837 protein-coding genes, 11 tRNA genes, 3 rRNA genes, 6 pseudogenes, 11 riboswitches and 1 other annotated feature (2 of these 869 only partly in view) are annotated in these 922,746 nt (G+C 46.3%); of the genes and pseudogenes, 188 read left to right on the forward strand and 669 right to left on the reverse strand.

Going from position 1 to position 922,746, the window contains the following annotated elements; translation table 11 throughout:
* The 22 genes from CPZ25_RS05950 to CPZ25_RS06055 all read right to left on the reverse strand — a co-directional run.
* A protein-coding gene (locus tag CPZ25_RS05950) for an InlB B-repeat-containing protein (RefSeq protein WP_167495179.1) crosses the window boundary here: on the reverse strand, positions 1–2,861 show its 5' portion. The gene continues 466 nt to the left of window position 1, outside the view; 2,861 of the gene's 3,327 nt are visible here — the first part of the coding sequence; its start codon is at positions 2,859–2,861; its stop codon lies off the left edge, out of view.
* A 211-nt stretch (positions 2,862–3,072) separates the two neighbouring features.
* Positions 3,073–4,473, reverse strand: a complete 1,401-nt coding sequence (locus tag CPZ25_RS05955) for an MATE family efflux transporter (protein WP_096920033.1) — start codon at positions 4,471–4,473, stop codon at positions 3,073–3,075.
* Positions 4,474–4,590: 117 nt separating this feature from the next.
* Positions 4,591–5,325 carry a flavin reductase gene (locus tag CPZ25_RS05960; RefSeq protein ID WP_224168832.1) on the reverse strand — a complete coding sequence of 245 codons (735 nt, stop codon included), beginning with the start codon at positions 5,323–5,325 and terminating at the stop codon, positions 4,591–4,593.
* A 178-nt stretch (positions 5,326–5,503) separates the two neighbouring features.
* Positions 5,504–7,171 (reverse strand): biosynthetic-type acetolactate synthase large subunit, encoded by a 1,668-nt coding sequence (gene ilvB / locus CPZ25_RS05965; protein WP_074617114.1) that lies wholly within the window; start codon positions 7,169–7,171, stop codon positions 5,504–5,506.
* A 103-nt stretch (positions 7,172–7,274) separates the two neighbouring features.
* On the reverse strand, positions 7,275–8,933 hold the full coding sequence (gene ilvD, locus CPZ25_RS05970) for a dihydroxy-acid dehydratase (protein WP_058694073.1): 1,659 nt from the start codon (positions 8,931–8,933) through the stop codon (positions 7,275–7,277).
* Between the two features lie 20 nt (positions 8,934–8,953).
* Positions 8,954–10,015, reverse strand: a complete 1,062-nt coding sequence (gene leuB / locus CPZ25_RS05975; protein ID WP_096920032.1) for a 3-isopropylmalate dehydrogenase — start codon at positions 10,013–10,015, stop codon at positions 8,954–8,956.
* 72 nt (positions 10,016–10,087) lie between these two features.
* The gene (leuD, locus tag CPZ25_RS05980; RefSeq protein WP_058694071.1) at positions 10,088–10,579 is read right to left on the reverse strand and encodes a 3-isopropylmalate dehydratase small subunit; all 492 of its coding nucleotides are present in this window, start codon (positions 10,577–10,579) and stop codon (positions 10,088–10,090) included.
* Between the two features lie 17 nt (positions 10,580–10,596).
* Positions 10,597–11,859, reverse strand: coding sequence for a 3-isopropylmalate dehydratase large subunit (gene leuC / locus CPZ25_RS05985; RefSeq protein ID WP_058694070.1), 1,263 nt, complete (start codon positions 11,857–11,859; stop codon positions 10,597–10,599).
* Positions 11,860–11,881: 22 nt separating this feature from the next.
* The gene (gene cimA, locus CPZ25_RS05990) at positions 11,882–13,477 is read right to left on the reverse strand and encodes a citramalate synthase (protein WP_096920031.1); all 1,596 of its coding nucleotides are present in this window, start codon (positions 13,475–13,477) and stop codon (positions 11,882–11,884) included.
* 116 nt (positions 13,478–13,593) lie between these two features.
* The gene (gene ilvC / locus CPZ25_RS05995) at positions 13,594–14,583 is read right to left on the reverse strand and encodes a ketol-acid reductoisomerase (RefSeq protein WP_038351264.1); all 990 of its coding nucleotides are present in this window, start codon (positions 14,581–14,583) and stop codon (positions 13,594–13,596) included.
* A gap of 573 nt (positions 14,584–15,156) precedes the next feature.
* Positions 15,157–17,034: an alpha-amylase family glycosyl hydrolase gene (locus tag CPZ25_RS06000; RefSeq protein WP_096920030.1), complete on the reverse strand. Its 1,878-nt coding sequence runs from the start codon at positions 17,032–17,034 to the stop codon at positions 15,157–15,159.
* Between the two features lie 54 nt (positions 17,035–17,088).
* The gene (locus CPZ25_RS06005; RefSeq protein WP_058696358.1) at positions 17,089–17,697 is read right to left on the reverse strand and encodes an ABC transporter ATP-binding protein; all 609 of its coding nucleotides are present in this window, start codon (positions 17,695–17,697) and stop codon (positions 17,089–17,091) included.
* Complete coding sequence (locus CPZ25_RS06010; protein WP_074617118.1) at positions 17,687–18,469, reverse strand: ABC transporter permease; 783 nt, start codon at positions 18,467–18,469, stop codon at positions 17,687–17,689. The genes CPZ25_RS06005 and CPZ25_RS06010 overlap by 11 nt, the downstream gene beginning before the upstream one ends.
* Positions 18,441–19,445 (reverse strand): ABC transporter substrate-binding protein, encoded by a 1,005-nt coding sequence (locus CPZ25_RS06015; protein ID WP_074617119.1) that lies wholly within the window; start codon positions 19,443–19,445, stop codon positions 18,441–18,443. Before CPZ25_RS06015 ends, CPZ25_RS06010 begins: the two co-directional genes overlap by 29 nt.
* Before the next feature lie 290 nt (positions 19,446–19,735).
* Positions 19,736–20,851, reverse strand: coding sequence for a 1-propanol dehydrogenase PduQ (locus CPZ25_RS06020; RefSeq protein ID WP_074617120.1), 1,116 nt, complete (start codon positions 20,849–20,851; stop codon positions 19,736–19,738).
* Between the two features lie 161 nt (positions 20,852–21,012).
* A complete protein-coding gene (gene lon / locus CPZ25_RS06025) occupies positions 21,013–23,400 on the reverse strand; it encodes an endopeptidase La (protein WP_096920029.1) in 2,388 nt (795 codons plus the stop codon).
* Positions 23,401–23,435: 35 nt separating this feature from the next.
* Positions 23,436–23,855 carry a MarR family winged helix-turn-helix transcriptional regulator gene (locus CPZ25_RS06030; protein ID WP_058694064.1) on the reverse strand — a complete coding sequence of 140 codons (420 nt, stop codon included), beginning with the start codon at positions 23,853–23,855 and terminating at the stop codon, positions 23,436–23,438.
* Positions 23,856–23,974: 119 nt separating this feature from the next.
* On the reverse strand, positions 23,975–24,631 hold the full coding sequence (locus CPZ25_RS06035) for an HAD family hydrolase (protein ID WP_058694063.1): 657 nt from the start codon (positions 24,629–24,631) through the stop codon (positions 23,975–23,977).
* Between the two features lie 89 nt (positions 24,632–24,720).
* Positions 24,721–25,377 carry a TetR/AcrR family transcriptional regulator gene (locus CPZ25_RS06040; RefSeq protein ID WP_058694062.1) on the reverse strand — a complete coding sequence of 219 codons (657 nt, stop codon included), beginning with the start codon at positions 25,375–25,377 and terminating at the stop codon, positions 24,721–24,723.
* A 715-nt stretch (positions 25,378–26,092) separates the two neighbouring features.
* A complete protein-coding gene (locus CPZ25_RS06045) occupies positions 26,093–26,707 on the reverse strand; it encodes an L-2-amino-thiazoline-4-carboxylic acid hydrolase (RefSeq protein ID WP_096920028.1) in 615 nt (204 codons plus the stop codon).
* Between the two features lie 57 nt (positions 26,708–26,764).
* Entirely contained in the window at positions 26,765–27,193 is a 429-nt protein-coding gene (locus CPZ25_RS06050) for a flavodoxin (RefSeq protein ID WP_013381054.1), read from the reverse strand.
* Positions 27,194–27,217: 24 nt separating this feature from the next.
* Positions 27,218–27,781 carry a DUF3793 family protein gene (locus CPZ25_RS06055; protein ID WP_013381055.1) on the reverse strand — a complete coding sequence of 188 codons (564 nt, stop codon included), beginning with the start codon at positions 27,779–27,781 and terminating at the stop codon, positions 27,218–27,220.
* 299 nt (positions 27,782–28,080) lie between these two features.
* Here CPZ25_RS06055 and CPZ25_RS06060 point away from each other — a divergent pair, with 299 nt between their 5' ends.
* From CPZ25_RS06060 to CPZ25_RS06110, 11 genes are all read left to right on the forward strand, one after another.
* Positions 28,081–28,296, forward strand: a complete 216-nt coding sequence (locus tag CPZ25_RS06060) for a FeoA family protein (protein WP_038351731.1) — start codon at positions 28,081–28,083, stop codon at positions 28,294–28,296.
* Between the two features lie 12 nt (positions 28,297–28,308).
* The gene (locus CPZ25_RS06065) at positions 28,309–28,530 is read left to right on the forward strand and encodes a FeoA family protein (protein WP_013381057.1); all 222 of its coding nucleotides are present in this window, start codon (positions 28,309–28,311) and stop codon (positions 28,528–28,530) included.
* A gap of 89 nt (positions 28,531–28,619) precedes the next feature.
* Positions 28,620–28,862, forward strand: a complete 243-nt coding sequence (locus CPZ25_RS06070; protein ID WP_013381058.1) for a DUF6110 family protein — start codon at positions 28,620–28,622, stop codon at positions 28,860–28,862.
* Positions 28,863–28,876: 14 nt separating this feature from the next.
* Positions 28,877–30,967 carry a heavy metal translocating P-type ATPase gene (locus CPZ25_RS06075; protein ID WP_096920027.1) on the forward strand — a complete coding sequence of 697 codons (2,091 nt, stop codon included), beginning with the start codon at positions 28,877–28,879 and terminating at the stop codon, positions 30,965–30,967.
* A 22-nt stretch (positions 30,968–30,989) separates the two neighbouring features.
* Complete coding sequence (locus CPZ25_RS06080) at positions 30,990–31,364, forward strand: YbaN family protein (RefSeq protein ID WP_013381060.1); 375 nt, start codon at positions 30,990–30,992, stop codon at positions 31,362–31,364.
* The gene (locus tag CPZ25_RS06085) at positions 31,357–33,141 is read left to right on the forward strand and encodes an ABC transporter ATP-binding protein/permease (protein WP_096920026.1); all 1,785 of its coding nucleotides are present in this window, start codon (positions 31,357–31,359) and stop codon (positions 33,139–33,141) included. The genes CPZ25_RS06080 and CPZ25_RS06085 overlap by 8 nt, the downstream gene beginning before the upstream one ends.
* Positions 33,092–34,744, forward strand: coding sequence for an amino acid ABC transporter ATP-binding/permease protein (locus CPZ25_RS06090; RefSeq protein WP_096920025.1), 1,653 nt, complete (start codon positions 33,092–33,094; stop codon positions 34,742–34,744). The genes CPZ25_RS06085 and CPZ25_RS06090 overlap by 50 nt, the downstream gene beginning before the upstream one ends.
* Positions 34,744–35,043 carry a nitrous oxide-stimulated promoter family protein gene (locus tag CPZ25_RS06095; protein ID WP_013381063.1) on the forward strand — a complete coding sequence of 100 codons (300 nt, stop codon included), beginning with the start codon at positions 34,744–34,746 and terminating at the stop codon, positions 35,041–35,043. Before CPZ25_RS06090 ends, CPZ25_RS06095 begins: the two co-directional genes overlap by 1 nt.
* A 47-nt stretch (positions 35,044–35,090) precedes the next feature.
* Positions 35,091–35,624 (forward strand): hypothetical protein, encoded by a 534-nt coding sequence (locus CPZ25_RS06100; protein WP_096920024.1) that lies wholly within the window; start codon positions 35,091–35,093, stop codon positions 35,622–35,624.
* The gene (locus CPZ25_RS06105) at positions 35,596–36,609 is read left to right on the forward strand and encodes a spore photoproduct lyase family protein (RefSeq protein ID WP_096920023.1); all 1,014 of its coding nucleotides are present in this window, start codon (positions 35,596–35,598) and stop codon (positions 36,607–36,609) included. Before CPZ25_RS06100 ends, CPZ25_RS06105 begins: the two co-directional genes overlap by 29 nt.
* A gap of 62 nt (positions 36,610–36,671) precedes the next feature.
* Positions 36,672–37,433 (forward strand): peptidylprolyl isomerase, encoded by a 762-nt coding sequence (locus CPZ25_RS06110; protein WP_038351261.1) that lies wholly within the window; start codon positions 36,672–36,674, stop codon positions 37,431–37,433.
* A 47-nt stretch (positions 37,434–37,480) separates the two neighbouring features.
* Here CPZ25_RS06110 and CPZ25_RS06115 read toward each other — a convergent pair whose 3' ends face one another.
* Positions 37,481–38,803, reverse strand: a complete 1,323-nt coding sequence (locus CPZ25_RS06115) for an MATE family efflux transporter (protein ID WP_096920022.1) — start codon at positions 38,801–38,803, stop codon at positions 37,481–37,483.
* A 469-nt stretch (positions 38,804–39,272) separates the two neighbouring features.
* Here CPZ25_RS06115 and CPZ25_RS06120 point away from each other — a divergent pair, with 469 nt between their 5' ends.
* Both CPZ25_RS06120 and CPZ25_RS06125 read left to right on the forward strand, forming a co-directional pair.
* Positions 39,273–40,139, forward strand: coding sequence for an AraC family ligand binding domain-containing protein (locus CPZ25_RS06120; RefSeq protein ID WP_096920021.1), 867 nt, complete (start codon positions 39,273–39,275; stop codon positions 40,137–40,139).
* A complete protein-coding gene (locus CPZ25_RS06125) occupies positions 40,123–41,058 on the forward strand; it encodes a DMT family transporter (protein ID WP_096920020.1) in 936 nt (311 codons plus the stop codon). The genes CPZ25_RS06120 and CPZ25_RS06125 overlap by 17 nt, the downstream gene beginning before the upstream one ends.
* 30 nt (positions 41,059–41,088) lie before the next feature.
* Here CPZ25_RS06125 and CPZ25_RS06130 read toward each other — a convergent pair whose 3' ends face one another.
* A complete protein-coding gene (locus CPZ25_RS06130; RefSeq protein ID WP_074617133.1) occupies positions 41,089–41,817 on the reverse strand; it encodes an NAD-dependent protein deacylase in 729 nt (242 codons plus the stop codon).
* Between the two features lie 166 nt (positions 41,818–41,983).
* Here CPZ25_RS06130 and CPZ25_RS06135 point away from each other — a divergent pair, with 166 nt between their 5' ends.
* Positions 41,984–42,661 (forward strand): methyltransferase family protein, encoded by a 678-nt coding sequence (locus CPZ25_RS06135; protein WP_058694049.1) that lies wholly within the window; start codon positions 41,984–41,986, stop codon positions 42,659–42,661.
* Between the two features lie 28 nt (positions 42,662–42,689).
* On the opposite strand, the gene CPZ25_RS06140 is transcribed toward CPZ25_RS06135, so the two are convergent.
* On the reverse strand, positions 42,690–44,006 hold the full coding sequence (locus CPZ25_RS06140; protein WP_096920019.1) for a sensor histidine kinase: 1,317 nt from the start codon (positions 44,004–44,006) through the stop codon (positions 42,690–42,692).
* A gap of 183 nt (positions 44,007–44,189) precedes the next feature.
* Entirely contained in the window at positions 44,190–44,933 is a 744-nt protein-coding gene (gene gpmA, locus CPZ25_RS06145; protein ID WP_058696357.1) for a 2,3-diphosphoglycerate-dependent phosphoglycerate mutase, read from the reverse strand.
* Between the two features lie 238 nt (positions 44,934–45,171).
* Between gpmA and CPZ25_RS06150 the strand changes: the two genes are divergently transcribed.
* The 7 genes from CPZ25_RS06150 (at position 45,172) to CPZ25_RS06180 (ending at position 53,020) form a co-directional block, all read left to right on the forward strand.
* On the forward strand, positions 45,172–46,086 hold the full coding sequence (locus CPZ25_RS06150; RefSeq protein WP_013381107.1) for a DHH family phosphoesterase: 915 nt from the start codon (positions 45,172–45,174) through the stop codon (positions 46,084–46,086).
* Between the two features lie 92 nt (positions 46,087–46,178).
* A riboswitch (molybdenum cofactor riboswitch) is annotated at positions 46,179–46,314 on the forward strand.
* The gene (locus tag CPZ25_RS06155) at positions 46,306–47,346 is read left to right on the forward strand and encodes an ABC transporter substrate-binding protein (protein WP_096920042.1); all 1,041 of its coding nucleotides are present in this window, start codon (positions 46,306–46,308) and stop codon (positions 47,344–47,346) included. It overlaps the preceding riboswitch by 9 nt.
* A 64-nt stretch (positions 47,347–47,410) precedes the next feature.
* A complete protein-coding gene (locus tag CPZ25_RS06160) occupies positions 47,411–48,418 on the forward strand; it encodes a FecCD family ABC transporter permease (protein ID WP_041690285.1) in 1,008 nt (335 codons plus the stop codon).
* Positions 48,418–49,194: an ABC transporter ATP-binding protein gene (locus tag CPZ25_RS06165; RefSeq protein ID WP_096920018.1), complete on the forward strand. Its 777-nt coding sequence runs from the start codon at positions 48,418–48,420 to the stop codon at positions 49,192–49,194. The genes CPZ25_RS06160 and CPZ25_RS06165 overlap by 1 nt, the downstream gene beginning before the upstream one ends.
* A gap of 14 nt (positions 49,195–49,208) precedes the next feature.
* Positions 49,209–50,000 carry an XdhC family protein gene (locus CPZ25_RS06170; protein WP_096920017.1) on the forward strand — a complete coding sequence of 264 codons (792 nt, stop codon included), beginning with the start codon at positions 49,209–49,211 and terminating at the stop codon, positions 49,998–50,000.
* A 274-nt stretch (positions 50,001–50,274) separates the two neighbouring features.
* Positions 50,275–51,531, forward strand: coding sequence for an MFS transporter (locus CPZ25_RS06175; protein ID WP_013381112.1), 1,257 nt, complete (start codon positions 50,275–50,277; stop codon positions 51,529–51,531).
* Positions 51,532–51,568: 37 nt separating this feature from the next.
* On the forward strand, positions 51,569–53,020 hold the full coding sequence (locus CPZ25_RS06180) for a trimethylamine methyltransferase family protein (protein ID WP_013381113.1): 1,452 nt from the start codon (positions 51,569–51,571) through the stop codon (positions 53,018–53,020).
* A gap of 44 nt (positions 53,021–53,064) precedes the next feature.
* Here the strand turns inward: CPZ25_RS06180 and CPZ25_RS06185 are convergent, their stop codons facing one another.
* Positions 53,065–54,450, reverse strand: a complete 1,386-nt coding sequence (locus CPZ25_RS06185) for a sigma-54 interaction domain-containing protein (RefSeq protein ID WP_096920016.1) — start codon at positions 54,448–54,450, stop codon at positions 53,065–53,067.
* 301 nt (positions 54,451–54,751) lie between these two features.
* Here CPZ25_RS06185 and CPZ25_RS06190 point away from each other — a divergent pair, with 301 nt between their 5' ends.
* The 3 genes from CPZ25_RS06190 to CPZ25_RS06200 are packed head-to-tail and all read left to right on the forward strand — an operon-like array spanning position 54,752 to position 58,101.
* Positions 54,752–55,741 (forward strand): extracellular solute-binding protein, encoded by a 990-nt coding sequence (locus tag CPZ25_RS06190; RefSeq protein WP_096920015.1) that lies wholly within the window; start codon positions 54,752–54,754, stop codon positions 55,739–55,741.
* A 1-nt stretch (position 55,742) separates the two neighbouring features.
* Positions 55,743–56,507, forward strand: coding sequence for an ABC transporter ATP-binding protein (locus CPZ25_RS06195; protein ID WP_074617140.1), 765 nt, complete (start codon positions 55,743–55,745; stop codon positions 56,505–56,507).
* A gap of 13 nt (positions 56,508–56,520) precedes the next feature.
* Complete coding sequence (locus CPZ25_RS06200) at positions 56,521–58,101, forward strand: ABC transporter permease subunit (protein ID WP_074617141.1); 1,581 nt, start codon at positions 56,521–56,523, stop codon at positions 58,099–58,101.
* A 211-nt stretch (positions 58,102–58,312) separates the two neighbouring features.
* Here the strand turns inward: CPZ25_RS06200 and CPZ25_RS06205 are convergent, their stop codons facing one another.
* The 8 genes from CPZ25_RS06205 to CPZ25_RS06240 form a co-directional block, all read right to left on the reverse strand.
* On the reverse strand, positions 58,313–60,061 hold the full coding sequence (locus CPZ25_RS06205) for an ABC transporter ATP-binding protein (protein ID WP_074617142.1): 1,749 nt from the start codon (positions 60,059–60,061) through the stop codon (positions 58,313–58,315).
* A complete protein-coding gene (locus CPZ25_RS06210; protein WP_096920014.1) occupies positions 60,054–61,829 on the reverse strand; it encodes an ABC transporter ATP-binding protein in 1,776 nt (591 codons plus the stop codon). The genes CPZ25_RS06205 and CPZ25_RS06210 overlap by 8 nt, the downstream gene beginning before the upstream one ends.
* A gap of 95 nt (positions 61,830–61,924) precedes the next feature.
* Entirely contained in the window at positions 61,925–62,890 is a 966-nt protein-coding gene (locus CPZ25_RS06215; RefSeq protein ID WP_096920013.1) for a helix-turn-helix domain-containing protein, read from the reverse strand.
* Positions 62,880–64,379, reverse strand: coding sequence for an ABC transporter ATP-binding protein (locus CPZ25_RS06220; RefSeq protein ID WP_096920012.1), 1,500 nt, complete (start codon positions 64,377–64,379; stop codon positions 62,880–62,882). The genes CPZ25_RS06215 and CPZ25_RS06220 overlap by 11 nt, the downstream gene beginning before the upstream one ends.
* Positions 64,380–64,386: 7 nt before the next feature.
* The gene (locus CPZ25_RS06225) at positions 64,387–65,121 is read right to left on the reverse strand and encodes an energy-coupling factor transporter transmembrane component T (RefSeq protein WP_058694018.1); all 735 of its coding nucleotides are present in this window, start codon (positions 65,119–65,121) and stop codon (positions 64,387–64,389) included.
* On the reverse strand, positions 65,121–65,702 hold the full coding sequence (locus tag CPZ25_RS06230; protein ID WP_058694017.1) for an MptD family putative ECF transporter S component: 582 nt from the start codon (positions 65,700–65,702) through the stop codon (positions 65,121–65,123). Before CPZ25_RS06230 ends, CPZ25_RS06225 begins: the two co-directional genes overlap by 1 nt.
* A gap of 213 nt (positions 65,703–65,915) precedes the next feature.
* Positions 65,916–67,802, reverse strand: coding sequence for an ABC transporter ATP-binding protein (locus CPZ25_RS06235; protein ID WP_096920011.1), 1,887 nt, complete (start codon positions 67,800–67,802; stop codon positions 65,916–65,918).
* The gene (locus CPZ25_RS06240) at positions 67,802–69,565 is read right to left on the reverse strand and encodes an ABC transporter ATP-binding protein (RefSeq protein WP_096920010.1); all 1,764 of its coding nucleotides are present in this window, start codon (positions 69,563–69,565) and stop codon (positions 67,802–67,804) included. Before CPZ25_RS06240 ends, CPZ25_RS06235 begins: the two co-directional genes overlap by 1 nt.
* Before the next feature lie 153 nt (positions 69,566–69,718).
* On the opposite strand from CPZ25_RS06240, the gene CPZ25_RS06245 reads away from it, so the two are divergent.
* Positions 69,719–70,603 (forward strand): LysR family transcriptional regulator, encoded by an 885-nt coding sequence (locus CPZ25_RS06245; RefSeq protein WP_058694014.1) that lies wholly within the window; start codon positions 69,719–69,721, stop codon positions 70,601–70,603.
* 60 nt (positions 70,604–70,663) lie between these two features.
* On the opposite strand, the gene CPZ25_RS06250 is transcribed toward CPZ25_RS06245, so the two are convergent.
* The 14 genes from CPZ25_RS06250 to CPZ25_RS06315 form a co-directional block, all read right to left on the reverse strand.
* Positions 70,664–71,434, reverse strand: coding sequence for a formate/nitrite transporter family protein (locus CPZ25_RS06250; protein WP_074617149.1), 771 nt, complete (start codon positions 71,432–71,434; stop codon positions 70,664–70,666).
* Between the two features lie 94 nt (positions 71,435–71,528).
* Positions 71,529–72,935, reverse strand: a complete 1,407-nt coding sequence (locus CPZ25_RS06255; RefSeq protein WP_096920009.1) for a trimethylamine methyltransferase family protein — start codon at positions 72,933–72,935, stop codon at positions 71,529–71,531.
* A gap of 23 nt (positions 72,936–72,958) precedes the next feature.
* Positions 72,959–74,233, reverse strand: coding sequence for an MFS transporter (locus tag CPZ25_RS06260; protein WP_096920008.1), 1,275 nt, complete (start codon positions 74,231–74,233; stop codon positions 72,959–72,961).
* Positions 74,234–74,281: 48 nt separating this feature from the next.
* The gene (locus tag CPZ25_RS06265; protein ID WP_096920007.1) at positions 74,282–75,586 is read right to left on the reverse strand and encodes an MFS transporter; all 1,305 of its coding nucleotides are present in this window, start codon (positions 75,584–75,586) and stop codon (positions 74,282–74,284) included.
* A 76-nt stretch (positions 75,587–75,662) separates the two neighbouring features.
* Entirely contained in the window at positions 75,663–75,845 is a 183-nt protein-coding gene (locus tag CPZ25_RS06270; protein ID WP_207670846.1) for a hypothetical protein, read from the reverse strand.
* Positions 75,832–75,996, reverse strand: coding sequence for a trimethylamine methyltransferase family protein (locus CPZ25_RS06275; protein ID WP_120785070.1), 165 nt, complete (start codon positions 75,994–75,996; stop codon positions 75,832–75,834). Before CPZ25_RS06275 ends, CPZ25_RS06270 begins: the two co-directional genes overlap by 14 nt.
* Before the next feature lie 221 nt (positions 75,997–76,217).
* On the reverse strand, positions 76,218–76,919 hold the full coding sequence (locus tag CPZ25_RS06280; protein WP_096920006.1) for a GntR family transcriptional regulator: 702 nt from the start codon (positions 76,917–76,919) through the stop codon (positions 76,218–76,220).
* Entirely contained in the window at positions 76,916–77,632 is a 717-nt protein-coding gene (locus CPZ25_RS06285) for a GntR family transcriptional regulator (RefSeq protein WP_058694007.1), read from the reverse strand. The genes CPZ25_RS06280 and CPZ25_RS06285 overlap by 4 nt, the downstream gene beginning before the upstream one ends.
* On the reverse strand, positions 77,605–78,249 hold the full coding sequence (locus CPZ25_RS06290; protein ID WP_038351724.1) for a cobalamin B12-binding domain-containing protein: 645 nt from the start codon (positions 78,247–78,249) through the stop codon (positions 77,605–77,607). The genes CPZ25_RS06285 and CPZ25_RS06290 overlap by 28 nt, the downstream gene beginning before the upstream one ends.
* Before the next feature lie 146 nt (positions 78,250–78,395).
* Positions 78,396–79,229, reverse strand: coding sequence for an energy-coupling factor ABC transporter ATP-binding protein (locus CPZ25_RS06295; RefSeq protein ID WP_074617152.1), 834 nt, complete (start codon positions 79,227–79,229; stop codon positions 78,396–78,398).
* 10 nt (positions 79,230–79,239) lie between these two features.
* On the reverse strand, positions 79,240–80,127 hold the full coding sequence (cbiQ, locus tag CPZ25_RS06300; RefSeq protein WP_096920005.1) for a cobalt ECF transporter T component CbiQ: 888 nt from the start codon (positions 80,125–80,127) through the stop codon (positions 79,240–79,242).
* A gap of 79 nt (positions 80,128–80,206) precedes the next feature.
* A complete protein-coding gene (locus CPZ25_RS06305) occupies positions 80,207–80,527 on the reverse strand; it encodes an energy-coupling factor ABC transporter substrate-binding protein (protein WP_013381137.1) in 321 nt (106 codons plus the stop codon).
* A 1-nt stretch (position 80,528) separates the two neighbouring features.
* Positions 80,529–81,281 (reverse strand): energy-coupling factor ABC transporter permease, encoded by a 753-nt coding sequence (locus tag CPZ25_RS06310; protein WP_013381138.1) that lies wholly within the window; start codon positions 81,279–81,281, stop codon positions 80,529–80,531.
* A gap of 149 nt (positions 81,282–81,430) precedes the next feature.
* A riboswitch (cobalamin riboswitch) is annotated at positions 81,431–81,554 on the reverse strand.
* A gap of 147 nt (positions 81,555–81,701) precedes the next feature.
* On the reverse strand, positions 81,702–82,412 hold the full coding sequence (locus tag CPZ25_RS06315; protein WP_096920004.1) for a TetR/AcrR family transcriptional regulator: 711 nt from the start codon (positions 82,410–82,412) through the stop codon (positions 81,702–81,704).
* 162 nt (positions 82,413–82,574) lie between these two features.
* Here CPZ25_RS06315 and CPZ25_RS06320 point away from each other — a divergent pair, with 162 nt between their 5' ends.
* Both CPZ25_RS06320 and CPZ25_RS20960 read left to right on the forward strand, forming a co-directional pair.
* Entirely contained in the window at positions 82,575–83,732 is a 1,158-nt protein-coding gene (locus CPZ25_RS06320) for a uroporphyrinogen decarboxylase/cobalamine-independent methonine synthase family protein (protein WP_096920003.1), read from the forward strand.
* 8 nt (positions 83,733–83,740) lie between these two features.
* Entirely contained in the window at positions 83,741–83,875 is a 135-nt protein-coding gene (locus tag CPZ25_RS20960) for a hypothetical protein (protein ID WP_263422122.1), read from the forward strand.
* Between the two features lie 60 nt (positions 83,876–83,935).
* On the opposite strand, the gene gloA is transcribed toward CPZ25_RS20960, so the two are convergent.
* From gloA to CPZ25_RS06355, 7 genes are read right to left on the reverse strand one after another with little or no spacing between them, the layout of a single operon-like run.
* Positions 83,936–84,322, reverse strand: a complete 387-nt coding sequence (gloA, locus tag CPZ25_RS06325) for a lactoylglutathione lyase (protein ID WP_058694003.1) — start codon at positions 84,320–84,322, stop codon at positions 83,936–83,938.
* Between the two features lie 14 nt (positions 84,323–84,336).
* Positions 84,337–85,083, reverse strand: coding sequence for a DNA repair protein RecO (gene recO, locus CPZ25_RS06330; RefSeq protein WP_096920002.1), 747 nt, complete (start codon positions 85,081–85,083; stop codon positions 84,337–84,339).
* A 3-nt stretch (positions 85,084–85,086) separates the two neighbouring features.
* A complete protein-coding gene (gene era / locus CPZ25_RS06335; protein ID WP_074617155.1) occupies positions 85,087–85,995 on the reverse strand; it encodes a GTPase Era in 909 nt (302 codons plus the stop codon).
* A gap of 22 nt (positions 85,996–86,017) precedes the next feature.
* Positions 86,018–86,395: a diacylglycerol kinase family protein gene (locus CPZ25_RS06340; RefSeq protein ID WP_058694000.1), complete on the reverse strand. Its 378-nt coding sequence runs from the start codon at positions 86,393–86,395 to the stop codon at positions 86,018–86,020.
* A gap of 28 nt (positions 86,396–86,423) precedes the next feature.
* Entirely contained in the window at positions 86,424–86,894 is a 471-nt protein-coding gene (gene ybeY / locus CPZ25_RS06345) for an rRNA maturation RNase YbeY (RefSeq protein WP_243129351.1), read from the reverse strand.
* Between the two features lie 39 nt (positions 86,895–86,933).
* Complete coding sequence (locus tag CPZ25_RS06350; RefSeq protein ID WP_083337077.1) at positions 86,934–87,935, reverse strand: PhoH family protein; 1,002 nt, start codon at positions 87,933–87,935, stop codon at positions 86,934–86,936.
* A 17-nt stretch (positions 87,936–87,952) separates the two neighbouring features.
* The gene (locus CPZ25_RS06355; RefSeq protein WP_058693998.1) at positions 87,953–88,582 is read right to left on the reverse strand and encodes a histidine phosphatase family protein; all 630 of its coding nucleotides are present in this window, start codon (positions 88,580–88,582) and stop codon (positions 87,953–87,955) included.
* A gap of 234 nt (positions 88,583–88,816) precedes the next feature.
* On the opposite strand from CPZ25_RS06355, the gene CPZ25_RS06360 reads away from it, so the two are divergent.
* A complete protein-coding gene (locus tag CPZ25_RS06360) occupies positions 88,817–89,731 on the forward strand; it encodes a DMT family transporter (RefSeq protein WP_096920001.1) in 915 nt (304 codons plus the stop codon).
* Positions 89,732–90,255: 524 nt separating this feature from the next.
* Here the strand turns inward: CPZ25_RS06360 and CPZ25_RS20380 are convergent.
* From CPZ25_RS20380 to CPZ25_RS06375, 4 genes are all read right to left on the reverse strand, one after another.
* Entirely contained in the window at positions 90,256–90,432 is a 177-nt protein-coding gene (locus CPZ25_RS20380) for a hypothetical protein (RefSeq protein WP_167495180.1), read from the reverse strand.
* 138 nt (positions 90,433–90,570) lie between these two features.
* Complete coding sequence (locus CPZ25_RS20965) at positions 90,571–97,179, reverse strand: beta strand repeat-containing protein (protein WP_096920000.1); 6,609 nt, start codon at positions 97,177–97,179, stop codon at positions 90,571–90,573.
* 257 nt (positions 97,180–97,436) lie between these two features.
* The gene (locus tag CPZ25_RS06370) at positions 97,437–98,348 is read right to left on the reverse strand and encodes a tyrosine-type recombinase/integrase (RefSeq protein WP_096919999.1); all 912 of its coding nucleotides are present in this window, start codon (positions 98,346–98,348) and stop codon (positions 97,437–97,439) included.
* An 81-nt stretch (positions 98,349–98,429) separates the two neighbouring features.
* On the reverse strand, positions 98,430–98,993 hold the full coding sequence (locus CPZ25_RS06375) for a TetR/AcrR family transcriptional regulator (protein ID WP_096919998.1): 564 nt from the start codon (positions 98,991–98,993) through the stop codon (positions 98,430–98,432).
* Between the two features lie 145 nt (positions 98,994–99,138).
* Here CPZ25_RS06375 and CPZ25_RS06380 point away from each other — a divergent pair, with 145 nt between their 5' ends.
* Both CPZ25_RS06380 and CPZ25_RS06385 read left to right on the forward strand, forming a co-directional pair.
* A complete protein-coding gene (locus tag CPZ25_RS06380) occupies positions 99,139–102,753 on the forward strand; it encodes an FtsX-like permease family protein (protein ID WP_096919997.1) in 3,615 nt (1,204 codons plus the stop codon).
* Between the two features lie 161 nt (positions 102,754–102,914).
* The gene (locus CPZ25_RS06385) at positions 102,915–104,030 is read left to right on the forward strand and encodes an LCP family protein (RefSeq protein ID WP_058693991.1); all 1,116 of its coding nucleotides are present in this window, start codon (positions 102,915–102,917) and stop codon (positions 104,028–104,030) included.
* Between the two features lie 78 nt (positions 104,031–104,108).
* On the opposite strand, the gene CPZ25_RS06390 is transcribed toward CPZ25_RS06385, so the two are convergent.
* The 18 genes from CPZ25_RS06390 to CPZ25_RS06475 all read right to left on the reverse strand — a co-directional run bounded on the left by CPZ25_RS06390 (position 104,109) and on the right by CPZ25_RS06475 (position 128,029).
* The gene (locus tag CPZ25_RS06390) at positions 104,109–106,349 is read right to left on the reverse strand and encodes a C1 family peptidase (RefSeq protein WP_096919996.1); all 2,241 of its coding nucleotides are present in this window, start codon (positions 106,347–106,349) and stop codon (positions 104,109–104,111) included.
* Between the two features lie 9 nt (positions 106,350–106,358).
* Positions 106,359–106,796, reverse strand: a complete 438-nt coding sequence (locus CPZ25_RS06395; protein WP_074617277.1) for a DUF5684 domain-containing protein — start codon at positions 106,794–106,796, stop codon at positions 106,359–106,361.
* A 105-nt stretch (positions 106,797–106,901) separates the two neighbouring features.
* Positions 106,902–108,251, reverse strand: coding sequence for a sensor histidine kinase (locus tag CPZ25_RS06400; RefSeq protein WP_096919995.1), 1,350 nt, complete (start codon positions 108,249–108,251; stop codon positions 106,902–106,904).
* Positions 108,248–108,970, reverse strand: coding sequence for a LytR/AlgR family response regulator transcription factor (locus tag CPZ25_RS06405; protein ID WP_096919994.1), 723 nt, complete (start codon positions 108,968–108,970; stop codon positions 108,248–108,250). The genes CPZ25_RS06400 and CPZ25_RS06405 overlap by 4 nt, the downstream gene beginning before the upstream one ends.
* A 155-nt stretch (positions 108,971–109,125) precedes the next feature.
* The gene (locus CPZ25_RS06410) at positions 109,126–109,755 is read right to left on the reverse strand and encodes a zinc ribbon domain-containing protein (protein ID WP_083337086.1); all 630 of its coding nucleotides are present in this window, start codon (positions 109,753–109,755) and stop codon (positions 109,126–109,128) included.
* A 36-nt stretch (positions 109,756–109,791) separates the two neighbouring features.
* Positions 109,792–110,286 carry a peptidylprolyl isomerase gene (locus CPZ25_RS06415; RefSeq protein ID WP_058693985.1) on the reverse strand — a complete coding sequence of 165 codons (495 nt, stop codon included), beginning with the start codon at positions 110,284–110,286 and terminating at the stop codon, positions 109,792–109,794.
* Positions 110,287–110,360: 74 nt separating this feature from the next.
* The gene (locus CPZ25_RS06420; RefSeq protein WP_096919993.1) at positions 110,361–111,092 is read right to left on the reverse strand and encodes an ATP-binding cassette domain-containing protein; all 732 of its coding nucleotides are present in this window, start codon (positions 111,090–111,092) and stop codon (positions 110,361–110,363) included.
* Entirely contained in the window at positions 111,085–112,002 is a 918-nt protein-coding gene (locus CPZ25_RS06425; protein WP_096919992.1) for a glycine betaine ABC transporter substrate-binding protein, read from the reverse strand. Before CPZ25_RS06425 ends, CPZ25_RS06420 begins: the two co-directional genes overlap by 8 nt.
* Complete coding sequence (locus tag CPZ25_RS06430; protein ID WP_096919991.1) at positions 111,999–112,643, reverse strand: ABC transporter permease; 645 nt, start codon at positions 112,641–112,643, stop codon at positions 111,999–112,001. Before CPZ25_RS06430 ends, CPZ25_RS06425 begins: the two co-directional genes overlap by 4 nt.
* A 108-nt stretch (positions 112,644–112,751) precedes the next feature.
* Positions 112,752–113,171, reverse strand: a complete 420-nt coding sequence (locus tag CPZ25_RS06435; protein ID WP_038352605.1) for a Fur family transcriptional regulator — start codon at positions 113,169–113,171, stop codon at positions 112,752–112,754.
* Between the two features lie 209 nt (positions 113,172–113,380).
* Positions 113,381–115,750, reverse strand: coding sequence for an endonuclease MutS2 (locus tag CPZ25_RS06440; RefSeq protein ID WP_096919990.1), 2,370 nt, complete (start codon positions 115,748–115,750; stop codon positions 113,381–113,383).
* A 7-nt stretch (positions 115,751–115,757) separates the two neighbouring features.
* Entirely contained in the window at positions 115,758–118,160 is a 2,403-nt protein-coding gene (locus CPZ25_RS06445; protein WP_167495181.1) for a U32 family peptidase, read from the reverse strand.
* 283 nt (positions 118,161–118,443) lie between these two features.
* Positions 118,444–120,078 (reverse strand): serine hydrolase, encoded by a 1,635-nt coding sequence (locus CPZ25_RS06450; RefSeq protein ID WP_158577834.1) that lies wholly within the window; start codon positions 120,076–120,078, stop codon positions 118,444–118,446.
* A 14-nt stretch (positions 120,079–120,092) separates the two neighbouring features.
* The gene (locus CPZ25_RS06455; protein ID WP_096919987.1) at positions 120,093–123,011 is read right to left on the reverse strand and encodes an insulinase family protein; all 2,919 of its coding nucleotides are present in this window, start codon (positions 123,009–123,011) and stop codon (positions 120,093–120,095) included.
* Between the two features lie 64 nt (positions 123,012–123,075).
* Positions 123,076–124,416 carry a replication-associated recombination protein A gene (locus CPZ25_RS06460; protein ID WP_341473492.1) on the reverse strand — a complete coding sequence of 447 codons (1,341 nt, stop codon included), beginning with the start codon at positions 124,414–124,416 and terminating at the stop codon, positions 123,076–123,078.
* Between the two features lie 30 nt (positions 124,417–124,446).
* The gene (locus CPZ25_RS06465; protein WP_096919986.1) at positions 124,447–126,465 is read right to left on the reverse strand and encodes an Eco57I restriction-modification methylase domain-containing protein; all 2,019 of its coding nucleotides are present in this window, start codon (positions 126,463–126,465) and stop codon (positions 124,447–124,449) included.
* Between the two features lie 81 nt (positions 126,466–126,546).
* Positions 126,547–127,776, reverse strand: a complete 1,230-nt coding sequence (locus CPZ25_RS06470) for a serine hydroxymethyltransferase (RefSeq protein ID WP_058693976.1) — start codon at positions 127,774–127,776, stop codon at positions 126,547–126,549.
* A gap of 31 nt (positions 127,777–127,807) precedes the next feature.
* Positions 127,808–128,029: a hypothetical protein gene (locus CPZ25_RS06475; protein WP_138721007.1), complete on the reverse strand. Its 222-nt coding sequence runs from the start codon at positions 128,027–128,029 to the stop codon at positions 127,808–127,810.
* A gap of 197 nt (positions 128,030–128,226) precedes the next feature.
* Here CPZ25_RS06475 and CPZ25_RS06480 point away from each other — a divergent pair, with 197 nt between their 5' ends.
* Together CPZ25_RS06480 and CPZ25_RS20385 are read left to right on the forward strand one after the other, a co-directional pair.
* The gene (locus tag CPZ25_RS06480; protein WP_013381565.1) at positions 128,227–128,484 is read left to right on the forward strand and encodes a GlsB/YeaQ/YmgE family stress response membrane protein; all 258 of its coding nucleotides are present in this window, start codon (positions 128,227–128,229) and stop codon (positions 128,482–128,484) included.
* 29 nt (positions 128,485–128,513) lie between these two features.
* The gene (locus tag CPZ25_RS20385; RefSeq protein WP_167495182.1) at positions 128,514–128,672 is read left to right on the forward strand and encodes a hypothetical protein; all 159 of its coding nucleotides are present in this window, start codon (positions 128,514–128,516) and stop codon (positions 128,670–128,672) included.
* 186 nt (positions 128,673–128,858) lie between these two features.
* Here the strand turns inward: CPZ25_RS20385 and CPZ25_RS20390 are convergent, their stop codons facing one another.
* From CPZ25_RS20390 to CPZ25_RS06495, 4 genes are all read right to left on the reverse strand, one after another.
* Positions 128,859–129,035: a hypothetical protein gene (locus CPZ25_RS20390; RefSeq protein ID WP_167495183.1), complete on the reverse strand. Its 177-nt coding sequence runs from the start codon at positions 129,033–129,035 to the stop codon at positions 128,859–128,861.
* 104 nt (positions 129,036–129,139) lie between these two features.
* Positions 129,140–130,420, reverse strand: coding sequence for a serine--tRNA ligase (gene serS / locus CPZ25_RS06485; RefSeq protein WP_096919984.1), 1,281 nt, complete (start codon positions 130,418–130,420; stop codon positions 129,140–129,142).
* A 230-nt stretch (positions 130,421–130,650) separates the two neighbouring features.
* The gene (locus CPZ25_RS06490; protein ID WP_058693972.1) at positions 130,651–131,586 is read right to left on the reverse strand and encodes a GGDEF domain-containing response regulator; all 936 of its coding nucleotides are present in this window, start codon (positions 131,584–131,586) and stop codon (positions 130,651–130,653) included.
* Positions 131,587–132,069: 483 nt separating this feature from the next.
* Positions 132,070–132,855, reverse strand: a complete 786-nt coding sequence (locus CPZ25_RS06495; RefSeq protein ID WP_243129353.1) for an HAD family hydrolase — start codon at positions 132,853–132,855, stop codon at positions 132,070–132,072.
* 280 nt (positions 132,856–133,135) lie between these two features.
* Here CPZ25_RS06495 and CPZ25_RS06500 point away from each other — a divergent pair, with 280 nt between their 5' ends.
* On the forward strand, positions 133,136–133,477 hold the full coding sequence (locus CPZ25_RS06500; RefSeq protein WP_096919982.1) for a GGDEF domain-containing protein: 342 nt from the start codon (positions 133,136–133,138) through the stop codon (positions 133,475–133,477).
* Between the two features lie 131 nt (positions 133,478–133,608).
* On the opposite strand, the gene CPZ25_RS06505 is transcribed toward CPZ25_RS06500, so the two are convergent.
* Together CPZ25_RS06505 and CPZ25_RS21150 are read right to left on the reverse strand one after the other, a co-directional pair.
* On the reverse strand, positions 133,609–133,899 hold the full coding sequence (locus tag CPZ25_RS06505) for a hypothetical protein (protein ID WP_058693970.1): 291 nt from the start codon (positions 133,897–133,899) through the stop codon (positions 133,609–133,611).
* A 15-nt stretch (positions 133,900–133,914) separates the two neighbouring features.
* Positions 133,915–134,211 (reverse strand): annotated as a pseudogene (locus CPZ25_RS21150) (MarR family transcriptional regulator); the annotation flags it as partial.
* Positions 134,212–134,568: 357 nt separating this feature from the next.
* On the opposite strand from CPZ25_RS21150, the gene CPZ25_RS06515 reads away from it, so the two are divergent.
* Positions 134,569–134,751 (forward strand): FeoB-associated Cys-rich membrane protein, encoded by a 183-nt coding sequence (locus tag CPZ25_RS06515; protein WP_074617261.1) that lies wholly within the window; start codon positions 134,569–134,571, stop codon positions 134,749–134,751.
* A gap of 17 nt (positions 134,752–134,768) precedes the next feature.
* Here CPZ25_RS06515 and CPZ25_RS06520 read toward each other — a convergent pair whose 3' ends face one another.
* Positions 134,769–135,215, reverse strand: a complete 447-nt coding sequence (locus tag CPZ25_RS06520) for a flavodoxin (RefSeq protein WP_058693968.1) — start codon at positions 135,213–135,215, stop codon at positions 134,769–134,771.
* Between the two features lie 109 nt (positions 135,216–135,324).
* Positions 135,325–135,729: a DUF3887 domain-containing protein gene (locus tag CPZ25_RS06525; protein ID WP_096919981.1), complete on the reverse strand. Its 405-nt coding sequence runs from the start codon at positions 135,727–135,729 to the stop codon at positions 135,325–135,327.
* A 155-nt stretch (positions 135,730–135,884) separates the two neighbouring features.
* Between CPZ25_RS06525 and CPZ25_RS06530 the strand changes: the two genes are divergently transcribed.
* Positions 135,885–136,343 carry a hypothetical protein gene (locus CPZ25_RS06530; RefSeq protein WP_074617259.1) on the forward strand — a complete coding sequence of 153 codons (459 nt, stop codon included), beginning with the start codon at positions 135,885–135,887 and terminating at the stop codon, positions 136,341–136,343.
* A 17-nt stretch (positions 136,344–136,360) separates the two neighbouring features.
* Here the strand turns inward: CPZ25_RS06530 and CPZ25_RS06535 are convergent, their stop codons facing one another.
* From CPZ25_RS06535 to CPZ25_RS06600, 14 genes are all read right to left on the reverse strand, one after another.
* Complete coding sequence (locus CPZ25_RS06535) at positions 136,361–139,867, reverse strand: FAD-dependent oxidoreductase (protein WP_096919980.1); 3,507 nt, start codon at positions 139,865–139,867, stop codon at positions 136,361–136,363.
* 15 nt (positions 139,868–139,882) lie between these two features.
* Complete coding sequence (locus tag CPZ25_RS06540; protein WP_096919979.1) at positions 139,883–141,643, reverse strand: NADH-quinone oxidoreductase subunit NuoF; 1,761 nt, start codon at positions 141,641–141,643, stop codon at positions 139,883–139,885.
* Between the two features lie 3 nt (positions 141,644–141,646).
* Positions 141,647–142,165, reverse strand: coding sequence for an NADH-quinone oxidoreductase subunit NuoE (gene nuoE, locus CPZ25_RS06545; protein ID WP_058693963.1), 519 nt, complete (start codon positions 142,163–142,165; stop codon positions 141,647–141,649).
* 223 nt (positions 142,166–142,388) lie between these two features.
* Positions 142,389–143,294 (reverse strand): DMT family transporter, encoded by a 906-nt coding sequence (locus CPZ25_RS06550; RefSeq protein WP_058696352.1) that lies wholly within the window; start codon positions 143,292–143,294, stop codon positions 142,389–142,391.
* A gap of 12 nt (positions 143,295–143,306) precedes the next feature.
* Positions 143,307–143,795, reverse strand: coding sequence for an acetolactate synthase small subunit (gene ilvN, locus CPZ25_RS06555; protein ID WP_074617256.1), 489 nt, complete (start codon positions 143,793–143,795; stop codon positions 143,307–143,309).
* Positions 143,796–143,805: 10 nt separating this feature from the next.
* Entirely contained in the window at positions 143,806–145,443 is a 1,638-nt protein-coding gene (gene ilvB / locus CPZ25_RS06560; protein ID WP_074617287.1) for a biosynthetic-type acetolactate synthase large subunit, read from the reverse strand.
* A gap of 95 nt (positions 145,444–145,538) precedes the next feature.
* Positions 145,539–146,690 (reverse strand): DUF362 domain-containing protein, encoded by a 1,152-nt coding sequence (locus tag CPZ25_RS06565; RefSeq protein WP_058693961.1) that lies wholly within the window; start codon positions 146,688–146,690, stop codon positions 145,539–145,541.
* Positions 146,691–146,701: 11 nt separating this feature from the next.
* Complete coding sequence (locus CPZ25_RS06570) at positions 146,702–147,550, reverse strand: CvfB family protein (protein WP_074617255.1); 849 nt, start codon at positions 147,548–147,550, stop codon at positions 146,702–146,704.
* An 88-nt stretch (positions 147,551–147,638) separates the two neighbouring features.
* Positions 147,639–148,085: a hypothetical protein gene (locus CPZ25_RS06575; protein WP_013381586.1), complete on the reverse strand. Its 447-nt coding sequence runs from the start codon at positions 148,083–148,085 to the stop codon at positions 147,639–147,641.
* A complete protein-coding gene (coaD, locus tag CPZ25_RS06580) occupies positions 148,082–148,573 on the reverse strand; it encodes a pantetheine-phosphate adenylyltransferase (protein WP_096919978.1) in 492 nt (163 codons plus the stop codon). Before coaD ends, CPZ25_RS06575 begins: the two co-directional genes overlap by 4 nt.
* Positions 148,570–149,139 carry a 16S rRNA (guanine(966)-N(2))-methyltransferase RsmD gene (gene rsmD, locus CPZ25_RS06585; protein WP_058693958.1) on the reverse strand — a complete coding sequence of 190 codons (570 nt, stop codon included), beginning with the start codon at positions 149,137–149,139 and terminating at the stop codon, positions 148,570–148,572. The genes coaD and rsmD overlap by 4 nt, the downstream gene beginning before the upstream one ends.
* 12 nt (positions 149,140–149,151) lie before the next feature.
* On the reverse strand, positions 149,152–151,203 hold the full coding sequence (gene recG, locus CPZ25_RS06590; RefSeq protein ID WP_096919977.1) for an ATP-dependent DNA helicase RecG: 2,052 nt from the start codon (positions 151,201–151,203) through the stop codon (positions 149,152–149,154).
* Between the two features lie 16 nt (positions 151,204–151,219).
* Positions 151,220–152,839: a DAK2 domain-containing protein gene (locus tag CPZ25_RS06595; RefSeq protein ID WP_058693956.1), complete on the reverse strand. Its 1,620-nt coding sequence runs from the start codon at positions 152,837–152,839 to the stop codon at positions 151,220–151,222.
* A gap of 12 nt (positions 152,840–152,851) precedes the next feature.
* Positions 152,852–153,199, reverse strand: coding sequence for an Asp23/Gls24 family envelope stress response protein (locus tag CPZ25_RS06600; protein WP_058693955.1), 348 nt, complete (start codon positions 153,197–153,199; stop codon positions 152,852–152,854).
* A gap of 155 nt (positions 153,200–153,354) precedes the next feature.
* On the opposite strand from CPZ25_RS06600, the gene rpmB reads away from it, so the two are divergent.
* Entirely contained in the window at positions 153,355–153,543 is a 189-nt protein-coding gene (gene rpmB, locus CPZ25_RS06605; RefSeq protein WP_073382339.1) for a 50S ribosomal protein L28, read from the forward strand.
* Positions 153,544–153,596: 53 nt separating this feature from the next.
* Here rpmB and CPZ25_RS06610 read toward each other — a convergent pair whose 3' ends face one another.
* From CPZ25_RS06610 to dapF, 14 genes are all read right to left on the reverse strand, one after another.
* A complete protein-coding gene (locus CPZ25_RS06610; protein WP_096919976.1) occupies positions 153,597–154,241 on the reverse strand; it encodes a thiamine diphosphokinase in 645 nt (214 codons plus the stop codon).
* 1 nt (position 154,242) lies between these two features.
* Positions 154,243–155,133, reverse strand: coding sequence for a ribosome small subunit-dependent GTPase A (gene rsgA / locus CPZ25_RS06615; protein WP_187368455.1), 891 nt, complete (start codon positions 155,131–155,133; stop codon positions 154,243–154,245).
* Between the two features lie 10 nt (positions 155,134–155,143).
* Positions 155,144–156,907, reverse strand: coding sequence for a Stk1 family PASTA domain-containing Ser/Thr kinase (gene pknB, locus CPZ25_RS06620; RefSeq protein ID WP_096919975.1), 1,764 nt, complete (start codon positions 156,905–156,907; stop codon positions 155,144–155,146).
* Positions 156,900–157,646 (reverse strand): Stp1/IreP family PP2C-type Ser/Thr phosphatase, encoded by a 747-nt coding sequence (locus tag CPZ25_RS06625; protein WP_096919974.1) that lies wholly within the window; start codon positions 157,644–157,646, stop codon positions 156,900–156,902. Before CPZ25_RS06625 ends, pknB begins: the two co-directional genes overlap by 8 nt.
* 4 nt (positions 157,647–157,650) lie before the next feature.
* Positions 157,651–158,673, reverse strand: a complete 1,023-nt coding sequence (gene rlmN, locus CPZ25_RS06630; protein WP_096919973.1) for a dual-specificity RNA methyltransferase RlmN — start codon at positions 158,671–158,673, stop codon at positions 157,651–157,653.
* 103 nt (positions 158,674–158,776) lie between these two features.
* Positions 158,777–160,102: a 16S rRNA (cytosine(967)-C(5))-methyltransferase RsmB gene (gene rsmB / locus CPZ25_RS06635; protein WP_096919972.1), complete on the reverse strand. Its 1,326-nt coding sequence runs from the start codon at positions 160,100–160,102 to the stop codon at positions 158,777–158,779.
* A gap of 6 nt (positions 160,103–160,108) precedes the next feature.
* Positions 160,109–160,807 (reverse strand): zinc metallopeptidase, encoded by a 699-nt coding sequence (locus CPZ25_RS06640; protein WP_058693947.1) that lies wholly within the window; start codon positions 160,805–160,807, stop codon positions 160,109–160,111.
* A 68-nt stretch (positions 160,808–160,875) separates the two neighbouring features.
* Positions 160,876–161,817, reverse strand: a complete 942-nt coding sequence (gene fmt / locus CPZ25_RS06645; RefSeq protein ID WP_096919971.1) for a methionyl-tRNA formyltransferase — start codon at positions 161,815–161,817, stop codon at positions 160,876–160,878.
* On the reverse strand, positions 161,814–162,254 hold the full coding sequence (def, locus tag CPZ25_RS06650) for a peptide deformylase (protein ID WP_058693945.1): 441 nt from the start codon (positions 162,252–162,254) through the stop codon (positions 161,814–161,816). Before def (CPZ25_RS06650) ends, fmt begins: the two co-directional genes overlap by 4 nt.
* Positions 162,255–162,267: 13 nt before the next feature.
* Entirely contained in the window at positions 162,268–164,496 is a 2,229-nt protein-coding gene (gene priA / locus CPZ25_RS06655) for a replication restart helicase PriA (RefSeq protein WP_096919970.1), read from the reverse strand.
* An 8-nt stretch (positions 164,497–164,504) separates the two neighbouring features.
* Complete coding sequence (gene rpoZ / locus CPZ25_RS06660) at positions 164,505–164,837, reverse strand: DNA-directed RNA polymerase subunit omega (protein ID WP_058693943.1); 333 nt, start codon at positions 164,835–164,837, stop codon at positions 164,505–164,507.
* A 2-nt stretch (positions 164,838–164,839) separates the two neighbouring features.
* The gene (gene gmk / locus CPZ25_RS06665; protein ID WP_058693942.1) at positions 164,840–165,472 is read right to left on the reverse strand and encodes a guanylate kinase; all 633 of its coding nucleotides are present in this window, start codon (positions 165,470–165,472) and stop codon (positions 164,840–164,842) included.
* A 40-nt stretch (positions 165,473–165,512) separates the two neighbouring features.
* Complete coding sequence (locus tag CPZ25_RS06670) at positions 165,513–166,394, reverse strand: YicC/YloC family endoribonuclease (protein WP_058693941.1); 882 nt, start codon at positions 166,392–166,394, stop codon at positions 165,513–165,515.
* Between the two features lie 26 nt (positions 166,395–166,420).
* On the reverse strand, positions 166,421–167,299 hold the full coding sequence (gene dapF / locus CPZ25_RS06675; protein ID WP_074617244.1) for a diaminopimelate epimerase: 879 nt from the start codon (positions 167,297–167,299) through the stop codon (positions 166,421–166,423).
* 145 nt (positions 167,300–167,444) lie between these two features.
* On the opposite strand from dapF, the gene CPZ25_RS06680 reads away from it, so the two are divergent.
* Positions 167,445–169,256 carry an Rqc2 family fibronectin-binding protein gene (locus CPZ25_RS06680; RefSeq protein ID WP_074617243.1) on the forward strand — a complete coding sequence of 604 codons (1,812 nt, stop codon included), beginning with the start codon at positions 167,445–167,447 and terminating at the stop codon, positions 169,254–169,256.
* Positions 169,257–169,531: 275 nt separating this feature from the next.
* Here CPZ25_RS06680 and CPZ25_RS06685 read toward each other — a convergent pair whose 3' ends face one another.
* The 10 genes from CPZ25_RS06685 to CPZ25_RS06725 form a co-directional block, all read right to left on the reverse strand.
* Entirely contained in the window at positions 169,532–170,455 is a 924-nt protein-coding gene (locus CPZ25_RS06685; protein ID WP_096919969.1) for an RluA family pseudouridine synthase, read from the reverse strand.
* Positions 170,456–170,476: 21 nt separating this feature from the next.
* A complete protein-coding gene (locus CPZ25_RS06690; protein WP_058693937.1) occupies positions 170,477–171,211 on the reverse strand; it encodes a YlmH/Sll1252 family protein in 735 nt (244 codons plus the stop codon).
* 9 nt (positions 171,212–171,220) lie between these two features.
* On the reverse strand, positions 171,221–171,913 hold the full coding sequence (locus tag CPZ25_RS06695; RefSeq protein ID WP_243129355.1) for an MATE family efflux transporter: 693 nt from the start codon (positions 171,911–171,913) through the stop codon (positions 171,221–171,223).
* Entirely contained in the window at positions 171,867–172,127 is a 261-nt protein-coding gene (locus CPZ25_RS20790) for a hypothetical protein (RefSeq protein WP_243129356.1), read from the reverse strand. The genes CPZ25_RS06695 and CPZ25_RS20790 overlap by 47 nt, the downstream gene beginning before the upstream one ends.
* Before the next feature lie 135 nt (positions 172,128–172,262).
* Positions 172,263–172,628, reverse strand: coding sequence for a hypothetical protein (locus CPZ25_RS06700; RefSeq protein ID WP_058693934.1), 366 nt, complete (start codon positions 172,626–172,628; stop codon positions 172,263–172,265).
* Between the two features lie 103 nt (positions 172,629–172,731).
* Positions 172,732–173,001, reverse strand: coding sequence for a YggT family protein (locus CPZ25_RS06705; protein ID WP_058693933.1), 270 nt, complete (start codon positions 172,999–173,001; stop codon positions 172,732–172,734).
* A 2-nt stretch (positions 173,002–173,003) separates the two neighbouring features.
* Complete coding sequence (locus tag CPZ25_RS06710; protein WP_074617240.1) at positions 173,004–173,495, reverse strand: cell division protein SepF; 492 nt, start codon at positions 173,493–173,495, stop codon at positions 173,004–173,006.
* A 10-nt stretch (positions 173,496–173,505) separates the two neighbouring features.
* Positions 173,506–174,168, reverse strand: coding sequence for a YggS family pyridoxal phosphate-dependent enzyme (locus CPZ25_RS06715; RefSeq protein WP_096919968.1), 663 nt, complete (start codon positions 174,166–174,168; stop codon positions 173,506–173,508).
* A 26-nt stretch (positions 174,169–174,194) separates the two neighbouring features.
* Positions 174,195–175,316 carry a hypothetical protein gene (locus CPZ25_RS06720; protein ID WP_058696350.1) on the reverse strand — a complete coding sequence of 374 codons (1,122 nt, stop codon included), beginning with the start codon at positions 175,314–175,316 and terminating at the stop codon, positions 174,195–174,197.
* A gap of 180 nt (positions 175,317–175,496) precedes the next feature.
* Positions 175,497–175,573, reverse strand: a tRNA-Pro gene (locus tag CPZ25_RS06725).
* A 204-nt stretch (positions 175,574–175,777) separates the two neighbouring features.
* Between CPZ25_RS06725 and gadC the strand changes: the two genes are divergently transcribed.
* The 3 genes from gadC (at position 175,778) to CPZ25_RS06740 (ending at position 180,096) form a co-directional block, all read left to right on the forward strand.
* The gene (gene gadC / locus CPZ25_RS06730) at positions 175,778–177,205 is read left to right on the forward strand and encodes a glutamate/gamma-aminobutyrate antiporter (protein ID WP_058693930.1); all 1,428 of its coding nucleotides are present in this window, start codon (positions 175,778–175,780) and stop codon (positions 177,203–177,205) included.
* Between the two features lie 17 nt (positions 177,206–177,222).
* On the forward strand, positions 177,223–178,260 hold the full coding sequence (locus CPZ25_RS06735) for a 2-hydroxyacid dehydrogenase (protein WP_096919967.1): 1,038 nt from the start codon (positions 177,223–177,225) through the stop codon (positions 178,258–178,260).
* Positions 178,261–178,371: 111 nt separating this feature from the next.
* On the forward strand, positions 178,372–180,096 hold the full coding sequence (locus tag CPZ25_RS06740) for a SpoIIE family protein phosphatase (RefSeq protein ID WP_096919966.1): 1,725 nt from the start codon (positions 178,372–178,374) through the stop codon (positions 180,094–180,096).
* Positions 180,097–180,128: 32 nt separating this feature from the next.
* Here CPZ25_RS06740 and CPZ25_RS06745 read toward each other — a convergent pair whose 3' ends face one another.
* From CPZ25_RS06745 to CPZ25_RS06785, 9 genes are all read right to left on the reverse strand, one after another.
* On the reverse strand, positions 180,129–182,090 hold the full coding sequence (locus CPZ25_RS06745) for an FUSC family protein (RefSeq protein WP_096919965.1): 1,962 nt from the start codon (positions 182,088–182,090) through the stop codon (positions 180,129–180,131).
* Positions 182,091–182,238: 148 nt separating this feature from the next.
* Positions 182,239–182,520 (reverse strand): metal-sensing transcriptional repressor, encoded by a 282-nt coding sequence (locus tag CPZ25_RS06750; protein WP_058693925.1) that lies wholly within the window; start codon positions 182,518–182,520, stop codon positions 182,239–182,241.
* A gap of 38 nt (positions 182,521–182,558) precedes the next feature.
* Positions 182,559–183,887, reverse strand: coding sequence for an MATE family efflux transporter (locus tag CPZ25_RS06755; protein ID WP_096919964.1), 1,329 nt, complete (start codon positions 183,885–183,887; stop codon positions 182,559–182,561).
* A gap of 102 nt (positions 183,888–183,989) precedes the next feature.
* Complete coding sequence (thiD, locus tag CPZ25_RS06760) at positions 183,990–184,775, reverse strand: bifunctional hydroxymethylpyrimidine kinase/phosphomethylpyrimidine kinase (RefSeq protein WP_074617233.1); 786 nt, start codon at positions 184,773–184,775, stop codon at positions 183,990–183,992.
* Entirely contained in the window at positions 184,768–185,421 is a 654-nt protein-coding gene (gene thiE / locus CPZ25_RS06765; protein WP_096919963.1) for a thiamine phosphate synthase, read from the reverse strand. The genes thiD and thiE overlap by 8 nt, the downstream gene beginning before the upstream one ends.
* Before the next feature lie 98 nt (positions 185,422–185,519).
* Positions 185,520–186,365, reverse strand: coding sequence for a hydroxyethylthiazole kinase (gene thiM, locus CPZ25_RS06770; protein ID WP_096919962.1), 846 nt, complete (start codon positions 186,363–186,365; stop codon positions 185,520–185,522).
* Positions 186,366–186,438: 73 nt separating this feature from the next.
* Positions 186,439–187,773 (reverse strand): phosphomethylpyrimidine synthase ThiC, encoded by a 1,335-nt coding sequence (thiC, locus tag CPZ25_RS06775; protein WP_096919961.1) that lies wholly within the window; start codon positions 187,771–187,773, stop codon positions 186,439–186,441.
* A 217-nt stretch (positions 187,774–187,990) separates the two neighbouring features.
* The gene (locus CPZ25_RS06780; protein WP_074617230.1) at positions 187,991–188,605 is read right to left on the reverse strand and encodes a manganese efflux pump; all 615 of its coding nucleotides are present in this window, start codon (positions 188,603–188,605) and stop codon (positions 187,991–187,993) included.
* Between the two features lie 369 nt (positions 188,606–188,974).
* Positions 188,975–189,829, reverse strand: coding sequence for a DUF2238 domain-containing protein (locus CPZ25_RS06785; RefSeq protein ID WP_096919960.1), 855 nt, complete (start codon positions 189,827–189,829; stop codon positions 188,975–188,977).
* 131 nt (positions 189,830–189,960) lie between these two features.
* Here CPZ25_RS06785 and CPZ25_RS06790 point away from each other — a divergent pair, with 131 nt between their 5' ends.
* Positions 189,961–190,530, forward strand: coding sequence for an Ig-like domain-containing domain (locus tag CPZ25_RS06790; RefSeq protein ID WP_058693917.1), 570 nt, complete (start codon positions 189,961–189,963; stop codon positions 190,528–190,530).
* A 38-nt stretch (positions 190,531–190,568) separates the two neighbouring features.
* Here CPZ25_RS06790 and CPZ25_RS06795 read toward each other — a convergent pair whose 3' ends face one another.
* The 3 genes from CPZ25_RS06795 to CPZ25_RS06805 form a co-directional block, all read right to left on the reverse strand.
* The gene (locus CPZ25_RS06795) at positions 190,569–191,303 is read right to left on the reverse strand and encodes a gamma-glutamyl-gamma-aminobutyrate hydrolase family protein (protein WP_074617228.1); all 735 of its coding nucleotides are present in this window, start codon (positions 191,301–191,303) and stop codon (positions 190,569–190,571) included.
* Between the two features lie 112 nt (positions 191,304–191,415).
* Positions 191,416–191,823, reverse strand: coding sequence for a hypothetical protein (locus CPZ25_RS06800; protein ID WP_058693916.1), 408 nt, complete (start codon positions 191,821–191,823; stop codon positions 191,416–191,418).
* 53 nt (positions 191,824–191,876) lie between these two features.
* Positions 191,877–192,143 carry a hypothetical protein gene (locus CPZ25_RS06805; RefSeq protein ID WP_058693915.1) on the reverse strand — a complete coding sequence of 89 codons (267 nt, stop codon included), beginning with the start codon at positions 192,141–192,143 and terminating at the stop codon, positions 191,877–191,879.
* A 782-nt stretch (positions 192,144–192,925) separates the two neighbouring features.
* On the opposite strand from CPZ25_RS06805, the gene CPZ25_RS06810 reads away from it, so the two are divergent.
* Positions 192,926–193,001: transfer RNA gene (locus tag CPZ25_RS06810), tRNA-Thr, on the forward strand.
* A 369-nt stretch (positions 193,002–193,370) separates the two neighbouring features.
* Here CPZ25_RS06810 and CPZ25_RS06815 read toward each other — a convergent pair.
* The 9 genes from CPZ25_RS06815 to dinB all read right to left on the reverse strand — a co-directional run bounded on the left by CPZ25_RS06815 (position 193,371) and on the right by dinB (position 198,292).
* Positions 193,371–194,375 carry a site-specific integrase gene (locus tag CPZ25_RS06815; protein WP_096919959.1) on the reverse strand — a complete coding sequence of 335 codons (1,005 nt, stop codon included), beginning with the start codon at positions 194,373–194,375 and terminating at the stop codon, positions 193,371–193,373.
* Positions 194,376–194,482: 107 nt separating this feature from the next.
* A complete protein-coding gene (locus CPZ25_RS06820) occupies positions 194,483–194,695 on the reverse strand; it encodes a hypothetical protein (RefSeq protein ID WP_096919958.1) in 213 nt (70 codons plus the stop codon).
* A complete protein-coding gene (locus CPZ25_RS06825) occupies positions 194,695–195,093 on the reverse strand; it encodes a hypothetical protein (RefSeq protein ID WP_096919957.1) in 399 nt (132 codons plus the stop codon). Before CPZ25_RS06825 ends, CPZ25_RS06820 begins: the two co-directional genes overlap by 1 nt.
* A gap of 108 nt (positions 195,094–195,201) precedes the next feature.
* A complete protein-coding gene (locus tag CPZ25_RS06830) occupies positions 195,202–195,399 on the reverse strand; it encodes a helix-turn-helix domain-containing protein (protein WP_167495184.1) in 198 nt (65 codons plus the stop codon).
* A gap of 34 nt (positions 195,400–195,433) precedes the next feature.
* Complete coding sequence (locus tag CPZ25_RS06835; protein WP_096919955.1) at positions 195,434–196,102, reverse strand: AP2 domain-containing protein; 669 nt, start codon at positions 196,100–196,102, stop codon at positions 195,434–195,436.
* Positions 196,103–196,120: 18 nt separating this feature from the next.
* The gene (locus CPZ25_RS06840) at positions 196,121–196,486 is read right to left on the reverse strand and encodes a hypothetical protein (RefSeq protein WP_096919954.1); all 366 of its coding nucleotides are present in this window, start codon (positions 196,484–196,486) and stop codon (positions 196,121–196,123) included.
* 104 nt (positions 196,487–196,590) lie between these two features.
* Positions 196,591–196,749 (reverse strand): hypothetical protein, encoded by a 159-nt coding sequence (locus CPZ25_RS20395; protein ID WP_167495185.1) that lies wholly within the window; start codon positions 196,747–196,749, stop codon positions 196,591–196,593.
* Between the two features lie 15 nt (positions 196,750–196,764).
* Positions 196,765–197,010 carry a hypothetical protein gene (locus CPZ25_RS06845; protein WP_096919953.1) on the reverse strand — a complete coding sequence of 82 codons (246 nt, stop codon included), beginning with the start codon at positions 197,008–197,010 and terminating at the stop codon, positions 196,765–196,767.
* A gap of 13 nt (positions 197,011–197,023) precedes the next feature.
* Complete coding sequence (gene dinB, locus CPZ25_RS06850) at positions 197,024–198,292, reverse strand: DNA polymerase IV (RefSeq protein ID WP_096919952.1); 1,269 nt, start codon at positions 198,290–198,292, stop codon at positions 197,024–197,026.
* Between the two features lie 169 nt (positions 198,293–198,461).
* Here dinB and CPZ25_RS06855 point away from each other — a divergent pair, with 169 nt between their 5' ends.
* On the forward strand, positions 198,462–199,040 hold the full coding sequence (locus CPZ25_RS06855) for an SOS response-associated peptidase (protein ID WP_096919951.1): 579 nt from the start codon (positions 198,462–198,464) through the stop codon (positions 199,038–199,040).
* 215 nt (positions 199,041–199,255) lie between these two features.
* Here CPZ25_RS06855 and CPZ25_RS06860 read toward each other — a convergent pair whose 3' ends face one another.
* The 65 genes from CPZ25_RS06860 to CPZ25_RS07165 form a co-directional block, all read right to left on the reverse strand.
* A complete protein-coding gene (locus tag CPZ25_RS06860) occupies positions 199,256–199,444 on the reverse strand; it encodes a hypothetical protein (protein ID WP_096919950.1) in 189 nt (62 codons plus the stop codon).
* A gap of 47 nt (positions 199,445–199,491) precedes the next feature.
* On the reverse strand, positions 199,492–200,382 hold the full coding sequence (locus CPZ25_RS06865; RefSeq protein WP_096919949.1) for an SDH family Clp fold serine proteinase: 891 nt from the start codon (positions 200,380–200,382) through the stop codon (positions 199,492–199,494).
* A gap of 240 nt (positions 200,383–200,622) precedes the next feature.
* Positions 200,623–201,219, reverse strand: coding sequence for a D-Ala-D-Ala carboxypeptidase family metallohydrolase (locus CPZ25_RS06870; protein ID WP_096920722.1), 597 nt, complete (start codon positions 201,217–201,219; stop codon positions 200,623–200,625).
* Positions 201,220–201,552, reverse strand: coding sequence for a phage holin (locus CPZ25_RS06875; protein WP_096920721.1), 333 nt, complete (start codon positions 201,550–201,552; stop codon positions 201,220–201,222).
* Positions 201,552–201,947, reverse strand: a complete 396-nt coding sequence (locus CPZ25_RS06880) for a hypothetical protein (RefSeq protein WP_096920720.1) — start codon at positions 201,945–201,947, stop codon at positions 201,552–201,554. The genes CPZ25_RS06875 and CPZ25_RS06880 overlap by 1 nt, the downstream gene beginning before the upstream one ends.
* A 14-nt stretch (positions 201,948–201,961) precedes the next feature.
* Positions 201,962–203,158, reverse strand: a complete 1,197-nt coding sequence (locus CPZ25_RS06885) for a hypothetical protein (protein WP_096920719.1) — start codon at positions 203,156–203,158, stop codon at positions 201,962–201,964.
* 10 nt (positions 203,159–203,168) lie between these two features.
* Positions 203,169–203,513, reverse strand: a complete 345-nt coding sequence (locus tag CPZ25_RS06890; RefSeq protein WP_096920718.1) for a hypothetical protein — start codon at positions 203,511–203,513, stop codon at positions 203,169–203,171.
* A gap of 20 nt (positions 203,514–203,533) precedes the next feature.
* Complete coding sequence (locus tag CPZ25_RS20645; RefSeq protein WP_341473493.1) at positions 203,534–203,665, reverse strand: CD1375 family protein; 132 nt, start codon at positions 203,663–203,665, stop codon at positions 203,534–203,536.
* Positions 203,666–203,708: 43 nt separating this feature from the next.
* Positions 203,709–203,819, reverse strand: coding sequence for a CD1375 family protein (locus CPZ25_RS20970; RefSeq protein ID WP_256168582.1), 111 nt, complete (start codon positions 203,817–203,819; stop codon positions 203,709–203,711).
* Position 203,820: 1 nt separating this feature from the next.
* Entirely contained in the window at positions 203,821–204,240 is a 420-nt protein-coding gene (locus CPZ25_RS06895; RefSeq protein WP_096920717.1) for a hypothetical protein, read from the reverse strand.
* Positions 204,241–204,252: 12 nt separating this feature from the next.
* On the reverse strand, positions 204,253–209,205 hold the full coding sequence (locus CPZ25_RS06900) for a Gp37-like protein (RefSeq protein WP_096920716.1): 4,953 nt from the start codon (positions 209,203–209,205) through the stop codon (positions 204,253–204,255).
* Positions 209,206–209,207: 2 nt separating this feature from the next.
* The gene (locus tag CPZ25_RS06905) at positions 209,208–210,053 is read right to left on the reverse strand and encodes a phage distal tail protein (RefSeq protein WP_096920715.1); all 846 of its coding nucleotides are present in this window, start codon (positions 210,051–210,053) and stop codon (positions 209,208–209,210) included.
* Positions 210,034–214,230: a peptidoglycan DD-metalloendopeptidase family protein gene (locus CPZ25_RS06910; RefSeq protein WP_096920714.1), complete on the reverse strand. Its 4,197-nt coding sequence runs from the start codon at positions 214,228–214,230 to the stop codon at positions 210,034–210,036. The genes CPZ25_RS06905 and CPZ25_RS06910 overlap by 20 nt, the downstream gene beginning before the upstream one ends.
* A 259-nt stretch (positions 214,231–214,489) precedes the next feature.
* A complete protein-coding gene (locus CPZ25_RS06915) occupies positions 214,490–214,993 on the reverse strand; it encodes a hypothetical protein (RefSeq protein WP_096920713.1) in 504 nt (167 codons plus the stop codon).
* 70 nt (positions 214,994–215,063) lie between these two features.
* Complete coding sequence (locus CPZ25_RS06920; RefSeq protein ID WP_096920712.1) at positions 215,064–215,336, reverse strand: Txe/YoeB family addiction module toxin; 273 nt, start codon at positions 215,334–215,336, stop codon at positions 215,064–215,066.
* Positions 215,330–215,584, reverse strand: a complete 255-nt coding sequence (locus CPZ25_RS06925) for a type II toxin-antitoxin system Phd/YefM family antitoxin (RefSeq protein WP_096920711.1) — start codon at positions 215,582–215,584, stop codon at positions 215,330–215,332. Before CPZ25_RS06925 ends, CPZ25_RS06920 begins: the two co-directional genes overlap by 7 nt.
* An 80-nt stretch (positions 215,585–215,664) precedes the next feature.
* Positions 215,665–216,276, reverse strand: a complete 612-nt coding sequence (locus tag CPZ25_RS06930) for a bacteriophage Gp15 family protein (RefSeq protein ID WP_096920710.1) — start codon at positions 216,274–216,276, stop codon at positions 215,665–215,667.
* A complete protein-coding gene (locus CPZ25_RS06935; protein ID WP_096920709.1) occupies positions 216,236–216,712 on the reverse strand; it encodes a hypothetical protein in 477 nt (158 codons plus the stop codon). Before CPZ25_RS06935 ends, CPZ25_RS06930 begins: the two co-directional genes overlap by 41 nt.
* 121 nt (positions 216,713–216,833) lie before the next feature.
* Positions 216,834–217,325, reverse strand: a complete 492-nt coding sequence (locus tag CPZ25_RS06940) for a phage tail tube protein (RefSeq protein WP_096920708.1) — start codon at positions 217,323–217,325, stop codon at positions 216,834–216,836.
* Between the two features lie 3 nt (positions 217,326–217,328).
* Complete coding sequence (locus CPZ25_RS06945; RefSeq protein WP_096920707.1) at positions 217,329–217,790, reverse strand: chloramphenicol resistance protein; 462 nt, start codon at positions 217,788–217,790, stop codon at positions 217,329–217,331.
* Positions 217,771–218,160 (reverse strand): hypothetical protein, encoded by a 390-nt coding sequence (locus tag CPZ25_RS06950; protein ID WP_096920706.1) that lies wholly within the window; start codon positions 218,158–218,160, stop codon positions 217,771–217,773. The genes CPZ25_RS06945 and CPZ25_RS06950 overlap by 20 nt, the downstream gene beginning before the upstream one ends.
* Positions 218,160–218,585 carry a DUF6751 family protein gene (locus CPZ25_RS06955; RefSeq protein ID WP_096920705.1) on the reverse strand — a complete coding sequence of 142 codons (426 nt, stop codon included), beginning with the start codon at positions 218,583–218,585 and terminating at the stop codon, positions 218,160–218,162. Before CPZ25_RS06955 ends, CPZ25_RS06950 begins: the two co-directional genes overlap by 1 nt.
* A 9-nt stretch (positions 218,586–218,594) precedes the next feature.
* Positions 218,595–218,972, reverse strand: a complete 378-nt coding sequence (locus CPZ25_RS06960; protein WP_096920704.1) for a phage head-tail connector protein — start codon at positions 218,970–218,972, stop codon at positions 218,595–218,597.
* A gap of 8 nt (positions 218,973–218,980) precedes the next feature.
* Positions 218,981–219,292 carry a hypothetical protein gene (locus tag CPZ25_RS06965; protein ID WP_096920703.1) on the reverse strand — a complete coding sequence of 104 codons (312 nt, stop codon included), beginning with the start codon at positions 219,290–219,292 and terminating at the stop codon, positions 218,981–218,983.
* A 9-nt stretch (positions 219,293–219,301) separates the two neighbouring features.
* Positions 219,302–219,580, reverse strand: a complete 279-nt coding sequence (locus CPZ25_RS06970) for a hypothetical protein (RefSeq protein ID WP_096920702.1) — start codon at positions 219,578–219,580, stop codon at positions 219,302–219,304.
* Positions 219,581–219,594: 14 nt separating this feature from the next.
* Positions 219,595–220,536: a P2 family phage major capsid protein gene (locus tag CPZ25_RS06975; protein ID WP_096920701.1), complete on the reverse strand. Its 942-nt coding sequence runs from the start codon at positions 220,534–220,536 to the stop codon at positions 219,595–219,597.
* Between the two features lie 17 nt (positions 220,537–220,553).
* On the reverse strand, positions 220,554–221,333 hold the full coding sequence (locus CPZ25_RS06980; RefSeq protein ID WP_096920700.1) for a hypothetical protein: 780 nt from the start codon (positions 221,331–221,333) through the stop codon (positions 220,554–220,556).
* On the reverse strand, positions 221,326–221,763 hold the full coding sequence (locus CPZ25_RS06985; RefSeq protein WP_243129377.1) for an XkdF-like putative serine protease domain-containing protein: 438 nt from the start codon (positions 221,761–221,763) through the stop codon (positions 221,326–221,328). Before CPZ25_RS06985 ends, CPZ25_RS06980 begins: the two co-directional genes overlap by 8 nt.
* A gap of 85 nt (positions 221,764–221,848) precedes the next feature.
* A complete protein-coding gene (locus CPZ25_RS06990; protein WP_096920698.1) occupies positions 221,849–222,094 on the reverse strand; it encodes a hypothetical protein in 246 nt (81 codons plus the stop codon).
* A 1-nt stretch (position 222,095) separates the two neighbouring features.
* The gene (locus CPZ25_RS06995) at positions 222,096–223,019 is read right to left on the reverse strand and encodes a phage minor head protein (protein WP_096920697.1); all 924 of its coding nucleotides are present in this window, start codon (positions 223,017–223,019) and stop codon (positions 222,096–222,098) included.
* Positions 223,006–224,613: a phage portal protein gene (locus CPZ25_RS07000; RefSeq protein ID WP_096920696.1), complete on the reverse strand. Its 1,608-nt coding sequence runs from the start codon at positions 224,611–224,613 to the stop codon at positions 223,006–223,008. The genes CPZ25_RS06995 and CPZ25_RS07000 overlap by 14 nt, the downstream gene beginning before the upstream one ends.
* Positions 224,614–224,618: 5 nt before the next feature.
* On the reverse strand, positions 224,619–226,025 hold the full coding sequence (locus CPZ25_RS07005) for a DEAD/DEAH box helicase family protein (protein ID WP_096920695.1): 1,407 nt from the start codon (positions 226,023–226,025) through the stop codon (positions 224,619–224,621).
* Positions 226,018–226,479: a helix-turn-helix domain-containing protein gene (locus CPZ25_RS07010; protein WP_207670848.1), complete on the reverse strand. Its 462-nt coding sequence runs from the start codon at positions 226,477–226,479 to the stop codon at positions 226,018–226,020. Before CPZ25_RS07010 ends, CPZ25_RS07005 begins: the two co-directional genes overlap by 8 nt.
* Positions 226,480–226,539: 60 nt before the next feature.
* A complete protein-coding gene (locus CPZ25_RS07015; protein ID WP_096920694.1) occupies positions 226,540–227,343 on the reverse strand; it encodes a DUF2971 domain-containing protein in 804 nt (267 codons plus the stop codon).
* 180 nt (positions 227,344–227,523) lie between these two features.
* A tRNA-Ile gene (locus CPZ25_RS07020) sits at positions 227,524–227,601 on the reverse strand.
* A gap of 225 nt (positions 227,602–227,826) precedes the next feature.
* Positions 227,827–228,249, reverse strand: coding sequence for a sigma factor-like helix-turn-helix DNA-binding protein (locus CPZ25_RS07025; RefSeq protein ID WP_096920693.1), 423 nt, complete (start codon positions 228,247–228,249; stop codon positions 227,827–227,829).
* 454 nt (positions 228,250–228,703) lie between these two features.
* Positions 228,704–229,396 carry an FAD-dependent thymidylate synthase gene (gene thyX / locus CPZ25_RS07030; RefSeq protein ID WP_096920692.1) on the reverse strand — a complete coding sequence of 231 codons (693 nt, stop codon included), beginning with the start codon at positions 229,394–229,396 and terminating at the stop codon, positions 228,704–228,706.
* A 311-nt stretch (positions 229,397–229,707) separates the two neighbouring features.
* Complete coding sequence (locus tag CPZ25_RS07035) at positions 229,708–230,073, reverse strand: hypothetical protein (RefSeq protein ID WP_096920691.1); 366 nt, start codon at positions 230,071–230,073, stop codon at positions 229,708–229,710.
* The gene (locus tag CPZ25_RS20400) at positions 230,070–230,237 is read right to left on the reverse strand and encodes a hypothetical protein (RefSeq protein ID WP_167495186.1); all 168 of its coding nucleotides are present in this window, start codon (positions 230,235–230,237) and stop codon (positions 230,070–230,072) included. The genes CPZ25_RS07035 and CPZ25_RS20400 overlap by 4 nt, the downstream gene beginning before the upstream one ends.
* Positions 230,234–230,413, reverse strand: a complete 180-nt coding sequence (locus CPZ25_RS07040; RefSeq protein WP_096920690.1) for a hypothetical protein — start codon at positions 230,411–230,413, stop codon at positions 230,234–230,236. The genes CPZ25_RS20400 and CPZ25_RS07040 overlap by 4 nt, the downstream gene beginning before the upstream one ends.
* A complete protein-coding gene (locus tag CPZ25_RS07045) occupies positions 230,410–230,760 on the reverse strand; it encodes a hypothetical protein (protein ID WP_133067100.1) in 351 nt (116 codons plus the stop codon). The genes CPZ25_RS07040 and CPZ25_RS07045 overlap by 4 nt, the downstream gene beginning before the upstream one ends.
* The gene (locus tag CPZ25_RS07050) at positions 230,757–231,164 is read right to left on the reverse strand and encodes a hypothetical protein (RefSeq protein ID WP_096920688.1); all 408 of its coding nucleotides are present in this window, start codon (positions 231,162–231,164) and stop codon (positions 230,757–230,759) included. The genes CPZ25_RS07045 and CPZ25_RS07050 overlap by 4 nt, the downstream gene beginning before the upstream one ends.
* A 3-nt stretch (positions 231,165–231,167) precedes the next feature.
* Positions 231,168–231,647 (reverse strand): hypothetical protein, encoded by a 480-nt coding sequence (locus tag CPZ25_RS07055; RefSeq protein WP_096920687.1) that lies wholly within the window; start codon positions 231,645–231,647, stop codon positions 231,168–231,170.
* Positions 231,640–231,978: a PDDEXK family nuclease gene (locus CPZ25_RS07060; protein ID WP_207670849.1), complete on the reverse strand. Its 339-nt coding sequence runs from the start codon at positions 231,976–231,978 to the stop codon at positions 231,640–231,642. The genes CPZ25_RS07055 and CPZ25_RS07060 overlap by 8 nt, the downstream gene beginning before the upstream one ends.
* A complete protein-coding gene (locus tag CPZ25_RS07065) occupies positions 231,962–232,261 on the reverse strand; it encodes a nucleoside triphosphate pyrophosphohydrolase family protein (RefSeq protein ID WP_096920686.1) in 300 nt (99 codons plus the stop codon). Before CPZ25_RS07065 ends, CPZ25_RS07060 begins: the two co-directional genes overlap by 17 nt.
* Entirely contained in the window at positions 232,258–232,569 is a 312-nt protein-coding gene (locus CPZ25_RS07070; protein WP_096920685.1) for a hypothetical protein, read from the reverse strand. The genes CPZ25_RS07065 and CPZ25_RS07070 overlap by 4 nt, the downstream gene beginning before the upstream one ends.
* On the reverse strand, positions 232,566–232,820 hold the full coding sequence (locus tag CPZ25_RS07075) for a hypothetical protein (RefSeq protein ID WP_096920684.1): 255 nt from the start codon (positions 232,818–232,820) through the stop codon (positions 232,566–232,568). Before CPZ25_RS07075 ends, CPZ25_RS07070 begins: the two co-directional genes overlap by 4 nt.
* Positions 232,821–232,823: 3 nt before the next feature.
* Positions 232,824–233,372, reverse strand: coding sequence for a replicative helicase loader/inhibitor (locus CPZ25_RS07080; RefSeq protein ID WP_096920683.1), 549 nt, complete (start codon positions 233,370–233,372; stop codon positions 232,824–232,826).
* Complete coding sequence (locus CPZ25_RS07085; RefSeq protein ID WP_096920682.1) at positions 233,365–234,243, reverse strand: hypothetical protein; 879 nt, start codon at positions 234,241–234,243, stop codon at positions 233,365–233,367. The genes CPZ25_RS07080 and CPZ25_RS07085 overlap by 8 nt, the downstream gene beginning before the upstream one ends.
* Before the next feature lie 39 nt (positions 234,244–234,282).
* Positions 234,283–234,687, reverse strand: coding sequence for a single-stranded DNA-binding protein (locus CPZ25_RS07090; protein WP_096920681.1), 405 nt, complete (start codon positions 234,685–234,687; stop codon positions 234,283–234,285).
* Positions 234,688–234,689: 2 nt separating this feature from the next.
* Entirely contained in the window at positions 234,690–235,691 is a 1,002-nt protein-coding gene (locus tag CPZ25_RS07095; RefSeq protein ID WP_096920680.1) for a recombinase RecT, read from the reverse strand.
* A complete protein-coding gene (locus CPZ25_RS07100) occupies positions 235,670–236,557 on the reverse strand; it encodes a DUF1351 domain-containing protein (RefSeq protein WP_096920679.1) in 888 nt (295 codons plus the stop codon). The genes CPZ25_RS07095 and CPZ25_RS07100 overlap by 22 nt, the downstream gene beginning before the upstream one ends.
* Positions 236,558–236,568: 11 nt before the next feature.
* Positions 236,569–237,210, reverse strand: a complete 642-nt coding sequence (locus CPZ25_RS07105) for a YqaJ viral recombinase family protein (protein WP_243129357.1) — start codon at positions 237,208–237,210, stop codon at positions 236,569–236,571.
* Complete coding sequence (locus CPZ25_RS07110) at positions 237,203–237,526, reverse strand: hypothetical protein (protein WP_096920677.1); 324 nt, start codon at positions 237,524–237,526, stop codon at positions 237,203–237,205. Before CPZ25_RS07110 ends, CPZ25_RS07105 begins: the two co-directional genes overlap by 8 nt.
* Before the next feature lie 90 nt (positions 237,527–237,616).
* On the reverse strand, positions 237,617–238,342 hold the full coding sequence (locus CPZ25_RS07115) for a hypothetical protein (RefSeq protein WP_096920676.1): 726 nt from the start codon (positions 238,340–238,342) through the stop codon (positions 237,617–237,619).
* On the reverse strand, positions 238,342–238,680 hold the full coding sequence (locus CPZ25_RS07120; protein WP_096920675.1) for a hypothetical protein: 339 nt from the start codon (positions 238,678–238,680) through the stop codon (positions 238,342–238,344). The genes CPZ25_RS07115 and CPZ25_RS07120 overlap by 1 nt, the downstream gene beginning before the upstream one ends.
* Positions 238,681–239,025: 345 nt before the next feature.
* Complete coding sequence (locus CPZ25_RS07125) at positions 239,026–239,523, reverse strand: helix-turn-helix domain-containing protein (RefSeq protein ID WP_096920674.1); 498 nt, start codon at positions 239,521–239,523, stop codon at positions 239,026–239,028.
* A gap of 88 nt (positions 239,524–239,611) precedes the next feature.
* Entirely contained in the window at positions 239,612–239,929 is a 318-nt protein-coding gene (locus CPZ25_RS07130) for a hypothetical protein (protein WP_133067098.1), read from the reverse strand.
* 8 nt (positions 239,930–239,937) lie between these two features.
* Complete coding sequence (locus tag CPZ25_RS07135; RefSeq protein ID WP_096920672.1) at positions 239,938–240,804, reverse strand: hypothetical protein; 867 nt, start codon at positions 240,802–240,804, stop codon at positions 239,938–239,940.
* Between the two features lie 2 nt (positions 240,805–240,806).
* Complete coding sequence (locus CPZ25_RS07140; protein ID WP_133067097.1) at positions 240,807–241,154, reverse strand: hypothetical protein; 348 nt, start codon at positions 241,152–241,154, stop codon at positions 240,807–240,809.
* Positions 241,105–241,380 (reverse strand): hypothetical protein, encoded by a 276-nt coding sequence (locus CPZ25_RS07145; protein WP_096920670.1) that lies wholly within the window; start codon positions 241,378–241,380, stop codon positions 241,105–241,107. Before CPZ25_RS07145 ends, CPZ25_RS07140 begins: the two co-directional genes overlap by 50 nt.
* On the reverse strand, positions 241,380–241,586 hold the full coding sequence (locus tag CPZ25_RS07150) for a hypothetical protein (protein WP_096920669.1): 207 nt from the start codon (positions 241,584–241,586) through the stop codon (positions 241,380–241,382). The genes CPZ25_RS07145 and CPZ25_RS07150 overlap by 1 nt, the downstream gene beginning before the upstream one ends.
* The gene (locus tag CPZ25_RS07155) at positions 241,587–241,853 is read right to left on the reverse strand and encodes a hypothetical protein (protein WP_096920668.1); all 267 of its coding nucleotides are present in this window, start codon (positions 241,851–241,853) and stop codon (positions 241,587–241,589) included. It lies immediately after the preceding gene.
* Complete coding sequence (locus tag CPZ25_RS07160; protein ID WP_096920667.1) at positions 241,850–242,191, reverse strand: helix-turn-helix transcriptional regulator; 342 nt, start codon at positions 242,189–242,191, stop codon at positions 241,850–241,852. Before CPZ25_RS07160 ends, CPZ25_RS07155 begins: the two co-directional genes overlap by 4 nt.
* A 9-nt stretch (positions 242,192–242,200) precedes the next feature.
* Entirely contained in the window at positions 242,201–242,431 is a 231-nt protein-coding gene (locus CPZ25_RS07165; RefSeq protein ID WP_243129358.1) for a helix-turn-helix transcriptional regulator, read from the reverse strand.
* Positions 242,432–242,582: 151 nt separating this feature from the next.
* Here CPZ25_RS07165 and CPZ25_RS07170 point away from each other — a divergent pair, with 151 nt between their 5' ends.
* The 20 genes from CPZ25_RS07170 (at position 242,583) to hydF (ending at position 260,108) form a co-directional block, all read left to right on the forward strand.
* On the forward strand, positions 242,583–242,951 hold the full coding sequence (locus CPZ25_RS07170) for a helix-turn-helix domain-containing protein (RefSeq protein WP_096920666.1): 369 nt from the start codon (positions 242,583–242,585) through the stop codon (positions 242,949–242,951).
* A gap of 77 nt (positions 242,952–243,028) precedes the next feature.
* Positions 243,029–244,123, forward strand: coding sequence for a type I restriction endonuclease (locus tag CPZ25_RS07175; protein WP_096920665.1), 1,095 nt, complete (start codon positions 243,029–243,031; stop codon positions 244,121–244,123).
* A gap of 147 nt (positions 244,124–244,270) precedes the next feature.
* Complete coding sequence (locus tag CPZ25_RS07180; RefSeq protein WP_096920664.1) at positions 244,271–244,831, forward strand: Ada metal-binding domain-containing protein; 561 nt, start codon at positions 244,271–244,273, stop codon at positions 244,829–244,831.
* 11 nt (positions 244,832–244,842) lie between these two features.
* Entirely contained in the window at positions 244,843–245,706 is an 864-nt protein-coding gene (locus CPZ25_RS07185) for a hypothetical protein (protein ID WP_096920663.1), read from the forward strand.
* 2 nt (positions 245,707–245,708) lie between these two features.
* Complete coding sequence (locus tag CPZ25_RS07190; protein ID WP_096920662.1) at positions 245,709–246,380, forward strand: hypothetical protein; 672 nt, start codon at positions 245,709–245,711, stop codon at positions 246,378–246,380.
* A 144-nt stretch (positions 246,381–246,524) separates the two neighbouring features.
* Entirely contained in the window at positions 246,525–246,968 is a 444-nt protein-coding gene (locus tag CPZ25_RS07195; RefSeq protein WP_096920661.1) for an ImmA/IrrE family metallo-endopeptidase, read from the forward strand.
* A 117-nt stretch (positions 246,969–247,085) separates the two neighbouring features.
* Positions 247,086–248,174 carry a site-specific integrase gene (locus CPZ25_RS07200; protein WP_096920660.1) on the forward strand — a complete coding sequence of 363 codons (1,089 nt, stop codon included), beginning with the start codon at positions 247,086–247,088 and terminating at the stop codon, positions 248,172–248,174.
* 332 nt (positions 248,175–248,506) lie between these two features.
* A riboswitch (THF riboswitch) is annotated at positions 248,507–248,598 on the forward strand.
* Positions 248,599–248,724: 126 nt separating this feature from the next.
* A complete protein-coding gene (locus tag CPZ25_RS07210) occupies positions 248,725–249,480 on the forward strand; it encodes a folate family ECF transporter S component (RefSeq protein ID WP_038352668.1) in 756 nt (251 codons plus the stop codon).
* A gap of 97 nt (positions 249,481–249,577) precedes the next feature.
* Positions 249,578–249,670: riboswitch (THF riboswitch) on the forward strand.
* A gap of 107 nt (positions 249,671–249,777) precedes the next feature.
* Positions 249,778–250,338: a GTP cyclohydrolase I FolE gene (folE, locus tag CPZ25_RS07215; protein WP_074617226.1), complete on the forward strand. Its 561-nt coding sequence runs from the start codon at positions 249,778–249,780 to the stop codon at positions 250,336–250,338.
* Positions 250,335–250,820 (forward strand): HD domain-containing protein, encoded by a 486-nt coding sequence (locus tag CPZ25_RS07220; RefSeq protein WP_096920658.1) that lies wholly within the window; start codon positions 250,335–250,337, stop codon positions 250,818–250,820. Before folE ends, CPZ25_RS07220 begins: the two co-directional genes overlap by 4 nt.
* Before the next feature lie 15 nt (positions 250,821–250,835).
* Positions 250,836–251,642: a dihydropteroate synthase gene (folP, locus tag CPZ25_RS07225; protein ID WP_096920657.1), complete on the forward strand. Its 807-nt coding sequence runs from the start codon at positions 250,836–250,838 to the stop codon at positions 251,640–251,642.
* 2 nt (positions 251,643–251,644) lie between these two features.
* The gene (gene folK / locus CPZ25_RS07230) at positions 251,645–252,469 is read left to right on the forward strand and encodes a 2-amino-4-hydroxy-6-hydroxymethyldihydropteridine diphosphokinase (protein WP_096920656.1); all 825 of its coding nucleotides are present in this window, start codon (positions 251,645–251,647) and stop codon (positions 252,467–252,469) included.
* Positions 252,470–252,671: 202 nt separating this feature from the next.
* Positions 252,672–253,601, forward strand: coding sequence for a class II fructose-1,6-bisphosphate aldolase (gene fba, locus CPZ25_RS07235; protein ID WP_058693910.1), 930 nt, complete (start codon positions 252,672–252,674; stop codon positions 253,599–253,601).
* A 91-nt stretch (positions 253,602–253,692) separates the two neighbouring features.
* Complete coding sequence (locus CPZ25_RS07240) at positions 253,693–254,661, forward strand: RluA family pseudouridine synthase (RefSeq protein WP_096920655.1); 969 nt, start codon at positions 253,693–253,695, stop codon at positions 254,659–254,661.
* Between the two features lies 1 nt (position 254,662).
* On the forward strand, positions 254,663–255,205 hold the full coding sequence (locus CPZ25_RS07245) for a Holliday junction resolvase RecU (protein ID WP_096920654.1): 543 nt from the start codon (positions 254,663–254,665) through the stop codon (positions 255,203–255,205).
* On the forward strand, positions 255,202–255,681 hold the full coding sequence (locus CPZ25_RS07250; RefSeq protein ID WP_074617221.1) for an S-ribosylhomocysteine lyase: 480 nt from the start codon (positions 255,202–255,204) through the stop codon (positions 255,679–255,681). Before CPZ25_RS07245 ends, CPZ25_RS07250 begins: the two co-directional genes overlap by 4 nt.
* A gap of 462 nt (positions 255,682–256,143) precedes the next feature.
* Positions 256,144–256,398: a TM1266 family iron-only hydrogenase system putative regulator gene (locus CPZ25_RS07255; RefSeq protein ID WP_058693906.1), complete on the forward strand. Its 255-nt coding sequence runs from the start codon at positions 256,144–256,146 to the stop codon at positions 256,396–256,398.
* Positions 256,399–256,401: 3 nt separating this feature from the next.
* Positions 256,402–257,442 carry a [FeFe] hydrogenase H-cluster radical SAM maturase HydE gene (gene hydE, locus CPZ25_RS07260; protein WP_096920653.1) on the forward strand — a complete coding sequence of 347 codons (1,041 nt, stop codon included), beginning with the start codon at positions 256,402–256,404 and terminating at the stop codon, positions 257,440–257,442.
* Positions 257,443–257,464: 22 nt separating this feature from the next.
* Positions 257,465–258,883 carry a [FeFe] hydrogenase H-cluster radical SAM maturase HydG gene (gene hydG / locus CPZ25_RS07265; protein ID WP_058693904.1) on the forward strand — a complete coding sequence of 473 codons (1,419 nt, stop codon included), beginning with the start codon at positions 257,465–257,467 and terminating at the stop codon, positions 258,881–258,883.
* A 31-nt stretch (positions 258,884–258,914) separates the two neighbouring features.
* Positions 258,915–260,108: a [FeFe] hydrogenase H-cluster maturation GTPase HydF gene (gene hydF, locus CPZ25_RS07270; protein ID WP_096920652.1), complete on the forward strand. Its 1,194-nt coding sequence runs from the start codon at positions 258,915–258,917 to the stop codon at positions 260,106–260,108.
* A 43-nt stretch (positions 260,109–260,151) separates the two neighbouring features.
* Here the strand turns inward: hydF and CPZ25_RS07275 are convergent, their stop codons facing one another.
* From CPZ25_RS07275 to thyX (CPZ25_RS07285), 3 genes are all read right to left on the reverse strand, one after another.
* Entirely contained in the window at positions 260,152–262,332 is a 2,181-nt protein-coding gene (locus tag CPZ25_RS07275; protein ID WP_167495187.1) for an EAL domain-containing protein, read from the reverse strand.
* Positions 262,333–262,696: 364 nt separating this feature from the next.
* Complete coding sequence (locus CPZ25_RS07280) at positions 262,697–263,545, reverse strand: hypothetical protein (RefSeq protein WP_096920650.1); 849 nt, start codon at positions 263,543–263,545, stop codon at positions 262,697–262,699.
* Between the two features lie 40 nt (positions 263,546–263,585).
* Complete coding sequence (gene thyX / locus CPZ25_RS07285) at positions 263,586–264,356, reverse strand: FAD-dependent thymidylate synthase (RefSeq protein ID WP_058693900.1); 771 nt, start codon at positions 264,354–264,356, stop codon at positions 263,586–263,588.
* A gap of 221 nt (positions 264,357–264,577) precedes the next feature.
* Between thyX (CPZ25_RS07285) and CPZ25_RS07290 the strand changes: the two genes are divergently transcribed.
* Positions 264,578–265,111, forward strand: coding sequence for a M48 family metallopeptidase (locus tag CPZ25_RS07290; protein WP_074617215.1), 534 nt, complete (start codon positions 264,578–264,580; stop codon positions 265,109–265,111).
* Positions 265,112–265,168: 57 nt separating this feature from the next.
* Here CPZ25_RS07290 and CPZ25_RS07295 read toward each other — a convergent pair whose 3' ends face one another.
* Both CPZ25_RS07295 and CPZ25_RS07300 read right to left on the reverse strand, forming a co-directional pair.
* Positions 265,169–266,290, reverse strand: a complete 1,122-nt coding sequence (locus CPZ25_RS07295; protein ID WP_224168748.1) for a zinc-dependent alcohol dehydrogenase — start codon at positions 266,288–266,290, stop codon at positions 265,169–265,171.
* Between the two features lie 158 nt (positions 266,291–266,448).
* A complete protein-coding gene (locus CPZ25_RS07300) occupies positions 266,449–267,000 on the reverse strand; it encodes a TetR family transcriptional regulator (RefSeq protein WP_058693898.1) in 552 nt (183 codons plus the stop codon).
* Between the two features lie 375 nt (positions 267,001–267,375).
* Here CPZ25_RS07300 and CPZ25_RS07305 point away from each other — a divergent pair, with 375 nt between their 5' ends.
* Entirely contained in the window at positions 267,376–268,020 is a 645-nt protein-coding gene (locus CPZ25_RS07305; protein ID WP_058693897.1) for a class I SAM-dependent methyltransferase, read from the forward strand.
* Between the two features lie 60 nt (positions 268,021–268,080).
* Here CPZ25_RS07305 and CPZ25_RS07310 read toward each other — a convergent pair whose 3' ends face one another.
* Positions 268,081–268,644: a TetR/AcrR family transcriptional regulator gene (locus tag CPZ25_RS07310; RefSeq protein ID WP_058693896.1), complete on the reverse strand. Its 564-nt coding sequence runs from the start codon at positions 268,642–268,644 to the stop codon at positions 268,081–268,083.
* 195 nt (positions 268,645–268,839) lie between these two features.
* On the opposite strand from CPZ25_RS07310, the gene CPZ25_RS07315 reads away from it, so the two are divergent.
* Positions 268,840–269,031: a hypothetical protein gene (locus tag CPZ25_RS07315; protein WP_133067096.1), complete on the forward strand. Its 192-nt coding sequence runs from the start codon at positions 268,840–268,842 to the stop codon at positions 269,029–269,031.
* Positions 269,032–269,174: 143 nt separating this feature from the next.
* The gene (locus tag CPZ25_RS07320; RefSeq protein ID WP_058693894.1) at positions 269,175–270,569 is read left to right on the forward strand and encodes a sodium-dependent transporter; all 1,395 of its coding nucleotides are present in this window, start codon (positions 269,175–269,177) and stop codon (positions 270,567–270,569) included.
* 378 nt (positions 270,570–270,947) lie between these two features.
* On the opposite strand, the gene CPZ25_RS07325 is transcribed toward CPZ25_RS07320, so the two are convergent.
* Positions 270,948–272,645 (reverse strand): aldehyde ferredoxin oxidoreductase C-terminal domain-containing protein, encoded by a 1,698-nt coding sequence (locus tag CPZ25_RS07325; protein WP_096920649.1) that lies wholly within the window; start codon positions 272,643–272,645, stop codon positions 270,948–270,950.
* Between the two features lie 19 nt (positions 272,646–272,664).
* Positions 272,665–273,822 carry an iron-containing alcohol dehydrogenase gene (locus CPZ25_RS07330; protein ID WP_058693891.1) on the reverse strand — a complete coding sequence of 386 codons (1,158 nt, stop codon included), beginning with the start codon at positions 273,820–273,822 and terminating at the stop codon, positions 272,665–272,667.
* A gap of 176 nt (positions 273,823–273,998) precedes the next feature.
* On the opposite strand from CPZ25_RS07330, the gene CPZ25_RS07335 reads away from it, so the two are divergent.
* The gene (locus CPZ25_RS07335; RefSeq protein WP_058693890.1) at positions 273,999–275,225 is read left to right on the forward strand and encodes a helix-turn-helix domain-containing protein; all 1,227 of its coding nucleotides are present in this window, start codon (positions 273,999–274,001) and stop codon (positions 275,223–275,225) included.
* A gap of 118 nt (positions 275,226–275,343) precedes the next feature.
* Here the strand turns inward: CPZ25_RS07335 and CPZ25_RS07340 are convergent, their stop codons facing one another.
* The 5 genes from CPZ25_RS07340 to CPZ25_RS07360 all read right to left on the reverse strand — a co-directional run bounded on the left by CPZ25_RS07340 (position 275,344) and on the right by CPZ25_RS07360 (position 281,066).
* A complete protein-coding gene (locus tag CPZ25_RS07340; protein ID WP_096920648.1) occupies positions 275,344–275,961 on the reverse strand; it encodes a flavodoxin family protein in 618 nt (205 codons plus the stop codon).
* 109 nt (positions 275,962–276,070) lie between these two features.
* On the reverse strand, positions 276,071–278,641 hold the full coding sequence (locus CPZ25_RS07345) for an ABC transporter permease (protein WP_096920647.1): 2,571 nt from the start codon (positions 278,639–278,641) through the stop codon (positions 276,071–276,073).
* Positions 278,638–279,321: an ABC transporter ATP-binding protein gene (locus CPZ25_RS07350; RefSeq protein ID WP_038352694.1), complete on the reverse strand. Its 684-nt coding sequence runs from the start codon at positions 279,319–279,321 to the stop codon at positions 278,638–278,640. The genes CPZ25_RS07345 and CPZ25_RS07350 overlap by 4 nt, the downstream gene beginning before the upstream one ends.
* Positions 279,322–279,403: 82 nt before the next feature.
* Entirely contained in the window at positions 279,404–280,393 is a 990-nt protein-coding gene (locus CPZ25_RS07355) for a sensor histidine kinase (protein WP_096920646.1), read from the reverse strand.
* A complete protein-coding gene (locus CPZ25_RS07360; RefSeq protein WP_096920645.1) occupies positions 280,380–281,066 on the reverse strand; it encodes a response regulator transcription factor in 687 nt (228 codons plus the stop codon). Before CPZ25_RS07360 ends, CPZ25_RS07355 begins: the two co-directional genes overlap by 14 nt.
* Before the next feature lie 292 nt (positions 281,067–281,358).
* Here CPZ25_RS07360 and CPZ25_RS07365 point away from each other — a divergent pair, with 292 nt between their 5' ends.
* Both CPZ25_RS07365 and CPZ25_RS07370 read left to right on the forward strand, forming a co-directional pair.
* The gene (locus tag CPZ25_RS07365; protein WP_243129359.1) at positions 281,359–282,840 is read left to right on the forward strand and encodes a Y-family DNA polymerase; all 1,482 of its coding nucleotides are present in this window, start codon (positions 281,359–281,361) and stop codon (positions 282,838–282,840) included.
* Positions 282,841–282,856: 16 nt separating this feature from the next.
* Positions 282,857–283,327 carry a YolD-like family protein gene (locus CPZ25_RS07370; protein WP_096920644.1) on the forward strand — a complete coding sequence of 157 codons (471 nt, stop codon included), beginning with the start codon at positions 282,857–282,859 and terminating at the stop codon, positions 283,325–283,327.
* A 17-nt stretch (positions 283,328–283,344) separates the two neighbouring features.
* On the opposite strand, the gene CPZ25_RS07375 is transcribed toward CPZ25_RS07370, so the two are convergent.
* From CPZ25_RS07375 to CPZ25_RS07420, 10 genes are all read right to left on the reverse strand, one after another.
* Complete coding sequence (locus CPZ25_RS07375; RefSeq protein WP_074617206.1) at positions 283,345–283,788, reverse strand: hypothetical protein; 444 nt, start codon at positions 283,786–283,788, stop codon at positions 283,345–283,347.
* 220 nt (positions 283,789–284,008) lie between these two features.
* Positions 284,009–285,187 carry an NAD(P)-dependent malic enzyme gene (locus tag CPZ25_RS07380; protein ID WP_074617205.1) on the reverse strand — a complete coding sequence of 393 codons (1,179 nt, stop codon included), beginning with the start codon at positions 285,185–285,187 and terminating at the stop codon, positions 284,009–284,011.
* A 47-nt stretch (positions 285,188–285,234) separates the two neighbouring features.
* Complete coding sequence (gene larAH6 / locus CPZ25_RS07385; RefSeq protein WP_074617204.1) at positions 285,235–286,482, reverse strand: nickel-dependent malate racemase, LarAH6 family; 1,248 nt, start codon at positions 286,480–286,482, stop codon at positions 285,235–285,237.
* Between the two features lie 57 nt (positions 286,483–286,539).
* On the reverse strand, positions 286,540–287,631 hold the full coding sequence (locus CPZ25_RS07390) for a C45 family autoproteolytic acyltransferase/hydrolase (protein WP_096920643.1): 1,092 nt from the start codon (positions 287,629–287,631) through the stop codon (positions 286,540–286,542).
* Positions 287,632–287,657: 26 nt separating this feature from the next.
* Positions 287,658–288,206, reverse strand: a complete 549-nt coding sequence (locus CPZ25_RS07395) for a DUF1097 domain-containing protein (protein WP_083337081.1) — start codon at positions 288,204–288,206, stop codon at positions 287,658–287,660.
* A 45-nt stretch (positions 288,207–288,251) separates the two neighbouring features.
* Positions 288,252–289,316 carry a CobW family GTP-binding protein gene (locus CPZ25_RS07400; protein WP_074617202.1) on the reverse strand — a complete coding sequence of 355 codons (1,065 nt, stop codon included), beginning with the start codon at positions 289,314–289,316 and terminating at the stop codon, positions 288,252–288,254.
* 19 nt (positions 289,317–289,335) lie between these two features.
* Positions 289,336–289,653: a hypothetical protein gene (locus CPZ25_RS07405; protein WP_074617201.1), complete on the reverse strand. Its 318-nt coding sequence runs from the start codon at positions 289,651–289,653 to the stop codon at positions 289,336–289,338.
* A 115-nt stretch (positions 289,654–289,768) separates the two neighbouring features.
* Positions 289,769–290,716 carry a polysaccharide deacetylase family protein gene (locus CPZ25_RS07410; protein ID WP_096920642.1) on the reverse strand — a complete coding sequence of 316 codons (948 nt, stop codon included), beginning with the start codon at positions 290,714–290,716 and terminating at the stop codon, positions 289,769–289,771.
* 85 nt (positions 290,717–290,801) lie between these two features.
* Positions 290,802–291,749 carry a serine hydrolase domain-containing protein gene (locus CPZ25_RS07415; RefSeq protein WP_074617199.1) on the reverse strand — a complete coding sequence of 316 codons (948 nt, stop codon included), beginning with the start codon at positions 291,747–291,749 and terminating at the stop codon, positions 290,802–290,804.
* A 22-nt stretch (positions 291,750–291,771) separates the two neighbouring features.
* Positions 291,772–292,050 (reverse strand): hypothetical protein, encoded by a 279-nt coding sequence (locus tag CPZ25_RS07420; RefSeq protein WP_074617198.1) that lies wholly within the window; start codon positions 292,048–292,050, stop codon positions 291,772–291,774.
* A 238-nt stretch (positions 292,051–292,288) separates the two neighbouring features.
* Between CPZ25_RS07420 and CPZ25_RS07425 the strand changes: the two genes are divergently transcribed.
* Positions 292,289–293,026, forward strand: coding sequence for a FadR/GntR family transcriptional regulator (locus CPZ25_RS07425; RefSeq protein ID WP_074617197.1), 738 nt, complete (start codon positions 292,289–292,291; stop codon positions 293,024–293,026).
* Between the two features lie 217 nt (positions 293,027–293,243).
* On the opposite strand, the gene CPZ25_RS07430 is transcribed toward CPZ25_RS07425, so the two are convergent.
* Positions 293,244–294,308 carry a proline racemase family protein gene (locus tag CPZ25_RS07430; protein WP_096920641.1) on the reverse strand — a complete coding sequence of 355 codons (1,065 nt, stop codon included), beginning with the start codon at positions 294,306–294,308 and terminating at the stop codon, positions 293,244–293,246.
* Between the two features lie 62 nt (positions 294,309–294,370).
* The gene (locus CPZ25_RS07435) at positions 294,371–295,336 is read right to left on the reverse strand and encodes an ornithine cyclodeaminase family protein (RefSeq protein ID WP_074617195.1); all 966 of its coding nucleotides are present in this window, start codon (positions 295,334–295,336) and stop codon (positions 294,371–294,373) included.
* Positions 295,337–295,613: 277 nt separating this feature from the next.
* Between CPZ25_RS07435 and CPZ25_RS07440 the strand changes: the two genes are divergently transcribed.
* Complete coding sequence (locus tag CPZ25_RS07440; protein ID WP_096920640.1) at positions 295,614–296,498, forward strand: LysR family transcriptional regulator; 885 nt, start codon at positions 295,614–295,616, stop codon at positions 296,496–296,498.
* Between the two features lie 207 nt (positions 296,499–296,705).
* Positions 296,706–297,122 (forward strand): YjdF family protein, encoded by a 417-nt coding sequence (locus CPZ25_RS07445; RefSeq protein WP_096920639.1) that lies wholly within the window; start codon positions 296,706–296,708, stop codon positions 297,120–297,122.
* A gap of 53 nt (positions 297,123–297,175) precedes the next feature.
* On the opposite strand, the gene CPZ25_RS07450 is transcribed toward CPZ25_RS07445, so the two are convergent.
* From CPZ25_RS07450 to CPZ25_RS07460, 3 genes are all read right to left on the reverse strand, one after another.
* Entirely contained in the window at positions 297,176–298,540 is a 1,365-nt protein-coding gene (locus CPZ25_RS07450; protein ID WP_096920638.1) for a radical SAM/SPASM domain-containing protein, read from the reverse strand.
* Positions 298,541–298,691: 151 nt separating this feature from the next.
* Positions 298,692–300,197 (reverse strand): xylulokinase, encoded by a 1,506-nt coding sequence (gene xylB / locus CPZ25_RS07455; RefSeq protein ID WP_096920637.1) that lies wholly within the window; start codon positions 300,195–300,197, stop codon positions 298,692–298,694.
* A 456-nt stretch (positions 300,198–300,653) separates the two neighbouring features.
* Positions 300,654–301,694 (reverse strand): NAD(P)-binding domain-containing protein, encoded by a 1,041-nt coding sequence (locus CPZ25_RS07460; RefSeq protein WP_058693864.1) that lies wholly within the window; start codon positions 301,692–301,694, stop codon positions 300,654–300,656.
* Positions 301,695–301,965: 271 nt separating this feature from the next.
* Between CPZ25_RS07460 and CPZ25_RS07465 the strand changes: the two genes are divergently transcribed.
* From CPZ25_RS07465 to CPZ25_RS07475, 3 genes are all read left to right on the forward strand, one after another.
* A complete protein-coding gene (locus tag CPZ25_RS07465; RefSeq protein ID WP_058693863.1) occupies positions 301,966–302,931 on the forward strand; it encodes a sugar-binding transcriptional regulator in 966 nt (321 codons plus the stop codon).
* A gap of 11 nt (positions 302,932–302,942) precedes the next feature.
* Positions 302,943–303,446 carry a GNAT family N-acetyltransferase gene (locus CPZ25_RS07470; RefSeq protein ID WP_096920636.1) on the forward strand — a complete coding sequence of 168 codons (504 nt, stop codon included), beginning with the start codon at positions 302,943–302,945 and terminating at the stop codon, positions 303,444–303,446.
* Between the two features lie 61 nt (positions 303,447–303,507).
* On the forward strand, positions 303,508–304,059 hold the full coding sequence (locus CPZ25_RS07475) for a flavodoxin family protein (protein ID WP_158501304.1): 552 nt from the start codon (positions 303,508–303,510) through the stop codon (positions 304,057–304,059).
* A 47-nt stretch (positions 304,060–304,106) separates the two neighbouring features.
* On the opposite strand, the gene CPZ25_RS07480 is transcribed toward CPZ25_RS07475, so the two are convergent.
* The 25 genes from CPZ25_RS07480 to leuS form a co-directional block, all read right to left on the reverse strand.
* A complete protein-coding gene (locus CPZ25_RS07480; RefSeq protein WP_074617175.1) occupies positions 304,107–304,478 on the reverse strand; it encodes a heavy-metal-associated domain-containing protein in 372 nt (123 codons plus the stop codon).
* Positions 304,475–305,137 (reverse strand): nucleoside recognition domain-containing protein, encoded by a 663-nt coding sequence (locus tag CPZ25_RS21155; RefSeq protein ID WP_243129360.1) that lies wholly within the window; start codon positions 305,135–305,137, stop codon positions 304,475–304,477. Before CPZ25_RS21155 ends, CPZ25_RS07480 begins: the two co-directional genes overlap by 4 nt.
* Complete coding sequence (feoB, locus tag CPZ25_RS07485; protein ID WP_243129361.1) at positions 305,040–306,962, reverse strand: ferrous iron transporter B; 1,923 nt, start codon at positions 306,960–306,962, stop codon at positions 305,040–305,042. The genes CPZ25_RS21155 and feoB (CPZ25_RS07485) overlap by 98 nt, the downstream gene beginning before the upstream one ends.
* 272 nt (positions 306,963–307,234) lie before the next feature.
* A complete protein-coding gene (locus CPZ25_RS07490) occupies positions 307,235–307,771 on the reverse strand; it encodes a YcbK family protein (RefSeq protein WP_096920635.1) in 537 nt (178 codons plus the stop codon).
* Between the two features lie 249 nt (positions 307,772–308,020).
* Positions 308,021–308,248, reverse strand: a complete 228-nt coding sequence (locus tag CPZ25_RS07495) for a DUF2922 domain-containing protein (protein WP_096920634.1) — start codon at positions 308,246–308,248, stop codon at positions 308,021–308,023.
* Positions 308,249–308,460: 212 nt separating this feature from the next.
* The gene (locus CPZ25_RS07500) at positions 308,461–308,685 is read right to left on the reverse strand and encodes a DUF1659 domain-containing protein (protein ID WP_058693857.1); all 225 of its coding nucleotides are present in this window, start codon (positions 308,683–308,685) and stop codon (positions 308,461–308,463) included.
* A gap of 87 nt (positions 308,686–308,772) precedes the next feature.
* Positions 308,773–309,405, reverse strand: a complete 633-nt coding sequence (locus CPZ25_RS07505; RefSeq protein ID WP_096920464.1) for a sigma-70 family RNA polymerase sigma factor — start codon at positions 309,403–309,405, stop codon at positions 308,773–308,775.
* 9 nt (positions 309,406–309,414) lie between these two features.
* The gene (locus CPZ25_RS07510; protein WP_074617577.1) at positions 309,415–309,615 is read right to left on the reverse strand and encodes a hypothetical protein; all 201 of its coding nucleotides are present in this window, start codon (positions 309,613–309,615) and stop codon (positions 309,415–309,417) included.
* A gap of 4 nt (positions 309,616–309,619) precedes the next feature.
* Entirely contained in the window at positions 309,620–310,243 is a 624-nt protein-coding gene (locus tag CPZ25_RS07515; protein WP_096920463.1) for a restriction endonuclease subunit S, read from the reverse strand.
* The gene (locus CPZ25_RS07520; protein ID WP_096920462.1) at positions 310,227–310,799 is read right to left on the reverse strand and encodes a BRO-N domain-containing protein; all 573 of its coding nucleotides are present in this window, start codon (positions 310,797–310,799) and stop codon (positions 310,227–310,229) included. Before CPZ25_RS07520 ends, CPZ25_RS07515 begins: the two co-directional genes overlap by 17 nt.
* Positions 310,792–311,367 (reverse strand): hypothetical protein, encoded by a 576-nt coding sequence (locus tag CPZ25_RS07525; RefSeq protein ID WP_096920461.1) that lies wholly within the window; start codon positions 311,365–311,367, stop codon positions 310,792–310,794. Before CPZ25_RS07525 ends, CPZ25_RS07520 begins: the two co-directional genes overlap by 8 nt.
* 230 nt (positions 311,368–311,597) lie before the next feature.
* A complete protein-coding gene (locus CPZ25_RS07530) occupies positions 311,598–312,248 on the reverse strand; it encodes a hypothetical protein (RefSeq protein WP_096920460.1) in 651 nt (216 codons plus the stop codon).
* A gap of 156 nt (positions 312,249–312,404) precedes the next feature.
* Entirely contained in the window at positions 312,405–313,661 is a 1,257-nt protein-coding gene (locus tag CPZ25_RS07535; RefSeq protein ID WP_096920459.1) for a nucleotide sugar dehydrogenase, read from the reverse strand.
* 97 nt (positions 313,662–313,758) lie between these two features.
* A complete protein-coding gene (locus CPZ25_RS07540) occupies positions 313,759–315,165 on the reverse strand; it encodes a lipopolysaccharide biosynthesis protein (protein ID WP_096920458.1) in 1,407 nt (468 codons plus the stop codon).
* The gene (locus tag CPZ25_RS07545) at positions 315,155–316,141 is read right to left on the reverse strand and encodes a polysaccharide pyruvyl transferase family protein (protein ID WP_096920457.1); all 987 of its coding nucleotides are present in this window, start codon (positions 316,139–316,141) and stop codon (positions 315,155–315,157) included. Before CPZ25_RS07545 ends, CPZ25_RS07540 begins: the two co-directional genes overlap by 11 nt.
* Complete coding sequence (locus CPZ25_RS20975; protein ID WP_096920456.1) at positions 316,138–316,572, reverse strand: serine O-acetyltransferase; 435 nt, start codon at positions 316,570–316,572, stop codon at positions 316,138–316,140. Before CPZ25_RS20975 ends, CPZ25_RS07545 begins: the two co-directional genes overlap by 4 nt.
* Positions 316,573–316,589: 17 nt before the next feature.
* Positions 316,590–317,666, reverse strand: coding sequence for an EpsG family protein (locus tag CPZ25_RS07555; RefSeq protein WP_096920455.1), 1,077 nt, complete (start codon positions 317,664–317,666; stop codon positions 316,590–316,592).
* A 4-nt stretch (positions 317,667–317,670) separates the two neighbouring features.
* Entirely contained in the window at positions 317,671–318,786 is a 1,116-nt protein-coding gene (locus CPZ25_RS07560; RefSeq protein WP_096920454.1) for a glycosyltransferase, read from the reverse strand.
* Positions 318,773–319,681 (reverse strand): ATP-grasp fold amidoligase family protein, encoded by a 909-nt coding sequence (locus tag CPZ25_RS07565; protein WP_096920453.1) that lies wholly within the window; start codon positions 319,679–319,681, stop codon positions 318,773–318,775. Before CPZ25_RS07565 ends, CPZ25_RS07560 begins: the two co-directional genes overlap by 14 nt.
* Before the next feature lie 83 nt (positions 319,682–319,764).
* Complete coding sequence (locus CPZ25_RS07570) at positions 319,765–320,529, reverse strand: glycosyltransferase family 2 protein (protein ID WP_096920452.1); 765 nt, start codon at positions 320,527–320,529, stop codon at positions 319,765–319,767.
* Positions 320,522–321,271, reverse strand: a complete 750-nt coding sequence (locus CPZ25_RS07575) for a sugar transferase (protein WP_199678132.1) — start codon at positions 321,269–321,271, stop codon at positions 320,522–320,524. The genes CPZ25_RS07570 and CPZ25_RS07575 overlap by 8 nt, the downstream gene beginning before the upstream one ends.
* Complete coding sequence (locus CPZ25_RS07580) at positions 321,246–322,475, reverse strand: DegT/DnrJ/EryC1/StrS family aminotransferase (protein WP_096920451.1); 1,230 nt, start codon at positions 322,473–322,475, stop codon at positions 321,246–321,248. The genes CPZ25_RS07575 and CPZ25_RS07580 overlap by 26 nt, the downstream gene beginning before the upstream one ends.
* A gap of 259 nt (positions 322,476–322,734) precedes the next feature.
* Positions 322,735–324,099 (reverse strand): hypothetical protein, encoded by a 1,365-nt coding sequence (locus CPZ25_RS07585; RefSeq protein WP_096920450.1) that lies wholly within the window; start codon positions 324,097–324,099, stop codon positions 322,735–322,737.
* 530 nt (positions 324,100–324,629) lie between these two features.
* The gene (locus tag CPZ25_RS07590) at positions 324,630–325,088 is read right to left on the reverse strand and encodes a ribonuclease H family protein (protein ID WP_058693842.1); all 459 of its coding nucleotides are present in this window, start codon (positions 325,086–325,088) and stop codon (positions 324,630–324,632) included.
* A gap of 2 nt (positions 325,089–325,090) precedes the next feature.
* Positions 325,091–327,502, reverse strand: coding sequence for a leucine--tRNA ligase (gene leuS, locus CPZ25_RS07595; protein WP_096920449.1), 2,412 nt, complete (start codon positions 327,500–327,502; stop codon positions 325,091–325,093).
* Positions 327,503–327,678: 176 nt separating this feature from the next.
* On the opposite strand from leuS, the gene CPZ25_RS07600 reads away from it, so the two are divergent.
* Positions 327,679–328,740, forward strand: a complete 1,062-nt coding sequence (locus CPZ25_RS07600) for an alanine/ornithine racemase family PLP-dependent enzyme (RefSeq protein ID WP_096920448.1) — start codon at positions 327,679–327,681, stop codon at positions 328,738–328,740.
* 297 nt (positions 328,741–329,037) lie between these two features.
* On the forward strand, positions 329,038–329,964 hold the full coding sequence (locus CPZ25_RS07605) for a DMT family transporter (protein WP_096920447.1): 927 nt from the start codon (positions 329,038–329,040) through the stop codon (positions 329,962–329,964).
* Between the two features lie 4 nt (positions 329,965–329,968).
* Here CPZ25_RS07605 and CPZ25_RS07610 read toward each other — a convergent pair whose 3' ends face one another.
* From CPZ25_RS07610 to CPZ25_RS07685, 16 genes are all read right to left on the reverse strand, one after another.
* On the reverse strand, positions 329,969–330,169 hold the full coding sequence (locus CPZ25_RS07610; protein WP_096920446.1) for a hypothetical protein: 201 nt from the start codon (positions 330,167–330,169) through the stop codon (positions 329,969–329,971).
* Positions 330,170–330,179: 10 nt separating this feature from the next.
* Positions 330,180–330,860, reverse strand: a complete 681-nt coding sequence (locus tag CPZ25_RS07615; RefSeq protein WP_243129362.1) for a putative ABC transporter permease — start codon at positions 330,858–330,860, stop codon at positions 330,180–330,182.
* A gap of 93 nt (positions 330,861–330,953) precedes the next feature.
* Complete coding sequence (feoB, locus tag CPZ25_RS07620; RefSeq protein ID WP_096920444.1) at positions 330,954–332,984, reverse strand: ferrous iron transport protein B; 2,031 nt, start codon at positions 332,982–332,984, stop codon at positions 330,954–330,956.
* A gap of 116 nt (positions 332,985–333,100) precedes the next feature.
* Entirely contained in the window at positions 333,101–333,325 is a 225-nt protein-coding gene (locus CPZ25_RS07625) for a FeoA family protein (RefSeq protein ID WP_013381339.1), read from the reverse strand.
* A 139-nt stretch (positions 333,326–333,464) separates the two neighbouring features.
* Positions 333,465–335,846, reverse strand: coding sequence for a hypothetical protein (locus CPZ25_RS07630; protein ID WP_096920443.1), 2,382 nt, complete (start codon positions 335,844–335,846; stop codon positions 333,465–333,467).
* A 147-nt stretch (positions 335,847–335,993) separates the two neighbouring features.
* Complete coding sequence (locus CPZ25_RS07635) at positions 335,994–336,860, reverse strand: LytTR family transcriptional regulator (RefSeq protein WP_058693834.1); 867 nt, start codon at positions 336,858–336,860, stop codon at positions 335,994–335,996.
* Between the two features lie 120 nt (positions 336,861–336,980).
* Positions 336,981–339,806 carry an excinuclease ABC subunit UvrA gene (uvrA, locus tag CPZ25_RS07640; protein WP_096920442.1) on the reverse strand — a complete coding sequence of 942 codons (2,826 nt, stop codon included), beginning with the start codon at positions 339,804–339,806 and terminating at the stop codon, positions 336,981–336,983.
* Positions 339,803–341,764, reverse strand: a complete 1,962-nt coding sequence (gene uvrB / locus CPZ25_RS07645) for an excinuclease ABC subunit UvrB (protein WP_096920441.1) — start codon at positions 341,762–341,764, stop codon at positions 339,803–339,805. Before uvrB ends, uvrA begins: the two co-directional genes overlap by 4 nt.
* Before the next feature lie 140 nt (positions 341,765–341,904).
* Positions 341,905–343,125: a S41 family peptidase gene (locus CPZ25_RS07650; protein WP_243129363.1), complete on the reverse strand. Its 1,221-nt coding sequence runs from the start codon at positions 343,123–343,125 to the stop codon at positions 341,905–341,907.
* A 98-nt stretch (positions 343,126–343,223) separates the two neighbouring features.
* A complete protein-coding gene (locus CPZ25_RS07655) occupies positions 343,224–344,498 on the reverse strand; it encodes a murein hydrolase activator EnvC family protein (protein WP_096920440.1) in 1,275 nt (424 codons plus the stop codon).
* Positions 344,499–344,520: 22 nt separating this feature from the next.
* Positions 344,521–345,438, reverse strand: a complete 918-nt coding sequence (ftsX, locus tag CPZ25_RS07660) for a permease-like cell division protein FtsX (RefSeq protein ID WP_096920439.1) — start codon at positions 345,436–345,438, stop codon at positions 344,521–344,523.
* Positions 345,428–346,117: a cell division ATP-binding protein FtsE gene (gene ftsE / locus CPZ25_RS07665; protein ID WP_096920438.1), complete on the reverse strand. Its 690-nt coding sequence runs from the start codon at positions 346,115–346,117 to the stop codon at positions 345,428–345,430. Before ftsE ends, ftsX begins: the two co-directional genes overlap by 11 nt.
* 250 nt (positions 346,118–346,367) lie before the next feature.
* Positions 346,368–347,549, reverse strand: a complete 1,182-nt coding sequence (gene metK / locus CPZ25_RS07670) for a methionine adenosyltransferase (RefSeq protein ID WP_058693828.1) — start codon at positions 347,547–347,549, stop codon at positions 346,368–346,370.
* 118 nt (positions 347,550–347,667) lie between these two features.
* A riboswitch (SAM riboswitch) is annotated at positions 347,668–347,763 on the reverse strand.
* Between the two features lie 77 nt (positions 347,764–347,840).
* Positions 347,841–349,073: an aminopeptidase P N-terminal domain-containing protein gene (locus CPZ25_RS07675; protein ID WP_074617607.1), complete on the reverse strand. Its 1,233-nt coding sequence runs from the start codon at positions 349,071–349,073 to the stop codon at positions 347,841–347,843.
* A 121-nt stretch (positions 349,074–349,194) separates the two neighbouring features.
* Entirely contained in the window at positions 349,195–349,995 is an 801-nt protein-coding gene (locus tag CPZ25_RS07680) for an HAD-IIB family hydrolase (RefSeq protein ID WP_058693826.1), read from the reverse strand.
* 4 nt (positions 349,996–349,999) lie between these two features.
* Entirely contained in the window at positions 350,000–350,491 is a 492-nt protein-coding gene (locus tag CPZ25_RS07685; protein ID WP_058693825.1) for a COG2426 family protein, read from the reverse strand.
* 223 nt (positions 350,492–350,714) lie between these two features.
* On the opposite strand from CPZ25_RS07685, the gene CPZ25_RS07690 reads away from it, so the two are divergent.
* The 5 genes from CPZ25_RS07690 to CPZ25_RS07710 all read left to right on the forward strand — a co-directional run bounded on the left by CPZ25_RS07690 (position 350,715) and on the right by CPZ25_RS07710 (position 356,499).
* A complete protein-coding gene (locus tag CPZ25_RS07690) occupies positions 350,715–351,425 on the forward strand; it encodes a tRNA lysidine(34) synthetase (protein WP_096920437.1) in 711 nt (236 codons plus the stop codon).
* A 52-nt stretch (positions 351,426–351,477) separates the two neighbouring features.
* Complete coding sequence (locus CPZ25_RS07695) at positions 351,478–352,164, forward strand: response regulator transcription factor (RefSeq protein WP_074617610.1); 687 nt, start codon at positions 351,478–351,480, stop codon at positions 352,162–352,164.
* A complete protein-coding gene (locus tag CPZ25_RS07700; protein ID WP_058693822.1) occupies positions 352,164–353,966 on the forward strand; it encodes an ATP-binding protein in 1,803 nt (600 codons plus the stop codon). The genes CPZ25_RS07695 and CPZ25_RS07700 overlap by 1 nt, the downstream gene beginning before the upstream one ends.
* On the forward strand, positions 353,953–355,101 hold the full coding sequence (locus CPZ25_RS07705) for a TolB-like translocation protein (protein WP_058693821.1): 1,149 nt from the start codon (positions 353,953–353,955) through the stop codon (positions 355,099–355,101). Before CPZ25_RS07700 ends, CPZ25_RS07705 begins: the two co-directional genes overlap by 14 nt.
* Positions 355,102–355,236: 135 nt before the next feature.
* Positions 355,237–356,499, forward strand: a complete 1,263-nt coding sequence (locus CPZ25_RS07710; protein ID WP_096920436.1) for an HlyC/CorC family transporter — start codon at positions 355,237–355,239, stop codon at positions 356,497–356,499.
* Between the two features lie 54 nt (positions 356,500–356,553).
* Here the strand turns inward: CPZ25_RS07710 and pyk are convergent, their stop codons facing one another.
* Genes pyk through CPZ25_RS07725 form a run of 3 tightly spaced genes read right to left on the reverse strand, consistent with a single transcriptional unit; the run spans position 356,554 to position 362,819 of the window.
* Entirely contained in the window at positions 356,554–358,296 is a 1,743-nt protein-coding gene (pyk, locus tag CPZ25_RS07715) for a pyruvate kinase (RefSeq protein WP_058693819.1), read from the reverse strand.
* 51 nt (positions 358,297–358,347) lie between these two features.
* Positions 358,348–359,304: a 6-phosphofructokinase gene (pfkA, locus tag CPZ25_RS07720; RefSeq protein WP_058693818.1), complete on the reverse strand. Its 957-nt coding sequence runs from the start codon at positions 359,302–359,304 to the stop codon at positions 358,348–358,350.
* The gene (locus CPZ25_RS07725) at positions 359,301–362,819 is read right to left on the reverse strand and encodes a DNA polymerase III subunit alpha (RefSeq protein WP_096920435.1); all 3,519 of its coding nucleotides are present in this window, start codon (positions 362,817–362,819) and stop codon (positions 359,301–359,303) included. Before CPZ25_RS07725 ends, pfkA begins: the two co-directional genes overlap by 4 nt.
* 220 nt (positions 362,820–363,039) lie before the next feature.
* Here CPZ25_RS07725 and CPZ25_RS07730 point away from each other — a divergent pair, with 220 nt between their 5' ends.
* On the forward strand, positions 363,040–363,981 hold the full coding sequence (locus CPZ25_RS07730; RefSeq protein WP_058693816.1) for an LCP family protein: 942 nt from the start codon (positions 363,040–363,042) through the stop codon (positions 363,979–363,981).
* Between the two features lie 59 nt (positions 363,982–364,040).
* On the opposite strand, the gene CPZ25_RS07735 is transcribed toward CPZ25_RS07730, so the two are convergent.
* From CPZ25_RS07735 to dhaK, 9 genes are all read right to left on the reverse strand, one after another.
* Complete coding sequence (locus CPZ25_RS07735) at positions 364,041–364,760, reverse strand: hypothetical protein (RefSeq protein WP_096920434.1); 720 nt, start codon at positions 364,758–364,760, stop codon at positions 364,041–364,043.
* The gene (locus CPZ25_RS07740) at positions 364,761–365,582 is read right to left on the reverse strand and encodes a tyrosine-protein phosphatase (protein ID WP_096920433.1); all 822 of its coding nucleotides are present in this window, start codon (positions 365,580–365,582) and stop codon (positions 364,761–364,763) included. It abuts the gene before it with no gap.
* A 12-nt stretch (positions 365,583–365,594) separates the two neighbouring features.
* Positions 365,595–366,329: a CpsD/CapB family tyrosine-protein kinase gene (locus CPZ25_RS07745; protein WP_074617614.1), complete on the reverse strand. Its 735-nt coding sequence runs from the start codon at positions 366,327–366,329 to the stop codon at positions 365,595–365,597.
* A complete protein-coding gene (locus tag CPZ25_RS07750) occupies positions 366,329–367,039 on the reverse strand; it encodes a YveK family protein (protein ID WP_058693812.1) in 711 nt (236 codons plus the stop codon). The genes CPZ25_RS07745 and CPZ25_RS07750 overlap by 1 nt, the downstream gene beginning before the upstream one ends.
* Positions 367,040–367,159: 120 nt before the next feature.
* Positions 367,160–369,034 (reverse strand): polysaccharide biosynthesis protein, encoded by a 1,875-nt coding sequence (locus CPZ25_RS07755; protein WP_224168742.1) that lies wholly within the window; start codon positions 369,032–369,034, stop codon positions 367,160–367,162.
* Between the two features lie 184 nt (positions 369,035–369,218).
* On the reverse strand, positions 369,219–370,610 hold the full coding sequence (locus CPZ25_RS07760) for a VanZ family protein (RefSeq protein WP_167495188.1): 1,392 nt from the start codon (positions 370,608–370,610) through the stop codon (positions 369,219–369,221).
* Between the two features lie 169 nt (positions 370,611–370,779).
* Positions 370,780–371,163, reverse strand: coding sequence for a dihydroxyacetone kinase phosphoryl donor subunit DhaM (dhaM, locus tag CPZ25_RS07765; RefSeq protein ID WP_013381369.1), 384 nt, complete (start codon positions 371,161–371,163; stop codon positions 370,780–370,782).
* A 3-nt stretch (positions 371,164–371,166) separates the two neighbouring features.
* Positions 371,167–371,808, reverse strand: a complete 642-nt coding sequence (gene dhaL, locus CPZ25_RS07770; protein ID WP_058693810.1) for a dihydroxyacetone kinase subunit DhaL — start codon at positions 371,806–371,808, stop codon at positions 371,167–371,169.
* Between the two features lie 167 nt (positions 371,809–371,975).
* The gene (gene dhaK, locus CPZ25_RS07775) at positions 371,976–372,968 is read right to left on the reverse strand and encodes a dihydroxyacetone kinase subunit DhaK (protein ID WP_038350668.1); all 993 of its coding nucleotides are present in this window, start codon (positions 372,966–372,968) and stop codon (positions 371,976–371,978) included.
* Positions 372,969–373,522: 554 nt separating this feature from the next.
* On the opposite strand from dhaK, the gene glpK reads away from it, so the two are divergent.
* From glpK to CPZ25_RS07800, 5 genes are all read left to right on the forward strand, one after another.
* The gene (gene glpK / locus CPZ25_RS07780) at positions 373,523–375,019 is read left to right on the forward strand and encodes a glycerol kinase GlpK (protein WP_013381373.1); all 1,497 of its coding nucleotides are present in this window, start codon (positions 373,523–373,525) and stop codon (positions 375,017–375,019) included.
* Positions 375,020–375,181: 162 nt separating this feature from the next.
* Positions 375,182–375,814, forward strand: a complete 633-nt coding sequence (locus CPZ25_RS07785) for a glycerol-3-phosphate responsive antiterminator (protein ID WP_058693809.1) — start codon at positions 375,182–375,184, stop codon at positions 375,812–375,814.
* Between the two features lie 140 nt (positions 375,815–375,954).
* Positions 375,955–377,442, forward strand: a complete 1,488-nt coding sequence (locus tag CPZ25_RS07790) for an NAD(P)/FAD-dependent oxidoreductase (RefSeq protein WP_096920431.1) — start codon at positions 375,955–375,957, stop codon at positions 377,440–377,442.
* Between the two features lie 3 nt (positions 377,443–377,445).
* Positions 377,446–378,720, forward strand: a complete 1,275-nt coding sequence (locus tag CPZ25_RS07795; protein WP_058693807.1) for an NAD(P)/FAD-dependent oxidoreductase — start codon at positions 377,446–377,448, stop codon at positions 378,718–378,720.
* Positions 378,717–379,076, forward strand: coding sequence for a DUF1667 domain-containing protein (locus tag CPZ25_RS07800; protein WP_013381377.1), 360 nt, complete (start codon positions 378,717–378,719; stop codon positions 379,074–379,076). Before CPZ25_RS07795 ends, CPZ25_RS07800 begins: the two co-directional genes overlap by 4 nt.
* 84 nt (positions 379,077–379,160) lie before the next feature.
* On the opposite strand, the gene CPZ25_RS07805 is transcribed toward CPZ25_RS07800, so the two are convergent.
* The 9 genes from CPZ25_RS07805 to CPZ25_RS07845 form a co-directional block, all read right to left on the reverse strand.
* Positions 379,161–379,796 carry a chitobiase/beta-hexosaminidase C-terminal domain-containing protein gene (locus CPZ25_RS07805; RefSeq protein WP_058693806.1) on the reverse strand — a complete coding sequence of 212 codons (636 nt, stop codon included), beginning with the start codon at positions 379,794–379,796 and terminating at the stop codon, positions 379,161–379,163.
* 141 nt (positions 379,797–379,937) lie between these two features.
* Entirely contained in the window at positions 379,938–380,450 is a 513-nt protein-coding gene (locus CPZ25_RS07810) for a transcription repressor NadR (protein ID WP_096920430.1), read from the reverse strand.
* A gap of 29 nt (positions 380,451–380,479) precedes the next feature.
* A complete protein-coding gene (nadC, locus tag CPZ25_RS07815) occupies positions 380,480–381,340 on the reverse strand; it encodes a carboxylating nicotinate-nucleotide diphosphorylase (protein WP_096920429.1) in 861 nt (286 codons plus the stop codon).
* The gene (locus tag CPZ25_RS07820) at positions 381,318–382,616 is read right to left on the reverse strand and encodes an L-aspartate oxidase (RefSeq protein ID WP_074617631.1); all 1,299 of its coding nucleotides are present in this window, start codon (positions 382,614–382,616) and stop codon (positions 381,318–381,320) included. Before CPZ25_RS07820 ends, nadC begins: the two co-directional genes overlap by 23 nt.
* A gap of 14 nt (positions 382,617–382,630) precedes the next feature.
* Positions 382,631–383,539 carry a quinolinate synthase NadA gene (gene nadA, locus CPZ25_RS07825; RefSeq protein WP_096920428.1) on the reverse strand — a complete coding sequence of 303 codons (909 nt, stop codon included), beginning with the start codon at positions 383,537–383,539 and terminating at the stop codon, positions 382,631–382,633.
* A 161-nt stretch (positions 383,540–383,700) separates the two neighbouring features.
* Complete coding sequence (locus CPZ25_RS07830) at positions 383,701–385,125, reverse strand: hypothetical protein (protein ID WP_096920427.1); 1,425 nt, start codon at positions 385,123–385,125, stop codon at positions 383,701–383,703.
* 109 nt (positions 385,126–385,234) lie between these two features.
* Positions 385,235–385,648: a hypothetical protein gene (locus CPZ25_RS07835; protein ID WP_058693800.1), complete on the reverse strand. Its 414-nt coding sequence runs from the start codon at positions 385,646–385,648 to the stop codon at positions 385,235–385,237.
* A 115-nt stretch (positions 385,649–385,763) separates the two neighbouring features.
* Entirely contained in the window at positions 385,764–386,972 is a 1,209-nt protein-coding gene (locus tag CPZ25_RS07840) for an aspartate kinase (RefSeq protein ID WP_013381440.1), read from the reverse strand.
* Positions 386,973–387,008: 36 nt separating this feature from the next.
* On the reverse strand, positions 387,009–388,253 hold the full coding sequence (locus CPZ25_RS07845; RefSeq protein WP_058693799.1) for a homoserine dehydrogenase: 1,245 nt from the start codon (positions 388,251–388,253) through the stop codon (positions 387,009–387,011).
* Between the two features lie 107 nt (positions 388,254–388,360).
* On the opposite strand from CPZ25_RS07845, the gene thrC reads away from it, so the two are divergent.
* From thrC to CPZ25_RS07865, 4 genes are read left to right on the forward strand one after another with little or no spacing between them, the layout of a single operon-like run.
* Positions 388,361–389,863 carry a threonine synthase gene (gene thrC, locus CPZ25_RS07850; RefSeq protein ID WP_096920426.1) on the forward strand — a complete coding sequence of 501 codons (1,503 nt, stop codon included), beginning with the start codon at positions 388,361–388,363 and terminating at the stop codon, positions 389,861–389,863.
* Positions 389,864–389,878: 15 nt separating this feature from the next.
* A complete protein-coding gene (thrB, locus tag CPZ25_RS07855; RefSeq protein ID WP_058693797.1) occupies positions 389,879–390,772 on the forward strand; it encodes a homoserine kinase in 894 nt (297 codons plus the stop codon).
* A gap of 10 nt (positions 390,773–390,782) precedes the next feature.
* Complete coding sequence (locus tag CPZ25_RS07860) at positions 390,783–391,217, forward strand: ACT domain-containing protein (RefSeq protein ID WP_013381444.1); 435 nt, start codon at positions 390,783–390,785, stop codon at positions 391,215–391,217.
* Between the two features lie 2 nt (positions 391,218–391,219).
* Positions 391,220–391,588, forward strand: coding sequence for a DUF1622 domain-containing protein (locus tag CPZ25_RS07865; RefSeq protein ID WP_058693795.1), 369 nt, complete (start codon positions 391,220–391,222; stop codon positions 391,586–391,588).
* Between the two features lie 92 nt (positions 391,589–391,680).
* Here the strand turns inward: CPZ25_RS07865 and CPZ25_RS07870 are convergent, their stop codons facing one another.
* Genes CPZ25_RS07870 through CPZ25_RS07880 form a run of 4 tightly spaced genes read right to left on the reverse strand, consistent with a single transcriptional unit; the run spans position 391,681 to position 395,879 of the window.
* On the reverse strand, positions 391,681–393,063 hold the full coding sequence (locus CPZ25_RS07870; protein WP_058696343.1) for an SLC13 family permease: 1,383 nt from the start codon (positions 393,061–393,063) through the stop codon (positions 391,681–391,683).
* A gap of 55 nt (positions 393,064–393,118) precedes the next feature.
* Positions 393,119–393,274 carry a hypothetical protein gene (locus tag CPZ25_RS20405; RefSeq protein ID WP_167495189.1) on the reverse strand — a complete coding sequence of 52 codons (156 nt, stop codon included), beginning with the start codon at positions 393,272–393,274 and terminating at the stop codon, positions 393,119–393,121.
* A gap of 10 nt (positions 393,275–393,284) precedes the next feature.
* Complete coding sequence (locus CPZ25_RS07875) at positions 393,285–394,469, reverse strand: uroporphyrinogen decarboxylase family protein (protein ID WP_243129364.1); 1,185 nt, start codon at positions 394,467–394,469, stop codon at positions 393,285–393,287.
* A gap of 30 nt (positions 394,470–394,499) precedes the next feature.
* Entirely contained in the window at positions 394,500–395,879 is a 1,380-nt protein-coding gene (locus CPZ25_RS07880) for an MFS transporter (protein ID WP_096920423.1), read from the reverse strand.
* Between the two features lie 331 nt (positions 395,880–396,210).
* Between CPZ25_RS07880 and CPZ25_RS07885 the strand changes: the two genes are divergently transcribed.
* Entirely contained in the window at positions 396,211–396,882 is a 672-nt protein-coding gene (locus tag CPZ25_RS07885) for a TetR/AcrR family transcriptional regulator (protein WP_058693792.1), read from the forward strand.
* A 60-nt stretch (positions 396,883–396,942) separates the two neighbouring features.
* Here CPZ25_RS07885 and mnmA read toward each other — a convergent pair whose 3' ends face one another.
* The 4 genes from mnmA to CPZ25_RS07905 all read right to left on the reverse strand — a co-directional run bounded on the left by mnmA (position 396,943) and on the right by CPZ25_RS07905 (position 400,459).
* The gene (mnmA, locus tag CPZ25_RS07890; protein ID WP_096920422.1) at positions 396,943–398,022 is read right to left on the reverse strand and encodes a tRNA 2-thiouridine(34) synthase MnmA; all 1,080 of its coding nucleotides are present in this window, start codon (positions 398,020–398,022) and stop codon (positions 396,943–396,945) included.
* A gap of 39 nt (positions 398,023–398,061) precedes the next feature.
* Positions 398,062–399,249 (reverse strand): FprA family A-type flavoprotein, encoded by a 1,188-nt coding sequence (locus CPZ25_RS07895; RefSeq protein WP_096920421.1) that lies wholly within the window; start codon positions 399,247–399,249, stop codon positions 398,062–398,064.
* A gap of 136 nt (positions 399,250–399,385) precedes the next feature.
* Positions 399,386–400,000 carry an HdeD family acid-resistance protein gene (locus CPZ25_RS07900; protein ID WP_096920420.1) on the reverse strand — a complete coding sequence of 205 codons (615 nt, stop codon included), beginning with the start codon at positions 399,998–400,000 and terminating at the stop codon, positions 399,386–399,388.
* 18 nt (positions 400,001–400,018) lie between these two features.
* Complete coding sequence (locus CPZ25_RS07905; RefSeq protein WP_058693788.1) at positions 400,019–400,459, reverse strand: C-GCAxxG-C-C family protein; 441 nt, start codon at positions 400,457–400,459, stop codon at positions 400,019–400,021.
* A gap of 331 nt (positions 400,460–400,790) precedes the next feature.
* Between CPZ25_RS07905 and CPZ25_RS07910 the strand changes: the two genes are divergently transcribed.
* The 3 genes from CPZ25_RS07910 to CPZ25_RS07920 all read left to right on the forward strand — a co-directional run bounded on the left by CPZ25_RS07910 (position 400,791) and on the right by CPZ25_RS07920 (position 406,983).
* Positions 400,791–402,245 carry an aminoacyl-histidine dipeptidase gene (locus CPZ25_RS07910; RefSeq protein WP_096920419.1) on the forward strand — a complete coding sequence of 485 codons (1,455 nt, stop codon included), beginning with the start codon at positions 400,791–400,793 and terminating at the stop codon, positions 402,243–402,245.
* A 28-nt stretch (positions 402,246–402,273) separates the two neighbouring features.
* A complete protein-coding gene (locus CPZ25_RS07915; RefSeq protein ID WP_096920418.1) occupies positions 402,274–403,638 on the forward strand; it encodes a transglutaminase-like domain-containing protein in 1,365 nt (454 codons plus the stop codon).
* A 132-nt stretch (positions 403,639–403,770) separates the two neighbouring features.
* Entirely contained in the window at positions 403,771–406,983 is a 3,213-nt protein-coding gene (locus CPZ25_RS07920; protein WP_167495190.1) for a S8 family serine peptidase, read from the forward strand.
* 42 nt (positions 406,984–407,025) lie between these two features.
* On the opposite strand, the gene CPZ25_RS07925 is transcribed toward CPZ25_RS07920, so the two are convergent.
* The 11 genes from CPZ25_RS07925 to CPZ25_RS07975 form a co-directional block, all read right to left on the reverse strand.
* Complete coding sequence (locus CPZ25_RS07925; RefSeq protein ID WP_096920416.1) at positions 407,026–407,931, reverse strand: AraC family transcriptional regulator; 906 nt, start codon at positions 407,929–407,931, stop codon at positions 407,026–407,028.
* A 93-nt stretch (positions 407,932–408,024) separates the two neighbouring features.
* Entirely contained in the window at positions 408,025–409,500 is a 1,476-nt protein-coding gene (locus tag CPZ25_RS07930) for an NCS2 family permease (RefSeq protein ID WP_096920465.1), read from the reverse strand.
* Between the two features lie 115 nt (positions 409,501–409,615).
* A complete protein-coding gene (locus tag CPZ25_RS07935; RefSeq protein ID WP_096920415.1) occupies positions 409,616–410,167 on the reverse strand; it encodes a YcbK family protein in 552 nt (183 codons plus the stop codon).
* Between the two features lie 56 nt (positions 410,168–410,223).
* Positions 410,224–410,454, reverse strand: a complete 231-nt coding sequence (locus CPZ25_RS07940) for a DUF2922 domain-containing protein (protein WP_074618281.1) — start codon at positions 410,452–410,454, stop codon at positions 410,224–410,226.
* 121 nt (positions 410,455–410,575) lie between these two features.
* Positions 410,576–410,800: a DUF1659 domain-containing protein gene (locus tag CPZ25_RS07945; RefSeq protein WP_096920414.1), complete on the reverse strand. Its 225-nt coding sequence runs from the start codon at positions 410,798–410,800 to the stop codon at positions 410,576–410,578.
* Between the two features lie 144 nt (positions 410,801–410,944).
* Positions 410,945–411,532 carry an RNA polymerase sigma factor gene (locus CPZ25_RS07950; RefSeq protein ID WP_158577823.1) on the reverse strand — a complete coding sequence of 196 codons (588 nt, stop codon included), beginning with the start codon at positions 411,530–411,532 and terminating at the stop codon, positions 410,945–410,947.
* Positions 411,533–411,540: 8 nt separating this feature from the next.
* Complete coding sequence (locus CPZ25_RS07955; protein WP_074618278.1) at positions 411,541–411,741, reverse strand: hypothetical protein; 201 nt, start codon at positions 411,739–411,741, stop codon at positions 411,541–411,543.
* The gene (locus CPZ25_RS07960; RefSeq protein ID WP_096920412.1) at positions 411,738–412,352 is read right to left on the reverse strand and encodes a restriction endonuclease subunit S; all 615 of its coding nucleotides are present in this window, start codon (positions 412,350–412,352) and stop codon (positions 411,738–411,740) included. The genes CPZ25_RS07955 and CPZ25_RS07960 overlap by 4 nt, the downstream gene beginning before the upstream one ends.
* Positions 412,349–412,774 (reverse strand): hypothetical protein, encoded by a 426-nt coding sequence (locus CPZ25_RS07965; protein ID WP_096920411.1) that lies wholly within the window; start codon positions 412,772–412,774, stop codon positions 412,349–412,351. The genes CPZ25_RS07960 and CPZ25_RS07965 overlap by 4 nt, the downstream gene beginning before the upstream one ends.
* Entirely contained in the window at positions 412,771–413,340 is a 570-nt protein-coding gene (locus tag CPZ25_RS07970) for a phage antirepressor KilAC domain-containing protein (protein WP_096920410.1), read from the reverse strand. The genes CPZ25_RS07965 and CPZ25_RS07970 overlap by 4 nt, the downstream gene beginning before the upstream one ends.
* A gap of 125 nt (positions 413,341–413,465) precedes the next feature.
* A complete protein-coding gene (locus tag CPZ25_RS07975) occupies positions 413,466–414,014 on the reverse strand; it encodes a hypothetical protein (protein WP_096920409.1) in 549 nt (182 codons plus the stop codon).
* 292 nt (positions 414,015–414,306) lie between these two features.
* Here CPZ25_RS07975 and CPZ25_RS07980 point away from each other — a divergent pair, with 292 nt between their 5' ends.
* Entirely contained in the window at positions 414,307–415,110 is an 804-nt protein-coding gene (locus CPZ25_RS07980; RefSeq protein ID WP_058693767.1) for a CPBP family intramembrane glutamic endopeptidase, read from the forward strand.
* Between the two features lie 54 nt (positions 415,111–415,164).
* On the opposite strand, the gene CPZ25_RS07985 is transcribed toward CPZ25_RS07980, so the two are convergent.
* The 8 genes from CPZ25_RS07985 to CPZ25_RS08020 all read right to left on the reverse strand — a co-directional run bounded on the left by CPZ25_RS07985 (position 415,165) and on the right by CPZ25_RS08020 (position 436,354).
* Entirely contained in the window at positions 415,165–418,671 is a 3,507-nt protein-coding gene (locus tag CPZ25_RS07985) for a S8 family serine peptidase (RefSeq protein ID WP_096920408.1), read from the reverse strand.
* 205 nt (positions 418,672–418,876) lie between these two features.
* Positions 418,877–422,494: a S8 family serine peptidase gene (locus CPZ25_RS07990; RefSeq protein WP_096920407.1), complete on the reverse strand. Its 3,618-nt coding sequence runs from the start codon at positions 422,492–422,494 to the stop codon at positions 418,877–418,879.
* Positions 422,495–422,614: 120 nt separating this feature from the next.
* On the reverse strand, positions 422,615–423,061 hold the full coding sequence (locus tag CPZ25_RS07995; protein ID WP_096920406.1) for an META domain-containing protein: 447 nt from the start codon (positions 423,059–423,061) through the stop codon (positions 422,615–422,617).
* Positions 423,062–423,065: 4 nt separating this feature from the next.
* Entirely contained in the window at positions 423,066–424,475 is a 1,410-nt protein-coding gene (locus CPZ25_RS08000; protein WP_096920405.1) for a GHKL domain-containing protein, read from the reverse strand.
* A 5-nt stretch (positions 424,476–424,480) separates the two neighbouring features.
* Positions 424,481–425,197: a LytR/AlgR family response regulator transcription factor gene (locus CPZ25_RS08005; RefSeq protein WP_074618463.1), complete on the reverse strand. Its 717-nt coding sequence runs from the start codon at positions 425,195–425,197 to the stop codon at positions 424,481–424,483.
* 145 nt (positions 425,198–425,342) lie between these two features.
* Positions 425,343–427,955: a C1 family peptidase gene (locus CPZ25_RS08010; protein ID WP_096920404.1), complete on the reverse strand. Its 2,613-nt coding sequence runs from the start codon at positions 427,953–427,955 to the stop codon at positions 425,343–425,345.
* A gap of 164 nt (positions 427,956–428,119) precedes the next feature.
* A complete protein-coding gene (locus CPZ25_RS08015; protein ID WP_096920403.1) occupies positions 428,120–431,734 on the reverse strand; it encodes a S8 family serine peptidase in 3,615 nt (1,204 codons plus the stop codon).
* A gap of 150 nt (positions 431,735–431,884) precedes the next feature.
* Positions 431,885–436,354, reverse strand: coding sequence for a chitobiase/beta-hexosaminidase C-terminal domain-containing protein (locus CPZ25_RS08020; RefSeq protein WP_096920402.1), 4,470 nt, complete (start codon positions 436,352–436,354; stop codon positions 431,885–431,887).
* Between the two features lie 227 nt (positions 436,355–436,581).
* Between CPZ25_RS08020 and CPZ25_RS08025 the strand changes: the two genes are divergently transcribed.
* The 7 genes from CPZ25_RS08025 to CPZ25_RS08055 all read left to right on the forward strand — a co-directional run bounded on the left by CPZ25_RS08025 (position 436,582) and on the right by CPZ25_RS08055 (position 446,259).
* Positions 436,582–437,307 (forward strand): LytR/AlgR family response regulator transcription factor, encoded by a 726-nt coding sequence (locus CPZ25_RS08025; RefSeq protein ID WP_167495191.1) that lies wholly within the window; start codon positions 436,582–436,584, stop codon positions 437,305–437,307.
* Between the two features lies 1 nt (position 437,308).
* Entirely contained in the window at positions 437,309–439,234 is a 1,926-nt protein-coding gene (locus tag CPZ25_RS08030) for a hypothetical protein (protein WP_096920400.1), read from the forward strand.
* Positions 439,235–439,252: 18 nt separating this feature from the next.
* On the forward strand, positions 439,253–441,145 hold the full coding sequence (locus CPZ25_RS08035) for an ATP-binding protein (protein ID WP_096920399.1): 1,893 nt from the start codon (positions 439,253–439,255) through the stop codon (positions 441,143–441,145).
* A gap of 76 nt (positions 441,146–441,221) precedes the next feature.
* Positions 441,222–441,911, forward strand: a complete 690-nt coding sequence (locus tag CPZ25_RS08040; RefSeq protein ID WP_096920398.1) for a response regulator transcription factor — start codon at positions 441,222–441,224, stop codon at positions 441,909–441,911.
* Entirely contained in the window at positions 441,911–443,161 is a 1,251-nt protein-coding gene (locus tag CPZ25_RS08045; RefSeq protein WP_096920397.1) for a sensor histidine kinase, read from the forward strand. The genes CPZ25_RS08040 and CPZ25_RS08045 overlap by 1 nt, the downstream gene beginning before the upstream one ends.
* A 69-nt stretch (positions 443,162–443,230) precedes the next feature.
* Complete coding sequence (locus CPZ25_RS08050) at positions 443,231–443,914, forward strand: ABC transporter ATP-binding protein (protein ID WP_096920396.1); 684 nt, start codon at positions 443,231–443,233, stop codon at positions 443,912–443,914.
* Complete coding sequence (locus CPZ25_RS08055; RefSeq protein ID WP_096920395.1) at positions 443,911–446,259, forward strand: ABC transporter permease; 2,349 nt, start codon at positions 443,911–443,913, stop codon at positions 446,257–446,259. Before CPZ25_RS08050 ends, CPZ25_RS08055 begins: the two co-directional genes overlap by 4 nt.
* A gap of 178 nt (positions 446,260–446,437) precedes the next feature.
* Here the strand turns inward: CPZ25_RS08055 and CPZ25_RS08060 are convergent, their stop codons facing one another.
* The 15 genes from CPZ25_RS08060 to CPZ25_RS08130 form a co-directional block, all read right to left on the reverse strand.
* Positions 446,438–447,502, reverse strand: coding sequence for a mandelate racemase/muconate lactonizing enzyme family protein (locus tag CPZ25_RS08060; RefSeq protein WP_058693750.1), 1,065 nt, complete (start codon positions 447,500–447,502; stop codon positions 446,438–446,440).
* Positions 447,503–447,598: 96 nt separating this feature from the next.
* Positions 447,599–448,579, reverse strand: coding sequence for an ABC transporter ATP-binding protein (locus tag CPZ25_RS08065; RefSeq protein ID WP_038350713.1), 981 nt, complete (start codon positions 448,577–448,579; stop codon positions 447,599–447,601).
* Positions 448,579–449,556: an ABC transporter ATP-binding protein gene (locus CPZ25_RS08070; protein ID WP_058693748.1), complete on the reverse strand. Its 978-nt coding sequence runs from the start codon at positions 449,554–449,556 to the stop codon at positions 448,579–448,581. The genes CPZ25_RS08065 and CPZ25_RS08070 overlap by 1 nt, the downstream gene beginning before the upstream one ends.
* 23 nt (positions 449,557–449,579) lie before the next feature.
* A complete protein-coding gene (locus CPZ25_RS08075) occupies positions 449,580–450,497 on the reverse strand; it encodes an ABC transporter permease (protein ID WP_096920394.1) in 918 nt (305 codons plus the stop codon).
* Positions 450,497–451,429 carry an ABC transporter permease gene (locus tag CPZ25_RS08080; RefSeq protein ID WP_058693746.1) on the reverse strand — a complete coding sequence of 311 codons (933 nt, stop codon included), beginning with the start codon at positions 451,427–451,429 and terminating at the stop codon, positions 450,497–450,499. Before CPZ25_RS08080 ends, CPZ25_RS08075 begins: the two co-directional genes overlap by 1 nt.
* A 108-nt stretch (positions 451,430–451,537) precedes the next feature.
* On the reverse strand, positions 451,538–453,118 hold the full coding sequence (locus CPZ25_RS08085; RefSeq protein ID WP_074618346.1) for an ABC transporter substrate-binding protein: 1,581 nt from the start codon (positions 453,116–453,118) through the stop codon (positions 451,538–451,540).
* 195 nt (positions 453,119–453,313) lie between these two features.
* A tRNA-Trp gene (locus CPZ25_RS08090) sits at positions 453,314–453,389 on the reverse strand.
* A gap of 60 nt (positions 453,390–453,449) precedes the next feature.
* Positions 453,450–453,526: transfer RNA gene (locus CPZ25_RS08095), tRNA-Lys, on the reverse strand.
* A 151-nt stretch (positions 453,527–453,677) separates the two neighbouring features.
* Positions 453,678–455,111, reverse strand: a complete 1,434-nt coding sequence (gene purB, locus CPZ25_RS08100; protein WP_058693744.1) for an adenylosuccinate lyase — start codon at positions 455,109–455,111, stop codon at positions 453,678–453,680.
* 37 nt (positions 455,112–455,148) lie between these two features.
* Positions 455,149–456,348 (reverse strand): pyridoxal phosphate-dependent aminotransferase, encoded by a 1,200-nt coding sequence (locus CPZ25_RS08105; RefSeq protein ID WP_096920393.1) that lies wholly within the window; start codon positions 456,346–456,348, stop codon positions 455,149–455,151.
* Positions 456,349–456,351: 3 nt separating this feature from the next.
* Complete coding sequence (locus CPZ25_RS08110) at positions 456,352–457,137, reverse strand: TIGR00282 family metallophosphoesterase (protein WP_096920392.1); 786 nt, start codon at positions 457,135–457,137, stop codon at positions 456,352–456,354.
* A 508-nt stretch (positions 457,138–457,645) separates the two neighbouring features.
* The gene (gene rny / locus CPZ25_RS08115; RefSeq protein ID WP_096920391.1) at positions 457,646–459,190 is read right to left on the reverse strand and encodes a ribonuclease Y; all 1,545 of its coding nucleotides are present in this window, start codon (positions 459,188–459,190) and stop codon (positions 457,646–457,648) included.
* A 162-nt stretch (positions 459,191–459,352) separates the two neighbouring features.
* Positions 459,353–460,525 carry a PP2C family protein-serine/threonine phosphatase gene (locus CPZ25_RS08120; RefSeq protein WP_058693741.1) on the reverse strand — a complete coding sequence of 391 codons (1,173 nt, stop codon included), beginning with the start codon at positions 460,523–460,525 and terminating at the stop codon, positions 459,353–459,355.
* Positions 460,525–462,225 carry a [Fe-Fe] hydrogenase large subunit C-terminal domain-containing protein gene (locus CPZ25_RS08125; RefSeq protein WP_096920390.1) on the reverse strand — a complete coding sequence of 567 codons (1,701 nt, stop codon included), beginning with the start codon at positions 462,223–462,225 and terminating at the stop codon, positions 460,525–460,527. Before CPZ25_RS08125 ends, CPZ25_RS08120 begins: the two co-directional genes overlap by 1 nt.
* Complete coding sequence (locus CPZ25_RS08130) at positions 462,212–462,463, reverse strand: (2Fe-2S) ferredoxin domain-containing protein (protein ID WP_058693739.1); 252 nt, start codon at positions 462,461–462,463, stop codon at positions 462,212–462,214. The genes CPZ25_RS08125 and CPZ25_RS08130 overlap by 14 nt, the downstream gene beginning before the upstream one ends.
* Before the next feature lie 140 nt (positions 462,464–462,603).
* A riboswitch (molybdenum cofactor riboswitch) is annotated at positions 462,604–462,721 on the forward strand.
* Positions 462,722–462,810: 89 nt separating this feature from the next.
* On the opposite strand from CPZ25_RS08130, the gene CPZ25_RS08135 reads away from it, so the two are divergent.
* The 5 genes from CPZ25_RS08135 (at position 462,811) to CPZ25_RS20420 (ending at position 468,327) form a co-directional block, all read left to right on the forward strand.
* The gene (locus CPZ25_RS08135) at positions 462,811–463,677 is read left to right on the forward strand and encodes an ABC transporter substrate-binding protein (protein WP_096920389.1); all 867 of its coding nucleotides are present in this window, start codon (positions 462,811–462,813) and stop codon (positions 463,675–463,677) included.
* Between the two features lie 78 nt (positions 463,678–463,755).
* Complete coding sequence (locus CPZ25_RS08140; RefSeq protein ID WP_013379519.1) at positions 463,756–464,463, forward strand: ABC transporter permease; 708 nt, start codon at positions 463,756–463,758, stop codon at positions 464,461–464,463.
* Positions 464,447–465,145 carry an ABC transporter ATP-binding protein gene (locus tag CPZ25_RS08145; RefSeq protein WP_058693737.1) on the forward strand — a complete coding sequence of 233 codons (699 nt, stop codon included), beginning with the start codon at positions 464,447–464,449 and terminating at the stop codon, positions 465,143–465,145. The genes CPZ25_RS08140 and CPZ25_RS08145 overlap by 17 nt, the downstream gene beginning before the upstream one ends.
* A 26-nt stretch (positions 465,146–465,171) precedes the next feature.
* On the forward strand, positions 465,172–466,395 hold the full coding sequence (locus CPZ25_RS08150) for an MFS transporter (protein WP_058693736.1): 1,224 nt from the start codon (positions 465,172–465,174) through the stop codon (positions 466,393–466,395).
* Positions 466,396–466,638: 243 nt separating this feature from the next.
* The gene (locus CPZ25_RS20420; RefSeq protein WP_096920388.1) at positions 466,639–468,327 is read left to right on the forward strand and encodes an Ig-like domain-containing protein; all 1,689 of its coding nucleotides are present in this window, start codon (positions 466,639–466,641) and stop codon (positions 468,325–468,327) included.
* 60 nt (positions 468,328–468,387) lie between these two features.
* On the opposite strand, the gene CPZ25_RS08160 is transcribed toward CPZ25_RS20420, so the two are convergent.
* From CPZ25_RS08160 to CPZ25_RS08200, 9 genes are all read right to left on the reverse strand, one after another.
* Positions 468,388–469,629 (reverse strand): chloride channel protein, encoded by a 1,242-nt coding sequence (locus CPZ25_RS08160; RefSeq protein WP_243129365.1) that lies wholly within the window; start codon positions 469,627–469,629, stop codon positions 468,388–468,390.
* A gap of 69 nt (positions 469,630–469,698) precedes the next feature.
* Positions 469,699–470,955 (reverse strand): phosphoribosylamine--glycine ligase, encoded by a 1,257-nt coding sequence (gene purD, locus CPZ25_RS08165; RefSeq protein WP_096920386.1) that lies wholly within the window; start codon positions 470,953–470,955, stop codon positions 469,699–469,701.
* A gap of 18 nt (positions 470,956–470,973) precedes the next feature.
* The gene (purH, locus tag CPZ25_RS08170) at positions 470,974–472,506 is read right to left on the reverse strand and encodes a bifunctional phosphoribosylaminoimidazolecarboxamide formyltransferase/IMP cyclohydrolase (RefSeq protein ID WP_096920385.1); all 1,533 of its coding nucleotides are present in this window, start codon (positions 472,504–472,506) and stop codon (positions 470,974–470,976) included.
* A 47-nt stretch (positions 472,507–472,553) separates the two neighbouring features.
* Positions 472,554–473,174: a phosphoribosylglycinamide formyltransferase gene (purN, locus tag CPZ25_RS08175; protein ID WP_096920384.1), complete on the reverse strand. Its 621-nt coding sequence runs from the start codon at positions 473,172–473,174 to the stop codon at positions 472,554–472,556.
* On the reverse strand, positions 473,171–474,199 hold the full coding sequence (purM, locus tag CPZ25_RS08180; protein WP_096920383.1) for a phosphoribosylformylglycinamidine cyclo-ligase: 1,029 nt from the start codon (positions 474,197–474,199) through the stop codon (positions 473,171–473,173). Before purM ends, purN begins: the two co-directional genes overlap by 4 nt.
* 13 nt (positions 474,200–474,212) lie before the next feature.
* Positions 474,213–475,601, reverse strand: a complete 1,389-nt coding sequence (gene purF, locus CPZ25_RS08185; protein WP_090413617.1) for an amidophosphoribosyltransferase — start codon at positions 475,599–475,601, stop codon at positions 474,213–474,215.
* A gap of 147 nt (positions 475,602–475,748) precedes the next feature.
* Positions 475,749–476,456 carry a phosphoribosylaminoimidazolesuccinocarboxamide synthase gene (gene purC / locus CPZ25_RS08190; protein ID WP_013379508.1) on the reverse strand — a complete coding sequence of 236 codons (708 nt, stop codon included), beginning with the start codon at positions 476,454–476,456 and terminating at the stop codon, positions 475,749–475,751.
* Positions 476,457–476,490: 34 nt separating this feature from the next.
* Entirely contained in the window at positions 476,491–476,985 is a 495-nt protein-coding gene (gene purE, locus CPZ25_RS08195) for a 5-(carboxyamino)imidazole ribonucleotide mutase (protein ID WP_013379507.1), read from the reverse strand.
* An 18-nt stretch (positions 476,986–477,003) separates the two neighbouring features.
* Positions 477,004–480,717, reverse strand: coding sequence for a phosphoribosylformylglycinamidine synthase (locus tag CPZ25_RS08200; RefSeq protein ID WP_096920382.1), 3,714 nt, complete (start codon positions 480,715–480,717; stop codon positions 477,004–477,006).
* Between the two features lie 200 nt (positions 480,718–480,917).
* On the opposite strand from CPZ25_RS08200, the gene CPZ25_RS08205 reads away from it, so the two are divergent.
* The 4 genes from CPZ25_RS08205 (at position 480,918) to CPZ25_RS08215 (ending at position 483,287) form a co-directional block, all read left to right on the forward strand.
* The gene (locus CPZ25_RS08205) at positions 480,918–481,613 is read left to right on the forward strand and encodes an MBL fold metallo-hydrolase (RefSeq protein ID WP_096920381.1); all 696 of its coding nucleotides are present in this window, start codon (positions 480,918–480,920) and stop codon (positions 481,611–481,613) included.
* A gap of 321 nt (positions 481,614–481,934) precedes the next feature.
* Positions 481,935–482,234: an AbrB/MazE/SpoVT family DNA-binding domain-containing protein gene (locus CPZ25_RS21160; protein ID WP_058693726.1), complete on the forward strand. Its 300-nt coding sequence runs from the start codon at positions 481,935–481,937 to the stop codon at positions 482,232–482,234.
* 77 nt (positions 482,235–482,311) lie between these two features.
* Positions 482,312–482,668: an AfsR/SARP family transcriptional regulator gene (locus tag CPZ25_RS08210; protein WP_058693725.1), complete on the forward strand. Its 357-nt coding sequence runs from the start codon at positions 482,312–482,314 to the stop codon at positions 482,666–482,668.
* A 13-nt stretch (positions 482,669–482,681) separates the two neighbouring features.
* Positions 482,682–483,287, forward strand: a complete 606-nt coding sequence (locus CPZ25_RS08215) for a hypothetical protein (protein ID WP_058693724.1) — start codon at positions 482,682–482,684, stop codon at positions 483,285–483,287.
* Positions 483,288–483,342: 55 nt separating this feature from the next.
* Here the strand turns inward: CPZ25_RS08215 and hdhA are convergent, their stop codons facing one another.
* The 21 genes from hdhA to CPZ25_RS08320 form a co-directional block, all read right to left on the reverse strand.
* The gene (gene hdhA, locus CPZ25_RS08220; RefSeq protein ID WP_074618424.1) at positions 483,343–484,131 is read right to left on the reverse strand and encodes a 7alpha-hydroxysteroid dehydrogenase; all 789 of its coding nucleotides are present in this window, start codon (positions 484,129–484,131) and stop codon (positions 483,343–483,345) included.
* A gap of 109 nt (positions 484,132–484,240) precedes the next feature.
* Positions 484,241–484,870, reverse strand: coding sequence for an RNA polymerase sigma factor (locus CPZ25_RS08225; RefSeq protein ID WP_096920380.1), 630 nt, complete (start codon positions 484,868–484,870; stop codon positions 484,241–484,243).
* A gap of 14 nt (positions 484,871–484,884) precedes the next feature.
* Entirely contained in the window at positions 484,885–485,085 is a 201-nt protein-coding gene (locus tag CPZ25_RS08230; protein WP_096920379.1) for a hypothetical protein, read from the reverse strand.
* A gap of 27 nt (positions 485,086–485,112) precedes the next feature.
* Complete coding sequence (locus CPZ25_RS08235; RefSeq protein ID WP_058693721.1) at positions 485,113–485,724, reverse strand: hypothetical protein; 612 nt, start codon at positions 485,722–485,724, stop codon at positions 485,113–485,115.
* Complete coding sequence (locus tag CPZ25_RS08240) at positions 485,721–486,287, reverse strand: phage antirepressor KilAC domain-containing protein (protein ID WP_096920378.1); 567 nt, start codon at positions 486,285–486,287, stop codon at positions 485,721–485,723. Before CPZ25_RS08240 ends, CPZ25_RS08235 begins: the two co-directional genes overlap by 4 nt.
* 124 nt (positions 486,288–486,411) lie before the next feature.
* Positions 486,412–486,960: a hypothetical protein gene (locus CPZ25_RS08245; protein ID WP_096920377.1), complete on the reverse strand. Its 549-nt coding sequence runs from the start codon at positions 486,958–486,960 to the stop codon at positions 486,412–486,414.
* Between the two features lie 118 nt (positions 486,961–487,078).
* Complete coding sequence (locus CPZ25_RS08250) at positions 487,079–487,747, reverse strand: hypothetical protein (protein ID WP_096920376.1); 669 nt, start codon at positions 487,745–487,747, stop codon at positions 487,079–487,081.
* A 183-nt stretch (positions 487,748–487,930) separates the two neighbouring features.
* Positions 487,931–488,545 carry a hypothetical protein gene (locus CPZ25_RS08255; protein WP_096920375.1) on the reverse strand — a complete coding sequence of 205 codons (615 nt, stop codon included), beginning with the start codon at positions 488,543–488,545 and terminating at the stop codon, positions 487,931–487,933.
* Between the two features lie 74 nt (positions 488,546–488,619).
* Positions 488,620–493,455: a hypothetical protein gene (locus CPZ25_RS08260; protein WP_096920374.1), complete on the reverse strand. Its 4,836-nt coding sequence runs from the start codon at positions 493,453–493,455 to the stop codon at positions 488,620–488,622.
* A gap of 20 nt (positions 493,456–493,475) precedes the next feature.
* Positions 493,476–494,243 carry a hypothetical protein gene (locus CPZ25_RS08265; protein WP_096920373.1) on the reverse strand — a complete coding sequence of 256 codons (768 nt, stop codon included), beginning with the start codon at positions 494,241–494,243 and terminating at the stop codon, positions 493,476–493,478.
* 85 nt (positions 494,244–494,328) lie between these two features.
* A complete protein-coding gene (locus tag CPZ25_RS08270; RefSeq protein WP_058693714.1) occupies positions 494,329–494,865 on the reverse strand; it encodes an HD domain-containing phosphohydrolase in 537 nt (178 codons plus the stop codon).
* A gap of 79 nt (positions 494,866–494,944) precedes the next feature.
* Positions 494,945–495,964 (reverse strand): tyrosine-type recombinase/integrase, encoded by a 1,020-nt coding sequence (locus CPZ25_RS08275; protein ID WP_096920372.1) that lies wholly within the window; start codon positions 495,962–495,964, stop codon positions 494,945–494,947.
* Positions 495,965–496,118: 154 nt separating this feature from the next.
* Positions 496,119–499,178: a hypothetical protein gene (locus CPZ25_RS08280; protein ID WP_096920371.1), complete on the reverse strand. Its 3,060-nt coding sequence runs from the start codon at positions 499,176–499,178 to the stop codon at positions 496,119–496,121.
* Positions 499,179–499,197: 19 nt separating this feature from the next.
* Positions 499,198–500,142 (reverse strand): phosphatase PAP2 family protein, encoded by a 945-nt coding sequence (locus tag CPZ25_RS08285; RefSeq protein WP_096920370.1) that lies wholly within the window; start codon positions 500,140–500,142, stop codon positions 499,198–499,200.
* Positions 500,143–500,156: 14 nt separating this feature from the next.
* A complete protein-coding gene (locus CPZ25_RS08290; RefSeq protein WP_096920369.1) occupies positions 500,157–500,927 on the reverse strand; it encodes a MurR/RpiR family transcriptional regulator in 771 nt (256 codons plus the stop codon).
* A 1-nt stretch (position 500,928) separates the two neighbouring features.
* On the reverse strand, positions 500,929–501,687 hold the full coding sequence (locus tag CPZ25_RS08295; RefSeq protein ID WP_167495192.1) for a MurR/RpiR family transcriptional regulator: 759 nt from the start codon (positions 501,685–501,687) through the stop codon (positions 500,929–500,931).
* Between the two features lie 23 nt (positions 501,688–501,710).
* Positions 501,711–503,033 carry a 6-phospho-alpha-glucosidase gene (locus tag CPZ25_RS08300; protein WP_096920367.1) on the reverse strand — a complete coding sequence of 441 codons (1,323 nt, stop codon included), beginning with the start codon at positions 503,031–503,033 and terminating at the stop codon, positions 501,711–501,713.
* 18 nt (positions 503,034–503,051) lie between these two features.
* The gene (locus CPZ25_RS08305; protein WP_096920366.1) at positions 503,052–504,599 is read right to left on the reverse strand and encodes an alpha-glucoside-specific PTS transporter subunit IIBC; all 1,548 of its coding nucleotides are present in this window, start codon (positions 504,597–504,599) and stop codon (positions 503,052–503,054) included.
* Positions 504,600–504,777: 178 nt separating this feature from the next.
* Positions 504,778–506,241: an alanine/glycine:cation symporter family protein gene (locus CPZ25_RS08310; RefSeq protein WP_096920365.1), complete on the reverse strand. Its 1,464-nt coding sequence runs from the start codon at positions 506,239–506,241 to the stop codon at positions 504,778–504,780.
* An 82-nt stretch (positions 506,242–506,323) separates the two neighbouring features.
* A complete protein-coding gene (locus tag CPZ25_RS08315) occupies positions 506,324–513,373 on the reverse strand; it encodes a beta strand repeat-containing protein (RefSeq protein WP_167495193.1) in 7,050 nt (2,349 codons plus the stop codon).
* A gap of 215 nt (positions 513,374–513,588) precedes the next feature.
* The gene (locus CPZ25_RS08320; RefSeq protein WP_096920363.1) at positions 513,589–517,407 is read right to left on the reverse strand and encodes an InlB B-repeat-containing protein; all 3,819 of its coding nucleotides are present in this window, start codon (positions 517,405–517,407) and stop codon (positions 513,589–513,591) included.
* A 529-nt stretch (positions 517,408–517,936) separates the two neighbouring features.
* Between CPZ25_RS08320 and CPZ25_RS08325 the strand changes: the two genes are divergently transcribed.
* Together CPZ25_RS08325 and CPZ25_RS08330 are read left to right on the forward strand one after the other, a co-directional pair.
* The gene (locus CPZ25_RS08325) at positions 517,937–521,044 is read left to right on the forward strand and encodes a COG1361 family protein (protein WP_096920362.1); all 3,108 of its coding nucleotides are present in this window, start codon (positions 517,937–517,939) and stop codon (positions 521,042–521,044) included.
* A 167-nt stretch (positions 521,045–521,211) separates the two neighbouring features.
* Positions 521,212–524,313 (forward strand): hypothetical protein, encoded by a 3,102-nt coding sequence (locus tag CPZ25_RS08330; protein ID WP_096920361.1) that lies wholly within the window; start codon positions 521,212–521,214, stop codon positions 524,311–524,313.
* A 101-nt stretch (positions 524,314–524,414) separates the two neighbouring features.
* On the opposite strand, the gene CPZ25_RS08335 is transcribed toward CPZ25_RS08330, so the two are convergent.
* From CPZ25_RS08335 to recD2, 11 genes are all read right to left on the reverse strand, one after another.
* Positions 524,415–525,221, reverse strand: coding sequence for a LytTR family transcriptional regulator (locus CPZ25_RS08335; RefSeq protein WP_096920360.1), 807 nt, complete (start codon positions 525,219–525,221; stop codon positions 524,415–524,417).
* Positions 525,222–525,429: 208 nt separating this feature from the next.
* Positions 525,430–526,254 (reverse strand): SDR family NAD(P)-dependent oxidoreductase, encoded by an 825-nt coding sequence (locus CPZ25_RS08340; RefSeq protein WP_096920359.1) that lies wholly within the window; start codon positions 526,252–526,254, stop codon positions 525,430–525,432.
* A gap of 169 nt (positions 526,255–526,423) precedes the next feature.
* A complete protein-coding gene (locus CPZ25_RS08345) occupies positions 526,424–528,871 on the reverse strand; it encodes a glycogen/starch/alpha-glucan phosphorylase (protein WP_096920358.1) in 2,448 nt (815 codons plus the stop codon).
* A 611-nt stretch (positions 528,872–529,482) separates the two neighbouring features.
* Positions 529,483–530,439, reverse strand: coding sequence for a DNA-binding protein WhiA (gene whiA / locus CPZ25_RS08350; protein WP_058693698.1), 957 nt, complete (start codon positions 530,437–530,439; stop codon positions 529,483–529,485).
* Between the two features lie 16 nt (positions 530,440–530,455).
* Positions 530,456–531,472, reverse strand: a complete 1,017-nt coding sequence (locus CPZ25_RS08355) for a gluconeogenesis factor YvcK family protein (RefSeq protein WP_058693697.1) — start codon at positions 531,470–531,472, stop codon at positions 530,456–530,458.
* A 29-nt stretch (positions 531,473–531,501) separates the two neighbouring features.
* Positions 531,502–532,374: an RNase adapter RapZ gene (gene rapZ / locus CPZ25_RS08360; protein WP_074618124.1), complete on the reverse strand. Its 873-nt coding sequence runs from the start codon at positions 532,372–532,374 to the stop codon at positions 531,502–531,504.
* Positions 532,375–532,394: 20 nt separating this feature from the next.
* The gene (locus CPZ25_RS08365) at positions 532,395–533,126 is read right to left on the reverse strand and encodes a PHP domain-containing protein (RefSeq protein WP_096920357.1); all 732 of its coding nucleotides are present in this window, start codon (positions 533,124–533,126) and stop codon (positions 532,395–532,397) included.
* Positions 533,126–534,034, reverse strand: coding sequence for a UDP-N-acetylmuramate dehydrogenase (gene murB, locus CPZ25_RS08370; protein WP_074618122.1), 909 nt, complete (start codon positions 534,032–534,034; stop codon positions 533,126–533,128). Before murB ends, CPZ25_RS08365 begins: the two co-directional genes overlap by 1 nt.
* Positions 534,035–534,145: 111 nt before the next feature.
* Complete coding sequence (locus CPZ25_RS08375; protein WP_096920356.1) at positions 534,146–534,931, reverse strand: tyrosine-protein phosphatase; 786 nt, start codon at positions 534,929–534,931, stop codon at positions 534,146–534,148.
* A 101-nt stretch (positions 534,932–535,032) separates the two neighbouring features.
* Entirely contained in the window at positions 535,033–535,773 is a 741-nt protein-coding gene (locus tag CPZ25_RS08380) for a ComF family protein (RefSeq protein WP_167495194.1), read from the reverse strand.
* Positions 535,766–537,976, reverse strand: a complete 2,211-nt coding sequence (recD2, locus tag CPZ25_RS08385; protein WP_096920354.1) for an SF1B family DNA helicase RecD2 — start codon at positions 537,974–537,976, stop codon at positions 535,766–535,768. The genes CPZ25_RS08380 and recD2 overlap by 8 nt, the downstream gene beginning before the upstream one ends.
* Before the next feature lie 292 nt (positions 537,977–538,268).
* Here recD2 and CPZ25_RS08390 point away from each other — a divergent pair, with 292 nt between their 5' ends.
* Complete coding sequence (locus CPZ25_RS08390; protein WP_058693690.1) at positions 538,269–539,777, forward strand: IMP dehydrogenase; 1,509 nt, start codon at positions 538,269–538,271, stop codon at positions 539,775–539,777.
* Positions 539,778–539,849: 72 nt separating this feature from the next.
* Here CPZ25_RS08390 and CPZ25_RS08395 read toward each other — a convergent pair whose 3' ends face one another.
* The 18 genes and pseudogenes from CPZ25_RS08395 to CPZ25_RS08480 all read right to left on the reverse strand — a co-directional run bounded on the left by CPZ25_RS08395 (position 539,850) and on the right by CPZ25_RS08480 (position 565,699).
* Complete coding sequence (locus CPZ25_RS08395) at positions 539,850–540,245, reverse strand: HsmA family protein (RefSeq protein WP_058693689.1); 396 nt, start codon at positions 540,243–540,245, stop codon at positions 539,850–539,852.
* A 133-nt stretch (positions 540,246–540,378) separates the two neighbouring features.
* Entirely contained in the window at positions 540,379–540,648 is a 270-nt protein-coding gene (locus tag CPZ25_RS08400) for a hypothetical protein (protein ID WP_096920353.1), read from the reverse strand.
* A 117-nt stretch (positions 540,649–540,765) separates the two neighbouring features.
* The gene (locus CPZ25_RS08405) at positions 540,766–543,051 is read right to left on the reverse strand and encodes a bifunctional diguanylate cyclase/phosphodiesterase (protein WP_167495195.1); all 2,286 of its coding nucleotides are present in this window, start codon (positions 543,049–543,051) and stop codon (positions 540,766–540,768) included.
* Between the two features lie 184 nt (positions 543,052–543,235).
* Complete coding sequence (locus CPZ25_RS21165; protein WP_096920351.1) at positions 543,236–543,505, reverse strand: pentapeptide repeat-containing protein; 270 nt, start codon at positions 543,503–543,505, stop codon at positions 543,236–543,238.
* 49 nt (positions 543,506–543,554) lie between these two features.
* On the reverse strand, positions 543,555–544,694 hold the full coding sequence (locus tag CPZ25_RS08415; protein ID WP_096920350.1) for an aldo/keto reductase: 1,140 nt from the start codon (positions 544,692–544,694) through the stop codon (positions 543,555–543,557).
* Between the two features lie 171 nt (positions 544,695–544,865).
* Positions 544,866–545,510, reverse strand: a complete 645-nt coding sequence (kdpC, locus tag CPZ25_RS08420) for a K(+)-transporting ATPase subunit C (RefSeq protein ID WP_058693684.1) — start codon at positions 545,508–545,510, stop codon at positions 544,866–544,868.
* Between the two features lie 16 nt (positions 545,511–545,526).
* Positions 545,527–547,599, reverse strand: a complete 2,073-nt coding sequence (gene kdpB / locus CPZ25_RS08425) for a potassium-transporting ATPase subunit KdpB (protein ID WP_058693683.1) — start codon at positions 547,597–547,599, stop codon at positions 545,527–545,529.
* A gap of 17 nt (positions 547,600–547,616) precedes the next feature.
* Positions 547,617–549,302: a potassium-transporting ATPase subunit KdpA gene (gene kdpA, locus CPZ25_RS08430; protein WP_074618116.1), complete on the reverse strand. Its 1,686-nt coding sequence runs from the start codon at positions 549,300–549,302 to the stop codon at positions 547,617–547,619.
* A 59-nt stretch (positions 549,303–549,361) separates the two neighbouring features.
* Entirely contained in the window at positions 549,362–549,439 is a 78-nt protein-coding gene (gene kdpF, locus CPZ25_RS21170; protein WP_090413834.1) for a K(+)-transporting ATPase subunit F, read from the reverse strand.
* A 542-nt stretch (positions 549,440–549,981) separates the two neighbouring features.
* Complete coding sequence (locus CPZ25_RS08440; protein ID WP_096920349.1) at positions 549,982–550,818, reverse strand: class C sortase; 837 nt, start codon at positions 550,816–550,818, stop codon at positions 549,982–549,984.
* A gap of 169 nt (positions 550,819–550,987) precedes the next feature.
* Positions 550,988–552,802, reverse strand: a complete 1,815-nt coding sequence (locus tag CPZ25_RS08445) for a SpaH/EbpB family LPXTG-anchored major pilin (protein WP_096920348.1) — start codon at positions 552,800–552,802, stop codon at positions 550,988–550,990.
* A gap of 56 nt (positions 552,803–552,858) precedes the next feature.
* Entirely contained in the window at positions 552,859–561,447 is an 8,589-nt protein-coding gene (locus CPZ25_RS08450) for a prealbumin-like fold domain-containing protein (protein ID WP_096920347.1), read from the reverse strand.
* Between the two features lie 104 nt (positions 561,448–561,551).
* Positions 561,552–562,028, reverse strand: a complete 477-nt coding sequence (locus CPZ25_RS08455; protein ID WP_096920346.1) for a hypothetical protein — start codon at positions 562,026–562,028, stop codon at positions 561,552–561,554.
* 1,036 nt (positions 562,029–563,064) lie between these two features.
* Positions 563,065–563,157, reverse strand: a pseudogene (locus CPZ25_RS20980) (GMP synthase (glutamine-hydrolyzing)); the annotation flags it as partial.
* A 154-nt stretch (positions 563,158–563,311) separates the two neighbouring features.
* Positions 563,312–563,905: a tyrosine-type recombinase/integrase gene (locus CPZ25_RS08465; protein ID WP_096920185.1), complete on the reverse strand. Its 594-nt coding sequence runs from the start codon at positions 563,903–563,905 to the stop codon at positions 563,312–563,314.
* A gap of 708 nt (positions 563,906–564,613) precedes the next feature.
* Positions 564,614–564,883, reverse strand: coding sequence for a BRO-N domain-containing protein (locus CPZ25_RS08470; RefSeq protein WP_133067088.1), 270 nt, complete (start codon positions 564,881–564,883; stop codon positions 564,614–564,616).
* A gap of 67 nt (positions 564,884–564,950) precedes the next feature.
* Positions 564,951–565,412 carry a hypothetical protein gene (locus CPZ25_RS08475; RefSeq protein ID WP_096920187.1) on the reverse strand — a complete coding sequence of 154 codons (462 nt, stop codon included), beginning with the start codon at positions 565,410–565,412 and terminating at the stop codon, positions 564,951–564,953.
* Complete coding sequence (locus CPZ25_RS08480) at positions 565,409–565,699, reverse strand: hypothetical protein (protein WP_096920188.1); 291 nt, start codon at positions 565,697–565,699, stop codon at positions 565,409–565,411. Before CPZ25_RS08480 ends, CPZ25_RS08475 begins: the two co-directional genes overlap by 4 nt.
* Before the next feature lie 253 nt (positions 565,700–565,952).
* On the opposite strand from CPZ25_RS08480, the gene CPZ25_RS21210 reads away from it, so the two are divergent.
* Positions 565,953–566,321 (forward strand): BRO family protein, encoded by a 369-nt coding sequence (locus CPZ25_RS21210; RefSeq protein ID WP_243129366.1) that lies wholly within the window; start codon positions 565,953–565,955, stop codon positions 566,319–566,321.
* 1,405 nt (positions 566,322–567,726) lie between these two features.
* Here CPZ25_RS21210 and CPZ25_RS08490 read toward each other — a convergent pair.
* The 9 genes from CPZ25_RS08490 to CPZ25_RS08530 form a co-directional block, all read right to left on the reverse strand.
* Positions 567,727–569,394: a hypothetical protein gene (locus CPZ25_RS08490; protein ID WP_096920189.1), complete on the reverse strand. Its 1,668-nt coding sequence runs from the start codon at positions 569,392–569,394 to the stop codon at positions 567,727–567,729.
* Positions 569,395–569,495: 101 nt separating this feature from the next.
* Positions 569,496–570,146 carry a hypothetical protein gene (locus tag CPZ25_RS08495; RefSeq protein ID WP_096920190.1) on the reverse strand — a complete coding sequence of 217 codons (651 nt, stop codon included), beginning with the start codon at positions 570,144–570,146 and terminating at the stop codon, positions 569,496–569,498.
* Positions 570,147–570,163: 17 nt separating this feature from the next.
* Entirely contained in the window at positions 570,164–571,135 is a 972-nt protein-coding gene (locus CPZ25_RS08500; protein WP_096920191.1) for a tyrosine-type recombinase/integrase, read from the reverse strand.
* Positions 571,136–571,307: 172 nt separating this feature from the next.
* Positions 571,308–572,846 (reverse strand): glutamine-hydrolyzing GMP synthase, encoded by a 1,539-nt coding sequence (gene guaA / locus CPZ25_RS08505; RefSeq protein WP_058693678.1) that lies wholly within the window; start codon positions 572,844–572,846, stop codon positions 571,308–571,310.
* An 87-nt stretch (positions 572,847–572,933) separates the two neighbouring features.
* Entirely contained in the window at positions 572,934–573,305 is a 372-nt protein-coding gene (locus CPZ25_RS08510; RefSeq protein ID WP_096920192.1) for a YccF domain-containing protein, read from the reverse strand.
* Between the two features lie 7 nt (positions 573,306–573,312).
* Complete coding sequence (lpdA, locus tag CPZ25_RS08515; protein WP_058693676.1) at positions 573,313–574,737, reverse strand: dihydrolipoyl dehydrogenase; 1,425 nt, start codon at positions 574,735–574,737, stop codon at positions 573,313–573,315.
* A gap of 25 nt (positions 574,738–574,762) precedes the next feature.
* Positions 574,763–576,610, reverse strand: a complete 1,848-nt coding sequence (locus CPZ25_RS08520) for a 2-oxo acid dehydrogenase subunit E2 (RefSeq protein WP_096920193.1) — start codon at positions 576,608–576,610, stop codon at positions 574,763–574,765.
* A 19-nt stretch (positions 576,611–576,629) separates the two neighbouring features.
* On the reverse strand, positions 576,630–577,619 hold the full coding sequence (locus tag CPZ25_RS08525; protein ID WP_471721663.1) for an alpha-ketoacid dehydrogenase subunit beta: 990 nt from the start codon (positions 577,617–577,619) through the stop codon (positions 576,630–576,632).
* An 18-nt stretch (positions 577,620–577,637) separates the two neighbouring features.
* Positions 577,638–578,600, reverse strand: coding sequence for a thiamine pyrophosphate-dependent dehydrogenase E1 component subunit alpha (locus CPZ25_RS08530; RefSeq protein ID WP_082669216.1), 963 nt, complete (start codon positions 578,598–578,600; stop codon positions 577,638–577,640).
* A 262-nt stretch (positions 578,601–578,862) separates the two neighbouring features.
* On the opposite strand from CPZ25_RS08530, the gene CPZ25_RS08535 reads away from it, so the two are divergent.
* The 6 genes from CPZ25_RS08535 (at position 578,863) to CPZ25_RS08560 (ending at position 585,077) form a co-directional block, all read left to right on the forward strand.
* On the forward strand, positions 578,863–580,494 hold the full coding sequence (locus CPZ25_RS08535) for a hypothetical protein (protein ID WP_096920194.1): 1,632 nt from the start codon (positions 578,863–578,865) through the stop codon (positions 580,492–580,494).
* A gap of 63 nt (positions 580,495–580,557) precedes the next feature.
* On the forward strand, positions 580,558–581,133 hold the full coding sequence (locus CPZ25_RS08540; RefSeq protein ID WP_096920195.1) for an SOS response-associated peptidase: 576 nt from the start codon (positions 580,558–580,560) through the stop codon (positions 581,131–581,133).
* A gap of 102 nt (positions 581,134–581,235) precedes the next feature.
* Positions 581,236–582,735 (forward strand): phytoene desaturase family protein, encoded by a 1,500-nt coding sequence (locus CPZ25_RS08545; protein WP_058693671.1) that lies wholly within the window; start codon positions 581,236–581,238, stop codon positions 582,733–582,735.
* A complete protein-coding gene (locus CPZ25_RS08550; RefSeq protein WP_096920196.1) occupies positions 582,732–583,595 on the forward strand; it encodes a phytoene/squalene synthase family protein in 864 nt (287 codons plus the stop codon). The genes CPZ25_RS08545 and CPZ25_RS08550 overlap by 4 nt, the downstream gene beginning before the upstream one ends.
* Positions 583,592–584,260, forward strand: coding sequence for a diacylglycerol/polyprenol kinase family protein (locus tag CPZ25_RS08555; RefSeq protein WP_096920197.1), 669 nt, complete (start codon positions 583,592–583,594; stop codon positions 584,258–584,260). Before CPZ25_RS08550 ends, CPZ25_RS08555 begins: the two co-directional genes overlap by 4 nt.
* Before the next feature lie 10 nt (positions 584,261–584,270).
* Entirely contained in the window at positions 584,271–585,077 is an 807-nt protein-coding gene (locus CPZ25_RS08560; RefSeq protein WP_058693668.1) for a DUF92 domain-containing protein, read from the forward strand.
* 47 nt (positions 585,078–585,124) lie between these two features.
* Here the strand turns inward: CPZ25_RS08560 and ispD are convergent, their stop codons facing one another.
* The 7 genes from ispD to CPZ25_RS08595 form a co-directional block, all read right to left on the reverse strand.
* Positions 585,125–585,829, reverse strand: a complete 705-nt coding sequence (gene ispD, locus CPZ25_RS08565) for a 2-C-methyl-D-erythritol 4-phosphate cytidylyltransferase (protein WP_074618075.1) — start codon at positions 585,827–585,829, stop codon at positions 585,125–585,127.
* A 4-nt stretch (positions 585,830–585,833) separates the two neighbouring features.
* A complete protein-coding gene (tsaE, locus tag CPZ25_RS08570; protein WP_058693666.1) occupies positions 585,834–586,298 on the reverse strand; it encodes a tRNA (adenosine(37)-N6)-threonylcarbamoyltransferase complex ATPase subunit type 1 TsaE in 465 nt (154 codons plus the stop codon).
* Positions 586,299–586,306: 8 nt separating this feature from the next.
* Positions 586,307–586,612 carry a PspC domain-containing protein gene (locus tag CPZ25_RS08575; protein WP_074618073.1) on the reverse strand — a complete coding sequence of 102 codons (306 nt, stop codon included), beginning with the start codon at positions 586,610–586,612 and terminating at the stop codon, positions 586,307–586,309.
* A gap of 9 nt (positions 586,613–586,621) precedes the next feature.
* Positions 586,622–587,839, reverse strand: coding sequence for a pyridoxal phosphate-dependent aminotransferase (locus CPZ25_RS08580; protein ID WP_096920198.1), 1,218 nt, complete (start codon positions 587,837–587,839; stop codon positions 586,622–586,624).
* Positions 587,839–588,132: a YerC/YecD family TrpR-related protein gene (locus tag CPZ25_RS08585; RefSeq protein ID WP_013379420.1), complete on the reverse strand. Its 294-nt coding sequence runs from the start codon at positions 588,130–588,132 to the stop codon at positions 587,839–587,841. Before CPZ25_RS08585 ends, CPZ25_RS08580 begins: the two co-directional genes overlap by 1 nt.
* 121 nt (positions 588,133–588,253) lie before the next feature.
* Positions 588,254–589,015: a peroxide stress protein YaaA gene (yaaA, locus tag CPZ25_RS08590; RefSeq protein WP_058693663.1), complete on the reverse strand. Its 762-nt coding sequence runs from the start codon at positions 589,013–589,015 to the stop codon at positions 588,254–588,256.
* A 93-nt stretch (positions 589,016–589,108) separates the two neighbouring features.
* Entirely contained in the window at positions 589,109–590,074 is a 966-nt protein-coding gene (locus CPZ25_RS08595) for a bile acid:sodium symporter family protein (RefSeq protein ID WP_058693662.1), read from the reverse strand.
* Between the two features lie 178 nt (positions 590,075–590,252).
* On the opposite strand from CPZ25_RS08595, the gene cysS reads away from it, so the two are divergent.
* On the forward strand, positions 590,253–591,650 hold the full coding sequence (gene cysS / locus CPZ25_RS08600) for a cysteine--tRNA ligase (RefSeq protein ID WP_096920199.1): 1,398 nt from the start codon (positions 590,253–590,255) through the stop codon (positions 591,648–591,650).
* A complete protein-coding gene (locus CPZ25_RS08605) occupies positions 591,635–592,054 on the forward strand; it encodes a Mini-ribonuclease 3 (protein WP_096920200.1) in 420 nt (139 codons plus the stop codon). The genes cysS and CPZ25_RS08605 overlap by 16 nt, the downstream gene beginning before the upstream one ends.
* A gap of 36 nt (positions 592,055–592,090) precedes the next feature.
* Here CPZ25_RS08605 and CPZ25_RS08610 read toward each other — a convergent pair whose 3' ends face one another.
* Positions 592,091–592,441, reverse strand: a complete 351-nt coding sequence (locus CPZ25_RS08610) for a hypothetical protein (RefSeq protein ID WP_058693659.1) — start codon at positions 592,439–592,441, stop codon at positions 592,091–592,093.
* A 227-nt stretch (positions 592,442–592,668) separates the two neighbouring features.
* Positions 592,669–593,193, reverse strand: coding sequence for a hypothetical protein (locus CPZ25_RS08615; RefSeq protein ID WP_096920201.1), 525 nt, complete (start codon positions 593,191–593,193; stop codon positions 592,669–592,671).
* A gap of 201 nt (positions 593,194–593,394) precedes the next feature.
* Between CPZ25_RS08615 and CPZ25_RS08620 the strand changes: the two genes are divergently transcribed.
* The gene (locus CPZ25_RS08620; protein ID WP_167495197.1) at positions 593,395–594,897 is read left to right on the forward strand and encodes a GntR family transcriptional regulator; all 1,503 of its coding nucleotides are present in this window, start codon (positions 593,395–593,397) and stop codon (positions 594,895–594,897) included.
* Between the two features lie 484 nt (positions 594,898–595,381).
* On the opposite strand, the gene CPZ25_RS08625 is transcribed toward CPZ25_RS08620, so the two are convergent.
* From CPZ25_RS08625 to CPZ25_RS08655, 7 genes are all read right to left on the reverse strand, one after another.
* Complete coding sequence (locus CPZ25_RS08625; RefSeq protein ID WP_096920203.1) at positions 595,382–598,387, reverse strand: MrcB family domain-containing protein; 3,006 nt, start codon at positions 598,385–598,387, stop codon at positions 595,382–595,384.
* Positions 598,388–598,558: 171 nt separating this feature from the next.
* Positions 598,559–599,017 carry a hypothetical protein gene (locus tag CPZ25_RS08630; RefSeq protein ID WP_096920204.1) on the reverse strand — a complete coding sequence of 153 codons (459 nt, stop codon included), beginning with the start codon at positions 599,015–599,017 and terminating at the stop codon, positions 598,559–598,561.
* Between the two features lie 174 nt (positions 599,018–599,191).
* The gene (locus CPZ25_RS08635; protein WP_096920205.1) at positions 599,192–599,932 is read right to left on the reverse strand and encodes an ABC transporter ATP-binding protein; all 741 of its coding nucleotides are present in this window, start codon (positions 599,930–599,932) and stop codon (positions 599,192–599,194) included.
* Complete coding sequence (locus CPZ25_RS08640; protein ID WP_096920206.1) at positions 599,916–600,728, reverse strand: ABC transporter permease; 813 nt, start codon at positions 600,726–600,728, stop codon at positions 599,916–599,918. The genes CPZ25_RS08635 and CPZ25_RS08640 overlap by 17 nt, the downstream gene beginning before the upstream one ends.
* Before the next feature lie 8 nt (positions 600,729–600,736).
* On the reverse strand, positions 600,737–601,705 hold the full coding sequence (locus CPZ25_RS08645) for an ABC transporter substrate-binding protein (RefSeq protein WP_074618063.1): 969 nt from the start codon (positions 601,703–601,705) through the stop codon (positions 600,737–600,739).
* Between the two features lie 17 nt (positions 601,706–601,722).
* Positions 601,723–602,739, reverse strand: a complete 1,017-nt coding sequence (locus CPZ25_RS08650; RefSeq protein ID WP_224168842.1) for a radical SAM protein — start codon at positions 602,737–602,739, stop codon at positions 601,723–601,725.
* A 171-nt stretch (positions 602,740–602,910) separates the two neighbouring features.
* On the reverse strand, positions 602,911–603,405 hold the full coding sequence (locus CPZ25_RS08655) for a hypothetical protein (protein WP_058693651.1): 495 nt from the start codon (positions 603,403–603,405) through the stop codon (positions 602,911–602,913).
* A gap of 161 nt (positions 603,406–603,566) precedes the next feature.
* Between CPZ25_RS08655 and CPZ25_RS08660 the strand changes: the two genes are divergently transcribed.
* Positions 603,567–604,676, forward strand: a complete 1,110-nt coding sequence (locus tag CPZ25_RS08660) for an Mbeg1-like protein (protein WP_058693650.1) — start codon at positions 603,567–603,569, stop codon at positions 604,674–604,676.
* Positions 604,677–604,708: 32 nt separating this feature from the next.
* Here CPZ25_RS08660 and CPZ25_RS08665 read toward each other — a convergent pair whose 3' ends face one another.
* From CPZ25_RS08665 to CPZ25_RS08700, 8 genes and pseudogenes are all read right to left on the reverse strand, one after another.
* Positions 604,709–605,449 (reverse strand): aminotransferase class IV, encoded by a 741-nt coding sequence (locus CPZ25_RS08665; RefSeq protein ID WP_096920208.1) that lies wholly within the window; start codon positions 605,447–605,449, stop codon positions 604,709–604,711.
* Positions 605,446–606,798, reverse strand: coding sequence for an aminodeoxychorismate synthase component I (gene pabB, locus CPZ25_RS08670; protein ID WP_096920341.1), 1,353 nt, complete (start codon positions 606,796–606,798; stop codon positions 605,446–605,448). Before pabB ends, CPZ25_RS08665 begins: the two co-directional genes overlap by 4 nt.
* A complete protein-coding gene (locus tag CPZ25_RS08675; protein WP_096920209.1) occupies positions 606,767–607,384 on the reverse strand; it encodes an anthranilate synthase component II in 618 nt (205 codons plus the stop codon). Before CPZ25_RS08675 ends, pabB begins: the two co-directional genes overlap by 32 nt.
* Positions 607,385–607,623: 239 nt before the next feature.
* A pseudogene (locus tag CPZ25_RS08680) lies at positions 607,624–607,882 on the reverse strand (HPr family phosphocarrier protein).
* A gap of 137 nt (positions 607,883–608,019) precedes the next feature.
* Complete coding sequence (locus CPZ25_RS08685) at positions 608,020–610,032, reverse strand: PTS fructose transporter subunit IIABC (protein ID WP_096920210.1); 2,013 nt, start codon at positions 610,030–610,032, stop codon at positions 608,020–608,022.
* A 17-nt stretch (positions 610,033–610,049) separates the two neighbouring features.
* Positions 610,050–610,952: a 1-phosphofructokinase gene (gene pfkB / locus CPZ25_RS08690; RefSeq protein WP_096920211.1), complete on the reverse strand. Its 903-nt coding sequence runs from the start codon at positions 610,950–610,952 to the stop codon at positions 610,050–610,052.
* Positions 610,930–611,700: a DeoR/GlpR family DNA-binding transcription regulator gene (locus tag CPZ25_RS08695; RefSeq protein WP_058693643.1), complete on the reverse strand. Its 771-nt coding sequence runs from the start codon at positions 611,698–611,700 to the stop codon at positions 610,930–610,932. The genes pfkB and CPZ25_RS08695 overlap by 23 nt, the downstream gene beginning before the upstream one ends.
* Before the next feature lie 296 nt (positions 611,701–611,996).
* Positions 611,997–613,295 carry a peptidoglycan DD-metalloendopeptidase family protein gene (locus CPZ25_RS08700; protein WP_167495198.1) on the reverse strand — a complete coding sequence of 433 codons (1,299 nt, stop codon included), beginning with the start codon at positions 613,293–613,295 and terminating at the stop codon, positions 611,997–611,999.
* Between the two features lie 494 nt (positions 613,296–613,789).
* Positions 613,790–613,952: riboswitch (cobalamin riboswitch) on the forward strand.
* A 113-nt stretch (positions 613,953–614,065) separates the two neighbouring features.
* Between CPZ25_RS08700 and CPZ25_RS08705 the strand changes: the two genes are divergently transcribed.
* Both CPZ25_RS08705 and CPZ25_RS08710 read left to right on the forward strand, forming a co-directional pair.
* The gene (locus tag CPZ25_RS08705) at positions 614,066–614,671 is read left to right on the forward strand and encodes a DUF2284 domain-containing protein (RefSeq protein WP_195538684.1); all 606 of its coding nucleotides are present in this window, start codon (positions 614,066–614,068) and stop codon (positions 614,669–614,671) included.
* A gap of 24 nt (positions 614,672–614,695) precedes the next feature.
* On the forward strand, positions 614,696–615,226 hold the full coding sequence (locus CPZ25_RS08710; protein ID WP_096920213.1) for an ATP-binding protein: 531 nt from the start codon (positions 614,696–614,698) through the stop codon (positions 615,224–615,226).
* On the opposite strand, the gene CPZ25_RS08715 is transcribed toward CPZ25_RS08710, so the two are convergent.
* On the reverse strand, positions 615,209–616,147 hold the full coding sequence (locus CPZ25_RS08715; protein WP_096920214.1) for a sugar-binding transcriptional regulator: 939 nt from the start codon (positions 616,145–616,147) through the stop codon (positions 615,209–615,211). The genes CPZ25_RS08710 and CPZ25_RS08715 overlap by 18 nt on opposite strands.
* 246 nt (positions 616,148–616,393) lie before the next feature.
* Between CPZ25_RS08715 and CPZ25_RS08720 the strand changes: the two genes are divergently transcribed.
* The 4 genes from CPZ25_RS08720 to lsrF all read left to right on the forward strand — a co-directional run bounded on the left by CPZ25_RS08720 (position 616,394) and on the right by lsrF (position 619,608).
* Positions 616,394–617,017: a dihydroxyacetone kinase subunit L gene (locus tag CPZ25_RS08720; RefSeq protein ID WP_167495199.1), complete on the forward strand. Its 624-nt coding sequence runs from the start codon at positions 616,394–616,396 to the stop codon at positions 617,015–617,017.
* Positions 617,018–617,057: 40 nt separating this feature from the next.
* Complete coding sequence (locus tag CPZ25_RS08725; RefSeq protein WP_058693637.1) at positions 617,058–617,381, forward strand: hypothetical protein; 324 nt, start codon at positions 617,058–617,060, stop codon at positions 617,379–617,381.
* A 73-nt stretch (positions 617,382–617,454) separates the two neighbouring features.
* On the forward strand, positions 617,455–618,453 hold the full coding sequence (locus tag CPZ25_RS08730) for a dihydroxyacetone kinase subunit DhaK (RefSeq protein ID WP_058693636.1): 999 nt from the start codon (positions 617,455–617,457) through the stop codon (positions 618,451–618,453).
* Positions 618,454–618,732: 279 nt separating this feature from the next.
* Positions 618,733–619,608: a 3-hydroxy-5-phosphonooxypentane-2,4-dione thiolase gene (gene lsrF / locus CPZ25_RS08735; RefSeq protein ID WP_058693635.1), complete on the forward strand. Its 876-nt coding sequence runs from the start codon at positions 618,733–618,735 to the stop codon at positions 619,606–619,608.
* 35 nt (positions 619,609–619,643) lie between these two features.
* On the opposite strand, the gene CPZ25_RS08740 is transcribed toward lsrF, so the two are convergent.
* The 38 genes from CPZ25_RS08740 to CPZ25_RS08925 all read right to left on the reverse strand — a co-directional run bounded on the left by CPZ25_RS08740 (position 619,644) and on the right by CPZ25_RS08925 (position 669,203).
* Complete coding sequence (locus CPZ25_RS08740; RefSeq protein ID WP_096920217.1) at positions 619,644–620,228, reverse strand: YcbK family protein; 585 nt, start codon at positions 620,226–620,228, stop codon at positions 619,644–619,646.
* A 53-nt stretch (positions 620,229–620,281) separates the two neighbouring features.
* The gene (locus tag CPZ25_RS08745) at positions 620,282–620,506 is read right to left on the reverse strand and encodes a DUF2922 domain-containing protein (protein ID WP_096920218.1); all 225 of its coding nucleotides are present in this window, start codon (positions 620,504–620,506) and stop codon (positions 620,282–620,284) included.
* A 28-nt stretch (positions 620,507–620,534) separates the two neighbouring features.
* A complete protein-coding gene (locus tag CPZ25_RS08750; protein ID WP_058693632.1) occupies positions 620,535–620,759 on the reverse strand; it encodes a DUF1659 domain-containing protein in 225 nt (74 codons plus the stop codon).
* Positions 620,760–620,840: 81 nt separating this feature from the next.
* The gene (locus tag CPZ25_RS08755; protein ID WP_096920219.1) at positions 620,841–621,476 is read right to left on the reverse strand and encodes a sigma-70 family RNA polymerase sigma factor; all 636 of its coding nucleotides are present in this window, start codon (positions 621,474–621,476) and stop codon (positions 620,841–620,843) included.
* Positions 621,477–621,485: 9 nt separating this feature from the next.
* Positions 621,486–621,686: a hypothetical protein gene (locus CPZ25_RS08760; RefSeq protein ID WP_058693630.1), complete on the reverse strand. Its 201-nt coding sequence runs from the start codon at positions 621,684–621,686 to the stop codon at positions 621,486–621,488.
* Positions 621,687–621,753: 67 nt separating this feature from the next.
* On the reverse strand, positions 621,754–622,350 hold the full coding sequence (locus CPZ25_RS08765) for a restriction endonuclease subunit S (RefSeq protein ID WP_074618050.1): 597 nt from the start codon (positions 622,348–622,350) through the stop codon (positions 621,754–621,756).
* Positions 622,347–623,066 (reverse strand): hypothetical protein, encoded by a 720-nt coding sequence (locus CPZ25_RS08770; RefSeq protein WP_096920220.1) that lies wholly within the window; start codon positions 623,064–623,066, stop codon positions 622,347–622,349. The genes CPZ25_RS08765 and CPZ25_RS08770 overlap by 4 nt, the downstream gene beginning before the upstream one ends.
* 138 nt (positions 623,067–623,204) lie before the next feature.
* Positions 623,205–623,729: a hypothetical protein gene (locus CPZ25_RS08775; protein ID WP_096920221.1), complete on the reverse strand. Its 525-nt coding sequence runs from the start codon at positions 623,727–623,729 to the stop codon at positions 623,205–623,207.
* Positions 623,730–623,842: 113 nt separating this feature from the next.
* Positions 623,843–624,301, reverse strand: a complete 459-nt coding sequence (locus CPZ25_RS08780; protein WP_096920222.1) for a hypothetical protein — start codon at positions 624,299–624,301, stop codon at positions 623,843–623,845.
* 14 nt (positions 624,302–624,315) lie between these two features.
* On the reverse strand, positions 624,316–630,210 hold the full coding sequence (locus tag CPZ25_RS08785) for a glycerophosphodiester phosphodiesterase family protein (protein ID WP_096920223.1): 5,895 nt from the start codon (positions 630,208–630,210) through the stop codon (positions 624,316–624,318).
* 18 nt (positions 630,211–630,228) lie between these two features.
* The gene (locus tag CPZ25_RS08790) at positions 630,229–630,882 is read right to left on the reverse strand and encodes a hypothetical protein (protein ID WP_096920224.1); all 654 of its coding nucleotides are present in this window, start codon (positions 630,880–630,882) and stop codon (positions 630,229–630,231) included.
* Positions 630,883–630,945: 63 nt separating this feature from the next.
* On the reverse strand, positions 630,946–631,209 hold the full coding sequence (locus CPZ25_RS08795) for a hypothetical protein (RefSeq protein WP_133067089.1): 264 nt from the start codon (positions 631,207–631,209) through the stop codon (positions 630,946–630,948).
* Positions 631,210–631,301: 92 nt separating this feature from the next.
* Positions 631,302–638,159 carry a YDG domain-containing protein gene (locus CPZ25_RS08800; protein ID WP_096920226.1) on the reverse strand — a complete coding sequence of 2,286 codons (6,858 nt, stop codon included), beginning with the start codon at positions 638,157–638,159 and terminating at the stop codon, positions 631,302–631,304.
* 256 nt (positions 638,160–638,415) lie between these two features.
* A complete protein-coding gene (locus CPZ25_RS08805) occupies positions 638,416–639,879 on the reverse strand; it encodes an Ig-like domain-containing protein (RefSeq protein ID WP_096920227.1) in 1,464 nt (487 codons plus the stop codon).
* Between the two features lie 118 nt (positions 639,880–639,997).
* Entirely contained in the window at positions 639,998–644,194 is a 4,197-nt protein-coding gene (locus CPZ25_RS08810; RefSeq protein WP_096920228.1) for a putative Ig domain-containing protein, read from the reverse strand.
* 339 nt (positions 644,195–644,533) lie between these two features.
* Positions 644,534–645,148: an HD-GYP domain-containing protein gene (locus CPZ25_RS08815; RefSeq protein ID WP_096920229.1), complete on the reverse strand. Its 615-nt coding sequence runs from the start codon at positions 645,146–645,148 to the stop codon at positions 644,534–644,536.
* A gap of 92 nt (positions 645,149–645,240) precedes the next feature.
* Positions 645,241–646,293, reverse strand: a complete 1,053-nt coding sequence (locus CPZ25_RS08820) for a tyrosine-type recombinase/integrase (protein WP_096920230.1) — start codon at positions 646,291–646,293, stop codon at positions 645,241–645,243.
* Between the two features lie 510 nt (positions 646,294–646,803).
* Positions 646,804–648,039, reverse strand: coding sequence for a peptidase U32 family protein (locus tag CPZ25_RS08825; protein WP_096920231.1), 1,236 nt, complete (start codon positions 648,037–648,039; stop codon positions 646,804–646,806).
* Between the two features lie 414 nt (positions 648,040–648,453).
* The gene (locus CPZ25_RS08830; protein ID WP_242867508.1) at positions 648,454–649,170 is read right to left on the reverse strand and encodes an O-methyltransferase; all 717 of its coding nucleotides are present in this window, start codon (positions 649,168–649,170) and stop codon (positions 648,454–648,456) included.
* A 15-nt stretch (positions 649,171–649,185) separates the two neighbouring features.
* Positions 649,186–650,667 (reverse strand): endolytic transglycosylase MltG, encoded by a 1,482-nt coding sequence (gene mltG / locus CPZ25_RS08835; RefSeq protein WP_096920232.1) that lies wholly within the window; start codon positions 650,665–650,667, stop codon positions 649,186–649,188.
* Between the two features lie 77 nt (positions 650,668–650,744).
* Positions 650,745–651,110, reverse strand: coding sequence for a YlbF/YmcA family competence regulator (locus CPZ25_RS08840; protein WP_013381998.1), 366 nt, complete (start codon positions 651,108–651,110; stop codon positions 650,745–650,747).
* 176 nt (positions 651,111–651,286) lie between these two features.
* Positions 651,287–653,032, reverse strand: a complete 1,746-nt coding sequence (locus CPZ25_RS08845; RefSeq protein WP_058693622.1) for a ribonuclease J — start codon at positions 653,030–653,032, stop codon at positions 651,287–651,289.
* A gap of 20 nt (positions 653,033–653,052) precedes the next feature.
* Positions 653,053–653,760, reverse strand: coding sequence for a DNA/RNA nuclease SfsA (gene sfsA / locus CPZ25_RS08850; RefSeq protein WP_167495200.1), 708 nt, complete (start codon positions 653,758–653,760; stop codon positions 653,053–653,055).
* 2 nt (positions 653,761–653,762) lie between these two features.
* Positions 653,763–654,062 (reverse strand): DUF1292 domain-containing protein, encoded by a 300-nt coding sequence (locus CPZ25_RS08855; protein ID WP_058693620.1) that lies wholly within the window; start codon positions 654,060–654,062, stop codon positions 653,763–653,765.
* Between the two features lie 56 nt (positions 654,063–654,118).
* Entirely contained in the window at positions 654,119–654,556 is a 438-nt protein-coding gene (gene ruvX / locus CPZ25_RS08860; RefSeq protein WP_058693619.1) for a Holliday junction resolvase RuvX, read from the reverse strand.
* 47 nt (positions 654,557–654,603) lie between these two features.
* Positions 654,604–655,548, reverse strand: coding sequence for an aldo/keto reductase (locus tag CPZ25_RS08865; RefSeq protein ID WP_096920342.1), 945 nt, complete (start codon positions 655,546–655,548; stop codon positions 654,604–654,606).
* 124 nt (positions 655,549–655,672) lie between these two features.
* Entirely contained in the window at positions 655,673–655,945 is a 273-nt protein-coding gene (locus tag CPZ25_RS08870) for an IreB family regulatory phosphoprotein (RefSeq protein ID WP_096920234.1), read from the reverse strand.
* A gap of 82 nt (positions 655,946–656,027) precedes the next feature.
* Complete coding sequence (alaS, locus tag CPZ25_RS08875) at positions 656,028–658,667, reverse strand: alanine--tRNA ligase (protein WP_058693618.1); 2,640 nt, start codon at positions 658,665–658,667, stop codon at positions 656,028–656,030.
* Between the two features lie 79 nt (positions 658,668–658,746).
* Positions 658,747–658,965 (reverse strand) — a binding site (T-box leader).
* 77 nt (positions 658,966–659,042) lie between these two features.
* Positions 659,043–660,110 (reverse strand): AI-2E family transporter, encoded by a 1,068-nt coding sequence (locus CPZ25_RS08880; RefSeq protein ID WP_058693617.1) that lies wholly within the window; start codon positions 660,108–660,110, stop codon positions 659,043–659,045.
* Positions 660,091–660,636, reverse strand: coding sequence for a hypothetical protein (locus tag CPZ25_RS08885; protein WP_058693616.1), 546 nt, complete (start codon positions 660,634–660,636; stop codon positions 660,091–660,093). Before CPZ25_RS08885 ends, CPZ25_RS08880 begins: the two co-directional genes overlap by 20 nt.
* Positions 660,637–660,746: 110 nt before the next feature.
* Positions 660,747–661,934 carry an AI-2E family transporter gene (locus CPZ25_RS08890; RefSeq protein ID WP_096920235.1) on the reverse strand — a complete coding sequence of 396 codons (1,188 nt, stop codon included), beginning with the start codon at positions 661,932–661,934 and terminating at the stop codon, positions 660,747–660,749.
* Positions 661,935–662,080: 146 nt separating this feature from the next.
* Positions 662,081–662,458, reverse strand: a complete 378-nt coding sequence (nifU, locus tag CPZ25_RS08895; protein ID WP_207670861.1) for a Fe-S cluster assembly scaffold protein NifU — start codon at positions 662,456–662,458, stop codon at positions 662,081–662,083.
* A gap of 43 nt (positions 662,459–662,501) precedes the next feature.
* Positions 662,502–663,710, reverse strand: coding sequence for a cysteine desulfurase NifS (gene nifS, locus CPZ25_RS08900; RefSeq protein WP_074617507.1), 1,209 nt, complete (start codon positions 663,708–663,710; stop codon positions 662,502–662,504).
* 14 nt (positions 663,711–663,724) lie between these two features.
* Positions 663,725–664,132, reverse strand: a complete 408-nt coding sequence (locus CPZ25_RS08905) for an RrF2 family transcriptional regulator (protein ID WP_058693612.1) — start codon at positions 664,130–664,132, stop codon at positions 663,725–663,727.
* Positions 664,133–664,310: 178 nt separating this feature from the next.
* Entirely contained in the window at positions 664,311–666,707 is a 2,397-nt protein-coding gene (locus tag CPZ25_RS08910) for an ABC transporter permease (protein WP_096920237.1), read from the reverse strand.
* Between the two features lie 5 nt (positions 666,708–666,712).
* A complete protein-coding gene (locus CPZ25_RS08915) occupies positions 666,713–667,384 on the reverse strand; it encodes an ABC transporter ATP-binding protein (protein ID WP_058693610.1) in 672 nt (223 codons plus the stop codon).
* 99 nt (positions 667,385–667,483) lie between these two features.
* Positions 667,484–668,530 carry a sensor histidine kinase gene (locus tag CPZ25_RS08920; RefSeq protein ID WP_243129367.1) on the reverse strand — a complete coding sequence of 349 codons (1,047 nt, stop codon included), beginning with the start codon at positions 668,528–668,530 and terminating at the stop codon, positions 667,484–667,486.
* Positions 668,523–669,203, reverse strand: a complete 681-nt coding sequence (locus tag CPZ25_RS08925) for a response regulator transcription factor (protein WP_096920239.1) — start codon at positions 669,201–669,203, stop codon at positions 668,523–668,525. The genes CPZ25_RS08920 and CPZ25_RS08925 overlap by 8 nt, the downstream gene beginning before the upstream one ends.
* A 205-nt stretch (positions 669,204–669,408) precedes the next feature.
* Here CPZ25_RS08925 and CPZ25_RS08930 point away from each other — a divergent pair, with 205 nt between their 5' ends.
* A complete protein-coding gene (locus CPZ25_RS08930; protein WP_096920240.1) occupies positions 669,409–670,266 on the forward strand; it encodes an AraC family transcriptional regulator in 858 nt (285 codons plus the stop codon).
* A 46-nt stretch (positions 670,267–670,312) separates the two neighbouring features.
* Here the strand turns inward: CPZ25_RS08930 and CPZ25_RS08935 are convergent, their stop codons facing one another.
* The gene (locus tag CPZ25_RS08935; protein WP_058693606.1) at positions 670,313–671,071 is read right to left on the reverse strand and encodes an SDR family NAD(P)-dependent oxidoreductase; all 759 of its coding nucleotides are present in this window, start codon (positions 671,069–671,071) and stop codon (positions 670,313–670,315) included.
* A 177-nt stretch (positions 671,072–671,248) separates the two neighbouring features.
* On the opposite strand from CPZ25_RS08935, the gene def (CPZ25_RS08940) reads away from it, so the two are divergent.
* Positions 671,249–671,704, forward strand: a complete 456-nt coding sequence (gene def, locus CPZ25_RS08940; protein ID WP_096920241.1) for a peptide deformylase — start codon at positions 671,249–671,251, stop codon at positions 671,702–671,704.
* Positions 671,705–671,770: 66 nt separating this feature from the next.
* Here def (CPZ25_RS08940) and CPZ25_RS08945 read toward each other — a convergent pair whose 3' ends face one another.
* The 5 genes from CPZ25_RS08945 to CPZ25_RS08965 form a co-directional block, all read right to left on the reverse strand.
* Positions 671,771–672,121: an Hpt domain-containing protein gene (locus tag CPZ25_RS08945; protein ID WP_058693604.1), complete on the reverse strand. Its 351-nt coding sequence runs from the start codon at positions 672,119–672,121 to the stop codon at positions 671,771–671,773.
* Between the two features lie 184 nt (positions 672,122–672,305).
* Positions 672,306–672,623, reverse strand: coding sequence for a thioredoxin (gene trxA / locus CPZ25_RS08950; protein ID WP_058693603.1), 318 nt, complete (start codon positions 672,621–672,623; stop codon positions 672,306–672,308).
* Between the two features lie 38 nt (positions 672,624–672,661).
* On the reverse strand, positions 672,662–674,026 hold the full coding sequence (locus tag CPZ25_RS08955) for an FAD-dependent oxidoreductase (protein ID WP_096920242.1): 1,365 nt from the start codon (positions 674,024–674,026) through the stop codon (positions 672,662–672,664).
* Positions 674,027–674,047: 21 nt separating this feature from the next.
* Complete coding sequence (locus CPZ25_RS08960; RefSeq protein WP_058693601.1) at positions 674,048–674,464, reverse strand: RrF2 family transcriptional regulator; 417 nt, start codon at positions 674,462–674,464, stop codon at positions 674,048–674,050.
* A 5-nt stretch (positions 674,465–674,469) separates the two neighbouring features.
* Positions 674,470–674,907: a rhodanese-like domain-containing protein gene (locus tag CPZ25_RS08965; RefSeq protein WP_074617501.1), complete on the reverse strand. Its 438-nt coding sequence runs from the start codon at positions 674,905–674,907 to the stop codon at positions 674,470–674,472.
* A 185-nt stretch (positions 674,908–675,092) separates the two neighbouring features.
* Between CPZ25_RS08965 and CPZ25_RS08970 the strand changes: the two genes are divergently transcribed.
* Positions 675,093–675,674: a TetR/AcrR family transcriptional regulator gene (locus tag CPZ25_RS08970; protein ID WP_058693599.1), complete on the forward strand. Its 582-nt coding sequence runs from the start codon at positions 675,093–675,095 to the stop codon at positions 675,672–675,674.
* 7 nt (positions 675,675–675,681) lie between these two features.
* Here CPZ25_RS08970 and CPZ25_RS08975 read toward each other — a convergent pair whose 3' ends face one another.
* The 9 genes and pseudogenes from CPZ25_RS08975 to CPZ25_RS09015 all read right to left on the reverse strand — a co-directional run bounded on the left by CPZ25_RS08975 (position 675,682) and on the right by CPZ25_RS09015 (position 686,311).
* Entirely contained in the window at positions 675,682–677,958 is a 2,277-nt protein-coding gene (locus tag CPZ25_RS08975) for an ABC transporter permease (RefSeq protein WP_096920243.1), read from the reverse strand.
* A complete protein-coding gene (locus CPZ25_RS08980) occupies positions 677,958–678,659 on the reverse strand; it encodes an ABC transporter ATP-binding protein (protein WP_096920244.1) in 702 nt (233 codons plus the stop codon). Before CPZ25_RS08980 ends, CPZ25_RS08975 begins: the two co-directional genes overlap by 1 nt.
* A gap of 176 nt (positions 678,660–678,835) precedes the next feature.
* A complete protein-coding gene (locus CPZ25_RS08985) occupies positions 678,836–679,843 on the reverse strand; it encodes a nuclease-related domain-containing protein (protein ID WP_096920245.1) in 1,008 nt (335 codons plus the stop codon).
* A gap of 104 nt (positions 679,844–679,947) precedes the next feature.
* Positions 679,948–680,517 (reverse strand): nuclease-related domain-containing protein, encoded by a 570-nt coding sequence (locus CPZ25_RS08990; protein WP_167495201.1) that lies wholly within the window; start codon positions 680,515–680,517, stop codon positions 679,948–679,950.
* 108 nt (positions 680,518–680,625) lie between these two features.
* The gene (locus tag CPZ25_RS08995) at positions 680,626–681,984 is read right to left on the reverse strand and encodes a sodium-dependent transporter (protein WP_096920247.1); all 1,359 of its coding nucleotides are present in this window, start codon (positions 681,982–681,984) and stop codon (positions 680,626–680,628) included.
* Between the two features lie 166 nt (positions 681,985–682,150).
* The gene (locus CPZ25_RS09000) at positions 682,151–682,573 is read right to left on the reverse strand and encodes a MarR family winged helix-turn-helix transcriptional regulator (RefSeq protein ID WP_058693593.1); all 423 of its coding nucleotides are present in this window, start codon (positions 682,571–682,573) and stop codon (positions 682,151–682,153) included.
* Positions 682,574–682,782: 209 nt separating this feature from the next.
* A pseudogene (locus tag CPZ25_RS09005) lies at positions 682,783–683,923 on the reverse strand (acyl-CoA dehydrogenase family protein).
* Positions 683,924–683,964: 41 nt separating this feature from the next.
* Positions 683,965–685,523, reverse strand: a pseudogene (locus CPZ25_RS09010) (acyl CoA:acetate/3-ketoacid CoA transferase).
* A gap of 9 nt (positions 685,524–685,532) precedes the next feature.
* Positions 685,533–686,311: pseudogene (locus tag CPZ25_RS09015) on the reverse strand (enoyl-CoA hydratase-related protein).
* Positions 686,312–687,060: 749 nt separating this feature from the next.
* On the opposite strand from CPZ25_RS09015, the gene CPZ25_RS09020 reads away from it, so the two are divergent.
* The 4 genes from CPZ25_RS09020 to CPZ25_RS09035 are packed head-to-tail and all read left to right on the forward strand — an operon-like array spanning position 687,061 to position 690,759.
* A complete protein-coding gene (locus CPZ25_RS09020) occupies positions 687,061–687,216 on the forward strand; it encodes a hypothetical protein (RefSeq protein WP_118518637.1) in 156 nt (51 codons plus the stop codon).
* Between the two features lie 15 nt (positions 687,217–687,231).
* A complete protein-coding gene (locus tag CPZ25_RS09025; RefSeq protein WP_058693592.1) occupies positions 687,232–688,095 on the forward strand; it encodes an isoprenoid biosynthesis enzyme family protein in 864 nt (287 codons plus the stop codon).
* Between the two features lie 16 nt (positions 688,096–688,111).
* Complete coding sequence (locus CPZ25_RS09030) at positions 688,112–690,142, forward strand: sensor histidine kinase (protein ID WP_096920248.1); 2,031 nt, start codon at positions 688,112–688,114, stop codon at positions 690,140–690,142.
* Positions 690,142–690,759: a response regulator transcription factor gene (locus CPZ25_RS09035; protein ID WP_058693590.1), complete on the forward strand. Its 618-nt coding sequence runs from the start codon at positions 690,142–690,144 to the stop codon at positions 690,757–690,759. The genes CPZ25_RS09030 and CPZ25_RS09035 overlap by 1 nt, the downstream gene beginning before the upstream one ends.
* Before the next feature lie 42 nt (positions 690,760–690,801).
* On the opposite strand, the gene CPZ25_RS09040 is transcribed toward CPZ25_RS09035, so the two are convergent.
* The 27 genes from CPZ25_RS09040 to purR all read right to left on the reverse strand — a co-directional run bounded on the left by CPZ25_RS09040 (position 690,802) and on the right by purR (position 714,809).
* A complete protein-coding gene (locus CPZ25_RS09040; protein WP_074617493.1) occupies positions 690,802–691,431 on the reverse strand; it encodes a stage II sporulation protein M in 630 nt (209 codons plus the stop codon).
* Positions 691,432–691,532: 101 nt separating this feature from the next.
* Positions 691,533–692,354: a hypothetical protein gene (locus CPZ25_RS09045; protein ID WP_096920249.1), complete on the reverse strand. Its 822-nt coding sequence runs from the start codon at positions 692,352–692,354 to the stop codon at positions 691,533–691,535.
* Between the two features lie 103 nt (positions 692,355–692,457).
* On the reverse strand, positions 692,458–693,192 hold the full coding sequence (locus CPZ25_RS09050) for a peptide arginase family protein (protein ID WP_096920250.1): 735 nt from the start codon (positions 693,190–693,192) through the stop codon (positions 692,458–692,460).
* Entirely contained in the window at positions 693,185–694,159 is a 975-nt protein-coding gene (gene dusB, locus CPZ25_RS09055; protein ID WP_074617490.1) for a tRNA dihydrouridine synthase DusB, read from the reverse strand. Before dusB ends, CPZ25_RS09050 begins: the two co-directional genes overlap by 8 nt.
* Positions 694,160–694,945, reverse strand: a complete 786-nt coding sequence (locus CPZ25_RS09060) for a type III pantothenate kinase (protein ID WP_058693585.1) — start codon at positions 694,943–694,945, stop codon at positions 694,160–694,162.
* Positions 694,946–694,963: 18 nt separating this feature from the next.
* A complete protein-coding gene (locus CPZ25_RS09065; protein WP_038353025.1) occupies positions 694,964–695,362 on the reverse strand; it encodes a thioesterase family protein in 399 nt (132 codons plus the stop codon).
* 81 nt (positions 695,363–695,443) lie between these two features.
* A complete protein-coding gene (ftsH, locus tag CPZ25_RS09070; protein ID WP_013382044.1) occupies positions 695,444–697,327 on the reverse strand; it encodes an ATP-dependent zinc metalloprotease FtsH in 1,884 nt (627 codons plus the stop codon).
* A gap of 56 nt (positions 697,328–697,383) precedes the next feature.
* Positions 697,384–697,917 carry a hypoxanthine phosphoribosyltransferase gene (gene hpt / locus CPZ25_RS09075; protein ID WP_058693584.1) on the reverse strand — a complete coding sequence of 178 codons (534 nt, stop codon included), beginning with the start codon at positions 697,915–697,917 and terminating at the stop codon, positions 697,384–697,386.
* Positions 697,907–699,322 (reverse strand): tRNA lysidine(34) synthetase TilS, encoded by a 1,416-nt coding sequence (gene tilS / locus CPZ25_RS09080; RefSeq protein ID WP_096920251.1) that lies wholly within the window; start codon positions 699,320–699,322, stop codon positions 697,907–697,909. The genes hpt and tilS overlap by 11 nt, the downstream gene beginning before the upstream one ends.
* A 48-nt stretch (positions 699,323–699,370) precedes the next feature.
* Positions 699,371–699,446, reverse strand: a tRNA-Val gene (locus tag CPZ25_RS09085).
* Positions 699,447–699,483: 37 nt separating this feature from the next.
* Positions 699,484–699,558, reverse strand: a tRNA-Glu gene (locus tag CPZ25_RS09090).
* Positions 699,559–699,590: 32 nt separating this feature from the next.
* Positions 699,591–699,667: transfer RNA gene (locus CPZ25_RS09095), tRNA-Met, on the reverse strand.
* A gap of 14 nt (positions 699,668–699,681) precedes the next feature.
* Positions 699,682–699,758 (reverse strand) — tRNA-Met (locus tag CPZ25_RS09100).
* 35 nt (positions 699,759–699,793) lie between these two features.
* Positions 699,794–699,882, reverse strand: a tRNA-Leu gene (locus CPZ25_RS09105).
* Between the two features lie 88 nt (positions 699,883–699,970).
* A complete protein-coding gene (locus CPZ25_RS09110; RefSeq protein WP_096920252.1) occupies positions 699,971–700,924 on the reverse strand; it encodes a Ppx/GppA phosphatase family protein in 954 nt (317 codons plus the stop codon).
* The gene (locus tag CPZ25_RS09115; protein WP_096920253.1) at positions 700,921–701,343 is read right to left on the reverse strand and encodes an FtsB family cell division protein; all 423 of its coding nucleotides are present in this window, start codon (positions 701,341–701,343) and stop codon (positions 700,921–700,923) included. Before CPZ25_RS09115 ends, CPZ25_RS09110 begins: the two co-directional genes overlap by 4 nt.
* 88 nt (positions 701,344–701,431) lie before the next feature.
* Complete coding sequence (locus tag CPZ25_RS09120; protein WP_058693580.1) at positions 701,432–701,671, reverse strand: RNA-binding S4 domain-containing protein; 240 nt, start codon at positions 701,669–701,671, stop codon at positions 701,432–701,434.
* 60 nt (positions 701,672–701,731) lie between these two features.
* Positions 701,732–702,007 carry an HU family DNA-binding protein gene (locus tag CPZ25_RS09125; RefSeq protein ID WP_058693579.1) on the reverse strand — a complete coding sequence of 92 codons (276 nt, stop codon included), beginning with the start codon at positions 702,005–702,007 and terminating at the stop codon, positions 701,732–701,734.
* 109 nt (positions 702,008–702,116) lie between these two features.
* Entirely contained in the window at positions 702,117–703,574 is a 1,458-nt protein-coding gene (gene yabN / locus CPZ25_RS09130) for a bifunctional methyltransferase/pyrophosphohydrolase YabN (RefSeq protein ID WP_096920254.1), read from the reverse strand.
* A gap of 15 nt (positions 703,575–703,589) precedes the next feature.
* On the reverse strand, positions 703,590–705,200 hold the full coding sequence (locus CPZ25_RS09135) for a putative polysaccharide biosynthesis protein (RefSeq protein WP_074617483.1): 1,611 nt from the start codon (positions 705,198–705,200) through the stop codon (positions 703,590–703,592).
* A gap of 102 nt (positions 705,201–705,302) precedes the next feature.
* On the reverse strand, positions 705,303–706,796 hold the full coding sequence (locus CPZ25_RS09140) for a peptidyl-prolyl cis-trans isomerase (RefSeq protein WP_096920255.1): 1,494 nt from the start codon (positions 706,794–706,796) through the stop codon (positions 705,303–705,305).
* 63 nt (positions 706,797–706,859) lie between these two features.
* Positions 706,860–710,282: a transcription-repair coupling factor gene (gene mfd, locus CPZ25_RS09145; RefSeq protein ID WP_096920256.1), complete on the reverse strand. Its 3,423-nt coding sequence runs from the start codon at positions 710,280–710,282 to the stop codon at positions 706,860–706,862.
* 60 nt (positions 710,283–710,342) lie between these two features.
* The gene (pth, locus tag CPZ25_RS09150) at positions 710,343–710,954 is read right to left on the reverse strand and encodes an aminoacyl-tRNA hydrolase (protein WP_074617480.1); all 612 of its coding nucleotides are present in this window, start codon (positions 710,952–710,954) and stop codon (positions 710,343–710,345) included.
* A gap of 6 nt (positions 710,955–710,960) precedes the next feature.
* Complete coding sequence (locus CPZ25_RS09155; protein ID WP_013382056.1) at positions 710,961–711,920, reverse strand: ribose-phosphate diphosphokinase; 960 nt, start codon at positions 711,918–711,920, stop codon at positions 710,961–710,963.
* Between the two features lie 34 nt (positions 711,921–711,954).
* Entirely contained in the window at positions 711,955–713,337 is a 1,383-nt protein-coding gene (gene glmU / locus CPZ25_RS09160; protein WP_058693573.1) for a bifunctional UDP-N-acetylglucosamine diphosphorylase/glucosamine-1-phosphate N-acetyltransferase GlmU, read from the reverse strand.
* A gap of 205 nt (positions 713,338–713,542) precedes the next feature.
* Positions 713,543–713,869, reverse strand: a complete 327-nt coding sequence (spoVG, locus tag CPZ25_RS09165) for a septation regulator SpoVG (protein WP_013382058.1) — start codon at positions 713,867–713,869, stop codon at positions 713,543–713,545.
* A gap of 136 nt (positions 713,870–714,005) precedes the next feature.
* Positions 714,006–714,809: a pur operon repressor gene (gene purR, locus CPZ25_RS09170; RefSeq protein WP_058693572.1), complete on the reverse strand. Its 804-nt coding sequence runs from the start codon at positions 714,807–714,809 to the stop codon at positions 714,006–714,008.
* A gap of 178 nt (positions 714,810–714,987) precedes the next feature.
* On the opposite strand from purR, the gene murC reads away from it, so the two are divergent.
* The 4 genes from murC to CPZ25_RS09190 all read left to right on the forward strand — a co-directional run bounded on the left by murC (position 714,988) and on the right by CPZ25_RS09190 (position 719,332).
* On the forward strand, positions 714,988–716,403 hold the full coding sequence (murC, locus tag CPZ25_RS09175) for a UDP-N-acetylmuramate--L-alanine ligase (protein WP_096920257.1): 1,416 nt from the start codon (positions 714,988–714,990) through the stop codon (positions 716,401–716,403).
* Positions 716,404–716,501: 98 nt separating this feature from the next.
* Positions 716,502–716,993, forward strand: a complete 492-nt coding sequence (locus tag CPZ25_RS09180; RefSeq protein WP_096920258.1) for a hypothetical protein — start codon at positions 716,502–716,504, stop codon at positions 716,991–716,993.
* Positions 716,994–717,103: 110 nt separating this feature from the next.
* Positions 717,104–717,976 carry a DUF4190 domain-containing protein gene (locus tag CPZ25_RS09185; protein ID WP_096920259.1) on the forward strand — a complete coding sequence of 291 codons (873 nt, stop codon included), beginning with the start codon at positions 717,104–717,106 and terminating at the stop codon, positions 717,974–717,976.
* Positions 717,977–717,994: 18 nt separating this feature from the next.
* Positions 717,995–719,332: a patatin-like phospholipase family protein gene (locus CPZ25_RS09190; protein WP_207741431.1), complete on the forward strand. Its 1,338-nt coding sequence runs from the start codon at positions 717,995–717,997 to the stop codon at positions 719,330–719,332.
* Between the two features lie 31 nt (positions 719,333–719,363).
* Here the strand turns inward: CPZ25_RS09190 and CPZ25_RS09195 are convergent, their stop codons facing one another.
* Complete coding sequence (locus CPZ25_RS09195; RefSeq protein WP_096920260.1) at positions 719,364–720,299, reverse strand: DUF1848 domain-containing protein; 936 nt, start codon at positions 720,297–720,299, stop codon at positions 719,364–719,366.
* 183 nt (positions 720,300–720,482) lie between these two features.
* Here CPZ25_RS09195 and CPZ25_RS09200 point away from each other — a divergent pair, with 183 nt between their 5' ends.
* Positions 720,483–720,728 (forward strand): hypothetical protein, encoded by a 246-nt coding sequence (locus CPZ25_RS09200; RefSeq protein WP_058693566.1) that lies wholly within the window; start codon positions 720,483–720,485, stop codon positions 720,726–720,728.
* A gap of 706 nt (positions 720,729–721,434) precedes the next feature.
* On the opposite strand, the gene CPZ25_RS09205 is transcribed toward CPZ25_RS09200, so the two are convergent.
* From CPZ25_RS09205 to CPZ25_RS09340, 29 genes are all read right to left on the reverse strand, one after another.
* On the reverse strand, positions 721,435–722,115 hold the full coding sequence (locus CPZ25_RS09205; RefSeq protein WP_133067090.1) for a D-Ala-D-Ala carboxypeptidase family metallohydrolase: 681 nt from the start codon (positions 722,113–722,115) through the stop codon (positions 721,435–721,437).
* A 72-nt stretch (positions 722,116–722,187) separates the two neighbouring features.
* Positions 722,188–723,048: a hypothetical protein gene (locus CPZ25_RS09210; RefSeq protein WP_096920262.1), complete on the reverse strand. Its 861-nt coding sequence runs from the start codon at positions 723,046–723,048 to the stop codon at positions 722,188–722,190.
* A 255-nt stretch (positions 723,049–723,303) separates the two neighbouring features.
* Positions 723,304–724,308 (reverse strand): acyltransferase family protein, encoded by a 1,005-nt coding sequence (locus CPZ25_RS09215; protein ID WP_207670850.1) that lies wholly within the window; start codon positions 724,306–724,308, stop codon positions 723,304–723,306.
* A gap of 102 nt (positions 724,309–724,410) precedes the next feature.
* A complete protein-coding gene (locus CPZ25_RS09220) occupies positions 724,411–725,391 on the reverse strand; it encodes a GH25 family lysozyme (RefSeq protein ID WP_096920264.1) in 981 nt (326 codons plus the stop codon).
* A gap of 1 nt (position 725,392) precedes the next feature.
* The gene (locus CPZ25_RS09225) at positions 725,393–725,674 is read right to left on the reverse strand and encodes a phage holin (RefSeq protein WP_167495202.1); all 282 of its coding nucleotides are present in this window, start codon (positions 725,672–725,674) and stop codon (positions 725,393–725,395) included.
* Complete coding sequence (locus CPZ25_RS09230; protein ID WP_096920266.1) at positions 725,664–725,927, reverse strand: hypothetical protein; 264 nt, start codon at positions 725,925–725,927, stop codon at positions 725,664–725,666. The genes CPZ25_RS09225 and CPZ25_RS09230 overlap by 11 nt, the downstream gene beginning before the upstream one ends.
* A 49-nt stretch (positions 725,928–725,976) precedes the next feature.
* Positions 725,977–726,384: a lipocalin family protein gene (locus CPZ25_RS09235; RefSeq protein ID WP_096920267.1), complete on the reverse strand. Its 408-nt coding sequence runs from the start codon at positions 726,382–726,384 to the stop codon at positions 725,977–725,979.
* 3 nt (positions 726,385–726,387) lie between these two features.
* Positions 726,388–726,723: a hypothetical protein gene (locus CPZ25_RS09240; protein WP_096920268.1), complete on the reverse strand. Its 336-nt coding sequence runs from the start codon at positions 726,721–726,723 to the stop codon at positions 726,388–726,390.
* Positions 726,723–726,983, reverse strand: a complete 261-nt coding sequence (locus tag CPZ25_RS09245; RefSeq protein WP_096920269.1) for a hypothetical protein — start codon at positions 726,981–726,983, stop codon at positions 726,723–726,725. Before CPZ25_RS09245 ends, CPZ25_RS09240 begins: the two co-directional genes overlap by 1 nt.
* Before the next feature lies 1 nt (position 726,984).
* On the reverse strand, positions 726,985–727,233 hold the full coding sequence (locus tag CPZ25_RS09250; RefSeq protein ID WP_096920270.1) for a hypothetical protein: 249 nt from the start codon (positions 727,231–727,233) through the stop codon (positions 726,985–726,987).
* 12 nt (positions 727,234–727,245) lie between these two features.
* On the reverse strand, positions 727,246–731,058 hold the full coding sequence (locus CPZ25_RS09255) for a Gp37-like protein (protein WP_096920271.1): 3,813 nt from the start codon (positions 731,056–731,058) through the stop codon (positions 727,246–727,248).
* Complete coding sequence (locus CPZ25_RS09260; protein WP_096920272.1) at positions 731,037–731,666, reverse strand: hypothetical protein; 630 nt, start codon at positions 731,664–731,666, stop codon at positions 731,037–731,039. The genes CPZ25_RS09255 and CPZ25_RS09260 overlap by 22 nt, the downstream gene beginning before the upstream one ends.
* A gap of 17 nt (positions 731,667–731,683) precedes the next feature.
* On the reverse strand, positions 731,684–732,532 hold the full coding sequence (locus CPZ25_RS09265; protein ID WP_096920273.1) for a phage distal tail protein: 849 nt from the start codon (positions 732,530–732,532) through the stop codon (positions 731,684–731,686).
* Positions 732,533–732,541: 9 nt separating this feature from the next.
* Positions 732,542–735,358, reverse strand: coding sequence for a phage tail tape measure protein (locus tag CPZ25_RS09270; RefSeq protein WP_096920274.1), 2,817 nt, complete (start codon positions 735,356–735,358; stop codon positions 732,542–732,544).
* Between the two features lie 15 nt (positions 735,359–735,373).
* Entirely contained in the window at positions 735,374–735,499 is a 126-nt protein-coding gene (locus tag CPZ25_RS20985) for a hypothetical protein (protein WP_279230358.1), read from the reverse strand.
* A gap of 53 nt (positions 735,500–735,552) precedes the next feature.
* The gene (locus CPZ25_RS09275; RefSeq protein WP_096920275.1) at positions 735,553–736,068 is read right to left on the reverse strand and encodes a hypothetical protein; all 516 of its coding nucleotides are present in this window, start codon (positions 736,066–736,068) and stop codon (positions 735,553–735,555) included.
* A 10-nt stretch (positions 736,069–736,078) separates the two neighbouring features.
* Positions 736,079–736,675: a major tail protein gene (locus CPZ25_RS09280; protein WP_096920276.1), complete on the reverse strand. Its 597-nt coding sequence runs from the start codon at positions 736,673–736,675 to the stop codon at positions 736,079–736,081.
* Positions 736,676–736,677: 2 nt separating this feature from the next.
* Complete coding sequence (locus tag CPZ25_RS09285; protein ID WP_096920277.1) at positions 736,678–737,010, reverse strand: hypothetical protein; 333 nt, start codon at positions 737,008–737,010, stop codon at positions 736,678–736,680.
* A complete protein-coding gene (locus CPZ25_RS09290; protein ID WP_096920278.1) occupies positions 737,007–737,369 on the reverse strand; it encodes an HK97 gp10 family phage protein in 363 nt (120 codons plus the stop codon). The genes CPZ25_RS09285 and CPZ25_RS09290 overlap by 4 nt, the downstream gene beginning before the upstream one ends.
* On the reverse strand, positions 737,366–737,719 hold the full coding sequence (locus CPZ25_RS09295; RefSeq protein WP_096920279.1) for a hypothetical protein: 354 nt from the start codon (positions 737,717–737,719) through the stop codon (positions 737,366–737,368). The genes CPZ25_RS09290 and CPZ25_RS09295 overlap by 4 nt, the downstream gene beginning before the upstream one ends.
* Complete coding sequence (locus CPZ25_RS09300; protein WP_096920280.1) at positions 737,691–737,999, reverse strand: hypothetical protein; 309 nt, start codon at positions 737,997–737,999, stop codon at positions 737,691–737,693. The genes CPZ25_RS09295 and CPZ25_RS09300 overlap by 29 nt, the downstream gene beginning before the upstream one ends.
* A 290-nt stretch (positions 738,000–738,289) precedes the next feature.
* Positions 738,290–739,468, reverse strand: a complete 1,179-nt coding sequence (locus CPZ25_RS09305) for a phage major capsid protein (protein WP_096920281.1) — start codon at positions 739,466–739,468, stop codon at positions 738,290–738,292.
* Positions 739,469–740,239 carry a head maturation protease, ClpP-related gene (locus CPZ25_RS09310; protein WP_096920282.1) on the reverse strand — a complete coding sequence of 257 codons (771 nt, stop codon included), beginning with the start codon at positions 740,237–740,239 and terminating at the stop codon, positions 739,469–739,471. It lies immediately after the preceding gene.
* Positions 740,236–741,411 (reverse strand): phage portal protein, encoded by a 1,176-nt coding sequence (locus CPZ25_RS09315; RefSeq protein ID WP_096920283.1) that lies wholly within the window; start codon positions 741,409–741,411, stop codon positions 740,236–740,238. The genes CPZ25_RS09310 and CPZ25_RS09315 overlap by 4 nt, the downstream gene beginning before the upstream one ends.
* A gap of 21 nt (positions 741,412–741,432) precedes the next feature.
* Complete coding sequence (locus CPZ25_RS09320; RefSeq protein ID WP_096920284.1) at positions 741,433–743,118, reverse strand: terminase TerL endonuclease subunit; 1,686 nt, start codon at positions 743,116–743,118, stop codon at positions 741,433–741,435.
* Entirely contained in the window at positions 743,108–743,449 is a 342-nt protein-coding gene (locus CPZ25_RS09325; protein ID WP_096920285.1) for a P27 family phage terminase small subunit, read from the reverse strand. The genes CPZ25_RS09320 and CPZ25_RS09325 overlap by 11 nt, the downstream gene beginning before the upstream one ends.
* A gap of 89 nt (positions 743,450–743,538) precedes the next feature.
* Complete coding sequence (locus CPZ25_RS09330) at positions 743,539–743,901, reverse strand: HNH endonuclease (RefSeq protein WP_096920286.1); 363 nt, start codon at positions 743,899–743,901, stop codon at positions 743,539–743,541.
* A complete protein-coding gene (locus tag CPZ25_RS09335; protein WP_096920287.1) occupies positions 743,898–744,200 on the reverse strand; it encodes a hypothetical protein in 303 nt (100 codons plus the stop codon). The genes CPZ25_RS09330 and CPZ25_RS09335 overlap by 4 nt, the downstream gene beginning before the upstream one ends.
* Before the next feature lie 249 nt (positions 744,201–744,449).
* Positions 744,450–745,247, reverse strand: coding sequence for a DNA adenine methylase (locus CPZ25_RS09340; protein WP_096920288.1), 798 nt, complete (start codon positions 745,245–745,247; stop codon positions 744,450–744,452).
* Positions 745,248–745,372: 125 nt separating this feature from the next.
* Here CPZ25_RS09340 and CPZ25_RS20430 point away from each other — a divergent pair, with 125 nt between their 5' ends.
* From CPZ25_RS20430 to CPZ25_RS09345, 3 genes are all read left to right on the forward strand, one after another.
* On the forward strand, positions 745,373–745,519 hold the full coding sequence (locus CPZ25_RS20430) for a hypothetical protein (protein WP_167495203.1): 147 nt from the start codon (positions 745,373–745,375) through the stop codon (positions 745,517–745,519).
* A 63-nt stretch (positions 745,520–745,582) separates the two neighbouring features.
* Positions 745,583–745,741 carry a hypothetical protein gene (locus CPZ25_RS20435; protein WP_167495204.1) on the forward strand — a complete coding sequence of 53 codons (159 nt, stop codon included), beginning with the start codon at positions 745,583–745,585 and terminating at the stop codon, positions 745,739–745,741.
* A gap of 5 nt (positions 745,742–745,746) precedes the next feature.
* The gene (locus tag CPZ25_RS09345; protein WP_096920289.1) at positions 745,747–745,947 is read left to right on the forward strand and encodes a helix-turn-helix transcriptional regulator; all 201 of its coding nucleotides are present in this window, start codon (positions 745,747–745,749) and stop codon (positions 745,945–745,947) included.
* An 85-nt stretch (positions 745,948–746,032) separates the two neighbouring features.
* Here CPZ25_RS09345 and CPZ25_RS09350 read toward each other — a convergent pair whose 3' ends face one another.
* The 23 genes from CPZ25_RS09350 to CPZ25_RS09460 all read right to left on the reverse strand — a co-directional run bounded on the left by CPZ25_RS09350 (position 746,033) and on the right by CPZ25_RS09460 (position 756,788).
* Positions 746,033–746,590 carry a helix-turn-helix domain-containing protein gene (locus tag CPZ25_RS09350; RefSeq protein WP_096920290.1) on the reverse strand — a complete coding sequence of 186 codons (558 nt, stop codon included), beginning with the start codon at positions 746,588–746,590 and terminating at the stop codon, positions 746,033–746,035.
* Between the two features lie 21 nt (positions 746,591–746,611).
* The gene (locus CPZ25_RS09355) at positions 746,612–747,142 is read right to left on the reverse strand and encodes a hypothetical protein (RefSeq protein ID WP_096920291.1); all 531 of its coding nucleotides are present in this window, start codon (positions 747,140–747,142) and stop codon (positions 746,612–746,614) included.
* Positions 747,132–747,494, reverse strand: a complete 363-nt coding sequence (locus CPZ25_RS09360) for a hypothetical protein (RefSeq protein WP_096920292.1) — start codon at positions 747,492–747,494, stop codon at positions 747,132–747,134. Before CPZ25_RS09360 ends, CPZ25_RS09355 begins: the two co-directional genes overlap by 11 nt.
* Positions 747,495–747,511: 17 nt before the next feature.
* Complete coding sequence (locus CPZ25_RS09365; protein ID WP_096920293.1) at positions 747,512–748,171, reverse strand: hypothetical protein; 660 nt, start codon at positions 748,169–748,171, stop codon at positions 747,512–747,514.
* Positions 748,172–748,181: 10 nt separating this feature from the next.
* Positions 748,182–748,364 (reverse strand): hypothetical protein, encoded by a 183-nt coding sequence (locus tag CPZ25_RS09370; RefSeq protein WP_096920294.1) that lies wholly within the window; start codon positions 748,362–748,364, stop codon positions 748,182–748,184.
* Positions 748,358–748,663, reverse strand: a complete 306-nt coding sequence (locus CPZ25_RS09375) for a hypothetical protein (RefSeq protein ID WP_074618505.1) — start codon at positions 748,661–748,663, stop codon at positions 748,358–748,360. Before CPZ25_RS09375 ends, CPZ25_RS09370 begins: the two co-directional genes overlap by 7 nt.
* A complete protein-coding gene (locus CPZ25_RS09380) occupies positions 748,656–748,949 on the reverse strand; it encodes a hypothetical protein (protein ID WP_096920295.1) in 294 nt (97 codons plus the stop codon). Before CPZ25_RS09380 ends, CPZ25_RS09375 begins: the two co-directional genes overlap by 8 nt.
* A 17-nt stretch (positions 748,950–748,966) precedes the next feature.
* Positions 748,967–749,155, reverse strand: coding sequence for a hypothetical protein (locus CPZ25_RS20650; RefSeq protein WP_096920296.1), 189 nt, complete (start codon positions 749,153–749,155; stop codon positions 748,967–748,969).
* Positions 749,139–749,672: a Holliday junction resolvase RecU gene (locus tag CPZ25_RS09390; protein WP_096920297.1), complete on the reverse strand. Its 534-nt coding sequence runs from the start codon at positions 749,670–749,672 to the stop codon at positions 749,139–749,141. The genes CPZ25_RS20650 and CPZ25_RS09390 overlap by 17 nt, the downstream gene beginning before the upstream one ends.
* Positions 749,669–749,929: a hypothetical protein gene (locus CPZ25_RS09395; protein WP_096920298.1), complete on the reverse strand. Its 261-nt coding sequence runs from the start codon at positions 749,927–749,929 to the stop codon at positions 749,669–749,671. The genes CPZ25_RS09390 and CPZ25_RS09395 overlap by 4 nt, the downstream gene beginning before the upstream one ends.
* An 11-nt stretch (positions 749,930–749,940) precedes the next feature.
* Positions 749,941–750,747, reverse strand: a complete 807-nt coding sequence (locus CPZ25_RS09400) for a phage antirepressor KilAC domain-containing protein (protein ID WP_096920299.1) — start codon at positions 750,745–750,747, stop codon at positions 749,941–749,943.
* Complete coding sequence (locus tag CPZ25_RS09405; protein ID WP_096920300.1) at positions 750,744–751,208, reverse strand: hypothetical protein; 465 nt, start codon at positions 751,206–751,208, stop codon at positions 750,744–750,746. Before CPZ25_RS09405 ends, CPZ25_RS09400 begins: the two co-directional genes overlap by 4 nt.
* 2 nt (positions 751,209–751,210) lie before the next feature.
* The gene (locus tag CPZ25_RS09410) at positions 751,211–752,818 is read right to left on the reverse strand and encodes a DNA cytosine methyltransferase (protein ID WP_096920301.1); all 1,608 of its coding nucleotides are present in this window, start codon (positions 752,816–752,818) and stop codon (positions 751,211–751,213) included.
* 3 nt (positions 752,819–752,821) lie between these two features.
* Positions 752,822–753,583, reverse strand: coding sequence for a rolling circle replication-associated protein (locus tag CPZ25_RS09415; RefSeq protein WP_096920302.1), 762 nt, complete (start codon positions 753,581–753,583; stop codon positions 752,822–752,824).
* Between the two features lie 191 nt (positions 753,584–753,774).
* Entirely contained in the window at positions 753,775–754,074 is a 300-nt protein-coding gene (locus tag CPZ25_RS09420) for a hypothetical protein (protein WP_096920303.1), read from the reverse strand.
* Entirely contained in the window at positions 754,071–754,259 is a 189-nt protein-coding gene (locus CPZ25_RS09425; protein WP_096920304.1) for a hypothetical protein, read from the reverse strand. Before CPZ25_RS09425 ends, CPZ25_RS09420 begins: the two co-directional genes overlap by 4 nt.
* A gap of 280 nt (positions 754,260–754,539) precedes the next feature.
* Positions 754,540–754,755 carry a hypothetical protein gene (locus CPZ25_RS09430; protein WP_133067091.1) on the reverse strand — a complete coding sequence of 72 codons (216 nt, stop codon included), beginning with the start codon at positions 754,753–754,755 and terminating at the stop codon, positions 754,540–754,542.
* Positions 754,752–755,057 carry a hypothetical protein gene (locus CPZ25_RS09435; protein ID WP_096920306.1) on the reverse strand — a complete coding sequence of 102 codons (306 nt, stop codon included), beginning with the start codon at positions 755,055–755,057 and terminating at the stop codon, positions 754,752–754,754. The genes CPZ25_RS09430 and CPZ25_RS09435 overlap by 4 nt, the downstream gene beginning before the upstream one ends.
* Positions 755,058–755,649: 592 nt before the next feature.
* Positions 755,650–755,841 (reverse strand): hypothetical protein, encoded by a 192-nt coding sequence (locus tag CPZ25_RS09440; RefSeq protein ID WP_120785077.1) that lies wholly within the window; start codon positions 755,839–755,841, stop codon positions 755,650–755,652.
* Positions 755,829–756,080 (reverse strand): hypothetical protein, encoded by a 252-nt coding sequence (locus CPZ25_RS09445; protein WP_096920309.1) that lies wholly within the window; start codon positions 756,078–756,080, stop codon positions 755,829–755,831. Before CPZ25_RS09445 ends, CPZ25_RS09440 begins: the two co-directional genes overlap by 13 nt.
* Entirely contained in the window at positions 756,077–756,304 is a 228-nt protein-coding gene (locus tag CPZ25_RS09450) for a hypothetical protein (RefSeq protein ID WP_096920310.1), read from the reverse strand. Before CPZ25_RS09450 ends, CPZ25_RS09445 begins: the two co-directional genes overlap by 4 nt.
* Complete coding sequence (locus tag CPZ25_RS09455; protein WP_096920311.1) at positions 756,301–756,504, reverse strand: hypothetical protein; 204 nt, start codon at positions 756,502–756,504, stop codon at positions 756,301–756,303. Before CPZ25_RS09455 ends, CPZ25_RS09450 begins: the two co-directional genes overlap by 4 nt.
* Positions 756,505–756,527: 23 nt before the next feature.
* Positions 756,528–756,788: a DNA-binding protein gene (locus CPZ25_RS09460; protein WP_096920312.1), complete on the reverse strand. Its 261-nt coding sequence runs from the start codon at positions 756,786–756,788 to the stop codon at positions 756,528–756,530.
* Between the two features lie 100 nt (positions 756,789–756,888).
* Here CPZ25_RS09460 and CPZ25_RS09465 point away from each other — a divergent pair, with 100 nt between their 5' ends.
* A complete protein-coding gene (locus CPZ25_RS09465; protein ID WP_096920313.1) occupies positions 756,889–757,410 on the forward strand; it encodes a hypothetical protein in 522 nt (173 codons plus the stop codon).
* Here the strand turns inward: CPZ25_RS09465 and CPZ25_RS20440 are convergent.
* Positions 757,407–757,580 carry a hypothetical protein gene (locus tag CPZ25_RS20440; protein ID WP_167495205.1) on the reverse strand — a complete coding sequence of 58 codons (174 nt, stop codon included), beginning with the start codon at positions 757,578–757,580 and terminating at the stop codon, positions 757,407–757,409. The genes CPZ25_RS09465 and CPZ25_RS20440 overlap by 4 nt on opposite strands.
* Before the next feature lie 11 nt (positions 757,581–757,591).
* Complete coding sequence (locus tag CPZ25_RS09470; protein WP_207670851.1) at positions 757,592–757,807, reverse strand: helix-turn-helix transcriptional regulator; 216 nt, start codon at positions 757,805–757,807, stop codon at positions 757,592–757,594.
* Positions 757,808–757,969: 162 nt separating this feature from the next.
* Here CPZ25_RS09470 and CPZ25_RS09475 point away from each other — a divergent pair, with 162 nt between their 5' ends.
* The 5 genes from CPZ25_RS09475 (at position 757,970) to CPZ25_RS09490 (ending at position 761,611) form a co-directional block, all read left to right on the forward strand.
* Positions 757,970–758,749 (forward strand): XRE family transcriptional regulator, encoded by a 780-nt coding sequence (locus tag CPZ25_RS09475; RefSeq protein ID WP_096920315.1) that lies wholly within the window; start codon positions 757,970–757,972, stop codon positions 758,747–758,749.
* A 13-nt stretch (positions 758,750–758,762) separates the two neighbouring features.
* Positions 758,763–758,936 carry a hypothetical protein gene (locus tag CPZ25_RS20445; protein ID WP_167495206.1) on the forward strand — a complete coding sequence of 58 codons (174 nt, stop codon included), beginning with the start codon at positions 758,763–758,765 and terminating at the stop codon, positions 758,934–758,936.
* 1 nt (position 758,937) lies between these two features.
* Complete coding sequence (locus tag CPZ25_RS09480) at positions 758,938–759,180, forward strand: hypothetical protein (protein WP_096920316.1); 243 nt, start codon at positions 758,938–758,940, stop codon at positions 759,178–759,180.
* 194 nt (positions 759,181–759,374) lie between these two features.
* Positions 759,375–760,361, forward strand: a complete 987-nt coding sequence (locus CPZ25_RS20990) for a cell wall hydrolase (RefSeq protein WP_096920317.1) — start codon at positions 759,375–759,377, stop codon at positions 760,359–760,361.
* A gap of 161 nt (positions 760,362–760,522) precedes the next feature.
* The gene (locus CPZ25_RS09490) at positions 760,523–761,611 is read left to right on the forward strand and encodes a tyrosine-type recombinase/integrase (RefSeq protein ID WP_167495207.1); all 1,089 of its coding nucleotides are present in this window, start codon (positions 760,523–760,525) and stop codon (positions 761,609–761,611) included.
* Positions 761,612–761,876: 265 nt separating this feature from the next.
* Here CPZ25_RS09490 and CPZ25_RS09495 read toward each other — a convergent pair.
* Positions 761,877–761,952, reverse strand: a tRNA-Ala gene (locus CPZ25_RS09495).
* 137 nt (positions 761,953–762,089) lie between these two features.
* Between CPZ25_RS09495 and CPZ25_RS09500 the strand changes: the two genes are divergently transcribed.
* Both CPZ25_RS09500 and CPZ25_RS09505 read left to right on the forward strand, forming a co-directional pair.
* Entirely contained in the window at positions 762,090–762,401 is a 312-nt protein-coding gene (locus tag CPZ25_RS09500) for an arsenic metallochaperone ArsD family protein (RefSeq protein WP_058693565.1), read from the forward strand.
* Between the two features lie 9 nt (positions 762,402–762,410).
* Positions 762,411–762,980 (forward strand): NUDIX hydrolase, encoded by a 570-nt coding sequence (locus CPZ25_RS09505; protein WP_096920319.1) that lies wholly within the window; start codon positions 762,411–762,413, stop codon positions 762,978–762,980.
* A 15-nt stretch (positions 762,981–762,995) separates the two neighbouring features.
* Here CPZ25_RS09505 and CPZ25_RS09510 read toward each other — a convergent pair whose 3' ends face one another.
* The 3 genes from CPZ25_RS09510 to CPZ25_RS09520 all read right to left on the reverse strand — a co-directional run bounded on the left by CPZ25_RS09510 (position 762,996) and on the right by CPZ25_RS09520 (position 764,689).
* Entirely contained in the window at positions 762,996–763,298 is a 303-nt protein-coding gene (locus tag CPZ25_RS09510) for a hypothetical protein (protein ID WP_058693563.1), read from the reverse strand.
* Between the two features lie 116 nt (positions 763,299–763,414).
* On the reverse strand, positions 763,415–763,954 hold the full coding sequence (gene rbr / locus CPZ25_RS09515; protein ID WP_013382069.1) for a rubrerythrin: 540 nt from the start codon (positions 763,952–763,954) through the stop codon (positions 763,415–763,417).
* Positions 763,955–764,071: 117 nt separating this feature from the next.
* Entirely contained in the window at positions 764,072–764,689 is a 618-nt protein-coding gene (locus tag CPZ25_RS09520; RefSeq protein WP_058693562.1) for an NUDIX hydrolase, read from the reverse strand.
* Positions 764,690–764,850: 161 nt separating this feature from the next.
* On the opposite strand from CPZ25_RS09520, the gene CPZ25_RS09525 reads away from it, so the two are divergent.
* Positions 764,851–765,237: a desulfoferrodoxin family protein gene (locus tag CPZ25_RS09525; RefSeq protein WP_058693561.1), complete on the forward strand. Its 387-nt coding sequence runs from the start codon at positions 764,851–764,853 to the stop codon at positions 765,235–765,237.
* 45 nt (positions 765,238–765,282) lie between these two features.
* On the opposite strand, the gene CPZ25_RS09530 is transcribed toward CPZ25_RS09525, so the two are convergent.
* The 4 genes from CPZ25_RS09530 to CPZ25_RS09545 all read right to left on the reverse strand — a co-directional run bounded on the left by CPZ25_RS09530 (position 765,283) and on the right by CPZ25_RS09545 (position 770,258).
* On the reverse strand, positions 765,283–765,978 hold the full coding sequence (locus CPZ25_RS09530; RefSeq protein WP_058693560.1) for a lysophospholipid acyltransferase family protein: 696 nt from the start codon (positions 765,976–765,978) through the stop codon (positions 765,283–765,285).
* The gene (locus tag CPZ25_RS09535) at positions 765,965–767,098 is read right to left on the reverse strand and encodes a glycosyltransferase (RefSeq protein ID WP_058693559.1); all 1,134 of its coding nucleotides are present in this window, start codon (positions 767,096–767,098) and stop codon (positions 765,965–765,967) included. The genes CPZ25_RS09530 and CPZ25_RS09535 overlap by 14 nt, the downstream gene beginning before the upstream one ends.
* 120 nt (positions 767,099–767,218) lie before the next feature.
* Positions 767,219–768,583 carry an MATE family efflux transporter gene (locus tag CPZ25_RS09540; RefSeq protein ID WP_243129368.1) on the reverse strand — a complete coding sequence of 455 codons (1,365 nt, stop codon included), beginning with the start codon at positions 768,581–768,583 and terminating at the stop codon, positions 767,219–767,221.
* 31 nt (positions 768,584–768,614) lie between these two features.
* Entirely contained in the window at positions 768,615–770,258 is a 1,644-nt protein-coding gene (locus CPZ25_RS09545) for a DEAD/DEAH box helicase (RefSeq protein ID WP_058693558.1), read from the reverse strand.
* 124 nt (positions 770,259–770,382) lie between these two features.
* Between CPZ25_RS09545 and CPZ25_RS09550 the strand changes: the two genes are divergently transcribed.
* A complete protein-coding gene (locus CPZ25_RS09550) occupies positions 770,383–770,769 on the forward strand; it encodes a DUF488 domain-containing protein (protein WP_243129369.1) in 387 nt (128 codons plus the stop codon).
* Positions 770,770–770,779: 10 nt separating this feature from the next.
* On the opposite strand, the gene CPZ25_RS09555 is transcribed toward CPZ25_RS09550, so the two are convergent.
* The 3 genes from CPZ25_RS09555 to CPZ25_RS09565 are packed head-to-tail and all read right to left on the reverse strand — an operon-like array spanning position 770,780 to position 773,205.
* A complete protein-coding gene (locus CPZ25_RS09555) occupies positions 770,780–771,604 on the reverse strand; it encodes a Cof-type HAD-IIB family hydrolase (protein ID WP_096920320.1) in 825 nt (274 codons plus the stop codon).
* 16 nt (positions 771,605–771,620) lie between these two features.
* The gene (locus tag CPZ25_RS09560; protein WP_096920321.1) at positions 771,621–772,592 is read right to left on the reverse strand and encodes a P1 family peptidase; all 972 of its coding nucleotides are present in this window, start codon (positions 772,590–772,592) and stop codon (positions 771,621–771,623) included.
* 19 nt (positions 772,593–772,611) lie between these two features.
* Positions 772,612–773,205 carry an ECF transporter S component gene (locus CPZ25_RS09565; protein WP_096920322.1) on the reverse strand — a complete coding sequence of 198 codons (594 nt, stop codon included), beginning with the start codon at positions 773,203–773,205 and terminating at the stop codon, positions 772,612–772,614.
* Positions 773,206–773,653: 448 nt separating this feature from the next.
* Between CPZ25_RS09565 and CPZ25_RS09570 the strand changes: the two genes are divergently transcribed.
* Entirely contained in the window at positions 773,654–774,898 is a 1,245-nt protein-coding gene (locus CPZ25_RS09570) for a glycosyltransferase family 2 protein (RefSeq protein ID WP_058693554.1), read from the forward strand.
* A 109-nt stretch (positions 774,899–775,007) separates the two neighbouring features.
* Here the strand turns inward: CPZ25_RS09570 and CPZ25_RS09575 are convergent, their stop codons facing one another.
* The 6 genes from CPZ25_RS09575 to CPZ25_RS20995 all read right to left on the reverse strand — a co-directional run bounded on the left by CPZ25_RS09575 (position 775,008) and on the right by CPZ25_RS20995 (position 779,891).
* Positions 775,008–775,736 (reverse strand): amino acid ABC transporter ATP-binding protein, encoded by a 729-nt coding sequence (locus tag CPZ25_RS09575; protein WP_058693553.1) that lies wholly within the window; start codon positions 775,734–775,736, stop codon positions 775,008–775,010.
* Positions 775,717–776,382 carry an amino acid ABC transporter permease gene (locus tag CPZ25_RS09580; RefSeq protein ID WP_038353054.1) on the reverse strand — a complete coding sequence of 222 codons (666 nt, stop codon included), beginning with the start codon at positions 776,380–776,382 and terminating at the stop codon, positions 775,717–775,719. The genes CPZ25_RS09575 and CPZ25_RS09580 overlap by 20 nt, the downstream gene beginning before the upstream one ends.
* Before the next feature lie 38 nt (positions 776,383–776,420).
* Positions 776,421–777,200, reverse strand: a complete 780-nt coding sequence (locus CPZ25_RS09585; protein ID WP_058693552.1) for a transporter substrate-binding domain-containing protein — start codon at positions 777,198–777,200, stop codon at positions 776,421–776,423.
* 234 nt (positions 777,201–777,434) lie between these two features.
* A complete protein-coding gene (locus tag CPZ25_RS09590; protein ID WP_120785078.1) occupies positions 777,435–778,952 on the reverse strand; it encodes a hypothetical protein in 1,518 nt (505 codons plus the stop codon).
* A gap of 4 nt (positions 778,953–778,956) precedes the next feature.
* A complete protein-coding gene (locus tag CPZ25_RS09595) occupies positions 778,957–779,523 on the reverse strand; it encodes a hypothetical protein (protein ID WP_058693550.1) in 567 nt (188 codons plus the stop codon).
* Positions 779,524–779,759: 236 nt separating this feature from the next.
* A complete protein-coding gene (locus CPZ25_RS20995; protein WP_279230360.1) occupies positions 779,760–779,891 on the reverse strand; it encodes a hypothetical protein in 132 nt (43 codons plus the stop codon).
* Positions 779,892–780,001: 110 nt separating this feature from the next.
* Here CPZ25_RS20995 and CPZ25_RS09600 point away from each other — a divergent pair, with 110 nt between their 5' ends.
* Positions 780,002–780,976: an LCP family protein gene (locus CPZ25_RS09600; RefSeq protein ID WP_243129370.1), complete on the forward strand. Its 975-nt coding sequence runs from the start codon at positions 780,002–780,004 to the stop codon at positions 780,974–780,976.
* 25 nt (positions 780,977–781,001) lie between these two features.
* A complete protein-coding gene (locus CPZ25_RS09605; RefSeq protein ID WP_096920324.1) occupies positions 781,002–781,406 on the forward strand; it encodes a GtrA family protein in 405 nt (134 codons plus the stop codon).
* A 69-nt stretch (positions 781,407–781,475) separates the two neighbouring features.
* On the opposite strand, the gene CPZ25_RS09610 is transcribed toward CPZ25_RS09605, so the two are convergent.
* The 18 genes from CPZ25_RS09610 to rfbD form a co-directional block, all read right to left on the reverse strand.
* Positions 781,476–782,903, reverse strand: coding sequence for a hypothetical protein (locus CPZ25_RS09610; RefSeq protein ID WP_096920325.1), 1,428 nt, complete (start codon positions 782,901–782,903; stop codon positions 781,476–781,478).
* 187 nt (positions 782,904–783,090) lie between these two features.
* Positions 783,091–784,044 carry a glycosyltransferase family 2 protein gene (locus CPZ25_RS09615; RefSeq protein WP_096920326.1) on the reverse strand — a complete coding sequence of 318 codons (954 nt, stop codon included), beginning with the start codon at positions 784,042–784,044 and terminating at the stop codon, positions 783,091–783,093.
* Between the two features lie 165 nt (positions 784,045–784,209).
* Positions 784,210–785,805 (reverse strand): DUF6056 family protein, encoded by a 1,596-nt coding sequence (locus tag CPZ25_RS09620; RefSeq protein ID WP_096920327.1) that lies wholly within the window; start codon positions 785,803–785,805, stop codon positions 784,210–784,212.
* Positions 785,806–786,242: 437 nt separating this feature from the next.
* Positions 786,243–788,159, reverse strand: a complete 1,917-nt coding sequence (locus tag CPZ25_RS09625) for a DUF2142 domain-containing protein (protein ID WP_096920328.1) — start codon at positions 788,157–788,159, stop codon at positions 786,243–786,245.
* Between the two features lie 274 nt (positions 788,160–788,433).
* Complete coding sequence (locus tag CPZ25_RS09630) at positions 788,434–788,814, reverse strand: DUF2304 domain-containing protein (RefSeq protein WP_096920329.1); 381 nt, start codon at positions 788,812–788,814, stop codon at positions 788,434–788,436.
* 2 nt (positions 788,815–788,816) lie between these two features.
* Positions 788,817–789,533 (reverse strand): glycosyltransferase family 2 protein, encoded by a 717-nt coding sequence (locus CPZ25_RS09635; protein WP_096920330.1) that lies wholly within the window; start codon positions 789,531–789,533, stop codon positions 788,817–788,819.
* A 23-nt stretch (positions 789,534–789,556) separates the two neighbouring features.
* Positions 789,557–789,910 carry an EamA family transporter gene (locus CPZ25_RS09640; RefSeq protein WP_096920331.1) on the reverse strand — a complete coding sequence of 118 codons (354 nt, stop codon included), beginning with the start codon at positions 789,908–789,910 and terminating at the stop codon, positions 789,557–789,559.
* Between the two features lie 27 nt (positions 789,911–789,937).
* Complete coding sequence (locus CPZ25_RS09645; protein WP_096920332.1) at positions 789,938–791,335, reverse strand: undecaprenyl-phosphate glucose phosphotransferase; 1,398 nt, start codon at positions 791,333–791,335, stop codon at positions 789,938–789,940.
* A 21-nt stretch (positions 791,336–791,356) separates the two neighbouring features.
* Positions 791,357–792,214, reverse strand: a complete 858-nt coding sequence (locus CPZ25_RS09650; RefSeq protein WP_074617454.1) for a glycosyltransferase family 2 protein — start codon at positions 792,212–792,214, stop codon at positions 791,357–791,359.
* A gap of 79 nt (positions 792,215–792,293) precedes the next feature.
* Positions 792,294–793,268 carry a glycosyltransferase family 2 protein gene (locus CPZ25_RS09655; protein WP_096920333.1) on the reverse strand — a complete coding sequence of 325 codons (975 nt, stop codon included), beginning with the start codon at positions 793,266–793,268 and terminating at the stop codon, positions 792,294–792,296.
* Between the two features lie 883 nt (positions 793,269–794,151).
* On the reverse strand, positions 794,152–797,079 hold the full coding sequence (locus CPZ25_RS09660; protein WP_138721008.1) for a GBS Bsp-like repeat-containing protein: 2,928 nt from the start codon (positions 797,077–797,079) through the stop codon (positions 794,152–794,154).
* Positions 797,080–797,364: 285 nt separating this feature from the next.
* Positions 797,365–802,458: a glycoside hydrolase family 99-like domain-containing protein gene (locus CPZ25_RS09665; protein WP_096920831.1), complete on the reverse strand. Its 5,094-nt coding sequence runs from the start codon at positions 802,456–802,458 to the stop codon at positions 797,365–797,367.
* A 12-nt stretch (positions 802,459–802,470) separates the two neighbouring features.
* Positions 802,471–803,202, reverse strand: a complete 732-nt coding sequence (locus CPZ25_RS09670; protein WP_096920830.1) for an ABC transporter ATP-binding protein — start codon at positions 803,200–803,202, stop codon at positions 802,471–802,473.
* 14 nt (positions 803,203–803,216) lie between these two features.
* Positions 803,217–804,032 carry an ABC transporter permease gene (locus tag CPZ25_RS09675; protein WP_096920829.1) on the reverse strand — a complete coding sequence of 272 codons (816 nt, stop codon included), beginning with the start codon at positions 804,030–804,032 and terminating at the stop codon, positions 803,217–803,219.
* Between the two features lie 85 nt (positions 804,033–804,117).
* The gene (gene rfbB, locus CPZ25_RS09680; protein WP_096920828.1) at positions 804,118–805,224 is read right to left on the reverse strand and encodes a dTDP-glucose 4,6-dehydratase; all 1,107 of its coding nucleotides are present in this window, start codon (positions 805,222–805,224) and stop codon (positions 804,118–804,120) included.
* A 14-nt stretch (positions 805,225–805,238) separates the two neighbouring features.
* Positions 805,239–805,799, reverse strand: a complete 561-nt coding sequence (gene rfbC / locus CPZ25_RS09685) for a dTDP-4-dehydrorhamnose 3,5-epimerase (protein ID WP_058693531.1) — start codon at positions 805,797–805,799, stop codon at positions 805,239–805,241.
* Positions 805,799–806,680 carry a glucose-1-phosphate thymidylyltransferase RfbA gene (gene rfbA, locus CPZ25_RS09690; RefSeq protein WP_096920827.1) on the reverse strand — a complete coding sequence of 294 codons (882 nt, stop codon included), beginning with the start codon at positions 806,678–806,680 and terminating at the stop codon, positions 805,799–805,801. The genes rfbC and rfbA overlap by 1 nt, the downstream gene beginning before the upstream one ends.
* Before the next feature lie 24 nt (positions 806,681–806,704).
* Positions 806,705–807,568 (reverse strand): dTDP-4-dehydrorhamnose reductase, encoded by an 864-nt coding sequence (gene rfbD / locus CPZ25_RS09695; RefSeq protein ID WP_096920826.1) that lies wholly within the window; start codon positions 807,566–807,568, stop codon positions 806,705–806,707.
* Between the two features lie 205 nt (positions 807,569–807,773).
* Here rfbD and CPZ25_RS09700 point away from each other — a divergent pair, with 205 nt between their 5' ends.
* Positions 807,774–809,018, forward strand: a complete 1,245-nt coding sequence (locus CPZ25_RS09700; protein ID WP_167495208.1) for an LCP family protein — start codon at positions 807,774–807,776, stop codon at positions 809,016–809,018.
* A gap of 60 nt (positions 809,019–809,078) precedes the next feature.
* Here the strand turns inward: CPZ25_RS09700 and CPZ25_RS09705 are convergent, their stop codons facing one another.
* Complete coding sequence (locus CPZ25_RS09705; protein ID WP_096920824.1) at positions 809,079–811,001, reverse strand: aconitate hydratase; 1,923 nt, start codon at positions 810,999–811,001, stop codon at positions 809,079–809,081.
* A 51-nt stretch (positions 811,002–811,052) separates the two neighbouring features.
* The gene (locus CPZ25_RS09710; protein ID WP_096920823.1) at positions 811,053–812,420 is read right to left on the reverse strand and encodes a beta/alpha barrel domain-containing protein; all 1,368 of its coding nucleotides are present in this window, start codon (positions 812,418–812,420) and stop codon (positions 811,053–811,055) included.
* 294 nt (positions 812,421–812,714) lie between these two features.
* Between CPZ25_RS09710 and CPZ25_RS09715 the strand changes: the two genes are divergently transcribed.
* The 8 genes from CPZ25_RS09715 to CPZ25_RS09750 all read left to right on the forward strand — a co-directional run bounded on the left by CPZ25_RS09715 (position 812,715) and on the right by CPZ25_RS09750 (position 824,624).
* Positions 812,715–813,539 carry a YihY/virulence factor BrkB family protein gene (locus CPZ25_RS09715; RefSeq protein ID WP_058693525.1) on the forward strand — a complete coding sequence of 275 codons (825 nt, stop codon included), beginning with the start codon at positions 812,715–812,717 and terminating at the stop codon, positions 813,537–813,539.
* Positions 813,540–813,542: 3 nt separating this feature from the next.
* Entirely contained in the window at positions 813,543–814,361 is an 819-nt protein-coding gene (locus CPZ25_RS09720; protein WP_058693524.1) for a YihY/virulence factor BrkB family protein, read from the forward strand.
* Between the two features lie 165 nt (positions 814,362–814,526).
* Positions 814,527–816,536, forward strand: coding sequence for a 1,4-alpha-glucan branching protein GlgB (gene glgB, locus CPZ25_RS09725; RefSeq protein WP_096920822.1), 2,010 nt, complete (start codon positions 814,527–814,529; stop codon positions 816,534–816,536).
* Between the two features lie 20 nt (positions 816,537–816,556).
* Entirely contained in the window at positions 816,557–819,004 is a 2,448-nt protein-coding gene (locus CPZ25_RS09730) for a glycogen/starch/alpha-glucan phosphorylase (protein WP_096920821.1), read from the forward strand.
* Positions 819,001–820,125: a glucose-1-phosphate adenylyltransferase gene (locus CPZ25_RS09735; RefSeq protein ID WP_082669203.1), complete on the forward strand. Its 1,125-nt coding sequence runs from the start codon at positions 819,001–819,003 to the stop codon at positions 820,123–820,125. Before CPZ25_RS09730 ends, CPZ25_RS09735 begins: the two co-directional genes overlap by 4 nt.
* Before the next feature lie 13 nt (positions 820,126–820,138).
* On the forward strand, positions 820,139–821,251 hold the full coding sequence (glgD, locus tag CPZ25_RS09740; protein WP_058693521.1) for a glucose-1-phosphate adenylyltransferase subunit GlgD: 1,113 nt from the start codon (positions 820,139–820,141) through the stop codon (positions 821,249–821,251).
* Positions 821,252–821,253: 2 nt separating this feature from the next.
* The gene (gene glgA / locus CPZ25_RS09745) at positions 821,254–822,687 is read left to right on the forward strand and encodes a glycogen synthase GlgA (RefSeq protein WP_096920820.1); all 1,434 of its coding nucleotides are present in this window, start codon (positions 821,254–821,256) and stop codon (positions 822,685–822,687) included.
* Positions 822,688–822,863: 176 nt separating this feature from the next.
* Entirely contained in the window at positions 822,864–824,624 is a 1,761-nt protein-coding gene (locus CPZ25_RS09750) for a glycoside hydrolase family 13 protein (RefSeq protein WP_243129371.1), read from the forward strand.
* Between the two features lie 323 nt (positions 824,625–824,947).
* Here CPZ25_RS09750 and rrf read toward each other — a convergent pair.
* The 32 genes from rrf to CPZ25_RS09905 form a co-directional block, all read right to left on the reverse strand.
* A 5S ribosomal RNA gene (rrf, locus tag CPZ25_RS09755) occupies positions 824,948–825,064 on the reverse strand.
* Positions 825,065–825,276: 212 nt separating this feature from the next.
* Positions 825,277–828,139, reverse strand: a 23S ribosomal RNA gene (locus CPZ25_RS09760).
* 205 nt (positions 828,140–828,344) lie between these two features.
* A 16S ribosomal RNA gene (locus tag CPZ25_RS09765) occupies positions 828,345–829,868 on the reverse strand.
* The 16S, 23S and 5S rRNA genes sit together here, the layout of an rRNA operon.
* A gap of 567 nt (positions 829,869–830,435) precedes the next feature.
* Positions 830,436–831,902 carry a lysine--tRNA ligase gene (lysS, locus tag CPZ25_RS09770; RefSeq protein ID WP_058693518.1) on the reverse strand — a complete coding sequence of 489 codons (1,467 nt, stop codon included), beginning with the start codon at positions 831,900–831,902 and terminating at the stop codon, positions 830,436–830,438.
* A gap of 9 nt (positions 831,903–831,911) precedes the next feature.
* Complete coding sequence (gene greA, locus CPZ25_RS09775) at positions 831,912–832,397, reverse strand: transcription elongation factor GreA (RefSeq protein WP_058693517.1); 486 nt, start codon at positions 832,395–832,397, stop codon at positions 831,912–831,914.
* A 201-nt stretch (positions 832,398–832,598) separates the two neighbouring features.
* On the reverse strand, positions 832,599–835,805 hold the full coding sequence (carB, locus tag CPZ25_RS09780) for a carbamoyl-phosphate synthase large subunit (protein WP_096918711.1): 3,207 nt from the start codon (positions 835,803–835,805) through the stop codon (positions 832,599–832,601).
* Positions 835,796–836,908, reverse strand: coding sequence for a glutamine-hydrolyzing carbamoyl-phosphate synthase small subunit (carA, locus tag CPZ25_RS09785; protein WP_058693515.1), 1,113 nt, complete (start codon positions 836,906–836,908; stop codon positions 835,796–835,798). The genes carB and carA overlap by 10 nt, the downstream gene beginning before the upstream one ends.
* 90 nt (positions 836,909–836,998) lie before the next feature.
* Positions 836,999–838,264 carry an adenylosuccinate synthase gene (locus CPZ25_RS09790; protein WP_074617564.1) on the reverse strand — a complete coding sequence of 422 codons (1,266 nt, stop codon included), beginning with the start codon at positions 838,262–838,264 and terminating at the stop codon, positions 836,999–837,001.
* 800 nt (positions 838,265–839,064) lie between these two features.
* Complete coding sequence (locus CPZ25_RS09795; RefSeq protein WP_096918710.1) at positions 839,065–839,658, reverse strand: D-Ala-D-Ala carboxypeptidase family metallohydrolase; 594 nt, start codon at positions 839,656–839,658, stop codon at positions 839,065–839,067.
* Between the two features lie 77 nt (positions 839,659–839,735).
* Positions 839,736–839,966: a DUF2922 domain-containing protein gene (locus CPZ25_RS09800; RefSeq protein ID WP_096918709.1), complete on the reverse strand. Its 231-nt coding sequence runs from the start codon at positions 839,964–839,966 to the stop codon at positions 839,736–839,738.
* 61 nt (positions 839,967–840,027) lie between these two features.
* A complete protein-coding gene (locus CPZ25_RS09805; RefSeq protein WP_013382142.1) occupies positions 840,028–840,252 on the reverse strand; it encodes a DUF1659 domain-containing protein in 225 nt (74 codons plus the stop codon).
* Positions 840,253–840,341: 89 nt separating this feature from the next.
* The gene (locus CPZ25_RS09810) at positions 840,342–840,971 is read right to left on the reverse strand and encodes a sigma-70 family RNA polymerase sigma factor (RefSeq protein ID WP_096918708.1); all 630 of its coding nucleotides are present in this window, start codon (positions 840,969–840,971) and stop codon (positions 840,342–840,344) included.
* Positions 840,972–840,980: 9 nt separating this feature from the next.
* Complete coding sequence (locus CPZ25_RS09815) at positions 840,981–841,181, reverse strand: hypothetical protein (RefSeq protein WP_058693510.1); 201 nt, start codon at positions 841,179–841,181, stop codon at positions 840,981–840,983.
* Positions 841,178–841,801 carry a restriction endonuclease subunit S gene (locus CPZ25_RS09820; RefSeq protein WP_096918707.1) on the reverse strand — a complete coding sequence of 208 codons (624 nt, stop codon included), beginning with the start codon at positions 841,799–841,801 and terminating at the stop codon, positions 841,178–841,180. Before CPZ25_RS09820 ends, CPZ25_RS09815 begins: the two co-directional genes overlap by 4 nt.
* Positions 841,798–842,268 carry a phage antirepressor KilAC domain-containing protein gene (locus tag CPZ25_RS09825; protein ID WP_096918706.1) on the reverse strand — a complete coding sequence of 157 codons (471 nt, stop codon included), beginning with the start codon at positions 842,266–842,268 and terminating at the stop codon, positions 841,798–841,800. Before CPZ25_RS09825 ends, CPZ25_RS09820 begins: the two co-directional genes overlap by 4 nt.
* A gap of 132 nt (positions 842,269–842,400) precedes the next feature.
* The gene (locus tag CPZ25_RS09830; RefSeq protein ID WP_096918705.1) at positions 842,401–842,928 is read right to left on the reverse strand and encodes a hypothetical protein; all 528 of its coding nucleotides are present in this window, start codon (positions 842,926–842,928) and stop codon (positions 842,401–842,403) included.
* A 264-nt stretch (positions 842,929–843,192) separates the two neighbouring features.
* Positions 843,193–845,529, reverse strand: coding sequence for a preprotein translocase subunit SecA (gene secA / locus CPZ25_RS09835; protein ID WP_096918704.1), 2,337 nt, complete (start codon positions 845,527–845,529; stop codon positions 843,193–843,195).
* 39 nt (positions 845,530–845,568) lie between these two features.
* Entirely contained in the window at positions 845,569–846,450 is an 882-nt protein-coding gene (locus CPZ25_RS09840) for a leucine-rich repeat domain-containing protein (protein WP_243129372.1), read from the reverse strand.
* Positions 846,451–846,555: 105 nt separating this feature from the next.
* The gene (locus CPZ25_RS09845; RefSeq protein WP_096918702.1) at positions 846,556–847,443 is read right to left on the reverse strand and encodes an ECF transporter S component; all 888 of its coding nucleotides are present in this window, start codon (positions 847,441–847,443) and stop codon (positions 846,556–846,558) included.
* A complete protein-coding gene (locus tag CPZ25_RS09850; RefSeq protein WP_096918701.1) occupies positions 847,422–849,116 on the reverse strand; it encodes an ABC transporter ATP-binding protein in 1,695 nt (564 codons plus the stop codon). The genes CPZ25_RS09845 and CPZ25_RS09850 overlap by 22 nt, the downstream gene beginning before the upstream one ends.
* A 34-nt stretch (positions 849,117–849,150) precedes the next feature.
* Positions 849,151–851,238, reverse strand: a complete 2,088-nt coding sequence (locus tag CPZ25_RS09855) for a leucine-rich repeat domain-containing protein (protein WP_096918700.1) — start codon at positions 851,236–851,238, stop codon at positions 849,151–849,153.
* Positions 851,235–852,173 carry an energy-coupling factor transporter transmembrane component T gene (locus CPZ25_RS09860; protein ID WP_013382153.1) on the reverse strand — a complete coding sequence of 313 codons (939 nt, stop codon included), beginning with the start codon at positions 852,171–852,173 and terminating at the stop codon, positions 851,235–851,237. Before CPZ25_RS09860 ends, CPZ25_RS09855 begins: the two co-directional genes overlap by 4 nt.
* Before the next feature lie 344 nt (positions 852,174–852,517).
* Positions 852,518–853,612, reverse strand: a complete 1,095-nt coding sequence (locus CPZ25_RS09865; protein WP_096918699.1) for a DUF4430 domain-containing protein — start codon at positions 853,610–853,612, stop codon at positions 852,518–852,520.
* A gap of 32 nt (positions 853,613–853,644) precedes the next feature.
* Positions 853,645–854,586 (reverse strand): ECF transporter S component, encoded by a 942-nt coding sequence (locus CPZ25_RS09870; RefSeq protein ID WP_096918698.1) that lies wholly within the window; start codon positions 854,584–854,586, stop codon positions 853,645–853,647.
* Positions 854,583–858,596 (reverse strand): Ig-like domain-containing protein, encoded by a 4,014-nt coding sequence (locus CPZ25_RS09875; RefSeq protein WP_096918697.1) that lies wholly within the window; start codon positions 858,594–858,596, stop codon positions 854,583–854,585. The genes CPZ25_RS09870 and CPZ25_RS09875 overlap by 4 nt, the downstream gene beginning before the upstream one ends.
* Before the next feature lie 93 nt (positions 858,597–858,689).
* Positions 858,690–860,840, reverse strand: coding sequence for an FIVAR domain-containing protein (locus CPZ25_RS09880; protein WP_073383489.1), 2,151 nt, complete (start codon positions 860,838–860,840; stop codon positions 858,690–858,692).
* A gap of 14 nt (positions 860,841–860,854) precedes the next feature.
* On the reverse strand, positions 860,855–864,448 hold the full coding sequence (locus CPZ25_RS09885; protein ID WP_096918696.1) for a dockerin type I repeat-containing protein: 3,594 nt from the start codon (positions 864,446–864,448) through the stop codon (positions 860,855–860,857).
* 135 nt (positions 864,449–864,583) lie between these two features.
* Positions 864,584–870,028: an AAA family ATPase gene (locus CPZ25_RS09890; RefSeq protein ID WP_096918695.1), complete on the reverse strand. Its 5,445-nt coding sequence runs from the start codon at positions 870,026–870,028 to the stop codon at positions 864,584–864,586.
* Positions 870,029–870,133: 105 nt separating this feature from the next.
* A complete protein-coding gene (locus tag CPZ25_RS09895) occupies positions 870,134–870,844 on the reverse strand; it encodes a hypothetical protein (RefSeq protein ID WP_133067056.1) in 711 nt (236 codons plus the stop codon).
* 367 nt (positions 870,845–871,211) lie between these two features.
* A complete protein-coding gene (locus CPZ25_RS09900; RefSeq protein WP_096918693.1) occupies positions 871,212–871,853 on the reverse strand; it encodes a CpXC domain-containing protein in 642 nt (213 codons plus the stop codon).
* A 643-nt stretch (positions 871,854–872,496) separates the two neighbouring features.
* Positions 872,497–872,649: a hypothetical protein gene (locus CPZ25_RS20450; RefSeq protein ID WP_167495209.1), complete on the reverse strand. Its 153-nt coding sequence runs from the start codon at positions 872,647–872,649 to the stop codon at positions 872,497–872,499.
* The gene (locus CPZ25_RS09905) at positions 872,646–873,482 is read right to left on the reverse strand and encodes a leucine-rich repeat domain-containing protein (RefSeq protein ID WP_096918692.1); all 837 of its coding nucleotides are present in this window, start codon (positions 873,480–873,482) and stop codon (positions 872,646–872,648) included. The genes CPZ25_RS20450 and CPZ25_RS09905 overlap by 4 nt, the downstream gene beginning before the upstream one ends.
* Before the next feature lie 419 nt (positions 873,483–873,901).
* A riboswitch (cobalamin riboswitch) is annotated at positions 873,902–874,031 on the forward strand.
* A 165-nt stretch (positions 874,032–874,196) separates the two neighbouring features.
* Here CPZ25_RS09905 and CPZ25_RS09910 point away from each other — a divergent pair.
* Entirely contained in the window at positions 874,197–874,949 is a 753-nt protein-coding gene (locus tag CPZ25_RS09910; RefSeq protein ID WP_096918691.1) for an energy-coupling factor ABC transporter permease, read from the forward strand.
* Position 874,950: 1 nt separating this feature from the next.
* The gene (locus CPZ25_RS09915) at positions 874,951–875,271 is read left to right on the forward strand and encodes an energy-coupling factor ABC transporter substrate-binding protein (RefSeq protein ID WP_013382165.1); all 321 of its coding nucleotides are present in this window, start codon (positions 874,951–874,953) and stop codon (positions 875,269–875,271) included.
* A 217-nt stretch (positions 875,272–875,488) separates the two neighbouring features.
* Here CPZ25_RS09915 and CPZ25_RS09920 read toward each other — a convergent pair whose 3' ends face one another.
* Positions 875,489–876,163, reverse strand: coding sequence for an energy-coupled thiamine transporter ThiT (locus CPZ25_RS09920; RefSeq protein ID WP_224168724.1), 675 nt, complete (start codon positions 876,161–876,163; stop codon positions 875,489–875,491).
* A 208-nt stretch (positions 876,164–876,371) separates the two neighbouring features.
* On the opposite strand from CPZ25_RS09920, the gene CPZ25_RS09925 reads away from it, so the two are divergent.
* The gene (locus tag CPZ25_RS09925) at positions 876,372–878,027 is read left to right on the forward strand and encodes a L,D-transpeptidase family protein (RefSeq protein ID WP_096918690.1); all 1,656 of its coding nucleotides are present in this window, start codon (positions 876,372–876,374) and stop codon (positions 878,025–878,027) included.
* Between the two features lie 74 nt (positions 878,028–878,101).
* Positions 878,102–878,824: a DUF5131 family protein gene (locus CPZ25_RS09930; protein ID WP_013382168.1), complete on the forward strand. Its 723-nt coding sequence runs from the start codon at positions 878,102–878,104 to the stop codon at positions 878,822–878,824.
* Between the two features lie 42 nt (positions 878,825–878,866).
* Here CPZ25_RS09930 and CPZ25_RS09935 read toward each other — a convergent pair whose 3' ends face one another.
* The 23 genes from CPZ25_RS09935 to CPZ25_RS10045 form a co-directional block, all read right to left on the reverse strand.
* Positions 878,867–880,087 (reverse strand): M20 family metallopeptidase, encoded by a 1,221-nt coding sequence (locus CPZ25_RS09935; protein ID WP_096918689.1) that lies wholly within the window; start codon positions 880,085–880,087, stop codon positions 878,867–878,869.
* 149 nt (positions 880,088–880,236) lie between these two features.
* Positions 880,237–880,971, reverse strand: coding sequence for a GntR family transcriptional regulator (locus tag CPZ25_RS09940; RefSeq protein WP_013382171.1), 735 nt, complete (start codon positions 880,969–880,971; stop codon positions 880,237–880,239).
* 122 nt (positions 880,972–881,093) lie between these two features.
* On the reverse strand, positions 881,094–882,458 hold the full coding sequence (locus CPZ25_RS09945; RefSeq protein ID WP_096918688.1) for a sn-glycerol-1-phosphate dehydrogenase: 1,365 nt from the start codon (positions 882,456–882,458) through the stop codon (positions 881,094–881,096).
* 60 nt (positions 882,459–882,518) lie between these two features.
* Positions 882,519–884,039, reverse strand: coding sequence for a xylulokinase (locus tag CPZ25_RS09950; protein ID WP_058693488.1), 1,521 nt, complete (start codon positions 884,037–884,039; stop codon positions 882,519–882,521).
* Positions 884,040–884,131: 92 nt separating this feature from the next.
* Positions 884,132–884,851, reverse strand: a complete 720-nt coding sequence (gene deoC / locus CPZ25_RS09955; protein ID WP_074617541.1) for a deoxyribose-phosphate aldolase — start codon at positions 884,849–884,851, stop codon at positions 884,132–884,134.
* Between the two features lie 34 nt (positions 884,852–884,885).
* On the reverse strand, positions 884,886–885,605 hold the full coding sequence (deoC, locus tag CPZ25_RS09960) for a deoxyribose-phosphate aldolase (protein ID WP_058693486.1): 720 nt from the start codon (positions 885,603–885,605) through the stop codon (positions 884,886–884,888).
* A gap of 55 nt (positions 885,606–885,660) precedes the next feature.
* A complete protein-coding gene (deoC, locus tag CPZ25_RS09965) occupies positions 885,661–886,380 on the reverse strand; it encodes a deoxyribose-phosphate aldolase (RefSeq protein WP_058693485.1) in 720 nt (239 codons plus the stop codon).
* A 36-nt stretch (positions 886,381–886,416) separates the two neighbouring features.
* Entirely contained in the window at positions 886,417–887,136 is a 720-nt protein-coding gene (gene deoC / locus CPZ25_RS09970; protein ID WP_058693484.1) for a deoxyribose-phosphate aldolase, read from the reverse strand.
* 23 nt (positions 887,137–887,159) lie between these two features.
* Positions 887,160–887,816: an HAD family hydrolase gene (locus CPZ25_RS09975; RefSeq protein ID WP_096918687.1), complete on the reverse strand. Its 657-nt coding sequence runs from the start codon at positions 887,814–887,816 to the stop codon at positions 887,160–887,162.
* Positions 887,817–887,824: 8 nt separating this feature from the next.
* Complete coding sequence (locus CPZ25_RS09980) at positions 887,825–888,763, reverse strand: PHP domain-containing protein (protein WP_096918686.1); 939 nt, start codon at positions 888,761–888,763, stop codon at positions 887,825–887,827.
* Positions 888,764–888,774: 11 nt separating this feature from the next.
* On the reverse strand, positions 888,775–889,626 hold the full coding sequence (locus CPZ25_RS09985) for a class II fructose-bisphosphate aldolase (protein ID WP_058693481.1): 852 nt from the start codon (positions 889,624–889,626) through the stop codon (positions 888,775–888,777).
* Positions 889,627–889,653: 27 nt separating this feature from the next.
* Positions 889,654–890,964, reverse strand: coding sequence for a transaldolase family protein (locus CPZ25_RS09990; protein ID WP_096918685.1), 1,311 nt, complete (start codon positions 890,962–890,964; stop codon positions 889,654–889,656).
* 10 nt (positions 890,965–890,974) lie between these two features.
* Complete coding sequence (locus CPZ25_RS09995; RefSeq protein ID WP_058693479.1) at positions 890,975–891,928, reverse strand: transketolase family protein; 954 nt, start codon at positions 891,926–891,928, stop codon at positions 890,975–890,977.
* Positions 891,928–892,773 carry a transketolase gene (locus tag CPZ25_RS10000; RefSeq protein ID WP_341473495.1) on the reverse strand — a complete coding sequence of 282 codons (846 nt, stop codon included), beginning with the start codon at positions 892,771–892,773 and terminating at the stop codon, positions 891,928–891,930. The genes CPZ25_RS09995 and CPZ25_RS10000 overlap by 1 nt, the downstream gene beginning before the upstream one ends.
* 269 nt (positions 892,774–893,042) lie before the next feature.
* Positions 893,043–893,429, reverse strand: a complete 387-nt coding sequence (locus CPZ25_RS10005) for an arsenic metallochaperone ArsD family protein (protein ID WP_058693477.1) — start codon at positions 893,427–893,429, stop codon at positions 893,043–893,045.
* A gap of 70 nt (positions 893,430–893,499) precedes the next feature.
* Positions 893,500–894,819, reverse strand: a complete 1,320-nt coding sequence (gene rsgA / locus CPZ25_RS10010; protein ID WP_096918683.1) for a ribosome small subunit-dependent GTPase A — start codon at positions 894,817–894,819, stop codon at positions 893,500–893,502.
* A 137-nt stretch (positions 894,820–894,956) separates the two neighbouring features.
* Positions 894,957–895,235, reverse strand: coding sequence for a CD3324 family protein (locus CPZ25_RS10015; RefSeq protein WP_058693475.1), 279 nt, complete (start codon positions 895,233–895,235; stop codon positions 894,957–894,959).
* A 449-nt stretch (positions 895,236–895,684) separates the two neighbouring features.
* On the reverse strand, positions 895,685–896,464 hold the full coding sequence (locus tag CPZ25_RS10020) for an ABC transporter ATP-binding protein (protein WP_096918682.1): 780 nt from the start codon (positions 896,462–896,464) through the stop codon (positions 895,685–895,687).
* A gap of 1 nt (position 896,465) precedes the next feature.
* The gene (locus CPZ25_RS10025; RefSeq protein ID WP_058693473.1) at positions 896,466–897,512 is read right to left on the reverse strand and encodes a FecCD family ABC transporter permease; all 1,047 of its coding nucleotides are present in this window, start codon (positions 897,510–897,512) and stop codon (positions 896,466–896,468) included.
* 97 nt (positions 897,513–897,609) lie between these two features.
* Positions 897,610–898,707 (reverse strand): ABC transporter substrate-binding protein, encoded by a 1,098-nt coding sequence (locus CPZ25_RS10030; RefSeq protein ID WP_074617535.1) that lies wholly within the window; start codon positions 898,705–898,707, stop codon positions 897,610–897,612.
* A gap of 79 nt (positions 898,708–898,786) precedes the next feature.
* Positions 898,787–898,904: riboswitch (molybdenum cofactor riboswitch) on the reverse strand.
* Positions 898,905–899,747, reverse strand: coding sequence for a class I SAM-dependent methyltransferase (locus tag CPZ25_RS10035; protein ID WP_096918681.1), 843 nt, complete (start codon positions 899,745–899,747; stop codon positions 898,905–898,907).
* A 139-nt stretch (positions 899,748–899,886) separates the two neighbouring features.
* A complete protein-coding gene (locus tag CPZ25_RS10040) occupies positions 899,887–900,423 on the reverse strand; it encodes a flavoprotein (protein ID WP_074617533.1) in 537 nt (178 codons plus the stop codon).
* Positions 900,424–900,558: 135 nt separating this feature from the next.
* On the reverse strand, positions 900,559–901,341 hold the full coding sequence (locus tag CPZ25_RS10045) for a formate/nitrite transporter family protein (protein WP_074617532.1): 783 nt from the start codon (positions 901,339–901,341) through the stop codon (positions 900,559–900,561).
* A gap of 405 nt (positions 901,342–901,746) precedes the next feature.
* Positions 901,747–901,870, reverse strand: a riboswitch (molybdenum cofactor riboswitch).
* A gap of 174 nt (positions 901,871–902,044) precedes the next feature.
* Between CPZ25_RS10045 and CPZ25_RS10050 the strand changes: the two genes are divergently transcribed.
* The 3 genes from CPZ25_RS10050 to CPZ25_RS10060 all read left to right on the forward strand — a co-directional run bounded on the left by CPZ25_RS10050 (position 902,045) and on the right by CPZ25_RS10060 (position 905,546).
* A complete protein-coding gene (locus CPZ25_RS10050; RefSeq protein WP_096918680.1) occupies positions 902,045–902,386 on the forward strand; it encodes a PadR family transcriptional regulator in 342 nt (113 codons plus the stop codon).
* The gene (locus CPZ25_RS10055; protein WP_058693467.1) at positions 902,383–903,357 is read left to right on the forward strand and encodes an HAAS signaling domain-containing protein; all 975 of its coding nucleotides are present in this window, start codon (positions 902,383–902,385) and stop codon (positions 903,355–903,357) included. The genes CPZ25_RS10050 and CPZ25_RS10055 overlap by 4 nt, the downstream gene beginning before the upstream one ends.
* Positions 903,358–903,545: 188 nt before the next feature.
* Positions 903,546–905,546 (forward strand): KUP/HAK/KT family potassium transporter, encoded by a 2,001-nt coding sequence (locus CPZ25_RS10060; RefSeq protein ID WP_096918679.1) that lies wholly within the window; start codon positions 903,546–903,548, stop codon positions 905,544–905,546.
* A gap of 53 nt (positions 905,547–905,599) precedes the next feature.
* Here CPZ25_RS10060 and CPZ25_RS10065 read toward each other — a convergent pair whose 3' ends face one another.
* Complete coding sequence (locus tag CPZ25_RS10065) at positions 905,600–906,766, reverse strand: SAM-dependent methyltransferase (protein ID WP_082669201.1); 1,167 nt, start codon at positions 906,764–906,766, stop codon at positions 905,600–905,602.
* Between the two features lie 299 nt (positions 906,767–907,065).
* Here CPZ25_RS10065 and CPZ25_RS10070 point away from each other — a divergent pair, with 299 nt between their 5' ends.
* The 5 genes from CPZ25_RS10070 (at position 907,066) to crcB (ending at position 910,501) form a co-directional block, all read left to right on the forward strand.
* On the forward strand, positions 907,066–907,299 hold the full coding sequence (locus CPZ25_RS10070; protein WP_058693464.1) for a DUF6718 family protein: 234 nt from the start codon (positions 907,066–907,068) through the stop codon (positions 907,297–907,299).
* Between the two features lie 194 nt (positions 907,300–907,493).
* Positions 907,494–908,510 carry an FUSC family protein gene (locus tag CPZ25_RS10075; RefSeq protein WP_167495210.1) on the forward strand — a complete coding sequence of 339 codons (1,017 nt, stop codon included), beginning with the start codon at positions 907,494–907,496 and terminating at the stop codon, positions 908,508–908,510.
* A gap of 256 nt (positions 908,511–908,766) precedes the next feature.
* Positions 908,767–909,627: a hypothetical protein gene (locus tag CPZ25_RS10080; protein ID WP_133067054.1), complete on the forward strand. Its 861-nt coding sequence runs from the start codon at positions 908,767–908,769 to the stop codon at positions 909,625–909,627.
* A 101-nt stretch (positions 909,628–909,728) separates the two neighbouring features.
* Positions 909,729–909,965, forward strand: a complete 237-nt coding sequence (locus tag CPZ25_RS10085; protein ID WP_058693461.1) for a (4Fe-4S)-binding protein — start codon at positions 909,729–909,731, stop codon at positions 909,963–909,965.
* Positions 909,966–910,014: 49 nt separating this feature from the next.
* Positions 910,015–910,073, forward strand: a riboswitch (Fluoride riboswitch).
* 44 nt (positions 910,074–910,117) lie between these two features.
* The gene (gene crcB / locus CPZ25_RS10090) at positions 910,118–910,501 is read left to right on the forward strand and encodes a fluoride efflux transporter CrcB (protein WP_058693460.1); all 384 of its coding nucleotides are present in this window, start codon (positions 910,118–910,120) and stop codon (positions 910,499–910,501) included.
* Between the two features lie 42 nt (positions 910,502–910,543).
* On the opposite strand, the gene CPZ25_RS10095 is transcribed toward crcB, so the two are convergent.
* Positions 910,544–911,413 carry a MerR family transcriptional regulator gene (locus CPZ25_RS10095; RefSeq protein ID WP_058693459.1) on the reverse strand — a complete coding sequence of 290 codons (870 nt, stop codon included), beginning with the start codon at positions 911,411–911,413 and terminating at the stop codon, positions 910,544–910,546.
* A 118-nt stretch (positions 911,414–911,531) separates the two neighbouring features.
* Between CPZ25_RS10095 and CPZ25_RS10100 the strand changes: the two genes are divergently transcribed.
* On the forward strand, positions 911,532–913,259 hold the full coding sequence (locus CPZ25_RS10100; RefSeq protein WP_096918677.1) for an ABC transporter ATP-binding protein: 1,728 nt from the start codon (positions 911,532–911,534) through the stop codon (positions 913,257–913,259).
* Positions 913,256–915,094 (forward strand): ABC transporter ATP-binding protein, encoded by a 1,839-nt coding sequence (locus CPZ25_RS10105; protein WP_096918676.1) that lies wholly within the window; start codon positions 913,256–913,258, stop codon positions 915,092–915,094. Before CPZ25_RS10100 ends, CPZ25_RS10105 begins: the two co-directional genes overlap by 4 nt.
* 313 nt (positions 915,095–915,407) lie before the next feature.
* On the opposite strand, the gene CPZ25_RS10110 is transcribed toward CPZ25_RS10105, so the two are convergent.
* Positions 915,408–915,917, reverse strand: coding sequence for a hypothetical protein (locus CPZ25_RS10110; RefSeq protein WP_096918675.1), 510 nt, complete (start codon positions 915,915–915,917; stop codon positions 915,408–915,410).
* A gap of 262 nt (positions 915,918–916,179) precedes the next feature.
* Between CPZ25_RS10110 and CPZ25_RS10115 the strand changes: the two genes are divergently transcribed.
* The 3 genes from CPZ25_RS10115 (at position 916,180) to CPZ25_RS10125 (ending at position 920,207) form a co-directional block, all read left to right on the forward strand.
* Positions 916,180–917,097: a bifunctional enoyl-CoA hydratase/phosphate acetyltransferase gene (locus tag CPZ25_RS10115; RefSeq protein WP_096918674.1), complete on the forward strand. Its 918-nt coding sequence runs from the start codon at positions 916,180–916,182 to the stop codon at positions 917,095–917,097.
* Between the two features lie 321 nt (positions 917,098–917,418).
* The gene (locus CPZ25_RS10120; protein ID WP_058693454.1) at positions 917,419–918,657 is read left to right on the forward strand and encodes a hypothetical protein; all 1,239 of its coding nucleotides are present in this window, start codon (positions 917,419–917,421) and stop codon (positions 918,655–918,657) included.
* A gap of 179 nt (positions 918,658–918,836) precedes the next feature.
* Positions 918,837–920,207, forward strand: coding sequence for a glycoside hydrolase family 3 protein (locus CPZ25_RS10125; RefSeq protein WP_096918673.1), 1,371 nt, complete (start codon positions 918,837–918,839; stop codon positions 920,205–920,207).
* Positions 920,208–920,551: 344 nt separating this feature from the next.
* On the opposite strand, the gene CPZ25_RS10130 is transcribed toward CPZ25_RS10125, so the two are convergent.
* The 3 genes in view from CPZ25_RS10130 to CPZ25_RS10140 are tightly spaced (each overlapping or abutting the next) and all read right to left on the reverse strand, a layout consistent with a single transcriptional unit that may run on beyond the window.
* On the reverse strand, positions 920,552–920,917 hold the full coding sequence (locus CPZ25_RS10130) for a hypothetical protein (RefSeq protein ID WP_096918672.1): 366 nt from the start codon (positions 920,915–920,917) through the stop codon (positions 920,552–920,554).
* Positions 920,917–922,572: a YfjI family protein gene (locus CPZ25_RS10135; protein ID WP_167495211.1), complete on the reverse strand. Its 1,656-nt coding sequence runs from the start codon at positions 922,570–922,572 to the stop codon at positions 920,917–920,919. Before CPZ25_RS10135 ends, CPZ25_RS10130 begins: the two co-directional genes overlap by 1 nt.
* Positions 922,559–922,746, reverse strand: partial view of a CHC2 zinc finger domain-containing protein gene (locus CPZ25_RS10140; RefSeq protein WP_074617520.1) — the 3' portion only. It continues 526 nt past the right edge of the window; the window shows 188 of its 714 coding nt (coding positions 527–714); the start codon falls outside the window, past its right edge; it ends in the stop codon at positions 922,559–922,561. Before CPZ25_RS10140 ends, CPZ25_RS10135 begins: the two co-directional genes overlap by 14 nt.

A 922,746-nucleotide genomic window follows, 5' to 3' on the forward strand; every position in this document is an offset into this window, starting at 1 on the left:
GAATTGAATCCTTCAGGCTCTTTATGCCATCCATTAAACACATATCCTTCCATTTTTGGTTCCTCAGGTTCTGCAATTACAGAGCCTGCATTAACATTATGAATGGATACGACAGGTGATCCGCCCTGTGAATCGAAAGTTACAGTATAAAGCACAAGGGGGATAGGTTCCCAGTCAGCATAAAGGGTAATGTTATCATTGATCTTATCCTGTCTGAAATCCCACAGGGACAGACATTCGGCCTCTTTATACCAGCTGGTAAAGATAAAATCTTCACGTGTTGGTTCTTCTGGCTCGGTGACAAAGCTGCCTGGAATAATACCCACGACAGGCGCAACCTCCGAGCCGCCCTGTGAATCGAAGGTTACTGTATAAAGCAGAACCTTTGACCATTTCGCGTACAGGGTAATATCCTCTGTAACGGTATCCGCCGCAAAATTCCATGGCGTTATGGTACCGGCCTCCTTATACCAGCCTTCAAAAAACAAGCCTTCATAATCCGGCTCTTCTGGTTCCGCTATCAGTGAGCCTGACGCCACGTTTGTGATTGGCGCTACCGCGGAGCCTCCCTGGGTGTCAAAGGTGACTGTATACCGGGGTACTGGCATCCACTTTGCGTACAGGATCATATCCTCCGTAACTTTATCGGACGTAAAATCCCACATGGTCGTGGTTTCAGCCTCTCGATACCATCCTCCAAAGGTCTGTCCCTCATAGGTCGGCTCCTCTGGTTCCGCTATCAGCGAGCCTGACGCCACGTTTGTGATTGGCGCTACCGCGGAGCCTCCCTGGGTGTCAAAGGTGACTGTATACCGAGGCACTGGCATCCACTTTGCGTACAGGATCATATCCTCCGTAACTTTATCGGACGTGAAATCCCACGCGGTCGTGGTTTCAGCCTCTCGATACCATCCTCCAAAGGTCTGGCCCTCATAGGTCGGCTCCTCTGGTTCCGCTATCAGCGAGCCTGACGCCACGTTTGTGACTGGCGCTACCGCGGAGCCTCCCTGGGCGTCAAAGATGACTATATATTCAGCGGCCCGCCACTGTGCTTCAAAAATAATATTATCATCCAATACAAAAGGCCAATCATTTTGTATCGCCCCGGTTTCCATGTTTTTCCATCCGTCAAAAACATACCCGTCTCTGACAGGATTTTCAGGTATGGTGACTTCTCCATCCTCGTAGGCTACCTTAAAGTAATTTTCTACTGCACCGCTACTGTCTTTCTCGTAATACTCGACTCCACGGTAAACCATCTCCGGCAGGTTTTTCCATTGCCCGCCATTTGCGTTGTACTTTGCCCAGGACATCTCCACAGCGCCATTGTCCTTATATCGTTTAAAACCACGTTGGTCCTCAGGCAATAAGCCCGCGCCTGTGTTGGTATTGTCTGCAATCCCCTCCGGCTTAATTGGAATTGTCCTTATAACCTCACCGTCCATACCTGCTGTTATACTGGAATAATTATTTACTAAATCCGGATCATCTGTCCCCAGAACCATCTGAGTCGTATACTTCGGCACAGCGCTCCTATCTGCGTTTATTACATTGGATGCCCCTTCCTGAAGCGTGCTGGTATTCGAAACATCCTTATAATTACTGGCATTGTTCACTTCACCGGTACTGTCGTATACGCTATTTCCAATGTATAGGGCGTTTGTGTTGGTTACCGTAGCTGTGGCAAACAGTCCCGCGCCCGAAAGGCCCACTGCTCCGCCTCTCTGCTCAACGGTGGTCTTTTCATTTCCAGACTGATTTCCCGTAAAGGTGCAGCTGGTAACCACATTTGTCATTTTGCTGGAGCCGCCGTTTTTAAAAAACTGTATTGCTCCACCGCTGCGATTGCCTCCCGTCAGTCCATAAGCTTTATTGTTATAAAAAGTTGAGTTTGTAATGGTTGTCGTCAATCCCGGGTTTCCAGTCCCCTGGATGAGCAGTGCGCCGCCGTCATCATAAGCGAGATTACTATCAAAAGTAGTCTTATCAATGGTAATAGTGGCTCCATCCCGTCCATCAAAAATATAAATAGCGCCGCCGTCATAGGTACTTGCCACTGGCGATTCTGTGCCGTTTGTTTTGTTTTCCTGAAAATAGGATTCATTGATTGATATATTGCCACGCAGATAATGAAAAGACATGGCGCCGCCACCACCACCAGTAATGCCCGAATTCATACAGTTATTAATATTATTTCTGAAAACACTGTTGTTTATACGAAGATCACCGCTATAAAATTTCGCGGCAATCGCGCCGCATTCATAGCCTGCTCCGAGGCCGGTATTCTCTTCTATCGTTACATGATTGATTTCAATCGAAGTGGTGTTGTTCCCGCTTATATTAATGGCTGCAGCAGCATTGTACGATTCGTTATTGTAAATCTTTGTGTGTGAAATGACTGTTCTGGCATTTCCTGTGGCGGCGATTCCAATTGCACCGGTTGACGAATCAAATATCTCTGTATTATTAATGATTACAGTTCCATTTCCCGCCTTATTCATTAAACAGGTTCCAGAAATATGGCTGCCGTCAAATTTAAAATTTTCAATCGTTAAGCTTCCAGTACCATTTCCAGAGATTGTAAAAGTACCGGCATTCCAGGTTAAACCGCTGCCATCTATCGATACATTTTTGTCAGGCATATTAATGGCCGTATCAGAAAACACAAAATTATCAGCAAGCGTAACCGTTGTGTTATCTTCTGCCTGATCAACAGCCTGTTGTAAAGCACCTACTGTCGAAACAGAAATATTCTCTTCCGCCAAAGCTGCGCTTGGCGCTATGATACTTATAAATAACACCATACTGATAGCAGATAATAATGCTATCAGTGTTCTCATTCTGTAGGGATAGTTTTTCATTTTAGACTCCTTCATGATCCACAAAAAAATTTACATTATAATTATATCAATCTAGGAGTCTTTTAAAAATACAGGTTATCATTATTCACACCCATAAAGTGACACAAACGTGACACGTCTACCCTCTCAACCAAAAAAGCGAAGCCCCAGGATCAGGCTTCGCTTTTAGCATATCAGCTTAATGCATACATTTTTGTCTTTTATATTTCATTCATTGCGCTCCCCCATCCTGCGCAATTAAATTGCTAAGATGTTTCATTTCAAGCATAACCAAAACCAACGCGAGCAGAAAAGCCATAGCATCCGCAATTGGGCCTGCATACAAGGCTCCGGTAACGCCTGTAAATATCGGCAGTATAAGAAACAGCGGTATAAGAAAAAGAATCTGCCTTGAAAGGGATATTAATGTAGCCTTTAGAGGTTTTCCGATGGCCTGGAAAAAAATCGAAGTTACCATCTGAAAGCCATTCAGAAAGCAGATTGCCAGAAAAACCCGGAAGGTTCTGAGCGCAAAGTCGTTGTACAGCGCATCCTCCTGCCCAAAAATATTGACAATTCCCTGCGTACAAAATTGAAATAACACAAAACCAATACAGGCGAATACCGTTGCAATTCCCGCAGACATAAAAAAGGTTTTCTTCACCCGTTCATAATTTTGCGCACCGTAATTATAGCCGATAATCGGCTGCGAGCCCACGCCGATGCCAATAAGAATCGACATCAGAATCTGGTTTACCTTCATGACAATTCCAATGGCTGATAAGGGAATCTCTGCACCATAAGGTGACATTGCACCATAGTATGCCAGCACATTATTAGTCACAATCACGACCACAGTAACGGCCAGCTGGTTTACGCAGCTTGAAATGCCCAATGAGCAGACCATCTTGCAGATTTTTCCCTTTAGCCTCAGATACTCACTTTTTAAAGTAATATTTTTAAATCGTACCAGATAAAACATCGTAATAACAAAGGTGGCAATCTGCCCAAGAATTGTTGCAAAAGCAGCGCCCGAAACACCCCATCCAAAAATAAAAATAAATATCGGGTCCAGAATCGTATTGATAATGGCGCCCACTATCATAGCTGCCATGGAAAAGCGCGGGCTCCCGTCTGCGCGAACAACCGAATTCAGCCCTGCACCCACAAGTACAAAGGGCAGGCCGACAACAATAACGCGTGTATAGGCTTCAGCATAGGGAAAAACAGTTTCTGTTGCACCAAATAAATGAAGCATTGGTTTTAAAAAAAGCATTCCAAAAATAAAAAAAAGAATTCCAGCGAGCGCCAGCATAGAAATTGTATTTCCTACACCTCTGGCAGCCTCCTCATTTTTTCCCTCACCCAGCTTCAGACTAAAATAAGCCGCACAGCCGTCACCGATGAGCAGTGCGATGGCTAAAGAGATGGTTACCAGGGGAAAAGCCACATTTGTAGCGGCATTGCCAAGGTATCCTACCCCCTGCCCAATAAATATCTGATCGACAATATTGTAAAGTGCATTTACCAGCATTGACACAACGCAGGGCACTGCAAATTTAGCGATGAGTTTTCCAATTCGCTCAGTCGCAAAATACGAACTATCCTGATTTTTAACAATTTCTTCCGACATATTCTCTCCTCTCTTTTTACTGATCAATGGTTTCGCATGAAACTAATTATAAATTTAAACCCGTTTAATGTCAATGAAAAATAAAAAAATCCGTCAAAATGACGGATTCTTGATTTTTTATCGTGTTGCCCTGTAATAAGCGTATGTCATTGGTTCTGCCTTATGAAAAGCCTCACCGCCGACAACTTTACCGATAAACATATTATGTGTTCCGAGGTCAACTGTTTTTTCTACCTCCAACTCAATGAAACACAGAGTATTTGGTAAACCGGGACAACCTGTTTTTTCACCTGTAATATAGGAAACATCTTTAAATTTATCTACAGTGTGCCCACTCTGAAAACCAAAATGAGTTACCAGATCATGGTTATTCTGGCCAAGAACTGAAACGCCAAACACGCCGGATTTTTCGATCATTTCAGCTGTACGGGTTCCTTTGTTAATGCATACACTACCGCGCAGCGGTGTGTCTGTAATCTGAATGAAGCTGTTCGAAGTCATGCCGTTAATCTTGTCTCCATCCTTTGAAGAGATGATATAGAGTCCATAGCTGACATTAAACAACAGACTTTGCAGGTTATCCTTTTCTTCCTTAGAAAGGCCATCCTCTGGCTCATCCTCTACCAGCACAAATTTATCCGGTCCTACGCCACAGATTGGGCATTTTTCCGGCGGCGTATCGCCTTCATGAATATAATTACAGACTGTGCAACGCCATCTTTTAGGCTTTTCCTCTTCGATTAATTCAAATTTATCCGGTCCCACACCGCAGATCGGGCACTCTGTCGGCGGCACATCGCCTTCATGAATATAACCGCAGACTGTACATCTCCATTTTTTCAAAATATTCACCACTTTCTTTAAATTTTCTACTCTCAATAACAAAACATTTTAGAATAATTTTAATTTAAAAAACAGTCTTTGTCAATTTCATTATATACCCATTTTTACTTTTTTTAAACAAACAACGAAATATTCTCATATCATCTCATATAAAAAGAGCCTCATGAAAGCATGAGGCTTCTTCTCTCTATTCATAATAAATTTCGTCAATTGGTTTTCCAGCTGGAACCATAGGGTATACGCCCTCTTCCTTGGAAATATTGCAATGAACAAGAACAGGCTCCTTCATTTCTTTAATCTTTTCGAGCGCATCATCTAGCTCCTCAAGGGTGTTAACCTCAAAGCCTTTGATCCCGCTGGCAGCCGCCAGCTTAAGATAATCCGTCGTCCCCTGATCTAAATCAGTCTGAGCATAACGTTTTTCATTGAAAAGCTTCTGCCACTGACGAACCATACCAAGCGTCTGGTTATCAAACAGGAATATCTTAATGGGCAGATTATAGCGTTTCACCGTGATCAGTTCCTGGCAGTTCATACGGAAGCTTCCATCGCCTGCAACCAGGATAACATCCTTATCCGGTTTAGCAAGCTGAACACCCACTGCCGCACCCAGGCCAAAGCCCATGGTTCCCAGACCGCCGGAAGTAACATACTGGCCCGGAAATTTGAATTTCCAGTATTGGCCAACCCACATCTGATGCTGCCCAACCTCAGTTACAACATACGCATCCTCAAAAACCTGGTTGATGTGCTCTAGCATATTTTTAGGATTATACTCATCCTTAGGACGTTCGGGCAGCGGCCATTCTGCGATTTGCTTGTACCATTCTGGATGTTTCTTTTCTTCTACCAGCTTAGAAAGCGCCGGCAGCACATCCTTAATGTTTGCCTGTATATGTACATTGACTTGAATATTCTTTTCAAACTCTGTCGGGTCAATATCGATATGAATAATCTTTTTATCCCGCATAAATTCATTGATATTTCCGGTAACACGGTCACTAAAACGAGCGCCAATGGCGATCAGTGTATCACAGTTGATCACAGCCAGATTACACTCCTGAGAACCATGCATCCCGACAAAGCCCAGTGAAAGCGGATTATCTCTCGGGATACAGCCCAACCCCATCAGAGAATTGGCGACCGGAATGCCTGCTTTTTCGGCAAAGGCAACCAGCTCCTCGCTTGCGCCCGATTTTAATACACCGCCACCAGCGTAAATCATAGGGCGCTCTGCCCGATTAATAAACTCTGCCGAGCGGACCAATGCGTCCCGGCTTGGTGTCGGAAAATAGTTTACAGGCTTCCGCTCGTCGCTCAGGGGGATATACTCTGTTTCAGTCATAAAAATATCCTTTGGAATATCAATGACAACAGGGCCCGGACGGCCCGTAGAGGCAATATTAAAGGCCTCATAAATAGATGGCGCCAGCATCGAAACATCCCTGACCTGGAAGCTGTGTTTTGTGATCTGCATTGTCACACTGACAATATCAATTTCCTGGAAGGAATCCTTTCCCAAAAGAGACTGGGCTACCTGTCCGGTAAAGACAACTAACGGTACAGAGTCCAGATAAGCATTGGCAATCCCGGTAATGGCGTTTGTGGCTCCCGGGCCTGATGTCGTGATTGCAACTCCCACCTTACCGCTGACACGGGCATATCCATCAGCTGCATGAACACCATTTTGTTCATGACAGGGCTCGATCTGGGTGATTGTATGATCCATCCGATAGAAAGCATCAAAAAGTGGTATGACAACGCCGCCCGGAAAAGAGAAAACGTGTTCAACTCCCAGCTCCTCGAGACAGCGTACGACAATCTCTGATCCTAATAATTTTTCTGCTTTTTTCATAGTTCTCTCCTCTATTTCTCTGGTTAACAACAAATATAAATCAATCGTACTGCCAGAAGTAATATCTGGCAGTACGATATTTTATAGCAGCCGCTAACCCTGACTATTCTAGAATAGCTCCCTTATTTGCAGAAGATACAAGCTTCGCATAACGGGCCAGGTAACCAGTTTTAATGTCTGGTTCTTTTGGTGTCCAGCCTTCCTTACGTTTAGCCAGTTCTTCCTCACTCACCTTCAGCTCGATGCTGCGGTTGGGAATATCAATGGCAATGGTATCGCCTTCCTCTACGAAAGCAATTGGACCGCCGGCCGCTGCTTCCGGTGAAACATGACCGACACAGGCGCCTCTTGTAGCGCCGCTGAAACGGCCGTCTGTAATCAATGCAACAGAGCTTCCAAGCCCTCTTCCCATAATGGCTGAGGTCGGGTTCAGCATTTCGCGCATACCCGGGCCGCCTTTCGGCCCTTCATATCGGATAACCACGACATCGCCAGGATTGATCTGGTCATTATTAATGGCTTCCTGCGCTGCCTCTTCGCTTTCAAACACCCTGGCAGGGCCTTCATGCTTAAGCATTTCCGGCACCACAGCGGACTGCTTAACCACACAGGTATCTGGTGCCAGACTTCCTTTCAGTACGGCAATGCCGCCTGTTTTACTATAAGGGTTCTCCACTGGGCGGATGACCTCAGGATTCATATTCTGAACCCCCTCAATATTTTCACCCACTGTTTTTCCTGTGACGGTGATTAAATCGGTCTTTAACAGGCCAAGTTTATTGATTTCACTCATAACTGCATAGATTCCGCCAGCAGCGTTCAGGTCTTCGACATAAGTATGGCCCGCTGGTGCCAGGTGGCACAGATTCGGTGTTTTTTCGCTGAGCTCATTGGCAATTTCCAGATTCAGGTCTACTCCGCACTCATGGGCAATTGCCGGCAGGTGCAGCATCGAATTTGTGCTGCATCCCAGTGCCATATCCATTGTCAAAGCATTCCTGAATGCATCCTCAGTCATAATATCTTTCGGGCGAATATCTTTTTCAAGAAGCTCCATAACCTGCATACCCGCACGTTTAGCCAAGCGCAGACGTTCGGAATAAACGGCCGGAATCGTGCCGTTGCCACGCAGACCCATACCTAAAACCTCGGTCAGGCAGTTCATGCTGTTGGCAGTATACATCCCCGAGCAGGAACCGCATGTCGGACAGGTATTGCATTCGTATTCTTCCAGCGTTTCTTTGGACATTTTTCCAGCCGTGTAAGAGCCAACGGCCTCAGACATGCTGGAAAAGCTTGTTCTTAAATCGCCTACACGGCCGGCCAGCATCGGGCCCCCGCTGACAAAAATGGTCGGCAGATTAAGACGAGCCGCCGCCATCAAAAGGCCCGGAACATTTTTATCACAGTTCGGAATCATTACCATAGCATCAAAGGCGTGAGCCATTGCCATAGCCTCGGTGGAGTCGGCGATCAGGTCACGGGTAACCAGTGAATACTTCATGCCCTGATGTCCCATGGCAATCCCATCGCAGACGGCAATTGCGGGAAATTCCAGAGGAACCCCGCCAGCCAGACGAACGCCGGCCTTTACCGCTTCTGTAATTTTATCTAAATTCATGTGACCCGGAACCACTTCATTAAAAGAATTAACGACGCCAACTAGAGGCCTTGTCATTTCTTCTTCTGTTAAACCAAGCGCTCTCAGAAGCGCCCGCTTCGGCACATTCTGCATTCCTGATTTTACGGAATCACTACGCATATTTTTTCTCCTCATATTTATTATAAATTAGAAATAATTTTTTCACCCATTTCCACACAGCCAACAACGTCGCTATTTTCGTTGGCGATATCACCAGTACGGTATCCCTGAGCAAGGGTCTTTTTCACTGCGCCTTCAATATTATCCGCTTCGGCTGTAAGGCCGAGAGAATATCGCAGCATCATTGCGACGGACAGTACAGTGGCAATCGGGTTGGCTTTATCCTGCCCTGCAATATCCGGCGCAGAACCGTGAATCGGTTCATACATGCCAAACTTACCTTCGCCAAGGCTGGCAGAGGGCAACATTCCAATGGAGCCTGTAAGCATGCTCGCTTCATCGGATAAAATATCCCCGAAAAGATTTCCTGTTAAAATAACATCGAATTGGTGTGGATTAATAACAAGCTGCATCGCCGCATTATCAACATACAGATGATCCAACTCAACATCCGGGTATTCCTTGGCAATTTCAAGAACAACTGAGCGCCAGAAACGCGAGGTTTCAAGGACATTTGCTTTATCGACACTGGTTACCTTTCCGCCACGTTTCCTCGCACTGTCAAAGGCCACACGGGCAATTCTTTCCACCTCTGGCCGGGTGTAGTTCATTAAGTCCGAAGCACCGAAATCGCCGTCCTTTTTCTTTTCACCAAAATATACATCACCGGTCAGTTCGCGGACAACCAAAACGTCCAGACCATCGCCGATAATCACAGATTTTAACGGCGAGGCATCTCTCAGCTCTTCAAAAAGCATCGCTGGTCTCAGATTTGCGAACAGGCCAAGAGCCTTGCGAATGCCTAAAAGGCCGGCCTCCGGACGCTTGTCCCCTGGCAGATTATCCCATTTCGGACCGCCGAGAGCACCTAATAATACCGCGTCGCTGGCTTTACAAATATCCACTGTTTCCTGAGGCAGCGGTGTGCCGCAGGCGTCAATGGCCGCGCCTCCTGCCAGAACTTCTGTATAATCAAAGGTATGACCGTATTTTTCGCCAATTTTATCCAGTACTTTCATGCTGGCTTCTACGATTTCAGGGCCGATTCCATCCCCTTTAATAACTGCTATTTTATAATTCATTGATTTTTCTCCTCTGTATCTTACTCAAATTTTTTCAAAATATAGCCTGAAAACCCAGTTTATATAATGAAGCTAAATGAGATTTTCGTTGACGTAATTTACAAGTCCGCCCGCTGCGATCAGCTTCTGCATAAATTCAGGGAAGGCCTGCCCCTGGAAGCTCTGTCCCTTGGTCACGTCAGTGATAACGCCAGAGTCAAAATCCACTTCTACTTCGTCGCCCGCTTCAATAGCCGCCACCGCTTCTGGACATTCCAGAATCGGCAGGCCGATATTAATGGAATTGCGATAAAAAATACGCGCAAAACTATTGGCGATGACGCAGGATACGCCCGAGGCTTTGATGGCAATTGGCGCATGCTCTCTTGAAGAGCCACAGCCAAAATTATCATCAGCGACTATAATATCCCCGTCTTCAACACGCTTAACAAACTCCTTGTCAATATCCTCCATGCAATGCTCTGCTAATTCCAGAGGATCGCTGGTGTTCAGGTATCTTGCCGGTATAATAACGTCTGTATCAACGTTGTTGCCATATCTAAATACTTTTCCTTTTGCTTTCATCGATGCGTTCCTCCTTTTTATAATTCTTCCGGTCCAGCAATACGGCCCAGAATAGCAGATGCCGCCGCAACCTCCGGACTTGCCAGATAGACTTCGGAATCCACATGGCCCATACGTCCAACAAAGTTACGGTTTGTTGTGGAAACACAACGTTCTCCCGCTGCCAGAATACCCATATGTCCACCCAGACACGGCCCGCAGGTCGGTGTGCTCACCGTTGCGCCTGCTTCAATAAAGTCTTTTAAATAGCCTGCTTCCATACAATCCAGGTAAATCTGCTGGGTTGCCGGGATAATCAAAACACGGATCCCCTTGGCCACGTGTTTACCCCGCATCAAATCTGCGGCTTTTTTAAAATCTGAGAAACGGCCATTGGTACATGAGCCGATAACAACCTGGTCAATTTTGACCGGTTCAGTGATTTCATCAACTGTTTTAGTGTTTTCCGGTAAATGCGGGAATGCCACCGTAGACTTGATCTCTGCCAAGTTAATATTATACACGGCATCGTACTCAGCGTCTTCATCTGCTTCAAAAGCTCTGTATTCCTTTGTGGAATGTTCCTTCATATATTCAATGGTTTTATCGTCAACTGGGAATATACCGTTTTTGCCGCCGGCTTCAATGGCCATATTGGCAATGGTAAAGCGATCGTCCATCGTCAGATTTGATACACCCGTGCCGGCAAATTCCATTGATTTATAAAGCGCGCCGTCCACGCCAATCATGCCGATAATGTGGAGGATCAGGTCTTTTCCCGAAACGCCTTCCTTAAAAGCACCGCTCAGATTAAACTTGATTGCAGGCGGCACCTTAAACCACGCTTTACCGGTCGCCATACCAACCGCCATGTCAGTCGAGCCGACACCGGTCGAAAAGGCACCCAATGCACCATAGGTACAGGTATGAGAATCTGCCCCAATCACCACGTCGCCGGCGACTACCAGTCCTTTTTCCGGCAGCAGTGCATGTTCTACACCCATTTCGCCGATTTCAAAATAGTTGGTGACATCCTGTTCACAGGCAAAACAGCGAACCTGTTTGCACTGTTCGGCAGCCTTGATATCTTTGTTCGGCGCAAAATGGTCTGGGACCAGCGCAACCTTATCTTTGTCAAAAACCGTTTCCTTATTAATATTTTTAAAAACATTGATGGCTACTGGTGAGGTAATATCATTTCCCAACACCAGGTCCAGGTCTGCCATGATCAAATCACCCGGTTTTACGGATTCCAGACCGGCATGTGCCGCCAATATTTTCTGAGTCATTGTCATACCCAAAATGATCACTCTCCTTCTTGATTTATATAAATTTAAACTCTTTCAATTTTTTTTCCATATCATTGAGAAGCTTATACTCAATCGAATCGATTAACGCGATAAGGCTGGCCTCAATAACGTCAGTGGAAACGCCAACGTTCGTCCAGATATCCTCGCCGTCGGTGCTTTCAATCAGGACACGGACTTTCGAGGCTGTCGCGCCTTTATCAATCACACGTACCTTAAAGTCTGTCAGACGCACCTCTTTAATCTTTGGATAAAAGATCTCCAAGGCTTTTCTAAGCGCTTTATCCAAAGCATTTACAGGCCCGTCCCCTTCAGCCGCGTTAATCTCAGACTGTCCTTCAACGTTGACCTTCACAACGGCAGAGGCACTGAGAGCACGACCTTCGACTGGCTTTTCACCAATGGTTTTAAAATCTTCGATCTGAAAAAACGGACGGTATTTTCCAAGCTCCTTACGGATCAGAAGCTTAATGCTGCTCTCAGCGCCTTCAAATTGATATCCCTGATACTCAAGCTCTTTAATTCTATCCATCACCCGTGTGGTTTCCTCTGATTTTTTCGTCAGATTCGGGTCGATCTCATTAATCAGCTGAATAATCGTACTGCGGCCAGCCACCTCAGACATGAGAATCCGGCGTTGATTCCCCACAGATTCCGGTGGAATATGCTCAAAGGAGGTCGGCGCTTTTAATACCGCGTCAATATGCATGCCGCCCTTATGGGCAAAAGCACTTTTACCTACAAAGGGCTCTCTTCCAGACAATACGTAATTCGAAATCTCCGCGATACGGATGGCCGAGCTGGTCAGCTTTTCCAGTGACTCTGGGCTCAGGCAGTCATACCCCAGCTTTAGTTGAAGATTGGGTATAATCGAAGAAAGATTGGCGTTTCCGCACCGTTCCCCATAGCCTAAAAAAGTTCCCTGTACCTGTCTTGCCCCGGCCTGTACCGCCATAATGCTATTTGCCACGCCCAGACCGCTGTCATTATGGCAGTGAATACCAACAGCAATATTTACTTCACTGGCAACATGCTTTACAATCTCCATAATTTCCATGGGGAGGGTTCCGCCATTGGTATCACAAAGGGCGACGCATTGAGCTCCGCCGCGTTCAGCCGCTTTTAAAACCTCAATGGCATATGCCGGGTCCATCTTATAACCATCAAAGAAATGCTCTGCGTCAAAGGTTACAGCTTTCCCATTCGCTTTTAGAAAAGCCATTGTATCCTCAACCATCGCGAGGTTTTCGTCCAGCGTCGTTTTAATAATCTCCGTAATATGGAAAGGCCATGCTTTTCCAAAAATGGCAACAGCCGGTGTATCCGCCTGGATAATCGCCTGCAAATTTGTATCGTCTTCCACACCAATGCTGCTTCTTCTCGTGCTGCCAAATGCGCACAGCTTTGAATGCTTCAGTTCGATATCCTTAACGCGTTCAAAAAACTCGATATCCTTTGGGTTTGATCCGGGATTCCCTGCCTCGATGATATCAATACCTACCCGGTCCAGCGTTTCCAGTACCCGAATTTTATCCTCTACAGAAAAGGAGATTCCTTCTGCCTGGGCTCCATCCCTAAGGGTAGAATCGAATAAAATTATTTTTTCGGACATTCTTGTTCCTCTTTCTACTCTCCATTACGAAGGGATTTTAGCAATTTGTTTATTTTATGAAAGAAGGCAAAAGGATAACCTTCTGCCTTCTTAGTGAATAAGCGTTAACTGGACAATCAGTCAGCCCAGGTCATCATCTTTCTTAATTCCGCGCCGACTTTTTCAAGCTGCTGTTCCGATTCAATCCGTCTCTTGGCATTGAAATATGGTCTGCCGCATTTGTTTTCAAGTAACCAGTTTTTAGCAAAAGTACCTTCCTGAATGTCTCTTAATACTTCTCTCATGGCTTCTTTTGTGTCCTCAGTAATAATTTTTGAGCCTGTTACATAGTCGCCATATTCAGCGGTATCAGAGATGGAGTAACGCATCATAGAGAAGCCACCTTTGAAGATCAGGTCAACAATCAGTTTCATTTCATTAATACATTCGAAGTATGCGCTTTCTGGTTCATAGCCAGCTTCCACAAGCACTTCAAAGCCTGCTTTCATTAAAGCTGTAACCCCGCCACATAAAACAGCCTGTTCGCCAAACAAATCTGTTTCAGTTTCTTCACGGAAGCTGGTTTCCAGAATACCGGATCTTGCGCCGCCAATGGCTTTTGCGTAAGCTAATCCGATATCATGAGTATTTCCAGATGGATCCTGTTCAACGGCGATCAGCATTGGGACACCTTCGCCCTTTTCGAACTGACTTCTTACAGTATGACCGGGAGCTTTTGGCGCGATCATAAATACATTTACACCTGCTGGTGGAACAATCTGTTTAAAGTGGATGTTAAAGCCATGGGCAAATGCCAGGTAATTGCCGTCTTCCAGATTCGGTTCAATTTCGGTTGCGTAAATCTGAGCCTGCTTTTCATCTGGAAGCAATACCATGATAACATCAGATTCTTTTACAGCTTCGGCAACAGTTTTAACTGTCAGGCCAGCCGCTTCAGCCTTAGGCCAGGATTTACTGCCTTCATATAAACCGATACGCACATCCACACCGGATTCCTTCATATTTAAAGCGTGAGCATGGCCCTGGCTGCCATAACCGATAACAGCTACTTTCTTACCGTCTAATAAACCTAAATTACAATCTTTGTCATAAAATAATGTTGCCATTTTTTTAGTTCCTCCTAAAAAACTCTTAAGAATAATTTTTTATATAAAAAAACCGCCTCTTTGTATACAATTCTGTCATTGTATAAAAAGAGGCGGATAATATATACATATCCACGGTACCACTCTTCTTTAAAACAACCTCGCGGTCATTTCCTCTTCAGGTCGGAATGGACGACTGTCCTTCTTAACCCTAGTCATTTAACGCTGACACTCCTGTTATAGGATAACGGCTTCCCCTACTAGTTTGGTAAACTTTCAGGTCAGCAGCTCGCAAGTGAGTATTACATACCCCTTTATTGTCGGCATCACACCATTCGCCAACTCTCTGGAATAAAGACCTACGGTATCTTTCTCTTGGTCATAGCTGTTAGATATTTTTGATGTTGAAAAGATTATATCTGTTTCTAAAACCTTTGTCAACACTTATTTTTACTTGTTTTAATTTTAACAACCTGAAACCGCTTACCCCTGATCAAATTGTTTTTCTTTTGATACTTTAGAGGTCTAAATCTTAAAAGCACCGCAGAATGGTTCTGGTTTTATTCACGCCCACTCTACGGTGCATTATTTTATCTAACGGTTGTTTTGAAAAAAACGTTCCAGCAGCTCCTGGCATTTCTCTTCACAGATTCCAGAATAAATCTCGGTTGCATTTGAGAGCATTGGATGTTTTCCAAGCTCTGCCGTTGTCTCAACACCGCCAAACCGGGTTTCCCACGTCCCGTAAACCAATTTTTTGATTCTGCTCTGGATAACCGCCCCCATACACATGGGACACGGCTCTGCAGTAACGTAAAGCTCACAGTCGTCCAGGCGCCAGCGCCCGAGCTTCCGGGAAGCTTCACGGATTACCAGTATTTCGGCATGGGCGGTTGGATCCTGTAGCGTTTCTTTCTGGTTGTGGGCAGCTGCAATGATCTCTCCCTTTCGCACAATCACTGCCCCAACAGGTACCTCACCTGCCTGGATTCCCTTCTCAGCCTCCTTTATAGCTTCAGACATAGTATCCTGCATGCTCACCCCTTTGGGGATTTCCAATGCCTGTTCGCATTTCACTTCTTGGGATTTGAGCTTTACAACAGACTGCTCCTCTGCCTGCGCAGTTATTTCCTCAACAGTAAGTCCGCAGCCCTCAGCGACCAGTACACGTCCTGAATCTCCAGGGATTTCAACACTGCCATCACACTCTATCATTTCATCGTTATACAAATCCCTGAATTTTCCTCTCAGGTCATGATGCTCGACTCTGACAGGACTCTCTTCGCTGTTAAACAGGGCGTAAACCTGTTCATTTTCAAAACGCCTTATAAACCCCATCTGCTGCGATTTTACAAACAATTCCCTATAATCACCGTAGCGAAGGGCTCTCGATGATCTTCTAACCGCAGCCATACGGCAGATTTTCTGATATAAATCACACTGCTCATCAAAATGCATGCTTTCATAATTTGGTCTGAGCGGCGCGTCTGTTCCATTTCCTTTCACACCCTTAGCGCCCTGTTCGCTGCCATAGTAAATCGAAGGGATTCCCGGCATTGTATAAAGCATCAGATAAAGGGGATACAACCATGCCTCGCGGGTTAAGGTTGACGCTACCCGGTCCACATCATGGTTATCCACAAAATTAAAAGTATAAAAATCTTTATAAATGCCATAGTCGCCAAAAAGACGGTTCAGCGAAAAGGAAATCTCGAAATAATTTTTAGTGTTCAGGCTGGAATACAGCCCTTTATAGTCCTCGTAATTGGTTACAGAATCAAGATGCCCTTCCTGCACCAGCACATTATAATCGCCGTGAACGCTTTCTCCGACAAACCAAAAATCCTGTTTCAGATTTTTCGAAAAATCACAGAGCTCTCTCAAAAACTCAGTATTCATCACATTGGCCGCATCCATTCGAACGCCGTCTATATGAAATGATTCAATCCAAAAATACATGACTTTCTTTAAATAATCCTTCACCTCGGGATTATAAAGGTTCAGCTTGACAAGATTATCGTGGCCAGCCCAATTTTCATAGCTAAAGCCATCATTAAAGCTGTTGTTTCCCCAAAAGTTAACGCTCAGAAACCAGTCTTTATATCGTGAGTTTTCCCGGTTTTGCTTCATGTCCTGGAAGGCAAAAAAATCTCTGCCCACATGATTAAACACGCAGTCCAGCACAACCCTAAAGCCGCTATCATGCAACTTATTCACAAGCATGGTTAAATCTTCATTTGTTCCTAAACGTTTATCAACCGTATAATAATCTGTTGTGTCATATCCATGAGATATTGAGCTGAACAGCGGTCCAAGCAAAATAGTGTTAATGCCCAACTTTTTTAAGTATTCCAAGAGATTTTCAATTTTCCAGAGACGGTGTTCAGGTTGTCCGCACCGCTCCTGGTATTCCTCGGCTCCGGCAAAGCCCATTGTAAAAATATGATACACGTTAAAGTCGCCAAAATCCATAGGGTTCCTCCCGCTAATGCTATTTTTTTAATTATAACACTTTTTTCTTTAATATTATGTAATTTTCTCAATCTTAACAGGTTTTTCTTTTAGTAAATAGATCGCGTTGCAAATCTTTGTAAGCTCATCCCGGTTGTGGCTTACATAGATAACTGTTTTAGGATCTTGCCGCCAAAGGCGTTTAAAATCTTCAGTCAGCCGGTCTTTAAGCTCAAAGTCCAGACTGCTGAAGGGCTCGTCCATCAACAATAAGCTCGAAGGATAACAAAAAGCCCTGGCAATAGAAACACGCTGACGCATTCCTCCGCTCAGAGCCTTTGGATAATAATCTGCATACGCCGCTAAACCCACCATCTCAAGAATGGGCGTCACCATCGATTCCTGCTCTTTGTCCAGCACAAAGCAAAGATTTTGTTTTACTGTCCGCCAAGGTAAAAGGCGGTCCTCCTGAAAAATATAGGAAACTTTCCCGTCCTCCACCCCTTCAATAATGCCATCATCTGGTGCCGTGACACCGGCCAGCAGATTCAGCAGTGTCGTTTTCCCGCTACCAGACGGTCCCATGATGCCCGTAATTTTATTTTCAGGAAATTTTATACTGAAATCATGATAAATCACTTCGTTTCCGTACGCCTTTGTCAGATTTTTTATTTTAATATCCATAATCATCACCGGCCTTTATTTTTCTCAAAAACCAAACGGTCAGTTTCTCAAGGGTAAAACTGCATATTACGACAATCAATGTCCATGAAAACAATGTCTCTGTCTCCAGATATACCTTAGCATAATATAGGTTCATCCCAACAGAGGGAAGCGCATTGGCCAAAACCTCAGAGGTTACGGTTGATCGCCAGCCCATTCCGATAACGTTCATTAACGCAGATGCAAAGTAGGGCTTCAACGTTGGCAGGTAAATATCCTTAAGAACCCATTTAAAAGGCACATGATACAGCGCAGCCATCTCCAGAAGATTGCTGCTGGTATTTTGGATGCCCTCCACCACGTTTGTCCAGGTAATGGGAAAACAAACTAAAAAGGTTACCATCAGCGGCACCCAGCCTGACTGAATCCAAAGGTTAATCAGAATACTGACCGATACCACCGGCAGAGTCCTCACCACCGTAACAAAGGGCAGCATCAGCTCATAGAGAATACGGTTAAGCCCGCTGAGCATCCCCACCGCCATGCCAAGCGCCACAGAAACGGCAATTCCGCCAAAAACCCGAATCAGGGTCATGCCAAGGTCTTTAAAAAAACCCGCCTCGCTAATCACACCGGCGACACCGGTTAAGGTTACCAACGGCGATGGCAAAACAAGACTGTTTCCTACCATGCTGGCACCAAGCTGCCAAACCCCAACCCAAAAAAGGATTGCCAGAAGTTTAAGAACTCCTGGCGGCATTTTTTTAATATGTGAGTCCGTAGAAATCTTCACCTGGCACCTTTCCTCCTACTGATTTCGGTTCAAAAGAAGCCAGAATATCAAAGTATTTTTGCAGGTCGCCTTTGGCGTCAGACGGCGTAATAAAAACAATGCTGCAATTCGGAATCGCTTTCTGAGCCATCTGCTGATTATCCATGATTTTTGCTTCCACAACATCATTAGCGGCACGCTCATCAGCAACATTGATCGTTTCAACTGAGGTTTTATACGCTTCCATAAACTTTTTGACAATCGTTGGATTCTTTTCAGACCATTCTTTATTGACTACCACACAGCCCATTTCAAGCTTTGTTCCATCTGTGGCTTTTTCCCAGGCATCCGTCATATCAACAGCTACCTTCAAGTTTTCATTTTTAGCAAGGGTTGCTGTGGCAAAAGGCTGCGGCAGCATGGCAATAGAGCCTTCTCCTGACGCAAGCTTAGCGGCCGCTTCACTGTGTTCTCCAAACCATTCAATGGTTACGTCAGTTCCTGGCGTCAGGCCATTTTTGTCTAACAGATAGTTTAAAACATACTCGGGTGTAGAACCCTGTCCAGTCGCATAAATGGTTTTTCCTTTGAGATCCGCCATAGAATTGATATTCTCATTTTTATCTGCTACTATAGATAAAGTTCCCAATGTATTCACAGCGCCTAAAATAACCTTACCCTCTGTTTTATTATACAGAGTAGCGGCCAGATTAGTTGGCACCGCCGCGATCTGATAATCACCATTAATAATTCCCGCCGTTACCTGGTCGGGGGCTGTGGCGATTGTCCATTCCGGTTCTACCTGTTCTCCCAGTTCCACACCTTCAGTAATCATTTCTGCCATACCCATTCCAGTGGGGCCAGATAAAGCCGCAATTTTAACTGTTTGAGGTTCTGGCTTCGGTTCTTCCTCAACCTGTTTTGTTGAGCAGCCAGCGCTCATTAAAATCACTGCCAAAAGGCAACCGACAACAGCAAGCCATCTTTTCTTTTTCATTTCAAAGCTCCTTTAAACGTTATTGTGAATGTATACCCATAAAAATAAAAAAACTTCCAGCCGTGGCAGGAAGTATGTAACCTAAAAGGAACCCATGCATAGCATGCGCTTTTGATTTCATCTTCCTTCCAAATCAGGCTGCTAAGCCTTCTCTGTTAGGGTATTCTATCGGTTTTAGTATATCACAGCTCTAATTTTCTGGCAAGGATTACATTTTTTCTCTTTTTGGCGTTGTTTTACACAAAAAACAGCAAGGCAGCGTTTAAAAGCTCTGCCTCGCTGTTTTAAATTTACTTAGATATGTTATTAAGAATTTCCAGTACTTCCTCCGCAGTTGGCATTAAAGGCGTTGTTTGGGTACAGGTATCGACCAGAGCATTCTCTGCAAGCTGACGTTTTCCAGCCTCGAATTCATTTCTGTCCATTCCCCACGCAATCAAAGAGGTTGGCATTTCCATTTTTTTCATAATATCCCGGATATAGGCAATAAGCTTATCTACAGCATTTCTGGATGTATCTGTAAAAGGTGAAATCCCTGTTACCTTAGCGAGCTGTGCGTAACGATTCAGGCATCCATCATCACGGCTGTTAAAGGTAACAACATGTGGCAGCAAGATTGCGTTGGCAAGCCCGTGTGGGATATGAAACATACCGCCCAGGTTATGTGCAATACCATGGTTAATGCCAAGGCCAGCTTTATTAAAAGCCATCCCCGCCATAGTAGACGCTACCTGCATCTGTTCACGATGGTAAGTATTATCTGGATCATTATATGTGATTAGAAGAGACTGGGTGATAATTTGAACAGACTTTTCAGCAAAGCAGTCTGAAAAATTATCTCTTCCCTGGGCTACATAAGCTTCCAGAGCGTGCGTTAATACATCAATACCGGTATTGGCCACAATTGGCTTAGGAACACTTCTTGTGAAATCCGGGTTTAAAAGCGCCACAGCCGGCAGCATCATTGGATCTGCAAAGAGATGCTTGACCTTTGCCTGTAAATCAGTGATAACCGTGGCAGCGGTTGCATCTGAACCGGTACCACTTGTGGTTGGAATCGCAATAAATTCAAAAACCTTACCTGTTTGCTTGGCAGTAAAGAAAAGAATCGCTTTAGCCGCGTCGATGGCTGATCCTCCGCCAAAGGCGACAATCACATCACAGTTGCCTGCCATAAGCCGTTTCATCCCTGCCGCCACCTCTTCGAGCGGTGGATCTGGTACCACATCGGTAAACAGCTCCACTTTATTCGAATCGTCGATCTCTTTTAAAATTTTAGTTATCGACTGGTTTTCGGCAAGAAATTTGTCACAGACAATGAAGATTCCCTTATTCTTATATTGATTAAAATATTCAAGACAGTCAACGCCGCTGATGACCTTTGTATTTAATTCAAAAACTTCCATGTTACCCTCCTGGTATTTATCCATAAACGTAAAGCTTCCAGTATAGAATGTTAATTTATTTTAACCTTTCATTTCACTTTTCAAAAGAAAAAAACCCGTCGACATCATATAAATTTTTGGAATAAAAAAGACCAAGGCCTGAGCCTTGGTCCCATTAATCTTTATAAAATCATTGAAGGGGTATGATCCTTATCTTCCGGTTTATTTAATAAAACATCAAATTTCAGATCACATTCTGGTAAATCAACACCAAGCGCTTCTTTCAGCACATCTTCAATGGTGTCGACAAAAACAAAGGTTAATTCGTTGCGCACTTCTTCTGGAATATCTTCAATGTCTTTTTGATTTTCTTTTGGCAGCAGTACCTTTTCAATACCACTGCGATGAGCCGCAATAACCTTCTCCTTGATTCCACCAACCGGCAGCACCTGACCACTCAGGGTAATCTCACCAGTCATAGACAGCTTGCTATCTACCGGTTTACCGAGAACTAAGGAGGCCAGAGCAGTCGTTAGCGTTACACCTGCACTTGGACCATCCTTTGGTGTTGCTCCGGAAGGTACATGGATATGCGTATCGTAGGAGAAATAGTTAAACCCATTGCTTTCACCACCGAGGCGGGAACGAATCAAGCTCATGGCAATGGTTGCGCTTTCCTTCATAACATCGCCCAACTGGCCGGTTAAGGTCAGCTTTCCGTTTCCCGGCATAATAGTGGCCTCTGTAAAAAGGATTTCCCCTCCGACAGCGGTCCACGCCATACCGGTTACAACGCCGGGTTTATTATTTTCGCCCGCTTTTTCATGGCGTCGGGTCTTGTTGCCAAGAATTTCTCTTAGATTGTCTTTTGTAACTGCCAGCTCTTCGCACTTTCCGGAAACAATGCGTTCCGTTGCCACACGGGCAATCTTCGCCAATTGCTTGGTCAGTCCTCGAACACCCGCTTCTGCGGTATAGTCTTCAATGATCTGAAGCAGCGCTTCGTCGCTGATGGTCAGCTGACTTGCACTAAGACCATGGTCGTCTAATACCTTCGGAATCAGATGATCCTTGGCAATATGCAGTTTTTCACGGTTTGTATAGCTGGAAAGCTCAATGATTTCCGCCCTGTCTAAAAGCGGTGCTGGAATGGTGCTTAAATCATTGGCAGTCGCGATAAAGAAAACGTCGGATAAATCATACGGTACTTCCAGATAATGATCTGCAAACGTGTTGTTCTGTTCAGGGTCTAAAACTTCCAAAAGTGCCGCCGATGGGTCACCTTGATTTGAAATACCCAGCTTGTCAATTTCATCCAGAATGAAAACTGGGTTCATGGTTCCAGCATCATTGATTCCCTTGATAATACGGCCTGGCAAAGCGCCAACATAAGTCCGGCGATGCCCGCGGATTTCAGATTCATCCCGGACGCCGCCAAGACTGACACGCACGTATTCACGATCCAGCGCTTCGGCAATACTCTTTCCAAGACTTGTTTTACCAGTTCCCGGAGGTCCGGCAAGCAGCAGAATGGAGCCCTGTTTATCTTCCTTCAGCTTCATAACAGCTAAATGCTCAATGATACGTTTTTTTACATCATCAATACCATAATGGTGCGAATCAAGGACGTTTCTGGCCTTATCGATATCAATTTCCTTAATTTCACTGTGCCACGGCAGTTCTAGCAACAAATCGAGGTAATTCTGAATTACGTTAACTTCAGCGCTTCCCTGAGCCGCAGCCTCTAGCTTTTTAAGCTCTTTCATTGCTACCTTTCGGACTTTTTCAGGCATATCGGATTCTTCGATACGTTTTCTGTAATCTGCTTCTTCCTCCTCTTCAGAGTCCATTTCACCTAACTCTGCACGAATATTTTTCAATTGCTCTCTGAGCATGGCTTCACGGTAAGCTTTATCCTTTTGCTTGGAATATTTCTTGCTAATCTCCAACTGCAAATGTACCGAGTCTTTTTCGCGGATCACATAGTCGATAAATTTAAGTGCCCGTTCTTTTTCTGAGTCGATTTCCAAAAGTTCCTGCTTGCTGGAAATCGGAATGCCCATCATGGGGACGGTATAGCCGATCACTTCTTCAATCGAATGGAACCCTTCGAGAAGCTTGACAAAATAATCCGCTCCTTTGAAGTTACGTCCAATATCTCCCATGATACCCTTGATATAGTCAATCATTTCTGCCTGCTCGGTTTCATCCAAATCATGAATATCCTCGAGTTCATAATAATCGCCCACAAGTCCTTCACCATCATTGACAATATTGCTGACGCGCACTCTTCCTAATGTATTAATATCAATAATATAACCATTGTCTGCCCGCTGAATATTATCAAAATTCAGCAGTACTCCAACAGAGTAAAAAGAATCTCCCGTCAGGAGGTCGTACGCATGATAATCTTTTGTCGTAACACCAACAGCCAGGGTGTCATTGCGAACGATCAGTTTTTTTATATTTTGGCCAATCACTTCATTTACAAAAATACGGCTTGCTACACCAGGATAGATAACCGTTTCGGTAATTGGAATGATTGCTGTATGCTTCATTTCTAAATTCATAAATGTCCTCCTCAATTTTATTTAAATCCATAACGTTAATTTAGTTTATTTAACAGGGTAATAAGTGTATTAATTTCCGACTCATCCAGACAGGCTTCAATGCGTTCGATCAGTCGAAGCTGTGTCAATTCCTCTGCCCGAGCAATGCGTTTCCCTTTGGGTGTCAGGTGGATATAGCACACCCTCTTATCTTTATCCGATTTTTCTTTGTAAACACAATCCCAGGAAATAAACTTATTGATCACTTCCGTTATGGTTGGCTTAGAATTTGATGTAAAATCAGCCAGCTTGCTAAAGGTCATATCATTATTTTCATCAATGATCCGTAAATAATAAACCTGCTTACGAGTCAATGCTTTGGCTTGGCATTCGTGGCTGATGGTCTCGCTACACTGGCTTCCTAGTTCTAAAAGCTTCATGTAAGCCTGATAGAGCTCATGTCTTTTACATGTCATTTTGTCCACCTTTTACCATAATTAATTAGTTAGCATTAACCTAACTTTACAAACATAATTATAGCCCCATCCCGACCTAGTGTCAAGACAGGGCTTCTTTACCTAAAGTTTTAATTAAGTTAATTCATAACCGTTACGGTTTCAAAGAAACGGCCAAAATCTGAGATTTGATAGTCTGCAAGGCGATAATCAATCTGACCTTCCGGCCCGCTAAGATACGCCGTGCACTGCATTCCAGCACGCTTAGCGGCCAGAATTCCGCTTCCAGAATCCTCAATGACCATGCATTTTTCAGGATCTACATTCAATAACTCTGCAGCTCTCAAAAAAATATCTGGGGCTGGTTTCCCTACAGCGACATGATCACCTGAAACTCTTACATCGAACGCTTCCTCTAAATTAAATAATTCCAGCACACGATTAATCGCAGGAACAGTTGAGGAAGAGGCAATTGCGATGCGGTAGCCTTTGTCCTTTAAGGTTTTCAGGAAAGTATCCACACCTTCCATCATAGTTTTCTGCTTTTCATCACTGAATAAAAAGTCGAGATACAGCTTGTTTTCATATTCTGCAAGCTCTTCAGCACTCTCTTCAAAACCAAATCGTTCTTTCAGCTCTCGCCACCAGTCAACTGTCACTCTGCCCATACTTTTCACTGCGTCCTCTTCAGACATCGCCAGGCCCATTTCATCATACATATCCATCTCAATTTGTTTATAGTCTGGTTCAGAATCAATAATGACTCCGTCCATATCAAAAATGACTGCCTCGATCATTTCATCTCCTTAAAAAACATTTTTCTATATAAATATCATAAAATTGTTTCTACAAACGCTTTTTTAAACCAAAACGCCCAATCTCCAGATTAAATCAGAAATCGAATTTCTGACAGCTGTCCGCTTTCAGAAAAATCAAAAGCCTGCTCAATAGTATTATCGAGCGTTTCTTTGTCGATGGCCAAAATCCGGAATGTATTGCGTACCAGATACTCCACAACTTTGTGTGCATCAAAGGGCAGCTCTCTATCGTAATAATCCATATATATTTCCTTTTGCGCGCCATAATTCGTAATGGCATATGCATCCAGATCATCTTTCTCATATGATTTATTGAAAAAATCAAGACATGAGCGATTGAATGTTTTAATTAAGTATAGACGCTCTTTACGGCTGGCATCTTTTTCCAATATTTCATAATAAAACCGAGCATTTTTTGAATCTTTAAGAATATCATCGAAAAAACAAATCAGCGTAAAACAGTATTTTGTAAACAGCGTTGCCTCCTGTCCCAATGTCTCGCTGATAGAATTGTAAAGCCCCATGAAATATGTATTGTAAATCTCACCCACTAAATCCGTCTTTTTTTTGAAATAGTAGGTCATCGTACCAAGCTTCACGCCTGCCTCTTCTGCAATATCCTGGATTCCTGTATTGGTATAACCGCGTTCATAAAACAGCTTTTTTGCAGTATTCATTATATTTTCTCGGGTCTTTTTCCCTTTAGTTGTTAATTTTTCGGCCATACTTCACCCTGCTTTCTTTAATTACTAATGGAGAATTTTATTTTCCAATACAGTAATTGTACCATTTGATTCTCATGATAACAACCAATATTCTCAGTAAAAATATCGTCTTTTTCGCTGTTTTTTATATTTTCTTTTTCAATAATCGTTTTATTTATATCTTGATATATAATTCAATCACTACCATCTAAACCTTGGTATTGCAAAAGAAAATTGCATAAACAAAGTTACATCAATAACGAAAAAGTTTCATTTTGTAATAAAATAAAGATAGTTTTTTATATTTTATACTTGACAGTTATTTTTCTTTGTTGTATACTTATGTCATAAGTTAGTTATACTTAACTTAAGCGGCTAAACTGAACAACAACACACTCTCTCTGATTAATGCAGCCAATCAGATGAAGATTATCGAAGCACAGCGATAATCACTCACCGTAACATGTGAGAAGTATTCCTATTAAGACAAATCCTTTTAACAATCAACTTCGTTCAAATACCAATGAATTGTTTAATCCACTTTCAAAAGCTGCTGAAACTAACTTATTAATTTCTTCAAAAGTGTTTCGGGAAATGATACTCCTTCTTTTGGAGCCTGCCAAGGGCAGGCAGGCTCCTTTCCCAACACATCCAATTAACCTCTCTTGAATTGATGAATGCTATCATTCATTGTTCATTAAACAGCCTGCAGGCTTTACTGGCAGGCTTTTTTTATTTAGACTTTATAAAAGCTTAGCTCACAATAATCATCTCCCTTCCCTTTATAATAAGGACGACTAAATCCAACTTTATCTTCCATACCTTCAAAAACAGTTTTTTCAAATTCACAAAATAAAGGAGCTAAAATGACGCAATCATTTGCTTTTAAAACATCAAAAAATAGACAGGCTTTAATATCAAAGCACAACTTGCTGCGTGTATTTTCAATCAATTCAATATCCCATTCTTTTTCAGAAAAATAATCGCTATAACCTTCCGCTACCTTTTTTCGATAGTTCGCAAAAAAGAACGGCGTTGACGACAGCCTCTCCAGCTCTCTAGACATTAAAACAGCATACCCTTTCATAAGCGCTTTTAATATTTCCTCGGTTTGCTGCCATGAAATTTTTATCTTAAGCAATGCCTGATATAACGCTATTGTGCGCAGCACAATCTCCCGCATCTGCGGCAGCTCGCCCTTTGTCTCTTCAGACGATTCTTTTGTCAGCAAAGCATCGTAGCTAAGCTCAAAAGACCTGTAGGCTTTACCTCCTCTTTCAGTTCCGAGCATTTCCAAAAGCAATAATCTGCATTTTTCAAGTAATTCCTGTTTATTGATTGCCGCTCTCATATTTTGTCCTTTCTAAGATGAATAACAAAAAGGCCGGATCTCTGCCGGCCTGTAAAACTAAAACTGCGCAAATCCTTTTCCAAAGTCAACGCACTCTTCCTCACCATCACTATCTGGTGTTTCCTGAATAATCAGCCCTTCGTCATAAAGCACTGCCCCAGCTTCACGAACACGATCCTCCCAGTCTCTCATCCATTCACCGTCGCCCCAGCCGTAAGAGCCAAACAAAGCCACTTTTTTATCTTTTAAGTTGGCTTCAATATCCGTAAAGAACGGATCAAAATCGCCTTCTTCAAGCACTTCTGCCCCCATCGACGGACATCCGAAAACAATATGATCATAATCCGCGATTTTGTCTTTGCTAAAATCCGTTACAAAAAAAGTCTCTGAACTTTTCCCACCTTTTTCAATACCGTCCGCAATACGATTGGCCATTAATTCTGTATTTCCTGTGCCGCTCCAATAAATAACTGCAATTTTATCCATTTTTATTCTCCTTTAATGATTTTATCAACCAGCTTGCATTAATTGTCTGATTGAGGCTCCCCGATTAATATAGCTGCAAACTACATCTCGGCATTTTGTATATTTTTCAAATAATTTCAATTTATTTTCAACGTCCGAATATACCTTCCAACAACCACACACCTGGCAGTTTTTTCCCTTATTGAGGATAAACCCTTCAACATCTTCTATGGGATATCCCAGAAAAACACCAATTTCGTGTGGAAAATCTCCTGTTGCACTTACATTTTTTTTAAGGTTATCCAGCAGTTCATTAAAAGTCATATTTTCTTGATAACCATATTTTTCTAAAAAGTTTATTACTTTTGGTTCTTTAAGACTCTCTGTAAGCTTCTTTTTTTGATAAACCAGAACCAATACGCGACGTTCTGTTTCCCATAACGGTTCAAGGTATAAACCTTTATGATTCAAAAAGGCATTATACTCAGATAACAAATCTGAAATATCTGCAAACTGCTTCTTTGCGCAGCAGATGAGATTCGCTTCTTTTATTCCCATCAGGGTTGGGGCACAATGAAAACCCAGTAATTTATCAAAATCATTCAGCATCTGTCTTATTTCCCCTTTTATATGTTCAATGATTCCAGCGTTAACTTTGGAATTATTGTTAGTGCTAGCTAACTAACTAACTAAAAACATCTTAGCACGCGTTTTTTATTCTGTCAATACCTTTTCATTAAATAGGAATGATTATAAATCAGTTAATATTACGCTATTTTTTCTCCCGAAATTGAATCAATCGCTAAATTCTTCTTGACAATATTATCACAAAAGGTTAAACTTTAAACAAGATATCAGATGCGGCTAACATTTTTATGAGCATCTAACTGAATTAGGAGGTATGAATGATGCCGTTAAGTATGGCCCGTATGGGAGAACCAGTAAGAATAATGAAAATTAATGGTAAAGATGAAACAAAACGTTTTTTAAATAGTTTGGGATTTGTTATTGGTGATAATGTCACTGTCGTTTCTCAACTAGGCGGCAACATGATCATCAATGTTAAAGATACACGAGTTGCAATTGATAAATCAATGGCAAATCGAATAATGATCAACGAATAAGGAGATATGAATATGAAAACTTTAAAAGCCACTCCATGTGGTCAAACAGTAAAAGTTGTAAAAATTGAAAACAAAGGGCCAATCAAACGTCGTATTATGGATATGGGAATTACCAAAGGTGTCGATATATTTGTCCGAAAGGTTGCTCCTTTAGGCGACCCGATAGAAGTAACAGTACGAGGTTATGAGCTATCACTTAGAAAAGCTGACGCCGAAAGTATTATTGTAGAGTAATTTTATTTTTATGTTTTTGTTAGTTTTTTCTAATCATGTATAGATAGTAAAACAAATATCGAGTGGACTAATTTATAAGGAGTATAATTATGAAGAATGTTTTAGAAAATGATAAGTTGACTTTTTTTATTGGCGGTATTGCGGCGGCCACTCTTGGTGTAAAAGCTTTAAAGAGTAAATGCGCCCATAAATTCTTTGTAAGTGCTTTAGCCTCTGGTATGAAATTGCAGGATGATGCTAAAGTAATGTATGAAAATATCAAGGAAGATGCTGTTGATCTCTGTTATGAAGCAAAACTCGAGTCAAAAAAAGCTGAATCTGCTGGAGAATAAGGAGTAGTCAGACTATGAAATACACCATCGTTCACGATATGCCTGGACGCATTCGTCTGCGTTGCGGGCGTAATGCTTTTTCTCTTGATGAAGGCTACAGTATAACTTCTGTTTTGATGGCACAAACCATAGTTACCGACGCAAAGGCTTCCAGTATCAACGGAAGCCTTTTAATTTTTTATGTCGATGACTCCCGTTCTTTACTTTTAGACTTCATTGATACTTTAGTGCCTGCAGAACTTCCCGTCATACCGCCAGCCGAGAGAGACACCACTTCTGAAGTTGACGCAGACTTTCAATATGCGCTTGCGTTTAGAATTGTCCGCCGATTACTTTTCCGGGGGCTTCTTCCCTCTCCTGTCCGTCATGTAATCACTTTATTCCGCGCTGTCCCCTATGTTGTGCGCGGAATAAAGAGCTTGCTTAATTTCCGTATTAATGTCGATGTTTTAGATGCATCCTCCATTGGCGTTTCTTTAGCACAGGGAGATTATAGAACCGCAAGCTCCATTATGTTTCTCCTGTCGCTTTCAGATTTACTGGAAGACTACACAAGGAAAAAAACAAAGCTTGCCCTGGCAGGAAGCTTGTCTGTCAATGTTGACACCGTATGGAAACAGGATAGTTATGGCAACTTTATAAGCACACCCATCAGCCAGCTTGAAGAGGATGATACTATTATTGTCCGTACCAGCGGCACAATCCCAGTAGATGGTACTATCTGTGAGGGTGAAGCCTACATTAACGAAGCCTGTATGACGGGCGAATCTCAGTCCGTTTTAAAAAAAGCGGAGGATTCAGTCTATGCAGGAACCGTCGTTGAAGACGGCAGCATTGTTATAAAGGTACGTGCTATTGGAAACGGGACTCGTATGAACAAAATCATCGAGCTTATTGACCAATCTGAAAACCTGAAAGCGGATGTACAGAGCCATGCCGAAAATTTAGCGGACTCCATTGTTCCCTTCAGCTTTCTGGCATCTGGTCTGGCGTTTTTACTCACCAGAAACGCGACAAAAGCGGCCTCTGTCCTGCTGGTTGACTACTCCTGCGCCATCAAACTTGCAACACCGATCTCCGTCATCTCAGCTATGCGTGAAGCCGCAAACCATAAAATCGTGGTAAAGGGTGGGAAATTTCTCGAATCTTATGCTCTGGCAGATACCATTGTTTTTGATAAAACCGGAACGCTCACCGTTGCCTCTCCAAGTGTCAGTGAGGTTATTCCGTTTCCACCGTATAATAGGACAGAGGTTCTGAAAACCTCGGCCTGTCTTGAAGAGCATTTCCCTCACAGTGTTGCTCACGCCATTGTTCACAAAGCAGAACAGGAAAATCTAAAGCACCGTGAAGAGCATGCCGAAGTAGAATATGTCGTTGCACATGGGATTCGTTCAAAGCTTCACGGCAAAAAGGCGCTTATTGGCAGCTACCATTTCATTGTAGAGGATGAATGGATTCCCGTAACGCCAGAACAAAAATCCATCATCGAAGAAAAAGGTCATGGCAAATCGGCGATTTTCTTAGCTTTGGGTGACACATTGGCCGGAATGATCTGTATTGATGACCCTCTCCGTCCAGAAGCTGCTGAAACCATACAGGCACTCCGCGAATCTGGCATAAAGAAAATTATCATGCTTACTGGCGATAGTGATGAAGCCGCGAGAGACGTCTCAGCCCAGCTTGGCATTACGGAATACCAGGCGCAAATTTTACCAGAAGACAAGGCATCAGTCATCGAGCGTCTGAAGGAAGAGAGCCACCAGGTTATCATGGTGGGTGACGGCATTAATGATTCACCGGCTTTAGCCGCTGCAAATGTCTCTGTTTCCATGAAAGATTCCTCTGATATTGCCCGTGAGGTTGCTGATATTACGCTACTCAGCACAGACCTCAGAGCACTTGTTACTTTGCGGCACCTCAGCCTGTCTTTAATGGAACGCATCCAAAAAAATTTCCATGTCATCATTGGATTTAACAGCCTGCTGCTGGCAGGCGGGCTCATTGGGTTTATTCCTCCTGCTGCCTCTGCCTTTTTACACAATTTTTCTACAATGTTTATCAGCGCGGCCAGTATGCGGCCCTGCTTAAAGCCACCTGTATGATCGATTATCTGAAAGGAGTTTTATGAAAACACTTTATCTTATTATTGGTTTTTTATTCTTCGGGCTTGGAGCCATCGGTGTTATCTTGCCGGTGCTCCCAACCACCCCTTTCCTTCTTGTCGCAAGCTATTGCTTCGCGCGGGGCAGCAAGCGGTTTAATGACTGGTTTTTGAGTACCAAAATTTATCAAAAACATCTGGACAGCTTCGTTAAGGAACGAGCCATGACACTGAAAACTAAGATTTCTCTTCTGTCCTTTGCCTCAGCTATGCTGATCCTGGCGTTCTGTCTGGTCGATGTCATTTATGCGCGTATCCTCATCATTGCGGTAATGATTTTTAAATACTACTACTTCATCTGTAGGATTAAAACCATTCAGGAGGTACAGAATGATTGACAAACGCCTGACACATATGATGGGTAAGGCTAACCACTATATTTTTTTAAATGTGTTCTTTAACTGGATCTGTCTTTTAGCAAACATGGCGATTGTTTTCACCATCGCCTGGCTTTTGCAGAATATTTTAACAGACGGTATTGAAAGCATTAAAATATCCGGCTATCTGGTAATCATTTGTGTGTCTTTGATTGTACGGTTTGCCGCTACTCTTATGGCTTCAAAAATGTCTTACGCAGCTTCCTCCGGTGTAAAAAAAACATTGCGTGAAAAAATATATGAAAAACTTCTTCGCCTGGGCATAAGCTACAATGAAAAAATTTCTACAGCCGAAGTAGTTCAGGTTTCTGTGGAGGGTGTTGAACAACTGGATATTTATTTTGGCAAATATCTTCCGCAGCTTTTTTATAGTCTTCTCGCACCGTTAACCCTGTTTGCAGTTCTCTCGTTTGTTAATTTGAAAACCGCACTGATCCTTTTGATCTGTGTGCCGCTTATCCCTGTTTCAATTGTAGCTGTACAAAAAATCGCCAAGAGGCTTCTATCAAAATATTGGAGTACCTATACAGAACTAGGAGACAGCTTCCTTGAAAATCTTCAGGGGTTGACGACCCTTAAAATTTATGAGGCGGATCATTATAAAAATGAAGAAATGAATGCTCAGTCCGAAAAATTCCGAAAAATAACCATGAAGGTCCTCACCATGCAATTAAACTCTGTAACTGTAATGGATATTATCGCCTACGGGGGCGCTGCCGTCGGGATTATTCTGGCGGTCACAGAATTTATGAAAGGAAATATTTCCTTTGGCGGTACCTTTGCACTGATTATGCTTTCAGCGGAATTCTTTATCCCATTGCGTCTGCTGGGCTCTTTTTTTCACATCGCAATGAATGGAATGGCCGCATCGGATAAAATTTTTCGTCTGCTTGACTTTGATGAGCCTGTCCACGCCGCGGGTAATATTGATCCAGAGGACGCGGATATTCGTTTAAATCACATTGAGTTTTCTTATGATGTCGGGCGCCCTGTTCTGGAAGACGTCTCCCTAAGTATTCCAAAGGGAAAATTTGTATCCATCGCCGGAGAATCTGGCAGTGGAAAAAGTACCATCGCTTCACTTATTATGGGTGCTCATCGCAGTTACCGCGGCGATATCAGTATTGGAAAGCAAAATTTAAAATCCCTGTCTGAAGCCAGCATTATGGAAAATATCACCCTCGTAAGTCACAACAGTATAATTTTCAAGGGAACTGTTCGCGACAATCTTTTAATGGCCCAGCCAAATGCCAGTGACGAAGCACTGTACGCTGCACTCAAACGGGTTTGTCTCTATGATTTTCTTATAGAACAGCAAGGGCTTGATACTCAGATATTGGAGAATGGTTCAAACCTTTCCGGAGGCCAGTGTCAGCGTCTGTCCCTCGCGCGGGCGCTTCTTCACGACTCGGAAATCTATATTTTCGATGAAGCAACTTCTAACATAGATGTGGAGAGCGAAGAACAGATCATGGACGTCATCGAGGATCTGGCACATACCAAAACGGTTGTGCTGATCTCCCATCGACTGGCCAATGTGCGTTCCGCCGATCAAATTTATGTTTTGTATAAAGGGCGTATCATCGAATCCGGAACGCATACAGAGCTTTTGGAAAACAGCAGCTACTATGCAGATCTGTATTTTACCCAGACATCTCTTGAAAATTATGGAAAGGAGACTCCTGTCTATGCGCAGAAATCCCATCTCAATCATGATGAGGCTTATCGGGCTGGTTAAGCCGCTGATCCACATCATGCTGCTCACGATCCTTATGGGTGTTGCGGGCTATCTATGTGCAATTTTTATTACCATCCTGGGCAGCTATGGTATTCTTTCCATTCTGGATATCCAGAAAATAGATTTAAAGCTGCTTTTTATGGTCATCCTTATCCTGGGGCTTTTGCGCGGCGTGCTTCATTATATTGAACAGGCCAGCGGCCACTATATCGCGTTTAAGCTTCTTGCTATTATCCGTGACAAGATTTTTAAAGCCCTTCGCAAGCTTGCTCCTGCAAAACTGGAAGGCAGGGATAAAGGCAATCTGATTGCTGTCATTACTGGCGATATCGAGCTTCTGGAAGTATTTTATGCGCACACCATCGCCCCCATTGCCATCGCTATTATCACCTCTTTAATCATGGTAATCTTCATTGGGCAGTTTCATCTGCTGTTCGGTCTTATTGCCGTCGTCGCCTATCTTTGTGTAGGGCTTCTCATTCCTGTAGCCGCCTCACGGCTGGGGGCAGATAAAGGAAGAAGCTATCGGAGACTTTTTGGCGAGCTCAACACCTATTTTCTGGACAGCCTGCGCGGTTTAAAGGAATATATCCAATACCATTGCGGCCCCTCAAGGCTAAAAGAGATCACACGCCAGTCCGATGCTCTTGATATTCAGCAAAAAGCCTTGAAAAATCAGGAAGGTTTATCGGCTGCTGTTACAAATACAGTTATCCTGTTTTTTGATCTCGCGATGCTTTTTTCCTCTATTATACTAATGCGTCAGGGAATTGTCGGCTTTGAGGGTATTTTAATTCCAACCGTTGCCTTATTCAGCTCCTTTGGTCCAACCGCAGCGCTCAGCAGCCTTTCAAACAATTTGCTTCAAACCTTTGCCGCTGGAGAGCGTGTGCTGGATATTCTGGACGAAAGTCCAGTTGTTAGTGAAGTTGAGAAGGGTGTGGACATTACCTTTGACGGAGCCTCATGTAAAAACCTCTCTTTCGCCTATGACAACGAAATAATCCTCGACAATATTACCATGGAACTCCCCACCTCAAAGGTTATTGGTATTCATGGAAAAAGCGGCTCTGGAAAGTCTACCTTTCTTAAACTGCTCATGCGCTTTTGGGACCGCCAGTCCGGCTGTCTTGAGCTTTCCAGCCATGATATCCGAGCTGTCAACACCCATAGTCTCCGTAAAAATGAAAGCTATGTCACTCAAAGCACCTACCTTTTTAATGATACTATCGGGGCAAATATTCGTATCGCTCGTTTGAACGCCAGTGATGAGGAAGTGGCTGAAGCCGCTAAAAAAGCCGCTATCCATGATTTTATCACTCAGCTTCCTAAAGGGTATGATACTCCCGTAGGCGAGCTTGGAGAGTCTTTGTCGGGTGGTGAACGGCAGCGCATCGGGCTGGCCAGAGCCTTTTTACACCAGGCGCCCTTTATTCTTCTCGATGAGCCTACCAGTAATCTGGACAGCCTGAATGAAGGGATTATTTTGAAATCCATCCGGGAGCATGCCGCTAACCATACCGTTGTGTTGGTTTCTCACCAGCGTTCCACCATGGGTATCACCGACCTGGATTATTCCATAGAAAACGGGAGGCTCTCCTAATGGCATGTGTAAAATCTGAACAGCATATTATTGAAAAAATGATCCGCCTCTACTGCTTAAAAAAGCACCGCCAAAAAAACCTGTGTCCCGATTGCCAGGCACTTCTGGATTATGCTCTGGGCCGCCTGGAGCGATGTCCTTTTCAGGATTCAAAATCATTCTGCAGCCATTGTCCGGTCCACTGCTACAAACCGGAAATGCGAAAACGCGTGCAGGAGGTAATGCGTTTTTCAGGCCCCCGGATGCTTTTTCATCATCCTGTTTTGGTGGTTAAGCATATGATTGAAAGCAATCGCTGATGACAAACGGCCTTCTTTGAGGTAAAATAACCTCAAAGGAGGCCGACATGAAATATTTTTACTTGCTCGTTAATGATCAAAATATTAAAAACTGGACCCTCGTCAATCAAGTTTCGATAAGAAAAAATGGGAAAACACATTGCTATTTCCCGGATATTCTCTATCGTCATCCCTTTGACGAGGGATCTTTATATCTCTCTGTCGATGATGCTCTGAGCACTGATGTTACCGCTGCGCTGGAAACAGCTTTTAGAAAGCTTCCGCCCCATCGTATTGTTCTGCTGAGGATTAATGACAACCCTGAATGGCAAAAAACCTTTTCCCGCTGGAAGGCTATGCTTGAAAAAGATGAGGAGCCCTTTTTTACCCCAGAGGAATCTCTGCTGATGGAAAAAACAAAGTCCGCGCTTCGCCTGACTCAGACACAAAAAATCACTTTTACAAAAGCATGCGTTTCGAAAAAGCTCAGAGATTCAGCCTGCCTTTCTAATACTCTTCTCCCTTATACTGAGCTTAAAATTACCATCAAAAAAGAAAGGAGCTTCGCTTTTAATGCATTACTTAAAAACCTCTGGTGCTAAGCCCTTTTCACACATTTACATTGAGAAGGGGGCAGCCCATCATCCAAACACACAGGCTATTTTACAAAAAATCAATTACGACAGTCTTATTTATATTGATGACTACTCACAGATTTTCAACCGGCACCATCAGGATTTCATTGCACAGAAGCGTTCCCCAAATCTTATTTTAGCCCGAAAAAAACAGGATTTTTATTATGATGGTTCTCCCTACTGTGAAAACTTTGGACATGCACGCTTTTACTATACTGGTATTATCATGAACTGCCTTTATGATTGCAGCTATTGTTACTTAAAAAGTATCTACCCCTCCGGGCACATAGTTATTTTTGTCAATAATGAGGATTTCATCACCTCTGTAGAAGAGGATTTATTATCCAGCTGTGAGCCTCTTTATCTGGCCATTTCCTATGACAGTGATTTGATGGCGCTTGATCCGCTTACCCACTTTCTGGGTCCATGGCTCGCATTAGCTAAAAGACATGCTAACCTGACGATCGAGGTGAAAACAAAAGCCGGGCGTTTTCCCATCTCAGACCCGCCTCAAAATGTCATTTTTGCCTGGTCGCTGCTCCCCGATCCGGTAATCCATCTTTACGAACGTCATACCCCTTCCCTTGCAACGCGGATGGCGGCAGTATCTCAGGCGCTTAGAGCCCATGCGACAGTTCGATTCTCCATTGAGCCCGTAATGCCTATCAACAACAGTGCGAGGATATACCGCGACTTTATCGACAGCCTAGGAAAACAGTTTGATTTAAACCAGCTGCTGGATATTAACATCGGCGGTTTTCGAATCAGCGGTAAGCAGTTTAAGACCTTTTATAAAAAAGATCCGACCTGTCCGGTTTTTGCCTGGTCTTTAACCGAAAGCACCTGCGACGTCAGCTATGCAGATAGCGATGCTCTGATCAGGCAAATAGAGCGGGATTTGAAAAGCTTTGTAAAACCTGAAAAAATCATTGTATACCAAACCGCCCCTTGACAAAGAGAAATATAAACTATAATATTTAATTTAATGACTATTAATAGAAGGAGATTTTCTAAATGGAAAAACAAGTCGTAGCAGTGGTCGAAGGTAAAGAAATTTACAATACCGACCTGGAAGCTTTAATACAACAATTACCTCAGGAGCAGCAGGGCCAGTTCCGTACAAAGGAAGGGCGCAGAAAATTACTCGAGGAGCTTGTTGCTCAGGAACTTTTCTATCTGGAAGGGAAGAAAGATCACGAGGACGAATCTGAAGAGTATCTCGCTCTGGTTGAGGATGCAAAAGAAAAGCTGCTGAAATCGCATATGATTGCCAAATTCATGAAAAATGTAGAAGTCAGCGATGAAGAGGTTAAAAAGTTTTATGATGAAAACCCCAAACAGTTCATCGCACCGGACAGCATCCGCGCCAGCCATATTTTACTGCCATCTGAACAGCAGGCCATTGATATTATTAAGGAAATCAAGGATGGAGGCAAAACCTTTGAAGAAGCCGCAAAAGCTTACTCTGTCTGCCCGTCAAGAGAACAGGGCGGCGATTTGAGTTATTTCTCAAAAGGAAAGATGGTACCACAATTTGAAAATGCCGCCTTTGCTATGAAGGTTGGCGAAATGAGCGATGAACCTGTAAAAACAGACTTTGGCTGGCACATCATTAAGGTGACCGACAGCAAAACCTCTGAAACTATTCCTTACGATGTGGTAAAGGAGAGCGCCCGCCAGTATCTTCTTGGGCAAAAACAAAACCGCGCTTTCCTTGATCGTGTCGATGAACTAAAAAAAGAATATGATGTCGATGTAAAAATCGGCTTATTCTAATTTAAAGGCCTGGCTTTCTGCTCAGGCCTTTTCTTTTTCAATCTTTTTTACTGTTCAATGGAAATTCTTTTTATCAAGAGTACACCTATTCCAAGCGAGATAAACTCTGTTAAGGGTACTGCCATCCAGATGCCTGTCACACCCCATAAAAGCGGCAGCACAGTGACTAAAAACAAATTGAAAACACAGCCTCTAAACAGACACAGGCCTAAAGAAATCCTCGGCCGTACAACTGCCTGAAAATAATTGATAATGAACATGTTGGTTCCTGTAACAAAAAAACCAATAAAATAAATGCGTATGGCCGTTGCAGACAGCGCCAGTACTTCCGGTGAGGGGTTTAAAAAAATATAGGTAAACAGATCCGGCACCAAAAGCCCAAGAAGTGCCGGCAAAGCACAAACGGCTAGAGCTGTCCTCACCCCCAGAGCCCGCACTTCGTAGATACGATCAAACTTTCCAGCGCCATAATTGGTTGACAAAATTGGCTGAGCTGCCTGGCTGACACCATTACTTAAAGCGGTGACCACAAAGGCCGTATTTGTAATAACACCATAAGCACTGACACCAATCTCTCCCACATAGCGTAAAAGCTGATGGTTAAACGCGAAAATAACGATACCAGCTGAAATTTCAATCAGAAAGCTGGTAACGCCATTGGCAAAAACAGCTTTGAAAAAAGATAATCTCAGCCCCCCAAAACAAAACCGCAGCCCGTTTTGCCTGGAAAAGAAATGCGAAATCAGGATACAATCTGTTAATACAGATCCCATAACGCTGGCCAGTGCAGCGCCGGACATTCCCATCTGAAAGGGAAAAACCAGCAGTATATCAAAGATAATATTAAACACACCGCCCGCGATAACAGCCGCCATTGCACGCTTGGGCGCACCATCATTTCGGACAAAGGCCTGTAAAAATGATGAAAAGCTAAAGATCAGTGCACCACCTGCAATATAAGGGGCATATTCCATGATGTATGGCATGGTAACAGCGGTTCCACCTAAGAAAAGCATGATGTTTTCCCCAAAGGCAAAGAAAAGCGATATATAAACAATCCCTGCCAGCAGATTAAGGATAAAGGCAGTGGTAAAATACTGCTGTCCCTTTTTCTCTTCTCCCCGTCCCCAGCTGATCGACATCAGCACAGAGCCGCCCACACCAAACAACAGGCCGGTTCCAAAAACAAGGTTAAAGACAGGCAGAACAATGTTTAAGGCAGCCATTGCTTCTGTGCCGATACCTTTTCCTATAATAATTGTATCGGCTAAAATATAAATAGAGGTTACCATCGTCCCACTGACCGCCGGAAGCAGATAGTGAAAGAACAGCTTTGGAACAGGCTGTTTAACCAGTTGGTTTTTATCCATTTTATTCTCCCTTTAGGGCCATTTACCATTAATCAGCAGACCCGTTAGTTTTTGTTAATCTTTCAAAATTATAACATAAGCCTTTACGATACGGAAAATTTTTTTCTTTAACTACAAAAAGACCGCTGATGCGGAAAAGCAACAGCGGCCTTTTTGGTTGTCCGAGATTATCAAAGATAAGGGTTTGGTATGATATTGCAATGTTTATATACCCTGATCAACAGTATTTAAACATTTATAAATTTAAAAAGATGATGAGATCGCGCAAAATCTTCCAGAACAATTGAGTCACTGTTAACAGTGGCATAAACGCATCCGGCAGCAGATAAACTCCAAACTTTTCAATTCCAGGGTCCTGTTTATGGCTTTTTCTATTCTTTTTCTTAAAATTTTATCTTTCACCTGGAAGATCATACAAGACACAAGCCAGCACTTCTGCTAAAATAAAACCAGAAAGAGAGGCAATTACATGACATTTGAACAAGAACAGCGGCATGTTTACTATGATACAGATCTGAAAATTGAAGCATACCATCTGACTGGAATTGTACAGCCATTTCCCAATCATTTTCATGATTATTACGTTATCGGCTTTGTAGAAGGCGGACGACGGCATCTGTGGTGCAGAGATCGGGAGTATGACCTGAGTGCCGGTGATCTGGTGCTCTTTAATCCAAGAGACAGCCACCGTTGTTCCCCAAGGAACGGAGAAATCCTGGACTACAGAGCTGTCAATATTCCTGCTGATATCATGAAAAGCGCTGCTCACGAGGTTACCGGCCAGCCCTACACACCGTTTTTTACCCAAAACGTCGTCTATCAGAGTGACATTACCTCTGCCTTAAATGATCTTTATACAGGGATTGTCGAGCTTTCATCACGCTTTGAAAAGGAGGAGGCTTTCTTTCTGCTTTTGGAACAAATTTTTCGTGAATACAGTTCCCCCTTTGAACAGAGCAGCACCGCCGAGCCTGATAATAAAATCAAAGCCGTCTGTGCCTATATGGAGGATCACTTTTCTGACAATATTTCCCTAGACGATTTAACGGCTCTTGCCAGGCTCAGCAAGTCTTATTTTTTGCTGCTGTTCACAAAACAGGTTGGCGTCTCCCCATACCGTTATCTTCAGTCAATTCGTATTGAGCGGGCTAAAAAGCTGCTGGAACAGGGTATACCGCCCATTGACACCGCTGCCATGACTGGCTTTTCTGACCAGAGCCACTTTTCCCGTTTTTTTAAGGATTTCATTGGGCTGACACCCAGACAATACCAGAAAATCTTCCAGACAGATAAGCATTCAAAGAAAGAGGCTTCTACCAATGAACACGAACATTAAGAGTACATCCTTTGGCCACATTGCTGCCTTTTTTACCATTGTCATCTGGGGAACTACCTTTATCGCCACAAAAGTGCTGCTGCGAGTGCTTACGCCTGTTGAAATTCTGTTTTGCCGCTTTTTTCTCGGTTATCTGATTTTATGGCTGGTCACACCCAAAGGCCTCAGGCTAGACAACCGCAGACAGGAATTCTATTTTATGGCTGCCGGTCTTCTCGGCGTCACGCTTTACTTTCTTTTGGAAAATTTTGCCCTCACCCTTACTCTGGCGGCAAATGTCGGGGTAATCATTGCCATTGCGCCTTTTTTCACCGCACTGTTTGATTACTTTTTCCTTCATGGAGAACGGCCCGGGCCGCGGTTTTTCATCGGGTTTATCGTGGCGATTACAGGCATCTGCCTGATCAGCTTCCGCGGTGACAATACCGTACAGCTTAACCCGGCAGGTGATCTGCTGGCCATTACCGCTGCTGTCGTCTGGGCTGGTTACTCAACCTTCACCAAAAAAATCAGCAGCTTTGGCTATGGAACCATTCTGACTACCCGAAGAATCTTTTTCTATGGGCTGCTTTTTATGGTTCCCGCCCTGTTTATTTTTGGTTTCCATCTGGATCTCTCGGTTTTTATTGAGTTTAAAAATCTGGCAAATATTTTATTCCTGGGCTTTGGCGCATCAGCGCTCTGCTTTGTCACCTGGAACCTGGCCGTTAAGCTCCTGGGTCCAGTCAAGACCAGTGTATATATTTATATGGTCCCGGTCATTACGGTTGTTACCTCTGTCATTATTCTTCATGAGCACATTACCCTGCCAGCTATTTTGGGCATTGGGCTAACCATTGCCGGCTTGTTTCTTTCAGAAAGCCGTCTTAATTTCAAGCGTCAGAAAATAGTAAATGAAAAGGAGAAGCTGCGCAGCTAAGCACGCAGCTCCTCCTTTTCTGTGTCAGCGTCAGCATTCAACTTTGATCTGCTCCATAACCTTGCCAATGGCGTCGTGGATCGCCAGGGAAGCTTCTGATTCTCTGGCAGTGGCGTCCTTATTGATAACCACCAGATTCTTTCCTCTAAAATAGTCAATAAAACTGGCTGCCGGATAAACGACCAAAGATGTTCCGCCGATAATCAGCGTATCCGCCTCACTGATTGCCTGCACGGCTTTCTGGATAGTATCTGAGTCAAGAGCCTCTTCATAAAGCACTACGTCTGGCTTGATCATTCCCCCGCAGGCGTCGCATTTTGGCACTCCATCCGCATTTTTAACATAGGCGGCGTCAAAAAACTTCCCACATTTTTGACAGTAATTGCGATGAATACTGCCGTGCAGCTCATAAACCGTCCTGCTACCTGCTGCCTGGTGCAGACCGTCGATATTTTGTGTCACCACAGCTTTAAGCTTTCCACATTTTTCAAGCTCTGCCAGCTTCATATGGGCAGCGTTTGGCTTAGCGTCCAAAAACATCATTTTGTTTTTATAAAAATCATAAAAGGCTTCTGTATGGTTTACGAAAAAGCTGTGGCTTACCACTTGTTCAGGCGGATAGCGGTACTCCTGCATATAAAGACCATTACTGCTGCGAAAATCAGGAATCCCACTTTCTGTTGAGACACCCGCTCCGCCAAAAAATACAATGCTTTTGCCCTCATCAATAATTTTCTGCAATTGTTCAATCTGTTCCATGGCTAAAACCTCTTTTTATTTTTAGTATATCACACTTTATGATAAAAAAATCAATCATTTCTACTAAAAGAGTGATAAACCATCCTTCTCTACTGTATAAGGATCTTGAAATATGGTATAATAACAACATTTTTAAAATCCAATTTTTCTTTCAGGAGAATTTTTTATGAAAAAACAAACCATTGGCTTTGCCGCCCTGGCAATGCTGCAAAAAATATTAAGCCTGTCCTGTTTTTTAGTTGCAGCCGGGACTCTGGGCTGTATACGCGGCTGGATCTATTTTATTTTATATCTGATTATCATGGCTGGCACACTGGCTGTCCTGTTACACCGCAACCCAACCGCTCTGTCGTTTCCAGAAAAAAATGCAGAGAAAGCTTCCGGGATCGATATCACCCTTCGCAATTTTTGCAGTCCTTTGTCTTTTTACGGCATTTACATCGTTGCCGGGCTGGAAACACGGTTCCATTGGTCCTCGGTACCTCAGCCGGTTGTGGCTGCCGGACTTGTTCTCAGCGCTGTCGCCAACCTGCTGATGTCCTGGGCGCTGCTTTCAAACAAGTACTATGAAGCGGACACGCCGATGCTGAAGGATGCTCAGCCCGTAGTCTGTAGCAGTGGTCCCTACCGTTTTGTAAGACATCCCGGCTACCTCTTTATGAGCTTCTGGGCCGTCACTGTCGGGATGATTTTTGGGTGGGCCACTGGTATTGTGTCCGCGGTCATAGTCCTTCTGCTGATCCTGCGAACCTATTATGAGGATCAATCGCTGCTGGCCTCTTTCCCCGGCTATGTACGCTATGCCCAACAGGTAAAATACCGATTAATCCCATTTATCTGGTAAACCTAAAACCTGTATACTGACCGATTAGTTACAGTGTAATGTCATTTTTATCTTCATAGAGCGGCAGAATAAGCCGCATTGAGAACAAACCGTTTTCCGCTTTATATTTTAACAATCCGCCATAACGCCTGGCAAATGCCGAGATGCTCTGTGTACCAATACCATGATCCTTTTCCCGCGTCACCGGATAGCCTGTCTTCGCATCAAACAATATCTTTCCCGTGTAGGTATTGGTAATTTCAATAAACAGCTGCGATCCTACCGGGGAACAAACAATGCTGATTCTCCGTTCATCAACGCTGCTGATTTGATGACAGGCGTTAATGGCGTTCTCGATACCATTGGCGAAAACCAGGGATATTTCCTCTCCGCTGATAGGCAGTGTTTCTGGGAGATCAACTCTTATGCACACCTTAATACCCGCATTTTCAGCCATCTGCCCATAAACGGACAACACAGCGTTCAACACCTCATCCTCGCAGTGATAAACCGCTGGGCGGCTGATCTTCTCAATGGTATTATTCATGGAAGACAGGAGGGCCAGCGCCTCATCATCACGCCCTGCTTTGATACACACAGTTAACGCATTGGTAAGATGCCGGAGATCGTGCTGGAAAATTCTGAGATGCTCCTCGCTCTCAGCAATGGCCTGTATGTGTTTTTTTAAGGATGTCATCTGAAGCTGCATGGCGGAAAGCTCCCTTGTACTCTGAAAATAGCTGCTCTGCTGCTTGAGGATTGTGTAGATGGTTCCATTGTACAAAACAATAGCGACACAAAGGCCAATAGCTGCCGGAATGTTTTCTGGCCGTTCATTTAAAGGCGCAGGGTAAGAAGCGACATTTAAGAATGAAAGCAGCAGGCAAATGGGAATCAACGATAAGCGTATCCAGCCTGTTTGTAGTTGTCCGAGTGTCTCAAGAAGCGGCCTTCGGATAAATTTTATAATTACCAACGCCAGTATCATAAAAATTAATATCTGGTTTAAAAGCTCTCCAACGCCATCTGGCATATAAGGTGCCAGGATACCGCAGAACAGGTCCTGGATCGCCACAAAGGTACATGACAAAAGAAAGGAAAAAAAGGTCCTCGCGTCATTATAACGGGAAAGGATAATGACAAATCCCGCAGCGATAATGATATGCAGCAGACGAAACTCCAAATCACTCAAGCCGTAGGGCAGTCTGAGCTCCATTAAAATATCAAGAATAATAACCCCAAGTATCCCGGCTCCAGTGATCAGAAAGGTTTTTGTTTTTGAAAAACGCCAGTTCGACAAAAGCAGGAAGTAGACAATGCCAAAGGGCGCAGTGATAATGATTTTCAATAAACTGAGTGCATCCATGTCTGTTACCTCCCCTCACTTTTGATTCTATTATAACGAAAAAATACACAAGATGCAAAGTGAATTCGTCGTTAAATTCAACCGATATTTAAAATGGTCATACCATCTGCCCTTTAGAAGGTGGTGTATGCCTTCACCCCATCAAAAAAACGGTGGCCAGAACGCCACCGTTTTTTCTGTTTTTTATTTTGCTTTTCCCTGCTCAGCCACTTTTTTCATTCGTGTTTCAATAATGGATTGGTCTCCCAGGTAGTAATGGTCAGTCATATTAAAGCCATCGTCGAATTCATAAATCAAAGGAATACCGGTTGGGATATTGACACCCATGATCTCATCCTCCGACAGGTTTTCAAAATATTTAACCAGCGCGCGGATCGAGTTTCCGTGGGCTACCAGCAGAACGCGTTTGCCCTCAAGCATATCCTTTTTTATCACATTTTCATAATAAGGGATAACGCGAGTGATCGTATCCTTCAGGCTTTCTGCCAAAGGCAGCTCGCTTTTTTCCACATTTCGATACTGCTCCTGCAGCTGTGGATTTCTGGGGTCATCCGGTTCCAGAGCCGGTGGACGGACGTCAAAGGATCGGCGCCAGATTTTGACCTGTTCCTCTCCGTATTTCTCTGCTGTCTCGGCCTTATTCAGCCCTTGCAAAGCGCCATAATGGCGTTCGTTAAGCTTCCAGTCCTTTATGACTGGCAGCCAGGCCCGGTCCATGGTATCCAAAACCACGTTTAAGGTATCCACCGCTCTTTTTAAAAAAGAGGTGTAACAGATATCAAAATCGTAGTCCTTTCCTTTTAGCATATTGCCAGCGTCTGCGGCTTCTTTAATACCTTTATTCGATAAAATTACGTCCGTCCATCCTGTAAACAGGTTCAGGCGGTTCCATTCACTTTCACCATGTCTTAAAAGTACAAGCTTCATCTTTATCATCTCCTGTTCTTTTAAAATTTTATACCCAAAAATTTCTGGAAATTGCATATTTTTCAAAAATGATTCTTTTTTATACTTAATTTTTTTGTAACTAAGATTCATTCCCATCTTTATCTAAATTTTACTTTAGAATCAAGTTGAAGTCCCTGCTGTTATCAACTATAATTGACATACAGGCAATAAAACACCTGTTTGATGATAATAATATCTGAGAGGGAGAGCTAATATTATGAGATTAATTACCCGTTCTGATTTCGATGGCCTTGTCTGTGGCGCGCTGCTCAAGGAAGCCGGAATCATTGACCACTGGAAATTTGCCCATCCTAAAGACTTGCAGGATGGCCTGGTAGAGGTCAACGAAGATGACTGTCTGGCAAATGTCCCTTTTGTGGAGGGCTGCGGCCTTTGGTTTGACCATCATTCCAGTGAGTTTGAGCGCAACCAGCTTGAAGGCAAATATAAAGGTGAAAGCCGTATCACGCCATCCTGTGCGAGAATCATTTACGAATACTATGGCGGTGAGGAACGCTTTTCACATTTCAATGAAATGCTGGCCGCCGTCGACAAGGTGGACTCTGGCAATTTGACTATTGATGAAATTCAAAACCCGGAAGGCTGGATATTGATCGGTTTTCTGATGGACCCCAGAACCGGGCTTGGACGCTGGCGTAATTTTACCATCTCCAACTACCAACTGATGGAAAAGCTCATTGATGCCTGCCGTACCATGTCCACTGATGAGATTCTAAACCTTTCCGACGTTCAGGAGCGTATCGAAGTTTATTTTGAGCAAACCGCCAAGTTTAAGGAAATGGTAAACAAATATACCCGAACCGACGGCGATGTCATCATCTCTGATCTGCGCGGCGTCGACCCTATTTATACGGGGAACCGTTTTCTTATTTACAGTATGTATCCAAAGCAGAATATTTCTGCCTGGATTGTCAGCGGCAAAGGTGGTCTGGGCTGTTCTGTGGCTGTTGGTTATTCGGTCTTAAACCGGACTTCCAACATTGACGTTGGCAGTTTAATGCTGAAATATGGCGGTGGCGGCCATAAGGCTGTCGGCACCTGTCAGTTTAAAGACGAGGAAATTGAAGCGAAGCTCCCTAAGCTGCTGGATGAGCTTGTGAATCCTCAATAAAAATCATCCATCTGCAACCCCGCTTCTGTCACAGGGAGCGGGGAGTTTTATTTTTCTTCTTTAAAACGTTATCAAACCGTGCTATAATGAATTTATATAACAAGCTCTGATGGACTTAACCTAAAAACGGATTGCCCAAAATCATTTGTTCATGGTTTTGCCACGATAGGGTACTGTTGGAAACGGCTTTACCTTCTGTATTTGAAAAGGAGTAAAAAAATGAGAAAAAAACTACTGTGCATGATTCTGGTCCTTACTTTAATTTTAAGTATGACTGCCTGCAGCCCAAAGCAGGAGGACTCGTCCGACAAAGCATCCGGCGAGATTAAAGTCACAGACGCCATCGGACGCGAGGTGACGCTTCCTGCACCAGCGACGAAGGTGGTGGGAACACACAATCCATCCTTAAATACTGCGGTTGTCATTGGCGGCGGTGGCAAATACATTGTCGGATTTGGAAATAAAGATATGGCCCGTGGCCTGTACGAGGAAGTAATCGACGGATATGACGACCTGCCGCAAATCGGTAAGGCCAAGGATATCAATATGGAAACAGTTATGGAGTTGGGCGCAGACCTCGCTATTCTGCCTGAACGTTTCGCCAATCAAGCCGACCAGTTCGCCGAAGTCAATGTCCCGGCAGTTGTTGCTCTCCCCAATGATGAAAGCTTCGACACAGTCACAAACTCTCTAAAAATTGTCGGAAAGGCTCTGGGTGAGGACAAACGCGCGGAAGAAATCACTTCCTTTATCGACGATAAAATCGCCGATGTCAGCAAAAAGGTGGGTTCAGCCTCTGAAAAACCGTCCATTTTATTTTTAGGCGGTTCCAGCCCTCTCACCGTTGCGCCCGACGCCATGATTCAGACCTATATTATCGAAAAGGCCGGCGGTACTAACGCAGTCAGCGGGGTCGATAAAAAAGGGGAGTTCGCCGATGTGAGCATTGAACAGATTGTCGGCTGGAATCCCGATATTATCTGGATACCCTCCTATGCTAAATACAAGGCCGACGATCTTCTGAACGACCCGGCCTGGAGCAGCATTAAAGCCGTACAGGATAAGGCCGTTTATGTCTTTCCATCCTCTCTGGAGCCGTGGGACTACCCCACCGCCTCCTCTGTACTGGGCGTCTGCTGGGCAGCTAATAATCTTCACGGTGATCTTTACAGCTCAGATGATTTTATGAAGGATGTCGATGCCTTCTATCAGATGGTCTACGGCAAAACCTTTACCAAGGAACAGCTTGGGCTTCAATAAGCATTGAGGTCTTCCGGGCTGGCGGGCTGTGCAATTGCCTGCCGGCCCTTTCATTTTATCTGCTATGAAGAACACAAAACATCGACATCTCATTATTGTACTGAGCACCATATTGCTCTCGCTCATGGTTATCGCCTGCTGCGTTGGGCGTTATACAGTTAACCCTCAGGATATGCTTTATGCCATCCAGACTAAAATGACAGGCGAGCCGGGGAATCTGGCCATGGAAAACGTCTTTTTTGTCATTCGGCTGCCCCGTGTCATTGCCGCAGTCAGCATTGGTGCGGTGCTTTCACTCTGCGGCGCGGTCTATCAGGGCATTTTTAAAAACCCACTGGTATCGCCGGACTTGCTCGGTGTCTCCAAGGGCGCCTGTGTAGGCGCGGCTTTTTCAATCCTGCTGGGCGGCGGTATGCTTGCGCGTCAGCTGTCTGCTTTTGCCTTCGGCATCATCGCCATGCTTATGACCATGACCTTTCCAAAGCTCCTGCGCAACCAGAGCAACCTTGTTCTGGTGCTTGCCGGTATCATCACCAGCGGCTTTATGGACTCAATTCTTGGACTTATGAAATTCACTTCTGAAAATGATACGGATCTCGCCGCCATTGTTTTCTGGCAAATGGGCAGTCTGGCCTCCATAAAGGTTCATGAAATTCTTTCTGTGCTGCCTGTGTTCGCTGTTGGCGCGTTTATCCTGCTGAGCCTCTCCTTTCGGATCAACATCCTTTCCTTTGGCGATATTGAAGCCCAGAGCCTTGGGGTTAACGTTAAAAAAATCCGATGGATCATCATCCTGATCGCCAGCCTGCTGACAGCCAGTGCGGTCTGTATCAGCGGAACCATTGCCTGGATTGGGCTGATCATGCCCCATCTCGCAAGGATGCTGGCCGGCTCCGACCATATTAAATCTCTCCCGGTAACCATGCTGATGGGTGGTATTTTTCTTCTTCTCATTGATACCATCGCCCGGACCGCCACCTCTCTGGAAATTCCGCTTTCGGTTTTGACAGGACTCATCGGCGCACCCTTCTTTGCCTGGCTTTTATACCGGCAGAAAGCAAAGGTAAGCTGATGAAGATACAAATTGAAAAGTTGTCCTTCTCCTATGATGAAGCCGCTCCTCTGCTAAAAAATATTGGCTTTACCCTTAACGCTGGGCGGGTAATATCCATTCTAGGACCAAACGGAGCGGGGAAAACAACGCTGCTCAACTGTATTGCAGGCCTTTTTAAGCCCAGGGAGGGTAATATCCTGATTGACGGAAAGAACCTGGAGAAGCTCTCCCACCGGGAGGTTGCCAGAATAATCGGCTATGTGCCACAGATCATTGTCCCTGCCTTTTCCTATTCTGTTTTAGATTATGTGGTGACAGGCTGCGCCCCGCACATCGGTACCTTTGAACGGCCAAAGCAGATTCATTTTGACGCTGCCATGGCTGCGCTGGAGTCGATGGGGATCGCGGCACTCAGAGATAAGCCTTACAACGAAATCAGCGGCGGCGAACGGCAGCAGGTCAGCATTGCGCGAGCTCTGGCTCAAAGGCCGGCTTTTATCCTGATGGATGAGCCCACCGCCCATCTGGACTATGGCAACCAGATTCAGGTTCTTAAGACAATCCGCACCATGGCTTCTCAGGGCTATGGCATTGCGCTGACCACACACAATCCCGACCATGCGCTGCTTCTGGGTGATCAGCTGGCTGTCCTGGAACGGGACGGCACCTTTACCTTTGGCAAATGTAAGGAGGTATTGACGGAGCCCTTTCTTAATCATCTTTACGGCATCGACCTCCGGCTTGAGGAAATTCCTTCTGTTGGCCGCCGGGTCTGCTTTGCACCAAAACTATAAAATGGAGGTTTACCATGAATCCAAAAAAATTACTGGAAGAACAGCTTAAGCTGGAGGAAGCCGGGCGTCCCTACGCAGTCATCACCATCATCCGGGCCAACGGCGCTGTCCCCAGAAAAAGCGGCAAAATGCTGGTAACCGCGGATGGCAACAGCATTGGCACCATTGGCGGCGGCAGCTCGGAGCTTTTGGCCATACAGGACGCTCAGGCATGTATCCGCTATGGCGAAAACGCCGTTAAGGATTATGCCCTGAACAGCGAAAACGGTATGGTCTGTGGCGGCGACTTCTCTGTATTTATTGAGGTTGAAAACCCAAGGCCGCGTCTGCTGCTCTGCGGCGCTGGCCACGTTGGAACTGCCCTTATGAAAGCCGCCCATCTGGCTGGCTTTGATATCACTTTGGTCGATACCCGTGCAGAGGACCAGATCGGAGACGCCATCCTGCTGGCAGATACCTATGTGCCTGTCGAGGACTTCTACAAAGGGATTATGGCACTGACGATTCCCGCTGGAGCCTTTATCGTCATTACTACTTATGGCCATCGTTTTGACAAAGAAGCGTTGGCGGCAGCTCTGACCAAAAAGGCCGCCTATCTTGGAATGATCGGCAGCCGAAAAAAAATCGCAGCGGTTTATGAAAAGCTGCGTTCAGAGGGTTTTACCCATGAGCAGCTGGAAGCAGTTTATGCGCCCATTGGCATGGATATTGGCGGTGAAACCCCTGAGGAGATCGCCATTTCCATTGTCGCTGAAATGCTGGCGGTTAAATACAAACGAAGTGGCGCGCATTTAAAGGATCTCTAATTGATATGTTTATAAATTTACCGGAGACAGGTTCTCCGGTTTTTTATTTTTTGTCCAGAGTCTTTGAGTTGTTTTTGTGAAAGTCCGATTCATTTCAGACTCACTTTTAATTATTTTTTGTAATTTCTTTTTTTTATTTTCTAAACCCCCTTTCAAAACCCTTTTAACACACTATATTTTCGTAATTTTATATTTATTTTGTTTTATGGCACATATCTTGCGTTAACATATTGGCATCAGAGATCTGAAACATTTTTAGAAAGGAAAAGAAACAATGGACCTTAAGAAAAAACGTTATATTCTCATGTTCTTTATGGGAATGCTCTACTCTTCCCAAAACGTCATGCCCTGGTTTTCAACTTACTATTACAAAGCCATGCAGGGGGCCCTCGGCTATACAGATGGCCAGCTTGGAATGCTGATCACGGTTTTTGGTATTATTGCAGTCTTTATGTACATCATCGCCGGTATTCTATCCGACCGTTTTCCACTCAAACCATTGCTGCTTATCTCAAGCTTTGGAACCGGCGCCCTGATCCTGCTGATGGCCACGCTTCCCAGCTATCCTATCATGCTGGCTATTCAGATGGGTTTTGCCATCACTGTTGTCTGCACTTTCTACGGCGCTTTTGTAAAATTCACCCATACCATCGGTGAGGAACACGAGCAGGGGAAAATGTATGGTTTTATGTTTGCCTTTAACGGCCTTTTAGGAATGACTCTTGGCTTCATTGCCTCAGGTATTTACGCAGGCCTCTCTGGGGCCGGCGATGTCGAAGCCTTCCGTTACATGCTTTACCTGTACGCCTTCTTTAATATCCTGCCTGGGATTGTCCTTTTGTTCTTCTACAACGAAAAGCGGGATACTTACCTGACCGAGGAGGATCAGGATGAAAAATTCCAGCTGAAATATCTGGGCGATGTCGTGAAAATGCCCGAGGTCTGGCTGATCGCCTTAATGGGCTGCTGCTCCTACACCTTTAAATGCAGCGCCTCTTATTTCACACCCTATCTGACCGATGCCTTTGCCATTCCGGTGGTCATGATGAACTTTATCGCCATTTTCAGATCTTATGGCGTGCGTATTATCATGAATCCCATCTCAGGTATTTTTATTGATAAGATGAAATCTGCCACCAAGGTCATGACAGTGGACTTCATCCTCGGCATCATCGTTATCGGCATTACGCTGCTACTGCCAGGCAGCCCTTCCTTTGCCATCATCGCGGTTATTCTGCTGCTCATGGTTGCAGCGATCTATAACCTGTCTGTCCCCTGCTGGTATACCCCCATCACAGAAGCCAGAATCCCGAACAAATATTACGGCACCATCGTCGGTATTGTCTCGGCCGTTGCCTTTTCACCCGATGCTTTCTTCTATCTGATCGGCGGCAATATGCTGGATAAATACGGCGAAGCAGGCTACAGCTATATCTTTATGCTCGTTCTCGGTATTGTGACCGTCGGCCTTTTGATCAGCATTATCTTAAGACGGATGATCCAGAAAAAGAACACACAGCAGGCCCTTTAGTTTTCAATTAAAATTACAATAAAAGTGAGGTAGAAAAATGTTACGCAAAAACGCTTATGACTTGTTTCTGAGTTTGGATGATGTCGAAAAAATCCACGAGAGTACCCTTCGTGTCTTAAAGGAAGTCGGTGTAGAATTCAAGCACGAAGAAGTGCTGGATGTCTTTAAAAAACACGGTGCACGTGTCGAGAACTCAATCGTCTATCTCGATGAGGATATAATTAATAATGCACTGCAAACCGTGCCAAAGAGCTTTGAACTCCATGGCCGCGCTGGTTTCTCCACCATTTCTGTGGATGGCGCCCCGGTCATCACCACCGCCGGCGGCCCTCCCCAGCTGGTACATGAGGACGACTCGATCCGCGATTCTACCCTTGAGGATGTCATCAAATTTTACAAACTCATCGAGTCCAGTGATGTTATCGATGTTACCCGTATCGTATCCTCGGATACCGCGGATCTTGACCGCAACTCTGAAAATCTCTTTAATCCGCAGCAGGCATTGCTGCTAAAATACAATACCAAACCTGTTTACGGAACCATTGTCAACAGTAACCATACCCGGGGTAAGAGCATCCGCCAGGGCACCCGCGATTCTATCCAGCTCATTAAAAAATTCTATGATGTGTGGGACAAAAATATTATTCTGACTGACCACTGCTGTATTTCTCCTCTTTCTGTCGGCAGTGAGGTTCTGGAAAATATGCTGGCGATGCTGGATGAAGACCAGATTGTCCAGTTCACAGTCTGCTCCATGACCAATCTTACCTCCCCCCCAAGCATTATGGGAACCGTTGTGCAGGATAACGCAACGCTGCTGGCCGCCATGGTCTTCACGCAGCTTGTAAAACCCGGAACCCCGACCATTTACCGTACTTTAAGCGCCCCGACTGATATGCGTGAGGTCAAGCTGGCAATCGGCAGCCCTGAAAATACCCTTCTCGGCTTTGCCGGTATCGCCATGGCCCGCTACTACGGTGTGCCGGTAGGCTCTGGCGGCGGTCTTTCCGACTCCCTCACTGTTGACTATCAGGCAGGCGCAGAAACCATGATGACCCTTCTGCCAACTTATCTGGGCAATGCAGACTTTGTTTCTCACTCTGTCGGTACCCTCGGCTCCTTTAACCTCGGTAGTTTTGAAAAGCTGGTGCTGGATGAAGAGGTTGTCTCCATGCTGAAACGCCTCTACGAAGGCATCGCCATTTCCGACAAAAAGGACGGCGTTGACCTTATGCTTAAAGTCGGCCCGCGCGGCAACTACCTCAAAGGCAGAACACCAAAGGACTACCGTGAAGAACACTACCTGCCGAAGTACTTTAATAAACAGGGTGACAAGCTGGCGGATCGTGAAAAATTCGGAACAGCCCTGGACCGCGCTAAAAAGGAAGTACAACGCCGCGTAGACGAATACGAGCTTCCTGAAACGACCAAAAAACAAAAAGAAATACTAAACGAATACCTCCCTGATCCTTATAAATACGACCTTTAAACAAAAAGGTGATGCGCTCAGCAGCGCATCTCCTTTTCCTATTTCTAGTCTTCCTTCTCGTCATACACATATTTGCGTATAAGGCGGTAAGCCTTGGACTGGCTGATGTTTAAGGCCTCTGCCATTTTCCGGCTGCTCTTGTAAAAAAGATAGCTGTTCTCCACCAGCTTACGCTCTGCCTCCTCCATCACTGATTCGTAGTCAGAGTTTACAACCCTCTTTGATCCGGACTCCTCCTCTGAGGTGAAACGCTGAAAATCATAATCCTCAATGACCTTTCCATCGGACAGGATCACAAGCCTTTCCACCAGATTGCGAAGCTGACGGATATTGCCTGGCCAGTGGTACCCGCACAGAAGGGGCGGCACTTTTTTGGAAAAATACTTATTGGTTTTATACTTTTCATTAAACACGTTCAAAAAATAGTTTGCCAGGGAGATGATATCCTCTGGCCGCTCCCGCAGAGGCGGCAGTGTGGTCTTAATGCTGTTCAAACGCCAGTAAAGGTCCTCCCTGAATTTATTGTCCTGCACTAGCTGATACAGGTCTTTATTGGTAGCGGTGATGATTCGGATATCCGCGTGCTCCGGGGTAGTGCTCCCCACAGGAATAAAGCGTTTATTTTCGATAACATCCAGTATCTTGACCTGCATGGGCAGGGAGAGCTCTCCAATCTCATCCAGAAAAAGGGTCCCACCGTTGGCAATTTTGATCAAGCCTTCCTTTCCTTTATTGCTGGCGCCGGTAAAGGCATGGGGAACATAGCCAAACAACTCAGATTCCAGTAAAGTCTCCGGAATTGCCGAGCAGTTGATCGATATAAAGGGTTTGTCCCTGCGCAGGCTGTTGGTATGAACATATTTTGACAAAAAGCTCTTACCTGTCCCTGATTCGCCCAAAATAAGAACGTTGATATCGGTTTTGGACACCTTCTGTAAAATGGACAGACAGCGCTTGATTGCCTTGCTTGAGCCGATGATCTCTCCAGAGTCCTCTTCCTCTGACACGATGGTTTTAACCTCATTCTTAATGCTGAAATCGTAGCTGTTAATGGGGTCCTGAGTCGTTGATACAATCATTTCCACGTTTCCATCTTCGTCGAGAATCGGAACAGAGATAGTGACTACATTTTGCTCCATGGCGTAATACTTGTTCTCTGCAATGATGACCTTTTTTGACTTCTTTACCCGTCCCGACAGCGATATTTTCCATCGTTCAGGCCTCAGCTCACTCTGAAGGTTCATGTTCTTCATCTGCTCCGGCGTCAAGCCATAGTGGCGCATACAAGCCGGATTAGTGTAGACATACCGATCGTCTGCGTCTGTCACAAAAACCTCTGTGTACGCATTCTCCAAAATTTTAAGCAGCGTTTCCTTTGTCAGGCTGTCTAAATATGTCTGATATTCTTCACTGTAACCTAATTCTGCCATAACTCTCCCCATTTACATTTTTTGTAATTTTAAAATTTTTACAACTTATCATAAAATTATAATCGTTTTCTTAGCTTATTATAACTGATTTTGAGTCAAATTTGAACTGCTTATTTTCAAATTTGAAACAAATTTTGTTAAGTAAATTTTGTTTTTCAAGAGATTTCACCCTTTTATACAATATAAACAGCCTTGTTTTTCTAATTTTCGTAAATTAAAAAATAATACAGCGTTTTTGTTGATTTTTTTGACTTATGGCATTAATATTGCATATATAAATAGTAAAAAGGAGGTTCTCCACATGAAACGAAAATTATCTGCCTTTATTATTTTTTTCAGCACCGCTGTTCTTCTGTTTAATCTCTGCGGCTGCGCCAGGCGGGATGGCCAGCGAGTCGTCATTTACTCCTGTCTTGAGTCTTTCAGAAATCAGGACATGATTGAACAGCTTCAAAAGGACCTCCCCCATATCACTGTCAATGTCCAGAGCCTTTCAACTGGCAAGGTCGCCTCAAAGCTCAAAGCCGAGGGTACAAAATCCGAGGGCGATATCATCATTGGACTGGACACAGCCTATTCCGAAAGCCTTAAAGACTATCTGGAGCCTTTAAACGGCTATGATGACAGTCTGTATCTGGATGAATTTAAAATACCAGGCCGGGAATATGCTATCTGGGAACGTTACGGCGGCTGTATTGTCATCAATGAAGCACTTTTGGTTGAGAAAGGGCTGCCTGAGCCCACCTGTTATGAGGATCTGCTTAAACCCGAGTATAAAAACCTGATTGTCATGCCTGACCCCAAATCCACAGGCACCGGTTACCTCTTTCTTGAAAACATGGTAAACTTTATGGGCGAGGACGAGGCCTTTGACTACCTCGATAAGCTGGTCGAAAACGTTATTTTCTTCACTGCCTCCGGCTCCGGACCAGTCAACCTGCTGATCCAGGGGGAAGCGGCCATTGGTCTGGGTCTTACCTTTACTGTCGTCCAGGAGATCAACAACGGCATGCCTTTTAAAATCATCTACTTTGAAGAGGGCTCCCCTTACAACACCTCATCCTTTGCCATGCTGAAGGACCGGGATAATCCGGGGGATGTGGCGGCAGTATTCAGCTATCTGTACAACCATTTTATTTACAGAGATAAGGCGCTTTTCTCCCCTGAGCCCATCTTTAAAAATCAGACTATCACGATCCCAAGTTACCCGCAAAACATTGTCTACGGTGACATGACGGACATCAATGACATCAAACATAAAGAAAATCTGCTGAAACGCTGGAGGTACTGACATGAATCAAACAGTTAAACTTACCCTTAAAAATATACACAAGTCCTACAACGATAAAACAATTCTGGATGATATCAGCTTTAAGGTCTACTCCGGTGAGTTTCTTTCCATCCTGGGGCCTTCTGGCTGCGGTAAAACAACGCTGCTCCGGATTCTAATCGGCATCACAGATCAGGACGAGGGCTGTATTATAAAGGACGGAATAGATATCTCACATTTAAGCGCTGACAAACGGGGCATGGGTATTGTTTTTCAAAATTATGCCCTCTTTCCAAACATGACTGTTCTGGAAAATGTGGCCTATCCCCTTAAAATCAACAAGTTTTCCAAAAAGGAAGCCATTGAACGCGCCCGCGCTGCCATTGACAGCATTGGTCTGTCCGACCATCTGGATAAAAGGCCCGGCAAGCTTTCCGGCGGCCAGCAGCAGCGTGTGGCCATCGCGCGCACCCTCGCGCTGAATCCGGATATTATTTTATTTGACGAGCCGATGTCCGCTCTCGACGCCTCTACCCGTCTGACACTGCGCTTTGAGCTGGAGCGCATCCAGCGGGAGTTTGGCGTGACGATGATCTACATTACCCATGACCAGGAGGAGGCTTTCTCCATGTCGAACCGCATTATGGTCATGAGCAATGGCGCCATCGAGCAGTTGGATACGCCTTTCAACATTTATCATCACCCCGCCAATGCTTATATTGAAGAATTTGTTGTCTTTCACCTGATGGAAAAGCTGGCAGCCTTCCGTCGTTTCACAGGAAAATAAAGGAGGCACTACCATGAAATGGATAAAATCTAAATCGCTGAGGCTTTTATTCGTCGTGTTCTTTTTTGTTACCCTGATTCTTCCCTTGTTCAATATGTTTGCCACCATCACCACAGAAAGCATTCAAAACCTGCTGTTTACACCGGTTTTTGGGGAGGTTATTCTGCGGTCTGTTCTGGTGACTGCTACCGCGACGCTTATTGCAATCCTGCTGGCGCTGGCGCTTTCCTGGTGCGTGGCGAAAACAGCCATGCCTTTTAAAAACATTCTGATCCCAGCCCTGACCCTGCCAATGCTCATTCCCTCCATTTCGCACGGTATGGGGTTGGTCATTCTCTTTGGCGCAAAGGGGATCATTACAAACCTGCTGCATACCAGCTTCAGCCTTTACGGCTTCTCAGGCATTGTCATTGGCTCTGTGCTCTATACGTTCCCCATCGCTTTTTTAATGCTCTTGGATGTTTTTAAATACGAGGACGGCGCCTTGTACGAAGCGGCGCAGGTCATGGGTGTTTCAAAGCTCCGCCAGTTTACAGACCTCACCCTTGTTTATCTGAAAAAACCGTTAATCTCGGCCTTTTTTGCTGTGTTTACCATGATTTTTACCGACTATGGCGTCCCTCTGGCAGTTGGCGGCAAGTATCGTGTGCTTTCAACCTATATGTACCGCGAGGTCCTGGGCCTGCTCAATTTCTCTAACGGTGCTGTTGTTGGGATTATCCTGCTTCTGCCGGCCATTCTGGCTTTTATCATCGACTTTTTCAGCCGGGACAGCCAAAGCGGCACAAACAGTATAAGGCTTAAGATCAAGGCTTCTCCGGTGCGCGACCGCTGCGCTGCCGGCTTCTGTATCCTGACTGCGGTTTTGTTTAACCTGCCGATCATCGCTTTTGTTGTTTTATCTGTTGTTAAAAAATATCCGGTTGACCTGTCGCTTTCCTTTGACAGCATTTTGCAGACGCTCCAGCTCGGCGCTGGCGAATACTTTTTTAATGCCATTGTCATGTCCCTGCTCACAGCACTTGTCGGGACTGCCATTGCCTTTACCGTGGCCTATTTTACCTCAAGAGGAAAACAGACCTTTACATCAAGATGCCTGCATCTTATCTCACTGGTAACAGTCGCGGTGCCTGGTATTGTGCTCGGCCTTGGATATGTCACGCTTTTCAGCGGCAGTATCCTTTACGGGACGCTCATGATCCTCGTCCTTGTCAACACCATCCATTTCTTTTCATCGCCCTATCTCATGGCGCACAACGCTCTGCTCAAGCTGAATCCGAATTTTGAGGATATCGCCATGACACTGAACATTCCAAAGCACCGCATGATCCGGGATGTGCTGCTGCCCTCCACCTTCGGTACGCTGCTTGAGATGTTCACTTATTATTTTATCAATGGTATGATCACCATCTCCGCCATTTCGTTCCTGAGCACGGTTGACAATATGCCTCTGGCATTGATGATCCCTGTCTTTGAGGGACAGCGGCTCTTTGAATGCGCTGCTTTTGTCTCTTTGATCATTCTTGTGAGCAACCTTATTCTGAAAGCGCTCACCAGCTTTGTCTCCTCAAAATGGCAAAAGTATCTGAACTGAATACAAAATAAAAACCCCTTCATGTCCATTACTCCATGAAAGGGTCTTTATAAAAAGGAAAAGAAATGAAAAAGTTTTTGTTTTAATCTCATACAGCCCGTTAGAGATTAGTAAGTTAATTTCTTAACTTGACTATAGTATAAACCGGCAATGTGATGGTTATGTGAAGTACCGTCTGCCCTTAAGCCAGCTTTAAGACTGCGGCTTTTATTCAGGCAATCCTCCAGCCCTCAGCCGCTTCTCGAATATCGACAAACTGCCTGTAGATTCCCTTTTCCAGAATAAGCTGTGCATGGGTTCCGCGCTGGGCGATCCGTCCGTTATCTACAACCAGTATCTGGTCGGCGTGCTCGATGGTTGCCAGTCGGTGGGCAATGACGATGATGGTCTTTCCATTTGTCAAAGATGAAATTGCCTCCTGTATAAAGTGCTCGTTTTCCGGGTCAACACTGGCAGTGGCTTCATCCAGTATTATGATCGGCGCATCCTTCAGAATAGCCCGGGCAATGGATATTCTCTGCTTTTCGCCGCCGGACAGTGAGGAACCGCCCTCGCCCACCAGTGTGTTGTAGCCATCGGGCAGGGCTGTAATAAACGCATGGCACTGTGCCTCCTTTGCGGCTCTTATGACTTCCTCCATATCCGCATCGGGGTTGCCAAAACGGATATTATTTAAAATGGTGTCGTGAAAAAGATAAACGTTCTGGAATACCATACTGATATTTGAGAGCAAACTGTCGCAGGTCAACTCCCGGATATCCATGTTCCCGATGGTAATGGCGCCGCTGTTTACATCGTAAAATCGGGCCAGCAGGCTGCACATTGTGGTTTTACCGCTGCCAGAGGGGCCTACAATAGCTGTGGTTGTTTTTTCGGGAATATCAAAGCTGACGTTTTCCAGAACCGTCCTGCTGTCATAGCCAAAGCTCACATCATTAAAGGTGATATTAAAGTTATCCGGCTTTTTATCCTTTCCGTTTTCATCAATAAATTTTGCCTTTTCAATTTTGTCCAGCTTTTCAAACGTCGATTCAATCAGCTCCATGGTATGGGCCGCATTGTTGATTTGCTCGACATGCGTAAAAATCATAAAGGAGAAAACCGCAAACATTAAAAAGACCGGCACAACCATGGCGCCCTCTGCGGTAAAAACAGCTGCCGCTGCCGCCACTGCCACCGACGCAAGCTTCAAACAAAACTGATGAAGACAGTTGCAGGGAATGTAGTCCAGTTCGATCTTCACATTGATGCGCCGGTGCTCCCTGCAGGCCCGCTTCATTCCCTCGACAGAAACGCCTTCCTGTCCATAGGCCTTTACGACTGCCAGGCCCCTTATGTATTCCAGCGTTGCTGCGATGAGATCATTCTGGGCCTCCTGATGTACGGCTGCATTTATCCGGCTTCTGCGGCTCAGTATTCTCAGAAAGAAGGCCGAGCCTAAAACACCGGCAACTGCAATCAGGGCGATCTGCCAGGAATAAAAAGCCAGGCAGAGAATAATGGCCAGTGCGCTGATATAGCCGCCGACCACCACATCGGTCATCTTCATGGCGTACATCTCCAAAACAGACAGGTCCGTGGTTACTGCCCCGGCAAGCTCCCCTGTATTATTGCGGTCAAAAAAGCCAAGGGAAACTCTTTTCAGAATATCACCGATCCGGATACGCTCCTCGGCGGTTTTTTCATAGGCGATGCTCTCCTGAAAGGTCGCCTTGAGATATGAAAACAGAAAGCGCCCAAGGATCATCCCAACCATAAAGATAAGAAACCAAAGGGCCCAGACAGGTGTCAGAACAATTTCTCCCCGCTGATCCTCCAGCATAAGCTCCAGCCCGTAGGCAGCGCCGATAACAGGCATTGCTGTAAAAATACTCTGTAAAAAGGACCAGAGGAACCCCCAGTATAAGCGGTTTTTACGTCCGCCAGTCCATTTTATAATGTGTCTGATGGTTTTAAGCATCGGTCAATTCTCCTTTCATCTCTTTTCCCGCTGCCCAACATCTGGCACCGACATGGGCCTGCCACATATCCCGGTACAGTGCACAGCAGTCCAGGAGCTCCTGCTGTGTGCCCTCGGCTGTAATCTGCCCCTTTTCCAAAACGACAATTCTGTCAGCATTCTGGATGGTTGACAGCCGGTGCGCAATGACCAGCAAGGTTTTTCCCTCCGTCAGCGCTGCGATGGAACGCTGTAGCTGTGCCTCGTTTTCTGGATCTGTAAAGGCTGTGGCCTCGTCAAGGATAACCACTGGGGCATTCTTCAGAATCGCCCGGGCAATGGCGATGCGCTGGCGTTCGCCACCGGAAAGCTTTCCGCCGGCTTCTCCCGCGGTTGTATCCCAGCCCTTTTCCAGATGGCTGATAAAGTGCTCGCACTGGGCCGCCCTAGCCGCCTCAAAAACTTCCTCGTCGGTAGCTGACGGTTTACCAAGCCGGATGTTTTCAAGCAATGAACAGTTAAACAGAAAATTATCCTGGGTGACAAAGCTCACTGTATCTGCAAGCTGAGACAGGGGGATTTTTCTTATATCAACACCTCCGATGGAAATACTTCCATCCCTCACATCCCAGAACCGGGCAATCAGCCGGGCAACTGTCGATTTCCCGCCGCCTGAAGGACCGACCAGCGCAGTAAAGCTGCCCTGCGGCAGATGCAGGCTGATATTTCTGAGCACATCGCCGTCCCTGTCATTGTAGGCAAAGCTCACGTCCTCCAGCGCGACCGTGTAGTGCTCCGGACAGATGTTCTCCTTTTCCTCCGGGAGCTCTGGAAGCTCCATCAGCTGATTGACATCGTTAATGGCATACTGGATGGATTTAAAATCATTAACCGCTGTGGTGAACCAGCTCACCGAACCCACAATACTCATGGAGAGAATCATGCACAGGGTCAGCTCCGCAGGTGTGAGCGCACCGTAAATATACAGAAGCATTCCCACCGGCAGGATACCAAGCAGAGTACTGGGCAGAATGGCGTTTCCCAGATTCATCACCCCCCAGGTCGAGCGGAACCAGTCAAGGGTAAAGTCCTTGAAATCTCCCACTGCCCTGGTGAATTTCTCATATGAGCTCGAGGACTGGTTAAAGGCCTTGATGACCTGTATCCCCTCGACATACTCCACAATCACACTGTTGACATGGCGGCTGGATTCCATGAATCTGGCGTACTGGCTGTTATAGTTGCGCATCATAATGGCATAAACCAGTACTCCGGGCGGAATACAGGCCAGCGATGCCAAGGCAATGCGCCAGTCAATGCTGATCATATAAATAAATACACAGACCGGCAGCATCAGATTTGAAATTCCCTCTGGAATCAGGTGGCCCAGCGGAAGCTCAATGGTTTCTACCCTGTCGACAAAAATACTTTTAAGACCGCCAGCCGTTTTGGACAAAACTGTTCCGAGGGGCGCACGCATCAGCTTATCGGTCAGCGCCAGACGGATACTCTCTAAAATCTGATATGCCGACATATGGGAAAAGGTTGTTGAAATGCCGTAAAACACCAGCTTTACGATGTACCCTGCCACACACACCGCCGCCCAGACCAGAATGCTCTGTACTTCGGGCGTCCCCTTAAAAAACAGCAAGATTATCTGATAGACGCCGAGATAAGGCACCAGCCCACTCAGCACACTGACCACAGCGCATATCACAGACAAAAGCATCTTTGTCCTGCACTCAGCTGCAAACGAGAAGATGCTCTGAAAGGTTCCTTTTTTCTTCATGCTTTCGCCTCCTAAAAAATAATAACGGACAGTCCTTTTTTAAGAACCATCCGTATTATACTCAATCATTGCGCTTCCTGTCTGCTCCGTTCCTGTCAATGCTGATCCATTCGGACGACGGATTTACGATACTCTGCCGGGCACATGCCCATAACGGATTGAAAAGCTGCTGCAAATTTACTCGGATTTTCATAGCCTACCCGGTTGGCAATGGAAACGACATTTTCATTGGTTTTCTGGAGCATAAGCGCAGCGGCGTTCATCCGGTATTCCTTCATATAGGCATAAATAGAGGTTCCATAAACACCTTTGAAACAAAGCTTCATAGAGGTGAGCGGAAACTCAAAGCGTTCAGAGAGCTCTTTTAACGTGTAATGCCGCTCCAAATTGTCGGTCAAAAGCCGGACGATGGCTTTGACTTTTTCGACCTGTGTTTTGTAAAAACAAGGGCGCTCGGCACTCTTCTGGGCAACCTCCAGCGCATCCAAAAACAAAAGGAGTTCAAGCACCTTGATCTTAAAATAACTCATCCTCAAATGCTCAGGGACAGTGTAAAGCTCTGAAAAGATGTGATCCACCCCTGCGCCTGCCCGCATGACAAAGGGGCGCTCATCCCCGCAGAATTTCTCCCGGATTTTTGCGAGGTCAACAGGAAACCCCTCCAGGACATGCGGCAGAACCTTCATGGCTTTTTTCATATAAAAACCAACAGTGATGCCATGATAGTGCTTTAAGGGAAAGCTGAAATCACAGACGTGATGCTTTCGGTTATTCATCTGCAGATCTCCAGCTTCCAGGTATATGAATTCATTTTTTACGATCTCCCACTCGATTCGTCCCTCCCGGCAGTGGTCGATACAGAACAAGTCTACATCAGGCTTGAATTCTGAAAAGCATTTTTCCATATGAAAATCATTATAAAGGAGATAAACCCCCGGGAATACATCGTAGGCAGTCATCACCCCTTCACCGCTGTCCTCATTTACCCAGTAAACCGTACAGCTTTCATCTTTACAGATCAGCGAAACGTTTGGGCCCATTGCTTCCCGGTCAAAATGCATGGTGTCTGCCTCCTTCCCCGTCCTCACTGGTTTTTAAAAAGAAAGAGAGCATCCTGTCCCTCCCTGCTGCGCTAAGGGGGTAATTTCCCACCAGCCTGCCTTGGTCGATATGAAGGATATGCGTACAGCAGGACAAGATAAACTCAGGGTCATGGGTGACAACAAAGACTGTTTTGCCCTGCTCTGAAAGGCCGCGTATATTGCTGGATACCTCACGCATGTGCCGAAGATCCAGCCCGCTGGTCGGTTCATCAAAAACAATAATCTCCCGCTGTGAGGCGATGGCTGAGGCCACCGCGACACGCTGCTTCTGTCCGCCCGACAACGCCATGGGGTGTTTTTCCTTATAGACCAGCAGGTCGAGTGATTCCAGGATGGAGGCTGCCCGTTCCGGTGCCTCCTGCTTCATAGAGAGCAGCACTTCGTCCAGCACGCTCTCAGTAAAAAGCTGGTGGTTGACATCCTGCATAACCATATAGCAGGCCGACAGCCGTTTTTTAGATTTAAGCGCTGTACCTTTATAGCGTACAATCCCTTTATCTTTTTTCTGTAGGCCGCAAAGGCTCCGCGCAAAGGTGGACTTACCCGCGCCGTTATGGCCGATGATACCGATAACACCACGCTCTGGCACATCGGCCTGTGCGATGGACAGCGCCGGCGGACAATGGGGATAGGCAAACTGAAACCGCTCAAGCCGCATGGTCTTCTCGTCCCTGGGTCCGGCCACCTTTATTTCTGAAAGACCAGACATGGAAAGTGCCCTCAGACCCATCTCCTCCAGTCTGCTATTCGGCAGCCTGTAAAATTCCCGACCTGTGTAGGTCTTGTCAATCCGGCCTTTTTTCATACAGACCACCCTATCCGCCAGGCCCTCCAGATAATACAATCGGTGCTCTGCCACCACAATGGTCTTTCCCTGTGCTTTCCACCGGCGGATGACTCTTCTCAACTCCTTTATGGCAGCGGTATCCAAATTGGATGAGGGCTCATCCAAAACCATGACCTCCGGGTACAGCGCCGCCACAGACCCGCAGGCAATCTTCTGCTTTTCGCCGCCTGAAATCTTAAAAATATTCCTGCCACAAAGCGAATTAAGCCCAAAGGCTTCGGTGGTGTTTTTCATCCGTCTGTATATCTCGTCCTCTGGCAGACCCAGATTTTCACAGCCAAAGGCCAGCTCGCTGGTGGTATCCACATTAAAAAACTGCGACCGGGGATTCTGGAACACAGACCCGACCATTTTTGCTGTTTCGTACAAAGGCGCACTCCTTACATCCAGGCCGTTAACCACAACACTGCCGGACAGAACACCCTCGTAGTAATGCGGGATTAAGCCGTTGATCAGCCGGGTCACGGTTGTTTTGCCGCAGCCCGATTCACCACACAGTAAAATGATTTCACCATCGGCGATGATAAGGTTGAGACTGTCCAGATCAACCTCTTTTTTGTCCCGTCCGTAAGAAAAATATACGTCTTCAAATATAATCATACTCACCTCACAGAAGTGCGAATTTATTCAAAACAAATGCTGCCAGACTGCCAACGCATAAAACTATGGCCAGAATATCGGCCAGCCGGAAACCAATCCGGCAAATATTTGTCCGCGGCACAGGTGCGCCTAGTCCCCTTGTCAGAGCGGCTGCCGAAAGCTCCTCTCCAATCTTCACACAAGACATCATAAGAGGCACCAGACGGTATTCAAGCATGGCGCCTGCCTTACCGCCGCCAAAGCGGATACCCCGCATCCGCATAGCGTCTCCGATGGCTCCGTACTCTTCCCGGACTGTTGGGAAAAAGCGAAACATGACTGACATGGGGATGGATAACTTTGGGGTGACACGCATCCGGGCCATAGCTGCCATAAAGGCGCTGACCGTGGTGGTATTTACCAGGAAATACCCCATCAAGATCCCGGGCATAAATCGGGCAAACAGGCCGCAGGTCGCAACAATGATAAAATTCAAAAAACCTGTGGTGACAGGCACCAAAAACAGTTCGCCACAGAAGGCCACCGTGTAAGTAGCTAAGTATCCAAACGCAGCGCCCCACTTTTTTGAAGCCAGCAGCAGTATAAAAGGGACCAGCGTGAGGGCCGGCTTGACAAAATTCATGACGCCGCCGTTCCCCCCGCCAATGACAACCGTGGAAACTGTGATTACCAAAAGCATTTTTGTTCTTGGGTCAAGAGACAGGCCGCCTGAAACATCCGTATTGGTACGCGCCTGTGCCATCAGACAATCCCGGCCTTCATGAAGTGTTTTTTGAGCACTGCTTTGCCCAGCACAGCCCCTAAAATACCCGAGATAAAGCAGGCGGCCAGAAGCGGCAGAAGGCTCCAATTTGGAATGTAGGCCATGAGCGTATTAGCGTATTCCTGTCCATACCCGGAGACCAGCATATCAAAATAGCTTCCCCGGTTGACCACGATAGGAATGTAATTTCCAATGAGCCACATGGAAAACACGCCGTAGCTTAAAACGCCCTTTCTGGCGCTGGTATAACCGCCGGACTTCAGCACCAGCTCTGCCAGCAGGCCGCTGACCGGCGCAGTGATCAAGGCCCATAACCCCATACCCATCAGACACATGATAATACCGATAATGGCAGCCATGATGAGTACCATTCCAAATTTCCTGACCCTTGTCAAAAACAGCATAAAGGGTATACCGCCCACAAAGGGAACGATCACTGAGAGCAGCGGTACAAAAATAGGAATATAACCTACCATGGCGACGCCCATGCAAATGACAAAAAGAATGGCCGTAAAAATGCCCACATTAATCAGATCCTTTGCCTGAAGCCTGTTGTTCATATAAACTTCCTCCTATTTCAGTTAGCTTTACCTAACTATAGTTTTTTAAAGAAGGACTCCATCTGCACGGAGTCCTTTCATAAGCATATTTAGTGTAGCATAACCTTTTGTCTGTCGTCTGCTCCATTCGGACAAAATAAATCTATTCAGTCAGAAAAACTGTCCGAACGACTTATTCGCTGTCTTTTGGGAGCAATTGTTTTTTCTTTGGGCTCAGGCTGCCTCCTCGGCAAAGTTTCCCGTATAGAGTTCGTAATATTTACCCTCTTCGGCAATGAGCTCGTCGTGGGTACCTCGCTCAATAATGCGGCCGTTTTCCAGTACCATAATGCAGTCTGCGTTGCGGACAGTGGAGAGGCGGTGGGCGATAACAAAGGTGGTTCTGCCTTTCATCAGTCGGTCCATTCCCTCCTGTACCATGGCCTCGGTACGGGTATCGATGGAGCTGGTGGCCTCGTCCAGAATGAGCACCGGCGGGTCGGCAACCGCAGCTCTGGCAATGGACAGAAGCTGTCTTTGTCCCTGGCTCAGGCTGCCGCCGTCGCCGGTGAGCATGGTCTGGTAGCCATCCGGAAGCCGGCTGATAAATCCGTCGGCATTGGCCAGTTTCGCAGCAACGATGCAGTCCTCATCGGTGGCATCCAGCCGTCCAAAGCGGATATTGTCCATGACAGTACCTGTAAAAAGATGGGTATCCTGCAGGACAATGCCCAGTGAGCGCCGCAGATCGGCCTTTTTGATTTTGTTGATGTTAATACCGTCATAGCGTATTTTCCCGTCCTGTATGTCGTAGAAGCGGTTGATCAGATTGGTGATAGTCGTCTTTCCTGCGCCGGTACTGCCCACAAAAGCAATCTTCTGCCCCGGTTTGGCAAAAAGCCTTATGTCATGCAATACCATATGGATATCGTCGTAGCCAAAATCGACGCCATTGAAGGTAACCTCTCCTTCCAGCCGTTTATAGGTAACAGTGCCTTCTGCTCTGTGCGGATGTTTCCACGCCCAGAGACCTGTGCGTTCTGCGCTCTCTAAAAGAGCGCCGTCCGCCTGCTCCACTGCGTTTACCAGTTCGACATAACCGTCGTCAGTCTCTGGCTTTTCCTCCAGAAGGTTGAAAATACGGTCAGCCCCTGCCAGAGCCATGACAATGCTGTTAAGCTGCTGGCTGACCTGGGTGATGGGCTGTGTAAAACTTTTATTCAGGGTGAGGAAGGACACCAGTGTCCCCAGAGTCAGGCTTACGCTGCCGCTCAGGGCCAGCACCGCACCCACAATAGCGCACAGCACATAGCTGATATTGCCCAGATTCGCGTTGACAGGCATGAGAATATTGGCGAACTTATTGGCGCTGTTGGCGCTCTCACGGAGACGGTCATTGCGTTCCCTGAAGCCTTCCAGGCTTTTTTCCTCATGGCAGAAAACCTTGACGACCTTCTGACCGCTCATCATCTCCTCAATATAGCCGTTCACATTGCCCAGATCCCTCTGCTGCGCCGCAAAATAAGCGCCTGATTTTCCGCCGAGCTTTGAGGTTGCGGCCAGCATAACCACCGTCATGGCCAGCGTCACCATTGTCAGGGGGATGTCCAGAAACAGCATACTCACGAAGGTGGTAACAATGCTGACAATGGACTGGATAATCTGCGGCAGGCTCTGGCTGATGAGCTGGCGGAGGGTATCGACATCGTTAGTGTAAACCGACATGATATCACCGTGAGCGTGGGTATCAAAATACTTGATGGGTAATGCCTCCATATGGGTAAAAAGCTCAATTCTGAGCTTTTTAAGGGTCCCCTGACTCACATTGACCATGATGCGGTTATAGGCAAAGGCCAGCCCCACACCCATGAGGTACATGCAAGCCAGACGGACGAGCGCTGTGGCCAGCGGTCCGAAATCAGGATTGGCGGCTCCGGTCAGGGGGATAATATAATCATCAATCAGGGTCTGCATAAACAGGGTTCCTTTGACTGTGATCAGAGTCGAGCCAAAAATACATAAAAGCACCACCACTGTGGTTGCTTTGTAGTTTCTTACAATCATTGCCAGAATACGGCCAAGAGCCTTTATGCTCAGACCATCTTTTTTAATTTTGTTCATTAGCTCACCGCCTCCATTTCCATACTGCCCTCATCAAAATCTCCGCCGCCGTTTACCTGGGAGGCGTAAATTTCCTGATAGATGGCATTTGTTTTCAGCAGATTATCCGGCGTGTCAAAAGCGTCAACGCGCCCCTCGTCCATCACCAGGATCCGGTCAGCGTCCTCGACGCTGGAGATACGCTGGGCGATAATCAGCTTGGTCGTTCCTGGAATCTCGCTGATAAAGGCGTTTCGTATCCGGGCGTCTGTAGCGGTATCCACCGCACTGGTAGAATCGTCCAGGATGAGCACCTTTGGCTTTTTCAGGAGCGCCCGCGCAATGCAGATACGCTGCTTCTGTCCGCCGGAAACATTGGTGCCGCCCTGGTCAATAACCGTGTCGTATTTGTCGGGCAGCTGCTCGATAAAAGTATCGGCACAGGCCAGCTTGCAGGCATGTTTACATTCCTCCAGCGTCGCCTGCTCATTGCCCCAGCGCAGATTGTCCAAAATCGTCCCTGAGAACAGTACATTTTTCTGAAGCACCACGGCCACCTGATTTCTGAGGGCCTCCAAGTCATAATCCCGGACATCTCTGCCCCCCACCAGCACTTTGCCGTCTGTTACATCGTAAAGCCGGCTGATGAGGTTGACCATACTCGACTTACCGCTGCCCGTGCCTCCGATAATGCCAATGGTCTCACCGGCGCGGATGTGAAGGTTGATGGCTGAAAGGGTTTCCTTACCGCTGCCCTTTTTATAGGCAAAATGAACCTGTTCAAAATCAATACTACCGCTCTCTACATCTGTCAGAGGGCGCACCGGGTCCTTGATATCGGCCTGTTCCTCCAGTACCTCGGCAATACGGCGGCAGCTGGCCAGGCTCATGGTCACCATCACAAAGATCATGGACAGCATCATCAGAGACATCATGATGTTCATGATATAGCTGAACATAGCGGTCAATTCGCCGGTTGTCAGACTGCCGACCACGATCATCTGAGCGCCAAGCCATGAAATTCCAAGAATACAGCCATAAATAATAAACATCATGACTGGATTATTAAAGGCAAGAATCCCCTCCGCTTTAACAAAAAGCCTGTACAGGTTGGCGGCCGCTTTGGAAAAGCGGGTGTTTTCATAGTCCTCCCGGACATAGGCCTTGACCACCCGTATAGCCGATACATTTTCCTGGACGCTTTCATTCAAAGCATCGTATTTTTTAAAAACCTGGTCAAAAATTTTGGTAGTCTTTAAAATAATCAATACCAGAGCCAGGCCGAGAACCACAATGGCCGCCACAAAGACCAGGCTCAGCCGGGCGTTGATGAAAAAGCACATGACCATGGCGCTGATGAGCATCAGCGGCGCACGGGTACACATACGCAGGATCATCTGGTAGGCGTTCTGCACATTGGTAACATCCGTGGTAAGCCGTGTGACCAGCCCAGCCGTACTGTACTTGTCGATGTTTGAGAAGGAGAAGCGCTGGATATTTTCATACATCCCCTCCCTCAAGTTGCAGGCCAGGCCTGAGGACGCGCTGGCCGCGTACTTGCCCGCCAGAATGCCAAAGGTCAGGCTTGCCATGGCCATGATCACCATGATCCCTCCGTAAAAATAAACCTGCTGTATGTTTCCAGCCTCAATGCCCCGGTCGATGATAAGTGATGTGACCCAGGGGATCAAAACCTCCATTACAACCTCCAAAGCTGTAAATAAGGGCGTCAGCAGCGAAGCCTTTTTATACTGCTTCACCTGCCCCAAAAGTGTTTTTACCATTTTTTCTTCCTTTCAAAGTTTGTTGTTTTTATTATTTTATCTATTATTAAACTACAAATCACATTGAAAGTGAATTCAAAAAATGTTATTATTAATTAAGAGTACCAATTAATAAGCAAAGAAAAGTTTTATTGATAAATCAAGGAGGCCCCTATGAACAGCACACAGCTTGAATGCTTTATGCAGGTCGCAGAAAACCTGAACTTCGCCCGGGCAGCGGAAGCCCTGCACATCACACAACCTTCAGTTACCCACCAGATACACACTCTGGAGGCAGAGCTAAACGTGAAGCTTTTTCACCGTACCACACGTTCCGTATCCTTAACGCAGGCTGGACTAAGTTTTTTTTCCGACGCCAAAAATATCCTGTCCCTTATGAAAATCTCAAAAATGCGGCTTCACGATGACAGCGCAGATAAGCTCTCCTTTTTTGCCATGGGGTTCCACAGCAGAATGGAACTCGCTTTTCTTCCAGGTATTATTAAGGAAATGAAAAGACAGGTTCCCCTGCTGCACCCTATTATCAAAATGGTTCCCTTTCACGCCCTCGCTAATCTTCTGGCCGATGAGACCATTGACGTCATGTTCGAATTTAAAAACGAAAAGACCGATAAACTCCGCCTCAGCTATATCGAGCTCATCAAAGCGCCCATTGCCTGTGTCCTGCCAAAGGACCATCCTCTCGCAGGACAGCCATCTGTATCTCAGGACGAGCTTAAAGAGCTCAGCATTGTGCTCTGCCAGCCGCCAGTGCCGGTTTTTTCTGATATTTCGACTTTTCAGCAGAAAGAGGCGTCCAATTTCTCGCCAGCAAATTCCTACTTTTCTGAAAATATTGACGAGGCCTGTACCTTGGTAAAGGCCGGTCTGGGCTTCTCCCTTCTGCCCGATCTGCCGCCAAGCCGCGATCCTGAGCTGGCCTACATTCCCTATGCCCCAGAAGGCAACGTTTCCTATGGTCTGTATTATAAGGGAAAGAAAAAAGACCCTATGCTCAAACTTTTTATTGAGCTCACAAAGGCCAGCTTTTCCTTATAACAGCAAAAACACCTGAGCACTATACTCAGGTGTTTTTGAACGAGGGAGATAAATGGCAAACTATGCTGTTTCTTTCTTTTTAGAAATGAGATAATACGGAATCGCCACAAAGAGAATACCGCCAACCATATTGCCAAGGGTTACGACGATCAAATTATACACGTAGCCACCGATACTGACCGCTGCTTCCATGGGCGCAAGCAGGGAGATTGTCAGCAGTGTCATATTCGCGATGCTATGCTCAAAACCTGTCGTGATAAAGGCAAAAAGGCACCAGAAAATCATAATAAGCTTTCCGCTTTCCGATTTGCATTTGAAGCCGCACCACACAGCCAGACAAACCAGAACATTACACAGAACGCCTCTCAAGAACAGGGGTACAAGTGAAAGACCCATCTTGGCCGCTGCCGACGCTGCAATAAACTCACCGACCGGTCCGGCTGCAAAACCGGCTCCCCAGAAAATAAGGGCCAGCAGCACAGAGCCTGCCAGATTGCCAAGCCAGCAGATTCCCCACAGTTTCAAGGTATCCGCCATGGTGACCGATTTTGTCATAAGCCCTGCTGCCATGACCATATTGTTTCCTGTAAAAAGCTCTGCCCCGGCGATAACCACCAGACTCAAGGCAACGCCAAAGGCTGTTCCCATGACAATCTTGGCATAGGGCTCTCCGCTCAGCAGTCCGCCGATGGTAAAACTTAATAAAACACCAAACCCAATGAAAGCACCGGCCAGCATGGCTGCCACAAAATAGCCCAGGGGGTTCTTTTTCAGCAGCCCGGTTTTGTCCGCAGCTGCTTTCTGCACACTTATAAACGCTTCCAAAAACATCTGTTAACCTCCTAACTCTGTTGTGAAAATTATAACAAGGCTAAAAAAGAAGCGCCGTGACCATTGTCACAGCGCAAAGCTGTTTTGTTGCTTTTTAACGGTATTTTTCGGGCAGCAAGTCTTCCAAAATGCTTCTTTGCTCCTTGTTAAAGTCTGGCTTAACGTATTCTTCCAAGCGTTTCTTCCAAACCTCTGTCGCCAGCGATTCTGCCGACGGACAGCCTGCCTGTATCCAGCTGTTATGGTTATCCCGGATCGAAAGCTTCGGCATGATAAAATCAGTACGATAGGACTTTTGTGTCCGCTCAAAATGCTGGCCGGAGGGGCCGGTCTTTTTGATGGAATCAAACATCACAGTCTTTTCATTAACCTCGTAGCCCTGCTTCAGATGCTCCAGTGATTCAATCTTTTCTTCGTCTAAAATATATTTTTCATAGCCGATGGAATTAAAAGAGTCCAGCGTACCGCAGGCGTGCACAAGGCAGTCTGTATCCAGCGCATAAGCCGAAAACAGGTTCATAAAGGTTTCTGCACCTGCCTGATAGTCCATGAGCTTAGAGTCTGTATTGCCCGCACCGGTATGCAGCGGCACATTATAATAACGGGCCATCCGCGCTGAGGTCGCCGCACTCCACAGGCTCTCAATACCACCGTAGGCCGCTCCAGAGGACAGACGCATATCAGCAGAATCAAATTTTCCGCAATAGACGACCGGGGTGCCCGGCCGCACAATCTGCGACAGCACAATGGATGCCAGGATCATAGCATTGCCTAAGATAAAGGTGCCTGCCATTGACTGCGGCGCAGTAATACCGAGGGTCTGCCCACTGCAGATAATCAACGCCTGCCCGCTGCGTGAGTAGGTAATCAACGCCTCTGCCATTGAGGTTGAAAGGCGCATCGGCCCCATTGTGTCAATCAGGCCAGCGGCGATGATCCTGTCACCCAGATGGTCTACACCATAAAAGCGGCGCATCATCTCAAGGTTTTCTTCTGCCACCTCTTTGCCTTCGACCAGTCCCATCATCGGTTTGGTACAGTACTCAAGCGCCACACCAAGGCGGTACCGCTCTCTGATATCTGGCGGAATGTAGGATACATCAATAACATTTGGATTTGATACATCCATTATTTTACTGGTTTCATGGAGCTTGTGAAAGTTAACCAGATGCTCATGACTTGCTTTTTCATAGCTGCCTTCTTTTAAAACATAAATGGGCCCGTAGGCAGGAACATTTTTGGTTTTTCCATCACCCACTGTGATCTTATCACCGTCACGTCCATACCAGTCAAAGGACTGCGGTACAGATGCAAGAGCCTCATCAACCATTTTTTTGTCGATGTAGACAACGTCATTTTCAACCTTCGCGCCATAATTCCTAAAAATCTCAATGGCCTCCTCACAGTGAAAAACCACGCCGACCTCTGATAAAATCCTCAGGCTCTCCTCATGAATCCTTTCAATCTCCTGGTCTGTTCCTATCGAATAGTTTAGCTTCATTCTCTTGTCTCCTCGTTGTTAAATTAGTTTTTCTTTCTCTTTTTTTGTTCTTCCTCTGCCAGCAGCCGAATACGTCCTCTGTTTCGCTTCATAAAGATTACAAGGGCGGCAACAGCCATAACGCCAAAGCCCACCTGCATCAGCATTACATACCGGTAAGCCATACCCGACGGATAGGTGTCCAGTAGCTTTCCGATCACTGGCGGTAAAAAGGCATCGGACGCATAAGCGACGGTGGAGATAAGCCCGATGGCAGTTCCCGAGAACTTCATCGGAATATCTGCTTCATTCAGCGGCGCATAGAGCTGTCCCCTGACTGCACCCGTCAATATGATCTCAATAATAAATACAATGATAAACAGATACAGGCTCGCACCGCCGCCTGGTATATAGCCAATCACCAGCGCGCAGATAATCAGCAGACTGATCAGCCACAGCATTGATTTACTCGCGCCCATCCGGTCGCCGAAGAAGCCAGAGGCCAAAGCCCCAACAGGCTTAAAATAGGCTGTCAGCATGCCGATAAAGGCCATTGATGATACAGAAGCCCCAAAATTCAGATTGGCAATGGAGCTGCCGTAGGACCCGATGGTGCTCCCAATCGTATAGCCTCCCAGCGCAATGATGGCAATGAGCCAGATATCGGCATTTTTAAGGCAGCGGAGGATAATTTTCCAGGGCTTCTCATCGTTAATATTCTCATCGTTTTCCAGATCGTCTGTGAAGACAAACCAGGATGCCACGGCCAGAAATATCAAAATGCTGCCATATAAAAATATAACAAAGCGCAGCCCCATGGATAGCGATACAAAGTGTGTGAACATCCAAGCCGCAAAGGTTCCGACAAGCATCTCGAAAAACGAAGCTCCTGCTTCTCGTCCCCCATATGCTTTGCTTTCACTGCCTACATTTCGTCCAAACTGTCTTGTCGCTTTAATCAAAGCGGCCCAAAAGGTGAGTGTTGTAGTGATACCCAGCAGCGCATATATCAAAATCGCTACATTGTAGGGCGGAAAGGTGCCAAACCAGAGGTTTAGCAGACCTGTTCCCAGAAAAGAAATTGTCAGAAGTTTTCGCGGTGAAAATTTATCAGCCACAATGCCACCCAGAAAATATGTCAGAGTCGCTACCCATGCATAACAGCTGAATAAAACACCGAACTGCTCATTCGTCATCGTGAAAGCTTCTAGAAAAGCATTGTAATAACTGCTCCGCATATAAACCACATAGTAGATCGCGTTTCCGCCGGAGCACAATACTATAAACTGCAAAACACTTCTGATCCTTTGCCTTTTCATGATTAACTCCCTTTACGTGTAATCCATTGGTTTTTCTAACACATGGATTCAAGCCTGGGTGCTTTTTTGTTTGGATTCTTTGCGAAGGACCTTAGCCTCTCTCTCCTCAACTAAAATCTCTTTAATATTGTTTTTATTGCGGTATCTGAAAATCAGACACAGTACAACAGACAGCAGACCAAACCCTGCCAGGATCAGCATAGTGTACCGGTAAGCAGTCACTGAGTCATAGGTATCCAGAAAACGGCCGATTACTGGTGGCAAAAAAGCATCTGACGCGTAAATAATGGTGGCCATAAAGCCGAAGGCTGTCCCAGACAAAGACATTGGCACCCGCGCTTCCTTAATAGTCGCATATTTCTGGCTTCTGAAAGCACCTGTACACACAATCTCGACTGCGAAAAGGACTAAAAACAGCCAAATATATTCTGGACCGGTGGGAAGGAAAGCAAAAACAATGGCAAAACCTGTGAGGATAATGCTTAGAATTAACAGCACCGCACTCGGTCCAAATTTATCACCGAACCAGCCGGCGCCCAGCCCGCCAAAAGGTTTGAAATAAGCGGTCATGACCCCAACATACCCCATAACTGCAACAGTGGCGCCATAGTTTGAGCCGACAATATCACCACAGTATGAGCCCAGGGTGCTCCCGATGGCGTAGGCTCCGGCGCCCATCAGGGCACATATCCAGATGTCTACATTTTTCAGGCATTGCAGCAGCAGCTTAAAGGGGCTTTCCTCACTGATAACTGCCTCGTCACCGGTGCCGTTGTCAAAGACAAACAGGGAGATGATCGCCAGAAGAATTAAAATGCCGCCATACATGAAGATGACAAAGCGGAGCCCTGCCGACATAACGGCAAATTTCGTAAACAGGAAAACCGCCAGTGTCCCGAAAATGACTTCAAAAATCGCTTTACCGGCTTCCAGCCCGCCAAAGGCCTTACTCTCACTGCCCACACTCTGGCCAAACTGTCTTGTGGCCTTCAGCAAAGCTGCCCAGAAGGTCAGCGTTGTGGTAACACCCATCAGCGCATAGATTAGCAGCGCTGTCTCGTATTTAGGAAAGGTGCCAAACCAGATATTGAGCAGGCCGGTTCCCGCAAAGGATATAACCATCAACACCTTTGTAGAAACCTTATCAGCCACGATCCCCCCCAGGAAATAGGTAGCGACAGCGACCCAGGCATAGCAGCTGAACAAAACGCCGAACTGCTCATTTGTCATTGTGAAAGCTTCCAGAAAAGCTTCGTAAAAGCTGCTTCGCATAAAAATAACATAAAAAATTGCATTTCCTCCGGCGCAGAGCACAATAAACTGAAGGATGCTTTTCAACTTAGAATTTTTCATTTTTTACTCCTTTTTGTTTAGTAAAACAGTGCTTACCAGGCGGCCGGGGTAATCCGGCCGCCCGAAAAGTCCAACATTAACGGTATTCTTCAGGGATGAGCGTATCAAGAATTTTCGCCTGCTCCCCAGACAGCTCAGGCATTGTATATTCCTCCAGCCGCCGCTGCCATTCCTTTGTCGCCAACGACTCAGCAGATGGGCAGCCTGCCTGCATCCAATCAAACATAATCGTCGAGTCATTAATCTCATAGCTTTCCATCAGATGCTTCAGTCCTGGCCCCGTGCTTCCTGAAAATATCAAAGGCCGCTTCACACCGAAAGGACACGCCCACCTCCGACAAGATCTTCAGGCTTGTCTCGTGAATACACTGTACCTCTTTGTCTGTTCCAATTGAATAATTTAATTTCATGATTCTCCCCTAAATTTTAATCATCAATCAATTTAATTTGCCAAGATATTATAAATATCATGTTATACTCAATTGCTATAAAAAAATAAGCCTCTTAGAAAACCATCTCCTCTCCGTTTAAATATATATAACATGTTATACTCAATTGAATTACTCTAACGGTAATTTCTGAGATAAGATTAACACCTTTTGTATGCGTTGTCAAGAAAATTTATAAATTTTTACGAAATCTGAAAATCTATATCATCACAGCTGGCAAAGCTCACGGAAATGCCCGCAAAGCGGTTTTGTTTTGTGTAGTACTCGATAAGGATGCGAAACATGCTGTCCTCAGCTTCCAGATAGAGTTTATCCTTTACCGGTCCACAGTGGTTATCGACAGACAGATAAAATTTTTTATTAATGTCATAATTGTTAATAACGCTGATACCGTCACTGATCCAGCGTTCCTCGTTATAGGAATGGATGTTAAGCCACGGGTTGTGCAGGATAAAAATCAGCTCATACATAACAGGCAGCTGTCCAAAATAGTGTATACGGGCGATCTTAATACACCTGGCGCGCCGGTTTGGCCGCACCTTGGTGTACTGCTTCATCTCCTCGAGATCGACCGAATCGACCGAGAGAACCTTTACGTCTGTCGGCTCATGTTTCATGGAGGTTCGCTGGTTATAGCGCAGAGCGTAAACCTCATTCTTAATTTCATTTACAAAATTACCAATTCTCGGCTTGGAATGGACATAGCCGTTTTGACGCAGCAGCTCAATACTCCTGCGGACTGTTATATTGCTCACGTTATAGATCTCGCACAGCTCACTGAAGGAGGGCAGCTTTTCCCCGGGTTGAAACGTTTTGTCCAGAATTTTATCTTTCAAATCCTCATAAACAACCTGATAGGTCGTAAACAGTTGTTCATTGCTCATACGCTAAAAACTCCTTTAATACAGCTTTCATTCGCGTTCAGGTACAGGCGGTCAAGGCCGGTGGGGGTTCCCCGGTCGTCATAAATTTTGCGCTCCACTAAGAGAAGCGAATCGGTATTTTTGCTGTCAATGCCCATTTTTTCTTTCAGCCACGTCTCTGGAATAATGCCGTTAATGACAATCTCCTCCCTGAAATCTGTCTGAGAGTCCTTGATCATATCCTTCAGGCCTGTGTAGGTCAAATCCTTCTCATCAATGGGCAGACCTCTGAAATAAGGGATAAAACGCCTGTCGTACCCAATAATCGCCTCGTTCTTAAAAATGTGCCAGTCCATAAAGACGATCTTGCTCTCCCTTGAAACCTTGAGCTCGTAAACCAGATCGATATCTGGCTTGATCATTTTAGCTTTGATCAGCTCTACCCGGTCATATCCGCCGTTAAGAATGCTGTTGATGTCCATATCAATCCGATACAGATCAGTGGATACACCCTTTACAAAAGAGCCCTTCCCTGCCTTCGTGTAGATATATCCCTCGTTCTCCAGCAGGTTAAGCGTGTTTCGGATGGTCAGCCGGCTTGCGCCATACTTCTCACCCAGTTTTTTCTCTGATGGGAGCATCTCATTCTGGGCATAGATTCCACCCAGTATTTTTAAACGGATATCGTCAGCAATCTGCTGATATTTTACCGATTGGCTCTTTCTTCCATCCATCGTTGACACAGCTTTACACCATCCAAAATATTATTTGCGTAACCATCGGCCCCGCAGCACCGGACAATCTCATCATCAATGAAGCTGCCCCCGAGAATAATCTTTAAATTCTGCCTCAGCCCCTCGCCTGTAATAACGTCGATGGTCCGCTTAATGTAGTCCACAGCGCTGGTCAAGACTACGCTGATTCCCAGAATATCCGGCTGATACTTGATGATATTTTTTATAAAAATATCAGAGGAGACATCTACACCCAGGTCGATGACCTTGAAGCCTGAGATAATCGCCCCGCTTTTAAAAATCGACTTTCCAATATCATGAATATCTGACTCTATGGTCCCCAAGAGAATCAGGCCAGAGCTGTTGGTCTGTTCGATCTGATCATAAAGATGCATCTCTTTGGAGTTAATGATCTGCTCATAGAGAATGCCGGACATCATCAGGTCTGAGAGCGTCGCCTCCCCTGTCTCAAAGCCTTTCCCGATTTCGCCGAGCGCAAAATTGACTGCCTCGATAATTTCGTAGGGCTTTATGCCGCTCCGCAGTGCCCGTTTAGTCAATTTATTGACGAGCTCCTCGTCAAGCTCTACAAAAGCAGTAATTAATTGTTCAATCATTTCCGCCTCACTGGTATTGTAATCTCCTTTAGTATAACATAGCATACTCATAAAAAACAACCACATCAGGCCAAATTGGTGACAAAAAAGAACCAGCATGTTCGGCGCTGGTTCTTCTGTAAATTTTCGTTTTTAGCTGCTGTATGTCAGGTCTCAAGCAGACGCTTAAAGGCCGCCACATCCTTCGGATAAGACCGATCATCCGGAAGCATTCCCTTTTTTACCATGGCGTTATAAATCTCCAGCATCATGGGCTTTTTCAGATTGGCCCTTTTCAGGATATCCTCATCGTCAAAAATTTCAACTGGCGGAGCGTCGGCAATGATCTGCCCATCGCAGAAAACAAGGGCGCGCTCCGCCCAGCGGTAAGCGAAGTCGACGTCGTGGGTGGAGATCAGCATGGTTTTTTCTTGGGCGGCCAGCTTCTCAAGTACCTCCTCCAGCATTTCCGCATTTAATGGATCCAAAGCCGCGGTAGGCTCATCAAAAACAATGACCTCGGAGTGCATGGCAATAATATCAGCAATGGTGATTCGCTTTTTTTCACCGCCACTCAGATAATGGGGCGGCCGGTCCTTAAAATCCGTAATGTTCATGTACTCTAACGCCTCATCGACCCGGCGGACCACCTCGTCTCTGGGAAGCTTAAGGTTCATGGGACCAAAGGAAACCTCTCCCATGACTGTTGACGCGATGATTTGATTATCCGCATCCTGAAAAACAATCCCGATAGATTTTCTCAGGGTATTCAGGTCCTTTTTATCCCGGGTCAGCTTCTGGCCTTTAAAATAAATTTCGCCGCTGTCCGGCGTAAGCACACCGTTGAGGTTCAGGAAAAAGGTTGACTTTCCAGCTCCGTTGGAGCCGATAACCGCAATGCGTTCCCCCTTGCCAATGGTAACGTCAATGCCCCGAAGCGCCTGCTTGTCCCCGGTATATGCGTACTTAAGATTTTTTATTTCAATGATTGTTTCTTTCATGTTGCCTCTCCTAGAATTTTAAAATCCAGACAGCTGTAAGCAGCAGTACGACCAGTCCCGCAGCCATTACCTGCTCCCTGCGCAGGGGCTTCTCAGCCTCTAGAAACAGAAGGTCGCCATCATAGCACCGGGCTTCCATCGCGTCATAGTACTGGCTTGCGCGCTTCATGGAAACCACAAAAAGATTACTCATGGAGTGACCGAAAGAATAAACCGCTGTCTTAAAATCACAGTAGCCCAGCCGGGACTCCGCCGAGTTTTTCATTTTGGCCTGCGTGTCCATCAGAATAAAAATATACCGGTAAATCATATTCATCAGCTCAATGACAAGCTTGGGGACATGCACTCGGCGCAAAACTCCAAAGACCTCAGTGGACGGTGTGGACAGAGACATCATATACATGGCACTGACTGCGCCAAAGGCTTTGCCCCACAGATACAGCGTCGTCATAAGGCTGTCATGGGATATATAAATATAAAAGAAATGGCAGTTGAGGGCCCAAAGTCCCAGAGGCTCCTTTGAAAAATTAAAGAGGATGGCAATGCTCCCAAGGATGAGAAACGCCACTGGCACCCTTAAAAAGCTCAGGTAATCCCTAAAGTATACGCCGCCCATGACCACCGTAATATAAGCTGTGATCAAAATAACCAGAACTGACACATAGAGGTTATTGGCGATGACACAGATGAGCAGAAGCAACAGGGAAAACCCTACTTTAAAGCCAGGATTCCAGCCGTTGATCTTTGAATTATAGGCAAGTACATCAATGGAAAAAACCGCCCCGCCGTGGGAATGTCCATGGTGTCCGCCATGTCTGTGGGCGCACTCCCGGTGGCGAAACCAGTATACCAGGCCACACACACACAGAATCGCAAGCGCTGCTAAAAATACTTTCACGAACAAGCTCCTTTACATTAAGGATTTTTTACTTTAAATCATAAAAAAGGGGCAGGTTTCCCTACCCCCGGAAATGTGATTACAGCTCTGAATCTTCTTTCCCGAGCTTTTTGCGTTCAACCAGCCGGCCCATAAAGAAAGCCAGAATGCCAACGCCAATACCGGTCTGGAGACAGAAGATCAGTGATTCAACCTCACCTGGCAGTTCACCGTTGATCAACGTTTCAAGCACTGGCGTAAACCATGGCTCATATTCGCCGCCCTGAATTTCTTCGATCATGGTACTTCCCGCATCATCGGAGCCGCCAAACTCTGCGCCCTGAAGGGCAAAGAGCGGAACGACTACCAAAAGCGCGACGATTACCAGCAGAACAATAACTAATTTTTTATTTTTGCTCATCTTACGCTTCCTCCGCTGCTAAAAATCCAATTGATTTTAACTCTGGGCTCGCATAGGTTTCCAGAGCAATGACGATAATAACCGTTAAAATCCCCTCGATGATGGCCAGCGGCAGCTGTGTAGGAGCAAAGACGCCCAAAAACTTAACCGCTGAAGCCGCTACGCCGCCCGTTTCTGACGGATAGGCAAAGGCCAGCTGAATACTGGTGACACAGTAGGTAAACAGATCGCCGATACAGGCTGCCAAAAATACCCCGATTTTGCGGTTTACCTTCATTTTCTGACAAAGCTTATAGATTCCGAAGGACACAAAGGGACCTGCAATCGCCATGGAGAAAGTATTGGCGCCAAGGGTGGTTAAACCGCCGTGGGCCAGAAGGATCGCCTGGAATAAGAGTACAATAATACCCAGAATACTGACCGCGCTTGGGCCAAATAAAATGGCGCCCAGGCCTGTACCGGTCATGTGCGAGCAGCTGCCCGTAACGGATGGAATTTTCAAAGAAGAGATCACGAAGATAAATGCGCCCGCCATCGCAAGTAGGGTAATCGCCCTTCTGTTGCCTGTCAGAGTCTTTTTAATGGAGAAAAAGCCGGCTGCCAGAAAAGGTATACATAAAACACCCCACATAATGCAGTAGCCAACCGGTAAATAGCCTTCCATGATGTGCATCGCGTTTGCCGCGGGCACGATACCGAAGACCAGCGCCCATGCCCCAAGCATGGTCACAACTTGTTTTTGTCTCTTTGTCATTTTCTACCTCCTCAAACTTGTTCCCAACGTACTTTGCCATAAAAAAATCGCTCATCAAAAAAGATAAGCGATGAAAGTACGAAATGGGTGTGCCAAAGATACACACAGCCTCGTCCTTACATTCAGTTATCTCTCGTAACCAAATGCAGCTTAAAATCCTATGGTCAGCAATCTGACTTGACTTTCGTCTTACAGCGGCGGGACCGTTTGGGATTTTCACCCAATTGTGCTCAAACCATCGTGAGGCCGATGGACAACCACAGGACAATAATAACAATGCCGAATTTACATTTATTATATGCTTGAAAACTTGTTTTGTCAATACCTCTGTTGCATCTATTTAAAATCTACCAGAGCCCCTTATACCTGTACCCCTTATGGGTATACTTTGATTCAGCTAACTTTATTACACATTTCTTACTAGAGACGCCTGCCCGCCTGTACTGACAAGCTGATCTCAAAAGTCGGGGTAATCTCAAAGATAAAACGACTGACAACCTGTCTTGACGCTTCGATATTTTCACGGATATAGCCCGCATCGGTAAAGAGAAAGCTGTAATAATCAAAGAAAAACCAGTCAACAGCGTCCTGAAGCTCCAGATCAATCTGCTTTTCGAGCACATCCCTGAACACCTGAATTTCCATTCCAACCGTCAGCGATTTCAGATACTCGAAATATCTGCGTTCCTTCAGCTTTGGGTTAATGCCTGTATAGGCCTCACTCTCAAGCTCCAGGCTAAAGAAATAATCCCGCAGATCAAGCATGCTTCTCGCGAACAGCGGCAGTTTTGAGACCTCTGCATAAAACCGCATGACGGCGTCGTCTGTAAACAACGCCTTAAAATAAGCCCGATAGCCGATCATATCCAATAGCAGCCCCCGCGGCAGGCTTCCCAGCGCATCTTTCTTCTCGTCCACGCAGAAAACAACATCGTTGCAGAAATCCTTATAGATCTGAACAGCCAGGTTCTCCTTCGCCCCGAAATAATAGTTTAAAAGTCCCTGTTTTGTCCTGGCATCGGTGATGATATCCTTGACCGTTGTCTTATCATAGCCCTTCTGATAAAAAATCTTTTTGGCGCTCTGGTAAAGGCTTTCCTTTGTCTCGAGACCGTTTTTATAGTTAGCCATGGCTCCTCCACGTTTTTTATTATATTATAGCATCCACCGTAAAAAAAATAAAGAAACAAATTTTGAACGTTGACAAAATTTTAAAAAAGGTGTATATTGAACGTATTCAAAATATGTGCACATTTTGTCTAAATCTGTAAAAATAAGGGAGAACAAAACAAAATGGAAAATGTTCAGGCAAAGCTGGATAATTTTATGCGCGGTGTTCGCGGCGAAAAAATGGACTATGTCCCCATTATGATGGACTTTGAGCCCACCTATATCTGTGAGTATACAAAACAGGACTGCATTCGTTCCTTCTGGGATTACGACGGCTTTATCGCAGGCTATGACCAGGTCATGAAGGACTTTGACATCGATCTGACCCAAAGTGTGGTTTTTCTGCCGCCGCAGAAAAATGCCCTGCTGGGCTCAAAGGTGTGGGTTCAGAACCGCGTCAACGGCTATATGCAGCATCCGGAGGTCACCTCACTGCTTCCGGAGGAATACCCCGAGCTCATCGAGGATCCTATCCACTGCATCGCATCCCGCGTGCTGCCCCGCATGTATACCGAGCTGGGGCGTGAAGCCCCCTACAGCACAATGGCCTTTGCCAAGGCACTGCTTTATGAAAAGAATCAGGTTCACCACTTCTATGACCAGATTTTTGAAAAAACCATGGAAAATAATGCGCTGCTCTACTACGGCACTATGTTCTACGCCCCCTTCGACCTTCTGGCAGACCATCTGCGGGGCATCACCCAAATTTCCATGGATCTGCGGCGCAGAAAGGACGATGTCGAAGCCGCCTGCGACGCGCTGTTAAACGTTATGGCCCGCTATGTGGAAACCACCAACATGGCAGATGAAAGCGGCTTCCCACTGGCCTGCACTTGGTCTCACCTGCCGCCGATGATCAATCAGAAGCAGTTTGAGCGTTTTTATTGGCCTACCTTCAAAAAGTTGTGTGAAATGCTAACTGATAAGGGCGTCACCCTTTATGTCAACTTCCAGGGTGACTACCGCGACGGCCGTTTCTTCGACTTTTATCAGGATCTGCCAAAGGATAAAATCGTCATCGCTGTGGAATACCAGGATTTTGAGCAGGCGACTGCCACCCTCGGCCGGGACCACATGCTCAGCTGCTCCTATCCGCTGAACTACTTTTCGGATTACTCTACTGAGGAGTGTGTTGACAAAGCCCGCGAGCTGATGGATATCGGCATGAAAAACGGCCGTTTTTACTTTGGGCTGAACAAATCCGCCCTGGATTTTCATGATGCTGACCCGGATAAACTGAAGGCTGTATTGAATTTCGTCCGTGAATACGGACAGTATTGAGGTGAAACATGAAAGATCAATTAACACAGTTAGACAGAGAAATTGTTGAGAGCTATCCTGAAGCATACCGCTCCATGATCGAAAGTAATCTTGAAGTTACCGAAACCGAGCTGGAGATGTTTATACTCAGCCTGATCATGTAAAGCGGCGAGCTGCAATAAAAAAGCCCCCGGCAACCGGGGGCTTTTTTCTGTGCTCTTCGCTTATTTCAGGCGGATAATCTCAATTTTATACCCGTCTGGGTCCTTGATGAAATAGTAGCTTTTAACGCCGTTGTCCAGGCCGCTGAGGTCGGTAACGTCGTAGCCCTTGGCCTTGTGTTCTTCATGGCTGGCTTCTAGGTCTTCGACCTCCACTGCCAAATGGCCGTAGCCATCGCCGATGACATAAGGCTTTTCGGGGTCGTAGTTATAGGTCAGCTCCAGAGTGAAATCAGTCTGGCCGTCGCCCAGATATACCAGGGTAAACTTGCCTTCCGGCTTGTCCTTTCTGCGGACTTCCTTAAAGCCCAGCGCATCCTCATAGAATGCCAGTGATTTTTCAAGATCCATTACACGGATCATGGTATGTGCCATACGGTATTTTCCCATAATGTTGTTCCTCCTTATAAATTTAAGTCCCGATAGAAGTCATAGGTTTTGAGGTTTTTCGCCAGCTGGTAAGAAATATAGTGGTTCATCATATCCATGATACGCCGTACCAGCGTTTTGTCAAACACCCGCTGTCTTATCGCCTTAATGGGGGTGACGAGGAGATAAACCATCTCCGTAATCACCTCCGGGGTAAGACGGTAGCTATAGCCTTCTGTCCGATAACAATTTTCGCATAAAACGCCGTTATTTTCAATACTGAAATACGTTAAATGTTCACTGCTGCCGCAAAGCGCGCAGGTGTCAAAAACCGGCCGTATGCCGTGCACCTCTGTCAGCTTTAGCTGAAGGGCGGCGACCAGCGCCTCGTTGCTCTGGCTCTTATCCTCCGAAATGTAAAACAGAATAAAATTCACCAGCCGCAGTACGGCCTTATTCCCCTGATAGTAATCGTAAAAAGCGTCCAGCAGCTCCAAAACGTAGGAAGCCAGCGACATCTTTATCAGATCGTTGCGCAGCGGATAAAAGGACTGTATGAGGCTGGCCTGATTGATATTGGCAAAATTTTTGCCGGGATAGTAGACAAACTCGCTGTAGGCAAAGAGCTGGGTCGCTGCCACCAGCGGGCTGCGGTTCCGCCTTACCCCCTTGGCGATGGCCTTAACCTTTCCCTCTTCCTCGGTAAAAAGGGTAAGAATCTTGTCCTGCTCCTGAAAGGGCTGCTCGCGGATCACAATGCCTTTCGTCTTTACCAGTGCCATAGGCTACTCGGTATATCCCAGATCCTTAAGGTCGTAGGTTTTCTCGCGCCAGTCTGCCCTTACCTTGACCCAGAGCTGAAGGTTGACCGGGGTTTTTAAAAAGAATTCAATATCCTTTCGGGCGTAGGTTCCGATTTTTTTGAGCATGGAGCCCTGCTTTCCGATCAGAATCCCCTTGTGGGTTTTGCGCTCACAGAAAATGGTAGCGTCGATGTCGACAATGTTCTTATCCTCACGCGCCTTCATTTTTGTGACTTCAACCGCCACACCGTGGGGGACCTCATCCTTGAGCAGATGCAGAACCTTTTCGCGGATCAGCTCGCCCACAATAAAGCGCTCGGACTGATCCACCACCATATCCGGCGGAAAGTACATGGGACCTGGCTCCAGATGCTTTTTAATGGCCGCCAGAAGCTCCTGTACCCCGTCGCCATTCCAGGCCGAGACAGGAATAATGCTGTCCAGGAAGGTATAGTCCTGATAGGCCGCAATGGTCTTAAGCAGTTCTTCCTTGGGCACGGTGTCGATCTTGTTAATGATCAGGATCACCGGTGTCCGGCTGCCCGCGAGCTTATCCAGAATGTACTGGTCTCCCGGGCCGATTCTATCCTCAGGCTCCACCAAAAAGAGCACCACGTCCACGTCGGAGATGGTGTCCTCAGCGGACTTGAGCATAAAATCCCCAAGCTTGTTCTTGGGCTTGTGCATGCCCGGTGTGTCGATAAAAACCATCTGGCTGTCCGCGTCAGTGTGGATACAGCGGATGGCGTTTCTCGTGGTCTGAGGCTTGTTAGCCGTGATCACCAGCTTCTCGCCCATGATGCTGTTAAGCAGCGTGGACTTGCCCACGTTGGGTCGGCCGATAATGCTGATAAAACCTGATTTAAATGGTTGTTCTGTATTTTTATGCATAAATTTTCCTTTTACTTTTGTTTTACTTAAAGATAAGAGGTGCGATCATAGCCCAGATCTTTGGCAGAAAAATGATCAGCCCCACCACCACAGATACGATGGCCATGAGCAGTACAGCGCCGGCGGCCGTATCTTTGGAGACTTTGGCCAGGTGGTGGTATTCCTCTGTGTAGAGGTCCACCAGCGTCTCGACCGCAGTGTTGACTACCTCTAGAATAAGCACAAAGCCGATCACAATGACAATGGCCAGCCACTCGGCCTCCGATATTTTGAAAAAGAAGCCAGCCAGTATGGCGAACAGGCCAATGACACTGTGTATCTTCATATTGGGCTGCGTTTTTAATACATATTTAATACCCTCAAATGCGTATCCAAAACTGCTTGTTAAACGTCGGCGCATTTTTCTCTCCCCCTTAACTGAAAAACGGTCAGTCGTCGCCCATAATGGCTTTTTCGCGGGCGCGCATCACTCTTTTTTCGTCCTCTTCCATGTGGTCATAGCCCAACAGGTGCAGCACGCTGTGCACACTCAGGTAGCATATCTCACGCTCCAAACTGTGCCCATACTCCTTTGCCTGCTCTGCCGCCCGTGTCGTTGAGATGACGATGTCCCCCAGCATGACCGGTATCCCCATCTCATAGGTGATCATATCCTCATCTTCCGGGAACTCCAGCATGGGGAAAGACAACACATCGGTTTCCTTGTCGATGCCCCGGTACTCAGCGTTAAGCTCCTTAATTTCCTCAGGCACGACCAGCGAAAAGCTGATCTCACAGGGCACCAGAACATTCTCCTGCTGAAGTGTGATTAAAATGTATTCCTCAACCTTTTCGTAGACCGCCGCGTCAAGCTCGACCTCGCTCCGGTTGTCAATTTCCAAATTAAGTTCTAATGGCAATTTGTTCTCTCCTCCTTCTTCATTAACGCCCTGATGGTTTTAGTCTGGCTTTTCAGCCAGCTCAAGCGCGAGCTTTTTTTCCCTCGCCTTGTCATTCCGGTCATAGGCCTCAATAATGCGCTGAACCAGGCGGTGGCGCACCACATCGTCCTGTGAAAACTCGATAAAGGCAATGTCCTGAATGCCGCGCAGAATCCTACGGACCTCCTTAAGGCCGGAACGCTTGCCCCCGGGCAGGTCGATCTGGGTAATATCCCCGGTCACCACGATTTTAGAGCCCTGGCCAAAGCGGGTCAGGAACATTTTCATCTGCTCTGGCGTGGTGTTCTGGGCTTCATCCAGTATAATATAGGCATTCTCGAGCGTCCGCCCACGCATGTAGGCCAGCGGAGCCACCTCGATGAGCCCCTTTTCCATATTCTTTTCAAAGGCCTCGGCCCCCATGATTTCAAACAGCGCATCGTACAGCGGCCGCAGATAAGGGTCGACCTTATCCTGCAGATCGCCTGGCAGAAAGCCCAGCTTTTCACCGGCTTCCACCGCCGGGCGAGTCAGAATCAGACGATCCACCTCGCCATTTTTAAAAGCAGTGATGGCCATTGCCATGGCCAGATAGGTTTTGCCCGTGCCGGCCGGCCCTATGCCAAAAACAATGTCGTTATGGCGGATGGCATCAATATAACGCTTCTGGCCCAGGGTTTTGCTGCGGATGGGCTTGCCCCGCATGGTGTAGCAGATGATATCATCGTTCAGGGCGCTGTATTCTTTCTCCAGCCCCTTGGACTGGAGCGTGAGGATATACTCGGTATTATCCTTTGTAATGCCGCCCTGACCCGCGATGGTGCGGATCATTTCCTCGACAACCCTTACGGCAGCCTCCACCCGCCTGCTCTCGCCGCGGATTTTGAGCGCGCCGCCGCGCACCATGACATCGACCTTTAAGCGCTCCTCAATGAGCTTGATATTTTCGTCATATTTGCCGAAAACCTTTGACATCGTCTCTGGCGATTCAATCATAATGTCCTTTGTGATTTCTTCCAAATGAACCTCCTGATATTTTACGGATTTAGTTTAATACTGTCATAATCGGGCGTGTAAAGCGCCTCCAGCATACCAAAGCCCTCTGGGCAGTCCACCACGGTAATGCTGCCAAGCTTGATATTAAAATGCCATTTCGACTGAAGGGGCAGATCCAGCAGGTTGACCAGCAGACTGTGCACTGTGCCGCCGTGGGCTACGATGAGCACATTCTTATGGGCGTGGACCGCGGCGTGCTCGGCTAAAAAGGCACTCATGCGGTTGTGGTAATCGGTATAGTTCTCGCCCCCGGGCAGGGTGACGTGGTTGTAGTCATCCATCCAGGTATCCCACATTTTTTTGTCCAGAGCCATGGCCTCGTCGGCGGTCAGCCCGTCAAAAATACCAAAGTTAAATTCCTTGAGACGGTCGTCTGGCGTAAAGGGCCTGTCCAGGCGCTCTGCCACTGCTTCTCCAATTTTATACGCCCTCGAAATGGGGCTCACATAAATTTCATCAAAAGGAATTTTTTTGTTCAGAGCAACCAGCTCATCCACCAGCATTTCCTTCATCCGTACCCCAAAAGCCGTATAATCGGATTCGGTATGGCCATTGAGGCGGTGTTCGGCGTTGCCAAAGGTTTCTACATGTCTTACTAAAATATATTTCATTCTTCACCTGACGTGTACATAATTATTTATATCCATTATATACGATTTTACAAAATAGTAAAAGGCAGGAACCGGGAATTTTAAAATTTTACCAGCCTCCGTCTGAAAAGTATCTCTTCGTTTCGTATATTTATTCACAAAAAGTGTATTTTTAAAATTTATTTCAAGGTTTCCCTTGTGCTTTAAGGGCATTTTTATTATAATAATCTTTATATCTTCAGAAAGGAGCTTTTCATGGACAAAACAAAGAAAACAGGCCTGATGGCAGATCTCGGGTTACTGATAGTGGCGGTTGTCTGGGGGACGGGCTTTGTGGCCTCCAAAAACGCCATTGCCGCCACTACCCCCATGATGGTGATGGCCATCCGTTTTACAGTGGCCTTTCTAATAGCATTTATCGTCTTTTTCAAGCATCTCAAAGGCATCTCGAAGGATACCCTCAAGGCCGGGTGCATCATCGGGTTCTTTCTGTTTGCAGCCTTTGCGGCCCAGACCATCGGCCTGCAGTTTATTCAGGCTGGTAAACAGGCGTTTTTGACTGCCACCAATGTGGTGATGGTGCCCTTTATCTTCTGGGCGGTGAAAAAGCACCGTCCAGACCGTTATAATTTTGCCGCGGCCTTTATCATGCTGCTGGGCATTACCCTGCTGACAACAGACTTCAGCACTGGCTTCAGCTTTGGCGCGGGTGACGGACTCACCCTGCTGTGCGCTTTCCTGTTTGCCTGCCATATCGTCTCGGTGGGCGTTTTCTCAAAAGATCACGACCCCATCGCACTGACGGTTATTCAGCTGGGCTTCACGGCGCTGGCATCGCTGATCTATGTCATTTTCTCCGGAGAGCTGACCACAGCCATCACGCCCTCAGGCTGGCTTAACGCCGTGTATCTGGGCTTGTTCAGCACCTTCCTGGCCTTTCTGCTTCAGACAGTGGCTCAGAAGTACACCAGCTCGACCCACGCGGCCATTCTCATGAGCCTGGAATCCGTCTTTGGCAGTATTTTCTCCATCATTCTGCTGGGCGACCGCTTTACGCTGATGATGGCCATCGGCTGTGTTGTCATTTTTCTCGGCGTCATTACCGCAGAGACCAAATGGTCTTTTCTGCGGCACAGTGCGGCGGAGAATGGCAAAAACTGCGAAAATTGAAAAAAGCGATGATTTAAGCGACTTTCAGCCACATAACGACTATAGTTATGCCTTATCCCGTTTTCGCCCTTATTTGGAGCATATAGCGTCAAAAACAGCTATATTCTCAACGGGTCTCTGGTCTTTAAAGACAGTAACACAGAATACGGCGAAGCTGGGCGGCGTCTCCTGATTAGAATACCATAGAATAATATATTTATTATTTATATATTTATTAACGGTGCGGCTGTGCGTGCGGGATTCGTGCCGGACTGCGTGCAAACCCGCTTGCGCCGCCAGCTCCCGGCCTGAGTTATCCACAGGGTGGAAAGTCCCACAGCACAAGGGCGAAGCTGTATTGATCGCTCCTGTATCCACCGTGCGGCTGAAGGTGCAGGCCTGCGTGCTGACCTGCGTGCTGGCTTGCGTGCGTATAAAACAGGGCTGGCGCAAGGGTATTTTGAGAGCGGTGACCCCTGATTACAATACAATAAAATAGTATATTTATTATTTATATTTATTAACGGGGACAGTTGTGTCACAGACTATGGGACAGTTTGTGTCCGGCTCTGTGTCACACTGTCCCTCTCTATTGCGGCCAGGCCGGCGACCGCCAATCCGCAGTCAAAGGGCGTTACACGGCAGCCGCCTGCCCGCTGTTTTGTGTCCTTCTGGTACGTTACACGGCAAGGGACAGTCTGGTACTGCTTTTGTCGCAGCAAAATTCGTCTTTTTTCTCTTTTTTTCGGCAAAAATCAAAACCCCGGAGGGCGCGTGTGTGTTATGCAAACGCGGCCTTCGGGGCTTTTTTGACGGATGCTGTCCAGCATCCTCTTTGTTGCTTTCAGTGTTTCTTTATTCTAGTGTTTTTTACTTTTCCGCCCGATCGCCAGCGCGGTCAGTACGGCCAGCGCTGCCAGCACGGCGGCGGTACTGCCAAGCTGACCCACGGTCACGGCTTGGCCCGTGGCCGGGTTTTTGAGGCCGGTTTCTTTCTTCAGAACGCTCTCGGCTCTGGTTTCGCCGCCATTGCCCTCAGGTTTGACGGTGGTGGTCGGCGTCGGGGTCGGTGTTGGCGGTGTCGGATCTTTCTGCTCCACAAACAGGAAGTTTGAGAAGCTGGTGGTCAGGAAGGTGAGTGTTCTTTCCTTAATCTCTGGTGTCAGGGTTTCCTTCACGCTGCCGTCGGGGTTCAGGTGCTCGATGGTCAGCCCATCGGCTTTAACGCTCTCGGGCAGGGCGAACTGGATGACGATGGGGGTTTTGAGGTCGACTTTCTGGTAGTCTGTGTCGCTCTCCCGCTTCACGTACAGCTCCAGGGTAAAGGCCAGGGTGGCATGGTCGGGCGGCAGGTCCTGGGTCAGGGTGATCTTGACGTCTCCGCCCAGGGCCTGGGCGGCCATGCCGGCGCCGTAGACCTGGATATCGGCTTCATCGACATGGGTGGGCAGCCCCTGGGCGGCGCTGGTGTCTTTATGGATGGTGATCTTGTAGATTTTGTCGTACAGGTCGCTGATTTTCTCGATATCCTCTGCTGGGATCTGGGCCTGTTCTTCCTCGGGCAGGTCTGTGATGCTGTCCACCACGGTGTCCACTGCGTCCTTGACTTCTTCCTGTTCTTCGGGGGTCATGGCGTCGTAGTCTTCGGGGGTGGGCAGCTTGTCGATGCTGTCGCTCACTTCGTCTGGGGTTTCGGGCTTCTCTGGCACGTAGGGATTGACGGGCTTTTCGGTAATGGTGAGGGTGGCCTCAAGGGTGAGGCTCTGGTAGTTCTGGCCGCCGTCGATCATGGCTTTGGCTTTGTAGATGCCGGGTGTGGTCTGGGTGTTGTTTTCGTAGGCCACAGTCACGCCCTGGGGCAGCTCTCCGGTGAGTTCGATGCTGTGGGGCTGGCCGTCTGCTTTAAAGCTGGCGTCCTCGAAGGTGACGCTGGTGATGGCGGCTTTTTCGACGGTCAGGGTCATGACGGTCTGGGCGCTCTGGTAGGCGCTGCTTTCGGGCAGGCTCACGGTGAGGTGGGCGGCGCCAGCGCCGGCGATGGTGACCTGGCCGTTTTGGTCGACCTGGGCTACGCTGGTGTTGTCGCTTGTGTAACTGTAGGCTTCGCCGTCCTGGAGGCTGCCACCGGTGGGCGTGAGGGTGTAGGCGGGATCGCCGTAGGTTTTGGTCTGATCGCTCAGGGTGATGGGTTCCCGGGTTTTCTTGCCGGCGGTCAGGGTGATGCTTGTGCTGGCGGCGGTGTAGTTGCTCTTGCTTTCTGGGGTGTAGTCGGCGGTCAGGGTTTTGGCCTGATGGTCGGCCGGGGTGTAGCTGAAGGCGGCATGGCCGTTTTCAAGGGTTTGGGTTTCGCCGTTCAGGGTCACGTTCCCGGTGACGGTGTCACCGCTGATGCCGGCCACGGCCACGTTCAAGGTCACGGGCTCGCCGATCAGGATTTCCTGTCCGGCGGCTGGGGTGATGGTGACGGCCGGGGTGGCGGCCTCGATGGTGAGGGTGGCGGTCATACTCTTTTCGATATAGCCCGCACCGCTGATGGTGGCGGTGATGGTATGGCTGCCGCCGTCTGTGACGCTTTGGGGCGCGTAGGTCACGGTGGTGCCCTGGGGCAGGGTGCCGGCCACAGTCAGGCTGTGAGGCTTGCCGTCGTAGGGGATGGTTTTATCTTCAAAGGTAAGACCGGTGTAGCTGCCTTCGCGGATGGTGAAATCCGCGGTGGCGGTGACGGTGTTGTAATTGGTGGTTGCGCCAAAGGTGGCACGCACGGTGTAATGGCCGGGCATGGTGGGCTTTGTGCTGGTGTAGGTGGTATCGTCCGCGGTACTCTCTTTGTACTGATAGCTGACGTTTTCGGTGCCGTTGGTAGCGGATACGGGCACGGGGTCACTCGGTGTCTGGCCGTATTCCCAGCTGGCCATGGTGACGCTGGCGGTGCCGTTGGCCTTGTTCACGCTAACCGTCATATCCGTTTTTTGGGCGGATGAATAGTTTGTGCTGTCTGTTGGGTTAAAGTTTAGGGTGTAGCTGGTTATACCACTGTCGGCCACTGCCGGATTGGTATCGGGGTTTTCCCAGACAAATTCGCCGGGCAGATCTGCGCCGTCCACGCCTTTGGCGCTGCCGCCTGTCAGGCTGGCCTGGGACAGGGTCTGCCCGTAGGTCAGGCTGGCGGTGGGCCAGGTGACAACTGGGGCTGCCGGATTGATATTGTAGTCGGTCTTGACGATTTTCTGTCCGTAGACGCTGTTTATATCTGCCGGGGTCTGGGCGATGACGCTGTAGCCGGTGGCGGCGTTAACGTTGGAGTTGTCACCACTCCATTTGCCGCTGGCGTCTTTATAATAGATCGCACTTGGCGCAAGGGTTGTTTTTCCTCTTTTTAAGGCCGGCGCCAGGGCGATTTTGTTGTAGGTCAGGGCGTTGGCATCAAAGGCTGCCTCGGTGTCCTCATTGCCGATCTGCAGGGTATTGCCGTGGTTGTCCGCCACCCAGAGATTGCCGGTGGCCAGAGCGCCGTTCTCGCTGCCTTTTTTCAGGCTGACGGTGGTGTAGGTTTCCGGGGTGCTGGTGTCGTTGGCGGGCAAGTAGAAATAGAGCTTGCCTGCGCTGTCGGTCTGGACGTCCTTCAGGCCGTAGCTGGCCGGGGTGTCTGCCGGGTAGACGTCTGTGGCTTGGCTTATGCCTGCGGTTTGAATGGTGGTAAGGTAGATGTCTTTGGCGTCATCTCCGGTGCCATTTTTGAGGGTACCGGAATCAGAGTTCCAACGGCCATGGCCAATATTCTCCCCGCCATCTCCGCCGATAGCTTTGACGCTGCCGCCGGTGATGATGACGGTTTCCCCGGCTCCTTCACCACCACCGCCGATGCCGGCTCCATAAGCATCCGTTGTATTTTTACCGCTGCACGCCATTACCGTGCCGCCATTGATGGCAACCGTCGTTTCACCGCCTTTTCTATAACCGCTGCCGATGCCAGCTCCATAAGCATCCGTTGCATTTTTACCACTACACGCCGTCACCCTACCGCCATTGATGGTGACCTCTCCGCCGTTTCCATCATAACCACCGCCGATGCCGGCTCCATAAGCCTTCATAGTATCTTTACCACTATATGCCGTTACCGTGCCGCCATTGATGGTGATGCTTCCGCCGGCTCCTCCTTTATCTCCACCGCCGATACCGGCTCCATAAGCTGTCGTTGCACCACTGCTACTATACGCCGTTACCGTGCCGCCATTGATAATGACCTTTCCGCCTGCTCCTCCATGCCCACCGCCGATACCAGCTCCATAAGCAGTTTTTGTACCCTCGTTACTACACGCCGTTACCATGCCGCCATTGATGGTGACCTCTCCGCCGTTTCCATTATAACCACCGCCGATGCCAGCTCCATACGAGAATACAAAACGTCTATCAGTGCTTTGAGCGGTCAGACTGCCGGGGTTAGTGTTATCGCTGTCAACGGTCAGGCTCGCGCCGTCCGGCACGTTCAGTCCGGCGCAGTTCAAACCACTTTTCAGGCTGTTGACACTGTCTGCAGCCAGCATGAAGTTGACGCTTGCGTCGGATATATCTCCGCTCTTCTTATTGAGGGTAAAGGCACAGCTGTTTATATTGTCGCTCACGTCAATGTTCAGCCCGTCCAGGGTGATGGTTTTGTAGCCATCCTGCCCATCTGTTTCCCCGTTGTAGCCGGGCATGACAGTGACGGTGTTTTTGATGGCTGTCTCCGCTGTGCCACCGCTCAGGGTGTAGTTACCGCTGTATAGGATTTTGGCGTTTTCGTCCGCTGACGTGCCGTACATAAAACCATCGTCCCAGATGTAGGCATTGCCGGTGGTGGTGCTCATGTCGATGGCGCCGTCAAAGGGCGCAATGGTTGCGCTGCGATTGCCGTCTGTTTCGGTGACACTGCCTGCGTACAAGGTTGGGGTGGTATCGCCCCTCAGGGTGGCGCCGGTGCTGACTGCCTGACTTGTGGCCTCGGCGGGCAAGTAGAGATAAAGCTTGCCGCCTGCGTCGGTGGTTACGTCGTGGATGCCGTATATATTTTGGGTGGCATCTGGTGTTTCTGCGCCCTTGTAGCTGCCCGCGGTCAGGGTGTCGATGGCTTGGGTGGCCATGGGCTGGCTATCCGCGCCGTTGATGGTGAGGGTGACAAGGGAAACATCTGCGCTGTTACCGTTGGTAAGAGTGCCGGGATTTTGGTTGTTGGATTCACTCCCCTGCAACACACCGCCGTAACCAATTTTCTGGGCACCTGTGCCGCCGGTGGCATCGATGCTGCCGCCGGTGATGGTGACTGCACCGCCACTACTAGTAGCATTTCCTTTATTAGTAACAACATAGCCACCACCGATGCCCGCGCCTAAAGAGCTGGTGGCTGTGATGCTGCCGCCGGTGATGGTGACTGCTCCGCCGCTGCTGCTGGCATTTCCACCAGTACTCTCAACACAACCACCACCGACGCCCGCGCCTAAAGAGCTGGTGGCTGTAACGCTGCCGCCGGTGATGATAACTGCTCCGCTGCTACTGGTAGCATCGCCACCATTGACGGCATAGCCGCCACCAATGCCCGCACCTTCGCTGCCGATGGCTATGACACTGCCGCCATTGATGGTGATTGCTCCGCTGCTACTGCTGGCATCTCCATTATTAGCGTTAACATAGTCACCACCAATGCCCGCGCCGCGACTGTAAACTGTGCCCTCCCCTTCCTTCTTATCCATGCTGCTGGTGGTCATCTCCCCGCTGCCATCAATGGTCAGGCTCGTGCCGTCGGGCACGGCCAGTCCGGCGCAGTTAAAGCCGCTTTTCAAGCTGTTGGCGCTGCCTGCGGCCAACATGAGGTTGACGCTTGCGCCGGATGTATTGCCGCTCTGCCCGCTAAGAGCAAAAGCGCAGCCATCGTCATTGCTGCTCACATCAATATTCAGATTATTTAAAGTAATGGTTTTGTAGCCATCCTGCCCATCTGTGCCCCCATCGTAGCCGGGCATGACAGTGACGGTGTTGTTGTTGGTGGTGCCGCTCAAGGTGTAATTACCATTGTATGGGATTTTTGTCACCAAATTGCTGCTGCTACCGATGCCGTAGCCATCGTTCCAGATGTAGAGATTACCGCCGATGGCGCTCATGTCGATATTGCCGTCAATGGGCGCAAGGATTGCGCTGCGATTGCCGTCTGTTCCGGTGACACTGCCTGCGTACAGGGTATTGGTGGCATCGTCTTTCAGGGTGGCGTAGGCCAAACCGCCCTCGGTCGGGTCGCCTGCGGGCAGGTAGAGATAGAGCTTGCCTTCTGCGTCGGTGGCCATGTCCTTGATGCCGTATTTTTTAGCCGTGGCATCTGCCATAGCGTCGCCGGTGTAGCCGCCCACGGTCAGGGTGTCGATGGTCTTATTGGCCGCGGGATCGCCAGACAGGGTGAGGGTGACTAGAGAAACGTCTGCGCCACTGCCGTTTTTGAGGGTGCCGGGTGTCTCAGTGCCCTTCTCGCTACTGCTGCCCTCTCGCGCTCTTCCACTGCCGATATTATCCCGACCATTGACCCCTTTCGTTGCTTTGACACTGCCGCCGGTAATGACCACCGCACCTCCCTCACTGGTGGTTTTCATAGGAAGATCAGGCGACGATAATACACTCGCATAGCCGCCACCGATACCTGCGCTACACTCGCCGCCAATAGCCGTCACGGTTCCGCCGTTGATGGTAACAGCCCCGCAGCTGCTGGTGGTCTCTTGTCCAAACGACTCCGCATAGCCACCGCCAATGCCCGCACCCGCATCGCCTCTGGCCGTTACACTGCCCCCGTTGATGGTGACGGCTCCGCTGCTGCTGCTGGGTGCTTGGTTATCATTACGTGTATAAGAACCGCCAATGCCCGCGCCACCCCCGCTACCTTTGGCGCTTATAACACCACCGTTAATGGTGATGGCTCCGCTGATACTCCGCGCTTCACTATTTCCACCAATACCTGCTCCACAATAGCCGCCATTAGCCGCCAATGTGCCAGGACTGCTGGCATTGCTTTCGATGGTCAGCTTTGCATTCTCCGGTACGTTGAGCCCGGCGCATCCACTGCCGCTTGTCAGGCTGTTGGTACTGCCTGCAGACAGAGTCAGATTGAGCGCCGCGTTATTCTGCACGGCAAAGGCACAGCTGTTGTAATCATCGCTCACATCAATCTTCACCCCATCCAGGGTGATGCTGGCGTCACCCGCCACCACGATTTTATCCTCAGTGGGCGTCTCTGGTACCGTGTTTTTAATGGTCACATCTGCGCCATTGTTAACGGTCAGGGTTCTGGTGTCTATGTCATAGGTGTAACCGGAGGAATCGCCCGTCACCGTAAAATCCCCCACTTTGTTTTCCGCGGCCGATACCCTGCCGGGCAGCACAAAAAACGCCGTCAAGGCGAAAAAAACAAGGATCAAAGTTTTGGTAAGCGTGATTTTTACGGTTGGATTCATGGTGGTCTCCTTATGGTTTATTATTCTATTTTCACTATCTGTTTTATTCAGACTGACGTTAAGTTAGGAACTTAACGTTAAAGGTATAAGCATACATACTATTAGAGTATCATAAAGGTGAAAAATTAGCAAGGCATTAAAGAAAAAAGTTAATGAAAAGTAAAGCATGTTAACTTAATAACAAATTTCGGGAATAAACATAAGCATTTTTTATATTTTCGTGTTAAGTTCCTAACTTAACGTTATTTTTTTACCTTTTAAAAGCACGAGGCTATTTTTTCCATCTGCTCCCGCTTTTGGGCTGTCACGCAGTGGCCGTAACGGCTGAGGGTAAAGCTGACGCTGGCGTGGCCCAGAAAGGCGGACAGGGTGTTCATCTCTGCGCCGGCCTCCAGTGCCCGGGTGGCAAAGCTGTGGCGCAGGCTGTGGAAGGTAAGCTTTGGGCTGAGGCCCAGCTCCTTTTTTAGGCCTGCAAAGTGGCGCTGGACTGTGCGGGTATCGCAGGGACGGCCGTTTTTTCCTGTGATCAATGGCTTTTTGGGGCGATGGTCTCTGTTTTCCAAAAAGTGGGCCAGGACGGCCTTCACGCTGGCGGCAAGGGGGATATCCCGGATACTGCTTTTGGTTTTAGGGCTCAGGCTGACAACCGGATAGCGGCTGGTTTGGGGGTCGTACACGCGCTGGCGGTTTTTGCGCACACGCAGCACGCCGCCCTCCAAATCGATGTCCTTTATTCTCAGGCCCAGCACCTCGCCGATGCGCAGGCCCAGGGTGAGGCTGATATACACGGCCATATCCTGCGGATTCTGGCTCTGCCGGACTCTTTCGCTCAGGGCCTGCTGGCTGCGGCGGTCCAGAATTTCCTTTTCCTTTGCCTGCACCCGCACCTTTGGCATTTTCGGGCTTTTAAGATACCCTTTCTTCTCTGCCGCTTTTAAAATGGTCTTAAGATAGGACAGGATATCTTTTACAGTTTTGGGCGCCAGCTTTTTACTCAGATGTTTTTTAAACTTCCGGATCTTTTTTCTGCTGATGGCCCTGAGGGGCATATCGCCAAAAAAAGGCAGGAGGTGGGCCTGCTCGTAGCTTTTATAGGTTTTAAGGCTGGTGGGACGAGCGCTTATTTTACGTCCTGCCACCCATTGGCCAAATGATTGTTCTTCTTTCATGTCAAGACTCCTTTTACGTATTTTACCGCTAACATACTTTTACCCTTTATCCGGTATTTCTCATAGCTTTCTCAAAATTCCCTACACCATAAACATCCCTGCAAACACCTGCTCCATGACAAAGCCGATAAACTGGTCGATGGTCATATCCCCCGGGTCGTTCAGCCATTTGGTAATGGCTGCCAGAAGGCCGGAAAGGTAAAATTCGGATAAAAGGGACTGCTCTTTCTCGGTCAGGTCTTTGGTGGAGATCAGGTAGCGGTTGAGCAAGGGCCAGATCATCTCCTTGAGGCGGGTGCCGAAGCTGGGATCGCCCCGGTCACTCAGCAGGACGGACATATAGGCCGAGTAGCGCTGAGTAAGCTCGACGATCAGCCCCATATGCCCCGCGAAATCCAGGCCTTCCTTCTGGGGCAGTGTATCGTGGATCAGCTGACGGATTGCCTCCAGCAGCTCCTCCTCGATCCTGGTAAAAAGGTCGTAGACATCTTTATAATAGAGATAGAAGGTACCCCTGTTATACCCAGCGGCATCGGTTATCTCTTTGATGGTTATCTTTTCGATGGGTTTTTCTTTGTAAAGATTCCAGAACGCTGTTCTGAGATTTGCTTTTGTCTGTTCTGTGACTTCAGGCTGTTTTCTCACAAGATCGCCTCCTCTTTTCCGTCATCATAGCACAACAACGTGTTGTATTCAACATTTCCCCTTGTTTTGTTCATTGATACTGTCTGTTTCAACCTCTATAATAAAGCTATAAACACCATGTTGTTCACAACGGAGGCAGACAACCATGAAAAACGCATTCCTTAAAGATATCTGGCGGACAATCCAGAGGAGCCGCAAACGTTTTTTTTCCATACTCATGATCACAGCACTTGGGGTCACCATGCTCACAGGGCTCAAGGCCGCCTGCGACGACCTGCGCTATTCGGCGGACCGTTTTTTTGATACCCAGAACCTTTACGACATTTCAGTCATGTCCACCCTGGGGCTGACCGATGAGGACGTGGCCGCGCTCTCGCAGCTGGAGGGCGTCGAGACTGCCGAGGGCGCCTACAGCGAGACGGTCTACACCCAGGTGGATGACAAGCGCCAGAACGCTGAAGTCAAGGTGCTGAGCGCCAAGGGCATGAACGAGCCCTATCTGCTGGAGGGTGTTCTTCCACAAAAGGCAGATGAGATCGCCGTGACTCAAAAATACATGAAAGAAACTGGTAAGACTCTAGGCGACACCCTCACCATTGAGGAGGACTTAGTGCCCGCTGAGCCAAAGGACAATGCCGGAGACACCGATGAATGGGCCGCGGATTTTGAGGATGAGACTGAAAATCCTGCTTTTGCCAACACCACCTATAAAATCACCGGTGTGGTGCTGGACCCCATGGACATCAGCAACAACGAGGGCGCCTCTGCCTTCCGCTCTGCCTCCACCACTGATTTCACCTTTTTCGTCACACCCGGGGCTGTTGACAGCGGTATCTTTACTGCTGTTTACCTGACGCTCACAGACAGCCGCGGTCTTATCTGTTACTCCGACGCGTACAAAGACAGCGTCCAGCAGATCATTCAGACCATTGAGTCTGAGATCAAGACCGACCGCGAACAGGCGCGCACCCAATCCGTTTCCAGCGAAGCTGCGGACAAGATCGCTGACGCCGAGCAAAAAATGAACGCGCAGTTTTCAGAGGCTGAGACCAAATTCGACGATGCCGAAAAGGAGCTGGCCCATGGGCGGCAAAAGCTGGAGGACGGCCTGCGGGAGCTCGAGAACGGCGCCCGGGAGCTGGCTGATCAGGAGCAGACCGCCAACGCACAGTTTGAGGACGCCCGACAGAAAATAAACGACGGCTACGCCGAACTCATGGCCAACGCCGCCAGGCTTGAGGATTCCAGCGCCCTGCTGGATGAGGGTGAGACCCAGCTGCGAAAGGGGCGTGAGCTTCTGGCCCAAAAGCAGGCTGAGGTGAACACCCAGCTGCAGAGCGCCCGCGCCCTCCTTGACCAGGAGCAGGCAAAGCTGGAGGCTGCCCAGTCCGATTTAAACGCACAGGCAGAAGCTCTGTCTGCCCAGTTTGGGCCAGCCTGGCCTTCGGGGCAGTGGGACGCCTGGCTCGGGGCTCCCGCGGAATCGGTGGCGGATGCGCAGGCCGCCTTTATGGCTGCCTTCACACCCGTGCTTGACGGGGCTGTGCAGGCCATCGACGCTCAGATCGCCGCCCTGGACCCGGACGACCCGGATGACGCCGCCCGTCTGGCGGCACTTCAGGCTCAGAAGGCTCAGCTTCAGAATCTGCCGGAGGCCATTCCCCGGCTGGCTGGCGGTCTGCGCCAGCTAAGCGAGGGCCGTCTGTCCCTGGATGAAAACCGGACAAAGCTGGAACAGCAGCAGCGTGAAGCCGACACTCAGTTTAAGTCCACCGCCGAGACATTGGAGGCGAACGCCGCGCAGCTCGCAGCTGCCCGGGCTCAGCTGACTGAGGGACGCACCCAGCTGCAAAACGGCCAGAGCCTGCTGGATGCCAGCGCGTCTGAGCTCACCACCCAGGAAGCTAACGCCCGCAGACGGCTGGCAGAGGGGCGCCAAACCCTGGAAAGTGGACGTCAGGAGCTGGCCAACGGACAGACAGAACTGAATGAAGGACAGGCTGAGCTTACCGAAAAGCGTCAAGAATACGAGGACACCAAAGCCAGGGCCGAACAAAAGCTGGAGGACGCCCGGACAGAGCTGGCCGACATCGACACGGCCAAATGGTATGTCCAGGATCGGAGCGCTCTGGGCGGCTATGCCAGCATCGAGAGCGACGCGGGCTCCATCGAGGCGGTGGGCACAGCCTTCCCCATTGTGTTTCTGGTGGTGGCGGTGCTCATCAGCCTGACTACCATCACACGGATGGTAGAGGAGGAACGGGGGCTCATCGGCACTTACAAGGCCTTGGGCTACCGGGACGCTGCCATTTACAGCAAGTATCTGCTATATGCTCTGGCGGCCTGTCTGGCCGGTGGGATTTTGGGGGACATCTGTGGCTTTATCCTGCTGCCCAAATTTGTGTTTACTATCTTCCAGATGCTCTATATGCTGCCGGAATACTTGTTCCGGTTTAATCTGCTCTATGGTCTGGGCGGTGTGCTGCTGTTCACGGTCAGCATTTCGGGCGCGGCGGCCATTGCCTGCCGCACCGAGCTCATCCATATGCCCGCTGTACTCATGTGCCCCAAGGCGCCGCGCGGCGGCTCGCGGGTTCTGCTGGAACGCATCCCGGCAATCTGGAACCGTCTCTCCTTTTTAAACAAGGTGACCATGCGAAACCTGTTCCGCTACAAAAAAAGACTGTTTATGACGGTGGCGGGCATCATGGGCTGTACGGCCCTGGTGCTCTGCGGCTTTGCCATTAAAAACTCGGTGAACGACCTGATGCCCAAGCAGTATGAGCACATCTACCAGTACGACCTCATGGCCGTCACCTCCGCCAAGGACAACACCGAGGTGATGGAGCACCTGTCTGGAGACGACAACATCGCGGACTATGTGAACATACTGACGGGCAATGTCAAGCTCAAAAAAACAGCCGAAGGTAAAGAGGAAAAGGTGCAGCTCATCGTGGTGCCTGATGGGCATTCCCTCGAGGGTTATATCCATCTCGAAAATACCGATGGCTTTGCGGATTCTCTGCCGGACAGCGGCGTGCTGATCACCGAAAATGTCTCCCGTATGCTGGGCCTTGGTGCTGGGGATACACTCTTTATCCAGGATGACCAGCTGGTCCAGAAGGAATCAACGGTCTCGGGAATTGTGCGCAACTACCTTGGCAACGCGGTTTACATGCGCCAAAACATTTATGAGGCAATGTTTGGCACTTACGAGCCCAACGCGGCTCTCGCCCATCTCTCAGACGCCTGTGCCGACCAAAAGGCCTACGCCGATACTCTGGGCCGCCAGGATAAAATGCTGTCGGTCACCAGCACTGCCGAGCTCAAAGAAAGCTTTTCCTCGGCCTTTTCCCTGGTGAACTCAGTGGTTTACCTGATTACCGCCATGGCGGCGGGCCTGGCCTTTATCGTGCTGTTCTCCCTCTCGTCCACCAACATATCGGAACGGACGCGGGAGCTGGCCTCCATGAAAGTGCTGGGCTTCTATGACAAGGAGGTTCACCTTTATGTGAATAAGGAAACCCTCATCCTCACCCTCATCGGCATTCTGTTTGGCCTGCCTGTCGGCCGCGCCCTGGGCGGCAGTCTGACTTATGTGCTCAATATGCCTTCGGTCCACTTTGCCGTCTATGTCGAGCCTGTCAGCTACGCCATCACAGCGCTGATTTCTTTCAGCTTTGCGCTCATCGTCAATCTCATGACCAACAGGACGCTGGATCACATTGATATGATCGATTCGCTTAAGAGCGTGGAATAGAAACATGACAGGAATGCACCTTTTCAACCTGTATCCTTCCTTAAATGCACCGAAAATGTATCTATTTTGTATCAAAAGTATGCTATACTTAGCAAATCTTAATACATCGGTGCTTGGACTTGTGCATAATTGATACAAGCAGGAACAAAGGAGGTACGGATATGCGATTAAGGAAAAAGGTGCTCAGCGTTGTTTTAGTTTGCCTGATCATTCTGATTGGGAGCGGGGCGGTCTACTGCTTCAGCATTTTGCGGGGGATCTCCGGCGACCGGCTGGATGCAGATCAGCTCCATATTAACCAAAAGCTGGATAAAGATGTCTCCAATATCGCTGTTTTCGGCCTCGATGGCCGCGATGATATCGACGGTGACCGCTCAGACACCATCATGCTGGTCACTGTCAATTACAAAACAGGCAATGTCAAGGCTACCTCCCTCATGCGGGACTTAATGGTCAAAATTCCCGAGGGAAAGGAGAACAGCGTAAGTTACGAAAAGGTTAATGCCGCCTACGATTACGGAGGCCCCGAGCTGGCCATTCAGACCTTGAATGAAAATCTGGACTTAAACATTTCGGACTATGTTTCCATTGACTTTAAATGTCTGGTGGACGTGGTCGACGCCCTGGGCGGGGTTGAAATCAATATTCCCAACGAATCAGTGCTCCACTGGACAAACCAGTACATTATGGATGACAATGACAAGGTCGGAAAATCCGACCCGTTTCTTACACAGACCGGTGTCCAGACCGTTACCGGAATCCAGGCTCTGTCTTTCTGTCGTGAGCGCTATAGTGATAACGACTATATGCGCACCAAACGCCAGCGGGAGGTCTTTGAGAAGATTGCCCAAAAACTTTTTAACAGCGATATTTTTACAGACCTCAGCCTCCTCGGCAAGGTTTATCCCTATGTGCAGACCTCGCTGCCGCTTAAGGATATGACAGGCTATGCCAAGACCTTTATGTCACTTAACAGCAAGACCTTTGACGGCTACAGAGTCCCCCTTGACGATTACTCCCACGGCGATATGATCGACGGGGTCTGGTACCTTGTGCCCGACACGCTGGCCGATAATGCCATTGTGCTGCACAAGATTTTGTACGGCAATGACTCGGGTTACACCCCCTCGGATGATCTTATGAAGATCAGCGATACCATCGCCGGACAGACTGGAGGCAAAACCGGCATTACCATTGACACCAGCGCTCCCGTTGAGCGCTATTTGAAGGATTCTGACAATGAAAATGTAGTGGTTCCTGTGGAGGACGCCCCATAAAAAAAGGTATCCCAAAGCGCTTAAGCCGCTTTGCGGATACCTTTTTTATTTTATGGTTCTGTCTGGAAAAATGTCCTTTTAGTGGCTGCCTTTTCGTTTCCAGTAAAGGATGCCCAGGCCTGCTGCTAACAGCAGCAATACTGCGGCTGCTCCCAGGACCATGACTGTTCTGTTTTCATCTATTCCGGTTCCAGCGTTTTTATCGGCGGCGCTGTTTTTTTCTGCTTCTGTTCCATTGCTGCCTGTGCCCGTTTCTTCACCAGCTTCCTGGGCTGCTTTTATCTCAAAACTCAGCCGATAGGTGCTAACCTCGGTGTTATTGCCCCTTGGCCCTGTGGCCTGGGTGGTAAAAACGAGGCCGTCCTGTAGGAACAGATCCTTTGAAACAGGTGTCTCTGTATTTACGGTCTGACCAGCGGCGGTGATCGTCAATGTTCCTTCGCCCTCTGTGGCGGGGGTCAGACGGATGGCCGCTGTGCCCTCAGGCAGCGTTACCTTTGACCATTCGGTAACCTGCTGGCTGCCAAGGCTCTGTCCTTCTGCGTTCAACGCTTCGATGGAAAGGCCTGTAAGCGCGAAGCTGTCCACATTGGTGGTGAATGCCTTGATCATAACATTGCCGGTCTGCAGGGCATTGCCCTCTTTATCCACGCCATCGGGCCCGTCCTTTGCCAGATCGACCCAGGCGCCCTCCTTATACAGGAAGCTCTGACCCTCAACCACATCGGTGATATAACGGACAGTATTTTCCGCGGTCAGGGCGGTAGTCGTTTCATCTTCTGAAGCTACCACTTCCCCGCTTCCCCGCTCAATGGGCGCGTAGCCGTTTCCGTCTCTGTTTTTGATGGTTTCCACCACTGCAAAGCTTTCACCGGCCTTTAACGGAACTGCTTCTTCAAGGGCGATGGTATGATAACCCGCGTAGGGCAGGCTCTCGCTTTTCTGTTCTGCAACCAGCTGGCCCGAGGTAGGGTCGGCAGTACCGGCGGCCACTTTATAAATCTGGATATCCGCTGTGCAGTCGGGCTCGGCGGTGGTCACAGAGACAGCCTGAAGCAGCTCATCGGCGGCTGCGGTAAACACATTGGCGGTCATGCCGCTGCAGCCCGCTTCGGATGGCTTCCGGCTGTCTGGCGATTTAAGCCCCAGATAGTCGTACTGATAATTATTATCATAGGCGAACAGGCCGTCTGTATCCGTATCGACCTGATAGGAGGTAAAGTCGCAGACAGTCTGGTCGTAGTAGGAGAGATAAAAGTAGCCCTGGCGGTCTACTTGTGCTCTATCCTTATTTTTTTCCCAAATCTCGTCTGGCAGATCCTCGTAATTGCCCCAGCTGTTTTTGACAATCCACGCGCCGTCGTGTTCGGGCTGACGTCCCTCGTTAAAGTTTGTGGCCGAATAATTGTCGTCCCAGCCCACAATACTGACCACGTGGTTTGCCATGGCGTACTTATTGACATAGTGAGCCTTGGTTTTCGTGTTCAGATAGCTCCAGTCCGGTTCCTGTCCCGGAATGGAGACAGCCGCGCAATAGGAAACCTCCACCACGCCGTTTTTCATAATGGCCTGCTTGATGGCCTGGGCGGCTGCCTCTGAATAGACATAGCCCGTGTGGTTTTCCTGATCTGTAAAGGTCGCTGTGCCTGGCAGAAAATCGATGTTCTGCACTCTGGCCCCCGACATGGACTGTGAATCCCGGATAAGGCTGTCTGGCAGGCTCCAGTCTGCATCCATCGATTCAGTATCCCCATCGTTGGCCTGATATGGCGCTGCACTTTCCTCTGCAGGGCCGGACCAACTGGTAAGCGTCGTCGCGCTGATATTGCGGTTACCGCCATAGTTGAGCCGCTTCGCAGCATTTTTAAGCGGCTCTATGCCCTCGCCGTGATCTGGCGTGTACCCAAACCAGGCATGGTAGCGCTCCGAAAAATCGACGTCTTCCGCGGCAATGCCCGTCTTTTTAATATAATTAGATTCAACGACCGACAGCGCGCCAAAGCTCCAGCAGGTTCCCCAGGGACTCTGCTGCTTGGCGATGGTGACATAGGGCGGCTCCACCGTCCCGTCCCCATTCAGATCGGCTTCCCGGAGATCCAGCTTATCCGGCAGTGCGCTTCTGGGCGTGATCTGGTTTTTGTCCGCGGGGTAGTTACTGTAGCCGGCTCCTGCCGTATCGCTGCTGTAGCCACCGATAAACGCTTCGTTGGGCAAAGGCCCCGCGGCGGCCACGCTGCCGGCCAACAGGGGAAGTGTGACCAGGGTGGTCAACAGGACTTTTCTAAAACGTTTTGGTCGTCTGTTTGTTTTTGTGTGCATATTCTCACCTCAAATTTGGTCTGGATTGCCCTTGTACTCTGCGCTGCCAAAGCCAAGAATCAGTATAAAAACTGGTCTGAGTAAAAGCAGACCTACAGTGTAGCCGCCGCCATGCCCAAAAGCCTTTGACAGCTTGTAGGTCTGGATGATCATCAGGACAAAGGACGCCAGCGAAAAAAGGCTGCTGATGGAGACCAGCGCGCTGTTCGCGGATGCTCCCATAAAGCCGCCGGCCACAATGCACGCCAGGTAAATCCAGAACATGCTCGTTTTCCAGCTGATTTTATAAAGAATATAGCTGCTATAAATGGGAATCAGTGATTTCCAGCCAGGCTCGCCTGCTTTTTCGAACAGCTTCCAGCCCGCTACCAAAATAAAAACGTACCAGGCTAGGCTCAAAAGCAGCCCAACCATACCAGTTGTCTCATAAAAATAATTGTAGGACATTTCTTCACTCTCTTTCTGATTTATTTCATTATCATTATAACATGATTGCAAGCCAAAAAAAGCGCAACTCATCACGTTTACACGCAGTTCGTCACGCTTTAAAAATTATTCTAAACATAGACTGATTCTTGTCACATAAAGCTTGTTTTTCGGGCCAGCGTCCATCTGGCCGTCGTGGGTCTTCACAATGGCGGCCACGCTTTTCATCCCTATCCCGCTGCCGGTTTCTGTGGCTGACGCCCTGGGATTCAGGCTGTTTTCCATGACAATCACAAGGGAGGCTCCAACGCATTCGGAGTGAAGGTTAATAAAGGGCCTGCCCTCTGTCACCTGCCGGCAGGCGTTCAGCGCGTTTTCCAGAATGTTTGAGAAGAGGACAGTCAGATCCACAGGGCTGATCCCCGTAAGCTCTGAAAGCGCAATGCGGTGCCTCAGCTCAATGTCGTTCTTCTGACATAGCTCCAGGTAATAGAGCACAATGTTATTGACCAGATAATTCTGGCATACTGTAGTCTGCGACTGGGCGTCCATACGCTCCATATAGGTCTGGGTGTAGACCTCTGCGCCTTCGTGATCGCCTCTTTGCAGCATGCTGCCAATCTGACGCATATGGTGTCGCACATCGTGCCGGACAGCTCGGGCCTGGTCGATATTATCCATCATCTTACGGTAGCTGAGAGCGTCGATTTCGACCTGCTGGGCCAGCCGCTGTGCCTCCTCTTCAGCCTTCGCGGTCTGGGCGCTCTGTCGCACAATGGAAAAGAAAAGAGCGAATGAAAAAAACACACAGAGACTCAGACTGAAAAAAACAATGAGCATCGGCGGCGTGTAAAAGGTTCTGGCGCCTGTAACCGCGGCAAAGCTGAAGCCGTAGATAAGCATGAGAAGAATAATCCCTGTCCCGATTTTACGCGTGATGGCAGGCTCCATATTTTTAAGCGCTGGCCGCACTTGCCTGCGCATAAACGCCGCTGCCGCCGGCACCAGCAGAACATCGAGAGCTATGTAAAAATACAGTGACCCATCCTGCAGCAGCACGCCGCTTTCCTTGACCTGCCAGGGGTTTATATTACTGTAAAGCGTGCCCAAAGCTGTCGTAAAAGCTGCGTAGGTAAAGCCCATGGCATAGACCAGAATTTTTTTCATCGCTGTGCTCCGCACACAGTAAAAATAAAGCGCCAGGCAGACGATCATGGTTACAAAACGGACCAGGTTATCCGCTGTCGTGATGGCGTTATCCCCTGTAAACAGGCTCTCATTCCTGACCAGCACCGCTGTCTCTGCAAGCGAAAGGAGTACCATGCTGACAACTGCCAGAATCGCCAGTCTTTTGGGGGGCAGGCGATAGTCCTCCCTGTCAAAGGGCAGCAGGCAGATAAAAGCAACAGGCACTACCTGAAACCAGAAGCCCAGCAGATACCGCGCAAACAGATTCGCATTGAGAAAATCATTCATAGGCTGTCCTTTTGCACCAAATGATACTGGTAATCGTAATATTTTTCGCGAATCTCCTTAGCGTGATGTCGGCTGAGTATGATCTCTTCGCCGGATTTCATCCTGCAGGTTCCGTTTTTTATTGTCTGGATCGAGCGCATATTGACCACCACTCCGCGCCTGAGCTTAAGCATATCGGCATTCAGCTGCGCCTGTATTTTCTTAAGCGTACTGCGCGCCCTGATGACCTCGCCGCTGTTCATATAAATCAGAATATAATTGCTCTGGGATTCCAGTTTCTCAATTCTTCGCTGATCGATCCTCAGGATCTCCCGGTTTTGATGAACCGTGAGCGGTTCCACCGCTTCATTCCGATGCTTTGCGCACCGCATCAGTGCCTCGACAACCTGTTTTTGACCGGCGGGCTTCAGAAGGTAATCCACAGCCCTGACACGGTAAGATTCTGAAGCAAACTCGTTTGACATGGTCAAAAAAACAATCGCTGCCTCTTGGTTAAGCTCCCGCACAGCCTCTGCCAGCTCAAGCCCGTTCTTTTTCTTTAAAAATATATCGATAAACGCAATGTCCGGCGGCCGTTTTCTGATAGCCTTCAGACAGCTCTCGGCATCCTCAAATACCTGAAAACAGTGGTCTGGGATCATTTCATTCGCAGCCTCTTCAATCAATTGAGCCGCGTTCTCTCTGTCCAGAGTATTATCTTCACATAGAATAATGAACATAAGCCTCTCACCTCTTGTTGACGCCACCTGTATAGGGCGGTATGATTATATTATAGCATTGATTTTCAAAATTTTGTGAACCGTTTATCATAAATTTTAACCGTTCACCAAATTTAAAAGCCCTGCTCTCATGAAGAAAGCAGGGCTTTTTATTTTTAATAATAGTAGTAATTGCCAAAGGCCAGAATCATGGCGACAATGGAACCGAAAAACATAAAGGAAATGACCACGCCAATGGCCATGATGATCAGCTGCGCCCTCGCGTAATTCTTTTTGTTTGGGTCAATATCGTTGGCCGCGCTCCAATAGATCAGCATGATGAGGTTAACAATAGGGATACAGACGAGAAACAGGGTGAGCAGCCACTCGCCCAGCCCCATTATTTTGGGTACCGGTCCGTCTGCTGCCGACCGCACAGGCTCTGGACGTTCCGGCTCATTTTCAAAAGCGTTTTTATAATCCGCTGCAGCCGGGGACAGCTCTGCTGTTTCCGGCGCTGCGTCCTCGCCGCAGCTGTTGTCGTCAATCATGGATGCAATGACCACATCGGCTGCGTCGTCCGGGTTCTCTTCGTCACCGATTTCGACTGGTTTTTCTTCCTCCGGCGTATCACAGCTGGTGTTTTCAATTTTGGCGGCAAATACATCTGCCGCATCGCCCGGGTCTTCTGCCGGGAATGCTTCGGCCATTTTTGTTTCGTCCGGTTTCAGCTCTGCTCCGCAATTGGAACACACCTTATCCTCTGGGTCGATGCCGACATAACAATTTGGGCAGTACTTGGTCATAAGATCACTTCCTTTTCGTTTATTTGAACACGGTGTTTACTCTTCGATCACGTAAACCCGTTTCATTACCTGGTCTTCATATGGTTTATCCATGTAGTCACGGTCTGCGTTTACGATTTCGTCCGCTGCTTCCATGCCTTCTGTCACAGCGCCAAAGGCTGCGTACTGGCCGTCAAGATGCGGCGCGTCCTCGACCATGATAAAGAACTGGGAACCGGCAGAATCCGGGCTCGCTGAGCGCGCCATGGAGAGCACGCCTCTTTTGTGTTTCAGGTTATTTTCGACGCCATTGGCTGCGAACTCACCCTTGATGGTATGTCCCGGGCCACCGGTGCCAGTGCCGCTTGGGCAGCCGCCCTGGATCATAAAGCCGGGAATCACACGGTGGAAAATCAGGCCGTCATAAAAGCCGTCCTTTACCAGATTTAAAAAGTTTTCAACACTGATCGGCGCAATGTCCGGATACAGCTCTACCTTGATGGTCTTTCCATTTGCCAGCTCAATGCCGACAACAGGTTTTTTTTCACTCATAATTTCCTCCAAATGGTTGATATAAGATTAATACCCTAATGATACACTAAAATATCAAAAAAGAAAAGCATAGCTTAGCGGTCACTCACCAGTTCTTTTACAAAATCTGTGGCCGGATGGTTCCTTATGTTCTCTGGGGTGTCTATCTGTACCAGACCGCCATGGTCCATGACAGCCACGCGGGTGCCCAGTTTTAAGGCCTCCCGGATATCATGGGTGATAAACACAATGGTCACGCCCAGCTCGCGGTGGATACGCAATATCTCATCCTGAAGCATGCGCCTGGTGATCTCGTCGACAGCCCCAAAGGGCTCGTCCATTAACAGAATCTCCGGCGCTGCGGCCAGTGACCGGGCAATGCCCACCCGCTGCTGCTGTCCGCCGGACAGCTCACTGGGATAACGGTCCAGCAAACTCTGGTCAAGCCCCACAATTTTGACCAGGCGCGCCACAGCTGCCTCGGTCTTCTGCCGGTTCTGCCTGTTTAAAAGGCTGGGAACATAAGCAATGTTTTTCCGCACCGTCATATGCGGGAACAGCCCTACCCCCTGGATAGCATAGCCAATGTTCCGGCGCAAAGCGATGAGGTCGGTCTTTGAGATATCCTGCCCCTGCACACATACAGTACCTGTGTCGGGGATCAGCAGCCCGTTGATCATCTTGAGCAGAGTTGTCTTTCCGCAGCCGGAGCTTCCGATAATAGTCAGAAACTCTCCCTTACCGATATCCAGGCTGAACCGCTCCAGAATGGCTTCGTCACCGTATGCCTTGGTGACGTCCACAAACCGGATAATGGGCTCACTCATTGATCAGACCCTTACTCTTGAGAAATTCCATGGCGACGTCGTGCTCATCCCTGCTGTTAACCTCCAGGTCATAATTCATTTTAGACATCTCCTCATTGGTGATGATACCGTCCATTTTTTTCAGCACACCCTCCAGCTCTGGATATCTTTCCAACGTGTCTTCCCGCACAACGGTACCACAGTAGTAATTCTTAAAAAAGCCTTTGTCATCTGTCAGGGATACCGCGTCGGCCACAGACAGCTGCCCATCGGTGGTATAGGCGTTAATAACGTCCACCTCGCCAGAATTCAGGGCGTTGTATTTAAGACCAATGTCCATGTCCATATGATCCTTAAAGCTGAAGCCATAGGCATCACAGAGTGCCTGATAGCCGTCCTCACGTTCGTAGAAGTCCGGATTGGCACCAAAGGTGATCTCCGGGGTGTATCTGGCCATGTCGGAGAAGGTTTTAATGTTGTATTTATCCGCGATCTCCTTACGCAGCGCCAGGGTGTAGGTGTTGTTAAAGCCGTACATACCTACCCATTTAAGACCAAACTGTGCATCGTACTCGTCGGTCAGGGTATTCCACAGGGTCTCGTCATCTGGGTACTCGGTTTTTTTCAGGATGTTGTTCCAGGCTGTGCCAGTGTACTCGGGGTACAAATCAAAATCTCCCTTAATCAGCGCAGGGTGGATATTGCTGGTGCCGCCGCCCACACCTTTGGTGATCTCCACATTCAGGTCTGTGTTTTCCTGAATCAGGATGGACAGCATTTCTCCCAGGATCAGCTGTTCCGTCATGGGCTTGGTGGCGATCTTAACAGTGCCGCTTTCCTTCTGTCCGCCTGTACTGCACCCAGTGATCATGCTCACGCCAAGCACCAGCGCCAATGCCAGTGCTCCGATTTTTTTTGTTTTCTTTTTCATGCAATCAATCTCCTCTTTCTGTTGATTATTTTAACAATCAGCCCAATCCCAAAATCTAAGATCAGGGCCAAAAGTGCGATAAGAATACTTCCGGCCACGGTCATGGCCATGTTGCTGGTAGTAATCCCCCTGTAAATGGCGACCCCCAGTCCGCCAGCTCCGATGAAGGAGGCAATGCCAGTCAGGGCAATCGTCATCACCACCATGTTCCTGAACCCTGTCAGAATGACTGGAAGGGCCAGGGGTAGCTTGATCCTATAAAGAATCTGAAAATCTGTGCTGCCCATGCCCCGGGCTGCCTCGATCACTGCCGGGCTGATCCCGGTGATGCCGGTCACGGTGTTGCGCACCATGGGCAGCAGGGCGTACACGGTCAAGGCGATGATGGCCGTTGTGTTTCCAATGCCGGTAAAGGGGATCAAAAACCCAAGAAGGGCAATGGACGGGATGGTATAGATCACGTTGGTGGTTCCCAGAACAATGGGCGACACTCTGGGGTGCTCGCTCACGATTACCCCAAGCACCAGACCGATCACTGCCGCGATGGCAATGGCTGTGCCCGAGATCCGCAGGTGCTGAAGAGTCAGTTGTAAGAAAAAGTCCCCTCGTTCTGTATATAAACTCAATATTTCTTCTAGCAAAATTTCACTCCTTTATTCATTGCCGATTAATGATACCGCTATTATTATAACATAAAGAAAAACAATAAAAAACCGCCGCATTGCCGCGGCGGCTTTACAGTGTCTGCCTTAAGCAGACTGTGAATACAAAGCGATATCCAAATGATCAAGTGTAACGTCCTCGGGAAGCTTATCCTTCAGGTAATCCTTCAGCAGCACTTCCAGGTCATTGTCAAAATAATCTTCAATCTGATTGGTCTTCTTGTTAAAGATATGAACATGAAAACCCGTGCGCGCATCAAAACGCATAACTTCGTTATGATCGTGCAGCTTCAAGATCAATCCTTTTTCCTCGAACGTCTCAAGAATGTTATAGATGGTTCCAACAGACATGATGCTACCTTCATTTTTCAGTTTATCCATGAGCATCTCAGCGCTGGGATGTTCATCCGTTTCTGAAAGAACTTTTAATACGCTTATTCTCTGTGGCGTTGCTTTTAAACCCACACTCTTAATCCGTTCTCTGTATTCTTGTAAATCTGCATTCATCTTTAGAACCACTCCTAGATAATAATTGATGACATAATTATACTGAATCTCCCAAAATTTGTCAACCTTTGTTAACTTTTCTTTATAAAGATAAAGACTTTTTCCGAAAAAACAGCTCTCATTCCATACGCACCGTTTTTTATTCTAACATGTTTTTGATCATAAAGCATTAGGAATCTTGATGTATTTAAAAAAATACATCCTACGAACTACAGCTCGACAACGGTTACGCCAGAGCCTCCCTCGTTCGGTGCGCCCAGCCGGAAATCCTTGATCAGACTGTTATCTTTGAGATAGGCGTGTATGACCTGCCGCAGCTTGCCAGTGCCCTTACCGTGGACAATCATGAGCTGATGCGTTCCTGAGACCACCGCGTCGCTGATCATTTTGTCCACCAGATACAGGGATTCCTCCCCGTTTTTACCCCGAAGATCCAGCTTGGTGTCCATGGTATGGCGGTCTGCGCTTTTGTAGCTGATTTTCTTTTCCTTTGGCTTGGCAATGGCCTTGGATTTGGTCAGGTCAGCCAGCCCCACTTTCAGCTTCATATTATCAGTCTGGACCATGACACTGTTATCCTTTGGCATGATCTTAACCACCTCACCCTCCTTGTGGAGGCTCTTGACGTGGACCTTCATACCTGTTTTGATATCGTCGATATCCAGTTCCTCGTCCTCCTCGGGTCGGGCGATTTTATACATATCAAAAATATTCTTTTCCTGATTCTTAATCTTTCTTCTCAGGGCCTCCAGCTTTTTATTGTCCTTGACGCTCTGGGCAGTGGTTTCCTGAATATAGCGAATCTCCTTGTAGATTTCCTCAGTCTCCTGCCGCGTGTCCCGTACAATGGCGCTGGCCTCTTCCTGGGCACGCTCGATGATTTCAGCGCTCGCCGCCCTGGCTTTCTCCCGCTCATCTGCCATTTCAGCCTTCATGTCCTCGATCTGGCGTCTCAAGCGCAGGATTTCCTCATGCTCAGCCTCTGTCTTTTTCCGTTTTTCCTCAATTTTAATCAAAGTCTCCTCAAAACGGATGGCTTCATTTTCAATGAGCTTTTTGGACGCTTCGATGATGTCCTCACTCAGCCCCAACCGCCTGGCGATTTCGAAGGCGTTGGATTTTCCTGGCACACCAATGAGCAGCCTGAAGGTAGGGCGCAGCGTAGCCACGTCAAACTCGACCGATGCGTTGACCACCCCACGGGTAACCAGGGCGTATTCCTTGAGCTCGCTGTAATGTGTGGTAGACACGCTGGTCACGCCCCGCTCATGCAGGGTATTCAGGATTGAGATTGCCAGGGCAGCCCCCTCGGTGGGGTCAGTACCTGCGCCCAGCTCATCAAAGAGCACCAGCGCGTCGGCGTCGGCATTCCTCATAATGTCCACAATGTTGGTCATGTGGGAGGAGAAGGTGCTAAGACTTTGCTCAATGCTCTGTTCGTCACCGATGTCGGCGTAAATATTTTTGTATACCCGTGTGCCGCTTCCCTCTTTGACTGGGACAAACAGCCCAGACTGCACCATGAGGTTCAGCAAACCGATGGTTTTCAGGGTAACCGTCTTACCGCCTGTGTTGGGCCCGGTGATGATCATGGTGTCGATGTTCTCATCCATATAAATGTCCGAAGCCACCACCACCTTAGGGTCAATGAGAGGATGGCGTCCTTTGATGAAGTGGATTTTCCCCTCCTCACTCACACGGGTGAGCACACCGCCGATGGCCAGGCCGTATTTGCCCTTTGCGAACTGGAAATCCAGCTCCACCAACAGGTTGTAATCCTCGATAACCTCCTCTTTATAGTTCGCGACCTTTTCGGACAGCTCTTTGAGGATACGGATAATTTCCTTTTCCTCCTCAGCGGCCAGCACCTTGAGGTCGTTGTTGAGCTCTACCACAGCCAGAGGCTCGATATAAAGCGTGGCGCCGCTGGCCGACCGGTCCAGCACAATACCGGGAATCTGCCCACGGTACTCCTGCTTGACGGGCACTACGTACCGGTTGTTACGGATGGTGATGATACGCTCCTGCAGATACTTTTCGTTCTGCGACGCGGAAATAATACCGTTCAGCTTGTCGGAGATGCGTGTGTTCTTAAAGTTGATCTCCCTCCGAATACGTGAGAGCTCCCGTGAGGCGTTGTCTGCCATCTCGCCCTCTGACAGAATCTTATGGCTGATTTCCTTTTCCAGCTCCTCGCAGGGGGCCAGCAGGGTAAACAGATTTTTAAGCTGATCCAGTGTTTCGAGCTGGGTATCATTGTAATAATAGTTTTCCATATCTTTGACGATGCGCAGCAGAGACGCGACGGCCAGCAGCTCCTTCATGGAGAGCATGGCCCCGATGGATGCCCGATGCACATAGTCGCTGGTATTCTTAATTTCGGAAAGTGGCGGACGCCCGTTGCGCAGCATCATGTTAAGTGCTTCACCCGTAACGCCAAGAGCCCTTTCCACCTCGTAGACGGTCTCATAGGGAACCAGGGCGGCGGCCCGCTCCTTTGCCCCCTCGCTGACACAGTGTCCCTTGAGTATTTCAAGTATTTTAGGGTACTCCAGTACCTTCAGACTTCGTTTGTCCATTTTATCGCTATTCGACTCCTCGTTTAAAATTTCCTTTTGTATAGCGGACACCGGTGCGGCCGGGCACAGAACCAAAAACGCCGTTGTCCAGCGCGTTCCGGTAATAGCTTACCACATCCGCCAGTGCCTCATGCCCTTCGTCTGTGGCATAGATCCGCCATTTATCAATATACTTCTGGCGCTTCAGCTCCTCTTTTAAGAGAAGCACATCGCCGTTATAGATGTGAATAATATTGTCTGTATCCTTACGCAGCGGGAAAGCCGCGCCGCGCTCGTCGATCAAGGCTGCCCAGCCCCGGTATCTCCGGCAGTTTTCACACTGCTTGTCTGCGCAGTTATACACACAGTTAGCGCTTACCATGAGTTCTTGTCTGCCATATACGGGCAACACACAGCTAACGGCAGAACACTTCGCCAGCACTGCAGCTTCCGCGGCGCTCAGCTCCGGCGACAGCACGCCACCCTCCACCTGCCATTCTCTCAGCTGCTTCATAGACAGAGCATTAAGCAGATTAAAGGACTGGTCTGCCTCTTTGTAAACCGGCTTGCTCTGGAACAGGCTCAGCACCTCATAATTCTTTAAAAGTATGCCATCATGGTTCAGGCCGCAGAAGGCATCAAGATTAGACTTAAGCCGTGCGGACGCTGCGGTATCCATAATCCTCGGAAATGCGAGCAGCACCCGCTTCCCGCATTCATGGGCTCTGGCAATAGGCGCCTCACAGTCCTGGGGCCGGCTGAGGTCTTGTACCGGGAGCACTAGCTCATCCACCGCCAGGCCGCAGAGAGCCTGAAAGCCGGCCTTGTCAGCCGGTTCCAGCGACAAAAGAGGCCTTTGCACCTCTGGCTTGGCTGGCAGCTCGCGGTCTAATGAAAAGACCACCGGCGTGGGTTTTTCTTCTGCCTGTTCTGCGTCCAAAGCCTCCAATATCTCCCGGCGCAGTGCGTTCAGCTCGCCCTTTGATAAGAAGATTCCCGGCTCGATGTCTGCGTCCAGACCGCCAAACTGGTAGCCTGTACCACCCAGCCGTTCAAATTGCCCAGACAGTGTCTCGCAGGTCAGAGGAAGGTTCTGGGCTGCTGCAGGCGTGATGTCTGAGACTCGGGTCACCACCTGTTCTCCCGCTTCAGCGGTAACCTCTGCCGGCGCGCCGAGGGCCAGTTTCAGCCTGAAGCACACCGTCTGCTGTCCGGCAGGCTTTGCCGACTGGCTTTCACTTTTCAGCCGCCTTGTCAGTCGCGCGTCGTGATTACGGTAGACCGGGGTGCCGGCAGGCACCCTAAACCGGCTCGGCACCTTAACCTTTATACCCGGTTTTTCTGAAGCTAACGGACGGCCTTTTAAATCGAAAAGCGAGTCGATCCGCATCCCTTTTTCAGAGTCCTCACCAAAGGACAAACCATCGCCTTTGGAAAAGGCCGTATCCGGCAGCGCCTCAATCAAAAGCCTGCCGTTCTCACAGCCAATGACATGTCCTGCCAAAATCCCCCGGTTGCGGCCCACTACATCATTAATGACCTGCATATCGCCGAAAAGGCGGCCATCTGTAAAGGAGCGGTTAAACACCTGGGCCAGCTCTTTTTCTGTGATGGACGGGGTCTTTCCCTCTCCATCCACAGCGTCCAGCGTTTCACGGTAGGCCCGGGTCACAGCGTATACATACTCGGGGCTTTTCATACGCCCCTCGATCTTCAGAGAATCAATACCTGCCTGTGCCACCTCGTCAAGCCTTTCCTTAATGTTCAAATCGCTCATGCTGAGAAGATATCCCTCCTTAATCAGACGGTTATCCGCATCCCTCAGCTGGTATTTTTTTCGGCAGGGCTGGGCGCAGAGGCCCCGGTTTCCGCTTCTGCCGCCGATCATGCTACTCATCAGGCACTGCCCTGAATAAGCGTAACAGAGAGCGCCGTGGCAGAAAATCTTGAGTTCCACCTTTGTTTTTTCCGCGATCATGGCCGCTTCCGAGATAGGCATCTCCCTTGGAAGCACCACCCGCATAAAGCCCAGTCTCTCAAAGAACAGGGCACCCTCAAGGCCGTACACAGATCCCTGGGTGCTGGTCTGGAGCCTGAAGTCTGGAAAGTATTTTTGCAGCAGAAAGATCAGCCCCAGATCCTGGACAATAAGGCCATCAATGTCCAGACCTGCCAAAAAGTTCAGATCCTTTACCAGATCCTCAAACTCTTCGTCCTTGATGAGAATGTTAAGCGTCACATAGACCTTTACCCCATACTGCCTGCACAGCGCCACGGCTTCTGTCATTTCCTTTTCATCCATATTGCCCGCGTTACGTCTGGCGTTAAAGGCCTTGCCGCCAAAATAGACTGCGTCCGCCCCGCCGTTTATGGCCGCACGGATGCACTCCAGGGTGCCCGCCGGCGCCAGCAGCTCAGGTATTTTGTACATTGTCCCCGCCTCCTTTATTATCCTATGAACCATTGGTCTATTATAACCTTTTTAGCCATAAAACAAAATATGTAATCATGAACAGAATCAATAAATCACAAAACTTTCGCCCGGGTCTTTACTTTAATGCCTGGCTAAAATATAATGAGAGCTCTTTGAGGCGTAAGGAAGCAGCTTTTTCCATGAAATCCATCAATCTCCGGGCACAATCCTACAATACCGATCTCATACAAAAGCCCCGGACAAAAGCTGTCCAGGGCTTTATTATGTATTTATTCAGTTTTTATCGCTTCTTCGTGCCGGTTGGGCGCGGACCTGTCCGCTGGCGGCTGCCCGACTGCCCGGAGGATGGACGTTTTTTCTTTTGTACTGGCCGTGCAGTGGCATTGCGCTCCACAGGTCTTCCCTGCGAAGCTGAACCTGAGGGCTTTCTTCTTGGTGGACTGCCGGATGGACGTTTCTGCTGAGGCCTGTGCTGCGGCTCACCGGTGGTGGTTTTACGCGGAGGCGTCCCTGACCCGGTATAGCCCTGCGATTCATAGAGTTTCTGTTTAGCCCTTCTCCGAGCTCTGGCCTGTTTTGCCCGCATGATTTTCCGTTTGCGGTAAACATAAAAGCGGAAAAAGATAAACAGGATCACCAGCAATGGAATGCCGATAAAGGCCGCGATTCTCAGATAATCCCAGAAATTTCTGGGACGGATCTGGTTCTGGGCATACAACGGCGTTGATTTCACTGAGTCGGTGCCCTCGTAGATGGTCAATGTCCCTACCTGAGCGTCGGGCTCAATATCACCCACTACCTTAAGCCCTTTTTCGGTATCAGCCAAAAGGCTGGTATCCCAGGAGACTTTGGCGGTGTATTTATCCTCCTGCCCCTTGGGGATCATGGAGCTGTAGGCTTCCTTTGTCTTGACCGACAGGTTTTTGCCATCCTTGTAATGGGCATTAATCACTGTAAAATCTTTATAATGACCGGAATCATCCGTCCAGTCCAGCAGGCGGTTGTCGTCAAAGGCGGCGTTGATGGTACTGCTGGCCTCGGCAAAAATACCCTTCTCATCGCCCTTCATAATCACTCCGACGATCTTCGCGTCACCATCCTCGGCATTGTAGACAAAGCAGCGGCCCGCTTCATCAGTATTACCAGTCTTACCGCCCTTTGCCTTGGCGTTGTAGTAAGGATTATCAGTTCTTCCCTCCTCGATGGTTCCGCCGTAGTCGGCAGCGTCCTTATAGAGAAGCATATCCGTATTTTTCCACTTCTGCGGCTCGCCGCGGTTGGTGGTCATCTCATAGACCTTGGTACCCTCCACCTTTGAGATGGTCTCATTAGAGAAGGCCGTCTTCCCGATCACCGCCATATCGGCTGGTGTGGTGTAATGGTCGGGATCGTGAAGACCGTGGGCATTTTTAAAATGTGTATTCTTAAGCCCCATCTGCTGCGCTTTGGCATTCATTTGATCCACGAAGACCGACATGGCCTGATTGTAGTCCATCTTTTCATTTCCACTGATCTTACGCCCGATGTTGGCTGCGATCACGTTGGCTGCGTCGTTGCCTGACGGCAGCAGCAGCGCGTACAGCAGCTGCTCCCAGGTATAGATTTCTCCAACCTCCAGATGAGCCACGCTGCTCTCGTAGCCGATGAGCTTAACCTCATCGCCAACGGTTATCTTGTCATTCAGGCTTGAGCCCACATAATCCAGAGCCGTTAAAGCGGTCATAAGCTTTGTTGTGCTGGCCGGGTAGTAGCGTTCGTCTGCGTTTTGCTCTACCAGAATATCGCCGCTGTTTACCTCAAAGACAACAACTCCCTCGTCGGGGCCAAAAGATGGCATCGCCGCCCACGCACCGCTGCCAAAGACCCCAAACGCCAGCAGCAAAGCCCCTAAAACTGAAATAATTTTCCTCTTCATTGATCCCCGCCACATTATTTAATGTATTTTATTTCTTTAAATTCGTCCTCGGCTGCCTTCACTGCTTCCTCGCTCCCGATGACGCAGAGCACGTTTTTATCCATGGCCTCACGAATCATGTCCGCTGTTTTGCGCAGGCTGTCATTCGTCGTACCCAGAATTTCATCACGTTCTTTCTGAAGGTCCTCCTGAGTAGTCCTGTTAAAATACATGGTATCCGCCGCGTCTGCTTTCAGGGCTGTTGACAAAGGCACATCCTTACTGCTGATGGTCCCGATAATATATTTTTCCATTTCACGTCTGGAAATATCCAGATTTTCGACGTACTCAAAGGCCTCGTTGTAGGCGTCTAGAGTTTTGGACAGATTGGGGTCACGGAAGGAGGCAAAGGAAAGCTCTCCGGCCCGGTTGATGCCGAAATGCGCACCGTAGGCTCCTCCCTGAACACGGATCCGGTTCCAGAGGTAGTCCATGGCCAAAATGGATTTGAGTACCAGCATACTCCCGTTGTAGCTGTAACCCAGCTCACGGATATTAAAGCCCTTGGAAACGTACTGAATCTTAGCGGCTGTCATAAAGCCCTCATCCTTGACCTCCAGGTCAAAATGATAGCGATAGGTTTCCATATCTCTGTCTGGCAGGTTTTCTAAAAATCCGCGCACAGCTTCGAGCACTGGCTCCTTCAAATCTTTGTCTCCAGTGACGCTGATGATCAGACCTTTTTTATTAAAGACCCTATTTGCAATTTCCTTAAGCTTAGCGGACAGCTCTTCCCAGCGCTCGTCAAAATGATCGTCGAGATCTGAAAGGAACTGGTAAAACTCAATACCGCCGAGCTCCTCAAACATTCTGGCAGACTGGGAATAATAGGACTGGAGACGCTGTACACTCACCGTGTGACCGCCCATCAGGAACTGGTTCTCCTTGTTCATACGGATTTCACCAACGATATCCTCGATCAGATGGCGTTCGTCAAAACGGCTTCTTAAAATTGTGGATTCGATAAGCTCCAGCAGGCGCTTGACATTGGGGCCAACAGCCTTGCCCTTGATGGCAAATTTGCTCTCGTAGCGTCCGCTCTCCTTGATGTTATCATAGGTTTCAACACTGGAGGAGATACCGCCAGTGCTGATCTCAATTTCCTGGTTCAGTCGCTCATAATCATAATCCTCTGTGCTGACCCGGCCAATGATCTTATTGACCAGAGACAGATATTTCAGATCCTCCTGAGGGACTGTGTGTGTGTCAAAATAGAACTTGACATAGGCGATGCCTCCGGTATAGCCAGGATGATAAAGCAGCTTATGCCCTTTAAATTCTTCTTCATAGAGAACCACCTCACGGGCCTTTTTATTAATTTCGTCAAGGCTCAGCTTCGGAATGCTCTCGAGAGCCTCAGGGCTGTCCTCGGTGTTCTGGCGTTCCAAAAGGGCCTGAGTATCAGCCACCAAGGCATCCAGTTCTTCTGGCGACAACGATTTTTTATAGGCTTCCAGCTTATCGCTGAGCGCTTTTTCTTTCTTTTCGGCCAGACTGCAGTCTGGATGAATGCTCACAAACGCCTGGTGGGGGTTGCCTAGGAGATAACGCGCGATCAGAGCCTCGAAGCCGCGGTTCTCACTGCTCATACGCAACTTGGAAATCGCATCGCGATATTTCAGGTGTGACAGCGGATCACCACCGTAGAGCCAGGTATCAAACATTTCCAAGCCGTACATCAGGCCCTTGGGGTAGGAGCCGTACTCACCCTCGATGAGCATAAATTCATTGATGTTAATACCTGCTTCCACGCTGCGCTTGTCAAGCCCGCTTGTCACCAGCTCTTCCAGGGTCTTTTCCACGGTCTCGATAAAAAGGTCTTTATATTTTTCGTCCGTATGCTTGAGCACAATAGAAAAGTAGGGCTGCTTCATGGAGCTGGAATAAGCGTAGTCTACCTCTTTACAGATGTTAAGATCTAAAAGTGCCTTTTTGAGCGGTGCGGAGTTTGCCCCAAGCAGGATGTGTCCCAGCACGTCAAAGGCCAGTATATCCTCAAAGGTCGGCTCGTTCTCCAGCACATAGCTCAGCGAAAGATAATCCTTGTTCTTCTGGTCCTCATCCGACGGAATCGGGTAACTGTCTGAGGCGACCGCCATTTCCTCAAAGGGTAACTGGGTCGGAATCTCACTGTCAATAGCTGCGCGGTCAAACTGGCTCAGATAGGCCTCATCCAGATATTTCAAATGGGCGTCCATATCGCCGTCGCCGTAAAGATAAATATAAGAATTGGAAGGATGATACAGCTTTTTGTGGAACGCTGCAAAGTCCTCAAAGGTAAGGTCTGGTATATTTTCCGGATAGCCGCCAGACTCCTCGCCATAAATTGAATCTGGGTAAAGAGTCTGAAAAATTTTACGCTGCAGCACTTCCTCGGGGCTTGAATAAACACCCTTCATCTCATTGTAGACCACGCCGTTATAGGTAATGGGGTCTTCCTTGTTTTCAAGATGGTAGTGCCATCCCTCCTGATGGAAGATATGCGGCGTATTGTAAATGTCTGGATAAAACACCGCATCCAGATAAACGTCCATCAGGTTCATAAAATCCTTGTCATTGGTGCTGGCTATGGGGTAGACGGTTTTGTCCGGGTAGGTCATTGCGTTCAGGAAGGTATTCATAGACCCCTTGGCCAGCTCTACAAAGGGCTCCTTAACCGGGTATTTTCTGGAGCCGCATAAAACGGAATGCTCCATAATGTGGGCCACGCCTGTACTGTTGTCCGAGGGTGTTCTGAACCCGATATGGAACACCTTGTTATCGTCATCGTTAGATATATAGATAAGGCGGGCACCGGTTTTGTCATGCTCAAAAACCCGGGCGACGCCGTTTACTTCTTCAATATTTTCTTCCCTCAAAAGGGTGAATCCATGTAGTTTGTCGTGTACTTTCAATCTGTTTCTCCTTATTTTTCGTATTTTGATGCGGTTCATCACATATTCATTATCTATATTATTTTTATTTTGTCTCTACTTCCCAGTTCTTCAGATGCTCCAGATGCTCTTTAACCTTTTGCTCATAGCCGTTTTCTGTCGGCTTATAAAACCGTGTTCCAGCAAGATCGTCCGGCAGGTACTGCTGGGGATAATAGTTGCCTGGATGGCTGTGGGGGTAAACATAGTTCAGCCCTCTGCCCAGCTTCTCACTGCCTGGGTAGTGAGCGTCTCTCAGATGCCCCGGCACCTCAGAATTGGACTGATGCCTCACCGCGGATGTTGCGGCGTCCAAACCAGCGTAGGAGGCGTTACTTTTTGGCGCAGAGGCCAGAAAGGTTACCGCCTGAGCCAGGTTGATGCGCGCCTCGGGCAGTCCGATCATCTCAACAGCCCGGGCTGCGGCTGTAGCCACCAGCAACGCCATGGGCTCTGCGTTTCCGATATCCTCGGAAGCGGAAATCACAATCCGCCTTGCGATGAATTTAGGATCTTCCCCGGCTTCAAGCATCTTGGCCAGCCAGTAAAGAGCCGCGTCAGGATCTGAGCCTCGTATACTTTTGATAAAGGCCGAAATGGTGTCATAATGGTTATCGCCCTTTTTATCATACTGTACAGCCTTTTTCTGAATACACTCCTGAGCTGTTTCAAGGTCGATATGGATATAGCCCTGATCGTCTTTCTCCTTGGTCAGTATCCCAAGCTCCAGCGCATTGAGCGCGCGCCGTACGTCGCCGTTCGAGACGGCTGTCAGGTGATCCAGGGCTTCCTCGTCCACCTTGAGCTTCATACTGCCATAGCCCTTCTTTTTATCGGTAACAGCTCGTCGCAGCAGGCCCCTAATCTCATCGTCTGTTAAAGTTTTAAACTCAAAGATCGTCGACCGTGACAAAAGCGGCGAGTTGATCTCAAAATAAGGGTTCTCCGTTGTCGCGCCGATCAGCACCACCAGTCCACCCTCCACGCTTGGCAGCAGCGCATCCTGCTGTGCCTTGTTAAATCGGTGGATTTCATCGATGAAAAGAATCGACTTACGATTATAGATACCCAAATTATCCTTCGCCTTGTCTAAAATTTCTGTAATTTCTTTTTTACCGGAGGTTACGGCGTTCAATTCGTAAAAAGCAGCCTGTGTCCGGTGAGCTATAATCTTGGCCAGTGTGGTCTTACCGGTTCCCGGAGGACCGTAAAAAACCACTGACGAAAGCTTGTCCGCCTCGATAAGACGGTAAAGCAGCTTACCCTTTCCGATAATATGGGACTGTCCGACAAACTCATCCAGTGTGGTCGGACGCATCCGCACCGACAGCGGCGCGTTATCCTCAATCTGGTTCTCATAGTTCATGTCAAAAAAAGATGCCTGCACGATGCCTCACCTCGTTTCTATTATTCGTTTTTATTGTTTTTCAATCCAGCTGATTTCTTCTTCATTTATGTCAAAATACCCATAAATCCAACGGTCCGCCTCCAAAAGTAAGGCCTCCCGATCTTTTTGGTGGGTAGTCTCAGTCAAGTCTATAATTTTATCATAAAAATCCTTAAATTTGTCCGAAATTTCCATGCTCACGTCAGGAATTTTCAACTTTAGCACAGTATTAGGATAATACTCGTACAGATCAACACCAAGCTTTTTCGCAAAGGACTTAAAATAAAAATTATAAAGACGGCTGTTAAGCAGCACCACCAAAAATTCCTCGTTCACCTGGCTGTACAGTCGGTTCTTCAGTGTAAGACCATAGATATCCGCGCTGAAGAAATAGCGGTTCTCATCAATGGCAAAGCGATTGTCCTTTGCCTTATATGGAAAAACGATCTTTTTTTTCATAAAGCATTCGAGGTTCCTGCCCCACTGGATAGCATACCAGGGCAGACGCCCGCTCATGCACTCCCGCCGGCCGCTTAGCTTTTCTCTGAACTGCTTCAGGTAGACCTCCTCATAAGGATGTCGCTCGATGGCGTCAATCTCATTGGTATACAATATCTGTTTTCCCGGCGGAGTAATCTCAAAGGCGTGCACGTTCCGGTTTTTTATCCAGGGATGCAGAAACTGTGGATTGAAATTATACGCATCCAGCTCATTGTCGTCAAAGATAAAGGCTTTATCATTGCCGGTGATGATCCCCTGGAAGCTGTCCACCAGGTTTTCCAAGGTAAAGGGCGCGCGCTTCTCAATTTTTTCCACGATCGTTTTTGTCATGGGGCCGTAAAGCCGCCACAAAGCGTCATCCATCTGGCTCTGGCGCGTCTCAAAGTCCTCATGAAGCTTTGGCTGGCCGCTTTCCAGATCTTCAATGTAAACTGACGTTTCCCGCAGCTTACCCTTCTGTACAAAAAACCGGGAAACCCGTGCCGCATGCCGCGCAGGGGCCCTGCCCTTTATCAGAAGGCTCAGCGCCGGATCGATGCCGATGCCGCTTATAACACGCAGGCCATTAAAATCAATGAGCCGCCTGATCATAAAATGCTCGCGGATAAACTGCCGGAGAGCCCGCGCATTGTAGGCTTCCATAAAATACCTGGAAGTCAGGAATAAAAGCCTTCCTTTATCTTTCAGAAGCTCATATCCACGTTTAAAAAAGCAATAGGATAAATCCCCCTTGTTCTGATAAACATCGCTGTACAGGGCTTTTAAGCGCTTCATATAATCCGAGTCAATTTCCTTGTGCCCGACGTAGGGCGGATTGCCGATTACCACATCAAAGGAGCTGTCCTTAAAGTCAGCCGTGGACTTATCCAGACAGTCTCCCACCATGATACCTGCCGGATAGCAGTATTTCGGTCCCTTTAACGCCAATGTGATCCGGGTTACCAGTACAGCCAGAGGATCCTTATCCACACCGCATAATGATTTCTGAAGCAGCCGCTTGTGCACAGCCTCCTTTTCAAGATCCTTGGTGTTCTTCAGGATATAGTCATAGGCAGCGCTGAGGAGCGATCCGCTGCCGCAGGCCGGGTCTAGAATCTTTTCTTTCTTCACAACGCTCACACAAAGCGAAACCATATACTCTGCCAGAACATCCGGCGTGTAAAAAATTCCCTGGCTCTTTTTATGGCTGCGGTGCAGGCACTCCTCGTACAGCTCCCCGATGACGCTGGCGTTCTTATTTTCAAAACTGTCGGTATCCTCGATAAAACGCTTCACATCCTCCCAGATCAACCCGCTGAGTGTCAGTTTTCCCTCATCGGTCCAGTGATGGGAGTTTGAGACGCCGCGGCTCCACACCCGCATGATGCCGCCAACGGTAAAGTCTGTTCGCAGCTTTTGAGCGTTTTTTCGGTCTAAGACCACACGGCCGTTATCCACCAAAAATTTCAGGGTCAATATTTTAATGAGAAAAAGCAGTAACTCGCCCTTGTTCTCAACATAATCGTACCGTTTATAGACTTCATCGATCTTCTGTATTATTTCCTTCATCCCGGGAATCACTCCTTAGTCATACTCAGACCATTATAACAAAAAAAGATGCTGTTGGACAGCATCTTGATAAATTCTCTTTTATTCGTACAAAGGATATTTACTGGTCAGATAAGCTACCTTTTCTTTTGCCAGCTCCAGGTCTTTTTTGATCAGCGCTGCCTCGAAGGCGTCTGCGATAACCGACATATCCTCTTCCTTCATGCCGCGGGTAGTGACAGCCGGGGTCCCCACACGCACGCCGCTTGTCACAGTCGGTTTCTGCTTATCGTAAGGGATAGCGTTTTTATTGGCGGTAATGTTGACACTGCCCAGAATATCATCAGCCTCCTTGCCCGTCAGGCCGACAGCGCTGACGTCTACTAACAGCAAATGGTTATCGGTCCCGCCAGACACGATCCGGAAGCCTTTTTCGGTGAGCGCATCGCACAGTGCCTTGGCATTCTTTATGATCTGCTTCTGGTATTCTGTGAATTCCGGACTGGCGGCTTCTTTGAAGGCCACGGCCTTTCCTGCAATAATGTGCATCAACGGCCCTCCCTGTATACCGGGGAAAACAGCCTTATCAATTTTTTCCGCAAAGGCCGCCTTGCACAAAATGAGGCCGCCCCTTGGGCCGCGCAGTGTTTTATGGGTTGTGGTGGTGACAAAGTCCGCGTAGGGTACCGGGTTCTGGTGCAGTCCCGCTGCCACCAGCCCTGCGATGTGCGCCATATCCACCATCATCAGCGCATCATTGGCCTTACAGACCTTTGAAATACGTTCAAAGTCAATGGCTCTTGGATAAGAGCTGGCTCCTACTACCACCAGCTTTGGTTTCTTTTCCACGATCAGCCTTTCCAGCTCTTCATAATCGATGGTTTCCGAATCTGGGCTGACACCGTAGGATATAAAATTAAAATATTTTCCTGAAAGATTGACCTTGCTGCCGTGGGTCAAATGTCCGCCCTGGTCCAAACGCATCCCTAGCACCAGATCTCCAGGCTCCAGCACGGCAAAGTACACAGCCGTATTGGCCTGAGCCCCGGAATGGGGCTGGACATTGGCGTGGTCTGCGCCAAACAGCGCTTTCGCCCGCTCTCTCGCGATCCGTTCTACCTCGTCCACATACACACAGCCGCCATAATAGCGGGCGCCAGGTACGCCCTCGGCATATTTATTGGTCAGATGGCTGCCCATGGCCTCCATCACAGCCTCTGAAACAAAGTTTTCGGAAGCAATAAGCTCAATATGGCTTTGCTGCCTTTTGAGCTCCTTTTCCATAAACTCATAGATCTCCGGGTCTTCTCTTTTCACGTGTTCAAAATTCATTCTTTCTCCTCCACATACGCTCTTTTTCTGTTTATTTTAAATATTGGTTATCATTTTGCCGGTTAGACAGTTTTTCTAACGAGATGGCGATGCTCTTCACATAGGTCACCATTTCTTCCATCTTCGCTTTAAAGTAAAAAACAAACATAATTCCGGCCATCAAAAACAGAATTAAGATGATCGGAACAATGGTCCAAGCCGTACTGGCTAGGCTATTCATAAAGGTATTCATATTTTCTCCTAAGTTTGTCAATTTGGATTGTCCTTAATATAAAGACTATCGTCTGCAAATTAGTTACATACTATTTTAACACGAAAATACATTATTGCAAGCAGATTTTAAATTTTTCCCATTCCTTTTTAGCGCTTAAATAAAAAAACTATAAAATGTTTAGAAATTCTGCGCAGAGGTATATATATGTATAAAATTACTATAAAGGAGTGACAATTATGTTCCACCTCATTTGGGTTTTAATTATCGGCGGCATCATCGGTGCCATCGCCGGAGCTATAACAAGCAGAAGACTGCCAGCCGGCTGGGTCGGCAATATCGTTGCCGGGATCATCGGTTCATATCTCGGCGAATTACTTTTAGGCAACTGGGGACCGCAGATTGCCGGTATGGCGGTTTTCCCGTCTATTATCGGAGCGATCATCCTCGTTGTCATTGTATCCCTTATTCTTGGTTTAGGAAGAAAAGAAAGCTGACCACAGCATAAATAAAGGAGGAATTAACCATGGTACGTATATTACGCGCAGCTGCCGCCATCGGCGCAGCTGTTCTCATCTTCAGCCTGCTGAAAAACAAAGGCGCTGAAAAAGCATCCGACGGCGACAGCCTGAGAGATAAAGCAGAAGAAGCTATTGAAGCGACAGCCTCATCCATTTCCGAATGATTGACCGAGTCCGGCACAGCCGGACTTTTTTTATGCAAAAAACATCCCGGGGTGCAGCCGGGATGTTCGTTTGGGGAAAATGCTAAGCGCTCTTAATTTACTAAAAAAGAGGCGATGTTCTTGGAAACAAGCACATTTTACACCACCTCCACATTAAGATTCAAGCCAGACAGCCTAAAAATTTTGTTAAAATTCTGCGAAGCTCTGATTCTTTGCTTTCACCTGGCTTTTAAACTTTTCAATGACCTCGCCGACCGTCAGGCCATCCACCACCTCGCCGGTCTCGTTGATAATGCCCTGTATCCGTTCGTCGCTGTAGATTACATCCATATAGTGGCCCTGGTATTCTTTTGCTAGCTTCATTTCGGGTTCCTCTTTCGTAGATTGATACCATTGTATCTACCCAATCGGCTTATAAAAAAATCATAAAAGGAGATGTATTTTTGCAACACACCTCCCATCTAATTCTATTGGATTTTTTCCTTACCGCCCATATACATCCGCAGCGGTTCTGGAATATTAATGGTGCCGTCCTCGTTAATATTATTTTCAAGGAATGCGATGAGCATACGCGGCGGCGCAACCACCGTATTGTTCAGCGTATGGGCAAAGTATTTTCCCTTTTCCTTGCTGCGGACGCGGATACCCAAGCGCCGTGCCTGCGCGTCACCAAGATTAGAGCAACTGCCCACTTCAAAGTATTTCTGCTGTCGCGGCGACCACGCCTCAACGTCAATGCTCTTAACCTTCAGGTCTGCCAGATCTCCCGAACAGCATTCCAGCGTACGTACAGGAATGTCCAGCGAACGGAAGAAATCAACTGTATTGGTATACAGTCTCTCAAACCACATCATGCTGTCTTCAGGCTCGCACACCACGATCATTTCCTGTTTTTCAAACTGGTGGATACGGTAAACGCCGCGCTCTTCGATCCCATGTGAGCCAACTTCCTTTCTAAAGCATGGTGAATAGCTCGTAAGGGTCTGCGGCAGCTGGTTTTCATCTAAAATGGTATCGATGAATTTACCGATCATGGAGTGCTCGCTGGTGCCGATCAAATAGAGATCCTCACCCTCGATTTTATACATCATATTCTCCATTTCAGAGAAGCTCATAACTCCAGTGACCACATCGCTGCGGATCATGAACGGCGGGATGTAGTAGGTAAATCCACGGTCGATCATAAAGTCACGGGCATAGGATAAAATACCCGAGTGCAGTCTTGCAATGTCGCCGCTCAGATAATAAAAGCCATTGCCGCTGGTCTTGCGGGCGCTGTCAAGATCTACACCGTTGAATTTTTCCATAATGTCAATATGGTAGGGCACTTCGTATTCCGGTACCACAGGTTCCCCAAAACGCTCGACCTCTACATTTTCGCTGTCATCACGTCCAATTGGCACAGAGGGATCAATGATATTTGGGATCACCAGCATTCTTTCCCGGATTTCTCCTTCAAGCTTTGCCTCCAAAGCTTCCAGATCCTCCAGCTGCTTATTGATTCCCACAACCTGTGCCTTTGCCTTTTCAGCTTCATCCTTCTGTCCCTTGGACATAAAGCCGCCGATTTGCTTGCTGATGGTGTTACGCTGTGCTCTCAAGGTATCTCCCTCAGTTTTGGAGTCACGGTACTTTCTGTCCATTTCGACAACTTCATCCACTAAAACCAGTTTTTCATCCTGAAACTTTTTTCGGATGTTTTCCTTCACAAGCTCTGGATCGGTACGCAGTAATTTAATATCTAACATATTTCCTCCTTGAATCTATCAGGTGCCTCTTCGCTGCCTAAAGGCAATCGAAAATCCCCTTTGCTCATTATTATTTTACAGATATCACCAATTATAACAAATCTAAAACAAAATAGCCATTCTCTCATGGCCGAAATACTACTAAATCAAAATTTTTTTGTTTCTCCAACAAAAAAACACAAAGCTTTGTACATATAATGCTTTGTGCTTTTTATCCGATTCTTTTATTTCTATTCGCCTTTGACCCGGGTCAGCATCGACTGAAAGGGCAGGCTGGTACAGTCTTCATTATAAAATTGGTACCCATCCTTTCCTGAACGTTTCAGGTGATAAAGGGCTTGGTCTGCTTTGCAGAAAAGGACGCCATAGCAATCTCCGTCCTCCGGATACCGCGCCACTCCGATACTTCCGGTAATCGGTCGCTCGGCTGTATAACGCCTGAAATTCTCACAGATACCAGTGATTTTCTGTTCCAGACGCTCCTCGGAAGGATAATTTCTAAAAAATATCATGAACTCATCCCCGCCAATCCGGCCTACCGCATCCCCTGGCAGAGCGCAGCTTTTTAAATTTTCAGCCATCTGCTTCAGTACTTCATCGCCGTACAGGTGTCCGAAGCTGTCATTGATGGTCTTAAAATTGTCGACATCGATAAAGCAGAGGGCCCCGCACCGGGTTTCTGGATTGTTTAACAGCTCCCCAACCCTGTCCTCCATGGCCTTTCGGTTAAAAATCCCTGTCAGAGCATCATTTTCCGCCTCGTTTTTCAGCTTTATATATTCCTCCTTACGGCTTCCCAGCTCAATAATGTTCTTTACTCGTCTTTTTATTACAACAGGATCAAAGGGTTTTGTCAAAATGTCCAGCGCGCCGAGCGCATAGCCCCTGCGCGCTGCTGTTCCAGGCTCCTCTGCGGTTATGAGCACCACAGGCAGCGCCTCTGTCAGGGCTTCGTCCTGCATATGCTTAAGAACTTCAAAGCCATCCATCACCGGCATCATCACATCCAGCAACACTGCTGCCAGCACATCCCGGTTTTCACGCATACAGCACATGGCCTCATATCCATTTTCAGCTTCCAAAATCTCGAAGGTGTCCTGAAACATCATTCCCAAAGTTTCCCTGTTTTGTTTTATATCATCAACAATTAATATACTCCGACGCATACTGTCCACCCCCTTACCTGCTCTCCACCCCGGAGAGCCTTTCTAAAAAATACCACCCGGCCGAATCAGTAGCTGACCAGGTGGCGAAAACTCAGGAAACATCATAAAAAAAGCCGTGCAGGGGCACGACACCCATACACAGCCAAAAGTCATCAAAGCGAAAAAATGCTTACACAAATAAGCCTACCAAAAAATATAGGTCTTCTCTTGTTTTTGGAAGAAAAATAGCCTATAATAATCAGTATGCGGTACGGCCCCCACGGGACGTTGTGTATGGTGGTAGTGTCACCCTGCGCAAGCCGGACAGTGCTCCCAACACTTTCCGGATGCCGCATTTGTTTATTTAGTTTTCCTTATGCATTATTATACGTCTTTATTCCTTTTTAAGCAATCATTTTATATTATTTTTCTTCCAATTTCTACGGTTTGCTGCAATAAAAAAGGGCAGTACGTCTCTTTTCAAAACGTCTGCCACAGGCTTTTTTACTTAAAATATGCTCTTATTGCTTCCACTACGCCGTTTTCATCGTTGGATTTTGCCGTATAGCTGCAGATTTCCTTAAGCTGAGGGTGGGCATTTTCCATGGCATAGCTGTATCTTCCGGTTTTCATCATCTCATAATCATTAAGGTAATCTCCAAAGAGCATGGTTTCCTCATAGCTAATCCCATATTTTTCCTGAATCTTGTTGATGGCTGTTCCTTTATTACAGCCAGGGTTAGAAATATCCACCCAGTGCTCGCCCGAAACAGCGATCTCCATCTGTCCGCCAAATGCCTCCAAAAGAGGAGCATGACTATTTGTTTCTGCATTCACATAGTCATAAACAGCAATTTTACAGATGTCATCCTCCGCTGTCAGAATATCCTCCATTATGTCATAATGGTGGTAGTACATCTCTGCATTTTTCAGGAGCTCCGGCTCATCGCTTTCAGCGTAAGCACTCTTCAACCCACATATTACAGGACTGGCGCCCGGTATCTGACGTATCGCTTTAACGATTTCCCGAACCCTTTCTTTAGCAATGACGCTGGCAAAGATATTCATATCATTCTCAAAAACCACCGAGCCATTCTCAGCGATAAAGATCATCTTGTCTTTTACCGGCTCAAAAATATGCTCCAGATTATAATACTGTCTGCCGCTGGCTGCCACAAAGCGGACGCCCTGTTCTGCGAGCGACTCGATCAGTGGGAAAAGCTCTGGCGAAAGCTCTTTATTGCTGTCTAAAAGCGTACCGTCCATATCTGCCGAAATCAATTTAACCATTTTTAGCAAACCTTTCAAATTCAGTATTTCTTTTTTGTTTTTTATCTTATAATACATAATAATAACACTAAAAAAGCGGTCTGACCAGATGGTATGCTATTGTTTACCATTTCAGCTTTTGTCGATAACCTTTGCGATTAAGGAATGATAAGGATTATGAATAAGAAAAGGACGTCTTCCAATATAATACTGATTGCTATCGTGGTCGTACTCATTTTACTATCTGTTGCCAGCTTCATCCTGTATCAAAACAACATCCGAAATATCTTAAAAAGCTGACATGAAAAAATCCACTGACCAGGGCATTATTCTGACTAACAGCCTCATCGACAATTATTTCAGCGAGCTTGACACCATCGCTATTTTCTGCGGCGTTAACACAGGTATCAATGACACTTATGAACATCAGACCGATGATGACGTCCTCTTTTCTTTGGCTCAGATACTTTTTCATTGCTTCCGGGAAACCGATATTATTGCTCGCTTTGGCGGCGGCGAATTTTTCGTTTGGATCAAGGATCTGCCAACTCTGGAGGTCGTAAGGCAAAAGGCTGAGATGCGCTGCAATATTACCGCTGCCAGTCCTAACATACCCATTTCACTGAGCATTGGCATCGCCTAGTATCCCGGCGATGGCACCTCTTACGCAGAGATCATGCAACATGCCGATAAAGCTCTTTATTGTGCTAAGCACTCTGGCAAGGGCAACTACAATAGTCCACAATAAAAAAAGACGGAAATATCCGTCTTTTTTTAACCCTCATATGTCTCGATCAATCGCTCGATATTCGCGATGGTTTCTTTCTCAAACAAGGGACAGAAAAGCTCTACCTCTGTCCTCAACCTTACCTCATCATAGAAACGGTTCAACTTGTCCTCCATCACATATTCATCCATCATTTCGGGGTTAATATCTTTAAAAAACTCTTCGCCCATTTCTGTGATAAGATCTGCTTCATCCGGCGACATGGACGCCAGTGTTATAAACTCCAGAGGATACTCCTCCAGTCCTAGATAGATTGTAATACGTTTTATTTCTTCCATCCTATTGCCTTTCGTCTATGCTTGCGCATCGTTAAAAAAATCCAAAGCGTTTTTGGCTGTTCTTTCCGTCAGTGCACATAGGAACGCACGCTCCTCATCTGTAAAATCCCTGGTCAGAACCTTCATCCAGTTTTCCTGTATCGCTTTTATTTTCTGATAACAGGCTTCTGCCTTTTCTGTAGGGTACAGACAGCTGGTCCGTTTGTCGCGACTGTTTGTCTCCTTGGTTATAAAGCCTTTTTGGGTCAGCTTCGCGATGCCCCTGGTAATATTACTGGGGTTTAAATAAATCAGGGACTGCAGCTTATCCTGAGTGACCCCCGGGCCCCTCGCAGATTTTTATCACAAAAAATGCTGGCTTGAGCTAAGCCCTATCCCGGTCACTTCTCTGTCCAAAGCCATTCCTGTAAAATGGTTTGTCACCGATATCCACTTCATCAGACTTCTTGAAGACTCAAATTTATCCATAACAACCTCTTTAATTTCATGCGTCCGCAAATAATTTGCTGCTTCTGCACTTTATTATAGCCTACTGTTCACTGCTTGTCAAAATCAATCTTAGCTTAAATCCCTTCCTGCCCCTTGACAAAATATGTTGGAGCGTTTAAACTATAATCATAAGTTAAATGAAACTTACTTTTTTAATCCAATCGATAAGGAAGTGACGATATGAATTTATCAACCTTTATTATTGCTGCCATTGTCTTTATTCCAATGGCGCTGATTATCTATAACCAGATAAAAAAAGCCCGAAGCGGGCAGACAGGATGTGGCTGTGGCTGCAGCGGATGCGCTCATGCCAGCCAATGCCATCCGGCTCAAAAAACCGAACTTAAAAAAGACAGGAATTGATTTTCCTGTCTTTTTTATTAAAAGCTTGCAAAGGCCTTTCCAAACTCAACGCAGGCATGGCGGCCAGCATCGTCCGGGAACTCTTTGATCATCAGTCCTTCATCAAACAGGCGTGCTCCAGTATGCCCAATCCGGTCTTCCCAGTCGCGCATCCATTCGCCGTTTCCCCATCCATAGGAGCCAAAAAGCGCTACCTTTTTTCCTTTTAGCCTGGACTCAATTTCCTCAAAAAATGGTTCGAAGGTATTCTTTTCAAGGGCTTCACCATCCATTGACGGGCACCCGAGGGCTACTTTATCATAATCCTCAATCCGTTCAATCGGGAACTGGCTTACATTGTAAAGATCTGCTTTCTGCCCAGTCTCGTCGATTCCATTGGATATTTTTTCGGCCATAATCTCTGTATTTTCACTATTGCTCCAATAAATAACAGCAATATTTTTATTATTTTCATTCTTTCTCATCATTGTTCTCCTTAACGGTTCATAAATCATCGAATATCTTAGTAAAAGGTATACCCCTGTGTTTAAAAATTATTCATATCTCAGACCAATATATCCGTTTTTTTCACTCTCAGCCGGGATAGATTGATTTTATTTTTACCGTTCGGTCAAACGCCACCACAAGCTCTGCCGTTCCCTTTTCAAAGGAACACGTCACTATAATTTTCAATTCCTTATCCCAGTTATCGTCCTCAAGACCAGCTATCTCTCTGAAATCACCTTTTCCATCAGACAATTTTTCCCAGAGCCTTTCGAGTGACTGAGCGTCCATTTCTTCCTTTGCTTTGGTCGTATACAAAAAATCATCAGCTGCCTTTTCGTATGCTCCCTCAGCCAGCGCCTGTACCAATGAATGGGTAATCTCTTCTGATTTCACCTTAGTGTCCTCACCATATTTTCCCTTGTTGCAACCGGTAAACAGGAGCGCAACCCATATGGCGACCAAAAAAAGTGCCAGATATTTTTTCTTTTTCATTAATTCCTCACTTTCCTTAGCGTATTATATCTTCTATTGGGAATAATATCAAGTGAAAGACTTTTGCACAAATTGAAAAAAGCTTTTGCTTTTCGTCTCTATTTATATTAAACTAGAGAGTAACCACAAATTCTCAAATAATAAAGGGGTATCTGATGAAACTTAAGATTAACTCACGGGGAATTGGAAATGTTTTGCTGATTGCCCTTTTGGTTTTGCTGATTATTCATATTTTGGTATTATTTGGAATGGTATCACCTGATATTATCTGGGACACCACCATCACTGATAAAGCGTCCGTCGTTATTTCCGAATGGATTGCTATTTTCTTCATTCTACTTTTTGTCTTTGGCATACTGCTTAAGCTAAATTATCTTCCCATAAAAGGCTTACGGAAAAGCGCTGACAGCATTCTCTGGATCATGAGTCTCTATTATCTGCTGAATATCGTCGGCAACTTCATGTCTGACAATCCCATTGAAAAGCTTGTATATGCCCCTCTAACACTGATAATGATCCTGATGGCGCTTCGCTTGATCTTTGCAAAGGATCTTAATTCAAAGTACAGACGCAGGCCCCAGAAACGGTCTCAAAAAATACGAAGAGCTTCCTGAAACAGGAAGCTCTTTTTTTATTTGCGTGTTACCTTTTTAATTTCATCGGTGATTTCATTCATCAGGAAGTCCGTATATGGGATTTCTTCAAACAGGAAACCATCCTTTTTCATTGGTACCAGATGGGCTGAGCTTTCACATCTGCGGCTTTGGATCTGGTCGCCAATCTCAACATCCATCAGTTCAGGGATCTCTGTCTGAAGGACTCTGCGGATCATACCAGTACAGGTAGAACCCAGTTTTTCACCCAGGATTTCTCCGATTTCTACCACCATACCAATGTTGGTATAAGGCAGCGGGCGTCCGACAGCGGGTGTGACACGCTGCAGTCTGCCTTCGGTATTGATAAAGGTTCCTGCAATTTCAGGGAAAGCCAATGCCGGAAGAACAACGTCTGCCTTCTGGGCCGCTAAAGTCAGGTGCGTATCCTGAACCATGATAAAATCATAGCCGGATAAATCCACATTGGGGTCTTCGCCAAAAATCATAATCCCTTTTGCATTGTCCAGCACTTCAGGTGTTTGAGTAACGCCTAACAGGCTGAGCGCTTTGCTGTTATTTTTTTGCTCAACTCTGAAAACACCACGTCTTGGTCCATCGCTCTTTCCTAAAAGAACCGCGATATCTGCTGCCAAGGCAGAGGCCTCTTCTGTGATATACTTGCCGCCAAGGATCACCATCGGATGTTTTGCGTTCACCAGTGCATTCCCGATCATTTCAGATTCTTCACTGATCTCAAGCGCTGCCAGAGAATCCTTCAAAGCCTCTAAACCATCAGGCGTGTCTGCTGCCTTACGGTTCTCAAGAACATATTTTGTGATTTCACCCAGGAAATCCAAATCATCATATTCGGTTGTGAACTCATCCCCGATGCGGTTCATCCCATCTTCCGCAGCATTGATAAAGAAGATAGAAGCACCGCGCTTAGAAGCCTGGCTGAGCTTATAACGCAGAACAGGATTGTTTGTCCGAAGGCATCCCAGAACCAGTATAGCGTCTGCCGAAAGGACTTCATCCATACTGTGGATTTCTCCACTGCAAGGCAGCACGTCATTTTCGCCGTGCACGGTATTGCTGAAGGAGAAGGTTTCTGCCCTCAGACTGTCTGCCAGCTTTTTGATCGTGGCAATCTCTTCAGTAGTATATTTGGGTGAAACAGCGACTTTTAAAGCTTCTGCCCCATTTCTTGCAGAAATGGTCTGTGCTTTTTTGGCAATGGCGACAAAAGCGTCGTACCAGTCTGTTTCTTCCAGCTGTCCTTTGGCATTACGGACTAACGGTTTGGTCAGGCGGTCGCCCAGCTGAACCTGGTTTGTTCCAAAACGGCCTCGGCCACACATCACACCCTCATTATTCGCAGCGTTGATGTCCGTTGATACTGCTTTCACAATGGTGTCTCCCATGGTTTCAACCACCATCTGACAGCCAGCGCTACAGTATCCACAGGTTGTCAGTGTCTTTTTCGTATCGGTCGGTACATTTTTGAAGCCTCTTGCCCGTTCTCCCAGCGCACCGGTGGGGCATACGGAAATACAGGTTCCACAGGAAATACAGCCGGAATCAGCCAGTTTCCCACCAAGAGCCGGTACTACAACCGTATCAAAGCCTCGATTCATCAGGCCAAGGGCGGTCACACCAACCACCTCATCACAGGCGCGTACACAGCGTCCGCAGAGAATACATTTATTGGGGTTGCGTACAATAAACGGATGGTCGTCCTCAAAAATCAGCTCTTCATTTTCACCGTCAAAGCGTTCGGGCACCACCTCATATTGGTTAGCATAATCTACCAGCTTACATTCGAAGTAATCGTGACAGCCACATTCCAGACAACGTGAGGCTTCTTCCTTTGCCTGCTCAAGCGTGTAGCCCTTGACAACTTCTTCAAAGGTATTTTTGCGTTCCTCTGGTGTCAGATGTGCCATTGGGGGCCGTTTATATTTCTTTTTGCCTTCCAGGTAATCTGCGTCGATATCATCTCTGGTCACATAGTAAGGCTTGCGATAGCGGATTTCACGTCCCTGCAGATATTCGTTAATGAAGCCGACAGCCTTTTTAGCTTCTCCGATGGCACGGATAGCAATGGAAGCACCGTCATTGGCGCAGTCCCCGCCTGCAAAAACGCCTTCAAGGCTCGTTGTAAAAGTTTCTTCGTCTGCAATAACTGTATTGAACTTCGTTAGCTCAAGCCCGTCCATGCCTTCAGGGTTAATCCCCTGGCCTATGGCCAGAATAACCGTGTCCACATCAATCAGTTCCGTTTCCCCTTCAATGGGAACAGGGCGGCGGCGGCCACTGGCGTCCGGTTCACCCAGCTCCATTTTCTGGAGCAGCATCTGCTTGACATGGCCGTTTTCATCCTTGATAATTTCAATTGGATTGCACAGGTTCTTAAAGATAACGCCCTCTTCCTGCGCTTCCTCGATCTCTTCCTGTTCAGCAGGCATTTCTGCTACTGTACGGCGGTACACGTTGTAGACTTCCTTTGCACCTAAACGCACAGCGCTTCTGCAGGCATCCATGGCAGTATTTCCACCGCCGACAATGGCGACCCTGTCACCCAGGTTTGTTGGTTCATTGTTGACAATTTGTCTAAGCAGCTCAATCCCGCCAATGACGCCGTCCGCGTCAACGCCCTCACAGCGCAGTCCGCTGCTGGTCCAGGCGCCAATGGCAACATACATGGCGTCGTGTTGTTTTCTCAGGCTCTCAAAAGGTAGATCCTCGCCAATGCGCACACCCGTCTTAATGGTAACGCCCATATCTTCGATCAGTTTAATTTCCTCGTCCAGAACGGTTTTGGGCAGACGGTATTCAGGAATCCCATAGCGCAGCATTCCACCAGCTTTAGGCATCGCTTCGTAAATAGTGACCGCATGTCCCGCTTTTCTCAGAAAATAAGCTGCGGTCAGGCCGCCGGGGCCGCCGCCGATAACACCGATGCTTTTGTGAGTATCCGGCGCAATTTCAGGCATAAACATTCCCTTGTCAATATCCAGATCCGCCGCAAAGCGCTTGAGCCACAAAATGGAAACAGGCTCATCCACTAAACCGCGGCGGCAGGCTTTTTCGCAGGGGTGTGGGCAGACGCGTCCGATAGACGCAGGCAAAGGCAGACGGTCCTTGATCAGCTTAATGGCTTCCTCATATTCTCCGTTGGCTATAAGGCCGACGTATCCCTGACAGTCTGTCTGTCCCGGACATTCCAGCTGGCAGGGTGCCACACAATCTCCGATATGCTTTGATAACAGAAGCTCCAGGTTTGTTTTTCTGGATTCCAGCACTCTGTCAGATGTGGTCGTGATGACCATTCCCTCAGCGATGGGGGTTGCGCAGGCCTTCAGCAGTTTTGGATTGCCCTCCACCTCTACCATACAGAGGCCACAGGAGCCATAAACTTCGGTGCGTTCATCATAGCAAAGAGTCGGGATATCAATACCGTTTTCGCGGGCAACGTCTAAAATAGTCTGTTCCGCAAAACCCGTTACTTCTTTTCCGTTAATGTTAATTCTTAATTTCTTCATGTCCCTCTCTCCTTCCTAATCCACAGTTACTGCATCGAACTTACAAACGCTGGCACATTTGCCGCACTTAATACATTTTTCCTGATCGATAACGTGAACCTTCTTAGGCGCGCCCGAAATGGCCTCAACAGGACAGTTCCTGGCGCAACGGGTACAGCCGACACATTTTTCTTCATCAATGCTGTAGGTAATCAAGGCCTTACAGCTGTGAGCTGTACATTTATGTCTGTAAATATGATCTTCATACTCGTTTCTGAAATAACGCAGCGTGGTAAGAACCGGATTTGGCGCTGTCTGGCCAAGGCCACACATAGAACCTTCCTTAACTTTGAGACAGAGCTCTTCGAGAAGCTCGATATCGCCGTCGCGTCCATTGCCTTCTGTGATACGTGTCAGAATTTCAAGCATACGCATGGTTCCGATACGACAGTAGTTGCATTTACCACAGGATTCTTTGCGGGTAAAATCCAGAAAGAAACGTGCCATATCAACCATACAGGTGGTCTCGTCCATGACAACCATCCCACCGGAGCCCATAATCGCGCCGGTTTTAGTAATAGAAGGGTAGTCGATAACTGTGTCCACCAGCTCAGCTGGAACACATCCGCCGGATGGCCCGCCCATCTGAACAGCCTTAAAAGCCTTGTCATTTTTAATCCCGCCGCCGATATCATAAATGACATCACGAAGAGTTAAACCCATTGGGATTTCCACCAGACCGCCTTTTTTGATTTTACCGGTTAAGGCAAACACTTTTGTCCCCTTAGAGTTTTCATTTCCGAGCTGTCCATAGGTTTCACCGGAGTTTCTGAAAATCCACGGCACATTTGCGTAGGTTTCAACGTTATTAATATTGGTTGGCTTTGCCCAGTAGCCTTTCTGTGCCGGGAATGGCGGTTTGAGACGAGGCATTCCGCGTTCACCTTCAAGCGATGCGATTAAGGCGGTTTCCTCACCACAGACAAAAGCACCGGCACCTGCTTTAATTCTCAGATCAAAGCTGAAGTCTGAGCCAAAAATATTTTTGCCCAGATACCCTTTTTCCCGAGCCTGTCCGATGGCATTTTCAAGACGCTTGATGGCCAGCGGATACTCGGCACGGACATAGACAACACCCTGTGCGGCGCCAATGGCCTTAGCGGCAATGATCATTCCTTCAATGAGCGCGTGGGGGTCGCTTTCGAGCACAGACCGGTCCATAAAAGCGCCAGGGTCTCCTTCGTCTGCGTTACAGACTAAATACTTGACATCCCCTTTTGCCTTGTGGGCTTCGTTCCATTTAAACCATGTAGGGAAACCTGCTCCGCCTCGGCCGGCCAGTCCAGCCACCTTAACAGTGTCGATGATTTCTTCTGGTGTCATTTCATTAATCGCTTTTTCAGCTGCTTTATAGCCGTCAACAACCAGATAATCCTCAATGCGTTCCGGATCGATCACGCCGCAGTTCTGGAGCACCACACGCTTTTGTTTAGCGATCATTTCCTTATCCTGCGCTGCCATTTCCAGATCTGTAATATTTTTCTGTCCAAGAATATGTTCATCTACAATGCGTTCGACATCACCGGTGTCTACATTGACATAAGTAATCTTATTGCCAGAAGGATCGACCACATCCACGATGGGCTCCAGATAACAGGTGCCGATACAACCGGTTTTTTCGAGATCAATGCTCAGATTCTTTGCAGCCATCTGATCTTTAAAGGCTTCCTCCACCTTTGCGGCGCCAGCAGCGATACCGCAGCTTCCCTGTCCAATGATCACTTTATAGTTTTTCATCGCCTACGCCTCCTGTTCCTTCAGTTCTGTTAAGATGTTAACCACTTTATCCTTTGTGAGCTGACCATAGGTTTCACCGTCGATCATCATAACCGGCGATAAAGAGCAGCAACCCAGACATGCGACGTTCTCTAAAGTAAAAAGACCGTCCTCAGTGGTCTCCCCTTCTTTGATACCGAGATGCTCGACAACAGCTTCCTCGATCATCGAAGACCCATTAACATGACAGGCCGTTCCCTGGCAGAGCATGATCAAATGCTTACCGACAGGATTCATACGGAACTGGGCATAAAAAGTTGCAACACCGTATATTTTCGCTACTGGAATGTCTGTTTCACGAGAAATATACAGCATTAAATCCGGAGAGAGATAGCCGTAGGTTTCCTGCGCCTTCTGCAGGATGGTAATCAGGCTCCCTGCTACATTGGCATACTCATCCAGAACTGCATCTAATTCTGGAAATTTTGGTTCATCCTGACAGCCGCAGCCGCAGAGATGGTCATGATGGTGTTCGTGATTCATAATTACTCCTTACTTTTTTCTTCCTGACTTAACAGGCTTCCTCAACTTCTTCCACTTGCACAATGTATCCAATTTTTTTAAAGAAATTTTCCCGCTTTAAGGATAAAACGGGAATGTTTTGCGGTAATATTTTCTTATTCTATAATATAAATCCTTATTGATTTTATTATACTACTATTTCTAAAATTTGCAAGTCTTTCTTGCGAATTTTTTCACTTTTATTCTAATAAATTTTTCTTTCATTCTTCATCTCAATGGTTTCTCCTGTCTGAGTTGCTGCAGCTGCCTTTTTACTGGGAATAAGGGTCAGTATAATCCCACACAAAATAGCCGCAAAGCCACAAATCGTATAAAAGCTCGGGACCTCACCCACAAAGAAAAAGACGAAAACAGGGTTAAGTATTGGCTCCAGCAGCGATAGAATCGACGCTTCAAACGCAGATACCAACCGGACCCCTTTGAGAAAAAACAGGTAAGAAATACCAATTTGAAAGACTCCGAGCAATACAAGGTATAACCAGTTTACAGTGGGGATGCCTGAAAAAGATATCTGGCTGTGCATAAACACAAGCATTACTCCAGCCATGATAAAATTGATAAATCCAATGATAGTGATATCATTCATCGGATACTTTTTCTCCATAAAATACTGTTCGAGCGCGTAAGCAATACCTGCCGACAAGGCCAAAAGGTTTCCTGCCATGGCAGTCGCATTCCCCGAGGCATTCAACGGGTCGCAAAAAATAATAATAATACCGGCCAGAATCGTAACCCTTGGAATAAACTCCCACGCGACCAGCTTCTTTTTACCGCCGATAAGATAAGCCAGATACAGCCACAAAGGCGCTGTACACTGCAATATAATCGCATTGGCGGCAGTTGTCAGCTTAGTGGCAATGACAAAGCTGATGGTTAGATAGGTATAGGAAATAATAAGCCCGATATAATTTTTGCTGAACTTGATTTCTTTCCATTTTATAAACGGCAGAAAAACACACCCTGCAATCAAACTTCTTGCAAAAGCAATGCTAATTGCACTCGCTTCAATGCTTTTAATCAAAAGGCCGCCTGTGCTCATTAGCGTGACGGCCAGTAAAATAAAGCATGCTCCTCTATTTTTTGAATTCATTCCCTGCAGCACCTAAATCATCCGGTGGCCTCTTTGAAGGCCAGTATCGCCGGAGCGCACAAATTCCAAAATTCCATATGGCTCAATCATATTAAAAAACGCATCGACCTTATCCCGGGTACCGGTGATTTCAAGTACCAGGCTTTCGCGTGCCACATCTACAACATTGGCTCTGAATAAATTAGAAATTTCTACAATGTTGGAGCGGGTTTCGTCGTTGGCTTTGACCTTAATAAACACTAGTTCCCTGCGAATTGAATCCTCCGGTTTAAGCTCAATGACCTTGATGACGTCGATAAGTTTGTTTAGCTGTTTTTTTATCTGGGCAAGAATATGCTCATCGCCCGTAACCGTTATGGTAATGCGAGATACCTGAGCATCCTCTGTTGTGCCGACAGTCAGGCTGTCAATATTATAGCCGCGCCTTGCAAAAAGCCCTGCAATACGGCTTAAAACCCCAAAGTTATTTTCAACTAAGAGGGATAAACAATAGTTTTCCATGGCTTCTCTCCTAAATCTTTATAAAGTCTTCATGAACCTGACATTCAATCAGAGTCGGCCCGTTGTGGGCAATGGCGTCATTCAAGGCCGCTTCGGCCTCTGCATTGGTGCTCGCCTGATACCCTTTAATGCCATATGCCTCAGCCAACTTCATAAAATCAATGCTGAAATTAATGTCTGTCCCACTGTAATGATTTTTTCCGTAATTATCATGCTGAAGCTGACGCACCATTCCAAGCTTGTGGTTATTGATCATAATAATGTTGATATTCAGGTTATGTTCTGCGATAACCCCCAGCTCGCCCATGGACATCTGAAAGCTGCCATCGCCGCAAATTGCAAAGATCTGTTTCGGGTTTTCCCGTGTCGCAAAGGCAACGCCACCGGCCGCTGGAATGCTGTATCCCATAGTCCCCAAGCCGCCTGAAGTAAAATAATGCCGGTCCTTGCAAACCTTAAAATACAGCGCAGACCAAATTTGATTCAGCCCGACATCTGCAACGACGGTCGCATTATCCGAAGCAATCTCCCCTAACTTTTCAAACAGAAGCTTGGGATTCACCAGGCCCAGTTCCAGATGTGTATCATACAAAAGCGGATGATTTTCCTTGATAATCTCAATGGTTTTCAACCAGTCCCTGGTATCCTTTTTCAAATCCTTCTGGATCAGATCCAGTAAAACCGTACGTGCATCGCCTACAATGGGTACATTGGTATCATCAATGTTTTTCCCGATTTCTGCAGGGTCAATATCAATGTGGATGAGCTCCATATCATTGATCATATCCATCAGGTTATTGGTTCCCCTGTCAGACATCCGGGCGCCTACGCAGATACAGAGATCTGCTGCCTCTAAAATTTTATTCGAATACTCAAAGCCATGGCTGCCGGCAATCCCGCAGTACAACGGATTGTCTTCCGGAAAACACCCAATCCCCATCAGTGTAGTGATAACAGGAATCCCATTTTGTTCTGCAAAGGTAAGGAGTTCTTTTTCGGCATAGCTTAAAACCACGCCACCGCCGGCATAAATGATCGGACGCTTAGCTGCTTTCATCTTTCTGATCGCTCTCCGTATCTGACCCGTATGTCCCTCGTAGGTTGGCTTATATCCCCGTATTTCTACCTTCTCACAATATTTGATACTTTTGAGATTCGTATTCTGCACATCTCTTGGAATATCAATCAAAACAGGACCTGGCCGGCCTGTGGAGGCAATGTGAAATGCTTCTCTTATAATCCGCGGAATATCTGCCGCGTCCTGAACCAGATAAGAATGTTTTGTAAATGGTTCAGTGGCACCGGTAATATCCGCTTCCTGAAAAGCATCCGTTCCAATAAGATCTCTGTTAACCTGTCCTGTAATGGCAACAAGCGGAATAGAGTCTAAATAAGCGGTAGCGATTCCAGTGACCATATTGGTTGCCCCCGGACCAGAGGTTGCCAGGCAGACACCTACCTTGCCAGACTCTCTTGAATAACCGCTGGCGTAATGGGGTCCTGCCTGTTCATTCCGGACCAGCACATGCTGGATGGGTGATTCACGAAATGCTTCGTATAAGGGCAGCAGCGCACCGCCCGGATAACCGAAGACAACCTCCACATTCTCTTTCTCCAAACACTTTAAAATTAATTTTGCCGCTAACAGTGGAATCACTCCCTTTACTTTAGTATAATTTAGTAATTCAGTCTATGATATTATTTTTAAAATAAACTGTCAAGACTATTTTAAAAGATAAAAATTTAACGATATATCAACAATTTACCTAAGAGCGGCGTTTTAACGGTAATCGCCTTCTTAGGACACATTTCCTGACAACAGTAGCACCGAATGCATTTATGATAATTGTAATGCGGCACACGGCCCTTGTGTGTTTCCTTCCAGGTCAGCGCTTTATCCTCCAGAGGACAGGACGCGACACAGATACCACAGCGCACACAGCGCTCCTCAATGATAACGGGTTTTCTGGTAATCAACCCTCTGATTTTAGACAACTGGCCAATGGTGCTGTTCACCTCGGACCGGACTGGAATCCGCTCAACATTAAAGTTCCGGTTGACGTGGTCCTCCAGCTTTTCGCCGAGGATCTCAATTCTACCAGCGTCACCTGTGCCAAGTCCCATCTCTTCACCAGAAACAATTGTTGGCACATAAGACGGCTCCAGGTCCACCAAACGGGCAAAGGTAGCATCCAGAGCGACAGGATCATCTGAAACCAGCAGCAAATTCATGGCAACGGGTGTGCCTGACGCCGGGCCATTCCCCTCCATGGCGATAATCCCATCCATGACAAAAAGACGGGGCTTTATGCAGAGGTTCAAATCGACCAGCATTTTTCCAAATTGCAGGCTGTCAGGATAACGCGCGTGGCACGCTCCCTTATTAAATCCATAAACACAACCAAGCTGGTTTTTTACCGCACCGGTAATCCGTGTGAGACCGTGAGTTTTCATCTTACAGATGCTGATAATGGCATCGCTTTCCAAGACACCCTCAGCCAGTTCAAATTTCTTGGTCGTCACCCCTTCAGGATAAGCGACTGATTCTCCCTTTGAAAACTCCAAAAGTGAGATGTCATGCCGGTCGGCCACTTCCTTGATTCCTGCTTCCTCTGCAACCTTTTCAGGATTTCCGATTCCCGGAGAATCGCCATAGCAGAGATGCTTACACGCCGCCTCTTCCAGAATGCGAACCACTGCTTCAAACACTGCCGGATGAGTCGTTACGGCACTTTCCTTTTTCTTACCGCGAAGCAGATTAGGCTTCAGTAAAATCTTTTCCTCGGGGCGGACAAAACGCTCGATCCCCCCCAGTGCTGATACGCCCTTCTTTAGAGCTTTATAAACAGCTTCTGTGTCATAGGAATCACATTGAATTAAAGCTACCTGAGACATTCCTTACCTCTTTATTTGCCAGTCAGCTCGATGCCGTTGGCCGTCTGTTTTATTTTCTTTTCTTTCATCAGCTTGCCCAATGCGCGTTTAAAGGAGCTTTTGCTCATCTTAAACTCCTTGCTGATGATTGAAGGATTCGTTTTGTCATTATACGGCAGCATGCCGCCGTTTTTCTTCAACTTATCCAGAATTAAAAACGCATCCTTCGGTATTTCTTTATAAGCTTTTTTATTGGGGCTTAAAACCAGCTTGCCATCCTTACGAATCTCTGTGACTCTGGCCTTGATTTTATCGCCACAGTGAAAATCGGAGGTCATTTCTTTTTTCAGGATCATGCCGTGATAGGCGTTGTCTACAGCGACAAATGCTCCAAGCTCTGGATTGATCTGATAAATATACCCTTCAACCCAATCGCCGTCCTTATAGGGTGACTGAGCCTTTAGCAGCGGATAAACCTTCATGGTCGCACACAGACGGTTGCTCTTGTCAATATAAAGATTCACAAGGTATTCGCGCCCCTTCTGCACTCTTGTAATCTGCTCATGGTAAGGCAGCAAGAGATCTTTCTCCAGGCCCCAGTCCAAAAAGGCGCCGACCTTAGTGATGTCCACCACCCTTAAAGGCGCAAACTCGCCCAGCATAATTTTGGGCTTTCTTGTCGTCGCGATGAGACGATCCTGGGAATCCCGGTAAACAAACGCCTCAATTTCATCACCAACCTTACAGTTTTCAGGCGCTTCCTTTTGCGGCAGCAGAACACTGTCCTTCTTTTTATCACTACTATCGCCTGCTGTTAAATATAAACCTACTGATGTCTGACGGTCAACCGTCAAATGCTGCATTTTTCCTATTTCGATCACTTTACTTTCCACTTATTCCTTTTTTAAAATTTTGTATACAGATTTATCTTATTGCAAAAAATAGGACTTAAAAAGTCCTATTCAGCCATTACTTAATTTCTTTAATTTCTTTTCGGTTCGCTTCGATTTTATCGTTCAGCTCTTTCAGCTGTACCTGGAGGTTGTAGAGTATTTTATCCGAATAATGCTGTGTCCCAATACGCAACTCTTTAGCGCTTGCCTGAGCATTTTTTATGATCGTTTCTGCCTGAGCCGTGGCGGTTCTGGTAATTTCGTTGGTATCAATCATTTCCTTCAACTTTTTCTCAGCTTCATTTTTGATCCGCTCTGCATCTCCTTCTGCTTCGACCATTATTTTTTTCTTCTGCTCTACTATTTCCCGGGCCTGTACCAGCTCTGCCGGCAGTTCCTCCCGTATTTCATCGATGATTTCCATTATTTCTTCGGGACTGACCAAAGCCTTTGACGAAAATGGCAGGGTATTTCCCTTTTCCACAAGTTCTTCCAATTCAGTTAGCAGTTCTAAAACCTTCATTCTCTAGCATCCTTCCCATATTTTATCCGTATCGCTTTTTCAACATGTGGAGGTATGAAATCTGACACATCCCCATCGAATTCCATAAGCTCCCGCACGACGCTTGAGCTCAAGTAGGAATATTGATTGTTTGTCACCATAAAAAAAGTTTCAACATCACTGTCCAGTTTTTTATTTGTCAGGGCCATCTGCAGCTCAAATTCAAAGTCCTGTACTGTCCGAAGGCCCTTCAGGATTACCTGGGCTCCTTTTGATTTTGCATAGTCCACCAGCAGAGAGGACGAAGCATCAACCTCTACGTTTTCCAAATGGGCCACACTCTCTCGGATCATCGCACACCTTTCCTCACTGGAAAACAGGTAATTCTTTTTATAATTTACCATTACGCACACAATGACCTTATCAAAATGCTTTGAGGCTCTTTCTATAATGTCCAGATGACCAAAGGTAACCGGGTCAAAGCTTCCGGGATACACAGCACTTCTCATTGACCAAAATTCTCCCAACTATAAAAACTGACTAATGTCGTTCCATACTTTTTTTCTTTATATTTTGCAAATGATTTAATCGTTATTGGCATTATAACAGATTTTTCGTGTTCCATCATTATAATTCCATCAGAATTCAAGATTTTTTTCTCACAGATTTTTTCCACGATCGAAATCATGCTAATTCCATCCTTATACGGTGGATCCATGTACATCATATCACATTTTACTGAATTTTTGCATAAAAAACCAATTCCTTCTTCTGCTGAACATTTTTTTACAATTGCTCTGCTTTCGAAACCAGTCAATTTTAAATTTTTCTTAATAATACCAATGCTGTCTCTGGAAATATCAAAAAAATAGGCCTGCGGAACCCCGCGGCTGAGAGCTTCTATCCCCATGGCGCCGCTCCCGCCAAAAAGATCAACAAAAACCTGGGCTTCCCTCAGTTCTACCTGAATACTGTTAAAGACAGCCCCCTTAACCTTATCTGTCGTCGGTCTTATAAAGTCGCCGCAGATGGATACAAGGTTTGTTCCTCTTTTTTCTCCTGCTATTACACGCATTTCATTCTCCCTCTAATTCATAGAAATTTCCGATAAATTTTTGTAGAATGTTTCAATAATCCGAGCCCTGTAGGCCATTGTCTCTTTATCGCTGGAATTGTAAATTTCTGTTGCCACTCTTTTGGTTTCACTTATAAGATCAAAATCCTCATAAGGATTTAACGCTTTGAATTCGGGGAATCCGTGCTGCTTCAATCCAAAATAATCGCCCGGCCCGCGCAGACGGTAATCTTCATCTGCGATCTTCTTGCCACTGTGGTTGTTGACAATCACGCGCATCCGCTCAATGGTCTGTTCGTTTCTGGAATTAGAGACTAAAAAGCAATAGGATTGATGCATTCCCCGCCCCACACGCCCCCGGAGCTGATGGAGCTGGGACAGACCAAAACGGTCTGCGCTGAGAATCGTGATCACTGAAACATTGGGCACGTCGATCCCAACTTCAATAATACTGGTAGCGACCAGAAGGTCAATTTCACAGCTGTTAAAGGCATCAATGATCTGCTTTTTGTCTTCAGCAGGCATACGACTGTAAAGACAGGCTATGCGGTAACGGCTTCCGTAAAACTGTTTTACCTCTGAAAATACGCTTTGAATGTCCTTAACCTCACTCATTTCCTCTGACTCTTCAATGAACGGGCAAATGACAAAAGCCTGCCGTCCCTTGTTCATTTCATCTGCCATAAAATTCAAAATCTTCGGATAAGATTTCTCATTATAAAAATAGGTCTTAATTTTTTTTCGTCCTTTTGGCAGTTCGTCAATGTAGGAAACATCCAAATCGCCATAAAGAATTAACGCCAGTGTTCTGGGAATTGGGGTAGCGCTCATGACCAGTGTGTGTGGTGTTTCTCCCTTTAGACTGAGCCTCCCGCGCTGCTTAACCCCAAAACGGTGCTGCTCATCGGTGATGACCAAGCCCAGATTATAATAGGCCACGCTGTCCTGTATAAGTGCATGCGTACCGATGATCACCTGCGCCTCACCGCTGGCAATGGTCGCCAGCACCGCGTTTCGTTCTTTTGCTTTCTGTGAGCCCGTCAGAAGCTCAACACGAATGCCGTAGGGTTCAAGATACTGTTTAAAATTCGCGGCGTGCTGGTTAGCCAGTATCTCTGTCGGCGCCATATATGCGGTCTGGTAGCCATTGAGCGCCATGAGATAAGCACACGCAACCGCAATGATCGTTTTTCCAGAGCCTACATCGCCCTGAACCAGCCGGTTCATAACGATTCCCTTTTTCATATCGTCCACAATGTCATCAAGTACCTTCAGCTGGCTGGCTGTCAGTTCAAAGGGAAGGCCTTTGGCAAAACGCCTGAGCGCCTCAAAATTGTCAAGACTGATCTTTGACACACCGTTTAAAGCCCGGCTGTTCATAATACCAATGTTGATCTTCAGCGCTTCCTCAAACTTTATCCGTCCCTTTCCTTCAGCCACATCCTCGGGTGTATCCGGAAAATGTATTTTTTTAAGGGCCTGCTCTTTTGACAGCAAGTGATACTTTTTCTGGTAACGCTTTGGCAAATCGTCTTTTATGAGCATCTGCTGCTTAAAAACAGCAGCCATATATTTTTTTAGCGATTCCCCTGGAACGCCCTCAATCTTGGGATAAACAGGGGTAAGAATAAAGAAATCCTCTAGCTTGCTCTCGTGAGCAAACTGGGGATTATACATTTGACGCCGATTATTCTTTATGACAACCTTTCCGAAAAAATAATAGGTTTCATTTTCGGAAAAAATATCTCTGAGATAGGGCTGGTTAAACCAGACGATCTCGCCTTTTACCGGTTCGCCATTTTCAAGCGTTTCAACAACCGGCAGCACAAAAAGAGACATATTTTTCCGGATACGCCGCAGTGTTCCTCTTTTCGCCGCAACAGCCTTTATGGTTACAGACTCCTCAGTTTCTGTTTGAAACGAGCCCATTATTTTTCGATTCAGATACTTTCGGGGATAAAAATCAAGCAGCTCTTCAATTGTTGTAATACCGTGTTCTCCAAAAGCTTCAGCCCTTTTGGGACCGATACCCGATATGTTTCTAATTGAATCCGATGCTTTCATCTTATCCCCTCTAAATTTACTCTACCGACACAATGTAATAATACAGCGGCTGTCCGCCTTCGTTAATTTCTACATCGCAGTCTTCAAATTTTTCTTCCAGATCTTCAACCAGCGCTTCCGCATCGTCCTCAGCCACATCTGAGCCGTAATAAACAGAAACCAGCTCGCTGTCCTCGTCAACCATTTTATCCAGAAGTTCTTTGGTCACCGCAGCTACTTCATCGCCCTTCACGACGATTTCGCCGCCGAAAATACCGATAATATCATTTTTGGCAATCTTCAGGCCATTGATCTTTGTATCCCGAACCGCAAAGGTAACCTCTCCGGTTTTAACCGTCGGAATGACTTCCAGCATGTTCTTTTCATTTTCTTCCCAGTCAACCTCGGGCTGGAAAGTCAGCATTGCTGTGACACACTGTGGAATTGTCTTGGTTGGAATAACATGCACATGCTTTTCTGAAATGGCCTGTGCCTGATTGGCAGCCATGATAATATTGCTGTTATTCGGGAAAAGGAAAATTTCTTCCGCATTGGTCTTTTCTATTTCATCCAGAAAATCCTGGGTGCTTGGATTCATGGTCTGTCCACCGGAAATCACACGGGTAATCCCCAGATCCTTAAACAAATTGGTAAGGCCCGCTCCCGGGGATACGGCTACAAAACCATAGGGCTTAGCTGGCTCACTGTCTTCAGCTTCCCCTTCAGGTGCGCCGAGCATTTCACGCATATTATCAACCTTCATACGGATCAGAGCGCCATAGGTCAGACCTTTTTCAAAAGCCTTGCCTGGGTGGTCAGTGTGCACATGCACTTTGATGATGTCGTCATCTTTAATGACGAGCACACAGTCCCCGATCGTATTTAAATATTCACGCAGCTCATTATCGTCCGCTTCGGCAGCGTCCTTAACGATGAATTCAGTACAATAGCCAAAGGTAATGTCCTCAGGCCGCATATTTGAATCGTCGACAAAACGCTCGCGGTCGCTGATATTCAGATGCACCTCCTGGCTCAGCTCCTGATTGGTCATTCCTTTATAGGCGCCTTCCATAATAAAAATCAAGCCTTGTCCACCGGCGTCTACCACACCAGCTTCCTTTAATACCGGCAGCAATTCTGGTGTTTTCGCCAACGATTTTTTGCCATAGGAAATGATGTTTTCAAGATAATCGTCCAGATTATCGTAACGGTCGTAATTGTCCATGGCAAATTCGGCCATTTCACGCGCAACTGTCAGAATTGTACCTTCAGTAGGCTTCATGACAGCTTTATAAGCAGCGTCTGCGGCGGCGCGAATCGCCATTCCAAGGCCCTTGATATCCAATTCTTCTTTATCTTTACAACCTTCGGCTAAGCCGCGGAGCAGTTGAGACAGGATAACGCCTGAGTTGCCGCGCGCACCGATCAAAGCACCGCTGGATGCGGTCTTTGCCACACTATAAAGGCTGACGCCCGTCATTTTTTCCAGCTCGCTTACCGAATGTGAGAAAGTTAAAGACATATTGGTTCCTGTATCGCCATCCGGTACTGGGAACACATTAAGCTCATCTACTGTTTTTTTATAGATTTCGAGATTTTTCGCACCATACTCGAACATTTTTTTTAGCAAATTTCCATCAATAATTTGGGTCTTCATGCCTTCCTCCACCTACACTCTTACGCTTACGACATTAACACTGATGCGTTTTACCTTCAGTGAAGTTTGTTTTTCAACGCTATATTTTACAGCTGAAATAATATTTTCAGCCACCACAGAAATCTTTATTGCCTGCTCTACGATCACGTACAGATCGATAATCAGCTTTCCGTCGTCATCGATCTTGACGCCGACGCCCTTACTGGCCTGCTCTCCCGACATTATTTCAATCAAACCGTCCTTACCGCGCTGATGTGCCATACCGACTAAGCCGTAGCATCCCATAGCAGCGTTTCCGGCAATATCCGCAATCGCTTTACGCGAGATATCAATATATCCTAATTCATTTTCTATTTTCATTGGTAAATACTCCTTTATCTTCTTTACTCAACTATATCATATCTATTTTACATAAATATTTCAAGAAAGTCAAAATTCTTATTGCATTATTTTTAAATTTTGTGATATAATAACCTCTGTTTTAGTAGAAGAATAGCGCAAGGGAGGTTGGACAAATGGCTAAAGAATGTTTTGTATGTAAAAAAAGCGTTGTGTCTGGCAACAATGTCACTCACTCTAATAAACATAATAAAAGAGTATGGAAACCTAATTTACAAAAAGTTAAAATTGTACTTGATGGTACTCCACAAAGAGTTAATGTTTGCACCAGATGTTTACGTTCCGGTAAAGTTGAAAGAGCATAGTTCTCGTTTTAACTTATAAAAACGTGCAGGTATAATACTTGCACGTTTTTATTTTACTCATTTATAATATCAACCATCAAAATTCCTTGCTCTACCGATATTTCAGGACATTTTTCCACTGTTACATTACTGATGCCATACCCTGGAGCAAAATGCGCCATCACACCATTTTTTACCGGATACTCAAATCCTTTAAGGTTAATTCCGCTGGCCTGATCAGTAAATGCCAGAACTGAGACGGTCGTTCCCACCGGCACATCCAGGACAGCACTGTCTTTTACCAGAAAAATCCGATTGCTTTCATTGACAATCTCACCCTGAATTCCTTCTTTTAAAAGACGGTTCAGTAAATAAAGATTTCCAAAGCTGTGATCAAACCGGCTTCCCAGAGCGCCGAGGATTACCACAGTATCAAAGCCTTTTTTTACGCAGTACTCAATAGCCAGCTCAGTATCCGTTTCGTCTTTATGTGTAGAATGGGGTTCTATAACCACACCCCTTTCTGAATAATCTGCAAGCAGCTCTGCATGGATCGAATCCATATCGCCAACTAGCAGTTGTGGCGTTATGCCCAGGGAATGAGCGGCGTTTGCGCCGCCGTCGGCACAAATCACCTGGAAATTCTCCTGGTTCTCCAGATAATTTTTATAAAAAGCTAAATTTTCATACTGCCCGTTTGTAAAAACAACTGCTTTCATTCTAATAGTCACTTCTCTTATTTTTTATTTCATCCAAAAGATAACTGTAATGCTCATAACGCACTGGGCTGATTTCACCCTTTCCAAGCTGCTCTTTTACTGCGCACCCAGGCTCACTCTGATGCAAGCAGCTCGCAAATCGGCAGGAGCCCTCCTCAAACTCCGGAAAATAAAACCGAAGATCCTCCTTCTCAATTTCGCCATCGAGCTTGAGGGATGAAAATCCCGGAGTATCCAGCAAATACCCGCCGGCCTTTAAATCCAGCAGTTCAACATGACGTGTCGTATGCTTGCCGCGGTTAAGCTTCTGGCTGAGTTCTCCTGTTTCCATGACACCTGCCTCACACAACCTGTTGGCCAACGTTGATTTACCTACTCCTGACGGACCAGCGAGAAAGGCCGTTTTTCCCTCTATTTGGCTTTCAATCGCCCGCAGGGCATCGTTGTCTTCCTGATCAAAAGCAAAGCATTTATAAGGCGTTTTCGCGTAAATATCCATAATCCTCTGCAGCTCATCTGCCTCCACAAGGTCTGTTTTTGTAATACAGATGACTGGTTCAACCTCTTTCATTTCTGAGGCAATCAGCAGTTTATCTAAAAGCAAAAGGTTTGGGCTTGGATTTTCTCCGGCAAACACAATTAACGCCACGTCTACATTGGATACAGGCGGGCGTACAAATTCGTTTTTTCTTGGTTTTATTTCATCAATTGCCAGTTCGTCCCTGTCATTTTCGACCACCTCTACAAAATCACCGACCATGGGCTTGATTTTCTGGTGTCTGAAAATGCCGCGGGCTTTACATTCTAATAAAGAAGTGGAACCGTTGGGTCTTACATAGTAAAACCCTCCGATTCCTTTGATAATTCTTCCTGAGATTCTATTTTGTTTCATGCGGCATCACTTACTGTTCTCCAGGCTCTGTTGAAGGATCTGGTTTTGGCGTTGGTGTCGGAGTTGGACTCGGCGTCGGAGTTGGGCTCGGCGTCGGCTTACCGCTGCTGACCACAAAATTGATTGAGGTGCCTCTTTCGGTTTGTGTTCCCTCTGTCGGTGACTGGCTGATGACGAGGCCGGCGCTCACAGTGTCGCTTTCACTGGTCGTTACCCTGCCTACACTCAGTCCGCTGTCCTCAATCTGCGCCTCTGCGGCGGACTCACTCATCCCCACGATTCCAGGAACCGTCACGAGATCCTGTCCCTTGCTGACATAAAGGGTAATGCTGGTGCCTTCAGCGACACTGACTCCTTCGCCAGGATCAACCGAATAGACAATGCCTGTGGCAACATCGCTGTTGTACTCACGCTTAACATTCTTAACCAGCTTCAGTTTGTCGATGGCCGCGGTGGCTTCTGCCTCACTTAGCCCGATGACCTTTGGCACCGTGACATTCTGAGTTCCCTTGCTCACTGTTACCTTGACAGTCTGTCCTTTTTTCATTTCTCTTCCCTCTTCAGGATTTTGAGAAACGATTTTGCCAGATTCAACATCTGAGCTGTATACCTGGTTTTCAACCTCCAGCTTTAATCCCGCCTTTTCCAGCTCCTGCGTTGCCTGTTCCTGGGTCATGTTCTTAACGTTTGGAACCATAACCGCCTTTGTCGTCAATGTATTCACCAAGATAACGATCAGGATAATCGCCAAAATACCGCCAGCAATGGAAAAAGCAATAATTTTTTTCTTTTTCTTCCGCTGGGCCTGGACCAGATCGTCTTCTTCTTCCTCGTCATCTTCATGATAACCGCTTTCGATCGGACCTGTAACCGGCTCAATTTTAAAAAGCCCTTCATCGCCGATAATCTGTGTTTCATCGCTGACTGCAGCACCGTTATCACCTACTGCCGCATTCGCGTCCACCATAATTTTCTCAAGGTCATCGATCAGCTCATCCATATTCTGATAGCGGTCTTCAGGCTTTTTATGAGTCAGCTTAACCACAATATCATTGACACTGGTCGGTATATCCGGCATGATTTCCTTCGGAGGCACCAGCTCCTCCTGAATATGCTTAATAGCAATGGTAACGGTATTTTCCTCATCAAAAGGAAGCTGTCCGGTCAGCAGCTCATAATACATGATGCCGAGGGAATAAAGATCGGAACGCTCATCCACAAAGCCGCCTCTCGCCTGTTCGGGTGAAATATAATGAACAGAGCCCATGGTCTGGTTGGTCATGGTTACCGTAGAGCTGGTGATGGCTCTTGCAATACCAAAATCCGCAACCTTTGGCACCAAATCGCGAGTTAAAAGAATGTTGTGGGGTTTTATATCCCTGTGAATAATTTTATGCTCATGCGCACATTTAAGCGCTGCCGCCACATCAATGATAAAACGGGTGGCTTCTTTATAATCGAGATGTCCTTTTTTATTCAAGTACTGCTTCAGGGTAATGCCATCCACATACTCCATAATGATATAATAGATATCACCTTCCACACCCACATCGTAAACTGAGACAATATTTGGATGGGAAAGACCCGCAGCCGCCTGAGACTCGCGGTCAAATTTCTTGATGAATTGTTCGTTTTCTGTGTACTCTTCACGCAAAACCTTAACCGCTACATAACGGTTAAGCTTACGGTCCTTTGCTTTGTAAACATAGGCCATGCCTCCGCGCCCGATCAATTCAATTATCTCGTAGCGATTGTTCAAGACCTTACTAATCATTGGCAGTTACCTCTTCCTTTGGGTTAAACAGTACAACGGTAATGTTATCATTGCCACCGTTGTGGTTTGCTAAGTTAATCAATTCCTTGGTCGCGTCTTCCAGAGAATACGTTAAGACAATTTCCCGAATAGCCCCTTCGTCAACCATATTGTAAAGACCGTCGGAGCAAATCAAAATGACATCCTCCGTGGTTACCTGATAATCATACAGATCCGGCTGAACAATATCGTCTGTTCCGAGCGCGCGAGTAATGACGTTTTTCTGAGGATGGACACTAGCTTCCACCGAAGTGATTTTCCCCTCATCCACCAGCACCTGAACCAATGAGTGGTCCTTTGTTAACTGCTCCATTCCTTCTTTGTTAATGCGGTAAGCCCGACTGTCGCCCACATGAATAACGCCTAAACGGCTACCATCCAATATGCACATGGTGAGAGTCGTCGCCATACCAAGACACTCTTCACAATTTCGGCTCACATCAATAATCTCGTGATTGATCGCATTGACAAAATGGTACATTTCGTCATAGTCAAAATAATTTTCGACATCTGACAGCTTTTCTTTTATATAATCAACAGCCATCTGACTGGCGATTTCACCGGAACGGTGACCGCCAAGACCATCGGCTACTGCGAAGACATAGTATTTTCTTCCACTGTTTTCAATGGTAGCTGCCAGACAAGCGTCCTGATTCACTTTTCGTTTGGCACCTATGTTTGAAGAATACGCGCACTTCATCTCATCACCTCTTCATCCCGTCTGCTTTCTGGCGCAGCTGTCCACAGGCCGCGTCGATATTATCGCCTATTTTCCTTCTAATTGTACAAGTAATACCGCGTTTTTTCAACTCATTGCTAAAAAAATTTACATTTCGGCTTCCCCTGTACACACTTTCCGTAACCGGATTCAGGCCGATTAAGTTGATATGACAAGGCATTTTTCCCAGTATTTCAGCAAGCTCAGCTACATCTTCGGGCCGGTCATTAAATCCTTCGATCAATGCGTATTCAAATGTGATTCTTCTCTTTGTTTTTGTAAAATAATTGTTACAAACCTTAAGAAGTTCTTCAATCCGGTATTTTTTTGCCACAGGCATCAATGTTTCCCGGCGTTCCTGGAAAGGCGAATGCAGTGAAATGGCAAGGTTGATCTGAAGGTCCAGTTCTGCCAGCGCTTCAATCTGGGGGACAAGGCCACAGGTAGACAGGGTGATTTTGCGCTGTCCGATTCCCCAGCCCTCGTTTGCGATGTTTATAAATTTCAGTATATTCTCATAATTATCCAGCGGCTCGCCAATCCCCATAATTACGACATTGGAAACTCGGATTCCTGCTTCCTGCTCTGTCAGATAAATTTGATCCAGAATCTCGCCTGCCTCAAGGTCTCGGATTTTCCCGCCTCTTGTGGAAGCGCAGAACGCGCAGCCCATCCTGCAGCCGACCTGACTGGAAACGCACAGGGAATACCCGTGATGATAGGACATCAGCACTGTCTCAATGCTGTTGCCGTCCGGCAGACGGATCAGATATTTTCGGGTTTCATCCACAGGGTCTTTCTGTATTTTTTCAATGCTTCCATGTTCGATAGCATACCGGGTTTTCAGCTTTTCCCGAAGGCCTTTCGAAAGATTCGTGCAATCGTCAAGATGCGCCGCCTTCTTTTCATACAGCCATTGATAGAGCTGTTTCCCTCTAAAGGACGGCTCTCCGGCTTCTTCCATCAGCTTTTTACACTCATTTAATGTTTTTCCAAATATATTTTCCATCAGAAAATGGATTACCTTTCTATCCAATTAAAAATCCGGCATAAAGCCGGATTCTAATTGAGTCAATACACTTTTACTTATTATAACACAAATTCTAACAAAATTAACAATCTTTTTTCAATTTTGCCATAAAAAAGCAGTCACAGCCATCATCAAGGGGGCTGGTATGAAGGCCGATCCCCTCTTCTGAGACGGTTTCTATGCTCATAAAGGGGTACTCCTTCAGCACCCGCTCAATCTGCTTTTCATTTTCATCGCTGTTGACCGTACAGGTACAGTAGACCAGTGTCCCACCTGGCTTCAGGTATTGTACCGCATGATCCAGAAGCTGTCTCTGAATCCGGATCAGCTCTTTCCGGACGTTTTTCGTGATAGTATAACGTATCTCAGGCTTTCTGCGGATGATGCCAAGGCCTGAGCAAGGCGCGTCCAACAATATCTTGTCAAAAGCTTCCTGATCCTCTTGTCTGAAAATACAACCGTCTGTTTTCTGTGTTTCAATATTACGAATGCCCAGGCGGCCAGCGGTTTCCTCGATCAGCTTTAGACGGCTGTCAAAAATATCGCGGGCGACAACAGCGCCTTCATTTTCCATTAACTGGCTCAAATGGGTCGTTTTCCCCCCCGGCGCAGCACACATATCCAATACACGGTCCTTCTTTTCAGGCCCCAAAAGCCGCGCGGCCTTCATAGCCCCCTGATCCTGAACCACAAAATAGCCAGCTGTAAACAGCGGGTCACGCTGCACCTGATTCTCAAAGCTCCCCAGACAGCTTAAATGGAGAGCATCACCGTCAAGCGCTCCCTTTTCACAGCAAATCCCCTGATCTGAAAGTTTTCCTTCCAGAGTATCTCTGTCAATTTTAAGCGTGTTTACTCTTATGGTAAAAGGAGGCTTTTCATTGAGCAGAGGAATAATTTCCTCCGCCTTTTTGGCACCGAAGGTTTCATAATATTTATGGATGATCCAGACTGGTATAGAATAACGGATGGACAGCGCCTCCTTCTCATTGCTGAAGGAAGAAAAATCAAAAGTCTCATCCTCAGCCTTGTTCCGGAGTATGTTTCTGAGCACTCCGTTGATAAACCCTCTGGCCTTTGGCTTAAGGCTTCCAGCTATCTCAACGGATTCATTGACCGCAGCATAGGCCGGAATTTTATCCAAAAAATAAATCTGATAAACCGCGACCCGGAGTATTTCCAACACCTCGGGGTCCAGCTTATTCAGATCTTTTTTAATATGCTTTTTTAAAAGGTAATCCAGATACAGCTTGTTTTGGAGAGTCCCGTAGACAATATTAAGATAAAGTCCACGATCCTCTTCTTTATAATAATTTTCTCCAAGCACCTTTTTAGTTTCCAGATTGGAATAAGCGCCCTCCCTGCCGACTCTGAGAAGCGTTTTTACGGCTTGTTCGCGAATTCTCATAGGCGGCTAGTTCCTGTTCCGGAGCGCTAGCAGACGCAGCAGGTTTAAAAAAGCCATAAGGGTACTGGCAACATAGGTTAACGCTGCCGCCCGAAGTACTTTTTTAACGCCCTGTTCTTCACCTGGAGCAATAAGCTGATACTCTTCCAGAGCCGCGACAGCCCTCCGGCTTGCATTAAATTCTACCGGCAGTGTGATAATATAAAACACGAGTGAAACACAGAACAAAATAATCCCAATGTTCATCAGTGTCACACCAAAGCCAGTACTGCCTCTGCCAAAAATCAGGCCGATGAAAAACAAAGGCCACGCAGCATTTGAGGCGAAATTGCAGACTGGTACGATGGCATTGCGGAAGCGCAGAGGGAAGTAACCCTCCTTGTCCTGAATGGCGTGGCCGGTTTCATGCGCCGCGACGCCGACAGCCGCAATGCTGTCCTGGCTGCCTACACCGCCAGACAAGCGCATAACCTTGTGTCTGGGGTCATAGTGGTCTGTCAGGTTTCCGCCAATGCTCTCAATCCCGACATTGCTAAGTCCGTTGATATCCAGCAACTTCCGCGCTGCTTCGGCCCCGGTCAGACCGTTCCTGGTCCGCACACGGCTGTAGGTTTTATAGGCACTGCTGACCTGATACTGCGCATAGGCCGCTAATATAAGCCCAGGTATCAAAATCAGCATTGAACTGTAATAACTTAAAAACATTTTATTTTCCTCACAATTTTAATTATTTGTGATCCATTATACAAAAGCACTCTAAAATCAAGCTTAATCTATTCAAACCGCGAGCCCGGAGCGATACTATTCCCATTGAAATAAACCTTTGACGGCATTCTTTTCTTACCCGGCATCTGAATTTCTCCAACCACCAGTGCACCGTCACCTGTTTTTACAACTAATCCATGCTTTGTATCTGCCCGCAGGACTGTTCCAGGAAGTTCTTCTCCAGAATAGTCTAAGCTTTCCGGCTCAAAGCATTTTATCTTTTCGCCGTTTAATTCAGTATAAGCGCCAGGGAAAGGATCGGTACCGTTAATGCGCCGTAGAATTTTAAAGCTCGTTTGATTCCAGTCAAGCTTTCCGGTAGTCTTTTCAACCTTATCTGCATAGGTTGCCTGGGCTTCGTCCTGTTTTTCAGGGACCGCCGTACCGTTTTTGAGAGATTCCAGCGTGATGATCAACAGCTCTGCTCCTTTTTCCGCCAAAAGGTCATGAAGAAAACCGACGGTCGTTTTCGCATCGATGGGCACACTCACCTTTGCGAGCATATCGCCTGTATCCATGCCAATATCCATCTTCATGATGGTGACGCCCGACTCTGTTTCTCCGTCGAGAATAGCGTGATGTACCGGAGCGGCGCCCCGGTATTTGGGCAGCAGTGAGCCGTGAATGTTCACAGAGCCTAAAGGGGGCATAAACAGGATCTCCTCAGACAGTATCTGACCATAGGCAGCTACCACAAAGACGTCTGCTTTCAGCGAGCGCAGTGCTTCGACCGCTTCTGGCGTTTTAATCTTTTCAGGCTGCAGGACCGGTATTCCCAGCTCCAGCGCGCGCTGCTTCACCGGCAGAAATTTTATCTTTTTTCCCCGCTGGTTTGGCCGGTCAGGCTGAGCGACCACAGCCGCCACATCATGTCCGGCCTCCACCAGCTTATTGAGGGCGGGAACCGCAAAATCGGTGGTTCCCATCAATACTACGCGTAATTTTGTCATTTAATTACCCTATCCAGAAACACTATGCCATTCAGATGATCAACCTCATGGCACACAGCCCGGGCCATCAGCCCCTGGCATTCCATTTCATAGCGGTCACCGCTTAAATCGGTATATTCAACTGTAACGAATTCCGGCCGTTCCACTTTGCCGGAGCGGTCCGGAAAGCTTAAACAGGCTTCTTCCTCAACAACTGAGCCTTCCTGCTTTGTAATCTCCGGATTAATCAAGGTTACCGGGCCTTCACCGATATCAATCACAATCAGTTGTTTCAGCACCCCGACCTGAGGCGCCGCCAGTCCAACACCTTCCTCAGCATACATTGTATCCAGCATATCTTTTTGCAGTTCAATGATCCGATCATTTATTTCCGTAATCTCTCGGGTCTTTTTTCTGAGAATCGGATCGTCGTTTACCCGCATTTTTCTTATAGCCATTATATTCTCCTTTCTACAAGGTAGCAGGGGGATCAATCTCGATCGACACCTTTGAGGCCAACCGCTCAATTTCTCCTGCCGCCGTTATTTCTTCAATAATATGTTTAAAGGCATCCAAATCCTTTGCTTTTAACAAAATTTTCCAGCGAATCTGACCATTTCCACGAATCACGCCAGATAAAAAGGGCTCAAATATTTCCACATCCGCTCCAGATCCGCAGGCTTTTTGCAACGAACGAAAAAACTCCCGGCTGTCATCCGCCACCTGTACTTCATCCGAATGAAACAGACTGAACAGAACAAGGTGCTTTTCGGGCGGATAGCCCATGAGACGCCGATATTCAAATTCCTGTCGATAGAAATCCGAAGGATTTTCCGAGGCCAGTGCCTCGTTCGTTATATTATCCGGCTCATAGGTCTGGATCAGGCACGGCGTATTCTCGGTCATGCGGTTGAAAAAGCGCCTGTAAAGCTGATAGGCGTTTTCCGATGAGCTGTAATCCCCGTGGTTTAAGTCGCCATCGATGAGCAGCGCCGCGGCTAATCCAATATTTTGAAAATTAAAATTTCTCAGCAGCATCCGCGTACCCAGAATAATATCCCAGTGTTTTTCCGCGAGCTCTTGTTTGACCCTTTTGAAATCATCATAAGAGGCAATGGTCTCACCGTCCAGCTTTAAAATATTACAATCTGGGTAACGATTTTTGAGCAGCTCATAAACCTGATCAATGCCCAGCCCCAGCGCCTTGATTTTTTTCTCTCCGCATTCGGGACAGACCGTGTTTCTTTTTTTAGTATACCCGCAATAATGACATTTTAAAACATCGCTTCCCGCGTAGTATTTCAGACTGACCCCACAGGCAGGACACTTTTCGACATAACCGCAGCTTCTGCAAAACACATAGGAGGCGTAGCCGCGCTTATTGATCAGCAGCATAGCCGTCTTTTTTTCGGCCAGTGTTTTTTCAAGACTCTCCCTGAGGCGGCAGCTCATAAAATCAAAATTTCCCGACTTCATTTCGCTCTGCATATCAACGATAACAGGCACGGGCTTTTTTCTTACAAAGCAGGGCGCATTATAGATTCCTGTCCACTCCCCGCTCTCTGTGTTTTTTACGGCGGCAACAGACGGAATCTCGTCACTGACAATCAAATCTGCGCCGCAGAGGGCTGCGTATTTCTGGGCAATGGTAATGGTGTTATACCGGGGCATGGCAGCCGCGTAATAAGATGGATCGCGCTCTTCATCGACAACGATGAGCCCAAGCTTTCTGAAAGGCATAAACAAAGCGGCTCTCGAGCCCACCAATACTTTTATCTCGCCACAGCTCACCCGTTTAAAAATCTGGTATCGCTCCTTCTGACTGAGCTTCCCATGACAAACTGCCACAGCATTACCAAAATATCGATAAAGCAGGGCCCGCATCTCAAGGGAAAGCCCAATTTCCGGGAAAAGCATCAGGGCAGTCTTTCCCCCGTTCAGGCATTCCTCTACCGCTTTACAGTAAAGCATGAGTCTGGTATCTGAATTTTCCTCAAAAATAAAGCATGGGCGGCCCTTTTGCCGTTTTTCCAAAAACTGGCGGTACAAAAATTCACTGCTCTCAGAGAGTGTAATTTTTTCCGGCATTGCTTTTCCATCGGATACTGCGCAGCTTGTATCCCGTTCATAAGCTATAACCAGTCCCTTTTTCTCTAAGGTACGAAGACTGCTGCCCACCGCTCCCAAAAGCTCACAGAGTTCTCTTCTGGTGAAGTCTCTTGTCTCAAGCAGCTCAAGGATCTTTTTCTGAACCGCTCCGCGGACCGGTTCCTTTCGCACAAGCCGGTAGACTCTTTCAATGGACTCGTAAGGCTCAAAGGCGATCCGGTTCTCGTAGGGATCTTCCGCTGAAACTTCCAGCCGTTTAACAACCTTCACAGGGTTTGTAAAATGATAAAGGCCCTCATAAAACAAAGCGCAGTAGGTGCTTTTCATCCAGAGACATAAAGCGATCTGTTCCTTTGTTAAAATCGGGCTTTCATCAATAACTGCTTCAAGTTCTTTGATTTTATCCGGATAAGCGGTTTCCTCTTTTACACGGACCACAAAGCCCTCAAGCTGACGGTTTCCGTTCCCGAAGGTTACGCCGACGCGCACTCCGGGAACAATGACCGACTCAAACCTTTCCGGTATTTTATAATCGTAAGGATGATCAATTCGCTTATTGGTCTGATTTAAATAAATCTCAGCAAATTTCACAACTGTTCCTATAAATCTTCAGCCATGTCAGCCGTTGTCTCCGCTTCGCTGAAAAGATCATCTTCCGGGAAAACAGCATCTTCAAAAACATCGTCAACCTCTGAGGTTTCCACAGGCTGTACGGGGCGCACAAGATCCTGTGCGATTTCGGCAGTGGCAATGGAAACTGGATTATCAATGGTAATCTTGACCAGGGGTTCGTCACCGTCAATGATCTCTCTTGCTCTTTTAGCAGTCGCCAGCACCAGCTCATATTTATTGCTCGCTTTGGAAATTAAATCGTTGATGGCTGGGTAGCGCATCCCTTTACTTGTATAATTATCTGTAATATTTGGTTTCATTTCTACCTCCCTAGAATATCATTTACTTTGTTTTTCAGACGTTCAGTTCTGCATTTTTCAGCAGTGATAATGGATTCGACCTGATGCGCCGCCACATTTTTATCCTGATTAATGACAATATAGCTGTAATCATCCGCGTTGGTCATCTCATCATAGGCACAGCTCAGGCGCATTTCCATCTGCTCCGCACTTTCTGTTCCACGCATTTCAATTCTTCTGCGCAGCTCCTTCATGGACGGGGGCGCTATAAAGATATAAATACCTTCCTTGTAGTTTTCCCGAACCTTCGCGGCGCCCTGAATATCGATCTCCAATATAACATCATACCCTTCTTCGAGCAAATTTTCAACATAATCCTTTGGAGTTCCGTAATAATTATCATATACCGTTGCGTATTCCAGATATTTCCCCTGCTCAATACGCTGTTCGAACGCTTCTTTGGTGACAAAGAAGTAATCCTTCCCCGGCACTTCATAATTTCTTGGTGAACGGGTGGTCTCGGAAACGGAAAGCCGTATCTCCGGGCGGTTTTCACGCACAATTTTACACACCGTACCCTTACCGGCACAGGAAGGCCCTGAGATAACAATCAGAATTCCTTTTTCCCGTTCAAAAAATTTTTCTTCATTGCTCATATTCACTTAAACTCCTCCAATTTGCTGACATTTTTTAAAATTATTCGATATTCTGTATCTGCTCGCGGATTTTTTCAATTTCACTTTTAACATCTACTACCAGATTGGCGATGCCGATGTCGTTGGCCTTTGAACCGATAGTATTAATTTCACGGTTTAGTTCCTGAACCAGAAAATCCAGCTTACGGCCTACCGGCTCATCCTCTTCTCCGAGAATCTCCTTAAGCCGCCCGGTGTGGCTTTTAAGCCGTGTCAGCTCCTCGCTGATATCCAGCTTATCCGCCATAATGGCTACCTCGGTTAAAACGCGCTTTTCATCCACTTCCATGGAATCAGTGTAAGCTTCTACTTTTGCACGAAGCTCCTCCTGATATTTTTTCAACATCTCGGGGCTTTTAGCCTCAATGGCTGAAACAGCCTTTTCGATGGCGGTGCAGCGGGCCGCAACATCCTTTTTGAGGGCTTCCCCTTCGCGGTTCCGGCTGGTGTCTACCTGTTCCAGCGCTTCATTCAGCACAGGAGCCATTTTACGCCAAACCGCTTCGTAGTCTACGCCCTCATCCTCAAGACTTACAACATCTGGAAATTTGGCGATCAGCCCGGGGCTCAGATCATCGTCGATCATGGAGTCCAGAGTTTTAATTTCATTCAGAACATTGATATACGCTTTAGCCAGATCGCGGTTAAACACAATCCGCTTATTCTGGGCGTCGATCTCGTTGTATTTGATAAAAACCTCAATGCGTCCGCGCGCGATCTTTTCACTGATGGCCTTTCGGATGTTTTCCTCAATAGGATTTAGCGACCGCGGCAGCTTCAGAAAAAAATCTCTGAAACGATGGTTAATGGTTTTTATTTCAATCGATATCTCCAATGCCTCGTCTCTGTAATCCTTGCGGCCAAAACCTGTCATACTTTTCATTTTTGTTGCCTCCGTTCTTTTCAGGCTTACAATTCTCTTAAAGCTGCAAATAACGCTTCTTCTTCATTGGGAACCTGCATTTCATAAGCACCCGTAAAAACAACCTTTGCCGGCCCTGTCATAAAAACAGCGTTTCCGTCAAGCTCAATCACCAGGTCCCCGCCAGATAAGCAGGCGTGAACCTTACTGCCAACCAGGCCCATGCGGTGCAGCACCGCAACGGTCGCACAGGTACCAGTACCGCAGGCCAGTGTACGGCCAACGCCGCGTTCCCATGTATCCATGGCAATACTGTCGCGGCTGATCACCTCCGCGAAGCTGATATTACATTTGTTGGGAAACATGGCGTGCTTCTCAAAGTAAGGACCAACCTCCTCGATTGGGAAGCTGTCCACATTTTCAACTAAAACAGCCATATGCGGATTTCCCATAGACGCGCAGCCATAGGTAAGCTCCTGATTCTTATAGGTGATCTTCTCGCCAAGGAGTGTCGCTTTATCTGAAATGACCGGGATATCCTTTGTCTCAAAGCTGACACTGCCCATGCTTACTTTGATGGTTGATACCCCCCGATAGGATTCTAAAACCTGGACACCGATTTTCCCGGCTCTGGTTTCAACCTCAAAAGGCTTCGAAGCATCCACAATCCCCGCATCGGCGGCGTATTTGGCGAGGCAGCGGACGCCGTTGCCACACATTTCCGCGATGGAGCCGTCCTGGTTGTAATAATTCATTCGCACATCACAGGACTCTGAAGGCTCAACCAAAATCAAACCATCTGCGCCGATTCCAAAGTGCGGCCTGCACATCGCCTCTATTAACTGTGCCGGAAGCTGGATGGAATTGTCCATATTGTTAATGACGATAAAGTCATTTCCGGCACCCTGCATTTTTGTAAAATTCATTCTTAAGCCTATCTTTCCATTTTGAATTATTTATCTTCTATCATATCCAAAAAACTTCCAAAAAACAACAGGAAATGCTAGAATAATTTGAAAAGATTAAATAAAGAATTCAAAATCTCCAAAATAGATGAAGGGAATTAAACCAATGGCATTTGACGGCATTACTACCAAACATTTAATAAAGGAATTACAGGAGACGATCGTTGGCGGCCGTATCCGCAAAATATACCAGCCCGAGAGCGATGAAATCCGTATGACCATTAACAGGGAAAAGGAAAACTATAACCTTTTGATCTCAGCCAACGCGAATAATCCGCGCGTCTATCTGGCCGAAAAGCTTAAGGAAAACCCAGGCACGCCCCCCAGCTTCTGCATGGTGCTCAGAAAGCATCTTCTCAATGGCATCATTGTAGACATTGTGCAGCACGAAACCGACCGGGTGATCGAGTTCAGTATTTCTGGCAAAAATGAATTCAACGATGTGGTAATCAAAAAGCTGGTAGTCGAGATCATGGGCCGAAACAGCAACGTTATTTTAATTGATGATAAGACAGACGTCTCCGGCGAAAGGCAGGAGGGTGAGGATATCATTCTGGACTCCATGAAAAAGGTGGGCTCCGGTTCCAACCGCTACCGCCAGATTCTGCCTGGCAAGGTCTATATTTATCCGCCCGAAAGCGGACGCCAGAATTTTTTATCCCTGACAGAGGATCGTTATTATAAAATGGTGGCAGAAAACTCCGAAACGGTTACCGAGCGCTTCTGGGTACAGTGTTTTCTGGGCCTGAGCCCCATTATCGCCCGGGAATTCTGTTTCAGAGCAGGCCTTAACCCCGAGCTCAAGCTCAAAGAATTTTCAAAAAAGCAGCTCGGCTATTTATATCAGGCTTTCAGCGAAGTCATGGATGAAATTGAGAAGGGGCCTAACTGCGGTATTTACTACTTCCGGCGTGAAATCATCGATTTTTCAACGGTCAACCTCCACCATATGACGGATAACGAATGCACTGCCTATACAAACGTCTCAAAAATGCTGGAGGCCTTCTACTATATCAAGGATAAAAAAATCCGTTTTAAGGCCAAAAGCGCCAATCTGAGGCATCAGCTGGACACACTGCTGAAAAAAAATTACAAAAAACTCCAGAACCTGCATCAGGATATGGACAATTCCAAAAAAAATGAGAAGAACAAGCTCTACGGCGACCTGATTACCGCCAATATTTATATGATTGAAAAAGGCATGGAGGAGGTTTCGCTGGTAGATTATACCGACCCGGAAATGAAAACTGTCAGGGTTCATCTCAAGGTCAATGAAACACCTTCCCAAAATGCCCAGCGCTTCTATAAAAAATACAATAAGGGCAAACGGGCCCAAATCCAGCTGGCGGAACAGATAAAAACAACCGAGGAACAAGTTTATTATCTCGAAAGCCTGACAGGCGGCCTGGATCAGTCTACAGAGCTCAATGAGCTAGACGAAATCCGCCACGAATTCATGCATTCTGAATTTAACAAGAAGGGCCTGACCTCCAAGGAGGCAAAGAAAAAGATCGCAGCTTCCAAGCCACTGCACTTTATATCCTCTGAGGGCTTCGACATCTATGTTGGAAAAAACAATTATCAGAATGATTATATTTCTACACGCCTGGGCGTAGACGAAGACTGCTGGCTTCATGTCAAAGATATTCCTGGCTCACATGTTCTGGTCGTAGCCAATGGACGCTTCATCACAGAGGATACCCTTCTTGAGGCAGGAATGCTGGCAGCCTGGCACAGCAAGGCCAAAAACTCCGAGAACGTCCCGGTGGATTATGTCGAGTTCAGGTATTTAAAGAAGCCAAAAAAAGCCAAGCCTGGCATGGTTATTTTCACCAATCAAAACACCATGTACGTTACGCCCAACAAGGACAAAATCGCTGCGATCCAGCAGGTTTTGAACAGCAATGAGCAAATATAGTTTAAAAAGCGCGTTAAAAGCATCTTACCATCTTTAGCTTTCATGCGACACATACGTCAAAGCGCAGCGTCATGTGACATAAAAAATAAGGGGGGCTAGTAAGCATTTTTCAATATAGTTTATTTATTTTACCATCATGTTGTATTACAGAAAACAAAAGCGGTCTGCTTAAAAATGAAACAGACCGCTAACACTGCCCGCGCATTGTCATATGTGTCACATGAAAATGCACGGCTTTATTTTTCGAATTTTATATTTTTTAAGAACCAAAGCTTTTACTCAATTTCCTTCAACCCGTCCAGAATCGCCTGAAAGGCTTCGGGTAAGGGCGCTGAAAACTCCATATATTCACCGGTGTGTGGGTGCTTGAAGCCTAACAGCTCGGCATGAAGGCACTGCCCCTCTGTTTTGAAGGGATTTTTTTTATCACCTTTATACAGGGGATCACCGGCAATGGGATAGCCAATGGCCTGCATGTGCACCCTGATCTGGTGCGTTCTGCCGGTTTCCAGCCGAAACTGCATCAGTGTATAGCCTTCAGCATAGCGCTTAAGGGTCTCGAAATGCGTAACCGCCTCCTTGGAATTTTCCTTAACCACCGCCATCCGAATTCGATCCTTTGGATGCCTGCCAATGGGCATATCAATGGTGCCGCGATTATTTTCCATAATCCCTTTTACCAGCGCTTTATACTGACGGGTAATGGTGTGCGCCTTCAGCTGCTCTGTCAGATTCTGATGCGCTGCATTATTTTTTGCCACCATTAAAAGACCGGAGGTATCCTTATCGATTCGGTGGATGATCCCCGGCCGGAAAACACCGTTGATATTTGACAAGGCGCCGGTATGATACATCAGTGCATTGACCAGCGTGCCGGATGGGCTGCCCGGTGCAGGATGCACCACCATCCCCTTTGGCTTGTTAACCACAATCACATCATCATCCTCATAAATAATCTCTAAAGGAATATTCTCCGGCTCAATGGCACTCTCTACCGGCTCAGGAACCTCCATGGTAATGACCTCTCTGCCTTTCAGCTTATAGCTGGCCTTTTTCTGGCTTCCATCCACCTTTACAGCGCCTTCGGCCAGTAAATTTTTGATATAGCCTCTGGAAAAATCCGGCTCCTGTTCAGCACAATAAGCATCCAGACGCACACCCGCGCTTTCTTCTGGGACATGGTACTCTTTAATTTCCATTTAATCATTCCTCAATTTCTTCTAAATATATTTATCAACGATCAGGCGCAGGTTTCCTTTTTTGGTGACACCACCGAGCTCCGTAACCACTGCTTTTCCCTTACCTCTGAGGGAAATAATATCCCCAGTTCTGATCCGATAATCGTTTTTGGTGATCTCCTCATAATTGACCCGGACACGGCGCTGCTTAATGTAGGTAATACTATCCTGCCGCGAGAAGCCCCATATTTTGTTGATAACACCGTCCAGACGGTCTGAGGCCGCCACCAGCTCCAGCCGTTTAAACCGCAGCTCAAAGGTTTTGATCTGATCCGGCTCCAGTATCTCAGGCTTGATGCTTCTGCCCTTCACCTTTGTAAAATTCAAGGTAATGAAGTCTCTCAGGCGCTCTGCAAAGATCACCTGAACCTCCTTATCGTTCATATTAATATCCCCCACACATTCACGCGTAATACCCAGATGCATCAGCTCTCCAAGCACATTGCGGTGATCCATTGGAAATTCCTTCGGAAAAAGAACCGCCAGCATGGGCCATTCGAGGGCGCCGGCATCTAAGTAATCCGGGTAGATGCACAGCATTTTTCTTCCAGCGTTCTCCATTCCACCCCAGAAAAGATAGGGCTCTCCAGAATGCTTTAGGATGTTTTCCATCTTCAACTGCATGGCTTCATCCTGAAAATCGAAAAACTGGGGAGCGTAATTATTCTGACAGGCATCCTCCACCCTGGCCAGCAAAAACTCATCTTTTTTGTCCATTTCTACACCTCACACCACCGGGGTTTTCCAACGCCCCAGCTTTAAATAAACGATCTCTGCCACAACTGAAACCAATGTGGCCGCTGGTGCCGCCATGCCAATTGCCGTCAGACTGCCGGACAGCGTCACACTCAAAATCCATGCCAGCGGCAAACGAACAAACAAAGACACGGCCACACCGTTCACCATTGAAAAAGTCGTTCGTCCACAGCCGTTAAAAAATCCCAGAAAACAGAAACCAAACGCCACAAGCATAAAATCAATACTAAAGGTTCTCAGATATGCTGTTCCAGCTGCAATAACAGCCGGCTCTGCCCTGAAAATCTGCAAAATTGACGCTGGAGAAACCTGAGCCCAGATAAAAAACGGGATTGAACAGACCAGTGACAAAATAATACTGGCAAAAAGAGATTTCTTCGCGCGATCAGGCTGTCCCGCTCCAATATTTTGAGCTGCAATGGCAGCAATGGCAAAAGCATCAAATTTTCCCGCAATACCAACTGCGGCAGCTGCAACAACACCCATCGTATTGATGATGGCTGTAATAAATAAAAAGGAAATCTGCAGCAAAGTCTCCTGCAGCGATACCGGTATTCCAACCTTTAAAAGCCGCGCTGCCTTATCTCTGTAGATCCTGAAGTTGTCTCTTTTAAACTCAAAAATAAAGCTTCTCCGGTTCAGATAAACAATTGCCAGAATCATACTGACCCCCTGTGAACCAGCTGTCGCCAGGGCAGCTCCCGCCGCGCCCATTTTCAGACGCAACCACGGCTGCGTCGTTAAACCAGCCGACAACCATCATGTCCACCGCGCCATAAAGCGCCTGGATAAAATTGGCCATGAGATAAGGCAGCGCAAAAACTGCCAGCATCTTATAAATATTTCCTTTTGTCAGGTTTTGTATCCGTTGTTCCAAATGTCTGCCCCCAAAGAATTTATAAACAATCTTTTTTATTATAGCTAAAAACGCAAATGTTCACAAGCTAAAACGCACAACAAAAAAACCGGCGTTCTATCACCGGCTTTTCATATTAAACCTTCTTCCTTTAGCTCACTCCATATACTCGAGGATCTCATAGGGTTCTGATTTTGACAACTCAAGAATGAATTCTCCCCTTTCATTCTCTGCCATTCCTAAACGAAAGCCAATACGTTTATCTGCTGTCATGACGGTAAGCTTTCCCTCATCTTCGTCCAGCAGTGTCAGATTTTCGTTCCGGTAAACGACCATTGTTTTAATCTGCATTACTTTTTCTAAATCTTCATAACGGACCATTTTGGTAAAATTACCATAGCTGCTCTGCCTGAAACCCGGCGGTGCCTTATTACCTTCCACGATTAATTTAAATGTATCCGGCATGATCTCCTGACACTTAAAGGTTTCTCCATGATACAAAGCATATTGCCCTGAGCGCATATTTTGTTCACCTCCTTTCATGTATAATAGAAGATTTTTATGTATTCGTTTTCCATCGAACTTTAAATGAAACCGTCTGTCCATGGCGGCAGACGGTCACAAGCTAAAAAATCGCTTTAATCAGCATTTGATACAAAGGATAAATGATAAACTGAAGCAGCACCACGGCCGCAATTCCAGAAAAATCAATGGGGCCAATAACTGCAAAACGACGCAGTGGTGATAACATCGGCTCGGTCAAGCCATAAATCAGTTTTACGATCGGATTATCTGGGCTGGGATTAAACCAGCTCATCAGAATATTCGCTACAATCAGGAGCGTGATCAATTCGACAAGATAATGACCGGCGACAATTAAAATACTTTCGATCATTCCTATTTATCATCATCCCAATTTAAAATAGGGGTAATTGTGTCACTCTCGTCTTTTTCCATGCTTGTAGAAACAGAAACCTGTTTTGGCGCAAGGATAAAAACATTATCGGCTATACGGTTGATGGAGCCCTCCAGAGCGAAAACTGCTCCGTTAAGGAAATCAAAAATTTTCTGGCCATCTTCGTATTCTGTATTTTTAAGATTGACGACAACCGTCTTATCTGCTTTGATTTTATTGACGATCCCAGGCGCGTCTTCAAAACGTTCAGGATCTAAAACCAAAACTTCAGGACCATCGCCAATACCCACAAGACCTGTACGTTTCGGGGCAGGCGCTGTTTTCTTTGGCTGCGGCGCATAAGTGTTTCTCGGCTCTTCAACGACTTCTTCTACTTCGTCATCATAGTATTCATCATCGTAGTATTGATCATCGTCATCCATTTCCATACCGAAAACCTTTATGATTTTATCTTTGAATTTTTCGTTTGCCATGCTGTTTCTCCTAACGATTAAATATTTTTCTTCCGATCCTTACAATCGTAGCCCCTTCTTCTATGGCGATGGGGTAATCATCCGTCATTCCCATAGATAGATATTGCATTTTAATATTTTCTCCATGGTATTCTTTTTCTATTGTATCATATAATTCTTTTAAATGCTTAAAAACTTTATGAATTTCATCAGAATTTTTTGTCATCGGTCCAATGCACATAAGTCCCTGTATCTCGAGATGCGGGCAATTTCCGGCTTCTTCCATAACCAGCTTGTATTCCTCAGCCATAAAACCAGATTTACTGCCCTCTTCCGCAAGGTTAAACTGGATTAAGACATTTGTTTTAACATCGTGCTTGGCGCTTTCCTTTTCAATGGTTTTTAAAAGTTCAATAGAATGAACCGAGTGAATCAGGCTGACCTTTCCCATCAGGTATTTAACCTTATTGCGCTGCAGATGCCCAATGAAATGCCAGCGCACCGGCCCTTTGATCTCATCGACCTTAGCCAGAAATTCCTGAACTTTATTTTCTCCAAGATCATAAACGCCGGCATCAACAACTGCCTGGGTTTCTTCCACACTGCGGTGTTTAGTCACCCCCACCAGCGTTACATTTTCCGGAATATCTTTTTTAATTGCCGCAATATTTTCTGCAATGACACTATCTGCCATTTTATTTCACTTCTTTCTCTGATAATTTATGGATAAACCTTAATGGTCGTGCCAGAGGACAACGCCCTATTATTTTCGTCATCCAGCTTTAAAACAGCCATACCTTTATCATACTTATATACTGTTACAGGAGTCAGTTCCTCAAAATAGCCTTTTTCAAGGGTTTTTACATAGGTAGCGCCGTCTTTTTTAATAATAGCGCTCTGGGGCACCTGAAAACAACTGAACCGCTCAATATTAACGTCGGTATTAATCATGATTTCATTGGCAAAAACATTGACATAATCCTTGACGAGCATGACGATTATTTTGTTATCGCCGTCATCAATAACATCGACCAGATAGCCCTTGTAAGTATTCTGTCCGCTTTCAAAGGAAAGGGTTGGATAATAACGGAGCTGATCAACCCGTTTGACCAGAAATTTATAATATTCTGTGTTCTTTTCTGCGCCGCGGGTTCCCATATATTCTTCCTTGTTGGCAAGCGCTTCCTCTTCACCTTCCACCGCCTCGCTTTTAGGAATCGAAAAGGCCGTAAAGATATGATCGTTATTAATGATTTTGAGCGCGGTCTGGTTTTCTTTGTCAATTTTACTGGCGGTTTTCAAAAAATTCGTGTTGATATAGGGCAGCGCACTTTCACTGACAACTTTTTCCATAGCATTGAGGGTAGTATAAACATACCCTGAGCCCATCATCTGTAAACCACTTAATGTAATGTCTCTTGGCTGACCGTCGTTCAGGCTCTCATAAATAGCTTTTTGCTGGTTGAGCTCATCCTGGTTTTCACCCATAAACTGGACAGAATCCACCAGAAATTCCTTTCGCTGTCGGTCAGCCTGGCCAAACTGCGTGGTGATTTTTGCCATTCCCACATAATTTGCCGTAATTTCATTAATGACTGAAGGCCAGTCGTTATAATACTTGTCCGCCATAATCTGATCGATGGTATCCGTCTGATATTTCAGAAAATTCTGATTCACTGCCTTTGGAGACTGTGTCAGCGTTTTGTAGCCATTGGTCTTTTCCCCCTCGGGCAGGGTTAAATCTGCCGCGGAAAAATCATCCAGCTCAATATAATCAATGTCTTTAAAAAAGAAAAAATTGGTTTTATAGGCATTGGTATACTCAGAGGTTTCCAACAGCATCCGCTGATTATTCCGGTAAATACCTGCAACGATTATGACGGCAATTAAAAAAAAACGACGCCAATAATCAATTTTCTCCGTTTATTGACCCGTCTCTTCCATTCCCGTGTAGCTTGACTCATTTTATTCACCTGTTAGTTTACTTATTTTATAAAAATCCCTGATTTTGAATAAAAAAAATGGTCTGAGTGAGAGGATTCGAACCTCCGGCCTCGTGAACCCCATTCACGCGCGCTACCAAACTGTGCTACACCCAGACATCGAAGATAATTATAGCGGTTTTCATAAAAAAATTCAAGAGGAAATCTCAATATTTAATAAAAAAATAAGAAAAAAGTCCGGTGAAGCCGAATATTTGTGATTTCAATGCGTTTTCTAAGCTTCGTTTTGCGTTAAGACCCCCACCATCTGGGTATTTAACTAATAGCACTCCAAAAGATAAGGAATGGTATCTGTTTAAAATGAAAAATCAACTACTTAACGATACATCAAAAACTTCAAAGCTGACGCTTTTCAGCTTTTTCGCAATGACAGCTTCAATGGTTATGACAGCGGATAAATACGCGACTTTTGCCTCCTCAGGCTTCTCACTGGCATTTTTTCTGGTTGCAGGAGGTTTTTTATGGTTTATACCAGTCTCGCTCTGTGCTGCAGAGATGGCCACGGTTGAAGGCTGGGAGGAAGGTGGCGTGTTTACCTGGGTCGGTAAGACCATTGGTGAACGCTTTGGCTTTGCAGCCATATTTTTTCAGTGGTTCCAGATTACCATCGGATTCATATCAATGATTTACTTTATCCTTGGCTCATTCTCCTATGTCTTTAACATACCTGCTTTGGAACAAAATCCTTTCATTAAATTCATTGGTGTTCTGGTGGTTTTCTGGGCCCTGAGCCTATCACAGCTTGGCGGTACAAAATACACTGCCATGATCTCAAAAGTTGGCTTTATCGCTGGTATTCTATTTCCAGTACTGCTGCTTTTTGGGTTGACCGGCGCTTACGTTTCTTCTGGCGGACCGATCCATCTGGAAATGAATGTACATACCCTGATCCCTGATTTTAAAGATGTGGATGATTTGGTAATCTTCGCCTCGTTTATTCTTTCCTTTATGGGAATTGAGGTTTCAGCCACCCATGTCAACCAGTTAAAAAACCCCAGTCGGAATTACCCTCTGACTATGATTATCCTGGTCGTGCTGGCGATTATCTTAAACACCGTAGGCGGCATTTCTGTCGCGATGGTGGTTCCTGCCCAGAATCTGAGCTACAGCTCCGGAGTCGTACAGACTTTTGAAAATCTGTTCCGTTACTTTAATCCAGATTTGCTCTGGATGGTTCGTATTCTCGGTGCCATGATTGCCATTGGCGTTATGGCTGAGGTCAGCTCGTGGGTGGTCGGCCCGTCACGTGGCCTTTATGTGGCGGCCAAGGATAACCTGCTGCCAAAGATTTTTAAAAAAACCAATGGCCGCGGCATTCCCACAAACCTGATTTTGGGTCAGGGGATCATCGTAACAATCTGGGCGGCTGTCCTGACCTTTGGCGGTGGCGGAAATAACCTCTCGTTTTTAACCGCCATCTCTTTATCCGTTGTAATTTATCTGATCACTTACTTTTTATTCTTCGGAGCTTACTTTATTTTACTTTACAAGCATCCCGACTATAAGCGCGCTTATCAGATACCTGGTGGACGCCTTGTCAAAACGATTATTGCCGGCGTTGGGCTGTTAATGTCCATCTTCACTTTTGTGGTGACCTTTTTTCCGCCTGACCAGCTGGCGCCTGACAATTATATCCGGTATGATATGATCCTGATTATCAGCTTTTTAGTCGTACTAACACTCCCCTTTCTGCTCTATCATATTGAGCGGAAAAAACATAAAACCTAAAGAAAGAAGGCACTTAAATGAAAATTGCTTTTTATGATACAAGACCCTATGACAAACTCTGGTTCGATCCCCTTTTGAAGGAAGCGGGCCACGAACCACGCTATATTGAAAACCGGCTGGATATTCACACGCTGGAATATGCCCAAGGCGCTGACGCGATCTGTGTCTTTGTCAATGACAAGGTTACAAAGGAAATTATGGACCGGCTGTCAGAAATGAACATACACCTTATTCTTCTGCGCAGCGCCGGCTATAATAACGTCGACATGAAAGAGGCCTATGAAAAACGTATCCGTATTCTCAGGGTACCGGCCTATTCTCCGGCTGCCGTTGCAGAATACGCGGCCTCACTGCTCCTTGCCGTTAACCGTAAAACCCATAAGGCTTACGCCCGAACACGTGACTTTAACTTTAATATTGACGGCTTAACGGGCATGGATCTTTATGGCAAGACATCCGGTGTCATTGGTACCGGGCGCATCGGGCAGATGATGATTGATATTTTAAAGGGTTTTCACATGAACGTCATTGCCTACGATGTCTTTCCTAATCCAAAACTGGACATCCAGTATGTACCGCTGAAAAAGCTGATGGAAAAATCAGATATTATCTCACTCCACTGTCCGCTGACGGAGGAGACACGCCATATCATCAACGACCAGACCATTGGCATGATGAAGGACGGCGTCATCTTAATCAACACCTCACGCGGGGCACTGATTGATACTCAAGCCCTGATTAAGGGAATCAACTCTCATAAAATCGGCGGAGTTGGCATGGACGTCTACGAAGAAGAGGACAGTTACTTTTTTGAAGACTGGTCTAATAAAATCATGGACGACCGTGATCTCGCAAGGATCATTACCTTCCCCAATGTCTTACTGACCAGCCATCAGGCCTTTTTAACGACAGAGGCCTTGCATCAGATTGCGGCTACTACGCTTGAAAACATAAAAGCTTATAAAGATGATGTGTACACCCCCAACGAGATCTGTTACCAGTGTGAAGAAAAAGGGGATTGCCATCGACGGGAAAACCATCAAAAATGTTTCTAAGCCGACTGATTAAACAAGCCCGAGGGACAGTTAATCCTATTGTTCCTCGGCTTGTTGCGTTTTAGATAATCTATGTTATAATGGGTGCAACCTTCATCAAGGAGATTCTATATGGACAACACAAACAGGGATCTATCCATCCCTTTTAAAATAATGATTGCCCTGATTATGGCCTTTGTCTACGCGGCGCTGAACATTCTTCTGGCAGATTTCAGCCTGGTCGAGGTGCCTTATGTATCCATCCGGCCCCAGCTTATCCTTCCACTACTTTCAGGGTATCTTCTGGGGCCTTTTTATGGTTTTACTGTTGGCTTTCTCGGCAACGCCATGAGCGATATGGTCACTGGCTACGGCATCGAATTTTTGCTAAACTGGAGCGTCGCCAATGGCCTGTACGGTTTAATCATGGGTTTTTTCCCTAAAAACGAGGACAAAATCCGGACCAACCGATCCTTTACTATCTTTTTTTTATATATTCTGCTGGTCAACATTGTCCCCGCTGCCTATGCGCTGTTAACGCGCGTCGTGGAGCCTGGAGTCGACGCCCTGCAAAAATTCGTTGGACTTGGACTGCCCATCGTCGTCTCAAATACCCTTGTCTGTACGCTGCTTTTCCCAATAGTTCTGATGTTTTTAAAAAAGATTGAGCTGAACTTTGAGATCAAAATCACCCTCTTAGTCTATTATTTCTCCCTGATCTCTGTCATGGCAGTTTTTGCAGCGACCATTGGTATCCTGTACAGCATGAACCTGCTCAATACCGACAACCAGACCTTTGCCCTGATTATTTATGATTTGTCCATTATTCCGCTGGTCGCCATTAACCTGATCGGTTTTGGCATTTCCAACGCCATCAGTCAGAAACTTTTAAACCCTTTGCTGATCATGACAGAGGATATAAAACAACTAGATGGGAAAAGCTGGGATAAAAAGCTGGATATTCACACAGGTGATGAACTGGAATTTCTTGCCACTGCGTTCAACGAAATGATTGATAAGATCAATGATACCATGCGCAAGCTCTGGGATAATGTCGCGGAAAAAGAGCGGCTGGCAGCTGAGAAGGAGAGAACATCTACCGAATTAAACATCGCTCAGCAGATTCAAACAGCCATGCTGCCCGACCCGTTTCCAACTTTCCCAGACCGGACAGAATTCAGCATCAGCGGCCGCATGACTCCGGCCAAGGAAATCGGCGGCGATTTTTATGATTTCTTTTTAATGGATGACGACAAGCTGGTTTTTATCATCGCAGATGTGTCCGGCAAGGGCGTCCCTGCGGCTCTTTTCATGATGAGCTCAAAAGAGCATATTATCGACCAGGTATTAACAGGATTAGATGTTGATGAAATCTTCACCAGAGCCAACCATCATTTATATAAAAATACCGCCGAAGGGGTTTTTCTGACCACCTTCCTCGGTATATTAAACCTGAAGACAGGTATTCTGTCCTTTGTCAACGCAGGCCATAATCCTCCGCTTTTAAGGCGGCGGAATGAAAAGTTCGAACCTCTTGCTATGGATTCGGGTTTTGTCATGTCTATTCTTCCAGATGTGCACTACAAGCGCCAGACACTTAAGCTCAATCCCGGTGACACCCTCTTTTTATACACGGACGGCGTCACCGAAGCTGTGGATAAAAACGGTGCCTTTTTTCAGGAATACCGTTTAAAAAAAGCACTGAATGGGCTTCCTCATTATGATGATCACTCTTCAGAATATATTCTCCATCAGATTCGCGATTTTCTGTCCGATTTCACACAGGACGCTGAGCAGCATGATGACATTACCATGCTCTGCCTCAAATTCCGCCATCCGATGGTCTGTCAAAACTAATAAAACCGGATGCTGTGAAGCATCCGGTTTTATTAAAAACTACTGACATTTCTTTCGACAAAAGCCAGAAAAGCCTTGGCTTCTGCCTGTCCAGCACTCAGCAGACGCATGATGTAGCTTGCGTTTGTCTTTACAATGATCTTTTCCGGTTCCTGGTCAGCGGCATCCTTCTTTTTCAGACACTGCTGTATTTTTTCAAACCAGATTCCCAACCGCTCAACTGCTTTTTTGACAAACCGTTCTTCCTCCGCTTCAACCCCTTGCAGCGTAATCAGATAGTACACATCGATCAAGGTAGTCATCAGCTGACGGTTTTCCGCTAAAAAGCCCTCCACAAATTGCCCGCACGAGCCAAAGGCCGACGCGTGATAATTCATTTCAATCTGATCACTGATAAGATAGGATTTAAGGATAAGCTCTCGAACGATGTCTTGGTGCGGCGCTCCTCCCAAAAGCTCCTCTGTGTATTTAACCACCGCCCGGTCCAGCAGCACAAGACGCTCCATATCTATTTTAAACTGATCGTAGTACCGCATGGGCAGTATAAATTTACTGGCCAGTATGGACACAATAACTGCGCCTATGGTAAAAAGCAGACGCAATTCCAAAGCGTAGGTAGACTGCATGGACAGCGTTGTCAGCGAAAGAGCAAAGCAGGTCGCAAAGACAACAAGTGTTGAATAATCATCGGCCGCGTAAATGCAAAAGGCGGCAATGACTGCCAAAACCATATGCTCAGGGTACGTGGTAAAGATTGAAAAGAGGAAAAAGGCCGCTATCAGTCCAATGACTGTTCCCTTTATCCGGTCCAGACTTTTGCTTACACTCTCATCATAAAAAGGACGCGTGAGCAAATAGGCGGCCAGCGGCAGCCAGTAGCCATGTGTTACTGGCAAGAGCCTGGACACCAAAAACGTAAAAGTCAAAACCAGTGACAGCCTGACCCCAAAGCGAAATTTAAAGGAATCCCTTGAAAGATGAGCATAAATACGCCATAGCATTCTCGATTTTCTTGGCACCACCCATTCCCTGTAAACACCCTTTCCAGCTGTTTTCGAAATTCCCTCCAAAGCGTTGATTAAAAGATTAATATCCAGCAGCATGCTGTCATTAATATCCGTCTGGTCCATAAAACAGTTGTCAGAAAAACTGATCAGCTCCTGAATGACTTCACTGTATTCGCGGCTGTCAAAAACCCTGTTCAAATGTTTCAGAACCTCTATGAAATTTTCAAGATAAACCTTATTGGCAGCAGTCATCAGTTCCGGGTTCCTGAAGAATGTCAGTATCAGGTTTTCCATGCGCTGAAAAATCATTACAAGCCGAAAATAGCACGCACCTTCTATGGTGGTAAAATAACGAAGCCGTCTCGATTTATAAATCCGGTTGCACAGATTCTGATTAATCTTTAAAAGCGCGCGTTGGGCTTCCCTCGCTTCTTCAGGATTGTTTTGAACCAAAGCTGAAAAGGACTCAGTGATTTTAACAAAAGCATTTTTGGAAATATCATGAACAGCTGGTACTGGTTTGAAATGCTTCCATATCTTCAAACCAATATAAATCAGAATAAAAGAATAAACCAGCGCCAGAAGACGCATGGGAATATCGGTAAACTGAATCGGGATCAGCTGCATAAAAACAAAGCTCATCCCAAACGGAAAATAGCTGCCTGGCGTATACTCATCCGTCATAAAATAAACAAGTAAAAACGGAACCGCTAAATTGATAATGAGTGTCATTGCAAGGTTAAGCCCTGCCGCAAAAGCACAAAAGGCCAGAAGAACGTTAACACTCAAGGCTTTCAGAATATGCCACTCCACCCCGTCCTCGTTGCGTGTTCTGAGAAAAAGAACTGTTACCGGTGACGCCAGCATAGCGTTGGCCGCACCGAAAAAAAACTGATTTGAAAAGAAAATGGACAAAAGGATCAGCGCCGGCGGAAATGCTTTGATGAAATGCTCTTTAATTTTCAGGGCTTTTATAGACTCTCGCATACTGCTTCCACCTCTTTATCCCCTGTTTTTTAACTCTGACATGAAAAACGAAGACCCACTCTCCGGCAGAATGCCTGTGTCCGTAAACCAAAAGAACACTATAGAAGGTCTTCATTTTTTAGAATATCATAAAATTCTTTAAATATTATTATTTTATAAACTTATCAATCGCGTCATTTAATTCTTCCAGAACTTCCAGATTGTTTTCCTCAACAGCATCGACGACACAGTGGCTGATATGATCCTTTAAAATTAACTTACCTATATTGTTGATAGCGGATTTCACCGCAGAGACCTGTATCAGAATTTCACTGCAGTCTCTTCCTTCCTCCACCATCCTTTTTACGGATTCCATATGGCCAATGGCGCGGGACATCCGGTTAAGCACCGCCCTACGGTTTTCATGCTCATGTTCATGCTTAGCTGCCATTTTATTTTTCTCCTGTTCACCTTGTTCTTTTACTTGTATTATATAGCAACCATCTGCCATTTACCACCATTAAAACGCCGAAGCAGTAAAAAACCACGCACGGAGATATCAATAATATAAGCAGTCCACACACCTACCAGGCCAAAGCCGCAGATAATGCCAAGAAAATAACCGACACAGACCCTTATTCCCCAGATGCCAAACAGCGTCAAAAACATGGGATACCGCGTATCGCCAGCTCCCTGAAGCGCACTCTCAATGACTTGGGTGAGGGCACTGCAGGGCTGAAAAAGCGCGATCATCCGCAGAACTGTTACCGTAAGCGCCTGAACCTCTGGCGTTGAACTGAAAGCTGCCGCAAAAAACGGTGCAAAAATAAAAATCACGATCCCCATCGACACCATAAAGATGGTTGAGAGTGTATTGGACATCAACGCCATCCGGCGTGCCTTCTCTGGATTGTTTTCTCCTAAGCCAATGCCGACCAGCGTTGCCGCCGCCACACCAAACCCCATGGAAGGGATATAGGTATAGTTTTCAATGGTCCCTGCAATATTGTGGGCCACATAGGCTTCTCCGCCGATAGACAAAATCATGGCGCCATACACCAACTGGCCGGCACGCATGATAAGCTTTTCTCCACCAGCGGGGACGCCAATGCGCAAAATCGACCGGATCATCTCCATATCAATACCCCACCCCTTAATCGGCAGCCTTAAAAAACCGTTTCCTCTTGCCAGCCGAGCAAGCAGCAGGCCGACGCCAAAAACACGCGACAGTGTGGTTGCAAGCGCCAGTCCCATGATACCAAACCCAAGCTTTATAAAAAAAACATTTAAAAGAATGTTCAGTACATTGGCTATCCCTGTAGCGGCCATTGGCGTAATATTATCCTTTGTAGCCCTCAAACAGCTGGATAAAACCAATGAAAGACATAAGAACACAATGGGAACGACCACGACCATGTAATAGGGTATGGCATAAACCAAAATGCCTTCACCGGCACCGGAAATCTCAAGAATCGGCCTGTAAAGCAGTAAATTCAGCACTCCGACACTGAGACCGATAAAAAGACTGAGCAAAACAGATTGCTGAAGCGCCCTGTTACCCTTTTCCGTATCACTACGGCCAACATATCTGCCGATAACAGCCAGTGTGCCAACACTGACTGCTGTAAAAAACGCAATAAAGATGTTGACAATCAGGTTCGTTACGCCAACTGCCGCAATGGCTTCGTCTGAAATCTGCCCTGCAAAAAGGGTATCAACTGTTCCCAAAAAAGTCTGTAATATTGTCTCCGCCATTACCGGCAACGCTAATACACCAATGACCTTCAGGTCATTTCTGTTCATTTTCAAATGAAACATGATGCACCTCCACAACCCCCTCCAGGGGTTATTTCCAGTGTAACACCTTTTTCAAGTTTTTACAAGCAAATTAAGAAAACCCCCAGAGGGGGTTAGACAAAATTAATTCTTCAATTGATACAAATGATTCAGGGGTCCGTTTCCTTTTCCAAGGTCAAGGCCATCTACGATTGCGCCATGCACATAGGCTTTTGCATTCTTAACAGCATCCATCATCGTGGCACCCTGTGCCAGACTTGCGGCAATCGCAGAGGACAGCGTACAGCCTGTGCCATGAGTATTGGGATTATCGACCTTTTCTTCTGGAAGCCAGTAACCAAAGCCTTCATAATAAAACAAATCATCTGCCCGATCCTCCAAATGTCCGCCTTTTATCAATATTGCCCCTTTATAATAACCTGCAATATCACGGGCAGCGCGGATCATATCGTTTTTGGTTTGAATGGGAATACCTGACAAAATTTCAGCTTCCGAAATATTCGGAGTGATCAAATCCGCCAGCGGCATCAGTTCATTAATTAAAACCGACTGGGCGGCCCTGTCAAAAAGTGCGTCACCGCTCGTAGAAACCATAACCGGGTCCAACACAATATTTGAGGGCGTATATTCCTTCAGCTTTTTGGAAATAGCATGGATAATCGCTTCAGACGAGACCATACCTATTTTTACCGCATCTGGCACAATATCCGTAAAGACTGCATCCATCTGGGCTTCTACCATTTTTTCAGAGATATCTTCCACACCGAATACGCCTGTCGTATTTTGTGCTGTTATGGCTGTAATAACACTCATACCATAAACACCATAAGCCGTAAAAGTTTTGATATCTGCCTGTATACCTGCGCCTCCGCTGCAATCGGAGCCTGCAATTGTCAATGCCTTAATCATTTGATTTCACCATCTTTTCAGATAATTTTCGAATTTTCTGTGCCGCCGCCCGCGTATCCGGCTGGGCAAACACAGCTGAAATAACCGCAACGCCATCAACCTTTGAGCCAGAAAGCTCCAACAGATTTTCTTCATTGATGCCACCAATAGCAACCACAGGGATTTTCACACTGCTGCAAATGCTCTTAAGCGTCTCGAAAGAAACCTCCTTCGCATCTGTTTTCGTAGAAGTTGAGAAAACAGCTCCTACACCAAGATAATCTGCGCCGTCCTTCTCTGCGGCCAAAGCCTGTTCAAGGGTTTGCGCAGACACACCCAGAATTTTATTCGGACCAATCTTTCTGCGGGCCTCCGCCACAGCACCATCGCTTTGACCAATGTGCACACCGTCCGCATCCACTTCCAAAGCGATGTCCACGTCATCATTGATCACATAAGGGATACCTGCCGCCTCCGCCAGTCCCTTCAGGCTCCGGGCTTCGCCGACAAAATCTTGGCGTGCCATATCCTTTTCCCTGATCTGAAGAAAGGTCGCGCCGCCTTCTATCGCAGCACAAACCTCTTCCTCAAGGGTACTTTCTCCAAGCCAGGAACGGTCTGTAACGATATAGAGCAGCATGTCTTCTTTTTTCACATTGTTTTTCATAATTCTCCTAATTTGACAGTCAAATTTCAGCTTTCACTTTTCCTGTTTATTTTATACCCGATTGAAATATTTTATAACATTATTTTAGCTTTTTCACCTCATGGAATCAAGGTAATTTTTGCGTAGGTTTCAATGGTATTTCCTGTCATAGTGCTGATATTATCAATGATTAAGGTTCTCAGGCTTCCTGTGCCCAGCTGATTATTTGTGACCTGGCGTGAAGCCAGCTCACCGGCAATTCCCATGCTGGCTACCGCGCAGACAGCCGCTTCCAAGGCCTTTTCCGGATTGGCCGCCACATAGGCTGCTGTCATGGCGCTGAGCATACAGCCAGTACCGGTAATTTTAGACATATCGCAATGTCCGTTTTTAACCACATAGGCTTTTTTGGCATCTGCGATGAGATCTATGGCTCCTGTAATTGCAATGACCGCGCCTGTTCTTTCGGCCAGTTCTTTAGCCAGAGCGATGGTGGCGTCCAGTGTCTCAGCCGTCACGGCATCTTTAACGTCGGCGTCAACGCCTTTTGTTGTACCCGCTCCGGCATAGACTGTTTTAATCTCAGAAATATTGCCCCGGATAACAGAAAACTTCACTTCCTTCAACAGCCGGTGGGTTGTTTCTGTTCTGAGCTTTGAAGCGCCTGCCCCCACGGGGTCCAGTACCACAGGATGCCCCAGTTCATTGGCTTTTTTTCCAGCCGCGATCATCGATTCGACAGTCCGGCTGTTCAGTGTTCCGATATTGAGTACCAGCGCGCTGCAAATCGTGGTAATCTCCTCTACCTCTTTAATATCATCCGCCATGATCGGGGAAGCCCCCATCGCCAAAAGAATATTCGCGCAGTCGTTGACGGTGACATAGTTGGTGATGTTATGAACCAGTTGTGGTTTTCTCTGAGTATTTTCAAAAATATTGACAAAATTTTCGTTTAATCGGATCATCTTTTCTCCTCTAAAAATAAAGCGCAGGTGAAAGCCGGCCTTTTAAGCCGAACCAATCACCTGCGCGCGCTGTTTATTTATCGGAAGGGCACTTCACTGTGTCTTCCATAATATCCACATGCTCGCCGTTTAAGACCTTGTTCATATTTCTCACTGAACACATCTTCCCGCACATGGTACAGGTATCCTGGTTCTCTGGCGTTGATTCTGCGCGGTAACGTTTTGCCTTTTCAGGATCAATGGCCAGGTCAAACATTTTATCCCAGTCAAGCTCGCGTCTTGCAACGCCCATCTGATAATCCCAGTCGGCTGCTCCCGGCAGTCCCTTAGCAATATCCGCTGCATGAGCCGCAATTTTTGACGCGATGATACCTTCTTTAACGTCATCGACGTCTGGCAGTCTCAAATGCTCAGCCGGCGTGACATAACACAGAAAGGATGCCCCATAGGTAGCTGCGATGGCGCCGCCAATGGCCGAAGTAATGTGGTCATAGCCTGGCGCGATGTCTGTTACCAGTGGTCCCAGTACATAAAAAGGTGCGCCTTTACAGATTGTCTGCTGAATTTCCATATTGGCCTGAATCTGGTTAAGCGGCATATGTCCAGGTCCTTCAACAATAATCTGGACATTCTTATCCCATGCGCGCTGTGTCAGCTCTCCAAGGGTTACCAGCTCAGAAATCTGCGAAATATCACCGGCGTCTGCAATACAGCCAGGTCTACAGGCATCGCCAAGACTGATGGTAACATCATGTTCCTGGCAGATTTCCAAAATCTCATCATAAAACTCAAAGAACGGATTTTCATTGCCGGTCATTTCCATCCAGGCAAAAATCAGTGAACCTCCGCGGGATACGATGTTCATCAGGCGGCCGTTATTCTTAAAACGGTCCGCGGTTGAACGGTTGATTCCGCAATGCAGCGTCAAAAAATCAACGCCGTCCTCTGCATGCATCCGCACAACATCAATCCATTCCTGAGGGGTAATTTCCTGAAGCGGCTTGTTGTAATACACGACGGCGTCATAGATCGGCACAGTGCCGAGCATGGCCGGACAGCTCTCTGTCAGCTTGCGTCTAAACTTACGTGTATCCCCAAAGGAACTCAGGTCCATAATGGCTTCTGCCCCCATGTCGACAGCACTTCTTACCTTTTCCATTTCCACATCCAAATTCAGACAGTCTCTGGATGTCCCAAGATTGACGTTAATTTTTGTCTTTAATGCACTGCCGACCCCATAGGGCGTCAGACAGCGGTGGTTCTTGTTGGCCGGTATAGCTACCTGTCCCTTTGCCACCAAGCCCATTAAAGTGTCTAAGGGCATGTTTTCATATTCCGCGACACGCTTCATTGCTTCTGTTTCAATGCCACGGCGTGCGGCATCCATTTGAGTTGTGTACAGCTCCATATTTTCTCCTTAACTTTTTCAGTTTTTCAACAAAAAAAGCGCACCCACGGGTACGCTGCTTGGCTCAACTTGTCCTCCCTACGACGGCGTTACACCGCATCAGGTAAAACGGGTTTAGGATTCAATCCAATCTCAGCAAAAGCTCCCCGGGCATCAACTCATTTGTCTTTCTTATTCTATCCTAAGTGCACCAAAATAACAAGAAGTTTATTCATATTTACCAGAACATTTCAATTAAACCTAAGATAACCAATAACACACCGGAGACAGCCGGCGCGTAATCCCCTAAAAGCGGACCAACTACGCGTCCTCCAAGTCGTGAACCCAACCATAAAGCGATAAGGCTTATCATAAAAGTACACACTGCTGTCAAGACGATATTGACACCGGTAATACTGGCCGCTATCCCTGTTCCTAAATTGTTAAAGGTCAGTCCAAGTGCCACGGTCACAATTTCACGGTATCGAATATGGGACTTATCACGAACCGATGCGTCCATCTTTTCTGCCATTTCATCCGTGCTTTTCATAGCATAGCTGCCTGACTTTTTCTCCTTTAAAAGCTTGATGATTCCCTGTATGACAAAATAAATCCCCAACAGTATAATAATCCCGGCACCCAACTCATTTCCTATACGATCTGGCAAATATCCGGACAGCCATTTGCCAAAGAGCATAGCGATGACCGTTCCTGTTGTCGTAATAACAGCGACAGTCAGATTCGAGACTGCGTCAAGATGAATTTTTTTAATCCCAAAGGCCAGACCAACTACAATGTTGTCAAGATTGGACGAAAGGCTGAATAATAAAGCAGATACAACTAAAACAAGCATTTTATCATGCTCCTTATTTATTTTATATATTCTTTCTATATTATACCCTTTCTATTCGTGTGAATTATCGCTATCCTCCGGTAAATTTTATCAAAAAACAAAGATACCTGGCACCCCCTTGTACCAGGCATCTAACTCCCCTTCATTTTCCCCATTAAGAAAACGTTCATCCAGATATCATTTCCGAAGATGGTATCCCCCTTGATTCCACCTTATATCCTGCGTTTCAAAAACGTTTTCATTAACTGTAAACAATAATACCATTTTCATCAATAATTGTCAAGTTATTTTATTAACAAATTAGTTCTAAGAAACGTCCAAATTCAATTAAACAGAGGGAGACGCCGCCTTTCGCAGCGCCTCTCTGTTCTACTCTTTAGCGTTATTCTCAGAGTCACTCAAATTCTCAGACGCTTCTGTTTCCGCATTTTCTTCCAACTGTTTCTTCTTGAGCTTTGGCATAAAACGCTTTACGAAGGTCCCCTTTCCACGGCCCTTGATATAAAACAAACCAAAGATCGAAAAGACAACAGCGCCGATAAAATTAACGAATAAATCGGACATCGTGTCCACCAGCCCAATATCGATGTAGCCACCATAATTCCAGGTCTGTCCATTGACAACAATGCTTTCGATTGGGATGGTTACCGCAACATTTTTTCCTTCAGGATTAAAGATCACGGAGCTGATACTGTGAATAATCGTATCTTTTTGCATATCGGTTTGGAAAAACCAATCGGCTCCAAATTCAAAAAACTCCCAGAGCACGCCAATGGTCATTGAAAAGCAGAATGCAAAAACGGCTACAAAAACCGGTGAAAGACTCATGCTGAAATTTTCATTCTGGTTTAAAATATCAATCAATGAAAAGCCAATAGCTGCCATTAAAAAACCGTTTATAGTGTGCAGCATCGCATCCCAATGGTCAAAAATCAGATAATATTCCTGAATCTCACCTAAAATTTCCGCTGAAAAAATAAATAATATAATAATAATTTCAAGAGTTGTCGGCATTTCAATGTGAAGCTGCTTATCCACAAAGCTGGGAATCATAAATAAAATTAATGTCAGCACGCATAGAAAAACATTGTTCCAATTTTGATTCCAGATTTGGGCAATCATAACCGCAACGACTAAAACACGAAGCAGTATATACAAAAAAAACTTGCCACGGCTTTTTTTGGTTGGCTCACTTGCATTTTTTTCTCTCTTTTCTTTTTTCAAAAACTGGCTCCCTTCTAAAATTTTTATCGCTTTTCTGAACCATTATAACACAGACATGGGAAAATCGTTTTTTATTTAAGAATTTTGGGTAATTGTTATTGTATCTTATGTAAAATCAAGGAGCCGTAATAATGAAAAATAAATATTTAAAAACAAGCCTTACTGCAATTCTCTCCATCCTGCTAATGAGCAGTTTCAATCCGATTCTGGCCGAAACGCCGGCCGGAGACCCTGCTCTTAATGAGGGGGCGGTTGGCAGTCCCCTAACGCTGACCTCCAGCGTCCCACAGGATGGCGCCACAGATGTACAACCTTTCACAGAAATTTCTGTATCCTTCAATCAGAATGTGGTCAACACAGCCGTAAGAGAAACAAATGAGAACGCCGTAACCCTTTGGAGTGAAGGCAAACAGGTAGATGCAGACATTGTCTTATCCGATGATCTGATTGATCCCGAGGATTGGGGAACGATTCGAATCAATCCAAAGGATAATTTAAAAAACAATCAGGAATATATCATAAAGGTCGGTACCTCTCTGACCTCAACAACTGGAGAGCACTTGCAAACGCCTGTGGAAATTCATTTTACCACGGTAAAATCTGCCGCTTCCATTACCGGGACTTCGGTTGCAGTGGTTGCAGCCATTGTCATCATCGCCGTCGTCATCATTGGTATTCTCTACAAAAGACACAACCGGTAACTTAAAAAGACGCATCCGGTATCGGATACGTCTTTTTATTATGCCTGTTTTCTCGCCGCCTTCACAAAGGCTTTAAATAAATCACGCTCGTATGCGCGCTTAGGCCACAGGAACTCGGGATGCCACTGAATTGCCAGACCATAAGTCATATCTGGTATCTCAACGGCTTCCACCAGCCCATCTTTTGCACGCGCTGTCGCCTCCAGCTGCGGAGAAAGCTCTGCGATTCCCTGATGGTGCATGCTGTTGACGCGAATTGTTTTTTCACCAATAATTTCAAACAGCTTACTGCCTTCTTTAATCTCAATATCGTGCACTGGAAAAACAAATTCTGTTTTCTGGGCATGCTGTATAGGTTCCATGTCCTTTTTCTGTGCTACTAAATCCTGATAGAGTGTGCCGCCCAGAGCCACATTAAAAAACTGAAGGCCGCGGCAAACACCAAAGAGGGCTTTGTCCTGTTTTCGAACCTCATCAAACAAAATCGCCTCCATATAATCCCGTTCTGGCGAAACCTCATTGCAGTATTCGGTCATTTCCTGATTGTAAAGTGTTGGATCCACATCCTGTCCGCCGGTAAACAAAAAACCGTCAAACTCATTTACAAGCGCGCGGATATCCGCTTCGTCCTCTAAAAGCGGCAACACAAAGGGCATCCCTGAGGCCTCCAAAATACCATTTAAATATCCCGGAAAAATCCAGATACTGTTCCATTTGCTTGCCTGTTTTGTATCATAAAGGGGTAGTACCCCTATTTTAGGTTTTTTTTCCATTCTGTTTTCCTCCAAACAAAATATAAAAAAAGTATTTCCTCAAGCTTTCGCCATTGAAATACTTTAAAATAATATTACCCCAAAATCTTTAAAATAACAAGCCTTTTCTTTATCAGTCAATCCCAAAATCCGCCATGCGTTTGTCCAACTCAGCCAGAGCCTCATCGTCCAGGTCGTAACGATCCAGCAGATTTAAAAGATCCTCGCATTTTTCACGGATGGCGTCTGCGGTGGCGTCGTTCGCTTCTGCCCTGAAAACCTCGCTGTCCTCTTTTAGAAGATCCACAAGAGTCAGTACCTTTTTAGGCTCGACCTCTCCAAAGTTTCCAAGCAGATCAAAAACGGTTTCCGATGGCAGACTGAGAATCATATCAAGCGACATGCCCAGAAGGCTTTGATACTGGTCATTGGCCAATGAGTGGCACTCTGCATATTCTTTTTTTGACCGCTTGAAAATTATTTCACTGACCGCCCGGCACATAGCTCCAATCATTTCCATCAAATAGTCATTTTTCAGCATCGTTTTCTCCTGTCTGTTTATACCTGAAAAAATCCCGGCGAACCGGGACCTTTTTATTCGGTTGTTGTATCCTCTACTACCTGGACCTCGCCGTTTTCCATATCAACAGTTATACTGACAAACTGCGTTTCATTCTTTTCGTCGCCTGTTGTCAAAACCTCATCGGCGTTTACATCATCCATTTTCCAAGTGATTTTAAAAATATTTCCTATCGTTTCAGAGCTGGAAGTCATATTCTTCGTATTCTGACGAAGGAACTCCTGTCCTATATGCTCTATAAACTTTCTTGTCGCAATTTTCTCTGCTGCGTAAGCATCCATCCTTTTTCCACCTCATTCTATATCATTCAATACATTTATAGACTTATTTTACCACTTTAGCCGCTCTTTATCAATAAAAAGACGGGAATCTCTCCGGAAATATTTATCCAGAACCACCTCAAATACGTTGCAGGGAATTAAAATTATTGACTTCAATCCTTTTATGACTTTACTGGTTTTATAAACAATGATTTTTTGATTTATTCACTTGACTTGCTCCACTCATTTCGCTATACTATGTTTCGATTCTAGTTCAATGGATCTCGCTGTTCAATAACTGAGAGGTCTAGCCGACCTTCACTTGATATAGCTTTTGTTCAAGGCATAAAACTACATTCAAGTGAAGCGCCGTTTTCTCTGAGCCATCTTCTGGACTTTTCTCTTTGCTCAACGTCTGCGTCTCTTATCTGCAAGACCGCTTTATGTACACTTTCTCAAAAGACATTATCATTATCTGGAATAAATAGCCCAAATTTTATACAATAAACCTTAATTCGGTTCAAATCCAAAGACAGAAGCGCGTCGTTTCTTTCCTTTTCTGAGTGTTCAAGCAACTGTAAGTAATTCATTTTTTAAACCCCTTTTCCATTTTTTCACTTTATATCTTAAGCATATACCCAGGCATTGCCGCTGGATTCATTTTTTTTTAAAAGCAGCTCAGATATTGAAAATAAAGGATTGCCAAAACAGCTCCATTGTGTTATCATATGAGAGCTGAAATCTTAAGCTGAAGTGGCACAGATGGTAGCGCAATTGATTCGTAATCAATTTTGCTTTTTTATGCTGGGATGGCACAGATGGTAGCGCAGCTGATTCGTAATCAGCAGGCCGGGGGTTCGAGTCCCCCTCTCAGCTCCATTTTAAGCAGTTTCTGACCGATCTTGAATAGTCGGTCGTTTTTTTATTTTTTGAAAATCTTTTTATTTGAATATTTCTTTCACAGTGTTGTCTTGCTTATTCTTGGTCGTTTATAAGTTTTTTTGTCCTACTTTTTGTCCTACTTTTTTCTTGCAAAATAAAAAGAGAATCCATTTAACGGACTCTCTTTTTTTAAACTTCATCTGCGTTTTTATGCTCCACTGGATAAAAACCATTTAAATACTTCAAAAAGTTAATCTTCAACATGCTAACAAATTAATTTGTTTACACTTAAATACATCCATCATGTTAAGCTTAAAAAATTTGCATTTAATTATATATCTATCTTACAACCTTTAATGCTTTATTTCAAGAAATTTTTATAAATTTTTCATCAAGAATTGAGTTCGTGGCTTCGGCCATTTTTGTTGTTCGGTGCAAATAAATATTTAAGGTGGTTTCTGTGCTTGCGTGTCCCAGGCGGTTAGAAATATCCACAATGCTCGCTTTGTTTTCTAAAAGCTGTGTCGCGTAAGTATGGCGCAGCATATGGAAGGTAAACCGGAAGCCAACACGCTTTGCAACCCTCGCGCAGTTTGTGGCCAGGCAGACCGGATGCGTAAAAAAGCCATCGGGTTTAGCACACACAAAACGGACGTTAGATTCCTTCTGGCTGCAAGCTACAATATAACCATCATCGCAGATTCTGTAAAAGCGATACCCCTTTTTCTTTTCGGCTTTTTCCTGTTGCCGTTTAAGATTCTTTAAAAACTGATAAAGTCCTTCGTGCATTGGCAGCTCCCGGATTGATGTTTTTGTTTTTGGCGGGCTGATCCGCCAGTTTGTTTTATCCAGAGAGGTCAGGCCATGCTCAATATAGAGTGTCCTTTTTTCAAAGTCTACACGATCCCAGGTCAGCGCGCATACCTCACCAGCGCGCATTCCCGTCAGGTATGCCAACCGGATCGGGACCCCACAGGCTCTTTTTTCCGTATCCTTCAAAACCTTTAAGACCTCCTCGTCGCACAAACCCGTGACACGGGAGGACTCGGCTGTTTTCGGGACAAAGACCTTATCGCAGGGATTTTCCACAAGCAAGTCCAGCGTGTCTGTCGCAATGTTTAAACTGTGCCGGATAATTTTCAAGGTGGCAATAATGGTCCATTTTTTAAGAGGCAGCAAGCTGTTAATAAATGCCTGGATATTCGCGGCGCTCAACTCATTAAGCTTGTGGCTGCCAAGCGCCGGATTAATGCGCTTTGTGATGGTATACTGATAGCTTTTAGTGGTAGTATCCCGGTTGTTTGGAACGGAATAATTATCCATCCAGAATTTAAGATAATCCTGGTAATACATATCGTTGCTTAAAATCATTTTTTTCTCCTTATTTTCTAAGGATGTGTTATAATTAGCTCATAACACATCCTTTGGGTGGTTGTTATGCTTTGGCGCTTCTCTGGTGGTTCGGGGTAGCGCCTTTTTTATACAAACTGTACGGGGAAACCCCAGGTGCCGAAGACATCTTCATAAATAAGACTTTTTCCACTTTTATAATTAACCTCCAGACAATTTTTAGTGCAAGTTTTAAAAAATGTTAATTCGATAATCCCTTTTCGGGGAATGTAGTCCAGCCAGTCATCATCTTTGGTCATGTACTCACAAGTACATTGATTAAATACGTCCCATTTTTTCATTATTTTGCCCCTTTTCCATAACGGACATAGGAATCTTTTAAAAATTTTTTGTCAAAATCATAAAAGCTTCTTTTTTTGTTTTGGTATGCGCTACGTTCGCTGTACTCAATGTAAGCGCGGTTGAAGCCGTAGCGTCTCCAGATTTTGAACTCTACGGTACAAACATCATCGCAGTAGTAGTCTGCGAAGGCTTTGGCAACTTTGTTGATCTGTGCCTTTTCTTTATCGGTGGCATCCCCTTTAATTTTAATGGTAATCTGTTTGCCATCTTTGGTTTCCAGTAGGTAAGTAACACACAAGCCAAACTGTGCCTGGTAGTCGATGTTTTTTTCTTCGTTTTCTTCAATAATTTCCTTTGTCATTTTGTGGGCTTCTTCAAATAAATTTTTCTTTGTCATTTTGTATCTCCTTTGTTTATTTTATACTTATATTATAGTACATATACGTACTATTGTCAAGCTTTATTTATGATATTTAAGAATAAAAAAAGACACCATTAAGATGTCTTAAAAAAACCAGTCATCAACCTTTGCATGAGGAAATGCTTTTTTGAAAGCAACCAACATTTCATATGTCGGCTTTCTACTGCCTTTCTCAACAAAAGAAATAACCCGTTGTGTACATTTGTAACCATGCTCGGTTAATATCTCAGCTAACGCTTTCTGAGTCAAATTATTTTCTTTTCTAAATTCTTCGATTTTCATTTTCTCTCCATATTTTCTGTCATTTTTGTGATGATCAACTTTTCTCTTTTTGGTGTTCCTCCTCATACCATTTCAAAAAATCACCGTAAAGTTCTTCTTCTGCCTGCTTTCTCACTTTTTTAGCCTTGTCAATATTATCAAAATATCCTAAATGGTACATTTTTCCCTTAAACTGTATGCGTGTTTGCCATTTTCCAATACGACTATGCCACGTTACGCCCTTTACACCTGATGTACTATTTTGAGCAACTTTATTCGACTTTATTTTCCCAATCTGTGTACCTTCAACAAACATTTCAGAATAATTTGGCTTATGCTCACGGAAAAGTTCATCGTGGTAGCAGCCACAGCTTGACGTTGTTCCATCTCTTAAAGCGTCTCCACGTACAACGGTAAAATTTCCACAATCACACTCGCACTTATAGTAATAACCCCGGCCTTTTTCAAGGCGATCTATTCCCTTTACCCTAAGTCTGCCGAAACGAGTACCTTCCGGGATTATTTTCTTGCGTGATTCCTCCTGAAGGCAACCACAACTGTTTACACTCCATCCAAGAGTATCTCCGGTAACATCCACAATTTTTCCACAGTCACATCTACATTTAAATAGTGATCTAGTTTGGCCACTTTTAACAACACTAGGTAATTTTTCTATTATCGTTAGTCTGCCGTACTTTTCACCAACTTTTTTTCTGTGAGCCATTTTTCCTCCCAGGTATGTTTAGTCCTCCCAATTTCTCCAGTGTTCCGTTGTGTATGGATAAATACTTTCTCTCTTAGTAATTTTATAGAGATAATCCGCTATCTCACGATTCTTTAAAATTTCTTCTGCGGTCATGTTTTTTTCTAGTCCTAAGTCACAGATTACCAACCTACACTCTTTCCCTTGCGTATCGCCAGTATCGGCCGCAAATTTTAAGACTAACAAATTGCGGTTATTGAGCGGAAAACCCGTTGTTGCTTCTGCCTTGTCCGCATATACCACACCATCCACTTTAATGTCGACGATCATCGAACAAAAACTTGTAAATTCATGTATATTTATCTCGACATCTCTTCCCTTGTTATTTCTGAAAAAAGTTACCATTGCTTTTCTCTCCACTTCATTTAACTTATATATACATTATAGTACATATGCGTACTATTGTAAAGTGTTTTTAAGATAAAAAAAGACACGCATTTTTGCATGTCTCATCCTAACAAGTTAACTTTCTTTTTAAACTCCCGTACAACTTCCTCAATGGTCATTCCTTGGAGTCGATCCTGTGTCTGCTGAATAATGCCATTCACAACCCCGCCCTTGTAGAATACATCCAAGTAATAGCCTTTATACTCTTGTGCGATTTTCATCCTTCTTTCCCCCTTTCAATTTACTCGCTTTTCCACGAACCAGCATGGTTTTTCATAGTACACGTAAGATATGGCGTTTCCAATACGCACCTGAAAGCGTATCCCTTGGCCGCCTGCTTTGAGTGATGCAGCCTGCCGCACCTCGATAACCTCGTCAACCTTAAAATAACGGTTGTCCTCCCAGCCAATATACATGGGCACAATGCTGCCATTTTCTCTGATCTTTGCGATGACCTCGACGTATTTCTTTTCATACTGCATTTATCTTCTCCCCCTAGAAATAGCCTACCGGATGAATCACGTTGTCCCGTTTCGGGTCTAATTCGGACATTGTATCTCCCAGTGTAATAGCCCGGCGGACGATGTTATTCCCGAAGCGGCTCCGAAGCTTGTCGATGGTACTGTCAAGGCGCTCCTGCCGGATACGCTGTTCTTCGCTGCCGAATAGATCCAGCTGTACCGGTGTGGCGGCGCCGATCAGGTCGCACGCCCGGACGCCCAATGACCGAATGGCGGACTGGTCGGAAAAGTTATAATTGGCTTTAAACAGCTTAATGGCGGCTTCGGCCATCTCTCGGGTAATATCAGTGGGCTTATCCAGTTTAAGCTGTCTGGTGAAGCTCTGCAGGTTTTTATCCCGCACTGAAATGGCAAAGGTTTTGCATTTAAACCCAGCTTCTCTGGTGCGCATTGCTACAGATTCTGTAAGCATATATAATACCAATTTCACCTCATTTTCGCAAACCAAATCCCGCGGTGTGGTGATACTGTTTCCGATACTTTTAATCACTCTATCGTTGTCATTGTGCTGCGGATCAAAAAGCTTGACCTCGCTGATGTCGTGTCCGTTGGCAAATGTCCAGAGCACTTCTCCGATTTTTCCAAACCAGAGACGCAGCTCTGTAACGGGGACTTCTGCCAACCGCCCGACTGTATCAATGCCCCGTTTCCGCAGCTTTCTTTCTGTGGCCCGGCCGACATAGAGCAGATCGCCCACGGGCTTTTCCCAGACGATTTTTTTGTAATTCTCCCGGGTAATGTTGGTGACAGCGTCTGGCTTTTTATAGTCGCTGCCAAACTTGGCAAAAATCTTGTTCCATGAAACGCCAATGGAAACTGTAATCCCGAGCTCTTCTCGAATGCGTTTCCGGATTTCCTGGGCGATTTCCTCGCCGCTTCCGAACAAATGCACACTTCCGGTCACGTCGAGCCAGGCTTCATCGAGTCCAAAGGGCTCCACTTTGTCTGTATAAGAGTAGTAGATCGCCCTTGCCATCTTGGAGAACTTGGAATAGAGCGGATAATCGGGTTGAATGACAACCAGGCCGGGACATTTCTGCTTGGCCTCCCAGATGGCCTCAGCGGTCTTGACTCCGTGCTGTTTCGCCAGTTGGTTTTTGGCGAGAATAATCCCGTGGCGGTTCTCTGGATCACCCGCTACTGCCAATGGCAGGCCTGCGAGTTCTGGATGGTGCAGCGCTTCGACACTCGCATAAAAGCTGTTGCAGTCGCTGTGCAGGATAACTCTATCTTTTCTTTCCATTTTACTTCCCTTTCAAGAAAAGTTATTTCTCTTACATTTTACAAACATTCGTTCAAAAAGTCGAACGTTTATTTGCTTTATAGTTTCTTACACCATGTGGGAGTTTGATTTTAAGAAAACCTTATGGGCATATAGGTAGAAAAACAAAGTATGAAAAGGAGTGTCTAAAATGTGCGGACGATATGTTTTATATAGTGATAAGGAACAAGCGGAAATACGAGAAATAATCGAAGAAGTAAACCGTAAGCATAACTTAGCGGTCAAGAAGGGCGATATTTACCCCTCCAACATGGCGCCGATCTATGCGCCGACACCGGATCAAAATGGAAAGAGTTTGGAAGTAATGAAGTGGGGTTATGAAGTTTCTTTTAGAAAAGGGCTGCTGATTAATGCCCGTTCAGAAACTATTCTCGAAAAGAAAACCTTCAAAAAAGACTTTCTGGAACGGCGCTGCATTGTGCCGGCCATCGGGTTTTACGAGTGGGACAAGGAAAAGAACAAATATATTTTTCAAGCTGAGGACGATGAGGCTCTTTATATTGGCGGGGTGTTCCGGCAGCATGAAAACGAGTCGGAATATGTTATTCTGACCAAGGCACCCGTTGAACCTGTTGTGGCCATCCACGACCGGATGCCAGTGATTATACCCCATTCTAAAGCTGAGGAATGGTTGTATGATGCGAATGCTGCTATGGGGATGGTGACGCAGGATTATGTGCCTTTAGATTGCCAGATTGCAGAAAAATAAGCCGCGTTTTCCGCTTTCTGCACTCTATCATTCAAAAAACAAAAAACTCCCGATCCGAAGACCGAGAGCTCTAAAAAAGGAAAAGTTAATGGGGAGAGTAATTTGTATTTTAAAAAGTAAGAGGTATGTGTGTTCGAGATTAATTATACCCAGGTAATAATATTTTAAACATGAAAAAATAAAAAATCCCCTCGCCTCGGCAAGGGGATCTACGCTCATTTGTTAAATGTGACAACCGTATTATTCCAACTTCCGTTTAGCTTATTACCAAATGACGAAAAATTAGAATTCAATTCATTATTCAATGTTCCCAAATTAATCGTATTTCTTATCGTCCTATTTGTATTTTCGATACCAAGAACGCGATACAATTTCTCCACTTCACCGTTTTTACTGTTTCTCATGTTTTCCTCCTAGAATCTTTCGTTAAATCGTTATATTTATCTTGCCATTAAGCATGGTTAATAACAGCTTTATCGTTTTGTGACTCTATTATTTTTACCACATCAGAGCTTCCAATTGATAGCATGTATGCGTGATGTACACTTAAAACAGCATCTTGCAATTGACTATCGTCTTCTAAAGCGGTTACCTTAAGGCCAATTTTTTTACAAAATTCCATATTAAAATGCCGGCCATGCAATTTTGAATCGACATGCTCATTTAATTTACCTACTATCGTTGCAATCGTTTTTCTATCTTCGGGTTTTTCTTGATCAAACATACAAGAGCCCAACCAATCTTCCACTAATTTGCTCGATAATTCAATTGCATCAATGGCAGTTTTCAAAAAAGCCGCTGGATACTGTTGTAATTTAATAGCCCAATACTGAGTGTTTTGGGGATTTTCAGCAAGATCTTCTTTCGCTTCCTCAAACTCCATTTGGATATTATAAGCGGGGATTCCATTGAATTGGGGATCAATAGGGCCTAAGCTTGACTGCTTTCCCATAATAATTTCTTTTGCCGCACAAGCCATCATAGTCCCAGCAGACATAGCTAATTGAGGTACAATAACTCTTATATCCGAATTAAATTTACTTCTTAAATAACTAATAATTGCTTCTGCCGCAGCTGGTGATCCCCCAGGTGTATGTAATATAAGATCCAACCCCTTTGAACAATCCATACCTTTTAAAGAATTCATAAATCCTGTCATATCTAGATCATTAATATCTAGATTTCCGATATTACTATTTCCCCTTGATAGAAACGCAGAATAATACGCTATAGTGTTTCTCCCAGTATACCTTGACAAAAGTTTAAGATATTTCCGACGAATATAGTCACTTTGCGACATTGTTTCGTTTAATTCTCTCAAAATATCATCCCAACCTGCCATTACATACCTCCTACGGTTACTGTGCTATTAATTATATAACACTCCATAGAAGATTGCTACAGTAAAATATGAATTTTTATTGATACATACCCACATTCCAAAGATTATAACAAAACAGCCGCCCCAAAGGACGGCCAGAATACACGAGATTTACACGAGAAAATTAAAAGAATCGGCTATTCAAAGCCATTTTATCGCGAGATTTGCACGAGAAACCGCTTATAACTTGCGTAATACTACTTAAAAACTGGGGCCGTCATATTGCAGATGGACATACCCATCCCCAACGTATCCCCATGTAAAACCGCATTCCAAACCAATTTGTAGCAGTGTCTCATAATCCACGGCTCCCATAGCATTACAATCGAACGCCCGGCCTGCCATGTGCTTGCTCTCGCTGCTGCTGCCGGACAGCCAGTCATTATAGGTTCTACAACGTACGCCACTGGTCACCTGGATCGGCCCAATGCGGTCTCGTGTAGCTTGTAAGCAGTTGAGCGCTGTCAGGTTGATCATATCCGGCCAGTTCATACAGTCATCATCGTGTGGTGCGTTTGGGTCATCGGATACGGCGATGCCACACCCAAGCTCGCTTGAATTGAAATTTGCGGTCAACTGAATACCATTTGTCAAAATTTCTTTGGCTTTACGCTGGCATTGTTCACCCCAAATCGTGTCCTGATCCAGTCCATAATCGCCCTGAAAGCTGGCAATCGCCTTTCTGGAATAGCTATCTGATCCTTTATCTCCAAGTTCCCCATCAATACCTGATGGGCCTAAATCTTTACCGATTGCAGCTAAAAACTGCTGAATTGCTATATCACTCCATAATGTCATTTATTTGTCCTCCTTTGTTGTTACTCGACTTAATATTTCAGCCAGATCGTCATTACTGAGCGTTCTGGCAATTACTTCTTTTGCGCTTTCGTCAATGCTGCGCTTTTCCTGCGACACCTGGCTGTCTGTGGTCTTTGGCGTGGTTGGATCGACCACAATCCCCAGGAGCACAAAAAGCCCAAGAATCGCAGAAAGAATCTCGTTTAAGCCTGGAATATCAAATTCCAGCCCCAACCATTTACAAACATATTGCGCCACCAGAATAATAAAGGCGATGACCGCCATCCAAAATTCTTTGCTTTGCAGCCGTACCTTCCAATTAATTTTGTCCATCAATCCTTACCTCCATTCTGAAATAGAATCCGTACACTCTCATACAGATCATGGGCAAAGCTGTTGCCGCCCAATTCCCGGTATGATTCATACAAGCCCGTCAAAACTTCAAACTGCCGGGGCGCTATCTCCCCAGCTTCTAAATATTTTTCACATAAAAAAACGACCCGATCACGTAAGGTCGCCATACTGGCACGCTCCAAGGCCGCTAATTGCGCTCTCATCTCTGCAATCTGCTTGTCCTGTAGGTTTTCGGGGTCTTGAACATGTTTCTTAAACAGACCTCTGAGCCAGCTTCCTACAGGCGTACAGACCAATACAAAGACCGCAGCAATTGTCGTGATCGCTGCGGCCCATTCCTTTAAATTTAATAGATACTCTGGTGGTGGCATCATTCCCATTCCTCTTTCTACTCAAAAAACGCATAGGGCGCGATTTCAAAATGTGTATGTTTTTGATCTACTCGGTACATACTTTGATATCTTGGTGGTGCCACGTATATAGCAATGATATCTCCAACGTTACAATAATCATACCCACTTGGGTTACCAGAGCAAATATGATTCGGATTAATCGTTGATGTATGTACATAGTTTTCTCCGATTGTAAAATCCGTGTTGCGTTTAACAATACGCATATGATAAGTCCCTTCAAGCCCTGGAGAATCCGATATAAAAACATTCGCCGAAAAATCATAGTATCCTTTGCGTGTGATTCTTACACTACCATCGCTTTGAAGCTCGGCATAATCTGTTTTTGTCACAAAACCATCCCTTGCTGTGTTAAACGGAAGGGTTCCAATAACACTGTTATCTACAGTATGACCCCGCACAATATCCCCAGCCATTTTTACACCAAAAAGTTTATTGCTATTGTCTCTATAGATGTCCGCCACATTCGGCTTTACATAAATATTTTTCCACGTACCAACCTGATTCTCACTCGCAATTTCATACTCCTTCAACTGGTTATTGTTTCCAGTATCCAGCCATAAAGCGCCATCAACGACCGTGCTAGGCGGTGTTGTTGATTGAATATAAAACTGCCGCCATCCTGCGCCCTGCTGCGTGTTAAACCAATTATCAAAGCTCTTTTGGATCATTTTGAAATAAGAGTCAAATTCGGAACAGTCCCGCATTCTTACCGCTCCACACACGGTTGTATTGACACGTTCATCAGTTACTGTCGTTGAGCCACCGGGCTTTACCGTGACTCGGGCAAGGGACAGTTCATAACGGCGTGTGTCCCGTTGCAAAGCAGGTGCCACAGGGGCGCTGCTGGCGGTCCCTTTCTTGATTTCAATACCCGTCTTTTTGCCTACAAAATCTGCGTAGAGCACCACCCGGTCAATTCGGTTATAAGTACTGTCTGCTGTTACTGTTAAAGCGGTTGCTGTACTTTTATAAAACCATGCCGGACCGCTCAGATGGGCAATCCCTGGGGCAACCGAAATTCTCCCGTTTGAAGGTGATGTAACGGCAAAACACAGATTACCCGCATCGTCCACCTTTATTCCAGGACGAATGGTCGCTTCATGAACCGCTGCAATCTCTTCTTCGCCGTATTCATCACTTCCATTCCAGAAAAATGAATTTTTTACTGCCATAAATGCCTCCTTATTCTGCCGAACCTTCCTCCGGTATTTCCTCCAACATAAAATCCAGAATATCAAACAGAATCGGCTCATAATCCTGATCAAAAAGCAGCTCTGGAGAAACTTTCGCAATCGCAACCTCAGACTCTGCTTCTAAAAGCTCATTCGTAGTGTCTTTCCATTCTTGCGAGTCTTTTTCTGCCTCGATGCCATTCAGTTCTTCAAGATAATCCCGATACTCCGCAAGGAGCTTCTTTTTATTTTGTTTGATCGTAAAGCCAACGCGGCCAGGCAGTTTAAGCCCAGCTTTATTGAGGTTCTCAAAATTGTCAATCGCGGCGATGATTTCTTTGTTTTTCAGTTTCATTGTTTTTATCCTTTACTTTTTTATTTCTCGTTGATTAATTCTTCCAGTTCTAAATCTTTCAAAACTTGACGCACCTGATCTTTAATCCGATCCGGTACCTGTGAAAAGTTCTTTTTACCATTCACAATCAAAGTGGCGTAAATAATGGCCATATCCTTTCCCTCCTTTCCTGCTAGTTTTGTTAAAATCCAAAGCTTAATTTTTGTCAGCATCGAGTAACGCCTGCACTTCCGCCCGTATTTTCTGCGGGACATCTTCAATCGTTTTTCGGCCTTCTTTAATGAGCGTGTAGTAGATTTTAGCCATTTTAAACCTCCCCAATGATCATTTCATAAACTTCTGTCAAAGCCATCATAATATCATTATTTGTTTTTTGCACTTCTGTTTTTAAGTCTGGTTCCTGCATAATGATTTGAACCACCTCAGCGGTCTGGTCAATATCATAAACAAAATTACGGTTAACCGTATAAGTTCTGATCTGAGAATAGCCCTCAAAAACCTGATGACATTCAAAGGGTGTTTCTTCGCCGGTTTCCGTCATTCCTTTCCCTCCCAGTTCGATACGGGAAGCATGATTTTTGAAGGCATTTTCGATATCAAGTGGTGTCTTTTCATTTTCAAGAAAAACACCAATTTCCAGCGTTCTTTCACCGTGTCCGAGAATCTCTCCGGGTTCGGCATAAAGTACATTGTAGAGTGTTCCATCGTTTAACTTTAATATTTTCATAAATGTTCCTTTCTATGCGGTTCGCTTCCACATATAAACAGCAAGGTATGGCGGCATATTGTCATGTGCAGAACCACTGCCTGTTTTTGATATAACCGAATCTACAGAATACCATCCAGAACGATCATACCCAACCCAGTTATATGGTGTTGTGTCTGGCAACGCTCCATTCGCACCAATATTCCATCCACGAATGGTATGACCATGCGAAGGCATCTGTGCTGTTGAAATGGCTACGCTTGCTGCCCCGCCAGTACTCCCATTTCCATAACTGGAACTCCTGCCAAGCAAGAACCTCCCTTGTATCTCTACCCACGTCCCGCCAAACAAAGTGGCTGGCGATGTGCTGTTCACACTCATATAGATAGAACCAACGGGGTAGGTTCGATCCAAAAAAGTTTTATTTTGAATATAAATGGTACCGTCCAATGAGACAATATTGTCCGACATTCCAAGGCTAGCCCCATTATCCGTATGGATACTGACCTTATATCCCGATGATATATTCAAATAGAGTCCTGTTCGCAATGAAAGTAAATTTCCGGAAGTTATTTTCAATCCATAGGTATCATATCCCTCATCATTAGGTACAGCTGCGATTGAGCCAATCGTCGTATTCCCGGATGCCATATAAAAACTCAACGCCGCTGAATTGAACTTTGCTTTATAAGTCGCGTTCGCAGACGTGATATTTCCTGTCAGATCAACAGTTCCGTTGGTTAAATCAATTTTCATGCCGGCATTTCCAGCGGAATAGTTACCACTTTGTAACACACCAGCAGTCACTGTCCCTAGGTTAGCGGTTAATGCCGATAACGTTGAAATATTCAATTTATCGGCGGTCAGTGTTTTTGCCTGTATTCTAGCCGCCGCGATGTACCCGGAAGTAATTTTAGCCGCATCCAATGCCGCAATTTTTGCACTCTGAATCGTCGCATTGGCAATCTTAGCATTGGTAATGGCACCGTCAGCGATTTTAGCGGTGACAATACAGGCGTCCGCCAATGCCGCATTTGAAGCGGTAATACTTCCCGCTGCCATTTCATTCGCGGTGACTGCTTTAGCGGCAATCTTCGCTGTCGTGACAGCATCGGCCACAATCTTATCTGAGGTGACGCTGTTAGCTGCGAGGTTTCCGGCAGCGATGGTAGTTGCTGCGATCTTATCCCCTGTGATGGTATTGGCTGCAAGCTGGGCTGCAGTGATACTGCCTGCCACAATTTTGCTGGCGTTCACAGAATTGGCCGCGAGCTTGTCAAGGGTGACTGCCCCGGCTACAATGGTGCTGGCCGTTACAGCGTTTGCGGCAATCTTCCCTGCGATGATGGCATTCGCTGCAATCTGCGATGCTGCGATGCTACCCGTGTAGATCTTTCCGCCATTGATGTAGGTCTTATCATTGTTATAACACCAGGCGGCAAGAACGGAGTCAAGGGAACCAATCTCATTTTTGAACGCCGATCCGCTTAAGGTAGCTGTCTGAACATAGGTTGTCGGCAATGTCGCGGTAATGGTTGCGCTGAAGCCGTCTTTATAGGAATCTGGACAGACGGTGCTGTAACCTGTAATGACTTCATCTACGATGATTTTAGGGTATTGCCAGACCGTATCTGCACTTCCGATAATAATGACGGCTCTCGTATCGCTTGCGGATACTTTGGCGACCTTAATCGACGAGAATTGCAGACTTCCGTTATTGACATATCCTGCACTGGTGATGCTTGAGCCGTAGTTATAAAAACCGACTCGAAGATCAATGGTCTCATTTGCGGAAACGTAATTGTATCCGCTGATGTGTACATTGACCATTCTGGATGGTGTGATTGGTGTTGTGATGATCAAATAGCCTTTGAGATTTGCAACATCGTTTGTATAACCGCACACATTTTTGAATTTCTTCAGCGATCCGGTAATGGTTTCAACCTGCTCTAACAGCAATGCTGCGTTCGCATTATCTTTTGCGGTATTGATTGTTCCTTGCGTACTGCCATCGAGCTTCCCAAAGACAATGCTGCCGGCAGCGATTCTGTCGGCACTGAGTATGCCTGTCGTAATCTTAGCCGCATCTAAAGCCGCAATCTTTGCACTTTGAATCGTCGCATCTGCGATCAGCGCATTGGTTATGGCCGCATTCGCAATAGCGTTTGTGCCAAATTGGGCTGCTGTCCACTTACTACCATCCCAACGGTAAATCCTGTTTCCATCATCGGTGTCAAACCAGGTGTCCCCGGTTTTTCGTCCCGTTGTCGGCGGCTGCGCAGTCTGGTAAAAGACCGTGTTCTTGCCGTCCGCACTGGTCTGCGCTGTGGCCGCTGCCTTTTTCGCCTGATCCGCAAGGGAGTAGGCGCTGTCGGCTTTCGTCTGGGCGGTCGCCGCGTTCTGTTTCGCTGTATCGGCGGTGCTCTGTGCCGTTGCTGCTGCCTGAGCTGCTGCGTTGGCTTTGTTCTGGGCGGTCGTAACGGCGGCTTGGGCGGCGGCGATTTCTTCCTCTGTGGCATCCACTCTGCCCGTAACTGCTGCCAGATTTTTTTCAGCGGCTTCCAAGTCTTTTGCGGCCTGGTCAGCGGCTGTCTTTGCGGCGCTGGCATTGCTTTGTGCTGTCTGCGCATCCTTCGCTGCCTGATCGGCTGCGGTTTTTGCTGCCGCCGCATTGGCTAAGGCGGTACTGGCGTTGCTGCCTGCCGTCGTGATACTGCTGTTTACTGCATCCGACAGGGCACCTGAACCAAAAGGACTGGCGGACCATTTTGTCCCATCCCAGACATAAGCCTTATAGCCGTTGGCAGTGTCAAACCAGGTATCGCCTTTCTTGTTGCCCGTAAGTCCGGGCTGGGTGTTTTGGTAATAAATTTTGTTTTTACCGTCAGCTGTTGTCTGGGCATTATTAGCCGTATCCACCGCCCCATTGATCATTCCAGACACCGTACCCGATAATTTATCCAGATCAATGGCCCCGGGTGCGATCTGCACCCCGTTGATGGTACCAACCGTGATATTCGCCGCGTTCAGATTCACAACCTCGATCTGGGCAGCATCAAGCCTCCCGGCGGTGATCTTATTAGCCGTCAATCCCACAATCTTCGCATCGGTAATACTGCCGTCTGCAATCTGTGTGGTGCCAATAACACCTGTACCAATCATAGCGGTAGTAATACAACCATTCTTAATGTTGGCGAGGTCAATGTCCGCTTTGCCAATCATGGCCGTGTCAATGTCCGCAACGTCCGCTTTCAGCTTTCCAATATCCGCAGTAATGGCTGATAAATCACCGACATTTGCAATGTCGGCTTCAAGCTTTTCAATTTTTGCATTGGCCGCATTTAAATCCTCAACGGCAGCTTTCTTTGCCACCAACTCATTGGTCGTTACAAGGTCTGCGGTCAGCTTTCCGATATTGGCCTCAGCAGCAGTTAGTTTTCCATTAATAGTGACATTATCTGCGGTTAAGTCTGTAATATGCCCTTCTGCCGCATCCAAACGCCCGGTAATGGTTACATTTCCAGCTTCAAGAATATCTACCCGCGCATTCGTCGCATTCAGCTGATCTACCGTTATGATATTTGCCTCAAGGTCTTCGATATACGCTTTAACAGCATTCAAACTCTCGATGCTGGCTTTTTCAGCCACCAATTTGTTGACCTCAACATAATTTGATTTTAAGGTCGTAATGTCAGCAACCGCAGCGTTCAGATTGCCTGTAATGGTCACAATCCCCGCTTCAAGGTTGGTGATCTTTCCATTCATAGCCGTAAGGTCTTGGATATCCGCCTTTCCCGCTACAATGGTCTGTATCTCCGCATAATCCGCGTATAATTGTGTAAACTTCGCACTAATACCTGTACGCTCTACAATGGTTGCCTGAGTGACCGATGCTAAAGATTTCGAGACCGAGTTCTCCGTATAGCCAAAGGTCGGGTCAATTTTCAACTGACCGTCCTCGTGGGTCTCCTGGACTTCGGTCACCTGCTGGTGCAGCGTGATCTGCTTTTTATCATCAATATACGTACAGGTATCGCCCAAATCCCAAAGAACCATATAATCTTCGGTTTCGGCTTCATACTCATAATTAATAACTTCCCTAAAATCTGTTGTCAGTTTGGTTTTACCACGATCAACTAGAGCCCTATTGGTATTTTCATCCTCATCAGCAATATCCCTGGCATCAATGAAAGCTTCACGTCGGTTCAAACCCGAAAGATCATCATAGATGGTCACAATGGTCCGGTCATCACCGTCACCCTGCCCACCGATATAAGCCATATTCTTAAAAGAAGATGTGTCGTGGGTGTAGGTGTGCTTTTTGACTTTTCGGTTTCGCCTGGAAAAGATGTAGCTCTGACGGTTAATCTCGGTTCCAAGCCCTGTCCGCCTCCGGTCAACACCTTCCAATACTTCAAAGATAAACCGCTTTCCGACCGGGTCAAAGCGCACTGCAACGCCCAGGCCGGATTCAATGGAAAGCTCATATAATTCATCTGGCAGATATTTCAGCCGTGATCGGAAAGTCATTTTCTTTCCACGGTGTTGATTGGCCGCCGCTTCAAAATGTGGGATAACCCGCTTTGTGTCCAGTGGATGAATGACTTGCCCATCCACCAGCTCATACATAATATCCTCAGCGGGTTTATTGTTCCAAACCAAATAGCCATCATTAGCACTCGTTGGAACCGTAATCCGGTGATAGAGTAAAAAAAGAAGACTATAGCCTTTTACAACATAGTCCTCTGTCGAGTTGTATTGATAGCCATCGCCATCATCCTGATCATACTCAATCACACCGCATTTGTATGGGTCATGGTTGAGCATGACATAGTTGCCATTTTCAAAAAGTGGGTTCGGTTTGTCCAGATGAATCTCAAAATCGCCGTAAGTGCTCCACCGCTTGGTCCAGATCACACTGCTGGCGTCATGAACTTCACCGATAAACTGGAGGTCTTTGTTGTAGACTCGAATAATTGGCTTCATGGCTACACCCCCAGATACCGATTTTTATAAAGGACGTTCACCTGATTGATCTGGTTCGCGTCCGCGGATTCATATTTCAGGAGATTGTCCCCTTCAACAAGCCGCATCTCAAGGCTGGTAGCATCGGTGATTAAGGGATACCCATTGGTGAATATCCCGTTTTCCTCAATCAAGACTTCTGGTCGATTCTCATCGGTTTTGATGTGCAGTGTCTGTCCCTCAGTCAGCGAGGTCGCCACCTGAACATGTAGGCCAGTTGTCACATTTCGGACTTTCGGACTCGTTGCAGGCCCTTTAAACTGAACCCACACCGGAGTATCGGCTTGCCCTTCGTTAATAATAACCTTTTGGGCAATACCACGGTGTCTAAGAGAAAATGGAAGGTCAGACGGCAATGTAAAGCCGCCTTCCCAACTGTTCATTTCAACCAGCGTATAATCTGGGTCTGCAAAATAGCCCTCTGGGCTTTTCATCTGTAGCTCAAATTCAATGCCGCTATGCAAGTTTTCCTGTTTATCCTCAAGGGAAGTCACGATATAGCTTGCCTGGCGGTAGTGGCCTTGATTATTGACCGTAATCGTGCCCGGTTTATGCGGGCTGAAAAAGCCTTCCATAAAAAATTTCCGCTCAATATTGCTTTGTTTACAGTGGAAATGCACCGACATTGCCCGGCTCCCGATGCGCTGGCGGATAATCTTCCCGCCGTCAAACTGGTATTCTTCCAATTCTACATCAATATTGGTATTGTCAAAACCTTCATAGCTGACAATGCCGTATTCTGTGCCGGCACCAATAACGAGCTTATCCTTGCCGTTATCAAATGTCATGTTATAGACCTTGCTTGCCAAAAGCTAACCTCCTTCCCTCCTGTTTAAGTGCCTGCCTGAATTCAGACGGACGTTTTGGTGTTTCCTGAAAATAGATGTTCTGAATCGTTTCATTGTTATTATTGTTCGTAACCATGTTTGTGGTGTTATAGAAAAACTGTGATGTCTCATTTTGGATTGATGCGTTCTGACTATTGACAGCACCTTTAAGAATATCTGTCCAGAAGCTTCCCTTGCTGTTCGCATGTGGGTTTTCATCTTTGCGGACAACTGCCTCCCCTTCATGCAGATAGGCCAGCATATCATTTGGAATATACTTACTTCCTACCTTAAAGCCGGGGAAAAATGCCAGTGGGTCAAGCCATTGCCCGTCCTGAATCACAGAAAAGTGCAAGTGCGGCCCGGTAGAATTTCCGGTACTGCCCACAAAGCCGATGACCTGTCCCGGCATAACATTCATACCAGGGGAAGTGCCGACAGCCGACATATGGCCGTAAAGGGTCTGCATCCCGCCGCCGTGGTCAATGATTACGGCATTACCGTATCCACCATACCATCCCGCCGTTGTTACTGTTCCAGGCAGTGCTGCGTAAATCGGTGTACCTTCCGAAGCGCCGATGTCAATCCCCATATGGTTGGTCGAACCAATGCCACCCGGAGAATCACGACCTCCAAAATAAGAAGTGATTGACTGGCTGTCCGTTGGCCACATCATGCCGCCTTCGCCAAAAGCGCCGGAGCCAAAGTTAATGCCCAGCTTCTGCCAAAGCTTTGTCACATCACTGCCCATGGCACTAATCAGCTGTTTCAGGTTGATGTTGCTGAAATTATCCTTGATGGTACCCACAATGTTATCAACGAATTTTAATAAGTTATCACCGTCAAGGCCATTGATTAACCCTTGAAGCATATACTGCCCAATGGAGAACATCTCCCGGGAGGGTGACGCAATGCCTAACCCTTCCTTAAATTTGTTCAACAGGCTTTCAACAAGGCTGCTGGCTGCATTGTTCGCATCACCCTGACGTGAATTAATCCCGCTGATCAGATCATTCATTGCTGATACACCGACGTTATAAAGCGCCGATGGAAGGCCGTTCATGATCGAGATTGCTGTATTTTTTACCTCATTGAACTTGGAGCTTGAAGCGCTGCTAATCCGGTCTAAAACAGCCGTTATCTGGCTTAAAACACGCTGCCACTGCTGTCCCATCATTGATGCAAAGCTTGTGGTCAGGTTGTTAATGGTACTGTAATTAGTGGTAAAACGCCCTTGAATCTCTTGTGTCATTAAGGCCGCCGCGTTAATCGTGTTTTGCTTAATAGAAGCCCATGTCGTTTCTAAAAATGTCTTAATAGCCTGCCATTTCGTTGTCGTGGAATCTGAAACCTTCTGCCATTCAGCGTCAATGTCTTCAGCAATTCCTTTAATAAAGCTGTTATCCTCTTTTTTAGGCTCCTCAACTTCCAAAGAAAGACTTGTATTAACTTTCTGGCTTTCCACAGTCATAGAAGCCTTAGCGGCCTCAGAAGCATACTTCATGGATACGTCATGTGGAATTACCTGTGTTCCGTCTGGCAGCATGACCAGCTCACCACGTCCACCTTCATTGATTCGAGCAAAACCGCCCTTGAAGTTGTCCGTCCCACGGGCTAAATAAGGGATTTCCGAGATGGTAACCCCAGGAATTTTATTAATCAGACCAACCGCGGCATTAATACCGCCGATGACGCCATTGACAAATCCCTTGACTTGGCTGACCAACTCGTTGACAGAATCGGAAATACCATTAAAAATACCGCCGACAAACCCTGTCAGGCCTTCCCATGATGACCGGATAGCGTCAAACACACCATGAATAACACCGTCGACCTTATTCATGATGTTGGAGCAGACTGTATAGATGCCGTTAAATACTGTTCCCGCAACCGCAGAAATCTTACTGATAACACCTGTAATCCCGTTAACAACGCCTGTAATAAAAGACATGATATTTGTCCAGGTCTCAGATGTTACTTTAAATGCCGTTGAGAGCACTCCCGTGATGGTATACAGTATCTTTCCAATGACTTGGATAATAATAGCGACAGCATCCGCAATGAAGGTTATAATCGGTGAAACACTTGCGATAATGGTTGTAACAATCAGCCCGATCACAGATAAAATCGGCGACAATGTCTGTATAATCGAACTAACCACACTGACCACAATGCTCAAAATATTCATGACCACCGGCCCGACCGCTTCTAAAACAGACATGATGACATTTAGCGCAGCCCCCAAAGCTGGCATAATTGCCTGAATGACGTTCATCAGCACCGTGACAATCGTTGCGATCACAGGTGCTAAAGACCCGACAAGCTGCGCAATCAAAGGAGCGATACCAACCACCATCTGACCAATAAACTCAAGAAATCTGGCTAACACCGGAACAATGTTGACAAAAGCAAACCCCAAAACATCTGAAATGACAGTACCTAGACCACTAAAAGCACTGATTGCCTGTTCAATAATCGGACCAACACTCTCAGCAATTTTAGAAAACAAGTTATTGACAGCGTTTCGGAAGGTTTCAGACGTGTTATAGGCTACAACTAACGCACCAACCAAAGCCGCTACAGCGGCGATGATGATGGGGATCGGCCCTAGTCCGATGGCTTTAAAAATAGAACTAAAAACACCAAGTTCTTTTCTTGCATTAACAAACTCCTTTGCAATGCCTTTTACTCCTCCCACTACACTTCCTATGATAGCAGCGGCCTTAAGTGCAACAAATGCTGAAGCAATCGCCGTAATGACTCCGACAACAGCGTCGCCGTGATCAATGAACCATGTTAGTTTTTCAATGACCTGCGGCATGACACCGGCTACCTTACCCGCCATTTCTTCAAAAGCCTTGCCCAGATTAGCGACAGACTCTTTCATGGTCGGTAACCCATTAGCAGCTAAAGCTTCTTCAATTGAGTCAATAATCGCCTGCATTCCACGGGCGCAAGCTGCCTTTGCATTGTCAAAAGTTCCAGCCCAGCTTGCACCGGCTTCTTTAGCCGCACCGGCAACGCTTAAAACACCGTTAGTTCCTTCCTGCATAGCGGTCGAGACCGTATTGATGAATTCTTCTGCGCTGATACGCCCATAAGACAAATCGTCCTGCACTTCGGCTGATGACCGTCCAGTTGCCTGAGCATACATACCAACTGCATCAATCCCAGCTTCAAAAAGCCGGTCAAGCTGATCCATCTCGACCTTACCCTTGGTTCGCATTTTTGCTAAAGCGTCGGTGACATTCTCAAACTGTTCGTTGGTGCCTTTGCCGTAAAAAGAGACGGCATCGCCCCAGATACGCACCTGATCGGTCGCCTGACTGATGTCTAATCCACGGGTGACAAAGTTCTGTGTCGCTTTGGCCGCTACATCAAGGCCATAAGCTGTTCCTTTTGTAATGTCCTTTAACTGTCCTAAGGCAACCCCAGCCGATTCAGCACTCCCGGTGATCGCTGTAACCGTTCGGTTAAACTGATTCATGGTGTCGATACGACTAAATGCACTGCTAACAGACTGCTTAACCGTGTTAAAAGCAGCGGAAACCGCATTGACCACCCCAACCGATGTAAGCATGGATTTAATGCCGGATGAAGCCTTTTTAGTCTTTTCATTAAGAGCAGTTAGACTTGCTATCGCTCCGGTCGTATCTGCGTCAACTATTACCTTATGCACCTTATCGACCAGTGACTTAATCAAGCTTTTCAGCTTTGATGTCTTTCCTTCAGCCTGCGCCGAGTCCGCTGTGACCGTGGCTTTGGCCCTCATCTGGTTGATGGTTTTCATCTGCGCCTGCATACGCGCTAAATTCGCAGCTGCCGAAGCTGTTTCAGCTTTTACAGCCGCTTCAACCTTCATTTTGTCCAGCGTTTTAGCCTGCGCTTTAAGTCTTACAAGATCAGCATCAGCCGCTTCCACATCCGCAGTGACAGATACCTTAGCTTTATTTTTAGACAGGTCTTTCGCCTTGCTTTCAAGGCCTTTTAAGTCTTTAGTGGCCTTGTCCGTATCGCTGTCAACTTTTACCTTTACATTTGTTTTTTCAATATTCTTGGCTGTTTTTTGAACTTTATTCTCTAAGTTTTTTAGGTCTTTTTCAGCCTTTTCCGTATCAATACGGGCTTCAATAATGACCTGACCATCACTTTTAGCCAATGATTTCACCACCTCTTAATCGTGTGACTTGTCATCGGCTCATAATGGCTCTACTTGACTTGTTTACCGTTTTTTATTTTTATCTCAAATGGTTTTTTACAATTTCGGCCTTTGCATTGTACAAAAACACCCCTACACTCAGCGTTTTCGCTATAAGTCAGGGGCATAATGTAATCACATTTAGTGCATTTTACTCTTTTTACAATATATATCACCTGCTTTCAGGCATAAAAAAACCACCCTTTCGGATGGTTACAATCTATAAGATTATGTCGCCGTTTTCGTTTTCTTGAAATTCGCCTCGATAGTGTTTTCTGAAATATGCTATGAAATTTCTAGTATACGAAAACCACTCTTCATCTTTGCTCAAAGTAATTGTTTTAATATCTTCTTCGTTTTTTCCATAATAAGATATAACCAAAACCCCTGTTTTTTTAACACTAGTTTCTGTGTTAGGAGAAGATGTCGCAATTATAGCTCCGACTGTCCCAAACAATGCTGCACCAGCAATGCCCCGTCCAAATGTACTTTTTTGCTTTTCTACTAAATTGTCTTGGGTAATAAGATCAATAGAAATTATTTTGTCAACATCTAACCAAAAGGTCTGAACTGGTTTTACTTTAAATAATCCAGCATCTTCAATAATTTTCAATTTATTACCTTCAAATTCGAGAAGTATACTTCCATTTTTTGTCTTCTGTGGCAATCCACTTATTAAGTAACCACCAGTTCGTGTTTGCTCCTGCTCTTTTTTCTTACCCATAGCGACGCCCCCTTATAAGTATAAGGCCATTATACTATCATTTCAGATTATTATCAAGAAACTTCTGAGGCTAAATCTTATCATAATGCGTCCACATACGAGCTATTCTGACAACTTTTTCCTCTTCCAGTACCTCATAAACAATCCGATGTTGAACATTGATTCTCTTAGAATAAAACCCCTTTAAATTTCCTTGCAGAACATCTAAGGGGTTATAATAGGGATCAATCATCAGTTTTTGTAGAATTTCTCGAACTTTCTTTTCATATCCGGCAGCCTTTATTAACTTTTTATCTTTCTCGGCTCGTTTAGAAAAAACAATAGTGTACTTCTTCTCTACCATTCTTCATCCTCATCATATACAGCACATTCTTCAACCGGTTCTTTTCTGGATTCTAGAATAGATTCAACCATACCGGGTATCGCATTTAAGTAGAGTGTTTCCTGAATTGCTTTCCAATCGTCCTCAGATAATAATACAGCATTTTTTCCCTGATTATTTACGATGGTAACCGGGATGCTGTTTTCATTTACATCATTCACTAACTGATATAAATTCTTCCTGGCGCTCGTTACATTTACGGTACTCATTGCTTTCACCTCTTAATAGTTTATATATATATTATAACGTACGTTTTAGCGTACGTCAATTAAAATTAAGAGATTTTATACTAACTTAAGGATTCTAAATATGAAGCAATATCGCCACTTTCCTGAATCATTTTGAGGAATTCTTCATCAGCCTTTCGATCGGAATCGCTTCGCTTGTCTAAATCCCATATCCGGTGCATACGCCTTATTTCGGCCTTTTGCTCCTTACTCATCCAGCTTTCTTCTTTTGCGCTACGATAGCCCATAATCTCCACGATACGGGCATCTTTGCGCAGACCTTTGAACATGGCCATAAACTGCCACCAGTGCAGGTATTGAGTCTCGTACAGATCAATCTTGTATTGGTCTAAAAAAGCCGCATAAATATACGGCATATCTTTTCTGAGATCAACGACACGAACGTCTTCCTGTTCTGCTGCCTCGTTCTGGATAGATTCAGCATCTTTTCCGCAGGAATAAAAAGAGACGATGCTCTCAACTGCTGCGTTGATGTTTTGAGGAATACCACCGAAATAAAGTTCAAGCGCACGAATCCATTTTTCATCATCCTTCAGATCTGATTCCATCAGCTCAGCAAATTCAATGGACACACGATAGTCAGAATGAATGTAATAATCGGCACCGTCAATCTTAACGATACTCGGCAGTTCTCCTTGGAATTCCCAACTCATGGATTGCCCCCGCTTCTGAACTTACAGCATTTTTCATTGCACCTTCAATCTGTGCTTTCTTCTCCGGACTCAGTTCAACCACTTTGTTTTCCTTAGCCCGTTCTTCTGCTATTTCGGATTGGAAAGCGTTGATTTCGTCAATTAAATACATCAACAGATCGGCTTCTTCCATGGCATCATAGCCCCTAACTCCAAAAATTTCGTCAAATTTACCTTGACCAAGGATTAAATCAATGCCTTTTTTGCATTCTTTTTCAACCTCTGCAAACATTTCATTAAAATTAGTGGTATCTTCAATCTTCTTCATTGCGTTATTAAGGTTTTTTTCAATTTCCTCTATTGTTCGGATAAGCGTTTCATTATAGGGACGTTGATAGACTTTCCCTTCAATATCAAACTTAATCAGCCGCTTTTCACCAAATTTAAACTGTTTCATGTGTATCCTCGCTTTCTAAATTCATCTCATCCATAAGGGTTTCCGGTTCCGCAGCCGGCTCGTCCGGTTCTGTGGTTTCCTGAGACAGAGAAGCCACAGCCGGACTTTCAACAGGAGCACTTCAAGCTGCTGCTGTAAACTTCTTGGTTTCGATGTTAAACTCCCCGTCAATAAAGTCACCGCACTGGTATAAGGTACCGGAAACCTTCTGGACTTCCAGGGATTCACCGGAAATATCCGTTACCTCAACGGCGCATCTGAACTTACGAGCCGCAAAGGTGTTGGACTTTTCTGCACCAGTGATTTCTTCTGTCAGTTCGACACGAATATAATCAACTTCCGCATCTTCACCAGTTTTCTGGTTTCTGCCAATTTCATAAAGCAACTTATTCGCCTTATCGTCCACAATACGGTCAGATTCAAACGGGAATGAGGGTTCGTAGCCCGTAACGGTAGACGAAGCCGCCCGGTCATGCACATATCCTTTGGTATCTACTTTAGGGGAAGGACTTTCGTCCAACTTGTTAAAGCCACCCATTAAAGCCCATTCTTCCGCTTCTCCAGTGCCAATGTTGATAAAATCCAGCGTGTCAAAACGCATTGCTTTTTTCATAAATCATACTCCTTTTTCGCTATTATTTTCTATTACTCTTGGCTGGTAATACACAAGTCTGCACTGGACTTGGTACCTCGCCTTATTATTTTTTTCGCTGAATACATACGGGACGGATTCAGCCGTTAATTTTTCAGCTACCCGTCCTTCTCCGAGTTCCGGTAACTGCCGGAACATTGTTTTTTCTTCTAACCATCGAGAAAACTTCTCATAAAAGCCAAGATTGTCTATATTGCTGAGGACATCCTCTCCGTACGGTTCTTTACTGGCAAAGAGAAATACAAACTGACGGGTGGTGCTGCCATCGGTATAACCATCAATGATTTCTTCTGCCGGCACACTCTCGATCACATAGGTATCCGTCTGATCCGACAGATAATTTACACCAATGCCTTTGTAATACTCCGGCAGATGGGGACATGTTTTTATAAAATCCCGCACTATTTTAATAATGGGATTGCTCATTCATTTTTCCTCCTGCTACTTTTGCGACACTTTTTAAAATGTCGGCTTTCTGGTCTATCCACATACGAACAATCCAGTTATTTCCACGCTTTCCAGACCCGTTCTGCTGAAAATTAAAATTATTCGCAGGATTCCAGACACGGTAAGCATAGATAAATCCTCTATTCGATGCTGAATAGATCAATACGCCGATAAAAGGGTTAAACAGTACCGTCCGGATAAGGTTCCCGGTATCCTTTGGCGTGTACGGTTCAGCTTTAGCGTGGATCTCTTTTTGCAATGTCTTTACAGCTTCACCGCCGGGGTTTAGATTACGCTTTGCTAATATCGTTTTTGGCGCGTCCATCTTTACAGTACATTTAAAGCCCATTATTTCGCACCAATCTTCCAGTGATCCGCCTCAGCGCCGAAAAAACAAGGGGTAATCTCAAAGACTCGAAGGGCGGGAAAGCGTTCAAATAAATCTTTTTCCCTTGCCCCTTCTTCACCCGTTATGTCAAAGTCGATGTTCCCCGGCACCACAATATCATTCTTTTGGAAGGTAAACCTGCCTGATCGGTCGGTACTTTTTGCTGACCATTCTTCCGGCGTGCAAAACACTTTCCCTTCATCGGCAACCACCGTCTCAGGAATATAAACATTCGTGTAGTCTGCACTTTCAATTTCCTTATTAGACAGATTTTGTACATTTTTTCCCTGCCAGTTCACACCGTGGAGATTTGTTCGATGGTACACCCGCTTATCGTTTTGATAATCGCGATAAATATTGTAAATGGTAAGATTTGTATCAAACATTTTAGCCTCCTAAATCAGGCACACACTTGCTTTAAGCCCCGCCTGTCCTGCTTCACTTCTACTCGCAGGAAGATAGTTTAATTTTGCTAAAATCGCATCAAAACGGTTATCATTATACGAAAATGAGACTTCCCCGACTCTTTCGGATGTTTTATTCACATCCACAGTAAGCATTGCCTTGACAAGTTCCTTATTCACGACCTTCACAATATCTGAAACCGGATCACCTACTGTTAATTTGTAGTAATCGCAATGGCCGTCAATCATATTCTTCGCTGCAAGAGCAAAGTTTGTTAAGGTCTTATCCGTGTATTTATCGGCCTTTACTCCCAAATACTCCTTGATTTCTTCAAGATCAGCATATGGATTTTTTTCTACTTCTGGCATAAAAGCACCTACTCGAACAGTCCGGTTTTCAGTAGTTTTTCCTTCAGCTCTTCCTGAACCTCGACTGGTTCGCCTTTCTTATACAAAACACCATTGCTCAAGAAAGAAGCTGCTCTCGTAAGAACAACGATATTGAGCGGATGCTTAAGTTTTGGTTCCAGTTCTTTTTCCTCTGGTTCTTGTTCTTCTTTAATTGTTTCTGGAACAGCTTCTTCCACTGGAAGCCCGGCCTGTTCTTCCAGTATGACTTCTGCCGGGCTTCTGTCTTTCTTTTCATCAGCGGTGACCTTATGTCCCGCTTCTACCTTTTTTACTGCCATATATTCTCCTTAAGCGGATGCCTGCGTCACAGTAATCGCCGATGTTGAATCATCTGTGAAAGTTACTGTTCCGCCGGTAACCTTACCAGCCTCGTCAGTGGTCAAGGCAATGGCTTTCACACCAACGCCTTTATCACCTTTAACGCCTTCACCTTTTGTGTATATATTTGTTATTTCGTCAATTACTCCCGCAATAGATGTGCTGTGAAAATCTTCAACAGTGCCACTACCTTTTATTTTCACAGCAAGCTTTTTAAGGGAGCTGACAATTGATGTACTTAATCCCATACTAAAGCCTCCGATCAGGTGCGGTCTTTGCTGACAACAATCACGTCCGGATTATGGATTTCAAAGTCACAGTCCGCCAGAAGGGTGTATTCGTGTCTTAATTTACGCGGCACCACTTCATGGTATGTCTCTAAGCTGCCACCATAAATACCATAAGCAAGGTTTTTGTAAGTAGTCAGCATTCTGTAACCGTCAGGAAGAAAACCCACAGGCACAATCTCAAACCCATCATAATTGACATTTTGGCCGCTGATCAGGACGGAATCACCGAGAGCCGTGTTTCTTTCGACCAGCTGATTCTTGTATTTTCTGTTTTCTGCATGGGAAACAAAGATTTTCAGTTGGCTTTTATCTTCCTGCTGATACATCTGGAAGTATTTCGATGGCATCTGTGACAGCATTGCATCAAAAATCTTAATCATATCTCCATTTAATGCTTTGGAGTCATGTTTATGTGTGCCTGAGTCACTTTCACAAATCTTAATCCATCCGTCGTTAATGGATAAAAAGTCCTTGTCTCCGCTCGATGTGTCAGATTCATCGCCGTTAAAGGCTAAATCAACGGTGTCATTTGCAAACTGCTGGGCAAATAATCGGGCTAAAGTAGTGTTTGCCTTTTTACCTTCAATATTTTCCTTCATAAACTGGAAAGTGATGTCATACGGCATGATTACACCCACAGCGGAAAGTTCTCGCTGATCTGTGGTGAAGGTGCCAGTTGCCGCATTATCCTGATTTTCTTTCTGTTTACGCATGGCACGCTTGTTGACTTCTCCGTATTCCAGAGTACGTCTTGTGCTCTGCATGGTAATCATGTCCACCCTGCTCAAGAAAGGTGAGTAATCTTTCATAAAAGTAATAAACTGTCTGGACTGTTCAGGATTCATTTTCCCGCCGTTACCTAACACTGCGGTATCGATAGCGGCTTTAGACATAAGTGTTCTGTTATTCATCATCGTATTTGTTCCTCCTCTTACTCTGCTACAAAGTAGCCATCAAAAATATCAGCTTCTTTTTCAATCACTTTTGGATCTTCCGCTTCGTCGCTCTTAGCGATTCCACGGGACTTTTCAATACCGGAAAGGCGTTTTTCCATATCTTCCAAAGTACCGCCAACGGCTTCTTTCACAATGTCTTTAATGCTCGCTGTCATTTCATTGGCATTCATCTCTGCTTTTTCGGATTTAGAAACTTCTTCCGGATGATCGTCTTTCTCAATCGTTTCGATTTTTTCCTTCAGTGGCTTAACCACTTCTTCGACCGTGCTTTTAATAATTTCCTGTAATTCTTCTGTGTTCAATTCTTCTTCCTCCTTTTGAAGATCAAAAAAAGCATCACTTTTCGCAATGCTCTTAGTGCTTAATTTTGTTTTCATATAAGACGAAAATTCATCTATTGTATTCGCATAGGCGGCCTGCTTATCCTTAATGTCGCTTCTGGCAATCTCCCGGATTGTGCCGTTAAACGTGTCGGACGCTCTATATAGGTTATTCATTACATCTTCCGTCGCCATCTTAGACGCAAACGATGGAACAGGCACTTGTTTTTCAGCTTTTTCAATATCCTGCTTCGAGAAAAAAGCTTTCATATGTTCAAAAAAGCTCTTTTCGACAGGTTCTTTTTCTTCTTCTGCCTGCTCGTAATCTTCTTTGTAGATGGCAATCTCTTGTTTGTTCGCGCCCTTTTTAACCAGCGAAATGTAATCTACATCAATATCTTCCATTTCGCCAGGCACTATTTTCTTTTCAGGCATGTTCTTCTCCTTCCTGCTTAATCGTGGCTGTCCCGCCAATTGAAAAACCGGTTATGTCACCCTTAACTATCTCATTCCATGTGGTTTCATCGGTTACCTCAACGGCGGCCACCCAGTCACCGGGTTCTGCGTTAATATCTTCTACGGGGGCTTTGGCAATATAGCTCTCCAAGACAGTTCCATATCCAGAGACACCGTTGTGCTGCTTGTCCACTCCTGCACTTTTCTGTACTTTCTTTGGTTTTTGTAACTTTCGGTTAAAATTGTGGCAAGCCTTTTTAACTTCTGCCTCTGTCGCCCAATTATGATCGGTATCAACAAAATCTGTTGGTTTTCCATTTTCGTCAAACGCCTTGGACGCCTTGTAGACGACGCCGTACACAATACGTTCTTCGTTGTCGATTTTTGAGATCGGCATCGTGACATTCATTCTTTCCAATCAGTTCACCTCATTTCTGCATAAAAATAAGACCATAACCCCGGTCTCAAGGGAGATAATCGGATCACCAGCCTTCCTAAGCCTTGGCGTACAAGGACTCAAACATATCCGCATGCATCTGTGTCAGTTCACCGCTACGGTCAATCAGGTAACGGCCAAAATCGGTTATGACCGTAGGACCAGACTCTGGCTTATACACCAGAAAATAGTTTTCCTTGTCGATGCTGACCTGACACTTGTTTTCCTTTGCTAGCTCAAGATAATTCTCTTTTGTTATCTTTTCGGCCTTAACCATTTCTGGCTTGCGTGCATAATCTCTCACATCATCCTTTCTCCTTTCCTCGGGTGTAGTCGATCCAACACCGGCAGCGGATAATATTTCCAACGGCTCCTTTTGGATCTCCGGGATAGCGCAGGCTTTCATCGTGGACAGTGAAACTCCCTAAAATGGGCACTGTCTGCCCGTTGGCCGCCCTGTGCCAGTCTCTTACTTTGTTATCCCCGACCGTGTGCCATGTTTTATGGGTCATTCCCGCAATAATGGCTGCGTAATATCGGGCGGTGTTGGCTGCTTTAATGGCTTCTGTCTGGGCAATGGTTCTCGCCCGGCGCTTCACTCCCTGGATAAGCTTTATAATCTGCTCTTTAATCAGATCAAGCACTTTTCCAATCTCTAAAGAGAGGTTATTTCTGAGTATCCGGTAAACTAAATCCCGGATCATTTCTTTTGTTGAGGTATTAAGTATCCCGGCAATGGCTTCTCTGTATTCTTTTGCCCATTCTTCGGCCCTTTTCTTGGCTTCCAACTTCTTTTGTCCGTCAAATTCTTGATAGGCGCTTTCCAGAATGGCTAAATACAGCGGTTGAGCAATATCCGACAGGGCTTTACCAATGTTTTGATTACTCACCCAGATAAAGGCCACAATGGTCTCAGTCAGTTCTTCAATCTTCTTTTGTTTTTCCTCATCGGTCAGCTCTTCGTTCTCTACTTTGGCTATGCTGACGGCATATTTTTTTATCGGATGCTTCTTTAATGTTTCCAGCTTCTTAAGCATGGCTTTATATTGCGCTTCTAATGATGGAGCCGCCGCCTGTTCCATTGCTTCAACTGCGGACAGCAAACGCTTTTTATCAGCGGCAGCGTAACCTGTACCATCAATAAAAGTCTTGTTCTCTTTGTCCAACTTCTTGATCGCTGCTTCACAAGCCTTCAAAACCTTTTTAAAAACTTCTTTATCCATCTTCATCTATTCGTTCCTCACAGGCTTTTTTAAGAGCTTCCAAACCGTCAAGGATTGTTTGTGTGTTATCGGCTTTTTCCACTTCCTCACGGTCGCTGACAGGGTTATTCTCTGTATTCTGGCTTTGTTTTTCCATCATCTTAAGATAAATCGGTAAGGGTATATTGCCCCAATCCTCTTCAAAGGGTTCTAATTTCTTGCCAAGCACCCGGCCTAAAGCGTCTAGAATCGCATTCGGCGTTGCGGCTCCGGATTCTGCATAGCTCTTTACTGCTGTGGCAACGGCGCTGTCATCCGATATGGTAGGAGACGCAAATCGCAAGCTCACGTTCTGGATATTCAGGGCATTTTTTAGCAGATTGTTGAGCTTTGTTTCAAGTTCTTCACGCTCTGGCTGAAAAACCTGTTCCTCAGTGACCTGCCGGGCGGTGTCTGCCGTTGCCCGGGTGTAGTCCTGGCTTTCTCCAGTATAGAGCGGCGGCAGCCTGAACGCTGAACGGATATGGTCACGGTTGTTATTGCAGTAGTTTTGAAAAAGGCCGTCCTCTTGAAGCATGGCAGCTAAGGGCTTGATGTCAATGGAGACTTGAGATTTTGTATCGTCCCCCATCATCTTATACTCGTTCTCGTTGCCCTCCGCTTCAAGGATCAGCCACTTGTGCTGAGCATTCTTCCCTTTGCCTTCCTCCAAAGCTTTGGTGCTGGCTTCGGTCAGCTTGCCGTTCTGCACAAGAATTGCCGAAGGTACGTGGCGGCCATCCTTAAAATACTTGTAATTCAGCTCGGCCGCCTCACGTGAGCCAACGATATTAAGGAGCTGCCCCATAATCCTTGGCAGCCCATAGGGCGTATAGGAACAGTAGATATTAAAAAAGATGATGCTTGACGCTTCATCTTCGCTGTTTTCGATATTGTCGGTGTATTCCCCTGTCCGGCAGTTTAGCGTTCGGGGATCGCCAAACTCTTTGAAATAGACTTTTTTCTCATCAATAATCTGGATGAACTTTCGGAACTTCTTTTTGATCGTGGATTCAATCTCATTCCCGTTATCGTCCTTGATTTTCCATGGTACTTCCACAGATTGGTTCTGTTTCTTGCACATTCGCACCTGGTGGGCTGGGACATGTGTAAAGCCTGCGGGTTCACCCATATTATTTTCAACCACTTCGATACATCCATAGCCGATGCTTTCCCGGTCAACGATGACTTTTTTCATGACAGATGAAAAGCTCTCATCAAAATTGCAGTATTTAATCAGATTTTCCATTTTGATCTTTTCAGCATCAATTGGCTTTTTCTCAGCGTCTGATAGCTTTTCATAATCCACATCGCTTTCCACATTGACTCCAAATCCGACAATATTTGTCTTGTAAGCGTCAATGAGCTGCTGAAGAATATCCGATTCCTCAGTAAGCCTTGCCAGCTGCTCCGGCGTGTAAAGGGGCTCCAAAACATCACTATCGCCATAATAATCTTTAAAAGCATCCTCAGCCATTACCCGGCTTTCCATCACTGTTGTGTGTCCGACTGCTTTCGCGACCACATGATTTTCTCTGCCGGACTGACTGGGTATTGATTTTTTATTGTTTCGTTTAGTCATTTGCGCTACTCCTTTTTATTGATGATCACTGGCATACAGGCCAGCACCACAGCGTCAGCCCGGTCAGGGGACTTCAAGCCACGCTCTTTCATGGCTTTTTTGGATTCTAGTTTTATCTTGCCGTTGGACTGCATGAAATACTTACGGGTGGTCATTTGCCCGACTAAATCTGAATCATCCGGCAGCTTAATATCGTCTTTCTGCATTAAGTCTCTTACGACCGACCACATGTAAGTCACGATATCGTCATAATAGTACGAATCTTTCACGCCTTTTGGCACTTTTGAAGCAAAGTTAACAGGAATGATGATGAGCCAATTGAGAGCTTCTTGTTGCTTAATCTCCATCAGGCGATCTGTTACGCCGCCACCAAGGCCAGTATCATCTATTTTCACGATGATATTTTTTACTGAGGGATACTTCTCATGCAGATTCCGGCAGAGCTTTAAGGTATCCCCAACAGTAGCCATTAGGTTTTGACCATGTCTCATGATTAAAGGCTGCATTAATCGGTCTATTTTCGCAGCGATGATGGTTTCATCATCCCCAAAGCGGGCAACGTCCACACCAATATTGATACTTTTGACTTGATGCTTCTTTTCTTCTTCCTCTGTTTTAAACAGTTCCAGATCAACCGCAGCTTCAACCAGACTGATTGGCATAAACACATCGTCTTCCTGCTTTGGAAACTCTCCGAGCACTCGAACACGAACCACATTGCTATCCTTGCCATACTTACGGATCAGCGATTCAATATTCTTCTTGTTGGTGCGCTCTGTTTCCATGCTGTTGACACGATGAACCCTGTAATCCGCTCGGTCGACCGTATGACTATCATAAAAAGTGCCGCTTGTTTTGGTCGGATTGCTGCATAACAGAAGTTTATTGTTATCCCCGGACAAAGTCCCGAGAATCGCCTCCATAATCGGCTCAGCGACCCCGGAGGCTTCATCGACAATGAACAGCATGTTATCCTCATGAAAGCCCTGCATATTTTCAGCTTTTGTCGCTGTTCGAGCTACTGCAAACCAGCGTTTTTCACAGCCCAGCATGTAGACGTATGTTTTTGTCCATTTCAAGATACTTCCCAGAACCGGGCTTTTTTCCATCCACTTGGCAATCTCAGACCACAGGACATCGTTAAGCTGCTGTCTGGTCGGCGCCGTCGCAACGATGCGAGGGTAAGGGAAACAGCATAAAAACCAAAGCGCGATTGCCGCTTGAAACGCAGTTTTGCCAACACCCTGACCCGATCGTATACTTACCTTAGGCGATTCAGAAACATCTTTCGCCGCCTCCTTTTGCCAACTGTCCGGTTCAAACAGCAAAACCTCTCGGAAAAACAAAACAGGATCAAGGCGGTATTTCTTAATCCTGTACTTAAATCTCTGCATACTTACTTTTTTACTCATCATCAGCACCTATAACGGCTTCCATCCAGGCTTCGGCAGTCGTTGATTCTTCCTGCTTTAACTCCTTGACGATATCACGCCATTTATCAGGCCGCCGGTTCTTTAACCAGAAGCAGATCGCCCCTGTATCCGGCGGGACAAATTTAGTTACAATTTTTTTATGTTTTTCCTCTTTTCCACTTGAGTCCGTTTTGATTTCGATGGTTACCTCTTGGTACTCAAATCCTTTCGCTCTTTTAAGTAAGGCATTCTCAACTTCATAGTCCACAACTTCCTTCCCTTTTTTTAAGGACTCAAAAAATTCAGGAAAGCGGTTTTTCCAGTTGTTCAAGGTCTGTTCTGAAATACCGATGTTATGGGCTATTTGTTTATCGGTCAGCCCGTCTCTGGCCCACCCTTCCACTACGGTAAGCCCATCTTCTGTTATCCAATTTTGGAACTTACCTTTTGCCACTAACTCACCTCTTAACCTATAAAAAACAGCCATTAAAAATCATCAATGGCTGTTACTATATTATATAATTTGTTCCATTTTTATGTTAAATCCATCATAATTAACTCTTTCTTGATAGACGTTGATCCCTTTTTTCTCTGCCCATTCACATACCTCTTTTTTATTTTTTTCTTCACATTTTATTCCTAAAAATACAGATGATATGTAATCAGAAAAATTCAAATCCTTTGTGATTTGTTTTCGATAAACAGCAATCCTCCATTCTTTTTCATATTTCCATATATTGTTTTTAAATAATAAGAAATTGAACATATTATTACTATTTTGACATAAATCGTATGTAGAATTATATATATTCTCTTGGTAATTAACCGGAAATATGTATTGTTTAATGATATCTGGTATTTTGCTAGTATTATATTCAATACAAAACCCTTTATGCGAATCAGCATAATGCGCCCACATAAGAAGCGATTCATTTTGTTCTGTAAAACAGCATACACGCATTTCTTCTTGAGTCACATCAATCATTTCTTTGTATAAAACATATTCATCACTTAATCTCGTGTTTCCATCTAATTCAAAGCAAAAACCTTTATTCTCTTTTAAAATTTTACTACCGGTATCATTCCAAAATTTTCTAAAATCTACAAATGGAACAGAATCAAACGGATCATTAAACTCTTTTGGTTTTGATAAATGTATCTCTCCATTAATTAAATTATTTTTCCAATACTCTCCAAAACCCATATACCGAAATAATCTTTCTGGTACATATTTAACGGTAAACTGCATAATTTCTTCCATACTAACTTCATTGTTTTTAAGCATATCAACATATTTCTTCTTAGTTTTACTATTCAATGTAACCCTCCCGATTAATATACCGATATTATATAATAAACGTTAGTATTATTCAATTTATACAATCCCCGAACACCCTAATATCAATACCAGAGAGGATTATTCAAAATATTTTAAGGAGATGTATTCTGCTGCGTGGGGACGCAGCCATTCGGAGTGTTCAGGGATTATATACATTTTTGGTACTCCATCGAGGACTTGAACCCCGGACCAGCCGCATATAAGGCGGTGACTCTAACCAAACTGAGTTAATGGAGTATGATTCCGTCAAGTCTCTGGGGGTGATCAAATCCCAGCCGATCATACATTAGATCGAACTTTGAGCCTGTGACGGTCTTGCTTCAGTTTAAGCCTGCACGGTCATGACCCGTCGGTTTGTCGCTGTAGCTATTTTAACTGAGTATAATAATATCACGTTAAAAACACTCAAACAATTTCACTTTCGTGTCATTTTTGTTCGATTTCGTGTCATTTTTGTGTCACCTACACGATATACTGCGAAATCCGGTCAAGCGTTTCGAAAGTATTCTTGATTGTCCGATTGACGGTTGATACACTTAGGTCAAACTTCTCTGCGATCTCTTCGACCGTTCCTTTTTCGATATAACGTTCCTCCACAATCCCTCGGGCTTTTGGATTTAAGACCTTTAAAAGTTTGTCAACGGCTGTTATTGAAGCTTTTGCTTTTTCCATGGTATTTGTATAGGAAATAATAAGATCGTCCTCCATACGGTCTATGACAGACCTTTCTACGCCGCTTTCATTCCCTTTCCCTTTTGGTGCATGAGATAAAGTCTGCGTCATGGACGGGAGCATATCCATTTTTCGGTTTTCGATTAGATTCTCACACAGCACTATTTTTGCCTTGTTATTCCAGTATTCTTCAAACATCTTCTTGGTGTCCATCTTTACCTCACTTGCTTTAAATTCTATTTTCCCCTATAATAGAGCTACGGATTGCTTGCGGGAAATCGCAAGTGGGGTGTATCGAAAGATGCACCTTTTTTTGTTACCGACATTAATGTCGGTTGCAATCTTCCTTTCTGTTTATCTGCTTTTCAAGGGCTTCGTTTTTCTCGTGTACAATTCCAAGGTGATAATAATGTTTAAACAAGTATTTGCTGAATCTATACTCGATGGAGAATCCGAGTATTAATCCCAGAGCAAAGCTAATCAAATTATCCATGGTACTCCTTTTGCATCACATTTTTAATATAATCATCAACAACATTCAATGCTGCATCATTAAAATGATGGCCTGTGCAGGGTTCGTTTTTTTTAAGTCTACTCCGAAACCTATTGCAATATTGTTTTTGGGGATGGCAGAACCTGCAATTTGCACAGGTTCTGCGTACAGCTTTTATTCTGTTTGCCATGCTTCTTTTACCTCTGGCAAGTCAAATGCGATGTCGCTATAATAAATCTCCCACAAATCCTCAAAAACTTCTGGCAATTCCTCGTGAAAGTATTTGAGTAACGCTAATGCCAGTTCCCTGATCTGCGGATGTGCTGCTTTCTGACAACGCTGTTTGAAAAAGTGGCGCCACTCCCTTAAATTTGCGGTCATTACAACTTCTGTTTTCAGGCTATTGGGTAGAACAGCCCGAGCTTCTTCTGGCTTACACCCTAATTCAAGCAATTTTTTATAATTGTACTCAACCTCTTCCATAGCAGCTCCCCAATGCCAATAAGCATTCAATCCGTTGCTATCTGTCACACTACTATTTTCGTCTAAATAAGATGGTTCGATTACGATTAATTCATCTTCGTAATTGCAGTACCGTGTCGATTCCTGACTGTAAGAAGCCAATCGGTGCCTTACAATCTCGTGACTTACTCCACGATCACAGATGAATTTAACGGTAATGTTCTGGTGTTCAATAACCGATTCATGTCCTGATTTCACAATCCCTTTAATAAACCGAGCAGCTGATTCTTCTGTAATCTTATCCTCGGACTTATAGCACGTTCTGCCACAGCGTTCTAACTTTTTCAAAATTTTATCGTGGTCAATTTCTTCCATAATTTCGATATAAGGTTTAATAACTTTCATAATTCCTTCTTTCTCTGGCTTTGCCAGTAATTTGTTTATATTGGCTTTTCAACATCCTCCATAGCAAACATGATTAGGATTAGCCCCCAAAGACACCATGCGCTTTTCGTTACCCATGCACAAAAACCTATTGCCGCACACCCAAAAATCATGATGCATATTAAGCAAAGATAATACCAACCTACTTTATTCACTTACTAACTCCTCTCTTACACTATCGTCCGGGATAACATCTTTAAAATTCTCCGCCTCACAGATTCCCGTTCGATCGTAGGTACAGAACTGGTAGAGAATGCAATCTTCGCAGCGATTCACTTCACCGCTCCTTCCCACGGCTCCGGCAGCTCCCGCCAGGCTAAAATGTCTCGTATCTCGCTGCTGAATAGTCCGTGGTAAAATCCATTTCCATCCCAATATAGTTCAGTGACCATTTTTTTACGGAAATCCTGTTCGCGCACTTTTGTGATAAGATACTTTTTCATGCCGATCTCCGGTTTCGGCGGCAAATCCCTCTCAGCCACAACGTGCCATTTCTGCCTATCAACCATCTCCTGTAGTTCTTCTGGCGAAAAGCCAATATCTTCATATCGTCCAAGCTGATCTATCGCCTTACATGGGTCTTGATAGTCTTTAAGTCGATAATAATCTTGTTCTTTTTCGGTTAATCGCTTCATCATATCCACTCACCATTTTTATAAATCCCTTTATATTTAACATAAGTGCTCCCATCTTCGCACCAAGGAGCATAACAGTGATATTCTTGATATTCGCTATCCCATCCGCAAAACCGACAGCCATCGCATTTATCGGTATCGGGCTTTTTAAATTTCACTCGGTTCATTCTTCTACCTCCATGTAAAGCGTACTTAAATCTTCCGGCGTTTCTTCTATGTTGGATCGGGCTTCATCATACCATTCCCAATTATCAACACCGGCACATTCTAAAGCCCAGAGTTTAGCTCGGTTTTCAAGCAAATCCCGTAATTCTTCTTCCGCGATAATATATTCTTTACTCATTCTTCTACCTCCCTGTCCCAACAATATGTACAACTGCAATTACCACAAGCCCTAGGCCTAACTTTTTCACCGAAAAAATAAATTATGCATGGGTAGGGAACACCGTTTTTTTCAATCTTTGCATCTGGAAACTTCTCCAAAAATACGCTCTTGTAGGTTTTGACCGGATGTTCTTTTGCCCAGTTTTCGACAGTGGCAACAGCTTCTTCCAAAGATATAGTGTCTCTATTAGCACATACAAGATTTCCATTATTATTTTCAATGGCCAAAGGACAAATGTTGCACGCTATAGTGCAGTTATTTGTCATTCTATTCTTTTGTTTTAAATATTCAACGGCATCCATCACTCCCGTACCTCCTTCTTTATCTCCTCGAATTTCGCCAACATTTCGGGCACTGCTGCCAAGGCTGCCTCTTCGGTCTGGAAGCAGTTTCCCATGTTTAGCAAGGAGAGGCTTCTTGCGTTGTTTTTGTAGAAGACGCCCAATCCAACACTCCCATTAGGAAGAACAAACCAATGCGGCTCCCCTTCTTTCGGTCTCCACGGGCGTTTTTGGAGGGTGTATTCTCCGGTTAATAATCCATAAAGTAAGTTTTTGGTCTTACACCCTACGTAATCAACAATTGCGTTATCTATAATTTTATACGGGCCATGCACGAGCATTTCCGCTTCATTAACAAGAATATCAAACTCTTCTCCAATTTCCACGCCCAACATACGGGCGACTTCTGGCATGTAGTTTTTACTCATTTTTTAAACCTCCGAGTTTGTTTTCCACTTCACCACATCGTCAATCATGTAGCTCTTGCGCAGGATCAATTCATTCCCCCGAATCGTCCGCAGCCGCACATCCACGCCGACGTGTGTGCCGTAAATCCTAATAATCTCTCCAGATTCCCACCGGATTTTATTCTTTCCGTCAAAGGCCACCCGAACCATTTCACCAACGGCCAGATTTCGCTTCAATTCCTCCATAGAGCGCCGATCCCGATAATTCCTAATCCGATCATAGTCCACAACCGGAACAGGCTTTAACGACGCTTTGATCGGATTTCTCCATTCTGCCGGATCATACGACCGCCCGATCCCCCGGCAGATGCTCTTTAATGTCCGCTCCGTACAGCTGCACCCACGCATCACACTGGCAATGGTGCTCTCAGAGATGCCAGACATTCGACAGAGCTGGCTGTTGGTGACTTTGTTGGTGGCGGCCCATTGTTTTAAGTCAAACACCCTTCTCCTGTCCTGCCTCCCATTCTCTGTAAATTTCAAACCATTGCTCAAGTGGCATGGTTACCAGCCATTCACAGTTGTTTTTTCGGTGGAACACGGCTGGCAGCTTTTGATCGGCATCCCGTTTGGCTTGGTCGATGGCGTCGTAAAGATTCAGCCGTTCCACGCGCTTGCACTCCACGTGGACACCCGGCAGTCCGACCACGTCCTCACCTTCCAGCCCGTTATACTGCTGGCCCCGGCGGCAATCATAGCCTTGCTCCCGGAATCGTCTTGCCAGCTCGCGTTCTCCCCGGGCGCCTTTCTGTCGGCTGTTAATCTTTGCTTTCATCCATCCGCTCCTTCAATCGTGCTATTTTAGCGTCAATATACGCCAGGGATTCCCCGAAATACAGGTCTAACTGCATCAGCATAATATAAACGTCGGCTTTTTCTTCCAGAATGTGCTGTTTAGCCCGGATCAGATCCGCGCCGTTAAGGTTTTGTCCGGCGATCTTCAGCTTGCAGATCTCTTTTGTCAATTCAGCCATCTCTTCCACGGCCTTGGTGAGCTGGTTGTCAATGCCGTAATGGTCAAGCGCTCTTTTTAAGACCGCTTCCTGTTCTTTGGTCATGGCTGCCTCCACAAATGCCGGGTATGCGCTTCTGGCATTCCCGGGGGACCTTCGTAAACCGCATTTAGCTCTTCTGGTTTAAAGAACTGCTTCGCTAACCATTCTATATCTTTTTCGGATAGCTCTTTATTGCCAAAGCTGACGCTGACGTGCTCTCTGCCGCCATCAATGGATGCGATCACATGCATAATTGCGCCGTTTCTTTTAAACTCAAAAATGCCACTGTTCCGTGGGTTGCTAAGGGGCAGTATTGCTTCTACAAACGGATTTTTAACCCGATATGGATTCAGTTCTCTTAAATCTTTCATTCGTTTCTCCCATACATTTCCTCAATGTCCATCAGTTCTGCCACAAGGGCGTGTATGTTCTCCAAGGCAATGGTCAGGGCTTCTCCTGTCGAATCACTGATAATAAGCAGGTGGTCCTGCACAATAAACATTCGGGTGCTCTTGAACTGTGTTTCGACCGGGATGCCTTTTTCCCGGTCAACGCTGTATTTCATGGCCCAAGGTGCCAGCTTGTAGGTTGGCAGGTCTTTAGCTCTGACGGTTGCTCTCATGCCTTACCCCGCAATCTTTTTCATGTCGAAGGCGCCGCTGATCTGCTCGAAGGTTTCTTTCACATCGGTTGGCAGGGCTGCCATTTCGCGCTGGGCTTTTTTCTTGGCCCGGAAGCTGCGCATAAAGTTGGACTGGATCACGGACTCCACAGCGTCGCATTCCATCTGTGCCCAGTTTCGGATCATACTCGGTGACCCTACGGCCTGCTGAACGACCTCTGGCAGTTTATCAAACTCTTCTTCGGCCCCATAAATGCCGTTTCGCAGGGCTTTGGACACCATGGACCAGGCGTCCATTTCGGTCAACTCGGGCTCCTGGGTAATTTTTAGCACCATATCCATGATCTGTCCGGGTACGGGCGCAAAGCCTTTCTTGTCGTTGGCAATAAAGCCCATCACTGCGCCGTCGATGGTCTCGTAAGGGTAGTCTTTAAACATCCTTGTCCAAAGGTTCACGGCGGCTTTTGCGTCGGCGGGCTTTACATCCCGATAGGTATTTGGGTAGGCCGCTCTCAAGGTCGCTAAAACCTTGGCGGCTTCTGTATCATTCATTTTTCATTTCCTCCTCCATGGCTATTTTTAAAAAGGGGTTATCGGTTAGATCGTCAAGGCGCCTGGCTGTTCCCGGCGGACTTGGCGGCGCCGGCGCCTTATTGACGTAGTTCCCCTCCAGAACTTTAACGAAATTGGCGGGTTTCATCACCCAGTCAAAGCTGGCGTTCCAGTTGTTGCCGGTTCGCCCGCACAGGAAGTCGCTCTGTTTCACCAGGGCGATGACCCGCAGGACGGTTTCCTCCCCATGTTCCTTCACCCTTGCCCGAACGGCTTTCTTGCGGTTGTCGCTCAGGGCCTGCACCTTTGGCAGTTCGGTACAGACGCTGTTCCAGTAGTCGGCAATCTTTTTGTATTGCACAGTCTCTCTTGGAACAGGTTCGGGTGCGTCCCCCTTTGGGGGACTATAGGGGGTATCATTTGTTTTGTTTTGTTTAGTTTGGTTTAGTTTATTTATGTCTACGGTTTTGACTACGGGATTTACTACTGGATTCACTACGCTTTGTACTACTGGATTCACTACGCTTTGTACTACGGGATTCACTTCGGTTTGTACTTCGCTGGTGAAAGTGTTATTGTTTTTTCCTTCTGAAAGCGAAATCAGTTTGTACCGGTTCGGGCTGCCTTTTTTGCCTTTCTGGTACTCGATTAATCCGGCCTCCACCAGTTTATTCCGGTAGTCAATGAAGGTGGCTTCTCTTTTTACCTGGATTAAACCCATTAACCGCTGGTTATCTACTGAAATCCACTCAGCCCACCCACATCTATTGAACAGCGCAACCATTTTGCGCCACAGCAACTCGGACAGTGCGGGCAAGTAATTTGTTTCGAGCCATCGGTCGAATGCATTTAACTCTGCAATGTAATTCAAGGGGCCACCTCCTTTCCTGCGTTTTTGTCACGCATACTTTTAAAATGGCGGTTCGTCATCATCGGCCATTAACGAGAAGTCATCGCCTAAGTCTAAGCTGTTCAATCCGTCTGCCGGTGCCGGGCTGTCATTTTTACTGCCAATAAAATCAAACTCTTCCAGAACAACCTCTGTTACATAGCGCTTAGAGCCGTCCTGGGCGTCATAGGATCGGGACTGTAATCTTCCGGTGAGAGCAATTTGTCTGCCCTTGCCGAGATACTGGCAAATAACCTCAGCCTGCCGCCCCCATGCAACAATATTGAAAAAGTCAGCTTCCGGCTGCCCTTCCTGCTTAAACCGTCTGTCAACGGCCAAGGAAAATGTCGCCACTGATTTTCCAGTATTGGTTGAGCGCAATTCCGGATCACGGACGATGCGTCCGACTAAGATCACCTTATTCACAGCTATACCTCCGTATTAAAAAAATCATCCTCTGAAAATACTTCGTCCTCTGCTTCGTTTGGCAGGATCGTCATTTGTGCATCGTCAGATTCTTCGTGTTCAGTCATGGCAGCTTCTTGTATATCTTCTGTCTCCGTCATTTCAATATAGTCGGAATCCGCTTCGTACTCTATATTATCGACATACTCTGCATTGCCATCTTCATCAATAACTGTCATATCTTTCTCAAAAGCGGTCTGCATTTCAATGCTCATAATTCCCCATTTGGAGATGAGTTGCCGCAGCATCGTTTTATGAGCCATTCCATCAAAGTCCTTATACCAAAATGAAGAATACTTCCAAAGGTCTTTAGCTGGTATAACTCCAGTATTGATTTTTTCGTAAACACTTAAATTGAACGCTTTAGAATAACGATCTGCGTGTTTCTCCATTTTCTTTTTTGACCAATAAATGGCTTTTCTAAAGCCGTTTAAATACTCAAACATCGCATAGTAGCCAATGGTTTTCGCTTCTTCTCGTTCTTCTTCATCCTCGATAAGATTCACTTCGATTTCCTCATTTAAAGGATCAAACTTTACGAGTTCTCCCTCTTTTATGGAGACAACATTAAGTTTTTTATACTGTCCCGATTTTTCGGCTAACTGAATGTACCCCTTATAACCAAGCTGGAACTGAGCAACCTTTTTAGCATGCTGAACAATGTTTCCTTGTTTATCTCTCTTTTCTTTCTGATCATATGGAACCATGTAATACTGTCCCAGCTGAGGGCTAGGAGAAAGTTTTAGACTTTCTCCTAGCATTGCAGCTGATAGGATTGTTCCCTGATCACAGGCTGCCAAAGCGTTATTTGTACTTACCGCTGAAATAATTGAAGTAATAAACCGCTGCCCATCTTTGCCACCGACCATTTCGTTAATTTTTCTTTTTACACCCTCTGATGTAATATAGGATGAAAAAGTAGGTTTCTTGGCTTCTTGTTTGGTTAAGCTGTTTTGGACTGCCATTCTTCACGATCTCCTTCCTCAATTTTTCTGTATTGAATGTTATTTTCAATCATACACTTTTTAAGTGCCATCATCTGTTCCCTGTCAACATCCACTTCAAAGCGGAGTGTCACTGTTTTTTTCTTGTTGGTATTTACAGGCTGTTCCGCCGCTTTTGCAGGAACTTCTTGGTAGATTGGCTTTTGCTGCTTTGCTTCGGCTACTTTCTGTACTTTGGCCTGTCTCTGCCTTTCCAGTTCTGCCAGCTGCATAATACGATCTTCGAACCGTTTCTTTTCTGCCATTGCCGCCGATAAGTCCAAAGTCTGGAAATAGGCGTCCAGCATCTGCTGTTCACATTCCACCTCCAAATCCTTGATCGCTTTTTCGTCAATCTCTACACGCTTAATCAGATCATCAATTTCCGCTTTTGATTTCTTGATATCATAAGATACATTTAACCATCTCGGATCAAAGACCTTATCAAAGGGAATTAACCCAGCATAACAGCCGATTTTCTCATCAAAGTATTCCTCGATTTCTTCCCTTTTTTCTGCTTTTCGCTGATCCTCATAAACCGCCAGCTGCTTGTCAATCGTAGCAATCGGTTCGCCGATCAAGCCGGTAAGTTCCTTGACTTTTTTCTCAAATGCGTCATAAGGGACATTCCACGCTTTTTTAATGATCTTGCGCTGGTCATCAATACTGGTTCTCAGCTTATTCAGCTTCGCCCGGTCATCTTTTGCGTCTTTGATGCTATCCTTGGTCACTACCATGTTTTGGTATTTCTCAAGACTTCCCTGTAATTCAGCTTTTAACTGTTCGTAGTTAAAATTTACTGACTGAGGAAGTAATTGTTCGATCGGTCTTTCAAGTTTAAATTCCATATTCGCACCTCCTAAATGCTCGGTAACAGCAAGGGCGGTTCCATTCTTTTTTGAACCATATCCCAAAATTCAATTTCTTTTTCCTGAAGTAGTTCAATATCATCTTTCACTTCTTCACGCTCTATAAAATAATGACGGGTTGTAAGGCTCATATCATCACCTTTTCGGTACTTAATTTGCGCCTTTAGTACCGCGAAATCATACCCTGTCGCTAAGAGCTGGTGAAGCACTTGAATGTAATAATTATCCGGTATATTGTTGTCATTCCATTTCCTCCATTGTCGGCTGTTCATTATTTCTGTGGTTTTAATTTCCAGCACCCCTTTTCGCCCGTCAGCGGCTGTGAGCCATCCGTCAAGTGTTGCGAAGATAAAAGGGTTATCGGTATTATGAAACATCTTAAATTCGTCATATTCGACTTTGTATTGTGGAAAATCCAGTTCAAACAAATGTCTTAGATGTTCCTCAGCCTGTTTTCCATAAATAACGACACTCTTATCTGAAATATCTTCAGGCTCTTCCTGTCCTGTTTTTTCTTTCCATAACTGGACATTGGTTTTCCATGGATTCAACCCCAGGATACAGGCGGCATCACTGCCGCCGATCCCTTTCTTCCGATTTCCAAGCCAATGCTGGCGTTCTTGATCAGACACCGAAGATCTCTCCAAAGGCTTTTTCAAAAACCTGTTTTAATGAATCCTCCTCAAATGAAGGATTCGATTTTAATGTCTCAACCCGTACGATTCCAATATCTTTTTCACTTGCTAACCCATGTACTATGCCCTCTATAACGGACTCAATAAGATCAAGGCTCAATGGTTTTTTAATATGCGGTGGCACATTACTGACCATTGTCTGCATAATGCCAGAAACAATGTTGCACAGTTCTTGTGAAATATCCTCTACTCTTCCTTCGATTTCTACCGAAAATGCTATACTTTTGCTTTTGTCAATTTTTACTGCAATCATCTTGTCATTCTCCTTAAAATTTGATATGATTTATATAAAGTGTTATTTGATGGCCGGGCAACAACTCCACGACGTTACCCGGCTGTTTTTTTATGCAATGATACTGAACAATTTTTCTTCACCTGTTTTGCCTTCGTTGAGATGATTGTCCAAATACTCCTTAATGCGAAGCATCGCCGTATTTCTCCATGCACCACCATCAGCTTCAAATAAACCAACCCGACCACGATCATTGACTCGCAGTACAAAAGAGCTTTTTGGCTGCTCAATCTCGCTGAATGTTCTGAACGGAGCCAGTGTAACAGGGTTCGGAATCTTTTCTTCCTTCACCAGAACGACACCGGAAGCGCTGGAAACGGTCTGCGTAACGCCATCATCATCAACCTGTACGGAATTGTCCATCTTCATACTTCCGATGACACTTAAAACCTTGGCCCGGTCATGCGCATCGACAAAATTGGCTTGCAGCATAATATTAAATTCTTCCCGATCCATGAAATCATTGAGATAAAGCTCTGGTGTGTCCGCGTCTACCTGTAGGAAAATGTCTCTTTTCATATCACTATCTAAGCTTGAATAAACGACGATGTGTCGATCATCAATAACATTAATGATTAAATCATTGAGTGGTAGGGTATCTCGATTATCCTGTAAATAGGCAATTAAGCTTGTCAGTGTCTTAATATAAAGCGGGGCTGCCTTTGGCTGTGTTATATGGTGTAAATTCTTGTTGCTGTAATAGTGTCCATCAATTTCCTCAATCGTTGGTGCTGTCATTTCCTCAATTTTTTCGATAAAATCTCTTGTTAAATCCATTATTTAGCCTCTCTTTCCATGCTTACCACATTATCAATTTTCATTTTTTCCTGTCCGGGAATATGGTTACCAATCTCTTTCATGTTGTATTCGCCCTCGGTATCCTTGTATAGATGCAGATTTGTAGAATTGCTCTTCACAGGAGCCAGCGTTGGCTTAACGGAGTATTCCAGATTAATAACCTCTCTGTTTTCGTCCATCTTAAATTTTAATTCGACGGTAATTTTTCGGTTCGCTTTATATTCCGTGTTCGGGTCTTTGGCATTTTCAATAATTTTCTTTTCTGCCAGATCATACACTTCTTGTAAGCCGCCGTTGCCAATTTCATTAAGTTTCATTTTGTCCTCCTTTTATCCTTGAATACTGGAGCAATACCGCAGGCCAGCCGCTGCGGTGCCGGCATATCCCGTCTACTATTATTACTATTGCAGAAATACCACTCGTTTCTGCCCGAGCAAACTAAACAAAAGATCATTTGTATGTATGCATTTTTATTAATAGGAATTTTGGGAAATTATCGGCCTAACTAAGCAACCCGGAGGATTACCTCTTTTCTTATTTTTGTAAACAACATGGCCGATACAGATGTAAGGATACTTTATGGTGGAATACCTTGATACAGCACTTCGTTTCTCCTTTGACAGAACCCTATAACCGTGATATAATTCTTTTAAACAAATAACTTAAGTATTCAGAATCGCACCTGTTACCAGCGGGTGCTTTTCTATTTTTTGACTGAAAGCTCCTGAAATCAATACAAATGCCGCTTCCAAAGATTCTTTGATAAAATTGTTTGTAACCGCTTCGTCCTCATGATCAAGTTTTCCATCTCGAAGGGCTTCAATCATATCTGGAATCGCCCTGAGAACATCATCCATTTCTTTTTGCTCTAACAAAATTGATAGAGCCAAATCATCAACCACTTTGCAGTCTTGAAAGATCAGGCGTATAATTTCATTGTTTTCCAATAAATGGGAAATCATTAACCATGGAGCTTGATAAACAACTGCCATGCTCATTACCATCTTATCCGGCGGCATCCCAAGTCCTATTGCCTTGCAATAATTCTCATAGTTGCTTAACTGTTTATAGGATATATCTAGTAATTCAGATGCCTTTTCACGTGTGATTTTGGCGTTTTCTCTAGCAATACGGTATATATTCGCTCCCGTATCATTCATTCTTTTTCTCTCCTTACTGTTATAAAATATGTACATAGACCTATTTAGCTTTCAATTTCTTCTCCGACCGATAAGATCTGACATAATTCTACGAAACCCTCCGGCCAGAATGACCGCTAATATCATTATTAAAACGAGCTCTATAAACACTGCAATTCTCAATACAATCGCCGTCTGATTCACTATTCGCATTAGCGCAATCAAGGCGTTTATCACTATTTCGGCTGTTGTCTCTGGCATGTTTTTCTTCTTTCTCCTTTCTCACCCAATACACAACTCCCAAGACCATCGGTAACAGCAAAACTTCGCCGCCGATACTTGGTTTAGGTCTATAAAAATTTACAAAATATACAAACAACGGACTCAGCGCAATGCTGAAAACTAATGTAACAATCCATTTTTTCATAGCTCAACCTATAAAGATTCTGCAATTAATTTAGCGGTACGCATGGCGGCCTCAGTCAACTGTCGCTGCCAGGCTCCGTTTTTAGGACTCCACCGGAAGCCGTTTTGTTTTAATCGTGCCCTTACCGTTTCCTCAGGTTTTCCATCCAAGAAGATGCGCACCCGGTTGTCATCTTTGTCCGGTATAATCTTGCAATTATCGAACACCATCTCCTCGAATGCTGAATTTTTTATTTTTTCGAGCTGGGCAATGCGTTCTTCTGTCGATTTCAAATTTTGTCTGTTGTTGCTAAGCTCATAAGGTGGATAGGGTACTGGTTTCCTATTCCTTCTAGCTGCCTTGTTATGTGCTTTCATAAGCTCTTGCCGCTCTCTGAAATACAGTGCTTTTGCCTTTAGTTTTAATAAAGCATCAGGATCGTCAGACGATATGGCCTCTCCAAATACCCAGTGCCCCTTTTTTATTCTTTCAAGGGATACTTCCAAGGGTTCGAGATCTTTTAACCGCTTGTGTGTGTTTTCAATGAAGCGCTTAATTTTGCCGAACGCTTCTTCTTCATATTTCCATAAACGCTGTTGCTTTTTTTGATTGCCAGCACGATCATATTTAGATGGACCCGCCACTGCAACAGAAACTATTTCAGAATCTTTTTGAAGGATTGTGTTGTAAGTTTTTTCGATTAAAGCCTTGTAACTTTCTCTGCGCTCTTTCAGCATTTCCTTTTGTTCAGGACTCAGGTTTTTTATAGAACGAAAATTCTGATCAAATGCCAACAATCGAGACTCAGCCTCAATGGCAAGGTTGTCCCCCCTCGTACCCATCATTGAGTTATCATTGCATCGCTTAATGGCTTCCTTATTCAAATTCAATTCCATTTTTATGCCGCCTTTCTGATCCGTTGGTCAAATTCAACAATCAGTTTATTTTGTTCGTCAATAAATTTTTGCATCATAGAGAACATTTCAAATTGCCAGTAGCCCTGCATCATAAAGTTAAAAAATGGGAGTTTTGGAATTTTAGTAAACCGCTGTGTATAAGGTCCGCTATCACCGCCGATTGCAAACGGACATTTGCCAAGGTAAGCAGACATTTTCAAGCATTCCACATCCATTCCCATCACCCTAGCGGCATCTGTTGGAGACACACTCAAACTATTTGGATTTTTATCCATCAGATCAGAAAGAGCACGGTACTGTGTCTGTACGCTCTGCGGTATATCGAACATTATGCTTTCCTCCCTTCTGAGCTTTCATCAATCGCTGAAATAAAGCATTGTGTTCTTCATCGCTAATCAAGCCAAGAATTGTTAAATTATTAATACGGCCTTGAATATTGCCTACTTCCATAGCATGTTCAATTGTGCCGTTTCCAAGTGTTTTTATGCTTTCTATATCGGTATAAATCTGTGACACTTGCTTGCGAATAACACCACGATTAATTGTATAGTCCATTATGCTACCTCCATCAGATTTACCTGCATGGATAATCTAACCATCAGGTCTTTGTATTTTGCTTCTGTAATTTTCTTACCTGCTTTGAGAATACCGATTTTTTCTAAATCGCTATAATAAACGGCTTCCGGCATCTGACCGCCGAACTGTTCAATATGTGTTTCAATCCGGTTTAAGATTTCCTTTGTGGTATAAAAGCTGTTCATTTATGCCACCTCACATAGGAAACTTAAGGTCTCGATTGCTTCGTCCATTTCTTCATTACTTCTCACATCATCGTAAAGAGAAATTTCAAAGCTTCGTTCCACTTTCTTTCTGGTAACTCGTTCGCCGTCCCATTCGTTGTACGAAGTGTCAATGTCGATGTACAGCATATCGTCCATTTCAGGATCATTTTTAACAACTTCTGCCAGCACTGCATTGCAGTTAAAAAGATTGGCAAGTTCAAAGATTTTAGCTACCTTATCGTTCATTCCTGCACCTCCTTTCCCAAAACATTAATTATTCCATCTTGTGTAGATACAACATCTAACAATCTCCATCCCATTTCCAAAAGCAGCTTTGTTTCTTCTGTTCCTTTGATCTGGGCAACATCGTAGCGAACAACTTTTTTATCGTCTTTTTTGTTCACGATCATCAATTCAAAACCCAATGCGTCAAGTATTCTTTCTGCATATTCTAGCTTCATACTGCGTTGATCTTTTTCCCAAAGTTCAACGGCTCTTGAAGTACATCCAGCTTTTTCCGCTACTTCCTTTCTACTTAAACCTTGTCGCTCACGCTCGAGGTGTAAAAAATTTTGTATGTTCATGTTTTCCTCCTAACTGGCTTTCATCTTTTTATTTTCTAACATATTGTTATAATCAATGTTAAAAAAAATTTTGTCTATAGATTTTCCTAAATAATCTGATATTTCTTTTGCCTTTTTCAATGGTGGGTTTCTTTTGCCTGACTCCCATTGAGCAACAGCTGCTTGACTAACATTCAGATCTTCTGCCATTTTTTCTTGCGTCACGCCCTTTTCAACACGATACTTCTCAATATTGTTCAATTATTATGCCTCCTTTCTTATAACTTTATGTTATAAACATTATATAACATATTGTGATTTTTGTAAAGTGTTTTTATAACATTTATAACATTTTTTTAATCCGTTCACATTTATAACAGAATGTGATATTATAATAACAAGAGGTGAGAATATGTTTGGTGAACGATTAAAGCAGCTCCGGGAGTCTAAAGACATTACTCAACAAGATTTAGCCGATATTTTAGGTGTGTCCGTTGGCACTATCGGAATGTACGAAATTGATAAACGGATGCCTAATAATAAAAACAGAAAAAAGTTGGCTGAATATTTTGGAGTCTCATCTGATTATTTATTAGGTCTATCGGATGATCCTACTCTTACAGATACCGAAGCTGAACAAGTAGATGATTTGAAAGCTTTCCTTAAAGACAGCGATATGCGGGCTATGTTCAAAGATTATGATCTTTGGACCGACGAAGAAAAGCAAGCCGTCCTAACTGTACTTAAGGGGCAAAAGGCACTTAGAGAAAGCAAGGAATAGCTTGCTTTTCTTTTGCATCGTATGTAAAACGTTTTTAATAAAATCACTATATAAATACACATTTAAAGGAGAAGAAAATGGCTTTTGAAGAAAACTTGAAGAATCTCATTACACGAATTAAATCCATGAAGAACAGCATTTCAACGGAAGAAGCAACTAAAACATCCATTATTATGCCCTTTTTTCAAATTCTAGGGTATGATGTTTTTAATCCTGTGGAATTTATTCCAGAGTATACTGCCGATGTAGGAATCAAAAAGGGCGAAAAAGTAGACTACGCAATATGCCTAAACGACAAATTGACAATTTTAATTGAAGCTAAATCTATTAATCAACAGTTAGAAAAGCATGATTCACAATTATTCAGATATTTTGGCACTACAGCTGCGAAATTTGCAATTTTAACCAATGGTTTAATCTATCGTTTTTATACGGATCTGGACGAACAGAATAGAATGGACAGCACCCCTTTCTTTGAAATAGATTTAGAAGATATCAGCGATAGCCAGATAGCTGAACTGAAAAAATTTTGCAAAGAAAATTTTGATCTAAGTAAAATTCTTGATACAGCTTCTGAGTTAAAATATTTAAGTATGATTAAAAGAGTATTAAAAGAACAATTCATTAATCCAAGTGATGATTTTGTCAAATTTATCCTTAGTCAAGAAGTATATGATGGGATGAAGACACAGTCAGTAATTGACAAATACAAGCCAATTGTAAAAAAATCTATATCTCAATATATAAATGAACTGGTCAATGATAAAATCCAGAACGCCTTGAAAGACGAAGACGCCCATCCAGTAAGCGAAACATCTGCTGCAGAAGATGACGAAACCAAAGCAGAAGAACCAATTGAGATTCAGCCAGAAAATTTAATCGTAACAACTGAAGATGAAATGCAAGCTTACTATACAGTAAAAGCTATTCTAGCTAAAGATTTTGACATCTCAAGAATAAGCTATAAAGATACTAGGAGTTACTTTGCAATACTTATTGATGGAATGGTATCTAAATGGGTGTGCAGAATATTTTTAAAAGAAAGTGTTAAATTTGTTGTTATCGGCTATGACGAAAATAAAAAAGAAATTCGCTATGATATTGAGTCGTTAGATGACCTCTTCGGTTTATCTGATAAACTCACAGAAAGAACAAAACAGTTAATAGGATAATACCTGGATTAAAAACGGATCAAATAAGTGCTATGCAAGATTTAAAATACAAAAATGAGGAAGCAAGAAAAAACTTGCTTTCTTTTGTAGTATATACAAAAATTTTTGAACTAATTAAGCATTGATTTATATTATGGAGGCAAAGAAATGTCAAAACAAAGCAAACAGCCTATATCGAAAACCCCGTGGTTCGTTATTACTTTGCTTATCGTGTTTTTCCCTGTTGGCCTTTACCTAATGTGGCACAATAACCTGTTTAAAGAAAAGACAAGGTTTATTGTATCCGGTGTGTTGGCCTTTTTTCTGGTTGTAGGATTGTTTTCCCCAAACACATCCGCCGATTCTTCAACGCAGATAGCTTCAAAACCTACTCCAACCGCCGTTGCTGTTACCCCCACGCCAACCCCTGCCCCTACTCCCACACCTACTCCGAAGCCAACGCCTACCCCGGCGCCAACACCGGAACCGACAATAGAGCAAACTCAACCCGAAGAAGCACCAGCCGTTGCAGCTATTGATGAACCTGCAGCAGCAAGCGAATATTCAGCGCCGGCATCATCTGGCACTTATATAGGAAATATAAAAACAGGTAAGTTTCACAGACCATCCTGTCATACACTTCCAAAAGAAGGTAATCGAAAATATTTTGATTCCAGAGACGAAGCGATAAGCAGCGGTTATGACCCTTGTAAAAACTGTGACCCATAAGGAGGACAAACGTGAGCGACAATAAAAAAAAGACACAAGCACCACAAAGCGAAAACAACGGTAACGGAACCCTTGTAGGAGCGCTATTCTGCTTAATATTTATGTTTTATGGTTTTAAAAACTTTAATTTTTTCTCAATTGTCTTATTTGGTGGAATTACCATATATCTATTCAGTAAGTGGAGCAAAATCAAAAAATCCTACAGGCCCAAAAATATTGAAACAGAGCCTAGCACTAGCACACCCCAACAGGAGCCTGTTGTTGCTGATGCCGCTTATGAGCCTGTAGCCGATGAGTCTATAGACTATGGTGTTATTGAAGAAAAAAAAGAAACGACACCTATTGTCAAGGAAACAACACAAACCCAAGAAGATGTTAATCAAAAAGAAAACGAGCAGGAATTTGATTACGAAACAGAAAGAGAACTTCTTCAAGAATTACTCGATTGCGCAGGCGATCCACTTTTAACCCATTATCGGTACGTTGATCTGCAAGAGTTTTACTACAAATTTCGTGATTTAAGCCCTATATATGTGAATAGCTGCATTGACTACTGTGTACGGGACATCGAAATTTACAATGATGCGTATAACGAGATCGTCAAGCGCCATGCCGAACAAATAGAAGATATGAGGCAAAACGGGGATCTAACGGATCGAGAATACGAGAAACGCAAAAAAGAGGAAGTTAAGCTTCCAATTCCGTCATTTAAACGTCTTGCCATTATTTTTGAAAAAATGAAGCAATACGACAGTGCTATTGAAATTTGTGATCTTGCAATAAAAAATGGGTTCAATGACGATGGCACTAAATATGGCTTTAAAGGCCGGAAAAAACGCATTCTGGCTAAAATGAAAAAGGAAAATAAGGAGTAGAAATGAAACAAAAATTTTATGAAAAAACTTGGTTTTTTATTCTTATGTGTATTTTCTTGCCACCCGTTGCAATTGCTCTGTTGTGGGTGCAGAAAAAAAGCAATAAAGGTGTAAGAATTATCGGAACTATTTTAATGGCAGTATGGACGTTAATTATAATTATATCCATTGTAGCCACTGGATCTGCGTCAAAAGATTTTGAAAAAGGTTTCTCAGATGGGACTTCTGCTGCTGTTTCCAACACAACGCCCACATCAACACCAGAGGCTTCATCTCCATCCTCCGATTCGTCAGAAGGGATAATTTCTGTTCAGTCAGCTATTGATAAAACCAACTTAAAAAATACCACTACTACCAGTACACTAAAACCGGATGGTAGTTATGAACTCACAGTTGATGCGGATATGCCAGATTACATGGCAAAATCGGCTGTATTTAATAATGCTTACGATCTTTGTGAATATCTAAAAGAATACCCGAAACTTGCAGAAGAATACTCATCAGTTATAATTAATTATAACGGTGACTATGTAGCTCAAGATGGCACTACTCAACATATGCCTTATGCCCGTATTCGATATACTGTTGAACAAATCAATAATTTCGATTTTTCATCCAGAGACTATACCGGATTCAAAAATATTGCAGATGTCGTAAAAATGAATATTGACTAATTTGAACTTATAGCCCGAATATTCGGGCTTTTCACAATTTCTTTTTCTCTCCACGTTTAAAACATTTGTTTTTCATTTATTTACATATAGAACTTTCGTTCGATACGTGCTATAATATTTCTCAACCAATAGGAGGATTATTATATGTACTATTTTATTTCTAAAAAAGTGGCCGAGATTCACGACGAGTTTAACATTAATACCTTTCCAGTTCCAATTGCGGACATCGAACAAATTTTGATTGACTTAGACTATGACATTATGATTTTACCAGACATAACAAAAGCTTGTGTGATTGGTGACACTATTATGATGCCTTACGCCGAAACACCTGAATATCGCCGTTTACTTGCTCATGAAGTTGGCCACATCTTTTTACATGACTTTAACTCTTTTCGTCAAAATCCTTTTAACACACGTAAATGCGAATGTCAGGCCGAAGCTTTTGCTGCCTATTTTCTAATAGAAGAATCCCTTTTCCTAGAAGATCTGAAATGTTTATATGATGAAGAACTTGCCGAAAAGTACGGAGTACCTATCGAGTTCATTCTTTTTAGAAAAACGTTGATAGACCATTTGGCCGCCTGAACAGTATTTTTTTTAACCACAAACAAGAACATTCGTTTTACATTTTCCTTTAAAAAAGGCAATACGTTTGCTCAAAACTGCAAACAATCAGTAATATTACTTCCAAGGAGGTTCACTATGCCTGAAAGACTAAAACCAAAAAAGAAAAAAGCAAAACCATTAAAACAGGCAAAATATACCATTGGCTATACCCCAGATGGAAAAGCAATCCGAAAAAGTTTTTATGGCCGAAATAACAAAGAGATAGAAGCCAAGTATCGAGCTTACCAGCAAGAAAAGTTTGAAGAAGATCGTAAACAGGAGTTCATAACTTTTAAAGAGTTTTCGGAAGAATGGCTGGATAAATTCAAACGCCCTTCTGTAAGCCCAGTAACCTATCGTTCTACCTACAAAGCTAACCTAAAAACACTGAATACTTCAATTGGAGACATCCCTGTTATTAAGCTTACCACCAACGATTTGCAAGCTATCTTTGGAAGTGTCAGCGATATTAGTAAGTCAAAAGCGCAAAAAATGTTCATTATTGCTAAGGCCGTTTTAGAGCACGCTGTTACGATTAACCTGATCACACACAATCCTATGAAAGGAGTTGTTGTTGGAAAGACCCGAAAAAGCGAAAATAAACAGGCATATACAGGCGAAGAATACCGCCAGGTAGTTGAGTTTGCTAAAACACACAAGTACGGAAATGGCCCCCTTTTAGCCCTAATGGCAGGGCTTCGACTTGGAGAAATTTGTGCTCTGCAATGGTCGGACATTGATTTCTACAAAAAAATCCTCCATGTCCGTAAAGCAACTACCATCGACAATCACGGCCGATCAATAATCAAGGAGCCAAAAACTGCCTGCTCTATAAGAGATATTCCTATTAACGATGAATTTTGTCAATTTTTTGGCGCGCAAATCCAGCTGGATACTTTTGTTATTGGTAATGGTTCAAACATAATTATGGACAGCATGAATTATATCCATAGAAATTTCAAATATTTTAAGAACGACTTGCAGAAAAAATATCCGCACATTCAGAATCTAAATATGCACGAACTGCGTCACAGCTTTGGCACTGTTCATTATAAGGCTGGCACCCCCATAGATGTTATCTCAACAATCATGGGACACTCTAATATCGAAATAACAAAAAAGATATATGTTCACGATAACGTGGAAGATGCCCGAAACCGGATTGATTTTTCTAAATTACCATAATTTTTTACTTTTTGTCCTATTTTTGTCCTAAATTTTACATAAGTGGCTATATTTAGCCACTTAAAATTGATTCGTAATCAATAGGTCAGGGGTTCGATTCCCCTCTTCAGCTCCATTAAAAAGCAGGGCGGATTTACCAAATTGGTAGACCCGCTTTTTTTATTGTGATACTCTTTATTTACCCAACAGACCTTTACATAAAAAACAATCTTTTCTCTACCTGCCTGAAAACTGCATAACCAGCCGTTTTTCCCCATCGTAAGTGTTTAAATAATACCCTTAAAAATCATTGCACAATATATAAACCTGTGCTATGATGGGGCTAATCAATACAAAGAGTAGACAAGGTGCGTAAAGTGTTAAAGGATGGGAAGTTGCCTTTAAACGAAAATAGGTCATTGCGGTACCTTGTCGCTTCCGCTTGTACAAATCAACAACCCTGTCCGCAGGGAGCCTGGCTGTCCTACAGATGCAGGCAAGTCTTATCCTCCGGGATACAATAGTTGTAGGCGTGCGGAAGCATTACTTTCAGAAATTGAAGGAGGTTCTCATGAAAAGTAATGCTTTATCCCGTGGCACCACCCGTACGAAACTGGTCGTCAATTGTGGTTTGCTTATTGCCATCAGCATTGTGCTGAAAATTTTATTCGAGATGTATATTCCTCTGGGTGGTTTTCCATCCCTCAGAATCAATCTGACATCTCTCCCAATTATGCTTTCCGGCATTTTATTGGGGCCACTCGCTGGTTTTATCGTCGGCTTTATTTCCGATCTGCTGTGCTTTTTTATCAAGCCCGGCGGTCCATTCTTTCTCGGTTTCACGGTTGCCAGCGGCCTGACAGGGTTGATTCCCGGCCTGCTGTGGATGCTGTTAAGGAAAAAGGAGATCAAGCATCTGGAATGGTTTAACCTTGGTTTTATCGTGTTGTCTGTTGGTGTTCTAGTATTAACCGGATTGTTCAGCTTTGAAAACAGCACAATCTACTATGCCGGTGAACCACTGAATCCATTTGTTTTAGTGTTGTTTATTGCTTTAATGGTCGGCTTTGTGATCTTTCCCATCATCACGGTCAGGCGTTCCGAGGTGCTCGGAGAATACCGAAGCGACTATATTCTGTTCATCGTCAGTGTGACCCAACTGATAACTTCCATTATTTTGAACACCTGGTTTTTAACCATTTTGTATGGTCAGGCAGTAACCGTGCTTTTACCCGCGCGGATTATCACCAATATTTTCTTGATACCACTTTACACAATCGCCTTAGTGGGATTACTGAAGGTATTGCCAAAATTTGTAAAAAAATAGGTTTCAGGAGCTGTGTAAAAACAGCTCTTTTTATATTTCTAAATCTTATCATTGAAAACCTATTGCAATAGTGGTAAGATAGACACAATTAATGATAAACAGAGTAGATAAGACGCGTGAAGTGTTAAAGGATGGGAAGTTGCCTTTAAACGAAAATAGGTCATTGCGGTGTCTTATCGCTTCCGCTGTGCCCTACGATGGGGATTGTAGGTTGCGGAAGCACTGCTCTTTTTACCGAGCAGTGCTTTTTGTGTTTATTTTTAATAATTTATAGCGTTCAATATTGGAGGAACACAAATGAACAAAGAAAAAATTATGGAAGCTGTTACTATGCTGATTGAAGCCATCGGCGAAGATCCCCAGCGTGAGGGCCTTGTAGACACACCCGACCGTATTGCGAGAATGTATGAAGAAATCTTTGCTGGTATCGGGCAAACAGCCGAAGAACACCTGTCAAAATCTTTTACCATCGAGTCCAATGATCTTGTCATTGAACGGGACATTCCTTTCTATTCCATGTGTGAACACCATTTTCTGCCTTTCTACGGAAAGGTGCACATCGCCTATGTACCAAATGGTAAAGTTGCCGGCCTCTCAAAGCTGGTGAGGACTGTAGATGTTTACGCGAAGAAACCCCAGCTTCAAGAAAAACTGACCTCAGAAATCGGCAGCGCCATCATGGAATATCTAAACGCCCAGGGCGTAATGGTCATTATTGAAGCCGAACATCTCTGCATGAACATGCGCGGTGTCAAGCGTCCCGGCACAAAGACCGTAACCGCCATGAGCGATGGTATCTTAAAAACAGACGCCAGCCTGAAAAACGACGTCTACAATCTTCTAGGAATACGAGCATGAGCTCAAAACTCACCCAGACCAACCGACTACTGAATCTTCCGGAATACCAGGATTATCTGCAACGAATCGAAGTTCATGAAAAAGACCGCCGTCTTTGCCGTCATAATCTGGCTCACTTTCTGGATGTTGCCAGAATCGCGGCTGTCATTGCGAATGAAGAGGGCCTGAGCCTGAATCGAGATCTTATTTATACGACTGCTCTGCTGCATGATATCGGACGTTTTGTCCAGTACGAAAACGGGACCCCCCACGAACGGGCTTCTCACGATCTTGCCGTTGGCCTTCTCAGACATCTGGACTTTTCCTCAGAAGATCAGTCGGTTATTTTAGAAGCGATCCTGTCTCACCGCACTGCTGGTACCCAGGGCTTTAATGCGGTTTTTTATCAGGCCGATAAAAAATCCCGGGCCTGCTATGGCTGTGCTGCTCAGGAAGAGTGTAACTGGAACAATGAAAAGAAAAATTTAGAAATCACCTATTAACCTCAAGGAGACAAAATGAAAATTGGCAATAAAGATTTTGATTTAAAAAACCATGTGTATATAATGGGAATTTTAAATGTTACGCCTGATTCTTTTTCAGACGGCGGGCGTTTTGATTCTCAGGATCAGGCGCTGCGTCACGCAGAGGAAATGATTGAAGCCGGTGCCGACATTATCGACATCGGCGGTGAATCCACAAGACCTTCCCATACCCCTCTTGGCGAAGAAGATGAACTGAACCGCGTTATCCCTATGATCAAAGCTATCAGAAAACGCTTTGATATTCCCATATCTGTCGACACTTACAAGGCAAAGGTCGGCGAAGCCGCCATCGAAGCCGGCGCAGACCTTATCAATGATGTCTGGGGCTTTAAACGGGAACCACATCTGGCTGAGGTAACAGCAAAATACCAGGTTCCCTGCTGCCTGATGCACAACCGCACAAATACAGACTACACCGATTTAATGGCGGATATGCTTATTGATCTTCAAGAATCCATTGACATCGCCCTGAAGGCTGGCGTTTCAAAAGACGCCATTATACTTGATCCCGGCATTGGTTTTGCTAAAACAAGTGATGACAACCTGACCGTCATGCACCATCTGGAGGTCCTTCAAAAGCTGGGATATCCTGTGCTTCTCGGCACTTCACGGAAGAGCTTTATCGGCAATACCCTTGACCTGCCGGTAGACCAACGCCTGGAGGGAACTATGGCCACCACTGTTGTAGGGGTGATGAAGGGATGCTCCATTATCCGAGTGCATGATGTCCTCGAAAACCGACGCGCTGCACTGATGACCGCGGCTATCATGAGAGGCTAGTTATGGATAAGCTTTATATTAAAGACCTCGAGGTCTTTGCCAACCACGGTGTGTTCGAGGAAGAAAAAAGACTGGGACAAAAATTTGTCATTTCCGTTACCCTTGAATTGGATATGCATGCCGCAGCTGTTACCGGCGACCTGTCCAAATCTGTAAACTACGGTGAGCTCAGCGCAGAAATCGAAACGGAATTCCAACGGGAAAGCTATGATCTCATCGAAACTGCCGGAGAAAAGCTGGCAGATTATATTTTAAGCCGCTATGATCTGGTACAGGGCGTAACCGTCCTGGTGAAAAAGCCCTGGGCGCCCATCCATAAGCCTCTTGATTACGCCGCCATCGAAATCAGCCGAAGCTGGCACCGCGCTTTCATTGCCTTTGGCTCAAACCTCGGTGACCGAGAAAAAAATATTCAGACCGCCATTGCTTCACTAACGAACCGAAACGATATCCGCCTGGTTTGTCAGTCCAGCATCATCGAAACTGAACCGTGGGGATATGCCGATCAAGATGCTTTTTTAAACGGCGTTATAGAAATAAAAACAACCCTGTCCCCCGCAGATCTCATGACGCTGCTGCTGGAGACGGAAAAACGCCTAAAACGCCAACGTGTTATCCACTGGGGACCACGCACACTGGATCTTGACATTTTATTTTATGACAGACTTATCTGCGACCATCCGCATATTACCCTTCCACACCCCAGAATTCAGGATCGGCTTTTTGTACTGGAACCCATGGCAGAAATCGCTCCCTGGTACATCCATCCCGTGCTTGGCAAAAGCATGACTGAGCTTATGGAGCAATTAAAAAAGTCTGAGGCATGAGAATCTTATGCGCTTTTTTAATCCCACAACGGACAAAAACGTTCCCGGTAAAAACAGGGCTTTTTCCCTGATTTTACCGGGATTTTTATTAAAATTTCATTAATTCAAAAGTTTTGTATTGTTAAAATGACCCAATAAGAGTATACTGGTAAGTGAAATAAATCAAACAAATTTAAACGAGCGACGACTCAGGAGGTTTGAAATGGGATTAGTAACATCTACTGAAATGTTTAAGAAAGCATATGAAGGCAAATACGCTGTGGGCGCTTTTAATGTAAACGATATGGAGATTATCCAGGGCATCGTTGAAGCCGCACAGGAAGAACAGGCTCCTTTGATTTTGCAGGTGTCCGCCGGCGCCAGAAAATACGCCAATCCGGTTTATCTTAAAAAGCTGGTTGAAGCAGCGGTTGAAACCACTGATCTGGATATATGCCTGCATCTGGACCACGGCGCAGATTTTGAAATCTGTAAATCCTGTGTTGACGGAGGTTTTACCTCTGTCATGATCGACGGCTCCAAATACCCTTTTGAAGAAAATATCGCGTTGACTAAAAAAGTAGCTGATTACGCGCACGATCACGGTGTCGTCGTGGAAGCTGAGCTTGGAAAACTGGCAGGCATTGAAGATGCTGTAAACGTAGGCGACCACGAAGCTTCTTTTACCGATCCAGATGAAGCTGTTGAATTTGTCGAAAGAACAGGCTGTGATTCTCTGGCCATTACCATAGGTACCAGCCACGGCGCCTTTAAATTCAAGGGTACTCCAAAGCTGGATTTCCCGAGACTGGAAAAAATTTCCGGCTTGCTGCCTGGCTATCCGCTGGTGCTTCACGGATCTTCCAGTGTTCCCAAAGAATTTGTCGATTTATGCAACCAGTACGGCGGCGCCATCCCGGGCGCACAGGGCGTACCGGAGGATATGCTGCGTGAAGCCGCCAAATGGGGCGTCTGTAAGATCAACATTGATACAGATTTGAGACTGGCCATGACAGCCTCCATCCGCAAGGTCTTTGTAGAGCAGCCGCAGGTCTTTGACCCAAGAGAGTATCTTGGACCAGGCCGTGCCGCCATTAAAGCCATGGTTGCCCATAAGCTTAAAGACGTTCTGGGCTGTGCAGGCAAACTCTAAACAAAAATGAATATCCAATCCGGAATGCCCGACATTCCGGATTTTTTATGGTATAATCATTCTACAATCAATAAAAGAGCAAGGAAGTTTTATGAAACAATATACCATTGATGAAAACTCAGGAAACCAGCGTCTTGACCGGTACCTGGCCAAGCTGATGCCACTGGCGGACAGAAATTTTCTGCAAAAGATGCTGCGCAAAAAAAGAATCAAGCTCAACGGCGGCCGGGCCGATCCCAAAGACACAGTCCACATTGGCGACACCGTCCAAGTTTATTTTTCCGAAGAAACCATCGCAGGCTTTCAGGAAAAAAAGGCACAGCGACATTTTGATCTGACGTCGGAAATCAAAAAAATATTTGAACCACCGGTTTATGAGGATGATCATCTGCTGGTCATCAACAAACCCGCCGGCCTTTTAAGTCAGGCAGATGTCTCCGGCGACATTTCTTTGATTGATGCAGCACGGACCTACCTGAAAAAAAATACGCCCGGCAACACAGAGGCTTTTGACGTCGTCATTTCTAACAGACTGGACCGCAACACCAGCGGTATTATTCTCATGCCAAAGGATTATCCGACCTTACAGGCAGTGAACGCCGCTATTCGGGAGCGACAGGCTTTAAAAGAATATCACACCATTGTATCTGGCGTATTGAAAAAGCCTGGCACCCTTACCGGCTTTTTAACCAAAGACACCACCGAAAATAAATCAGCCATCCAAAGCCAGTCCGGAAAAGGCGCTAAAGAGGTTCGGATGGACTACTGCCCCCTCACAGATAATGGCAGATTCACGCTTCTGGAGGTAACGCTTCACACCGGGCGTTCTCACCAGATTCGTTCACAGCTTACCGACTATGGCTTTCCCATCATCGGCGACTACAAGTATGGCGATCCCTCCATCAACCGTCAGTTTAATCAGAAGTATGGTTTAAATCACCATTTACTGCACAGCCGGCACTATGCTATAAAAGACCTGGGCTACGATTTCACAGCTCCCTATCCGCCGCTCTTTAAGCAACTTTTAAAGGATCTGAAACTGGACAGGGAGGCGTTTTAGCATGGGATACTGGCACAGCCGCGGTCTGCGCGGCAGCTATCTTGAAGAATGTATTAACCAGACCAACAAAATTTACCTTGAGCAGGGGCTGGCTGTTGTCCAGAAGCTTCCGACCGCCATTAAGCCCATAGAGCTGGACCCAGGCAAGGGAACCATTAAGCTGGCTTACTTTGAAGAAAAAAGCACCGTCGATTACATGGGCAATGTCCAGGGGATTCCCATCTGTTTTGACGCCAAGGAGACCAACCAGAAGCGGCTTCCTATCGCCAATATACACGAGCACCAGATCGAGTTCATGGACGCCTTTAACCGGCAGGAGGGCTTGTCTTTTCTCATCGTTTGGTTTAAACTATTTGATGAACACTACTTATTGCCCTACGAGACTTTAAAGGCCTACTGGGACGCTGCCAAAAAAGATGGCCGCAAGTCTATTCCCTACGCTGCCTTTGATAAAAAATATCAGATTCATCCCTGCGGCAATATTCTGGTGCACTACCTTGAGACGCTTAACGTCTACTTAAATAATAAAGGAGAAACATCATGAAAAAAATCGCAAGCTTTACTGTTAACCATATTGATTTGCTGCGTGGAATTTACGTTTCACGCAAGGATTACTGCGGCGACGACTGTATCACCACCTTTGATATCCGCATGAAGGAGCCGAACCGCGAGCCGGTCATCAACACCGCTGAGCTCCATACCATCGAACATCTCGGCGCTACCTATCTGCGCAATGACCCTGAACTCAGCGAAAAGATCGTCTATTTTGGACCCATGGGCTGCCGTACCGGTTACTATCTGCTGATGAAGGGCGACCTTACCTCAAAGGATGTGGTTCCTCTGGTAACTGACCTCTTCAAGTTTATGGCTGATTTTGAGGGAGACGTCCCCGGAGCTGCTCCGAGAGACTGCGGTAACTATCTGGATATGAATCTGGGCATGGCAAAATATGAATCCAAAAAATTTCTCGATGAAGTTTTAATGAATCTGACCGAAGCCAATCTTATTTATCCTGAATAAACTTAAGAAGACCGCTTCAGCGGGCTGCCGACTCTGTATCGTCAGCCCGTTTTTTAATCGGCGCTTGACAAAAGGAATATATACCTCACCCTATAGCCTTTTATCCACACCGGCACCAGTATGTCAAATAACTAAATAGAAGTAAAATTTTGCTCTCAAATTAAAAAATATTGCAACCGGTTAAAAACTGTGCTATAGTAAATTCATGCTAGCAGCCCGGCTGTCAGAGAGGCTTCGCGCCAATCCTAAGCTATGCTGTCAGTTTTTACAAAAGTATCGTGCTGAAGGTAAGGGATTTTCCCAAACCGCGAAGGCGGGCAGATAACCATGGGTTGCCAGTGTGATCATTTTTTAATGAAATCGGCAAGCCTTATTTTGTTATGATCGCTCCCTGAGCCTTTTTCGGCACAGGGAGCTTTTTTGCATTTTGATACTTTTACTTGACTAAGAAAGGAAGATGTTATGGAAACACGAATTGCTTTAATCGGAATCATTGTTGAAAACCCCGAATCGGTGGAAAGCCTTAACGCCATCTTGCATGACTACTCCGAGTTTATTATTGGCAGAATGGGCATTCCCTACAAGCAGCGCAGCATATCTGTTATCAGTGTCATTGTCGACGCCCCTACGGATGTGATCAGCGCATTATCCGGGAAGCTGGGTATGCTGCCCAATGTTAATGCCAAAACCGTTTATTCAAAATTACCATCACAATAAAGAATGAAAGACTTAATCTGTAAGCTGGAGAAAAATGAGGCGCTGGAAAAAGCGGAATGGGTCCGTCTGATTGCCGGACAGACACCCGAGCTTTCGGCCTTTCTCTTTAAAAAAGCCCGATGTCAGGCTCAAAAATATTATGGAAACCGGATTTATACCCGCGGACTCATTGAATTCTCAAACTACTGTAAAAACGACTGCTACTACTGTGGTATCCGCAGAAGTAATGACCGCGTAAAACGCTACCGGCTTTCCGAAAATGACATAATGGACTGCTGTGCCGCAGGCTACAAACTGGGCTTCAGGACTTTTGTGCTTCAGGGCGGTGAGGACCCTTGGTTTAACGACGACCGGATGTGCCGTATCGTCGGATATATCCGTCAGACTTACCCTGACTGTGCCATTACCCTGTCCCTGGGGGAACGCAGCGCTGAATCCTATAAACGTCTCTACGCTGCCGGTGCAAATCGTTATCTTCTGAGGCATGAAACGGCAGACTTTTCACATTACCACACCCTGCACCCAAAAGCGCTTTCTCCCAAAACACGCCAGAGCTGTCTTTATAATCTTAAAGCGATCGGCTATCAGGTGGGCACTGGCATGATGATTGGTTCACCCGGACAGACGGCTGAACACCTGGCCGAGGATCTTTTATTCATGAAAGCGCTGGAGCCGTCTATGATCGGCATAGGGCCTTTTATTCCCCAGAAGGATACCCCTTTTGGCAGAGAAAGGCCCGGCACTCTGGAGCAGACCCTATTCTTAATCGGGCTGATCCGTCTCATGCTGCCAAACGCCTTGATACCGGCAACCACTGCTCTGGGTACAATTGACCCCAGTGGGCGTGAAAAAGGTGTACTGGCAGGCGCCAACGTAGTGATGCCTAACCTGTCACCTCTTTCTGTGAGAAAAAAATACGCCTTGTATGACAATAAAATCTGCACCGGTGACGAGGCAGCTGAGTGCCGGTCCTGCCTTCAAAACCGTATGCGCCAGATCGGATATGATCTGACTGTAGACCGCGGTGACGCGGCGAAAAAATAATTTTAGCTAAGGAAGTATCAAAATGTACAATAAGGAATCATTAACCGCAACCGAGTTCATTAACCATGAAGAAATTTTAGAAACCCTTGAATATGCAAAAGCCAATAAAAATAACCGGGAGCTCATCGACAGCCTCATCGAACGTGCGGCGGACTGCAAAGGTCTGACCCATCGTGAAGCCGCTGTTTTACTGGAATGTGATCTTGAGGATGAAAATGAAAAAATGTATTCCCTTGCCAAGGAAATCAAACAGAAATTTTATGGCAACCGCATTGTTATGTTCGCTCCGCTTTATCTGTCAAATTACTGTATCAACGGGTGTGTCTACTGCCCTTATCACCGCCAGAATAAGCATATCCGGCGAAAAAAACTGACTCAGGAGGAAATACGCGACGAGGTTATTGCCCTTCAGGATATGGGGCATAAGCGCCTGGCGCTGGAGACCGGTGAAGATCCAGCCAACAATCCCATCGAGTATGTGCTGGAAAGTATCCAGACCATTTACGGCATCAAACATAAAAACGGCGCGATCCGCCGCGTCAATGTCAATATTGCCGCCACTACAGTAGAAAACTATAAAAAGCTTAAAGATGCCGGCATTGGCACTTACATTTTATTCCAGGAAACCTACCATAAGGAAAACTATGAAAAACTGCACCCCACAGGACCCAAGCATGACTACGCTTACCATACAGAGGCAATGGACCGCGCCATGGACGGCGGCATTGATGATGTGGGTATCGGCGTTTTATTTGGGCTCAACATGTACCGCTACGACTTTGTAGGGCTTTTAATGCACGCCGAGCATCTAGAAGCTGCAAAGGGCGTTGGCCCGCACACCATCTCTGTCCCGCGAATCCGCTCCGCAGATGATATTGATCCCGATTCCTTTTCTGACGCCATTTCTGATGAAATTTTCCAGAAAATCGTCGCTGTTCTGCGCATCGCTGTGCCTTACACCGGTATGATTATCTCGACCCGCGAATCCCAGAAGACCCGTGAAAAAGTTCTGGATTTGGGGATTTCCCAGATCAGCGGAGGCTCCAGCACCTCAGTGGGCGGCTACGTCGAGCCTGAAAAGGAAGAGGATAACTCAGCCCAGTTTGACGTCAGCGATACCCGTACCCTTGATGAAGTCGTCAACTGGCTGCTGCAGCTTGGCTATATTCCAAGCTTCTGTACAGCCTGCTACCGAGAAGGGCGTACTGGAGATCGGTTCATGAGCCTGGTAAAATCCGGCCAGATCGCCAACTGCTGCCAGCCCAATGCGCTGATGACACTGAAAGAATACCTTGAGGATTATGCCAGTCCAGATACCAAGGCCAAGGGCGACTTTGTCATTAACGAAGAATTAAAGGATATTCCAAAAGATAAGGTGCGGAATATCGCCATTGAAAATCTCAAGGCCATCTCCCAGGGCCAGCGGGATTTCCGCTTCTGATTGTTTTGCCAGACATTAAAAAGGAGTACCTATGAGCTTAACATCCACCCCTCGTTCAAACCGGCTTCATATTGGAATTTACGGAAAACGCAACAGCGGCAAATCTTCATTGATCAACGCCCTGACCGGCCAGAAAATCGCACTGGTCTCTGACGTGGCAGGCACCACCGCCGACCCTGTTTACAAATATATGGAGATCCACGGTATCGGCCCCTGTATGTTTATCGACACTGCCGGCTTCGACGACGTCGGCGAGCTCGGCGAAATGCGCGTTGGGCAGACCCGCAAGGCTATGGATAAAACTGATATTGCCCTTGTAGTCTGGGGAGATACCCAGACCGAAGAAGAATACGACTGGATCGACGCCTTTAAAAAGCGGAATACGCCCGTTATTCCCGTTATCAACAAATCAGATATTCTGACCGATATTGAGCCGCTGGCCCTCGAAATCAAAGCCCGTCTTGGAGTGCCCCCTCTGATTGTCAGCGCAAAAACAAGAGAAGGCATGGATCATATACGAGAAGCGCTGATCCGCTCACTTCCCAAGGATTATGAGGCTGAGAGCATTACTGGCAATTTGTGTTCAGACAGTGATCTGGTCATGCTGATCATGCCACAGGATACCCAGGCGCCTAAGGGACGGCTTATCCTGCCGCAGGTACAGACGATCCGCGAGCTTTTAGATAAAAAGTGTATTGTCCACAGCGCCACTGCTGACCGTTTTGATGAGGCCATCGCCTGTCTGGCGAACCCGCCAAAGCTTATCATCACAGATTCTCAGGTCTTTAAAACCGTTTATGACAAAAAGCCCCCTGAAAGCAAGCTTACTTCCTTTTCAGTGCTGTTTGCCGCTTACAAGGGCGATCTGGACTACTTTGTTGAAGGATCCAAGGCTCTTGACCATTTGACAGAGAGCTCCAGGATTCTCATCGCAGAGGCCTGCACCCACGCGCCTCTCGAAGAGGATATCGGCCGCGAAAAAATTCCAAACATGCTCAGAAAGCGTGTCGGTAAAGGCCTGAGTGTTGACGTCGTAGCTGGGAATGATTTTCCCCAGGACCTGACGCCTTATGACTTGGTGATTCACTGCGGCGGCTGTATGTTTAACCGCAAGCACGTACTCTCAAGAGTTGAACGTGCCCGAAGCCAGGGGGTGCCTATGTGCAACTACGGCGTCACCATCGCCCACCTTTCAGGTATTCTGGATAAAATCGACCTGGTATAAACAAAGGAGACAACGCGAATGCGCTGTCTCCTTTGTTTTCTGCTTAACTTTTCTTTTTAACAAGTTCTAAAAAATCATTCTCTTCAAGAGGCCTGGAGTAATAGTAGCCCTGTATGTAGTCCGCTCCGCAGCGAATCATACAGTTCAGGTCTTCTTCTGTTTCGACCCTCTCGGCAACGACCTTAACATCTTTTATTTTGATCATCTCAACCATTTTCCGAACAAACTCAAATTGTTCCTGATTCTGCTGTACCTGCTGCACCAGATGATGATCCAGCTTGACAAAGGCAAAAGGAACCTGGGAAAAATAGGAAATATTGCCCTCGCCCGAACCAAAATTGTCCATAACAATGCAAATTCCGGCTGCATGCATCTGGTTCAGGACATCAATGGCTGCCGGAAAAGACTGCAGCAGCAAGGCTTCTGTGATTTCCACACAAATCTGATCCGGCGTAATACCGGATTCATGGATAATATTCAGGGTTTTCTTTCCATAATTCTGATCCACCAGCTGCTGTACCGACAGATTGACCGTAATATTTTCAATGCTTGTTCCCTGGCTTGACAAAAACTTCATGGTTTTGCAGGCCCTTCTCAATACCAGTTCTCCGACCTCTGTTACCAGATTATTCTTTTCAGCCACCCGTATGGCCTCATAAGGCGGAATGTACTGTCCATTTTCATCCTGAAGACGCATCAGAGCTTCAGCTGTGGTATAGCATTTCTTTCTGTAATCATAAACCGGCTGATACCAAACGTCAAAATTCTGAAGCTCGATCTGTTTGTTTAGCAGCTCGAGAATTTTACTCTCACGTTCCACATCATTGAGTACAGTCTGGTTATAAACAACGACGCTTTCTTCACTGAATTTTTTCGCAAAGCTCAGCGCTTGCCAGAGCCTCCTCACCAGTTCCTCAGCATTATCACCATGTTCAGGATAACGGCAGATACCAACCTTGTATTTAAGCTGAAAGCTGGCAGCGCCAACAGTTATCTCTGAATCCATCAGCTTTTGCAGTTCCAGCTGAATTCCATCATCACCATCCTGCATAGCATTTATGCCCATAAAACGGTCGCCGTAGACATGATAGATCTGATCTCCAAAAATCTTTTGGAGGCCACTGCTAATGCTCAAAAGAATCTCATTCCCGGTTTCAATCGAAAAAATCCGATTGTATTTTCCAAAATTTGCCACGTCGAGCATATAGATTGTAAAAGGTTCCTTTTTTCGAATAAAGCGAAGAATATCCTGATAGCCCTTCGGAAAATTCGCCAAATTCAGATGAAAGTCCATAAAAGCAGCTTTTTCAAGTTTTTCACAATAGCTTAACAGAGTATCAGACAGGGCGTTTAAATCTTCATCATTATAATGTCCAAAATCAAGTCCTTCTTCACCTTCAAATATACGCTGGCATCGTTCTTTCATCTCCCGCACCGGGCGTTTCATCCGGCTGTAAAAATAATAAAGCACAAAACCAAAAATACCCAGTAAAATAATGGTCAAAACAATCTGATAGGCCGAGTACTTCAAAATCGTTTGGAAGATTACTCGGCTGCTTACAGAGGTCATAAGCGCCATAGGATACTGATCGTCCCTGGCCACAAAGCCGATCATTTTTTGCCCATCCGAGTCGGCATAGGTAAAGGAATCGTATGTATTTTCGGTTTCGATTATTCCTTCCAAAAGTCCAGAACAGTTGACCACTTCTTCGTTGGCATCGCTGAGACTGAGATCCCCTTTTGTTGCTACCGGCATCCAGCTGTCACTGTCAAACAGAATCGTGCTCCGCTCATTTTCGCTGTCGGGCAGACTGATAAAATCATTATCATAATACAAGCTGATGCAACCAAGGTACTCGCCGTCTGCAGACCAGACCGGAGCACATACCTCTACCACAGCTTCATCTTTATAAGTGGTAAAATCTACCCGGTATGAGACTCCCTGAAAATAATCCGGCGTGTTATCCATTGTACTGCTATCCAGCTCGTCAATAACCTGAAGCGCTGTATTTTTAAGATAAATCCGATTATCTTTTCCCAGAATACGCATACCGACATAGTTTGGCATCAGCTTCACAGCCTCTTCGACCACATGGATCGCTTCCTTTTCTCTATCGCCTCCATCAGCGATACCCTCCCCACCTTCCAGCAGTGTACTGATACTGGCACTGGTGCTGAGATAAAGGGTTTCATCACCCAGGTTGTCAATGGTATCTGCAAGCATCGCCTCTGCGGTTTCTGTTTGGTGTCGGAGGTTATTTCGATAAATATCCAAGTTGAAAAAATACGTTAAAATCATGGACCCAATCAACATCGCCACAAATACGAGAATTAAGATTCGCAGAAGTGTAAAATAAAAAAGGTTATCTTTCTCCTCTTTTGGAGAGCTTTTCCGTAAAATTTGACGTTTCATTTTATATCCTTAAAACCTTCTACTTTGGGGGTATGTTTTATTGTACCATATGGCTATACTTCTGTCTACCACAGAAAACGGTATGAAATATTTTCATTCAACAAAATCCGCATATTATAGGCATTTCAAGCATAAAAAAACATTCCGGAAAATTTGCCGGAATGTTTAAGATTTTTCAAGACTCTTTTTTCTTACTTTTTTTGTCATCCTTGGTATCATCTGAACGGCCGAGCATTTTATCAAAAAGACGTTCCAGGATGTCTTTCTTTTTACCTTTGCCTTCAAATTCCTTGGTACGGCGGTTTATTTTATTGGCCATACCCTTTGCAATCTGGATAGTTTCAGCGTTCTCATCAGGCAACAAAGCGTTCCATTCTCTAAAAAGCTTGCCATTGACTGTCATGGCCTCATAGTTGATCGCCAGCACACGGTAAACGTGATGTCCATTGTCATGCTCTTTCACCTTGGCTCTGGCGCGGTTCCAGGAATGATAGCGGCCCATCATATAAGCCTGATCCTCACTGATAATGGAGCAATAAGGTTTATTCGTTGCTCTCAAACGGAAAGAATTTGGTGCAATAAGCACAAATATTACCGCAGTGACTGCAAAGAACGCCCCAAAGGCTACAGCCAGCATCTTGCTTTCCTCACTCAAAAGGAAAAACAGGATGACCGATAAAACAATGATAATCGCCAGCAGTATAAAAAACTTCTTTTTACTGGCTTTTTTTTGGATTGCATTGAGCTCGCCAATAAAGCTTTCATATAAAGCGTCATCGTATTCCCAACGGATTTTTTCTGCATCGCTTTTTATAAAATTTTCAAATGCCTTGTAGCGTTTGAAATAAAACAAGGCAAAAATAATGCCGCCGGCGATCAGGATAATTCCAAAATAATTGCAATAAAACTGGTATGGGCCGATATCCGCCACCATACCAGGTACAAAGACCACCAGGACGCCCAAAACGGATGCGACCAAAGATAAAATAATGTTCAGCTTTAATGGATTTTGAATGTCATTCATACTTTTTCCAACCTTTTTAAATTTTTATGCACACCTGTCCTTATAAAGCTTTAAAGGTTTCTCGAACTTCATTGATCTTGCCGCAGCTCATTGCGCCTTCAGGGCAAGGGCCTTCCACACAACGCGGACCGGCATTTTTAAATAAGATCGGTGCAACCTTGCGGCATTCCACCAGCATGGCGATGGCACAGGCGCGGATTTCCCACTGGGCACGCATGCAGCAACGCTGGTTAAAGAAATGCAGCAGCTCACGGACATTCATAGTGACCACAATTTTTGTTTCACAGGCATTCGGCAATACAAAACGGGCATCCTCGATTCCCTGTTTTTCTGCCATGTTCGCAGCCTGTTTTTCAGACTTTCCCTCTGCCATCAATTCCTGCTTATGCTTTTCAATGAGCTTTTCAGCAATCACATCATAGGAATGCTGGGCATTTTCCATCGCGCGGATATACTCTTCCTTTGCCTCTGGAATATTCGCAATCTCATAAGGCACAATGTAATTAAACTGTCCCTCTGTAACATAGCGCTGAGATTTCTGGCTAAAGCTTGCCATCCGGTGTCGTACCAGCTGGTGAGTCAGGGCGCGGCTCACACCTTCAATTGCAAAGGTAAAACTGGCGTGTTCAATGGGGGATGCGTGTCCCATATCCATCAGGCGGTTTAAAAATTTATCTACATTTTCCGGGGTCAGATCCTCCATAATTTCCGCGGCGCCAGCGTGGGAATAACAGAGTTTAGCAGCAGCAGCCACAAGCTTTTCCGGTTCGGGGGTATGCTCGATTAACGTAACACTGAGTTTGGTTTCCATTGTTTTCTCTCCTTTGTTATGAGCGTAATGATTTTGTCCTGAACAGACAATGCTATTATTATACCATTTATGAGACTTCCCGCAAATCGAAATATGAATATAAATTTCATAAGTTAAGATAAATTTTTATATCCACAAATTATTCCCTTTTCCCGCCAACTATTTATTAACCCCAGATGGCTGAAAACGTGTATAATAATAAAAGATTTGGAGGTAGCATCATGTTTAAAGGACAAAAGATTACGCCGGAACACAATAAAGTATACCGCTACGAAACCGGCGAACGACATAAATATTTAGGGCATTTCTACACCCTTTCTGTTATGCAGACAACCGCAGAGCCCAACGTCCGTATACAGGGCGAAAATATGATCATGGAGGTCAACGACCCAGGCAACCGCAAGCAAAAAGAGCTGGCTCTGGATATGTGGTACCGCGAACAGGCCCGCGAGGTTTTTGTTCCCATTCTGGCCGAAGCCATCGTAAAGGCAGCAAAATATTGTCTTCAGATGCCACAGCTCAGAATTTACCGCATGCTGGATCGCTGGGGTTCCTGTTCGCCTAAAAGCAAAATTCTAATCTTAAACCTGGAGCTTATCAAGGTGCCTGTTCCCTGCATTGAATATATTGCCCTGCATGAGATGATTCATTTTAAATATCCCAGCCATGACTTTGGCTTTAACTCCGCACTTGGCAATCTGATGCCAGACTGGAAGCAGCGTGAAGATTTTCTGAATACCTATTATCCAATTTAAGAAAAAAGGAGGCGCCGTTCATCTGAACGGCGCCTCCTTTTCCAGTTACTGCAAAGCTTATTTAAAATCTACCCCCTGGGGCATAATAGCGATCTTGACACCGGTCATCGCAATGTTGGTTTCCATCGCCTCGGTGGCGTGATCCAGATCAAATTTATCCGTTACCAAAAGCTCTACCGGAATGTTCATTTCGGCGGCCTTCTTAAAGAAGCCCAATGTCGTGATGTACTCGTTGGCACCGTAAACCCAGGATCCAACAAGGTTAATTTCCTTATTACACAGGTCGAAGTGTGGGTTGATGGTACAGTCGCCGTTATCGACAAAGAATCCCATTTCACAGAAGCCGCCGCCACGACGTACATATTTAAAGGCGTCAGCCGCCGCTGCCGGAGATCCGGTGCACTGGAATACAAAATCTGCGCCAAAGCCGCCAGTAAGGGCAACGACCTTTTCAACACGTTCTCCGATGGTGGTTAATTCTCTAAAGTTAATGACCTCAGTAGCGCCCATCTTCTTAGCCAGTTCCAGCCGTCTGTCAACGCCGTCGACCGCAATGATGTTGACTGTGCCCGCTGCGCTTAACACCGCGATCATCATCAGCCCAATAGGACCGCAGCCCTGAACTAAAACCGTTGACGCCATATCAATCAGGTTAAGCTTTTTCGCCCGCTGCAATGCGTGAACGGCTACCGCTGCCGGTTCAATCAGCATTCTCTGATCAACGTTAAATTCATTGACAACAAAAATCGAAGAATCCTTGCGCACCAAAATATGCTCTGCAAACCATCCGTCTAAATGCACATCATCATCGGGAATCAGCCCGTATACACCCAAATTTTCACAAAGATTGGGCACTTCTGGAAAACGGCGGCAGTAACCGCAGTCTCCGCATAAAAGCACAGAGGTAACCACTTTATCTCCGACTTTGATCGGGTCGCCCTTTGTATCGATCTTAACATTTTTCCCAATCATAACGACTTCACCGGTTCCTTCATGGCCGAGGGTGACTGGCGTTATGCCAAACGGATCCCCCTTGTACTCATGCACGTCCGTTCCGCAGATACCGCAACCTTCAACTTTAACTAAAATTTCATCGTCACCAATGCTTTCTGGTAAGGCAAATTCCTTAATTTCTACCTTTTTAGGTCCCATTAGCATTGCGTTTCTTGTCGTTGCCATAATTCTTCCCTCCTTGATTAAAATAATGATGACGTTTAACACCGCCTTTAAATTCATTATATAATTTTTCAAGTCTAAAGCAAGTGACACTTTCCCCGGAATGTCACATATGTGACATTCCGGGGAAAGTGTCAAATCTCTTGCTCAAGGAAATTATCTTAATTCAATTCTGAAAGCAGACCCTTCAGGCGCTCTGGCATGGCTTCGACCAAAAGGCGGGCCATACCTGCCGGGTCAGTCTTAAGCTTGCCACAGACAAATTCAACCGTCATCTCCATTGAGCCTCGGCAGTACATTTCCAGCAAAAAAGCAATATCTGGCTCCAGCGATTTTCCCGTTTTTCGGGTAATGACAGCTTCATACATTTTGTAGATCAGATCCATATCGTATTCAAAGAGAGAATTGCAGCTACTGGATTGAAAAGCTGCCCGAAAAAAGACAATATCCTTTAAAATCAGCGTATATTTTTGAGTCAGCCCATCAATGAGCGTCATGCTGACCCCCATCTGACGGACAGTATTTTTTGCCAGCTTCTCAAAATACCAGTTTACAAGATCGTATTTATCAATAAAATGACGATAAAAGGTTTGACGCGTCAAGCCGCAGTTATCTGTTATTTCCCGTACCGTTATTTTATCCAGGGGCTTTACCGCTGCCAATTCCTTGATGGATTTCGCAAAACGGAGACAGGTTTTCTCATTCACATTCATCCCAGCACCTCGCAGCTTTATTTATTTTATTATACATCATGTTTCTAGTTTTATACATATAATATTCTTTTGATAACTAATAAATTTTACGAATTCTTATCACGCCCGCAGCAGCTTTTTTGATAAACGCCATTACACCATTGCGGATGAAAAAAATTTAATAAAATTCAATTTCAATCCAGGAATATATCGTTTCAAAAATTCCATTTCAATTACAAAAAACGCTTTTAAAAACGCTATTTTTGCAAGTTTTTGGGTTTTGATTTCATTCAAAAGATGTATACAGTATTTTTAAATTAAAGTGAATTTTAAGGTTTATTTTTGATTTGAAACGTGCTACACTGTAGGCACAGGAAGCCGAAAGGAAGTATTATTATGAGTACCAAGGAAAAATCAGAAAAAAAATCTGTTATCAGTAGAGATGTTTTAGCGGCAATGTTTAACACCAGCGAGTTTAAACAGTATTCCCATGACTGTCGTCAGGAAGTTGTGGAATCCCTTGAAGGACACGAATTCAAAACGTTACTCGACCTTGACTGCGGCGGCGGAAAAATGCTTGAGCAGCTTTTCGAAACCTTTCCGGACATGGAAGCCTGCGGTTTTGACTATTCTCTGGACCGTCTGAATGGCGCCAAAGAACGTCTGGAAGGCAAAAACGTCTCGTTCAAATTTGGGAACGCACAGTGCCTCCCCTATGAAGACAACCAATTCGACGTTGTGGTCAGCACCTCAACCTTCCACCATTATCCTTACCCCGATAATGTCTTAAAGGAAGTACACCGGGTATTAAAGCCAAAGGGCATCCTGGTCATCTGCGATACCTATCTGGGCGCTACACTGCGCTATCTCAACACCTTCTGCAAACCCATCAATGAGGTTACAGAAATCCGCATGTATTCTGAAAAAGAAATCTGGCAAATGCTTGGAGGAGCTGGCTTTAACGGCATCACTTGGCGCCGTCTCAATAAACATGCTTACCTGGCTAAAGCTGTCGCTTCCGGAATCCCGCTTATTGCTTAAACAGATTTTATTTAATACTGAGTTAACATACACCCCTTCGGGCTTTCCGAAGGGGCTTTTTTATTCAATCATTCCTTTTACACCGCGCGAAATAAACCGGCTGATGATCTGGGCAGTCTCCTCGGCATTTAAAGGAATATCCCGTATAATCTTTTCCAACCCGCCCTCCACAACTGCGCCAACAATACAGGCATCTATAACGGATAAGGTGACTTCATTTGTAATCGAATGAGAGCTTTTGAACAGGCTTTCTTTTAAAATCACCTTATATTTGGTAATAAACGCTCCATTTTGGTTACCCTGAGACAAACTTCTGATGGTTTCAGCATGCTCCATCAAAAACTGTATACACTTCAAAATTGGTGGATAGGGATCATCGATAACATCGTCGATGCTGTTTTCTCCAATAACCTGCATGCAGCGGTCCATCAAATCATTTTCGACCTGTTCCTGGACGTCGTAAATATCCAGAAAATGCGCATAAAAAGTCCCGCGGCTGACATCAGCAAGCGTCAAAATGTCATTAACGGTTATCTTTCGAATATCCTGATTGATAATGAGCTGAATAAATGCATTCTTAATTGCATTTTTAGATTTTCGCACATCCCGTCTTTCTTTTACCATACTTTTCCCTTCTATAATCTAAATAATTATCGGACAGTTAATTCAAATTTATACATTTTTTCTAAATTTTATTTAAATTCATACAAAGCATATAGAATTTATACATTGTGTATAGATTCAAATAAAAGTATAATATTGTTGTCATAAAAATTCAAGAAAAATATGACCAAAACAATGCGAAAGGTGGCTGAAAATATGTCAAGTGTAAAAAAAGAAATTGAGAATATTATTCAATCTGGAAAAAATATTGGAAAGGCCTACAAAGATACCGGGGTCGCTGTTGGTAAAAGCTACGCGAAGGCTGGAATAAAAACTGCGGAAATTTTCAAAAATCTCTATGATTCTGAAACAGAAGAAAGCGAAGACAGACATCCCGCAAAAAAATAAATATACTTTACTTTTTAGGACAGGGCTGCCCTGTCCTTTTTTATGCACTTCTTTACCGTCCATTGACCCTCTTAAGGTTTTCTGATATAATTTGCAAGTTGTACTTATTTAAAAAGAAAACTTTTGCAAGGGAGGTATGTATTGTGCAAAAAAGAGAAACTTTCTCATCCCGATTGGGCTTTCTCCTGATTTCGGCTGGCTGTGCCATCGGTTTGGGAAATGTCTGGCGCTTTCCATATATTGTTGGAAAATACGGCGGCGCTGCTTTTGTTTTACTGTATTTATTATTCTTAATCATCATGGGCCTGCCGATCATGGTCATGGAATTTTCTGTCGGCCGTGCCAGTCAGAAAAGTATTGCCCGTTCCTTTGATGAATTAGAGCCTAAGGGAACAAAATGGCATCTCTACAGCTTTTTCGGTATCGCGGGAAATTATCTGCTGATGATGTTCTACACCACTATAGCTGGCTGGCTGCTGCTTTATTTCTTTAAAATGGCCAAGGGGGATTTTGTCGGTTTAAACGCTGACGGTGTTTCCGCAGAGTTTGGAAATCTGATGGGACAGCCTGTCCTGATGACGGTTTTTATGGTCATCGTGGTATTGATCTGTATGGGGGTTTGCTCCCGGGGACTTCAAAATGGGGTTGAAAAGATCACAAAGGTTATGATGATCTGCCTGTTGGCAGTCATGATTATTCTGGTTGGACGCGCGGTCACGCTGGAAGGGGCGGCGGAAGGCCTGAAATTTTATCTGATGCCTGACTTCAATAATCTGATGTACGACGCTCAGGGAAATATGATTTTAGGCGAGGCTATTTTCGCGGCCATGGGACAGGCCTTTTTTACCCTGTCGCTTGGGATCGGCGCACTGGCAATATTCGGCAGTTATATCGGAAAAGACCACACACTGGGCGGCGAAGCCCTCCGTGTCACATTGCTTGATACTGCTGTGGCCATTATGTCTGGATTGATTATTTTTCCAGCCTGCTTTGCTTTTAATGTCGCGCCCAACGAAGGCCCTGCCCTTATTTTTGTGACACTCCCCAACATTTTTAACGAAATGCCCATGGGCCAGGTCTGGGGCGCTCTGTTCTTTGTGTTCATGAGCTTTGCCGCACTGTCAACCGTTATCGCGGTATTTGAGAACATTATTTCATTCGCCATTGACCGCTGGGGCTTTAGCCGAAAAAAATCCGTTTTAATTAACCTGGCCGCCATTATCCTTTTGTCCATGCCTTGTATTCTTGGCTTTAATGTGCTTTCAGGTTTTCAGCCGCTGGGCCAGGGCACCGGTATTCTTGATCTTGAGGACTTTATCGTCAGCAATAATCTGCTGCCGCTGGGCTCTCTTGTTTACCTGCTGTTCTGTGTCTCTAAGAAAGGCTGGGGCTGGGACGCTTTTATCACTGAAGCCAATACCGGCAACGGCTTAAAATTTCCAAAGAGCATCCGCTTTTACGTAACATGGATTTTACCTTTCGTGATTCTCTTTATCTTTATCATGGGCTACTTAAATAAATTTGGCATTGGACTGTAAAAAACAAGACCACTCTTTATCACAAAAGAGTGGTCTTTGACTTATTTGGGTTTTTCTTAAGCTTTAACGTGCCCTATTCACGAATTTTCAGTATAACTCTTCTAGTTTTGGGCGTTTACGCGATGATATGGAAATAGAGATTTATCGAACCTTTGTCTGTAAGCCATTAACCCCCGCTGACGATCCTGAGGACGCGAATTGTACTTTTATCCTCTACCTCTGTTTCAAAAGGTGGAGGGATAATTCTTTCCTGGTTCATTAGAACAATATCCAGTCTGTCGAAAATCACCTGGGCTTTCTCTAATGCTTGGTTGGTAGTCATGCCTTGGTAAAAATCGAGTTGAATCTGATTTCCGAAGGGATCAATAATGGTTATCATTAGAATTCGAAGATGGCATCCAGCTCTTCATCAATTAAGTCGAACTGAGAACCGGTCGCTCTGGATCGCTCTTCATAGAAAAAGGAAGGCAGCCTGTCATCTGCAACGGTCATTCCTGCCAGCGTATTGAATTTCTTTTCCGTCAACAGACATCTGACGCCCAGTCCCAGAAGATCGGCGGGCTTCCAGCTTCCGCCATAAAGTCCTTCCATCATTTCAGCAAGATGGGGCACCCCTGGAATACAGTTGGAAAAAGCAAAAAGACACATCATACTGTCTGCAAAGCACAGTACAGACTGCAGCTTATTTGAGGCATAGGCCTGCCCTGCGCGTCCAGCGTCATCAAAGGCCCGGCCCATAGTCAGCCCTGCGGTATGATCGGCCCCCTGAGGACTGGTGGAGTAGGTAACCCCTGTTCCCTTTGTATTCCTGGGATCATACCCTGCCAGAGCCTGATGTTTAACAACAGGGATGCGCTCACAGCCAAGGTATTTTCCAGCGCTTTCACAACCGTTTCCCAGCACCATACCAAATTCCGTACCATCACGCACTTCCTCAAGCAACGCGTAGGCCGCTGCCTTGTCTCCCCATTTCAGCTTGCCTGCTTCCATACAAACTGCGATCCCTGTCCCCATTTCGATGGTATCAATTCCCATGTCATCACAAAGATGATCCATGCGCGCAATCATATCTAAGTCGGTAATCATGCAGTTGGGTCCAAAGAGCGCTACCGTCTCGTACTCAAATCCTGATGTCAGGTAATCGCCTTTTTCATCATTATAAACATTGGAGCACTGCACCACGCAGCCTGGCTGGCAGGGCTTTTTGTTACAGCCGCCCCGCTTGGCCAGGTTGGTCAAAAAGGTCTGAGCGCCAACGCCCCTGCAGTCCGCTATCAGACGGCCTGAAAAATTTTGAACCGGTAGTATTCCTGTTTTACTGGTCGACTCAATGGTTGATATGGTTCCAATATTATGAAAAGGATCCTTCGATGCGCCAGAAGCGATCATTTTATTAATTTTTCCACAGGCTTTTTTAAAAAGTGCCTCATCAACATATTCTGGTTTGTAAGTCTTTATGGCTTTTGCAATAACAATTCCTTTCAGTCCCTTACTTCCCATGACTGCGCCAACACCTCCGCGCCCCGCAGCCCGGGATGGGTAACCTTCTCCAAACTCTGTCACCTGAATAGAGGCCGCTTTATATTGGCGCTCTCCAGCCTGACCGATAGACATAATCGCAATTTTTTCACCATATTTTTGACGCATCGCTGCGCTAAAAGCATAATTACCCATCAACTGGTAATGGGAGGCATCCTCCAATGAAACCTGCCCTTCTGGGTCAATATATAAATAATACAGACCGTCTGACTGACCTAGAACCTCAATCAGCTTTACCCCCTGACCTGCCATCAGCGTTGCTGCCCAGCCTCCAACGCTGCTTTCTTTAATGCCTCCAGTCAACGGGCTTTTTGTACCTACCGAAAGTCGCCCGGCAGTCGTCATTGGTGTGCCCGCAAATAGCGTCGTACAAAAGATAATCCTGTTTTCTGGCCCTAAAGCATCACAGGTTGGCTGGACATTTCGGATTAAATACTCCGCTACCAGGGACCGGGCGCCCAGAAAATGGTATTCCTCATCCAAAGGCAATTTGTTGACTGAAAGCGTATCCATCTCCAATGTTATTTTATTCCACATGGTTCATTCTCCTCTCTCATTATGCGTCATAAGCATGCAGAAGCAGCTCATGTACTTTTGAAGCGCTGATACGATAAGGTATAATCGCATACCCGATATCTTGGGTTACCGCTTTTGCGATATCCCCCAGAGGCTCTTTGGGAATATCCAGTTCTTTCATATTTGGCATTCCAGCTTTTTTCAAAAAACATCGGATGGCTTCACGGGCTATTTCTCCCACTGTTATATTATCCGCATCCTGGGGCACCTCTACACCCATACAGTCACAAATTTCACGAACCTTATGTGCTTCTGTTTTTGCCGTATAGCAAATGACCTCCGGAAGCGCCAGAGAACAGGCAATGCCATGCGGGAGGTGAAATAACGCACCAAAGGTATGACCGATGGAATGTCCCATATGTACCAGTGCGTTGGTAAAGGCCATTCCAGCAAAGGTTGAAGCTAAAATCATATGCTCACGAGCGTCCAAATTTTTTCCGTCCTCAATTGCAACCGGAAGCCATTTAACGATCATTCGAATAGCTTCCCGCGCAAGCGCGTCTGCCATTGGGTTAGCCTGTCCGCCAGTCAGCGACTCTACCGCGTGAGCAAAGGCATCGACACCTGTAGCCGCAGTCATTTTAGGTGGAAGCCCCAGCGTAAGGTCCGGATCCACAATCGCTAAATTAGCCAGGCATACCGGCGAAACAACGCTGTCCTTTTTTTTCTGCGCCACAAGGGAAATAACACACATATTTGTCACCTCACTGCCCGTGCCGCTTGTTGTAGGAATAAATACCATTTTCACTCCTGGCTTCAGTCCATTCTGAACGCCGCCACAATAATTGCTGATCGGAGGTGGATTATTGATCAGCACATTGACACCTTTAGCTGTATCGATCGCGCTTCCTCCACCAACAGCTACAATACTGTCGATGCCTGCTTTCCTTGCTTCTTCTGCCGCAGCCTCTACCATCGTATCCGGCGGATCCGGCACCACGCCGTCAAAAATCACGGTTTCCAGCCCCGCTTCGTGTAAACTGTCCAGAATGCGATCCGCGATGCCAGTATCCTTCATTCCTTTGTCATAAATGACCAACGTTTTTGAGCATCCCATTTCCCGCACTTTCATGCCGGTACGCATTGATGAACCGCTTCCCATAATAACGGGTACAAAAATCTCATACGATGTAATCATCTTTTTCACTCCTTTTTATTTTTATCCGATTGTTTTTCCGATGCTTTTATGATATCATCATCTTTGAATAATGTATATCGGTTACAAGACTGAAAAAACGTTAGAAATTTGTGCATATTGCCTAAATCTTATGCTCAGACTTCAATATGCGTTTTTCTGATAAGGAGGAATCCACTTTGCAGACAAATGAACTTTATCCGGCTGTCAAGCCTTTTATACAGGAGGATTTACTTAAATTTATCGATCTGGCCAGCAATGCTTCGGATATGGAACGCATTTTAAATACTGCTGCACGTTATATTGGAAACGCGCTGATCCTCATTGATCTCTTCGGCGCTGTGCTGTGCTATTCCAGCGATTTTGAAATTCTGGATCCTTTGTGGGCCGAAAACATCCGTCAAGGTTCATACACTGGCGATTTTTCACGTAAGGTCCGTGCCAATAATTCCATGCAGGACTGGAGCCGCACCGGCCAGCCTGTGCAGGAGATTACTCTGGAAGGCGATATGCAGCCTAAGCTCGTCGCACGAATCGAAGAAGACCGGCACGTAATGGCTGCCCTGGTGATGGTTGCCCATCATACCCCCATTTGCAGCATGCACCAACAGACACTTCCCATACTGGCAAAGCTGATTTACAGCGCTTACACCCGAAACCATCCGCAGGCACCCGTATCTCTACAGGACATGCCCTACGCCGCCGCGCTTTTTGCACTGCTTGACAACGCTTCAGACAATGGTCCCACCAATCTGGACAGCCTTGATTTTCCCGCAGAAATGCAGGCTGTAACCGCGCGCCTGGTCGACCGGTATGACAATCGATATATTAAGCGGGCCTTTTCGCAGGAAATGCAAGGTATTTTTCCTGAAGGGCATCTCGTCCAGAAAAAGGGATATATTTGCGCGCTCACCTCAGGCGTCGCTCCTGTCCAACATGAGGCTCTTGAAAAATTAGCGTTGCAAGACAATGCACGTATAGGAATCAGCTGGCGTTTTTCAGATATTATGGATTTTCATCACTACTTTAACCAATCGGTCAGCGTTATTAAACTCGCTGAAAAGCATCAGGATAAAAATCGCGTTGTAAATTTTACAAACTATGCCTTTTATGCTCTGCTTGAAAACTATACGGGTAAATATCCGCTGGACTGGTACTGCCATCCTGCCCTAACACAGCTAAGACTTCATGATCAAAGCCATCATACGGAATATTATGAAACGTTACGTACTTTTATGATCACAAGGTGTAATCAGAAACAATCAGCTGAACAGCTCTTTATTCATCGTAACACGCTCCAATACCGGTTGAACCGAATTACTGCCCTTACTGGTCTGGATTTATCCGAAAGCATGACCACTTGGGTTTTACTCATATCTTTTGCCATTGAAAAATACAAAAGCTAACGTTTTTTAAAGACAAAACCTCAACAGCAATAATGGCAGCACCAAAAGAGCCGAAAGTCCAAACAGGAACTTCCGGCTCTCAAAGCTGTTCATTCTATCACTTTTCTATTTTTTCTTTTTAACGGATAAAATTGGTGTATACTGTTTCCTCTTTTTGAGGTATTCCATACTGCTCCTTGCCAAGGGCAATGGATTTTATGAGAAATGCCATATTTTCAGCCAGGGTTCTCATGATTTGCAGGCCCTCAAGATCTTCAGCCGCTTCATCCGCGTTTCTGCCGTGCAGGCTGTTCCAATACTGTCCAGACGCCACTGGCATTCCGCTGATCGTAAAATATTTATTTAGCTCGTCAAAGGTCGCCGACAGGCCGCCGCGCCTGGCTGTGACAACGCTCGCCCCCACCTTCATGGTTTTATCAAAGGGCGTGCTGTAAAAAAGCCGGTCCAAAAGAGCCACCATCGTCGCATTGGCCGACGCGTAATAGACCGGGCTGGAAACGACCAGTCCATCTGCTTTTTCAAATTTGGGAGCAATTTCATTTACCAGGTCATCAAAGGTACAATTTCCATGCTCTCTGCAGTAATTACAGGCAATACAGCCTCTGACCGCTTTGTTCCCCACCTGAACCAGCTCTGTTTCAATTCCGTTCTTCTCAAATACTCCAGTCATTTCCGCCAGAGCCTTATAACCTGCGCCGCCTGTATGAGGGCTGCCGTTAAGTAATAACACGTTCATCTAACTAGCCTCCTTGTTTTTAAGAACCTTTCAGTCCTTAATCTTTCTTGTTTAAGTATAAAACAATATCAGCTGCGTAGCAAACAGATTTTAAAAATCTTATTTGAAATCAGGTCATATCGTCCCGAAGCGCGTCGATAATGTTTTCTTTTTTGATGCTCCGGGTCGCATACAGCATTGTGATGAACACCAGAAAAAACACACCGATTACGCTGATAATAAGACTGGCCCAGGGGAAGATAAAGCCGATCTTTGCGCCGCCGGCATCCATGCCCCTGTAAATCAGCCATGAAAGCAATACCGCTATGGGTACGCCAAACAGCAATGTCTTCATACCGAAAAAGGCACACTCAAAATTCATCATTTTACTAAAATCGCGGTCCGACATTCCCACAGAGCGCAGCATGGCAAACTCCCGTCTGCGAAGCTTGATATTTGTGGAGATTGTGTTAAACACATTGGCTGTGGCGATCAGCGAGATCATGAAGACAAAAACATAGGTAAACACATCCACAACGAACACGATATTGCGGTTTTGCTCAAATATTTCATTCGCATTATACAGGCTGTAATTCGCGGTAATCCCCTCGCTCTGGATGACTGTTTTCATCTCAGCCACCGACTGTGCAGCATTATCTGACCGGAAAGTCAGGCCTGTTACAGCGTCACTCCCTGGCTCAAAATTACTTTTCAGCTGATAAGGGGCGATGATCATAAAGGTAGCGCTTTTCACCTGGGCGGATTGTCTTGGGATTCCGTCTACCGGTATGGTATCGACAAAGGTCAGGCTTACAGTCTTACCCTGATCCTGCGCAGTCCCGTCGTCTGCTCCAGGCACAACGGTGAAATCCATGGAGGTATTGTCAAACATATTGTACAGCGAACGCTTTCCCGATTGTTCGCTGTCCCCTTTCGCCTTGGCAACAGCTGTCATTTTCGCGTTCTGTCCGGTATACTCCTCTGCGGGCAGCCCCAGATCTTTGATAAAATCCAGATAAACGCTGTCCTCAACAAACTGGATTTCCATTGGCAGGGCTACTGTTTCATCCGGGGAAGCCAGACCAAGGGCTTCGCGGTAGCGTTCTGAAAAATCACTGGCTCTGGCTGTGCATGAATAGGTTGACACCGCCTGATATGAGCTCTCATAGACCCCTTCCACCGCTTTCAATTTATCATAAAGCCGGAACAGCTGGCTTTCATCCATATTCTGAGTAGTAAAGCAGATGTCATAATCTGAATCGACAACAGACTGCTTGGCTGCCTGCTTAAGGCTTTCCCCAAAGGCATTGGCCGATACAAACAGTACTACGCTCAGGGTAAGAGACAGCACAATACTGCGGTAACGTTTTTTATTTCTCTTGAAGTTTTTTAGGGCAAGCATTCCTTCCAGGCCATAAACACGCTGTGCGAAATCCGATGTTTTCACAGCTTTGGAATCGATTTTGACTTCATTTGTCTGGCGTATACTCTCCAGCACCGGTCTTTTCGCGGCCTTCCGCGCCGGAATATAGGCCGAAATTAAAATCGTGATCATGCTGATAACTGCAGAGGCGATAAGGGCCGGCACAGATATTGTTAAGGTCAGAGGCACATCGGTTAAGAGAATATTCCTGAAATTGCCAGCGATGACAGAAATCACAAGGGTAATACTTCCAATGCCGACAGCCAGGCCAATGGGGATGCCGACCACACCGATACAGAGTCCCTCGAATAACACAGAATTCCGAAGCTGCTTTGATGTGGCGCCCACGGATGCGAGTATCCCAAACTGGCGCGTACGCTCATTAAGCGAGATGTTAAAGGCGTTGTAGATCAGAAAAACTGAACCCAGCATAATCAGAAGAACCAGGATACTGCCAACAGAATATAACAGCGTGTTAAACAGCGTGTCATCCGAAAGTCCCATAAAACGCAGCACATAATCATTAAGAATTGTGTTGTAGCCGCCAGCTTTGTCCTTTGCGTAGCTCTGAACCTCCCGCGGATTATCAAGGGTGACAAAGACGTTAAAGCTGTCTGCCTGGTCGGCAGGGTCGGACGCTGTAATCAAAGTATATCCTGGCGCTGCGGCTTCCTCAAAGCTTGGCCTCTCACAGATTCCGACAACCGTATAGATTTTCTCGGCTTTTGGCACAACAGCTTCTGACCCGTCCTCTGGATTATACGGGGTATGCTGTGTGAGTCTGCCGCTACCGTTCACACGGTCTCCAACAGCCAACGAAAGCGTATCCCCCACAGCATAATTGACACCGCCATTTGCCGATAGGTGCACGGGGATAAGAACCTCGCCGCTGTTCTGTGGCAGCCTGCCTGAAATCATTTTGATGGGCAGGTCTTTAAAAGCTTTTTCGTTAAAGCCTGTCACAAAGAGATAGGGCTTGTCTGGATTTTTTCCATCATTGAGAGCCGCATAGCCAATATTTTCAATTGTCGCGGTGTCTCTGACCCCCTTGTCATGGCTTCGCTCCTGCAAAAACACGGAGTCCACATCCAGAAACTCCACATGCCAGCTCCCGTATTTCACTGCCGAGCTGTTTATCAGATAATTTTGCAGAGAAACGGCAAAGGTGGCAACTGCCGTGATCATGGCAGCGGATAAAACAACTCCAATAATGGTTACAATCGTCCGTGTACGGCTCTTTTTCAGACTTTGCAGAGTGACCTTGTTGAAGATGTTCATGGCCGCACCCTCTCATCCCGCACAACCTTACCATCAGATATACCGATAATGCGATCCGCCTGAAGCGCGATATTTTCATCATGGGTGACAAGGATAAGGGTCTGACCATATTTTTTATTGCTTAACTTTAACAGATTGACAATTTCATGGCCGTTCCGGCTGTCCAGACTGCCTGTGGGCTCGTCGGCCAGCATGACCGCCGGGGCGTTCATCAGGGCGCGTCCTATGGAAACACGCTGCTGCTGACCGCCTGAAAGCTGATTGGGCAAATGGGTCTGGCGGTCTTTAAGGCCAAGCAGCGACAACAGGTTATTCAATCTTTTCTGATTAACCTTCCGCTTGTCCATCAAAACCGGCAAGGTGATATTTTCCACTACATTGAGTGTGGGAATAAGGTTGTGAAACTGATAAATCAGACCGACCTGCCGCCTGCGGAAAATGGCCAGCTTATCATTGCTCTGGGCATAGACATCCTGTCCATCCAAAAATACCTTTCCGCTGGTGGGCACATCCACGCCGCCAATCATATGAAGCAGGGTAGACTTTCCTGAACCGGATGAACCGATAATCGCCGTGAAATCTCCCTTTTCGATTGTGAGTGAAACGTGGTCGAGGGCGGTTACCTGGTTTTCTTCTGTACCATAGACCTTGCATAAATTTTCAATTCTTAACAGCTCCATTATGTGAGCCTCCTTTCTCTTGGTATACCCATATAATAAAGCTTTTCTCTAACATTCCGGTGACTTTCAGGTGAGAGATCTGTCACTTTGGAAAACGAAGGGTAAAGGCCGCGCCTCCCTGAGGGCGGTTGTTTGCAGTGATGGACCCTCCCTGCCCTGTTACAATCATTTTACAGAGCGCCAGTCCAATACCATAGCCCGATGCATCTGTGCTTTTCCCCCGATAAAACCGGTCAAACAGGTATGGCATATCTTCTTTTTTAAAGCCCGGGCCGCTGTCGTGGACGGCGATCTCGGTAAAGAGTGGATTATCTGTGCAGATAATCTCAATGCTCCCACTCTCACCCACGCTTTCCATACAATTTTTGAGAATGTTTTGGATGGCCTCTGAAAGCCAGCCGGCGTCTCCCTGAAGCCTCGCTCCCTCTGGCGCCTTTATCTGTACATTGACAGCGCGCAGCTCCATCGGTATCTGAAGTGGACGAAGCGCAGCGTATATTAAACTTTGCGCATCAATCGGTTCCCTCTGAAATACCACGACGCCCGCATCCAGACGGGATAACTTTAAAAGGGAGGTGAGCAACCAGTCCATGCGCATGAGCAGTTCCTCGGTTTCCCGCACAAAAGCTTTCCGCTCAATTTCATCAGAGCAGTTGGCCAGCAATGACAAAAGGAGGTTCATGGATGTGAGCGGTGTACGGAGCTGATGAGCGATGTCTGCCAGCGAATCGGCAAGATGTGTCTTTTCTTTTTTTAACGCATCGTTTTGCTCACGGATGCGCAGTGTCATTTTTTTCACCTCGCTGTACAGAATGGAAAGCTCGCCCTCATCCAATTCGTCAATATCCAGACGGTCGTAATTGTGAAGCACCAGATCGATTTGATCGGAAATTTTTGCAATACTTCTATACCGGGCTCTGGTATACACATAAAAAGCAAATCCAAACGCGGCGGCAGACAAAAGAGCCAATATCCCCGCCGCCCGGCTGATGAAAAATCCCAGCGCTGTAAAAAAGACGGCCATCAGCAAAAACAAAACCGCGAACCGCTTAAATTCTCTATTCCTGAGCATAGCCGTCACCCAGACGATAGCCTGTCCCGCGGACGGTCCGGATAATTTTGGGTTTCGCGGGATCATCCTCTATCTTTTCCCGCAGGCGTTTGATATACACTGTCAAGGTATTGTCGTTGACAAACTCACCCGCCGCGTCCCACAGCTCGTCCAGCAGCCGGTCTCTTGTGATAATGCTTTTAGGGTTGTTCACAAACATCAATAGCAGCCGGTATTCCAAGGCTGAAAGAAAAACCTCGCCGCCATTTTTCTTTACCACACCGCTCGCTGTATCGACCTGGATTCCGCATACCTCAAAGGCAGATACAGCGCGTCCGCTTTTCCGCAGGGCGGTTCCGATCCGCGCAATCAGTTCACGGGGACGGAAGGGCTTTGTAATATAGTCGTCTGCACCCATATTCAGTCCAGTGACAACACTGGCTTCATCGCCGGAGGCTGTCAGAAAAATCACGGGAATATCCTGTGCTTCCTTGACCTCTGTGCAAACTGTAAAACCGTTTCCGTCAGGCAGAGACACATCAATGAGTGCCAGATCAAACTTACTGCCAGCGAGCACTTCCGAGGCCTCCCGCCGGGTGGCGGCATGGGTGACGGCAAACCCCTCCGACTGAAGTAAAAGCATCAGGTTTCTCGCGATCGTCTGATCGTCCTCAACTAAAAATATGCGTTTCATCTATTTTCATTCTCCTTTGCTGCTTCTTTTATCATAAGATTATTTTATTATACACCATTTGTCTGTAGCCCTATTGTATTTCTTTTGAATGAAACATGCAAGGCGGACAGCATATTTCTTGTTTTCAAACAGGCCTGTGCATTAAGGCAAATTTATGCCTTGACAATTTTGCGATATCGTTATAATATAGCATTAATAAAACTTACGTTCGACACTTTGTAAACAAAAGTTCTCTTTCGCTGTTGTAATAAACGCCTGAATTTTTGAAACGATGTTGTAAGAAAGGTCTGTAATGATGAATGCTCTTTCAAAAAATATGCCCCTTCACGGCTCAGAAAAGACTGGCCCCATCTATCTCTGCATTGATCTAAAGTCATTTTATGCCTCGGTAGAATGTGTAGAACGCGGTCTTGACCCCATCACAAGCAATCTTGTGGTCGCTGATGTCACTCGCACCCAGAAAACCATCTGCCTGGCGGTTTCCCCTGCCCTAAAAGCCTATGGTATTCCCGGCAGGCCCAGACTTTTTGAAGTTGAGGAAAAACTGAAGGACGTCCGTCTGAGAACCGGAAAGGATGTTCGCTACATTGCTGCGACTCCCAGAATGCAGCTTTATATTGATTACAGCGCCCGAATATATGCGATATACCTTAAATATGTTTCGGAAGAGGATATCCATGTTTACAGTATCGATGAAGTTTTCATCGATGTGACCCATTATCTTTCGGTCAGCCACTGTACGGCGCGCGAGCTGGCAAAAATGATCATTCACGATGTTCTGGCTAACACTGGGATTACAGCCGCCGCTGGGATTGGAACAAACCTATATCTGGCTAAAGTGGCCATGGATATTGTCGCCAAGCATGTAAAGGCAGATGCCGACGGCGCGCGTATTGCCGAGCTGGATGAAATGCGCTACCGGAAGCTTCTGTGGGATCACCGGCCGATCACTGATTTCTGGCGCGTGGGCCGGGGGATTGCCAGGCGGCTTGAGAAAAACGGGATGGTCACAATGGGCGATGTAGCCAGGATGAGCTTGCAGGGAGGCGATGATAACAGGTATGGTGAAAATCTGCTCTATAAAGCGTTTGGCATCGACGCGGAGTTACTCATTGACCATGCCTGGGGAATTGAGCCCTGTACCATGGCGGATATCAAAAACTACAGGCCAAGCACCCACTCCATCTCCTCGGGCCAGGTGCTTCCGCATGCTTATGATTCTGTACAGGGAAGACTGATTGTCCAGGAAATGGTGGATCTTTTGGTATACGATCTCATTGAAAAAGGGTTGTCCGCATCCAGCGTAACCCTGCATATCAGTTATGACAAAGCCGGGCTGAACGATCACCGCTACAGCGGTGGGGTTCATATCGACCATTTTGGCCGCGCAGTACCGAAGCCGGCACATGGCACAGAACAACTGACTGACGCGGGCGGCCGCCCCATCTACAGCAACTCGACAAAGAAAATCATGCGCGCTGCCCTTGCGCTCTATGATCGGATCATCGACAAGGCGCTTATGCTGCGACGGGTATCTCTGACGTTCAATGATGTTGAAGGGGTAACGGGCCGTAACGCAGCATACCGGCAGCTCAGCCTGTTTGAAGAGGATTCTCTTGAAGCAGAACAGGAAAAGCAAGAGGAAAGGATGCAGCAGACGCTGCTCAAAATAAAGCAGAAATATGGAAACAACGCTGTTTTTAAAGGCATGAACCTGCAGGACAGCGCGACAACCTTAGAGCGCAATAACCAAATCGGCGGCCATAAAGCGTGAAAGGAGGCTTTACTTCATGGGGAACTACGATGATATCATGGACCGGGTCCGTCCAATTTCTGACAGGCGGCCGCATATGTCAAGCGCAGACCGGGCGAAGCAGTTCAGCCCTTTTGCCGCGCTTAAGGGCTATGAGGAAGCGCTCAGGCTAAAGCAGATAAAATATGAAAAAAGAATCGAATTGACCGACGACGCAAAGGCTATTCTTGACCGTAAGCTGCATCTTCTGACTAAGCGGCTGACCGATGGACAAAAAGCCGCTGTTACCATCAGGTATTTTGTGCCGGAAATAAAATCGAAGGAAAATAATGAGCCGCTCGGTTCTCATATGGAAATCACCGGCAGGGTTGAAAAGATCAATCCGGAAACGCGGACGCTTCAAATATCCGGTAAAACACTCTTGATTCGTGATATTGTAGACATCTGGGAGCCATCAGATGAATTTTCTGAACCAGCGGCCAGTCTCTTCTTTAACATTTGTGATTAAATGGCTAAACGGGTGTCTCATGCATTATGATTTAAAATTCCGAAAATCAGTTGCTTATATGGGACGAATCCATCCCATATTTTTCGGTTGCTGTCAATGGACCGTTCGCCGATATCAATGACTTCAGTATGCTTTCGCAGCTCTTTCAGATAGCCTTCACTTAACAGTAAAAGCGGGTTTTTCTCTTTATTCGGTATTTTAGACTCCAGCCCCATTATTAAAGTTCCCAGCCGATCGCTGTAAACATGGGCGAGTATCTCAATGGCAATGGAATCCCTTTGGATATCCAGTTCTTTTTGATGGAGTTCCTGATATTTTTTTAAAACATATTCTGCAATTTCCAGGGAGCCATTCCCTTTTTGTGCCAAATAGTCAAACAAAGCGGCGTCTGTTTTAATTTGTATCAGCCTATCATTAAACTTAATTGCTATTCCGTTAAAATCATTGATCCATTCACTCATCTTTAGGCTCCATATTTATTTATATTTTTAAACTATACTGTATATTTAATTATATTCCTTCTATAAAAAAATAACAACACCGTTTACATTAAGTTTTGAGCGTTTATCCGTTTTTTAAAACTTATCTGTAATTATTACGCCCCAATCAATAGTATCATCTGAATTTACTTATGAATTTTTTTCAATTAAAAAGCCGAGTTTAAATGCTCGGCTTTACTTTTTATTTTGTTAATCTGGCGACACCGCTTGCAACAGCAGCTGTGGCCACAGCTGCAGCCACAGTATCCTTGACTCGTGGGTCAAAAGCCTCGGGAATAATATAGTCAGCGTTAAGGTCTTTGTCGCTTACTAGCCCCGCGAGCGCATGAGCCGCAGCAATTTTCATCGCATCATTAATGTCGGCAGCGCGCACATCCAATGCACCTCTGAAAATGCCCGGAAACGCCAGGACATTGTTAATCTGGTTCGGAAAATCTGACCGTCCGGTTGAAACAATGGCTGCACCGGCAGCTTTAGCTTCATCTGGAAAGATCTCTGGTATGGGATTCGCACAGGCAAAAACAATTGGGTCTTTACTCATGCTTCTGACCATTTCCTTTGTGAGCGTTCCTGGTCCGGAAACACCAATGAAAACATCCGCCCCCTTTATAACGTCAGCGAGTGATCCGGACTCGCGGTCTTCATTCGTCAGTTTGGCCATTTCCTCAAGCGTAGGATTAAGCCCCTCCTTTCCTTTATAGACAGCACCCTTGCGATTCGTCATGACGATGTGTTTCACCCCATGACTGATCAGCAGTCGGACAATTGCGATTCCCGCGGCGCCTGCGCCACAAGTAACGACTTTAATCGCTTCAGCTTTTTTATTCACAATCTTCAGCGCGTTAATTAGCCCCGCTAAGGTGATGACCGCAGTGCCATGCTGGTCATCATGGAAAACAGGAATATCGCAGCGTTCCTTCAACTTTTTCTCAATTTCAAAGCAACGCGGCGCGGCAATATCTTCCAGATTGATACCGCCAAAACTTCCAGCTATCAAAGCAACCGTATCTACGATTTCATCAACATCCTTGCTGCGGATACAGAGCGGAATAGCGTCCACATCGCCAAATGCCTTGAAAAGAACACACTTTCCCTCCATGACAGGCATTCCGGCTTCTGGGCCAATATCACCGAGACCAAGAACAGCTGTCCCGTCTGTGACGACAGCAACCGTATTCCAACGACGCGTTAATTCGTAACTTTTATTAACATCTTTTTGAATTTCGAGGCAGGGTTGAGCTACCCCCGGCGTATAAGCGAGGGAGAGCGCTTCCTTATTGTCCACTGCAACTTTAGCTGCGACTTCAATCTTTCCACGCCACTCGTAGTGCCGCTTTAATGATTCTTTAGCATAATCCATTAACTTATCTCCAATTTCTGAGTTTATTGTCTGTTGAATATTAAAATTTAATTTATAATCGGCAATGTTGCCCCTCCGTGAGGCATGGCAATTACTGACGCGTTAGAGCCATAGCGCGTCATTGCTTTTTCAAAAGCATTCTGAGCAGAGGGTGCAGGATTAAGAAAAATACGCCGTACAAGATCCGCATCCATCTCGGAGACTAAATCAATTTGCACGTTTTCTAAAACCATCGCCATCGCCGCGGCTTTGTGTCCTCCCAATTCAAAGTCATTTTCAACACGCTCAATTAAGTCGTGAGGGTTTTGGGCTTCAAAAAGCCATTGCTCAAATTTGGCGCTGCCAAGGCCTTCATTACAGGCGCCAATCAAAATAATAGTGCCGCCTTTTCGTACTGCGTGTTTGGCATTGTCCAAAGCTTTTTGTGTTTGATATAAGTTAGCATCCTTTGGTGCACCGCCTTGTGATACAATGACAATATCTGCGCGTTCGGGAATCGTAATACGGTACATTTGATCAAGATAGATGCAGCCAGCTCGATGTGCCTTGACCGCATCTCCCGCCACACAATAAACAATTTTTTTCTTTTCATCCAAAACCACGTTGACAATAAAATCAATACCGGCAATTTTCCCCGCTTCCTCGATATCCTGACGCAATGGGTTGTCCGCTAGATTTCCTGAAAACGCCCTGTCATGAACCATCAACCGATGATTTTTCTGAATGGCCTCCAATGTAGAAACGCCTGGCATGAGTGCCTTGGCACCTCCAGAATAACCGGCAAAGTAATGAAATTCAATATTACCAAGACAGATTCTAAAATCCGCCTCCGCAACGGCCCGGGTCACATCTACCGGCGTCCCATTTGCCGTTATGCCCATTCGAACAAAATCCTCCGAATCTGAGTCAACGCATTGCACCTCATTGTAGCAGCGTTCACCGACAAGACAGCGTTTTTCTTCTTCGGTCTGCCTGCGATGAGACCCCAGACCAAAAATAACTGTAATGTTTTCTGGCGAGACACCCGCTTCGTACAACGCATCCAATATAACCGGCAAAATCTCATAGGAAGGCAAAGGCCGGGAAATATCGCTCGTAATGACCGCAACCCGCTGACCCGATGTAACCATATCCTGAAGTTTCGCAGAGCCAACGGGGTGGTCTAATGCATAACGTACGGCTTCAGTACCTTTACGTATGTGCTTTACAGGATTCGCCTTTAATTCCGTCAGCAGATTTCTGTCGGGTACATCCACAATCTGCACACTCTGACCATATCCAAATTCTAATTGCATGAGGGCACCTCTTTGCATTCCACAGTATAAAGGCAGCTTTTCTCGCTGCCTGAACCATTAAACTAAATCAATACGATACATCTCGTATTCGTTTTCGCAGGGATTTCCCTTACAGAAATAGATATCCCCGGTTGTTAGGTTAGCGATCATTGAAAACACCGTTCCCATCTGCAGTCCGGGTTCTGTTTGAGGATCATTATGACGACAGATACTCGTCGGATATTCGACATGATCCCTGAGCGCCACCATAATATCCTCAGGCGTGATATACTTTTCCTTTTTGCGTATGATTTTCTCCACACGGCCAAGGCGGATAAAACTGTCTGGAAGCTTATACTTACAGGTATCCTTTCTCGGGACGATGGGTAATCGCGGACTGATAAAATGATTTGTATGAACGAGGATACCGTCTTTGGGATAAAGCACGTCAAAGTCTTCGTTTTCGATTTCAAGGGCGATGCATTCGCCATTTTTATGCCCGATCATAAAGCTCGCACAACAGCCTAAAGGCATACGCGTTGCCGTACCAATGGCCTCTGCGATGGTTTTACAGTCCAGAATCCCACGCATGGCCATATGCAAGGGCAAGCCCGCAGGAGCCTGATCTGTGGATAATGCGTTTAAATATAGACAGATCCCAGCAGAATTAAAACCGGTTTTGCCGATAATCCCCGCTTCAGTTACCATGAAAATAGTCGGTTTTCCGTTTTTTTGTGTGATTTTCATCATGACCATTGACGACCGCTGGCTCGTCTTCCAGTCCCAATTATGCGCAAGAAATGCATTGCTGGAAATGCCAGCGTCTCTGCTAATGCCGATGGATGTGCAGCCCCCATCAACTTTGTCAAATTCTTTTCCAACAAATACCAATTCGCTGCGGCAGTTCAGGGCCAGTATATCCTCGAAATCAAAGCCTGAACCGTCTGAAATGCCCTGCATTTCTTCAATATAATCAGGATTGTATTCTGTGATAACTGGAATAAATTGTCTGGACAGCTCTTTGGCCCTGTCCCAGCTCAGGTTCGAATAATCCATGAACATCGCCTTATAACAGTCAATACTCCCCTGAATCTGCTGCTTGAAGTTTTCTCCTTCCTGGAAGCCAATTTCGTAAGGATTTCCTTCAATTTCAATATATGGAAAATTCATATTATTTCTCCTATCAAAATAATTTGTTACGCACCTTTCTTTTCCTGATTGTCACGTCTTGTTTCAAACCAAGTCCTAAAGGCAATTGTCATCCAACCAAAGAACAAACCAAGCGTCAGATATATCATCTCCGTGATGAACATGCCGCTTAACGTGGCGTTCGGTACATAAGACATCGTCACGAAATAGGCACCCGCCGCGATATATACCGCCGGAACATAGTTACATGGAAACGGCGCAAGTTCGAGGTAGAACAACAGCCAGGCAATAATTAGAATCGCAACAGGTGTGGCGAAAATTCCCAAAGCACCGAAAACGCCGCCTAACTTCATGATTATAATTGACGCAATAATACCGATGATAAATCCAAAAAAGCATCGAATGCCATCCCTGATTGTACATCCAGCCATAAAATAGGTTGCCCAGGCTAAAAATGATATACACGAAAATCCCACATTAGCAGCTGGCGGCAGAGCGCCCTGTAAGTAAATGTCAATGATTTGAATAACACAAGCCTGCAAACCGACAAATAAGGCCACTGGTGTGTGCCTTTTTAATTTTTCACCCATAGTCATAATATCACCTCTTAAATTCTTTAAATTTTTATGATGTAAGGGGGATTATTGATCCAGAACTGCCAAAAAATGATTCAATGATTTTCTGACTGTTTCCGGCTTAATACCTTGTACAATAAAAACCAGCCGCGAAGAATGATCTTCGTTAGGCCATTCATCCAGATGCGACGGCGGTGTAATATGGCTCTGTACTGTGTTAATGACAACAGGGCCAAATGCCCCAGGAACATTCAAGAGTCCCTTAATTCGCAATATCTCATTGCCATGCCGGTGGAGCAATGCAGACAGCCAAATGCCAAATGCCGTCCAGTTCAGCGGTTCTTCGGTTCTGAAAGAGAAAGTTTGTATATCATTTTTATCATGGTGATAATGGTCTCCATGATAATGATGAACCTCACCATCTTCACCTTCATGATGATGGTGCTCATCTTCTTCATCGATTTTTGCCATCTCTGACAGCCAGTGCTGCACCTCATCAGATTTAGTCAGCGGATCGAATGGGTCAATGTCAAAAAGCTGGGTCCAAAGAGATTCGGTACTGTTTGCATCCAGAATCATCGCAGTTGGATTGACCTTGTGAATCATTTCTTTTGTCTGGGTTATCTGCTCCGGCGCCGCGATATCTGTTTTCGTCAGTACAAGTCGATCTGCGATACCTGCCTGACGCAGGCTCTCTTCATGGGTTTTGAGTTGTTCGGCGCCAAATATGGCATCAATGGTTGTAATAATATTAGCCAGCCGTGTATGACGGCGTAACAGCGGATCTGCATCCAGGGTCATGGCAATGGGGGTGGGATCAGCCAATCCGGTCGTTTCTACAACTACACGGTTAAAGGGCTTAATCTTTCCCATATCTTTGTTGTCAATGAGCTCTCTTAGCCCTGTTTGAAGATCCTGCCGCATGGTACAGCAAACACATCCGTTTTTTAAAACGACCATACTCTCTGTAACCTTCTGCACAAAGAGATTATCCAGCGCAATTTCACCCAGCTCGTTCATAATGACCGCAACGCCGTCACCGCCCTCGCACTCAAGCAAACGCTGTAATAATGTTGTTTTTCCACTTCCCAAAAATCCTGTCAAAACCGTTACGGGTATTCTTTCTGCCATATCTGCTTACCTCACTTATCTAAAATCCAATGGCGTCAAGGTATTCTTCATCAAGCGGATCGACTTGTCGAAGTCCAATCATATCAGCCATAACCCAAACATGCGCTAAATCATCGGCGATTTTCGTTTGTCCGGTTGGCCCCTTTATTACCAGTTTTGTATCAAAATCACAGAGTTTCGCCCGACTTGGCTTCAATAAAATATTGATCATTCCAATCAGTTTCTGCCGCTCTGCCTTTCGTGTTGTTGTCCCTTCCTCAGAGCCAATGCCTTCGGGATTTCCCGCGCGTTCAAGCCAGTCCGCTCCGCCGTTTAAAACACCACAAGCTGCACACATAATGATCCTCCTTAACAAACGCTTCCGGCAGTTCAAAAGGCACTGCCGGGAGCGTTGCGATCGTTTTATATATTAATCTAAATTATAATGATAGGGATAGCGATACTTTTGCGAATCAATAACACGCTTCATGCAGTCCACTTTCCGGACCGACTTCAATCTTAGATCCGAAAGGCGCCCTCTTACGGAAATCATCCGCTACCTCTTGCATTGTAACGAAGGAAACACCTTCATGATTCTGCATATGGGTGATCAGGCGTTCAAGCATCATCAGGCCGTGTGGATTGATGCCGCACGCGTCTGGATGACAGCAAATTGGAATAACCGCATAGTCATGATGACGGTAGACCCAATCAAACTGATCCTGCCAGATTTCACCAAGCTGACGGCCGGTCAGCCAGCCAGCGCTGTTGGCAGAAGCTTTAACAAAAAGAAACGGCGGTGCGTCATCCAGATGCCAGCTGGCAGGGATTTCTACCAGATCAACGGCTTTTCCTGGCTTCCAGGGCTTCATCCAATCCGCAGCGTCCCCATTGTAATTGATCTTTGTCCAGCTGTCGCCAACACGGCAATAGTACGGGTGATAGTCATCTTCCATTAAACTGGAGTCGTAATTAATACCGCGTTCAAACAACAATTCAACCGTATTCGGGCTTAATTCCCACCAAGGCGCCATATAACCCTGCGGTTTTTTTCCCGATATTTTTTCAACGGTACTGATTGTTCTGTCAAGAACATCTGCTTCCTGCTGGCGTGTCATAGCGATTGGGTTTTCATGGCAGTAACCATGAATTCCAATTTCATGGCCTCGGGTTGCAACGGCATCACATATCATTTCTGCCGCCTTTGGAAAGCTTTCCATTGAGTGTCCTGTAACACCCCAAGTTACAGGAATATTAAAACGATTGAATAAATCTAACAGACGTGGCACACCGCGTTTTGCACCATGTACACCTCTGGAAATATCGCAGGGCGAATCTTCACCGCCAAACGAACCGATCCACAAAGATACTGCGTCAAAATGTGGATTAATACATACCTTAATGTCTTTTTTGGTACTCATTGAAAAATACCTCCTTTAAATTTTTATTTTAAATTGAGAAATTTAAAATCGTAACTTAGTTTTTTATGAAACTGTATCCATCCGCTTAAATCTGCGAAACCAAATCATCCCAAATAACTTTACGCAGCGGAGAGGTTTCATAAGCGCCGTTGGATCCGCCATCTGTTTTTTCCAATGAAATAACGGATACAACAGCGTTTTTTTTCGGCAAAACGACACAATATTGCCCGAATATCCCCCACATATAGGCAGCATCGTTTACACTGTCTATCCACATCTGGTAACCATAACCTGCGCCCACCGGAGGATCAGATGGAATAAACTCGCCTGTATCCAGGCCGAACGGTGTCATCATTTCCCTAACATATTTTTCGGACACAATGCGTTTGCCATTGTATTCGCCACCATTAGCTAAAAGCTGGCCAAATTGTCCCATCTCGTCAATATTGATTTGCAGCGCGTTCGCGGCGATTGTGTGTCCCTTTGGGCAGCTCGTCCATTCTACATTATTGATGCCAATCGGTTCAAACAAACGGTACCGCAGATATTCACGTATGTTTTGCCCGCTTTTTTTCTCTATCAGACAGCCTAAAATATACGGGTTAACATTATTGTACAGAAATGTTGTTCCCGGTTTGTTATCAAATTTACCCCGGGTGTAAAAATAGCGAACCCAATCCTGTTCATGTTTTCTTTCATAACCGTCACGCCAAATCATTGTTTCGCTGAGGCCCGAAGTCATGGTAAGCAGATCGCGCACCGTGATGCTGAGCGCATTTTCATTAGTGACGTCAAAATTAGCTTCCGGAAAGCTGTTTGCTACACACTCATCCATCGTAATCAAACCTTCTTCAAGGGCAATTCCAGCAGCAACACCCACATATGTCTTGGCCACTGAATAGGTTTCGAATCTTGGCTTGGCAGAAAAACGTGTCCACTCATCTACAACTACATTATCTTTTCGAATCTGAGCTCCGATGATAAAAAAATCATTTTTTTCTACATCTTCCATAAATTTTCTAATTAATGTCATCTTTCCGACTCCTTTAATATTATTAACTTATACCGTTTCGCTTGTCCTTCTGTCTGTTAATAAAATAAATAATAATATTCGCAGCAACTACGACGAGGTTCAGAATATAAAAGAATAGAACATAGTTGATATTATCGTGTAAAATTTTTGCTCCAATACCACACACATAGCCAAATTCAATCAAACACAGAAAAACCAAACTCGTTCCTTTCGCCGTGCCAGTCTGCAACGCCTTCTTCAAATTAATTGGCCAGGAGGCCCCAAAACAAATCAACATCAGCATCTCCAAAACATTGGCCATCAACGTCTCCTTTCTCCACTTATCAATCACTATTTGATTTGATCACTTGTTCACTATGTGTACATAATATCGTCTGCGATTACATTTGTCAATTGTTTTTTGAAAACTGAAATTTATTGAAAACAATTTCTGTTTCATTTATTTTCAACCTAATCTTTATCGATATGTTTTTTGCCCTTGACGTATAAAATGGATTAAGTGTATTATATTAATAGTAATATGAGAATTGAGGCAGCGTATGGTTAAAAAGGATTTAAAAATCAGAAAAATGTCCGCGCCGGATCTGGTGTGTGAGGAAATAAAGTCTTCTATATTAAGAGGTGTTTGGGAGGAAAATGAAAAGATTCCTTCTGAGGGAGAATTAGCAGAGTTATTTGGCGTCAATCGCTTTACAGTGCGCATGGCGCTGCAAAAATTAAATACTCTGGGAATCCTGGAAACCCGCGTAGGCGATGGCTCCTATGTTTGCTCTTTTGATTTTGACAAGCATATGCAGTCTATTTCTGAATTATATATGACAAATGAATTACTTGAGGATGTTGCTGAATTTCGTTCAATTATCGAAGTAGAGTGTTTTCGGTTGGCAGTTCTTCGCGCAACAGAAGAAGATTTAGAATTATTGAAGGAATGCTGTGAAAACTTTGAGCGTGATATTACCGATTACGTCAACGCCTCTGAGGATTCAAAAAACCGGGGTGTTCTGTTCCAAAAGTTTAATGACAGCGATGTGGAACTCCATTCTCAGATTAGTTCCATGTCCCATAATGATCTGCTGAGTTATTCTTTTTCAATCGCTAAGGAGCCAATTCGGGAACATATGATGACGATCGGCCACGAAAGGGTGAAAAATTTAAAACCTGGTGACGCCATCTACAGCGCAGAGGATCACTGGAAATTATACTATACTATCCGCGACAAAGATTTCGAAGCAGGACGCGAAGTGCTTCTTAATATGATAAACCGAACATCTTCTTAAAACCAAAAAGCCAAAAGCAGAAACCTTAACTTCTGACTTTTCTTTTAAGAATTTATTTTACTCATGAATTAATCGTCATCTGAAAAATACATTATCAAAAATCGCCTTGCATGATAAATTTAATTCTGCAAGGCGATTTTATTAATCCATCTAATAATCTTATTGATTTTACAAAGTGCAGAGCAGCGTATTGATCCGCATATTTTCTGGAAAAACGTCAAGCCCAGATATCCCCCATTGTAAACCCTTCTGTAAAAGGATCTGTTGCGTCTAATACAAGGTTATTAAAACCGTAAATCCAGGATTCTCCCGCTATCGTCGGGACCACTGCCCTATAACCGCCAATTTCTGTTTCTTCAACCAGCTGTCCCTTATAGACCACCTCCAGAAGGCCCTGATGCCTGAACGTTTCATGCAACTGAAGTTCCCCCTTTGCATACATTGCGGCCATTCTTGCGCAAGTGCCTGTTCCGCATGGACATCGATCCAGAGCGCCGATCCATGTTGCCGGATTATTAAAATCCACCTCGCCGCTTGCCACAGTAACCGCATTCTTAATATCGGCCCTGGGGTCATCTGTCGGTCCAAACAGCTGTGAGATTGTAATGCCAACCCCTGGATAATCGGGATGGGCAACTGGAAGCTGCTCCTGCGCAGCTTTTAAAACAAGTGAGGATACCCGTGTAATCTCTCTTCCCATATCAGGCGTCAGCTCAATCCATGGAAACTGTCGGACATCTGCCATCGCGTAGAACATTCCTCCCCATGCCACATCCACTTTAACCTTACTCACTCCATGTCCAATATGCGGGACCTCGATTTCGGCATCAGTGTACAAGGCAAAAGCCGGGACATTCCTGAAAGTTACTTCTGTTACCTTGCCATTTTCACATTTTGCTTTAATACCGATTAAACCCGCCGGAGCTTCCAGATTAAATTCGGTGTATGGCTCCTGCATGGGAATAATACCGGTCTCCAACAAAACCGTAGCCACAGAAATCGTGTTGCCTCCCGACATCATGGGGTACTCAACCTGCTCCATAATAATAAAGCCTGCCGCCGCATCCGGATGCCTGGGCGGAACCAAAATATTACAGCAGAGCGGGGGATATCCTCTTGGCTCACGAAGCAGAAACTTGCGAAGACTGTCATCGTGCAGCCTTAAATATTCTGCCATTTCGTATACACTGTCACCTGGAATATTGCCAACGCCACCAGTTACAACACGCATGGGCTCCCCATCGTGTGTCTCAACACAGTTAATGATTCGCTTAAAATTCATTTTTTCTCCCTGTTAATTCTAAATTTTCTTTCTACTGGATGAACATTTTGAGCTTTCAAAGATTATCCTCTACAAAACAGACTGTTATACACAGCGATGGCCAGCGCGATATCGAGCACACCTGACCCCACACTTTCATAAAGCGTAATTTCCCGGTCACATTCTCTACCGGAGATTTTACCAGTCAGGACTTCGCCCACTGTGCCAGATACCTTTTGTTTTGTGATTTTTCCTTCTTTAAAAGGAATCAAAATATCCCCCGCTGCGTCCCACAGACCTTCAATATGCTCTGTAATCACCTTATCTGCCTTTAAGACCGTTTCGGTATCAATCTCCTGCATAAAAGAAGTAAAAGATCCAATGGCGTTGATATGGGTGCCTTCTTTAAGTGCATTCCCTGAAAATACGGGTTTTAGGGATGTGGTACAGGTACATACAATATCCGCTTCTGACACACACGCATTCGCTGATTTTGACGGAATAATTGGATAGGGTCTGTTTTTTATTTCCTCAAGCATTTTTATAAACGGGCCCATGCGGCTAGCGTCAAGATCATAGACATACACAGCGCTGATCTCACGCACCTCCTGAATCGCAAGCACCTGTGAGAAGGCCTGCAGGCCTGTCCCGATAACGCCAAGCTTTGCGGCGTCCTTTTTGGCCATCAAATCCGTTGCAATGGCGGCGCTTCCCCCTGTTTTTATTGCTGTGAGGTAATTCGCGTCAATCAGCGCCTGCTGTTCTCCCGTTTCGGAGGAATACAGGCTGATTTTAGAAATGGTACTCGGAAGCCCAATTTTAACATTTTCTGGAAAAACAGATGAAAATTTCGAACCAAAATACCCCTCACCAGGGTAGCTGGCCGCCAGCCACTGGCCGACATTTTTTTCGCCCCGGACTGGCATGAAAATACGATTTCCGGCATAAACGCTTCCGGCTTCGCAATCTGCGTAAGCTTCTTTTATAGCCATCAGCACCAGTTTCATATCCATTACCTTTTTCACCTGTTCTTCGGAAACAATTTTCATATAAAACCTCCCTGATATTTGCTTTTCTTATAGGGCTATTTTATTACAGCATCCTATGCTTATAAACCAATAAAAACTGATAGCCGATCGCAGTTTTATTAATACCGGAACTCAGCCGCTAAAAGCCTCTTGAATTTTAAGCTTATCATTTTTGACATTAGTACTGCTTATTGCGGTAATCATTTTTTTAAATTTCAGCTTGACACCCCCACGCATTTTTAAATACAATGAAGAAACAAATCATGATCATAATTTACAATAGAGGGGTGTGGGTATCTTGGACAAATATGATATTGTACTGGATGTATCAAAAACAGGCAACTTCACAAAAACCGCCAACAATCTTAACTACAGCCAATCGGCTGTCAGCCAGGCGATAAAGGCTTTTGAAACCGAGATGGGCTTTCCGGTTTTTGAACGTACGAACTCAGGTGTCAGGCTGCTTCCTGACGCTTATGATGTTATTAAATCTCTGGAAACCATTCATCGAGAACGCGAGAAGCTGCGCCGCATTTCAGACGCCATGACAAAATCAGAATTTGGAACAGTAAGAATCGGCGTTTTCTTTAGTTTTGCCATTACTTACCTGCCGGATATTCTAAGGGAATTTGCCGATCTGCATCCGAACATCAGCTTTGAGATTTTTACGGGTAATCAGGATGAAATAAGCGATAAGCTCTCGGACGGCAGCATTGATGTTGCCTTTACCTCAAAATACGCTGTGGCTGATTTCACATATCATGAAATCATAACAGATGAATTTATGGCTGTTTTGCCGGTCAGTCATCCCCTTTCGTCGGCAATCTCAATCTCCATTCACGATTATAAGAACCTTACTTATATTCTTTCCGGCGAAAAATTTAATTTTGAAATCGGTGAGATTGTCCATTCTCTCGGCATCAGCCCTGAGCATACCCTTGAGATCTCTGACGAGCTGGTGGCGCTCAAGCTTATTGAAGCAGGCTTTGGCGTCAGTATCTTCTCCAAATTTTTTTTAGACAGCATCCCCAGTCATGCCCGGGTGGTCATCCGGCCTTTCAAGGAACATTACTACCGCTCACTGGTCATCGCTCAAAATACAAATCACTTTGTATCAGCCGCTGCGAATACCTTTATTACATTTATGCATAACTGGCTTACGCTGCATATTAAAAAGCCTTAACCCCACCTTTTACGCAGATATGCCAGAGCCCGCCTGCTTTCCTGAAAAACGAAAAAACAATTTGACCATTCTCCAGGTATCCGTTATCATTAAACTACAAAGATAAAAACACTGCCCGGTTGGTAGTCCGGGCGCGGCGACGCCGTCAGTAACCTGCCTCCTTGGTTGTCCGTTCTTTGGTGATTCTACTTAAAGGAGGACATCTGTATGGTCACTATTTCAAGCTGCTTAACGGTATTTTTTGAGGAACCTTTTTGGGTGGGGGTTTATGAGCGCCAGTCCGGAAACCGGCTGGAGGTCTGTAAGATCACCTTTGGCGCAGAGCCAAAGGACTATGAGATTTATGACTTTTTACTCAGGAACGACCACCGGCTCCGGTTCAGCCCTTCAGTGGCGCAAACGGTTGAAACCCGGAAGCTGAACCCTAAGCGAATGCAGCGGGCCATTAAAAGGCAGCTTCAGAGCCAGGGGGTGGGCACCAAGGCCCAGCAGGCCCTGAAAGCCCAGCATGAACAGCAAAAGGCACTGCACAAAAGCCGAAACCGCGAAGAAAAAGAACGTCAGAGGCTTGAGCGTTTTGAGCAAAAACAGCTGAAGAAAAAAGAAAAACACCGTGGACATTAGTCTCCGGTGTTTGGCCCCGGCCGGGAGTTTTTCCGCGCCGGGTTTTTTTATATTTATACGCTTTCTTGTTTTTTTCTCTGGCTTTGTTCCCAAAGATTCTGGGCAGTTTCTTTCCAGCTATCGGCATAGGGGACACATTTATCGCACAAATGGTCTGCGGTTTCAGGCGACTGCAAATCTGTTGATTTAGCGCCGGTCTGTTTGACCATAGCGCGCAGTATTTGAGGATTTTCGAGCATGGGACAGGGCCTCAGCATGTTTTCATTAAAGGGCTGCTCTTCATGATAGGCCATAAAAATAGGACTCTTAAGCGCGTCGAGCAGAGATGTGTCGTGGATATTAGCATTGGAATAGTGAATAAACACACAGGGCTCCACATCGCCCGCTGCGTTGATGTGCAGGTAGTTTCTTCCCCCTGCGATACATCCACCGACAAACTCGCCGTCATTTTGAAAATCCATGCCGAAGATGGGCTTTGTTTCTCTGAAATGGCGGATACGGCGGTACATTTCCTCCCGTTGTCCGGGCTTTGGCAGCAGCTCCGGTACGGCGTCGTTGCCCACGGGCATATAGTGGAAAAACCAGATAAAGAGCGCGCCAGCCTCAATGATCATATCGTAAAACGCCTCACTGCTGATATCTTCAAAATTGGCGCTGGTATAACAGGTGGAAACACCAAAGGGCAGATGATGCTCCTTTAACAGCTTCATGGCTGTCCTCACTTTTTCATAAACCCCTTGACCCCTGCGGCTGTCATTGGCCTTCTCAAAACCCTCAAGGCTGATGGCCGGGACAAAGTTTCTGACTCGCAGCATATCCTGACAGAAATCCTCATCGATGAGCGTACCGTTGGTAAAGGATAAAAATTCACAGTCCGGATGGCGCTCGCACAGGGCGATCAGGTCTTTTTTACGTACCAGGGGCTCACCGCCGGTATAAATATACATGTAGGTTCCAAGTGCCTTCCCCTCTCGGACAATGCGGTCGATGGTTTCAAAGTCCAGGCTCTGTTTATGCCCGTACTCCGCAGCCCAGCAGCCTGTGCAGTGAAGATTGCAGGCGGAGGTGGGGTCAAGGAGAATGGCCCAGGGGACATTGCAGTTTTCCCTTTCCTTCGCCTCATCCTGCAGGGCGCTCCCTTTCAGGCTGGCGTTTATAACAAAATTGTTGAAGAAGGCTTTTCTGACACCGGGGTCCAGCTCGTAAAACCGCATAATCAGCTGATACCAGTTGTTCTTTTCATCAATGGCGGTCCGAAAGGCTGAACGCTGGCCTTCATACCAGCCTTCCGGCGTAAACCGGTCCACCAGCTCCATCATTTTTGGAATGTTTGTCTCCGGGTCCTTTTCCAGATAATCAAGCGCCGCCCCGGCGGCTGTGGTAAAGGTCTTGTTCTTAATTTTACTGACAATGTTCATTTTGTTTTACCTCCTGTTGTATGGATAGCAACGTTCTTTTTCTTTGTACCCATTAACAGCCTGCATACACATTAAAACTGCCTGAAGACAACCGAAAAAAGGTGGCGGAAATCCTCCGTCACCTTCACCTTTAAAATATAAATTTTTACTTTTAGAAATTCAGAATCTCTGCGAAATTATCTTTCAGCTGCGGATAAAGCTTATCAAAGGCTGTGTAGACGGTGTCGTATTTATCACGCAGAGCCGGGTTTGGCGCGTAGTTTTCTGCGCGCATGGCGATGATTTTGTCACAGGCATCCTGGACAGTCGGGTACATACCCGTTCCCACAGCGGCCAGAATGGCGGCGCCGAGAGCTGCCGCATTTTCGGAGTTCATATCCGGCAGACAGACAGGCATGCCATAAATATCAGCCATGAGCTGACGCCAGAATGGGCTCTTGGAGCCGCCGCCGCACATACGCATAATGTCTGGCTCGATGCCGGATTCACGGATGGCGGTAAGGACGTCACGCAGGGCATAGGTGATGCCTTCCATGACCGCGCGGGTAATGTCCGCTTTGGTATGGGTTGCTGACAGGCCCACAAAGCCGGCACGGCACTGCAGGTCAAAATGCGGTGACTGCTCGCCTGTGAGGTAAGGCATATAGATGAGATTGTTGGCCCGTGGCTTAGAGGACATGGCGTCGCGGTTGATCTTATCGTATTCCAGATCGTCAGAATAGAACAGGTTTCGGTACCATTTTAAGGAGTTGCCAGCTGAGTTGACCGAGCCCATGAAATGCCAGGCGTCCGGAACTGCCATACAGAAGGTGTAAACACGGGCTTTTTTATCCATCATGGGCTCATCGGCGTAGGCAAAAACCGTTCCCGAGGTCCCGATGGTGGTCATGGCGCGGCCAGTGGCCACAACGCCTGTCCCAACAGCGCCGGCTGCGTTATCCCCTGCGCCGCCGACAACAACCGTCTTTTCAGAAAGCCCCAGAAGGCCGGCGACTTCTTTGGTCAGGGTGCCGGTAACATCCGGTGATTCGTAAACCTTGCCCAGAACAGACTCCTTAATTTCGAGGGCATCCAGAATATACTGTGACCAGCAGCGGTTGCGCACATCCAGCAGCTGCATGGCGGAAGCGTCTGAAACCTCGGTGGCGTACTCACCGGTCAGGCGGTAGCGCAGGTAGTCCTTTGGCAAAAGGATATGGGCGGTTTTTTTGTAAATTTCCGGCTCGTTTTCCTTGACCCATTGGATCTTGGCGGCTGTAAGGCCTGGACGAACAGGGTTGCAGTTGATTTCCATCATCTTTTCATCGGTAACAATTCTGCGGACAGACTCGCAGGATTCTGTGGTACGGGCGTCGTTCCACAGGATCGCACGGCGCAGCGGCTTTCCTGCCGCGTCCAGCATAACCGCGCCCATCATCTGGCCAGACATCCCGATCCCCTTGATGGCGTCTCTCGGAACACCGGATTCATCAATGACATAACGCATGGTGGCGATAGCCGCTGTGTACCAGTCTTCCGGGTCCTGTTCAGACCAGCCGTTATTCGGCTGGTAAACCGGGTATTCCTGCGCCATCTGCGCGATTTCCTTCCCGTTCTGATCAAACAATACGGTTTTGACACTGCCGGTCCCCAAATCCAATCCAATTAAATATTCCATAATATTACCTCCCTCAGTGTAATGATATACATGGTATTTTGAATACGATCGTCAAAAGATTAACGATTACAAGGCCTCTATAATAAATGGAGAATCCTAAATTCTCCATTTAGCGTGTCGACAAAGCTGTTCATGAGATGCAAAGCTAAAGCTTAAAGCTATTTGAGTGGATAATGGATGGTTGATAGTGGATAGTTGCAGTACGCTTTCGCCCATGGCTCAAGCGATTTATATGCGGCCTAAGGCCGCGCCTGATCAAATCGGCCAACGGCTGATTTGCTCCTGAACTTTCCACTTTCCACTATCAACTTTCAACTTAAAGGCCTCTTTTAACGCTTCATCTCTTGCTGTTATCCTTTTTCGACAGCCTGAATGGAGAATCCTAAATTCTCCATTATTCAAACGCTTATTTTGTCTGTCCCCCAGATGTCCTGAATCGCTTTTTAATCCATGCTGCTATGCTTCGATTGTCTCAAATTCTTTCCAGGGAATATTGACTTTTTCCCCTTCATTGAGCAGCTTGTCTACATGCATCAGCAGTGGGAACTGAGCGATATCAACCTTACCGGCTTTTGCCAGGGCCTTGACTGCCTTGGCCGTACGTGTGGCAATGACAACGGCTTCCAGGGTCTGACCTGCCAGCTTTTCATTGATTTCTTCCATGGACAGGCCTTCACCCAGATACTGGCCTACACTGCGGCTTCTGCCGCCGGCTACGGTAACGTCCAGGTCTCCGGCCGCAAACATGATCATGCGGTGGCTGCCGCCGACGATTTCCAACAAATCATCCATTTCCTTTACACTCTGCTGGAACAGGGCGGCCTTGGAGTTGACATGGGCAATGCCGTCATCCCCGCAGATGTTTTTAAGACCGATGGCCAGCGCTGTGCCGAGTGCATAGCCGTTTTTCAGGGCGACGGCTGCTTCCAGACCCACCACATCGGTAGTAAGGCTGATATGATAGTAGCTGGTTGCAAAAATATCCCGCAGCTTTTCCTGGGTTTCGATGTCGCGTCCGCAGAAGCCTACAAAGGAATGGTCGTGGTCGGCCAGATCCCGGGCGGTACATGGGCCGCCGATGGCGTAAATTTTAAGCTTGGAGCCTTCCGGCAGATGTTCTTCCCAGTATTCGGGATAAACCTGAAGACGGCCGTCCTCAAAATTTAACATCCCCTTGGTGACTGAGAGCATCGGCACGCCTTCGGGAATCACTGGAATAATTTCATCCAGGAACCAGTCCACACCAAAGCTGGACACGCCGCAGACAACAACATCCGCGCCTTCTAAGGCTTCCTTGACCTGGTCTACTTTATAATAATGAATACCGTCATGCAGAGTGCGCAATAAATTAAAATGGTAGTTGTCTTCTCTCAGACGGTCGATAATTTCGTTATCGAGGGGAGAACCGACTAAACGGACCTCGTGGCCGTTTTCGTAAAGGGGAAAGGTTAGGGCTGAAGCCATCTGGCCAGAGCCAATCAAAGTTACAATGCTCATTGATTTCACTCCTTGTAAATGTTTTATAGGTGTATTCTATACCCTGTGGTGCAAATTTGTCAATAGAAAAATAGGTATAATTCCAAATTTAAGAAAATAATTTTTTCTTCTTTGGGAAAAATTTCAACATTTTTTTACATTATATTTTCATACTTTTGGACAATTCCCACTTTTTCCCTTGACATTCCTTTTCATTCTTTTTATAATGAAACCATAAGAATCCTTTAACTTTTCATTTTTATGGGAAAAATTTCACATCATTGGAGGAATCATGGATCTCAAAAAAATAAATCAGATTCTTCGTATATCAAAAATGTATTACGAAATGGATATGGGGCAAATTGAAATCGCTGAAAAGGAGGGCATCAGCAAATCCAGTGTCAGCCGGCTGTTAAAAAGCGGCAAAGAAATGGGTCTGATTGAGGTGCGCATCAAAGAGCCGGTGCTTTCCTTCGGCGAGCTGGAAACACAGCTCATGGCCCATTTTCCGCTGAAAAGGGCGGTCATTGTACCCGATTTGGTGGGCGACAAACGGATTCTGGTTCACGACGTCTGTCTGGCGCTGGCCCAGGAGCTCCCGCGCTATGTAGACGACGACTCCATCCTGGGCATTGCCTGGGGCAGCACCCTGGAGGTTTTGTCAAACCTGCTGCAGCCCATCAAACGGCGGGGGGTGTCCGTAATCCAGCTCAACGGCGGCTACTCCCGCGCGGTCTATGAATCCAGTGCCCTGAATATCCTCAAGAATTTTGTGACCTGTGTGGACGGCGCGGGCTACCAGATTCCGGCGCCCGCCGTGGTGGACGCACCCTTTATCGCCGACGCCATCAAGCAGGATTCTCAGGTAGCCCAGATCCTCTCCATGGCGGAGCGGTGCCAGACCGCGGTCTTTTCCGTGGGCAATCTGGCGCGGCCGTCCATCATCTATGAGATGGGCCTGCTGTCCGACGCCCAGTACTGGGAAATGGAATCCAAGGGCTGTATTGGCGACATGTGCTCTCATTTTATAAACGCGAAGGGTGAAATCTTCGACGAAGCCTTAGACCGCCGGGTTATCGCCGCCTCGCTGCCAGTGATCAAGGCGATCCGGAACAAGCTGCTGGTGGCCAGCGGCATCGAAAAAGCCGACATTATCTGCGCCACCCTGAAGGGCGGCCTGGCCGACGTGCTGTATATCGACGCCCCCACCGCGGCCGAGGTTTTGAAAAGAAGCTATGAGACGACTGAAATTGACTGAAGGAGGTTCCGATGAATTTTATTTTACGCCCCTGGCGGGAAAATGACATTGACAGTGTGGCAAAATACGCCAACAATAAAAAAATCGCGGATAATCTGCGCAATGCCTTCCCCTGGCCCTACACCTACGAGGATGCCCGCTGCTATGTGATGAGCTGCATCGAGGCTGGTGAAGCGCGCCAGTGTACCCGGGCCATCGACGTAGGCGGCGAGGCCGTGGGCAGCATCGGCATTTTTCTGGAAGAGGATGTCTACTGTAAAAACGCCGAAATCGGCTACTGGCTGGCAGAACCTTTCTGGGGCCGCGGCATCATGTCTGCCGCCATCCGCCAGCTCACAAAGGATGCCTTTGAGCACTATGACCTGGCCCGCGTTCACGCCGAGCCCTTTGCCCACAACCTGGGGTCCCGCCGGGCACTGGAAAAAGCTGGCTACACCCTTGAGGGAACCCTTAAAAACCGCGTCTTTAAAAATGCTGAAATTTTTGACAGCTGCCTCTACGCTTTCACACACTGATCTTGCCATAGGCCTTTTAACAGGCGTATAATAGAGGTATAAAATCAAAGGAGTGATGATTGTGAAAATTGTAGGAATCCACGGAAGCCCCCGCCCGCAGGGCAACAGCACCGTACTGGTGGACGCGGTGCTCGAAGGCGCAAGGGAAAAGGGCGCAGAGGTTAAAGCCTTTAACCTGAACGCGCTGAATATCAAAGGCTGTCAGGCCTGCGGGGCCTGCCACAAAAATAAGGATATCTTCTGTGTTCAAAAGGATGATATGCATCCCATCTATGAAGCCATTGCCGACGCCGACGCGGTGGTCATCGGATCACCCATCTACATGGCTCAGATGAGCGCCCAGACCATGCTGTTTTTAAACCGCCTCTACGCCTTTATGTACACCACCCAGGATGGAAAATCCCATTTTAAGATCGGGCCCAAACGTGTGGTGACGGTTTACTCACAGGGTGCGCCAATGGCCGGCCACTATGTCCCCTATTTTGACATGTCCGACGCTTCCTTTGGCATGATGCTTCAGGGCAAGGTGGAAAGCCGCATTGTCTGCGCCAACGCCTACACCGACGAGCTCATCGCCGATGCCCGGGAGGCCGGTAAAAAGCTCGCTGAATAACTCACGTAAAAAAAGCTTATTCACCGTATGGTGGATAAGCTTTTTTGTCAGGATTCATCAATCCGGAACACTGTATATCCGCTGTCCTTTACGCTGAGCTTGAGTATCTCATCGTCAAAGGGCTTTTTCATCAAAACCTCTGCCTTCTTTTCTGTCAGATTCACCTTTGCCCAAACGCCATCCAGGCTGTTCAGGGCATTCTCTACATTGGCTGCGCAGTTGCCGCAGACCATTCCGTCGATCCATAAAACCTTACGATAGGGGTAATGGCTCTTGTCCTTGTCCGGCACGCGGATCTTTTTGACAGTTCCGCCGCCGCCTGAGCCGCAGCAGCCAGATGAAACTCGTTTCATATAGCTGCGCACACCCAGGATTACAATAACGGCAATGGCGATGCAGATCAGGATGGTGGCTGTCATGGTTTTGCCTTGGCAGCCGGCATGTTGATGTTCAGTGTATCGGATTCTTTATAAGGACGTACCATCAGGTAAATAATACCAGCCAGGAGCGCGATGGCAATAACGGTCCAGACGGAGAACCCGCCGCCTGTGAAAAGCAGGCCCAGACGGTAGATAATCAGTGAGATGACATAGGCAAAGCCTGTCTGGTAGCCAACAGCAAACCAGAACCATTTCGCATTGTTCATTTCACGCTTGATGGCGCCCATGGCTGCGAAACATGGTGCGCACAGCAGGTTGAATACCATGAAGGAGAACGCGGAGAGCGCAGTATAATGTGCCGCAACCGCAGTCCACAGAGTCGCGTCGGTTTCTGCAACCTCGCTGCCCACCTTAAACAGAATACCAAAGGTACCCACCACATTTTCCTTGGCCACAAGGCCGGTAACCGTCGCAACGGTTGACTGCCAGTCCCCAAAGCCGTTGGGAATAAAAATCCAGGCCAGGGCGGAGCCGATGGCGGCCAGAATACTATCGCTCATATCGTCTACCATGCCAAAACTGCCATCTACCATGCCAAAGCTAGAGGTAAACCAGATAAAGACTGTGGACAGAAGAATAATGGTACCGGCTTTTTTTAATAAAGGACCATCCGCGTTCCCACATGCTGCGCAGCACATTAACGACAGTAGGCACATGGTACGCCGGAAGCTCGATGACAAAGGGCGCGGGCTCGCCGGCAAACATCCTGGTCTTTTTAAGCATAATGCCTGAGATGACAATGGCCGCGATTCCGATAAAGTAGGCACTGGGCGCTACCCACCACGCGCCGCCGAAAATCGCCCCGGCAAACATGGCGATGATTGGCATCTTGGCGCTGCAGGGCACAAAGGTGGTGGTCATAATCGTCATACGCCGGTCGCGCTCATTTTCAATGGTACGCGATGCCATGATCCCCGGCACGCCGCAGCCGCTGCCGATAAGCATCGGGATAAAGGATTTACCGGATAAACCAAAGCGGCGGAAGATACGATCCATAATAAAGGCAACACGCGCCATATAACCGCAGCCTTCCAAAATCGCCAGGAAGATAAACAACACTAAAATCTGGGGTACAAAGCCAAGAACCGCGCCAACACCAGCGACAATCCCGTCTAAGATCAGGCTCTGGAGCCAGCCGGCACAGCCTACCGCTTCCAGACCGTCTCCGATAATCACCGGTATACCCGGTACCCAGACGCCGTAGTCTGCCGGGTCCGGCTCTTCTGCAGCTGCTGCTTCCTTAAAGTCATTGACCGTTACAGGAACGGTTTCTACCACTCCCCCTTCCTCATCGGTGATTTCAGCGTCGGCAGTCACACCAGCCGCGGCCTGTTCAAAGGCGGTAACGGCGCTTTCATCCGCTTCGCCTTCCTCTGCTTCCAGGGCTTCTGTCACCGCGTCAGTGCTGATTCCCTCGGCCTGGGCGGCTTCTAAAAAGGCGCCCATCTTCTGCGCCTGAACGTCATACTCGCCAGCGGCTTCTTCATACTGGGAAGTGCCGATGCCGAACAGATGCCAGCCGTCGCCAAAGACGCCGTCGTTGGCCCAGTCTGTGGCCCAGGAGCCCACGGTGGTGACGGAAACATAGTAAACCAGGATCATGACCAGCGCAAATATCGGAAGCGCCAGGAAACGGTTGGTGACAACTTTATCAATTTTATCTGAGATGGAAAGCTGTCCCTTGTTTTTCTTCTTATAGCAGTCACCGATAATATTAGAAATATAATTATAGCGTTCGTTTGTGATAATGCTTTCAGAATCGTCGTCCATGGAATCCTCAACCGCTGTGATAAGGGCTTCCACATCTGGCACGCTCTTCATGAGTCCGGAAATCTTATCATCCCGTTCAAAGAGCTTAATGGCAAAGAACCGCTTCTGTTCTTTTGGGATATCGTCTCCCAGCCTGGCTTCTATCTTGTCAAGCGCTTCCTCTACCTCCGGGTCAAACCGGTGTACCGGCGCGCTGATGGTATTTTTGCCTGCAATTTTAACTGCTTTTTCAACGGCTTCCTTCAGGCCTTTGCCCTTAAGCGCCGAAATCTCTACAACCTCACAGCCAAGATCCTTTGACAGGCGCCTGACATCAATCTTATCCCCGTTCTTTTCCACGAGGTCCATCATATTCACAGCGATGACTACCGGAATGCCCAGCTCTGTGATCTGTGTGGTCAGGTAAAGGTTACGCTCGATATTGGTTCCGTCGATAATATTAATGATGGCGTCGGGCCGTTCATTAATCAGGTAATTTCTGGCAACCACCTCTTCAAGCGTGTAAGGTGAAAGCGAGTAAATACCCGGCAAGTCCATGATAATGACGTCTTTGTTTCCTTTCAGCTTACCTTCTTTTTTCTCAACCGTAACACCAGGCCAGTTGCCGACATACTGGTTAGAGCCTGTGAGCGCGTTAAAAAGTGTCGTCTTGCCGCAATTGGGATTTCCTGCAAGCGCTATCTTTGTTGACATGATATCTCCTCCTTAATTTTATATTCTTAGCTAAGCCTTACTTTAACCGTCAACACCACAAAGGCTGTTAAGCCGGTAATTCCTTGGTTTTGTTTCATGATAAGTTTTGGATAACTTATTTCATACAACCTAAAAAAGTTAGGTTCCGCTAATCACAATAATAGATTAGCATTCCCTAACTTTATTGTCAATAGTTTTTTTAAAAATACCCATGAGATAATCTTTACCGCTTTTTAATTTATACTCATTCTAATTTAAACCCATTTCATTCATCAGCTCAGGGGCAATTCTACATGAATATAGCCTGAGCTGTAATAAGGTAAAATGTTTAACCCGGTTTCCTGTGCCCTTGCCGCCAGATCGCCCACACCCATACCCGGGCAGTACAGATCCGCGGCCAGCCCCTTTTTGTGGAAGGACCAGCTTACACCGCCTACCTCCTCGTTGCGCGCCTCACACCGCACGCCAGAGGTAATGATGACTGGCCGCCCGCAGGCCATGCGCAGGGCCTCAATGCGTTCGAGAAGCTCGGGGTTCATTTCTGTGGGCCAGCCGTCACAGTAGCCCGCGCAGTCGCAGGCATATTCCCAAAGCCCAAAGTGCTCTGAGGCCATGGGCGGCTCCTCCGGCTCAGGGTCGGCCTCCTCCATGGGCGGCTCCTCCGGCTCCGCTGCTGCCGGCTCACCAGTCGGAGACGGCTCTGGGCCCATCTCCGGCATTTTCGGGAAGCTTGCCAGAAACACACCGCTTGTCACAACGACCAGCACAGCGACCAGTGTGATAAAAATACGTTTATAAAATTTTTTCATATAATCCCGCTCCTCTCCTTGTGTAAAGTTGAAAGTGGAAAGTGGAAGGTTTATGTCCCCTTTGGCTAACGCCAAAGCCATTAAAAAAACGGCCGCAGGCCGCACCCAATCAAATCAGCCAAAGGCTGATTTGCACCGGAACTTTCCACTATCCACTTTCAACCTTCAACTAAACAGTCCTCTTTTTAACACTTTATCTCTTACTGATCTCCTTTATCGATACTTTAAAAAGGGGCTTTCGCCCCTTTTTTACTCCACTGCCACGTCGGTTTTGGTGGTGTCGATTTTTACAGCGCCCACGACCTTGGCCAGGGCGAAGCCGTCGGGCTCAAAGGCTCCCTGATCCACAATGGCCTGGGCCCCGGCCTTGATCTCGGCGTCGGTGATGCCCTCTTTGTAATCTGGTATGGTGATTTTGTGGTCCTTTCCGTCTGTACGCTGGAATGTGATGGTTAAATCTTTGTTGGTTGTTGGCATTTTTTTGTCTCCTTCTTATTTTTAATTTTGATGCCTGTCTGCGGCACGACGAGGGCGTCGTGCCCTACGTTTTTTAATGGAAAATTGAGAATGCAGAATGGAGAATTTTGGAACAAAATCGCTATGCGATTTTGATAATAATCAAACCGGCTAGGCCGGTTTGGTCCTTTAATTCTCAATTCTCAATTCTTCATTCTCCATTGTTGAAATCGCTATGCTACTTCCATTAATTCCTCCGCCGTCACCTTCACCTGCTTTTCCCGGATGGGCTCCTGCATGCCGGTAATGGCTTTGGCGGTGGCCACAAAGGCATCGTCGGTCACGTTTTCCTTGATGTCGCCGTAGGTTTTTGAAGTCTTGACGATTTTCCCCTCCCGCTCTCCATGGTTGACGGTGATTTTCATTCCTACCGATTCCGTTGTTTTTTCAACTGCCATGTTCATTTCTCCTTTTTGGTTTCTATTTTTGTGTGGCATTTTGCCTTACACTCTATACATACCGGATTTTTGAAAAACGGCAGGGTATTATTCAAAAAACTTTTTTAATTTTTTCAGGGCGGCCGTATGTGTTTCACATACCGACTGATGTGCTTTTCCCTGTTTATCCGCGATCTCCCGAAGGCTCAATCCCGATGTGTAATGGTCGTTGATCACCTCCCTTTGCTTGATGGTCAGCCGTGAAAGGCCCTTTGCCAGTTTCCTTTGATTGCTTTCGTTTTCCTTCTTCCAGATAAAACAGTTCTCGGGGCCGGGGGCTTCATCTGCCAGCGTGTCCGCAAAAGTAAACCCTTGCGTTCCTGGTGCTTTGTCGTCAAGCCGCTTCTTGGCCGTCACCGACAGATTAAAGCGTCCACTTTTCCATTTTCTGTAATACTGACACAGATGGGTGCGTATAAAAGCATTAAAAGCAGCACCACGCTCAGGATCAAAGCGCTCCAATCCCTTCATGAAGGCCAGAAGACCGTCCTGAAATCCATCCTCGAACTGCTCATCCGGCACCTGAAACTTGCTCATCACAGACAACACCAGGGGCTTAAAGGTTATGATAAGCATTTCTCCCGCCACCTTTGCATTTTCCCGCTCTGGGCTGTTTTTCGGATATTCCTGCCCCTTTTTATAGGCTTCGACCAAATCGTCGATCTCTTTGTATTGATTCATATACGCCTCCTATTCATCCTCATAAAGGTCCGTCATGCTCAGTACAATCTCCGGGTGCCTGTCCTCCACAGCCTGGCAGTACTCGCCAAATAAATCTTCCGCTTCTTCCACAGTCCGGGCATAAAAGCCCACCTGCACGCGGCATTCCGCTTCTACCAGATAGGCCCGGCGCTTGTGCAAAAGGCCAGGGCCTGTGCCATATCGATTCATGTTGTCACCTCCGTAAATTTTTAATCTCCAGCTGTTTCTTCTCCCGTGACTCCCAGATCGCGTAAAAAGCCGCTACGTCATTATCCGGGTATCTGGCACGGATCGCTGCCTTCTCTTCCTCGGAAATCTCAGGAAGCAGATTGAAGCCGTTGGGTGACGGCGCGTCCTCAGGAATACTACCAGATAGAAAAGCTTGTTTATTGTTTAAAGAATTTATGTACGTTCCCGCTCCAGGTGCGGGCGAGGTGTCCGCACAGTTCCAAACCTGGGTGCGCGCGCACCCCTTTTCCGAAACAATCCAGATGGTTTCAAGCCCCTTGTTAAAAGGGTTTAGGCGGTAAACCCCCGCCTTCTGGGCAGGGTGCTTTTCATACTGCACCCGCCCGGTGCGGATCAGCTGTTCTCTGAGGTGCACCACCTGATAGTGCTTTTTGAGCCCCAGAAACCGCATGACCACTGTGTTGGGCAGGTTAAAGGCCACAGGCCAGTACCAATCCCCCAGCTCGTCCCGGACAGCGGCCCTGTTGTTGGCCCACATGAGCAGATGCCAGTAGGCCTGCTGGACCGGGCTGATGAGCGCGGTCTCCAGCCATTTATAAAAGGCCAGAAGCTCAGTCAGATAATTCATTGCCGCCTCCGAAGGCCTTTGAGGCGCAGACCGCGCACATTGTCAGCCCACATGGCCAGGGATACCGCGGCTTTATCCCCCGGAGCGCGGGCAGGATCACCCCGGTGATATATCCCTTAAAAAACACAGCGGCGTGCAGTTTTCCACCGAGGATAAGCGCATCCAGTCCTCTTTCATTCACCACCAGCATTTTCTGACGGTGATTGTTAGCGTCGCGGATTTCCCGCTTTGCCACATCCTCACTGCGCACGTGGGTTTGGAGCGCCCCGCAGTGCCCCTTATAGCCCAAGGCTCTGCAGACATCCTTTACCACAAACCACTCTTGCCGTCCGTCCCCGGTTCTCAGCATCTGCTTTTTGAGTGTGATGAGCCGGTCCATGGCTTTGCCCACAAGCTCCCAGTCCGCATCATACATGATACATTTCTGAATCTCACGAATCTCCAGCTCAATGGCTTTGTTGTGCGCCTTCACATCCACGGTTTCCACCAGGGCGCGAATACTGCCAAACAGAGAATCTTCAAAACAGTTCATCTCTACGGTAGTGTACTTATTCATGGCTTTCTCCTTTTTCAATCAATACAAAATACGTGTCCGACCAGGGGCCGCGAAGGCAGTACACCCAGCGCTTCATGTCCATGGAATCGGTGAGGAAGGCCTGATCGGTGACCGCCCTCAGCCCCGGATTTTTAAAGGCCTCAATATCCAGTCTGGAAAGCGGCGTCTCGCCCTCAGACTCAATCTCGCCCTGGGCGCACAGATGGGTGCTGCCATCCGGAAAGATGCATTCCTTTACCGGCCGCCCTTCACAGATCGCGTCAAAAATGTGCATCGGATGGGCGCTGTTGCCCAGCTTTACCCTGCAGATCTGCCCGAGCTCTGCCGCCAGGGCTTTGGCCCTTAAATTTTCCGGTGTCTCGCAGGGCTGATAACCGCCCTCCATGGGAAAAAAGGGATTGTCGCAGTGGTAAACCAGGGGCATCTCATCGGTTAAATCCGCCATACTCGAGACGCCCAGCGCCTTAAAATAATCCGGCACCGGATAATAGCTCAAATCCTTCCGCGCTCTTACACGCTCCATTCCCTTTATGTCCGCAGGCTTCTTAAGGTTTTTGGTCTGATCCATTTCAGTCCTCCTGATTTGTGATTCACCGCCGTTTAACGGGGTGTTAAGGTTATTCTAAAGCATTTGGACGGTACAAATCAAAAGCGCTCCAGCTTGAAAATCCCCTCAAAAAAACAAAAAAGCCCCAGAAATTGAGACTTTTTTGTACCCGAATGAGATAAAATAGCTAAATCCTCTTTGTCACAGGCTAAAAACTTACGCCAAAGGGTTTTTGAAAAAACTTCTAAACCTTAAAAACCAAAGGCCCTGTAAAACTGATCATGACACTGTCCAAACAAAGCGCAGCTGCAGCAGGCAGCGTTGTTGGCCAGACTGAAGCTGCGTCCGTTTTTAAGCAGCTCTTTTACAAAAAGTGCCCGGCAAAGCCGCATCAGCTCCAGAATTTTATCCCGGATCAAGCTTGAAGGACAGCAGTAGCCAACCGCCAGTCCACTTAGTGACACCAACATTTTTTCCTCGCTCAAATGGATAAAAAAATGACGGCAGAGAAAACTGATTCCTCTGCCGCCATCAGGAAGCTTTGTCACAACGGGTAAAAGCTGAAGCGCTTCACCCAAAATGATTGGAAAGTGCCGCCTGTAACCAAATCGTTTTTGATTGTTTTTACGACACTGCTTCATGTCCTTGTCAAAATACCGGCCCACAGCGTCCACCACAAAATGCGGCGACCGCGGCCACAAAAGCACCGTCTCATCTGCGAATACAATGGCCGTCATGGGCTGGGCCGGCGTTCCCCGGTTCATAAACGCCACGGGCGCGCCGCGCTCTAAATCCGAAAAAAACTCCGCCACCTTGGCCCGCGTCAGCCGCGGGTATTCACCCTCATAGGCCCTGACGGCGTTATCGTAGTTGATGAAATGGTACTGTTCGTCTGCTTTCATTTGCAGTTCCTTTCCGCGATTACGATGGTAATCGTTTTACATTTATTTTAAAATGATGGGATGGGTGGTCCCATATTTTAAGCGGGTGGTGGTGGACTGATATGCAATACACCCAGCTATTGCATATCAGTAAGTTTTATTTAAAAACCATCTTTATTAATCTCTAGAAAAAATATCTCGTGTATATACTTTTTCTTTTACATCATCCAACTCACAGTCATAGCGATTGGCAATAATTGCGTTTGACTTCTTTTTAAATGCTGCTAAATCATTTATTACATCTGAACCAAAAAAACGCACACCATCATCTAATGTTGGTTCGTAGATAATTACTGTGGCACCTTTTGCCTTTATACGCTTCATAACACCCTGAATCGAGCTTTGACGGAAATTGTCAGAGTTGGATTTCATGGTGAGACGGTAGACGCCAATGACAATTGGGATTTCCATACCTTGTCTCCATTCATTTTTCGAACTATGTCCATAATATCCAGCCATTCTTAATACCTGTTCTGCAATAAAGTCTTTTCTTGTTCGATTGCTCTCCACAATCGCTGTCATCATATTTTGTGGGATATCTTGATAATTCGCCAACAATTGTTTTGTATCTTTTGGTAAACAGTAACCACCATAACCAAAAGATGGGTTATTATAATGATTGCCTATTCTCGGATCAAGGCACACACCATTAATGATTGCCTTTGTATCTAAACCTTTTATATCCGCATAAGTATCTAATTCATTAAAGTAAGAAACACGTAAAGCTAGATAAGTATTAGCAAAAAGCTTTACTGCTTCTGCCTCAGTAAAGTCCGTAAATAATGTATTGATCTTTTCTTTAATTGCCCCTTCCTTAAGCAATATTGCAAAATCCTTCGCCGCCTTAACCAGACGTTTATCACTTAAATCCGTACCAACAATGATGCGTGAAGGAAATAAGTTATCGTATAAGGCTTTTGATTCACGCAAAAATTCTGGACTAAACAAAATGTTTTTACAATTCATCTTTTCACGAATTCTTGACGTATATCCAACAGGAACAGTTGATTTAATAACTATAATTGCATTTGAATTTACTGCTATTATCTGCTCAATCACTGCTTCAACAGCTGATGTGTCAAAAAAGTTTTTTTCTGAATCATAGTTTGTGGGTACTGCGATTATTACAAAGTTAGCTTCCTTATATGCCCCTTTAGCATCTAATGTAGCTGTTAAATTTAATTTTTCTGTTGCTAAATACTCCTGAATTTCTCTATCTTGAATCGGAGACTTTCGGCTATTGATTAAATCTACTTTTTCTTTGATAATATCCACTGCTGTTACCTTGTGGTTTTGTGATAATAAGATAGAGATTGATAAGCCAACATAGCCCATGCCAGCTACTGTAATTTTAACATCCTGAAAAACTTTCATAACATTTCATACTCCTCAAATATATTGATATAACGATATTTTTAACGAAAATATCATCTCTATTATTAATCTTACTTATTTTTAATAATATTTTTTATTATCTCTTAAATTTCTGACGCATTATCTTTACACTATACTTTAATGTGTCATAATCCAAAGCAATGATAATAAACAAGCATAAAACTCCAAGTAAATAAGATATAATCGATTCTGTCGCTGTAGTTATATATGTAATTACAAACAATAACGAAAACTGAACAAGTAATCTTTTATAGTCTGCAATTGGCCCAATTCTTTTTGTAACGTCAACTATTCTTAATGTCGTTATTATCACATAACTGATTACGGTAGCAACGGCGGCTCCAATTCCTCCATACACAGGAATCAGTACAAAATTAAGAATTATGTTAATTCCTGCACCAATCAAAGTTGAAAGCATTAAAACAAAATTTTTTTTTAATGCATTGTAAAAGGTGCCAAAAAAAGTTGAATAGCATCCTAACGTAGCTGCCAATATCAAAATTGGAACAAATCTCCACGCATTATAAAAATTGTCTTTTAAAAGGATTTTACAAACAACTCTATTTAGAAATAATAATGCAGAACACGCCATTAAACATCCAAATGAATATATCTTGAACACTTTATTGAAAAAAACTTGCCTATCAATATTCTCTATCTCTTTTGCAGTAGAGTACTGCCATGCTTGTTGAAAAATAGCTGAAAAAAGGTTAATCATAGCAGGCAATTTACTAGCAGCCGTGTATAAACCTGTTAGCCCTGCCCCCCAAAAAAACATAATAATATACCTGTCCGAGATATTGTTTATCCACCACGATAACATATTTGGTATATTAGGCGCACTATATCTAATCATCTCATTACGTAGTTTCTTATCCTTATACGTCAATGATATATACCGATATTCTTTTGAAGCAAAAAATGCAACAATTCCAGAAACTCCATATCCAATAGTGAATGATGCTAAATAGGCTCTAACACCACCGTTCATCCATACTAGAAGGAGAATATTAGAAAGAACTAATACCAACGAATTAATTACTCCATACAACGCATATCTTTTTACATGTCCAAGTCCTCTTGAAAATTGCGTTACTAGTTTATAAAAGGTCGTGGCCAGATATAAAAAAAAGAAAGAGAATGCATATCCATAATTAAAGATATGTTTTAATAGTACACAGACTAAAAGTACTACTATATCACCATATAATACAATGCGAATGGAATTTGCAAAGATAGCTTTATAATTAGCATTTTTTTCTATAGAAAATCTATACAAGGCTTCAATGACACATAATGTACCTATCGGAAGTATAATTTCTATTGCGCTATTTAGCAGTTCTGAAACACCATATTGTTCTGTAGTTAGTACAGCTGTATATAAAGGCATCAAGAAAAAAGATATTACCTTTACAAGGACATTCCCTATAGCAAATACTACCGTATTCGATAGTAACGTTACATATTTATTACTATTCCCCATTGATAAATTGCCTTTTCCATTCTCTAATTAAATCGAAATCTATTCCCAAAATTTTAGTTGTCCAATCTGCCTTTATTTTATTTTCCAATAACTCTGGAATTAGTTTTCTTTCAATACATTCAAAAGAGTAGCTCCTATTCATTTCGATAGCTCTGTAATCAATCGCAATAATAATAGATCTTTTTTGATGTTGCAATGCAAAAATCCCACCGTGAAGTCGATTGCCCACATAATCAATATCTTCTTCTATCAAAATATTTTTGTAGCTTTCTAAATTAGGAGATATTATTTTAACTATTTTGTTTATGTTTAAAGAGTAAAAATATTCTATATCTTTTATACATTGAGGCCAAAAATAACATGTTTCATAATTATCACAAAGAATTTCAATCATTTTTTTATCATTTTCTCTATCTTTTAAATAATATGTTAATGTAAACACAACATTTTTTGCTTTAGATTTCGGAATATTTCGACAGTGTTCTTCATTAAGCCCCCACAAAGTGGGACAACCAGTATTAACAGCTTTAAAACCAAGCTGTTTCAAAAAATTTGCAGTTTTATCATCACGCGTGCTGTGCACATAGTCATGAGAAAGCACTCTATTATAAAGTTTTTTTGTATACAAATTTATACTTTTGCTGTTAACTCCAACCCCAACTCCTAAACATATAGTACCTTTTGCTAATTTATAATTTACTAAATTAATATTCCAAGTAGGAAGTGGTCTTAACATATTAGTGTACAAGGCATTTGTTCCACATAAAAATTTAAAATCACCATTCTGAATAACACTTAATTTTTTTTTATAAATAACAGACTGAATTTTTGTATACATAGGTGTATGTGACGCTAATCTAATGATATAATTTTCATCAAACAATTCCTTCCAATTACTTTTAATCGATGTGTTGATTATTTCATCGCCTTGATTTAACGAACCAATAGATGTGTCTAATAAAATAATATTTTTCATATTTTAACCCCATCCTTTTTTATGATTTTGGCCGGTACGCCAATGACTACACAATTATCTGGTATATCATGAACCACTACCGCACCAGCACCTATTTGAACATTATCACCAATAATAACTGGTCCAATAATAGACGCACCAGCACCTACCATTATATTGTTACCAATTTTAGGTAGAGTTGCGAATCCACTTCTTCCACCTATTGTCACATTTTGCTCAATTATACAATTCTTACCAATCACAGCATCTTGATGTATTACAATACCTAAGGCATGGTGCGGAAATACTGTTCCCGTACCAATCTGAGTTTTATAAGGAATATCACATGCAAAAATAACTCGCATGAGTCCTCTAAAAAAAAATGCCATAAAAGAAATATGATGTTTCCACATAAATCTAGCGATTTTATAAAACGCATAAACAGGGTCCATCTTTACCTCCTTGCTTTTCATCTGAAATGATATGGAAATAAACCATACCAGTTACTTCTAAATATTAAAAAAATCGTAATATATATAAATGATAAAAAAATTACCATAAAATTCGCAAATATTCGCTTATTCTTTTTAAAGGATCCTATAGTATTAGAAATTGTTATTATGAATCCTAAGCAAAAGAAATTTTCAAATCTATCTAACATGTTAAATGAAATAGACATTGCTGCTACAATACAGTCCAGCAACATTAGCTGGAAAAAAACATTTTTCTCATTGTTAAAATTTTTGAAATCTTTGAAACCATCTAAAAGCCATATAAACACTACAATTCCTATTCTAATTATAAAAAACAGAAAACTAGCGCTACGTGCCCCACCTTCTGCATAACTTGTATTAAAATAGTGCGCATAGTATGGAAACAAATACTGAACGATTTGGGTGATATAGCCAAGCGCAATCAATGCAATTCCAATAATCCCAATCCACTTGACAACATCGCTTGCTTTTTGGAAATCTGTTTTGGGTGAAAAATATAGTAATAGTAATACAATAGACATTGTTTGAAATAATGATGCTACAACTACTAGACTAAAGTATTTTATCGCTTTCCTTTCTATTAAGTAATCGACAGCAAACAGAAAAATAGCTACCGAAATACACTGTCGTGTAATATTCATCACATCATAAAACATTGAAAAAGTAAAACTCAGTATAATAACGTTACTAACAGAAACCGCATATTTCCTAATAAATCTCAACACAGAAATAAGATAAAAAGACGCAACAATAGCCAAAACAACAGAGAAATTCGATGTTACTTTTCCTACTAAATAGTTTAAAACCACATATCCTATTTCATATCTCGTAAAGTTTATCGCTTGCGTTAAAGAACTCTTTAATCTGATCAATTCAAAAACTCGATAATACTCTTGTGTATCATTTCCAATATCTATTGCTCTAAAAGTTGCTAGAATAAAAAAAATAATAAAAACAAACGCTATGTAGAATTTTTTGCTTATTTTATTATTAGGGTTATACAATAGACTAAGTAAAATTAAAACACCAAATATACAATAATGCAGCCACATGACATCACCTTAGTATTAATTCAAAATATTTTGATTCAAGTTTTTCAGATTCAACTTCAATGTTAAAACCGTGTGAAGTAATTGCTTCTAACGCTTTTTCTTTATTTCTTTGGTTATTCTTATACATTTTAATTGTTTTTTCTGCCCATATATTTGCATCGTCTGTCAGTTTTAAAAACTTAAATTGCCTTATTCCAGCTTCTTCAGTAATCTCAGTAGACATTATAATCGGCAGACTTGAACATTGTGCTTCAACGCCCACCATAGGCAACCCTTCGAATAATGATGGTAAAATAAATATATCCATTGCTTGATAAAGATCATTTACATCCGAACGTTTTCCTAAAAAAACAACTTTATCCTCAATTTTCAACAATTTTACCTTTTCTACTATATCTTGAAATAATGGGCCATCACCAATAAGTAGCAAAACACTATTTTTATTTTTTTTAAGGATCTCTTTAAAAATTTCTAATAAAAATGTATGATTTTTTTGGTTCACAAATGCACCTACATGTCCAACAACAAATTTATCTTTTATGTTCATTTTTTTTCTAATCTCTGCTCTTTTTTCTTCTGAAAACCGAAAATTTGTTGTAATAATAGCGTTATTCATTACATAAAACTTTTTTCCACAAAACATGAACTTACCAGCAGCTTGCGAACAGGCAAATAAAGCATCTGCATATTTATAAATGTTATGACATAACAATGAATTCCTTATTGTGCTTATCTTTCTGTCTGAATAATTTGTAGCATGGCTATGGATAATAACACACTTAACGCCGTTTTTTTTTAAAACATTATACATAAATCGTGCAAATATAGAATCGTGAATGTGCACTATATCATACTCATTTTGATGCAATTTCAAGAAATTTTTTAATTGTTTTCTAAAAAGCACAACATTTTTAGGGTCACAAATAGCATAAACCCTTCCACCTAATTTTTTGATTTCATCTTTGTATGAAATATCTGAATCTCTAAAATATAAAAAATCAAATTGAATAGCATCCTTATTGATCGTTTTGTAATAATTCATTATTACACTTAATACACCACTATTTTTAGATATATTTGAGTTGAAATGCAATATTTTCATGTTTTTATTTTCTCTCATAATGTATTTTTATATTTTTAGGAAGATGTAATAACTCTCCCCATTCAACATCATATTCTTTCGGATCAATAGGCATCATCGCAGCAGCTGGAGTAAAAGTTAATTCAGCAAATTTGTACGAGTTATCCATTTTAAAAAAGTCAACACGTACAAATGGAAAATCTTTTGAAAGAACTTTTGAAGTTTCAACCATTTCCGGCAAACAGGTTGGCATTTCAATATTTCCAATATCTTTATAATCATCCCTGATTAGAGGTATTTTTTTGCCATCTAACGTAAAGAATCCCATCTCTGCCTGGCGGTCATGAATCAAATCTGAAGACACATAAAAAAATTGCGGTTCTCCATTAAAACAAAAGAATTTGTAATCAAAGATTATATCACCTAAATACTCCTCGCAAATAATACGTCTAGGTTTAATCTTGCCATAGTGTAGTTCTACATTAAATGCCGCAAAATCTTCTTTTAGCCATTTACTCAGTTTGTTTTCCGCATCTTTTCTATTAAATGTACTCTTATCTTTGCAAAGAATGTTGTAGGCACACCCATGTGTACATTTAAGCACAAATCTTTGAGGGAGTTTATCCCAATCAATATCTTCCACTCGCTCCCAGACACCAATTAAATTTGTCAACGACGCTCCGTATCCCTTACTTTCAATATAACTCCGCACTTGATATTTATCTGTACACTGAATGACTAACGGATTATTTGGATAGTAATATAATTTAAGCCATTGTAATTTTTCGTTTAATGTTTTTGGAGATTTTATATCTATATTTTGATGTATGACAATTCTACAATATAACTTTGAAAGCATCTCATTTGGTAAAAGAATATAAGCTAACTGTTGAATTTTTCTTCTTGCCTTATATAAAAAACAATCTCTATCCATAGTACCACCACACTTTCTATACTTTCATTCGAAATATCAAATGATAAATTTAACTTTATTTTTAGATTAAAATCAAATATCTTTTACTTTATCTTCAACATTTTAATTACACACCAATAAATAACATGAAATATTGACCTAAAAATTCCTAAATGTTCTACATTGCGATAAAGGCACCAATGGTATTTAATTAAGTTGAATTTATTGCTTGAAATCGAATTTTGTCGCACTCGATATTTCATCAAAATTTCATCAATGCCATAGATGTACTTTTCTTTCTTTAGCATTTGAAGCCACAACGCATCATCATTTCTTTTCTTTATATCAGGAACTTCAAATTTTCCCATAATTCTAATATCATACATAACCGTAGAGTTCCCCACCGGACAATCCAGAAGCAGTCGATTATAGCTTGTCTTGGGAATAACCTTGATGACTTTCCCTATCAATTCGCTTTTTTCATCAATTTGCTCATATTTTGTACAGGTAAATGCATATCCATTCCTTTTCATATATGCAATCTGCTTTTCAAGTTTTTGAGAATACCATAAATCATCGCTGTCCAGAAACGCCATGTACTCCCCTTTTGCAAGTTTCATAGAAACTGTTCTGGCTACTGCTGCACCAGCGTTTTGTTTTAACTTATGGTATTGTATTCTATCATCTTTTTTTAAGTAAGTTGCAACAATTTCTTCCGTGTTATCTGTAGAACAGTCATCTACAATAATCATTTCCCAGTTTTGGTATGTCTGAGCCAATACAGATTCAATTGTCTCGGTTATAAATTTTCCACAATTATATGTAGGTGTTATGATTGATACTAATTCTTGCTTTTCTGTATTATTCATTCTTGCTAATTTCCTCGCCTTTATCTTCGTGAGCTATGTTCTCAATATCATCTTTTTTAAGTACTGCCAATATTGTCTTAAACATCGTACACAGCTCGTCCAAAAGACTAAATCTGTCTAAACTTTCCAAGTTATACTTCATCTTCATAGGAAGCACTTTAGTCACATATACATTGTCTACATTATCCGCGGTTTCTAATATTCTATCTTCATCTTTAAACTGAATACTTGCTTCTGATGTGATTCCGGCAGGTAATAGCAATGTGGCCATCATTTCTGGAGTATAGTCTTTTACATACTTTACAACCTCTGGTCTTGTTCCAACAAAGCTCATATCACCAAACAAAATGTCAATAAGCTGTGGTATCTCATCTAACCGATATTTTCGTAGTTTTATTCCGACTTTAGTCACGCGTATATCGTTTTTTATCGTTACCTGGGAGCCTTTGTTTTCAGCGTTTGAAACCATTGTCCGAAATTTATGAATATAAAATATTCGACCATACTGTGTTACACGCTTCTGTCGAAAAAAAACACCCCCTTTTGAATCTCTAGCGATTGCAAAGGATAAAATGATGAAAACCGGTGAAAGGATGATTAACAATAAAAATGAAATAATCAAGTCAAATCCTCTTTTCAGAAATAAGCTAAATATCTTCTTTTTTAAATTGTCATAATAAGGACGAACAGCATCGGTTTTCATATTTTCTGGCAAATCATCCCACTTTTTTAAGACCATCATGCTCAATTTTTCCTAATATTTCTTGAATTTGTTTTGTCACATAGTCTACTTCCTCATCGCTCAGACAGGTATGCAGCGGTAAGGTGATTTCATTTTTATACATGGTATAGGCCCAAGGATACTGCTTCATGTCAAACCCCAGGTTTTTATAGGCGGTGTGCATGGGCAGTGGCTTATAGTGGACATTTGTGGCTATGCCTCGCTCTGCCAGCTCGGTGATCAGGGCGTTACGGTATTCGCTGTTTTTATCTTTTAACCGCAGGAGATAGAGATGGGCGCTGGAGTGTTTATCTTTGGTGTCATGGGGCATTGCTTCGACGGGCAGGTCTGCAAAGGCGTCGTTATATTTTTGAATGATTTCTTTTCGGCGTTTGATAATTGCGTTGTAGCGTTCGAGCTGTTTCAGGCCTAGAGCGGCCTGCAGGTCGGTCATATTGCATTTATAGCCGGGATAGATGATGTCGTATTCCCAGGCGCCTTTTTGTGTTTTTGCCAGGGCGTCTTTGGACTGCCCATGGAGGGACCAGAGCATGAACTGGTGATAAATATTTTTGTCGGCGATGCCTTCGATGGGGTTCCAGGTCACGGCTCCGCCTTCGGCGGTGGTCAGGTTTTTCACGGCATGGAAGGAGAAGGTGGTAAAGTCTGCAACTTCGCCGCTCATTCTGCCTTTGTACTGTGCTCCTAGGGAGTGGGCGCCGTCGGCGATGACGGCGACCCGGCCAATGGCTTTCTGAAGGTCGTTTTTTCCGGGCTTAAACAGGCTTCTTTTGGCTTTGACGGCTTCAAAGATTTCGTCGTAATCGCACATGACGCCGCCGATGTCCACGGGGATAACGGCTTTGGTTCGCCTGGTGATGGCTTTTTCGATGGCTTTGGGGTTGACGTGAAAAGCGTTCGGAGCGCTGTCTACCAGCACGAGCTTTGCCCCCACATGCGCCACCACGCTGGCGGAGGCGGTATAGGTGTAGGCGGGCACAATAACCTCATCGCCTGGGCCGATGCCGAGGATTCTCAGGGTCAGCTCCAGGGCGGTGGTGGCTGCACTGAGGCAGGCGGTCTTTTGGGTATGGCAGTATTCTGAAAGCTTTTCTTCAAAGGCTTTTGTTCGGGGGCCGGTGGTGATCCAGCCGGATTTAAGGGCTGCGATGACTTCGTCAATATCTTCCTGGCGGATATCGGGTGGTGAAAATGGTATGTTCATTTCAAGATTTCCTTATGATTAAATTTAAAACTCGTAGCACTCATGATCATCATCGGATCCTTTAATCTTTACTTTCATCGCATTGTGTTTGCTTTCATTTATATATAAAGAACACAAACACAATGCGACGCGAAATAAAAACAGGCGGTGCTAAGCCTGTACTTTTGGCCTTATAGGCGAAAAGCACACCTCCGGCTTTCACCAAAGGATTTAATTTTATGTTTTATCTATTACTCATCTAAATATAGTAATTAAAAAATTAAGACGCTTTTTCATAAAAGGTCTGATAAAAACTTTCTCCCAGATTTCTGGCGGTGTTTAATACGGTACTGCCCTGATGGCCGTTTTTGCAGACAAAGTTTCGTCCGCCGTAGAACTTCTGGCTGGGGTTTTGATACTCAGTATTGTACTTGGCAATGGTTTCTCCGCATTTGGCGCAGTGTTTTGCGCTATCGCGAATGTTGCTCTGCTGTACCACGATACCGCACTGCCAGGCTTTGTACTTGACATCGTTGATGATCCGGCGGCCGATGAAGTCATAGACGCTGGTTTTCAAATAATGCTGTGTGCCTTTGGCAAAGGTATTGCCATAGTCGGGCATGACGATGATTTTGGCGTTATGGCTTTTGGCGTAGTCCACGATTTTTCTGGAAACTTCATGGGCGTAGTGATTGGTGACACGGGTTATTTTGTCATAATATTTTGCATTGGGGCGACCTGGTTGGTGGTCTTGCGGAACGATACCCGCTTCGGCTTGTCCATAAGACGACAAGCCTCGGGGGCAGACCCCGAGGGCGTCGTTCCCTACAGGTTGCGTTATAAGCCTGGGAGCCTTTTTCCCGGCAGTGCCGCGTTTGATATAGCCTAGAAGCTGCTTCCTACGGTGTGCCAGTGCTTTTCCACCTTTTATAAAATATGGATAGTCGGTACTACCGTCAGCTTGGATAGCGGTACAAACGGCCAGGGTATCGGAGCTGCTAAACGCAACGACTACAAAGCTTTCTCTTTGCTTGACGCGTTCTTTAGCAGTTCTTGTGTCCTCTACCTTTTCCTTTACAGGAATGTGGAGCATAACCTTTTTTCCTTTGATGACAATGGTTGGGCTCATGGTCTCGGCATTTTCCGGGAAGGGCCTTCCGGTGTAACGGTGTTTAACCCAGGCCCAAGCTTTGCCGGTATAGAGCTTAAGCATAATTCTTTTGTCGTCAAAATCCTTATACATGCCTTTGTAATAGAGCATAGAAGCATGCAGCTTGCCTGGCGGTTTGGGTTTCCCTTTTTCTGTTTGACCCTTATGATTTTCTTCCCATGCTTTCAGCCGGCTGTCGTAGCTTCTGTACAGACTGATGGCCGCGTTGATGGCGGCGCGTCGAAAATACAGGGGCACTTTTTTATAGGGCAGGGGATTTTCCGGCTGGGTGCCGTTCCGCTGCGGGATGGTTTTTAGCTCCAGATGGCGCAGTAAATTCTGATTCGTGAGACTTAATGCCTGTGGGTTCTGGTCGAGCTGTTCATAATAGAAGGCCAGCACTGCGTCAAAAAGAGACTGGGTTTGCTTAAACCAGTCGAGATGCTTATAGCACAGCTGTAATTTATACGTTGTGATGGCGTATCCCGCACTCATAACTGACCTCACTTTTATTCGTGGACTATTGGTAGTCTGCGAGCAGGGTGCCTGAAATACCGTGAATAGTGATGCCGATCCAGAATCTGACCAGAGTTCTGACCAGATTAGAAAAACAAAATGGAAAAAACAATTTTTGAAAAAGCCGCATAAAGCCTTAATATATAAGGAAGAACCCTGACCAGATTTTGACCAGGTTGCCAAAAAGTTAAAAAGTAAGATTATTTGGGTATAGAAATTGATTATTGTTAAATTCTAGACATAAAAGTGATTTTAAAGAAAATTATTTAAAATTTTCAAAAAAGGGGTGCAATTTTAATGAGGGAATGTTATAATAAATCACGCAGTTGAAAAACAAATCATTTTCTTAAATGAAAAATCAAAAAAAGTTCGCAGACTACCAATAGTCTGCGAACTTTTTCTACTTCACCGCCACTCTCTGAATATCCTTCAATGGCATCAAAAAAGCACGCCAAAGTTCCTTTTTATAAAGGCTTTAACGTGCTTTTATTTGTTACTAATTAATTTCCTTACTTCCCATACGCGTCCATCGCCTCATTCACCAAAGCGTCGGCGCGGTTGTTGAGCGCGTTATTGGCGTGGCCCTTGACCTTGGCGAAGCGGGCGTCATGGTAGTTGACCAGCTCGTCCAGCTCCATCCAGAGCTCCTTGTTTTTCAGGGGGCCTGCCTTGCCGCGGCTCCAGTTTTTGGCTTTCCAGCCAGTAACCCAGTTCTGGTTGTAGGCGTTGACCACATAGGCGGAATCGCTGTGGATCACGACCTCGCAGGGCTCTTTGAGCATTTTGAGGCCTGTAATGACTGCCAGCAGCTCCATCTGGTTGTTGGTCGTATTGGGGTAAGCTTTTTTGTATTCCTTGCGGATATTTTTTTCCGGGTAGATGAGGATACCGCCAATGGCGCCGATATTGTCACCGGCCTGTCCATTGCCGCGACATCCCCCATCTGTGTACAGCTCGACATACTTCATGTTTATTTCACAACCAGGTTAAAGATTTTGCCTGGCACAAAGATTTCCTTCACGATATTTTTGCCTTCTACGTAGCTGCGGATATTTTCATGCTCAAGGGCGATGGCCTTGGCGGCTTCCTTGTCCGCGTCGGCGGGCAGGCTGATCTTACCGCGCACCTTGCCATTGATCTGGACGGCCATCTCGATGACGTCGTCCACTGTTTTGGCTTCGTCATAAGCAGGCCACGGGCTGTCGTGCAGGCAGCCTTCCAGTCCGGCGATTTCCCAGAGCTCCTCGGTGATATGCGGCGCTACCGGGTACAGCAGCTGAAGATAGGTTTTAAACTCATCCTTTGTCACCTTGCCCACGCTGTTAAACTCGTTGAGCAGGGTCATCAGAGCCGCGATGGCCGTGTTGAATTTCATTTCTTCGTAGTCGCTGCTGACTTTTTTGATGGTTTTGTGCATCATGCCTTCCAGCTCTGGGCTATAGCCTGTTTCGTCTGTCACAATTTCCTGAAGCTTCCAGACACGGTCCAGGTAACGCTTGGCGCCCTTGGTGCCATTTTCGGACCATGGCGCGGGTTTTTCATAGTCCCCGATGAACATGACATAGGTTCTCAGGGTATCGGCGCCGTATTCGTCGATGATATCGTTGGGGTTGACGACGTTGCCCTTGGACTTGGACATTTTTTCACCGTCTGAGCCAAGGATCAGGCCCTGCATGGTCCGTTTTTTGTAAGGCTCGGCTGTGGGTACCACGCCGATGTCATACAGGAATTTATGCCAGAAACGGGAGTAGAGCAGATGGCGTGTGACGTGCTCCATACCGCCGTTATACCAGTCGACAGGCATCCAGTATTTCATTTTGTCATAGTCGGCCAGCGCCTGGTCGTTTTTGTTGTCAAAATAGCGCAGGAAATACCAGCTGGAGCCGGCCCACTGCGGCATGGTGTCGGTTTCGCGCTTGGCCGGGCCGCCGCAGTGCGGACAGGTGGTGTTAACCCATTCAGGGATGCCGGCCAGCGGAGACTCGCCGGTGTCGGTGGGTTCATAGCTCTTGACCTTTGGCAGCTCTAAGGGCAGCTGGTCTTCCGGTACAGGGACCATGCCGCATTTCGGGCAGTGGACAATCGGAATCGGCTCACCCCAGTAGCGCTGGCGGTTAAAGGCCCAGTCCTTCATTTTATAGTTGATGGTCTTTTTGCCAAGTCCCTTTTCTTCCAGATATTCGATGGTTTTGGCAATGGCTTCCCTGACTTCCATTCCGTTTAAGAAGCCGGAGTTCACCATCTCGCCACTGGCCGTATCGGTATAGGCTTCCACGCTCACGTCGCCGCCCTTGATGACCTCGATGATCGGCAGCCCGAATTTCTTCGCGAATTCCCAGTCACGGGTATCATGGCCCGGAACCGCCATAATGGCGCCGGTGCCGTAGCCCATCATAACATAGTCTGCGATAAAAATGGGGACTTCTTCCCCGCTTAAGGGGTTGATGCCGCGGATACCCTCGATCATGACCCCGGTTTTTTCCTTGGCCAGCTGGACACGTTCGAATTCAGTCTTGCGCTTGGCGGCTTCCTGGTAATCCACAATGGCGTCCATGTTGGTGATGCGGTCCTGCATTTCCTCGATCAGCGGATGCTCAGGCGCGATGACCATAAAGGTCACGCCGAACAGGGTGTCGGGACGGGTGGTGAAAACACGGAGCTTCTGATCTGCGCCTGCGATGTCAAAATCGACCTCGGCGCCAATGGATTTACCGATCCAGTTTTCCTGTTCCAGGCGGATACGCGGCAGGTAATCCACATCGTCCAGGCCTGCCAGAAGCTTTTCGGCATACTCACGGATTTTCAGGAACCAAACGTCTTTTTCAAGCTGCACGACCTCGCTGCCGCAGATGGAGCATTTGCCCTCGCGGAAGTCTTCATTGGCCAGTACGACCTTGCAGCCGCTGCAGAAATTGACGTAGGTGCGGTCTCTGTAAACCAGACCGTGTTTAAAAAGCTGTAAGAATATCCACTGGGTCCACTTAAAATAGTTTGGATCGGTGGTGTCAATCTCGCAGTCCCAGTCAAAGGAGTACCCAATAGATTTCAGCTGCTGGGTAAATACCTTGATGTTTTCATCCGTAACTTCTCTCGGATGGCGGCCCGTCTTGATGGCGTAGTTCTCGGTCGGCAGGCCAAAGGCATCCCAGCCAATGGGGAATAAGACGTTAAAGCCCTCCATCCGGCGCTTTCTTGAAATGATTTCAAGGGATGTGTAGGCTCTTACGTGTCCAACGTGCAGCCCGGCTCCTGAGGGATACGGGAATTCTACCAGACCATAAAACTTTTCTTTATCCGAGTTCTGCTCGATTTTAAAGGTATCGTGGTCTTCCCAGTATTTCTGCCATTTTTTCTCAATTTTATGATGGTCGTATATCTTCATGGGTTCCTCCAAATTAATAATCAAAATACGTTTATAAGTGCACCCTTAATTATAAACAAGGCAGAAAATACTGTCAACCTAAAGCCGCCGGAAAGGGCGTAATTATTTTAAAAATCTTCGTACACTCTTCATAAAAACATGGTATACTAAGACGTATAAAATTTTTGAGGTGAACCATGTATCCATTATTGCGATTTAACAAACAGCAAATTCTTGAAAATACACAGACGATTGTAAAGGCCGCTGCCGAAAAAAACATCAGCGTTACCGGCATTACCAAATGCACCGGCGGCAATTATGAGATTGCCGAAACCCTGCTGGCGGGCGGCGTTACAGCCCTTGGCGATTCCCGCGTCCAAAATCTCGTCACCCTCGCAGACCTTCATTGCCCAAAATGGCTGATCCGCATGCCCATGCTCTCCGAGGTTGAAGAAACCGTTCTGTACGCCACCCTTTCCCTAAACTCCGAGCTTAAAACAGTCCAGGCTCTGGACGCGGCGGCGGCCAGGCACCATAAAAAGCACGAGGTGCTGATCATGGTGGATCTGGGCGATCTGCGTGAGGGCTATTTCACAGAGGAATCCCTCTGCGCGGATATGGCGGAGATGCTGAAGCTTAAAAACATTGACATCCGGGGTATCGGCGCCAACCTGTCCTGCACTGGCGCCATCGTACCCACTGTGGAAACCTACGAGCGCTTTAACGATTTCCAGACCCTTCTTAAAAAACGTTTTGATCTGGACTGCGCCATTACCTCCGGCGGCGCCTCCAGCACCTATTTTATGGTGGAGGATGGCACCATTCCCTCCTGTATCAATAACCTGCGCATCGGCGAGCTGATCCTCATCGGAAACGATACCTCCAACAACATGCGCTATGAAAATCTTCACGACGACAATTTTATCCTGGATGTGGAGATTATCGAAATCAAGGATAAACCCTCCATGCCCATTGGCAAAATCGGCTGTGACGCCTATGGCTGCACCCCGGTATTTGAAGACCGCGGTATCCGCAGGCGGGCCATCTGCGCCCTGGGCAAGCAGGATACCACCATGGAGGATCTGACCCCGCTGGATAAAGAACTTGAGATCATCGCCTCCAGCTCAGACCACCTGATTGTGGATATCACCGAGTGCGGCCGTGCTTACCAGGTCGGGGATATTGTGTCCTTCCGCTGCAATTACGTCAGCGCCCTTCACGCCTCCACCTCGGAATACATCTATAAATCTGCTTTTTAAGTGGAAGGTTGAAGGTGGAAAGTGGAAGGTTTTGGGACGCTTTAGCCAAGGCTCAAGCGATTTTAATTGCGGCCGCAGGCCGCATCTAATCAAATCTGCCTGTGGCAGATTTGCACCTGAACTTTCAACTATCCACTTTCAACTTTCAACTAGTGAATCCTCTTTTCAGGCTTTTCCTCTAATGTTAAAATTTTCCTTGCCCGTCTGGGCCATTTTTACTTTTTTGACCCCTTGTTTTTCCCCTGATTATGGTGTATGCTTGTGCTGTTGGAAAGCATTTATATCGTTGGAGGAAAAATGAAAAGCTTAAAAGGAAATTTGTTTATCATACTCTCGGCCTGTATCTTTGGTTTTACACCGATCATGGGAAAAATCACCTATCTTAACGGCAGCAATTCCATTATGCTGACCTTTCTGAGAACCTTTTTCTGTGTACCGGTTTTATGGATTATTTTAAAACAGCAGAAGGTGTCCTTTAAGCTTTCAAAACCACAGCTTAAACAGCTTCTGATCATCAGCTTTATCGGTTCTGCGGTCACCACCCTCATGCTGTACCAGTCCTATAACTACATACCAGTGGGCACTGCCACCACCCTGCACTTTGTCTATCCAGTGTTTGTGGCTCTGGGCGCCATTCTGATCTTTAAAGAGCATCTGACCAAGCCCAAAATTCTGGCCCTGGTCATCGCCACAGCTGGTATCAGCTTTTTTATGGGCGGTAAAATTGAAGGCGGCCTGCTGGGTATCCTCTTAGCCCTGGTTTCCGGCCTGACTTATGCCTTCTACATCCTGTATCTGGATAAAAGCAGTCTTTTAGATCTGCACCCGCTCAAGCTGTCCTTTTATATTAACCTGTTTGTGGCCGGCTTTGTCTTTATCTACGGCCTGTTCACCGGCACCCTGACCCTTGCCATCACCCCTATGGGCTGGCTGCTCTCCTTTCTGGTGGCCATGCTCTGCGGCTTTCTGGGCATTACCCTGTTCCAGCTGGGCGTCAAGCTGTCCGGGGGCACCACAGCCGCCATCCTCAGCATGTTTGAGCCCATCACCAGCGTGGTCTGCGGCATCGCCTTTCTGGGCGAGCCCGTTACGCTGAAAAGTGTGCTGGGCTGTGTGCTGATTCTGACCGGTGTCACCGTCCTCACCGTGTTTAAAGGGAAGGCGCCGGCTGAGACGCCTGATCTAAATTTAGAGTTTGCTGCCAATGAGGAAATGGAAAATTGAAAATTTAAAATGGAAAATTCATGTACAAAAAGCCCCTGGCTTTTTGATTGAGAGGCGGCTTACGCCGCATTTTAATCAAATTGCCAGAGGCTGTTTTTCTATCATTTGCCAGTTCACCTATGCATTTTATTGTCTGCGGCCACAGGTCGCTGTTTAAACCGCTTTTGCCAACGGCAAAAGGGTTCTGGAATTTTTCATTTTCCATCTTCAATTTCCTAAAGAATCATATTCGGATAAATCTTCCGCATAAAATCATCGGGATAGGTCTTATCCAGAAATTCCTCAAAGGCATTGTCCGCCTTCACGCCGTGGTCACGCTGGTCCCAGCGCTGGACCGCCAGGGCGGAAATCGCCATGTTAAAGACCATAAACACCACCAGCACCCAGGTCAGCACTACCCCCACCTTGTTGGGAATTTTTTCGATCCATTTGGAGAAATACGGGTAAATATCCTTTACCCACAAAAGCCCCAGAATGCCCCAGAACAGCCCATACAGCAGACAGGTGCGCCCGCCGATGTTGAGGGGAAGGTTGCTGTAATCCCAGGATACGGTCCCCATAAAATACTGTTGAAAGGCTGAACAGAGATACTCAAAGCCTGAGCCAATGACCATACTGAAAAGAAAGATGATCAGGTCTCTTTTATGGGCAAGAGGCCTTAAAACAATGGTCAGAACCACAGCTCCAAAGCCGTAGACTGGGTTAAAGGGGCCGTAAATCAAACCTGACCGGCTCTCAATAAGACCGTGCTGGGTTACAAAACAAAAAATCATTTCAAGAATCGTCCCTAAAAAACACCCGATCATAAAAATCCAGAATAGCTTATAAAAATTCAAGCCCGCCGCGAAGGAGCGGCTGCCTGAGTCGTTTTGGGCAGATGCCTGTGTCTTTTTCATGGTTTCCTCCATTTTGCTTTTATATTGATATGATTATATCTACCCAAAGATGCTAAAGTGGTAACAAAAAAGCGGCCCAGGGCCGCAGATAAATCAAATAAACAGGCTTCCAATCTGATAGACCAGCATGGAGATCAGATAGGCGGTACCCGTCTGGTACAAAATGGCAAAACCAAAGGTTTTCCAGTTTCCCAGCTCCTTTTTCATGGTCGCCAGAGCCGCCATGCAGGGCGATGCCAAAAGCACAAACAGGATAAAGCTGTAAGCCGAGAGCGGGGTGAATATCTGTCCGAGCGCCATGGTAAAGCCGCCGTCAAAGGTACTGGTCAGAACACTCATGGTGCTGATGATCATTTCCTTGGCCGCAATGCCCGATAATACCGAAACGCTGGCCACCCAGTTGCCGAAGCCCAATGGGGCAAAAATCGGGGCGATCAATTTTCCGAAGGCCGCCAGAATACTTTCATCGGCATTGGCGGTCATCTGGAAATTGGTGCCAAAGTTCTGGAGAAACCACAGCGCAACCGAGGCCGCAAAAATAATGGTGCCGGCGCGCACAATAAATTCCTTCACGCGCTGCCATACCTGGCTAACCGTGTTTTTAAGCACCGGCAGGCGGTAGGGAGGCAGTTCCAGCAGATAACCGGAATCCTGCCCCTTAAATACCGTTTTGGATAGGATTACGCCTGACACAAAGACCACCAGCAGACTCACGATATACAAGGAAAAAACCATGACAGACTGGGCTTTTGAGAAAAAGGCCGACGCCATGAGCACATAGATCGGCATCTTGGCCCCACAGGAGATAAACGGGGTCAGGATAATGGTGAGCTTCCGCTCCCGCTCATTCTCCAGAGTCCGTGTCGCCATAATCCCAGGCACCGAGCACCCAAGCCCCACGACCATTGGGATAAAGGATTTTCCCGAAAGGCCGAACTTCCGAAACACACGGTCCATCATGAAGGCCACCCGCGCCATATAGCCACTGTCCTCCAGCACAGAGATGAAGATAAACAGCACGGTAATCTGGGGGATAAAGGTCAGAACCGCCCCCACGCCGGTGATGGCCCCCTCGGTGACCAGAGCGATGAGCCACGGGGCCACGTTCAGCCCCTCCATAAAGCCCGTCACGCCGGGGATCAGCGTCCCGCTGATAAAACCCTCGATCAGACCTGTTGTGCCATCCCCCACCACGTTGATGGATACAAAATAAATGATAAACATAAAAATAAAGAAAATGGGCAGAGCCGCGTAGCGGTTCATGAGCACCTTATCCAGCCTGTCCTCAAAGGCCAGATGACTCTTGCCAATCTTTTTCGTAGCCCTTGCCACCTGATCAGTGATAAAGCGGTAGCGGTAATCCGCGATGGTGCTGTCCACATCCTGTCCGCTGATTTCCCTGATCTTTTCCCGGGCGTCATAGATGTCCTGATCCAGCCCAAAGCAGTTCGCCACCTTTTTCAGAATCTCATCATCCTTTTCAATGAGCTTGATGCTTCTGAAAATCTTTGGATAACCGGGCAGAATATCCGGGTAGGACCGCTGTACCAGATTGTCGAAATCAATGATGACCTTTTCGATATTATCTGGAAAAATCGGATTGAATTCCGGTGTTTTTCCGGCTTTCCGGTCACTCTCCAGCTTTTCCTCGACTGCCTTAATCAGCGCCTCAATACCGATCCCCTTTTGGGCGGATATCTCCATAAATGGAAAGCCGAACCCTTTTTTTAAGGAGTGAAGATCAAGCTTCAGTCCTTTTTTCTCAACAATGTCCATCATATTCAGCACACCGATGATGGGAATCTTCAATTCCATCAGCTGAGTGGTCAGGTACAGGTTTCGCTCAATGTTTGAGGCATCTAAAATATTGATGATCAGATCCGGCGGCTCACTCAGCAGAAAATCCCTTGATACGATCTCGTCCATGGAATAGGGAGCCAGCGAATAAATGCCTGGAAGGTCCACCAGCGTAATTTTGCTCACGGTATCCCGCAGATCCCCTTCCTTTTTTTCAATGGTGACCCCCGGCCAGTTCCCCACGTACAGATTGCTTCCAGTCAGGCTGTTAAATAGGGTGGTCTTTCCGGAATTCGGATTTCCCACCAGTGCAACGCGATAATTCATAAAATACTCCTCGGTTTTTAGGATGTCACATGAAACTAACTTACTCTTACAAGAGAAAAACCACCTTGAAAAAGGCGGTTTTTGTGATTTAATATTTATTTTGCATCTTAAAACAATTAGGCGATTAATATATTTTCAGCATCGTTTTTACGTAGGCTTAACGCATAGCCTCTAAGGTGAATTTCGATTGGATCTCCAAAGGGCGCTACCTTATCGACCATTACCTCCACACCAGGGGTTACGCCCATATCCATGAGCTTGCGGCGCATGAGGCCTTCCACTGAAATTGTATCAACCACACCTGATTCCCCAGGTCTTAAATCCTTCAATGTTGTTTTCATCTTTATCACCCACTGTCTGTTAAACTCTTTTGTTAGCTTTATTATACTTAATTAGACAGTACCTGTCAATGCATTTTGTGAAAAGATTGGTAATATTTAGTATTTTTTATGTAAAGCCTTATCTTTCGATGGGCTGCGCCTATTTAGCTTCCAGCAAAAACAGCAGCGGACGGTCTTCCTTGGACTGCCAGCTGAGTTTTCCCCACAGGTTGCCGTAACGGTAGCATTCATGTGCACCGTCATAGCTGCCATTCATATCGATAATAGCCAGGCAATATTTAAAAGTAAGCCGTGAAAAGAGCAAGGTACCGCTCTGTTTAACAGAACCGTTACCGATATAGAAGCCAGCGGCATCCAGACCGCTCAGCGCCTTTGTGGTCTTTTCTGCGGTCATATTGACCTGCGTCAGCCCGGCGGCTGTCAGCTCTTCTTTAAAGGAACTGTACTTTCTGATACGGGCTGCCTGCATCATGGTTTCGTAGTCGCCCCGGCTGGCATGGTCATTTTTCTGGGTCTGTGTGCAGTCGCTGGCGGTGTCGTGGTTTTTATTGCGGTAGTAACAGCTGCTGCCCTTCAAGCCCTGAAGGGTCTTATAGTAGGTCTTATTCACACGATAGTTGAAAACCTTGCCGTCTGTATCCATCTGTCGGTCGTCCTTACATCCCTGGACCGCACTGGCGTAAAGGCTGTTAATCTTTGCCTGCATGGCGGTAAGACTGTCCATATTCTGCTTTGTACGCTGCATACGCATGTTGCACATACCAATGTCGCCGCCGTTGGGCGTACCGTCCGCGTCTGCCACATTGCCCCCATACTGGGCAATGAGCCTGTTAAGGCTCTCGACATCCGCAGGATTCAGTCCGCCCGCGTCCAAAAGGGCCTGCATATCGGCAATGGCCTTTATTTTCGCTTTTGCTTCGGCTTCATTGCTGTCATAATCATACTGCATGGCGGTGAGAAGAATACCGTATCCCTGGGCATAGTAATTTTTGATGGCTTCATTAAAGGACTCACGTCCCTCAAGGGTCTGGCTGCTCCAGTCATAATTGTAGGAGGACAAGCTCTTAAAGGCCGTAAAAATATCAGTATCTTTTAAAAGCGCGCCTTCACCGGTAATGCCGCGTCCCAGATTCATCATATGATCATAATAACGGTTATCATTATTCTGGCTGGAATACACATGGCTCATGGCTGTGCGGATCTCGTCTAAGTGACCATCGGTTGTTTGGTCTGACATGTACTGGAGCGCGGTTTTAGCCGAGGTGTTGCACGCGTCAAAATCATTTTTCAAATCGCCCGCCACACTGTTTAAAGCATTGAGCCTTGCGAGAATATCGCTCCGGCGCTGCCCGTTGATGATTTCATCGGTGCTGTTATTCAGCTGGCGGCTCACCTGGCTGATCTGGTCCTGTATTTTGGTAAGCTCACTGTCCTGCGCGCCGGCGTCGATCTTACAGATAAGATCTGTGATAATATTGAGAAAGCCAAGCCCCGCAAAGCCTCCTGTATTTTTGATCTTATTGAGAACCTGTGTGGCCACATTCACGCTCTGGTTTGCGATCTGTTTCCCTATATCTGCCCCGTTGATGACAGGGCCGCCGCTCGCACCGCCTGTGAGGTCAACGGTTTTGGGGACATAATCGTCCGGCATTGTCAGCGTGATGTCGCTGTTCAGCGCTGTCCCGTCTGTGTAGGTCAGGGTGTCCGCCGGGAGAATCAAACGCCCGGTCCGGGCCCTGGACGCGTCTGGGTTGGCATCCTTTGTGAATTTGACTGTAAATCCAGTCTTGTCGGCGCCGGTGGTTACCGAGGTAACAGAAACACCTGCAAAGGCGCCGTCAAAGCTCACATCTCCCGCAGCCAGCCGTCTGTTAAGCTTTCCACCGTCAATACTGACGGCAGCTGTGTATGAGGGCTTGTCGGCCTGGGGATCATCAACGGTAATGCCGTTGCCTGCGAGGGCAAGGCTCACGGTCTCTACCGGCACGCTCACTGTCAGGTCAGACGCTGTCACATTACAGGCAGACGCCAGAATAAGGTTCCCGGTCGACTCAGACATTACCGCATTCTCGGGAAGCTTTAACACAAAATCCACCTGCGCCGGTGTTTTAGGGTCAACGCTCAACGACACCACAGCCGCCGTGTCAAAGGCTCCGCCCAGCTCCAGATTGTTGAGCTGGTTTTTGCTTCCCGCCAGGGTCTGGTAGTACCAGTCTGTATCCTTCACGCCAATAATTGTCAGCGTTCCGCTGATATAACGGGCATCGGCATGGACACTTTTTCCGGTTTTGGCGTTTTCCAGTCCTTCCAGTGTCACGGCCTCCTTTAAATCGGTGACGACAAGGTCCGCAACGCCATCAATCGTGTCTGCTGCCTGCAGCTGTATTTGCTGGCTTTCAGCCGCTGATGGCTTTGTAAGGTCAACCGCCTCATCGGCAAGAGCGGCTGGGCTGTATCCCATCATCAGGGTTAAAATGAGCAGAAAAGCCATACATCTTTTAAGTCGAAGTGTTCTTTTCATGATATGACCTCCTCTTTAGAAACGTTTAATTAATTATTATTATATAAAATATGCCAAAAAAATCAATGACCTGTGCACCAATAAGCGGTTAAACGCCATCAATGGTAGCACAGGCCATTAAAAGGATTCAGGCTCCTCGGCCAGGGCTTATGGAGATGCCGATTTCTCCTTCAGCGTAATACCCATCCGGGAAAGCCTTTCCATAATGTGTGACCTGGTCTCTCGATAGTGCTGCTTGGGAATCGGGACATCAATTCCATCGCGCAGAAAAACAGAGCTGTATTCCAGATGGTCCACATAATTCAGGTTAATGATAAAGCTGCGGTGGACTCTTAAAAACGTGTCCGGCAGCCGTTTTGCCAGCGCGGTGATCGATTCGTCAACCTGAACCCGGTCCCCCACCCGGCAGATCATGCTGTGGTGCTTAAAGGCCTCGATAAAAAGAATGCTGTGGGTTTCCAAAATATACGGCCGTTTACGGATATGCACCTCAACCTTTTGGGAAGCCTGCTGTTTTTCATCAATTTGTTTCTGCATGTAGCGGTAAGTCTCACGGCCGCAGGCATAAGGAAACACCTCCCCTTCCTGAAGCACATCCCACTCGTTGGAAACATGCAGGTGTACCACCCGCCAGCCCTCGGGCTGCTTTTGATAGACAAAGGTAAGCCGCTGGTTCTGCTTAAGAACATAGCCGGTCTTTGGGTCTGTATAAGCATTCAGGCGGCCGGTCACAATAACAGTATCTGCGGTTCTGTAGGCAATCTCACAGTCTGCCCCCTCTGTGCAGACAGGCACATCCTGTTCAAGCTCAAGGACTTCGCGCATTGCTTTTTTCCCATGAATATATTGGTTCTGCAGCGCCCCGATCCACAGTACATGCTCATCCATATATCGCATCACAAATTCCAGATCCCGTTCACCATGCGCCTCCATAATCCGCTCTGTCAGCGCAGTCAGGTCTTCCGGCTGGCGGCCCTGCCTATCATCCTGTCTGGCGCTCCTGCTTTCTCCCATCCACATCGCCTCCTTTTGGCTTATAATATCAAAAAAGCGCAGAGGCCTCTGAGCCGCTGCTCAGACCACATACGCTTATTTTATTGTCCATTTCAGGCGCGGAGCATCTTGATGCTGCTGTCACGACCTGTCATAGGTTTTATTCAAAATCTTAGCCAGATACTGCCCGGTGTAGGATTCCTTCACCTTGGCGACTTCCTCTGGGGTCCCTGTGCATACGATGGTTCCGCCGCCATCGCCGCCTTCTGGCCCCAGGTCAATGATATGGTCGGCAACCTTTACCATGTCCAGCTGATGCTCAATGACCACCACGGTACTGCCCGTATCGGCCAGGCGCTGCAGTACGTCGATCAGCCTGGCGACATCGGCCATATGCAGCCCCGTGGTCGGTTCGTCCAGAATATAAAGGGTGCGGCCCGTATTGCGCTTTGAAAGCTCTGTGGCGAGTTTGATCCGCTGCGCTTCACCGCCGGAAAGCTGTGTGGACGGCTGTCCGAGCTTCACATAACCAAGCCCCACGTCATAAAGGGTCTGCATTTTATTGCGGATATTGGGCAGATGCTCGAAAAACTTCAGCGATTCCTCAACCGTCATATCCAGCACATCTGCAATGTTTTTACCTTTGTACTTAACCTCCAGCGTTTCACGGTTATACCGTTGTCCGTGGCAGACCTCACAAGGCACATAGACGTCGGGCAGGAAGTGCATTTCGATTTTGAGGATGCCGTCGCCGCTGCATTTTTCACAGCGGCCGCCCTTCACGTTAAAGCTGAAGCGGCCCTTTTTATAGCCCCGGGCCTTGGCCTCGGGGGTCTTGGCGAAAAGGTCCCGGATCATGTCGAACACGCCGGTATAGGTGGCCGGATTGGACCTTGGCGTCCGGCCGATGGGTGATTGGTCAATGGCGATAACCTTGTCGATCTCATCTAGGCCTTCGATGCTTTTGTATTTTCCGGGCTTCTTAAAGCTGCGGTACAGCTTCTGGGAAGCGCCCTTGTATAAAATCTCATTGACCAGCGTACTCTTTCCGGAGCCGGAAACCCCCGTGACACAGATAAACTTGCCCAGCGGGAAGGACACGTCAATGTTCTTCAGATTATTCTGGGTCGCGCCCTTGATGGTGATGGCCGTGCCTTTGCCGGCCCGGCGCTCCTTTGGCACCGCAATCTGCTTTTTACCGCTCAGGTACTGGCCGGTAATGGAGTCCGGTGCCTTCTTGATATCCTCAACCGTCCCCTCGGCAATGATCTCGCCGCCGTGAACGCCAGCGCCCGGGCCGATGTCCACGATCCAGTCCGCTTCCTCCATGGTTTCGTCATCATGCTCCACCACCACCAGGGTATTGCCCAGATCGGTGAGGCGGCGCAGGGTTTTCAGCAGCTTCTGGTTATCCCGCTGGTGCAGGCCGATGCTGGGCTCATCCAGCACATAGAGCACCCCCACAAGACCGGAGCCGATCTGGGTCGCCAGGCGGATACGCTGGGATTCGCCGCCGGACAGGGTTCCCGCGGCCCGGGACAGTGTCAGGTATTCCAGGCCAACATCCTGTAAAAATTTCAGGCGGGCGTTGATCTCGATAAAAATCTGTTCGCCAATCATCTGTTCCGTTTCCGTGAGCTCCATGTCTGAAAAGAAGCCCAAAAGCTCCCTGACCGACATATCGGTCAGGTCGATGATGTTTTTGTCCTGCACGGTGACCGCAAGGCTGGTGGGGTTCAGGCGTTTTCCCTTGCACTTTGGACAGGGGATTTCGGACATGTACTTGTCGATAAGGCTGCGCATGCCCTCGGAGTGGGTTTCCTGATAGCGGCGCTCCATATTGTTGACAAGACCTTCAAAGGTGGTCGTATAGGTGCCTGAAAACTTGCCCTCATACTCAATTTCCAGAATTTCGTCCGAGCCGTAAAGCAGCTCCTGAAGAAAGGCCTCCGGCGCTTCTGTCAGGGGCTGGTCCAGGGTAAAGTTGTATTTTTTCGCAATGGCACGTATGAGGTTGACCATGATTTTCGAGTCGTTCTTCAACCCAAAAAACTTGATGGCCCCCTGTTCCACAGACAGGCTCTTATCCGGGATCAGCAGATCCGGGTCAATCTCCTTATGAAAGCCAAGGCCGTGGCACTCGGGGCACATCCCGAAGGGGTTGTTAAAGGAAAAGGTCCGGGGCTCCAGAGTATCCATGGCAATGCCGCAGTCGGGACAGGACAGCTTTTCGCTGAAAAGCTGCTGTTCGCCGCCGATTATGTCGCAGATTACCAGACCGTTGGCCAGGTGCAGGGCTGTCTCGATGGAATCGGTCAGGCGCTTGGTCATGTTTTCCTTGCTCTTAAGGCGGTCAACTACGACCTCGATGCTGTGCTTCTTGTTTTTTTCCAGCTCGATGTCCTCACTGGTCTCTCTGGCCTCACCGTCCACGATCAGGCGCACATAGCCTTCTTTTTTCAAATGGTCCAGTAGTTTTTTGTGCTGTCCCTTTTCGCCGCGCACCACGGGCGCCAAAATCTGGAACTTGGTACCGGGCTCCAGGGCCTGGACCGTGTCCACGATCTGGTCCACACTCTGGGACTCAATGACCTTGCCGCATTTTGGGCAGTGCGGGATACCAATCCGGGCATAAAGCAGACGGAAATAATCGTATATTTCCGTCACGGTCCCCACGGTGGAGCGGGGATTGCGGTTGGTGGTTTTCTGGTCAATGGAAATGGCCGGCGACAGGCCGTCAATGCTTTCCACGTTGGGCTTTTGGGTCTGTCCCAGAAACTGTCTGGCGTAGGCGGAGAGGGACTCGACATAGCGTCTCTGCCCCTCCGCGTAAATGGTATCAAAGGCCAGCGAGGATTTGCCCGAACCGCTCAGGCCAGTCAGCACCACCAGCTGGTCCCTCGGTATTTTGACATTAATATTTTTAAGGTTGTGCTCTTTGGCACCCTTGACATCTATGTATTTCATTTATTTCCTTTCAATTCTTTAATCCGGTCACGCAGGGCCGCGGCCTTTTCAAACTCAAGATTTTCCGCGGCGGCCAGCATTTCTGCTTCAAGGTTCATGAGCTCAGCCTGTACGTCCATCACTTCGTCTTCCAACACATAGGATGCCTGATCCTCGGCCACCTTTGTGACCTCGAGGGAATCGCGGATTTCCTTATGGACCGACTGCGGTACAATACCATGGGCCTCGTTAAATTCGCTCTGAATCTTGCGGCGGCGGTTGGTTTCGCTGATGGCGTAGTCCATGGATTTGGTGATCCGGTCTGCGTACATAAGCACCTTGCCCTCCACATTTCTGGCCGCCCGGCCAATGGTCTGGATCAGCGAGGTTTCAGAGCGCAGGTAGCCTTCCTTATCCGCATCCAGAATCGCGACCAGTCCAACCTCTGGCAGGTCCAGCCCTTCTCTTAAAAGGTTGATGCCCACCAGCACGTCAAATTCGCCCATGCGCAGCTCCTTGAGGATTTTTGTCCGTTCGATGGTGTCGATATCGGAGTGCAGGTAATTGACCCGGATGCCGTTTTCCTTGAAATACTGGGTCAGATCCTCGGCCATCTTCTTGGTTAAGGTGGTCACCAGCACCCGGTTGCCCTTTGACACCGTCTCATTGATTTCACCCATCAAATCGTCGATCTGTCCCTTGATGGGCCGCACAAAGATTTCAGGATCAATGAGGCCTGTGGGCCGGATAATCTGTTCGACGGTTTGTTCGCTGTGTTCTTTTTCATATTTACTCGGCGTGGCCGAGGTAAAGACCATCTGGTTGATCTTGCCCTCAAACTCCTCAAAGTTAAGGGGGCGGTTATCATAGGCCGAGGGCAGCCGGAAGCCGTAATCCACCAAATTCTGTTTTCGGGCCCTGTCGCCCGAGGACATGCCGCCAATCTGCGGAATGGATACGTGGGACTCATCCGCGAACATTAAAAAGTCCTTTGGAAAATAGTCGATCAACGTATAGGGCGGCGCGCCCGGGGGCGAGCCGTTAATATAGCGGGTATAGTTCTCAATGCCGTTACAGTAGCCCATCTCCTTGAGCATCTCAAGGTCATAGTTGGTCCGCTGCAGGATACGCTGGGCCTCGACCAGCTGGTTGTGTTCGGTAAAATAATCGTAGCGGTCGGCCAGCTCGTCGCGGATCCCCTTGATGGCCACCTCCAGCTTTTCGGGCGTGGTGGTGTAATGCGACGCGGGAAAGATGGAAACGTGGCTGAGCTCACCGGTAATCTCGCCCGTGATGGTGTCGATCTCGGTGATCCGGTCGATTTCATCGCCGAAAAATTCCAGGCGCACAGCCTTTCCCGACGATGCCGCCGGATAGATTTCCAGAATATCGCCCCTTACCCGGAAGTTGTTACGCTCAAAGGCGATGTCGTTGCGGGTATACTGGATGTCCACCAGCTTCCGGATCACCGCGTCGCGGTCCTTTTCCATGCCCGGACGCAGCGAAAGCACCAGATTTTCGTAATCGATGGGGCTCCCAAGTCCGTAAATACAGGACACGCTGGCCACCACGATCACGTCACGGCGCTCGAAAAGAGCCGCTGTGGCCGAGTGGCGCATTTTATCAATCTCATCATTGATGGAGGAATCCTTCTCAATGTAGAGATCCGAGTGCGGCACATAGGCCTCCGGCTGGTAATAATCATAATAGGATACAAAATACTCTACTGCGTTTTCCGGAAAAAAGCTCCGGAACTCGTTGGCGAGCTGTGCCGCCAGTGTTTTATTATGGGCGATGATCAGCGTCGGCTTCTGGACGGCTTCGATCACCTTGGCCATGGTGTAGGTTTTCCCGGAGCCGGTGACGCCTAAAAGGGTCTGAAATTTGAGCCCTCTGTCAATGCCGTCGGCCAGCTCCCGGATCGCTTTTTCCTGGTCGCCCTTTGGTTCATAGTCGGATACTACTTTAAATGGTTTCATTCAATCACCTTTGTAACCCTTCAATCCAAGAAACATGTGTTCTCTTATTGTACCACTTTTGCCGTTTTTGTCAATGGGAATCAGTTCAATATAGCAGAAAAAAGGATCGAAGTTTTAAAACTCCGATCCTCCCCTCCTTTTTACTTGCCTTTTAAAATCTCAAGCGCCTTTTGAAGCTGTGAATCCTGATCTTCCGGGACATTCAGCGTATTCTTGTAGGCTTCGTTCTGCTCAACCACCACGTCGGGCGTCAGGCCCTTTTCGTTAATGTTGCGGCCGTTCGGGGTAAAATATTCCGCATTGGTCAGCTTATAGCCGCTGTTATCCTTAAGCGGAACCACCTCCTGAACAATGCCCTTACCGAATGTTTGTGTTCCTAACAGCTGTCCGGCCCCAGTATCCTGGATGGCCCCGGACAGAATCTCGGAGGAGCTGGCAGTCCCTTCGTTGACCAGCACGATGATTGGCAGATCCAGCTTCACCTCGCCGGTCGAGGTGTAGTCTTTCCGGCTGCCGTTTTTGTCAACCGTGTAGACCACTGTCGTGTCCCCCAGCAGACGGTCTGCCACTGCCACTGCGGAGGTAACGACACCGCCGCCGTTGTAACGTAGGTCGATGATCAGTCCGCTGATATTCTGGCTCAAAAGATTTTCAAGCTCTGCGTTAAAATCCTCTGAGGTCTTGTTGGTAAATTCAGAAATCGAGATATAGCCAATACCGTCGATAACGCTGGACTCAACCGTCGGGGTGTCAATGCTCTTTCTGGTCAGGTTATAGGTTTGTTCCTGCCCGTCCCGCAGCACCGTGACTTCCACCGCCGTTCCCGGATCGCCGCGCATCAGGCTTACGGTATATTCCGAGCCCTTTCCGCTGACATCCTCGCCGTTTACCCTGACGATCTTATCGCCGATCTGCATGCCCGCATCGCCCGCCGGGGTGTTTTTATATGGTGTGACCACCGTGGTGGTGCCGCTCTCATCCTCGGTTACCACCACGCCGATGCCGCTGTAGGTGCCCGTGGAGCTTTCCATCAGCTTCTGAAATTCTTCCTCGGTATAGTAACCGCTGTAGGGGTCGCCGGTGGCCTCAAACATACCCTTCATGGCCCCCTCCATCAGGGTTGTGTCATCCATATCCTTGTAATATTCCTTATCGATGTGCCCCTTTAAGCTTACCAGCTTTTTAAGGCCATCGGCCATTTCTGTGCTGTCAACATTTAAAATCACCTTATTGCCCAGCGCCACGCCGGCGCCGGTTGTCAGGCAAAAAGTTAAAATATTTGTGACAATAAGCGCGATTACCGCTATAACGATAAACTTTTTTCTCTGCCCTTTATCCATTGTCAATCCTTTCAAATCCATTCTATTCAATACTCACCTGAAAAGAATACACTAAAAGCCTTAAAGAAACAATAAAAAAGGAAAGAATCAGACGATTCTTTCCAAATTCTGTCTTTATTTTAATAATAAATGTAATCCCACGGGTCAACTGAAGTGCTGTTGTTTAACAGATAGGTCAGATGCAGGTGTGGTCCGGTGGAATTTCCGGTGCTGCCCACATAACCGATGATATCGCCCTGGTTGACACGCTGGCCATAGGATACGTTATAACCGCTTAAATGCCCGAATAACAGGGTATCGCCATTGTCCATGGCCACCATGATACAGTTGCCGTAGCCCCCGTTCCAGGACGCCATCGTGACATAACCGCCAGCCGGCGCGTGAATCGGTGTGCCTGTGGAGGCGGCGATGTCCATGCCGCCGTGGTTGGTGGAGCCGATTCCGTTGGTATCAGACGCCGGACGGTAGCCAAACCAGCTGGTGATGGTGTAGTTGCCCGGTAACGGCCACATAAAGCCGCTGGATACTACGACGTTGCTGCTGCCACCGCCGGAGGAACCGCTGTCCTCACTGCTGCTGCCGCTGGAAGGTCCGTTTTGGGCCGCTTCTTCCGCTTCCCGCTGCTGTCTTTCAGCTTCTTCCTGCGCCAGACGCGCTTTTAACGCTTCGGCTTCCTGCTGCGCAATGACCGCCAGTTCGGCATTGGCCTGATTCAGAATTTCATCCTGTTTGTTGACTTCCGCCTGATATTGCTGAACCACCTGCTGGTTCTTGGCCAACAGCTCATCCTTCTGTGACTTTATGCTCTGCTGGCTTTGCAAAGCGGTTTCCTGGTCGGCCTTTGCCTGTTCGACCTGGGTTTTGTTGGATTCAATGGTTTCTTTTTTCTCCTGTACCTCCGCACGGGTTTTTTCCAGCGCGGTTGCACAGTCCTTATCGGCCTGTACAATGGATTTCATCATATCCGCCTTGGCGATAAAATCCGCAAAGTCGGTGGCTGAGAAAAGCACCTGCATATAGCCTTCGTTTCCGTACATGTACATGACACGGACACGCTCTTTTAATTCTTCTTCCTGTTTCGCCTGTTTTTCTTCAGCCGCTTCCAGTTCTGCCGTGGTTCTTTCCAGATTAGCGGTCAAATCACTGATCTGGCCATCCAGGGTATTGATCTGACCGTTGATCTTATCCATCTCTGCGTTGGCCTTGCTGATTTCAGCCTGAATCCCCTCGATGGTGTTCTGGGTCATGTCCACCTGGTACTGGGCAGCCTCTTTTTTTGCAGTCGCGTCGTCTTTTTGCTGCTGCAGTTCATCCTTTGTGGCTGCGTAAACCGGAGAAATAAATATTGATAAACAAAATAATGCCGTTACAATTAAAGAAATTTTCTTCTTCATTTTCTGAAGTCCCCTCCTGTTTTTATACGTCTAAGAATTTTCGGATCGCGAACACACTGCCCACCGCACCGATCACAACACCATAAACTGTAAAGAAAAAGATCAGCTGACCCATTACCTGATCCGGTGTCGCCAGTGCCGAGGTCATCGGAAGCAGTACACTGCCGCCGAGCATGCCCAATATATAGTAATAAGCCAAACGCACGATCATCACCGCCACAACAGCTGCGATGAGTCCCAGAAAAGTCCCCTCCAGGACAAAGGGCGTTCGGATATAAGCGTCGGTCGCGCCGACGTATTTCATGATACCGATCTCCTTCCGGCGCGCGAACACCGTGAGCTTGATGGTATTATAAATTAAAAACAATGAAATAACCGACAGAACAATCAGCACAACAATGCTCATGGTATTGGCGAAATGGTTAAAGTTCAGCAGCGCGTTAATGTATTCCTCGCCGTATTTGACATATTCCACCCCTTTGTCCTGATAGGTCAGCGCAAAGGCCTTGACATCATCCATGCTTTCCGAGTCCTTTACCTGAACGATAAAAGAGGCGGGCATAGGATTGTTCTCGGAACTGAAATCACTGAGAAGGCCGGTATAGTCCTCCAGTGAGCTTGAAAAGTTTTGCAGGGCCTCATCCTTTGTTTCAAAGCGAACCTCCGAAATAAGCGGATTGGCCTTCAGGTCCCGCTCCAGGTCGGCGCGCTGTTCCTCGGTGTAGTCTACCTTCAGGAAAATTTTCATTTCCAGCTGAGACTCCACATTCACCGTCGCCTGGCGGATATTGATGGTAAGCACCAGAAAAATTCCCAAAATGATCAGCGCCGCAATGATGGAAAAAACAGCCGCAATACTCATAAGACTGTTTCGCTGCATGCTCTGTGCTGTATCGCGAAGGATCGTCCGGGGCATGGTTTTCCAGTGATTACTTCGCATTGCGGTACCGCCCTTTGACGTCATCGCTGGCAAGATAACCATTTTCGAGGGTCAGAACCCTCTTTTTCATAATATTTACCATTTCACTGTCATGGGTTACCACCACCACCGTGGTGCCATGCTTGTTAATTTCTTCCAGAATACGCATAATATCACGTGATGTTTCCGGGTCAAGGTTCCCTGTCGGTTCATCACAGATCAAAATGCTGGGATTATTGATAATGGCCCTGGCGATAACAACACGCTGCTGCTCCCCGCCGGAAAGCTCATTGGGATAGTGGTTTGCCCGGTGCGAAAGCCCGACCATTTCCAGCGCCAGAGGCACCTTCTTGCGGATCTTGCGCTCGGGCCGGCCAATGATCTCCATGGCATAGGCCACATTTTCATAGACACTTTTATTCTCAAGCAGCCGGAAGTCCTGGAAAACCACCCCCAGCTTTCTTCTCAGATACGGAATCTCTTTTTTGGAAAGCTTGGAAATATCGTGGCCCTTGATCTTAACCGTGCCCATGCTCGCGTCGATTTCACGAAGCAAAAGCTTGATAAAGGTAGACTTTCCGGCGCCGCTGCGGCCAACCAGAAATACAAATTCACCCTTGTCGATAAACAGGTTTACATTTTTTAAGGCGTCTTTTTCATTTTTATCATACGTTTTTGTAACATTTATAAATTCAATCATTCAATCATCTTCCTAGCAGCTTGGTCTTTTGGCAGTTGCCAATGATGCTGTACCGTTTATTTTATACTTTTTAACGCACAAAAACAAGATTTTCTATCCAAGTTTTATCTAAAAGTATTCAAATTATTACTCGAACGCATTAATTATACACAAAATGGTCGCACCTTGCCTTAATTTTTTGATACTTTATAGCCCTTTTAAGAAACAAAAAGATAAAGGATCACAACTTTTCAACTGTGATCCTCTGTTTTTAAGCTTCTGCTTTTAATTTTTCAGCAACGTCGGTTTTTTCCCACGGTAAATCCAGGTCGTTTCTGCCAAAATGGCCATAAGCGGCAACCTGCTTGTAAATCGGTTTTCTCAGGTCAAGATTCTTGATAATCGCGGCTGGTCTCAAGTCAAAATGCTTTCTTACCAGCTCTGCGATTTTATCGTCGGCAACCTTGCCTGTTCCAAAGGTATCGACAAAAACAGATACCGGTTCAGCCACACCAATGGCATAGGCAAGCTGTACCTCACATTTATCAGCCAGGCCTGCCGCCACAATGTTTTTGGCAACATAACGGGCTGCGTAAGCGGCAGAACGGTCGACCTTTGTCGGATCCTTTCCTGAGAAAGCACCGCCGCCGTGGCGTCCATATCCGCCGTAGGTGTCTACGATAATCTTACGTCCGGTTAAGCCGGCGTCGCCCTGTGGGCCGCCGATAACAAAACGGCCGGTCGGGTTGATGAAATATTTGGTGTTTTCATCCAGAAGAGCCGGGTCGATCACAGGCTTAATGACCTTTTCGATCATATCCTTACGGATGGTGGCAGCGTCCACATCAGCGCTGTGCTGGGTCGAAATGACCACAGTGTCCACTCTGGTGGGCACACCGTCGTTGTATTCAACGGTCACCTGAGATTTTCCATCCGGTCTCAGATAATCTACAACACCCTGTTTGCGCACGTCAGAGAGCTTTTTGGTCAGCTTGTGGGCCAATGATATCGGCATTGGCATAAGCTCTGGCGTTTCGTTGCAGGCAAAACCAAACATCATCCCCTGGTCTCCGGCGCCGGTAGCCAGATCTTCCTCTTCCAGCTTTCCTTCTTTTGCTTCAAGGGCCTTGTCCACACCCATGGCAATGTCCGAAGACTGTTCGTCAATGGAGGTTAAAACCGCGCAGGTTTCACAGTCAAAGCCGTATTTCGCACGGTCATAGCCAATGCCGCGGATGGTCTCACGGACAATTTTAGGAATGTCTACATAGCAGTTGGTGGTGATTTCACCCGCTACTAAAACCAAGCCAGTTGATACGGATGTTTCACAGGCAACACGGGCCATTGGGTCCTGTTCGATGATCGCGTCCAGCACCGCATCGGAAATCTGGTCACAGATTTTATCCGGATGGCCTTCAGTAACGGATTCTGAGGTAAATAATTGTTTCATTATTCGCTCCTTAAAAATTTGTATTGTCGTAATTCTATTTACCTTTGATAAAGATCACAGATTTTTTAAATCCTTAAATAAAATTAACCCCATGCGCGCATGGGGTTAGATTCGTTCAAAAACCCCATCATTACAGTTTAACTGCAGGTATTGGCACCATGCTTATGCTGGTTGCCGGGTTTCATCGGGCCTGTCCCTCCACCTCTCTGGATAGGTAAATATTCAATTACTTGTAATAGGATAAACCTACAGGGCTGTTTTGTCAAGCCCCTTTTATGGAAAAAAACAAACGGCTTACTGATTCATCCGCCTTTCAATAACGTCAATATCCTTTGGAATCTGCGGCGACAGGTTTTCCGGTCCGTTTTCTGTGATGAGGATATCATCCTCAATTCTCACGCCCATCCCCATTTCCGCAATATAAAGCCCCGGCTCGCAGGTGATGACCATGCCGGGCTCCAGGATATATTCCCGCTTATCATTGGTGTCATGGGTATCCAGCCCCAGTGAATGGCCGATGCCGTGATAATAGAATTCATTGATGTCTTTATCTTTGGGCACAATGTTGTTTTTTAAACATTTCTCAAGAAAAATATCCTTGGTTGCCTGTTGGATATCCAGCATTTTTGCACCGGGCTGGTACATCTGGATCAGCTCTCGCTGAGCTTCCAGAACCATGCTGTAGACCATGGCCTGTTCGTCAGTGTATTTTCCAGAAACCGGAAAGGTACGGCTGATATCGCCGCAATAGCCCTTATAGCGGGCCCCCAGGTCCAGAAGCACCATATCGCTTCCCTTCATGGTTGCCTGGTTTTTTATGTAATGCAGCACCGTAGCACTTTTGCCAGAGGCCGCAATGGTCTGGAAGGATACCCCCTGAGCGCCCAGCATATTGATGGTGTATTCAAAGACCGCCTGAATCTGATATTCCTTCATATCTGGCTTCAAATTTTCAAGAATAGCGTCGATCCCCTTCGCGGTTATTTCGATGGCGTCACGCAGCGCCTGGATTTCCTCGGGTTTTTTAATTAACCGCATGGCGGTCAAATAAGGCTGAAGGTTTTGAATCTCCATATCTGCGAACAGCAGCTTGACCTGCGGATCGCTGGTCGCAAAGCTCTGATGCCTGGGCATGGTAAAATCAAAATACAGGTTGTCAAAACGGGTTTCCTGTAAAACGCAGGGCTCCAGATCAGAGTTGTAACGCACCTCCTCGATACCAGATAACGCCTGAGCTTCCTCAATACTGATCTTAGCGCCCACCCATTTTTCCTTAAAAGGGTCTGGCTCATCAATGAATAAACGCTCTGTAACCTCGCCATTGGCGTCCTTTTCCATCAGAAGGGTCACATTAGGCTCCTCAATCCCCGTCAGATAATAAAAGTTGTTATCTGTGTAAAAGGGATAGTCCGCGTCCAGCGACTGCTGGACCGCCCGTCCGGAATAGATGATCGCCAGGCTCTCCATCTCCAGCTTTTCGCCTAATTCTCTGCGGGTTTGTCTATAAAAATTCTGTGATAATGGCATTTTCACACTTCCTTTTAATTATTTTGTCACTAAGGACTATTGTAAACATAAAAAAGACCAAATTCAATACTGAATTTGATCTTTAGCCAAAAGAGTCAGCGCATTTCACCAATCCCCTTTTTTATTGCAATACATACCTTTCCAAAAGCCAGGCCACGCCGTCTTCATCATTGGTTTTCTCACCAACGGCATCGGCGTGCACCTTAACGCTGTCCATGGCGTTTTTGACCGCCATCCCCAACCCGGCGCCTTCGATCATCGGAATATCATTTTCGCTGTCCCCGATACAGGCCATCTCATCGGCCGCAATGCCGTAAAACTTGGCCAGCTCCGTAAGGGCCGCGAATTTGTTCAGGCCCTCCATGGTGATTTCCATAAGATTGCGCCCCGCGTGAAAGGTAATGGTTCCATCGCAGCGGATCGACTGGATACGCTCAAGCTCTTCCTCAGACTGATAGGAAAACACAAACTTAAGGGCATCTTCTACTGCCGAAAGATCCTCCAGCCGCTCAATATAAGGCCGGCGCACACCAGGTACCTTCCCATAAACATGGCACAGAGGCTGGTCTGCTATATCATAAAACATATTGTGGCTCGTGGCCACAAAGCAGGGCACCCCCAGCTCCCGCGTCTGGCTTAAAACACTGAGATACCGGGCTCTGTCGATGGCACCCATCACCTTTAAAATTTTATCCTCGTTAAAAATAGTCCCGCCGCCGTCGCCAACGTGGTATTCTTTTTCAAGCCCCAGCCCAATCTTCTTGATGAACACCAGCTGAGATTCATTAAACCGTCCGCTTGCTGTAACCACCCGGATTCCTCTGTCGATGCACGCCTCCAGCACTTCCCGGTTTTTATGGGAAATCTGCTTATCTGTTGTCAAAAGGGTGTCGTCAAGATCAAGGGCAATCAGACGAACCATCTCATCATCCCCCAACTGCCATAAGGCCGAGGGCGCATAATGTTGTCACAATAACGCCTGCGATGGCTGAGCCCAGAATAACCGACAGCATGCCGCGCTTAAAGTCCATCTCAATGAGCGATGCGGCAAGACAGCCGGTCCAGACGCCAGTGCCCGGCAGCGGAATCGCCACAAAAATCATCAACCCCCAGAATTTGTACTGTGTGATTTTCTCTGATTTTTTCATCCCTCTTGTGTGCAGCCAATTGGCAAAGGGGCCAAAAACCTTTGTACCCCGCATCCATTTTAAGACCGCCGGTAAAAACAGCAGAATAAAGGGCGCCGGTATAATGCTTCCGAGCCAGGACAGCAAAAAAACCTGAAGGTAAGGCATGTGCAGCACCAGGGTTCCCCACGGAATTGCGCCTCTGAGTTCAACAATCGGAATCGCTGAGATAATGAAAACCTCCAGCCAGTCCGGTAAAAAAGCAAAAAAATTAATAATCGCCTGGGACATTCGTTTCTCCTTTGTTTTTAATCATCTTTATTAAAACTTAAGCATTTTCAATATTGGAATATGCAATTAAAAATTATAACATTAATTTCTATCCGAAACAACTATAAAGGTGCTTGACAAGCTTTCCAAAAGTTTTATTTTCAGTTAAAAAACCGGTGCAAAATTTGTTTTTTCCTTTGTATAATGGTAAAATACCAGTAGTTTGTTATATAAAGGAGACATCATGAAAAAGATCCTCGGACCTTTAAGAAGAGCAGTTGAAAAATATGAAATGATACGCCCCGGCGACCGCATCGCAGTTGGTCTGTCCGGCGGTAAGGACAGCACCGCACTGCTGGTTGCCATGAAGCGCTTTCAATATTTCTCGCCAGTTCCTTTTGAACTGGAGGGTATTACCTTAGATATGGGCTTTGGCGGAATGGACTTTGAACCGCTGGTTCAGCTCTGCGCTGAGCTGGACATCCCCTACACCATCAAAAAAACACAGATCGGTCCCATTGTTTTTGAGGCCAGACAGGAAAAAAAACCCTGCGCCCTCTGCGCCAGAATGAAACGCGGCGCACTGCACGACCTGTCCATTGAGCGGGGCTGCCGTAAAATCGCCCTCGGCCACCACGCCGATGACGCCATCGAGACCTTTTTCCTGAGCCTTTTTTATGAGGGCCGCGTCAACACCTTTTCACCGGTAACCTACCTTGACCGGAAGGATATCACCCTGATTCGCCCCTTAATCTTTGTTAAGGAAAAGGATATTGTCTACAATCCTGAGGTCAAAGCACTGCCCGTCATTAAAAGCACCTGTCCCGCCGACGGCCATACCAAGCGTGAGGACATGAAAGACATGATGAAAGAGCTCAGAAAGACCATTCCCGAGCTGGATGACCGCATCCTGAAGGCCATCCAGAATAAAGAACAGTTCCACCTGTGGTTCTGATCACTTTTGACATATTACATTACATGATATTTATATATAAAAGGAGAACAGCATGAACGAAAAAATTTTAGTTGTCGATGACGAAGCCGCTATCGTAGATTTAATCAAAATGGAGCTAGACTTTGAGGGTTATCAGGTAGAGACCGCCTACGATGGTCAGGAAGCCATAGAAAAGGCACAGAGCTTTGAACCAGACCTCATTGTCCTGGACATCATGCTGCCCAAGGTCAATGGCTATGATGTCTGCAAAACCCTGACGCCAGTAATGGACGTTCCCATCATCCTCTTAACCGCTAAAACCGATATTATCGACAAGGTTCTCGGCCTTGAGCTGGGCGCCGACGATTACCTGACCAAACCCTTTGACAACCGTGAGCTGCTGGCCCGTATCAAGGCCCATCTGCGCCGCGCTACCAAGGCTCCGGCCGCCAAGAAAACCGATGCCGTTATCAAAAACGGACCTCTCAGCATCATGCCGGATGAGCGGACGGTTCTGCTTGATGGCAAGGAAGTGCACCTGACGCCAAAGGAATTTGACCTTTTATACCTGTTGGCCTCCAATCTCGAGCAGGTCTTTCCACGGGATACGCTGCTTGAAAAAATCTGGGGCTACGATTATTACGGCGACACCCGAACGGTCGACATGCACGTTCAGCGAATCCGCCGCAAGATCGATACCCAGCCCAATAAATTCATCCAAACCGTTTTTGGGATCGGATATAAAATGAGGAAAATCTGATGCAAATGACCTACCGGGGGCGAATGATTGTTTACAATATCGCCCTTTTTATCGCTACCTTTATCATTGTTATTTTCTGTGTGGTCCAGGGCGTTACCTACTACTATATCAACCAGGCAAAGGATAAGCTCGGGGTCATGAGTCAGGACGCAGTGCTTTATATTGGCCAGGAGCTCAAGGCCAGCTCCTCCGAAGCGGCCAATGAAACCCGCTACATCGACAACAGCCTGTCCTTCAGCAAAAGCATTGCCCAGCTCGAAAACAGCCGGGTTATTCTTTTCGACGCCGCCGGCAACGCCATTGCGGACTCCGTCTCGATTCCGGACAATCAATTTCTGAGCAATGAGATTGCCCTTTCTCGCCAAAAGGACAGTCCGGTCATGACTCTGAAAAGCATCGACAACACCAGTGTTCTTTATTATGTATCGCCAATCGAGATCGACAATAATTTTCTTGGCTATGTTGGCTTTATCTATTCACTGGATAATATGGACTCCTTCCTCAGCCTGTGCACGCTTTTGTTTGTCATCGGCGGAATTCTGGGCCTGACCATTCTGGTGGTGGTCACCCTGTCCTTCTCCAAGCATTTTGTCCAGCCCATCAAGGATTTGACCCGCATTTCAAGCGAAATCAACAAGGGCAATTACAATGTCATGGTTCATTACAGCCGGGACGATGAGATCGGGGATCTCACCCAGGTTTTTAACAAGATGTCTCAGAATGTCAACAATGTAATCCTACAGCTGGAATCCGAACGAAAACGCCTCGCCAGTGTTCTGGCCTCCCTTGACGACGGGTTGCTGGCCATAGACAAAAAGGGGAATATCATCACGTCCAATTCCTATATCAAAACCTACTTTAATATATCCAACCCCAAAACAATCTATGATTTCCAGTACCAGTCCTTCCTCCGGGATATGTTTGACGATCTTAAAAACGGCAAGGACCATATATCAGAGGAAATCGACTGTAACGGCCGTAATCTCCTTATCATCGGCAGTCCCATCCGGGAAGCCGGCTATGAAGAAAATTACATGATCATCATCCGTAACGTCACTGCCACCAAGCAGTTCCAGAATGAACAGAAAAAATTCATCAGTTCAGTTTCACATGAGCTGCGGACGCCGCTGACGACCATTATCGGCTACACGGATATGCTCACCCGGAGACAGGTGGTGGACCCCGAAATTCTGAACCGTTCGCTGTCGACCATCAATCGTGAGGGGCACCGTCTGCTGCGCCTTGTGGATGATTTACTGAATGTGAACCAGTTTGATAAAATCGAATTTGACGTTAAAAAGGCTAACCTCGACCTGCATGCCCTGCTCATCGATGTCGTCGACCAAATGCAGATTAAATCCAGCCAAAACGACATTGAGATCAACTATAAATCGGACGAGAACCTGCCGGAGATACTCGGCGATTACGACCGGCTCCAACAGCTTTTCATCAATGTTTTACACAACGCGATCAAATACTCTGACAAAGGGGATATCATCGACGTGGTTTCCACGCGCGAAGACGGCAGTATTGTTGTTTCAATCCGCGATTACGGTGTTGGTATCTCCGACGTGGAAAAGGACCGCATCTTCAATGCTTTCTACCGTGTCGATGAAGACCGCGCCCGGAGCGAGGGCGAAGGTGGCGCTGGACTTGGCCTCTACCTGGTAAAACAGATCGTTGAAAAGCACAATGGCACCATCCGCGTCGACAGCCAGGTCGGTGAAGGCACCAACGTTATCGTAACCCTGCCCGTCATTGAAAAAGCACTTGCCGGAGGTGAAGAAAATGAAAAAGAATAAATGGATCACGCTGCTTCTGCTTTGTGCGCTCCCATTTTTCCTCGGCGGCTGCAGAAGCTTTCTGGTGCCCCAGGATAAACCGCTGGCTCTTAACAACGCACTGCTTCAGCAAAAAAACGCACAGAGCAAAATGGAAATCCTTTCCTTTGAAAACATCGGAACCGGGATGGTTCAGGACATATCTTACGACGGCAGCACACTTCTGTTACTTAACACCACTGAAGCGCCGCCCATCACCTATAACATCAATTTGCTCAAGGTGGGTGAAAATGAAAACCAGCTGACCAGCTTTGTCAATTCCGAAAAGCACCAGCTTTCCGCCAAATTCGACGAATACGCCAGAGGTGTCTTTTATGTTGAAAAGGGGCTGGACACTGGAAACGAAAAATCCTCAAACCAGCTTATCTGGACCTCCATCGACAAGAGCGTTACAAAGACCATTTCCTCTCCTGAGGAAAATGTCAACTCAAATATCTGTATTGTGGACGATAGCAGCGTCATCTACAGCAACACCAGCAATCAGATTGTCATGGCAAACTCAGACGGCGACCGCCGTATTTACCATACGGTCCGCGGCATTCCCGTTCAAGATATCCAATATTACCCCAAAAACAACGCGGTTATCTTCACAGGTACAGACCCGACCGATGATCAGAAAACAAACCTGTACCTTTCCGAGATAAAGGACGGAACTGATGAGCTCAGCTCTACCCTAATCGATGAAAATGTTATAAACTTTGATATTAACCGCCAAAACGGCAGCATTATCTACACGCAAAATTATGGAGATTCCAACCGGATCATGAGTTACAGTATCAGCAAAGGGACTCAGGCCTCCGTTATCAGCGAAGGGAATTTTACTTCGGCGGTGTATACGCCAGGCGGAGAGAAAATCCTGTACACGCAGTTTTCCAGCATCAATACCAAGACCTCTCAGTCCATCTGGATCATGGATGCAAACGGAAAAAACAAGCTGCAGATATCCGCCCCCCTGACCCTGACCTCGGCAATTATCGCCCACCCCTACAAGTCCACGATCTATTTCTCCATCGAGAAAAAAAGGGAGGCAACTACTGCCGACACCAAAGGGCAGCCCATTTCACAAATCTACAAAATCGATTATAACATTAATTAGCCGCAACGCCCGGGTACCATGCTGGTACCCGGGCGTTGTCTTTATAAATATATGCGCACTTTTTAACAAAACAATGGCTGATTATGATATAATAGAACATAATGACGAATACATTTCAGGAGGAAAATTTATTTTATGGACAGTAGCAGTCTAATAATGATGTTTGTTCTCGCACTGCTTATTTTAATGTCGGCCTATTTTTCGGCCACCGAGACAGCCTTTTCAACCTTTAACAAAATCCGCATGAAAAACATGGCGGCCGAAGGCAATAAGAAAGCAGCTCTGGTACTGAACATCAGCAAAGACTACGACAAAATGCTCTCGACCATTCTCATCGGCAACAATATTGTGAACATTACCTCAGCCTCGCTGGCAACCGTCCTGTTTACCCGGTATTTTGGCGATCTGGGCGTCACCATCTCCACTGTGGTCATGACCATCCTTGTTTTGATTTTCGGGGAAATTTCTCCCAAAAGTATGGCCAAAGAGAGCCCTGAGAAGTTTTCTGTTTTTTCAGCGCCGATTTTAAATTTTTTTATTTATCTTCTGACACCCCTGACCTTTGTCTTTTCACAGTGGAAAAGACTGCTGTCAAAATTTTTCAAATCCGCGGACGGTCCCAGCTTCACTGATGAAGAACTGAAAACCATTGTGGATGAAGCCCAGAACGAAGGGGTATTAGACGAACATGAGAGCGAGCTGATCCGTTCCGCCATTGAATTTGACGACCTCAGTGCCGGGGATATTGCCATTCCCAGAGTCGATATCTCTGCCATCGATCTCGAAACGCCGCTGGATGAAATAGAACAGCTCTTTTCAACCACCGGTTACTCCAGACTTCCGGTATACATCAAAAGCATTGATAATATCATTGGCATGATCCATGAGAAGGATTTTCATTCACTGATCAATCACGATATTACCTCTATTCAGGGAATTGTGGCCGATGTGGTGTACGCCAGTGAAAACATGAAAATCTCTACGCTGCTGCGGCTGCTTCAAAAGTCTAAGACCCATATGGCCATTGTCGCGGACGAATTCGGCGGCACATTTGGGCTGGTCACCCTTGAAGATATACTGGAAGAGCTTGTGGGCGATATATGGGACGAACATGACCAGATCGTGGAAGTTTTCAAGCCCCTGGACGATCATACAACCCTGGTTTCCTGCCATGCTAACCTCATCGATATGTTTGAATACTTCAATATCCAATTTCAAAATAAGGACCTGGACTCCAATACCGTCAACGGCTGGGTGGTTGACCTGCTTGGCCATATACCAAAGGTCGGCGACACCTTCACCTATGAAAATCTTGCCATTACCATCACAAAAGCCAGCCTCAAGTGTGTTCTTGAAATCAAGATCGTCCGGACAGAAGAGCCTGAAAAAGATGCTTGAATTTAATCCATTAAAAAAAGCCTGCAAAAACGGCAGGCTTTTTTATTTTTTTGCTTAAACCATGCGAACCTTACCTTGATAAACCATCCCGCGCTTCGGATCGACGGAGATCAGCTTACCATGTCCGATGATTTCGAGGGCCTTTTCAACGCCGACGATTACCGGAATATTATAGTGTAATCCGGCAATGGCGCCTTCGGAGCTCAGGCCGCCTTCTTCTGTAATGATGGCCGCTGCCTTGTCCAATATCCACGAAATATCCGGCGATAAGGATTTGACAACCAGGATATCCCCTTCCTTGAATTCAGAAGCGTTATCTTCATTGATCAGTTTTGCATAGCCTGTTACCGGCTTATCACCAATACCGGTACCACTCATAATCGCATTGCCCACGGTATGGACTTTGATCATATTCGTATTGCCCTGTACGCCAAGGGGTACGCCAGCCGCCACAACGGCCAGATCGCCAATTTTGACAACGCCCAGCTCTACAGCCGCCTGTACCGAGTCATGCACCATGGAGTCAGTATCTCTGAGCTCTGTCATATACATGCAGTAAACACCCCAGGAAAGGGTTAAACGGCGGACAGTGGATACTTTATCACTGACAGCTAAAATTGTACATTCCGGGCGGTATTTAGACAGCATACGCGGTGTATGTCCAGAGGAGGTCGCCGCAATAATAGCTGTCGCATCCAGGTTAGCTGCAATCTGTACAGCGGCTTCACTAACCGCATTGGTGATGGTCAGTTCGCCGTGCTCTGGTTTTTGACGGTTAATGTATTCTTCAGAGCGCTCTGTTTTTTCCACGATATTTGCCATGGTTTCAACCGCCTGTACCGGATAAGCACCCGCTGCGGTTTCGCCAGAAAGCATTACTGCATCCGTACCGTCAAATACCGCGTTGGCAACATCACCAACTTCGGCTCTTGTCGGTCTTGGATTACGGATCATGGAATCCAGCATCTGTGTGGCTGTGATAACCGGTTTACCCAGAAGATTACATTTTTTAATGATGCTCTTCTGCACCAATGGCACTTCCTCAGCCGGGATTTCTACACCAAGGTCCCCCCTGGCAACCATAATACCATCAGAAACCGCTAAAATACGGTCGATTTTTTCAACACCTTCACGGTTTTCAATTTTGGAAATAATCTGGATATTTCCGCCGCCGTTATTTTCGAGTACCTTACGGATCGCAATAACATCCTGCGGCTTGCGCACAAAGGACGCTGCGACAAAGTCGACTTTCTGCTTAATCCCAAAGATTAAGTCACTTTCATCCTTGGGTGTCAAACCTGGCAGATTAATTTCGACATTTGGAATATTGACGCTTTTTTTAGAGCCCAATACACCTCCGTTGTCGATACTGCAATAGATTTCTGTTCCATCAATGCGGTCGACATTCAGTTCGATCAGTCCATCGTCAATCAGAATTTTATTTCCTACTGACAAGTCATCCGGCAGCCCTTCATAGCTGACACTGACACGGTCTGCATCCCCTTCGATCTGTTCCGAGGTCAGCACAATTTTTTTACCGGTTTCAAGGGTTACTTTTCCTTCTTTTAAGTCTCCGGTACGGATTTCCGGACCTTTTGTATCCAGCATCAGCGCGACTGGAATGTTCAGCTCTTTACGCACTTCTTTAATTCTCTGGATTCTTCCCGCATGCTCTTCATGGCTGCCGTGTGAAAAGTTTAAACGCGCTACATTCAGCCCGCCCTGGATCATTTTGGTTAAAATCTCTTTTGAATCGGATGCCGGCCCAAGGGTACACACCATTTTTGTTTTTTTCATACTGTTATAACCTCACTTTATATTAATATTTATGTCAAATTTCTTAAATCGTTAAATCGACAGGATCTTTGCAATTTTGTACATGTCTTTACGGAAAACTTTTGGAGTTTCCAGCGCCTCCTCAAGGGGAACCATGATGTACTCGCCCTTGCGCTGTACCACAACATTTCCGGTATTGTCATTAACGATCGCTTCTACCGCTTTATATCCCATAAAGCTTGCAAGATTGCGGTCAAAATGAGACGGTGATCCACCTCTTTGGATATACCCTAAATTGGTGCCTTTAGTTGTAACCTGTGTCAATTCCTCAATTTTTTTGCAGTAATCACGGTAGCTGCCGCAGCCTTCAGCCAGCATGACAATGCTGTGAAGCTTCCCACGATCCTTGCCAGCCAGCAGCCGGTCACAGATTCCCTCAAGGTTAGTTTCAATTTCAGGGATGATCAATGCCTCTGCACCAACCGAGAAGCCTGCATACAGAGCGATATCTCCGCAGGTACGTCCCATGACCTGCACCACGTTGATCCGGTTGTGGGAAAAGGTGGTATCACGGATTTTTCCAATGGCTTCAATGGCTGTAGTCACAGCGGTGTCAAAGCCGATGGTAAAATCACTGGCGCCAAAGTCATTATCAATGGTCCCGGGAATCCCCACAACGCTCACACCCAGCTTTTTCAATGCCAGTGCCCCGCTCAGGCTCCCGTCTCCGCCGATGATAATCAGATGTTCAATGCCATACTCCCTCAAAACCTCGGCTGCGCGCTTCTGTCCTGCCTCGGTCGGAAAAAACTCACTTCTGGAGGTTCTTAAAATGGTACCACCCTTTTGCAGAATATCTGCGACTGAATAGACATTTAATGGGCTGATATCTTTATCCAGCAGGCCTGCATAGCCGCGATTGATGCCGTAAACATCAATTTTATGATAAATGGCTGTCCGGACAACTGCCCGGATCGCCGCGTTCATTCCTGGTGCGTCACCACCACTCGTTAAAATACCAATTTTCATTTGAGTACCTCCACTTTATTCTGCCCTAGAATTGCTTCCAGGTTATTTATTAATTCATCACAGACGCTCACCCAAAGGTTTTTATCTGCGCCAAATTTTTTATGTTCTTTTTCAAAATGCAGCTCCACTGGCACTTGACCCGGTGTTTTCATTAAAACGGATTTGATCTCTTTTAGCAAGGGCTTTTGTGTAAAATCTGTAAAATGAATGACCAGCTTCTCCTTCTGTTCAGACGGTGCATACACTGTTCTTTCCTCTTTCACCTGCGGAATATCCGCTTTCAGGCTGAGAGGATAGACCTGTTCGCAGATAACAGAAACATTCATTTCTTCATTATAATTTATTTTACCTCTCACAATCACCGCATGGTCCACAGTCAGGAGAGGACGGTATTTCTCCAATGTATTGGGGAATACAACCACCTCCAGGCGGCCGTATAAATCTTCCAGTGTCATAAAAGCCATCAGCTTGCCATTGCGGGTAATCTGATTTTTGATGTCATCGATGAGTCCGCCAATAATCACTGCCCCGCCGTCTCTGATTCCAGAATCTCTCAGGTCTTCATAGCTGTCAAGCATACTGCTGTTAAGGTTTGTCTTTTCTTTTAAGGTATTCTCATACTTTTCGAGGGGGTGCCCCGTAACATACAGGCCGAGCACCTCTTTCTCCAACGCCAGCCGCTGCTCCTTGGTAAAGGGCGCCACATCAGGCAGAAAGTCTTCCTTCAGGCTGCTGTTCCCGCCAAAATCCAGCAAGGATATCTGGCCGGCAAGGCGGTCGCGTTTTTCGCGCTGCACCTGGTCCACCATCCGCTCTGCGCCAAGCAAAAGCTGAGCGCGGGTGCTTCCGGTATAGTCAAAGGCGCCACTTTTAATCAGGCCTTCCACCATGCGTTTATTCAAGGCTTTTAAATCGACTTTCTCACAGAAATCCCGAAAGCCCTTGAACGGGCCGCCACTCTCTCTGGCATTTACAATCGACACGATGGCATTTTTCCCAAGTCCCTTAATGGCGCCTAAGCCAAAGCATATCTTGTTGTTCTTTACAGAAAACTTATCATAGCTGACATTCACATCCGGCGGCAGCACCTTGATGTCATTTTTACGACAGTCCTCGATATATTTGGATACCTTTTTTTCATCATCCATCACAGAGGACATTAAGGCCGCCATAAATTCTGTGGGGTAATAGCATTTCAGCCAGGCTGTCTGGTAGGCAATAACCGCATAGGCCGCGGCATGTGATTTATTAAAGGCGTACTTGGCAAAATCCTTCATCTCCGCATATATCTGCTTTGCCACGTTTTCCGGCACGCCCCGGTGTACTGCGCCGTCGATGATAGACACGCCGTTTTCATCCACCTCGCCGTGGATGAAAACCTCACCTTCCTGGTCCATGACATCAATTTTCTTTTTCGACATGGCACGGCGGACCAGATCACTTCTGCCCATGGTAAAGCCTGCCACATCTCTGAATATCTGCATAACCTGTTCCTGATAAACCATACATCCGTAGGTAACGTTCAGAATCGGTTCCAAAATCGGGTGCAGATAGGTGATTGCCTCCGGACTTTTTTTATTTTCAATATATCTTGGTATCTGATCCATGGGGCCAGGGCGGTAAAGGGAAATACCGGCAATGATGTCTTCGAAATGCTCTGGCTGCAGATCACGCATAAACGCGATCATCCCTTTACTTTCAAGCTGAAATACCCCCAGTGTATCACCCTTGGACAGCATCTTGTAAACCTTGGAATCCTCGAGATCAATATTGTCTAAATTGATCTCTTTCCCCTGGCTGTGTTTTATATTTTCGAGGGCGTCCCGGATAACCGTAAGGGTTCTCAGGCCCAGGAAGTCCATCTTTATAAGCCCAAGGTCCTCCAGGAGTCCCATGGGAAACTGAGTGGTAATCATGTCTCCGTTTCTGTAGAGCGGCACATATTCCATCAGCGGCTTATCTGAAATAACTACACCTGCCGCATGGGTGGAGGCATGGCGGGCCAGCCCCTCCATGGATTCGGCCATATCCAGAAGCTTGGAAACCTCTGGATCGTTTTCCTTCATCTTTCGCAGCTCGCTGTTTTCTTCCAAAGCCTTTTCAATCGTAATATTCTGTCCGGGGTGCATTGGAATTTCCTTGGCCACCTTATCTACTGCATTGTAGGGCATATTCAAGGCTCTTCCCACATCGCGCACCGCACCTCTGGCGGCCATGGTACCAAAGGTAATAATCTGGGCTACATGATCTGCGCCGTATTTTCTGATAACATAATCAATGACTTCCTGTCTTCGTTCATAACAGAAATCGCAGTCGATATCCGGCATCGTGATTCGTTCAGGATTTAAAAAACGTTCAAACAGAAGATTGTATTTCAGGGGGTCCAGGGTCGTAATGTCCAGCCCGTAGGCCACGAGGCTTCCTGCTGCAGACCCCCGGCCAGGCCCAACCATGATGTCATGATCCTTGGCGTACTTAATAAAATCCCAGACCACCAGAAAATAATTGTCAAAGCCCATAGAGTGGATAACGTCGAGCTCATAATCCATGCGTTCCTTTATTTCCGGCGTGAGCTCCTGATACCGCTCCTTAAGGCCTGTTTCACAAAGCTTTCTCAGATAGTCGCCCGCAGAGCTTTCCCCCTCTGGGAGCTCAAACTCTGGCAAATGAGCGCTTTCAAGGTCAAAGCTCACATTGCAGCGCTCTGCAATTTTGTTGGTATTCTCAATGGCTTCCGGCACATCAATAAATAACCGGGACATTTCATCCGAGGATTTCAGATAAAATTCATCATTTGGAAACCGCATCCGCTCCTTATCATCCACAGAAGCAGCTGTCTGGATACACAAAAGCACATCATGGGCTTCGGCATCCTCTTTACGGACATAATGAACATCATTGGTCGCTACCAGAGGAATATCATATTTTTTAGAAAAATCGATGAGCACCTCATTGACCTGCGCTTCCTTCTGCATGCGGTGATCTTGTATTTCAAGGAAGAAATTTCCCTTACCGAAAATATCCTGATACATCTGGCAGATTTCGTTTGCTTTCTGCAACTGCCCTTCAATGATCAGCCTTGGAATTTCCCCGCCAATACAGGCTGACAGGCAGATGATGCCTTCATGATGCTTTCTTAAATAGTCATGATCAACCCTGGGTTTATAGTAAAATCCATCAATAAAGCCTTCCGATACGACTTTCATCAGGTTTTTATAACCATCGTTATTTTCGGCAAGCAGTACCAGATGATAGGGATTGGTATCAATGTTACCTTCCTTCTGGTCAAGACGGCGGGGCGAAACATAGACCTCGCAACCAATAAGCGGCTTGATGCCTTCCTCCAGGCAGGCTTTGTAAAAATCGACCGCGCCAAAAAGCACCCCATGGTCCGTAAGCGCGAGACTTTTCATTTTCAAATCCTTTGCTTCTTTCACGAGCTGCTTAATTCTTCCAAAACCATCTAAAAGGCTAAACTCACTGTGGACATGTAAATGTGTAAATTCAGATTCGATCTGGATTCCCTCCTTTCTCTGTTATTTTCCAATAATTTCTCATATTATATCACATTACGAAAACAAAATACACCCCCTATTGTCCCAGATGGATAATATTGTTCCCGGTTACAATTGCATTTTTTAAAGTTCCTGTTAAATAATTTGAATTATAATAGCAAGCGCAGTAGAGATATGGTATAATTATCAATTATAAAATAAATAAGGAGTGTCTTTTTATATGGGAAAAAACAAAACCGGCGGCATGGGCACCGGAAAAAAAGTAGCTTTGATTATCGTAGCCATCATTTTCGCTCTTATTTTGGGCGGGGGCTTATACGCCTACTCATACATCCAGAATACGATGAACAAAATGGACAAGGTTGATATTTCAGATAACGCTCAGGATTTGGGCATTACTGAAAACAAAAATGGTGAGATTGTCAATATTGCCCTTTACGGCATCGATGCCGCCGAAGGCGAAACCGGCCGTTCTGACTCGATCATGATCCTGACTTTAGACAATGTCCACAACCGCATCAAGCTGACCTCTGTCATGCGTGACTCTTATGTCGACATTGCAGGACACGGCATGGACAAAATCAACCATGCCTATGCTTTTGGCGGCCCTGAGCTTGCAATCCGCACGCTCAACGAAAATTTCGGGCTGAATATTACAGACTTTATGTCTGTCAATTTTACCTCAATGCCCGAAATCATCGATATGCTTGGCGGCGTTAGCATTGACATCACAGATGAAGAAATCGCGACCGGACAGATTCCCGGGCTGTACCAGTCTGGCACCCAGCTCTTAACGGGCGACCAGGCCCTGGCTTATTCCAGAATCCGCTATGCCAGCGGCAATGATTTTAAGCGAACTGAACGCCAACGGACCGTCTTAAACGCCCTTGTCGTAAAAATGATCCAGCAGCCTGTAACCAGCTACCCGGGTTTGATCAGTGATCTTGCACCTTATATTACCACCAGCCTTTCTAATCAGGAAATGCTTGATATGACTACCAAATATGGCGCGCTGGCGAAGCAGGGCATTAAGCAGAACCGCTTCCCACAGGATGATGACGCCAATGGTCAGATGATCGACGGTGTGTATTATCTGGTATTTGATATCCCAACTGTTCGTGAAAAAATGGACGCCTATATCTTTCAGGATCAAAGCGTTTAATAGAGGCTGATATAAAAATAAAAAAAGAACACCGTGTTGGGTGTTCTTTTTTTATATCTTTAATAATTATTTGTAAAGGTAAAGGTCGAGCTTGCTCCCTTACTGTCTGTAACCACCACTGTATGTTTTCCAGACATATAGCTAGTCACTGTGCCAATGATCTCCATTGCCTCGCCGTCAAGCGTAACAGAAGTAATCTGTTCCGGGCTGCTGTAAGCCAGCGTTACAAACTCAGAACTGACGGTTCCTCCATTTGTAAGCCCCGCCGGTGTCTGTGCAGTGATTACAGGGCCCTGTATCTGCGCTACTTCACCCGTGTAGGGCTCAGATTTAATATCAGAAGCCTTTTTTCCGCCTTCTTCAGCGATAACCACATTCGGATCAATTGAAAACCTTAGAACAGCTTTGCTGCCATTATTGTCTTCGACAATGATCTCATAATTACCCGGGTTTGACAGCAGAGCCTCTGTTACCTTTTCCTGTGACTGTGGATCGTTCAAAGATATTCCGTTGACGAAAGCATCCTTTAAACCGGAAGTCTTAAACGCGACAGATACATCGCTGTTTGTCACATTGTTTTCATTAAAAAGATTATTTGAGGTGATCGTAATCGTTGGAGCCGTGGTTTTATCCGTGCTTTGTACGCTGGTAGACGGCTGGTTCGCATTCGCTGCGACTTTCTTTTTGCCATCATTATTCCAGGTTTTTAAACCATATACAATAATGACGCAAAACACCACAAACAGAATAACAATCACTGTATTTTTTACATGTTTCATTTACTGAATTCCCACCCCTCCTAAACGTTTTTTGCCAGACTTCTTAAATGAAGGGAAAAAATGATGTTTTTTCTTAGGGCTGTATTCGATCGGACTGCACTGAATCGTCCCTCTATTACCAAGAACAATTGCTGGATTCAAATTCATAATTTGTTCAAATTCTTTACGTCCGACAATTTCTTCTGCACGATCCAATGCTCTTTCCATCAGCTCATAGCTCTTGACACGGTGTGCGTCGCTGGCCAGAAACTGAACCATATTGTGCTCCAGCATGATCTCAGCCGTCTCTTTAGAAGCACTGCCATAAAAGCCTGTCAAGCTTAATGCGTTTGTCTGTATATAAGTTCCTTTATCCATAAAGTCCAATAATATATTAGGATTTTCTCTGACAAAATCATATCTTTCAGGATGCGCTAAAATCGTTGAGTATCCCTTTGCCTGTAATCGGTAAAGAAACTCCTGCAAATGTTCGACACTCGAATCATGCCGCATGGTTTCCACTAAAAAATAGTTGCTTTTGTTCAGGGTGGTAAACTCACCTGTCTCAACCATCTGTATCATATCTGGTTCATAATAGAGCTCATTTCCCAAAAACAGCTGTATATTGATATTTTCTTCCGCAACTGCTTTTATCAAAGCCTTCAATCTTTTTTTGTTCTCAGCAACTCTGGAAACAAAATTCGTATAGCTCATGTAATGTGGTGTTAAAACAACGCCGCGGAAACCTATCCGCTCCGCAACTCTGAGCATCTCAAGGCTGTTCTCAATTGTTGGGGAACCATCATCGATACCGTATAGCACATGCGTGTGTATATCAATCATACTGTCTGCCCCTTACTTTCCTCTTTTTTCTTTAATTTTCCGCTGCTTCTTCTCTTTCTTGCTTTGATGTTGGTCTTCTTCGTAAGCACTGTAGTAATAATAATATCCGCTCCGCTTGCTTACCGGCGCATTATTCGCCACAACACCGACAATATTTCCATTGACGTTGCGCAGTGTTTCAAGGGCCAAACGCACCCCTTCCTTATTGGTGACGCTGATCGCCGCAACTACGATGTAACCATCTGTTACATGCGAAAGAACCGCGGCGTCTGTTACAACACCAACAGGCGGTGCGTCAATCAAAATATAGTCAAAGGCCAGTTTAAACTGGTTAATTAACTCAATGAGCCGCTTGCTGGCCAGAATTTCCGAAGGATTCGGCGGGATAGGACCTGAAGAAATAATGAAAAGATTCTCAACATCAGTTGTCTGAATCGCTTCTGTTGGCTCACATTCTCTTAAAAGTACATTTGTCAGCCCTCGTTTATTAGGTTGCTCGAATAAACGGTGGATTCTGGGGCGGCGCAGGTCACAGTCAATCAAAAGCACTTTCTTTTTTGACTGGGCAAGGGCAACCGCATAGTTTGCAATAATCGTCGACTTTCCTTCACCTTTACCCGTACTTGTTATCGTAAGAACCCTCAGTTCCTCATCAATATCAGCAAAGGTTATGTTGGTACGCATATTCCTGAAGGCTTCAGAAATTGGATCCTTAGGAGATTTATAGGTAATTATGGAATCCTTCATTATCTTTTACCTCCTTCAGAATGGGTCATAAGCTCTTCAGAATGTGGTATAACCGCAACAACCGGTACCCCATCAATAAGTTCTTTTAGTTCATCAACAGACTTAACGCTGGTATTGAGCATCTCTCGGATAAAGATAATGAAAACACTCACAACAATACCGAGTAAAAAGGCAATCGCAACATTCAGCTTTAAATTCGGAGAAACGGGAGTTGAATTGACCTCTGCCGCGTCGACCACCTGCAAGTTGCTGATTTTCATCAATTCACCAATATTGGACATGAACACTTTCGCTGTTTCATTAGCAATGTTGGCTGCCTCAACAGGATCCTCATCTGTGACGGTAATCTTAATCAGCTCCGTATCATTAACAGTGGTGACATCAATCATTTTAGAGAGCTGTCCATCGCTTAAATCAAGGTTCAGATTATTTTCAACCTCTGAGACAACACTCTTACTTTTTGCAATTTCACTATAAGTGCCGACCAATTTCTGGTTCGTCAAGACTTCATTGTAGTTCGCATTTGCATTTGTATCGGAGTAACCCTCTGATTTACCGATCATTAACGTTGTGTAACTGCTGTACTCTTTGTTCATAAAAAAGATGGTAAACACTGAAACCACAATCATAAAACACAAGGTTAAAATGACAATAAATTTCCAGTTTTCCTTTAACATATCCAGTATGTCATGTAAACTAATCTCTTCCATCAAAATTTTCCCTTCATTATTTTATATACTTTAAATTATAACTATTTTATTATAACAAAAACAATTATAACTTAAAAGAGAAAGAGATACAAGGAATTTTTATATTCCTTGTATCTCTTTTTAAATATTAGTTTCACGGTTAGGATGATAGTCTGGAACGATTATTTTCAACTGGTCAATCACCTCGTCCATCGTCCCGCCATCAACAATTTGTTTCAATTTTTCAAGCTCATCACATATTATGATTTCATCAAAAACTTCTGGTTTTTCAACAAAAATATCCTTATACCGTGTTTTATCAAATTCAGCCATATCATAAGAAAGCTCTTCATACAGTTTTTCCCCTGGTCTCAGACCCGAAAAGACAATCGGCATCTCTGTATAAGGTTCGTAACCCGAGAGACGGACCATACGCTCAGCCAAATCCTTGATTTTCACCGGTTCCCCCATATCCAGCACAAAGATTTCTCCACCGTGTGCAATGCTGCCAGCCTGGAGCACCAGCTGCGTGGCCTCGGGAATGGTCATAAAAAACCGCTCTATATCAGGATGAGTCACTGTCAGCGGTCCCCCGTTTGCAATTTGTTCTTTAAATATAGGAATAACGCTGCCATTGCTTCCGAGAACATTTCCAAAACGCACAGCGACAAATTCCGTTTGATGATGCTGATCGTAAAGCTGAATCAGCATTTCACAGACCCGTTTGGTCGTTCCCATCACATTGGTGGGCTTGACAGCCTTGTCTGTGGATATCTGTACAAATTTTTCGACTTGATATTCAACACAGGCGTCCAAAACATTTCTTGTACCAAAAATGTTGTTTTTCACGGCTTCTTTCGGCGTTTTTTCCATCAGCGGGACATGTTTATGCGCCGCCGCATGAAAGACCACCTGCGGACGGTAACGTTCAAATAAGCTGTCAACGCTGACCTTATCGCGAATACTGGTAATCTCCAGGTCCAGGCGTATACCGTAGCCACTTTCAATTTCCAGCTCATGGATATAGCGGCGCAGCTCGAGTTCCAAATAATACAGCGTGTTCTCATAAATATCGAGTATAACAAGCTGTTTCGGCTGATACTTGATGATCTGGCGACAGAGCTCGGAGCCAATAGAGCCTGCTCCACCAGTCACCAAGACCACCTTGCCCCTGATAAACTCAGAAATAACGCTTTTATCCAGATGGATTTCATCCCGGTCTAATAAATCCTCTATCTGTAGGTCTCTCAGCTTACTGAGGCTGACGTCATAATTCAGGATATCATCGAAGCTCGGCAAAACACGGACAGGACGTCCTGTTTTATGGCATATCTCCGCAATCTCATTCATTTCCTTTTTAGGAACAGAAGGCAGTGCGATAATAATTTCGTTAACCTGTTCATCCTCAACAATTTCAGGAATATCATCTCTTCCGCCTAAAACTGTCAGACCATTGATTTTCTTTTTCTGTTTATAAACATTGTCATCTACAAAACCAACGACATAGCTTTTCATCTCGCCTGCTGCCAGCTCTCTCAGAATCTTGATACCTGCTTCGCCTGCCCCCACAATCAGGACATTCCTGCAGTTGCCTTTACCTCCGACACCCTGTTTTATACGTCTCCCCGTTCGGTAGAAAATACGGATCGCACCGACCATGATCAAATCAAATACAAATGACAGAATCTGAACGGTCGTCGGAATTCCGGCGCCAATGGCAAAATACAATACAAAAGTCAGAATATTTGCAAGAATAACAGAAAAAGTTATCTGCCAGAGCTCCTCAATGCTTGCATAGCGCCAAAGGGTATTGTACATGCCAGTGATGAAAAAAACGACCACCTTGATGCCGATCCCCATGGCTAAAAACCAACGCGCACCACTGACAAAATTAAAAGGGATTTTGAAATTGTAGGTCAGCAAAAACGCAAATAAATAGGATAAAAAAAGTACCACAGCATCTAAGAAAATCAGGAATGCGACGCGTACTGCCATATCCTTGGAATCTTTTTTCATTAACTTCTCCCATGTTCTCAGACATATTAAAAGCATTATTGTTTTAATCAATAATGCCTTCTAATTAATTTATTTATAAGTGATTATACTATTAAACAACCAATAAATCAATTTTTTATTTTATAAATCATCTATTTTTTGTGCTGTTAATTTTAACAGCATTGTCGAATATTGAGAACACATTTTATTGAATCTTTTCCAGGGTAATTAAGCATACCTCCGGGTTGTCGAGGATGCGGACCGGTATGGTTCCGCTGCTGCCAATCCCTCGGTTCACAAACATAACCTTATTATTTATGTGATAGTCCCCTGCATAGTACTGCGGCCAAAGACTATACTCTGGAGAAAACATTCCCCCTTTAAAAGGCACATAAATCATCCCGCCATGAACATGGCCTGCTAATGTCAGGTCTGCTCCCCAGTCGGCATAAGCTTCAAAGTAAAGTGGGTTATGGGCCATCAGAGCCACAAACCGTGAATCCTCCGCAGAACCAATCAATTCGCCAATATGCTCTGATGTCAGCTTGAGCTTATCGAAATCCGGGTTTCTTCGGTCTCTGTAATAGGTCATTTCTATTTCCAAACCATACAGGTCAATGCTCTCACCATCTTTACTCAAAACGATCTTCTCATTTTCCAGACGAGTAACGCCCAGCTCTGCAATATTTTCAAAATATACGCCGGCACTTTTAGGATCTGTTATTTCATCAACGGTCTCATGATTGCCTGCTGTGTAATAAATCGGAATATCAGGATCTATCTTGGGGATCAGTTCCAGAAACACCTCTCCGTCATCATCCTGAGCGGCATTGAGCATATCACCGGTCGCCACAATAATATCTGGCTCCAATTCATTAATCGTCCTTGCCAGCCCCTCGTTATTATCCGAAAATTTTTTCGAGTGAAAATCCGATATCTGTAGTATTTTATAACCATCAAAGACTTCTGGCACATCCGATGATTTCATGGTATACTTTGTTGTCACCAGAAAATTCTTACCGAGATACAGGTAAAGGCAGCATAAAATAATCACAAAGATGACGCTGGCAATCCCCCAGAGAATTCCGTGGATACGGATATCGCGGATGGCTTCTTTCCATGGCCTTCCATCTTTGATGCGCCTTACCCAGTTGATAAAAATGACAAAACTGATCCCTAAAAGGGCTCCAGTGGTATCAATACATACATCTCTGAGTTCACAGCTTCTGCCCGGAACAAAACGCTGGTGAAACTCATCGGTACACGCATAAAAGAAGCAAACCGCGATCGCCATAAAAAAACGTTTTTTTCGGCAGACCTTTTTTCCGATCGCAGTGTATACCAATATACCCAAAACAAAGTAAATCGAGGCGTGCGCTGCCTTCCTGATAAAAAAACTGATCCACAATTGCAGATGGTTCAGCTGTACCTGTCGTATATCTGGAAAAACGGTCTTAATGGCATGGAGAATGGCCCCGACCACACTTCCGCTTAAGGAGGATGATTCTGTGGAATTCTGTGCAGAAAACATGAAGATAACGCCCATCCACACAACCACGCTTATCCAGAGAACTACTTTCTTTTGCTTTTCATTCATATAATGCTCATCCTCATCCTTTTCAACAATATATTTTTGTCTCATATTTTTACAATAGTATCATATTTTTAAGGGCGTTTCAAGAACAACGACTTTTTGATTCCAGTTCATAAAAGGAAAAAGGACCGTACTTAATTGTACAGTCCTTAACTTTCCTACAATAAATCAGCTAAAATTTTGGCTGTGTCTTAGCCTGTGCCAAAACATCCATAATCTGTTCCATTGAAGATCCGATTGAAGCTTCGACAGCTCCAAAAATCGTTCCCTCAACAACAGGTGTATCGACGATTTTAATCTTTTCAGGATTGTCAGACATTTCAATGGCCATTTCAGAAGTCATGATGGCTGATCCCATATCGACCAGCATAATAACGCCATCGTCGGACATAACTTCGTTGATCGCATTGGTAATTTTTTCCATATCTGTACCAATGCTGCCATCCTGAAGGCCGCCTGCCGCCGCAATTTTCGCATCGGCTGCCATCTGCAGCGCCAGTTCCTTTGCACCTTCCGCTACTTTCTGTGAGTGTGAAACAACAACGATTCCTACCATGGTTTACGCTCCGGCCTGTTCTCCGGCTTCTTTCGCTGCCTGAATTAAATAGGTAATGGAGGTTGCTCCAGGGTCCTGATGTCCGATGCTGCGTTCACCCAGATAGCTTGCGCGGCCTTTAGTCGCAATAATTGTCTTGGTGTATTCAACGCCGTCCCACGCGGCGGCTTCAGCGTCCGCCAGTGCGGCGGCGATGCTTTTTCCTTCCCCAACCGCTTTGTCATAGGCTTCTTTAGCCGGCACAATGGCGTCGAGCATGGTTTTTTCACCAGTGGTGGACTTACCGCGCTGCTTAATTCCCTCAATGGCGGCTTCCAGAGCTGCGCTGATATCCTCGGCGGTCAGTTCATCTTTTCCCTTGGAAGTCATTCCAGCTTTCATGAAAGCAGTGCCGTATAACGGGCCAGAAGCTCCGCCGACAGTGGAAACCAATGTCATGCCAACACCCTTTAAGATATCGTCAATATTTTTTTCTTCAAATGTCGGTAATTTTTCTTCAACGGCTTTCATGCCGCGGCTCATGTTAATACCGTGGTCGCCATCACCGATGGCCTGATCCATATCGGTCAAAGCCTGACGGTGTTCCTGCATTTTATCATTAAACAGGTGAATAAAAGTTAATACATTTTCTTTTGTTGCTGCCATAATTAATTCCTTTCTACTATTAAAAGAAACACAAAGACACAGAGCCGGAGGTTCCGTGCTGTCTTCTCCATACCTTCTCCGTGTCTCTGTGTTATTTTTAATATGCTCTAAAATGACAGGCCAAATCGGCCTGTCATTATGATATCATATCTAATTTAAAGAATTACTTAAAACTGAGTTAATGCAATAGTATCTGCCGGTGCGTTCAGCAGTTCCTTCATTTCATCATCCAGTTTTAACAGACTGATGGAAGCTCCAGCCATATCAATGGAGGTCATATAGTTGCCAACAAAGGTTTTAGCGATCTTAATGCCCTTTTCGGTTAATACGTCGTGAACGCGTTTGTTGAGAATGTAAAGTTCCATCGCAGGTGTTGCACCGCCGCCGTTAACCATAACAGCAACCTCGGAGCCTGAGTAGTCAATATCTGCTAAAATCTTTTCAAGCAGATGGTCTACGATTTCGTTCGCTGGTCTTAAAGCTTCGCGGTGGGTTCCCGGTTCGCCATGGATACCAATACCGATTTCCATTTCATCCTCTGCCAGTTCAAAGCCTGGTTTTCCTGCCGCAGGAACGGTTGATGGTTTAATGGCAACGCCCATGGTACGTACATTGGCGATAACTTTTTCAGCAACAGCTTTAACATCTGCTAAAGGAGCGCCTGCTTCTGCCTTGGCTCCGGCAATTTTATGAACAAAAATTGTTCCGGCAACACCACGGCGTCCGGTTGTATAAAGACTGTCCTGTACTGCAACGTCATCGTTCGTAACAACAGAAGCCACTTCAATGCCGTCACCTTCTGCCATTTCAGCAGCCATTTCAAAATTCATAACATCACCGGTATAATTCTTGATGACTAATAATACACCATTTCCAGCGTCAACTGCTTTAATGGCTTCATAAACCTGGTCTGGTGTTGGAGAGGTGTATACAGCGCCGGCTACCGCAGCATCCAGCATCCCTCTGCCGACAAAACCGCCGTGGGCTGGTTCATGTCCGCTGCCGCCGCCGCTGACAAGCGCTACTTTCCCTTCTTTTTTATCTGCTCTTACCAGTACGTCTAGGCCTTCAAGGCGTTTAACATAATCCGGGTGGGCATCGACGATCCCTTCAAGCATCTCGTTTTCAACGTTTTCAACATCATTGATAAATTTTTTCATAAGAATTCCCTCCTAATGAACTTTGCTTATTTGTTTTATACTATATCACAGTTTTACCCAATTGATAAGTTAATTTTTCAATTGGCAAAATTTTATGTTTGTTGAACAAAAAAACACTCTTTTCGTCTGTAAAATGATTTTTGGGGGATTTAGCATTATTTCTGAAAAAAATTTCAGAATCTGTCTGAAGCCGCTTAAACAGGCGGCTTTCGGATTTGTTAAAAAATTAACTTTTTTTTTAGGTTGTAAATCCTTTACACAATATCCAGATTGTGCTATAATATCATTAAATCGAACTGAGTGCGACATACCTTATGTAAAGGTGATGTAATCGCAGACATGTCAGTAGAATTGTTGTTATCTAAATATTGGGCAGGAGTCTAGGAGGGCCATACTTTCGCATTGCATAAAAAGAATATGTTAATGTTGTTAGTCTGTGCCTTTTTTTAATGAGAACTGTACCATTTATCAACACTTGATTTATTTATGCTGATAGTATCTTCAGAAGCATAATTAAATAAATATATTTTAATTTATTTTAGGGGGTTATACTTATGTCTAAAAAGTATGTATTAGCACTGGATGCCGGAACCACAAGTTCAAGAGCGATTTTATTCAATCACGAAAGCGAAATTGTAAGCGTTGCACAGAAAGAATTTACTCAGATTTATCCAAAGCCAGGTTGGGTTGAACATGATCCGATGGAAATTTGGGCTACTCAGAGTGGTGTTGTAAGTGAAGCAATGGCGAAAGTTGGCGCAACCGCTGATGATATCGCTGCGATCGGTATTACAAACCAGCGTGAAACCACCGTTGTTTGGGATAGAAAAACAGGCGAACCTGTCTATAACGCAATTGTTTGGCAGTGCCGCCGTACCGCCAGCTATGCTGATGACTTTAATGCCATTCCTGGCTTCGCTGATTATGTTCAGGACAATACTGGTCTTATTCTTGACCCATACTTCTCTTCTACTAAATTATTATGGATCTTAGACCACGTTGAAGGCGTTCGTGAAAGAGCTGAAAAAGGCGAATTAGCATTTGGTACCATCGACACATGGCTGCTCTGGAAATTAACTGAAGGTAGAGTTCACGCAACAGATTACTCTAACGCTTCCAGAACCATGCTTTTCAATATCAAATCACTCAAATGGGATGAAAAATTATGTTCTGAATTCAAATGCCCAATGTCCTTATTACCAGAAGTTAAACCTTCCTCCGGTGTTTTCGGAACCACTACCTTATTCGGCGGCGAAATTCCAATTGCCGGTATCGCTGGTGACCAGCAGGCTGCTCTGTTTGGACAGGCTTGCTTCGAACCTGGTATGGCTAAAAACACCTACGGTACAGGCTGCTTCCTGTTAATGAACACAGGCGAAAAATTCGTTAAATCTACAAACGGCTTATTAACAACCATCGCATGGGGCCTTGACGGACAGGTTGACTATGCTCTTGAAGGTTCTATCTTCGTAGCTGGCGCTGCTATCCAGTGGCTGAGAGATGAATTAAAGATCATCGATACCTCCCCAGACTCCGAACATTTCGCTAAGAAAGTTCCAGATACAAATGGCGTATACATGGTACCTGCTTTCACTGGCTTGGGTGCTCCGCATTGGGATGCTTACGCTCGTGGCGCGATTGTTGGTTTAACCCGTGGCGCAAACAAATGCCACTTAATCCGTGCAACTCTTGAATCTTTAGCTTATCAGACAAAAGACATTCTGGATGCTATGGAAAAAGATTCCGGCGTATCTCTGAAATCTCTCAAAGTTGACGGCGGCGCATGTAACAATGATTTCTTAATGCAGTTCCAGGCTGACATCCTCGGTGTTCCAGTAGACAGACCGTCTATCGTTGAAACCACCGCTATGGGTGCTTCCTACTTAGCTGGTTTAGCTGTAGACTTCTGGCATGGTAAAGAAGAAGTTACCGACGCATGGAAGATCGACAGAACCTTCGAACCAATGATGGATTCCGAAGTTCGCGCTAAACTGTACAAAGGCTGGGTAAAAGCCGTAGAATGTGCAAAAGGATGGGAAGAAGCTGAATAAGCCTCTTTATTGTCAAAAGTAAAAATGAATGGTTTTTGTCGGGGAGTTTTTGGACTTTCCCGACAAAAACTTTAACAAAAGTATAAAAAGTCTAAAAAAACTATTTACCTCCGAATGCCTTTATGCTAGAATACAGGCATAGATGAGTTTAAGGAGGACCTAATGTCGACAAGAAAATGTTTTCTTATGTTTCAAGCGAATCCGATCATCGCCGCTGTCAGAAATCCTAAGGATATCCACGACGCCATCGCGTCGGACACACAGATTATTTTTTTACTTGGCGGGAATATCTACAACCTCAAAAAAATGGTTGAGTATGTGAACCATGCCGGTAAATATGCCTTTGTTCATCTTGATCTTATCAAAGGATATGCGCAGGATAATTATTTCATCAAATATCTAAAGGAAGAGATTACCCCAACTGGCATTATCTCGACGAAGAATTCTCTCGTCGCCCGCGCCAAGCAGGAAGGTCTGATGACTATACAGCGTTTGTTTTTATTGGACTCGTCCGCCATGGACGTTTCGATCAACTCGGCAAAAAAGATCCGGCCTGATGCCGTTGAGATTTTGCCCGGACTCGTTCCCAAGATTATCCACAGTGTAAAAAAGGAACTGACGGTTCCGATTATCACTGGCGGATTTATCGAGACAGAAGAAGAGGTTCGTTCTTGCATCGACGCTGGTGCGATCTCTGCCAGTACCTCATACAAGCCTTTATGGGACGCCTTTTCAAGCATAAAAAGTGAGCAAAAAAATAGAGAAGATGACCCCCTTAAACCTGAGGGAGAATAAAAACTAAATCAATGGCAATGGAGAGCCGCACTAATTTTCTTAGTATTTAAAATTTCTGAGAAAATTGTGTGGTTTTTTTATTGAACAACTAACTTTGTCTATATTTTAAATATATTATAACAAATCAAGGAGGATTTATTATGTATGATATCGCTATTATAGGCGCTGGTATTGCCGGTTCCTACATAGCCCGGGAGTTATCCCGCTTTCAGTTGGATGTGGTTCTGTTGGATGGAGAAAATGATGTGGGAAATCAGATCACCATGGCAAATTCAGCTATCGTTCATGCTGGTTTCGACGCACCTTCCTATAAATTAAAGGGTAAATTTAATGCACCTGGAAACATCATGTATGAAAAAGTATGTGCTGATCTGGATGTGCCGTACAAACGCACTGGTTCCCTGGTCGTTGCCCATACTGAACACGAAATGATGAAACTCCACGAACTCTATCAGAATGGTCTGGTTAATGGCGTTCCGGATATGCGTATCCTGTTCAAGGACGAAGTCCATGAAATGGAACCAAACTTGAATCCTGATATTTGCGGTGCTTTATACGCTGGTACTGCCGGCCTGGTTTCACCTTTCGAATTATGCGCCAAGGTTGCTGAAAATGCAGTTGACAATGGTGTTACACTTAAATTGAACCATCTGGTAACCAATATCCAGAATAAAAACGGTTCCTTCTTAATCAAGACCACCGGCGAAGACATCGAAGCCAAAATTGTTGTCAACGCTGCCGGCGTTTATGCTGATGACATCTATAAGATGGTTGGAGAGCCTTACTTCAAGCTTTTAGCGCGTAAGGGTAACTACTTCATCTTTGACAAAGAAGTTGGCGGGCTGGTTAACAACGTTATCTTCCCCTGCCCAACCAAAAACGGTAAAGGTATCCTCGTTGCCCCAACCGTACACGGCAACCTGTTAATCGGACCAGACGCCTCCCCTGTTGAAAAGGGTGATATCTCCACCACACAGGATAGGCTCGACTACATTAAGGAAAACGCATTGAAAAACTGCCCGACCTTAAAGAACAGCTTCAACAAAATTATCCGCTCTTACGCAGGAACAAGAAACACGCCTGTTGCGGATACCTACACTACCACTGACGGCGACTTCATCATCGAAGAATCTCCGGTTAAGAATTTCGTCAACTTTGCTGGTTACGAATCTCCGGGCCTGACCTCTATTCCGGCTGCCGGCTGGTATGTTGTTGAAGAAATCATTATCCCAATGCTCGAGCGCCAGGGCATCGACGTAAAGGAAAATGAAAACTTTAATCCTAAAAACAGAAAACACGTCTACTTCAACGAACTGTCTGAAGAAGAAAAACGTGAACAGATCGCTAAAGATCCTAAATACGGTAAGGTCATCTGCCGTTGCGAAACCATCACAGAAGGCGAAATCCTTGACGTTATTCACCGTAGCGCTGGTGCAACCACTGTTAAAAGTGTTAAAAAACGCTGCCGTGCCGGTATGGGACGCTGCCAGGGTGGTTTCTGTTCTCCAAGAGTTGTTGAAATCTTAGCGAGAGAACTGGGCTGTGAAATGGATGATGTTATGTACGACTCCAAAGACAAGGCATACATCCTGTGCGGAAAAACAAAATCTAACGGGGAGGAAGCATAAGCAATGATTTATGATGTAGTTATTTTAGGCGGCGGCCCTGCTGGCCTTGCTGCGGCTGTAGAAGCAAAAAAAGACGGTGCTGAAAATGTGCTGATTCTGGAACGTGACCGTGAACTCGGCGGTATCCTGAACCAGTGTATCCATAATGGATTCGGCTTACATACATTTAAAGAACAATTGACAGGTCCTGAATACGCAGAACGTTATATTGACCAGGTTGTTGAGCTGGGAATTCCCTATGAGCTAAACACCATGGTCCTCGACATGGAAGACAAAGGCGATACAAAAATCGTCCATGCCATCAACGAAGAAGACGGTTATACTGCCATTGAAACAAAATCCGTTATCCTGACCATGGGCTGCCGCGAACGTACTGCGGGTGCCATTGGTATCCCAGGCTACCGTCCCGCTGGCGTTTTCACCGCCGGTACCGCACAGCGCTTTATCAACATGGAAGGCTACATGGCTGGTAAGGAAGTTGTAATCTTGGGCTCCGGCGATATCGGACTTATCATGGCTCGTCGTATGACACTGGAAGGCGCTCACGTACAGGCTGTCTGTGAATTAATGCCTTACTCCAACGGTTTGGTTCGTAACATTGTACAGTGTCTGGATGACTATGATATTCCGCTTAAATTATCCCACACCATCACCTTTATCCACGGCAAGGACCGCATTGAAGGCGTTACTGTGATGCAGGTCGGTGATGACCGCAAACCAATTCCCGGAACAGAGGAATTCATTCCATGTGATACCCTGCTCTTATCCGTTGGTTTGATCCCTGAAAATGAAATCTCACGCAATGCAGGCGTTGATATTGATGGCCGTACCAGTGGTCCGGTTGTTGGTGAACTGCGTGAAACCAGCATGCCTGGCGTGTTTGCCTGCGGTAATGTTGTACATGTGCATGACCTGGTTGACTTTGTATCTGAAGAATCTGTACTGGCTGGTAAAGGCGCTGCCAAATATATCAAAGGTGAATTATCCACCGAAACAAACTTTGACACCGTCAACGGCGAAGGTATCTCCTATGTTGTACCACAGCACGTTTCTTTAGCGAACATGGACGATGCTCTTACCTTCTACATGCGCGTCCGCAATGTTTATGCCGACAGTGTTGTCAATGCTTATATAAACGGCGAAAAGATCGCTACCAAAAAAGCCAGAAAATTCCTGCCTGCTGAAATGGTAAACTTCAATATTAAAAAAGAAGTACTGGAAAAATACCCAAATGGTAAAATAGAATTTATTGTCGAACCGAAGGAGGCAAAAAAATGAAAACTAATGTAACATGTATTTCATGCCCTTTAGGATGCCAAATGGTCGTTGAAGAAAAAGACGGCAAATACACTGTAACGGGCAACACCTGTAAAAATGGTGAAAAATATGGGATTGAAGAAGTCACCAACCCTAAACGCGTAATTCCGACCACTGTTGTGATCAACGGCGCTTTAATGGCCCGTCTGCCTGTCAAAACAGCCGACGCTGTGCCAAAGGGTAAAATCTTTGATGTCATGAAAGAAATTGATAAAATTGTCGTCGACGCTCCTGTCAAAATGGGCGATGTCATCATCAAAGACGTTTTAGGCACCGGTGTGGATGTTGTTGCGACTAAAACCATGCCACGCGTATAAATCCTCGTTCTTTACCTACTAATCTCTTATACATAAAAAGAACCGCTCAGTTGGGCGGTTCTTTTTATTAGCTGTATCAGTCTTTTATTCCTCTTCTTCATCATCCACAGGCTGATAAGTGGTTCCGTTGATAACCAGCGAGCCGTCTTGCCAGATGGCATTGGCGTCAATTTCGTATTTAGCCTCCTTGCCATCATTATTGATGTAAGTAAGGGTCGCCTTTAATGGGTCCTCATCGCTGGACATGGTAATGGTATAAGGTGAGCTGCCTGTATCTGAGCCGTTCTGCCATTCAAGAGAACGATCCTGGTTAAAGATGATCCTGGAATCGCCGCTCTGATAGGTGCCGCGGATATAGGCTGTAAACATCAGCGCGCCTGAGCTTTGATCGGTCTGTTCCATATTTTTAATGGTGTAGGTAGCCTCGACCACCTTACCCTTGCTGCTGCCCTCTTTTGTGTAAGCCTTCAGGGTTGAGTCATAATTGATCTTCAGTGGCATTTCAGGATTATATTCATTGCCGCCGTCCCTGGGGTCGGAGCCGTCAAGGGTATAATAAATCGTCCCGGTTCCGGCATTTGAAAGGGTGATTTCCTGTTCGCCATAGTATTCTCCTGATTCCAGAGATATTTTTGTGGTCAGATCCTTTCCGCAGCCACTGAGCGACGGGATCAGGAGCAAAAGAATCATAAAAAGTGCGATTAAATGTCTCTTTTTCATTTCTTACCTCTTTTCCTTGATAAATCTATTATATAACGGTTTCATCAAAAAAGAAACCCTTATTTATTGTCATTTATACCCATTCAGTCCTTTTGCGAACAATGAAAAAAGCAGAAGCATTTAACTGCTTCTGCTTTATGCTTATTCAACGCCTATCAGAATACCTGCACTCCAAAGAGCCTCTTCCACCTCATCCAGAATGTTCTCGGAATCTGCTTCCACGGTGTGATAATGCTCGCCTCCTGTAATATCGGTCAAAGGCTTTACACCATGGTTTTTGACCTTGTCCACAAAGAGGCGCACATCCCGTCTGGAAAACACATTGAGCTCAGCTTCAATTTTGCCGTAAATGGCATGTCTGACAAAAACATCCACAGCCCTTGCGCCTGCATCCACGATACGGTTAAGCTCATCCTCGATCTGTTCAGGCCCGTGGCTGACTTTAAAAACCCGGCTGACATAAGCAGGCTGGGTCATAATATAACCGCGGTGTGTGGAGATAATGCCCGGGCAGCTGGCCCGGATCAAGGCGATATCCTGAACGATAACCTGCCGGCTGACATGAAATTTTTTCCCCAGAAAGGTGCCGGATACAGGGATTTTAGTCGCTTTGAGCACATCTATAATCTCTTTGCGCCGCTGTTCTCCGTCCAAATAATCACCAACCTTTCTTTTTCTGTATTCTACGCTTCAATAGGCCTGAGATTCTTGAGTGAAAAGTCCAGAATGGGTGCAGAATGCGTCAGCGCACCGCAGGAGACATAATCGACGCCAATCTCAGCAATCTCACTCAGACGTTCAAGGGTAACATTACCTGAACACTCCGTCTCGGCACGGCCGTCAACCATCGCCACTGCTTTTCTCATGGTCTCACTGTCCATGTTATCCAGCATAATAATATCCGCTCCGGCCTCGAGGGCTTCCTCCAGCATTTCAAGATTTTCAACCTCTACCTCAATTTTGCGTACAAAAGAGGCATACTCCTTTGCCATAGCCACTGCCTTTTTCACACTTCCCGCAGCACCGATATGGTTATCCTTCAACAGAATACCATCTGACAGATTATAGCGGTGGTTATGGCCGCCGCCAACCTTGACAGCGTACTTTTCAAAAACACGCATATTTGGCGTAGTTTTACGCGTATCCAACAGCTTTGTCTGGCTGCCCTCCAGCACGTCGGCCAGACCTCTGGTATAGGAAGCGATGCCGCTCATACGCTGGAGAAAATTCAGAGCAGTCCGTTCGCCAGTGAGCAGACAGCGGATATCACCGGTGACAATGCCGATAACGGCGCCCTCTGATACCTTATCGCCATCCTCATAGTAAAGCTCAAAGGCAGCGGTATCGTCTAAAAGCTCAAACACCCGCCTGAAAACACCGATTCCGGCCAGCACACCATCCTGCTTACAGATGAGCTCTGCCCTGCCCTGCCGGGGCTCACGCATGACCGCGTTTGTGGTAATGTCCTCACTGGTCACATCCTCCCGCAGGGCACTCATTATTGCCTCGTCAACATTTATTTTAATTGTTGCACCATTGTTCATAAAAATGTGTGTCCTCTCTCTTAATTTCTTCTAATATCAATGATTTGTAGTCTGGAACCACTTCAGGCGCTGGCAGGATCGAGGGCGCCCGCAGCCCAAAGGCCATGCTGCGCCGCGGCTCTGCCGCAATATGCCGGGCTGCCCTTTCTGCAAAAACCAGGCTCTCCAACAGAGAATTGCTGGCGAGCCGATTGGCCCCGTGAACGCCGTTGCAGCTGGTTTCCCCCACTGCGTACAGATTTTTAAAGGAGGTGCGGCTGTCCAGGTCGACCTCAATACCGCCCATAAAGTAATGCTGTGCCGGTGTGACCGGGATAGGTTCCCTTGTCATATCGTAGCCCTCCTCCAGACAATGCCTGTAAATATTGGGGAAGCGTCCCTTAATGGCCTCTGCCCCGAGATGGACCACAGATAAACGCACATACTCCTTGTGATCGATGGCTTTCTGCTTCTCAATGGCCTCAGTCAGCAGATCTCTGGGAAGCAGCTCATTGACAAAGCGCTCGCCCTTGGCGTTTAATAGGATACCGCCCTCTCCCCTGACGGATTCGGAAATCAGGAAGGAACGACCCGGCTTCTGGGAATACAGAGTGGTAGGGTGAATCTGGATATAATTGATGTTTTTTACCGCAATGCCATGACGGATGGCAATGCCCAAAGCGTCCCCGGTAATGTGGGGGTAGTTGGTGGAATAGCGGAACAGACCGCCAAGGCCCCCTGTGGCCAGTACAATGTTTTCCGCATAAAGCGGAAAGGTGTCACCTGTTTTGCTCCTGGCTATAATACCAGAGCACCGGTTGTTTTCGCAGATCAGATCGATCATGGTGGTAAATTCATGAAATTCAATGTTTTTCCGAGTTTTTACCTGTTCCAACAGCTTGCTGGTGATTTCCCTGCCGGTCACATCATCGTGAAACAGGATTCTGGGGGTAGAGTGGGCTCCCTCACGGGTAAAGGCAAATGCGCTGCCCTCCCGCCTGAAATCCACACCGTAGTGAACCAGCTCGTCAATGATGTGAGGTGAGCTGTTGATCATCACTGATACAGCCTGTGGGTCATTCTGGTAATGGCCGGCTTTCATGGTATCCTCATAATAACTTTTATAGTCTTCAGGGCTCTTTAGCATACAGATACCGCCCTGAGCCAGGAAGGAATCGCTGTTTTCAGCCTCATCCTTGGTAATCATGATAATTCTCAAATGCTGGGGCAGCTTAAGGGCGCAAAACAGGCCTGCCGCTCCGGTTCCGACGATAATAACATCGGCATGATTCTTCATTTTCACACACTTCCTTACTGTGCTAACTCGTGCATTTTTTTAAGGGAACGGGACGCCTGCACACGCAGTTCCTCATCCATCTCCATTGTATTGTCAAGGGTTTCCAGGGTATGCAGAATTTTTTCCAGGGTATTTTTTTTCATATTCTCGCAGATACAGAGGTCATCGACCATATAAAAGGCCTTGTCCGGGTACTGCTTTTTCATCTGGTGCATGACGCCCTCCTCGGTAGCGATGATGTAGCTGTCGCCGCCATCCTTTCCGGGGAAGTCGATGATACCTGAGGTGCTTCCGATATAATCGGCCAGCGCCAGTGCATCTGGGATGCATTCGGGGTGCATGAGCACCTTGGCTCCGGGATGGTCTTCCTTTGCTTTTCTGACAAGGGCTTCGCTGATACGGGCATGTGTTGGACAGAAGCCATTGTGGAAATAGAAGGTTTTTTCCGGCAGCTTTTCAGCGATGTGGCGGCCAAGATTGGAATCCGGTACGAAGTAGATTTCCCTCTGAGGCATGGCGGCCACGACGCGCTCAGCGTTGGACGAAGTGACGCAGACATCGGCCCAGGCTTTGGTTTCGGCGGTTGAGTTGATATAGCAGACCACAGCCGCGTCAGGGCACTCTTTTTTGAGCTTTCGGATATCCTCAGGCGTTACCATGTGGGCCATTGGGCAGTCGGCCTCCAGATCCGGCAGGAGCACGGTTTTGTCCGGACTCAGGATCTTCGCACTCTCTCCCATAAATTCAACGCCGCAGAACAGGATGACCTTTTCACTGGCCTCTGCTGCTTTTTTGCTGAGCAGGTAGGAGTCTCCCACATAATCAGCTATATCCTGGATGTCTCCGGTCACGTAGTAATGGGCCAGAATCACAACATCCTTTTCTTTTTTGAGCTCTAAAATCCGCTCAACCATTTCGTTCATAATTCTCCTCCGTGTATACAGTCTTTCCAATTATTATAGCATCTGTCTTGTCACATAACAAGTATCGATGTAAATTTATCAAAGTTTTTGCTGAAAAGCCCATAAAAAAACCCCTTTGCCACTAAAAATCCCTGACAAAGAGGCCTTGGACTGATTTATTCTCAGCCTGTAATAAACTGCACAGTAAAGAGATTGCTGTTTAAGATCAGCAGAAAAATAAGAACGCTGATGATGGAAACATAAACCCGTTTCTGAAGCTTGCCGGGGGTCTCCCGCCCCATAAGCACCAGATCCCGGATGCCAAAAATCATGATAAACACAATAACAGCGTTGACACCAAGGGTATCATAGGAAGCAAATGTCGTGGGCAAAAGCACCAGATAATACATAAAAGCCAGTGGCACAAAGATCAACAGCAGAATAACATCCGCCACCTTACGTCTGGTTTTATAATAAGTAACCAGCGACAGGATAAAGAAAAACAGGACGCAGAGTACAAAAATACCGGCCACTATTTGGTTATAGGGCGTCACCGCCAGATTGATGGGGTCTTTATAGTAGACGGCTGAGCCGAAAAAGGCCTCAACGATCTTATTCAGACAGCCTGGCACTACGGTACCGAAGAACCACAGCAGGCGGCCGCCAAATGCCCCGAGTGAGCTTACCGGGTCCAGCCCAAGGTTCAGCACCCGCTGTACTGAGCCTGCCAAAGCCTGAGCAATGCCAAAATAGATGGCAGTCCCCCACACAAAGAGCAAAGCAAAAAAGCCGACGTATTTCACTGAGGAATTGGCTGCCCTGTTAAAATAAACGTAGCCGGTCAGCAAAACAAAAGTCACCATGGTGGGAACCTGAGCCAGCAGAAAGGTTACAAGCAAAAAGACCAGTGACAGCAGCAGAGCAATATAAGCGGTTTTAAGGTCACGGTCTGCCAGGGCGCTGTCAAACCGGTCATACAGAATAACACAGACGCCGGCACAGCAGACGGCTGGAATAAAGGAAACCAGACTCGCATAGGCGGTAAAATCTGTGATCACTGAAAAGGCCATAAGAACTGTGGTTACCAGAAAGGCCACCAGGTCATTGTGGGATTTGCTCCGGCGCCACTGGTCCAGCAGCAGGCCAAAAAGTACAAGAAAGGCCACGTTAAAGGCTCTGAGCATCCAGGCACTTTCTGGTGTCAGGCCTGAAAAAAGATTTTGAAGAATGCCCTCAAAGGCCCGTCCATTCTCGATTGCCCGGGGAATATTCTCATCAAAGGTCTGGGTAAAGAACAGGTAATCTGTCGGGTAACGGAACTGCGGCAAAAGCAGCAGCAAAGCGGTTAGGATAATGACAACGGAAAGCACAACACCGTACCAGTTGTATTGCAGCCACTCCTTCGGTGTCTTTTGGGGGCCGTTATTGGTAATGTACCACACCACCGTACCGGGAATACCTGGAAATAAAATTAAGAATGCAATTTCAAGAGGCAGCGGCCCGCCCGGCAGCACAGGAATTAAAACCGCCCCCAGGGCGATCAAAACAATAAAATAAGCAATAAAGCCATTTCTGAGCCTTCGATTGTCACCAATGGTTTTTTCCATTTCAAATTTCTCCTTTTTTTATCATATTCTTTGATTACCCAAAGGCGTCTGAAATGAAACAAATAAAAAGGCAGCGTGTCTTCTATGCACGCTGCGCAAAGGCTTATTTTTATTCTATTTCTTTCAGTTTGAACACCATCCCCTGGCAGAATTTAAGGTTTTCTGCGGGCTGATTGTCGATGATCTCAAAGCTTTCGTGGGGGATCTGAGTTTTGTAGGACCAGACATAGGGGCCCTTACACCATCTTACCTCGATGGGGATGGCCTTTGCCTTTGCCTCCTGTGAGTAGATACAGTTACATGAACAGTCCTCGAACAGTCCCTTTTCCGTAATATAAAGGGTGCCGCCGTCTACGGTCTGGCGTTCCTCCTCGATGGCGCCATGAAAAACCGTCCGGTCGTCGGAGCAGCCAAAGACAATGACAAAGCCAAGTTCTCTGGCCTGTATGATTTCATCCTCTGTCATTTCCTTTTTATATTCTCTGCCGTCTAACAGTGCCGCAAAATCCTGAATTGTTTTCATACTTTCCCTCCTCAGATCGATTTCTTACTTTATATTATAGCGCAGATTTTCCCTGATGAAAAGCCGGGGATAAAAAAATCCGGACTGCCTTACGCAATCCGGGGGATATTCTATATTACATATCGAATTTTTTATGAATATGGATCATGGCTTCCTTGGCCCGTTCCTTATCAATGAGGCAGGAAATTTTGATTTCAGAGGTGCTGATGGTCTGGATATTGATGCCAAGCTCAAAGAGGGATTCAAAGAATTTGGAGGCAATCTCCGCATTGGCGACAATGCCAGTTCCCACAACGGACAGTTTGGCAACGCCCTTGTCAAAGGCAACCTTCTGGGCTTCGACCTCAAAGGCGAACTTCTGGGATACTTCTACGGCTTCCTGAAGCTCATCGGCGTCGACAGTGAATGAGATATCGTTGACCGCGGTGCGGTTGACATTCTGTACGATCATGTCGACATGAATATTGGCAGAGGCCAGCATACTGAAAAGCTTGAAGGCAATCCCCGGCTGGTCCGGTACTTCAAAAATTGATATTTTAGCGATATTTTCGTCTAACGCAATTCCTCTAACTAACACTTTTTCCATTTTAACATCCTCCTTGATAATCGTTCCTTCGTTATTATTATAGCTCGATCTCACGATGAGCGGCATTTTAAATTTTTCGGCAAGCTCCACAGAACGCGGGTGCAGAACACCTGCGCCAAGGCTGGCCATTTCAAGGACCTCCTGATAGGAGACCTCGTCCATTTTGGTGGCTGTAGGCACAACGCGCGGGTCGGCATTGTAGACCCCGTCCACATCCGTGTAAATTTCGCAGCATTTTGCCTCTAAAGCCGCTGCAATAGCTACTGCACTGGTATCAGAGCCGCCCCGGCCCAAGGTCGTGATATCGCGGTTTTCGTCCACTCCCTGAAAACCAGCCACAATGACAATTTTTTCATCGGCGAGCTCTCTCTCGATACGGGCCGTATCAATACCGCTGATACGGGCGCGCTTGTGCACATCCGATGTCTGGATGCCGCACTGAGCGCCTGTCAGGGACACCACATCATGGCCGATGGTCTGAATGGCCATAGCTAAAAGGGAAATGGATACCTGCTCACCTGTGGCCAGCAACACATCCATCTCGCGGCTCGGCGGATTCGGATTGATGGCCAGGGCCAGATCCACCAGCTCGTCGGTGGTCTTTCCCATGGCGGAAACAACCACGACAACCTTGTTGCCGGCATTTTTGGTCTCCACGATCCGCCTCGCGACTCGCTTAATTTTTTCAACCGTGCCGACGCTGGTGCCGCCGTACTTCTGCACAATTAAATCTTCCATACATACTCCTCTTTTACAATGTTCTCTTTATATTATTTATTCATAAATGCGCGCGTAGAAGCACTCGCTTTGTTTTTCCTTGATTTTGGCAACCATGGCGTCAAAGACATCTGCCTCCACCGGCTCTGTCATAAAGAAGACCCGGTTGTCGCTGACGATAATATTTTTGCGCGCGCAGACCTCATCCACAGCGTTTAAGGCGTGCTCGAAGGTCTCGTGGCTGTCAATGTCCACACGCAGGTAATACTTGCCCTTAAAGGCGCCCACACCTTTTTTATCCAGCTGTTTCCTGAAGACCAGCGGTTTCGGGAAATTGTTGTCTTTTATGCAATTGATGATGTAAAGGGCATCCCCCACCACAGCATTGGCGGTAGCGTCCTTGCCTGCGCCCTTGCCGTAAAACTGAAGCTCACCGATAATATCGCCCACAATGGAGATAATGTTAAATTCGGAATTGACATTACTCATGATGGAGGCTTCCTTGAACATAACCGGTTCCACTGTTGTGTAAACCTGGTTACCTTCTTTTAGTACGGAATGGCCCAGATACTTGATGATATAGCCGTAATCGCCGGCCATCTCGATATCCACTGCGCGTACATCAGACAGGCCGCGCTTGCGCACATCCTCATCCTTGATGATACCGCCGTAGGCCAGCGAGGATAAAATCGCCAGTTTTCTGGAAACATCATAGCCCTCAATATCGGCTGTCGGGTCTGCCTCTGCAAAGCCAATGCTCTGGGCCAGCTTCAGGGTATCTGCAAAATCAGCGCCTTCCTCGGTCATCTTGGACAGAATGAAATTGGTGGTCCCGTTGAGAATTCCCTTGATTTCATTGACGCGGTTAATCTTTAATTCTTCCTTTAAAGAGCCGATAATAGGAATCCCGCCGCCGACGCTGGCCTCATAGCGCAGAATAACATTGTTTTCCGCCGCGATGGTCAGCAGCTCTTCAAAATACTCTGATATAACGGCCTTGTTGGCGGTTACCACATGCTTGCCGCTCTGAAGCGCCCGCTTGATCAGGCCATACTCAAAATCCATACCGCCGAGAAGCGCAATGACAATCTCAATATCCGGATCGTCCATAATGTCATCCGGGTTGGTAACCACACGCGCCACCTTGTCTTCCTCAGCTACCTTCTTGTTGGGATCTTTATCCAGAATTTTGGTGATCACAACTTTTTCGTCCAGGTTCTTGGCGAACCGTCCCTTGTTTAAATTGATGAGCTCGTAAACACCGGTTCCGATAGTTCCAAACCCCAATAATCCAATATTCAAATGATTTTCACCTCTGTAAATGTATTCATGAAAAAAACACTTGTTTTTATTTCGAAAACATTTTATCATATATATTAAGGATATTCAATAAAAATTTTGGAGGAACTATGAAAGAAAAATATGTCAGCACACGCGGAGGCGAAGCAAACGTGTCCGCGTCAGAAGGAATTATCAAAGGAATCGCCAAGGATGGCGGCTTATTCGTCCCTTCATTCATCCATGACATAAAAATTGACCTGACAGCCTTGAAGGATGCAACCTACGGAGAGTTGGCTTTTGAGATTTTCAAATACTTTTTGGACGACTTCAGTGAAGAACAGATCAAAGACTGTGTCCACAATGCCTATTATACCGGAAAATTTGAGAATGAGGAACCCGTTTCCCTTAAAAAAGTAGATGATCGTTATTTTCTTGAGCTTTATCACGGCCCTACCTGTGCGTTCAAGGATATGGCCCTGACCATTCTCCCTTACCTGATGACAACAGCCATGAAAAACGCCGATATCAGCAAGGATATCGTTATACTGACCGCAACCTCCGGCGATACTGGAAAGGCGGCTCTCGAGGGCTTTGCCAAGGTGCCCCACATCAACATTGTAGTCTACTATCCAAAGGACGGCGTCAGCACCATCCAGGAAAAACAGATGCTGACCCAGGACGGCGACAACACCTGTGTCATCGGTGTGGCCGGCAATTTTGACGATACCCAGAACGGCGTCAAGGAAATTCTGAATAACAGCGGCCTGATCGAAGAGCTGCGCGGGCAGGGCTACGTTTTTTCCTCAGCCAACTCCATCAACATTGGCCGCCTGCTGCCTCAGATCGTGTACTATTTTTACAGCTATATACAGCTTTACAAAAAAGCGGTCATCGACCTTGGCGAAGCCGTCAACTTTGTGGTACCGACTGGTAACTTCGGAAACATTCTGGCTGGCTACTATGCCCGCGCCATTGGCCTGCCCGTCAGCCGGCTCATCTGCGCGTCCAATAAAAACAACATCCTGACCGACTTTTTTAACACTGGCAAATATGACCGCAACCGCGATTTTTATAAGACCATGTCCCCGTCCATGGATATTCTGATTTCCAGTAACCTGGAACGTCTGCTCTATGACATTACAGGCGGCAACAGCGAGATGATCGCAGGCCTGATGAGCCAGCTGAACGCAGACGGCACCTACGCACTGGACCGCGAGCTGCTCTTCCTTGGCGATGACCACCTTTTCTACGCTGGCTGCGCCAACGAGGAAGAAACCGCCGGAGCCATTAAGCACATGTTTGAGTACAACCACTACCTCATGGACCCGCACACCGCTGTTGCCAGCAAGGTCTACAGCGACTACCGCGCGGATACTGGCGATGTTGAGACCCCAACCATTATCCTGTCCACTGCCAGCCCTTACAAATTTGGCCGCAGTGTCTATGAGAGCATTTTCGGCGAAGTACCTGAGGGCATGGACGATTACGCAGTCCTCAAGGAGCTGGCCGCCCGGACCGAAACGGAAATCCCCGTTCCGCTGAGAGATCTGGATCAGAAAGAAAACCGTCACGACAAAGTCTGTACGCCGGAGGAAATGGCCGGCTGCATCACAGCATTTTTAGACAAATAGGAGAGTGAACCATTCATGATAAAAGTACGCGTACCCGCAACAACAGCCAATATCGGACCTGGCTTTGATGCCTTCGGTATGGCTTTTCAGTTATATAACATCTTCAGCTTTGAGGAAAGGGACAACGGCAAGCTTACCATCCGAGGCGTCGAACGGCGCTACCAGGGTAAATCCAACCTGGTCTACAAGGCCATGCTCAAGGTCTTTAACCGTGTCCACTACCGGCCAAAGGGCATTTACATTTACACCGACGTCAACATTCCTGTAAGCCGCGGTCTGGGCAGCTCTGCCGCCTGTATTGTCGGCGGCCTGGTGGGGGCCAATACTCTCTGCGGCGCTCCCCTGACGGGTAAGGAGCTCTTTGACATGGCCGTTGAAATGGAGGGCCACCCCGACAATGTAGCACCGGCCATGTTCGGCGGCCTGGTGGTTTCCCTTGGACTCAAGGAAGACAACCATTATATCAAGAAAGAGGTTTCACAGTGTTTTGAATTTTACGGCCTTATCCCGGACTTTACCCTGTCCACCATGGAGGCCCGCAAAGCGCTGCCGAAAAAAGTATTCCACAAGGATGCAGTGTTTAATGTGTCCCGCGCAACTATGACCTACCTCGCCCTGACTGAAGGGCGGCCGGATATCCTTAAGGTCAGCGTTGAGGACAAGCTGCACCAGCCCTACCGCGAAGGCCTCATCGCCCATTACGGTGAGGTTAGCAAAAAAGCCAGGGAGCTGGGCGCACTTAACACCTGTATCAGCGGCGCCGGTCCTACTATTCTGGCCATTACCACCAGAGACAATGACCAGTTTTATATGAAAATGGGTAAGTATTTAAAAGAAAAGCTGCCGGGATGGACCCTGCTCAAGCTGGAGCCGGACAACACAGGCGTTTGTACCGATCAGCACTCGTAAGGAGGAGCTTATGATACGTGATTATCTGATTGTCAGCAAGAAAATACTGCCGGAGTATTACAGCAAGGTGGTGGAAGCCCGTATTCTGCTGGAATCTTCCCAATGCAAGTCGGTCAGTGACGCGGTGAAGCGCGTCGGCATCAGCCGGAGCACCTACTACAAATACAAGGATTATATTTTTAAGCCTTCTGAGGATTTTGGACGAAAATTCACGATTTCCATGATCCTTGACGACGAACCCGGTATCCTGTCCAATGTGCTCAACATTCTGCGGGAGCACAAGACCAGCATCATCACCATCCACCAGGACATTCCCATCAACCACGCTGCCGTTGTCATCCTGACCCTGGATGGAAAGGACCTTCTGGGAAGCATTGAGGATCTTGTCGGTGACCTGGTGGTGCTGCGCGGTGTCCATAACGTTAATCTGGTGGCAATGGAATAGCCATGGAAATTCTGGAAGAAGTACTGAACACCATTGTCCAGTACGCGATCCTGTTCTTCGAGTACGTTGGCGTGGGCGTATTAATCTGGTCCGGCATCAAGGGTATCTGGGGTTATGTCCGCCGCAGGCCCTCCACCCGTCTGGATCTGGCTAAGGGTATGGCCATGGCGCTTGAGTTCAAGCTTGGCAGTGAAATTCTGCGGACTGTCATTGTCCGCCAGCCCAGCGAGCTTATCATTGTCGGCGGGATCATCCTGCTGCGCGCTGCCCTGACCGCTCTGATCCACTGGGAAATTAAAAACGAGGAATCGGAGGTCCGTAAGGACAATCTCATTCAGGAAAGCAAAGAAAACAGAGACACTCCCCAATAAACAAAAGCCTTTCAGGTCTGATTGATCCTGAAAGGCTTTTCTCATGCCCTGATGTTTCTGGCTTCTCAAAAATTGTACTGCCTTTCATAAAATTAAAGGAGCACACCACAGATGAAAGGAATCCAAAGCGCCAGCACAATGGCGAGAATCACCAGAATGGGAATACCTGCCCTGCCGATATCCGTCATACTGTAATAGCCCTTGGAATAGGTCATCATCGGGACTGCTGACAGAGGCAGGATCATGGTCCAGCTTGAAAAAATGCAGAGTGGAATGACCAGAACCGCCGCATTTATTCCCAGCGCCTCCGCCACAATGGTAACCGGCAGCGTGGTGGAGGTGATGACCGCCGGGGCATTGGGCAGCACCAGCTGCATAACATACATGAAAACAGCCAGCTGGAGAATGAGCAGGATAATGCTCGTTCCATTGTCTACCCTGAAGAAGGTGTCCGCCAGCCAGGAAGCCACCCCGTTTTCCAGAATCAGATTTCCGATACAGAGGACAGAGCCGATCATCAGAATAACATCCCAGCTCACCTCATCCTTGAAATCCCTCCAGTGCAAAATATCAATTCCAGGCAAAAACATAAACGCCAGACCGCAGATGGAAACCAGGGTGACATTGAGCGCCGGAATCCATGAGCTCAGAACCCAGAGAAGGATCATTACCACCAGAATGGCCACCACCATTTTTTCTTCCCTGCCTGGCTTGTCTAAGGTCTTAAGCTCCAGAATGAACTGCCTGATTTTATCTGGATGAACCGGCGCAGGTCTGAAAATTTTAATGATCAGCAGCCATGCCAGGGGCAGCATGATGAGGACTACTGGAATGCAGATCGCCATCCAGTCCACAAATCGCACAGTCACCCCTGCGTACTCTTCCAGCAGGCCAAGGGCTAAAATATTGTTGGAGCTGCCAGCTGGCGTGATAGTCCCGCCGATCATGCCCGCGATGGGCAGGGCGATCATGATGGCTCTGCCGGTGCACCTGCGCTCCTCCTCCGAATCGTAAAGCTCCAGAAAGCTGATGGCCAAGCCCATGAACATCACCGTTGCCGGTATGTTGGACATGATGGAGGAAATGAGCGCTGTAGCCAGCATCATGGCCAGAATAAACAGGTGAACCTTACTGCCCATCTTTTCCAGCAGAATGAGCAGAATGCGTTTGGCTGTGGGTACCTTGGAAATGGCCGCTGACAGACCAAAGGTCGCCAGCACGAAAAACAGGGTAGGGTTGGGAAAGGCCACCAGAAAATCCTTCATGGTTGCCAGTCCAAAAAACATTGGGAGTACCAGAACAAAGATACTCGAAATCCCAAGAGGCATGGCCTCTGTCACCCACAGAAGAATCGCAATAATAAGAAGCGCCAAGGTCTGCATACCAGACATTTCCAATCCCTGGGGAACTGGCAAAAATCGGTATCCGATAAAAACAGCGGCCGACAAAACAATTCCTGTTATACGCTTTTTCATTTTTTTGCCTTTCTGGTAAAAGCCCCAGCAAGCAGACACTGCCGGGACCCCTTCACTATCTAAATAATCTGAGAACCAGCGCGAATACCAGGTCCTCATATTTTTGGATATCGCTTGCCCTTTCAATATCTGAAAGATGATCGTGTTCTTTCAAATAATCATCCCATTTAACATAATTTTTGGTCTCAAAGCTTTGATTTTTATCGTCCATTTTTTGCTCCTTATCTGTAAACACCGTAATCACGGACAAAGTCGGTCAACACATGCAGGTTTTTAATGGTATTACCCTCCAGCGAGAACAGCCCCTTGTCGAATCCAAAGATATAGCCGCCGCCTGGTGCCAGGATGTCAATAAGTTCTTTGGCCTTGTCCTTAACCTCCTGCGCACTGCCGAACTGCAGCAGGGAGATTGGGAAAAAGCCTGTGATCACATGGCGGGTTCCGCTGAGCTTTTCCTTTACCAGCTTTGGATCGCCATATTCAAACTGCATTTTCACCGACCCGTTAAAGGTTTTGAGATAGTCCATATGGCGCATCCAGTTATCCTCCACGAACAGGTCAACACCGGCTCCTGGCGCTACCAGACCATCCATCAGCTTTTTAAAGGAAGGCCAGTAGAATTTTTCAAACTGCTTTTCGTTGATAAAGCTGCCCATGTGCAGCGGGATCATCACCCGGTAATCCGGCGGCAGCCTGTCCGGGTTCGGGACCCCTTCCCTCAGCATCAGGGGTACCAACGCGTCGCAGGCCTGCACAACCTTGTCCGGGTACCTTCGCATATCCTTTGATATCCCTGTGAAGGACCTGAGAAAATCTGCCAGATAATCGAAGGGGGCTGTGGAGCGGCCGCCAGGCGCGGCTGGATAGCCGTATTTTGCAGCAATCTTGCCCATCATCTGCCCGATGACGGCAAACTGGTCGGCGTTGGCCTTGACCGCCTGTGCCAGAACCATGGCCCGCCGTCCGGGCGTGGTATCCAGCGCCGGGTATAGCCTCGGCATCAGTGTTTCCGACATATAAAAGAAAGGGTCCTCAATAAAAGCATCGTACTCCTCAGGCTCCAGCGAGTGCACCTCTGGGTGCTGCATGACGCCTGTGGCCCCCATGATAATGGATTTCGCCTCCAGTATCTGGTATAGAATCGGTAACCGTATGGCTCCAGGCCCCAGCGGTATATCGGAATAAAAGTCGTTATTGACCCGGTCAAAGATATCATACCAGGTTTCTGGTTCCCAATAGATGTTGCGGAGATTCTTCCCCTTTTCCACAATGCCCTGATCAATGGCATAGGAAACCGACGCTTCAAAGGCAAAGGATAAATGTATGGGCACCCTTTTAGGCACCTTGCCTGAATATACTGCCTTTAAATCCGCTTGTCTTTCCTGTTTTAATTGATTCGCATCCAACTGTCTTTCCTCCATTTCCCTTTTGCTTCATTAAATTCCGTCATTCTGACGGTTAACTTCCATAATTTCCCGGACACGCTTTTCTGTCAGCTTGTAGAAAAGCATACATACGAAGCCGACAGCCAGTACTGCGGCCGGCGCCAGTGTGATGGCACTGAATATTCCTGAAACCACCTGCGGGGTTACCGCAGCCTCCGCCGAATAACCGACAGCGGCTAAAAGATAGCCCGAAAATCCGCCTGCGATCAGGACACCGATTTTGATGGGCAGTGTGTAAAGCGACATGATAAAAGCGCGCCCTTCCCTACCGATTTTAAATTTTCCATATTCGACGCAGTCCGCAAACATGGCAGGGCCAGGTGTCGCGATAAAGGTAAAGAAGAACCAGCCGATAACCATGATTACCATAAAGGTGATATCACTCTGACCGCCAAACAGCCGGGCGCATACCAGCGCGATGGCTGGCGCGGCAAAGCCGATGAGATAGGTGTTTTTCTTCCCCAGCTTTTTTACAATGAACTGGCCGGCAATCAATGAGCCCACAAAACCCGCAATGCTGATCGCAGTCGAAAAGACTGGCTGAAATTCCAGATTATTGACAACCACCCTGAAATAATAGACTGCCATGCTCAGCACCAGGGTATTACACACTGTTTTACAGGTTTCCGCTACCAGCATGAGCATAAGCGGCGGATTCTTAAAAACCTGCTCAGCCATCTCTTTGGCCGACAGTTTTTTCCTGACTGCCACCGATTTTTCCTCTGGCTTGTCATATTCCCTGGAGACCTTAAACAGCCCCATCTGAGGAATCAGGTATACGATCTGGAAAATAACGACCGCTGCCAGAAAACCAAAAGAGGTTGCATCCTTAGTTTCGCCGGAAAACCACAGTACCAGCGGCATAAAGGTTGAATTGAGCACAATGCCTGCCACTGCCGCGAACTGAGCCTTTCTGGCAGACAGCATCGCCCGGTCCTCAGGCGTTGCCCCCAGAGCGTTGAGCAGTGCCAGCTGCGCAGTCCGCCCAAAATTAAACAATGCAAAGAATACAATATAGCAGACTGCCGATATCCAGAGCTGGACGGTCTGTGTTCCGCCAGCGCTGGAATATTGTAAAATACCAATGACCGCCGCCAAGGGGCACATCAGCAGCAGCCAGGAACGGTATTTCCCCCATCTCGGGTTCATCCGCTCCTCCACAACGCCGGACAGCAGCAGGGTACCAATGTCAAAAGCTCTGGTAAAAATCAGGATTGTCCCCATTACAGCCGGTGCAACCATCAAAACATTCGTGATAAAGTATGAGTAATAGCTTGTCGATAGGCTTGCTACCATTAAAGCCGTCAGTTCTGATAAACCAAATATCGTTACGATAAACTGAGAAACTCTGGGTTTAATTTTTTCAGCCATTTTTCTCTCCCTTTCATAGTAAAAATCTTAATTATTACAATATTATTTAAGATTTTTATGTCTAAACACATGTTAATGCCAATACCATCTGGACAGTATGCTTTTTATTTTTTCCGGAAAACATTTACATAAGCATCTTGTAATTGAATTATAATTTCTTTAACCTGAAAAGTCAAGTTTTTCCGGTTAATTTATCGGAAAATTTAAGATTTTCAGGTTTTACTATGTTTTGTAAATATTTAAAGTATTTTTATTTTTTGTCTAAGGATTATCTGCTATAATATTGCATATCACCACAATATTCAAAACGCACTAAAGGAGCAAAATGACAATGGCAGAGAAGAAGAAAAACGGCAGCACCCGTGAAAAGATTATCGAAAATGCCAAAAAGCATTTTTACTGTGACGGTTACAGTAAAACCAGAATGCAGGACATAGCAGATGATACAGGGATTGCTCTCGGCTCATTATCCTACCATTTCAAAAAAAAGGAAGCGATTGTCTCATCTATTCTGAAAATCTTTCTTGAACGGCTCTATAAGCATACGCTGGAAAATACCGACAAACCCTTAAATGCCCTGGAGCTTCACTTCTATGCCAGCATCCCATACTATGAAAACCTGCTGACCGAGGAAAACACAAAGCGGTTTTATTATGAATTCACCCAGGCCCAGTCTGTCCATTCGACCAACTACGGCGGCAGCGAGCTGGCCGATTTTATCACAGAGGTTTACCATCAGTCACTCAAGGACTACCATATTTTTGTGGACGACACCTATGCCAACATGGCGCAGAAGTTTGGCTATGGCGGCCGGGTACAGATGGTCATCGACTATGTGGAGGGTGCCCTGGGCACAGTGAACATCGCAGAGATGGCCAATTTCCTGAGCTCCTCCCGGGAGATGCTCCTGGGGGTGCCCAAGGCAGAGCTTGACCGCATCGGGCAGGAGGCCATCGCGTTTAACCGAGAGGTTGATTTTTCAAGTATCATGCCTTTAACATAAACACAAAAAGAGCGTGTTCCCCATCAAATGGAGAATACGCCCTTTTTGCATGGTATTGTATTAAATTTTTTCAATGCTGTCAATGGTCGCCCCGCCCAGGCATACCTGGCCGTCGTAGAGGACAACCTCCTGACCTGGTGTGACTGCCTTCTGGTCTTTGTCGAAATCGACATGCAGGCCGCCATCGTCCCGCACCGTGACATGGACGTCCTGATCAGGCTGGCGGTAACGGAACTTGGCCGTACAGGCAAACTCACGGGCCGGTGCTTCGCCGGCTACCCAACTGGTATCTGTGGCTTCCAGCGATCTGGAATACAGCGCCGGATGCTTTTCACCCTGAACCACGTAAAGCACATTGTCCTTCAGGTCCTTTTCCACCACAAACCAGGGCTCGCCTGTACCCTGTCCGCCAATACCCAGGCCGCGGCGCTGGCCCAATGTATAGTACATAAGGCCCTCGTGCTTACCCTTGATATTGCCGTCGAGGTCCCGGATTTCTCCAGGCTGGGCAGGCAGATACTGGCTCAGGAATTTGGTGAAGTTGCGCTCCCCGATAAAGCAGATTCCCGTGCTGTCCTTTTTGTCCGCGGTGATGAGATGATTCTTTTCTGCAATCTCGCGGACCTCCTTTTTGTCGAGGTGTCCGATGGGGAACATGACATTTTCAAGCTGATGCTGGCCAAGCTGGCAGAGGAAATAGGTCTGATCCTTGTTGTGGTCAAAGGCGCGGATCAGCCTGAATTTACCTTCATGCACATCTTTCTGGGCATAGTGGCCGGTCGCGAGCACATCGCCGCCGACCACCCCCAAAGCGTAATCTAAAAATCGTTTGAACTTAATTTCCTTGTTGCACAGAACATCGGGATTTGGAGTACGGCCTTTTTTGTATTCATCGAGAAAATAGGCAAAAACATGGTCGTAGTATTCCCGGGTAAAGTTAACCGTGTAATAGGGAATATCAATGGTCTCACACACACGCTGGACATCTTCGTAATCCTCGGTGGCGGTGCAGACTCCGTTCTCGTCTTTTTCCTCCCAGTTTTTCATAAAAACGCCAATGACGTCATACCCTTGCTGCTTTAAAAGCAGGGCCGCGACGGAAGAGTCTACCCCGCCGGACATACCTACTACTATTTTCATTTTTATCCTCCTCCCAGTGCGGTCAGGCTGGCGAACGTCTTATTTGATGGCGGCGGCCATGGCATCTGCCAATGCCTTGAGCTTCGCTTCGTCTTCTGCGTCTGCCAGGCCCTGTACATTGACCATGTCGCCAACCACATCGGCCTTTGCCTTTTCTATGAATGCGCTAAAATAACGGTCTGCCCCGTTGCTCCAGCTAAAGTCTGTAAAGAAACCCACCTTGTGGTTCTTTACGCCAATTTCTTCCACCTTGTATAACAGGTTGGCCATTTTAGGGAAAATGCGGCCGTAATAAGCCGGTGCGCCCAGAATCAGGCCTTTGTATTTCCACATATCGCTGACAATGTAGGAAATATCGGTTTTGGAAACATCGAATAATTTAACAGTCTTCACGCCAGCGTCCTTCAGGTAGCCTGCCAGCAGCTCTGCGGAGTGCAGCGTATTACCGTACATGGTGCCATAGGCGATAACGACGCCTTCCTCGGTTTCGTAGCGGCTCATACGGTCGTAGAAATCCACAATATAGCCCGGATTGCTTCTCCAGATGAGGCCATGGGACGGGCAGATGGTCTGAATGTCCAGTGGTCCCAGCTTCTGCAGCGCTTTCTGAGCCTGCCCGCTGACCTTGCCCACAATACAGGCGTAGTAGCGTCTGGTGTTATCCTCGTAAGAGGCCACATCATTTTCATCGTCAAAAATACTGCCGTCGGTGCTGCCAAAGCTGCCGAACACGTCCATTGAGAACAGAACCTTGTCGGTTGCGTCGTAAGTGACCATGGATTCCGGCCAGTGAACCATTGGCGTCATGTAGAACTGCAGCTCATGATGGCCCAGATCCAGGGTATCGCCGTCAGCGACTTCCAGGATGTTTTTATCAATATTGTAGAAGTTCTTCATGATCGGGAATGTTTTTTTATTGCCGATGATCTGCATATCCGGATAAACGGCCAGCAGATCCGCAATGGAACTGGAGTGGTCCGGTTCCATATGGTTAACGATGAGGTAATCGACCTTCTTGTCACCGATGATGGATTTGATCTTTTCGATATATTCGCCCTGTTTAAAGGATTTTACCGTATCCACAACAGCGACCTTGTCGTCGTTGATGATATAGGCGTTATAGGCCACGCCGTCCTGATCGATGGGCCACATGCCCTCAAACAGGTAGGTTTCATGGTCGTTGACGCCGACCCAGTAAATGTCGTTTTTAATTTGTACTGTTTTCACTTAATTTTTCTCCTTTGCACTTTAATTCTTATAATTTCATCTTACCCTGATGTCTTAAAGATACACAGTTGTTAGGATAAGTTTAACCTTATTTCTATATGGTTTCAAGGGTAAAAAAGAGATACAACCTTTTCAATTAATGCACATCGTAATCTTTGAAGCCTTCATTCAGTTTTTTCAGCTCCTTATAGCTCTTTTTCATACCAAAAGACTGGATGATAAAGAAAAACCCAAGAATCCCCAGCACAATTCCAAGGAAGACAATGAAGAACACTGCCTGCCCAACAGGGTTAATAAATGTAAAAATACCAAAAATGATCAGGAGCACGCCGAGCACAATTTTTACAATCCGGCCCATGCCCAGAGAGCTTCCGCCCATGACCAGCAGCACAATGCCGGTGATGATGGCCCAGATGCCCACAAGCACGACAAAGAAGGATATGATAGTGGCGGGCCAGAGCAAAAAGGCCGCCCCCACTAAAATATCGACAATGCCACGCCCAAAACTGAAGCCGTTGCTGGCGCCGTACTCTACCCGGTTGGCAATGCCGACAATCAGGTAAAAAACTCCCATGGCCACACGGTAGATACCAATGACCATCACGAGGAAAGACAAGGTTACATCAGGCACAAAGAGGGTCATCCCACAGATGACCACCAGACAGATACCCTCCAGGAGCATCATCCACCACTTGCCATAGGCGCGGTCCAGAAGCTCGATGCCCTTCACTCTCATGTTTTCTTTATTCACGCTGTTTCCTTTCCGCCTCTATTCCTCCGCGTTCATTTTTTCAACGACACGCGCAAGAACATCGGCTGCACGTTGTTTTACAGGATCGCACGCCTTTACCTCATCACGGTGATGTTCCTTGATATAGCTGCAATCCAGACTGCCAAATTCCTTTTCAAATTCTTCGACTAAAAGCTTGGACGCCTTCTTGGCTTTGTCCTGAGTGCTGGGGCGCTCCTCGCCGTACATGGCGCTTAAGGTGGCCAATGCACCACAGAACGCGCCGCAGGTCCGGCCAGAGTTAAAACCGCCGCCGAAGCCCTGCATCATTTTAAAGGCTTCCTCGGGCAGGTTAAGCTCATATTCCGAATTTCCGGTGCGCAGCAGGACCTCCGCACAGTTCATATGATACTGTTCTCTTTTGTCCGCCGGCTGATCGCTGCCGTAAGCATTGTAAACATCCACATAGTTAATTGACATTTTACTCTCTCCTTTTAATTGAATCAACTTGTTTTCCCTTGGCCACAGAAAAGGCCAGGAGCGGAGAGCATCCGCCAAAAGCCCTTATCAACAGCCAAAACTTCGTATCTTTAATTATATATTGTTCTACCCAAAAAGGCTACTACTTAATTACCTTATTCGAGTATTTTTAAACCTTCTGCCGCCTTCCTCACTTTACTAAACCCGCTAAATGGTGTATGATATATTCTTGTACGGAGATGAAAACACAAACAATCATCTGACTCTATCGAAGCATCAGCAGCGGCTGTTTTTCTCTGGTTCAAGACAAATTATTATCGGGAGGTCCACTATGGATAAAGTACTAAACACCCTGGAACCCCAACCGGTTTTTCACTATTTTGAAGAAATCTGTGAAATTCCGCACGGTTCCTTTGACACAAAACGAATTTCGGATTATTGCGTCCGTTTCGCCGAGGAGCGGGGACTCACCTGCCATCAGGACGACGCCAATAACGTCATTATCATAAAAGAAGCCAGCGAAGGCTATGAAAACGCCAAACCCGTGATCCTGCAGGGTCATCTGGATATGGTCTGCGAAAAGGTTGACGGCTCAGACCACGACTTTAAAACCGATCCCCTCGCACTCATGATTGAAGGCGACTGGATCACCGCTGACGGCACCACTTTAGGTGGCGATGACGGCATTGCAGTGGCCTACGGTCTGGCACTGCTGGACGATAACACACTGCCCCACCCCAAGCTCTACGTGATCTTCACTACCGAGGAAGAAGTGGGCATGGAGGGCGCACACGCCATTGATCTGGCTCCTGTCAGTGACGCAGCTTATATGATCAACCTCGATTCCGAGGACGAGGGCATTATTCTGGCCGGCTGCGCCGGCGGTGTCCGCGCCAACTGCACCTTTGATGTCAAGCGCACCGCCAGAAGCGGCCTCTCCTGCGAGCTGGCCGTATCCGGCCTGCACGGCGGCCACTCCGGACAGGAGATCAACCGCTACGGCGCCAACGCCAGCGTGCTTCTGGGCACTCTGCTGAACGACCTGGCCCAAGACCTGAGCTTTGATATCATCGACCTGACCGGCGGCACCAAGGACAACGTCATCACCAAAAAAGCAACCGCCACCATCGTCATTGACCCCAACGACGAACAGGTCGTAACCGACCGCCTGAAAGCCCTGGAAGTCCTCTATAAGAAGAATTACGCCTCTAAGGACCCAGAGCTTACCCTGAGCCTGAAAGCCCTCGAAAAGGGCGATTTCATGGTTTTTAACGAAGCCTGTGCGAAGCGCGCCATCTTTGTGCTCATGCAGATACCAAACGGCGTCCAGGCCATGAGCCTCGACATCGAGGGACTGGTGGAAACCTCGCTGAACCTGGGGATTATGTATACCAAAGAGGATTACTTCCTCGTCAGCTTTGCCATGCGCAGCTCCATCGGCACTGCCAAGGAAGCCCTGAGCGCCAAGGTCCGGGCCTTTACCGAATATCTGGGCGGCACCTACACCGAAGCGTCCTCCTATCCGGCCTGGGAATACCGCAAGGAATCCGCCCTGCGGGACATGATGTGCAAAACCTTTGAGGAAATGTACGGAAAGACCCCGACTGTGGAAGCCATCCACGCTGGCCTCGAATGCGGCCTGATCTCCGCCAAACTGCCGGAGCTGGACATCGTATCCATCGGACCAGACATGCACGATATCCACACCCCGGAGGAACGCCTGTCCATCTCATCGACAGCCCGCACCTGGGATTACCTGCTGAAGGTTTTAGAGAATTTAAAATAAACCGCTGACATAAGGAGGAGAGAAATAAATGAACAACATGCAAGCCCTTAAGACAAACCTGCCCGAGGACATCGCCCTGCTCAAAGCCTGGGGAGACTTTGACAAAGCGGCAGAGCTCATTAAAAAATATCTGACACGCCCCATTCCAAAGGCACTGGCCGAACGGCTTACGCTGGAGCTGGACATACTGGCCGAGCTGCCCATGCAATACCCCTATCCCTACGATGAGGCCCTTAAAATGATGCAGGAAAAAGTGCCTGGTTTTACCAAAGAAGACCTTGAAACCCTCAAGGATGACGGCTATGCCGACTGGATTTATGTGAACGGCGTCGTCCATTTTCAGGATATGTTTGTGGCCAGCATTGCCAAAACCGTTCCGAAATACAAAGACATCGAAGTGGACGAAGACCAGAAGACCATTGAGGTGAGCCCAGTGGAAATTCTGGACGAGACGGTCAATGAAATGATCGAAAAGGGTGAAAAGAACTACTTCATCCACATCCGCCACACGGTTAAAATCAAAAAAGAAGCCGAAGAGCTGGGCAACTTAATCCGTGTTTACCTGCCCATTCCGCAGAACGCCGACCAGATCAGCAATATCAAACTCATCAACATCTCACCAGAGCCGGTCAAAATCGCAGACGAAACCTATGGCCAGCGCACCGTCTATTTCGAAAAGCCGCTGGAGGAAGGCGATACCTTTACCGTTGAATATTCCTATGAAAACCGTGCGAAATACGTTAAGCTGGACCCCGAAAAGGTGGACGCAGAGCAGCCGGACTTTGAAACCCAGGAGCTTCTGCCCCACATTGTCTTTTCACCCTATATCCGCGCCCTGTGTGAGGAGCTGACCGGCGGCGAAACCAATCCGCTTGTTAAGGCCCGCAAGATTTATGACTTTATCACCACCCGGGTGCACTACTCCTATGTGCGTGAGTACCTGACCATCACCAACATACCTGACTACATGGCCACCGGGCTCAAGGGTGACTGCGGCATTCAGGCGCTTTTATTCATTACCCTGTGCCGCTGCGCGGGTATCCCGGCCAAATGGCAGTCCGGCTCCTATGTCAATCCTGCCAGCATCGGCAACCACGACTGGGCCATGTTCTACATCGCGCCTTACGGCTGGCTGCACTGCGACTGTTCCTTTGGGGGCAGCGCCTACCGCGCCGGCGCCGAAAACCGCTGGAATTTCTATTTCGGCAATCTGGAGCCCTTCCGTATGGCCGCCAATTCCGAATTCCAGCTGGACTTTGACCCGCCGAAAACCTACCTGCGGGCCGACCCCTACGATAACCAGCGCGGCGAATGTGAATATGAAAACCGCCGTCTCACCTTCCATGATTTTGACGAGGAACGCGTAATCGTGGAAATGTTCCCCATTGGTTAAACCAAATTCAGAGGACTGCTGCAGCAGTCCTCTTTCTTTTTTGTCTTAAGCTTTCTTTACATATGTCTTGCTCTATCGGCCGCAGACATGTTATACTTGGCCCATCAAACAAATCAAAATATGGAGAATACGATGAAAAAATTACTAGCTTTATTGCTCACTGCTCTACTCCTGCTCGGCAGCCTGCCGATCTCAGCCCTGGCCCGGGATAACGGCAGCTCAGACGCCCTTACCGGCGACTACGTCCCCGGTGAGGCCATTGTCTGCGTAAAGGGCGCGGGCTTTTATGGCCGGTCGGCTGAACCTGCGCTGCTGGCCGGAGCCGAAACCCTCATGGCTCTGGACGGCAGCGCAAACGCCTACAGCCGCAGCGCTGGTCCAGCTGAAAGCCTGAAGCTGGTGCGCTCCGACGCCCTGAGCACTGCTGAGCTCATCGACGAGCTTCAAAAGCTGGACTCGGTGGCATTCGCAGAGCCCAATTACATATACACCGTCTCCGAAGGCACCAAAGACCTTACGAGTATGCAGTGGGCCTATGATAAAAACGGTGATTTCGGCATGACCATTGATGGCTGGAACCACTACAAAGCGGACGGTACGCCGGACCCCGCAGTGGACACCAGCGGTACCGTGGTCGCTGTGCTGGATTCGGGTGTAAATTATGACCATAAGGATCTGAAATCCGTCATGTGGACTGCTGACAGCAGCCTCCAGGCCATCATCGGCGGCGGGCAATATGGTTATAATGCTGTCACCGTAAACTCCAACGGCCAGCCTTATGACAGCGCAGATCCCATGGACGACAACAGCCACGGCACCCACTGCGCAGGCATCATCGCCGCCTCCTGGAACAACATGGGTGTGAGCGGCGCCACCAGCGGCGCGCAGATTATGGCGGTCAAGTCTGCCAACGACAAAGGAAGCCTTGCGGGCTCAGATTCGCTCAAGGGCTATGCCTACATCCAGAGAGCCGTAGAAAACGGCGTTCCTGTCACCGCCATCAACAATTCCTGGGGCGGCGGTGCCAGCGGTAAAGCCCTGGACCGCGCAATCACCGCCTTGGGCGATATGGGAGTGGTCAGCGTTTTTGCAGCGGGCAACGAAAGCAGCGACTGCGACAACACGTCCAAAACCGTCTCCACCCTGAGGGACAACCCCTATGTGATCGCTGTTAACGCCACCGATATCAACGGCAATATGGCTGACTTCAGCAATTACGGTGCCACCACCACCGACGTGGCCGCCCCGGGTGTCGACATCCTTTCTACCATTCCCACCAGCATGGGTAAGGCTGACCCGCGTTTTGTCACTGCACCCTTTCTGGAAGGCTTTGAAGATGAATCCGCACCCAAAATAACCTTTCAGCCCGACAGCAGCACCATTGCCAGCTACTCTGGCGATATGGCCTTTGAGGGCAGCCAGAGCTTTAAGATAACGGCCTCCGATATCCGGGGGACCATCGAAAGCAGCCCCGCAGACCTGTCTGCTACCCCATATCGATACCTTTCCTACATGTTCCGCGCCGATTCCACCGCAGAGCAGACCATTCTGGCAGCTATTACCTCGGCCAGCGTTAAAACCACCGAACTGAATGAGGACGGCACGCCAAAATGGCAGCCCCTCACACAATCTGTCTCACTGGCCGGCAGCTGGGGCGCGGCGATTTTCACCCTGCCCAGCAACACCGATTATGGCAGTTTCCAGATCCGTATCGCCACAATACGGGTGCTTCCTGACGGTAAAAGCACGGGTACCGGCGATGTCTATATTGACAATCTAGGCCTCGGCGATACCGCCGCCGCCTACGAATACATGAACGGCACCTCCATGGCCACACCGGCTGTCACCGGCGAGGTTGCCATCCTGGCAAAACACTTTGACGATAAGGACGCAGCCAAAACCGCGGCCCGTGTTATCGGCAGTGTTAAAAAAATTGACAGCCAGAAGGGCAAAAGCGTCTCAGAGGGGCTGGCCCAGGTCGACCGGGCTCTGGCGGAAAACACCGTTCCGGTTGTCAACAGCGCTGTGCCCACCGGGGACAGCCAGCTGTCCATCGGCGGATATTTCTTTGGCAGCGCCCCAACCGTCACCATTGACGGCATAACCGCTGCGGTGGTCTCCTCATCGGATGAAAGCATTGTGGCTAATCTGCCCCAGGGCATGACAGCCGGCGTCAAACGCGTTGAGGTGACCTCTGAAAAAGGCGCAGGCCATCAGTCCTTTGAGCTGGGCGCGGTCAGCAGCCTTTACGAACGCTTGCCCCTGCCCGATGACGCGCGCTTTTACGACACCTATTCTGGGAGTCTCACCGGCCTTGGCGGCAGCCTGTACTACACCGGCCTCAGCCAAGATAATACTGTTGAGCTCTGGCGCTACACCCCAGGCCAGACTGAAAATAATGGCTGGACCCGGCTGAACAGTGATGAAAGCATTTACCCGTCCAGCAACAGCGCCTGCACCTGGAACGGCAGGCTTATCCTCTTCAGCGATGGACTCCAGGGCGCCGGCATCAGCGTTTACGATCCCGAGACCAACGCATGGAGCTCCTTCACCACAGAGCTGATCGCAGACCTCTCCTCACCGTCTCTCCTCAACACTGGCAATGAGCTACTGCTTGTGGGGGGCAGCAAAACCGTGAATGAAACGGAAACTGCCCAGACTGCTATCATTCGTGTGGATATCGCGGGACAGAACGCTGAAAAGACCGGTGATCTCTCCGCTGCCCGTATCTCTCCGGCAGTCGCCTACACCGCGGACGGCAGCGCCTATGTGGCGGCCGGAACCGCAGCGGACGGCAGCATGGTCGACGGCCTCGAAAAAATTGAAAACGGCCAGAGCTCTATGGTCCGGGATAAAATTCTGCCGCAGGGCCTGGCCCAAAGCCAGAATTACACTGGCGCATGGGGCACCCTCGATGGCGGCATGATCCTTTCCGGTCCGGTTGTCACCGATCCTGATAGCGGTCAGGTCACTGCCGATACCTATACCCTGAACTTTGACACGGGCGGCTTTGAGCCTACGGGCAAAATCGTGAACACCGGCCGGGTATACAACGGTGTGGGCACTGCCTACCAAAACGCCTTCTACATTTTAGGTGAAACCAACTATGCCGAAAATAACCGCGTCTTCAGCGTGGACCGCAGTGTCAAAACCCTGACCCAGCCCGGCGAGGAGAGGGAGAAGCCGGTTGATCCCGTAAATCCGGTAACACCAGACAGCCCTGGCGCCAGCGGTAACGCGTCCACCGGCTTCGTAGGCGGTAACGCCGGTATCCTGGTGGCCGCTGTGATTCTGGCAGTCTGCGCGGCCGGACTGCTTCTCTACCGAAAACGAAACCTTGGTTAAACCACTAAAAAAGGATGCTCCCTTCACAGGGGCATCCTTTTTCTACTTTTTCTCTGCCGGCATCCACAGCTCCATGTATGGCACAGCCTGCTCCCTTTGATAATAGATCTCCGGCGAGTAGGCCTCCATTGTCAGGCCCTTGTGCTCAAGCCATTGGGCACTGTATTTGACCGCCTTGTTGAGGGCAGCAGTGACCAGCTCCTCAAAGCTTTCGGCCTCAAAGCTGCAGACCACGTATTCCCTGGCGGGCAGCTCCCAGGTCATAAACCCATCGGCTCCGGCGCCTGAACCCACCTCAGCGCCGGTAAAATAGGTAAAGCAGCCCTCGGGCGCGTCACCCATGTAGGCCACCCCCACCTCCCGGCTGTCGGCTGCCCGTGGTATCCGGTTCTTTTCACGATGGAACCGCTCCCAGATTTCTCCGGGGATGTCCACACCTGTGGCCTCGCCCAGGGGCATCTGGCCGTCGATGGGCACGTAACCGCTGATGCCCATAAACCGGACAGGCTCACTTAACTGCCTGCGGTTCATTTCCAGCACCAGACCCTCGCTGATGAGGGGGGCTCCCTCGTCAATCAGCACATAGTTTAACAGCAGATCCGGCTTGTCAAACTGGTTCAGTGCCACTGGGTGCTCCCGGTACTGGGCCGGCGTCAGCCCATAGGCGTCCTTAAAGGTCCGGCTGAAAACCTCGTGGCTGCCAAAGCCGCAGTCCAGAGCAATATCCAGAATACGGGCATCCCCCTCCCTCAGCATAGTGCTGGCCCGCGCCAGACGCCGCAGTCTTATGTACTCCCGCACCGGCTTTTTTACCAGCCGGGAGAACAACCGCTGGTAGTAAAAGGGCGATAAGGCCGCCTGCTCTGCCAGCGCCTCGATTTCCAGCGCCTCATCCATATGTGTCTCAATATAATCCAGAGTGGTCTGAATTGCTTCCCATGCGTGCATTGTAAGCACCTCCTTTACTAAAGGATAACCCATCTGCAGCCAGTGTGTTTGACGTCCTCTGCCCTTTATGGTTTGGAGAGCACACAATTCTCCCTACTGCATGAATAAAAACCGGACGATAAACAAAAGCGCCAGAACAGCCGTCACCGGCCGCACTTCTTTATAATGCCCGGTCAGTGCCTTTAACAGCACATAAGTGATGAGCCCAAAGGCAATGCCGTCGGCGATGGAGAAGGTCAGCGGCATAAACAAAAGGGTGACAAAGGCCGGGATCGCCTCTGTGATGTCCGTAAAATCAATGCTCTTGATGGGGCCGACCATGAGCACACCCACAAAGATGAGTGCCGGCGCCGTGGCCGCAGCTGGGATAATCCCCAGCACCGGAGACAGCACCAGCGCCGCCAGAAAGAGAATCGCAGTTACCAGCGCGGTCAGGCCTGTCCGGCCTCCCTCCGATATCCCAGTGCTGGACTCTACAAAGGTGGTGACCGTGGAGGAGCCCATGAGCGCGCCGGCCGTAGTGGCAAAGGCATCGGCCATCAGCGTGCGCTTGAGTGCCGGGAACTCGCCTTTTTCGTCCAGCATTCCCGCCTGCTGAGCGGTCCCGATAATAGTGCCCAGGGTGTCAAACATATCGACCAGCGAAAAGGCCACCACTACCATCAGAATATTAAAGAGCGTGCCCACCAGGCTGCCCTCATGGATCAGCGATGAAAAATCCAGATGCAGCAGCGAAACCTGGGCCCAGTCCTGGAATTGAAGACCGATACGGCTGAAATCAATGGACGCCGGCAGGGTGGTGACCCCAAAGGGAATCCCGATGATGGCCGTAACGACAATCCCGATAAAAATATATCCCCTGCATTTGCGAGCGTAAAGCACCCCGATAATAACGAGCCCGAGAAGGGCCAGAGCCGCGCCGGCCGTCTCAGGTGTCCAGGACGAAAAATCTACCAGACTCGGGATCGCCGAGGCATTGGCCACCACGGTGCTCTGGCCCACAGCCGCGGCTGGGTCGGTTACCAGGTAGCTGCCCGGATCCAGGGTGAACTTGAGCAACCCCGCGTTTTTCAGGCCGCTGTACGCAATAAACAGGCCAATACCACCTGAAATGGCTATCCGGATATTGGCCGGTATCCCCCGCACAATGGCCTCCCGCAGCCCCGTAACCGTTAAAATAATGAACAGCAGTCCCGAGATCAGCACAATGGCTAGAGCCTCAGCGTAGGTTTTGCCCATGCCCAGCATAATCGTGTAGGCAAAAAAAGCATTGAGCCCCATACCCGGCGCCTGGGCAAAGGGGACCCTTGCCAGAAAAGCCATGAGCAACGTCCCCATACAGGCGCAGAGACAGGTAGCCACAAACAGAGCAGACTGCACCGTCTGGGCATCCGCCCCAAAAAAATAAGCGGCGTCCACACCTGCTGGCGCCGAAATAATAGCCGGATTGACAAAAACAATATAGGCCATGGTCAAAAAGGTGGTAAACCCGGCGATGATTTCCGTCCTGACGGTTGAGCCCGAGGCTTTGACTTTCCAGAATCGTTCAATAAAGTTCTCTTTCTCCATTGGTACTCCTTCATTTTCTTCTTTTTCTTCATTATAACCTCTTTTTGGGCTGTTGAACAGCTTTTTATAACAGGGTTTACGGCATAAAAAAATGTCCCTGTTGCAGGACATCTCTCTAGCGCCAGATCTCGACATGGTCGAACTGCTGATAGGGGTACTCAATGACCCCAAGCCCTAAGGCCCGGGCTGTGGCCGCTACCTCGTCATAAGGCACACCCGGGCAGTACAGATCGGCCGCGTGTCCGCTCAGGTGCCAGGAGTTTTCGATGCCGCCCACCTCGGCGTTGCGCGCCTCACACCGAACCCCGGAGGTAATGATGAGGGGCTGTCCCAGGGCGCACCGCAGGGCCTCCACCTGCTCCAGCAGCTCCGGGGCCATCCCGGCAGGCCAGCCGTCACAGTAGCCCGCGCAGTCGCAGGCATATTCCTCCATAAGAAAATGGGCCGAAGCCCAGGGGCCGTCTGTGAGGATGGGATCCTCGGGCAGCGGATGATCGATCACCGCTTTGTCCGGCGGCGTTTCAGGCTCTTGCGGCAGCGCCGGATCTGATACCTGAGTCTGCTGCGTTTCCGGCCTAAAGTTCGGGCTTGAGAAAAACACGCAGGTAACAAGGATAAAAATGGTTAAAAATAAGCTTTGACGGATACGTTTATGAATGGTTTTCATTGGATCTCCCTTCAACTTTCAAGCTTCCATGTAAAAAAGGGGCTTTCGCCCCTTTTTTACTCCACTGCCACGTCGGTTTTGGTGGTGTCGATTTTTACAGCGCCCACGACCTTGGCAAGGGCGAAGCCGTCGGGCTCAAAGGCTCCCTGATCCACAATGGCCTGGGCCCCGGTCTTGATCTCGGCGTCGGTGATGCCCTCTTTGTAATCTGGTATGGTGATTTTGTGGTCCTTTCCGTCCGCGCGCTGAAAGGTAATGGTTAAATCTTTGTTGGTTGTTGCTGCCATGTTTTTAATCTCCTTTAATTTTGAATTTTATTGCCTGTCTGCGGCACGACGGGGGCGCCGTGCCCTACGTTTTTTAATGGAAAATTGAGAATGCAGAATGGAGAATTTTGGAACAAAATCGCTATGCGATTTCAACCAACTCCTCTGCCGTCACCTTGACCTTCTTTTCGAGAATGGGCTCCTGCATACCGGTGATGGCTTTGACGGTGGCCACAAAGGCGTCGTCGGTCACGTCCTCCTTGACGTCGCCGTATGTCTTAGAAGACTTGACGATCTTCCCACCCACTTCGCCATGATTGACGGTGATTTTCATCCCTACCGATTCCACTGTTTTTTCAATTGCCATGTGCTTACCTCCTGATTTTGGTTTTGGCATTTTTGCCTTATACTCTTACAATGGAAAAAAGGGCGGAAATTTTACAGTTATTTCAAAAAATAAATAAAAACAACCAAATTTGCTGCTTTGGTTGCTTTTATTAAAACATTATTCTTATTGTAGGCGATGCTTATTTTTCCTTAGGTCTTCTATTCCCCGATGCACGTGTACGCCGGCCAGACAAGGACTAATGTCCAGTATCTGGGCGATTTCATTCAGGCTTTTTCCCTCAAAGTAGCGCAGCCGGATAGCGTCTGCCCTTTCTGCTCTTATTTCTACGAGCATCTGCTCAAGCACTGCGTTTTTTTCCTGTCTCACCATTTCTTTTTCTGGCGATGGCCCAGCATCTGGATATTGTTCTAGGCTATTTTCCCCATCCTCCCCACCGCCTGTGACGGCGCGCTCATTTTCCTGTTGTTTTTTGATGGCTTTGGCCACATTGACGAAATGATGGAACAGGCGGTTTTTCAGATAAAAGGGGAATACGACGCCTAAATCCGGATCGTAGGCCTGTACGGCCTCCAGCACGACCAGCGCGCCGTCTTGCAGGGCGTCCTCATAGGCTTCTGTGTCGTAGATGTATTTTTGCATGACGGACAGGATCAGAGGCTTAAAGGTGTTGATCAGCTGCTCTTTAGCTGCTTGGTTACTGTTTTTTGCTTCCTGGACCCAGGTGTCGATCAATGTGTATTTTTCTTTCAATAAGCCTCCTATGCGTCCTCATAGACGTCTGTAATCTCAAGCACGATGCCGGGAAACCGGTCCTCCACAGCGGCGCTGAATTCGTTAAATTCATCTTCAGCCTCCTCGGCGCTGCGGGCGTAAAAGCCAACGCATGCCCGGCACTCAGCCTCGACCAGGTAGGACCGGCGGCGGTGCAGAATGCTTGGTCCCTTGCCGTATCGGTTCATAATATTTCTCCTTTCTGCTTTTTCTCCCTTGCGGCCCACATGGCCTCGAAGGCGGCCACATCGTCATCCGGGTACAGGGCCTGAATGGCGGTTTTCTCGGAATCCGTGAGCGGGGGCAGCAGGTTGAAGCCGTGGATATTGGGCAGCGCCTCCTGATTAGAATACAATAGAGAAGTATATTTATTATTTATATTATTTATTAACGGTGCGGGTTCGCGTGCGGGTTTTGTGCTGGACTGCGTCCATACCTGCGTGCGGTCACCGGTCTCTGCCTGAGTTATCCACAGAGCGGAAAGGCCGGTATCAAAGGGGATGAGCTCATACTCGCCGGCCTTGTTTCCACCGTGCGGATAATAGTGCAGGCGTCCGTGCCGCACTAAGTGCGCCCTTGCGTGCCCCACCTGGAACCGGTTTTCGAGCTCCAGAACCTCGCGCACCCGGCTGTTAGTGATCTTAAAACGGATGGGCCAGTGCCACTGGCCGTCATCACCCTGGATGGCGGCGCTGTTGTTGACGTACATGAGCAGGTGCCAGTAGGCCTGGAGTAAGGGGCTCAGATGATTGTTCCTCTGCCATTTATAAAAGGTCAGGACTTCGGTCAGGTAGTTCATTTTGTGTCAAAGAGCAGGTTCGCGATGCCGCAGACATCGCCTTTGCGCAGCTGCATGATCATAAATCCATCCAGAAAAAAGTGCCAGTCCTTTGCCTCCTCAGGGGTAAGCTGGCCGCTGTCACGGGCGTACTGCAGCAGATCGCACATGCCGCCGACGTCCAGAAACTCCATGACCTCCAGCCGCATGGGGTCGTGATCGGAGGGGAAGTGCCTGCGCCAGACGGTCATCTTTCGGGAATGGCGCATCCGGTCGAGAAAGGCGTCCTCCGGCTCAATGCCCAGCTGCCTGGCCAGGTCCTCCATATGCCAGGCCAGGGAACGCCCTCCGACGATCATGGCGCGCAGCTGGTCGCGGCCGCCGGGAAACACATGGACGCGGTAGCAAAAGCAGGTATCCAGTCCTGGCACATCGTGGATCATACGCCCACCGCCTTTGCCGCAGAGCCGCGCTCTGCTCTCAGGGCTTTGATAAAAAAGTCCTGGCCTCTTCCGGTCACTAGGAGTCTGGTGTTGTAGCTGTGCTTCCCGATTCTTTTATCGCGGCGGGGAACCTTCTCGGCGATCATGTAGTTTTGGGCCAATGATTCCTCGGTGGGCAGATGCTGAAGGGTTCTTTCGCTCTGGTAATGCGCATAGCCGTGGTGCCGCAGCCAGAAATAAAGCTGGTTCCTGCCAATGTCGATGCCGGACGCCTGCATTTTTAAGGCCAGCTCCTGCACGCTGCACGCCGGGTCTTGTTCCCTTGAGTCTGCCGGTTTGCTCTCTGACATCTGACTTTTCATATAGCCCATCTTTTCCCTGTAGTCCTGCTGCAGGGCCTCCATCTGCTTTTCGATAAAGAAGAGCTCGATGCACTGATCGATGTCGGAAAGGCTCTCAAAGCCGCCTAAGACGCGGTCCTCCTGTTTCAGAGCGCACGAAGCACACCATGGGCTAAATCCTTTTTCTTCTGCCGCGGTTGTCATGGTTGTCTGTTTACTTTTCATTGTAAACCTCCTGTAAAATATAATGGTTTTCTTTCAGCGGTGCTGTTTTCTCATTTACTCCTGCTGATACGTCTATAATACAGGACTTTTTAACAACCTTGGACGCGTAAACGTGTTTTTTATTATTACAAATCAAAAATTATTTTTATTTTCTGACGCCACCGGTATACGGTGCTCAGCTCACCGTAAAAGGGCATGGTAAGCACTGGGCGGCCGCGCCGGGCTTTCAGTGCTTTTTTGTCCAGTTCATCGTTTTCAAATAAATGTAAAAGAGTCTGGGCCACCGTAAACAAGCTGTGGCGCATCCAGCGTCCCGCAAAGGCGGGCAGCACCCGCTGGCGCCTGGCGCAGTGCTCGCATTCACAGCTGCACACCCAGAACACGTACAGGTTTCCCTCGGCGTCCTCCACCTCTTTGGACAGGCCGTTGACCACATGGTTTCTGCCCTCCTTTACCACAAGGCGCATGGTTTTCTTTTTAAGCCCACGCCGGCAATAGCGGCAGACGTGGCTGCTGTGGCCATGGTAGATGAGCTCTGTCAGCTGCTGCCTGCCATCCTTGGCCGTATAGCCGGTATCCACTGCCTCAAAGAGCTCGTAGTGCTTTTTGAGATAGGTCTCCAAATCCAGTTCCAGTGCTTTCAGCAGTTCTTTCAAATATATTGCAAGTGCCATTTTTTTCTCCTTTTTTTATGGGTTTATGATAAAAAAAACCCTGAAAACCACGTACGGATATCCGTACGCGGCCTTCAGGGTTTTGATGGGTGACAGCCATTGTCCCATTTGCTTTAAATATTTAAGATTACTACTATTACTATAATATCATGAAGGTGAAAAATTAGCAAGCCTTAAAGAAAAATAATCTCCTGCCGTTTGGCTGAAAAATTGACCGTTCACATAATATCGGTTTACAGGCCTGGCTGTTTAGAATAGAATGGAAACAAACCATTCAATAAAGGAGTTTAACATGAACATACTAAAAAACGGGTGCCGCAGACACGGCATTCTCGCTGCCCTGATCCTGGGGCTGGCTGCCATCGCGGTTCTTTTTGCTCTGGAGCTGCTGCTCTTAAGGGGCTTTGGCCTGAACGCTTCTTCTACAGCATTTATCCTGGCCGACGCGGCCCTTCGCTTTGGGCTGGGTATTTTTGTCCTCTTTCTGCTGTTTCGGCTGGAGATTACCAAAAATCCTGGCTTCAGGGCCAAAGGCCTTGGAAAATCGCTTCTGCTGGCCTGGCCTTTTTTTCTGCTCTTTGCCGGCATTCTGGTTTTTTCTTTGATCTCCGCCGGGCTCACGGGCCGGTCTGTGGGCCCTGGATGGGTGCTGACTCAGATTGTTTTTATGGCCTCTGTGGGGTTTTTTGAAGAGCTTGTCTTTAGGGCCGGCGTTGTCAATCTGATTAAAAACCAGCTGGGCGGCTCCCGGAGCGCTCTTGTCAAAACCGCAGTCATGGCGGCGGTCATCTTTTCCCTTGCCCACTGCCTGAACCTCATCGGCCATGCGGATCTCACCTATACCTTGTCTCAGGTGATCACCAATTTTGGCATGGGTCTCTTTTTGAGCACCCTCTACCTGCGCACTGGAAACCTCATCGGCCCTATGATTTTCCATACAGTGAACGATATTGTGCCAGCCATTGCCGGCCAGACCCTTGTGGATACTCAGGCGGCAGCAGCGGCTTCTTCCGGGCTCAGCCCCTCTATTCTGGTAACCTTTGTCCTTTACCTTGCTCTCAGCGCTTTTTATCTGAGACGGGTGACAGGTGAATAAAACCCTGTCCCACTTTAAAACCCCTGCGGTACGTTGGTACCACAGGGGGTTTTTTTAATCTTTCAGGCTTTTACGGTGATGGTACAGGCCCATGGCCATGAGGACAGCTGCCAGCATGAGGCCTGCGGTGGCCGCGCCGGCACTGCCATCGACAACGCCGGTGGCTGCATTCCGGGCCTTTGCACTCTGTCCCGCGCCATCGGCGGACGTATCGCTGCCGGAAGTATCCGGGGTTACGGGCTTATCGGGAACCACGGGCTCGTCGGGCTTTGCAGGCTCGTCGGCGTCGCTGGTGTCGGCGGCCATACGCTTAAAGACCAGTCCTCCAGGCACCTCAGGTGAAGAGGCCATCACATAGTAGCTGCCCTGATAGGCCAGACCTCTGACATGGGTCAGGGCGAAAGCGGACACGGGTTCTTCCAGAAAGACGGCGCTGCCGTCGGCTGCCAGTCTTAGGGTATCCCGGTAGCCCGCGCTGCCGCTGCCGCCTGTGTTAAAGCCGGTAATGAGGGCGCCGCTCTTAAGGCCGCCCAGCGCTGCTGTGGACTGGGGAGCTCCCATATTCTCTGGCAGCTGGCTCTTTATCCAGCTCTGGCCATCGTAGTACCAAGGACTTTTGGATGTACTCGTACTTGACATGTCTCTGACCAAATAGCTGTAGGAGCCGATCACCAGCTGGTCGCGGTTCTGGCCGCAGACAGCAATGGAGGGCTCATAGGCGCAGGTGCCTTCTGCCATGGTTTCTTCATCATAGGGCAGGGGCACATCCAGGGCTGTGGTTTTACCGGTTTCAGGGTCCAGGGCCAGCAGGGTTTTGGCCATGGTATCCTGCGTGTAACCGCCGGCCAGCACCAGCTGGTTCTTATAATTGATGAGGGAAGCGCCATAGGTGTAATCCTCGGTCAGCTCTGGCCCTCTTGTCCAGCCGCCTGTGGAAGGATCGTAGCACCAGAGATACTGGCGTCCTCTTTCTTTTTCCTGCCCTTTTTCTTTATGTATGCTGGTCAGATACAGCTTACCCTGCCAGGCGCAGAGATTCTGAAGGTTATAGGCGGTTTCGGGCAGATCGGCCAGGCGTTCCCAGCTGCCGGCCTGGGTATCATAGCTCCAGAGCTCAGTGGCACATTTGGCCCGGTCGTTCTCCACAAGCACACTTTCGTAATCAATATCGCCCAACGCCAGATAGAGCTTCTGACCTGTGGCGGTCATGGCGCTGGTGGCAGTGCCCAGCAGCTGGAAGTAGGAGCCCTCATAGCCCGGGGTACCGCTGTCCGGCAAAGCAAGGCTTTCATACTGGGATTCGGATTTACTGCTCAGAGCCTTGTAGTTGCGTCCCCAGGCCTTATCAGCTCTTGTGACGCGCACCTCTGAAATGCCCTCGGGAATATCGCCGTCAAGGGTGACCTTGATCTGGGTATCGGACCAGCTGGTGATTGTGGCATTAGCTCCTGCCACGGCCACACTGCCCTGATTGCTGCCAAAGAAGTGGCCGTCAAGGGTCAGGGCGCTGCCGTCCTGGGTGATCTGGCCTAAAGCCGGGTCGGGGTCTGTGCTGGCTTTAGCCACGTCCAGAGCGCCGCCGCTCAGGCATTTGGCGTCCATGTCCGCGTCCAGCTGGCGGTTTGCGCCGCCTACCACACGGGCCGCAATGGTGGCTGCGTCCTCGGTGGGATGTGCCGCGCTCAACAGAGCCACAGAGCCGGTAACGGCAGGCGCGGCCATGGAGGTGCCGGACATATTGGTGTAGGCCAGTTTTTCACTGCCAATGCCCACAGCGTCCAGCACAACACTGTCATTGTCGGCAGCATAGCTGACTACGTCAAAGATAAGCTGGAAGGAGTCTGTGAGCCACTCGGTCTTCAGGCTGGCGCTGTAGTTGATCCAGTCGTCCCTGCCGATGAGGACATAGTTTTTATCAGTGTTTTGCCAGCCTACGTTGCAGGTGGCCTGCAGAGGATACACCGTTCCATCTGCGGTGCGGATGCTGGCGCTGATTAAGGAATCTGCGTCGGGTCCGTTGCCAGTAAAGGACAGGCTCAGACCATCTCCCGGGTTGTCCAGGGTGATGGGAGCCGAGATAATGCTGCTCCACGCCTCCTTCTCGCCAGTGGACACGGACAGAGCGCGGCTTCCGTAAACAGTGCGGTAGTCGGTGAGGCTGCTGCCCTCGGCGGGTGTGAGCTTCTCGCCCATTTTATTGGGTTTTGCAGCGTCGTAGGTGTAAAAACTCAGAGACTGGCCTTTGCTGTCTGGCACATCGGCCTTGTCGGTGGCGCTGGCCGCGGTCTCAAAACCGGTGTAGAGGCGGTTATCCCTTGCCAGCAGGGCATTGTATTCGGCCTGACCGGTGATAATGGTAGACAATACCTGGACGCCGGGAGCGTAGATGTCGGTGCCGCGCTGCCCATAGTTGGAGAAAAAGCTGACTTCACCGTACGCGTTCATGGCATTGACATTAATGGCATAGGGGATGCGGTTAAAGCCAAGGCTGGTTCCGGACACGTTGTCTGCGTCCTGGGCGCTGTTGCCCGAGGCAAAGATGGAGAGCACGCCTTTCTGGCCAAGGGCGTCCACGGCCAGCCGCAGGGCCTCGCCGTAATAGGTGCCGCCCCAGGAGTTGTTGACTGCTCTCAGGTTCACGCCTGCGTCCACAGCTCGGGACATATATTCGTAGGCCTTGAGAGAGTCGCTGGTATAGGAGCTGCCTCCATCATCGGAGTGGCGCAGGGCCATGAGCTTCATGCCTCCGGCCACGCCGTCGATACCCTGCTGATCCCAGGCTGCGCCGATGATACCTGCACAGTGGACACCGTGGGTGTTGACCTCGGGGTTGGTATCGGTGGTATCCTCACTGGTATGGCAAACGTTAATACCGTATTTTCCGCCGCCCATGGCGGTGAGAGCCGGATAATTAAGACCCTCATCCCACATCTGGCTGTGGAGATCGGGGTGGGTGTCGTCGATGCCGGAATCCAGCACGGCTACCACCACGCCCTCGCCGGTCAGACCTGACGGGACGTTAAGGTCGGCAGCTTGGTTGATGGAATTGTTTAAAGACCACTGGTATCCACTGAGGTCGGCAGCGTAGGCGGTACCGCCGGTATTGTCCGCTGCCGTGGCATCTGTGGTCTCTGCAGCGCCCTCGAAGGCAGTTTCATGGTAGATGTAATTGGGCTCGGCCAGGGTAACGGCCGGGTTGTCCTGGAGACTGCCGATGAGTTCCTCAGTGCTGCTGCCGTCCTGGGCGGTGATAAGCACTAGCTCCTGCCCGGCGCCCGCGTCTGCGGAGCGCAGGCCGTAGGTCTGAGGTTCGGCGGTGTTCTCAAAGGTCATGAGGTCCTCGGCCGCAAAGGCCGGGGATGTGCTTCGGCCCAGGGCGCTGCGGCTGTTTAAGGCCGCGGCCCCTCCCTCGATCAGCACAATGGCCTGACCATCGGCATAGTCCTCTCCGGCCACGCCTTTAATCTCAGTGCTGCTGTCCTCCTGGGCCAGGGCTGGGGCTGGCTGGACAGAAATCAACAGGGACAGGCTCAACAACAGAGCCAGCAGTTTTTTCTTCATGTTATTCTCCTCTCGCGATTCATTGCTTTTTCTATTATATCATAGTTTTTACTTCTTATTGTTACCGCTCGCATAAAACATTGACCGTTCGTCACAAACTTATAATAAAAAAGCCCCGCGCGTACTGCGCGAGGCTCGAAAGAACGATGATAATAATACGGAACCACAAGGGCGTGGTTCCGTACAGGGTCTTTTTAACAATGAACTACCCGTTTTTCCGTTTCCGATAGAGCGCGAAGCCCCCGCCTGCCACGATCAGCAGTACAGCCGCCATGACGAGGGTTTTGCCTGCGGTGGTTTCAAAGATACCGGTACCCGCGTTTTTGCCGCTGGTTGTGGTGGTGTCTGTGTCAGCGGGCTGTGTGGTCGGGGTTGGGTTGACGCTGGGCTGTGGTTCCGGGGTCGGGGTCGGTGGTACGGGCTTGTCGCTGCCCGGGTCGGCAGTAGGGCCGGTGTAGTCTACATCAGTAGCCCGGAATATCAAGGGCGCGCTCGTTTTTCCAGTGTAGCTGAGCACATAGAATTTGCCGCCGCTGGCCGCGCCTATGTTGCGGGTGGTCTTGGACTGGCTGTAAAGCCGGCTTTCGTCAGCGCTCCAGACGTCGCCCTTAAGGCTCCAGGTATCCCGCATATTGTCCTTATCCAGGTCTGCAATCGGACCCACGGCCATCATACCGCCGTTGACCGCGGTATAGGCTGTGTCCAGGGTCTGCATTGGGTCCAGGCTTTCCATGCCCAGGAGGTTGTCATTATGGCGCTCCCATTTGCCGCCGTTGTAGCTCAGGGTGTTGGTGTAAACCGTATGGCTGGCGTTGGCCGCGCCGCTGTTGCCGCCGGTCACCATGAGGGTGCTGCCTGAGGCGGTGACGGTTGCTCCGCTGCGCCCTTCGAGCATATCCGCAAGGCTGCCTGTGGTCTTGCCAGTGCTGGGGTCAATCATTTTTACGGATGCCCGGGCGCTGCTGCTGACGGTGGCTCCGGTATCATCCTTAACCATATCGTCGCCACCCACGGCCAGAAGCTGGTCCTTATAGACCACCAGCCGCTCGGTACCGCTAAAGCCCTCTGCGTTCACGCTGGTCCAGCTGCCATCTGCCGGATCATAGGTTCCGATTTTAGGCGTGAGCTCGGTGCCCTCCGCATTTAGCTCGGTGTACAACAGATAAAATTTGGTCTTGCCGCCGGTCAGCGAATAGTAGTCCTTTGACGGCATGGGCAGGATCTTCTCGGGCAGGGCCGCCTTGCTCCAGGTATCGGTTTTTATATCATAGACTGAGAAATAGGGTGTTCCCAGACCCCCGTCGCCTTCCATCTGATAACCCACATAGGCCAGATGGCTGTCGGTGGCGCCCATGGTCATGGGGAGCAGATCGGCTGAGGTGATGGGATAGCCCCCGTATTCCCCAAAGCTAATGGCCGGCGCACTCAGGCTGTCGTAGCCCCTGGTAGCCAGACCCACCTCGAAGAAATCACGGCCATAGTCCTTACCCCCTGGTTTCACGACAATTTCCTGTTTTCCGCTAATGCCTGCGGGCAGGGTGAAGGTGATGGTGTTATCGGCCCAGCTGGTGACGTCGGCTGTCTGGCCACCCACGGTAAGGGATCCCTGGGTTCCAAAGAAGTAGCCGCTCAGCGTGGCTTGGCCGTTTTCATTGATTTCCAGATCGTTGAGCACAGGCACGCACTGGTTTTCATCAAAGGCGGCCGCAGCGTCAATAAAGCCGCCGGACACAGATTTATCCGCCAGATCCTTTTGCTCTTTGCGGTTAACCCCGCCCTTGATACGGGCGCAGATTTCAGCCGCGTGTTCGGCTTTGGTTGTCTGGCTGTTAAAGGTTTCTGACAGCAGCGCGGCCAGTCCGGTGACCACCGGGGTGGCCATGGAGGTGCCGTCTGAATAAAAATAATCGGAGGCTTTTTTGCCAAATCCCAGATCGTCTAGGCGGAAGGCGGCAGCATTGCCTGTCTTGCCGCTCATGACACCCAAGGTCCCATTTCCTGCTGGCCTTGGCACCAGGCGCAGGGCCACGGTGTCTTTTTCGCTATCATTTACATATTGTCCAAAATCGGGCAGATTGATCTCCTGGGTGGACTGCACCCAGCTATGGTCGTACAGGCGCAGACGGGCCGGCATGTAGCTGGGGCTGCCGCTGGCGTCCTGGCCGATGATCTGGGTAGAATTGATGTCAGTCCACTGGCCCTCGGCGTTCTGGTACTGGATCAGGAAGGTCTCGCCGTACATGGCGTTGTCACACCCGCCCTGGAAGGCGAGGTGAAAATTCTCAGCAGTATTGATGTCTTTCAAATCTTTCCGGTCAAAGGTCAGCTCAATGGCAAAGCTCTGGCCGTTTTCAATGCTGTCCAGCGGCAGGGCAAGGCTTTTAGCACTGTTGTAGCCCAGCGCTGTGGTTGCTTTGGCGGTCTCCACCTCTTTGCCCGCAGCGTCCAGAAGGCGCATGCCCACCTTCGGGGCGCCACTTTCAAAATCCTCATAGAAATAACTGTCCGCATCGGCCTGAATCTGCGGCAGATACTGGACAGGCATGGTATGAGTATAGAAGGGGTGCGCGTCATCCTCATAGGTGGTGACAGTGGACAGAATCTGGCTTCCAGGCGAAAAGACGTCCACAGATTCCTGACCCCAGCAGGAGAACCCGCTGCGGTAGCCCTGGCTGTCCATGGCGCCCACTGTTACCACGTAGGGGCTGTCCACAATGCCGCTGGTATTGAGGTCGTTATTGACATTGGAATTGCCCGCCGCAAAGCAGGAGACCACGCCGTATTCCTGGCCAATGGCCGTGGCGGCAGTGGAGACTGAGCGCAGCTGTGCGCCGTCATAATTGGAGGGTCCCCAGGAGTTATTGACCGCCACCACGTTTACGCCGGCTTTGGCCGCGGCCTGGATGTAAGCGTAGCCCTGAATGGCGCTGGAGACGGTGCCGGCTCCGCTGTTGCCCAGAAACCGTACGGCCATGATCTGCACGTTAGGGCTCACGCCGGCAACACTGTCTTCATCAGCCTGTACATCGTTGTTCCACTCCGCGCCGATAATGCCCGCGCAGTGGGTGCCGTGGCCGATGTCTGTATCCATGGGGTCACTCTTGTCCTTCTCGCCATTGACGTCGCCCAGAACATTGTAGCCATATTGGCCGCCGCCCATTTTTGTAAGCGTGTCATAGTTCAGGCCATCGTCCCACATAATATTCTTTAAATCCGGGTGTTCGTAATCCACGCCGCTGTCCAGTACGGCCACTACGGGCTTATCACTGGAAGTAGTATACTGTTTCCAGGCTTCCACCGCGTTAATATCCACCGCGGGGTTGACTGCGGCTGTTGGATCGCCGCTGTTCATCTTATTGTCCAGGGCCCACTGGTACGGATAGCCTTTATCGGTTGGCTCTCCCACGCCGTAGGGCTCTACGTAATAGTTGGGCTCTGCAAATGCCACGTTGGGGTTGTTTTGCAGAGCGGCGATGAGGCTCTCGGTGTCCTGATCACTCTTGACCAGCACCAGGCTCTTGCCCGTATCCGCCGCTGCGCTGCGCAGCAGTCTGCTGGCTTCATCCGGTATGGCTGCCGTGTCCTCCACGGTCATCAGCTCCTCGGTCTCGTAGGCCGGTGCAGCGCTTCGGCCAAGGCCGTTGGTATTGTTGAGGGCTGCCGCGCCGCCGTTCACATAGACAACGGCCTCGCCGGGGACATAGTCCACCCCGGGAGTGCCGAGACTGGCGGCTGCGTCATTTTCCTGGGCCAGTGCCGAAGCTGGCACGGCGGACAGGATCAGTGCCAGGCTTAAAGCGATGGCTAAAATTCTTTTTTTCACGTTTTTCTCCTCTCGTCTTTTATCACTACATTTTATTATAACACAGAACCGGCCTGCCTTTGCATGCCGTTTACATAATATTTTGACCGTTCGTCATATTTTATCTTTATTCATTGGTGGCTACTGCTGCTCTGTCACCGGGCCTCTGACCAGTTTTCCCTCAAAGGCCTTTTCTGTCCGGCCCTCCTGTTTTTCGTTCTCGTATAGATAGAGGGTGTCGCCGTCAATTTCATACTGGCGCGCCATGCTGTTTTCTCCGCCCAGGTTCATCAGAGTTTCACCTTCGATACCGCCGCTCGCAAAGCCAGTGATCTCAAAGGTTATCCGGTCTCCGTTCACGGTATACCTGCCGCTGACTGTGGTGATAATATCCCTTGATTTTGCGGATACCACGCGCTCCTCAAAGGTTCCGTCGCCATTAAAGGTCAGCTGGTAGGCGCCCTGATCGGTTCCATCTGCTGGCTGCTCATGCCAGGAGCCTTCAAGGCTCGCCTGTGCGCCTGTGCTGCAGGCTGTCACAGCCAGGCACAGGGCCAGAGCCATCAGAGTAAGCATTATTTTTTTCATCGGTTTACCTCCTGTTTTCTTCTTCATTTAAATTTGAGCCAATCATACTGATCTTCGTCATAAACACACCGTCCTTGCAGCGGTATTCAATATAACCGCCGTGGGCGTCCACAATGCGCTGTACGCTGGACAGGCCCAGACCTCTGCGGCCGCCACCTCCTTTTTCACCCAGCCCGGCAGTTGTCAGCTCACCCCGAGCGTCCGCTGCCGAGGTGGTGTTTTTTAGGACTACCACCACAGAATTGCCAATCCGGCCCACCCGAAGATCAATCATCCTGCGCTCCGGCGCCACAGACTGGCAGGCATTATAAGCGTTTTCCAGAATATTGGAGAAAAGGACCGTTAAATCCACCGGACCGACGCCCGGACGCTCCTCCAGCTGGGCCCTGGCCGTAAGGGTAATCCCGCTCTCACGGCATTTGCCATAATAGTACTGGTAGATGGTATTCAAAATATAATTGTCCGAAACCGGAGCCGATGTCTCGGATTGCACACGCGCGTCGTAGGCAGCGATATAGGCCTGAATGGCTGTGGTATCTCCCTTTTCCGCCATCTCTCCGATGAGCCGCAAATGGTGGCGCACATCGTGCCGGATCATGCGGGTGTTCTCAATGCTGGCGGTAATATTTCGGTAGTTAAGCTCCTCAAGCTCGATCTGGTGCTCAAGCTGCCGGGCCTTCTCCTCTGTTTCCCGGCTTTTGTTCATCTGGCGGGCTGTAAAGAAAAAAATGCCAAAGGAGCCAAACACGCACAGGGTCAGGCTGTAAAAGACAAAGACCACTGTGTCAAAATCAAAGGTTACCTGAGTATAGCTGGCACCGTAAAGCAGCAGCATCACAATGATGGTCAGGCACAGGTAACGGCTGGTTTTGATATCCATCACCCGCAGCACCGGGCAGACCATCCTGCGCATAAACAGGACCAGCGGCGGCAGGGTCACGATTTCGACCAGCAGGATAATATAGAAGGAGCCGCCCTGAAGCATGACGCCGGCCTCCCTGGCGCTGTTCCAGAAGCCGAAGGCTTCGTATCTCACCAGAAAGGCGTTGGCGCAGGAGGCCACAAAAACCGCGTAGGCAAAGCCCATTGAAAAAACCAGCAGCTTTTTGACCAAAGTGCTGCGCACGCAGAACAGAAACAGCAGAAAGCACAAAAGCAGAAAAATGTAAAAGATCATGCTGTTCCCGTTAAAGGCGGCCTCGGCATCCTGGCTGTGAAGCCGCTCGTTAAAGGCCCAGGCCAGGGTTTGCAGGATTGAGAGCATAAGCATAACGATAAGGTTCAGGCCTGCCATCCTTCCTGCCGGCAGGCGGTAATCCCGCGGGTCAAAGGCCAGATAGCACAGGGCCGCAACGGGCGCCACCTGCAGCCAGAACCCCAGAAAATACCGGATAAAAATATTGGATTCCAGCAAAGGCGTTATCTCCCTTCAATTTTTGAAAACTGATAATCAAAATATTTTTTTCGGATAGCGGCTTTATCCTTGCGGCTGAGGCTGTACTCCTCGCCGTTTTTCAGGGTGCAGCAGCCTGTGTCCATGGTCTCAATATAATCCATGCTGGTAATCAGCCCCTTGCGGAGCCTGAGAAACCATTCCGGCGACAGCTGCTTTTCAATCTCCTTCAGGGGATAATAGACACTGACCACGCCATTATCGGTGTAAAAGCTGGTCTCGTTACCCGTGGTTTTGATATAAAGAATACTGCTCTCCTTGATTTTCAGTTCCTCCCGCCGCCATTTAACCTGAATGAATTTCTCCACACTGTTGTATTTTTGCAGATATTTCTCGAAGGTACGCCTGATCCGATCGGGCGTTGGCGGTTTTAATACATAGTCTAAGGCCTCCACGTCGTAGGACTCCACAGCAAATTCGTTGGAGCCGGTCAGGAAAACGATCTGAGCCTGACGGCTCTTCTCCCGGATCGCCCGAGCAATATGCAGGCCGGATTCCTCTCCCATAAAAATATCAATAAAGGCCAGATCTGGCACGTTATTCTCAAGATAGCCAAGACAGCTCTCAACCTCTTGAAAACAGTGCAGCTTCACGGGAGTCTGGTAATCCTCCGTGGCTTCCTGGATGCAACGCTTTGCCTCCTCCAGTTCCAGCTGGTTGTCCTCGCACAGCAAAATTTTCATCAGTCATTTCTCCATTTTTATTGATTAAGGCCATTATAACAGATCTTTGTTTATTTAACAGCATTTTTAGATTTCTGTATGCAACTAAAAAAGACAGATGCGTCCCGCGCATCTGTCTTTTAAATGATAAATTTACTCGAGCGGCTTACCGTGTCCTTTTTCTGCGGTAAACATAGCCCGCGCCAAAAATGGCGGCCAGTGCCACGATGCAGGCAGCGCCGGCGTGCTGCGGGGTTTCAAGAATACCAGTGAGCACGTTGCCGCTGGCTTTTGCGCCGCCGTCCTGATGGACGGTTGTGTCTGTACTGGTGCCGCTGCCATTATCCGGCGTCGCACCGCCCTCACTCTGATCCTTTTCAAGAGCAATGGCGTAGGTGCCGTTGAGTACACTGGTGTCTACGCTCAACACTGCGGCGGCATTTTCAGCCCCTTCGGCGTTCAGAGTCTTAGCCTGGGCATCCGGGGCAGCTGCGCTGGTGGTAAAGGGAGTGATGCTCCCATCCTCCCTCACCAGGTATACACCGGTTTTGGCCGCGTCGTAGCCCTCGGGCAGCGGGAAGCTCAGGGTGACGGTTTTGCCCTCTGGCAGGGCCAGGTCTTTGCCATCCTTCTGAGTTTTAACCTCATACAGGGTAAAGGCCTTATAGCTGTTTTTAAGATTAGTCAGGGCCGCTTCGCCCAGGGCGGTTTCGTCCAGCTGTGTGGCACTGAAAATGGTGCCCGGGGGCAGCAGATCGGCGGCCCCAGTTACAGTAACATTCGCATCCGTAATCATTATCTCATCAACCTTATAGCTCAGGGTATATTGGACATTGTTGTTTCCTCTCGGCTGAGAAAGGCCATCAACGGTAATCACACTATTGGCTGGAATCTTTGTGTCCTCGGTGTAAGCCACGCCATTCACACTCAGGCTGGCCGTACCTTTCTGAGCGCTGCTGGTCAGAGCGATCTGAACCGTGTTATCCGGCAATGCCGCCACGTTGTTAAAATCGGTGACGGTCTGCCTGCCCAGACTCTGTCCTGCTTTGTCAAAGCTTTCAACTTCTACAGTAACGGTTGGAGCCGTGGCGTCCTTATCCACCGTAAAGGCTTTGATCATCACATTGCCATAGTTAATGGTTTCGTCGCCGTTTGGCATTTTAGGCGTATCTGCCACGTCAGACCAGACCCACTGGCCGTCTTCCTCGGCGCCGACATAGCTCTGCCCATGCTCAATCTTGGCAATGGACGTGATGGTGCCCCCGTTCTGAGGTATAACGCCGCTGTAGCCCATCTCCATAGGCATATAGCCGCCTCTGGCGCCGGTGATGGTCTCGACCACGGCAAAGCGCTCGCCGGCCTTCAGCTCAACTGGTGTGTCCAGCGCGATGGTGTGGTAGCCGCCGTAGGTGGGCCAGGCCGTAGCTGTGGAGACAGCCTCGCCCGCGTTTGAAAGGTCTGCGCCATCGGCCAGCTTATAAATTTCAACCTCAACGGTGCTGTTCGTATCCACGGTGATGGCAGACACAGCGGTTAAAACCTCGTCCTTTTCCGCGGTAAAAACATTGGCCACCTTGTTGCCTCTGCTGGCCTCGCTCGGCGGAACCGACACAAAAGACTTATAGCCTAAAAAGTCATACTGATAGTTATTGTCATAGCTGAACAGGCCGTTTTTCGGCACATCCACCTGGTATGAGGTGAACTCGCTGACGGTCTGATCATAGTAGGAGATGTAGAAATAGCCTTCTGCATCCACGGAGCCCGGGCCGCCGTCGCCCTTGCCCCAGCTGTTTTTGACAATCCACGCGCCCCGTCCCGGCGGCGTGGTGCTGAAGTTCTCAACACCGTAGGTATCGTCCCATCCCACAATGGAGACTTCGTGGTTGGCCGAAGCATTTCTTGGGCTGTACTGGGCATGGGTTGTCGTATTAAAAATTTCGGTGGTCTTGTCATCCTGATCTGGAAGTGATTTCGCCGAATGGTAGGACACATCCAGCACACCGTTTTCCATGAGAGCGCTCTTAACGGCCTTTAAGGCAGCCTCGTCAAAGGAATAGCCGGTTTTATAGGTGTAGCCGTCCTTATCCACAGCTGTGCCAGTAAAGACACCGGTCTCAGGCAGGTAATCCACGTTCTGCACGTGCACCTCGTCTGCCTCATCCCGCAGGCTTGAAGGCAGGCTCCAGTCACCGCTTTTATCCAGAGTGCCGGCAGCGTTGACATAAGGTGCCAGCGCCTCAGATACTGGCCCAAACCAGGCTGTGGTGTCGGCTGTGGCCATCTGGCGGCGTCCACCAAAATCCAGGACGCTTGCCGTACCCTCCACAATCTGATATCCCTCGCCCTGATAAGGCTGGAAGGTAAACCAGGCCATATAGTGCTCGGAGTAGTCCAGGCTGCTGGCGCTGCCAGCGCCGTTTAGCACTGCGTTGGATTCGATGCTGGAGGTATTGCCAAAAGACCAGCAGGAACCCCAGGGGTCCTGGGCGCGGGTTCCGGTCACAAGGTTTTCATTCCGCAGGTCGTATTTCTCCGGTAACGGCTGCTCCACGCCTCTTGGGGTAATGGCGTTGGTGTCCTGGGGCAGGGTGTAGTAGGACGAATCCAGCCCGGCGGGCAGGCGGCCGCCGTTGTAGTTATCAACACCGCTGGTATCTACTGGAATCTCCGGCATTGCCAGCACGGCAGAGCCGGTAAAGGCCGCAAAGCTTAAGGTTACGCCCAGAGCAGCCGCGAACACGCGCCGTCTCAGAGCTTTTACATCCGATTTCTTTTTCATGGTTGCTCCTTTTAAAATATAATAATGATCATATTATAACACATTTTACAATATTCTGTCCGACCGTTTGTCATGAAAATTGACCGTTTACATAATATTATGTTTTTATTTTAAAACAAGCCGGCTGGATTAACAGCTGGCTTGTAAAGCTTGATGAAAATTGATTATCCCTCTTTCCGTCTTCCGGCCAAAACACTTCCGGCCAGGCACAAGGCCAGCAGGCCCATACAAATCACGGTAGAAAGGGTGCTGTCAGCCACAATGCCGGTGTTGACGCTGGCTTTTTCGGCCTTTGTCTGGCCGGCGCTGCCGTTTTGCTGGTTGTCCTCGCTGCTGCCACCGCCGCCAGGTGTGGTTTCTGCGGCGTCGTTGGTGCTCACTGCCATGCGCTTAAAGACCAGACCGCTGGCCTCCATATCCTTGGAGACATGGGACAGAACATAGAAATAATTCTGATAGGCGATGCCCACAGGCGCAATGGTCTTTGCCGGGTAATACACACTGCAGGAGGCTGTAAGAGCCTGGTCGCCAGCTTTCAGGGTCCAGGTATCTGCAAAGCCCTCAGAGTCGTTGTAGTTTTTAACCAGTCCTGTGGCAATGGCGCCGGTGCTGGTGCCGCCAAGAGCTGTCAGCAGGCTCTGGCCGCCATTGTCGTAATCAGCAGTGGCCTTCTGCCAGGTTTTTCCGTCGTCGCTTGTGCTGTAACAGGTTCCGGCGTTATTGTAAAGGGTGATGATTTCTCTGTCGGTACCGCCAACCGCCAGCCTTGGCGAGGCCAGGGCTTCTGGCAGCTTAAAGCTGGCCAGCTCAGCGGTTTTTTCGTCCGGGTTAATCTGGTAGCAGCTGTCCTGAGCCAGCGTTTTGCCGGCGTTTTCAGGATCTGTCAGGGTTCCTCCGGCGTAGATGAGCTGGTCCTTGTAGTTGATGAGGGTTCCCTGATTAGGCAGGCCGTCGGGCAGCTCGCAGGCTGTGGTCCAGCTGTTTTCGTCCACATTAAAGCGCAGCAGCATTGTTTTTTGCGTATTCACGTCCGCACCCATGAGATAGACGTTCCCTTGCCATGCGCAGGCCGTGGGGTCATACATGAACACCGTGTCTGGGCTGGGCAGCTGCTCCCAGACGCCGCCGCTGCTGTCTGGCACGTAGCGCCAGACCTTTGTCTGGGTGTTGCGCGTATCGCTGATGCCAGTGGTCGTGTAAGCGGTCAGGAAAGAACCGTTAAAGTAGTACAACGCCCCGCCCGTGGCCGCCATGGTTCCAACATCGCCTTTCTGGTCTGCCAGGGTTGTCAGGCTCTCGCCTTGGGGCAGGTTCAGGGTTTCAAAGCCCTGGGCGGCTGCGTCGCTGCCAAAGCTCAGGTTGCTTCTGCCTGTATTCTGGCCTGCTTTAATGACCACCTCGTGCCGTCCCTTTTCTGCCGACAGTTTAGCCTTATCCAGAGTGATGACGTCGGCGCTCCAGTTTACCACAGCTGCGGTGGCGTCTGCGCCGTCAATGGTGATGCTCCCCTTTTCGTTTCCTAAAAAGTGTCCTTTCAGGGTCACGGTGCCATCCTGATCCCCGGCCTCATAGACCACAGGGTTGGGGTTGTTCTGGGCTTTTTCCACGTTCAGGTAGCCGCCGGAGATGCTGTTGGCGGTGTAGTTGGCGCTGTCGGTGGTGCCGCCCTTTATGCGGGTGGCCAGCACGTCGGCGGATTCGTTGAAATATTTGGCTGCCAGCAGAGCCACAGAGCCCGTAACGGCCGGCGTGGCCATGGAGGTGCCGTGCTCGTAGCCGTAGGCCACCTTCTGGGTGCCAATGCCCACGGCGTCGATGTAAAGGCCGGTGGCCGCGCTGGCGTCACTAACCTTGATTTCCAGTTTTAGCTGGAAGGGCTGGCTGGCAAAATTGTCAGGCAGCTGCACAGTGCTGTACTCCCAGAGGTTATAGCGGCGCATGGCGCCTGTGGTGCCATCGACCTGGGTAACCTTGTCCACAACCGGGCATGAGACCGTTGTTCCGTCCTCGCCCACATAAATGACCTCGATTCTGCTAAAGGAACTTTGGACGTTCTGGGCGCCAAAGCTAAAGAAGGCCGTGGGCGCGCTGTCGGCGGCGTTGATGGTGATTGGATTGCTGATGAGTGTCGTGGTTGTGCTGGGCGATACCTCGGTGGTTTTCAGGCAGCCGTTGCCCAGCATGGCCTTTCCTGCCTCGCCGTCCGCCACGGCGTCGCCTGTGTGGTTGGCGGCGGTATCGCTGTAGTAATAGAAGGGCAGGCCGCCGTTCTGGGCCTCTTTATCTGTGGCTCCGGGTTTATCTCCCTCATAGCCATCGTAGATGTAGTTGGCGCTTGGATCGGCAAAGGGCGCCATGTAGGCTGTCTTTTCGTTGGGAAGTGTGGATAAAATGCTGGAGCCGGGCGCGAACACGTCCACGGTCTGCTTTCCGTAGCTGCTGAACACGGCCTTGGTGGCGTCGCTGTTCATGGCGCCGACCACCAGAGTGTAGGCCTTTGGCAGCTGACCGTTGGTGGTGTTGGTTTCCAGATCCAGATTGGTGCTGGAATTTCCAGCCGCAAAAACGCTCACCACACCCTTCTGGCCAAGGGTGGTGATGGCTGTGTTCAGGGCTTCGCTGTAGCTTGGCATACTCCAGGAGTTGTTGATGGCCTTCAGGCGGGTAGCGCTTCCCTCTGCCTCAAGGGTGTCGCAGACTGCTGAAAGATAACTGTAGCCCTGGATGAGGTCGCTTAAAATCCCGCCGCCGGAGCTGTTCATCCCTTTGACGGCAATGAGCTGCAGATCCTCGCAGACGCCGTCCACGCCCCGCTTATCCCATGAGGCGCCGATGGTGCCTGCGCAGTGGGTACCATGGAGCATGTTGTCCATGGGATCGGTGGGGTCGGTGGCTGTCAAATCGATGCTACACACGTTCTTCCCGTAGGTTCCACCGCCGTCAATGCCGGCGAGATCAACGCCGGTCTCGGCTTTATCCCACATCTGTGTGGCCAGATCGTCATTGGTGTAGTCCACGCCGGTATCCAGCACGGCCACAGCCACATTTTTACTGCCTTTATTGCCCGCATTCCAGACAGGCTTTGTGTTAATGTCCACGCCGGCAGTGCCGCCCATCTGGCCTCGGTTATCCATACTCCAGAGACCATTAGACATATCCTGCACAACAGGATCTTGATTTATAGCGGTTGCCGGTACCCCGGCGTCCTGGCTGGCTTCGGTCTGAAGTGGACTGGCTTCCGGCTGGGCTTTCGCTTCATCGCTGTCGGGTTTTTCGGCCTCAGCCTCAGCATCCTGAGTCCCGGCGGATGGCGTCGGCTCTGCGCTCACCATGGCTGAGGGCTCTGCCGCTGCCTGGCTGATTTCATCCGCTGTGGCTTCGTCTGTGCTCACCTGCACCCGATAGTTGGGCTCGGCAAAGAGAACGGAGGGGTTGTCCTTCAGGCTTTCGATAAGGGTCTGGGTGTCTTCCCCGGCCGCTGATTCCACCAGCACGAGCTGCCTGGTATCTCCTTCGGCTGCCGAACGGCTTTTGAGCAGGCCGTTTTCGGCCGCGCTGTCGGAGATGGTCATCAGGCTGTCCACAATCTGAATATCCGAAGCGCTCCGGCTCCGGCCGCCGTTCAGGCTCTGCAGGCCGCCCTCAACACAGACTATGGCCTGCCCTTCAACATAGTCGCCGGTGATGGCTGGCGTCTGGCTTTCCTCCGCCAGAGCTGTCAGGGGCAGACTGCCAAAAACCAGCAGTGCGGTCAACAATAGACTCAGGTACTTTTTCATGTTTTACTTCCTTTCACGATTGATGTTGTTTTTATTATAACAGATTTTTACCCATCCCGGATGACCGTTTGTCCCGAAAAACAACCGTTCGCATAATATTCATAAGCCGGCTGGATTAACAGCCGGCTTATAAAGCTTGATGAAAATTGATTATCCCTCTTTCCGTCTTCCGGCCAAAACACTTCCGGCCAGGCAAAGGGCCAACAGGCCTGCGCAGACAGCGGCAGAGAGGGTGCTGTCTGCCATCACGCCGGTTTTGGGGCTGTCGCTGCCCGGATTCACGGCCGGGGCGCCTTTAACGGTTACCTCGGCTGTAGCCACGGCGGTTCCGGCCTTGGCGGTGATGACAGCTTTGCCGCCGGAGATGGCAGTTACCAGGCCGTTTTCATCCACACTGGCGATCTCGGGGTGGTCGCTCTGCCATAAAATGGTCTTGTCCACAGCGTCAGCCGGGCTTGTCTCTGCACTCAGCTGGCCGGTTTCGCCTTTGGTCAGGGTCATTTTATCCGGGCTCAGGGTCATGCTTTCCACGCCCTGGCTGGTGATGGTCACCACGCAGCTGGCGGTGACAGTCATGTCCGCGTCGCTGGCCGCGGTCACGGTGACCACGCCAGGCTTGAGGGCAGTGAGCACGGGCACGGTCTCGCCGTTCATGCTCACAGTGTTGTCCAGGCGCACGCTGTCCACATCGCCGCTGACGCTCCAATTAATCCGGGCGCTGGCCGGGCTTTCTGAGCCTAAAAGGCTGGCCTTAAGGCTCAGGGACTGCTCGGGCGCGTCGGCTGTGAGCAGCAAGGCCTTTTCGCTGTCGCTCAGGCTCAGACCTGTGGGGTGGTCCACAGCAAAGCCGCCATTGCGGGAAATGTTGTTTTCCACGCAGGCTGTGGCCGCGAAGGTCCAGCAGGAGCCAAGATTTCCCTGGTTGCGGACTGGGGTCAGGGTACCGGTTTCTCTCAGGTCAAATTTCGCGGGCAGGCTCTGCACTGGCGTCTGGGCGCCGTTGGCTCCGTCCAGTGACGCGGTCAGCGCCCCGTTCACCGAGGCGGTATCCTGGCCGCCAAGGCTGATGTCGTTGATGCGCACCTCTGGCAGGCTGTCCACCATTTCGGTGTCTTCGGGCAGGACGCCCTTTGCGGCTGTGGCTGTGGACACGCTCTCTTTGTAGCTGCTGCTGTTCACATCGCAGGTGTAGGCCCGGATGTTAAAGAACACGCCCTGGGCGCCATAGTCCACGGTCTGGCCGTTCTGGCTGATAAAAGAAACTCCCTCCGCGGGCTCGATGCCGCTGGTGGCGTTTTGAACATTGGAGGCTATACCGATGGATGCGCTGCCACCGGGCTCCTGGGCCTCCAGCCGCACGTTAACTGCGAAGCTCCCGCCCTGCGGGATACGAATGGCCTGATTTAAGGCCTCTGTGTAAAAGCCAGCGTATTTTTTAACGCCCTCAGCCACCTTCTGGGTCTGGCCGTTCTGGGTAACGCTGATCTCGTACCGGGTGTTGGCGTCGCCAGTAACAAAGGATACGGCCTTCAGCAGCTCATCGCCGCTGCCCGCGCCCTTAAAGACCTCAGTGGTCGTGAAAGCGGCGCTGCTGTTAATAAAGCTGACAGTACCCCAGGGGTCGTTCATATACTGGCGGTTATAATTGTCAGGCAGTTCATCGGCCATAAAGACCGTAGGGTTGTTCATCATGCAGTAGGCGTCCTCGTAGGACAGGTAAAAATATCCCTCGTCTCCCGCTTGATCGCCCCAGGAGTTTTTGACAATAAAGGCTCCGTCATGCTCCGGCATGGGGATTGTAACATTGGTGTAGCCAGCAGTCTCAGCTGCTGCCGGGTTGCCTGTAAAATTTTTGCGGCTGTAGTCATCGTCCCAACCCACCACGGTCACGATGTGGCCGCCGTCTGCTTTTTCTATGGGATAGGCGTAGCTGCTGTCCACATACAGGTTCTGGCTGTCTGAAGTCCAGTAGGCATTGGCTGATTGGATATAAATGTCAGCCGCGCCATAGCTGTACACGGCGTTTTTAAGGTTATCCACCGCGTTCGCCCGGTCGCTGTTGGGCAGGTACAGGGCATTTTGGACATGGTACTGTGCCTCGTCAGATTTATCCTTATAATTGTAAGGACCCTGATCGCTGTAGGGATGGGCAGCCTCGGTGACCGGGCCGCTCCAGTGCGACAGGTAGGCCATGGACATCAGGAAATGACCGCCGCCGTTTGGGCCCAGATCCCAGGCATAGCCGCTGCCTGTACTGCTCTTGTCAGACATGGCTGTGAGCATGTTCATCTCGGAGAGATCCAGGCTGCTCACCGCGTCCTTATCCAGCTCTTTTGTCAGGCTCAGGGTGTAGGGCTGGGTCTGGGAGAAGCTGTCCTCCAGACTGGCCACCTTTAGCAGGTATCTGCCCGGGGCCGCAGCATAGCGGATGCTCTGGCTCTTTCCCTTGATGGCGGACTGGGCCAGGGTATTGCCTGTGCCGTCGCAGAGGGTCAGGCTGTAGGAGACGCCATCCGGCGGGGTCAGGGTTAGGTTGAGATTGGCGCTGTTTCCAAGCTCGAAGGCGTAAACGTCCACGTCGCCGCTGTTGTGCAGGGTGGCCTCAAGCCTTCCGGGAAAGCTGACGGCCGTGGCCGCGGTCACGCTGTCATTGGGCTCGTAGCGGTCGCCCTCACCCTCACCGGTCTCATAGGTATAAGTATACACATTGCCCGGCTGCACGCCCTCGGCATCTGGCAGCAGGCTCATGACCTTGAGGGTGGTCGTCTCTTCGATTTTGATGGGCGCGCTGTAAACGCTGCCGTTGTCCGCCGATGGGTCGGTGCCGTCAGTGGTGTAGCGGATCTGGGCGTCCTGGGTGTCGCAGCTCAGAGCTATCTCGGTTCCCTTCTGCACCCATCCCGACACCACGTTTGCCTTAACCGGCGCCGGTACCACGGTGTAGCTCCAGCTGGATGTGGGCGAATAATTGCTGCCGTCTGCGTTCACAGTGCAGGCCCTGATATCAGCGCTCTGGTTCAGGACAATGGGCGCTGTGTATTCCCGGCCCTTTGTCAGCGGATCGCTGCCGTCGGTGGTGTAATAAATCCTGGCGTTCTCATCATTTGTGCTCAGAGTGACGTCTGTGCCGTAAATGGTGTATTTCTCCTCGCCCGGTGTGGCTGTGACGCCGGACAGCACCTCGGTGGTGATGCCTGCAAAGCGCACATTATCGCCATAGGCTGTGGGCGTGGTAGCGTCAGCGGGGCTCATGCTGAAGCTGGCCGCCCCTCCGCCGGGCAGTGCCTTGAGGGCGCTGCGGATGGCAAAAATACGGCCGACCTCCACGCCGTCCACGTTATTCACATCGCTGTCTGCACCGCCGTTCAGGCAGTAAACGCCCGAGGCCTCTCTCAGGTACAGGGCCAGGTTATAGTTGGTGATGAGGGCGTTCATATCCGCAACGGTTTTGCCCTCGCCCATGTAGCCCATATCCCGCAGGGCCTTTTCGAGGTCGCCTATGGTGCTGCTCTTGTATCCATCCTCCTGGCTGTTCGCACTTAAAATGGTCTTGTAGATGGCGTCGCCGCCGCCTTCATAACCCCTGGTCTGGTGGGCCAGATAGCGCCCAAAGAGGTACCAGCTGCCATAGGGCACACTGCTGTTACTGCCTGAGGGTACATACCAGTTCTTGAAAATAAAGGGATAGGTGCTGCCATTGGTATTGGCCCACCTTATCAGTGTTGGCACCTCATAGACGGTGGTGGCGTTGGCCAGCCCCGCGATGGCGATGGCGCTCTGGGAAAAGGTCTCATTGAGCCAGCTGTCCGAATTGCCGCCTGTCTGGGCGTAGTTGATGAGGTGCTGGAGCTCATGGGCCAGGGTGGACATCATGACCTCTGTGCTGGCGGACGAACTACTGGACATGTTTAGCATATCCATGGCATTGCCAGTGGCGTACTCTGTTCCCGCAGGCAAAAGATCAGCGGCGTAAAAAAAGCCGGCATAGCTCATGGGATAAAAGACAAAAGCGGTTTTGCCGTCGTTGTCCACGTCCACGCTGTCCCAGCTGCCAAAGGCGTTTTCCAGCTGGTCGTGGATCTGCTTGTCAATGGTTTCAGCAAAGACCTGAGCCTGGGCGTCTGTCAGCTGATCCCGGTTGGCTGTATCCCGCCAAATGGTGCAGGTCTCGCCCACAGCGGCCACCTCCGCGTTAAAATTGCCAGGTTCTCCGTTATAATAATCCGAATAAAATGTCTTGGTGTCGCCCACCTTGTACGCTGTTGCCGGAGCGTTTCTCAGCCTGGGGGTCTGATTCAGTGCCGGCAGGTTTTCCTGATTCAGGTATGGGGTCAGGCATCGTCCGCCCGCGGCAGCTTCGCCCTCTGCCGTTCCTCCGGCGTTTATATCCAGCCCTGGGCTGCCCGCCGGCGTGGCGGGAATCCCGGTTGCCTGAGTTACAGGCAGGTCATCGTCCGATTCGATATCCAGCTTCAGGTTTTCGGACATCATGACGTTTCCGGTGTAATCCGGCCCCTCTAAATCCACGGCCGCGGACTGCTGCGCCAGAACCGGCGTCCCCAGCAGAAGGGCCAAAAGCAGTGTTACGAGTACTCGTTGCCGATATTTTTTGTACTTCATTGCTCTCCTCCAATTTTTACTTTTATTTTATTATAACATCTCGGACATTTTTCATGGAGACCGTTCACATAAAAAAACGACCGTTTGCATAAAATTTCAAATTTTACTGGATAAACGGTTGTTTTTTTATGTGAACGGTCATGATATTTTGCCTTAAAAAAATGAAAAAACAGCAAAATATGATATAATTTAATAATGAAGTAAACAAATGAATGGAGCGTATTCGTATGATGATTGAAATTGCGATCTGTGAAGACCTGAAAGATGACCGCGACGCCATCAGGTCTTTGGTTGAAAATGAAATGCAGCGCCGGGGCGTTACCTGCCGCATCGTCACTTTCGCGGACGGTGAAGCCCTGCTCAAAACTTTCTCTCCACAGCGCTATTCCCTGATCTTTCTGGATCTCATTCTCCCGGGAATGACGGGTATGGAGGCAGCACGGAAAATCCGCGGTCTCGATCCGGACTGCGGCATTATTTTTACCACCGTCACGCCCGACTACGCCCTTGAGGGCTACCGGGTCCGGGCTGTGGATTACCTCTTAAAGCCCCTGGACCCACAGTGCCTGTCCGATGCCCTTGACCGATTCCCGCCTATAAACAATACAGAGGATGAGCTTCTGATTCCCATCAGCAGTGCCCAGTCCTCCCAGGAGGTGCCTGTCTCCATCATTGACTACGCCGAAATCTCCGGAAATTACCTCCTTATCCACATTGGTGGGCGTGTGATTCAGACCTATCTCTCCCTGCGCGCACTGGAGAGCCAGCTGCCTCAGAGCACCTTTGTCCGTGTCTCCCGCTCACATCTGGTGAACATGAACTCCATTCTGGCCATCGACGGCGATACCGTATTGCTGTCCAATAACCATACCCTTTATATCAGCCGCCGCCGCAAAAAGCAGGTACAGGCCAGCTTTAACCAGTTTTTACTCGAAAAAGCAAAGGAGGAATGACATGCGCTCAAAACTGTTTTTTATTCTGGCCCTTCTGATGTTTCTGAGCCTGCCCAGCGTCAGGGCCCATGCCGAAACCACCGCCCCCGACCGCGTGGACAGCGCCGAAGCGCTGAGCCAGTGGCTGGACAGCCATAAGGAAAGCGGCGGCCAGGTGGCCCTGGACGCAGACATCGAGTGGGAGGGGTATTTCAAATTCCTGACCAAGGCCCCGGTGATCATCGACGCTGGCAGCTACAGCTTTCATCTCAACTATCGGTCTTATCTCGGTTTTTCCGGCCCGGTGACCATCAAGGGCTCCCCGCTGCCCGACGGCGTCCTCTTCGACGGCGAACAGAACGCCCAGCTCTCTCTGGATGATGGCGCCAGGGTTGTGGCAGAGGGCGACAACGTCACTGCGGTCCAGACCCGCTGGAGCCAGGGGTTGTCCACCTGTTTTGCGGATATTTGCGTCACGGGCCGCCAGGCCACCGCTGTCCGGCTGGCCGGGGGCGATCTCTCCCTCTCCTGTATCCGTCTCTACGCCAGCGGCGAAGGCGCCGCCTGTCTCGATGCCGGCGAGGGCACAGCCGACGTGTTTTTCTCGATTCTCAAGGCCACAGGGCCGGACGCCGTGTCTCTGCGCTCCGGGGCCGGCTCAGTGGTAGATACTGCGGCCTGCAGCCCAGAGCCAGAGGACGCTGTGCTCATCCCGGCCAGCCGTCACAAAATCGGGCTGTGGGTTGCCAACAGTGACTCCTTTTTCTATAAAAGCATCCAGGATACCGAACCCCTGCCCGGCCGCGTCGAAATAACCTTTGACAAGACCGAAAGCACCCCTGCGCGCAGTCTTTCACTGGACTGGACGCCTGAGACCACCCCGCCCGCTGTTCCGGGCAGCTACACGGTCACCAGCGTTCTGGAGCTTCCAGAGGATTTCACCGCTCTGCTCGGCGATTTTAAGCCCACTCTGTCCGTACAGATGGTGGACCCGTCCAGACCCTACCTGAAGCCCATTTACCAGCTCAACGCCGACGGCGTCTGCGCGATCCCTTATTTTAAGACCTTTAACTCCAAGGATCATCATGAAATCCTGTATCTCAGCGAGGACAACGGCAAAAGCTGGCACAGCGTCCCCTCCGACAGCGGCAAGGGAGACCGCTACATGAGCTATAACCACCTGTCCATCCAGTTTAAAAACTATTTTGAACCAGGCAAAACCTACCTCTTAAAAATGGAGGTAGAAAGCCCAGAAATCTCCGGAACCTCTAATATACTGGAGATCACCCTCTCCGATGACGGCAGTCTGGACATCTTTAGTTTTGACGGCGACCGGGATTTCTCCGACCGGGACGACAGCCACAGCGATGTCATACCTGTCTCGCCTGACACACCTATTGATACTGCCGCCGCTGACGGAGAAACCTACAGCAGCAGCGAAGTCATGGACATGGTAGAAGCCAATCCCGGCTATACCACCTTTTTCGGGGAAGGCATCCAGGCCTCTGTGGACTCACAGGCCCTCGCAGCTCTGATGCCCGGCGCGGACGATACGCTCACGGTCCAGCTGACCGCCCTGGGCGGCAGCCGCTACCGCGTCGCCTTTATCAAAAAAAGCGGCGAGGCTGTGACCTTTTCTGACCCCCCGCTGCTTGTAAGAATTAACATCGCGCTGCGTGAGAACGAGACGCCTGACCAGCTCAGCTTTAAAACCGAGGACGGCGCCGCCGCGGACATCGCCGCCTACAACAGCGAAACCGGACAGCTGGAGCTAAGGGTGAGCGTCCCCGGCGTTTACACCCTGTCCTCAGACTGGAGCGCGCCGGCCGCGCCAGCCGCCGCACTGCAGGCACCCTCGCCCGGGCCGATATGGATCGGGCTGGCTGTCCTGACTGCCATCTGCACCGCCGCCCTTATCATCGCGCGCCTGAAAAAAAGAACCGTCTGAGTTCCTCCGGAGGATTATGTGAAAACATCTGATTCACCCCGAAACTGGCTTTTCCTGGCGGCAGCCCTGCTGCTTGCCTTTCTGCTTTTTACTGCCAGCTATCGCTTTAACAATAAATACACTGCGTCTGCGCCCGAGGAAAACGGAAGCATTGTGCGCATCAGCGCAGCGGACCTTTCGGGCCGCCGCCCTGTCTTTCTGGCCAAAGGCTGGGAATTCTACCAATACCAGCTTCTGACTCCGGACAGCTTTGCCAACGCACAGCCCATTCCCAATGCCCGCATCACCATCGGACAGGTCCAGGGCTTCGATCTCGGCCACGGCAGTCCCCACGGGTCCGCCACCTACCGCCAGACCCTTGTGCTCGATACCGAGGCGGCAGACAAAGGACTGTTCCTTGAGCTGCCCGAAATCTATGGCTCCTATCAGCTCTATATCAACCGCCAGCTGGCCGCCGCCGGAGACGGCCGCCGTACCTCGGTTCAAAAAATCCGCCTGCCAGAGGACACCCGACAGGTCGAATTGCTGCTCGCTGTATCGGATTACCGCCATTTTTACAGCGGGCTTACCTACCCGCCTGCCCTTGGCACCGAGCATACCCTGAACCTGTTGTGGACTGCGCGTATTACCTACACGGCTTTCACCTGCTGTCTCGCCCTGCTGGCCGGCGTTTTTCTCCTGGTCCTCGGCCTTAAAACCCGGGGGCTGGCCGGATCGCTGCCCTTTGCCCTGCTCTGTCTTGCCTATATCGGGGCATCGAGCTACCCGGTGGTTCACATGCTGTCCCTCGGCGGCGATTACTGGTACAGCCTGGAGCACCTCTGCTATTACCTCCAGTTTCTGCTCATTATGCTAGTATGCGGCCGGCTGTCCGGCCTGTCCTCCAGAGTCCAGACTCCTGCTCTGGCATTGGCGGGCCTTGTCTGCGCCGCTGTCCTCGTCTATCCTCTCTGGCTCAACCGTTTTCCCCTGAAAAGCATGGCGGTTTTCAGCCTTCTCATCGACGTCTACAAATGGGGCACCGTTTTATACCTGGCTGTCCTTCTCATAATGCGCTTTCGCGAAATGCGCGGCGTGGACATCGCCCTGGGCTGCGGCGTGGCTGTCTTTGGAGCCAGCCTTGTCTGTGACCGCCTCTTTCCCCTGTACGAGCCCATTGTGGGCGGGTGGATGGTGGAAACCGCCGTATTCCTCTTTCTTCTCATCCTGTCGGGAGTGCTGCTGAACCGCAGTATCGACGCCCACCGCAGGCTTTACCAGCTGGAGGAGGAAAGCCGCTACACAAAGCTGAAGCTCCGCCTCGAGGAGGACCGCTATGCCGGGCTGCGGGAGCACATCGCGGCAACCTCCAGGCTCCGCCACGATCTGCGTCAGCATTACCGTCTTATGCAGCGCAGCCTGGAGCAGGGCGATTATGCACAGCTCAGCAACTATCTGGAGGCCTATGCCGGCGAGATTCCAGACGGCCCGGGCGGGCGCTACTGCGCACACCAGAGCGCAAATCTGATCATCGGCTATTACCTGGAGCAGGCTAAGGCACAGGGCATCCATACCCACTGCCGGGCCAGCCTGCCCGAGCAGCTGCCCTTTGGCGACACCGACCTCTGTGTGCTGCTGGGAAACGCCCTCGAAAACGCCCTTGAAGCCAGCTTACTGGTGAAAGAGCCCTTTCTCACACTGAATATCTCCATCCAGAACACCCGCTTTCTGGTGCTTCGCCTGTCCAACCGCTGCCTGCCGGATACAGCGCCATCGCCCGGCCGCTCCACCAAGGACGGGGACCATTCCGGCATCGGGTTATCCAGCATAAGTGCCATCGCAGCAAAATACCAGGGCTCTGCCCACTGCCAGGTTCAGGACAGCGTCTTTACCCTGTCGGTGATTCTTCACGCCGACAACGCCATTGGCTAGTCCGCACAATTTCATAAAGCAGTTGACCTCCCGTGTTATAATAAAAAATGATGACAGAACATGGGAGGTATTTTTTATGAACCGTATCCTTTTAGTTGAGGACGACACAAGCCTGATTGACGGGCTGGAATATACACTGATCAAAAATGGATTCGATGTCCACATTGCCCGGACCGTGCAGGATGCCCTGGCCCAATTCTCTGCGGAGACCTTTGATCTGCTTCTGCTGGACCTCACCCTGCCCGACGGCACCGGCTTTGATATCTGCCGCAGCGTCCGCAGGCACTCCGAGGTGCCAATCATTTTCCTGACCGCCTCCGACGAGGAGGTCAACATCGTCATGGGGCTGGACATTGGCGGGGATGATTACATCACCAAGCCCTTTAATCTGGGCGAGCTGGTGTCCAGAATAAAGGCCCTGCTGCGCCGGGCAGGAAAGCTCAGGTCTCCCGTCCTGGAAAGCCACGGTATCGCTGTGGATCTGCTGAGGGGCAGCGCCACTAAAAACGGTCAGTCTCTGGAGCTCACCGCTGTAGAGCAGCGCCTGCTGATCCTGTTTCTACAGAATCCCGGCATCGTGCTGAGCCGGAACTCCATTCTGGAACGTCTCTGGGACAGTCCGAGCGATTTTGTGGACGACAACACCCTCTCCGTCTATATAAGACGCCTGCGCAGCAAAATCGAGGATGATCCTAACCATCCCGCCCGGCTGCTCACTGTTCGGGGCATGGGCTACAAATGGCAGTCTGAAAGCCCTGGTGCCTGATGATGAACACGATTTTCAATAACAGAGATATCCGGCGTTTTTTTATCGCCCTGGGGATAACGGCCCTGGTTCTCCTGGTCGCAGGTCAGCTGGTCGCAGCTTCTCTCGCCGCCAGCACCCGGAACGCACTCTACACCCGAGACTCCGAGCTGGCCGGCGCGCTGCTTGATAAAGGACTGCCTGCCGCCGAGGTCGCAGCAGTCTTTACCAGGGACCCCGGCGCCGGGCAGGGAGAGGCCGGGGCAGCCCTGCTCAGAGAGGCTGGCTATACGACAGATACCCCTGCCGTTTACCTGCCTTTTTTATCCGCTTTCCGGCACAGCACCGCGCTCTCTCTGTTTGCCTTCGGCCTTGTCTTTGCACTCTCTGCCGCTGCGCTCTGCCTGCTGTATTTCCGTTCCCAGCAGCGGACTATCACTCAGGCCGAATGCCAGCTCAAAAGCTTTATGGCAGGCAGCACCGAAGCGCGGCTGGAAAGCGATGCAGATGGCAGCCTGTACAAGCTTTTTGCAGACATCAACAGCCTGGCCACCTCCCTCACCGCCCATCTGGATACAGAGAAAAAAGCAAAAGCCTTTCTCAAAGATACCCTCTCCGATATCTCTCACCAGCTGAAAACGCCGCTGGCCGCCCTGAGAATGTATAACGAGATTCTTCAGGAGGACGGCGCCGACCCCGAGGTGCTTTCCCGCTTCACCGCGAAGGTAAACGCCTCGCTCAGCCGCATGGAAACTCTGATTCAGAACCTTCTGAAGATCACCCGTCTAGATGCAGGCGCCATCACCCTTAAGCCTGCTCTCAGGCCCATTCAGGCCATGATGGACGAGCTGTCCCGCAGCTTTGAAACGCGGGCCAGACTCGAGCAGAAAGCCCTGAGCTTTTCGGGAAGCCCATCCGCCCGGCTTTTTTACGACCCTGACTGGCTCACCGAGGCGGTCAGCAATCTGATAAAAAACGCCCTTGACCATACCAGCGCTGGCGGATGGGTCTCAGTGAGCTGGGATGAAAGCGCAGCAGTCACCCGAATTACAGTCAAGGACAACGGCAGCGGCGTCCACCCTGAGGATATCCACCATATTTTCAAACGCTTTTACCGTAGCCGCTTCTCAAAGGATACCCAGGGCGCCGGGCTGGGGCTCCCCCTTGCCCTGGCCATCACCGAAGCTCATAAGGGCACGCTCTCGGTGGAGAGCAGCCCGGGACAGGGGGCTCTGTTTACCATGACCTTTTTAAAGATGACAAAATTGTAAGCTTTGGGACATCTGCCCGTAAGCTCACCATGTTATCCTGTTAGCAGATCAAGAAAGGCGGTAAACAACATGAACTTACTCACAGTAAAAAAACTGACAAAAATCTATGGGGACGGCGACGCCAGGGTAGAAGCCCTGAAGAACGTTTCCTTTAACATCACAAAGGGCGAATTTGTGGCAGTCGTAGGCGAATCCGGCTCTGGTAAAACCACATTGTTCAATACCCTCGGCGCTTTGGATACACCGACGAAGGGGCAGGTTTTTATCGACGGCAAGGATATCTTCTCCATGAAAGAGGAGCAGCTTACCATTTTCCGGAGACGCAGCATTGGTTTTATCTTCCAGTCCTACAACCTGATTCCTGAGCTGAGCGTTGAGCAGAACATCATCTTCCCCCTCCTGCTCGATTATCAAAAGCCAGATCAGGCCTATGTGGAGGAGCTTATGGCAGTTCTCGGGCTCAGGGAGCGCAGAAGCCATCTGCCGCGGCAGCTCTCCGGCGGGCAGCAGCAGCGTGTGGCCATCGGCAGGGCTCTGGTCACCCGTCCCATGCTCATTCTGGCCGATGAGCCCACCGGCAACCTGGACAGTCAAAACAGCCGCGAGGTGATTTCTCTGCTCAAATCGACCTCCAGACATTACCGGCAGACCATTCTGATGATCACCCACAACCCCTCTATCGCACAGCAGGCGGACCGGGTGCTTCAGGTTTCTGATGGTTTCCTCACCGATCTGGGAGGTGCCCAGCAATGAAAAGCTACCTCGACCTTGTCTCACAGTATGCGAGGGTGCACCGGAAGAAAAACCGGATCACCGTGCTCTGTATCACCATTGCGGTCTGCCTGGTCACTGCGATCTTCGGCATGGCCGATATGGCTGTCCGGGCCGAAGTCGACCGGGCCATCCGGGAGGACGGCAATTTTCACATCGCCATCAAGGATCTGGACGAGGCCACAGGCCAGATGATTGGTATCCGGCCCGACGTGGCGGTCTCCGGCTGGCTTATTGCTGCTTCAAGCGCAGAGCTGGACGGCAGAGCGTTAATGCTTCAGGGCAGCAGTGAGGCCCTGTCGGCTGAAATGGGGCTTACGGTAAACCAGGGGCACTTTCCCCAGACCGCGGACGAAGCCCTTGTGGACCTGCAGCTTCTTGATGCGCTTGGCCTGAGCATCGGTGACACCGTCACTACCGAGGCGGTTGGCGGCCCTCCGCTCACCTTTACCATCTGCGGTACCTTCAATGATTTTTCCTCCCTTAAGTCAAGAGACCGCCACGCCGCATTCTTCAATGAATCGGGGATAAAGCAGCGGCTTGATGGCCGGGATTCCCAGAAGGTCTACTACCTTCAATTCAAAAATCCCCTTGACATCCGCCCGGGTATCGAGGATATCCAGACCACCTACGGCCTATCCCAAGACCAGATTCAGGAAAACAAACGCCTCCTCGGGCTCTACGGCGTCAGCGGCGACCCTTACGCCTACTCCCTTTACGGCATCGCGCTGGTACTGTTTCTGCTAGTGCTGGTCGCAGGTACCATCATGATTTCCAGCAGCTTTAACATCAGTATTCTGGAGCGGACCCAGTTTTTCGGCCTGCTGCGCTGTCTGGGCGCCTCAAAGAAACAGATTCGCCGGTACGTGCGGCGGGAGAGCTTTGGCTTCAGCCTGCGGGGCATCCCAATGGGACTGCTTGCAGGCACTGTCATCATCTGGATTTCCTGCGCAGCGGTGGGGCATTTTAACCCGACCTTTTACGGAAATCTGCCTCTGTTTCAGATCAGCCCCATCGGCCTGGCCGCTGGTGTAATCGTCGGGCTTCTAACCGTCTTTCTGGCTGCCATGTCTCCCTGTAAAAAAGCGTCAAAGGTCTCTCCTTTAAACGCTGTTACCGGCAATATGGAAAGCAATCTGCCCAGGGTGCACAGGGCGGCAAAAACCAGCCGCCTGCCTGTGGATATCGCCATGGGGACCAGCCATGCTTTTGGAAACCGGAAGAATATGGCTTTGATGGCCGCTTCCTTTGCCATCAGCATCATTCTCTTTTTATCCTTCACGGTATTCATTGATTTTATGTCCCATGCCATGCGCCCCCTCAAACCCAACACACCAGACATCACAGTCGCACTGGAGGAAGAAGGCCTTTATCTGCCCGATGATCTGGCCGCAAGGCTTAATGAGGTTCCGGGAATCGAGCGGGTTTTTGGCCGTAAATACGCCCCACTTCCCGAAAGCAGCGGCCTGTCCGTCAGCCTTATCTCCTACGAGAATCAGCAGTTTGACTGGTCCGAAGCGCTCCTGGTGGACGGCAGCATTGACAGTGTCCGGGAAACACCTGATACTGTACTGGTCAGCTACGACAACCGCCAAAGCTGGAAAACTGGTGACACCATTACGCTGCAAACGCCCGGCGGCAGCAAAGCCGTCACAGTCGGCGGCGTGCTCTCCTCCCTGCCCTTTAACGCTGGCGAAAACGAAGCGATCCTCATCAGCTCAGAAAATACCTTTAACCACATCATGGGTAATCACGGCTACACTGTGATCGACCTGCAGGTAAATGAAGCTGCCGGCGATAAGACCCTGGACACAGTCAGCGCCCTTGCCGCAGCTGCGGAAAAAGCGCACAGCGGCACCCCAGGCTATGATATCACCGTAGCGGATTCCAGACAGAGCAATCAGGAGGCCCGCTCAGCCTTTTACACCATGTCCACCTTTGTGTACGGCTTTCTGTTTATCATTGCTCTGATCACTGTATTCAATATCATCAACAGCATGAACATCAGTGTTTCCAGCCGCATTAACCAGTACGGCGTCATGCGCGCTGTGGGGATGTCTGGCAGGCAGCTGGTGCGGATGGTCGCCTCAGAATCCGCCGCCTATGCCCTTGTTGGCTGTTTGGCCGGTACGGTTCTGGGCCTGCCCCTGCATGCCCTTCTGTATGACCGGATGATTACAATCCGCTGGGGCGATGCCTGGAGCCTGCCCTGGCTGCCCCTGGTCATCATCATCGGTTTGTCCTTAGCTACCACCTTCCTGTCCATCATCGGGCCAACCCAAAAAATCCGCCGTATGGACATTGTGGATGTCGTCAACGCGGAATGAAACAGGTGAAAGGTGGAAAGTGGAAAGTTTTGGTGCAAATTCGCCGTGCGAATTTGATCAGAAGCGGCCTGCGGCCACAATCTCAATCGCTTTTGCGCATACAAAAGGGTTTATACACCTTCCACCTTCAACTTTCAACTTTCAACTAAAAAAAGACCGGTCTCCCGGTCTTTTTCAATTATCTTTCCAGTCCCAAACCTGGTTTTTCGGGCATAATCATGGTCTTGCCATTTTCCATGATCACGCCGCCTTTTACAGCTACGTCGGTCAGGGTCAGGTGTGCGTCAAGGTCTGCTCTCGTAATGTTTTTCATGGCAGCGCCCAGGCTGGCAGCGGCGGTTACACCGATGTTGCTTTCTTCCGCCATACAGCCCAGCATGCATTCAACACCAGCCGCTTCAGCGATAGCGTTAATCTTAAGTGCTTCACGGATACCGCCGCACTTCATGAGCTTGATATTGATCAGGTCAACCGCGCGCATTTTGATGGCTCTCATGGCATCCTTTGAATTAAAGACGCTCTCATCACTCATAATCGGAATTGGAGAATGGGCGGTGACAAATGCCAGACCGTCAAAATCATGGTAAGGAACAGGCTGTTCGATCAGCTCGATGTCATAGTCCGCCAGCTTGTTGATCACAGAGATGGCTTCCTTTGGCGTCCAGCCCTGGTTAGCGTCCAGACGGATTTTAACATTTGGGCCCACTGCGTCTCGGATCGCTTTAACGCGCGCCACGTCTTCCTCCACAGTGGTGCCGACCTTTGTTTTAATGGTGTCAAAGCCTTCTGCCACATGGGTTTTTGCTTTTTCAGCCATATAAGCCGGGTCATTGATCCCAACCGTCATGTCGGTTTCAAAAGTATTGGAATTTCCGCCTAATACCTTGTATAAAGGCATGTTTGTGATTTTACCGATCAAATCATAGCAGGCGATGTCAATGGCTGTTTTAGCCGAAGGACAGTGCGCAATGGCGCGGTCCATAATCCAGTAGATTTTTTCAATATCCATCGGGTCACAGCCGATAATATCCTTTTCCATAATATGGATACCGGCTTCAATGCTTTCCAGGGTTTCGCCGCTGATCAGAACTGCTGCAGAACCTTCGCCAATTCCGACAAGGCCTTCATCGGTTTCAATCTCAACCAGAATCTGCTCCGCATGGGTGATAACTCCCAGTGAGATGCGGAAAGGTTCAACCAAAGGAATCTTGACACGTTTCGTATTGATTTTCGTAATTTTCATTTTAGATACTTTCTCCCTTTATTCTGTTAAAGTTCCTGTATGCAACGCAAAAGCCTGGGTTACCAGGCTTTTAACGCTTTATTTATATTGAGTGATTTACTTTCCCGGAAAATGGCAGGCGCACATATGGCCATTGCCTAAATCCTTGAGCTCAGGGGTGCATTCCTTACAAATCTGCTGCGCTTTGTAGCAGCGGGTATGGAAACAGCAGCCGCTCGGCGGATTAGCCGGGCTTGGCAGGTCGCCCTGAAGGATGATTTTCTCCCTCTTAGTCTTTTCAACCGTCGGGATAACCGACAGCAGTGCAATGGTATAAGGATGGGATGGATTATTGTAAAGCTCATCCTTTTCTGCGTACTCAACAACGTGACCAAGGTACATAACCGCAACCTTGTCAGAAATGTGGCGTACAACACTCAGGTCATGGGAAATGAACATAAAGGCGATTCCCATATGGTGCTGTAAGTCCTCCATCAGGTTAATGATCTGTGCCTGGATGGAAACATCAAGAGCGGATACAGGCTCATCACACACCAATAGCTTTGGCTGTAAGATGATTGCCCGGGCAATGCCGATTCTCTGGCGCTGTCCGCCTGAAAACTCGTGGGGATAGCGGCGGATATACTGGGTATTAAGCCCGACAAGGTCCATGATCTCAAGAACCTTTGCCTCACGCTCCTTGCTGTTCATATCCGTCTGGATTTCCAGAGGCTCACCGATAATTTCACCCACTGTCATTCTCGGATTCAGTGAAGCGTAAGGGTCCTGGAACATCATCTGAAATTCCTTGCGTTTTGCGCGCAGGGCCTTGCGGTCCAGGGTCATAATATCTTCACCCTCATAGATAATCTGGCCTTCAGTCGGCTCAATCAGACGTAGAACCGAGCGGCCCATAGTGGACTTACCACAGCCGGATTCCCCTACAATACCGAGGGTTTCACTGCGGTTGAGGGTAAAGCTGACGCCGTCCACCGCTTTGACAAAGGCTTTTTCCTTGCCGAATCCGCTGCCTTTGATGGGGAACCATTTTTTCAGGTCTTTAACTTCCAGCAACACATTGTTTTTTTCTTCTGCCATTAGTTTTCTTCCTCCCATCGATCGGTATATTTAAAGCAGCGTACCTGATGGCCGTCAAGGTCAACAAGCTCCGGACGTTCTTTGCGGCAAATATCCTTTGCGTACTCGCAGCGCGGACAGAACAGACAGCCCTCCGGCATATCGTTAAAGCTCGGCACCATCCCTTTGATGGTCGAAAGCTTTTCTTCTTGGCCGCCCAGCTTTGGAATACAGCTGATCAGGCCCTGGGTATAAGGGTGCAGCGGCTTTTCAAACACTGTGTCCACATCCGTGTACTCGACCACCTGGCCCGCGTACATAACCATAACGTTATCGGCAACCTCAGCGATAACCCCGAGGTCATGGGTAATCATCATAACCGCAGTCCCGGTTTTTTCCTTGAGCTCATTGATCAAATTGAGAATCTGAGCCTGGATGGTAACATCCAAAGCCGTTGTCGGTTCGTCACAAATCAAAAACTCAGGATTACAGGAGAGCGCCATGGCGATCATAACACGCTGGCGCATCCCGCCTGAAAACTCATGGGGATAGGAATTAAGACGCTTTTCGGCATCTGGGATCTTGACAAGATCCAGCATCTGAATCGCGCGTTCCCGGGCCTGTTCCTTGGTCATATCCTCATGAATCAAAACAGCTTCCATAATCTGCTGTCCAACCGTATAAACTGGATTCAGGGAGGTCATGGGTTCCTGGAAAATCATGGCGATTTCCTTGCCGCGGATTTTCCGCATCTCTTCCTTGTCTTTATTCAGCAGGTTTTCACCTTTAAAATCAATTTCACCGTTGACAATCTTCCCTGGCTTACCAATCAGCTGCATAATCGACATCGATGTGATACTTTTACCACAGCCAGACTCGCCTACAACCCCAAGTGTCTCGCCTTTATCTACAGAAAAACTAACACCATCAACAGATTTAACGACACCTTCATCGGTGTAGAAATAGGTTTTAAGGTCTTTTACTTCTAATAATTTCATGTCGTAATCACCGCTTTCTGATCTTAATTCTTCAACTTCGGATCAAGGGCGTCTCTGAGGCCGTCACCGAACATGTTAAAGGAAATTACCGTGATAATAATGGCGATCCCTGGGAAGATACTATACAGTGGATCACTGTTAATATATGGCTGCGCGTAGCTGATCATGGAACCCCAGCTCGGATCTGGCGGCTGGATACCAATACCGAGGAAGCTTAAGGACGCCTCGGTCAGAATCGCACTTGGAATACCAAGGGTTATCAGTACAATAATGGTTGAAATACAATTTGGAATCATGTGCTTCATGATAATGCGGAAACCGCTTCCGCCGCTGGCAATACAGGCTTCAACGAATTCCTTTTCCTTGAGCTGCATAACCTGCCCGCGGACCATTCTGGCTGTCTGCACCCAGTTGACAATCGCAAGAGCGATAAACAGACTGGTGAGGCCAGTACCAAGAGCAAACATGATCGCCATAGCCAACAGCAAGTCAGGGAATGCCGCGAAGATTTCCATGATTCTGGAAATGACTGTATCCACCTTACCGCCGTAATAGCCCGCCAGCGAGCCGAGGGTAACACCCAAAATTGTTGCGATAATCTGGGCAACAATCCCTGCTGAGAGGGATACGCGGGTACCGTAAATAACACGGGATAAAATATCACGGCCGTATTCATCGGTGCCGAATAGGTGCTCACCTGAAGGTGACTGAAGGGCAATGGCCAAATTCTGCTGATTTGGATCATATGGAGAAATAAGCGGAGCCAGAATTGCGACAAGCGCCAGAATAATAATGACTCCCATGCAAACCATGGCAACCTTATTTTTCTTCAGGCGGTTAAAGCTGTCCTTCCAGTAGCTTTTTGACTGGATGACAATCTCCTGTCCTGTCTTCTCCTCAGCATAGTTGTTTCGTTTATATCCAAGATTTGGTGTCTTCATTATTTTTTACCCTCCGTAACTCGAATTCTTGGGTCAATGAAAGCATAAGAAATATCGACCAGAAGGTTTACCAGTACAAAGGCAACGGCAACATAGAGCATGGCGCCACGCAAAAGCGGAAGGTCACGGTTGTTGAGGCTCGTAACCAGGATGTTACCAATTCCTGGAATTGTAAATACTTTTTCAATGAGCATGGAACCGCCAAGCATGTAGCCAAGCTGCGTCCCCAATAAGGTGACAATCGGAATCAAGGCGTTCTTGAAGGCATGCTTCCACATAACCACGCTTTCCTTTACCCCTTTCGCCCTCGCAGTACGGATGTAATCCTGTCCGATAACGTCCAGCATGCTCGTACGCGTGATACGGGCAATGGATGCGGCATACCGCGTTCCCAGTGCAATACTCGGCAGGATAAAATAAATGGGCGATGAAAACCCGGAAATCGGCAGTAAATCAAGCTGCAGGCCGAAGATAATCTGTAGAATAATGGCAACCCAGAAAGATGGTGCAGAAATTCCTACGATAGAGAGTGTCATTAATGTTGAATCCAGTGCCTTACCTCTGTAAATAGCAGCCAGCATTCCACAAGTCACCCCAATAATAACGGCAAAGACAAAAGAACATGCTGCTAACTGAAGCGTAATGAAAAAGCTGCGGGTTAATGTTTCCATAACCGGCTCTTTTGTGAAATAAGAAGTCCCCAAATCACCATGAAAAATCCCAACGAGAAAATCCCAATATTGTTGGAATAAAGGTTTGTCCAATCCTAGCGAATGACGCACTTGCTCAACAGTTGCAGGATCTGCACGTTTTTCAAGCATCAACGCAACAGGGTCACCGGGCAGCACATTCATCAATAAGAAGACAATAATACTGATAGCAAAAAGTACCAGCAATGTCTGCCCAAGTCTTTTTAGGATATATTTACCCAAACTGTTTTCCTCCTTTTTAATTTATAACCATTTAAAATACACGGTAGAACAAAACCCTACGAGTTGTCCTACCGTGTCTTTAAACTTATAAATAACCCTTTATATCACTTAGGATAATTCTGCTGTTTCAAAATGGAAACGGAACATATCCGTAACTTCAAAGTTCTTAACTGCAGAGTTCATCAGATAATATTTGGTTTCATGACAAATCGGAATAGCAGCGTAATCCTGACGTGTAATCATCTGATCAGCTTTAGAATAGATTTCCTGACGTTTTGATTCATCGGTAATCTGACGACCTTCATTCAACAGAGCGTCAAATTCAGGATTCTGATATTTACTTGAATGTGTCATTGTAACGATCGGTGCAAAACGCTGATAAATCATTCCATCCGGATCAATGTAGTCAACATACCAGTTGCTGACGCCCAGCGGAATCTGTCCACCTAAATCCATATCGTTGTAAGCAGCGCCGTCAACTTCGCTTAAATTAAGTGTAAAGCCTGCTGCGCGTGCCTGGTCCTGAATAGCAGTTGCAATTTTGGTTTTGAACGGATATTTTGAAGATAATGGCACATCAATGGTGTAACCATTCGGGTATCCTGCTTCTGCCAATAACTGTTTTGCTTTTTCTGGGTTGTATTCAAATGCAGGTGCTGATTCATTGTATCCGATAAGGCCATCTGGAAGGAAGGTCTTAGCTGGAACAGCAGTACCGTTTAATAAATCTTTGCAGATCGCTTCTCTGTCGATCGCATAGCTTAAGGCTTCTCTTACTTTAACTTCAGGAATCATTTCAACACTGGGTGTTAAGTAAATTTCCCCGATTGGCATGAAAGAGTGAATGCTGTCTTTGATGTCTGCATTGTCCTTATACTGTGGATATAAGGTAGCATCTAACTGAACAATATCGATGTTGCCCTTCTGGAATTCCATAACCTGTGTGTTGGCATCTTCCATAAATTTGAAAGAAACACCAGCATTTTTGGCTGGCTCGCCGTGATAATCTTCAAATTTGGAGCATTCGATTCCCTGTCCTGCAACATAGCTGTCCATTTTATATGGGCCGGTACCGTAGAGCACGGTTCTACCCCAATCTTCACCAGCATCTTTACAGGCCTGTTCTGGATAAATGGCCACGTAAGCTGTAGCAATAGTAGAAGTAAATGGGCTGAAAGGCTGTTCCAGCACAATATCAAACTTCTGGTCGTCAATAATTTTAAAACCTTCCAGGGAGGTAGCTGTTTTGTCAATCAATGCCTGTGCGCCCACGATCTGGTCGATCATAGAGCCCATAACACCTTCGGTTAATAAACGTTCAAAGGAATATTTAACGTCAGACGTTTTCACAGTTTCTCCATTATGGAATTTAACGTTATCCTTCAATTCAAAAGAATAGGTTAAACCATCGTCAGAGATTTTTGGCATTTCCTTGATCAATTCTGGTGCTAATGTACCATCATTTTTCAGGCTGATTAATGGCTGTGTGATCTGATCAGCAACCATCATTAAATAACTACTAGTCTGTTTCTGTGGGTCGATCGGTACATTAGGATCCTGCATTGCTACACGAACCTTACCGTCTGAAGATGTTCCCCCAGAAGAACTTCCACCGGTTCCACAGCCTGCAACGCCGATGGCAAGTACGGCTACAAGCAGCAGAGCAAAAAGTTTTTTTACACTCTTCATTTCTTCGTCCTCTCTCTTTTTTTATTTTGAGTATATGGATAAGCAGCATCCTTAAAACTTGTTTAAAAAATGCTACAAACCGTTCGTTATTATAATATAAAAAAACAGATACGTCAATTTTCTTCGCTAAAGCTGAATATAAAAAAACTCTAAAAGTCGGCTGTTTAAGCCAATTTTAGAGTTTATGATTAAATTTGGCAGGGGCAGAAGGATTTGAACCCTCGGCACGTGGTTTTGGAGACCACTGCTCTACCAACTGAGCTATACCCCTACAGAAAAATGGCTTTTGCATAGCAAAAGCGACTGGTGTTGTTCGTGTATTAAATTTAAATGGTGGGCCATCAGGGACTCGAACCCTGGACACCCTGATTAAGAGTCAGGTGCTCTAGCCAACTGAGCTAATGGCCCATTTGTGTGACCTCAGATTTAAGGTACTCGTATATTATAGCCATATCGATGCTGGAATGCAAGTACTTTTTTCGATTTTTTTTATTTTTTTTACATGGTGTACCATTTAGTGAAACAGAGCTGCCGTTACAGGCAGCTCTGCTGTGTGCTTTCACACCTTCAAGTCAATTTCTTTCATATCCAGCAGGTCCTTATTGGCATCCAGTACAGGCTGTACCTCCTCCTCAATAAAGTCCACCACCTGCTGCGGCGCGCGGCCAATATATAAAGAAGGATCGAGAATGCTTTCGATGTCTTCTTCTTTAATCCCAAAGGTACCGTCCGCCACAATGCGTTCGATGAGGTCATTGGGTTTGCCTTCAACCTTGACCGTCGCGCCCGCTTCCATGGAGAGCACACGGATTTTTTCATGGAGATCCTGACGGTCTCCGCCGTTTTTCACACCTTCCATGATAATATTTTCAGTCGCCATAAAGGGCAGCTCATTCATGATATGCTGATGGATAACCTTTGGATAAACCACCAGGTTTTCAGAGATATTGATCGCAATGGAAATAATAGAATCTGCTGCCAGGAAAGCTTCCGGCACAGAAATACGTTTGTTGGCAGAGTCGTCCAAAGTTCTTTCAAACCACTGGGTGGCTGCTGTGATGGCTGGATTCAGAGAGTCAACAATAATGTAGCGCGCCAGAGAGCAGATGCGCTCGGAACGCATGGGGTTTCTCTTATAGGCCATGGCTGACGAGCCGATCTGTGTTTTCTCAAAGGGCTCCTCTACTTCCTTCAGGTGCTGAAGTAAACGGATGTCTGTGGCAAACTTACTCAGACTCTGAGCAATACCGCTGAGCACTGCCAGAACCTGGCTGTCAAATTTACGGGGATAGGTCTGTCCTGTGACAGCGTAGGTCGCCTTAAAGCCCATTTTTTCAGCGACCAGCCTGTCGATCTGTTTTACCTTTTCCTGATCATTTTCAAATAAATCCATAAAGCTGGCCTGGGTGCCGGTGGTACCTTTGGCCCCGCGCAGGCGGACAATACTGATGAGATGGTCCAGATCCTCCAGATCAATCATCAAATCCTGAATCCAGAGGCTGGCACGCTTACCCACAGTGGTGAGCTGAGCCGGCTGGAAATGTGTAAAGCCCAGAGTGGGCAGATCCTTGTATTCCAGCGCAAATTTAGTGAGAGCATTGATGAGGTTCAGCAGACACTTGCGGATGTGTACCAGACCCTCCGTATAGGTGATAATATCTGTATTATCCCCTACATACGCACTGGTAGCGCCTAAATGGATAATCCCCTTAGCCTTGGGGCACTGTTCCCCATAGGTGTGCACATGAGCCATGACGTCATGGCGCAGGATTTTTTCTTCCCTGGCGGCTGTTTCATAGTCAATATCATAAATCTTGGATTTCAGCTCCTCGATCTGTTCGTCGGTGATGGGCAGTCCCAGCTCCTGTTCAGCTTCTGCCAGGGCAACCCACAGCTTACGCCAGGTTGAAAACTTGTTATCGGCAGAAAAAATCCGGCAGACTTCCTTGGACGCATAACGCTCAATCAATGGACTCTCGTAAAATTCTTTCATCTTCTTACTCTCTTTCTCCTATCTATTATTAATGCGGTCATGCAGTGCATGCCGATGCTAAAAACGCCTCAATCCGGTTGAACCCTTCTTCGATTTCTTCCATCGAGGTGGCAAAGGATAAACGGATATGCTCTGTGACGCCAAAGGCCTCACCCGGTATGGTAACGACCTTCTGCTCATTCAGAAGCCTCTGTGAGAATTCATATCCGGACCCAATTCCGTATCTATTATCCTCGATAACCCGGCTGATGTCTACAAAAATATAAAAAGTACTCTGGGGATAGATATAGCTGAGCTGTGGGATTTTGTCCAGACGGGCCATCATAGTCTTACGGCGCTCGTCAAAAATACGGATGATCTCATCCACCACCTCACCTTTTTCCTCAAGAGCCGTGATACCTGCGTACTGGGTAATGGTCGACGGGTGAGAAATCGTATGGCCCTGAATCCGCTTCATACCTGCGATTATGTCTGCGGGCGCCGCGGCGTAGCCCAGCCGCCAGCCAGTCATGGCATAGGTTTTTGAAAACCCGTTGACCAAAATGGTGTTGTTTTTGATTGCTTCTCCTAAAGAGGCAATGCTGACCGTTTTATTACCATCATAGACGAATTCTTCATAGATTTCATCGGATATCACCAGAATATCTGCCTCCACAGCCACAGCCGCAAGAGCCTGCAGCTCCTCACGGCTGTATAATACCCCTGTGGGGTTTACAGGCGTGTTTAACATCATAGCCTTAGTTTTATCTGTGATAGCTGCTTTCATCTGCTCTGCAGTCATTTTAAAGGCATTTTCAGGGTCTGTATCCACCACTACAGGCACGCCGCCTGCCAGCTTAACCATTTCCGTATAGCTGACCCAGTAAGGCTTGGGAATAATAACCTCATCCCCGGGGTTCAAAATAGTCTGTAAGGCCACAGAAAGACTGCTTTTGGCACCGCTGTTAACAATGATCTCATCCATGCCATAGCTCAGGCCGTTATCCTCCTTCAGCTTTCTGGCAATGACACTGCGCAGCGCCGCTACGCCGGTCACTGCATCATATTTTGTATGACCGGCATCGATGGCGGCCTTAGCGCCATCACAAATGTAAGCTGGCGTGGTGAAATCGGGCTCGCCTGTTCCAAAGCTCACAACCGCTTCGCCAGCTTCACGAAAGGCCTTCGCCTTTTCTGACAGGCTCAATGTCAGGGAATCTATACAATTTTCTACTTTTTCCGATACTCTCGTTCTCATGATCTACTCCTCATAAATCCGGTAAAGCCGTTCGATTTTAACCGGCTGGTTTGTGCAGTCATCAGTCTCAACCACAATCCCGTTAATCTGCCATGGCCGCGCTTTTTCAATGACAAAACGCTCTGGCCGTTTGGTCACCATATTATTGATAATAATATCCTTTTCCACACCAATAACCCCATTTAAAGGGCCTGTCATACCCAAATCAGTAATATAGGCGGTGCCGCCGGGCAAAATCCGCTCATCTGCAGTCTGCACATGGGTATGGGTTCCCACCACAATGGAGGCCTTTCCGTCCAGATAATACCCAAAGGCAATCTTTTCAGAGGTGGCCTCGGCGTGGAAATCCACGATCAAAAGATCAAATTTGCCCTCAATTTCCGGCCACACTCGGCTGAACAGGTTAAAGGGTGAATCCAGCTCCGGCATAAAAATCTGTCCGGACAGGTTCATCACACAGATGGTTTTGCCATTGTGCTCAAAAAAATCATAGCCCTTGCCCGGGCAGGGCTCCGGATAGTTAAGGGGTCTTATGATCCTGGGGAATTTCTCGATGTAATGGACCATTTCTTTTTGCTGCCAGACATGATTGCCCATAGTCATGACATCAATGGGCAGGTTAAACAGCTCCCTGGCATTTTTTTCGGTAATGCCGTTTCCACCGGAAGCGTTCTCGCCATTGACAATGGTAAAATCAATCTGATATTCCTCAATCAGGCTAGTCAGCTGTTCCTTGAGCACTGTTCTCCCTGGCCGGCTGACAACATCGCCAATCATTAATACTTTCATTGTTACTCCAGTCTTCTTTTTATGAATAAATAAAAGGGAAGGGGCTTTGCCCCTCCCCTTTTTTAATTTTGAATCGGATCGCAGATTCCTTTGAAATTTGGACTCCCTTTCGGAGCACAGATTTCTCAAAAGCCTTTCCATCCTTTCAGGATGGCTTTTTCGTCATCTGCGTTAGCTTCGTTACCGCTCACCCGCTCTCGCTCCTGTTCGCTGCCAAATTTCTTTGAAATTTGGACTCTACATCGGAGCACAGATTCCTCAAAAATCTTTCCATCCTTTCAGGATGATTTTTTCGTCATCTGCGTTAGCTTCGTTACCGCTCACCCGCTCTCGCTCCTGTTCGCTGCCAAATTTCTTTGAAATTTGGACTCTACATCGGAGCACAGATTCCTCAAAAATCTTTCCATCCTTTCAGGATGATTTTTTCGTCATCTGCGTTAGCTTCGTTACCGCTCACCCGCTCACGCTCCTGTTCGCTGCCAAATTTCTTTGAAATTTGGACTCAGCGTCACTTAGCATACTCGACGGCTCTGGTTTCGCGGATGACGTTGACTTTGATATTTCCTGGGTATTCCATTTCAGATTCAATCTTCTTGGCAATATCGCGGGACAGCATCATCATGTCGTCGTCGTTGACAGAGTCTGGTTTAACCATTATGCGCACTTCACGCCCAGCCTGGATCGCAAAGGATTTTTCGACACCATCAAAGGAGGTGGCGATTTTTTCCAGTTCTTCCAGCCTTTGCACGTAGGAGACAAGTGTTTCTCTCCTGGCACCGGGTCTTGCGGCTGAGATGGCGTCAGCAGCCTGCACAAGCACAGCCTCAATGGTTGTGGCTTCCACATCGCCGTGATGGGCCTCTACCGCGTGGATCACATTTTTATTTTCCTTGTATTTCTTCAGCAGGTTTACACCAATTTCGACATGGTTTCCTTCAACCTCATGGTCAATGGCTTTGCCGATATCGTGCAGCAAGCCTGCGCGTTTTGCAATTTTAACGTTGGCGTCCAACTCAGCGGCCATCAGGCCTGCCAGATGGGCAACCTCAATGGAATGCTTGAGCACGTTCTGTCCGTAGCTGGTACGGTATTTCAAACGTCCTAGCAGCTTGACAACTTCGGGATGTAATCCGTGGATACCTGTGTCAAAACAGGCCTGTTCTCCAACTTCCTTGATCTGAGCATCCATTTCTTTTTGAGATTTTTTAACAATCTCTTCAATTCTTGCTGGATGGATTCGTCCGTCAATAATCAGTTTTTCCAGTGACAAACGGGCTACTTCACGCCGGATCGGATCAAACCCGGAAAGAATAACGGCTTCCGGTGTATCATCAATGATCAGGTCGATGCCCGTCAGGGTTTCCAATGTACGAATGTTGCGGCCTTCACGGCCAATGATACGGCCCTTCATTTCATCATTTGGCAGGTTGACCACGGTAATGGTATTTTCTGCCACATGGTCTGCTGCACAGCGTTGAATGGACTGCGCAATCAGTTCCTTGGCCTTTTTGTCTGCTGTCGCTTTGGATTCAGCCTCGATCTGGCGGATCATTACCGCCGCTTCGGCACGGGTTTCCTTGGCAACATCATCCAGTAAAATCTGTTTTGCTTCTTCAAAGGTCATGCCTGAGATACGTTCCAGTTCTTTGACCTGTTCTTCGTAGAGGCTGTCCAGCTTTTCCTGTTTCTTATCAAGCTCTTTGTTCTTTCTTTCGAGCTTGTCCTCATTGCGCTCGAGATTCGCTGCCTTTTTATCCAGGTTCTCTTCCTTCTGGATCAAACGGTTTTCCGTTTTCTGAAGCTCGGCGCGTCTCTCGCGGTTATCTCTTTCAATCGCTTCCTTTAAAGCTAAGGATTCCTCCTTGGCATTAAACAGCATTTCCTTCTTTTGGGCTTCGCCCTCTTTAACTGCATCGTTTACGATTTTCTTGGCTGTTTCTTCAGCACTATTTATCTTGCCCTCAGCAACGTTTTTGCGGATAAAATACCCAACGCCAAAGGCAATGACTATACCAACGATTAAGCATATAGTTAATATGTCTATAACATTCACCTCCCTAAAGTAAATATTTTGTTATTATTGTTTTTTTAGACACTCATTATAAAGTCTATTTTATACTTTTTTGAATTTAGTGTCAAGAATCAATGCCATGTTAGAAGTTTATATTTTACCGCTTAAGTACAACTTAAACAAGCCGGCCCGCAGGCCGGCAGTTTATACATACACAATATTGATGGATTTGTTGAGCTCCTTAAGCAGGTTAATAAGCCGCTGAGTGATCTTCCACTTAGAGCTGAGCGCATCGGGAAAATCCGGGTTCTGGTGGGCTGGATTGATGGAGTTGCCCAGAATCAGATCGAGATGGGTGCAGTGATTCACCAGCAGGTCTGCCAGAATGGACGCGCCGTTGTTTCCTTCAAAAACCTCATGGCCCCGGCGCTTGTAGATGTAATCTTCAATGATATTGACGGTTTCCTGAATGGTCAGTACCCCTTCGGTCACGAGATCGATGGACTTCATCCGGCCGACCGGCGGCACCCGTTCCGACATGGTCTCAAGATCAATGTCAATTTTCTCGTCGTACTCCCGGGATACAATATTGCTGGCGGTGCCTCCGCACACCACCTTTGTTCCCTTGGCCTCGTCCAGAATTTCTTTGATCATCTGATCCTTTGTACGATCCAGAGGCGGACCTGAAAACAGCGTCACATACTGGTGTTCCTCGGCCTTCATCACCACAACCGTTGTGTCGTCGCCGGGCTCGCCGCCATACAAATCATTACAGGTCTCAATCATCCGCATGGAGATATCCTTTGACGTAATCATCTTTTCATCATAGGTACGTGCCAGCAGATAGTCTGCCGCGTCCTCCCACTGCCAGCCAAAATTGAGCAGCGTCCCGACCCCGGCGTGGATTACACCGTCACTGAAAAAACCGAGAACATCGTTCTCCTCAATTTTCATGGTGGTTTCATAGATCTGTTTGCCCTGAAACTCGATAGGATGGCGCTCAAGCTCTAAAATTTCCCCATCCCGGATGTAGACAATGGGTGGGTTGTCAAACTCGACGATATAAAGTCTCCGGGTCTTCCAGTAAACCTGGACGATGGTAAAGGTCGAGTAAGCCAGCTTGCGAACCTGACAGACCGGCAGGGTGGCCTCCAGCGTCTCCACCACATCCTTGAGCGACATCTTATCCTCCAGCATGGTCGCCGCAATGGTGGAGGTCATGGTCGCCAGGATATTGGCCTTCACGCCGCTTCCAAGCCCGTCGGCCAGGACAACGATCACGCTCTCATCATTGATGCGGATTTCCACATTATCGCCGCACAGCTCCTGATGGTGCTTGTTGATGCTGTCATGGGCAATATCGACAAAAAAAGCCATTATTCCTCTTCCTCTCTTGTTCCTACAACCTTTTGCAGCCGGGTCAGCGTGACCTTGGTCTCGGCAGTGGTCTCACCCAGCAGCTCTGCGATTTCATGGGCGACACGCATCTGCTTGTCGATAACCTTCTGGGCCATGTCCAGGGTTTCCTCCTGCATCTTCTGATATGCCCGTTCCTTTTTGATTTCTCTGGAGATGTCCACAAATATTCCCATATACATCTTCTGTCCTGGTATGTAGGTCAGAATTTCCATAAAATGGATATTGCCGCGGGCATAAAGTCCCCGTCCGCTGTAATAATTGCCCTCGACATTGTCCAGTTTTTTAAATGGGTTATAGTCAAAAACTTCTACAAAATTTTTATGCAGCACATCGGTTTTAGCGGTTTTAAACAGCTTTTCGGCCGCCCCGTTAAAATCGACGATCCTGAAATCCTTGTCCAGTACCGCGATGGCGTTTGGCGTCGACGCGATGATCAAATTGGAAATGGCCTCATTGCGGTTGCGCATAAAGGGCAGGCACATATCCAGCTCCGCCATGCCGCAGTAAACAGCCGCGGCCTTTTCACGGCAGCTGTCATAGCCGCAGGTACCGCAGTTCAGCTCATCCTTGGGGGTAAACTTACCTGTCTGCCGCAGGATTTCTTCAATGGCTTCCTCCGGCACACCCGCAAAGAGATTCTTCTTTTCAGATGAAAAGCCGCGACCAAAATCCGGCACCTGTTCAGGCGTTTCCGGGTCTTTCCGGGCATTATTATTAATGTAATCCGTCACGCGCTCGATCCGCTCATACTTGACCAGAGGGCTGTGGGTATTGCCTGGGCCGTTGATACAGCCCTCGACACAGGCGTTCATCTCAATCCAGTACTGGCCCTCCAGCTTACTGATATCATCCAGAAAATCACGGCAGTTTTTGAGGCCGTCAATTTTTATGACCCGCCGGACGCCCTGCACGCCTGGTATGCTGGTCTTTTCTACACCGCCGGCCAGCGGATAAAACCGCGCGACATTACAGCCTGCCGCGTCAAAGCTGCCTGCAGGCATATCGCACACCTCAATGCCTTCTTCCTTAAACCACACATCCAGCTCATCAAAGGTCAGCACCCCGTCAATAATCGGGTTAGCCGAATCAACGGCCTCCATTTTTTTAGAGATGCAGGGCCCCGCAAACACAATTTTGGCATTGGGGTATTTTTCCTTCAGCATCATGCCGTGGGCAGTCATGGGGGAAACCACCTCGCTCAGGTATTCCACCACATCGGGATAGTATTTTTCGATCATCATGTTAACCGTCGGGCAGGAGGTCGTGATCACATGGCGTTTTGTCCCCCAGTAATCCTTGGCATAGTATTTTGAGACCTGCTCTGCCCCAATCGCAGTCTCCTCAATCACTGTGAATCCCAGAGCCCGGAGGCCGCTTAGTACCTGCAGCGGGTCATCTGTATTAAATCCGGCGGGAAAGGACGGCGCAAGGCTCAGAACCACGGGTCCCTCCTCCAGCCACTGCTTAATGCTGGCCACATCGCTGGCCACATATTTGGCATTTTGCGGACAAATCCGAAAACAGTTGCCGCAGCCAATGCACAGGTCTTCAACGATCTGGGCCTGGTTATCCATCAGCTTAATGGCCTTTACCGGGCAGTATCGGATACATTTGTAGCAATTCCGGCAGCTTGCTTTCGTGAAATTAATGACACCCATTGTTTCCCTCCATTATCTGATCAAACAGCTGGTCAACGCCCTCTGGCTTAACCGTATAAATATGCTCATCAACCTTAACTGCTACCCCATCGCTGCAGGCGTCCAGGCAGAAAGTCCCCATCAGCTCTACTTCATTCTCGAGTCCCCGTTCAGCCACCAGTTCCTTAAAGCGCTGCACCACCTGGTAGGAACCTTTGACATGGCAGGCGCTGCCAATACAAATATGTATTTCCTTCATTTTTTACTCCTCAATATTGTTCTAATCCCTTTGTTTTTCCAACAGATTAATCCTAGCACGCCTGACAGCCCTTGTCAATTAGTACTGCCGCTTGAATTTTCCGCCATTTTCTGTTAAAATAGTCATATCGAAATCGTTTTATAGATTTATCTATCCGAATTTTTTATCCTAAAGTCAAACCATGGATTCAAAATCGATAGAGTGCGGCGGGAAACGGCTGTGCTTTCCATTGTGAGAAGGATAGATGATAAACGTGCGCACTGCGTTTATTTCCTCCTCACAAATTACAATGGTATAGAAGATTATTCTTTTATATATTTAATTTTCATTATCAAGGAGGAAGAGAAATGAAAAAGAAATTGACGCTGGTCTTAGCAGCACTGCTGACTATGACCATGGTTATCGGCCTGGCAGGATGCAGCAGCAATACTGCTAAAACCGAAAAGCTGGAGCCAGGCTCCAACGGTGAAATTATTATGGCCACCACCACCAGCACACAGGACAGCGGTCTGCTGGATGTGCTTCTGCCCAAGTTTGAAGAAGAAACCGGCATTGCCGTAAAGGTTGTGGCAGTTGGCACCGGTAAAGCCATTGAGATGGGCAAAAACGGTGAAGCGGATATTCTTCTGGTTCACGCCAAATCACAGGAAGAACAGTTTGTGAAAGACGGTTACGGCCTTGAACGTTTTGACGTTATGTACAATGACTTCATCGTTCTGGGCAGCAAGGATGACCCGGCCAAACTGAAGGAAGTCGCTCCAAACGATGCGGTAAAAGCTTTCCAGACCATTGCTGAAACCCAGTCTGAATTTGTATCCAGAGGCGACAAATCCGGTACGCACACCAAAGAACTGGGCCTGTGGGAAAAGGCAGGCGTTACCCCGGCAGGACAGCCCTGGTACATCGAATCCGGTTCCGGCATGGGCGACACCCTGAAAATGGCCAATGAAAAATTAGCCTACACCCTGTCTGACCGCGCTACCTGGTTAAACATGAAAGATAATCTGGATCTTGAGGTTGTTGTCGAAAAGGACGATAACCTGTATAACCAGTATGGCGTTATCGTCGTCAATCCTGACAAGGTCAGCGCTGAGCTGAACACTGACGGCGCAAAAAAATTCCAGGAATGGATTTTAAGCGACGCCGTACAGCAGGAAATCTCAAACTACAAGATTAACGGCGAAGCGACCTTTGTGCCAAACGCCAGCAAATAAGCATTAACTGAATCCAGAATTTATCAGCGTCCGTTCTTCGGGCGCTGATTTTGAATTGACAGACTGACGAGGTTTCTTATGGATTATATTATCAACGGCTTCATTGAGGCTTTCCATCTGCTGATTTCCGGAGATCCGGAAATCTACCAGATTGTCGGGCTTTCTTTATACGTATCCTTCTCCTCCACCATTTATTCCACAGTTCTCGGCGTGCCCCTGGGCATCCTGCTTGGCATCAAGGAATTCAGGGGAAAGCGGATCGTATCCCGGCTGCTTTACACCTTTATGTCTTTTCCGCCGGTCATCATCGGCCTGTTCACCTCACTGGTGCTGGCCCGATCCGGTCCGTTGGGGCATCTAAAGCTTATGTACACGCCCACTGCCATGATCATCGCCCAGGTGATCCTCGTCACCCCGATTATCATGGGCATTGTGTTTAACGACACCACCGTCAACGGCCAGGTTGTGGTGACCATGGGAAAAACCCTTGGGGCCGGCGGCCGGGATATTCTCTTCCTGCTGATCCGGGAGCTTAAGGCCAGCATCATGATCGCACTGGTCACCGGCTTTGGACGGGCTGTATCTGAGGTTGGCGCTGTGATGATCGTGGGGGGCAACATTAAAAACTACACGCGGGTCATGACCACCTTCATTGCCATGAACAATAACATGGGCGAATACGCGGTTTCCATCGCCATGGGTATTATTCTGCTGGTCATCTCCTTTGTGACCAATTCGATCCTTTACAAATATATGGTAGGAGACCCTTATGCAAATCGCGATTGAAAAACTCACGAAAATTTATCATGGAAAAACAGTCTTGTCACTGGACAGCCTGTGCCTTGAATCCGGAAAAATCCACGGAATTTTAGGCCCAAACGGATCAGGGAAAACCACCCTGATGAAATCTGTTGCCGGGCTTCTCACGCCCACCAGCGGCGCCATCACCTATAATGGCCGCACTGGTGATGAAGCCGTGCTGAAAAAGCTGACCTATGCCAGCCATACACCCTATCTTTTTGCCATGTCTGTCTATGACAATATCGCCTATCCCCTAAAAATACGCAAATATGCCAAAGCATCGGCAGCCCCCATCGTTGAGGGACTGCTGCGGGAATTTAAAATCGAAGAGCTTGCAAAACAAAACGCGAAAAAGCTTTCCGGCGGCGAATCACAGAAAACAGCTCTGGCCAGGGCCTTATCCTTTTCACCGGATACACTGCTCTTAGACGAGCCCACCGCCAACATCGACCCTCAGAGCCTGAAAATTATTGAGGCTGCGCTGATCAAAAGAAACCGTGAGGCCGGGCTGACTGTTATCATCATTACCCATAACCCAAGCCAGGCTTACCGTATCTGTGACACTCTGAGCTTTATCGATTCCGGCAGCCTCCTCTTTCACGGCAGTGTTGAAGATTTTAAAGCATCGGATAATCCGGTCATTCAGGATTTCATCACCTTAAATTAAAGGGCAGAAGCCCAAAGGAGGAAGTAATGAACCAACAAACCAGTACCCGCGACAAAGCTTGGAAAAAACGGATCATCCTCTTTTTAACCAGCCAGACCATTTCCCTGCTCGGATCCTCCCTTACTCAGTATGCCATTATCTGGTACGTCACCCTGACCACCACCTCAGGGATCATGCTGACCATTTCCACACTCGTCACCTTTATTCCACAGGTACTGATTTCCCTCTTTGCCGGTGTGTGGGCAGACCGCTATAACCGGAAAAACCTGATTATCTGCGCCGATGCTCTGGTTGCCCTGTCCACACTGGGTCTGGCTTTCAGTTTTTTCATGGGTTACCGGGAGCTGTGGATTATTTTTTTGGTATCGGCTGTCCGCTCAGTGGGTACTGGAATCCAGACCCCCACTGTCAATGCGCTCATTCCGCAGATTACACCCAAAAGTATGCTTATGCGTGTCACTGGCTTTAATGGGAGCCTCCAGAACATGACCATGATTGTGGCGCCAGCAGTCAGCGGCGCCCTTTTGGCCACTGTGTCTGTCGAGTCAACCTTCTTCATTGACGTTGTCACTGCCATCATTGGCATTTCACTGCTTTCCTTTTTGAAAATTCCACCTCACGAACGAGCCCAGTCTGCCAAGAACACAGGCACCATATCCGATTTAAAAACCGGTATTCTCTATGCTTACCGGCATCCCTTTATCAAAGTACTGCTGATTTTTTATGCGTTGCTCATGTTCTTAGTCACTCCTACCGCTTTTTTGACGCCTCTCCTCATTGCCAGAACCTTTGGCGAGGAGGTATGGTATCTGACAGCCAACGAAATCATTTACAGTGTCGGGGCCATGATCGGCGGGCTCATCATTGCTGCCTGGGGTGGTTTTAAAAGCCGTGTAACCACCATCATGGTTTTCAGCACCCTGTGCGGTGTCTTCTGCATTGGGCTGGGCTTCTCACCATTTTTTCTTGTCTTTTTAGGCTTTATGCTCTTTGTGGGCCTAACTGTTCCCTTTATCACCGCGCCCATCACTGTCCTGCTTCAGGAACGGGTGGAAGAAGCCATGCAGGGCCGTGTTTTCAGCCTTGTCCAGATTATGGCAGCCACAGCATTTCCGATTGGCATGACCGTTTTTGGCCCTTTAGCCGATATGATCGATGTGCGGCTGATCATTATTGCCACTGGTATTCTGACCGCCCTGTGCGGCTTTGTCGTTTATCACAATAAAATCCTCCGTTCCCAGGAATATTAGGCATTCAACTTTTGAAATTAACTTTTGTTTTAATCAACGCCTCTTATTGAAAACTTAAAAAGCAATGACTATATTTTTTGTTTGCAATTCTGTTACAATTGGATTTTCTCCTTTAAGAATTCGTTACATTTTAAGGAAATATGGTATGAAATACGGTATAATATTTTCTACAAACAGTTAACTGATCTTCATCATTTTACAGTATTATGTTTAACAAAATCATTTTAGAAGGAGAATCACAGCATGAAGAAGTTTATTCACAAATTTGTTCCTTCGCTTTTATGCGTCTGCCTATTGTTTGCCTATTCGCTGCAGTTTGCACCGACCGTAAAGGCTGCGGAATTCTCACCAAGGACTGAAAAACCGGACTACTATTCTTATCCTTACAGCCGGTCCAGTGGAAATCCGTTTGAGTTAAATCCTTTAACAGGAGGTAACTGTACCTACTACGCCTGGGGCCGCGCCTACGAAATTCTGGGTTATCCGCTTCCAAATAACCAGGTAAACAGCAATCCAAATGGATGGGGCAGTTTCCGAAGCAACGCAAAATATTTCTGGTCTGATAATAAAGAGCTTTATGACGAAGGACGCGGTGGTTTTGCCTACGGGTCAGAGCCTGCTGTAGGTGCCATTGCGGTGTGGGACGGCTCATTAACCAATGGCTGGTGCGGTCATGTCGCTGTTGTCGAGGAAGTCAACGGCAATGAGGTTGTCACCTCCAACTCTGGCTGGAGCTATCGTGATTTTTATATGGACTATGACAATGCCAACAGCATGGGCGGCAATTTCTTGGGTTATATTTACCTGTTAGACAATGCAGATCCTCAGCCAACCCCTCAGCCGACTCCAGAACCAACTCCAGAACCAACTCCTGAACCCACACCTCAGCCAACTGCAGTGCCAACTCCTGAACCTACACCTCAGCCAACTCCTGAACCAACCGTTCAGCCAACTCCCGAACCAACTGCTCAGCCAACTCCTGAGCCAACCGTCCAGCCGACTCCTGAACCCACGCCTCAGCCTGAAAAAGTCGAGACAACCGCGGATGTGGACGGAACACAGGTAAAGGTCTCCGCAGACAGTAAGGTTCTGCCAGATGCCGAGTTAAAGGTTTCATCTGTCAGCGATGAAGTTAAAAATAAAGCGGATCAGGCTGTGAAAAACAAACTGGATCCAGAAGCCGAGATTCTGGAAATTCTCGATATTAAAGCCGTTGACAGGACTACAAACCAAGAAAAACAGCCAGAAGGCGGAACTGTTTCCGTTGAACTTGATCTGAATGAAAAATACAAGGACAATGGCGATATCAAAATCGTTCATTTTGATGACAGTAAGGATGAAATAAATGTCGTTGACAATGCTGTAGCAGACAAAGACAGCAAAACCGTATCCTTTGAAGCACCGCATTTCAGCTACTACGCAGCTGTCAAAACCCCGGTAGCAGCAACTGATGTCAAGCTGTCCAATGACTATCTGAAAATTCAGCCGGATGCCACCACCACTTTAAAAGCAACTGTCAAGCCTGCAAATGCCACCAATGCCGATGTTACCTGGAGCTCCAGTGACCCAAGCATCGTAACAGTTGATGAAAACGGCAAGGTTACGGCCATCAAAGAGGGTACCGCATCCGTTACCGCAACAACAGCCAATGGTAAAACTGCAACCTGCGAAATCGAAGTGAAAGCACTGGATTCAAACGAAGGCGCTGGCACCACCCAGACCTACAATGACGGTGGCAGCGGAGACGGCAATGTGATTAAGAAGCTGGCCGCCACTGTCACAGGCACCAACCCGGATACCAGTATCCGTCAGGCTGCCCTGATGAACGGAGACGTTCCAGCCTGGATGATTCCTTCTATCATCGGCTTGTTTGCTGGCGGCGGGATCCTCATCGGTGTGATCGCCCTGATCAAACGTAAAAGAAGCGAATAATACGAACCACTAAAAAACACTCCCTTTTCTGCAAAAGCGGAGTGTTTTTTATGTGTTCTTTTATTCTCCCTGAGCGTCAGCCATCTGTCTAAATAGCTTAGGCAGGGGAATGGACGCCGCAATGATGGCGCCCACGCACATGGGGATAATGGCATCCACTGGAAAGCAGATGATCAGCAGCATGACAACCGCAATGGGCTTGCGCATAATGGCGCCAGCCACTGCTGCAGTTACCACAGCCACGCAGAAGGTCGCGTCGACCATTGGAAAAACAGCGGCAAAGCCATAGCCGATGCAGACCGCAGAGAAGATAATGGGGAAAATATTCCCACCACGCCAGCCAGTGCCGATACAGATATTAATCATCAAAAGCTTGACAATCCCTGTTAAAAACAGCAGCCCTATGGGCAGGGTCTGCCAGATTTCCATCATTTCGCCCATCTGGTGCTCGCCTGCAAACATGGTAAAGGGCAGCAGCATTCCAACACCGCCTAAAACCAAACCGCCGATGATTCCCAGAAGTACCTTGTGTTTTTCAAGAGGAGCGGTTATCACCTTGACACCCTTGGCAAAATAAAAATACAGAATACCGCAGAGTGCACCCACAAGGGCAAGGGGCAGCATTGCCAGAAGCTCATTGCGCCCGACGGTGATGTGCCCAAAACGGCCAAGCCCCATACCGCCGCCAAACAATCCTGAAAGCAGAATATAAATACCGAAGCCGGCAAAGATTGCGATAAAATACAATAGAATCTTTGAATTTTTAGGGATGGCCTGCCCGCCCTTTTCGTCCTCAACCTGATTTACAAAACCAAAGAGTGGCGCGTGAAAGATAACCCCCAGTGTGGCAGCGATCCCGACCTGCGCCAGGTCTTCCACTTCCTCATAGGCATACTTAAAGCGGTCAGCCAGCCAAAAACACAGACCGGCGATCACACCGGTCAGTCCGGCTTCGGGTCCGAGGCTGCCGCCAAAAATGAGAGGTACCAGCGCACAGACCGCGATGACCGGCAGATTATCGTAGGGCAGGCGTTTGCCCTGTTTGATGGCCGCCATGTCTTCACTGAGCTCACTGGGACAGGGACCGAACTTTGTCTGCAAAAGCCCCACAAGCAGCCCGCCGACACCGCAGATCACCAGATTATAGATTGGGATATTAAACTTTCCGGGCAGCCATGTCCAGAAAAAGTCAATGCCCAGATTCATCAGCCACAGCAGAAACCATACAACCGCTCCAACCACTGCGCCCAAAACAGCGATAAATATCCCAAGTGCAATATTCTTTTTTAATTTACTCCACACGACACTTTCCTCCAGATTATTCAAAAAAAGGCACGCAAAATACCATTGCGTGCCTTTATTATACTGTTATCAATCCATTTTTGCAATATCGGTCCGGTAGCGTGCGCCGTCAAATTTGATTTTGTCCATCTGGCTGTAAACCTTGGCTCTCGCTGCCTCACGGTCTTCACCCAGGGCGGAAACACAGAGGACGCGTCCACCGGATGTTACCAGCTTGCCATCCTTGAGCGCTGTTCCGGCGTGAAATACTTCACAGCCTTCCACATCCTCGATTCCGGTGATTTCAAGCCCCTTTTTGTAAGGTCCCGGGTATCCGCCGGAGGCAAGAACTACCGTCACTGCGGCTTCATCCTTCCACTTAATGTCACAGTCTGCAAGCTTTCCATCAATACAGGCTTCCATGATGTCTACCAGATCACTGTCCATGCGCATGAGCACACTCTGAGCTTCCGGGTCGCCAAAGCGGACATTGAATTCCAGAACCTTGGGCATATCATTTTCGATCATCAAGCCAATGAAAAGAATCCCCTTAAAGTCCATACCATCTGCCTTAAAACCCTCAATAATCGGCGTCAGGATGGTTTCCTCAATGCGCTTGTTTAACACCTCATTATCAAACAAAACGTTAGGAGAATAGGTACCCATACCGCCTGTGTTCAGGCCTTCATCGTGATCGTAGGCGCGCTTATAATCCTGGGCGCTTTCCATGGGCACAATGACATTGCCATCGACAAAGCACAGCATGGAGGCTTCGCGGCCAGTCAGAAATTCTTCAACGACAACCTTGTCGCCAGCATCACCGAATTCATGGTCAGCCATGATCATGTTAATGCCGTCTTTGGCTTCCTGCTCGTTTTCTACGATCAACACCCCTTTGCCGGCTGCCAGTCCATCGGCCTTGATAACCATCGGAAATCCGTAAACACCGATATCCTTCATGACCTCATCGAGATCGGTATACTCCTTGTAGGCGGCTGTCGGAATGTTGTGACGCAGGAGAAAATCCTTGGTGAAGGCCTTACTGCCTTCAAACTCCGCACATTTTGCATTGGGGCCAAACACCCGCATGCCCTCTTTCTCAAAGGCGTCGGTCATTCCCATCACCAGCGGCACTTCGGGGCCCACAACGGTCAGGTCAATCCCTTTTTCCCTCGCAAATTTTACGCAGCCGTCAATGTCTTCCACCGAAAGGTCAACACATTCGGCGATTTTGGCCATGCCGCCATTTCCGGGGGCACAGTAAATTTTATCTACCTTTGGGCTCTGGGCAATTTTCCAGGTGAGCACATGCTCACGTCCGCCCGAGCCGATTACTAATACTTTCATGTCGTTTCTCCTCTGAGCTTAGCTGTGTTTAAAGTGGCGCATGCCTGTAAAGACCATGGCAATGCCATTTTCATTGCAGACCTTGATGGAGTCTGCGTCGCGTCCTGCGCCGCCCGGCTGGATAATGGCTGTGATGCCTGCCTTGGCGGCTGCGGTAGCGCAGTCGTCAAACGGGAAGAAAGCGTCTGATGCCAGCACCGCGCCCTTTACCTTTTCTCCGCCGTGTTCGATACAGTTTTCCAGCGGCCAGATCCGGTTAACCTGTCCTGGTCCGTTGGCGACCATACATTTATCCTTGGCCAGGGTGATGGCATTGGATTTAGTATTCTTAACGGCCTTCCAGGCAAAGAGCAGGTCTTCCATTTCCTTGTCGGTGGGCTTACGGTCAGTGACCACTTCCAGCTTTTCATAGTCCTTGGTGTCGCGTTCCTGGATTAACAGGCCGCCGAGCACTTTTTTGGTTTCATAGCCCGGCTCGCTGTATAGAATATCATCCAGCTTGAGCACGCGGAGGTTTTCCTTGGTGCCCAGCACTTCCAGCGCTTCATCGGTATAGCCTGGCGCTACAATGACCTCCAGAAAGATTTCAACCATCTGTTTGGCCGTATCTGCATCAATCTCACGGTTTGACGCAATGATTCCGCCAAAGATAGAGGTTGGGTCCGCTTCATAGGCCTTTTTGTAGGCTTCTGAAATGGTTTCAGCGCTTGCTACGCCGCAGGGATTGGCATGCTTAACCGCAACGATGGTCGGTTCGTCTGTGTATTCCTTCAGGATTTCAAGGGCACCGTTGGTATCGTTGATATTATTGTAGGATAATTCCTTACCCTGAAGCTGTTCGGCAGCTGTCAGAGCGCCTCTGGTCACACCGATTTCCTTGTAGAATGCAGCCTTCTGGTGCGGGTTTTCACCGTAGCGGAGATCCTGTACTTTTTCATAGGTCATGGTGACGGTATCCTTTAATACTTCTCCGTCAACACGTTTTCTGAGGAAATCTGAGATCATGGTATCATAGGCCGCTGTGGTTTCAAAGACCTTTAATGCGAGACGGTAGCGGGTATCATAGCTGGTGGCGCCGTCCTTTTCCAGCTCGTTTAATACAACGTCATAATCTTCCGGGTCTACTACAACGGTAACGTCGTTAAAGTTTTTGGCAGCTGAGCGCAGCATGGTTGGTCCGCCGATATCAATGTTTTCAATGCAGTCCTCAAAGGCAACGCCTTCCTTCAAAATGGTGTTTTTGAAAGGATAAAGGTTGATGACCAGCAGGTCGATGGGGGTAATGCCCAGCTCCTTGATCTGTTTCTGATGGTCTTCATTGTCACGGATATTTAAGATGCCGCCGTGAATCTTGGGATGCAGGGTCTTGACGCGACCGTCCAGGCATTCTGGAAAGCCTGTTACATCGGAAACGCCGATAACATCCACACCTGCTTCACGCAGGGCTTTTGCAGTCCCGCCGGTGGACAAAATTTCCCAGCCCATACCGGCCAGCTTCTGTGCGAATTCAACAATACCCGTTTTGTCTGATACACTGATTAAAGCTCTCATAGTTTCTCCTCCAATTTTTGATCATTTTATTTAAGCCACAGCAAACCCTATTGTTTGCTGGTTATCTTTGTTTTTCTGCCCTCCACGGTTATATGGCCCAGACAGTACTGCTCTACCACCCAGGGCAGCAGTGTATGCTCAATTTCAAGCACCTTTTTCTGAATGGATTCCGGTGTGTCATCGTCCGCAACCTCAACGGTTTTCTGCGCGATGATCGGGCCTGCGTCCGCCTCCTCATTAACAAAATGAACCGTCGCACCCGTAACCTTAACACCGTAGTCAATGACCGCCTCATGCACGTGCATTCCATAATATCCCTCACCGCAGAAAGAGGGGATCAGGGCTGGGTGAATGTTGATAATCTTATTGGGGTAGGCTTCCACAAAGGCCGGGGTAATGATCTTCATGTAGCCTGCCAGCACGACCAGTTCAACACTTTTATCCTTTAAGATCCGGATAATCTCGGCATTGAAAGCGTCATAATCCTCAAAATCCGACTCCAGCACCACAGCGGTTGGTATTCCGCTGTTCTGCGCTCTCGTCAGACCATAGGCGTCGGCGTTGTTGGCAATGACAACCACAATTTCGCCTGAGCTGTGATGAACCCTGTCCATGACGGCCTGGAGGTTTGTCCCTCCGCCGCTCACCAGTACGCCTATTTTTGTCATAATATAATCTTTTCGTCGCCCCTGACCACTTCGCCAAGAACCACAGGCTTTTCACCCTTATCCTTCAAGGCCTGCACAAAGCCGTCCGCCTGATCCGCCGGCAATGCGGAAACAAGTCCGATCCCCATGTTAAAGGTAGAGTACATGGCTTCATCTGTGATATTGCCCGATTCCTGAATAAACTTGAAGATTGGCAGGGTATCGATGGCAGCGGTGTCCACCTTGGCACACAGGCCCTCCGGAATCATTCTCGGAATGTTTTCGTAGAAGCCGCCGCCGGTAACGTGGCTCATGCCTTTAACGCCGTAAGGTGCAAGCAGATCCTCAACGGCCTTGACATAGATACGGGTCGGGGTGAGCAGCGCTTCACCCAGGGTGCCGCCCAGCTCGTCAACCTTCGTATGGACATCCATCTTCAGGTCCTTAAAGAGCAGCTTGCGCACCAGTGAAAAGCCATTGCTGTGAACGCCGGAGGACGGCAGGCCGACCAGAACGTCCCCTTCCGCGATGCTCTGTCCTGTGATGATTTCATCCTTTTCGACAACGCCGACGGCAAAGCCGGCCAGGTCATAATCATCCAGGCTGTACATATCCGGCATTTCAGCGGTCTCGCCGCCGATTAACGCCATGCCGCCCTGGACACAGCCCTCAGCCACACCGCTTACAATCTGCGCGATTTTTTCCGGATAATTTTTGCCGCAGGCAATGTAATCCAGGAAAAACAAAGGTTTTGCCCCCTGGCATAAAATATCATTCACACACATGGCCACCGCGTCAATACCGATGGTATCATGCTTATCCATCATGAAGGCAATCATCAGCTTGGTGCCGACGCCGTCGGTACCGGAAACCAGGACGGGCTTCTTATAGCCCTCGGGCAGCTCGATCAAACCGCCGAAGCCTCCTAAATGAGATAAAACATATTGGTTAAACGTTCTTTGAACGTCTGCTTTCATTAACTTGACAGATTCATAACCAGCCTCGACATCTACGCCTGCTGCCTTGTAAGCATCTGTTTGTGCCATCTTTTCTCTCCTTTTAATCATCTTTTTTTAAGACAGGGACTTCCATAGGGTAGTCGCCGTCAAAACAAGCCCGGCAGTACTCTGTGCCGCCTCCGACGGATTCGTTTAAGCCGTCGAGGCTGATATAGGCCAGTGAGTCCGCACCCAGAATCCCGCGGATTTCTTCCACAGATTTCTTGGCGCCGATCAAATATTTACGTTTTGGGGTATCAATGCCAAAATGGCAGGTATGGGATACCGGCGGGCTGGTCACGCGGAAATGCACTTCCTTTGCGCCGCCGCTTCTCAATATTTCAACAAGCCGTTTGGAGGTTGTCCCCCTCACGATGGAGTCATCAATAATGACCACCCGCTTGCCCTCAATGGTATCTCTCAGCGGATTCAGCTTCAGACGCACGCCTTCTTCACGCAGCTTCTGGTTGGGCTGGATAAAGGTCCGCCCGCTGTATTTATTTTTTATCAGGCCCATGCCATAGGGAATGCCTGACTCCTCCGCATAGCCGATAGCTGCCGGAATACCGGAATCCGGCACACCGATCACCACATCTGCCTCCACAGGGCTTTCCCTGGCCAGGATACGCCCAGCGGTATGGCGGGCCTGGTAAACGCTGCGCCCTTCCATGACAGAGTCGGGACGTGCAAAGTAAATCTGCTCAAAAATACAGGCTCTCTTGCTGGCCCAGTTATTCTGCCCATAGCTCTGAATACCATTTTCATCAATGACGACAATTTCACCCGGGTTCAGGTCGCGAATCAGCTCACCGCCAATGGCGTCAATGGCACAGCTTTCTGAAGCGAGCATGTACATGTCATCTTTTTTGCCAAGGCAGATCGGACGCAGGCCGTATGGGTCGCGGACACCGATGAGCTTATCCTCCAGTGTGATCACCAGCGCAAAACCGCCCTTGATAATCTCAACCATACGCTGGATGGCCTCAATCACGCCGTGGCGCAGGCCCCTTGCCAGTATATCAACCATGACCTCTGTGTCGATGGTGGTCTGGAAAACAACGCCGGAATCCTCCAGCATATCCCTCAAGGCCTTATCATTTACCAGGTTGCCATTGTGAGCCAGAGCAATCTGGGTTGATTTCAGGCTGACCGTTAACGGCTGGGCGTTGGTCACGCCGCCCTCTCCTGAGGTCGAATAACGCACATGGCCGATTCCCAGGTTCCCCTTCATGGATTTCAGGACATTCCCCCTAAAGACATCTGCCACCAGGCCGAGATCCTTATGGGTTGTGATCCTGCCATCACGGTTAACCGAGATGCCCGCACTCTCCTGCCCCCTGTGCTGAAGCGCATACAAGCCATAATAGATATAAGAAGCGCAGTTTGTCTCACGACTCTTACAATACACACCTACGACGCCACATTCGTCATGAAATTTGTCTTCTCTCATTGATTCGTTCTTCCTCCAAAAATGGAATCATGCTGTCATCCATTGAAACACATTCTATACCGTATTCCGTAAATATTTCTTTGGAGCAGGCGCTGTTTCGCCCCTGCTCCGTGCAGTCTGTTGACAAATCATAATGAGTACGGGCGATTAGCCGTTGACTCTCTTTAACATTTCTTCGTAAGCTTCTTCAATACCGCCGAGGTCACGTCTGAAACGGTCCTTATCCAGTTTTTCTCCGGTGTTTACATCCCAGAAACGGCAGGTATCCGGTGAGATTTCATCGGCCAGAACAATCTGTCCGTCATTGGTTTTACCAAACTCAATCTTGAAGTCAATCAGGTTAATGCCCTTTTCCAGGAAGTATGCTTTCAGAATCTCATTGATCTTCATGGTCATTTCACGGATAGCGTCCAGCTCTTCCTGGGTTGCCAGCTTCAGGGCGGTGGCATGATTGTCGTTGATGACTGGATCGCCGTAGTCGTCATTCTTATAGCAGAATTCAAAGATTGGGGCTTCCAAAGCCTGTCCTTCTTCAAATGGAAGGCGCTTGCAGATAGAGCCGGCCGCGGTGTTGCGGATGATCACTTCCAGCGGGAAGATGGTAACAGCCTTAACCAGCTGTTCATTGTCTGACAGCAGTTCGATGAAATGTGTGGGGATGCCCTTTTCTTCGAGCATTTTGAAAATGGTGGCAGTCATTTTATTGTTGATGACGCCCTTGCCCACAATGGTGCCTTTTTTTTCGCCGTTTCCTGCGGTCGCATCATCCTTGTATTCGATGATAAACTGGTCCGGATCTTCTGTCTTGAAAACTTTTTTTGCCTTACCTTCGTATAACTGTTCTAATTTCTGCATTTTAAATACCTCTTTCTATATTTGAAATAATGAATTAACCATTAATCTTAGCCTGAAGCTTTTCATTCTTAGCCGCTACTTCTTCGTCCAGTGTTTCTTTGTAGGCTTTCATCTTTTCACGGATTTCAGGATACTTGATGGAAAGCATCTGGGCTGCCAGGATACCGGCGTTTTCAGCGCCGTTTACCGCAACAGTGGCAACCGGTACACCGGATGGCATCTGCACGATGGACAAAAGCGAATCCAGGCCGCCCTGGAAAGAGGTCTGAATAGGGATACCAATAACCGGAAGCGGGGTAAGCCCTGCCATAACACCCGGTAAATGAGCTGCTTTACCGGCAGCGCCAATGATCAGCTCAATGCCGTTTTCTTCGGCAGAACGGACATATGAGAAAATCTTGTCCGGATTTCTGTGTGCTGAAATTACCTCAGCGTCATATTCAATATCAAATTTCTCCAAAGCGATCAGGCATTTTTTAACAACATCAAAATCCGAGTCGCTGCCCATAATAACTGCAACTTTTGGCATAATTGTATTCTCCTTCTTTTACTTGAAATATTCAACACCGGATTTAAAGATCCGCTGATCCTTCTCACCCGGAATGTTTTTATATAATCCCTTTCCGATACGTTCGGAATGGCCCATTTTACCCAGAATACGCCCGTCTGCGCTGGTAATCCCTTCGACCGCACAGGTAGAACCATTGGGGTTAAAAGCACCGTCCATGGTGGCGTTGCCGTCAAAATCGACATACTGGGTCGCAACCTGTCCCTTGGCGATGAGCTCCTTCATCACCGCGTCGCTTGCGATAAAACGGCCTTCGCCGTGTGACATTGGAATCCGGTAGGTCTCGCCCACCTTGGCGCCCGCCAGCCACGGCGACAGGTTTGAGACCACCTTTGTCATTGGAATGGTGGACACATGGCGGCCGATGGTATTGTAGGTAAGGGTCGGCATTTCCGGCTCAATATCCACGATTTCGCCGTAGGGTACCAGCCCAAGCTTGATCAGGGCCTGGAAGCCGTTGCAGATACCAAGCATTAAACCATCGCGGTTTTTAATGAGCTCCATAACCGCGTCCCGGATTTCAGGGTTTCTGAAAACAGCCGCGATGAATTTACCCGAACCGTCCGGCTGGTCACCAGCGCTGAAACCGCCGGGAATCATGATCATCTGGGACTGTCGGATGGCGTCTGCCATTTCCTTGACGGACGCCGCGATGTCGTCTGCCGTCCGGTTTCTGAACACGACGATTTCTGGCCTGGCACCAGCGTTCTCAAAAGCTTTAGCAGTGTCGTACTCACAGTTCGTCCCCGGGAATACCGGGATAAAGACCTGGGGCGCCGCGAATTTTTCTTTAGCGAAAGCGACAGGGCCGCCAGTATATTCGATCTTCTGAACCTTGCCCTCTGTTGTTTTGCTTTCTGGATAAACACTGCGCATGGCGCTTTCCCACACTTCGATCAGTTCATCCATATCCACGCTTTCTCCCTTATAGGTGACCGCTGCGGTATCGGTGGTCTTACCAATGCGCTCAGCGCCGTCCAGGGTTTCGGCGGTTTCCACGATAATACTGCCATAAAGCGGCGCATACAGGCGCGCTTCATCAATGTCTGCAATATCCACACCAATCTTATTTCCGAAAGCCATCTTAGCCAGAGCGTCGACCAGACCATTGGCAGACACCGCCTTGGCAGAGAGCAGCCTGCCCTCAATGTTCAGACTGCGGATACGGTCATACATGGCCATTACCTTATCATAATCAATAAGCTTGTTGTCATCCTGTTCCACCTCAAAGAGATACAGGTTTGATCCTGCTTTTTTCAGTTCATTGGAGAGAACATGCTGGACCTTATCCGCTTCGACGGCAAAGGAGATAATCGTCGGCGGAACCGTCATATCCTCAAAGGTTCCGGACATACTGTCTTTACCCCCAATGGCAGGAATGCCAAAGGCCTTCTGGGCTTCAAAGGCGCCCAGAAGCGCCGCAAAGGGTTTGCCCCATTTTTCAGGGTCTTTGTTCAGACGCTCAAAGTATTCCTGGAAGCTCAGACGGGATTTTCTGAAATCGCCCCCCATGGCCACCATTTTAGATAAGGATTCAAGTACGCAGTAGATACCGCCGTGGAACGGGCTCCATTTGGATAATTCCGGCGTGTAGCCATAGGTCATGATGCTGCAGGTGGTCGTATCCCCGTGAATAACCGGAATTTTAGCCGCCATACCATCCTGAGGCGTCAGCTGGTACTTACCACCATATGGCATAACCACTGTTCCAGCGCCGATGGTGCTGTCAAACATTTCGGCCAGCCCCTTCTGGCTGGCAGCGTTCAGGCTGCTGAGCACTTCTCTGGTTTTAGCCGTAAAATCAATGGTTTCTGATTTTTCATGAAGCGGTTCGGGTTCTTTAACCAGAACATCCGCATACTGGGCAGCCCCGTTGGTGTTCAGGAACGCTCTGGAAAGGTTGAGGATTTCCTCGCCGCGCCATTTCATGACCAGACGTCCGGTGTCGGTGACAACCGCTACCTGGGTAACCTCCAGATTTTCGGCGTTGCCCATCTCAATAAAATGGTCGACATCCTCAGCTGCGACGACAACCGCCATACGTTCCTGGGATTCTGAGATCGCCAGCTCGGTTCCGTCAAGGCCTTCATATTTTTTCGGCACCTTATCCAGATCGATATCCAGGCTGTCTGCCAGCTCGCCGATGGCTACCGATACGCCACCCGCGCCAAAGTCGTTGCAGCGCTTGATCATACGGGCCAGATCACCGTTTCTGAACAAACGCTGAATCTTGCGCTCCTCAACCGGGTTACCTTTCTGGACTTCTGCGCCGCTTTCATGAATGGATTCCTCGGTGTGTGCCTTGGAGGAACCCGTCGCACCGCCGCAGCCGTCACGGCCGGTTTTACCGCCGACCAGAAGAATGACATCTCCCGGCTGCGGACGTTCGCGGACAACATTTTCCTTAGGCGCTGCCGCGATAACCGCTCCGACTTCCATGCGCTTGGCCAGGAAGCCCGGATCATAGACCTCAACTACCTGGCCAGTGGCCAGGCCGATCTGGTTCCCATAGGAGCTGTAGCCGTGAGCCGCCTCCTGAGAAATCTTACGCTGAGGCAGCTTGCCCGGCAGGGTATCCTCAATCGGTGTTCTCGGGTCCCATGCACCGGTGAGACGCATGGCCTGGTAAACATAGCTTCTGCCAGACAGCGGGTCACGGATCGCACCGCCAAGGCAGGTTGCCGCACCGCCAAAGGGCTCGATTTCTGTGGGATGATTGTGGGTTTCATTTTTAAACATAAGCAGCCAGTCCTCATCCACACCATCGTGGTCAACCGTCATGTTGACGCTGCAGGCGTTGATTTCTTCCGATTCATCCAAATCCGGGATCAGGCCGCGTTTTTTGATTTCCTTGGTGCCGATCACGGCCAAATCCATAAGGGTCATGGGACGGTCGGTATCTTCTCCGTAAAGGGCGTCACGGGTCGCGTCATAGCTTTCAAAGGCTTTTTCAACCGCTTCCGTTACCGGGCCGCGCTCAAAATCGATGGCTTCAATGCAGGTCGAAAACGTCGTGTGACGGCAGTGATCAGACCAGTAGGTATCGATAACCTTCAGCTCTGTCAGAGACGGGTCACGCTTTTCATCTTCCCTGTAATATTTCTGTACAAACGCAATATCCGCTTCGCTCATGGCAAAGCCCATTTTTTGGCGGTAAGCCTCCAGAGCTTCCGCGCTAAAATCAGTAAAGCCCTCTATCCTCTCAATGTCTGCCGGCTGTTTGATTTTATCCGTCAGGGTATCCCTTGGTCCGAGATCCGTTTCCTGAGAGTCTACAGGGTTAATCATGTATTTTTTAATTTTTCCGAGTTCTTCGCCGCTCACATCGCCCTTAACCGCAACGACCTTCGCAACCTTGATTAAAGGCTTTTCGCCTGCTAAAATTTGAATACACTGAGCCGCTGAATCCGCATGCTGGTCGTACTGACCCGGCAGGTAGGAGGTGGCAAAGACCTGTTCCTCCGGTCCAAAGGCCATGGTGTCTTCATAAATGTTGTCTACATTAGGCTCTGAAAAAATGGTCCGTTTAACATTTTCCAGAAGCTCTCCCTCTAATCCTTCAACATCATAACGGTAAATGATACGAATACTGCTAAGACCCTTAATGCCCAAAATGCGCTGAAAAGTCTGTGCCAGTTCCTGGGCCTCGGTATTGAAGCCCGCTTTTTTCTCTACAAAAATTCGTTTGATCACTACTCTTCCACCTTTGTTTAATGATACTTGTATTTTACTATTTCCGAACTTTATTTTCAATGGTTTTTAAAACGTTCGGATACCTTTTTGAGGCGTAAACATTTTCAAATTTCTTTTCTTAAAGATTGAATAACCCCTCCATCACCTGGGCATAAGTATGGTATAATAAAAGTAAATTTATGATTAACCGGAGGCATTTTATGAAAATTATTTATCTTCATCACAGTGGCTTCATCGTAGAATTAGAGCGCATGACACTGATCTTTGATGCGATCACGAATATTCCACCCCATTTTCTCAGAAAAGGTCGGAAAAATTACTTCTTTGTTACCCACAGCCATCAAGACCATTTCTCACAAAAGATCCTTTCCTATGGCAGCGATTATGACACCACCTACATTTTCAGCGACGATATTCCCGAAAAGGGCGGACGCAATATCCATTATATGGCACCTTACCAGAAAATGAGCTTTCCAGGCATCGAAATTGAAACCTTTGGCTCGACCGACCTGGGCGTTTCCTTTTTTGTACAGGCCGAGGGTAAGAATATCTTCCATTCCGGCGATTTAAACTGGTGGGACTGGGATACCGAATCACACCCCAACATTAACCCCGAGGTGGAGGAGCGCGACTTCAAAGCCGTTATCCAGAAAATTGAGGCGCAGACCGGCAATCACAAAATGGACGTGGCCTTTGTTCCGGTGGACTCCCGCCTTGGCGGCTCGGCTTGCCGCGCCGCGGAATACTTTATTGACAAGCTGCATCCAAAGGTTCTGATCCCCATGCATTTCTGGGAGGATTTCTCTGTTATCCGCACACTGGCCAATCGTGAGACAGGCAGCGGCACCGAGATTCCTTTGTTTGATGACCGCAATGTTGTTATTGGTAACTATTAATAATATGAATAGCGGAGGCTTAACATCCTTCGCTATTTTTATGTTTTAAGTTTTTTCTAAGAATATCAAAAAATGGTTATATAACTCTAATTAATTGTAAATTTTTCCTATTTTTATTGTAAATGTTTAAATTTTTATCGTTTAAACAGGTAATCAACGCGACGAAGCCGGTTCATCTTACTATAAATTCTTTAAATTCTGAAATTCTTCAAAAAAACTTCCAATTTCTGCTGATATAATACAATTAGTATGTTATTTTAATAATGCGTGCATAAAAAAGACAAACTTTATTAATAGTAACGAGAAAGGGACCTACATATTATGAATATAAAATTCAGGGAAAAATCACAAATCACACTGCCCTCTTCGGTGGTGGAACAATTAGAGCTTCACACAGGTGATGCGCTGGAATGTGAAATTATTGGAAATACCATCTGCCTGAGCCCCGTCAGCCATCCCATGAAAAAAAACGGATTCACCAGTATGCCGGTAAACCCTTTATTTCTCAAAGAACCGATAAGCTGCTGGCCGTATTCTGCTTTGGCCCCCTGCGCATCTTCTATGCACAGGAGCCCCTGGTTCTCCAGTCCAGGAAGGCAGAGGAGCTGCTGGCCTATCTGATCTGCGAAAAAGGCAATCTGATTTCAAAGAAAAACATTGCTGAAACGATCTGGCCCGGCCGCACAGAAAGCCAGGCCATGTACTGCCTGTATAAAACGCTGGAATGGTTTAAAAACCTTCGCCAACAGGGTATCTGCATACCGCTCATTACCCAGCGCGGAACCCTGGGTCTGGATATTTCTCAGGTCTACAGTGATCTCTGGGAGTTTGACGCACTGTACTATAACCGCTCAGAGATTGAGAACTGCCGGAGAGCGGTTGAACTCTACACTGGTCCAACGCTTGCCGGAGCTCCCTATAACTGGATATCCGCTCACGAAGCCCACTATGAGCTGGCCTGCGCCGAGCTGCTTGAGACGCTGGTTCGGCAGTGTGAAGAAACCAGCCAGCTGAATATTTATCAGAAAAAACTGGAAATTATAACCGAACCCTAAAGGAGAAGATTAAATGCCAAAATATATCCAACAAGACCAACCCTATAACTGTGGCGCCTTTTCCATTGCCTATCTGCTGTGGGAGCTTGAACACAACGCTTGTCCGTTTAAAACACCTGATGACGCCGTTGAATATGCAAACAAAATTCACGACCAAATTAAATTTGGGGACAGCATTCATGAATTCAGCTATCCCTTTAGCGGCGTCATGACCTCCGATTACTGCTCACCCATAAAAATGGCCGACTATCTTCAAAAATGCGGGCTTAAGCCAACCTGTCTCATGCCCGTCGACCCGCCGTTTATCGCGCTCATCCGATCTGTTAATACCCATGGACAAAAGCCACTGTTCAATTTTACCTGCGAAGACCCGCTAAAGGCACTGCAGCCTGGGCAGTACACCATCAGCATTACAAGCAATACCTTTGATCTGACCGCCTGCGATATGCTCCTCCACTACATGCTTATAAAAAAGCAGGAGCAAAAGGACCCATGCCCATGCACCGTTTATGATCCCAATAACGGTGAAGAAAAGCCGGATCAGATTTTTACTGTCGGAGACCCCATCGCGGGGAGCAGCTGGCTATATACTGGCATTTTAATGACCATTACACCATAATATCCTGTATGCACGCAAAAGCACCGGTGTTTTCACACCGGTGCTTTCTTTTTGTTTACCCCTTCACCGCATCGGCGTACTCTGGAGTGCCGATGCCAAAGCCGCCGGCCACATCCAGAATATGCCCGGTAATAAAGGAGGAATCATCACTCGCCAAAAACAGCACCGCGTTGGCAATATCCTCCGGCTCGCCTACCCGGCCAAGGGGTACATGGCGTAAAAATGCCTTTTGGAAATCGCCTGTCATACTGTTTTTAACTGCATCGGTGCCAATCATTCCCGGCGCTACCGCGTTACAGCGGATATTTTTATTCCCAAACTGCAGGGCAATGGCCTTTGTAAGGTAGTTAATGGCCGCCTTAGACACACCATAGCCCAGTCTGGAGACATCCGGTAAAAGGCCGCCGATACTGGAAATATTGACAATATTACCGCCGCCATGCTCCACCATATAGCGGATGGCCGGCTTACAGGGCAGGTACACACTGCCGATATTTTTTTGCAGAATGTCGAAAAACGCATAAGGGTCTCCTGTCAGAATATCAAAATCCTTGGTGGGAATGCCCATGCCAAAGTTATTCACCAGAATATCCAGGCGCCCCTCCTCCCGGGCGACGTGCTCCACCATCACATGGTATCCCTCATAATCAAAGGCGTTAAAGGGGTGAAACTTAACATTCAGCTTCTCCTCGCTGCATTCGGCCAGGGCCTTTTGAGCCAGTTCATCCTCCAGCCCTGCAATATAAACCAAGGCGCCGTTCTCAGCCAGCTTTTTTGCGCTCGCCAGACCAATCCCGGCGGTTGCGGCTGTCACAATGGCGACTTTACCTTCTAATTTTTTCATATCGATTTACCTCCATGTTTAGCATGAACCTATCATAGCACCTGACCACAGCAAATAAAAGCCTTTTTCCATTTCTTGAAGCTTTCTTGAAGAATGCAGCCGCCCTTTTCTATAAGTTGTCTGGAATCCTCTTTTTGACCAATTCTTTTCTTAACGGCGCTTCGGTCAGCCGCTTTTTCAGAACCTCCAGAAGCCTGCGGTGCCGGTACTGGACTGTGCTGTAACCCATTCCCAGACTCTGGGCGGCGCATCTCAAGGTCTGTCCTTGCCCGTAAACGGCCCTCAGCAGGGAAAGCTCACCCGGCGTCAGCTCAGCCATAGCCTTTGACAGGGCTTCCAGTTCCTCTCGATGGATATAATTCCCCATAATGTCAACCGAAAAATCTGGCAGGGTATCGAACAAAGTTCCTTCCTCCTCCTCATGGCTGCTCCCATCGCCGGAGATATCCCGCACCAGGCGGCGCCAGCACTTCCTGCGTTTGTTTTGCAGCGACCGGTAAAGATAGGTTTTAATATAAGCGGCAAAGCCACCGCCCCGCGTGCCGTCATAGCACTTCACACCCTCCAGAAAAAAGAGCCGCGCATCCTGCAGGCAATCCTCAAAGCTGTAATTCTCCGGCCGGGCCTTATCCGCCGACGCCAGCATCAGCGGGCGAAACATACGCTCCAGAAAGGCCATGGACTCGCCATCACCCTTTTGCGCGCGGAGCACCCACCGTTCAATTTCCTTATAATCCATACCACTTCTCCTTTTCAGTCATCCTCATACACATCTGTAATCTCAAGCACAATGCCTGGAAAACGGTCCTCCACCGCGGCGCTGAGATCGTTAAACAGATCCTCAGCCTCCTCCGCGCTGCGGGCATAAAAGCCCGCGTTCATCCGGCACGCCGCCTCGACTCTGTAGCCCCGTCTGCGGCTGATGATTCCAAGTCCCCTGCCATATCGATTCATATGATTCCCTCCATAAATTTTAAAGTCTTACTTTTTTCCCGCCATTTGTTTTCTCTCTCTGGCTGCCCACATGGCGTTAAAGGCAGCCACATCATCATCGGGGCAACGGGCTTTGATTTCTGCCTTTTCCTCATCACTGAGCGGCGGAAGCAGATTGAAGCCGTGGATATTTGCCGCGTCCTCCTGATTACTATACAATAGAGAAGTCTGTTTAGTGTTTATGTTTATTAACGGGGACAGCCCGTCCGCAGATAGCGGGACAGCCTGCGCCCAGACCTGTGTCACACTGTCCCTTCTTTCATCCCTCACCCAGATGGCTTCAAGGCCTTTATCAAAGGGCACCATGCGGTAAAGCCCTGCCCGCTGGCTGACGTTCTTCTGGTACGTCACAAGTCCGCGGTTAATGAGGTACCCCCTCTGCCGCAGCAGGACACGCCGGTCCTTTAGGCCTAAGAGGGGCATGGCCATTGTGTTTGGCAGCTTAAACGCTACCGGCCAGTACCACACGCCCTCAGCCGTACGGATGGCCGCCCGGTTGTTCGTATACATGAGCAGGTGCCAGTAGGCCTGGAGCAGCGGGCTCACAGGGCTGTCGGCCAGCCATCTGTAAAAGGCCAGGAGCTCGGTCAGGTAGTTCATCTTCTGCTTCTTTCCTCTGCCAGTGCACGGATAAAAAAGGTCTGGCCCAGAGGGGTGATCCGAAGCTCGGGGGACTGCTTGAGACGGCCACTCTTTTTCTCCACATAGTCTTTGTACTCAATGGTCATGCGTTTTTTATCCAGAGACTGCCGGGTGGGTAAATTACGGTTGCACTGATTGTTAAAATAGGCAAAGCCCTTTTCCCGAAGCCAGACGTACAGCTGGTTCCTCCCAATGTTCAGGCCCATATCCCGCATGATCTCGGCCAGACGGGACACAGGGATATCATTTTCTCCTGCTTTGGCCGCCTCATATCTGGCGCTCTTATACGTCTGCCGCTCATAGTCGTCCTTCAGATAGATCCGGGCTTTTTTCTCATATTCTTTTTGCAGGGCTATGAGCTGCTTTTCCATAAAACACAGCTCAATGCGCATATCAATACTGGAAAGGCTCTCAAAGCTGCCTAAAAGCCGGTCCTCCTGTTTTAGCGCGCACGAAGCACACCATGGGCTAAATCCTTTTTGTTCTGCCGCGGTTGTCATGGTTGTCTGTTTACTTTTCATTGTAAACCTCCTGTAAAATATAATATTTCTATTTCATCAAGAGCGTTTTGTGGCTGCTCCTGCTGATGATTCTATGATACAGGCTTTTATGGTTTTATCCGATGCGTAAACGTGTTTTTTATTATTAAAAATCAAAAATTATTTTTATTTTCTGCCGCCAGCGGTACACGGTGCTCAGCTCACCGTAAAAGGGCATGGTAAGCACTGGGCGGCCGCGCCGGGCTTTCAGGGGTTTTTTATCCAGTTCATCGTTTTCAAATAAATGTAGAAGGGTCTGGGCTACTGTAAACAAGCTGTGGCGCATCCAGCGTCCCGCAAAGGCGGGCAGCACCCGCTGGCGCCTGGCACAGTGCTCGCATTCGCAGCTGCACACCCAGAGCACGTACAGGTTTCCCTCGGTGTCCTCCACCTCTTTGGACAGGCCGTTGACCACATGGTTTTTGCCCTCCTTTACCACAAGGCGCATGGTTTTCTTTTTAAGCCCACGCCGGCAATAGCGGCAGACGTGGCTGCTGTGGCCATGGTAGATGAGCTCTGTCAGCTGCTGCCTGCCATCCTTGGCCGTATAGCCGGTATCCACTGCCTCAAAGAGCTCGTAGTGCTTTTTGAGATAGGTCTTCAAATCCAGTTCCAGTGCTTTCAGCAGTTCTTTCAAATATATTGCCAGTGCCATTTTTTTCTCCTTTTTTTATGTTCTTTAAACAAAAAACACCGAAGGCCACATACGTGTGTTCGTATGTGGCCTTCGGTGTTTTGATGGGTGACAGCCGTTGTCCCATTTTCTTTTTTGGTTATGTTTTCTTTTTTAACAAAAGCGTCTGGCCTGTTATCAACAGTACCAGCAAAAGGGCGGCGCCCGCCGACGCGTGGGCGGCTTTTGCCACACCGGTTGGCGGGTTTACAAGGCTGTCCTTCTGGGTTTCGCCTGCCGGGCTTTCACTCTGGTATCCCCGGGCTTCCACGATGCGCAGGCCGCCCTGGCCGTCCAGCTCCAGGACAAGCTCCAGATAATGGATACGGGCATTGACGTGAATGGCGGTGGTGCCATCGGGCAGGGTAAATACTTTGGTTTCATCGACGGTATTGGTGCGGTCGATGCGCAGGCGCATACGCCCAACCTCGGTGTTGGCTGTATTCAGGGCTCTCAGGACATGGCTGCCCTGCTCCACGTTGTCCATGACAAAGCTGCCGTTTTCATCGGTCATTGCCCGTTTGACGGCTGAGTGCAGCTCCATAAAGCCGTGGCTGAAGGGGCTGCTGTCGGTATAGCGGGTCTGGGCGGCCAGCGTAAAGCGAAAATCCGGGTCATAGGGCACGTCGGTGGGAATACGGTAACCGGCGCTATAGGTAAGGGTGACTGTGGTCTCGCCGACGGGTGACTCGGGCGTGGCCTGGGCTTTTGCTGGGACAGGCCATAGCAAAAGGAGGCACAGGGTGAGCATGGTGATTAAGTTTTTCATGGACAATGCCTCCTTTAGGTCGCAAATAAGTTGCGGCAGAGCGGAAAGTAGTAGTCGCTGTTCGCGGGTGAAAAACACCCTCTCTCATGCAGGGCGCTGCAGCCCTTTGGGCTGAGCGCTCTGAAATCGAACCGGGTGTGGTTTCACCCGCGGACAGCTGATTGTTCTTTTGAGGTTATGTGTTTAGTTCGTTCCTGCTACTGGCGTCACTAAAATGCTGAAGCTGCCTGAAAAAGCATGGGTACTATTAGCTGTTATGCTTGAATTATCCTTAAACTTATCTCTGTTAAGCTGAGCATAAGCGGTCGCGCTGGGGTTTGCCTCTGTCAATGTGGCGATAAGGGCACTATCGGCCGTATCACTCTTTGTTACCTCTGCGCCACCCGTATTTAAAATACTGAAGGCCTCCGCAATATTGATGCCATGTGTGGCATCGTTGAGCGCCATTGTATTTTTTGTAGCCGGTAATGAAATTTTCAGAGATGCTACACTTTGTGCACCCGTCAGCTTTTGGTTATCAATAACGGCGGTATAGTTCAGATCTTGCTTTAAATTTGAGCTTGTAATGGAGATGGAGCCAAAGTCGATTGTTTTTGGAATTGTGACCGACCATACAGGCGTATTATCAGCTGGCTTTGTATACTCCATCTTTACTTCTGTCTGCCCTTCTTTGGTAGCCGTGGTTCCCGACCCGTTAACGGAAACACTCTCTCCTGCAGCGAACGCGCTGCCTCCTAAGCACATTGCGGTGACGAGCGCCGCGGTGATGCCGACGATTAATTTTTTCTTCATTGCCATTTTCTTTTACCTCTCTTTTATTGGTTTTTATTTTTTTGGCTTATTTAAAAGGGCTTTCCCTCTCAGTAAGATAATTAATTTGTCCCGCCGACCACGGGGTCGTTGGGAATGCTTTTCCAGTTTAACTGGCTTTTGTAAGTGCCCTCGGTGATTTTACTGTCGGCGGGCACGACGAGCTGTCCGGTTTTGCCGTTTTGTCTGTCATTTTCGGTCAGGGTGGCAAAGCCGCCTGCCTTGCTCAGGGCTGCGCCGGATGGTGTCTCTATCCAAAACTCGGGGCTGTAGCTGCCCTGGGCTGTGGTATCCGCAGGCTGCATCTGGTACTTGCCCCAGATGGTTTTGTAGCCATCGCCCGGGCTGATCTCGAGGTCGATGGTGCGGCCTTCGTACAGCCAGCCGTCATTACTGGCCACGCCCACGGTGATGTTTGCAGTCGCACCCTGCCCCACTCTGGCGCTGCCGGTGATGGGCGCTTTTGGCAGGCTGAGGGTATAGGTGGCGGTCAGCAGGCTTGTGGTCAGGCTGCCGTCGGCATCCGCGTTTATTTTTCGACTCAGGGTCTGGGCTGTGCCGCCTGCCGGTGTGGCGCTGGCGGTGACGGCCGTGTAAGGACCGCCGGAATATTTGGGCAGATAGACGTAGAGCTCTCCGGTTTGGCCGCCTGTTTTGTTAAAGCTGCCACCTGAGGCCTGGGCGTTCCAGATTCTGGCGGTGCCGTCTGCCTTGCCGTCGGCTTTTGTTTTTTGGGTGGTGACACTGGCGGGTACGCCGGCATAGTCTGTCGGGTTTTCGCTAAGCTTCAGGGTCACGGGGTATACTGTCTCTCCGCTACTGTTTTTGGCGCCGGTCACACTGCCGATGATGGAGCCGCCGTCGATGGTGGTGGTTCCTGTTGTGCCGATGGTGTTGGCTTCCACGTTGCCGCCTTTGATGGTGGCTTTGCCGGTAATGCTGCCGGTCACGGTGGTCAGGCCGCTCTCAATGGTGGTGCTGGCGGTGGCCAGACCGGCTGCAGCGTTTAGGGTAAGGCCTACTGTATCGGCTGCTCCAATGGTCAGGCTGCCGCTGCCTGCGACGCTGCCGGGCAGGTTAAGAACGCCGGTGCCGGCTGTACCGCCGGTGAGCCTGAGGCTGCCGTCGCTTTGCAGGCTGGCGCCGTTTGGGCTGCTGTTGGTGACGGTGACGGTCTGGCCATCGGGCACGCCCACCTGGGCGGTGGCGTCAGCCTTGACGGTGATGGGTACATCTGCGGTGTTAATGCTTTCATTTAGGATGATCCTTGAGCCGTCGGTATGGGTGCCGCTGACCACGATAATGCTGTGGGCATAGGCACTGCCATCATTGGTGGCGGGTATGTTATAAATTCCCTGGTAGGGTATAAGCCCAGCTTGATTGGCTGGCTCTGCATTGGCAAAGATATAACCGATGTCGTAAATATACAGGTTATTGTTAGCCAACGGAAAATCGGATGAGCCAGTGACCCGGAAGCTGACGGTGATGGTTTTGCTCATGCCTGGGCCAGTGAGGACTGCGTTACCGCTTTTAAAACCTTCCTCGGTCACTTTTATGGTGTAGGTGTAAAGGCCGTTGGGGATACCTGTTGGATCTGCCGCGCATAATATCTTCCCGCTGGCCTTATCCACCGTAAAGGTCTCTGGGCCGGATACCTTGGTGTAGGTCAGGCTTCCCGCCGGGTTGGGCGCACTGACAGACGGCGGGGCGATGATGGCGGTGTTCTGTGCCATCTCGGTGGTCGCGTAGCTGTCTGCCAATTTGTAGGTGACGGTATCGATGGCGTATCGCTCTAACACACAGCCGGCCGCCCCCTTAAACTGCATGGCCGCATCGGTTCTGGCTTTTCTGGCGGTGTTGGTGGGATAAATGACCAGCTGGTAGTCCTCACCCTCGTAGCCCTTTTCCATGTTAAAGGTGGCAATGGCTTTGTAGGTCTTCTTGTCTGCCTGCTGGGTGAGGGTGGCGTGGCGCACCTGGGTATAATCGGTTAAATCGGTGCTCTCATCCAGGGTACCACCTTTTATCCAATAGGCGTCGTACATGGCGTCGGCAAAGTCCTCGGACAGGGTAATGACGCTCTGGGTCATGGTGTTGCCCGGGGTGCCCTCGTAGCCGGGGCCTGCCTGGGCGTAGTCGTCTTTGATCACGGCCTCATAACAGGTAACCTTGCTGGCGGGGCCACGGATGTCTTTTGCCTGGGCTGTGTCGCCGGTGGCCGTAACACTGGTGACCATGAGCTGATAAGCGCCTTTCAGGTCATTGCTGTAGGCAGTGCCCAGTGTGATGGATTCGACGATGGTGTGGGTCGCAAGGTCTGTTGTGATCTCTGTTGTCTTTTGGGTGTCTGCGATCAGCGCTGGTGTTTGCCCGTCCACCTTATACCAGCCGTAGGTGACGCTGCCTGTAAAGCTATCCGCGATTTTGATCTTAACGCTGAGCTTGGTTTTAGCCTGAATATCGGCATCGGTATCCTGACTGCTGAGCTCGATGGTATCGGGCATTGTGCTGTTTTCATCAACAACCATGAATTTATCCACACTCAGGTACTGCCAGTCGGTCTCGAAGCTATAAGCGCTCAGGTCGCTTACTGCAGATGTGGCTTTGAGCTTGTACCAGCCCGCATCGCTTTCTGCAAATGTGGTGGCGGCGGGCGCAGATCTTGTCCAGCTCACCGTATTGGTGGTTTTGTCCCAGGTTGCGGTCAGGCCGGTCACTTCGGTGCCGTCGCCCGTTGGCGCGGTGGACTGGCCGGTGGTGTCGTCTTTATACCATGTCAGGCTGTAGCTCGTTTCATCTACGCCGGTACCGCCAAAGGTGACGCCTGCCTTTAAGCTAAAGCTGGTGACATCGCTGATGGCGCTGGTGGGGCTTTGGTTGGCTAGGCCAACATTGACCACGTTCAGGTTTAGGCTAATGGGTGTCTCCACACTTTTTACAGGGCCAATAAATTTTCTGACGCCGTCCGTATCCTCGGCCAGCTCGTTCTGGCTCAGATACATTTTTGCGCTGATGGCGGCCTGCCCCCCGGCGCCGCCGGAAGTTTTGAGGTTGACGGTGTTGCCGCTGCCCACAACGGCCTGCACCACGTCAGGCTTGTCGGAGGAAAAGGCGGAGGCGGTGGGCATCTGTACCCCAAAGCTATCGCCAAGGGTAGTTTTTGTCTTTAGGGCATTCAGCTGGGTGGCGTCGGCCAGAACCACCTGGGCGGTATCGTCCCCCTGTTTTACCTGGGAGATTACATTTGTGGCCGAGGCGTCTTTGATGGCGGCCAGGTTGATGGCCTTGCCGCTGGCTGTTGACTGATCACCCGACGCCTTACCGGCGCCCAGATAGAAACAATTCGTAAACGTCCCGCCAGCCTTACCGGTCAGGCCGCCTTTATTATCTTTATCATTAGGTTTTTCTCCTACGATGGTGCCCACACTGTAGCACCCATTAACATTTCCCGCATTTACATATCCTGCCAGGCCGCCAACATACTGGGTAGTGGGCTGTACTGGAATGGCGGCAACGGTGGTGTCAATTTCACCGGTATTATAGCAATACTCAATATTGCCACTGTTCATATAGCCCGCAACACCAGCCGTTACCGGGTGATTGGTGATAATCTTGCCGGAGTTATAGCAATATTTTATATTGCCACTGTTCATAGCACCGGCTATCCCGCCAACAGCGCCCTTGGTAGGAACAGCCTTCTGAGCTCCATCCACATATATTTCTCCGGTATTCACGCAACCATAGGTATCTGTTGCTGTTACTCCCGTAATCCCTCCAATGAGAAGTCCTCGACCTGTAGTATATCCGATGGCCTTGCCATCGGCATGGATTTCAATATTGCCATTATTCGTCGAATTTGCAATTTGCCCTTTAGCACCCAAACCATCATTAACGCCAACACAACCGCCAATAAAATGGCGCTTTGAATCCATACTGATATCGCCGCCTTCGGTATATCCGATAATGACTCCATTATTGACACAATTCTTTACAGTTTGATTACTTTTATTATCTCCCACAATGCCGCCAAGCGCGACATAAGTCATTTTCACATTAGTATTCTTTTGTTCGCAAACACTGTAAGTAACGGTCTGTTCCGACACAGTGCAATTGGTCATACTGTTTTTATTACAAGCCGCTATCCCACCCACAATAATGACTTGGGCGTTTCCATAAAAACGGCCGTCAACCACATGGCAATTCTCAATTATTCCATAATTAAAAGTGACAATAGGTGAAATATATACGACTGCTGACCCTTCATTTATCGCTGAAATCATACTATCGTCCATGGTCAAATTTTTTATCGTTGCAGTGGTGCCCGTTGCTCCAAAAAGTCCAAAGTAAATATAGCCCGGCGACGTGTCAGAATTATTTATGCTTGCATTTATCCTCAACCCCATTAAGCTATATCCATTGCCATCAAAGATTCCGTTAAATGTTTGGCTTTCAGTGCTGCCGATCACCTCATTCCAAAAGTGTTCGCTAAGATCAATTGACTGGCCTAAGGTGATGGTTTTGCCTGAAAAATTAGCAGTTCCAGCATTTACCAGTTTTGCCAGGCCTGCCAGCTGAGAGGCATTATAAAGGGTGTAGCCTGTCACACTAGCATCAGCATTATACCAACTTGTATCGGTATTGTCTGACCAATTACCGGTTGTCGTTGTAGTGGTGCCTGTTTGAACAAAATCGAATGTAATATTTGGATACCACTTCCCGCTCTCTTCAATTTTTACACGCCCATCGCTATCTTTATATCGAGGCATGACGGACACGCCGGACGCGGCTTCCTCGGCCTGGGCCTGCGGCGTCAGAGGGCTGATCCCCAGCGAGGAAAAGACCACGAGGGCGCACAGCAGTACGGACAGGGCTTGCTTACCTATTGGGTTGTTTCGCATGGTTTTCCTCCTTCTGGTTTTTATTCGACAATGAGCTGCCCGGCGGTGGCGGCGCTGTTCATGGGATTATGGGCGCCCTCCAGCTCGTAGGTGTTGTACTGAATGAGCACGCTGTAGGTGCCGGGATCCAGCATGGTCTCAAGCTTTGGGTTCTCGATGGCGGAGCCGGCGGGCATGAGGCCGGACTGGTAGAGCTTTCGGTTGCTTTCTTCCAGCTTGAGGGTCACCTGAAAATAACAGGGATTGCCCTCGGGGTTTTGCAGGCTCCAGTGGGTGGTGCCGTTTTTGTCGGCCTTTATGACGGTGTAGCCGGGTATGGTGATGTCCTCGTGGGGTGGGGTATCTGTGGTCTGGGTAACGATGGCGTTGGGGTCGATTTCGATTTTGGCCGGAAACCAGTCGTACCAATTGACCGCGCACCAGGCCCCAAAGGTAAGGAGCGCAATGCCGGCTATGGCCACCGCCAGGCGTTTTAACGCCACGTTTTTGACAATGGCGGCAAAGACGTTGTCCTTCAGGCGCACATAGCCGATAACCGCCGTGGCGGGGGTAATGGCAAAGCCCCGGGTCACGGGCAGGCTGTGCCCCTGCCCGTCCTGCAGGCTCAGGCTTTCTTTTTGGATATTTTTTTCTGCTTTCACTGCCCCGATGGCGCCAGCTACCTTGTAGCTGTGCTGGGGATACAGAGCTGCCATCTGCTTTTTGGTATAGTATCTGGTGGTAAAGCCGCTTTTTTTATGGGTATAAGCGGCGCCGTAGTTGTCTTCGTTGATGATGTTCAGTTCCACGTTTTTATCTCGTTTCTTTGGGTTCATGAGGTGGCGGCAGCGCGATTGGCGCTGCGCTGCCGCCGGAAAAAGGTAAAAAGTTTTATTATTCTACCGGCCAGGCCGGGAATAAGCGTTCCAGCGCGGCTACCAGCTCTGGGTCGTACCAGAAGCCGGCGCGCTGTTTTATTTTTTCATGCTTTTGGGCAGTGGGCATTTGTGGGTTATCCATACTCAGATGATCCCAGGCGTCGGCTACAGCGCCTGCCCTTGCGATAATGGGGATATCCTCCCCATACAAATGCCCGGGGCCGCCGGTGCCGTCCCACCGCTCGTGATGATAGCGGCACAGATCGCAGGCGATGCTGCAAAAAATGCGTTCTCTGCCGTCCAGCGCTTCCTCGTAGGCGTAGGAAAACAGGGCTGCACCGCGGCTGCAGTGGGCCAGCGGGTCGCTATCGCTGCTTCCTTTGCCAATGTCGTGGTAATCGCAGGGGCCGCTCTGCTCTAAGCGCCAAAGCTCCACCAGTTCTCCCCTGCCTGCCTCGATGAGCAGGGCACGGATGATTTGTCCGGTTCGCCGGTTATGCTGCTGCACATCCTTAGGGCACTGCTGTGCTGCGCGGGTTAATTCCTTGAGCATTTCTTTACGCGTTTCCTTTCCTTTTATTTTTTATTTTTTTCGGGTATCTTGTTTCTATCAAACGCCGCATAGTTCCTTACTATGCGGCGTTCACCGGCGGCACTTTAGTTTTAGAGCGCCGTCTTTTTTTCGCTTGATATTTTGTCATTTTCATCATTTCTTCTCGAATAAAATGATCACTTAAATGTAAATAAATTTCTGTTGTGGTAGCTGTTTTGCTGTGTCCCAACAGAGCACTGATAACCTTGACCGCTACGCCGCTTTCCATAGCCCTGGTTGCAAAGCTATGCCGTAGTGAATGAAAAGTGTAATCTTTTGAAAGTCCAAGCTCTTTCATTCTTTTTTTAAAATGTCTTTCAATAGATCGCCCGTGATAGGCAGTGCCATCTTTTTTACCGGCTACATAGGCTGCATTCTTTTTTTGTTTTAGATTCCGACTGTTATAGTAATGCTTTAAAAAAGCCGAAAATTCCGCAGTTAGCGGTATTTTTCGCAGAGCATTTTGTGTCTTTGGCTTTCCAAGACGCGCTTCAGTTTTTCGGCCCTCACCAGTCGGTATACGCTCCATACTGTGTCTGATAACAACCAGATTTTCTTTAAAACGTATATCCTGCCATCGCAGAGCTACTACCTCAGATAGCCGCAACCCCAGATTTAAAGCCAACAAAATCGCAATATCCAAAGCGTTTTCGCTCGGTTCCAAAGCTTTTTCCAGCTTATTTTGCTCCTTAATCGATAATGACTGTGCCTGGGTTTTTTCCTTTGGCGGCAAAATTATTTTTTCACACGGGTTATTTTCAATCATACCCTGTCTGAGTGCTAAGTTGAAAATCGTTTTAAGGCAGCGGTAAACCTCATGAATGGTTTTAGCACTATATTTTTCCTGCATATTATCAATAAATTTTTGTATCGTCTCTTTACGAATTTCTCTAACGGCCATCTCGCCAAAAGCAGGTCGTAAATAACCTTCAAGCAGTTGCGTATAGGTTCTGATCGATTGAGCCTTTAAATGCCTCTTGCTATCCAGCCATTCATCAAAAAGTGTATTCATCGTTGTTGCCAATTTAAAATGATTTATTAAAGCTTTTAGTTTGTTCATTATAATCTCCTTTATTGCATTAAACTTTTGTTTTTTTAAATTAATTGATTTTCATACTAGCATTTTATCCGATTAACTGCTATAATTGGAGTCAAATAAAAAAAGCATGGCGCATAGTAAGGAACTATGCGCCATGCTTTTTATTTATTTTTAATTACTGTCCCGTCGATTTGAATACAAATGGTGTCTTATCATATGCGCTCTTGTAACTGTCTAAATTATATTCGAAAAAATCACCGCCTGTAATAAAACGAAACTTCACAAGCTTTACATTTTTTTCGAGTGCATTGGTTTCCAGATTATACACGTCTCCTCTAAAGCTCCCTGTCCCAGAGGCTCCAACAAACGCTGTAACAATCGACATAATCCAGAGCCTGTCCTCGACATTGAGGCTTTCATTTCCAATATAGAGATATTTTGTGGGCAATACCATACCGACTGCTGTCATTTCATCATACAACGTTTTATGCCCGCTGGAGGACAGGCGGTTTTTCATTGTGTTCAAAGTATCAACTGAAATGATTTTTTTATTATCCTCCTGATATGATGTGATTTTCTTATCATTTTTCAAATTATTAAAAAGTGTTTCCACTTTCATATTAAAGGTACCTTTGTATTTATCGCCCAACATGGTATGGATATCTGTTAGAGGATCAAGGGTTACTGTATTGGCTGTTTTGACGGTATACAGCTGCTTATCCACAAGATTCCGGTCCTTGTCTGTCGGTAATATCAGGCTTTCCTGAAAAGTGGTCCACTTCGTGTTAATGCTGTTAAACTGATCTTTCATTTTAGCGATCTGTGCATCATACATATGGTCTTTATTATTGACATTCATATAGCACATACTGATCATGTAGGCTTTGATATACATCTGGTAATTGCTTGCCCAATATTCTGATTTGGCGGTTGTTGTCTGTGATTCCCAGTTGTAGCGCCTGTTGTAAAGCGTGACGTAATCATCCAGCACACTGCCCACAACCCCCTCACCAAGGATATACTGCCCAAAGGTATAGGTATCATAGACAAAGCCCTGTCCACCTGTGGTCGTGCTTCCCAAGATAACATTGAGCTGGTCCATAAGGTCTTTATATTCCTGCGAATCGATTGATTCTATCTTGACTAATCGCGCCAGAATATCGTTTGTGCTGCTGGATAAAAGCCCGGCCCGGAAGTTAATGGAACGCGCGCTGTCCTGAAATTTGCTGATTTTTGATTCCAGTGTCGCGTCGACTAAATAATTAACCTCATTTTGAATTTTACTTGTCATTTTATTTATTTCCAATGCTGACTCGCTGAGAGCGGCAATGCTGTCGCTTATGCCACTCATTGATTCTTTGCTCTCGGACATGGCCAGACTGCCAAGCCCCACGATGCCCGCGATTCCTCCTATTGGAGCGTCCTTGGCAAAGGAGTTGACAATCGTGAGGATTTTTGACACCAGGTCGGTTGTGGAGGACGCGCTGTTTGACGCCAGCATGTTGTCATAGACAATGACCTCATAATCGTCGGCAGCAACAGGCACACCGTAAGCGTCAATGAGGCTGCCCTCGGCCAGCACGAGGTTTTCATTACAGGCCCAATGGGCAAAGAATGCTCTCAGACCTTCCTCGCCTTCCTCCTCATACCACCTTTGCAGCTCTGCGTTATCAATGGTTACCGAGAAGGTAAAGGTATCGGCGCTTTCAATTGTAACTGGCGAGATAACGGCGTCGGTCAGCGTATCCTCTGTCAGGCTGACAGAGCCTGGTGTTAAGTTTACACTGCCGTTTAAAGAACTTACCCTGCCAGTGAATACGGCGGCTGCCGTACTGGGCGACTGGGAATCTGCGGTAACAGTATCAAGCGTAAGCTCTGCTGTAATCCGCTCTTCCTCCAGCTCCAGATCCAGCTCCAGGCTGTCGCAGTTAAGCCCTGCACTGTCAATGGTCATGGTGGCCCCGTCAAGCTCGTCCAGAATCTGGCCTTTATCGGTTATACCATTCACCGTAACTTTTAAAACGCCATCTTTTTTGGCTTGGGTGGATGGAACGGTCAGGGCTACGGGCTGGACTGCTGGATTGTCAAACGAGAAGTGGGCAGCGTCGGCAGTGTCCGCAAACTCAGCGGTGTCAATACAAAATGCTATGTCTGCTGTGCCGTCATCATTGATAAGGACGTTGTCGGTCCCCTCTGCAAAATACGGCAGCGGCGCCATGACGTCGACAACAAGAACGCCGACTTTATCGCCTTCCTGTTTAAAGCTGTCTTTGTCAAAGTACAGTACGCCGCAGCTTTCGTCGTTTTCGTCAAGCTGACCGGACATTTTAAGACTGACTGTGTGCTCATCCAGTAAATTGATTTCATCAATACTCACACCATGAAAAGCATTTGCCAGCTCAATATCGCCGGCTGTGATTGAATCTGAAAAGGCGTCTTCCTCACTGGTTGCGACCACATTAAAGAACCTGGCGTCTGCCGCGACTTCTGTTTCTGTCGTCATGGGCTCATAGTTTGCGGTGGTCACGGTAAGGGGCGCGATTTTTTCGATGGTGACGGTGGTTGTCACGTTCTGTTCTTCCCCATCTACCACCAGCTGGCTGGTTACATCGTAGGTAATATTATCGAGTGATGTGGGCAGCTCGGATTCTTCCGCTGTGGTTTCTTCCCCAGCGGCTGAGGCCGCTTTTGGAAAGGCCGCGAGTCCCAGCTGTGTTCCGATGCTCAGGCAGAGTATAAGGGACATCATCTTTTGTTTATGCCGGGTGTTTCCTTTAAAGAATATAACGCCCAGAATTAAGATTGTGAGCATCAATACTGCAAATATGGCGTGGGGCCCCTGGTACCCTGTATGCGGGTTCGACCCTTTTGTGGCTGTCAGGAGCGCTGCCTTGCTGATCTCTCCATTGCTTATCTTAAAACTGTAATTGATTTTCTGACCGCCTGCAATCTGGTCATAGGTTTTCTCGGTTGTGCTCGCATATAAGCTATCGGGGAGGGTCGTCTTTAACGATACGTTGTAGAGCCCCGCCTCTGTTGGATTGTCGAGCTCCAGGGTTGCTGTTACCTGCTCGCCGTCGTTTATGGTCCTTTTGTCAAAGGTAAGCTGTGTGGGGATCAGGTCTTTTATATAAGTGACATCAAACCCTCTGGCAAGGGCAGATGCTCCCACGAACAGCATTAGCAGTAAAGCGAGCGTCATTACACTGATTACTCTGTATAAGGTTTTCATCATTTTTTCCTTTCCTGTTCATTCATGAACATTTTGTTTCAAACTTTTTGAAAAGTGCCGGGTAAATTGCCAGAATAAAAAATGGGACCAGAAAATTATAGATGAAGGCAGCGGCGTAAGCGTCTAAAAACAGACTGAACACATTTTTGAGAATATAGTGCAGTACGGTTATGACTGCCGCGCCGATAAGGTAGCGTCTGATTTTAACATAGAGTGTCCCATCGAGTGAAAATTTAATTTTCCTTCTCTCCACAATCCATCCAATGGCGGCGCCAAACGCAAACCCTACATTGCCAAAAACATCGGTGATCATCTTAGCCGGGTCCACCAGGAGTGTGCCGTCCACCCAGTTCTGCGGATAGCTTTTTGTCATTGCGTAGATAATGATCAAGACGCCACAGGTTAGTATGGCCGCCATCACCCAAATATCTTTCTCTGGGTTTTTTTCTAAGTAATCATTTAATACATAACCCATCAGCAAGATGACCAGAAATGCACTGCCAAATCCTACCAATACATCCTGCGGCGTGTGAACGCCCAGGAAATTCCGGGACAGCATGACTAAAAAGACGACACTGAATAAAAACACGACAACAAAACGGTATTTCCTAAAATACAGGGCCAGTGAGCCGTAATAGCAGGTCGCATTTGTCGAGTGCCCGCTTGGAAAGGAGTAGCCTGTGGCAGTGGTTTTAGCGCCTGCGATGGGCTCGATTCCCGGGTCTCTTATCCAAGGTCTGTAAACACAAAAGCTGATTTTTAATACACTGTTGACTAATCCCCCCACGCCTTCTGCCAGACACATATATGTTCCGGCTTTTTTGTTAAAACACCAGTACACTGCCGCCATCAGCAAAACGGGTATGAAGGATTCTCCCAGGGTTGTGATGAATGAAAAGAAGCCGTTAAAAACGCCTTCTGAATAAAACCGGAAGTTCTGTAACACAAGTAAATATTGAATATCCATACTGCCTCCTGTCCTTATGATCGCTCATTTTGTAAATAATGCGCTTCTAAATAGCGCACAAACAATACCTCTACAATAGTGAAAAACGGTGCGCAGAGGTAGCCGTCTGTTTTCTGGCTCTTACCTTTTATAATACGATGATTGTAAAAATAAAGGTGCTCGTCACTGAGCTTTTCCAGCTCATTATCCTCATAGGAGGTAATGGATAATATGGATGTCCCTTTATTTTTTATCCCGCGCACCAAATTGTTTACCGGCCGGTTGTCGCCGGACAGGGAAAAAACGATCAGGGTATCCTCCTTTTTCAGGAGCTCTGTCATTGTTCCCAGCTCTGTTTTACTCTCAATGACAAAGGCACGCTTCTGCAGTATGAAGAAAAGGCGCTTCAGCTCTTTAGCCGCGTGCCGTTGTACTTCTCCGGTTCCAAATATAAATATCCGGCCGGGGCAGTCGAACAGCTCGAAGGTTTTTGTCAGATCAAGATTTTTTAAGTAGTCTAAGGTGAGATAATAATCCTGATAGGTACGGTTAAGCAGGTTGACGGCCAAAACATCGTTTGTCTGCTCCTGCCATTTTAAAATAACCCTTAGCTCCCCATAGCCGTCCATTCCCAGCTTTTTGCAAAAGCTCAGGATCGAATTGTTTGAAACGCTGCACCTTTCTGCCAGCTCACTGAGTGAATACTGAGGACATTCTTTCATATGTTTATAAATATACTGCCATATGTGATGGTCGGTTTCGCTAAAGTTTTCATAGTGCTGATTGATTAATTGATTAATATCCATATCACTGCTCCCTGCGAGAACGGTATTCCAAATATTTTAGAAACAGCATCTCAATCAATATAAAAAAACTGGTAACGGATGTATATGAAACATCGAGGTCATCTTTTTTTATGACCAGCCCTGACGTATATAGATTAACGGTGCTGAGCTTTGCCAGCTCGTTTTCGTGAAGGGTGGTGATCGAGACAACAGGTACATTACGGATTTTCAGCGCACGGGCGAATTCTACCACCTCTGGCGATTCCCCGCTGTATGAGACCATAAACATCACGTCCCCTGGGGTGAGCTTTTCGATCATCCGGTTTGTCTCTGCGTTGCCGTTGATCTCATAAAATATCCGTTTTGCTGAGACAAAAATCCGGGTCATTTCATGGGCAACGGTGCTTTGCAGGATTCCAGAGCTGTAAATATACAGGTTCTCCGCACCGTCGATCAGCTCAAAAATAGCGTCACAGTTCTGCTCCACGACGCGGTGGACTACCTCATTATAAAGGCTGATCACCTTTTTCATACTGCTGTAATCCTCTTTTGGCATCTGGCTGTCCTGTATCAGGGTCACCTTGAATTCACTAAAGCCGTTAAATCCAATTTTATGGACAAACCGTGATAATGTCGTTCGGGAGACATGACACCGGCTGGACATTTCGGTGATTGTCAGGCTTTTGCATGCCTCTCTGTTTGATTTTATGTACTTCCAGATATATAAGTCGTTTTCGTTGAGATTATGGTAGTACTTGTTTATATGTTCATCAAGTTTCATTTTTTCCTCATCTGTTTGTGTGATTAAGTTAGCTCTGGCCAGTAGCCTTGATTGGCCTGAATAAATTCGTCTAATATGATTTTTGCCACTGCGGCGCTCGGAACGGTCTTGGAAAGGGTCAGGGCCTGCCATAATTTCTGGTAGCTGCCTTCAATCCAGGCGTCCACCACCAGCTTCTCCACACTGACCTGCTGCTCCATCATTCCTTTTTGAAAGCGCGGGATTCTTCCCTGACATATTTTTTCATAACCGTTTTTTCCAACAATGCAGGGGATTTCGACCATGGCGCTTCGTTCAAAATTCTCGATGGCGCCTTCATTTGGAACGATGAGTAAAAACCGTTCCAGGGTGTTTTCCGCAATCGCCCGGGCCAGGTCGACAATATAGGTCGCGTGGGCGTCTGCCTCAAAGCCGCTGCCGCTGCTGGTTCCCTTTTCGATAATCTCACGGCAGACGCTGAATATCTTCTTTTCACGCCCGTCAATGACTTCATTTGCTCTGGTATATTCCGGGTCCAGCCCAGCCGCAATTTCATAAGGAAACAAATAATACTTCAGATAAGTATTTGGGATTGTCTCTGGATCGATCGCGTAAACTTCTCTGGCCATTTTAAAGGTGTGGGCCCAGCTGTCATCGACATGCTGCTCTGCACTGACTGGAAAGCCATTTTCCGCAATGTATGCTCTGATGACAGGCATCAGGTCGTTGCCTGCTTTGTCATAGATCTGGTGCCACCATCCAAAATGGTTCAGTCCATAGTAACCAACCTGCATCTCCTTACGTGATTTAAGCCCTGCGATCCCTGCCATTTTTTCTTCAAGATCGATTGGCATGTCACAAATGTTTAAAATTTTTGATTTTGGCCTCAGACGATGGGTGGCCTCTGCTACAATGGCCGCCGGATTTGAATAATTCAGCATCCAGGCCTCTGGCGAATACGCTTCCATATAGTCCAAAATCTCAAGGACGCCGCCGATGGAGCGCATCCCATAGGCGATCCCGCCAGGGCCGCAGGTTTCCTGCCCGACAACGCCGTATTTTAAAGGAATTTTTTCATCCTTTTCGCGCATGGCGTATTTTCCAACACGGATATGTGCCAGCACAAAATCGATTTCTGTAAAGGCTTCTCTCGGATCGTCGGTATAGCCAAACTCAATTTCCGGCGCGTTTTCGCGGAGGTAAATCCCACAGGCTTCTGCGATTACTTTCTGTCTCCCGGGGTCGTTGTCATAGAGCATGATTTTCCTTATTGGAAAACGGCTGCTTTCTTTTAACAACATCAGGACAATGCCCGGTGTAAAAGTACTGCCTCCGCCTGCTACTGTAACTGCGTATTTTTGTGTCATTGCTTTATCCTCCTGTGTCTATAATAGATGTTCAAACTGCTCTCGGAATTTCGCGACGGACAGTCCTATAATGACCTGCACCGATTTACCGCTCACGATGCAGCCGTGTGTTCCGAGTGCCTTGAAAGCCTGATCGCCCAGCACCACTTTTGGGTCTTTAATATTCACTCTGAGCCGCGTCGCACAATTCGTAACGTCGATGATGTTTTCTTTTCCTCCCAGTGCCTCAAGCACTTTTTGCACAATAAGGCTTTCCTCATCACTTTTACTTGCCCTGTAGTCTGATTTGGAATAGAATTTGACGGTTTCTTCATCCTGGCGCCCTGGTGTTTTAAGATTAAGCTTGAGGATCATAAAACGAAACACAACAAACCAGATTCCGGTAAAAACAAGCCCCACTGCAAACAGGAGCAGGTATTGCTGCCAGTGGCTTCCCATGAGTGGAATCCAGTTAAAGGAAGCCATCTCAATAAGCCCCCCGGAGAAGATTCCGGTTATTCCCAGCAGGTTTATCACCATGGCCAGCAGCGCCGATAATACGGCGTGCACAACGAATAAAACAGGGGCAATAAATAAAAATGTGAACTCAATGGGTTCTGTCACTCCACACAAAACAGCGGTCAGTGTTATTGGAATCAGCAGAGCCAGCAAACGTTTCCTGTTCTGTGGCTTCGCTGTGAAATAAAAGGCCAATGCAATCCCCGGACAGCCGAATATCTTTGAAAACCCTGTGGCTGTATAGGAGGCCCACGGCGCCAACTCCTTTAATGCTTCTGTCGACGCCGCGAGTTGAGGGAGTTGTGTGGCCCAGTAAGAATATATTCCTCCGTTAACGACCACATTGTCAAAGTAAAAAGAGGAGTAAAGCAGATGGTGGAGGCCAAAGGGTATCAGCAGCTTTTCCAAAAATACAAACAAGCCCACACCTAAGGTGCCTGCTCCCAGCACAAACTGCTGAAGGGCGCTCATTAAAAGCTGAACCTGAGGCCATATAAGGATCGCTAAGACTGCCACTGGCAGCATTGCGAAGAAGCCAATCATAAATACAAAGGTAGAACCGCTGAAAATGCCCAGCCATTCCGGAAGCTCTTTTTCATAAAAACGGTTATGCAGGAATATGACAAGCGCCGAAATTCCCAATGCGCCAAACATCCCCATATCGAGGGTCTCGATACCGGCAATCTGGGTTAAATGGCTTCCGCCTTCTGCCTGCGCTGTCAGATCGATGCCAAGGTCTGCTCCCCACTGGGAGAGCATGACTGAGACAAAATAGTTGAAGGTTAAATAAAGGACCAGCGCTTCCATACAGCAGCGCGCATTTTGTTTTTTGGCAAGACCGATGGGCAGGGCCACCACAAACAAAAGCGGAAGCTGCCGGAATACGGTCCAGCCGCCCTGAAGCACGACATTCCAGCACTTAAACCAGAGGCTTTCCGGGCTTGCCAGCTCGCCAAAAATGGCCTGAGTGGTAAAAAGTGTTCCTATGCCGACGACAATTCCGGCAAAGGCAAAGAGCAAAACGGGTGTAAACATTGCCCCGCCAAATTTTTGAATTTTCTGCATCATGATTTTTCCCTCCCAGTCTCTTGATAACGATTATTTTATCTGTTTTTATCTTAACAGCTTCATTTGAAGGTTACAATCAATCTGCCTTATTCTGGAAATTCGATCATCATTCTGTTTTCTGCACCAAAAGCTGTGAATTTTCCCAACAGAACGCTGTGATTAATTCTGCTGTAAGCTGTCATCCTTCTTTGTGATATTTTGACCACACCTGTGTGGTATCCTCTATGTCCAGAAGCTTCGGATTAAAAACAGGCTCGATAATGCCCGCCTTCTTTTGTATTTCATAGTCCTTCATAATCTTTACAACCTGATTTGAAAGGAGCAGTATCACAATAATATTGATCCATGCCATGCAGGCCACGCCAATATCCATGACATTCCAAAGCATTGACGAGTCTGCGATACCGCCAATAAAAATAGCGGCTAAAAAAGCAAAGCGTAAGATGGTTCTCCCCAGGGTTCCAACATTTCTAAATAAATACCGGACATTGCTCTCGATCTGGTAATAATATCCGAGCAGGGTTGTCAACGCGAACAGTGCTATAATGACGCTCAGGATTTTGCCCTCCCACGGAATGGTGTTGGGCGTCAGGTTATTCAGCGCTGTCTGTACCCAGAGGGCTCCCTGCTCAAGATTAGGCGCGCCCTGTACAAGCATCGCGCCTGTGCTCTCATCCACAACGTTATAAATCCCGGACAAAAGAATGACCAGGCCTGAGATTGTGCAGACGATAAAAATACTCAGATAAATGGACAGAGCCTGAATGAGCCCCTGCTTGGCCGGATGCGTCGCTTCTGCCGCCGCTGCCATAATACCGCCGGAGCCATAGCCCGCATCGGTCGAAAATATCCCGCGCCTTACGCCCCACGAAACCGCCGAGCCCAGAATACCGCCAAAAATGGCGTGCGCTCCAAAGGCAGAGGTAAAAATCACTGAGAACACATCTGGTACCTTTGTAATGTTTTGAATGATGACAGCAATGCCAAATAACAGGTAAATGGCGCACATAAAGGGGGCCATGCCTTCGGCCACACGTCCGATACGCTTGATTCCGCCCCAGATAATAATTCCTATTAAGGCAGTGCCGATGATGGCGGTAACGAGTGTGTTCACGCCATAGGCGTTATCCAGCGTGGTGACGATCGCGTCCATCTGGATACCGGGCATGAGTATCCCTATTCCCAAAATCAGTATTATGGCGAATATTTTTGCTAAAGGTTTACACTTCAAGCCCCGCTCAATATAAAAGGCCGGTCCGCCTAGGTATTCGCTGCCTGTTTTAATCTTGTAAGCCTGGCCCAGCACAGCTTCTGCCAGAGCTGTACAGGTAGCAAAAAATCCAAAAGCCCAAATCCAGAAAAGGGCGCCTGGTCCCCCAAAATAAATGGCTGTCGCGACTCCTGCGATATTCCCAACGCCTACACGTGCTCCAAGGGCTGTGGCAAATGCCTGAAATGGTGTAATCCCATCACTTGTGTCTCCATTCCCTTTAAGCACCCTGATCATCTCCTTAAAAAAACGAAGCTGCGGAAACTTCAGACGGACTGAAAAATAAATACCAGCACCCATTAAGAGGATCACAAGAATATTACTCCAAACGACATTTTTGATTACTTCTGTTATTGCAACGAAATTTTCCATTGTTTTTCTCCTAGTCCAAAATTGTAAGTCCACATAGGGGTAGCCTTATGTGGACTTACCTGTGTCTTTCCAATGATAAAGGTTAACGCTTCGAACGCTTTCTCTTGAATAATACAATCACCAAAACACCGCAAATCAGCAATATTATCACTACAGGGATGTAGGTGCTGCCCTGTATTCCGGTGCCTGCACTGCTGCTGCCTGCATTAGCGCTGCTGTCTGCCGCATTGGAATCGGCATGTGCTGATGCTGTTACCTTAATAGGCACCTGGGCAGAATGGATACCGTTATCGGCTAAAAGGGTGTGATCCCCTGCCTCAACATCAGAGGGCATCTGGAAGATAAACAGGACCTCGCCCTGGGCATCGGCGTGCATCCGCCCGACTTCCTTTGGCGCAGAATGTACTGTAAAAACAATTTCTGCGTCTGGTTCAAAATCGGCGCCTGTCACTGTGATGGTATCCCCATGTGTGCTCACATTCTGGTTTAGGGTGATGTTTGGTGTTCTTAAACGCCACTGGGCGTATAAAAGAACGGTATCATCATCCGCAGCGGTCAGGTTCTTCACGCTTTCTCCCTCTGCATATCCGGTTCCCTGGCCATCGGCCCGGGTATTCCAGCCCATAAAGGCGTAGCTGGTTTTAGTATAGCCATTGGCGGGCAGTTCCATCGCTTGATCATAGGTCATTACCTGATCTGGTGTTTTGCCGCCATCGGCGCTGTTGCCGTCGAATCTGACAGTGTAGCTGTTGGCACGCCACTGGGCGTACAGAGTCACTGTTTCTCCCTCATTTGGAGAGAGGTTGACGACGTTTTGCTCATCGGTAAAAGTGGTTCCGCCCCCATCGGCCTGGGTATTCCAGCCGGTGAAGGTATAGCCAGTTTTAGTGTAGCCATTGACGGTCAGGTTCACTGCCTGATCATAAGTCATGGCCTGGTCTGCCGTACTTCCGCCATCCGCGGTATTGCCTTCGAATGTCACCAGATAATTGTTGGCTCGCCATTGAGCAAACAAGGTGATTGTTTCCCCTTCGGCAGCGGTCAGGTTCACCACATTCTGTGCGTCGGTATAGACTGTCCCTCCGCCATCGGCCTGGGTGTTCCATCCAGTAAAGGTGTAGCCGGTTTTGGTGTAGCCGTTAGGCGTCAGGTTGGCCGCATGATCATAGGTCATGGCCTGATCCTGCGTGCTGCCGCCGTCTGCGGTGTTGCCATCGAACTTGATGGTGTAAGTGTTGGCACGCCACTGAGCGTACAGGGTAACTGTTTCACCCTCGGCAGCCGTCAGATTGATGACATTTTGTCCATCGGTATAGGCTGTTCCTCCGCTGTCCTGCTGGGTGTTCCAGCCGGTAAAGGTGTAGCCGGTTTTGGTGTAGCCGTTGACGGTCAGATTCGCTGCCGTGTCATAGGTCATGCTCTGGTCGCTTGTGTCTCCGCCGTCTGCGGTGTTGCCGTCAAATCTTATGGTGTAGCTGTTGGCACGCCACTGGGCATACAGGGTTACCATTCCTCCTTCTTCCGGGGTCAGATTGATGACATTTTGTCCATCGGCATAGATAGTTCCTTTGCCATCCTGCTGGGTGCTCCAGCCTGTAAAGGTATAACCAGTTTTAGTATAGCCGTTAATGCTCAGACTGGTTTCGATGTCATAAATCATAGGCTGGTCAGGCATATTGCCGTCGTCGGCCGTATTACCGTCAAATTTGATGGTATAGTTATTGGCTCGCCACTGGGCGTACAGGGTGACGGTTTCGCCTTCGACGGCCGTCAGATTTATCACATTCTGTCCATCGGTATAGGCAGTTCCTCCACCATCCTGCTGGGTGTTCCAGCTGGTAAAGGTGTAGCCGGTTTTAGTATAGCCATTGATGGTCAGGTCTGCTGCCTGATCATAGGTCATGGCCTGATCCTGCGTACTGCCGCCGTCTGCGGTGTTGCCATCAAATTTGATGGTATAGTTGTTGGCCCGCCACTGGGCGTACAGGGTGACGGTCTCGCCTTCGACAGCCGTCAGATTTACAACCGCCTGCCCATCCGCATATCCTGTTCCTTCACCATCGGCTTTGGTGTTCCAGCCCACAAAGGTATAACCGGTTTTGGTGTAGGCATTGGCAGTCAGATTCACTGCAATGTCAAAGGCCATTGGCTGATCGCTCATGCTGCCGCTGTCGGCGGTATTACCGTTAAACGCCACCTTATAATCAATGGCATGCCATTGAGCATACAGCGTTACGACATCTCCTTCGCCTGGTGTCAGATTCACCACACTTTGCTCATTATTATAAGCGGTTCCGCCGCCATCGGGCTGGGTGTTCCAGCTGGTAAAGGTGTAGCCGGTTTTGGTATAGCCGTTGATGGTCAGGTTCGCGGCCGTATCATAGGTCATGGCCTGATCTGGTGTGCTGCCGCCATCGGCTGTGTTGCCATCGAACTTGATGGTGTAAGTGTTGGCACGCCACTGGGCGTACAGGGTAACTGTTTCACCCTCGACAGGTGTCAGATTTGTAACATTTTGCCCATCGGTATAAACGGTTCCGCTGCCATCAGATTGAGTGTTCCAGCCGGTAAAGGTGTAGCCGATTTTGGTGTAGCCGTTAAGCGTCAGGTCTGCTGCCTGATCATAGGTCATGGCCTGATCCTGCGTGCTGCCGCTGTCGGCGCTGTTGCCGTCAAATCTGATGGTGTAGTTATTGGAACGCCACTGGGCATACAGGGTGACGGTTTCCCCTTCGACAGCGGTCAGGTTCACCACATTCTGTGCGTCGGTATAGACTGTCCCGCCGCCACTGGATTGAGTGTTCCAGCTGGTAAAGGTGTAGCCAGTTTTGGTGTAACCGTTAAGTGTCAGGTCAGCCGCTGTGTCATAGGTCATACTCTGGTCGCTTGTGCTGCCGCCATCTGCGGTGTTTCCATCAAATTTGATGGTATAGTTATTGGCACGCCACTGGGCATACAGGATAACTGTTTCGCCTTCGACGGCCGTCAGATTTATCACATTCTGGCCATCGGTATAGGCAGTTCCTTTGCCATCGGACTGGGTGTTCCAGCCGGTAAAGGTGTAGCCGGTTTTAGTATAGCTATTGATCGTCAGGTCTGCTGCCTGATCATAGGTCATGGCCTGATCCTGCGTACTGCCGCCGTCTGCGGTGTTGCCATCAAATTTGATGGTATAGTTATTGGCTCGCCACTGGGCATACAGGGTAATGGTTTCGCCTTCGATAGCCGTCAGATTTGTCACATTCTGGCCATCGATGTAGGCAATTCCTCCACCATCCTGCTGGGTGTTCCAGCCCGTAAAGGTGTAGCCGGTTTTGGTGTAGCCGTTAAGCGTCAGGTCAGCCGCTGTATCATAGGTCATACTCTGGTCGCTTGTGCTGCCGCCATCTGCCGTGTTGCCGTCAAATTTGATGGTATAGTTATTGGCACGCCACTGGGCATACAGGGTGACGGTTTCGCCTTCATTAACTGTTAGGTTTATGACCTCCTGCCCATCCGCATATCTGGTTCCGCCGCCATCGAGTTGGGTATTCCAGCCGGTAAAGGTGTAGCCGGTTTTGGTGTAACCGTTAAGTGTCAGGTTGGCCGCTGTGTCATAGGTCATACTCTGGTCGCTTGTGCTGCCGCCATCTGCGGTGTTGCCGTCAAATTTGATGGTATAGTTATTGGCACGCCACTGGGCATACAGGGTAATGGTTTCGCCTTCGACGGCCGTCAGATTTATCACATTCTGTCCATCGGTGTAGGCAATTCCTCCACCATCCTGTTGGGTGTTCCAGCCCGTAAAGGTGTAACCGGTTTTGGTGTAGCCGTTAAGCGTCAGGTCAGCCGCCGTGTCATAAGTCATGGCCTGGTTCGCTGTGCTGCCGCCGTCTGCGGTGTTGCCGTCGAACTTGACGGTGTAGCTGTTGGCACGCCACTGGGCATACAGGGTGACGGTTTCTCCCTCTGTTGCTGTCAGATTTATGACATTCTGGACATTCGTATAGGACGTTCCTCCGCCATCGGATTGGGTATTCCATCCGTTAAAAGTATACCCTGTTTTAGTGTAGCCGTTAGCCGTCAGATTGGCTGCCTGATCATAAGTCATGGCTTGGTTTGCTGTACTGCCGCCATCGGCGGTGTTGCCGTCAAATTTGACGGTGTAGCTGTTGGCCCGCCACTGAGCGTACAGCTTTACTGTATCTCCTTCGATAGATGTGAGGTTTTTAACATTTTCTCCATCCGTATAGGTGGCTCCACCGCCATCCTGCTGGGTATTCCAGCTGATAAAGGTATAGCCTGTTTTAGTGTAGCCATTGGCCGTCAGATTGGCTGCCGTATCATAAGTCATGCCCTGGCTGGCTGTACTGCCGCCGTCGGCGGTATTTCCATTAAATGTGACGGTATAATGATTTGCCTGCCATTGAGCATATAATGTTATGCTTTCACCTTCAACAGCGGTTAAGTTTTTAACATTCTGCCCATCGGTATAGGCTGTTCCTCCCCCATCGGATTGAGTATTCCAGCCTGTAAAGGTATAGCCGGTTTTTATATAGCCGTTGGCTGTCAGGTTCACCGCCTGATCATAGGTCATGGTCTGGCTGGCTGTACTGCCGCCATCAGCCGTGTTGCCATCAAACTTGACGGTATAGCTGTTAGCGCGCCATTGGGCGTACAGGGTGACATTTCCGTCCTCCTCGGCGGTCAGGTTCTTGACGCTCTCACCATTGGAATATCTGGTACCGCCACCTCCTGACTGAGTATTCCAGCCGGTAAAGGTGTAGCCGGTTTTGGTATAACCGTTCGCTGTCAGGTCGGCTGCCGTGTCATAGGTCATGGTCTGGCTGGCAGTGCCGCCGCCATCAGCGGTATTTCCATCAAATTTAACAGTATACTGATGAGGCTTCCACTGCGCATACAGCATTACTGTGCCCCCTTCGACAGATGTCAGGTTTATAACGCTTTGGCCGTCTGCATAGCCGATTCCACTTCCATCGGCATTGCTGTTCCAACCGGTAAAGGTGTAGCCCGCTCTGGTGTAGGCATTGGCGGTCAGATTGACTGCAACGTTAAAAGCCATTGGCTGGTTACTCATGCTACCACCGTCTGCGTTGTTTCCCTCATATTTGATAGTGTAGTTGTTGGCGCGCCACTGGGCGTACAGGGTTATTTCTTCCCCTTCGGTGGCCGTCAGGTTTATAACATTTTCTCCATCGGTATAAACGGTTCCGCCGCCATCCTGCTGGGTGTTCCAGCCGGTAAAGGTATAGCCAGTTTTGGTATAGCCGTTCGCTGTCAGGTTGGCCGCCTGATCATAGGTCATGGTCTGGCTGGCTGTACTGCCGCCATCAGCCGTATTTCCGTCAAATTTTACGGTATACCGATGCGCATTCCAAATGGCGTAAAAGGTATTATTGTCTGCATTTATTGTAGCGACATCATGTGCCGTATAAGAATGACCGGTGCCGTCATTCTTGGTATTCCATGAATCGAATTCATAACCGGTCCTTGAATACTGCAAATGTGTGTCTGAAGCATTATCTAAAACAATGTATCCTGCGCCTGTCCCGTAAAATACATTTTTGTAATCGGGTTCTTTGGTATCCCGGTCCTCATACCTTGTGCCTGAACCCTTGTTGGGCTCATAGGTCGGTATATATGACGGAAAATCGATTCCGCCTGTGAAGGCAATGTCTTTATTATTCAGAGGATGCAGGTAGTTATAATACTTTTCCACGATGCTGGTGCGGACCGCTGTAATATTGGGATATTGGGCAATTTCCTCACTGGTGGGCTTTCTGGAGCTTATGGCTCTGCCGTTATTTTCAAACTTAACACTCGCACCGGAAAAATTGATATTGCTTATATTGCCGCCGTAAATGGCGGATGTTGTTGTGTTTTTTATGGTGATATCGCTGCCGGGTTCTGCTGTGAGTATGGCATTATTACGCATCTCAATAGGCGTGCCATCCAAAAGCACCGTTCCTTTTAAATTTAAAGTACAGTTGTTCCATGTAAAGATCTGTCCGGTATTTTTAAAGGTACAATCTTCAATGGTCAGCGGACTGCTGCGGTCATGATGGAGATAGCCGACGTTTTCTAGTGTACAATTCTTAAATAAAATGTCGCTACTATAGTTAAAAAACATGAATTTTTTAGCATATAGACCATCTATATTTTTAAATGTGCAGTTACTAAATGTGCTTTTAGCATATCCAGTAATACCATATGTCTCTGATGATATTATTGGGCCTATCATATCCTGAAAGCTACTGTTTTCAAAATTTGCATTTATTGCTCCAAACTCTGACATCATATTTGATAAAGTTGAATTTTTTATGGTTACTTTGCCCAAAGGAACTGCAATTCCGCCGAGATGCTTATATGTAGCGGTTAATTTTATATTGTCTATCTCTAAGTCTATATTGCTTATACCGATACTACTTATATGACTATCATAATCGCCCTGGAGAATGGTATGCTTATTTCCATTAATGATTATTTTTACATTTTCCCGGGTAAGCTCTGCCGCTCCATCGCCTGTCATATCATCATCACTGCTCAAATTGATGGTATACTGCGCAGCTGTATCCTGGTTAATAGCGTCAAAAGCGGCCTTCAGTGTTGCGTATTTCTTTTGATCTAAAGTGCTGCCAGCGCTGCTGATCTGGTATGGCTCAGCATTTGACAAGGGCTGCACCTCTCGGGCCTTATTTTCCTGGCTGTCAGCGGCTTCTTCGACGATAACCTTAATCCTTGGCGCGGCAAGTCCTTCTGCCAGTACATATTCTCCTCCTACAGCGGCGGTGAAGGTATACTCGCCCGGGGCATTCATATTATACTGGGGCTGGGCTGCCCAGGTGACGGGCACTTCCACGCTGTTTTCCTGTATTTCTTCTGATCCTTCAAGATTAACGGACACTCTGTCCGGCAGTTCCAGCTGCTCTGCGTTTGTACCCAAAGCAGTATTTCGATTCTTCAGATCTTCGTCAGACACATTAAAGGCAGTGATCACCTGAGCTGGTTTTGAAGCCGCCCTTTCTGATTCTGCCTGAACAGCCGTATTGAGAAAGATCGGAAATATCATGACTACCATCATCAGGAGACTTATATAGATTTTGTATAATTCTTTATCATTCGTTTTTTTCATCGTCAAAATTTCCTTTCTAAATTTGTGAACAGTCATTTAAGCAATATATTTTTGAACTATTACTTTAATCAATTTCGATTTCTCAATTATAGCTTTGTCCAGATTGTATTTACAGCCAAAATTCATTATTTCACGCTTTATTATTGACAAACATGTGATTCTTTACAGTTTATACTTTAGTTAAGTAAAAGTTATATATTTATCTACAACTTTAATCATTTTGATTTATTTCTTTTTAACAACACAGCAAAAGCAACGACAAAGACTAATAAAGTAAGAACAACCGGAATATACCCATAGCTTTGTATTCCTGTTCCAACAGCTGATTTATGTGTGCTGTTATCATTTTTTTCAGAATCTGCATTCACTGTTTTCAACACCTTAAACCCAGTTTGAGCGGAATGGATACCATTATCTGCTGTTAGCTGGTGATCGCCCTCTTCTATGTCAGAGGGTACCTGAAATGTAAGTGTCACCTTTCCTTCTTCGTCTGCTGCTGCTCTCCCTATTTCTTTTGGTATTGAGTGCAGCGTAAAGGTGATCTCTACATTCGGTTCAAAGTCTTCACCGGTCACGGTGATGGTATCGCCATGCTTTCCAGTGCTCTGGCTTGTGCTGATACCTGGTGTCCGTAAACGCCACTGGGCGTATAAGGGAAAAGTTTCATTGTCTGTCGTGGTCAGGTTCCTGACATTTTCACCATTGGTATAGGCGGTTCCTTTTCCATCGATCTGGGTATTCCAGCCGATAAAGACAGCGCCAATTTTGGTATAGCTGTTGAGCTCCAGGTCGGCTGCCTGATCATAGATCATGGTCTGGTCCGGCATACTGCCGCCGTCGGCGGTGTTGCCGTCGAATTTGACGGAGTAGGTGTTCGCCCGCCACTGGGCGTACAGGGTCACAACACCTCCATCGTCGGGTGTCATATTTTTGACATTTTCGCTTTCGGTATAAGCTGTTCCTCCACCGTCCTGCTGGGTGTTCCAGCCGGTAAAGGTGTAGCCGGTTTTAGTGTAGCCGTTAAGCGTCAGGTTGGCCGCTGTGTCATAGGCCATGGCCTGATCCTGCGTACTGCCGCCGTCTGCTGTGTTACCGTTGAATTTGACGGTGTAGCTGTTGGCACGCCACTGGGCATACAGGGTAATGGTTTCGCCCTCGATGGCCGTCAGATTTGTCACATTCTGGCCATCAGTATAAGCTGTTCCTCCCCCATCGGATTGAGTGTTCCAGCCGGTAAAGGTGTAGCCGGTTTTAGTATAGCCGTTAAGCCTCAGATCGACCGCTGTATCATAAGTCATACTCTGGTCGCTTGTGCTGCCACCGTCGGCGCTGTTACCGTCAAATTTGATGGTATAGTTATTGGCTCGCCACTGGGCGTACAGGATAACTGTTTCGCCCTCGGTAGCTGTCAGATTTATAACATTTTGTCCATCGATATAGGATGTTCCCTTGCTGTCCGCCTGACTGTTCCAACCAATAAAGGTATAGCCAGTTTTAGTATAGCCGTTAGCCGTCAGGTTCGCCGCTGTGTCATAGATCATGCTCTGGGCTGCCGTATCTCCGCCGTCGGCGCTGTTGCCGTCGAACTTGATGTTATAGCTGTTGGCACGCCACTGGGCGTACAGGGTGACGGTTTCTCCCTCAATGACCGTCAGATTTTTAACGTTCTGGCCATCAGTATAAGCTGTTCCGCCGCCATCGGACTGAGTATTCCATCCGGTAAAAGTATGCCCTGTTTTAGTGTAGCCGTTAGCGGTCAGTTTGGCTTCCTGATCATAAGTCATGGCCTGGTTTGCTGTGCTGCCGCCGTCTGCTGTGTTGCCGTCGAATTTGACGGTGTAGCTGTTGGCACACCACTGAGCATACAGGCTTACTTCTTCCCCTTCGGTGGCCGTCAGGTTTATGACATTTTGTCCATCTATATAGGTCGTTCCCCCGCCATCCTGCTGGGTGTTCCAGCCTGTAAAGCTATAACCCGTTTTGGTATAGCCGTTCGCCGTCAGGTGGGCTGCTGTATCATAGGTCATGGTTTGTTCCGGTGTGCCACCGCCGTCCGCAGTGTTGCCGTCGTATTTAATGGTATAATTATTGGCACGCCACTGGGCGTATAATTTGACTACTTCCCCATCTATGACTGTAAGATCCTCGTTTAAGGTAGTTTTATCAGGATAAACAGTGCCACTTTTCAAATCCTTCCAGCCGTTAAAGGTATAGCCTTCTTTTGTGAATTCATTTGGGTTCAAAGACAGGGCTTCTCCGTAGTTTTTTATCTGATCCGGCATCACCCCTCTGCCTCCGTTACTGTCGAAGGAAAGCGTGTAGACAGCGGAAAATATAATTTGACGATAACTGGAAACAGAGCTTCCATCCGTAATGTTTAACGTATATGCGCCAATATCTTTTGCTTCCAGCGTCTGTGATGTTGCGCCCTCTATATCCTTTCCGTTCAATTGCCATTGATAGTTTGCCGATGATGAATAATCGTCAGGATTTAAGAGCTTTAAGGTAACTGGCGTACTGAGATACTTGGCCGTTATTTTTTCTGGAAGTTCACTGTTATCATAGTCTTTTACAGAAGATGGCGCTTCAATATCGGTGAGGGGCATATTAACAAGGGGAAGCCACAAATAGACTGCTGAATTTGAGTCGGTATAGACTTCGCTAACACCGTAAAGGTTCAAATGTGCGTCTGGTACCAGCGTTGTATGAAGCCTGGACATCAGCACATCAAGTTCACCCGCATTGACCCGTTCGTTCGGGCCATAAATGGAGTTTGCATCAATTTTATTTTGCGCCACAGAAAGTCCAGCACCATTCAAAAAACTTCCTGATATTGAAGAATTTACATATAAACTTCCTCCGTTTATGATTGCTTTATTACATTCTATACTAGGGTTTCTGTACCCATCAGCTGTTACAGTTCCTCCATTCAATAATAATGTATTTGCTATAATTCCCTTTTTTTCAAAATTATTATTGGTATGACTGATGGTTACTTTTCCACCATTTATTTCTATATCTGCACCATATCCTCCCAAAATAGCATTCCATTTGCCTGCATAACAATTAATTGTACCGCTATTTATTGTTATGTCTCCGCTGCCTAAACTATCATATGATGATGCCCCTCCTATGGCTGCACTATAGTTTCCTCCTCTGGCCTCAAGAAAACCATTGCCCCCATCTTCAATAGTGAGTGAACTTCCCACACGCACTAATATTCCCGCATAATAGGAGCCTGATGGCTGAACATAATTATTTCCCACAATCGTAAGTGTAACAGTCGAATTTTCAGTAATGGAAAAGCCGTCTCCGCTGGGTGATTTAATGTTAATACCATTTACAACAACATTCGCCTCGATCCCTCCTCGCACCATAACGGAATGATTAGTGGTGGCGCCGGAAGTGCTGTACAGCTCAATCGTATCGGATGAGGCGACCCCGTGAGTTACTGAACTGCCCTGTGTAACCTGGATATCTGACTGCCCCGTCGTGTCTGGCTCAACGACAATACTTCCACTGGTGATATCAAATGAGAAGGCCTGATTTAAAAAATCCTGAAATTCAGAATTTTCCTGTTTATTGCTCACTATCTCATCATCATTAGCTGTTATAGGATCATCCGCCTGTTTTACAGTTACTGTAAGGTCTGGAGCCACAAGTGTATCTGATAGTATATATGCCTCTGCGGGTACAGCGGTAAATCGGTATTCTCCGGGAGTGTCCTTATCATACTGGGGCTGGGCTGTCCAGGTGACAGGTATCTCAAGCTGCTGTTCATTTTTGCTGCCTTCTACCCTGGCGGGCAGGCTGGAAGGCAGGCTCAGCTGCTCCAGGCTGGTTCCTAACGCGATATCCCGGCTGGCTAAGCTTTCATCAGGTATATCAAAAGCACTGATTATTTGATTTATTTGGGGTAAGTTCTGCTCTTCTGCCTGAACTCCTGTATTTAATAAAAACACAAACAACAGCATAAGCAGCAGGATCAAACCTATACTTAACTTATGAAGTTCTTTTGTGTAAAACTTTTTCATAAAACGCCTCCCTTTATCTTCTAAACTTATTTTTTTATGTCTGGTTCTTGAGTATAACAGTGAAGAACATATTTTAAAATGAGTAAACAAAATTTTCACGCTTCATTGTTGACACCGCTGTGACAACCTGTTCATTATTGGCCTATGGCCTCAAATAACTGTTCTGTTCATTTTTCCTGTTTTTTTAAACGCAATACTAAACAAAAGCATATTCTTTAATTTTATTTAAAACACTTGTGCAAAAAAAGTTCTGTGTTAGAATGAAGCCAAACAAAACATGAAAGGATGTGTTTAATTAAAATGAAAATATTTAAAATTATCCGGTCAACGGTCTCCATGCTTCTTTTAATCTTAGTGCTTTGGAGTATGCCTGTTTCTGCCCAAGCCTCTGATAACGATTCATTCAGTGGCTGTGCACAGCTACAATATCAGACTTCCCGATGGCGTCCCATCCGTCCTATCTTCGTAATTCGGTAAAAAACTTTGTAAATTTTGATAGTCATATATTTTAGAAAAGGATGTGCTAAAAATGAAAAAGTTCAAAACAGTTTTGTCAACGATTTCTATACTCTTTGTCGTTTTGCTGTTTGGGAATCTGTCGGTTTTTGCCCAGGATTCTGATACAGGCCCTCCCGAAGGGTATCCTCCCACACAGCTTTATTTTAATAAAGACTCGGTAAAGGATGGCGAGCAGGTAACAGCGACCTTAGAGCTGAACAACCAGACAAACGCCGATCTAATGAATGTAACCCTTGAGACCTCGCTCCCTGAGGGATTATATTCTGAAAACACCACGAGAACCTATGATAAGATCGCTGCCGGACAGAAGATTATCCACAGCTTTACAATACAGGCTGGCGAAAAGAGCTCCGTGATTCCTGTGTCGCTCTCCAGTATCCCCTCAACCCCCATAACGGGGACACCGAGTAAGATTGGCATTGGGATTGTCTTAACTGCTGCATTTATCGTCTTTGGCGTCTGGCTTTGCAAAAGAAAGAAGGGGCAGATGGCGATCTCACTGGCTTTATGCCTGCTTTTGACAACACAGCTTCTGATGACTGCTTTTCCAAGCTCAGTTCACGCTGAGGAAGAGAACGACGCGGATACTCTTCTGTCTGATGAAATAGAAAACCTCTCTTATTCTGTAAACAACAATTTAATTGTAAACGAGGTTAATGAAACAATCTTAACCACTATCTCTATTGGTTCTGTCGAATCGGTTGAGCTGCCTGAAATTGGGTTTGAAGTGCTTCAGAGCAACAGCTCTGTCGCCGCTGGCGCAGCATTTTTTGATGTTATTATTTCCAGCCAGAGCGATCCCTTCTCAGATCATATCAAGGCTGAGGATATTGTCCTGAAAAATGCTTTTGAAAACGCTAAAATTGATGCGATAAATCTTTTGGATGATCATACTTTATCGCTGGGGCTTACTGGTCCTTTAGATAAAGAGGATGAGAGCAACGGGCTTCTTGAGCTTAATAAAGAATGTTTTAAGCAGGATGGCGAAAAGCAAGGCCGTTTAATGGTTGACGTCTCCTCTCCGCTGCCGTGTTTTGCGGAAGGGACTGAAAATGTCCATTTTAATGAAAGTGGACAGGCAGTGTTGCAATTTAACATTGATACTGCCCAGTTCTCCCAGACGGCAAACGCGTCGGCCTTTACCTTTGACGATCCAGCGATCCAGCCGGTTAACCTGACTGTTCCTTCAACGCTTTCCGGCAGGGATGGGCTTCTGGAAGTAAGTATAAATGGTGCGGAAAGCAAAACAGATATCATGAACGCGCTTCGCGGCGCCACAATGACCATTGACGGCTCTGCCCTTAACTGTGACAGTCTGACGCTGCCGCTGAAGCTTGAAGAAGAAAGAATCAGCACCGATTTAATTTTAGCGAGCGCTGTGCCAAGCTCTGAAAAAGAGACTCAGGCCACTGCCGAGTTTACTGGCCTTGTAAGCTCGCTCAACGGCAGTGTTGATTTATCGCAGGGGGGCATTGCTCTCGCTGGCGAGCCGCAGCCTGGTGTCAGTATTTCACCTTTAAAGGTTTCAGAAGATTCCAACAATCATTTTAGCTTTACCGTAACAATTGATGATCCTGAGCTTCCCAACTGGGCGAAGGAGGACGAAGGGCTTGAAACGTTCTTTGCCTACTGGGCCTACTCACAGAAGCTTTATCTGGATACAGGCTGTGTTACTGACGCCTACGGCGTCCCCGTTCAGGCTTCTGAATACGCCATGGTCGTTTATGAAAGTGATGTTTCGGAAGATGCGCCGTTAGCTTCAAACGCGTCAGGAAAAGATATTGCCTCAAAATCGTTCACCTATACTTCTAAGATATTGAATATTGTCAATTCCTTTGTCAAGGATGCTCCTTGGGCGGGAGTTGCCGGAATCCTAGGGCTCGGCGGTGATGCTTTATCCAGCGGTTCTGGTGGAATGGGTGAAATTAAAGAGAATTTGATCGCACTGAATGCTGAAGTTGCCGAACTCAATAAAAAAACAGATGCTATCAGTCAGGATCTAAAATATCTGGTAAATCACATCAAAGATACGGAAATGCGAAATAAGGTTTCCGCATTCGGAAAAGAGGCTGACCGCCTCTCTTGGACTGTTAATAAAATCAACAGTCAGGAAAATAATGCGATTGCTAACTTAATGGAGGTTACGGACACTGCTTCCAACGAATATCATACCTATGTCAATCAGATTAATAATACGGTTGCATACAGCGCTGGGGGCGGCGACACATTTGCAAAAGATACTCTGGCCTTTGGAAAATCCATTCTCGGTGACAATTTCATGGAAAGCGACAGCACTTTGGATGTCTACGTGAACCTTTACAACTCCCGTTGTAATTGGGCTTCACAAACTATAAATCCGAAATCTAATTTTTTAGCTTATGCTAACTCTCTTTACTTAAAAGCTTATATGATGAGCATGTGCTATATGCAGAGTAGTAACACTAACCATCAATATGATCACGCCATTGACGAAATGAAAACCCAATTCCAAGCATTTCTTGAAAAAAGTGATGTTTATAATAATGCTATGGTTCTCCCAGAAGGAAAAGACATTAATCTTATTGATGGAAAGGAATATAGCTATAATGGCCTTTATTCTTATAACTTGCAAAATCATTTTGAACGAAGTTTTCCCGGACGTATGTTTAGTACTTCATATATTTCATCAAAACCAATGTATATAAAATCTTTTACAGAATTAGTCCGAAACACTTTTGAGGCACGTAATAAAAGTTTTAACAAAATCAACAAAAATCCAGATATGGAAACATTAATCGCGATGAAAAGCAGACTTAATTCCAGCGGTAAAACATCTATTCTCGAAGAATTGACAGACCTTGGCTTTAGTACAAGAGGCGGCAAGGTTCTTTATATCGGAAACAGCAGCTTAATCGATGAAGATTTAACACCATCTATCTCTATGGGATACGAATACGGCGCAAAGGCAGCCTATAGGTTTTACGGAGATGTTTTCAACCTCGAGACTGGTACTGCCCAAGAAAACGAACATTTATTTGATGTTAATGTATCTGCATTTGCTTATAAAAAATGGGATGCTAAAATTAGTCTGAATTTACTTCCTGACAAAATAATATCTTTCTATCGGATAGAACGCTAAGTTATAGTCTTATTGCTTGCCAAATTGCTATCACTCCACACGGTGTTTCTATATTTTCACATACCATTGTTGATACCGCTGTGACAACCTGTTTAGCTTATAGCCTCAAATAACTGTAAAGTAATATTTTAAAAATATCTAAAAAATTATAAAGGATGTGTTTTTAAATGAAAAAGTTTAAAACAATTATATCAACGATTTTGATGCTTTTGGTCGTTTTGATGTTTGGGAATCTGTCGGTTTTTGCCCAGGATTCGGATGCTGGCCCCCCCGAAGGATATCCTCCCACACAGCTTTATTTTAATAAAGAATCTGTAAAGGATGGCGACCAGGTAACGGCGACCTTAGAGCTGGACAACCAGACAAACGCTGATTTAATGAATGTAATCCTTGAGACCACTCTCCCTGAGGGGCTGTATTCCGAAAACACTACAAGAACCTATGATAAGATTGCCGTCGGGCAGAAAATCCTCCACAGCTTTACAATACATGTCGGTGAAAAGAGCTCTATGATTCCTGTATCGCTTACCACTGTCCCATCAAATCCTGTAACGGGAACAGTGGATAAAATCGGTATCGGCATCGGTATTCTCTTAGCCGCTGCACTGATCGTCTTTTGTATCTGGCTCTGCAAAAGGAAAAAGGGACAGAAGCTGCTCTCAATTGCGCTCTGCCTGCTGTTAACAACACAGCTTCTGATGACCGCTTTTCCAAATTCAGTTTATGCCGAGGAAGAAAGCGATGCGGATGCATCTTTGTCTGATGAAATTGAAGGCATTACTTATTCTGTGAACAATGATTTGAATGTAAACGGAAGCACAAAGACACTTGCTACCAAGGTTTCCATTGGTTCTGCAAAGCTGGTTGATCTGCCTGAAATTGAGTTTGAAATGCTTCAGACCAACAGCTCTGTCGCCGCTGGCGCAGCCTTTTTCAACATTGTTATTTCCAGCCAGGAAGATTCATTCTCTGACGCTGTCAAGACTGAGGATATTGCGCTTAAAAATGCTTTTAAAAACGCTAAAATTGAAACGGTAAATCTTTTGGATGATCATACTTTAGTGTTAAGCCTAACAGGAACTTTGGATAAAGAGGATGAAAGCAATGGACTGCTTGAGTTTAACAAAGACTGCTTTAAGCAGGACGGTGAAAAGCAAGGGCGTCTGATGGTTGATGTCTCCTCTCCGCTGCCGTACTTTGCGGAAGGCACTGAAAATGTCCATTTTAATGAAAGTGGACAGGCAGTGCTGCAATTTAACATTGATACTGCCCAGTTCTCCCAGACGGCAAACGCGTCGGCCTTTACCTTTGACGATCCAGCGATCCAGCCGGTTAACCTGACTGTTCCTTCAACGCTTTCCGGCAGGGATGGGCTTCTGGAAGTAAGTGTCAATGGTGCGGAAAACAAAACAGATATCATGAACGCGCTTCGGGGCGCCACAATGACCATTGACGGCTCTGCCCTTAATTGTGACAGTCTGACGCTGCCGCTGAAGCTTGAAGAAGAAAGAATCAGCACCGATTTAATTTTAGCGAGCGCTGTGCCAAGCTCTGAAAAAGAGACTCAGGCCACTGCCGAGTTTACTGGCCTTGTAAGCTCGCTCAACGGCAGTGTTGATTTATCGCAGGGGACAATCGCTCTTGCTGACGCGCCGCAGCCAGGCGTCACTGTTTCACCGCTGGAGGTCACGGAAGGTTCCAACAATCGTTTTAAATTTTCTGTGACAATTGATGATCCTGAGCTTCCCAACTGGGCGAAGGAGGATGAAGGGCTTGAAATGTTTTTTGCCCACTGGGCCTACTCGCAGAGGCTTTATCTGGATACAGGCTGTGTTACTGATGCCTACGGTGTTCCGGTTCAGGCTTCTGAATACGCCATGGTCGTGTACGAAAATGATGTCTCGGAGGATGAGCTTCTGGCTTCAAATGCGTCGGGACAAGCTATTATTGCAAAATCATTCACCTACACTTCTAAAATACTGAGCATTGTCAATTCCTTTGTCAAGGGCGCCCCTCTGGCGGGAATTGCTGGAATTCTGGGCCTTGGTGGGGATGCTTTATCCGGTTCAAGCGCAATGGGCGAAATTAAAGAGAATTTGACGGCGCTGAATGCTGAAGTTGCTGAAATCAGCCAAAAAACAGACGCCATCAGCCAGGAACTCAAAGACCTGATAAATCATATCAAAGATACGGAAATGCGAGATAAGGTTTCCGCATTCGGAAAAGAGGCGGACAGTCTTGCCTGGACTGTTAACAAAGTCAATAGCCCGAAAAATGATGTACTTGCTAACTTAATGGAGGTCACAGACACTGAATCCACTGAATATCACACCTATGTTAATGAGATTAATAATACGGTTGCATACAGCGCCGGCGGCGGCGATACCTTTGCAAGAGACACTCTGGCCTTCGGAAAATCCATTCTCGGTGATAATGTCATGGAAAGCGACAGCACCTTAGATGTCTATGTGAACCTCTATAATTCACGCTATAACTGGTCCTCTCAAACCATTCCTGCTAAATCCCGTTTTCTGGCCTATACCACCTCACTCTACCTGAAAGCCTATATGATAAGCATGTGCTATATGCAGAGCAATAACACAGACCATCGGTATGATTACGCAATAGAGCAGATGAGAGGACAATTTCAAAAATTCAGTGAAAAATGCGAGGCCTATAATACAAGTATGACACTTCCGGAGGGAAAGGATATCAACCTGATTGATGGAAAAACATATGCTTATGATTCTTTTGTTGTTTTTGATCTAAAAACCTATTTTAAGCAGTGCGAGGAACGAATGAGAATGTATTCCTCCACGGCTATATTTCATCCTGATCTCTATGAAAACATAATGTCTCAGTGCTTGCATATTGAAATGTTTAATTACGTTTATCAATATCATCGGCGAAATATATCATTCCCGCCAATTGAGACCTTAAATGCTATGAAATCACGGCTATCTGCCAGCGGTAAAAGTTCGCTCCGCGATGAACTGGAGTCTGTCGGCTTCTCCATACCTGGAGATTATATTTATAACGGTAACCTGAGTTACAACCGTAATCAGATGAAACAGTATAATTATATCGGCTATTTTATATATAAAGGTGACTTTATATACCATGCTGATTTATATAATCTGAAAACTGGTAACATGGAAAATAACATCTCGCTTTTAAAAGCTGATATTGATACTAAAAATATGAACAACTGGCAATCAAAATCTATACAAACGATGTTTAATAATAAAATAATAGTTATGTTACAGTAAAACATTTTATAATCACATCAAATAATTCTTATAAAAAAGCAGCTCCACGCTTAGACAGAGGAGCTGCTTCTTTTGATTTTTTGTCATAATTTATTACAGTGTTAACGATAAGAATGATTCTCATGATAATCCTGTATGGTCTTAAGCACCTGCGGATAGCGTTTTTCTGGAACCGGCAGGGCGCTGCCATCGTACATATTTATTTCACGGTACTGCACATTTAACACATAGTCCAGATTGATGATATAGCTGCGGTGGATTCTGACAAACTGCGCTGGCAGCTCTGTCTCGATCTCACCGATGGGCACCCGGATATTCATGGCCTTATCAACACATTGCAGTCTGCTTTTGCGGTGTCCGGCCTCAATGTAAATGATCTGATTGATATCTACAAAATACTCTTCTTTATTCAGTCCTTTAAAACAAACTTTTTTCTCCTTGCCGATTTTTTCCTGGATCAGCTTTTGCATGTACTCGTAATTTTCGCGTCCGGCTTTAAAGGGAAAGTATTTCTCGTTGCCGGCCAGCAGGTTATCTGCGGTGTTGGATACATGAATGTGAATGGCGAGCAGTCTGCCCTCCTGTCTGCGGTATACAAAGGTACAGCGCTGCTGGGCCAGCATGATGTAGTTCTGGACACCCTCGTTATAAACGGTATACTTTCCGCTGACAACACAGCCTTCCTCACTTTCCCCAACAAGCTCATAAACGTCGTCTTTGATCTGAAAAGGAATCCCCTGTTCAATCTCCAGTATTTTTTTAAAGTTATCCAAACCGTTAATAAACTGGCTTTTAAGCGGACCGATCCACATAATATCTTCTGCCATCTGCTCAATCACAAAATCCAGATCTCGTTCGTAATGCTTTCGCATAATCATACGTGTCAGCTCCACGGCATCCTGTTTCATTTCCTTTTCCTCTTCCGGCAGTGTTTTCCAGGGCACTGTCTGTTTTAAAGTATTGGTTATATTATATCATTTCAGTCCAACATAAAAAACACCTTTCGTCACGACTTTTGGCGGTTTACATTATTGCGGGTTTTAACGCTTTCCTGCTTTTCAGACTAAAAGAGACCGCCGTAGCCGACAGTCTCTGAAAATTTCGTTGGTGATGGGCTTAAAACGATGTCCAGCCGCCGTCGGTAGCGACAATTTCTCCAGTCATATGGCTTGCATCGTCAGACGCTAAAAATAAGATGGAGGCCGCCTGTTCCTCCGCCTGGGCGTCACGCTTGAGCATGGATTCTGTTTTCTGGCCTGCCATGGACTGTGCTTCCTGTTCTGAGGCGCCGCTTGCCTTTGCTTCCTTTTGTTTCTGTACGACAAATTCGTAGGCTTCCTTTACCATTGGTGTATCTGTTCCCGCTGGATTGACGGAATTGACGCGGATACCAAAACGCGCATAATCCAACGCCAGATTTTTGGTCAGCCCGTTTACCGCATGTTTTGACGCGACATAGGCGGGGTTTCCCGGCAAGCCGGTGAGGCCTGCGATGGACGCGTTATTGACAATAGCGCCGCCTTTTCCCTGATCCATAAACTGCTGAAGCTCATATTTACAGCTGTAAAAAACTGAATAGAAATTGTTGGCCATGGTATAGTCCATCTGTTCCTTTGTGAGGGCGTGAACAGGGTCTGGATTTCCCATTACACCGGCGTTGTTAATGGCGATATCGATCTGTCCGTAGATTCTCACAGCTTCTTCAACCATTTTTCTGGCGTTTTCTTCAATCGACAGATTCAGACACAGGAAAATGGCTTCGCCGCCTTCCTCTTTTACGGCTTTTAATACTTCCTCGCCTTCCTTTTTAAGACGGTCTGCCAGGACCAGCTTCGCGCCTTCTTTTACAGCTCTTAACGCTGTGGCCTTTCCAATACCACGCGCTGCGCCTGTCAGCACGATAACCTGATCCTTAAAACGTTCCGGGAATATTTTTTTCATGATTGGACTCCTTTACTAAATGGTTCTCTCATTTATATTATATCTTAATTCTACCCAGGTATTTTTCAAGTTTTCGTCAAGATTTTCAGTCGCTTTTATAAACCATGCTTCAGCGCATTAAAAAACTGCCGATCAACGTCTTTGTGCTGATACGGCAGCTTTTTTATGCTTATTTAACTTTCCAGACCCGTTTTTCGTAATCCTCTATGGAGCGGTCGCTTGAGAAGATTCCCGAATGGGCAATGTTGATGGCGGACATTTTCTGCCATTGCTTCTGGTCTCTGTAGACGTTGCTGGCGATATCCTGAATATCGACATACGGAGCAAAATCCTTCAGGACAAAATAGGTATCATTGTGTAGCAGCAGGGAGTCGTAAATCATCTGGAACCCTGCGCTTTCACCAAAGAAGCCGTTGATCAGCTGTCCTAAGATTTCCTGCAGGCGGGAATCAGACTCGTAAACTTCCAGTGAGCGGTAGCCGCCGTGGGTATTGTAATTGTACACCTCTGTATCGGACAGGCCAAAGGTAAAGATATTGTCCATTCCCACAGCCTCGGCGATTTCGACATTGGCGCCGTCCATGGTGCCAAGGGTGAGGGCACCGTTCATCATGAACTTCATATTGCCGGTACCGGAGGCCTCTTTACCTGCGGTTGAAATCTGTTCTGAGATTTCGGCAGCCGGGTAGATAATTTCTGCCACGGATACGTTAAAGTTTGGCACAAAAACCACCTTGAGCTTGTCCTTAACCAGCGGATCGTTATTGACGCGGTCTGCTACCACGTTAATCAGGCGGATCACTTCCTTGGCATATACGTAGGAGGGTGCGGCCTTACCCGCGAGTATATAGGTTTTTGGTACAATATCGGCATTTGGATTTGAGCGCAGCTGATTATAGGTCAGAATAACGTGCAGAATGTTTAAAAGCTGACGTTTATATTCATGGATACGCTTGACCTGTACGTCGAAAATGGAATCTGGATTCAGGATAATGCCCTGGGTTTCCTTGATATACTTCGCCAGACGTTCTTTATTGGCGCGCTTGATGTCTGCCAGTTTTTTACAGAACGCAGCGTCTTCTGCATGGGGCAGCAGGGCTTCCAGGCTGCACATATTGCCAGGCTTTTTCCAGTCTGTACCAATGGTATCATCCAGCAGTGTCTTGAGCCCTGGGTTGCTGCCCATCATAAAGCGGCGCTGGGTGACCCCATTGGTAACAGAGGTAAAGCGGTCTGGGAATACTGCGTAAAAATCCTTAAAGGTTTCTTCTCTCAGGATTTTGCTGTGCAGCTCTGCCACACCGTTGACGGAATGGCTGCCAATGATGGCTAAATGGGCCATATGAACCTGGCCGTCCTTTAAAATCGCCATGCTGTAATTGCGGTCTACCTGTTCTGGGTAGAACCAGTTCATATCGTTTATGAAGCGGCGGTTAATTTCTTCGATGATCTGGTAAACACGCGGCAGCAGCTTTTGTACCATGTCGATTGGCCATTTTTCAAGGGCTTCTGGTAAGACGGTATGGTTGGTAAAGCTGATGGATTTAATGGTCATATCCCAGGCGATATCCCAGTCGTAGCCTTCTTCGTCAACTAAAATTCGCATAAGCTCTGGCACGCAGAGGGCTGGATGTGTGTCGTTAATATGGATACATATTTTATCCGGGAAGCCGTCCATTGAGCCGTGGTTGTGCTTTTTATAACGGCGGACAATCCGTTTGAGTCCTGCGCACACAAAGAAATATTCCTGCTTGAGGCGCAGCAGCTTGCCCTCAAACCCGTGGTCGCTGGGGTACAGGATCTGGCTGATGGATTCCGCCTCTGATTTACGCTGCATAGCTTTGAGGAAGTGCCCCTGGTTAAAGGTGGAGAGGTCAAAGTCTTCCACAGGCTTGGCGCTCCATAAGCGCAGTGAGTTTACTGTGTCGTTGCGGTAGCCCTTTACTGGAATATCGTAGGGAACTGCCAGAACCGGATCGTAGTTCTCATGGATAAACTGCATTTTGCCATTGACTTCTTCCATGCGCACATCCCCGTTATATTTAACCACAACGGCCTTATCGGGCTTTACGATTTCGAAGGGATAGCCGTTTTTAAGCCAGATATCCGCTACTTCTACTTGTTCGTTGTTAATGATTTTCTGCTCAAAAAGACCGTATTTGTAGCGGATGCCATTGCCGTGTCCCGGAAATCCCAGAGCTGCTGTAGAGTCCAGGAAACAGGCCATCAGCCGGCCAAGGCCGCCGTTCCCCAGGGCTGGATCATGTTCCTCGGCCTGAAGGGCTTCGTAGTCGACGCCCAGCTCGTCCAGGGTCTCTTCAACCATGGTATCCCAGCCTAAGTTATTGACATAGGCTTTTAACAAACGGCCGATCAGGAACTCGATGGAGAAAAAGTAAATCTGTTTTTCTTCCATTTTGTGCAGACGGCTGTTATTGACAGCCCACTCCGCTGTGATTTCTTCCATCACCAGTTCTGCCAGCGCTTCGTACTGGTGCCTGGTAGTGGACTCGCTGAAGTCTTCACCGGAGACTTCTTCTACTTTTTTAATGAAGGCCTTTCTGAAGGCCTCCTTTGTCTTGACTTTATGTTTTGTATTTTTATCTGTAATTGCCATTTTATTGATTTCCTTTCAGAATTAATAACCAACTTTTTTGTTCTGTTTCCATCTTAACTTTAATGCCTGATTTTTTCAACCTTTCTGCCTAAAATAACCCCATAGATAACGGTATCAACTTTTTCTTTAAAGAACTTTTTTCTTTTGTTTAAGAAAAGTGCCCTCCTTGTTTATTTTAGCGCCGGGTTAACATATCTTCTTTATCAATACAGCTGGCAAAACGTTTTCCCGGGACAGACTGGTTATCAGAGGTTTTTCAGGTTTCACCCAATGTCCTTCTTTCCTGAAAATTTAATGGCATTATATCATTCCTTTAATGTACCCTGGTAATTCCTCTGGTAATCTTTTGTAGGTTTTCACCGCAAAATAAAAAAACAGGATGTTTGGCTGCTCACATCCTGCTTTTCTATTATTTTTATAATCCGAAAAAGATATAGCCGCACAGAAAAGAAATCCGAGGTAGGTAGGTAATGAGAGATTGGAAAAGTGAACTTTTCTGCGCGGCAATACAATCTCACCTTTATTATAATGACTAATTTTCCTGGCCACAAGCCCTCTGTATCGAATAACGGCTATATGGTACCCAAAACTTCTTTCCTTAAGATTTTTGATTACTCGCCTCTGTCCCGAAGCTCCTCTGCCATTTGATTAAGCTTTTTTAAGCGGTGGTAAACACCGGATTTACCTACTGGCGGATCCATTTTTTCGCCCAGCTCCTTGATTGTAAGCTCTGGATAGTTCAGCCGGACCTCAGCCATCTCAAACAGGTTTTTGGGCAGCTTATGCAGCCCTGTTTTCTCCTTGATCAACAAAATATTGTCGATCTGTTCATAGGCTGCCGCCGCTGTCTTATTCATATTAGCCGTCTCGCAGTTGACCTGACGGTTGACGCCGTTGCGCATTTCTTTAATAATACGAATATTCTCAATTTCCAGCAGTGCTTTGTGCGCGCCGATGACATTTAAAAATCCGGCGACACTCTCACTCTCCTTCATGTAGAGGACACAGCTTCCTTTTCTTGTGATGAGGCTGGCTTTAATATCATACTGCTCCATCAGCTCCCGAAGGCTATTCAGATAGCTTTTCTGACGGCATACCAGCTCGAGATGATAGGTTTTCTCAGGATTTGAGATAGAGCCGCAGGCCAAAAACACACCGCGGATATAGCTTTTGATATAGCGCTGCTTAGATAAAAACAAACCGGGGACTTCGTTGGTGAAAAAAATTTTTCCCTGGGCATTATGCCTGAGAATACGGGTATCCTTCAGCACTTTCTGCACCTTTTCATTTTCTTCAAGAACAATGGTATAGTAGCGGTGTTCCTTAAATTTTCTGGTCTTTTTTATAAACACCTCTGGCGCAGTGCTGTACAGCCTTTTCATGAGCTTGAAAATCCGGCCTGCCACGGCTGGATTTTCTGTTTTAAAGCTTAAGGACATCCGCGATCTTTCACCGACCTCGATCACTGCGGTGGAGGCGATCATGCCAGACAGCTCTGCACGGGCACAGCCATCGGATTCAGGCTCGAGAGCGCTGAGGTCCTTCTTAATCATTGATGAAAAACTCACGCAAATCTTCCTTCCGTTATTTACTGTTTACATAGGCTTCAAAAATTCGTCTTGCCAGAAGATCTGCATCGTGACGGATTCTTCCATTTTCAACGATGATAAAATCATCGGTCACATACTGATATTCTGGCAGCATTTCTCCAATTTCCACTTTCTCGGAATTGTATTTTTGATACTGACGCGCCACATAATCTGGCAGATCTCCACTGTTAAAGACACAGTACTGAAAAAGCCTGCGCTCTTTTATTTTCAGGTGCGCTTCGATGGCGCGGATATGGTCACACTGGGTATAGCCATCGGTTTCTCCAGGCTGGGTCATGATGTTTCCCACATAAAACTTACGCCCTCTGTTTTCCTTGATGGCAGACTCGATTCCACCCACAAGCAGGTTTGGAATAACGCTTGTATAAAGGCTCCCCGGCCCTATAATGACAATATCCGCCATTTTGATGGCCTCGAGCGTTTCTTCCAGGGGCTCGATTTTATCTGGCTTCAGAAAGATTTTTTTGATCCGGCAGTTCTTTTCGCAGGCCGTCTTTGGGATCTGCGATTCTCCCACGACGGTTTCGCCGTTGTCCAGACTGGCATTGAGGGTCATGTCGTCCAGTGTGACGGGCAATACCCGGCCTTTAATCTGAAGAACGTCTGAGGTACGGCGGACTGCGTCGTAAAAGTCATTGCTGATACCGTTCATGGCCGCTAAAAACAGATTTCCAAAATTGTGCCCTTCCAGCCCGCCTTCTGTAAAGCGGTAGTTGAACAGGGACTGCATGACGTTCTCGTCGTCGGCCAGTGCCAGAATGCAGTTTCTTATATCGCCTGGCGGTAAAATGCCCAGATCCTGACGCAGCATTCCAGAGCTGCCGCCGTCGTCTCCCACTGTTACAATGGCGGTAAGGCGGTTGGTATACTTTTTCAGTCCTCTCAGTATAACGGACAGGCCCGTACCGCCGCCCAGCGCAACCACCTTGGGGTTACGGACGGTGACGATATCCTTCAGGGTAAACTCCCTGATATATTCTTTCATTTCCATGTTTTTCTCCTAACAACCTCTAAGGCTTTTTAATTGGCCTCCCGGTCCTTTGTGATGTCACGGTGGCTGATCTTAGTAAGATAGCCTTTTTTCCGGAAAGCCTCCTCGATAAGGTAAGCAAAGGTGACGGAGCGGTGCTGGCCGCCGGTACAGCCAAAGGCAACCTCCAGATGCTCCTTCCCGACCTTTCTGTACTGGGGAATAACGAATTCGATCAGGTCCTCGACCTTTTTATAGAATTCGCGCGCTTCCTCAAAGGACATGACATAATCACGTACTTCCTGGTCTTCACCGGTTTTGCTGCGGAGTTCTTTTTTGTAAAATGGATTGGGGAGAAAACGGACGTCAAAAACAAAATCTGCACTCATTGGCAGCCCGTATTTAAAGCCAAAGGACGCGATGTTAATCTGTGTAAAGGCTTCGCTTGTTTCTGACTGCAATATTTTTTCAAGCGTTGCCTTCAGCTCTTTGTTGCTCATATCGGTTGTATTAATCACGTAGTCCGCTTCCTGCCTGAAGGTGCTCATCTTTTCTCTTTCCAGCTTAATGGATTCGGAAAGACTTCCGGCAATACCTGTCAGGGGGTGCTTTCTCCTCGATTCCTGATAGCGGGTGATTAGTGTCTCATCATCGGCCTCCAAAAACAGCATTTCAATGTCTCTGCTGCCGCCCTTAAAATTGATAAGGGAGTTCTGAAAGGCTTCTGAGAAAATATCCCCGCGGATATCGGTTACCAGCGCCAGCTTCTCAATCTCGGCGCCAGTATTCTCACACAGCTCAATAAAGGTTTTAATCAGTTTTGGTGGAAGATTATCGACACAAAAATAGCCCAGATCTTCTAAAATCTGTATGGCCTGTGATTTTCCTGCTCCTGATAAACCAGTGACGATAATAGTTTTCATAGTTTCTCCCTTGGGTGTTATTATTCCTCAATATTGACAATGCGTTCACAGGGAACGCCGGCTTCTTTTAGGATGGCCTCTGCTCCCTGCACCTGCCCAAGAGCCTGGATGCTGTGCGCATCGCTGTTGACGGCAAACTGTACGTTGTACTTCAAGGCGATTTTGAGCTCCTCGCTGTTCAAATGACTGTGTCTCGGGTTAATCTCGAGAATAACGCCCTTTTCAGCCGCTTTTTTAGCGATGGGCTCAATGTCCACTGGCAGCTTATCGCCAGGGTGGGTAATCATCTTAAGCTCATATCGGTCCATCATCTTCAGATAGGCTCTGGTGTTAACCTTTCGTGTTTTCTCCTTCATAAACGGGAAAACCACAGTCAGATAATTTCGAATGGCAAAGCGAAAAACGTCTATTATGCTGGCTGGTATGTAGCCGTAATGGTATCCGGCATAGATCCAGTCGCAGTATTGCCGCTCTTCTTTTCCGATATCAATGCTGCCGTCAGCTCCGGTGATATTGGATTCCACCGAAAGGTAAACCTCAATATCGTCGTACTTTTCATTGAGCGCATCAATTTCCCGGCGCATTTTTTCGAAATTTTTTCTGCGCACGCCAAACATGGGATGGCTTCTGCCATGGTCCGAAATGACGATTGCCCGGAGGCCGAGTGCACGTGCCTGCTCTACCATTTCTTCAATGGTATTTTTGCCATGGCTGTAGGTCGTGTGGGTGTGCATATCGCAGAGTAGCTTCATTATTCTCCTATCATGATTACTTCGGTGCGCATATCCACACCGTAGTCCTGTTTTACTTTCTTTTGAATGGTCTGAATCAGGGTGATAATATCGTCGGCCGTGGCATTGTCTTTGTTGATGACAAAGCCGCTGTGCTTTTCAGATACCTGGGCGCCGCCGACGCAGTAACCTTTAAACCCGCAGTCCTGAACCAGCTTTCCGGCAAAATATCCTTCGGGACGTCTGAAGGTGCTGCCTGCACTGGGGTATTCCAGAGGCTGCTTGCTCCTTCTGCGCTCGTTCAGGTCATCCATCTTTGCCTTAATGGTATTGTAATCCCCTTTTCTTAACAACAGATTTACACCAGTGACAAACCAGGGGTTTTCCTGAACAATGCTTTTTCGATAGCCCATGCGGCATTTCTCAATAGGCAGCTCCAATATTTCACCGTTTTCTGTCACGACTTCAATGGACCGGATAATATCCTTCATTTCGCCGTCGTAGGCGCCGGCATTCATAACAACAGCCCCTCCCAGTGACCCCGGGATTCCTGAGGCAAACTCCATACCGGTCAGGCAGCCTTCAAGGGCCGCCTGGGCGACATCCTTAAGCAGCGAGCCTGGCTCTGCGCTGATACTGGTATCCTCTACCATGATTCTGCAAAGCTGACGGGTTTTTATCATGACGCCGCGGTAGCCTTTATCCCTGACTAAAAGGTTGGTCCCGTTGCCCATTACATAAAAAGGGACATTGTTTTTACGGCAGCAGGCCAGTACGTTTATGAATTCCTCACAGCTCTCGGGCACCACCAAAAAATCCGCTGGCCCTCCTACTTTAAAGGAAATATGGTTTTTCATGGGTTCATCGCATAAAATCCTTTCTGCTGCAATGACATCCATTAGTTTATTTTTGATTACTTCTTTATTCATTCTTTTACTCGTTCCTTCCAAAGGGTATCCGTATTATTATACCATACTAAAGCTGACGATAACATTAAAAAAAGCCATTCCTTTTAACAGGATTGGCTTTTATTATATTGATTAAAGGAAGGTTCTCCCAATGACGCTGCTCGTCACTTCTTCTGTATAGGGGATTGGGTTGACCGCTATGCCGCCTTCATTCCTAATCAGAAGTTCTGGATTACGGCACATGATCCGATTCCACGCTTCTTCCCCGATAAGGGCAACACCGGCTACTCTGGCCTCGGGATAACGCTCATAGCCCTCTACCTGATGGGCGTCGCTCCCCATAAGCTGCACCATATGATGCTTAAGCAGAATCTCAAGTGTGCGTCTGGAGGGCTCGCCGTAATAACCGATGAGGCTCAGATAATTGCATTGGATCAGGACGCCGTTTCTCATAAAATCCAGAAGCACGTTGGGATCATCCTGAACAAAATCATAGCGTTCTGGATGGGCTAAAATAGCCTTATAGCCCCTTTCTTTAAGCTTCTGCATAAAATTCTGAACGCCGATGGCTGTGCCGCCGTGCCGGATTGTCTCTACAAGAAACCACGGAGTACCCGCCAGGGTGGTAAACTCTTCTTTATCGATTAAATCGACCAGCTTGTACTCATATAAAAGCTCGCTGCCGAGATAGAGCTCCAGCTCCAGGCCCGCGCGCTCCAGTATTTTTTTCAGGGTTTCACAGCGTTTTTTATTTTCTGCCACAGGTGAGGTAAAGTTTTGATAGCACATATAGTGCGGCGTTAGGACAACGCCTGAAAAGCCGACTTCCTTCGCCTTAAACAGCATCTCGACACTGTCCTCAATGCTCTGGGCGCCATCATCGACACCGTATAGTACGTGGTTATGCATATCAATCATTTTATCATCCCCCTGTGTTTCGCTAGCTCTATTATATAAGAAATTGAAAACATTCGCAATGAAAACTTAAATAACTTTGGGTGTTAAACCGCAGTCTCACCCTATTGCGCGCCGGCGCAGACCGCTGTATATACCGCCCTCGCCCCTGCCCGCTTCAACGCCTGGGCGCACTCCCGCAGGGTAGAGCCGGTCGTATTGACATCATCCACCAGCAATATGGTCTTTCCAGCCACATTCTTTTCCTGCGAGACCGCGAAGGCGCCAGTCAGGTTTACCAGGCGTTCCTCACGGCTCAATCCGATCTGATGGGGGGTATCGTAAAGACGCTTCAGGACTTCTCTTTTATAAGGCAGGTTCAGGGCGTCTGCCAGCCCTGCCGCCAGATAGTCGCTCTGGTTATAGCCGCGCTCCTCCAGACGTTTTTCGTGCAGGGGAACTGCTGCCACCAGCTCCAGCTTTTCTGCCCAGTCCTTTTCTTTAACAGCTTCAGCCATCTGCCGGCCGATCCAGCTGCCGAGCTGGGGTAAATGCCCGAATTTCAGGCTGTGCACCAGCTTCTGTCCCGAGCCGATGTAATGCAGCCACACCACCCCACCGTCCAGCACCGGGTCTCTGAGCGGTCCGCAGTCACCACAGAAATCCATTCCCTTTTCAGAAAGCGGTTTTCCGCAGTATTTACAGGCAGGCATGATTACCCTTGGCAGAGACTGCGCGCAGCGCTCGCACAAATAGCTTTCTGTCCTGAAAAGCACCTTTTTGCACACTGGGCAGACCCCGTTTGGCAAGAACAAGGTCTCTCTTAGAAATGCCTTTACGCCTGCCCTAAAACCGGATTCAGACATTGAGCTCTCCATACATTTTAATCCGCTGTTTGAGGGCTGTGCGCCGTTCATTGGTGTCGCCGGACTTAACCATACGATAAAAATAATTTTGAGGACCAATGAGCATCAGCATCTTTTTAGCTCTGGTCACTGCGGTGTACAAAAGCTTCCGGTTTAAGAACATGGGCGGTCCACCCACCATGGGCATGATGACAACCGGGAATTCACTCCCCTGGCTTTTATGAACGGTCATGGCATAGGCATGGGTGAGTTCGTCGAGCTGATCAAACTCGTAAACGACTTTTTTGTCGTCAGTCAGCAGAATTTCAAAGGTTTTATTGTACTCGTCAATGCGGGTAATATTGCCGATATCACCATTATAAACGCCCTCGCCAGTTTCAAAACCATGAATATCCTCCCACTTAAGCTTATAATTGTTTTTGATCTGCATGACCTTGTCCCCCTCGCGGAACACCACTGTGCCCAAGGTCTTTTCCTTTTTATAGTCCGCCGCAGGATTCAGAACCTCCTGAAGCTCCTTATTCAGTGAAATAACGCCGAGCTTTCCCTTTTTAATGGGTGAGATAACCTGGATATCCTTCATAGCGTCAAAACCTTTTTTCTCGGGAATACGCCAGGCAACCAGGTCCAGAATCGTATCAAGCACTTTATCTGGGTCCATTGTTCTTATAAACATAAAGTCAGACTGGTTATTGATCTCAGGCATCATGCCCTCATTGATGGCATGGGCGTTTATGGAGATCATGCTCTCCTCTGACTGGCGGTAGATGCGGTCCAGACGCACTACTTTTACCACGTTGCTTTCAATCAGGTCCTGTAAGACGTTTCCTGGCCCAACGGAGGGCAGCTGGTCGGCGTCGCCTACCAGAATAAGACGTGTGCCAGGCTTGATGGCTTCCAGCAGGCTGTTGAGCAGCACAATATCGATCATGGAGGCTTCATCCAGTATGATGGCGTCGACCTCCAGCGGGTTTTCCTCATTCCTGTTAAAAGACGGAAAATCATCGTCACCGGAATAATCGTACTCCAAAAGGCGGTGGATGGTCTTTGCTGGCTCGCCGGTCGTTTCTGTAATGCGCTTGGCCGCGCGGCCCGTGGGCGCTGCCAAAACGGTTTTCATCCCAAGGCGTTTAAAAATATAGACAATACCATTGATAATCGTTGTTTTACCTGTGCCCGGCCCCCCTGTAATAATGGCGATTCCGTTTTCGATGGCGGTTTCTATGGCCTCTGCCTGGCGGTTATCTAAACGAATGCTCATGTCCTCCTCATAAGCCGCGATCATGGCTGGGATGTCGACCGTCTGCGTTTCAAAGACTGCACCTGCCAGACGCACCATTGACAAGGCGGCGTTATCCTCGGCCTCAAAGAGTGCAGAGGGATAGTAGGCGGGCTCATCGTCGATGAACTCCAGACGCACGTCTCCCCGCAGGGCCAGCTCCTGAAGCTGGAATTCAATGTCTTCTTTTGGAACCCCGAGAATGCCTGCGCTGTACTCGATAAGGTCTTTTTCGGTCATATAGGTGTTTCCCCTTGCGTAACAGTCCTGAAGGCAAAAGCTGATGCCTGAGAGAATCCGCTTCGGGTTCTGGGACTCAAAGCCCAGCTGAGCGGCAATCTGATCGGCTATTTTAAAGCCAATGCCGCGCACATCCTTAATAATCTGGTAGGGGTTATCCAAGAGAACACGCACCGTATCGCTCTGATAGGTTTTATAAAGCTTCATGGCATAGGTCGAGGAAATGCCGTACTCCTGGATTTGGATCATGACATCACGGATTTCTTTCTGCTCGCTGTAAACCTCTTTTATTTTGTCGAGCGTCTTTTTACCGATACCGTGAACCTCGCTCAGCCGATCCGGATGATTATCCAAGATATCCAGCGTATCCGTTCCAAAATGATTTACGATCTCGATGGCGGTCTTTTCGCCGATACCGGGCAGGAGTCCTGAGCTCAGATAACGGATAACGCCTTCCTCGGAGGTTGGGAGATCGAGGGCATAGCTCTCGATCTGGAACTGCTCGCCGTAGCTCTGGTGCTCCTTCCAAAAGCCGGTCAGCTTTAAAAACTCGCCCTCCTTCAATTCCTCAAAGTTGCCGACAACGGTTACCATCTGGCCGTCCACGTCAAAATCCGCTACGGTATAACCGTTTTTGTCATTATGGAAAATAATATGATCTACTGTTCCTTTTAAGGTCTCCATAAATATCCCCTTCGTTATTGTTAAAAACATTATACACCAACGTACGCCTGTTCGCAATCATTTCACCTTTAATTTGACAACGGTTAACAGTTTAATTTCCCCTAAAAAGCCGACCTTTCGCCTTGACAGTTTGACTGAAAAGCCATATACTAAATCTTACAACAGATCGTACTGACAAACGTACCAGAATTACATTCAATAAGCAATAGCCTCAAATTATCCGTGGTTATTGCTTTTCTTGTAATTAAGTGCTGATTTATTTTATTAAAGTAAAGAAGGAGAAACTAAATCTATGGCTTTTTATTTTGAAGAACCGTCCCGTACCTTTAGCGAATACCTGCTCGTACCAGGTTATTCCTCTTCACAGTGTATGCCGGCCAATGTTAACTTGAAAACCCCTGTCGTCAAATTTAAGAAAGGTGAGGAATCTTCAATATATATGAATATTCCCATGACCTCTGCTATCATGCAGTCTGTATCTGGCGAAAAAATGGCCATTGCTCTGGCGACTGAAGGCGGCATTTCCTTTATCTACGGCTCACAGAGTGTTGAAAACGAGGCGGCAATGATCGCCCGTGTCAAGGCTTACAAGGCCGGTTTTGTTCCCAGTGACTCTAATGTGACTCCGGACGCCACCATGCAGGACATTTTAGACTTAAAGGAAAAAACAGGACACTCTACGGTTGCCGTAACCTCTGACGGTACTGCAAACGGCAAATTTGTCGGGATTGTCACCAGCCGTGACTATCGTGTCAGCCGTATGGACCCTTCTACCAAGGTCAAGGAATTTATGACCCCGCTCGAAAAAATCATCTACGCTCCTGAAGGCACCAGCCTGAAGGAAGCCAATAACATTATCTGGGACCACAAGCTGAACACCCTGCCGATCGTGGCAGAGGACGGACGTCTCCTTTATTTTGTATTCCGTAAGGATTACTCCTCACACAAAGAAAACCCTCTGGAGCTTTTGGATGCTCAGAAACGCTATATTGTCGGCGCTGGTATTAACACCCGCGATTACGCCGAACGTGTGCCTGCACTGGTGGAAGCCGGAGCGGATGTCTTGTGCATCGACTCCTCAGAAGGCTTCTCTGAATGGCAGAAACTGACCATTGAGTGGATTCGCGAACATTACGGCGACTCTGTAAAGGTAGGCGCCGGAAACGTGGTTGACCGGGAAGGCTTCCGCTTTCTGGCTGAAGCGGGCGCTGACTTTATTAAAATTGGTATCGGCGGCGGCTCTATCTGTATCACCCGAGAACAGAAAGGCATCGGACGCGGCCAGGCAACCGCTGTTATCGAGGTCGCCAGAGCCCGTGATGAGTATTTTGAAGAAACCGGTGTTTATATTCCCATCTGCTCTGACGGCGGGATTGTCTATGACCACCACATTACGCTGGCACTTGCCATGGGCGCTGACTTCGTCATGCTGGGACGTTATTTCTCCCGTTTTGACGAAAGCCCGACCAACAAGGTTAACATCAACGGCAGCTACATGAAGGAATACTGGGGCGAAGGCTCCAGCCGTGCCCGCAACTGGCAGCGCTATGATATGGGCGGCGACAAAAAGCTTTCTTTTGAGGAAGGTGTTGACTCCTACGTGCCCTATGCAGGCCCATTGCGCGATAATGTCCGCCTGACCTTAAGCAAAGTGCGGTCCACCATGTGTAACTGCGGCGCGTTAAATATTCCTGAATTCCAGGAAAAAGCCAAGCTGACCCTGGTATCCTCTACCAGTATTGTGGAAGGCGGCGCTCACGACGTTATGCTCAAGGATAACGGTATGTCTCCAGTTAAATAAGATCAGCCTCAAAACCTTTATAAAAAAAGCACTTTACATTTTATCCTGTAAAGTGCTTTTTTATGACCTCTCTTATGCGGACATCCCGACAAAAGCGCCTAAAATATACGGAATCAGCCAAATTGCCCAGACGACAATACTGAACTTATGAAAGGCTTCCTTCTTTTTCGCATCGCCTTTGTTAAGCACCCATGTGGCCCAGACTGCATGGAACAGCATCAGGGCAATGGCGACAACACCGGTGACACTGTGCAGCATCTGAGCCCCCGGTGATATGACCTTAACCCCTGACCGGGCAATGAGACTCATGATAGTGGTACCCGTTGTATCGCACAAAAGCCCAAGCCAGAAGATAATAACATGCTGTTTTTTCAGCGTTTTTGCCTTGCGCTCACCAAATACACCAATGGTATAAAACACCAGCGCCAGCGTGATGGTAATAATGGCCAGAATCAACTTTGTATCCATAACTTCCTCCTTTTCTGTGAATTTTACCAGTATATTATCATTCCCACTTTCGACTGATAATAAACATTAAATTCTATTTTAACACAGATTTCAGAGGTTATTTTGATTATCCTTCAAATTACAATAATTTATCTTACATATACAGAATCTCACAGGCGGCTTCCTGCTCTTCTGTCCGTTCATGCCCCTCCAAAAGCCATCGTCCATTCCAGAAATACAGATACCTTACCTTTCCCTCAATCAGACAGGTATAGCGCACAGCTCTGCCGCCGGACAACAGAACGTGCCGGGTGTCCAGAACCTTGCTAATACGGAATTGCCTCTGGTCTGTAAGCAGGGTGACCGGAATCCTGTTCTGATCAAAGCAAAAACCAACCTGTTTCACATCATAATATACATTCATTCGATCAGCTCCTTTTTTCAAGAACATTTATTTGAATATATTATATTACCAAAACAATCGTTCGTCAATGTTTTTTATCAGTAAAAAAACGGCCTCCCATTTGGGAAGCCGTTATCCTTAATCTTTCAGAACATCAATAGACCGTCCATTTAACTTTTTAACCATCTCATCAAATTCCATGAGCGGCATAGGCTTTGAAAATACATAGCCCTGCACAACGTCGCAGCCAATTTTCTTTAAAAATTCGACCTGTTCCATATCCTCAACGCCTTCGGCAATGGTCTTGATATTTAATTCCTTTGCCATAGCCACGGTATTTGCGATGACCACCTGTTCTCTATGAAGGTCTGTCCCTTCCTTGAAGAAAAGAATATCAAGCTTCAAAATATCAATGGAGAGGTTTTTCAGCACGTTTAATGAGGAATACCCCGAACCAAAATCGTCCAGGGAACAACGGAACCCATTTTTCTTCAGCATTTCGACTACATTCTTAAACGCACCGGAATCATCCAGCATCACGCTCTCTGTAAATTCCAACTCAAGCAGAAAGTCTGGAATCCGATATTTCTGTTTAATCCCAGAGTAATATTCTACAAAGTCTTCCTGAAATAAGCCAAGCCGCGAGACATTGACCGCCACGTTAAGGATTGGTCTTCCTGCGTCCAGATAGTTCCTCAACCACTGGCACGCCTTCTCAAACATATACCGGTCAAGATCAACAACCAAACCCGTCTTTTCAAACAGTGGAATAAACTCGCCTGGGGAGATCATCCCCCTTTGGCTGCTGTTCCAGCGGGCCAGAGCTTCGGCGCCGGCAATAATGTTCCCTTTCTGTATGTTAACCTTAGGCTGCATATAGATGACAAACTCTTCTTTTTCAAGCGCCTCCTTGCCTAGGGCTTCCATCTCGGTTTCCTTTATAGTCTGATTGCGAATTTCTTCGGTATAAAAAGTCATCTGGCTGCCGATTTGGTCCTTGATGGATTTCTGCGCCATATTAGCACGGTCAATCATGTCGTTAAGGGTCAGCTGCTCAGACTGGTCATCGGTACAGTATACACCCATACAAAGCTCGATGGGCAGATGTCTGGCTTTATCCATTACTGTTTCCGAGATTTCCCCGACCAGCTCATTGAACCAAGCCGTAAGCTCAACACGCTCATGATAGGAACGGATGCCTGCAAAGTTATCCGCTGAAACGCGGCAGAAGAGATCATCCTTTCTGCTGTGCTCTAACAAAGTATCCGATAAGCATTTCAGTATTTTATCGCCGTTCTCATAGCCATACAAATCATTTAAAAATTTAAACTTCTTTATATCGCAGTACCAGATTCCATAGGGCGCATTTTTATTCTCTTTCAGTACTTCTTCTCCATCAATGCGAAAACGCACGTCATTTCGCTGGCCCGTCAGGGGATCGACGTAGGCGGCTTTCAGCAGCTCATTCCGGCTTTTCGCCATAATTTTGCTTTGATGATATAAAAGATAAAGGAAAATCAGGCAGGCCGCCAGCACAATAACAATCATACCAATGGCAGTCTTATTATAGTAATCTCTGACGATGGACTGGGGAGCAGCGGTTAAAATAAACCAGCCATTGACACCAACAGGCTCTAATACAGCCATCTCTTTTCCTTCATCGCTGTCATAAACAAAGTTGAGACTTTCACTCTTATTTAAGGCTTCATTTAATTTTTCCTGTTCCTCGACAGACAGTATCCCAAGCTCATTCAGCTGAGTCACATTGTCATATCGTTCACCGGTCTGGACTGAGCGCATGATCATTTCGCCGTTGCTGTCAATAATATTGGTAAAGCCCCGGTCATTAAAGACTGGCGCGTCAATTATCTTACGGAGCACTGACGCATCATTGACTGCACAGAGTACCCCGACAACCTCATTGTTATGTCGTATAGGTACAGCGTAATAATTAATATAATGCCCTGGATTTATCGGATCTTCAACAGTGCGTGAGATCACATCCTTACCTGCTAAAGCGTCGTTGAAAAAGTATTCCCTTGAAATATCAACATTTTTATGGGTATCCCCATTAATATCATAAAAATCAATGATGCCGTTTTTATCTGAAAAACCCATCCGGATAAAAACATTGTTGTCATTGATCCGCTTGAGCAGCTGACCGACCTGGTCTGCATTTAAAACATCTAAATCCCCCACACACTCGGCAATACCGTCCAGGGTTTGAAAATCACCGCTGATCTGCTTTTCCACAGCGGTCTGGCTCTGCTGAGCCGATTCATTAAGGTAATTGGCGCTTTCCTGCTGATTCAATCTCATAATGTGAAAAATGAACAAAAGACTGAAGGCAAGGAATCCAATACAGATAATGACTGCAATCACATAAGTTTTTACAAAGCTGTGCTCGTTATCTTTATCAATCATCCGTTTCCCTTTCATCATCTCAAATTATTTTAACTCACATTTATAAGAAACCAAGCTAAAATAGACTTGTTTTTATTTTACATGATAATTCGTATAAACACAAGTAATTTGGCTGATTTAAAGGGTGTCTTTTGTCCCTGCCACACTTCTTTCGTCTATTGTCTTTTCCACATTTCTGGGCATGTTATAAATTCAGGCAACTTAGTATACTCATTTTCTTTTGCGCTGTTAACCTGAGTCTGAGTTGAAAAACCCTTTCACTCAAATCTGCATTCTTAAGGTTCGAATCTCTGAGATCTACCCCCAGAAAATTAGCGCCTCTCAGTGAGCATCCCTCCAAATTGGCTGCGATGAGCAGACTCATGCTAAAGTCCTGTCCATCCAGCACTGCTTTTTTGAAATTTCTGCTGGTATAATCTACTGTTTTTTTGCTCACGACATGTCTCCAGATCATCCTTCAACAGCGCCGCTTCATTCAGTTTACATTTGTATTTTCACAACGATTATAAGCCAGCCGGCTGATTTAGTATATCCACAAAATCCGTCATGGCGGAGGAAATTTTCAGCTGCTGAGGACAGACTTCCTCACAGCTTTTACAGCCAATGCAAGCGCTTGGCTGCTTTTCTTCCGGCAGCGCGCCCACGGCCATCTGTGTGATGACGCTATTGGTAAAGCGGGCGTCATTATAGATGGACAAAATGGTCGGGATATCCAGCTCTTTCGGACAATAGGTGGTACAGTAGCGGCATGCCGTGCACGGCAGACTGTCCACCATGCTGTCTGCCACTTCCAAAAGGCAGTCCATTTCCTTCGTGTTTACGGGCTTTTCTTCCTCATAAACTGCCATATTGGCCTTTAACTGTTCTTCATTTGACATGCCTGAAAGAACCATTGTCACCTCAGGGATCGACTGTAAAAAGCGAAACGCCCATTCTGGCGCGCTGGCTTCTGGACGAAATGTTCTGAGCTTTTTCATATTCTCATCGGAAAGGCTTGCCAGCTTACCGCCACGGAGCGGCTCCATCACCCAGATCGGCATATGGTACGCATTGAGCAGCTCTACCTTAGCCCTGGCATCCTGAAGCGTCCAGTCCAGATAATTTAACTGTATCTGACAAAACTCCAGCTGATCGCTGTAGGCCTCCAAAAAGCGCTTGATGGTATCATACCTGCCATGGGCAGAAAATCCCAGATGCTTTATCCGGCCAGCGGCTTTCTGTTTCAGAAGATATTCCATGATTCCATTTTTTTCATCCATATAGGGATCAATATTTTTTTCATACACATTGTGGAACAGGTAAAAATCAAAGTAATCTACACCACATTTTTTCAACTGTTCTTCAAAAATTTCCTCTACCCGGCTCATATTAGACAGATCATAGCCTGGAAATTTTGTAGCCAGATAATAGCTTTTGCGTGGATAATTGCTCAGTATTTTTCCCATCACAATCTCTGACTGGCCGTTATGGTAGCCGTATGCTGTATCAAAATAGTTAATCCCATTTTTTATGGCATCGTCGACCATTTTTGCGGCTGCCGCTTCATCAATGGCAGCATTCGGGTCATTATCTTTTACTGGAAGGCGCATTGCGCCAAAGCCAAGGGCTGAAAGCTTTAAATCCTGAAATTCTTTATAAATCATTTTAACTCCTTTTTATGCTTGTTCTATAAGTCTTAGCTTAGCACTTGGAGTCCACTTCAAGTCAAGCTTTTTTTCAAAAAACGATAAACAACCGTATATGATTGCCCTGCAAAATATTGCTGGCTCATATACGGTTGTTATAAATTTTTTACCTTGTATTAAAAAATACGTTTATAAAAGACCCATTTTTTGAGCGATCTCAATATTTACTTTTAACACATTTACACGATCCTGACCAAAAATACCTAAAAATTTACCTTCTGTATTATCGGCAATCATTTGCCGCAGCTCATCCTCAGGAATGCCGCTCGCCTTTGAAACAGCTGGAACCTGTATCTCAGCAGATGCTGGTGAGATATCCGGGTCAAGGCCTGAGCCAGACGCCGTCATCAGGTCAGCTGGAATATCCTCGCGTTTGACATCTGGATTGGCTGCTAAAAATTCATTGATGCTTTCTTCTACGCGGGCCTGCAGCTCAGGATTACTGTTTCCATAGTTTGAACCACCAGATGCGACGCCTGAATAGTTCGCCTCTCCAGTTTCCGGATCTACCTGCAAATCTTCTTCTGTGTAAGTATTGTAATTATATGCCGAAACACGTCCCTTTAGGAAATATGGCTCTGTGAACTGCTGACCAACGTGTTCCGCTCCCACTTCCCTGCCATTTACAGTAATGATACTCCCATTCGCCTGATGGTTAAAAGCAAGCTGACCTATCCCCGTCAATGCGAGCGGATAGAGCAAACCGCATATTACCAACAAAGCAACGGTCACTAATAAAGCAGGCTTTAAAGTTGTCGTGATGATTTCTTTCATTTAAACCAATCCTTTCTTACATTCCGAGCCCGATCGCCATAACTAACGGCGCAATGATCAGGTCTATGAGTTTTATTCCTATAAAGGGAACCACCACACCGCCAAGACCATAGATCAAAATATTGCGCAGCAGCATCGACTCTGATTTCATGGGCTTATACTTGACACCGCGCATTGCCAGCGGGATTAAAAGTGGAATAATTACTGCATTAAAAATTAACGCAGCTAAAATAGCGCTGTAGGGAGTCGACAAATGCATAATGTTAAGAATCTGCATCTGAGGAATTGCCAGGGTGAACATTGCCGGAATAATCGCAAAGTATTTGGCAATGTCATTGGCGATGCTAAAGGTTGTTAAGGCGCCTCGTGTAATTAACAGCTGCTTTCCAATCTCAACAACTTCAAGAATCTTGGTTGGATTTGAATCGAGGTCCACCATATTGGCGGCTTCTTTTGCAGCTGTTGTCCCACTGTTCATCGCCAGGCCGACATCTGCCTGTGCCAGTGCCGGGGCATCATTTGTCCCATCTCCAGTCATCGCGACCAGCTTTCCTTCAGCCTGTTCTTTTTTGATGGCTTCAATCTTATCCTCAGGCTTACATTCTGCGATAAAGCTGTCAACGCCTGCTTCCTTCGCAATGGTGGCCGCTGTCAAAGGATTATCGCCGGTACACATAATGGTTTTAATCCCCATCTGGCGGAGGCGGGCAAAACGTTCTACCAGTCCGGGCTTAACAGTATCCTTCAGATAAATAACTCCATAGATACGCTCATCAACACACACGACCAGAGGTGTGCCGCCAAGAGCCGCAACCTTATTGACGGTTTCTTCAAGATCTCTTGGAATAACACCGCCTAATTTTTTGACGCGTTCTATAATGGCATCTGAAGCGCCTTTGCGGATCGTTGTACCATCCGGCAGATCGATACCACTCATCCGGGTTTGAGCGGAGAACTCAATAAACATTGCATTTTTTGCTTCTTCTGTTATTCCCTTTGTATTAAGTTCTTTGCCTAATTCAACCGTCGATTTGCCTTCTGGTGTCTCATCATTAAGAGAGCACATAACCGCATAATCCGTCAAATCGCTTTTGCTTTCCACGCCAACAGGGATAAAATCTGCCGCTAAGCGGTTACCATAGGTAATCGTCCCTGTTTTATCCAAAATCATTGTATTGACATCTCCGCAGGCTTCAACGGCTTTACCGGACATTGCAATAACATTAAACCGGGTGACACGATCCATTCCGGCAATGCCGATTGCAGAGAGCAGCGCTCCGATGGTCGTTGGTATAAGGCAAACCGCCAGAGCAATCATAGTCGAAATCGGAATCTGGACTCCCGAATAGCCCGCAAGTGGATATAATGTAACAATTACTAATAAAAAGATAATGGTTAAACCAACTAAAAGTGTTGTCAGGGCAATCTCATTTGGTGTTTTTTGACGCGACGCGCCTTCAACCAGCTTGATCATCTTATCTAAAAATGATTCGCCCGGGTCTGCTGTAATTCTGATTTTCAGCCAGTCACTGACGACGGTTGTACCACCAGTAACAGAGGCAAAGTCGCCCCCTGCTTCGCGTACTACCGGCGCTGATTCACCCGTAATGGCTGATTCGTCCACAGAAGCAATTCCTTCGATGACCTCGCCGTCATTCGGAATCATCTCTCCTGCTTTTACTAGCACAATATCGCCCTTCTTGAGTTCATTTGAGCTCAGTGTTTCTTCACTTCCATCTGATTTTATCACTCTGGCCTGTGTGTCTTTTTTGGTTTTCTTTAATGATTCTGCCTGTGCCCGGCCACGTCCTTCTGCGACCGATTCAGCAAAGTTTGCAAAGAGAACCGTAATCAATAAAATAACTGCAACAATGCCATTATAAAGCCTTAAATGACTGATGTCCCCAATATCTCCAAATAAAGTTGGAAAAATGGTCAGTATCAATGAGATAAAAAATCCAATTTCAACAACAAACATCACTGGATTTTTAATCATATAGGCTGGATTTAGTTTTTTAACCGATCCAATCAAGGCATCTTTGAGTATATCGCTTGTTATAAATTTCGTTTGTTTTTCTTGTTTACTCATTTACAATCCTTCCTTTATTAGAACCACAATGTAAGATGCTCTGCAATTGGTCCAAGTGCCAGAGCCGGGAAGAATGTCAGCGCGCCGACTACATAGACGATCAAAACCAGTAGAATCATGAACATAACGTTGTTTGTTTTCATCGTACCAGCACTTACACTGACAGACGCTTTATTCATCAGGGAGCTTGCAAAAGCCAGCTGGAGAATAATCGCTAAATAACGGCCAAAGAACATTGCCAGGCCGGCTGTGACATTCCAGAATACGGAGTTATCAGCCAGTCCTTCAAAGCCCGAACCGTTGTTGGCGGCCGAAGAAGCGTACTCATAGAGCACCTGGGATAATCCATGGAAACCTGGATTGGTAATGCCATCAAGACCAGCCTGTACCGATACCGCCAGGGCCGAAAAGCCTAAAATCAGCAGTGGATGGATAATAATTACCAGCGCTGCCAGTTTTACTTCCCTGCTTTCAATCTTCTTTGTCAGGAATTCGGGCGTACGGCCAACCATCAACCCGCAGATAAACACTGTTAACACCGCATAGGTTAAAATATTCATTAATCCAACGCCTTCACCGCCGAACACACAGTTCAGCATCATATGAAGCAGCGGAACCATACCACCCAGAGGTGTCAGGGAATCATGCATGTTATTAACCGTACCCGTTGTAAACGAGGTGGTGACTGTTGTGAACAATGCTGACTGGTCAATTCCAAAACGAACTTCTTTACCTTCAAAATTGCCCATGCTCTGATTTAGGCCTACTTCAGCCAGTGCCGGGTTGCCAGCGTGTTCAGCCGTCATACATACGCCAAGACCAATAATGAAAATAATGGCCATCGCGCCAAAAACCATCCATCCCTGCTTTTTGTCCTTGATCATAAGGCCAAAAGCAACGACCAGAGCGCCTGGAATGATCATCATTGACAATAATTCACAGATATTTGTTAAAATTGTCGGGTTTTCAATCGGTGTCGATGAATTCGCACCCAAAAAACCGCCGCCGTTTGTCCCTAAATGCTTAATAATTTCAAGCGCCGCAACAGGTCCGCGTGCAATATCCTGCAAACCACCTTCCAATGAAGCAACCGTTGCAGTTCCCAATAAAGTCTGTGGAACCCCCTGTGAAATAAGGAAAGTCCCCAAAATAATGGATAATGGCAACAAGACGCGGGTGGTAATACGGATAAGGTCTGAGTAAAAATTTCCCATCGCTTTTCTGCCGTCTTTACCGCCAGCCAGACCTCTGATAAAAGCCACACAAACACCATAACCCGATGCCGCTGAAACAAACATCATATAAATGATGACAAGCATTTGGCTTAAATAGGAGAGGCCGGATTCGCCTGAGTAATGCTGAAGGTTTGTATTTGTCATAAAACTAATGATTGTGTTAAATGACAAACTGGCTTCCATTCCCTCAATCCCATTTGGATTGAAAACAGGTAAAAATTGAATTCTTAAAATGATGTAACCAATAAAAATCATAAAAGCATTTGTGACGACCAGCGCAACAGCGTACTGTTTCCAGTTCATCTGTCGATTCATATCGACACCGCATACTTTATAAATGGCATTGTCAACTCTGTCAAAGACCGGATCTGCAAAGGTCTTTTTATTGGTTGCGATGTGATAAATATAAGTTCCTAATGGAAAAATAATAATCACAAACAATGCTAAAGTTAAAGCAACTTGTAACATTTAGTACTCCTTCATCTCTTTTAATTTTAGTGCTGCTATCTCAGCAATATATTTATTTTTTAAAATTTTTCTGGATTTATAAGTGCATAAGTGAGATAACCAAACATTGCCACAATAATAATTCCAAGTATCAGCATTTTTATTCCTCCTTCTTGACAGGACTTTTTTTGTCTACCTGCTTACTGCAAAAAACAGTGAAGCCCAGCATCGAAACGATACAAACAATTAATGTTCCTACCATCATTACATCCATCATTTTTTATTCCTCCTGTTTGCCTATTTGATATTGCTAATTTATTCTATCTGTTTTCATATAAATAAAGTGTATATAATTTAAAAAAGATATTAAGAAAAAATAAAAATATATTTTTTTAATCTATAACATAAATAAAAAATATTTCTTTGTTATTTTCAACGATATCCCTATCTTCTTGATTTCTCTGGGTGTTTGTCATTGTCTGCATATGATTATATACAGAGACGAATAAATATTTTGTTAATGTTTTTTTGTTTCTGTTAAAATACCATAAAATTCATGCGATAAAACAAACCCTCGAAAGGCTTTATATAAAGTCTTTCGAGGGTTTTCTGTGTCTGCGGATTATGGCTGCTCCTTTTTTAGCAGTTATGCTATATCGATTTTGGCGTCAATTTCATCAATTTTTATCTGAACACTTTCTCATTTTTTTCGGATAATTCTGAAAAGAATCATCATTACGAGAATACTTCCCGCTCCAATGAAAATGACGTAAGAGTACTGGCGCATCCACTGGCTGCCTTCTTTAACCTCTGTAGAAAGCGGCATTTCTTTGTAGTCTGTCCGTATTCCCCGCACCAAAAGCCTGTGGGAATTGACCCCATAGGGTGTACAGGTGACAAGGGTCGCGTAATCCTGTCCTGGTACAATCATCAGATTACGGGTGTCCTCAGGCTCCACCACATTAATCTGGTCTACCTGATAGGCCAGAATCTCATCCAGGGTATGAATATAAAACAGATCGCCCAATTTTAAAAGCTCTAAATCACTAAATAGTTTTTTTCCAGGACTGCCGCTGTGGGCGGAGAGTACCGTGTGCGTTCCCGCCCCGCCGATTGGAAGCGAGGTTTCAGGCAGATGTCCCACTCCCTTTTCCAAAACCTCGTCAGCAGTGCCATGATAAATGCTTAATCTCTGATTAATAGATGGAATATGGACATACCCCATAACACCATCATGCCTGAAATTAAGCAGATTATTGTATTCATCATTTTTTTTCTGTCTTAATGCCTCAGGATCAAAAGGGTCTGTCAAAATCACATCGCCATTTTTCAAGGCATCATTATATTCTCTTGCCCGACACTTTTCCTCTGCAACGGCACTATTCTCAAGCCTCAGTACAATGTCATCATAATCCATCACCACAGTTTCCTGCGCGTTTTCATAAAGAAAATTGCTGAGAAAAGGATAAAATGCCAGGAGTGCCCCAACACAAATAATTCCAAAGGCCGCAAATTGTATAATACAGTGTTTTTTCAAGACGTCTCCTTTCCTTTTTTACTTGCATTTTTTATGGCCTGGTATATGCTGAATTTTTGTTTTTCAAAATGATCATAAAGGGATCATCCGAAATTTTAATCTTTTCAAAAAAAACAGACCTCCCTGCAATCAGGAAGGTCTGTTTGAGCTGTAGCAGCTGTTCAATTTTTTATGCTTTAGGTTTCCTTCTGGCGCGCGCAAAAAACATCACGCCTGCTGTCACGATAAGAATTCCCGCTGCGGTCATAAACCGGCCACCCATGCTGCCAGTGGCAGGAAGCTTGAATCCAGCAGTATTAATAATCCCAAAACGCACGGTGGTTTCACCGTTATCCAGAACCGCTTTCTGGTCTTTAACCTTGCTGGCATCGCTATCCAGTTTTCCAGTATACACACTTTCCTCTGCTTCAGCTGTCAAATAGAGCTTAATGGCGTCCTTTAAAAGCGTAAAGCCGTCGTCCGTGGCGGATTCTTCCAGATAAAGCTCTACTCCAGTGGGAACACCCGTCAGCCTAAAATGCTTATCTTTAAGGGCTATTTCTTCCTCGCCTGTACTGCTCCACTGATAAACACCATCTGCACCTGTAAAATTCATATAAATTTTTTTATTGTTTGAATCTAAGGTATAAATCTTAAAGCGCACCTGATTCCCATCAGCTTGCGCTGCGCCCTCGCCCTCAAAAGATTTAGTAACATCTAACGCGAAAATAAATTCTGTTACTTCTTTCCATCCGGTGTCAATTTGCTGTCCCTCATAAACCTGATAGGTCAGTTTCGCTTGATTCGGGTTGCCATCTCCCCCTAAAACAGCCTGTTCATTGACGGTTGCAGTATAATATACATAAAGCTGACGTGGTGATTGTTCTCCCCCCAAAGCAGGGTCTTTAGCACATTGAGTTAATTTCATCAATCCTGTATCTGTAAACTGAATAGTAAAAGCAGACCCATTTTCATAGCCATTTTCAGGATAAACATCTTCCTCGAGCGCTGTTACTGTATAATCGGTGTCGATTATGTAAGTCTGATTTGATGCATCGGTAATGGCCATTGTATTTGAATCAAAAGTCTCTGGAAGAGTAAACCCTGCGCTGAGATTGTCAGTAAGATCAAATCTATCTACTTTTACAGCTGGATTTTCTCTGGAATTTGTTAAGTCCACAATGTCTGCCGTCAGCTTGAATTCCACAACGTCTCCGCCGTGAGTCACATCGGTATCTTCCAAGGTTTCGCCTGCCACATACCCCAGCGCTGTGTTATCACGAACGATTTTTTTTTCCAAGGCAGCTGTTCCACTTTCATTTTTTGCTCGGGCCTCGATATTCTCGTTCCATTTCTGGGTGGCCTGATCATAAAAAGGGGCTGAAACCACATAAGGATATTGCTTCCTCGTAATAACCACAGGCTCGTTATCCACAGTTGCGCCGGAAATATCCGTTTCTGCTACCATATAAAGCCCATAGGGCTGATTTTCAAACTTAACCTCACCATTTACATCTGTTGTCAATGGTTCTACATTTTTTAATATCTGGTTTACCTCATCGGCTGTGAGTTGTGCCATTTTAGTATTGATAGTGGTGTAATCAGCGACATAATAATGTGTATCATCCTGATAATCCCACCAGTCTTGACTGCTTTCATCTGATTTAAATTGCTCACCCAGTTTTTTTGAAATCCCATAGGCCATTTTCACCTCGGTTCCATCATTAACCTGATAAAGATCACCAACCTTCAAAAGCGCAAACTTTACACCAGCTACAGGTTTGGCTCCTTGTTCAAAATTAATGCCGTCCACATCGGACAGCTTTTTTGTAACTGTGATCACCGATGTCCCCTTACTTCCTTCACCTAGCAGGTTTTCATAATAAGCGTCGTCTACGGGAGCCGCCTCAAAACCTGCTGCCATGACCGTTATTCCAAAACTCCCTAAAAGTAGCGCTGCCGTCAAAATTGCGGACAAGTGTTTTTTCAATCTTTCCATTTTCATCTTTTTTACCTTCTGTTCAAATTTCTACGATCATACAATCAGCTTATATAACACGCTTATGGCTGTAATTTGCGACGCTCTCTTTCCTTCTTTACGAGGATCGCCCCCACTGTGCCGAAAATGACCGTCATACCTGCCATTCCCGGCCAGAAGAAGCCATTTCCGGCAGTTTCAGGCATTACATGGGTCTGGTTATTTTCAATGGTGATGATAATATCCTTATAATAGTTTTTCCCATCTTTGGTGTAAAACAGACTTTTCCCATTTCCGATCTGCCCGCTGGCTGTTTCATATGCCAGTTTGACCAAAACAGGTTCTGCCAGAAGGTTATAGCCATCCTGAGTAGATATCTCTGTTATGCGGTATTCCTGATCCAACGCCAGGTTTGTAAAAGCAGCCCTGCCGTCCTGATCTGTCAAGATTCCTGGTGCGTTATTCTCATCAATATTTCCCTGATTGTCCTCGATCACCGCTGTATTTCCACAGACATGATTGTCAATATCAAGCCACTCGCCATTTTTATTTTTATATTCCAGTCTAAAGGCGACGCCTGCTAACGGCTTTCGGTTGTTGTCCTTTTTCTCCAAAATAATGGAACCGCTATTACGATTAGTCACGATGAACTCCTGTTTTAACGGCTGATCCGGCATAGTGATCGCATGCTTCCAGGTCATATCATCCATAAGCTCTTTCAGTGTGGCTGAACCGGTCTGGCTGCCCGCATCCTCTCCATACCAGTAGTTATAGAGAGGTTCTCTCCAGCCTTCCCAGGCCGCCCAGCTCTCATTGGTATCTTCTTCCTGAACCCAATATTCCTGGTTCTTTTTCAGTCCATAGATTTTTGCTGTCCAGCCATCCTTAAGAGTGAAAACAGCCTTGCGATTCTGGACGGGTTTCCCATAATCTTTTAAAGTGTCCTCTGTCAGAAAATCTTCTTTTACCGCTTCAAGGCTTTTTTCTTCCTCTAACACCCCGTTTTCATTAAAAATACGGCAACTGTAAGTGGTTTCAGTCTGGCCTTTAGTCATCAAGACAAGGTTAAAGGATGTGTTATGGTCTGCACTCAATACACCGTCCTCTATATCACCTCCATTTTTGCTGACGATCTTTTTTACCACAAACTCGGTAAGTTGATTTTTAAAGCACAACGGATTATCTTCTGTTCCCTGCTGCGCCGTCACTTCTTTGAAATAATTTTGCCCCTCTTTCTCACCGTCTGAAACTTCATAGCTGTCATCTGTATATTCTATAATCCGGTAAATTGTCTTACCATTTTCATCCATCTTCGAGCTGGGCATAGTTACTGGTACACTGGTCCATTTTGCCCGCCACGCATCATATTCGTAGTAAACCGCTTCTGGATCGACTGTGCCATCTAATACCACATTGGCTGCGGGTGTAAAGGCCTGCCAGCTTCCGTCAGGCTTTTGGTATTGAAGCTCAAAAGTCACTGGTCTTTCCAGGCCTTCCTGTACCCAGTTTTTCTCTGCATAAATTTCACTGGTAATCATAGTATTGGTGACCGACGTTCTATAAATATTTTCATCTGTATTAAAACTATCTTGGTAGTCTACATTATAAACAAAATTATATTTTCCAATGTGTTCATCAACAGGACCACCCTGAGGATTTAATTCCCTTGCCCGGTATTGATACTCTTCGAGTGAATAACCGCCATCCTCGTGTTGCTTCAGGCTATGTTTTAATAGGTTGCTGATTTTCTGGCTTTTGGTCGCCTCAGAATTGTTTCCTGCAAGCGTCAGCTTACTGTCTACACCATTATATGCAAAAGGACTCCATTGATTATCTGCTTTATCTGCCTGCCCTATCTGAAAATCTAATTCCCATGCATTCGGACCATTTGGCTCCCTTGTGCCATAGATATTATCATGATCATTTTCCCAAGTTTTGATCACTTCCAAATTCACCAGATCTGTAATGTTATACATATAAGTCGTATCGCTGCCATTGGCTTTCAAATCCAGATTGATGTAGGGCTGCAAATTTGAATTTCCATTTAATCCAACCGCTCCAGCGCCACTGTTATAATAGTTTTCCAGTTTTTCTCGAGTGTCAAAAAAAGGTTTAAAGAGTGGGGCTGTATTTGCAGGTAACTCTTCTAGGATTTCTTCTGGTGTCGATTTTATTTTTGTTTCCTGCTCAAGCCAGTAGCCCATTTCAGGTGCTTTTCCATTTTTATCCAATTTCACAAATTGTGGTGTGTAGCTTTCCTGATAGATAACTTTTTTGTTTTCATCTAAGAGTTCCAGCTTTGTTTCCACTACCACGTAGCTTAAATAAACGGTCTTCTGGTTTCCTGAATCGTCTGTATAATTAATCGCCCGCGGCAGATTACTGCTCCCAAAGTTGCCAAAAGAAAGGGACGCGCCTTTATTTACAGTATTCTCAGGATTGCAGAACTGTTTTATTTCATTCGGATTTATCTCCGCTTTTCCATAATGGGTCTTCATAATTTGCTCAGAATAAGGCGACGCACTTTCTTCTCCTCCTATAGGTTTCCAGTTTTCCGGCTCATACAAGGCACTTTTATCCTCCAAATTGGTTGTTCCCGCAACATAAATCTGAGCGCCCACCTTCATGGTGTAGCCTGTGCTGTTGACAACCGCATTACTTGCTGAATAACTTTCGCCCGGTGATGCAGGCACCTTCTTATTCATTAAAATCTGTATGGTCATTTTATTTATGACGTAGTCTGTACCTCCAGAAAAAACATGTTTGTCATTCCCTGTATCATAGCCTGCATAGCTGCATTTTGCCTCTTTGTCTCTTGCCTTATAGACATTGTCCGGCAGCATGTCTCCTGATTCAGTCACCTCTTTAAAAGTATAGGTCCAGGGTACACCAGTAGTTGCAAATACCTCATTGACGTTTTCAAAAGTAATCTTCCAATAGTTGAAGCCGTCAGCTGCTGCCACACCACTTAATGAAGCATTTTCTGTTTTAGGCTTTCCCTGGCTGTCGACTGTCTCGATTTTAACGAAAATATTCTCACCATTATCTCCAAAAATTTTATTTAACATTTCTCGTTGATTAGCATCATTCTTTAAAATATCTGCCGTTAAATCAGTGGTAGGTTCCTTCCATTTTTCTTCTGGAATCGTCAGCTTAACTTGTCCCAGCTTTATTTCTCCAATGGCTGCTGCACCGCCGCTCTGGGCATTAGCGCTTCTGTAAATATCAAAGGTCAGTTCTTTTGGCCTCACACCGGGGATATTATTTCTGTCTTCCCAGCGTTTTATCAGGGAGAGATTTCCTTTTTCCACATTGTTAAAAGTATTTTTAAAGGTCGCCCAATCCCTGGAACTCGAATCTGCTCCTCTGTCTTCTGCCCTAAGAAGCCCTAAGATTTTCTGGCTGATACTTTCAAAGAAAGCAACAGCGCCTTCGTTTTTTCTCTGAGCAATCAACCCGGAGACAATTACTTTGCTCTCTACTGCGTTTTCTTTATAATTGTCATCATCCTCCATCTTCAATGCGCCGTTGCCACCCACCATGGTGTAGCCTCCCTGAATAATGGGACCTCCTGTGTTTTCTGTGACAATATATTTGTAATAACTGCCATTGGGCGCATAAATTTCCAGATTATCAAAGGAAGTTTCACCTTTATACCGTTTATCAGCGTTTATTGTTTCAAATTCATTCGGCTTAATGGTTTTTGTCTGGCTGAAGCCTTTTTCATTAACCCAAACCCCCTCTTTATCCAAATAAGCTCGGGTAAGGGTAAAGGAGACGGCCGGCAAATTTTGCTCTCCAGTATATTTTGTCAAATCCAGCCATTTTCGAATATTGATGCTCCCTTTGGCAGAATCATACACATTTGTAATGATGTAATTGTTTTGTTTGGGCTGTTGATAAACCAGATTATTTTCCTGCTCTTCCGTGAGACCATTTTCAGAGCTCTCTTGATAAATACCGCTCAAGTTTTCCCGAAGCACGTAGGTGTAAAGCTTTCCCACCTCGTCATATTTGGAAAGAGGTTTAGCTGTCGCTTCTTCAGGAAAAACGACAAGTCCTTCGTCTATCTTACCACTGTTTATATTTTTTCCTTCATAGCCAAAAACAAACTGGTATTCGCCATTAGCGTAGTGATTTTCCCAATCACTAACCTCGAGGGTTGCAACAGCATCTTTACCCTGCGGAATCACTTCACCATCCTGTGGAATATTTTCATCATCTGCATGGTACTGGTATAAACTAAACTCTACATTCGGCAGATCTGTTTTGCTGAATCCTGCAGGGGTGTTGGACCAGATTTTTTTGCCGGCAATTTTAACATCTGCGCTGATCTGGTTAACAAACAAACCGCCCTCTTTTAATGCGTAAACTTCATTTTTTTGAACCACTTCAGGGTCTAAGTCTTCTGTTAACTTTACCACCTTGTCTTGATTATCTGAGTCCACCGCAAATTCTGTCCCGATTGCTTTATAGCGGTCAATGTCTCTGAAAACATTGACATCCATCGTGGTTACTGTATTCTCAGGATATTTATATTGAACCGCGTCATAATCAAACATTTCCTTGTCAATATGAGTCTTTTCACGGGCATAATAAATGATCTCATAGCCAAGCTCATCATATTTTGGCATTTTCTCCAAAATGGTGGTTGAATAATTGGGTGTATTCTGCCCTTCAAATCTCCAAACTGTATCCTTATAAATAGATTCTATTTTTTCAACAACCTGCCCTTCTTCACTCGTCACATGAATCTGGCGGTAGAGATCAAAATAAATGTCTGGGCGTTCGCCCGCTTCGTAACGGTAAGCGTCTTTCCACTCCTTTCGGAAAAGCACATCCTTACTGCCGGATAAACGGTTGGTAACACTGTAAACCTGTGTGTCTACTGTATGATCTGTGCCCGGCACATAGCTCACCTGAGAAACACCAAAGCTGTACTCATTGTTTTCAAGCTCCAGTTCGGCCAACGGATATACCTTTGACACATCGTAACAACCATTTTCTTGGAAATCCTCAGGATCGTAGGCAACTTCGACCACCCGGTAACGCACCATTTGCCCAAACTCATTGTATTTTGGCAAATTGTAAAACGAAAGACTTTGGTTGGATTGTTCAGTGTCAATTGGTTGGATCGCTCCTGCTACCCTGCCTTCTGCGTCTGAAATTGGCATTGGTGTCCCACCTAATGTAATAATGTTTGTCTTATAGTCGATGGCCTCCGGCGCATCAACGCATTCCAGCTTCAGTCCAAGGACATAATTTTTAGAATCTGTTTCTTTTTTACCTACTGCGGATTTTACGCTCTCTAAAAGCGCTTCACGCTTTGCCTTATCATTTCCATCAATCCAGTCCTTTTCCGCTGTCATATCAATCCGTCCCAGACGGAGATTGGATACGGTGTAGAATGGAACCCCTTCGATCTCTACCAGAGAATAGCTGGCATTATAATAATGATTAGCCGCCTCAAAAAGCATATAGTCAGATTTCTCTTTGGCACTGCTATCGGCATGCTGAATCCTCCAAACCTCTTCCATGTATTCTGGCGTATATTTGGTTTGATACTGATCGTTTGGGGCGTTAAGGGTGCCGTCACCAACTGGCTTTTCACCAACCTTGGTCTCCAAAACCAGGAGATCCTCTTCTTCTACGACTGATGTCTGGATTTTTATTTCCTTCCACCAGTCATCACTTTCTGATACGACCACCGGCGCTATTTGACCATCCAATTTATCAAACTTAACAGTTCCATTCTCTTCAGTGCGTTTATAAAAAGAGAAGGTGACTGGCTCACGGTGTGAGCGGTCACTGTCGTCCAGCCAGCTTTTCCGGAGGCGAATACGATAAATTTCCCCATCGCCTGGTCCATTTTCAATGTGCAGGTGTCTGACATTATCTTCATCGATTGTTGTCTCATATTTCGTATCCCAGGCACCGCCTTGAGTTGCCTTTTCGAGAATGACATACTCATAAAGATTTCCATGGTCATCATATTTTACGAGTCCCTCATATTCCGCATACCATTCTTCGGTTTCCATTACTCGTCCTACAGGATTTCCTTCAAAGTACAAATCGGTCCATTCCGTATCAGCATTTCCATCAATGCTGAAATTTTTGCCGTCCTTTGTAGTCAGCTTCTGCTGCTCCATGGATGCGTTGGTACGGTAAAGAATCAATTCCAGCGGCTGGATATTATTAACACCCTCAAGCCATCTTTTGGTAACGCGGTATTGTGTTGTATTCTCTATGTTGTTTTCAATGACGGTCTCATAGTTTCCTTTATCGTCGCTTTCCACTTTAACATTGGAGGTGTATTTGACACTTTCTCCTTTTTGCTGCAGTGTAAATTCGCCAAGGCCGGTTGTCGCATCCCAGGCCAGCAGATTAGTCTCGCTGCCTTCCTGAAAAACACCACTTTCAATCCATCGGTATTCCAACCTCTCGCCCAGCTCATTGTATTTTGGCATATTTGCGGAAAGGCTCTGCTCCAGCATCTCCGCGATAAAACCTGAAAGCTCCCGTACCTCTTCTGTATTTTTCCAATTCTCATTGGGCCCCTGGCCTTCTCTGGCCGGCCGGGACTGCAGCGTCAGCTGAATCCTCACATCGCCAAGTTCTGTCTGAAAAGCCATAGCATTCCAGGTTTTTTGAGCCTCGGCTGTAGTATTCCCAGTTAGTATATTACTGACTGTGCCCCCATTGTAGATGCTTTTATCGTTGGCTTCCCTTCCGTCCACTCCGATTCCTTCAGGCAGGGTATCTTCTCCCGGATTTCCCAGAGCATCCACTGGATAAAAACGGCTTTCATAACAGTCAGCGCCGGAACCGGTCATACTCTCCCTTGTGAAGTACACGTAAGGGTAGCCTTCAGCGTCATATTTAGGCAGGTATCCTTCGTCTGTCTGATCTTTTTCATTTGCATAAAGCGTTTTGAAATCAAAGAAAGTCCGATCCTCTTGACTTTTTCCCTTAATCTCAACTGACGCCACGTTGTTTTCGATTTTTACCGGTGTCGCTTTTTGATAGGCTGTCGCTGGATCCTGGTTTGGTCGAACGGCATAACGCCAGAGTTCAAATTTAAGATCTGGACGCTGAGAAGGGTCATCTTGGTCATGCCATTCCTTAGTAGCGCCGTATTGTGTGTATCCCTTTAAAGTCAGGATGATTTTTCCTCCGTCATGGGCATGTTCGGCATCGGTGCCATGGTTGTATACAGGATTGTTTTCCACTGTCTCCAGAAGGTAATCCTCTCCGGGAAGACGGTCTTCCCCGGGACTTACGTCTGTTACTCCCGCAGGGATATCCTCTTCCGTAACGATTACCTGGTCAATGCGGTTTGGGGACTTTCCATCTTCCCCTTTCGGCTGATCAATATAATAGTCGATCTCTGTTGCGTCCAGGTTATATTTGGGCAAATGACTGACACTAAAGGTATTTCTTCCCGGTGTATCACCGTACTGCCATGTTCCCCAGGAGCTGTGAATAGCATCTGAATTCAGGGGCAGGTCTACCTTCCCTGCTTCCCTTCCTGTATCAACATAGAAATGATACTGCTGGCCGACTGCCTTATCAATGCCATATATTTGATGGTCTCCGCGCCGAACTTCGACATCAACGTGAAAATCCATGGCTTCGCTGTAGTACCAACCCAGACCCAGACCACCATTGTCGGGATTTGCCCCGGGATAGCGTTCATAATCTTCCTCACTGTTAATATCTGTTGGAAAATAGTATTCATCCAGGTCTGTTATTCCGACTGTTCCTTCCGGCGCTTCCCTGGTCTGTTCTGCTCTCGGCACAAGATCCCATCTGATATCCTCGGCCATATAAGTAATCCTTTTGCCTGTCTCATCCGGATCTTCCATTTCAAAGGACAGCTGCGACGGCAGGTTTGCAACACTAAAGTGCCATGTACCAGTACCGCCTCCCTCCGCAAGGGTGACATCATTATTAATGTCCACGAGCTCCCGAAGAGGGATCTGCAAATCTTTTTGAACGGTTGCTGTTTCATCTCCCTCTAAGGCGTCTGTTCGTTTAAAAACCACCGTGGCTTTGGCGGTTACCCCTTCACCCGAAGTCTGAGGATCATTCGGAGCCAGCCATTTTTTCACTTCATCCAGTTTATCCGGGCGAATATCTTTGGCGTTATTGTTGTCAATCCAGAAAATGTTCTGTTCAAATTTCTCAGAAGACTGTCCTTCAATCTGATAAGACACTCCATCGGCTGTAAAGTCTCCCAGGCTGGTATTCGAAGCCAGAATCGTCGCTGGGACTGCTGTTTTTTCAAGGATAATGCTGCCCGAAATATCTGTGGCCTTTTCTATGGATTGGGCCGTCTCGGTAAAGGTAAGAAGTATCTTTTTTCCGTCAGAGACCCATGAAGCAACCGGGAGCTGTTCTGCCTCACCGCTTCCCAAAACCAGCTGGTCCTCCTCCGTAGCTGTAACAGTGTAGCCGGAATTTTCCAATTCGCAGACCGCCGTATCACCCGCCATCACTGCTGTGGAGGGTGCGTCATTTAAAAACCCAAAATGCAGTTCATTCTCTTCTGATATTTCAAAGGAAAAATCCTCCCCCCGTTTCGACCAGTCCAGGGCTTTTTGTGCTGGCAGCTTAACAATGACTGTTCCCGGTATTTTTTCATCTGCGTCCCAAACTTCATTTCTGGACATTTCACCTATTCCAGTCTCATAGGCCTGACGTGTCGATTCATCCCAAAGATCCCATGTTATTTCCCGGGGCTCGTGGGACAAGGCTTTCCGATCATATTGCGCTTTCAGTACAATTCTTCCAAAAAAGGCATGTCTTTCTTTGGTTTAAGATTTTCGTCAAATACTACCTGAATCTTTCCATCTTTGATGGTATAGTCCCCAATCTTCTCATCGCTTAATGCGGCTGTTTCCATTCCTTTTTCAGAAATATCTCCGGCATAGACAGGCACAGCGGTTTTCTGATCCGCAATTTTAAGCCCTTCTTTAGGTGCTTCCAGTGTAAAACTCTCTGCTTCTTTCTGGCTCTCAAGAGAGAAATCCAAGCTTAATTCGGTTGTTAAGCTATCCGCTGAATCCTTCTGACCAGCTAAAACACAGTCCAATTTTCTCACAATCGGCTGCTCTGCTGAATTTTTATCCATCATATCAGTACTGGTCCCCGTATTTGCGTAAACGGTCACGGTGCTTCCCAGAATCAAAAGAATGCTAAGCACAAGATAGATCGTTCTGCAAATCATTCTACCTTCAATTAAACACTTCATCCTCTTCCTCCTAAAAATTTGAATCTCTTTCAGTATCTTATCTATATATAATCAGCCCGGCTCATATCAGCCATACAATAAAAAACTATAACTTTTTATTTAATTCCTCTCAGGCTTTCTCTGGCAGCAAGGATTATAGGTTTGTTGCTATGACTGATACTACGCTGAATCATACCACGCTCTATTTTTTTATTTGCTGATCATCTTATATCCTTATAGTCCAAGAAAAAAGAAAGTAAAATTTTACCATCAAATTTAAATTTGATGGTAACCCGGCACTTTTCTCAATGTTTTATTTTAATCATCACATATGAAAGTGCTTTTTTGTAACAAACCTCAAACATCTTATTTCCTTTTAATCCAAGTTTCTCAGGGTTAAAAAATTAGCCATCAGACTAAAATCTAATGGTTATGTATTCGCAGACTTTTAATAGTCTGCGAGTGCTTCTTAAATTACATTAGACTCCAGCCCGATGACGAACAATCTGACCAGAGCCATGACCAAAGAGAAAATAAGAAAAATTTAAAGTAAAGATAAACAATGCCCTTATTTCCTACGTTTTCAAAGTATTTTTGACCAGATTTTGACAAAGTCCGTATTCATCAAAAAAAATATCTGTATTATTCATATAAAAGCTATAAAACAGAAATTATGCTTTTAAATAAATATATTTAAGAAAAATAAAAAATATAGACATTGCAGTTTAGAATGTGTTATAATTAGCTTAATAAATAGCATATAATGAAACAATATATAGATTTTATAAATTTTTATTCGCAGACTATTAAAAGTCTGCGAATGCTTCTGTTGTTCCAACAAATGTTTTATTGTTAACAAAAACTGATCACAGTACCTTGAATTTTATCCTTCTTGACCTATAAAAAGGAAAATAAAACTGTCATTACGATATTATGAACGCAAAATAATTGTCTGCTTCCGTTTGATCTTTATTCCAATACAGGTGCTTCTCTGTTTTATCAAAAAAAACAAAACCCCTCAAAAGCACGATATAGCGCTTTTGAGGGGTTTTGTTTTTTATTCCCACTCAATTGTTGATGGCGGCTTGCTTGTGATGTCGTACACAATACGGTTCACGTGGGGAACCTCATTGACGATACGGGTGGAGATAAGAAAAAGCTAGTATTTATGCGGCCTTTCAGGTTTTTTAAAAATTCAATTCCCATTAAATAAAAGCTGGCGTGTATGAATTTTTGCTAGTTCACCAGCTACCTACTGCAATCATAGTAACATGTTTTCAATACATTATCAAATTATTTTACATCTATATAAGTTGAATATGCTTATTTAAAGCGTCCTCTACATCTTTTTGCTGAATCCCGATATAGCGTTGTGTTATGGCGCTGTTACTGTGCTGTAAAAGCGTTCTGACAAGCTCTATATTGTATCCATTGTTTGTATATACCTGAGTCGCAAAAAACTTTCTAAAGCTGTGCGTCCCTATTCCATCAAGTCCTAGATAATCTGCTGTAATTTTAAGTTGCTTTTGTACTGCTCTTTCCGTGACATCAAATATCCTTGCGGTAGGCTTAATGTTATGCTTAAGTGTGTAGTTTTCCAGATATCTATAAATCTCACCCGGCACTGTGAAATTCCTTGTTTTGCCTGTTTTCTGCTCTGTTATATCTAGGCGGTATCTATCCCCATCTTTAACGATATCATTCAATCTGAGTTTCAATATATCCGATATCCGTAATCCTAAGTTAGCTTCGAGTACAAGGGCAGTAGCCACCTTGTCATTGGGATTAAACTTCTTCTCATGTTCTTCAGGGGCTTTATATATGAAGCCTGTTTTCATCGTTTCAATAATTTTCTTATAATTTTCCTCTGTTAAGGCGAGTGTTTTCTTGTTTGGCATGGCGCTTACTTCCTTTCAAATTCTACAATAATTATAACAAAAGTTCGTATTTTAATCAATGAAAGTTCGTATATTAAATCCATTGCTTAAGAAACCTCTAAATCTAGCCAAAGTTCGTATTTTGTCTATTATACGAACCCGTAAGCGCTTTATAAGGATGAAGTGATATTTTTCTTAGTTGCACAGTCTTTTAAAGGGGGCGGTTTACTAAAATAAAAAAAGATACCTCTATCTTATAAGCCGGGGGGTACTTTACACTACAAGCTAGATTTTATTTCCGTGCCTATAACGCTTTCCAAAAAAAAGAAAACCCTCTAAAACGGCTTTATGCTGGGCTTTTCAATGTCACAATAACGCATGAAATGGCTCTCAGACAAGAGATAACTTTCAAAGTGGTATACTTACACCTTTAAACAGCAATAAGGGGCAATTTAAGCGTGTATTATAATCGTCTTTTTGCTTAGTTGTTACATTATGTTATATTGGAAGATGCTTAGTCATAGCTTTATAGAGCTTTTTATATAGAACAAACTCGTTCACCATTTGAAGATATTTAAAATAACTCTGTCCGAATTTCGGACGGCGTTAAAGGTTTCGTCGAAAAATCGACTATACCCCGGACATTTTTGTCCACCCCCAAAATAAATGGACGCAATTTTGCGTTCAGTGAAAAGCTTTTTCCCATTTTTGGGAAATAGGTCAAATAAACTATTCAAAGAACAAAGTGACAATCTGTTGCTTGATTTCTTGAGCTGTATTTTTTCGACAATTGAGCAATATTTCAATCAATCCTTTTTTGTTCACAAACCATGTTGGAACATTCTTTTTATTTAAGTATTTTACTTTGTTTTCTTCTGACACTCTTTTAATAATATGTGAACTTAAAAAAGCCCCAGCCTTAGGCCTGTTATACCCTAGCTCTCTCATGATTTCCTGTACCTTAAACAATGGATTTTCAAACTCTTGATAAATATTCAATGTATTTTGTTCATTTATAATAATTTTTCCAACTTTTATTTCTTTTTCTATGATTTATTCCCCCTTTTTAAATTTCAATGGTATTACTGTCATACTGTGACAAGTAAATTTCATTTTCTGCAATGACTCTTTCTGACCATTCAGTTATTAAACCATCCTTTTTACCTACCTTATAACCTGACAAAAGATAATCCCCCAAACGCTCAAGCCTTTCTTCTACTCTTGCGCCGGTATTATCATTGCTGTTTTCCGGCACTTTATAAGTTAAATGCACTTTAAAATGTTCTATAATCTGATCACATAACGCTTTTCTTTCTGGCAGTCTATAATGATTAGGTAAATGCACAGTCCTGTCAGGTAAAATAAGATAATACCTTGCTGTGATATCCTCTAAAACGCCCATATTCAGGCTTTTACAGGCTTTTGCCTGCTGTTCAGTATCAAATATCCCTAAATATATTGACTTCTTTAAATGGTCAATATAAACAATATACCGATCTAATTCTTGTTCGATAACTATTATAGTCATTCCCCCTTTAAATAAATAACAATTTTCTGACAGGCCGTTAACAAGCTTTGATTGATAACCCTTTCCCCCTTATGCTCTAATTCTGCTATCTGCTTGCTGGTATAACCATCCATCCAATAATTAAGACGCTGTCTTTGCTTTGCACTGATTTTACTTTGCTTAATGGCGTTTTCTATGTCTGTAATTGTGTCCAGCATTGAATAACTTGCGCTTTGCTCTGCACTGGCCTTTATACTATAAAATGCTCTTAACATCCGTTTCAAAGAATGTTCGTCAATTATTGCCATTAAATCAATCGTGTTTGAAATTGTTCTTTGTATGCGTTTAATAATATCCCTCCCTTAAGATTAATTGTAAGTACGCGCTCTTTTTGAGCGGCTAAATAACGCCCGACGAATTTCGTCGCTAGTTAAAGTGTGTTTATATTTGAATTGCAATAACAAAATTAAATGGGTCAGCCGTATTTTCGGCACACCCCTTAATCAGCTCTTTAATGGCTTGCAGTAAGATAGGCACAACCTGACATTTTATCACGTTTTTGTGATAAAACTTGACATTTTAACTCAAAAAAGAGTAAAACCTCAGAACGTTAGAAAACATGTAGATAGTGAAGATAATGGGGTAACGATTCGTGACTCTATCGGGAGAGAACAGACTCCTGTTTGTATCAACGAATCAGGTCTATACTCTTTAATCCTGTCCAGCAAACTTCCATCAGCTAAACAATTCAAACGTTGGGTAGCAAGTGAGGTTCTCCCAGAACTTAGAAAAACAGGAGGCTATAGTGTTCAGAATTTAACAGGACTTTCACCAGAGACAGTAGCATTAATGAAAGCAACTGAAGCGCTCGTGATGATTGAAAAAAAGCAAAATGAGAGATATCGGAGAAATTATAAGCAATGCTCATAGCCCAAAATTGAGCCATGAGTCAAACTTATTTATAATGAGCGAAAACTGATTTAATATTTGGCGGCTGAAAATCCAGCCACGAGACCGGGCCAAAATTGGACCGATCTAACCAGCTGAAAATACAGTCCGTTACTTCTCAAAAAAGGTCAGCTCAATTTTCAGCACACCCCCTAATGAAAGATAAAAACAAATCCACGCAAGGCTATCATTGACCATGTGGACGAAGAAGACGCCCTGAAATGGGGCATCCTTTACCAAGCGTCCGAAATTCGGACGGCTGATGTCTGGGAAGATTATTCGCTGTTTTTAGTGAATAATACAAGGCAACGTGGTAAGCCTAAAAAGGCACGTACTTATTCTATAACGTTCGAAAAACGGACGGTTGGAATTGAGGACAAAAGACTATTTTAGTTGCGTCGAAAAATCGACGAAACCTCATAGACGAAGAAGAAAAAGACTTTTCGGGATTTTCCCCGTAAAACCTCAAAATGGCGGTTGATTTCATGACGGATTATAAAAATGTCACCCAATGTAAGGCGATAAAGGTAGACCATGTAAAGAGCTTAGGACGAAATTCGTACGAAGGAAATTGATTGATGTAAATTACATTGACTTTATTTGGTATAATTATACCATTTTATTTAATGTTTTGCAATCGTTTTAATTCAATGATACTCTTTTCCATTAAAGAACAAACTCCATATCTTAACAACAAAAATAACGACCCTTGTTCACTATCACCATTAGTGTAAGAGTCGTTATAATCCGCAAGAGATAATTCCAAAAATCCTTTCACCTTTATTATATCACGTTTATTTTATGCTTTCAATTCCATTATTTTTTCTTTTGTCGGCCTTAAAACCATACTGGATTCTAGACAGCGTAAGCGGTCTAAATCCTGTAAAATATTTATGTTCTGTGATTGACTGATTAGGTGAAGCGTGAATAAATCGTTAGATTTATGCTAAGCGTACATAATCAGGAATGAAACAGGGCATAAATATAAATACCTGGACAAGGACAATACTTTCTTCATGTATTTTTCATAATAAATAATTTCTCTATAATATGTCATTCTTTTTTAACAGTGGATTCAATTAAAGTATCTCTTATGGTCTGTCCTCTAATAAAAATCCCACTCGTTGCACTCGTGTGCTTTATTCGCTTTGTTTTCCTGTCGGAAAATGCAAAGCTCATATTGTAGGCCAAACAAGAGAAAAAATAGATTATTTATCTAGCGATATATTTTCATTAACTTACAATAATTGTTTCACTTATTTTCATTTGTACAATTTTATTTATATATATAGAAAGAATTTATTTTTTGTACACTTTTTATTGTTTAAGGCAATATAACTTATTACCCCCTATAAAAGGGCTTACCATGATATAATATCCGGCATCATTATTTTGTACTGTCTTTTTTTATAAGTCGATAGTTGCCCTCTCTTATTCTGTCTGCTTTGTAGGGAAGGTCATTATTTTTAAAAATAGGATTTAAATTCTTACCGTCAATCTTACCTTGACTTAATTCATTTAGCTGTTGTGTGACTTCTTCTTGTTTAAAAGATTCCTGGCTGTCAACCAATGTGTCTAAATAGTCTATGATTTCTATCTGTTCTTGTTGTGTGCATAAATGAAAGACGGCATTTTTATTTCTATCTTTATCGGGCTGAATAACATGAATGTTGTCACAATTCGTTAAATTTTTGATATAGGCTTGAATATCTTTTTGACATTCTAGTTTTTCAATGATACGATGGATTTCATATTTCAGTGCTATGTCTGAATGTTCAAATTCTCCATCTTTTTCTATAATGCCGTAAATACCCTTTAAATTGCTTTTGTCTAGGATACCATTTTGATAATCTTTGATATATTCATGGTTCTTTTCTGTCAGGCATGTTATTAGCTTTTTATAGACTGTCTTGTGGTCTGTCTCTCCATCAATGGTCTGTACTGACTGAATAAGTTCATCCCTTGTCTGTACGCTTAAAGAGTCAAGTGTTTCTTTGTCGGTTAAGACATCTCCTGAATATAATGTAATAGACAAGTTTATTAGTCTTTCTTCTCTATCCGTTAGTTTCGGTGCTACAATATGTAATGTTGGTTTTGATTGTCTGGCTCTGGCAAGGAATTGTTTAATCATGGTAAAATCACCCATTCTATAATTATTGTGCAATATACAGTAAAGGTCTGTAATATTTTCATTGACAAATGTTATTCCAGAATCTACCCACGATGTGGCTAACAATATATTATATTGGTTGATTTCTCCTGTCTCCACAAGGTCTTGAAACTGTTTAAAATGCTCTGTGTCTTGTAGGGTTCTATTTTTTGATGTAATGCCGATTGTCTTAATGTTATAGACTTCTTTAAGTTCCTTTTCTATTTTTTCAATGGCTTTTGTATCGTTTACGAGCGCAATTTGTAAATGTGTTTCTTTATAATTTTTAATGAGTTCTTTCTTTAGATGATCTTCACTGTACATTGTCCAGATATTTACTTTTTCAAGATAGTTCATTTCCTTTTCTACCTCAATACATAAATCAATCTTGTTATACAATTCTGTTTTTTCTAAACAATAAAACAATTCAGGCGTTGCGGTTGTCATAATGGCCGCGTTCCCGTTCTTAAGATAGGTTTCAATGGCCTTTATAACAGGGTGTGTCTGTTCTTGATATGCAAATGTGGCATACTGTACAATCTTATGCGGTTCATCCACATATACAAGTATGTTTTTATTGATGTCGTCATTCTGTTTTGTTTCTAACCCAGAAGTCACGAATGTTTGAGAACTAACTTCTGATTCATCTAAAAAAATATCGCCTTGTTCTGCGATGATCTGTGTTTGACGATTTTGCTTAGATAAAGCTGTTGTAGGATTAATAATTTTTATATCTTCACAAACTCCTTTTATCCTTAAACTGCTGATATAATGACTTTTCCCTGTGCCTTGCGGGGCAATAAAGAAAATGACTTGATGTGCTTTAATGGCGTTTTCAATTATTTGTGTTAAGATGTTATCTTGACCAATGTATTTTTTTGTAAGGGTGTGTTTGATGTATTCCATAAATGACCACCTTTTTTTCTGTCATTATATCAGATTTAATCTGTTATGTACAAAAGGGTGTACCAATTTGTTACACCCTTTTGTAATGTCTTTTTATGTGCTTAGCCGTGTAATTCTTTCCATATGGTTTCATATTTATATGCTTTTGTCTCTTGAATATAGTCCGGCGCTGGGAATAGCTCTAAAGTATCGGCTAGACAATTATGTTTTCCAATGTCGTTACCTGTTACAAGCCCTGCATCGCAGTCTTGAACCATTGTTTTTTTATATGCCCGCTTTCTTTGTTCGGGTGTGATATCATCCTCTAACAAGCAAAGAAATTCAATCAAATAATAATATTGTGCATGGTCATAAATGCTTTCAAAAATAACTTCACTGTCTATTAACTGGTCATCATATAAATAATCAAGAAAAGATTGAAAGCTTTTGTTTCTCCATGGGCTTAATTGTTTATTTCTGTATTGTTCAGCATATAAGAACATCTCTCTTGTATATCTTGAAAATTGATAGCTAACATCTTCATTCAGGTTTTCCTTAATGCCTTTTTTGTCTCGTTCTTGTTCTATTTCTTCTTCATCTAATGGGATGATACTGTAAAGCGGTGACATAACGATTTGCGCGGTTTCTCTGTTTATTCTACCGATTGATATTAAGTGCATTAGGTTCAATGCAGTGCTATAGGCGGTGTCACTGACGCGCATATCAATTTCTTTCTGCGTCAATGGATGTGTGGTATTGAATAGTGTTGTCATTTTCTTTCTCCCTGTTTTTATTTAACATTGTACCTTTTAAATTGATGTTTTGATTTTATTTTTATATCCTCTAAAGGGCTTATATCATCTACAATATTAACAATATCCGAAATATCAAAACTATAATAGTGATCTAACATTTTCATTGTTTTATGCCCTGTAATGCGTTTAAGTAGTAAGGGTGGTACCCCTTTTCTTACGCTCATTGTTATAAACGTATGTCTAAATAAATGAACCGATGTTTTATTGACACCCCTGTTTTTACAGTATTTTCTAACGCTGTCTTGTAACGTCGTTCGTGCTAATGGTTCGCCAAAGATATTACAAAAAAGAGGTTCTCCCATCTTTCCATTTCTAATATCTAAATATTCTTGAAGCACTAAATATAAAGAAGAGCTAACAGGCAATAATCTACCTTCCCTGTTTTTTGTGTGATCAAGAATAATGATTTGATTTTTCAGATCTACGTTCTTTATTTTAAGCTCTCTTAGCTCTTTTGACCTTATGCCTGTACCAACTAAAGTATTGATAATCACCCATGTTCTATATAGTGAAAAAGATTTTGTTTTTGGGCGTTTAAGTAATTTTTCAAGTTCGTCAATTGTATAAATTTCTTTTATTTCTTCTTGCTCTATTACTCGATTAAAAACAATCGTTTCCTTAATATAGCCTTTTTCTATGCCAAAATGTATAACAGGGGAGATTTTAAACTGATAAGAATTAACCGTTGTTGGCTTCAAACCAGTTTTATTTAAAGCCAAAACAAAATTATCAATGATTGCTTGTGTAATCTCATTGCAGTATAAATCTGTCTCTATTGCTTTAATAAAATACCGACATGCGTTCTCATATCCCTTAATTGTGACCTCTGCAATATTCCTTTTTTCACAGTCCTTTCTATAAAGAGATACAAGATCACTGTATCTTATATCTCGTTTTTCTGCAATTTGAACAAGTGGCTTGTTTGCTTTTTTCCATCCTTTTTTCATGTAAAACCCCTCTTAGAATTTAAAATAGCCGTGTACGATTACTAAACAGAAAAGTTCAGTTCATACACGGCTACTTCTATTAACAGGGATATATATTTTTTTTAAAAACTCTTAAGAATTGCTTAAATACTATGTTTAACCAAGATAACTCAACGCTATAAGTTGAATTTTTTTATTCCCACTCAATTGTTGATGGCGGCTTGCTTGTGATGTCGTACACAATACGGTTCACGTGGGGAACCTCATTGACGATACGGGTGGAGATGGACTCCAGCACATCGAAAGGGATTCTCGCCCAGTCGGAGGTCATGCCGTCAACCGAGGTAACGGCTCTCAGTCCAACAGTGTAATCGTAGGTTCGTTCATCACCCATGACACCGACGCTGCGGTTACCTGGGAGAACAGCAAAATATTGCCAGATTTCTTCATCCAGACCGGCCTTTGCAATTTCATCGCGGAAGACAAAATCAGCTTCGCGCAGCAGGTCAAGCTTTTCTTTAGTAACTTCGCCCATAACGCGGATGGCCAAACCCGGGCCCGGGAAAGGCTGGCGCCAAACTAAGTCATGGTCGAGTCCGAGTTCTTCGCCAAGCTCGCGGACTTCGTCCTTGAAAAGGTTGCGGAGAGGCTCGATAAGCTCAAAATCCACATCCTCTGGCAGGCCGCCGACATTGTGGTGGCTCTTGATCACCGCGGCATTTTTGGTGCCGCTTTCAATAACATCTGGGTAAATGGTGCCTTGGAGAAGATAGTCAATATTCTTAAGCTTGCTGGATTCTTCTTCAAAAACGCGGATAAACTCTTCGCCGATGATCTTCCGTTTGCATTCAGGATCATCTGCACCAGCCAGCTTATCGAGGAAGCGATCCTCGCAGTTTACGCGGATAAAATTCATTTTAAAACGGTTTTTAAAGATCTCCTCAACCTGATCGCCTTCATCTTTACGCAGGAGGCCATGGTCAACAAAGATACAGGTCAGCTGGTCGCCGATAGCACGATGTACCAGGGTGGAGGCGACGGAGGAATCCACGCCGCCGCTCAGGGCACAGAGCACTTTTTTATCTCCGACCTGTTCACGAATCGCTTTTGTCTGCTCTTCGATAAAATTTTCCATGGTCCATAAGCCCTGGCAGCCGCAGATATCATAAATGAAGTTGCGAAGGAGTTCTTTTCCATATTGGCTGTGCTCTACCTCTGGATGAAACTGCACAGCATACATTTTTCCATCTGTATTTTCCATGGCGGCTACCGGACAGGTCTCCGTGGTGGCTGTAATCTCAAAACCGTCAGGCACCTGGGCGATATAATTTGTATGACTCATCCAGACAATGGAGTCGTTCTTAACATCCTTGAACAGCAGGCTGTCCTTTTTTCCGATTTTCACAGCCTTTTTGCCATATTCTCGAATCTCGGCCGAGTCGGTGCTGCCCTCCAGCTGCTGGGCCATAAGCTGGGCGCCATAGCAGATTCCCAACACGGGAATCCCCAATGTATAAATATCTGGGTTACACTTTGGAGCGCCCTCTTCGTGGACACTGGAAGGACCTCCTGTAAAGATGATCCCCTTTGGATTGATTTCTTTAATTCTTTCAATGGATACATCGTAGGGTACCACTTCAGAATAAACGCTTGCTTCACGCACCCGTCGGGCGATGAGCTGGTTATACTGGGCACCAAAATCGATGATCAGAATTGTTTCTCTCTCTGCCATTTTTCCTCCTTGATGAGTTAATGTATATAGTTTATCTGTTAATCGCGCTTTGTCAAGCCCTTTTCAGACAGTATTTTCTGGTAATCGTCAATCAATTGTAATAATTTCTGCGCCGAAGGGCATCAGTGCCAGCTTCATAAATTTAAAATGCTGAAGGCCAAAGGGAATGCCCACAATGGTGACGCAGTAGACAATGCCAAAGGCCAGTGACGCCAGCGCCAGCTCCCAGCCAAAAAAGATAATCCAGAGGATATTCACCAGAAAAGAGCCTGTACCCATTCCGCTGAAATCAATGTCCCGCCCAAAGGGCCAGAGCACAAAGCTCGCAAATTTAAAGGCCTGAAGGCCGAGGGGTATGCCAATGATGGTCACGCAGCAGATCAAACCTGAAATAGCCCATCCAAAGGCACAGATCAGGCCGCCAAACAGAAACCAGATGATGTTTCCCAGTGTTCTCATAGGCTTTTCAGGCTTCCTTCTTTGGCAAATGGATAGACATGCCAAAGGTATCCATAGCCGCCTCAAAAAGAGCTTCGGAGATGGTAGGATGCGGATAGATAATCCGGCACATATCCTCAATGGTTCCCTCCAGAGCCATAATGGTCTCAGCCTGGGTAATGAGCTCGGTGGCACCCGGACCAGCAACATGAATCCCCAGGATCTCGCCATATTTATCCTCGGTGATGACCTTGACGAAGCCCTGGTTTTCATCACGAATCAGGGCGCGGCCGCTGGCGCTCATGGGGAAGCTCCCCACTCTGACGTTTGAATAGGCTTCTCTCGCGGCTTCCTCTCGCATACCAACTGAGGCTACCTCTGGAAGAGTATACACACAAGACGGAATCAGGCTGTAATTCATTTTAGCAGGTCTGCCGCCAAACATGTTTTCGACAGCGCGCATGGCCATAGCGGACGCGCCGTGGGCCAAATGGGATTTAGCGGTCACGTCTCCAATGGCGTAAACGTCCGGTACAGAGGTTTCAAGGTAATCATTAACGTCTACCCAGCCGCGGTCAAGCTCAAGGTTCAGGCTGTCCAGCCCTTTTAAATTTGCGCAGCGCCCAGTAGCCATGAGAACATCGGCGCAGCAAAAGCTCTTCGGCTGTTCCTCATTGCGCATTTCAACCTCCAGATGGAAGTTGGACGCAGAATCCTTATAGATATCCCGAACAAAGGCGTTATAATGGATGGTAACGCCGTTTTTAACTAAGCTTTCCTCTACGCAGGCGGTTCCTTCCTTATCAAAGCCATTGATTAAGGTGCTGCCGTTTTGCAGCATGGTCACCTTAGTACCAAAAATGCTGAAAATAGTGGCAAACTCACAGCCTACCACGCCGCCCCCCACGATGATAAGCTCTTTAGGCAGATAAGGAAGGTTCAGGGCCTCGCGGTTGGTCAGCAGCCCTGGAATATCTTTAAACAAATCGGGAATTGCCGGATTGGAACCAGTGGCGATGATCAGCTTCTCCCAGCCAATGATCTCCTCGCTACCCTCCATATCGGTAATTTTAGCAGAATAGTCCGGAAAAACCTCGCCGGTTCCCTGGTACACGTCCACTCCATTGCTTTTCAGCAGCATTTTTATGCCATTACCCAGCCGGCGTACCTTTTCATCTTTATTTTTTATCATCTGCCCCATGTTGACGCTTGGCTGTGACATGACGACACCGCGCCTTGCCGCGCCGTCACAGGCCTTAATAATCTTCGCATTCTGAAGCATAAATTTAGTGGGAATACAGCCGACATTCAGACAGGTACCGCCCAGGCGGTCTTCCTCGATCACCGCGGCCTTTTTCCCAAGCTGGGCTGCCCGGATGGCTGCAGTATAGCCTCCGAATCCTCCTCCCAGTACCACCAGGTCATAATGTTTAAATTCTTTACTCTCACTCATTTTCTCTGACTCTTTCTATATGAATTTAGAATAGCAGCAGGGCCGGATTTTCCATATAGCTCTTGACGGTCTGGAGGAACTTGGCGCCTGCCATACCGTCCGCCACACGGTGATCCAGATTCAGGCTGATCTTCATTACAGACCTCGGAGTGGGCTCACCTTTAAAGATACGAACCCTGTCTACCACCTCGCCAACGCTTAAAATAGCGCTGTTTGGCTGGTTAATAATAGCGGTAAACTCCAGGATACCGTACATGCCTAAATTGGTTACTGTGAAGGTACTGTCTTTAAAATGGTCACCTGTCAGCTTTTTCGCCTTAACGAGTTTGAGCAGCTCGCTGCGTTTTTCGACCATCTCGGAAAAGCTTGCAGTATGAGCGTCGCGGATAACGGGAACGATCAGTCCGTCATCCATTCCCACAGCCATACCCAGGTTCACAAAATCGTGCAGTACAACGCCGTCCTCACACAGGCTGCTGTTGATATAGGGATGTTCCATTAAAGCTCTTGAAACGGAAACCAACAGGAAATCGGTATAGGTACAGCGGTAGCCTGTTTCCTTCTCGACCTTTTTGCTGATTTTCTTGCGCAGATCTTTAACCTCGGTCATATCGACTTCTGTGGTCAGAGTGATCACTGCGTTTTCAAGATTGCTCTTAACCATGCGGTCCGCAATAATTCTGCGTTTTGCCGGCATGGCTTCAAGCCTGCCCTTCACCAGTGGCTTCTCAGCGGCTTCTTCCACTTCCTCTGCCGCCGGGGTGGTGGGCTCAGGCACAGTGACGACAATGATTTCCTCTTCATCTTTGCTGTCTGGTGCTGGCGGCTCTTCCGTTTTTTCAGGCTGTGGCTCCGGTTCTGGCATTACCTCTTCTGGCGTTTCTGGTGTGGCTGTTTCTTTTTGAATCTCAGCCTCCTCGATCACGCTTTCATGGCGGCTCGCCTCTTCGGACATCGCTTTCAGGACATCTTCCTTCATGATACGCCCATCGGGCCCGCTGCCCTCGCCAATGCTGTGGATATCAATCTTTTCGACCGCCGCCATTTTTTCTGCCAGCGGTGACGCACTGAACGCATGTGGTGCTTCTTCCGCCGCTGTTTCCTCAGCTTTGGCAGCATTTTCCAGAACATCCTCATCGTGAGCTTCACTGCTCAGTTCGGCTTCAAGGCTTCCCATTCCGGCCACCAGATCCTCGAGGGTCATATCAAGTGCTCCGGTCATTCCCGGGTTTGGCTCTGCGGTAAAGACTTCTTCCGCCTTTTCAGTCATCTGGGCGCTTTCCTCTGGAGCTTCTGATTCCTCAATCTTTTCTTCCTCTGGTTCTGTAAAAACCTTCTGCTGCGGCACTTCGGTTTTCGCCACTTTTTGCGACATGTTCAGCAATGCTTCAATATCCTCTACCTGGATACGTCCCTTAGGGCCACTGCCGGTTACATTTGACAGATCAATTTTATGCTCTGCCGCCAAACGTCTGGCAGACGGTGTGGCGCGAATGGTTCTGCCCGCGCTTGAAAAGCCTTCGCGTGTGGAGCTGCGCATGGCCTTCAGCGCTGCGCGGTCCTCATCCGTGAGGCGGCCCGGGCTCTGCATATTATTAAGCGGCGAAACTGCCTGATGTTCCGGCACCTGTTCTCCTGCCTGACCGATACAGCCGATGACTGTAAATACCGGCAGCTCCACGCCTGTTTCATAGTAGCGCTTCAAAAGCACTCCACTGTCCTCAGCCTCAACCTCGATATTGACCTTATCGGTCATGAGCTCAAACAGCGGTTCGCCTTTTTTGACGGTATCTCCTTCGTTTTTATACCATGTCATAATGGTTCCGGACTGCATGTCCATTCCTAGCTTTGGTAAAATAATATCTGCTGCCATATTTGTAATCCCTTTCTATTTAATCGTCGCATCCGACTACCTGATAAACGGCATCCATAAGGTCTTCTATCTGTGGTACCACGGCGGCTTCCAGATTACGGTTGTATGGAATGGGCACATCCAGCCCTCCGAGACGGATAATGGGCGCGTCCATATAGTCAAAGCAGTCACTCTCTGCAATCCGGGCGGCAATCTCCCCGCCAACGCCGCCAGTCTTGGCAGCCTCGTGGGCAATGATCAGTCGGCCGGTCTTTCTGACGGATTCCATAATGGGCCCCATGTCCATGGGATAAAGCGTCATCGGATTGATAACCTCTACCTCAATGCCCTCCTCAGCCAGCTTTTCTGCCGCCTCCATGGCCTTTACAAGCAGCGTACCCCAGGCCACGATGGTGGCGTCTGTTCCCTGACGCTCCACAAAGGTCTCACCGATGGGTACCAGATAATTGTCATCGATGGGTACCATGCCCTTCATTTTGTAAAGAAGCTTATGCTCAATAAAACAAACCGGGTTGTTATCCCGGATCGCCGCTTTTAAGAGCCCTTTTGCCTGAGCCGGTGTGGATGGCGTAACCACCTTAAGCCCTGGCACATGGCACATCCACGCCTCCAGCGTCTGGCAGTGCTGTGCCGCCGCTCCCGTACCGGAGCCCGATGGCAGGCGCACGACCATGGGCACCTGGGCCTCACCGCCGAACATATAACGAAGCTTGGCCGCCTGATTCACTAAGGAATCCATCCCAAAGGAGATAAAATCCATAAACATCATTTCACAAATGGGACGAAGCCCTGTCACAGCCGCTCCCGCCGCTGCTCCCACAATCACCGACTCGGAGATGGGCGTATCCATAACACGCTCCTCACCAAACTCGTCGATCATGCCAACAGAGACACCAAATCCTCCGCCGTAGACACCGATATCCTCTCCCATAAAAATCACATCGTTGTCGCGCCGCATTTCCTCTGACATGGCCAGGCGGATTGCTTCGCGATAAGTCATTTCCTGCATTTTCATAAAAAGCACCTCCTAAGCGTATACGTCTTCCAGAACTGCGGTGACTGGCGGTTCAGGACTGTTTTTGGCAAATTCTACAGCGTCCTCAATACTTTGGTGCGCCGCTTCTTTTATCTGGGCCATCTGATCTGGAAGCATGACTTTGTCTTCCTCCAGATAGCGCTCAAAGCGGGTGATGGGGTCTTTCTTCCGCCATGCTTCCACTTCCTCCTTGCTGCGGTAAACCTGAGCGTCACTTTTGGAGTGGCCATTGTAGCGGTAGGTTTTACTTTCGATGAGCACAGGGCCCTTGCCGGAATGGGCGTACTGACGAGCCTTACGGACAATTTTATAAACCTCAATTATGTCGTTCCCATCAATGGTAAGCCCCGGAATACCGTAGGACGCCGCACGGTCCGAAATGTTTTCGATATTCATATGCTTTTCGATGGGGGTTGACATACCGTATAAATTGTTTTCAACATAAAAAATGACCGGCAGCTTCCAGACCGACGCCAAATTCAGGGATTCATGAAAGTTCCCCTCATTGGTTGATCCGTCGCCTGCAAAGCAGAGCACAATTTTGCCGGTTTTTTTGTATTTCTGGGTCAAGGCCGCGCCGCAGGACAGCGGGTAACCACCGCCGACCACGCCGTTCGCCCCGATATTTCCGGATTTTAAATCCGCAATATGCATGGAACCGCCCTTACCCTTACAGTAGCCGGTTTCCTTGCCTAAAAATTCAGCCATCATCAGCCTGACGTCAAGGCCAAAACCAATGGCCTGGGAGTGGCCGCGGTGCGTCAGCGACACAAGGTCTCCCTCGTCCAGAGCCAGACAGGCCCCAACGGCAGAGCCTTCCTGTCCCATGGACAGGTGCGTTGTCCCATGGACCTGCCCCCTTGAAAACAGCCAGGCTACCTTTTCCTCAAAGAAGCGGGCTTGGTTCATTCTATAGTACATTTTTGTTAATAATTCTTTATCAAATTCCATCATCGATAATCCTCCAAATCTTCGTATCTTTGATGTTCTAAGGCTGGGCAAATGTCCTATTTACCCATTATTATTATTTATTATATAATATTATAGCTTTTTTTGGCTTAAAAGGAAAGTATTAATTCCCTTCTGAAAAAAGAATGAAGCAGAAACACCTCTCTGAATTCTTCAAATGTTTTTCAAGACCGCAAAAGCCAGTTGTTGCGGGCCTTTTTACATGATATACTGTTTTTATGATTATATTTAAAAGGAGAGGTTTATTATGAAATTAAGTACCTGCCCATCCTGTTTGAAAAGCCGTCTTTCCAGGCTTTTTTGCTGCATTTTTGCGGCATTGACATTGCTTGGCTGGCCCTTAGGGGTTTTGGCTGAGGAAGTTAACGCTGCGTCTGTGTCTTCCCCGTCTCTGATCATCGAAACACCTTCCGAAGCAGAAACCACCATTGCGCCCGGCAGGAATTTTTATGTTCTCGGCAGCATTGAAAACGGCAGCAGCCTACCCGATAACGCCGCCCTGACTGTTTCGCTGACAGATACAGAAGGCACGACTGTCAGAAAGGTCACTACCTCGATCAAATCAAACACAAGTCTCTATCTTCCCAGCAATCTGAATTATTACAGCCCGGTTACCAAGGAGGATATCAAAAACTCCGGCATGCCAGAGCTGATCAGCAAAGACCCTGTTAACGGGAGCGACTTTAACAACGCCTCCATCAAGTGCTACTATAATGATGATGCGTTCTATGCCATGATCGCAGGAGGCAATGATATTGACCAGATGAATTGGCGGGACGAGAATGGCCTCCCCTACCCAGAGCTTTTTGAAGGGGATTACACCATTACAGCTACGCTGGAGGCTCCGGATTCCACAATGCTTGCTCAGGCTCAAAAAACCATCACCATCGGCGTTTCTGAAAACAAGATTCTGGCGCGTTTTTCTCCCGATGAACACCTTGATTTTATAAAGGCCTGGGCTGGAGATAAGGGCTACCGCGTTTACAGCGACCCCTTTCCTGGCTACTGGTCGCAAAGTATTTTCTGTGAAATCCTGCCGGAATGGCGCGCAGCTGATGCGGCCGAGTACGCTGCTGGCAAGGTTCACTGTGTTTTATACAACCTGAAAAAATCAAGCTCCAGCTACAGCGTTGAGCTCGGCGCTCTTCAGGCCCAGGGCGTTATTGACAACCCTGACCGCATGGCCTTTTACTACTACAATATTGGAGAGCCTTCTCTCACCGTTGACGGCAGCACTGTTAAAGCTGAGCTGGAAGCGCTGCCAGCCGGACAAAAGGTTGCTTTTACCCGCGCTGAGGTAATCACAGGCGATACGGATGAAAACACTTACGATACAGCTGATACGGTCACTAAGACAGATCTTAACACCAGGGATGGCATTACATGCGGGGCTGCTGGCGAAACCCTCGCAATCTACGGCGTTACTGCACCCATTCAGCTGGCTTCTGAGGACATTATCGACAATGGTGACAATTCCTATACCTTAAACAACAAAATTACCAGGCTTCATTATGCCATCACCGGCGATGGCATTGATCTGGATGTCGATAAGCCTGTCGACACGTTAACACGGGCTTCCGGTCCTTCCGAGCTTGAGTTCAAGCATGATATTCCCATTGACGAGAGCATGTCCGGCAAAACACTTGGTGTTCATGTTACTGCCTATGACAGTCATAACAACGCTGTTTACAGCGCTGCCCTCGCTGTACCGGACGCGTCACAGACTGCCGAACCAGAAGCGCCGCAGCCGGTAACTCCCGTCAGTCCAGTCAATCCCAAAACCAGTGCGGATAACGCCACCTCACCGGTTCTGCCCTTTACCCTGCTGACGGCATTTCTCACAGGAACAGCAGCTTTTGCGCGTAAACGCGCCTGCTAAGCTAAAGTCTGCTTTCAGCTGCCCAGGGTATAATATGGACAGTTTTATAAAGGAGGTCTGTCTATGTGCGGACGCTATACCCTATTCTCACATAAAACCGATCCGGAGGCCCAGAGACTCTGGCAGGCTCTGACAAATACAGCGCCCGCTGTTCATGTGCCAAAGGGTGACATCGCACCCTCAGAATACGCGCCGATTTATGTGGCCGGAGATAAAAACGGCAGGACCGCAACAGTTATGAAATGGGGTTATCCTAATCCCCGCCGAAAAACGCTGATCATCAACGCCCGTTCCGAAACCCTTCTTCAAAAAGAGACCTTCCGGGAGGATTTTTTAAACCGGCGCTGCCTGGTTCCCGCCGAGGGCTTTTATGAATGGACACCCGAGAAAAAGCTTTTTGTCTTTGAGGGCAGCGATTCTTCCCTCATTTATCTGGCAGGTATCTACCGGAAGGCAGGGGACAGACGTGAATTTGTCATTCTGACTCGGGAGCCGGTCAGTCTGGTAGCTGAGATCCACAACCGGATGCCGGTCATCATCCCAGAAGATCAGGCAGAGGCCTGGCTTTACGACACTAACGCCGCCCTTGAGCTGATCCGTGCAGCGCCGCCAGAGCTGGTCCGGCGTTGTGTAAAATAGGCGAAGCTCTATAGATTTACTATTTGCCACATCGCTTAATAGTTTCCTTTTTCGGTTTAAGGGTATATAACCTTTAAACAAAACAATAAGGAGCTGATTAAATTGGCCAAAAAAGTTACAATTATAGGTGCCGGAACAGCCGGACTCGCAGCGGGTATCCGCCTCTTAAAAAACGGCTACGAGGTCGATATCTGTGAACGTCTGCCGCAGGCTGGCGGTAAAATGAATCAGATCAAGGACCAGGGCTTTACCTTTGACGTGGGGCCGACCATTGTCATGATGCCCGATATTTACAGAGAAATATTTGAATACGCCGGAAAAAACCCCGAGGATTACATTCCCATGAAGCGGCTGGACCCCATGTATGTCCTCACCTTTCCAGACGGTGAACAACAACGGGTATCCTCCGAGCTGACCGAGCTGACCAGTATGCTGGAGGCCATCAGTCCCGAGGATACCCTTGGCTATTTTAACTATCTGGCCGATGTGTACAAGCGCTATCTGGTGGCCAAGGATGAGTTTATTGACAAATCCTTCCGGGACCGCGGTGATTTTTACAATCTCAAATCTCTGGCCAACGCCATGAAGCTCAAAACCTTTGACGACGCCTACACCTCCATTTCCAAATTTGTAAAAAATGAAAACCTGCGGAAGGCGCTGGCCTTCCAGACTCTTTACATTGGTATTTCGCCTTACCAGGGCCCCTCGATCTACACCATTATCCCCATGATCGAGCTGCTCTACGGCGTGTGGTACATGCCTGGCGGCATGTATACCATGGCTGACGGCATGGTGCGGCTTTTTAAGGAGCTTGGCGGCACCCTGCGTCTGGACACCCCGGTCGACTGTATTGATATCGAAAATGGCCGGGCTGTGGGCGTCCACATTGGTGATACTGTGGAATCCCCGGACTACATCGTCTGCAGCGCGGATTTTCCCTATGCCATGAAATCTCTGATTCGTAACAAGGAGGCAAAGGGTAAATATACAGACGATAAGATCGACGAGCTGGAATACTCCTGCTCCTGTTTTCTCCTCTACCTGGGTCTGGATAAAAAGCTGCCAAACCTGTCTGTGCATAATATCCGGTTCGGCGGCGATTTTGACCAGAATGTCCGGGAAATTTTTGAGACCTATACCCTGCCAGAGGACCCTTCCATCTACCTGTATGTGCCCTCAAAAATTGACGGGTCCATGGCTCCGGAGGGATGCGAGGCCCTTTACGTGCTGGTACCTGTATCCGAACTGTCCAAGGGCGATATTTTGTGGGACAACCGGACCGTCAAGAATTACCGCAGCAAGGTTCTGGAGAAGCTGTCTGCCATCCCGGGGCTTGAGGATATTCAAAGCCACATCATCTTTGAAAAAAGCCTGACCCCTCTGGATTTTCAGGACACCTTTCACGCCTATAACGGCGCGACCTTTGGGCTGAAACCAACACTGTTCCAGAGTAATTATTTCCGCCCGCACAACAAGGCTGATCACTGTGAGGGTCTTTATTTCTGTGGCAGCAGTGTGCATCCCGGCGCCGGAGTGCCCATTGTCCTCACCTCAGCCAAGCTGGCGGTGGATGAGCTTTTAAAGGATGACGGACTGCTATGAGTACCTCCCTCGAACGGGATTACGCCTTCTGTGAGGACGTGATCAGAAAAAATTCCAAGAGCTTTTACCGGGCTTTTTCGGCGCTGCCCCGTCAAAAGGCTCTGTCCATTTTTGCCATTTATGCATTTTGCCGAAGGGCTGATGATCTGGCCGATATACAGCGGGACCGCCGCAGACTTGAGACTTTTCAGGAAACCTTCGAGTCTTTCAAGGCCGGTATCACCCCAGATGATCCTATGTGGCGGGCCCTCCGTCACACGGTAGAACACTACAATATCGGGTTAGCCCCCTTTGACGACATGCTCACCGGCCAGCGTATGGATCTAAGCTTTGAGCAGCCTGCCACCCAGACTGCCCTTGAGGATTACTGCTATTACGTGGCCGGCAGTGTAGGGCTCATGATCCTGCCTGTACTCTCAAAGCATCACCGCCTTTTAGAGCAAAATGCAGTGGATCTTGGCAAGGCCATGCAGCTGACCAACATCCTCCGGGATGTGGGTGAGGATCTGGTAAACAGACGGATCTATATTCCCCGGGAAATCCAGCTACTTTATGGCTACTCAGACGACGAGCTGCGCCGCCAGACCGTTAACTACACTTTTAAGCAGCTCTGGGAATATGAGGCCCGCCGGTCTGAATTTCTTTATAAAAAAGCGCTGATGGGACTTCCCCTGTTTGACGCAGACAGCCGCCTGCCTGTACTCCTGGCTGCTGTCCTTTACCGGCAGATTCTGACCGCTGTCCGGGACAACCATTACGACTGCTTCAGCAAACGGGCTGTGGTGCCAAAGGCACGGCAGCTTTTACTCTACCGCCAGAGCAGCGAGGCTGTCCGAAATTTGAGAGGTAATCCTTTATGATTGACACTAACCTTCTCGGGATCATCTTATCCTTTATTTATGTTTTTATAGTATTGGGCCTGTCCACACTGCTGCAAAAGCGCGGCCTGTCCGCCGAAGGCTCCCGTAAGCTTGTGCACATCGGGGTTTCCAACTGGTGGCTCATTGCCATGTTCTGCTTTAATAACGTGGTGTGGGCGTCGGTGGCGCCGGCAGCCTTTATTGTGCTCAACGCCATCTCCTACCGAAAGGACCTGTTCAGCGCTATGGAACGCCACGAGGGTAGTGGCGACCTGGGTACGGTCTATTACCCCATCTCCCTGCTGATTTTGACCATTCTGTGCTTTGGCGGCTACAGTCTACCCTACGCCGGAGCCCTCGGCGTCTTTGTCATGGGATATGGAGATGGTCTGGCCGCGGTGGTGGGAAAGCGTTTTGGCAAAATGAAGTACCATATTTTCGGCAACACCAAAAGCTACGTGGGCAGTCTGACCATGCTGGCGGTTTCCTTTCTGGTCTGCGCTGTGATCCTCTGGGCAGCGACTCCGGTTTTTCTGGGAACCATCCTGCTTCAGGCTCTGATTCTCGCGGTTTTTGCCACGGTAGTGGAGGCAGTCTCCCCCTTTGGGCTTGATAACCTGACGGTTCCCCTGCTCACCTTTTTTCTATACCAGCTGTTTTTTTAAGGAGTAATCAATGAAAGCTTTACTACTCGGCGCTCTCCTGAGCGCCCTCATCGGTTTTGCCGCCTATAAAAAAAGGGCCTTAAGCACCAGCGGCTTCATGGCGGCAGTGGTGCTCGGCACAGTTATTTACCTCTGCGGCGGCCTCTTATTCTGGCTGACTATGATCGCCTTTTTTATTTCTTCCAGCCTGCTGACCTTTATCAAATCCAGCAAAAAAGAGGCGGCCCAGCAGCTCAATGAAAAGGGCGGCCAGCGCGACGCTGTACAGGTATTTGCCAACGGCGCCCCGGGTATGGCAGCGGCGATCCTTTTCTGGTTCTATCAGAATCCTGTTTTCCTTATCATTTTCGCCGCCTCCTTTGCCGCCTCCAACGCAGATACCTGGGCCTCGGAGATCGGCGTTTTAAATCGGAAGCCGCCGGTTTCCATCATTGGCTTTAAACCCATGGAGGCCGGCACCTCGGGCGCAGTGAGCCCACTGGGCATGGCGGCAGCTCTTGCTGGGGCGCTGTTTATCGCTCTGGTTTTCTGCCTGGCTGGCGGTCTGGTCTGGAAGCTTCCGGTTCTCCGCCTTTCATGGGTGCTCATCATCACAATCAGCGGTTTTCTGGGCTGTCTGACCGACAGTGTCCTGGGTGCTGTGGTCCAGGCTCAGTACCGCTGTATCAGCTGTGGACGTCTGACCGAAAAAACCGAGCATCACGGCGAGGCAGCGGTGCTGGTCAAGGGCTTTAAAATCATGAACAATGATGTCGTCAATTTCCTGAGTGGCATGGCTGCCGGACTCCTTGGCAGCATCTTCTTTAATCTTTTATAAAAAGACACATACAAAAAGACCATTTTCCCGCTGGAAAATGGTCTTTTTTAATGCTCGCCAGAAAAAAGATCGATGAGCGACTCCGCGATGATCAGGTCTTCAGGCGTTGTTATCTTAATATTATTGTAGTGTCCCCGGACAATTTTCACCGGCACACACATTCGCTCAACTAAAAAGGCATCGTCGGTGCCCTCCACCTCCTCCTGGATAGCCTTCTCGTGGGCGTCCAAAAGCAGATCATAGGTAAAAGTCTGAGGCGTCTGAATCTCAAAAAGAAAGTCCCGGTTGGGCGTGTACTCCACAAAGCCGTCCTTCTCAACCACCTTGATGGTGTTTTTGGCTGGCACTGCCACAATGGTGGCCTTATGCTGGATGGTCTCATAGATGCTCTGAACAATGATATCTTCCTTAATCAGGGGTCTTGCACCATCATGGACCAGTACAATATCGGTCTGAGGGCTTACTTTTTTCAGGCCTTCATAAACGGACTTCTGACGGGTCGATCCGCCCTCCACCAGCTTGATCTTAGAATAATTGTGAGGGGCTAAAACCTGCTGTCGGCAGATTTTAAACTCATTTTTATTGATAACCAGAATGATCTCATCAATGAGAGAGCAGCGCTCAAAAACATCCAGCGTATAGGACAGAATCGGTTTTCCCCTCAGGGTCAGGTACTGCTTGTTGATGGGCGCATTCATTCGCGTCCCCTGACCGGCAGCGGGGATAATGACACTGGTTTTTATTTTTTCCATGCTTTCACCATCCCAATTCCTTAAGGCCGTTAATGATTGCTGCTTCCTCTGTCTCAATGGTAATGAGACGTTCATCCGGTTTTTCGGTCTGATCAAGCGCAAAGGTTATTTTAGATGCGAAGGGATAATCACCGGCCACCTGAGGCCATTCAATGATCAGACTGCACCCCTCGTCCAAATAGTCCTCAAAACCCATTTCATAGAGCTCCTCAGGGTCGCCAAGGCGGTACAGGTCAAAATGATAGACCTTTTTATCTCCATCCTCATAGGCGTTGACCAGGGTATAAGTCGGACTGCTGACATCATCAAAGATGCCCATCCCCTCAACAATTCCCTTGGTGACAGCTGTTTTGCCGGCTCCCATACCTCCTGTCAGCAGAATCGTACGAGGGCCGCCTAACAGACTGCCGAAATCTGCTCCCAGCTGCCTTGTGGCTTCGGGAGATTCCGTTTTTATCGTGATTTTCATGAACATTCCTAACTATCCGATTTTTTCTGATCGTCTTCGTCATCGACAATCTCGTACTCAACCTCGACCACGTTGTCGTCCTGGCCCGCACCTGCACTGCCGCCCTTATCCTTGATCACTGCGGATAAGAGCACATAGAGCAGAATGCTGACCAAACCGGAGATAAAGTTGAGTACAAACGGCAGTACGGGCAGAATAAACAACACCCGGAATATCCAGGGCGAAACGCCCAGATATTCCCCGATCCCCTGGCAGACGCCAGAGATAATTCCGTTTTGCTTGTCTCTGAGCAGACGTTTTTTTCGATTACTCATAAAATTGTATTATCCTTGTATATAACCGCTCATGAAGCGCTGAAGGCGATCCATGGTTTCTTCAAGCTGTGTGGGCGCCGGCAGAAAGACCACTCTGAAATGGTCGGGCTCTGCCCAGTTAAAGCCTGTGCCCTGTACCAGCAGCACGCGTTCACGCTTCAGGAAATCCAGAGCAAACTGAACATCATCCGTAATGTTAAAGCGTTTGATGTCAACCTTCGGGAAGCAGTACAGCGCACCGTCGGGCTTAACGCAGCTGATGCCTGGAATCTCATTGAGCCGTTTATAGACAATATTGCGCTGCTCGTAAAGACGTCCGCCCGGCCGCACCAGGTCGTCGATGCTCTGGTATCCGCCGAGGGAGGTCTGGATAGCGTATTGGGCCGGTACGTTTGCGCACAGACGCATGGTGGCCAGCAGATTGATGCCCTCGATATAATCTCTGGCCATCTCTCTGTTTCCGGAAAAAACCATCCATCCGACTCTGAAGCCCGGAACACGATGGGATTTTGACAGCCCATTGAGCGTAACCACCAAGGTTTCATTGGTCAGCGTCCCCATGGGTACATGCTCGATTTCGTCGTAAATAATCTGGTCATAGATCTCATCGGCAAAAATGATCAGCTCATTTTCAACCGCGATCTTTACAATTCCCTCCAGAATTTCTTTTGGGTAAACCGCCCCGGTGGGGTTATTGGGGTTGATGACGACAATTCCTTTGGTGTTGGGGGTGATCTTTTTTCGGATATCCTCAAGATCTGGATACCAGTTGGATTCCTCGTCACAGATATAATGAACAGCCTTCCCGCCTGCCAGGGTAGCGCAGGCGGTCCAGAGCGGGTAATCCGGCGCCGGGATCAGGATCTCATCGCCGTCATCTACCAATGCCTGCATACAGAAGGAGACCAGCTCACTGGAGCCGTTTCCGATATACACATCCTCCTCGTTCAGATCCATAAGCCCCTTGGTCTGATAATACTGAACGATGGCCTTGCGCGCTGGGAAAATCCCCTTCGAATGACAGTAGGCCTCAGAGCTTCTGAGATTATAGCGGATATCGCGGATAACCTCGTCCGGAGCGTTCAGGTTAAAGGTCGGCGGGTTGCCGGTATTGAGCATGATAATGTCAATCCCCTCCGCCGTCATCCTGTCGGCTTCCTCAACGACCGGCCCCCGGATATCGTAACAGACATTATCCAGCTTTTTGGATTTTTTAAAAGTTCTCATTAATCCTCACCTTCATTTTGGTCAAACATCCTTTCGATGATCTGACGGTACCCCTTTCCATGCTTCAGGCAGCGGTTGACACGGCTGATGGTCGCAGAACTCGCTCCAGTCTGATTTTCCACATCGATAAAGGTTTTTCCTTCATATAACAAAAGGGCGATCTGAAAACGGTTGGCCATGTCGTCAACCTCTTTTATGGTACAGATATCCTCTAACAGCTCAAAGCATTCTTCTTCCGATTCGATTGATAAAATGGCCTGGGCCAGCATTTTGCGTTTATCATTTGTATCCATGGTTTTACCTCTGTTTTCTTAAATTAAAATCATTATCTTTGATAACACTTAAAATTATCTTATACTCCATTAAAGTGTATGGGATTATTATATCATGCTGAACAGCTAAAGCAAAGAAATATCAAAAATTCACCTCTGTCGGGATGTTTTTCACAAAGACAAGCTCTCTGTCAGACGAAAGCGCTTCATCCAGCTGGTAACCGTCCTCATCGAAGGCCCTGAGTGTCTCAGGCTCCGCTGCTCGATTTCGGATCATCCAGCCTGCCATCAGGCCTCTGGCCTGCTTAGACTGTGTGGAATGGGTTTTTGGCTCGCCGTTTTTCATGACCTTAAAGGTGCAGGTGATCATCTCTCTCGGGGACTTCAGGTGTTTTTCAACCGCTTTGCCGTACTCGCCGGAGGCCAGATTCACAACAGGCAGATCACCGTCCTTTGTAATCTCCCGGTAGAGCAGATCACCCCAGAAAGCATACAGCGACTGTTCTTTTAAAATTTTGTTTTTCATTTCCAGCCGGTAGGGATAAACGCTGTCCAAAGGCTTCAATACGCCGTAAAGCGCATCGAGAATCCGCAGATGCGCATTTGCGTACTGCCAGTCTCCCGGCGTAAAGGTCTCAGCCGCCAGGGCTTTATACTGCTGCCCATCGTAGGCCAGCAGCGCCGGTGTGCCGTCTGTATCGAACCTAAAGGCCGCGCAGCGTTCCCTGTTGAGGGCAGCCAGCTGATCACTCAGCCGCATCGCCGCCTTAAAATCATCCTCTGTCATGGCTTTAAGAACATCTGCCAGCTCTGCCGTTTTTGTTTCAAACACTGGCAGACTGGTTACCGCGCCTGGCAGCTCAAAGGTTCTGAGATTCTTTGCAGGCGATAAAATCATCTTCATCCGTACACACCCTCTTTCATTTTTATATTTCTATATAGTATACACTAAAAAAAGCCCTCTTACGAGAGCGGATTGATAAATTTTCAAGCTTTATTAAGATACTTTTTCGGCAATATTTTCGCGGCCAGCCAGCCGATCCAGACAGAAACCTGCCATGGCGGCCAAAATCTGTTGAAACAGCGTCCCGATCATAACTGGAAACATGACCTCTGGCGGAAAATACTGCCCGGCGATCACTGCCCCTGCGCTGATGTTGCGCATGCCGCTGTTAAAAGTCATGGAGACCCGGCCGTCGCCCTTCTCCCTGAAAATTTTGGAGGCCAGGAACCCCCAGATAAAGCCGCTGACAGCCAGCAGAAAGATAACAAGGGTTACCAGCAGCAAAGTGGGCGTCATCTGGCTGAAAAAGGGGGCGACCTTGGTGGAATTGATGATAACGACCAGAATAAGCCCTATTTTACTGAGCGGCGCAAGCTTCGGCGACAGTGTATGTTTGACCCGCCCCCTGGTGGCATGGTTAAGCGTCATGGCAAGCAGCGCCGGAACAGCGATCATTAACACCAGGTCCTTCATCATACCGGCAACCGAGATCTCAACCGCAGAGCCCATGAGCACATGCAGGCTGAAGGGTACCAGAAAAGGCGCTGCCAGCGTGTCGATGAGAATGATCGACAGCGTCAGAGCCGAGTTGCCGTGATAAATATTGACCCAGACCAGACTCACGATGCCTGTGGGCACGATAAACTCCAGCACGATTCCAGTGACCAGCAGCGGATCGTCAAAAATCAGGCTGCCCACCAGAAAGGCTGTGAGCGGCACCACAATGTGCAGGATCAGCATAACCACAATCAGCGGGACAGGGTGCATGGCAATCTTCTTCATATCCCGAAACCCTGAGCCAAGGCTGCCCGCAAAGGTCATAAAGGCAAAAAGCCAGGGTACCAGCGGCGCAAACCTTCCCAGCCACGCCGAAAAAACCACCCCGATGATCAGGCACAACGGTGTGACCAGGGGCATCCACTTTTCGATAAAAGTATTAAAACGGCTTAAATACTGCATTTTTTCTCTCTTTTCAATTCTAAATTTACAAACCTTTTAAACCATTATACCATTCCCCTCACGGCTGTATACAAGACTTTTCCATGAGAACGTAAACAGATTTTTATTTCCTTTATAGGAAAACCGCTTTGCCTATGCTATAATAAACACAATCGCAAAAATTAAGAAGGAGAAAGCCATGAAATTATATAATACCCTTACCCAAAAAAAGGAAGAGTTTGTTCCCATTGAAGAAGGCAAGGTACGGATGTACTCCTGCGGGCCGACTGTTTATAATTATTTTCATATCGGCAATGCCCGTCCCTTCATCGTTTTTGATGTGCTCAGACGTTTTTTAGAATATATCGGCTACGATGTCAAGTTTGTCCAGAACTTTACCGATGTGGACGACAAGATCATCAACCGCAGCATCGAGGAAGGCATTACCGCCGCCGAGGTCGCTGACAAGTACATTGCAGAATACTTTAAGGATGCCGACGCTCTGGGCATCCGCCGGGCCGACGTACACCCCCGGGTAAGCGATCATATGCCAGAGATCATCGAAATGATTAAAGCGCTTGAGGAGCGCGGACTGGCCTACAATGTAGACGGCAATGTCTACTATCAGGTCGATCATTTTCACGACTATGGAAAACTCTCCAAACAATCCATTGACGACCTGAAATCTGGCGCGCGTATCGACGTGAACGATGAAAAACGCAGTCCTTTGGACTTTGCCCTGTGGAAAAAGAAAAAGGACGGAGAGCCCTACTGGGAAAGCCCCTGGGGACAGGGACGCCCGGGCTGGCACATCGAATGCTCGGCAATGTCCCGCAAGCATCTGGGTGAAAGCATTGACATTCACGGCGGCGGCCAGGACCTGATCTTCCCCCACCACGAGAATGAGATTGCCCAGTCCGAGGGCTCCTGCGGCTGTAAGTTTGCCAACTACTGGGTTCATAACGGCTATATCAACATCAACAATGAAAAAATGTCCAAGTCCAAGGGCAATTTTTTTACCGTGCGTGACATCGCCAAGCACTATGATCTGGAGGTCGTCCGCATGTTCATGCTCATGGCCCACTACAGAAGCCCTGTCAATTTTTCCGACGAGCTGCTGGGACAGGCCCAGAATGCGCTGGAACGGCTTTACAATGCCAAGTATCAGATGGAATATCTGCTTGAAAATAACAAGACAGAAGCTGCCGCAGAAGAAGAAAAAACATGGATGGACAGCCTGGCCCAATACAAAAAGGGCTTCATCGACGCCATGGACGACGACCTGAACACTGCCGACGCCATTGCCGCTATCTTTGAGCTGGTGCGCGACGCCAACTCCCACCTGAGCGAGTCCTCCTCCCGGGAAGCGGTAAAAGCCGCGCTGAACCTTTTTGAGGAACTGACCGGCGTCATCGGGCTGGCCGCCAAGGAAAAGGAAACAAACCTGGAATCCGAGGTTGAAGCCCTCATCGCTCAGCGTCAGGAAGCCCGTAAAAACAAAAACTTTGCCTTGGCCGATGAAATCCGCGACGCGCTGCTGGCCAAAGGCATTATTCTTGAGGACACGCGCGAAGGAGTCAAATGGAAGAAAGCGTAAAACAACGTCTGCTCAAAAAATACACCGTCTCTGAGGCAAGAGCCCTCAATCCGCTGACCCTTGCCTATATCGGCGACGGCGTTTATTCCGAATATATCCGTCGTTTTCTGGTATCCGGCGGCCTCTCCAATGTCAACCACCTGACAAAGGAATCCATAAAATATGTTAAGGCCGACGGACAATCAAAAATGGTTCTGGCCCTCATGGACTCCCTGACAGATGAGGAACAGTCCATTGTAAGGCGCGGCCGCAACACCCGCTCCCAAGTGCCCAAGCATGCCAGAACCATCGACTACCGCTACGCTACCGGTCTCGAGGCCCTTGTCGGCTATCTGGAGCTGACCGGCCAGAAAGAACGGCTCGAGGAGCTGATGGTACGCGGCATTGATCTGCTGTCCGAATAAAATAAAGCCCTGCTTATTGATTAAAGCAGGGCTTTTTTACTGTTTGTCGTTGACGTTTGCGCGCCAGTTTTCCAATACCTCATGGGCCTCCTGAACGGCTTCCCGAATGTTTTCCACTGTAGCGTTGACACGCGTTTCTCCCAGGGCAGACGTATGAATGCCTTCAACCAGTGGGTGATAGCAGTCAAAGATGTAGGTCCCGAAATACTTCTTTTTATGAAAAGTATCATACTCTGTGCGCACAAATTGCTTTAGCTCCTTAAAAGCAGCCCGTACGACCATTTTGTCTTCGCCAGCCTGGATCAGCGTTTCAACAGAGGCTATTTTTTCTTCAACAATACGTGCATTTTTCTCGACGTATTCTTTTTGATTAGTAATCCCATCCATCACTGTTACCTCCCATGTATTTTGTATATTTTATCATAAAAATAATTAATTAGATAGATGAAATCTATCATTTCTTCTATTTTTTTTCATTTTTTCCTGTAAATTTTATTTTTAATTGCAAGTTACCATATTTTATGATTATTTTTTGGAGAGCAACACAAAAACCGCCTGCTATGATGGCAGACGGTTGGCTTATGGACAGGTCTGATATTCTGTTTTTACAGGTCTTAAATGGTATTCTTCATGACAGAAGGCTCTGGTGTATCTTTATCGCTTTTCTCTTTTTCGTCGGCGCCTGTTTCCGGCTTGGCTTCAGCTTCTTCAACAGCTGCCGGCTCATTGATACTTTCAGAGCTGTCATCTTCCGGTGCAGCTTCATCTACAATGGTTTCTGTCACAGTGGTTTCCATCACTGTATTAAGGGCAGCCTCCGGGATTGCCTCCGCTGCGTTCTCATCAGTCTGGGTATCATCCACACCTGCTTTTGCCTTTCGGGGGCCTGTTGTCATTTCCACCAGATATCCCATACCACCCAGGGCAGCTGCATAGAAAATATACGGCCCGCAGTTAGTAACAAAATAAACAATGATATCCGTCAGGCTCTCAGATACTGTAATGTACTGGGTGCTGATCAAATTTGAAATATAGAGGGCCGTATTGATCAGGGAAAAAATTGCATAAATACCAAAAAGCACAGCGACAATGTAAAGGGCCAGGCTGGCTTTATTCTTCTTTTTAACTTCTGTTTTCATGTTAGCTCCTTTGTAAATTGATAATTAACAGGATACCAAAACAATCTGATGGCTTTCTGACAGCTTTGTGACCGTTTGGTGAAGTTTTTCCCTCCTACACCTTGATCATAATAATATTGCATTTCACTGCTCAATTCATAGCATTTTGCGGCTATAAATGGTAGAATATGTATTATACACTAAAGATAAAGGATGAATACCTTGAAAGATACACAAGAGCTCTATCAAATTGTCTATGAACATTACGCCGATAAAATCCGCTTTGGTTTTTACCGGGAAGGGGACTCCCTTCCAACCATTGAAAAAATAAGTGGGCAGTTTAATATTTCCATCAATACGGCGCGCCAGGCCCTCGTTAATCTTAAGCGTGACGGCTATGTCCGCCTGACACGGGGAAGGCCGGCCATTGTCACCGTCTCCTACAGCGAGGAGCAATGCCGCAAGCGTTACATTGAGCACTTCACCGCCCGACATGACGCCCTGGAGGAGCTTCGTGCCTTTCTGCCCGAACTTTTCTCCAAGACCCTTCTCCATGCTTTTTATTTTATGAAGCCAAAGGACTCTGAAAAGCTGATGGATTTGCTTCTGCAGACCCGTCTTGAGGACAGCCTGCCCTTCTTTAACCCTCTGCGTTTTGCTCTCTCCAGTCTCGGAAATCCTCTGCTGGAAAGCATGCATCTGAATGTCTCCATGTTTACCTACCTTTCCCAGAAGAACATGAGCGCCATTGGACTTCCCTATGACCTGAGCATCTTCGCTGCCCTTCTGAGCGATTTCAACCAGCTGTCACATTTCAAGGCCAGCGGAGATGACGCAGGCATGTGCCGGGTCATCACTAAAATCTGCGCATTCATATCTGAACAGATTGGCCGGCTGAACAGGGAGGTAACCGACCAGTTTGGCGAAAATCCTGAGCAGATTCCCTTTGTATGGCGCATACAGGTCGGCAGACCGCAGGTATACTATAACGTGGCGGTTCGTATAATTGCCGAAGTTAGAAAGGGCAACTATAAACACGAAGAATTTCTGCCGACCCCAGCTGTTCTTGCCGAAAAATACGGTGTTTCCATGATCAGCATCCGCAGAACCATCACACTCCTGAACAGTGTCGGCCTGACTGAAACCATCAACGGACGCGGCACACGGATAAGCCTTTATCGCAAGCCTCTGGAGGGTCTGGACCTGTCCAACCCCGGAACTCGAAAGAGCCTGCTTTTCTACCTCATGGGTCTTCAGCTGATTACCATCAGCGTCCGCACGATCGCCCGGGAAAGCTTTGACGAGATCACCCAGGAAAGAATCGATGAGATCACCCGTCTCTATGAGCAGGAAAAACAGAGCGGGCAATACCTCTTTACCCACGGACAAATATTAAAAACGGTGTTCTATTCCCATAAAAACTCAGAAATCCGGGCGATTTTCAGCCCCCTGATCCATATCATGTCCTGGGGGATTCCGCTGAGTTACTTTGGCGATTCCGATATGGCTGTTAAGGGTGAGGAGCTTGATCTTCTGATCGGCCTGCTGCTGTCCGGCGACCGCGAGGGCTTCGCACGCCAGCTGGAAAAAAACAGCTTGAATATTTTTATCCGTGAACGCCAGAAGCTCCTGGCCGCTGGTCTGTCCGACGTCGAAAACATTCAAGTGCCGGCTCCGGCAGTTTTAGAGCTGGCGGACTCCCGTATTCATTTTAATTCGCACTAAAAAACGCAGGGAAAACCATCAGTTTTCCCTGCGTTTTAATTTTTATCAACGGTAAGGTCGGGACCGCGGGCCAGAGCACCATTTGGGGAGTGCTGCTTCCTACAAGAGCCATTCGCTTTCGAAAATCTAACAACATGATAGGTGGAGAAAGGTAGGTTCACAGCAGTGCCTGGCCGTCACAATCCCTCCTTACTTTCCAATAAAAAGAAATCATCTGCCTTGGATATACATCTGTCGGATGCTTTATCATCGCCTTATTATAATCCAAAGTTGAGAACAGCGCAAGCTTAATTTATGTTTTAATAATGTCACTTCAGCATTATCCACAGGTAAATTTTTGCATCTCTGTATTTCCTCAAATGCTACTTTCTATATTTTGTTAAATTCTAAAAAGATTCGTGTTAAAATCTCAATATCTTGTATCTGTCCACACTATCCACAGCTTATTCACAACACCAGTGGATAGCTGTGAATATGTGTATACTTAGCTCCAAAAAGAAGTTTTTCCCTCCTGGTCAAAGCGTTTGACCATGGCGCTCAGCTTTTCCGCACTTTTGGGGAACAGGCCTCCGCGGTTGCCCGCATAGTTCCTCACTGCGTTGCCAGAACGGGTACCCGCACAGATCTTGAACAGGTCGGTAAGGACAGACTCCACAGCAGAGCCGCCGCCCTGAATACGCGGCAGAATCTTCTGCAGAATGGCATGGTCCAGCCCATCCTCCTGGCTCATAAGGCCATACTCAGCATTGTAGAGCAGGTAGAAACAGATTTCGTCACGTACCCGGTAGCCGATCTGGGCGTTGGCCTTCATAAGAATACCGTTCATGGCCTCAAGCAGCGTGACAACCTCCTGGATCATATCGCGCTGACGTGTGCAATTGGCCAAAACCAAAACATCACTTTTTAAAAATTTGTTGCCCAGATGAATAGGCTCCGGCATGGTGCGCGGCGGGTTTTGCAGATGCAGGCTCACCTGTCCGATCTCGATGAGGCTCGCCCGGTCCAGCACCTTGCGGCTCAGCGCAAAGGCAGTTTCCTCGCTGCTGACAGTGCCGATGATATAGAGGTTTTCCGGCAGGTAAAGCTCGCCGTAGCGTTCTCTTGCCAGCTCGTCACGGCCAAAGGCCTCGTCTCCCAGCAGGGGGTCGGTCACGGTACGGCCTTCCCGGTCCCGCCGGGTTTCCATGACCGATAAAATCTCACTGAAATAGTATTCGACCCGGGCCAGATTCATCTCATCCAGACAGAGGAAGTAAGGCTTTCTGGGATTATCCACCGCTTCTCTTATGAAGTCATTGAGCGCGCCAGGCACAAAACGCCCGGAAGAATCCAGATAGCCGAGCAGACCTCTGGAGTCCTTCCAGTCTGGGCGGACTGGCACCTGCTTATAGCGGCCGTTTTCTGTGTTGGCTCCCATGGCCTCGGCAAACAGACGGGCCAGACTCGACTTTCCAATCCCCGCAATGCCAGTCAGAATCACAAAGGGCTTGGCTTTCAGGCAGAGATAGAGGTTTTCCACAATACCCGGCGTGCAGGTAAAGCCGTGAGCGGTGATATAAGTGCCCACCTGACGCAGAGTGCCGGGGATATCCACCGGCTCTTCCACCAGGTTTTCGACCCGCTCCAGGATACGTTCCACTGCGTTAACCTCCTCGGTCTCAGCTGAGGATTCCTCCATGACACGCTTGGTTTCCAGGTAAGCCGCCTCGCTGATACTGCGGACTGCCTTTTTGGGGGCTTCATTGGGGGCTTCAGGCCTTTCCGGCTCCGCTGAAGCGGCAGGCTCAGGCTGAACAGGCTCAGGCGCAGGCGCCACAGCCTCTGGCTGGGTTTCGTCTACAGGCTCTGCGGTTTCATCCACCGGCTCCCATTCAATGATTTCAGGCTCGCTGCTATCCTCAGGCGTAATGGTCTCGGCCACCGCCATTTCCTGAACCTCTGGTTCTGCTTCAGTGGCAGGTTGAACGGCAGGCTCCTGGTCCTCAACGCTTTCCGCTTCGGGCATTTCAGGGGTTTCAAGTTCCTCTGGTTCTTCCTCCTCGGGGTAGAGGTTCAAAATACAGCGTTCGTAATAATCGTTGTAGACTTCCAGCATTTCCTGAAGGTCCTTCTCCAGCTGTGCGTCGCCCGGCACCATGCGGTCATATTCCCTGTAAAAGACCACGCCTTCGCGAAAGCGGTCGTCGTACAGATCCACATCCTTGCTGCCAGTGTCGAAACCTCTGGGGTCTACCCTTCTCTGAATTTCCGCTGCCAGTGGGCGCAGAGCAGCGGCCACAACAGGCTTCACATCCTCCTGGCCGGTTTTCAGCGCTTCTTCCTCAATTTCCTTAAAGCCGTGGAACAGCGTCAGATACAGCTTCTGGGTATCCTTGTTGAGCAGATACTGCACAAAGACGCCGGTATTCGGCACTCTGGTGATATTGCGGTCAAGCACTGCCACCCAGGGGGTCTCGGTCCATTCCTCTACCCCTGCAAACCCGGTGACCTTATAGCGGTCGCCGTCCACAAATTTCAGGGCCTCAATGCAGCCGGGAATGCCGTCGGTCAGGATATCTTTAAAGGAATAGCGGAAATCTCTGGTAAAATAATGACCGTACTCGTCGATGAGACTGGTCAGATTTTCCTGAAGTCCGGGGCCGTCCATACGCTCAAAGTAATGCTCAATTTTCTGGTCCAGCAGCTCGATGATCAGGCGCTTGTCATCTGTGCTCAGCTCATCCAGCATAGAAACTTCCAGAGCAAAGTAGAAATGCTCGTCAATGGTTTCCATGACCAGGAAACCCTTTTCCGCCATCAGGGCATAGGGGCCGTCCATCAAAAAGGCCAGCACATCGTCCAGCCCTGCTTCTTTTACATTTTCGATGGTCTTATCTGCGTTTTTATCCTGGGGTTTACCCTGTGCCTCTCTGGCCTCATAAAACTTTTTGACCCCTGCGGACACCATAAACACATCGGCCTTACCGCGGTTGTCTGCCTGCTCCAGATAATTTTTCAAAAAAACCATCTCGTAGGAGCTTTTAAAGGAGACCACGGTTTTGCCAGGTCCCAGGTAATCAAAAAGCTCCTGCTTTTTAGTCAGCGCCTCATCGGTGGGCAGGATCATCTTAACCAGAAACGCGTCAGCCTCAAGCTTTTCGAACTGGAGAATCGGCCGCTCATCCAGCTGGTACTCGGTCATATTTTCAAAGAAATTTTCATAATCCGGGAACAGACCAATAAATTTGCTGCTCAGGGCCTTGCTCCAGGTCAGCTTAATATTGCTCGCGCTGCTCTCGCCGTAGCCGCACTCAATATAGGAGGGAAACTCCCGTCCCTCAAACAGGAAAACCACCCGTGTCTCCCCGCTCTCTGCGCCGAAAAATTTGTTCAGCTCCGCCGGAATTGTCATGCCGCCGTCTCTGAATACAAACTGGTCAGTAATAAAGGTTACCGTATAATCATTCAGCATTTTCCACGCGTCGTTAGGTCCGAAATTTTGCTCGATCATCTATGAATCACCTCGTTGATTTGGTTATCGTTTGATTTTTATTTACAGATACTATTGTAACATTTCTATGGACAAAGGGATATTCAATATTTTTACCTTTAAAGATAAAATCCCACGGATTCAGGCCCACTGTCCTCTTACGTTTACAGATACACCCAAGAAAAACAAATCCTAAATAAAATCATCAAAGCTGTTGCTGTAAACACTCAAAAAGTCATAAAGCTCACGGTCTTCATCCATTTCTCCCCAGACTTTTGGCGCTGCAGTCCAGTATTTCTGCTGGAACCGCTTCCAATTTTTTGAACCGAAAAAAACCGGACCCAGGTGCAGTCCTATCTTGATAAAATAAAGGCGATGGTCTCTCTTAAAGGCTCCGATCGCACGATGGGTGTCTTCAAAAACAGGCTTTCCTTCAGCGTTCAGCCCCACAGCGTAATCTCCTGTATTGGGAATCCGGTAGGCCCACTCACTTGATGCGCCCAAGGGGGACACGATCCTGGCTTTCTCAGGATTCAAATAGTGGTCGTCATCGCCAAACAGCTGGATTCCGGTCCAAGCGGCCGCATAAAAAAATGCGACTGCAGCAAACAGTATGCCTGCCCCCTTCAAAATCAACCTGCTTTTTTTCATTTAATCTCCCCCTTCAGACATAAACGCCTCTCGTCCTAAAATCAATGGTTTAATTGATTTTAGCACAGCTTTAGGCCTTTGCAAAGGATATCCCAAATTTTACTTTTGGCTTAAGAAAAAAGAGAGCGCCGTATGCTGTGCGCACTACGCTCTCTCACTGGTTTCTGCTCCTCCCTAAAGGTCTCGGAGGATTTCCAGAATATTCTTTTTTTCTTTTCCAAAATCTGGGTCCATAAGCTGCTCCAGAGGGTCCTCTTTGTCAAAATTTCTCTCTATCTCCCTGACAATACAGCCTGGCCTTTTGCTGAAAACCAGTATCCGGTGGCCCAGCACCAGAGCCTCCTCGACATCATGGGTGACAAAGAGTACCGTGGGGCGCAGATCGCGCCAGACTGATAAAACCAGTTCCTGCATCTTTGGCCGCAGCTGAGCGTCCAGCGCAGCAAAGGGCTCATCCATGAGCAGGCATTGGGGCTCCATAACCAGCAGCCGCGCCAACGCTGTGCGCTGCTGCATACCACCGGACAGAGCGTCTGGATAGTAATCGCCAAAATCCGCCAGGCCTGTGAGCGCCATAAAACGGTTCACCCGATCCAGCTGCTCCTTTCCCCGCACACCTGCCTGCCTCAGGCCAAAGGCCACGTTGCCCGCTGCGGTAAGCCAGTCGAACAGAACAGGTGTCTGAAACATCATGCCCCGCTCTGCGCCTGGGCCTGTCACAGGGCTTTCATTAAAGCAGACCGATCCTGCCACGGGCTTTTCAAAACCGGCTGCCAGCTTTAAAAGCGTTGACTTTCCGCAGCCGCTGGGTCCCAGCAATACGGTGATTCTCCCCGGCTCTGCCCTGAAGCTCACATCCTTTAAAACCTCCAGGCCGCCATAGCCATGAGATATATTTTTAAATTCCAGACTCATTTTTCATGCCTCCCCTCGGGTAGATCCTTCTGCATATAACCACTAACAGAAAATCCGTCACCTTGGCTGCCACAGCAATGACGATCATCGCCGCCAGAACCATATCCACATGGCCAAGCATTCGGGCGTCACTCATGATAGCGCCCAGTCCCTTTGTAACCCCGGTGACCTCGCCCAGCACCAGGTAGGCCCAGGCAACGCCCAGCCCCAGACGAAGCCCTACCGCAGTCTGGGGGAAAGCCGCGGGAAAAATGACAGATCGGAAAAGTCTGAAGCCCTGCGCCCCCAGCATCTGTCCAGCCTGAATATACGTTTCCGGAATACCCGCCGCCCCGGCAGCGGTATTGACATAGATGGGAAAAAAAGCTGCCAGCGACATGAGAAAAAGGGTGTTTCCCTCACCCACCCCAAACCAGACAATGGCAATGGGCAACCAGCCGATGCCGGGCACCGCCTTGAGCAGATGGATCACCGGGTCAAAAAGACGTCTCAGCACCGTTATGCGGCCAGTCAGAAATCCCATAAGCATCCCCAGGCTTCCAGCCATAAAAAATCCGGCCAACACCCGGAGCAGACTGACCCCCAGGTTTTCCCACAGCGCGCCGGAATAAGGGGTGACGCCAAGACTGCCGGAGGCAAAGTCTGCCAGCACCCGAAGCAGCGCAACAGGAGACGGCAGCTTATAGGCTGGTATCTGTCCAGAGACAGACAGCCAGAGCCAGACCAGTACCACCACCGCCGGGACGATCCATCCCACCAGATCCACCCGCTTTATGATGCTTCGTAACCTTTCCATCGGTTTGCCTAACGCCGTTTAGCGGCCTGTTCCAGAAAGCTGAGGTCAAACATGGCGTCGATATCCGGCACATTGTCGATCATGCCCAGCTCCTTCATGCGGTCCGCCAGGTTTCTGGTATTCTGGATAAAGGTATCGTCAATGTCTGAGCAGAGCTCAATATTGTCTGCCGAGATTTCAAGCAGAGCCTTGTCCGTACCAAATTCTGCCGATTTATCCAGCCATTTCTCCTTGTTCTCGTTCAGCATCCTGGTCGCGTCCACATGGGCGTTAACCAAATCCTGAACCCTTTCCGGTTTATTTTTAATGGTATCCTCGGTAACGATCATCGCCGCATTGATGGTGCCAATGCTGTCGTCAAAGTAGGGATAGCTCAGAATACGCCCATACCCCTCCTGAACAGCCTGAGACGGGTATGGCTCGCCGCTTAAAAAAGCATCAATATCCCCGTTTACCAAGGCCTGTCCCATATCGAAAAAGTCGATGCGCTTAAGCTCCACATCGGTGTCCGGGTTAATGCCATTGCGTTTAAGCACCTCCAGCAGCAGGGCATGGTGCATGGTGCCCGGCACATAGGCAATGCGCTTGCCCTTCAGGTCTGCCTCACTCTGAATACCAGAATCGCTGCCCACCACCAGAGCCGAGCATTTGTTGCACAGGCTGGTGACGATCTTGACCGGTTCACCCTTGGAGGCAGCTGTAATGGCAGTGACCAGTGTGGTACCGCACATATCCAGACTGCCGGCCAACAGCGCGGTTTTCTGGTCTCCAGGATTGGTGAACGGCAGAACCTCGACACTTTCTGGCATAAATTCATCGTAAAAATAAGGGGTGATGGTCTGGGCTGTTTTCCAGGTTCCCACAGTTACCTTCTCACGCTTTTCCCCCTGATCCTCTTTAGAGCTGCTGCAGCCCGCAAACAGGCCCGCTGCCATTACCACAGCAAGCGCCATTGCCATACATTTTTTTAATTTCATTTTTTCCTCCCTTTTTATTACATTTCCAGTCCGGCACACAAGGTGTAGCCAGCCTGTTCAAACCATTTCTCTGCTGTCTGAGCATCGAACTGATTCCATTTTTCTTTTGGCAGACAGCAGCTGTCCCGTGGAATAGAACCGGTTTCCACCACAGCCACGTTGGCGCCGAAGCGCAGAGCCTTTGGTGTCGCCGGATGCACGCAGATGTCCGGCACTCGGCTGCCGCCAGCCAGACGCGTGACGGCCACAATCTGAGCCAGCCGGTTTTCGCTTATCTGCGGATGCACGCCCAGGGGGGTTCCCGGTACCGGTACGCGGGCCATACCGCCGGTCACAATGGCCTTGTGCTCAATGGCGCACAGGCAGATATCCGCAATTTCCTCGTTGCTGTGCTCAACACCGATGGGTTCGACCAGAAAAACCAGCTTAAGCGGTGAATCCTTGACGGCGCCCAGGGTTTTCAGGCGCTCCACAGGGTTAAACCGGGTATCCCTGCCTTCCCCCAGTCTCAGAGAATGGTATATAAAGTCCACACCGGCGCGGTGAAGGGCATTGGCCTTTTCCAGATCAAACTCACCGACGTTCAGTCCAATCTCATAGCTGCCCGGCACAGCCCCGCGGATTTTTCCAATAAGCTCTGACAATACATCCAGACTGTAAAATTCTGTGGTTCTCAGCACGATCCAGCGCACCTTGTTTTCTGCATAGTCCCGGACGCTTTCGATGATCTCCTCTTCTGAAAAATCCCGCTCGCGGTCTGCCTCCACAATCCCCCAGGCTTCACCCAGCGAACAAAAATCACAATTCATGGGGCAGGCCTTATAGTCAACGCCCATTGCGCCCCAGAGATAGGCTCTGTCGCCTGTCACATGCGACGCCACCCGCCGGGCCGCCTGTCCCAAACGCTCACAGGCCTCCGAATCCGGATCAATGCTGAGCAGACGAACCAGCTCTGCACGTTCCAAGGCCTTTCCATCAAGCACATTTCTCTCAGCCTTTTCAATAAAAGCAAACAGCTCTTCTTTTTCCTTCATTTCATTTCCTTTCACACATATCTTGTCATTCTTCTATTAGACTTTGTCATATAGATGTCAAAATGTAGTATAGCGTGTTTTAAGGCGTTTGTCCAGATGATTTTTAAGCCGCTGTCCATCTCCAAACAAAAAATCCCGGAACCAGACGGTCCGGGATTTTTCTTTAGCAATTTATTTTTTAATCATGTCTGTGGCCTTCTGAGAACCCTCCAGCATCAGGCTTGAGGCTTCCATGGCCATGCCGTCAGCTTCGCCCGCCTTGTCAACAAGGGCGTTCATAGCTGCTTCATCGATACTATTGGGATCAATGGGCGCATTAAAACATTCCTTATAAAGGGCAATGGCGGACAGCATTTTATCCGACGCTCCCTTAAAGCTGGATTGAATGTCCTCCATTTTTTTCGGGGCTTTTAAGGCTCCCAGCTTGGTCCAGCTGGTTTCCATTTCAGAAAGCTTTGACTGCACACTGTTGATCCAGTCCTGGCTTTCATAGTCTGCTCCGCTTAAAAGCTTCTGCCAGTCTGTGTTCTCCTGGGAAATTTCAGTCGCCAGATTGGTAAACTCCTCGGCGTAAGCCTGGGTGCCGTCGTCGCCGCAGCCGGTAATGGACAGCGTCAGGCAAAAAACAATCAACAGAACCCCCAGCAGTTTCATTTGCTTTTTCATTTTTCTTCTCCTCTCATCGTAAATGTTTACAACCATTTTAGCATATTTTTTATGCTAATAAAAGGAGACTTTGAATCACTTTTGACAAAATAACCACTTGTCTTTTCCTGCCTTTTGAGCTATTCTAATGACAAGGCTTACATAAACAGGAGGACTTTACCATGTCCAATATTTTAGATTATCTTGACTGGCGGGGAGATCTTACCCTGGACCAGTCTCCCTTTAACGCGGTAGACAACCTGATTCTCAGCTGCGTTTCCTATATCCGGTTCGAGGGCATTGTCCCAAACAGCACAGAAGCCGTCAGCATTGCCGAAGCTTTTGGACGCTTTTCAGCACTGCCAGAGGCAGAGCAGCAGCTGCGCCTGCGGGTGGACGAAGACAGACGCCTTTTGAAGGCGCTGGCCCAGAGCCGCCGTTTTTCAGACATGGGGCTCTGCCTTTACGATGACCAGCTGGACCCCATCCTGGAAAAACAGTTTTGCGGGCTTACGGTTCTGACCGGTGACGGGCTGGCCTTTATTGCTTACCGTGGCACAGATAACACCCTGGTTGGCTGGAAAGAAGACTTTAACATGAGCTTTAAGACCTGTGTCCCCTCCCAGACCGAGGCCGCCGAGTATCTGAGGCGTGCTGCCGGGAGCCTGGGCGCCGTCCGTCTGCGCATAGGCGGCCACTCAAAGGGCGGCAATCTGGCAGTATACGCCGGTATTCATTGCGGGGCGTATCTCAACCGTATTGAGGTGATCTACAGCAACGATGGCCCCGGCTTTCCCGCGGAGGTGCTGGAAAGCCCCTCATACCTTGCCATTAATGACCGTATCCGTACTTTTGTACCCCAGACCTCCATTGTCGGCATGCTCCTTGAGCACGCAGAGGACTACACTGTGGTTCACAGCAAGCAAATCGGTATCGCCCAGCACGACCCCTACTCCTGGGAAATTCTGGGGCCCGATTTCGTCTGTCTGGAATCTGTGACCGCTGGCTGCCGCTTCATGGACCAGACAGTCAAGGCCTGGGTCGATGGTATGTCTCCTGAGGAGCGCGAGCAGTTTATCGACACCTTCTATGATATTCTCTCTGTAACACAGGCTCAAACCGTCAGTGATCTGGCACACTTCTCCCTGAAAAATGCCCGCGCTGTCAAAAAAACCCTTGAAAATACCGACCCTGAAACCAAAAAGATGATGACCGAAGCCATCTCCAAGCTTTTGGACGCTGCCAAGGAATCCTTCCATACCCTGCTGCCGCACAAAAAAGCCTCAGACTGAGATCTGAGGCTTTTCCTTTATACAGCTTCACGTCATTCGGACGCTTGCCGCAAAAGCTCCTGATAATCTCGCCAGACTGCCTCCCAGACACTTTTTTCGCCAAAGGCAATGTCGTCGAGCTGACAAACGGGCATCATCCCCATTAAAGCGTTGGTGACAAAGGCCTCATCAAAATCGCGGGCCTCCTCGGGCAGAATCACTCTCTCCTCCACGTCGTAGCGGCTGATCAGGTAATCACGGACGGTTCCTGGCAGCAGACCGCAGGACAGCGGCGGCGTGATCAGGCGTCCTTCCCTAACAAAGAAAAGATTCGTCACCGCTCCTTCTGTCAGCCGCCCCCTGGTGTTTAAAAACACGGGTTCATCAAAGCCCTGGGCGTCGGCTCTTCTTTTTTCCAGAATATTTTCTCCATAGCAAAGCGTCTTGTAACGGGTCAGAGGGGAGGTTTCATTGCGCCGCACCGGACTGGTTCTCAGCACAAAGCCACGCTCGTAGTCTGCCAGAGTATAGGGGTTTTCCCGGCAGGACCACAGACAGTTTTTCTGGGATACCATGACCTTGAGCACACCGTTCTTCATGGGGTGCTTTTTCAAAATTTCAGCCACCCACTCCGGTGTCACAGGGTTTTGGAGTCCAAAGAAATCCAAAGCTTTTTTCAGGCGTTTCAGATGCGCCTCTAAAAACACAGGCCGGCCATACATGACCGCGATGGTTTCAAAAGCCCCCAGTCCAAAACAGAAGCCATCGTCTAAAAGCATTTCCTGTCCGCTCATTTCATAGCCTCCAGAAGTGCCCTGGCCTTCTGCTCCGTTTCCTCGTATTCAAATTCCAAATCCGATTCACAGGTAATGCCGCCGCCCACACCCAGGGTGTAGCAGCCGTTTTGGTAAACCGCAGTACGGATCACAATGTTCAGATCACAGCTCCCGTCCAAGCCCAGATAGCCCATGGAACCTGTATACAGCCCTCTGCGGCTCTGCTCCAGTTCGTCGATGATTTCCATTGCCCGTATTTTGGGTGCCCCGGTAATTGACCCGCCTGGGAAAGCGGCACGGAGCAGGTCAGGGGCTGTCAGACCGTCCCGCAGCTTTCCAACAATATTGGAAACCAGGTGAAAAACTGTGGCATAGGTTTCCACGTCGAACAGGCTGGTAACCTTCACGCTGCCTGGTTCACAGACCCGGTTAAGATCGTTGCGCTCCAAATCAACGATCATGAGCAGCTCGCTCTTATCCTTGCCGGATTCCTGAAGCTCCTTCTTCAGGGCAGCGTCCTCCTCTGGCGTCACGCCCCGGCGGCGTGTGCCCTTGATGGGCCGTGTTTCCACCAAACCGTCTTTCATGCGCAGAAACCGCTCTGGAGAAGCACTGATGACCTGAAAATCCCCATAGTTAAAATAGCCGCCAAAAGGCGAAGGATTGTTCTCACGCAGGCTCTTAAACATAGCGTAGGGCGGCTTCCCGCTGTAAGCCATAATACGCCTGGTCATATTTGCGATGTAGATATCCCCCTCCACAATATAATCAATCATCCGGTCAATAGCCTTTTTATAGGCCTCCTTTTCAAAATCCGAGGTGATTTTCACAGGGTATTCTTCCCATTCCCCAGCTTCTTGACTGTGGGTAAAAGCGCTGATTTCGGCTTTTAAGGCATCCAGAACTGCTCCAGGCTCTGCCAGCATACCACTGGCCGTCAGGTACAGCCTTTTTTCATGCCGGTCCTCAATGATGAGGTTGTCATAAAAGTTCAAAATACAGTCTGGAACCGCCTGAGACCGGCTGTGGCGGGTCTTGATCTGCTCAAAGCTCCGGCCGTAATCATAGGTAAAATAGCCGATGGCGCCCGAGATCATGGGCAGCCCTGTATCGTTCTTTTCGTAATGCGCTGCCATATATGCGCCCAGAACCTCCTCCAGACTGCCCTCAGCCGGGCTGCCGTCCACATACAGGGCTCCATCCTTTACCTCCAGTGTTTTATAAGGGTTCAGGCCAATAATGGAGTACCGCCCCATTTCATTGACCAGGGAGGAATCCAGTAAAACAGCGCCAGGGCGGCTGTGGTAAAGATCAAAAAGCTCAGCCGCGCCGTATTTAAGAGGCCATTCGACAATCTGTGTTTTCATCATGACACCACCACTCCTCGCATAATCGAATAAAATTGTTTAAAACCGCATGACCCGACTCGGTCAGCACTGCCTCTGGATGGAATTGAACGCCGTAAACCGGGTAATCCCTGTGGGAAAGCGCCATGACCACACCATCCTCAGACCGGGCGTCGATGAGCAACACCTCCGGCAGGCTGTTTTCCGCTACCACCAGCGAGTGGTAACGGGTGACAGGCATCTCCTGCCTGAGCCCCCTAAACAGGTTCCTGCCCTTATGAAATACTGGCGTAATCTTGCCATGCATGGGTCTTTCCCCTTTTTTTACATCCGCGCCAAAAACATGGCCGATGATCTGGTGCCCAAGGCAGACCCCCAGGATCGGCACCCTGCCCGCAAAGGCACGGACAATCCCAGCCGATTCACCGCAGTCCTGCGGGTTTTTAGGCCCCGGAGAAATGATGATTCCCCGAATGTCTCTGCGCTTAAGCAGTGCGCTCAGATCTGCCGCGTCATTGCGGATGACCTCAACCTCCTGTCCCAGTTCTTTAAAATAAGCGTCGAGATTATAAACAAAGGAATCGTAATTGTCAATCATGATATACATTTGTGGTCCTCCTGTAAATCTGGTGCACAAAAAAAGCCAAAAACAGGCACGCCCTCAGCGCGTCTGTTTTTGGCAGTCTTCTTTTCATTGAAAAGGCACACCCTATTTGGTTGATTGTTTTTATCTTAACTGATTTTCACTCAAAACTCAAGGATATTTTTCAAAAAAGGGAAACGGCGCCGTGATGATTAAAACGGCGCCGCTTTCCAAATATATTTTAATTTAATAGAGGGAGCGATTTAGAGGTTTTCTTTGAAGAATGCTTCTAATTCAACAATAGCGGTATCTTCATCAGGACCGTCTGCCTGTACAGTGATGGTTTCGCCGTTTTTAGCACCTAAGCCCATAACGCTTAACATGCTCTTGCCATTACCGGTTTTGCCATCCTTAACCAGGCTGATTTCTGATGCATATGGCTGGGGTTTTTTTAACGAGTAAGCCTGCTGGTCTTGCATGAATACCTGCTGGGTCCGTAATTTTGTAATTAAATTCTTTCATTTTAAGTTCTCCTTTGGACTATAAAAATTTCTAGTATTATATTAACATTTTTACCCAAACTTGCATAGCAAATCTTGTTTATTTTCTAAAAATTTTTAACTTTATATTAATCTGGCATAAATATTGCTATTAAATGCTTATGCTGCTTCTTTTTTTAAGGGTTTTTTCAAAATCGCCAGCAGAATCATGCCTACAACAGAGCCAATGAGTAGTGACACAACATAGAACAGCGGGTTGCCCACCACCGGGAAAACAAACACGCCGCCGTGGGGGGCCATCAGGGTACAGCCAAAAAGCATTGAGAGGCCGCCGGCCACCGCAGAGCCCACAACGCAGGATGGAATAACGCGGATGGGGTCAGCCGCCGCAAAGGGGATCGCCCCTTCTGTGATAAAGCACAGGCCCATAATGTAGTTCGTCAGCGCCGACTGGCGTTCCTTCTGGGTAAAGCGGTTTTTAAAGAAGGTGGCGCACAGGGCAATGGCGATGGGTGGCACCATACCGCCGATCATAACCGCTGCCATGATGTCATACTGGCCGGAGCTGATGGCTGCCGTACCAAATACATAGGCTGCTTTGTTGAATGGGCCGCCCATATCAATGGCCATCATGCCGCCCAGAATCACCCCGAGAATTACCTTGGAGCTTTCACCCATGCTGTTTAAGCCGTTGGTCATAGCAGTATTCAACGCCGCGACTGGCGGATTGATGATGAATACCATCAGCGCGCCCATGATCAAAAGGCCGAAGAAAGGATACAAAAGCGTCGGCTTGATACCTTCCAGGGCATCGGGCAGTTTATCAAATAACTTACGCAGTCCCAGCACCAGATAGCCAGCCAGAAAACCAGCAACCAGCGCGCCGAGAAAACCAGAGGTCCCGCCGGTGGTAATGGTCATGGTGCCGTCTACCATCCCCAGGATATACCCCTGGCTGGCAATATAACCGCCCACAAAACCAACCGCCAGACCTGGACGGTCCGCGATACTCATGGCAATATAGCCAGCCAAAATCGGAAGCATAAAGCCGAAAGCAGCGCCGCCGATGGTCTTTAAGAATGCCGCAAAGGGAGTATTCATCCCAAAGTTGGCTGGATCGATGGCGTAATCGTCAAAAAGGAAGGCCAGCGCGATCAGGATACCGCCGCCAATAACAAAGGGCAGCATATGGGAAACGCCATTCATGAGATCCTTGTAGATCTTGCGGCCAATACTCTGCTTTTCGCCGCTGTCGGCAGTGCTTTCTTCCTTGCTGTCAGCATGATAAATGGGCGCCTTGCCCTCCAGTGCATGGCTGATCAGCTCTTCAGGCTTATGGATACCATCGGCTACCTTGGTCTGAATAACCGGCTTGCCATCAAAACGGGCCATGGGCACATTTTTATCCGCAGCCACGATAATGGCGTCGGCATTGGCAATTTCGGCACGGGTCAGTTCATTCTTAACGCCGCCGGAGCCGTCTGTTTCAACCTTGATGCTGACCCCCATGTCCTTGGCTTTGCCCTCTAAGGCTTCAGCGGCCATATAGGTATGGGCAATCCCGGTTGGGCAGGCAGTTACAGCCAGCACCTTCGGGTATCCGGTATCCACCTCAGCCGCTGCCTCACGCACTCTGGCCTCCTCGGCTTCTACCTTTTCCACAGCCCTTTCCGCTGCGTTTTCTTTTTCCTTTTTGGCGTCTTCCTCGCCAAATTTTTCTGTTTCTTTCTGGTCGATAAGCTTCAAAAATTCATCCTTGTCCGTCGCGTTTATAAGCTTTTGCCTAAAATCCTCATCCATGAGCATCATGGATAAGCGGCTTAACAGCTCAAGATGTGTATCGTCAGAATTATCCGGCACAGCAATGGCAAAGAGCAGATGGGCAGGCTGCCCGTCCATGGATTCATAGTCGGTGCCTTCCTTGCTCACCATAACAGCCAGTCCAGCTTCCTTCACAGCGCTTGTTTTGCCATGCGGGATGGCGATCCCTTCGCCGATTCCGGTCGTTCCCTGTTCCTCTCTGGCAACAACGGCTTTCTTGTAGCCTTCCTTGTCATTAAGGTTTCCGGTCGCGTCCATGAGCTCAACCAGATTATCAATGGTCTCGCTCTTGGATGCAGATTTTCCCTGAAGGTCAATGCCTTCTTTTTTCAGTAAATCTGTAATTCGCATTTCTTTTCCCCCTGGAATTAGATTTTATTTAAAAGGTCAGAGACCTCTTGTCTGGTTGCCAGCTCTTCCGAGAAAGCACTGGCACTGCCGGCAGCCACGCCCATTTTAAAGGCAGCCGCCAGATCGCCGGATTCCAGATAGCCTGCCAGAAAGCCTGCCACCATAGAATCGCCCGCACCCACGGAATTTTTAACCTCGCCGCTGGGTGCCGCGCTTTTATGCACACTGCCATCCTCATTCAGAAAGATGGCTCCGTCGCCCGCCATGGAAACAAGCACGTTGCGCGCCCCCATTTCCTGGAGCTTTTTGCCGTATAAGATAATCTCATCATCGTTTTTAAGGGTAACCCCGAACATATCGCCAAGCTCGTGATTGTTGGGCTTGATTAAAAACGGATGATATTTTAAAACCTTTTTAAGCAGCTCCTTTGTGGCATCTACCACAATATCAATGCCCCGATTCTCAAGCCGCGCCATGATACGCTCATAGGTGTCTGACGGCATGGAGCTCGGAATACTGCCCGCCAACGCCAGCACATCGCCCTTTTTTAGCCTGTCCAGCTGGGCGAAAAGCTTTTCCAGCGCTTCCTCAGAAATCTGAGGCCCACGGCCGTTGATCTCGCTCTCCTCCTGGGATTTAAGCTTGACATTGATGCGGGACAGCCCGTTTTCGATTTCGATAAAATCAGAGCTGCATCCAAAGTCCCGGACACGCGTCTCGATTTCTCTGCCGGTAAAGCCGGCGATAAAGCCCAGGGCCACGTTGTCAAAGCCGAGGTTTTTAAGCACAATGGAAACATTGATGCCCTTACCGCCAGGGAACAGCCGCTCCGAGGCGGTACGGTTTACCTGGCCGGTTTTAAAATCATCGACCTTTACAATGTAGTCCAGGGATGGATTAAAGGTCACTGTGTAGATCATTTTTGTCTACCTCCATTATCTCTGTGAATTTCAGGTATTTATGATCCTGTAAATCCGTGGTGATGATCCTCGCGCTGCCGATGTCGCCAAAGGTAACGGAAGAAATTTTATTAAATTTTGAAGGGTCGCTCAGAATGTAAGCGTCCCGGCAATTATCAAAGGCTTCCTTTTTAACCATGGCCTCGTGCACGTCTGGCGTGGTGTATCCTGCCGTTGGACTGATGCCATTGGTGCCGAAAAAGCCAAGGGTAAAATTATATTTCCTAAGGGCTTCCACAGTTTCCTCGCCCACCATGGCTTCGGTAGAGACCCGGAGGTGTCCGCCCGGGATAAAAACTTTATACCCCTTTTTAAGGAGTTTATTTGCGTGTCCAAGGCCGTCGGTCACATATGTCGCTTCCTTTTCGCTGATATAGTCAATGAGCGCCTCGGTAGTTGTCCCCGCGTCAATAAAGACAAAGTCGCCTTTATGAATGAGCGAAGCCGCGTACTGTCCAATGCGCTTTTTTTCCTCACTGTACTGCCCGTGTTTATAAGCCACATCGTCTTCATTTGTTGTATAGCTGTTGTCAACGGCTGTCGCACCTCCATGAACCTTATGAACCAGACCCATTTCGTGCAGGGCGGTAAGATCCCGCCGCACCGTTGATTCCGAGCTTCCGAGCAGCTCCGTCAGCTCCTGCACGGTCACTGCTTTTTTGTTCTCCACGGTTTTTAATATAATGTTAAATCTTTCCTCTGTTAACATCTCTCTCTCCTCCGCAACTGTATAATATCACCATTTTCAGTCATTGTCAAGCATTTTCATTCAAAAAACTTCAAAAATAATCAAATATTTCCTATTTCCCGCCTTAATACTGATTGTAAATGACTGAATTTGACTGTTTAAGCCTATCATGCCCGGGTATAAAAGTCAACAAACACGAAACACTGGCGGCCGGACCACCGCCCCGGTTCTTTACAAAAAATAAAAAAAGAACCAAACACGCGATTTGGTTCTTTTTTATCAGTGATATGCATATACTAATTTTTTCGATCATGACATCAGACGTTATCGCCGTCCTTGATGTCAAAATAGTCTGGTAAAAATTGCTGAACGTCGTTAATGCGGATTTCAAAATGGGAGTGCGGTCCGGTTGAGTTACCAGTGCTGCCCATTAACGCTACGACTTGGCCCTTTTCGACCCGGTCACCAACGCTTACCTTAAATTCGGAGTTATGACCCATTCTCAGGACAGTTTTTCCATCGTCCATCATAATGTCAACGCATAATCCGTAACCGCCAAATTCACTTGCCCGGATGACTGTACCACTCTGCGGTGCGTAGATCGGCGTACCCATTGAGTTCGCAATGTCTACTGCAAAGCAGCCTGCGTGGCTTCCTGGCTTGTCTAAAGCGGAAATATTACCGGTTGCCGGTAAAATAAAGTTGCCTTTCTTTGAAGACATGGTCGGGTACTGCTTCGTTCCCTTTGAAACAATCTGAGCCACCGGCTCTTTCGCGACTGTTTCGGATAAGGTTGTTTCACTCACAACCTTACCGTCTTCATAGACGGTTTCGACTTCCTTATCAAGTTGTCCGTTCACACCTTGCTGTGTAACTACAGTTTGATCAACATATACATTTGGATCTTCCTGCTCAACGGTCTGGAAAGGTATGTCTTCTTTTTTAGTTGATGTTTTAGTCAGATTAATTTTTAAGATACTGGAGCTTGTCTCAGTCTCATTATTCTGGTTTTCTACATTCTCATTACTATTATTTTCAACGGTACCTTCAGCTGCTAAAGCTTCCTCTTGGGCTGGCTCATTGCTTTGGTCTCTTGCCACATCGGCTCCACCACGGCTTGCTACCTGGATTGGAGCGTTCGTACTCTCTTCACTCTTACTCGGATTAGTATTACCTGTTGCTAAAAGATTAGCGCACTCGTCCGGACTGTTTAAGTCCTCGAGCGGAAAATTCTTAGGCGTTTCTACAACGTCGCTCTGGATGTCGCATTTTACCAGCTTATCTGTACCCTGTACGTTACCGATCTTATTAATTGCACCTGCAATACCGGCCTGTACCTGATCAGATGAAGCCAGGTTTCCAACTTCCTGTCCGTCAACTTTTAATTCTACACCATGAACGCCAACCTGAAGGTTCTGCGCGTTCAATGCATCAGTAAATTCTTCCTCTGACAACATTGGTTTATTAAACGTGATGCTCTTTTTAATCTGTATATCATTGTAGACATATGCTGTTTCGATCGACGTTTTCGATCGCATATCCTGCTCTACCTGATCCAGACTCTGTGTAAACACAGCCGCATCCTTTGTATAGCCTAAAACCTCTCCGTCAACCATTACCTTGTAACCAAGACAGGTTGAAGAAAAGAATCCGAGAAGAAGCGCTACACAGAAACCTGTGAATACGACTTTTTCTCTTTTGCTCAAGTGCTTGGCGTAATGCGCAAGCTTCTTAAAAAACATTTGGAGCTTGCCACTTGAGCGATGGCTTTCGTTGCTAATGCCTAATCACCACCCTCCTATATATAATTTTGACCAAATTGTAAAGTTATTTACAATTTAGATATATTTTAACATATCCTTTGGCCCTTGCCAATACCTTAACCGAAATTACTTAATATTTTATGAAAAATTCATTAAAACATACGTGTTTTTGGTTTAATTAAGGCGGTTCTCGCCCCTTTACCGGCTTTTCAGTATTTTTTTCTTTACATTTAAGATTAAAACAAAGGGGAAAATCTTGTTGTAAAAAAATAAATTTACGAAAAAGCCCCTGTCAGGGCCCAATAAACCTTGACAAAAGAAAATCAAAGGGATATGATAAAGGCAACTTAATATTGTAAACATTATGTAAATGGGAAAAAGGTGAAAATCCTTTGCTGTAATCGCAGCTGTAATGCAATATGTCCCCTTATGTGCCACTGTCCGCCGGATGGGAAGGGAAGGGGAATGCCATTGTAGAGCCAGAAGACCGGCATAATGTTTTCTTAAAACGCTCCGATTTAGAGTCATTTAAGAGATACGTTCCTTAATCAATTTCGTATTTTTTGCCTTCTCTAGCCGGGGAAGGCTTTTTTATTGTACTAAATGAAGGTGAGGTCTTTCCATTGATTGAAATAAAAAAACAGGCAGAGCCTGCCAAAGAGTTTAAAGGTGACACCGTTATTAAAAGCCTGATGACCATTAAGCGGCAGCTTGAAGATAAACGCAGACTGTTCGGCATTCATGAATATGCCTTTGCCAAAACCAGCGATCTGCTGTTTTCCATGGGCACAAGGCTTTTATGCGAGGGAAACCAATGCGGCCATTACGGCGCTACCTGGGCCTGCCCGCCCGCGGTAGGCAGCTACAACAGCTGTGTCGCCAAATGCCGCTCCTACGAAAACGTCTGTCTGCTCTCAACCGTTACCGATTTAAAAGGCCAGTATGACTTTAGAGGCTGGCACCGGGCCCGCATATTTCACGAGGCCGCTACGGCCAAGTCTGCCCGTCTTTTCAGAGCCCATTATCCTGGCGCTCTGGTGCTCTCCACAGAGGGCTGTATCCTCTGCGACCAGTGCACCTACCCCGACGCCCCCTGCCGTTACCCAGACCAGATTTTTCCATCCGTGGAAGGCTATGGCATCGTCGTGATGGATCTGGCCAGCAAAACCGGCCTTTCCTATAATAATGGCCCCGAAACCGTTACCTATTTCAGCTTTGTGCTGTTTTAGCCCGATTCAGAAAGGAGAACCGCCATGAACCTGACTATTTCGCCCATCTCCACGGCCGAGCCCCTGCCCCCGGCCGTCGCTGTTTCCGATCTTCATGCGCTCAAAGAAAAATACAGCGTCCTCAAAAAAAAGGCCGCCACAGCCTACTGCGCCCTGGACGGCGTTCTCTCCCTTTTTCAGGCCATCGCCCAGGAAAAAGGGATTGACTTTAACCCTGTGGTTTTCTACCCCATGTCCTCCTTTGTGAGAGAACGGGACATCTGCAGGATGACAGAGCTGCTGCTGGAAAGCGCCTTTTCCGCCGGAGAAAAAAGCGTAGACTTCACCATCAACCTTTTTAACGCGGGCGTTATCTCCCTGTCCATTAAAACCGAGCAGCCCTGCCAGCTCCTTCCCCAGTATACCGAAGAGCTCCAGGCGCTCACTGCCGCCTATGACGGCATCCGGGACACCCGCCGAATCGGCGGCCGGGAGCTGACTTCTTTTATCCTGAGACACAGCCCCGACCACGCCGAGGAGCGTTTTGGCAGCGATCTGCTATACGTCCGTTTTTAAAATCTTCTCAGCCGTCACCTCATCAATGATAAGGTGGCGCGCGAACCCGGTGTTCAGACAGCCGATGGCCGATCCTACATTAGCCTCCACAGGCACAATGCCAATAAAATTCTTAATTTTAGAAAGCGGTCCCAGCGGAATCTGTATGGCAAAATCATCCTCCCCTTTTATCTGCTGTCCCTTCCAGTTAAAAAAGTAAGACAGAATATTGGAGGTCGCCCGCTCCGTGATCAGCCGCCGCCCAAAGCGCAGGGCAGTGGCGTGGTCCGGCACACAGGGGTAGCCGCCAAGGGTCACCAGTGCGGTGTCTGTCTTTTTCCACAGGGCCAGAATACTGTTATAATTATCTGTCGTCACAAATAAATCCCGTTCCTGCTTGGTCGTAGGAAAGGCCGGCGAGATCAAAAAATCCGCCTCAAATCCCGTTTTTCGGGCAAAATCCGTAGCCAGCTCATTGGGATGGTAGCCCTTGTGCGGCACTGTGGCCGTCCCGATCAGCGGACAGACCTTCCCGCTGTACTGCCCAGCAAGCTCCCTGCCCGCTAAAATATCAATGACACGGCTGATATTATAACCCCAGCCAAGGCCAAGGATTCGGGTTTTAGGCAGGATTTCCAAAAGAAAATCCACAGCGGCTTCATAAAGACGCTCCTGTGTTTCGTTCTTATCCTCTGTGCAGCTGACCACCTGGCAGCTCTTTAAGCCAAACCGGTTACACAGTTCCCGGCTTTTTCCAATGCTGGTGCTGTCAAAAGATTTGATCTCAATTTTAACAATACCTTCTTTGCGGGCTTTGTTCAGCAGATTGCTGACCGAAGGCCGCGAGATACCCATCGACTTTGCAATCTCTGCCTGAGTCATGTTCTCTTCATAATACATCTGCGCCGCGCTAATAAGACGGATCAGCTCCTTTTCTTTCATGATGCTCTCCTTTACAAATGTCAACAGCTTTTTTTCTAAATATACTCTATTTTTTGACAAATGTCAATCCACTATCTTTAAGATTCAAAATGCAAAATACTTTACATTTGTCAGTTTATTGCTTATTTTTCATATTTTTATGGGTTTTTTCAAGGATTTTAAATTATTTTACGTTTTTTTGTTTGACAAATGTTAATTCCGGTGATATTCTATAAACAAGTTGAAACCGATACCGGAGGTGAGAGTATGTCAGTAGAAACCTTAAAAATCAAAAACATGTTATTGACATCTGCTAATAAAATTATAAGCAACGTCGAAAACTTAACCAGGCTGGATTGCGAGCTGGGTGATGGCGACCACGGAACCACCATGGAAAAGATCGCCAAAGCGCTGGTGACCGAAGTGGACGCCTGGAACGAAGAAACCGACCTGAAAGAAGCACTGGAAGCCCTGAACGATACCCTTGAGGATATCAGCGGCGGCTCCGCTGCCCCGCTTTTTGGCTCTTTTGTCTGTGGCATGGCCGATGCGGCCGACCCCAGCCAGGATACCGACGCCTTTATTAAGACCATCCTGCTTGGCGCCTATGAAGAATTTTTCGATACATCCGGCGCAAAGCCCGGTGGAAAATCCATGATGGACGCCATTTACCCTGCGACCGAGGTGATCCGAAGCGCCGATAAGATTAATCAGGAAGTCCTGAACCAGGCCGCCAAAGCCGCCCGTGAAGGCTCCGACGCAACCTCAGATATGCTTGGCAAGTATGGACGCGCCCGCTACATCGGCGACCGCGCCATCGGCCATACCGACCCTGGCTCCGTATCCTTTGCCCTGTTCTACGAAGGTCTGGCAGAAGGCTATGCCCTTTAATGACGTTTTAATTTATTAAGATTCTCAGGAGGAATTTAAGATGAAATATGAAATCATGCACGTTGGCGTTCCTGTAAAGGAAACCGTATTACCTGAAGATTACGCCGAAGGCCTGAAGGTTTATATCTCCGGCCCAGACAACAACGACCTGAAATTTGAATACCTGCGCTTTGAAGAAGGCACACCCCTTCATCCCGACGTTGTGAACAAAACCCACGTTGCCTATAAAGTGCCAAATATCGATCAATTCATCGAAGAAGAAGGCGCCACTGTCCTAAACGGAAGAATGGCCGTCGATGAAACTCTGGACATCGCCTTTGTATCCGTACACGGCACCGTCCTCGAGCTCATGGAAATGAAGTGAGGTCCAGTTTTCAAAAAATACGATCCTTTTAAAAAACCAAATATAATCTAAATTAACAGGGGGAAATACTAAAATGACAATGAAAAAATTCTTAAACCAGCCGGAAAACATCGTATCTGAATTACTGGAAGGCCTGGAACTGGCAAACCCAGATATTATCGAAGTAACAGGAAACAACCTGGTGGTTAACAAAAAATTAAAAGACGCAGACCGCGTAACCGTCGTAACCTTAGGCGGCGCCGGCCACGAACCAGCCATCGAAGGCTTTGTGGGCGAAGGCATGGTTGACATCTGCGTGATCGGGGATATTTTTGCAGCGCCTGGCTATAAGGCCTGTATCGAAGCCTTAAAAATGGCCGACAAGGGCCACGGCGTTTTATTCGTAGTTTTAAACCATGCGGGCGATATGCTCACAGGCAACAAAACCATGAAGGAAGCCGCAAAATTAGGCTTGAACGTTAAGAAAGTCGTTACCCAGGAAGATATTGCCAACGCACCGCGCTCCAACGCCGACGACCGCCGCGGTCTGGTAGGCTGCGTGCCCGTATACAAAATCGCAGCAGCTGCCGCAGCAGAAGGCAAATCCTTAGACGAAGTGGCTGCCATTGCCCAGAAATTCGCAGACAACATGGCCACCATTGCCGTAGCTGCCAAGGGCGCAACCCACCCGGCAAACGGCGAAGTCATCTCGACCTTAGGCGATGATGAAATGGAAGTGGGCATGGGCCAGCACGGTGAAGGCGGCGGCGGACGCCAACCAATGAAATCAGCCGACGAAACCGCTGTGATCATGGCCGACGAATTAATCGCAGACCTTGACCTCAAAGCCGGTGAAGACGTGATGGTATTCATCAACGGCAGTGGCTCCTCCACATTAATGGAGCTCCTCATTGTTTTCCGCAAGGTTTATAAATACCTGGAAGAAAAAGATATCCATGTGAAAGCAAACTGGGTTGGCGAAATCCTGACTGTACAGGAAACAGCAGGCTTCCAGATGTTCATGGCCCGCGTAGACGAAGAAGAGCTCAAATACTGGAATGCTCCATGCAAGACCCCATACAAGGTCGTTTAATTTCGTTTAGAATTTAAGGCTTGAGGCAAAGCTAAAAAGCGGCTTGTCTTGTTGAATGGAAAATGGAGAATGGAGAATGAAAAATGCTGGTGCGCTTTTGCCTTTGGCTCAAGCGATTCGTGCTGCGGTCTCTGACCGCAATTCTAATCAAATGTGCTCTGCACATTTGCACTATAATTCTCAATTCTCCATTCTAAATTCTCCATTCATAAGACTGCCCTTTCACGCTTTGCCTCTTATATTAAATCTGTTTAACATTCAATAAAGGAGATCAAACCAATGGCAGATAAAGACGGCAACAAACACGCAAAAGATTTCGGCTTTGACCGGCCGGCAGAAAATAAAAGTTTCCACGTCAAGGGCATGGAAAACGTGGACTGGGGCATGAAAACCCGCCTGTCCCAGATCTTTGACCCCAAAAGCGGCAACACCATCATGCTTGCCTTTGACCACGGCTATATCATGGGGCCAACCCAGGGTCTCGAACGCCTGGACCTGGCCATCCCGCCGCTCATGGACTACGCCGACGTGCTCATGGGCACCCGGGGCGCACTGCGCACCTGCATTCCACCAGACTGCAAAAAAGCCATCGCACTGCGCTGCTCCGCGGGCAGCTCTGTCCTGAAGGATGATATGAGCCACGAGGTGGTAGGCGTCGACATTGAGGACGCCATCCGTATGAATGCCACCTGTATGGCCATCCAGTCCTTCATCGGCTCAGAAGGCGAATGCGAAAGCATCCATAACATTGTTAAAACCATCGACGCCGGCAACCGCTACGGCATTCCTACCCTCGGCGTTGTGGCCGTAGGCAAGGAAATGGAACGCACCACCAAATATTTCTCTCTGGCAACCCGCATGCTGGCAGAATTTGGTGCACAGATCGTCAAGGTCTACTACTGTGATAACTTTGAGGAAGTGGCAGCTGCCTGCCCGGTGCCCCTCGTTATTGCCGGCGGCAAGAAAATCCCAGAGGCCGAAGCCCTCGAAATGGCTTACCAGGCCATCAGCCGCGGCGCCCACGGCGTCGATATGGGCCGCAACGTCTTCCAGGCAGACGACCCCAAAGCCATGATTCAGGCCATCCGCGAGGTCGTTCACAACGGACGCACCGGCGCAGAAGCCTACGAATGCTATCTGGACTTGAAGAAATAAAAAAGAAGCCTCCGGGCTTCTTTTTTTACCTAACCTCACTTCCAGATTTCCACATGGTCAAACTGCCGGTCCGGGTATTCGATGACCCCCAGGCCCAGCTCCCGGGCCTCGGCCGCCACCACATCACAGGGCACTCCGGGGCAGTACAGATCCGCCGCGTGTCCACTCAGGTGCCAGGAGTTTTCGATGCCGCCCACCTCGGCGTTGCGCTCCTCGCAACGCACCCCAGAGGTGATGATAACCGGCCGGTCAAAACAGCACCGCAGCGCCTCCACCCGCTCCAGCAGCTCCGGGTCCATCTCTGCCGGCCAGCCGTCACAGTAGCCCGCGCAGTCGCAGGCATACTCTGCCATCAGGAAGTGGGCCGACGCCCAGGGGCCATCGGTGATAATAGGATCCTCTGGCAGCGGGTGGTCGATCACCGCTCCGTCCGGCGGTCTTTCAGGCTCTGGCAGCGGCTCCGTCACCAAAACCGGAGGCAGCTGTGCCTGCTGGATTTCCCCTGCTTCCTGAGTTTCCGCCTCCCGCACAGGGACCAGGTTCGCGAAAAATATACAGGCAACGAGGATGAAAATGATAAAAAAGATGCTTCGACCAATGCGTTTGTGAATGATGTTCATATGATCTCCCTTCTAATCAGGTAGAAAGTAAAAAAGGGGCTCTCGCCCCTTTTTTACTCAACTGCCACGTCGGTGGTGTCTACGCGCTTGGCGCCGGCCAGCCTGGCGAGTGCAAAGCCTTCGGGCTTGAAGATGTCGTCGGTCACGATGCCGGCCGCGCCGGTTTTAACTTCCTCATCGGTGATCCCCTCCTTGTAATGCGGGATGGTCATTCTGAATTCCTTGCCGTCGGTGCGCTCAAAGTACATTACCAGTTCTTTTTTCTGTTCTACTGCCATTGTTTATCTCCCTTCAAAATTTAATTTTCTACACAATTTCTGTGATGTCGCTGGTGGTCACCCGCTCACACCCTTCGCCAATGGGTTCCTGCATCCCGGTGATGTGCTTGTAGGCACTTCTGAGCTGCTCCTTGGTGGCCTCGTGATCCACGTCGCCGTAGGATTTGCTGGAGCGTTCAATTTTCCCCAGTTTCTCGCCGTGATTGACGGTTACCTTGAGCTTGGTGTCCTTTTTGGTCTCTTCTACTGCCATTTGTTTTCTCCTTTTCGGTTTGTATTTTGTGTGGCGTAGCGCTGCGCTTTTGCCTTACACTTATACATACTTTTTTTGAGCTCAAAATGGGACCCCCTTTAAGGATTTTTTTAAATTTTTCAGCCCTTTATCCCTCAAATTCCGAACGGCTTTATGGGTGACGCCCATTTCCTCAGCGATCTGGACCAGGCTTTTGCGCTCGTGAAAGAGTTGATAAACCACCCTGCCCTGCCTGGCCGAGAGCGCTTCCACACTTTGCCAAAGCCTCTGCCGGCTCTCGCTTTCGATATAGCGCCCTTCCAGATCCACGGTCTCGTCGGTAATTACCTCCTCCAGGCTTAACCCTTCACAGCCGCTTTCGGGTTCCGACAGCTGTGTTTCTGCTGTGACGGACCGGTTAAATTGCCCGCACTGCCATTTCCTGTAATAGAGCTGTAAATGGCTTTTGATAAAGGCGTTAAAGGCAGCGCCATGTCCGGGGTCAAATTTCATGATCCCCTCCAAAAAGGCCAGGCACCCGTCCTGGCAGGCGTCCTCATAGCAGGAGGGCGCGATGCCGGGTGTGCGCTGCATGGTGGACAAAATCAGCGGCTTAAAGGTCATGAGCAGCATCTCTGCCGCGTTCTTGCCGCGCTCCCGCTCCGGGCTGCCCTTGGGGCTTTTCTGCCCTGTCTGGTAGCACTGTACGTATTCATCAATGGCTTTGTAATCGCTCAAATAAACCTCCTACTCGTCCTCATAGACGTCTGTAATCTCAAGCACAATGCCGGGAAACTGATCTTCCACCGCGGCGCTGAACTCGTTAAATTCATCTTCGGCCTCCTCGGCGCTGCGGGCGTGAAAGCCCACCCGCGCCCGGCACTCGGCCTCGACCATGTAGCTTCTTCTTCTGCGGACCACCCTGGGTCCTGTGCCGTATCGGTTCATGCTGTTCTCCTTTTGTTTAAAATTGCTGGTTTGATCCTCTTTGACGGCACGACGGGGGCGTCGTGCCCTACTGTTTCTTCTCTCTGGCCGCCCACATAGCGTTAAAGGCGGCCACCTCGTCGTCCGGGTACAGGGCTTTGATGGCGGCCTTCTCGGATTCGGTGAGGGGAGGCAGCAGATTAAAGCCGTGAATATCGGGCGGCGACTCCTGATTACAATACAATAGAGAAGCTTGTTTATTATTTATATTTATGAACGGGGACACTTGTGTCACAGACTGCGGGACAGTTTGTGTCCAGATTTGTGTCACACTGTGACCCTTTTCCGATGGCAGGGCAGCAACCGTCAGGCCGCTGTCAAAGGGCGTCATGCGGTAAATGCCTGACCGCTGTCCTGTGTCCTTTTGGTACGTCACACGGCCGTGGTCAATGAGGTACTGTCTTTGTCGCAGCAAAACCCGCCGGTCTTTGATGCTCAAAAGGCGCATGAGCACAGTGTTCGGAAGCCTGAAACAAACAGGCCAGTACCAGCCGCCGTCCCCTCCCTGGACGGCGGCCTTGTTGTTGTAATACATGAGCAGATGCCAGTAGGACTGGAGCAGCGGGCTGACAGGATTGGTCTCCAGCCATCTGTAAAAGGCCAGTAGCTCGGTCAGGTAGTTCAATCCTGGGTCTCCCTGGCGGGTCTGGCCCGGCGCATCTTTTCGTGCAGCTCCTCGAGACGGTCTTTAAAGTAGTCACAGCCTGAGGCCGTCACCCGGATGCCCCGGCCACCGGGGGTTTTGCCGCCGCCGTTTTCCAGAATACGCATGTACTCGGCCTTTTCGGTGATGACGTTGTTGCCATCCACCTTGCAGATATAGCCCTCCCGGCGCAGATAAGCGTAAAAGTCATGGCTGCCCATGTATATCTTCTCCTCCTCCAGCAGCCTGTCCAGAAAGGCCTGAACCGACATGGCAGGCAGGCCGGCGTAGTGTTTCCAGCCAATCATGGCCATGGTTTCGTCCATATCCATATAGTGGGGCATGATCACATCGGAAATGGGGTGCGGCTCCTCTGGCTCCACGCCCAGCCGGAGCAGCTGTTTCTTCAGCGCCTCGTTCTTACCAGACAGGCGGCAGGCTTTGGTGGTCTCCAGCTCCAGGGCCAGGTGCAGCATCCGCAGCACGTCGGCGCTGATCGTGACAGACTTTTCCTGATTGGCGATGGAAAGCTCTAAATCCTCATGGCCGTCTTTGTACTCCGCCAGGCGGATAATGGTGGAAATCCGGCTCATGGTAACATCGAGGCCAGCCTTTTTTTGGGCGCACGAACCACACCCGGTGTTTCCGCTTTTTGGGGCCATGGTTTCTTTTTGGGTTGTGTTTTGTTTACGATTCATTGTAAACCTCCTGTAAAATAAAATGATTTTATTTCAGCAGCTTTTGTTATTTTGTGTCTGCTGATGGTTCTAGAATACAGGAATTTATGCGCTTTAAACACGCAAACAAATTTTTAATTATTAAAAATAAGATTATTTTTATTCTTTTAAAAACCATTGCGCCGCCCGGGCGCGCCAGCGGTACAGGGTGGCATTCTCGCCGTAATAATCCAGGGTCTCCCAGGTGCGGCGGCGTTTTCCCCTCAGGGGCCCGGGGCTGGATAGTTCATCGTTTTCAAAAAGCTGCGACAGCAGCTCCCAGACCCGGTCCAGGGCATGGCGCACCCAGCCGGCCACGCCCTCGGGAAAGACCCGCTGATGGGTTGCACACTCCAGACAAATACGGCTGCACACATAGACCACGATCACGCGCCCTTCCTCCACCTCCACGGGCTTTTCGAGGCCGTTGACCACATGAGCACAGCCGTTTTTCGCCTCGATTCTCATGGTTTTGGGCTTGAGCGCCCCGCCGCAGTCTTTACAAACCACGATACGCGCCTGTCCGGTATACACATACTCGGCGATGACCTCCCGCCCCTGTTTGTCGGTATAGCCGGTGTTTTCAACTCTTTCAAAATCTCCGGCGTGTTCCATAATGTAATTTTTCAGATTTTTGGGCTTCATTTCTTCTCCTTTTGGTAAAAATAAAAACCCTGAATACCACATACGCGTGTGCGTATGCGGCCTTCAGGGTTTTGATGGGTGACAGCCAGTATCCCATTTGTTTTTAAACTATTTTATGCTCCCGCGATTACTGCCACTATCCCCAAAAGGATTGTAGACACATCAATCAGCAGTGTCATGATCGAGAGCGCCTTAAATGTTTTTTGATAATATAATTTATTGACCATTAACAGCCCAATAGACAATACTTCCGTCACACAAACCAGCCCGATGTAAAGATTAAGTACCGTGCTGCTGGATTGTATTACAAAGGACAGGGGGTACGTGATAAAAAAGGCGCCTGAAAAACTAAATAGCATCATATAAAAGGCGATCCATTCCAGTCTGGGAGCTGGCTTGTGTCCCACGTTCTGCCAGGCGTCAATCACGTTCAGCCTTTTCTGTGATATTCTTGCAATTTCAGAATCCGGAGCCTTTTTCTGTAATCTTTTATACAGATGGCTGGCTTTTTTATAGTCACCGTGTTGTTCCAGCTTTTGGGCATTTTCAAGTATATCTTCTAATTGAAACATTTTTCCTCCTGTAACTAAAAATGCATCTTAATGTCCGCAGAATATTGAGCAATTTTTTGCGCATCGATAATATTAAGTTTTTGATCAAAATTGACATCCCCTAATACTTTCTCTGCATTGGAGGGTGTCTCACTAGATGCTGTCATTTGGGCAATTCGCTGGGCATCAATAATATTGATCTTTTTGTCTTCTGTAAAATCACCAAGTTTCCCACATTTTGCTTTAGCCGTTAATGCGTTATCGTCGGCACCTATTGTATAACTTCCTGAATAGCCTTTTTGATCCTTGATCTGTTCGAGATGCACCAACTTTCCATTGATGAGCAATTCATATGGTACATAGACCTCCCGCTTATCAGCAATACCAAAACAATAGGTCAGCACATCGCCCTTCTGAGCCGATGCACCAGCCTGAATGGGCGTACCGTTACATAAAACAGATAACACCATCCCCTCTGCCGCTTCCGGGCTTAGGCCGGTTTCGATCTCAGGAATTCGAATCATCTCTGATGCGTTAATTATTAAATTTGCAGTCAAGCTTTCTGGTTCGGCGATGTGATTAGCATCCGTCAAAAACTGCGCTGTTACAAGGTAATCCCCTCTGCTTTTCGGTGGAACAAATTGCGGTGTACTTTCCCCTTTTTTTAGATAACAGTACTCAACACCAATACCTTCTGGAAGCGTTCCCTTCACCGACATAGCTTGTGGTGTTCCATCTTCAAAAACAGTTTTGTCCTCAAAAACTACTCCGTCAATCTGAATAGCCTTTGGGAAAATTGTCGCAATAATTCCACTCAAATCCAACTCATAGTTCACAGCATCAGTTCCCGTTAGGGTAAGTCCATTTACACGAACTATTTTATCAGTTCCAGCATCCGGGTCTATAAATTCCATATCCGCAATTCCTGATAACTGGACGTCTGTTCCGGCGGCCAGATCCTCCCTGTTAATAAACGGATAGGCTTCCAGCTCAGCGCTCACACTACCATCATAAACCTTATCTTTTATGCTGATAACAGGTTTAAGAAGAGTCTTATTAGTCAACTCAACGCTTATGCGTATTGTCTTATCCTCTTCCCGTACACTGGCCCATGACGGTACTTCAACACTTCCTTCAAAAACAAAAGGCTTTTCTAACACGGTTTTTCCAAAATCTTTTGGTACTTCAGTTATCCATTGGATACCTGCACTTTTTTCATTTCCGACAATATTTACACCTTCTGGATAAAGCATTTGAACATTTTCGGGCAGTCCAATGGCTGCATAGCTCTCATAGCCACCCTCATAAACCGTTTTAATAATATCCTGAAGTGGCCTTAACTGAATTTCTACAGGAGAGACCTTGATGGACTGTTCAAACACGTTTTCTTTAAATTTTAATTGATAGACATATTCGCCTCCTTTAGGTTGATAGCTTGATTCGGTCGTCCATTGCAGCCCCAGCTCTTCTGCACTTCCTACTTCCACGGTATGATCAATATAGATTCCCTTGATCATTGTATTCATATTAATATAAGCCCTGAGCGAATCAGCAGATTTATTGGCAACGCTATTGGCGTAAACCTCATAATTTTTTCCTTCACCGACGTATTCAATTCGGTCTAATACATTCTTAACCGTTAATTGAATCTGTGCTGTTCTCCGGTTACTGCTGGCGATGCCTGGTTCTTTTGGGATGGCCGTGATTTTCATTTCTGTTGTACCGGCTTTGACCGGTATTCCTGTAATCTCACCATTTTCATTAAACTGCATTCCTTCGGGCAAAGGTGTTTCTTCAGATAGCTCATAACGGAAAAGATCATTCTCCATTGAGACATCTCCTCTATACTCCTGACCAATGGTCGCATCTAAAAGGGTTGGCGCATATGAAAAGGGCATTACAGTCACTGGATCGCTCTCAATTCCCCAAAATTCTTCTGACTCGTCAATAAATGTTTTAAAATCATAAATTTTTTCGCTGGTCATTCCCTGAAATACATACTCATTTTGACCCGAGACAACAGCCTGGCTTTCGCCAATCTGATTACTTGTTCCATGCTCAAAGGGGGCTAAAAAAATATTTGCACCATGGTCTGTACCATCCAACATCAAAGTCACTTGATTTTCCGAAAAAGCTATTAACGCAAGATTGCCAAGCTGCTGCGCTTCTCTTTCTTGTTTCAAAGCGACATCGGGTATATCAAAGGTAAATCCCTGGCTATAAGTGAGCTTCGCGTTATGATTTACATAGTTTTGTGTCTCGCCATTAAGGATGGCTGTAACCAGCTGCCCGTCCGGCATTTCTTTAGTCCATAAAGAAACTTTTCCATCAACGGCACAAAGGTTGTTTTTAAAATGTTTATCACCGATCTGGATTTCCTGAACTGGAAAATTTTCAGTTTTATTGCCAAAAACAAAAGTTGCAGGGTAAACATTATCCCCTTCACTGTTTTTCGCTTTTACAGACATCTTCTCATTCACGACCTGAAGCTCTCCGTCATCAATCACTATATCAAGTGTATTGCTTTCAGAAGCACCAATATCCTGTATAGCTGGATTAGCCGATTGCGTTTGAGCCCGTACACTCCCACCAGAAATCTTCAGCTTAAGCATATTATTTGTGGCCGGTTCAATTTTTACATCTGCATTGTTTTTATTCATTTCGGATACGCCGATGGCAGGCGACTCCGTCTGAACTGTTGCGCTGTCCGAAGATACCGCGTCAATTGAACCGCCAGAAAGGTTAAGTTCAAAAAGGGTATTTTTTGAAAACATCCCAATTCCAACTGGCGAGGCGCCGCCTTTGGAATCTGTTCCGATATTCTTTGCCGATACGTTTCCTCCATTCATATTGAATAAAACTTTTTTAGATAACGTGTCTTGCTCGGCATGGTTTCCGGAGCCAATACCAATAACCGGTGCCTGGCCGCTTGTTGTCCCACTGATTGTTCCGTCATGAACATTTAGCTCCACAATTTCTTTTCCCAAATTGACTGTACTGTCTGCGGTTGCTCCATTAATCCAGCAGCCAGACGTTCCTATACCCGCGCCGCCATAGGCAGATGTAATACTCAAAGCTGCGCCTGAACCTTCTGGAATATTACATACAACATGCTGGTTGCCCGGATTGCCGTAGCCTGTTCCGATGGCAGCACCAGAACGAATGATCTCACCTCCGAACTGATTATTTTCAGACTGGGTCTGAGCCTTAACATCACCACCGTTAAGGTTAACGGTAACAGTACTGCTTTCTCCCGCGTCTCCTAAACCAGGCGTGCCAATGGCTGCCCCCATTCCTGTTGTCATTGCAGAAACCTTTCCGCCATTTACATTAAATACGAGTTCAGAATTCTGTGTCGCCCCAATAGCCGGTGCGTTATCTTTTGATTTTACATCAAGAACTCCTGACATCAAATCCAGTTTTGCACTTGATGAAGCATTAGCACCAACAAGTGCTTTTTGGTACGCTTTTCCGTTTTTCTCTGTTCCCTGTGTCAGAATCAGTGTTCCATCTGTACTGTCAAAATTTTTGATAATGCTCTCAGAACCATTTCCTAGCTCAAATGCACTTGATTCCGCATTAACCTCTTCAATGTAATTTGTTCCCTTGACCATCAATGTTAATGTGGCATGCTCACCAACCATGATACCAGAAGCAACAGAGGCAAGCTGGTTAATATTATCGAGAATAACAGTGGCTTTTGCGCCATTCGCTATTGTGATCCCATAAGGTGTCGGCTCATTTACTTTAGACTGGTATACACGAACCATGTCGCCATCATTCACCCTTACATCTCCCACACTTAAATCAAAGGTTTTGTCTTGTCTGCCAAGAATATAGTCCGCATTCAAGCGTTCCGGTGAAAAAAGCACATTATAATTTTTATGGATATTTGAATCGTCTGTTGTAATTGAAAAAGCAGCATTGTTAATCTGCGTTTCAATATTTGATTCGCCGTCAACAGTCCAGACATTCGTAGCTATCCCCCGGTGTCTCAGAGCATACATTTGCGCCTTATTAACGCCGCCGTAGTTAGGATCAAAAGCTGCTCCGAGCTTTCCGACAGATTTCATAACCTGATAGACAGCCTCGCTGGTGCTATTTCCAGAATGCGACGAAAGATAACCTAGACCAATGCCAGGCATCGTTTTTCCCATGTTGCTGATCTGACTCGCATTAAAACTAATCACTACAATTCGGTCCTCTACGCCCTTTTGTTCAGCTAAGTTTTTTATCATCTGTGCTACTTCTGGCTTTGATGTCTTAATCTCGACCACCAAAATCATTTCTGGAAACTCATTGACCATTGTGTCAAAGAGTTCATCCAGTGTTGCGAATTTACAATTGCTGTATTGGCCCGTTTTTTTTAGGGTATAGGACTTCAGTTGAGCCAACGTCATCGATTCAACGTTTCCCCTTGCAGAGCTGGTGGTATATCCGCTGATATCACCATTATGATTAACGATCAACCGTTGATCACTTGTAATATATACGTCACATTCAACAGCCTCAACGCCGGCCCATCCAGCTTCTCTCAGTGATTCCACGGTATTTTCCGGAGCTGCTTTTGGGTAGCCACGATGCCCGATAAAAGGCGTTTTGCGGCAATAAACATTTTTACCGTCAACAAGCTCATATAACCGATAGACTGCTTCTGCATTTTTTACCACGATGCCGTTTGCACCATTATCCATTGCACCTCTTGTCATTTCTTCATCATCCGCCTGATTATCCATTAGCCAGACTGACAGAAAACGACTCTGCAAGTATTCAACAGACGCCCGGCTTATCGATTTTGGTACCATAGCAATGGAGGCTTTCGAGGTATGCGTAATACTTGAAATCGCCTCTTCTCCTTCGAGTGTTTGAAACTTACGAATGGTTCGAATAGCCGACGGCTCTTCTTCATAAATGTATTGAAGCACCTCATTGCTCTCAGAAACTGCCATTAAATCAAACTCGCCATTAAAACGCACATATTCTATCAGGGCTTTAGCTTCCTCTATATTATCCACTAAAAAAGCAGGTATAACCTTTTTTCCACAGAGTTCGAATCCTTGCCGCAAGTCCATTGGCGTTTCAGCATTTAAACGAATTTTTAATGCATTGTTCTGAAGTACCAAATCAAACAGAGCAACCTGCGGTGGTTTACTACCTGAAAGCTTTGAAATATCCACCGGTTCATCAATTTGCGAGACAACAGTTGGGGCTGCGACAATTCCAGTATTTGGCTCATATACCTCCTTAATTTTATCAGCTTCACTTGGAATCGAGTCTGGCAATGGCTGGGTTTCCTTTAAACGCACACCATAAACACGCGCCTTGCACCCATTTGTCTGAAGCGCAAACTTTCCGTTTTCACCAGAAGAAACATTATCATAAAGAATCATCGGCTTAGAATCAATAGATTCCATGACTTTATTTCCATTTACAATAGCCTGAGCGGTGTATACTTTACCCGCCTCAATAAAATGATCGTAGCTTGCTGTACTTACCACATTCCAGTCATAACCAGATGTTCTGTATGCCACCTCGACGCCGTTACTCGCTGTGGCGTCCTGACGAATACACATATTCATATATGGAGCCGGATCCGATCCACTACCTTGAAGATGGTACATCAAAGAAAACCACCGGCTACTGTTATTCGCCTCTGTTATTGTAAAATCTGCTTCGTAAGTAAAATTACTATTTGTCTGATTTTCAGGCAGACAAAGAATTGTATCTTTTTCCAGTTCAAGGTAACCATTTTTTATACTGGCACTCCCTTTATAAACACTCCACCCATCCGGAAGCGGATTACCTTCCTCGCTTTGGGTAAAATCAATGCTGTATTCCGGCTCTGCTGCTTTGCTGGGAATACTTGTCAACAACAGGACAGATATTACACACAGCACAAAGCAAGCGATCCTTTTTAAATATATTATCATATCATCACTTTTCCTATGTCATTCCTTCACAATTTCAAAATAGGTTTGCTGCTCAACCGGCACGAGAACGCTCTTTCCCAATGTTTGGATATTACCTTCATATAATTTTTCTTTCAGCCGCTGAACCTTGTCCAGATGGGATCCATTAATTTTACCAATGACTGCTTCCAGTTTTTCCAGATCATCATACTGAACCACCATTTCATTCACTTCTTCTTTTACACGGATGACCCTTAAGGTACACTGTTTTTTTCCTTTGGGTTTTTCCCGGTTGCAGAGCTCATTATATTTTTTTATAATTTTTGTAATGCTTCCTTTAAACTCGGGGTAAAGAGTAATGTCGATTCCTTTAGCCATGGCCCTCCGAAGCCACTGGATATTGGTCAATGGCAGACTTACGTCAGCAATCAGACTTATATCCAGACCAGCTTCGAGGCCAAGTCTCAGCTCTCTTGCTTTTGCCGCACCCAGCTCAGGATTACGCAAAAGCGTATCGTCCAACCCCTGCGCCTGCACCCTGAAAATCTCAGTCAGCTGTCCGCCGCTGTATTCTGGGGCCGCGGTTTCCAGCACATTTGCACCTGCGCACAATCCATAATTAATGGCTACATACTGCTGGCTATTGAAAGTATATCCCTTTTCTTTTTTTAAAATATTTAAAGTACTTTCCATATCAGGATGCTCTTGATTTGTCACATATCTTCGACGCATTCTTATCACACTCCTAACTATCTGTCACCATTCATTTTCAGATATATTTCCTGCCATACACATACAACACATAATGATAAGAGTGGTTATAAAGCTTAGCAGACTCAATAAAAAAATACCAATACCTTTAAAAGCGAAAAAGCCTGCTGCCATTGCATTAACAAAGGTAAACACTCCTGTTATGCGTCTGTATTTTGAACTTTTGCTGTTATTTCTTAAGTTTTGATAAACAGCCAGCCCCATCCCTGCAAATCCTGACAGTATCATACCTACTAAACCGATTAACATCTTAAACCCCACTTTCATAAACAATCTACGCACAAAAACGCAGCTGCCGATGCTGTTTAAAGAGCATCGACAGGTACATTATAGAATTAAATTTAAAACTTCTTTTCGGGATCGGCTGTATATTGCGCGATCTGCTGAGCATCGATGATGTTGACTTTATTGTCAAAATTCACATCTCCGGCCGCTTTTTGCACAGCTGATGGCGTCTGTCCTGCCGCTACTGCCTGGGCAATCTGCTGGGCGTCGATAATATTGATGGTACTGTCTCCATTAAAGCTTCCCAGAAGCACGTACTGCACTGTTGCCGTGACCGAAACCGTTGGGTCCTCGGCTACATACACTGCCTGGTAGCTTCCAGCTGCCCGGTCATAAGTAAGTGTCAGCGCTTGTCCGTTAACGGTCATCACTGCCGGTACATAAGACTTTCTGTCCTGATTCCGGGTTACGGTATAGGTTACCACTTCTCCAGCCTCTGTTACATGATCTTTATCTGCCGTGACTGTACAGCCAGTCACACCTTCGGGCAGTCCTTCCACAACCGGATCCTCTACTGTTCCTCCCGCTTCACCGATGACCATGGTTGCAGTCATGGGCGCTTTGGCCTGATGGTTATCGTCCACGGTAAAGGAGGCGGTCACGGTATAGGTCCCTGCTGCTTTAGGCGCTTCGGTGGTTTTTACCCCGTCCTTTTCATAGGTATAGCTGACGCCTGTAATGCCGCAATCCTCTGGATATACAGCTTTTAGGCTATGGGTCGCTCCATCTTCGGGGAAGCGGGCATTCTCAAAAACAACGCCGGTAATCTCGGCTTTTTTAATGCTCGCGCTCACCTGCTCAACGCTTAAAATATAGTGGTCCGCATCCTGACCAGACAGAACAATGCCTTCAACTGTGACTTTTTTGCTGTCTCCGGCGTTGGCGTCCTCAAAGGCTCCTGTTGCCTGATCCCAGTCAACGGTATAGCTGCCAAAGCCCGGATCGCCGGTAAAGGTCGCCTGGCTGAAATCTAAAACCGCATCTGCAGTACCGTCATAGACCTTATCCTGGGCCTTAACGCCCCGGATCACCAGTGCGCTTTTCTCACTCACGCGGACTGTTTTGGTCAGGACCTTCTCGCCGCCCGCATAAGCTGGAAGCGCCAATTTTGCAGTAAAAGTCTGAGTGGCTTCAGCCGTTCCAAAATCTTCCGGAACATCCGGCGTCCAGACCAGCGGTTCGTCTTTTGTTTCTTTTATGGTTCCATCTTCCGAGGTATAGGTGACTGCAATGGTGTCGAGAAGCCCCAGCTCCTGCCAGGTATATGGCATTTCGCGGGTTGGGAGCGTGGTGTCCGCAAAGGGTTCATAGGCTGCGCTGACAGGCTTGACGGTAACGTTCTGCAGCGCAAAGAACTGTCCGCCTGCGCCAACCGCCGCCACATAGATATAATCGCCGCCCCTTGGATTCCAGGTCATGCCGGAGGGGTTCCATTTACTGATGGCCTCTGCTCCCTGGGTACCGTTGTCATAAATAACTGCCACTTCCTTTGGAAGGCAGCCTGCCAGATCATCGGCACTCTGGTTTCTATCATCATTTGCGTACATTTCAATTGGATCAGGCGACTCAACCCGTACGGCCTGCCGGTCATTAAAGGTAATCTGGGAGATTAGCTGGCTGTCCTCACCTGTGATGGTATATGCGCCTGTACGCACCTTATCCGTACCCGATAAAGCCACCTCGGTTTTACTGTTAATCAGCAGTCTGCCCGGCGTATGGTGGTCACAGCTGGTGACGGTATAGTGAATAACGTCTCCGGCGCCAACTTCACTTTTTTCTGTGATCGTTCTGCCCTGGGCATCTGTCATCTCAATCTGGCATTCAGCATCTCCTGCGCAGGGAGAAGTCTTTGCAATAATCGGCAGTACTGGGTTAAACTTTGTTCGGACCTCCAGCGCCATTCCGGGCTCAGAGGCCTCTGTATTGGCGGTAGCCTCAACAATGGCTCTAAAGCTGTATGCCTTTCCGGGATCAAGATTTTTAAAGACTGGACTGTATTTATCCGCATTATCCCCATAGTTTTTACCATTATCGCTCGAGATCTGATAGATCACCTTGGCGCCGGACGCCTTAGCTGGGCCGTCCAGCTCTACCGGCTTTAACGCGATGCTCTTCAGGCTTATGTCCGCCACAGACGGAGCGCCCGGAGCCTCAATTTGCGCCTGAGTAATAACGCCGTCTTTGTAATTGGATGTTAAGGAATACCAGGCTTCATCTTCACCGGTCAGTGTCAGGCCCTCGACCGAATAGTTCAGCCCTGTTCCTGCATTTGGGGTCTGGAAACGCACAGTCGCGGTTTCACCGGACAGAGCTACCTTTTTATGATCAGCATCAAGAGTGCTTTCATCTAAACGGACCGGCACATTTTCAATGACTGTGCTTCCGTCATAGACCTTTGTAATATCTGCTGGGTCAATGATCAGTTTGGCCTGTTGCCGGGCGGTCACGGTAAAGCTGGCCTGCATTACATCGGTTGCAGCTGTTGCCCATTCTGGAAGTACAGCCTTTCCGGTAATCTCGGCAGGGTCTTTTGCCACTTTGCCAAAATCTTCCGGAAGCTGCCAGATAATGGCGGCTGTCTTATCACGGATGTCCACATAATTATCGTATCGAATGCTGGCCGTGGTTGGGAGGCCCTCACTTTCCAGCTCTGCCAGAGTGTAGCCCTCAGGCTTTTCTTTAATGGTAATTTTTCCCACAGTGGTTTCAATCTCAGCTGTAACCGGCTCTACTTTGACCACCTGAGTCACTTTTGCTTTGGTATTATTTGTCAGCGTGCCCACATAGGTAAGGTCTGACCCCTTAATGTCCCATTCGCCGTTTTTAAGGCTCCAGCTTTTTATGCTGTCGGTACCTTCGGTGCCATTATCGTATTCGAATTGAACAAACTTTGGCAGCGCTTTCTCAATGTTTTCCAGGCTTTGGTTGCGCACATCGTTGGCCGCCATAATAATGGGTTCCGCGGTAATTTCCTTTACGCTCTTTTCCGCCGCTTCAGCCGAAGCCGTAACGGTTTTGTCACCAGGCTGAACTGTATATTCATAATACCAGGTACGTTTCTGGTCTCGCGCTTTTTTCATCCCTTCTGTTGTTTCTGAGAGAGCCAGCTCCTGCCCCTTAAAAGTAAAGTGCATGGTATGCGCGTCGCAATAGGTGATTTTATAAGTCACCTTATCTCCTGCTGCTGCCTCCAGTAAACTGGTTATCTTCTTATTCGCGGCGTCGTAAAGCTCAACACTGCACCCCTGACCGGCAGCACAGTCGCCAAAAATATCCAGCACTGGTGCAATTACCGCCACCTTGGTGCTTTCTGACGCGCTGGCCGCAGAAGCGTCTGACGCGTTTGTATTTCCTGTTGCGCCCACTCTGGCATAAAATGTATAGGCTGTTCCAGGTTCGAGGCCGGTAAAGACCGGGCTGGTCTGCCAGTTGATCTTATCCTGGCTGTACTGTGCTTTGGCGCCTGCCGCCAGCGCTGTAGGATCTGTTATTTCCACAGGCTTTAAAGCAATACGGGTAGAAGTGGTTTGGGAAACATCCACAACCGGCGCTGCCGGCGCTGCGCTGACGCTTGCCTTTGTAATTTCACCCATAAGCTTTGAAGCGGCCCAGTCAATGATGTATTTATCTGCGTCAGCGCCCGAAAGAGCATTACCTGTTACATTGACGGTTTTGTTGGCGCCAACGCTGGCATCCTCAAATTCAGCCGTTAAACTGGCGCTTTTATTAAAGCTTACGTCAGCGCCCGCAGCAGCGCCGACTAACGCCGCACTCGTTAAATCCAATTCGGCTGTTTTAGTGCCATCATAAGCTTTAGGTTTAACGGTAATGCCCGTTACGGTGAGCGGCGCAGCTGTTTTATATTCAGCCGTAACTTCTGCAGCCCCGGAAACGGTTGCCCAATCTGGAAGTGTGACCATTCCGGTAAAAGTTTTTTCTGCAGCCGATCCCCCTTTGGTGCCAAAATCTCCTGGTGACTGCGGATTCCAGCTTACCGGGCAATCCATAGCATCAACGCTCTGGTCAAAGGTTACCTTCACGGTACTGCCCAATCCCAGTTCTTCCATAGTATAGGCCTCATCCCGGATAGCGATGGTTTTGGCGGCAATAACAGGCATTGTCGCAGTGACCTTATCAACCGTTACGCTCATTGTTGTTGTCTTTGCCGGGCTGCTGACCAGTGTCCCATTGTAGGCGTAGGTGCCGCCTTTTATGTCCCAGCTGCTGCTCTCGTCCAAAACCCATTGCACGGATTCTTCGCCGCTGGCTCCGTTATCATAAACTGCCTGAACCGTCTGAGGCAGGCTTTGCTCCAAAGCCTGCTGGCTGGCGTTTTTGGGATCATTGGCGTTCATCGTGACCGCTGTTGGGGCTGTGACCGTACTGATTGTCCGACTGCTAAAGCTTGCCTCCGCTTTGATAACCGTATCCTGGTCTGTAACCGTATAGTCTGCGGTATAGGTGCTGACGCCGGTTGGATCCTGCGCACCTTTTGTCAATGCAACAGCCTGTCCGTTAACCTTCAGGCCATCTGCCTCGGCCACCGTATAATTTTCGGATGGCTTCACAGTGTAAGTCACTTTTTCTCCAGCTTTGGCGTGGGTCGTGCTCGCGGTAATGGTACAGCCCGCATCATTTTTTCCAGCCCCGGCCTTGGTTGGTTCACTCACCTGAGCGTCGGTTTTAGCAGTGTCGGACGCCTGGCTTGCAGGTGAGGCCGCATTATTGCTGCTCTCTGCATAGCGGGCGTAGAACTGATAGCTGGTTCCAGGCTTTAGGCCGATAAAGGTTCCGCTTGTCTGCCAGACAGCCGGGGCCTGGCTGTCTTCGGCACAGGCGTACTCCAGACGGTAGCCATCCGCCGGGTCTGCAACACTGACCTCAGCACTGGCATCCGTGACTGAAGCGGGCACTACGGTCGGTTTATCCGGCGCGGCAACATTCACCTGTTTGGTGATCGTCGTGCTTAAGCCGCTAAAGTCCAGAACATATTTGTCCGCTTCTGGCCCACTGATAGACAGGTCTTCAACCGAAGCAATGGTACGTTTTCCAACATTGGCGCTGTCCAGATGAATGACCGGGCTGCTGCCAGACAGCGTGTAGCCCTCCAGCGGTGAGCCATCACACAATAGGGTCATAAAGCTAAGCCCATCTTTATTCCAGTTGGCTACAGTCGTACCATCGTAAGCTTTGCTGTAAAGCACCAGGCCTTCTACCTTAACAGGGGTGCCAAAGGTGATCTCCCGGCTCACTGCCGTGCTGTTTACAGTCGCCCATTCCGGTATAGCCACCGTTCCCGTAAACACCTGCCGGTCTGTCTGTTTTGCCCCGAAATTCGCAGGAACTGAGGGGCTCCAGTTTACTGCTGCATTGTCTGTCACTGTTTCGAAGCCTGTCCCGCTGTAGGTAACCTCAAGGGTATCCTTCAGTCCCAGATCGGCCATAGTGTAGCCCCCTGATTTTACAGGCAGCTTTTCATCTTTTAATGGTTCAAAGGCTGCGTTTACCGCGAGTACGCGCAGGGCCTGTGTTGCGGTCACATCGCCTAAAAGCGCCTCATAGGTGTACTCGCCCCCCTTTATTTTAAAGGTCTGGCCCTTTTTCATCTGCCAGTGCGCGTCGACTTCGCCGGTTGTCTTATTATCATAAGTTACGCGTACCTTTGAATCCAGGCTTGCCGCCAGGGCTTCGGCGCTTGTGTTGGCGGCGTCATTGGCATACAGTGTCTTTGCCCCCAACGTGTCCGCTGCTTTTACACTGCGGTTGTTAAAATGCACCACAGCATTGATTGTGGTGTCACTTTCTTTAACCGTGTAGGAAAAGACCGCTGTTCTGTTTTCGGGATCTACCTGAGCCGCATCGATGGACAGCTCGGTTCCGCCAATGGTCATGCTTGGCGTATAGCCCTCTGCATAGGAAACCGTATAGGTAATGCTTTCTGCCAGGTCCGCTTCGTTTTTATCCACCTTAACCGTGTTAGCGCTGTCGGACTGTCCCGGACCGTCCTTTGTGGCAGGCGCCACCACACTTTTAGTTCGAAGCTCCTGGCTGTCAGTGCCAGATTTAAAAGCTTCATCGGTAGCGGCAGTATAACTGATCAGGTTGTAGGTTGTTCCCGGCTGCAGACCCGTAACCCTACCGCCGTTAATGGTCTTGGGTATCAGCTGGCTGCCGCCGGTATACTGGTAAACGCCCAGCGCATCAGGGGTGAAGCTGAAGCCGCTGGTGGTACGGGTAACCCTGTCTGCAGGCACGGCCGTGGTGTTCTCAGGACGTGACTTAATCGCATAAGCGGCGGCTTCCCCTTCCGGGATCTCCCCCTTTTTAACGGCGCGAATATAAAGCGACTTGCCAATAAAAGCAGAAATCACATCACCGCTTTTTATAGGATCGCCTTTAAAATCCGAAACGGTATTCATTTCATACCCCGGGCTAATGGTGATTGTTTCCTCAGGATAGCTGATCGCCGCACAGCTCTCTGGGGTGCTTGGTGCTGCCTGAAGGGTATAATAACTGGCTGCCGGGCTCGGATTATTGCCATTACTGTCGGCAGAGCATTGAAAGCTATAAGCCGTTCCGGCTTCTAAACCCTCAAACACAATGGTGCCGCCAGATGCCTGTTTCCAGACTTCCGCTGTTCCTCCATCGCGTTTATAGGCAGTGTAGTACAAGCTATCAGTGCTGTTCAGCGTTACCGATGTACTGGTACGGCTTGCAAGAGTTGGAGCGGCCTGTTCCGCCGTTAATGCCACCCCTTTCTGCATCTGTCTGGTATCATCACCACCACTTAAGACATCTGTCGGCAGTGCCTCCTGAGCCAGGGTGGTCGCCCCAGTGGAGCTGAGAAGCATCACCCCGGACATCATCCCAGCGGCGAGTTTTTGCGAAACTTCTTTTGTTTTTCTTTTCTTCATAGATGATTTCTCCTTTTATTGTCAGATCCCATATGCAATGAAGGCGGGCGCGCATTTTGCCTTTCCAAAATGGCTGCAAAATCCAACGTCCGCCCACTTGCTGCTAATTATTAAATTGCCTTGTCATAGAATTTCGTGTTTTGTGTTCTGGAAAGGGGGAGTTCCCCTTTCCGGTGTGCTTAAATGTTTTGTGTAATGTTGTGTGTAATAATAAATAGATGTTTAATGTATCAGTTTTTTGTTTTTTAAATGTTGGCTAGTTCATCTTTTTTCTCATACGGAATACCTTGATCCCAGAGACGGCTAAGATGGCCAGGCCAGTGGTTAAGAAACCAAAGCCGTTCACTTCATCCTGTGTGAAGTTCAAACCTGTTACTGGGTTTTTAACATTGGATGCCGCTGCACCGCCGTTGTTCTGTCCGCCGTCAGTTCCATCCGTTGTTCCGCCACCAGCCTGGGCCTCTGCAACGGTAATTTTAAATTCAATGGATTTTCCGCCATAGGTTGCGGTTAAAGTCTGTTCGCCGGCTTTTGTTTTGTCATAGCCTGTGATTTCAGCATCGGATAATGGCAGCTCACGGACGGCTTCGCCATCGTTGATGGTGGCTTTCATCATGCCGCCTTCCAGGTTTGGCAACTCGTCCCCAACGGTGGTTTTTCCAGTCGGTGCCTGGATCAGTTCCAGAGCGGTAACTGTGGCTGCTTTAATGTTGATGGTAAAAGCGTTTTCCAGCTTCTGTCCGCCAAATTCAATGGCGACCGGAACCGCTTCGCCTACCTGATTCATGTCAACAATAGCAGTAGCCTGAGCCATATCCACTTCAACGTCGCCTGCCTGTTCATAGGTAACGGTTAATTTACCGCCAGCTAAATCGATGGCGTCGCCCTGGAGATAATCTGTTTTGGTCGGCGCTGCTGCAACAGCCAATGCTTTAACGGTGTCTGCCTTAACGGTCACATCGGCAGAGTCTTTAAAGCCGCCTTCTTCTGTGGTCGCGGTAATGCTGGCAGTACCTGCTGCAATGGCGGTCACTTTGCCGTCTGCATCTACGGTTGCGACAGCTTCGTCAGAGGAAGACCAGCTAACGTTCTGGTTATCCGCATCTGCTGGCGCAACAGCAGCAGTTGCCTGCGCGCTCTGGCCTGGGAACAGTTCAGAAGCGTCTAAGGAAACCGCTACACCGGTTACTGGTACCGGAGCCGGCGGCGCTTCAGTAATGTTTACCGCTGTCGCGGTTCCGTTGGAATTTGCAGTAATTTCTTCAGCAGCACCATTAGCTACAACTAAAGGCTTCATATCCAGGCCAGCGCTGCCCGCTGCACCGTCTTTTACTTTAAAGGTAGCCGTAAACAAATCTGTTGTAGACTCGATCGGGTCAACACCAAACCAATTGGCATAAACGCCGGTAGAACCGCCGCCGCCATTAGGGGCAAATACAATGATGTAAGCAGATTTAGTAGTGTCCACCACCTCTACCTTATCATGATCATATTCCAGCGCTGCCTCGTAAGAACCCACAGTTGGGTCCGGTGTTACTGAAACAGACACGGTAAAGGTGTCGCCCGGATGCACCTCTGTTTTATCAGCAACAGCTGAAAAGGTTGCAGAATCCCCTGCGGCTTTCGCCTGCGGCATTATTCCTGGAATAGCCGCTGATGCAAGCAGGCTGAACCCTAAAAATCCGGCAATCAGTCTACTTGAAAGTGTTTTTGATTTCATATTTTCCTCCTTATATGAAAATGAATAAATTTATATTAAGTGCGCGGCGCTTATCCGCGCACTTAACGACCTTAATTGCTATGTTTTAAATATTGAGTGTCTATTGGTTTTTTAAAGCTTAAAAGATCATATTGACATCTGCTGCGTACTGCGCAATTCTCTGGGCATCGATAATATTGACCTTGCCGTCAAAGTTCACATCGCCGCTTGCCTGCTTAACAGCCTCCTGGGCTCCGCCAGATGCAGATGCCTGAGCGACCTGCTGCGCGTCGATAATGTTAATCTTGTCATCGCCGCTGAAGTTTCCTAATAAAACACACTTGGCATCCGCCTTAAGCGCTGTATCGCCTTCCTTGACAGTATATTCCGCACTGTAGCCTTTACCTTCGGCCAATTTTACCAGGGGAATGCTTTCACCGTTCATGGTAAAGCTATAAGGAACGTAAGCGTTACGGACATCCGCAGCGCTCAGCTGATAGGTGAGTGTGTCACCCACTGCCACGGTGTCGCCAATCTGGATGGCTTCACCGTTTTTCAGAACAACTGCGTTCATACCAGCTGCCTGTTCCTCAGTTAATCCTGTGGTGATTTCTTCAAGAACAAGGCCCTCACTCTTAGCTTCAATCACAAGCTTTGCACTCATGGTCTGTGGTTCCACCACATGGTTGGCGTCGGTTTTAAAAGCTGCTGTAACTGTGTAGGTTCCTGCAGCACTTGGTGGCAGCTCAACGGCTTCGCTTGCGCCCTCTCTCAGATAACTGTAGCTTACGCTTACACCTTCTGGCAGTGTCCCCTTAATTTCAATGGTCTGGGTATTACCGTCCTCGGTCACTGTTTTGTCTTCCATGCTAATACCGGAAAGGGTGATGGCCGCCGGGGTAATGTTACCTGTGGCCTGGCTGAAATCTAAGATATATTTTCCAGCATCTGAACCTGTTAAGCTTAGTCCGCTGACTTTAACCGGGATGTTCTTTCCGGCGTCAGCCGAAACGAATTCAGCCTTTGGAATACCGGATAACTGGACGTCGGCTCCCTCGGTCAGCGCTTCGGGATCTAAAGCTGGTGTTTCCTTAAAATTGGCGGATTTCGTTCCGTCATAAACTTTATCCTCAATCGAAATCACTGGGGATAAAACCACTCTGTCACTGATGTTGACATTGACAGAAACCGCATCGCTCCCAATAGTTGCCCATACTGGCACAGCAGCGCTTCCTTCAAATACCACCGGTGCTACGGTTGCTGTTTTACCAAAGTTTTCCGGAATCTCTGTGCTCCAGCTAATGGCAAGCTCACGATCTGCACTGTTTACAGATACACCGGCCTGATAGGTGCATCCAATAGTTTCTGGCAGGCCTAGCTCGGCAATGGTCGAATAACCTTCGGCGTTTACAGGAAGTATCACATCATTTAAGGTGTTAAGCTCTGCTGTCACCGTATTAACAGTTACCGCTTGTGTAACGTTGCTGTCACTGGCAGATACGCTGTACTGGTAGGTACCGCCTTTAGGTGAAAAGACCGTGTTCGTGGCCCATCCCAAACCGAGCTTACTGGCTTTACCGATTTTTTCTTCACCATCGTTATAAGTCGCTTTTAAAACAATCTGGTTATTAACAAACGCTTTTAGCTGGGCTGCGCTCTCATTTTTTTCATCATTTGCAAAAAGGGTAAGGTTCTTTTCATCGCCAACGCGTTCAATTTTAGTAATTCTTTTTTCACTTTCAGTCATAAAGGCTTTCATGTTCAGCTCGGTATCCTCTGCCTTTACAACATAAGAGTAGGTGAATTTACCTGACCCTGTTGTGGCCTGAACATCATTGGCATTCAGGTTAAACTTGACAAAATCGTGCAGCGGACAGGGTATTGCTGTAAATAAAACCGTATCTCCCACCGCGGCGTTCCCATTAACGGCGGTGCTGGTCACTTCACAGCCGCAGCTTAAAGGCTGGCCTGCCAAATCTACAGCAGAGACAGTCACTTTCACCGGTTCCACCTTCAGGCTTACCGATGCGGTCCGGCTGTTATTGGCAGCAATGCCTTCATCGGTTGCGGTTGCTATAACATCAAAGGTAAAGGTACCCGCCTGTGTTGGTGTTCCTGAAAGGGCGCCGTTTGTGCTAAACGATAAGCCTTCGGGTAATACCGCCCCGTCTGCCAGCGCGTAGGTAAAACTGCCGCCTTCAATGGCCACACTGGCCTGGTAAGCGCCTTTCAATTTTGCGTTTGGCAGGCTTGGTGCGTACTCAAAGGGTTTGACAACCAGCGCTTCTTTTTGAGTCCGCCAGTAACTGTCATTTTCATTAACCAATGCTTTAATATCGTAGAGCTTGTTTTTTGTCAGCCCGCTAAAGGTATATTCAGATTTACCGGCTTCGTAGGCTTGGGCCTGTCCAACGGGTGTACTGGCGCCATGCTCAAAGGCCTGGAGCATCACTGGCGCATCTGCCGTAACGCCATCCACTTGCATGGTGACACTGTTTTCCGCAATGCTTTTAATGCTAGAGCTTCCCAACTCTTCAGGGCTGGTGGTCTTCTTTAAAACCACATTTGGCTCTGCAAAAGTAAAGCCACTGTTATAAGCCAGGTTTATCTTTTGACTTGTATAGGCTTTTGGATCATTTTCGGCTGTTGCCGTAAAGACTTTGTTCTGACCTGGTGTGGTCCATAAATAGAGCTTTCCAGACTGGGCAGTCAAATCTTTTCCGTAGTCTTTACTGTCGATGGCTGCATTTTGTACTTTTGTCTTTTCTTCTGTGATTCCACCGATACTGACAGTTGCGGGGTAGACATTTTGATTTTGGCTGTTCTTAGCCGTTACATCCATTCTTTGATTTACAGCGTTTAAGGATCCACCGTCTACTTTAACATTAAAGGTATTGTTTGCGATGGTTCCTATATCTGGAATGCTCGTATCCGTTGACCGCGTTTCAGCGTTAATGGTTCCGCCTGTAACATTGAGGTTAAAGGTGTTATTCTTGGCATTCTCTGTTGTTATCGTCGTGTTTTCTTTATATTTTCCAGCAATTCCGATTGCGGGTGTATTAACAGGAATACCTTTTTCATCATCCATAGAAAGGCTGCTGATAAGACCACCCGAAATATTACAATCGAACGCTGCCTTTTGAGTGAACAGGCCAATACCAATACCTGGTCCGCGTCCATTATTTGTTGAAGCATCATTTACAGTCTCGATATTACCGCCTGAAATATCCACCTTTACTTTTTGGTCTGCGGCTGCGCCTGCACCTACGCCAATGCCTGGCGCCTGTCCGGCAACTACAATTTTGGTGTTCCCACCCGCAATATTCGCTTCGACATACTCACTCGTAGATGTATTACCGTTAGGGGTACCCGTTTGGCTGTTCCAGCTACCAGAACCTCCAATAGCGGCTCCGCCATAAGCGCTGGTTAAATTAAGATCTGCGGTAGAATCCGCTGGAATATTGAGTGTAACTTTTTGTTTTGCGTAACCGCCATAACCTGTTCCGATTACAGCGCCGCCTCTTTTTTTCCCTGGTTCTGGTGAAACATCTCTTGTATAGTTGCCACCGATTACTTTTCCACCATTAATGGTTACATTAACAGTATTTTCCTGGTTTGCAGGTACATCCCCCTGGGTACCAATTGCGGCGCCCCAGCCTTCCGTTTGAGCTTCAACAGTTCCTCCATTAATTGTTAAATCCAGTGTTGAACCGCCATCTTTGTCATTTCCTGCAGTTGCGCCAATGGCCGGTGCATAATCCCGCGAAACTGCTTTAACAGATCCAGAATTAATGGTTAACGCGGAATGAGACTGAGCGCTCGCGCCAAGAATAACATTCTTCATTTGTTGATCTTCGGGTATTTGAGCAGATACCTCCACTTCTCCATCGTTATTACCATAATCTTCTATGATGCATTGTGCCCCATCCTGCAAATAAAATGTACTGGAACCATTATGCGAACATTTTAGGATATTCTTCCCTTTCAGCAGTACTGTCGCTTCGGCATTTTTTTTGATTCTCACCGGACTAGAAGTTTTTCCAACTTCAGAACTTTGCACTACATTCAACTTTTCCAGAATAACCGTTGCAGTAGCATTTTCTTCAACATCAACATTATATTCTGCTGTCGGCGTCGTCTGGTATACACGAACTACCTCTCCATTCTTTACACTTACGTTTCCTTTGCTTATATCCGCCGATCTTGTCTCTGTAACCCCGGCGGCTCTTGCCTCTTTTCCTTCCAACATCAAAGTTGGCAGCAAAAGCAGCATACTAAAAAACAGAATGGTCAATGTTTTTAAAAAATGCTTTCTTTTATCCATTTGTTTCTCCATTTTTAACTCCTTTCATATTTGCTGTTTTTCATTGTCCTCAACCATGTCCGAGCTTTAATCTCAGAGCGCCCTGCCAGCCAGTTCTTCTTCACACCTCCCGCGCTGTAACTTTTTTAAATCTTTTTTATCATCAGAAAGCCAGCATACACTAGATTGAAGACAGTTTTATATCCATCAGGTTAGCCTGTGAATAACCTCGCTTTACCTTTAACAGAATGTGCAGAGAAGGCGAACGCTGGTGTAAAAAGTTCCCGCCCTCTCTGCGATTACAAAAAGATAAAAAGGTAAAGATGTGAGAGTGCCCGAAACAGCTTGTTTGGCGCGCGCTGTTTCCTCTCTCTATTCAACAGAAAAGCAGCGAATGCTTTTGCTGTGAATAACATTTTTTACTTCCAGAAAGGCCGCAACAATTTCCGGATCAAACTGAGTGCCGCTGCCTTTCTCAATTTCAGCCAGAGCCTCATGCTCGGTCAGGCTGCCCCGGTAGCATCTTTGGCTGACCATGGCGTCCCAGCTGTCGGCCACGGCGCATACTCTGGCAGCAAAGGGAATGGCTGCTCCTTCCAGTCCCATAGGATACCCGGAGCCGTCCCACCGTTCGTGGTGGTATTTGCAAACCATGGCCCCCACCCGGCAAAAGGCTCTGGCCTCCGGGCTCTCTGCCAGCTCTCTCAGCTGGTCGAAAAGGATTCCGCCAAAACGCGTGTGCCGTTTCATGATTGTCCATTCACCGATGTTTAACGCGCTGTCTTTTTCCAAAAGTTTTTTGGGTACGATGCACTTACCGATGTCGTGGTAATAAAAGGGGCTGCACCCGTTAAGACGGCACAGCGCTATTTCGCTTTCCCGGTTCATTTCGCAAAACAGAGCCTCCATTAATTCTCCGGTTCTCTGGCAATGGCGTTGAACTTCTTCTGGACATTTTCTTAAGTATTCGTTAACGGATCGGTCCATTTTTCACTTCATCCTTTTCTTTTTTGCCTGATAGGGTATAATATTACAGCTAAAATCGTTCAAAAAGTCGCAAAATATACTCTTTTGCGTCTTTACACCGCTTCTGAACATATTTTCTCTATGATACTTTTAACTTTTAAATATTCATTTTCAGGAATTTGATCCATTTTTTTAATCTCTTCTTTTTTATATGTATCACTGGGATGTAGGTAAATATTCATGGTTGTTGCAGTATGGGCATGTCCTAAAATTTCACTGATCAATTGGATATCAATGCCACTTTCTTTTGCATTTGTCGCAAAGGTATGCCGTAAATCATGAAAATGACAGTGCTCAATTCCAGCTATTTTACATAGTTTAACAAAATGCCTTTGAATTGCGCGGACATCATAAAAACTTCCATTCTTTTTTCCGACAACAAAGCTTTCATCTTGGGCCTGGATGTCGTTTAAAACTTTGTAGTAGTCCTCGAGGCATGCTTTTATCTGCCTGTTCATCGGAACTGCTCTCACTGAATTCTGAGATTTTGGTGTACCCAAATGTAAAATGGTTTTCTGTTCCTTATTATTGGTCTGTATTCTTTTAAAGCTATGCTGTACATGAATAAATCCTTGCTTAAAATCGATATCTTTCCATCGTAATGCTGTGATTTCGGATATTCTCAGTCCCGCATAAAGAGCAAGCTGAATTGCTATATTTTGCGGTATTTTTTGAGTCGACAACACTTTTTCCAAACTTATCTTCTCTTCCAATGTCAATGCTTTTCCTTTCTTATTTTTACCCTTAGGCAACAGCACTAGGGTACAAGGATTGTTATAAATCAAACCCTCCTTTACGGCAAAATTCATTATTTCTGACAAACGACCAACAATATTTCGGACAGTCGTCGGGTTTAACCCCTTATCCTTCATGAGAATCTCTATAAACATTTGAATAACTTCTTCACTAACCGATGAAACATCATAAAATCCTAAAATAGGGTTGATGTGCAGATTAATTTGACGGTTATAATTCTGTAGTGTAACAGCTTTGACTTTTCCTTCACAGCGTTTCAAGTCTAGCCACTTCACAGATAATACAGCAATGGAAACCTGTTTTTTGAAAAATTTTCTCATTAATAAAGTGATAGTATCTTTAATCATCATTTCTGCTCCTTAGTTCAGCTATTAAAAAATTTTTAAATTTATAAAAAAAACACTGGCAATTTTTTTAACTTAACGTTATAATAGTTATAAAGTTAAAAATCTGCTCAACAAAGACGCAAAAGAGTATATTTTGCGTCTTTGTTCTTTTTTTAATAACTTTTCCTTATATCGTACTATGCTCTGATTATTTGTAAATAAAATTTTTTTTGATGAAAATATGAAAAAAGAATCTTTAAGATATAAACAGAAAAATAAAATATACCAGTAGTATATTCAACATGGTAAAAAAATATGAAAAAAAAGAACGCCGCAGATTCGTTTTTCAGTCTAGCTTTTTAAGCGCTCACCTTTAGCATTGTACGCCTCTCATCCTATCTCGTGTCCTATTATAGCATAATCATAATCTCTGTCATTTCTGATTTTACATGGGACACCACCTGTTACTTTAATTAAAAAAAGACCACATACACGTATCGGTATGCGGTCTTTTAGGTCTGGTTATCTTTTAGCTTAAAGCTCTTTTTTTCGGATAATATCCATGGGCTTGACGGTCTTATCCATCTTCATGGTGTAGAGCATTTTGGGGTGGGGGGTTGATTCGAGGGCGTTGCCTTTTTCGTCCTTCATCTCGCCCACCTGCTGGACGTAGTAGCCCTCCGGCGAGCCTGCCACCATGACCTCGATGGTTTCGCCCACCGTGGTTTTGTTGCGCTGCTGGATGACGGCCTCACGGGTTTCGGGGTCGTAGGACTGTACTACACCGGCAAAGTCATAAAGTCTTGTGTAGCTGCTGGTGCCGTAATTCTGGTCATCGGCTGTGGTCTTATGCTCAAAGAAGCCGGTGGTGTAATTACGGTGGCTGACCTTGCACAGCTCCTGGAAGTATTTGGGATCGACGACGCTCTCCTCGGGATGGTCGTAATAATAATCGATGGCCTGGCGGTAGGCCTGTACCACGGTGGCCACATAGTAAAGGCTTTTCATGCGGCCCTCAATTTTGAGGCTGTCGATGCCTGCGTCCATGAGCTCTGGAATATGGTCGATAAGGCAGAGGTCCTTGGAATTAAAGATAAAGGAGCCGGTTTCGTCTTCCTCTATGCTAAAGTCCTCGTCTGGTCTTGTCTCCTCGATGAGGTGGTATTTCCATCGGCATGGGTGGGCGCAGTCGCCCTGGTTCGAGTTTCTGCCGGTCATGTAATGGCTCAGCAGGCAGCGGCCAGAATAGGAGATACACATAGCGCCGTGCACAAAGGTTTCGATCTCCATGTCGGCGGGTGTTTTTTCCACGATGGTCCGCATTTCCTCAAGGCTGAGCTCCCGGGCCAGCACGATGCGCCGGGCGCCCTGGTGATACCAGAACTCCACGGTTTTCCAGTTGGTATTGTTGGCCTGGGTACTGATGGAGACCTTGAGCTCTGGCTCGGTCTCACGCACAATGGCAAAAACGCCGGGGTCTGCCACCAGTACGGCATCTGCGCCCATGGCTTTCAGGGCATGAACATATTCTGGAAGCCCCTCCAGGTCGCGGTTGTGGGGGATCATGTTCAGGGTAACGTAGATGCGCTTGCCTCTTTCGTGGACATAACGGACAGCTTCCTCAAGCTCTTCCATTTCAAAGTTACCAGCCCCTGCCCTCAGGCCAAAGCGTTTTCCTGCACAGTAAACTGCATCGGCGCCGTAGTGCAGGGCATATCTCAATTTTTCAAAATTCCCCGCCGGGGCGAGCAATTCAGGTTTTTTTCTCAATTTATGTTCTCCTTCGTGATTTTCATCTCTATAGTATATAGCAAATTCCCATGAAATGCAAAAATAAAAAGCGCTCTGGCGAGCGCCTGATGATTGTGTTCTGAATTAGAAAATGTTATAATTATCCCACGGGACATTCGGTCCTTGTGGCACTGGCACGGTCTAATCCAGCCCCAGAAATGGGGGTGATGGGATGGATAGCAACCAATTAATACTTGTTTTAACGTTAATTGTGTTCATTCTTGAACTGATCCGAAATGGAAAAGACCGCTAGCGCCTGCAAGCCATAGCGGTCCAAACCTTTACACACAGGGGCGGGCCGTTGCCGGTGTCCCTTTTCTTCCTCTATTATATCATCCTAACTCAAAAGTTGCAATGTCTTTTCAGTATCAATAAAGCTATATTTCTTTTTCCTCAATTTTCTACTGCTTCATCCTCCGCAAAAACATCCTCATCGGTTGCATATTCACCTTTTCCATTCTCAATTGCCTTTTTAACGCTCACTGCCAATCCATCACCCAGAGGCAGCACGGTGGTCATGAGCCTGGGATCGTGGCTGATGGCGTCCAGGTATTTTCGCATCCGCTTGACGATGGTGATCTTCCTGCGGATCACCAGCTCGTTGGTGGCGATCATACCCTTGTAGAGCACGTTGTCGGAAACGATGAGACCGCCGGGCTTTAAAAGCCGCAGGCAGTCCTCAAGCAGATGGATATAGTGTCCTTTGCCGCCGTCCAGAAAAATCATGTCAAAAGTTCCTGTAAGGCTGGCCGCTGTTTCCTGGGCGTCGCCCTGGATTAAGCGAATCCGCTTTTCATAGCCCATTTTGGCAATGTTTTCTCTGGCCTGGACAATCATGCGGTCGTCCCGCTCTACGGTGGTTACATGGCCGTCTTTACCCATGGCGTGGGCAAAAACTCCGGCGGAGTAGCCCACCGCTGTCCCAATTTCCAGTATGCTTTTGACCTGGTGGGTTTGAATCAGAATTTCCAGATAATTGCGCACCTCTGGAAAAATAATGGGCACATGATTGGTCTCTGCGATGAGCCGCAGCCGCTCAAGGAAGGGTGTCTCCTCCGGAAGCAGGCCGCGGATATAATCTTCTATGTAGTCTGGTACAATGTTACTCACGGTTTGTTACGCTTTCTAGTCGCCCATATACTTCTGAACATCGGCATTGTGGCCTTCCAGCGTCTCATTAAAATAGAGCTTGCCGGAGTCCATATCGGCTACGAAGAACAGGTAATTGGTCTGAGCCGGGTTGATGGCTGCATCGATGGAACTTTTTCCCGGAGAGCAGATGGGGCCGACGGGCAGGCCTAAATTTTGATAGGTATTGTAGGGTGAATCGATTTTGGTCTGTTCCTCGGTCAGTACCGCATGCTTTTTACCCAGTGCGTAGTCCACAGTAATGTCGGACTGCAGAGGCATATTCTGGGCGATACGGTTATAGAAAACGCTGGCGGCATTGGCCTTATCTTCAGGCAGCTTGGTTTCAAGCTCTACGATAGACGCCATAATGACAATCTCATCCACGCTTTTGCCCTTTTCGGTGGTCTGCTGCATAAAGTCCTGATTATAAACCTCGGTAAAACGGTCCAGCATTTTTTTCACAACATCGGACGCAGTGCTGCCAGGCTCGATCTCGTAGGTATCTGGGAACAGGTAGCCCTCAAGGGTCCGGTTCTTATCGTCTGGAATACTGCTCAAAATCGGATACAGGGCTTTGTATTCGCCCAGCTTCTTGGTTTCGCTGATAAAGGCCGCTGAGGTACAGATATTATGTTTTTCCAGTATCTGGGCCATCTCGTTGATATTCTTGCCCTCGGACAGGAGTACTGGGATCGCGCCGCTGTAGACATCACCGTCCAGCATCTTGTTCACTATGTCCGGGACGGACATGGCATGGTTCATTTCATAATTTCCGGCCTGCATGCCGCTTGTGCCACGGCTGTGGCGTCCCGCGTAGCTCTGGAAGACCATGGTGTTTTTAATCAGGCCCTGATCGTAAAGGATCTCGCCAACGTCTTTGATGGTGGAGCCGTCTGGAATTTCGACGATCATGGTTTCTGTGCTGGTTCCTGTGGGTTCCAGCATGGCGTTGTAGAAGCTTCGTCCTGCAAAAATGGCGATAACGACAATCAGCACAACGGCCGCGATCACGATGGGCAGCTTGTACTTAAGTCCGCCTTTTTTTCTTCTCACAGGTGCTTCCATTTCCTCTGCTTCTCTTCTCCGGCGTGTTTCGGCAGGCTGCTGCTGCACCGGTCGTTTCTTTTTGGCAGTGCCCGGGCTGCCTGCCCTCTGGGCAGACTGGCCTTTTTTCTGGCCTGCAGCTCTCTGCTTCGGGGCGCCTGAGCCCGCCGGGCGGGTGGCTTCCCTGCGTTCCTGTGCTTTGCTGCCTTCTGCAGGGCGGCGTTTTACTGCTCCCTCTGCTGCCGGGCGCTGCTGTGTTTTTTTCTTTGGTGCTGTCTGGGTGCTTCCACCCGCGGGACGCTTGGCGTTTGCGCGCTTTTTATGCATCTCCACCTCGGTTGACTGGGCTGTCCACTTTTGTGTCTGACGGCCCTGTTTTTTAGGCTCCGAAGCCTCTTTCTTCGCTTCGCCCTGTGTTAATCTAATTTTCATTTACTCACCTCAATTACGGGGATTTACTCAAAAAAAGGGTACCTTGTTTTTTGGAAAGTACCCCTGGATTTATTTAGTTACTCTGCGTCTTCCTCGCCGCCAAACATGCCGCTCATGTCTAAATCAACGGCTTTGCTGATAATATCCATGATATCCTGGAAGACAATGCCAAAATACATCTGCGCCTGGAAGTATTCGGCAATAATCGGAATGCCCAGCACGGACGCTGTTAAGGAGTTGTAGGCTTCTACCTCTTCCTCTGTCAGCTCCTGGCCCATCATTTGTTTTGTCTGAAGGCCCATTTGCTTTTTCGCGTAATCCTGAGCCATTGCGTAATGTTCTTCGTCAGCCTTTAGCTTCAGCTCTGCTGCCTTAAAGTTCTGATATTCGTTTGATTCTTTAAGAGCCTGGGCCAAATTGTTGGCTTCATCATATACGTTCATTCCCTAAGTTCCTTTCTTTTCGTTTAATCAACATTATAACACATCTTAGATCAAATTGTTACTAAATTTTTACAATTATAGTGATTATTTTAGAAAAAGCTCCAGATAATGGGAAAATTTTCCCATATTCTGAAGCTTAAGATTTCTAATTTCTATTTAATTTAAAAACTGTGAATTTACACTTCCATTAAAATCGGCAGGATCATTGGCTTCCGGTTTGTCTGGCTGTACAGGTAGCGGAACAAGGACTCTCGGATCTCGTTTTTAATGGAGCTCCAATCCACCACGCCTTTTTCTTCACAGGCCAGAAGGGCTTTTTTAACCTCGTCGCGGGCTGTGTTGATCAGCTCTTCTGATTCTCGTACATAGACGAAGCCCCTGGAGATAATATCTGGTCCTGAGATGGCCTTGCCCTTGTGCATGGTAACCACCACAATAAACAGGCCGTCCTCAGACAGGCGCTTACGGTCGTTTAGTACAATGTTTCCAATGTCGCCAACGCCCAGGCCGTCGACCAGCACAGGCTCTGCCTGTACCTTGCCGGTAATCTTGCAGCTTCGGTGGTCAACCTCCACGATGGACCCGTTTTCTGCAATAAAGATATTGCGTTTGTCGGTTCCCACACCTTCCGCAAGGGCGGCGTGGTGTACGAGCATCCGGGCCTCGCCGTGAACCGGTAAGAAAAATTTTGGCTTAACCAGTGTCTGGACCAGCTTTAATTCTTCCTGGCGGGCATGGCCGGATACGTGGATGTCCGCAAATTTTTTATAGACGACCTCTGAGCCCAGATCCACAAGCTTGTTAATGACTTCTGAGACCATCTTCTCGTTCCCCGGGACCGGAGAAGCTGAGATAATAACCGTATCTTCTTTCTTAATGTTCAGAAAGCGGTGCTCGCCGTGGGCCATACGGCCAAGGGCTGCCATGGGCTCTCCCTGGCTGCCGGTGGTGATGATCACCAGCTCGCTGTCTTTATAGCTTTTCATATCCTTGATATCAATCAGGATGTTTTTAGGAATTTTCAGATAGCCCAGGTCAGAGGCGACCTCTACCATGTTTTCCATGCTCCGGCCATTGATAATGACCTTGCGTTTATAACTGGCTGCCGCGTCGATGATCTGCTGGACACGGTGCACGTTTGATGCAAAGGTGGTGATGATGATCCGGTTTTTACACCCTCTGAACAGATTGTAGAAGGTGGCGCCAACGGAGCTTTCTGAAGGCGTAAAGCCTGCTTCCTCAACGTTGGTGCTGTCGGCCATGAGCAGATCGATACCCTGGCTCCCCAGCTTGGCGATACGCTGTAAATCCATGATTTCGCCGTCGATGGGGTGATAGTCGATCTTAAAGTCCCCTGTGTGCAGGACGGTCGCTGCCGGTGTCTTGATATAAAGGGCAACGGAATCGGCAATACTGTGGTTAACCCGGATAAATTCGACTTCGAAACTACCCTTCTGCACTCTGTCGCCTGCCTTTACAATCTGACGGTCCACTTTGGTCGTCAGGCGGTGCTCAACAAGCTTTTTGTCGATGAGTCCCATGGTAAACTTGGTCGCGTAGATGGGAACCGTGATGCCGAGCTTCTTAACCAGATAGACAATCCCTCCGATGTGGTCCTCATGTCCGTGGGTGATAAAAAGCCCTTTCAGCTTATCGGCGTTTTCGACAATATAGCTGAAATCCGGCAGGACAATATCAATGCCGTACATTTCATCGTCTGGGAATTTTAAGCCGCAGTCTACGATGATCATCTCGTCCTTGTATTCGAAAACCGTCATGTTTTTTCCGATTTCACCAAGTCCCCCAATGGGAATCACTTTAAGCTTATCTTTATGCTTTGGCGGGTGGTTCCTTCTTTTGGACCGGTGGTTCTGACGATTCTGATTTCTATTTTCGTTTTTATTCTGTTGTGTTTCGATCAAAATAATCTCCTTTCATTATTTTATATCCGTCCGGCCGTGTCAAAACGGACCGGTATCTCTGAATCAATTGTAATTGTGTTTCCTCTGATGACACACCTTAGGGCGCGAACGACCAGGCCCTCTTCAACCCCCTTTTTAAGGAGCCCTGAAAAAAGCGGATCGGTGGCAATATTGGGCGTAAAAAACTGGGCGTCCTCTCTTTGTACAACGAAGAGCACGCCAGCCTCGTAGCCTTCTGTATGCGCATGCATGAGTTCTTCCAGGTGTTTACAGCCCCGTTCGGTCGGGGCGTCTGGAAACATCGCCGCAGCGCCAACCACTAGGTTAGCGCTTTTCACTTCGTACAGGCAGGGGCGTCCCTCCCGCTCAAAAGCCAGATCAAAGCGGCTTTTGCCGTAGGTTACTTCCCTTTTAAGCTGACAGACATCCGGGGCTTTTTCCATAAACTCAAAGGCAAGCGCGTTGGCCATGGTCGAGTGTATGCAGACCCATGTGCTTTTGTACCATACTGTCAGCAGCGTAAAATCCGTCTTTCTCTTTGGCGACGGATTAAAAGCCATTTGAACCCGGGCGCCGGGCACGAGAAGCTCGCGCATCCGGCCGGTATTTGCTACGTGCGCCGTAATTTCACGTGGGGCGCTGTCCGTATCGATCATAACCCGGGCAATAAATCGGTTAGGCCTGGAGATGAATTCCCCCTCAACGATGGGGAAGCTGCTCAGCTCCATTATTATTCCTGATGGTCTCCGCCGCAGCCGCAGCCGCAACCGCATTCTTCGTCATCGTCGTCTTCTTCCATCAGCTGTTCGTAGGTCTGTTCGATCAGTGCGAATTCTTCTTCGCTTTCGACTGGGTACAGGGTTTCTTCACCATTTTCATCCTCGCGGATTACGAATGGGAATACATCTTCGCTTTCTTCGTCTTCTGCTAAGAGGACATAGGTTTTGTCTTCAATGTCAAAGCTGATCACCAGCTCAAATACGCGTTCTACACCGTCTTCGTCTAATAATGTAATTTTGTTGTCTTCCATGTTTAAATACCTCGTTTTCTTTAAATTTAGTTTATATTATTATGCTTAATTCAGCTTTAATATCCTTTATTTGTGTGCTCACCGCTGTCCAGATAGACCTGTAGGATCATCTGGGCTGCCAGGGTATCGATGTACTCCTTGCGCTTTTCACGCCGCACGCCGCCTTCGATCAAAACCCGTTCGGAGGCTTTTGATGTCAGCCTTTCGTCAATATAGACAACCTCCAGATTCAGCCGTTTTTTTAAGAACTGGCAGAAATTGCGTGTCTTACGGGCCTGAGCGGTCTCATTTCCTTCCATGTCCCTGGGCAGTCCGGATACCAGGGTGGTCACGTTAAACTGCTCCACAACATCTGTAAAAAAGGCCAGATCATCGTCACGCGTTTTGCGTTTCCAGGTTCTGTAACCCTGGGCGGTTATGCCAAGCGGATCACTGACTGCGATACCAATATATTTATCCCCGACGTCAAGGCCGAGTATGCGTTTTGTTGCCATAAATTTTTCTCTTTCCAGTTTTATACCCAAAGTCAGCAGGTTCAATACTAAATAACTTTTATGCAAAAAAGCGGACAATAGGCCGCACAATAACAGCAGGTCAAACACTTTGAATGATCCACCTGTGCTTTTCCATCAATAATTGTGAGCGCTTTCTGGCTGCAATGGGCGGCGCATTCGCCGCAGCCCTCGCACCAATCGCTGATATGCAGGCTTTTTTTCGCGCCTGCCACGCGTTTTGCAAGCTCTGCCTCGATGGGCTCTCCGTTTATCTTGGCCGCATTGTAACGCACCTCGTCAACGGACTGCATGCCAAAGGCGATGGCGTCCAGGGTTTCCAGACCCAGGATATAATCGAAGCAGGCCTCCTTGCTGGCCAGCAGGTTACCGCCGCCCAGTGGCTTCATGCCAAAAACGCCCTTTCCGGCCTGTTTAGCCTTCAGAATCGCGGCTTCCATATCCTCACGGCTTCCGTCCTCGATGCCAATACCCGTTAGGTTAATGAGGGGAAAAACGACTTCGATCTCGTTAAAATCCACTGCATCGCGAACGCCCTCAACCCGGTGGGTCGAGATGCCAAAGGCGCGTATCACGCCCTTCTCTTTCATTTTCAGAAGATACTCAATGGCTTCCCAGTGTCCCTCAAAGGTCAGTCGGCTCTCCTGCTCATGCAGCATATAAATATCAACATAGTCCCGTCCCAGCTCACGTAAAGCTCTGTCCAGGCTTTTGGCTACACCCTCGGCCGAGTAATCATAGGATTTGGTACAGATGACCAGATCCTTTTTAATCTCCAATGCCTGCCTGAGGTAAGGGTAGCAGTTATACAGGTCGGCCGTATCAAAAAAATTGATTCCGGCCTCCAGAGCCGCTTCGATGATCGGGCGGCTTTCTTCCAATGTTTTGTTTTTCTGCAGCGGGCCAATGGTCAGGCTTCCAAAGCAGAGCCTTGAAACCTCGATCCCCGTCTGTCCCAGTTTGCGATATTCCATCATTCGTCGTTTCCTGTTTATTTCTATTGGAAAAAAGACCCACGGCTCCCCTTTACAATAGAAATAAAAAGTCTTAGGCAAACTGTCAAAATTCGCCTAAGACCTGTGTTCATCTATAAGCTCGTTATTCTTGAATACTGCTCAAATAGCGTTTTACCAGCTCTTCAAGAAGTTCATCGCGTTCGATTTTCTGGATTAAGTTACGGGCGTCATTATGGCTCGTGATATAAGTCGGATCGCCAGACATAACATAACCAACGATTTGATTAACGGGATTATATCCTTTTTCGATCAGTGCCTTGTTGACTTCCTGCATGACGTCATCAATTGTTTTGGCTTTATCGTTGTTCACGTCAAACAAGATGGTCCCTCGATCAAATACTGTATTGCTATCCATTTTGCCATTCCTCCTCTTTACTGGTCTACGCCTATTTTAACGCAATAACCTTCAAAAGACAAGCTTTTTTTCTTTAAAACCCTTAGTCAAGCTGATTCTTGATGATTTCTTTAGCTTTTTCTAAGGCTTCGCCCAGTTTTTCGGGCTTTTTGCCACCAGCCTGAGCCATATCCGGGCGTCCGCCGCCGCCGCCGCCTGCAATCTGCGCTACTTCCTTAATAAGCTTGCCGGCGTGGAAACCCTTATCGAGAATATCCTTGGTGGCTGTAGCGATAAAGTTTACCTTTTCCTTACCCTTGGTGCCGAGCAGCACAATACCGGAGCCCATTCGGTCCTTAAGCATGTCGCTGATGTTGCGGAGCTCTTCCATATCCACTCCTTCAACCTCTGCGATGGTGGTCTGTACGCCGTCGATCACGGTCACCTTCTGATGGATATCCATCACCATATTGCCGGCAAATTTATGCTTGAGCTCGTTGATGATTTTTTCTTTATGCTTGCTCTGTTCAGACAGCTCGGTAACCTTTTCCAGAAGATGGTCTGGGTTGGTCTTTAAGGCTTCCGCGGTTTCGAGCAGGGTGTCATCCATCTGCTCAACATGATAAACGGCGTTCATGCCTGTGGCCGCTTCGATACGGCGGATGCCGGCTGCGACGCCGGTTTCGCTCAGGATTTTAAACATCCCGACCTGGGCGGAGTTCGTGATATGGCAGCCGCCGCAGAGCTCAATGCTGAAATCTCCAACCTTGACAACGCGGACAACCTCGCCGTATTTTTCACCGAAAAGAGCCATCGCGCCCATAGAGCGGGCGTCGTCGATGCTGGTTTCAAAAATGGCGACATCCATGGCTTCCAGAATCGCCTTGTTGACAATTTCCTCTACCTGACGTTTTTCTTCGTGAGTCATTGGCTGGAAATGGTTAAAGTCAAAACGGAGGCGTTCTGGCGATACAAAGGAGCCTGCCTGTTCAACATGGTCGCCCAGCACCTGCTTCAGCGCTTTCTGGAGCAAATGGGTCGAGGTATGGTTTCTCTGGGTAGCGGCGCGCAGCTCACGGTTGACCTTTGTCGTAACCTCTTCGCCCATTTTAAAGGTTCCAGAAACCACCTTGCCATAATGGATATGGCGGCTCAGGCTGCCCTTTTTACAGTCGGTTACTTCGATCACGCTGTCGCCGGATACGATCTGGCCTTTATCGCCAACCTGTCCGCCGCTTTCAGCGTAGAAGGAGGTTTTGTCAAGCAGCACCAGAACATCCTCACCGGCGTGTACTTCGCTCACCAGCTCTTCACCTGCGATCAGGCCAATGATTTTTCCGGTTGCTTCCAGATTGTCATAGCCTACGAATTCAACCAGTGCGTCTGGTCCCAGCGGGTTAAAGGGATCGTCTGCCCAGACAGCCAGGTCGCTTTCGGCACGGGCCTTGCGCGCGCGCTCACGCTGCTCCTGCATGGCTTCTTCAAATTCACTGGCGATCAGGGTCAGGCCGCGTTCCTCTACAATTTCCTTAGTCAGGTCATAGGGGAAGCCGTAGGTGTCGTATAATTTAAAGGCGCCTTGTCCGGGGAATACCTTTTCTTCCTGTGCGATCAGGCTGTCCAGCTCTTTTTCGAGCAGGCTCAGACCCTGGTCGATGGTTTCTTTAAAGCGTTCTTCCTCAATTTTTATGAGCTTCTGAATGTAATCCTGCTTTTCAGCCAGCTCCGGATAAGCGCCAGACGAAACGCGAACCACTTCCTTGGCCACATCATAAAGGAAAAGCTCCTGCATGCCAAGCAGCTTGCCGTGGCGGGCGGCACGTCTCAGGAGACGTCTCAGAACATAGCCACGGCCTTCGTTACCCGGCATAACGCCGTCAGCGATCATAAAGGTAACGCTGCGGACATGGTCGGTAATAACGCGGATGGAAACATCGTCCTGTGTGTTTTCGCCGTATTTTACACCGGCCTTTTTACAGATATAGTTTAAAATATGGCCGATGGTATCAATCTCGAAAATATTGTCAACACCCTGCATAATGGTGGCCAGACGTTCCAGGCCCATGCCGGTATCGATATTTGGGTTGGCCAGCGGGTTGTAGTTGCCTTCCTCGTCCTTGTCAAACTGGGTGAATACCAGGTTCCAGAACTCAACATAACGGTCGCACTCGCAGCCCGGAGCGCAGTCTGGGCTGCCGCAGCCATATTCTTCTCCGCGGTCATAGTAAAGCTCGGAGCAGGGGCCGCATGGTCCCAGTCCATGTTCCCAGAAATTGTCTTCTTTTCCGAGACGGACGATCCGTTCTTCCGGCACGCCGATTTCGTCATGCCAGATATCATGGGCTTCGTCATCGTCTAAATAGATGGAGACATAGATTTTTTCCGGGTCCATTTCCATGACCTCGGTACAGAATTCCCATGCCCATGGAATGGCTTCATTTTTAAAGTAATCTCCAAAGGAAAAGTTGCCGAGCATTTCAAAGAAGGTACCGTGGCGGGCGGTTTTTCCCACATTTTCAATGTCTGGGGTACGGATACACTTCTGGCAGGTGGTTACCCGTTTTCTCGGCGGAATCTCATCGCCTGTAAAATAAGGCTTCATCGGAGCCATCCCGGAGTTGATCAAAAGCAGACTCTTGTCATTGATCGGCACCAGTGGAAAGCTCTTTAATCTTAAATGTCCTTTGCTCTCAAAGAACGCTAAAAACTTTTCACGAATTTCGTTTAAACCTAAAGGTTGCATGTTTTCGTTCTCCCTTTTATGAATTTGTTTTTGTTTATACTTGATGCTTTGAGTAAAAAAATAAAACTCCGCCCCTGCAAACAGGGACGAAGTTGATTTCCGCGGTACCACCCAAATTAGCAAAGCGGCGCTTTGCTCACTCAAACAAATAACGGTCTGTCAGCCGTCGGTTCTTACACTCTCCTGATTTCAGAACCGCTGCTCAAATGGGGCGGCCTTATCACTTCCATGGAAACTCACACCAACCGTTCCCTCTCTGAATGGTCTGTCATAAGGTTGTCATTCTCATTGCATTCATATTTACTTAACATTCAAATTATATGTAATGTTTTCGCTTTTGTCAAGCCTTATTCTGAATTGCCTGTCAATATCCTTTTACCTGAGCATTTCACCCTTGGAGGATGCAAAACCGGCGATCAAATACTTCATGACAACCTTGACCGTTCCCATGATCGGTACTGCCAGAATCATACCCAGACCGCCAAACATGGCGCCAAAGAAAAAGATAGAAAAAATAATGACAACCGGGTGCAGCCCAACGTTGCCGGACATGAGCGCTGGCGCCAGCAGATTGCCGCACACCACCTGGACAACGGCCATCCAAATCAGGATATAGACCATCTGTATCGGGCTTGACAGAAGCGCCATAACGCAGATCACCACCATTCCCACCGCCGGACCAAAATAAGGGATCATGGTCGTAACCCCCGCAATCACACCGATGACCGGCGCGTAGGGCAGCCCCATAAAGTAAGCGCCCACACCTGTCAGAATCCCGGCGATAATGGACATGAGCCCCTGTCCACGGATAAAGCCGCCGATCACCATATCGATGTCATAAAACATTTTCTTTACCTGATTTCTGGCGTCAATGGGCACCAGATACATGAGGGACTGGGTGAACACCTCCTTGTCCAGCAGGAGGAAAATGGTCACCAGTGGAACGATAACGATGTTCATCAGCTGGCCGCTGTTGGCGATAAGGGCATTGGATAAGCCCTGCAGCATACTGCCGAACATGCCAGCCACCTGAGACAGACTTTGTTCAAGATTAAAGTATTTCGACATATCTGAAGCGTTGTATTTCTGAATAAATTCAGATATCTGCCCGCTGTAATTCTGCAAATTCTGGAGCATTGACGGAATGTTTGTCACCATCTGGGCAATGTTGCTGATCAGGCTGGGCACAAAGCTCATAAAAACGCCGAACAAAATCAAAAGGACAATGACGCAGACAAAAAGAACGGACAACCCCCGACCAAAGCCCCGGCGTTCAAAGATCCTGACCAACGGGTTTAGGAGGTAGGCCAAAATAATGGCCATAAAAAATGGCATGAACATTCCCGAAAAGGTAGGCCATAAAAATACCGCAAAAAGGATGCAGATCAAAACCACAATGGTGTTGACCATCAAAATTCGTTTTTTATCCGGTGATATTTTCATGATGTTCCTCCCCCAAAACCTTTTCCAGAATACCGCCCTCCCGGTGCGTCCGGTCCATTTCCAGCATATCTCTGTCGTAATTCAGGCTTTTATCATGGTATGTCATATGTTCTGCGGCCACAAGGCTGTAGCCGTAGTCCAGATCGTCAAAAAAGCTGCGTGACAAATCATATTCCTGAACCTTAAAATCCTTGGAGACCGTCGCATCTGCGACTTTGGCAAAGCGCTTGCCATCCACATCCTTTACCGGTGTGTTCACGATCGAATAGCTGTCCGCAAGCCGCGCCTTCATTTCTTTTGCGGAGAGCTTGGTGATGCCCTTGTCCCCGCCCAGTGTTACATGGTCATAGTCCACTTCGATGATATCTGAAGGAAAAATAATCTGTGCTTTGCTGAACAGGCCGCCCTCCGAGAGAACCAGGCAGTCAATTTTGTGGTCCCGAACTCTTATGTCGCGCACAAGCCCCCGAAGCCGTGTGTCATTTTCAAGAAACACCTGGGTGTTTAATAAATTACTGGCTTTCATTTTTTCACCTTTCTATATAAACTTTATTGCTTCTGTCGCTGGCTTTATTATAGCACATCCGCAAGCGCATTGTCTTGAGAGAATGCTCAAGAATTCTTCAAATCCAAAGGTCACTCTTCTTTCTTTAAAAGCTTTCGAGGGGCTATGTCCCTCTGGCTCAGACGATGGTTGACTGTCTGGCCGGTCAATGTATAGAGTACTGAGAAGAGCGGGATCATCACAATGATGCCCAGAATCCCAAAAGCTCCTCCGCCAATGGTGACCGCGGCCAGAATCCAAAGCGGGGACAAGCCAATGGAGCTGCCCACAACATGGGGGTAGATCAGGTTGCCCTCGACATGCTGTACGATGAAGCAGGCAATCACAAAAATCAACGCCTTGACCGGGCTCAGGGTCAAGATGAGAAACGCCCCCAGACAGCAGGCCACAATGGCGCCAAAGACAGGGATCAGCGAAAACAGACCGATCAGCACTGCAATGGTCAGGGCATATGGCATCTGCAAAAGCGATAATACAATGGTATAAATGACTGTTAAAATCAGGGCTTCAATGCACTGTCCTGAAACAAAATGACTGAAGGTTTTCTGGGTAAGGCTGGCAATTTCCAAAATCCGGTCAACGCGCCTTTCCGGCAGATAGGCGTACAGAAGCTTTCTGGTTTGAAGCCCCAGCCTTTCTTTCTGGAACAAAAGGTAAACCGCCACCACCAGGCCGATCACCGTATGAAAAACACCGCCTGCTACCGAGGCTGCCACGTTCAGCGTTGTGTTTAAAAATCCCGCAGCGCCGCCCCTGAAAAAGGAAAACAGGTTTTTGCTGAGCATGTCCCAGTTCAGACTTTCAAGCCCACCGGTATCCAGCTTCTGTATAAAAGCAGAAATCTCTGAATGCTCGCCGAGAATGCGGACCGCCCAGCTCTGAAAGCTTGCAAGAACCGATGGAAAGCTCTTTGCAAAGAGTAATACAGCGTTTACCAGCTCCGGCAGCACGAGAAAGATAACCAGAGCCACAATACCAAGAAGAATTAAAAATGCCATCAGGATACTCAGAGGTCGCCGCAGCTTTTGGACACGCTTTCCCTTTAGGCGCTTTTTTGTAAACAGACGCCTTTCCATGAGGCTCATGGGTATATTTAAGACAAAGGCAATGCCAGCGCCGATGATAAAGGGGGAAACTAATCCCAGAAGCCCGAGAAACGCCCCCCACACTGCGTCGATATTCTTAAGTCCCGCCCATAAAATCAGCGCCAGAATAATGAGCCCGATTAAGGTCCGTTTTGTTTTTTGGTTCATCTCCATTACCATTCCCTCTTTCTTTTGCTGAGTCTTGCACCATCACGAGTTGCTTATTTTTTAATACCCTTTTTTAATGTCCTGTCAACAAAAGGATTTCTCATAAATAAAAAAACGCCTTTCATGATTGAAAAGCGTTTTGGATCATAGGCTTATGCGCTGTGCTTTGATTTATAATCTTCGATAGCGGCCTGAATGGCTTCAGCCGCTAAAACAGAGCAGTGGATTTTTTCAGTCGGAAGTCCGCCAAGGGCTTCCACTACTTCTGAGTTTTTCAGGGCAGCGGCTTCTTCAATGGTTTTACCCTTGATCATTTCTGTGGCCATACTGCTGGTCGCAATGGCGGCGCCGCAGCCAAAGGTCTTAAAGCTGGCGTCCTCAACAATGCCGTCATCGTTTATTTTTAAATACATTTTCATAATATCGCCACAGGCAGGGCTGCCTACCTGGCCGATTCCGTTTGCGTCTTCCATTTCCCCGACATTTTTAGGGTTTTGGAAGTTTTCCATTACTTTATCTGTATATTCCATCATGATTTTATTCTCCTTATCTATCTGTTATTTTTCATCATTCTCAGTGATGATGGTGGTGGTCATGGTCATAAACGGCGTCATCAATCGGACTGTTGGCGTCAATGGGTGACATTTTTCTCAGCCGTTCAATAATATCGACAAGATTGTCGACGACGTAATGAATATCCTCCATAGTGGTGTGCTTGCCAATTGTCAGTCTCAGGGAGCCATGGGCAATCCCAGCCGGCAGTCCAATGGCCAGCAGTACGTGCGACGGGTCCAGAGAGCCTGAGGTACAGGCCGATCCGCTTGAGCCCGCAACGCCAATCAGGTCAAGACTTAAGAGAATGGATTCCCCTTCAATATAGTCAAAGCAGAAATTGGCATTCCCCGGAAGACGCTTGGTCGGATGCCCATTTAAACGCACCTGAGGAATTTTCTCCATTACACCCTTGATCAGAGCGTCTCTGAGCTCCTGTAGATGGGCTGTATTGGCTTCAAGGTCATTGGCTGCCATTTCCGCAGCCTTGCCAAATCCGACGATGGATGCAGTGTTTTCTGTACCGGCGCGGCGCCTTCTTTCCTGTGCGCCACCGTGGATCAGATTGTCGATCGGTACACCCTTTCGGATATATAAAGCGCCGATTCCCTTCGGTCCATAGATTTTATGACTGGAGAGGGATAACAAGTCCACATTCAAATCTTTTACGTCAATGGGAACATTGCCGAAGGCCTGCACTGCGTCGGTATGGAAGATGATCCCCTTAGCCTTAACAATTTCTCCAATTTCTTTAATGGGTTCAATGGTGCCGATCTCGTTGTTGGCAAACATGATTGAAACCAGAATGGTTTCATCCTTGATGGCGTTCTTGAGATCGTCCAGTGAAATAAGTCCGTCCGCATCAACCGGAAGGTAGGTGACCTCAAAGCCTTCCTTTTCAAGGTATTCACAGGTGTGAAGCACTGCGTGGTGCTCGATTTCTGTGGTGATGATGTGGTTTCCCTTTTTTCTGTTTTTTAAAGCCACACCCTTGATGGCCCAGTTGTCCGATTCGGAGCCGCCGGCTGTAAAGTAAATTTCTTTCGGGTCTGCGTTAATGGCCTGGGCAAGCTGTAATCTGGCAGCTTCCACGCCGCGCTTGGCTTCCCGGCCCTCTTTATAAATAGAGGATGGGTTTCCGTATTTTTCTGTAAAATATGGCAGCATTTCTGCCAAAACCGCTTCGTCAACGGCTGTTGTCGCCGCGTTATCTAAATAGATTCTTTTCATAAAAAGCCTCTCTTTCAATTATCCATTAAGTCTTGTAAAGACCGGTTATCAATGATGTTATTAATGCTGTCTCTGATTTCCATCCAGAGTCCTCTGGTGACACATTCTCCCGACTTCTGGCAGACATAGCCCTCAGGGCCGCCGACGCAGTCGGCCAGCTCAATAGGGCCTTCCAGCGCGCGGATAATCTCACCAACACTGATGTCCTTGGGCTCTCTTGAAAGAATGTACCCACCCTTCGCGCCTCTTAAACTGACGATCAGTCCCGCCTTTTTAAGGGTCGAAAAAAGCTGTTCCATATAGGAGTCTGAAAAATTCTGTTTTTCTGCTATCTCTTTTATTGATACTGGCCCATTGCCATACCGGCACGCCAGCTCATACATAGCCAGTACACCGTACCGGCCCTTTGTGGAGAGTCTCACTGTGGCACCTCCTTTTTAATTCCCAGTATTCCACCTGGAATTTAATAGTATTATAGCACAGTTCCGCATTAATGCAAGATAAAATTTTGTTCTTTGGCATTTTTTCAGGAAAAATTATTATTTTTCTCCAAAATAAAAACATCTGGATATAAAACTGCTATCCAGATGTTTCAATTATTTATTCTGCTTCTCTCAATCGTTCCACCAGCGTTTCCTTTTCAAAGCTGCGGAGTGCAATTTTTGAGATAAGGTATGGTACCAGAAGCAGGATTACCGCGTAGGCCAGCACATAGAAAACCGGAAACTGGTAAATCATATAGTGGACTCCAAGCTTTCCAAAGGCCCAGCAGATCATATAGCCTGCTGCGGTGCCGAGCGTCAGAGTGATAAGCAGATTTCCCGCGGCCAGAAGCATCCCCTCGCCGAGCACCATCTGGCGGATCTGCCTGCGGCTCATGCCAATGGATTCCAGCATGGCCAGCTCCTGCTTTTTAGACAGGATGTTGGTAATCAATGTATTGACAAGATTGATCATACTGAATGCGATGATAAACAACGCCAGCCCCAGCGCAGTAGCTGAGAGGGTCGCAATGCTTCCCGCATCCTGTTCTCTCTGTTCCTGAAGCGTTGACAGAGCAAGGTTTGGATTGCTGTCTACCAAAGCCCGCAGCGGCTGCTCAACCGCAAATTCCATAGAAGGCTCTGTCGAAACAATAAAATCCTTATCAAGATTAAAGGGCACGATGGACTGGAGGACCTCCTGAGGCATCATAAACCATCCACTGATGGGCTTCGGATAGTCTGTGCTGATCATACCTGCTATTTTTACCTCTTTGGGTACCACGGTATCGCCATTGTAAAAATAGAGGGTTAACGTATCGCCAACCTCAAAACGCCAGCCATAAATTTCCTGCACCACCGAGTTGGCCTGAAGAAGGATGGTGTCGCCTTTCAGCATTGCGTCGTAATCCAGGTTCCCATCCTCCAGGTATTTTTCAAGCTCCTGAGCCTGCTCTCTGGTAAACGGGGAGATGTTATCCTCAACATGGACAAGATCTTCTTTAGGATAATCAAATTCAACAGAGGTCGCTTGGTTACTGCGGATACCGTCCACCCCAGGGATGGACAAAATCTGGCTTTCAAGCGTGTCGGTGAAAGGGGAATTCTTCTGAAGTCCTGCTATACCGTACTCTGAGAGCTCCATAGCGTTTCCTGAAAAAGAAACGATGTATTCCGAATCTGCAAAATCGCCCTGACGTGAATACATTTCTTTATCAAAGGAATTGACAAAGGTCGCTGCCGCCATAAATAGAACGCCGCCGATCCCCAACGAGAGAACTGTCATAAAAACTTTTTTCCGGTTTCTGGCTGAGTTCATGGCTGCGAGATGCAGCGGGCTGATTCTCCGGTGTACCTTTTTGGTTTTCTTTTTCCTGCCGCCGGAGTAAGCCGAATATTTCGAAGCCTCAATGGGCGAAATTGACGCCGCGATTGAGGCAGGCTTCCGAACGGAGATCAAAACAGTGATCAGGTCAATCACGAGCACCAGCAGCGCTACCAGCAGTGTATTTAAAAGGCTCCATCCGTCAGGCTTCAGAAAATAGGCGATAACGCTGCCGATAATAACCCCCACCGGAGCCGATACGGCAAAGAGATAGACGCCTTCGCGGGTAACCAGCCGCCGCACCTGTTTTTTGGTCGTGCCAATGGTCCTCAGCTGTCCATACTGGCGTATCCTGCCAACCACCGAGATATAGAAAACGCCATAGATAACCAGAACACTGGCGAGCAGTACAACAACTCCCACACACGCAGCCAAAGCGATTTCCGGAGTATCTGCTGTCAGGGTGTCCAGAAAATGATCGTTTGGATTCATGTCCTCCCGCGGTATTCCCGCATCACCGCCGACTGAATAAATCGCCGCTTTACAGGTTTCCTTGCCCATCTTCTCTGCCCCTGAAAGCCGGACATAGGCCTCGTAGGGAATGTTTTTCATCTGAGGGCCATTTTCGGCGTAGGCCTTTGAAAAGACCAGCGTATACTGCTTGCTTCCCATTGTTCCCTCAATAAAGCCGCTGACCTTGAAGCTTTCAGTTGCTCCGTTCAGGAAAGTTACGGTAAATTCTGTTCCAAGCTCTGCCGGCTTGCCGATCTGTTCCAGGTATTCTCGTGAAACCAACACCTCATTTTCCTGTACTGGCAGCTTTCCGTCCAGCAGGTCCATTGTTTTAATATCCATGGAATTGCCATCCACATAGACAGGCACCAGCGTATAATTGTCGATTTCTACCGCCTGTCCCCTTTTTCCGAGCGTCAGGTAGGAAACTCGTGAATCCTGTGTCAGGCGATGCAGTTTGTCATCTGTCAGGTTATAGTAAATCGCATGCTGCGCTCTGGCCATGGCACGTTTATCCGCTTCTTTCATCTCGACGGTAAACAGGCTCATAACCATCAGGAGGCTTACAGATAAAATAATGGTGACAGCAATAAAGGCATTGCGCATTTTGCTCGTTTTAATGCTGTCTCTGGCAAGCTTTCCGATAACTTTTCCATTATTATTTTTTTCGTAATTCATTGCCGTTACCTGCCGTTTACGATCTTGCCGTCCTCAATACGGATAACCTCATCCGCCAGCTGGGCAATTTCTTCATTGTGCGTAATCATGACAATGGTCTGGTTAAAACGAGCACTGGTTGCCTTTAAGAGGCTCAGTACATCCTGGCTGGTCCGGCTGTCCAGGTTTCCTGTCGGCTCATCTGCCAGAATAATCGCCGGCTTTGTCGCCAGTGCTCTGGCGATGGCGACACGCTGCTGCTGTCCGCCTGACAGGTTTCCCGGCAGGCTTGTCAGCTTTTCCTTAAGCCCAAGCATTTTGACAATACCGCCCACAAAGCGTTTATCTGCTGTATTACCGTCCAGTTCAATGGGCAGTACAATATTTTCGTATACATTAAGGATAGGCACCAGGTTGTAGTTTTGGAAAATGAAGCCGATCTGGCGTCTTCTGAAGATGGTCAGCTGCTCGTCGTTCATGTCAGACAGCTCCTTGCCGCCTATCTTTACACTGCCAGAGGTCGGCTTATCCAGCCCTCCTAACATATGCAGAAGGGTTGATTTTCCACTTCCGGAGGTTCCCACAATGGCTGTAAATTTTCCTTGTTCAACCGATAAGGACACACCATCCAGTGCCTTTACCATACTCTCGCCGCTGCCGTAATGCTTTTTCAAATCCGTTGTTTTTAAGATCTCCATTTTCTGTCTCCTTTATTTGCTGACTTAATCTTATCACCTGAATGTTTCAAAAAGCTCTCGATTTGAAAAAAGAATGTTACAGTTTTGAGAGATTGCTCATCAACCGGCCTGATTCGGCAGAAATACTGAAAAAACAGAGCCTTCACCTTCCCGTGAGGCTACTTTAATGTAGCCCTGCTCTTTCCCGATAATCTCGCGCGCCAGATAAAGCCCCACGCCGATGCCAGGGGTACTGTGAACCTTGGATTCTCTGTAAAACCGTTTAAAAATATCATTGATATGTGTCTCAGAAACGCCGATCCCTGTATCCGCAATTTCTATTTTTGTGTACATCTCCCACTGTTCTGCTGAAACAGATACCTTTCCACCCTCCGGGGTGTATTTAACCGCGTTTTCCAACAGATTAAAAAGCGCTTCGGCCGTCCATTTTGTATCGTGATAAAGCTCAAGCGTCTCGTCACACACCACGTTTACGGTGATCCCCTTTTTTTCTGCCGGCATAGTAATACCGCTGATTGCCTGGGCAAGAGTAGGATAAAAGACCTGACGCTCAGCCTTTAATACGATCTGTCCGTTTTCCAACCGTGATATTTTTGTCAGCACCTGGATCAGAAAGTCAAGCTTTTCCACCTGATTTTGAAGCCCATCCAGAAAGAAAAGCCTTTTTTCCTCTGGAACCTGAGGATTCGTTACGGTATCCGCGTACATTTTTATATTGGCAATAGGCGTCTTAAGCTGGTGTGATATGTCTGAAATAATCCTCTGAACCGCCTGCTTTTGTTCGCTGCTCTCTTGGGTGGCGGCATTGGTAATATCATATAACTGATTCAGCTTCATCTGCACTTTTGAAGACAGAGTTTCCTCCTCCAGGTTAAAGGACTGTATCCCTTCGTTCTGGATCAAGCTGTCCAGACTTGAGCAGAGCTCATCCGCAAAGGAAACAAAGCGCCGTCTGCAAATCAGCTGAAAAACATAGAAAATCCCCCAAAAAGCCACTGCAAAAATTACCGCGGCCGCACGAAGCATCATGCCCGTATCACGATCGGTCAGGGCAAAGACCAGCACCGCGAAGGCCGCAGTCAAAATACTCATAACAGCAATACTGATCCACTCCTGCAGCACAGTGGATACTTGTCTTTTACGCATCCCCTTCACCGGTCCATTCATAGCCCATCCCATAGATTGTTTTAATATAGGCAAAGGTATCGTCTGATATTTTTGAACGCAGGCGGCTGACATTGATCGTAAGGGTATGCTCATCAACAAAATTTCCCTCGTTGTCCCACAGACTTTCCAAAAGCATTTTCCGGGTCAGCACCCTGCCGGGATTTTTACAGAAAATCTGCAGAAGCTTAAACTCTGTCGGCGTCAGCACCAGTGGCTCTCCGTTTTTGCTGGCCGCCCGTTTCTCAAAATCAATCTCAAGGTTTCCACAGATAAACAGCTCTTTTCTGCTGACTTCACTTCTTCTGAGAACCGCGTTGATGCGTTTAATCACGATCTTTATATTAAAGGGCTTGGTAATATAATCGTCTGCTCCCAGCTCGAAGCCTTTCAAAATATCATCGTCCAAGTCACAGGCTGTTAGAAAAACCAATGGAGTTCTGTCCTGGAGCCGCAGCTTTTTCGCCAGACCAAAGCCATCGCCATCCGGAAGATTCACATCCAAAATCACCATATCCCAGTGGTCTTTCTCAATCCTTTTTCCAGCGTCTTCAAAACGCTGTACCAAAGTGGTTTTGAAGCCCTCAAGCTCCAGATTATAGCAAAGACCTGCGCCCAGCATTTCATCGTCTTCCACTACAAGAATACTCTTCATTTTATGCTCCTCTCTGGCATATTGTCATCGTTCTAATATTTTATCCTAACTTATAAGGAAAGAGAAGTTTCTTTTTTAAAAAAGCATTTCCTTTTCATCTGCTTTCGGGTATGATCATAAGGGCCTGCTGCCTTTTTTGTGCAGGAACTGCGAGGAAACTTTTCTCATTTGATGGTAAACTTTTGTTGTAAGGAGAGTGTTAAACATGGAATGGATTCAAAGACTCAACCAGGCTGTCAATTACATTGAAGAAAACCTGAGCGGCACCATTGACTATAGTACAGCTGCCAAAATCGCCTGCTGCTCAACCTTTCACTTTCAAAGGATGTTTTCATACATTGCAGATATACCGCTTTCCGAGTATATCCGCAGGCGCCGCATGACCGCAGCCGCATTTGAGCTTCAGACAACTGCTGCAAAGGTAGTGGACATCGCACTGAAATATGGGTACCAGTCCCCTACCGCTTTTACCCGCGCCTTCCAGAGTGTTCACAGTGTACCACCCTCTTCCGCCAGATCAAAAGGAATTTCTTTGAAAGCCTATCCACGGATTACCTTCTCTATTTCAATTAAAGGAGATACCGAAATGAATTACAAAATTATTGAAAAACAAGCATTTAGAATTGTAGGTGTGTGCAAATCACTGGACGTAAACTTTGAGGAGAGCTATAAAAAGGTTCCTGCTCTCTGGCAGGAGGCTGCCAAAAAGAACCTGATCCCACAGCTTGTACCGCTTATGGATAAAGAGCCCTTTGGGGTGCTGGGAGTGAGCTCCAGCATGAACGAAAAAACCTTCGACTATTATATTGCCGTTGCGACAGACAAATCTTTGCCGCAGGGGATGACTGAGTTCACCATCCCTGCCGCCACATGGGCTGTTTTTGAGTGCATCGGCCCTTTGCCTCAGGCCATCCAGACCCTGCAGCGCCGCATTGTCACCGAGTGGCTGCCAAACTCTGGCTATGAATACGCCAACGCGCCGGATATCGAGGTCTACGGCGAAGGCGACCAGCAGGCAGAGGACTACCGATGTGAGGTCTGGCTGCCGGTTTCAAAAAAATAGAAATACAAAAACAGACCATTCAAAATAAGAATGGTCTGTTTTTTTGTTATGGTCTAAGCCCAGAGCCTCCCTGAAGCGTAATGGTTTCACCACTGATAAAAGAAGCGTCCTCACTGGCCAGAAAAACACAGGTACGTCCAATATCCTTTTCGGCGTCACCAAAACGGCCGAGCGGTACGCCCTTAATGGTTTTTGCGTATAGCTCCGGATACTCTTCCTTCCATTTTGCCAACCCCGGTGTTTCTACCAGGGGGCAGACCACATTGACATTAATGCCGTACTGTCCCCATTCCGTAGCCGCTACTCTTGACAGTCCCCGGATTCCCTCTTTCGCTGCAGCATAGGAGGATTGTCCCTCTCTTCCCGACAAACCGGCGCCGGAAGCAAAATTAATGATGGCGCCATGACTTTCCTTGAGATACGGAAAAGCTTCTCTCATGTAGAAAAATGTCGCGTAAAGTCCTGTATTGATGGCAAGGTCAAAGTCTTCCTTTGTGTGATCCTGCAAAAGCACGCCGGATTTTGAGGTTTGTGCATTGTTGATTAACACATCGATATGTCCAAAACGTTCAACGGTCTTTTCAATGACGTTTTTAACCGCGGCTTCGTCGCTTCCATCCGCTGTTACTGTCAGCACCTCAACATGGTATTCCGACTCGAGTTGTTCTTTTGCCTGCTCGAGGGTAGAAGGAGTTCTTCCGGTCAGTACAAGGGAGGCACCCTCACTGGCAAAGGCTTTGCTGACGCCAAAACCGATTCCCTTACCGCCGCCAGTTATAATAACGACTTTGTTTTTCATTCTCATTTTAGTCATCCTTTCTGTGTCAAAGATTAAATTTTCTTTATCTTCGGGGTATTATAAAGTATTTTTTTATATCTGTAAATAATTGTTAAATATTTGTCTTTCAGGCTGCGTTGACATAACTAAAAAATTAGGATACAATTTTCAAAGCATTAAATTTAAAATATTGAGGTTATCATTATGGCCATTAGACAAATAAGAAAACTTCCAGACGACATTTTACACAAAAAATGCCGTCTTGTTGAAACCATTGATGAACGAACACTGGAATTAATAAAAGACATGACAGAAACCATGTACCAGCTTCCAAACTGCGGCGGCCTTGCCGCCAACCAGGTAGGCGTACTAAAACGTGTGGTTGTCATTGATGTAGGGGAAGGCCTCTACCAGCTGGTTAATCCAAAGATCATCGAAGCGGAGGGCGAACGCGTTGTTGTTGAAGGCTGCATGAGCTCTCCCGATGTATGGGGAAAGGTCAAACGCCCCGAACGCGTTGTCGTTGAGTACACAACACCAGAGGGGGAGGTGCTCCAGAAAGAAGCGGAAGGACTGCTGGCAAAATGCTTCTGCCATGAGCTCGACCATCTGGACGGCATCTTTTTTACCGATAAGGTTATTGAGTATGTCGATCTCTAAATCAAAAAGAGTACCTCTTTTATAAGTGGTACTCTTTTTAAATAGCATTCCGATTCAACGGCAGGCTCAGCCCTTGCCTTCAATCACTGCTATAATCTTTCCGTATTCTTCGCTTAAGGCTTCAAAAACAGGTTCAAGGTCTGCGCAATCATTCCTTCGTACCTTTTCCACCATTTCTGCCGCTCTTTCACTCAGAAGATCAAACCCAAGGTTTGCGGCTGTTCCCTTCAATGTATGGGCCTCACGTTCAATACGCTCATAATCCTTGTCTGCCACTGCCTGTTTTAACGCATCATAGGTTTCATCTTTTGGAAATTTGAGTACAAAGCGCTCGAGTAAGGCTGCATTGTTAGAAAAACGCTGCAAGACTGTTTCCAAATCAATTCCAATTGATCCCAGCCCTTCTAAAATATCCATCTTGTCTCTCCTGTTCTCATTTTTTATCATCTTACATACTTTTGAATGACCAAGATAATACTAACGTTATATTAAATTATAGTACAGCCCACTGAAAAAGACAAGAAGTATAATTGCTTTAAAGACAACTGTTCAAACTTTGATTTATACAGCCCCCAACATCTCAGTACTGCTCTGCCTTCTGTTAAGACTGGTATTCTGCCAGCTTAGCTTCCAGCTCTTCAAGGGGACGCCCGCCCACAAGGCTTTCTTTTACTTCGCCGTCCTTGAAGATTTTTAGTGTCGGAACACTCATAACGCGGTATTCAGAAGCTAAATCGCTGTCCGCGTCAATGTCCACCTTAACAATTTTAACATCTTTTACCTTTTCAGCCAGTTCATCCAGAATCGGGGAGAGGGCTTTACATGGCCCACACCATGTCGCGAAAAAATCGACCAACACAACCCCCTTTCCATTCAATACTTCTTCATTAAACTCCTGTGTATTAATTACTCTTGCCATTATCGTTACTCCTTTGTCTATATTTATTAAATTATTCTTTATACTGCAAACAAATCATTCAGTGCTTCACTCATCGTAGGATGTGTAAAGATCTGGTCCCTTAAGACTGTATAATCCAGGCCTGCGTCCATTGCCAGTTTCACAATGTTAATCATTTCATAGGATTCTTCACAGAAAAGCATGGCTCCTAAAATTTTATTCGTATCGGCGTCAATAACAGCCTTTAACAGACCCACTGGTTTCCTCAGCACCTGGGCCTTTGGTATGGCTGCGGCGGGCAGTTTGGCAATCTTCACATGATAACCCTGAGCTGCTGCTTCTTCTTCGTTAAGGCCAACGCGTGAAAACGGCGGATCAATAAAGACACTGTAGGGAACTGTCCGGTCGTTGCTGGCGCGTTTGCCGCTGCCTGCCAGCTGATCCTTGACAATTCTAAAATCGTCCAATGAAACATAAGTAAACTGTAATCCCCCCGCGACATCGCCCATTGCCCAGATATTAGGAGCGCTTGTCCGAAGCTTTTCATCGACTTTGACTGCGCCTCTTGGCGTTTTTTCAACACCGGCGGCTTCGAGGTTAAGACCATCTGTGTTTGGTTTCCTGCCAGTGGCAATCAAGACCGCGTCCGCGCCGACTGACAGTGCTGTGCCGTCTTTTTTATAATGCACGACTGCTTCGTCACCGGCATTTTCGATTTCCTCGGTTTGGACGTTCATTTCAAAACGCACCCCTTTATCCTCAAATGCCTTTTGAATCGCTTCTGCAATGTCACGGTCTTCACGCGGAATTAATTTATCCTCAATCTGGTATACAGTAACCTCTGCGCCAAAATCTGTATACATTGATGCGTATTCCAGTCCAATATAGCCTCCGCCGATAATTGCCAGACGCTTCGGCAGTACGTCAAGCTCCATCAGGGAATCACTGGTATAAACATAAGGATTTCCTTCAATACCCTTAATGGGCGGAATCACTGAAACGGATCCGGTATTGATAAAAATCTGGTCGCCTTCAACCTCAAAGGTTTCCTCCGCGGTCTCAATCTTTACACGGTTGGCGGATACAAAGCTGCCAAGGCCGTTATAGACTGTCACATTATCTAAATCATTCAGCTTATCAAAGTTCTTTTTTCTCAACATGCCTGTCAACCGGCGCTTTTCCTCCACCGCTTCCCAGTATAGGCGGTTCTTTTCATCATAGCTGCCTGGTTTTTGAATGACTGAAGCCTTAGCGCTGTTAACCAGCGACTTTGTAGGGATACACCCGACATTAATACAGGTTCCGCCGTACATTTTATCTGATTTTTCAATCATAGCAACCTTTTTTCCCATACCTGCCAAGCTGCCCGCCAGCGTTTTTCCACCTTTTCCAAAACCGATAATCACTGCATCATAGTGTTTCATTTTTTCTCTCCTGTTATTTTTTTATGAACCAAAAATTTTAAGGTCTATATCGCCAACCGTTGTTTTTTCCAGCTCCTTTTTTCCAACTGCGTCAAGGGACATAAAAATTTCATCCATTATATCTGCCATGCCAGAGGCAATCAGACAATCCATTTCCGAATCCCCGGAGCGCCACGAGGTCGAAACTACCTTTCCGCCAATCGCTTCACAGATCGAACGAAGATCCACCGCAAAAGGGTCTAAGTCAAAATAATAGCCACCTTCACTGCCGCTCTTTGTTTTAACCAATCCTGCTTTTTTTAGCTTTGCCATCACCTTGCGGATTCTTGCAGGATTGGTACATACATTTTCGGCAAGGGCCTCGCTGGATAAAATCTCACCCTGATGGTGGTTCAGAAAGACCAGGGCGTGAACCGCAATACTAAATTCACCAGTCAATTTAATCACTCCGTTTCATAGGGCCATGTGTTAATCCCACCAAAATCATAGATATTGGTATAGCCTAAAGCTACCAGCTTCCTTGATGCCTGTTCACTGCGCTTCCCGCTCCGGCAATACACCAGAATTTCCTGGTTTAAGTCCGGCAGCGCCTCGGGCTTCTCATCACCGATGGTATCCAGCGGGACTAAAACCGCATCTTTTATATGCCCTTCTTTATACTCATTTTCCTGTCTCACATCGACAATTACAATATTTTCATGCTCATCCATTCTTTTTTTTGCTTCATCCTGAGAAATTTTATGATATTCTGCTTTCACCGTATTTTTATCTCCTTCTTGTTCAGATTGGCTGCTGCCTCCAGAGGGCTTTGCTGTACAGCCTGTATATATTGATGCTGCTAATACCAGCAGCATTAAAATGATTATACCCTTTTTCCTCATAAACCCTCCTTTTGTAATCACGTTTGTTACACTTCTTGATTGTAATTATAAAAGTTACACTTTGTTTTGTCAAGCTCTTTTTAAAAAAACATGTTATTATTGCCAAACATATATGCTATACTAGTACTTAAAGCAACATCAGGCACGGCCTCATCTGTAGATTTTAAACTGATAATGGAGTACCCATGCAAATAAAAAAAGAAGAGATACGTCAGGAGATTCTTTTGGCGGCAGAGGATGAATTTTACAAGCGCGGCTATAGAGATGCTTCAATGCGCACCATTGCCAAAAAAGCCAACACCACTTTGGGTAATATTTATAATTATTTTGAAAATAAAGAAGCTCTTCTCGACGCGGTGATCGGCGATATTCCTGAAAAAATCAACGCCATGATCAAAAGGCACCGGGAATTTCCGGTTGGCGCCTTTACCAAAGATAATTATCTCGCAATGATCGGCGACATTCTTCCTGAGGTTTTCCCTTTAGATCTGTTGATGAGCAAAGGGATCGTCATTCTGTTGGAGGGCTGTGAGGGAACAAAATATACGTTTCAACGCGACCGCCTGCTTAAGCTTTTTTCTGAGCATCTTGCCGAGCATCTCGGGCTTCCTCAGGATGATAATCTCAGCGCTGCAATGCTTACGGGAACCATTGCGGCCTTCCTTTCAATTGCAAAAAGCAGCAAAAGTCTGGAAGAACGCAAGCAGGATCTTTACGATTATATCGTCACCCTTGCTTTTGGTCTCCCAAACCTTACAAATTCCTGATATGCCCTTATTCAACAGATTTCAAGGCGCTGACCATATCAATCCGCTTCAGCTTTCTGGATACAAGCCAGCCTACCAAAAGTGAAATTGCAAAAATTCCTGTGCTGCTGAGCGTATAGGACCACAGTTCTATTTTGGGCTGCATGTCCAAGGTATCCCCCATAAAAAGCAGCATATACGCAACCAGCCCATAGCCGCATGGGATTCCGGCAGCGATGCCCACAATAGAAAGCCAGACCGTCTGCCTGCGCAGCAGCTTAGTCAGCCGTTTATGCTGAAACCCCAAAACCTTTAAAGTTGCCAGCTCACGCATTTTTTCCTGAAACGAAAGCACCCCAAGATTATAAAGAACCACAAGTCCCAAAATAATGCCCGCGCCGATCATAATGAGGATAATAGCATTCATCATCTCAAGCATACTGTTGAGCGATGCCATTAAGTCCTCTCTGGACTGAACTGTCTCATAGGCTTCCCCCCCAAATTTTCCAGCCTCCTCATCGGTTACAAAGGCTGTCGGCTCAAAGCTTTCACCGCTTTTTTCAAAGGCTGTACGGCTCATGTATACCCCCTGTTCTAAAGGTGTCTGTATGATCTTCCTGATCTGTTCTGTATGCCAGTTATGATTTCCATAGCTGCGCCATCTGATCACATCACCAACTGAAAGCCCTTCACTCTCAGCTGTTTTACGCGTCATGACAACCCCGTCTTCTGGCAATAAAAGTGTGTTTCCCTTCGTATCCTGAAAAGTAAAATAAGGTCCTTCATCAAAAACGGACAGAGCAAGTGTATCCTTTCCGCTATTTTTTTCAATCTCTACCACAGCTTCCTGTAAAAACTGATGGTTCTTTTCTTTTTTAAGCTGTTCTATCTGTTCGTCCGTACATTTCTCAGATAAGCTCACCTTGGTCTCATAGGTTTGAAGCGTGCCGTACATGGTATCAGCAAGATTGCTGACAGTATCACGCATTCCCAGGCCGCACAGAATAAGCATCATACAGCCCACAATACCAAATATGGTGATGAATGAACGTAGCTTATTTCTTAGGACATCCCGGATATTCCATTGGCTGTAAAAGCCCAGACGTTTCCAAAAACGGCTTTTCTCTATTGCTGAATGCCGGCTGGTCTTGGGCGCTTTTGGCCGAAGCGTCTCCGCCGCTGCTCCCTTTAACTGTTTGCGGCTCGCCCAGTAACAGCTGCTGCAGCAAATCATGAGGCACAAAAACGCCATGATATAAACCGACGGTGTCACTGCACTGTTCCACCACGGCATTGTATACATTGATTTCTGGAATCCAAAAACCAGCGGCGGGAGAAAAACCGGCCCGGTAAAAACACCGAGTGTACTGCCTGCGCCTCCCACTGAAAGTCCAAATGACAGGTAGTGCAGCGTAATTTTTCTGTTTCGTATTCCCAACGCTTTCAACGTTCCAATCTGGACTCTTTGATCTGCTGTTATCCTGGTCATTGTCGTTAATGTCGTGAGTATGGCAATTATCAGAAAAGCCACTGGATAGACCGAGCCCACAGCTCTCATCTGATCAATCTCATTTCGAAACATTGCGACACTTGGAATATTCTCCTGCATAACAAGCATCACTACTCTGTCAGGAAGGGATTCTGTTATCCGGCTCTCCAGATCATTTTTAGAAAGCCCTCCTGTTTTTATAAGCGCCTGTGTATATGGTACCGGACCAAAGCTCCAGGCCTTTTCTGGCATAAAAGCATAGCCATATCGGGTATGATCCGGAATAATTTCATTATTATTTTTGACAGCGTACAAATATTCAGGCTGCATCACAAGACCTTTTACCTCTTTGGTAAGCACATTGTTTTGGCAGGTAACACTCATCGTGTCGCCTGTTTTTATCTGATGTGCCTTTGCAAACTCACTGTCTAGCCAAATACCATCACTGCTGCTGTCAAAAGCTTTTCCCTCCACTAAGTAGCACCCGGATAAGACATCGCTGTTGATAACATTGAGCTGCAAAGTTGTCGCGCCGTCCGATTCATAGGCCGTATCTAACTGCAATCTTTTGGTTATGGTTTCAATCCCAGAAATATTCTTCAGCTGTTCGTAATCCTGGTTTGTAAAAAAACTGCTGTAAACAATGGCATCAGCGAGGTGTGTTTCATCATAATAATCCTGGCTTGATTGCTTCATCCCTTGTCCAATACTGGTCATCCCTGAAAAAATAAAAACACCTAAAAAAATCATTAGAAATATGGCCAGAAATTGAGCCGCGTTGTTTTTCAAATCGCGCAGCATTTTTCGTAGCAGCATTACCACCTCACCTCGCTTACATTTCTCGGCGCAGTATTGAGTGTAATGTCTGCGACACGGCCGTTTTTAATTTGGATCACCTTATCAGCCATCTCTGCAAGCGCTGCGTTATGCGTGACAATGACAACGGTGTGTCCTTTTTCACGGCTCATATTTTGAAGCAGCGTTAAGATCACTATCCCAGTCTTTGAATCCAGGGCTCCCGTAGGTTCATCACACAATAACAGCTTGGGATTTTTGCACAATGCGCGCGCGATCGCTGTCCTCTGCTGTTCTCCGCCAGAAATCTGCGTGGGAAACAGGTGACGGCGCTCCCAGAGGCCAACCGATTTTAAAACACCCTCCGGCTCGAGTGCCTTTGAGGTAGCTTCTTTTATCAGCGCAATGTTTTCATAAACGGTTAACGCTGGAATTAAATTATAAAACTGAAACACGAAGCCAACCTCCGACGCTCTGTAATCTGTCAGCTGGCTTTCTTTAAGCGCTGTGATATCCTGTCCGTCAACAAAGAGCTGCCCGCTGGTCGCGGTATCCATCCCTCCCAATAAATTCAGGATTGTGCTTTTTCCTGCACCGCTGGGCCCCAGAATAACGACCAGCTCGCCCTGATTAATCGAAAAGCTGGCTTGATTAACCGCCAGAATTTTTTGATCGCCCATAAAGTATTCTTTTGTTATTTTTTCCAATTCAATAAAGCCCATCTTTTACCTCCAATTTTAATCGTCAATCGTGCGCACGGTAACTGATAGGATAATTGTGGTTTGATTATAGGCGAAAAAACAGCCGGTGTAAATGCTGCCGGCGCATATAAAATCATTAGTTAACAAGCGTTCATTTTTGACGGCAAAAAAACGACAGCCCTCTCAAACTGTCGTTTTCATTGACGCTTATTGGACGTTTCATCATCGTGCTGCTTTATAATGCTTATAATGAGATCTCCATAATTTTCACACCGTTTTTTATCCATTCCCTGAACGGTTTCCAGTTCAATCCGGCTTTCAGGCTTCATATTAACAAGCTTTTCAATGGTTTCCCTGTCCAAAACCTCCGCCGCGGTAGTCTGCTCTCTCTGACTTTGTTCTTTGGCAAAAGCTATCAGCTTATTTTTAAGGCATTGATCTTCCGGTGAAAATCGAGTAAGATCTGGAACCTTTACCTCGTGGATTTTGGCCGCCCCACCCTTGTAAAATGGCTTATCGGCTTTCCTCTGAAGCGATAACGACGCTGTGCTTTCTCCGGCTGTATAGAGTTTCAACCGATTATAAAGGTATTGGATCCGCTCTGGCGTTAAAATAACAGACTGTTCTGCTATCTGGCCGCGCAGCGTTTCAAAGAGCATTTTCCTGTTCAGTACAGGAGATGTTGTTTCCAGATGTACATCGCTTATCCCACAGCGGTTACTAAAAACAACATAGTCAAACACCCACTCTTCCTTAATTTCAGGATAGCGCCTAAGCAGGGCCTGCATATTATATCTGTTTTCATCAAGAGGATTTTTAAACGCTTTTTTATTGCCATCTTCATTTAAAACATACCACTGCCTGTCCTTTTCGCCACCCGTAACATAACCGGACTCATTTATTGAATTAAATAAGTATATTCCCGTTGGGCAGATCAATAAAACATCAATCTCCGCCTGGTTTCCATCTTCCGCAAGAACTGACAGGCGTGATAGAACCTCATTGTTCTCACCTGGAAGCATTAAAAGTATTTGATTCAGAAGCTGGGGAGCTGCTGTTTTAGGATTGATCTCGGCAGCATAGCCAACGTTTGATTTTCGCGGCTTAAATGTACTTTTCATACGCTGGCTTATAAACTTCACCATGACAAATGCAAAAACAACCAGTACCAGCAGATAAAAGCATCCCATCAAAACCTTTAGCATAAATCGCTCCCCCTTTCTTTTTTCTTATTATACTATAACTTCACATATAAAAAACAGGCTGCAATAGGATTTATATTGCAGCCTGTTTCGTCGTGCCCTTAAATTTATCCGGCAGGATATTGTCTTTTCAGGCTCTTAACCTGTTTCTTGTGTTTTCGCTTTGTCCGCCCATTCATGTCTGTAAACTTCTGGAGCTCCTGTTCAAAAAATGCCAGCTCTCGTCCTGAAAACTTATTAAAACTAAAACGGAGCTTCCACTTCATTTTTCTTTTTAGCTCTGTATCCTTTAAAACCCGAACGCTGCGATTTTTGATCCTCACTCTTTTTATTTCGCTGCTGCCGCAAAACACAATGCGTGAATAAACAAACCGTGGATTAATTTCTGGAAACAGACGCAGTAATGCCCTGATATGGCCCTCATTTTGCCACACAGGATTATAGAAAGATACTTTTTTTCCATTGCCCAGGACCTTAATCCATTCATTGTACCGTTCGTCTCCATAAATAACGCCGCGATAATTTTTAATCTCAAAGACAAATATTCCCTTTCGGGTAAGCATAAGAAGATCCGTTTCTGTGGTTCCCTTGCTTGTAGGCAGATAAATATTTCGCAGAATCACACTGCTTCTCGGCGCTATTTGAGTGATAAGCTGGTAAACTTCTGTTTCACCCATTTCGCCAGCTTTATATTTCTTTTTATTTTTTGTATACTGATTAAAGCTTATCACCGCAGCAAAAAGCAACACCAATAAAATTAACCACAGCATCTTTTCTCCGCCTTTTTACAGCTTTATTATTTTAAAGGTATCCAGTATATAAGCTATCATAATCGCAATGGTAAAGACAGGCGCGATGTATTTCAGCATAAAAACATAAAGCTTCTCTCTTCTAAACTCGCCTGAAGATTTAAGCTCACTCAGGACAAAATCCGGTTTGATCATCCAACCAACCAAAATACATGTCAGGCAGGAGCCCAAAGGCATCAGAATATAATTCGATGCAAAATCCATAAAGTCGAGAATCTGCAAACCAAAAATTTGAACGCTGTCCCACAGACCAAAACCAAGGCTTGGCGCCATGCCCACAACAAAGCAAAGAAGCGCCACCATAAAAACAGCATTTTTTCTCGGCAGTTTAAACTGATCGCATACGGCGCTGATGATTGCCTCCATTAACGAAATAACTGAGGTGAGCGCCGCAAACAATACTAACGCAAAGAATATTGCACCGATGGCGCCGCCCATGGGCATGGAAGCAAAGACCTTAGGCAGTGTGATAAACATAAGGCCTGGACCCGCGTTCAGCGCACTCGGATCTCCACCCGAAAAAGCGAAAACCGCCGGAACGATCATCATTGCAGCCAGTATTGCAATGCCAGTATCAAAGATCTCGATTTGTCCGACACACTTTTCGATGTTTTCATCCTTTTTCATATATGATCCATAGGTAACCATAATGGCCATCCCCAGAGACATTGAATAAAACATCTGTCCCATGGCGGCCACCACACCCATAATTGAAAACCTCGAAAAATCAGGAATTAAAAGGTATTTAAAGCCGTCGAGCGCACCTGGCAGAGTAAAAGAATAACCGGCCAGAAAAATCGTCAGAAGAACCAGGACAGGCATTAGTATTTTACTGGCTCTTTCAATTCCTCCTTTAACACCGCCGAACAGAATAACAGCTCCGATTAAGATAAAAAGCCCCATCCAGATAATAGGCTCTGCACTTGTACTGATATAATTTGAAAAGAATGTGTCGGTTGCCGCTTCTTTCATCCCACCAGTCGCAAAAACAGCCAAATATTTAATAACCCATCCGCCGATCACACTGTAATACGGTGTAATAATCGCAGCTACGACGACTGTAAAAACACCAATAAAGGCTGACTTTGAGTTTAATTTTTTATAAGCGCCAATGGGGCTCAATCGGGTTTTTCTTCCAATTGCGATCTCCGTTGTCATCAAAGTATAACCAAAAGTCAATGCTAAAATAATATAAACTAAAATAAATGCTCCGCCGCCATATTTCGCGGCATAATATGGAAAGCGCCATATATTGCCAAGCCCAACTGCTGAACCCGCAGCGGCCAGGACAAAACCAAGCTTTCCTGAAAACTGACTTCTTTTTCGATTCTCCACTAAATCAAAAACGCTCCTCACTCTTAAATTTATGTGCCTCAATTTTTTAAAGGCTGTTTTATTGCCCTTTAGCGCACCAATTTTTTATTATATACGAAAACCACTTTAATGTACAGCAAAAAAGCACACAGTGTACTGCCTGTGTGCTTTCAACCCCAATCACCTTTTATTTAAAATCTCCATTCGCAATAATCCGCAAATAGGTTTTAAGCTGTTCCTGCTGTTCGCTGTTCAAGTCCTTCAGCGCCTCAATATTGACCTCTTCAATAATTTTCAAAACAGGTTCTTCCAGCAGATTTCCTTTTTCCGTCGCGATAACCTGGACTTCTCTGCGATCCTCTACATTGACGATTCGATCAATCAGTCCTTTTTTCTGCATTCTGTCCAAAACCCCCGAAATCGTCGAAGTTTCAAGGCATAAGGTATCTGCGATCTGCTTAGGAGTATTGTAATCCCTGCCCCATAAGCAGTTCAACACCCCATACTGAGAGGGCGTAATATCATAAGGCGCCAACTTTTGACTCAGATATTGAAAAACATTATGCTGGGCTATCGTCAATAAAAAATTTATACAATCTTGTAATTCCATAAAAAATCCTCTATTCTAATTCTTTTGTTACAGAAATATTTACATTTTAAATAATTATATTTTATCCATTATTTTTTGTCAAATGAATTCGCACAAAAACTCCTGATTGGTAAACCATCAGGAGTTTTGGAGCTCTACGTAAAAGTCTGTAATACAGGATTCTTACATCAGGCGTATAGCATTTTATTAATGAAGTGTCCTAAGATTCATTATCTAAACAACTGACCGCTGATAACCAGCTTCTGGATTTCATTAGTTCCTTCGTAAATCTGAGTAATTTTAGCGTCACGCATCATACGTTCTACGTGGTAGTCTTTCATATACCCATTCCCGCCCAACATCTGCACAGCTTCTGTGGTTACATGCATTGCGGCATCGGTACAGAGTAGTTTTGCTTTTGCGGCTGATAAAGTATAAGGTCTTCCCTCTGATTTATCCAATGCTGCTTTGTATAGCATTAGTCGCTCCTGCTCAATCTGGCACTCCAGCTCGACCATTTTAAAAGCAAGGTACTGGTTCTTATACAATGGTTTGCCAAACTGCTCGCGCTGCATTAAATATTTCCTGGCGATTTCAAAGGCATCTTCTGCTAGCCCCAGTCCCTGTGCAGCAACCCCAATACGCCTCCCCGTCAAGGGTTTTCATGGCTACCTTAAACCCTTGTCCTTCTTCACCCATCAGGTTTTCTGCCGGAATTTTACAGTTATCGAAGATGAGCTCAGACACCTGTGCCGCACGAATCCCCATTTTATATTCAATTTTGCCAATTGAAAAGCCCGTAGTACCTTTTTTAACTAAGAAACAGGATAATCCTTTAGCTTTCTTTTTTGGCTGAGTTAAAGCATAAACTGCAAAATAATCTGCCAAAAGCCCATTTGTATTAAAACACTTAGCACCATTTAAAATGTAGTGGTCTCCTTCTCTGGCTGCGTTGGTGATACATCCGCCGGCATCTGAGCCAGCATTCGGTTCTGTTAGGCCAAATGCCCCAAAACTTTGTCCCGATAATACTGGCGGTAAAAATTCTCTTTTCTGCGCTTCCGAAGCAGCGTTAGATATGCTCCCACCATAGAGAAAGGTTGATACTGAGTAAGAAATAGCAACCGATCCATCAACCTTGACAATTTCTTCAACGGCAATGGCATAATCAAGATAATCTCCGCCCTGTCCGCCGTATTCTTTTGGATAAGGAAGGCCAATCAGCCCCATTTCACCCATTTTTTTATAAGCGTCAACCGGAAAAGTACTTTTCTCATCTCTTTCTCGGACACCTGGCAATAATTCTTTTTCCGCAAATTCACGTACAGCCTTCTGTAATGCCAATCTTTTATCATCTAACTGAAAATCTATTTAAAAACTCCTTTATATATATTTTAATATTTAAAAACTTTTTAATTACCTTTTATTCCCATTAACTCGTCCCGGAAAATCCTCCAATCCATGAGCGCCGGCTCTCCATCCATTTTAGGTACAAAGTTTATTTGATCTGGGACATCTTTTTTCATGTCAATCCCCGGGGCAATTTCAATGAGATATACACCGTCTTTTCTCAGTTCGAAAACAGCGCGCTCAATAATATACATAACCGGCTGGCCAGTTTTATTAGCATAATCTCCACTGAAGGTAATCTGCTCTACCTCTGTTATGAATTTCTTAGATTTTCCTTCCTGAATAATTTTGATTTTTCCGTCTTTAATCTCGGTCTTTAGCCCTCCAACGGTAAAAGTACCACAGAAGTAAACCTTCTTTGCGTTTTGTGTGATATTGATAAATCCACCACACCCTGCAATTCTTGGTCCAAATTTGGAAACGTTAATATTTCCTTTTTCATCTGCCTGAGCCAGTCCTAAAAATGCCAAGTCGACTCCACCATCATCATAAAACTCAAACTGATAAGCCTGATCCAAAATGCACTCTGGATTGAGTGCTGCGCCAAACTGTGATCCCCCCCCCTGTGGAACACCGCCAATCGGACCGGCCTCAACAGTCAACGTCATATAATCGTCAATTCCTTCTTCATTTGCGACACGAGAAATATACTCAGGTATACCAATTCCGAGATTAACTACACTGTCTTCCCTAAGCTCGAGCGCAGCCCGTCTTCCAATAATCTTTTTGGTGCACATACAGTCTGCTTTTGTATCATCAGGCGGTGACTGTGTTGTACCTGTCAGTGAGGCATCAAAAGAATGTCCGAAACACTGCTGATGATCCCCTTCTTCCACAACAACGACAGCGTCAACATAAATTCTGGGAATTTTTACCAACCTTGGATCAAGGCTGCCACCCTATACAATTTTTTCGACCTGTACCACTACCTTTCCGCCGCTGTTTTTAGCCGCTTGAGCAATGGAAGTTCCCCCCAAGAGAAGCGACCTCATTTTCAACCGTAATATTTCCATATTCATCGGCATAGCTTCCTCTTAAAAAAGCAACATTGACTGGAAATGCCTTGTAAAGTAATTTTTCCTGGCCATTAATATCAATCAACTCGACAATGTCATCTTTGGTGATCTCATTTAGTTCCCCCCTGATTTCTGGGATCGACAAAGGTATTTAAACCGACATGCGTAATTGTTCCGACACGATTTCCCGCAATATCTCTGAAAAGCTGAGAGATGGTTCCCTGCAGCAGATTATAACCTTCTATTTTATTATCAATTACCATTGTTCCAAGCTGAGGAACCATATTCCAGTGAACGACGATAACACGTTTTACCATTCTCTCATGGGCAAAGTGATCCGCACCACTGCCATCCCTGTTGCACTGGACTGCCGCGTAAATCAAGGTCAGGTTTTCAGGATCCCCAGTTTCCAAAAAGCATTTTTCCAATTCTTTTGTCAGTGTTTCAGGACAGCAACTCCCCACAAAACCTCCAGTAACAATGATTTGATTGTTTTGAACCAAATCCGCTGCTTGTTTGGGTGTTAAAACAGGTATATGTTTCATTTCATCACCCTAAAAATCCTTTAAATCAGCTTTTCTTTTTTCCAGAAATGAACTCATACCTTCTTTTTTATCATTTGTGGAGAATGCCAGATCAAAAAGATCTGATTCAAATCTGCAACCTGAAGCCAGATCAACATCCATACCGGTATTTATAGCCGATTTTACCAGCGCTACTGCATAGCTTGCTTTGCTGATAATTTTTTCTGCCATTTTCAAGCAGCTGCTCATAAGCTCATCCTTTGGGACAACTTTATTTGCCAGGCCAATCCGATAAGCTTCCTGTGCATCAATTTGATCTGTTGTAAAAATCAGTTCTTTTGCTCTCCCCTTTCCTACAAGTCTCGGTAAACGCTGAGTTCCTCCAAAACCAGGAAGTATTCCAAGATTTACCTCTGGCTGAGCAAACTTTGCATTATCAGCCGCAATGCGAATATCGCAGGCCATAGATAATTCATGGCCTCCCCCTAAAGCGTAGCCATTAACCGCTGCGATTGTGTCACCTGTGGAATATTTTCAAGCTTCGCAAATGCTTTATGGGCCAGCAGACACATCTGCCGTCCTTCTGCCGGAGTACCATTCACCATTTCTGCAATATCTGCACCTGCTACAAAAGCTTTCTCGCCAGATCCGGTTACGATTACAGCTTTAATGTCTTTACATTCCTCGATTTTGCCTACAAGCTATTTTAATTCTGAAAGTGTTTCACTGTTCAGAGCATTGAGCGCTTTCGGACGATTAATTGTAATCACACCAATTTCATTTTCCACATTAAATAATAAATTGTTCATTTTAGAACGCCCTAAAAATCCATTTTATATAAAAATCTTGGATGTACATATTTTGTACAAAAATAGATAGCACGCAATCTATATAGGTTATAAAAAACCATCTCTCGACGTTTCTTTATAAAAATATCTTGCATGCAAATTACTTGTTGGCTATAATATACATCCACACTCTTTTCTGTCAAGAGCTTTTCAAAATTTTTGAAATTTCTAAAAAAATACCACCATCAATACATTGGGAGACCATTGATGGTGGAGAGAGGGGACTTGTAAGAGAATAAATCCTATACGTTTTATATTTTACACTGTATTCTAAAAAAAAGATATACGTAAAAAGTGCAAATTTCATTATTTTTATAAACTTATTCTTATTTTCTGCATAAAACGCTTTTTTAAAATTTCTCTTTTCTTCGCTCGTTACCGTTTGTCCGAAAATAGATTAATAAAATCAACAAGATCACAACCATTGTTAAAACAAAAAGAAAAACAATCAATGAATAGCTAACTTGATGTGGATCAGCTGCTAAATTGATCAATAATAAAAAAAACATTGTAATTGCTACTTTTAAAGCAATCCTCATTCTTTCTTTCATGTCATTGCCCTTTATACATATTAATTCCTATCTTTATTTTATATTATTTTTTTTAAAAAAGATATACGTAAAAAGTGCAAGTTTCAAAATCTCATTGCTTATTTTTTAAAATAGCTTTATAATATAAGTAACGAAAATTAATAATTAAAGGAGAAAAAAATGGAAGCTACAATGAACTATGACGTATGGGATATTGTTCAATCAATTAAAAAAAATGAAACCAAACTCGATGACTGGAAAGAAAAATTATCTCCAGAAACCTTTAAAGAAATTGCCGATAGTTTCAAACTAAATCTGGAAAATGCTTCTTGGTAAAACAGAATTAGTATAATGAAATTTGATAACGATACTCATATCAAAGAAAATATCTCTTATTTAAAAGAGATATTTTTTAATAAGTTAAAAGGCTCTTTTAGTTGGGGAGAGTTCAGCCTCTATTTAAATGCAATATCAAAAAATACAGATATCACAGCATTAGTTCAAAAGGATTATGACTTCGCTTTGAAAATCGAGGCGTTTATCATTGCAACTGATTGTCTGGATGATTTGATGGACGGCGACAACCCTAGTTTTAATGCACTTGTTGATCCTGTCTGCTTTACACGTAAATTTATAAACTACAGCCTTCGCTCAATTTATGATTGTCTGGATTCTCTAAAGACTAAAGAGCTTTTTACACATACGCTCAGAAAATCGTTATCCGCGCAGGAAAAGGATATAAAAAATAAGCTGACCTTGAATTCCTCGGAGATGGATTATTTTACCAGTGGTATTGACCGCTCCGTTTATCTTCTATATGCCATTGTTCAGATCTCTGCAAAAAAGAAACAAAAGGATCTTTTTGCTTTTTCCTATTTTTTTGCTGCGTCAAATCAGCTAAAAAATGATCTGGCAAACATCATTTCAGATTCTGGCTCTGACCTTTGGGATAGAAAAGCAACGCTTCCAGTCATTAAGGGGCTTGAAGCCGCCAGACATGGTGAACCAAAAATTTTTCGTTACTTTATAAATTATTTTGTGCACAGTGATCTCAGCTATTTTGATCATATTCGAAAATTTATTTGTGACTCTGGTGCGATTGAGTACTGCCAGTATGTTTCAAACCAATGTAAAAAGGAGTCTTATCGATGCCTAAATAAATCCTTTCCAAATTCTGAAAGCGTTATTGAACAATTTTATCATTATATAAGCTAAATTTAAAGGATTCATTATGATGACCTATAAAAAACACTTGTTTATTATACTCTATTTGATATTGTCCCTGCTTATCTATATTTATGGCCTGTTAAATTATAAGGTGCTTTTCCTTCCGATAATCGTCAGCAATTTAACCTTTATATTAAATTTATTGATTGTCTATTGTTTATTAAACACAAAAAATAACCTGTCCATCGCTTTGTTTATTCTTTTACTCGCTGTAATTAATTGGATTCTAATTTTATTGATGTTTGCAGACCTTAACTATGCTTATGCAGCGGATCTATTAATGTTCTATTTTTCATTTTTTCTTCTGATTTTTTTCCTGAGCCTGGCTGAACCTCGTTTTTGGAAAAGATACAAACTTTATATCCTTTTTCAACTATTTTTAGATACATGTACTTATATTGTTTATATGAATATTTCTGATATCATTTTGGCTAAAGCTGTTCTGTTTTTTACTAACGTCCTCTCTGCCTTATACATTTGTTTTTATGTATACTACCGATATTATCATTCTCACTATATCACCAAAACGGTAAGGCTGATCGTTTTTGGCATTTTGGGCTCCTTTCTGCCCTATTTACTTCTTACCTTTTTGCCGCGTTTTATTTTGCCAGCTTTTAGCCCTCCATCCTTTGGTGACTGGACACTTTACTTTCTACTTGTCCTGCCGCTTATTTTCACTCATGTTTTAATTAAGCAAAACTTACAGATTCGGGATCGATGGAATATAAATCCTTTCACTAATTTCTGGATTTTATGCTTTTCGTTTTTATGTATTGACCTGACATTATTTTTTATCTTTCAGCCAAAGTATACGGAGTTGTTTATTTTTAATAATGTTATGCTTGTCTTTATTATACTTTATGACCTCTCCTTTTCCGTCTACTTGTTCTATCGCCAAAAAAAACTTGGAGAAATTCTTCAGAATTTTGAGCAGGAAAAGATAGATATTACCAAACAGCTCCTTTCTTATGACCAGCTTGAAAAAACAGGGACTCTTGTAAGTGAAATTCTTAAAACAGGAGTGGCTTTTGAAGGCATTGCTATTATTTGGCTAAAGGAGGAGAATAATCCGATTTTTTTAAGTAAAGAAGGCAGTCTCTCAAATTTCAGCTTATCGAGTATTAAAAAAGAAAATTTGGTTAATGAATCACCAAAGCTCTTTATTGATCGTGAATTAAATTGTATCAGCATACCTTTAGTCAGACTCCAGAAAAAAGTTGGACTCATTATTTTATCCCGCCCTTCTTTCTCTGCCTTTGACCAAAAAGAAATGCTGACACTTCAGAGCTATTCACAGACCATCACGGATATCCTCGTGACCAGTATCTGGATGTCTGAAAAACAAAATCATAATATTCTGTCCAGCTTTGCTGCCTCTGAACGTTTGGCCTATCTTGAAAGCCTTGATTTGGCAGAAAAAGATAAAAAAAACCTTTCATCCTATTTACACGATGACATATTACAGGATGTTCTCAGCATAAAAAATCTTTCCTCTACCTTGGATGGGCCAGAGGAAACCCTTAATCTCATTGATGAAATTTTAAGTAAAATCAGTTTGTCGCTCCGGCGGCAGATGCTGGAGCTTTACCCTTCTTTTTTAACCGTTACACCATTAGACGACAGTATGATTAATCTTGTTGGCAAATTAAACCAAAGCTATGGGCAGGCCATTGCCGTTGATTTACAGCTTCCCGAGGATAGCGACATCACCATTGATGAAAAATTTATGGTCTATCGCATATTGAAGGAGCTGGTTACAAATGTGTTCAAACATGCTAAAGCAAAAAATATATGGATATCACTGATAGAAAGTCATGAAAACAATCATTTTTGTCTGACAATTGAAGATGACGGCGTCGGTGTTGATACTGAGCATTTTTCATTTACAGACATTGCCCAGAACCACCTGGGCCTTGTAAAAATAAAACAGGAAATTACCTTTCTCGGCGGGAGTTTCCAAACTAAGGGAGCCCTCAATCAGGGTTTCTGTATCAAAATGACTTTTCCCAGAAAAAAACAGGAGGATAAAATTTAATGAAGCTCTTATTAGTTGATGATCACGATCTTTTTGCCACAAGTCTAAAGGTTGTTTTAGAACGTTTTGAAGATATTGAGGAAGTAGCTATTTTGAAAACTCCTGACTCTCTGTGGCCTTTTTTGGCAACAGAAGTGTTTTCCCTGGTTATGTTGGATATCCATCTTGGCAGCGTCAATGGTCTGGACATTGGACGACAGGTTAAGGAACGCTATCCTAAAATTCCTATTGTTTTTTTAACAGGCTTTGATTTGGCTGAATACCAATATCAGGCCAATGAAATAGGGGCGAACGGTTTTTTTAATAAAAGCATTGCCCCCAGAGAGCTCTACGCTGCTCTGAAAAAAATTGTCAACGCTGAGCCTCTGGAACAGGAAAAGCAGATACCTGCCCGTCCAAAACATGGGTACCTGTCACCAAAAGAAATTCAAACCCTGGTATTCGTCAGCCAGGGGCTCAACCGAAGTGAAATTTCCGAAAAACTGTCCGTCAGCAAACGAACCGTAGAAACCCTGATGCAGCATATTTACAAAAAACTAGGTGTTCAAAATGCTTCCTCAGCTGTTGTTGAGGGCATTAAGCTTGGTATAATCCAAATTTTACCTGAAGAAGAATAAAATAAAAGCAGTGCCATCACCAATGGACACTGCTTTATCTTTTTATATGGCAAAATTTATTAACAAAGGGGTAAGGTAGCTTTCGATCAGCGCTGCAATAATCAGTAGTGGAACAATGATCAGCAAATAAGTTCTCAGCACGTTAATAAGCTCATCCTTAAGCCGGATACCTGAATTGGATTTACAGACAATGATACACAATGTCTTGCAAATATAAAACCCCAAAGAAATTCCTAAAAACAGAGCTGTTAGCTCAAAAATACCATGCGGTAGAATTCCAAATATAATCATCTTTCCAACGGAGGCAGCTCCCGTCATTTTTATCATTGCAAAAACAACGGACAGTGAACCTGCGTTAACAAGCATAACCCATACCGGAAGGAATAAAAAAGGCATAAAGCCCAGCAGTATCGATATGGTTGTAGCCTGGAGATTATTAAAAAACAGACCGCCAGATGAAATACGGCCATCTGCGCCTAATATATCCTTACTTAAAATAGCTTCTGTAAATTGCTTGAACAGCGCTACCACCATTTCCTGATGTTCCAGCAACACAAAATAAAGCAGGACACTGACCCCTAAAAATACAAATGACAGAATAATAAAAATCCAAAGGATTTTTGATCTCAAAAATTTCCCGACCTGAAAATATTGCTCTTTAATAAAATTCATCGGTTTTCTCCTCGTGACTATATTAATTCCATTATACTTGCATTTTCTTCAAAGCGCAATTATTTTAAAATAATAAAAGCACCCCCATCGAGGTGCTTCATTTAAGCTTCTACAATCCTCAAATTATAAATTCCATGATAGACATCACCTGTTTTATCTAAATGTAAAAAGCCTGCTGTTTTTTCTCCCAGCACATTTTTAAAACTACATTTAATATCAACATCCTTCGCCGATGTCAGTGGAATATACAGGTCGATTCCAATCGTATTATGCGGAGGTATGAGTAACGCATGATCCATGCCCTTTGTACCCTTTATCTCTTCATTTAATGCTTCCAGCCCAATGCTGATAACAGGCAAATCACTTTCATTTTTAAGATGGCACGGAATTTTTACCCAATCTGTTTTTTTATTAATCGGAATTACCAGCTGTTTATGATGCTCTAGATCTCCTGGCATTGGAAGGCTCTCAACCTTTTTTCCATTTTGGGGATACAATGTAATAAAAGATAGCTTCGCAACATCAATCGGTTCTTTTTCATTCTTTTTTCCAGCGCCATATCCTCTGTTAACATAAAACGCACTGAACGCCAATGTCAGTGTTCCGGCATAAATTAAGAGGCCTGTAAAGATCATAACCCACTGATTGACATTATATGCATTGAACCAGGCATTTCTTATATCGCCACAGAGAATAAAAACAAATGCTAAAATAAAGGGCAAAACCGCCATAAGAATCAGCATCCGAAACAAAAATCGGTTTTCATCCTCTTTTCTAAATTTAAAAAAGAAATATCCCCCAGCTAAAATAAACGGAAGCATTAACACTAAAAGATTCTGTATACCAAAACCGACCAACAGAATCAATACGCAAATAACAGCATAGAGTCTACTGAACCATTCTTCTTCATAAAGATTTTTCATTCTATATACAAACGCTCCTTCAGAACTTTTTCTCTATTTTAGCATACTTGGTTTAATCTGTCTGAAAAAACAAAAAGAATTTAATATTTAAGCGTTTTCCGTTTTATTCTATGAATTGTTTTATCAATGCAATCAGACTATTCTCACATTCTTCGATGGTAAAACTTTCCATTTTCAAATGCTCAAAATATGTAGCAGACCGGGCGCAGGTGATAACATCTGCTTTTTTAAGCAGTTTTCTAAAAACAGACATTTCGCTGGGTGAAGCAATAAAATTCTCCTGCCTCATAAAATAATCAAGATCAATATCTAAAATTAGAAACAGATGTGCCTGATTGCTTAAGAATGATAAATCAAATCCTGCTGCACTAAACATTTCATTTTTTAATGTCCCAAACTTTTCCTCAGGCACCAGATAATGATTTCCCGTCGTATAACAATGTTTTTCCATACAATTAATCATATGATAATCTATAAGATACCCCAATTCCATAGCTGCATTGATATGCTCATCATTTCGCATTAAGGGCATCTTTTCAGCCAGAGTATTTAAATTCAACGGATCAATGGTTCCCAAAATTTTTTTCTGAAATAAAGAAAACAGTTTTTCTTCTCTTTCCGGATCAACGGCCACTGCTTTTTGATAAGCATACAGCCAAAAAGGGGGATTGGTGTCAGGATGGTAATCAATACTGACTAATATGCCGGGAATACCACGCTTTAGCGCTTCTCTGGCCCATATCAGCAAAGCATATTGATGATTGTCCACAATAAAAATTTTCTTTTCACGAAAAGGAATAATCCGCAAATTTTGTTCTTTTAAAAGCTTATCAACCATAATTTTCTTCCATGTATTGGTTTAAAAGTGTCAGGACTTCTTCTTTTGTACATACCTTAAAAATTTCATTTCTCAGATTGGTCGCGTTCTTCAGACCTTTTGTATAAGCGGCCAAATGCTTTCGCATTTCCTTAATGGCCGCTTCGGGCCGCTTCATCATATCAACCAGTTCAACGTGTTTAATGGCGGTCTGAATCCTTTCTTCCGGGGTGGGCATCGGCAATGTCTCACCTGTAGAAAGCCGATAATTAATTTCACGAAAAATAAACGGATTGCCGACCGAGGCCCGGCCAACCATCACAGCATCACAGCCAATCGTTTCAAAGGCCTCGACAGCCTTTTCACCACTGTCTACATCGCCATTTAAAATAATAGGAATTTTGCTGTTTTTTTTGACTTCACCGATAATTTTCCAGTCTGCTTTTCCTGAATAAAAAGCTTCACGCGTTCTGCCGTGGATGGTATGAGCATCGGCTCCTGCTTCCTCAATAATTTCAGCTACTTCTCTTACATTAACGTTCTGAGCATCCCAGCCGATACGTGTTTTAATAATAACAGGCTTTTTACTTGCTTTTTTTATGGCTCGGACAATCTCTCCAAGACGTTTTGGGTTTCGCATTAATGCTGAACCTTCGCCATTTTTAACAATCTTGGGCGCCGGACAACCCGCGTTAAAATCCAAAAATGCAAATGCGGTGGGATTAATATATTTTTCCACAACTTCGCTTAATATTTCAGGCTCTGACCCGAAAAGCTGAATTCCTGCCGGCGTTTCCTGATCACAGGTAAGCATTAACTCCGCTGTCTTTTTGTCCTTATAATAAAGTCCCTTGCCGCTGATCATTTCACTGAAAACAGCGCCTGCCCCGTATTTCTTAGCAATCAAACGAAATGGCAGGTTAGTATAACCTGCCATCGGTGCTAGAAATATACGACTCTTTATTTCTATATTTCCTATTTTAAACATCTATCTTCCTCTGGATGTCTTTATGTTTTTATCATGAATTATCTTAAGGCCTTTTAATGAAAGCTGAGGATCAAATATATCAATGGCTCTTGTCTCCTCATGGAACATTCTTCCATAGCCTCCTGTTGCAACTACCTTAATACCCTTTGTCCCTATTTCTTCAATCATCCTTGAGACAATATACTCAACCTGGCCAATATAACCATAAACTAAACCGGCCTGCATGCTGGTAACAGTATCCTTCCCCAATATCGAGGCAGGTTTTTCAATTGCAATATTGGGAAGCTGAGCGGCATTCCTGAAAAGTGCCTCGGCCGAAATCTGTATACCAGGTGAAGTGACCTTGGCGACAAACGCGCCGTTTTTATCGACATAATCATAGGTGGTCGCTGTTCCAAAATCCAGTACAATGACTGGTCCGCCATATAGATTGTACGCAGCTACAGCATCGATAATCCGGTCTGCGCCCACTTCTGCCGGATCGCTGGTTTGAATGGGCATCCCTGTTTTTATCCCTGGACCCACCACAAGAGGCTCAACGCCAAATAGTTTTTTTATCCCATTATTGAGAGAATACATAATATTGGGGACTACAGAAGCTGCTATCACGCTTTCAACTTCATGGTAATCCAGATGATCATTTTCAAAAAATCCCTGAAACATTACTGCATATTCATCAGAGGTCCTGGGCGTTTTTGAAACAAATCGCCAGGAGCAGAGGATTTCGTCGTCTTTAAAGACCCCGATTTCTGTATTTGTGTTTCCTACATCAATGACTAAAATCATGCGCTATTCTACCTCTGTCTACTTAGGATTTTTTTTCTGGAGAACTTTCCCCATAAACTTCATCTTCTGAACAACAAAGCGCTGGTGTGTTCCTTCGCCAATCTTTTGAACGGTATCCCAGGCTTCTACTGTAAAATCCAAACGTCTGCTTTCAATATTGGTAAGCACCACCTTTATGCGCACCTTCATTCCCACTGGTGTGGCTGCAATGTGGTTTAAATTAATGTTGACCCCAACTGTTGTCTGCTCGTCGGGCAAGCACAGCTCTGCCATCTCATAGGCCGCATTTTCAGCCCATGCCACTAAAATCGGGGTTGCCAGGACCTCAAGCCCTCCACTCCCCATTGTCTGAGCCGTTTCAGTACGGGTTACCATATAATCTTTTTTAAGCTCCATACCAACTTTAAGTTCTTGCATCTTAATTATTCCCTTCTTTTCTTGGTCGTCTATTAGCGAAAAAAGCCGTTATTGCTAACGGCTTTTCTGTTTATTTACTTTTTAAACTTCCGGTACCGGATCGCCGATATTACCTTCGTCCAAAGGTTTGCCATCATCTAAAGGCAAACGGCTGTACATCGCTCTGAATTCTTCACCTGTAATGGTGTTAACTTCCAGAAGATGTTCTGAAATTTCAACCAGCTTATCCTTTTTCTCGGTTAAAATCAAGCAGGCTCTTTCAAAGGCTGTCTCGACAATATTTCGAATTTCCTTATCAATAACCGCTGCAACTTCTTCGCTGTAATTACGCGAACGCCCAAGATCTCTCCCTAAGAATACTTCGCCGCCATCGTCATGACCAAAGGTCATTGGGCCAAGATGTTCACTCATACCCCATTCTGTAACCATCTTTCTGGCAATGCTGGTAGCGCGCTCAATGTCGTTGGAAGCACCTGTGCAAATATCGTCAAGGGCAACTTTTTCAGCTGCACGTCCACCAAGCAGACCAGCAATTTTATCCATCAGCTTCCCTTTACTCATATGCTGGCTGTCATCACTTGGAAGCGAAATTGTATATCCCGCAGCCATGCCACGCGGAATAATGGAAATTTCATGAACTTCTTCACCGTTATGGAGATATTCCATAACAATGGCATGCCCCGCTTCATGGTATGCTGTGATTTTCTGGTCCGACTCAACAACTACCTTGCTTTTCTTTTCAGGACCAGCAATAACGCGTTTAATAGCTTCTTCAAGCTCTACCATCGTAATAACCTTTGCTTTTTTACGGGCAGTCAACAGGGCTGCCTCATTCATTAAGTTTTCAAGGTCAGCTCCGGTAAAGCCTGGTGTCCCCTTGGCAATTACACCTAAATCGACAGAAGAATCCAATGGTTTATCCTTCTGATGAACCTTGAGAATTTCCTCACGCCCTTTAACATCCGGCACACCGACTAACACCTGACGGTCAAAACGGCCTGGACGCAGTAAAGCGGGGTCGAGGATATCCGGACGGTTTGTCGCGGCAATAACAATAATTCCTTCATTAATGCCAAATCCATCCATTTCAACCAATAATTGGTTAAGGGTCTGTTCACGCTCATCGTGTCCACCACCAAGGCCTGCACCTCTGTGACGGCCAACTGCGTCAATCTCATCAATAAAGATGATACAGGGAGCGCTTTTCTTTGCTGTCTCAAACAGATCTCTTACTCGTGAAGCACCAACCCCTACAAACATTTCAACAAAATCCGAACCGGAAATGATATAAAACGGAACACCCGCTTCACCTGCAACCGCGCGCGCGAGCAGTGTTTTCCCTGTACCTGGAGGGCCCACTAAGAGAACCCCCTTTGGAATACGCGCACCAAGCTTGTTATAACGCTCCGGAGATTTTAGAAAATCGACAATTTCTTCCAACTCTTCTTTTTCTTCATCTGCTCCCGCTACATTCGCAAAGGTGACCTTCTTGTCTGCATCGGTGTGCATTCTCGCCTTGCTTTTACCGAAGGACATAACCTTTCCTCCGCCTCCGCCAGACTGATTTGCAAACATCATAAAGAAAACAACCATCAGGATAATAATAACTGCTGAAGGAATCAAAGAAATCCACCAGGAATCCTGTGGTTTTGCAACCGTCACATTCATATTCGGATTCTTTTCAATGTTCTGATCCGGGTTTCCTGTAATATAATCGCTGATTTGTTCATCAATAAGATATTGAGGCACAATGGCTTCAAAGCTGTCACCATTCGCAAGTTTCCCTTTTACAGAAGACTGATTAATCTCTATTTCAGAAACCTGCTTTTGGTCTAAATTACTTAACAGTTCGCTATATGTTAAAGTTTTAACATCAGACTGCATTGGATTTAAAAAAGTAACCGCCACGATAATGATCAGCAAAATCACTAAGTAAAACCCTATCATTTTTAGATATTTATTCAAATTCTATCACTCCTTTCATATAAAATAAGTCATTGAATAGTTTCTAATTTCAAATATTATTTTTCTGCTTCTTTCAAAACAGCAATATACGGCAAATTTCGATATTTTTGATCAAAATCCATTCCATACCCGACAACAAATTCATCCGGAATAACAAAACCTGAATAATCGGGCTCCACATCCGCCACTCGCCGGTCCGGTTTATCAAGCAAAGTACAAACTCTGACATCGAAAGCGCCTTGCTCCGTAAAAAAATCTAAGATACGCTTTATGGTAAAACCACTGTCCACAATATCTTCTACCAGAAGCACGTTCCGGCCCTTTATCTCATTCGATAAAAGGTCGTCAATCTTCACCTTTCCTGAAGTGCTGGTACGCTTTCCATAACTGGATGCCTTGATAAAATCAATTTTGACAGGAATACTCAAATATCTTATCAAATCTGCAAAAAACAAGATACTTCCCTTCAAGATACAAATTGCCAAAAGTTCTTCATCTGCATAATCAGATGAAATCATTTTTCCAAGTTCAGAAACTCTTTTCTCTATTATATGCTTTTCTATTAAGATTCTATCAAAATCAAACGCCAAATTTCTCTCCTATTATTTGATACTGAACTTTAAGAACGCTCTTAGTCTCAGCGCTTACCTGATAGTTTCGGTTAATCGCATATCCCAAAATCCAGATTATCTCTGACCCTACTGCTAACAGTGGAACCGCATCACGCTTTTCACGCTCAATCTTTCGATCAATGAAATAATCTTTTATCTTTTTTCTGCCTATGATGCCAACAGGGTTGAAAAAATCACCTGGTCGACGATTTCTCAAATAAAGCTTTCCTCTTATTTTACCATAATCAAAATATTTTTCACTATGATTTTTTAATTCTTTTGAATTTTTTATAGATTCTTCCCGAACCACTGTCAGTTTAATCCACAAACCTTCTTTTGCAAAGTAATACGCTTTATCTGGCAGCAATTCATAGCAGCCCATTTTCGGGATAACAGCCACTTTTTTTGTCTCTATCCAAAAAAGATCGTATCGCCTGACAGCCTGCATGCCATGTGGCAAATGAAGCTCCCAGACCGTCTTTTCAGATAAAAGCAGCTGCTTAACGCATAGGATATGATTGTACTCTATTTCTTTTAAACTACCCTTAAGCTGCAAAATCATATGACGCAAAAGTTCTTTTTGAAGAAGTGGAAGCTGCTGCCGCCACATCTCTAAATTAAGATATACCCGATTACTTTTTTTTGTAATCATATTTACGCTCAACTCAGCAACAGAATTTTGCAAAAACTGCTCATGCTCATGTGCAAGCAAAGCAAATTCTGCTAAATGCTCTTCAACCCTTGGATTAATCCCCCTAAGCTGTGGAAGGATTTCTAATCTTAATTTATTTCTTGTGACATCCGCTTCAAAGTTAGTATCGTCGGTTCGATAAGACAAACCATTCTTTTGGCAATAAGAAATAACAGTCTCTTTATCCACACATAGCAATGGACGGATTATATTGCTTTCTCCTTTTGTTTCTGAAAGCATTCCTGCCGCTCCTTTTATACCAGTGCCACGAATCAAACGCATTAAAACTGTTTCTGCCTGGTCGTTAAGGTGATGTCCTAAAGCCAGTTTATTATAAGCTTTCGAGCTTTGAAGTTCTTTAAAAAAAGCATATCTTGCCTCTCTTCCAGCCTCTTCAAGGGAAATTTTATTCTTTTTTGCCAGCTGAACAACTTCTACCGATTTATCATAAAGTAAAATGGACTGTTTAATGCAATATTCTTTTACAAAAGCGTGGTCTTCCTCTGCCGCTTTTCCCCTGATCTTATGATTTAAATGCGCGGCTGCAATTTCAATATTCAACAATCCTTGGTACTTTTTCAAAAAATACAACAAGGCCAGCGAATCAGCACCACCGGATACTCCGATTAGAATGCGATCGCCGGCCATTATCAGTCCGTTATCAGAAATGTATTGTAAAAGCTTTTCTTCCATGATAATTTAACGCTCATCTCAAAGTTCAATTAATTCTGAATAAAAAAATGGTGGTCGCTATAGGGCTCGAACCTATGACCCCCTGCTTGTAAGGCAGGTGCTCTCCCAGCTGAGCTAAGCGACCACATACAAAATTAAGATATTAACTTTTCAAAACAAAATGGTGACCCCTGGGGGATTCGAACCCCCGTAACCGCCGTGAAAGGGCGGTGTCTTAACCGCTTGACCAAGGGGCCGGAACTAATCTAACATCTTGTTATTAAATTAATGGTAGCGGCGAACGGAGTCGAACCGCTGACACTACGGGTATGAACCGTATGCTCTAGCCAACTGAGCTACGCCGCCATAATTTAAGAATTTGGTTGCGGGGGCAGGATTTGAACCTACGACCTCCGGGTTATGAGCCCGACGAGCTACCAAGCTGCTCCACCCCGCGACAATATAATAGACGCAACTGCGTCTTACTAATAGTGGTGCCGGAGATCGGAATCGAACCGATACGATCGAAAAGGATCGCAGGATTTTAAGTCCTGTGCGTCTGCCAGTTCCGCCACTCCGGCACTCAGTGTGGCTGCCTCATTTCTGAGGACAAGTGTTATTATACAGCCTGGGAAACTTAATGTCAACACTTTTTTAATTTTTTTTTGTTTATTTTTTATTCGCGAGAAAACGGCTGTATGCCGCGCCTTCCAGATTGTCATAGTCACAAACAACAAATGAATCTTTTCCGGTAACTTTCAAAATATTATCGAGTATGCTGGTACCAGCGATGATAATATCAGCGCGTTTAGCCTCCAGTCCAACGATCTGGCGGCGTTCGTCAATTGTTTTTGATGAAAGATTCCGAATAATGGATTCAAGCTCTGTTTTGGTAACAACACTCTGATGCACCTGCTCACTGTCATAAATTTTCAACTTCTGTTTGATTGTGGATACTGTTGTCGCCGTTCCGCCTATGCCAATCAGCTTATAGGGCTTGTACGCTTCATAATCAACAAGAACTCTCTCAAGCGCCTCGGCTGCATTTTGGTTTAACCGATTCAGTTCCTCCTCTTTTGGGGGATCATTCTCAATAAAGGCTTCTGTAGAACGGACACTCCCGATATCCAGACTTTTCATTTTTATGAGATTCCGGCCTTGCCCATAAATCAATTCAGTGCTGCCGCCCCCAATATCAAAAATAAGCAGTCCCTCATCGAAACACTGTGAGACGCCGATAAAGCCATATTCCGCCTCTTTTTCGCCTGAAATAATCTCTACCTTCATTCCAAGTTTTTGCGCAGCTAAATCAATAAATTCCAAAGAATTTTCAGCATCCCGGAGCGCACTTGTACCAAAAATAAACATTTCTTTTACTTCATAATCTTCAGCAATGTTTTTATACTCCTCTAAAGCCTCAATATTTCGCTTGATCGCATCTGGATGAAGGCGTTTTGTCTTATTAACCCCCTGGCCCATCCGAGTATATCGGACTGATTTATTAACACGAAAGAGCTGACCTTTTTTATCTTTTCTAAATATCAGCATCCTCGTCGAATTTGTTCCGATATCAATCACAGCTCGATTGATTTTGGGTTCTTTAGGTACACTTGATTCACTCATTCGTTTTCCTCACTTTGCTGCTCATCGCTATTGGCATGATCCTGACTGCTTTCATCAGTTGTCGGTGTCGGCTGCTCTGCCAGCTGCTCATTATTATTCTGTCCATTATTGTCTTTGCCCTCTACAGGTACCACAATCTTTTCGTCTGGATAATAAAGTCCCAGATATTTTCGTGCAATGAGTTCTATATAATTTTTTGTTCCAATTTGTTTAATATCTTCGTCCAGCTGTTTACTTTTCTTTTCCGCCTCGTCCAGCTTGGATTGAATATCTGCCTTTTGAGCATTAAGCTGATGAATTTTCATGGCGTTGGTTCCAAACAGCGTGCCAACAAAGATTAAAAGCGCAAGAGTCACAATAATTGTCCCCATTTTAGGCTTAAAGCGCCTTCGAAGGCCATTTTTTTTCTTTTCTGCCACTGTTTTTTCACCACCTGTTTTTTATTTATTGTAACATAATCCATTTCATTCAGCTATTATAAACTATAAAACACAGTCAAATCTTAATCTAAAGTTCTCTGTACATTTCTGTTGCTTTATCCTTGGGTGCGTGTTCCAACAGCTCTAAAACTTCAATTTTCTGTTCGCCATCGCCGTATGCTATTGTAAGAATATCACCAACTTTCAAACGACTGCCAGGCTTTGCTTCCTTTCCATTGATGGTAATCCGCCCGCCATCACATGCCGCTTTTCCTACGGTACGTCGTTTGATTAAACGGGCGTTTTTTAAAAATTTATCAACTCGCATTGTCTTTCCTTTCTAAAAATCAAAAGGGCCGGAGCAATATTGCTCCGGCCCTCCCTTTGATTATTTGTTTAATTCATCTTTAAATGCTTTTCCTGCTTTAAATGCTGGAGCTTTTGAAGCAGCAATTTCGATTGGTTCTTTGGTTCTTGGATTTAAACCGGTTCTAGCAGCTCTTTCACGAACATCAAAAGTACCGAAACCTACCAGAGCAACTTTGTCGCCTTCCTTTAAGGCGTCAACAACGGTATCCATAAAAGCACCTAAAGCTTTTTCAGAGTCCTTTTTAGATAATCCCGATTTTTCTGCCATAGCGGCAATTAATTCTGATTTGTTCATTCTTATCCCTCCGTAAAGTGTGATCTTTATGTTTTAATTTTTATGATTATTATTATAATCACGTTTCGCTAAAAAATACAAGCATTTTCTGTATTTTTAGCTAAAAACCTTAGTTTTTTAAGGATTTCACCAGCTGCCACAGTTGTTCAAGGCCATTAAGGTCATAATCAAGCATACTTTTTTGTTCATTTAGGGTAATTTTTTCCATTTCTTTAAAACGCATAATAAACTTTTGGGTCGCTTTGCGCAACGCAATTTCCGGTTGAATTTTCGACAGACGAACAACATTGACAACCGCAAACAGCAGATCTCCCAGTTCTTCTTCCAATTTATCTGGACATTTGCTTAAAATTTCTGCTCTTACTTCCTGTTCTTCTTCGGCAACTTTCTCGAGTGCATCCAAAGGATCTTCCCAATCGAACCCTACCTTTGCTGCTTTAGACTGAACCTTACAGGCCTCCATTAATGCAGTAAACGCTTTGGGGATACGCTCCATTTCATCTGCGAGTGTTTGTGTCTGTTTTTCCGTTTTTTTAATCTCATCCCAATTGGTCAGGACTTTTTCGGTTGAAATCTCCTCAGGGGTCATGAAAACATGAGGATGCCGGCGCACCATCTTTTTGTTAATTTCTTCCAGAACATCATTGATTGTAAAAAGGCCTTCTTCTCTGCCAAGCTGCGCGTGAAATACAATCTGAAAAAGTAAATCTCCCAATTCCTCTACGAGATTCTCTGTATCGTCTGTCTCAATGGCGTCCATCACCTCATAAGTTTCCTCCAGCAAATATGCTTTGAGACTCTCGTGTGTTTGTTTTCTGTCCCAGGGACATCCCTCCGGACTTCTGAGAATTTCCATAATTTCAAGTAACTTTTGGTAGCTTCTTAAATCCTTTTTATCCGGCGGGATGTAGAGCGTGGTTAAATGATTAATTTCCTCCACCCAGTCCATCTCGCACAAAGGGACCTCCTTAATGAGCTCCTGGCCTGGAATACCTGCATTTATGAGTAAAACAACAGGATAATCGTCTGGGTAATAATCTAAAAGAAAAAGTTTAACCTCTGAAGCCATATGACGGTTAAAAACCTGAGTAATCAAGTTGCCCATGGCCTTATCTGGAATTTGCTCATTTATTTCAAAGGCGTCAATAATTTTCAGTCCATTAACCGGATCTTCTCTCAATGCTGTCATAGAGATATCCACAAAGCTTACTCCCGAATAAATTTGATAGCTTATATTCTTTTCCTGACATTTACGCATTAAATCAACGACGCTTTGTTCTCCAAACAATGGGTTTCCAGGAACCGCATAGACCAACGTTTCGCCGGACTCTGCTTTTTGAACAAGTTGCTTTGCAATACTCTCATAAACATCCTCAAAGCAGTCGCACCCTTCATACAGCTCATCAAAACTGCAATACATTATTCCACGTTTTTCCAGTTCCTTAACCACCGGATGGATCGCTGTCCTGAAATAGTTTTTGTTTTCATTTTGAAGTAATTCCAGCGTTTCTACAGTCAACTGGCCAAAAGCGCCAGGACCCAGACCAACAATGCTAATTTGTGACATGATTTCTCCTCTATTCTAGCGATATAAAATTCCTCTAATTTTCCTGTAAACCGGCTCGATGATTTTCTGTGCGGGCAGAATGGCCATCTCTTCCTCTGTAATTCCACCAATCAAAATCATCAGGAAAAAATACACCACAACAGCGGCCACTATCGCTGTCACTACTGCGATAAAATTCCCGGCAATCATGCTTACCAATGCGTAAACGCCCCATGTGGCAAGTCCCATCATAATCGCAGAAACCAGAGGTTTGAAAAGAGTTTGCTTTACGTCCATCTGAAATCCCGTGAAACGCTTGACGCAAATATAATTGGATACTGTTAAATAAACAAATGTAATCATACTGCTGATAACAATCCCATAAATATTAAAAGCTGGCACTGCCAGACAGATCCACCCTGTTACAAAACGGATAACAATGGCAATGGCAAGATTAATCAACGGTACTCTAAAACGATCAATGGCCTGAAGGATGCTTTGGAATGTATTGGAAAGCATCATAAAAATGGTCGCGTAAGCGTAATATTTTAAAATTTCCGGCCCATAGGGTGAGCCCTGAAAAAGGATATCAAAGATTCCTTGCGAAAGCACCGAAAGGCCTATGCAACAAGGCAAAGCCACCATAATAACTAACCGGATAGCGACGTCGATTTTATGTCCCATTGCCCTTTTATCCCGAAGGGCAAAAGATTCTGAAATGGCCGGTATCATAGCGACAGCAAGGGTTCCGCTGATGACAAGTGGAATATTGATCAGCGTATCGGCATTGGCAAAATCACCAATCATAGTGGTAGCTGTATGCGCATCCACCCCTGCAAGCGCCAATCTTGGAATATAGATCATTGAGTCGATCATTGAAAACAGTGAAACAATGGCAGAAGTCAAGGTGACTGGAATCGCAATGATAACAAGGCGCTTAAATATCTGTTTGCTCGTCAAAGGGACTGGACGGCTTGTTTGTTTTAAGATCTTTTTATTGGCCGCTTTAAAAGCCCAGTATAAAAACCAGAGAAACAGCATGGCAAACAGACCACCAGCGGTTGCTCCAAAAACAGCTCCGCCGACGCCCATTCCGACGCCCATTCCACTGGAAACAAAATACCAGCACAAAAAAACACCTAATCCCACACGAACGATCTGTTCAATAATCTGAGAGATTGCTGTGGGATTCATAATCTGAAAGCCCTGAAAAAAGCCTCTGAAAGATGAGCAGATCGCTATAATAAGCGGTGCCATCGCAATGGCCATAATAGCCGGAAAGCTTTCCCCTGGCCAGTTTGCGACAGTAATCAGCCAGTCTGCTCCCAGAAAAAGAAAGGCAGTGGAGAGTCCACCCATAATCAACAGCGTCCAGAAAGATACCTTAAACACATTATGAGCCGCCAGATAATCCTTGATGGCGATATTTTCAGAAATCATCTTGGAAATTGCCACCGGTAGCCCCACTGTTGAAACCATCAGCAACAAATTATAAACATTTGTGACATTGCTGTATATGCCATTACCATAGCTCCCGACAAGGTTATATACTGGCACCTTGTAGAACAACCCAAGGAGGCGCGAAAGAATCCCGGCCACTGCCAGAATTGTCGCTCCCTTTAGATAACTGCTCGCTTTTTTACTCACTTGAAAACCTCTTTCAACGAAATAAGTATCATTATAACTTTTTTGCAGTGGATACGCAAATTTAAAAGGCCTGCCTTGCAGCAAGCCTTTGACTCATTATAGCTATTGAACTTTCTTTTCATAAACTTGAATGTTCAATTCGGATTTCAGCTGATCCATATAGCTTTCAAGCGTTGTCTTAATATCATAGATATCAATTTTCTCTTTTTTCAGCAAATCTTCTTTTAGCTTGTTATAATCTTCTGTGCCCTTTTCCTCTTTTACAGACTCGGCTATTTCATCCTTTTTATCCTCAAAGCTGGCTTCTCCGGCATCATTTTTATCATAAACATAAATAATGTGGTAACCATACTCTGTTTTTACCGGTTTGCTGACACTGTTTTTATCCATTCCAAAGGCTGCGTCTGAGAATTCACTAACCATTTTTTCTTTATTGAAAGCACCCAAATCCGTTGCTTCTTTTACTTTTTCATTGGATTTGTATTCGTTCATAATTTTCTCAAAATCTTCTTTTGTCTTTACATCTTTTGCTTTATCGTAAATTTCATTTGCCAAAGTTTCATCCTCTGTCAGAATATGCTCTGCTGAAACTGTGCTTTCATCATAAGAATCCTTATGCTCTTTATAATATTTGCGCAAGTCTGCGTCACTGACTTTGACATCTTCTGTAACTTTTGCCTGGATTGCCTGACCCGCAGCGGTTCCCTTAGCGTCTTCCTTTTGATATTCGTCATATTTTTCTTTTGTGAGGAAATAATTTTCAAGGTACTGATTCAGTTCATCATCTGTCTGAAACATCATTTTCTGGATAGACTGTTTTGTCTGAAGCGCATTGTCGATCTCTTCCTGCTTTATTTCAATATTATTCTCTTCGCAGTACTTAACCAGTGCTTTATTTTGGGCAATTGAATTAAAAATCGATTCATTTGTTTCTTTGACACTCGCATCATCTGTCTGCAGTCCCTGTCCGCCAGAATAATAGGATGTCATTTCCTCATTAATGTAGTAATAATTATAAATCCCACGTTTGATTTCTTCATCATTGATTTTTCCAACCACCTGATCCAGCTCTTCCTCAGGATGTTCTTTCAGATAGTCCATATGCTTGGAATAGCACTCACTGGCATAGCTGTTGTCAACCATGAAAGTTTTCATAAATTGTGTAAAAGAATCATTATTGGTGTTATATTTGGATAAAGTACTGTCATATTTATTTCCTGCTGACGTTTTTAAGCTGTCCAGCGCCGTTTGAGCCTGACTTTCGGCAGCCCCCTCATCGATTGTAACGTTGTCCTTTTTAGCCTGAGCAGTCATGGCTCCAACCTGAACCAGACTATCCAGCAAATCTTTTTTAAATTCAGTCAGTTTAGACCCTGTTGGCATTGAACTTCCGTTAGCCGTGTAGTACAGGTCATAATACGCCATATAGTTATTAAAAGACTCTTTTGTCATAGACTGTCCGTCAATTTCTGCTATAACCTGCTGGTTATCCTTTTCTGGGTTGACAGAAACCAATGAACAACCGGTTGTCAGTGTTGTAATCCCCAGCGTAACCGCTAAAGCCAATACAACTCCCCTGATCTTATTCTTATGCATTTTGCTCTCCTTAAAAATTGTGATTTTTATATTTTAACATATTTTATCTTAATGACATCTTAATTATTTTAAATCCTCAAAAAATGAAATAATTTCTTTTAAAATATCTTTATCTTTGACCGATGACAAATTAAAGCTCCAGCACGCTTCATTGGCTTTTCCTGCTTTAAATTTCACTTTATATTTACGGATTAACTCCGGCATTTTTTCAGCCTCAGGCACAAAGACTTCCTTCTTCTCACTAAAGGTCAAATAGATAAACTGTCCCTTTTGTTTGATCTCTTTGACTCCGATGGCAGAAGCCATATTTTTAATCATAGCAATGGCCATCAGATTGTAAACGCCATTTGGTATATCACCAAAACGATCAAGGAGCTCTTCTTCAAAATCATCATAATCCTCAATTGTCTTAATAAATGTAAGTTTTTTATAAATATCATATTTCAGCTCTTCACTGCTGATATAGCGTTCAGGAATATAGCCGTCAATATCTAAATTGATACGAATCGGCTCTTCAGTTTCTACTTCTACGCCGTCCATGCGTTTACTGATCGCCTCTTCCAAAATACGGCAGTACAGCTCATAACCAATCTTAAATAGATGTCCCGACTGTTCTGCACCCAAAATATTACCTGCCCCACGAATTTCAAGGTCGCGCATAGCCACCTTAAAGCCTGACCCAAAGGCTGTAAAATCCTTGATGGCTTTTAAACGCTTTTGTGCAATTTCAGTCAGAATTTCTTTTTTATGGGTAACGTAAGTATAGGCCTGAACATCAGATCTTCCGACACGCCCTCTCAGCTGATAGAGCTGGGAAAGTCCGAAATGATCTCCCTCATCTATAATCATGGTATTGGCATTTTTGACATCTAACCCAGACTCAACAATGGTCGTTGTCACCAGGATATCAAAGTCATGATTTAAAAAATCAACCATTATATCCTCCAGCTCACTGCCGCTCATCCGGCCATGCGCCACTACAATTCTCGCGTCTGGTACGAGACTCTGGACATCAATGGCAACCTCATGGATATCGTGAACACGATTATGGACATAGTAAACCTGTCCTCCGCGACCAAGCTCACGATTGATGGCATCCTGGATAATCAGCGGATTATAAGCCATAACATAAGTTTGAACCGGCCGTCTTCCTTCTGGAGGCTCTTCAATAACACTCATATCGCGTACACCCGTCATCGACATATGTAATGTACGCGGGATCGGGGTTGCACTTAAGGTCAAAACATCGACATTCTGTTTCAACTGTTTTATTTTTTCTTTAGACCGCACCCCAAAGCGCTGCTCCTCATCGATAATAAGCAGCCCCAGGTCTTTAAAATGAACATCCTGGGATAACAGGCGGTGTGTGCCGATAATCATATCCAGCTTGCCAAGTGCCAGATCTCCTAAAATTTTCTTTTGCTGTCCAGAGGTCCTGAAACGACTGATCACCTCTACACTGATAGGGTATTTCCGAAATCGGTCTAAAACAGTATTGTAATGCTGTTGTGCCAAAATCGTCGTTGGAACCAGCATTGCTACTTGTTTTCCTTCCATGATGGCTTTAAAAGCCGCCCGCAGGGCTACCTCTGTCTTTCCATACCCAACATCACCGCATAAAAGACGATCCATTGGTATTTCTGATTCCATATCCGCCTTAATCTCTTCAACACAGCGCAGCTGGTCTTCCGTTTCAACATAAGGAAAATCGTCCTCAAACTCTTTTTGCCACGATGTATCTGGACTAAAAGCGTATCCCTTCATCGAACGTCTTTTAGCATACAGCGCGATGAGCTCGTCGGCCATATCTTCGACTGCTTTTTGAGCTTTATTTTTAGCCTTCTGCCAGTCGGGATTTCCCATCTGGTTAACCTTTGGTTTTTTATCGCCGCCCGTACCAATATAGACCTGGACTGAATCCATCTGTTCTACTGGAATATAAAGCTTGGCATCTCCGGCATACTCGATGACCATCAGATCTTTGGTTACATTATCAATCGTCAGTTGCTCAATCCCACGGTATATCCCAATACCATGCACATCATGAACAACATAATCTCCTACATGTAACTCAGCAAAGGAGTCAATCTTTCTTCCCTTGTGTTTTTTCTTTCTCTGGGAAACACGTTTTTCTTTAAAGATCTCAGACTCGTTAATATAGACAACTTTTTCGTCTTCCATCTCAAAGCCTTCAGAAATTTCGCCGACTGAAAGCTGTACACCTGGCCCTTCATTCTCAACAAAATTAAAGATCTCCTGATCTATCAGGTATTGCTTGACTGTTTCACGGGTCTTCTCAGTTTTACAGCAGATGTGAATCCGGTATCCCAAGGTAAGACGGCGGTTCAAAAAGTCTAAAAATAATGGAAACTGGCCCGAAAAGCTTTCAAGATCGCGGGAATTCATATCCAGATTCATTCCCTTTTTTGCTCTGCTGTTAAAAAGATACTCTTTAACCGAAGGACAGTTTTCAAGGCTCTTTTCAACATAATGGAAAGTAAAAAACTTATTTTTTTCCTCAGGCAAAATGTATCCTTGCGTTATGAGCGACTCATAATCCAGCCATGTCTTTTTAATAAAGATATCATAGGTTTCTTTGATTCGCGTATACTCATCCCAGATAACAATATTTTTTCCCACATAATCCATAAAGGAGTCGTTTTCCTTAATAAAGGTAAACAAAGTTTCGTCATATTGGGCGCCTTCCTGCTCAAGCTTTTCAACAAGCTCCATATAAAGCTCGTTTCCATCATATTTTTTATGGATCATTTTAAAAATTTTCTGCCGCTCTTCCTCAGACAAAACGATTTCCTTTGCAGGCGCTATGCGAACATTTTCGATCTGATTATATGACAGCTGACTGTCAACATCAAAAAGACGCATTGCGTCCACTTCATCATCAAAAAACTCAATACGGACAGCATCATCAGAGGTTACGTTGTAGATGTCTAAAATTCCACCACGCAGCGCAAATTGTCCCTTCGACTCTACCTGATAAACTCTTTCGTAGCCCAAGCTCACAAGCTTTACAACCAATGCTTCCAAATCAAAGGTATCACCATTGTTAATTGAAAAAAACAGCGCTTCCATGGCTTCCCTGGAAACCATTTTTTTCAAAATGCTGTCAATTGATGCTACGATAATATATTTTTTTCCCGAAAACAGCTTTTCAATCACGGTCATACGCTGATGAGCAATATCCTGGCTATGAGCATCCGAAAAATAATCATGAACCGGCTCCAGAGGATAGTATAACACATCAGTATCTCTGAACTTTCTCAGAATTTCAGCCTTTTTTTGAGCATCTCTATCGGAATGGGTGATAAACAAAACATTCGTATCAAAATGTTCATAGGTCAAAAGCGTTAAAAAACCTTTTAGGCCAGTCTTGACATTTGAGAGATTAACCCCTATGGATTCTTCAATGGCTTCAAATATTTTTTCGATTTTAGGTGTTCCTTTTAAGTCATTAAACAGTCGATCCATTTCCTCTCCTTATACAGCACTAGCCCGGATCAACTGACCCGGGCTTTGTACTTATTTATTTTACTGATTCTGAACCTCAGAATCCTTTTTTTCTGCTTTCTCGGCTTTTTCTTTCCGATTTAAACGGTTCATGGCAAAATCGATATCTTCATTTATATAGTACTGTACCGCTTCTGCCGCTTTTTTTACTGCTTCACGCATTACTTCCATTTCATCCGGTGTAAATTTACTAAGAACATAGTTTGCCAAATCCCATTGAGGCGGCTTTTTCCCAATTCCTATCCGAATTCTTGGAAAATTTTGATCTTGAAGCTGATAGATAATCGAGCGCATACCATTATGCGTTCCCGCACTTCCCTTTTTCCTTATTCTTATCTTGCCTGGATCAAGATCAATATCGTCATAAATAACCAACGTATTCTCCAGCGGCACATCATAATAGGATACCAGTTCCTCTACACAAAGGCCGCTGTTATTCATATAGGTCATTGGTTTAACCAACATTACTTTTTCGCCATTCTCAAAATAAACGCCTGTTAATCCTTCGTGCTCATCCTTTGTAATCTGGACATTCTTTTGGCCTGCAATATAGTCAACCGCCTCAAATCCAATATTATGGCGTGTTAAGGCATACTCTCTGCCTGGATTGCCAAGTCCTATAATCAAATACATGAAAGTTTATACGTATCTTTCTGAAAATAATTTACTGAGAGAACGGCCAAAATGAACGTAGTCGATGGCGCGGCCAAATAAAGTTCCGGTAGAAAGGATTTTGATTTTATCAATCCTTTTTTCTTCTGGAACTACAAGCGTGTCCAGGGTAATCAACTCTTCAATGGCCGAATTCTGGATTCTGTCAATGGCTGGACCAGAGAAAACTCCGTGAGTACAAGCCGCCCGCACCGATTTTGCTCCCAGCTTCATCAAAGCGTCAGCACCTGTTGTAATGGTTCCGGCTGTATCGATCATATCATCAATCAAGATACAATTCTTTCCTTCAACATTACCAATGACGTTCATGACTTCAGTAACATTTGGTCTTGGACGTTGCTTATCAATAATTGCAAAAGGACATTCCAGAGTTCTCGCTAATTTTCTGGAACGCTTAACACTTCCTGCATCCGGTGACACAACCACCATGTCATCCAGACGAAGATTTTTAAAATATTCAGCGATTAAACCGCCGCCGGATAAATGATCTAAAGGAATATCAAAAAATCCCTGGATTTGATTGGAATGAAGATCCATGGTAATAACACGGTCTGCGCCAGCCGTTGTAATCAAATTTGCGACCAGTTTCGCTGTGATCGGATCTCTGGATTTTGCTTTACGATCCTGTCTTGCATAGCCATAATAAGGAATAACCGCATTGATACGGCCCGCTGAAGCTCTGCGCATCGCGTCAATGATAATCAACAGCTCCATCAGATTGTCATTACAAGGATTCCCTGTTGACTGGATAACGTAAACATCTGCTCCACGAACAGATTCAAATACATTAAGACCAATTTCCCCATCACTGAAATGAAGAATATCTGCATTGCACAGCTGTACTTCCAAATAGTCTGCGATATCCTCGGCTAATTTTCTGTTGGAATTACCCGCAATGATCTTAATTCCGCCAAATTTTCCATCCATCTTTTTTTGCACCTCATATTTTATTTAAATTTAATTATTTACTGATTTTTTTAATTTGTTTCATCTGAAGGGCATACCCTTCTTTATTTACCTGACGGGCACGCGCAACAGCCAGAGTATCTTCCGGTACATCATCGGTAATGGTTGAGCCGGCTGCGACATAGGAACCTTCTTTTACTGTTACCGGAGAAACCAGATTACTGTTGCAGCCGATAAAGCAATTATCTTCAACGACCGTGCGGTACTTGTTTGTACCGTCATAATTCACAAAAACCGTGCCACAGCCCAGATTAACATTTTTTCCAACTTCAGCATCGCCGATGTAGGTTAAATGCGACGCCTTCGCGCCATCTTTCATAACAGCATTCTTAACCTCAACAAAATCGCCAACCTTGACATTTTTTCCAATATGGCTGTTAGGACGCAAGTAGGCGTATGGACCCACATGGGTATTCTCATCGACAAAGCTGTCTAATACGGTGGAAATCTGAATATCTACGCCGTCTGCAATGGTGGAATTTACAATACGACTGTTATGACCGATCACACAGTTTTCTCCGATGATCACCCTGCCTTCTGTGATAACGCCAGGATAAATAGTGGTGTCTTTTCCAATCTTTGTCTCTGCACTCAGGTAAGTGTTTTCAGGGTCAATAATGATTGCGCCCGCTTCCATCAAGGAAGTATTAATTCGGCGGCGCATGATTTTTCCAATTTCAGCCAACTGCACCTTTGAATTTACAGCTGCTATATCATCCACATCTGGAGTAGGGTAAGAACCTACTTTTTTACCCATTCCCCTCAAAATTTCAATGGTATCGGTGAGATAATATTCACCCTGGACATTATCAGAATTAATTGCCTGCAACGCTGTCTTTAATGCCTGTGCATCAAAACAGTACATTCCAGAATTAATTTCCTTTATGCCGCGTTCTTCGTCGGTCGCATCCTTGTGCTCTACAATTTTAATCAGTTCATCACCATTTTTGACGATTCTTCCATAACCTGTCGGATCATCGAAAACAGCAGTTAATACCGTCGCTGAAAAGCCGCCGTCTTCATGTGCTTTTACAAGCTCCTCCAATGTCTCTTTACGGACCAGTGGCGCGTCGCCAACTAAAACAAGCACATTGCCATTAAAATTTTCAAAGAACGGCAGTGCCTGAAGAACGGCGTGCCCTGTGCCAAGCTGTTCCTTTTGCTCGATCGCTGTAATATTTTCGGGGAGAGCAGCTTTGACAATATCTGCTTTATAGCCAACAATTACGGCGGTATCATCCGCACCAGCAGCTTCACTGGCAGAAATGACATAATCCAGCATTGCTTTTCCGCCGACTTCATGGAGTACCTTTGGTTTTTCAGAGACCATCCGCGTCCCATGACCGGCAGCCAAAATCACTGTTTTGGTTGATTTCATTTTTTAATTCTCCAATATTCCAGTATAAAACCTGAATTTTATATTAACATTCATATAAAGGGACTCTTTACCATGAAAAATAATACCCTTTATCGTGATAAATGTCTACAGCTAATTTACTTTTGTAAACGTCAAAAGAGGGAACCATGTTCCCTCCTCTTAATTTAATGCTTTTCTGTTTGTACTAAAATGATTATAGAACCCCTTATTCTTCTGAATCATCTTCAAAATCTACTTCAAGATCAATTTCTTCGGGCTCAGTCTCTTCAGCTTTTTCCAAAACTGCTTTTTCATAGGCTTCCAAAACGATTCCTTGCATTTCCTTGCGGGTACTGGAGGTGATCGGATGACAGATGTCTTTAAAATCTCCGTCCGGTGTTTTTCTACTAGGCATTGCAATGAAATAACCATTCTGTCCTTCGATTACCTTAATATCATGCACGACAAATTCATCGTCAAATGTAACCGATACGATCCCTCTCATTTTCCCTGTTGGATAAATTTTTCTTACTCTTACGTCTGTAATTACCATAATGTAAGCCTCCCCTTCGATTGTAGTAAATAAAATCACATCTTACTATACCTTTACATTATAGTACCATATTTCAGACAAAATTAAAACAAAAACTTACCCGATTATTTTGTATTCTATCACCATTTTATAGACATCATTTCACAGTCAACTCTACAAGCGTTTTTTCTTTGTCATTTAACGAGGTACACATGCGCAATAGTGGTAAATAATTATCCACAAGCTTTTCATTTGGTTCTTCTGTCACAAATATAACGCAGGGTCCGATAATGACAGCTCCAACTTCCTCCATTAAATTCATCATCCCCTTAGCAGTCCCCCCGCCTTTCATAAAATCGTCAATAATCAATACTTTTTTGCCCTCAAGGTTGACTCTCCGGCTCAGATACATGGTATTAATTTTATTCGTCGAGCCGGAAACATAGTTCATGCTTGTTGTGGTACCCTCTGTCACTTTATTCGACCTTCTGATAACTGTCATGGGAACATTTAAAAACCGCGCGCTCTCAAGGGCTACGGGAATTCCCTTCGTTTCTGTCGTCACAACATACTCTACGCCCTGTTCAAGATATTTTCCCGCAATAATTTTCCCTAAACGCTGCGCGTAATAAGGGCTGGACAGAATATCGCTGTAATAAAGAAATCCTCCCTGAATTTTACGTTCAGGCTCCATGAGTCTTTCTGCTATTTCCAAAAGAATTGCTCTTTCCTCTTCATCTGGCACAACTGGCAGATATTTAACGCCACCCGCCGCACCGGACACTGTTTCAATTTTTCCCATTTTCATCATTTCCACCGCACTTTTTACAATTGCTACGTCTTCACAAACGCTTGTTTTAGACGCATCAAAAAGCTGGCTGAAATAATTATAGGTCAGAACCCTATTAGGGTTGTCTGTCAATATTTTTGTAATTGCACAAACACGTTCATTTTTTTTCATTTATTCACCTATAAAACCCGAACATTTTTTAGTCTATTTATAATTTTATTCATATTCAAAAAAAGTGCAAGTCTTTTTCGTCTTTCCTTAATAAAATTCCTTACTGCTGGGACTTTATCTTAATAAATAGCTGTGATATAATTCTTGTAGTCCATGAGAACTATAAGGAGCAAACAAATTGAAAGAAATATTAAAAAAGAAATTCAATCGTCCAGTTGAAAAGATATTTTTCATCGGTATTGGAGGCAGCAGCATGAGCGGACTGGCAGGGATGGCCCTGGACCAGGGCTTTAAAGTGGAAGGTTCCGATATGATTGAGTCCTCTTATACCGGAAAGCTGAAAGAGCGCGATGTCAAAATCCATATCGGACATGATTACAACAATATCCCGCAAGATACAGACATGGTTGTCTATTCTGCAGCCATTCATGAAGATAATCCCGACATGGTTCGCGCTAAGGATCTTGGCCTGCCAATAGTCGAACGTTCGGATTATCTCGGCTTGCTGTCTCTAGCCTTTGATAAAACCATTGGCGTCGCAGGGACACACGGAAAAACAACAACATCTTCCATGATCGCCGCCTTACTGCACTATGCTGATTTTGACCCAAGTGTCAGCATTGGAGGAAAGCTACCGGAAATCGGCGGTAACGCCTGCCTGGGAAACAGCGACTATTTTGTTATCGAATCCTGCGAATATGTAGATTCCTTTTTAAAAACATCCCATTATATTGGTATTATTACAAACATTGAAGAGGATCATCTTGATTATTTTACCGGTGGACTTCCACAAATTAAGGAGTCCTTCCACAAGTTTGGTGCAATTCTTCCGCCAGACGGCCTCATGATCGCATATGGCGATTCTCAGGACGTGCTGGATACTGTAGAAAATCTCCGCTGTCCGGTCACCACTTATGGTTTCGAACCCCAAAATGACTGGACTGCCCATAATATTCAATACGATGATATGGGAAACCCTTCTTTTAACGCATACCATCACAATGAATTTTATGGACACTTTGATATGAAAATTCCTGGTGAGCACAATGTTTTAAACGCCCTATCCTGTATTGCATGCAGTGAATTTTTGGGTATTGACGAGGCCACAGTCCAAAAAACGCTTGATAATTTTCACGGCGCCAAAAGACGCTTTGAGTTTCGCGGAGCGGTAAACGGTATTAATGTTTACGAAGATTACGCCCACCATCCAACCGAATTGAAGGTTGTCATCGACGCCTGTCTTAATCATGCGCATAATAACTTGTGGGTTATCTTCCAGCCTCATACCTATTCAAGAACCTACTATCTCTTTGATGAATTTGTAGATGCTTTTGCGAAAGCAGATTTTATTATTCTTAACGATATTTATTCTGACCGCGAGGGAAATGAATGGGATATCTACTCTGAAGATCTGGCGAAACGAATTAAGGAAAAATATCATATTCCCACCATTGTTATGTCAGAATTTAGTACCATTGTAAAATATCTGACAGATAATCTGGAATCCGATGATCTGGTACTTGTCGCTGGCTCTCAGACCATTAATAAAGTCGCTTATATGCTGGTTGATGCGCTAAAAGAAAAATATGAATAGATAATCCGGGAAAATGATACAAAAAATTGACAACTCATCCTTTGTATTTTTGTTTCATATAGGATACAATGATACGGTTAACAAAGGAGGTGTTGAACATGCTTGAAACTTCGCTCGTCGCCAGTTTAGTGGCGTTTGTGGCAGGGCTCGGTATCCTTACTGTTTTGTTTATCTGCCTTATTCCAATCGCTCTATACATATTCTCCAGCTTTGGGCTCTATACCATGGCTTTGAAAAAAAACATCGAGTATCCATGGCTGGCTTGGATCCCAGTTATCAAACTCTTTATATTAGGCGAAATTATTGGTGAAAAGGTGACAATCAGCTCGCTTAAAATCCCTTACGCACAGGTGATTTTACCCGTTGCGTCTATCTGCAGCGGCGCTTTAATCGCAATTCCCTTTTTGGGCTGGATTATTGGAATTGCGATCGCTGTATACAATTATGCCGCGTACTACCGATTATATAAATTATATTATTCAGATTCTGCAGTACTGTTTCTCGTACTCAGTATCATTTTCCCTTTTATGCTTTCGATTTTCCCTTTTGTTATTCGTAATAGGAAACCTTATGAGTACAGCTTTTCTTAAAAAAATGTGAATACCTCAGCGGTAATCCTCTGGGTATTCACATTATTTTTTGCATTCATCTTTAAAATACATTACAATAAACTTAAGATCTATTTAAAGGAGGTTCACCAATGGATTACTATTATGATTATTACGATTTCGGTGATTCTTTTTACAATTATGACGCCCTGGGTGCTTTCATTGGCATTATTATTGTAATCTGTCTCTGTATTTTGATATTTGCATGTGTTTTTGCCATTATCGCCTATATTTTTAAAGGTATAAGCCTCTACACACTTGCCAAAAAAAGAAATCTGCGCTATCCGTGGATTGCCTGGATTCCAATGGCCAACCAATATTTATTAGGCGCGCTGATTAACGACCAAGTATCCATCGGTTCACTTCATATTCCATATGCTGCTGTGATACTGCCGCTTTTATCTGGTGTTGTCATACTTTTAAGCAATACAATGACACAGATTCCTTTTGTTGGATGGATTTTTCTGTTTGTTGCCTGTATTCTGACCGCTATCTACGAATACTCAGCTTATTACTGGCTTTACCGCATTTATAACCCCAAAAACACAACTCTTTATCTGGTGCTGAGTATCATTTTCCCAGTCACCATTCCGTTTTTCTGGTTCTCTTTAAGAGATAAAGCCCCAGATTACACTGATATTCCCATGACAAAACCCTGCTCTCAAAATCCCCGGGCCATTTTGTCATTTTGTCTCGGCGTTCTTTCAATGCTTTCCAGCCTTGCCGGTGGCGGTTTTTGGATTGGTGTCTGCGCCATCATTTTCGGTATCCTATCTTATCAGGAATTAAAAAGGGAAAATGCCCCTGCTCAGTTTGCCATTCTTGGTATTATTTTTGGCGCACTTGGTATCATCATGATCTTTGTGCTTCCAGTAATCGGTCTGGCTGTTTTTCAAGGGCACAGTTTAATTAACAGGATTACCAACAGCCTGTATACCAATACCACCCGTTACCCATTTTTATAGCAGGACAGGAGAATTAGTATGAAAGAATATGGTTTAGTCCTTAGCGGCGGCGGAACAAAAGGTGCTTTCGAAATTGGCGTATGGCAGGCTCTTCGTGAAATGAACATTCATACTCCTTGTGTGATCGGAACCTCTGTAGGCGCTTTAAACGCTGCGGTTATCGCCCAAAATGACTTTGACAAGGCGCTTGACTTCTGGTCAAATCTGACCATTAATCAAGTCCTTAATCTCAATACGCATATGACCAATAAATATGTTGAGCAATGGTCTAAAACCAGTTTTGACTTTTTTAGATTATCTTTTTTAAATGATTTGTTTCATGGTGGGTTTGATATTACGCCCTTACGCGAAAACCTTCAAAAACTTATATCAGAAGAGGCCATTCGCAAATCCTCAATACGTCTCGGGCTTGTAACGGTTCGTTTGAATACACTCTCCCCAATCAAATTAATGATTGAGGACATTCCCGAGGGACAATTGCTTGACTATTTGCTTGCCAGCGCTGCCTTTCCGGTTTTTCAGAAACAGGAAATTGACGGCACTACTTATCTTGACGGTGGATTTTATGATAATGTCCCCATAAATTTTATGGCCGAAAATGGCTATAATGACATTATTTCTGTTGAATTTCCAGCTCTCGGCGTTAAACAGAAAATTAAAAACAAAGATATCAATCTCAAGGTCATCAATAATTCCGAATATCTTGGCATGACGCTTGAATTTGATCAAAAAACGATCCTGAACAATATTACAATGGGACATCTCGACTGTTTGAAGACTTTTAAAGTGGCAAGAGGAAAATTTTATTACTTTGATATGAGCCGCCAGCGAAAGCTCTATGACCGGCTTGACCGCTTTATCGGAACACCTCTACAGGACAAAATTTCCCGTGAAAAGGTAGCTCATCTGCTCAGCATCCCTGCCGATTCAGATAAACCTTCAATTTTGGCAGCTATTAATGCTATTATTCGAAGCACAAATTACCCTGAGGATGAACCGCTTCTGATGACATTATTAGAAATTGCTGGTAAATCACTCGGTGTAAAAAGAATGGAATACTACACAATGGATCAATTCCTGCCAGCCTTACTCAATGCTTTGAACGCTTTGACCAAAGCCAATCTATCATTGATTAAAAAAGAAAGCACCATTAAAGATGCTTTTAAAGATTGTCCCATTGATTACAAACCAACAACCATTCTTGATTTTATTACTTTCTATGTTTTATTTGTGGGTGCAAGACAGGATATGCCCCTTTTCCGTTTAAATGCTTTAATTAAAAAATTCACTCCAGAATTTGTGCTCTCAATTTTGCTGTTGATTTATATCCATCAAATGATAAAAACACCAACCTAAAAAACCTCTGCGCGATTCAGCGCAGAGGTTTTTAATTGATCAAGAATCTTATCTGGTGTTCTTTATCGGACGATACGATTCTCTCCTTGATAACATCATCCTCTTCCACATTACCAACAATTAGGGGGCTGTCAGGATGGTGGTGCTTTTGATGATACAGAAGTTTTCCCTTACTGTGGTTAGCATAACAATAAAGACAGCCGTTACCACAGGTATTATACATTCCTATATCAATACTTTCCATGCATCTGCACTCTGATCTCTGTCCTGGGTCTTTCCCCAGACTTATTGGGTATCCCTGTATCTTCTCAAAAATCGCTTTATCGACGCAGCAGGCTTTTTTAATCCCTACTGGTTTTTGACTGTCTGTACAGATTTCCAAGCTAATATGGTATTTCTGAGCAATATCTGCAAATTTACTGATCAGCTCTATTTTCTCCATAACTGTTTTGTCTGTTAGTCCGAGACCACACATATTTTGTCTTGTATCTTCATAGTAATCCAAAAAACTCACAATACAACGCTTCGTATAACCACTTAATTTATTTGACAGTTTCTCAAAATAGTAAAGATGGTATGCTGCGGTATATTTTCCAGTAAAAACAATTGGATTATAACGCCAGATCACTCTGTCATTTCCCAGTTTATCTGACAATCTTTTAAATCCTGGAATTAAAGTATCATTTTTCGAAGGAAGGTATGGCTCAATATCTTTCCCATAAGGATTTACTGTCCAATGAAAATAAAAAGGAAGCGCTCCTAATCTGTTAAGTTTTGGAATCATCGGAACAGCATTTTTAGTCCAGAAAACAATTCCGTCAATGACCTCAGGAGACAGACTGATTTTCGAAATTAGTTTGAAATTAAAAGGACTTCGAACATAAACATATTTCTCTTCCAACCTTTTAATGAACCACTCAGAAAAAAAAGAAGGAATATCTGTCCTCCGGCTGGCACTGATAATCATAAAAGCCTCCTTCGCACTTGTTTAATTCTTAATTTCGCTTAAACAAGTTAATTTCATTATAAACAGGATATAAATTATAACAAGACGCTTATGCTCTCCGAATCAATTTTCGATTATCTTACCGCATAAAACCTATAATCAGCTTAAAACAGACGATTTAAAACTTGAAAGGAGAATAAAAAAATGCAATACCGAAAATTATCGCCAAATGCTCAAGACTACGCTAAAAAATTATATTTAGAATACAGAGACCGTATTAAAGAAAATATACCTGATGAAAAAGCGGCCATTATTAATATTGCCACTGATACACACACACTTGATTATATTGATGAATTACAGGGCTTTTTCCATTTTAAGGTAAATAATGACAATGTTATCATCAATCAATTTTTTGTCGATCAGATGACCCGCTTTTGCAAATGGTAATCAAAAAATAAAAAAAACCGTCTATGACGGTCCTTAAAATCAAAATGGTGGAGACAAGGGGACTTGAACCCCTGACCTTCTGACTGCCAGTCAATATTAAATGGCCTAAAATAGCGGGTTTGAATGTATGGTACGACAAAGTACGACAAGCAAGGTACAATATCATTTTTTAAAGGCTGGATTTTTTCGGCCTTTTTTTCTTTTTTCTTCTATAATATATAATAGTAGCAACTCTTTTATTTGTATAAGACAATATAAATTTATTAGGGCTATCACGGTCTAACTGTAAAATATAAACAGCCCAAATTGTTCTTATGGTCACAATATGTTACAATATATTTTACAGGGGCATCCGGCCCTTGTGGCACTGGCGCGGTCAAATCCAGCCCCAGAAATGGGGTGAGGCTTATGGATAGTAATCAGCTAATCTTGATTTTAATCATGATTGGGTTTATTCTTGAGCTTATTAAAAATGGAAAAGACCGCTAACGCCTAACCACAAACGCATAGCGGTCTAACACCTAAAACTTAGGGGCTGGCCGTTGCCGGTGTCCCTGTTTCTTTTTATATTATATCACATTTTCACTATTTTTCCTTAAGTTCTAAAGTACCTGACCGAAGGTCAGCTTGAATACACGAGATTTATATGAGAAACCCTAAACAAACGGTTATTTCTTGCCGTTTTATCGCGAGATTTTCTTGAGAATTAATCCCCAACGGTATCCCGTGGCCACAGCTGCACATGTACAAATTGGCTGGAATAATACCGGATCACGCCTGGGATTCCAACGGCCAGGGCGGCATTTGCCACCTCATCCACTGAATGTCCGGAGCAGTACAGGTCACAAGCTTCTCCGTCCATATGCAGGCTGTCTGGAACGCCGCCATCTTTGGCGTTCTGGTAAGCGCAACGGAAACCAGAGGTAATGGTCACTGGATCGCCCAGGTAGTCCCGAAGCTTCTGGATCATGACTTTTAATTCTGGTTTGATGTCCCCGCCGCACCCGCACTCGCACTTGAACTCATCGGGTCCGAAGTTTGGCAAATCGGTCACATCTATAACAGGCTGGGCCTCTACATCCATCAGGTGAAGGAATACTTCCCGGCCTGCGATCCGGTCCACCCCCAGGCCGTTGTCACCCTGGTAGCTTTCCACGCAGTTCCCCAGGCCGCCGCCAAAGACTCCCGGACACTCGACACCGCCCGGATCATACCCCTTAAGCAGCAGTAGAATTTCCAGAGCGGTGACCATGTACTGGGTTTCACCTTCTCGGACGTTGTGGCTGCCAAAGGTGGTATTGCTGGCGCTGCCCCAGATGCCATCCACCTCCAGACCTGCGCCGTAATCCAGGTTGACGAAGTATCCATGTTGTTGAAAAAAAGACACGCTACAAAACGTGTCTTAGCTAATATCAGGTTCAATATGGATGATTGCCGCTAAAATTCATACTGTTATAATTTAATTTGGCTTTGCTATAAACATAGGATATTCCATTTCTGATAATGAATCAAAGATTTTGCATTTGAATAAAAGCCAATGACTTATCTCTTTTTCTGAAGTAACGTTAAAGTTTACGTTATTAAGTGTAATAGGATAAATATCATTAACTTTCTCGCCTAAAGAAGCATCCTCGTAAGTAATATCTGAATTCTCATTTACATAAACATTTTTAAAATTTATATCTGATATCTGACCATATTTTTCTACATGACTTTTACTTGCGTTTACATACAAATGAAAAGTCAATGAGTCTCCAGGTTTTATTGATTGTATTTCATTTTCATCGAAACTAACTACTACAATAGGCCTTGGCTTTATGGAAAACGTTACATCTGCCTTTTTTACAGTTATTTTGTATTTAGAGTCAAAGTTTGCTAATAAATCTATGCTATTATTGTTGTAATCATTAGAATCAAAACGACTTGTTACACCATATAGAGTTACTTGTACTTTTTCTTCATCAATAAAATTATAAGCTATATGAGAATAATTAAATCCTTTTGTATGTATTTTAAGAACTTCATTGGGATCCGTTTCTATAACTTTTTGAAGTTTTTTAGGATATTTTACTTCATATACTATTTCTCTACCTTCCTCTATTGTTGTTACATTTGGAGACGAGATAGAAATCTCAATTTCCTTGTTACTGTTTATCAACAAAAACGCAAGTAATACAAAGCTACTACAAGCTGCAATCCATGCAATAATCCATTTTAGACGCTTGATCTTTTTTGATCTAATTTCCAATGGAAGAAATCCAATAATTGTAATTAAACAACTAATAATTGTAACTATAATACTAATCTGTTCATTTGACATACTTTACACCCCCCTATTTTATCACATAATACGTTATTATATATATAAAGTCAATACTTTATATAATTTTTTTAGTTGTTTAATTTTTTGCGCAAAGATAAAAAAAACTCCCGATCCAAAGGACCGAGAGCTCTAAAAAAGGAAAAGTTGGGGAGATTGAGTATGTTACTCAATTAAGTAAGAGGTATGCTGTTCTGGTAGATTTATACCCGGCAATAAAAATTTAAAACAAAAAACACTGGTCAAAATTAAAACCTATATCTCAATACGTTTTTTTCTTAATTCCATAAATTTGTTAAACCCAATACTAGCTATTAAAGATAAAAGGAAAATAAAAATAGCTCCAAATTTATAAATTATTTGAAATTTCACCAAAAAAAGATTAAAAAGAATTATAAAAAAATAATGTATAATATAAATATCGGTTGAGTACATCTTTCCAATTATACAGGGATATTTAAAATCAAATATGCTAGGGTGCATGATCGAAATGATAAAAAATTCTAGTCCCCATAGGATTGAACTAAAATAAAAACTAAATGATGTACCAAAGACTTTGTATTCATTTATTGTTAGCACTAAAAGAATAACTACCATGACAATAAGCAACGGCATGTATTTTTTATATTTTTCTCTGCTTTTTAAATTTGCTCTCAACATATTTCCAAGCATAAAAAACGGCAAACCCGTTAACAAAAAATTCCGGTAATATACCTCATTTATATTAATTACTTTTTTGAATTGTAGGTACTCAACAATCAGAACAATCCCCAAAATCACAGGTGTCAAAACATAAAAAATCTTATGTAAATTATGCTTAAGAATAATTTTATATATTATATATACATAAAGTATTGCGAATAAATACCAGATACTCCCAACGCCTATAATAGGAGTTGTCCAATTAAAAACAAATAAATATATATAACTTTTTACATTTAAAAAATAAGTGTTTACCCAGATCGGAAATGAACCTTCATATAATTTTACACTTATATTCACAAAGAAATAAAAGAAAAAACTAATCGCTGTCAAAAATAGCACCTTTTTAATTCGCCTATTTATAACAATAATTCCCTTGTCTTTATTTTCAAAAAAACTAAAATAGCCAGATATCATAAAGAAAAAAGGGACAGCAAATCTTGAGAATACAAAAAATAATTCTCCAAATTTGCCAGGTAAACGAAAATGAATTGTAACAACGCAAAAACATGCCAAAGCTTTAAAAAAGAATAAACTTTTATTTTCAGATTTATCCATCATACCCTCTTAGTATTTTTTAAATTATAGATTAAATCTTACTATAAAAAGAAACATAAATCAATAAAAAAGAGGCCAACCCAAAAGGCTGACCTTCCAATACTAATTAATTCTGATTGTATCCCCAGCATAAATCAAATCCGGGTTTTCAATCCCATTTAATATGGTTAGATGACTTACACTGGTGCCAAACCTTCCAGCAATACCAGAAAGCGTATCGCCGCTCTGAATCGTATAAGTCTGCCCATTGCCAGACGCCACCCCATCGATCACAATCACATCACCCGGATAAATCAAATCCGGATCAGTGATGCCGTTGATCGCCGCTAAATGCTGGTAGGTGGTTCCGTATCGGTCCGCAATACCGGATAGGGTATCTCCACTCTGAACAATATAGGTAGTCGTATTCTGGGCGTTTTCCTGCGCTTCTGGTGCCGGTGCTGGCTGTGGCTGTGGTGCTACACCCGTTCCCCCACCTGCGTAAGCGTCCCAGGCAGCGTGATCGCCGTAAAAGACGTTTAAGTCTAAGGGATCACCCCAACCAGGTAGATAGCCGCTGGAAGTGTACTGTAGCATGGCGGCATCCGCCCAATCCGAAATGGGGTACATGGGCGCGTCCGGCCAGTAGCCATCGCAGCTGTCGGTACTGTAATAGGCCACCCACAAGCCATAATCTCCCGCTACAACGGCGCTCCAATCCCACTCGTTGACCACGGATCCGGACATGTAAATCATGGGCTTAATACCCGTCCGGGCCTGTACTCTGTCCAAGAACTCTTTGGCGTATCCCGGCCCGCGAGTAACCGTATGGGTTTCCCAGTCCAAAACAAGAACCGCTTCCCCGATATAGCCAGCCACATTGTCCACAAAGAAATCTGCTTCAGCTGTCCCAGAGCTGTTCCCGTCCGCGAAGTGGTACACCCCCAGCTTTTTACCGGCCGCTTTGGCCTGCTGGTAAGCGCGGTCACAGTCGCCATTCACATAGTCAAGCCCTTCCGTGGCTTTTACAATCACAAAATCCGCAGGGATGACCGCCGTGTCAATCCCTCGCTGCCATGCGCTGATATCAATACCGTTTAACATTTTATTTTTCCTCCTTATTTTCTAATACATCTTTGGCTGTTTCCTGAATACTCATTTTTGCCAGACTGACGCCACTATCCGCCGTTTTTGGCGTGGTCGGGTCTACCAACACCCCCCAAGCCGCCAGAAGCATCAATACTGCATTAAACGCGTCCTGGATCGGGCCAAAGTCAATGGTCAAGCCAAACAGCGGCACAACGCTTTGCCCGAAAACAACCAAGGCCGACAACATGCCAGCCCAAAACGGTAAACTCTTTAATCGTATTTTCCAGTTAATGTTCATTCTCTTTTTCCTCCAGTTTTGTAATGCGCTTGTCATGATCGACAAACTTATCATCATGTTCCTCCAGCCATTCAAACATGCGTTGATGGCTTTTGCTGTTGGACTCTTTAAAGTCATCAATAAATTTCCGTAGCTCCTTCAGTGTCACGTTTAACTCTGTCGTGCTTTTCGCGTAGCTGTAGGCGATCCCGACAAAAATTGCAACAAAGCTTACCAGCGCTGCGATGATGCCGAAAACCTGCCACTCGGTCATTGGCCCTTACCTCCTTTCTGCATATTAAAAGGGCCTCCCGGCCCCACTGTTAAACTCTGTAAATTAAGGTGCCACGCGGTGTGGTAGCCCCTTCTTTTCCCCAACCATAAACCTTGCCATCGGGATCAATGCGGATCTGTATCCAACCGTAGACACCGCCAACACCAGCATTAAAAACTTGAAGGCTTGGGCGGTACTTTTCAGGGACGGTAAAGTAATGGTTATGCTCCTGAGCAGGCTTTGCGTTGATCGCACGAAGGTCAAAATTAATGACACAAACACCCAGAGGTTTAATCATAAAAGCGTCATAGACCAAGGTATCCGATGAAACGGCTTTTGTGACACTGAAAGATTCCAGTTCCAGACCTGCTACCATTGAGGCGTTGGTTTTCGGATTCTGCTCTGTCCAGTCTCCGTTTGTCTGTTTTTCATATTCGGTGTACTGTTTAACTGGCATCTTTTATTCCTCCAGCATGAATTCAAGGGCCTGGAACACTTCCAGGCTTAAGTCATGGGTGGCTGTTTCTAAAATGGCTTCTGGTACGGTATGGATGGGCACATCACTTTCAATGCTCAATAGATCAATAAGCTCTTTCTGATAAGTATCCCCACCATCTGGGTACTCTTCCTGAAGCTTGGTGAATTCCTCAAAATAGCAGTCATATTCTTTAATAAAGGCCTTTCTGTTTTTATTTAGAGCATATGAAGCCTTTGCGGGTAAACGCACGTCGATAATCTCACTGATCTGGTTGATATGGTTGATGATTTCCTGGTTGGTCATTTTGATAGTATTCATTATTCTGTAACCTCCTGACTATTGTTTTTCTCTGCGATCATTTCATCCTGGATATTATATGCGTATGTTTCAAAGTCCGCCTGGTCTTTCATGACCTGCATCCGATTGATTTTGTAGAGCTCCTGGTTTAAAATAGAGCGCCCCATATCCATTGTTTCTGGAGCATCGCTGTTAATATTGGCATAAAACTGACAGACACGGTCTTCTCCGATTTTTGAATACTCAACAAGGTTAATGGTTCTACTTCTTCCTTCTAACATTTTAGTTTTCCTCCTGGTTTAATAATTGATCCTGAAAAGCAAAGACTTCGTTCTCGAAGCTTGCCTGGTCGTTGATTGCTGTTTCTCTGTTTTCTTTATAGAGTTCTGTGTCCATAATATTCCGCCCGATCTCCATCTCTTTTGGTGTGTTTTTATGCAGAATCGCATAAAACTTGCACATAGGATCACCTCTTTCGGAAAGGGAAAAATCGGTGATTTCATAGCGGATATCTTTAATGCCTCTTGCCATTTGCTCCTCCTGTTATAAATAATATAAAATCGTTCCTCTGAATGAGGTCATTCCGCTTGGGTGCCATACGTATAAACCACCATCGGCTTGAAGCTTGATTTGGAACCATCCATAGACACCACCGACGCCAGCTGAAAAAATTAGACCCGGTGGACGATAGCCCGCTGGAACGGTCAATATTTTAGTATGTGTGCCTGCGGCAACATTGCCGGTAAGCGAGAAGCTTAACAGACAAAATTTACCCATGCTGTTATAAACAATGTTGTTCAGTTCACCGGATGGCTTTGAAAACCCGCTGGCTACGGTGAAATTCACAATTTTTGTACATCCCTCGGCATAAACCTGTGGGGACTGCGCATTGCTCACGCCAATTCTAGCGGCGGCACTGGTTCCCATCCACACGCCATAATTGCTGCCTTCCCGCCCCATCTCAAACAGATTATAACCGCCCACATAGCCTTCGACAAAAGCCTTTGTTGTGGAGGCGTCCCCAGCTGCCAGGTGCAGGAGGTCTTTCCCAAGCACATTTAACGCCCCTGGACTCCATGTCTGGCCACTGACGGCTTTAAAAGCCACGGTCCCGACGAGCGATGCTGAAGCGTTTTTAACGGTCATGGACTGCGCGCCCTGCATGGTCAGCGTCCCGGTCATTGCAACGTTTCCGGCACTGTCTACCTTGAAATTCTTGGTGTCAATCGTGCCATTCGCTAGGTTGATTTTCATCCCGGCGCTGTTGGCAACGTAGTTTTTGGATGTAATGGCCGTACCATAGAACTTGTCTACGGTAATGGCCCCTGCTGCGATTTTGTCCGCGGTGATTTGTCCTGCTGCGATTTTGGCTGCGGTCACTGCGCCAGCTGCCAGCTGTGTCGCTGTGATGGCGTTGGCTGCGATCTGGGCTGCGGTGATGGTACCTGCTGCAATCTCATTGGCCGTGACGGCTTTCGCAGCGATTTTAGCTGTCGTGATGGCATTGGCGACAATCTTATCGGCCGTGACAGCACCCACCGCCAACTTATCCGCTGTCACTGCGCCCGCCGCCAGTTTATCCGCGTTGACCGAACCCGCGGCAATAGTGCCTGCTGTAACCGCATTGGCGGCAATTTTGCCAGCGATAACCGAGTTAGCTGCCAGTTTGTCTGCATTGATCGCGCCTGTGGCAATGGTCGAAGCTGTCACCGCGTTGGCTGCGAGCTTGCCAGCAATGACCGACCCCGCCGCCAGTTTTTCGGCTGTTATGCTTTCAGCGCCGATTCTTGCCGCCGCTAAGTTGCCCGTTGTGATCTTGCCCGCGTCTAAGTTCGCGATCAGAGCGTTGGTTATGGCCGCATTCGCAATGGCGTTTGTGCCAAATGGCGCGGCTGTCCACTTACTGCCATCCCAACGGTAAATCCTGTTTCCATCATCGGTATCAAACCAGGTGTCTCCTGTTTTTCTTCCGGTGGTCGGTGGCTGTGCGGTCTGGTAGAAGACGGTATTTTTGCCATCCGCGCTGGTCTGGGCGGTGGCCGCTGCCTTTTTCGCCTGATCCGCAAACGTATAGGCGCTGTCGGCTTTGGTCTGGGCCGAAGCGGCTGCTTGAGCTGCTGCATTGGCCTTGTTCTGGGCTGTCGTAACGGCGGCTTGGGCGGCGGCGATTTCTTCCTCTGTGGCATCCACTCTGCCGGTAACCGCTGCCAGATTTTTTTCAGCGGCTTCCAGGTCTTTTGCGGCCTGGTCTGAGGCTGTCTTTGCCGCGTTGGCATTGCTCTGTGCTGTCTGTGCATCCTTCGCGGCCTGATCGGCTGCGGTTTTGGCTGCCGCCGCATTGGCTAAGGCGGTACTGGCGTTGCTGCCTGCCGTCGTGATACTGCTGTTTACGGCATCCGACAGGGCGCCCGAGCCAAAAGGACTGGCAGACCATTTTGTCCCGTCCCAAACATAGGCCTTATAGCCGTTTGCTGTATCAAACCAGGTATCGCCTTTCTTGTTGCCCGTAAGTCCGGGCTGGGTGTTCTGATAGTAAATCTTGTTCTTGCCGTCAGCGGTGGTTTGGGCCTGCTGTGCGGCACTAGCCGCCCCTGTGATCTGATCGTTGACCTGCTGCGCCAGCTTATCCCCTGTGATGGCCCCAGGGGCGATCTGCACCCCGTTGATGGTGCCGACGGTGATATTCGCCGCATTCAGGTTCACAACCTCGATCTGGGCAGCGTCCAGCCGCCCGGCGGTGATCTTATTCGCTGTTAAACCTACGATTTTCGCATCGGTAATACTACCGTCTGCAATCTGTGTCGTACCGATGACCCCTGTGCCGATCATCGCGGTGGTAATACAGCCATTCTTAATGTTGGCAAGGTCAATGTCTGCCTTGCCGATCATGGCCGTGTCAATGTCAGCGATACCGGCTTTCAGGTTTGTAATATCCGCCGTGATGGCGGTCAGGTCCCCGATATGGGCCACGTCAATGATGGCTTTTCGAATATCGGCTGTGTCAGTTTCCAGCTCGGTAATCCGGGCCGTAGCGGCATTCAGATCGCCGATGCTGGCTTTGTCTGCCACCAGCACCTGGATTTCTGCGGTTTTGGCTCGCAGGGTTTCAACGGTGGCGGTGATGGCGGTCAGGTCTTTGATGTCCGCTTTATTTGCCACAAGCGTTTGAATCTCTGCATACTCTGTAAAGATTACTTTAAATTTAGCTGAAAGCCCAGCCCGTTCTGTAGTGCCGCTACTGTTCGCAGCAGAAATACTCTGACTTATGCTGGCAGATGTATGACCAAAGGTTGGTTGAACCGTAACTGCATCTCCTTCATAAACCTCCCGTATCTCCGTAACAATCTCAAAAAGCATATAGCCGCCATTTTCAGGATCATAAAAGGTGCAAATATCCCCCAAATCCCAAAGCTCACGGTAATCGATCGGGTTGGCCTCAAACTCGTAGCTTTCAGCCGCGGACATTTCAGCAAGTTTAACACGCCCTCTATCTGCCAGAGTGGTGTTGCTCTCCGATTCTTCTGATTCCTTTTCGACGTCTCTTGCATCAATGTATGTTTCCCATCGGTCATCCCCGGTTAGATCATCATTGATCGTTTCAATTTCCCGCTCTTCACCGTCTCCCTGCCCGGCAACGTAGGCCATGTTGGCCATTCCTTTTGCGGTATAGCTATACTTTCTTTTGGTTACTCGCCTGTTTTTCTTTGAAAACACATAACTATTTGGATTATCTTCCGCATAACTTCGGTCAATTCCATCTAAAACTTCAAAAACAAGCAACTTATTTTCAGCATCTAATTTAACACTAATGCCAAGACCGGATTGAAGGGACAGCGCATTTAGTTCATCAGAAACACGTTTTAGTCGGCTCTGATACGTTAATTTTTCGCCTCGGTGCTTATTTTCTCCTAAAACAAGATGTGGAATTTTTCTCTTGTTATTTGTCGGGTTTACTGCTGAATCCCGAACAAGATCATACATAATATCCTCAACAGGTTTACTGTTCCAAATATAATAGCCGTTGTTGGCTGGGGGAGGAATTGTCCACCGTCCGAAAAGTTTGTATAAAAGCGAAAAACCTTTTATTGTGATGTCTTCAAGGCTGTTGACCCCATATCCATCTGTGTCGTCATTATGTTCTAAAATTATGCCGCTGCGATAAGGGTCGTTGTCCAGCATGATATAATTGCCTTGCTGAAACAGATCGGGTCGTTGTATTTTAGTATGAAGCTCAAATTCCCCAAAAGTCTCCCAACGACGTATAAAAATAAGCGAGGTATAATTTCTTACCTCGCCAATCATCTCCAAGTCTTTGTTAAAAAAGCGAACGCTGGTTATTTTTTGTAAACCCGGCATAAGGCACCCGCCTCCGCTTCGTCCGGAAAGCTTTCGCCTTCGTTAATCTCAAAAATCTTCCGCCATCCGGTGCCCTGCTGGGTTCGGAACCATTTTTCCACGACCTCCTGGAAGTTCTGAAACCAAGTGTTCATCTCCGTGGGATTTCTTGGCCCCATGCCACCGCAGAGGGCTTTATAGGGACGTTCATCCAACACTGTGATGGCGCCGGTCAATCCCACCTTTAGTTGTGCAAGAGATAGTTCATAGCGCACACCATCCCGCTGCAGTGTAGGTGGCTGTGGACTGCTGGCCTCTGTGCCCTGCTTGAGCACCACCAGGCAGTTCATAGCGCTGTAGTCCAGGCGGACCACAACGCGGTCAATGCGCATATAGTTCGTAGGTTTGGGCACTGTCAACGTCTTTGGGGTGGTCAATTCGTTAAAAATACCGCAGACATTTGCGTATCCCGGCGCAACCGAAACATTGCCGCTGCCCGCAGTGACCTTATAGCTCATGGTGCCGTCTTCCTCGACCCGGATGCCGGACATAAAGCTGTTCTTGTAATAAGCCGTCAAGTCATCTTGAGTGTATTCTTTTTCGTTAAAAAAGCCGCTTCTTTCTGCCATTTGTTTTCCTCCTTCTGTTAGATTCCCAGGTATCGGCGTTTATACCGGACTTCTACTGCGTTTGTCATATCACTTCTCCCGCTACTGTATTTTAAAACATTATCACCTAGTGCCAGGGTCATATCCAGCGCACTTCTAAGATTAATGTAATTGTATGCATTGGTCCTAACACCGTTTCTTTCTATTTCGATATATTCTTTTCCATATTCTGTACTAATATACAACGTTTCATTATCTTGTAAAGCTTTATTAACAGCTACAAATTCTCCTGTTGTGATATTTTCAATTTTTGGTTTATCTGCTGGTCCTTTGAACAAAATCGTTACCGGCACCGCTTCGTGTCCATCGTTATAAACTTTGGCAGTCGGTGCACCTCGATGTGCTAGAGAGAAAGGTACCGAAAAAGGGAATCTTAAGCCCCCTTCCCAACTTGTCAGTTCAATACGGGAATCTGCAATATCTGTAAGGTATGGATCGTCACAATATAGATAAATCGAAAAGGGTTGAAATATCCAGCTGTTTTGATATGTGAATTTTACCTTTTCAACAATTCCTTCAATTTTCCGTTCAAAATTCGCTTGCTTACAGAATAGTGTCCCTTTTTCTTTTTGACGGAGCGCGCGGAGCAACCCTTCTTTTCTTTCTTCCAGCTCAAAAGCATTATCTGCTTGTATTCTTCCTGTAATAATTGGCGTGCGCGGCACAAGATTTACAGCTTGAATGCTCACCCCATCTTGACCGTAGCCCTTGCTGGTGTTTTTTTCAATATCAGCCATATCGAAGCCCTCATACTCTGTAAGAATATAAGGGCTGTTTGAACCAATTTTAATGGTATCGCCTCGGATATTTTCATATATAAACTCCATAACATTCTCCTACTTTGCAAACTCGCGCATAAGATTTTCAAATTGTCGGGCTTGTTCTGCTGGCGATTTGACAGGTTCATTATAATTAATCGTCACTCCTAAAAACGGGAGCATGGCAGTTATTTTTTCAAGGGCTTTTAATATACCATCATTGCTTTCTGCAACTGCCATCCTGACATAATCCTGCAACACAGAGATCGGGGCTACTGCTTCCGGCCCGGCTTCCCCGCCGCCAAGCAGTTTATTACCGTTGGCGCCAAAGATGGTCGGCTTGGTTAAGATCCCGCCCTTGGCGTACCAGTCCACCGAAAAATGCGGAATAGATGGCGGGTTCAGGCTGAAATTCCCGTTAACTGAAAAATGCGGTAATTTAATTTTTGGAAAAGGTAATTCACCGCTTAAAATATCTTTTATATTTCCGAAAAATTCTCTCACCCGATCCACAACGTTCTGCACCGGGCTGATCACCGCGTCCTTGATGGCGTTGAACTTATCGCGCACCACATTGTACGCGTTGACCAGCTTTTCCTGAATCCCGCCGGGCAGCATGTTCCAAATATTCATGAGGTTGTTTTTCATGCCTTCGGTATCGCCTTTCATAAAGGAGGTCAGCGCGCCCCAGAGGCTGCTGTTCACTTCCTTGGCTGCACTCGTGGCGGTTTGAACCCCCTGGCACATTTCCGACCATTTACTTTGAACACTTTCTTTGACACCACTTGCCCAGTTGCTCAGGCTTTCGCCCCAGCCTTGTATGGTGCCTTGGGCGTTGCTGATCCAGCTGCTGGCCGTGTCGCTGATTCCCTTCCAGGTCTCTCCCCACCAACTGCTGAGCTGTCCAATTTTTTCGCTGAACCAGTCACAGATAGAACCCCAGTTTTGGATAATGAGGATCACCGCTGTAATGGCCGCGACAATGGCTAACACCACCCCGATAATCGGCAGCAGCGATGTCGAAAGGGCGCCAAAACCAATGGATGCGCCGCCAGCTGCTGCACCTGCAACGCCAAGTCCTCCGCCCAAAGTTGTCAAAACAATGCCAAAGGATGCGACTAAAGGCATCAAAAGTGTAAACAAAGCCAAAGCTCCGCCCAGAACAACAATAAAGGTCTGTATGGGCCCGGGCAGATTTGCAAACCATTCAGCCACCTTTGAGAGCATCTCCAACAACGGTTGAAAAACAATCATCAGTTTTTCACCGATCTCGCCCAGGGCTGTCTTTAGGGTATTTAAGCTTCCCTGCCATTTTTCACCGGGTGAGCGCGCATCCATTTCATCCGCTTTTCCGTTCACATCGGTAAAGGCGTCGCCAATATCAAAAAGCGCCACGGACGCGTCAATCCCTAAATCTTCAAATTGGGAGGACAAAGCGGATAAAGCGGCCTGCTGTTCGGTCGGGGTCATCTGCTGGAGATCGGCGCCAATGCTGGCCGCCACATCGGCAACCGTGGCCTGGCCGTTTTTCCATTCCTGGAAGGTGTCTTGAGTGGCCTGCGAAAAATTCCCCATGTTGGCTTCAAAGGTCCCGTCACCTAAACGGATCTGTAATTCTTTTACAGCGTCGGCAACCTTATCCGTGTTCATGGCGCCGCCATCCATGCCGTTTTTTAGAATCTGAAGCATCTGCTCAGCGCTGAATCCTGCTTCCTCAAAAAGCGGCGAATACTCGTTCAGGGTATCCATAAAGTCATCGCTGGCATTCAGATTGTTCTGATAGCCAGCGGTCACTAAATTCATGGCCTCCTCGGCGGTCAGGCCAAAAGCATTCATAAGCTGCTTCGTGCCTCGGACATTCTCCTGCATGTCGGTGCCGGTCCGAGTTGACAGTGTTAGAAGTTGGTTGGTCAGGTTCGTCAAGTCGGTGTCGTTGAGGTCTTTAAAATTCTGTCTGGTCAAAACAACGGCTTGGGTAGCCTCTTCCACGGAGTCGGTAATGCCTTCCTTAAACACGCTTTTTACCACGCCATTTAACGCCTCGGCTTCATCCGCCGTCAAGCCCAGATTTGCCTGTAGACTTTGCTGGCTGTTCCCAAATTCCATGGCGGTTTCCATGGCGTTTTTACCGATATCAATAATCTTGTCTCCGACGCCGGAGAGCTGATCGGCGGCATCCATCAGAGCCTGTCCTTTCAATGTCTCGCCCATATCCTCCAGCTGTTCGCTGGTGTCATTGGCGCTTTCTGAAAGTTTGCTCAGATCCTGACGGACATTATCAATGCTGTTGCCATCATCCACCTGGTCCAGTGCTGTTTTCATTTTGCCCAGATCCGCATCGGATCCCAGGGCGGCCTTGCCGATTTTGTTGATGGCGGCGTCCAGCTGGTCCGCGCTGGCGGTTCCGTTTCGGATGGCGTTCACGGTTCGGGTGCCCAGCACATCCGCAAAGTCCTCCACACTGGAATCCGTTGCCTTAAACAAGGTTTCCAGGCGTTTGGTGTTGGTAGCCAGACGCTCCTGTTCGGAGACCATTGCGGTAACCTGGTTAATATAGCCGTTTAGCGCGCTTTCGGTCGCTTCGATTTCCCGCTTGAACCCACGGTACTGTTCCGCGCCGATTTCACCGCTTTTAAACTGGGCTTCAACCTGGCTTTCAGCGCTTTTAAGCTGGCTGAGCTTTTCCGTGGTAATGGCAATCTGATCACTCAACAGCTTTTGTTTTTGGGCGATCAATTCTGTATTCCCTGGATCAAATTTCAGCAGCCGTTCAACGTCTTTCAGCTCACTGCCGACTTTGGCAGCACGGTCGTTGACACTCTTCAATGCTTTATCAAGGCCTTTGGTCTCGCCGTTAAATTCAATACTAATCCCTTTTATCCGGCTTCCTGCCATAGCTGTCCCTCCCTTCTAAAACCGGTCAAAATCGGCCTGTGTCGCTTTGCGCACTTTTTTCTTTTTCTCTTTTTCCGGCTTGTTGTTTTCAATGAATTCATAAACATAGTCCATGCACATGCCGATGGTCATACCTTCCATGTCCTCAGCATCAATGCCGACCTGCTTGCACAGGTATAAAAAAGACTCAGTGGTTAATGGTTCTTCACCAGCGCTGGCATCGTCGATTTTTTTTTAGATTCAATGCTGTGGCCGATGAGCTCCACCGCATCGGTGAGGATGTCCATGAGCGGGAAAGTGTCAAAGCCCTCCAGCCAGGTTTCCGGATCCGGCAAGCTTTTATCTGCGGTTTTGGCTAAGGTCCAGACAATGTTATAAAGCGGCTCAAAGTCCAGTCGGTCCAAAGCTTCCCAGGACATGGCCTCAAGATCAAGCACGTCTGCCGCTTTTGTCTCTTCTGTGGTGGCTTCTTTGCCGCCTTCCGCTTCTTTTGTTTCCGCCTTGGCGTCTTCAGTAACCACTTCCGCCGCCGGGTTCACAACATCCTCGTTGAAATCCGGCGTTCCCGGCATGTTTGCGCCAATAGATTTCACCAGTTTGAACAGTTCGGCAAAGTAGTCTTTCCCGAACTGCTTTTTGTATTTCATGGGCGTGGCCGCATTGGATTCCAGCAGCACCTGTTTCCCGTCAATCTCTACAATTTTCTGCATGGCCTACTCCTTAGGATCCTGACGGCGGCGTAACCGCCTTTTCATAAACTTTTTCGTACCATGCATCATAAATAGCGGCCGGTGTTCCCTGGGTCGTTTTGGTCTTCACATTCCGGTCAGACGGTCTTGCACTGGCCACAAAGCTCAGTTCGCTGGTGCCGGGTTCAACGGAATCGGTGCTGGTGCTGGAAGAAACCGTTGGCCGGCTGGCTTTGCAGTTGTAGAGCACGTGGCGGGTAGCCTTGATATCATTGTCAAATTCAAACAGCAGCGCAAAGCCTTTCGGTTTGGCGCCCTGGACTTCGGTAACCACCTGGTCGGTTTCGTCGATCACCTCACCCAGACACTCGGTCGCAAAAGCGGTGGGAATATTGGCTAGTGTAAAGGTGCCATCATACCCCTGGTTATTCGGCGCGCTGAAATACAGCATGTCATCTGCGTAAAATTCAATCATATCGCCTCGGGGCTCCAAGGTCAGCTCAACGGATCCAGGAAGCCGGATCGGGGTACCATAGGTGAAGGCGCCGTCCTCGGCTTCGGTGATGGTGGCAAAATAGGCGTTTTTAAGCCCGTAGTTGACTTTCTGTTCTTTGGGTGTGTTTGGCATAATTATTCACTCCTTTTCAAAATTTCAAATTCATAGCCTCGCAGGTACATCTGCTCGGACTCCAGATAGCTTTCATAGGTGGTGTAGGCGATGTCGTTGTGGTCCATGACCGTTTCCAGTTTTTCCTCAATGGCCGGATCTTTCCGGTCCGTGTAGAGTTCAACGGTTACGCCGGTCACTTGCTGGTAAACGCGGTTGTCCGCATAGAAAGGATCGCTGCTGTCCTCGTAGTAAATCAGATAAGGCAGCGGCGGCACCTCGCCCACTTCCCAATGATGGTACGCCACGGGCATGCCCGTCGTTTTTAAAAGAACTTCTAATGCTTGTAATGTCATTTTTGAAACCTCTTAATAATGCCGTCTTCAAAAGTTCGGACGTATTTTTCTTCAATGGGCGCGATATGCACCTTTGGCGGCACGCGGCCTCCGTCTCGTCTGGCGTGGCCTTTCTCAAGCAGGTGGGTAAGTTGATAGTTCGTCCGGTTGTGCACGTACCATCCAGCTCCCTCCTTTGTTTTGGTCCATCCCTTGTTGTAATCACCGGTTTTCTTAGGGCTGGATGCTTTGAGTTCCTTAACCGCTTGGGTGGCGTTATCTTCTTTCAGGTCCTCTAAGTCCTCTTCAATTTCAGAGGTATAGTCCTTTAAGGCCTTAACAAGCGCCGATGCAAAGTCTTCAGCGCGTACTTTTGTCATAGTAATTCCTCTCTTTCGTCCACCTTTGGCGGGATCTGCCGCTCGATGGTGGCGTCATAACTTAAGGGGGCCGTATCCTTGCGCTGCAGCAGCACAATCCGGTACTGGACCCCGTCCATGATCAGGATGTCATCCTGGGAGAGCTCGGGGTGGCGGGGCAGCCGCAGCACACTGTCAACGTTGATATCGGCGGCTTTCGCGCCAAAGAAGCGGTTAAACCCCACGGTTTTTTCGCCGTACCGGAGCCGGTCAACCTTTGTTCGGGTGATCCGGTTTTTTACCACAGCGCAAACCGTCAGTACGCCGTCGTTAAACAGCGCTTCATTCTGCGGGCGTTTGCTGATCGGCATAGCGTTCCACCTTCCGGTCAATCTGCAAGGCCAATAGCTCTGGCAGATAGTTTTTAACATATTCGTCCAGGGCGCCCGCCCGGACATATCTTACATAATCAAAAAGCAGCTCACGGGGCTTTGCCTCTTCGGTAAAGTCCTGCTCGCTGCCGGCGATTCGATTGATATAGGCCATGCCCCGGGCGATGATCCCGGAAAGCTTTTTTTCGCTTTCCGGATCCTCCCAGGTCATGTCCACATAATTTTTTACATCGTCCAAAAGACCTTCGGGTAATGCCATCACATCACCTCATTAGGCCGATGCCGTCACAGCCTCGGTAGGTGCGCTCACGACAGTCCCGCTGTATTTTCCAGCGCCTATGACCTCAACCTTAATAAACTTTCCAACCTTGTCGGCAGCCAGCTTATGGGTCTTTCCAATGGCTCCGGCAATATCGCTGTATTCACCATCTGCTGTATCGGAAACCTTCCATTGATAGGATACGGTTGCCCCTTCTGGCTGTACGTTTGCCGTTAGTGTCTGCCCCGCTTGGGCGGTTCCGCTAATGGCCGCGGATGCCAGCGGGGTTTTTACTCCCCCGCCGTTGTGGTAACTTTATAGGTGACTGGTTTTAATCCGGAAATATCCGCGTAAATGAAAGCCGCATTGTCAAGGGGCTCGCCGTGGCCATACAGCTTGGTTAAGTAGGTGCGTTCATCTTCCAGGAATTTATATTCATCAGAATATTCAATCTTCCCGGACTGCGCGGTGCCGATGCCGATGAAATAGCGGTTCGCGAGGCCAAAGACCGCCTTGCCCTGGGCCATCTGGGCAGACTGGACGATTCTTGTCGGGAATGGCAGCACGTTGTTGGCGTAGGTGCCGTCTGGCTTTAAGAGCGTGGTGGCGGGCAGCACCAGCTTCAGATAGTCCACTGGATTCACGACCAGCAGCACCTCGCTGATGGTGCGGTAATTGCCGTTCGGCGTGACGGCCATCTGAGCCACCAGCGCGCCGTAATCTTCCGGTGCGAAGCTGGTGACTGGTACGGCCGCCTTTTCCGGGTACACACCACCGGTCACGGTCACCCCGTCACCGACCTGGCGGATCATGCCGATGGGCTTATCCTTGCCATCGCCGTTAATGATGGCGTCCTCCAGCCCGTAGGCGATGGCTTCGCCCAGCAGGATCCGGACGTAACGGTCTAACCAGACCGGCCCCAAATCCAGCATGGCCTTTGCCACGGGGATCCAGGCAGAGAGTTTATTCTGGGCCAGATTGATCTTCTTGAAGCCGCTGGCCAGCTCTTTGGTAATCTCGGCGGTCAGCGTGCTCCAGGAGGCCAGCTGCTTAGTGTTGGTATTGACATAGTATTCAACCAGGCCGCTGGTGTTCATGAAGGTCACTGCGCCCAGCAGCTCATGGGTCTGCTGTAGATCTTCAAAGATCGCATCGATGGTGGTCTTGGGCATCACCACATCCAGGTCGGCCAGAGCCTGCTGCGGACTGGTAGAACGCATGGCTTCAATGGTTTTTTCGTAGAAGCTGCGTTCCTCACTGGTCAGCTGGCGGACGCCCCTGGAATTCAGGATGGCCACATCCTGCGCCTGCACCAGGCCCCGCGCTTCCTGTAAAACAGATTCCTGGATATTGTTCGCGTAATCGGTCCAGGCCTGCACAAAAGCGTCCTCATTATCTTCCTTCACGGCAGTGTGCAGACGCTGTAAAATTTCGGTGTTTGCTGCGTTGAGCATGTCTTTAGATTTCATTTATTCCTCCTTGTCGCCAAAGATGGCGGTGATAAAATTGAATACTTTATTTTCAGTTTCTTCTTTCTTTGGTGGATCCTCTGGTGGTTCTTCCGTCGGTTCCTCCATTCGGATCGCGGGCGGCTCCGGTTCGGGATCTGTTTTGCCCGTAAGACTTCCGGCAGGCTCCATTTTCCGCATGGCGTTGTATACCGCCTGCTTTGCCTGCTGGCTGGGTTTCCCGCTGCTGTCATCGCCCACAATGGCGGTGGCAAAGCCTTTTTCAAGGCACTCCGCAGGATCCAGCCACTTTTCGCTGTCCATCATGGCAGACAGCTCAGCCGCGTCAATGTTCACGCGCTCAAGGTAAGCATTTTTTGACGCCTGGGTGATCGTATCCAGGTCATCGGCTTCCTTGCGCAGCTCCTGGGCATTTCCCTGAGTGTAGGTCCAGGCATTGTGGATCATGAGCAGTGAAGCGTTACTCATGATGCGCTCGTCGCCGGCCATAAAGATCACACTGGCCACGGAACAGGCAAAGCCTTCGCAGTGGGTGACCACCTTTGCCTTGTGCCGCTTCAGGGCATTGTAGATGGCAAGCCCTTCAGCCACTTCCCCGCCGTAGCTGTTGATGTAAACATCAATCTGCCCGGCGTCCTGTAAGGCGTCCAGCTCCTGTACCAGGTTGTAGCTGGAAACATCACTTTCCAGCCATGGCCAGGATGTGATGTCGCCAAAGATGTTAATAGTCGCATGGTCGCCCTCGGTTTCAAGGGCATAATACTTTTTCATAAAGTTCCTCCTTCCTGTAAGGATTCCAATAAATCCGCCACGGTGGCGTAATTTTTGGTCATAAAATGTTGGTTCGCCCAGGCCTCATCAATGATGGTTTCCCCGGTCAGCTTCCGGATATCATTGATACAGAACGCGCCTGAGGCGATGAGTTTGTCAATGGCCGTGGATACGGATAATAAATCCACATGCTTAATGGCCTTGGTGTCAATCTGGACGTAGTTGCCATTTTTAAATCCCGCGTACCCGTAGCGTTTACGATTGATCTCTTCCTGCAGGGTCCGGCACAGCGGATCAATACAGAAGGTCAGGAAATGGTCGGTAGCCTCACTGGTGCCTTGGACCGTGCCGTTGAGCAGCGCTGGTGGAATCCCAAAGGCTTTGGCGGTGAAATCAGATACATCGTCGATCATGGCCCGAATATCTCTTGTCCCTTCATTGGAATAGGTTTTGCTGCCAATATCGGTATAGCGGTAGCCCTCAAAAAGGGGCAATACGGCGTTTTCTGAGTTGAAAAAATTTTTAAAATGCTCGTTCATGAGCTTATTAAAGTTTTCCTCGTATTTCTCAGATCCCTGGGCCATGGCCGAAACATCCAAAATGCCGCGGCTGCCGCGGGACTTCTGGTAAGAACGCACGCTATAGTCAATCAGCTTCTGATACGCCATGTACAGCCCGTTGGTGACGCGGCGCATATCCTTCTCGGAGAGCTTAAAATACAGTACCTCGGAGCCTGTAAAAGTTTTTTTAAAGGTGAAGTCTTCCACCGCCACACCGGTAAAGGTGTCATCGTAAAGGGCATAGGCCTTGCGGGTAAAGCTGTCCGCCACCAGCAGCTGTCCGTTTTGCTCCAGCACCAGCGCTTCGTTGTCCTGGTAAAGTTTGGAGATCCACTTGTGAATAAAGGCGCTGGCGTTCTGGTTCCGGTTCGGCTCCATGTTCCAGGTATAGTATTCCCCTTCCCGGACTTCTTTTTTGCCCATGAAGGTTTTAAACTCACACTTTGAAACAGCGTTAGCCACCGTGTTGACGCAGGACCAGAAAGCGATCTCCCGGACATACAGATCACTGGCCAGATCAAAAAATTCCTCGCCGGTAATTTCTGCTGAGGTTACACGCTGTTCTTCGCCGCCCAATTTTTCCAGCAGCCATTTTTTAAAGTTCAGTCCCATTCGTTCCTCCTTTCATTGTCGTTAATAGGTGTAAACCTGTATTTCCGGGGTCGCCAATTTCCCGCCGTTCCCCAGAAGCGGCTCCAGGACCATGGAATGGACCAGGGCCATAAAGGGGTCGGTCTTTCTGCTTTTCTGTTCAATCTTGCCAAAAACATAATTCCCGGCGTCATCCCCGGCGGCTTTCTTGGCGCGGGCAGATGCCGGCACCAGCTTGGTGTTGCTGGCTCCCCATCGCAAAACCGTGTTATCCCCCCAGGTAAAGAACTGGTTGGCGAAACAGCTGTCAATGACCGGATAAATTTTCATGATGTCACTGGGGCGGACCAGCTTGACGTTTTTGTGATCGGCCGCATCAAACCCGACCTGTTTGAGGGCGTTCATCAAAAGGGCATGTCGGTAATCGTCCAGGGCAAGGCCCAGCACGTTGTATTTCCGTGCCAGATCGGCCACACACGCTGCGATCCGGTCCGGGTGTATTTCCACATCGTCCACCACGGTGAGCAGCTTCCGACGCTCCCAATCCCGCCAGTCGGGTTTGATTCTCGGGATATCTTTGGAGTTCAGGCACAGCCAGCTGTGATTAATGTCAAAGCGGTCATCCCCTTTCCGGAAGTGGGCGTTGACGGAAGCAAAATCCGTGACCTTGGTATAGTCAATTCCCAGCACACAGGACCATCCGGTCAAGTCGGGCAGCGGCCGGTTGGTGGCTCCGATGTTCTCAGGGGATGTCACTGAAATCGTATTTTTACTCTCAGGGATGTTCATACGTTTGGTCATAAAAGCGGGTAAGCGCTGCGGGGCTTTTTTCCACTCGGCGTATTCTTTTTTGATTTCTTCCATCAAGTTTGGCAGATAGGGCAGGGACGGGTTGGCCATTTCCCAATTTTGGGGGTCGTGCACATCCTTCTTTTGGTTTAATTTGCAGATGAACGGCAGCAGACCGTTGTCGGCTTCGCCGCCTCTTAAGATATCCTCTGCCGTGTTGATCAGATCGTCTAGGGGGCCGTCCCGCACATCGCCGTTGGTGGTGAAATACGACCGCCGGGGGTGCTTCTTTTTTCCCAGACCCGTTGTAAAAACGTTGATGTTGTCATAATTTTCATACTGGTGGATCTCATTGAAAATCACAATGCCGGAGCGCAGCCCGTCTTTTCCTTTGGGGCTGTTGGTGCGGCCTTTCATGGTCGACTTTGTTTTAAGGCATTCGATTTTGACCTTATTCCAATAAAAAAAACGCTTCAGCTTTCGCGTGTTCTCCGGGTCTTCCATGACCTCAAGGGCGTCCTCTAATGGGCGCATGGCCTGTTCTTCGTTGTTGGCGCAGATATCGACGTCATAGCCTCTGATGTTGTTATAGGGGCTCATCAGGCACAGGGATTCCAGCGCGATGGTGCCGTCTTTTCCAGCCCCGCGGCCAATGAGACATAAGCCATCTGGCCACCTTGGCATGCCAGTATCTTTCCAATACGTGCAGTCATGCAGGCCGATATAAAAAGCCTGCCACTCAAAGACCCGTTCAAATGGGAAATATCGGGCAAGCTTTAAATAGTGTTCAAGTTGTTCATCGTCGGTGTAAATCGGTTCGGTCTCAAAACAGCGGCGAACGTGACTGGCTAAAAGGTGTTGTTCTTCGCAGGCGCGGATTTTCCCCTGTTCAACCATTTCGATATAGCGGAGAATGTGCGGGTTGATCTTACAGCTCATCCAGATCACCCGGATCTGCTTGTGATGGTTTGATGCCTAACTCTGAGAGCAGCTTGAGCATCTGAGCGTTGACTTTGATACGCAGGTCCACGGATTCATTTTTCTTCATGTTGGTGATGCCGTTGTTGGAGGTATACTCAACCTTAACCCCATGCTCACGGATGTCCTTGACCAGTTCGGTCTTCGTATCCCACAGGTCCATATAGTCATCCACCAGGTCGGTATAGTACTCCCCGACGGTTCCATTCCGCTCAAGCTGATCCAGAAGATCCGTTTTGATCCGTTCGCGAAGTTCTTCTCTTAGCGTTAAATCTGTTTTGCTTCTTGCCATTCTTTTCACCCTCCTTCCTCATGTGCGCGAGAAAAATCTTTTTTGTCTCCCCCACCCACCGGTCTCCCAAAGTGATTTTAAAACGCGTTTTATTTTGATGGGGGGTCTTCTGTCCACTCGGCTGTGAACAAATTTTTTTCTTTTTTCTTTCGATAATTATGCTCTTTTTCGTGGCAATCATGACACAGGCTCACAAGGTTACGCCGCCGCTTTCCTGCGCGGTCTTCATACCAAAGTGACAAGGCCAGCTCTGGATGCTGCTTGACGTGGTTCACATGATGCACGGTGGTTGCCTTGGTATATTTGCCTTTGGCTTTGCAGTGCTGGCACTCGAACTTGTCCAGCTTAAGCGCGTCCAGCCGCGCCTTCTCCCACGGTGTCCAGGTGTAAAAGGCGTGCATATCCTTGTTGGCGATGCAGTCTCTTACAAAGTCAATCTGCTGTTTGGTCATCTGTCAAACCGCTGCTCATGAACTAACCGCGCCTGGTATCTATCCGTCATCAACTGCTTCAGTGTGTCCTCCTGTTCCTTTGATGTGCCAAGCATAAGAACGCTGAGCGTGAAGGTATTCACGATGATATCATCATCCTGACGATACTCCATCTCATCATAGATTTCAAAATCAATAGCATCTTCGCCATAATCCAAGCTCTGGATCATTCGCTCAATATCACGCCGGTACTGATCTGCGAATCCTCCGGTCACTTTGAAATAATATTTCAGTTCAGTCCGATTTAGTGCCTGGTTCATTGACTCCCTCTCTTTCAATGTATAAATCCAAGGTTTCCTCACCGCAGAAGTTTACCGCATGCCTGATATCGGTTGTATGTTTACAATTTTCTGCGTTGATACCGCATTGCTTGCAGGCCTTGCGATCACATAAATAAAGAATCTCCATCATCTTTCCTCCAATAAAAAAGCCCCCAGTATTTAACTGATGGCCATACTTTGTAGCAAAAGACCCCGGCGCCAGAGCTTACCGAGGTCATAGTCCAAGAATTAAAAATGATTTCTGACATACGCCAGACAATCCTCCCGGCTGGAAGTTGACGTCTGGGTAATTCGCCTTGTGCTGACTTCAAAGTCCTGGAATCCAAACACCTTAAGGACTTCGATCACATCACGCTCGATCATATTGAAAAAGATAAAATCCACCTGCATTTCCTTAACCATTTGCAGCATCTGCAAGGTTGCGCTTAAGCCAAAGAAATAACGGTTATCATAGGCTTTCTGTGTGCTGTTCATATAGGGTGGATCCAATATGATCATCGTGGTGTCATCGAAGTCTTTAAAATACTGCTTTAAAAATGCTTTGTAGTCCATGGATACGCGTTCCATCTGCTGTACCGTTTGTAAGTATTCCCGCTGCTTATCCGTGGTAATATCATTGTGAAAATAGGTGAAGTATAAAGGCTTCAGGCTCCCGGTCTGTTTTCCGGAAAAAACGAAATTATTCGCCAATAGCCGCCAATACTTTTCGTCGATGGTGGCGATCATAGATTGTAAGTATGCCCGCTGCGTAGCATTAAGACGCTTATTACTCTTTATAAAGCCTGCTTCAAGGCACTTCTGAATCAAGGTGTCCTTAATGTCCAGATAGGCCGGATATAAGTCAAACAGCCGGTCATAATCGTTTATGACCGCACGCTCGACAAGGCCCTCTCTGAATAGGTTGACGCTGAGGACGGCACTGCCGCCAAAGGCTTCATAGACTTTCTTATAACCGTTATCCTGTATGATCTGTTTGACTTCTTTATACCGGTTTCGCTTGCTGCCTGAAAATGGAATACTGATCATTTGCTCTCCTCCTTGCAATAAAAAAAGCACCAGAAATCTGGTGCTAAAAAGATAAAAACTTTCTGCATATTCGCTTGACTAGCACAATAGATTGTGCTATAATATAAGTATCTTAAGAGAAAGGAGTGAGACACATTAATCAAAGGGACTGGATTGATATTATCTTGAGTATCTGGACGAACATCATCGCCACGATTGCCCTGATAATATCCATCAAAAAAACCGCTAAACGCAAGCAGAACCGTCCAAGGAAACGCAAACGAAAGCGGTAAAGACAAGGGGAAAAGGGCGAAAGCCCTTAGTACCCTACCTTTCCTTTAGTATAATGTAAAACCATGAAAAAATCAACTTTAATCAGTCTTGTTTTGACAGCTGGGTTTTTAACCACCGGCAATCTTTTTAGCGGATTTGCTAAAACAGCATTTACCTTTGCAGCCTTCATTTCGGCGGTATCTGCTCTGATTTCAGCCGTACAAAAAGACAAAAAGGAGTAAAGACCATGAACCTGAAAGCCATACGGTTAAGTCAAGGTCTTTCCGTCCCCAAACTCGTTGAGCGTTCCGGTGTTTCCCGCCGGACCATCCAGGAAATCGAAAAGCGTGGCGATTGTCTCGTATCCAATGCCATTAAACTGGCCGACGCCCTGGAAGTGACACTCGATGAGCTTTGCAGGACAAAAGACGAAAAAGCCGGGGAATAATCCTCGGCTTTTTTGCATACTTCCTATTTGTCTACCCTAATGATACTACAGATCATTGTCGCATGTCAATTGCATGTTTGTCGCATCATTTTTTGTTGATGCCATCAATCCCGAAAAAAAGAGCTGACAAAATCTCCGCACCGGAGTTGATTGCCCGGTAAATGGTTGAGCGATCCACGTTAAACCGGTCTGCTATCTCCTCGACGGTCAGCCGTTCATCGGTTATATAGGAATGCCAGACAATCCAGTAATTTCTTATGTCCTCTTCCTTTCCACTTTTTTCACACACGACCCGATAAACATTCATCATGCGCTCGATATGCTGCATCATTAAGTGTGTCCGTGCGACACTTTTCTGAATGCTTTCCACAAAGACCTTGTCGCTGTAATGGTGTTCTTCCATCATATTCATAAGATCAACGATGCTTTCATCCTCTACCTGTTCATCGGTATATACAGCGCCCTCGCAGTGCTCCTTCAGCAAACGGTAATTTTTTAACAGCAGTTTGGTATTTCTTAACCGTCTGTCTTTTCGGCCTCTTCTGGCCTTTTGCTGCTCTTTTTCCACGGTTGCCAGGGCCACTCTTGCGCCTTCTGCTGCTGCCAGCTTTACCAGCTCCTTAACGTCAATATCCTTAGCCATTTCAGCCTCCTTTTCTTCAACTTATCCTTTTACCGTCTCATAAATGCCTTTTTTATGATTATGAATCACCGGCACCGGCATCCCACATTCAATGCAGGGTATATCAAACATTTCTTCGGTCATGTTGGTCCAATAGGTAAAACGTCGGCCGCATTCACAGTTAAGGTATAGACGCTTTAAAGACTCCTCGAAGTATGTTACAATGCCGCACTCCTTGCAGATAAACGAACGTGATTCCTTTTTCGCGTTAAATCCTCTAATTTCCCCACATTTCGGGCAACGGATATACATAAAGCCTTTATAACCTTTTTCAAAGCATTCCTGTTCCCAGGTGTTTTTCGTTTCATTGACCGCCTCTTGGCGCTGTATTGCCTCGTGGATCGGCGCGCTTATCTGCTGATCGATCACAATATCTGGCAACTTCTGCTCAACCGCCGTTTCTTCTTCAATTCCCAAAAGCTTCAGGGCAAAGGCATTAAAAAGCTGCTCGGCCTTTTGGCTTTCCAGGTCAACAGTCAGATTTTTCTTTTCCATAATCAATTTAATCTTCATGAGACTTCTCTCCTTGTATCACGCCGTCCTTATAGACCGTCAAATCCCGGTAATCCACCTGCCCATCGATCCGGTTTTCTGTGATCGCTGGCCGCTCCTCACCATTTTCCAATAGCTCCACCTGGATTGCTCCGCCCTGGATCTGAGCCAGGTCCGATTTTATGGAATAGCTAATGGTGACAAAGTCCCGGTCACTTGAGGGTTCGTAAACCAGCTCAATCTTTATTTTCCGCTTGTCTGCTGCGTTTGTGCGCCGATCTTTGATGTTTTTCCTTACTTTTTCATCCTCGATATCAAAGATATGCTGCAGGCCCTTTTCGGCCTTTTCTAATCCGATTTCGCTTAAATACATGTCTTGGCTCCTTCCCGCTAATACCTTTCATTTTTTGCCTTTCTTCGTCTTTTGACATACCAAACAATGACCACCACGATCGCAATTACGATGAGGAGTGTGATGATATCGGCTAAAATCGACCATATCCCCGTAAAGGCTGGCGCGGTATAGGTCTGGCCGTCCACGACGTAAGTCCGCCCATCGGGTGTTAAAGCCCGGTAGAGCCAATAGTTACTCCAGAAATGATCCCAGTTATTCCCGCTGGATTGATAATAATAGTGGTTACTGGTCGAACCTTCTTCTTTATTTGGGTTTGAAGCTGCCGGTCGATTATCTGGGTTGGTCTGGTTTTTATTTTGGGTCGTCTGGCTACTAGTGGAGGGTTTCGCTGTGCTTTTACTCGCTGGTTTTGAGGTCTCTGAACTGGTCTTGGGTTTGGTAACGTTGTTCGCCCCTTTGCTGGTCCCTTTGCTTGTCGCAGGTTTGCTGGTGCTTCTGCTGCTCGCGGGTCGGCTGGTGCTTCTGCTGCTTGCTGGCCGACTGGTTGTTTTTCCCAGTGTGACGGCGTTGATTGTTTCTGAAGATGCCGGATCGGCTGTAGTCGTACTTCCCACCGCCCATACCGGACCGCTTAATGCGCTCAAACAAAACAACACCATGACCACGACCGCTATTTTTCGTCCATTCTTTTTCATTGGTTTTCTCCTACTCCATTTCGATGTCCGCAACGGCGACAATTTTGTCTTTATTCACCGCGATAAACTGTTCATTGCTTTGTTTTAAAATGACCTCTGGGTCATCGTCGTTCTCGTGCAGGGCATCGGAATAGCTCTGCCAGGTTTCTTTTAACAAAACCTCATAACCGCCCTCTAATAGTAATTTCAGCATGTTTCTTCCTCCATATAATCTTTTCTCAGAATTCCTTGTTCGATTAACTGATTGACACCTTCTCTAAAACCTTCTTGCATCATTTGAGCCATAGCATCAACAGTTTCCTCTCGAAGCGGCATACTCGTGTGTCCAATAATAACCTCTCCGGTTTCTGACACTCGTTGGACAACATCCTTTACGAGTGCCATGATGATACCTCCTACTTCTGCGAAGATATCCACAGCACTCCCTTCTTGTTCTATGCTTACTTCCGTTTGGTTGTTTCCTTTATCGATTTTTGCTTCAATCTTAATCATGGTTTTTTTCTCCTTCCTGCTGGTATTCCCACTGGATACAGCACCCTTCAATTTCTTTTCCGCATTCCGGGCATTTTCCGGTCACGATTCTCGTTGTGGCCATTTGCACCTTCCTTTCTTGCCGGACTTCCTGAATCCGATCCAGTTTCATGAAAACATGGCCACATTCGGTGCAGATTGGAATAAAGACGACCATTGTCTTATCCTCACCTGCCGCAGCGTCCACCTTCAGGCGCTTTGATGCTTTTAGCAATTCGTTAAAATTGTAATGATTGATTTTTTCCATTTTATCGCTTCCCTTTCTTATAACTCATACTGGCATTCGGTACACTTATACACGCGGTCATGCCCTCTGACATGCCGTTTCTTAAGCTGCTTTTTGTACTGTGTGCAAAAGAAGCGGTCTTTTGGGGCTCCCTCTACCGGGAAGATTCTGAAATGCTTAAACCGGCAGCCGGGTGGGCAAATCTTATCTTCAAAGTCCGGTTTCATGGATGCCCTCCAGAAATTTCAGGGTATTGTCAAAGCGGATCCGGAAGGGCTCCAGCTCCTCTAAGGTCATATACATCCGGCCATAGTGCCTTTTCATGCTCCGCCATATCCGCCAGGGCACCCGGTAGTAATCCATGCCGTTCATGCACAGCAGCACAAAGGTCACCGCGCCCAGATCGGCATGGTCGTTCAGGGCTTCTTTCTGTTCCTGGGTAACGGCTGTCTGGTTGACGCGATCCCCTTCCTTGTTTTTGGCTTCAAAACAGACTGCCCGGCCGCCGGACAGGGTGCCTTTAAAGTCGGGCTGCGCTTTTTTCTCAAAAATGGCGGTAAACTGGCCTTTCTGCCCTCGGCCGATGACGCGCATGGGTTCGGGTGTTTTGTCAATATAGGCCAGACGCTCAACGCGGTACTGTCGGCACGCCGCCATGATTAAGATTTCGAATACCTGCCCTTTTTTCTTGTTTTGGTATCCCTGGAGCTGTCGGCGCGGGTCTTTTTCGCTTTGTCTGTTCATAAGAGCACCGTATAACCGAACTGCTTGTTGATCCGGTTTTTTACGCTTGTCAGGCTGAAGTGCCAGTTTTGTTCCGGCGGCACAAACAGTTTGATCTTTGCTGGCACCCCTCTTTGCTTGTCCAGGACAATAATTTTGATCGCTGGTGCCCCCGATATCTCATCTGGCCAGACGGCGGTTTCCACGTATGGATAATAATTTTTCAGGTACTCGTGGACGTATTTAACATAATCGTTGGTTGTTCTGTTTGCTTCCATTCTTTTCTCCTCTACTCTGCCCTTTTATAAAGGTGCTCCTGCTCGATGATGGGTAGGATTCCCCGCTGCTTTAAAACCTCATACAGAAACTGGCGGCCTTTCTGGGTCCACTTGGTATGCATCCGGCTGCCGATGGTTCCGTCCTGGTGGTAGTAACTGGCGGTGGCGCTGGCTGCGTATCCTTTGTTTTGATATTTGTAAGTAAGCACCCACTGGTTGCCGTTGTAGGTCTGGATCCCCAGGTCTTTTAACAGCAGGTTCATGGTCTTGGCACCCATGCCGTAGTCCTTCGCGATCTGTGTCATGTTGACCAGGTCTTTGCTGGCCAGGATGGTATCGGTATAATCGGCCTTTGGGGCCAGTTCTTTTATCTGCGCTTCCTGGTGCTGTATGGTCTGGTCTTTGGCTTCCAGCAGCTTCTGGGCTTCCAGTACGGCCATGGCCAGAAGGTTTTCTCCGGTCGGCAGCTCCTGCTGCTGTTCTTTTGCTCTAAAATAATGATTGACCAGGCTGCGCTGAACTTCCCAGGCAAGCGCATCGGTGAAACTTTTAACTAACATCAGATATCCGTATTCTGTTACCAGGATCAGTCCATTCGGTGCCATGGTATTAAAGTGTTTTCTGGCTTCGTCCGTATTTAGGACGAAGTAGTCCAGGCCCTCTGTGAAGTGTTCGCGGTGAAAATTGAACCGCTTTCTGGCGGTTCCCGGCGGCCGCTTATGGACCCGGTCGATATCGGCCAGGGTGACCACGCGGGTACCCTGGTATTCCTTGATCTGGATCTGTTCATCGTTGATGGTCATGGTCAGGTGATTCATGTTTCTTCCTCCTCTACTGTGGATTTCTTTTGCATTGCTTCTTTCAGGCAGAAGCCGTCCAGGTCATCGAGACAATAAGGATTGGTGGTACAGTCATTGCATTCTGTGATCTGTTCCCGCACGCCGTCTTCACACTGGCTGTTTTGCGAATGTTCTCTTTTCCAGCAGTCTTCACAGGCGATTGACGGGCAGGTGATATTAAAAAAATCACCTACGCAGTATTCGCTGACCGCTCCCTTGCTTTCGTCGTATTCCGGGAACACCGTGCGAAAATAGTCTTCAAAGGTCGCTTTATTGGACTTTTCTGTCGCGCCGGCATCTGAAAAATCAAGGGTCCAGTTTGTGTCCTTGCCTCTGGTGGACTGGGTATCCAGATGATTCGTACCGTCTGCACCTTGATAGGTTACGGCGATAACGGCTGACCGAAAACCTTCTGGTACGGTTATAACAAGTGCTTTCATGCCTATATTGCCTCCTCCATGTTATTGTTTTTAAATAAAAATTCACAGTTCGCTGTGACAAGCGCTCTTGCAAACGGCGGCGGCACTGCATTTCCGCATCGCGCCACCTGTTTGGCTTTACTGATCCGCTGCCCCTTATCATCCCAGTCTATGACATAGCTGTCTGGAAATCCCTGTGCCCTGAACAGTTCTCTTGGTGTCAGCATCCGCATTCCAATATCTGCAATACGGTAATCAATCCCCTGCACGGTAACCAGTCCAAACCGATCCTTTGTGGTGATGGTGTGCATGGGTTCGTTCATATTCTGCCCGATCCCCTGCCCGTAATATTTCATAAGAAAGGCGGATACCAGCGAAAAATGATTGCTGGAAGCCGTTACTGTATGCAGCGGCCCCTCTAACTCCTGGCCTGTTCCTGTTCCGTAATCCTTTTTGATGAACGCTGCTGCCAAAGCAAATTTATTCCCGCCAGCGGTAACGGTTCCGAGTGGTTTCTCTAAATCCAGTACCCGCCTTCCTTCTGGATCGCCATAGCCCATCTGAATTAAAACCGGGGATATCATGGCATTGTGGTCAATGGTCGTGATGGTGGATACCGGCTCTTTTATTCCTGATCCGGCGCCTTTATAATTTCCACCGTAGTATTTTGACAAAAACGGCGCTATAACACAGTGCTCTGCCTTTGTTACAATGGTCGTGAGTGGTTGTTCCATACTGTAGGAGCGTTTATCTTCCGCAAATCCGGTCTGTCCTGTCTGAACAATATAGGGTGTTACAATCCCATACCCGTTTTTTGCTGTTACTGTGGTTAATGGTTCCTCTATCTCCTGGCCCCTAAACCGATCCCCAGCATGATTTACGGAAATAATGAAGGGTTCTGGGTTGTTTATCACGTATCTAAAAATTCCCCGGTGGATCCGGCGCATGGTATTTTCACTGAGCGGTCTTTCACGTTCAAAAATGGATTTACATGGAATACTCCAGTCAATAATGTCTCTGGCCGCCTTATAGGGTTTAAGCCCTGGTCCTTCTCCGTGTGTCGGCTCTGGCCAGACAATGGGCTGCCCATCACACCGCGCAATCAGAAAAAATCTTTTTCGGGTGGTCGGTGCACCATAATCGCAGGCACGCAGTTCTTTCCACTCAACTTGATAACCGAGTATTTTCAACTCCTCAACGAAACTTCTGAATGTTTCGCCGATTCTCTTTTTGTCTGGCTGTCCATCTTCCCCAAGTGGGCCCCAGGTTTTAAACTCCTCTACATTTTCAAGGATAATGACCCGCGGTCTGGTCTGGACAGCCCATTTCACCGCTACCCACGCCAGCCCCCGGATATTTTTATCCTTTGGTTTCCCGCCTTTTGCCTTTGAAAAGTGCTTGCAGTCGGGCGAAAACCAGGCAAGGTCTACGGGCTTTCCGCCCGTAACTTTCAATGGCTCAACGTTCCACACATCCTCACAGTAATGCCGGGTATCCGGATGATTGATTTTATGCATGGCAATGGCATCTGGATCGTGATTGATGGCAATATCAACGGCGCGGCCTACGGCCTCCTCTATCCCCTGCGACGCGCCACCGCCGCCGGCAAAATTATCAATGATTAATCCCATTTCTCAACACTTCCTTACTTTTCTTTTTTCGTTTGGATTGACCGGATCCAGCCGGATCATCCTGTAAAATTGGTATGGTGTTCCATTGAATGGATTCTTCCCCATATAAACGGATTCCTTGTCGATGTAGTAGCCTTTTTGGGGTTTGGGTTCACGGATCCACCGCTCGGCTTTTACGGCTTGTATTTTGGGTTCTGGGCGGATCAGGTTATGGCTTGTATTGAAACGGCGTTTTCCTTTCCGGTCCTCATAGTGGTCAAATTCATAATCGGTATACTTGATAAGATAGTGTGCCAGCTTTTTATGATCGGCCCGGTTATCCAGGTGATTAAACTGTACGGTTCCGTATGGCCATAGCTTTGCGATGACGGCGGTGTCCATTTTGTTGAGCACGATGTGATGATGAAAAGCGCCCCGTTTTCCGACCTCGGTTACGGCGATGTATTTATAGTCGATCTCGGCTTTTTTACAGTGCCGGCGTAAATCTTTATGAAACTTCGCCAGATGCGCCCTGGCCGCTGCTCTTTCTTCTGGTCTTTCCGGAATCCGGTACGGCAGTACAATGTGAAGGTCGCCTTCCCAGAAATTCTCATTTATGTATGCCCTGATCTGGGCTTCCTGCTTGTTCCGGTTTACTTTCTTCTGGGCCTCGCTTGTTGGCCGGCTTTTCCTTGCTCTTGGTTTTCCTTTCTGCCACTCCCGGTAGGCGTATGTCTTTTTAACTTCAATTGTGTTCCCTGCTTCTACTGTCCACTTCTCATACATGCTTTACCACCTTCAGTATCCTTAAGTGTCTAAATGTTAATATGCTAAACGGGCTTCAAAGGCCTGATTTTAAGCCGTTTTTTGAAATTTTTCCATTGCCTTTACTGTATGAAAAATGGTATAATAACAGTAAGACAACTTCTTAAAACAACCGGCGGCTTCCAGGCTACAAACCCGGTTGTTTTTTTTATTTATTTTTTTAACCGCTGCCCACACCAGGGGCAGTAATTGCCAATATAGCCGATCTGAGATAAGGGTGAATCCTTGTACTCAATGGCGATGATCTTTTCACAGGTCGGACACGCCCAGGCGACGTCTTGATCTTTTACCTTCGCCCTGACCTGTTTGGGCTGCTGAAGCTCTAATACCTGAACGGCTAAATCCAGATCGTTTAAGCCGAAGTCAACGGCGTTCTTGAGGGCCCGGCGTTTTCCGCGAAGGGTGTTCCGGGCCTCCCGGCATCTTCCGGGGTCCATCCATGGCTTTTTCATGCTTCGTCTCCCAGCATTTTTTGACGCGCACGCTTCAAAACCCGCTGCGCCTTGGTAAGGTTATGGAGCGGATCGCAGTGCCGGCAGACAAAGTACCGGGGATCCTCCCACTGGTAAGCTGGTATGGTGGCAATGAAGCCGCACTGGTTGCACTGCATGTCGATGGTACGTTCTAAATTTCCCATTTTCTGCCTCCTGCTTCTAAAAAGGGTAAAAAAAATTAGGACACAGCTTCTCTGTGTAACCTTTTAAAATGGCGGCGGTACGATCCCCGCCGCTGGATATGCTTCCTTTTTTCGGTTGTTGTGCTATAATAAATGTGTAAACTAATCTTTGCCCTTTTCAGCCTGCACGCTGTCTGGGGCATTTTTTTCGTGGATCTGTTTGTACCCTTACGCTTTTTTGCGCCAAACCCACAGCCTTTCTTTTTAATTTTGTTTTATGAAGGGGTCAGAGCGCTAATGCTTAAGGCGGGCGCTCCGCGCTGGCTTTTACCCACTTTGTTGCTAAGGGCATTGGAGCGGCTTTTGTTTTGGCGATCCACGGCGGTGCGGATGGGCCGGGTAGAAGATCTACATCCCCATCGGATAAAAACGCTTCGAGTTGCTCACACAAAGTGGCTTCAATCTGTTCATACACCGCTTCCACTGCTTCGATCCATTTTTGTAGCGCTTCCATCATTCACACTCCAATACGGACAACGCCTTATTGAAAGCGCAGTATTGCTCAAGAGGCATCAGCTTCAGAAGAAAAAGTTCGGTCATATATGCCAGCTGGCAATCGCGTATGTATACCGTCGCTTTTTTCCTGCCCTCAATAATGTCTTGGATTTCCTGTATGTGTGATTCCGCCGTTCCTTTGATCTGGTTGAGTTCTTCCAGATACCCATCTTTTTCAACGGTCAGATCGCCTACCTGGTTGGTCAACTCTTCCTTTTCGGCTTCCAGGTCCGCGATACGGACCATGGCTTCGGTCAGGTTCATGTTCGGCCTCCTTGTCTCTTTTTGGGATTTATGGTAAACTATGGTTGTTAACGTACATGGTCCCTTTTAGCGGTGCAACGCTATGGGGGCTTTTTCTTTTTTCATAAACAGAAGCTGGTTGTCTTGGCGCCACCGCTCTGTATACTGATGAGCCTTTTGGACGTTTTTAATCGCAATGTCATAATGCTTTTGACAAAGCCTTTTCCCTGGAATCGTTGGCTCCCCGCACTGTGTGCAAAGTCCCTTTTCTTTCCAGATTTCTCGGATAGAGCCGCCATTTTCGCGTTTTCTTTTTTCTGTTTTTTCAATCTCTCGTTTTCGCTCTTTGACATAGCATTCTAAACAGCAAACTCCTTTTGTCGCTTTTTTGCGGCCACATTTGACGCATAGCCCTTCTGCTTTTCGCCTGGCATAAAGCGCTTTATCGCGTTTTCTCTTTCTTTGCAAGATCTGCTCTCTGTTTTCGGCATAGCGTTTTCGCCCCTTTTTTTGCTCTTTTTCAAGGCATTCCGGACACATTGTCTTGTTGTGGAAAGCGTTCCTTTGTCCGCATTTTACGCAAATATGGTGTTCTTTCAAAAAATAATACCGATCAGCGCTCATTTTTATTACACTCCTTTTTCTTTCTGACGCACTTTCCGGGGCTTTTCCAGACTTTCATGAGCCAAATCAAAAGCAGGATTTGGACAAGGATCCCTATGCCGATCAGCCCCATGGCCACCCAATAAAGTTTGGCACCCGTCTGACATAACGATGCTAAAATTTCAATCATTAATGCTTCCATTTTCCCTCTGTCAAAATCTCTAAAAGTTTTTTTAGTTGTCTTTCCTCATCCAGCCTTGTTTCCGCCAACATGGCGAACACAGTGGTCGAAATCATCCCGGCGATGATCCAGAGCGCACCGCAGTGAAAAACGCCGTTTTGCATCCAGTTAAAAACCCCGAAGATGCCGCAGAGCAGAAAGAAAAACAGCATGCAGACCACCCCGTCCAGGATTAATTTACGTTTTGTTTGTGGTCTCACCTTTCTCCCTCCCGGCTGCCGACATAGGCAAAATTGACGTCATTCAGCAGTTTGATGCCTTCTGCCTCGGTAATTAGTTCCAGGCGTTTCAGTGTTGATACTTCACCAAACAAGGTGCCGTAGGCAATCTCATCGAGCAATTGTCCACGTTCGGCATTCCCACGTGCTTCGTCGACCTGCTCAATGGCCACGTTGATAACAATCTGCTTTATTAAGTCGTTCATTTTTTAACCTCTTTCATCTTTTTTCTTGTCTCTTTAAACAGGTCGGCCAGCTGCTCTTCGACTTCATTCCTTTTATCAATTTCATGCCTTATTTCCTCATCCAGATAGAGCATGCGGTTCATGAGTTCGGTTTCTAGTTCAGAAAAAGGCTCTTCTTTTAATACCTTATACAATACTTTTTGTTCGATTTCTGTTAGCATATGATTCACCTTTCTTTTTTAGTTTATGAAAAATATTTCATATTGGGTAAGTGCTGTACGCAGAAAGCATAAAAACTTATCTTAGGTACTTTTGTGTATTTCGATGATGCGGAAACACCCCCGATTGCAAAGGGGATGTTTCCAGAACAAGCCAAATTCCGGAAGGCTTCTTTGTCCATTCCTAAAAACTTGGCAGCCACATCTACGGTGATATAATCTTTTTTATCTTTATCCATCAGTAGATTTAATTCCTTGAATTTTTCTTTTATATAGGCTGATTCCATTTTTTTACCTCCTTTTTCGGCTTTTTGCTCCGCTTAAAATGTGCTATACTCTCCTTATCGGTATTAGCATACTGAAACATAGAAAAGGAGAGTGATTCTAATGTTAGAACTGCAAGATGTTATCAGTTTACTTATCGCACTGGTTGCTGTTATGATTTCTATGGCAACCTTACAACAAAATCGTAATATGGTTGAAGAGTCGACAAGACCATATATCACGCTCACATTTGACAGTATTACTACAAGTTCCCAAAGAAGCGGATTCATTTTAAAAAACTACGGACGTACTTCGGCGATTATTGATAAATTTATTGTCGATGACATCCTTCTAAGTCATCCGCAAAGATATGACGGATTAAACAAACAATTCGATCTTATGGAAGGTACTATTTTCGCGCCAGGTCAGTCTGTTTTTTTGCCATATAGCGTATCCGGCATTGAAAAAAGCGTGGTCACATTTGAATTAGCTTATTCCAGCGAATTTAAAAGCTATCATTCAAATTTTTCATTTAATGTTTCTAATATGTCGCATCGTTATACTACAAGAACCAATGAATACTCAAAGGGTGATACTCACGAAATTGCTCAATGCTTACATGAAATAATTGAACGTCAGCTTTAAACTGGCGTTTTATTTGATATTTCGTTAATTGCCTCCTTTAGCAGATATACAGCACCTTCGATAAGCAAGCCTTTTCCTTTCACTGCATTTAAAATCTCTTTTATAATTTTATTTCCTTTGTTCATTTCGATATAAAGATCATCGTTCACTACCACATCATTTTCTAGCATTCCTCTACCTCCTAACTGGCTTTCGGTTCTTGCTTTTCGATTCCTAACAAATAGTCAATGCTTTTATCGAACATAAAGGCCATTTCTTTCAATGCAGTAGAAGGAATAGGCGTCTTTCCGTCAATCCAGTTATAATAAGTCTTTAGTGCGATATTTAATTTTTCTGCGAGTTGCTCTTTTGATAGTTCATTTCTTACTCGTTCAGCTTCAATATTGTTATAACGCAATTTCATCACCTCCGTTACTCGTTTTGTGAATCGCTAAAGCAATTATATTCCCGTTTTGTAAATTTGTCAATACTCATTTTGTAATTTTATTCACATTTCGAGTAATTAGATATTGACGTTTTGAAAAAACTGTAATAGAATATAGAAAAACGGAGGTACATTATGATCTGCGATAAGCTAAAAGAAATAAGAGAAAAAACAGGCATGAATAAAAAAGAGTTTGCCAATTATCTTAATATTAAATATACAACATATAATAATTATGAAACAGGAGCTCGTGAACCTGCTTCTGATTTTCTAATTTTAATATCAAAAAAGTTTGACATTTCGATAGATTATATTATGGGGCTGACCGATGAAAAAAACATCCTTCACTCATATGAACTTTTAGCGTCCGAAATGGCGCACATAGAAAAATATCGTTCTGTTGATGATTTTGGCCGTGAAACGGTTGATCTTGTCTTGCTACGTGAAGTTTCACGTGTTGAGAATCAGAAAAACGAAAAACGTATAAAAATTCCTACCGGCACATTGGTAGATTTCCACGAAATCAAAGATATTGACGATACAGAGCCTTGTAAGCTTCGCCCCGTAAAAACTACATTACAGTCTCTTTCTGCTGGCTGCGGCTCCATCGGTGACGATGATCAATATACGGAAATTAACTACCCAGACGAAAAGGTTCCAGACGGTACAGACTTTGCATCGAAGATCACTGGCGATAGTATGGAACCAACATTTTTCGATGGCGATATTGTTTTCTATGAACTGACTCAAAATCTGCGGGAAGGTGATATCGGTGTATTTAGAAAGAATGATGAAAACTTTATAAAAGAATATAGTAAGAATGGCCTTGTCTCCCATAATCCGGCATACGATATTATTATACCGGGTATGGATGACCATATAGAAACTATTGGCAAGGTATTAGGAAAACTTTAAAGGAGGTGAAACGATGTACCGTTTTGATGATTCTGAGACAGAAACATATTTTTATGAAATGGCCCGCATGTATGATATTAAACATGTGAATTTTTCTAATGATAAGGTTCTGACGATGGATGATGTTGACAATATCGTCCACGATGTGAAAGCAATGCAGGAGCTTGCAGCCGAAAGGAGGCGATAAGATGCAATTTAACAAATCTTTCATAACCGAAAGAGATGCTGTTATGTTGTCTTTAGACAAGGAACGAATTACAGAGTTTTGTGAACGATATGGACTATGGGTCCCAGATAATGATATTTCTTTTTGGGGTGGCGTCTATAAATCTGTATTAGCCATTAAATCTGCCACTGAAGAGCAGAAGGCCTTTGCGCGTGAATGGCTTATCGCCCATAACATGCAACCATGTTCTATTTTTGAAAAATAAAAACCGCCCTACCGTTTGTGACCGGTAAAGCGGCTTTGATGTCCACAGAAAAGGTCTGCGTAAACATCCTTAGACAAGATTATTATATCAGACCTTTTCTTTGCTATCAAATTTTCTTTTTCTTTTATAGAAAACATTTTCATTCTTCTATAAATATTGTATAATACTCTTATCAATATTTTTAGGAGAAGAATATGAAAAACTATCGTCCTTTAGTTGCAACGGCTTCCGTCATGTTGCTGTTGCTTTGTGTCCCTTTACTGACGCCCGCGAAATCAATCGCCAACGCCGGAAATGGTTCAACTGACGCACTTTTTGCGGAAACACCAAACATCACTGTTGTTGATCAGTTTGGCTTTCCAGTTCCCAACGTGAAGCTCAATGTCCTTTTTGAAGCGGATGGCGAGTCAAAAAACATTGAGGTTTCCACACCTCAAACGGGTTTCGTTCCTATTACCGGCAAGTCTGGAACCTACACATTTACAGTTAAGTCGGTTCCGGATGGCTACAAAACAACGGATCAGAAAATTATTCAAACGTATCAGGATGGATCGGCTTATACTGGAAAGCAAATTACAGTCTATCGAAACGATGACTACAGCCCGTTTACCTCCGGTGCAAGCTCTACTAACCTGAACGTTGATGGCGGTAACTTTAGTTACAATCCTACCTTAAATTTTAGCGCTAACATTGTGCTTGAATTTAAAACCTATTTAAAAGACATTGTTAAAGAGGTGCTAAAGGAATTGGATGAAGAGGAAAAGCAGGCGGCCCCAACACCTACGCCTGAACCTGTACCATCTCCAACGCCTACACCCACTCCAACGCCGGTTCCATCTGTGCCTTCTCCAGAAGATCAGGATTTTGACACAATCTGTGCTATTGTAGCCCACGAAGGGGGCACTTCTTATGAAGGCGCTATGGGGATCATATCCTGTGTAATGAACCGTGTTGATGCTGGCTATGGCTCCAATGCTATCAGTGTTTTAACCGCACCGGGACAGTTTGCCTCTTATATTGATGGTTATTATACCCAGTATCTTGGCGGAAATTATCCTGATACTGTTAAGCAAGCCGTTATAGATTGCATGGAAGGTGGTATCCGAAGCCATAATTACTTAAACGTTAGGAGTTACCAGACTAGCGGATCTATATGCATTGGCGGAAACTGGTATTTTTAATTAAATAAAAAGCGCCCCTGACATTTGATGATGTCTGAGGCGCCGAGATAGGGCACATGGCCGGTATCTCTCTCGCAATTGATATTGTACCATGTTTGCCCTTATTTTACAATAAGGGTATTTTTTTACCCTTTTACATCAAATTGAAAGTAGGAATAAACATGGCAAGAAAAAAAGAGAATAAAAACAAAAAGGGACTCGTGGAAGTAAAGCGCGAAATCGGCGTTGACTACATGGGCGGCCCGATCCGTAAGAGTTTCTACGGAAAAACCTTAAAGGAGGCTGATGAAAAATATTTAGAGTATATGAAAAAGAACGGTGCCATCCAAATTGATGATCGGATGACGCTGGAACGCTGGGCGGATGTTTGGCTGGAAACTTATAAAGAAGGGACCGTATCCGATACTACCTATAAGGCTACCTATGTCTGGGCGGTGAATAAGCTTAAAACACGGTTTGGCGGCCGCCGCATGAGCAGCATACGCACCATTGAGCTCCAACGTTTTTTTAAGGAGCAGTCTGCCGGATCTGCTTCATCGGTCGATAAGATCAAAATGGTTACACGGGCTATCTTTAAAACGGCATTTCACAATGAGGTGATCCCCAAAAACCCCATGGAAGATGTTCAAATACCTAAGGGGATTGAGGCAGAAGAAAAACGTGCTTATAACGCAAATGAATACCGTAAGGTGCTCAATTTTGCAAAGGAGGATCCCGATGGTGTGGGCCCATTCATCATTCTAAAAACAGGCTTGCGCCGAGGGGAGCTAATGGCCTTAAAATGGTCTGACATTGATTTTTTGCACATGGCAGTATCCGTGAACCAGGCTGCCCGTATCCAGGATGGCCGATGCATCGCTGGTCCGCCTAAAAGTAAAAAATCCATGCGCTCTATTCCGGTCGATAAAGAGCTTATTCAGTTTTTAAGTGATATTGGTCGGGTCCGTGAAAGTATTTACGTTATGGGCCATTTTCGCGACAAAAAGCGGCCAAAGAATCCAGATACATGGAAGCAACGACACTATGACAAGTTCATGGAGCGTCTCATCGAAAAATATCCGGAGATCCCTGAGCTTACTCCTCACGAGCTTCGACACACCTTTGGGAGCATCTTATATACTTCCGGTGTGGATATTTATCGCGTATCCAAAATTTTAGGTCACAGTTCTGTGGATATTACCACAAAAATATATGTGCATACAACAGTTGAAGACTTGCGAAATGGCATTCCATATGAGAACTTACCTTAACTGTCATTTCTTTAAAGTACACTTTTTCTTTAATATTACCTATACTTATGTTAGTACGACATAAAAATATTTTATTGGTTTCTGAAAGGCCCTAAAATAGCGGTCTGCAGAAGAAAAAAGGCTTGCAAAAAGTACGACAAAAGTACGACAAAAATACGAATATAAAACCGAAAGATACCGAAAAATAGCAATCCATTGAAACCTTAGTTTCTGCCTTAAAACATAAAAAAACCGCTGTATTTAGCGGTTTTCCGTGTCATATTAATGGTGGAGACAAGGGGACTTGAACCCCTGACCTTCTGACTGCCAGTCAGACGCGCTCCCAACTGCGCCATGCCCCCATAAGCTGACTATGCTATGATACAATACCTGATTATTTTTGTCAATGGCTTTTTTAGAAAAAACTATTATTTCCTCTTAACAATTTAATGAAAATGGTTTAAAATAGAACCATACTAAATTATATAGGAGAAATCAAATGGCTAAAATAGAAATTTTCGAACCAGAATTAACTTGTATTGATGGTGTCTGCCAAATGGGCGAAAACGCTGATCTGGCACGAATCAATGACATGGTTGCTTCTTTTGCTGATGATGGCTGGGATATTGTAAGACATAACCTTACAATGGATCCTAATGCTTTTGTAGAAAACCGTACAATTGGAACCTTATTGGTGGAAAAGGGAAACAGTGTTCTACCAGTTACTTTAGTGAACGGCAAAATTGTAAAAATGCGCGAATATCCCTCTGCTCTTGAATTCGTAAAATGGTTTTCCGGCGGGACAGAGTGAGTTAATTTGATGGATTTTAAAAGTCTTTATCAACAAATATCTGATTTTATTCCCAACACTGACCAGGAATTTGCGGATAAAAAAATTTTTATAAGCTTAATGGAGAAATATCCAGATACTATCCTGACTAGAAAAAATCCTGTAGCGCATCTAACAGGCTCAGGTTTTATTTTTAATCCACATCGCGACCAGTGCCTGATGGTCTTTCATAATCTTTACAGGTCGTGGTCCTGGAGCGGCGGCCACGCCGACGGGTGTTCCGATCTTTTATCTGTAGCGATCAGAGAAGCAGAGGAAGAAACTGGCATTAAAAATTTAAAACCTATTTCAGAAAAAATAATCAGTCTGGATGTCTTACCTGTTTTTGGACACTTCAAAAACGGAAAGTACGTCAGCACGCATCTGCATTTATCGATTGCTTTTTCACTTATTGCAGATGACCGTCTCCCGCTAACCATTAATCCTGATGAAAACAGTGATGTCGCCTGGCTTCCTCTCGAAAGTATCGAAAAATACAGCAGTGAAAAACACATGCTCCCAATTTACCAAAAAATAATTAAAAGGACGAAAGCGCTCTAGGCTCGTCCTTTTATTTTATTCCAGAACCCTCAACCGTGCTCTTGTCAATTCCTTTGGGTCTCCATCCTCTACCTCCATAAAAAGCTCACGCATCATATAAAGAAGCGGACTGGATTCATTTAAAACAAGCAATTCATTTCCATCAACATAAAAATGCAGTGTTCTGTTGCTTTCCCGGTAAGTGATAAAAGCTGTATCTGTAATGGTCATACCATATTCAACCACTTCTCCGGCTGGTGTTTCCATATTAACATCGCGGCAAAGATTTAAAGTTCCTACAATATCTAAAAACAAGGTTTTAATTTCCGATTCAGTCATTCAATAACTCCTCCAAGCTTTTCTCGCTTTTATTATACCATACTCTAGTCTTTTAAAAATAAAAATCTCCCGAATAATTCGGGAGATTTTATATATAATCCATCTAATTAATAGTCTTAGTAGTTTTCAGATAAAATCTGGAAATCAGCCCCGCTTGTCTTGCATACCGGGCACATTTTTAAAGCTTTCGTGCCTTCATAAACATAACCACACTTCATACACTGCCAGAGCACTTTATCAGATTTTTCAAAAACGGTTCCTTCTTCAACATTGCTCAATAATTTTAAGTAACGCTGTTCGTGACGATTTTCAATATTAGCAACTGCTTCAAATAAAAAGGCAATTTTATCAAAGCCTTCTTCCTTTGCTTCTTTAGCAAAAGTAGCGTACATATCTGTCCACTCATAGTTTTCACCTGCTGCTGCATCCTTTAAGTTTGTAGCAGTGTCTGGGATTTCATCGCCATGTACAATTTTAAACCACAGTTTTGCGTGTTCTTTTTCATTTGTAGCGGTCTCTTCAAATAATTCTGCAATTTGACTGTAGCCTTCTTCTCTGGCTTTTTCTGCATAATAAGTATATTTATTGCGGGCTTGAGATTCACCTGCAAAGGCAGTTAATAAATTCGCTTCAGTTTTTGATCCTTTTAATTCCATGTTCAAAATACCTCTCTTGAATTTTATAAATTTTATTTAATCCTAACGTCCCTTAATTAAGAACGATTATAATATAACAATTATCAAACAAATTGTCAAGGCTAATTTTGAAAAAAGTTAATCAATAATTGGAATAAAAGCATTATCCTGTGATGCCTGGTAGCAGAGCTCAATCAGCGCTTCTGTCGTACGGCCTCTTGATAATTCCGGTAAATGGCCTAAATCAAAATAGCGGGCATCCTCTGTCTCAATATTTTTCTGAAACTCACCATCAATAACGTCACAAAGCATAACCGTCTTATAAATAGCAAAAGGATTGGGCAGGTCAACATTTTTCACCCAGTCGAATACGCCGACCAATTTTTTTGCGACCACATGCAGGCCAGCCTCCTCACGGGCTTCCTTCTCGATATTTTCTTTAACAGACAACCCTATATCTGCCCAGCCACCTGGCATTGACCAGCATCCATCAATACTTTCCTTTACCAGAAGAATTGTATCTTGTTTAAAAATCGCACCCCGTACATCAACCTTTGGCGTCTGATATCCTGTTTCAAAGCAAAACAGATCTCTTATTTTTTCCTCGCCTGCATCGGTATAATTATTTAAAATATCAACAGACATCTCTCGAATCTGTTCAAAGCGTTCTCTGTCATATTTATTTGTCGAGTAAGTTAAACCAGCCTGCGCGATCGACTGAAGCTGTTTTGCCCACGACAACCATTTCTTTTCCATAGTTATTCCTTTCTTAATATTATTCTTATTTTCAACAAAATTTTATAGGCATTTTCCGTTTAAAGTTTAAAAATTGTGGTATAATTAATTATATCATTAAGCGGATAAGTGGGTTACACGGACTGCTCAAAATTATATTTGGACTATAGGAGGTCTTTATTATGTGCAAAAAACCAAAATTTTATATCTGTAGACATTGCGGCAACATCTTTGGTGTTGTTGAAGACAGCGGCGTAACACCGGTTTGCTGTGGTGATCCGATGGAAGTTTTAACTCCTAATACCGTCGATGCAGCTCAGGAAAAACACGTTCCAGTCATTAAAATTGACGGAAACACCGTCACTGTTGAAGTCGGCAGTGTTCCGCATCCAATGCTCGAAGAACATCATATCGCTTGGATTTATCTTGAAACCAAAGAAGGCGGCCAGCGTAAATGTCTGGAAATTGGCGGCGAGCCAAAAGCTGTTTTCGCTTTAACACCTGGTGATGAAGTGATCGCTGCATATGAGTATTGTAACCTACATGGATTATGGATGGCAACTGTTTAATCCATATTCAAGCAAAAAGCAAAACCCCGGAGACTTTCTCCGGGGTTATTCATTTTCCAAGACTTTTTGCATTTCTGAACGGCATTTCTCCAAAAGACGCCCGATCTCATGGCTGCGTTTATTTTTAACATCTGGATAAACAGGCTTTAAAATTTCTAAATGCAGAAGCGGCTTCTTTCGGAACAGGCTCCTTATCCCTCTTGCCTCTCTGTAAGTCAATACCATAGGCACCAACGGAACCACAGCGTCATAAGCAAACATAAACGCACCCTTCTGAAAAGTCCGTATCGCGGGGCAGTATGGCGCTAAGCTGCCTTCAGGAAAAAGATGGACAGCATCACCCTGCCTCAGGGTTGCTTCTAATCCTTCTATAAAGCCCCTGAATTCTGAAAGATTCCCAGGAATCGGTATTCCTCCTAGGTCATCGACTAAATGCCCTACAAAAGGCATTTTCAGATTTTCATCTAAAGTTGGAAAATACATCCGATGCTGCCTGCAAACCCCGGCTACCATAGTGCAGTCCAGTGTATGAACATGGTTGCAGATTGTCACCATCCCACCTCTAATATTAGCCAAGTTATCCTCTCCTGATACCGTGAGGCCAAACATTAAGCGATTATATATCGGCAATAAGGTCAGCGCTATTTTTCTTAAAACAAAACGATTCTCAAAGTATGTTTTATCTTCATTGCGCTCTACAACAATATTTCCACCAAAATTTCCAGCCTCATATTGCGCCATAATCGTCAATAGCCTCCATAAACATTTCTTCCATCCTATAAACGCAGTCTTCTATATTATATTGCTTGCCATAGGCTGCATAATCTTTTTCTAAAAGTCTTTTTTCTTCAGGATGTTCAATGAAATAGTCAATTTTCTTAGCCAGATCGTACGGATCCCCCGCATTAAAAAGGCAGCGATCATTTAAAGCAAACTGAGAGGTTGCCGATTTAGGGCTATCGGAAATCACCGGCACCAGTCCGCCGCAGAATGCTTCAATACACGATATTGCCTCACTTTCGGCATCGGCTGTATGAACATAAAGATCACTCATGGCAATGATATCACGCAGCTTTTCTTTATCAAAGAAATCAATAAAAACTTTGTTCGGCAGTTTTTTTCCAGCCTTCTCGTAGGACTTTTTCTTTGGCCCCTGTCCTGCTAAGATCAAACATATTTGATCTCTGTATTTAGATAACCCAGCCGCCTCAATGAGAAGATCCTGCCTTTTTTCATTTGCCAGACGGCCAATCATCAAAATTACAAATTTATCCCTGAGTAACGGGATTTTATCAATCTTGCGATAATAAAAATCCGGATCGACACCATTTGAAATGACATGTAACTTTGCTGTATAACCATTTTTACGCAGTTCTTCCGCGATAAAATCGCTGGGGCAGTGAATATGCGAAAATTGATTGTAAAAGATATTCTTGAAGCCCTGATACAAGACTGTATTAATTTTTTCTACCTTATTGATTTTCAACGTATAGGTAATATTTTCCGGTTGTACATGAAACGCCGCTGTTGCAGGTACAGACAGCTCCCTTGCGATTTTAGCACCTTCGATAGAAAGTGGAAACGGCATTAAAAAATGGACAATGTCCGCCCATCTGATTGCTTTTTTCAAAACTTCCCTGCCAGGCTTTGCTAATGTCATGCCCTGATTCTGAATAATCTGTTTGACAACAGGGGGAAAATGATATGAACGCACCACATATTTGTCAGGGGTTTCTTTTCCTGTGCTGACAATTCTCACTTCATGACCATGCCTTTTTAATGTTTCTGCAAAGCGGACTGCTGACATCGTGGTGCCATTGTTGGTATGGTCAAATTGGTCCATAACTAATAATATTTTCATTGATTTCCTCCTCGTATACTTAAATTATACCCAAAGCAGAATGTTTTTGTACAGTGACAATTCCTTTATTTTGTATAAAAAGAAAAAAGGATGCACTTTAGCATCCTTCAACCAATCATTTTACCAGCGATCTAAAACTTTCTTTTTATAATGCCGATACACGATAACCTCAAAAACAAGACAGGCAATCTCAGAAACGATAAAGCCATACCAAACCGTATCCAGACCTCCGATCAAAGAGAACAGGTACGAAAAAGGCAGTAAAAAAATCATTTGTCTCAGAAAAGAAGAAATCATACTAAGATAAGATTTGCCCATTGCCTGAAAAGAGGTGCTGAGCATAATGGATATCCCGGCGAGCGGGAATGCCAGGCTTATTGCTCTAAAACAATTAATTCCAATCGCTGTCATTTCTTCCGATGCATTAAAAAGCATGAAAATCTGTGCCGGGAAAAGCTGGAATAAAAGAACTCCAACGAACATAATGACCAGGCTTGTCAAAATAGAGACTTTTAATGTCTCTTTAAACCGCTTTGCATTCTGAGCGCCGTAATTATAGCCAAAAATTGGCATTGCTCCCTGTCCCAGTCCAAAAATTGGCATAAAAATGAAGGATTGAACTTTAAAATAAACACCGAAAACCGCTACGGCGGTCATGCCATACCCCGCCAGAATCAGGTTATAACCTGTTACCATAAAGGAACCAATCCCCTGCATGATCGCAGAGGGAAGCCCCACCACGGCAATATCTTTCATGATTGCCCCTCGGTATCTAAAGGAACGAAAATGAAGCTTTAGAAGATTCTTTTTCCGTTTCAGCACCACAATCAAAATATAGACCATTGCAATAATCTGGCCTGTAACCGTCGCGATGGCGGCTCCCGTAACACCCAGGGCTGGAAAACCCAGAAGCCCGAAAATCATAATAGGGTCCAGTATGATATTCGTAATTGCCCCGATCAGCTGACCGATCATTGGCTGAATCATATCGCCAGAGCCCTGCAGCGTGCTAAAACCAGCCTGCGTAATAATGCTTCCAAAGCTGAAAATTGTGACGATCAATAGATAGTCTGTACATCCTTTAATAATTTCCGGATTGTCCGTAAACATTTTTACAAAAATGTTTGAAAAAACAGCGCCTAAAACCGCTGCGGCTAAGGATAAAATCACCGCGACTAAAAAACCGTGTTCTGCCACCATTTCTGCTTCACGGTGCTTTTTTTCACCAAGCCGCCTTGAAATTCCAGAATTGATCCCTACTCCCATACCCACAAAACAGGATACGATCAGCATCTGCACTGGAAAGGCCAGAGAAACGGCGGTCAATGCATTTTCCCCTATCTGCGCGACAAAGACACTGTCTACGATATTGTACATTGCCTGTACAAACATCGAAATGATTGCCGGCAGGGCCATACTAAAAAGTAATTGGGGGATATGCATCGTCCCCATTTTGTTTTCATGCTGTAACTGTTGTTCTTCCACCAAAACACTTCCCCCTCACTTTTAACGAATTTTATTTTTTCTTTTTGGAAATTTCAACTTTCACTTTGTGATCCTTGATCATTTTTCCATTCAGTTTTTTCTCTACTTTTTTGGCAACATCCACATCTACATCCACAAAGGTAAATTTATTATACATATCAATATTCCCAACTGTCGAAGACGCAATATTACACTCACCGCAAATAGCGCCGAGAATATCTCTTTTCTGAACCTTATCTTTCTCACCAACACTGATAAAAAGACGTTTTGTCTTTTCTGGTCCAAAGGATTTTCCTTTACTATTTTTTCCGTCTCTACGCCGTTTTACATCCCTTTCCCGTCTGCCCTCACGGCGTCCACGCTTTTTAAACTCAGTATTTAAATCTTCGGCGTCTGACAGGGGCAGCTGTGCCTGTAAAAGAACCGCAGCGATGAATTCTGCTTCATAGCCCTTTTCTTCCAGTTCCTTAATGATTGCAATATAACGTTCCAGTTCTCCTTTTTCAGCTTTAAGCTTAAAACGTTCTTTGAAGTGAGCGATCTTGATGTCGTTAATCACCTCGCTGGTCGGGATTAAATCACGTTCGATGCTTTTTTTGGTATAATCAGTTATTTTCCGCAGCTTAAACTGATCTCTTGAACGGGCGAGTGTCAGTGAAAGACCGCTCTTCCCAGCACGGCCGGTCCGGCCGATACGGTGTACATAGTATTCCTCATTATCCGGTACGTCGTAGTTAAAAACGATATCCACATCGTCAACATCAATTCCTCTGGCAGCTACATCAGTGGCAACCAAAATTTTCAACCTTCCCTGGCTAAAGCGTTTTAAAACATTGAGTCTGGATACCTGGCGCATATCGCCATGAATTTTGTCAACGGAATACCCCAGCTCCTGCAGATTTTCAGTGATTTCATCCACATAGTGTTTGGTGTTGCAGAAAATAAGTGAGCGCTGCGGTTTATAGACATCCAGCAAACGGGTTAAAGCTTCAAACTTATTCTGGTCAGAAATATTAAAATATTTCTGTTCAATACTTGGGGCTACCATTGTTTTGGGTGAAATTTCAATCATTGTTGGATTTTTCTGGTAGGTTTCCGCAATTTTTAAAATGGGTTTTGGCATCGTGGCCGAGAATAAAACGGTCTGAACATCATGGTCTACCGCATCTAAAATCAGTTCGATATCCTCTCTGAAGCCCATATTCAGCATTTCATCTGCCTCGTCCAGTACCGCCATTGTAAGCGCATTGAATTTCAAGGTTTTTCGCCGCATATGATCCATGACGCGCCCCGGTGTCCCCACTACAATCTGTGCTCCGGATTTTAGATCACGGATCTGGTTTTCAATCGAAGCACCGCCAAACACTGCAACAACTTTAATACTGTGGCTGTATTTTAAAACCTTTCTAAATTCTTCAGAAACCTGCAGCGCCAGCTCACGTGTCGGCAGAAGCACCAACACCTGCGGTTTTCTGAGTTCTGGATCAATCTTTTCTATAGCAGGAATTGCAAAGGCCATTGTCTTTCCTGTTCCTGTCTGGGATTTACCAATAAGGTCGCCGCCCTCCATCAAACGGGGAATTGCGCGTTCCTGAATTTCTGTCATATCAACAAATCCCATATCATCAATTGCCCTGAGCAATTGCTCATTAATCTCTAGTTCTCTAAATTTCATATAACTTCCTTTCTAAATACATAACATCTAATTATAAACTAAAAAATAAAAGAAAGCAAATTTTATGTCAAATTTGGGTATATTTTTTATAAGAATACACTGACTGATTAAGGAAGTGATGATAATGATTGAAACAAAACGTATCTATGAGCCCAAAAACATTATGGATGGATACCGTGTTCTGGTAGACAGCTATTGGCCTAGAGGCTTTACTCATACCAGCGCCAATGTCGATATCTGGAAAAAAGAACTTGCTCCCAGCAAGGAGTTAATCCGACGCTTTCATTCTGGAAAAGATTCATATGAAAGCTTTAAATCACAATATCTGGAAGAACTCAGAAATAATCAGGCCGTCAAACTCTTCTTGTCTGATTTAAAAAAACGTCTAAAGAAAGAAAATGTCACTTTAATTTATTCTGCAAATAATAAAGAACAAAACCAGGCTGTTATTCTGGCAGATTATCTAAACTCAATACTTTTTCAAAAAAACAAAGCGCCACGGGCCGCGTGACGCTTTGTTTTTATAATGCAAATTTTTCAATGGCTTCTGCCACACCGTCTTCGTCATTTGTAGAAACGATATGATCCGCGATTTTTTTGACACAGTCGTAAGCATTTCCCATGGCAATTTTTGTTCCTGCAATTTCGATCATTTCCAAATCGTTGTCACTGTCTCCTATTACCATGACCTCTGTAAGGCTTATTCCCAGATATTCGCAAAGCTTTGTCAGCCCTAATCCTTTATCGATTCCTTCTGGAATACATTCAAGACAGTAATTCATGGGACGCAGAGGTACCAAATCCACAATTTCACCTGCTCTTTTCTGGACTTCATCCAATTTATCAAAATCAGTGGATGAAATGACAAATTTACTGACCTCCAAGTGGTTTTTTTCTAAATAGTCTTCGATATCCTCAACCACAATTTGCTGTTCCCTAAACTGGCGCACATATTCATCCGCCCAGCCCGCTGTTGGCATTTCAGGAAAGGTTTTTTCTGTACAGACACATCCATGAATGGTGTGGGCCTGGACAAAAATGCCGTCGTACTGATCCACAAGCTCAATGACCTGTCTGATAATATCTTTTGAAAGAGCATCCTCAAAGATCACAATATCCTTTTTATAGTCCCGAACCACGCCACCGTTACCGGAGAGCATATACTCAGTACCACCGATGGCTTCAGCCGCAAACCAGCCTTCTTTATCAATCCGGCCTGTTGCCACAACAGGAATGATTCCCTTTTCTTTAGCCTTTTTAAAAGCAGCTTTGTTTTTATCAGAGATTGTGTTTTTGGTATTTAAAAGCGTGCCATCCAGATCGGTAACAATCATTTTTATTGCCATGAAAATGCTCCTTTGTTTATTTATGTAACAGCATTGATGCTGTTTTTAACCCATATAATGGTTCTGCTGCGAGCACTGCCTTTTTTATGGCCATTGCCATCATGCGTGCCGCCAGCGTTCCAACCACATTAATATCAGCAGCCACCTCACCTACAGACATAACATAAATACTGTCGCCGTCTGCAGTGGTATGGACAGGTCGGATCGCCTGTGCATAACCGTTATGTGTCATTGCTGCAATTTTTTTTGCCTCAACCTTATTGAACTTTCCATTGGTAATCACAGCGCCTATGGTTGTGTTTCCAGTAAAAAGGTTTTCTTTTCGGGAAATGTCTTCATACATGGCAGCTTCGGTATCCTCAAATTCAGAAAGATCTGCTGTAAGCATCCCTGCCAGCTTGCTGCCACTCTCAATATCAAAAATATCTCCGAGAGCGTTGACTGATACAATGGCGCCTACCTTTAAACCACCAAGCTCAACGGCATAGGTCCCTATGCCCGATTTCATCATTGTCTGGATTCCCCGGTATTTGCCAACGGTCGCGCCTGTTCCAGCTCCGACGTTACCATTCTGTATACTTTTTTTATTTTCCGAGTCAATACACGCCTGATAAGCCATTACTTTATCCGGATAAGCGTCTGGTTTCCCCACCACTAAATCAAAAATACAGGACTGGCAGACAAGCGGCACCTTTGCCACACCCGTATCAAACCCAATGTTGCGCTCACTCAGATATTCCATGACACCACCGGCGGCATCCAGACCAAAGGCAGATCCACCGCTTAACAAAACAGCGTGGATTCCCTGAGCCGCTGCTACCGGGTTCAAGAGCTCACTTTCTCTGGAGGCCGGTCCGCCTCCCCTTACATCAAGGCCTGTGGGCGCACCCTGTTCATTGATAATAACCGTACACCCTGTTCCGCCTTCCATATCCTGCGCGTGGCCGATTCGAATATTTTCGATATCACTAAGGTTTATTTCCTGCACTGTTACCTCATTTCTGATGCTATACAGCAATCCTCGTTTTCAAATATTTCATTAGTGGTTTACATACGGCAATCGTAATGACAATGCCGACACCAAGCTCAAGCAAACCATTCACGCCCACAATGGTTAGAAAAACTTCCTTTAAAGGAATTGCGCTGAAGAAAAACCATAAACATCCCATAACTAAAATAGTATGGCATAAGGTCGCTACACCAGCGCTGACGCCTATACTTAAAGCATCGTTGCTCAACCGTCCTTTTAAAGCTTCATACAGCACTCCTGCAATCACGCCCAACAAAACTCTTGGTAAAATACACATAATCAGAGACTGAATCGGCGCGCCGCTCGCAAAAGGTGAAAACATCAGATCTACCGGTGAAACACCCATAAACGTAGCTTTGAGCATACTTAGAACACCAAAGGCCAGGCCTAAAATTCCACCACAAACCGGCCCCATGGCAATGGCACCGATAATCACCGGAATGTGCAAAATGGTAATGGCAACCGGGGGAATCTGAATAAAACCGAGTGGGGTAAAGGTAAGTACCACCAGTATGGCGATCAGCAGTGTAAGCTGTGTCATCTGTGCAGTCTTTTTGTTTACCTGTGACATAATAAAAACTCCTAACTGCCGCTCTTTTTAAAGATGCAGCGTCTAATTTATTCACAAGCCGTCATGTCCTCGCCTGTGTAGCTTTATTTTATCACATTAAAAATAATGAACCAAGTTTTTTCAAAAAAACGCACCCAATATAATTGGCATTTTCTTTTTTAATTCTTAATGCTGTACTACCGCCTTTAAGGTATTTTTAAATTCAAAAATACCTTAAAGACTTTGTAATCGATTTTCTGCATGAAAACAGCATATTATATTAAATGAACCTTTCCATTTCCTTAAAATTTTATGAATATTTTAATTTTTGTCTTGCTACGTTTTTGAGATGATGATAGAATATTAACAGTTTAAGAAGACTGTCCAGAAATGCCACACAGTGACTTTTCAACGCAACACAGTGCGGCATGTTTAAATTCAAATTTTGAAAGAAACGAGTGAGGATAAAATGGTCGATACAATCTATGTTTTACTTTTCCTATTAGGTGTCCCTTTCTTTGCTTATGGTATTTATTATTTAATCGTAGGGATATCCGGATACCGTAAACACACAAAATTCAACCAGCATGCCCCTGAAAATCGCATGTGCGCAGTTATTGCCGCAAGAAATGAATCTCTTGTCATTGGGAATCTGATCGATACGTTAAAAGAACAGAATTATCCAGAGGATTTGTTTGATATCTATGTTATTCCGAATAACTGCACCGATAATACAGAAGAAGTAGCCAGAGAACACGGCGCCAAGATTTTTCACTGTACCTCTGAGGTTCGCTCAAAGGGCGCTGCTTTAGAACAGTTTTTCGACGCAACCTTTGCACACAACGATGTTTTTGACGCGTTCTGTGTTTTTGACGCTGATAATCTGGTTGATCCAAATTTCTTTTCCGCAATGAACAATGCCTTATGTGACGGAGAAAAAATCGCACAGGGGTACCGAGATAGCAAAAATCCGACGGATTCCTGGATCTCAGGCTGCCAGTCCATTTTTTACTGGACCTTAAACCGCTTTATGAACCTCGCAAAACAGGGTATTGGCTGGTCTGCAGCTTTAAACGGAACAGGATTTATGGTTTCCCGCGAAGTCTTAAAAGACGGTGGCTTCAGAACCTTTAGCATGACTGAGGATATTGAATTCACCACTCAATCGATCATGAAGGGCTACCGCGTTGCATGGGTGCCTGAGGCCCTTACCTTTGACGAACATCCCATTACTTTCGAAACCTCCTGGAAGCAGCGCAAACGTTGGTCTACCGGTACGATTCAGTGTTTCTCACAGTACTCAGCTCCTCTATGGGAGAATTTTAAAAAGACGCGTAACTGGATGTGTGTGGATATGATTTTATATCTTCTCGCACCATTCATGCAAGTTTTAACCAGTATTTATACCATCTGCTCCTTTGTTGTACTGACACTTTTACTCATTAATACACAGGTCTGGTCTGATGCCCTCACCTTTGCCATCCTATTTGGTGTCGGCGGTGTCATCGTCAGCTTTCTCTTTACAGCAATGGTCGTTAAGCTTGAACACCATAAAATAAGAGAGGTCGCCGGCAAAGCGTTTTTCTCTTTCTGGTTCTTCCTGTTTTCATGGATACCCATTAATGTCCTCTGCTTTGTCAAGCCGATTGAAACTTGGGAACCGATCGAACATACTCAGAGCTTAAAGCTCTCACAATTACAGCTTAATAAATAAAGTCATCAGCGCCCCGATGTTTACATTCCATCAGGGCGTTTTTTCTTATTATCTAAAATTACTACAACAAAAAAGGAACCGTCTTTTGCAGTTAAAAGACGGTTCCTTTTTACAGGACCATATTCAAGAAATTAATGGTTCTCTCGTTCTGTGGATTTCCAAACACTTCACTTGGTGGTCCCTGTTCCACAATGTAGCCTTCATCAATGAAGATAACACGGTCCGCAACCTCTCTGGCAAAGCCCATTTCATGGGTAACCACAATCATGGTCATTCCCTCCTGTGCCAGCTGCTTCATTACATTGAGAACTTCTCCAACCATTTCCGGGTCAAGAGCACTTGTTGGTTCATCAAACAGCATAACATCTGGATTCATTGCCAGCGCTCTGGCAATGGCCACACGCTGCTGTTGCCCGCCGGAAAGCTGTCCTGGATAGGCATCTGCCTTAGCGACCATGTCAACCCTTTTTAAGAGCCCCTGTGCCACTTCCTCTGCTTTAGCCTTATCCATAATTTTCAAGGCGACTGGTGCAAAGGTAATATTTTTTAAAACAGACATATTGGGAAAAAGGTTAAACTGCTGAAACACCATTCCGATATTCCGGCGGTAAAGATTAATATTCGCGTGATTGCCGGTAATCTCATTGCCATCCACCACAATTGTACCACTGGTTGCTTCCTCAAGCGCATTGATACATCGCAGCATTGTGCTCTTACCAGAACCTGACGGCCCGATAATACAGATAACCTCGCCTTCCTCCACTTCCAGATTAATGTCTTTTAAAACCTCTAAATCCCCAAAGCTCTTTTTGAGATTACTAATTTTTACTTTTGCCATAGCTCATCTTCCTTTCAATATGACTCGAAACCTTTGACAGAATCATAATCGGGATAAAATACATGACACCAATGATAATCCACATTTTTAAGGATTCAAAATTATTGGCAATGATTAAACGTCCAGTCTGGGTTAATTCCGCTAAACCAATAACAGAAACCAGAGAGCTGTCCTTTAATGTGATAATACACTGATTTACAATTGCCGGGATCATCGTCTTGATCGCCTGAGGTAAAACGACTCTGCGCATTGCCATCGTATATGGAAGGCCAAGACTCCTGGCTGCTTCCATCTGTCCTTTGTCAATGGACTGAATCCCACCTCTGACAATTTCCGCGGTATAGGCGCCAGCATTCAGGCTCAGTGCGATAACGCCGGCTATAAAGGCATCTAAGCGCATATTCAGTGCACTTGGTATCCCAAAATAAATAAAAAATACCTGTACAATTAACGGTGTACCACGGATGATATCAATGTATACACGTGAAATTCCCCGTAAAAAAGTAGTCCTTGAAACAGATAACAAACCAAAGAGAAGCCCTAGTACCGCCGCGATCAGCAGCGATACCAGGGTCAGTTCGATCGTCATCCAAAGACCTTGTAATAAACGAGGATAGGTTTGAGCAAATAATTCAAAAATACTCATTCAAAAACCTCCTGGAATTATTTTAGGCCGTTAAATTATTAATTTGTTTTGATGTAAGTATCTAAAATTTCCTGATATTTACCATTGTCTTTCATGTTCTTTAAGCCAGTGTTGAACATTTCAAGCAATTCAGCATTCTTACCCTTCTGCACCGCAAATCCGTAAGAATTACCAGCCTGTAAATCACCGACTAATTTTAATGGCTGACCCTTTGCGATCGCATAGCCTAATACCGGATAATCTTCGAAGCAGGCTACTGAGTTACCTGATTTAACATCTTCATACATATTTGCAGATTCCGGGAAAGAGGTAATGGTGAAACCATACTGGTCTTTAATGGATTCGGCATATTTAGAGCCTTCAGTGCCATTTTTAACCGCAACATTTTTTCCTCTTAAATCATCATAAGATTTAATGGTGTCATTGTCAGATTTTACAGCCATACCAACGCCTGAATCGAAATAAGGATCAGAGAAATCATATTTTTTCTGACGTTCTTCGGTAATACTCATACCAGCGATAACGCCATCAGCCTGTCCTGATTCAAGAGCGGTAACAGCAGCGTCAAAGCCAAGTGGCTGCAGCTCATATTCAAAGCCCTGATCTTCAGCAATTGCCTTTAATAAATCCATATCGATACCGACACGGTTACCGGATTCATCTTCAAATTCAAATGGCGCAAAAGTTGTATCAGTTGCAATGATATATTTTTTTGCTCCATCACTTCCGCTTGAGCTTCCGCCACTTGAACAAGCAGCTAAAGAAAAAGTCATTACTGCGGCTAATGCCAAAATACCAAACATTTTGAGTTTCTTCATTTCTTTTCCTCCTGGATTATAGATACTTATTGTTAAAAGTATATCATTTTTTCTGGAAATACGCAACGAAAAAAAATCTCTTACTCAGGGTAAATAATAATTATACTGCTTAAAATCTGAAAAAACAAGCTTAAGTTCAGCATAAAATTCTTTAAAATTTTTACCCAAATTCTTTTCAAAGATAACAAAAGGCTGCTGGATTTTTCCCAACAGCCTTTTCCTTAATAATTAATTTTATAAATCAGGATGCTCTTTTAAATACTGCTTGATCGCTTCAAGATCGCCCTGATCAATAATAATTTCAGAATCGTCACTCTCGAGCATTACTTCATCCGGAAGAATCTGAACCTCGACATCCTCAAATTCAACAGGCTTACGGCTCATATACATGAGCTCCTTCTGATCCAGAATTTCCTTACGGCGGGTAAGATCCGCTTCAATGGTATCCAGATCATCAATCCGTTTGTTGATCTGTTTAGACAGGCGAATCAAGTCATCCAAAACCTCATCGACGATAAACTGCTTATCAATAATTGTCTTAAGCTTATCGCGGATAACATCTCCTGTTTCCAGAATATCGGTATCCGTTGTAATCGGCGTTAAATTATCTAATTCCTGCTTAAAGTCGCTGACCGTTTTCTGAAGCTTTTCCGTTCCTTTTGTTGAGGAATTAATCTCTGTAAGGAGCGCGCCTAATCGTTCCTCGATGGCGGCAAAATCTTCTTTCTGCTCTGGTGATATCGCGCTGTCAAGTTGATCAGCAGAAGCTGTTCCGGCGCCGAAGAGATCGGCCACTGAAACAGCCTCATTTTCGCCCGTTTCTTCCTCCTGAACAGCCTCGGCAGCTTTTTCATCAACGATTGGCTCTTCCTCTGTTTCTTCAACCATTTCAGCTTCTTCGGCAATAACTTCTTCAGGCTGTTCTTCCTCAGAGACTGCCTCTTCAACATCATCACTGTCAGCTTCCTCAGGCTCAAGGTTAGTCAGATCATCATCATTAATTAAAAGAGACTTAAAGGCTTCTTCGTCAAGATAAGTGTCCTCATCATCCTCTTCGTCAGCTTCCTCAATAGATTCCTCGACTTCTTCAAAGTATTCCTCTTCGATTTCGTCTTCGTCATATTCTTCAAAGAGCTCTTCTTCATCAAAATCTTCAAATGCTTCATCCTCGAACTCTTCGTCCTCCTCGAATAAAGCTTCTTCATCTTCATACTCATAGGGATCGGGCTCTTCAATCCCTGCATTTACAGCTGCTGTATCAATTTCATCTGTGTTACCGTCTTTTGTAACCAGTGATTCAAAAATATCATCATATTCTTCTTCATCCTGATCTTCATCACGGTTACTGAGCCATTCTTTTCGTTCCTTTTTTTCGCTGTGTCCTGAAACACCAAATACTTTTCCCCAGATTAAGTGACTGATCAGAATAATCACAATGTCTGCTACTGCAGTGATCAGCAATAATTTCGATGATATACTGAAGGCCATAAAGTAATTGATCCCAAAAACGATAATGTCTGCCGCGACAATAAATATGATCGCGATAACCAATTTTTTCGACAGACCTGTAATATCGCCAATACCCATCATCAAAATTTTAATTCCCGCAAAGAAACAGGAAACAATCATGACATTTGTATCCACATCGTGGCTTACAAATTGAAAGAGTAACAAAACACCGTATGTTGATAAAATAACTGCAATACAATCAAAAAGCAGTAGTAATCCTAATTTTTCACTTTTTTCTGCCATATCTTCACTCCTCAATATTTTCTTCGGTAACTGCTTCCGTATTTTTATCCTTCTGCTCATTCAAACCAAAGGATGGAAGTACCGAACCTAAAGAATCTGCAAGCTTGTCTGTTCCCTTATACATCGATTCAATTTCCAATAGCTTGAGGTATTCTCGATTGAGGGTCTCTTCTTTTTTGTTCAAAGCTTCGTTTCTTTCTTTCAGCACATCAAAAGCATCCTCAAGAACATTCAGCATTTCCTTGACCATCTGTTCCCGTTTTTCAATGACCTTGATCTGCTTTTTCAAGCCGTCAGGCATATCGCTGTCGTCAACATGACTTTCCGGCTCATCCTCTAAGCGCGGGCACTCCGGCTCTTCGGACGATTCCTTAAACACCGGCACGAATGTGTCTCTCGTTTCTCCATCAACACCCTCCTGCAGTTTCGCAATCTTCTCATCCTTGTCCTTTGACACATTGAGTAATTTTTTTAATTCCTCATCTTTTTCCATCAGCTGCTTTTCCAAAAGCTCAATACGCGACTCTACACGGTCAAAAGATTGTCCTCTATCCTGGGTATTCTTATCCATACAAGTCCACTCCCTATTTTCTTTCTATTACCATTTTCGGCACTGCTTTTTAAGGTTTAATATTTATTCATAGTCTATTATAACAAAATTCTTAGTAAAAGTATAATGTCTTTGTCAAAAAATATCATTGAAATTTTATTATTTTTCTCTATTATGGTATAATAACACAGTCATAAAGAGAAAAACGTATTTAATTAGCAATTGAGAGGTCCCAATGGAAAAACGAAACAAAAGCGTTATTGGAAACCGAAGAAGTGGCGAAAGGCCCTCTTCTCCTTCAAAAAAGGCGGCTTCACGCCCTTCAGGCCGACCAGGAAGCAGCCGGTCATCCCAGAGCCAAAGTTCCAGAAGCAATTCTTCCCGTTCATCCCGCCCCCCACAGAGGATTGATGATCGGAGACGCAATTCTAATGATACTTTACCCAAAAAACGCAAGAAAAAAAGAGGATTTTTTAAGAAAGCATTAATTTTACTTCTTGTGCTGCTCATCGGAGCAGGGGCATATGCCGCTACTGTCATCAAATTTGGCAATTTAAACAAAGATCTGACCGGAAAGGTCTCCCAATATAATATCAGTTCAAACGCCGCCAATATGGCCCTTAACCACCGTATTGTCAATGTGGCGATCTTCGGCGTCGACGGACGTGACGATGTGGATGGCAGCCGGTCCGACTCCATGATGATTGCTTCGGCCGACTTCGAACACAATAAACTGAAAATAACCTCATTAATGCGGGATACCTACGTATACATCAATAAAGATTACGGCTACGACAAGCTTAACGCCGCCTATTCCTTTGGTGGTCCCAATTTGGCGCTTAAGACCATTAACCAGAATTTCGATACCGCCATCACCGACTATGTGACCATTGACTTTACAGCTATGGTCGCCATGGTAAACGCCGTTGGCGGCGTCACCATTGATATTGAGAATGAAGACGAGCTCTATTGGGTTAATCAGTATTTGATGGATGTCAACAACCATGTTAATACAAATTCCGCTGATGTTCCTGGTACAGGCCCTCAGGTATTAGATGGAAGCCAGGCACTTGCCTATTGCCGTGTTCGTTATGTCGGCAACGGAGACTTTGACCGTACACTGCGCCAGAGAAAGGTTTTTGAACAAGTGCTCGACAAAGCAATGGATCTAAATCCATTGGCACAATATAATCTTTTGACACAGGTTATGCCTTATGTCGAAACATCACTGAGTCAAACCGAAATTTTAAAATACGCTGGTAATGTAATGTTTATGAAGGATCATTCCATCTATCAGGAGCAAATCCCAGCAGAGGGTTATGTTGATACCGGTATGCTCGGTGATGTGTCTTATGTATTTCCAGTTACTTTGGCTGATAATATTAAGGAATGGTACCAATTTGTTTATGAGACAGATTATACGCCATCAGGAACGGCTCAGGATATTAGTGATGAGATTGAATCTATGTGGTAAAAATATAAGGAGATTTATTTAAGGTTTGGAAAAAATTAAAGCATTTTTAAAAAGTGACCGGTTTGCCGAAATTTTTCGTTTCGGCATTACCGGCGGTGTAAGTTTTTTAGTCGATTATGGTATTTTATTTGCATTAACAGAATTCTTTGGTGTGAACTATCTGGTTTCTTCCGGTATCAGCTTCACTGTCTCTGTTATTGTAAATTATTTTATGTGTATTCTCTGGGTGTTTAAACGCGTTAAGCAAAACGACACCAAATCCGTTGTACTGTTCGTCGGATCCAGTGTCGTTGGCCTATTCATCAATCAAGTTTTAATGTGGTTCTTTGTTGAAAAGATTCATATTTATTATATGGTGGCAAAAATTATTGCTACGATTATTGTTATGATTTGGAATTATGTGGCTAAGCGAAAAGCAGTAGTTGGTTAATCTCCCAATCATTGTTTATTTGTTTAATTTTGTAAGAAGTTTATGCAGAAATCTATATTTATTATTTTTTCAAGATATTTTTTCTTTTTTCCTTATTGGTAAACTTAACAAAGTCCAAATAGAAAAAATCATCATAAACGGATAAAGAGAGAGTATATACCTAGATTTTATTTCCCAAAATATATAAAATAAAAACATACCCATATAGATTAAATAAATTACTGATAATTTACCAGATTGTGGTTTAATAAACCAATATAGCGTTAATACAAATAGTATAAAATATTGAGCATATATAAAAGAATCCACTGCTTTTCTTAATATCTGTTCATTATTCATAAGATATTTTGTTGCTGCCGTTTCATAATAAAATTTCGAATCGCTTTCATTGCAATTCTCTCCAAAGGCGTACCGCTGTGCTTGATAAGTTCCTTCCATCCACATCCAGTATTCTTTTTTAGCAATAATCCCCATGACTTCTTTTATACCATTACTTTTTAGTCGCGCTACTACATCACTCGCATTTCTATCTACGCTGTGTGTTCCATCTTGAAACCCGAATTCTTCCTGATTAAAGCCCATATATATGTAAGACCAAACTGGCATTGATCTTTCTCCATCATTATAGTTGACTATGTGATGAATAAAAAAATTAACACCCAAAAACATAAAAAAACTTACAGAAAAAACAAGAAAAATTATTTTAAATTTTCTTCTAATTTGAGCTTTATTAGTAAAAAAATAGTCAATAATAATAGCAAATATATAGATTAATGCCACCGGCCTAATAAAATATAGTAATACTAATAAAAGAATAGGTACTGCTAGTTTATTTGAATCTTTTAAATAGATATACACTGAAGTTAATGATATCAGTGTAAACGGAATGTCTGTATAAATATGATTAATATATAAAAAAACAGATCCAAGAGAAAGAAATAGCAAATAAAACAAATTACTATATTTATTGTAATACAAAGATATTAACAGTGTACTCACTTTAGCAATTAAAAGAATACAAATGATATTTAATATTTTTATAATTATAACATTTTTAGGAAAAACTATAAATATTAGTCCATACAAAAAGCTTACTAAAACATTATTAGGCCACAATTTAAAATATAGGTTATCTAAAAAATATGAAAAGTTTAATTTTGATACTTCAATAGCCGCTCTGAAAATTTGTTCCATATCAGAAAAAGGTTTCAAAGGTACCAAAATAATGAATATAATTCCTAAAAAAATATAAATAATGGTAATTAACCATGGCTTGCTGATTTTATTAATTACAGTTCTATATCTTAATAAAAGCATTATTCCTAAAATTACTAAAAGTACGCATATAATAATTTCCGGAGTCATGTAAATAAACTCCGGAGAATCATCGTAATTGTAATTCGGTTTAATAAACAATGAAATAATTGAAAACACACAAAATACAATGAAAAGAAAAATTCTTATACACTTGACAATAGAAAAATAAAATTTATTCATCGACTTCTCCTGAGAACATACTTCCTTCAAATAATCCTCTTTTTTTATTTCATTACATTATAACTTTAAATACCTATTATTTTACATTTCCAAACAACTAATGCAAATATTCAAAAAATTATTATTTTTAGCACAAAAATTATTTATGCTTTCTATTATATATTAATTATATAATTTCAAAATAGTTTTAATTCTTAAGAAAAGTCTCTATAAAATACTTCGGACGTTCTTTGGTTTCATTATATATTTTTCCAATATATTCTCCAATAATACCAATTGCCAAAAGCTGAACTCCTCCAAGGGCCCATATTGAACATGCTAAAGATGTCCATCCTGTGATAGTCTGCCCTAAATAGTTCATAATTAGTGAATAAACTAAAATCCCAACACTTACTAAAAAAGATACGACACCAACAATCGAAATCATTCTAATTGGTTTTATGCTAAAAGATGTAATACCGTCAAATGCTAATGATAACATTTTTTTCAGAGGATACTTTGACTCTCCAGCAAATCGTTCATGTCGTTCATATGTGACAACTGATGAAGGATAACCAATCAAAGGGACTATGCCACGCAAAAATAAATTGACTTCTTTAAACTGTGCCAAACCTTCTAATGCCCGTTTGCTCATTAGGCGATAATCAGCATGATTATATACAATTTCAACACCAAAACTCTTCAACAGTTTATAGAAGCTTTCCGCAGAAAAGCGTTTAAAAAATGTATCCGCATCTCTTTTGCTTCGGACTCCATACACAATATCATTTCCATCATAGTATTCATCGACAAATTGATCAATCACATCAATATCATCCTGTAAATCTGCATCTAATGATATTGCCATATCACAATACGCTTTCGCCGTCATTAAGCCCGCTAAAACAGCATTTTGGTGTCCTTCATTTCTAGATAATTTGATTCCTTGATAAAGACTGTTTTTATTACATAACCTTTCTATAATTGACCACGTTTGATCTTTTGAGCCATCATTAACAAAGAGAATTCGACTTTCCTTTGAAATTATATTTCTTTCTTTTAAGTTTTCTATTTTATCTTTTAAAGTTTCAGCTGTTATATTTAATACTTGTTCTTCATTGTAACATGGAATAACTAAATACAAAGTTTTTGGGCCTTTCATAAAAACCTCCCTAAATATTATTTTTTAAGTATCCAAATAGTTCTAGCCATTTGTACGCTTTATACTTTACAAAAATATTTAAATCATCTGGTAATTTTTCCATATATTTTAAAAGTTTAAAAATTTTATCTTTTTTTACAAAAGTATATGTTCTAAGTTTTTTGATCAATTTATCAGGATCAAGTCAGGATCAATCCACTCAAAGGAAACTGATTCTGGAAGACTATAATATATTTTCATAGCACTAGTAACCCCATTATCATAATAATAAGGCATTACATATCCATAAAGATCATCCTTTAATTTGCATAAAATTATTGAATCAATTCTAAAATTTGTTTTTTCTTTTTCCTTAGCTTCAAGCAAAATTTGTTCATTATATTTTAAAACTCGGCTATTTATTCCGTATCCATTATAAACTGGCAATAGACTAAAAATAGAAATCGCTACTATGACTCCAATAAAACCAACTTGAATTTTTTTTCTTCTTATATGATAAACTATTTTCACAAAAACATCTAGTGCTACAATAAAATATATTAACATAAATGGCGCAAACGATCTTAATGTAAGTGTTGGAGACACTATTAATGCTCCAACAGTTATAAATCCAAACATAAATGATATAACAATAATGAATTTTTTTTCTAAAATATAATACGTTTCTATTTGAATAAACGTCAGTAAAACAAATAAAATTAATGTTATATTTAGTATTATTGTATGCGTAGTATTTTCGGTCAAACTGTAGAGATTGCCGTTTGTTTTCAAAACTAAAATAAAAATTATAATATTTAATGTACAATAAAAATAATTAACACATTTTAGTCCCCATTTCCTTTTTATAAGGCATATTGAAATAACTAATGTAGTAATTAAAACTAATAGCAAAAATAAGTAAAAGCTATCAGAAAAGAATAATTTAGCAACTCCTTCAAAATTTAGTAACAATTTATCCAAAAATGATATCTCACCCCCATTTGAAGTTTCTGTTACTGAAAGCCTCAATCTATTCCCTGGCGAAAAGACCAAAAAACAGAATGCTCCACAAATTCCTAAAAGACTGATTATATCAAATTTTTCTATTCTTATTTTAAAGTACAGCTTTTTTAATAATAATATGAAAATAAATGTCACGATTAATGCTCCACCTAATTGTTCTTGAGAACTTGATAGAAGCAAAAAACATAAAAAAGAAATTAATTTATAAGCTATATTATCTCTACTTCTTTCTTTTATATTTATTTTTATATAAAAAATAAACCCAATAAGAAATAAAATAGTTGGAACCAAATATACCATTGCTGCTATAAACCAGAAAAATGAATCTCTTAATACATCTATTTGAATAAAACCAAATAAAGAACATGCTAATATTCCTGAATAAGCCAATGGAATTTTTTTTCCGCCACTTTTTAATACATAATAATGGATAATGTAAAACAATCCACAAACAACAAAAGACATAAATAAACGCATTATCCATAAACCGTTTTTAAGTAGTATTATTTCTAAAAAATATGCAAAAACTCGCCCCCCCCATCCATTATAATGTAATTTTAAAAATTCAAACAACTGAGCTAACGAATAATTCGTACCTTCTATTCCTGGCACTTGCACCGCATAAGATAGTGTAACGTATCCATAATCATCAAAATACATAAAAACATTTCTATATTGTAGTAACAAAAACATAAAAAATAAAACCATTATAAAACAAAAAACATAATAATCAGCTTTATTATTTTTATTATAAAGCACTTCAATCCTCCCAGCCTATAAACTCTCTATATTTTATTGCTATATCTGATTCCATAGCTAAAAACGCACTTTAAATCATTTACTAATTTTATTTTCCACAACTTTACCCCAAAATTTTTTTAAAAAAGAAACAAAAACTGATTAAAAGATTTTTACTTTTTAAAAAGCAACTACCTAAATAGGGTACAAAAATTCAACTAAACTAACTAAATTGATAAAAGCATTCGAAGTTCAAAATACAGACTAATTTTGAATTGCTAATCAGTTTTTAAAACCCGTTGCCCTCAAACAATGCCTTGAAGATGTTAAAATGGCACAATACAAAAAGATGATTATAACTATATTGATATTAGTTTAAGTACAGTTTTAAGGTATTACAACTTTCAAATAAAATAATCAACACTGTATGTTCATAAATCCTTTTCAAAAAAGTCTAATTAAACAAGATATCCACTCACTAATTTAAATAACAACAACAGCAAAAGAAATGTACAAAGGCAAATAACAAATCCATTAATATGGACTTCTTTAAATGTATTTTTTATTTTATTTGTTTTAAAAAGTAACAATAACGGAAAGAGCAACGGTGCAAAATATCTTCCTTGCACTCCAGATATTGTAAGAGACCCCACTGGAGTAAATGTTATATACAATGACGTAATCACCAATCCCCAAGATAACAAAACACAAAATAATAAATAAATTTTATTTTTAATTCCCATATTTTTAGGAAGTTCATTATTGTCTACTACAGCTAAAACAAGCATAAAAAACGTAACAATATAACTTATTCCTGAGGAAAACGTTCCGCTATATGCAAAATTTCCGATTGGTCCTTCAAAATAAGACGGTAGACTTTTTAAGACATAATTCAAACAAATATTTGCATAAGTAAAAATATGAGTAATAATAAAATTAATCTGTCCTTCTACACTTACACCTTCTATGACCCATTGTGCTAAACCATTAAACGAAGAATACAGCGTATTTACTGTAATTACGCATCCTAGTACTAACAGCATCAAAAATTTGAGAGCAAAGCCATTTTTAAAAACACTAATATTCTTCTTTATTATAGGCATGTTTTTATTAGGTAAAATTAAAAACAACAGTGCCAATGGCGCATACGTTATTTTACCCGTTATCATTATACTTGAAGCTAATAGATATAAAACTAATTTTTTAGTCGTAATTTTATTTGAATAAAACATGTTGATAAATATCGTCACTGTAGCAAGCGAAAAGCTATATGTAACTGGATCTGCAGAATATGAACATGCTAAATACAACATTCCAGGTAATAAACCTAAAAGAAAAATAAGTCTTTTACCTATTAACGTTTGTTTTATAAGTATACTTATGACCAAACAATATGCAATCAAATTAAACAATCTTCCTAAATAAAAAACGTTGATAAAAGGTAAAGACAAAAATTTCCCTAAAAAAATTCCTATCGCCGCAGGTACATAAGCGGTTGGCAAATATGGTTTTGCAGTTGTATCATAATACCTCTTTGTTTCATAATCATTTTTTTTATATAAGTCGTAATAGTTGTTTCTTTCTTCTGTTGTATCAAAAGATGTAGATATTCCATTAAAACTAAAAAAACGCTCTATATTCTCTGGCCAATATATTTCTTTATTTTTTTCTATTCCAAAATCAAAAGATGCTGTTTGATATGCCTTAACAAAATGTTCCCTTTCGTCAAACGAAAAGTAGGTAGGCATTGTAATAACTATATTAATTCCGAAGATAATTGCAATAATTAAAAAAGTAATGTGCAGTTTTAATATAAAATATTTAAAATTAAAAATTAAAACTAACAACACATATAAAATTGAAAACAGTAAAAAAAAGCGGCTCCAATCAAAATAAAATTGATTATCAATTTCAATACGCGAAATATGAACTGATGTCTCTAAATTATTTTTTAAATATTCATTAAAATTCAGTTCTATTGTCGGATGTACTTTGCTATCAATTTTTAAAAACACCTGATCATTGTAGAGAGGATCTGCTAAATTAATTTTTCGTTCGTTTTTTTTAGTATCTGGGTATTGAGTTCTTATCTCAAATGCAGATGAGTTTTTGTCTAAAATAATTTTTAATCTTAATATGTCGATACTTTTCGAATTCTCAATTGTAATACTGCTTTGTGTATTCGTAGCTATATATCCACTATCAAATATAATATTATTAGTTTTAATATCACTATCACAAATTTCAATTATACCTTTTTGATTTTCATTTAGAAAAAAATATCGATAATTAAAACCGAATATTTCAATTAAAAGTGAGACAAAAAATACAATAATAACTAATAAAATATTTTTTCTTAAAATATTCTTTCTCATTTTCTCTCCTTTTCGATTTCATTTCGTTTGTAATAAAATAAGTTCATTTTATCTTAAAAACTATCAAACATTATCCCCAAAGCACAAGTAAACAAAAAATAAACAAACTACCATTTGATTCACAAAGTCAAGTTGCTGTATCTTAATAAGAAAGTTTTAGACAATACTATATCAAATCACATTATATTTTTAAAAACAAAGAATTATTTACTCATTCTCCAATGTGATAAAATTTAAATTTATCAACTCGCTCCTACATTCTTAATTTTTATAATCAACCTTTCTTTATTATCTTTGATTTATTTTTTTCTATTTCTAATTCCCTAACTCTTTTTTCCAATATAGCTAATGCTTGAATTGTTTTTCTATTTTTTTCATTTAAATCTGATATTATAATTGTGATAGATAACAAAATCAATAATACAAACATTGCTTCAATAACATAAACTACATTTACTGGTGTTTCAATCCCTACTATACGTGATATCCAATAAACAATTTCAGGAAAGGTAATTAACAGTAACAGCGCAAATACAGAAAACAACCAAATTAAAGAATATTGTAAATTCAACTTTTGTTTTCTTAATAAATTAATAATTATGAATAGAAAAAATATAATCGCAATCGCCAGAAAAATCCTTAGTGTTATATTCATTGTTATTTTCCTTTTCTAAAAGAACCTAGTCGGCAAATAATAATTGCTAAAAAGACCTTTATCATATAATAAACTGATTTAAATGCCTTTATTGAAGATTCTCCTCCCTTTCTTTCAGACATTACAACCGAAACTTCCTTAATAGTAAAATTGTTTAAAGTAGCAGCAATAATTGCTTCTGGTTCAGGATAGTCTGATGCATAATACATAGAAAAAAACGTAGTTAAGGCTTTATTCGTTGCTCTAAATCCACTTGTTGTATCTTTTATCTCTTTACCACTCAACGATTTAATTAATATTCTCAACATATTTATTCCTATCCTCCTCGCACCTGAAGATTGAAAACCTTCTTTCGTAATAAATCTAGAGCCAATGACCATGTCCGCTTGATTGTTGATAATCGGTTCGATAAGATTTTTTATAAAGAATGGGTCATGCTGCCCATCTCCATCCATTTGAATTGCAATATCATAATCTTGTTCCACGGCATATTTATAACCAGTCTGAACGCCTCCACCTATCCCCAGATTAACAGGTAAGTCAATAAAATTATAATTTTTTTCTAAACATATTTTTTTTGTATTATCAATTGAACAGTCATTAATAATAACATAATCTAATTTAATATTTGGAATAGTAATTTCCTTTAAATTTTCAATCACACTCTCTATCGAATCCTGCTCATTATAAGCAGGAACAATTACCAGCACTTTTATCATTACATAACCCCATAACCTTTCATTTAACTAGGTTTAATATTCATAAATACAACGCCAGCCAAAATCAAAATAATCCCAATCCATTGAAAACTTCCAATATGTTCTTTCAAAATAAAGATTGAAGCCATAATTATCAAAATATTTGATAACCCTAGAGCAATAGGTTGTATATAACTCAAATCAAATTTTTGCACAATTGAAATCCATAATAAAAAGCTAATAATATATAAACATAATCCTATTAAAGTTGTATATGATAAAGATAAATTAAAAAAACTGGAATTAACCACTAAAGCATTATTTTCTGCTCCAATTTTGACTAACGTTAACCCCCCAACACTACAAAATAAATAGACTATAAATACTACAATAAACATGAATGCAAACACTCTCTCCTTTAAAATCTAATAAGCATTCTTAACCAACGCCCCAAACGTCATAAAAAACACTTTCACATCCAGCCACAGCGACCAGTTTTCAATATACTCAATATCACAGTTAATCCGCTCCGCAATCGAAGTATCGCCTCGCCAGCCGTTTACCTGGGCCCAGCCGGTAATTCCCGGCCTTACATGATGCTTAATCATATACTTGGGCACTTCATCTTTAAACTGCTGCACATAAAACGGACGCTCTGGTCTCGGACCGATAATACTCATATCGCCCTTTAACACGTTAAAAAACTGCGGTATCTCATCCAAACTTGTTTTCCTGAGAAAGGAGCCAAATTTCGTCTTTCTCGGGTCATCCTCAGTAGTCCAAAGCTTATCGCCTTTTTCTGGAATATCATTTCGCATTGATCGGAATTTATAGATATAAAATTCCTTCCGGTTCATGCCCACGCGGATCTGCTTATAAATAACAGGCCCTGGAGAGGTTACTTTGACCAAAATCGCTAAAATCAGATAAAGCCATGAAAAGACGATTAAAAACGTACCGGACAAAAGAATATCCAGCGCCCTTTTGACAAACTTATTAAAGGGCTCATCCAGCGGTATATACCGCGTGTTGATCAATGGGATGCCATCGAGCTCATCAAAAGCTGGTCTGGAGCCCTGAACCAGATTAAAATAATCTGGGATAACCTGTGTTTTTATACCCTGATACTCACATTTGTCGATCACATCATTGATGCGCTTAAAGCTGGTATTTGGCAGCGCAATAATGACTTCATCCACACGAAATTCTTCCAGTATATCATTCATTTCTTTTGTGGTTCCCAAAATAGGTAAACCATTTTTATCACTCTTCGGATAATAATCGTCAACGTAGCCGCAAATTTTGTAGCCAAGCTGCCGGTCTCCTAATACTTTATCCGCAAAAGCCTGTCCCAGGGCACCAGCTCCCACGATGATAATATACTTAATGTTGTAACCGCGCTCACGCATCATTCGGAGCATTTTTCGAATGGTGCCCCGCTCCAGAGACATGATTACAATGGAAAACAGGAAGAATAGTCCAAGCATATATCTTGAAAAGTGAATACTCTTCTCTGTATATAAAACTGCCATTACAATTAAAATCCCAATTATATTGGATAATATAATTTCCTGGCACTCTTTAAAAAAGCGTTGCTTTCGATACGGTTTATACAAGCCAAAAATAAGAAACAAAATCAGGTAGACAGGTATGATAAAAATCAGCAGGCCAACATAAGCCTCGAAATGCATTGTGCGCACACCATCCGTAAAAAACGGGGAGACAAACCGAATATACCAGGCCAGAAGAAGCGCGACGCTGACGACAACAGCATCAAAAACAACCAGCAGAAAATTAAAAAAATGTTGATTACTTTTTATCATAGCTTCTATCTCCTTTTAAGATTATCGGTTTTTTGCCAATGCAATTTTTTTCATTATTTTAGTTCCAAGAAATACCGTACCTGTCGTAATTTTACTGTATTTTCCCTGGTAATGTTTGTTATAAAAAATAATCATAGAATCATAAAATGCTTTGATTACCTTAGGATTACGTTTTCCGATCCCACTGGCCTTTTTATAATGAAATATGCGTACTTCCGGATAATAAATGATCTGATATCCAGCCTGCTTAATGCGGTAGCACCAGTCAATATCTTCACCATACATAAAATAGTCCTCGTCCAGCAGTCCGACACGGTCGATCACGCTCCGGGGAACAAGTATAAACGCCCCCATCACGCAGTCAACTGAACATATTTTATCTGGATTAACAAAGGTTAAATTGTATTCACCAAACCGCTGGCTTTTGGGAAAGCGTTTATCCAGCTTAAGCGAATGGTATAGGCCGTTTGCCGGTGTTGGAAAGCTTCTCTTGCACGCCGCGTCTAGCTGGCCGTTTTCCAGAAGTACCTTGCATCCTAACGCTCCCACCTGCGGTCTCGCTTTTATAAACTCCAATGACTTTTTAAGTGTATTCGGCTCGACGATTGTATCTGAATTTAACAGAAGAATATAATCTCCCTTTGCTTTGTGAATCCCAATATTGTTCGCCTTTGAAAAACCCAGGTTTTCTTTGTTTTTAATGATACTCACCTGTGGAAACTTCCTTTCAACGGCTTCGATACTGCCGTCACAAGAAGCATTGTCCACGACGATCACCTCAAAGTCGACCTCCTGCAAATGGCTCTCATACACTGAAGCCAAACAATTCGTGGTCAATTCTTCTGTTTTATAATTAACAATAATAATCGATAAATCCATAAATGCTCCATTCGTACATACTTCTTGTCAATTTTAACAGTATATCATAAATGTAACAAATTTGCATCTTCCAATTGCCTTACTTCGATATTTTTTCAAATAAATATCGGAATACATTCCAGAGTAACATCCCCTCTATCTTGATATAGTTAAGAATATGGCGCATTTTGAAGGGTGTTTTCCGAACTTTATTTAAACTTAAAAACGCTTCTTTAATACCAGACCAATAAGTTTTTCCATATCCCGACACTGAAAACATGGCGCCTTTAATTAAAAAACCCAACGCTAAAAAAATAAAATTTATCACCAGCTGTAAAAATGGCATATTTTTATAAGCAGTATAGATGTTATTCCTGGCCGAAATTTTAACCTTAAATTCTGAATACTTATTGCCATCCGCCGTTGTCGCGCTGCCGATATGATAGCAGATAGCAGATGGCTCATAGCGATTCTTATAGCCGTAAATACGTCCACGATAAGAGACATCCACATCTTCAAGGTAGGCAAAATAATGCTCATCAAACAAGCCGATCGCATCAAAAATACTTTTTCTGTAAATGCCGGCGCCAGCGCAGGTACTAAAAACACTGGTTGGCTTCAATAATCGGGAAACGTTCTTCCCATCACCTCGTTTATAAGCCCAGCCCAAGATATTATAAAAATCTCCGGTATCATCAATTTTATCGCGTTCATAATAGCGAATCATCCGTGAAGAAACGGAAAATATCCGTTCATCCTTGTCAATGGCCTGATGGAGCTTTTCAACAAAATCATCTGCCACCACCACATCATTGTTTAACAGCAGCACATACCTGCCCCTGGCAGCGCGAATGCCATTGTTCACGGAAACCGCAAAGCCAGAATTTTTTTCATTAAGGATCAGCCGAATCTCCGGATGATTTTTTAAAATCGTGAGACTATCGTCGGTTGAGCAGTCATCAACAATGATGATCTCAAAATCTTTGAAAGACTGCTCTTCCAAACTATTGAGGCAATTTTCCAAAAACGCTTCCCCGTTAAAATTAGGGATAACAACTGATATTTCTTTACTCATATACATTCTCCATGGTATTATCATATCCTAGATAAATAAAGGATGCAATAAAATTCTAAATGGATATTTTTAATGTAATAAGCTTTATTTTTTACCTGTGGATAAAAAGTTATCCACAGGCGTAACCGTCATATATGGCGGCAATTTGGGCAAAAAAGCGAAAATGGACGCGAAATCACCGACACCTGTGTCGACATAAATAACTATAACATTATAATTTTTATATATTATTATATATTAATAAAGGGGATCGCTTCCTGCTTTCTGCTGTTTCGAAAAACAGTTCCCCTTGTTTTTAAAATCTGTGATGATGATTCTTGATCTTTTACTGATCTTTATCATTTGTATGTTAACCCATAACCATGCATCATCAAATTTCAAACATAAACATGCATTTCAGCGATTTTTATCTTCTATTAATGATTCTGTTCCTTTTCGATTCTCACTCGTCTTAATTCAGGTATTTTGAATGTATTTTTATTTTCCAGGATTTTGTGGATAACTGGCGTCAAAAATTATAAAGCGGACAGATCTGTCCGCGATAATGCCAAAATCGCCAAAATAGCGGCAAGATCGCGGTCACAGATGTCCGCCATTAATAATATTATAAATAATATATTATTATATATATACTTATTCCTGAGTGCAGGGTTATCCACAGATTGAAATCTTTGATATCTAAAAACGAATCTGCAAAATCTAATCTACATCAGTAACTATTTCTCTAAAATAATCTTTAACCTTTTTTATTTCATTATAAATCTTTGTGTTATACTCTTAACTAACACTCTTTTAAAAAATAGATAGGCTTAGTACTTGATCCGATGCTTTGACTAAAAATAAAACCTGTAAGATTTTGACGTCTTACAGGTTTTTGTTTAATTTATGAAATTCTGTTCATAATGTCAATAATTCCCTGGCCGTAGTTTGCTCCAGTTGCCCATCCATATCCGTTAGGATTTTCTTTTTGTCCTAACCATTCAACATATGGGGCACAGCCACGCTTAACCAAGTTAAATCTTTCATCAACACAAGCATTATTTAAAGGTTCTGTTGATGCATAAGCCTTCAAATGTTGTATCTGCGCACGAATTCCCATGCGGATACCATTTTCATTATCGCCATATTTCTGAGCAAAACTCATGCCCGCAGCGCCATCATCTGTGGCCCCAAGACCAGCAAAATTGAATTGACTAATGCTTACTTGACCACCAAATTTTAACCAACCGGTTTCTTTCATGGCTTGAGCAAAAGCTACGTCTGCCCGGATATTTTCGGCGTTTGCTTCTTCGATGTAAAGTTGTGCGAAACGGTTGATGTCTACGTTACGGCCGTTTTCTGTGTAATATGATGGAAAATCATGTCCAGAGGAATTGTATAAATAAACTAATTGTTCGACTCTTACAGTGCCGTTTCCGATAATGGATGTTAAACCTGCAGCGTTATTTTCTTCTGGTACTTCAATCTCTATAGTTTTTAGCACCTGGAAATTTCCTGTCGTGTCCACCGCATAGGCGTGTACATTGTAAGTGCCTGTATCATTTCCATGATCTTTAATGTTGACGGTCACTTTATAGTCGCCGTTCCACTGCCGTTCTGCCCAGTACCACTTGATGTCATCCTGGCCGTTCACTTCGCTCCATACAGGAACTGTGATGCCACTTAATCCCATACCATTCGGTACATTCACTTTGCTGATGGTTGCCGTAAACTGGCCATTTTTCACTTCACTTACATTCAGTTCTTCTGCGGTTATTTTTCCTGGATTCGCTTCTGGCACGATAACACTTGCTGTCTTTAACATCTGGAAATTTCCCGCCGTGTCCACTGCATAGGCGTGTACATTGTAAGTGCCTGTATCATTTCCATGATCTTTAATGTTGACGGTCACTTTATAGTCGCCGTTCCACTGCCGTTCTGCCCAGTACCACTTGATGTCGTCCTGGCCGTTCACTTCGCTCCATACAGGAACTGTGATGCCACTTAATCCCATACCATTCGGTACATTCACTTTGCTGATGGTTGCCGTAAACTGGCCATTTTTCACTTCACTTACATTCAGTTCTTCTGCGGTTATTTTTCCTGGATTCGCTTCTGGCACGATAACACTTGCTGTCTTTAACATCTGGAAATTTCCCGCCGTGTCCACCGCATAGGCGTGTACATTGTAAGTGCCTGTATCATTTCCATGATCTTTAATGTTGACGGTCACTTTATAGTCGCCGTTCCACTGCCGTTCTGCCCAGTACCACTTGATGTCATCCTGGCCGTTCACTTCGCTCCATACAGGAACTGTGATGCCACTTAATCCCATACCATTCGGTACATTCACTTTGCTGATGGTTGCCGTAAACTGGCCATTTTTCACTTCACTTACATTCAGTTCTTCTGCGGTTATTTTTCCTGGATTCGCTTCTGGCACGATAACACTTGCTGTCTTTAACATCTGGAAATTTCCCGCCGTGTCCACCGCATAGGCGTGTACATTGTAAGTGCCTGTATCATTTCCATGATCTTTAATGTTGACGGTCACTTTATAGTCGCCGTTCCACTGCCGTTCTGCCCAGTACCACTTGATGTCATCCTGGCCGTTCACTTCGCTCCATACAGGAACTGTGATGCCACTTAATCCCATACCATTCGGTACATTCACTTTGCTGATGGTTGCCGTAAACTGGCCATTTTTCACTTCACTTACATTCAGTTCTTCTGCGGTTATTTTTCCTGGATTCGCTTCTGGCACGATAACACTTGCTGTCTTTAACATCTGGAAATTTCCCGCCGTGTCCACCGCATAGGCGTGTACATTGTAAGTGCCTGTATCATTTCCATGATCTTTAATGTTGACGGTCACTTTATAGTCGCCGTTCCACTGCCGTTCTGCCCAGTACCACTTGATGTCGTCCTGGCCGTTCACTTCGCTCCATACAGGAACTGTGATGCCACTTAAATCATAAGGTGATTTGAACCCTTTTATTATAATGTCGAAAGTATTATTCTTCACATTGGAAAATGAAATCTCCTGAACTGTTGCGTTCGGTTTGTATCCAAAAAAATCATTTATGCTTTTCACAATGCGTGTTGCTTCATTGCTTTGATAGGACTCATCTGCTAACTTTCTTGATTCATTATCATTAGAAACAAAACCAGCTTCTATTAAGACAGAAGGACAAGTTGTATGAGCAGGGATATAATCATCTCTTTCAATTGTATTTCTAAATGGAATACCAATACCACTAAAATTTTTCTCCAGTAATCCAGTAAATTCCTTTGATCTTACTGCTGATTCACATGGTGTTTCATCCAACCATGCATAGTCGCCATTACCCCAGAGACCATATTTTTTATATACACCACTATTGTCAATACCCGCACGGTAACTGCTCCAATAAAATTCATATCCACTTGCGCTTCCACCAGAATTGTGATGTAGACTAATCGCCAAATCAGGATTTTTTGCATTAATTGCATCACCAATCGTTTTTAATGAGCTGTCAGAATCATAGCCTTCATTAACTTGCTGAGTTGTCAGTAATGCAGGAATCGAACAACCGTTAACTGGATGTGTTAAATAAACTTCATATCCTATAGATTTAAGCTTTTCCGCCGTCTTGGCTGCCAAAGCTGCATTAAGATCCGCTTCTTTGATTTTAGTATTATTATTTACCGCTCCTGAATCTCGTCCAACCAAATGCCCTGGATTAATTACAATTACCGGAGTTGCAGCCTTTATAGGAAAAAGTGTTGCAAAGCACCCAAAAAGCAATAAAAATACCGTTAAAAAACTGAATGCCATTTTTTTATATGTCATTTACTCCCTCCTTTCTTTTAAAATTAAGATCTAAACTATAAATCTCAAAATGATATTATCATATTAAAGATTAGAACGTCAATTCTAAAGTGTTTATTTCATCATTTCCCATAAAATTCCATGTGGTATCTTAAACATTTAACTTAATATTTTTTAATTACAATATACTAATTTATATTTTTTTCACAAACAACTTTCTATTTCTTGATTATTTCCAGCTAAAAATATCCGGATTCAAACAAAATCTTTTGTTTGAATCCGGACAACTTTAAATATGTTAACTTTTTATTTTAATTGTTCAATAAAATTTTTAGTCTTTACCTTTTCAATAGGTTTCATATACATCTCACTTTTCTTTTTGATAAAAGGAGAACCTAAGATTAGTAAATCATACGGAAACTCATAAGGTATAGAGTAATTTCCAAGAGAGTCTGATAAAATTCTTGTTTCTTTCACAAAAACATCATATTTGAATCCAGCATCTTTTAATCTCTTAGTCAATACAGTCTCACAATTAGCAACTACATCAATTAATTCTTCGTAATTTTTAATGGATTCCCAAAATTCTTTAAAAGAACTGCTTTTTACAACATTTGAGTTGAAAACTTGAAAATAGGATTGAATATGCTCTTCTATGCATGGCTTTTGAATATATGTACCATCTTCTAAATATGGAAAAAGGGTAATTCCCCAAAAATCTACATTTTTTGATTCCATTTTTGCAAATACATTTCTAAAATCATATCGCCCACAATAGCAGCTATTATTTAATAATAGTAATTGATCAAATGTAGCTAAATATTCAAATCCTAGACTCAATATAGCGTCTCTCCATCCTCCAAAATCATATCCAATGTTTTCTCTCTCTATTATTTTACTGATATAAGGTGATACCTTCTGTTTTTCTAGTTCAGATATCCTTGAATTAGTGATAAATACTACTTGTTCTACAAAAGAACTTAACTCTTTAATATAATTAATGTCATCTTCTGAAAGACAATTATTTTTATCATAATGGACATACAATGCGATTCTTTTTAATTCGCTATAATCTATAATCTCACTGTAATCATTAAATGTTTTGATTGTTTTATATCCGTTAATTTTAGCAACAATACTCCATATTCGTTCGATTTGATGCCCTAAAGTTTGGTTAACTTGTCCTTTTTCTTTTGGAAAATCATCAAAATCAAAATTTGCTTTAAATACTTTTTCAATTGCCTTAGTGCGTGCCCAGAACATATTTCCCACAGGAAAAACAATATCTTTATCTAAGTCATCTTTTAATCCTAATCTTTTTAATAACGCTTTACAATATTTTTCATTATCTCCCCAATGAGCTTGCGAACGTACTACTGGATATACTTCAGGATATATTAAACCTATACTATTTTGATTTTCAAATATAGAAAAGATATGCTTAATATTTTCGGTATTTCCAAAGAGATGTTTATATAAAAATTCTCTCCAGCCATCTCCATAATTATTAGTAGCAGTTTTCTTAGAATGAATATGACAAATATATTCGTATCTATTAATTCTATCTTTTAGTTGCAGAAGAAACGGCGCTACATCACGTCCTCTATTTTCGTATACACCTACTTCAATATAATTAGCTGAGCAATTTTGTCTAAACTTTGCTTGAATTAATTCCTTTTTTTCAAGGGTATCCGTTGTAATATAGCAATCATACTTAAACGGTATTTTATTGATCTCATTAATTATTTCATCTACCGTATCTACATAATATAAATGAATTTGAACAGCTATACAGGGTTTCTTATTTAATTTAGACAGAGAACTTTCCTTCATTTCTATACTACTTTTTTTATTTAAAACCTTCATTTCATTAAATGGAATATCAAATAACGCTTTAGACAAAGTATTTATGTTCGCATAACCGTATTCCTCATCTGGTTCAAGATAAGTTCCCTCAGCCCATTCATTCCATGCATTTATAAACACAAAACGATTTGATTCGTCAAAATTATCTCGTGCATCATCTATGATCAAAGTTAGCCATTGATAAAAACTTTTTAAAGAGTAACCCAAAAATGTCGTCCAATTGTTATCACGCCTTGCTGCATTGTCCCATCCAAGCATTGCAGTTCTATGCAAAGGTAAGGTATTTTTCTCACTGGGATCTTTTAATTGAGCTTCTAAAATATCCACTAATTTCCGATAGTTATAGATACAAGCTTCTTTACCATTCAAGTCAATGTCACGCACTCCAATAATATCATACCACATATTATGAGGCGGAAATTCTAATTCTCCATCGATATAATTTTCGATTTTCAATTTTGATGCTGTATTATTAGCCGTCTGACAAGTCCAAATTAAAATTTCACCTATACCTACCTCAAGTGCTCTGTTTCTCCAAGCGGCAAAGGTTTCTTTGATATCTGGTATTTCTCCCGGATTATAAACAATAATCAGCGGTTTACCATTGATTCGAATATATCGTCTATCATCAATATATTTCTTTATGTCGTCAATAAACTTATTCCTATCATCTTTGCTATAAGATTGTCCTAAAAGCACCTCTTTGTTGAGCCCATCCCACGCTCGAGTAAAATTCTCATTTGCCCAGCATAAGCAAAAATTAAAATCTATTTCTGGATGTTCTAATAACATGTCAACTGGTTTTTCCATTATTCTTCTCCCCGAAAACCAGTAATAGTAAAAACAAAAACCATAAATTCCATGCTGCTTTGCTAATTCAATTTGTTTTTTTAATGTTTCAATTTTGCTTAAATCATAATAACCAATATCCGAATGAGGTGTACGTGGCTGGTAATGCCCTTCAAAACGCGGAGAGGTTTTTGATGTATTTGTCCATTCAGTAAATCCTTCTCCCCACCAATCGTCATTTTCCTTGATTCTATGAAATTGCGGTAAATAAAAGGTTATAGCTTTAATGTCTGTTTTTTCAGAAGAAAAGTCTATATTATTTTGATATTCACTTTCATATCCGGAATATAAAAGACTATCTTCTGTATGCAAATCAATACCCGTTTTATTGTGAAATTTCTTAATTTCCCACTGTCTCAATAAGAAATCTTTTGTTTTTTTAGTTGTCTCCTTTATTCCATTATTCTTTATATTTTTAATTCCTTTATAAACTATTTCTGTATTCTTATTTTTTTTAATATATCTTTTCGTTCTATCCAAACTGACTCGTAAAGGCTTAGTTGCTTTCCAAACAGAAGAGTTTCTGATCGATTCAAATTCTTGATTCAAATTCCGATAATTTTCTTCTAATATTTTTTCCTTTTCTTTTGAAATAGCCAATTCTTCTTCTTTCCTTTTTTCAACTATCGAATTGACTACTTCAATTTCTTTTTTCGTAAGCTTCTTAATATCACATGTTATTCTAATCAGTTTCACATTTTCCAAATTACCTTTTACTTGATAAACAGGATCGTCAGTTAGAAAATAATACCATCCATTATTTTTATAAGTATAATTAATAGGAAAAATCGTTAAACTATTTTCATTGCTTTTTATTTCTAAATTACGCACTCGACAATATTCTTCGCAAGGATCCCAGCGCAAGGAACATATTTCAATACTAACTTCATTTAAATCATATGTTATCTCAAGTCTTCCATCTTTTATATTGTTCCGAGAGTATATAGATTCATTAACAGCGAAAGAATTTCCTTTACTATAAAACAATCTTGTATCAACTTCATTTTTATTTAAAATCTGTTCACTATAATCTGATAAATTAAATCTTTCTTTTTCATATTGCTTATAATCAAAACGGTCTGAGCCAACATAAGAATACACAAAATGATGATCCCAACTTTGATATATTTGATTCTTCTTTTTATCATCCAATCCCACACATAAAAGCAGTTCTTCTAAATCGTAATATTTCTTTGCTATTGTACTGTTTTGATAATACATCATTAAAGAACGCCATAAAACAAAATCAATGGGAATCAAAAAATCGAATATCCATTCATAGTCAATTACTAAGTATCTATCTTCCCTTTTTGTTTTAAAGAAATTACTAAATAATAAATCAACATTCAAATTTCTCTTACACTTTAACTCTTCAAACAATGAACAATCACCAAAAACATTTTTAAATTTTTCATTAAAATATTCATTAGATACTACAGATTCATGTGAAAGGCTTTTTTTAAATTCATTCAATAAAAATTCAAACACCTCTTTTTCGCCATTTTTTAGCTTGTTGTTTAATATTTTTTCAAATGTCGTCCCTTCAACATATTCCATTTCAATCCCATGATCAGATTCTTGAATTGGTGCATTTTTAAACAAAAAATTATCAAATTTATAATTTTCCACCATTTTTTTTAAATGTTTTTTTGCACTATCTGATAGACCTTCTTTCTTAACCCTAATCTTACCATTTTGATCTTTTATAATTTTTGTAATAATAGAAAAATCTTTTTTTCGTTTATTACTCATTTTAGCAAATAAGATTTCTTCCTTGTTTTTACTTTTGCTCGAAGAACTGTTACTAATTTCAATTAAAAATGAGTTGCTAAATTTTTCATAAACTCCTTCTTCTATAAGGGTATAGACCATTTTTTCTTCATCAAAAAATGAAAAACGTTTTTGGTCATAACCGGGCTTAACAACAGCATTATTTTCTAATATTCCCATAGATTCAGTTGTATATATCGCATCTGGAAATTTATAATCATAATAAGGAAAATAAAACTTATAAGCTTGATAACCTGCTTTATCTATGAGCAGTTCTATTTCTTTACTACTAAATGTCTTTACTTCATTGCTATATTGATATTGATCTAAGCCAGAAAATAGAGTATTAAGATGATCTTCTGGAGCCCCGTTAAAATATTTTAAACCTAAGCGATTTTCAATTGCTATTAAAAGTGTTCCATCTACTTTTAATAGTCGTTTTAGTTCAACTAATAAATCTAAATAAGGATTTTCCGTTTTTGTAAAACTTGCAGCATATTCAAACACGCCATTTAACACAATATAATCAAATTTTTCTTTAAATTTAATATTATGAAAATTCCCAACAATTATTTCAAGATTTTCCTTTTCTTTATGCCTTTCATAAATCGTCTCGCTTCTATCTTTCGTTAGTTCAACGGACGTTACTTTTTTCACTTTATCACATAACATTCCTGTTATAGCACCGCAGCCCGCCCCAATTTCTAGTAAACTAGAGTCTTTTTTAAAATCATACCAATTCAAAATATTTTCTCTTAAATGACTTAAGTGGTACAGAATAGGCCAACGATTATCTTTAGCTATAACTTCTTGAAAGTCTACACCCGATTTTATAATTGCCAAGATTTCTTTTTCGATAGGCCCATCAGAGTATTCATTTTCATTTTGATAATAATCCAAATTTAATTTCGCCATAGTATAACCTTTCTAATTTCCCTTTTTATAAGCTTCACAAACCTCTTTAGCCTCACCAATCTTAACCATATTTCCTTTTTCTAACCACATAACATGCGTACATAATCTTTCAATTTGTGCAATGGAATGTGACACAATTAAAACTGTGGTTCCACCAGCCATCATCTTACTCATCCGCTCTTCACATTTTTCCTGAAATCTGAAGTCTCCAACGGATAATATTTCATCTACAATTAATATCTCTGGTACCACCGACGTCGCAATGGCAAATCCAAGCCGGGCTACCATACCCGAAGAATAATTTTTGACCGCAACATCCATAAAATCTTGTAGTTCTGAAAATTCGATGATCTCGTCCATTTTTTCGATCATGTGCTCTTTGGTATAACCTAAAACCAAGCCATTAAGCATCACATTTTCTCGTGCTGTTAAATCAAAATCAAAGCCAGCACCCAATTCTATTAACGGAGATATATTTCCTCTTACATCGATTGTTCCACTGGTGGGTTTTAGTATTCCAGAAACAATTTTTAACAAAGTACTTTTTCCAGAGCCATTTAATCCTACAATGCCAAACACATCGCCTCTGTTAACGTCAAAACTAATGTTATTTAAAGCCTTAAACTCTTCAAAAAACAGTTGATGCTTTACCATTTTGACAAAGTACTCTTTAATACTTTCAATCTTTTCACTTGACATATTGAATGTCATTGTTATATTCTTTGCTTCAATAATTTTAGACATTTTTTCCTCTTTAATTATATAAATAAGATAAACTGATCCTGCTTTTTCTTAAAAAACAATAATCCTATTACTAGAAATAATACCGCAAATCCAATGCAAACTAAATTTTCTTTTAGTCCAGGTATCATACCATATAAAATCACTTGACGGAAGTATTCAACATAATGATATAGGGGATTAAACACCATTAATTTTTGCATAATTGCCGGTAACATTTCCATGGGATAGATAATAGGAGTTAAGTACATCCACGCCGTAATCCAAACGCCATATAAATGTTCTGTATCCCTAAAAAAAACATTTAGTGATGAGAGGATCAACCCCAGTCCCGTAGAAAATATTAAAGTATATACCAATGGGATTGGAAACAGCACAATAGTCCAAGTAACATGAACCCTTAAAATAAGAAGCACTATTGCAACTGCAATTAATGAAAACAAGGCATTGACAAACGCAAATAAAACTTTTTCAAGCGGAAAAATGTATTTTGGTATATAAACCTTTTTTATTAATCCAGATGCTCCCCTTATAGAATTCATTGCTAATACTGTTGCTTCAGAATTGAAGTTAAAAATCAAAGACCCCACAATATAATAGGCCGGAAAGTTTTCAATATTCATTTTGAAAATTCGAGAAAATACTGCTGTAATAACCAGCATCATTAACAATGGATTTAAAACACTCCAGGCAAGTCCTAAAACAGAACGGCGATACTTTACTTTGACATCTTTGACGACTAATTCCTTTAACAAATATCGATATTTAAAAAACTTTTCAAAATATCCTTTAAATTCCTTCTTTTTAGGAACACTTAAATTTTCTTCACTCACTTTATAATCTCCTTAAAATTTGTTTATAAAGCAGATAAACTTACCAAAGCGGTAAGTTTATCTGCTTTTAAATATTAATAAAGTTCTATTTCTTAGAATACATCTTTTCATAGTATTCCTGATATCCGCCAGATTTCACCTGTTTTAGCCAATCCTGATTGTTTAGATACCAGTCAATAGTCTCAACAATACCCTGTTCAAAGGTATAGGATGGCGACCAGCCGAGTTCGGTTGTGATCTTTGTGTTATCAATGGCATAGCGGCGGTCGTGGCCTAAGCGGTCCTCCACATGAATTTTCAGATCATCTGAAATCGTCGAAGCATCCGTATCAATACCATTATACTGGTTTTTGCTTAATTTTTCTTTGACATTGGCAATGATCAGGTCGACAATTTCAATATTGGCCTTTTCATTGTTGCCGCCGATATTATATACTTCACCCAGACGGCCTTTATGCAGTACAGTATCAATACCGCTGCAGTGGTCTTTTACATGCAACCAGTCTCTGATCTGCATGCCATCGCCGTAAATTGGCAGATTTTTAAGCTCAACCACATTTGAAATCATGAGTGGAATCAACTTTTCCGGAAACTGATATGGACCATAGTTGTTAGAGCAACGGGTAATGTTCATTGGAAATTTAAAAGTATTTCCATAGGCCCGTACCAGGAGATCTGCGCCAGCTTTTGAAGAGGAATAAGGGCTGTTTGGCTGAATCGGTGTTGTCTCAGTAAACATTCCTGTTTTTCCAAGGGCACCGTAAACTTCATCGGTAGAAACCTGAAGGTATTTTACGCCTTCTCGATAAGTTGGATAGCCATTTTCATCTTTTCCTGTCTGCCAGAGATTCTTCGCGGCATCCAGCAGAACCTGGGTTCCCATTACGTTGGTCTGCACAAAGATTTCCGGATTTTCAATACTTCGGTCCACATGCGATTCTGCGGCAAAGTTAACCACTAAATCAAAATGATATTTTTCAAACAGATCATTTATAAAGGAACGATCCGCAATGTCTCCTTTTACAAATTCATAATTCGGATTATCCTCAATATCAGTCAGGTTTTCCAGATTTCCCGCGTAGGTTAACAAATCCAGATTGACAATCTTATAATCCTTATGCTGATCCAGCATATATTTTACAAAGTTCGAGCCAATAAATCCGGCGCCGCCGGTCACTAATACTGTTTTCAATCTTTAAACTCCTCTTAAAATTCTAACGTATCTTTGATATCTTTTAAAAACGGCTGTTTCTGATCTTTTTCGGATAACAACAGCTCCAGACCCTCAACGGGCCATTCAACACCGATATCCGGGTCGTTCCATCGAATACCCCCGTCGTATTCCGGCGCGTATAAATTTGTGCATTTATAATTGAAAGTCGCTTCGTCTGATAAGACGACAAAGCCATGAGCAAAGCCTTCAGGAATATAGAACATGGTTTTATTTTCTGCGCTCAGCTCAACACCGGCCCACTCACCGTAGGTTGGTGATCCCTTTCTCAGGTCAACCCCGACATCCCATACAGCGCCCTGGGTACAACGCACCAGTTTTCCCTGGGAATATTTTCTTTGAAAGTGGAGCCCTCTCAGCACACCTTTTTTAGATTTCGATTCATTATCCTGAATAAAGGTCATGTCGAGGCCCTGCTTTTCAAATTCTTCCTTATTGTAAGTTTCCATGAAGTAACCGCGTTCATCTCCAAAAACGGAGGGCTGAACAATTACCAGTCCTTCAATCTGAGTTTTTGTCACTGTTATAGCTGCCATTAGTTGACTCCTCTTTTCTCGTTTGCCCGGTTGATTAAGTACTGTCCATAGGCTGTTTTTTTAAGGGGATCTGCCAGCTTCAGGAGCTGTTCCTGATTGATAAACCCTTTGGTGTAGGCAATCTCTTCCACACAGGAAACAAAAAGACCCTGGCGTTTTTGAATGGTTTCCACAAAATTAGATGCCTCAATCAGGCTGTCATGTGTTCCGGTATCCAGCCATGCCATTCCCCGGCTAAAAAGCTCAACCTTTAAGTCGCCGCGTTTTAGATAGGTCTCATTAACGGTCGTAATTTCAAGCTCTCCTCTCGGTGAGGGTTTAATATTTTTAGCAATCTCCACCACGTCATTATCATAGAAATAAAGGCCTGGCACTGCAAAATTGGATTTTGGTTCTGCTGGCTTTTCCTCAATGGATATGACGCTGCCATCCTCTGCAAACTCAACGACGCCATAGCGCTCTGGGTCTGTTACCGGATAGCCAAAGATCACAGCGCCTTTTTCAAGTTCCGCCGCGGCTGCAAGGGACTTTGTAAAGCCCTGTCCGTAAAAAATATTATCGCCCAAAACCAACGCAACCTTATCGTCTCCAATAAAATCTTCGCCGATAATAAAGGCTTCTGCCAAGCCATTCGGCGCTTCCTGAACTTTATATGAGAAGTTTAATCCCAGCTCCTCGCCTGTTCCAAATAAGCGTTCAAACATTGGTAAATCATGGGGGGTGGAAATAATCAAAATATCCTTAATCCCTGCCAGCATCAACGTTGACAGCGGATAATAAATCATCGGCTTATCATAAATTGGCAGCAGTTGCTTAGATACTGCTCGCGTGATGGGGTATAAACGTGTTCCAGACCCTCCAGCTAAAATAATTCCTTTCATATATCTCTCCTTAACTCTATTCGATCAATTTTCTTTTAACCATTTCAAATATTCAGACAAAGCTTCTTCCCACGGTCTAAACACATTGATTTTCAAATCCTCCAGACCCTTATTTCTTAGCACAGAATAATGCGGCCTGGGGGTTGGGCTTGCGTATTCCTCTGAGCTGACTGGCTTAACATCAATTTTTACGCCGCTTTTCTCAAAAATAGCAACCGCGAAATCATACCAGCTGCACTGGCCTTCACAGGTCCCGTGATAAATCCCATATGCGTCGGTCTGGATTAACTCAATGATTGCCCGGGCAAGATCAACAGTGCTGGTAGGTGACCCTACCTGATCGCTGACCACGGTAAGCTGAGGATGATTTTCTGCTAGTCTCAGCATGGTTTTCACAAAGTTGTTGCCATCACCATAGAGCCAGGCCGTACGGACAATAAAATATTTATCCATTGCCTCTGCCACATATTTTTCACCCGCGGCTTTACTGTCACCGTATACTGTTTTAGGGTTGATGGGGTCTGTTTCTACATAGGGGCGAAGCTGTCCATTTTGGGCAATTCCTTCACCGTCAAAAACATAATCTGTTGAAACCTGTACCAAAACGATATCTTTTTCTGCCGCAATTTCCGCCAGGTTTTTGGGTCCCTCTGCGTTTATTTTAAATGCAGCATCTCTGTTTGTTTCACAGCCATCCACATTTGTCATGGCGCCACAGTTAATGATCACATCTGGTTCTTCCTTGGTAATGATCTTGCTGATTGCAGCTTTGTCTGTAATATCAAATTCTGGGATATCATAACCGACAAAATTAATATTCTTCTCTTTAAGCTGAATGCTTAATTCCCGGCCCAGCTGACCGTTGCTTCCTGTTACAAGTACTTTCATATATTTCACCTTTTTTTATTCTTTTATGCGGACTAAATCTATATTATTATACTGCACAAGCCTGTGTTTGTCTATTTTTTTTCTTAATTTTCTTAAAAATGTATCCAATTTGTATCAAAATTATGTTATAATTAATAAGCTTAAATTGCCTTTATGTTCTGATTTACACACAATATGTATTATTAAAATTTTGAGAGGATTTTATATGACATTAAAAAAGAAAGTACTGTGCATCGTTTTGGCCTGCCTGATCATTGTGGTTGGCAGTGGCGCCGTGTACGGGTTTAGCATTTTACATGGGATTGCTGGTGAGCAGCTGGACGAAAGCGATCTTAACATTAACGATTTATTGAGTGACGATGTCGCAAATATCGCTATGTTCGGAATTGATGGACGCGATGATGTGGAAGGTGATCGTTCAGATACAATTATGATTGCTTCAATCAATTTTAAAACTGGAGCAATTAAAGTTACTTCTGTCATGCGTGATCTACTGGTAAAAATACCAGAGGGCACAAAAAATGACGTTTCTTATGAAAAAATCAATGCTGCTTATGACTATGGCGGCCCACAATTAGCTGTAAAAACTTTGAATGAAAATTTTGATTTAAATATCAGCGACTATGTGGTCGTAAACTTTGATTGTCTTGTCGACACCGTCGATACTTTGGGCGGGGTTGATGTCAACATCGAAAACGAAGATGTATTATACTGGACAAATGAGTTTATTAATCATGTGAACTATGTTTTAAACAAGTCTGACCCTAAAATTGAAGGTGTTGGTACACAGCATTTAACCGGTGTTCAAGCCTTAGCTTACTGTCGTAACCGCTATAGTGATGATGATTATAAACGAACCGCCCGACAGCGTGAAGTAGTCCAGCAGATTGTTCAAAAGGCATTAAATGTTGATTTATTCACTGGCATTAACTTACTCGGAAAAGTTTATCCATATGTAAAAACTTCATTATCCCTTCAGGAGATGACAACCTATGCCAAGGCATTTATGACCGTTGAAAACAAAACATTTACTGATTACCGTATTCCATTAGATGATCTTTCATTCGGCGAAATGATTGATGAAGTTTGGTATCTTGTTCCAAACTCATTAGCTGACAATGCCGTTATGCTTCATAAATTTTTATATGAAAGTGAAAGCTACACACCCAGTGCCAATCTATTAAAAATCAGTGAACGTGTCGCAGAAATTGCCGGCAGTGGTAGTGGCGGTGTCACAGTTGACGAGGATGCTCCTTATCAAAATTACAGTAACAGCAACGAAAATGAACCAACCGAGCCAACCCCATCAGTCGATAACAGCTATGAAGATTCCTATAATGGTTCTGAAGATAATATTGATGACAGCTCAGATAACCTTGATACTACAACTCCATCAACTGATTCAGACACTCCATCCACTTCCGGTACGCCTGACGACAGCGCGGAATAATCAAAACGCAAACAAAAAGCCCTTTGGTCAAAGACCAAAGGGCTTTTTTAGTACAATTATTTAGTTCTTGCTCCGCATCAAATTGATCAGGCCGCCAGCCTGCAGCATTTCCTTCTGGCGTTCAGACACTTCGATTAAAACCGGATATTCTTCATTTTTCGTTTTATTCTTCAAAACAATTTTTCCAGCATTCACCTGTTCTCTTGCGTTATCAATCATCAGATTATCTCCCAGAGAAATCTTATCGTAATCTGCTTCATTCTCAAACACCATTGGTAATATACCGTTATTAATCAGATTATTTTTGTGAATACGGGCAAAGGATTTCGCGATAACCCCTTTAATTCCAAGATAAACGGGCGCTAAAGCGGCATGCTCACGGCTTGAGCCCTGCCCATAATTTTGTCCGCCAATAATGAAGCCTCCATCATTATCCTTTGCGCGCTGCGGAAATTCCGGATCACAGGGTGCCAGACAATAATCCGCCAGGTATGGGATATTCGAGCGGTATGGTAACAGCTTCGCATTGGAGGGCATGATGTGGTCTGTTGTGATATTATCCTCCACGACGATCAGAGCTTTCCCTTCCACTGTATCCGCAAGTGGTTTTGCCAACGGGAAAGGCTTGATATTTGGTCCTTTAACAACTTCTACCACTTCTCCCTCGGGCGCTGGCGCAACCACCGCGTTATCATTGATCAGAAAATCCTTTGGCATTTCGATATCCGGCAGTTCAACTTTGCCGAGCGGATTTGTCAACACACCCTTAACAGCTGAAATCGCAGCGGTTTCCGGACTCAAAAGATACACATCTGCGCTGACCGTTCCGGATCTTCCCTTAAAATTACGGTTAAAGGTTCTGAGCGAAACGCCGTCGGTACATGGCGCCTGCCCCATACCAATGCATGGTCCGCAGCCACATTCGAGAATTCTGGCACCGGCGTTCAAAAGATCGGCCAGCGCCCCGTTTTCAGCAAGCATGGTCAAAACCTGTTTGGAACCTGGCGCAATGACCAGCTGCACATTTTCCGCAACGGTCTGTCCTTTTAAAATAGCCGCTACTTTCATTAAATCAAGCCATGAGGAATTCGTGCAGCTCCCGATGGCTACCTGATTAACCTTGAGACCTTCAATTTCAGAAACCTTTACGACCTTATCAGGGCTGTGCGGGCATGCCGTCAATGGCTCCAAAGTACTTAAGTCTACCTTTACGACCTGGTCGTAAACAGCATCGGAATCTGCGGACAGCGCTGTGAAATCTTCGCCTCTTCCCTGGGCTTCAAGGAAAGCCTTTGTCATATCATCGGAAGGGAAAACAGAAGTTGTTGCGCCAAGTTCTGCGCCCATGTTTGTTACCGTCGCACGCTCCGGTACGGTCAGTGTTTTCACGCCGTCTCCAGTATATTCAAAAACTTTGTTGATACCGCCCTTTACAGTACATTGCCTGAGCACTTCAAGAATGATATCCTTAGAAGAGACGCCCTTACGCAGCTTTCCTGTCAACTCAACCTTTACCACTTCCGGCATGGTGATATAGTATTCACCGCCTGCCATGGCTACCGCCACATCCAGGCCGCCGGCGCCAATGGCCAGCATACCAATTCCACCGCCTGTTGGCGTATGGCTGTCAGAGCCCAACAGTGTCTGTCCTGGAACACCAAAGCGTTCAATTTCTACCTGGTGGCAAATTCCGTTGCCCGGTTTTGAAAAATAGACACCGTGCTTTTTAGCAACGGTTTGAATATAGATATGGTCATCCATATTTTCAGGACCTTCCTGAAGCATATTATGGTCAATATAAGCTAATGAGCGTTTTGTTTTAACTCTTGGCACTTCCATGGCTTCCAGCTGCATATAAGCCATGGTTCCAGTGGAATCCTGTGTTAAGGTCTGGTCAATGCGAATACCGATTTCTGTCCCTTTGACCATTTCGCCGACCACCAAGTGATCTTTAATAATCTTCTCAGTTAAAGTTAATCCCATTCTTTATCTCCTTCAAAATTAATTCGTGTATTATTATACATCATTTATGTATTATTTTACCAGACTAAACTGATGAATACCTGTAGTAAAAGCTTTTTTTACCTGCTGTTCCATCTCCGCATTGCTGACAGCCTCCGTTCTGCCCGCTTCATATGTGTTATCAACCCAGCGCTTTACGGTGGCTATCCGTGGATCGTGTTTGTCTACTTTTTCCAATGTATCCAGATGATAGTAGGTATTAATCCATGCCGCTATTCCGGCGGCTCCAGAGCTTTGGTTGACCTTGACCACCACCGGACGGTTTAAGAGCTTATTAGTATCAAAGGAATTGTAAATCGATTCATCTTTCAAAAGACCGTCGGCGTGAATGCCAGCCTTTGTCATGTTAAACTCCGAACCGACAAAGGGTCGTTTTGGATCGACGGTATAACTTAATTCTTCTTTAAAGAAACGAACAATCTCATTTAAAACAGGCAGATTAACCTTTCCGAGACTCCCCTTCAATTGGGCATACTCAAAAAGCATGGCTTCAAGGGGACAATTTCCTGTCCGTTCTCCAATTCCCAGCAGTGCGGCATTGACCGACGCCCCGCCGTGCAGCCATGAGGCAGTCGAGGTGGTTACCACATTATGGTAGTCATTATGTCCATGCCATTCTATTTCTTCTGGACGAAGTCCGCAGCCATTTCTCAACTCTGAAACAATTCCCGGGACACTTCTGGGTAATTCTGTGCCATTATATGGCACACCTACCCCTAAAGTATCACAAGCTCTTATCTTAACGGATATTCCTGTTTCCTGGCTTAAACGCTTTAAGTTTTTCACAAAAGGAACCACAAAACCATAAAAATCAGCCCGTGTAATGTCTTCCAGATGGCATCTTGGCTTTATCCCCGCTTCCATCGCTTTCATTGCCAAGGTTAAGTAATGCTGCATCGCTTCGCTCCGCGTCATTTTCAGCTTTTTAAATATATGGTAATCCGAACAGGACATCAACATGCCTGTTTCAGCAATATTCATTTCCTTAACCAGCTTAAAATCCCTTTCGTCTGCGCGAATCCATGAGGTGATCTCAGGAAATTCATAGCCCAGCTCCTGGCATTTTCGAACGGCCTCTCTGTCTTTTTCACTGTAAAGAAAAAACTCAGACTGTCGAATCACACCTTCACCGTTATCCAATTTGTGGATCAATTTAAACAGCCTGACAATCTGATCCACACTAAAAGAGGCCATAGACTGCTGTCCGTCACGGAAGGTGGTATCTGTAATCCAGATGGTTTCCGGCAGATTATAAGGAACAAAAGCATTGTTAAATCGTATTTTAGGGATCTCTTCATAAGGAAACACATCTCGATATAATTGAGGCTCTAACACGTCCATTACCGGAATGTTTTGCCTGCCTTCTATATTTTTAAGCATTGTACTGTCACATCCCTTCAAAATTTGTTCTTAGTATATCAAAAAAATCCAAAATATGCAATTTTATTTTTAATTCTTTCAAAATTTATTTTGTTAAAGCGTCCATAGATAATCAAAAAACTCTTGTTTTATCATTCTCTTTTGAAATTCATTTTTATATGTATACAGTATTTTAGATAAATATAAATTGTATACTTCATTTTTAGCTATTCTTTTAGTTTGATAACCCCATTGTTATAGATTTCTTTTTCGTGGTATAATTATTCTAAATCACAAATGAAGGAAATAAGTCCAATGAAGCTTTTATATGAATTCTACTTTTTTGTAAAAAATCATAAAAAAAATTACAGCATTCTTAATCTTGCCGCACAGCTTTCTTATCGGGTGCTGTTGGCTTTTATTCCTTTTATTATGCTGATCTATAATTTTTTCAGCTGGTTTGCCCAAGGGCTCAACGATCAGGTCCTTGAGAGCCTGAAGGTTTTATTTCCCGGCTTTTTAGACGAAATGTTTAATACAGCTGCCGCTAACGCCGCCGGACCGCAGACTTCCCATTGGGCAAATATTGTCTTTGGCTTCTTTATCCTTTACGCATCCGTCTGCGCAGTCCGTTCTTTAATCCTAACTATTAACAAGGTGATGCTGATACCCGAAAAGCGTAATTATTTTCTGATCTGGGGACTGGCTATTCTCTATCTGATTATTCTTATCATTCTGATTTTAGTGGTTTTTTATCTGTATATCTTTACACAGAAAATATCCACCTCCTTTTTTGAGTACCTGAATCTTTCAGATATCTTTATCAAATTCTGGCAGGGCTTCACTTTGATTTATATCAGCGCGATTATGGCTTTGCTTATCACCGCCATCTATATGTACACACCGTCTGTCCGGATGTCTTTCTTTTTCGCACTGCCGGGCGGCATATTCGTAAGCCTGGGATGGCTCTCCATCATTGGGGTTTATGAGGCTTTTATAAAAAATCATCTGCAGATAGAGAGTCTGTTCAGTTCCATTGAAGGTCCTTTTTCCTTGATTGTCGTTGTGTATGTTTTCTGCATTATTCTGACCTTTGGCTGTGTCGTCAATTTATTTTTGCTGAAAAAGATTGGAAGGTGAACCATGAAAAACAAAACATCAAAGCTAACAGAATTCATCATTTTTATGGTAGAGGATATGGACAGAACAGATTTCTGGGGCATCTGCGCCCAAATGTCCTTTTATATTATCATGGCCTTCTTTCCGCTGATTATCTTTTTAATCAATTTTGTCGGCCGCTTTATTGTGCAGTTTAAGGATTATCTCTTTGATATTCTAAAAGAGTATCTTCCCCAGCTTTCCTACGATTATGTCCGCAGCTTAATTGATACACTGACCAGAAACCTTGCGGATAACAACTATATTTTAGTTTTATTCACCTTTTTCTTTGCAACACTGGCCGCGAGAGCGATCATGACAGGAATGAACCAAAACTATGGTAATCGTGAGAGCAGAAGCCATTTAAAAATCTGGCTTTTATCCTTTCTTTTCACAATTCTGTTTGCCATTTCGATCATCTTGATCATTTCAGCCTATGTCTTCAGCGAAGCCATCAGTGAGTATATTCTTGTACGCTTAGGCATTGACCACTTCAATATTATTTTAATGAATATTTTTACGCTGGTTTTTTCCCTGGTCACAAGTGTATTTCTATTTACCTGCGTTTATGTTTTAGCACCAGACCGCCATCTGAGATTTATACAGGGACTTCCAGGCGCTGTTTTCTCAACTCTGGGCATAAATATCGCCTTCCGTATTTTCTTAATGTTTATGAACCACTCCTCTAAATACACCCTTCTATACGGCAATTTTGGTGGATTATTTGCACTTTTAGTCGGAATTTATTTCGTTTGCGTCATTTTAAACTTAGGCGGAAAAATAAATGTATTTTTTTCTCGATGAAACGTTTACAAATTTAAATTTCATGGTACAATATATTAAAAAGATTTTACTTAAATTAACCTATATAAAAACATTCTTATACTTTTTTATGTTAAACTATATTTAATTAAAGTATCTTCATATAATCTATAATATAACCTGTAATTAGGAAAGGACTGATTGACTATGAAACCTAAAATCGCGTACCATCTTTTTCACGAGGGAACTTATCTGAAAAGCTACGAATTTTTTGGCGCTCATTTTACAGATAAAGGTGTCGTTTTCCGACTTTGGGCACCGCACGCTCAAGCTGTTTCAGTCGTTGGCAATTTTAATGATTGGAACCCCGACTCCCATCCAATGCTTTTACAGAAGGACTCTGGCGGTGTATGGGAATGCACGATTCCTGATTTGAATAAGGGTGAGCTCTACAAATACTGCATTACGCAATGTCATGGAGAAACCGTCTATAAATCAGATCCTTACGGGATTTACTCTGAGGTCAAGCCTAAAACAGCCTCTGTTCTCTGGGACTTGGAAGGATACAGCTGGAAGGATAAAAAATGGCTTGAACAGCGTAAAAAAAATGCTTCTAAGCCAAAACCCGTCAATATTTATGAGGTTCATCTCGGCAGCTGGAGAACACATGAGGACGGAACCGTTTTAAGTTATTACGATCTTGCTGACACGCTTGTCCCCTATCTCAAGGATATGCACTACACACACGTAGAGCTGATGCCCATTATGGAGCATCCCTTTGACGGATCATGGGGATACCAGCTGACCGGCTACTTTGCCGCCACCAGCCGCTATGGCGAGCCACAAGGCTTAATGCATTTTGTCGACGCGTGCCACCAGGCGGGGATCAGCGTTATTCTGGACTGGGTTCCAGGGCATTTCTGCAAGGATGCCCATGGTCTTTATAAACTCGATGGTACAAACCTTTATGAGGCGACTGAGCACCCTCACTGGGGCACCATGGAATTTGATTTTGCCAAACCAGAGGTGCTGACCTTTTTAATCTCAAACGCTTATTTCTGGTTTGACCAATACCATATCGACGGACTGCGCATTGACGGCGTGGCAAGCATGATTTATCTAAACTACGGCTATGATGATGAGTACCGCAAAAATAAATTTGGCGGAAATGACAGTCTGGAAGCTGTTGATTTTCTGAGAAAACTGAACACAGCCATCCTTAAGCATTTTCCATTTGCCATTATGGCCGCTGAGGAGTCCACCGCATATCCCAAGGTCAGCTGGCCTGTGGACGATGGCGGTCTTGGCTTTAACCTGAAGTGGGATATGGGTTGGATGCACGATACCCTCTCTTATATGGAAACAGACCCATACTGCAGGAATCAGTTTCATTCAAAACTGACCTTCTCAATGGCTTATGCCTTCAGCGAAAATTTCATTTTGCCTCTGTCGCATGATGAGGTCGTCCATGGCAAAAAATCAATCATTGATAAAATGTTTGGTCCGTATGAAATGAAATTTGACCAGCTTCGGCTTTTATATGCATACATGTATTTTCATTCCGGTAAAAAGCTTACCTTTATGGGGAACGAGTTTGCACCGTTCACCGAATGGCGCTATTATGAATCTCTTGAATGGTTCATGCTGGACTATGACAAGCACCGCCAGACCAAGGATTTTATACAAGATCTGAATAAATTCTACACCCGGGAAAATGCACTCTGGGAAAAGGATCACGGCTGGGACGGCTTTGAGTGGATCGACGCCGACAACAACGGCCAGAGTATTCTCGTTTTCAGACGGATGGGCAAGCATCCAGAGGATGATCTGATCATCTTGATCAACTTCTGCCCCTTAACCTATACCAATTTTCAAATTGGCGTGCCTGCCGAAAAAACTTACCGTCTGGTTTTCAACACAGACGATCCAAAATACGGCGGGTCCGGCTTTACTGTCAAAAAAACCGCAAAAGCGCAGGATACCCCCTGTCATAACCAGCCTTACAGCGTAACGCTTAGCGTACCGCCATCGGCGGCAATCGTATTAAAGGGTGTTGCGACAAAAACTAAAAAGAAGGCTACTGCTAAAAAAACAAAGACAGCTTCTTCATCCAAGGCTGCCGGAGCCGCTGAAAAGGCAGTGAGCGTAAAAAAATCTGCCAAGTCGCAGACAGCAAAGGATACTGCTTCCAAGCCTGTCGCTAAAACGAAAAAATAGCAGTCTGGAAAGGATACCGGATGAAAACACTCGAAAAAACAAGCTTTAAAAAAGCATTCATAAAAAAAGTAGAAGAAGTTTCCGGCGAAGATTTTTCTGAATCGACCACCCAGCACCAATATCAAGCATTATCTGAACTAGTCATGGAGGAGATCACAGCCGAATGGGCTGCCAACAACAGCCGGCTTCACAAAATGGAAGAAAAACAAATCTATTTTTTCTCCATCGAATTTCTGATCGGCAGGCTGTTAAAGGCGTATATTAACAACCTCGGATGGGATGGTGTTGTATCTGAGGTCCTCTGTGAGCTTGGGCTTGATTACGAAGCCATCCAGGCCAGAGAGCACGATCCCGCCCTCGGCAATGGCGGTCTTGGGCGGCTTATGGCCTGTTTTCTGGATTCAACCGCTGCCATGGGCTTTCCTGGACATGGAAATGGAATCCGGTATAAGTTTGGCCTGTTTGAACAGAAGATCATCAATAATGAGCAGGTTGAGGTTGCGGATAACTGGCTGAAAAACGGCTATCCGTTTGAAATTGCCAAGCCTGATAAGTCTGTTGTTGTAAAGTATAAGGGGAATGTCCGAACTGAAATGGTCAATGGCAAGCTGGTTTTCATTCATGAAAATTATGAACCGGTACTCGCCGTCCCTTATGATGTCCCTGTTCAGGGCTATCACAACAAAACCGTTAATTCACTTCGCCTCTGGAGTGCGCAGCCAGTAGAGGATTTTGACCTCTCCACCTTTAATCAGGGCCACTTTTTAAAGGCCATGCAGCGCCGGTCCGAGGCAGAGGCTATCAGCCAGATTTTATATCCCAATGACAATGGCTTTGAAGGAAAACAGCTTCGCCTCAAACAAGAATACTTCTTTGTCTGTGCCGGACTGAAGCGGATTGTACGGCGCTATAAAAAGTTTAATCACGGATCAATGGATGGATTTTCTGATAAAATCTGTATCCACATCAATGATACCCATCCCGCCCTTTGTGTTCCGGAACTCATGCGGATTCTCATAGATGAGGAAAACTATGAGTGGGATAAGGCCTGGGATATGACCGTTAAATCCATCAGCTTCACAAACCATACCGTACTGCCTGAAGCGCTGGAAAAATGGCCCATTGACATGGTAAAGGAACTGCTTCCCCGTGTCTACCAGATTATTGAAGAAATCAACCGCCGGTTTGTCAATGATATGAACTGGTACTACCCAGACCAGGAGGCTCGCAATTATTCTATTTCCATTTTAAAGGACGGTCAGGTTCATATGGCACACCTGGCCATTATCGGCAGCCATTCTGTCAACGGCGTCGCAGAGCTGCACAGTAAAATTCTGCGTGAGGAAACCTTCAAGGATTTTTACGCGGTTTTTCCAGAGCGTTTTCATTCTGTGACCAATGGCGTAACGCCAAGACGCTTTTTAATGGGCAGCAACCCTCATTTAAAAACCTTACTCAATGAAACCATTGGTGCCGACTGGACAAGGCCTAACCAGCTAACTAGCTTGGAGGCACTGCTCCCATACGCATCTGACACCGCTTTCTGCGAAAAGCTGGGCGCTGTCAAGCATCGAAATAAGGCTCATCTGGCAGAATATATCAAGAAATCCCAGGGAATTGAGCTGAACCCGGATTCGATCTTTGATATTCAGGTCAAGCGCATTCATGAATATAAGCGGCAGCTGCTGAACGCTCTGCACATCATGTATCTTTATAATGCGCTCAAGGCTGATCCAAATATGGATTTTGTTCCGAAAACCTATATTTTCGCCGGAAAGGCTGCACCATCCTATTATTATGCCAAGGAGGTCATCCGGCTGATCAATGTCATTGCGGACAAGGTGAATAACGACTCAGCTGTCAGTGACCGCTTAAAGGTCGTTTTCGTGCCAAATTTTAATGTCTCTGTTGCCGAGATGATCTACCCTGCCGCCGAAATCTCTGAACAGATTTCCACGGCGGGTAAGGAAGCCTCTGGTACCGGAAACATGAAATTTATGATGAACGGTGCCGTTACACTCGGCACAATGGATGGCGCCAACGTTGAAATCGCTGAAGCTGTGGGAATGGATAATATTTTCACCTTTGGCCTTTCAGATGTGGAAGTTGCAAATTACAATGCCCACGGCGGCTACCGCTCTCTGGACATTTATGAATCCGGTCCGCGGGTTCGGGAAGTCCTGGAACAGCTGATTAATGGCTTTTTTGGCAACACATCCACCTTCCAGTCGATCTATGATTCACTGCTGATTCATAACGACCCCTATTTTGTACTTAAAGACTTTGCCTCTTATGCGGACATCCAGTCAACCTCGAGTTCCGTATACAGAGATCAAAAAAGATGGCTGCAAATGTCAGCTGTCAATATTGCACATTCCGGAATGTTCTCTAGTGACCGCTCTATTGCTGATTATCAGAGAGAAATCTGGAAAATCAAACCATTCATTTACGAGGAGGAAATATTATGAATACCGAATGTGTCGCTATGCTCCTAGCTGGAGGACAAGGAAGCCGCCTGGGATCCCTCACATTTAACAACGCTAAACCCGCCGTTTTATTCGGTGGTAAATACCGTATTATTGACTTTCCATTAAGCAACTGTATGAATTCTGACATCGACGTCGTCGGTGTCCTTACCCAATACCGCCCTTATATTCTGAATAACTATATCAGTGACGGTAGCGCCTGGTCCCTTGACAAGGTTGGAGCCGGCGTCCGCATTCTCCCTCCCTATATGGGACAAAAGGGCGGCCGATGGTATAACGGCACTGCTGATGCCATCTACCAAAATATCGACTTTATTGACAGCTTTGATCCAGAATATGTGCTCATCCTGTCTGGCGACCATATCTACAAAATGGATTACTCCAATATGGTTAATTTTCATAAGCAGAAATCTGCCGACCTCACCATCGCAGTAATGGATGTCCCGTGGGATGAGGCCCATCGTTTTGGGATTGTCAATACCAACGACGAAAGGCGTATCTTAGAATTCCAGGAAAAGCCCCCGGAACCAAAGAGCAACAAGGCCTCGATGGGGATTTATGTCTTTACCTGGGATGTCCTGCGCAAAGCCTTAATTGAGGATGCTGAAAATCCAGATTCTGAAAATGACTTTGGCCACAATGTTATTCCGATGCTTCATGAAGAAGGCAAACGGATCTTTGCCTACCCATTCTCCGGCTACTGGAAAGATGTCGGAACCATCCAGAGCTACTATGACGCCAATATGGATTTGCTCAATCCAGCCTGTGATTTTGATTTGACAGACCGGAATTTCAGAATCTTCTCAAATAATACCAGCCGCCATCCGCAGTTTATCGGACCGGACGCAGTAGTAAAACACAGTCTGATCTGCGATGGGTGTGTCATTTTCGGATCCGTCGAAAATTCCATTATCTCCCACGATATTATTGTTGGGAAAAACACTGTGCTCAAAAATTCAATCGTCCATACCGGCGCAGTCATTGAGGATGGCGCGCATCTGGAAAATTGTATTGTTGGTTCAAGAGCTTACGTTAAGAGTGACGTCCGCCTGGTGGCTGCTGAAAGTGACAACCCGGCTGAAATTCACGTTTTAAATTCATAGGAGGTGCTCAGAAATGAAAAAAGCAATTGGTATTATTTTAAATGTAGACGGCGATAACTCAGATCTCAATGAATTGCTCCAGCACCGCAGTATCAGCACTCTGCCCTTTGGCGGCCGTTACCGCATGATCGACTTTACCCTGTCCAATATGGTAAATTCCGGCATCTCCCATGTCGGCGTGGTCGGCTCTCACAAATACAGCTCCCTCATCGATCATCTTGGGACAGGAAAGGAATGGTCCTTGAGCCGTAAAACGCAGGATTTGTCTATTCTTGCGGGCAGCAGTAGTGTCCGTTTTGGCAATCTTATGAAAATCAACCTTCGCGATCTGTACAATAACCGCGCATTCCTGCAACACAGCAGTGATGAAGATGTCGTTATCTCGGCCCCAAACCTGGTGACCAGCTTCAGCTTTAACGCGTCCTATAAAATCCATAAGACAAACAACAGCGATGTCACCTTGATTTTTAAAAAAGTACAGCCAAGCTTTACCTTTGAAAACAACGACGTTTTCTTAGAATTTGATAAGTATCGTATTACCAATATCCACTACCAAAAGGAAAAAATGACGGACCATTGCTATGCAGATATGATGATCATTAAAAAATCTGTTCTTCTGGATTTAATGGAGCTTGGTGAACGCACCGGCGAATGGGACTTGATGGATATGATTAAGGCTAATCTGGATACCCTGCGCGTATACGGCGCGCCGCATACCGGCTATATTAACCGTGTCCACGATCTGGCCAAATATTACGAAGCCAACATGGATCTTTTGGAATTCGACATCATGAAAGAGCTTTTCCTGAATGAAAATTCCATCCATACCAAAATCAAGGATAACCACCCGACCCTTTATCAAAATGAGGCTGTCGTGCGTAACTCCATCGTCGGCAGCGGCTGTGAAGTGGAGGGGAAAATTTATCACAGCGTTCTCTTCCGTGACAGCAAAATCGGATATGGCAGCGAAATATCCAACAGCATTATCATGCAGAAAGCTGAAATTGGAAATAACGTTAAACTGAACTATGTTATTTTTGATAAAGACGTTAAAATACGTGATAACGCATCGCTGGTCGGAACAAAGGATAACCCGATTGTATTAAGTAAAGGAATGGTTATATAACAATGGATAAATTAAAAATCTTGTTTGCCGCTACCGAGGCTTATCCCTTTGCCAAAAGCGGCGGCTTAGGCGATGTGATCGGCTCATTGCCAAAGGCCTTTCCAAAGGATCAGACCGATATCCGTGTTATTCTTCCAAAATACGCCTGTATCCCGGAAGAGTATAAAAAAGATTTTAAACTCATCGATATTTTCTATGTTAAGGTTGGTCTGAGTGACCAGTACGTGGGTATACAGCAATATGAAATGGATGGCGTCATCTACTATTTTTTAGACAACGAATACTATTTTAACCGTCCAAACCTGTATGGTTATTACGATGATGGTGAACGCTTTGTTTATTTTTGCCGCGCTGTGCTCGAGTCCATTCCCTATATCGATTTCTATCCGGATGTACTCCACTGCCATGACTGGCAGACTGCACTGATCCCGTTCCTGCTCAAGGAACAGTATCAGTGGCATTACCTGAATACAAAAACTGTCTTTACCATCCACAACATGAAGTACCAGGGCCTCTATGGTTTTGACGATCTTAAAGGTGTCTTGAATCTGGACTATTTCCCGGCTGCCATGGAGTTCTACCGGAAATTAAACTTGATGAAGGGTGCTCTTTATACCTCTGACCTGGTAACCACTGTCAGTCCGACCTACGCTGAGGAGCTCAAAGATCCATACTATGGTGAAGGCCTTGACGGCGTGATGCGCGACATCAGCTACAAAACCGTAGGTATTCTAAACGGAATTGACGAAACCGTCTATAACCCCCAGACGGACCCGGCGCTCTTTGTACCCTACACTCGGTCTTATAAAAAGAAAACCGAAAATAAAACAGCGCTCCAGGATTATCTGGGGCTTCCGGTTAATCCGAAGGTTCCGATGATTTCCATGATCACACGTTTGGTTGAGCAGAAGGGCCTTGATCTCGTCGCTGCCGTTATCCATGAAATCCTCCAGATGAATATCCAAATGGTCGTTCTTGGCACCGGCGATGCCCAGTATGAAAATATGCTGCGTGAGGTAGCCTATACCTATCCAGATAAAATGATCACCATCATTGATTTCAATGAGGACCTCTCTCGAAAAATATATGCTGCCAGCGATATGTTTCTGATGCCTTCAAAGTTTGAACCCTGCGGCTTATCTCAGATGATTGCAATGCGCTACGGCACTGTTCCCGTTGTTCGGGAAACAGGCGGTCTGAAGGACACCGTACACTATTTTGACAAAGAAACCAAAGAAGGCAATGGCTTTAGCTTTGCCACCTACAATGCGCATGATATGCTCTTTACCCTACAGCGGGCTGTTGGTCTGTATTATGACGCGCCCGAGTTGTGGAAGACACTCATGACCAACGCATCAAAATCAAATTTCGACTGGAAGATTTCCGCCGAAACCTATCTATACTACTACAAGAAAGTAACAGGTAAATTATCATAATGAATTTTAGACACAATTCCTGGGATTTAAGATTTAAGGAGCCTTTCGGAGCACTTCCGTCAGGCTCCCAAGCTACGATTCGTGTTTATACCACACACGCTGTCAATGTTAAATTAAGGACATACTACAATTCAATCGAACACTTTTACGACATGGTACCATCGAAATTTCCTGACATGATGGAGTACACACTCACATTACCCGATCAGCCAGGTGTTTTATGGTACGATTTTTGTTATGAGCAGAACGGCCGCAGCTACTGCTACGGCACACAGAATGACACCCTGGGCGGCGAGGGACAGATTTACGAAGCCTTTCCACCCTCCTATCAGATTACACTCTATGACAAGGTCCGTGAGATGCCAGCGTGGTACACAGATGGTATCATGTATCAAATTTTTCCCGACCGCTTTAATAAGGGCGAAAAGAAAACCTTTGAGCCCCAGTATAAAAAACAGTCGCTTATTCACGGTAACTGGAGCGACAGCCCCCACTATTTTCGTGATAGTCAGGGAAATATCGAGTACTGGGATTTCTTCGGAGGCACCCTTCAGGGAATCATCGAAAAGCTTGATTATTTAAAAGAACTGAATATCTCAATCTTATATCTCAATCCTATCTTTGAATCCAGCAGCAACCACAAGTATGATACGGCAAATTATCTTCATATTGCCCCGGAATTCGGCAATACAGAACTTTTTGAACAGTTATGTGCCGAAGCAAAAAAACGCGGTATACGCGTCATTTTAGACGGTGTATTCAGCCACACCGGGGACGACAGCATTTACTTTAACAAATACGGAAATTATCCCGGATTGGGGGCTTACCAGTCAAAGGATTCTCCTTTTTATTCCTGGTACCGCTTTAATGATTATCCAAACGAATACGAATGCTGGTGGGGTGTCAAATCAATGCCCAACGTTGAAGAATTAACACCTGAATATAAGGATTTTATTTTTGAAAATGAAAATTCAGTGATCCGAAGATGGCTGAAAGCCGGTGCTTCAGGCTGGCGGCTTGATGTCGCCGACGAGCTCCCGGACGAATTTATCGAGGGGATAAAAACCGCCATGCTGCAGGAAAAGGAAGACGCTGTTCTCATCGGTGAGGTCTGGGAAGACGCCTCCAGAAAGGTGGCCTATGGCGTTTTGCGCCGGTATTTTTATGGTCATGAGCTGGACGCAGTGATGAATTATCCTTTTCGCGACGCGCTCATTAATTTTATGATGGGTTATAAAGGCTCTCGGGAAACTGCACGTCTGATGATGTCACTCTATGAAAACTATCCCAGAGGGCAATTTAAGGGGAATATGAACTTGATCGGCTCTCATGACCGTATGCGTATCCTGACAATTCTGGGAGAAGCACCCACACTTTCTAAAGAAAGCGACAAAGAGCACTATAGGCTGACCCAGGAACAATACAATCTGGCCAAAAATCGTTTAAAAGTTTTAAGCCTGATCCAACTAACCTTTCCGGGCGTTCCCTGTATCTATTACGGCGACGAAGCCGGTCTTCAGGGTTATGAAGATCCTTTTAACCGGGGTACATATCCATGGGGCCATGAAGATACGGAAATTTTAGAATGGTACAAAAAAATAACCGCCCTGAGGGCAAAGCACAAAGCCTTCCAACGGGGCTCATGGTATCCGCTTCCCTGCAAGGATGACGTTTTTGCTTATGTACGTGACCTCAAAGATGAAAGCTACCTTTGCCTTTTTAACCGTAATACTGTCAAAAGTCGCTGTTTCAGCCATGGTGCGGTTAAAGACCGTGAAGGTATTGATCTGCTTACCAATAAACAGGAAAATCTGAATCAGATTATTTTAGAACCTTTGTCAGCAAAAATTTATAAGGTTGTCGGAGGACGCATTATTTTACACGGCAATGAGTATAAAGAGAAGGGGATTATTCCTTCTAAATATTTAACCCCTTGAGTTAATAACTCAAGGGGCTTTTTTTGACGGACACGTATTCGGGGAGAGAAGGCTGTGGCGCCGCGCACTTCCGTGTCCTGCGGGCACCTTCGTCGGGGGCTGCGCCCCATAAAAAAAGGATGGTCATTGGCCCTTTGCAAGCAGGCTTGCACGGGTATTGGAAGGCTTGCGGGCTGTGACGCCGCGCACTTCCGTGTCCTGCGGACACTCCAGTCGGGGGCTGCGCCCCATAAAAAAAAGATGGTCATTGGCCCTTTGCAAGCAAGCTTGCGCGGGCCACTCACCATCTTTTTTTTGCGCGGCTTAAGCTTGAACGCAAAAAGACCCCGCGATGTCCTATCCTCCCAGGCAGTTGCCCACCAAGTACTTTCAGCGCTGAAGGACTTTACTTCTGTGTTCGGTATGTTAACAGGTGTTTCCCCTTCGCCATCATCACGAGATCAATCTTGTGTTTTTATTCAGTTATAAGGATCGTATTTTTCAAAGCAAAGCTTCCTATCTGTTCAAGATGCTTTTCTTTGAAAAATGCGTTCGCTTTTGTACCTTTGCTTCGCTTGCGCTCAGCTGCATACCAAAGCCTTTCATGCTTTGGACAAAAGCGTTGGTCACTCAAAACAACATAAAGGAAAAGAGTTTTTCAAAATGTCTTGATGGGATCAAGACCTCGGCCGATTAGTACTGGTCAGCTCCATACATTGCTGCACTTCCACCTCCAGCCTATCTACCTGGTCGTCTTCCAGAGGCCTTACTTCTTTCGAATGAGATATCTTATCTTAAGGGGGGCTTCGTGCTTAGATGCCTTCAGCACTTATCCCTTCCAAACTTAGCTACCCAGCGATGCTCCTGGCGGAACAACTGGTGCACCAGCGGTTTGTCCATTCCGGTCCTCTCGTACTAGGAACAGCTCCTTTCAAATATCTTACGCCCACGACGGATAGGGACCGAACTGTCTCACGACGTTCTGAACCCAGCTCGCGTGCCTCTTTAATGGGCGAACAGCCCAACCCTTGGGACCTGCTTCAGCCCCAGGATGAGACGAGCCGACATCGAGGTGCCAAACCTCCCCGTCGATGTGGACTCTTGGGGGAGATAAGCCTGTTATCCCCGAGGTAGCTTTTATCCGTTGAGCGATGGCCCTTCCACTCGGAACCACCGGATCACTAAGCCCGACTTTCGTCTCTGCTCGAGATGTCTCTCTCGCAGTCAATCACCCTTCTGCCTTTGCACTCTTACAGATGGTTTCCAACCATCCTGAGGGTAACTTTGGGCGCCTCCGATACTTTTTAGGAGGCGACCGCCCCAGTCAAACTGCCCATCTGACACTGTCCGCTTGCCGGTTGACGGCAACGCGTTAGAATTCCAATATAACAAGAGTGGTATCCCAACAATGGCTCGGCACACACTGGCGTGCATGCTTCTCTGCCTCCCACCTATCCTGTACATGTTATATCAAAACTCAATGCCAGACTACAGTAAAGCTCTACGGGGTCTTTCCGTCCTGTCGCGGGTAACTCGCATCTTCACGAGTACTACAATTTCACCGGGTGTGTTGTCGAGACAGCGCTCAAATCGTTACGCCTTTCGTGCGGGTCAGAACTTACCTGACAAGGAATTTCGCTACCTTAGGACCGTTATAGTTACGGCCGCCGTTTACTGGGGCTTAAGTTCGCACCTTCGCTTGCGCTAAGCACTCCCCTTAACCTTCCAGCACCGGGCAGGCGTCAGCCCCTATACGTCATCTTTCGATTTAGCAGAGACCTGTGTTTTTGCTAAACAGTCGCTTGAGCCTCTTCTCTGCGGCCCCCGAGGGGGCACTCCTTCTCCCGAAGTTACGGAGTCATTTTGCCGAGTTCCTTAACAACACTTCTCCCGCTCATCTTAGGATTCTCTCCTCGCCTACCTGTGTCGGTTTACGGTACGGGTACCTCTTTGCTCGATAGAAGCTTTTCTTGACAGCGTGAAATCGGCGACTTCCCTACTTATTTTTCGTTCCGCATCACAGCTTGACCTTGGGGAAAAAGGGATTTGCCTCTCTTTCCAGTCTCACTGCTTGCCCCGGCTCTTCCAATGGCCGGGTTCGCTTATCCTTCTGTGTCACTCCATCTCTCAAACGCATTGAGGTAGTACTGGAATTTCAACCAGTTGTCCATCGCCTACGTCGTTCGACCTCGGCTTAGGCCCCGACTAACCCTGAGCGGACGAGCCTTCCTCAGGAAACCTTGGGCTTTCGATGGTGAAGATTCTCACTTCACTTTCGCTACTCATGCCAACATTCTCTCTTCTCTTAAGTCCACTGAACCTTTCGATTAAGCTTCGCCCCTAAGAGATTGCTCCCCTACCACTGTACCTTACGGCACAATCCATCGCTTCGGTGCCTGATTTTAGCCCCGTTCATTTTCGGCGCACCACCACTCGACCAGTGAGCTATTACGCACTCTTTAAATGTATGGCTGCTTCTAAGCCAACATCCTGGTTGTTTGTGCAGTGACACATCCTTTCCCACTTAATCAGTACTTGGGGACCTTAGCGGATGGTCTGGGCTGTTTCCCTTTTGACAATGAAACTTATCTCCCACTGTCTGACTGCCCTGTTAAAATGGACGGCATTCGGAGTTTGATATGGTTCGGTAAGCTTGACGCCCCCTACCCAATTCAGTGCTCTACCTCCGTCATTCATCACAGAACGCTAGCCCTAAAGCTATTTCGGGGAGAACCAGCTATCTCCGTGTTCGATTGGAATTTCACCCCTATCCACAACTCATCCAAGCCTTTTTCAACAGACACTGGTTCGGGCCTCCACTTGGTTTTACCCAAGCTTCACCCTGGTCATGGATAGATCACACGGTTTCGGGTCTACAGCATGCAACTCGTCGCCCTCTTAAGACTCGCTTTCGCTTCGGCTCCGCACCTGAAGTGCTTAACCTCGCTACATACCGTAACTCGTTGGCCCGTTCTACAAAAAGCACACTGTCACTTGCGCTCCAGCTGCTTGTAAGCACAGGGTTTCAGTTTCTATTTCACTCCCCTCCCGGGGTTCTTTTCACCTTTCCCTCACGGTACTTTCCGCTATCGGTCACTGGGTAGTATTTAGCCTTGGGGGGTGGGCCCCCCATCTTCCCACAGGGTTTCACGTGTCCCGTGGTACTCGTTGAATCTCCTCATTTCGGCTTTTCGCTTACGCGCGTCTTACGCTCTTTGCGGGGCCTTCCCATGCCCTTCTGCTAAACGGAAATGATTGTTGGATTCTGGGCTTTTCCTCGTTCGCTCGCCGCTACTTAAGGAATCGATGTTTCTTTCTTTTCCTCCGGGTACTAAGATGTTTCAGTTCCCCGGGTTCCCTCCGTTATGCTATGGATTCACTTAACGGTGACGGTTCTTCTAACCGCCGGGTTTCCCCATTCGGACATCCACGTCTCGTCGGATATGTGCTCCTAAACGTGGCTTTTCGCAGCTTGTCGCGTCCTTCTTCGGCTCCCAGTGCCAAGGCATTCGCCCTGTGCTCTTTGTTTCTTGATCTCCACGAATGCTTTCGCATTTCGTTTTTCTTTTGTTCTCTTTCTGAGCTCAAAAGAATGTTGTTTTTTGAAATTGCATTTATTAAGAAGTTTTACTTTGTTTAATATTTGCTCTTTACTCTTTTTTCTTTATGTTGTTTTCAATGACCATTGTATGACTTTGGGTCATACAAAAGAAAATAGTACCATGACTTCCTGTTCCCTAGAAAGGAGGTGATCCAGCCGCACCTTCCGATACGGCTACCTTGTTACGACTTCACCCCAATTACTAGCCCCACCTTCGACCGCTGAGTCCTTACGGTTCTCTCACGGGCTTCGGGTGTTGCCAACTCTCGTGGTGTGACGGGCGGTGTGTACAAGACCCGGGAACGCATTCACCGCGGCATTCTGATCCGCGATTACTAGCAACTCCAACTTCATGCAGGCGAGTTGCAGCCTGCAATCCGAACTGGGATCTGTTTTAAGGGATTTGCTTCACCTCGCGGTTTCGCGGCCCTCTGTTCAGACCATTGTAGCACGTGTGTAGCCCAGGTCATAAGGGGCATGATGATTTGACGTCATCCCCACCTTCCTCCGTATTGTCTACGGCAGTCCCTCTAGAGTGCCCAACTCAATGCTGGCAACTAAAGGCAGGGGTTGCGCTCGTTGCGGGACTTAACCCAACATCTCACGACACGAGCTGACGACAACCATGCACCACCTGTCTCTCTGTTCCCGAAGGAAACGTCCCATCTCTGGGATTGTCAGAGGATGTCAAGACCTGGTAAGGTTCTTCGCGTTGCTTCGAATTAAACCACATGCTCCGCTGCTTGTGCGGGTCCCCGTCAATTCCTTTGAGTTTCAACCTTGCGGTCGTACTCCCCAGGCGGAATGCTTATTGTGTTAACTGCGGCACTGAGTTTCCCCAACACCTAGCATTCATCGTTTACGGCGTGGACTACCAGGGTATCTAATCCTGTTCGCTCCCCACGCTTTCGCACCTCAGCGTCAGTATTTGTCCAGCAAGCCGCCTTCGCCACTGGTGTTCCTCCTAATATCTACGCATTTCACCGCTACACTAGGAATTCCACTTGCCTCTCCAATACTCAAGTCTGACAGTTTCAAATGCACGTCACCGGTTGAGCCGGTACCTTTCACATCTGACTTATCAGACCGCCTACGCGCCCTTTACGCCCAGTCATTCCGGACAACGCTTGTCCCCTACGTATTACCGCGGCTGCTGGCACGTAGTTAGCCGGGACTTCCTCATTGGGTACCGTCATGTTTTCTTCCCCAATAACAGAGCTTTACGATCCGAAAACCTTCTTCACTCACGCGGTATTGCTGCGTCAGGGTTGCCCCCATTGCGCAATATTCCCCACTGCTGCCTCCCGTAGGAGTCTGGACCGTGTCTCAGTTCCAGTGTGACCGTTCGCCCTCTCAGACCGGTTACCCATCGTCGCCTTGGTGGGCTGTTATCTCACCAACTAGCTAATGGGACGCGGGTCCATCCTATGGCACCGGAGTTTTCATGAAATGACCATGCGATCTCTCCATAATATAAGGCTTTACTCCCAGTTTCCCGAGGCTATTCCTTTCCATAGGGCAGGTTACCCACGCGTTACTCACCCGTTCGCCACTTTCCAATCACTTATTCCCCCGAAGGTTCTTAACTGATCTTCTCGTTCGACTTGCATGTGTTAAGCATACCGCCAGCGTTCGTCCTGAGCCAGGATCAAACTCTCAATAAAAAGTTTATCGTTTGCCTTTCGGCTTTTTGATCTGGTTCATGTGATGATTTTTTGAAGTGTTCATCGCACTTGCGTTTTTTATCCTTTGCTGATTTCCATCAGCTGGAATTTCAGGTTTTATGGTACTATTCTCTTTTCTATGACCCTTTTTTCTTTCGACAATCATCCGATTGCTGCGTTGCCCGTTTTCTCTTGTTCGGTCACATACATCGGTATGCTCCCTCACGCGTTCAAACGTGCGCCTTGCACTCCGCTGATTCTCTTCAGAAAAATTTAAGTTTATGTTCGACTTTCTCAAGCGAACTTCTTTATTATACCGCGTCGTTCTTATTCTGTCAAGCACTTTTTAAAATTTATTTTTTAAATTTTCTCAAGCGCTGGACTGAAAGCCCTGCGGCGCTGTGCTCTCCGAGACAGCTTAATTAGTATACCCCGTTCTTTACCCTTTGTCAAGCACTTTTAACCATTATTTTAATCTTTTTTGATTTATTTTTAACTTTCGCGTTTTTTACGGCTCAGAATAAAAAGGACTGGCAGTACTGCCAGTCCTTTGCCGCTTGCTGAAGCTTAATCGTCTAGGGGTTTCATGGTTGGGAATAGGATAACGTCGCGGATACTGTGCTGTCCTGTAAACAGCATCACCAAACGGTCAATACCGATTCCAAGGCCGCCTGTGGGCGGAAGACCAACTTCCAGCGCGTTGATAAAGTCTGCATCATATGGGTGTGCTTCATCATCACCATCAGCCTTTTTCTGTACCTGTGCCTCAAAACGTCCTTTCTGATCAATGGGGTCATTGAGCTCGGAGAATGCGTTGGCACATTCGGCACCGTTGATAAACAGCTCGAAACGCTGAGTATATCGCGGATCAGTGGGTTCACGTTTAGATAACGGCGAAATTTCTACGGGGTGCATGGTCACAAAGGTGGGCTGAATGAGCTTATCCTCTACATATTCGTCAAAAACTTCTGAGATGATTTCACCGATAGAGTGTTTGTCTTCCACATCGACATGCAGCTTTTTCGCTGCTTCCTGCGCTTCTGCCAGATCGGTCATCACATCAAAATTGACGCCGGTGTGTTCTTCCACTAAATCGACCATTCTTGCACGTTTGAAAGGCGCTGCCAATGAAATGTCATGGCCTTCGTATTCCACGGTATCCGTGTCAAGGATTTCTTTTGCCAAAAATCCATACAAGGCTTCCACCATATTCATTACATCATCATAATCCGCATAGGCCTCGTAGGTTTCAAGCAGGGTAAATTCGGGATTATGGGTTGCGTCCATGCCTTCATTACGGAACACACGGCTGAGTTCATAAACTTTATCAAAACCACCGACAATCAGCCGTTTAAGGGGCAATTCCAGGGCGATACGCATATAAAGCGGAATATCCAGAGCATTATGATGGGTCACAAAGGGACGGGCATTGGCGCCGCCTGCCAGGTTGTATAAAACCGGTGTTTCTACTTCGATAAAACCGCGGTTGTCCAGGAATTCTCTGATCTTACGGATGATCTGAGAACGCAGGATAAAAACATTTTTAACTTCGGGATTTACAATTAAATCGACATAGCGCTGACGATAACGCAGCTCGGTATCTTTTAAGCCATGATATTTTTCCGGTAAAATCTGGAGGGATTTACTCAGTAAAGTCAGTTCTTTTACGCGAACCGAAATCTGTCCCTTCTGTGTTTTAAACACTTCACCCTTAATTCCGACAATATCGCCGATGTCATAGGTTTTGATTTCGTCGTAATTTTCCAGCAGATCCTTCTTTAAAAACATCTGGATTTTTCCGGTACTGTCCTGAAGGTCATAGAAGCCGACCTTTCCCTGACCTCTTTTTGACATGATACGTCCTGCCATGGAAACAGGCTTTTCTTCATACGCTTCAAAGTTTTCATTAACATCATCTGCGTAAGCAGTCACGTCATAACGTGTTATCTCGAAAGGGTTCTTCCCTTCATCCTGGAGCTTCTTCAGCTTTTCACGTCTGACGGCTAGTACTTCACTTAAATTTTCTTCGCTCACTGGGCTCTCCTATCTTCTGATCTCTAAAATTTCATACTGAACTTCACCATCCGGAATCGGAATCGTCACAACCTGCCCGACCTTGGCGCCAATCAACCCTCTGCCGACTGGTGATTCGTTGGATAATTTATTCTGTGTAATATCGGATTCTGCTGATCCGACAATTTTATATTCTTCGGTATCGCCAAACTCAAGGTCTTTTACCTTGACGATGCTGCCGACCCCGACGTCCTCGGTGTGAATGTCATTATCATCAATGACCTTTACCTTTTTAATTTTGGCTTCAAGTTCAGAAATTTCACCTTCTACGAAGCCCTGTTCGGATTTCGCTTCATCATATTCGGCGTTTTCACTCAAATCGCCGTATTCTCTGGCCGTTTTAATACGCGCCGCAACTTCGTAACGTTTAACCGTTTTTAAATACTCTAAACGTTTCTTTAAATTATCAAGACCCTCCTGGGTCATTACTAATTCTTCATTCAAATGATCAGTCATTTTTGTTTCCCCTTTATGTGGTACGGAATGTATTTAATTCCATACGCATTACTTAAAATCATGCTTGATATTATAATTTTTTTAGACGCTTCTGTCAAGTCAACCATTTGATTTCACGTCTTTTGTATACAATTTTACAGATATTATCGAAAAACCACCTGAAACAGGTGGCTTTTCGGACTGTTTAATTCTATAAATTCACTAGATTGTGTTGATGTCTACCAGATCAATATCGGCCATTGTCTTATTGGATTCCAGACAATTGAGCAATGCTCTGGCCGTATCGAGAGAGGTCAGCAGACTGATAGAGCTTTCAACAGCCTTTCTTCGCATCTTAACCTCGTCCTGTTCTGGCTGGCGGCCTTTTGTAGAAGTGGAGATAACATAGGTTACCTTTCCGCTTTCTAAAAGATCCCCAATGTTTGGCGCTTTTTCTGCCATGCGCTTAACCACCTTTGCCGGTACATTGTTTTCATTGAGTACCAGCGCAGTGCCGACGGTCGCAAATATCTTAAAGCCCATTTTATGGAACCGGCGTCCGATGTCCACAATTTCATCTTTATCGCGGTCCCGCACGGTCAGAAGTACCCCGCCGGTACGTTCCATTTTATAACCGGCTGCTACAAGTCCCTTATAAACAGCGTCCTCAAATTTTTTGCCAACGCCCAGAACCTCACCGGTTGACTTCATTTCTGGTCCAAGCTGGGTATCAACATCCTGGAGCTTCGCAAAGCTGAATACCGGCACCTTGACCGCTACATAGTCCTTAACCGGATGGAGGCCGGAGCTGTAGCCCATTTCCTTTAAGGTTGCCCCCATCATAATCCGGGTTGCAAGGTTAACCATCGGAATATCGGTCACCTTAGAAATATATGGTACGGTTCTTGAAGAACGCGGATTTACCTCGATGACATAAACCTGGCCTTCATAGACAACGTACTGGATGTTTACAAGGCCGATAACATGCAGCTCTTTGGCAAGTTTGCCTGTGTAATCAATAATCGTGTCCTTGATTTCCTGAGACAGGGTCTGCGGCGGATAAACCGAGATGGAGTCCCCAGAGTGGACACCGGCTTTTTCAATATGCTCCATGATCCCAGGGATCAGGTAGTCTGTTCCGTCACAGATGGCGTCGACTTCGACTTCTGTTCCCATGAGATACTTATCGATCAGCACAGGATTTTCAAGCTCATGTTCGGTAATAATGTTCATATATTCCACAACATCGGCTTCTTCGTAGGCGATAATCATATTTTGTCCGCCAAGCACATAGGATGGACGAAGGAGTACCGGGAAGCCCAGCCGTTCTGCCACTTTCACAGCTTCTTCAGTCGTATAGACGGTTTCTCCCTTTGGTCTCGGGATATTGCAGCGTTCCAGCAGATCGTCGAAAAGCTCACGATCCTCAGCGGCGTCGATATATTTGGGGTCTGTGCCCAAAATGCCGACATTAATTTCATCCAGATGTTTTGTCAGCTTAATGGCTGTCTGTCCCCCGAACTGGACGATGGCGCCGTCTGGCTTTTCCGTCTCTACGATGGAGCGCACATCCTCTGCTGTGAGAGGCTCAAAATACAGACGGTCTGAGGTATCAAAGTCGGTCGACACCGTTTCCGGATTGTTGTTGACAATGATGGCCTCATAGCCCAGCTCTTTTAAGGCCCAGGCACAATGCACAGAACAGTAGTCAAACTCAATCCCCTGGCCGATACGGATTGGTCCAGAACCAAAAACAAGGATTTTCTTCTTATCACTCTTATGCTCATCCAGGAAAATTTCCGCTTCGTTTTCTTTATCCATTGTGGAATAAAAATAAGGTGTCTCCGCTTTAAATTCCCCAGCACAGGTGTCAACCATTTTAAAGGAAGCATACTGTCTGCCGGTCGGGATCTTTTCACCAGTCAGGCGCTCAATGGTAGAATCCATAAAGCCCAGCTCACGGGCAACCGCCAGACGTTCCATGCCGCGTTCGTCGCTCAGGCCCTTTTCGCGCAGGTCGCGTTCCATCACGGCCAGATGGCGGAGCTTGTCGAGGAACCACATATCAATCTGGGTGGCTTCCCAGATTTTTTCCATATCCAGTCCGCGGTACAGGGCTTCATAGACAACGAAGCAGCGTTCATCATCCTTACGGCCAACCGCTTCCATGATTTCATCATCCGGCGCTTCACGGTATTTTTCGACGCTCAGGGTGTCAAAGCCCAGCTCAACCGAGCGAACAGCTTTCATCATCGCCTGCTCAAAGCTGTTGCCGATAGACATAATTTCACCGGTTGCCTTCATCTGTGTACCCAAGGTACGCTTAGCGTAAACAAATTTATCGAATGGCCATCTTGGGAATTTAACAACGATATAGTCAATGACCGGTTCAAAACAAGCCGGCGTTTTACCTGTGATGTCATTCATGATTTCATCCAAAGAGAAGCCCACAGCGATCAGCGACGCAATCTTGGCGATCGGGTATCCGGTTGCCTTTGAGGCCAGCGCTGAAGAACGGGAAACTCTTGGATTCACCTCGATAACCGCGTAATTGAAATTTTCCGGGTCCAGTGCGAACTGGCAGTTACAGCCACCCTCTACACCCAGAGCCGAAATAATTTTAAGGGCAGAGGTTCTGAGCATCTGGTATTCCTTGTCGCTCAGCGTCTGGCATGGCGCCACGACGATGGAATCGCCGGTGTGGATGCCGACCGGGTCAAAGTTTTCCATGGAGCAGACGGTAATAACATTCCCTTTGCTGTCACGCATGACTTCAAATTCGATTTCTTTCCAGCCGGAAATGCCGCGTTCAACCAGAATCTGGGTGATCGGCGACAGGCGCAGGCCGTTGGTGGCAATTTCATGAAGCTGTTCCGGATTATCGGCAATCCCACCGCCGGTTCCGCCTAAGGTAAAGGCTGGACGGACGATGACCGGGTAGCCCATGGTGGAGGCGAAATCCAGGGCGTCCTCAACGGTTGTAACGACCTTTGAGGGAATGACCGGTTCTCCGATTTCTTTCATCATGTCTTTAAATTCCTGACGGTCCTCTGCCTTGTCAATGGTCTCGACATTGGCGCCCAGCAGCTTCACATTATGTTCGTCTAAAAAGCCTTCCTTGGCGAGCTGCATGGATAAGGTCAGGCCTGTCTGCCCGCCAAGGGTGGAGAGGATGCTGTCTGGTTTTTCCAGGAGGATAACCCGTTTAACGACATCCAGTGTCAATGGCTCAATATAGATTTTATCGGCCATGGCCTTATCGGTCATGATGGTAGCCGGGTTTGAATTAATGAGAATAACCTCAAGACCAACCGCCTTCAAGGCTTTGCAGGCCTGGGTACCGGCATAGTCAAATTCTGCCGCCTGGCCAATTACAATCGGGCCAGACCCGATGACAAGTACACGCTTAATATCATTTCTTAAAGGCATCCCTGTTGTCCCCTTTCCATTAAATCCGAAAAACGTTCAAATAAATATCCTGTATCATTGGGGCCTGCGCTGGCTTCCGGATGAAACTGCACGGTAAAAGCCGGAATGTTTTTATAGGCAATCCCCTCACAGCTGCCGTCATTCATATTGACATGGGAGATGGTTCCCACATCCTCCGGAATGCTCTCAACGGCGTAGCCGTGGTTCTGGCTGGTAATAAAGACCCGATCCTTGGATAAATCCTTAACCGGCTGGTTCAGTCCGCGGTGTCCGTATTTCATTTTGCGGGTGGTGCCGCCCATGGCCAGGGCCAGCAGCTGGTGTCCCAGACAGATGCCGAAAATCGGCTTGCCGTAGGCGATGAAGTCCTGAATGTTTTTAATGATTTCCACATTGTCTTCGGGATTTCCGGGGCCGTTGCTCAGCATGATGCCGTCTGGATTCAGTCTTCGGATATCATCGACCGTGGAGTTAGCCGGCATAACCGTCACATTACAGCCGATCTGCAGCAGCATTCTGAGGATATTGTGCTTGTAGCCATAATCCATGAGCGCGACATGGTTTGCGCGGTTTTCACGGGTATAGAACCAGCCCTTTTTCTTCTGGGTAACCACCTGTACTGGATTGACCACCTTATAATTCCGGATCTGCTCCAGCAGCGCTTCTTTTTTCTCATAGACGTCCTCGGTGGTGATGGCGCCGTTCATGGTGCCAAACTCACGAATCTTGCGGGTGAGGGCGCGGGTATCAATATCCCAGATACCGATTTTACCCTGCTTTACAAGAAAGTCATTAATCGTGGCTGTGGTTCTGAAGTTTGATGGTTCCTCGCACCATTCCTTTACAATGTAGCCATTTACCCAGCTTTTTTCTGATTCCATGTCGTCATTATTGACCCCATAATTTCCAATAAGCGGGTAAGTCTGAAGCACGATCTGTCCATAATAGGACGGGTCTGTCAGAACTTCCTGATACCCGGTCATTCCGGTTGTAAAGACAATCTCCCCAATGGTGGTGCCTTCGCAGCCGAAATTGTAGCCTTCGTAAACCGTCCCGTCCGACAACAAAATGTAGGCGCGCTTGTCACGTTTAAAATAAGACATTTTCTCCTCCTCTATTTTTCCTTCAACTTTTATACTTACAAAAAGAGAATAATGCAGGCAGCATTATCCTCTTTAAATTATTTCGTTTCCCTAAACAGCTAACTCTTCGCGATCTGGGCCAACGCCGACGTAACCAACTGTGGTTCCGACCAGCTCTTCAATTGTCTTAATGTATTTTTTCGCATTTTCCGGCAAATCTTCAATCTTCCGGATTTCTTTGGTGGAACACATCCAGCCCGGCAGGGTTTCGTAAACCGGCTTTACACGTTCCAGCTCTTCGGTGTTCGGGAAATAGTCAATGACCTCACCATCCAGCTCATAGGCAATACACACCTTAATTTGCGGAAGGTTATCCAACTTATCAATTTTACACAATGCCAAAGTATCAAATCCGTTGATTAAATTTGTATATTTAAGCACCGGAATATCTAACCAGCCCAGACGTCTGGAGCGTCCTGTTCTGGCGCCAAATTCGTCATCCGGCTGATCACCGGTTCCCCTTATCAGGTCGATGTCTCCCTCAAATTCCTCTGTCGGGAAGGGGCCTGCCCCCACAGCGCTCGAAAAGGCCTTGGCCACACCGATGACACGATCAATTTTTTTGGCTGAGAAGCCGCCGCTTACAGCCGCGTAAGCCGCTGTGGGGTTGGAGGATGTCACATAGGGGTAAATGCCCAGGTCAATATCCTTCATGGCTGCCAGCTGGCCTTCGAATAATATATTCTTACCAGCATCAATATAACGGTGCAGGTAACGGATCGGGTCCACAATCATGGCTGCAAAGCGCTCTGCCCATTGCTCACATTTTTCATAGAGAAAATCAACGGTATAATTTTCAGCGCCGTAAGCCCGCATCTGGTTGTTGATGACCGGGACAATGGCCTCCAGCTTCTTTCTGGCAGAATCCAGATTGAGTAAATCCTCAAAACGCAAGTTTTTACGCAGAGCTTTATAGGAATAAGCCTGGCCAATCCCGCGTTTGGTGGTACCGATACCGCCAGATGCTTCCATCAGCTCATCCAGCTTCTGATGATAGGGCATCAGGATATGGGCCTTACCGGATATTTTCAACCCGCTCATTCCGACGCCGGCATCTTCAATCTGCTTGATTTCATCTTCCAGAACATCCGGATTCACCACTGTACCTGTACCGATTAAGCACTCGCCGCCTTCATTAAAGATACCGCTTGGAATCAGATGCAGCTTGAACACGCCGTGCTCGTTGATAACCGTATGGCCGGCGTTATCCCCGCCCTGGAAACGGACGATCAGATCACAGTCCTTTGACAGGTAGTCAATCATTTTGCCTTTACCTTCGTCGCCCCACTGTGCTCCAACTAATACAGAAATTGACATTGTATCATTCCTTCCTCAATATAAGAAGCAGTTCCTTATATCATTCGATTCATTTGCATATTCATACATTTTTTATGCATCTCTTTTGAGACCGCACATATTATACCACATAATTTTTTCCTTGTCTCTAAAAACCTCTCAAAATCTGAGCCTTAAGACAATTTTGAAAACATTTAATATGGCCGGAAGGCCATTTGCCCACGATTTTTTTGAAAACGGGCACTGCATAGTTATTTATGAACCGGCCGGGCCGGCGGTTCCATCTGGCTACCTATTTATATGTGCCATAAAATATGCGCCATAAAAAAGGAGGCTGTGGTTTCACAGCCTCTTACACGTTGTCTCTTCCCCTCTACTCCACCGGATCGTGGCTTAAAAGAAACAATGTCAGGATTTCTTCTGCATAGCAGACGCGACAGGAGCGAATGAGCAAAAGCTATCCATTATCCGTCCGTCCTTTCGGAAAATAAAAACTGCGCATGGCAGCTACCCACACACAGTTAAGAAAGTTCAAGAAAAAACTCAACAATAACACAAAATTAAGAACAGCTATTGAATAAAGAAAGAAAATAGCATATAATTAACTTTGCGGTACTCCTCAGGAGGTGTGGTGCCCAGACACCGCATTGCCGTATTGTGGTAGTGACACAGTACGGATGCCGCAATTTTTATTTCTATACTCTTTATTATAGAATAGATTGAAATAATATGCAATTCTTATTTGTTTTTTCAGGCTAATAGTTTTTTTCGTATGCTATTTTATCTTTCAGCGTTTTACTGTTTTTGATTCCCTCCTCTCCTCAACGCCAGATTTCGCAGTGGTCAAACTGCTGATCCGGGTATTCGATGACTCCAAGCCCCAGCGCCCGGGCCGCGGCGGCCACCTCGTCATAGGGCACGCCGGGACAGTACAGGTCGGCCGCATGACCGGACAGGTGCCAGGAGGCCGCAATGCCGCCTACCTCCGCATTGCGCTTTTCACAGCGAACGCCTGAGGTGATGATGATGGGCTGGTCAAAATAACACCGCAGCGCCTCGATTTTCTCTAAAAGCTCTTGGTCCATGGCCGCGGGCCAGCCGTCACAGTAGCCCGCGCAGTCACAGGCGTACTCGTCCATGAGAAAGTGGGCCGAGGCCCAGGGGCCGTCGGTGAGGATGGGGTCCTCGGGCAGGGGGTGGTCGATGACGGCTCCGTCCTGAGGCGTTTCCTGTGGCTCCGGCGCTGGTACGGCTGGTTCTGGCGCCTGCGGCTCTGTTTCCGAAGCTGATGGCTGCGGCGCTTTATCCGGTACCTCCTCCAGCGCAAAGCCCAGCCCTGTGAGAAAAACGCAGGAAATCAGGATCAGAATTGAGAGGATTAATCTTCGGCTGATGGTTTTATAAAAATTTTTCATTTGGGTTCTCCCTTCTTGAATGCGTGGATGGCGGATCCTCAACGATCCACTAAAAAAAGGGGGCTTTCGCCCCCTTTTTACTCAACGGCTACGTCGGTAGTGGTGGTGTCCACGCGCTTGGCGCCGGACAGCTTGGCGAGGGCGAAGCCGTCGGGCTGGAAGATGTTGTCGGCTACGATGCCGGCCGCCGCTGTTTTTATCTCCGCATCGGTGATGCCCTCTCGGTAGTCTGGGATGGTCATTCGGTACTCTTTGCCGCTTTCGGTGGTAAAAATCAGGTTCAGGTCTTTTTTTGTGGTTATTGCCATGGTTTATCTCCTTTTCTTATCCTTGCTTTTATCTGTTTTCGGCTGCTGTGTGCTTTCTTTTTTACTCGGTTTTTGTAATGTCGCTGGCGGTGATGCGCTCACAGCCCTCGCCAATGGGCTCCTGCATGGAAATGATGTGCCCGTAGGCACTGTCCAGCTGTTCCTTGGTGGCGTCGTGCCTTACGTCGCCGTAGGTTTTGCTTCCGCGTTCAATTTTTCCTTCTTTTTCGCCATAGTTTACCTTTACTTTGAGTTTTGTGTCTTTCAGGTTTTCTTCGACTGCCATGTGTATTTCTCCTTTTTGGGTTTGTATTTTGTGTGGCGTTTTGCCCTACACTATATACATACTTTTTTTTTTGAAAATATCAACGCTTTTCACAAAACTTTTTTTATTTTTTTTAAGGCGCGGTCGCGGCGCTGGTTTACCGCCTGGGGACTGATGCCTTCTGTTTCGGCGATTTCGGTCTGGGTCATGCCCTCGTAGTAGTGCTTTTCCAGCACGCTGCGGTAGCTGGGACTTAAGCGGCTCAGCCCCCTGGCGAGCTTTTTCCGGCTCGTGCTTTTTTCCTCGCGCTGGATATAATCGGCCTCGAGGTTTGTCGCTTTATCGGGCAGCACCTCGGCATAGGTTAGGCCCTGTCTCCCCGGCACCTGATCGTCAAGGGTTGTATCGGGTTTGACGGAATGGTTAAACTGGCCGTGCTGCCACTTTCTGTAATACTGGCGCAGGTGCGCCTGGATAAAGGCGTTAAAGCTGGCGCCACGCCTGGGGTCAAACTTTTTCAGGCCCTCCATAAAGGCGATGACGCCGTCCTGAAAGGCGTCCTCGAACTGGTCGTCATGGATCCCTGAGCGGCTGAGGGTGGCCAGTATCAGCGGCCTGAAGGCCATGACCAGCAGCTGGCCCGCGGTACTGCCGCTTTCTCTTTCCGGGCTGCCGTCCGGATATTCCTGCCCGTTTTTACAGGTTTTTACCAAATCGTCAATCACCTTGTAGTTACTCAAATAAGCCTCCTATTCGTCCTCATAGACGTCTGTAATCTCAAGCACAATGCCGGGAAAGCGGTCCTCGACGGCGGCGCTGAGGTCGTTGAACAGGTCCTCGGCTTCCTCGGCGCTGCGGGCGTAAAAGCCGGCTTTCATAAGACATTCGGCCTCGACCATGTAGCTTCTTTTTCTGCGGACCAGACTGGGTCCGGTGCCGTATCGGTTCATGTGGTTTCTCCTTTCTGCTTTGCCTCTCTCGCGGCCCACATGGCGTTAAAGGCGGCCACGCTGTCACCGGAATACAGGGCCTGGATGGCGGCTTTCTCGGATTCGGTGAGCGGCGGGAGCAGGTTAAAGCCGTGGATGCTGTGGGTATTGGGCGGCTCCTCCTGATTATAATAGAACAGAGACGCCTGTTTAGGGTTTATATTATTTATATACGGTTGCGCCCCGTGTCCGCTTTCTGTAGCGGTTTGTGTCCATACGAGCGTCGGCTCCTGACGCTCTCCGGCGGCGATGCTGGCCGGGGCCAGGCCTTTGTCAAAGGGGATCAGGCGGTATTGTCCCGCCCGGTTTCCCGCGTCGGGGGTGTACGTCACGCGCTGCTTCCGGATCAGCGTCTGCCTTTGTGTCCAGAGGGCCTGGCGGTTTTTAAGGCCAAGGGCGTCCTGAAACAGCTTGTTGGGTACCCGGAATTCCACCGGCCAGTACCAGAAGCCGTCGGCGCCCTTTATGGCGGCGCGGTTATTAAAGTACATGAGGTAATGCCAGAAGGCCTGGAGCAGAGGGCTCAGGCGCTGCTGCTCCATCCAGCGGAAAAAGGCGAGTAACTCGGTCAGGTAGTTCATGCGGACGCCGCCTCCTTTTTAAGCCTGTCCGCAAAATAAATGCAGCCGGCCGGCGTCAGATAAAGCCTGCGCCCCGGACAGGCCGCTGTCTGGTTTCCGATTCTGAGGATTCCCATGGCCGACGCCCTTTGGCTCACCTGGTTTAAGGTGCCGGGCGCATTCTTTCTCAGGTAGCCTCTGGCGCGCAGCCAGCGGAAAAAATCGTGCTTGCTTATGATGATGCCCTCTGCCTTCATCCTTCTTAAAAAGGCGCTGGTCTCGGTAAGCGGCTCCATGCCCAGATACCACTGCCCGGGGTTTCTTTCCGGATTGGCGGCCAGGTGGATATCCACCACGATGTGCCCGGCGGCCCCACCAAGTGTGAGCTGTGCCGGGGCCTGGAATTTTTGGGCGCACGAAGCACACCTGCCTGCCCCTGCTTTTTTTGCCGTATCCCTGTTTCTTTCGCGCATTTGTTTACGATTCATTGTAAACCTCCTGTAAATTAAAATGATTTTGTTTCCGGTACGCTCGGTACCGCTCTTTATCTTACAGGTATCATTCTAAAACAAATTTTTTACTTTTACAAAGCGCGAAAATAGAATTTGATAGTTATTTATTTAACAATATAGATTTTCAAAATAGCGCTTCCGCCACCGGTAAACTGTGGAGTATTCGCCATAAAAGGGCACCTCGTGCCAGGGGCGGCCACGCCTGGGCTGCAGCCGGCCCGGGCTGCGCAGCTCCTCTCTGGTAAAAAGGGTATGCAGCACTTCGGCCACGGTGTATAGGAGCACGCGCATCCAGCGCAGGATAAAAAAGGGGAACACCCGCTGGTTACGGTCACATTCCAGGCAGGTTTTGCTGCATACCCAGAAAAGATAGAGGGTTCCGTCCCCGGTTTCGACCTCCTTATAAAAGCCATTGACGATTTTAAGCCGGCCGTCTTTTTCCTTTATGGAAAGGGTTTTTTCCGCAAGCTTACCGCCGCAGTGAATGCAGACATGCTTTTTATGGCCGTGATAAATCCATTCTTTCACAGGCTTTTCGCCGTTCCTGCTCCGGTATCCGGTATCGACCTCCTCAAAATCCCCGGGGTGCTTCGCGATGTACTTTGCCAGTGCCTTTGCCGTAATTCTCTTTTTCATTCTGGACTCCTCTCCATAAGACCAAACAAAAAAAACACCAAAAGCTCCAATGAGCCTTCAGTGTTTTTTATTCAGGGTGACAGCAAGTGTCCCTGTTTTTTATTTAATTGTCCTGTTTCCCTATGAACCGCGCCAACTGTTCGGGGAATAATTTTCTTCTTTCAGTACAATTATAACCGTTTTCAATCAATAATGCAATCCTTTTCTGTCGTGCGTAAAAAAGGCCCTCAAGCGTTCTGTAACACGCTTGAGGGCCTTTTGGCGCTAGCTGTCCGCCTGGCAGCGCAGCAGCGTCCTGATGGTGTTTTCCTGGATTTCCTGAACCATTTCGTCGAACATGGCAAAGCCTTCTTTTGTGTATTCTTTTACGGGGTCGTTCTGCCCGTAGCTTCTGAGGCCGATTCCCTGCTTCAGCTGGTCCATGTTGTCGATATGGTCCATCCAGGCCATGTCCACGGCTTTTAAAAGCACCTCTCTCTCAAGGGCGTCCCGTGTTTCCCGGCCGATTTTGGCCGAAAGCTTTTCAAGATGGCTGCTGAAAAGACTGCCGAGGGCCTGCTCCAGCGCCTCCCGGCTCTTTAGCGTATCGACAAACTTAAAATCGGTCTCTGGAAAAAAGGATTTGCCCAGGGCCTCTTTCAGTCCCTGGATATCCCAGTGGTCAGCGATGGGATCGCTGATGAAGATGTCCAGCACTGAGGCGAAGATACGCTGCCCCATGGCGAGGATCTGGTCGTGTATATTCTCGCCGTCCAGAACCTGCTGGCGCTGCTTGTAGATGATCTCACGCTGCCGGTTCATCACATTGTCATATTTCAGAACGTTTTTACGGTCGTCAAAATTCTTGCTTTCCATTTTTTTCTGGGCGTTTTCAATGCCCTTTGTCAGGATTTTGCTGGTGATGGCCTCGCCCTCCTGAAGGTCGATGACCTCGCTGAGCTTTTTCATCCGCTCATCGCCGAAGATCCTCAGCAGCGGGTCCTCCAGGGATAAATAAAAGCGGGCCTCTCCCGGATCACCCTGACGGCCCGAACGCCCTCTCAGCTGATTGTCGATGCGGCGGCTCTCATGTCTTTCTGTCCCGATCACATATAAGCCTCCCAGCGCCTGAACCCCTTCGCCCAGGCCAATGTCTGTGCCGCGGCCGGCCATGTTGGTCGAGATGGTGACCGCGCCGGCCTGGCCGGCCTTTGAGATGATCTCAGCCTCCTGCTCATGGTATTTGGCATTGAGCACGGTGTGCTCAATCCCTTCTCTCTGAAGATAGCCGCTGAGGGCCTCGGACTTTTCGATGGACACGGTGCCGATGAGAACCGGCTGGCCCTTTTCATGACGCTTAAGGACGTCCCGGGTCACTGCCTCAAATTTCGCCGCCTCGGTCGCGTAAACCGCGTCCTCATGATCGGTCCGGATCATGGGCTTATTGGTGGGGATGGTGACCACGTTCAGATTGTAAATAGAGGAGAACTCGTCCTCCTCTGTTTTGGCTGTGCCGGTCATGCCCGCGAGCTTATCAAACATACGGAAGTAGTTCTGAAAGGTGACGGTGGCAATGGTCTGTGTCTCGGCGTTGACCGGGACATTTTCCTTGGCCTCGATGGCCTGATGCAGCCCGTCTGAGAACCGGCGGCCCGGCATGGTGCGGCCTGTAAACGCGTCCACAATCACCACTTCCTCGCCGGCCACGATATAATCCCTGTCCCGCTGCATCAGCTTATGGGCGTAAAGCGCCTTGTTAATACAGTGAAAAAGCTCCATGTTGACAATATCGGCAAGGTTGTCCACGCTGAAGAACATCTCTGCCCGCTGGATTCCTTTCTCGGTCAGCTGGACGGCTTTCAGCTTTTCGTCCTTCTCATAATCCTCTGGCCCCAGCAGCTTGACAAAGCGGTTGGCCAGACGGTAGAGCTTGCTCTCGGGGCCGCCCGGCCCCGCGATAATAAGGGGCGTCCGGGCCTCGTCGATGAGCACGCTGTCCACCTCGTCGATGATGGCATAATGGAGGCTCCGCTGAACCTGGCTGTCGAGGCTGAGTGCCATGTTGTCCCGCAGATAGTCAAAGCCGAACTCATTGTTTGTTCCGTAGACCACATCAGCCGCATAGGCGGCTTTCTTTTCCTCCGGCGTCTGCCCGCTGACGACAAGGCCGACCCGCAGGCCCAGAAACTCGTGGATCTTCCCCATGAGCTCCCGGTCCCGCCTGGCCAGATAATCGTTGACGGTCACCACGAAAACGCCCTTGCCCTCCAGGGCATTGAGGTAGGTGGGCAGGGCCGCCACCAGGGTTTTGCCCTCACCGGTTTTCATCTCGGCAATATTGCCCTCGTGCAGGACGAGCCCGCCGATGAGCTGAACCGGAAAAGGCTTCAGGCCGATGGCCCTGTACGCCGCCTCCCTGACCACCGCAAAGGCCTCGGCGGTCAAATGATCCAGCGGCTCTCCGTCCTTAAGCCTTTTCCGGAACAACGCGGTCTTATCTCTGAGGGCGCTGTCGCTGAGCGCGGCCATTGCGTCCTCCAGGGCCAGGATCCTGTCCGCTGTTTTCTGAAGCCTTTTTACATCACGCCTGGATGGGTCGAAAATCTGATTTAAAGCTGCCAAAATACGTCTCCTTTGTCAATTGTGATTCTTTTTTACCGGTCAGTCTACATACTCGGTTTTATATTGAAATTCTTTGCAGTAGTCGTCAACTTTTGAGTTTCTTTTGCAGTGTACCACCGTGTTGCCTCTGTTAAAAAGCCAGTCGCCCATGACCTCGGGATCATGGAGCAGCACCACCTTTTTCAGCCGTGGGCAGCCGTGAAAGGCCCACTTCTCAATGCGCCTGACGCTTTCGGGAATATGGATGCTCTCAAGAAACTTGCACTTTAAAAACGCGCTGTCCCCGATGGTCACCAGCCCCTCTGGCAGGGTCAGGGATTGAAAGCAGCAGCCGACAAAGGCTTCCCGGCCGATGATTTTCAGCTCTGGCGGCAGGGTGACCTGCTGCAGCTGCTTGCAGCCATAAAAGGTGCGGAAGGCGATCATCTCGATCTGCCTGGGAATGACCACCGTCTGGAGGCTGTCGCAGTCGATAAAAGCGTTCTCGCCAATTTCCTCAAGGGCTTCTGGCAGCTCAATGATCTTGAGCGCCCGGCACAGCTTAAAGGTTCTTGGCCGGATTACCCGCAGCTTTTTGGGAAGATTGATCTCACGCAGCTTGCGGCACTCCATAAAGGCTGCCTCGCCGATTTCCCGCACACTGCCCGGCATCTTGACCGCCACCAGCTGTGTGCAGCCCCGGAATGCGTTTTCTCCGATGGACATCACCGAGGGCGCAAGCTCCAGCCGGTGGATTTTTGTGATATTCATGCAGGCCTTTGACCCGATGGTGCGGTACTCACCGCCAATGACCAGATGCCTGACCTTATTCTGCCTGGCAATGGCCGTTGTGTAGACGCCCCGGTTTTGGCTGTTCGGTTCAGGGGGCCGTCGGTGATTTGTGTACTCCCTCTGATTGGTGCTTTTGATGTTTTCTGCCATTTCATTTCCTTCCTCTGTGTAATGTATATTTTTTATGCCGCCGCGCTGTCTCCAACACCGTACAGCGGCCATGAAAGCGCCTGACACAGGCATGGGGATATTTTTTTAAGATTTACCGGCTGATCCGTTCTCGATCAGGCCGTATTTTACCTTGATCCGTTCCAGCTTTTCAATCAATGGCCTGGCGCCAAAAAACAGGAAAATGACCGTTGAGCAGGCGTAAATCAGATTAAAGGGCGCACCTGAAAAATATAAGGGCAGCGCCGACCACCAGGTCACCTCACTCTGGTACATAAGCACACTGGCCGTATCCATTAAAAAGCCGTAGATAAAGAAAGTGGACAGAAACCCAAAGAGGCAGAGGGGCCCCTTTTTCATCGTTAATCTTCCTTTTTTAAACAAAAGCCCTGCCAGAAACCCGATGATGCCCGTGGCAAACATCTGCCAGGGCGTCCAGGGGCCCTGTGTCAGAAAAAAATTGGAGGCAAACATGGACACTGCCCCCACCAAAAATCCGGATTCGGCGCCAAAACATACCCCTGCCACAATAACGACGGCGATGACAGGCTTAAACTGCGGCAGCATAAAAAACGCCGCGCGCCCCGCCACCGCAATGGCCGCTAAAAGTGCCAATATGACCAGCTCCCGGGCCTGGGGCCTCCGGCCCTCAAATACCATCACAAAGGGCACCATGGAATAAACCATGATCATCATACTGATAAAGAAATACTTTCGGTCCCCGATGCGGATACCGATAAAAATCGTGAGGGGAATGAGCACAAAGATCATCAGCAGCGCCGCCCATGTCCGTTTTGACAGCTTCCTGCTCTCTGGCTTTTCCACCAGGCTGCCATCGGCTGGCGGCACCCAGAGCTCGCGGTCACTCCGGACTGGGGCCGCATCCTCTCTTTTTTTTACCTCATACTTTTCTTTTGGCTTGCCGCCTTCCAGAAAATCATCCAGAAACCGGTCTAAAGATTCATTTGGCAGCATGTGATCACATCCTTCACGGTAATGGCATTGTCAAACAAATGCCGGGACAAGCGGTTGGCCGAGGTCGTATAAAAGCTGTTTCCCGAAAAAAAGGCTCTCGGGGTGTTGGCGGTCACAATACTGCCCTCAAAGAACAGGCCGCAGGTGTCGGCGTATTGGGCGCAGAATTCCACATCGTGGGAAACCATCACGATGGTCACCCCATGCTCCTGGAGGCGCTTGAGAATTTCGGCCAGCTCCCGCTTAAAGTGGTTGTCCAGCCCCTTTGTCGGCTCATCCATCAAAAGAATACGCGGTTTTAACAGCATAATTTTCGCAAGGGCCAGTCTTTGCTGCTCACCGCCAGAGAGATCATAAGGATGCTGCTGCATAAGATGTCCGATGTGCATCAGTTCCGCCATTCCCTCAACCGCTGTGCGTTTGTTCATGTCGCTGTCAAATTCGGAGCGCCTGCGCTCATTGGTACCGCCAATGGCCTCAAACAGGTCCAGCTCCACTGTCTTTTTGACAAAAAGGCTCTGGGGATTCTGGGGCAGAACGCCCAGGAAGCCATGAAACAGCTCCTTATCCGAATATTTTCGAACTTCCCTCCCTTCAAGCTTTACCTTTCCCCGGTATGGCCGGTTAATACCTGAAATCAAGGACAGGGTGGTGGTTTTGCCGGTGCCGTTGCCGCCTACCAGGGCATACAGCTGGCCCCGCTTGATCTCCAGTGACAGGTCGCATACCACATCGGGAAGATTTTTATCATACCGGAACCAGACATCTCTCAGCTCGACAACGGTCTCAGCTTCTTTAAAATGGTCTGCCTCAATGGGAATACTCTTTTTCTCGACAGGCTTTCCCTCAAACAGCTCCGACAGCCACTGCCTTCCCTCCCGCACAGTCAGCGGGCAGGGCATTTCATTATCGATTCCATCATAAATCTGCATGGGCGCAGGCATGGACAAAAACATATCATGCCCCATACCCCGCAGTTCTTTTCCGATTTCCCGCGGAAGCCCCTGAGCGATAACCGAACCCTGGTCCATGACAATGACCTTATCCGCGGCTGGAAAAATATCCTCAAGCCGGTGCTCTGTCATGATAATAGTAGTGCCCAGGTCACGGTTAATCTTTTTGACAGTTTCCAAAAAATCAGAAGCCGCAATGGGGTCAAGCTGCGAGGTCGGCTCGTCCAGAATCAGCAGCGACGGGTGCATGGCCATGATGGCCGCCAGATTCAGGAGCTGCTTCTGCCCGCCGGACAGCTCGTTCACATTCCGCCGGAACCATGCCTGAATCCCAAAATAAGAGGCCATTTCCGCCACTCTCAAGCGAATAGTCGGCGTGTCATAGCCCAGGCTCTCAAGCCCAAAGGCCAGCTCATGCCACACCTTATCCGTCACAATCTGATTGTCTGGATTTTGCAGCACAAAGCCAATTTCCGAGCTCTGTGTCCGGATATCCACCTCAGAAAGCGCGCGCCCTTTAAAAAGAATCTCCCCTGTCCGTGTTCCGTGGGGCGTGAGCACTGTTTTAAAATGCCGCAGCAGCGTACTTTTGCCACAGCCGCTCTTGCCGCACAAAACGACAAAATCCCCGTCATTTATCTCCAAATTGATGCTGCAAAGCGCCGGATTCTCCATCTCCGGATAGGTGAACATCAAATCCCTTATTTCTACTTCTGCCATATCTTTTTAAGCAGCTCTGCTGCTCAAGCCTCCTTTATTTTTTGTACAGTGCTGATACCTTGGTCTTTAGCCCCGCTTCACGGGCCATTTTCAGAGTGACGGAATTTTCCGGGCACTCCAGAACCGTCCGCGACGCAAAGCTCTGAGGCGAAAAATACGTGACGCCGGCACCAGCCTTTACATACTTAATCTTCTTACAGTTTGTAAAAGCATTTTTTTCAATAATTGACACACATTGCGGCAGACAGAACGAAGCCAGCGCCTGGCAGCCGTAAAAGGCATATTCGTTGATTCTCAAAAGCCCGCCGGGCCAGTTGACCTGCTCCAACCGCTCACAATTCTGAAAGCACCCCTGGTCAATGAGTCTGATAGTTTTCGGCAGGTCCACTGCCTTTAAGCGCCTGCAGTCCCGGAAAGCCCGGGCCGGCAGAACAGTGAGCCCCTCTGGCAGCCGGATTCTTTCCAAGCTCCGGCAGTTCGCAAAGCAGCTGTGCTCCAGATGCCTCAGGCTGTCCGGAAGCACCACCTCCTCCAGCGCGTCACAGTTAAAAAATGCACCGGCGCCAATTCTTTCTGTCCCCTCCGGGATAATGATTTTACGAAGCTGGGTCTGATTGGCATACTGAAAGCTTTCAACCTGCTTTCCGATATGCCGCACCGATGGCTCCACCAGCGCGCCGGGCGGGGGAACGCTGACCACCTGACGGTGGTGCGTGAGCCTTAAGGCTTTCCAGGCTCCGGCATCGGATACCGTGTAGCCCATGCTTTTGAAAAAAGCGATCATTCCCTCCTCCTCTGGCCGACAAAGCAGCGTGACCGCCTGCATAAGAAAGGGCCTGAGCGCCATGCCGCGGTGCAGATAAAGCGCCTTGACGGCACTGCCTGCAAAAACCTGATTGTCCAGCTCAGCCTTTCCAAGAAAATCGACACGTCTCAGGCGCTTTGTGTCCCGAAAGCTGAAGCGCTCAATACACGCCACATTTTCTGGAATAATCAATTCTTCCACAGGGCATCCCTTAAAAGCGCCCTCACTCACGGTTTTCAGACTTTTGGGAAAAGTAACCTCCCCCAGGCTCTTACAATCTGCAAAGGCTTTTTGCCCAATGCACTCCACGCCCTCGCCGATGAGTACTTTTCTGATTTTTTCACGGCCGCAATAGGCTCTTGGCGGTATCTCCCGGATGCCAAAGACCAGCAGAAATGTATCCTTGGGGTAAGTCTCGAATTCGAGTACTGCTGTTTCAGGGCAATGGTACAGATAGAGCGCGAAGCCGTCCTGTTTTCGGCATAATTTAAATCCCCGGGCTTCCATCAGAAGCCGGGAATCCTGATTCCAACGACAAACAACCCGTGCGTTTGAAGGGAAAGCGGCCCGTCCGAATGCAGGGACCCCGCCTTGAAATATTATTTTTGTTAAATGCGCGCAGCCCGCAAAGGCGTAGCTGCCGATGGCCAAAAGGGATTTTGGCAAAACCAGACGGCGCAGCCTGCCGCAGTGCAGAAAGGCTCCGTCCCGGATCTGCTCAAGCCCCTCCGGCAGAAACAGCTCTCTAAGCCCGGCGCCGTCAAAGCAGTGGCTCTTCAGGCACTTCACCGTGCCTTTAAAACTCAGCTTTTCCAATCTCTCGCAGCGGTAAAAGGCGTAGACCCCGACAGCTTCAATTTTCCCGCCAAATTCAATGGCTGCCAGAGACCGGCAGTTCCAGAACGCGCCATCCTCAACGCACCGTACAGATCTGAGACCTGTCACAGTTCTGAGCTTAAGGCAATTTTTAAACAGCTCCTTTGAAATAATCCTGAGTCCAGAGGGAAGCCGTACATATTCCAACGACTTACAGCCGCAAAAGGCTTCATCTCCAATGGACTCCACCCCATCGGGCAGCATAATCTCCTCAAGTCCCTCACAACCCCAGAAGGCCCGCTCATCAATATGTAAAAGCGTTTTGGGCAGGACAATCCTTGTAATATTTTTCATGTCTTTAAAGGCCGATACCTCAATATCCGTAAAGCCGTTTGGAATAACGACCTCACCACTCAAATGGTTGTTGAGCACATAGCTTCTCTGCAAAACAGCCCGGGGCGAGCTCCGCCCAAAACCAATCTCCACTGTCTGCCGGATCAAATAACCTCAACTCCTTCGTGCCGCGCCTCTGCTTCAGGAATGCGTCTCTTAAGCCACCACCACTTGAACTCAGCCACACCGTCGATAATGACCGGCATCATACAAAAGATAAAATAAAACAGATAGGTGAAAAAGCTGCCCAGTGACAATGGCTGAAGCCCGGACATCTTAATCTGCGGGTTATACTGCGCAAAGGCAAAGCCGTGATACACCCCGGCAATCACACAGGCCAGGACGGCCAGCATAACGACAGAAGCCACTGCGTCGCGGCGGTCAAAGCGGTAAATGGAGAAAGCAGTTCTGCCCTTAAGCCCATATCCCCGCGCCTTCATGCTGTCTGCTGTCTCGATGGCGTTTTCCAGCGCCCAGGTAATCATGATTGACAAAATGGTCACCCCGTGCCGGGCCCGCTCAAAGATACTCCCATTGCTCAGGTCCCGCCCGATACATTTCTGTCCGTTGCTGATCACCTTGATCTCCGCGATAAACTTTGGCACAAAGCGCAGTACCATCGAAAGGATCAGGGACAGGGCGGGAATGATGCGCCCGAATAAAAAGATAAACTTATCCGAGGTCATCACCTTGCTGTAGCAGGAAAACCAGATGAAAACCGTAATCAGCGTTATGCCCATGAATATCCCATAGACAATGGATTCCATCGTGATGGGGTTGCCGTTGTTAAGATAGAAAAGAATCGTAACGCCATAGTGGTTAAACAGGGGGTTGATCAGCATCACGATGATGATCACCGGCAGGCAGAGCAAGGCGGATTTCAGCGCTTTAAGCCATCCCTTCAGGATGCCTGAATAGACAAAGGCCGCAAAGAGCGATACCAGTAAAAACACTGGGTGAAGGATAAACATGCTAAAAAGAAGCACCGCGACAAAATAACCGAAATTAATGACCGGATGATAACCGGAAAAAGAATCTTCCATATCGATCTCCCCTCGATTGTTATAAGATAATCCTTGGCGGAAGCGGAGGTGGCTCGCTCCCGCCGCCTGTCATCACATCCTTTGTTCTTATTTGTGTAATAATTAAGAACGATGGTTTCTGAATGAAGCGGTGCAGGCGCGCGCCCGAATGCTGCCCGTACGATTTCACCGCTTCACCCAACATAGAAAAGATAGGGATGACAAGACACTTAAAAGAGCCGTTGTATGCGAAAGCTCCTCTAAGCGCCTTTTTAAAAGCTTGCAAAGAAGCCCTTAAAAAAGCGCTCAGCTAAAAGCTGGCGACAGAGGGGCGGCCTGTCCCCTCCGTCACCTGTTTTATGGTTTTACCACATGCTGTTATCGCCAACGTCACGGCCAAGATCACAGGTATAAACCCAATTGATCACATCGCCGTTTTCGACGGTATACTGGCTGCACCCATAGTTCGGGAACCAGCCGTTGACGTTATACATCCAGCCAGAGAGCTCGCCGCAGTCAAACTCATAGAGCTGATTGATACCTTCCACGTAGGCCGAATTATAAGCCGGCGTAAAGCTGGATTCCATATGAATACCATTGTCACGGCATACCCGCTGCAGCACATCATGGACACTTTCTCCCTCATTAAACTGAACCGTCGTTGGTTTTAAAATCCAACCATCTGAGGGCACAAAGCTTTCTTTACCGCTTTTCAGATTGCCCATGTTGTTAAGAATGGTCGAACAGCTGATGGAAATGGTACAGCTGCTGCCGCCTGAGCTTCCAGAACCAGTATTTCCGCTGTCACCCGGTGTTGTTCCGTCAGGATTTCCAGCCGTCGTTGTGGGAACCGGCGCGATGGTTTTCCCGGCTACGATATAATAATCCCCGCCAGTTTCCACGATGTTCACTGTCATCTTTGTGGTTTCTGCGCTGTTGTCAAAGGTCACATTACTCATTTTTGCCGGCTGCCCGTTGTTCAGCTTGCAGAAAACAGCCGAATCTGCATCCCATTTTTCCGGCAGCGTAATGGTGAGCTGCGGCACGGTGATGAGCCCCTTGTTGCCCGTCAGGGTGATGCCGAGGCCATAGGCGGCATCGCCGGCCGCTGCCTTGACATTGTTGAGTGTATTCCCCTCTGTCGTAAAATCGACCTTGAGGTTCTGATCCTCCGGATTGTGAATATCCTTGCCGTTAAAGCTCCAGCTGTACTGGATTCCGCTCATGGTGCTGCCATCAAAGGTCACCACCTTGTCCTGCCCCTGGATGGAGCGGAACTGCGCGGCTGTCACAACGCCATTTTCCGGCAGCGGGTTTGTATCTGCCAGCTGAACTACCTCTTCATCAGAGCCGCCCTCTGTCAGCCCGCTGATGGGGTCCTTGCACCCTGCCAGCGTGAGCACGGCCAGCAAAAGCATTGCCAATAATAAAACACCCTTTTTCTGAATACCTCTTTTCATTTTTTCTCCCTTTCTTTTATTGTTTTCGGCCTTTAATGATACAGGCCGAATTTAATCTTTACCCGCTCCAGCTTCTCAATCATCACCGGCCCAAGCAGCGCTCCAAAGAAGGCGGTGCCCAGACCATGTACCGCGTCGTAGGGCGCGCCGGAAATATAGAGCAGCTTCATGGAGCCCCAGTCAAGGCCCACGCCAGAGCCGGAAACACTGGATGACATGACCAGCGCGGCGATGTTCATGATACCGCCGTAGATGATAAAGGTGGCCAGAAAGCCAAAGACCGCCAGCGTCAGCCGGTCCACGGGCAGGCGGCGGCGCTGGAGCAGCACCCCGGCCAGCAGGCCAATGGCCCCAAAGCCGTAAAGCCACCAGCCCACAAAGGGCCCCTGGGCGTCTGAGACAATCCAGATGCCAAAGCCCAGCGCCAGCGATACCACGATACAGATGAGCGGCCCCATGACCACCTTAAAATCGACTTCCTTTTTTGAGAACTCCTGATCCCTGTTAAAGCAGAGCCCGCCGAGAAAGCCCAGAAGCCCCCAGCAAAACATCTGCCAGGGCGTCCAAGGTCCCTGACTGGCAAACATATTGATGACCAGCCTTGCCATAGCTCCTGTCAAAAAGCCTTCCTCAGGCCCCAGGCATATTCCTGCAATGATCACCAGCGCTGTTCCCGCCTGAAATGGTCCCAGCATGAAAAACGCCAGATTCCCGCAGGCCGCAATAGCAGCAATCACAGCAATCACAACAATCTCCCGCGCGTCGGGCCGGCGCCCCTCAAACCGCATGACAAAGGGAATGGCTGTGTAGAGAATAATCAGCAGACTGATAAACAGGTATCTCCGGTCATCCAGAAACCGGATGCCAAACCAGATGGTCAGGGGGATCAGCAGAAAGATGATCATCGCTGAGACAAGGGTCCGTTTTCTTTTTGCCGTTTGTGTGCGGATATCCGCAGCTGCTTTATCCATCATGGCTTCTTAACCAGCTTCGGCCAGAGCGCGCATCCGGTAATATACAGTGCCGCCATGGCAGCTGCCGTACATCCCAGGACAACCGCGGCCTTTTTCAGCTGCTCCTTACCCGACGGCGTTTTGGACACACTTCTGCTGTATGGCAGCATGGCCCCGTCAAAATCCCAGGGCTTAAATTCATCCTCAGCCTTACTGGCCGTCTTTCCAGAGGCTCTGGCGGTCATACCGTCGCTGCCTGCTTTACTGCCTTTCTGCATTCCCAAACGCCCTTCAACAGGCGCCGCCTCTCTGACAGGCTCCGAGGTGCCGGTCAGGGCCATGAGATGCCCCCGGTCATTCCGGTAATAGATGGTTCCGTCCGCGTCACAGTTGAGACTGGTGGTGGTATATTCCTGCTCATCACCCGGGGCGCGGTAGATCACCTCGGCCTGCGGCGTGGTATTGCCTGCCCAGTCCTTTACCCGGACAATGGCGCCGTCGTGGTTGTTTACCGTGATATAGAGGTAAACTGTCTGCTGGCCGTCAGCCGTATAAGCTGTTGTAAGCAGTGGTGAGGCCTTGGACGGGCCGCCGATATCTGTCTGATAGATCATGCTGAGAGAACCCGCGTCCAGAACCGCCAGCTTTCCATTTTCCGTATTGCCCTGGTCAATGACCGTGGCCTTGTTATAATCCTCCTCATGGCCCGAGCCATTCGCCTTCTGAGTGGTGACATACACACGGCCATTGTAAACCACCGGCGATGTGGTTGACGCTGCCGGAAGTTCGGCAACTTTAGCTCCTGTGTAGTGCCCGTCACTGGTAACACCGAGCTTAAAAACCTTCCCGCCGCCAGTGATCCCATTGGCGGTGGCGCCGCCGCCCGCTGTAAAATAAAGGGCGCTGGTTCCGGCGTCATAGGCGATACACGAACGGATAACGCCGCCAGTGGCGTACCGGTCAATGAGCGCCCCCGTCGATTTGTTACGGGACTGCACCACGCCAGAGTCCCCGCCGAAGATTACCGCGTCGCCAACCACCGTGGCGCCGCTCCAGTAATAGCCGCCGTCATCGTCCGAAACCCACCGCGCACGCCGGATACCATTAATCTGGTAAATTTCGCCGTTACTCGTGGTGTCTATACAGAAAAAGGTTCCCTTGTTCGTCGAGCCGCTCCAGGTACCTGAGTAGATAAAACCATCGGCATAGGTAACCTGACAGTTGCTCTGCCCGCCAAAGCTTTCGGTGCGCCAGAGCGAATCCAGGGTATCGGCGTTAAAGGCCTCAATGGTGCCCTTCTCCTCTGGCACGAAGATCATGCCGTCGCCATAGGTGGCATAAGAGAAAAATCCCACTTCTTTCGCGAGCTTTGCCTCTTTGACAATAGCGCCGGTGTTTTTATCCAGCTTGTAGAGCTTGTTGTTCTGGGTAGCGACAAAAATATAGTTGTCCACCACCAGCGGGGTGCCGGCAGTCATCTGCTTGCCCCCTGTGTTGATGTCGCTGTTTATCCACTTTTCGGTCAGGTTGTTTCCCGCGTTTGGCAAGCTGGCGTCCACAATGGCCATGTTGCTGTTGTTCTTCCTGAAGGTTGGCCAGTAGCTCTCAAAATCCACATAGCGGTTCATCTTTACCGTCACCGTACACTGGTTTTTAATGCCGCACACCTCAGCGGTAATCACTGCCGTCCCCTTGACATGCCCGGTGACAATGCCCTTATCATCCACACTGGCCACGGACGGGTCCGAGGAGGTATAGGTCAGTCTGTTTTTATCCGTTGTATCATAGGGCTTAAAGCTCAGCACGCTCAGTTCAAAGCTGGGATTTGCAATATCCAGTAAAAGCGTTTTTTCTGTATCACTCAGTATAAAGCTTTCAATGGCAATGCGACTGTCGGATACCACTGTAAAGGTCGAAAAAGCGTCTGTCGAAAAGCTGAAGCGCTTATTCTGAGCATCGTAGGTAACCAGGGCATTCCCCTTTTCATCTACAAAACCGACGCGCTCGCCGTTGTGCAGGAGGGTCAGCTGGCCGTGCTCGCCAAGCCCCGGCGCCGTGTAACCGCCGGAGGGCATCGTGATTTTAAAGCTCTTGCCCTGGGTATCATATTCCGGTATGGCGTCCGCGCTTTCCGCAGCGGCAAAGTCCCTCAGCCTGATTTCATACTGGCTCTCAACGGCCGGGTCCAGATACTGGGCGTCCGCCTTGAGGGCAGCCCGCTGCTCTGCCGTGACCTCAACCGCCTGCGCCACCACCTGCACAGTCCAGGGCAGTGTCAGGGAACGCCCTTTAACGGTAACGCCGTTATCCGATGCGTTGATCACCGTTAAGGCACCCGTCACCTTTTTCATTTTCTTTTCAGCCTGATCATAGATTTCCTGATCCTTGGTCAAGAAGCCATCGTAATCGCCTATGGCATTCAGCGCTTTTTCAGCTTGAACCAGATCAAAAAGACTTTGGTCGTCGGGTTTTCCACCGCTGTCGATGACGGCCTGAACCGTATCTGTCGCAGGCTCGCATATCGCCACCACCCGAGACAGCACCTTGCTGTAGCCGCTGTTAATGGCGACCTGTATATTGGCATCCTGTTCTGGTGTTAAAAGGGACTGCTGCGCGCTTGTCAGGTTATTATAGGCATTCTCAACCACTTTAACCTCATCCAGAGACGGGCTGGCATTGGTGTTCAGAATCGCCGCCAGCCGAACCACTTCCTTGACCGCGGCAATGTCCTCATCGGTAATGTCCGGCGGGTCGACCGGGTCGTCCTCTGTGACAGTAACCCGGCAGTCCGCGGTAAAGCTGCCCACCTGTGCCATGATCACGGCCTCACCCTTGGCCACCGCTGTAATACGGCCATTTCCGTCCACTGCCGCCACCTGTTCATTGTCCGAACGCCAGGTAACGGTTTTGTCATCCGTCGTATCTGCCGGGCTATAGCTGACCTTGAGCGCGGTCGTCTTACCCTTGCCCAGGCTTACTTCAGATTGATTCAGGCTGATGCTCTGCAGCGGCTTTTCGGCGCTCTCCTCACTTACAGTGACCTCACAGCTGGCGGTGAAATCGCCGAGGGTGGCGGTGATGGTGGCGGTGCCAACGCCAGTAGCATACACAATTCCTCCATCAACATATACTATGCTTTCATCACTACTGCTCCATACTACCCCTTGTTCTACCCTGCAATCTTCAGGATCATAGATCACCTGAAGTTCTCCCTCCGTTTCATATTGGAGATTCATTTTTTCCTGGTTCAGTCTAATTCCCTGTAAATTCCGTGCATCTACAGCTGTTTTTAAATACGCAAGAGCACTGTCTACGCTTGATTGATCCAATGTTAAATCCTGGATAATCTTCATAGCATTATCATAAGCATCCTGAATGTGTTGGATAGATAAAAGCACATCTTTATCTGCCCGTCCGTTAAACTCTGCAATGTACTTCGTTAACGCATCTCTGTTTGCAATAAATATTCCACTGCCATCATATTTATCACCCACATCTTTCCCTGTTCCCCAGAGCGTAAATTGATATCGGACAACGTCGCCATCCTTTGGAATATAATATCCCATTCCCTGTTGTGGAAATGTATTATTTACCATGTACATCCAACCAGATTTTTCAGAATAAGAGAATTCTCCAAGCCCTGGGTAATGTTTATTGCCGTCATTTTGCTCATTTGTTACCCGGTAACCACTCATTTCCTGAATATACATAGGTATATCCAAGACACCAGCATCTGCATTTTTTATAACTGCCAGGTAAAAACCATATGAGGAATTTTCTTTTGTCTCGTAAGCATCTGGTCCGCCCAAAACACGGTCCAATAAATCTGCCCCTGTATCCCCCGCATAGATCGGAACTTCCTCCGGCTCAATAAAATATCCTTGCCCCAGAGTAAAACGCTCAACACTTACTGTTACTGTTCCAACCGGCGCGTCCGCTTTTACGGTGGCCGTATTTACAAAACACGACAGTATTAATACGATGCATCCAATTGTAAAAGCTTTAAATATATTCCTTTTTATGTTTTCCATTTTCTCTCCTCATACAACAATTCTTTATAGTAAGGGTATTCGTTACTGCTCCCTGTTACCAGGAAGCAGGGGCTTACACCCTTTATTTATTTGCTATGCATTAAATCTTTTCCTATAAGCAATTAGCCCCGCTATTGCCAAAATAAGGAAACCAACTGCTACCGCCACGCTACTGTTGCCGTCCTGAACAATGCCTGTATTCGCGTTGTTTCCAGAAGCATTCGTACCTGTCGCATTATTCACAGTGTCAGCCTTATTATCACCGCTTGGATTAGTCCCCGGATTTTGTTCTTCCGGTTTCATCATACCAACCACCGCAAATTCAGAAAAGCTCTTAACCTGAAGGGTAAGCTTATTATCCTTTGGTGTTACAGCAGTCCAAATAAACATACCGGTTTCTTCATCCTTATGACCAATATAATACAAATCATAACCCATCTGTTTTTCAGTGAGAGGAATTGTCAATGTAAAGGTGCCATCTGCATTTTCAATCACCTCAGGCTTAATGTCTGCAAGGAATAAAATATCCGCTTTCTTAGCATCTGAGAACTCAGAAGCGCTGTCAATTGCTTTTTGTGCTTCTGATAATGCTTCTTTATCTGCCATCTTGTCCGTTACAATAATCTTTTCACCTGCTGGTAAACCGTTAACTGTTACACCAGTCTTTTCATCCGTGGCGATGGTCACCAGCTTAGAGACGGCGGCATTCAAATTCGTGGCCACTGTATCTACCTGCTGCTGTGTGCTGTCATTCAGGTTTCCGGCAACCTTTTCGGCTGCGGCTAAGGCTTCCTTTACAACGGCAAAGCTGTCCGCGGTGTAATGACTTTCATCTAATTTTTTAGCTGTTTCAACCGCTTTGGTCAGGTCTTCGGTTTTTGTTGCCTTTTCCATTAAACCCTTTGTCGCATTCTGCAAGTCGGTCAATACCTTGTCCGCTTCTGCTGCCGGCACCTGGCCTTCTGCCAGCCGACCTGCCATGGCATCCGCATTTTTGAGGGCTTCCGCTACCGCTTTCCAGCTGCTGGTGGTGTAAGCTTCTTCCTTGAAGGCTTCGCGCACCTGCGCAACCGCTGCGTTAAAGGCGTTTTCGTCTGCTGCAATCACCAGCTTGGCGACCGCGTCATTCAGGTTTTTAACCGCTGCGGAAACCTCAGCATCTGTGGCATTTTCCTGGCCGACCAGTGCTTTTGCCGCATTCAGGGCTGTCTGCACATTTGCCTTGGTTTCGTCCATATAGGTGACATCTTCGCGCGCAAGCGCTGCTTCTGCCGCCTGGATGCTGGCCGCCAGCGCCGCCTGGTCACCCTTGGCGCTCAGGGCCGCAATGGCGGTCTTAACCGCCTGAGCCGAGTCCGCCACGGTTTTCTGGTTTTCCGCGTTATCCGCGAGATCCGCGTCCAACACGCTCTGGGCGTCGGCGACCGCTTTGGTCAGGGCCGCGTAGCTGTCCGGTGTGTACAGGGCTTCATCGTAGGTTTTGGCTTCATCGACGACTGCTTTTAAAGCCGTTTTGTCAACCGCTTTAACCAGCTGCTTTATGGCATCATCCAGCGCCTTAACCTGCGCCGCAACTTCGTCTTTTGTATTTTCTGTGGTTATTTCCTTTGCCGCCGCAATGGCTGCTTCCAGGTTTTGATAGCTTGCCGCGGTGTACAGGCTGCTGTCAACGGCTTCCGCTTCGGCGATTTTGCTGGTCAGCTCGGTGATGTCTGTTGGCGGAGCCGTGATCAGTATCTCTCCTACATTGTTCGTAACTGTTGGTATTACTTCAGTTCCGTCAAGGTTGCCATCTAGTAAATACATATCTGTGACTTTAGCTTCAAAGTTCACTTTCCCAGTAACATCTTCTTTTGCTTTAAATACCATAGACATGATGACGGTATCAGGTGCCACAATGTCAGAACCCAATTGACTTATATTAACCATGACAGCAGAAATATTTTTGTTATCGTTAACCATATTACTGCCGGTCTTTATAGGCGTTTCGTATGATACGCACTCAACCTTACTGCTATCGTAAACCACCTGGGCATTCATAACACCAAATGATTCTGCACAATTCAAGGTCAGTGTAAACTCTTTCCCTTGCTCGATTTTTTGTTCGTTGTTTCCGCCTTGCATATTTAAGGAAACTACTCTTTTGGGGGTGTTCTCTTCCGCAAAAACCGGCGAGATACAAGCCATAACAAGACAAAAACTGAGGAAAATCGCTGTTAGTTTGCTGAATTTTCGTTTTTTCATTATTCTTTCACCTTTCAAAATGTTCTTAAGCCTACGTTATGTTGCATAATCCAAGTAACATCTAAAGCATTTACTTTCCCATCATTATTAACATCCGCGGCCTTCATAGCCTTTTCATCTAAAGCCCGGGATCCAACATTGTACTGCATAACCCATGTAACATCCAGTCCATTGATTTTTCCATCTCCTGTAACATCTCCGAGCATCACATCTTCTTCCAATCCATTAAATGCGTTGTCCAGCCCTTCAATGGCGCTTGTAACCGCGCCGCCGTCAGCATCGTTGCTTTCAGCCACGTCTTTTGCCGTACTCAGCGCATCCTCCAGCGTTTTCCACTTTTCCGCAGAATAATCTTTCTCATCGAGAGCCTTCATCTTTTCTGTGATCTCTGCGATCTTGTTGTTCAGCTCCGTTTTATCCGGCTGTTCTTTGAGGGTATCGTTCACATAACGCTCCAAAGTAATCTGAGCATTTGCAAGCTCCTGAACTGTGGATGTTTGTACGTCTACTTTCTCTGCGATGGTAATATACTGTCTGGCAGCTTCTATGCTGGATGCCAGATACTTATCTGTTTGAGCAAGCTGTTCCTTGGCCGCTGCAATAGCTGCTTTAAGACTGTCTCCCGCCGCTTCCAGGCCCTCAACCGCTGTAACGTTGGACAAGAGCGTATCTCTGTTTTTAATTCTTTCACGAGACTCGTCGTATTTCAGCTTATCATAAAGGTCCTTCGCTGTATCTACCGGCTTACGGCCTTCAAGGGTTGTGAAGGGTTTGATCTGGTCAATGGCAGTCTCAACCTTTTTCATATCCTCCGCTTCCGTGGTGACCAACGCTTCCACTGCCTTTCTCAGCTTACTGGCCTGCTCGGCTTTCTGCTCAGAAGTCGCCTGGGTATCTTTCTGAACCTTCTCAGCTGCTTCAACTGCCGCTTTCAGATTGTTAATACTGTCCTGAGTATAGATTTCAGACACATTGCTCTTACTTAATTCTGTCTTCGCAAGCTCCAAAGCACTCTCAAGATTTTCATCTGGATAGAATTTTTCATAGATGGCCTGCAGTTTTTCTTTGTTCGTATTTGAAATATTCGATTTTTGCGTATCGTTCAGCTTGTTGTACTGTTCCCAGCACTGGTCAAAATCCTGGCGTTTTTCTTCGGTTATGGCTGCCGCCTCCGGCAGAGCGCCAATGGCGTTATTAATCTGAACCGTAGAGTCTTCAACGTCGCGGCAGTCAAACAAATTATGAGGGTTTTGTTCATAGGCTCGTATAATGGAATTTAAACCACGTGCTACCTGGGCGGATTCGCCGCCTTTTACATCACCTCCGACCTGGCCCCCTTCAAAGAAAGAAACAGCACGTGTGATCAACGTATTTCCGTTTTTGACAAACCGGGCGTCAAAGGGGTCGATCCCGGCCAGCCCAACACTGATCTGAACCTGGGCGTTTGTCCAGGTGTTGGTAATATCATACTTTGGCTTGCCGGTAGAATCCGCTGAGTTGATGTATCCTCCCCAGCAGTTACCCATATAGGTCTGTGCTGCCGATATCTGGTTTAAGCCATCTTCCACAAAAAGCTTAAGGTCATACCATTCGCTGCCCTCCTGTGCGTTGGGATCATAGAAAAACATAAGAGGCTGCCAGGCCATTGTCCACATATCAGCTGCCTGGTCTTTTTCAACCTTTACGCCGTCCGCATCCACCTCAATGGGCGTGACCTTTGATTTTACATAGTCCGCCATGCTATAGCCGTACTGGCTTTCATCAAAATCGTTGGAATACATGGCGAACGCAGCTGTCTGGCTGGCAAAGTAATCCCTGTCGCCGCTGTGGTTAATGATGACGTCCAGCAAGTCATAGCCGCCGACATTTCTGGGATCATATCCAATGGCACTGATGGCCAGAACATCTTTCGCGGTATCGGAGGTGTCGAAGCCATCCACCTGTCCCTGCGCCTTATAGGCCGCGTAGCGGGCTTCATACTGCTTGTATACCTGGTCCCAGAAGCCATCTGGCACCTTATAATTACAACGCGCCGCAGAAAAAACAAGCCATGAGTCGCTGGCCACAGTCGCCGCATCGGGAGTACTGCCCAGCTTGTAGTCAAAAATCAAATCGCAGGCCTTTTTAGCCTGGTCAATAAGCTCCTGTTTTTGATCGTCGGACAGGACGGTCCCATCCTGGGTGAAGCTTCCCCAGGCCTCTGCCTGCTTGCGGTCAGCGTATTTATAAAAATCCGAAGGCAAATAGTACTCTGCCTCATCATTTTCGGTATACTTTACCTCGACCTTGTCAAACTGGGCCAGGCCCCGCGCATGATCGCCCATCATACCAACATAGAAGGTGTTTTTGGTGTCTGGGGTCTCCTCATAATCAATGGTAACCTGATGTGGATTACCGCCCAGATCGGTCTTTATTTTGATATCCTGCACACGGGTTAAGGTGGAATCACCGCCAAGGGCTTCGCTGTAGACGCGAGGCTCCAGCACCACCTCTGTATCCAGGATCACCTTGTCCTTCAAAATGGTATAGCCCGTGTTCAGTACTGGGTGATCGTCGCCCATTTTCCAGATTTGTCCAAAGTCCCAGCCTTTAAAGGTTTCCTGACTCCGCATCTTATAGGTAGGTACCTTTTCACCCTGCGCATTTGCAGGCAGTGTGCTGATCTTTAGGCTGTCAAAATAACAGCTCTCCATATTTTCGTTTGCAGTCGACATCCGCGCCAGCGGCTGAGAGATTTCCTTATTAACCTTGCCCTTAAAGCTCCCGGCAAAGAAACAGTTTTTGAGGACTTGCACCCCTGGGCCAATTCCATAAAAATTGGCTGATGACTGGGTGTTGTTAGTAAAAACAATGGTAGAATAAGAATCCTCAATAGTACCTTTGTACTCACTGCTGTTGGAGACGTTCGCTTCCTTGGGAGGATTAGCGAAATCAACCATTCCACTAAAGCCTACATATCCCTGATAATCACTCTGGATGGTGACAGAACCCGTGGTCGCGCAGCGCTGTATCCAGGCGCCCGGCATCATGTTGGCAATAACACCGTAAGTAGAAGACCGGAGTTTTTTTGTGTCCTTTGTAAAATTCACATTGGCTTCAACGGTCAGATTACCAATCTGTGCGCCTGGCGCCAGAACATCAAACAGACCGGAGCCGCTGTCTTTAAAGTTATAAATCTTATGCCCCATACCGTTGAGCTTCCCTCTGAAAATATAGCCGAAGAGACCTTCGCTTGTAGTGTAGGGCTCATCGGTTGGGGGCAGCTCTGGATAAGGGGTCAGGTTCCCGGCGTCAATATCGGCTGTCAGCAGCAGGTGTTCGTTTTCATACTCAATATCCCTGACTATGTCTGCTCTTAGCGTATTCAGATCCTCGACAGACCCGATAAGGTAGTTGCCCTCGGCGTCCTGCTTTAAGGACGGCGTCCCCTTTTCCTCAGACACTGCCTGTGCTTCCGGCTGTGCAGTGTCTGCCAGCACGGTGTTTCCAGCTTCCTGACTGGTGTTTTCCTCTGCCCTGGCAAAGGGGGTAAAACAGGTCAGTGTCAGCAGCAGCGCCAGAAAAAAGCACAGCCATTTTGCGGGCTTGGTTTTCCTTAAACCTTCCATTATTAATGTTCCTTTCGTACTCAAACCTTTTATAAAGATAAGCATCTCTGTTACACGTACCAAAAGAACACCTGATTCAGGTGTCCTTTTGGTACACACGAAAGCAGAAGTCTGCTTTCTGGTCAACTTGTTATTTTATTTTTTACCAATCCGCTTTCTGCTGACTGCAATGCCGCCTGCGGCTGCCAGCGCCAGCAGTCCCACAGCAAGGTAAACCCCTGTGTTGTCTGCGGCGATACCGGTATTGGTGTTTTTTGTTCCTCCTGCGGTGGCTCCAGTACCTGCGCTGTTGACAGAATTCTGGGACTGGCCGCCGTTTCCGGTGTTATCCGGATTGACTGGCTGGCCGCCGCCCTGGGTATTTTTAAGACCCACAATTCCAAAATCCGACAGGGTGCTCTCAAAGGTCAATGTATTCTGATCTTTGTCGAAAGACACGTTTTCAAGGTATTCTTCCGGTTTGTCTGCAGGCTTGTGGTAAATAACATAGCGGTCGTAACCCTGGGCTTCTTTCGGTATCTTAAGCGTGATTTTAAGCTTCATACCGTCGGGCAGGGCCGGTTCTGCTGTGATGTGGAACAAGGCTGCCAAAGTACCATTTTCGTACTTCTGGGCTATCGTGTTCTGCACCGCTCCGATGTCTCCGGCTTTTTCTACTGTCAGCTTCGTGCCGTCCGGAACCTCCGTAATTACCTCATAACCGTCAAAAGTTTCCTTGACAGGCATCCTCAGGCCTGTCAGAGCTTTGCTTAAGGCCGACTCCGCAGATGCGACCATTTCCTGGCTGGTATCTGGGTTTGCAAGCGCTGTCTCTGCCGCTTTAATGGCCTGTGCCAGGCTGGCGTAAGTAGCTTCGGTATAGGCTTTTTCATCCTTGTCCTTTGCCTGGTCATACAGCACCTGCAGGTTTTTGGTATCTGCTCTGAGCTCGACGTTGTCCCTGGCTGTGTTCAGCTTTTCGATGGCTTCAGACACCTCCGTCTCTGTCAGCTCGTTCTTCTTTAAAAGAGTCTCCGCTTCAGCCAAGGCCGCCTCATAGGGCGCGTAGGTCGTTGGTTTATAGCTGTCCTTATTTTCAGGATTAACCGCTTCTCTCGCTTCTTTCACCGCTGTTTCCAGAAGCCCCCTATCGCCCAGTTTATTCATGTCAAGGGCTGCCTTGGCCGCGATTAAGGCATTGGCCGTGCTGTTGGTTTCTTCCTGGGTTATGTCTCCTTTGGCGGCAGTTTCAGACGCTTTGGCCATCACCGCCTCAAATTCGGTCCAGGCAGCTGTGGTGTAATCCGACGCCTTTAAGCCGCTGTATTCTTCCAGCAGCTGGTTCAGGTCTCCCACAAAAACCAGACGCGCTTCGGCTGCCTTCAGGTTTTCTACAGCCTGATCGACTTCTTTTTGCTGATCCTTTTCGGTATCCGCGCTGTTCAGCTCGCCAGCGGCGTCCAGAGCTGCCTTAAAGGCCGCGTAGGAATCTGCGCTGTAGCTGTCCTTTTTCTGGGCAAAGCTGTCCGCTTTTTTGATTTCAGCCTGAAGCGCGGTAATGTCCGCGGCTTCCTTCATTCCTTCTAAAGCCGTGTTGAGCAGAGTCTGCTGTTCTTCCACCATCGCCTTGCTGGCTTCAGGATTTTCATTGACAGCCGAGGCTGCTTCCAGAGCGGTCCGCAGGCCGGTATAGCTGGAGGCCGTGTAGCCTTCCTCCAACAATCTGGCCTCTGCCTGGGTGATCAGAGCCTGCAGTCCGGCTTTGTCCGGCACTTCAATGAGCCCGTCAAGGGCTGTCTGAAGGGCCTGTACCTGATCGTCAACAGCCTCCTGGGTAGCGTCCAGATCACCCAGCACCGCCTCGGCGGAGACGATGGCTGTCTGAAGCGCCTCAAAGCTCGCCGGTGTGTAGCTGGCTTCTGTTTTGCCTTTAGCTTCGTCCAGCTTGGCGCTCAGCGCGCTGGTATCCGCCTGGTCGGTAAAGGCCCGCAGCATTGGGAACTCGCCGTCCACAATCTTCCAGGTTTCCTTTGGCCATTCGGCAAAGGTGGCTGCTTTTTTCAGCTCCTCACCAGTTTTGGCATATTGGGCGTCTTTTCCCTCAGAGGCCCCAATGATATCCGAGTTATAAAAGCTGTTATTTACTTTGATGTTTTCATGTGAATAAGACGCTTCAAATATCCCCAGAATCCGATCTACTTGAATCGCTCCATTGACCAGACAGTTTTCAACTGTCAGCCCCTCGTTCGAGCCTGAAAAGACCCACGCACCCTTTGCAGTTATATTGGGGGCAATCAGACAGTTGCGGTACTGTCCCATATAATTTTTAGCGACGACAGCATGTACAAAACCGTCCTCTTTTTTTATCTGCCCGTCAATCCAGCAGTTTTCCACCAGAGTCTCGTGGCTGTATAAGTTTGAGGCCAACGGCGCGTAGCGATACTCCTGATTTGATCCGTCATAATATTTCGGGATATTATCAACATTCACATTGAGATGAAGATTCCTGACGACTGCCGGTTTTCCTCCGTATTCATCAGAATAATCCCGGAGTCCCAGCTGATAGAACAGGCCCACATGGTTATCATGAAAATTCAGGATACTGTGCCCCTGGCCGTCAAAGGTACCGGTAAAAGCACGGTTATTATAATCGCTTCCAGAGAAGTCTTCGAGCACTTCCAAGGTTAGCAGGCCGTCACCCGCGGCGTCGATATCATTGTTAAGCACAACGGTCTCACCGTCAAAGGCGTAGTAATTCAGATACATACGGAAAGCGTTGAGGTCGTCCAGGGTACTGATGACAAACTCGCCCCTTTCGGCGTGGAAGGTGTTGGCCGGGTCTGTGGTGACCAGCTGGACGCTGGCGTTAAGCAGGTCGGCCGCCGCCTGGTTTACCTGGGCCTGGCTGGTTGCCGGAACGTCCTGGTTATTGTAGGCCTCTGCGGCTTCCAGCATGGCCTGATAGTGGCTCAGACTTTCATCGGTGTATGGCCGTGCCAGAAAATAAGCGGAGCGTTCAATCTGATTCTTCAGCTCCGTAAGGTCTGCCGCGGGTACCAGCGCCTCCCGCGCTGTGTTCAGCGCCTCGACCTGGGCGTTGACTACGGACTGGCGGTCTACCGCCGGGTCTTCGGACACTGCCTTGGCCTCAGCTATCTTTTCCTTAAAGGCATTGTAGCTTGTGGCTGTGTAGAGGCTGCTGTCCAGAGCTTCCGCATTGCTAATGGCGCTGTCTAGAGCTTTTTTGCTGACTGGCGCCAGGGCCAGTGCGCTCTCGGCTGTTTGGAGACTCTTCAGGGCTTCATCCGCTTCTTTTTTAAATAAAGGATTCTTGGCCGCTGTTTTTTTGGCTGACTCCAGAGCGCTGGCGTAGGCCTTATAGCTGTCCGCCGTATAATCCACCTCTGGGTGGCTGGCTTCGGAAGCTGTGATGGCGTCTGCCAGAGCCTGTTTATCTCCCTGGTCCGCATATTCCTTGGCGTCGAGGGTATCCTTGGCGTCTATGAGCGCTTTGTAGGCTTCCGCGATCTCCTCACCCGAAGGATTTGGCTTATTGGCTGTTTCCTCCGCCTTTGTGAGGGCGCTGTTAAAGGCATCGACCGCTCCATCTTCATACTGGTCCTTATTCAAAACGAGGCCTTTATACTCGTTTACCTTGTCCTTGAGCGTCTGCTGGTCAACGTTGTACTTCAAACCGTCCATTGCCGACTGGAGCGCCTCAGTCTGCGCCGCCACCTCGGTCTGCTTGCAGGTATCGCCCGCCGCTATAAAATCCTCCGCCTTTTTTATGGCTTCCTGGAGGGCGGCAAAGCTTTCATCTGTGTAGAGCCCGCCGTTGTTGCTGATTTCTTTGGCTTTGGTTACAAGTGAGAAAAGGCCGTCAACCGAGCCGAACTGGTTCAGGCTGGGGTAGTCCCCTTCCTTAAAGAACCAGACCGAATCGTCCCAGTCCTTGTACAGGTTATCCTTGGTCTTTAAAACCGTCAATTCTTCAGTGGTTTTGCCCGGTTCTGTATAAGCTGCGCTGGTCACCTTTGTGCTGTCGTAATAAGCGTTGGTCACCGTGCTGGTATTCATGGTGAGCCCGCGAATATTCCTTCCACCTAAGGTTCCCACAAACAGGCTGTTTTCAGCCTTGAGTGCGCCGACTGCGTTCAAACCGCCAACGCTGTAGGTTGTATCGACATCGGCTTTTACCAAACAGTTTTTGACGGTTGGCTGACCTGCAATATTTTGAGCAAGCGTCCCGACCAGGCCGCCAGCATTACAGGTTGGGCCCGTCACAGTCAGCTTACCTTCTACGGTGCAGTTTTCAATGACGCTGTCACCACTGTAGATGGTATTGCAGAGCAGGCCAAAGGCTGCTCTCGACTGGGTTGTATCCTTAACATTCCAGTCCAGCCCCAGATTTTTGATGACGCCGGCCTTTCCGGTTTTCCCCAGCGCTTTAAAAAGGCCCGTGTTCTTTTCACTGCTGCTGGAAATGGTATGGCCCTGGCCGTCGAAGGTGCCGCAGAACCCATAGGAAGAAGCCGCAGCATCAAACTCTGCCAAATTGGCGTCGATATTTTTCAGCAGAATGACCTGCTTTCCATCATAGTCGTTTTTTTCAAGACTATTCATAAAATTCACCAGGTCGCTGGCGGTGCTGAGCTTATAGACCCCATCTGCAGGATTGGGATCCCATGTATCGCCCGAGGGCTCAACGGCTTGAAAAAGCTTGAGGACCGGGTAACCGCCTTCCTTAAAGCTCCAGACCGAATCATCCCAGCCTGCATACAGGTTATCCTGGGTCTTTAAAACCATCAGTTCCTCAGTGGTTTTACCTGGATCTTTGTAGGTCGCATTGGTTACCTTTGTACTGTCGTAATAAGCATTGGTCACCGTGCTGGTATCCAGGGTGAGCCCGCGCACAGTTTTTCCTTCCAGTGTTCCCGTGAAAAGGCTGTTTTCAGCATTAATCACGCCAATACTGTTAAGGCCGCCTGTATTAAGGGTTGTGCTGACTTCCGCCTCCACAAGACAGTTCTTGACAGTTGGCTGACCCTGGATATTTTTGTCAAGCGTCCCGACCAGGCCGCCCGCATTACAGTATGCACCGGTAACTGCTATTTTTCCTTCAACAAAGCAGTTCTCAATGATGCTTTCGCCGCCATACACTGTATTGCACAGCAGTCCATAAGCTTTTTTGACAACAGAGTCCTTAATGCTCCAGTTTAAATGAAGATTTCTGATGACGCCAGCCTGTCCGGTGTCCCCCAGGGACTGAAAAAGCCCAGTTGTCTTGTCCTGCGTGCAGGAGATGGTATGCCCCTGACCGTCAAAGACACCGCAGAATTTATAAGAAGCCGCCGCACTGTCGTAGGCAACGGCGCTGTCATCAATGTTAATATCTGTTTCTAATTGGATGGTTTTATCTTTATAACCGCCATTCTTCTCAAGGCCATTCAGGAAATTCACTAAATCGTCCGCTGTGCTGATTTTATAAATATCCCCTGACGGGTTCCATGTACTGCCCGTCTCCGCCCAGGCCATGCCTGGCAGAAGCCCACCAAGAATGATGCTGAGTGTTAAGAGTAAACTGATTACCTTTTTTCGCATATTCTTTCCCTCTACTCTACTATTGCTATAAAACGGTATAAGCGGGAGACGGTACCGTCCCTCGCTTATACCTGTTCTTATTTCAAATTAAATGTTGTGGAATGCTTAGTTGGCTGATGGCCACGCGATAGTAGAGCTTGTAGTTGCTCTAATTGTTTCCGGAGTGTATGATCTATCACCTTTTGTTTTGTTTACCAAACCATTAACCCAATCGTATTCCGGACCATAGTCGCCTTCTTTGATAATGGTTGGCAACGCAACATCATTCAGGCCAACATCAGCACCCATGTTGATGGAGTACTCAAAATGGATAACGCCATCGTTTGGAATGTTGGCAGCGGTTGTGTCAGCATTGTAATACTGATCGCCACCATACATGGTTTCATCATTTACTGAGAACATCCAGCCGGAAACGCCAGAGTATTCAGAGCCTGCCAGGTAATTGTCGCTCGGGCTTGGGTAGATCATGGAAGCGTCAAAAATCGCATCGGTATAGCCATTGGCTGCCTTATAAGCTGCCTGGTCAAAAGCAGGAGTAGCGGTATCTCTGAATGCGGAAATATAGGTACCCCAGGTAGAGGCCGAGTACTGGATTGGTTTTGCGTCTGCCGGAGCCGCGTCATAGTTGCTGGCCACCTTTAAGATATCAATGATTTTAGCGTCTGAAGGAACATTGGTCACTTTCACTGGTCCAATTAATTTATCATTTGAACCTCCAAACACTTTTCTATCCACCTGTACATAGACGGTCTTGGTTCCTGCGTCCGCGGTCTGTACCTGTGCTGCGAATGTCGGAGCTGCGAATCCTACCATCATTGCTGCTGAACCTAAAAGTGCTAAACCTCTTTTTGCTGATTTTGCGAATGCCATAATTAAAATCTCCTTTAAAATTTATTTTTTCGTTTTTGAATCGGGCTTTCCTTAAAGGGATTGCCCAAGGGCCGTAAATGAGATATAATTATGAAGTCTATAGGAAATATCAGACTTCATGGGACCGTTTGGAAATTAGGCCTTCCAGCGGTCCTTTTTCCTGCCCTTTTAACGGCGGGCAGGTGCCTCCTTCACACTTTTACCTTCTTCGATAAAGCTCACTCCTTTCCCATTCTCACAGCATCATATTTTTGAAATATTACCATTTATCTTTCTGCTGTGCTCCACTTTGGAGCAAGCATTGTAAACCTTGCTACGCCAGCGCTTCTGCCCAGGCTTTATCAATCACGTACTCGCCCTCTTTTTCCTTAAAGCAGGGCACCAGCCTCGGCGAATTGGCCAGAGCTTTGTAGTCGGCAAAGGGGGTATCGATAAAAATCTGCTTTCCAGCGTTGTTGATCGCCCCGAACACCACTTTTTTCTTCTGGAACTCAAAGCTGCCAAACAGCACCTTGTCAATGGCGATGGGCGAGTTTTCAGCCCTCAGCTTTGCGGATACGTCCTCGTATATCTTATGATCCAGATAGGCGATAATCTTATCATTCAGGTTGGACTCGAAGATATGAATCTTTTCCAGAAGGTCCATCACATCCTTCACAATTCGGATCCGGTAATTTGGAAACATCTCCAGAACCTCCTCCGCTGCCGCCGCTGTATCAACATCGCCCATATCCAGGATCACCATGTATTCTTTTTCCATGTCCTGATACTTGAGCGAATAAGGTTCTGAAAAAGCCTCACCGCACTCTGGACAGGTGTGCCTGAACAGCTCTGTTTTAATGAGCTTTGCTTTCAGCTCCTCATCCAAACTGGCGTTTATGGTTTCATATCCTTTAATCTCAAAGGCTTCGCGGCATTTTGGACACTCGATGGTAATGGTTTTTGTTTTGGCCATGATACGGCCTCCTCTCTGTTTCCTGTCAAAAATTTTGTATACAAAAAGGGGCTCCTATCATAGAAATCCAATTCAAATAAACCATACGCCACCAAAACAATTGCTGTTTTGATCGGTACAATATTTTTGATTATGAATATCTGTGATAGAAGCCCCAGAATAGCCGTAGAGCGTCTATATTTTCGATGAACAACCCTAGTGACGAGGATTAATTGCATCAAGACTGTAACAAACAGGTTTCCGACTCGTCTTTACCAGTGGTTTCCGGCAAGCATCACGATAGCGGCTCTGTACTAGGATTCACACCTACTTCCCTCAGGTGTCTTAAGAAACTCTCAAAACACCCTAGCTGCATATAACCAAAATGATTATCATGCGGCAATTCATTACAGTTGTTATTAAATTATGCAAACGAGTGGTTCTTTAAAGAATAGCTGCAATTGATACAATTTGTTGTCATCTCGTTTACAAGCCTTATTCTAGCATTATAATTTATTTTTTGCAACCTCTATTTTTGATTTTTTTTAAATACAGTTGCTAAAAGTACCATTTTCCGGGCTGTTTCAGCGTTTTTTTATTTTTAAAGCTATCCGCTGAAGGGTCCGATTCGCAATTAAGGAACTATTATTTTTTTACCCTCATCTTATAATATCTGGGGCGGCATATTCCGATAAGCACCGAGAAAAACAAAGCCGTCTTTCATGCTGTTTTTTAACGTATCACTATCAACATCTCGGTTAAAGTAATAGGCCAGGGGGCCGAGGCCCACATGGGCGTTGGCGGCTATGTCTGTCATTGAGAATCTGGCTGGATATAGTGGACCTTATAATCATACTGCCTGCAGTAGCGGTCTATTTTGGAGCCCTCGTAGCAATGCACGGTCACATCGTTCCGGTTAAAGATCCACTCGCCCATTTCATCGGGATTGTGCCTTATCTCGACCTTCTTGAGATTGGGGCAGCCGTGAAACGCCCATTTTCCAATGGTCTTAACGTTTTTGGGAAGCTTTAAGGCTGTGAGCTTTTTGCATTTTAAAAAGCCGGATTCTTCAATGACTTCCAGGCTCTCGGGCAGCTCCAGCTGCTGAAAGCTGCAATTCACAAAGGCTTCTTTACCGATATATTTTAGATTTTGCGAAAACCGGATGGATTCCAGGCTTTTGCACATGTAAAAGGTTCTGAAGGGCAGTCTTTCGATGGTGTCTGGCAGCTCGATATGCGCCAGCTTATCACAGTTGTAAAAAGCATTCTCACCGATCCGGACAAGCCTGTCCGGCAGGGTGATGCTTTCCAGGCCGCGGCAGAATTTAAAGGTGCGGTCCTTGATGGACTGGACGCCCCCTGGTATTTCAAGCGACTGTATTCTGCGGCACTCCATAAAGGCGGCCTCTCCCAAAAGCTTCAGGCTTGAGGGCAGACTGACGGCGGAAAGCATGGTGCATCCCTCGAAGGCATGGCCGCATATCTCCTTCACGGATTCTCCGATTCTGACCTCCTTCAGCTTTGTCAAATTTTTAAACGCATTTACGCCAATCCGTTCAAAGCCTTCCGGAACATTGACACGTTTGATATTTGTCTTTGGCAGGTCTTTTTTTGAAAAAGCCTCGATACGTTTTGCGCACTCACTCATCTGTTTCCTCCAAAATTTCTTCTTCTGACTGGACTTTCAGCTACATTGCTCTTATCCTTGCGGCAGAAACCTCTCATAAGTTAAAGTAATAAAACTTCTAAAATGTTTCTTTTCTTTCTATATAATCGTTTTATTCTTTAAATGGCTATTTTGTTTCTTATATTTATTTTAACGCATTAATTATATATAAAAAGTTTCGAAAGTCAATTTCAGAACCTATTGTAGTTTATTTTTACGATTTTGTCAAATAAATAAAAAGCATTTAAGATTATCCATATTTTTTTCTTATACTCTTAACTTAAACGCTCAAAATACATATAGGGGGTATGTGTATAATTATTTCTGCTCTTTTTTAAAAAAATTCAACTTTTCTTATTGACATTATGGAACAAGGTGTTATAATTAAAAGCGTAGCCGGCACACCGGCGCACTTTAATGGTTTCCATCACAAACGATGGTTAAAGCATAATTGGGTGTAAATCCCAAACGGTCCCGCCACTGTGAGACGCAAGTCGAGTCAGGATGCTGATCATTAAAACTGCAATACATTTGGTTACGAGGAGATAACTGAGTGTCAGGACGAAATTATAAGGTTTCAGGATTCGTTATTTCGTACTTTCACCGCTTATCCGTCTGGTAAGCGGTTTTTTTTCGCTCTGCTGCCCTGTTGATTGAATCGTAGCCCGGTAAAATTCATTTTTAGAGGAGGTAAAAATGACAAAGAATCAAAGAAGGTTTGTCATACTGCTGGGCGCGTGGGCGCTTGTATTCGGGATTGTACCCGCCGCAAACGCAATGCACATTATGGAGGGCTACCTTCCTGTGGGGTACTGCATTGCATGGGGTGTTATCTGTATCCCCTTTTTAGCTGCTGGCTTTTTCTCTATCAAGAAAACTTTAACCGGCAACAGAAGATCCATTACGCTTCTGGCCATGGCAGGCGCTTTCATTTTCGTTATTTCATCACTGAAGATCCCTTCTGTAACAGGCAGTTGCTCCCACATGACGGGTACAGGTCTTGGGGCCATCCTATTTGGACCAAGCGCTGTCAGTATTCTTGGCATCATTGTCTTGTTATTCCAGGCTATTTTGTTAGCGCACGGCGGCTTAACCACCCTTGGCGCAAACACCTTTTCAATGGCCATTGCCGGTCCCTTTGTGTCTTTCGGCATCTACAAGCTCTGCCAGAAGCTGAAGGTTAACCGCAAGATTGGCGTTTTTCTCGCCGCTGCGCTTGGGGATTTGTTCACCTACTGTATTACCAGTATTCAGCTGGCGATGGCTTACCCATCCGAACAGGGCGGTGTGGCCGCATCGGCTGTAAAATTCCTGGGCGTCTTTGCCCCGACTCAGCTGCCCCTGGCCATTATTGAAGGGATTTTAACGGTTATTATCGTTATCGCTTTAGAAACTTACGCAAGCCCGGAACTCAAATCCATCGGCTTTTTAGCATCGGAGGAAGTGTAAAATGAGTAAAAACAAAAAATTAGTGATCGTTCTCCTGGTGATTGTCGCTTTACTGGTTGTCGTACCGCTATTCGCCCTTCAGGGCGCTGAATTCGGCGGCTCTGACGATGCAGGCAGCACAATGATTGAGGAAATTCAGGGCGGCGAATATGAGCCCTGGTTTACGCCTGTGCTTGAAACGATGATTAACGGTGAGCTTCCTGGGGAAGTGGAATCTTTGATCTTCTGTCTCCAGACGGGTATCGGCGTCGGTATACTGGCTTTCTTTATGGGCCGTTTGGTTGAACGAAAAAAACTCGGCAAGGAAGAGGCCGAGCTGTAGATACAAAAGCACGCTTACAAGGCGTGTTTTTGTTTTTCACTATATTATAAATAAGAAGGTTTTTTATATCTGCTTTGCCTTTTCTGCTGCTGTCTGTACTACTGCACCCACCACCGCACCTGCTGTCGGGAATTTTTCCCTGTAAAATCCTCTCACACTCCGCGTCCTTTAAACATGATCCCAATGATAACAAACCAGACTGATCTTATCCAAAGCATTAAATTTCCGCAATCTGGCGCACACGGGCCAGTCCCTTCGATACCGATGGAACAGCCAGCAGAATCATTGTCAGCGCGCCTTCCGAAAAAATATAGACCGCGTTGTACACCATCGAGTAGGGCAGCGCGCCCCATCCTTCCCAGGCCATGGAACCGAAAAACAGCCAGCCGGAAAGCACCGCAAACACATAGCGGCCACAGATGCCGGCCAGGTATCCCTTTATGAGCCCATGCTTTGACTGGGTGAAAAAGCCCGACAGGCCCAACGCGCCAAAGGCAAGTATATAGTCAACCAGCACCTGAAGGGGATACAAAATATAAGGGTCTATCACCATTTGCAGAATGCCATAGGCGATTGCCGCCAAAATCCCAGTCTTTGGGCCATACCAATAGCCTGTCAAAGTAATAAAAAGCATACTGAACAGTGTCACAGAGCCGCCAGTAGGCAAATGGAAAATCTTAATATTCGATGTCACTACCGCCAGCGCAATGGCCGCAGCGCAAAAGGTCAGATGCCTTGTGCTGATCTGGCGGTGTTCATTTTTCCCGGCAACAAGCGATGCGATTACCAGCACAACGGCCATCAATGCGATAAGCGCCGCGTATCCTGCGGCTGTCGGCATATAGCTTACGCCGCCTTCAGACGTTACAGGCTTTATAAAAAATTCCAGCACGGTTTTTTACCTCCAAATTTTCAGTCGTCCGAACTTCAGACATAATTTTATTATACGTTTTGCCTGGTAACCCTGTCAACCTGCCTTCGTCCACAAAATGAATCTTAAAGTTCACAGAAGGGCTTAATATTCACAAATTAAAGATTTACCTTTGCCTAAAAAAATGATAAAATCAATTATATACTGCAAATAAAGAGGATTTAATCTTATGGATGAAAAGAATTTACAAGATCAGCGCGAGGAGCGTACCCCCGAAGAGCAGGCGATTGAGAACGCCTCTCTTTTTGAGCGTCCTGTCCCTCCGGAGGATGCGGTCATCATTGATGAACCTGCTGCGCCAGAGGCTCAGGAGGAAACTGTTATTGACCCGCCCAGGCCGCCTGAGGGCGGAACTGAAGGCGATGCCGACCAAGCAGGCGAGGTTCTCACCTTTGAGGAGGAGACCCCTGCCAATGATTCTGGAGACGGCGAGGAACCGCCGGATTCTGAAGAGAAAAAAAGCCATAAAAAGGTCTGGATCGGCATCGGTGTTGGAATTGGTATTATCCTGGCCATTTACCTTGGCTTAAGCTTTTATTTCAGCACTCGTTTCTATTTTAATACCACCATGAACGGCTTCAATGTCACTGGCAAAACGGCCGCTCAGGTCGACCAGGAAATGCAGCAAAACGCAGCGACACACACATTAACACTGAAGGAACGCGGCGGAAAAACCGAGACCATCGCTGCAGACCAGGTCAATATGCGCTATATTTCCGACGGTAAAATTTCCCAGATGTTAAATGACCAGAACGCTTTTGCCTGGCCCATGTCTCTGGTGCCGTCGGGTCATCAGGATCTGGAAGCGACTTTCAGCTACGATGACGCTCAGCTCACCAATGCACTGAACCAGCTTCAGGCTGTATCCGGAGCAGAGGTCGTAAAGGTCGCCAATGCTTATCCTAAATTCAACGGTACAAGCTATACGATCGAACCAGAGGTTACCGGCAACGAGCTGGATCCGGCCAAGCTAAAGGACGCTGTAAAAAACGCTATTTTATCCGGCGATACCGAGCTGGATCTGGAAGCGGCCGGCTGCTATAAAAAGCCTTCCTTTACCAAGGATTCCGCTAAGGTGAAAGAAGCGATGGATACCATGAACAAGTATCTGAACGCAATGGTTACCTATACCTTTGGCGACGCAACAGAGGTACTTGATAAAAATACCATTAATACCTGGCTGGCTGTGGACGGCAATATGGATGTCCAGTTCAATCAGGACCTCATGACCACCTATGTGGCCAATTTATCGGATAAATACGATACCTATGGCATTACGCGAAGCTTCCAGACTAGCGGCGGCGGCAGTGTCAGCATTGCCGGCGGCGATTACGGCTGGCTGATTGACCAGGACGAAGAGGTCGCTGCGCTCATTCCAATTATCCAGGCAGGACAGCCTGTAACCCGTGAACCGGTTTACGCGCAGACAGCTGCAAGCCACAGCTCTCCAGACTATGGAAACACTTATGTTGAAATCAGCCTCGGCGGGCAGTACATGTGGTTTTACAAAAACGGCGGCCTGGTCGTTGGCACTCCTGTTGTTACAGGAAGCCTGAGCGGCGGTTTTGCCACCCCAAGTGGTGTTTATGGCCTTGACTACAAGGCGATGAACGTTACTTTAAAGGGCGAGGGCTACGCCTCACCCGTTACCTTCTGGATGCCGTATGCCGGCGATATCGGGATTCATGACGCCTCCTGGCGCACAGACTTTGGCGGCAATATATACGTCAACAGCGGCTCGCACGGCTGTGTCAACACACCATATGCGGCTGCTCAGGCCATCTATAACGGTATCGAGGACGGTACCCCTGTTATTGTCTATTAATAAGATTAAGGCGCTTAAAGCACCTGTGGCGTTCCAAAACGGAACGCCTTTTATTATTTTAGAAGGAGAATCCTATGTCTATTACCTGGAATCCCTGGCATGGCTGTCAAAAGATCAGCGCTGGGTGCCAGAACTGTTATGTCTACCGTATGGACGAGAAATACGACCGCGACAGCCATCAGGTATCTAAAAATTCCTGCTTTAACCTGCTGTTGAAAAAAAAACGGGATGGAAGCTTTAAAATCCCTCCAGGCGAAATGGTTTATACCTGCTTTACCTCCGACTTCTTTCTGGACGCTGCCGACGCCTGGCGGCCAGAGGTATGGGCGATGATGCGTGAGCGCTCCGACTTAAACTTTTTGTTTATCACAAAGCGTATCCACCGCTTTGCAGCGTGTATCCCTGAGGACTGGGGCGACGGCTATCCCAATGTTCATATCTGCTGTACGGTTGAAAACCAGGCCATGACCGACTACCGTCTGCCGCTGTTTAAAGAGGCGCCCATCCGCTATAAAAGTATTGTGTGCTCCCCCCTGCTCGGCCCTATCGACCTCACTCCCTGGCTCGATCCTTCCTGGGTATGCCAGGTAACCGTCGGCGGTGAATCCGGCCTCAATGCACGGGTATGCCATTACGACTGGATACTGAGCCTGCACAGACAGTGTGTTGACGCCAGAGTCGCCTTTCATTTCCAACAGACCGGCGCGCGCCTGGTAAAGGACCATAAGCTCTACCGGATCAAACGCAGGGACCAGCATTCCCAGGCAAGAAAGGCCGGACTTAACTATACACCATAAAAAGACCAGCTGCACGGCTGGTCTTTTTCGAGTTTTAATCTGTTATTTCTTTTTCAAATCAAGGACAGCGGCAAGTATTGCCTCTGTTCCCTTGATGGTTTTCATCATCTGCGAAATTTTGACCTGTTCCTTCGGCTGATGCGCCCATTTCTCTTCAGCATGAGAGTATCCAATGGTCGGAATCCCACGCAGTCCCGCGGTATATCCACCATCTGTACCAAATTTCCAGTAAAAGCACTCCGGCTTTTGTCCTGCGTTCTCCAATGCGTCCAGAGCCTTTTTTACCACAGGTATCTGCTGGTCTGTCGCCCAGGGCGGATGATATTTATTCACTTCACAGGTGTAACCTGTGTAAGTTTTTTCACAGTAAGCCCGCGGATATACCTCGGCCTTAAATTCCGGATCCTTTTCCGCAAAGCCGTCAATTACCGTCTTAAGCTGACGCACCACGTCCTCCAGTGTTTCATCCGGCGAATAGCGCCGGTCAATGGATATTTCACATTCATCAGGAATAATACTCTGTGCGCCCGGACGGACAATACAGTCGGTTATTGTAACTGAATTATCGCCCAAAACCGGATGGGCTTTAAGCGTCCCGGGCATCTCCTCGAAAATATACTGCATAACAGGCAGCATTTTTTCAAGCGCGTTGATTCCCTGCTTTGGCTGGGAGGAATGCGCTGTCTTTCCCATTGTTTTAACGACAAGCTCTACCTTTCCACGGTGTCCCAACGCCACCCTTCCTGAGCTCGGCTCACACAGAATACACAAATCAATGCTTTCACCTTCAAGGGTATGGTCAATAAGATACTGCATTCCCAGCATTTCTGCCGCTTCCTCATGCACGACCGCCGAAAAAATAATCTTGCCTTTCAGAGAGGCCCCCGCATCCAGGGCCTGCTTAATCTGCTTAAATGCAAAAAACTGTGCTGCCAGCCCTGCCTTTAAATCACTGGCGCCCCTACCGATCAGCACATCCTCCTCTACGGCCGCTTTAAAAGGACTGTAAGGCTTCCACGCCTCCAAATTTCCTTCGGGCACCACATCAAGGTGTCCGTTCAGCAAGACTGTCGGCCCGTCTCCACAGGCTATTTCTCCATAGACATTGCCCGCTTTATCGACCTGCGGCGTGACGCCAATCTGGTCTAAAGCATTCTGCATAAATTTTGCGGCTTTGCCTTCTTCTCCAGAAAGAGACGGTATTTCAATCAATGCTTTTAAAAACTCCACATAATCTTTTCGTATTTTACAATCGTCTGACATTTTGTTTCCTCCTGAACTTAATGGCCTGCGCTTATCAGTTGGTTGACGATATTTTAAATAAAAAGACCAGCAGCTCAGGCCTGAAAGACCTGCTATCGTAATAATATCCAGGTTTTATAAGGCTCTTGAAGCGGCTGGTCTCACCACGTTTATAAATTATGAAACTCATACTTCAATTTGATTTTATCTCCACGAAAGACAACTTTAGAATACTCGTAGGGCGTATCGTCCTGTGCAAAAAGAATATCCTCAAGAATCAGAAGCGGATAGCTTTCTTCCACGCGGAAAAGCTGGGATTCTTTTTTAGATGCCTTGACGGATTCTAACGTTTCCTGTATGCGTGTGGGCAACAGCTGATATTCTTTCTCAAGAATAATACACAGCTGCTCATCAACAAGATCATGCTTTTCGATTCCCTCGCACAACTGTACTGGGATATAAGAGTAATGCAGACTGATCGGCCTGCCCTTAAGATATCGCATACGCTCAATCAGCATAACCGGCGCAGCCTCGGGAATGCGCAGCTTTCTCGATACGCTGCCTGAAGCCTGGATAATGGCAGAGTCCAACAGTTTTGTCGTCGTTTCGTACCCCATACGCTCAAGCTGCTCCCGAAAGCCCATATACGCTAAAGATTCTGTCATAATCTTTGGCTCAGATACAAAGGTACCCTTACCTGGAACGCGGTAGAGTACACCCTCCTGAACCAGATTCTGACAAGCCGTTCGAATGGTCATACGGCTTAGATCATACTCTTTGCTCAGCTCGCTTTCAGAGGGGATTGCAGTTTGTGGTTTCCAAATGCCGGTGTCGATATTATTTCGTATCAGCTCTTCTAACTGAACATAAAGTGGCTTTGGATTATTTCTTTCAATACTATTCATCTTTAATCCTCCTGAAAGTGTGTGTCTATATCATACCATAATCTTAAACGCTTTTTCAATATCGTAAACCACTTTGTTATAACGCAAACTTTCTTATGGCTTCAATTTAAACCGGAATGGCCTTAGAACTCCAGTTTTTTTATTATTTTACTCGAAACATCTTCCATGATACCAAGGGCTTCAGCCAACCAAAGTGCATTGTAACGGCCGCTGCGCGTTTCCTTTGCAAAGTACAGGCTCTTTACCAGCTCATCCTTATCAATCTGCAGCTGTTTTGGGTGCCATGGAGCGCCTGCTTTTTTTAGTTTTTCAATAAGGGCCCCGGACGAAGGCATCGCTTCAAAACGTTTGGCCAGTGCTTCACGGTGCTCAATAATCTTTTCTATTTCATTTCGTCTTACTGCTTTGTCAAAGGAATGGTTTTCTGCCTGTAATTCCAGAATACTCTCCGCGCCCTCGCCATAAACCGCTCGGATTTCCTTTTCCCATTCGCCTCTGTCCCAGGTTTTTTCCACAGCCTTTTCAACATCGAAGCGCTCAAAATCGATCGCCATAATTTCTTCCCAAATCATGGTGTTGATAACGGCCCCAACACCGACCTCCTGGCCGTGCATTGATTGCGGCACACCCTTTTCATCCTGGCATTTAATCCAGAAATGGTTCAGCTGGTGCTCAGCACCGGAGCCACAGGGCGATGAATCATACCACGCCATCGCCACCGCACTTTTATACAAGGCATCTGTTAAATTTTCAATGGCCTTTTTCTCTCCTGGCACGATCCCCTCTATTGTCTCATCTGCGGCCCCTTCGGCGATACACTCGCCCATCATCGCTTCTACCCGGTCACAATAATAAATGTCCTTAATCAATTTTCCTGCATACCAGTCCATACCTGCGCTTATTTTAGAGATCACCTCGCCCACACCGGCAGCGTTCATGACACTCGGCGCTTTAGCAATAATATCGGAATCGGCCAGAAGCAAACTGGGATAATTAAGGTAATATGTAACCTGGAGCCCATCGACAATGATAATGGACATGTTTGTAAAAAAACCATCCATCGTCATGGCCGACGGAATAGAAACACATTCCAGTTTCAGGCGTGTTGCCACATAACGGACCACATCCGTCACTGTTCCGCCCCCTAATGATACGATATAATCAGCGTCGAAGGGCGTATTGCAGACAACATTCCCAACCGTGTGCTCATCCGGGCGGATATGGCCTTTGAGCACATAGCATTCAATCTCAAGCCCCTGCTCCTGCCAATATGCGTAGATTTCCCTGCCAATGGAACCAAAAATCACCTCGTCTGTTACGAGTATCCCCTTTTTACCAAGCTCAAGTGCTTTGACATAATAAGGCAGCTTTCTTGCCGCACCCGAATCAATAACGACCTCTCCAATCGGCATCTTATGATGTCTCCCACATTCACAGTCAAAATCATGCCTTTCATAAATATTAAAACCGCTGTTTTGCGTATCCATTTTTCCTCCAAAATAAAATACTGGCCAGTGTCAACCTGGCCAGTACGTATATGTTTTTTATTAGAATATACGGTTGTCCAAGGCGTTATAAACGTTGATAAAACGCTGATAAGCTTTATCATAAGCTGCGAATTTTTCGGGATTAGGTTCGAAAACTTCTGTCAGTTGAACCGCTTTTTCAGCTGCATCCCGGCAGTTTTCATAAGCGCCAACGCCGATGCCAGCGTACAGAGCAGCCCCTAAGCAGCCTGTTTCTCCTGCGCTCAGCAGCTGGATAGGCAGTTTGAAAATGTCGGCCAGCATCTGGCACCACATCGGAGATTTCGCGGCGCCGCCTGTCAAACGAATTGAGTTGATTTTGATCCCAGCTTCCAGCTCTGCGTTAATGATATCATATACCTCAAAGCTGATGCCTTCCATTACCGCCCTTGCCATATCAGCTTTTTTTGTTCCAAGAGACATTCCGATAAAAACACCGCGTGCCTTATCATTGATTTTAGAGCCGGACGCCCCCTGCAGGTATGGTAAAAAGGTTATACCATTTGCTCCTGGCGGTACGTCTGCAATCTGCGCGTTGATGAGCTCATACGGGTCTGTTTTGACCAGCTCAGCCGAAAATTTTTCAATGTCACAGAATGTATCGCGGTACCAGCGGTAACTTGAGGCGGATGTATTTGAAAAGGCCTCGATGGTGTAATTACCAACGCCATGATTCCCCTTAACAACGAGTCTTCCCTTTGGATCGCGGATCGGTTCATCACTCACAATAAAGCATGAGCCGAAGGTTCCCATTACCACAACTGCTGTTCCATCATCCACACCGCCCGAGCCAAAGGTATTACAGTTCTGGTCGTGAGCGCCGACACAGATTGGTGTTCCTTCAGCCAAACCAGTCAATTCTGCGACATCCTTTGGAATATGTCCGACAACTTTCCCCGGTTCGTCTACCAACTCAGCTCTTTTTTCCAGCGGAATCCCTAACATATCATGCATGCGCTTCGACCAGCATTTATTGTTGATATCCATCATACCCTCGCGGCTTGCAGATGAAAAGTCTGTATAATACCCATCTGCGCCAAGCTGCTTGAGAAAATAGTCCTGATGTGTGGAGAACATGGCTGTTTTATTCCAGTTTTCCGGCTCATGATGTTTAAGCCACACTAATTTCGCGATACTAAAGCACATTCCCAGCGGATCGCCAGTCAGCTGGTAATATTCTTCTCTTGGAATCTGATCTGTAATCCATTTTATTTCTTCCTCGCTGCCTCGGAGATCCTGCCAGCCTACAAACGGGCGGATCAGTTCGCCTTCTTCATCTAAAAGACCGATAACAGACCCCTGGGAAGAAAGCCCCACAGCCATGATATCCTTTGGGTCTACCTGCGCCTTACGGATGGCTTCCTTACATGTTTTGAACAATGCCGGGGTCATATCCTCCGGAATTTGTTCTACCCAGCCTTCATTCGGGTAGTAACATGGGTATTCACGGTAATCGCTCCCAATAAGGTTTCCTTCAAGGTCAAAAACGCATACTTTACAGCCGGTCGTTCCGGCGTCCATACCAACTAAATATTTTCCCATTTTGTTTCTCCTCTATAACTTCGTTTTAGTTTTTAATATTAAATCTCTGATCAAAGTCCCCCAACTCTGATTTTGGCAGTATGTTTTTTGCTTTATCCCTGGTATGCGGGAATTAATCCAATTTTCCGTAAATCATCAACGCCGTCTAAAATTTCTTTGCCGCCCTGAGTTCCGATCAATTCTGCTCCGGCTAAAATAAAGGCAAATGCATTCTGCGGACGCGGCGCCTTAACCCCTGCAACCTTTACCTTGGTGTCAGAACCTTCCAATGCTTCTACCATTAAGATAACGTCTGAGACACTTGGTCCTGCATATTGTCCTGTCGAGGTCTTAACCCAGTCGATACCTGCTTCGGCCACCAGCTTGGTAGCGGTTACAATTTCTTCTTTGGTTAACATACAGGTTTCAATGATCATCTTGGTCATTGCCGGTCCCGCTGCTTTTTTATAGTCCTTGAATTCCTGCAAGACCTTATCGTATTTTCCTTCTTTTAAATCGCCAACATTCATACAGTTATCCAAGACTGTTGCACCCAAACGAACGGCTTCTTCTGCTTCAAAACATTTTACCGCGCTGCTCTGCTGTCCAAAAGGAAAACCGATCCCTGCCCCGACCAACAGATCTGTTCCTTTTAATTCCTCAGCAACGACCGGGGTCCAGTAAGAGGATGAAAAACAGAATGCCTTGCAGTTGTACTCAATAGCGGTCCGGCACCCTTTACGGATGTCCTCTTCTGTTGAGTCTTTGCCCAGAACAGAAAAATCAATCAGCTTTCCCATGTCACGTTTTGTCATTTTCGATAAATCAACCATTTTTTTACTCCTTTATTTTGTTATTATTTTAAATTTAACCTTCATATTTTGGAACAACGCCAATTTCACGCATCATATCTAAAGAGTCAATGATCTGCGGCGCCTGGCGTGTACCGATCAATTCTGCTCCGCCCATTAAGAAGCAATAAGCGTTTTGCGCTCTTGGAAATTTAACGCCGGATACCTTTACCTTTGTATCGCTTCCTTCCAGGGTCTTGGCCATAATGCGTACCTGTTCCATCGTTGGGCCTTCCCACTGTCCTGTTGATGATTTGGCCCAGTCAAGTCCCGCTTCTGCAATAAGCTCACAACCAATACGAATTTCTTCATCTGTCAGCATGCATACTTCCAGGATCATTTTTGTGATTGCCGGTCCTGCCGCTTTTTTATAATCTTTAAATTCCTGAAGAATCTGGTCGTATTTTTTGTCTTTCATCAGACCAACATTCATGACATTATCTAAAACGGTCGCTCCCATTCTTACAGCTTCTTCTGTCTCAAAACATTTAACTGCGCTGGTCTGCTGCCCAAACGGGAATCCAATCCCTGCGCCAACTAAAATATCGGTCCCCTTTAATTCTTCCGCAACCACAGATGACCAGATTGAAGAAGAGAAGCAAAAAGCCTTTACATTGTATTCAATGGCTGTTTTACACTCTTTGCGTATAATCGCTTCTGTCGTGTCCTTTGGGCCAATGAAATAGTCGAAACATTTGCCAACGTCTTTTTTTGTCATTTTTGAAAAATCAATCATTTTTTACTCCTTATCCTGCTTATCCTTTAATTTATATTCTGGCTTATCTGCTGGCTTATCCTTCATAAGGCGGCAGTAACCCAATTTCACGCATCTGATCCATCGAATCAATAATTTCCGGTGCAGACCGTGTTCCAATCAGCTCTGCGCCTGCCATAATAAAGGCCCATGCGTTCTGTGGTCTCGGAAACTTAACGCCAGAGACCTTCAGCTTAACATTGGAATCCGCAATCGTTTCTTTCATAATGAGAACCTGCTCCATCGTCGGCCCCTCAAACTGCCCTGTCGCTGATTTTGCATAATCAAGGCCAACTTCCTTGATCAGCTCGCACCCAGCCCTTATCTCATCATCTGTGAGAAACGCAACGTCTAAAATTCCTTTTGTCATACGTCCCTGAGCCGCATTTTTAAAATCAACAAGCTCCTGTTTGACAACATCATATTTTTTATCTTTTAGAGCGCCTATATTAATTACCATATCCAGACATGTACAGCCTGCTTTCACAGCCAGCTCTGTTTCCATGGCTTTTACAGCCGAGGGCTGTGAACCGAACGGAAAGCTGATTCCCGTCGCAATGTTAACGTCCGTATCGCCTAATTCTTCTACGACAATCGGCGTCCAATAGGGTGAAGAGGAATAGAAAGCCGCGCAGTTATAAGCTTTTGCCTCCCGGCACCCCTTACGGATCGCTTCTTCATCGGTGTCCTTAGGCAGAATGGCATAATCAAACAGCTTTCCGGCGTCCCACTTGGTTAACTTTTTTAAATCGATCATTTCTTTCTCCTGGTATAATCTGTTGAATCCACTCTTTTACTTTTGCAGCGGCGGTACAATACCAATCTCGCGCATCTGGTCTAAGGCGTCTATAATCGCCACAGCCGCGCGGGTCCCGATTAAATCTGCGCCTGCCAGCAAAAATGCATAGGCATTCTGCGGTCTCGGAAATTTGACACCGGCAACCTTCAGCTTAATATTGGAATCCTTTAATGTTTTTTTCATGAGTAAAAACTGATCCATTGATGGCCCTTCAAACTGTCCTGTCGAGGTTTTCGCGTAGTCAATCCCCGCTTCGGCAATCAAATTACATGCTGCAATAATTTCATCGTCCGTTAAAAAATTAACGTCCATGATACATTTCGTCAGGTTTCCTTCCGCTGCTTTTACAAAAGCGTCCAGACCAGCCTTTACCTCTTTGTAATTCTTATCTTTGAGCGCTCCAATATTCATGACCATGTCCAGCGCCGTACACCCGAGGCGGACAGCCTCCTCTGTCTCAAGTCCCTTCATTTTTACAGTTGACGCGCCAAACGGAAAATCCAAGCCTGTCGCAATATGAATATCCGTTCCTTCAAGTTCTTCCTTTACCACAGGTGTCCAATAGGGTGATGCCGAATAAAACGCCGCACAGTTATAAGCCTTTGCTTCCCGACAGCCTCTGCGGATATCCTCTTCTGTTGTATCCTTGGGCAATACCGAATGGTCAAAACACTTTCCTAATGACCACTTATCCATTTTTGATAAATCTACCATTGTTTTCCTCCTGTATTCTCTTTTTAAAGGAGCAGTTCCTTTATTTCACTCATTGCATCCACCATATAGGCTGGTCCCAGACCTCTCAGCACATCGCTGCTGCCATATCCATAGGTCACTGCACACACATCTACCCCTGCGTTGTGTCCTGTCATAAAGTCTGTTTTTGTGTCCCCCACCAGCACTGCCTGTTCTGGCTGCATCTGGTAGTGCGCCAGTATTTTCTGAATACATTCCGGATGAGGTTTAGGATTTTTCACATCATCTGCTGTCACCAGATAGTCAAAATACTGATTGAACGCCAGGGCTTTCATAATCTTTTCCGTAGCGCTTCTGATTTTATAGGTCGCCAGAGCCATTGGTCTGCCCATTTTCTGGTAATGCTCCAACACTTCCTTAACGCCGGGATACAGGCTGGTGTATACGGCACAATTTTCCTCGTAATAACTTTTAAACAGCGGCAGAATCTCACTGTCAATCAACACTTCTTTATTTTCTCCAAGGCTCCTGAGCAGGACATTGCGCGCGCCTCCGCCAATGCAGCTCCTTATAAAAGTGTCTGATTTTGGTTCGAATCCATACTTTTCAATAATATATTGGACGGTAGCCACAATATCAGCCGCGGAGTCTACCAATGTCCCGTCCAGATCAAAAATAATTAGATCATATTTTTTTCCCATTTGTTCACCTACAATCTGGAAAGCAGCTCATTGCTGTAAAAATACTCTGGTGTAATGCCGCATTCGCCAATGTTCCGGACTTTTTTGCTGGACTTCTTATAGTCCGCGTGGTAGTCTGAGCCTCCGGAAATGATCGCGACCCTGTCAATGTAATCTCTGCGTACCTGTTCTATGATTTCTTCCTTTGTCAGCGGACCATTGTAAGTTGTTTTATCATAGGTGTAGGAGGCTTCGATACCATCCAGCCCACCCTTGATCAGGCGCTCAATATATTCAGCTCTCGAACATTCCAAAGCTTTTGTCTTAACGCTCTCGTCAATGAGATAGGGGTGCGCCAATATAACGATTCCTCCCGCGCGGTGTACAATATCAATAATGGCCAGGGGGTCTGGCTTTTCACGTTTCACACTGTATTCCGGAGTGTTGCGGATCATCAGCTTGGCGTCACTCCAGGTTTCGGTATATCCCTTCTCAGCCATAAGGTTAAAGATAATTTTTTTCTGGACATCCTCCGGCTTTCTTGGAATATCATTGTAATTCAGCACTTCCTCCCAGCTTATGGGAAAACCTTTCTCTGTCAGCAGCTCGGTCAGCCTTCTGTAGGAATCAATCTTACTCTGAACGATGATCCGGTTCATGGCCAAAATTTCAGGGCTTGAGTAATCGCAGCCAAAGGCTACCAGATGCACATCTTCCACTTCTGTTTCACAGGAAAACTCAATTCCCTTTAAAACCTTCATGCCTTTCTTCTGGGCGTAGCGCTCCACATCGACCATGAGCCCGCCCACCTCAATCTTCTCAGGCGGCAGTACATCATGGTCTGTAATGGCAACAACCTTCATCCCCAGTTCAGCCGCGGTATCCAGAAATTCCTTCGGGGTATCGTTGCCGTCTGAACGGGTGGTGTGGCTGTGCAGGTCACAGAGATAATTTGGTTTATAATCCATATGCTCACTTCCTAATCTTCCAATAAACTGAACAGTGTGATGTGATTTCTAACCACTTCTTTGACTTTATCTTTTACAAAGGCATCCAGCTTCAGTGGGTCATTTTCATCAGGCCGCAGCTTTGTGTAGTCTCTCATACCGCCGCAGTAGGCAATCTTGATCGCTGTTGAAATATTGACTTTTGCCGCACCCAAACTGATCAGCCGTTTAAAGGTACCCGTACTCAGACCGGTACCGCCATGCAGTACCAGCGGGCAGGGCGAAAAGCTGTTGATGTTTTCAAAAAGGTCGTAATCAATTTTAACCTCGCCTTTATATACGCCGTGGGCTGTACCGATGGCCGGGGCAAAGGCATCAATTTTTGTTTCTTCCAGATACACCTTACAGTCTTCTGGATTAGCCAGAGCGCTCTGGTCTTCATCGACGACAATATCATCCTCGACACCCACAATCGCTCCAAGCTCACCTTCGACGGTAACATCTTTTGTATGGGCGGCTTGTACAATTTTTTTGGTATTCGCGATATTTTCCGACAGCGGCAGTTTTGAGCCATCGTACATAACTGAGCTCCAGCCGCCGTCAATACAGGCAATGGTAAAATCCACATCGGTCGAATGGTCAAGATGCACTGCCACATCTACCTTTGCCTTTTCCACAATCGGTTTTAAAAACTGCATCATTTCTTCAATTCCAAATTGCTTGACGGTTTTGACCGAGGTCTGAAGAATGATCGGGCAATTCAGCTCTTCTGCAGCTTCCACAGCCGCCTTTGCTGTCATTTGATTGACAATGTTGAAGGCGCCGACAGCATACCCGCCTTTTCTGGCATCCTTCAATATTTTTTCCATGTTTACATAACTCATTTCATGACCTCATTTCTTATTCTGATTTTATTTTGCGCCGCTGGCTGCGTTCATAAACCGGCGCTGATAGCTGATTACCTGGTTGCAGGAGGTAAAGCGCGCCAGATAGTTTGGTTCTGCTGTAATAACCACACGGTTGACCAGATCGCTGAATTCGTCCTCGACCAGCAGCTTGTCGATATCTGGGTAATTGAGCGGCCCTTCCATACTGCAGATAATCAGTCTTGAATCGGCCAGATTGGTGTTTTTAAACCATCTCAGGTTATGTCTCACACTGTCCAGTCCGTCAGCCCCTTCATGGTCGTCAAAGTGCCGGTACTTCAGCATATCCTCAGCTGCCTGCTTAACGCTCAAAAGGTCCATTTCCTGCCCTTTACACAGGTAGTCTTTTTCGGCAAACATTTTTTTAATGTCCTCAAGGTACCTGGGATCTCGTGTTGCTTCATAAGCCGCGAGCCCTTTTTTCATAATTTCGGACTGCATAAAGCGGTGGCGGACAAAGCTGTTGATAAAATAGGGCTTTGCCTGCAGTGCAAGGGCGGTCTGATAGGGCTCAAACATCAGGGTGAAATTAACCCGATAGCCGTTTTCCTGAAGCATTAATGCGATATTGTGGCCTCTCAGCGCTTCGGCTGTACCGGGTGCGTCGCAGGGGATTGAAAATTTCTTGTCACCTGTAAGGAGCTGGTCAACGGTTTCTTTGCTGACTGGTCCAGTGTGAGGGACCTTGATGACCACGCGGTATTCGGACAGCATCTCTTTAAATTTGGCGGCTTCTTCCAGAATCTCAGCGTCAGATTTGCCGAAGGGGTCGTTCAGCTCAACGCTGATGTCTGCTCCAGGGCCAAGAATCCTGCCGATTTCTGCCATAACCTCGTCTCTTGTTTTAAACTGGTTGCCGACATTTGCTTTTGGATTATTGATGAACAGATCATAGATGATCCCAGGGTTACAGGTCAGGTTTGCGAGAATATTTTTGATAGGCGCTACTTCGTAAGGATTGGCGCTGTCTGCTGAAAACAGGACATTTGTCGGCCGTTTCATGCCATTTTTGTCATAGCTGATATCTCTTACCAAATCTGCTCTGAGGGCACCGTCCTCCTCCAGCTTATATTCTATCCGGAAGCCTGCCGGCGTTTCTCCCTCTGGCACATCAAAGGTGTCGATGACCTTTTTAAATTCGTCGGTCACGCCGACGGATTTCACGTATGGCTTTAATGCCTGAAAGGTCTCAAAAGCGATGGGCCGGTCGGCCACTCTGCTGATATAAGCCTTTTCGCTGTCAATGAATGTGACGTCTGTTTTCTTGAATGTGTTTAAACTGCATTTAATCTCCATGTCTCTCTCCTTATGCTAAATTATGAATGTAAGTTTCAATGGTCTCTGTAAGCTTATCCGCGCTTAAACCATAGTAATCTAAAAGCTCACGGTACGGCCCTGTCTGAGTAGAACCCGCCTCAATGCCCAGTACATGTACTGGTGCATGATGCGGCATGTCTGAAAGAAGCTCCAGCACACTGCTTCCAAAGCCGCCAGTGGTGATGTGCTCCTCTACCGTACACATAAGCCGGCAGTTTTTATACGCGTTACGGATCAGCTTTTTATCCAGTGGTTTAACGGTTGTAAAATTCAGCACCTTGACCTTATAGCCCTTTTCTGCCAGCCGCTGTCCTGCTTCCAGCGCATCAATACTCAGCGTCCCTGTAACCAGAATGACCACATCGTCGCCGGTGTCCAGAAGGCTCTCCCCCTTGCCGATTTCAAAGCTGCGCTTTTCCGGATCTACTGGCATTTCCATGGCGTTTCGCGGCATCCGGATATAAACAGGACCTTTACACGCCACAGCCTTTCTGAGCGACATTTCTACCTCATAGCCATCGCCAGGATTAAAAATCACCATATTCGGCACTGTTTTTAAAATCGCTATATCCTCCAGCGCCTGGTGGGTAGAGCCCAAATTAGAATGAGACAGACCACTGCTTGAACCAATAATCTTTACGTTCATGTTAGAGTAGCCCACATCATTTCGGATCTGTTCAAAGCACCGCATGCTGATAAAGGGAGCGATGGCTGATACCACCGGCACTCTGCCGGATTCCGCCAGGCCGGCGCAAATGCCGATGGCGTCCTGCTCGCTGATCCCAACCTCTAAATACTGTAAGGGCAGCGCGTCTTTAAAAGAGTTCATGCCGGAACCGGCGCCGGAATCACAGGATATGGCCATAACGCGTTCGTCTGTTTTTCCAATTTCCAGAAGCACTTCGCCGAAGACATCTCTTGGATTCAATTTTGTTTCTGCCATTATGACCACCCCTTTGCTTTCTGATAGTTGTGTAAATCTACCAATGCCTGTCTGGCCTCCTCCGAATCTCTTCCCGGATTCCAGTGATGATATTTCACGTTGTTTTCCGCAAAAGACATTCCCTTGCTTTTGATGGTATTGGCAATCACCATCGTCGGCTTGCCGGCCTGAGCGGGTGTCCGTTCAAAAATTTCTAACATTGCCGCCACATCGTGGCCATCTACAACCTCTACTGCCCATCCGAAGCTTTTATATTTTTCCGCAAGATCTGCACTGTTAAGCACCTCTTTTGTTGTGCCGTTGATCTGCAGGCCGTTCCGGTCAATAATGGCAACCAGATTGTCAAGCTTATGGTGCGCTGCAAACATTGCCGCTTCCCAGTTAGAGCCTTCTCCCTGCTCACCGTCGCCCATGAGCACAAATACTCGGTTGTCATGGCTTTTAAGCTTTGCGTCCAGAGCCATACCGCAGCCAATTGGCAGCCCATGTCCCAGAGCTCCGGAACTGAAATCCACCCCCCGGAACTTCTTCATATCCGGATGTCCTGGCACGATTGTCCCTAAATGATTATAGCTATGCAGTACCCGCTCACTCTCAAATCCCTTTTCAATCAGCGCCGCGTACAGCGCCAGGCATTTATGCCCCGCGCTCAGGATAAGACGGTCTCTTTTTTCCCATTTGGGTTTGTTAACATCAACCTTCATCACCCCAAAGTACAGTGTCGCCAAAATGTCCGTACAGGATAGGGACGGTCCGGCATGACCATCACCATTCTCTATAATGGTTTTTACAATATCATTTCGGATATTAAACGCCTTTCTCTCAATTAATTCGATTTTATCCACAAGTAATTCCCCCTCGGTCATCATTAGTGGTCATGACCAGTTAAGACTAGTATAGTTGTACTGTAACCGTTTGTCAAGCTTTTTTAATCCTCTTAAATTGTCTATATTTTAACGATTTTAACTGGTCATACTCTCCCAAGACGTAGTCTGGTGCTTTTCCTTTTAACCCGTCATGGTATAAATTTTTATGGAAACCTGCCTTAAGCATTAAGCTTTTTATTAAGAAAAGAGGACTGGCAAGCTTTGCCAGTCCTCTCAAAAATTTTTATTTAGCAGCAGCAATCCAGATCATTGCCGCATTTACAATTTGACATTTTCTTCTGCATGATGGTTTTAACCAGCTCCTCCTGTGTCAATCCCGACCAGTCCAAAAGCTCTTTATTGGATGGATACTCACCACTCTTGACGATTTTGCCATCCAGCATCACTGCCGGCAGGGCTTCTACACCCTTTTCATCCATAAGCTGCCTGAGCTCAGGTTTTTCCTTATAGAGCGAGGGCTCCTGCATAGGGTTATAACGGATAATGTCTTTTCCCGCTATTTTCAGATTCTCTACCATCGTGGTAATCCGCATGTATTCTTTATTGCCCATAGGTTCACACTCTCCGGCATAGCATTGGATATCCGGATCGAAAATTTCTATATGATGCATCATTATGACACCTGCTTTCGTTTTTCTTTCTAGATACCCCAAAGCAACAGGCCGAAACGCTTTCTGAGTGTTCTTAAGACATACCGTTTCTACCAAGCATTTCCTCAAGCTTATTGAGAGGAAAAGGCGGGCTTGTCAGTGGCTTGACAGCAATCGACAGCAGCAGCGCCGGATTGTCGTCTGCCGCAATACGATTTGAACTGAACGTACCACACAGTCGGCATCTGTGGATGATCGCCCACTCGCCGTTTTTCCGAACCCAGACGCCCACTGGCTCCATGACACCGCGGCACAAGGAGGCGCGGTCTCCTGGCCTGTTATCAACATGAAGGCTCGACAGACACCTGGGACAATGATTCCTGTGCCCACTGCCTGCTCCTTCTGGCGCAACAGGCGCTCCGCACACCTTACACACAAAACTTTCTGCACAGGCTGTATGTCTGTAGTCTGGCTGCGGCTTCATCTTAGCCGTCCTGCCGCCCATGCCTTGATAAGCGTCGTACCTCTCTCTTTCAATGCGCCCCTCCCGAAGCGCCTGTATCACAGCACAGCCTTCCTCGTGCGTGTGTGTGCAGCTGCTGAACCTGCACATATCGGTCAGACGGGCAATTTCCGGAAACACAATATTTTTTTCTTCCTCTGTAACTGCCTGCAGCGCAAAATCGCGGAAGCCCGGCGTATCGATCAGCCAGGTGTTCTGAGGGCCGGTTTCCATCTGGCTGCTGTGTGTAGCTGGAAGCTTTTCCGGTATTTTTTCCTCCTTCGAAAGACTGTTCAAAATTTTATGGATTATGGTCGACTTTCCGCAGGCCCGGTCACCGACGACCACACCTGTTTTGTTTGACACTTCCGCGGTCATCGCCATAAACTCAGCCTGATCTGATCCTGTAAAGACAAAGTCTGCAGTTTGCCTGTAAAGGCTTATTTTTTTCTCAAGCAGCTCCTTTTCACTTTCGCCGACCAGATCCCATCTGCTGATCAAAATAATTATTTTGATTCCAGCCCGCCTGGCCGTGATAATGGCTGACTCCAGATAACCCGCCTGATGTCTGAAATAATCGGCTGTCACAACAGCCAAAAGATAGTGGATATTGGCAGCTATCAGTATCACTTCTCCTTTAGAACGCCGACTTCCTCTGAAAACGGCCGTTTCTCTTGGCATTACTTCTGATAATTTATACGCTTTGTTATCTGCGGGACTTATTGTCACACGATCTCCAACCACCAGCGCATTTTTCCTTGAAACCAGTGCCTGCGGCAGCAGGCAGGTCACAAGCCTATCTCCTGCCAGAACCTGTGCCTGCTTGTTCATTATTTTTACAACGGTTGCCTCTGTTTTTTCAGTTTCTGTATTTTGTATCTGAATTTTTTCCTTTAATTTTTTCTTTTTCATCTGTTTTCTCCAATCTGTTTTCATCAAATACGCCTTTTCCACAAAAACATTATACTTGCTATTCTATCTGCACAGCAACCGCCTTTATTTTTCTGAAATAAAAAAGCGCCGCAGGGTTTTTAGCTGCGGCGCTCTTATCACTGGTTTTCCAGCTTAAATTTCGCAATAATTTTCTGTATACTTTTGGGTGACAGGAAATAAATCTCCGAAAGACTTGCAACGGACATACCTTCAGTATGCTGCCTGTAAATTTCCTGGTTCCTCAGAAGTGTTTCCTGTTTTCGATTGGTGTTCTGCCCCCAACCTTTTCTGTTTGTCTCTTTTCGAGGCACATAGATATATTCTCCATCAATATAATTCTGAATTTTGTCAACAAGTTCTTTTGGCAGCACATCGCCTGCCTTGATATAGCTCATTATGCTCCTCCTAATTTATTTTTTAGGATTAAGCAAGGGCTATACACCTATCATTATTCTGATGCTGTGCGATAGCCCCTGCTACGCACAACGATCCGATGCGTACTTCATAAATCGTTTCCTTTCGTCATAAACTTGAATACAAAAAACCCGCGGCCAACATACCACATCTCTAAAGATGCAGAACGCTCCTGCGGGCAGTATAAATCAAATATAAAACCGTACAACCGCCAACGCCGCCGCACAGCCATGATTCGATATATTGAAGCAGTCTGTCTGGTATGTTTTTAAAAAAAGGCAGCAAAACAAAAGGGATCCCTTCCTCATCGCTGTACCTTTTCAACTGTATTTAGTTGAAAACCATGTAAACAGACAAAACCGACATCAACACACCTCTTTCAATTATTTTTCTAAATTATAACATTCGTGCATTTTATTGTCAAAGAGCCTTAAATTTTAGCGGCAATACACGCCATTCGCTCTGCCTCCTCCACATAGACCAGATGCAGAGCTGTGCGGTACACCGCACTCAGGGTTTCTTCACTCAGTATATCGCCCACTGTACCTGTTATCATGTGACCGTCCCGGTCCAGAATGCCTGCCTTTCCCTCCAGCAAAATCGGCTGATCCGGATTATGGGTTGTCATGATAACCGCGTAGTCACGGCCGCACAGCTTTTTGATGAGCCGCATAATATTCAATTGGTTGCCGTAATCCAGCGCCGAGGTCGGTTCATCAAAAAGAATAATTTCAGGCTGCTGGACAATGGCTCTGGCAATACACGCCTGCTGCTTTTCACCACCGCTGATCTGAGTGCACAGACGGTGCGCGAGGTGTTCAATGCCGAGCAGCGCAATGGTTTCATCTACAATTTCGTAGTCTTTTTTCTTTGGTGTTACCAGCATTCCCACGTGCGCGGCTCTTCCCATAGCGATGTAGTCCCTGACAGAATAGCCGTAGGTTATCTCCGTGGTCTGGGGCACATAGGCAATTTTAAAAGCTGTTTCCCTGGAGCTCATCTTATCCAGAGGCACGCCGTCCACCAATATCTTGCCGGTTGTCAGGGGCGTCAGATTTGCCAGGGAATTAAGAAGTGTGGACTTACCCGCGCCGTTTGGCCCGAGAATGGTAAAAATCTCTCCCTTTTCCAGTGTGAACGAAATATCTGTAAAGACATTTTCCCTTGTGGGATAGGAAAACCCTGCTCTTTTCACTTCCAGTAATGCCATATCACTCACTCATCCTTTGCTTGATCAATACCCAGGTAAAGAAAGGCGCTCCGATAAAGCCGGTCAAAATACCAAGGGGAAGCTCTCCTCCGGTAAGCGTCCGGGCCAGGGTATCAATGATGATCAGAAATCCGGCGCTGAGCAATGTGGTAACTGGCAGCAGCCGCACGTTGTTACTGCCCACTACCATTCTCCCCAGATGCGGCATTACAAGCCCGATCCATCCAATGGTTCCACTCATACACACCGCCGAAGCCGTCAGCACAGTAGAGCAGATAATGGCAATTCCTCTCTCAAAACGCAGGTTAACGCCCAGAGATCGCGCCTCATTGTCCCCGAGAGATAAAATATTAATCCGCCACCGCATAATGATAAGTACTGCGCCGCTGATGATCATAATCGGCGCAATTGCCATAAGTGTGGGATAGGTAACCTTCGCGATGCTTCCCAGCTGCCAATAAGTCATATCAGGCAGCTGAGTATCGGTATCTGCTATGTATTTTGTCAGGCCAATGATCGAATTCATAAACCCGCCTACTATAACGCCGGCCAGCACCAGCATCATGGTCGAATTACGGTGCATCAGCTTTGGAATGGAGGTGGTGACAAAAACTGTTAAAAGTCCGCCGGCAAAGGCCAGCACCTGTGTCATCCCACTTCCCAGGCCCATCAGGATCGCAACAGCCGCGCCCACACAGGCTCCGGCAGAAACGCCCAGAAGGTCCGGCGATACCAGAGGGTTTTTAAACATTCCCTGATAGGTGGCCCCTGCCAATGCCAGGGAGCCGCCGACTAAAACAGCTGCCAGCACACGTGGCAGTCTCAGGTTGATAATGACGTCATACATTGTCTTATCCCAGGTTGGTGTGATGGGAAAAACCTGTGACAGCAGTATTTTGACAGCTTGTATTACCGGAACATGATAACGCCCTACGCACAGTGCTGTTAAAATAAGGGCGATAACAATAATCGCTGCCAGTGCCAAAACCAAGCCCAGCGGCCTGTCTTCCGGATTTTTCACCCTATTTTCTTTTATATCTCTCGCCATACAATTTTGTCCTTTTATTTTCAAAAAAGCCGCCGGGCAATCGGCGGCTTTGACTGTTTATTCTTTCACATTATTTCTTTATGCCCCTTAATCCGGCTTAGCGTCCGTCCGGAGCATTTTTGCCAGCTAAAATCGCATCCGCATATTCATCTGAAAGATCATAGCCTAAATAATCTTTGTAGAAGGAAATGGTTTCCTTCTTCATGTCGATGTCTTCAAATTTATCAGGGTATAAGGTTTTAGCTGCCCAAAGCACCTGCAGTGCAGACTCAGAGCCAAAACGGTCCCACTGGAAAGTTCCCTGTGGGTTACGGTAAACCTTACCGTCCTGAACTGCTTTCAGGTTTGCCAGTGAGGCGTCGCTCATCAGGGCGTCATAGGCGTCTGCCTGTCCTGTTCCGCCCACAATGATCACATCCGGGTTAATACTGAGGAACTGCTCTGGTGTAATCTCCTTGCTCATTCCCTGAAGAATCCCATCAGTGGATAATTTACCACCAGCCATAGTCAGCCATTCTTCCTGCATTGTACCGTTTCCGGTGGTTTTGTAAGGGCTTGTGCCGCTCTGTCCATCGACATAGTGTACAACCGGCTTGTCTTCATCTTTTACGTCTTTTAAGCGGTCCTGAACCAGCTTAATGTTTTTTTCCAGGTATTCAACGTATTTGTCTGCCCGTTCCTTTTCACTGGTTCCCAGGGCCTCGCCGGTTTTTAAGACAGATTCTTTTAAACCGTCATAATTATTGAACATCATACACGCAGCATTAAGTCCGGCAGCGCGGTAGGCTTCGGCATCCTCATCACTAGAGGTAATGACCAGATCCGGCTTCAGGTTTAACAGTTCTTCAGCGGTCACGTCGCCATTCCCACCAACAGTCTGTTTTTCCATAATGGCTGGATTAACGATCTGCATCCAGGTAAAGCTTGGTTTTTGCAAAGTGGCCATGTAGGCGGTCTGTTTGTCCTGCGCTCCAAGCGCAATCATAATCTGGTTGCTCGATGGCCAGAGGTTAATGACCGATTTCACTTCTGCCGGAACCGTTACCTCCGCACCTGACATATCGGTAATGGTGCGGTCTCCCGCCGCATTGTCCGACTTCGCTGTGTCACTGTTGTTTTGTGAACAGCCAGCTGCGGTAAAGCTGAGAAGTACCAGCACCAGTAGTACAGATAGGGCTTTTTTAAATTTTTTCATTTCTCACATCTCCTTCTTTCCCTATAATTTAATATATACAAAACGGGCATATCCCGTTTAAGAATATGCCCGTTTAGTATCAAACAGCTCAATGCATTCTTCTCAAATACGGAAAGCGCAGGCGTTTCCCCCTACACTCATCGGTCCGCAGCCATGGGACTTCCTTTAGGCCTGTGGACTCGAATGCATATTTAATTTTACAACTCCAGTTTTCCCGGTTTCCACCACATGACGTAGGTCTCGGTCTCTCGTCGGAAGGATACACCGCCTCCCGGTAAATCCGTAAGCCACTTATCCACGTTTTTTCTGAAAATTTCTTCCCGGTCCTCCGGTACCGGATGCAGGATTCTCAGATCATTATATGCTGCTTCCCGGCTTTCATAATCGCAGTGGAAGCCATCTGTCACAACTTTAACATTTGGGTTTACACCCATATCATAAAGCAGATTGAAATTCACATTATATCCAAGAAGACGGTTCATTGGAGGCATGGGCTTCAATGTATCGTCCACGCCATAAAACAAAGCGTCATGCACTTCCTTCAAACTGGGGCTTTTGGTCCAGCAGAGAATAAAGACATACTTGTTTGCCAATGCGTTCAGCTTTATAAGATCGACAAGGGCTGTCGTCCGTGACGCAATGACAATATCGTGCTTTTCGACATTCTCGCCAGGCTTCACATCATCCCAATTCAAAAGCCTGGTGGTCAGATTTGACACTCCGGCAGCGTCGGCGTTTTCCCTGCACTTTTCAAGCATTTGCTGCGCCACATCCAGGCTGGTAACACTTTTAGCCATACTGGCGACCGGCACTGAGAGCCTCCCAGGTCCGCATCCTATGTCTAATACCGTGTCTTTCTCTGTAATAATCATAGCATCCAGCTGATTCTGAGTGTACTCTCTTTCCAGCTGCGCCATTTTATTATACATTTGGGCAACCGCACCCCACATTTTAGCAGGGTCAGTATCCATAGGGCCTGCCTTGGCTGCCGGGCGGTTCAATTCTGAAATTGCCGCCCAGTTTACTAAACCATTCATCATTTCACCACATTTCACTGTTTTTTTCGATCTTTATTAAGTCTTCTTTGAAAACAATTACCTTTTAATTCTATCGCGTTTTTTTCAAATTGTCCATACAGTTTCCACTAAAGACAATTTTTTACCCTACTTTTTCAATTTTTTAAACTTCTGTCATTTTCTCCAACGCCTTAATGATCGTTTTGAAAATCTGGTCGTTAGACGGCATACGGTTGGGTGCTCTGTCTCCCTCACTCTCAACAAAAATACATCCATCTTCTTTTAAAGTCCGAATATTACGCTGTACACTGGGCTTGCCGTACATCATCGGATTGATATTATTGGCAAACACAATAGGGGCTGTGGTGGATAAAATAGTTGTAGTCAGTAAATTGTCAGCGATGCCGTTGGCCGCTTTGCCAATGGTATTGGCTGAAGCCGGAGCAATCAACAGTAAATCAGACTGGTCTGAGGTTTTGTGGTCAGGGTCCCATACCTTTGGCTCTTCAAACTGGTCGATTTCAACTGGATTCCCTGAGGCGCGCCGCAGCGGAAGCGGCGTAATAAAATTAAGGGCATTCGGGGTCAGGATAACCTTTACCTCTGCTTTTTCATTTCGCAGCATCCGGATAAGCCCGGGAATCTGGTCAACCGGGGTGCATGCCGTAATCCCAATGGTTATGTTTTTTCCAATCAACATTTTTCTTTTCTCCTGTAAACATTTAAATTTTCTCATTTATTATAGCACAAATAAAACCGAAGACGTAAGACGTTCTCAATTTTATATAAAAGCACCCTTTCTGATGCGAAAAAGTGCTTTTTTTATTATTCTCATTTACTCTTTATTTTTACGAAGGTATGCATAATTGTAAACACAAGGGACGATTATGGCGCCACCGATAATATTGCCGAGGGTAACAGGCAGCAGATTGTCAATAAACATCTGACCCCAGCTGACATCTGCCCCCAGGAAAATTCCAAGCGGAATATAAGTCATATTGGCAACGCTGTGTTCAAAACCCGCAAAAACGAAAAGCATAATCGGAAACCAGATCGCAAAAATTTTACCAATCATATCCTTTGACCCGGCCTGCATCCAGCACGCTAAAACCACTAACATATTACATAGAATCCCGCGGATAAGCGCTGCTGAAAAAGGCATCCCAACCTTTGCCTGTGCAACAGCCATCGCTTTGTCCAGCACTGCGTCTGCATAAAGGCCGCTTTTTGCCAAAATAAAAGCTAAAAGGATCGAGCCGATCAGATTGCCGATATAAACTACGACCCAGTTAGTCAGCATACCCTTGATGGTAATTTTTTTATCCATCAGAGCCAGTGTCATCAGGTTGTTGCCCGTAAACAGCTCCGCACCGCATAATATAACCATCATCAAGCCTGCCGGGAAAACCGAAGCGCCAATAAACTTAGCGATCATGGCCTCACCCAGTGCGCCTTTGCCAATGCCTGTGGCCAGCAAAAAGCCATGGGCGCCAAAACCAATAAAAATACCCGCAAAAATGCCGAGAACCAGCATTTTACCGATGGAGAGGGAGGCTTTTTTCACACCATTCCCAACCCATACTTCTCCAATCTCTGCTGGAGAAAGAAAACCATTCATTTCACACACCTCCTGAATGTTTATTGTAAAACAATAACATAACTTAAAGCTTTAATAAAATATAAATTTTTATCCTTATTGACCATTTTTTTATATTAAACAGAATTAAAAATGGCAACAAATTACTCTTATGTTACTTTTTGGAATTTTTTGCAAGTTAAATATCAAATAAACTTATATTTAAAAACACAAAAAGCAGAACCGCATGGTCCTGCTCCATTCAGCAAAGGGTTCAAGGGGCCGCCGAGGATGCGACGGCCCCTTGACTTGGTAGATTATATAGCTTAGTGCCTTTTGTTTTCAATGACAAAAAGCAACAGGAGCTCATAAAATAATAAATGCTTCTTAGAAAGCCACTAAAAAAGTGCATACTTCTCCCGTGTCGAAATATGCCCCTGAAAAATTTTCAGGAATCATCTGCATTCTTCTCAAACACGGAAAGCATATCCGTTTCCAGATATACTCAGCGGTCCCCAGCCATGGGTGCTTCACTTCCTTTAGGCCTTCGGACTCGAATGCGGTTATTCTTTTGTTTATTTCTTCCAGATAAACTGAAAACAGCGTTACGTTTATTATAAATCATTTTCAGTATGAAGTCCAGCATTTTCTTACAGACCTTTACAAACAAAATACTGTGTGCTATTGACATACTGTGTATAACACACTATAATGTAATCAACAACAATTTAAGGAGGGCTGCCACTTGGATAAGGATAATGTTTTATCAGGCATGGTATCAGAGCTGCGCCGAGGAACACTGGTGCTCTGTGTATTAAGCCAGCTAAAATCTCCTATGTACGGCTATAGTCTCGTAAATACACTCAACGAAAAAGGTATTTCGGCAGAGGCAAATACACTCTACCCGCTGCTCAGACGCCTCGAAAGCCAGGGTCTTCTGGAAAGCTCCTGGCAGACAGACGGCCCAAAGCCGCGAAAGTACTATCAAGCCACTGAATTCGGCAATAAAATCTGCCAGCAGTTAAAACAACATTGGGACAAAACAGTCAACAGCATAAACCAAATTTTTGAGGAGGAAGCAAAATGAAAAACGAACTGATCGACCGCTATGTCTACGCGGTTACAAGACGACTGCCTGCCAGACTGCGAAACGATATTGACAAGGAACTGCACTCGCTCATTGAAGATATGCTGGAGGCACGCTGCGATGGCCTGATGCCAGAAGAACGCGACGTCAGAGTCGTTCTCACAGAGCTGGGAACCCCGTCAGAGCTGGCCGCAAAATATATGCCTGAGGGCCGTGACCACCTTATCGGCCCCGCCTATTACAGCAACTACAAAATGGTTACCGGCATCGTTCTAGCTTCTGTGGCCTTTGGACTTATACTTTCAGGATTCATCTCCTTTTTTACAGACACCCAGCAAGCTTTGTACATTACACTTTTCTCATGGATTGGTACATTGATCACTGGCCTCATCGCTGCTTTTGGCGCGGTCACCTTTATTTTCGCGGTCTTTGAACGAAAAAACGTCGCCCTTAATTTTGGCGGCGAGCTTGATACCCTGCCGCCAGTTCCTGAAAAGAAATCCGTCATCCCAAAGGGTGAACCCATTGCCGGCATTGTCTTTTCTGTGATCTTCTGTGTGATCTTTCTGGCTGCCCCCCAGATTATCTGCGCAAAATTCGGTGCGGATCAGCCCTTTATCCCTGTATTTAACGTAGACCTCATTCACCAGCTGTGGTATATCTTTGTTGCTCTCACCATCCTCGGTATTGCGAGGGAGAGCTTTAAGCTCTACGAAGGCCGGTACACTAAGAGGCTGGCAGTCGTCACCGTTGTTACTGATATTCTGAGCGCAGCTCTGACCTTAGTCCTTTTATCCAGCCAACAGATTTTAAACAATGCTTTTATCGCAGAGGCTTCCCTCAGCTTGTCAAACGAGATCGTCACAGGCCTTTTAACCTATTTTAACCTGTTCTTTATGGCAGTCATTCTTTTTTGTCTCCTCCTTGATATGGGTGTCACCCTGTTCAAAGGCTTCTGGTATGACCGTTAAAGGAATGCAACAGGCCCGGCAGATGCTGCCGGGTCTGTTTTCTTTATCGCTTTTCATAAATTTCTTGTTAAAAATATATAAATTTTCCGATAAAAGGGTATAAGTATTCGAAACATTCGCGTCTGCCCTTTTCGGGCAGCTCGAAGGCTATCTTTTTAATACACCAAGAAGAAAAGTAGAGGATTAAAATGAGACATTTAAAAAAATCGACAGAAATTCCTGTTAGTCTGGGCGCCGCCATCGTCGCCCTTGGCGTCGTCTACGGTGATATTGGCACCTCGCCGATGTATGTTATGAAATCGATCATTGCCGGTAACGGCGGGCTGAACACCATTGATGATAATCTGATCCTGGGAGCGCTGTCCCTGGTGATCTGGACCGTCACGCTTCTTACCACAGTCAAGTATGTCCTTATCGCGCTCAAAGCCGACAATCACGGTGAGGGTGGTATTTTTTCGCTGTACAGCCTGATCAAAAAATACAAAGCCTGGCTCATTGTCCCTGCCATGGTGGGTGGCGCTGCGCTTTTAGCCGACGGTATTCTCACCCCGGCTGTCACAGTTACAACCGCCATTGAGGGGCTACGGAGCCTGCCTCTGGTCTACCGTTTTCTGGGCGATGAGCAGGGCCGCATTGTCATGATTACCCTTGCCATCATAGCACTCCTGTTTTTTGTCCAGCGGGCCGGTACCAAATCCATTGGTAAATCCTTCGGCCCGGTCATGTCTGTCTGGTTCCTTTTTTTGGCCGTTTCAGGCATCGCCAACATGGCTGGCAACTGGGAAATTCTGAGAGCTTTTAATCCTCTCAGAGGCGCCGCCATTTTGTTCAGTCCAAACAACCAGGCCGGCGTCATGATTCTCGGCAGTGTGTTTCTGGCTACCACCGGGGCAGAGGCCCTCTATTCAGACATCGGCCATGTGGGTAAGGGAAATGTCTATGCCAGCTGGCCCTTTGTCAAGGTCTGCCTGATCCTGAACTATCTGGGCCAGGGCGCCTGGCTCATGGCAAACAAGGGGAATACCGCGTTAGGCACTTTGCCTGACCTCAATCCCTTTTTCCAGATGCTTCCAGACAACATCCGTATTTTTGGCGTGCTCCTGAGCACTCTGGCGGCGGTTATCGCATCTCAGGCCTTGATCACCGGTACCTTCACACTGGTATCTGAAGCCATCAGCCTTGATCTTATGCCGCATATGCGCATCACCTATCCCTCCGAAACCAAGGGACAGCTCTATATTCCTCTGGTCAACCTGATCATGTGGCTAGCCTGCAGCGGCGTCATTCTTTATTTCCGCTCAAGCGCACGGCTCGAATCTGCTTACGGGCTGGCCATTACCCTGACCATGCTCATGACCACGCTCCTGCTCTTCATGTATCTGCGCTGCATGAAGGGCCTGAAAATCCTTCCTTTTATCTTTCTGGTCTTTTTTGGCGGCCTGGAGGGAATCTTTTTTCTCTCAAGCCTTTCAAAATTTGGAAGCGGCGGCTATGTGGCACTGCTCATTGCAACCATTCTTTTTGCAATCATGGCAGTCTGGCACCGCGGTACAGACATCGAGCGCTCTCAGGCTCTAAAGCTGCATATCTCAGACTACACCAGCATGTTTGGAGATGTCCACAAAGACAAAGGGCTCATCCCTGTATCGGATAACCTGGTCTACCTCATGAATGAAACTGAGGGGAATACCATTGACCGTGACATTTTGTATTCTATCTTTGACAAAAAGACAAAGCGGGCCAGAGCTTACTGGTTTGTCAGCGTCAGTGTGACTGATGAGCCCTATACCCGCGAGTACACGGTTGACAGCTTTGGAACAGATTATCTTTTCAGGGTAAAACTGTACCTCGGCTTTAAGGTAGACCAGCGTATCAATGTCTATCTGCGCCAGATTGTCGGCGATCTGATCACCAGCCATGAGCTGCCGCCACAGCAGCGCCGGTACTCCATCGGCGACAACAGCACTGTAGGGGATTTTCGGTTCTGCATTCTGCGTAAAATGCTGGTGCCTGAAAGCGACATTCATCCCTCGGACTGGGCAGCTGTTTCCCTAAAATATATGATCCGCCGTGTCGCCGGTTCGCCGGTACAATGGTATGGTCTTGAAAATGCCTCGGTGATTGTGGAGTACGTGCCGCTCTTTATCAAAATGAAAGAGTCCAATCCTTTAAAACGTGTAGAAGAATAAGACCGCTTCAGACAAAAAAAGAGAACCGCGATTTGCCGGTTCTCTTTTTATTTTTAATACCATCTTGTCATCGGCAGGTCGTTATTCACACCCTTGGTCATCAGAATCTGGCTCAGATCAATGATACCGTTGTGGAAGGTGGCCGCGCAGGAGCAGAGGTATAAATCCCACATGCGGATAAATTCATCGTCGAACATTTCGCGCACCTCATCCAGATGCTCTCTAAAGCCCTTGTCCCAGCAGAGCAGGGTCTTGGTATAGTGCCGTCTGAGGCTTTCCACATCAATGACGTAAAAGCGGTGCGAAGCAGCCAGGCTGATCATTTCTCTGAGCGAGGGGATCATGCCGCCCGGAAAGATATACTTCTTAATCCACGGGTCGCCCGGATGTTCCTCCAGAGCACTGATATAGTGCAGCAGAAAGAGCCCTTTGGGGTTTAACACCTTGTCTGCGCAGGACAGGAAAAGATCGTAGTTTTCTCTTCCCACATGCTCGACCATGCCCACGCTGACAATCCGGTCAAAGGTTTTTCCGTATTTGGGCAGATCACGGTAATCCATGAGCTCTGCTGTCAGCTGGCCTTCCAGGCCTTCTTCTGCAATGCGCTCGCTGAATTTCTTGTGCTGCTCCCGGCTGAGAGTAATGCCCACACCGTTGATTCCATATTTTTTGGCTGCCTCGATAAGGAGGAATCCCCAGCCGCACCCAATATCCAGAAGGCTCATTCCCTCCTTCAGGTACAGCTTTTCCAGAATATAATCGACCTTATTGACTTGAGCGTCATAGAGAGTGTCGTCTGGATTTTTAAAATAACCGCAGGAATAGCTCAGCGTATCATCCAGCCAAAGCTTGTAAAAATCATTGCCGATATCGTAGTGGGAGGATACCTCGTCCTTTTGATTCTTCTTGGAATTCGAGGTGAAGATCAGCTTTTTTAAAGCTGATTTATCCAGAGAAAATTTGCCCATCTGGCCCAGAAGCTGGTCAAGCGCCTGGAAAAGGTCGCCTTCCACTTCGATATCACCACGCATGTAGGCTTCGCCCAGCGCCAGCGAGGTACTGCGTCTGAGCTCCTTTATGTCCAGACTTTTGTTAAACCGGACTACGAAGGTCGGCTCGCCCTCGCCCACTAAAACTTCCTTTCCGTTTATTTTAATTAAAAACGGATTCTCATCAAATTTTTTCAAAAATTGAATCATCAGATTATCTTCAAACTTCATGTTCATTCTCCTTAATATCGTCATCATTCAAACGCGTGGTTGGCGTTCAATACTTTAGAGCTTTACTTTATAGATTGTACACCCCTTTAAGAAGTATTGTCAAACTAACACATTTCGATAATTTTTACCCATTTTACATGGATTTAAACGTTATTTATAATTTATATTTATATTAAAAAATGTTTTTCTTTTCGCTGAAAACGGATTCTTCTTTTTTAAGGAGACTATTTTTTATCCGTATCTCTTGGTCATGCTGCCTTTTCGTATGCTATAATAAAAACAAAAAGGAATGAATCAAAATGGCTTATCTTATCGCCCGACAATTCGACAAACCCGGCTGCATCGCCATCAAATCTGAGGCTGATGACGCCCTGAAGGAGCAGGCACGCCGTCTGGCAAAAATGACGATTCACACCGGCGTACAAGTCAGTGTGGTCTACAACGAAGAGGATTTTGAGGAATATGCTCCCCAGACGATTTACGAGGACCACGATGCCTTTTTCACCGAGGTGCTGGACCTGGCAGAATGGTAACTTTTTACAAAAGCTTTTCTTAAGCTTTTTCAATAACCGTTTCAAAAAGTTTCAATCCTTTATTGCTATTTCATTGAACGCAAAATTGCAACCGGATTCACTGAAATTCCTCTAAATTGACGTTCTTGTTTTTTGCCCTTTATTCCGCTATGATATTTATTAAAGCAAACACTAAAGGATTGGAGGAATACTGCTTGACATTAAATAAAACAACGGTAAAAGCCGGCCTTAAAACATTTTGTATCAATACGGCGCGCTTTGCGTTCATCCTTCTTTTTATCAGCCTTTTCGCGCATTTCTTTGGTCAGGAAAATCTCCTGCCGTCCATTGCCATCATCGTTGCCCTCCTGACTTTTCCAGTCTGTGATATGGAGCTAAAGCCCAGTTCCATGACCTTTCTGCTTTTCTTCTTCTTTGCAGGCTCAGGTCTGGTTTCTGCCCTCTCTCTTCTTAACATATGGGCCGGTCTTCTGCTGAATTTTGTTTTTATTTACCTGATGATGGCCTTTTGTTCAGAGCCCTCTGTGCTCAGGCCGCACATTATCTTTTTACTCTGCTATATTTTCTGCCAGTCCAGCCCTGTGACAGGACATGTCTTTATTCTCAGGATGGCCGGACTTTTAACTGGCGCTGCTGTCACCGCGGTTGTCACTGCGGTCTTTTGGAAAATAAAGGGATTTGACCCGGCAGGGCAGCGCAGCCTGAAGGAGCAGACCCGGCTCTGCCGGAAAAAGGATCAGGCTTTTATTCTGAAAATGACACTGGGCCTTACCCTGGCCATGTTTATCGGGATGGCTTTTGGCCTTAAGAAGCCGCTGTGGATCAGCATTGTTGTTATGTCGCTGACACAGATTGACTACGGTGAAACGCTCACGCGGATCAAGCATCGTTCCATCGCCACGCTGGCGGGGATCGTTCTTTTCGTTCTGCTGTTTCAAATGCTGGTGCCGGAAGGATATGGTGGCGTTCTGATCCTGATTCTGGGCTACATCGGCAATTACCAGTTTGCCAAGCCCTATAAATACCAGCAGGTCATTAACTTCATGAGCGCTCTTTTTGCATCGCTGGTGCTCTTTGACCTTACCTCGGCCATTATAAACCGGGTGCTCTGCCTGCTGACAGGTATTCTGATCGTGATCGCCATCCGCCATCTGGGATCTTTTGCACGAAAAACCTTTTTCACCCCAATGGCGCCAGACCCGGAAAATTAGAGACACTATATAAAGGATGGGGTATCCCCATCTCAGGATGCCGACAAAGTCGGTCATAAGATACAAAGAGAAAACTTTCCACCTTCCACTATCCACTTTCAACTTAAAAAGCATCTTTTTAATGCTTTATCTCTTGCTGACATCCTTTGTCTACACTTTAGGATGGGGTATCCCCATCTTTTTTTATTTCCAATTGAAAATCGGTACAAGTTCTGATAAGATTAAAGATACCCACAACATTTAGGAGTAAATGCTGATGAAACCACTAAAACTATGGAAACGAATGGCGCTTCGCGGTAAAATACTCACCGTTATTTTGCTGCTTCTGCTGATTTCTGCTATTGTTGGAATCGGCGCCGCCGTTTATCATATACCGCTGCTGGTTCAAAACCGGGCGGTACAGTCTGTCAACGCACTTTTTACTGAAAACGATGCAGGACTGGCCGAGGGCGTCGCACAGAATACCGGCCAGATCTCTGACAGCATTAAAAAAGCCAACCAGGTCAGGGATGAGGCCATGCGCAGCTTTTTGCTGCAGCGTACCTCCATGGCTCAGAAAATGGCCGACGCCATCAATGGAGTCTCTGCTCTCTATCAGACAAAGGAAGACGGGTCCCGTGTGGTCGTGAGAACCATACAGCCCTTCCAGGTCGACAATATCAATAAAAATCTGTCTGAGCTGGACGCCATGGGAAAAACGGAGTTTACAGCCGCTGTCCGGCAGGATTTTGCCGATGCACAGAACCAGTACAACATTTACAAACAGATCAACGATCTGCTGGACGGCCAGTTCACAGATGGGTCCGCCCGAAACGAGCTTTCTGAGGATGCCTCCTCAGAGGCCTGCGACGAGGCCCAGGAGCTGGTGGCTCAGCTTGAAAACCCCGATACCCAGACCGATATGAATTTTGCGATCAGCCAGGTGCGGAAAAAGGTTGAGGAGCAGGAAGCGGCTCAGGAGGCTGCCCGCATCGCTGAGGAAGAAGCCCGCGAGGCTGAGCGAAAGGCTGAGGAGGAGGCTAAAAAGGCCGAAGAAGAGGCAAAGAAGAAAAATAATCCCGCTGAGCAGATTAAGGATGCCATCAACTCAGTTATAAACCCCAATAAAACAGAATAATCCGAGCCTCCCTTACACGGGAGGTTCTTTTTGTTTAGAGCAGCTCAAAATGGATATATTAAACAAGAATCTTTTTAAATTCAATAAAGGAGTGAACGACATTGACTGAAAAAGAACTGATTGAAAAAGGCTATAAAAAATACACCGGCAAGGATATTGACGTTTTCTATAATAAAGACATGTGCTGCCACTCAGGTAATTGTACTCACGGCAACGGGGAGGTGTTCAAGGTCTGCCGCAGGCCCTGGATTCTGCCTGACAACGCCTCTGCCGAGGAAGTAAGGACTGTTGTGGAAACCTGCCCCAGCGGTGCTTTGCAATACATTATGAAAAAATAAATTTCTGAAACTGTTCTCATCTTTACACGGACAGCACAGTCCGTTATAATGATCTCAGGGCGATGGAGTTCGCCTAAACCGCATAATGCTGATGACTCCTGTTTCTTACGGAAGCAGGAGCTTTTTAATTTTTTGACAAGGAGTGTAACAGCATGTTTGAAGTTTTATCTGTAGGTGTGGGCGGCTTTGTAGGCGCCGCGCTCCGCTATCTTATTTCCAGCGGTATCGCCCGTTTTATGAACAGCCGCCTGCCGCTCGGCACCCTGTGCGTAAATGTGTTTGGGGGCCTTTTCATGGGTTTTATTATGCAGTGGAGCCTTCAGAGCGCCAGTCTCTCGCCCAGAATGCGGCTCTTTCTGACCACCGGCCTTTTAGGCGGCTTTACCACCTTCTCGACCTTCAGCTACGAGACCATGAACCTGATTGGCGAGGGCGCCTGGATGACCGCCGCCGCCAATGCCGGTCTCAACCTGATTCTGAGCCTTGCCGGCGTTATCGCCGGACAGCTGCTTGCAAAAGCGGTCCTTGTCTCTTAAAGGACTGCAAAAGTTTTTCTTTGAAAGTCATCCTCAAAAGACTCAAAAGGCCTGGGCGCTTCCCGGGTCTCTATTTTTATCTTCCTCCGGCGGCTTTTCTACCTTTACAGAAACCTGAAACAGGTAATCCTCCGGATCCTGCACGGCGATCTCGTCCAGGATGGATTCCCGGTAGCCGCAGCCGTCGATGACCAGGCCATTTTTTTCAATATAAGCATTGATCCGCTCATACAGCTCATCAACGCTGTCGTAATTCCCATAGATATACCCTACCGCGTAATAACCAGCAGGCTTGAGACCAATGTGCGGCAGCGCCATGGGCTCGTCCAGCCGCGCGAAATACCAGGTCGGGAAATGCCATTCTCCCTGAAGCAGGCTTTCCATGGACACAATGTCCCCCACTGGATAGCCGTAGCTGATGTTGTAAAGGGAGCAGTACTCATAAAATTCCTGAATGACATCCCAGATGGACGCATCGTCGACATTCGAAATATCCGGGCTGATAAAAATGCGCTCAGCTGGCATATATTCTACAGAGATCCGCTTGGTGTCAATGGTGCTGCTGGCGCGGGTCATTCTGATTCTGGACTCCATCATATCGCTGATCCGTTTCAGGCTTTTGATCTCCGCATCGATCTTGGCCTTCCGCTCCTCAAACAGTGCCACCAGCCGCTCCGGCGTCCTTTTATCCAGATAAACCTTGATATCTTTCAAAGGCGTTCCAATCTCCTTCAAAGCATAGATGGCGCTGATCACATCGAGCTGTAGATACGAATAGTAGCGGTATCCGCTTTCGGGATTGACTGTCTCTGGGCAGAAAAGACCAATCTTATCATAGTATATTAACGTTTTGCGGCTGACGCCCGAGAGCTTCGCAAACTCGCTGATGGTTAATGTTGCCTTGTTTTCCATGTTTTAGCTTTCCTTAAACCTTACTTTTTTTCATCTTTCTGCTTGACTGTACAGTTACTCTACAGTTTATAGTAACATACATCAAACCGGAGTACAACACCTATAGGAAGGAGACGAAATGACTCGATTATTTAAATTCTTAATGCCCTATCGTAAAACACTTATTCTTGTCGTGGTGCTGCTGTTTCTGCAGACACTGGGGACGCTCTATATCCCTACCCTTACAGCGGATATCGTAAACAACGGTATCGTCTATGGGGATATCCCCTATATCATCAGAACCGGCGGCATCATGCTGCTTTTTGCCGTAATGACTGGTGTCTTCGCCATACTGGGCACCTGGTTTTCGGCGATTCTCTCGTCCGGCACCGGGCGGGATATCCGAAACGCATTGTTCAGAAAGGCCCAGCGCTTTTCCATCAATGATTTTAACAGCATCGGCACAGCTTCCATGATCACGCGCAACACCAGCGACGTGAACCAGATTCAGCAGGCCGTGATCATGATGCTGCAGATGATGCTGCCAGCCCCCATCATGGCCGTTGCAGGACTGATCCTGGCCTTTTCAAAGAACGCCTTTATGGGCGGCATTATTGTCGCTACCATGGTTCTGTTCATGATTCTGGCTGTGATCATTGAGCGGAAAACCATGCCCTTATTCGGCCTGCTGCAGACTGGGATGGATAAAATCAACCGCTTTATGCGTGAATACATTACCGGGGTGCGGGTCATCCGCGCCTTTAACCGGACCGATTTTGAGCGCCGGCGCGTCAATACCTCTTTCGAGGACTACGCAAACACAGCTATCCGCATCAACAAAATTTTCGCTGTCGCCATGCCGCTGGTTCTGATGCTCTTAAACCTCTGTACCCTGGCCATTATCTGGTTCGGAGGTATACAGATCGGTAAGGGCGCCATGGAGATCGGCGATATTATGGCCGTCATCGAATATGCCATGCTCATCCTGTTTTACCTGGTCATGGCTGTTATGGTCTTTACCATGATCCCAAGGGCTGAAGCCTGCGCAAAGCGTATCTCTGAAGTTCTGGATCTGGAGCCTGAGATCGCTGACGCTCCGGCCGAGCTTACTGCCGATCCTTCTGACGAAAAACTGGCTTTCCATCATGTGACCTTCTGTTACCAGGGGGCGGAGGAGCCTGTTTTAAGCGATCTGAATTTTACCTGCAGGGCCGGAGAAACCACAGCGATCATCGGCGGCACCGGATCAGGGAAATCCACAATTGCCAGCCTGATACCCCGTTTTTATGACATACAGGCCGGCAGCATCACCATCGACGGAGTGGATATCAAAACCCTGTCACAGAGGGATCTCCGGAACAAGGTCGGATTTGTCCCTCAAAAGGCCTTTCTATTCTCCGGTACCATCGCCGATAACCTGCGCTATGGGAAAGAGGACGCTACAATGGACGAGCTTCAGCGGGCTGCCCGCATTGCCCAGGCAGACACCTTTATCGGCGATCTAAAGTACGGGTATGAAACACGTGTGGCCCAGGGCGGAAACAACTTCTCCGGCGGCCAGAAGCAAAGGCTCTCCATTGCCAGAGCCTTAGTAAAAAAAGCCGACGTCTATATCTTTGACGACAGCTTTTCTGCGCTGGATTTCAAAACCGACGCCAATCTGCGGGCCGCCTTAAAGGCCGAGATTAAAGGCGCTGCCATCATTGTGGTGGCGCAGCGGGTCAGCTCCATTGTGGACGCGGACCAGATTATCGTACTGGACAACGGTATTATCGCCGGCAAGGGCACCCACCGCGAGCTGCTCGAAAACTGTCCGGTATACCGGGAAATCGCGGAGTCACAGTTAAGTAAGGAGGAACTTGCATGAGTGAACGTCAGGAAAACGAAGTAACCACCTTTGACGACGGCATGTCTGCCGAAAAAGCGCGCTATGCCGGAAAGACAGCGAAGCGGCTTTTCTCAAAACTTTTAGAACAAAAGGGCAAACTGATTGTTGTGCTGATCTCTGTCGTTTTCAGCTGTGCCTTTACGCTGGCCGCCCCCATGGTCATTGGCCAGGCCATCAACCAGATATTCGACAGCGTCCGCCACTCCCTTGAGACTGGCGCCGCCTTTACCATGAACTTCAGCGCCATGGGCCAGATACTGGGCCTGCTGCTGTGCCTTTACGTATTCAGCGCCGCCTTTAACTATCTGCAGCAATACCTCATGGCCAGCGTCTCCCAGAAGCTGACGCTGTCGCTGAGAGAATCCCTGAGCGCCAAGCTCGCCCGGATGCCCCTGAGCTATTTTGACAGCCACAAAAAGGGGGACATTTTAAGCCGAGCCACCAATGACCTTGAAAAGGTCGCGGATACCCTTCAGGAAGGGCTGATGCAGTTTATTATCACGATTGTCACGATCATCGGCGCTGTGACCCTGATGCTGGTTATCAGTCCGCTGCTGACGCTGATCGCCTTTGTGATGATCATTGTCGGTATGGTGATTACCGCTCTGGTTGCGCGCCGCAGCCAGCACTGTTTTGCCAGAAACCAGAAAACTCTCGGCGAGCTCAACGGCCATATCGAGGAATTCTTTACCGGCCAGGTGGTCATCAAGGCCTTTAACCGTGAGGACGCCTCTACCCAAACGGTGGAGGAGGTCAACGAGCGTCTTTACGCGGCCAGCCGCAACGCTCAGTTCATCACCTTTGCGGTCAATCCGCTGATCCGGCTCATGAACCAGATCGGCTATGTGCTGATCGCGGTAATGGGCGCGTTCTTTGTTATCCAGGGACGGCTGTCCCTTGGGGTTATCCAGGCTTTCTTCCAATATGTGAACCAGGCCTCTGAGCCGATCACTGAAGCGGCCTATATCTTTAACTCCATGCAGGCTGCCATCGCTTCGGCCGAGCGGGTCTTTGAGGTGCTGGACGAGGAAGACGAGGTGCCGGACATCTCCCCGGCAAAGGCTCTGACAGAGCCCAAAGGCGACGTGCGGTTTGAGCACGTCCGGTTTGGCTACAGCCCGAACCGCCTGCTGATGAAGGATATCAGCATTGACGTGAAGGCCGGGGAAAAGATTGCGGTTGTCGGCCCCACCGGCGCGGGCAAGACCACGCTGATCAACCTGCTCATGCGCTTTTACGAGCTGGACGGCGGCCGCATTCTGATCGACAACATCGACATCCGCGATCTGCGCCGCGGAGACTTGCGCTCACAGTTTGGCATGGTGCTCCAGGATACCTGGCTCTTTGGCGGAACCATTGAGGACAATATCGCCTATGGCCGCAAAGCGGCTACCCGGGAGGAAATTGTCCACGCTGCCAAAGCCGCCCGGGCGGATCACTTTATCCGTACGCTGCCCCAGGGCTACCAGACCATTCTGAACGATGAGGCCTCCAATATCTCACAGGGGCAGCGCCAGCTGCTCACCATCGCCCGGGCCATTCTGGCTGATCCGGCCATCCTGATCCTGGATGAGGCGACCTCCAGCGTCGACACACGGACCGAGCTCGAAATTCAGAAAGCCATGGACCACCTGATGAAGGGGCGCACCAGCTTTGTCATCGCTCACCGGCTGTCCACCATCATCGACGCCGACCATATTCTGGTTATGAAAAACGGCACCATCGTGGAGCAGGGCACTCACCTGGGGCTGCTCGCGCAAAACGGCTTTTACGCCGACCTGTATAACAGCCAGTTTACCGTCAAAGTCTCCTAAAACTAAAAAAGGCGCGGGAAGCAGAGAACCCGAATCTTTGATTCGGTGTGAATCGCTTTCGCAGATGTCATCGGTTTGTTTCGTATGAAATACGAATCATAACAAACCGTGGATCATCTGTGTTCCTTAGACGTGTCCGGATCCCTCTTAGATTGCTGCCGCTCGCACTTGCTCCCGTCGCGTTATGCGACAGGAGCTTTTTTCTTATCTGGATAAAAGGCGCAGTCTCGGGCTACACCACTTCTTTAACAATCTGAGACGCTTTTTATGCAGTGCTGCAGAAAACTTTTCTATCCGTCTTCCAGTTCGAATCTCAGGACACTGCCTGGCAGACGCCCTCCATCGCCTTTAAATCCTTGACCTCAACATCCTCAGGACAGTAGACTGAGTAGGCGAAGCCACTGGGTGTTACCCAGCAGGCCAGCGCCTCGCCCGTATCCTTGTTGACCGGCGTAAAGTAAACGTCGATGGTGCCCGTATTTTTGAGAATATCCCCTTTCTGCAAAAACACCGCCTGATCGCTGAAGCTTGTGCAGACCCCGCTGATATCCGCAGAGCGCGAGTAATGGGCCTTTCTGACAATATAAGTCCGGTTGTCACGGATAAACTGCACCTGGGCCACTGCGCCGTCCACTACCGAGTAACGGGCTGCCCCCATGTTTTCCGGCAGGCTGTCGAAGGTAAAATCCAGTCCGCCTTCATTCTGGAAGGCCTCCGCGTCCGCCAGCTTTACAGTATGTGGGTCGGCCTGCTGTGACGGACTGCAGCTGGCCAGGGTAAAAGCCAGAGCCACGACCATAAACAGACAACAAAATTTTTTCATCTTACCGCTTCCTTTTTCCTGTTTCAGGATTAAAATTTCTTTTCTTTCATCATAACAGCCCCTAATCAGGCTGTCAATGAAAGCCTTTAAAATTTTGCCTCTTTAAGGAACAAATTTTTATCTTTTCTCATTTATAATGGTTATATTTTACTCATGACCACAATTTTCTATCCTTTCTTTTCCTTGTTGACAGAGTGTTAGAACAGTATAATTATATTGTATACTATTTATAAGAGGTTATTATAGAAAGCGAGGGGACATTATGTACCATTTCAAGGAAATGCGTGACCAGCTGATCAAACAGGCCCAGACCAAAAAAGCCGTTGTGGCCGTTGCCGCCGCCGGCGACCTGCCTGTTTTGCAGACGGTTAAAATGATGAACGACTACGGCTTTGGAACCGCCATTCTGGTAGGCGACGCGGCTAAAATCGAATATTTTGCCAAGGAAACCGGATGCAATCTGGAAGAAAATACCGTGGTTGACATAAAGGACGATGGTCAGGCTGCCAACGTGGCAGTAGGGCTGGCCCGCAACGACGCGGCCGACATTGTCATGAAGGGTCTGCTCCAGACCAAAACCTACCTGAAGGCCATCCTGAACAAGGAGCACGGCCTGCGGACCGGCAAGCTTTTAAACGCTGTTACCGCCTTTGAATCCGCTGCGCTCGGCCGGGTTTTCCTGGCAACAGACTGCGGCATGATCGTCTCCCCCACCCTTGAGGATAAAGTCGAAATGATCGGCAACGCCACAACCCTGGCAAATGCCCTGGGCTGTGAAATGCCGAAAATTTCCTGTCTGAGTGCCGTTGAAACCGTCAACGCCAATATGCCTGACGGCTACGACGCGGCTGTGCTCTCAAAAATGAATGAACGCGGCCAGATCAAGGGCTGTATCATCGACGGCCCCCTGTCCATGGACCTCTCCATCTCCGAGATGTCCGTTGAGCACAAGGGGATCGTGAGCCCGGTGGCCGGCAAGGCCGACGTGCTGCTCATGCCAAATCTCCAGGCCGGCAACATCTTCTGGAAGACCATGACCTACCTGGCAGGCGCAAAGAGCGGCGCAGTGGTCATGGGCACCGCCAAGCCTGCGGTTCTGACCTCCCGCGCCGATACGGCCGAGGCCAAACTCAACAGTGTCGCCATGGCACTGCTTCTGGCAGCGCATCAGAAACGCTGAGGTCCAGCTTAAACCATTCGATATAAAAAGCACTTCCCCAAAACGGGAAGTGCTTTTTCTTGATTCCGCACCTGTCTTTAGGGTAAAAGACAGCTTTTCCTTTTATGTTTTCACGATACAGACAGAGTTGCTTTGTTTTGTCAGAATCCACCAAAAGCGGGAGATTCCTTTTTTCTTTTCAATCGTCCCACCATTTTATTCTAGTGAATTCTCTCCTTAAAAGTTACTTTAAACCTTTGCTGTCTCCGTTATATCTAAAAAAATGATGGGTAAATAATAATTGAATTCATTTTAAACAATCACTAGCAAAGGAGTTTTCTTATGAGTAGCTTTAACCCATTTGACGAAAAAGGTATTCCTGTTGAAAAGCAGGCCGAAGACTGGAAGAAACTGACCCCGATCCCCTACGCAAAAGATCAGATTGACCCTTACACCAAGACACGCATCATCCTGATGAACGGAATCGAAGTGGAGGCAGCCCTGTTTGCCCACCAGTTCCATAGGAACTGCACCGACAATGATCTGCGCCGGGAGCTGGCCATGACGCGCCGCATCGAGCAGCAGCAGCAAAAAATGATCAACTGGCTGCCGCCGGCGGATGAATCCGTTCTGGAAATGGCCATCGGCTATGAGCAGCTGGCTGTTGACCTGACCGCCTGGCTGGCCCAGAACGAGCCCGACGACTATGTGAAGCAGGCCATGGACTTTGCCCTGCTGGAAGATTTTGACCACCTGTACCGGTATGCCGATCTTCTGGAGATGGATAAGGGCATCAAGGCCGAGGAGCTGGTCGGTGAATATACCGAAATCATGCCCGGCCGCCCCACCATCGCCCATCACAGGCATCCCTTTGACAGCATTAACCGCCCCATTGACTCCAAGAAAGCCGACATTCAGACCAAGCTCAACACCATGATCATCGTAGCCGGCGAACAGCAGACCATGAATTTTTACATGAACGTGGGCAACCGCTATCCGGACGATCTGGGGCGCAGTCTCTACCTTGAAATCGGTATGGTTGAAGAACAGCATGTCACCCACTACGGCGGCCTGCTGGACCCCAACTGTACCTGGCTTGAAAATCTGCTGTTGCACGATTATGTTGAAGCCTATCTGTATTACTCCTTCTACCGTGAAGAAAAGAATGAGATCATCAAGCTGTTGTGGGAAGAACAGCTTCAGAAGGAAATCGGCCATTTACACAAAGCCGCCGAGCTTCTGAAAAAATATGAAAAGAAAGAATGGAACGAGGTCGTCGACGGACACTTCCCGAAGCTTCTGCACCTGACCTCCAATAAAGAATATGTCCGCGACGTCCTCGCAAACCAGGCAAACCTGGGTAAAAAGGGTGAAGATTACGAGGACAGCAGCAAGCTGCCCAAGGATTACCGCTTCTTTAAATACCAGGAAATGGTCAACGGCGACTATGTGCCGTCCCATGAAGTCATTGAAAAATACATTGACAAAAACGGTGAGGATTACCGCTATGAAGATAAGGAATCCCCCGTAAAAGCACTCCGCGACCGCAAGCATGACAACACCGAAGTGGGCCGCGGATAGGATTACCTCCTGTAGAAACATCTCCCTAAAGAGAAGGCCGCGCAAAGCTGAGCGCAGGCCTTCTCTTTTTTTACGGTAATGGTACCGGCCTTACCAAAATAAAGGCCCCATTCGGGAGAGAATATGGTACAATAAACCCGTCCCTGTAACAGGGATAAATTTTTCAGAAGGAAGCATTCATGAAACGACTTTTATCACTCTTTTTAATCATATCGGCCTGCGGGCTCCTGATCACAGGCTGTTCCCCGGCCCTCACCCTGTCCCAGTTCTTCTCCCCGGTCACCTTTACAGGCTACCTGCTGAAAAGCGACGACGCCACCCTCACCCTCCTCTGCCAGAATGAGGGCGCCAAAGAGCCTGAAACCAGCGTTTTTGACCTTACCGGCCTCCCACAGGGCAGTCTGCCCGAAACCGGCTCAGAAGTCAAAATCACGCTGAAAGCCGGCACAGACACCGAAAGCCTGGAGACCCAAGGCGACCCTCTGCCCGTCCGCAGGCTGGAAGTCCTGACCGCTTCAGACGCGGCTGAAAAATCCTTTCATAGCCTGCTGGCAGAGAAACTTCTGGCCGGCATGAGCCTTGAGGAAAAGGTGGGCCAGATGTTCTTTGCCCGCTACCCCGGCCCCGCCGCTCCCGAGGACGAAAAAACCTGGCAGTTTGGCGGCACCATCCTCTTTGGGCGCGACTTTAAGGATAAAAGCCCTGACCAGATCCGGGCTGAAATCAACGCCTGTCAGGACGCGGCCAGGGTTCCCATGCTGGTGGGCGTAGATGAGGAAGGCGGCGACGTGGTGCGTGTCAGCGGCAACCCGGCGATTCGCGCCGAGGGCTTCCCTTCTCCCCAGACCCTGCTGCAAAAGGGCGGTATGGACGCGGTCACCGCCGACGCCCACGAGAAGGACGCACTGCTTAAATCCCTGAATATCAATGTCAATTTCGCTCCAGTCTGCGACCTGTCCCAGAACCCCGCAGACTATATCTACTCCCGGACCACCGGAAGGGACGCAGCCACCACAGCTGAGTACGCGAAAAATGTGGCAGGCGCCATGACCTCAGACGGTATGGGCTCTGTGCTCAAGCATTTTCCGGGCTATGGTCCCGGCGGCGATACCCACAAGGATTTCTCCCGGGACAGCCGCCCCCTTGAAACCTTTGAGTCTCAGGATTTTCTCCCCTTCAGGGCCGGCGTTCAGGCCGGCGCGGGCAGTGTGCTGGTTAGCCACAATGTCATTGAAGCCATGGACCCGGATCATCCGGCGTCTCTGTCGCCAAAGGTACACGAGGTTCTTCGGGACGCGCTGGATTTTGACGGCGTTATCCTCACCGACGACCTGGACATGGAGGCCATCACCAAGGCCTACGGCGCGGACACCGCCGCGGTGCAGGCTGTGGCCGCCGGCAACGACATGATCCTGAGCTCCCGCTATACCATCGAGATCCCGGCGGTGGTCGAGGCTGTCCGAAAAGGGACCCTCTCCGAGGATCAGATCGACGCCTCGGTCAGACGGGTGCTCGCCTGGAAAATGGACCTGGGCCTCATTGAAAATTAAATTTATTTTTGGAAACACACGCTCAAAAGGCTCAAAACCTCATGTGATTCAGGTTTTGAGTCTTTTGAGACTGTATTCTCTATATTAAATTCTAAAAGAATATGGAAACCTGCTTCAGGCCGCCAGAGAGGTGCTGTTGTCCGAGACTGCGCCTTTTATCCGAAAAGAAAAAAGGCTTCGTCTCTTGAGTTTTTGGGCACTTCGGGTAGCTTCAGGCTGCTTCAAATCAAATGCGCCATGGCGAACTTTCAACTGAACAATCCTCTTTTAACGCTCTATCGCTTCATGATAAAGTTTTTGACAACTCCAAAACAGGCACCCTTTCGGATGCCTGTTTTTATATCTTAACGATCGCTGTAATTTTTATGCACCAATGCCTGAACCTTTTTATAAAAGGCTTTGTCGTCACTCTGGTGCATGATGATATTGCTGAGTTTCAGGATGATTCTGTCGGGAGACACTTTGTCTTCGAGCATTTTAATGGCGACGGATTTCAGTTCTCCGTCGACTTCCCTGAGGGTTTCTGCTCTTTGAATCTGTTCAGCTTCCAGCATTTTGCTGGCGTTTATGTCCTCGAGAATGTTTTTAACCGTGCTTTGTCTTTGATATTGTTGGGGCGCGCGGGCTGCCTCTGCCGTATCGGCCGGGGGCCTGCCGCCCTGTTGTTTTAATGGGGTATCATAAACGGCCAGCGCATCGGTATTGTTCATCAGACCGTCACCGCCCTTTCCTCCTGTGTGAAGCCCTCCGGTTCCGCCGGTGTGATCACCGGCACGAGGGCATTGTGGCCCTCTTCCCCTGTGGCGCCTGTTTTAAGGAGTTCGGGGTTTATAAAATAACGGATGCTCCGGCGTCCGGTTCCGGCGTATTCGGCCGGTACGGGCACCAGATAGTGGTGGGCTGCCAGCAGCGCCAGTGACGATTCCACATCGTCTGCGTGCATCCCTTTACCCTTACAGCGCTGAGCGATCTCCCGTTGGGTCAGGCTGTCTTTGCCCGCGGTCATGGCCCGTTTAAGGACATAGGCCGCGGCCTGGGTTTCGGCGTCGCTGCTTGTCAGGCTAAAGACCCGCAGCTTTTCTGCCAGATAATACTCGGCCAGATCAATGGCCTTGGCCACGGTCGAACGGCTGATTTTGATCTCAGCCGCCCGGGGGCCGTGGGCCGCGTAGTGAAGAATGCCCGCCATCCGCAGAACGGTACCACTGACCTTTCCAGCAAAGGGCTCAATGCATTCGTAGTCTTCGGTCAGGCGGCTCTCGGTGTCGTGGTCAAAGTCAAAGAACAAATCTCTGGCTTCTTCAGTCATTTCCAGCATCACACCGCCTTTAATCCCGGCGTCCATGGCCAGCAGCTCGGTGATGAGCTGGCAGTAGGCTGCCTCGACCTGGGGCGGGACGTCCGGCGCCTCCCGGCTGTTGCGGGTGCCCACCAGACTGTCGGGCATGGCGTACAGAAACCGGCCGGTCAGGCCCAGCTCCTGAAATTCTTTCTTCCCCTCAAATTCACACACCACATGGGGCTGTACGGCCATGACCATGGTGAGGTGGGCGTCTCTGAGAATACGGGTTCTGCGGCCAACCCGGTCGACAGTCATCTTGTCCTGTGAATAGGCGTTGAGGAACACGTCGATATTGACCGCGCCGCTGTAGCGGCCGCTCATGGTGCCAAAAAGGCCGCCCTCCGCCGCAAAAATGGCCATGCGCTCGTTGTTCTCTTCCAAAAGGTTGACCAGTACCTCGGGGGTCACATCGCCTGCTGTCAGGCGCAGAGGACGCGTGGGCTTAAGCGACGCCAGCTCTTCTCTGGCCTCCTGGGCATCGGTGTAGTCAATGACGCCCCGGGCGGCTTTTCCTTCCAGATATTTGATTTTCTTCTTATAAAACTGCTCCTGATGATCGTAGGCTTCGATGTCTTCGGCCATCTTTTCATTGACCATCTCCTCATAAAGCTCGATGGGCCTGGTCATTTTACGCATAACCGGTGATTTCCGCTCCGATGAGCGGGCGATCAGCAGGATGTAAAGGCACAGGGACTCGGTCCAGTCGCCTTTGGCTTTCACCTTGGCTTTTTTCTGCACCGCGGCGGCTAAAACCCCCAGGGCCGCGCTGCCGGTCATGGCCACCGGCACCCCGATGCTGGCCGCGGCCGCCAGGACAAAATCCTGTACTGCGCCGGGCAGGCTCTCCACCGGAAAGGCGGGCACGGCGTTGGCCGCACTGCCGTCAAGTGGGATGATTGGCTTGAAGTTTATTTTTTTCTTTGTCTCCTCAATGATCAGATCTTTTCGCTCCTCTTCGGTTAAAAGGCCTGTCATAGCCTCAATGTCGTCGCTGTAATGTCGCTGTGCTCTATTCTTGTTCATACTGTATAAGTTCCTTTCTTTTATAAGCGCGGTAAAGCTCCACCCTCTCGGACGGGGCGCCGCTATCCAGGATATCCAGATAATGGGATACCACGGGCAATTGAAACAGGGCCTCGACATACTTGTCGGACACGGTTTCCAGTGATTTGTAGGGCTTATATTTCTCAGTATTTT

Origin of the sequence: Eubacterium maltosivorans, assembly GCF_002441855.2 — a bacterium.
Classification (GTDB): domain Bacteria; phylum Bacillota; class Clostridia; order Eubacteriales; family Eubacteriaceae; genus Eubacterium; species Eubacterium maltosivorans.

Excerpts from the sequence above, each read along its gene's own strand:
- CPZ25_RS06015 (WP_074617119.1), bottom strand. The coding sequence starts at position 19,445 with ATGAAAAAGAAAAGATGGCTTGCTGTTGTCGGTTGCCTTTTGGCAGTG.
- CPZ25_RS10095 (WP_058693459.1), bottom strand. The coding sequence starts at position 911,413 with ATGGAAAACAAGGCAACATTAACCATCAGCGAGTTTGCGAAGCTCTCG.
- hdhA (WP_074618424.1), bottom strand. The coding sequence starts at position 484,131 with ATGAAAAAATTAGAAGGTAAAGTCGCCATTGTGACAGCCGCAACCGCC.
- purR (WP_058693572.1), bottom strand. The coding sequence starts at position 714,809 with ATGAAAAAAAATGAACGTGTTTGTGCAATTACAAAAATATTGACAGAC.
- coaD (WP_096919978.1), bottom strand. The coding sequence starts at position 148,573 with ATGAGAAGTGCTGTGTATCCCGGAAGCTTTGACCCGGTTACCTTTGGT.
- CPZ25_RS06500 (WP_096919982.1), top strand. The coding sequence starts at position 133,136 with ATGAAAAAATCCACTGACCAGGGCATTATTCTGACTAACAGCCTCATC.
- CPZ25_RS21165 (WP_096920351.1), bottom strand. The coding sequence starts at position 543,505 with ATGATCTGGAGACATGTCGTGAGCAAAAAAACAGTAGATTATACCAGC.
- rpmB (WP_073382339.1), top strand. The coding sequence starts at position 153,355 with ATGGCTAAAGAATGTTTTGTATGTAAAAAAAGCGTTGTGTCTGGCAAC.
- CPZ25_RS09275 (WP_096920275.1), bottom strand. The coding sequence starts at position 736,068 with ATGCAGAAAATTGTAGAGATTGACGGGAAACAGGTGCTGCTGGAATCC.
- mnmA (WP_096920422.1), bottom strand. The coding sequence starts at position 398,022 with ATGAAAATAGTAGTAGGTATGTCCGGCGGGGTAGACTCTTCCGTCGCG.
- CPZ25_RS07135 (WP_096920672.1), bottom strand. The coding sequence starts at position 240,804 with ATGGAATTGAATTTGAATAAGGAAGCCATTAAGCGATGCAATGATAAC.
- CPZ25_RS10120 (WP_058693454.1), top strand. The coding sequence starts at position 917,419 with ATGAGTAGCTTTAACCCATTTGACGAAAAAGGTATTCCTGTTGAAAAG.
- CPZ25_RS07345 (WP_096920647.1), bottom strand. The coding sequence starts at position 278,641 with ATGAACATCTTCAACAAGGTCACTCTGCAAAGTCTGAAAAAGAGCCGT.
- CPZ25_RS07210 (WP_038352668.1), top strand. The coding sequence starts at position 248,725 with ATGAAAAGTAATGCTTTATCCCGTGGCACCACCCGTACGAAACTGGTC.
- CPZ25_RS07005 (WP_096920695.1), bottom strand. The coding sequence starts at position 226,025 with ATGAGTAAAAAAGTAAGTATGCAGAGATTTAAGTACAGGATTAAGAAA.
- CPZ25_RS07695 (WP_074617610.1), top strand. The coding sequence starts at position 351,478 with ATGAACGAAAAAATTTTAGTTGTCGATGACGAAGCCGCTATCGTAGAT.
- dhaM (WP_013381369.1), bottom strand. The coding sequence starts at position 371,163 with ATGGTAGGAATCGTTGTTGTTTCACACTCACAGAAAGTAGCGGAAGGT.
- CPZ25_RS20405 (WP_167495189.1), bottom strand. The coding sequence starts at position 393,274 with ATGGACGATAAAAATCAAAGCTTTGAGACCAAAAATTATGTTAAATGG.
- CPZ25_RS06895 (WP_096920717.1), bottom strand. The coding sequence starts at position 204,240 with ATGAAAATATTAAAGTTAAACGATGGAACACTCTACAATGTACTTTAT.
- CPZ25_RS09335 (WP_096920287.1), bottom strand. The coding sequence starts at position 744,200 with ATGAACCAGGCACTAAATCGGACTGAACTGAAATATTATTTCAAAGTG.
- CPZ25_RS08920 (WP_243129367.1), bottom strand. The coding sequence starts at position 668,530 with ATGCGTAAAAGACAAGTATCCACTGTGCTGCAGGAGTGGATCAGTATT.
- CPZ25_RS06925 (WP_096920711.1), bottom strand. The coding sequence starts at position 215,584 with ATGAGTACCGTAAATGTAACGAGCGCCAGGAAGAATTTATATCAGTTA.
- CPZ25_RS10065 (WP_082669201.1), bottom strand. The coding sequence starts at position 906,766 with ATGAAGTTTGAAGATAATCTGATGATTCAATTTTTGAAAAAATTTGAT.
- CPZ25_RS09555 (WP_096920320.1), bottom strand. The coding sequence starts at position 771,604 with ATGGCAATAAAAATGATTGTTACCGATCTGGATGGCACGCTTTTAAAT.
- CPZ25_RS08130 (WP_058693739.1), bottom strand. The coding sequence starts at position 462,463 with ATGAAGGAAATACATATTTGTATTGGCAGCGCCTGCCATGTCAAAGGT.
- CPZ25_RS06985 (WP_243129377.1), bottom strand. The coding sequence starts at position 221,763 with ATGAATGTCACGATGCCGATCTCAAAAATCGACAACGAAGAACGTATT.
- CPZ25_RS08810 (WP_096920228.1), bottom strand. The coding sequence starts at position 644,194 with ATGGAGAAACAAATGGATAAAAGAAAGCATTTTTTAAAAACATTGACC.
- CPZ25_RS06110 (WP_038351261.1), top strand. The coding sequence starts at position 36,672 with ATGGAAAAACAAGTCGTAGCAGTGGTCGAAGGTAAAGAAATTTACAAT.
- CPZ25_RS09210 (WP_096920262.1), bottom strand. The coding sequence starts at position 723,048 with ATGTCAAATGAACAGATTAGTATTATAGTTACAATTATTAGTTGTTTA.
- CPZ25_RS06155 (WP_096920042.1), top strand. The coding sequence starts at position 46,306 with ATGAGAAAAAAACTACTGTGCATGATTCTGGTCCTTACTTTAATTTTA.
- CPZ25_RS06940 (WP_096920708.1), bottom strand. The coding sequence starts at position 217,325 with ATGAAAAAAGCAATGCGTTTTGACACGCTGGATTTTATCAACATTGGC.
- CPZ25_RS06270 (WP_207670846.1), bottom strand. The coding sequence starts at position 75,845 with ATGGAAAGCTATGAGATTAATGACTCGACGATTATGTTTGATTGGATG.
- CPZ25_RS09800 (WP_096918709.1), bottom strand. The coding sequence starts at position 839,966 with ATGGCAATAACCACAAAAAAAGACCTGAACCTGATTTTTACCACCGAA.
- CPZ25_RS06480 (WP_013381565.1), top strand. The coding sequence starts at position 128,227 with ATGTTCCACCTCATTTGGGTTTTAATTATCGGCGGCATCATCGGTGCC.
- CPZ25_RS07150 (WP_096920669.1), bottom strand. The coding sequence starts at position 241,586 with ATGAACAGCTTTTATACCACAAAGGAAATCTTAAACCGGATTGAAACA.
- CPZ25_RS06525 (WP_096919981.1), bottom strand. The coding sequence starts at position 135,729 with ATGAAAAAGAAAAAATATCTGGCACTTTTTTTGGTCGCCATATGGGTT.
- CPZ25_RS09340 (WP_096920288.1), bottom strand. The coding sequence starts at position 745,247 with ATGATCAGTATTCCATTTTCAGGCAGCAAGCGAAACCGGTATAAAGAA.
- CPZ25_RS07160 (WP_096920667.1), bottom strand. The coding sequence starts at position 242,191 with ATGAACATACAAAATTTTTTACACCTCGAGCGTGAGCGACAAGGTTTA.
- CPZ25_RS09215 (WP_207670850.1), bottom strand. The coding sequence starts at position 724,308 with ATGGATAAATCTGAAAATAAAAGTTTATTCTTTTTTAAAGCTTTGGCA.
- CPZ25_RS08990 (WP_167495201.1), bottom strand. The coding sequence starts at position 680,517 with ATGGGTGAAACAGAAGTTTACCAGCTTATCACTCAAATAGCGCCGAGA.
- CPZ25_RS07880 (WP_096920423.1), bottom strand. The coding sequence starts at position 395,879 with ATGGCTGAAAAAATTAAACCCAGAGTTTCTCAGTTTATCGTAACGATA.
- CPZ25_RS07325 (WP_096920649.1), bottom strand. The coding sequence starts at position 272,645 with ATGTGGAATAAAATAACATTGGAGATGGATACGCTTTCAGTCAACAAA.
- CPZ25_RS07495 (WP_096920634.1), bottom strand. The coding sequence starts at position 308,248 with ATGCCAACAACCAACAAAGATTTAACCATCACATTCCAGCGTACAGAC.
- CPZ25_RS07530 (WP_096920460.1), bottom strand. The coding sequence starts at position 312,248 with ATGAAAGCAGACGAACAGTACCATTTCATCAACTACGATAACGCCGTC.
- CPZ25_RS09730 (WP_096920821.1), top strand. The coding sequence starts at position 816,557 with ATGAAAACACTCGAAAAAACAAGCTTTAAAAAAGCATTCATAAAAAAA.
- CPZ25_RS06640 (WP_058693947.1), bottom strand. The coding sequence starts at position 160,807 with ATGTTTTTAAGTTATTACAGTTCAATGCTGATTTTGATACCTGGGCTT.
- CPZ25_RS08480 (WP_096920188.1), bottom strand. The coding sequence starts at position 565,699 with ATGGCAATAATTGACGAACATTCTTTGAAACGGATGTTAAGAGCATTT.
- CPZ25_RS09535 (WP_058693559.1), bottom strand. The coding sequence starts at position 767,098 with ATGAAAATATTATTAGTTATGGACCAATTTGACCATACCAACAATGGC.
- CPZ25_RS08840 (WP_013381998.1), bottom strand. The coding sequence starts at position 651,110 with ATGAACGTATATGATGAAGCCAACAATTTGGCCCAGGCTCTTAAAGAA.
- CPZ25_RS07600 (WP_096920448.1), top strand. The coding sequence starts at position 327,679 with ATGTATCCATTATTGCGATTTAACAAACAGCAAATTCTTGAAAATACA.
- CPZ25_RS06435 (WP_038352605.1), bottom strand. The coding sequence starts at position 113,171 with ATGAATGCAGATTTACAAGAATACAGAGAACGGATTAAGAGTGTGGGT.
- CPZ25_RS07915 (WP_096920418.1), top strand. The coding sequence starts at position 402,274 with ATGAACAACATGCAAGCCCTTAAGACAAACCTGCCCGAGGACATCGCC.
- CPZ25_RS07480 (WP_074617175.1), bottom strand. The coding sequence starts at position 304,478 with ATGACAGCCACCATCCTGATCTGCATCGCCATTGCCGTTATTGTAATC.
- pyk (WP_058693819.1), bottom strand. The coding sequence starts at position 358,296 with ATGAAAAAAACAAAAATGGTGTGTACCCTTGGGCCGGCATCCGATTCA.
- CPZ25_RS07960 (WP_096920412.1), bottom strand. The coding sequence starts at position 412,352 with ATGAACTACCTGACCGAAGTCCTGACCTTTTATAAATGGCAGAGGAAC.
- CPZ25_RS09805 (WP_013382142.1), bottom strand. The coding sequence starts at position 840,252 with ATGGCAGTCGAAGAAAACCTGAAAGACACAAAACTCAAAGTAAAGGTA.
- CPZ25_RS09360 (WP_096920292.1), bottom strand. The coding sequence starts at position 747,494 with ATGTATTTAAGCGAAATCGGATTAGAAAAGGCCGAAAAGGGCCTGCAG.
- def (WP_058693945.1), bottom strand. The coding sequence starts at position 162,254 with ATGGCTATAAGAAAAATGCGGGTAAACGACGATCCGATTCTCAGAAAA.
- CPZ25_RS10035 (WP_096918681.1), bottom strand. The coding sequence starts at position 899,747 with ATGATGAATGGTTTAGTAAACTGGGCGGCAATTTCAGAATTGAACCGC.
- CPZ25_RS06945 (WP_096920707.1), bottom strand. The coding sequence starts at position 217,790 with ATGAGCAATCCCATTATTAAAATAGTGCGGGATTTTATAAAAACATGT.
- CPZ25_RS07735 (WP_096920434.1), bottom strand. The coding sequence starts at position 364,760 with ATGAAACATGTAAAAAATACAGTGATTGTTATTCTGTTTGTGGTGTTT.
- CPZ25_RS06720 (WP_058696350.1), bottom strand. The coding sequence starts at position 175,316 with ATGCTGTTGGAAACCTCTGAGTATACCAATGCCTATAAAACCAATTTT.
- CPZ25_RS08720 (WP_167495199.1), top strand. The coding sequence starts at position 616,394 with ATGTCAGTAGAAACCTTAAAAATCAAAAACATGTTATTGACATCTGCT.
- nuoE (WP_058693963.1), bottom strand. The coding sequence starts at position 142,165 with ATGAATCACGAACACCATCATGACCATCTCTGCGGCTGCGGCTGTCAG.
- CPZ25_RS09750 (WP_243129371.1), top strand. The coding sequence starts at position 822,864 with ATGATGGAGTACACACTCACATTACCCGATCAGCCAGGTGTTTTATGG.
- fmt (WP_096919971.1), bottom strand. The coding sequence starts at position 161,817 with ATGACAAAATTACGCGTAGTATTGATGGGAACCACCGATTTTGCGGTT.
- CPZ25_RS08210 (WP_058693725.1), top strand. The coding sequence starts at position 482,312 with ATGTACTGCCTGTATAAAACGCTGGAATGGTTTAAAAACCTTCGCCAA.
- CPZ25_RS07130 (WP_133067098.1), bottom strand. The coding sequence starts at position 239,929 with ATGAAAAAATGGATTGTTACATTAGTTTTCAGCATTGCGCTGAGTCCG.
- CPZ25_RS08400 (WP_096920353.1), bottom strand. The coding sequence starts at position 540,648 with ATGAATGTATATTATGATGTGAAACAGGTTGGTTTTTGCTTTGATCAG.
- CPZ25_RS09715 (WP_058693525.1), top strand. The coding sequence starts at position 812,715 with ATGAAGCTTTTATATGAATTCTACTTTTTTGTAAAAAATCATAAAAAA.
- CPZ25_RS09660 (WP_138721008.1), bottom strand. The coding sequence starts at position 797,079 with ATGACATATAAAAAAATGGCATTCAGTTTTTTAACGGTATTTTTATTG.
- tilS (WP_096920251.1), bottom strand. The coding sequence starts at position 699,322 with ATGGAAGAAAAGCTTTTACAATACATTTCTGATAACGGACTGATAATG.
- CPZ25_RS08820 (WP_096920230.1), bottom strand. The coding sequence starts at position 646,293 with ATGATGATTAAAGATACTATCACTTTATTAATGAGAAAATTTTTCAAA.
- CPZ25_RS07650 (WP_243129363.1), bottom strand. The coding sequence starts at position 343,125 with ATGGATTTGAAAGGATTGACAATGGATAAAGGGCAGAGAAAAAAGTTT.
- CPZ25_RS07080 (WP_096920683.1), bottom strand. The coding sequence starts at position 233,372 with ATGAATGATACAGAAGCCGCCAAGGTTTTAGCGACCTTGAGAGCGGCC.
- CPZ25_RS06855 (WP_096919951.1), top strand. The coding sequence starts at position 198,462 with ATGTGCGGACGATATGTTTTATATAGTGATAAGGAACAAGCGGAAATA.
- CPZ25_RS08595 (WP_058693662.1), bottom strand. The coding sequence starts at position 590,074 with ATGCAGTATTTAAGCCGTTTTAATACTTTTATCGAAAAGTGGATGCCC.
- CPZ25_RS06815 (WP_096919959.1), bottom strand. The coding sequence starts at position 194,375 with ATGATTTTAAGCAACGATATGTATTACCAGGATTATCTTAAATTCTGG.
- CPZ25_RS06790 (WP_058693917.1), top strand. The coding sequence starts at position 189,961 with ATGAAAAATAAATATTTAAAAACAAGCCTTACTGCAATTCTCTCCATC.
- CPZ25_RS06140 (WP_096920019.1), bottom strand. The coding sequence starts at position 44,006 with ATGGATGCACTCAGTTTATTGAAAATCATTATCACTGCGCCCTTTGGC.
- CPZ25_RS08315 (WP_167495193.1), bottom strand. The coding sequence starts at position 513,373 with ATGAAAAAAACGAATGATAAAGAATTATACAAAATCTATATAAGTCTC.
- CPZ25_RS06750 (WP_058693925.1), bottom strand. The coding sequence starts at position 182,520 with ATGGCAGCTAAGCATGAACATGAGCATGAAAACCGTAGGGCGGTGCTT.
- CPZ25_RS06975 (WP_096920701.1), bottom strand. The coding sequence starts at position 220,536 with ATGATGAATAACAGAACACTTATGTCTAAAGCCGCTATCGATACCGCA.
- CPZ25_RS07095 (WP_096920680.1), bottom strand. The coding sequence starts at position 235,691 with ATGGCAGTCCAAAACAGCTTAACCAAACAAGAAGCCAAGAAACCTACT.
- CPZ25_RS09255 (WP_096920271.1), bottom strand. The coding sequence starts at position 731,058 with ATGCCGGGTTTACAAAAAATAACCAGCGTTCGCTTTTTTAACAAAGAC.
- CPZ25_RS08525 (WP_471721663.1), bottom strand. The coding sequence starts at position 577,619 with ATGCAGGAAATGACTTATCGCGAAGCAATCCGCCTGGCCATGTCAGAG.
- CPZ25_RS10110 (WP_096918675.1), bottom strand. The coding sequence starts at position 915,917 with ATGAAAAAATTTTGTTGTCTGTTTATGGTCGTGGCTCTGGCTTTTACC.
- CPZ25_RS06260 (WP_096920008.1), bottom strand. The coding sequence starts at position 74,233 with ATGAAAAGGCAAAGGATCAGAAGTGTTTTGCAGTTTATAGTATTGTGC.
- lon (WP_096920029.1), bottom strand. The coding sequence starts at position 23,400 with ATGAATTTAGAAATGAAGCATACAGCAATCATTCCAATTACCGAAACG.
- mfd (WP_096920256.1), bottom strand. The coding sequence starts at position 710,282 with ATGGATCGACTGTTTAATGACTTAAAAGGAACACCTAAAATCGAAAAA.
- CPZ25_RS07245 (WP_096920654.1), top strand. The coding sequence starts at position 254,663 with ATGGGATACTGGCACAGCCGCGGTCTGCGCGGCAGCTATCTTGAAGAA.
- CPZ25_RS07490 (WP_096920635.1), bottom strand. The coding sequence starts at position 307,771 with ATGAAAAAATTTTATAAACGTATTTTTATCACACTGGTCGCTGTGCTG.
- CPZ25_RS07930 (WP_096920465.1), bottom strand. The coding sequence starts at position 409,500 with ATGGAGAAAGAGAACTTTATTGAACGATTCTGGAAAGTCAAAGCCTCG.
- leuB (WP_096920032.1), bottom strand. The coding sequence starts at position 10,015 with ATGAATTATAAAATAGCAGTTATTAAAGGGGATGGAATCGGCCCTGAA.
- CPZ25_RS06835 (WP_096919955.1), bottom strand. The coding sequence starts at position 196,102 with ATGGCTCACAGAAAAAAAGTTGGTGAAAAGTACGGCAGACTAACGATA.
- CPZ25_RS07675 (WP_074617607.1), bottom strand. The coding sequence starts at position 349,073 with ATGCCATTATCACAGAATTTTTATAGACAAACCCGCAGAGAATTAGGC.
- CPZ25_RS07545 (WP_096920457.1), bottom strand. The coding sequence starts at position 316,141 with ATGAAAAATATTATTTTATTAGACACATCTATTGGTTCGTTAAATCAA.
- CPZ25_RS08445 (WP_096920348.1), bottom strand. The coding sequence starts at position 552,802 with ATGAAAATGGAAAGATTGAAAAAACACTTGTCCGCAATTTTGACGGCA.
- CPZ25_RS08805 (WP_096920227.1), bottom strand. The coding sequence starts at position 639,879 with ATGAAATCAAAAACACTTTCAAGTAGACTGATTGCCGGATTTTTAGGG.
- CPZ25_RS09505 (WP_096920319.1), top strand. The coding sequence starts at position 762,411 with ATGGATTTTAAAAGTCTTTATCAACAAATATCTGATTTTATTCCCAAC.
- CPZ25_RS09120 (WP_058693580.1), bottom strand. The coding sequence starts at position 701,671 with ATGCGAGTTGATAAATTTTTAAAAAACGCCCGTTTAATCAAACGACGT.
- CPZ25_RS06385 (WP_058693991.1), top strand. The coding sequence starts at position 102,915 with ATGCGATTAAGGAAAAAGGTGCTCAGCGTTGTTTTAGTTTGCCTGATC.
- guaA (WP_058693678.1), bottom strand. The coding sequence starts at position 572,846 with ATGGCAGAGAGAGAAACAATTCTGATCATCGATTTTGGTGCCCAGTAT.
- CPZ25_RS08750 (WP_058693632.1), bottom strand. The coding sequence starts at position 620,759 with ATGGCAGTAGAAGAGACCAAAAAGGACACCAAGCTCAAGGTAACCGTC.
- CPZ25_RS07170 (WP_096920666.1), top strand. The coding sequence starts at position 242,583 with ATGTTTGGTGAACGATTAAAGCAGCTCCGGGAGTCTAAAGACATTACT.
- CPZ25_RS08640 (WP_096920206.1), bottom strand. The coding sequence starts at position 600,728 with ATGGAAAGGTTACGAAGCATCATAAAGCGGGTGGATCTGGTGGGATGG.
- CPZ25_RS06245 (WP_058694014.1), top strand. The coding sequence starts at position 69,719 with ATGAACAGCACACAGCTTGAATGCTTTATGCAGGTCGCAGAAAACCTG.
- CPZ25_RS09520 (WP_058693562.1), bottom strand. The coding sequence starts at position 764,689 with ATGGAAAAGAAATGGTTGTCGTGGGCAAAACAGCTTCAGTCGATCGCG.
- CPZ25_RS08260 (WP_096920374.1), bottom strand. The coding sequence starts at position 493,455 with ATGCGAAACAACCCAATAGGTAAGCAAGCCCTGTCCGTACTGCTGTGC.
- purM (WP_096920383.1), bottom strand. The coding sequence starts at position 474,199 with ATGGCACAAACAGATGCTTACAAGGCAGCAGGCGTAGATGTCGAGGCT.
- CPZ25_RS06450 (WP_158577834.1), bottom strand. The coding sequence starts at position 120,078 with ATGAAGAGGAAAATTATTTCAGTTTTAGGGGCTTTGCTGCTGGCGTTT.
- dhaL (WP_058693810.1), bottom strand. The coding sequence starts at position 371,808 with ATGGCAGCAACAAAAGAAAATGTATTAACTTTTATTCACCTGTTTAAT.
- purN (WP_096920384.1), bottom strand. The coding sequence starts at position 473,174 with ATGACAAAAATAGGCGTACTGGTGAGCGGCGGAGGGACAAACCTCCAG.
- CPZ25_RS09980 (WP_096918686.1), bottom strand. The coding sequence starts at position 888,763 with ATGGATTATAAACCAAATTATCTCTGTGACCTGCACAGCCACACCACC.
- CPZ25_RS08125 (WP_096920390.1), bottom strand. The coding sequence starts at position 462,225 with ATGGGTGTCATTAATTTCACGAAAGCAAGCTGCCGGAATTGCTACAAA.
- CPZ25_RS07680 (WP_058693826.1), bottom strand. The coding sequence starts at position 349,995 with ATGGTTCGTCTGATTGCCCTTGATCTTGACGACACCCTTTTGACAACA.
- CPZ25_RS09225 (WP_167495202.1), bottom strand. The coding sequence starts at position 725,674 with ATGAACATTAACTGGAAAATACGATTAAAGAGTTTACCGTTTTGGGCT.
- CPZ25_RS08520 (WP_096920193.1), bottom strand. The coding sequence starts at position 576,610 with ATGGCAGCAGATATTATTTTACCAAAGCTAGGAATGGACATGCAGTCC.
- CPZ25_RS09050 (WP_096920250.1), bottom strand. The coding sequence starts at position 693,192 with ATGGTTGATAAGCTTTTAAAAGAACAAAATTTGCGGATTATTCCTTTT.
- CPZ25_RS08245 (WP_096920377.1), bottom strand. The coding sequence starts at position 486,960 with ATGGCACTGGCAATATATTTGAAAGAACTGCTGAAAGCACTGGAACTG.
- CPZ25_RS07120 (WP_096920675.1), bottom strand. The coding sequence starts at position 238,680 with ATGAAACTTAATGAAATTGGCAACGGCGGCTTACAAGAAGTGTATGAT.
- CPZ25_RS06315 (WP_096920004.1), bottom strand. The coding sequence starts at position 82,412 with ATGGCTAACTATAAAAACGGTCTCGAGACAAAGGAAAGCCTTTACCAG.
- CPZ25_RS10070 (WP_058693464.1), top strand. The coding sequence starts at position 907,066 with ATGGCTTATCTTATCGCCCGACAATTCGACAAACCCGGCTGCATCGCC.
- CPZ25_RS07040 (WP_096920690.1), bottom strand. The coding sequence starts at position 230,413 with ATGAGTAAAGAATATATTATCGCGGAAGAAGAATTACGGGATTTGCTT.
- CPZ25_RS08935 (WP_058693606.1), bottom strand. The coding sequence starts at position 671,071 with ATGAGAATGAAAAACAAAGTCGTTATTATAACTGGCGGCGGTAAGGGA.
- CPZ25_RS07025 (WP_096920693.1), bottom strand. The coding sequence starts at position 228,249 with ATGGACACCAAGAAGATGTTTGAAGAATACTGGAATAACAAGGCAAAA.
- CPZ25_RS08050 (WP_096920396.1), top strand. The coding sequence starts at position 443,231 with ATGAACTTACTCACAGTAAAAAAACTGACAAAAATCTATGGGGACGGC.
- CPZ25_RS06250 (WP_074617149.1), bottom strand. The coding sequence starts at position 71,434 with ATGTTTTTGGAAGCGTTTATAAGTGTGCAGAAAGCAGCTGCGGACAAA.
- CPZ25_RS06220 (WP_096920012.1), bottom strand. The coding sequence starts at position 64,379 with ATGATTATATTTGAAGACGTATATTTTTCTTACGGACGGGACAAAAAA.
- CPZ25_RS09395 (WP_096920298.1), bottom strand. The coding sequence starts at position 749,929 with ATGGAAGCAAACAGAACAACCAACGATTATGTTAAATACGTCCACGAG.
- recO (WP_096920002.1), bottom strand. The coding sequence starts at position 85,083 with ATGGCACTGGTAAAGACGAAAGGCATTGTGATCCGCGAGCAGCCCTTT.
- rsmB (WP_096919972.1), bottom strand. The coding sequence starts at position 160,102 with ATGAGAATTCGCGAACAAGCCGTAAAAACGCTTCTCAGAGTCGGCAGG.
- kdpB (WP_058693683.1), bottom strand. The coding sequence starts at position 547,599 with ATGAGTAAACAAGAAAAACAAACGAAATTTATAACAAGCGATATACTC.
- CPZ25_RS07420 (WP_074617198.1), bottom strand. The coding sequence starts at position 292,050 with ATGGCCAATGTTTTGGAGATGCTGATGTTGATTTGTTTTGGGGCCTCC.
- rfbD (WP_096920826.1), bottom strand. The coding sequence starts at position 807,568 with ATGAAAGTACTTGTAACAGGAAGCAACGGTCAGCTGGGCCGGGAATTA.
- CPZ25_RS08230 (WP_096920379.1), bottom strand. The coding sequence starts at position 485,085 with ATGAATCGATATGGCAGGGGACTTGGAATCATCAGCCGCAGACGGGGC.
- CPZ25_RS06095 (WP_013381063.1), top strand. The coding sequence starts at position 34,744 with ATGGCATGTGTAAAATCTGAACAGCATATTATTGAAAAAATGATCCGC.
- CPZ25_RS08375 (WP_096920356.1), bottom strand. The coding sequence starts at position 534,931 with ATGATTGATATGCATAACCACGTACTATACGGTGTCGATGATGGCGCC.
- CPZ25_RS08275 (WP_096920372.1), bottom strand. The coding sequence starts at position 495,964 with ATGAACAAACTAAAAGCTTTAATAAATCATTTTAAATTGGCAACAACG.
- CPZ25_RS08065 (WP_038350713.1), bottom strand. The coding sequence starts at position 448,579 with ATGGCAGAAGAAAAAAACAATGTGTTGCTGGAAGTTAAAGACCTGAAA.
- CPZ25_RS07820 (WP_074617631.1), bottom strand. The coding sequence starts at position 382,616 with ATGAAGAATCATGCCGATGTTATTATCGTCGGAACCGGAGCGGCAGGC.
- CPZ25_RS06255 (WP_096920009.1), bottom strand. The coding sequence starts at position 72,935 with ATGAAGCTAAACTATTCGATAGGAACAGACCAGGAGATTGAAAGGATT.
- CPZ25_RS08325 (WP_096920362.1), top strand. The coding sequence starts at position 517,937 with ATGAAAAAGTTCAAAACAGTTTTGTCAACGATTTCTATACTCTTTGTC.
- rfbC (WP_058693531.1), bottom strand. The coding sequence starts at position 805,799 with ATGGCAGCTATAACAGTGACAAAAACTCAGATTGAAGGACTGGTAATT.
- CPZ25_RS09905 (WP_096918692.1), bottom strand. The coding sequence starts at position 873,482 with ATGAGTGAGTGCGCAAAACGTATCGAGGCTTTTTCAAAAAAAGACCTG.
- CPZ25_RS09590 (WP_120785078.1), bottom strand. The coding sequence starts at position 778,952 with ATGGCAGAAAAAAGTGAAAAATTAGGATTACTACTGCTTTTTGATTGT.
- CPZ25_RS08075 (WP_096920394.1), bottom strand. The coding sequence starts at position 450,497 with ATGAAGACACCAAATCTTGGATATAAACGAAACAACTATGCTGAGGAG.
- CPZ25_RS07605 (WP_096920447.1), top strand. The coding sequence starts at position 329,038 with ATGAAAAGCTTAAAAGGAAATTTGTTTATCATACTCTCGGCCTGTATC.
- CPZ25_RS06540 (WP_096919979.1), bottom strand. The coding sequence starts at position 141,643 with ATGAAAAACTATAAAGTGATCATTGGACAGGGAAGCTGCGGTATCGCT.
- thiC (WP_096919961.1), bottom strand. The coding sequence starts at position 187,773 with ATGGAGCTGTACACAACTCAAATGGATGCCGCACGCCGTGGCATTGAA.
- CPZ25_RS08800 (WP_096920226.1), bottom strand. The coding sequence starts at position 638,159 with ATGAAGAAAAGAAAAACAAAAGAAGTTTCGCAAAAACTCGCCGCTGGG.
- CPZ25_RS08040 (WP_096920398.1), top strand. The coding sequence starts at position 441,222 with ATGAACCGTATCCTTTTAGTTGAGGACGACACAAGCCTGATTGACGGG.
- CPZ25_RS08450 (WP_096920347.1), bottom strand. The coding sequence starts at position 561,447 with ATGTCCAGAAATGAAGTTTGGGACGCAGATGAAAAAATACCGGGAACA.
- CPZ25_RS09040 (WP_074617493.1), bottom strand. The coding sequence starts at position 691,431 with ATGAATTTTATTAAAGAGCAATATTTTCAGGTCGGGAAATTTTTGAGA.
- ilvB (WP_074617114.1), bottom strand. The coding sequence starts at position 7,171 with ATGAAAAAAGCAGAAAAATTATTAGGATCAGAGATTGTCGTACGCTGT.
- CPZ25_RS20420 (WP_096920388.1), top strand. The coding sequence starts at position 466,639 with ATGAAGAAGTTTATTCACAAATTTGTTCCTTCGCTTTTATGCGTCTGC.
- CPZ25_RS06700 (WP_058693934.1), bottom strand. The coding sequence starts at position 172,628 with ATGCGCTCAGGGCAATATGCTTTGTATCATGGAGAAACCTTTAAGTGT.
- CPZ25_RS10135 (WP_167495211.1), bottom strand. The coding sequence starts at position 922,572 with ATGAACAAGAATAGAGCACAGCGACATTACAGCGACGACATTGAGGCT.
- CPZ25_RS06885 (WP_096920719.1), bottom strand. The coding sequence starts at position 203,158 with ATGGCAGTAAAAAATTCATTTTTCTGGAATGGAAGTGATGAATACGGC.
- CPZ25_RS08890 (WP_096920235.1), bottom strand. The coding sequence starts at position 661,934 with ATGGAGATGAACCAAAAAACAAAACGGACCTTAATCGGGCTCATTATT.
- CPZ25_RS07615 (WP_243129362.1), bottom strand. The coding sequence starts at position 330,860 with ATGAAAAAGACACAGGCATCTGCCCAAAACGACTCAGGCAGCCGCTCC.
- CPZ25_RS08330 (WP_096920361.1), top strand. The coding sequence starts at position 521,212 with ATGAAAAAGTTTAAAACAATTATATCAACGATTTTGATGCTTTTGGTC.
- CPZ25_RS08240 (WP_096920378.1), bottom strand. The coding sequence starts at position 486,287 with ATGAAAAGTAAACAGACAACCATGACAACCGCGGCAGAACAAAAAGGA.
- CPZ25_RS07565 (WP_096920453.1), bottom strand. The coding sequence starts at position 319,681 with ATGGATAGAGATTGTTTTTTATATAAGGCAAGAAGAAAAATTCAACAG.
- CPZ25_RS07505 (WP_096920464.1), bottom strand. The coding sequence starts at position 309,405 with ATGAATCAATACAAAGAGATCGACGATTTGGTCGAAGCCTATAAAAAG.
- CPZ25_RS06865 (WP_096919949.1), bottom strand. The coding sequence starts at position 200,382 with ATGGCAGGTTGGGATGATATTTTGAGAGAATTAAACGAAACAATGTCG.
- mltG (WP_096920232.1), bottom strand. The coding sequence starts at position 650,667 with ATGAAAATTAGATTAACACAGGGCGAAGCGAAGAAAGAGGCTTCGGAG.
- pfkA (WP_058693818.1), bottom strand. The coding sequence starts at position 359,304 with ATGAAAATTGGTATTTTAACGAGTGGTGGTGACGCACCAGGAATGAAC.
- CPZ25_RS08715 (WP_096920214.1), bottom strand. The coding sequence starts at position 616,147 with ATGAAAGAAAAGGAGCTGATCCGTCTTATTAGCGCGGCGCAGATGTAT.
- CPZ25_RS09705 (WP_096920824.1), bottom strand. The coding sequence starts at position 811,001 with ATGGGATTAACTTTAACTGAGAAGATTATTAAAGATCACTTGGTGGTC.
- CPZ25_RS09065 (WP_038353025.1), bottom strand. The coding sequence starts at position 695,362 with ATGCAAGAACTTAAAGTTGGTATGGAGCTTAAAAAAGATTATATGGTA.
- CPZ25_RS09190 (WP_207741431.1), top strand. The coding sequence starts at position 717,995 with ATGAAAGAATATGGTTTAGTCCTTAGCGGCGGCGGAACAAAAGGTGCT.
- CPZ25_RS06935 (WP_096920709.1), bottom strand. The coding sequence starts at position 216,712 with ATGAAACAGTTTAAATTTGGTGAAAAGCGGCTGATTAAGTTTGATATT.
- CPZ25_RS06230 (WP_058694017.1), bottom strand. The coding sequence starts at position 65,702 with ATGAACAACAGGCTTCAGGCAAAGGATCTGATTAATGTGGGCATTTTT.
- CPZ25_RS06960 (WP_096920704.1), bottom strand. The coding sequence starts at position 218,972 with ATGCCAGAAGTAGAAAAAAATCCATATGCTGATCTTGAAGAAATCAAG.
- CPZ25_RS20990 (WP_096920317.1), top strand. The coding sequence starts at position 759,375 with ATGAAAAACTATCGTCCTTTAGTTGCAACGGCTTCCGTCATGTTGCTG.
- thrB (WP_058693797.1), top strand. The coding sequence starts at position 389,879 with ATGATAAAAGTACGCGTACCCGCAACAACAGCCAATATCGGACCTGGC.
- CPZ25_RS09795 (WP_096918710.1), bottom strand. The coding sequence starts at position 839,658 with ATGAAAAATTTTTATAAAACCATCAGCCGAAGATTAATCCTCTCAATT.
- CPZ25_RS07280 (WP_096920650.1), bottom strand. The coding sequence starts at position 263,545 with ATGAATGACATTCAAAATCCATTAAAGCTGAACATTATTTTATCTTTG.
- CPZ25_RS08285 (WP_096920370.1), bottom strand. The coding sequence starts at position 500,142 with ATGGATATTCAATATTTACTTGTGTTACAGAACTTCCGGTTTTATTCA.
- CPZ25_RS07690 (WP_096920437.1), top strand. The coding sequence starts at position 350,715 with ATGAAAAAGATCCTCGGACCTTTAAGAAGAGCAGTTGAAAAATATGAA.
- CPZ25_RS06390 (WP_096919996.1), bottom strand. The coding sequence starts at position 106,349 with ATGCACACAAAAACAAACAGACGACCAAAACGTTTTAGAAAAGTCCTG.
- CPZ25_RS06575 (WP_013381586.1), bottom strand. The coding sequence starts at position 148,085 with ATGAAGGTTTTAGAACTGCTAACTGAATTGGAAGAACTTGTGGAAAAG.
- CPZ25_RS06735 (WP_096919967.1), top strand. The coding sequence starts at position 177,223 with ATGAAAATTGCTTTTTATGATACAAGACCCTATGACAAACTCTGGTTC.
- CPZ25_RS09230 (WP_096920266.1), bottom strand. The coding sequence starts at position 725,927 with ATGACCGAGTGGCAGGTTTTCGGCATCATCGCAGCGCTGGTAAGCTTT.
- CPZ25_RS09270 (WP_096920274.1), bottom strand. The coding sequence starts at position 735,358 with ATGGCAGGAAGCCGGATAAAAGGGATTAGTATTGAATTTAACGGCGAG.
- CPZ25_RS09025 (WP_058693592.1), top strand. The coding sequence starts at position 687,232 with ATGAAATTTGATAACGATACTCATATCAAAGAAAATATCTCTTATTTA.
- CPZ25_RS06075 (WP_096920027.1), top strand. The coding sequence starts at position 28,877 with ATGAAATACACCATCGTTCACGATATGCCTGGACGCATTCGTCTGCGT.
- CPZ25_RS07330 (WP_058693891.1), bottom strand. The coding sequence starts at position 273,822 with ATGATTACATCGTATGAGATTTTTGTACCCGTTATTATGGGAAGCGGT.
- CPZ25_RS09455 (WP_096920311.1), bottom strand. The coding sequence starts at position 756,504 with ATGCTAACAGAAATCGAACAAAAAGTATTGTATAAGGTATTAAAAGAA.
- CPZ25_RS09465 (WP_096920313.1), top strand. The coding sequence starts at position 756,889 with ATGTTAGAACTGCAAGATGTTATCAGTTTACTTATCGCACTGGTTGCT.
- CPZ25_RS10105 (WP_096918676.1), top strand. The coding sequence starts at position 913,256 with ATGAGTGAACGTCAGGAAAACGAAGTAACCACCTTTGACGACGGCATG.
- CPZ25_RS09460 (WP_096920312.1), bottom strand. The coding sequence starts at position 756,788 with ATGGAATCAGCCTATATAAAAGAAAAATTCAAGGAATTAAATCTACTG.
- CPZ25_RS07315 (WP_133067096.1), top strand. The coding sequence starts at position 268,840 with ATGTCAAGTGTAAAAAAAGAAATTGAGAATATTATTCAATCTGGAAAA.
- CPZ25_RS09440 (WP_120785077.1), bottom strand. The coding sequence starts at position 755,841 with ATGGAAGCATTAATGATTGAAATTTTAGCATCGTTATGTCAGACGGGT.
- CPZ25_RS07035 (WP_096920691.1), bottom strand. The coding sequence starts at position 230,073 with ATGATGAAGCGATTAACCGAAAAAGAACAAGATTATTATCGACTTAAA.
- CPZ25_RS09640 (WP_096920331.1), bottom strand. The coding sequence starts at position 789,910 with ATGTTTATTGTAGTATTTATAGTCTATTTATTTTGTAGTGTTGGGGGG.
- CPZ25_RS20995 (WP_279230360.1), bottom strand. The coding sequence starts at position 779,891 with ATGAACGGGAAGAATTGCTTCTGGAACTTTGGCTCTGGGATGACCGGC.
- rpoZ (WP_058693943.1), bottom strand. The coding sequence starts at position 164,837 with ATGAAACCAAATATTACAGATAATTATACAAGTAAAGGGATGCGCTAC.
- CPZ25_RS06275 (WP_120785070.1), bottom strand. The coding sequence starts at position 75,996 with ATGAAATTAAATTATTCAATTGGAACAGACAAAGAGGTACAGTGTATT.
- dhaK (WP_038350668.1), bottom strand. The coding sequence starts at position 372,968 with ATGAAAAAATTTATCAATGATGTTGAAAACGTTGAAAACGAGATGCTT.
- CPZ25_RS09915 (WP_013382165.1), top strand. The coding sequence starts at position 874,951 with ATGAGTAAAAACAAAAAATTAGTGATCGTTCTCCTGGTGATTGTCGCT.
- CPZ25_RS06840 (WP_096919954.1), bottom strand. The coding sequence starts at position 196,486 with ATGGTAACTTTTTTCAGAAATAACAAGGGAAGAGATGTCGAGATAAAT.
- CPZ25_RS08530 (WP_082669216.1), bottom strand. The coding sequence starts at position 578,600 with ATGATGGAATTTGATAAAGAATTATTAACAAAAATGTACTATAGAATG.
- CPZ25_RS07945 (WP_096920414.1), bottom strand. The coding sequence starts at position 410,800 with ATGGCAATTGAAAAAACAGTGGAATCGGTAGGGATGAAAATCACCGTC.
- CPZ25_RS20400 (WP_167495186.1), bottom strand. The coding sequence starts at position 230,237 with ATGAACCGAGTGAAATTTAAAAAGCCCGATACCGATAAATGCGATGGC.
- CPZ25_RS07290 (WP_074617215.1), top strand. The coding sequence starts at position 264,578 with ATGTTTAAAGGACAAAAGATTACGCCGGAACACAATAAAGTATACCGC.
- CPZ25_RS07755 (WP_224168742.1), bottom strand. The coding sequence starts at position 369,034 with ATGAAAAAAGATTCCAAGGATATGGCAGTACGCGTCGCATTCCTGATT.
- CPZ25_RS09315 (WP_096920283.1), bottom strand. The coding sequence starts at position 741,411 with ATGGGACTGAACTTTAAAAAATGGCTGCTGGAAAAATTGGGCGGCGAA.
- CPZ25_RS06600 (WP_058693955.1), bottom strand. The coding sequence starts at position 153,199 with ATGAAAATAGAAAATGAATTAGGATATATTGATATCTCGCGTAAAGCG.
- ilvC (WP_038351264.1), bottom strand. The coding sequence starts at position 14,583 with ATGGCAACATTATTTTATGACAAAGATTGTAATTTAGGTTTATTAGAC.
- CPZ25_RS06265 (WP_096920007.1), bottom strand. The coding sequence starts at position 75,586 with ATGAAAAATTCTAAGTTGAAAAGCATCCTTCAGTTTATTGTGCTCTGC.
- CPZ25_RS07395 (WP_083337081.1), bottom strand. The coding sequence starts at position 288,206 with ATGACTATGGGTGAAAAATTAAAAAGGCACACACCAGTGGCCTTATTT.
- CPZ25_RS08625 (WP_096920203.1), bottom strand. The coding sequence starts at position 598,387 with ATGATCGAGCAAAATTTCGGACCTAACGACGCGTGGAAAATGCTGAAT.
- CPZ25_RS07145 (WP_096920670.1), bottom strand. The coding sequence starts at position 241,380 with ATGGACTATACAATTAATCGTGGTGTTATTCGCAAGCAAGTGTCACAG.
- CPZ25_RS08135 (WP_096920389.1), top strand. The coding sequence starts at position 462,811 with ATGAAAAAGAAATTGACGCTGGTCTTAGCAGCACTGCTGACTATGACC.
- CPZ25_RS06705 (WP_058693933.1), bottom strand. The coding sequence starts at position 173,001 with ATGATCGAAAGTATTTTAATTGTCGCCGGTCATTATCTTGTCGAATTG.
- CPZ25_RS08500 (WP_096920191.1), bottom strand. The coding sequence starts at position 571,135 with ATGAAAAAAGGATGGAAAAAAGCAAACAAGCCACTTGTTCAAATTGCA.
- CPZ25_RS07870 (WP_058696343.1), bottom strand. The coding sequence starts at position 393,063 with ATGAAAAAGCGTATAACAGGAATTGTTTTGTCGGCCGCTGTTTTTATC.
- CPZ25_RS07460 (WP_058693864.1), bottom strand. The coding sequence starts at position 301,694 with ATGAGCATTGTAACTTTGATTGGCTCTGGCCAGATGGCTTCAGCCCTA.
- CPZ25_RS06915 (WP_096920713.1), bottom strand. The coding sequence starts at position 214,993 with ATGGGTAAGAAAAAAGAGCAGGAGCAAACACGAACTGGTGGTTACTTA.
- deoC (WP_058693485.1), bottom strand. The coding sequence starts at position 886,380 with ATGATCGATTTAAAAAAGTTAACCAAGTGGGACGCCGGAAAGCTGTTT.
- CPZ25_RS08970 (WP_058693599.1), top strand. The coding sequence starts at position 675,093 with ATGCAAATAAAAAAAGAAGAGATACGTCAGGAGATTCTTTTGGCGGCA.
- CPZ25_RS09880 (WP_073383489.1), bottom strand. The coding sequence starts at position 860,840 with ATGAAAAAACGAAAATTCAGCAAACTAACAGCGATTTTCCTCAGTTTT.
- CPZ25_RS08650 (WP_224168842.1), bottom strand. The coding sequence starts at position 602,739 with ATGAAGGAAAAAGAAGAGCTGTTTGCTTTTATTGAAAAGGCTGAGAGA.
- CPZ25_RS08635 (WP_096920205.1), bottom strand. The coding sequence starts at position 599,932 with ATGAGTCTGGAATTTAAAAATATATCTCATGGCTATGGCGGCCTGGAG.
- CPZ25_RS08390 (WP_058693690.1), top strand. The coding sequence starts at position 538,269 with ATGGCTTTTTATTTTGAAGAACCGTCCCGTACCTTTAGCGAATACCTG.
- CPZ25_RS08580 (WP_096920198.1), bottom strand. The coding sequence starts at position 587,839 with ATGAGAACTTTTAAAAAATCCAAAAAGCTGGATAATGTCTGTTACGAT.
- CPZ25_RS08885 (WP_058693616.1), bottom strand. The coding sequence starts at position 660,636 with ATGAAAGCCAGTAATTTATTAAACACCCAGGTGTTTCTTGAAAATGAC.
- CPZ25_RS07050 (WP_096920688.1), bottom strand. The coding sequence starts at position 231,164 with ATGAGTAAAAACTACATGCCAGAAGTCGCCCGTATGTTGGGCGTGGAA.
- CPZ25_RS09945 (WP_096918688.1), bottom strand. The coding sequence starts at position 882,458 with ATGGATACGCAAAACAGCGGTTTTAATATTTATGAAAGGCATGATTTT.
- uvrA (WP_096920442.1), bottom strand. The coding sequence starts at position 339,806 with ATGAAATACATAGATGTCAAGGGTGCCAAAGAGCACAACCTTAAAAAT.
- CPZ25_RS06515 (WP_074617261.1), top strand. The coding sequence starts at position 134,569 with ATGAATTTATCAACCTTTATTATTGCTGCCATTGTCTTTATTCCAATG.
- CPZ25_RS09260 (WP_096920272.1), bottom strand. The coding sequence starts at position 731,666 with ATGGCAGAAAGAAGCGGCTTTTTTAACGAAAAAGAATACACTCAAGAT.
- CPZ25_RS08575 (WP_074618073.1), bottom strand. The coding sequence starts at position 586,612 with ATGAGTAATCGAAAAAAACGTCTGCTCAGAGACAAGCAAAACGGAATT.
- CPZ25_RS07785 (WP_058693809.1), top strand. The coding sequence starts at position 375,182 with ATGTCGACAAGAAAATGTTTTCTTATGTTTCAAGCGAATCCGATCATC.
- CPZ25_RS07585 (WP_096920450.1), bottom strand. The coding sequence starts at position 324,099 with ATGAGTGCGGGATACGCCATCACAACGTATAAATTACAGCTGTGCTAT.
- CPZ25_RS20965 (WP_096920000.1), bottom strand. The coding sequence starts at position 97,179 with ATGAATCCAACCGTAAAAATCACGCTTACCAAAACTTTGATCCTTGTT.
- CPZ25_RS09420 (WP_096920303.1), bottom strand. The coding sequence starts at position 754,074 with ATGAAAAAGCCATGGATGGACCCCGGAAGATGCCGGGAGGCCCGGAAC.
- CPZ25_RS08465 (WP_096920185.1), bottom strand. The coding sequence starts at position 563,905 with ATGCCAAACAAGAAAACACTCGCCTTAACAGAGGAAAATTATAAGAAA.
- CPZ25_RS10130 (WP_096918672.1), bottom strand. The coding sequence starts at position 920,917 with ATGAACAATACCGATGCGCTGGCCGTTTATGATACCCCATTAAAACAA.
- deoC (WP_058693486.1), bottom strand. The coding sequence starts at position 885,605 with ATGATTGATTTTTCAAAAATGACAAAAAAAGACGTTGGCAAATGTTTC.
- rapZ (WP_074618124.1), bottom strand. The coding sequence starts at position 532,374 with ATGAAAACTATTATCGTCACTGGTTTATCAGGAGCAGGAAAATCACAG.
- CPZ25_RS06380 (WP_096919997.1), top strand. The coding sequence starts at position 99,139 with ATGAAAAACGCATTCCTTAAAGATATCTGGCGGACAATCCAGAGGAGC.
- CPZ25_RS10040 (WP_074617533.1), bottom strand. The coding sequence starts at position 900,423 with ATGTTGATTGGAAAAAACATAACCATTGGGATTACGGCATGCACCCCG.
- CPZ25_RS08300 (WP_096920367.1), bottom strand. The coding sequence starts at position 503,033 with ATGACACAAAAATACGCAGTTACAGTAGCAGGCGGAGGCAGTACTTTT.
- CPZ25_RS07580 (WP_096920451.1), bottom strand. The coding sequence starts at position 322,475 with ATGAACATACCATTTTCACCACCCGATATCCGCCAGGAAGATATTGAC.
- CPZ25_RS07865 (WP_058693795.1), top strand. The coding sequence starts at position 391,220 with ATGGAAATTCTGGAAGAAGTACTGAACACCATTGTCCAGTACGCGATC.
- CPZ25_RS06310 (WP_013381138.1), bottom strand. The coding sequence starts at position 81,281 with ATGACAAAGAGACAAAAACAAGTTGTGACCATGCTTGGGGCATGGGCG.
- rsgA (WP_096918683.1), bottom strand. The coding sequence starts at position 894,819 with ATGAAAAAGAAAAAATTAAAGGAAAAAATTCAGATACAAAATACAGAA.
- leuD (WP_058694071.1), bottom strand. The coding sequence starts at position 10,579 with ATGAAAGCAAAAGGAAAAGTATTTAGATATGGCAACAACGTTGATACA.
- CPZ25_RS09475 (WP_096920315.1), top strand. The coding sequence starts at position 757,970 with ATGATCTGCGATAAGCTAAAAGAAATAAGAGAAAAAACAGGCATGAAT.
- CPZ25_RS06565 (WP_058693961.1), bottom strand. The coding sequence starts at position 146,690 with ATGTCTCAGGTAGCTTTAATTCAATGTGATTCCTATGACACAGAAGCT.
- CPZ25_RS08685 (WP_096920210.1), bottom strand. The coding sequence starts at position 610,032 with ATGCGAATTACAGATTTACTGAAAAAAGAAGGCATTGACCTTCAGGGA.
- purE (WP_013379507.1), bottom strand. The coding sequence starts at position 476,985 with ATGCCAAAAGTTGCAGTTATTATGGGCAGCGACTCGGATTTTGATGTT.
- CPZ25_RS07985 (WP_096920408.1), bottom strand. The coding sequence starts at position 418,671 with ATGAAGAAAAAACTGCTGGCTCTGTTGTTGAGCCTGTCCCTGTTGATT.
- CPZ25_RS09975 (WP_096918687.1), bottom strand. The coding sequence starts at position 887,816 with ATGGGAAAAAAATATGATCTAATTATTTTTGATCTGGACGGGACATTG.
- CPZ25_RS07830 (WP_096920427.1), bottom strand. The coding sequence starts at position 385,125 with ATGGAAAAAACCATTGGTGACAATCGAAGGCTCAGAAATGGCTTTATT.
- glgA (WP_096920820.1), top strand. The coding sequence starts at position 821,254 with ATGGATAAATTAAAAATCTTGTTTGCCGCTACCGAGGCTTATCCCTTT.
- CPZ25_RS08770 (WP_096920220.1), bottom strand. The coding sequence starts at position 623,066 with ATGAATCGTAAACAAAACACAACCCAAAAAGAAACCATGGCCCCAAAA.
- CPZ25_RS06295 (WP_074617152.1), bottom strand. The coding sequence starts at position 79,229 with ATGAAAGAAACAATCATTGAAATAAAAAATCTTAAGTACGCATATACC.
- CPZ25_RS07625 (WP_013381339.1), bottom strand. The coding sequence starts at position 333,325 with ATGAAAACAACATTGAAGGATTTAAGACCTGGGGAATCAGGTGTGGTT.
- CPZ25_RS09655 (WP_096920333.1), bottom strand. The coding sequence starts at position 793,268 with ATGAGTAAAGAAATATCAGTTGTTATCCCTAATTTTAACGGGGAAGCG.
- CPZ25_RS07425 (WP_074617197.1), top strand. The coding sequence starts at position 292,289 with ATGGTTAAAAAGGATTTAAAAATCAGAAAAATGTCCGCGCCGGATCTG.
- CPZ25_RS09625 (WP_096920328.1), bottom strand. The coding sequence starts at position 788,159 with ATGAGAAAGAATATTTTAAGAAAAAATATTTTATTAGTTATTATTGTA.
- rfbA (WP_096920827.1), bottom strand. The coding sequence starts at position 806,680 with ATGAAAGGAATTATTTTAGCTGGAGGGTCTGGAACACGTTTATACCCC.
- CPZ25_RS09425 (WP_096920304.1), bottom strand. The coding sequence starts at position 754,259 with ATGGGAAATTTAGAACGTACCATCGACATGCAGTGCAACCAGTGCGGC.
- CPZ25_RS20390 (WP_167495183.1), bottom strand. The coding sequence starts at position 129,035 with ATGAAGCTAGCAAAAGAATACCAGGGCCACTATATGGATGTAATCTAC.
- CPZ25_RS07060 (WP_207670849.1), bottom strand. The coding sequence starts at position 231,978 with ATGAAAGCAAAGATTAACAGCCGACAGAAAGGCGCCCGGGGAGAACGC.
- CPZ25_RS09570 (WP_058693554.1), top strand. The coding sequence starts at position 773,654 with ATGGTCGATACAATCTATGTTTTACTTTTCCTATTAGGTGTCCCTTTC.
- folK (WP_096920656.1), top strand. The coding sequence starts at position 251,645 with ATGGATAAGCTTTATATTAAAGACCTCGAGGTCTTTGCCAACCACGGT.
- CPZ25_RS08785 (WP_096920223.1), bottom strand. The coding sequence starts at position 630,210 with ATGATAATATATTTAAAAAGGATCGCTTGCTTTGTGCTGTGTGTAATA.
- CPZ25_RS07000 (WP_096920696.1), bottom strand. The coding sequence starts at position 224,613 with ATGACTAAACGAAACAATAAAAAATCAATACCCAGTCAGTCCGGCAGA.
- CPZ25_RS09155 (WP_013382056.1), bottom strand. The coding sequence starts at position 711,920 with ATGGATGGAAAATTTGGCGGAATTAAGATCATTGCGGGTAATTCCAAC.
- CPZ25_RS08695 (WP_058693643.1), bottom strand. The coding sequence starts at position 611,700 with ATGTTAACAGAGGAAAGATTTAACATTATATTAAAAACCGTGGAGAAC.
- CPZ25_RS06290 (WP_038351724.1), bottom strand. The coding sequence starts at position 78,249 with ATGATTGAACAATTAATTACTGCTTTTGTAGAGCTTGACGAGGAGCTC.
- CPZ25_RS07740 (WP_096920433.1), bottom strand. The coding sequence starts at position 365,582 with ATGATTGATATACACACGCATGTGCTATACGGTATCGATGATGGTTCC.
- CPZ25_RS08235 (WP_058693721.1), bottom strand. The coding sequence starts at position 485,724 with ATGAACTACCTGACCGAGCTCCTGGCCTTTTACAGATGGCTGGCCGAC.
- dapF (WP_074617244.1), bottom strand. The coding sequence starts at position 167,299 with ATGAATTTTACAAAAATGCAGGGTGCCGGAAATGACTTTATCGTCATT.
- CPZ25_RS08975 (WP_096920243.1), bottom strand. The coding sequence starts at position 677,958 with ATGCTGCTACGAAAAATGCTGCGCGATTTGAAAAACAACGCGGCTCAA.
- CPZ25_RS06490 (WP_058693972.1), bottom strand. The coding sequence starts at position 131,586 with ATGCGTCGGAGTATATTAATTGTTGATGATATAAAACAAAACAGGGAA.
- CPZ25_RS08255 (WP_096920375.1), bottom strand. The coding sequence starts at position 488,545 with ATGGCAATGAAGAAAAAATTAATCGTCGGCATCACCGCGGCGCTCGTC.
- CPZ25_RS09125 (WP_058693579.1), bottom strand. The coding sequence starts at position 702,007 with ATGAACAAATCAGAATTAATTGCCGCTATGGCAGAAAAATCGGGATTA.
- gloA (WP_058694003.1), bottom strand. The coding sequence starts at position 84,322 with ATGGGAAAATACCGTATGGCACATACCATGATCCGTGTAATGGATCTT.
- CPZ25_RS09940 (WP_013382171.1), bottom strand. The coding sequence starts at position 880,971 with ATGAATAGTATTGAAAGAAATAATCCAAAGCCACTTTATGTTCAGTTA.
- CPZ25_RS20650 (WP_096920296.1), bottom strand. The coding sequence starts at position 749,155 with ATGAAACCGGACTTTGAAGATAAGATTTGCCCACCCGGCTGCCGGTTT.
- rsmD (WP_058693958.1), bottom strand. The coding sequence starts at position 149,139 with ATGCGTGTAATAGCAGGAGAAAAAAGAGGAACAAACCTTGTATCCATC.
- def (WP_096920241.1), top strand. The coding sequence starts at position 671,249 with ATGGCCATTAGACAAATAAGAAAACTTCCAGACGACATTTTACACAAA.
- CPZ25_RS20435 (WP_167495204.1), top strand. The coding sequence starts at position 745,583 with ATGAAAAAATCAACTTTAATCAGTCTTGTTTTGACAGCTGGGTTTTTA.
- CPZ25_RS06710 (WP_074617240.1), bottom strand. The coding sequence starts at position 173,495 with ATGGCAAACGAAAAATTCAAAGATAAAATCATAAAGGTTTTCGGTATG.
- CPZ25_RS09390 (WP_096920297.1), bottom strand. The coding sequence starts at position 749,672 with ATGAACAGACAAAGCGAAAAAGACCCGCGCCGACAGCTCCAGGGATAC.
- CPZ25_RS07195 (WP_096920661.1), top strand. The coding sequence starts at position 246,525 with ATGTACTATTTTATTTCTAAAAAAGTGGCCGAGATTCACGACGAGTTT.
- CPZ25_RS06780 (WP_074617230.1), bottom strand. The coding sequence starts at position 188,605 with ATGCTTGTTTTAGTTGTATCTGCTTTATTATTCAGCCTTTCGTCCAAT.
- CPZ25_RS06050 (WP_013381054.1), bottom strand. The coding sequence starts at position 27,193 with ATGGATAAAATTGCAGTTATTTATTGGAGCGGCACAGGAAATACAGAA.
- CPZ25_RS06000 (WP_096920030.1), bottom strand. The coding sequence starts at position 17,034 with ATGGATTTTGGCGACTTTAACGTGTATCATATTTTTACAATGGGCTTT.
- CPZ25_RS07310 (WP_058693896.1), bottom strand. The coding sequence starts at position 268,644 with ATGGTAAAAGAAAGACGGGATGTGCGAAAATCTAAAAATGCAATTAAG.
- CPZ25_RS07970 (WP_096920410.1), bottom strand. The coding sequence starts at position 413,340 with ATGAAAAGTAAACAGACAACCATGACAACCGCGGCAGAAGAAAAAGGA.
- CPZ25_RS06920 (WP_096920712.1), bottom strand. The coding sequence starts at position 215,336 with ATGGTAGAGAAGAAGTACACTATTGTTTTTTCTAAACGAGCCGAGAAA.
- spoVG (WP_013382058.1), bottom strand. The coding sequence starts at position 713,869 with ATGGTAATTACAGACGTAAGAGTAAGAAAAATTTATCCAACAGGGAAA.
- CPZ25_RS06185 (WP_096920016.1), bottom strand. The coding sequence starts at position 54,450 with ATGGCAGAATTAGGTTACAGTGAAGAATATCAGACATATTTAGACAGC.
- CPZ25_RS06135 (WP_058694049.1), top strand. The coding sequence starts at position 41,984 with ATGAAAAAACAAACCATTGGCTTTGCCGCCCTGGCAATGCTGCAAAAA.
- CPZ25_RS07390 (WP_096920643.1), bottom strand. The coding sequence starts at position 287,631 with ATGAATTTTCCATATATTGAAATTGAAGGAAATCCTTACGAAATTGGC.
- ilvN (WP_074617256.1), bottom strand. The coding sequence starts at position 143,795 with ATGGAAAACTATTGTTTATCCCTCTTAGTTGAAAATAACTTTGGGGTT.
- CPZ25_RS07630 (WP_096920443.1), bottom strand. The coding sequence starts at position 335,846 with ATGAAAAGAACACTTCGACTTAAAAGATGTATGGCTTTTCTGCTCATT.
- kdpF (WP_090413834.1), bottom strand. The coding sequence starts at position 549,439 with ATGCTGATACTTGGAATTATTATTGTGGCAATGTTTGGTTATCTCACT.
- CPZ25_RS06610 (WP_096919976.1), bottom strand. The coding sequence starts at position 154,241 with ATGAAAGCAGTTGTTTTTACAAACGGGCAGTATGAAAATTTAGCTTTT.
- CPZ25_RS07140 (WP_133067097.1), bottom strand. The coding sequence starts at position 241,154 with ATGTTCGATATACCGCAGAGCGTACAGACACAGTACCGTGCTCTTTCT.
- CPZ25_RS09180 (WP_096920258.1), top strand. The coding sequence starts at position 716,502 with ATGCTTGAAACTTCGCTCGTCGCCAGTTTAGTGGCGTTTGTGGCAGGG.
- CPZ25_RS06360 (WP_096920001.1), top strand. The coding sequence starts at position 88,817 with ATGGACAAAACAAAGAAAACAGGCCTGATGGCAGATCTCGGGTTACTG.
- CPZ25_RS07410 (WP_096920642.1), bottom strand. The coding sequence starts at position 290,716 with ATGAGTACCAAAAAAGACATTAAGGTATGTATTAATCCACATTTTGAC.
- CPZ25_RS09850 (WP_096918701.1), bottom strand. The coding sequence starts at position 849,116 with ATGGCAGAAGTAGAAATAAGGGATTTGATGTTCACCTATCCGGAGATG.
- CPZ25_RS06040 (WP_058694062.1), bottom strand. The coding sequence starts at position 25,377 with ATGGCCGAAAAATTAACAACTAAAGGGAAAAAGACCCGAGAAAATATA.
- CPZ25_RS09595 (WP_058693550.1), bottom strand. The coding sequence starts at position 779,523 with ATGGATAAGAATACCCAGGATAGAGGACAATCTTTTGACCGTGTAGAG.
- CPZ25_RS09890 (WP_096918695.1), bottom strand. The coding sequence starts at position 870,028 with ATGCGAAAAAAGGTAATCAGTTTACTCTTAACACTCAGCATCATTCTT.
- CPZ25_RS09885 (WP_096918696.1), bottom strand. The coding sequence starts at position 864,448 with ATGGAAGGTTTAAGGAAAACCAAGCCCGCAAAATGGCTGTGCTTTTTT.
- CPZ25_RS08020 (WP_096920402.1), bottom strand. The coding sequence starts at position 436,354 with ATGAAGTACAAAAAATATCGGCAACGAGTACTCGTAACACTGCTTTTG.
- CPZ25_RS07540 (WP_096920458.1), bottom strand. The coding sequence starts at position 315,165 with ATGGGGAATAGTAATAAATATGTAACGTTACTATCGAATACGGTAGTA.
- CPZ25_RS06120 (WP_096920021.1), top strand. The coding sequence starts at position 39,273 with ATGACATTTGAACAAGAACAGCGGCATGTTTACTATGATACAGATCTG.
- CPZ25_RS07710 (WP_096920436.1), top strand. The coding sequence starts at position 355,237 with ATGGACAGTAGCAGTCTAATAATGATGTTTGTTCTCGCACTGCTTATT.
- CPZ25_RS09865 (WP_096918699.1), bottom strand. The coding sequence starts at position 853,612 with ATGAAAAGAGGTATTCAGAAAAAGGGTGTTTTATTATTGGCAATGCTT.
- CPZ25_RS09815 (WP_058693510.1), bottom strand. The coding sequence starts at position 841,181 with ATGAACCGATACGGCACCGGACCCAGTCTGGTCCGCAGAAAAAGAAGC.
- CPZ25_RS07190 (WP_096920662.1), top strand. The coding sequence starts at position 245,709 with ATGAAACAAAAATTTTATGAAAAAACTTGGTTTTTTATTCTTATGTGT.
- CPZ25_RS09140 (WP_096920255.1), bottom strand. The coding sequence starts at position 706,796 with ATGCATAAGAATAAGATCAGGGGAGTTGTATTGGCTTTAGCGGTTACG.
- CPZ25_RS20395 (WP_167495185.1), bottom strand. The coding sequence starts at position 196,749 with ATGAAAATCGCACAAGAGTATAAAGGCTATTACTTGGATGTATTCTAC.
- CPZ25_RS06030 (WP_058694064.1), bottom strand. The coding sequence starts at position 23,855 with ATGACATGTAAAAGACATGAGCTCTATCAGGCTTACATGAAGCTTTTA.
- CPZ25_RS09380 (WP_096920295.1), bottom strand. The coding sequence starts at position 748,949 with ATGGAAAAAATCAATCATTACAATTTTAACGAATTGCTAAAAGCATCA.
- CPZ25_RS07730 (WP_058693816.1), top strand. The coding sequence starts at position 363,040 with ATGGGAAAAAACAAAACCGGCGGCATGGGCACCGGAAAAAAAGTAGCT.
- CPZ25_RS06930 (WP_096920710.1), bottom strand. The coding sequence starts at position 216,276 with ATGAGTTGGGAATTCCAAGGAGAACTGCCGAGTATCGTTAAGATTGAC.
- CPZ25_RS09250 (WP_096920270.1), bottom strand. The coding sequence starts at position 727,233 with ATGGCAAGAGGCATTAAAGATATCCGCTATGAAATCACCGATTTTTCC.
- CPZ25_RS06445 (WP_167495181.1), bottom strand. The coding sequence starts at position 118,160 with ATGTACAAAATACCTGAGCTGCTGGCGCCGGCGGGCACCCTGGAGTGC.
- CPZ25_RS06495 (WP_243129353.1), bottom strand. The coding sequence starts at position 132,855 with ATGGTTAAATTGATTTCGGCAGATATGGACGGTACGCTTTTAGACAGC.
- CPZ25_RS06995 (WP_096920697.1), bottom strand. The coding sequence starts at position 223,019 with ATGAAGATGGATAAAGAAGTTTTTAAAAAGGTTTTGAAGGCTTGTGAA.
- CPZ25_RS06080 (WP_013381060.1), top strand. The coding sequence starts at position 30,990 with ATGAAAACACTTTATCTTATTATTGGTTTTTTATTCTTCGGGCTTGGA.
- CPZ25_RS07110 (WP_096920677.1), bottom strand. The coding sequence starts at position 237,526 with ATGATTGCAGTAAAAATTGACAAAAGCAAAAGTATAGCATTTTCGGTA.
- CPZ25_RS08340 (WP_096920359.1), bottom strand. The coding sequence starts at position 526,254 with ATGAAAAAAATATTCCCGGAACGTTTTAAGGATCAGGTTATCGTGCTG.
- CPZ25_RS08585 (WP_013379420.1), bottom strand. The coding sequence starts at position 588,132 with ATGGATACAAATGATAAACGCAAAATGCTGGCCCAGGCCATTTTATCA.
- CPZ25_RS06715 (WP_096919968.1), bottom strand. The coding sequence starts at position 174,168 with ATGGCAGATAGTGTCATTGCAGAAAATATTGCGGCAATTAAAAAAGAT.
- xylB (WP_096920637.1), bottom strand. The coding sequence starts at position 300,197 with ATGGAATATTTAATTGGATTGGATTTGGGGACCGGCAGTGTCAAAACC.
- CPZ25_RS07555 (WP_096920455.1), bottom strand. The coding sequence starts at position 317,666 with ATGTGGCTGCATTATTGTATATTTGGTGTTTTAATTTTACTTAGTCTA.
- CPZ25_RS08615 (WP_096920201.1), bottom strand. The coding sequence starts at position 593,193 with ATGAAAACAGAAGTTAAAAAGAAGAATAAAGCCAGCCTGGCCCTTTAC.
- CPZ25_RS07465 (WP_058693863.1), top strand. The coding sequence starts at position 301,966 with ATGGATCTCAAAAAAATAAATCAGATTCTTCGTATATCAAAAATGTAT.
- CPZ25_RS06035 (WP_058694063.1), bottom strand. The coding sequence starts at position 24,631 with ATGATCGAGGCAGTCATTTTTGATATGGACGGAGTCATTATTGATTCT.
- CPZ25_RS06115 (WP_096920022.1), bottom strand. The coding sequence starts at position 38,803 with ATGGATAAAAACCAACTGGTTAAACAGCCTGTTCCAAAGCTGTTCTTT.
- CPZ25_RS07980 (WP_058693767.1), top strand. The coding sequence starts at position 414,307 with ATGAACATACTAAAAAACGGGTGCCGCAGACACGGCATTCTCGCTGCC.
- CPZ25_RS06695 (WP_243129355.1), bottom strand. The coding sequence starts at position 171,913 with ATGATTCTGGCAATTGTTTATCTGAACCGGAGAAGCTTTATTTTTGAG.
- CPZ25_RS06205 (WP_074617142.1), bottom strand. The coding sequence starts at position 60,061 with ATGCTTAAAACCATCAGACACATTATAAAATGGACTGGCGGACGTAAA.
- CPZ25_RS10125 (WP_096918673.1), top strand. The coding sequence starts at position 918,837 with ATGAAACGACTTTTATCACTCTTTTTAATCATATCGGCCTGCGGGCTC.
- CPZ25_RS08985 (WP_096920245.1), bottom strand. The coding sequence starts at position 679,843 with ATGCTAAAGGTTTTGATGGGATGCTTTTATCTGCTGGTACTGGTTGTT.
- CPZ25_RS06415 (WP_058693985.1), bottom strand. The coding sequence starts at position 110,286 with ATGAGTGAAAAAAAACCTGTTGTCGGCATTGAGCTGGCAAATGGAAAG.
- CPZ25_RS08730 (WP_058693636.1), top strand. The coding sequence starts at position 617,455 with ATGACAATGAAAAAATTCTTAAACCAGCCGGAAAACATCGTATCTGAA.
- CPZ25_RS21160 (WP_058693726.1), top strand. The coding sequence starts at position 481,935 with ATGAATATAAAATTCAGGGAAAAATCACAAATCACACTGCCCTCTTCG.
- CPZ25_RS06125 (WP_096920020.1), top strand. The coding sequence starts at position 40,123 with ATGAACACGAACATTAAGAGTACATCCTTTGGCCACATTGCTGCCTTT.
- CPZ25_RS09845 (WP_096918702.1), bottom strand. The coding sequence starts at position 847,443 with ATGCTGCCAAATGAATCTTTAGACCGGTTTCTGGATGATTTTCTGGAA.
- thiD (WP_074617233.1), bottom strand. The coding sequence starts at position 184,775 with ATGATTAAGGCATTGACAATTGCAGGCTCCGATTGCAGCGGAGGCGCA.
- CPZ25_RS07180 (WP_096920664.1), top strand. The coding sequence starts at position 244,271 with ATGTCAAAACAAAGCAAACAGCCTATATCGAAAACCCCGTGGTTCGTT.
- CPZ25_RS07995 (WP_096920406.1), bottom strand. The coding sequence starts at position 423,061 with ATGAAAAAAATAATGCTTACTCTGATGGCTCTGGCCCTGTGCCTGGCT.
- CPZ25_RS09325 (WP_096920285.1), bottom strand. The coding sequence starts at position 743,449 with ATGGCAAGAAGCAAAACAGATTTAACGCTAAGAGAAGAACTTCGCGAA.
- CPZ25_RS07560 (WP_096920454.1), bottom strand. The coding sequence starts at position 318,786 with ATGAGAGAAAATAAAAACATGAAAATATTGCATTTCAACTCAAATATA.
- leuS (WP_096920449.1), bottom strand. The coding sequence starts at position 327,502 with ATGAAGATATACGACCATCATAAAATTGAGAAAAAATGGCAGAAATAC.
- CPZ25_RS06410 (WP_083337086.1), bottom strand. The coding sequence starts at position 109,755 with ATGACCAAGTACTGCCCAAATTGTTATGTCGGCATCGACCCAGAGGAT.
- CPZ25_RS06180 (WP_013381113.1), top strand. The coding sequence starts at position 51,569 with ATGTTACGCAAAAACGCTTATGACTTGTTTCTGAGTTTGGATGATGTC.
- CPZ25_RS20445 (WP_167495206.1), top strand. The coding sequence starts at position 758,763 with ATGTACCGTTTTGATGATTCTGAGACAGAAACATATTTTTATGAAATG.
- CPZ25_RS08630 (WP_096920204.1), bottom strand. The coding sequence starts at position 599,017 with ATGAAAAAAAGCAGGTTGATTTTGAAGGGGGCAGGCATACTGTTTGCT.
- CPZ25_RS06595 (WP_058693956.1), bottom strand. The coding sequence starts at position 152,839 with ATGAAGACCCAAATTATTGATGGAAATTTGCTAAAAAAAATGTTCGAG.
- CPZ25_RS09900 (WP_096918693.1), bottom strand. The coding sequence starts at position 871,853 with ATGGCCAAAACAAAAACCATTACCATCGAGTGTCCAAAATGCCGCGAA.
- CPZ25_RS07470 (WP_096920636.1), top strand. The coding sequence starts at position 302,943 with ATGAATTTTATTTTACGCCCCTGGCGGGAAAATGACATTGACAGTGTG.
- CPZ25_RS20970 (WP_256168582.1), bottom strand. The coding sequence starts at position 203,819 with ATGGCTAAAATCTACTACACGCTCATTAAAGAAGGCCGAAAAACGATT.
- CPZ25_RS09295 (WP_096920279.1), bottom strand. The coding sequence starts at position 737,719 with ATGCCGATCAGCAAACGCCCGCAGAATGAAGCGCTGTTTAACGACGGC.
- CPZ25_RS07905 (WP_058693788.1), bottom strand. The coding sequence starts at position 400,459 with ATGTCAATTAACTATGTGGATGTTTACAATGCTTACGGCAGCGATCAG.
- CPZ25_RS06890 (WP_096920718.1), bottom strand. The coding sequence starts at position 203,513 with ATGAAACTGAAAAACAAAGAAATCATCGCCGCGATTGACAATTTTGAG.
- CPZ25_RS06060 (WP_038351731.1), top strand. The coding sequence starts at position 28,081 with ATGCCGTTAAGTATGGCCCGTATGGGAGAACCAGTAAGAATAATGAAA.
- CPZ25_RS06680 (WP_074617243.1), top strand. The coding sequence starts at position 167,445 with ATGGCATTTGACGGCATTACTACCAAACATTTAATAAAGGAATTACAG.
- CPZ25_RS10005 (WP_058693477.1), bottom strand. The coding sequence starts at position 893,429 with ATGATGCATCATATAGAAATTTTCGATCCGGATATCCAATGCTATGCC.
- CPZ25_RS09300 (WP_096920280.1), bottom strand. The coding sequence starts at position 737,999 with ATGGCATTACCCGAAGGTCTTTTGGACGATGTAAAAAATTATGTGGAC.
- CPZ25_RS06355 (WP_058693998.1), bottom strand. The coding sequence starts at position 88,582 with ATGAAATATATTTTAGTAAGACATGTAGAAACCTTTGGCAACGCCGAA.
- CPZ25_RS06800 (WP_058693916.1), bottom strand. The coding sequence starts at position 191,823 with ATGCTGAAAAATGACTATTTGATGGAAATGATTGGAGCTATGTGCCGG.
- CPZ25_RS06970 (WP_096920702.1), bottom strand. The coding sequence starts at position 219,580 with ATGGGATTAAGTACATCAATTGTCAGCTCCCTTAAAAAGCTTGCTGTG.
- CPZ25_RS08010 (WP_096920404.1), bottom strand. The coding sequence starts at position 427,955 with ATGAAAAAGAAATCGGATGTAAAAGCTCTGAGACGGCGCGTGTTCGCG.
- CPZ25_RS08145 (WP_058693737.1), top strand. The coding sequence starts at position 464,447 with ATGCAAATCGCGATTGAAAAACTCACGAAAATTTATCATGGAAAAACA.
- CPZ25_RS06845 (WP_096919953.1), bottom strand. The coding sequence starts at position 197,010 with ATGCAGTATGAAAAGAAATACGTCGAGGTCATCGCAAAGATCAGAGAA.
- CPZ25_RS09575 (WP_058693553.1), bottom strand. The coding sequence starts at position 775,736 with ATGGCAAAAGTAAAAATTAGTAATCTCAAAAAGAGCTTTGGGGATTTA.
- CPZ25_RS07610 (WP_096920446.1), bottom strand. The coding sequence starts at position 330,169 with ATGGAAAATGAAAAATTCCAGAACCCTTTTGCCGTTGGCAAAAGCGGT.
- CPZ25_RS07305 (WP_058693897.1), top strand. The coding sequence starts at position 267,376 with ATGAGTACCAAGGAAAAATCAGAAAAAAAATCTGTTATCAGTAGAGAT.
- CPZ25_RS07070 (WP_096920685.1), bottom strand. The coding sequence starts at position 232,569 with ATGAAAGATTTAAGAGAACTGAATCCATATCGGGTTAAAAATCCGTTT.
- CPZ25_RS06535 (WP_096919980.1), bottom strand. The coding sequence starts at position 139,867 with ATGAAGAAATTAAGAATTAACATTAACGGAAAAGAAGTAACGGGTTTT.
- CPZ25_RS09985 (WP_058693481.1), bottom strand. The coding sequence starts at position 889,626 with ATGAGTTATGTAAACATGGAAAAAATATTGAAGGATGCCAGAAAAGGC.
- CPZ25_RS06045 (WP_096920028.1), bottom strand. The coding sequence starts at position 26,707 with ATGAGAGCGGCAATCAATAAACAGGAATTACTTGAAAAATGCAGATTA.
- CPZ25_RS09030 (WP_096920248.1), top strand. The coding sequence starts at position 688,112 with ATGATGACCTATAAAAAACACTTGTTTATTATACTCTATTTGATATTG.
- thrC (WP_096920426.1), top strand. The coding sequence starts at position 388,361 with ATGAAAGAAAAATATGTCAGCACACGCGGAGGCGAAGCAAACGTGTCC.
- CPZ25_RS08870 (WP_096920234.1), bottom strand. The coding sequence starts at position 655,945 with ATGGATAGCAATACAGTATTTGATCGAGGGACCATCTTGTTTGACGTG.
- CPZ25_RS07955 (WP_074618278.1), bottom strand. The coding sequence starts at position 411,741 with ATGAACCGATACGGCAAGGGACCAAGCATTCTGCACCGCCGCCGGTCC.
- rsgA (WP_187368455.1), bottom strand. The coding sequence starts at position 155,133 with ATGAAACAAAATAGAATCTCAGGAAGAATTATCAAAGGAATCGGAGGG.
- CPZ25_RS08855 (WP_058693620.1), bottom strand. The coding sequence starts at position 654,062 with ATGGAAGACAACAAAATTACATTATTAGACGAAGACGGTGTAGAACGC.
- CPZ25_RS08335 (WP_096920360.1), bottom strand. The coding sequence starts at position 525,221 with ATGAAACAGGATGCCGTGGAGCTGACACGTATGATTATGCGAAAGCAT.
- CPZ25_RS09195 (WP_096920260.1), bottom strand. The coding sequence starts at position 720,299 with ATGATTATCAGTGCCAGCCGGAGGACAGATATTCCTTCTTTTTTTTCT.
- CPZ25_RS08740 (WP_096920217.1), bottom strand. The coding sequence starts at position 620,228 with ATGAACATCATTCACAAACGCATTGGTCGAAGCATCTTTTTTATCATT.
- CPZ25_RS07925 (WP_096920416.1), bottom strand. The coding sequence starts at position 407,931 with ATGCACGCATGGGAAGCAATTCAGACCACTCTGGATTATATTGAGACA.
- CPZ25_RS08795 (WP_133067089.1), bottom strand. The coding sequence starts at position 631,209 with ATGTTAATCGGTTTAGTAGGTATGATACTGTCAGGATTTGCAGGGATG.
- CPZ25_RS09895 (WP_133067056.1), bottom strand. The coding sequence starts at position 870,844 with ATGATGGTAGGATTCGCAGCTCCGACATTCGCAGCACAGGTACAGACC.
- CPZ25_RS08660 (WP_058693650.1), top strand. The coding sequence starts at position 603,567 with ATGTCCAATATTTTAGATTATCTTGACTGGCGGGGAGATCTTACCCTG.
- CPZ25_RS08980 (WP_096920244.1), bottom strand. The coding sequence starts at position 678,659 with ATGGGCTTTATTGAATTGGAAAAAATAACAAAAGAATACTTTATGGGC.
- lpdA (WP_058693676.1), bottom strand. The coding sequence starts at position 574,737 with ATGAGTGAGAGTAAAGAATTTAAACATTATGACCTGGTGGTACTGGGA.
- CPZ25_RS07125 (WP_096920674.1), bottom strand. The coding sequence starts at position 239,523 with ATGAATGATACGGGAGCGAATATATACCGTATTGCTAGAGAAAACGCC.
- CPZ25_RS08030 (WP_096920400.1), top strand. The coding sequence starts at position 437,309 with ATGCGCTCAAAACTGTTTTTTATTCTGGCCCTTCTGATGTTTCTGAGC.
- CPZ25_RS08270 (WP_058693714.1), bottom strand. The coding sequence starts at position 494,865 with ATGCTCAAGGAATTAACCCGCGCAGCACAGCAGTGCCCTAAGGATGTG.
- CPZ25_RS09665 (WP_096920831.1), bottom strand. The coding sequence starts at position 802,458 with ATGGCGAAATTAAATTTGGATTATTATCAAAATGAAAATGAATACTCT.
- CPZ25_RS08380 (WP_167495194.1), bottom strand. The coding sequence starts at position 535,773 with ATGTCTGAATCCGGTTTTAGGGCAGGCGTAAAGGCATTTCTAAGAGAG.
- CPZ25_RS07885 (WP_058693792.1), top strand. The coding sequence starts at position 396,211 with ATGGCAGAGAAGAAGAAAAACGGCAGCACCCGTGAAAAGATTATCGAA.
- CPZ25_RS06190 (WP_096920015.1), top strand. The coding sequence starts at position 54,752 with ATGAAACGAAAATTATCTGCCTTTATTATTTTTTTCAGCACCGCTGTT.
- CPZ25_RS06440 (WP_096919990.1), bottom strand. The coding sequence starts at position 115,750 with ATGGACAAACGAAGTCTGAAGGTACTGGAGTACCCTAAAATACTTGAA.
- CPZ25_RS06215 (WP_096920013.1), bottom strand. The coding sequence starts at position 62,890 with ATGCATTTTGACCGGGAAGCAATGGGCCCAAACGTTTCGCTGATCTGT.
- CPZ25_RS07805 (WP_058693806.1), bottom strand. The coding sequence starts at position 379,796 with ATGAAAAAGAGACATTTAATCGCACTTTTTATGATTCTTTTGCTCCTG.
- CPZ25_RS08725 (WP_058693637.1), top strand. The coding sequence starts at position 617,058 with ATGAAATATGAAATCATGCACGTTGGCGTTCCTGTAAAGGAAACCGTA.
- CPZ25_RS08560 (WP_058693668.1), top strand. The coding sequence starts at position 584,271 with ATGAAAGCTTTACTACTCGGCGCTCTCCTGAGCGCCCTCATCGGTTTT.
- CPZ25_RS06860 (WP_096919950.1), bottom strand. The coding sequence starts at position 199,444 with ATGAGAAACAGTAAAAACGGTGAAGTGGAGAAATTGTATCGCGTTCTT.
- CPZ25_RS07570 (WP_096920452.1), bottom strand. The coding sequence starts at position 320,529 with ATGAATAATACAGAAAAGCAAGAATTAGTATCAATCATAACACCTACA.
- CPZ25_RS09500 (WP_058693565.1), top strand. The coding sequence starts at position 762,090 with ATGGCTAAAATAGAAATTTTCGAACCAGAATTAACTTGTATTGATGGT.
- CPZ25_RS08405 (WP_167495195.1), bottom strand. The coding sequence starts at position 543,051 with ATGATTGATAAAGATAACGAGCACAGCTTTGTAAAAACTTATGTGATT.
- cysS (WP_096920199.1), top strand. The coding sequence starts at position 590,253 with ATGAAATTATATAATACCCTTACCCAAAAAAAGGAAGAGTTTGTTCCC.
- ispD (WP_074618075.1), bottom strand. The coding sequence starts at position 585,829 with ATGGAAAAAATAAAAACCAGTGTCATTATCCCCGCTGCCGGTCAGGGG.
- CPZ25_RS09480 (WP_096920316.1), top strand. The coding sequence starts at position 758,938 with ATGCAATTTAACAAATCTTTCATAACCGAAAGAGATGCTGTTATGTTG.
- CPZ25_RS08355 (WP_058693697.1), bottom strand. The coding sequence starts at position 531,472 with ATGGAAATGAAAGAATATATCAGGGAGTTTACCCTGAAGGATATCGTC.
- CPZ25_RS06690 (WP_058693937.1), bottom strand. The coding sequence starts at position 171,211 with ATGGACAAAAAAGATGAGTTTTTGCTGGCCAGGGTGGAGGATGCCTGT.
- CPZ25_RS06235 (WP_096920011.1), bottom strand. The coding sequence starts at position 67,802 with ATGAACAAAATTAAAAAAGATGGTCTGAGCATAAAGGCTCTTGGCCGT.
- folP (WP_096920657.1), top strand. The coding sequence starts at position 250,836 with ATGAAAATTGGCAATAAAGATTTTGATTTAAAAAACCATGTGTATATA.
- CPZ25_RS08455 (WP_096920346.1), bottom strand. The coding sequence starts at position 562,028 with ATGAAGTGTTTAATTGAAGGTAGAATGATTTGCAGAACGATCTATCTT.
- glpK (WP_013381373.1), top strand. The coding sequence starts at position 373,523 with ATGTCTAAAAAGTATGTATTAGCACTGGATGCCGGAACCACAAGTTCA.
- CPZ25_RS07965 (WP_096920411.1), bottom strand. The coding sequence starts at position 412,774 with ATGATCCACGATGTGCCAGGACTGGATACCTGCTTTTGCTACCGCGTC.
- CPZ25_RS09415 (WP_096920302.1), bottom strand. The coding sequence starts at position 753,583 with ATGTATGAGAAGTGGACAGTAGAAGCAGGGAACACAATTGAAGTTAAA.
- CPZ25_RS08055 (WP_096920395.1), top strand. The coding sequence starts at position 443,911 with ATGAAAAGCTACCTCGACCTTGTCTCACAGTATGCGAGGGTGCACCGG.
- CPZ25_RS06020 (WP_074617120.1), bottom strand. The coding sequence starts at position 20,851 with ATGGAAGTTTTTGAATTAAATACAAAGGTCATCAGCGGCGTTGACTGT.
- yaaA (WP_058693663.1), bottom strand. The coding sequence starts at position 589,015 with ATGAAGATGATTTTATCGCCTGCAAAGAATCTCAGAACCTTTGAGCTG.
- CPZ25_RS10045 (WP_074617532.1), bottom strand. The coding sequence starts at position 901,341 with ATGAATGGTTTTCTTTCTCCAGCAGAGATTGGAGAAGTATGGGTTGGG.
- CPZ25_RS07700 (WP_058693822.1), top strand. The coding sequence starts at position 352,164 with ATGCAAATGACCTACCGGGGGCGAATGATTGTTTACAATATCGCCCTT.
- CPZ25_RS07525 (WP_096920461.1), bottom strand. The coding sequence starts at position 311,367 with ATGGATCAGACCAAAAACCTTAAGAAGCCTGCGGACATAAAGGGAATG.
- gmk (WP_058693942.1), bottom strand. The coding sequence starts at position 165,472 with ATGAGCAATGAAGAAAAATTTTTTGAACGGGAAAAAGGAATTCTGATT.
- CPZ25_RS07510 (WP_074617577.1), bottom strand. The coding sequence starts at position 309,615 with ATGAATCGATATGGCACAGGCCCTGGCCTTTTGCACAAGCGCCGGGCC.
- purB (WP_058693744.1), bottom strand. The coding sequence starts at position 455,111 with ATGAAAGAATTTTACGAGAGTCCATTGATTGAGCGTTATGCGTCCAAG.
- CPZ25_RS06520 (WP_058693968.1), bottom strand. The coding sequence starts at position 135,215 with ATGAGAAAGAATGAAAATAATAAAAATATTGCTGTTATTTATTGGAGC.
- CPZ25_RS08880 (WP_058693617.1), bottom strand. The coding sequence starts at position 660,110 with ATGAAAATATCACCGGATAAAAAACGAATTTTGATGGTCAACACCATT.
- hydE (WP_096920653.1), top strand. The coding sequence starts at position 256,402 with ATGAAAGACTTAATCTGTAAGCTGGAGAAAAATGAGGCGCTGGAAAAA.
- CPZ25_RS08550 (WP_096920196.1), top strand. The coding sequence starts at position 582,732 with ATGAGTACCTCCCTCGAACGGGATTACGCCTTCTGTGAGGACGTGATC.
- CPZ25_RS09825 (WP_096918706.1), bottom strand. The coding sequence starts at position 842,268 with ATGAATCGTAAACAAATGCGCGAAAGAAACAGGGATACGGCAAAAAAA.
- CPZ25_RS09305 (WP_096920281.1), bottom strand. The coding sequence starts at position 739,468 with ATGAAATCTAAAGACATGCTCAACGCAGCAAACACCGAAATTTTACAG.
- cimA (WP_096920031.1), bottom strand. The coding sequence starts at position 13,477 with ATGTCCGAAAAAATAATTTTATTCGATTCTACCCTTAGGGATGGAGCC.
- CPZ25_RS10080 (WP_133067054.1), top strand. The coding sequence starts at position 908,767 with ATGAAACCACTAAAACTATGGAAACGAATGGCGCTTCGCGGTAAAATA.
- CPZ25_RS20985 (WP_279230358.1), bottom strand. The coding sequence starts at position 735,499 with ATGGAAGGTATGACCATCGGCATGTGCATGGACTATGTTTATGAATTC.
- CPZ25_RS07450 (WP_096920638.1), bottom strand. The coding sequence starts at position 298,540 with ATGAACATTGTCAGTAAAATTAAGAACAAGACCTTTACCACAGCCGCC.
- CPZ25_RS09285 (WP_096920277.1), bottom strand. The coding sequence starts at position 737,010 with ATGACATTACAAGCATTAGAAGTTCTTTTAAAAACGACGGGCATGCCC.
- CPZ25_RS09710 (WP_096920823.1), bottom strand. The coding sequence starts at position 812,420 with ATGCTTAAAAATATAGAAGGCAGGCAAAACATTCCGGTAATGGACGTG.
- purF (WP_090413617.1), bottom strand. The coding sequence starts at position 475,601 with ATGAGAGAAGACAAATTTCATGACGAATGTGGCGTCGTAGGTGTGTAT.
- gadC (WP_058693930.1), top strand. The coding sequence starts at position 175,778 with ATGAAAAATCAACTACTTAACGATACATCAAAAACTTCAAAGCTGACG.
- CPZ25_RS07415 (WP_074617199.1), bottom strand. The coding sequence starts at position 291,749 with ATGACATTAATTAGAAAATTTATGGAAGATGTAGAAAAAAATGATTTT.
- CPZ25_RS09510 (WP_058693563.1), bottom strand. The coding sequence starts at position 763,298 with ATGACTGAATCGGAAATTAAAACCTTGTTTTTAGATATTGTAGGAACT.
- CPZ25_RS07405 (WP_074617201.1), bottom strand. The coding sequence starts at position 289,653 with ATGTGTGCAGCTTGTGGTGTTTTAAACGGCGGAGCGGACTGGCTTGAA.
- CPZ25_RS06370 (WP_096919999.1), bottom strand. The coding sequence starts at position 98,348 with ATGAAAGAAGAACAATCATTTGGCCAATGGGTGGCAGGACGTAAAATA.
- CPZ25_RS08005 (WP_074618463.1), bottom strand. The coding sequence starts at position 425,197 with ATGAAAATTTTGCTGTGCGAGGACAACCAGCTGGAACTGGAGGAGGCA.
- CPZ25_RS10060 (WP_096918679.1), top strand. The coding sequence starts at position 903,546 with ATGAGACATTTAAAAAAATCGACAGAAATTCCTGTTAGTCTGGGCGCC.
- CPZ25_RS09280 (WP_096920276.1), bottom strand. The coding sequence starts at position 736,675 with ATGCCAAACACACCCAAAGAACAGAAAGTCAACTACGGGCTTAAAAAC.
- dinB (WP_096919952.1), bottom strand. The coding sequence starts at position 198,292 with ATGGAAAGAAAAGATAGAGTTATCCTGCACAGCGACTGCAACAGCTTT.
- CPZ25_RS06240 (WP_096920010.1), bottom strand. The coding sequence starts at position 69,565 with ATGGTAAAAACACTTTTGGGGCAGGTGAAGCAGTATAAAAAGGCTTCG.
- CPZ25_RS09670 (WP_096920830.1), bottom strand. The coding sequence starts at position 803,202 with ATGTCTAAAATTATTGAAGCAAAGAATATAACAATGACATTCAATATG.
- CPZ25_RS07175 (WP_096920665.1), top strand. The coding sequence starts at position 243,029 with ATGGCTTTTGAAGAAAACTTGAAGAATCTCATTACACGAATTAAATCC.
- CPZ25_RS07075 (WP_096920684.1), bottom strand. The coding sequence starts at position 232,820 with ATGAGAGCAACCGTCAGAGCTAAAGACCTGCCAACCTACAAGCTGGCA.
- CPZ25_RS09565 (WP_096920322.1), bottom strand. The coding sequence starts at position 773,205 with ATGTCACAGGTAAACAAAAAGACTGCACAGATGACACAGCTTACACTG.
- CPZ25_RS09525 (WP_058693561.1), top strand. The coding sequence starts at position 764,851 with ATGTGCAAAAAACCAAAATTTTATATCTGTAGACATTGCGGCAACATC.
- CPZ25_RS20975 (WP_096920456.1), bottom strand. The coding sequence starts at position 316,572 with ATGGACCCTGTTTATGCGTTTTATAAAATCGCTAGATTTATGTGGAAA.
- CPZ25_RS09645 (WP_096920332.1), bottom strand. The coding sequence starts at position 791,335 with ATGATAAAAAGTAATCAACATTTTTTTAATTTTCTGCTGGTTGTTTTT.
- crcB (WP_058693460.1), top strand. The coding sequence starts at position 910,118 with ATGTTTGAAGTTTTATCTGTAGGTGTGGGCGGCTTTGTAGGCGCCGCG.
- CPZ25_RS06900 (WP_096920716.1), bottom strand. The coding sequence starts at position 209,205 with ATGAAGCCAATTATTCGAGTCTACAACAAAGACCTCCAGTTTATCGGT.
- CPZ25_RS06280 (WP_096920006.1), bottom strand. The coding sequence starts at position 76,919 with ATGAGCAATGAACAACTGTTTACGACCTATCAGGTTGTTTATGAGGAT.
- CPZ25_RS07635 (WP_058693834.1), bottom strand. The coding sequence starts at position 336,860 with ATGGGAGAAAGCAGGAGCGCCAGACAGGATGATAGGCAGGGCCGCCAG.
- CPZ25_RS09930 (WP_013382168.1), top strand. The coding sequence starts at position 878,102 with ATGTCTATTACCTGGAATCCCTGGCATGGCTGTCAAAAGATCAGCGCT.
- CPZ25_RS06755 (WP_096919964.1), bottom strand. The coding sequence starts at position 183,887 with ATGTTTCATTTGAAAATGAACAGAAATGACCTGAAGGTCATTGGTGTA.
- serS (WP_096919984.1), bottom strand. The coding sequence starts at position 130,420 with ATGTTAGATATTAAATTACTGCGTACCGATCCAGAGCTTGTGAAGGAA.
- CPZ25_RS08780 (WP_096920222.1), bottom strand. The coding sequence starts at position 624,301 with ATGTTTCAATTAGAAGATATACTTGAAAATGCCCAAAAGCTGGAACAA.
- CPZ25_RS09035 (WP_058693590.1), top strand. The coding sequence starts at position 690,142 with ATGAAGCTCTTATTAGTTGATGATCACGATCTTTTTGCCACAAGTCTA.
- glmU (WP_058693573.1), bottom strand. The coding sequence starts at position 713,337 with ATGAAATCAACCAAAACAGTGATTTTGGCTGCCGGTCATGGGACGCGG.
- CPZ25_RS09435 (WP_096920306.1), bottom strand. The coding sequence starts at position 755,057 with ATGAACCTGACCGAAGCCATGGTCCGTATCGCGGACCTGGAAGCCGAA.
- tsaE (WP_058693666.1), bottom strand. The coding sequence starts at position 586,298 with ATGAAAATCACGATAAAAACGGAATCTCCCGAAGCCACAAGGCAGCTG.
- CPZ25_RS06550 (WP_058696352.1), bottom strand. The coding sequence starts at position 143,294 with ATGAATTCAAAAAATAGAGGAGCATGCTTTATTTTACTGGCCGTCACG.
- nadC (WP_096920429.1), bottom strand. The coding sequence starts at position 381,340 with ATGAACAATGGTGCAACAATTAAAATAAATGTTGACGAGGCAATAATG.
- CPZ25_RS09375 (WP_074618505.1), bottom strand. The coding sequence starts at position 748,663 with ATGATTAAGATTGAAGCAAAAATCGATAAAGGAAACAACCAAACGGAA.
- CPZ25_RS20385 (WP_167495182.1), top strand. The coding sequence starts at position 128,514 with ATGGTACGTATATTACGCGCAGCTGCCGCCATCGGCGCAGCTGTTCTC.
- CPZ25_RS08865 (WP_096920342.1), bottom strand. The coding sequence starts at position 655,548 with ATGGAATATCGCAAACTGGGACAGACGGGGATCGAGGTTTCAAGGCTC.
- CPZ25_RS05955 (WP_096920033.1), bottom strand. The coding sequence starts at position 4,473 with ATGTCGGAAGAAATTGTTAAAAATCAGGATAGTTCGTATTTTGCGACT.
- CPZ25_RS06130 (WP_074617133.1), bottom strand. The coding sequence starts at position 41,817 with ATGGAACAGATTGAACAATTGCAGAAAATTATTGATGAGGGCAAAAGC.
- CPZ25_RS07370 (WP_096920644.1), top strand. The coding sequence starts at position 282,857 with ATGGGGAACTACGATGATATCATGGACCGGGTCCGTCCAATTTCTGAC.
- CPZ25_RS09820 (WP_096918707.1), bottom strand. The coding sequence starts at position 841,801 with ATGAACTACCTGACCGAGTTACTCGCCTTTTTCCGCTGGATGGAGCAG.
- CPZ25_RS07100 (WP_096920679.1), bottom strand. The coding sequence starts at position 236,557 with ATGGAATTTAAACTTGAAAGACCGATCGAACAATTACTTCCTCAGTCA.
- CPZ25_RS09450 (WP_096920310.1), bottom strand. The coding sequence starts at position 756,304 with ATGAACGACTTAATAAAGCAGATTGTTATCAACGTGGCCATTGAGCAG.
- era (WP_074617155.1), bottom strand. The coding sequence starts at position 85,995 with ATGCATAAAAATACAGAACAACCATTTAAATCAGGTTTTATCAGCATT.
- CPZ25_RS07705 (WP_058693821.1), top strand. The coding sequence starts at position 353,953 with ATGAAAAAGAATAAATGGATCACGCTGCTTCTGCTTTGTGCGCTCCCA.
- CPZ25_RS06160 (WP_041690285.1), top strand. The coding sequence starts at position 47,411 with ATGAAGAACACAAAACATCGACATCTCATTATTGTACTGAGCACCATA.
- CPZ25_RS08665 (WP_096920208.1), bottom strand. The coding sequence starts at position 605,449 with ATGAGCGGACAGGAAATGCTTTTAGACGATGGCTTCTGTTTTGGACTG.
- CPZ25_RS08415 (WP_096920350.1), bottom strand. The coding sequence starts at position 544,694 with ATGATTTATAAAGAATTTCAGGATTTAAAGCTTTCAGCCCTTGGCTTT.
- CPZ25_RS07300 (WP_058693898.1), bottom strand. The coding sequence starts at position 267,000 with ATGAATGTGAATGAGAAAACCTGTCTCCGTTTTGCGAAATCCATCAAG.
- hydG (WP_058693904.1), top strand. The coding sequence starts at position 257,465 with ATGTACAATAAGGAATCATTAACCGCAACCGAGTTCATTAACCATGAA.
- CPZ25_RS08490 (WP_096920189.1), bottom strand. The coding sequence starts at position 569,394 with ATGGAATACATCAAACACACCCTTACAAAAAAATACATTGGTCAAGAT.
- CPZ25_RS09830 (WP_096918705.1), bottom strand. The coding sequence starts at position 842,928 with ATGAAAAAGAGAATTACGGCAAAGGCACTGGCAAAGTACATCGCGAAG.
- CPZ25_RS09310 (WP_096920282.1), bottom strand. The coding sequence starts at position 740,239 with ATGAAAAAGTATTATGCCCTTGAAACCGAGGGCGACCATGCGACTATT.
- CPZ25_RS08535 (WP_096920194.1), top strand. The coding sequence starts at position 578,863 with ATGAAATTAAGTACCTGCCCATCCTGTTTGAAAAGCCGTCTTTCCAGG.
- CPZ25_RS07200 (WP_096920660.1), top strand. The coding sequence starts at position 247,086 with ATGCCTGAAAGACTAAAACCAAAAAAGAAAAAAGCAAAACCATTAAAA.
- nadA (WP_096920428.1), bottom strand. The coding sequence starts at position 383,539 with ATGAACGAAATGGTTGAGCGGATTTTAGAGCTCAAAAAAGAAAAGGAT.
- CPZ25_RS06395 (WP_074617277.1), bottom strand. The coding sequence starts at position 106,796 with ATGTCCTACAATTATTTTTATGAGACAACTGGTATGGTTGGGCTGCTT.
- CPZ25_RS06875 (WP_096920721.1), bottom strand. The coding sequence starts at position 201,552 with ATGGACAAAATTAATTGGAAGGTACGGCTGCAAAGCAAAGAATTTTGG.
- thyX (WP_058693900.1), bottom strand. The coding sequence starts at position 264,356 with ATGGAAACCAAACTCAGTGTTACGTTAATCGAGCATACCCCCGAACCG.
- CPZ25_RS09345 (WP_096920289.1), top strand. The coding sequence starts at position 745,747 with ATGAACCTGAAAGCCATACGGTTAAGTCAAGGTCTTTCCGTCCCCAAA.
- CPZ25_RS06805 (WP_058693915.1), bottom strand. The coding sequence starts at position 192,143 with ATGGATGCTTACGCAGCAGAGAAAATTGCGACAAGAAAGTTTATAGAG.
- CPZ25_RS07240 (WP_096920655.1), top strand. The coding sequence starts at position 253,693 with ATGAAACAATATACCATTGATGAAAACTCAGGAAACCAGCGTCTTGAC.
- CPZ25_RS07835 (WP_058693800.1), bottom strand. The coding sequence starts at position 385,648 with ATGAAAACAATTCAGGATTTTGCGGCACTGTTAGACGGCAGAGAATAT.
- CPZ25_RS08110 (WP_096920392.1), bottom strand. The coding sequence starts at position 457,137 with ATGAAAGTATTAATGATTGGCGATGTTGTCAGCCGGCCAGGGAGAACA.
- CPZ25_RS06055 (WP_013381055.1), bottom strand. The coding sequence starts at position 27,781 with ATGCTGAATGATTTTGATAAATTACTGGGTTTTCATTGTGCCCCAACC.
- CPZ25_RS06740 (WP_096919966.1), top strand. The coding sequence starts at position 178,372 with ATGGACAACACAAACAGGGATCTATCCATCCCTTTTAAAATAATGATT.
- CPZ25_RS06070 (WP_013381058.1), top strand. The coding sequence starts at position 28,620 with ATGAAGAATGTTTTAGAAAATGATAAGTTGACTTTTTTTATTGGCGGT.
- CPZ25_RS09355 (WP_096920291.1), bottom strand. The coding sequence starts at position 747,142 with ATGAAGATTAAATTGATTATGGAAAAGAAAAATCTGACTGTTGACCTG.
- rbr (WP_013382069.1), bottom strand. The coding sequence starts at position 763,954 with ATGGAATTAAAAGGATCAAAAACTGAAGCGAATTTATTAACTGCCTTT.
- pknB (WP_096919975.1), bottom strand. The coding sequence starts at position 156,907 with ATGATTAGTAAGGTCTTGAACAATCGCTACGAGATAATTGAATTGATC.
- CPZ25_RS10115 (WP_096918674.1), top strand. The coding sequence starts at position 916,180 with ATGTACCATTTCAAGGAAATGCGTGACCAGCTGATCAAACAGGCCCAG.
- CPZ25_RS09735 (WP_082669203.1), top strand. The coding sequence starts at position 819,001 with ATGAATACCGAATGTGTCGCTATGCTCCTAGCTGGAGGACAAGGAAGC.
- recG (WP_096919977.1), bottom strand. The coding sequence starts at position 151,203 with ATGAAAGCATCGGATTCAATTAGAAACATATCGGGTATCGGTCCCAAA.
- CPZ25_RS09610 (WP_096920325.1), bottom strand. The coding sequence starts at position 782,903 with ATGAATAAATTTTATTTTTCTATTGTCAAGTGTATAAGAATTTTTCTT.
- CPZ25_RS08215 (WP_058693724.1), top strand. The coding sequence starts at position 482,682 with ATGCCAAAATATATCCAACAAGACCAACCCTATAACTGTGGCGCCTTT.
- CPZ25_RS08310 (WP_096920365.1), bottom strand. The coding sequence starts at position 506,241 with ATGGAAAATTTCGTTGCAATAACAGAAGTAATCAAAAATGTCGTTTGG.
- CPZ25_RS09110 (WP_096920252.1), bottom strand. The coding sequence starts at position 700,924 with ATGAGTGAATCAAGTGTACCTAAAGAACCCAAAATCAATCGAGCTGTG.
- CPZ25_RS06305 (WP_013381137.1), bottom strand. The coding sequence starts at position 80,527 with ATGAGCAAAAATAAAAAATTAGTTATTGTTCTGCTGGTAATCGTCGCG.
- CPZ25_RS06175 (WP_013381112.1), top strand. The coding sequence starts at position 50,275 with ATGGACCTTAAGAAAAAACGTTATATTCTCATGTTCTTTATGGGAATG.
- CPZ25_RS07500 (WP_058693857.1), bottom strand. The coding sequence starts at position 308,685 with ATGGCAGTTGAAAAAACAACGGAATCGGTAGGAATGAAAATCACCGTC.
- hydF (WP_096920652.1), top strand. The coding sequence starts at position 258,915 with ATGAGCTTAACATCCACCCCTCGTTCAAACCGGCTTCATATTGGAATT.
- CPZ25_RS09580 (WP_038353054.1), bottom strand. The coding sequence starts at position 776,382 with ATGAGTATTTTTGAATTATTTGCTCAAACCTATCCTCGTTTATTACAA.
- CPZ25_RS08910 (WP_096920237.1), bottom strand. The coding sequence starts at position 666,707 with ATGAATTACGAAAAAAATAATAATGGAAAAGTTATCGGAAAGCTTGCC.
- pabB (WP_096920341.1), bottom strand. The coding sequence starts at position 606,798 with ATGAAAACACAGATTGTCGAATGGCCTCTTAAATACGGCGCGGCTGAG.
- ftsX (WP_096920439.1), bottom strand. The coding sequence starts at position 345,438 with ATGCGAAGTAATCACTGGAAAACCATGCCCCGGACGATCCTTCGCGAT.
- CPZ25_RS09320 (WP_096920284.1), bottom strand. The coding sequence starts at position 743,118 with ATGAGCTGTAAGATCAACCCGCACATTCTCCGCTATATCGAAATGGTT.
- CPZ25_RS09860 (WP_013382153.1), bottom strand. The coding sequence starts at position 852,173 with ATGGAAGATTCTTTTTCCGGTTATCATCCGGTCATTAATTTCGGTTAT.
- CPZ25_RS06340 (WP_058694000.1), bottom strand. The coding sequence starts at position 86,395 with ATGCGCCGACGTTTAACAAGCAGTTTTGGATACGCATTTGAGGGTATT.
- CPZ25_RS08345 (WP_096920358.1), bottom strand. The coding sequence starts at position 528,871 with ATGGCAATTACAGATAAAAATACAAAACATAAAGTCAAGACAAAGGAG.
- CPZ25_RS06795 (WP_074617228.1), bottom strand. The coding sequence starts at position 191,303 with ATGGAAAAAAAACCTAAAATAGGGGTACTACCCCTTTATGATACAAAA.
- CPZ25_RS09370 (WP_096920294.1), bottom strand. The coding sequence starts at position 748,364 with ATGCTGAAATTACTATTAGAGGGCGGTTATGAGGTTTTGTTAAAAGAA.
- CPZ25_RS08700 (WP_167495198.1), bottom strand. The coding sequence starts at position 613,295 with ATGGTTGACGGAGAGGTTTTAGGCTATACAAAGGATGCGGCTGTGTTT.
- lsrF (WP_058693635.1), top strand. The coding sequence starts at position 618,733 with ATGGCAGATAAAGACGGCAACAAACACGCAAAAGATTTCGGCTTTGAC.
- CPZ25_RS06105 (WP_096920023.1), top strand. The coding sequence starts at position 35,596 with ATGCATTACTTAAAAACCTCTGGTGCTAAGCCCTTTTCACACATTTAC.
- CPZ25_RS20960 (WP_263422122.1), top strand. The coding sequence starts at position 83,741 with ATGAAAGATCAATTAACACAGTTAGACAGAGAAATTGTTGAGAGCTAT.
- CPZ25_RS06005 (WP_058696358.1), bottom strand. The coding sequence starts at position 17,697 with ATGGATATTAAAATAAAAAATCTGACAAAGGCGTACGGAAACGAAGTG.
- CPZ25_RS06420 (WP_096919993.1), bottom strand. The coding sequence starts at position 111,092 with ATGAGTGAGCCCATTATCCGGTTTGTGGACGTCACCAAGGCATACGGT.
- CPZ25_RS09840 (WP_243129372.1), bottom strand. The coding sequence starts at position 846,450 with ATGGCAGAAAACATCAAAAGCACCAATCAGAGGGAGTACACAAATCAC.
- CPZ25_RS07940 (WP_074618281.1), bottom strand. The coding sequence starts at position 410,454 with ATGGCAGCAACAACCAACAAAGATTTAACCATTACCTTTCAGCGCGCG.
- CPZ25_RS07445 (WP_096920639.1), top strand. The coding sequence starts at position 296,706 with ATGGTCACTATTTCAAGCTGCTTAACGGTATTTTTTGAGGAACCTTTT.
- CPZ25_RS06745 (WP_096919965.1), bottom strand. The coding sequence starts at position 182,090 with ATGCGAGAGTCTATAAAAGCCCTGAAAATTAAAGAGCATTTCATCAAA.
- CPZ25_RS09185 (WP_096920259.1), top strand. The coding sequence starts at position 717,104 with ATGGATTACTATTATGATTATTACGATTTCGGTGATTCTTTTTACAAT.
- CPZ25_RS09700 (WP_167495208.1), top strand. The coding sequence starts at position 807,774 with ATGACATTAAAAAAGAAAGTACTGTGCATCGTTTTGGCCTGCCTGATC.
- CPZ25_RS06955 (WP_096920705.1), bottom strand. The coding sequence starts at position 218,585 with ATGTTTGATACAAATCTTACCATTTACAATATTTATCGCGATTATCAA.
- CPZ25_RS08060 (WP_058693750.1), bottom strand. The coding sequence starts at position 447,502 with ATGAAAATTACGAAAATCAATACGAAACGTGTCAAGATTCCTTTGGTT.
- CPZ25_RS07685 (WP_058693825.1), bottom strand. The coding sequence starts at position 350,491 with ATGTCCCAGGCGATTATTAATTTTTTTGCTTTTTTACCGGACTGGCTG.
- CPZ25_RS09235 (WP_096920267.1), bottom strand. The coding sequence starts at position 726,384 with ATGCCAGTTAAACAGTACACCGAATATGAAAAACAGACAAACGGAGAC.
- CPZ25_RS08775 (WP_096920221.1), bottom strand. The coding sequence starts at position 623,729 with ATGAAGCCCAAAAATCTGAAAAATTACATTATGGAACACGCCGGAGAT.
- CPZ25_RS09220 (WP_096920264.1), bottom strand. The coding sequence starts at position 725,391 with ATGTTAAACGGTATTGATATCAGCGCATGGCAGCGAGGGATTGACACG.
- CPZ25_RS08225 (WP_096920380.1), bottom strand. The coding sequence starts at position 484,870 with ATGGATTATAAGGAAATTGAACGGTGGGTGCTCCGCGCGCAAAAGGGT.
- CPZ25_RS08915 (WP_058693610.1), bottom strand. The coding sequence starts at position 667,384 with ATGGAGATCTTAAAAACAACGGATTTGAAAAAGCATTACGGCAGCGGC.
- CPZ25_RS06400 (WP_096919995.1), bottom strand. The coding sequence starts at position 108,251 with ATGAATGATTTTCTCAATGCGAATCTGTTTGCGCGGTATCTGCTGGGC.
- CPZ25_RS09615 (WP_096920326.1), bottom strand. The coding sequence starts at position 784,044 with ATGAAAGGCCCAAAAACTTTGTATTTAGTTATTCCATGTTACAATGAA.
- CPZ25_RS08610 (WP_058693659.1), bottom strand. The coding sequence starts at position 592,441 with ATGGATGGGATTACTAATCAAAAAGAATACGTCGAGAAAAATGCACGT.
- CPZ25_RS08760 (WP_058693630.1), bottom strand. The coding sequence starts at position 621,686 with ATGAACCGATACGGCACAGGACCCAGGGTGGTCCGCAGAAGAAGAAGC.
- CPZ25_RS08085 (WP_074618346.1), bottom strand. The coding sequence starts at position 453,118 with ATGAAGAGTGTAAAAAAACTTTTTGCTCTGCTGCTTGTAGCCGTACTT.
- CPZ25_RS09400 (WP_096920299.1), bottom strand. The coding sequence starts at position 750,747 with ATGAATCACCTGACCATGACCATCAACGATGAACAGATCCAGATCAAG.
- CPZ25_RS07435 (WP_074617195.1), bottom strand. The coding sequence starts at position 295,336 with ATGAAAATTGTTTCCGAAGAACAGGTGAAAAAGGTAATGGATATGAAA.
- murB (WP_074618122.1), bottom strand. The coding sequence starts at position 534,034 with ATGAATAAAGAAGTAATCAAAAATAAACTAATGGATGTCATTGCAGCA.
- CPZ25_RS06870 (WP_096920722.1), bottom strand. The coding sequence starts at position 201,219 with ATGACATTATGGAGTGATATAGCAATTCAGCAGTTTTTAGCTGCAATC.
- CPZ25_RS08290 (WP_096920369.1), bottom strand. The coding sequence starts at position 500,927 with ATGGATATTAATCAATTAATCAATCAGCACTATGAAAACTTTAGCGAA.
- CPZ25_RS06425 (WP_096919992.1), bottom strand. The coding sequence starts at position 112,002 with ATGAAAAAGAAAACAAAAAAAATCGGAGCACTGGCATTGGCGCTGGTG.
- CPZ25_RS07250 (WP_074617221.1), top strand. The coding sequence starts at position 255,202 with ATGAAAAAAATCGCAAGCTTTACTGTTAACCATATTGATTTGCTGCGT.
- CPZ25_RS06200 (WP_074617141.1), top strand. The coding sequence starts at position 56,521 with ATGAAATGGATAAAATCTAAATCGCTGAGGCTTTTATTCGTCGTGTTC.
- CPZ25_RS08025 (WP_167495191.1), top strand. The coding sequence starts at position 436,582 with ATGATGATTGAAATTGCGATCTGTGAAGACCTGAAAGATGACCGCGAC.
- CPZ25_RS06470 (WP_058693976.1), bottom strand. The coding sequence starts at position 127,776 with ATGAATTTTGAACACGTGAAAAGAGAAGACCCGGAGATCTATGAGTTT.
- CPZ25_RS09545 (WP_058693558.1), bottom strand. The coding sequence starts at position 770,258 with ATGAAATTTAGAGAACTAGAGATTAATGAGCAATTGCTCAGGGCAATT.
- glgD (WP_058693521.1), top strand. The coding sequence starts at position 820,139 with ATGAAAAAAGCAATTGGTATTATTTTAAATGTAGACGGCGATAACTCA.
- CPZ25_RS07380 (WP_074617205.1), bottom strand. The coding sequence starts at position 285,187 with ATGGATTATGCTAAAGAATCATTAAAGCGGCACTACGAGTGGCGTGGA.
- CPZ25_RS09995 (WP_058693479.1), bottom strand. The coding sequence starts at position 891,928 with ATGGCAGAAACAAAATTGAATCCAAGAGATGTCTTCGGCGAAGTGCTT.
- CPZ25_RS07355 (WP_096920646.1), bottom strand. The coding sequence starts at position 280,393 with ATGCTCAGGAATAGAGAATTTAAGCGGTTCGCGGTTTTGTTTTTGCTG.
- CPZ25_RS07375 (WP_074617206.1), bottom strand. The coding sequence starts at position 283,788 with ATGAGTGAATGGATCAATGATTTTAACGGAATAGCAATTAAGTTTAAT.
- CPZ25_RS08655 (WP_058693651.1), bottom strand. The coding sequence starts at position 603,405 with ATGAAAAAGCAAATGAAACTGCTGGGGGTTCTGTTGATTGTTTTTTGC.
- CPZ25_RS09650 (WP_074617454.1), bottom strand. The coding sequence starts at position 792,214 with ATGGATTTATCGATTATTATTGTTAATTATAAAACAGAAGAATTGACC.
- CPZ25_RS07365 (WP_243129359.1), top strand. The coding sequence starts at position 281,359 with ATGATGAATGCTCTTTCAAAAAATATGCCCCTTCACGGCTCAGAAAAG.
- CPZ25_RS08205 (WP_096920381.1), top strand. The coding sequence starts at position 480,918 with ATGAAAATTATTTATCTTCATCACAGTGGCTTCATCGTAGAATTAGAG.
- CPZ25_RS06950 (WP_096920706.1), bottom strand. The coding sequence starts at position 218,160 with ATGGGCTTTAAATGTACTGTAAAGATGGACGCGCCAAAAACGATATTA.
- CPZ25_RS07760 (WP_167495188.1), bottom strand. The coding sequence starts at position 370,610 with ATGAATGAAAAGCAAAAGAAAGTAGTTCTCTGGATAAGCGTGGTTGTG.
- CPZ25_RS21155 (WP_243129360.1), bottom strand. The coding sequence starts at position 305,137 with ATGTGCTGCGCAGCATGTGGGAACGCGGATGGTCCTTTATTAAAAAAA.
- CPZ25_RS07515 (WP_096920463.1), bottom strand. The coding sequence starts at position 310,243 with ATGAATTATCTGACTGAGCTTCTGGCCTTTTATAAATGGCTGGAGACC.
- nifS (WP_074617507.1), bottom strand. The coding sequence starts at position 663,710 with ATGAAAAGAATCTATTTAGATAACGCGGCGACAACAGCCGTTGACGAA.
- folE (WP_074617226.1), top strand. The coding sequence starts at position 249,778 with ATGAACAAAGAAAAAATTATGGAAGCTGTTACTATGCTGATTGAAGCC.
- CPZ25_RS07350 (WP_038352694.1), bottom strand. The coding sequence starts at position 279,321 with ATGGAGCTGTTAAGAATTGAAAATTTATGCAAGGTCTATGGTACAGAA.
- CPZ25_RS20450 (WP_167495209.1), bottom strand. The coding sequence starts at position 872,649 with ATGACAGACATAGCCGCCAACGCCCATGTGGGCCTCGGCCCCCTGGCC.
- CPZ25_RS08965 (WP_074617501.1), bottom strand. The coding sequence starts at position 674,907 with ATGAGGAAAAAGGGTATAATCATTTTAATGCTGCTGGTATTAGCAGCA.
- thiE (WP_096919963.1), bottom strand. The coding sequence starts at position 185,421 with ATGAAAAACAATGTGAAAAAAGAAGACATGCTGCTCTATATCGTTACA.
- glgB (WP_096920822.1), top strand. The coding sequence starts at position 814,527 with ATGAAACCTAAAATCGCGTACCATCTTTTTCACGAGGGAACTTATCTG.
- CPZ25_RS06320 (WP_096920003.1), top strand. The coding sequence starts at position 82,575 with ATGGAAAATGTTCAGGCAAAGCTGGATAATTTTATGCGCGGTGTTCGC.
- CPZ25_RS06085 (WP_096920026.1), top strand. The coding sequence starts at position 31,357 with ATGATTGACAAACGCCTGACACATATGATGGGTAAGGCTAACCACTAT.
- CPZ25_RS07800 (WP_013381377.1), top strand. The coding sequence starts at position 378,717 with ATGAAAACTAATGTAACATGTATTTCATGCCCTTTAGGATGCCAAATG.
- CPZ25_RS07840 (WP_013381440.1), bottom strand. The coding sequence starts at position 386,972 with ATGGAAGATTTAATTGTGCAGAAGTACGGCGGCACCAGCGTCGGCACG.
- CPZ25_RS07220 (WP_096920658.1), top strand. The coding sequence starts at position 250,335 with ATGAGCTCAAAACTCACCCAGACCAACCGACTACTGAATCTTCCGGAA.
- ilvD (WP_058694073.1), bottom strand. The coding sequence starts at position 8,933 with ATGCGTAGTGATTCCGTAAAATCAGGAATGCAGAATGTGCCGAAGCGG.
- CPZ25_RS09000 (WP_058693593.1), bottom strand. The coding sequence starts at position 682,573 with ATGGAATTACAAGATTGTATAAATTTTTTATTGACGATAGCCCAGCAT.
- CPZ25_RS09350 (WP_096920290.1), bottom strand. The coding sequence starts at position 746,590 with ATGGCTAAGGATATTGACGTTAAGGAGCTGGTAAAGCTGGCAGCAGCA.
- thyX (WP_096920692.1), bottom strand. The coding sequence starts at position 229,396 with ATGAAAGTTATTAAACCTTATATCGAAATTATGGAAGAAATTGACCAC.
- CPZ25_RS08605 (WP_096920200.1), top strand. The coding sequence starts at position 591,635 with ATGGAAGAAAGCGTAAAACAACGTCTGCTCAAAAAATACACCGTCTCT.
- CPZ25_RS06170 (WP_096920017.1), top strand. The coding sequence starts at position 49,209 with ATGAATCCAAAAAAATTACTGGAAGAACAGCTTAAGCTGGAGGAAGCC.
- CPZ25_RS07575 (WP_199678132.1), bottom strand. The coding sequence starts at position 321,271 with ATGATGGTCTTAAAAAAGTGGGATGATTTGCCAGAAAATATGAAAACC.
- purD (WP_096920386.1), bottom strand. The coding sequence starts at position 470,955 with ATGAAAGTATTAGTAATCGGCTCGGGCGGACGTGAGCATGTGCTCACC.
- CPZ25_RS06625 (WP_096919974.1), bottom strand. The coding sequence starts at position 157,646 with ATGAAGTGCGCGTATTCTTCAAACATAGGTGCCAAACGAAAAGTGAAT.
- pfkB (WP_096920211.1), bottom strand. The coding sequence starts at position 610,952 with ATGATCTACACAGTGACCTTTAATCCATCCCTGGACTACATTGTAAAG.
- deoC (WP_058693484.1), bottom strand. The coding sequence starts at position 887,136 with ATGGTAGATTTATCAAAAATGGATAAGTGGTCATTAGGAAAGTGTTTT.
- alaS (WP_058693618.1), bottom strand. The coding sequence starts at position 658,667 with ATGCAACCTTTAGGTTTAAACGAAATTCGTGAAAAGTTTTTAGCGTTC.
- CPZ25_RS08790 (WP_096920224.1), bottom strand. The coding sequence starts at position 630,882 with ATGGAAAGTACTTTAAATATTTTAAAAAAAGAAAAGGGATATACTTTC.
- CPZ25_RS08945 (WP_058693604.1), bottom strand. The coding sequence starts at position 672,121 with ATGGATATTTTAGAAGGGCTGGGATCAATTGGAATTGATTTGGAAACA.
- CPZ25_RS06980 (WP_096920700.1), bottom strand. The coding sequence starts at position 221,333 with ATGCCTGAAAAGAAAATAGTGCCTGGCGAAATGGAAGATATTGATGTA.
- feoB (WP_096920444.1), bottom strand. The coding sequence starts at position 332,984 with ATGAATTATCGCGTTGCACTGGTGGGAAATCCGAATTCCGGAAAGACC.
- CPZ25_RS07115 (WP_096920676.1), bottom strand. The coding sequence starts at position 238,342 with ATGGATTTAACAAGAGATTTTATCGAAAAAATTGAGGAAATGACAGCA.
- CPZ25_RS07275 (WP_167495187.1), bottom strand. The coding sequence starts at position 262,332 with ATGCTTGCAGATACCATTGACAACCTGGGTGATGAAACCCTTTATCTC.
- CPZ25_RS08320 (WP_096920363.1), bottom strand. The coding sequence starts at position 517,407 with ATGAAAAAGTTTTACACAAAAGAACTTCATAAGTTAAGTATAGGTTTG.
- CPZ25_RS07795 (WP_058693807.1), top strand. The coding sequence starts at position 377,446 with ATGATTTATGATGTAGTTATTTTAGGCGGCGGCCCTGCTGGCCTTGCT.
- CPZ25_RS08295 (WP_167495192.1), bottom strand. The coding sequence starts at position 501,687 with ATGAAACTTGATGAACATATAAACAAGTACTACCATAATCTCAACGAA.
- uvrB (WP_096920441.1), bottom strand. The coding sequence starts at position 341,764 with ATGAAACCATTTAAAGTAGTATCCGACTATGAACCAAAGGGCGACCAG.
- pth (WP_074617480.1), bottom strand. The coding sequence starts at position 710,954 with ATGTATTTGATTATAGGACTTGGCAATCCAGGCAGAGAGTATGCCTTA.
- yabN (WP_096920254.1), bottom strand. The coding sequence starts at position 703,574 with ATGTCACAAATTAGCATTGTTGGTCTGGGTCCTGGCGCTTTTGGCCAG.
- CPZ25_RS08305 (WP_096920366.1), bottom strand. The coding sequence starts at position 504,599 with ATGATGCAGAAAATTCAAAAATTTGGCGGGGCAATGTTTACACCCGTT.
- CPZ25_RS08645 (WP_074618063.1), bottom strand. The coding sequence starts at position 601,705 with ATGAAATTAAAAAAATGTATGGCAATGGCGCTTGCTGTGGTAATGGCA.
- purC (WP_013379508.1), bottom strand. The coding sequence starts at position 476,456 with ATGCAGAAATTAGAACAGTTATACGAAGGTAAGGCAAAAAAAGTTTTC.
- CPZ25_RS07920 (WP_167495190.1), top strand. The coding sequence starts at position 403,771 with ATGAAAAAATTACTAGCTTTATTGCTCACTGCTCTACTCCTGCTCGGC.
- CPZ25_RS08745 (WP_096920218.1), bottom strand. The coding sequence starts at position 620,506 with ATGGCAGTAGAACAGAAAAAAGAACTGGTAATGTACTTTGAGCGCACC.
- greA (WP_058693517.1), bottom strand. The coding sequence starts at position 832,397 with ATGACTGATCATTTGAATGAAGAATTAGTAATGACCCAGGAGGGTCTT.
- CPZ25_RS10100 (WP_096918677.1), top strand. The coding sequence starts at position 911,532 with ATGACTCGATTATTTAAATTCTTAATGCCCTATCGTAAAACACTTATT.
- CPZ25_RS09045 (WP_096920249.1), bottom strand. The coding sequence starts at position 692,354 with ATGAAAAATCTTTATGAAGAAGAATGGTTCAGTAGACTCTATGCTGTT.
- CPZ25_RS08105 (WP_096920393.1), bottom strand. The coding sequence starts at position 456,348 with ATGAGAACGAGAGTATCGGAAAAAGTAGAAAATTGTATAGATTCCCTG.
- CPZ25_RS09240 (WP_096920268.1), bottom strand. The coding sequence starts at position 726,723 with ATGAATACTATCAAAATGACCAACCAGGAAATCATCAACCATATCAAC.
- CPZ25_RS06210 (WP_096920014.1), bottom strand. The coding sequence starts at position 61,829 with ATGAAGAAAAAAGGAACCTTTCAGAGCATCTTCTCGTTTGCAGCTGAG.
- CPZ25_RS20645 (WP_341473493.1), bottom strand. The coding sequence starts at position 203,665 with ATGGCCATTATTTACGCCACTTTGATTGTGAATGGTAAAAAGAACTTT.
- carB (WP_096918711.1), bottom strand. The coding sequence starts at position 835,805 with ATGCCTTTAAGAAATGATATTAAGCGTGTACTTGTCATCGGGTCTGGC.
- thiM (WP_096919962.1), bottom strand. The coding sequence starts at position 186,365 with ATGATCCGATTAAACGAAAATTTTGTCAATATTTTTGAAAATACTCAG.
- CPZ25_RS08280 (WP_096920371.1), bottom strand. The coding sequence starts at position 499,178 with ATGATGAAAACCTTATACAGAGTAATCAGTGTAATGACGCTCGCTTTA.
- CPZ25_RS09950 (WP_058693488.1), bottom strand. The coding sequence starts at position 884,039 with ATGGGAAAATATTTAGTTGGTATGGACGCCGGAACGACCGGCTGTAAA.
- CPZ25_RS09875 (WP_096918697.1), bottom strand. The coding sequence starts at position 858,596 with ATGGAAAACATAAAAAGGAATATATTTAAAGCTTTTACAATTGGATGC.
- dusB (WP_074617490.1), bottom strand. The coding sequence starts at position 694,159 with ATGTTTAAAATAGGAAATATAGAAATAAAGAGTCGTATATTTCTAGCA.
- CPZ25_RS09405 (WP_096920300.1), bottom strand. The coding sequence starts at position 751,208 with ATGAAAGCACTTGTTATAACCGTACCAGAAGGTTTTCGGTCAGCCGTT.
- trxA (WP_058693603.1), bottom strand. The coding sequence starts at position 672,623 with ATGGCAAGAGTAATTAATACACAGGAGTTTAATGAAGAAGTATTGAAT.
- CPZ25_RS06150 (WP_013381107.1), top strand. The coding sequence starts at position 45,172 with ATGAGATTAATTACCCGTTCTGATTTCGATGGCCTTGTCTGTGGCGCG.
- CPZ25_RS10020 (WP_096918682.1), bottom strand. The coding sequence starts at position 896,464 with ATGGCATTACTGGAAGTGAAAAGAGCAGGGTTTTCCTATCCCACAAGG.
- kdpC (WP_058693684.1), bottom strand. The coding sequence starts at position 545,510 with ATGAAAGAAATCATCACGACAACTTTAAAGCCTGCTTTATTAGTGACC.
- CPZ25_RS08120 (WP_058693741.1), bottom strand. The coding sequence starts at position 460,525 with ATGGCTTTTTTTGTCGATATTGCCCATGACAGCATCAACAAGCACCAT.
- CPZ25_RS08250 (WP_096920376.1), bottom strand. The coding sequence starts at position 487,747 with ATGAAAAACTTAATCACCATGCTCACCCTGTGCCTCCTTTTGCTATGG.
- CPZ25_RS06965 (WP_096920703.1), bottom strand. The coding sequence starts at position 219,292 with ATGGCAGTAAAAAAGGTAGAAGCGGGACATAAGGTCACCGCTGATGAA.
- purH (WP_096920385.1), bottom strand. The coding sequence starts at position 472,506 with ATGAGAGCTTTAATCAGTGTATCAGACAAAACGGGTATTGTTGAATTC.
- kdpA (WP_074618116.1), bottom strand. The coding sequence starts at position 549,302 with ATGTTACAAGTTGCTTTAACTTTAGCATTGTTTGTGATTATTATTTTT.
- CPZ25_RS08710 (WP_096920213.1), top strand. The coding sequence starts at position 614,696 with ATGAACCTGACTATTTCGCCCATCTCCACGGCCGAGCCCCTGCCCCCG.
- CPZ25_RS07295 (WP_224168748.1), bottom strand. The coding sequence starts at position 266,290 with ATGGCAACGACAAGAAACGCAATGCTAATGGGACCTAAAAAGGTAGAA.
- CPZ25_RS06820 (WP_096919958.1), bottom strand. The coding sequence starts at position 194,695 with ATGAAAAAATGGGACGTATTTAATCAATGTACTTGTGAGTACATGACC.
- CPZ25_RS06065 (WP_013381057.1), top strand. The coding sequence starts at position 28,309 with ATGAAAACTTTAAAAGCCACTCCATGTGGTCAAACAGTAAAAGTTGTA.
- carA (WP_058693515.1), bottom strand. The coding sequence starts at position 836,908 with ATGTCTTATTTTAAACGTGACAAGCGCGCCTACATTTTGTTGTCGGAC.
- CPZ25_RS09870 (WP_096918698.1), bottom strand. The coding sequence starts at position 854,586 with ATGATGGATAAAGCAGCTGCGGATATCCGCACACAAACGGCAAAAAGA.
- CPZ25_RS08475 (WP_096920187.1), bottom strand. The coding sequence starts at position 565,412 with ATGACTATAATAGTTATCGAACAAGAATTAGATCGGTATATTGTTTAT.
- larAH6 (WP_074617204.1), bottom strand. The coding sequence starts at position 286,482 with ATGCAATTAGAATTTGGATATGGTCAGAGTGTGCAGATTGTGGATGTA.
- CPZ25_RS08070 (WP_058693748.1), bottom strand. The coding sequence starts at position 449,556 with ATGAAATTATTAGAAGTAAAAGACCTTAAAACCTATTTCTACACCGAT.
- CPZ25_RS07790 (WP_096920431.1), top strand. The coding sequence starts at position 375,955 with ATGTATGATATCGCTATTATAGGCGCTGGTATTGCCGGTTCCTACATA.
- CPZ25_RS06880 (WP_096920720.1), bottom strand. The coding sequence starts at position 201,947 with ATGATGCCACCACCAGAGTATCTATTAAATTTAAAGGAATGGGCCGCA.
- CPZ25_RS08495 (WP_096920190.1), bottom strand. The coding sequence starts at position 570,146 with ATGACAACACTATTCAATACCACACATCCATTGACGCAGAAAGAAATT.
- CPZ25_RS09365 (WP_096920293.1), bottom strand. The coding sequence starts at position 748,171 with ATGAAAAAGAATGGACGAAAAATAGCGGTCGTGGTCATGGTGTTGTTT.
- CPZ25_RS06225 (WP_058694018.1), bottom strand. The coding sequence starts at position 65,121 with ATGGCACAGGCGCGTACCAATACGGATGTTTCAGGCGGCCTGTCTCTT.
- CPZ25_RS06505 (WP_058693970.1), bottom strand. The coding sequence starts at position 133,899 with ATGGAAGAAATAAAACGTATTACAATCTATCTAGGACTGGAGGAGTAT.
- CPZ25_RS06100 (WP_096920024.1), top strand. The coding sequence starts at position 35,091 with ATGAAATATTTTTACTTGCTCGTTAATGATCAAAATATTAAAAACTGG.
- CPZ25_RS07935 (WP_096920415.1), bottom strand. The coding sequence starts at position 410,167 with ATGAAAACCATTCATAAACGTATCCGTCAAAGCTTATTTTTAACCATT.
- CPZ25_RS06825 (WP_096919957.1), bottom strand. The coding sequence starts at position 195,093 with ATGACAAAGAAAAATTTATTTGAAGAAGCCCACAAAATGACAAAGGAA.
- CPZ25_RS09330 (WP_096920286.1), bottom strand. The coding sequence starts at position 743,901 with ATGACCAAACAGCAGATTGACTTTGTAAGAGACTGCATCGCCAACAAG.
- CPZ25_RS06285 (WP_058694007.1), bottom strand. The coding sequence starts at position 77,632 with ATGGATGGAAGAAAGAGCCAATCGGTAAAATATCAGCAGATTGCTGAC.
- CPZ25_RS08925 (WP_096920239.1), bottom strand. The coding sequence starts at position 669,203 with ATGAAGAGTATTCTTGTAGTGGAAGACGATGAAATGCTGGGCGCAGGT.
- CPZ25_RS06530 (WP_074617259.1), top strand. The coding sequence starts at position 135,885 with ATGAAACTTAAGATTAACTCACGGGGAATTGGAAATGTTTTGCTGATT.
- CPZ25_RS08555 (WP_096920197.1), top strand. The coding sequence starts at position 583,592 with ATGATTGACACTAACCTTCTCGGGATCATCTTATCCTTTATTTATGTT.
- CPZ25_RS07520 (WP_096920462.1), bottom strand. The coding sequence starts at position 310,799 with ATGAATAAGTACACTACCGTAGAGATGAACTGTTTTGAAGATTCTCTG.
- CPZ25_RS07590 (WP_058693842.1), bottom strand. The coding sequence starts at position 325,088 with ATGAAGTATGTCGAGCTGTACACAGATGGGGGATGTCGCGGCAATGGA.
- deoC (WP_074617541.1), bottom strand. The coding sequence starts at position 884,851 with ATGGTTGATTTATCGAAAATGACAAAACGTGACATGGGAAAGCTGATT.
- CPZ25_RS06685 (WP_096919969.1), bottom strand. The coding sequence starts at position 170,455 with ATGGAAATTAAAGAGTACCATGTCCCAGAAGAAAGCGCGGGTGTGCGT.
- CPZ25_RS08675 (WP_096920209.1), bottom strand. The coding sequence starts at position 607,384 with ATGTATATCATGATTGACAATTACGATTCCTTTGTTTATAATCTCGAC.
- ftsE (WP_096920438.1), bottom strand. The coding sequence starts at position 346,117 with ATGATTGAATTTATAAATGTTACAAAAACGTATGATAAAAATGAAAAA.
- CPZ25_RS07255 (WP_058693906.1), top strand. The coding sequence starts at position 256,144 with ATGGAAACACGAATTGCTTTAATCGGAATCATTGTTGAAAACCCCGAA.
- CPZ25_RS07860 (WP_013381444.1), top strand. The coding sequence starts at position 390,783 with ATGATACGTGATTATCTGATTGTCAGCAAGAAAATACTGCCGGAGTAT.
- CPZ25_RS08510 (WP_096920192.1), bottom strand. The coding sequence starts at position 573,305 with ATGAGAACACTGGGAAACATCATCTGGTTTCTGTTTGGCGGCCTGATC.
- CPZ25_RS20440 (WP_167495205.1), bottom strand. The coding sequence starts at position 757,580 with ATGCTAGAAAATGATGTGGTAGTGAACGATGATCTTTATATCGAAATG.
- CPZ25_RS07655 (WP_096920440.1), bottom strand. The coding sequence starts at position 344,498 with ATGAAGAAGAAAATTTCTTTAATTGTAACGGCATTATTTTGTTTATCA.
- rlmN (WP_096919973.1), bottom strand. The coding sequence starts at position 158,673 with ATGGAAAATATATTTGGAAAAACATTAAATGAGTGTAAAAAGCTGATG.
- fba (WP_058693910.1), top strand. The coding sequence starts at position 252,672 with ATGGGATTAGTAACATCTACTGAAATGTTTAAGAAAGCATATGAAGGC.
- gpmA (WP_058696357.1), bottom strand. The coding sequence starts at position 44,933 with ATGAAGCTTGTACTTTTAAGACATGGTGAAAGTGAATGGAACCGCCTG.
- CPZ25_RS08395 (WP_058693689.1), bottom strand. The coding sequence starts at position 540,245 with ATGGATACAAAGTTGATTCTGGCCATTATTACCATCACGCTGGCGCTG.
- CPZ25_RS08045 (WP_096920397.1), top strand. The coding sequence starts at position 441,911 with ATGATGAACACGATTTTCAATAACAGAGATATCCGGCGTTTTTTTATC.
- CPZ25_RS08150 (WP_058693736.1), top strand. The coding sequence starts at position 465,172 with ATGAACCAACAAACCAGTACCCGCGACAAAGCTTGGAAAAAACGGATC.
- CPZ25_RS08365 (WP_096920357.1), bottom strand. The coding sequence starts at position 533,126 with ATGAAGCTACTCTGCGATATGCACACCCACACGACCTACAGCCATGGC.
- CPZ25_RS09060 (WP_058693585.1), bottom strand. The coding sequence starts at position 694,945 with ATGATTTTAGTCATTGATGTAGGAAACACAAATACAGAAATCGGGGTC.
- CPZ25_RS09530 (WP_058693560.1), bottom strand. The coding sequence starts at position 765,978 with ATGGCGCAATATGAGGCTGGAAATTTTGGTGGAAATATTGTTGTAGAG.
- CPZ25_RS09790 (WP_074617564.1), bottom strand. The coding sequence starts at position 838,264 with ATGTCAATTTCTGTATTAGTTGGAGCACAGTGGGGCGACGAAGGTAAA.
- CPZ25_RS08140 (WP_013379519.1), top strand. The coding sequence starts at position 463,756 with ATGGATTATATTATCAACGGCTTCATTGAGGCTTTCCATCTGCTGATT.
- CPZ25_RS09245 (WP_096920269.1), bottom strand. The coding sequence starts at position 726,983 with ATGTTAGAAGGAAGAAGTAGAACCATTAACCTTGTTGAGTATTCAAAA.
- CPZ25_RS09200 (WP_058693566.1), top strand. The coding sequence starts at position 720,483 with ATGCAATACCGAAAATTATCGCCAAATGCTCAAGACTACGCTAAAAAA.
- recD2 (WP_096920354.1), bottom strand. The coding sequence starts at position 537,976 with ATGGAGACCTTAAAAGGAACAGTAGATCATATTATTTTCCATAATGAC.
- CPZ25_RS09410 (WP_096920301.1), bottom strand. The coding sequence starts at position 752,818 with ATGGGATTAATCATTGATAATTTTGCCGGCGGCGGTGGCGCGTCGCAG.
- nifU (WP_207670861.1), bottom strand. The coding sequence starts at position 662,458 with ATGGAATATACAGATAAAGTAATGGAAAACTTCCAAAACCCTAAAAAT.
- CPZ25_RS10055 (WP_058693467.1), top strand. The coding sequence starts at position 902,383 with ATGAAAAACGAACTGATCGACCGCTATGTCTACGCGGTTACAAGACGA.
- CPZ25_RS07745 (WP_074617614.1), bottom strand. The coding sequence starts at position 366,329 with ATGAAGGATTCCATAATTACCTATAAATCTCCTAAGGATCCAATTTCT.
- CPZ25_RS09910 (WP_096918691.1), top strand. The coding sequence starts at position 874,197 with ATGACAAAGAATCAAAGAAGGTTTGTCATACTGCTGGGCGCGTGGGCG.
- ruvX (WP_058693619.1), bottom strand. The coding sequence starts at position 654,556 with ATGGCAACAAAACGCATACTCGGCCTTGACGTCGGGGATAAATATATT.
- CPZ25_RS09430 (WP_133067091.1), bottom strand. The coding sequence starts at position 754,755 with ATGATGGAAGCGCTACAAAAATGGATCGAAGCAGTGGAAGCGGTGTAT.
- CPZ25_RS09585 (WP_058693552.1), bottom strand. The coding sequence starts at position 777,200 with ATGAAGAAACTCAAAATGTTTGGTATTTTGGCATTAGCCGCAGTAATG.
- CPZ25_RS06195 (WP_074617140.1), top strand. The coding sequence starts at position 55,743 with ATGAATCAAACAGTTAAACTTACCCTTAAAAATATACACAAGTCCTAC.
- CPZ25_RS07155 (WP_096920668.1), bottom strand. The coding sequence starts at position 241,853 with ATGAACGATAAGGTAGCTAAAATCTTTGAACTTGCCAATCTTTTTAAC.
- CPZ25_RS07360 (WP_096920645.1), bottom strand. The coding sequence starts at position 281,066 with ATGAAACGCATATTTTTAGTTGAGGACGATCAGACGATCGCGAGAAAC.
- feoB (WP_243129361.1), bottom strand. The coding sequence starts at position 306,962 with ATGTCAACAAAGATAGCGCTTGCAGGAAATCCCAATTGCGGCAAGACG.
- CPZ25_RS06405 (WP_096919994.1), bottom strand. The coding sequence starts at position 108,970 with ATGTTCATTATTCTATGTGAAGATAATACTCTGGACAGAGAGAACGCG.
- CPZ25_RS09290 (WP_096920278.1), bottom strand. The coding sequence starts at position 737,369 with ATGACAAAAGTACGCGCTGAAGACTTTGCATCGGCGCTTGTTAAGGCC.
- CPZ25_RS09265 (WP_096920273.1), bottom strand. The coding sequence starts at position 732,532 with ATGGAGTTTATATATGAAAATATCCGAGGCGATACCATTAAAATTGGT.
- CPZ25_RS09020 (WP_118518637.1), top strand. The coding sequence starts at position 687,061 with ATGGAAGCTACAATGAACTATGACGTATGGGATATTGTTCAATCAATT.
- sfsA (WP_167495200.1), bottom strand. The coding sequence starts at position 653,760 with ATGGAGCTGAGCAGCTTCCCCATCGTTGAGGGGGAATTCATCTCCAGG.
- CPZ25_RS07910 (WP_096920419.1), top strand. The coding sequence starts at position 400,791 with ATGGATAAAGTACTAAACACCCTGGAACCCCAACCGGTTTTTCACTAT.
- CPZ25_RS06090 (WP_096920025.1), top strand. The coding sequence starts at position 33,092 with ATGCGCAGAAATCCCATCTCAATCATGATGAGGCTTATCGGGCTGGTT.
- CPZ25_RS09635 (WP_096920330.1), bottom strand. The coding sequence starts at position 789,533 with ATGATAAAAGTGCTGGTAATTGTTCCTGCTTATAATGAGCAGGATTCG.
- CPZ25_RS07535 (WP_096920459.1), bottom strand. The coding sequence starts at position 313,661 with ATGAAAGTTTTTCAGGATGTTAAAATTACAGTAGCTGGCATGGGCTAT.
- CPZ25_RS08955 (WP_096920242.1), bottom strand. The coding sequence starts at position 674,026 with ATGAAACACTATGATGCAGTGATTATCGGTTTTGGAAAAGGTGGAAAA.
- CPZ25_RS07400 (WP_074617202.1), bottom strand. The coding sequence starts at position 289,316 with ATGGCAGAAAGAATACCCGTAACGGTTTTGACAGGATTTTTGGGAAGT.
- CPZ25_RS10030 (WP_074617535.1), bottom strand. The coding sequence starts at position 898,707 with ATGAAAAAATTTAAAAAAGCCCTATCTGTACTACTGGTGCTGGTACTT.
- CPZ25_RS07065 (WP_096920686.1), bottom strand. The coding sequence starts at position 232,261 with ATGACCAAAGAACAGGAAGCGGTCTTAAAAAGAGCGCTTGACCATTAC.
- CPZ25_RS07975 (WP_096920409.1), bottom strand. The coding sequence starts at position 414,014 with ATGGCACTTGCAATATATTTGAAAGAACTGCTGAAAGCACTGGAACTG.
- CPZ25_RS06830 (WP_167495184.1), bottom strand. The coding sequence starts at position 195,399 with ATGAAAATCGAAGAATTTAGAAAAGAAAATAATTTGACTCAGAAAGCG.
- CPZ25_RS10015 (WP_058693475.1), bottom strand. The coding sequence starts at position 895,235 with ATGAGCTATATCAAGGCAGGCGATGTGCTGCCAAAAGAACTTGTTGAC.
- CPZ25_RS06670 (WP_058693941.1), bottom strand. The coding sequence starts at position 166,394 with ATGAAAAGTATGACAGGTTTTGGCCGCAAGGATTACAGAGACGAGGCA.
- CPZ25_RS08540 (WP_096920195.1), top strand. The coding sequence starts at position 580,558 with ATGTGCGGACGCTATACCCTATTCTCACATAAAACCGATCCGGAGGCC.
- CPZ25_RS06465 (WP_096919986.1), bottom strand. The coding sequence starts at position 126,465 with ATGAAGGAAATAATACAGAAGATCGATGAAGTCTATAAACGGTACGAT.
- CPZ25_RS09925 (WP_096918690.1), top strand. The coding sequence starts at position 876,372 with ATGGATGAAAAGAATTTACAAGATCAGCGCGAGGAGCGTACCCCCGAA.
- CPZ25_RS07430 (WP_096920641.1), bottom strand. The coding sequence starts at position 294,308 with ATGAATTTTAAGCGAATCATTAACTGTGTTGAGACACACGATGGGGAG.
- CPZ25_RS08015 (WP_096920403.1), bottom strand. The coding sequence starts at position 431,734 with ATGAAAAAGTACCTGAGTCTATTGTTGACCGCACTGCTGGTTTTTGGC.
- CPZ25_RS06165 (WP_096920018.1), top strand. The coding sequence starts at position 48,418 with ATGAAGATACAAATTGAAAAGTTGTCCTTCTCCTATGATGAAGCCGCT.
- CPZ25_RS07340 (WP_096920648.1), bottom strand. The coding sequence starts at position 275,961 with ATGAACGTGTTATTACTTAACGGCAGCCCTCATACAGGCGGCGCAGGT.
- CPZ25_RS09990 (WP_096918685.1), bottom strand. The coding sequence starts at position 890,964 with ATGGAGATTAAATGCAGTTTAAACACATTCAAGAAAACAGACGTCACA.
- CPZ25_RS08815 (WP_096920229.1), bottom strand. The coding sequence starts at position 645,148 with ATGGACCGATCCGTTAACGAATACTTAAGAAAATGTCCAGAAGAAGTT.
- CPZ25_RS09935 (WP_096918689.1), bottom strand. The coding sequence starts at position 880,087 with ATGTCAGACGATTGTAAAATACGAAAAGATTATGTGGAGTTTTTAAAA.
- CPZ25_RS09490 (WP_167495207.1), top strand. The coding sequence starts at position 760,523 with ATGGCAAGAAAAAAAGAGAATAAAAACAAAAAGGGACTCGTGGAAGTA.
- CPZ25_RS09720 (WP_058693524.1), top strand. The coding sequence starts at position 813,543 with ATGAAAAACAAAACATCAAAGCTAACAGAATTCATCATTTTTATGGTA.
- CPZ25_RS07750 (WP_058693812.1), bottom strand. The coding sequence starts at position 367,039 with ATGGAAGAGATTAGTTTACATGACATACTGGATATGTTAAAGGAAAAC.
- CPZ25_RS09630 (WP_096920329.1), bottom strand. The coding sequence starts at position 788,814 with ATGAATATAACACTAAGGATTTTTCTGGCGATTGCGATTATATTTTTT.
- CPZ25_RS09550 (WP_243129369.1), top strand. The coding sequence starts at position 770,383 with ATGATTGAAACAAAACGTATCTATGAGCCCAAAAACATTATGGATGGA.
- CPZ25_RS08930 (WP_096920240.1), top strand. The coding sequence starts at position 669,409 with ATGGAATGGATTCAAAGACTCAACCAGGCTGTCAATTACATTGAAGAA.
- CPZ25_RS10025 (WP_058693473.1), bottom strand. The coding sequence starts at position 897,512 with ATGGCGAGAGATATAAAAGAAAATAGGGTGAAAAATCCGGAAGACAGG.